This window comes from Rhizobium sp. YTU87027 (genome assembly GCF_050644135.1).
Lineage (GTDB): Bacteria > Pseudomonadota > Alphaproteobacteria > Rhizobiales > Rhizobiaceae > Rhizobium.
Genome location: NZ_CP098441.1, coordinates 1,368,887 through 2,049,752, shown reverse-complemented (window position 1 = coordinate 2,049,752; position 680,866 = coordinate 1,368,887). Strand labels below are relative to the sequence as shown.

Sequence of the window (680,866 nt, the reverse complement as noted above, 5' to 3'; positions counted from 1 at the left end):
GATTCTTTCCTCAGTTCGTTCCAATAGCCTAAGCGCCGACATCGTTAACGAAAGGTTTGTCCGGTTATTGTTTCGCCTTCAAGCGATAATTCGCCCTTTTTGCGTAGTTTCACAACTAACTCGATTCGGGAGATTCGGCAAACCCTTGGCGGATGCCCAATATCCGCCTGCCCGTGGACGACGCGCAGCAAAAAACGCTCCTCAGCCTGTTGCCGAGGAGCGTAGTGCAATTGCGGGGTCAGGAAGAGCCAAGCAGGTGACGGCGCGACCGCGCCGCAGATATCTCAATTGGCCATCAAATGGCTCATGGACACAAGGCCACCACGAGGCTCAAAATGAGTGCATCTTGCGATGACGTTGCACTTCCGCCGCCTCAGGGCTGCACGACGATCACGGTCGCAGGCGCCGCCTCGTCTTCGACCGGTGCACCGGCATCGGGATCCGACACTGGTTCTTCCACAGGCAAGGTATCTCTAATCTGATCTATCTTGCCGAAGGCCGGGCCGACACCCAGGATGTCTTTCGCCCGCGCAAGAGCTCCATCCGACACAACGCCATCCTTGGTGAAGCCCGAAAGTGCCTCACGCAGTGCTTCGTCGCCAAGCGCCGGGTCGGTGGGAATGGCATCAGGTCCATTTTCGGCCTCGAACTCGGCGTAGGCCATCACGTAGGCCGCAACCGCCGCCATTCGCGGATCGTTGGAATGCATGTAGGCATGGTAGTTCCTGTTCAGCGAATTCATTCCGGCAAAATCGGACTTGGGGGATTTTGCGCCGGTCGGCGCGACCCTGGTCTTTGTGGCCGCGCCAGATTTCTTCTCATGCGTGAAGTACGATTTCAAGGTCGGGCGATCGCTGCTGCCGTTATCCTTGCTCTTTCCATGGGTACCGGCAGCGCCCGACTTTCCGTGGCTGGAATTGCTGTTGGCGTGGCTCCCGCCGCTACCGTTGCCGCCTCCATTGCCATGCCCGTTGCCGTTGCCACCCCCGGAATTGCCGTTGCCGTTTCCTCCCTTTGCAAGGGCGATCTCGGACAGGCCCATTGCGGTGCCTGCCAATGGCGCAACCGCAATTGTCAGCGCAAGGACGCTGCGTCCAAGAATAGTGGAAATGCTCATATCAACCTCCCGGCTTGATGCCGTCAGCGCTTCTGGTCGTTCGTGGGGCCGGAAAGCATGATTGCGAGCGGGGCGGGCTCGAAGCGAGCTTTCCGGCCTGGCGCGGTCACCCCGCGTTCCAAGTCACAGAAACGTTAGCCTGCGTCCGGTGACAGTTCCACGGGGATCAGACCATTGCTCAGCCGGCTAGGACCTAGGTCTGATCCGTCACAGACCAAAGGTCCGAAAATCGATTGCCGTGACGCGATATTGTTTGACCCCTCAGTTGAAGGCGGTAATTCTGCAATTTCAATGAACTGAAGAGCCGCCGCTGGGCGGTCGATCCGAGATGTCTCGTGCGGCCCCGTGAACTCATAAAACGATGGAACTCACAATCGCTTGCCAAGCAGTTCCTGCTCACTGGGGGTGTCGTGTCGCTCGTGGCCATGGCATTGGTCGGTGCGTTCGTCAGCAGTCTGATCGAGGACGCGGTAACCCGTAACTCTGCGGCAGCCACAGCTCTTTATGTCGACAGTGTGATTGCACCGCTCCTGCCGGATATGCTCGCGGGCCAGGCGCTCGACGATACGGTTTCGCGCGCTCTTGACGAGACACTCGGGCAGGGTGCGCTTGGAAACCGCCTGATGTCGTTCAGGCTTTGGCGCGCAGACGGCACCGTTCTCTACTCGAACGACAAAAGCATGCAAGGAAAGCGCTTCGAACTGAACGATGATCTCAAGACGGCCTTCTCGGGCAAGATGGTTGCGCAATTCAATCGCCTTGAAGACCCCGAGGATCAGGCCGAGCGGACGAGCGGCAAGCCTCTGCTTGAGATCTACAATCCCGTTCTCCAGCCATGGTCGGGGCAGGTCGTCGCTGTCTCCGAATTCTATGAAGTCGCCAATGATTTCCAGCGCAGTCTCAATCAGGCGCGCTTGCATAGCTGGATGGCTGTTGCGGCCTTTACGTTGGCCTTTTTCATCGTTCTGTCGGCCATCGTCTTGAGAGGCAGCAGGACAATCGAAGAGCAACGGCAAACCCTGAAGCGCCGCATCGACGATCTTTCTGCGCTGTTGTCGCAGAACCAGGCGCTGCGGGCGCGTGTCCAACGCGCGTCGCGGCGCGCCACGTCGCTCAACGAGAGCCATCTGCGGCGCATCGGCGCCGACCTTCATGATGGGCCGGCGCAATTGGTCGCGTTTGCCTCACTGCGCCTCGACAGCAATAAGCTGGTCGATCCCGCCACACCTGCAGCCCTACGCGAGCGCGAAATTGCAGCAATCAAGGCAAGCCTTGACGAGGCGATGCATGAGATCAGGACAATCTGCAACGGCCTGGTATTGCCGCAGATCGAGGCCGCAAGTCTGCCGGAAATATTGGAGCGCAGCGTGCGTGCGCATGAACAGCGAACCGGATCGCGCGTTGATCTATCGATCGGAGAGGCGCCCGAGCACCTTTCGCCGTCTGCCAAGATCTGCATATATCGCTTCGTGCAGGAAGGATTGAACAATGGCTACCGTCACGGCGGTGGTATAGAACAACGCGTGGCGCAGCGCATGGAAGGCGACCGCGTCAGCGTAGAGGTCTCTGACGGAGGTTCCGGTTTTGATCCCGACGACGTCGGGCCTGCCAGCCTCGGCCTTGCCGGCCTTAGAGAGCGGATTGAAAGCCTTGGCGGCACCTTCCATCTCCAATCGTCCGCACAAGGCACCATAGTCAGCATGTCGCTTAGCAGCGAGGAGATTGCCCAGACATGACAACCGCAATTCGCGTCGCAGTGATTGACGACCACCCCTTGTTCAGGGAGGGAGTAAGCCGGAGCCTTTCAGAGATCGACGGATTTCAAATTGTCGCTGAAGGAAGCACGAAGGACGATGCCATCGAGGTGGCCGAGAACCTGCAACCGGACGTCCTTCTGATGGACATTTCCATGCCCGGCGGCGGCTTGAACGCGATCGGCCCGATCCTGGAAAACGTACCATCACAAAAGATTGTCATGCTCACGGTTTCGGAGTCCAGCGACGACGTTACGGCTGCATTGAACAGCGGCGCGAAAGGGTACGTTTTGAAAGGGGTCGGCTCCAGGGCACTTGCAGAAATCATCCGTAGCGTGGCCGCCGGCGAAAGCTATGTCGCCCCGGCGCTGTCTGCACGGCTGCTTTCCAGTCGCGCCTTGCCCGACGCCAAGCGACCTTCCGCCATCGCCGCGCTTACGCCGCGCGAACAACAAGTCCTAGAGTTCGTCGCGTCCGGCTTGAGCAACAAGCACGTCGCAAGAAAGCTCGATCTTCACGAAAAGACCATCAAACATCACATGACGCAGATCATGGCCAAGCTTGGTGTCGCCAACCGAACGGAGGCGGCAATGGCACTGCGCGATGCCATCGACGGGCGCGACGATCAATGAGTGAAGGATTCCAGACGTGCTTCATCCGCTGAGGTCGCGCGTCGGTTGACAATTGTGCGCCCCCTTGCGTCTCTCATGATATAGCGGCCGTTCCGGATGAGTTCGCTCATACCGTCCCGGTGACGAACCTCCATCGCTGAGCTGTCCGCATCAGCCGCAGAGCCTGTCCCGGTCGTGGAACCGCTGCTGGAGTTGCCACTGCTATTGCCGTTGCCCCCGCTGTTTCCATTGCCGCCACTGTTGCCGTTGCCGCCGCCGTTGCCATTACCGCCATTGCCGCCGCCATTGCCGCCACTATTGCCGCCGCTGTTGCCTCCGCCGTTTCCATTGCCACCGCCATTGCCGCCTTTGGCGGCTTCTGCCGCCTGGAGACTGAGCTTGAGCGACGTACCTGAGACCACGATCTTGTATGGCATTGCCACGAGCGACAGACTGATCGACACAAAGCACAGGGCCGTAACAACCTTTCGATGCGAGAACATCGTCATTCCCCTGGATCCCCATGGTTTCTTCCAGCTTGCGGTCTGCGCGATCCTCGTCGCGCAATTTCAGCCGCCGCTGCTATACGCAGGAAGGAACCTGTGCGGCATCACAAATATCCACCATGCAACATTCTGAATTTGCTCATGGGTCAACAGCACCGTCAATTCGCAATCGTCACTTTCAGACCTTTCCTTGATGATGACAGGACGTTTGTCCGGCCAGCATAGGACCAAGGTCCGAGGGATTTCGCGAGAGCGACACGGCTGATGAGGGGTGGCAGCCGTCAGTCACCAGATGTTCACACCGGGACCGAAGTCGAATATTTCACCCGCTTCAAGGCGAAATGCGACGAGGACGCCGCCACGGCGTGGTGCGTAAGGATCCCTTGCATAAGCAATCGCTCATAATCTTGAACATCGGCGACGGCAACCCGCAGCAGGTAGTCCCAATCACCCGACATCGAATAGCATTCGAGCACCTCCTCGTGACTCTCCACGAAGCGCTCGAAATCACGTCTCGCGACCGGATCGTGCGCCTTCATTCGAACTTGGCAGAACACGGTCAGGCCGCGGCCAACTGCTTCGGGACTAACAAGCCGGACGGTCGGCCCAAGCATACCAGCTGCCTCAAGCGCCTTGATGCGTCGCCAGCACGAGGCGCTCGATGCCCCGACCCGCTCCGCCAACGCGGCGTGGCTGAGATCGCCCTCGCTTTGTAGCAGTCGGAGTATCTTTCGGTCGACATTGTCAATATCCGGCATTTTCATCGGAATCTCTCATTTCGCGATATGTGCGTTTCTGATGCCACAATGCTTTCGGCGAAACTATACCGTCAGCACGCGTTCTGCGCGCCACTTAGTTCAAAGAGTAGCGCGGTTCGTCGATGATGAAATGCCTTGATGGATGAGCCCTGGCCAAACGCACTTGGCGAGCACATCGGGTCGTTCGCTCGGTTGCCGCGTCAGCCGCCAGCGGCGTAACGCAGGAGCGATGTCAGACCGGGGCGCTGAAGAAACTGAAATAGCCCCATGCCGCGACGAACAACGCAAGAACCGCCATTGCAATCGCGAGCTTGCGAAGGCCTGGCCGAGGTGGCCGCGGGGGCTTTCGACGTCGGAACTGAATGACATTATCGTTCATCGGCAGTGTCTCCTCGTGACGCATCATACGCTGTTTCGGGCGAGCAACGGCAGATGTCAAAGAGAAAAAGGCGCTCGACCCTTTCGGGGAGCGCCTTTTTCTTTCCCCGGACAGCGAACGCGACACATCCCAAGGACATGTTCTGCAGGCTATCGAAACGGGTAGTGAGCGCTAGATGGCATCGATGCCGCCAATTATCAAGTCGGCATGCCAAACTTTCTTGCGGCTCTCCCGCGCAACCTGCTTTCGGCAGTTTCGCTTTCGTGCTCGACCGCCCGTTTGCCTGGCCGCTCGCACAGTCGCCGTATTTAGCTGCCTTTGAAGCCAAGCATGCGGGAGCGGGTCAGGAAGCGCTTCTCTCTGCCGTTGTCGAGCGAGAACATGCCGCCGCGACCCGGTACGACGTCGATGATCAGTTGTGTGTGTTTCCAGGCCTGAAATTGGCTTGCGCTGATATAGACCGGGACGCCGGCGATCTCGCCGAGCTCGACGTCTTGGTCGCCGACAATGAAATCGTCGGCCGGATAGCACATCGGCGATGAGCCGTCGCAGCAGCCGCCGGATTGGTGAATGAGGATGTTGGGATGATCCTTGCGGATCTCCTCGATAAGCGCGATCGCACTGTCTGTGGCAATCACGCGTGGCTGGTCATCGATCGTCGGTTCCATCACCATCCTCCTGAAGCGGCCCGCCCCATTATCGGAGCGAGCCGTTGAACTGGGCTGAAAACACCGCTCTCAGAAGAAGCCGAGGGCCTTTTCGCTATAGCTCACGAGCATGTTCTTCGTCTGCTGATAGTGGTCGAGCATCATCTTGTGGGTCTCGCGACCGATGCCCGACTGCTTGTAGCCGCCAAAGGCGGCATGCGCGGGATAGGCGTGGTAGCAATTGGTCCATACACGACCCGCCTGGATGTCGCGGCCGAAGCGGTAGCAGCGGTTGGCGTCGCGGCTCCAGACGCCAGCGCCAAGACCGTAGAGCGTGTCGTTGGCGATCTCGAGTGCCTCCTTCTCGTCCTTGAACGTGGTCACGGACACGACCGGCCCGAAGATCTCCTCCTGGAAGATCCGCATCTTGTTGTGCCCCTTGAAGATCGTCGGCTTGACATAGTAGCCGTTGGCGAGTTCACCGCCGAGATCGTTGCGCGAGCCGCCCGCCAGGACCTCGGCGCCTTCCTGCTTGCCGATGTCGAGATAGGCGAGGATCTTCTCCAACTGTTCGTTGGAGGCCTGGGCGCCAATCATCGTGGCCGGGTCCAGGGGATTGCCCTGTTTGATGGCTTCGACGCGCTTGACGGCCTTTTCCATGAACCGGTCGTAGATCTCTTCCTGGATGAGCGCGCGGCTGGGGCATGTGCAGACCTCACCCTGGTTCAGAGCAAACATGGCGAAGCCTTCCAGTGCCTTATCCAGGAAGCCGTCGTCCTTAGCCATCACATCGGCAAAGAAGATGTTCGGCGACTTGCCGCCGAGTTCCAGCGTCACCGGAATGAGGTTCTGGCTGGCATACTGCATGATCAAACGACCGGTCGTCGTCTCGCCGGTAAAGGCGATCTTGGCGATCCGTGGGCTCGACGCCAGGGGCTTGCCGGCTTCAAGGCCGAAACCGTTGACAATATTGAGGACACCAGGCGGCAAGAGGTCACCGATGAGTTCAGCCCAGACCAGCAATGAAGCTGGTGTCTGCTCGGCCGGCTTGATCACGACACAATTGCCGGCCGCCAGTGCGGGGGCAAGCTTCCATGCCGCCATCAGGATCGGGAAGTTCCAGGGAATGATCTGGCCGACGACGCCGAGCGGCTCATGGAAGTGATAGGCGACGGTATCGTGGTCAATTTCCCCGATCGAGCCTTCCTGCGCGCGAATGCAGGAGGCGAAGTATCGGAAATGGTCGATCGCCAGAGGGATGTCGGCAGCCATCGTCTCGCGGATCGGCTTGCCGTTGTCCCACGTTTCGGCTTGCGCGAGGAGCTCCAGCTTGTCCTCCATGCGCTGGGCGATCTTCATCAGAATGTTGGATCGGTCGGTGGCCGACGTCCTGCCCCATTTTTCCCTGGCGGCGTGTGCAGCATCAAGCGCGGCATTGATATCCAGTTCGCTTGAGCGGGCCACTTCGCAGAGCTTACCTCCGGTCACGGGCGTAATGTTGTCGAAGTAGCGTCCCTCGATGGGCGCGCGCCACTCTCCGCCGATGAAGTTGCCGTATCTCGTCTTGAACGGCGACTCGACGATTTTCTGATGCAGCATTTGATCCTCCTCCTTGAAAGGTCCAGGTTCGCGGCGAACCGGTCAGAGGAAATTGCGCGAGTTTTGTTGCCGGAGATAGTGACCCGGGAGGATACCGCAGTGCACACTGTCGCACGCGTGCGACAGGCTGTCGCCAAAGCAGTCAATGAAGATTGAGCCGCTTCATCTTCCTGTGCAGTGTTGCCCGGCTCATGCCTAGCGCAACGGCAGCCTTAGACACATTTCCGCTTGAGCGGGACAGGGCACGTACCAGGGCTGCTCGTTCTGCCTCAACGAGATCCTCGTCTGCTGCAAAACTCTGCTCCTGGAGGGCATCGGTGGCCGGAAGCCCAGCCGAAATGCGCCGATCATCAAGCTGCAAGGCCAGTCGTGCGGCGCGGGTCGCGCCAAGGACGAGGTCATGCCTGTCGACGGCAAGCAGTGCCGCAGTCGGATTGCTGGCCGCCGGCACCATGACGAAGCGGGCTCCCACAAAGGCGCTTCTGAAAAGATTGATTTCGATGCGCAGCGCCGCGTCACGGACCATCTGGCCGAGGATTCCCAGTGTGACCTCGTTCACGTCGTGGCGGCACGTCGAGATGTCGAGCGCGGCGGCCAATTGGCCGCGATGATCCCTGATCGGCGCCGTCGTGCAGCTCAGACTGATGTTCGAACTGAAGAAATGCTGGTCCCGCAGGATGGTGACTGATCGTTCGTCGGCAATCGCGGTCCCGATGCCATTGGTACCGATGCTCGCTTCGGTCCACACCGAGCCGGTCCACAGGCCCAATTCATGAAAATGCCTGTCATCGCCTGCCAGACCGCGGCGTTCGAGTGCCACACCGTTGTGATCAGTCAATATGAGGCAACAACCGCTCCTGCCCACAGTCGCGAACAAACGATCGAGTTCGGCCGACGCGTCGGCAACGAGGTTCTCGGCGGCCTCCCGCGCTCTCTTCAGTTCGTGTTCGGAAAGGTGAAGCGGCGCGCGCATCTGTTCCGGGGCAAGCCGGTGCATGGCGATGCACCGCCGCCAGGACGCAACGATGGATGAGTTTGCGACGGCAGCATCCCTCTGGGTGCAGGTATAGACGTGCTCTGCATGCGCAGCGAGTTCACGCATTGGCTCCTCCAACCAATTGTGAGAGCAATTTGGCGCAAAGGTGTCGGTTTGGCAATTCTGGGCCTGGGGACGCATGAGGTGATGGCGAAAATTGCAAGGGGCCAACTGTCGCAGGACTGCGACAGTTGGCCCCTTGCGTAGCCGCTGCACCCCGCCTGAGTACTGCTGACGCCAAATTCCGGTCTATAAGGCGCCAGGTTCTTGCTGCGGTAGGAAAATTGCGCGATAGGTTTATCGGTTACGCGTGATCCATCGTCTATCACCAGCGCAACGGCAGCATATGGGATATCGCTTGCTTGAAAACACTTCGACGCCATTCGATCTCCGGCGTAGCCAAGCAGCGCTCCCGACATGATGATCGTCCCGGCATCAGTCCGGTCGATATCGCCGAGCACAATTCACGCACGACCCTCAGGCTGCTTCGGCGCCGGGGCGCACTGACGCGCCAGGAACTTTCCAAAGAGCTTGGCCTGACTGAACCGGCCATTACCGGAATTGTTCGCCGGCTCGCGTTGGCCGGGCTCGTTACCGAAAGCAAGCGCTTGACGACGGCACATTACACCGCGGCCGAATTCGGATTGCGTGGTGAAGCTCGCTATTCTCTCGGTGCCCGGATCGGCAAGCATGATGGCGAAATTGTCCTGATGGACCTTTCGGGCCAAATCGTTGGCCAGCAAACCGTCGCGACGCCCGACGATGTCATCGCCGCGCTCGGAGATCTTCGTCGAAGGGCCGGCCAAGGCCAGCTCGTCGGATACGGTATCGCAACATCGCCTGACGCCTTCATCAACCGCCAGCAGATGGAAACCGCACTGGCCGAAAAGGGCGAAGCGCTTTTCTTCCTCGATGATACCGAGGCGGCGATCGAGGCCGAGCGCGCATTGGGTATCGGGGAGCCGGAAGGCGGGATCGTCATGATCCTCACCGACGGCGCGGTCCGTGCCGGCCTCCTGATTGGTGGCAGGGTGTTCCGGGGCATCCATGGGCGCGCCGGACAAATCGGTGAAATGCGCTCGGGGATCGACGGAGCTAGTCTGAACGATGTTGCGACGCTGCCATCCCTGGAAGCCAGCTCAGTAGACAAGGACGGCTGGGTCGCGACCGCTGCTCGCCATCTTCACGAGGCGGTGCTCGCCATTTCGGGCTTCATAGCGCCAGGTGCGATCCTCATCGGCGGCTCCCTGCCCAGCGACGTCTTGGATGCCGTGGTCGCGCGCATGTCGCAGGAACGCGACGACAAGATTCGCGACCTGGTCATTGCGCCATGGATCCAACAGATCAGACGCGCAACGTTTCCCTGGGCGGGTGTCGCCCTCGGTGCGGCCTTGCGGCCGCTTGAGGCGATGGCGTTACCGGACTCGCGAGCATAAGCCTCGACGAGTGGCGCGCTACACCGGCGCCAAATCAGACGTCTGGGCCGGATGTCCCCCGAGCGGGCTGCGAACCCGCTGGGCCGGTTCGGCGGACGGAAGCCCGAGGCGGTGTGCCAGCGGAATGGCGGCGGCGCCGAGTGCGGCGGCATCCTCGGATCCTGCGGCCCTGTGCAACGACGGCGCCTGTGCACCAAGGCGGGTAATTTCCTCGTGCACGTAAAGGAGGAGTTCATCGATCAGTCGAACCGGAAAACGACCCCCGATAAGTACCCCTTCGGGGTCGACGATCATCCCTATGTTGACCACCGCCTGTGCGATCTTGACGCTCATCTTGCGCAACCACGCACTGATGAGGTTGCGGCCGGCCTCGTCAAGCTCCAGGAGATCGGAAGGCGTCGTTGCCTTGACCCCGTTTCGCTGCAGATAGTCCAGGAGAATGAAGAGGGAAAACATCTCACCCAGAGGTTGGGTGGTGCCAGCGTAAGGTCCCTCGTCGAAGACGACCGGTAGCCAGCCGATTTCCCCACCGAGACCACTGGCTCCCTTGTGCCGGACCCCGTCGATCACCAGGCTGCCGCCGAGGCAGGCGTTCGCCAGGATGTAGAAGAAACTGTCGATCTCGGTCCCAAGACCATATTCGATCTCGCCAAGTGCCGCGGCATTGGCATCGTTGTCGATGAAAACCGGATGGTCGGACAGTGCCTCCAAGGCGCCGCGCACGTCATAGCCGTTCCAGCGCCGATATTCCGCGGGAAATCCGATCACCGGCACCTCGCCGAGCCAATCGGGGATGGCAAGACCAACGCCTGCGAGCCTGCTTTCCTGAATGATCTTGCGACGACGAAAGGACGACATCGCGTCGGCCATGAGCGCCACGAAGTCGTCAGGCAGCAGAAACCGGCGCTCATGGTGGATGCGCCCACGCACAGTGCCTGTGGCGTCGACGGCAACGATCGTCAGATGGTCGCGATCGATGTTCGCGCCGATCGAAAAGACGCCATCCGGATCGATCTCCAATTCAATGGCCGGCTGCCCCCTCAGGCCATGTCGACGTCGCGCCTCCATGATGAGACCTTCGTCGAGCAGGCGCTCGACTATCCGGGTCACCGCCTGTTTGGTCAGCCTCGATTGCTCGGCTAGCTCCGTGCGTGAAATCGGTCCACCCCGATGAATTGCGGACAGGATCATGCTCCGGTTCGCGGCTGCAGCCTGCTCCGTGTTTGAGCCCGACACCAACACGTTCAATCTCCCGCCCGCGCATCAAACCAGTCCCGGCAGACTATGTGATTGGATCCTATAGAAAAAGGGACGATGCCGGCCCTTTCCATGTTTTCCTTGATTCAAGCCTTTGAAATCCGCCAACTCTTGACTTCGAAGGGCTTCAGCCCTGTTGCCGGCGTATCAGCCATCGGCTCTTCCAGGATGCTGACTGCTCCCCGGTTGCGCCAATTGGAGGGAAGCTTCAGCTCAAATGCTCCGCGGCGGCCCGCCGGTTCGTAGACGCGCACGATCAGGCCTTCACCTTCTTCCGCGGCCTTAACGGCCGAAAGTGCAGCGTCGATCCCGGTGACCCCAAGCGGCTGCCAGTTGCCAGTTGCGCGTCCCGTCACGGACGCGGCCAGCAGCGGCTGGTTCAGGTCTTCGGCCTCTTCCCGCACGCCGCCGTCATACCACGTACCTTCGTGGGGCATCAGCGCATAGGTGAAAGTCTGCAGCCCTTCGTCGGCAAGCGGATCGGGATAGATTGGAGAACGCAGGAGAGAAAGACCAAGGACACCGTTTCGCACGCTGTGCCCGTATTTCGCATCGTTCAGGATGGCAACGCCGAATCCAGGCTCGGACAGGTCCGCAAACCGGTGGGCCGGTGCCTCGAACATCGCCGCGTCCCAGGATGTGTTTGAGTGCGTCGGCCGCTCGACCACGCCATAGGCGCATTCACAGGTTGCGCGCGCGTTGCGTACCGCCACGCTCGTCTCGGTGCGCAAAAAGGCGCGGCGATCATGCCAATCGAGTTCGGTTTCAATATCGAGGCGCCGGGAATTGGCGCCGAGCGACAGCACTTGCGTGATATGCGAATGCCGCCACGTTCTGACGATCCTGATCGCGACCCGTTGGGATCCGTTCTCGATCACCTCGAGGCTGTCGAGCGCGCTGATCTCTTCTTTGCGCGCGCCGTAGTCTTCCTCGACGTCCCAGGCATCCCAGTTGCGAGGCTTGTCTACCGGGTAAACGAAGAGGCGATTGCCACGGCCCTCCAGGGCTTCGCGACCGGTGGCCTTATGAATAATGCTCGCGATCGAACCATCCTTGGCCAGGGTGACTTTCAAAACGGCATTTTCCAAATGCTCGCTGCTGACCGAAAGGCCGGGCTTGGGCTGCAGCGCCTGGGGAGCAACGACCGCAATGCCGAGCGGGGCGATCAGCGCTTCGCAGGAGACCGTTCCTCCGTCAGGAAGCGTCAGCCGCAGCGGGCGTGCAGACAGGGACGGATTGACAACGAGTAGGTTGTCGCCGATGCCAGCCGGCAATTGCGCAGCAATTGCTTCCATAGCCTTGGTCTGTGCCGTTTTCCCGGCGGAAATGACGGCTTCGAGTTCGTCGGCGGCATCGAGATAGACTTCCGCGATGGATGAGCCCGGTAAGATGTCATGGAATTCATTCTTCAAGACGATGCGCCACTCCGGCTCCATCGACCTCGGTTGCTCGCCACCCATCAGATGCGCCAGTCCAAACAGGGTCTCGGCCGTAATGAGGCTACGCTCGGCCTTGCGATGCAGCCGCTTTACGCTGCTTTGGCTCGTCAGGGTCGCGCGGTGCAGCTCGAGATAGATCTCGCCGCGCCAGGTTGCCAGATCCTTCTGTGACGCACGCTCATGTGCGCCCTTGAAGAAGTCGTGCACCTTCGACCAGTGTGCCTTTGGCAAGGTGGGAAATACGCGCAGCTGTTCCTCGCGGGCAATCATCTCAGGCGTGACGCCGCCGCCGCCATCCCCATACCCTACTGCAAGCAGGGTCGTGTCGTGCTTGCCCTTGTCCTTGAAGTTTCGCCAGGTTGGCACGAAGCAATCCGGGCGCACGAAGCCGTTATAGCCGTGCATAGGGTTGTCGAAGGTGTGGGTCAGGACCCGGCTCCCATCGAGACCCTCCCACCAGAAGAGATCGGAAGGAAATTTGTTGGTCTCCGACCAATTGACCTTGATCGTGAAGAAGCTGTTCATTCCGCCCTGGCGCAACAACTGGGGAAGGGCGCCGGAGAAGCCGAAGCAATCCGGCAGCCAGCAGACACTGTGTCGCACGCCAAACGTCTTCTCGAAATAGCGCTGCCCGTAGAGGATCTGCCGGCTAAGGCTTTCACCGGTCGGCATGTTCGTATCGGGCTCGACCCACATGCCACCGATTGTCTCCCATTGCCCTTGTCTTGTGCGCTCGATAATCCGTTCGAGAAGCGTTGGGTCGTCTTCTGCGATCTGCGCGTAGTAGTGCGCCGTCGACTGGTTGAAGCGAAAATCGGACGACTGTTCCATGAGGGAAAGCGCTGTATGAAATGTACGGCGCATCTTCCGCCGCGTTTCGCCATATGGCCAGAGCCAGGCGAGATCGATGTGCGCGTGGCCGGTCAAGGCGATTTCACCCTCCGGCGGGAACCGTTCACGCAGTTTCTTCAGCTGCGCAACGAGCGTCTCGTAAGCAGAAACCACGCTGGCGCGCTCGGCCTGATTGAGCCCTTCTGGCGAGGCCTCCAGCGGTGGCAGCTGCCAGATCTTTTGCTGCATCGGCGAGATGGCAGTGCGCGCCACGTAGGCGGCCGTTGACGAGGGCCACTCCAGCCCGCGCATCGTCGCCTCCGCGATATCGAGGAGGTGCGGAACAACCTCGTGCTCTTTAAGACTGTCGACTGCCTCGCAGATCTGACGCAGAAGCAGCCAGAGGTTATCGACTGCCGTATCCAGCCAGATCAGCGACGCGCGCTCCAGTTTCGGGCCGCGTACAGGCTCCCCGAACGGCAAGCGTGCGACCGTCTCCGACGCGATCTCGACCGTCCGGGAGGGGAGGGAAAATTCGCGGTGATAGGGATCGAGGCCAAGCCTCCTTTCATTCCCCGCCTCGTCGGTGATCGTGATCAGGCTTTCTCCGCCCAGATCGAGCGACAAACGGGCATCTTCCAGCGGCCAGTGACCGGGCACTTTGGCAGACGCTGCAAAATCGACGGCGCCGTCGCTACGCGGCCAGGGCGCACCGATGGCAATCGGCTCACCACCGAATGTCCAGCCGTCAATCTGTACGGTTTCACGCGAGCGCCAGTATTCGAGCTCCGCGGTACGGACACGGAGGCGTTCAAGGCGTTGGAGCAGCGTAAGTGTCATAATGATATCCTGCGATTTGAAACAAGGATCAGCCCTTGACGGCACCTGCCGTCATCGCGCCGAGGATGAGCCGTTGAAGGGAAAGGAAGGCGACGATTGCCGGTACAACCGACACCAGGCAGGCTGCGGCCAGGAGTTGAATGGAGGAATCGTTCTGTGTTCCGGCGTACTGAAAGATACCGACACCGATCGGCATCAGGGATTCCTTGCTGATAAGCAGGAAGGGGACGAGGAACTGCGACCATCCCGCAATCACGGTGATGATGAAGGCAGATGCAATACCCGGCGTCGATAGCGGCAGTATGATCCGCCAGAAAACAGCAAAATGGCTGCACCCGTCGATCAGCGCCGCCTCATCGAGGCTGCGGGGAATCCCGTCGACGAAGCCCTTCAGGATCCAGGTCACCATCGGCACGGCAAGCGCGATATAGACCATTGCGGCACCGAAGCGGCTGTCTGTCAGGCCGATTGCCGCCATGTAGCGATAAAGCGGCACCATGATGACAAGCGGCGAGATCATCTGGAAGGCGAGCAGGACCATCATCCATGGGCCTTTCGCGCGAAACGGAAAACGCGAAAAGGCGTAGGCTGCCGGCAGCGCCACTGCCAGGCAGCCGATGGCGCTTGATGTGGACAGGATCAACGCATTCCACAGGTACCCGGCAAACTTGACGGAGGACAGGATCGTCGCGAAGTTGTCGAGCGTCGGTGCCTTTGGAATGAACCGGCTGACGCCGAGAAAGACTTCCTTGCGTGTCCTGAGTGCCAATGAGACAAGCCAGAGCAATGGCCAGGCAAAAAACAGGAATGTTACGGCAAGGAAAATGTAGCTGAAGAGGTCGCCGAGCCGATCTTCTTTCGACGTTCTCATGCCGGCTCTCCTCGCGGAAGGAAGCGCGCATAAGCAAGCGCAAGGCTAAGGCTGATGACGAGCATCAGGATCGATAGCACGGCACCTGCCGCAAGGTCGTAGTTTCGAAACACCACATTGAACGTGTAAAGCGACAGCACTTCGGTCGCCCGTCCGGGTCCGCCACCGGTCAGGGAGATGATGGCATCGAACGTGTTCAGTGTCTGTATCGTGATCAGGATCATGTTGACGAGGATCGCCGTGCGCAGTTGTGGCAAAGTGATGTAGAACATGCGCTGGCGGGCATTGGCGCCGTCCATCAAGGCAGCCTCGTAAAGCTCGGGATCGATCGCCTTGATGGCAGCATACATGACAACCATTGAAAAGGCCGTCCCGCGCCAGACGTTGGAGATGACGACGGACCACATGACCATGGCGGGATCGGAAAGCCACTGCACCGGGGCAGCCCCCACCATGCGCAACAGGCTGTTCAGGCCGCCGAAGGGCGCTTCGTTGAACAGCATCTTCCAGATGATGCCGCCGGCAATGCCGGGAACGACCCATGCGACGAGCGCAGTGGTGCGCACGATGGTTGATCCAAACAGGCCACGCTTTTCGCTGCGCACCACGACCTGGGCGGTGAAGAAACCGAGCACCTGTTGGGCGATGACGCTCGACGCCGTGAAGACGAAGGTGACCCAGAGTATCTGGGCGAGCTCGGGTTTTGAGAGAGTGTGGATGATTGTTTGCAGCGTGTATTGCTGATCGTTGCCGACGAGCGAAATATTGGTGAAGGCAAAGCGCAATACGTCGAGCAGCGGATAGAGATAGAAGACGCCCAGCACGAAAATGAGTGGCGCAAGCCAGGGGAGGGGCGATGGATTACGCCGGCGACTGGTACCTACGCCGAGCCTTTGCGGACGCTCGGCTGCAATGCTTGCATTCATCATCGATCAGTCCGGTCCATTGTCCTTAAAAGGATGACGTCCAGTCGGGGCCGACGGCGCAAAGGAGGGACTTTGCGCCGCCGATCGATCACTCAGCTCCGTTTGAAGGCGCTGAGAGAAGCGCTAAAGGCCTCGTCCACCGCAGCCTCGGTGGCCTGCGTGCCGGTCAGCACCTTACCCATCATGATCTGGATCTGGTTCGAGATCTCGGGATAGACCGGAGCGCCGGGCCTTGCCTGGCCGACCTTCAAGGCTGCAGCGAATGTCTTGTTGGCATCGCTCGAAAACACCTCGTATTTATCGTAAAGGTCAGCACGTGTGGGGAGCTGCTCCTGCAGCGCGTTGGCAGGCCCCATATAGACTTCACGCGCGAGATCGGCGCAGACCTTGACCTTGGCGGGATCCTTGCTGAAGGCGGCAACTGTCCAGCCACCAGTGCCGGTCGAGCGCTGATCCGCCGTCGGTCCTGGAAGCGGCGAGAAGCTCCACTTCGCAAATTCGTTGGGATCGAGTGCTGTCTTCAGCTGCGCATATTGCCAGTTGCCGCCGACGAAAAGCGCGGTGGTGCCGGCTGCCGCGGCGGCATTGAAGTCGTCGTAATTGCCGATCGTTGCCACGCGCTTTGGCGCCGCCCCGGATTCGACGAGATCGCGGTAGTAGTTGACAGCCTTGATGAATTTCTCGCGGTTTTCGCCTTCGCCGAAGATTGGCTTGCCTTCGTCATCGACCAGTTTGCCGCCCTGCGCCCAGAAATTCGCCAGCCAGTCGAAGGTCGTTCCCTCGTAGCGGCTACCATTGAACAGGACCCCTTCCATACCCTTTTCGACAGACGACAATGCCGCCTTCTTCAGGTCATCCCAGGTCTTGGGAGCATCGGGAACGATGTCCTTGTTGCGATAAAGGACGCGCAGGTCCGTCGACCACCACCACGCATAGATGTTGCCATCGGTGCCGGTGATGCCGTCGCGGATAAACGGAAAGAGTTGAGCGATCTCGTCCTTGCTGAAGTAGGGGGAGAAGGACTGCAAGACGCCGGCCTTCTTGAACAATGGCAGCACGAAAGAATCTACGGCCGCGCAATCGGGAGCCGAGCCTGACTTTGCCTGTTCGAGCATGCGGGCCTGCTCCTGACCGATGTCACCCGACATCATCTGCAGCTCGATCTGCCAGTCGGGACGCTTGGCGATGAAATCGTTAAAGAGCTTGCTATAACCCTGCGCATAAGCCGGTTCGTTGTTGCGCGGGCCATCTGTGGTCATTCGGAAAACCATCTTGTTTGGTGCATCGGGCTTGCCGACGATGTCACCGGTGATGGTGTCTTGAGCGATGCTGAGCTGCGGCAGTGCGAAAATCGTGCTGGCAGCAAGCGCAAGCGTAATTGCCTTCTTCCTCACCCTATGTCCTCCCTGAACAGGATCCATGACGTGCTCTTTGCCTCCACACATCGAGCCTCTCTGATCCGGCGATTAGATTAAGTCACTTTCTTTTGGTGTCAAGCTAGTTGGCGACGTCTCGGCGCGCGATAGCGCGATGGCTTAAACTATGGCGTGCATATGCCACCATTCCGATCGAAAATGTCCTGTAATTTCAACGCCGGCCTTCGCGTGGCGCGCGTGTCACGGCGAAGTCACAACACGGCTCGTCAGGCCTGTGCTTTAACGTCACGGGGTAGAGTGAACAGGAAGGCGCCACGACGCGTGTCATGCGTGGTTGTGGTGACAGTAACGTGAATGGCAATCATCTATAGACGCATGACCCGGGATGAAGCGCTTCAAAGCGCAGACATTATCGTTGAAGCCTACGCCGAGCAACCTTGGCACGAAGAGTGGACGGTCCAGAATGCCGTTTCCCGCATCGACGAACTGACAACAACACCCATGTGTCTGGCTGTGGCAGCGTTCGAGGCAGAAAGACCCGTTGGCTTTGCCTTTGGCCTGCCACACACCTCCGTGACAGGGCGAGGAATACATGTGGCGGAAATCGCGATACGGCCACAGCACCAGCGCTCAGGAATCGGTTCGTGCCTGTTGAGCCGATTGGAGGAGGAGGCTCGCATCATGGGCTACGTGCACGTGTGGCTCGTCTCGCGCAGCACGGGCGGTGTTGCGCAGTACTATAAGAGCAATGATTATCAGCATTCTGAGAAGCTTTGCGTTTATTCCAAGAAATTGAAATAGGCCGGCGCATGACGCCGGCCTATCCCCGCAGTCCCCTCAATAGCGTCAGTTCAGACAGGTCGCCGCTTTAGACGCGAGAACGTCCGCCAAGCCTTCGTGCGGACCGTCCCCAATTTCACGCAGAACTTCATTCAGGGCCATCCCAAGGCAGTGCATCGCCCCAACAAGGTCGACGTCTTCGGCCGCGTATTTCGCGTAAGCGATCATGCGCGCCAGTGCGACGAGTTCTTCTAAATCTTCGGAAGATCGCTCGGTGCTATCCAGGGCGATCGGTCTGTTTGCCAATGCTGAACTCATTTCTGTTCTCCCTCGAACAGCGCAAAGAATATTCAGCATACGCGCAAAAGGCCCGTGAAAAACACGTGACACACCTTATTGTTGCATTTGATGCGGTGCCCGGCATATTACAGCTTTTCCGGCAAAATAAATGTCTTGTTGAATTGCCACGTAACCTCAGCAGGAAGAGGGTCATTCGCCGCCCGAACCGCCTCGATAAGGGCGAGAGCGTCTGCCCGCTTTTGATCGACCTCGTTCGAGCGAAGCAGGCAAAGCAATTGCTGCCTATCTGCTGCCGGAACATCGGAGCTTGAAACGATTGCGCGCCATGTCCGCGCCTTGAAGAACAAATTTGCCGCAGCGGCCTCAAGCGCCCTCCGAAGCTCCTTGGTCAAAACCTGATGACGCTCAAGCTCATCGAGAGTCGCCCTGACGTTGACCAGCGGTATCGTCAGCGCCTTATATCCGAGCTCTGCCGGGCCGTGCAGCAACGCAACATCGGCGTCGTCGATTGTCAGGCCTGATGCATACTCGCTGTAGATGCGACCGACACCGACCATACCGAAAACCCGACACTCAACCGCCCGCAGCGCGCCCATGCTTGCGGCGCCGAACACGCGGACGTTCCGCGAAAGCGCATAAAGGATCTCTTTGTGCGACACCGGTGCGATGTATTCGAAACCACCGTCGACGATGCCGATCGCCCGCGCGCCTGCTTCTACAGCTGCCAGAACGTCGCCTCGAACGGCAGGCGGGCATATGGCGATCTCGTCCCCGGCCAAGAGAGCTGCATCCGGGAGGCTTGGCCCGACAAAGACGACCTTCATGAGAACACCGTCTTTGCAATGGCTCGGGCGCCAAAACGGCGCGCGCGCGCGCCCTCGGGATTTTCGAGGTCTGGAACGAATAGTTTGACAACGTGAAAGGGAAGGCGCGGCTCGCTGAGCGGCAGCGCGATGACGGAGGCAATCTGTCGCTCACGCAAGGCATCGAGAACCCCATCGATTTGCGATCTGACGCCGTGCCGCTGTAGAGGCGCAGCCCTGGTGGGCGCGAGCGGAATGGCGTCAAGGGCGCGCAAGGTCTCCGCAGGCACGCGCCTTAGAAATACTTCCGGCGACAAGTCGTCGCGTGCGCCGCTGATGTATGTGACCCTCGATTGAACAGCCTCGGTTATTGCCCGAATGGCTGCTCGCACCGGTGAAAGATGCGCGCCGCTGCCGCCGGTCACTTCGACAAAGCGGATGTTTTCCCTGTCGCGCTTTTCAGGCCCGAGGATCGTTGTGAAGCACGGGACGGCAATGTCGCTTGTCATATCGAACATGCGCATCACGAGCCCCGCCGCCTCGATCTTACGAACAAGTTCGTTGACAACCGGATCGTCAAAGCCCAGCGGGTCGATACAGCGCTCAAGCCGATCTTCTTCCGTGCCGATCTGCCAAAGGCAATAGGCATCGCGTTCGATACGCTCAAGCACCGCGTGCAGAACTGCCTCCTCCTCGGTATTGCCGGAGGCAAGGCCATCGGAAGACATCCAGAAGCGGTTGTGTCGCGTCCTGTCCAAAAGCGCCGCCTCGAACGGGACATAAATCTCCTGATCGGTCAGGAGTTCCTTGCCGCGAGCCCAGTCAATCTGCTCGTCCGGCTGGATATCCTCCTCCAGTTGGCCGATCAGGCAGGAAAGCGTATCGACAGACAAACCCGCAGCCTGCAGATCCTTTGCCGACGCGCGCAACGTCGCAACGACCGGGCTGTTGGCCACGACGCGCTCCAACGCTTCCATGACTGCCGAAGCCTCGGCGTCGTCATCGGTCAATCCCTTGCCCTGGGCGATCGCGATCGACCGCCCATTCGGCACATAAGCACACCACACCGGAATGCCGATGTTGTCCAGGCCCGTATGCCGGGCCACGCGTGTTATGCCGAAATCCGCCAGCAACGGTCCGGTTCGGGCAAGCGTTTCAGAGGGCGGGATTGTTCGATCGGAATAGATGGCCAGCTCAGTGGTGGTCAGGGTGAGGCTCGAAATGACCGGAAAACACCGCCTTCGCCGTAGAGATCGCAACAGCGAAGTCCACCTTCTTGACGACGGTGGCACCCGCCTTGCGCAAGTCCGCGATCTTTGCCAGTTCACCGGTGGGCGCGACTTGCTTGACCGTCCCCGCATCGAGGTCGGCAATCCAAAGGTTTGCATCGCCTGCAATGCCAAATACAACTGCTCTTGACATGACGTTTCCTTTCGTTGGTGTCAAAATCCAGCTTTCAAAAGCCCTTCTCTGTAGAGATCCTTCTGCCATTGCTCCTTCATCGGAACGACGGAGAGCCATTTTTCCAGGTCGAAGACAGGGTTCAGCGTTTCCGCACGCTGCCGATAGAACTGTGCCCGCCTGCGGTCGCCGATCATGGCGCAACTCGCAGCAGCAATGCGATAAGCCGGCGCCTTGTCCTTCATGGCTTCCACATAGGCCATGGCGTCGTCGTACCGCTCGAGGAAATAGCTTGCGCCGGCGGCACACCAGAGATAGCTGTCCGGTGATATGGGATTGAGTGACATCGCTTTCTTTATCTTTACCAGGGCTTCCTTGGGACGCGAGGCATGCACCAGTGTGTCGGCGTGACTGTAGATCACGTCGGCAAAATGCGGGCTCAAGTCTTCCGCATGACTGAGTGAAGCCACGCTCTCATCGACGTCTCCGAGGTAGAGTTTTGTCACGCCAAGTTCCCGGTAGCCGCCGGCGAAAACCTCGTCCCGCTCTATTGCCTTCAATGCGTTCTGCTCGGCAAGACCCAGCAATTCCTTATTGCCCTGGGCAGTCACCAGCCACTCGCTGGTATAGGTACGTGCCAAGCCGGTAAACGCCGGCGAAAAGTCTCGATTGTATTTCAGCGCCTCCTTGAAGGCCGCTCTCGCCCTGCGGATGTGTGGCAGGGTCAGCTTGCCCATCAGGCTCGCACCCACAAGATAGGAATGATAGGCCTGCGGATTGGCTTCCAGGCTGAGCCGGGCCTGTTCGCGCCTGGCAAGCTCATCCACGACAGATGATGAGAGGTTCAGGGCAATGAGCCGCCGCTGGGTCGGCAGCGTTGCCGCAGTCATGGGAAAACGCGTCGCCCAGATGATTTCGTCGGTCGGGAAGTAGACAAGCTGGGCGTAAAGGCCTTCGCCTGAAAGTCTCGTATCAAGGAGATAGGAAATCGAGTGGCGGGCGATAGCAGCCGCTTTGTCGGAGTCCCGCCGGATTTGCTCTGCCGTGTGCGGAGCAACGATGGAAACGTTGCGCAAGGCACAAAGCTCGATCGTAACGTCTTCGATCAGCGCGGCGGCAAGCGACAGCCCAACGACACCACTTTGTGAGGTCGGAGGAAGCAAGACCAGTCGCGGCAGGGCCGAGCCGGCCTGTTGCAATGGCTCGCGGCTGTTTTCATTCCGCGCCTCAGCAGGTATCACATGGTTCGAGGTCTCGCCTGTCGGAGGCAGTATGCCCGGGCGGGCAACGCCCGGCAGTCCGCGCAGCATCGCCCGAACCGGTTCATCGGTCGGATCCTGCTCGAGAAGCTGCAAGGCCGCGCCGGACACGGTCCGGTAGTCATCTGCGCATTGGGCAGATCGCGCAGCCTCGATGAGTATCTGCCGCAACTTGACCCTGTGGGTTCGCTGCTCGCGTGCGATCCAGTTGTCGATCGCCTTGCTTGCCGATCTGACGTTGCCTGCAAAATCGCGCTGAAGCAGATCGCTGCACGCCTTCAGCCCTTTTATCGCCAGGCCCGGTTTATCTAGTATTTGCACATCGACGCTGAGGCGTTGCGCGCGCAATGCCACCGACGTCGCCGTGATTTGCAGCGGCGCGGTGTCGCTATCATCGATTTGGCGGATGCGAGAAATCAGCTTTCGCAGATTGAGGCCGGCCTGATCAGGCTCGGCATCCGACCAGAGAAACGCTGCCACCTCCTGGCGCGTGAGCGCATGGCCCTTGCAGGTGAAGAGATACGCCATGGTCAACAGCGCCTTGGCGGGATACCCCACGGAATTGCCTGCCTCGTCCGTCAGGCGCAGTTCGCCAAATGTCTGGAGATGCAGCACGCGCTATCCTCGTGTTTCGTCCGCATGATCCCAACGCTCATACTCATCCGCGACCGACTGCGTGGAGCCAAGGCTGCGCGCAAGTGCAAGCAGCTTTCGACGAATATTCGGATCTTCGATCGCAATGAAGGCGCGCGTCAGCGCCAGTCCCTCTTTTGAAGCGATGAAATGCGCGACTTCATCGGTCTCGGCACTCAAACGCAGGCCAGCGCTCCGCGACGTCTCCTCATCGAAAAAGAAACCGATGGGCACGCCAAGGACCTCCGCAATTCGCTGCAGGCGGCTTGCGCCTATGCGGTTGACACCTTTTTCGTACTTTTGAAGCTGCTGAAATGTAATGCCCAGCGATTCAGACAGGCTAACCTGGCTCATGCCAAGTAGCTTTCGCCTCAACCTGACACGCTCGCCCACATAGGCATCGATAGCGTTTGGAGTTTTGGCCTTCATGGCATCCCCCGTTTCCTCGTGTCAGACTGGCAATGTGATGACTTTCGAACAAAATACAACCAAGAGTAAATTTTTTCAAGAAACGAATCACATTCGCGACTACATTTTCCTTGTCGCGTTGCGAAATTACCCATGTTGTCGAAATGCAGGCAAGATTGATGCGTTGAGGGCAGCAATATCGTCTTTTGATATTACCGACCTTGGGCAGTATATATTTTGACTGTTCCATTTATGGTGGTGTCACGTCGATTTCACAAGCCATTCGCAATTTCTGTGACTATGGTCTGGGCACGGTTAAGTTGAAGCCTTAGCGACCTTGGCTCCTGCGGAGACCATGGGCCGCAACGCCTTTTCGCTGAACTGATCGATGGGTGGGGTGTCATTCGACAGCGTCTCGGTTGTCACGAATAGGCGCGCTGCTTAACCAACATCATCATTCCACGCACATCAAAAACGTGTGCCGTATCGACCGGAGACAAGGGCCATGGAACTACGTCCTATCATGATCAACCACGCCGACAGCCTGTCGGCCTGCCGGGAAAAGATTGAGGAAGCCGTATATCTGATCATCCAGGGGGAAAAACTCGTCGGCTTCTCGTCCACCGAAATCGCCATGGCGATCGCGGATATTGCGGACGACTACATTCTTGCGACATCGAGGAAGCGCGCGGCGACGCATTGATCCGCGCCCGACCGGCGGCCAGGTTCCTCGAGGGGTGTCCTTCAACCGTGCCCCATACGGGATAGAGCGACGCGCAGAGGTTCATCCGACACGTAGATCAGGCCGCCGTAGGGGTGAGCCATGTCGATGACGATGAAGATCGCACCTCCGACGGATATCGCACAGACGATAACGATCGATATGACCGTGCCGTTGTAAGGCGACAGAAGGCCGAACGTCAGAAAAATAACGATCAGCCAGAATGTCAGCACGACCAGGAAGGCCGTCGGCAGTCCCTCGTTTCCCGTTTCGAGAACCAGCCAATGGGCCTGCGCGATGTCACCGCTGACTTCCAGCGCACGTGTCTTGAGCAGGCGGTGGACATCGTCTTCAGGCGTCAGTCCCCTCAATATCGTCTGGACCGGTTCGACGCCGAGATCATCGGCCGTTCTCGTCCCGATGGTCGCGCCGGCAAGACCTCCCCAGCTCTGCGTTATGCGAAGTTCGACGAGATTGGCAAGCTTCTTGCGCGCCTCGGCCGTTTCAGCGCCATACTGGGCCAATACGCGGTCAAGCAGAATGAGCCGCGCAGCCGATGTCTTCAATTCAGTTTCCGCATCGTCGAAGGTCGTTTTGGCGGATGCGACCAGAAAGCCGAGCGCGAGCGCAGAAAGAGTGCCGACAACGGCGGTGGCGAGCTTGATTGCTTCCTTGGAGTCTGGGGACAGGTGATGGTCGGGCAGACGCCGGCTGATCCGCGTTCCGAGTAAAGCCGCGCATGCCAACAGCAATGCGACAATGCATCCGGTTTCAAGGGCTGTCATGATCGAGTTCGCCTGTTTCGGCGCCATCGAACTGAAAGGATTGGCATTCGTCAAGCGCGCTCGTCGCGATTTGTCCCGCCTGCGGGGGATTGCTGCTCAAACGCGCTTTACCCACTGTCGCGTCACCACATCGCAGTGGTGGATTTTCAAAAATCGCGCAGCCTCGAACGGCTCCCTCGAACGGCTCCGAGGGACAAGCCAGAGTAAAAAAAGCGGGATCTTCCCCTGAGAGGCCTCCCGCTTCTGCAATATGCTTACTGCTGCATCGTGCCGCCCGTCGAGGGATTGGCCGGAGCTGGCGTTGCCGGCTCACTGGACGGTGCAGCCGGCGCAACCGGCGGCTTCATCGGCTGAGATTCAGTCGTCGAAGCGGTCGGGTTCGGGTCCGTGTCCGGCCTGCCATACCATTGCGTGACCACAAAGGCCGCAATGAGGATCACTGCGATCGCAGCAACCCATCCGATCCAGGTGCTTGTGCTGCGGCGAGGGGGTATCGGGCGCAGCTCCGGTTCTGTGCTGGGGTTGCGGACGGGATCATTGGGGTCGTACGTCATGTCGTTTCTCCTCTCTGCTTTAAGAGAAATGAATTGTGTCCAGGTTTGTTCCCGGCATTTGGGCAGATGCTCTCGAGAGGCTCGACCGCTCAGCACTGCCATCGGCCAAGATCACTGCGCGTTCGATCGTGGTCGTTACGGCTGAGACGACACCCGTCTTTCAGACATTCTTCAGGATTTACTGCCAGATTGCGCCGGCGCGTTGAGTTGTGCGTACGCGCCTCCTGATCCGAGCGGAACGATCGCAACTGTCGCGGTCCGGTTCGGGATGTTTGCCGTGGGCGCCTAGCGATCGAATATCTCCTGTAGTCGATGCGTTAGGACGATCGGTCAAAAGGCTGCGGGACGACGCCGTTCAAAATCCGCACGCGATTCCGACCACAGGCACATCCGTGACGGGCGCAAGCCATTTGCGCTGGCCCAAACCCATATCGCGTGTCAAGCTGGCGCCCAACCGCAAAGGCGGCAAGAGCCGCGGCGTCAGCAGGGGTGACATATGTGGGCGATTGAGGTTCCGGGACTACTATCCTTTACCATCGCAATTCTCGTATTCTTTGCCGGCGCTAACCTCAACCGTTCAATTCCAATCCTTGCGCACTGGAGCATTCCGGAAGCAGTCTCTGGCGGCCTTCTGGCAGCCTTGGCGACCCTCGCCGCCTACGAGTTCTTCGACGTCGAAATCAGCTTCACGCTTGCTGCACGCGACATGCTGCTTCTCTACTTCTTCACGGGTGTCGGGCTGAATGCCAGGTTGTCCGATCTGGCAGCGGGAGGAAAGCCCTTCCTCATCCTTCTCGGCCTGACGCTGGTCTTCCTCGTCATCCAGAACCTTGTCGCCGCTGGAACGAGCGAGATCCTTGGTCTTCCGCCAGGCACTGCGATATTGCTCGGATCGACCTCGCTGATCGGGGGGCACGGTACGACCATTGCCTGGGCTCCGATCATCACCAACCGTTTCGGCCTGACGAACGCGCTTGAAGTCGGCATAGCCAGCGCCACACTCGGCCTTGTTATCGCCAGCCTGATCGGGGGGCCGATTGCACAATATCTGATCAAACGTCATCGACTGAGCGGTCACCGCGACGAGGAACTGACGATCGGTGTGTCGCGTGAAGCGGCAAGCAGCCATCACGATGACGTCAGCTACGTCAGCTTGTTGCAAGCGCTGCTGGTCACCAATATTGCCATCCTCGTTGGATATGCCTTGCATGAGATCATCGTGGAGGCCGGCGTCAATCTTCCTCTGTTTGTCGTCTGCCTGCTGGTCGCAATTGTGATGACCAACACTGTCCCGTTCCTTGTGCCCGGTTTGCCTTGGCCGACGCGCAGCCGCGCTCTCTCGCTGATATCGGATCTCTCCTTGAACGTGTTTCTGGCAATGTCGTTGATGAGCATGCAGCTGTGGGGTCTGAGTGGGCTTGGTCCGGCGCTCGCCATCGTGCTGGCGATCCAGACGATCGTCGCCGTGGCCTACATCCTGTTCGTGGTGTTTGCAGCAATGGGGCGCACTTATGAAGCCGCCGTGATCTCCGCGGGTTTTTGCGGCATCTCGCTGGGTGCTACCCCCACCGCAATAGCCAACATGACCGCCGTCACCAAAATTCATGGTGCGGCAACGATCGCATTCATCATCCTGCCACTCGTTTCGGCATTCTTTATCGATCTAGCGAACGCAGCTGTTCTTGGGTTCCTTGTTCGGTGAGTCCTTGCTTGCAAAATGGCGTAGTGGCACCGCTTAAGGGCGCCTCTCATTACCCCTGCAGCCTTCGCAGAAGCACGCCAAGTCGCTCCTGCGATGGGCAATGCTCGAGGTCCGGGCGAACCGGGATGCCACCTCCTCCTCGGTTCCTCACCTCGCTCGGGCTGTAGCCGAAGGCTCGCTTGAACGCCCGGCCGAACTCGGCGCCGTCGCTGAACCCGCGTTCTTCGGCAATCTGGAAGATAAGACGTCGATCGTTGGGGTCGGTCAATGCGGCGTAGGCGCTGAGCAGCCGCCGGTGCTGAATATAGTGCATCACTCCACCGAAGGGCTCGAACAGGTTGTAGAGCCGTGTCCTCGAGATGCCGAGTTCCCGCCGCACCAGCTCACTCCCGAGTTTTGGATCAAGCAAGCGGCTGTGTACAAGTTGGCGGGCCTTTTCGAGGAGCACATTGGCAATCGGCCCTTCGGCGGCCTCGATATGATCTGCGGATGGCTGCACGCAGGCAAGGATCATCGCGCGTGTGGCTGCGGCGAGCCCGGGAAGGTCGGCCTGGGCGAGCATCGGCAGGCGATTGGCGACATCAACGAGATAATCCGAAAACAGCCGTCCCATGCCGGTCCCAAGCGTCGAAAACTCCGCCGAGCCGAGTGTGGCGGACGTCTCAAGCGAAAGATCACGCGGCACAAACAGGACGAGCATCTCACTCTTGTCGACGACGCCATCGAAGGAGCGACCGAGTGAGTGGACCTGGACCTCACCCGGACCGGCGGTAAACGCGGTTCTCGCCGTACCAGTGCGGATCTGTCCGGACAGCAGGACCGTCATGGTCCAATGATCGACGGGATCTCGCCGAACATGTCCCGGCAGGCTCGAAAATGCGAGGCGGTCCGTGCTGATTTCGGCAAGAACAAGACTTCCAAGATCCCAGAGCCTTTGCCGGCCTTTGAAATTTGCAGTCATGGGCTCGATATCGGAAAGTTCGAGCATGGGCGCGAAACTATTGTGCCATATCGCAAACTGCTCCGCTCGCGGCAGGCCAGTGGTCGAAAATTCAAATGAGGGCAAGGACGGTGCCCTCCCGTCCGATGAGATTGCCTCGACGGCATGGTAGTCCAGGCGCGCCTGGCTCTCGTTATCGGGCTCGCGTTCGGGTAACCTCAAATGGTTCGTGAGGCCTTCCATCATCACGTTACCCCTTAGTGCCGCCGTGATCGCCGCCCATGATGCCCAGCACAGTAAGTATGATGCCCAACACAGTAGGAAAGCCTTGCCCGAAGGCATGGCCGGCTGGTGTTGTGGATCTGTGGGCAATAGGATCGCTCGAAACGGAGATGATCCCTTGGAGTGTGATGCTGTGCGCCAGGTATGCCGCGACAGAACGGCTGGGTAAGTCGACAGAAAGGAATGTGCAGTTCATTCGTGCTTACCTCTTTGGCCCAGGAGCGAAGTAGGGTGACGTCTGAATGATGCAAGCGAACTGATTTCTGCGGTTATTTGCGTTTCTGGGGACGACCGTTGCACACGGCGGATGCATAAACTCCAGCGCTCGTTCCGGTATGTTTCGGCAAGCTGCCTGGAGCAGGCAGTGTTCCTCCCGGCGGCAATTTAGCCCTTTCGACCTCTTTCCTCAACCGTCAGATGCACGATCAGTGAACGAGGTCGCTATACAGTGGTTTTTCTACTTCCGTGTGCCGTGCACCGCTCTTGGATCTTTTATGGCCCATGATCGGCACCAGCCCTTGAACTGCCCGAGAGCAGCGTGGCAATCCACATTCCAGACGGCGTACCGGCGCAATACACGATGAATGCGATAAGGATCGGCACACCGATGAAGGCACCCGAAATGCCCCACATAAAGCTCCAGAAAAACACCGAAAAAATTACGGCAAACGGAGATATTGCCAGTGACGCCCCGGTCAACCTTGGCTCCAGATAGCTACCGATGATGAACTGGATAAAGTTAAGGCTGGCGAAAATGGCGACTGCCGTCTGCCATGCTTCGAATTGGGCGATGGCAAACAGCGTCGGAAGCGCTGTCGCAACAAAGGGCCCGAGAAAGGGGATGTAATTGAGCGCGAATGCGATCGCTCCCCAAGCTGCGGCAAGTTCGAGCCCAGCACCCAGCGCAAAGAGCCAGACCACCAACCCGGTGAGGATACTCGCGAAAGTGCGAACAATCATGAAGCGGCGCAGTTTCGCGCCAAGCACACGATTGGCCACCAGGATGCGCATTCCATGAGGTTGTGCTGCGGGGGAGACGAGACGTTTATTGAAGTCTTCCACTTCAAGCAGGCCCAACATGATGAAGATGAAGACCAGAACCGCAAAACCGGCAAAGCTGTTTAACCGGCCAGCCATCCCTTGGACAAAACCAACCAGCCAGGCAACATCAAAGCGGTCGGCCAAGGGGCCTGCGACAGCCAGGCCGTGCTCTTCCAGCCAGTTTGTCCAGTCGACGTAGACAGCCTGGAAACGGTCGGCATTGACGAAGAGCCATTGCGCGAGCCTGCCAAACCCCCAGGCAACCGATGAGCCGATGGCGACGATAGCGACCATAGTGACGCTCAGTGTGATCAGGAGCGCAAGAAGTTTTGGAAGGAAGCGCTGCAATGCCTCCTGACAAGGCCAGACGAGCGCGATGACGAACAAAGAGAAGATGAGCGGCGCGAAGATCGACTGCGCGACATAAAGCAGAGCAAGCACCAGGATACCGGTTGCCGTTGAACCGATGATGCGACTGCCGCCTGCTTCCTGCATATTTGCCCCTGGAATGTTGGTCTATCTTCCAACCACCGTCAGGAAGACGGGGAGTGGCCTTGCGTGCGAGAATTCACCAGGCGGACCCTTCCTCCTGGCGCGCGCGAGCCTACCTTCTGGCCAGATGCGCGCGCCGCCCGACAGGCTCGATTGTTGTAGACTAGCTGGCAGTGGCCGCCTTTTGCAACGCGTCGCGCAAGACCTGTTCTTTCGTTTCGTCGAGAGAGGTCTTGAGTACGACGCCGCCGTGGGCCGATATCTCTTTCAGGACCTTGTCGGCGGTCATTTCCTGGATCAGCACGAACAAGGCGGCTTTGCCCGGCTCAAGATTGGCGGCGAGTTCCTTCATGAACGGATCGTTGATACCGACGTCGGTCAGAGCTCCGCCAATGGCGCCGGATGCCGTGCCAACCGCCACACCCAGAAGCGGATTGAGAAACAGAACACCGATCAGCAAACCCCAGAAGCTGCCGGATGCAGCACCGGCAACGGTGGTGTTGACCAATTGATTGAGTTTGATCTTTCCGCCGTCGTTCTTCGTCGCAATGACGGCATCTCCGACCTTGATCAGGTATTCCTTCTGCATTTCGAACAAGCGCTGACGCACTTCCTCGGCTTTCGCTTCGCTCGGATAAACAATCGCAATCAAAGTTGACATGATCAGTCCTCCTTTACTGGATGTGCTTGCACCAAAATCGCAAATGCCGGCCATTCCACCAATGCGTCGCCGACTTCCTGCCATGCGTGGGCAGCGAAAATTGACAAGATTCAATACGACAAACGCGTTCCCAGCGATCGGATGCGGCACGTCGCCGGTTGTATGCGGCCGAGGTTAGTGCTGAGAGAAAGCGCAACCTGGCTGAAGGATATCAGCAAAAAAGCGCCCCCGTTATTCATCAATCCATCTGTCCCGGGGATCAACGCGGACGGTAGAAGTCCCGTGGAAGAACTCAAATGACGATGCTCCCTGAAATGCCCTGCCAAGCTTGCACAGTCTACTAGTACCCAAGGGCCAGTGCCCGTCGCAAACTATAGAGCGGTTCAAGAAGCGAAGTGATCAGCATAGAATCCCGCAACTATGCTTGCAGTCCAGATTTGGCAGTCTCGGGCGGAAGGAACCCGACGCGTGCGAGATTGAAACGCCGTCAACTTGTCACCTGAACGACACGCAACTCTGATTTGAGCAAGGACGCCTGAAATTCATCTACCACGCCCGCTGCTCATCGCTTAGAACTTTGAAATGGATCGCCTCATGCGTGCAGCCGGAGAAGTGATCTGCACCGATTGTCTTTGTTGAACACCAGATTAAACAGCTGCCAGAGAATTAGACTGGGCCATGTCGTCAATGCGATTGTCCGTCATCGTAATCCTGATGTTGTTGGCGCTTGTCGGCTGCGGTGGGCCACGTGCGGTTCTTGGCCTTCCCGTTTTATCGTCATCGGGATCGCAACCGCGGGCGACCGTTTCGATCTATGTCGCGACCACGCGCGCGAGATCCGACAATCTATCGCTGCCATATTCGGCCGAGCGGTCGCAGACGCTGAATTTTGCGAAGCTCGATATTGGAATTCCAAGGAACCACGTTCCTGGCCGCGTCGAGACAAGTGGGCGGATTCCCGATCCGAGCCGGCATTTTTCGGCGCGAACCTACCAACCGATCGCTGACCGACACGAGTTCATCAGGCAGCTGAACGCCGCCTTGGCGCAGCGCGCGCCTGACGATCGCGAGATCTTCATCTTCGTACACGGTTACAACAACAATTTCGCCGACAGCGTTTTCCGCAATGCTCAGATCACCTACGACTACAACATCAAGTCGGTCTCGCTGCATTACGCCTGGCCATCCGGAGCCTCGATCCCTCTTTACGTCTTCGATCGCGACAGTGCACTGATCGGTCGGCGAGGTCTTGCCGAGACAATCGAGATCGCGGCTGAGACCAACGCAAGGAGAATAATCTTGGTCGGCCATTCGATGGGCGCCTATGTCGTCACCGAAGCCCTGCGCGATCTGGCATTGAGGGGCCGCACCAGCACCCTGAAGCGTTTGGGTGGCGTGGTTCTTGCCGCACCTGATATCGACGTCGACGTCTTCCTGAGCCAGCTTGACGACATTGGGGATATCCCGCGACCGTTCACGATCATTGTTTCACAGCGCGACCGCGCCCTCGGTTTTTCAAGGCGCCTGGCAGGCGGCCACCCACGTGTCGGCAGCGGTTCCGAGGTCGCTGACCTGCAGAAGAGAGAGATCGCGGTCATCGATGTCTCCAATATCGACGGCGGTCGCCACAACGTCTTTGCAAGCTCTCCTACTCTGATGGAGATCGTCAACAACGACGCCCTGATGCGCAGCGTGGTTAGAGAGGACCAGGGGCCTGTCGGCCAGACAATGCTCGCCGACGGGGCATCGGTGGTAGAGGGCGCCGCATCCCTGGTGATCTTTCTCCCGAGCCGAATTCTGAGTGGGCTCGCACGGGCCTCCGCAGGGCAGTAGTGACGGCGCGCAAACGACCAGGACTGGATTTCGTCTTGTCGACGCCGCGCATGAGCCGACGATCAGCTGACAGATGCCGTATCCAGGCCAAGGATAGAGAGTGCAAGTATCGACAAGAGGACGTGGCAGCGCAAAGCGTTGCCGGTTGCCCCTAGACACCATCGCCCGTTCGCGCGAATGGCCCCGACAGCGGTTCCAGGTCCAACCCCCCGTCAGCGCGGGCAGGCAGCGATGTAGCGCCGACCGTTGCGATCCCGGAATTCGCATTGTCCCGGCCGACCGGCCACGTTGCCGATTACCGCACCGGAGGCTCCTCCGATCGCAGCACCCACGGCCGCACCGCGCACGTTATTGGTAACCGCGCCACCGACCACCGCACCCGTTGCGGCGCCAATACCGGCACCCTGCTGCGTCGGCGTGCAACTTGCAAGCGCCAGACCTGCCAACGAACACATCAGCAATCTCTTCATCACTCGCCCCCTCTTTGCGGTTCATCTAGCATCGAAGATCGGGCATCAGCCCAAATGCGTCTTTCGGACTATAGAGTTGCAAGAGAGGGTCTGTGATCGGCACGGAATCCCAAAACCAAGCTCTAAGTTCAAATCTCTCGGACCTGTCAACGCGCGCTCCACCAGTCTGCCGGCAGCGTGAACCTGCCAAGCAGTCGGAACGAGAAAAGCTCAGACTTTCCCTGATAAACATCACCGCAGCAGGGGGCGCGCGATACGCCGCCTGGGCAAAAGCCCCGGTGGATCGCCGATGGCGCCTACCTGCGACCCGTCACAGCCGGGCTGAAGACCAGAAGGCTCAGGATCTCAAACAATATCTGAGCGCCAGCCTGCGCGGTGTTGGTGGTGCTGTCATATTGCGGAGCAACCTCCACGACATCGCCACCGACGAAATTGAGACCCTTCAGGCCGCGAAGCAACTCCAGCGCCTCACGGCTGGTCAGGCCGCCGACCTCGGGCGTTCCGGTACCTGGCGCAAAGGCCGGGTCGAGGCTGTCGACATCGAAAGACAGGTAGGTTGGGCCGTCGCCGACGATCTGCCGTGCCTTCTCGATGATCGCAGGGATACCCATCCCGTTGATCTCCTCGGCGTGGATGACCGTCATCCCGGATTCGTACGAGAATTCCCAGAGATATTCGGAAGGGCCCCTGATGCCGATCTGGATCGTGCGGGTCGGATCGAGAACGCCGTCGAGCACGGCGTTGCGCATCGGGCCGCCGTGGTGAAATTTCGTCTGATCGAACGGGCCGCCGGTATCGCAGTGGGCGTCGATATGGATGAGCCCGACGGGCTGCTTGGCACCTACAGCTTTCAGAATCTGATGGGTTATGGAGTGGTCGCCGCCGACGGAGAGCGGAATGACGCCTGCCTCGACAATCTTGCGGATCGCCGCCTCGATATCGCCGTGGCATTGCTCCAGCCGGTAGCGGCTCCCAAACGGGATATCACCGATATCGGCTGCCCTCAGGTCGTAGGCAGGAGCGCAATCCAGCACGTGATTATAGGGGCCGATCCGTTCGATACTGCGCACTGCCCTCGGTCCGAAGCGCGAGCCCGGCCGATTGCTGACACCGAGATCCATGGGAATGCCGATGGCCGCAACCTGCAGGTCCGCGAAATCAGGAGCGGTGAAATTCACCTCCTTGTAGGGCAAACCCGCGAAGGTCGAAATGCCGGAGTAGGGTGCCGCGCGTGTCCCGCCCTTGAAGATTTTTTCGGCCACGCGGCGAAAGCGCGGATCGAAGAATTCCGCGCTGTCGCCAAACTTCTTCCGCAGATTCTCCAGGTGTTTCTTCAACTCGACCATCGTCCTGTCCTTCATCCGAAATTGCTCGACAATATCACTGGCAGTGCGGCCCTTGTCTTGAAGGGCACGGCACCTGATCGGCTGCTCTCAAGACCGTTGCGAGAGATGCTCGTGGATGGCCAGCCAATCGCCGGTTGGCTGCTTCTCGAAAACAATGGTTTCGCGCTCCATGCTCGTCAAAGGTTCGCCGTTGACACTAAGGTCAGTCTCGACGGAGTGAGTGAATATGGCAATGGAGCCGGCGATCTGGACGTCTCTGTCGCTCGAGCGACAGGCGTGAACACGAAAGCCGTCGCGCGTCTCCCAAAGGGCCCATTCGGCCTCATATTCGGCACGCGTGGCGAGCCGGCGATCGAGATTGTGGAATATGAAGGTGGCCTCGGGCGCGAAAGCCGAAAAATAGCTATCGCGATCGTGCCTGGCGAAAGCATCAACGAGGCGCTCTGCGGCCGCAAGCACGGCATATTGCTGGTGTTCCATCCTTGTGGTCCCTGTTATTGAATTTTTGGGCTGCTGATCAGGACCGAAAGCGGCCTGTTCTGCCGTGCCACGCCATCCTTCAGTGTCTCAAGCGTCATCGCTTCATCTTTGACGAACTCGATGAACATCATGTTGAGGTTGTTAAAGAGCATCTGGCCCACTGCTATCGCGTCGATCCCCGGCATAACGGCACCGCGAAGCTGCAGTTTCTGCACCAGCGTCGAAACCTGATCACACAGGCGTCTATCGAGCTCCGTGTATCGCCTGCTGAAGGGGCTTTCCGGCTGCTGTATGGATGTCGCCATGGCGGTTCGCCACATCTCCTTGCTGAGATAGACGAGCGAGTGGTCGAAGTACTGTTCGATCAGGACCTGGAGTGCGTCGAGGGTCGTGGCCGGTGGATTTTCAACGATTGTCTTACCCGATTCGAGGACCTCTTCGACTTCCATGGAGACCGTGGCGACGAGAATGTCTCCCTTGTTTTCATAGTAGTTGTAGAAGGTGCCGACAGACACCTCGGCGCGTTCCGCTATGTCCTCGATGCGCGCGCTGTCATAGCCAACCTCGCGAAACAGGCTCGCCGCCGCCTCCAAAATGCGGCGATTGCGATCGGCTTTCTGCTTGGCGCGCAGTCCCGTCATGTCTCATCTTTCAAATATTGAACGCCCTCAAAAATCATATTGACTTAAAAAATGAACTCATTCAATCTTTTTCGTGAAGGCGCCGGAACGAGCGCCACCGACCAGAGGGCAACGTCATGACTGATCTTATTGCAGGCATATCTGCGCGCAGATTTCTGACTTCGGCCGCGACATTGGCGCTTGCTGCGTCTGCCGCCGCGCTGACATCGGCACCGGTCCTGGCGCAGGACGAGTTGAACGCGCTTGTGTGGTGCGACCACACCGATCCGGCGTTGATCGAACCTTTCGAGAAGGCGAACAACGTCAAGGTCAATCTGAAGGAGTATGAGGGTACAGGCGCCGGCCTCTCCATCATCGATCAGTCACGCCCGGGAGACTGGGACGTGCTTGTCATCGACGGCGTCGATGTCCAGCGCGCCGTCGACAAGGGCATTCTTGCAGAGATACCGGCTGATGCACTCCCCAACGCGGATATCTTCCCGGACGTGCGCATGGAGGCCAACAACAGCCGCGACGGCAAGATCTACGCCGTCACCGAGAAGTTCGGCTATAACACCGTTTCCTACGACAAAACGAAAGTTGACCCGGCCGACATGAAGGACATGTCGAAGCTCTGGTCGGAGAAATACAAGGGCCGCATCGCTGTCTACGACTACTATCTGCCGATGATCGGTTTGACCGGCATCGATCTCGGAAAGAAAACGGCGAGCCTGACCGATGCCGATATGCCGGCAATCAAGGACAAGCTGCTTGCTCTCAAGACCAACGCAAAGCAGGTCAGTGACGTCGTCTCATCGCAGACGGCACTTGCGACAGGCGAGGTCGACATCGTTTTCGGCGGCGGAGAGTGGCTGACGGCCGGATTGGTGAAGGACAAGCCTAACCTCGACTGGACCATTCCGGAGCAGGGTGCCGTGCGCTGGGCGCAGTCTATCGGCGTCATGAAGGATTCCACGAAGAAGGACCTTGCTCTCAAGTTCGTGCAGTATATCGTCAGCCCCGAAGGGCAGGCACGGCTTGCGACGTCGTCCTGTTACTGGGCAATGCCCGCGAACGCCAAGGCCGGCGAGCATCTGACTGACGAACAGAAGGCCGCTTTGCGCTGGGACGAGCAGGCCGATTATCTCAAGCGCACGCAGCTTTATCCAATCCCAAGCGCGGAATTGGACGCGAAGATGCAGGATGCCTGGACCGAGATGCTGCAAAACTAGCGGCTTCGTCCCTTCCGTCGTGCCATCCATCACAATACCCTCTCCTTGCGTTTTGGGGAGAGGGCAGTCGGAGACTTGTCCGTGGCTGCTGTTTCTCTTGAAGACGCCGAACGCCGCAAGGCCTGGGGTTTTGTGGCTCCAGCCCTCGTCTGGACGATCGTCTTCTTTGTCGGCCCGTTTCTCCTCATGGCGGCCATGAGCCTGTGGGAACAGCAGGGTGGAGGGATTGTCCGCGTCTGGAAACTCAACAACTACATCGCCTTCTTCGAGAAGGACGCGCTGTTTCGCGGACTGACGAATTCCTTGGAAATTACCGCGATCGTGACGGTTCTTTCGATCCTGCTTGCCTATCCTCTGGCCTGGATCATCGCCGAGCGGGTGCCGCAGAAATATCAGCGGACAGTCCTGATCCTTGCGATCCTGCCGTTCTGGAGCTCCTACGTCGTTCGCTCCTATTCCTGGCTGCTCGTCCTCTCGCGCAATGGCGTGATCAATCAGGCGTTGACGAATTTCGGCATCGTCAGCGAGCCGCTGGAACTCGCCAGCAACCGCACGGCAACGGTGATCGGCTTCGTTCATTTCTTTGTCATGCTTCTCACCCTGACGATCTATGCCAATCTCGTGCAGCTCACGCCGAATTATCGCCGCGCGGCAGCTGACCTCGGTGCGAATGCATTTCAGACATTCTGGCATGTCATCCTGCCACTCACCATGCCGGGCATCATGACCGGCGCGTTCCTGACCTTCGTTCTTTGCATCGGTGACTACGTCACGCCGCAGATCCTCGGGGGCAATAATGAGCTCGTCCTGCCGCAGATCATCATGCTGCAGCTTGGTCGCCGTGCCGATTTCCCGATGGCCGCGGCTCTCTCGATCATCCTGATGCTGGCCGTCACTGCTGCATATATTGCCTGCGCCCGCTGGCTGAAGATCGAGAGGACGTAATGGCGCGCGACAGGCTCACCAACGTCGTTTCCGGTGTCTATGCCGTTCTGATTTTCGGCTTCATCTTTCTGCCGGTGATCGTGCTTGTGCTGTTTTCCTTCCAGGACGGGCGCCTGCCGGTGCCGCCCTTCAACGGGTTCTCGCTGCGATGGTATGAAGCCGTCTTCGCCGATCGCAAGCTAATGGCCGCGCTGCTGCATTCGTTCCTGGTGGCGACCATATCGTCTCTCGTTGCCTGCCTCCTCGGATTTTTCGCTGCCTATGCGCTGGCCCGCTTCAAGCTGCCAGGCTCCGCCTTGCAACGCGGATTGCTGGTTGCGCCGATGACCGTCAGCTATCTGATTATCGCACTTGGGCTGTTAACCGTCCTCAATGTGCTGGGCATCGGCCTTTCGCTGTGGACAGTCGGCATCGGTCACGTGGTGATCAATCTGCCGCTCTGCTTTGCGATCATCTATTCGTCGATGGGAGACCACCACATCAATATCGAGCGTGCTGCGCGCGATCTCGGCGCCAGCGACATAAAGGTCATGGCGCTTGTTACGGCGCCGATGCTGCTGCCGTCGCTGCTTGCCTCCTTCTTCCTGTCGATGACGTTCAGCTGGGATGAATTCATCATCGCTTTCCTGCTGTCCCGTTTCGAGGTGACACTTCCTGTCGAGATCTGGAGCCTGCTTCGTTCCGGTCTCAATCCCAAGACCAATGCGATCGGGTCACTGGTGTTTCTCGTTTCAGTCGTCTTGCTGATCGTGTTGGAACTGTTCCTGTTCGGAAGGACAAAGAAATCATGACCGCTCCGGTTTCAATCGAGAACGCGACGAAGACCTTCGCCAGCTTCACGGCGCTCGACGATGTTTCCCTTAACATCAACGCAGGCGAATTCATCGTCCTGCTCGGGCCTTCCGGCTGTGGCAAGACCACGCTTCTGTCCATTCTCGGAGGTTTCCTGTCGCCGACGAAGGGGCGGATTTTAATCGGCGGCAAGGAAGTGACCAATGTTCCGCCGGCAAAACGCCCGACGACCACGATGTTTCAGGACTATGCTCTCTTCCCGCATATGAAGCTCAAGGACAATGTGGGTTTTGGCCTCAGAATGCGCGGCATCGGCAAGTCGGCGCGCGAAGAACGCGCCAGTGCCCTCCTCGATCTTGTCGGTCTCAAGTCTTCCGCGCAGAAGAAGCCGCATGAGCTTTCTGGCGGTCAGCGACAGCGCGTGGCGCTCGCCCGGGCTCTTGCGGTCGATCCTGACGTTCTGCTGCTCGACGAACCGCTGGGTGCCCTTGACCTCAAGCTTCGCCGGCAGATGCAGGACGAATTGAAGGCGATCCAGAAGCGCGTCGGTACGACCTTCGTTCACGTCACCCACGACCAGGAAGAGGCCATGGCCATCGCCGATCGCATCGTGGTGATGAACCACGGAAAGATCGAAGACGTCGGGCCACCCTCTGAAATCTACATGCGTCCGCGCTCGCTCTTTGCCGCCGGCTTTATGGGTGAAATAAACTTCATTCCGGGCGCGATCAAAGATGTTGATGCGACCCGGGCGATCGTCGAGACGAGGCTTGGAAAGGTCGCATTGCCGAAAAGCTGCTTCACGGCTGGCATGCCGTCCGTCGGTCAGGCGACGATGCTTTGCATCAGGCCAGAACATTTCCGCCGTGCCGGCGAGGGGGACGGCCCCGTCATCGCACTCGGCCAGGCTACCGTATCGGGCAGCGCCTTTTTCGGAACGCATTATCGATGCCACCTGACGCCCGGCGGCGCTTCGGAAATGCGCATCGTCGCGCATATGCCGCAATCGGCGGCGCTGATGGAAGGCCAGGCGGCCACGCTCGCCGTCAATGTCGGCGATATTGTAGCCTTGCCGTCGAAACAGGCATAGGCTCAAGTCATGGAACGCGTTACCCCAGACAAATGGTATCAGGTGAAACGGTTGGCGGATGACGTCACTCTCATTTCCGAGCCTTTCATCCGGGAGTTCTACCGCTGCAATGTCTGGCACGTGCGCGGGCGCGATCGCGATTTGCTTGTCGACAGCGGTATGGGGGTCGTGTCGCTACGCGAATGGGTACCCCTCGTCACCGAGCGGGATCTGATTGCGGTCGCAAGCCACACCCACTTCGACCATATTGGTTGCCATCACGAGTTCGAGTGCCGCGCGGTCCATTCGGCGGAAGCCGACCTGCTTGCCAATCCGACGCGGACGAACACGCTCGCCGACCCCTACGTCACCGATGACATCTTCGATGCGTTGCCGCCCGAGCCCTATTGCTCGCATTGCTACAGCGTGAAGAAGGCGCCGGCGACGCGTATTCTGGAAGACGGAGATGTCATCGATCTCGGCGATCGGAGCTTCGAGGTCATCCATACGCCCGGCCACTCGCCCGGTGGCATCGCCCTTTGGGAAGCGAGGACGGAAACGCTCATTTCCGGTGATATCCTTTACGACGGGCCGCTGATCGAGGACACCTATCATTCCAACGCGGCCGATTATCTCGCCTCGATGGAGCGGCTTTTGACGATACCGGCTCGCGTCGTGCATGGCGGGCATTTTCCGAGCTTCAGCGGCCAACGATACCGCCAGATGATCGCCGATTGGCTGAACGAAAGACACAAGAAAATCTGACGGGAGTGATAAATGCTCGACAAGCGCAAATTCTACATCAATGGCGAGTGGGTAGCGCCGCTGGCAGCGAATGATCTTGAGGTTATCAATCCGGCGACAGAACAGCCAGTTGCGATGATTTCGATGGGCACAGCTGCCGATATCGATCGCGCCGTCGCTGCCGCAAGGAAGGCGTTCTCAAGCTACAGCCGTACAAGCGTCGAGGAACGCCTGGCGCTGCTGGAAAGACTGCTTGAGATCTACAAGCGCCGCTACGAGGAGATGGCGCAGACGATCACGCTCGAGCTCGGTGCGCCGATTACCATGAGCCGCCAACAGCAGGCCGATGTCGGCGTAGGGCACCTGCAGGGTTTCATCGATGCGCTGAGGCGGCTGAAGATGCGCGACGCACTGCCGAACGGCGACGTTCTCTTGCGCGAACCGATCGGCGTTTGCGGTCTTATCACTCCCTGGAACTGGCCGATCAACCAGATAGCACTGAAAGTGGTTCCGGCGCTGGCCACAGGCTCGACCTGCATACTGAAGCCGTCCGAGTTCACACCGCTCAACGCCATGCTCTATGCGGAGATGGTACATGAAGCCGGCTTCCCCGCCGGCGCCTTCAACCTCGTGAACGGCGATGGCGCCAATGTCGGTGCCGCGCTTTCGCGGCACAGGGACGTGGACATGATGTCCTTCACCGGCTCGACCAGAGCCGGCATTGCCGTCAGCAAGGATGCGGCGGACACAGTCAAACGAGTAACACTTGAGCTCGGCGGGAAGTCTCCCAACCTCGTATTCGAGGACGCCGATCTCGAGGATCGTGTTACGGGAAGCGTGCTTGAATGTTTCAACAATTCGGGCCAGTCCTGCGATGCGCCAACCCGCCTCCTCGTTCAGAAGTCGGTCTATAACAAGGCTGTCGAGATCGCCGCGCGCGTCGGTCGTGACGCCAGGGTCGGTAATCCCACAGAAGAAGGCAGCCATATCGGTCCGCTTGTCAGCGACATTCAATTCGGTCGCGTGCAGGCATTGATCCAGGCGGGTATTGCCGAAGGTGCGCGCCTTCTCGTCGGCGGGTCCGGCAGGCCAGAGGGCTTCGAGACCGGCTATTTCGTCAAGCCGACGATTTTCGCCGACGTCAACAATGACATGCGGATCGCGCGTGAGGAGGTATTCGGGCCAGTGCTGGCCATCATGCCGTTCGACACCGAGGAGGAGGCGATCGTGATAGCCAACGACACCAGCTATGGACTGGCTGCCTATGTCCAGACCGGCGACCCAGATCGCGCCGAGCGCGTCGCGGCAAGGTTGCGGGCCGGGATGGTCCATATCAACGGCGGGCCGCATCGTTACGGAAGCCCCTTCGGTGGTTACAAGCAATCGGGCAACGGACGAGAAGGCGGTGTCTTCGGCCTTGAGGATTTCCTTGAAGTGAAGACCCTTCATCGTCCTGATGCCGCCTGATCGAAGGCTCAGTCGTGTTTAGGCAAGCATTGCCCGGCGCCTTGGCTCGGCATAGCCTTCGATTGACTTTTTCATTTTCGGCCAACACTCTTCTGCAGAGTTTGGGCGAAACATCCCGCCAGTGAACAACTGCGACCACGGGAATTCCGGCTTCTTTCACGGCGCGAATGAGTGCGTTCGTGCTGCCTTGGCTGGGATCGTGCATAGTGCCGTAAGTGGTATCCAGGCATGGTTTCACAGCCACGTATTCCTCGCCATCGTCTGTCGGCGCGGCGACGATAAGGGTCCTCGGTAACCAGCCTGTGCTTTCCTTGCCGCTCATGACGAACGCTGTTTGCAAGACCATGGCTCGGCGTGGAGAAAGAGCGTGCCGAACTGCTAGGTAGTTGCGGTCGTCCTCAGATCGTTCCACAGGTGACGGACAAATGAGCTCCTCTTTCTGGATTGGCCCGAAGTCCTCAGCGGGGTAGTGGGCCGTTTCTTCGTCTGGTCCGCGTGAGCCAACAGCCAAGAAGATGCCGGCTGGTCGGAGCGATTCTGTAGGTGATGGCCATTGCCTTCGCCTGCAAGAAAAGCGGCGAACAGGCGTTGATGAAACAACGTGACGTCGCCTTCGGGACTGGGGTGAACTGTCTTACCAGCCATAGCTGAAGGTAGCGCCACTGTCGTTATCCCCATCCTGCACCACGTCGGTTTCAGTATTTCGCCCATACTGGAAAATGCCATAGGCATTGTTGTTGCCATTCTGCCGCAAGGTTGCGGAATGACCATTGCCCCGTTGCCGGATGAAGCCGAGGTTGCCACGGCCAGTCTGGGCGATGCCAGCCGCATTACTCCGGCCCAGCTGGCGGATATCGGCGTCTTTCAGACCGCGGTAGAGCGAATAGACGCGCAGTCCAGTTGAGAAAAGACCCGCATCCTCGGCATTGTCCGGCGCGAGGTTGAACGAGATCCGGCCGCCGGCATAGGCTGGCACAGACAGGGCTACTTGCGCCAGGCTCCCGGCAAGAAGAGTGACGGTAAGAACCTTAAACACGTTGCGAGTCATCCTGATCTCCATTTGCCGGCTGCGTTGGCCGATGATCAACTTTCGCATCTTGCAGCTGAACCCAGTCGGAATTGCCCGTTCAGTCGTCGTTCAGTCGTTTCGGCCTGATCGAACGCAAAAGGGCGCCAGAAACCGGCGCCCTTTTAATGGGATTTGCAGAGTGCGGAGGCCGATTAGTTGCTGCCGATCTGCTTCGTGCAGCTGAAACTCTTGTCCCCGATCACGACATCCAGTGTGGCTTTGTATTCGGTTCCTTTGGAGCCGAGCGAGACGGAGCTGAGGATTGCCGCATGTCCCGCTATGGCATCAAAATCGCCACTCTGGTTGATCGTGGAGCTTCCACCGTCTCCCAATTTCTCGACATGGAAGGTGTAAGTCCCGCCGACATGCTTGTCGGCGTGGACGAGCGCATCCAGTCTTACCATGCCTGCTCCGGGCGTTGCTTTGATTTCGCAAAGCTGCGCCTCGTCAGATTGGTTGGCAATCGTCGTGGCCGCAATGGCGCCGACGGGAAGCAGGACCAGCGCAAGAATGGCCATCAGGCGGCGTGGATGTTTAACGCTATTTGGCATGGGTCGTCTCCCCCCAATGGTCTGCTGTTGCGATCTTGACCTCTTTCACGTCATCGCCCAGCCGCTTACGGGCAGGCCTGGACGAAGGCCGCGACATTGCCGTTGCCGCCCTGGCTGACATTGGCGTTGCAGCCATGACCGACCTGGACGCCAGCCGCGATGTTGCCATTGCCGTCCTGGGTAAGGATCGTCGTGTGGTTGGAGCCAAACTGGCCGATGCCGGCGACGTTGCGGACGCCGTTCTGATAGGTGGCGCCATAGTTGTCATTGCCCTCCTGACCGACAGCCGAAAGGTTATGACGACCATATTGATGGCCGATAATCCGGTTGTAGCCGCCGTTCTGATAGGTTCTGATCCGGTTTGCGTATCCTTCCTGCGCGCCACCGGCAGAGTTCGACCAGCCATATTGTTCGATACGCACATCGTTGGCCATGGCGGGGGCTGCGGCGGTGAGGCCCACGAGAGCGACGAGTGCGGTTGCAATGAAAGGCGTGCGGATCATGACTGTGTCTCCTCAGGCGGATAAGACCGCGGTTGAACGTCTTTCTTTTGGACGCTCCCTTTGGAACAGAAGCTGAAGGCACCATTCAGTCGGGGTTCATTCGCAGAGATCGGCGCTTTAGCCTTGATCCCATCAATCGGCCATCGGCACGCTCAGCCATCATCCTGCATGGAGGCTGCGATGAGTGCGGAATCCTCTGGTTCGATGGGGAAGAGGCCGAACCGCAATTGATAACCCCAGTTGCCGCTTCGGGTGAACGCCAGCTGACCGAGGAGCGGACGGATTGGCACCTCCGCTGTTGGTCGCCAGTCGACATCTCGCCGCCAGGGTAGGAAGCCGGGAAACATTTCCGCTTGATAGGGTGAGCGGTCGGTGATGATCCCGATAGCAGTGAAGGCCTGCAGGCGGTCTTTTCCCCGGAAGGTCTCGGAGGGAGAGTAGTAGATGACGGTGTCGCCAGGGGCGGTCCGCCGTAGCGGGGTCCACCCTTGCCGTGACAGACCTGCATGAAGCCCGCCGCACGACCGATCCGCACATGCTCGGCCGAGGCTACGGCAATCCAAGACGCGCGCCCCATGGCTCAAACTCCCGCCGAGACGAGATAACCCCGCACGCGATGCCGGCCGTCGGGATTCCATGCACCATCGGCTCCGCAATCGGCGTGCCATTGATCGCCCTCTGCGGTGTTGCTCAGGCAAGGAAGAATGCTATTTGACATGGTACTATTCCGTCTTGGTGGGATAGGAGAACCGATACGCCTTTTCTGGAAAGGTCGGCCGTGCAAAGAGACGCTCCGCCGTTTGCGGAGCGGCGCCTTTTTTCTAATCGATATCTCCGGCGAGCGGCCGCAATATCTTGACCAAATCCGCGTTCTCAACGGTCGCGAAAAAAGCCGCATCGGCCGCCTCTACGGCCGTGATCGCCTTCTTCGCAACGTCAGTCCCGATAGAGGTCGCCCTAATCACTTTCGCACGGGAATCGCTGGGATCGGCTTCCCTTGTAATCAATCCCTTCGATTCCAGCCGGGCAAGGACGTCGGACGTCATCTTGATGTCTGTACCCGCCTGGCCGGCAAGCTGAGCCTGATTGGGCGGCTTGCCAGCGCGTCCAAGCCACATCGCTGAGGCCAGGAGGACGAATTGAACATGGGTCAGGCCCAGCGGTACCAGCACTGCTGTCATCAAGCGCTGCCATCGCATGGTCGCTCGCCACAGGAGCAATCCGGGGCTCTCTGACGCGTCCTTGAATTGCGTTGGTAAGTGCTCGTCATTCATGGCGTTCAAACGCTTTCGCACACTCGAAGAGCCGTGCCATCGAAGTATCAAAATCCCCGCTGATTTGAGGGCCGAGTTCAGGCCCTACATCCCCGGCGGATGGTCCTGAGATTTCGAGCCGATGCGTGACTTGGGTTCCACCGGCAACTGGCTTCAACGTATGGCGGAACAAGAGCTTAAGATCACCGAATGAGGTTTCGTCGGCGTAAGTCACGTTATCGACCAGATCGACGATCACCGATTCGAAAGTTTCCTGGCCCGCAGGTGTCACTGAAACGCGTGTACCTTTAGCGAAGGGTCCATGAAGAACGAAGGTATCTGACCCCTCATACGAGAGCCGGCCTTCATGTGGGTGAGCCGGGTCTTACAGAAAGGGGATCGCCAGACGCCAACCCGACGACATCGTTAATTCTTTGCAGGCGTCCGGAACCTGGAGCGTCAAGGGACATTAACTGTTCAGGGTCATGGGTTCTCTGCGATTCTCCTAGTGACTCCTGCGACGGAGAATCGAGCAGGTGGCGCGCTCGGTCTTGTGCGAAGGGAGGAAGTTATGGCCTACAGAGATATCGTTGTCTATTTGGACGCCGGAGGCGATTGTACGGCCCGCGTGCGCACTGCCATCAATATTGCTGCCAAGCACCACGCCAGGCTGATCGGCGTCGACGTCAGCACGAAAGAAGCACTGAAGGGGGAGAGCCGCGATCTCGCGCTCGCGATTGAAGGCGAATTCAAGGCCGCGGTTCAGAAGGCTGGCCTTGACTTCCAGTATCACGCGGCACGACCGGAGGCTCATAGCGCAGAGCAGCTTTTTTCCCATTGCGCGGACCTTCTGGTAACGACACAGCCGCATCCCGAGCAAAGCCATCTATCCAATTCAGCAGTCCCCAAAGAAATCTTGATGACAGCCGGGGTTCCCATGTTGGTCCTTCCAACGGGCTGGACAGGCGAAGACGCAATCGGCGAGCAGGTGGTCATCGCCTGGAATTTCAGTCGCGAGTCAACCAGGGCCGTTCACGACGCAATGCCGATCCTCAAGGCCGCACGCAAAGTTTTCTTGTTCGTGTTTGCGAGCAACTACAGCGACAAAAATGCTGACGTCCAGGAGATAAAGGGTCATCTCGAACAGCATGGAGTTGGGGTAGCCCTGGAAGGATGGCGGAACACGGGGGACAACGATTTCACCAGCGCGTTGTTTGCCGGTCTCGACCGTGAGAGCGCAGATCTTATCGTCTGCGGCGCCTATGGCCACTCGCCGCTTTTCGAAGATATGTTCGGCGGTGCGACCCGCGATCTGCTGAAAAACGTTTCGATGCCGGTCCTAATGTCGCACTAAATCGCGGCCTTGCGTGTGGGATGATTGGTTGGCAGCCGTGGCAACGGCATTGCCCTATGAACAATCCCGTGTCGCTCTCGTTGTGTTTGCCGTAGTTGTGCAGCTCGCATCCCTGCCGGTCTTCGTGATCGCGCAACGAGGGGGCCATAGTGGAGTTTCCACATGACGATCAGGTCTGCTTTGGCAACAGTCTTCATATCAATTGCCAGCGCCGCGAGTGGTGCCGATACAGTGGTGGGAACCTGGAAAACAGCAAACGGCGAGACGTCGGCGATCGACCACTGCGGATCGAATTATTGCATTGTGGCGAAGAGCGGGCGATATGCGGGACAGCAGATCGGTTTCTTCTCAGGTGCGGGCGATACATATACCGGCCGGCTCACGGATCCGAGGACAAAAACAACTTATAGCGGCAGGCTCATCGTGTCGGGAAACAGCCTCAAACTTTGGGGCTGCGCAACAAGAGTATTGTGCAAGACGCAGACTTGGACCCGCCTGAACTGAGATGGCCAAGCGCGGCGGCCGCGCTCGTGACGCGCGCGAGATCCCGATATTGAGACTGCTAACGAGCATTTGGCCGATCCTTCAGATTCTCGCGACGGTACCGATTGGGAGCGTGCCTACGAACTCTGGTCAGAAAAGAACAGTCCAGGTCACTTGTCGGATGACGATATACGGGAGTTCTTCAACTCTTTGCTCGAATGAGGGAAGTCGCTCAGAGCTAAGTCATTGTTATAGCCCTGAGGTTAGCAATTGGATTGTTGGCGGTTCATATCCGTTCAAGACCGTCATTAGAAATTTCCCGCCGAAGTGTTAAGGTCAAATTTATCGAGTCCTGACGTCTATTTTCCGATTCGTATCGCCTTCGACTAACGAAGGCGGAGCATATTTAGTTGGATTCGAACCGCTCTGCCGGAGCAGATCTCCCGTAGAGCGGTTTCAGTTCTAGCGCGCGGCGGCCCGGCGCATTTGCACCGGCAGAGTTCCCCACGCCCGGATCAGTTCGCCGATGGAGGCGGCCTCCATTTTGTGCATGACATTGCTGCGATGCAGCTTGACTGTCACTTCACTAATGCCGAAATCGAAGGCGATCTGCTTGTTAAGACGTCCATGCGCCACTTCATACAGCACTTCGCGCTCGCGCTGCGTCAGTGTCTCAAGGCGTTCGATATTGCGCTTGGCAATCACGGCTTCCGCCCGTCGTTCGGCATCCATCGCGATGCCCGTCGTCACAGCGTCAAGCAGCGTCTGGTCCCGCACCGGCTTGGTCAGAAAATCCACAGCGCCGGCCTTCATCGCCTGGACGGTCATCGGGATATCACCGTGCCCGGTCAGAAAGATGATCGGCTTGGGGTTTCCGCTTTCCGCCAGATGCCGCTGCAAATGGAGACCACTTGCGCCGGGCATGCGCACATCGAGTATCAAGCAGCCGGGGCTGTCCAATATATCGGCGTCAAGTAATTCGCGGGGCGAGGCAAAGCTGACCGGCTGGAAGCCAGCTGACAGGATCAATTCCGCCAACGCTTCTCGAACAGATGCATCATCATCGACAATAACAACGAGCGGCTGGCCCTCTTCATCTCCGCTTTGTTGTGATAACGGCGCCGAATTGCGCAGCAACGGTTGGTCAACTCTCATGTCACCCTCCATCTTTCGATTGGTGTAACTCATTGGCGATGGCAGCCAATAGCGCCTGGGCGTCGAAGGGCTTGCGGAAAAAACCGCTGATGCCTCGAGCACGGCTCTGATCCGCTATTTCGTGGCGGCCGGTGACCAGGAATACCGGCAGTTCGGGACGTGCCTTCTTCACTATGTCACGAAGCTCAAACCCGTCTATTCCCTGCATCCCTATGTCGGTGATGAGTACATCGAGGTCCGACATTCCGTTGACGAGCAATGATGCTGCCGACGGAAAACTGCGAGCCACATAGCCAGCAGATTCGAGGAGGTCGCCCACCGACTCAAGCATTCTCGGATCGTCATCAACAATTCCCACGACATGTCTTGTCTTGTTCATGTTCAATTCCCTCCCACTCTTCGCGAGTGGGTAACCGGTGTTTCCAGTCTCTCCGCCATGCGAACGAGATCGGCGAACGATGCTGCCGCCATTTTCTGCATCACGTTCCTTCTGTGGATTTGCAGCGTGACTTCACTGATCCCCAGCTCTGCCGCTGCCTGTTTATTGAGAAGACCGCTCACGACGAGCGGCAAGACCTCGCGCTCTCGCGGTGTCAGCTCGAGATAGCGCTGTCTCAGCATGCCCAGTTCGGCACGTTCCAATCTCTTTTCCCTATCTTGCGCTATCGCTGCGTGGACCGCTGCCATCAGATCTGCATCGCTAAAGGGTTTGGTCAGGAAATCGACGGCCCCGTGTTTGATCGCGCGGACCGAAGATGGGATGTCACCGTGTCCTGTAATGAAGACTATCGGTGGATGTCCTCCATCAGCGATCTGTTTCTGGAGGTCGAGACCATTGATATCAGGCAATTCGATATCGAGGATGAGGCAGGCGGGCACGTCCGGCTTATCCGCGTTCACATAGTCGCCTGCAGATCCAAATAGGACAGCGCGTATGCCATGCGAGTCCAAGAGCTCGCTGAGAGCCTCCCGAATTCGGGCATCGTCGTCCACGATGAAGACAATATGATCATCGGCTGTCATGGTACTGCCTTCATTTCAACCGGCAAGGTGAAGATGAACGTCGTCCCACGCGGTTCGTTGTTCTCCGCCCACAATCGTCCGCCGTGTGACTCGACAATAGAACGACAAATCGCCAGCCCCATGCCCATGCCATCCTCTTTTGTCGTAAAGAATGGCTGGAATATTTTCTCGGGAAATCCTATACCCTGGCCGAGATCGCTGATATCAGTTTGGATGACATCCCCCATGTAGCGCATGCGTATCCCCAGCACTCGGTCGCCGGCAATAGAGTCCATGGCCTCCATGCCGTTGCGAATGAGATTGATCAGAACCTGCTGGATCTGGACGCGGTCGATGGCAATGAGCGGAAAGTCGCCATCGATCTTCACATCCATCCGCACGCTACGCCGTGCCGCTTCAACAGCCATCAGGGTCCGTACTTCGTTGATAACGCTAGCGAGCGCCGTATAGATCCTGGTATCCGTGGATTGTTTGAACAAGGCCCGAATGCGGCTGACAACATCCGCCGCCGAGTTGGCATCTCGAATAATGCGCTCCACCGTTTTCTCCGCTCGCTCGATATTTGGCGGTTCGGCCATGAGCCAGCGTTGACAGGCGTGCGAGTTCGCAACAACGGCCGCCAGAGGCTGGTTCACCTCGTGCGCGATGGAGGCCGAAAGCTCCGAGAGGCTTGCCGCCTGGCTTGCCCGCGCAAGACTCTCTTGCGCCAGACGCAACTTTTCCTCCGCCCGAACTTCGCCGTCGATATCCAGGCAGATGACATTCCACTGAACGATCGCACCTGCGGCGTTGCGCATTGGCGCGGCGCGCGTCTCGACCCAGCGATATTCGCCATCGAACTGCCGCAGGCGGTGCCTACGCGCGTAGGGCTCGCCCGTAGCCAACGAATAGGCATAGTTCTTCTTGACGCCATCGACCTCATCGGGATGAACGCCGGCATCGAGGGTGCCGGCCAATCGGGACTTTCCCCTTCCGTCCAGGTCTTCGAGCTTATAACCGAGGAAATCGCGAAGTTGAGGGTTTCGATAGATCGGCTCCCCATTCGGGGCGGCGCAATCGATCATGACGGGGAGCGTTTCAACAAGCTGCCAGAGCGAGCGTTCTCTTTCGCGCACCTCCTCCTCGATACTCAATTGATCGTCGATGTCATGCGAGAGACCGTACCACTGGACAATGCACCCGCTCTCATCCCGCAGAGGCTCGGCACGCCCCGACATCCAACGATAGACCCCATCCGCACGACGCAGTCGATAGTTCAAGGAAAAGGTCTCACCAGTGGCAAGGGAGTGGTCGAGTGCTTCCCTCAGTCGGACCGCATCATTGGGATGGACGAGAGCCGCTATGGCGGCAGCCAGTCCGCTCATTTCCGACCCATCGTAGTCGCCTACGCCGAAACCGAGGAACTCGATCATGCGCTTGCTGAAGAAGACTGGTTCGCCCGCCGGATTTAGCCGCCAGAGGAGGCTCGGAACCATGTCGACGAGCTGAGAGAATTCTCGCTCCCGGTTGCGTAATGCCACCTCCGCCCTCTTGCGCTCGGTGATATCGATGAAACCGACAAGACTCTTGTCGGCAACGGCACCGGGCCGGGCAGTTGTGAAAAGAACATCGATGACGCTGCCGTCCATGCGCGCGACCTTGGTCTCTTCCTGAAAAACTTCTTCGCCACGATACCGCGCCTCGATGGAGCGTCGTATGGTGGCCATGCTCGGTTGCCAGTAGCGAGTAATCGACCCGAGCATCTCCTCGGCATCCTTCGCACCGAACATCGTGATGATATGCTGGTTGACTTCTTCAACATCCAGAGCTTCCACCGCACGCGGCAGGAATTCTGGATGTTCGTCTATATAGGTTTTGAGTTCCGTCACACCCTGTTCCCGCAACTCCTTGAACAAGGGAATGAGCTTGCTTGCGTCCACCTGGGTGAGCCCGATGGGCATGTAGTGGAAGAGGTCGCGGTAGCGCCGTTCGCCTTGCTGCAAGGCCTCCTGCGCGGTCACGAGATCGTGGATATCCACGCTGACCCCGTACCAGTGGATAATGGCACCGGTATCGTCGCGTAACGGCTCTGCCCGCGTCTCAGTCCAACGAAAACTGCCGTCGGTGCGCAACTGACGATACCTCTGAACGTAGGGGGCACCTGTTTTGAACGAATGGTTGATGTCTTGCCGCGCCGTGTCTCTGTCGTCCGGATGGATCACGCTCAGGGACGGCGAACCATCAGGCGCGGTGATATCCTTGAGCGTAGCGCCCGTTACGTCCTTGAACCGCTTGTTGATGTAGATCGGCGTTCCTTCCGGTGTCGTGGCCCAAATCAGAGCCGGCACGGCGTCGATCAATTGCTGGAGCTCCCGCTCCCGATCGCGCAAAGCCTGCTGCGCGCGCACCTCATCGTCGATATCGAGGGCGGCTGCGTACCATTGCACGATCACACCCTTTTCATCCCGCAACGGCTCGGCGCGGCCCTCCATCCAGCGATAGATGCCGTCCGCACGGCGTCGGCGATATCTTATGGTATAAGGCTCACCGCTGGCGAGGGCGTGGTCGAGCACCTCCCGCATTCGCGGGCCATCTTCGGGATGGACTGTCGCCCCTATGAGGGCCGCCAGGCGGCTCATATCAGGTTTGTCCCAAGCCGCGACGTGGTCGAGGCCGATGGATTGCAGGGTACGCTTGCTGAAGAAGGTCGGCTCGCCGTCGGGCGACATGCGGCCGATGTGTACCGGAACCATGTCGACAAGCAATGACAACTCCCGCTCCCGCTCTCGCAACGCCTGCTGGGCGCGCACCTCGTCGTCGACGTCGACCGAAATTACGTACCATTGCACAATCGATCCGTCCTGAGCACGCAGCGGTTCCCCTCGGCCGTCAACCCAGCGATACGCTCCATCAGCCCGACGCATACGGTATTTCATCGCGAAAGGCTCACCGGTGATGAAGGAATTGCGGGCCGTCTCCAGCAGGCTTGCTGCATCATCGGGATGGACCAGGGTCTCTATGACTGCCGCCAACCGGCTCGTGCCCGGCTTGTCCATATCCCCCACATCTAGACCGAAAAAGTCTATCAAGCGCTTGTTGAAGAAGATCGGCTCGCCCTCAGGCGTCAGGCGCCTGATCTGGACTGGCACCATGTCCACGAGCTGCGAGAGCTCGCGTTCCCGGTCGCGCAAGGCCTCCAGGCTTTGGCGCAATGTGAGCAGTGCCGACTGGTGCTGCCGGGATATGGCGGCGACGATGAGCGCCGAAAATGCCGAGATCACCAGAAAAAGCTGCAGCATGATTTGCTTGTGCCTCAGGGCCTCGGGATCGCCGGCAAGCTGACCGACGCCGGATATCGTGAAGACCGCAGTGACCAGAGCAAGGAGAGCCAAGGTGACGGCGGCGCCTGTAAACTCGAAGCGCACCGCGGCCCATAGGAGGGGCGGCATGATGATGTAGGCGAAGGGCAGGTAACCACTCAGCGCGAGGGCGGCGACGCCAAGAAAGATCAACCCCAGGACGCAGGCTTCGATCCAACGAACGGCAGTGAGTTGGGCTTTACCGTGCCAGTTCTGGAATACGACCAGCGCCAGTGGAGCTACGATCAAGACCCCAGTGGCGTCTCCGATCCACCAAAGAGGCCAAGCCGCGCCGAAGGTTTGCGACATTATGCCAAACCAGGCAAGCGTCGCACTTCCGACCGTCGCGCTTATGACTGCCGCAATTCCTGCGCCCAGTAGGACGAATGCAAGAACTTCCGGCAGGGTTTCCAGTCGAACTGGTCGCTTCAAAATCCGGCTCACGAGCCATGCCCCGACGACCGCTTCCAGGGCGTTGCCGATATAGATAAGGAAGGCGGCAGGAAGCGGACTTTGAAACCACAGGAAATTGCTGAACAATTCAGCGAGACAGCCCCCTAGAATCCACCATGGCCAGCTAAGCCTGGAGGCAAGAACAAGCGTAGCAATGAAGAGCCCGCTCGGCGGCCAAATGGAAATACCTGTTCCAGGCACGATTGCCAGCAACTGGGCAAATCCGCAGCCCAGGACATAGGCGGTTATAAAAAGACCCAGATGCGAGAATCGGGGTCGGTGCGACCAGATGCGCATCATCAGCAGCTCCTGTCGGACAAAGAAAGCCAGAGGACCATCGGCGTCTCGTGCAGAACGTATTCTCGATTTTGGAACTGGCGAACTCATGATGCGAGCGTAGTCCCGCAAGGCTCCAGTCGCAACTCAGGGAAATCCATGCATTGCCGGGAGAATTTGCCGCTGCGCTCCGTGTTTGGAAGGCTGGAATAGGCTCGGACGAACCGGAAAAATTCGGCCGGGCGAGGCGACAACATCACCTCGTCAAACGAGGGTCATTGTCTCAGTAGCTCCCTTCGAGGTCACTCATCGTGTCCGGATCGAGCAAATTCTCGAACCTGCGCATGACGGAGTGAATTACAATGAAACCACGTCGGCGGCTGAACCGACGAGTATCAGCCCGTGCATCCTGCGTATCCCGCCTATCACTGTGGACATGTCACCTATACCTGGTGACTAGAGCGCTACATCCTCTGCACGATAGAATGATTTTGTCTCCCCTGTCACTTTCCGATGCGTTCGGGTCATTTGGCCCGAGAGTGCAACAACGAGGGAGATAGTCATGAAAATAGTCATTATCGGCGGGACCGGGCTTATCGGGTCCAAGACCGCAGCGCGTTTGCGCGGCAAGGGCCACAAGGTTCTTGCCGTGTCACCCAACACCGGCGTCAACACCGTCACCGGCGAAGGAGTTGCGGAAGCGCTTGCCGGTGCCGAGGTCGTCATTGACCTTGCAAACGCACCATCGTGGGAAGACAAGGCTGTGCTTGAATTCTTCGAAACGGCCGGCCGGAACCTGCTCGCCGCCGATGCCAAGGCTGGTGTCAAACACCACATTGCCCTCTCGATCGTCGGAACGGAACGGCTGTCGGACAACGGCTATTTCAAGGCAAAGCTTGCCCAGGAGAGGCTGATCAAGGAATCATCCATCCCCTACACGATCGTCCTTTCCACCCAGTTCATGGAATTTCTGAAGGGTATTGCCGATGAAGCCACGGTCGGCACCGTCGCTCGTCTGTCACCGGCCGCCTTCCAGCCTATCGCCTCAGACGACGTTGCAGATGTGGTGGCGGATGTCGCCCTCGGAAAGCCGCTTAACGGCACGATTGAGATTGCAGGTCCCGAGCGCGGTCCCATGAACGAGATCATAGCCCGGTACTTGAAAGCGGCCAACGACCCGCGGTCGGTCGTGGCAGACGTCCATGCGCGCTATTTCGGATCTGAACTCAACGATCAGTCGATCGTGCCCGGCGAAGGCGCGCGGATCGGCAAGGTCGGGTTCCAGGACTGGTTCCGTTCGTCCCAACAACCGAAATAAGCCAAGCGTCGAACCATCTGTAGGTTGGTCTTTTGCCCAGCTTTCGAACGCACATATGCATTCAACAACCAAAGGGATAACGACAATGAAGTCAGCTTTGTTGACACTGTTTGTATCGGCTTCAGTTTGCCTACTTGGCACTTTGCCGGTTGCCGCTGCCGGAAACACGGCCAAGGTCACACCACTGATGACGAAGGACCTTCCAAACTATCCGGGCAAGGAGGGGCTCATGATATCGGTCGAGTATGGCCCGGGAGGTTCCGACCCTATCCACAAGCACGACGCAAATGCATTCGTCTACGTTCTCGAGGGTTCGATCGTGATGCAGGTCAAAGGAGAGAAAGAAGTTACCTTGTCGCCGGGCGAGACCTTCTATGAAGGCCCCTCCGACATTCACCTGGTCAGCCGCAATGCGAGCAAGTCTAAGCCGGCGAAGTTTATCGTCGTGCTGCTCAAGAACAAGGACGCTCCGGTCGTCCTGCCGGCGGAATGACTCCCCAAGCTGGCGACGGTCCAACGTTTGCCAACTGCCTGGCGGGACTAAACCAGACCGCTGCCCAAGACACGATAGAGGGAGCAAGTCGATGAAAATCACGGTTATGGGGGCGACCGGGCGAATCGGGACGCACCTCGCAGAAAAACTTGGGCAGGCAGGCGCGGAGGTGACAGCTGCGTCCACTTCACTCGGCGTCAATAGTGTGACGGGGGAAGGCCTGCGAGCAGCCATAGTGGGTTCCGACGTTGTCATCGACGTCACCAATGCCGCGTCGTTTGGCGACGACGCGGCCCTGGACTTTTTCAAGGCCTCCACCCGGAATTTGTTGGCTGCTTCGGCAGACGTCAAACATTACATCGCACTTTCTGTGGTAGGGACACCCCGCCTTGTAGAGAGCGACTATTTCCGCGCGAAGATGGTGCAGGAAAATCTCATCAGGGCAGCAAGGCGGCCCTATACCATTCTCCATTCCACGCAATTCTTCGAGTTTATCTGCGGCGTAGTCGACATGGCCACAGACGGAGACGGCTTCCGGCTTCCCTCGGCATCGGTAAGGCCGATAGCTGCTGACAACGTCGCTGAGATGCTGGTCGAATTGGCGATGGGGGCAGCAAAGAACGATACTGTGGAGATCGGCGGGCACGACCAGTTCGGTCTCGACGAGATTGCACGTATGCACCTTGCAGCAAACGAAGACATGCGCCAGGTCGTGACAGATAACAGTGCCCGCTATTACGGCGTCGAGCTGAACGATGACACATTGCTGCCGCTTGCGGGAGCGCGTGTCGGTTCGCTGAGCTATGTCGACTGGCTGTACCGTTCCATGGCCAATTAGACGTGTTCCAACATCGCCATCGACACCAGCGAACAGCCCAGCAAAACTGGCTCTTTGCGGCACGGGTGGGACAAATTCAGTCCATCGAACACGACGCGAAGGTGGTCGCCTTCGGGACGTTGCTCCACGACATCAGGCTAAATGAGCGCTTCAACGGGCCGAGGCGCTTCGAAGTTGAAGCCGCCGATATTGCCAGGACTTTTGCAAGGAAATCGGGCTTTCGACGAACGCCGGAGACAGCTGATCTGGGACAGAGTAGTGCCGAACTCGCCAGCCTCAATCGGCCTCTTTAAGGAGGCCGAGGTCGCGAGCTGCACAGCCGGTATCTGCCTTGGTGTGATCGGCCGACAACTTCACGCCCGCCAATATCGGAAGGGACAACGACAATGAATTCACAGTTAACGATCCCTATGCGTGAGACATACGCAGCCACAGGGTGATTCACTATCCATTGCAAACGCAAGTATTGAAATTCAATCAGGAAATCAACAGGAGGTTAACATGAGCTTGGACAACATTTCACATTCCGGTAGACCGGGGGCCGACGAGTTGGTTCCGTCGCGCTACGCATTGAAGATCGGCGAGATTGACGTAATGGTGGTCAGCGATGGAGTGCTGACGCTGCCGGGCAAGATGTTGGGCCACAACGCCGACCCGACCGTCCGGGCGGCCTGGCTGGACTACAATTTCCTACCGACGGAGACGCTCGATTGGGGGTTGAACGTGGTCGTGGTGCGCAGCGGCGGCCGGACCGTACTGATCGACGCTGGGCTGGGGGACGATCCGAACTTGAACTTGCCGAAGGCAGGGCAGCTGGCTCATCGGCTGGTCGCTGCCGGCATCGATCTTCCGTCTGTGACCGACGTGGTGCTGACCCACATGCACATGGACCACATTGGCATGCTGCTCGTCGACGGGATAAAGGACCGGTTGCGTCAGGACCTGCGAATCCACGTGGCGGAAGCCGAGGTCAAGTTCTGGACGCACCCCGATTTCTCCCACGTCTCCATGCCGCAGGGGTTCCCGGACGCGCTTCGGGCGGCCGCCAAGCGGTTCGCGGAAGAGTACCGCGGCAATCTGCAGACGTTTAAGGAGGAGTACGAGGTTGCGCCGGGGGTGGTCGTCACCCGCACCGGCGGCCACACACCCGGGCACAGCGTAGTACGCCTCGCGTCCGGCGGTGACCGTATGATGTTCGCCGGCGATGCCGTGTTCGCTGTCGGGTTCGAGCACCCCGACTGGTTTAACGGCTTCGAACACGACCCCGAGGAGGCGGCCCGCGTTCGGATCCGCCTTTTGCGAGAGCTGTCGGCGAGCGGCGAGCTTCTGGTGGCCACTCATCTGCCGTTCCCATCCATCGGCCATGTGGCGGCGGAGGGCGATGCCTTTCGTTGGGTGCCGATCTTCTGGGACTACTGACCGCTTGTCGGATTAGGGCCAAACTAGACGACCGGCATCTGAACGAACGGATGGCCGGCGACAATGAGGAGATCATCATGGACGTATATGAGGCAGTCAAAAGCCGACGGGCGGTGCGTGGATTCAGGGACCAGCCTGTGTCGAGGGAGGTGCTTGAGCGCGTGCTGTCCGCCGCAGCTTGGTCGCCGTCCGGATCGAACATCCAGCCGTGGAACACCTACGTGCTGACCGGCGCGCCGCTGGCCGAGCTCAAGACGGTCGCCGTCGAGCGCGTGGCTCACGGCGACCCTTGGGACGAGCGGCAGTACCAGATGTATCCGCCCGCGCTGAAGTCCCCTTATGGGGAGCGTCGATCCGCCTTCGGCAAGGAGCGCTACAGCGCACTCGGCATTGCGCGCGAGGACTGGGAGGCGCGCCAGCGGGCAGCCATCGCCAACTGGAACTGTTTCGGTGCGCCCGCCGCCCTGTTCTGCTACATCGACCGCGACCTGGGCCGGCCTCAATGGGCCGACGTCGGCATGTATCTGCAGACCGTCATGCTGCTGCTCCGTGCCGAAGGGCTGCACAGTTGTGCGCAGATGGCGTGGTCGCAGGTTCGCGAGACGGTCGCGGAGGTGCTGTCACCCCCGGATGGGCTCATCCTCTTTTGCGGCATGTCGATCGGGTACGAGGACCTCACGATGAGTTCCGCCCGTACGGGCCGCGCCCCGCTCCACGAGACGGTCACGTTCATCGGCGGTTAGTCCGAATATCTCACAATAGGGGGTGCATCCGCCATGCCAATGGCAAGGTTGAAAGCTTTGGTTCTGCTGCTGAACGATGCAAGCAGGAAATAGACCATCGCTCCCCATAGGCAAGAGCCGCCGAATTTCACGACGACGAACGGCAAATGTGCTGCATTTCCAAATTTGCGCAGTACCAAGCCGCAACCGATGACCACGAGCGCAACGGCGGCCGCGCGAACTCTCTGCGACTTCCATGTCTTCATTCGATTTCCGCGCTTGAACCGGAATAGCACACATGGTCGCGTGAAGGATTAGCTTCAATCTGGGGCGGCCGTAACCTGCGCAACCACTTTCAAAAATGGGCGCGCTCACCTGCCAGGACGCTTCAATGCACTTGCAATATCAACACCTTGAAGCGTGAAGAACTCAACGCCTCATTGCGGGCTACCGTTCGATTCCCTTCAAGAGCGAAGAGCGCACGCTCAATTTTCAGCAAGCCGGCGGTGCTGTTAAGTGGAAAGCGACTGGCGCGTAGCAACGAAGGCCCAACACCATCAGGCCGACCGCACGGCAAGCACGCCCCTCGATTTGGCCAACTCCAGCCATCTATTGATGTCGGCGGCCCGCAATGGATGCGCTAATCTGTATTTGGCGCCGTCGGGTCTGGCTTCCGCTCGCATCAACGTCCGGATTTTCACGGACTTCATTTCACGTGCGTAATTTTCCCTGAGAGCTAGCAAAGGACCATCTGCGCTTTATAACGGCGAACTGCGATCAACCGTTTGATGACCAGTCCATCTTGGGGATCACTCCGTGGCAGAAGCTTCCGCTATTGGAAAATTCAATTCCTCTGTCGCTTCCAGAATCTGGCTTCGCATCCAGCGGTGTGCGAGATCCTCATCGTAGCGGCAATGCCAGTATAGATTGACGTCGGGGACGGGTACGTCGATCGGCGGCACGAAACAGCGCAGCCCCAGATTTTCTCCCACCGCATTGGCGAATTGGACCGGAACTGCAGCAATATGGGTGCTCTGGGCAACGGCCAATGCTACGGCGTGAAAATGCGGCAGCGCTAGCGAAACGTTGCGGCTCAGGCCATGGCTTGCCAGCGCCTCGTCGACCATGCCGGAGAGTGTACCGTCGATCGAGCGGATCGCATGCGGCAGCGACGAGAACACCGTCAACGGCATGGCCGTTCTTTCAGAAACGCCGTCGAGAGCCGGGTTGCGCGCAGACGCGATGATGACGAATGGCGACCGGAACAGCAATTGCTTCGAGATCCAATCCGGCATCTCCAGTGGGCGTTCGAGTGCCATGTCGACCGCATTGTCCTGCAGCAACCGTGCAACATCGCCGCGGGCACTGTCGAGCAGCCGCATTTTCACCAGCGGCGCCTGCGCATAGATCTTGTGCGCGAGATGCGGCATCAGCAATGTCGAGAAAAAGTCGGCACCTATCAGCGTAAAAATCCGCTTGAGCTCGGTAAGTTCGAGCCCGCGCACTGTACGCACCATGCCTTCGATTTCGGCGAGTGCCAGCCGGGCGGGCTCGCCAAGTTCTGCGGCGCGTGGGGTCGGCAGCATTTCGTTTCCCTGGCGGACGAACAGGCTGTCGTTGAAAATGTGCCGCAGACGGTTGAGCGCCGCGCTCACCGCAGGCTGCGACAAGCCGATCCGGTCTCCCGCCCGCGTCACGCTGCGTTCGCGCATCAGCGCATCGAAAACGCGGATCAGGTTGAGATCGAGCGCATTGAAATTCATGGCGTGGATTGGCCCCATACGATCATTGGATTGGATCACTGCCGTGACGGTTTGTACATCCTCAGCATTCGCTAGTCGCAATTCTGAAAGGAACGCACATGAACATGGATATCAATATACAAGCAAACAGTGACCTGCTTTGGTTCGGCAATACGCTGATCTCTATCAAGCTTTCAAGCCAATCCGGCGCGGACGGAATCTCCGTTGTCGAACAGTGGATGCCCTATGGAGAAGCACCGCCGCTCCATATCCATCAGCGTGAAGACGAAGTGTTCCACATTCTCGACGGCGTGATGCGGTTCCGAGTCGGCCATGACGAGATCATCGGCCGCGCCGGCGACACGGTAATCGCCCCGAAAGGCGTGCCGCATGCCTTCCGCGTCGACAGTACCGCCGGAGCACATTGCCTGACCATCATGCGCGGGTCGGATTTCGAGACCATGCTCCGCCAGGCGAGCCGTCCAGCGGAGCATCCTGATCTGCCTCAGGCGATAGCACCCACGCCCGAGATGATTGACATGCTCGAAAAGATCTGCGTCGCCAACAAGATTGACATCATCGGGCCGCCCCTTGCGTGACCGTCGCACCGGCGGTTCCGGCGACTGCGGGAAGTGCCGAGGTTTCCGGTGACGACGGCCATCACAGCTTCAAGTGCAGTGTTGCCGTTTTTCAACATCCCACGGCTCTGGCGACAATCCAGGTCGGAACCCAGCCGTCACGGCTTATGCCAACAATACCGAGACTACCTTGATCGCATAAGCCCGCCGCGCGCGGGCATCATCCCATCCGTATCTCATTGACCTACCCTCATGCCCCGTTTTCGAATTGAACTACCGGCGCGAGGGACAAGTCGAGTCACAATTCTTCAACGTCGCTAACAGTGCGCGTCACGCGGTCTGGATGATCACCACTTACGGCGAATCGGCGACTGCACTGCAGAATGTGCAGTGGCCCGCACCAGGCCCTGGCGCGGACGGTTTTATGTGACCGCCCCGATCGAGATCATCGTCACGATCCAACCGGGATGATAAGTTCGAACGCCGCACCTTCACCTTGGTCATCGGCAAGCCGTGCCGTGCCGCCATGGGCTGCCAGCATGGGCGGACGATATCCAGGCCTATGCCGGTGCCGCCTTGCTCGCGGCGCGTGGAGAAGAAGGGTTTAAAGTCCGGTTGTCCTCGATGGTTACAAGTTCCGAACGCATGGCGCCATGCTGCACTGGCATTTTCCACGAGATTGCCGGTCGATATCACTGCCGCCTCAAGCGGCAGCGCGAACCTCACTTCTTCAGATAACTGATACCCTTGTTCAAAGAAGCGTTTTGCTTTTCGCCGCGTTCCTCCGCCGTCAACGGCTTTGGCTGTGCCAGCGAATGGCCGGGCTCCGCATAAAGGGGAATGCCGTCCCCGGCGATATCCACGAAGAAGGGGCGGCCGCGCGAAAGCTGGTCGCTGACTATGAGGCTCTGTCACGGAGACTATTAATCGTCTTTTAGAATCAGGGCATTTGCGGTTGAGATTTTGCGAGACGAGCCGACATGGCTGAGGCATGGCGGGCGAGATACCTGACGAAGCGACGGGCGGCCGGCTCAAAGAATACTGCGATCAACCACGACCCAAAGAGCAGGATCGCGATAAGGGTCGTCGCCACGAGCCATCGGCCATGGACCGTTCCGAAACGGGCAAAGACCGCATAACCGATGTGCTGGTGCAGGAGGTAGAGCGGATAAGTCAGGCCGCCGACGCCGATCGCGACAGCCGGGCGGATTGGAAAACCCGGAAGCATTGCGCAAAGAGCAACGCAGGAGATAGCTATCGGCCCGGTCAAGGCAAGGCCGGCGGTGCTTCTGTGAATGCCATACAGCTCGAAGAATTTCGGCTCGATGATAAACGGGGTGGCGGTCGCCCACAGAATCGAGGCGGCGAGGATAAGGAACGCACCAGGCGATTGCCCCTGCCGCAGTTTGTAGAGGGTCATTCCGAAAACGAAATATCCCGAATACTCGGTAATAAGGAGCTTTCGGAGCGCTTCGCTGTCGATGCGCAGTTCATTCGCGATGGAGAGGGCCAGCCAGCAAACCACGATGGTTCGCCAGTATTTTTTGAACCAGCCAAGCGCCATGAAGACAAAGACCCATCCATAAAACATCGCCTCGTAGGCGATGGTCCAATAAGCCCCGTCAAGGAAGGGTTGGCCGAGAGCCCGCGCGTTGATGACCAGGTGAGCCAGCCACTGTTTGACGGCCGGCGCCGGAAGGCCGGGAACCGGCCAGTTATTGAGCACGATCGCCGTGGCGGAGGCGCAGAGAACGAAGGTAGGCCACAGCCGGGCGACGCGGCCGACAGCAAAATCAAAAGGTGTCCGACCCTCGGCCGACAGGGTGATGACGTAGCCGGAAATCGCGAAGAAGATCAGCAGGCCGGAATCGAGCCAGATCGCGACAGGCGCAAATTCTGGAAATCCAGTTCCGTCGCCTTCGCCTGTGACCTCCATCCGGAACCCATAATGATAGGTAAGGACCAGCAGCGCGGACACCAACCGCAAGATATCCAGATTAAGCAGCCTCTTCTGATTCTGCGTCATGCAAGCTCCGAGCGAGAGAAAACCACTCGATTCTACTATTCGCGATTTGAGAAAGCGTGAATCGGATAACCACGGCTACCACGTGCCCGGAACCCTCGCCCTCCGAGCGCGGCTCGCCGTGAGGAAAATCCGCGATCACATCGCATGCCTGCTGCGCTAGAGAAGATAGCGTTAAGATCTGGTCATGCCGCCAGATCCCACATTTTTGATCGATGCTCGGTTAACGTTGCAGTTCCCGGTCAACTCCGATCCGCAAGGCGTCAAACATCCAAAAGGCGCACGTTTATACGAAAAACGAACTTAAGAACCTGCGGGAGAATGAACGTTATTGACAAAAGACGTGGCGGCAAAACTATTCGACGTGGAATTGTATGACTCGCATTCTATTTGAGCCTGTATCGAGTAACCAAGTTTCGCGCACAAGAAACGAGCGGCACTTCGATCAAGTAGATGATGAGCAGACAAGCGAAATTTCCCATATGAAACAGCGGGTGTCGCTCCTCATACAATTCGATCCCAACCAATATTCGTTGATATTTTGTGTCTAATATATTTTTGCTTGTATGCGTGAAAAATTTCACTTGAAATTGTAATTATATCCCGCCATGTTCCGATGGCGATGGTTACCGTTGGGGACGAAATGATCGGTAGGAAAAATCTAGCAAGCGAAGTATTGGTTGTGTCGCGCATATTTGTCGCCGGACACTAGCGCCTTTTCTCTACAATCTCGTGTTCCTTTGTCGGTGTCCACACAAGCTGGCGCTGATGTATTTTGGCGCGTCTGCGCTCGAGTTCCGTCATGAATTTCGTCACTAGCCAAGCCCATGCGAGGGAAGCCGGCAGGATCAACAAGCCTGTCGCGCGCGACAGCGGCTTTGATTGTCTTGCGGCCTTGGCGGCCCACCATAGAATCGCGCTCGACCTTGAGCACGTTCGCCATGAACTCAATATGTATGATCAGGTCGCGACCGCCAACGACTTGGTAAAGGGCGCGCGTCTCGGTGGACTAAAGGCAAGCCTCTTCAAGGGCCGCAATTTCAAGCAACTTGGCTCCGCTCCGCGCCCTTGCATGGTTGCGCTCAAGGATGGCGCTTTCCGTATCCTGATCGCTATCGAGGATGGGCACGTACGTCTCTTCAACCCGGCCGCGCCAGCTATAGAAAAGCGCTCCCTTGACGAGTTTCTGGGCGATTGGACGGGAGACTTTATCCTCGTCGCGAGGCGGCATAATGGTCTAGCAGAACGCTTTGGCCTTGGTTGGATTGTCAATTCTCTCAAGAAATTCAAACGTGAGCTGGCGCTCGTCCTCACGGCTTCTGTCTTTGTGCAGGTGCTGGCTCTTGCAACGCCGCTGCTCTTTCAGATCGTCATCGACAAAGTGCTTGTTCACAACAGCTTCTCCACGCTGTTGGCCGTCGTTGTCGGAATGGTGGCGGTCAATTCGTTCCAGGCCGTTATTGAATTTCTAAGAACATATCTGTTGTCCCATACGGCCAGCCGCATCGATGTGGAACTGGGAGCAGGGGTGTTCAACCATTTGCTCAAGCTGCCAGTTTCCTACTTCGAGACAAGACCGGCGGGGCAGACAGTCGCCCGTGTCCGCGAACTTGATCAGATTCGTCAGTTTCTAACTGGCCAGGCCCTGACAGCTGGCCTCGATTTCCTGTTTGCGTCGATCCTTGTCGGTATACTTTATGCCTACTCCACCGTTCTGGCGATCGTCGTCACGCTGTCGATCCCGGTCTATGTTATCATTGCGCTCATCTTACAGCCCATCCTGATGCGAAAGACAGAGGAGCGTTTCACAAAGGGCGCCCTCAGCCAACAATTGCTTGTGGAAGCGGTCTTGGGTGTACAGACGATCAAGGCAGCGGCGGCCGAGCCCCAAGTCCGAGCTGATTGGGAAGATCGGCTTGCGGACTTCATACATACGTCGTTTGGCGGGATTGCAGTCGCGGCCATCGGACAGAACCTGATCCAATGGGTTGTTCGTACGGTTCAGGTGATTGTGCTGTTCATAGGCGCGCATCAAGTGATGACCGGTGGCATGACCGTTGGTGCGCTGATCGCGTTCAACATGATCATGGGACAAATTACGACGCCGGTCCTGCGCCTGTCGCAACTCTGGCAGGACTTTCAGCAGGTGAGGGTGTCCGCCGATCGTTTGAGCGACATTCTCAACCACCCGCAGGAGCCCAAGAACGGTTCGCTTGGTTCTCTGCCTCCTGCCCGCGGGCAGATCGTTCTATCCGATGTTACCTTCCGATATCGTCCGGATCGTGCCCCCGTCCTGGAGAACATAAACCTCTCTGTCGAGGCGGGACAGTCGATCGGCATCATTGGTCCCTCCGGCTCCGGCAAATCCACATTCTCCAAGCTCGTGCAGAGGCTTTACATCCCGGAGCGCGGTCAGGTTCTCATCGACGGGCTCGATATATCGCAGGTCGATCCCACGTGGTTGCGGCGGCAGGTTGGGGTCGTTCTGCAGGAGAATTTCCTTTTCAACCGCACGATCCATGAAAACATCGCACTTTCGAACCCGGCGATATCGCGGGCACAGGTGATCCAGGCCGCCAAGCTCGCTGGCGCGCATGACTTTATCGGCCAGATGCCTCAGGGTTACGACACGCCGATCGAGGAACGCGGCGCCAATCTCTCAGGCGGCCAGCGCCAGCGCATCGCCATCGCGCGAGCCCTTGCGACGAACCCCAAGATACTCATTTTCGACGAGGCGACCAGCGCGCTGGACTACGAGAGCGAGGAAGCCATCCAGAACAATATGCGGGAGATCGCCCGCGGCCGCACTGTCATTGTCATCGCCCATCGTCTCGCCGCCGTCACCAAATGCGACAGGATCATCACGCTTGATCGCGGCAGAATCGCAGAAGATGGGGCACCCGGCGAGCTCGTGCGAAATGATAATGGTTTCTTCGCCCGGATGCTGAAGCACCAGAACCAGCAGGTGTTCGTATGAACGTCCGGGTGCAAGACAAGACCAAGACCGGCGACCTCGCGGTCAAGGCCGTCCGCGCCGACAGGGCTTACGCGGAATTCCTTCCGTCAGCCGTCGAAATCTCTGTGCGGCCGGTACCCAAAGTCGTGCCGGTCCTTCTTTTCGTTGTCATGGCGGCGATCGTGGCGGCTCTGCTTTGGAGTTGGTTCTTCGATCTCCATGTGTTTACCAACGCGGCAGGTCGGGTACGAGCAACAATCCCTGCAGCCGTCGTACAACCGGTTGAAAGCGGTCGTCTCGTAGCAATCAATGTCCGCAATGATCAAACTGTGCGTGCTGGCGATCCGTTGCTTGTTCTCGACGATGTCGAAGTGGCTGCCAGTTTGCGTGCGGCCACCGCGTCGCGCTATTCGTGGCTTGCGGAAGTCGAACGCCGCAACGCAGCGTTGCGCGCTATCGAAGCCGGTTTATCGTCGCCACCCTAGCCGTTCTTTGATCGAGAGATCCCCGCCAATGTGGTTTCGCGGGAGCTTGCAGCGCTAACCGCCGAATATCGAACGATAGCGGCGAATGTCGCCGCAATCCGCGCGCAGCGCCGCGAAGTCGACGCCCGGCAGAAACGCTTCTCGCAAGTTGCCAAAGCCCAGACCGAACTGATCGGCATTCTCGATCAGAAGATCGAGATCTTCGAAACACTCATGGCGCGCGGCGTTGCGTCCAAGGGTGTGCTGTTGAGCGCTCAAGAGGCAAAGGCAAGGGCCGAGGCGGATCTCGTGGAGAACACCGCGCAACTCGCCGAGGCGCAAGCGAGCGCTGAAAACCTGTTGGAAATGGAAGCCCAGACAATTGCGACCTTCGTGTCTCAGCAATCGCAAGGCATCCAAGCCGCTGAGCGTCAAATCGAACAATTGGACCAGGAACTGGTGAAGCAGCGGGCGCGGGTTGCTCAGCTGGTCCTAAAAGCGCCCATCAGTGGCACCGTCCAGCAACTCTCTACAACGAGCGCCGGTCAGGTCGTAGCCGCCGGCCAAACGCTGTTGGTCATCGTCCCGAATGATTCCGAGCTCGTTATCGATGCACTGATCCCGTCCTCCGACATTGGGTTCGTGCATGAAGGAAACGAGGTGACGATCAAGGCCGATGCCTTTCCGTTTACACGCTACGGCACATTCAAGGGAACCGTCGTTTCGCTATCTGACGATGCGGTCACACCTGAAAATGCACAGGCGCTTGCCGATCCGTCGACTGCGGCGGCAGGACACGCAAATCCTACGCCTGGGGGAGTTCCCCGCGTTGTGGACCTCTACTTTGTTGCCCGCATCGCATTGCAGAGTTCGGAAATCGACCTTGCAGGAAGGAAGCTGCGGCTTGAGCCGGGCATGACGGTAAAGGCGGAAATACAGACCGAAACAAGACGGATCATCGATTATATCCTTTCGCCGGTGGCCGGGGTTCTGGACGAGGCCGGTCATGAGAGATAGCCGCATGTCCCACGACCATGTTCGCACCTCCCAGGAGCGAATGCACTATCGTGCGCGAAGCGGATATAAGTCCGCCTCAACTGCCGCGGTTATATTGAAAATGCACGTTATAAATGAACCTTCTACAAAGGTTAGCTGATGCTTACCTCGAACTGGCATGAAATTGGCAGAGGCCTCCATGGATAATCTGAGTTCGGTTGATGCTGAAGGCGGAAGCGAAAACGCGGCTCTCGCAAGTGCGGACAGCAGTTCGGGTTTGCGCGTCAGAGTACTTAACGCGCGTGATACTGAAGTTATCCGTGAAGGATGCTCGTCCCAGGATTTGGCACGCTACAGAAACGCTAAGGATGAAGACGTCATTTTTGAAATGCAGTTTGTGGACGCAGAAACCGGTGAGTCAAAAGTCGCGACCGCCACTGCAGGAATGCTACGCGAAGTAATTTCGGCGATCGAGAACGACCAAACCATGCAGGGCTTGCTAGCCAATTATTGGTCTGAATTCGCCCGCAACGATGGACACGATGTCGAACAGAAGATTCAGGAAGCCTGGACGGCTCTAGCGGTTGCCTTTGACCGCCTGCTTTTGGGCCTCTTTGGCGCAGCCGTGGCCCGAGGGTTCGTTGGCGTAAGACTCCGCATGGTCGCAATGCATATCTTTTCAAAGTAAGATTGAACTCAACAAGGTAACGCGCAAATGGATCAGTCGACCGATCTACCGGATGCAAACGCGATCATTACGCGGAATCAAATTTCTGCGCGTGCAAATACTCCGTGCCTACCGAAACGAAAAGGGCTGATGAGTACTCCATTTGTTCGCGCGAATTCGTCCGGTACCTCGTCGGCTGCCATCAGCAACCTGCGTGACAACTGCATCAAAGTCTTGATGATTGCGTTGTGCGCTGCAAGCGTGCTCGGGAACGCTGCAAATTCAAAGCAGGCAGAGTGCTCGAAGTATTGGCTGAAGATATGGGAAGCCCGTACCGACCCCGAAAAATGGTCGTATACAGATCTATCTTACTATGCGCAATACGGGGCCCATCCAACCATTCCAGGCTACTCGTCGACGGAGATAGCAGCTTATTTCGCGGCACTGGCAATCAAGAATAATCAGGGTCTCGACATACCTAATTTTACTACTTCTTCGGAGAATATGCGCAAACTCAATAGGTCCATAGCGCTACAAGAGGCACTGGCACGCTTCTATGGGATTAGGATCCCAGGTCCGTTTGACCGCAATCGCAGCAAGTGCCTTTTCACCGAAGCATCTACCACATGTCTTCCAGGTCTGGCCCGTCGCTTGTTACCGGAAGCCGGAAAGATGCAGCAGTATCTGGACACCGCCGTCCGTACCAGCCGGCTTGGGGGTGTTCCCTGCGAAGGGGCAATCGAACATTTCAACAGTCCGAATTATCGCTAAATCTCTGAATTAAATGGGATATCCATGAATGATCGTCGTTTGGCCGTCGGAGAAAAGGGCCCGGCCAAGAACTTGAAGGGAAGAAGTTCGAAGTCGCCCGGAATCTCGGGAGGATTTGAGCATGCCCCTTCTTTCGCTATTCGAATCGTGCGGGGCGACCGATGAGCCCTCTATCCGATCTGGCTGGCTATTTGTTCGACAAACTTGTTACCGGGTGGAAGAATAGAAGCCTACTATCGAACATATTGATTAGCATTATCTTTTTCGTTGTCTTCTCGATCTGCTTAGCAATTTTTGCTCTGAATATGCGAGAAACATTTCTTAGCTTCTTCTGAAGGGCCATACAATGTCTGATAGAGTGAACAGTACTTTTCGGCCTTGTCCAGGTTGGCCTGACGATTTCGGGCTCTTCCGTTTTGGGCTTCCAGTCGCACGGTCGTGTCGACAGAGGACGCTCGAAGACATGCGCTTACGTCAAAATATATGGTCGATCAGAATTCAAAGTTAGGAAGGCAACAAACTTCGATCAAATACAAATTTATCGGCTCTAAAACATTTTTTCTGCCGGTGGTGTTTTGGTAGATTTTTAGCTTCGATGGAGGGTTAAATAGATGTATGAGCCAGTACTGTTGGCGGAATATAGAGACGGAAGGCGTGTATTTCAATTCGAAATACCTGACGGTCTATCCAGTATATTTGTTGATAAATACTATTACGTAAATATCGTTGATGACGATAAGCGAGCGATACAGAGGGGTATTTTATATATCGCGAAGGAACAGAGGGATATTTTAGGAAAAGTAGGGAAGCCTACTGCATTTTATGTCACGGATGAATCCGGAAATCTGGACGTTTGTGTATACCGTGACGGGGGGTGTGTCGCAATTGAACGCCCGCTGTCGCCTGACGAAATCGAACTTGAAGGGCAGAAGTTCAAAGACGCCCTGAATCTCGGGAGGATTTGAGCATGCCCGTTCTTTCACCATTCGAATCGCACAGTCTGACTACGCTTGCGGACATACTGACTTCCGACGGCGGGATGGCTCTTACAGTGGCTGGGAAGCCGGTTTCAATTCGGTATCAGGCGGGAACTGTAATTGACCGCTGGGAACAAATTAACGAAGCGCGCGACGTATATGTTACTCTGAATAACTTAAACACATCCAGCGTTGCTCGTAATATCATTAGTAAATCGAGTATAGGAAGCTATCTAGTCAATATTATGGACGGCAAATACGCGCCGCCTTCCGGCGGAAGAACGTTTTTCGGGGTTGGAGGGGGTAATCCTCCCCGCACATAAGGGGCTTCAAAAGTAGAATTTTCTCGGCAAGATGCTCGAGGAGATTTTGATGAAGAAGAGCCGATTTAGCGAAGCCCAGATCATGTCGGTGTTACGCCAGGCGGAGGGTGGGATGCCTGTTCCTGACCTGTGCCGCGAACATGGCATCAGCACCGCGTCGTTTTACAAGTGGCGTGCGAAGTATGGCGGGATGGACGCCTCCATGGTGAGCCAGATGAAGGCGCTGGAAGAAGAGAACCGCCGCCTGAAGCGGATGTATGCGGATTTGAGCATGCAAGCCGATCTGTTGAAGGAGGCTCTTGGAAAAAAATGACGCGGCCATCTCAGCGCCGGGAGCTGGCCGAGAAAGCAGTGGCGAAACGCGGTGTGAGTATCGCGCTGGCGTGCCGGACGTTTGGCGTCAGCGAAACCTGTTACCGGTATAGCCCACAACGCAATGTCGACAACGAGCAGATTGCCGATCTGTTGCTTGGGCTTGTGAAGATAAAGAAGACGTGGGGTTTTGGCCTCTGCTTCCTGCACCTGCGCAATGTTCAGGGGTATCGCTGGAACCACAAGCGGGTCTACCGCATCTACCGGGAGCTTGAGCTGAATCTGCGGATCAAGCCTCGCCGACGGCTGAAGCGCGAGAAGCCGGATGAATTGGCAGTTCCGGCTGCGCCGAATATGGTCTGGTCGATGGACTTCATGGCCGACCGTCTCGCAGACGGTCGCCAGTTCAGGCTTCTGAACGTGTTGGACGACTTCAACCGCGAGGGCTTGGGCATTGAGGTCGACTTCTCGCTACCCGCCGAAAGGGTCGTGCGCAGTCTCAACCAGATCATCGAATGGCGGGGCAAGCCGCTGGCGATCAGGGTTGATAACGGCCCGGAATACGTCAGCGGCACGCTCATGGAATGGGCTGAAACACGGGGAATTGCCCTGAATTACATTCAGCCAGGCAAACCGCAACAGAACGCCTATGTCGAGCGCTACAATCGAACCGTTCGGCATGAATGGCTTGATCTGTATATTTTTGACAGCATAACGGAGGTGCAGGAGATCGCCACAGAGTGGCTTTGGACATATAACCATGAACGGCCCAACATGGGCATTGGCGGCGTCACACCCGCTCAGAAACTGAAAATGGCCGCGTAAATTCTACAGTCAAACCCCGTTAAAACGGGGAGGATTACCGTCTCCCCCTAATGGTCTGCTGTTGCGATCTTGACCTCTTTCACGTCATCGCCCAGCCGCTTACGGGCAGGCCTGGACGAAGGCCGCGACATTGCCGTTGCCGCCCTGGCTGACATTGGCGTTGCAGCCATGACCGACCTGGACGCCAGCCGCGATGTTGCCATTGCCGTCCTGGGTAAGGATCGTCGTGTGGTTGGAGCCAAACTGGCCGATGCCGGCGACGTTGCGGACGCCGTTCTGATAGGTGGCGCCGTAGTTGTCATTGCCCTCCTGACCGACAGCCGAAAGGTTATGACGACCATATTGATGGCCGATAATCCGGTTGTAGCCGCCGTTCTGATAGGTTCTGATCCGGTTTGCGTATCCTTCCTATGGGCTTGTAGCAGGTATCGGTGTTCCCGATGTTGGCCTTGGTCAGCGGCTTCCACGCGTCGCGATCAAAGTCGAAATATCAAGAAAGCAGCTGCCGGCATCGGAGCTGAACCATTGAAACCGCAAGCAGGCGGGTCTCACGACTATAATCCAAGTCAAGATACACGTTGGCTTCGCCGCCGCGCGGGAAGCCCGCCGGCCGGGCCGGTCTTGTTGTCGTTGACGATCGCCGTCCCGCATCCGATCTGAATGAGGTGTAGTGCCCTGCAAAGTTGGGGTCCTGGTGCATCCCCGAGTCAACCAGGGGTACTGAAAGGATGTCGGAACACCGGGGAGATCGATTTCGTCAGTGCGTTGTTTGATGTTCGAACTTCTCTGCGTCATTGCCGATCAGGTCGGAGATCGACGCGCGCTGTGGGCGCCTGATCGCATGCTGTTATTAGGCGCGAATGACAGCCTCGCCCGACAGTCGCCGGTAGCCGCCGCGCCAGTAAAGGAGTGGCCCAACATCCTCGCGCGTTTCGATCGCGCAAACGCGGCCGATAAGGATCGCGTGCGAATGGTGGTTGAGTACCGTTTCAAGTTCGCAGTCGAGAACGGTCAGCGCGCCTTTCAGTGCCGACGTGCCGGTCGAAAGACTATACCATTGCGCGTCCTGATAGCGCTCGATACCGCGGCGTCCGTCGAAACCGGCGAAGGATTGTGCGATATGCTGTTGGTCGGCGGTAAGCACGTTCACGCAGAAGCGGCGATACCGCTCGACCACAGGCCAGGAAGAGGATCCGCGATTGAGGCTGACGATCACCGAAGGCTGTTCTGCAGACAGCGAAGAAACCGATGTCGCGGTAAAACCTGTTCGTTCCTCGCCTTCGCCAACGGTGATGACGCTGACGGCGCCGGCCAGATGACGCATCGACAGCTTGAACGCAGATTGATCAACGAAGGGTCGGGTTGTCAGCTCTAGCATCCGCTCTCTCCCTATTAGCCCGCGGCCTGTGCCTTCGCGAAACGATTGGTTGGCATTGAAAGGCCAAGGTTCTCCCGCAGCGTCTTGCCTTCATATTCCTCTCGGAAGAGCCCGCGCCGGCGCAATTCAGGAAGGACCAGCGTTACGAAATCCTCGAGGCTCGACGGCAGTGTCGGGAACATCAGAATGAAGCCATCCGCCGCACGGGTCTCGAACCACTCTTCCATGAAGTCGGCAATCTTAGTCGGTGTGCCGGTAATGCCGTTGCCGGTGTGCTTTTCTGCATAGTGACGCACCAACTCACCGACCGTTCGCCCGGTCTTGACGAAATCGGTGAGCTCTTCGAATAGCGCCCGCGACCCCTTGGGCTCTGTCGGCAGTCGATCCATCGGAAACGGTTTGTCCAACGGGACGCCGCGCAGATCGGCTTCGAGAAACTCGGAAAGCATGAGGCGACCAACGTCCGGATGCATCTTGTCGATGAGGTAGTTGACCTTGGCCTGAGCCTCAGCTTCCGTTTCGCCGACATTCAGGACAACGCCCGGCATGATCTTGAGGTCGTCCGGATTGCGTCCGTAGGCCGGCATACGGCCCTTGACGCTTTCGTAGAATGCGCGGTTCCGGTCGATGTTCGAGGCGAGGCTGAAGACGATCTCGGCTGTGCGTGCCGCCATGTCCATGCCGGGTTCGGAGCCGCCGGCCTGCGCGATGACCGGCCGCCCCTGCGGCGAGCGGGCAATGTTGAGCGGTCCGCGCACCTGGAAGTGCTTGCCCTTGTGGTTGAGCGTGTGGTGCTTGCTCTTGTCATAGTAGACGCCGCTCTCACGATCGAGCAGCAACGCGCCGTCCTCGAAACTGTCCCAGAGGCCAAAGACGACGTCTACAAACTCGTTGCCGCGCTCATAGCGCAGGGCGTGCGGATCCAGCCCGTCGCGATTGAAATTGTAGCCCGTCTCGTCGTGGTCCGAGGTGACGACGTTCCAGCACGCTCGCCCATGGCTCAGATGGTCGATCGAGGCAAACAGCCGGGCGACGTTGTAGGGCTCGTAGTAGCTGGTGGAAACGGTTGCGACGAGACCGAGGTTTTCCGTCGTCACCGACAGGGCGGCTAGCAGAGACAAGGGTTCGAACCGGTTCATCTTCGTCGGAATGCGGGCGAGAGCATCCGGGTCGCCAACCGCTGCGGCCGGAGAGTCGGCCATGAACATGAAATCGAACTTCGCCGCTTCTGATCGTCTGGCAACATCGAGCAGGTGGCTGAAATCGTTGGCGCCGTGCACGTTGCTTGCCGGATGCAGCCACGAGGCCGGATGAAAGCCGAACGTGTAGACGAAGGTGCCCAGTTTCATCTTGTCGGTACGCGTCATGACAGTCTCCCGAAGGCTCTGATCCGTGATTGCCCAAGGTAGCGCCACGCGACTTTTTTCATCAATATCGCAACGCTTGCTTCCGTTTTAGTTTTTCTAAAGTGTCTGGGGTGCGGAGATCTGCGCCTGCCGCCGCGAGATGGCAATGAGCCAATCGCGAAACTCCGAACCATATGGCTTTTGCAGCGCGGAGCGGTCCCAGGCGAGGAAATAGCTCTCGCGCAGCGGCATTCTGATGTCGACCGGGATGACCAATGTCTGCGCTTCCAATTCGTCGGCAATCATCGACATTTGTGCAAGCACGATGCCGCGCTTGTTGACGGCAGCATCGATGGCGCTGCTCGACAGGGTAAAGGACAGGCCCGAGGGCGGACCCTTGAAGCTTCCTCCGACTTTTGCAGCAAATTCCGCCCAGCTGGGATAGGGCGTGAAATGCCGTTCCCATTCGACATGCAGCAACGGGTAGGACATGAGATCGGCGGCGGCCAGTGCTCTGTCGCCGATCAGGGCAGGGGAGCAGGCAGGAACGACCCAGTCGCGAAACAGCTCGGCATAGTGGTCATGCTGCACGACGTCCGAACCGTAACTGACGCGAAAATCGACTTCGTCGAAGCCCATTCGTGGTTCCTTGTCGCGACCGGTCACGCGCACATGCGCATCGGGATGCAGCGCCTGCCAGTCAAAAATGCGCCTGCCGATCCATTTGTTGACGACGGATGACAGCGCGCTGAGAACCAGCGCATTTTCGTTGCGGGCGCGCTCCAGCACCTGTTGGGCGAGCGCAAATTGCTCAAATCCCCTCGATATTTCGCGGTGGTAAAGCCTGCCCCATTGCGTCAGCTCGACCGTCCGACCGCTTCGCTCCACAAGAGTGATGCCAAGAAAGCTCTCGATCTTGCGTATCTGCTGGCTGATGGCGCCCGGAGATACGTTGAGCTCCGCGGCAGCCGCCATTACGCTCCCACAGCGCCCGACCGCTTCAAATGCCTGCAGCCCTTTGAGCGGAATTCCCCGGAATATCTGTTCGTCGCTCAACGCATTCCCCACTATGGCTCTCGATGTGACGTCGGCTTTTCGGCCGGATGAAAGATGCCGGCAAATTGGAAGCGATCTCCGGGATGAGTGATCTCGACATACGTCACCATGCGGTCATTCTGCCATGTCTGACGAATGAGGGTGAGGCAGGGCTCGCCACGGTCGATCGAAAGCATGCGCGCCGTCGCGGCGTCGGCTGCGACAGCCCGTATCACATGTTTGGCCTTAGACCACGGCACTTGCGACAGCAGCCATTGTGCCGGTGGTGCCGCCGCAAAACTCTCGTTTCTGGCAAGCGGCACGGTGTCCAGCAGGATGATGCGTCGCTCGAGCGCGGTCGGCTCCCCGTCGACGATGTGCAGACACTGAATTCTGAGGATTTCGGCTCCCGACATGCTGCCAAGCTGGGCAGCCTCCACGGGCCCCAGGGTCTCGATCTTTCGCGCCAGGATCTCATAGCGATGCTCGTGGCCCGCCAACATTGCCTCGGTGCCGATATCCTGGATGTCCATGACGGTGCGGTCGATCTGCGGCGAGGCGACGAATGAGCCGGTTTTACGTTTGCGCACGACAAGCCCGCGGTCGACGAGTGCTGTCAGCGCCTTGCTCACCGTCATGCGCGAGCACGCGTAGTCATTGATGAGGTCATGCTCTCTCGGGATACGATCGCCTGGACGCCAGTCCCCGTTCAGGATCTTCGCCTCTATGTCTTTGAATATCTTAAGATAAATTGGCTCCAAGACATGGCCTCATCACGCTGTCGACCAATACAAACGCAAACGCGAAATTTACGCTGGCAGGAGCCGCTCGGCACAAAAATTGCGTTCGTCGACTTTGACGTTGACACCCTAGGCTAGCGCATATCTATTTGTATAGTCAAAAGCGGATCATAGAAGTCCGCGCACGGGACTAAAAATCGGGAACTCGAACGCATCCTGGCGGGTGCGGAAACTGGAGAGATGACAATCATGATCGCACGTTCACTGCTTAAGGGCCTCGTCGGCGCCGCCTTCCTGGTCGGGGCGACCCTGTCGGCGCATGCGGCCGACACGCTTGCCGCCGTCAAGGCAGCGGGCACGCTGAAAGTCGGTACGGAAACCGCCTTTGCGCCCTTTGATTTTATCGATGCTGGCGAGCATGCAGGTTTGAACGTTGATCTTTTTGCCGAAATCGGCAAGGAGCTCGGCGTCAAGATCGAATGGGTGGCGCTGCCTTGGGATGGCGTGTTCCCGGCGCTCGAAGCCGGGAAGTTCGACGTCGTTGCCGGTCCCGCGACCATTACCAAGAAGCGCTTGGAGCGCTATCGCTTCACGCCGCCGATTGCCGAAGCGACCATCGCGATCCTGAAGAAGGCGGGCGACGCGACGATCAGCAAGCCCGACGACATCGCCGGCAAGACGATTGGCGTTGGCAAGGCCACTTCGCAGCTCGATCAATTGAAGGAATTCTCGGCAACGCTGCCTGCGAAGGTGGACATCCGCGAATACCCGGCCTTCACCGAATCTTATGCTGATCTCGCAGCCGGTCGTATTGCCGGTGTTGCCAACTCTTTGCCGAACATCGCCTTCGTTGCCAAGCAGCGTGAGGGAACCTTCGAGGTCGTCCTGCCGCCGTTCGGCAAGAAGTCCTATTTCGGTTTCATCGGCCTGAAGGATGCTGATCATGGGCCGCTGATGGACGCCATCGATGCAGCACTGCTGAAGATCAAGGCTGACGGCCGTATGGCCGAGCTGCAGAAGAAGTGGTTTGGCGCCACCTTCGACACGCCCGACGCCGTCAAGGACCCTGCATTCTGATTGCAGACCGATCGTCGATTGCGCCCCGGCCTGGGCGCAATCGAAGACGCCATTGTGCCTCCATGACAGCCAGGCGGGCTAAAGCCGGACATGTCCATCAAACTCTTCGAATTGCTTCTCTACGCGTCGATCTACACGGTGCTGATCAGCGTCGTTTCCATTCTGATCGGCTTTGCGATCGCAATCCTTCTGTCGGGCATGTTGCTGTCGAAGAAGGCGCCCTTCGTCATTCCCGCACAAATTTTCATCAGCTTCTTCCGCGGCGTTCCACTGCTCGTGCAGCTGCTTTTGATCTACAACATGTTGCCCGCGATCGGGCTGAACGTGCCGAGCATCGTTGCTGCCATCATCGGCCTGTCGCTTTGCACGGCGGCCTACCAGGCCGAAAACATGCGCGGCGGATTTGCCAGCGTCCCGATCGGTCTCGTGGAATCCGCCGAAATGGTGGGGCTGACGCCGGGCCAGATCTTCCGGCGCATCAAGGCGCCCATCGCACTGAGGCTGACCTTTCCGGCGCTCGTCAACGAGGCAATCCTCATCCTCAAGGCGTCGTCGCTGGTTTCCGTTGTCGGCGTCATCGAATTGACGCGCATGGCGCAGGATCTCGCCGGCAGCACCTTCCTGCCGCTGCAGATATTTGCGGCCGCGGGCCTGATCTATCTCGTCATCAACTGGATCGTGGCGCTTGCTGGTGATCTTATCGAGCGCTCGCTCCCAGGAGTGCGGCGATGACCTTCGATATCAACGTCATCCTTGACCAACTGCCTGCGATCATAAGTGGTGCCGGCGTCACGATCCTGATCTGGATCGTCGGGACGATCGCTGCCGCCGTCCTCGGATTTTTCGTCGCCGTCGGGCGCCGCTTCGGTGGCGCGATGCTAAACAAGGCGCTTGGCCTGATCGTTGCCGTGCTGCGCGGCACGCCGTTCCTCATCCAGATCTTTCTCGTCTATTACGGCGGTCCGTTCATCGGCCTGTCGCTTGATCCGCTGCCCGCCGGCTTGATTGGTATTTCGATCTATGGCGCCGCTTATTATAGCGAGATCTTCCGATCCGGTTTCATCGCCGTTCCGAAGGGGCATATCGAGGCAGGCGAGTGCGTGGGCTTAACGCAAGGGCAGATAATCCGGCGCATCCTGTTGCCTGAGATGACCATGCTCGTGCTACCGCCGTCTCTGAACATGGCGGTTCTCCTGATGAAGGAGACCGCCGTCCTGTCAATCATCACCGTTCCGGAACTGACGGCGACGCTGAGTGCCATCGGCGCCCAGCAATATGCTTTCGTCGAAGCCCTGTCCGTACTGGCGCTCTTCTATTGGGTGCTCGTGGAGATCACCGGCAGGCTTGGCCGCCTCGTCGAAACGAAACTCACCAGATTGAGGTTTTTCAACGCATGAGCCTTCCCGCGATCGCAGTCAGAAATCTCGTCAAGAAATTTGGGGATACGACGGTTCTCCAAAATATCGACATCGAGATCCCGCAGGGCCAGGTCTCCTGCCTGATCGGACCTTCAGGCTCCGGCAAGAGCACGCTTCTTCGCTGCATGGCGTTTCTCGAGGAAGCAACGTCGGGAACGATCACGGTCAATGGCGAGGTCCTCGGTTTCACCGAAAATGCGCAGGGCGTGCGGGAGCGTATTGCGCCTGCCGCAACCCGTGCGATCCGTGCGCAGATCGGCATGGTGTTTCAGCAGTTCAACCTCTGGCCGCACATGACAGCGCTTGGAAATGTCAGCGAGGCGCTGAAGACCGTCCACAAGATGAGCCGCAAGGATGCGGAAGAGCGTGCGATGGCTCAACTCATGAAAGTCGGCCTGGAAAGCCGGGCAGGGCATTATCCGTCGCAGCTTTCCGGCGGACAGCAACAGCGCGTGGCGATTGCCCGGGCGCTGGCGCTCAAACCGAAGATCATGCTTTTCGACGAGCCGACGTCCTCCCTGGACCCGGAACTGACCGGCGAAGTGTTGAATGTCATGCGTGATCTGGCCGCCGAAGGGATGACGATGGTCGTCGTCTCCCACGAAATCGGCTTTGCGGCCACCGTCGGGCAGAAGATCGCATTTCTCGACCATGGCAGGATCGTCTTCACCGGCCCACCGCAAGAGGTCTTCAGGAAGCCGAGAAATGCGCGGCTCGAGCAGTTCCTCGACACCTACCTCGACCGCGGAGCATCGATGTTGCTTTAAGCGGCAACGACCGGGTGTGGCGTCGCACACTGCGGGCCCACAATTGATGGATCATGCGACGGCACGTCGGTGCTCTGCCTGGCCCGTCCCGAAACGAGGATGGTCCGCCGGTTCCGGTCGCGCGCATCATGGATATTTGCCTTCAGATCGATAAGGGTCGAAGGCCAGGTCTTGGGCCGCTATGCGTCTCGCGCATGGGTGGCGTGAGGTCTTGATACTGTTCGCCGGCAGGGGATGCGCTTATATCAGCGTCATCGAAGCAAACGAAGCGCCACGGACTGGCAGCTGTGCTTCGAAAGCCCAGGAAAGGGGATAATCATGAACGTAGCACGCTCTTTCAACAATTGGCGCAAGTACCGTCAGACGGTCTCCGAGCTTAGCCGTATGAGCTCTCGCGAGCTTTTCGATCTCGGCATCGATCGCGCCGACATCCGCAGCGTTGCGAAGGCAGCGATCGGCCGTTAAGGCTGGCAAACCGCCAAGGTTTTCGATTTTCGAGCGCCCGCAGTTTTCCTGCGGGCGCTTTTTCTTTGGCTTGCGCGCACGGTTCGTAAGCGTCGGAATGTGTGTCGAGCCACCCGATAGACGCATAGCGCATGGCAGGCATGCAGAAAACTGCCTGTCATTTGGGCGAAAATGGTGTAGAAGTTTATCCATCGAAGCGATGCACCTCCTCCCGCAGCGCTTCGTATGGCAAGCGTCCCTCTCCTCCTCCCAGGGTCGCTTGCGGAACAGCAGCACTCCTCCCAGCTGCCGTTCGGTTATTTCAGGAAAAGCCTGCCGCACCTCCTCCCGCGGCAGGCTTTTTCGTTTGTGCTGCGATTGCGGCACGCCGGGTCGCGCCGGCGACGGGCCATTGCTCCGCTGAAATCTTGAAGACGTTGCACTGGTTGAGGGCGATCGGATGCCCCCTCCATTCTACGCCGCAACCATCCTTCGGGAAAAAGGCAGGGATCTTATACATGCCACGGCCGAAAGGATCACCGGAAGGCACGCAAGATAGGACGTGCGGATGCCGGCGTGCTCTGCCACGAAGCCCAGGAGCGGAGGGGCAAAGAAGAACACGACGAATGACATTTGGCCGAGTGCCGCGACGTTGAGATGGGCGGCGCGATCCGCGCGTTGTGCCGCTGCCGAGACGGCGAGCGGATAGACCGCACTGCACCCTCCACCCATGAGGGCAAACCCCGCAAGGGCAACAGATTGGTGTGGAGCGAGCCAAACCGCACAAAGCCCGGCGGCGGATACGAGAAGCAGCGTAAAGGCCACCGTTCGCGAGCCGAAGCGATCGACAAACGGGTCGGCAAACAGCCGTGTGAGAGCCATGAAAAACGTGAAGAGCGTGAGACCCAGCCCTCCGACAAACGGTTCTGAGGCAAAGACGTCGCGCATATAGATCGCCGACCAATCAATCCCTGCACCTTCGACAAGAAATGCCGCAATGCCTATGAGGCACAGCGGAAGCAGTCCAAGCGTCGGAAGCGCGATGTGCCCTGGATCGGCATGTTCGAGCGTTGGGCGGGCAGGGGCATTGCGCATGCCAGCGATGATTGTCGTTCCAGCCAGGAGGACGAATGCGAACGTCAGGGCAAGATGAAGCTTTACCGACAGTCCTGCCTGGCGGGCAACGGCAGAAACCAGGGCGGTGACGAAAAAGCCAAGGCTCCAAAATCCGTGAGCTCTGTTCATGACGCCACGGCCTAGCTGCGCCTCAATGCGATCGATCTCGACGTTAAGATTGATCTCGAGCGCTCCCGCCAGCAGCCCTTCCATGAGGAGGAGCGCAAAGACGAAAGGTGCCGCACTCATCCAAGGCACGAGAGCAAGCAGCGCGGAGGTTCCAAGAATGGTAAGGAACGCTGTCGTTCGCGCGCCAAGGCGCGCGACGATGGCGGATGAAAAGGTCAGCGATACGAGAGCGCCAATTGCGGCGCCAATCAGCGTCAATCCAAGCTCGGATTTGTCGATCTGCAAGGCGTCCTGAAGATCGGGTAGACGCGAAAGCATCGCTCCCATCGACACCGCAAAAAGGAAGAAGCAGACATAGATTCGCTGCTGCGGCGCGATTTTCATGCATGGCTCCCGAGAATCGTAAAGGCTGAGCAAGCCATATTTATCCGAGCAGGACGAATATCGGCAACTCGCTTGCAGCCAGGGCTCCGCTTGCAAGCCCAAAAGAAGCCCCACCGAAGCGGGGCTGGAGGAAGATTGCCTATCTAACGCTCAACTCGCCAGACGGTTCCCGCACATGGCGGCCGGCTATCTTAAACCGTGAAGGCCGATGCCGACGGTCTCGTGAACCAGTGCGGACCGTCTTCAGCCATATAGATATGATCCTCAAGTCGAACACCGAATGTGCCGGGAAAGACGATCATTGGTTCGTTCGAGAAGCACATGCCGGCAGAAAGCGGCGTCCGGTTGCCTCTGACGATGTAAGGTGCTTCGTGGATTTCGAGCCCCAGCCCATGGCCCGCGCGGTGGGGCAAACCGGGCAGACGATAGTCGGGACCAAGACCGTGTCGGGCGAAAGTGTTACGGGCGGCGGCATCGAGGCTATCGCAGGGTGCTCCCAATCTTGCTGCCTCGAACACTGCCAGCTGTCCCTCACGCTCGATCGCCCATGCGCGCTGAAATTCTTTGTCGCCATCGTCAAGCATATAGGTGCGCGTCAGATCGGAGTGATATCCGTCAATTCGGCATCCGGTATCGACAAGGATAACGTCCCCCGCTTTCAAAATCTGTTCACCATCGGCGCCGTGCGGCAACGATGTCGCCGGCCCGAACGACACGATGCAGAATGTGGAACCATTGTCGGCGGCTGCGCTGCGGTGCTGCTGGTCGATGAAGCGTGCCACTTCTGACGCGGCAATACCAGGCGAGATTGTGTCGCGGACCTTGCGGTGGATGTTCAGCGTGATGTTCATCGCATATTGGATCAGGGCTATCTCGGCCGGCGACTTGATCGCCCTTTGCGCCCGTAGCATCGGTCCGCCGTCGACGAGCCGCCCTGTGCCCATCTGTTCTGAAAAGGCGTGGTAGAAGGAAAGAGGCAGGGTGTCGTCCAGCGCCAGCCTGCCGGCCGGATCGACCAGTCGTGACACGAGTGCGACGCTGCTTTCCTCCTCCTCCCAACTGAGAATGTCGCCTGGCAGGTGGGGCAGGGTTTCGACGCGGCTGCATTCGAAGCCGGGAACGATATAGGTGAGATTCTCGTCCGTCACGATCGCACCGAGCAGCCTCTCGCTCAGATGCCAGACGAGGCCGGTGAAGTAGCGCAGGCTCTCGCTCGGCCCCAGGAAGGTCGCGGCAACGCCGTGCGCCTGCATGCTTTGGCGAAGTTGCGACAGGCGAGCGTGCCGCTCCTCTTGCGTAATTGCCGCGACGGGATGGGGCCAGACTGGGTGTGACACGCGATTATCTACCTGCAATGAATGCCGAAATGAGACGTCTTGATCCAGCATAGGGCAATTGTAGGCAATTTGTCGACATGTCAAATGCAGGCTGCGCACCGGCAGCGGCATAGCTCAGCATCGGATTACGGCACACCCGTAGGGTTCAAGTGTCAGAGGCGAGCGTATATCGTGGCCTGTCAGCAGGTCGGTCCCCGAAGGCAGCGACGCCAAGATGACGGGCGCTTCATCGGTATTCATGACAAACATCAGCATGCGGTCTTCGCTCTCGCGGACAGCCACCTCCACCCCAGGCGGGAGATCGGCGACCAAAGGCGCGATACCGGCACGGGCAAACAGCTGGTCGGCAAGCCCTTCGACCAGCGAAGGCGTCAGATATGTTCCCATGTAGACGGCGTGGCCAGCGCCAAATCTGCGGCTTGTGATCATCGCCCGGCCAGTTGCAAAGCGGCTGCTCCATTTTCCAAGGACCTCGACGTCGGGATCGGTATCGAGGATTTCGTAAAGATGTGCCGCCTCGTGCTCGCGGTTGCCGAGCACGAAGCTGTAGCGACGGTCGGCGGAACTGGATGCTAGCTGCGTCGCTGGATTGTGCATGCCGTATTCAGTTGCCTGCAGTGCAAACAGGCCAGCCGCGCCGGGTTCCGCCACGCGACCGAACTCCTCGACCCGCACCCCGCATAATTTCGAGAGCGTGGCACCGGGCGCCTGGGCGGCCGCGGGAATATGGTTATTGATGTCGCGCGTCCCGGTCATGGCGCCGAAGACAACCGTCCCGCCATTGTTGACGAACGCCTCGACCTTGGCGTCCCATTGCGGCTTCCACATCACCCAGTGGGGAACGTAGAGGAGCTTGATCTTCGAGAGATCGTCTTCGGGGTGAATGAAGCCGCAAGCGATGCCGCTCGCGTAGCAATAGCGATGGAGATGGACGGCATCTTCCATTGGGCTGGGAAGCCCAATGGGATATGTCTTGTAGGCTTCCTGATTGTCGAAGTCGGCTCCGGCGATACCAACGTCCATCCGAACCGTCGTGCCGAGCAGGTCGCTCTTGATCTTGGCGATGTCGGAGGCGAACTCGGCTGCCTCAAGATACCTGCGGCGCGGCACGTCGTCATGATCGATGATGCCCATCCAATAGATTTCCGCGCCGTAATGTGCTGGGCGCCATCTGAAGAACATCAGGCCATCTGCCCCGCGCGCGACAGAACTCATGGCCATGCGCCGCATCTCGCCGGGCTCCGGCGTCATCGTCGAAAAACCCGGCTGACTGCCGAAGCCGGAGGCCTGTTCAGGCACGATGAAGTTGCCGCTGAAGGCCCTGCAGACGTCGAGGTGCAAGGCTTGCGTGGCGGCGTGGCCGCCTGTCCGACGCATCTCATCGTATAGCATCGGGTAGATATCGAAACCGAGGAAGTCGAGATCCTGCCCAAACTGGCCACGGAAGTCGATGTCCTCGAGACGGCCGAGATTGTGAAAGATGAACCAGTCCGGATTTGCGGCCCGCAGGATTGCGACCTGGTCGTGCTGGAATGCCGCGGTCGCCTGAGCCAGGAAACGATGGTAGTCCTGGACGTGGCCCGGGGCCGGAAAGCCCGGATTGTTCTGCCGAGGTGCAGTGATCTGATCGAAATTGTCATAGGCTGTCGCCCAGAAATTTCCGCCCCAGGCGAAGTTTAGCGAGGCAATGTCCTCGTAGGTGTCGCGGAGGTACCGCCGGAACTCGCGTTCGCTCGCCTCCGAATAGGACGTAGAGACTGTCGTATTCAGCTCATTGTCGGTCTGCCAGCCGATGATATGGGGATTGCCGCGGTAGTGGTCGGCCAACGCCTGCGTGATCCGCCTGCTGTGCGCACGAAAGACCGGGCTGTTGGTATCGGCGTGCTGGCGCGAGCCGTGCGTGGCGGCGCGTCCGTTCTGATCGACGCGCAGCACCTCGGGATAGGTCGATGTCAGCCAGCGCGGCGGGGTTGCCGTCGGCGTGCAGAAGATCGTCTTGATGCCATGCGCGCCGAGAACCTCGATTGCCCTGTCAAACAGGGTAAAATCGAAAGTGCCTTCGCGGGGCTCCATGATGTGCCAGGCGAACTCGCCGAGGCGCACGGTATTGAAGCCGGCAGCTGCCATTCGCTCGGCGTCGCGTTGCCAATAACTCTCGTCGACGTGCTCTGGGTAATGCGGCGCGCCGATCAGGAATTCGTCAATGTTGAGGGTACGCCAGACCGACAGCGGCGCTGGGGGCATGCGTTTCATTTGATATGTCCTTGCTCAGATTTTCGCGGAGGATTTGGGAAGAGTGACGGAGCGGCCATCGGCGGCGAAGAGATAGGCGTCGCGCTGGTCGAAGCCGACAGAGACGCGCGTTCCGAGCGTGAACGGCCGGATATCGCCGACCTGGACGGTGAACACGCCCGTCCCGCTGTCCGATCCCGTGGTGACAAGTTCCCCGGCCTCGGCATAGACGATCGTCTCGCGGCCGAGATATTCCATCAGGCGGACATCAGCCGAAAATGTCAGTCCGGTGGTGGTGTCGTCTATGCGCAGCTTTTCCGGGCGCACGCCGATGGTCACGGCATCGCCTGCGCTTACGGGTTCGATCAGTGCCTCGAAGTCGACGGTCAGTCCGCCGGCGCAGACGACCTTGGCCGAGCGTGCGTCGGCGGCTGCGACCTTGCCTGCAACAAAGTTCATCCGCGGCGCGCCGAGGAAGCCTGCGACGAACAGATTGACTGGATTGTTATAGAGTTCGAGGGGTGCGCCAACCTGTTCGATCTGGCCCCGGTTGAGGACCACGATGCGGCTCGCCATGGTCATCGCTTCGACTTGATCGTGGGTGACGTAGATCATCGTCGAGCCCAATTGCGCATGCAGCGTCGAAAGTTCGACACGCATCTGCGTTCTGAGCGCTGCGTCGAGGTTGGATAGCGGCTCGTCGAACAGAAAAACGTCCGGCGATCGCGTGATGGCGCGACCGATGGCAACGCGTTGCCTCTGTCCGCCGGAAAGCTGCTTGGGCTTTTTCTCAAGCTGTTCCTCAAGCCGCAAGATTTGGGCCGCACGTCCCACCGCCGCGTCGATCTCCTGCTTCGGGCGTCCTGCCATGCGCAGGCCAAACCCCATGTTCTCCTTGACCGTCATGTGTGGATAAAGCGCGTAGGACTGGAAGACCATTGCAATGCCGCGATCGCCCGGTTCCAGTTTGGTCACCTCGCGCCCCTTGATCAGAAGGTGGCCCGACGACACCGTCTCAAGCCCCGCGATCGTCTTGAGAAGGGTGGACTTGCCGCAGCCTGACGGCCCAACCATCACAACGAACTCGCCTTCCTCGATCGTCAGGTCGATGTCCTTCAGGGCATGGAAGCCTCCGTAGTGCTTCTGGACGCCCTTGATTTCTACACTGGTCATTTGACATGTTCCTTCGATTTTTCTCAGCCCTTGACGGCGCCGACCGTCAGGCCGGCGATGAAGTGGCGTTGCATGAGGAAAAACATGGCGACGGGCGGGATCGCGACCATGATCGTTGCCGCCGCAACGAGGTTCCAGGAGGATACCCACTCGCCTCTGAGGTTGTTGAGACCAGCGGTCACGGGTTTTACTGCTTCGCTCTGGGTGAGCACGATCGCCCAGAAATAGTCGTTCCAGACAAATGTGAAGGTGAGAATTGCCAGCGCTGCAAGCGCCGGACGCACGAGCGGAACCACGACATGAACGAGTGTCTGCCTCGCAGACGCTCCCTCGGCGCGCGCAGCCTGGAACAATTCGTCGGGAAGGGCGGCGATGAAGTTGCGCATGAACAGCGTCGCAAAGCCGGTCTGGAAAGCGATGTGGAAGATGATGAGGGCGTAGTAGGTGTCGTACAAGCCCAGCTCTACCATGAGGTCGCGAACCGGAATCATCATGATTTGAGCCGGAAGGAAGTTGCCGCCGACGAAGAGCGCAAAGATCAGTTGCGCAGACCTGAACCTGTAGCGGGAAAGGACGAAGCCGGTCATGGTGGAGAGGATGAGCACGCCAAATACGGACGGCACGGTGATAATCAGGCTATTTATGAAATAGCGTGCCATGGCGGTCTGGGTGAAAACGGAGGTGTAGTTTTCAGCAAAGTTGAACGTTTTCGGCCAACCCCAATAGTTGCCCGCCATCACCTCGTCGAAAGAGCGCAGCGAGGTCGCCATGACCGCAAGCAGGGGAACGAGCCAAAGGAGCAGAACCAGAACAACAAGGCTGATATAGAGACCGCGCTTTACCGGCGCATCGTCGGCGATTGGACGAGGATACATCAGGCGCCCTCCTGTTCGGGCTTCAAGAGCGTGTGCAGGTACCAGGCGATAAATGCGGCCATCATTGCGAAAAGAACGGTGGCGATCGCCGCGCCATAGCCGAACCGGTACGAAAAGATCGATTGCTCGTACATCTGGTATGCGAGGACCTGTGAAGAGCCAAATGGCCCGCCGGACGTCATGACTGCAACCATGTCGAACGAACGAAGAGCGCCGATCACGGTGACTGCCAACGCGATGAAGCTCACCTCGCGCAACTGCGGGAGGATGATGTGCCGGAGCATGGCGAGCCCCCGCGCACCATCGACGCGGCCTGCGCCAATCAGATCCTCACTGAGGTTGTTCAGTCCGGCGAGGAAGAGTACGAGACAGAATGCGATCTGCGGCCAGAGTGCTGCGAATACGACGGCGAAGGTCACGAGATGCTCGTTCGATAGCAGCGCCGGCGCCGTTGCTCCAAATGCCGAGAACACAAGTGCTATGAGACCGAAGGTGGGATCGTAGAACCAGGTGAAGACGACGCCGACCGTCACGGAGGCAAGCACGAGGGGCACGAAGAACAATGACTTGAGCACCCTCATGCCACGGACCGGCTGATTGAGCAGCAGCGCCAAGGCGAGACCAATCGGCGGGGCGAGCATGAAGACTGCCAGCCAGATGAGATTGTTCTTCAGCGAGACGTAGAACTGCGGATCACCCAGAAGCTCCAAGTAGTTGGCAAGGCCGACCCAGGTCTTGACGCCCACACCGTCCCAATCGAAGAACGAGATCCAAATGGTCTCGACCGAGGCCATGATGATCACGATGCCGAACAGGACTGCTCCAGGCATCAGGAACAGTGCTGGAGCGATCCAGCTCCGGTTTTGTCGCCAGAAAACTGACATGTTTGATACTCGAATCCTTTGAGGCGAATATCGCCGGTCATCGCTGCTTTTTGACGGGGACCGCAGTTTCAAGGGCGGTCCCCGCCGGTGGCGGCGCGCAAGGGAGGAGGCGCGTCGCGTTCAGCGTGGCTACGATTTGAAGATGCGCTTGCGCGTCGTTTCGAGGCGTTGAAGAATCTGGTCACGGCGCTCTGGTTTGACCATGAACTCCTGGAAGGCTTTCAGGCCCTCCTGCGCCATGTCCGGATCCGTGTCGCGGTCGTAGTATTGCGCCGAGCCTGCGACGCTCTTCAGGGATTGGACTGCCGCATTGACGAGTGGATCGTTGCTCGGCGGGCAGTCGTTGCGCGGCGGCACGCCGCTTTCAGCCTCGATGAACGCACCAAGGTTTTCCGGCTTGTAGAAAAAGGCCAGGAAGTCGCGAGCGCCCTGCTTGTTCTTTGCCTTCGCAGGCACGTGGACCGAATTGAGGGAAAAATCCTCGTAGCGGGCGAGGCCCGGAGCAATCTCGGGGAAAGGAGCGTAGCCGATCTGGTTCACCTGGTCTGCCGGGAACCCGTACTTGATGAAGCCCCCCAAATCCATCATGGCAGCTTTCTTCTGGGCGAGCGCTGCAGCCGCCTGCTCCCAGCCCGATGACGTGTGGTTCGGGCTGAACATCCCGGCCTTGATCATCTCCTGCCATTTGTCGAAGACCGGCGACAGAGCCGGGTCGGTGTAGGCCATCTTTCCGTCCATGAGCTCAAGGTGCTTGTCGAGGCCGTTGATGCGCAGGTTCATATGGTCGAACCACCCCGCAGCCGGCCACATCTCCTTCGTACCCATGCTGACGGGGACCATTCCCGCCGATTTCGCCTTCTCGCCGAGTGCGAAGAGTTCGTCCATGGTCTGCGGTGGCGTCCAGCCCTTCTCGGCAAACACGTCCTTTCTGTAGAACATGCCCCACAGAAGGCCGGCAAGCGGGAGACCGTACTGCTTCCCATCCACAGTGACTGCGCCGGCAGTCTGTCCAAGCGGCTTCTGATAGCCTTCCTTCTCGAACAGGTCGGAGATGTCGTCGAACAGTCCGCGTTTGACAAAAGCCTTCATGCGGTTGCCAGAGAACCAAAAGCAGACATCCGGCGCGCCGACGACGAGATAGCTGCGGATCGCTGTCTTGTGGGCCTCATGGTCCATGTTGTTGATCGTGACCTTGGTGCCGCTCTCTTTGGAAAAGGCGTCCGCGATCTTCTGCAGCACCCCGCGCTGTCCGGCATCGCCAATGTTGGAGATGATCGTGACCTCGCTGGATTGCGCAATGGCAGGCGCGCTTAAAGCCGCTCCCGCAAGCACTGTGCCCGCGCCGACGATGAACTGGCGGCGCGATGGTGCCGCGAATGTGAGACGTGACGTCAAATCCTTCATGAATGTCTCCTCCAGACAAAGCTTCGCCTCGGTTGCGCGAGCGTTGCCGCGCAGCCGCCTGAGATTTCCCATTTGGTCGTTATTGCCGCCGCGCAGCGTCGAAATGTCGATCCGCGGCACACTCCTCAATTGCCAACGCGGTCAACCTAGCTTAGTTTCGACAGTCGGACAATATTTATTTTAACAAAAAAAATAAAGGTAGCCATGAAGATCAACGCTACGATGTCGCGGGCGCTAAACCGCCGAATGGTCCTGAACCATCTCCGGCGCGAGGGTCCGATGTCGCGCGCCGACATCACCGCTCTCACCGGCCTCAGCCCCGCCGCCGTTACCTTCGTCGTTGCTGAACTGATGGACGAGGCGCTGGTTCATGAGCGCGAGGCCGTCGCCAATATCAAGGGAAGGCCCTCGACGCCGATCGACATCAACTATGGTTCACGGCTGGCATTCGGCTTCAAGCTCAACAAGGATAGCATCAACTGCGTTCTGACCGATCTGGCGACAACCGTGCTGGCCTCGGCCGACGTGCGCATAACGGATACGTCGCCAGCCGGCATCACCACGGCGATCGCAGGCAACATGCCCGTGCTTCTCGAAATCGCCGACAGGGCCGAGGCAGATGTGATGGGGATCGGCGTTTCCATCCCGGGCGAAATCAATCCGGTTACCGGCATGTGTATCCAAAGCCCGCGCTTCGGATGGCAATCACTCCCCTTCGCCGAGCTTTTGGGGGAGCGGGTCAAGGTCCCGGTATGGATCGACGACGACGTCAACGCGTTCGGTATCGCCCAAAAGCTATTCGGGGCGGGAAGAGAGCACCAGAATTTCGCCGCGCTCGCGATCGGCGCGGGCATCGGATGCTCTCTGGTCATCGGAGGCGAGATATATCATGGAGGCAGGAGTGCGGCTGGAAAGCTTGGACACATAATCTCCGTCGAGAATGGAAGGCGATGTGAGTGTGGCCGGCACGGCTGTCTCATGGCGCATGCTGCCGAGCCTTACATGCTCGACGAATGGCAGCGCCTGTCCGGGGCGCCGATTTCGCGCGACGGCTTCGTCGAGGCAGCGACCAACAATTCGGAACTGGCGATATCGATACTTCGTGATGCGGGTTTGCGCGTCGGACGACATCTGGCCGACGTCGTCAACATGTTCGATCCTGATGTCATCATCGTTGGCGGCGAGGCGGTGCAGTTTGGAGAACTGCTGCTGGGACCGATCCGGGAGGCCATGGAGCGGTTCTCTTTCTTTTCGAAGCCTGAACTCATTGCGGACTGGGTGTCGAATTCCTGGGCACGGGGAGCGGCCGCACTGGCCACCCAGAACATATTTGATTTTCAGCGGGCGCCGAGTGGCTGACCTGTTCGAAATCCTTCAAAGGTCACAACGGTGTCGGGTCACAAGGCGACCGGATCGGCGAAGAACTGCCCAAAACTCTCACGCTGTCGCGACTTGATCAAGGTCGCCCATTAATTGTCGAACAGTTCCGGCGTCCTGCCGCTCGCTCGGACCTTCTCGAGCCATCTGAGGGACGTCACCTCACCGAGACTCCCGACCGCGATCACGATCGAGAACGACCTAGATCATGATTTAGGTCGAACTCCCGCACCGCTCTTCCCCTGATAGGGGATGGAAACGCATGTGCTTGCAAAAGTGAGCTGATCGTTGCGGTCACACTACAGAGGGAAACAATGAAGCTCTGGATGAAAGCCTGCACCATACTTTGGGGCGTGGCCCTTTCGACGTTGATCGTACAACAGGCTGCCGATGCCAGCGAAAATGTTGGCGTGCATCAGCTTGCGGCTCCATCAAAGGAACGTGGCGTCGATCTCGATGTGACCGTTTGGTACCCGGCTCAACCAGGTGGTCAGTCTGTCACACTCGGTGAGAGCGTGTTCTTTGCCGGAACCCCTGCCATGCGCGATGCCCCGATATCAGATGGAAAATTTCCTCTCGTTCTGCTGTCTCACGGTGCAGGCTTGGCGGGAAACGCTGAGGCGCTAAGCTGGATTGCAGCAGCATTGGCAAAGCAGGGCTTTATTGTCGCCGCGCCGACCCATCCCGGCAATGGCGGTAAAAACCGATCCGCTAGGGAAACGATGAAGCTTTGGCTGAGGCCTGTGGATATCACCGAGACCTTGAATGCGATGGGAAACGCCCCCTTCTTCAAAAAGCAACTGGATTACGACGCGGTTGGTGTGCTCGGGCTTTCGATGGGTGGTAGCACTACGTTGTTGATCGCTGGCGCCCGCATGGAACCCAAACAGTTGGCTGATTATTGCGACACAGACGCGCTCAATGCGTCGCTTTGTGAATGGATCAGGCAAAGCGGGGTTGATCTGCACGCAATGGACCTTCGACCAGCGGGCCACAACTACCAAGATAAGCGCATCCGGTTTGCCATGGCAGTTGATCCTGCGCCTGTCGATGTCTTTGAGTTAAAGAGCTTTTCTAAGATTTCGGTTCCCGTCGAGTTCATTAATCTCGGCCAACCGGGCAAAATCCCACTGACCGCCGACGCTTCGAAGATCGCAAAGGCGATCCCTCGCGCCACATATTCAACGATCGAAGATGCAAGCCACTTCAGCATGTTTGGCGAGTGTAAGCCCGGTGCGTCGCAGATCGCCCAATCTGAAAATATCGGTGATCCCATCTGTATGGATGGTGGAGGCCGGAGCCGGCGCGAAATTCATGAGCAACTGACCAAGGCGGTTCTTGCTGCTTTCCGTCGCGCATTCAGCCAGTGAACAGGCGGGCTGTCCCAGCATCGCCTTTTGGGCGGGATTTGAATGCGTCCCCTGCTAAGGTAAGAGCGCCGTCCTTCTAGTTTCGCTAAAAATGTCGAAGTAGCAATATGCTAACGGAGCGTTGGCCTCCCTCTGAGAAAGACGTTTGCGAAAAATTTGCGGCTGCATGCTGCCGCCTGATAACCGTCTGCTTCTTGGAACTCCCTCCGCTAGTGGATGATACCCCGGAGCTTACGGCCCCGCTCCTCGACGCGAACCAGGAAACGGCGTTGCGCAAGTTGTAGTAGCGCAAGGCGTGCCGACATGAGCAAGTCGCTGGAACCGCCTCGGCGGTGCAATGCATAGACTATGCACTGATGAGCCATACCTATCGAACGAGGCAGAAGCAAACACTCCGGGTGCAGCGGCTTCCGCGTAGCCCCAAGACAGTCGTCAAACAGGCGCGACTCGACCGCTCTCTGAGCAAGGAGTACCGTAACTCCCACTCACTCCGGCTTGGGAGGGCTACATGTGGGGACCGTCGATTGTATTCACGTTTCTTGTCGGCTTGGCAGCGTCCAGTATTGGCGCTGAACTTCCTCCGTTCCATACGTCAATCTTCTCGGAGGATGTCTCCGTTGCCTTGACGGTGCGATCCGTCTCAGCATCTCGCTCTCGGGAGTATGATTATGATGTGACCATCGGGCTAACCGAGCAGCTGAGTAACGGAACGACTATTTTCATCGATCACGGAAGTCATGATGCGAGGGTCAAGTGTTTGCCCGGGAAGGTGTTCGTGGGCGGTAAGGAGTACCTGCCGCTGCCAAGTCAGGCGACACACGACTGGAAGGAAGACCTAGTAGAATCGCTATGCACCGGTCCGGTGTCGTAGTCGGCTCCCTCAACCGACGAACATTGGCCGCCCCGCCGAACGTATGCGATATCTATTGAACGACGACGTCCCGCCAGTCCAACAGCCTTGCGCCTGACCCAGCGCGTCTCATCGCGTTCGTGGGGAAGCCTGCTTAGCAAGTCTTCGGATACGACCAAGGGAGACCCGAGGGTTTTCGCGACCGCCTCCAGTCGTTGCGCGACGTTGACCACGTCACCGACAACAGTGAACTCGTCGTGAAAGCCGCTCTCAAGGACGCCGCCAATGACGACACCGATATGGACTCCAATTCCCGCATGAAACGATGCCTTGCCGTGTGACCGCGCTTCCACCCCCCATTGCTCAAGCGCTTCCGCAAGCTGCAGAGCGCATGCGAGCGCTCGTTCAGCGTCATCGGTGCGAGGCTTCGGCTGTCCGAAGACCACCATGATGCCGTCTCCAATGAATTTATCGACGGTGCCGCCGTGAGAAAACACGATGCCTGCAACCATATGCCGGTATTCAGCCAGCACCTTAGCTATCTCCCCGGCCGAAGCATCCTCGGCGTACGCGGTAAAATCACGCAAGTCTATGAACATGACGACGGCCTCGCGGCGCTCCAGATCGAGGACGCTGGTCGCCTCCTGAAGGTCAGCGACGACGGTCGGAGAAAAGAAGCGGGAAAGATTGGATCGAAGCTCTTCGACCCTTTGGACCTGACGCCGGGCACGCTGGTATGCCGCCGCCGACAAGAAAGCCGCGCCGACCGTCAGGCAGAAGCTGACCAATAGAAGAAGGTCCTGAGCGGGCAACATTTCAGCAGAATTCGGTTCGACCAGCCGATGGCGATACGTCATCAGGGCGATCATTGCTGCCCAGGATGCACCAACCACACCCCCAAAAAGAAGGATCATTCGGGCATTTAAGCGAATGGCTACCTGGTTGAGCAAAAGGAACGCGACGACGAGGCTCGACGCGGTAAGTTCGTGGCGGCCAGAAGTTGGCGGTGCCAGAATATGCAAATAGATCAGATACACGACGAGCGCCGCGTCGACCGCAACGAAAAGCAGTGTTGTCAGCCGAGCCTTGTGGACCAAGCGCGGAAGGAGGGCTGCAAGGACGCTTCCTCCAAGGTAGAGGGCCGTGACGGTGGCGGCGACCTTCACCCCAGCAGAGGACAGGTTCGCGAACATGACAATAGTCGCGGCTACCCTGAGGATAAATGCGCTGACATCTGAGCGAAGCGCTACCGTGAGCGATGAACCCATAAGTACGACGTGCCTGTGTGGGGCCCGGGCCGGTTTCAATGGCCCGGGCGTCTTCTTTACTTAACCTGGGTGACGGTCAGCTTGCCATCAACGCGCTCGGCGACGAACTCGATGCTCTTGCCTTCCTTCAGGTTTTCCAGAAGAGCTGCATCCTTGACGCGGAAAACCATGGTCATTGCAGGCATGTCGAGGTTCTTCAGGTCCTCATGCTTGATGGTGACCTTCTGCCCTTTGGCGTCGACCTTGTTGACGACGCCTTTGGTGAACTCCTGGGCGAATGCTCCAGCGGCGGCGCTGATGGATAGGACCGAGGCGAGAGCGAGTTTAAGTGCGATCTTCATTATAGGTCTCCTTTTTGGGGTTACTTGGCAGCAACAGTGACGTCGCCATGCATGCCAGCCTCGTAGTGACCGGGGATCAGGCAGGCGAACTTGAATTCGCCGTCAGTTGTGAATTTCCAGATGATCTCGCCGGATTGACCGGCCGTCAGGCGGATCGAGTTCGGGTCGGCATGTTCCATCTCCGGGAATTTCTCCATCACCTTCTTGTGCTCCAGGATTTTGTCTTCCTGATCGAGGACAAACTCGTGGTCGGTCTCGCCCGCGTTCTTGATGGAGATTTTCACGGTCTGGTCCTTGCGAACCTTGATGACGGCAGGCTGGAACAGCATCTTGCCGTCTTCGGTCTCTTTCATGGTGACGCGGATGGTTTGGGTGACCTTCGGCTTGTCCCCCGGTTCGCCAACCGCCATCTTTTCGCCGTGGCCGCCAGCGTGGTTGCCGGAGGCAAGGGCAGGGCTGGTGATGGCCGCGAGAGCCAGTGCAAGTGCGTAGATTTTCATGTCAGGTCCTTTTGTTGCTGAGGATTTGCGTCAGCCATGTTTCATTGGCTTCGGCGTGATGGTGGTGTTTGCGTCTTTGGCTTTGGTCGCGTCCGGCAGTTCGCCAGTCCACTCCCAGGCCTGTGTCCCGGGCGGGTTTTCGTACCAACCCGGATCGGAGTAATCGTCCGCTGAGATGCCCTCGCGGACCTTTACGACAGAGAACATGCCGCCCATCTCGATGGGACCATGAGGACCCCAACCGGTCATCATTGGAACGGTGTTCTCAGGGATGGGCATTTCCATTTCGCCCATGTCGGCCATGCCTTTGGTTCCCATCGGCATGTAATCCGGTTGGAGTTTGCGGATTTTCTCGGCGACCTTCGACTTGTCTGCACCGATGAAGGTCGGGATGTCATGGCCCATCGCGTTCATGGTATGATGCGACTTGTGGCAATGGATTGCCCAGTCCCCGAGGTACGTGGCATCGAATTCGTAGGCCCGCATCGCTCCGACGGGGATGTCGATGCTGACCTCCGGCCACCGCGCTTCCGGCCGCACCCATCCGCCATCCGTGCAGGTGACCTCAAAGTCATAGCCATGCATGTGGATCGGATGGTTGGTCATCGTCAGATTGCCGACTCGGACCCGAACTCGGTCATTCTTCGACACAACAAGCGGGCTGATGTCAGGGAAGATGCGACTGTTCCAGCACCACATGTTGAAGTCGGTCATTTCCATGATTTTGGGCACGTATGTACCAGGATCGATGTCATAGGCGTTAAGCAGGAACACAAAGTCCCGGTCGACGCGCATGAACTTCGGGTCCTTGGGATGGATGACGAAGAAACCCATCATGCCCATCGCCATCTGGACCATTTCGTCGGAGTGCGGGTGGTACATAAAGGTGCCGGATTTCACGAGATCGAACTCGTAGACAAACGTCTTGCCGACAGGAATGTGGGGCTGCGTAAGGCCACCCACCCCATCCATGCCCGAAGGAAGGATCATTCCGTGCCAGTGGATTGTCGTGTGTTCCGGCAGCTTATTAGTGACAAAGATGCGGACACGGTCCCCCTCAACCGCCTCGATGGTCGGTCCCGGTGATTGCCCGTTGTAGCCCCAGAGGTAGGCCGTCATGCCGTCCGCCATCTCTCGCTCGACCGGCTCGGCGACGAGATGAAACTCCTTGACGCCATTGTTCATCCGATGGGGGAGCGTCCAGCCGTTGAGGGTGACGACTGGCTGATAGTCGGGGCCCGAGGTCGGGTGCAGTGGAGGCTGCATATCGGCCGACGCCATTGCCGGAGCGTCCGGTAGGCCCATCGCGGACGTCTTGGTCCAGGCTCCAGCTGCCATCAGGGCTGCGCCTGCGCCAAAAAGTTGTCGTCTGTTGAACATCTGAGTGTCCTTTCTCAATGAGCGCCGCCACTTTCGGATGCCGATGCAACCTCGGTCTCGGCTGCCGCCGCAGACGAGCCGCCGCCGTAGACAGCGGGGGCGAGGTTCGCGTCAGCTAGCCAAAAGTCTCGCTTGGCGTTGACGGAAAGCAGGATGGAATTGATCTTGTCCCGAGTGTCGGTGAGCAATTCGAACGTGTTGGTGATCATGCCGTTGTAGGTCAGCAGCGACTCTTCCTCGACCTTGGTACGCAGCGGCACGACGTTGTTGCGGTAATGGCGGGCGATGTCGTAGTTGGAGCGATAGGCTTCGTAGGCCGACCTCGCCTCCGAACGCACATTGACGGCTTTTTCCGCCAATTGGTTCGCGGCTCGCATGTAGCCAAGCTCTGCCTTGCGCATCCGTGCCTTGCCGGTGTCGAAGATGGGGATGGCAAACTCCAGCTCGCCAGCAGCAGTGGTTTCCCACTTCTTCTTCCCGTCCTCGACTTCGCGCTCGGCCTCGAAGCCTGCCAGGATTTCCAGGTCCGTGACGTAGCGCGTGGCCTCGGTCAGGCCATAGGATCGTGCTGTGGCCTCCAGTTCCAGTCGGGCGACCTGAAGGTCAATACGGTTTCGGAGGGCTTCGGCCTCGATTGCATCGCGCTTGGCAAGCGACCGTGGTAACGCCGGAAGGCTGTTTGGAACCTGGTAGTCGACATCGGTGCCCCACAGGCCCATCAGCCTCGTGAGTTCCTCTTTGGCAAGACGCGCCGTCAGGCGGGCTTTCGCCGTTTCGCCAGCCAGCTCGGCAACGAAGACATGCTCGCGAGCCTGACCTCCTTTCGTCATCGCGCCGGTTTCACCAAGTTTTTCGGCGAGTTCTGACGCTGCGTCTGCAGCTGTCTGTGCTCGTTGCAACTGACCGACGTTTTCCCATGCGGCGACTGCGTTGATCCAGGCGCGACGGGTTTCCGCCGCGAGTTGCAGAGTCCTGACGGCGGCGTTCAACTGGGCCTGCCGGAAGCGGGTGTCGGCGATGTCGATGTCCCGCTTCTTGGTCATTAGAGCGAGAAGGTTTGTGGTGATCGCCCCCTCGATTGTACGGAATGCTTCAAGTTCCGGCGCACCGATGCCCGAGAATCCGACGGATACCGTTGGGTTCAGCAGCATCGTGGATTGCCAGGCATCTGCTGCACTGTCGCCGAGATCGGCGTAGGCTGCCTGTAGGCCCTTGTTGTTGATGAGGGCGACCTGAACGGCAGTTTCGGCATCCAGCACCTTGTTCCTGCCCAGGATCGCCTTCACGCTGGTGGACGTTGCCTGCGCCTGCTGTTGGTTTTGGACCCAGACAGTCTGTTTGGATGTGACGCTACCGACCTTGGCTGAAACCGTGGAAAAGCCCGCTTCCTTTCCGGCGTATTCGGCGCTGCTGACGCAACCGGCCAGAACCAGCGGAATAGCCGTCAGGGCCATTGCTCTCTTGATCGCGATCATGATTGGTCTCCATTCTTCGGAGACAATTGCTCGTTCTGTTGCCGCCAAGGCTTGGGATCGATGGGCTGGCGGGCAACGAAGCCAGAGATGGGCGAATGGTATCGAATAGGACGCACCGAGTACGTCTGCTCGACGTCCGCCGACGCAATAACATCGGGAGGCGTGGATGCGCAGCCGCCCACCAAGAGGGGCAGCCCCACCACAAATATGGAAGGTTTCATTTTAAAAAATCCGAATAGCAGATATCGATCGGCAGGCGCGGCTGTCGCCACGGCATGCCTTCCGGACCCGTCAGGACGGGTAAATCGCTATTCAGATTTTAGGCGGCCTGTGGAGAGGCGGCAGTTCGCCAATCAGACTTTGATCATTGACGAACTGCCGGATCGAAGACACGACGGGCCCGCCAACGTCGTGCGCTTCACAAACGATGCCGAAGCCGCCGCAGAAGTCCTTGCAGCACTGCTGTTTGGAGAACTGGTCGTCATCGCCCGTGGGTGACCCGTGATCGTGCTGCTGGGAGACATCTTGCACCGCCTCATGATCACCGGAAATCGGATGATCATGGCCAGCCATGGCAGCATGGTCGTGCCCGCTAGCGGTAACCGGTGGCGATAATTCGGGGAAAGCCGATCCATGCATAGCGGCGTTTGCGTTGGACAGCGTGTATCCTGCCAGCGATACGATGATCACCAGCCGCACGAATATGAGCAGTTTGCTCAGTGCGATTCGATACATTTTGTCCATTCCCGAGAGCTACAGCCAAAGCAGCCCAACTTCAATTGCGCCGCGAAGCTTTCAAAGATTCGCGACGATTGTGAGGCAGTTCTTGGGGCGTGTACGGCTTGCCACCGTTGGAAGGTCAACACCTATTTTGCAAAGCGGCATGCGATTGGACGGCGATGGCTTTGAAGGAGGCCACCGGCTTTTTGCAACCACCCCGCCACTGTGGCCTCCCATCATCCTCCCAGGAGAAGAGGATGGGGAGAGACTAGGACTGTTCGCTTCACTCGCCATCGGACGTAGGTCCAATCGTCGAATTCCGTAGGTCAACGAACAATGCGATCAACGTCTCGTTTGACGGTCCGGGTGTCAGGCTCGTCTTTGCGTGGAAGGATCATCCGGTCGAGTGTACCGTTCTGTTTGATCAACGTATGCCAGGCAGCAGCGGTGAAGTGGATCGCGACCATCATCAGGATCACCTTCGATCCGATGGCGTGAAGTGGTGCGACGGAGAAGGTCAGATAGCTCGCGACGAAACCAAGTGCGGCTTGACCGATGATCGCGGCATAGAAGGCAAAGTGGAGAGCCTTTGCGAGCAGGTCCGCACCCGTCTGCGGCGTCGCCCTTGAAGGAGGCTGCATGATCCTCAAGACAAGCCGCAGCACCATCAACCCGCCGATGGCTATCCCTGCATAGTTGTGGACCAGGTGCTGCAGCACGTCGGCCGCCGACGGCTGCACGCCCATGTGCACTGCATGATGGGTGCGCTCGATGCTACCTCCCGTCAGGTACTGTACCGGCAGTAGTCCGGCGATCACCCAGTGCAAGGCGATCTGATAACCCCTGTAACCGTCGCGCATTCGATCCTCCAATTGTGGTGGAGGATGCCGTGACTCTGTAAAAATTGGGTATCCACCCCGCGCTCCTTGGTTGCTTTCCAAACTTCCCAGCCCATATCGCCATCAGGAACAAAATTCTGCTTTCGCCGTTGGATGCGAAAGGGAAATTCACAGTGATCTGTATTCGTAGCAAAATCCCCCATGTCGTCATGGCCCTGGCTTTGAGCTTGATGGTGGTGGCCTCGATTACTCCGTCGGTGACCGCTGGCATTTTGAGCGGGCAGTGCGTCCATGCCTCCTCAGGCTCACATGACGAAAAGCCGCATCCGGACACAACGCATGTAGGAGCATGCTGTACTGACATGCATTGCTGTCCGCTTATGCCGAGCGTCCTGCTATCCGATGCATCGTTGCGGTTGGGAGAAACCGTTTTCCCGGGACGCACGGCAGCAAGCCCGCTCCTGTTGATCAGGCCAATCGATCCGCCACCGAAGGCCTTCGCGGTCTGACGTTTCGATCAACCCAATCGATGGAGATTTCTGATGAAAGCGAAACACCTCTTTACGGCTTTTGCCGCGTCTTGTCTGGCGCTGGCAGCGCTTCCTGCTGTCGCCCAGGAAATGTCTTACCCCGAAAAATGCAAGGGGATGGACATGGCCAAAATGGATACGTCGTCCGGTGGTGGGACGAAAATGGACATGTCCTCTGGCGACATGAAGATGGATATGCCCATGGACAAAATGGGCGATTACCAGAAGGCCGTGATGGAAGGCATGAAGTCGATGCACGACGACATGATGCAGGGGATGACGCAGAAAGACCCGGATGTGGCTTTCGTCTGCGGGATGATCGCCCACCACATGGGCGCAATCGCCATGTCCGAGGCCGAACTGAAGTACGGCGATAACAAAGCGGCGAAGGACATGGCGAAGAAGGTCATCGCGGCGCAAAAGAAGGAAATCGCCTACATGACCAAGTGGGTCGAGAAGGAAGCCAAGTAGGAGGCGGTCATGCACCACCAATCTGAAGAGATGAAGCGCTGCATCGAAACCTGCCTGGCCTGTTACCAGGAGTGCCTCTCGATGGCGATGACCCACTGCCTGAAGGTGGGTGGCGATCATACGAAACCGGACCATTTCCGCCTGATGATGGCATGCGCGGAGATGTGCCGCACCTCTGCCCATTTCATGTTGATTGCCACACCGCATCACAAGCACACATGCCGTGAGTGCGCGGAAATCTGCCGCGAATGCGCGGCCGACTGTGAGCGCGTCGGAGACATGGAAAGCTGCGTCGCCGCTTGCCGCAGCTGTGCCGAGAGTTGCGAGAAAATGGCCGCCTAAGAGCCTTACAGGAGGGCCGGAAGTACCGGCCCTCGCTAACGTCGGTTCTGTGGGGCGGGGGCGAAGTGACTTCCGGCGTCTGTCGTCATTTTTGATACGCACCACTTTGCATATGCTCTCGCAGGAACGCCACCTAGCCAGCTGCCCAGCGGGCTGCGGGAATACGAGTATTGGATTTTGACGATTACCCGGGAGCCTCCCGAGATCGGGCTGACGACGAAGTCCATGTGGTAGGAGTCGATGACAAGCAATTTCGGGTGGCCGAGCGTCTGCCAGGATTTCCGCCACGGCGGTTGCCACTCGGTGACGATTTCCTCGACGAACAGCTCCATGCCAAGAACCTTGCCGCGCATCTTTACGATGGAGCCGACGACTTGCCCATTCCCGGCGTCGACGTCGTATTCCATGGTAGCCCCCAGCATCATCAGCGAGGGCTTCTGCATGTGGGCTCCGACAACGGCTGGATCATCGAGGAACTCGAAGACCTGCTGCGGCGGAGCCAGCAGGTCAATGGTACTCGTCGCGGACTCCTCGTACATCATCATGCGCCGTCCTTGTGATCATGACCTCCATGACCACCGTGTCCATGGAATAGGTGCATCAGCGGGCATGCCAAAAGCAGAAGGTATGGGGCGACGCCAAGGGCGTGCGCCCAGTGCTCCCGTAGCATGAAGAACACGACGATGATGCCAAGTGATGCCGCCATCAAAATCCATGTGCGCGAAATCATAGTCCGATACTCCTAAGTCTGAGGGAATTGCCGACGACGCTCACGGACGACAAGGCCATGGCGGCTGCGGCGATGATGGGGGAGAGGAGGATTCCGAAGACGGGATAGAGAGCGCCCGCCGCTATCGGCACGCCAGCGGCGTTATAGATGAAGGCGAAGAAGAGGTTCTGCCGGATGTTGCGCATCGTCGCCCGGCTAAGCTGCCTTGCCCTGACGATGCCTTGCAGATCACCCTTGAGCAGGGTTACTCCCGCACTTTCGATGGCGACGTCCGTTCCGGTCCCCATGGCAATTCCGACATCGGCCGCCGCAAGTGCAGGTGCATCATTGACGCCGTCGCCTGCCATGGCAACGATGCGGCCTTCGCTCCTCAATCGCGAGACGATCTTGCTTTTGTCTTCCGGAAGGACTTCGGCCTCCACTGTGGTGATGCCGAGCTTGAGAGCGACAGCAGCCGCCGTCGTCTTGTTGTCGCCGGTCAGCATGACGACTTCGACGCCTTCGTCCATCAGCGCCTTGACGGCCTGCGGTGTCGTGGTCTTGATCGGATCGGCGATGGCAAAGAGACCGGCCAGCGAGCGGTCGATTGTCAGGAAGATGACGGTTGCGCCTTCGTCTCGGAGTTTCTCCGCTTGGGCGGTCATAGGAAGGACGTCGACGCCTGCATCGGCCATGATCCTGTGGCTCCCCAGGATAAGCCTCTTGCCGGCAACGATCCCGGTCACCCCTTTGCCGACTGGACTGTCGAAATCTTGTGCGTCGTGGAGGGCGATGTTCCGTTCCTGGGCAGCGACGACGACAGCGTGAGCAAGCGGATGCTCGCTCGACCGCTCCAGGCTGGCGGCCAACTGCACAACGTCATCAACCGCCATGCCGTCGCGAGGAATGATGGCTGTCACTTTTGGACGCCCCTCGGTGAGCGTTCCGGTCTTGTCGACAACGAGGGTGTTGATCTTTTCGATCCGTTCCAATGCCTCGGCGTTCTTGATCAGGACCCCGAGCCTTGCGCCGCGACCGACGCCGACCATGATCGACATCGGTGTCGCCAGCCCCAGGGCGCATGGGCACGCAATGATCAGGACAGCGACGGCGGCGACCAACCCATGGGCAAATCGCGGCTCGGGCCCAATCAGCAGCCATGCGACGAAGGCGACGACGGCAATGACGATGACGACCGGCACGAACCAACCAGACACCTGGTCGGCCAGGCGCTGGATCGGCGCACGCGAGCGCTGGGCCTCGGCGACCATCCGAACGATCTGGGAAAGCATCGTGTCACGTCCGACCTTTCCGGCCTCCATGACAAAGCCGCCCGTTTGGTTCATGGTGCCGCCGATCAGCTTCGAGCCGACTTCCTTGGTAACAGGCATGGACTCGCCCGTGATCATGGACTCGTCGACCGAGCTTCTGCCTTCAAGAAGGACGCCATCGACCGGTACCTTCTCGCCGGGGCGAACGCGCAACCAATCCCCGACGGCCACGACATCGAGGCTGACATCTTCGTCGGAACCATCCTTTTTCACGCGTCGCGCCATCTTCGGAGCTAGATCGAGCAGGGCTCGGATCGCGCCGCCCGTCTGCTCACGGGCCCGAAGCTCCAAAACCTGACCCAGCAATACGAGGACCGTGATGACTGCTGCCGCCTCGAAGTAGACCGCGACCGCGCCTTCGTTCGAGCGAACCGTTTCGGGGAAGATTTCCGGAAACACGGTCGCGACCGCACTGTAAATCCAGGCAACCCCGGTTCCCATCGCGATCAGGGTAAACATGTTGAGGTGACGGCTGACCAGGGACTGCCATCCCCGTTGAAAGAATGGCCAGCCAGCCCAGAGTACGACAGGGGTGGCCAGAACCATCTGCACCCAGTTCGACGTCTGAACGCCGAGAAGCATGTGCAGGTTCGTGAGGTGGCCGCCCATCTCCAGCGCCAGGACCGGCAGAGAAAGCACCAAGCCGATCCAGAACCGCCGTTGCATATCGATCAACTCGGTGCTGGGCCCGGTCTCTGCTGTCACGACTTCGGGTTCAAGGGTCATGCCGCAGATCGGGCAGTTCCCCGGGCCGGGTTGTCGTATCTGGGGATGCATGGGACAGGTATAGATGACCGGCTCGCCGGTTGTAGTAGGCGGCGGCGATGCCGCCATATGTTCATGGTCGTGATGATGTAGCGTTGTCACGAGACACTCCGTGTTTTCCGTTGCCAGCTCGCGCGGCCGAGCACGGCCACGCTCGTTAGATCAAGCAGCGGTACGGGGTGGTCCCAGCGATGGCGGGAAGATGACGCCGGCCAAGTGGTCGACGGGTTCCCGGTAGGCGACCTCAATGAAACTCGGAACGTGACGGATTTCTGGCGCAACGGCTTCTGCGACGAACACCAGACACTGCGGGGCGCAGCATTGGCCAGGGACAGTGTGCGGCTTCGAATCGTCGCAATCCTCGTGACCGATCTCGTAAGCCGAAACATAAGTGTGGGACACAACGGAGCGGTCGGCTGTGAAGCCTGGCATCACAGGGGAAAGGAAGAGCAGGACTGCGATGAAAACCGCGATCATGACTTTCCGTCCTTGAACCTCGTCGCGAAATCGAAACTGGGCTGAATCTTGCCAATGTCTGTAGATAGCTGAGACGAAGAATAAGACATTGATCTTGATCAAACTCAAGTGATACCGGCCCTATCGGGGCTGGTTTGGCTCGTGCCCGTGAAGGATGCCATGAAGTCCGGTATTATTGTTCGTACAGTGATATTTATGACTGTCGCATCTGCGGCGGTTTGTGCAGAAGACATCGTGACGGTCCGACAGGCGGATATGAAGGCAATCGCCGCTGCCACGAAGTCCATCGCGGGAATGTTCAAGGTGCCGTCAACCTACTCTTCGCCGGAGTTCAAGTGGGCCGCCGAGCTTATTCGAGATAAGGCGGGCCAGACTCTGATCGACCATTTCTCCGTGGAAGCTGCATCTCCGGCTTCGAAGGCGAAGCCCAATATTACCGAGGAACGCGAGCGCTTCGACCGTTTGGCGAATGACCTCAAGTCCTATGCGGCGGCGCTCGCTGTTGCCGCCGAGAAGAATCCGACGGATATGACCGACAGTATGCGGATGAAACCCGGCGAACCGATGGGCGGTGGACCGCTTGGCACCCATGTCCAGAGTGAGGCCGAGCTTTCGTCCATTCCGGCCGAGCACGCATTCCATCTGATGTTGCAGACCTGCACGACGTGTCACGTCCGATTCCGCATGGAATAACGATCAGCGCCGCATCGTCTGCTCGGGCCTGATACCGTTCACGCCGAACCGGGTGTTCACGGCTGGAACAGCCTCTTCATGGCTTGCGTTGGCAAATTCCTCGATAATCGGGCAGTCCGGCCGTTCATCGCCGTGGCAATGGTTGGCGAGATGTTTCAGGGTCTCCGTCATCGCATGGATGGCAGCAGCCTTCCGCTCCAGCTCGGCAATATGCTCCAGGGCAATGGTTTTAACGTCGGCACTCGCACGAGAGCGGTCCCGCCAAAGCGCCAGCAAGGTTTTCATCTGCTCGACGGAAAAGCCAAGATCGCGGGCACGGCGTATGAAACGGAGCGTGTGGATGTCGTTATCGGTGTACGTGCGGTAGCTCGATTCTGTTCGAATAGCGGGCGTGATCAGCTTGATCTGCTCGTAGTACCGGATCATTTTTGCCGAGACTCCGCTGGCTTTCGCAGCTTGTCCAATGTTCATCATATTTCTCCTTCACACGAGGGAGGCTGCACCGGGAATCCGCATGCAGCTTCACTATCAGTTGGCTTGGTAACGACGCAAACGAAGCGCGTTTCCAAGCACGAAGACCCTAGACAGTGCCATTGCACCTGCCGCAAAGACCGGCGAGAGCAGGGTGCCGTTGATCGGATACAGGACACCTGGCGCGACCGGTACCAAGCTGACGTTGTAGGCGAAGGCCCAGAACAGGTTTTGCTTGATGTTCCGGATGGTCGCCTTGCTGAGCGCGATGGCCTTCGGCACTCCATTCAGGTCCCCGGACATCAGGACGACGTCCGCACTTTCGATTGCGATATCGGTACCAGTACCGGTACCGCGGTCAGGCCGACGTCCGCCTCGGTAAGGGCGGGTGCATCGTGGATGCCGTCGCCAATGAATGCGACGTTCCGCTCTCCGGATCGCAGACGCTTTACCGCGTCCACCCAGAGCAGGGGTGTCCCGGGGGGCGCACTTTTGTTCCCCGCATTGTGATGAAACATATCGACGGTCGCCGCAGACCCATGAATTGGGTGACAATAAACGGATGGGTTCTTTTGGCGTGCCGCCTCTTTAAAGATCGGTGGGATAACATTTTTCTGCGCATTGATCAGGATCAAAGCCAATAAAGCAAACGTGATTACTTTTGCCACAGCTCCATATTAAGCTCAGTGGCATGGCGATGGGTTTCGACAAAGCTTGGAAGAGGCTGCTCGCGATGGTCATGCTGGCCGTCGCAGTGGGAATTACCCCGTTTTCAGCATCCCACGCTTCAGTCTGCGACAACTATTCGAGCGTCCGTCAAGTGTCGTTGTCCGATCATGGCAATGCGACGACCGCTCACACTCACAAACACCCCGTTTCGTCTCGTTTGGCAGGCGCATTGTGTTGTGTTTCGATCTGCTCTACCTGTGCAGCGACGCCCGTGCCGCCAGCATCGGCCCTACGCACCGAATTCGAAGCGGTGATCTACGCAGTCGCATCGACTACGCTCGCCGGGCAGTCTGTCCCGCCTGGCCTTGATCCACCTCGTTTCATCGTCTGACGTTTCTTCGCTGGCGCTTTGCGCCTTTCAGCATGGATCGGCCTCGCGCCGATATAGAAACCGGACTACGAAAATGTATCGTCGTGAATTCCTTACCCGGACGATGGCGGGAGCCGCCGCATATAGTGCGTTCAATACCACCGTGCCGCAGATAGCGAGTGCTGCATCTAGTCAAGCAGCACAGGTGGTTGGATCAACCCAACGGCTGAGCATCGTCAAAAGAACCATCGAGGTGAACGGAAAGGCTGCAAGCGTTCTGGGTCTACTGCGTGCCGACGGCTCGTCAGGCCTCATTCTTGACGCCGACAGTCCGTTGGACGTTGAGTTGGCGAGCCAGATTGATGCACCAACCCTAATCCATTGGCATGGGCTAACACCGCCATGGGATCAGGACGGTGTCCCGGACAATCCGGCCGCTCTCATCAAGCCCGGCGAAAGCCGCGGCTATAACTTCCAACTGGGGGCCGGTGGCACGCATTGGATGCACGCCCATACACTACAAGAACAAAGCCTTCTTGCCGCTCCGTTGATCATCCATACGGCCGAAGACAAGAAGCGCGATGAGCAGGAGATCGTGATTCTGTTGCATGATTTTTCCTTTAAGTCTCCTGAGGAGCTGTTGGCTGGCCTAAAGAGCAGCGGCGGCGGAATGGACATGTCGGGTCACGACATGGGCGGCATGATGAACATGGACATGAGCGGCGGCTCCATGAAGAGGCACATGGGCAGCATGTCGATGGGCCGCGGGATGGCGATGGACATTAATGATATCGAATACGATGCCTATCTTGCCAATGACCGTTCGCTCGATGACCCGGAGGTCTTCCAGGTCGAGAAAGGCGGGCGAGTTCGTGTCCGCCTTATAAATGGCGCGACCGCGACTGCCTTCACCGTCGATACCGGTAACCTGGAAGCAATGCTTATTGCCGTTGACGGGCAGGACATCGAGACGATTGAAGGTAAGCAGTTTCCGGTTTCGATGGGACAGCGCCTCGATCTAGTCTTGGAAATCCCGAAAGAAGGCGGCAGCTTCCCGATCCTGGCTCTCCGCGAGGGTGCTCCTCAACGGACCGGCATCATCCTTTCGACGCCTGGAGCCGCAGTGGCCAAGGTTGCAGCAATAGGCGAGGTCGATGGACCGCTTGTCGGGCTAGAACTCGAACAGCGGTTGCGGCCGGTGAGGTCGAGCGCCGACCGCCACGTCGATAAGTCCTTCAAGGTTAGCTTGTCCGGAGACATGGCCAAGTACGCTTGGGCTATCGAGGGCGACGCCCTGAAGGTCTTTCCGGGCGACCATGTCGAGCTATCGATCAGCAACATGTCGATGATGTCCCACCCAATGCATTTGCACGGGCATCATTTCCAGGTGGTCGCGATCAACGGGCAAAGAATCAATGGGGCAGTTCGGGACACGGTGCTGTTGCCAATGATGTCCGAGGTCACTATCGCCTTCGATGCTCAAAACCCCGGTCACTGGCCGTTCCATTGTCATCATCTCTATCATATGGCGAGCGGGATGATGACCTACGTCGGCTACGAAGCCTGACGGGCTCGATGCGCTCTGGCATCTCCCCCGGAGCGCATCTGCTTCTTTCACGACAATTGGCCAATGAGCGCCTCGTGGGAGCGGATCAATCGGAAGGCGGGCGGTAGATGATAGCAGCGTCGCCGTGGTCGGTGGCGAGAGCAAGGTCCATGCAAGGTCCGTGCTGAATTTTATCTCCACCACGGACGCACCCAATGGCAACGGCAATACGATTCCTATTTAGCATCGTCGTGATCGCGCTACTCAGCTTTAGCAGCGAGGGCGCATGCCGTTCAGCCCATGCCCAGGATTTGGAGACATTCGGCTTTCAATCGATGACGACAGCCCAAGCAGTCGATCACCAGAATGTCTCCGATACGGGACATGCCAGCCCAACGGATTCTGATCACTGTGTTCAGTTTAAAATGTGGGTCGTGCCGCCGAGCCTGATATCTTCGAGTGCTGTTGAACGTGTGACGTACGCCGATGTGCTCACCATCGACCTCGGAGAAGCGTCGACATCAATTTATCGGCCGCCAATCGTATCTGCCTGATCTCTTTCGACACGAAACGAGGCGATAATTCCGAGCGCTGCACGTTGAGGCCATTGCCCGCGTGCGCCTGAAGCTTCCCATGAAGCGCCGCTCGGTAGGGGCAGATTCAAATGAACATCATCATCGGACTGATTATCACGTCGGGCTGCATTCTCGGCAGCTTCATGGCCATGGGCGGAGAAATCGAAGCCCTATTTCAACCGTTCGAACTCGTCATCATCGGGGGTGCCGGTATCGGCAGCTTCATCATGGCGAATCCAATGAAGATCGTGAGGGATTCACTCAAGGCGCTGGGCGAGGCGTTCAAACACAAAATTCCGAAGGATCGGGAATACCTCGATATTCTGGCGGTGCTCTATAGCCTGATGCGTGACCTGCGGACAAAATCGCGCAACGAAATCGAGGCGCATATCGATAACCCGCAAGAGTCATTCATTTTCCAGGGCGCACCAACGATCCTAAAGAATACGGCTCTGACGCACTTTATCTGCGACTACATACGTCTCATCATCATTGGGAATGCGCGTTCTCACGAGATCGAAGCGCTGATGGACGAAGAGATCAACAGTGTTCTGCACGACCAATTGAAGCCTTATCACGCACTGACGACAATGGGTGACGCATTCCCGGCCATCGGTATCGTTGCGGCGGTGCTTGGGGTCATCAAAGCTATGGCGGCGATCAATGAACCGCCCGCCGTGCTCGGGCATTTGATTGGCTCGGCGCTTGTGGGGACATTCCTCGGAATCTTGCTGTCCTATTGCGTCTGCAGCCCGTTGGTCCAACAGGTAAAGGCAGTTCGGACGAAGCAGCACCGGTTATACGTCATCGTAAAGCAGACACTGATCGCGTACATGAACGGTTCGGTTCCCCAGGTGGCGCTCGAATACGGACGCAAGACAATCTCGTCCTACGAGCGACCATCGATTGATGCAGTAGAACAAGAAATGATGAACGCGCCGAGCAAGGCAGCCTAGAGCGCCTGGGCGGAGCACCGCTTCAATCCGGTGCTCCTACGCGCCCGTCAGATTTGCTTGAAACTTGAGGGGTAGCCCGCGTTCTCGATTGCCGCCTTGATTGTCGCCGGATCGACTTTGGTCTCTACCTTGGCTCTCTTGGCCGTAAGGTCGATGCTGGCGGTTGCGGCTGGATCGGCGGCTTTGATCGCCTTTTCAACCGTACTGGCGCAGTGTCCGCAGGTCATATTCTGAATTTCGAATTCGTACATGGTGGTCTCCAATTGAATGTGACTTCACCTATGTGGGGCTTCCCACCATGGGAAGGTCAAGAGCGACGAACCGCGATTATTGACACGTCTACGGCATTGACGGGCGACGTGGCGATTGCGCAGTTAGCGGCAAAGGCATCGCGAGCAGGAATGAGCAAATCTTTGTGAACCCGCTTCCGTCCTCGAAAGTCACATGCCAATACAGGTGCCGTCATGAAGTTCGTCGCCGCCTGTCAACGCTTGCTTTGCGTGTTTGCAGTGCTCGGAGTCATTCTTGGCCCCGTAAGCATCAGCACGGCTGAAACCGCGATGGCATCCTCGGCCGGTGTCGCGATGGCGGGCATGGACATGTCGTCTGTTCCTGACGAGGTAGCTTCAACGAACGATGACATGCCGTGTTGCCCGAAGGCGAAAACGGTCACGCCGGGCTGTACAAAAGATTGTCCACTCGCGCTTGTTTGCTCATCGATGATCTTGGTCCACCCGTCTTATTCCGCCGGGATGCCCATTGCATTTCCGTGGACATTGGCATTCCAGGTTCTTCACGATGCGAGCCTGACCTCAGCCCTCGTTGAACCTCCCGCCCGACCTCCAAGGGCTTGATTGCGTCTAGCAAATTTAAACGCTGATCCTCCGTCACTCTGCGGTTGCTCGGCAGATTTTGTTCACGGCGAGGCTTATCATGCCCGCCCCCAAAGAGATGTAATCAAATGAAGAAACCCAACGCTTTTGCGCGAGTGCTGCTCGCCGCCACCACCCTTGCATCGATCTCGGTAGCAAACGCTGAACCCACCATCCGCAGTGCCTGCAAATAGCTACGGCTATAAACCGCGTGTGCGCCCGAACGTACGCAAGAAGAGGTTGATCGAGACGGCGACCTTGTCGATATCGGGTACGTCCTGGGAATAACGGCCGGTGTAGAGCTTTACGATCAGTTTGTCGCGTGCTTGCCCGTCCAGTTCGAAATGAAGATGCAGATAATAGGCCAGCTTGTCGCCGGTGCGGCTTATGCTTCTGCGTCGCTGGGTGACCTGCCGTAGTTCGGCGTTGAACGGCTGAAAGCCATCAAGCGACAGTGTCACGTCTTTCGATTGCAAGCGGGTTCCTGCCGGGACGGTCACCACAGCCTTGTCCAACGCGAGACTGACGACGCGACCGGAAATGCCGTCCACATCTGCCGCCTCGTCAATCTTGAAGGCGTGGAACAAGCGTCGGGGCTTTTCGAAGCAGATCAGGGATGCAATGGCGAGCACGACAATGTTGATCCCCGACCAGCAAGCTGCGACCGGCGAGAACTCCCCTGTGATGTGAGACGTCTCCGGCACGACGTTGACGAGCAAGCCAAGTGCAGTGATCGTGGTCAAGCTGGCGATCCAGGCGAAAGTATATCTGTCAAATCCACCAGCTTCATTGCCGCTACCCTTTGGTGTGACCCTGAACGGCTTGTCGAACGGCCGCAGCAGGCTGGAAACGACGGTCGGCAGCATGCGAAACGTGGCGAAGGCGCCGACCGCGCTTGAGATCAACGGCAAGTATCGTGTCGGTGTTATCCAGAGCATCAGGAGAAAATAGGCGGTCAGCAGCGGCACCTGGTGGGACACGTAGTCGGCGGCACTCGTGAAATAGAGCGGCAGCACGCCGAACCATAGATAGACTATCGGAACGACCAATATGGTGAAGCGGACCAGATATTGTACCAGCCATGAAACAGGCAGGAACATCACCCGCTGAAAGAGCGACAGACCCGGTCCGCGCAAGGGGCCGTTGCGCAGATAAAGTGTTTGAATGCCGCCCTGGCACCAGCGCTCGCGCTGCACGAAGTAGCCAGCCAGATTCTCCGCCGCCAACCCCATCGACAGTCGCTCGTTCAAATAGCGTGTCTTGTAACCCCTGTTGAGCATGGCAAGCGTAGTCAACAGGTCTTCGGTGATGGACTCGGTTGGAAAGCCGCCGATCGCGTCGATTGCCTTGCGTCGCGCAATCGAACAGGATCCGCAACAGAAGCTGACGTCCCAGACGTCTCTGCTTGGCGCGATCTCGTCAAAGAACAATCGCTGCTCATCCGGCCAGATGTTTTCCAGACCGAGGTTCGACTGGACGGGATCGGTATTGAAGAAATGCTGCGGCGTTTGGACAATGCCGATGCTTTCATCGGAAAAGAAGGGAAGCGTCCGGCGCAGGAAATGCCGGTAGGGCACGAAGTCCGCATCAAAGATTGCTACAAAGTCGCCCGAGCTCACCTTCAGACCGTTGTTCATGTTGCCCGCTTTTGCATGGCTGTTGTCGGGTCTGGTGACGTGGATTGCTCCTCTTGCTTCACAATAGGCCTTGAGCCAGTCGCGACGCTGATCATCGAGAACAAAAACCTTTAGCTTATCGGCCGGATAGTCGAGCGACAGGGCTCCGACGATGGTTCTTTCCAGGACGTCGAGCGGTTCGTTGTAGGTCGGGATGAATATGTCGACCGTTGGGAGCTGGTCTTCCTTGCGGTCGAAAAAGGCCAGCGCGAGCCTGTCAGCTTCGGCGCTGCGATCGACGCTTCGGCTCATCAATATCAAAAACAGCGCGACCTCGAAAACGGCCAGAATTTCGACGATGAACAGGAACCAGACCCAATAAAAACCTGGGCCATCGTTCGGAAACGGAAGCACTGTTTCCACAAATCGCCAGATCATATAGCGCAGTGCGACCGCGGCTACGAAGGTGCAGGTAACGGCGCGAGCCCAGGTGCGCGAACGCGACCAATTGAAGGGGCCGAGAAAAAAGAAGGCAAGGACAAGAAAGGTCGGCGCCAGCGCTACGAGATACTGAACCACAGGCTTTCAATCCATTTCTTGAAACCGACATCGTGCTTGGACAGGCGCACCTGCACCGAGCGCCCAACCTGACAGAAATTTGCAAAGTCGGTATTGAGTGTCGAGGGGGCAAGACTGAGCCGGATACGAGCGCTGCGCGCAGTCGTCACAGGCTGATTGGCCGCAAAGGCGTCTTTCTCGATGATGGCAGAACTGCCCCGTACAGACAGGACTGCGGCTTTGAAGGCGTCGCCGCGCCCGAAAAGGCGCACCTCGGCGGCCCGGCCAACGTAAACATCGTCATAGTCGACCTCCGGAACGAGAATATCCACGAACAACTCGCGGCAATCGAGGACACGCATCAGCTCGTTATTCAAAAGAACATTCGAGCCGTTCACGATGTTGCTGCTCCACACGACTCCATCGAACGGAGCGGAAACGGTTGCCGACGCCAGGCTGTCAACGCGATTGCTTTCTTCGGCGATCTGCTTTTCGACCTCGATTGCGCGCGTTTCGTTTTCCGCTATGCGCGTGTTGAGATCGTTGATGCGAACGAGCACTTCGTCCTCACGCTGCCTTGAATAGGGGACATCGTTTTGTCCGTCGCCGATAAAGATACCTTGCCGGACAGCATCGAGCTTCTGTTGCAGTTGCTCCACTGTCAGATTGCTGATCTCGACTTCCCCGCCTGTGGCTGCGCCCGCCGCCCGGGCCGAATCGACGAGCTTTTTCGTCAAAATACCCTTCTGCTCGAGCGTCAGCCGCCGGTCGAGATCGACTTGCGCGACAAGATCCTGTGCCTGGGAAACCTCGACCCGCTTGCGCAAGATTTCGACTTCGCGTTCCAGATTGGCGACTGTCGTCTTCCTATAGACTTCCAATCGCGTCGACAGTTGCTGGCGAAGCGCAATCATCTCGTCGCGCTCACGCCTCAGCGCCGCAGCACGCTCAAGAGCGGCATTGTGTTCGGCCTGGAGCGAGGCGAGAGTTGCGCGATTGACCCGCGCATTGACAATCCTTAGGAGGGGTTGTCCTTCGACGACCGGGACGCCCACTCTTGACGGCGCTTCTGCAATCGCGCCGTCAATCGGCGCATTGACGGTGGCAAAACGCGCGTTGACCGTCCCATCAAGGCTGGTGACCCCCGTCAGGCCAGGTAAAAAGACGATCACGGCAAGCACCAGCAGCACGAGCCCGATCGTGATGCGAATTAGGCGATGGTTCCATATCATTTTGATATCCGACCTCGGCAGCGACGAAGGACCAACCAATTTTTGCTTCAACAGTATAAGCTCTCAGTTAGGACGAGCAAAATTTCCGACAAGGGATGGTAGTAAATTTGGCCTCTGCTACTGGCTTTGCGATCGGTGCGAGCTCGGGTCCTCGGCGGCTTGCGCGACGATTGCGGCCTTCTTGACATGGATCTGGATGCTGCTTCCACAGGAAATGATCGTTGGCCGCGAGCCTCATTTCGGGAGCGATATCGGTGAGCTTGCATGCCATGGCGGGCGAAAGACGTGTCCATGCCGAGAAGCCTTGATGCGCCTGAGATCGCGGCTTGCGCCGCCTGTATCATAACCCAGAAAAATGTCGGCCTGTCGGCTCAGATATGTTCGAGCCGCTCCCGGGCGCAGCATCGGACTAAAGTCTGACGGCGTGCCGGGGGTCACAGTTTGGCCCGATTTCGCCGGAATTTTCGTCCCTGCGTCGATACTTCAGTTTGTCCCGTCCGGGACGGAACAATCAGCAGCAAGCACTGGCTGCAAGAATGCCATCGGGAAATGCTCTTGCAAGGAGCGCGCCCGAATAGGCTGAGGGGATCCATGTCTCTTGCTCGTGACCGGCAACTGGACGGACTTCGGACTATCGCCGTCTCAATGGTTCTCTACCATCATTTCTTCGCTGTCGATGGATCGGTTCTAGGGCATCTCGGCGTTCGTCTGTTCTTCGTCCTCAGCGGCCTCCTGATAACGCGGCTCCTCCTGGATGCGCGTTCCTCCGTCGGCTATCAGCCGGGCGTTGCGTTCAAAGCGTTCTACATCCGCCGTGCATTGCGCATATTTCCGCCCTACTTCGCGATGCTGGGCTTCATCTGGTTCGTCAATCTCGAAGGAGCACGCGGCAGCCTGAAGTGGCACGCGCTCTATCTCTCGAACTACTGGTACGCTCTTCGCAACGAGTGGACCCCCTGGTTGTTGTGTCATACCTGGAGTTTGAGCATCGAGGAGCAGTTTTATATCGCCTGGCCGCTCATCATCCTTTTGGCTCCTCGCCGGTTGATCGCACCGATCTGCGTTGCCGTCATTGCGTTCTCGCTGGCCTATCGCTTCTATTGGCCATTGACCGGCACACCAGCTCTCGCCCGTGACCTTCTTCCACCAGCGTCGGTGGATGCGCTCGTGGCCGGCTCCCTTCTCGCGGTTTATCGAAGAAGAACTGAGCTCTGGTCCCCATGGATCGCACTCAGCGTTGCCCCTTTGACGGTCGCCTCCGTCATCGCCCTGTGGCTGAAGTCGGTGCCGATGACACCAGCCCTTGATTGGTTGACGTGGATTGGCGCGGAGGTTTTCCCACTCATACCACTCGTCGTGCTGGTCGGATGCTGTTCCTCTGGCCTGCGCGGACCGTTCGGCCGTTTCCTGGAACGCCCGTCGATGACCGCCGTCGGACGTATGAGTTACGGCGTTTACCTCTTTCATCCCATAGTGCTGTCACTGGTCGTCAAAACTCAGACATGGATCCCGATCAACGTCTCGGAGCAGGGGCCCGGTCGTTTCGTGATTGCGACCACGGCAACATTGATGCTGGCGTCGATTTCCTGGCTGGCCTTCGAAAGGCCGCTCAACCAACTCAAGCGCTACTTCCCCTATGTCAGCCCCGCAAGGGCTCACGCATCAGCGCCGATCCAACCGAAGGAGGCCGACGAGCGGAAGTATGATGCTTCAGCCTTTCGCCCAAGCTATGCCAGCCACGATGAACGAGGCAGCTGAACGATGTCTATGCCGCTGATCTCCGTCGTATTGCCGGTCTATAATGGCGAACCCCATGTTGGCGCCGCGCTCGAGAGCATTCTGCGCCAGGACTACGGGCGCTTTGAAATCATCGCGCTTGACGACGGGTCGACCGATGGCTCGCTGGAGATCCTCCAGCAGTATCGCACTGCCGATAATCGCATCCGTATCGTCTCACGGGAAAATCGTGGACTGATTGCGACCTTGAACGAGGGCATCGCCCTGGCGAACGGCGATCTTGTCGCCAGAATGGACGCGGACGATATTTCCTACCCCTCCCGCTTCTCGCGGCAGGTCGCGCTCTTTGCAAAGCAGCCCCAGCTTGCAATCTGCGGCACCGGCATCGACCAGCTTCTCGGCAATCGCGTGGTCCGAGGCCGGCCAAATCCGATCTATCAGACAGGTGACTGGCACATATTGTCGATGTTCTTCACCATCTTCCTGCACTCGACGGTGATGTATAACCGCAAGGTCATTCCTGAAGACATGCTGGTGTATGACGCAGGCTATGTTCATGCCGAGGATTTCGATCTCTTCGGACGCATTGCGCGACAATTCCCGGCGGCGATGATCGACGAAAGCCTGGTTGCCTATCGCATTCACAGCGACAGCGTCTCAAGCAGGCACAAGCGGCAGATGCGCCAGACCCACCTGAAGATCGTCGCCGAGAATCTCGAACGGCAGTCTCTTTGCGACGATCCCGGCGCCCTTCATGCCATTGGCGTGGCAGTGACCCCGGAGACGGTGCGCCGCGCTGCCAATTGCATTCTCGTGATCGAAAGAAAAATCGCCGAGCAGGCAGGCCGGGCATCCTTGAGCTATGCGCACGGAACCTTGTGTTTCTTCTATTTCCTGTATCAGCTGATCATTGACGAGCAGGAGCCGGAACTCACACATGCCTTTCTGACGCTGACGGGAAAGTGGCAGCTCATCCGGCGTCGGGAACGATATGGCCTTCGCTCCGCCGCTTATGCGCCATGGCTGTGCCGCTTTTCAGCCGGTGCGACCCGGCATATGGATCTCATGGCGCGCTACTATCAGTCGGTGCCAGCCAGAAGCGTGGCGCCGCTTCAGGGGCTCGCATGATGTCCGGGCAGTACCATGAATTCGCGCCTGCACGCGCCTATCGCTCATTGAGGTCACGGCCGCCATGCTAGAATTCCTCGCCTTGAGTTTTCGGCTATTGCATCAGGCACTGGGTCGGCGGATAGGCCTGCTTGCGGTTGTCGTCATTTTGGGACTGAGCACGGCTGTCCTCGAAGGCACCGGCATCGGCCTCATTATCCCAATGCTCGGCATTATTGCGGGCAAGGGTGAGCCATCGGCAATGGCTGGCCTTTCGGCCCTCTTCCAGCAAGTTGGCGCCGGATTGGACGACCGGACAAGGCTGATTGCGATCGCCGCCGCGATCCTCGGGTTGATCACGCTCAAGAATGTGCTGGCGTTCGCCAACGCCGTGCTCACCAATATGATCTATGGTCGAGCCGGTCATGCCATGCGAAGCGCTCTTGCCAACCAGCTTTTGACGATCGGCTTCCCCTTCTTCCTTCAGGAAAGCCCGGGGCGGCTGCTCAATATCATCTCCAACGAATCCTGGCGGGCTTCGGATGCAATACAGACGACCCTTGCGACGATCGTGAACGCATCGGCCGTCATCATTTTGCTCGCCTTTCTCTTGTTTCTATCATGGCAGATGACAGTTGGGGTTGCTCTCGGGCTCGCGTTGATCCAGGCGCTTCACGCACTGCTCTCGGCCAGCCTCAAGGGCCCGAGCCGCAATGTCACGTCGTTCAACAGTCAACTCGCTGCCAGGATGCTTCATCTCGTGCATGCCGGGCGGCTCATCCGCGCGTTCGGACAAGAACCGCGCGAGAAGGCAATGTTCGATTCTTCTTCTGATGCGGTCAGAAAGGCGGGCTTGGTTCTGCAGTCCCGCCAGGCCGTATTGCCGCCGCTGACGGAAGTTCTGCATTCCGGTCTCTTCCTGACGGTCGTCGTCAGCGCCTGGCTCTGGGGCGTGAGTTTTCCGATTATCGTGGCTTTCGTCGTCTTGCTTTATCGGCTGCAACCACATGTGCGTGCACTGCAAATGGCATGGAGTGCCGTACAGGGCTGGAGCGGTGCTCTGGAAGAGGTCCGATGGCTCCTGGATTCGTCTGATAAGCCAAAGCCGCCTGAGGGCGAGCGTCCGGTCCAGGGGCTCCGTCAGCAGATAAAATTTGAGGGCGTGACCTTCAAGTATCCAGGCTCAGGCTCGCGACCCGTCGTGTTAAGCGCCGCGACCTTCGACATTCGCAAAGGGCGTTCGACGGCAATCGTCGGGCGATCGGGAGCTGGAAAAACCACGATCGTCAATCTGCTGTGTCGGTTTGTCGAGCCTGATGGGGGCAGCATCCTGGTCGACGACCTCCCACTCGATCAAATCGATCCGAACCAGTGGCGACGGCAGATTGCGCTTGCCAGCCAGGACCTTGAGCTGATCGACGGTACTATTTTCGAAAACATTACCTATGGCCACAGCGCTTCGCTCGACGAGGCCAGGAAAGCTGCCAAGCTTGCCGAGGCGCACGAGTTCATCGACAAGCTACCGGACGGATACGAAACCGTCGTCGGCTACCGGGGAGCCACGGTTTCGGCTGGCCAGCGACAGCGCATCGCGCTTGCAAGGGCCCTGGTGCGCGACCCGGAAATCCTCATTTTGGACGAGGCGACGAATGCCATGGACGGATTGTCCGAGGCAGCAATCGTCGAAACCTTGAAATCAAGAGCCGGTCGCCGCACGACAATTGTCATCAGCCATCACCGCAGCACTATCTCGTTCTGCGACGAAGTGGTCGTGGTTCATGGCGGACGCGTCAAGAACCAGACGCCTTTTGCAGAGATCGCGACATTGAGCATGGACCAGCTCTACGAGCTTTCTTCTTAGGGCTGTAAAAGCTGTCGAACGGCTAAAAGGAACCCCAAGGCCGCTGCGAGCCACGTTCCTATTTCAATCGGTCCTGCGCTTTGAAGTCGAAGCATCGCACAGTGCCGCTAAGAAACGCGGCTCTTCCTGTTCACGTGCTCAAGCAGTGCGAGCAGACCCTTGAGGATGTCCGTGGGAGTGGGTGGGCAGCCCGGAATATGGAGGTCCACCGGCACAACCTTCGAAACGCCGCCGAGGACGGCATAGCTGCCGGCAAAGCAGCCGCCATCGTGGGCGCAACCGCCGAGTGCGATCACCCATTTGGGAGCGGGCGTGGCATGATAGGTTCGCAGCAGTGCCTCCTCCATGTTCTTCGTCACCGGCCCCGTCACCATCAGGACGTCGGCATGGCGGGGGGAGGCAACGAAACGGACACCGAAACGCTCGACATCATAGAAGGCATTGCTGAGCGCGTGCATTTCGAGTTCGCAACCGTTGCAGGAGCCGGCATCGACGGCACGGATCGACAGGCTGTGGCCGAGCCGCCAGTGGGCCGCCTTGTCGATTGAGGTTGCGAGTTCGGCCATCGCTGCGTCGGAGACGAGCGGAGGCGGCTCGGTTAGCGGCGGTCGGATCAGACTTCCAAAAAGGAGCTTGCGCATGATGGCCTGCCTTCAAAGATCGTGACCGGAATAGGAGCAGTTGAACGATTTGTTGCAGAGGGGGAAATCGGCGACGATATTCCCCTCGATGGCAGCCTCCAGCAGCGGCCACTGGAACCAGGAGGGATCGCGCAGATGGCAGCGTTCTATCCTGTGTCCGCAAAGGCGAAGCCAGATCAGCACGTCGCCGCGAAAACCTTCCACGACAGCCATGCCTTCCTGTGCCTCGGCGCTCTCCGGAACCCCAATCCGCACTGGCCCTGCCGGGAGCCGGTCCAAGATCTGAGCGACCAGCGACAGACTGTTCTCCACCTCGCGAATGCGGATCCAGATACGCGCATTCACGTCTCCCTCGCTGAATACCGGCACGTCGAAGGCAAGTTCGTCATAGGGCGAATAGGGCAAGATGCGCCGCGCGTCGAAATCGCGGCCGGATGCGCGCCCCACATGACCGCCTGCACCATATTGGCGGGCAAGCTCGGCAACGACGCGCCCTGTCCCGACGGTCCGGTCCTGCAGTGAGGCGGTATTGTCGTAAAGTTCCACCAAAGCCGGAAACATGCGGCGAATATCCGCCACCAAGCCGCGCAGGGCAGAAATCCCGTTGTCTTCGAGATCGACGGCAACGCCGCCGGGGACGATGCGATCACGCATCAGTCGGTGTCCGAAGGCAAGGTCTGCTGCCCGCAGCACCCGCTCACGCAACACAGCGCAATGGGCCAGCATCAGCGAGAAGGCCGCGTCGTTGCAGATGGCGCCGATATCGCCGAGATGGTTGGCGAGCCGTTCGAGTTCGGCCATCAGCGCCCGCAGCCAGACGGCACGGGAGGGGATTTCCATCCCAAGCGCGGCTTCCACTGCTCGTGAGAACGCATAGGCATAGGCGATCGTGCTGTCTCCGGATGTCCGGCCCGCGAGCTGGGCCGCCTTGGCGAATTCAACGCCTGCGATCAGCGTCTCGATCCCCTTGTGCACGTAGCCCAGCCGCTCTTCGAGGCGCACGACAGTCTCCCCATTGGCCGTGAACCGGAAATGTCCCGGTTCGATGATACCGGCGTGGACGGGGCCAACCGGAATCTGATGCAGGCTTTCTCCCGTAACCGGCAGAAACTCGTAACGAACGGCCTTCGAAGGTCGAGATAGTGACTGACTAAGCGGAAAGCGACTTTCCCAGCGCCCATGGTCGAGCCAGGGCCGGGTGTCCGGCAGGCCCTGCGGTTCGAGGCCGGTTAGATCGCGGATCGTGCGCTCCAATCGAAGCGCCGGGGGATGATATCCCGCAACAGAGGGATAGGTGCCCTGCAGCTCCTTGAGGCTTACAACGCCAAGCGAGCTATCGGACGCATCGAGCAGCGCCATATGGACGGCATCCTGCTCGCCCCAGAGGCCGAGCAGGGTCAGGCGCCCGTCGCGAAGCGCCTCGGCCACGGAAATCCACGCGGGCACGTCGACGACCACGCGCGGCCAGGGGCGGTGTGCCGGGACGAACTGGCCTTCCTTGATGACATCGCTCAGCATCGGCATGGTCGATCTCCCAATCATCGCAGAAGGTTGGCGATATGCTGGAACCAGGCAACCAGCGGCGGCGGCAGGTAGATGCCGGCGCCGAGCACCAGCGCCAGATGCGCGTACATCGGAATATAGGATGCCTCGCCCACAGCAAAGCTGCCACGCGGTTGGCCGAAGGCCACGCCCGTTAGCCGCAGAAGCAGGGCGCCGAATGCCACCAGCAACCCGAAAACAAGCGGAATTGCGAGCAGCGGATGCGTGGCGAAGGTGGAGCTGACGATCAAAAACTCGCTCATGAAGATGCCCATTGGCGGCAGGCCGGCAATGGCGACGACGCCGGCCAGCAATCCCCAGCCCAGGCCCGGATGCGTCTCCGTCAAGCCACGGATAGCGGAGAGCCTTTGGGTTCCCTTGATCTGGGCAACATGGCCGACGGCAAAAAAGATGGCCGACTTGGTGAGCGAGTGCATGACCATGTGCAACAGCCCGGCAAAATTGGCGAGCGGCCCGCCGAGGCCGAAGGCGAAGACGATGATGCCCATGTGCTCGATCGAGGAATAGGCAAACAGGCGTTTGATGTCGCGGCGGCGGTAGAGCATGAAGGCCGCAAAGATCAGGGACGTGAGGCCCATTGTCATCATCAATGGCCCGGCGGCGATCGCTTCGGGACTGGCCGAAAGCAAAATCTTGAAGCGCAGGACGGCATAGAGCGCGACGTTCAGCAAAAGTCCGGAAAGCACCGCCGAGATCGGCGTCGGCCCCTCGGCATGCGCATCGGGCAGCCAGGCATGCAGCGGGGCAAGGCCGACCTTGGTGCCATAGCCGAGCAACAGGAAAACGAAGGCGACGTTGAGAAGCGCCGGATCGAAGGCGGCGGCATGCTCGACCAGAATGGTCCAGACCATGGCGTCATAACCTTCGCCGACGACGGGCTGTGCGGCGAGATAGACGAGAATGGTGCCGAAGAGCGCGAAGGCGATACCGACACTTCCGAGGATGAAATATTTCCAGGCCGCTTCGAGCGCTTCGTGTGTGCGATAGATGCCGACCATCAGTACCGTCGTCAGCGTTGCAAGCTCGACCGCAACCCACATCAGCCCGATATTGTTCGAGATGAAGGCGAGGTTCATGCCGAACATCATGATCTGGTACATGGCATGATAGAAACGCAGGTTCGCTGGCGTCAGCCGACCGGTTTCGAGTTCGTGTGCGATATAGCTTGCGCTGAATATGCTGGTGGTGAACCCGACGAATGCGTTGAGGACGATAAAGACGACGTTGAGATCGTCGACGAGCAGGTATTGTCCGGGCTCGCGCCGCTCGGTGACGAACAGCGACATAGCGGCGAGCAACGTCAAAGCGCTTGCAAGCACATTGAGCCGTGCGGTGATCCTGTAGCCGGGCAAAAGAGCCAGGAGCGCCGCTGCCACGACGGGGATCAGGAGGACCGCCGCCACCGCATCGAAGGCGAACGAAAGGGATGGCGCGTTCACTTCCGCCGCCTCCCCCGGAAATCGTCGAGTGCTCTGACATCGACGGTATCGAACCGTTCGCGAATGCGAAACAGGAAGACGCCGATGACGATGAAGGCGATCAGGATCGAGAAGGCGACGCTGATCTCGACAACAAGCGGCATGCCCTTGGCGCCGGTTGCGGCAAGCACCAGCCCATTTTCGAGCGACATGAAGCCGACGACCTGGCTGACCGCATTGCGGCGCGTGACCATGATCAGCAGTCCGAGGAGCAGAACAGAAAGGGCGAAGGCGAGATCTTCGCGGGCAAGCGGATTGGCCTGGGGCGTGATGCGCAGCATTACCACGATCGAAAGCGCGACGAGACCGATGCCGGCCAGCATGGTGGAACCGATCCCGACGACCGTCTCGATCTCGCGATGGATGCCGAGTTGGCGGATCATGTGGTGGAGCACCACCGGGATGATGATGGCCTTGAAGATGAGGGCTATGGCCGCGGTCACGTAGAGGTGCGGCGCATCCTGCACGAAGGCCTGCCAGGCGACCGACAGCGTCAGCACCAGCGAGTGCAGCGCGAACATGTTGAGCAGGGCGTAGAGACGATCCTGGTAAAGCATCATCATGCTCACGAGCACGAGCCCGCCGGCGAGCATGTGCGCGATGTCGAAGACCGGATCGTTCATCACAGGCTCCTCGAAACGAACCGCAGGAGGGTGGCAAGCAGGGCCAGCATGAGGGCCGCGCCCAGGAATTCCGGCACGCGAAAGACCCGCATCTTGGCGACCGAGGTCTCGAACAGGGCAAGAAGCGCGCCTGCGACCGCGAGCTTGGCGAGATAGGCGATGAACGCCGTCAGGTAGGCGGCCGGCCCCGCTTCCGGGGCTGCAAGCTTCCACGGCACGAATATGCAGGCGATCAGCGAAATGTGGAGGAGCAGCTTGAGCGAGGCTGCCAATTCGATCATTGCCAGGTGCCGCCCGGAATACTCAAGCACCATCGCCTCATGCACCATGGTCAGTTCCAGGTGGGTCGCCGGATTGTCGACCGGAATACGGGCGTTTTCGGCAAGCGCCACCATGACGAGGGCAACGAGCGCAATGGCAAGGGACACCCGCAAACCCACCGCAGGTGAGCTCATGAACGCGGCGATCGTCGAAAGCTGTGTCGAGCCGGCAACGAGCGCCAGCGCGAAGATGATGAGCAGCATCGAAGGTTCGGCAAGCGTTGCGATCATCGCCTCGCGGCTTGAGCCGATGCCGCCGAAGCTGGTGCCGACATCCATGCCGGCGAGCGCCAAAAAGAAGCGGGCGCTGCCCAAAAGGGCGATGATCGCGATCAGGTCGGCGGTCCAACTGAAGATCAGGCCGGTCGCGAATGTCGGGACAACGGCAGCCGCCACCCAGGTCGAGGCGAAGATCAGGTAAGGCGCCACCCTGAACAGCCAGGACGCGTTATGCGCGACCACGGCCTCCTTGCGAAGCAGCCGCAAGAGATCGCGATAGGGTTGGATCAGTGAAGGGCCTTGCCGGCGCAACAGCCGCGCCTTGACCTTGCGAATGAGACCGGTCAGCAGCGGCGCCAGCAGTACGACAAGCGCCATTTGGCAAGCCTGAGCGACAAGAGCGGAGATCATGACCATAGCGCCAGCACCAGAAGCAGGAAAACAAGCGCGAGGAAGACGAGGCTGAGATAGCGCCGGATCGAGAGGAATTGCAGGCGGTTGAGCTTTTCGGCGGCAAATCCGACGGCGCCTGTGATCGGCACATAGAGCCCCTCCCAGACGAGGTCCTGTTGCTCGACGGAAAAGCTGGCTGGTCTGAGATCGCCCGGAGCCGGCATATCGACCCGCTCGCGGGCACGCATGGCGAGCGTGCCGAAGACGCGCCGGACAGGCTGGGCAAAACTGCCCGCGGTATATTGTGTCGAGGGGCTGCTTTCGGGAAAGCCGCAGTCCCAGGCAGCGGAACGACGAAGCGTCCGCGAAGCGTAGCGGTGGACGATAAAGGTCGTCGCAAAGGCCGAGACGGCGATGAACAGGAAGACCAGCAGGCCGTTATAGGAACTGCGGCTTTCGGCGATCGGTATGATCGACAGCCACGGGATGTCCAGCTGCGGTGGCATCCGATCGCCGACCAGGGAAAACACGACGGGCGACACGCCATCGATGACCACCCCCGGCAGGATGCCGGAAAAGAGGCACAGACCCGCAAGCATGCACATCGCGCCAAGCGAGAAACGATCCACTTCCGCAACGTCGCCTGCGGCAGCTGTGCGCGGGCGGCCGAGAAACGTGATGCCGAAAGCCTTGATGAAAGAGGCTGCGGCGAGCGCTGCCGACAGGGCCAGTAGACCGCCCACCGCCGGCACACCGATCTTCAGCGCCCATTGCGGCAGATCGGGGCTCTGCAGAATGGCCTGGAAGACCAACCATTCCGAAGCGAATCCATTGAACGGTGGAAGGGCGGAAATCGCAACGCAACCGACAAGAAAGGCAAAAGAGGTGATGGGCATGTGGTGGATGAGGCCGCCGAGCCTGTCCATGTCGCGCTCGCCGGTTGCCGTCAAAACGGCGCCGGCCCCGAAAAACAGAAGGCTCTTGAAGAACGAATGGTTAAGGACATGGAACAGCGCTGCAGTCATGGCCAGTGCGGCGGCCAGGCCCATGCCGTTTGCCTTGAATGCCAGCGCCAGCCCAAGGCTAACGAAGATCACACCGATATTCTCGATTGTGCTGTAGGCGAGCAGGCGTTTGAGGTCGCGTTCCATCAAGGCATGCAGAATGCCGAACGCCGCCGTGGCTGCGCCCAGCACGAGGACGATGAGCCCCGACCACCACATCGGCGTACCGAGGAGATCGAAGGTGACGCGGATGAAGCCATAGATCGCAATCTTGGTCATGACGCCGCTCATCAATGCCGAGACATGGCTCGGCGCGGCAGGGTGAGCCAGAGGCAACCAGACGTGCAAGGGCACTAGCCCCGCCTTGGAGCCCGCACCGAGCAGCAAAAGGATAAGGACGAGGCCTGTTGTCAACGGCGCCTGTTCGCTCGTGCGAATCGTGGCAAAACTGTAGCCGCCGTCGGGCCCGGCAAGCAGACCGAAGGCAAGCAGCAAAGCCAGCGTTCCGAAGCTTGCCATGACGATATAGAGATAACCGGCCCTGCGATTGTCGGCATTGCGGTGGTGCGCCATTACCAATGCCCATGAGGCAAGCGACATGAATTCCCATGAAATCAGGAACGTGAAGGCATCGTCGGCCAAGAGGACGAGATTCATGCCGGCGATGAAGGCCGGGAAGAACGGCAGCACGCGGTGTGGCGCCTGTTCGTGCCGGCCGTAACCGAGGCCGTAGAAGCTGGACAGCAGACCGGCGAGATTGACCACGAGAAGAAAGAAGGACGAGAGCGCGTCGAGCCGGAAATGGGCGCCGAGCCACGGCAGGCCAATGGGAAGGACGAGGGTCGGAGTGTCAACGAAAGAGGTCGCGAGGTGTATCAGGCTGGTTGCGAAAGCAACGGCCGAGGCAGTGAGGCTCAGACCGTAGATTGCCGGGGTGGCTCGGTACGACCGGCCCATCAAAACCCCGAGCGCCCCGGTCACCAGAAACATGCCAATGCATGACAGGATGACCGGGAGGAATGTCATGAACGCGACCTAGCCCTGCCTTCGGGGGCGGGTGATGTTGCCGTCCCGTATTCGGGCGGTTTGGCTCTCGCTTTCAGCCGGACCCCCCGTCCGCCGTCCTTGCTGGCGGCCCCTTCATTGATGAGTTCGATCCCGGCACCATCCAGAGCTGCTAGCAACCGCATTAGCGAGTCGACGTTGCCGCGAACGACGTCAACACTTGCTTCCATACGCTGGATCGTCGGAACCGATATTCCCGCCAGCTCGGCCAGCTGGCGCTGATCGATGCCAAGGAGGGCCCTTGCGGCCCGCATCTGAGCCGCCGTGATCACGATTGAACGATCGCCTATCTTGCATGAGCCCTGATATCTTCAGCATACAATACAATTAGTGATGTCTCAAATGGCAATCTTGATGCACTCGGTTGAAATCCCTGCCACTGATTTCGTCCTTACCAAAGCACGAGCGGTGCTCGACGCCCACCAGATCGGAGATGAGGTCTCCTGTGACCCGACGCCACGGACGGGTTGCGAGCGCTGATCTGGTCGAAAGCGACTACCCACGCGGCGCTACTCCTTGGCCCAAGAAGATCATTACGTCGTCGATCTGACGCCTATACTCCACGTTATTTTGCGTTCCGGACTATAGTTCGGCCGCCTCCTGCGAAGAGTAAATATATATGTTTTATGTCACTTAATATTGCTAGACGAGCCGGATTGGGATTGTTATGCTGCTATGCACAATCGGGAGTGAGAGCCGGCAAAAGGCTTTGCGCTCATCGATAGTTGCGTTGTCTGCATTTTGTGTCGGTAGGCCCTCTTTCGGTGTCGCCCAGTCAGAACTCCGGCGTCACTGGTGGAAAGTTTTGTGGGAGCGTTTCGGTGGAAGACATCTACATCTCTAATCAGTACGCCGAGCTCAATCCCACATGGCATGAGGAAGATTCGCCCTGGAAGGCTGACCAGATCGCGAAGATCATCGAGAAGAACGGTCTGACGTTTTCCAGCCTCTGTGAGGTCGGTTGCGGTACAGGCGAAATATTGCTGAACCTGGCGCGCGGCTACCCTAATGCCAAATTTGATGGATACGAGGTGGCTCCTCATGCCTACCAGAGAGCCAGGCTGAAGACGACAGGCAACGTCTCCTTCCACCTGCAGGATATTCTTCAGGTGCCCGATGTCCACTATGACGTTCTCGTCATTGCTGACGTCATCGAGCATGTCGAGGACTATATTTCCTTTATCAAGGGATTGCGGGCGCTGGCGCGCTACAAGATTTTCCATATCCCGCTGGACCTTTCAGTTCAGTCGGTCCTGAGAGGGTGGCCGATCACAAATTTGCGCAAGAATGTCGGCCACTTGCACTATTTCTTCAAGGATACGGCCCTCGCGACGCTCAAGGATTGCGGCTACTCGGTCGTGGATTACGCCTATACGGCAAGCCGGATCGAACTGCCGAACCAGGCGTTCAGCAGCAAACTGATGAGCCTCCCGCGGAAACTGTTGTTTCCGCTGAACCCTGACCTTGCAGTCAGAGTTTTAGGCGGTTACTCGCTGCTCGTGTTGGCAGAGTAGAAGCCAAACGCCCTCGGCAGACATTGGTGATCGGTTGCGCCCGACCTTGTCGACGATGCCGATTATCGTCCCTTGCGAGGTTTGATCCTGGCTGGGTTTCGATCGATTGAAGCATGACATTGAGGGCTTGGAGAGACGATTGCTGTCCCTTCAGTCGACAGACAGGGCAGGACGCCGCGCTGAGTTTCGGTCGGCAAAGACCTCATCGAACCGGATGATCATGAGTGGGCACACCGAGTTCGTCTGGGGCTCCCGGATGCGAACCGTTAGCGCGCTCGCCGGCCTTTCGCCTCCCGCCAGATAAGGAACAGGATGCCGCCAACGTAGCCTAGCTGCATCAGAATAATGCAAATAAAGCTATAGTATATAGAAATTGTGATGCTTTTATAGTGAAACCAACAAAGGATAAAAAATACGAACGTGACGCAAAGCATACGTATATAAATGCCAGGCGCGCGCATTAATTCGATAAAACGCTTCATCTATCCTTCCTCGCATTTTGAATGAAAGTTCACACGAGCCTGGAATTTTTGCAAGTGCGAATGCGGTGCGACGAACCGGAACTGACCCACCAGAGCCTTGGCGACCGGGTCGTCGGGGTTGCTTGCGGTTTTGTGGATGGTCTAAGGCTGTTACATCACAGAAAACTATATATTGATATCAACTGGATGCGATCGATCGACGAAGACGAACTGTTTCAGGAACTGACCGTCTGGGAGTGTGCTCGTCCCCTGGCGTGGCGCTCAACAGACACACTTTTCAAGTGCTTCAAGCAGAGGTATGCTGCAATGCAGCGCGATAGTATTTCGACGCCACACGATAATAACGTGACGCGACATTGGGGGCGGATGCCCGATGAAAACATCCGGAGGGATCATTGCTGCAGCAAAGCGATTGCCTTGGCGGGGCGCCACTAGATCCAACGCGGCGGGGCCGGAACAATTCGGCAGTTTTGACCAACGAAAGCATGGTAGCCGACCGCCGTGTTAAACCCGATGGCAGGGCGCCGGGATGGTAGAGCCCATCGGGATATTCACCCTCCTTTTGGGATTTTACTGCCTGACACGCGGATACCCGACGACGGTGCAATCCTTCATCGTGTTGACATTGCTGGGATCTGCGGCAGCATTGACCTTCGGCGGGTCGAGCGTTCCGCCGGCACATCTGTTCCTGTTGTTCCTCACTGTCGCCGGACTGCGCGCCGGCGAACTGCCGGCAGTCGCGTTAGCGGCGTTTCGCTTTGGTCGGCCAGCGTTCTGGTTGACGTGCCTTGTGGTCTATGGCGCCATTTCGGCCTATTTCTCGCCCAGGCTGTTTGCGGGAATGAGCTACATCATACCCCTTGGCGCCTCTGACTATCCTTCGACCGGCGGCACCGTGCCGCTCGGTCCGGTATCGAGCAACCTGACGCAAACGATATACCTTGCAGCTGACCTTTTGTGTTTCGTGACAATCACCGCTGTGTGCTCGACGCCTTCCGGTTTTCGCGCAACGCTCAATGGGCTTGTTGCCTATGCCGTCGTCAACGTGATGTTTGCCGCATTGGATTTGGCAACCAACGCAACGGGAACTGAGGGTCTTTTACAGTTCGTGCGCAACGCGCAGTACACATTTCACGACAGCGATACCGTCAACGGCATGAAACGTATCGTCGGGTCGTGGCCGGAGGCATCAGCCTTTGCGGGAATGACGCTGGGCGCCTTCGGGTTTACCGGGAGCCTCTGGATTTGTGGCCGCCGGACCCGGCGGACCGGGCCGCTCGCTCTTTGTTCGTTTGCCCTGATCATCCTGTCGACCTCCTCGACTGGATTGATTGCCGCCCCGATCTGCCTGCTCCTGCTTTACCTCACCGCGGTTTTGCGCTGCGGTGTTGGGCCGCAGAGCCAGCGCAGCACCGCCGTCGTGCTTCTTGCCCCACCGATCGTGCTGGCGCTTTTTCTTCTCGTCGTGCTTCAGGAGAACCTTTCTCGCTCGCTTTATGACTATGTAGACCTGTTGGTGCTGAGCAAATCGACGTCGAGTTCGGCTCTGGAACGCGGCTCATGGAACGCTGCAGCGCTGCAAAACTTCGTCGACTCGGTAGGCCTCGGGGTGGGATTGGGCACAGCGCGCACGTCGAGCTTCCCGCTCGCGCTGTTGTCGAATGTCGGCATTCCGGGTGCCGTCTTCTTCCTGTTGTTTGCGATGACGGCGTTGAGACCGCGTCTGTCTGCCCGCACGTTCGAGTCCGACGTCAGGCTTGCCGCGTTGAACGGCTGCCTGGCTCTATTGATCGGATCTCTGGTGGCTGGACCGACCGTGGATCTGGGGCTTCTATTCTTCGTCCTGGCCGGCCTTTGCGCCAGCCGGCCGGTTGCAAGGACGGGCGAGATTCCTTTGCTGCCCTTGCGTGGCGCAGCGCTCGAGAAGGCGGCCCAGGCGCGCCTTGTGCCTCGAGTGATCTCAAGCAAACGTCAAACGTAAACGCGCAAATAGTCTACCCGCATATGGGTCTGAAGCTGGTCCGGCGTCAGCACCTTCGGATATGGGACGTCGGCTCGCAGGGCGAGGGTGAGCAGTGGCCAAAAAACGTCGCCATCGACGTCGAGGTCAGGGGCGCGATGGATTTGCCAGTTCGCTGCCTGGCCGGTACGGGTGTCAATGACAGGCTTGCGCTCGAAATAGGGCACGCATTTGGTGTCATCGACCAGTATCCCGTAGCGTCGATAGTCCTCAGTCAGATCAAGACCTGCAGGCACGCCGGTGCCCTCGTGATGTTCTCCCGGTTGACCCCATTCGTGCAGGTAGGTTCCGTATTGCGACAACTCAAAGCCCTTGTGCTCGACGACGTCGAGCTCGATGCTGGTCGGTGTGCCGAGAATGCTGCGGGCGTTCATCAACCAGAATGCCGGCCAGCTCAGTGGATGGCTCGGGAAAAGCATCCGCGCTTCGAAATAGCCTCGCCGCCAGCCTTCGGTTACGGTGCCATCCTTCTTTGCGGTTTGAATGTTTCCCGAAATCCACTGATATTCACTGTGGTTGTTGCCGTAGTAGCTTGGGACCGACATCGGCGCGCCAATGTATTTGGCAGAAATCTGCAGGGCCTTGCCATCAACCGCCCGCGGATCGTCGACAATCGAGTAGGGGTTGAACCCTTCTTCGCCGGTACGCCTGGCAAAGGCCGAACGTCCGTAAAAGCCTGGATCCGACTTCCCAGCCTTCGGCCCGGCGTTCCAGACGGACCAATCCAGCTTCGAAAAGTTGTCTTCAAAGGCGAGGCTGCGGGCTGCCGTTGGATCGTCGGGCTCGGCATGTGCGGGGCGCTCCGGCCCAAGGCCTGCATAGACCGCAAGCGCGATCGTGGAGATGAAGCCTCTTCGGGACATGCGGTGTCCGGCCATTGACGTCCTCCAGGAAACAAGCTGTGGTGACTAGCGCGCAGCGGCGCGCAGCGCACTCGCATGCACGTCGACCACCAGATCCTCGCTATATTGATCGATAAAGGCCTTGCGGAAGTCCGCGTTGGCTTTTTCGGCGGAAACGTTATCGCAGTAATGAACCATTGCGGCAACGAGGGAAGGACCGCCCTCGGCATCGACCAGCCGGCCAAGCCTCGGGTCAACGAGAATGTCGCTCGGACCGAATTCGCAATCGGTCGAAATGACCGGCAGGCCGAAGCGCAACGCTTCGCATATGGCGAGCGACCAACCCTCCCAGCGAGACGTCGACACGTAGATGTCGCTGGCCGAGAGCGCGGGTTGTGGGTTGTCCGGGTGGTGCTCGATCGTGACGACGTCACGAAGCTGAAGTTGGTCAATCTGGTGACGCAGATCAGCTTCGCCAGCGCCGTGGCCGACGATTTTCAGACGCGCGTTCGGGCGCTGCCTGTAGACCTCCGCGAAGGCGCGCACGAGAATGTCCTGACCTTTCTGATAGGAAAAGCGGCCCACATTGACAAATGTTACGCACCCGGCCTCGCCGCCATTCGTTGTTTCGACGCCCTGGAACCTGCGAACCGGATTTGGAACCCAATATTGTGGAACCGTGCTGCCAAACATCTCGCGAAAGGATGCGAGCTGACGCGGTGAGGTTCCAAAAACGTAAGATGCGCGCTCAAGGAAGAATACCCTCATCAGAAAGAACAGTATCCTTGCCTTCAGATGGCTGCATTCGCGCTTTGGATTCCCGTGCAGGTGGACGACGAAGTTGCGTCGAATGCCGAGGCATGAAAGCATCGCGATCACGGCAGGTTCGATCTGGGGGACGACGACGAGATCGTAATCCTTGCTCTTGATGACGTCGCGAAACGTAGTCATCAGCTGCAGCCGGCCGTGAGGGCGTCGATCGATGGCGTGATAATTTCGATCTGTCGGCCGGTTCTGATGGGCGGACGTGTAAAGAACGTCAACCTCGAAATCATCGCCGTATTTTTCGGTGAGCTTGCAGCAAATCGTATCGACCACGCGCTCGATGCCGGCAAAGGACTGTGTGCCAGGCTGCAGATAGAGAATTTTTCGGCGCGACGGGGAAGGAAAGGGACGCTTTTTCCCGAGCCTTGCGGTACTCAGCTCCATGATAAGATCCTCTTTGAGCCGATCGGGTCGTATCCGTAATATATGTAAACGATATTTGGGCGTTTATAATAATTGCGCAACGCACAATAAGTATCGTCATTGACGTAATATAATTGTGCAGTGCGGCGTAAAATGCAATAGTAAAGATCAGGAAGAAAGCGCGAATTCTTCTCGCCTGTTCAGGCGGTTCTGCGGTTCATCGCCGCACTGTCACGGACCGTGACTTTCACGTCCCGCCGACGCACTCGGTCGTGCAATCGCAACCTGTCAGGAGGTTGTCATTAGTCAGCAGTATATTTCGACTGAATCTTCCGCGCGGACCGTGCGCCGCTCGCACGGCGCGTATACAGGCAATAGAGGATTGCATGGGTAAAGAGATATCCAGCCTCGAGCAAAGAGGCGAGCGCTATGCCCCAACCGATGGCTGCAAGGATTCCACTGCCAGTCGTCAGACCGACGATGGCGTATCCCAGCATCACGAAAACAACGATGAGGGTAAAAATAAGAATAGGCAGACGCAACGCGCAAATCGCGCCTATGACAAAACAGATTGCAAATGCCCACCCCATAGGCTGCTCCGACCTCCTGTGCAGGACAACCTGCACAATCATCGATCATATACCTGACATAGGCAAGCTAAAATTCTCTGAAGAAGACGAGAGATAAGCCGACCGGCCAACAAAAGTTCCAGTTTCAGCCCGTGTCTTGGACCAGCAGGCGCCTTGGGCTGTCAGTTGCTGGTGGCCAAGGCCGTTGATCCCCCCCGTTGTCGTCTTTCGACGCGGATAACGTCGCCTGGCGCCACCGGCTCGTTGTCGGAGACGATCAAGCTCTGGTTGCTGCCGTCGATCACGCGATTGATCGACGTGGTGAAGGCATACGTGTCCTTGTCCTCCTCCAGCGCAGCGATTGCTGCCGGTGCCCGGACTTCCAGGTTTCTCAAGAGGTCGCTTGCCGTTTCCGTCTTTTTCGCGTTGGAAGCGAAGCGATCTCGCAACTCGGCTGCTTCGGTCAGAGCGCTAATACGATAGCGGTTGCGCACGTCGCCGATGTCCTGATCGACCTTGGCCAGGTCCTGCTGTGTTTTCAGGACGGCCAGCGAGACATCAAGATTGCGGCTTTCCAGGTCGGCGAGGTTCTGGTTGGCGCCAAGTTGGCGTGTCGAGACCGTCAATCCCTGCGAAACAAGCTTGTTGACCGAGCCCACATCCTTGTTGGCAAGGTCGATCTGTTTGCCAAGCGATGCAGCCTTCTCTTTCAGCCCGGAGATCTGGTTTGCTGCAAGTATCTTTGCCTGATTGAGTGCGTCAATCTCGGTTTCCATCGCGCGCATGCGGGTTTCAAACAGAGCTTCTTCCTCGGCCAGCATTCGTGCAATTCCAGGCTCGTCCTTTCGCGCCGTCAGTTCTGCGGGAAAGCTGATCTCCGAGGCGTTATCGAGGATCGCGTCGATGCGTGCCTGGCGCGCAACAAGCTCGAGCCGCTCGGCTTCGAGCGCGCGCAGATCGCCGCGACCCGTCAGGGCGTCACGCTGCAGGCTGATAAGGTTCGCGTCAACGGGCCCGATGCCGCCTGCCATGCTGAGCGCCTGGACGACCGTCAGGCCCGGACTGAAGCTATACCTGCCGGGCGTTGCCACCATCCCGGTCACAAAAAACGGGCGGTAGGAGGATATTTCAACAGACGCATTCGGTCTCTTTTGCAGCCCTACCTGATTTTGCAGGCGCTCGCCGATCGAGTCGGAAACCTGTTCAAGGGTCTTGCCGGCGGCCGGCACCGTACCGATGATTGGCAAAGAGAGATTTCCTGCCGCCGATATCGCGAACTCACCCGTCAGCGGCACCCATTCGAAGGGTGCGCCTGTGCTCGGTCGCCATTCAAAAACGCGGATCTTGAGCACGTCTTGCGGGCCGAGCAGATAATCTTGCGCCACGGCAGTGCCGCTGCCAAAAGAGCCGACGACGGCTGCAGCAGCAAGACGTCGGAAGAACTTGGAGAGCCGGGCAAGAAGCTCAGCACTGGCGCCCGAGTGCCTGACGGATCTAAATGACATGCTCATGCTCATGCTCCATGAGGCGAGGGTTTTCTGGATGCCATCGCGTCGCGACTAAGCCGGAACGGCAAGCTCGGTCCCGGTTGCGCGTTCGATGAACGTGCGGAAGCGGTTTGTGAAGACCTCGCGGCGAAACTCCGCCGCGCGCAAAACCGCATCGGCTGGATTGAAATCCAGCCTCTCCATGCGTTGAACGGCATCCATGAGATCCTCGATCGTCTGATTTTTGAAGAACACTCCGGTCTTGTCTGCAACGACGGTCTCGGTGGCCCCGCCGCGCCCGAAGGCCACGACCGGCCTGCCGCTTGCCATGGCCTCGACCGGTACGATCCCGAAATCCTCTTCGCCAGGAAATACGAGCGCCTTGCAGCGCGCATAGTGGTGCTTGAGGACGTCGAACGGCTGGGACCCGAGGACCGTCACGGTGGGACCGGCGATTTTCCTTAGATGTTCGAGCATTTCGCCGCCGCCGATCACGACGAGCTTGGCCTTGAGACGATTGAAGGCCTCAACGGCAAGGTCGGGCCGCTTGTAGCTGACGAGTTCGCCGACCATCAGATAGTGGTCGCCGAGTTCGGAGGCGGGCACCGGCCTGAAAGCAGCGGTATCGACGGGTGGATGGATAACCGATGCATCGCGGCGGTAATAGCTCCTGATACGCTGTGCAACGGTTGTCGAGTTGGCGACAAAATCATCGACCCGATTGGCTGTGGCAACATCCCAGGTTCGCAAATAATGCGCCATCGGCGGCATCATCAGGCGGGTCATGAGGCCTGAGCTGTCATAGTACTTGTTGTACATGTTCCAGATGTAGCGCATCGGCGAGTGGCAGTAGCAGATGTGCAGCGCAGGAGAGGTCGGGATGATGCCCTTGGCCGGTCCCGATTCACTGCTGATTACGAGGTCGTAGGCCCCCAGATCTATCTGCTCCAGCGCCATCGGCATTAACGGCAGGTACCGCTTGTACATTTTGCGCGCATAGGGCAGGGCACCAATGAAGGTCGTCTGGATTCGGTGGGCCTTCAGCGCGTCGGAAATCGCGCCAAGGTCACAGACATGCGTATAGATATCTGCAGTCGGGAATATGTCGCACAAGGCCTCGAGGACCTTCTCGCCGCCGCGCATACCTACCAGCCAGTAATGTATGATCGCTACTCGCACGCAATGCTCCACTAAACACACATGAGTAATACTTACCGTAGCGTGCTAAAACGGGTGCAGAACCTATCTAGTTTTCGATATGTATAGTTCGACAGACTAGAGCAGTTCTATAATAGAAATAAGACAATAACTTCCTCGAAGTATGCCTCGTTCCCGCATTGCACCCTTGTATAGTGCGGCGCAATAAACTTATTGTCAAATCGTTTAATACTTGTTAACGTTCTTGTGCTTGCCCGCTCGGGCATTCTCTGCACATGCCCAGAAATAGTTTCAGTTATGTGGGAGTAAGCGGATGAGGGAAATTGATCTCGGCCGAGAGTTCGACACGTTCGACAAATCGAGACGACACGGCCGCAACCTGCCCGTGCGCGGTTTTACTCAGTCAAAGAGGAATGCCTCGGCGGTCGTCGCCGGAATTGGGAAATACGGCCTTGATGCGGTGCTAGCGCTCGTCGGGCTTGTCGTACTCGCACCGATGATCCTGATGCTGATGGCGATCCTGCTGGTATTGCAGGGGCGCCCGATCTTCATCGCCCATCGCCGCATCGGCAAGAACGGTGTGATGTTTCACTGCCTGAAGTTTCGCACCATGGTCACCAATGCCGATGAGATCCTGACGCGCTACCTTGCCGCCAATCCGCATCACAGGGCGCAATGGAATGCCACCCGCAAGCTCAAGGACGATCCACGCATAACACCGTTTGGCGCGCTTCTTCGCAAGAGCAGCATCGACGAAATCCCGCAGCTTCTCAACGTCATTCAGGGCACGATGAGCCTCGTCGGCCCGCGCCCGATCGTGGCGAGCGAGGCTGAACTCTACGGCGTCCACTTCGCCGACTACATCAAGGTTCGTCCTGGTCTCACCGGACTTTGGCAGGTGAGCGGGCGTAGCGACACGAGCTATGGCGAGCGCGTCCAGCTCGACGTGCGCTATGTTAAGGAGCGAAGCATTGTTGGCGATCTGGCCATATTGATCAAAACGGTTCCGGCCGTCTTGCGCTCGCGCGGCAGCTATTAGCCGTCAAGCGCGGGCCCTCACGCATTCATTTTCATTTCAGTCTGATCGACGTGGCCTGGCGATTTTGTGCGTGGAGGATGGGCTCTGGCTTTTGGCGGGCGACCAAGGCTTTCAGGCAATGACGATCATTCGATGTAGAAACGGCGGATATGGAGATCCCTGGCAGACATGATCGAAACCCAGTTTTGCCTTCGCCCTTGCTGCCGGCGGGAGCTCTGAGATGAGCGCCTTGTTTGCCATAAACGGTCGGTTTTTGACGCAGACGACGACTGGCGTGCAGCGCTATGCGCGCAATATCGTCAGGGCGATGGACAGCTTCGAGCAGGAGCATCAGCCCGTCGTTTTTGCCCCCACTGCGGCAAAGGACCCCGGATATGCAAGGCTGCGAGTGAATACGAGCGGCGCTTTGACGGGACACGCGTGGGAGCAGGTCGAATTGCCAGCAAGGGTGGCAGGGCACAGGCTCCTGAACCTCTGCAATACAGCGCCGGCAATCAAGAGCGACCAGATTGTCTGCATTCACGACGCCAACATCTTTGCTGCCCCCGACAGCTACAGTCTCATGTTTCGGGCGTTCTACCACAACCTCCAGCCGCTTCTTGCGCGCCGAGCGGCGCGAATTGCAACGGTCTCGCAGGCCGCCGCGCGGCAGATTGCCCGGCATCTGCCGGTTTCTCTTGCAAGCATCGCGATCTTGCCGAACGGGCACGAGCATGCGTTGGTCTGGAATCCGGAGCGGGCCACGTCCGCCCCAGGGCTGCTTGCCCTGCGCAAGCCGCGTCCCTATGTGCTGGCTCTCGGATCCAGGGCCCGCCACAAGAACGTGTCGCTTCTGATGAACATTGCGCCCGACCTCGACAAGCTGGGCGTCGACATCATCATTGCTGGCGGTGGCGACGGCATATTCGCAGCGGAGCTGCTTGAGGACAGATCAAACGTTTACCTTTATGGCAGGGTATCGGACGACGATCTCGCCTATCTTCTCGACCGCGCGCTTTGCCTCGCCTTTCCGTCACTGACAGAAGGGTTCGGCTTGCCGATCCTGGAGGCAATGGCCAGAGGCTGCCCTGTCGTTTCGTCAAACTGCGCAAGCATGCCGGAAGTATGCGGCGGCGCGGCGCTGCTTGCGTCGCCGTTCGACCTACCGCATTGGATTGATCATGTTCGTGCTCTCTTGCAGTCGAAGGACCTGCGCGACGATCTCGTCGGCCGCGGAGCGCAAAATGCCCGCCGGTTCTCCTGGACCCGATCCGCTGAAGGATATCTGGACCTTTTGCAACAGCCTACCGCGACGTTGCCAGTCCATGCGCCGCCGCCAACCCCCGCACCGTGCATCGCCGTTGTCTTTGCAACACGCGGGAGACCAGACATTGCCGCTGCCACGGTCAGGCACTTCCTCAAAACCCAGAGCCTGAGGCCCGACACGGTCATCATATCCTGCGTGGATCCAGAAGACGCCGGAGACCTTGTCCTGCTTCCGGGCGTAACGATCCTGAGCGGACCGGCGGGGCTTGCGGCACAAAGAAACACGGCCCTCGCCAACCTGAAACCAGGAACCGAAATCGTGGCTTTCTTCGACGACGATTTCGTTGCCGACGCCGACTGGCTTGCCGAGGCTGCGCGCGTCTTTCGTGACGAGAGCCAGGTTGCAGGCTTTACGGGTCGTGTGGTTGCCGATGGCATCAAGGGAGCGGGGATTGGCTTCGATGAGGCCGTGCGCCTCGTTGCCGCGGCAGGAAAACAGAACGGGGAATGGATCGAGCCCTATAGCCCCTACGGCTGCAACATGGCTTTCCGCGTTGCGGCAATCGGCGACCTGCGCTTCGACGAGCGTCTTGTCCTTTACGGCTGGCTTGAAGACCGGGATTTTGCAGCCGCGCTGGAGCGCCATGGAGGCCGACTGATCCGGTGGTCGCAGGCCTTTGGTGTGCACATGGGTGTCAAGAGCGGGCGGGTCAGTGGCGAACGTCTGGGATATTCGCAAGTGATCAATCCCCTCTACATGATGGGCAAGGGGACAATGAGCCTGGTCAAGGTCGCAGATCATATTTTTCGCAACACTTTGAGCAACTTCGTTGGCACGGTCTGGCCCGAACCATTCATCGACAGAAGGGGTAGGGCCAAGGGCAATCTGCTTGCACTCGCCGACATCTTGCGCGGCAGGCTGGAGCCAGAAAGAGCTGCGGCCATCGGTTCGCGCCCGACAACCAACAAACCCGGCTGGAGGCAGCAACAGCGATGATGTTCAACAGACCACGGCCCCTTGAGGCAGCCTCTCGACTGTGGCGGCTGGACGAAGCGCAGCCCGAGAGCGCGGCTGACGGCCCTCTTGTACTGTTGCGGTCAGTGATCGCTCTTAGCTTTCGCCACAAGGTGAGCCTTATGGCGTGCACCATCACCGGTCTGGTTTTGGCGGGCCTTTATGCGCATTCGCTGCCGCCCACCTTCACATCAACGGCGACGCTGCTCCTGGAGCCGCGCCAGTCGGCCGCGTCGGGCCAGGAATTTTCTGTTCAGCAAGGCTTCGATCTCAATCGCGCAGACAGCGAATTGCAGACGATCCGATCGGAGCGGTTGCTGTCGTCGGTATTCGAAAGCCTGGGGTTGATAGACAGTGCCGAACTCAGCGCCGATCAGCCGGGTCTGATCGACCGGTTGCTGTCGACGATCAGCACCTCTGTCGCGCCTTCCCGGGCAGGGGTTGCCAAAAGTGCGCGCGATCCGGTGAGCGAGGATGCAATGCTCGTCAACGACGCCGAGCGTGCGGCATTCCTGAATTTTTCCAAGCGCCTCAATGCGCGGCGCGTTGGCCAGTCCTTCGTGATCGAGGTCGACTACTCGTCATCCGATCCGAGCTTGCCGGCGCGGGTCGCAAACGCCGTCGTGTCGGGCTACATATTCCAGGCGATTGCGTTCAAGGAGCAGATGGCGAGGGCCGGGACCGAAGCGCTGCAGGGACGGTTGGACGCCCTGTCGGGACAGATGGAGGCCGCGCGCCTGGCCATGCACGAAGGATCCCTTCCCGCCATCCCCACGCCCGATGCCGATGCACGCGTCATTGGCGCCGCACTGACGCCGCTTGGCCCGTCGGCGCCTCGCAAGACGCTGATCACCGCGCTTGGTGGCGTCCTTGGGCTTCTCGGTGGCTTGGGGCTTGTGGCTGTCAGGCTGGCACTGGACAGAAAGGTGCGTGACGCGCGCGAGCTTTCGCGCGACAGCGGTATTGCCTGCCTTGGCACGATCCCGGTTGCGCCCGACGCCAACGGCGTTCCCTGGAATGTCGGCGCAAAACACCTTGGCTTTGTTCGCGCCATTCATGACCTGAGAACATCTGTAGAGATTGCCTGCACCAGCCTGCGCAGCGATACCAGCATTGCGGTTGCGGTCGTGTCCTGGTCGCAAGGGGCCGGCGTTACCATGATCTCCAGCAGTCTGGCGCAGCTGATCAGTAGAAGCGGCCGGCATGTCACACTGTTCCAGAACCCGCAGGCACCAAACTGGCCCGTCGAAAAGGAAGCCCATGCATCGCCCTCGGCATCTCTTGCCGACGCTGCCTTTGCCGGACTGCCAATCGAAGAAATTTCTTTTGGAGCGGTCGAAGGCATCGCCGTCCTGCCCATCCACTCGCGCGACACAAACGCCAATCTGTTCACCGATTTTAGAAATCCCCGCGTTCAGCGGATTTTGGAGGCGGCGCGCTTGAAGGGCGATGTCATCCTTGATCTTCCCCCGCTCCAGGCATCGATGGATGCCTTGGCACTGTCTGCCTACGCCGATGCCGTCATTGTCGTGGCACAGGCTGGTGAGACGACCATCGAGGAGGTCATCGAGGCAGTTCAACTGCTGCGCCGTGCCGGTGCCAATGTGGTTGGCACCGTTCTTAACAAGGCGCGGCGATGACGAAGCAAAAGAACGCAGCAGCGCTTCAACCAGCGCCGCCGCTTCTGGCCGTCGTCATCGCGTGTTTCAACTATGCGGACTACGTCGAAGACGCGATACGAAGCGTGCTTGAGCAGAAATGCGACGACTGCGAATTGGTCGTTGTCGATGATGGTTCGACAGATGGATCCTGGGACGTTATCCAACGTCACCCCGTCTCGGCGTATCGCATCAGCAATTGCGGCCAGCGCGCTGCCTGCTTTTATGGATTGAGCAGGACGCAAGCCCCGTTCGTGCTCTTCCTCGATGCCGACGATACACTTGCGCCGGGCTCGCTTGCGACGATGATGGCCAAGCTTGACGAGGGTGTTGCAAAGCTTCAGTTTCCGTTGCTGCGCACAGATCGCAATGGCGCAATCATCGGTGAACCGGTTCCGAAACTTGCCGCCTTTCGCGACGCTGGGGCGCTGGCGCAAAGCGTTTTGCGAAACGGAACCTATGTCAGCCCGCCAACATCCGGCAATGTGTTTCGACGCGATCTGTGTGCAATCCTGCGCGATGCGACCTACGACCACGCAGTCGACGGCGTGCTACTGTTTGCAGCACCATTCTTCGGCGATATTGTCAGCCTGTCGACGCCGCTTGGACGTTACCGGGTACATGATCGCAATGATTCCGGCCTTGGGCGGCCTCTGGACGCGCAAATCCTGCGGCGTGAGATCGCCCGCTTCGTAGACAGAATGGATCATCTCAGACGGGTGCTTGAGCCAATAGGAAAGGCGGCAGACCTTGTCGCGGTGGATGAAACGCAATTTTTCCTGGAGCGCTCGATCTATCTTGCGATTGCGGAAGGCCGGCGCGTTTCGCCAATGACGCTATGGCGCCTGGTGAAGAAGATCGGTGCTGGTGACAACTCTCTGACAACCAAAGGCACGATGGCGGTCTTTCTTTTCCTCATGGCAATTCTCCCGAACCGTCACGCGCGCCGCGGCCTGTCTTATCGGCTCGATGCCGGCAAGCGGTCGATGCGCGGTTTGCTGCGGGCGCTCTTTTAACCAGGTGACCCTGACCGCTCACGCGCGGTCGACGAGCTCCAGACGTCCTCGCCCCGCAATCAACCGGATTCCGAGGATCAGCAGCGTGACGCCGTATGCTGCAGCTCCGGCGGCTGCGACAAGTGCAAGCTCGAGAACATCGTTCAGCTGGTGGCCGGCCAGGCCCTTGCGCAACAGCCAGACCGATATCGCCATTATGCTCGCCGCAAATCCAATCTTCCACAGGTTATGGAGTTGTTCACCAATCCCGAGACCAAGGAGCATTCTTATCTCGTTGAGATAAAAGGCAAACATCAGCACCGACAGAGCGACGCGGGCAAAGCTGACGCCCATGACCGACCCCAGGTAAAAGCCTGCAGAAAGCAGGACCAGACGCAACAGGAGATCAGTTGCGTTCAGGCGGAAGATGATGTTGGGCCGGTCAAGCGCAAGGCTGACCGAGTAAAGCGTCTGGAAGTACGGGATGGGAGCCACCGAAAGCGCGAGCACGCTGAGGAGTGGCGCGGCCTCCTTCCACTTCTGTCCAAGCAGAAGGTCGGTAGCGAGATCCGACGTCAGTGAAATGCCGACGCAAGCCGGTACCGATATCACCATCGCGAAGCGCGCCGCTTTCAAAAATGCATGCCTCACCCGCGCACGGTCGGCGCTGATCTGTGAAAACGCAGCCATGACCGGCTGGAGAGCCGGCCCGATGATACTTTGCGTGGGGATGACCGCGACATCGTTGGCGACAGCATAGCGTCCAAGCGTTGGGCGGTCGGCAAGCGCGCCAACGAGGAAGCGGTCGAACTGCCAGTTGAGAGCCGAGACAATCTGGGCGGAGCTGAACCAGCCGATGAAGCTTGCAAAGTCTGGCAGTCGCGAAAGTGACAATCCCGGACGATAGGGCGCAAGAACATAGGAGGCAACGGTGGATGCGATCGACGCCACGACCGAGTTTACAGCGATTGCCCAGTAGCCGCCGCCTGAAAGGACGACGACGGTTGCTGCGACGCTGGCACACAGCTTCCCGGATAGCTCCAGTATGAAGGTCTGCCGAAAGCCGAGCTGACGGGCAAACTTCACCATTGCCGGGCTTACAAAACCTCTGGCGACCGGGCCGATGGCCAATACCGCGACCAATGGCAGCAACTGGGCTTCGTGATTGAAGAGTGAGAAGGGATAGGCGACCAAAAGCACGATGACGGCGATGAAACCGCTTCTTATGATACTGAGCGTAAATCCCGTATCGAGGTGGCTCTTGTCGACGGCGGGCAATCGCACCAGAGCCTGCGTCACGGGGACCTCGAGGACCGTGTCGACGACGAGGACAAGCGAGGTCGCAAGTGCAGCCAGGCCGAAGTCGGATGGCGACAGAATTCTGGCGAGAACGAGCAATGTGAAGAAATCGATGATGCGCCCGACGAAGCGGGAGAAGACAAGCCAACCGGCGCCCTGGATAGTCTTGAATGCCAGCATCAGATACTCCAGCCCGCTAGAAACGCGGCAGCGTCATAACCGGTCAATGGCCAGCATTGCTGGCGCTCTGCAAGCTTGCTGTTCACGTCAATCGCGCTCGCGCCGGCATCCCGGTTGCCTCGCGCGCTCATCGCTGCAGGCGGGCTGTCACGCCGCGCACGATATGTGCCAACTCCAACGCAGGAAGAAGTGCAGACTTCAGACGCGGAAAATCCCGGGCGATCGCTGCTTCCCGCCACAGCTGCGACTTTATCGATTGCAATCTCAGGGAAAGGCCTGCCTGATCCGGCCGGTTCAAGACGTTGACGCTTTCGGAACGTCCGAAGTCAACCGAGCGGAATCCGACACCGAGTGCGATCACGTCGGCCGCAGTCGGATTGGTGATCGCCTGCTTCAGGCGCGACCAGGAAACCGTTGCATCGCGCATCACTTGCCTGCCGTCGGTGATGCTCTCGATATAGTCGAGAGCTCCGGTCAGAAGTGGGTTACCGGCGCTCGTGTCTACCTTGCCGTAGCTGATCTCTCCGCAATTGCCTTCGACATGACCGTCCTGTCGAAGCGTAAGTAGCCGCACGGAAGGAATAGCGGGTTCAAACAGGCTTTCGATGACGTGCCAGTAGCGCAGGATAACCGTTTCGACCTTGAATGGATTATAGAGGTTGTCCTCAACGACCAGGCCGGAAAGTTCGGGGAAGTGGTCTTCGCTCAATCCCTTGTAGTTGCAGCGGGCAAACTGGATCGTCTCGAAATGGCGTTCGGGCATTGCTGCAGCCAGGAGCTTCTGGGTACTTCCGTAAAGTCCGGTGTCGCAGAGGATGACGCGCCGGTCATTTCCGGCAATTGCGTCGAGATGGCGCCTGAAGAGGGCGTTCTGACTGATGACATCTGCAAGCACGTCCTTTCCCGCGTCGGTGCCGAGGATGTCGAAGAACCGTCCGGCGACAAAGCGCTTGTCCCATGTGGCAGGGAGCGCGTATTTCCTGCCACCCAGAAAGGCGGCCACCTCGGCAAAGCTGTTTTTTGCAAATTCCCGGCTGAGCTCGTCGAGCACAGAAGGACTTCGCGCCTCCAATGCCATTCGCGCAGCGACCAATCTGGAAATCAAAATGTTGTCCCGCTTGATGAGAAGCGGTAGCCCCAGACGCGCGAGCAAGCGCTCGAACGCCTCGCGGATGCCGATGCCGCCGCGCGCGCAAAACACCAGCGTTCCGCCCTGGGCTTCGGCCTGGCGCGCATAGAGCCAGATGTTCAGGCAAAATTGTGCAACGATCGGTCCGAAGACGGCGCGACCGAAGGATGGCTGGTCGCCAAGAGCAGGAAGAGGCTGGCTCTGGGCAAAGAACTGCCGTCGCACGCCTCTCATGGCCTCGGTGCGCGCTGCGTCGGCCCGCGTCATCAAGCGTCGAAGGCGACCCTTGGGGACGTGGATGGTCTGAATGCCCATCCTGTGGGGAACCAGGTGATCGGCCAGTTCGTCGTCGCCGATGTGCAGCATGCGTGAGGGCGACAGCTTTTCTGCCTCAAGTACGGCGGAAAACAGCCTTCCGGAGCGTTTGGTCGCACCAAGTTCGGCGCTGGAATAGACCTTATCGACGAGCCCTGGACCATGAAAATAGTTCAAAAGCTCGCTCAGTCGGTCGCTCGAAAGGGCGGTATCGGAGACCGCTATGACGCGAATGCCTGCCTGGCGATGCTCGCGAAGGGCCATCGCCAGGGCGCCGTTGGCGAAAAGGGAGTTTTTCTCGATCGCCATCTCGATGTCGATCCGCTTGCCAAGAAGCGCTGCCGGTAGGCCGAGCACTGCCAGCTGGCGTTCGACGACATCGCAAAGCCTGACCTCGCCGACGCCACCGCCAACGTTTTGCGCCCGATAGGCCAGCCGTTCTGCAAGCAGGCGGGCCTGCAACAATTCCTCGGCGTTGACGCGCAGTCCCTCATCCTTGAGAAGCCGGGCAAAGCGCCGCTCGCCTTCCATCATGCGCGAGCGTTGCGATCGTGGTTGTCGCAACAACAGCGTGTCGAATACATCGCTCGAGATCAGCCCGACGCTCTCCAGCGGGCCCTGTAGAAGATCGAGGTTTCGCCGCAGCACAGAATACCCCTTCGCCGTCGATCCATCACATGTTCTGCCCGCGAGCCCATGTCCCGGTCCCTGCGGAAAATGCTGCACCCGCGAGAGGATGCCGGCAGCATGTAATAGCAGAAAATGTTCATTATCAAGTCGAAAATATCGATAGTTCTTGAGACATTAAGTCTCTTTTGCGTGAATATATTTGATGGCGAATTGTTTTACATATTTGTTGCTTTAGGTTGTCGACATTCCCAATAATAAAGTTTAATGTTGCGCCGCACCAAGAGCTTCTGGCGGAGCATAGAATGGATGAAGCAAGCCTACAGGTCGTGCCCATATCCAAGTTCCCGCATTTCGACGCCGTCGTTCTTGGCGCGGGCATTTCAGGACTTGTTGCCGCCTCGGTTCTCGCCCAACAGGGAAAGCATACGCTTGTCATCGATGACTATGGCCACGTCGGCGGCAACCACATGGACTGGACGTCGCGCGATGGCTACACATTCGATGTCGGCAGCCTGATATTTCAGGATGACTCGCCACTTCTGCGGCATTTTCCGGAGCTGTTGCCGTCCTACCTGCCCATTGATCCGACCTGGGGACGCCTCAATCCTCAGGGAAGGATCACCGTTTATCCGATTTCGGTGCGCGATGATATTATCGCGGCAGGGCCCGTCGGTCTGACACGCATTGCCCTTTCCGTTCTTTATGCGCGGCTGTTTTGCCGAAGGATGAGCAACGCGCGAGATTTTGCGCGCTATTGGATCGGGGACTATCTGCTGCAAAGGTCCGGTCTCGAGACCTACATGAAGCGCTTCTACGGGATTGCGCCTGAACAGATCGACCTCGATCTTGCGCGCAAGAGAATGGGATGGATCTCCGAGCATGCCTCAATTGCTACCCTGTTTAAGAAGGTCGTGAGGCCACGCACGGCTGCCGGCCCGGTCAACCGTCAACTGGCACGACCAAAGGAAGGCTTTGCCAGTCTCTACGACGCGGCCGTTAAACGTTTGACAGATGCTGGCGTGTCGTTCCGGCTGTCGGCGGGGACACGGGCCATCCTGAAGATAAATGACGGCTTCGAGGTAAGCTTGGCTGATGGCGTCGTCGTCACCAAGCGGGTGATCTCGACAATTCCAATTCCGGCGGCCGAGCGCCTATGTGGCCTGCCATCGCAATCAGCGCTGGACACGATTACGCTTATCTCGCTTTACTTCAGCTTTGCCGGTGATCGCGGCTTTTCGCAGTCGATCATTTACAACTTCTCTCATCATGGCGCCTGGAAGCGACTGACGGTCTACTCCGATTTTTACGGTCGCGTGAACGGGCGGGAGTATTTCGCAGTCGAAGTGATTGCGGGCTCTGTCGTTTCAGTCGATCAGGCCGAAGAGGACTTCCGTCGCCACACGCGGGCGAATGGTCTGTTTGACGGTGATCTCACACTCGAAGGCAGCCAGATTCTAGAGAGCGCCTACCCGATCTACAGCAAGGGCGCGTCACAGCATGCGGCGCAGGCAATCGAGGCGCTGAAGGCCTTCGGGATCGAATCGATCGGCCGCCAAGGCGGTTTCAATTACCAGCCGACTGCGCGCGTCTCGACGATCGAGGTGGAAGCGGCATTGGGAAGAAACTAGTCGCGTCCAGCAGCCCGGCGCAACGACAGCGCTGGCCGACTGTCTGGCGCCTTTGCAAAGTGGAAAGATGAAAGGTCTGCAATGCGTATCCTGCATGTCCTCAATCACACGCAACGCCTCAATGGGCACGTTCACGCTGCCGTTGACCTTGCGTGCGCCCAAGCGGCGCACGGCCACGATGTCTGTGTCGCAAGCGGAGGAGGGGACTTCGACAGCCTGCTGCAGAAAAATGGCATTAAAACAGTGGTCGTCGATCACAAGCGCAGTTTTCCAAACCTCGCCAAGGCACTCGTTCACTTGCGGGGTCATGTCCGTGATTTCGACGCCGAGATCGTTCATGCCCACATGATGACGAGCGCGGTTCTTGCCTTTCCTGTTTGCAGGCTTGCTGGCATTCCGCTGATCACGACGGTCCACAACGAGTTTGAAAAAAGCGCCACACTGATGGGGCTTGGAACGCGGGTGATCGCGGTCAGCGACGTCGTCGGTGCCTCCATGCGCAGGAGAGGCGTTCCATCCTCGCGGCTTTGCGTCGTCTTAAACGGCACGATTGGCTCTGCTCGGGCCGATCAACGCAGTGAAGTGCCTGCCGCACTTTCCTCGCCCAGTATTCTGTTTGTCGGCGGGCTGCATCCTCGAAAGGGATTGCCGGACCTCTTGCAAGCGTTCGAAATCGTCCATCGCTCCAATCCCGACGCGCACCTTTATGTCGTCGGCGACGGTCCGTTCAAGCAGGCCTATGTGGACATGGCCTCGCAACTTTCCTGCAAGCAGGCCATCACTTTCGTTGGCCCGACGGCAGATCCATATCCCTATATGCTCGGCGCAGATATCTTCGTCTTGCCATCGCACGCAGACCCTGCACCCCTGGTGCTGTCCGAGGCACGCGAGGCAGGCTGCGCCGTCATAGGAACAAAGGTAGACGGTATCCCGCAGCTGCTCGAACAGGGCGAGGCGGGGATGCTTGTCCCCCCCGGCGATCCTCAGTCGTTGGCCCGCACGCTCGCCGACCTCCTGGAAAGGCCCGATCAGATCGATACGTGGAAGGCGCGCAGCCAAGTTCGGCTCGAGCATCTGACGATCGATAGGGTCGCGCGCGAGACGATGCAGGTCTATCTGGCAGCTTTGTCGAAGAGTGCGCCAGCGCAAAAGAATGCAGAGACCGAGCGATCACGCTCGCCTGCAGACGCACTCTCGTCAGGTCATCGCAAATAGCCCACGCAAGACTTTGCCTCAATCATTGATGTTGTCTCAACGCCCGTGAAATAGGCCCGCCGGAAAGCCTGCCAGACGCGCCTGGCCATTGAGTTTTAGAGGTCGGTTGTGAACCAGAGAATTTCAATCGTCTTGGCGACATTCAATGGCGAGCGCTATCTGGATCAGCAGCTGCAAAGTCTCCTTTCACAAACGGTCAGCCCATTCGAAGTCATTGTTAGCGACGACAATTCAACGGACCGTACCGATGCGCTGCTTGCTTCGTTTGAGACGAGGGCGTCGTTTTCCGTCCGACGATTAAAGAACAAGCCGGCGCTCGGCTTTCGCGAAAACTTCCTCAACGCGGCGTCAAAGGCCACCGGAGACTGGATCGCGTTTTGTGATCAGGACGACATCTGGCGGCACGACAAGCTGGAGCTTTGCCAAGGTTTTTTTACAGCGGAAGGCGTCACCCAGATCGTCCATCAGGCCAAACTGATAGATGGTTCAGGAACGCAGATCGGCAGCCTCAATCAAGGAATAGAAAGAACCAGCGTCAGGCCGGCGCTGTTTTACGACGTCTGGCACACCTTCTTGGGATTTTCCATGATGGTGAGACGCGACGTGTTGAATACGCTGCCATTCAGCGAGCGATTTGTTGATTACATCGAGCCAAAGCATCTGATCGCCCATGACCGCTGGGGGTTTTTCCTGGCGCAGACGCTTGGCAAGACAGTGGAGATCGCCGAACCCCTTGTTTGCTACCGCCAACACGCGTCAAACCTGTTCGGCAAAAGTGGACGCAGGCCAACACAAGGTACCGACATCCGGCAGAAGAACCTTGGTTATATTGAAGCCACTCGCGGAATGCTCGGTTGCATCAAGAGATTGCCGCGCACGACCGAGGCTCACTTTCCAGGTTTTCGGCGCGAGGTTGCACTTGGCGTCTACGCTGCCGCCTTGAGGCAGGTCGAGGCCCGCGGAAACATCTATGAGCTTGACCGCCATTTGGCACTTGCCGAGCTCGTGCGTCTCATTTTGGCAGGACACTACAGAAGCGCACAGAACAGCCGCTTGCGCTGGCGGTCGGTCGCTCGCGATCTGGCCTATTGCTTTGGAGTGTAAGGATCATTGCTCCAGAGGCGATCAAGTGACGAAAAAGGGGCGAGGATGAGAGGGGTAATGCCCATGGTGAGCAATCAGAGGTCCACGAAGCACTATCCTGCCCTCGACGGAGTAAGGGGCGTGGCTGCGGTGTCGGTGCTGCTTTTTCACCTTGAACGATGGCTCGATGTCCCGGGACTTGCAGCCAATGGAAATCTGTCAGTCGACATGTTTTTCACCCTGAGCGGCTTCGTATTGGCGTTGGCCTATTCCCAAAGGGTCGATACCGTGAACCTTTGGGCGTTTCTCTTGATGCGTGCGGTCAGGCTTATGCCTCTGATCGTCCTGGCGACTGCGATCGGCTTTTCCTATCTCCTGTTGAAGGCTTCGTGGCAGGCCAGCGACATCGTGTATTCAACGCTGCTGTTTGCGTTCTTCACAGGCGCCTTGAACATCCCCTTCCTGTGGGCCCCGTCCAACATCGGCGGGCCACAGTTGTTTCCGCTCAATGGTCCGCAGTTCTCGTTGTTTCTGGAGGTCGTGGCCAACGCAGCCTGGTGGAGTGTCCGGTTCGGTCCTCAGATCTCGATCGCTGCGGCGACCTTCATTGCTTCGGCGACATGCGTGTTCGTCTTCGGCATTGGTGGCGACACGACCGACACGTTCTGGCTCGGCCTTGCACATGTAGGCTCGTCGTTTTCGATCGGTGTGCTGCTTTTCCATCTCGATCGAGTAGTCCTGTTGAAAAAGCCCCAGATGTTCAGCGTGCTGTTCTGGTGCTTGACGGGGCTGATGTTGTTGCTGTTTTACGCTCCGTTCGAGGCAGCATTTCCTTTGAAAATGCTTTGGAAGTTCGTTCTGGCTCCTGCCCTTGTCTGGACTGGCTCAGGCGTGAAGATGGGCGCAGTCCAGGAGAGCCTGACCAAATACCTGGGCGATCTGTCTTACCCGATCTATGCCTTGCACTATCCGATTTTCTGCTGGGTCAACGGTATTCTTCAAGCGTTGACCGGCACAAGGAACGCTCTGGTCGAGGTTCCCCTTGTCGTGCTCGCGGTTATCGCAGGCAGTCATATTGCGCTCGAGTATTTCGATAAGCCGGTTCGTCGAGCCCTCTCTCGGCGCATCGGTGTAAAACGAATGACTGTTCCTGCTGTTGTCTCATAGATTTGAGATCGAGACTGTCTTCATCGAGATAACCGGTATTCTCCCGCCCGTTGTTTCGTTCAGCCTTGACCTGTTTTCCGCTCTCCATGGACCAATCAAGTGGAGGACGACCGCTAGGAGCCAAAGCGGACGCAGTGCGCTGACATCCAGGTTCCTGCCAGGGCTCGATCCTTTCTCGCCCTTGTCAAGGCCGCGAAGGCGGCAAGTAGAAGCTGCTCTCCGCAAGGCAGACGCGCTTCAGGACGCCTATTCGTCCCGGAAGGCCCGGTTGATCTGGTCGGTGAGCGGTTTGACCAAATAGGACAGCGCGGTGTGCTCGCTGGTCTGGATGAAGGCCTCGGCCGGCATACCCGGCAGCAGCGTCAGGCCATCCAGTTTCTTCAGTTCTTCAGGCGGCACGGCTATGCGCACGAGGTAGTAGGAAAGCCCGCTGCGTTGGTCGGTGGTGAGATCGGCGGCGACGAGGCTTACATGGCCATTCAGCTCCGGCGTGGTGCGCTGGTTGAAGGCCGACATGCGCAGCACCGCCCTCTGGCCGATCTGGAGTTGATCGATGTCCTTCGGCGCGATCCGCACCTCCAGCGCCAGGTTGTCATTCTCCGGCACGACCAGCATGATCGGATCGGCGGACGTCAGGACGCCGCCGATCGTATGCGCCTGGAGCGAATGGACGATGCCGGACTGCGGAGCGACGATGTTGGTGCGCTTCAGCTCGTCCTCGGCGGCGATCTTCCGCTCGACGTACTCGCCGATCTGCGCCTGCGTATCGCGCAGTTCCCGTCCGACCTCGGCCTTTAGATCCCGATCGACCTGGAGAATCTGGAGGTTCGTTTCGGTGATGCGGCCGGCGGCCTGCGCCTGAGCGGCGATCTGCTCGCCGCGGTCGCCGCCGAAGGTCGCGCGCTCGGTCTTGAGGCTGTTGAGCCGCTGGTCCGACACCACACCCCGCGTGCGCAGGGAGGTGAGGGAGGCGATTTCCCTGTCGAGCACTTCGATGCCGTCGGTATAGGCGATCTCCCGCGCCTTCACCCCCTCGATCTCGTGCTGATACTGGAGAATGCGTTCGCGCAGTTGCGCCGTCTTGCTTCGCAGCGCCTCGCGGCGGATGGCGAAGAGCCGCTCCTCACCGTGCAGGATCGCTGCGATTTCGGGATCGTCGCGCCGAGCCAGCAGATTGTCGGGAAAGACGATCGCCGGCAGGTCGTCGCGTTCGGCCCCGAGCCGCGCGAAGCGCGCCTGGAATTCATCCAGCCGTCTTGTGACGATCGCCAGATTGGCGCGCGTTGTCGTGGCGTCGAGGCGCAGCACCACGTCGCCGGCTTTCACCTCCGAGCCCTCATGAACCAGGATTTCGCCAACCACGCCGCCGGTCGGATGCTGAACCTTCTTCACATAGGAGTCGACGACGAAACTCCCGGACGCCACCACGGCTCCGGCAATGTTCGTCGTAGATGCCCAGCCGCCAACGCCCACGACAAGGCCGCCACACATCACGAGGCTGCCGAGCAAGTGCCGGCGAATGGAAGCGGAAAGGCCGCCGTCTCTATCAATCCCGGTCATGGGATGTCCCCCATCCTTCTGTTGTTCTGGCTTTGCCAACCTGCTCTTCGGCGTCTCTGGTCATCGCCTGCGCTCGGTTTCGTTCATGAGCCTGTTTCCTGCTTCTGCATGGCCCTTACCGCGGAGCCCGGAGCAGGAGCCACCTGCAGAACCTTTGACAGCACCTCGTCCTTCGGACCGAAGGCGCGCTGGCGGCCACCCTCCATCATCAGCACCTTGTCGACGACGCTGATCGCGCTCGGCCGGTGCGCGACGACGATCGCGATGCCGCCGCGCTCGCGAACCGAGACGATGGCCCTGACCACAGCTGCCTCGCCCTCGGCGTCGAGGTTGGCGTTTGGCTCATCCATCACGACGAGGAAGGGATTGCCATACAGCGCGCGGGCGATGCCGATACGCTGGCGCTGACCGGCCGACAGGGCGGAGCCGCCTTCGCCGATGCGGGTCTCATAGCCCTTCTCGAAGGAAAGGATCAATTCGTGGGCGCCTGCCGCTTTCGCCGCCGCCACGATCGCCTTCGGATCGGGATCGTCCTCGAAGCGGGCGATGTTCTCGGCGATGGTGCCATCGAACAGTTCCACACCCTGCGGCAGATAACCGACATGGTGGCCAAGCGCCTCGTTGTCCCAATGGTCGAGGCTGGCCCCGTCGAGGCGGACATTCCCGGCCGCCGGCCCCCATGCCCCAACCAGCACCCGCACGAGGCTCGACTTGCCCGAGCCCGACGGCCCGATGATGCCGAGTGCGGTTCCGCGCTCCATGACAAAGCCGACGCCGGCGACATTCGGCTTGCGTTCGCCCGGAGGAACAATGGTCAGCGCTTCGGCGCGCAGTTCCCGCATCGGCTTCGGCAGCGGCATGACCGGCGGTTGTTCCGGCACCTTCTTCAGCATCTCCTGTAGCCGGGTCCAGCTCTGCTGCGCCATCAGGAAGGGCTTCCAGTTGGCGATAGCGAGATCGACCGGGGCAAGCGCACGGCCCATCATGATCGAGGCGGCGGTCATCACGCCGGGCGTCGCTGCTTGATTGATGACCAGCCATGCGCCAACGCCGAGGATCGTCGATTGCAGGATGACGCGCAGCGCCTTGGAAAGGCCACCAAGGCCTCCCGTGACATCGCCCGCCCGGCGGTTCGCCGTCAGGTAGTCGGAATTGGTTTTCTGCCAACGCGAGCCAATCCGGCGCGAAAGACCCATCGCATGGACGACCTCGGCATTGCGGCGTGCGGCTTCCATGAGCCCGTTACGTGCCATGTTATGGGTCGTCGCCTCCTTGATTGCCTTTTGCGAAAGGAGGTTCGTCAGCAGCGTCAGCGAGACCAGCACGATCGCTCCGGCAAGCGCCGTCATGCCGAGCCAGAAATGGAAGATGAAGCAGATGCCGAGATAGAGCGGGATCCACGGAAAGTCGAAGAGCGCCGTGGGGCCGGCGCCGGACAGGAAGCCGCGCACGCTATCGAGATCGCGCAACGGCTGCAGGCCGTCGCCGGGCATACGGGCGATGAGCGGTAGGCGCGTGACCGCCACATGCACCCGGTCCGAAAGATCCCGGTCGAAGCGCTCGCCGATGCGCAGCAGGATGCGCGAGCGCAGGATCTCGAGTGCTGCCTGAAAACCGTAAAGCCCGAGCGCAAGAACACCGAGGCCGACCAGCGTCGGAACGCTTCCGCTCGCCAGAACCCGGTCGTAGATCTGCAGCATGAACAGCGGCGCGGTCAGTGCCAGCAAGTTGATGACGAAGCTCGCGGCAACAAGACCGCCGAAAACACTCAGGTTCATGAAAGCAAACATGATACTTCTTCTTTCATAGTACCGCAGGCGGCTTTTACCGTGCTTTCCTCATGCCAATCGAGGAGGAGGTCGACTGTGGAGCTCGCCACCGCGATGAAACTGCCGCGGTGGCGGCACGGCCGGAAAGCTGGCCGTCGTTTTTTTGGTCAGAGGATGAAATCCGAAGCCGTCAAGCCCAGGTTTGTGCCTGTCAAGACGATCGTCATTTCGTCGCTGTTCGCATCGCCATTGGTATCGAAGTGAAGGATCGTGTTGCCGCCGCTTTCCGTGTACCAGGCACTGTGGGCCGTCTTCGTCGTTCCACCCCAGGCGAACGCTTGATCGCCCTGGGTGCTGGGGTTGGCCGTGTACGCGTCGAGCCCGCTCACATCGATCTTGTCAAATCCATGGTGGAAGTCATGGATCGTGTCAGGGGTGCCGGAAGTGCTGTCGCCCGCGGAGGCAAACACAAATGTGTCATTGCCGGAGCCACCCCAAAGATCATCCTGCTCGCTGCTGCCATTGAGCGTGTCGTTGCCGGATCCCCCGTACAACGTGTCAGAGCCTTGGCTTCCAGTCAGCGTGTCGTTACCTGCTTGGCCGTATAGCTTATCGACCCCGCTGTTGCCATTCAGCGTGTCGTTACCTGCTTGGCCATAAAGGGTGTCACCACCGTTGCCGCCACTGATTGTATTGTCAGCTGCGTCTCCAACCTTAATATCGACACCGTTGGTCTCACCCCAGTTTGTAGTTGTCGCGGTCGCCGTATCCGTATCGTGGTCATTGCTGGTATCGCTGTCGGTTTCGATCACGTCGATGATACCGAGATGGAAGCTGTGCGAGGCATCCGGTGTGCCGCCAACCGTGGCATCATTCACGTTCACAGTCACGTCGTAGCTGGCCTTCGCTTCGAAGTCCGCGCCACCGTTGAAGTACAGCGCGCCATTCGAGATCGTGAATGACCCAACGTCACTTCCAGACAGCGACAATACGTTGTTCCCCGAGTCGACATCCGTTACCGCGATATCGGCAACTTTGATCATGTCCCCATTTTCAGGCGTCGACGTCACTGTGTTCGACAACTCAACCGCCGTCGGCGCGTCGTTGACTGCTGTCAGCGTGAAGCTCTGCGTCGCCGGGGCGCTGCCGCCATGGCCGTCGGTGACGGTATAGCTGAGGCTGACCGGGCCGTTGTAGTTGGCGGCCGGCGTGAAGGTCCAGGTGCCGTCGCCGTTGTCGGCGAGCGCGCCATGGTTGGCCGTCAGGCCGGAAACCGACAGCTGATCGCCGTCGACATCGGTGAAGCCGGCGAGCAGGTCAGCGGCGCTGAAGGTGTAGGCGGTGTCTTCGGTTCCTGCCGCAAGCGTCGCCGCATTGCCGCTGAGGACCGGCGCGTCGTTGACCGCCGCCAGCGTGAAGCTCTGCGTCGCCGGGGCGCTGCCGCCATGGCCGTCGGTGACGGTGTAGCTGAGGCTGACCGGGCCGTTGTAGTTGGCGGCCGGCGTGAAGGTCCAGGTGCCGTCGCCGTTGTCGGCGAGCGCGCCATGGTTGGCCGTCAGGCCGGAAACCGACAGCTGATCGCCGTCGACATCGGTGAAGCCGGCGAGCAGGTCAGCGGCGCTGAAGGTGTAGGCGGTGTCTTCGGTTCCTGCCGCAAGCGTCGCCGCATTGCCGCTGAGGACCGGCGCATCGTTGACCGCCGCCAGCGTGAAGCTCTGCGTCGCCGGGACGCTGCCGCCATGGCCGTCGGTGACGGTGTAGCTGAGGCTGACCGGGCCGTTGTAGTTGGCGGCCGGCGTGAAGGTCCAGGTGCCGTCGCCGTTGTCGGCGAGCGCGCCATGGTTGGCCGTCAGGCCGGAAACCGACAGCTGATCGCCGTCGACATCGGTGAAGCCGGCGAGCAGGTCAGCGGCGCTGAAGGTGTAGGCGGTGTCTTCGGTTCCTGCCGCAAGCGTCGCCGCATTGCCGCTGAGGACCGGCGCGTCGTTGACCGCCGCCAGCGTGAAGCTCTGCGTCGCCGGGACGCTGCCGCCATGGCCGTCGGTGACGGTGTAGCTGAGGCTGACCGGGCCGTTGTAGTTGGCGGCCGGCGTGAAGGTCCAGGTGCCGTCGCCGTTGTCGGCGAGCGCGCCATGGTTGGCCGTCAGGCCGGAAACCGACAGCTGATCGCCGTCGACATCGGTGAAGCCGGCGAGCAGGTCAGCGGCGCTGAAGGTGTAGGCGGTGTCTTCGGTTCCTGCCGCAAGCGTCGCCGCATTGCCGCTGAGGACCGGCGCGTCGTTGACCGCCGCCAGCGTGAAGCTCTGCGTCGCCGGGACGCTGCCGCCATGGCCGTCGGTGACGGTGTAGCTGAGGCTGACCGGGCCGTTGTAGTTGGCGGCCGGCGTGAAGGTCCAGGTGCCGTCGCCGTTGTCGGCGAGCGCGCCATGGTTGGCCGTCAGGCCGGAAACCGACAGCTGATCGCCGTCGACATCGGTGAAGCCGGCGAGCAGGTCAGCGGCGCTGAAGGTGTAGGCGGTGTCTTCGGTTCCTGCCGCAAGCGTCGCCGCATTGCCGCTGAGGACCGGCGCGTCGTTGACCGCCGCCAGCGTGAAGCTCTGCGTCGCCGGGACGCTGCCGCCATGGCCGTCGGTGACGGTGTAGCTGAGGCTGACCGGGCCGTTGTAGTTGGCGGCCGGCGTGAAGGTCCAGGTGCCGTCGCCGTTGTCGGCGAGCGCGCCATGGTTGGCCGTCAGGCCGGAAACCGACAGCTGATCGCCGTCGACATCGGTGAAGCCGGCGAGCAGGTCAGCGGCGCTGAAGGTGTAGGCGGTGTCTTCGGTTCCTGCCGCAAGCGTCGCCGCATTGCCGCTGAGGACCGGCGCGTCGTTGACCGCCGCCAGCGTGAAGCTCTGCGTCGCCGGGACGCTGCCGCCATGGCCGTCGGTGACGGTGTAGCTGAGGCTGACCGGGCCGTTGTAGTTGGCGGCCGGCGTGAAGGTCCAGGTGCCGTCGCCGTTGTCGGCGAGCGCGCCATGGTTGGCCGTCAGGCCGGAAACCGACAGCTGATCGCCGTCGACATCGGTGAAGCCGGCGAGCAGGTCAGCGGCGCTGAAGGTGTAGGCGGTGTCTTCGGTTCCTGCCGCAAGCGTCGCCGCATTGCCGCTGAGGACCGGCGCGTCGTTGACCGCCGCCAGCGTGAAGCTCTGCGTCGCCGGGACGCTGCCGCCATGGCCGTCGGTGACGGTGTAGCTGAGGCTGACCGGGCCGTTGTAGTTGGCGGCCGGCGTGAAGGTCCAGGTGCCGTCGCCGTTGTCGGCCAGCGCGCCATGGTTGGCCGTCAGGCCGGAGACCGACAGCTGATCGCCGTCGACATCGGTGAAGCCGGCGAGCAGGTCAGCGGCGCTGAAGGTGTAGGCGGTGTCTTCGGTTCCTGCCGCCAGCGTCGCCGCATTGCCGCTGAGGACCGGCGCGTCGTTGACCGCCGCCAGCGTAAAGCTCTGCGTCGCCGGGACGCTGCCACCATGGCCGTCGGTGACGGTGTAGCTGAGGCTGACCGGGCCGTTGTAGTTGGCGGCCGGCGTGAAGGTCCAGGTGCCGTCGCCGTTGTCGGCGAGCGCGCCATGGTTGGCCGTCAGGCCGGAGACCGACAGCTGATCGCCGTCGACATCGGTGAAGCCGGCGAGCAGGTCAGCGGCGCTGAAGGTGTAGGCGGTATCTTCGGTTCCTGCCGCCAGTGTCGCCGCATTGGCGCTGAGGACCGGAGTATCGTTGACGCCGTTGATCACAACCGTCAGCGTGCCGACGCTGAGAGTGCCGTTCGACATCTTGATCGTGTACTGGATTGTGTCCTTGAACGCTTCTCCGGCATCGAGCGCGTTGATCTGTGCGCTTAGACTGGCTGCGTCATAGTGGATCTTGTTGTCACTACCGATCCAGAATGTTGCTCCCTTCTGGCTGGTTTGGCTGTAGCTAATGCCCACGCCGTCCTGGATCAGCAGGTCCTTGTTGTAGTCGACAAACGCCTTGTTGGTGACGGTGATCGCTGCCCCTCCGTCGTCGTTCTTGACGCCGTCATCCACCGAATAGATCGTCGTCTTCGCTCCGCCGCCGCTTGCGGCCAGGACGTCGAACGTGAACTGAAGGCTGCCATCCTCGGTGCCGGATTGTGTCAGATCGGCCGCCGCGCCTGAATTCGAAAACGTGACGGTCGTGCCTGAAACTGTCGTAGTCGCCATTACAAATTCCCCCCAGTGTTCCTGCGAACGACAGAAGTGTTCGCCCCCATTAGTTATTGTTGATGCCGGCGCGCTCGCCCCGTCGCCGACGAAATTGCGGAATAAACATGCCACATTAGGACGTTATATTATGTTTTCACAAATAGTAAGCCATACAATACATATAATGTCATCAGCTATACAATAGAGTTAAGTTATCAATGAATATAATGATTCACTAATACATGTAATTGTTAGCGCCGGCATCCCCGGCACTGTGCTTCACCCGCAGGATTACGGCGATCGAAGTAGCCCAACAGAGGGCCACTCGTCCGCACAACAGTCATGTCACTGCAGTCACGACGTCGGCCTCTGCTCGATGACTTACGCACCACTTCGTGCAACTTGATCGGGAACGAGGGCATGCGCTTCCTGATGAATTTAAAGATGATAAAAAGAATCATGTTATATTGACACGGCATTTCTGACCCCCTACGTTCCGCCGCATTGTGTGACGTGGGGATAAGCAGAGATGCGGGTTTATTTCAGCATTTATAATAACTTCATCCAATTCTATAGGCATAGGTTATATATTACGAGAGCGCTGGTCTTGAGCTGCATGGTCGCGTTGCCCGCGCAGGCGCAGACTGTTTCGAGCGAAGCCAATCCAACGGAGCTGAAACCCATCGTCGTTGAGGGCGCGACAGCCTCTGATAGCAAGACGGACCGGATTTCCGTCGCGGCCAAGAACAGCGCCGCCGCCACCAAAATCAACACGCCGCTGGTTGAGACGCCGCGCTCGGTCTCTGTCATCACGCAGAAGGAAATCGACGAGCGCGGCGCGCAAAGCGTCATCGAAGCCGTTCGGTATTCCGCCGGGGTCACGACCGGGGCGAACGGGTTCGATCCGCGCTTCGACCAGATCTTCATTCGCGGCTTCAACGTGACGACGATCGGTGATTATCGTGACGGGTTGCGTCAGCCCTTCATCAACTACGGCATGTTCCGTACAGATCCCTACCAGCTGCAGCGTATCGAGGTGATCAAGGGCCCGGTATCGGTCCTTTACGGTTCGGGATCACCAGGCGGCCTCGTCAACAAGGTATCGAAGTTCCCGACCGAGGAAACGATCCACGAGGTCGGTATCTCCTACGGCACCAAGAATCTGGCCGCGGCGACGTTCGACTTCAGCGGGCCGGTCAGCGAAACGAACGATGATTTTCTCTATCGTATCGTTGGTCTTGCGCGCCGTGGCGACACCAATTTCGATATTGCAGACGATCGCTACTTCTTTGCACCGTCGCTTACCTGGAAGCCGGATGAGAACACCTCCCTTACGGTCTACGGCCTGGCGCAATCGGACGAAACAGATTCCAACGTCGGTGCGGTTACCACAGAGGATGGAAGAATTCTCGATATCAGGCAGAGCGACCCCGACTACGACTATCAGAAGGTCCGCCAGCAGCAGGTCGGCTACCAGTTCGAGCACGAATTCGACAATGGCCTGACCTTCCGGCAGAACCTGCGCTATTCGCATCTCGATCTCAGGGCGCGCTACCTTGGCATCTCGAGCTGGACCGGCACGGTTGCCCACCGCAACGCCAGTTCCATCCGCGACGAATTGAACGTCTTCCAGGTCGACAACCAGCTCGAGGCAAAATTCGACACTGGTGCTCTCGCACACACGATGCTGTTCGGTGTCGATTTTACCAATCTCAATTCCAATTGGGGCTATGGCATCGGGGCGGTCGATCCGGCGTTCGACTTCGATATTGCCAATCCGACTTATGGCGTTTCGGGAGCAACGCCTGCCTATAACTTCATTGTCGCCGACGCCGACATGCGCCAGGTCGGCGTTTACGCCCTGGATCAGATCGAGGCTGGCAATTGGCGCTTCAATCTCGGCGGTCGCCAGACGTGGGTGGAGCAGACGCGCGACACCACATACCCCTCTTTCGGGTTGAACACTTCGGAAGACGTCAGCAAGCATGCCTTTTCCGTGCAGGGCGGCGCGCTTTATCTCTTCGACAACGGGATTGCGCCGTTCGTCTCTTACGCAACCTCGTTCGACCCGGTTACCAACCGGTCTGCTTCCGGCGAAATCCTTGAGCCGACGAAGGGCGAACAGTACGAGCTCGGCGTGAAGTATCAGCCGCCCGGCTCCGACATATTGCTGTCGGCCGTCGCCTATCACATCGTTGAAAAGAACAAGCCGGTTCTCGTCGACCCGCTAACGCTTGCCTATGCCTCGCTCGGCGAGGTGACCGGGAAGGGCATTGAGCTTGAAGCCCGTGCTGCGGTTTCCGACGGCCTCGATCTGATCGCGGCATATACCTACAACCACTCGGAAGTGACCGAAGGCGACAACAAGGGCAATACGCCGGCGGTCACACCGGCGCATGTTGCAAGCCTTTGGGCAAATTATACCTTCCAGGAAGCAACTGCCTTCAATGGCCTGTCGGTCGGTGCTGGCCTACGCTATGTCGGCAAGAACTGGACGGATACGGCCAATACCTCGAAGAATGCCTCGAGTTTCTATCTCGACGCGGCCCTGGCCTATGATTTTGGGGCAATCGACAAGAAATATGAGGGGCTGACGGCGGCCTTCAATATCCGCAACATCGCTGATCACCGAGACACCGTCTGCGAGGAGGGCTTTTGCTATCTTGGCCAGGGCCGGAACATGACGGCGACGCTGAAATATCGTTGGTGATCGATGGCAGCGAAAACAGACGAGCCGTCTAAGCTCCAGGACCTGATCGCCAATCGCCTCGTTGCCCCCGGGCCCGTCGATCTCGACGGGTTCGTGGGCGATGGCCCGTTTTCCTATTGCCGCGGAAAATTGCTCCTAACAGCACCGCAGACAGGTAGAGTGATCCGCTGCACCGATCTTTGTGATGCAAGTGTCTTTGATGAGGTTATCGCGCGATATGCCGGCAAGTTTCCCGGCAGCGACCGACGCGCGATCGTCTCGATGTGGACGCTCTATTATTTCAGCGTCCTGACGGTCGCTCCAAGCGTTCATATGTTCGTCAACGGGATCGGACTGCCGTTGGCCATCGATCGCCTTTCACTCGTCTGTGACGAAGAGACCTGCGAGCCGGAAGCCTTCGTCATGTTCGGGCGTCCCGCCACCACCGCCAATCCGGCCGACGATCTCTACCAGTTGATGGTCAGCCATATCGAACCCGTTATAGCGGCGATTGCGGCGAACGGGGCTCTGGCGCCGAAACTCTTATGGAACAATGTCGCAGCCTATCTTTCATGGATCCTCAAGGAGATAGCGCACCGCAAGCAGCGTCTTCTCGTCGAGGGGGGTCTTTCGCTGCTTGACGAGCCGTCATGGCCAGACGGTCGCCGCAATCCGATGTTCGGGATGATCCGCACCGCCAGACAGCAGTGCGGCCTGGAGTTCGCCCAACGGAAGGTTTGTTGCCTGAGGTACAACCTCCCAGGCGTTGGCGGTTGCGGCGAGGCATGCCCATTGCCAGACGGACGCCACTAGGCGACCGGACGCATTCTATCCGCATTTCGCCAAGACCGCGCCCTGGCGAGGGCGAAGCCGCTGTCCGACAGTCAGCGATGACGACGTCGGCTGCGACCGTCGAGCGAGCCTCGCAATTGCAGCGCTGCGTCGTCGTTCGACGAACCGCGGCTTGCTTGCGTTATCTCAATGAGGTCAACAGCGATCTTGTTACTGTCGCGACACTTTCGATCCGCCGCAGAAAGTAACCGGTGAAGCAACGCGGTGGCAGGAGTCTTCTTATGGGTTCGTTTAGCGCCTGGCACTGGCTGATTGTGCTCGTAATCGTATTGCTTCTGTTCGGAAAAGGAAAAATCCCCGAGCTGATGGGAGACCTGGCTCAGGGAATTAGACAGTTCAAAAAGGGCGTTGAAGACGAACGCGAAGGATGACAAACGGCGAAAGCCGGCTGAGATCGCTAGCCGGCCGGTCTTCTTCGTAGAGCCGCCAAAGTCTCCACAAGCTGTCCCGCAAACTGCTGTGCGAGATCGCGGGTCGGTTCGTCCCTTGAAAGCTCGGCTTGTCCAAGATGATGATCGAGCAAGAGTTCGGCCAATGCCGTTGCCTGAAGGTCTGGCTGCGTCGGCGAACGCTCAATCTGGATTGTTTGATCTCCCGCCATTGCCGCCCGTTCCAAGCCCTGCTGCGCGAACGCCAACAACTGATTTGAACGGGTCGGTTGGTGCTTCGCCAGCGCTTTGAGGTGGATTTCGAGCCGACGCTCGAGCTCGCGTATTGGAACGGTCTGCCGGGCATCTGATTTCTTTCGCATGTGGAAGGCTGCGCGCCGCTCGCGGCGGAGCGTCGATACGTGCCCCAATTCCTCGCGCGCCATACGCTCTGCCGCTTTGGCAATGTCCGAGGTTGGCGCATGCGCGGATACATAAGTCCAGAAGAGGAAAGCCCGCTCTTCGTTCCTGACGGCAACCGAAAAGGCCCTGTATGCGGACAGCAGATCGGGATCGGTGAGGTTCATTCCCTCGTCGTCGAACAGTTCGTCCGATTGGCCGCCGGTAGCGCTCCTTGGCACGCCGACTTCAGTCGACCATTGATCTACGGAAGCGAGATGCTCGCGTTCCTCGGCGGCCAGTCTTTCGAAGACGGCAACGAGTTCTGGCTTGCCCGACCGACGCATATGTTCGCGTAATGCCTCATATCCGGCGACCGCCTCCATTTCCATGTCTCTCGCCGTTGCCAGCAATTCCGGCAATGAATTGATTGCACTTGGCTCCTTCGTCAGTCTCGTCATCGTGCTACCCGGTTCCTTCATTGTTGCCGGTAACCGGAATATCAGAAAGAAGATTTTTGAGTTTGACGCTCGTCAAAGAGCGCTTCTCGACCAGCGCCTAATATCGCCGCGTACTTCGAAAAACGGGTGGACGCGCGCACAATATGATATCGAATTCGAGATCCTGGCTCCGAGCATGCCTGCGCGCGCTTGTCGTGGTGTCGGTCACCGTATTCTCGGCTGCGGCCTGTAGCGCAGCCGACCAACTTGCGACTTATCTCCAAAAAGTCCAACCGGGCGAACTCTTCCAGGGAGCCGAAAGCTTTGGGCCTCCACAAGGTGAGCCGCCAATTGCGCCAGTGATGAGGGCCGGCGAGGTTCTCGGATACGCCTATCTGAATTCCGACTTTACCGCGTCGACCGGCTACTCTGGCAAACCTATTCACATCGTGGTCGGAATATCGCGCGAAGGGATTATTCGCGGCATCAAACTCGTCGACCACAAGGAGCCGATCGTTCTGATCGGCATTCCCCAGGCCCGCGTTGTCGCGGCATTGAACTCGATCATCGGCAAGGACCTCAGTCGTGTGGCCGCCGGTCTTGATCGCCCGCCTCAGGTCGATATCGTCAGTGGCGCGACCGTGACCGTGCTGGTCATGGGGGACAGCGTGATCAGGTCGGCGGTCAAGCTTATCCGCTCGCATCGGCTTGATAGCCAAAACACTGTTCAAGCGCCTCAGATCGCCGAGGTGAAGCATGTCGACGAGACGAAGGTCGGGATAAAGGACTGGCAGTCTCTCCTGGGCGACGGGTCGATCCGAAGCCTGCGTCTGTCGGTCGGGGAGGTCTCCGAAGCGTTTCGGGCTGCCAAGCAGGATGCGGCCGCAAACAACCCGGAGGTGACGCCGGAGACAGAGCGCTTCATCGATCTTTACGTCGCGCCCGCAAGCGTGCCCATCATTGGACGCAGTCTCCTGGGCGAGACGCTTTACGAGCGTCTGCGCAAGCAATTGAAACCTGATCAATCCGCGGTGCTGGTCGCAGGCGACGGCGCCTATTCCTTCAAGGGCTCCGGATACGTCAGAGGCGGAATTTTCGATCGTATCGAGCTTCTGCAGGACGGCCAGGGCATCAGGTTCCACGATCATGACCACACCCGCATTCCTTCGCTCGCGGCGGCAGGTGCCCCCAAACTCAGAGAAATCGCGCTTTTCGTCGTGCCCAAGGATTTCACCTTCGATGTGACGGAGCCCTTTGAACTCCAGCTGCTTGTCCAGCGCAGCACCGGCGCGCAGAAGGCGGTGTTGCCCTACAACCTCGGCTACACGCTTCCCGACACCTATGTGAAGATCGATCGCGTCAGCCAAGCGGTTCCCGTAGCGGCTCCTGCCGCGCCGGTTGAGGCCTCTTCCGACATGCCGGAAAGCAATGGCGAACCTCAGCTTTGGATGAAAATCTGGGACGGTAGCCGCATCAAGATCGCGATCACGATGGCTGCCATTCTCATCCTTACCGCGATTTTCTTCTTCCAGGATTGGCTGGTGCGCCGGCCCAAGCTGTTCGGATATGTCCGCACGGGGTTTCTCCTGTTCACGCTCGTCTGGCTCGGCTGGTATGCAAATGCGCAGCTCTCCGTCGTAAACGTGCTGACCTTCGCAAACGCCGTCATTTCGGGTTTCAATTGGCAGTTCTTCCTGGCCGCGCCATTGATCTTCCTGCTTTGGGCTGCGGGTGCAGCGGCGTTGCTCTTCTGGGGCAGGGGACCTTTCTGCGGATGGCTGTGCCCCTTCGGCGCGCTGCAGGAGCTCACCAACGGCGCAGCCAGGAAGCTTGGCGTCCCTCAGATAAAGCTGCCGTGGGGTCTGCATGAGCGCCTCTGGCCGGTGAAGTACATCATCTTCCTCGCCCTCTTCGGTCTCTCATTCTACTCGATGGCGCTGGCGGAGACATTTTCAGAGGTTGAACCATTCAAGACGGCGATCATTCTCAAGTTCGCTCGTCAGTGGCCATTCGTGCTCTTTGCCCTGTCCTTGCTCGGTGCGGGCCTCTTCATCGAACGCTTCTACTGCCGCTACCTCTGCCCCTTGGGAGCCGCCCTGGCGATCCCGGGACGGATCCGGATGTTCGAATGGCTGAAGCGGTGGCCCGAATGCGGCTCTCCTTGCCAACGCTGCGCCAAGGAGTGTCCCGTCCAGGCGATCCATCCTGAGGGGCAAATCAACGTCAACGAATGCATCTACTGCATGCACTGCCAGGAACTTTACCAGGACGACCAGCGCTGTCCGCACATGATCCAGGTGCGTCTGAAGCGAGAGAAATTCATGGCGCTGTCAACGCCGGAATCAAGGGGCGAAACGCCTGCGAAAAAGCCGAAGGTCGAAGTCACCTACAGGGGTATTCCCATCACGAAAGCAGAGGCCGCGCCGGACCAAACGGCGTGACATGTTCATAAAAGGAGACGGAAAATGACGACAGAAACGAAGAATCCGCTGTTTAATCGACGACAGTTGCTCGGAACCACGGCGTTTGCTGCGGCTGCGGGCGCAGCTGGCGTCGGCGGCGCGCTGACGCTGTCTGGTGCCATGGCGACGGCGGCCCAGGCAGAAGGTCTGGACTACGAGGTCAAGCCCGGTGAACTCGACGAATACTACGTGTTCGTTTCCGGCGGTCAGTCGGGTGAGATACGCGTTGTCGGGCTTCCTTCGATGCGAGAACTCATGCGTATCCCGGTTTACAACCGCTGCAGCGCGACCGGTTGGGGGTTGACGAACGAGAGCCGCAAGGTCCTGACGGAGGGCCTGCTTCCGCAGACCCGCGAATTCCTGGCGACACGCGGCGGTGTTTACCAAAACGGCGATCTGCACCATCCGCATCCATCGTTTACGGATGGCACATACGACGGCCGATACCTGTTTGCCAACGACAAGGCGAATACCCGCGTCTGCAGAATCCGTCTCGACGTGATGAAGTGCGACAAGATCATCGAACTCCCCAACCAGCATACCGTTCACGGTCTTCGCGTCCAGAAGTACCCGAAGACCGGATATGTGTTCTGCAACGGTGAAGATCGCGTTCCTATTCCGAACGACGGCAAGGTTCTGGACGATCCCAAGCAGTATCATGCTGTTTTCACTGCCGTTGACGGCGAAACGATGGAAGTCGCCTGGCAGATCATCGTTGATGGCAACCTCGACAATGTCGACGCCGACTACCAGGGCAAATATTGCTTTGCGACATGCTATAATTCCGAAGAGGGCGTGAACCTTCCTGAGACGATGGCCAAGGATCAGGACTGGGTGGTCGTCTTCAATCTCAAGAGGATCGAAGACGCGGTTGCGCGCGGAGACTTCAAGAAGATTGGCGGCGTGCCGGTGCTGGACGGGCGCCATGGCTCGGCCTACACCCGCTACATTCCGGTTTCCAACAGCCCGCATGGGATCAATACCGCCCCGGACGGCATTCATGTGGTCGCCAACGGCAAGCTCTCGCCGACCGTGACGGTCTTCGACGTTCGCAAATTCGATGACCTTTTCGAAGACAAGATACAGCCACGGGAGACGGTTGTCGCCGAACCCCAGCTCGGTCTCGGCCCGCTTCACACGGCCTATGACGGTCGCGGCAACGCCTATACGACGTTGTTCATCGACAGCCAGGTTTGCAAGTGGAACATCGAGGACGCCATCCGTGCCTTCAAGGGAGAGAAGGTCGATCCGATTCGCCAGAAAATCGATGTCCAGTACCAGCCGGGCCACAATCACACGTCGATGGGGCAGACCAAGGACGCAGATGGAAAGTGGCTGATCTCGCTGAACAAGTTCTCGAAGGATCGCTATCTCAACGTTGGACCTCTCAAGCCCGAAAACGATCAGCTGATCGACATATCCGGCGACAAGATGGTTCTCGTCCACGACAACCCGACCTTCGCCGAGCCGCATGACGCGACGATCGTGCATTCCTCGAAGATCAATCCGGTCAATGTCTGGAACCGCGAGGATGTCTTCTTTGCAGACGCGGTCGCCCAGGCGAAGAAGGACAACATAGATCTTCTTTCGGACTCGCAGGTGATCCGGGATGGAAACAAGGTGCGTGTCTACATGACCTCGGCCGCGCCGGCGTTCGGTCTGGAGTCCTTCAACGTCAAGCAGGGCGACGAGGTGACGGTCTACATCACCAACATCGACGATGTTGAGGACCTGACCCACGGCTTCTCGATCGTGAATTACGGCATACAGATGGAGGTTGCGCCGCAGGCCACCGCATCGGTCACCTTCACGGCCGACAAGCCAGGCGTCTACTGGTACTATTGCTCGTGGTTCTGCCATGCGATGCACATGGAGATGCAGGGGCGCATGCTGGTCGAGCCAAAGGCGGCGTGATGGCGCATTTTGCCAAGATAGCGCTATTCGGGATGGCGGTCGCAACGACCGCCGTTCCGGCATTTGGTTTTGCGACCGAGCGTCAGGTGACGCCGGATGCCAACCTCTCACTGCAGCGCGTTATCGACGAGGCCTTTGCTGGAGACAGGATAGAACTGGCTCCCGGCACCTATCGCGGCCCCTTGGTCATCGACAAGCCGGTCGTCCTCGAAGGACAACGAGGGGCGATCATCCTCGGCGATGGCAAGGGAAGTGTCGTTACGGTGTCCGCGCCCCGGGCCACGGTTCGCGGACTGGAAATAAAGGGATCCGGTTTTGATCTTGCCGGACTTGATTCCGGGATCTTCGTCAGCCAGTCCGCCACCGGAGCGGTCGTCGAGGACAATATAATCACGGGCAACCTCAACGGTATCTATCTGCACGGCGCGGCGGGTTCCATTGCCCAACGAAATCGCATTACAGGCATGACTGGCGGACGCATGAGCGAGGCCGGCAACGGCGTTTCGCTGTGGAATGCTCCCGGTGCAAAAATCATCGAAAACGACATCAGCTTTGGAAAAGATGGCATCTCGACGAATGCCAGCAAACGGAACCTTTTCAAGAACAACCGTTTCCGCGATCTCAGGTTTGCGATCCACTACATGTATACGAACGACAGCGAGATCACCGGCAACGTCTCGCAGGGAAACCTCGTCGGCTACGCGATCATGTTTTCAAGCCGGCTTACGATCACCGACAACGTTTCGGACGGTGATCGGGATCACGGATTGCTGCTCAACTTCGCGAACGGATCGACCATATCGCGCAACAAGGTGATCGGCCGCCTTCAGGCGGCCGATCGATGGGTCATGGGGGGCACACGATCGGAGACCTCGGACATGCCCGGCATCGAAGCAAGCTCCCTCGGCGGTGAGGCAACGCGGCTCGGACCTGAGAAATGCGTTTTCATCTACAATGCCAACCGCAACGTCCTTGAAGAGAACCTTTTTGAGAACTGCGCCGTCGGCATTCACTTCACGGCTGGCTCGGAGGGCAACGAGATTGTCGGCAATGCCTTTGTCGGCAATCGCAATCAGGTGAAGTACGTCGGCTCGCGCTATCTCGATTGGTCGAAGAACGGCCGCGGAAACTACTGGAGCGACAACCCGTCCTTCGACCTCAATGGCGATGGTATCGGCGACAGCCCCTACCGTCCGAACGACATCGTGGACACGGTTCTTTGGACCGCTCCGCAGGCGAAGATTTTGACGACAAGCCCGGCGGTACAGATCATTCGCTGGGCGCAGGCCCAGTTCCCCTCACTGTTGCCTGGCGGCGTGATCGACAGCAAGCCGCTGATGGCTCCTCTTGCGGGCAAGGACGCAACAAAATGACATCGACTATTTCGCTTAAGAACGTCTCGAAGCTCTACAAAGACGTGCCTGCGATTGAAGACATTTCCTTTTCGCTGGACGAAGGGGAACTTGTGGCTCTGGTCGGGCACAATGGGGCGGGCAAGACAACACTTATCAAGGCGATCCTTGGTCTTATTCGGCCGACCGGCGGAACCGTCAGGGTACTGGGAGAGGATCCGGTCTCTGGCAATCTCAGTGTCCGCAAGGACGTCGGCTATCTGCCAGAAAGCGTCTCGTTTCATCTGGCGCTGACAGGCAAGGAGATCCTTTCCTTCTATGCCAGACTGAAGCGCGTTCCGATGAGCGGTTGGCAAAACCTGTTCGATCTTGTCGGGCTTGCCAAGACCGCCGCCGACAGGCCCGTCAGAACCTATTCGAAGGGCATGCGCCAAAGGCTGGGATTGGCACAAGCGCTCCTGGGAGAGCCCCGGCTTCTGCTTCTGGACGAGCCGACGAGCGGGCTCGATCCGGCTCTGCGGCGAAGCTTTTACGACCTGATCCTGGAGTTCAAGCGCAAGGGAACAACGGTCCTGCTTTCCTCACATGCTCTTAGCGAGTTGGAGGATAGGGCTGAACGCGTGATTATCGTCAATCGCGGACGCAAGATCGCCGACGGCAGCCTGGACGAGCTTCGACGGATTGCCTGCCTTCCAACGCACATCCGCTTCAAACCGAGCGCCAACGCTGCCGTCGAGACGTGGTCGCGCGGCTCGGTCAAATGGCTGGAACGAAAAGACAAGTTTCTGGAGGCCGATATCGATCACAGGGAAAAGATAGCCGTGATCTCTGCGGTCACCTCGGATCCGGACGCGCTGACCAGCATGACGATCATCGAGCCGACGCTCGACGATGTGTACGCGCATTTCCTTCAAGGACAGGGAAGAAAGCCGTGAAAAACATACTGATCATCGCGCGCAAGGAGATACAGGAGGGACTGAGAAACCGCTGGGTGGTTGCCGTCACGCTGCTGCTTGCCTCGCTCGCATTGACACTCTCGTTCCTCGGAAGCGCTCCGACCGGCAATGTCGGGGCCGGCCGTCTCGACATTATCATCGTCAGTCTCTCGAGCCTCACGATCTTCCTGGTCCCGCTGATTGCGCTGCTTCTTTCACACGACGCCATCGTCGGCGAAATGGAGCGTGGTACTTTGCTTCTTCTTCTCAGTTATCCAGTCGGACGCAGACAGGTCGTTCTCGGGAAGTTCTTGGGCCATACGCTCATTCTCTCTGTCGCAACGTTCGTGGGATACGGAGCAGCCGGTGCCGCGTTGGTCGTTGCCGGTACTGCCGTTGATCCTGGCAGCTGGATCGCATTCGCCACGATGATCGGATCTTCCATTTTACTGGGGACGGTCTTTATCGCGATCGGCTATCTGCTGAGCGCGTCCGTGACGCAGCGCAGTAGCGCAGGCGGAATGGCCTTGGGTATCTGGCTGTTTTTCGTCATCATCTATGACATGGGCCTGCTTGGTGCTCTCGTGTCGACAAAGGGTGAGGGCTTTTCGCCGGGACTGGTAAGCGCGCTCCTCATAGGCAATCCCACTGACGCCTACCGACTTCTCAATCTGGGATCACACACGGCCGGATCGGTATCTTCAATTGCCGGCGTCGCCGCCAATTCGATGCTCACGCCCGGGCTCTTGGTAACCTCGCTTTTCCTGTGGGTTGCCATTCCCCTGTTGCTCGCAATGCTTCGTTTCTCCAGGAGGGAACTGTGACCCGTCCCATCGTCCTATCATTCATGCTCGCGGCCGTGTTTCTCACCGGTTGCGAAAAGGCTGAGACGACCGTCCCCAAGCCGATCGAACTGACATCGGAGGCCATCGACCACTTCTGCGGGATGAACGTCCTGGAACATCCCGGCCCCAAAGGCCAGATCATTCTGAGGAGCGGAGGTGAGCCGGTCTGGTTCAGTTCGGCGCGCGATGCGGTGGCTTTCACCAAGCTCCCGGAGGAACCGAAAGATATCGCGGCCTTCTATGTCTCGGATATGAGCCACGCCGAAAGCTGGGAGGCGCCCGGAGGTCAAAACTGGATCGATGCCAAAAAGGCGTTCTACGTGGTCGGCAGTCAGGTTCATGGCGGCATGGGCGCCCCGGAGACCGTCCCATTCTCCGTGCGCGCCGATGCCGACGCCTTTGCTCGAAAGAACGGTGGCAAAGTCCTCGTTTTCGAGGAAATCGCCGATCGTGACGTGCTGCAATCGACATCCGAGCCGTCGGTAAATGCAAAGGTTGGGAGCAATGGATAAGTTGGTCACACGCCGGCGTGCCATCGGCATTTTTGCAGCTGTGGGCGGTTTGCCTTTGCTTTTGTCGGAAACGGCGGCAGGGGCGGTAACGTCAGCGTACGTCTGGAGCGGTGAGGCGCTTGGGGCTCCAGCCAAGCTGATCTTGAACGATCATGATGCGAAAAGGGCTAAACGACTGATCGGTTCCATCGTCGTCGAAGTGGCCCGGCTGGAACGGATCTTCAGCCTGTACAGGGACGATTCGAGCCTTGTCGAACTGAACCGCGTTGGCGGCCTTGCTGCGCCGCCGCCGGAACTTCTAGCGCTCATCGGAAGATGTTCGACGTATTTTGAAGCGACCGGCGGTCTGTTTGATCCGACGGTTCAGCCGGTCTGGAAGCTCTATCGCGATCATTTTGCGTCGCCCGGCGTTGGCGAGGACGGTCCGGATGCAAGCGTCCTGAATGCGCATCTTCGTCGCGTCGGTTTCGATGCGGTAAGATTTGGCTCGGGTCGGATCGCGTTTGCCCGTCCGCAGATGGCCCTGACACTCAACGGCGTCGCCCAAGGGTTCATCACGGACCGCGTGGTGGAGATCCTTCGCGATGCCGGTATCACAAGCAGCCTCGTGGATATGGGCGAAGCGCGTGCGATCGGAGCTCAATCTGATGGAAACCCATGGCGTGTGGGGCTTGCGGCATACGAAGACAATTCGGATCCGGATATGGTTCTTCCGATCGTCAATCTGGCGGTCGCGACCTCGAGCCAGACGGGCTTCTCGTTCGACGAAGCCGGAAGATTTGGACATATTCTCCATCCAAGGATGGGTGTGGTGCCGAGACTATATCGGCGGGTGAGCGTGGTCGCAAAAGACGCGGCGAGCGCGGACGCACTATCCACAGCCTTCAATCTGATGGATGTGAACGCCATACGGGACACACTCGACAAATTCCCGGACGTGTCCGTGGATCTTGTTGACGTTAGCGGCATCGGGCAGAGGCTGGGGCGGACCCTTTAGTTGGATAAGCCGCGCAAGAATGGCCACTGATGCCGCGTTGCCAGCTTGGGACTCGCTCGCAGTGTGACGGTTCCGGGATCGGTCGCGGTTATGATTGTGTCGGATCGTCCGATGGGCGCGGTGAGAAGCGCCGCCATCTCGTCGGAGGCTCCACCTTGCCGTTGGTCTTCCCGAGCGTCTGGTTGACGAAGTTGTTGTCGAAGGTGACGTCCGAGGAACCTTGACCTGTTTTGATGCTAAAGCTGACGGATACGTCATCGTAGACTGTGAACGGCTCGAAATCCAGCGTCATCGTCTTGGCCGTGTAGAATACTGCGCCGACGTGTCGGCGACCTGCAGTTGCGGCGGTCAACTCTCTTCCGCCTCACTGTTTGTGGCGTTGAGAAACTCGGGGCTGGGGTATGAGCTGAGGATCACTATGGCTGATGGCGTCAATATAAGGGGGCCGTTTTCTTCTTCGGAAGGGTTGGCGGCGGGAGGTAGTCCCAAACAGTCCCCTTGTAGCCGAACTGCTCCCATACCCTCAAAGCTTTGGTCCATTGGATAGGCGGCGCTCAGGAACGGAACAGAAAATGCCCGTTCCACGCCGACAGTTGGCCCCCATCATTGCGCATGCCAGATTGACCACCAGCGCCCTAAACCCAGTAAGGCCCAAGGCAAATGGGTCGGGCGGGGTCGGGTCCAGGAAGCGCCCGAAGGCGGTCCAGAGTGTTGCGCGACCGGGAACGAGGATTATCAACGCCAACACCATCCTCGGCGCGTCGACGGGCCGACCAACCGAGCGCTACGCCGATTGAGAGATTGATCGATACGTCTTCGAGGAAGTCGACGCTATCTGCGAAGAGCGAGACCGACCCTATCGCGAAGGCGACCGCTGCCTCCACGAAGAAATAGGCAAGATTAAGCAGCGCCACGATCACGACGACGTTGCGCAAGGCACTTCTCTCCTGAGACTTTAACGTGGCGCTTTATTCGCTGCCGTTGAGTTGTAACCATCGCTACATCATTGATAGCGGCATGGCTACAGAAGATTGGCTGCTGCTCACCTATAAGGTTCCCGCCGAACCCAACCGGCATCGGGTTGCACTTTGGCGAAAGCTCAAGGGGCTGGGAGCGGTGTATCTGCAGAACGGTGTTTGCCTCCTACCGAAGACGGACGACCATCGCCGGGCCCTGAAGCTCATCGACAACGAAATCCTGGAGATCGGTGGCGCGGCATTCCTTCTGGAGAGCGCCCCGCTCGACCGTAGCCAGTCCGAGAGAGTTGTGGCGCGGTTCCGTGCCGAGCGTGACGAAGCCTACAAGGAGTTGCTGGATCGATGCGACGACTTCGAAGCCGAGATCGCCAAGGAAGTCGCCGCTGATCATTACAGCTACGCCGAGATCGAGGAAAACGACGAGGACCTCAAGAAGCTGAAAGCCTGGTTCGGAAAAATCCACAAACTCGACTTCTATGGCGCAAGCCTCGCCGCTGCCGCGCAAGCCCGACTGGCCAAATGCGAAACGCTATTGGACGCCTACGCGAACGAGGTCTTTGTCCGGCAGGATGAGAACCGCCAGGCCGACAGCGAGGAATGCTAACGCGATGGCAAACGTCGGATTGAACCTCGCTGGCATCACGATGATCGTGATTGGAACGCTGCTCATGGTTCACGGCGCGGATAATGCTCATTCCGTGCTCGGCACGCTTCTTTCTGGTGGCTTCGAATGGACGTTCTGGGGATCGGCCGTGTGCTTCGTCGGCCTGACTGTCCTGGTGCTTCATTGGACTAGGTGACCCATTGCGCATTGTTTACATCGAACAGTTGCAAGCCAGCCGCCAGGCAACGGAGAAGAAGTGGCTTTTTGGGCAAATCGGGAAGCGTCTCAAAGGCAGACGCGTCCGGCAGATCGAGCAAATATCGGCCTAGGGATGATTTTGACGCACCAGCCTCTTCAGGTAGGAGCGACCGGTTGTTCAGCTACCCGTCAGTTGCTCAAGCTACGTGCCGCACTCCAAACGCTGTGGGGTAAATCGGATTCGGAGAATAGCCTTTGAACCTTGTCCTGGAACGTCCGGCGCATTCGGTGGCGATTACACGAGGCGGAATTTCCTATCGCGCAGATATCGACGGATTGCGCGCGTTGGCGATCCTCCCAGTTGTTTTCTATCATGTGGGCATCCCTGGTTTCAGCGGCGGCTTTGTCGGCGTGGACGTCTTCTTCGTCATTTCCGGCTTCCTCATGGCCTCACTGATAACCGGGGAAATCGCTGGAGGCAGCTTCAGTTTAGTGCGCTTCTACGAACGTCGCATCCGGAGAATCTTTCCGGCACTGTTCGCCGTCCTTGCGGCGTCTTCGATTGCGGCATGGGTCCTGCTGATGCCCTCCGAACTTGCGTATTTTGCACACAGTCTGAAGGCGGCCGCTCTGTTCACATCGAATATTCGGTTCGAGAACGAAAGCGGCTACTTCGACATCGGTACGCAGATGAAGCCCCTGCTGCACACCTGGTCGCTCGCTGTCGAAGAGCAGTTCTACATTCTGTTTCCCTTGCTACTGCTGGCGATCGACCGATTTGCACGACGGTACGTTGTACTCGTCCTGGCAGGATTGCTGGTCGTCTCCTTCGCTGCCAGTACATGGATGGTGTTCCAATCCCAGGTGGCAACGTTCTATTTGCTGCAGTTTCGTGCCTGGGAACTTCTCCTTGGGGCCTTGCTGGCCTTCAACGCGATACCAAGGCCACACCAGCCGAAGGTACGGGCTGGTGTGGCTTTTGCTGGCGTCCTCATGATCGCCGTGGCGATCTTCGCCTTTAGTGACAGGACGCTGTTTCCCGGTCCCGCAGCTCTCCTACCTTGTCTTGGCGCCGCGCTGGTGATCCACGCGCGGGACGAATGGGGACCGGCGAGCAGGATCCTTCGATCCGGACCGATGGTCTTCGCAGGGCTCATCTCATATTCCCTCTACCTATGGCACTGGCCGATCATCGTATTCAGCCGGGAGGCAACGGGACGAGAGCTGACACTGCTACAGGGGAGCCTGGTCGTCCTGGCGTCTGTCATCATCGCCGCCGTCTCATGGCGATTCATCGAGCAACCCTTTCGCGGCCGCGCCAGCCTTGTTACGCGGACGCCGCTGTTTGGTGGGGCGGCGGTGGTCGTGATCGCTGTCATTACGTTCGGCGACTACGTCGCTCACCATAAAGGCTTGCCGGGTCGGTTGCCGACAGAAGTGCAAATGGTCTACGCGGCTACCTACGATGAAAGCCGCTTCAGCGCGGCTCCGTGCTTTGCTGAGGCTGATTCCGACGGGCCGCCTGCGGCAGACATTCGCGCAGGCAAGCTTTGCACACTTGGCGTCGAAGGCGCGAGCAAACCCTCGTTCCTCGTATGGGGCGATTCCCACTCCGGTGCGATGGCTCCGGCGATAGATGACGCAGCTGCAGAGGTCGGCATACAAGGGCTGTTTGCCGGACACGCATCCTGTCCGCCCCTGCCGGGGGTACAACTCACGCCGCGCGGCAACACCGAACATTGTGGCCGCTTCAACGAGGCAGTACGTGATCTGATTGCATCGCGTCGAATTCCACTGGTCTTCCTAGTCGCCTACTGGCCCAAATATGTCCACGATAGCGAAATGCCGAACGAGGGACCGTATTTCGATGCCTCGGTGCCGCCTCCATTGGAAGATCGCTCCGCATCGGTTGTGAATTCACTCGACGGCTTGATGGCGGAGTTGACGAAGCTCGGCACCAGGGTCGTGCTGGTCTCGGATGTGCCCGAGATGGGACACTACATGCCCGAGGCAGTCGCGAAGGCGATGATCAGAGGTACCTCCACCGAGCTTGCGCCGCCCTTGGATTATATCGAAAAGCGCCAAGCGCTTTCGCATGCGATCCTGACCCGTCTCGCGGCGAAGTATGGCGCTTCGATTGTTGATCCTCTTCCGGCGATCTGCGGGGACGGCCGTTGCGACGCCATGCGAAACGGCCTGCCGCTCTACAAGGATGCGGACCATATCACCGCGACGTTCGCAAGAAGCTTGGGTGCACTCTACCAACCCTTGCTTTCGGAGGTTCACCAGTCGTCACAGTAGCAGGGATCGGCCGCTGATGACTTCGACCAGTCAGCCGACGGCTTCGGGACCACGTCAGACTGAAGTCCTACATGCCGCTATTCCGTTGCCCGCCTTAGATCATCGCACGCTGTGTCTCGGTATTTCAATTCAGCGAGCTGCAAGAAGATCTGACGGAACATACATCCATCTTCCCAAGGCAACGGCCGTGATGAACAGGGCGCAAATCGACCAAACCGGAAGCGATTCACAAAGATTGCGACCCATTTGCCCTGACGAAGTCGTCGCGCACTGCGATAGGCACCCGCAAGAAGCATCACAAGAGCGAAGGAGACAAGAGCGCAGAAAACCTCCCTGATAAACGACACGCCAGTTCACGATAATGGAGTATCGGTTCACACGTATGACTCACTCGTCATCAATGACAGCGCTAATCGGAAAATTCAGCACCGATTTTTGGCCAACGGCTTTAGACACTGGGCACGGGAAGGTATCAAAGTCCGGATCCGTTGATTAATTGCAAATCTATGCGGGTCATCGCCACGCTGGCATGACAGAGCAATTTTTCAAATTGTGGACCGGGCTGTCGGCTCGCAAACGGGCTTGACCAGAAACAGGCATGGATGGTCTTCATGCCACAGCGTCGGAAACACTTCCGCTCGCACAAAACCGTTGCGATCATAAAATCGTCGTGTCGCCTCGAACTGGGGCTCCTCGCGGCCGCGCGGGGCGAGCGTCTTGACCGTCAGCAACCGTGCGCCAGCCTTGCGGCAGAACCGCTCGGCTTCCTCAAGGAGGCTTCGCCCGGCGCCCTTCCCGTGGTGCTCAGGTCGGGTCGCAATCAGCGCAATCTCGACGGCGCCTGGCAGGTGTGGCTTCAGCGCCATGATGGCGGCTGTGACATCCCGCTCGATATAGCCGAATACGGGTAAATGCTCGATCGTCTCAGCGCTTGCCTCGATGACGTCGGCGCTCTCGAACCAGCCTGGCAGCGCTCCCATGATCGATCGGCAAAGTTCGCCCTTGCCGTCGATGATCTCCACGATTCGTCCCATCGTTCCTCTCCCTTGAATTCCGCCGATTTAAACTTGACTCTTGTTATCATCTTAAAATACACACTGCAATCAAATCGTGTATTCCAGTCGACAACGGATCGCGAAAACAGAAGAACCGACAACCACTGAGCCTGATTTTCCACTTGTCAAAAAGGGTGCAGGACCATGCGAGCATCGCATCGTGACGTGAATGGAAATGCTGTCGTCATCGCCATGATCGAAAACAAGGGGCAGCTTCTTAAGACGATTGAACGTATTGTTAAATCAAAGTCATATGCCGAGGATATATTTCAGGACGGTGTCGTCAAAGCCTACGGCCTAACGGCCGACGGCATTCGCTGCCCGATCGGCTATGCATTCCGGATGGTCTATAATCTCGCTCTCGACGAGAGCCGAAGACAACGCCAAGAGGTGCGCAACCACAGGTCGATCGAGCAGGCGCAGGAGATCACCGCCGCCGTGCCTACGGTGCTCGACCAGCTGGTTGCCGCCGAGACCCTGCGCAATGTTCTTGCTTCCCTCGAGATGCTGCCGAAGCGAACCAACGATGCCTTCGTCCGCCACCGCCTGAACGGCGTGCCGCAGAAGGATATCGCGGCCGAGCTTGGTGTCTCCAGAACCCTTGTCAACTTCATGATCAAGGCGGCGGACGAGCATTGCCAACTGGCGATTGCCGAGCCGCCCGTCCGCCCCGATCGACCGGTCGGTAAAGCAGCTAGCGCCTCGCAACCTCGAACGCCTGTTGCAAATCGTTCCACAGCAGTTCCGGCTCCTCCAGGCCAACAGCGAAACGGATCGTTTGTTCGCTCACGCCGAACCGGATGAAGGATGTCATCCGGTCGGGGATCTGGAGGGCAACTCTGGCTGGGACCACCAACGTCTCAGGTCCCCCCCAGCTGACGCCGAGACGAATGTCACGCAATCCGTTCACGAAGCGCGCCACGTCGATGTCGGGATTGAGATCGAAGGCAAAAAGCCCGGCATAGCCAGACAGGCTTGCCCGTCCGGGATGGTCCTGGAATGCAGGGTGACGAACGCGCGCGATCGCAGGATGCGCCTTCAGACGCTCGGCAAGCAGAAGACCGCTGCGCTCATGTTCCTTCAGGCGGACGCGCAACGTGCGCATTCCGCGCAACAGGAGCCAGGCCTCGAATGGCGAGAGTTTGGCGCCGACATAGGGGTAGGAGGTGGCATTGATCCGGGCGATGGCCTCCTTGCTTCCGACAACGACACCAGCGACCGTATCGCTGTGACCGCCGAGATACTTCGAGGCGGCATGAATGACGATGTCGACGCCATGCTCAATCGGCTTCTGGAAGAGTGGCGTGGCCCAGGAATTGTCGATCATGGTCGTCACACCGGCTTCCTTGGCCATGGCCGACAGCGCGGCAATGTCCTGTAACTCGAATACGAAGGAGGTCGGATTTTCCAGATAGAGCAGCTTGGCGCCGGCAACCGCCTTGCGCACCTCGTCATGGTCGGATGGATCGACAAAATCGACGGCAACGCCCAACCTCGCGAGCATCTTGACCAGCAGCCGGTAGACGTCGTTATAGAGGTGACGGACGGCAACGACGCGGTCACCTGCCTCCACAAGGCTGAGGATCGTCGATGTGATCGCCGCCGTCCCGCTCGAAAATGCGCGGCCGTCCTCGGCGCCTTCGAGGCGGGCGACCAGCAGCTCGAACTCGCGAACCGTGGGGTTGTCACCACGCGAGTAGATGAACCGTCTGGCACGGCCTGCAAAGACCTCCTCCATTTCCTCGTAACTGTCATAGGTGAAGAGCGACGTCTGAAAAATTGGCGGCGAGACCGCGTTGAAGGCGGCCGGATCGACAGGAGAAAAGAGATCGTCGGATACTGTGTAGGCAGCAAGATCGCGTGGGCTGATCGATTGGTTCATGGTGATCCTCTCAGGGGCAAAAGCTTTTATGGGGACGAAAGAGATGCTTGCCTGCTGGTCCTGCCTTCAGTCTGAGCAAAGCCACGACCAGGAGCCAGGCCGACAGAAGGCCCGTCAGCGCAGATGCTGCGAAGATTGCACAAAGCAATCCGGCAAAGCCAAAGGCGCTGGGCAAGACCGCGAGCAGGGGAAAAAGAACATATCCGTTCTGCGCCAGGCCGAGCGCAAGGGCGGCTCTAGGCCTTGCCTGGGCCTGGTAAAGAACGAGCAGTGTCTGCCGCATCCCGAACAGCAGGAAGGGAAATTGCGTTGCGACGATCGCTTGCCCGGCAATGGCCAGTACCTCCGGACTGTCGGCAAAGAGACGTGCCAGATCATGACGAAAACCGAGCATGGCAAGCCCGCAACCGATACTGAAGGCGCTCGTCACCACCGCGAGAATGCGTGCCGCCGAAACCATGCGGGCCATGTCTTTGCGGCCCCAGGCAAAGCTCAAGATGGCTTGTGCGCCAAGCGAGATGCCGATGACGGGGAGCGTCGCGACGGCCAAAAGCCGCAGGGCAATACCGATCCCGGCGATCCCATCTTCCCCGCGATAGCTGCCGGCCAGCGTCAGCAACGTAGCGATTGCGCCGGACGTGACAAGGCTTGCCATCGTCGTTGGCGCGCCAACAGCAAGGACGGACCAAAGCGCGCCTGCCGATTGCATGCGCCGGCCAAGTGAAAGGCGCAGCGTCCCAAGCTTCTTCGCATGGTAGACGCCATAGATGCCAAGCGCCGTAATCTGCGACAGGATGGTCGCGATCGCGACCCCTTGCAGTCCAAGCCCCAATCCGAAGATCATCAGTGGATCGAGGATGATGTTCAACGCGAAGCAGGCAATCAGCGTCCACATGCTGAAGCGGGCGTTGCCCTCGGCAATCGCCAGGAAATCGAAAATGATCTGTGCCATCGTCAGGGGCACCGTGAGCGCAATGATCATCAGATAGCCTTGCGCCAGCGGCAAAAGCGCCGGGGTGGCGCCGAACAGGGCGAGCAGCTGAGTGGGAAAAGCGATCAGCGTGACCGCGCAAATGACGCCAAACAGGACGCCGAAAACCAGGCTGATGGAGGCGGCAACGTTCGCGCGGGCCCGATCTTTTGCCCCAAGCGCCCGCCCGACCTCGGTCGCGACACCGACGCCGATGCCTTCGCCGAAGGCGGCGACGGCCATCAGGATTGGCAGCACGATCATGATGGCGGCGATTTCATGTTCCCCGATCATGCCGACGAAGATCATGTTGATCGTATGATGCGCGGCATTGATCGACAGACCGAGCATTGCCGGCACGCCGAGACGAAAGACCAGCCTGAGAAGCTGCGGACTGGCGAGATCTTCCGGCGCAATGCGCCGCTTGGCGAAGCTGCCGCTCATGTCGTTCATGCGGCCGGCACCCAGAGATGGTCACCGAAGAAGCGCTCCCGGCTGAGCATTACGAGAAGCGCGCGCTTGTGGGGAAAATCGAAGTGCTTGATCTTGGAAAAGCCGGAGCGGTCGAGATTGCGGATCTGCTGTTCGTGGCTTGCTCGCGGTTCGCCGACGATCCGCCTGGTGCGTGGATCGTCGAGGAAGATGAAGTGCATCAGGGACGGAAGCCACGCACTGATCCATTTCTTGCCGCGATAATCCGGCTCGCCGATTGCGACATGCCATCCGCGATCATAGTCGTCAGCGTCATAAAATGGCCCAAGCCGGTCCTCCTTGGCCCAATAGACCTCGAAATATCCGAAGGGAGTATCGCCGAAGCTTCCGATCAGTGGCAGCACATGCGGATCCGCGATCCTCGCCTGAAGGATGTCACGATGCTTGTCGATCGGTCCGGCATCCTCCCAGATCGTGTTCACCTGCTCGTCGTTCATCCATCGGTGGAAGCAGGCAAGATCGGTGTTGGGGTCGGCAACCCTGAAGGAGACATCGCGTTCAAGCCAGGGAATGAACCGCCGATAGACCGTGCCTGTCGGCTTTCTCGGACGGCGCGGATGATAGCGACCGGCCGTCAGCTCCTGAACGGGCGGCAGCGGATAGGTCAGTTGCGGCAGCCACAGCGAGGGCCACTGCCACAGGATTATAGGTTCAAGCCTTCCGCCATCGCCAAGACCATGGGTTTCGAGCGTTACCTTCTGCTGCTCGCAAACCACCGCCTTGATCGAAGGATCTTCGGCAGTCACGGCTTCGGCGGCAGCCATCAGGAGCTCAGCCGACGGCACCGGATTGCCGTGGTAGAAGGTCAGGGATGCGACACCGGCCTTAACCTCGACGGTGGCTTCATGATGCCCGGACGCAGTCTCCAGATACAGGATATTGGGGCCATGGCGGCGGTAGCTGCGGGAGCAAATAGCGCACCTTTGCTTAACGGCATCGAAATCCATCACGTTCTCCTTGAGAAACAGCCATTTGCCGCGAATGAGCACGAAACGCGCCAATGTGCCGATTTGCTGGAATGACGATCCGCCTCGCGGCAAATTTAGGAGGGACGGAAGAAAAAAATTCTCATCGATTTCCTAAACCGCGGCAGGGCCGATCCGTCATTTGGCGCAGGACCATCTTCACGGCAGGAGCTTCGAATGGAGAATTTAAAGCCAGATGGCGATCCTTGGATCGTCGTCTTCGACGCCGAGCGTCGCTACTCGGTCTGGCCGCAGGACAGACCTGTTCCGCTCGGCTGGATCGAGGCCGGATTTTCGGGGTCACGCCTGGAATGCCTTCAGCATATTGGTACGGTCTGGACGGATCCGCGGCCACTGTCGCTTCGTCTGGCCATGGACAGTGACCAGCGACTGCAATAATCGGGGAGCACCAGCCATGAACACGCAGATCACCCGCCTCACCGACGCCCTTCCCACCGAAATCGTCGAAGAGGCAATAGCAAACGCCTTCCCGCTGACAATTGCGCAAAGACGCATCTGGTCGCTCGAGCAAATCGGCAATCGCACCGTCTTTCCCGATCAGGTCGTATCGCTGAAGTTCACGCCCGAGGCCGACGTCGAGTTCGTTCATGAGGTTTGCCGGACCCTGATTGAGCGCAACCCATGGCTTGCCACACGCTTTCGCCGCCTTGCGGGCGGCCGCATCGAGCAGTATCGAGGCGCTTCGGGGGTCGCCGTGGAGCGCGCCGAGCGCACGTCCGAGGCCGAAGGCCTTGCCGCTGCAGCAGCGTTTTGCGCCAAGCGCTTCGATCTTTTGGACGGGCCTGCCGCGCGTTGCCAGATCGTGCCTCTTGCCGATGGCCATGCGCTTGTGACGATTGTCGTTCATCCGATCATCTGCGATGAGGCAGAAAAGGTCGCTCTTGCAAATGCGCTGGCGCGCCTTGCCAACGGCGAGGATCCTGGAAATGCGATCCCCGAGGATTTTGGCGCCGGCCTGCGTGAGGAACAATGGCTGGAAAGTGAGCCGGCAAAGGCAGCCTTTTCGCACTGGAAGGGGATAATCGGCACTGATTATGCCGCATCGACCTTTCCGACGCGCTTCAATAGTGGCGGTCTTGCGGGGGTGGCGCGGGGCCAGCACCGCTTTGCGATCGAAGCCGATCTCTGGGCTGCAATCCAAGAGCATGCGCGCGCAAGGGGTTGCACGCTGGAATGCTTGCTTCTGTCAGCCTTTTGCGTGGTTCTCGGACGCTACAGCGGCAACTACAACATGCTCATCGGGCTTCTGGTCGCGAGAGGTGAGCGGCAGTATCTTGCGCGATCCGGCCGGGCGGAGCAGGTCTTGCCGTTGGCGCCCTTGCTTGCGTCACGAAATGCCATCGACGAGGTCGTCGCAGCGCTCTCATCTCAGATCGATCAAGGTTTGGAGGCGCTTATCCCCCTGGAGCGCCTGACGCAGGAACTCGTCACGGACGAAGCAGCCGCCCAGGAGGCGGTCGTCAAGACGCTGTTTGAATTGCGCAAGCCACAATCGGTTCCCATGCGGGCTTTGCGCATCGAGCCGCTTGCCGGACGCGCCGACAGCGAGTTCTCACTGGTGCTGGAGGCGAAAAAGGCTGGGCCGGCAGCGGCGCTCATAGACTATGCGGAAAATCTCTACGACGGTCGGCTGATTGGCCGGATCGCCGGCCATTTCAGGCTTGTTCTTGAGCAGATTGTCAAGCGGCCCGATATCCGCATCAAAGACATCGAACTCGTGAAAGAAGACGAACTCGACGAACTGTCGGCGCCTTACGAGGATGACGTCATCAATGACGACAGGCCAGTCCACGAACTGATTGCGGCCCATTCGCGCCAGACACCCGAAAAGACGGCCATCGTCTACGGCGACGAGGAATTCAGCCATGGTTGGCTCGAATCCAACACCAACCGTCTGGCGCACCGACTTCGACGGCTTGGCGTGCGAGCCGAAGTCACGGTGGCAATCTTCGTCAAGCGCTCCCCAGAAGCGATGGTCGGGATCCTTGCCACGTTGAAGGCTGGTGGCGCCTATATCCCGGTCGAGCCGGACCATCCGCCGGTGCGCAATCACCACATCTTGCGCGACGGTGGCGTGAAGATCGTCCTGACCCACAGCTGGCTTCGTCATCGATTGCCCGAGGAGCTCAACGCCGTGGTGCTCGAACTCGACAAGACGGCGCTCGACGACGAGCCCGATACACCACTTGATGTCCCGATCCACAAGGACCAGCTCGCCTACGTGATGTACACATCCGGCTCGACGGGACTGCCCAAGGGGGTCGCCGTCGAACATGGTCCGCTGACGCATCATCTGCAGAACACGTCGCGTGTCTATGGCATGAGTTCCGCTTCCAGAGAGCTTCCGTTCCTGCCGTTCAGCTCGGACGGCGGGCACGAGCGATGGATGAACCCGCTGATCGAAGGCGGGAGCATCATTCTACCCGATCAGCCACTATGGACACCGGAAGAGACGCTGACGGCGATGCGCAAGCACGGCGCCAACAATGCAAGTATTCCGACAACCTATCTTCAACAGCTTGCAGAGTGGGCCGACATCACCGATGGCGCTCCCCCCATGCGCCTTTACTCCTTCGGCGGCGAAGGGCTTGCCCAATCCACCTTCGACCTTTTGTCTCGTGCCTTGAAATCCGAGTGGCTGATCAACGGCTACGGGCCGACCGAAACCATCATGACCCCGATGGTCTGGAAGGTCAAAGCCGGCACGACATTCGAGGGTGTTTATGCTCCGCTTGGCCGAGCGGTCGGCCTGCGGCGCGTCTATGTGCTTGATACCGACCTCAACCCCTGCCCGATCGGCGTCACCGGAGAGCTCTATATCGGTGGGGAGGGCGTTGCGCGCGGCTACCTCGGCAAGCCAGAGACGACCGCCGATCGCTTCATCCCCGATCCCTTCGCGAAGGATGGTGGGCGCCTTTATCGCTCAGGCGACCTGACGCGCTGGCGCGAGGACGGGACTGTCGAGTTCGTCGGCCGCGTCGATCACCAGGTCAAGCTTCGCGGATATCGCATCGAGCTCGGGGAGATCGAGGCCTCTCTGCTCCAGCAGCCAGGTGTCGGAGAGGCCTTGGTGGTCTTGCGCGAGGATCAGGCCGGCGGCGACAAGGCGCTCGTCGGTTACGTCGTCGCAAAGAAGGGCGAAACAGTCGATGTCGAACAGGTGCGCAGCGGCCTTGAGCGCAGCTTGCCCGCCTATATGGTGCCTTCTGCCGTCGTCGAGCTCGAAAAAATGCCGACCAATCCGAACAGCAAGCTCGATCGGTTTGCACTTCCGGCGCCTGAGCCCGCCAAACGAACAATCGTCGAGCCGGCGACCTCGTTGGAGGAGGAGGTGCGCGACGTCTGGCGGCAGGTTCTCAAGCTGGAAGCGATCAGCGTCGAGGACAACTTCTTTGCAATCGGTGGCAATTCGCTTGGAGCAATCCGCATCCTTGCGCTGATGCGGCAGCGCTTTACCGGCACGCCGCTGACGGTTGCCGATATCTTCAACAACCCGACCGTGCGTTCGCTTGCCGCCATTATGGAAAAGGGGACGGAGCGGGATCTGTCGGAGGTCATCGTTTTGCGTGCAGCCGGTACCAGGCCGAGGCTTTATTGCTTCCCGGGCCTTTTAGTGAGCACGCGCGAATATGTGAAACTCGTCGACTATCTCGGCGCCGATCAGCCGGCGACCGGCTTCATCTGCCATTCCCTTTCGGAAAAGAAGCAGGTCGGCTCCCCGATCGAGGACATCATCGAAAGCTACGTCGACCATGTCCGACGCCATAGCAAAGACCAGCCATGCTACTTCCTCGGCTGGTCGTGGGGCGGCTTGCTCGCCTACGAGGCAGCGCGCGCTCTTCGTCAAGACGTCGACCTCAGGATGATCGCGATGGTCGATGTCTGCGATCTCGGGACGGAGTTTGCGGTTGGCGCAACCCCGAAATTCAAAAGCGGTGAACGCGACGAGCTCCACCGGCAAGTTGAACGATGGCTTCACCGAACGGCGATGCGTCCCGAGTGGGACCGATTGCTTGCGACCATGGATGCGGCGACCTACGAGCAGTTCCTGCGCTTCGTCGGCGACGAGAAGGATCCGCTTCCGACCGATGGGCCCGATATCAGCAGCCGTGAGCATACCTTCTGGGTCCTCATCGACAACGCACTTGTCTTCCGCAAGCACCGGCTCGTCGCCCACGATGTGCCGATCTATCCATGGGCTGCGGACGACAGCCTCAACCGTGGCCTTAACCTGATTGATTGGCGGCGACTGTCGCGGCGCGCTCACGCCGCCGAGATCATCACCGGCACGAACCATCTGCACATGATCGGATCGGCCGCTTTCCATTCAAGGCTTGCCCAGCGCCTCAAGGAAACAGAGAAGGACTTTTCATGACTGTTGCTTTCACGCGCAAGGACAGCGCCAATGAGCCACTCGACATCGCCGGTATCGGAATCGGTCCGTCGAATCTCAGCCTTGCCTGCCTGCTGGAGGCAGTGCCGGCGATCCACGGTCGTTTCTTTGAACGGCATACAACCTTCGACTGGCACCCTGGCATGATGATGCCTGGCGTCGAACTGCAGTCCTCCTTCCTGAAGGATCTCGTCACACCGGTGCTGCCGACGAGCCGTTGGTCCTTCATCTCCTATCTGGTTGCTCACAAGAGACTCTATGCTTTCTTGAACGCAAATTACGATGCCGTTCCGCGTCAGGAGTTCGCACGATATCTTGCCTGGGTCGCGAAGGGTGTCGACGGCCTGAGGTTCGGATCGGAGGTCCGCGAGGTCGAGCATCGTGCCGACCGTTTTGTCCTGCATTTCGACACCGGGCACGAGGAGGCGCGAAATCTTGCGATCGGAACGGGCACGTCACCTTTCGTGCCGGACTGGGCAAAGCCGTTCCTTGGCGCCGATTGCTTTCACAACAGTGAGGCCAAATGGCGTTTGGGCGAGCTTGACGCATCGCGTGTCATCGTGGTCGGCGGCGGGCAGAGCGGTGGCGAGGTGGTGGAGGCGTTGCTTTCAGAGCCCGGTCAGATTTCGGAGCTGACATGGATCAGCCGGCGGCACAATTTCGAGCCGATCAACGACACGCCGTTTTCAAACCAGGTGTTTTCGCCCGAATATGTTCAAGCCTATCTGAAACTCAGCGGAGAGCAGAAGCAGGCGGCCCTGAAACACTCGATCCTGACCAGTGACGGCCTGTCGATCTCGACGATCCATTCGATCTACCGTCGCCTTTATGCCTTGCGCTATCTTGAGCAAAGCGCACTCAACGCGAACCTGGCGCCAAACCGTGATGTCGTACAGATGGAAAGGAACGGCAAGGCCTATCGGCTGATCGTTCGCAACCAGTTCGACGGAGGGATCGAGGTTCTGCATGCGGACACCGTCATTTTGGCAACGGGTTATCGCTTCCGCTTGCCGGATGCGCTTGCGTCCTTGCCCGACAGAATTGCCCTCGACCGAAACGGATATCCTCTCCTCAATGACGACTACTCGGTGCAATGGGCTGGCCCCAGGGCCAACAGAATCTTTGCCCAGAATGCCGGGCGATATTCTCATGGCATCGCAGACTCGCAGTTGAGCCTGATCGCCTGGCGCAGCGCAAACATCATCAACACGCTGCTTGAGCGCCGGCACTTCGATGCGGAACCGGACAATGCGCAGCTCGTCTGGATGTCGGAATTGTCCCAGGGCCCGTCCCACGACGTGCGCATCGGCTATTTGGAAAGCGCGCTATCGTCCTGAAACCTGCGCACCGCGATGTCAGGCGGTCCGGACAACGAACGGACAGCCAGCGCCACGACGTGCTGGCTGTCGCTGTCGATGACGTAATGGTGCCAATCGGGATCCTCACTACCATCATGCACGACAATCGGCCAAGCGTTGCCGTTCCATGTGACGACAACGTTGCGCGGATCCTCGCTGAGACCCGTGCCGAGTGCCTTGAGATGGCTCTCCTTGAGCGTCCAGAGCGTCATTGCTGCGCGCAAACGGTCATCTGGAGGCATCTGATCGAGCCAGCGGCGTTCATCGACCGTGCAATAGCTATGCAAGGCGGCATCTTCGATTTCATCGTCCGTACGCTCGCAGTCAATCCCCACCGAGGCGCAGCCCGCACCCACAGCCATGGCGGCGGCCACGAGGCCGTCTGCGTTGGCGAGGCTGAACTGCAGGTCGACCGGCGACCGCACATGGAGTTTGCCGAAGGCACCTGGCAACAGCCTTAGATCTTCGGGCTTCATTCCGACCTGCGCACTAAGCAGCCGTTTGAGAAGGTATCGCCCGGCGATGAACATGTTTCGGTCCCGCTCGAACCGATAGGCTGCCGCTCTCTGAAGCTCATCGGCAGAGAGTGACCGCATCCAGCGTTCGCAGGCATGAAGGTCGTCTGAGTACGACCATAGCACCACTTCAATCCGTGGGCGGGCTATATCTTTCTGAAACATCGCAAGGCATCTCTGAGAATGAACGTTGACGTGCTGGAGAAAGAAAGCCCCTGGTCTCGCGAACGTCGTTGAATGACGTTTTCTGCAGTTTCGAGGTCAATGGGCGATAGCATGCCGCTTGTGGCATGTTTGCGCTTCGGGTTCCAGAGATCTTGCCGCCGAACAGATCTTATCTCCGCGACCGGGGTGTCAGCGTCACGTTCGAAGGAGTTGGCTAGAGCCGGATAGGTGTTCAAATTACGGAATTGGATTCGCGCACCGGCAACGACGTGTTCTTGGCGCCGGCTATGCTGATAGCCAATCCGTTACCGCCGTAACCGGCAAGAGCGCTGCCTCTTGCAAACGCAGCCCGCAAGCCAGAACTGGTTGAGCGTTTCCGTTTACCTGGGAAGACCGTCTCTCACGAGGGCGGTCCTGCGCGCAGAGTGGCCTCACTTCGGTCTGACTGGTGCTTGCCTGCAGCACGCGCAATGAGCAATGCCCTCACCTTTGGCGTAGGCAGGGCTCTCCACGGCTTGCCAGTTCTCGGCATATCGGATCGCGAATCCATGCACACCCCATTCTTGAAATTGGTCGACGTGGACCAGTTCATGAGCCCACAAGGAGACTGTCGCGGCCGCAATGGCGTCGCGAAACACGATAACATCGACCAGCGTGACAGCATCCGCGTATCCTCCACGTTCCAGGAGAATGGCAAGATTCGGCGAGCCCACGTCACCAATGCGGTATCGGACGCGGTTCATCGAATCTTTGCTCGAATAACCGGTCAGCTGCTTTCGGATATCTGGTGGGATCGGCATTGCCCCATTTTTTGCGACGTTTCGACTTTGAACCAGAACGCTTTCGAGGATTGGACCAGTGAGAGTGGTGGCCTGAAGTTCATTCAGCGCACGAGCGATATCGTAGATGGCGTCTGCCACCGCGCTTGAGGGTTTCTGGAGATGGACCTCTGATCGCGGCTGAAAACGACTAAGATTCTTGGCCTGGCCGGACCCGGCTGGACGGCTGCAAGGATAGACATATGAAGTCGCTGTTACGGTCACCACGACAACGAAAGTCGAAAGGACATGTCGAGGAACGAACGGAGATTGCATGGCCAGCCTCTCAGGACTGTCACACTATATATGAAAAACAAGTAATATGACTGACGCGGCGGGATATAACCGAGACGATCTTTTTGAGGATTTCCCGATTAACCATCAGCACCTTTGCTTCTGGCGCAATTTTTCAACCCTGGGTAAGAAGGCCCCTGAAAGAGGGGTCACATGAAAAAACTGGTTTCGCTAGTCTCTGTCGTTGCGTTCGTCGCCGCTCCCGCCTTTGCTCAGTCGAGCGTCAAGGCCAGTCACACCAACCGAGTGATCGAAAGCTACCGGGCGTATATTGGTGAGGCTGATCTTTTTAATTCAAATGGTGTCCGGCTGACGCAACCATGGCAGATCATTCGTCAGGACCGAGCGAACTTTCACCAGTTTGGGGTTAGGGATCGAGACGATCAATCCGATTCCTTCTTTGCAGACCCCGCAAATCGGCAGGCGCTCGAAGCCATGCTTCGCAATGGAACCATGACGCGAGACGCCGCAAATATGATCGTTCGAGGAAACGTCTGGATCGACGTCGACATCTACGGTAGCCAAGGGTCCGGACGGTGGATTGACGTGACCGTCTCTGATTGACCGGATCCACGTGGTGGCTCCGGCCACTTAAGGTTGCTCCGCTCAACGGGGCCTAACGCATCGTATCCGGATGTACGAAAGCGCAAAACCGCTGAATTTCAATCTGCTTGGCGACATAAATGGATTCCGGCGTAAACCGGCGTCGCAATCGGTTACAGGCGGAAGTTTATAAGTTCAAGACAACAGTGATCAGCTGCGCCCGAACTCGTCGACGATGCGGATGATATCGTCCTCTCCGAGATAGGAGCCGGTCTGGACTTCGATCAGTTCAAGCATGATCTTGCCCGGATTGGCGAGGCGATGGACTTCGCCGAGCGGGATGTAAACGGACTCGTTTTCCCTGAGCATCTGCACGTTTTCGCCGATCGTCACTTCGGCCGTGCCCTTGACGACGATCCAGTGCTCGGAGCGGTGATGGTGCTTTTGCAGCGACAGCTTCTTACCCGGCGTCACGAAGATGCGCTTGACTTGGAAGCGGTCGCCGTTCAGCACCGATGTATAACCGCCCCACGGGCGGTAGGACGTCGGGTGTGTCTCTGTCAGCTGCGATGTCGACGGGGCGGCAGCGAGCATCTTCACCAGGTTTCCGACGTCCTGGCTATCCTGCAGGCGCCCGACATAGACGGCGTCCTCGCTGGCGATGACGGCGATGTCGTCCATGCCCTGGACGGCGAGATGCACGCCATGGGTCATGATGAGCGAGTTCTTGGTGTTGACGACCGTCGTGTTGCCGGCTGCCACATTGCCATATTCGTCGCGGCTGCCGCTCTTCCAGACGGAATCCCAGCTGCCGAGGTCCGACCATTTGAAGGGCGAGGGGACGACGGCGGCGTTGCTCGTCTTCTCCATGATGGCGTAGTCGATCGAAATGTTCGGGCTTGTGGCGAATGTCGCCTTGTCGAGGCGCGTGAAATCGAGATCGGTCTTTGCATTTGCAACGGCCTCTCCGGCGGCCTTGAGCGTCTGCGGAGCATGGGTGCGCAACTCATCGAGCAGACACGAAACCGAGAACATGAACATGCCGGAGTTCCAGTAGAAGCCGCCTGCGGCGAGCATCTCTTCCGCATTGCTAAGTGGCGGCTTTTCGATGAAGCGCGCCACAACCCGTGCACCGGTCGCCAATGTTTCGCCGCCTTCGATATAGCCGTAGCCGGTTGCCGGTTCGCTCGGCTGGATGCCGAAGGTCACGAGCTTGCCCTGGGCGGCTGTGGCGGCTGCGATGCGGACGCAGTCGAAATAGGTGTCGTCGGCAACGATCTCATAGTCGGAGCCGAGCACATGCATGATCGTGTCTTCGTTAAAGCGCTTGCGCACGAGCGTCGCTGCCGCTGCGACAGCGGCGGCGGTGTTGCGGGCAACCGGCTCGAGCAGGATGGCGGCGAGGTCGATATCCAGTTCACGTGCCTGCTCGGCGACGAGAAAACGGAACTCCTCGTTGGTGAGAACGACGGGTGCCTCGTAAAGCGATGGATCGGACACGCGTAGCAACGTTTCCTGGAAAAGCGTCTTATCGCCGATGAACTGGATGAACTGCTTCGGCGCTGCGGCACGCGACAGAGGCCAGAGGCGAGTGCCCTTGCCGCCGGCCATGATCACGGGAACGATTTTCTGTGTCATTTGGAGTGTCCTTGAATATTTACTTGCTTCGCCAATCAATTCGCCTGTGCCCACCAGCGGATGCGCTCCAGACCGGAACGCAGCAACGTCGCCGCGGCAGCTTCACTTTCCGCCTCGGCGTAGCAGCGCATTTCGGGGGCATTGCCCGAGGGGCGGAAATGAATGATGCGCCGATCCGCCAGTGTGATACGAAGCCCGTCAATGTCGCTGACGCTGCCGACCTCACCGATCGGCTGCAGAAACACCGCGAGATTGGCGGGGCCGGCGCGAAGATAGGCCATCAACCGGGCACTGGTCTCCACCGGAAAATTCTCAAGACGGTCGGCTGCGGCAAACGGCAGATGGTACGCCGCGGCGATCGTCGACAGCGGTTGGCGTCTGGATGCGGCAAGAGCGAGCGCCGCCAGGATGGGTACGAAGCAATCGCGCGTCGGCAGGGCGCGCAGCACCTGGCCATTGACCGTAAAGTCGCTGGCGGTCAGCACGCCTCCGTTTGCTTCGAAGCCGGCGACATGGGTCTGGCCGGCCGCGACTGTGTCCTGCATCCCCGCTATGACAAAGGGAGAACCGACACGGGTGCGCATGACGCTGAAGTGACCAGCAGCTTCGATGCCGGAATTCGAGGTCACCGGCGTGACGATTGATCGCGCACCGAGAAAGTTTGCAGCGATCAGCCCGAGCAGGTCGCCCCGCAACGGCATGCCGGTTTCGTCTGCCACCAAAGGACGATCGGCATCACCATCCGCAGACACAACGGCGTCAAGGCCATGCTGTCTTGCGACTTCCTCGAGTTTGACAACCGTCTCGTCCGAAACGGCTTCGGTGTCCACAGGTATGAACATTTCCGAACCGCCAAACGGCACGACCGTTGCGCCGAAATGCTCAAGGACCTCCCCCAGCAGGTCACGGGCGACGGTGCTGTGCTGGTAGACGCCGACCTTCAGGCCGACGAGCCAGTCGGCAGGGAGGAGGTTGAAATTGCGCTCGCGGAAAACCGCCAGGCATTCGGCGGAAACGTCCCGTGGTCTTGTCCCGCGAGGCTCGAACGCAAAGCCGGCACGATCGAGTTCGGTTGCCACGGTCGTAATCGCAACTTCGTCTGCCTTGTCGATCTCGCCGTCCGGCCGGTAGAACTTTATGCCATTGCGATCGGCTGGAATGTGCGAGCCCGTGACCATCAGGCAGGCGGCCTTTTCTTGAAGGCCGTAAAGGGCCAGCGCCGGCGTTGGCACCGCGCCGCAGTCGCCGACGTCGAAGCCGAGGTCATCAAGCGCATCGGCGCAGTTTGCTGCGATCTCCGGACTGGAATCCCTGAAGTCCTGGCCAATCAGGATAACATCGCCGCGGCGCGCCATCCCAGCATCGAGCAGATAGCGGCCAAAGGCTGTAGCATAAAGCGCCGAAGCCCGGCCCTTGAGGTCGACAGACAGGCCGCGAAGCCCACTCGTTCCGAATTTCATTTTGAATAAGCCCCCGGATGCCTTGAATTCGTCAGCGATTTGAACGCAGTCGTCTCAGCGTTTGTAGTGAAACACAGTGAACAATAGATGTCTGTCACCTTCTGCCCAGGGGCTTGCCGGGAGCGCGTGTGGGCGGTGGCGGCCGATGGTGCCGGGCGGAAGCCAACTTCATCGAGGACTTTTTGCAAAAGACAGATTGCGCTCCCGTCGCACCAGGCAACGCCAATCGCTCAGCTCGTTTCGAGCGGGTTCCATAACGTACGCCGCTGAACGGGTGAACGCGCCGCCTCGCGCGCACAAGTCGTCAACGATGACGATATCGCCCAAACTGAGCGTCGGCACGTGAGGCTGCTGGATATGGGCCTTGAATGCAACGCCCTCGCAGGACCGTCGAGCGATCCAGTCGTGACGCTGCTGGTGATCAGGTGCTCACCAGCAGCAGGATATAGGCGACCACAGTGACCATCAATGCCCGGAACGCGTAGGTCACACAGCGATATTTTCCACGCGCTATGGTCGAAAGGATATCGGCATTCTCGACGTACTGCTCGAACAGATATCCCTTGTCGCGTTTCGTTGCCGCCTCGCGAAAATGGCCACGATGCTTGGGCCAAGCTCCCCAGAACAGGGACGTCGAGGAATTCACGTGGCGCGGCAGAACCACCAGAATCGCTGCGAGGATGGAGACGATTGACGCCAGTGCCAGGGCGCCGGAGAAGACGATGCCCTGTGGCGTGCCCTTGGCATAGCGTGCCCATGTAAAGACCTCGCGTCCCTCGCTGGATGTTACCAAAAAGGCGAGCATGAAAGTAAAGATATAGGCGGCCTTCTGATCCGAGATTTTGATCTGGTCGTAAAATATGTCGTTTATCTTCTTGATGTGGTCCAGATACTCGGAGCTCACATCATCAGTCGAAGGTGTGCTGACCAAATAATCCGAGGCATTCTCAAAATCACTCACGCCGCATCCCCCGCGTCAAAGTGTTTCCCTGATATTACACATGCAACACAAAGCAAGTCTGCCTTCCGACATCTCGCTTGACTTTTCAAGTATAGGTAGACAAATCCTTGCCATATGAGGGGTAGATTTGCGAGATACGCGTGCGGGGGCACAGCGATCGCGGTGGCTGCGTTTTGTTTGACGCATCCAGCCGCGGCGGAGCCGCTTCGGCGCACGGCCCGGGCTGCAGGTTCGGTCATTGACCGCAAGACGGGCGAAGAAGTGCGCTTCGTGGATCTTTCCAGCTGGCAGAACGTCGCGCTTCATCAAGACCTGCTCGGCGGCGACGTACTGCGCACCAATGCCAATGGTCAGCTGGCGATCTTGTTTGCGGACCACACGCAGGTTCGCCTGGGCCGCAATTCCGCGCTGCAGGTCAAGCAGATGGCTGCCGATGGCGACACGGTTCTCAATCTGCAATCCGGGACGATGTGGGCGCGCGCGCAGCGCGGCGGTCAGGGGCTGACGGTGGAGACGCCGGCCGCCGCCGCCGCCATTCGCGGGACGGACTGGACCATGACGGTCAAGGGCGATCAGACGTCGCTGATTGTGCTCGAGGGGCGCGTCGAGCTGAAGAACGAACAGGGCAGTGTCGAAGTCGCCCAAGGCGAGGCGGCCGTCGCCACGATTGGCCAGGCACCGCGCAAGCTTGTCATCGTTACCCCAGACGATCGCGAGCAGATGCTGTTTTATCTGACACTGAGAAGCGGCTTCACGTTCATGCCCGCCTCGCCACTACCGATGCAGAAAATGCGAGCTGAACGCAGCCGCATCGAAGCCAAGGCGCCGGAAGCAAGGACTGCGGAAGATTGGCTTACCCTTGCCGAAGTGCAGATGTCGTTCGATGGGCGCCAGCAGGCACTTAAGTCGTTGGCCAGGGCTCGGGCCTTTAAACTTTCAGCGAGCCAGCGCGCCCGCGCCGATTTGATCGAAGCCCTCATCGCAGGTGCTGAGAAACGTTACGACGAAGCGGCAAGATTGTTTTCGCGCGCTGAGCCGTTGCTCGATCCGCAGCGCCGCAGCATTGCTGCTTACGGAGGCTATTATTCGCGCTCGCTACGCGATCCCGATCATGTGGAAAAGCCACCCTCCAACATCACCGGTCCCTACGCTGCAGTGATGAAGGCCTATACGGCCGGCTTCCTCGAAGATATTCCTGCGGCCATCAAGACGATGAAGGAAGCAGAAGCGCGCTTTCCAACGGATTCTAGCCTGCCGGCATTGCGCGCCCAACTTGCGTTGCTGATCAACGACCGCGTCCAAATGAAGGAAGCGATTGAGCGTTCGCTTTCCATAGATCCGGGCGATCCAGATGGGCTCCAGGCTCGTGCTCGCTATCGTGCGGATGTTGAAGGGGATCTCGACGGCGCATTGAGTGACCTTAACAAGGCAATCAAAGTTGCCCCCGGTTCGTCGATGGCCTGGAACGATCTCGGTCTGTTGCAGGACGCCCGTGGTGCAAGCCGCGAAGCCGAGGCAGCACTCAAGAAGGCAATCGAACTCGATCCGGACGACCCGATCAGCCATGCCAATCTCGCTGTGCTTTATCTCGATCAGTCACGTATGAAAGAAGCAAAGCGCGAGATCGACCTGGCATTGGCCGCCGATCCGGCCTTCGACGTGGCACTTCTTGCACGCGGACGCTACTATCTCCAGTCAGGTGAACGAGAAAAGGCGATCGACGATCTTCTTGCAGCATCGACGGCCAATCCAAGCTACTCGCAAGCGCAGCTTATGCTCGCCGCAGGCCACTATGAAAGAGGCGAACGGGATGCTTCAAATCAGGCTGTCGAAAATGCCGATCGGCTGGACAAGAACGATCCGGTCATCGCAGCGTTTCGAACCGCGGTTGCCATTGACGACTACGACGCTGATGGAGCGATCGCGAATGCCCAGGAGTTTTTAAGGCGCGCGCGCGCCCGAGGGGGGGATTTCAGCGCGCTTGGAGCCAACCAGGATGCCGGTTCCACGCTCAACAACGCCTTTCGTCTGCAAGGGCTCGATGCCTGGGGGCGCTATTATGGCGATGCGGCTTTTGATCCGTTCGAAGGCAGCGGCTTTGCCGATCAGGCGCTCAAGGGCAGCATCAACCCGTTCAAGAATGCGATCACCTTCGGGGATAGCGTGATCGAAAATACGAGCAACGCGACGAGCTTTTCCTCTCTCTTCCAGGGACTGCTGCTCGACCCGCACATGTTGTCAGGCCGGTCGAGGTCGGCCACGTTGCTGCGCACACCATTCATAGAAGGCTCTATTGGCGGTGGCATAAACAGCGTGGGCAGTCATACTGGACGCGTCGGTGAAGCCGAGATCCAGGGCTTTGCCAATGAGACGATACCCATCAGCTTCTTCGGCAATTTCGAGTGGGAAGAAATACCAGCTGAAGGAACCTATGCGGACTCTGGCAATTTTTCCACCGAGACCAAACTGCTGAATGCCAACGGCTACATAACGGCCAGTCCCACTCCAGAGGATCGCGTCGTCGCCTTCGTCAACCAGAGCCGAAGCGATTTTGACCTGAATTCTTTGACGCTCAATCCTGCGCCTTCGATCCGGCTTAACGCCGAGTTTTTTCTCCCTGTCTTCGGGGTGCCGCTCGCGCCCGCGGAATTGCCGCTTTATCGCAATCAAAGCAACAGTCTCGACAACCTCAACAGCGGCTTAGGGTGGAGCCACACGTTCGGCTACCGCAACATAGTGAACGCCGCACTTCTTTATTCAGACGTGAAGTCGGAGAGCTCGACCGACTTCCAATTCGATCAGTCACCCATATTCGGGGTGACGACACCCAGCTTATTGCCGTTTGGCCAAAACCGGGAAAGCCTGTCGTCGAAGAGCTATGTCGCAGCCATCAGTCACAGTCTGGGCACCGACAACGGCCTGACCTGGCGATATGGCATCGAGGGAGGATGGATCGACACCAATCGCAGTAGCTTCAACGAGCTTTACGAGTTGGTCCCGGGTTTTGTGCCCGATATCACGTCGGGGCCGGACGAAGTGTCCAGCAGAACAAATCTGGCGCGTGCTTATGTAGACCTGCTGCATGAGATTACACCAGACCTGCAGGCGGAATATGCTCTCCATGCCACGCGGCTGGATGGGGATGGTATTGACGTCAGCCGTCTGGAGCCACGACTGGGCGTGGCCTGGGCGCCGGTCGAGGATCAATGGCTGCGCGCCGCATTCATGCGCCAGAGCGTCGAAACCGGCGTGCCGACACTGGCCCCGATCGGCATGGTCGGGCTGCAGCCCAATCAGGTTGCGATCGGGCTCGAGGGTTACGTCGATACCGTCGCCCTGCAATGGGATTCCCAGTGGAACGAGAAGTTCTTCACATCCCTGGGCTACCAGCACCAGGAACTGCATGACATGACGATCGGGCTACCGCTGACGGCGCTGCCAGCGATTGACAGCCTGCCTCTGGAACGCGGGAGCATTGACCGGGCGAGCATCACGGCAAACGTCGCGCTGGGCAATGGGTTCGGTCTTTCAGCGACCTACGCTCGCATGGAGTCGGAAAACAAGGATGAAACAAGCGCCAACTTTGGCGGTGCCCTTCCATTCATCCCGCGCAACTCGGGCCAGGTGGCCTTGACCTGGGTCAATGAAGCAAAGGTGAAGGCGACGATCGCAGCCAATTATATCGGTAAGCGAGACGGCGACGAGCTGGGGACCGAGATTGATGACTTTTGGACGCTAGATGCCAACATGATCTGGGAGCCGTTCGACAAGCGCTTTGCTCTTGAAGTGGCAGCGTTCAACCTGCTCGACGAGGATTTTGAGATAAGCCCTGGCGTCCCCGGTTGGGGACGTGCCGTCAAGGGCACCTTCAAAGTCCGGTTCTGATGAGCAAGGCCCCGACACTTGACCAATCTTCGGTGCCCCCCGGTTGGCCGTTCAGCAACCGCGGCCTTCGACTGCTCGTCCTCATTCTGATGACCCTCGTCGGGATCTCCCTGCTTTCGCGCCTGCCGGCCTGGCCGCTGCTGGAGCTGAAGTCCTTCGACTATCTGTCGACGGTCGACGCCCTACCGCCACCGGAGGAGGGGCCGGTGATCGTGGCAATCGACGAGCCTTCACTTGCGGCAATCAATTCGCAGTGGCCGTGGCCCCGCAGTCTGCATGCAGAGCTGATCCGGCAGTTGCGGGCAGCCGGCGCAAGGGCAATCGGCCTCGACATCATCATGGCGGAGCCTTCAACGCCGGAAAACGATGCGGCGATTGCAGCCGCGGTCGGCCCGGACATCGTACTTGCTGGCGACGAAACGCTGATCGAGACGCCGCAAGCCGACCAGCTCGTGCGAGCGACCCCACTGCCTCAACTGACGGCGGCCGGTGCTCGAACGGGCATTGCCTCGATCGAGCTTGGTGGCGATGGTGTTTTCCGGACAATCCCGATCTACGAGGATGGTTTTGCCGCCACGCTGCTGCGAGCAGCCGGCAACGGCGCGGTGCCAATCCCAAAGGGCGCGATGATCCAGTCCTTCGGCCCGGCGCGAAGCTATCCGACGGTCTCCTATTATCAGGCACTCGACCCGAAGAACTTCCTTCCCGAAGGCACGTTCAAGAATCGCGTTGTCCTGGTCGGCCTTAGCCTCCAGAACGCACCGGAGATCGACAAGGGTGGTGCTGACGCCTTTGCGACCCCGTACACGATGCATACGGACAAGCTTACCGCCGGCGTCGAGATCCAGGCAACGATCTATGACAATCTCCGTCAGCGGATGTCGATCACCCGCACCGGTACCGCGCCTTTTGTCGGCTTCGTGCTCCTGGCGGCCACGCTTGCTGCCGCAACTGTTTGGAAATCCACCGGCTGGCTAACGCTGATTGCAACCGTTGTCGCGATATGCGCTTTCGCGCTGCTTGGCTATGCCGGTCTACGGCTCGGCTATTTTTTCGTATCGCCGCTAGGTCCGACCGTCGCCTTTGCGTCCGTCGCCTTCGGACAAGCGGCTTTCGACTTTGCAGAGGAACGCAGGAACAAGCAACGCATTACCCGAGCATTCTCGCAGTACATTTCGCCCGACCTTGTCAAAAAGCTCTCCGACGATCCTTCGCAGCTGAAGCTCGGCGGCGAAAGACGCACACTGTCGGTGCTTTTCTCCGACGTCCGCGGCTTTACGACGATTGCCGAAACGATGAAGGACGATCCGCAAAAGCTGACCGGCCTGATCAATCGGCTGCTGACGCCGCTCTCCGATATCGTCATGGATCACGGAGGCACGATCGACAAATACATGGGCGACTGCATCATGGCATTTTGGAACGCTCCGCTCGATGATCCCAAGCACGCGCTCCATGCTGTTCAAGCATCGCTTGCAATGCAGTCCGCTATTGGAAAGCTGAACAAGGAGCTTGAAGCGGAAGCCAGAACAAGCGGCGCACCCTTGCATGTGCTGAAGATGGGCGTCGGCATCAACACGGGTGAATGCGTCGTCGGCAACATGGGGTCGAACCGGCGCTTCGACTATTCGTGCCTCGGCGATTCGGTCAATCTGGCCTCGCGGCTTGAAGGCGCATCGAAGAACTACGGCGTCGCTATTCTGCTGGGCGAGGAGACTGCGCGGCTTGTCAGGGGAGCTTACACCGTGGTCGAGCTAGACCGTATTGTCGTGAAGGGCAGAACGGTACCGTCGCCTGTCTTCACGATCATCGAAAGCGCCCGGCCGGAAGATCTCGAAATGCACGCTGCGTTCCTCGTGGAAAAATACGAGAAAACATTAACGCCCCTCGACACTGCATTTGAAAGACTGGCAACGGCCATACCATCTCTCCGGCTATATTACTCAATCGTCCGAAGCGAACTTGCGCGCTCGACAGAGGAGTAGTACCGCGGTTGCTCACTGCGGTGTCAAAATTTGTCAACGGCTTGTCGCAGGCTCATTGGGATGCTTTTGAATTTACAGGGGCCGGTAAGAGAACTAGTAGATAGACTGGTTAGCCGCGATACTACGGTCACGAGCCTGCCTCAATTCGGCGAGATGACAGCGCGCCGGAAGAGATGGGCGATCATGACAACGCTGAGATGTACGCACTAGTCCACGAAGAGCATTGACCGTGGCTTTTCGACGTGACACTAGCGGGGCACACGTTGAGCGTTCTCTCGGACTTTGAATGACAGATGGTTCGGCGGCTGGCTGGCGAACAAAACGGTTGAGGTGTTGAATGCTTTTGGTCACAGGTGGCGCGGGCTTCATTGGTTCGAACTTTGTGCTTGACTGGTTCGCGAACTGCGTGGAGCCGGTTCTGAATCTTGATGCGTTGACTTACGCTGGAAATATGCAAAACCTCGCCTCGCTCGAAAAGGACAAGCGCCATACGTTTGTCCGAGGAAATATAGCGGACACATCGCTTGTTTCTGAGCTGCTATCCAAGTACAGACCGCGTGCGATTGTGAACTTCGCTGCGGAAAGCCACGTAGATAGATCTATTCACGGCCCCGAGGATTTCATTCAGACTAACATCGTCGGCACGTATCGCCTCCTAGAGGCGGTACGCCTGTATTGGAGCGGATTGAGCCCAGACGAGAGGGAAGCATTCCGATTTCTGCACGTGTCGACCGATGAGGTGTTTGGGACGCTTTCCTCCGAAGACGCTGCCTTTTGCGAAAGCACTCGCTATCAGCCCAATAGTCCTTACTCGGCTAGTAAAGCAGCGAGCGATCATTTGGTGCGGGCATATTACCATACCTATGGTGTACCGGTGCTGACGACGAACTGCTCGAACAATTACGGGCCATTTCATTTTCCTGAAAAGCTTATCCCACTCGTGATCAGCAATGCGGTGCAAGGACTTCCGTTGCCCATCTACGGCGATGGGCTGCAGATTCGAGACTGGTTGTACGTGGCCGACCACTGCACGGCTATACGACGCGTTCTGGACGCTGGAACTCCCGGAGAGACCTACAATATCGGCGGCCGTAGTGAAAAAACAAATCTCGACGTGGTCCACACGCTCTGTGACATATTGGATGAATACCGGCCAAAAGCTGATGGTACATCTTACAGGACGCAGATCACCTTCGTAAAGGACAGGCCCGGTCATGATCGCCGCTACGCAATCGATGCTCGTAAGATTCAAGCTGAGCTTGGTTGGAAGCCGTCCGAGACCTTTGAAAGCGGTATACGGAAAACCGTACGCTGGTTCCTCGACAATGCTGATTGGACCAGGAGTGTGACGGACGGTAGCTACCGTACGTGGGTGGAGATGCAGTACGGATGAAGATTCTGCTACTTGGCAAGAATGGGCAGGTGGGGCGGGAACTGCAACGTACTCTACTGCCGCTGGGGCAGGTGGTAGCTCTGGGGAGATCGGAGCTCAATTTCGATAGTACGGCCGATATTAGTCGCGTCCTGAGATCCCATGCGCCAGATCTCATCGTAAACGCGGCCGCCTACACCGCGGTCGATAGGGCAGAATCGGAGGTCGAAGCAGCTTTTCGCGTCAACGCTGAGGCAGTGAGAGTCATCGCTGATTATGCTCGTGAGCGCGACGCATGCCTGGTACACTATTCGACAGACTATGTTTTTGATGGACGCAAGGATGCGCCCTATGTGGAACAAGACACTGCGAACCCTCAAAGCGTATATGGAAGGTCGAAGCGCGAGGGTGAAATCGCGATTGAGGAATCCGGCTGCAACTTTCTCGTATTCAGAACCAGCTGGGTGTTCTCGGTCCACGGGATTAACTTCATAAAGACGATTCTTCGACTGGCAGCGGAGCGCACGAGTTTGGGCGTTGTCGACGATCAATTTGGCGCGCCTACGTCGGCCGAATTGATCTCGGACGTCACGGCGCTTGCAATTGCTGCATATTATCGGGGGGGGCTTGCCGCGGGGACCTACCATCTTGCGGCCAGCGGGCGGACAAGTTGGTATGGTTTGGCATGCCATATCCTGGAATATGCAAGAAGGTTGGACCTCCCACTGATGCTCAGTCCGGAAGGATTAAAGGCGATTACAACTGCTGACTATCCACTTCCCGCGAAGCGGCCAGCCAATTCTCTTCTTAATACGAATGCATTGACGTCCCGCGTTGGCCTGAGCCTTCCGGATTGGAGGCTGCACGTCGATAGGACTCTCGATCAGATTTCAGGCGAGGGAAAGAAGCAATGAGACGTAAGGGTATCATTCTGGCGGGGGGCTCAGGCACGCGCCTCCATCCAGCAACGCTTGCACTTAGCAAGCAGCTATTGCCCGTATTTGACAAGCCGATGATCTACTATCCGCTCGGAACGCTCATGCATGCGGGAATTCGGGAAATACTTGTGATCTCCACGCCGCAAGATACGCCTCGGTTCGAGCAGTTGTTGGGTACCGGGGAGCAATGGGGTCTGAACATATCATACGCGGTGCAGCCAAGCCCGGACGGGCTGGCCCAAGCGTTCATCATCGGCGAGCGCTTTCTCGACGGGTTCCCGTCGGCGCTCGTTCTCGGTGACAATATTTTCTATGGACATGACCTGCCGCATCTATTGGCCGGCGGCATGTCGCAAACTCAAGGCGCGACTGTATTTGCGTATCACGTCCAAGATCCTGAAAGGTACGGTGTGGTCGAATTCGATAACGCCCGACGGGTAATATCCATAGAAGAAAAACCAAATCGACCTAAGTCAAACTATGCCGTTACGGGACTTTACTTCTATGACAGCCAAGCTGTGGACTTCGCCAAAAGCTTGACGCCATCACCAAGAGGCGAGTTAGAGATAACCGATTTGAATCGGCTTTATCTGAGTAATAATAGCCTAAATGTTGAAGTCATGGGCCGAGGTTATGCTTGGCTTGATACCGGAACCCATGATTCGCTATTGGAGGCAAGTCAGTTTATCTCGACACTTGAACACCGCCAGGGCCTGAAAGTTTCCTGCCCCGAGGAGATAGCTTTTCGCCAACGGTGGATCACTCATCAGCAACTCGAAAATTTGGCGCTGCCACTGGCCAAAAGCGGATACGGTCGGTATTTGCTGCGCCTTTTGACGGATCCGGCCATTTAATGAAAACTCAACCCCTCGATATCCCGGACGTTGTTCTCGTGGAGCCGAGCGTCCACGGAGACGACAGAGGCTTTTTCTACGAGAGCTTCAATCAGGCAAAGTTCAACGATGCCATTGGCAGGTCTGTCATGTTTGTGCAGGACAATCATTCCAAATCGATGGAAGGTGTGCTGCGGGGCTTACACTACCAAATTCGACAGCCGCAGGGGAAACTCGTTCGAGTGGTGCAGGGTGAGGTCTTTGATGTCGCGGTTGACTTGCGCCGAAGTTCACCAACGTTTGGCCAATGGGTCGGAGAAATACTCTCGGAGAAGAACAAGCGCCAGCTTTGGATTCCCGAGGGATTCGCGCACGGCTTCTTGGTGCTCTCAAATACCGCTCAATTTCTCTACAAAACGACCGACTACTATTTTCCTGAGCATGAACGTTCAATCATTTGGAGCGATGTGAGGTTGGCAATTAATTGGCCAATCGACGGTGAGCCCGTGCTGTCGCGCAAGGATGCGGTAGCGTCTGCATTCGTCGATGCCGAGGTGTTTGATTAATGCAAAAACACTCGTCAGGTCTATTCGGGATGTTCGCGAGCCTCCATCGGAATAGGGAACTTGTATATGCTCTTGCAAAGCGAGACGCGGTAGGGCGCTACAGGGGCTCCATTATGGGATTGGCTTGGTCCTTCTTCAATCCGCTGCTCACGTTGACCGTGTACACTTTTGTATTTTCCGTTGTCTTTAAAGCTCGGTGGGCCGGTTCGGATGAAAGCAAAATGGACTTTGCGGTCATATTGTTTGCCGGCATGTTGGTTTATGGAATATTCGCGGAGTGCATTAGTCGCGCGCCAACCATCATTATAGACAACGCGAACTACGTAAAAAAAGTTGTATTTCCGCTCGAGATACTTCCATGGGTTTCATTGCTCTCGGCTCTTTTTCATTCCCTCATTAGTCTGTGCGTTCTTTTGTTCGTCCAGCTCCTATTGCGGCAAACCCTGCCGGCGACTGTCGTTTTGCTGCCGATCGTTTTAGTTCCGCTTTTATTGGCTGTTCTTGGCTTCTCGTGGTTTTTGGCGGCGCTTGGTGTGTATTTGCGCGACATTGGCCACGTCACTGGACTGCTGGTGACGGTGATGCTTTATATGTCGGCGGTGTTCTTCCCAATTAGCGCCCTGCCTGAGCGCTTTCAGTTTTGGCTGAGTCTAAACCCGCTGGCGGCGGTTATCGAACAGAGCCGCCAGGTTTTAATATTTGGGGAGTTGCCTGACGTACGCACGTGGCTGATCTTGGTGTTGCTAGGATTTGCCGTGGCATGGCTAGGGTTTGCGTGGTTTCAGAAAACGCGCAAGGGATTTGCCGATGTCCTCTGACACTGTCGTCCGCGTACGAGGATTATCGAAATGCTACCGCATATATCAGCGGCCATCGGATCGATTAAAGCAGTCGTTTATGCCGCGCCTAAGTCGAATCTTGGGCCGCGAAGGCAGAGCTCATTACCGGGAATTCTGGGCGCTCAAGGATGTTTCCTTGGATATCCGCAAGGGAGAGACTGTTGGAATCGTTGGTCGCAACGGCAGCGGCAAGTCTACTCTTTTGCAAATGATCTGCGGCACACTGAACCCAACGCTGGGGGATGTCGAAATCGACGGGCGGGTTGCGGCATTGCTGGAGCTCGGGTCTGGTTTCAATCCCGAGTTCACGGGACGTGAGAACGTCTACATGAATGGTACCCTGTTGGGTCTGACAAAGGATCAAATCACGGAACGCTATGATGACATTGTCGACTTTGCCGGTATCGGAGAGTTTATTGATCAGCCCATCAAGGCGTATTCGAGCGGGATGATGGTCAGGCTTGCGTTTGCGGTCCAGGCGCAAACGTCACCGGATGTTCTGATCGTGGACGAGGCGCTTGCCGTCGGTGACGCAAAATTTCAGGCAAAGTGTTTCGACCGCCTGGACAAGCTAAAACAGACCGGAACGAGCATACTCCTGGTAACCCATTCCAGCGAGCAAATCGTAACACACTGCGACTATGCGATCCTTCTCGATCGAGGGTCGGTTGTTGACCGAGGTAGCCCAAGGCATGTCGTAAACCGATATATGGACTTACTGTTTGGCAAGGAGAAGCGTGAGTTGCCCAATGAGGCGAGTCAGCTTGTGGCAGATGGAGGTTCCGGCGAACAGGAATTCTCGCTTAGCTTAGAAGAGGATCTTTTCTCGACGCGGCCTAGCTATAATCTGCACGAGTACCGTTGGGGGGATGGCGCTGCATCAATTCTCGATTTTGAAATTGCAACAGATCTGCAATCGTTTCCCGCGTTAATTGCATCGGGCCAGCTCGTCACGTTGGCAGTCTCGATTAGGTTTCATGTAGATCTCGTCTGCCCGATTCTCGGTCTCACGATAAAGACCAAGGAAGGAGTAACCGTCTATGGGGTCAATTCGGAAACGCTGGAGATAGACCGATTTCGAGAGATAGGCACAAAGGGGACAACTGCAGTTGTCAAAGCCACTTTCAATTGCCGGCTCGCGCAGGGTGACTACTTCTTGTCGCTTGGTCTCGCCTCGAGGAATGGTGAAGATATTGTCCCACATGATCGGCGCTACGACGCGATACACATTCAGATTGCGCCGGAGATGACTTTCACCGGCCTGGCGAATTTGGACCTGAACCTGGAATTGCAGAGTGTCAACGCATGAATAGTCTTCTCACCGACTCGGGCTATGATCTCGACGCAAATACGAATGTGTGGTCGAGAGAAAGCTTTGAAAGCATCCCATACAGCGATGGCGCAGAAGTCGAGCGGCGAATTGGTAACATTGTCGCGGATACGTCCGATGTCTCGGTTCTTTCTCCGGAGTTGAGGAAGCACTGCACCGACTGGACCACGACCTATCACCTCAGCGGCGTCAGGGCGAACCTGTTGCGGCCCTTTGAGCCTCTTATCAGGGGCGCGGATGTCTTGGAAATTGGTGCAGGCTGCGGCGCAATCTCACGGTACCTGGGCGAGACAGGAGCAAACCTCCTAGCGCTGGAGGGCAGCCGAACCCGTGCAGCCATTGCGCGCTCGCGAACGCGCGACCTCAAAAATGTGACGGTCCTTAGCGAAAAATTCGATCAGTTCCGGTGTGACCGCAAGTTTGACATCGTTACCTTAATCGGCGTTCTTGAATATGCAAATCTCTTCACCTCTGGCGACCGTCCGCACCTTGCTATGCTTATGCAGGCAAGGGGATTGTTGAAGGACAATGGTCGACTAATACTGGCTATCGAAAATCAACTTGGACTAAAATACTTTGCCGGAGCTCCGGAGGACCACCTTGGCAAACCTATGTACGGCGTTGAAGGACGCTACGCACGCGGGGAACCTCAGACATTCGGAAGGGCGGTGTTAGACGAACTGCTCCATGACGCCGGCTTCCAGACGAGACGTTTCTTTGCGCCGTTCCCTGATTACAAGCTTCCAGTCTCGATCCTCACAGAGCGAGGGGTTGCACAACCTGGATTCGATCCTGCGGCGTTTGCATGGCAAGGCGTCAACAAGGATCCTCAACTGCCAAAATACCCACTTTTTTCCCAAGAACTGGCCTGGTCTGGAGTTTTTAAGAACGGGCTTGGCATGGACATGGCCAACTCCTTTCTGGTCTGCAGTTCTCCATCCGCAACCGTGACGGACGAAACCAGCGTTCTTGGCTATCATTACAGCACGGAGAGATTACCGGAATTTTGCAAGGAGACGACCTTTCTGCACTCTTCCGACGACGGGATTAGCGTTGCTACTCGTCAATTGCTTCCCGCGCTAGGCGACATTCAAGGGCAGTCTCAGCAGGGGCGAGCGGTCTTGTTCAATCCGCCTTTAATGCAGCCCTATCTGTCAGGCCAGTTGCTTTCCCGCAAATTGCTGGAAGTCCTGAACCGCCCGGGCTGGTCAATCGAAGATGTTTCACATATCGTAAATCGCTATCTGAAGGCAGTATATGCGCTTGCGGATGGCAGCCGTGATCAAAAGGAAGGGGCACCTCCAAAGGCAAGTCTCCCTGGGCACTTCTTTGATGCGTTACTTCAAAACATCATAGAGCGTGACAATGGGGAGTTCGGTCTCTTTGATTGCGAATGGATTTTGACCGAGGATTTGACGGTAGAGTTCTTGTTATTCCGCAGTCTCTTCGTCTCTTTGGGGGGCGTTGAGAAGTGCGCGCGACCTAATGACCTCGCACTGGTCAGGTGGAAACATTTCATTCAACGCGTCGCCGAACGCTGCGGACTACCCATGTCCGATGAGCTCTACACGGCCTTCTTGTCCAAAGAAATCGAATTCCGGGAGTCGGTGACGGGATTAAATTCGGGCACGGTTGATCTTCTAACGGGGTATGAGCTGCGAATCGTGGATGCCGAAAGTCTCGAGGCTCAATACAATGCTGCGATTGCGGAGCGCGATGCGGCCATTGTTCAACGGGATGCGGCTCACAGACAGGTCGAGGTCCTCGTAAACTCGGCTTCCTGGAGGATCACGAAGCCGTTTAGGTTTATGCTGCGTACGCTGAAGAACCGGGGAATCTCTCGGGAAGAACGTGCGGTGGTGAAACGCAGACTGCTTGGACATTATCGTCAGCTTCCGCTGCCACCAGAGGCGAAGAAATACCTAAGCGTCGTCTACCATCGAGGGGTGCGGCCCCTTCTGCGACAGATAAATAGAGTTGCGATAGGCAGCGCTAACACGCAACGGCCGTCTTTTGCGCCGCCGGAGCAGGCGTGGGGCACGCCCGACTATATCATTTTTGGTGTCATCGACTGGCATTTTCGTCATCAGCGGCCTCAGCAACTGGGCCTCGCGCTAGCTGCCATGGGCCGGCGCGTCATCTATATTTCTCCTAACTTTGTTGATGATAAACGGCCTGGGTTCACTGCCGAGCCCCTGAATACCCTTGGAAGCATCGTCCAAGTCAAGCTGTTTGTCAGTAACGCGCCAACCATTTATGACGACGGGCCATCTGCCGATGCCGTCGTTCAGATCAAAGCTAGCCTGGGAAAGGTCCTGGAGTGGACAGACACCATCTCGGCGGTTTCGCTGGTCCAACATCCATTCTGGCACGAAACCGCAGCGGCGTTGCCCAATAGCCGTCTCGTGTATGATTGCATGGATCATCACGAAGGATTTGGAAACAATTCAGGAGCTCTGATTGAACTCGAAAAGAGCCTCCTCCGAGACTCCGAGATCACGATCACCACGTCGGATTGGTTGGATAAGGCGGTCGAACCATATGCCCGTCACCAAACGATTGTTCGCAATGCGGGTGAATATGGACACTTTTCGGCTCTGCCGAACACGATATATCGTGATCCGCAGGGCAGGAAGGTGATCGGGTATTACGGCGCTATTGCCGAATGGTTCGACCTCGACTTGGTGGAGAGAGTCGCCGCCGAGAATTGGCAATGCAGTGTAGTCTTGGTGGGCGCGGACACGACGAACGCAAAGCGGCGTTTGTCAAAGCTTCCCAACATCACTTTCACGGGTGAGGTACCTTACGACCAACTCCCGTTTTATTTGCACGGGTTCGATGTCTGCTTGCTTCCGTTCAAGGTCATTCCACTCACACTCGCAACAAACCCGGTTAAGGCCTATGAATATCTGAGTGCGGGAAAGCCGGTCGTCACCGTTGATCTTCCTGAGATGGCTCAGTTCACGGACTTAGTGTATCGGGCACGAACCCACGAGGAATTCATATCTTCCATACATGTCGCGTTGTCCGAGACGAGTTCTGGCCCTCAGACTGCGAGGAGGAGGGCATTTGCACGCGAGCAAACATGGGCGCATCGCGCCACTGCGCTGGTTGCCTCGATAGAGGCCGATAACCGCGATCCGTTGGTGAGCGTTGTTGTTGTCACCTACAACAACCTTGAGCTAACGCAGGCCTGTCTATCTAGCCTGACCGAACTGAGCCAATACGACAACCTAGAAATCATCGTTGTCGACAACGCATCGCAGGATGATACGCCAACCTATCTGACGCAATGGGCGCGGGAGTCTAGCAAGAGAAAATTGATTCTAAATCCAGACAATCGGGGTTTTGCCGCTGCGAATAATCAGGGGTTAGCAATCGCCAACGGCGAATACTTGATATTGTTGAACAACGATACCTACGTCACTCCGGGTTGGATTCGGACGCTGCTTTCGCATTTGAGGCGCGACGGATCTATCGGAATCGTCGGACCCGTCACCAATAACATTGGCAATGAAGCCAAGATCGATATTGGATATGGCGATATGGAGGAAATGCGGTCAATTTCGTTGTCATATACCCGTCGCCGCATGGGCATGAACCGTCCGCTTAGGACGGCAGCATTTTTCTGCGTCATGATGTCGAAGGAGACGTTCCGGAAGGTCGGTCCCTTGGACGAGGCCTTTGGCCGCGGCTTCTTCGAGGACGACGACTATTGCCGTCGCATCGAGCAAATCGGCATGCGGATCGTGTGCGCGGAGGACGTCTTCATTCATCATCACCTGTCGGCTTCTTTCAATAAGCTGAAGAGCGCTGATCGAGAAAAACTGTTTGAAGAAAACAAAAAAATCTATGAAGCAAAATGGGGCGAATGGGAGCCCCATAGCTATCGATAAGGGCCAGGTATAAGTCTTGCATCAGTTTATTCGCTTTCTGCTGACCGGCGTGTTAGCCACACTGCTGCAATATGCGTTACTCGAGGTAACTGCGGGCAGGTTGCAATGGTCTCCTGCCCTCGGCTCGGGTCTCGGCTATGTCGCTGGATCGATCTTGAGCTACGCAATGAATTATTACTACACATTCCGCAGTGATACGCCCCATATGAAGGCAGCGCCACGATTCTACGTGATGGTCGGAATCGGGTGGCTACTCAACACAACCACGATGGCGCTTCTTGCGGACATTGGCGGCTGGAACAAGTGGGTTTCGCAGGTGCTCGCTACGCTGTTCACGCTGCTCTGGAATTTTCTTGCGGCCCGCAAATGGGTATTCGAGTGAGGTAGCATGAACAAGCAAATCTCAATTGTGGTGCCGGTATACAATGAGCAGGCGGTGGTTGAAATCTTCTATGAAAAATTCACGAGGGTTCTTTCTCGCCTGCCAGATTATAATTTTGAGATTTTGTTCGTAAACGACGGCAGTTCCGATCAAACGCAGCAGATCGTGGATAATCTCGCCAGTCGCGACGCGCGCGTGTCTTCGATACTCTTCTCCCGCAACTTCGGGAAAGAAGCCGCGATGACTGCAGGACTTGACGCGGCTCAAGGAGACGCAGTGGCGATATTTGATGTCGATCTGCAGGATCCACCTGAATTGCTGGTGAGTTTCGTAGAACAATGGGAGGCAGGCTACGACGTTGTGAACGCCATGCGAATCCGTCGCGAGGGCGAAACGTGGCTTAAAAGGTTCACGGCTGCCGGATTCTATCGGATAATGAAGCGAATGTCCCCAGTGACTATCCCTGCCGATACTGGCGATTGCAGGCTTCTCAGCCAGCGAGCAGTTCACGCAATTCGACAATTGCGGGAAAATCATCGCTTCATGAAAGGGCTATACGCTTGGATCGGATACCCGACCACCGCGGTCGAGTATGAGCGCAGTCCGCGCGCAGCGGGAAAGACCAGTTTCAACTATTGGAAGCTTTGGAACTTCGCGATTGAAGGTTTTACGTCTTTTTCCACGATTCCTCTGAGAATTGCATTGTATTTCGGAACAACAATCTCAGCATGTGCATTTATGATGGGGACTTGGATCATCCTGAAGACGCTGATATGGGGCGAGGCTGTTCACGGCTATCCTACGATCATCGTATCCATTCTCTTTCTTGGTGGCATCCAGCTCTTTTTTATCGGAGTGCTCGGCGAATATATCGGTCGGATATATGGGGAAACAAAGAAACGTCCCCTTTATCTCATCCAACACTATAAACCCTCACAGATCGGTCGAAGCAGACCGGGTGACGCATGAACGTCCCAACGCTAGCTGCGCTATTTGGCGGACGGCAGAATAACCTGAACCTCATGCGCCTTTTGGCTGCACTTGCGGTCATCTACGGCCACACTAGTGCCGTCACTGGCAAGGCTCCGCCAGATCTCTTTCTGCAGCTTGTGGGTTTCAAGTTCCTCGGTGGCGTTGCGGTTGATGTATTCTTCGTTTTGAGCGGATTCTTGATTACCGCGAGTGCATTGAAAAGCACGATGACGCAATTTGTGTTATCGAGGGTGCTAAGAATATATCCCGCACTAGTAGTCTGTATGGTTGTCACGGTCTTTGTAATTGGAGGAATTTTTACAACGGATAATAGTTACTACAGTAACGGTTCCACGTGGAGATATTTTCTTACCAACGCCACGGGAACGGGAACTGAATACTACCTGCCTGGAGTGTTTGATAACCTCCACGACAAGGCTGTTAATGGATCGATATGGTCGATCGTATTAGAGCTAAGGTTATATGCTTCAGTATTTGTTCTAATGTATGTCGGTGTTCTTCTGCGAAAGAATGCTTTCAACGTATTGTGCGTGTTTTTGATCTGCGCAGGATATTTCGGTGCTGGCTTCATTGACGCGCTCATCCCCGATGCGAACCATCGACATGTCGCATTAATGTTCCTTCTGGGGTCATTCGCTTGCATCAATCGCTTGGAGTTTCCCTTAAGCCCTCTGTTGCTGTTATTTTTGCTGTTTTTGTCTGCGGCTACACACGGCACCGATAAATTCATCTACATGTATACGATCACGCTCACCTATTTAGTGTTCTATGTCGCGCTGATCCCGGGTGCGCGCTGGTTCGACAATGTCGGAGATTACTCTTATGGAGTGTATCTCTACGGGTGGCCATCGCAACAGCTTGTTGCTACAGCATTTCCTAGTTTGCCAAATAGCGCCCACACACTTCTCGCCTGCAGTCTCGCATTGTTCTTTGCAGCTTTTTCTTGGCATTTCATCGAGAAACCCTGCTTGAGTCTAAAGAAGCGTCTGCGTTTGAAGCGCTCACACAGTGACAGAATTTCAGGGGAACTCAGCCGTAATGAGACGATTTAAGGCATGCGTTTTGCGCACGGAGGCATTCGATGTCACAACAATAGTAGTTTTCTCGCTACTGTCGTTGGGAGTGCTGATAGCCAACCCAGGATACTACAGTCATGACGAATTGCAGAAACTGGACCACGTGGCGAGGTTTGGCATCGGCGACTATATCCGTCATTACGTGGTGCTTGCCCGACCAGAGGCTTTCGGTACCCCGGTTCGCCCTCTCGCCTTCCTCGTACAGGGGGGGCTGGCGCTCTTTATGCAGAACTATCCCGTCGTCGTCCACTTCATGGACGTCCTGCCTCACGTCATCGTGGCGGTACTTCTTTACGTGCTGGCGCTACGGTATTCGCAGGATAGATTGCTTGCGCTTTGGGCGGCTTTAATTTTTGCCATTTGCCCGATGACCATAATTGCCACTGGTTGGTCAGCGGCCTTGATGGATCGATGGTACGTTCTCTTCGGAATGTTAGCTTTTCTCTGTGCTGACGCCTACGTTCGCCGCGACGAGGGAGGCTCATTTCTAACGTTAGCGCTCGTTTTTATCTGCGGGACATTGGCAGTCCTATCAAAGGAAACCGCGTTGGTCCTACCGGCCACGACGATTTTAATGCTGGTTCGATATCCAAAACTAAATCTCAGGCGGTTTGTCATAGCAACAGGGATATGGTTCCTCCCATCTTTGCTATTTTTTCTCTATCGCTTACCTTCGCTAGTTGGATCGTTTGGGGCTCATGACCAAGGACCATATGGGCCGTCTTTGGCAAACGCGCCTTCCGGGCTTCTTGTCTATTTCACTTATCCATTTTTGTTCGGCATAACGGAAGCCAACAACTGGGTATTCTTCTCATCGCTGAGGTTAATACTAGCGGCGTTTGTCCACGGTTGCTTGATTTTGTGTATTTTTGTTAGAGGGGGCGCTAGAGCAACGTTCGCTTATGTATTTCTATATTTTCTGTTTCTCCTCCCTGTATTGCTTATTCCTACACGAGGAGCCCATTATCTTTACGGGTCCTCTTTGGTTTTCAGTGTTGGGTTAGCGTATCTCCTTAGGGGAGCGCGCGGTTGGCCGAGTTGGCTTCAGGGGCTGGTCGGTGTAATGGTCGTTTGCTTGACTATTCAAGCGGCATATCTGGAAGCGTTCGTCTATTCGATCGGTTCATGTATGAATTCTGCGCTAATCGGCCTGCAATCCGCCTACCTCAGTCACGGCCGTCCCCAAATAGTCGATCTCAGAGCAGAACTCGGCGCTCCAGCCCACGTACTTTACCGCTTTACGACCGGAAGGAGCCAGATCGGCGCCGACTATCCGGTAAAATTCGTGGTTTCTGAATGGGGTGCGGAACGGACTAAGGACGCGGTGACGCTTGCCATGAATAAAGAATGCATAGTGTATTCACTTCCGCCGGAATGAGCCTCAGCCGACCGTTGATCTAATGGAATTGGAGAATGACCGTGGCAACGAAAATAATGTGCGTTGTTGGAACGCGACCCGAAGCGATCAAGATGGCTCCGGTGATACTGGCCTTGCAAGCCCAACCATGGGCTGAGGTTAGAGTTCTGGCGACCGCGCAACATCGCCAGATGCTTGATCAAGTCATGAATTTCTTTGGAATTTCACCCGATATTGATCTAGATCTTATGCGCCCTAATCAAAGCCTTGCTGCCTTGACTGCGCGGCTTCTGCAGGAAATGGACGCTGTCCTACTTTCGGAAAAACCGGATGTCGTTCTTGGTCAAGGTGATACGACAACGGTTATGGCTGTCGCGCTTGCATGTTTCTATCGACGAATCCCCTTCGGGCATATAGAGGCGGGACTGCGCACGGGTGACTTGCAAAATCCGTTTCCGGAAGAGGCAAATCGTGTGATAGCGGGCCGTTTGGCGCGATGGCATTTCGCCCCGACGGAGAGCTCGCGCCGTAATCTTCTCAAAGAAGGTGTACAAGATTCAGACATAGCGGTGACCGGCAACACTGTCATCGATGCTTTGCTAATGACGGCTTCGAAAGATATCGATATAGGGATCTCGCTGGATGAGCGGAAACGGCTGGTGCTTGTAACATCGCACAGACGGGAGAACTTTGGACAACCCTTTGTGAATATCTGCCATGCAATCAAGACGTTGGCTGACCGCAACGCCGATGTACAGGTTCTTTATCCAGTGCATCCGAACCCCAATGTCAAAGACGTCGCCTACGATATATTGGGAGGAACGTCGAATATCGTTCTATGTGATCCTCTGGACTATGCCCCCTTCGTGGCCGCAATGAAAAAGGCCTATCTCATCATCTCTGATTCCGGCGGCGTGCAAGAGGAGGCGCCGGCACTAGGAAAACCCGTCCTAGTGTTGCGAGAGGAGACCGAGCGCCCCGAGGCTGTTGATTTGGGCGTCGTAAAGCTCGTTGGTTCTGACACCAATAACATAGTCACCGAAGCGCAGCTGATGTTGGACGATGTTGCAGCGTATCAGGCCGTCGCCAGAGGCGTTTCTCCCTACGGTGATGGGAAAGCAGCCGCCCGCATCGTGGAAGTGCTTCAGCAGGCGCATCAATGCAGTTAGTATACTTGTCGCCAGTCCCGTGGGATAGCTTTGCTCAGCGGCCTCACAAGTTTGTCGAATGGTTTCATCAATCGACGAGCGGGGACGTTTTGTGGGTGGAACCCTATCCGACTCGCTTTCCTTCTCTTTCCGACGTGACGCGAGACAGACGTGACAAGGTTGCTAAGCTCGGCCATCGTCCGGAGTGGCTAGAGGTTTTGCGTCCGCGTAGCTTGCCTATCGAACCGCTCCCAGGTTCCCAAGTTCTTAATAAGCGGTTGTGGAATCCGCTGCTTTGCATCATGCGTGAATATAGTCGTAAGGAAAAAACATTCTTGGCGATCGGAAAGCCATCGCGCCTTGCGTTGATGGCTATCGAACAACTGCACATCGACTCGATGTACGATGCAATGGACGATTTTCCTGCATTCTACCGCGGCCTGTCCCGTCTTTCGATGCGTATCACCGAGGAAAGGTTGGTCGCTTCTGTGGGACATCTCGTAGTGTCATCAACGTTGTTGGCGAAGCGCTGGAGATCCGTGCGACCTGATCTTCAGCTGATAAGAAATGGTTTAGACCCTGATGTACTCCCGCCTGCCTTATCTAAAGGCAAACGAAACGAAACCAAGATTTTGGGCTACCTCGGTACCATCGGCGCTTGGTTCGATTGGGAGTGGCTGGTTAATCTCGCCGAAAATCGGCCAGGTGATTCTATCAGACTAATTGGTCCGATATTTACGCCAAGTCCGCTTCCGTTGCCTGCTAACGTAGAGATCCGACCTCCGCTTGGACATGAAGCCGCTTTGCTTGCGATGCGAGATTTCGATGTCGGGCTCATCCCGTTCAAGCGAACGGAACTTACGGCATCAGTCGATCCGATCAAATACTACGAGTACAGGAGCCTGGGACTTCCGGTCGTATCGACCGATTTTGGTGAGATGTCTTATCGGGGGGGGGAAGAAGGGGTCTTCCTTAGCAAGGTCGTCGGTGACGCGGCTTTCCTCATTGAGCAGGCGCTGGCGTCTGGGACGATATCGGAGCGTGCTAGCCACTTCAAAGAAGCGAATAGCTGGACGGCACGCTTTTCTCACTTGCGGCCGTTCGACCTTCGGCGTTCCCCAGAAGGAGACATTGCGCGGTAAGTTTAGCGTCCGCCTCGCCGCGGATCCTGCCCAGCATAACGTGTTAAATACAGAAAGAGACTGCGCACATGCCAGCGCCGGTAGCGCCAGATCTTGCGACTATCCCTGCGCGCATCATGGACAATCTTGACTGATGGACACGCCATGACCTTGCGACGATTCCGCCAAATGCGCGCGCAGATATCGACATCTTCGTAGTAGAGAAAAAACCTCTCATCGAAGCCATTGAGCGAAGCAAAATCGCGGGATTTAAACAACATGAACATGCCGGCGATCCAATCCGGGGCCAGATCGTCTTCCCCGAACGATATGGAATATCGTCCCTCACTCAAGCCCACAGCCTTGAGAAGCAACGAGACTAGTGTGGGAAATCTTCTTATGCTGTCTTCCACGCGGCCGTCCGGGGCGACAACGAGCGGGCCCACGAGAGCCACTTCCGGATCCGAAAATAGCTTTAGCAGATGCGGGAACGGTGATGCCGCAAGAATTACGTCGGGATTGAGAACGCAAAAATAGGCCGTGTCGCAGGCCTGGAAGGCCGCATTATGATTTGCTCCGAACCCTTTCGGGAGTTGGTTGCGGACAATGACTAACCGGTCTGATATCGGCCAATCTAGCTCCTCACTAACATTAAGAGTTAGAATAACTTTTGTGACCTCCGGGAACAGGAGAAGCTGATTCACGAGCCGCGAAACCATATCGCCGTGCTGGTGGCTGACGATTGATACAGTAATCATGAATGAAGGCGATGTCCCTTGCTGCCGGCGTTGCATTCCACAAAAATGGTCTAATGGTCAACGCCGGCCAATAGCTCCAGCACCCGAGACTGCTGTTCACTTGTCAAACCGACCCACAAAGGCAAGCGGATCAAGCAGGCGGACTGCCTATCCGTCACGGCCATCGACCCGTGCACGCGCCCGTACCTCATGCCCGCTGGGGATGAGTGCAACGGTACGTAGTGAAAGACTGCGCCGATGTTCTCGTGCCTGAATCTTGCGAGCAGTCTTTCCCTATCGATATCAGGGTTCAGCAGCACATAGTACATGTGTCCGTTCTGTCGACATTCCTCGGGCACGATCGGTCTACGCAGCAGGCCACTCGCCTCCAGCGGCTTTAACAGATCATGATAACGCTGCCAGCTTGCCAGACGCTGTCTGGTGATAGTCTCGGCCTCTTCCAGCTGGGCCCATAGAAAAGCGGCGATTAGCTCGCCGGGTAGGAATGATGACCCCACTTCCTGCCAAGTATACTTGTCGACTTGGCCCCGGAAGAAACGGCTACGATCGGTGCCTTTTTCACGGATCATCTCGGCGCGTTGAATGTAGTCCCCGTCGTTGACGAGCAGGGCACCACCTTCGCCAGAGATCACATTCTTCGTCTCGTGAAAGCTGTAAGCTCCCAAATCGCCAATGCTTCCCAGGGTACGGCCTTTGTAGGAAGCCATAACACCTTGGGCCGCGTCCTCGACAACCTTCAAGCCATGACGCTTTGCAATGCCCATGATCGTGTCCATCTCACAGGACACGCCGGCATAGTGGACGACGGCAATTGCCTTTGTCCTTGGTGTGACTGCCGCCTCGATCAGGGTCTCATCGATGTTCAACGTGTCATCGCGGATATCCACGAAGACTGGCACACCCCCTCGTAAGACGAAAGCGTTGGCCGTTGAAACAAATGTGTAGGATGGCATGATAATCTCATCGCCAGGTGCGATGTTTAACAGCAATGCCGCCATTTCCAGTGCAGCAGTGCAGGAGTGCGTCAGCAGGACCTTGGTGCTTCCAGCCTGTGCTGCCAACCATTCGTGACATCGCTTCGTAAACGGACCATCACCAGCCAGAGCACCATTAAAGTGAGATTCGGCAATGTAATATAGCTCCTTGCCGGTCATGTAAGGCCAGTTGAAGGCTATTTTCAGATCACTCATGTCACTTCGCCTCGATTGTAGGTACCCGGAGACAAGGCTCGGTTAAACCGGTTGCATCGATATACGGCCTTGCAAACCCAGGCAACGTGCAGCGGCCGTTTTAATGAGGCGCGTTAACAGAGTTCAACGGACTGAGGCATTCATGTCACCCCGGCGACCGAAGTGTGGTTGGCTTCCTATAGCGACCATCCCAAAAGTATTGATGAAGCGCGCGCGTCGGCTTTATACAGCGAATGCTGGGTAGACACTTGTTTACAAGTTGATCTCTGTCCCGGAGACTTCGGCCAGCAGCCATGATGATGATCAATCAAAGAGAAAAGGAGCGATTCCGGCATGACGACGTTCGAAGTAGCAGACGGTTCCAGTCAAAGCGGGCTCTTCGAGACGTTCCAAAAGACTAAGCCGACCATAGCGGTGGGTATCGCGGGAATGATGATGCTAGCATTAACAGCCGCTACAGACTCATGGGACCGAAACTTAGCGCCGCTCGGTATCTTCTTTCCGTTGTTGATCGTCCTATTGTTAGTGACGGGATTTTCCTCTTTGGACGTTGTTCTTGCGAGAGCACTAACACGTTTCGCTGTTTTCCTCAGCAATCGCGGTGCTTTTTCTTCCAATCCAGAGGAGGAGGCCCCTAAATTTGCTTTTTTGAGGGTGATCTTTGGTGCGCTCCTTCTCGAGCGGGCCGTCTGGATTCTCGCCTATTTAGGACCTTCTGATTGGGATCACCCCTGGATTCTGGTATTCGTATTTACGAACCTGATCTGCGCGGTGTTGGTGACAGCGGGTTTTCTTACTCAGTATGCCTTTGTATTCCTCATCGTCGCGCAGTGGCAGATCGGTGATAGGGTGTTAGCAACGTCGACCTTGGGGAACTACATAGCGGCCACGTTCTCCGTGTTGCTGCTGTTCGCTAATGCGGGAGCGCACTTCTCGCTCGATGGCGTCGTCATTCGGCGGAAAAACACTTTCGCCAATTTGATCTCCGCGTTCTACTATAAAAATGGCATTCCCTCGGTAGCCGGTCTGCAAATATCTAAATTTATCACTTTATCGGCCTACTGGTGCGTTTGTCTCTACTCCCTTGTGATGCATCTTGGGGAGCCCGCCTGGATGAACGGGACTGCCGGCCCGCATCTTCTCACGAACAATTTTATGTCCCGCTATTCCTCGGAATTCGCGTGGCTTCTTTCACAAGGACCGATACCTGTATTTGCTAGCAGAATCGCCCTTTGGGCTATGCTGCCTTGGTACCTCGTCATTGTACCTTTTGTGGTCCTGGGTGGTTGGTTCCGGCAATATGTGATCATTTGGGGCGCGTTATTCTTTGCACTCAGTTTGTTCGTGTTACAACTCGGATGGCTGGCGCATTTCGAGTTTCTGTTCTTTGCTGGCCTCTTTTGGCAAAGGAGTTTCATCAGCGGGCCGAAACGCCTACAGGTTGCGTATGATGACAGATGCAATCTGTGCGACCGTACAGTGAGGTTTGTAAAGGCCATCGATTTATTCCGCCGCGTGGAACTTCGTCCCCTTTCGACAAATACTGCATGGCTTGTGAGTTACGGCATCGACCCGGGGGACGCGCAAAAGGATCTGTATGCCATCGACGCTGCCCGTACGAATAATCCGGTCAAAGGTTACGACTTTTATTTGTTCCTCAGTTCGCATGTCCTGCTATTGCTTCCGATCTATCCAATCCTTCTTGTGGGGAAATATCTGGGCGGTCCAGCAATATACCGGTTCGTAGCAGAACGGCGCACCAAGCTATTCGGAATATGTCAGATTCCAACAGAAAAGCCGGACTACCGGGTGTTGCCATTGGGTGATTCTGTTCCCATGGCCATTGGACGCCGCGACCCTATTGGCCCGACTTTCCTCCACATGATCTTCCTGATGTTTTCATATATCTTAGCAATACCCGCGCCACAGGCATGGTTCGGAGAAGAACGAATGCCCGAAAACATTCAAGCTGTCGTCAATGCTCAGGCGACGGCCGCTCGTATCTATGGCGTGGACCAGATTAATGTGTTCAATCATACCGATCTTCGCATGTCTGAAGGATGGTTCACCCTTTCGAAGAAATTTGTGGACGGAATTGAACAACTTCTGCCGATCTTCACCGAGGGCGGGAAACGGCTGTCGGCCCACAGATCGGATCGTATTTACTTCGGCAATACCGTTCGATTCAGGCGTGGTATCATTGCAAAGGATGGTTGTCAGTTTGCGGCCTACAAGGCGACGATGAATTATCTCGTCGAAGGAGAGAGAAAGGAAGGCGGTGTGTTTGTATACCGGCAATATTTTGAACCCCTTCCGAGCATCGATCTGCTGCTCCGCGGACAGTATGTCGCCGGACAGAGACGGCTGATATGCGAGGTCATTTTTTAAGTTGTCTTGCGCTTACGGGCGACGAGAAGCCTGGAGCCGCCGATCGGCAAGCAAAGGCCTGCTGTGATGAGCGCGATCTCGAAAGACAGCATTAAGTTGAAGATGTAGTTGATCGGTCGCGATAACTTTAGTTCCGAGCGGACATTGATTTCATCGACGGGCGTGTCGCGCCGAACTAGGCGCGAAAATGCCATTGCGGGCAGCAACAAGGTGACGAAGGACGTGCTCTTAACAACCTCAAATCCAGCCGCCTCCACTTTGCGGCGAAGCTCGGCCGCAGTATACCGCCTGTAGTGATGGGAGTATTCGTCAAGGGTGCTCCAGAGCCAAGGATGCTGCGGCACGGTAATCAGCAGTGTAGCATTTTGCTTTAGCGCAGCATGCATTTGCGCGAGAGCGAGTTCGTCGTCGTCGATATGCTCGATGACGTCGAAGGCACCAATGACATCAAATTCCTCGACAAATGGAATATCCCTCGCGTCCATTTGCATCAGAGATCCAGACGGCACTCGCTCGGACGCAAATCTCAGGCCTGCAGTGAAAATCTCGCTGCCAGCGATGCGAGCCTTCGGGTAGATCTGCGCTATCCCCGACAAAACAAAGCCGGTGCCGCAACCAACTTCCAGAAAGGATTTAAAGTCCGGATGGAACCGTTTCAGCGCCCATTGAAGTAGCTTGTTGCGGGACCGGAACCAGAAATTGCTCGCCTCCAGCGCTGCGAGATCATTAAAATACTCCGGTTGGAATCCTCCACCTGCAGTGGCGAACTCTGGAGCATATGCCGTGAAGCCGTCAATCTTTGCGGGCGCCCAACCGCAGGCGGGACATGTTTCAGAATCTGCGGCCGCGGGAAATGTGGTATTACAGGCGAGGCAACGGATCATCCAGCATTCCCACTAATAGCATCTGAACGCGGAAATACGAATAGTTTGAATGAGGCAAAAAGAAAGATCGCGACGATCGCGACGGAGGCCGCCTGCACGTAGGCGTGAGGAAAATTGAGCCGGTCGACAAATACTGAAAGAACCGAAAAATTGATGACATAACCAACCGCGTAGGCAGCGACATACCGTAAGGTCGCGCTCAACATCCTGGCATCGCTGGCAAAGACCCATCTTTTGTTTCCTACGAAGCTGATGCACGTGCCCACGCAATAAAGGATAGTCATTGCTGGTTTGGGCCCCATACCGAGATAGGTTATCCCGAGATACAGCGTATAACCCGCGACATTGGTGAGCAATCCTAGCGTTCCGTAGCGCAGAAGCTGAGCCAACGATTGCCAAGAGGCAGTCGCCGTCAACACGTTACTCTTAGTCGTGGACTGCAAGGCCAAATCCAGTCTTTCCAAATCCGTTACCGTTGTAAAGCATGTGCCAGCGCCCGCGATGAGCAAAGACGAAGGGATACTCGATCATGCCGCTGTCCCACCCGGATGTTGAGACATCGATGCCGGCCTCCTGCAGCCTTAACTCCCAGTCATAGCCGTTATCGCTCATCGCGTAGCCGATACGGTAGCTCTCGCCAAGCCCGCTACGGTAGGAAAACCACATTTGATAGCCGTTTCCTTCGCGGATAACAGTGGGCCGAGAGAAAGCCTGGGCGAGACCAATCTGGTATGGTACCGAAACGCCCCGCCGTTGCCAGATGTGACCGTCCTCAGATACCGCGGATTTAAGAACATGCAGCATCTCGCCGTTCCCGGCGTCCCAGTTCATGGTAGAGCCATACCACATCAAAAAACCGCCGTTCTCGCCTCGCTCTACCCATGGGTACGAGAGACTGATTGGATCGACACCATCGGCCGCCATGAGCGGAGTAGCCGTATCGAGTTCCAGTTCAAGCGCAGGTGTCACACGGATCCGACCGATGTCGCCGCGCCAATGTCCGTCGGGAGGATTTTGCCATCCCATGAAAAGCATATAGCGTTGGCCACCCACGGAGTAGCAATTGCCGATGCTGATACCCGCTTCGTAGAAACTGCCTGCTGGCCCATGCTCAAGAAACGGTGCCTCATGCTCGGCAACGATAACTCTGCGCTCTATATCGACGTCGACGGCGCCAACCGAGGATCGGTTCTGTTCATCTCGACCGCTGAAAAATATACGGTAGACGTCATCGTTCAGGTGCACAGGCAGGGGATTCGCAGCGTGGGAGCGCAATTTTGGATGAGTTCCACGCGGAACATAGAGCTGGCCAAGCTTATGCCAGCGTTTCATAGTGCTCATATCTTCCGCAACTTCGTACTCGGCACTTTTGAACGCTCCGTCGCTTGCGTGACATATACGCCCTCAGCCTCGGTATCGGACAAGATGAGCGCGCCTGCCCCGATAACGCAGCGGGCGCCAATTTTAATATGATCACGAAGCGTCGCATTGACGCCGATGAAGCATTGCTCTCCGATCTCTACGCCTCCGGACACGACAACGTGCGAAGCTATGAACGTGTGACTGCCAATTGTCGAGTGGTGTCCAATGTGGTTGCCGCTCCACAGGGTGACGTTATCGCCGATCCTGGAAAAGGGCTGTATCGTGTTGTCTTCAAAAATGAAGCAGTTTTCGCCGATGTGCCCGTCGTTCAGAACGGTGGCGCGAGAACTGACATAACTCGCGATCGCGTAGTTGCTTGCCTTGGCAGCTTCGTATTTTTGCCGGCGTAACGCATTCAGCTTGGTATAGCTCAGGGCGACGAACATGGCATGGTCAGAGGGTGGATAGATCTTGGTCACGCTTTCGAACGGGATAACCGGCAAACCACAGAATTCCGGTCCACTAAGATAGGCTTCATCCACAGTGAAGGCGACAACCTCGTAGTCGGAATCTGTTGAGAAGTACAGATGAGCGATTTGGGCGATATCGCCAGTCCCGAATACAATCAGTCGTTTCTTCATCACTTCCTCACCAGTATTGTAAATTCATAAAGCCCGTAATCATGGAGCAGCGCCACATTGCGCGAGTAGTTCCGCTTACAGTGATCGAAAAGCTCGCCCGCATTGGCATAATAAAGATAGCCTTGCATTCTGTCTCGGTCGGAATAGGACGTCAGGCAGTTGAACGCAAAGCCACGGCGGCTGGTCCTATCGAGCACGTCAAGTGTGTGCAACATGTGGGCGCGCCATGCATCGTCCCCGCTGTCGAGCCGCACATTGAAAATTCCACTTGCTATTCCATAGTCGGCCACTACATCTGGCTCTGCAGCCACGACGAAACGTGCCTTGCTATTTCCAGAAAAGCGCCGTTGGGCTGCGGCGATCATATCCGCGGAGAGATCGAAACCGCTATAGTGGATCCGGTCATGCAGGTTGTAAAGATAGTCAAAGTAACCGCCATATCCGCAGCCCAGGTCGTTTATCGAGAACTCGCTCGAACAATCTGTGACCTTGCTCAATTGCTCGAAACGAAGCGCTTGGCTTTCCTCGCCATTCCAGTCAACGCCTCGTGCGGACTCGCCGTGCTCTGCGAGCTTGCTGGAATAGTAATCTGCAACAGCCTTCAGAACATTTTTGCTAGTGTCTACCAAAATTCGTTCCTCTACCGCAAACCGCATGCGCGGACCCCTGGTTTTGCCTCAAAATAGAGTACCAATGATCTGTTCCTCGGTCCCAATGTCTTCTGCAGAACGTGTAGCGGATACATAGTGCGCCGATTGAGGATCAACGAGAAAAATGAGGGAAACGTCGTTTTGAACTTCACTTTCCGCCGGCCGGACTCCTTTGTCTGCTCCAGTTTGGACAGCTTGACCTTTGCTCCCTCCTGTGTCGAGACAAGATAGTTCGAAAATGGCAGTAGCAGGTTCGAAACAGGGAACGTCAGACCCTGCACATGCTGCAAAGACCACCCGTGCAGACGTGTGATCGTGTCGATCCTTTCTGGCGTATAGCGGCGGAAGTGACCGGCAATATCGTCCTCTATGCCCCAATAGTGCGGGCCGGCGGGCACAATACCAATCAGCGTCCCATCTCTCTTCTTTAGGTTGGCGAGCGACTTCAGCATGTAAAGTGCTTCGTCCTCGTCGCTCAAATGCTCCATGACCATCGAAGAAATGACAAGATCGACATCCTTAATTTCCGAGTTGATATAGTCGGCGTTGAATAGCGCCAAACGACCTGCGGCGATTTCGTTGGAAAATCGTTGTTCGAGTCTCTCTGCAGTTTGAACATCGAATTCGTAAATCATTCCACTCCATCCCCGCGAGAGCAGAAGGTGTGTAATTTCACCATTCCCGGCCCCGATTTCGATGAAACATCCGGGCTTCAATCGGTCTAGGCGTTCGGCGACATACATCAGCTGCAGGATGGTACCCGGTGGCAGTGCGTTCATTTCCGGATACGCTCCAGCACGACATCGATCGAGTAAAGCGGACGTTCCTTCACTTGGTCGAATATCTTGCCGATATAAAGACCCAGAACACCAAGGGATACGAGAATTGCACCTGTGCAAATTAGCATCATAACGAAAAGGCTAGTCCATCCCGGAGACGAGCCATGAAGAAAATAGCTAATGATGAAGTAGAGCGACGAAGCAATTCCGCCAAAAGAGAATACTAGCCCCGCAGTCACAATCCATCTAAGGAGCTCCGTGGATTGGAAAAAGATTCCATCGAAAGCATGCCGGATCAGCGCCGAGAGTGAATAGGAACTTCTTCCGGCAAACCGCTCATTGTGATCATATTCGATCTGGCCAACCGAGAACCCAAGCCAACGAAGAACAAAGAGATAGTGCCTCTCCCGCTCATTAAATCTAAGGAACTCATTGATCACTTTGCGCGAGAGAATTGAAAATGTCCCGAGCGAACTATCGAATGCCCCTTTGGATAGGCGCCCCATGAGGAAAAAATATGCCTTGGAGCCAAGCACCCTTCCGATCGAATGGCTGCGCGTTGTGCGCCTAGCAAGAACGATGTCAAACCCTTCTTTTATTTTGGCATAAAGATCAGGAATCCGCTCGGGAGGATCCTGCAAATCGCAATCCATTACAACTGCGTAGTTGCCTGTTGCTGCCGCGAGGCCTGCGGAGATTGCGATATGCTGGCCGAAATTCCGGCTCAGGCGAATCCCCTTCACCTCGGGGAAGTGTTCATGCGCCGCAACGATTTTCGACCAGGATTGATCAGGACTACCGTCGTCGACTAGCACTATTTCAAAGGAGGCGCCTATGCCCATCAAAGCGAGGCGGACTCGCGTGCAAAGCTCTTCTATGCAGCCGTCACATCCGTACACAGGGATCACCACGCTTATAGCTGCCCCGTTGCTGCCTTGGTCGACAGTCAGCGTCATAGCGCGACCCCAAGTTTGGCGGCGCGAGATTCACGCCATTCGCGGTCACTTAACGGCACCTGAGAGGTAAATCCGAGCAGGCGCTGCGTATGTTCGGGGAAAGTGAGCCGTTCGTCAGCTAAAAAGCGCGCAAAATCATATTGTTGCTTGAGGATCGGAACGGTGTACATCTGGTTAATGGCGCGACGAATATTAGCCGATGAGTTTGCTCCGGCCCGATGGAAAACCATGGAGTCGAATAAGATCACGGAGCCGGCCTGAGCCTCTCCTTGGATTGAATTATTCTCAATATATTGCGACGACGGCAAGTATTCGATCTTATGAGAAAAAGGCAAGAACTGCGTGCCTCCCGTCTGTGCGGAAAAATCGTCAATCGCAAAGAGCGCATTAATTGAGAGCGGCTTCGAGATGACAAAGTTCTGATACGGTAGATCGCGGTGCCACGAGCTTTGATGGTGCTCAATTTGAGGTCTGTTTATAATGGCATTCTGAAGATTCAGGATAAACCATTCGCCAAGGATTGCCTTCACGATCTCAACGATCCGAGGGTGCTCGGCCAAGGAGATGAAGGCCCTATCATAGAGGAGAGGGGCGCGGCAGAGGTCTAGTTCCTTCATGGCAGCAAAGCGATCTTTGCCGAATTCCTCTTCCTGTATCAAATAGGTTCGGTCAATTTTCGCCCGCCATTCCGTCAGTTGGTCCGGAGACAGGACACTGGGCAGGACGCTGTAGCCGCGATTCCTGATCGCCTCGACGTGGACCTCGATGTCGCTGCAAGCGGAGGACCTCGTGGATACACCGTATAATTTTTCTTGCATATCAAATATCCCGTGATCGAGTTTTTGCGTATTTCATGAATGCGGAACTGTCCTTGCCGCAGTTGAACAGCAAGTCAAGAATGGAGACAGCGTGGACAAATTCTCCCCACTGTTGCGGGTATTCCGGATAGCCCTGATAGTCAAACCACGCCAGTTTAAGGCCACGTTCGCTGAAGACCTTCTCATCAATATAAGCTCTGGCAGCAGGTCCTGATATATACTCCGTACCGCCTGCCTGCACGCAGAGATCGGCCAGCCGCTCGGACTTACCGTCAACAAGCTCGTAGTCCCAGGAATTCGTAATACGCGTCATTATGCCTAAGTAGCGGCAGATGCTTTCAAGCAGAGCGCGATTAAGAGGCGACAGTAGGTCGTAGTCGTTTGAAAAATAGAAGGGCTCCAGGAACGCGGCAACTTCGTCAAAATGGGGTGCTTTCTTGTAGTTCAAGACAAGCGATTTCCAGTGCGCGGTCGCCCACTCTCTTCCGTCGATTTCTGTTTGTCTGATCGTCTGGTGGTATTTACCCCTCACCTTGACGGGAACAGTCAACCACGCAAGCCCTTGTGGGGTCTTGATTTGATTTCGATTGCGCCAATCGCGCCGCGTATACTGCATGTCATCATATAGGATGAATTCGTCGACTGCGGCGATGATGTCGAAATAACCCTTCCAAGGGATGTAATTTGATTGAAGAATCGCGATTTTTTTCATGAGTTAGGGCTTTTGGCTTTGTAGATCTCATAGGCCGGATTCGTTGAGACGGGAATCGGCTCGAAATTGTCTATAATGTATCGATAGGTGAGTGGGTGGGTGTTTCGAAAGCGAAGAGCATCCTGTCCGTCGAGCGCGAGATTGAGAACGAAAATGAAACCTGGCGAAGCCGACCTTATTCGTTCGATCTCGTCCCGCTCGAAGCTTTCGTTTCGAGGAAACAGTGCATAAATTTCCCACATTGGCGATTTGCGCTCAAGCAGCGCGTAGGCACCTGGCCAGAAGGGCGTGGCTACGAAGCTTTTGCCATCTGGCGCATACTGATCCGTCAGGTGGCGAAGCAAGGCAACATCTCTTGCGGTTGCCGGGTCGACTACGAGCTTGCTCCCCGAGACTGTGATATCTACGCATCGTGCGCCGACCGTGCATTGCCAGCCGGGATGCTGCACGCTCATCACCCACAAACTGGCAGCGCAAAGGGCAGTGGTCAGAAACCACCTGGCCTTAGCACCGAGCATAGTGAATAAGATGAAGCACCCTACCAGCATAGGAAAGATGCCCTGTGCAAGGTGACCAACGTCGGCCCGTGAGAATGCGTAATGTGAGTAGGGAATGGCTAGAAAAACGGCCGCTACCAACCCCGGGGGCACAGGCTTTCGTCGTAGACGCGCGACTACCACCCAAATCGCTCCCAACCACCCGAATGCTAAGACGGCTAGGAAGAACGATCCGACCAGCAAATCGCGCATAGCGTCTTCAAATGGCGCGCTGACGAAATTGGCCGTCCACGGCCAAGGCACCGGTAGTGGGAGATTCGTCGCGCTCTGCTCGAAGAGCAGTCGGATACTCTCCCAGAAAGCGAGCGCAAATCCCGGAACTAAAAGCATCATCAAGACCACTGGCAAGAAGCCGACCGCAATGCCTCCCATCCAGCAGAGTACCCCCCGCACAAAGCTCGTGCTGGCTTCCGATTTGATGGAGAGCCAAAGAATCACTGAGAGGCCGCCGACTATACCGTAGACGCCGTGATTTCGTCCGAAAACAGCAACCAAACCAACCGCGGTGCCTGCTGCGAAATAGCGGTAGAGCGTGGGTCTGCGAACGAGGTATGCTAGGATACCAATTAGAAAGATTGAAAGCGAAATATCGAACAGCTTATGGCGTGGAAACATCCAAACTGCCAGCGTAATCGCGGTGATTCCCCAGAAGAGGAGCCTGTCCTTGCCCTCAAATTCCGTGGAGCGGACAACTAAAAGTAATCCGGCAAGCAATCCGAAGGCCTGAAATATAGCCACAGCGGCGCGTGTCTGCATGATGCCGCTGTCGCCCATGATGCTGACGAGCGCCGCGGACCAATAATAGCGGCCAGGGTCGTAAGACATGAAATCTCTGATAGGAATCTCGCCCTTGACGACACGCTGCACTCCATACCAAAGGAAGCCCTCATCCCAAAGGTTGAACCCCACGTTCCCCTGCCAACCAAAGAGCAGGGCAACCGCTACAAATGACAATATGGAGGCGGAGGCCCATTCGTAGAAACGGTGCTGCTCGTGCTTATACATTTTCCCCGATTGCTCTAGGTGGTTGAGAGAGTCGAACAGACGTCTCTGGAACGATTTTTGTTAGCGTGAAAGTGGCTACCAATCCCTATCCAATGTCTCACCCTCAAGCAAGCGAGCGGCCGAAGTGGGACGCCGTGGCCCAAGACAGCCATCGCCGCGACAACGAGGAGATATCTTAAAGGGCATTAGCATTGTCCTGTCCTTGGAGACCCGACCTCAGCCGGTATATTCAAAACATCGGCAATGATAAGCGGACGGATTCACTTCTTTGAAGTGCCAGTCCGTCGATGGCCGAACGGCTATCGGGTCGACGGCACCAACCTCCTCCATCGCTCTGATTACAGACCTAGCCGTATCTTCGAGTGCTAAGAGATGTGAAGTGGTAATATCGGTTTCCTGGCCGGTGGCGCCGCGTTTCGACGATGAGGGCGAGGCAAGCGTCGCTACTGAAACATCGCTCCGGCGGCGAGTCGAGTGCGGAACTGCAACACTCTCTTCAGACAAATCTGGATCATGGTATGGACGGCAAGCTATTTTTCGCCCCGGTGCGCCGTCGCGCATCAAGAGAGATAAGAAAATGGGATGGGCAGCCCTGAGAGGAAAAAATCATCTGTTAGTCGTGTTTCGTGATTTCTCTGCCACAACCATCCCGAAATACGGCAAACGCTGATATCTCCATAGCGTTGTAGCCTAGAGTGCGCTACATCGTGGGCAAATGGCTGAAGCGAACGGTTCGCCGCCGTAGCTGCGCCAAAGGGCAGCGTAGTGGAGAATGATTTCGCGCATGGATGGCGTCGTTCTGCAGCAACACGACTCCGGTCTTCGTGCGCTTTGCGGTATCGCCGCGTTCTACCGGATTGCCGCTGACCCAATCCAGCTTCAGCACGATCTGGCGCTGAAGGGGCGGACATCCGAAGCCATCGACATCCAGCGAGCAGCCAGGATTATCGGTCTCAAGGCGCGTGTCGTGGAGAAGGTCACGGAGCACCGCCTTCGGTCCATGCCGGTTCCGGCAATCGTCAAAGTGCGCAGCGGCTCCTTTCAGGTGCTCGGCGGCTTGAATCCATCGGGCAAGTACAGGCTCGTCGATCCGATCACGCGCGTTGATCGGGAGATTGCCACGTCGGATATGTTGGAGGAAATCGGTTCGTGCGTGATCCTCGTTGGCCGACGGGCCGGCGGAGAAGGGTCCGATCCCAGGGAGTTCGGCCTCAAGTGGTTTTTGCCGTCGATATGGCGATACCGCAAGCCACTCGCCCATGTTCTGCTTGCATCGCTGTTTGTTCAGATCTTTGCGCTCGTCACGCCCTTGTTTTTCCAGGTTGTGGTCGACAAGGTCTTGACGCACAAAGGCTACTCGACGTTGTTTGTGCTGGTCGCCGGCATTGCGATTATTGGTCTCTTCGATGTCGTCCTTCAATATCTCAGAACCTACGCGCTGGCGCATACGACGAACCGGATCGACGTCGAGCTTGGGCAGCGGTTGTTTCATCATCTTCTTCGGCTGCCGCTCGGCTACTTCGAGACCCGCTCGGCAGGTCAGACGGTTGCAAGGGTGCGCGAGCTTGAAACGATCCGTGCATTTCTGACCGGGCAGGGACTTTTCGCAGCACTTGATGTCATTTTCACTTTTGTCTTCATCGCGGTTCTTTTTGCTTATTCCTGGAGCTTGACGCTGATCGTCATTGCCGCGATCCCGATTTACATCCTGATCGGAATGGCGGTCAGGCCGGCGCTTCGCGAATTCGTCAAAGAGAAATTCAATCGCGGTGCGGCGAGCCAGCAATTCCTCGTCGAAGCCATCGTTGGCGTCCATACGGTCAAGTCCGCCGCCGTGGAACCGGTGATGCAGGCACAGTGGGAGGAGAAGCTTGCAGCCTACGTGCGGACAGCTTTCGATACGACGCTGCTCAGCGCTGGCGGACAAAACGCCATTCAATATGTCAGCAAGGTTTCGACGGCAGCTCTTCTCCTCTTCGGCGCCAAGGCTGTCATCGATGGCGAACTGTCCGTCGGCTCGCTCGTTGCCTTCAACATGATCGCCGGCCAGGTCACCCAGCCGGTCTTGAGGCTGTCTCAACTCTGGCAGGATTTTCAGCAGGTGCAGATCTCCGTTGATCGGCTGGGGGACATTCTGAACACGCCGATGGAGCGTCAACCCGGCGCTCGTCTGTCGTTGCCGGCGCCACGTGGACATATCGAATTTCGAAATGTCACCTTCCGCTATCGGCCCGGTTCCCCGGAGGTCCTGAAGAACGTATCGCTCGAGATCAGACCCGGCGAGATGATCGGCATCGTCGGCGCCTCAGGTTCTGGAAAATCGACGCTGACCAAGCTCGTCCAGCGCCTCTATGTCCCGGAGGAGGGGCAGGTGCTTCTCGACGGGGCCGACCTTTCGCAACTCGATCCGGCCTGGCTTCGAAGCCACATAGGGGTGGTTCTCCAGGAGAACCTTTTGTTCAACCGCACTATTCATGACAACATCGCCTTTTCAAACCCGGCGATGCAGCGGGCTCAGGTCATTGCTGTTGCGAGGCTCGCCGGCGCCGACGAGTTCATCACTAGGCTGCCGCAGGGCTATGACACGATGATCGAGGAGCGCGGTGCGAACCTTTCCGGCGGCCAGCGCCAGAGGATCGCCATTGCGCGCGCCCTTGCGACCAATCCGCCGATATTGATTTTCGATGAGGCAACCAGTGCCCTTGACTATGAAAGCGAGCGCATCATTCAGACGAACATGCGCCAGATCGCCAAGGGACGAACGGTAATCATCATCGCGCACCGGCTTGCCGCCGTCAGGCGGTGCAACCGGATCATCGGCATTGCCGACGGTCGGATCGCCGAGGTCGGCAGCCATGAAGAATTGTTGGGTAGGCCGGATGGCCTCTATTCGCGTCTTTGGGCATTGCAGAGCGACAGGGGAGCGGCATGAGCGCGGCCGCTGACGCCCATCGCTATTCGGCTCATCCGCGACCCGCAATGCGCGCGGATCACGAATTTCTGGCGCCAGCACTTGAAGTTTTGGAAACGCCACCATCACCCATACGCATGACGCTGATCCTGGTCATCTGCCTGTTCACCGCGGTTGCGCTGGTGTGGTCCTATGTTGGCCGCATCGATATTATCGCTGCTGCGCAAGGCAAGATCCAGCCGACCGGCCGTGTCAAGGTCGTGCAGCCATTGCTGACGGGGAAGGTGAAGGCACTGCCGCCGCAAAACGGCGATCACGTGCGCCAGGCCGACATTCTGCTCGAACTTGATCCGACGGATGCCCTTGCGGACGAAAGGGACGCCTCAAAGGGCCTCGCATCCGTGAAGGCTGAGGTTCGGCGCCGCAGGTCGGTTATCCAGTTCGTGCGTTCGCAACCTGCGGCGGGATCGGTTCCGGAAGTTGACTGGGGCAGAGACACAGGTCTTGAGCTGCAACAGCGCGAGAACGGCATCCTTCGGGGCGATATCGAGCGATACTACGCCACCATTGCCTCACTCGACGCGCAGCAGCATCAGAAGGAAGTGGAGCGTGATCGGCTCAAAGTGACAGTGGCCGCGCAGGAATCTCTCGTTTTGACCCTCAAAGAGCGCGTGATGATGCGCAGTACGCTGGCTTCGAAGGATGCAGGTACAATGGCAAGCGTCATCGATGCGACAGAGGCAATGAAGGAGCAAGTGACGCAGCTGGCGGTACGGCAGGGGCAGCTTGCTGATGCCGAGGCCGCAATTAATGTCTTCGCGAGCGAGAAACGGAAAACCGAACGCGCCTTTCTAAGCGACCAGCTCGACCGGCTTGGCGATGCCGAGCGCCGCGCGGACGAATTGGAAGAGCGCCTGGCGAAGGCAAAGAATTCCCTTGAGCAGATGACATTGCGCAGTCCGATCGATGGAACGGTACAAGCCTCCTCGGTGACCGGGCTCGGGCAGGTGGTCACCGTTGGTCAAGACCTGATGCGCATCGTACCCGAAAACAGCGCGCTCGAGCTCGAAGTCTATATGCCGAACAAGGACATTGGCTTCATAAAAGTCGGCCAGGACGCCGTCGTGAAGCTTGAGGCCTTTCCGTTCACCCGTTACGGGACGGTTGCAGCCGTCGTCGTGAAGGTCGCCGCTGATGCCATCCCGGAGCCAGACGCAACCCGTCGTGAGGGCGACCCCACAAGCCGGCAGTCGGGCACAGTTTTTGGCGGAGCGGAGAGAACACAGAACCTAGTCTTTCCTGTTACGCTGCGCCTAGAAGCCGATCACATTTTAGCTGACGGGGCAAATGTCAACCTGTCGCCGGGCATGGCTGCAGTCGCCGAGGTCCGTACCGGTCAGCGCAGAATACTGGAATATGTGTTTTCGCCACTGGTTGAGGTCACTGACGAGGCGCTCCATGAGCGATGAAGGATCGTCACGACATAATGGCTATGACTGCTTTGTGAATACGGCATATTGTCGTTTTGTAAGTAAATTCCAATATTTATCCCGAAATTTGAGGGTTAAAAGGCGTGTTTGTGGCAAATGATATTCGTAAAGCGGTTTGGGCGTTATCGCAGATCAGACAGTCAATTATGAGGTTTGCCGGCGGTTTGCTGTCGGCGGTGCCGTGCGGTGGCCGGACCTAATTTCCATTTTCAGCCGAGCGTCGAGCGCGTGGGGAGGTGAACCGACCCAATGCACGGTAAGGCGGCATAAGCAAGCGGTGATTTCATGACGGACACTATTACTCCTACAAAGTACGTCAGCTTGACGGGGGATCAGAAAGTTGATGGCGTTATCAGCGGCTATGCCTGGGACGGCACGATAACCTATGCGTTTCCCACCAGCTCGACGTCGTACTCCTATGGTGGCGAAAAAGATTACGACTTCTCTTCGATTTCCTCGCAACAGCGCTCTGCTGCCTTGTTCCTTATGGAACAATCTTACGGAAACACGGCAAATGACGGCTTCTCCGTCGAGGGATTTACGAACGCCAATTTCGTGGCCGGCAGCGCGGACACCGCAACGGTGCGGTTTGCCGAGTCGTCGCTTCCTGATACGGCATGGGCCTATGAACCAGGAACTGGAAGCTGGAGCGGCGATATCTGGTTCGGGACGGCATATGCTTGGACGGCTAATGATTATCGCTATCCGGAGTTCGGCAACTATGCAGGCCATACGTTGGCGCATGAACTGGGTCACGCCCTCGGTCTGAAGCATGGTCATGAAGCGGACACAAACAATTCGGCGATCGTGCCCGACGCCTACGATTCCCTCGAATATACGATCATGACCTACCGCACATATGTCGGTGACAGTGCGACTGGCTACAAATACGAGCAGAATGGCGCGCCACAGTCCTTCATGATGCTCGACATCGCCGCCCTACAGGAAATGTATGGTGCAGATTACACGACCAACAGTGGTAATACCGTCTACAAGTGGAAGCCGAACGAAGGCGTCACCTATGTCAATGGGGTGGCGGCCATCACGCCCGCCGCCAACAGGATCTTCGCAACAATCTGGGACGGCGGCGGTGTCGACACCTACGATCTCAGCGCCTATACCACCGCCCTTCAAATCGACCTGCGACCTGGGAGCTACTCGGTCTTCTCCGGACTCCAGCTGGCCGATCTGGGGGGCGGCCCGAATAATGGCTATGCTCGCGGTAACATTTTCAATGCGCTTCTTTATCACGACAACCTGGCATCGTTGATCGAGAATGTTCAGGCAGGCTCCGGCAACGATACGATTATCGGCAACGAGGCGGACAATATCCTCTGGGGCAATGCCGGAAATGACTCGCTTACCGGCGCTGCCGGCAATGACACATTGAACGGCGGCGCCGGATTGGACCGGATGTCGGGCGGGTTGGGTGACGACATCTACATCGTCGATGTGGCGACCGATGTCGTGATCGAGAACGCGGACGAAGGGACGGACACGGTCAAGACCGCGTTTTGGGGTTATACACTCGCCAACAACGTCGAGAACCTGACCTTCACAGGCACAGGGGCGTTCAGCGGCACCGGCAATGCGGCGGCCAACGTGATCACCGGCGGGGCAGGCTCCGATTGGCTGGATGGAAAGGCTGGCTCCGATACACTGATCGGCGGCGCAGGGGATGATACCTATATTGTCGATGCCCTGGGCGACGCCCTGGTTGAGGCGTCCGGCGGTGGCACAGACGTCGTCCGGACCGCTCTTGCAAGCTATTCGCTGGCGGCGATCGCCAATGTCGAGAATCTGGCCTTCACTGGTATTGGGAGTTTCACCGGCGCAGGCAACAGCCTCGACAATACAATCACTGGCGGAGCTGGCAACGACACGCTCTCTGGTGATGCCGGCAACGACAGGCTGAATGGTGGCGCCGGAGTAGACATGCTTTCCGGAGGCACCGGCAATGACGTCTATGTTGTGGACAATGCGGGGGACACGGTAACCGAAGGTACCGACGAGGGGATCGACACGGTTCAGACGAACCTCGCAAGCTATACGCTCGGCGCCGACGTCGAGAACCTCACCTACACCGGCACGGCGGCCTTTACCGGCAACGGCAATGCGCTGAACAACATCATGACCGGTGGCATGGGGATCGACACGCTGAGGGGCGGCGCGGGTGATGACACCTATGTCATCAGCACCGGTGACATCGTTATCGAGGATGCCGACGGGGGTATCGATACGGTACAGACAGGCCTGGCCGCCTACACGCTGAGCGCCAATGTCGAGAATCTCACTTACGCCGGGACTATGGCCTTTGCCGGCACCGGCAATGCACTCGACAACGTCATCAAGGGCGGTATTGCTGCCGATAGGCTCACGGGGGCTGCGGGTAACGACACTCTGGATGGGGGTGCAGGAGCGGATACCCTAATCGGCGGTACCGGAGACGACGTCTATATCATTGACATTGCCACTGACGTGGTGACGGAAGCGGTCAACGAAGGTACCGACACGGTGAGGACGAGGCTCGCAGGCCTGGTGCTTGCTGCAAATGTCGAGAACCTGACCTTCACCGGCACTGGCAACTTTGCCGGCACCGGCAATGCGCTCGCCAACACGATCACCGGTGGTGTCGGCAACGACACGCTGAACGGCGGCGCTGGCGCCGACACCTTGATCGGCGGGATGGGCAACGACACCTACATTGTCGACAACGTTTCCGACGTTATCGTTGAGAATGTTGGCGAAGGTACCGACACGGTGCAGGCGTGGGCAAGCTATACGCTTGCCGCCAATGTCGAGAACCTGATCTACATCGGCGCGGCGGCTTTTGCCGGCACCGGCAACGACCTGAACAACACGATCACCGGCGGCGCTGCAATCGACACCTTGTCGGGCGGCGATGGCAACGACACGCTGAACGGCGGCGCTGGCGCCGACACCTTGATCGGCGGCACGGGCAACGACACCTACATCGTCGACAGTGCGGCCGATATCATCACCGAAAATGCCGACGAGGGCATTGATACGGTGCAGACAGCGCTGGCGAGCTATACGCTGGCCGGGCTCGTTGACATCGAGAACCTGACCTACACCGGCACAGCAGCGTTTGCCGGCACCGGCAACGACCTCAACAACACGATCAGAGGCGCGGCAGGCGCCGATACGCTGGATGGAAAGGCGGGCGCCGACACGCTGATTGGCGGTGCCGGCAACGACACTTACCTTGTTGATGATCTCGCCGACGTCGTGACCGAAGCCGTCAATCAAGGCACCGATCTGATCAAGACGGCGCTGTCTGCCTATGCGCTGACGAGTATCGCCAACGTCGAGAACCTGACCTTCACCGGCAGCGGCGATTTTGCCGGGACGGGCAATGGCCTGGTCAACATCATCACCGGCGGCGCCGGCAACGACACGCTGGATGGTGGCGCTGGCGTCGACACACTGGTCGGCGGTGCCGGCAATGACGTCTACATCATCGACAACGCTTCCGACGTCATCGCCGAGGCGGCAGGTGCGGGCACCGACGAGATCCGCACCTCGCTTGCGACCTATTCGATCGCGGCACTGGTGAATGTCGAGAACCTGACCTACACCGGCACCGGCAACTTCACCGGCACCGGCAATGCGCTCGCCAACACGATCACCGGTGGTGTTGGCAACGACACGCTGAACGGCGGCGCTGGCGCCGATACGCTGATCGGCGGGATGGGCAACGACACCTACATCGTCGACAGTGCGGCCGATATCATCACCGAAAATGCCGACGAGGGCACCGATACGGTGCAGACAGCGCTGGCAAGCTACTCGCTGGCCGGGCTCGTTGACGTCGAGAACCTGACCTACACCGGCACGGCGGCTTTTGCCGGCACCGGCAACGACCTCAACAACACGATCAGAGGCGCGGCAGGCGCCGATACTTTGAATGGTGGCGCGGGCGATGACACGCTGATTGGCGGTGCCGGCAACGACACTTACCTCGTTGATGATCTCGCCGACGTCGTGACCGAAGCCGTCAATCAAGGCACCGATCTGATCAAGACGGCGCTGTCTGCCTATGCGCTGACGAGTATCGCCAACGTCGAGAACCTGACCTTCACCGGCAGCGGCGATTTTGCCGGGACGGGCAATGGCCTGGTCAACATCATCACCGGTGGCGCCGGCAACGACACGCTGGATGGTGGCGCTGGCGTCGACACACTGGTCGGCGGTGCCGGCAATGACGTCTACATCATCGACAACGCTTCCGACGTCATCGCCGAGGCGGCAGGTGCGGGCACCGACGAGATCCGCACCTCGCTTACGACCTATTCGATCGCGGCACTGGTGAATGTCGAGAAGCTGACCTACACCGGCACCGGCAACTTCACCGGCACCGGCAATGCGCTCGCCAACACGATCACCGGTGGTGTTGGCAACGACACGCTGAACGGCGGCGCTGGCGCCGACACCTTGATCGGCGGGATGGGCAACGACACCTACATTGTCGACAACGTTTCCGACGTTATCGTTGAGAATGTTGGCGAAGGTACCGACACGGTGCAGGCGTGGGCAAGCTATACGCTTGCCGCCAATGTCGAGAACCTGATCTACATCGGCGCGGCGGCTTTTGCCGGCACCGGCAACGACCTGAACAACACGATCACCGGCGGCGCTGCAATCGACACCTTGTCGGGCGGCGATGGCAACGACACGCTGAACGGCGGCGCTGGCGCCGACACCTTGATCGGCGGCACGGGCAACGACACCTACATCGTCGACAGTGCGGCCGATATCATCACCGAAAATGCCGACGAGGGCATTGATACGGTGCAGACAGCGCTGGCGAGCTATACGCTGGCCGGGCTCGTTGACATCGAGAACCTGACCTACACCGGCACAGCAGCGTTTGCCGGCACCGGCAACGACCTCAACAACACGATCAGAGGCGCGGCAGGCGCCGATACGCTGGATGGAAAGGCGGGCGCCGACACGCTGATTGGCGGTGCCGGCAACGACACTTACCTTGTTGATGATCTCGCCGACGTCGTGACCGAAGCCGTCAATCAAGGCACCGATCTGATCAAGACGGCGCTGTCTGCCTATGCGCTGACGAGTATCGCCAACGTCGAGAACCTGACCTTCACCGGCAGCGGCGATTTTGCCGGGACGGGCAATGGCCTGGTCAACATCATCACCGGCGGCGCCGGCAACGACACGCTGGATGGTGGCGCTGGCGTCGACACACTGGTCGGCGGTGCCGGCAATGACGTCTACATCATCGACAACGCTTCCGACGTCATCGCCGAGGCGGCAGGTGCGGGCACCGACGAGATCCGCACCTCGCTTGCGACCTATTCGATCGCGGCACTGGTGAATGTCGAGAACCTGACCTACACCGGCACCGGCAACTTCACCGGCACCGGCAATGCGCTCGCCAACACGATCACCGGTGGTGTTGGCAACGACACGCTGAACGGCGGCGCTGGCGCCGATACGCTGATCGGCGGGATGGGCAACGACACCTACATCGTCGACAGTGCGGCCGATATCATCACCGAAAATGCCGACGAGGGCACCGATACGGTGCAGACAGCGCTGGCAAGCTACTCGCTGGCCGGGCTCGTTGACGTCGAGAACCTGACCTACACCGGCACGGCGGCTTTTGCCGGCACCGGCAACGACCTCAACAACACGATCAGAGGCGCGGCAGGCGCCGATACTTTGAATGGTGGCGCGGGCGATGACACGCTGATTGGCGGTGCGGGGTCGGACAGGATGTCGGGTGGCGCGGGCGACGACACCTATGTCGTCGATGTCGCGGCCGACATCACAATCGAGAACGCGGACGAGGGGACGGATACGGTCCGGACGGTGCTTGCGAGCTATACACTCGCCGCGAACGTTGAGAACCTGACCTATACGGGCATGATGGCCTTCATCGGTACCGGCAATGCCGCAGCCAATGTTATCACTGGTAGCATAGGAGCCGATACGCTTGATGGTAAGGCGGGCGCCGATACGCTGATCGGGGGGGCCGGGAACGATACCTATATTGTCGATGCCCTGGGCGACGCCCTGATTGAGGCGTCCGGCGGTGGCACCGATGGCATCAAGACCGATCTTGCAAGTTATTCGCTGGCGGCGATCGACAACGTCGAGAACCTGACCTTCACCGGCAGTGGCGGCTTCACCGGCGCGGGCAACAGCCTCGACAATACAATCACTGGCGGAGCTGGCAACGACACGCTCTCTGGTGATGCCGGCAACGACAGGCTGAATGGTGGCGCCGGAGTAGACATGCTTTCCGGAGGCACCGGCAATGACGTCTATGTTGTGGACAATGCGGGGGACACGGTAACCGAAGGTACCGACGAGGGGATCGACACGGTTCAGACGAACCTCGCAAGCTATACGCTCGGCGCCGACGTCGAGAACCTCACCTACACCGGCACGGCGGCCTTTACCGGCAACGGCAATGCGCTGAACAACATCATGACCGGTGGCATGGGGATCGACACGCTGAGGGGCGGCGCGGGTGATGACACCTATGTCATCAGCACCGGTGACATCGTTATCGAGGATGCCGACGGGGGTATCGATACGGTACAGACAGGCCTGGCCGCCTACACGCTGAGCGCCAATGTCGAGAATCTCACTTACGCCGGGACTATGGCCTTTGCCGGCACCGGCAATGCACTCGACAACGTCATCAAGGGCGGTATTGCTGCCGATAGGCTCACGGGGGCTGCGGGTAACGACACTCTGGATGGGGGTGCAGGAGCGGATACCCTAATCGGCGGTACCGGAGACGACGTCTATATCATTGACATTGCCACTGACGTGGTGACGGAAGCGGTCAACGAAGGTACCGACACGGTGAGGACGAGGCTCGCAGGCCTGGTGCTTGCTGCAAATGTCGAGAACCTGACCTTCACCGGCACTGGCAACTTTGCCGGCACCGGCAATGCGCTCGCCAACACGATCACCGGTGGTGTCGGCAACGACACGCTGAACGGCGGCGCTGGCGCCGACACCTTGATCGGCGGGATGGGCAACGACACCTACATTGTCGACAACGTTTCCGACGTTATCGTTGAGAATGTTGGCGAAGGTACCGACACGGTGCAGGCGTGGGCAAGCTATACGCTTGCCGCCAATGTCGAGAACCTGACCTACACCGGCACAGCAGCGTTTGCCGGCACCGGCAACGACCTCAACAACACGATCAGAGGCGCGGCAGGCGCCGATACGCTGGATGGAAAGGCGGGCGCCGACACGCTGATTGGCGGTGCCGGCAACGACACTTACCTTGTTGATGATCTCGCCGACGTCGTGACCGAAGCGGTCAATCAAGGCACCGATCTGATCAAGACGGCGCTGTCTGCCTATGCGCTGACGAGTATCGCCAACGTCGAGAACCTGACCTTCACCGGCAGCGGCGATTTTGCCGGGACGGGCAATGGCCTGGTCAACATCATCACCGGCGGCGCCGGCAACGACACGCTGGATGGTGGCGCTGGCGCCGATACGCTGATCGGCGGTGCCGGCAATGACGTCTACATCATCGACAACGCTTCCGACGTTATCGTTGAGAATGTTGGCGAAGGTACCGACACGGTGCAGGCGTGGGCAAGCTATACGCTTGCCGCCAATGTCGAGAACCTCGTCTATACCGGCACGGCTGGATTCAACGGCACGGGCAACGACCTCGCCAACACGATCACCGGTGGTGTTGGCAACGACACGCTGAACGGCGGCGCTGGCGCCGACACCTTGATCGGCGGCACGGGCAACGACACCTACATCGTCGACAGTGCGGCCGATATCATCACCGAAAATGCCGACGAGGGCATTGATACGGTGCAGACAGCGCTGGCGAGCTATACGCTGGCCGGGCTCGTTGACGTCGAGAACCTGACCTACACCGGCACAGCAGCGTTTGCCGGCACCGGCAACGACCTCAACAACACGATCAGAGGCGCGGCAGGCGCCGATACGCTGGATGGAAAGGCGGGCGCCGACACGCTGATTGGCGGTGCCGGCAACGACACTTACCTTGTTGATGATCTCGCCGACGTCGTGACCGAAGCCGTCAATCAAGGCACCGATCTGATCAAGACGGCGCTGTCTGCCTATGCGCTGACGAGTATCGCCAACGTCGAGAACCTGACCTTCACCGGCAGCGGCGATTTTGCCGGGACGGGCAATGGCCTGGTCAACATCATCACCGGCGGCGCCGGCAACGACACGCTGGATGGTGGCGCTGGCGTCGACACACTGGTCGGCGGTGCCGGCAATGACGTCTACATCATCGACAACGCTTCCGACGTCATCGCCGAGGCGGCAGGTGCGGGCACCGACGAGATCCGCACCTCGCTTGCGACCTATTCGATCGCGGCACTGGTGAATGTCGAGAACCTGACCTACACCGGCACCGGCAACTTCACCGGCACCGGCAATGCGCTCGCCAACACGATCACCGGTGGTGTTGGCAACGACACGCTGAACGGCGGCGCTGGCGCCGATACGCTGATCGGCGGGATGGGCAACGACACCTACATCGTCGACAGTGCGGACGACGTCGTCACCGAAAATGCCGGCGAGGGCATTGATACGGTCAGGACCGCGCTCGCCAGCTATTCGCTGGCCGGGCTCGTTGACGTCGAGAACCTGACCTACACCGGCACGGGAGCGTTTACGGGAACCGGCAATAGCCTTGCCAACACGATAACCGGGGGGGGCGGCGCAGATACGCTTTCGGGTGGTGCCGGCAACGACACGCTGAGCGGCGGCGCTGGTGCCGACACGTTGATCGGTGGTGCCGGCAACGACACCTACTTCATCGACAACGCCGGTGATGTGATCGCCGAAAGCGCCGACGAGGGCATTGATACGGTCAGGACCACGCTGGCGTATTATACGACCGCCAGCAATGTCGAGAACCTCACCTATACGGGCACCGGCAACTTTACTGGCCTCGGCAACGAACTCTCCAATACGATCACCGGCGGCGCCGGCAACGACACGCTGAACGGTGGCACAGGGGCCGACACCCTGATCGGCGGGGCTGGCAACGACTATTACGTTGTCGACAACGTCGGCGTGGCCGTCATCGAAAAGGCCAACGGGGGCGTCGACCTAGTGCAGACGTCTCTCGCCAACTACACGCTGGGAGAAAACATCGAAGACCTGCGGTCGGCGGGCGACCCCACCGTAGCCTTTGTCGGCACGGGCAATGCGCTCGATAATTGGATCGAGGGCAATTTTGGCGGTTCGAACACGCTGACGGGTGGCGCGGGCGATGACAGGCTCTGGGGTGGAGCGGGGGCAGATTTCTTCGTCTATTCGCCCAACTGGGGTCACGACATCATCGAGAATTTCGTGGCGACCGGCGCCTGGCATGACACGATTAGGATCGATCACACGATCTTTGCCGACTGGGCATCGCTGCTTGCTGCATCGCACCCGACGGACAGCAGCACGATCATTACCGCGGATGCGAACAACACCATCATGCTGTGGAATGTCTCCCTGTCGAGCCTGCAGTCGGCGGATTTCCAGTTTGTATGAGATTCGCTCAAACCTCCCGACCGGATTTCCTGTCGGGATGACTGGGCTGGAGTTCGGGGATCGCGGGATGCAGAGGGAAATGCTGACGACCGCCCTGCGCGTCGCACCGCCGCGACCAAGAGGCGAGAAATAAACGATGAGCATGCCAAGCCTGCAAAAAACACTCCTCATCATCAAGGGGGCGGTCACGCAGCGCGGCGGGCTCCAGAGAAACGCGGCCCCCAGCCGTAGGCAATGACACAGCCGTTCTGTCGATTGATGCAGATTGAAGGCCGCGAGTTTGTAGTTACCCCGTCCCCATCTGCCGGTATCAACTGAAGAACTTGCGCGATCAGACTGCCCCACTAGGTCGGGGGCCTTGCCGCACAAGCTATCTGCAGATGGCGCATGCGGTAGGGGCTCTAAGATTGCCGCAAGCTCGCTTTTAGCGAACTGTCAGCATGAGGATCGGCAAAGTGGAAGAGCGCGGTCGCGCGGACCGCGTCTGGATCGCAGGGTTCGTTTGTGTGAATGCTCCTGTAGCCCCAGAACAGATAAAGGCTGCCTGGAACCATCTGAACTCTGACGAGCGGGGCATTTCGTGACCGCGCAAGGGTGCGAAGGAAAAACTGCGTTATGCGATTGTCGAGCAAGAGTTTGTCGAAGAGGTTTGTCGCATAAAAAGCTCTCACCTTCCGGGTATTGGGAAACAGGAGAAAGTCGCCGCGTTTGCCTGTCCCTGGTATCGTCACGGGAATAAGCGCCGTAATCAGGTAGGAATCATAGTGAAATATAAGCGAATTGCGGGCCGCGCCCTTGCCTGTAAGGCACCGCAAGATCTGGTAAAACGTCACCTTCGGGGGTGTCGTGCCCATGGCAAGCCTGTATAGCCGCGAAAAAATACTGGTAAACTCTGGCGACCTTGCCAGTTCGTCCATTCCGGTTCCAGAGACGGCTTCGCTTCCACGGAAGACAACATATTCGTTTTGAGAATGGGCAACCGCGCGGGAGACAAAAAACTGCATCCGCCTCAGGTCCGTTGTATTTATGTAATCGGGAATACAACAGAAACCGTTGGTGTTGATGTCATTGAACATCTGCTGGATTGCGCCGTCCGACAAAACGGGTAAGCGCGCATCGATTGTGGCGTCATCAATCATGTTCGCTCCTGGGATGAACAGAACTGCGCTCAACCGTCAGGCTATGGCGAGTTTGCTAGCAAGGCAAGACAGTAATGAAAATGATCGTGTAACAACGCTCGAAAATATTGTACCGGGCGCCAAATATACTTCGGCGGCTTATAGTTTCGCCCGGAGCGGGATTTAGACCTGTCCGACAACATCTCCGTGGCAGGCCCTGATCGGCAACGCTTGCAAGACGGCTGCTCCGCGAAAGGCAAGTTTCGTCGCTGCATTGGATTGTACACAACTGCTCTTTGACTGCGTCTACCGACGACGGATTGCATTTCAGGGTCGGCAATATCCGGTAAGAGAGGATGAGCGTTGAGCCAATAGGAATATTCACTCTGGCGCTGGGCCTTCTTGGCCTCGCACTCGGATCTGCGTCAACCGCGATGATCTTCGTCGTCTTGACCATATTCGGCTCGGCTGCGGCGGTGATCGCCGGTTCGGCAAGTATTCCACCCGCTCACCTGTTCTTGCTCTTTCTGGTCGTGGCAACCCTGACCACTCGAGGGCGTTCCAAGATTGCCTTGAGAATGCTCGGTTTCGGCAAAGCCGGCTTTTGGCTGGCGTGCCTTGTCGTTTACGGAGCAGCGACGGCCTATTTCCTGCCAAGACTGCTTGCGGGACAAAGCTTGATCATTCCACTCGGCATATCTGAATACCCGTCGACCAGCGGCGCGGTTCCCCTCGGGCCTGTCTCCAGCAATTTCACGCAGACGATTTATCTGATCGCGGACCTTATCTGTTTCTTGATGATCGCCGCGGTCGGTTCGACACGAACGGGCTTCAATGCCCTCGTCAACGGGCTTATCGCCTATGCAGCGCTTAACGTGCTGTTTGCCTTGCTCGACCTGGCAACGAACGCGACGGGGACCGAGGCGCTGCTCGAATTCATGCGCAATGCCCAGTACACATTCCATGAAAATGAAAGCGTCAACGGTATGAAGCGTATCGTTGGTTCATTCCCGGAGGCGTCTGCTTTCGCGGGGACGACCCTTGGCGCACTCGGCTTTACGGGGACATTGTGGCTCTGTGCGAGAAAGGGCAGTTGGGCAGGCCCGCTTGCCTTGGCGTCGCTGGTTCTGATCGTTCTGTCGACGTCTACCACCGGGCTTGTCGCAACACCGTTCTGCCTGGCGATCCTTTATTGGACAGCAATCTTCCGGTCTGGTGTCGCCCACGCAAGCCGCCACGCCACCGCCTTCGTGTTGCTTGCCCCAGCGATCGTGGTGGCCATTACACTCTTTGTGATCATTCATAACGACCTTTACCAGGACATTCGCGATTACGTCGATGTCCTGGTCCTGAACAAGGCGACGTCGACTTCGGCGACGGAACGAGGATCCTGGAACACTTACGGATTGCAGAACTTTTGGGATTCGTCAGGACTTGGCGTCGGACTGGGCACTGCCCGGACCTCGAGCTTCCCAATTGCCGTATTGTCCAATGTGGGCGTCCCGGGTGCGGTCTTTTTCCTGCTGTTCATGTTGTCGGCCCTCATGCGGCTGCCTGGCTCGGCGCGAACCTTTGCGTCCGACGTGAGGCTCGCCTCGCGCAATGGATGCCTATGCCTTTTTGTGGGAGCATGCGTGGCAGGCCCCACGGTTGATCTTGGTTTGCAGTTTTTCATTCTCGCCGGCCTGGCAAGTTGCAATCCCGGCCACGCCCGCTTGCCCATCCCACTCCAGTCTCTACGAGGAGGATCCGGTAAGTCGGCTCGTCGTCAAAAGGCCTTCGGGCCGCGGCTACCGACCCCAAGCCGACAGTCTGAAGACGCAAACGATCAGCCTTGGCGGCCTTAAACATGCGAACGCGGCGCGACCATGGCTGGCGCCTGACAGGCCGCGGATGAGGATTTGCAGACAGGTCGCGCTAAAAAAGCTTCGGCGCATCTGAGCGTCGTCTCGTTCTTCTTTGGGCGGCGAACAACTGTCTGGGGTGGCAGAGCCGAAAAACACACGGTCAGCCGCACCTCAAGACTTACCATCGGTTGCAGCAGGGACATCAGCCAAGCGGCTGCTTAATCGGCAGAATACCTGGATCGAACTTCGCGAGACCTACGCTCACTGCCAGCGCGCCGCACATAGAGGAAATGAAGGACACCATGCGTAAAGAGGTAGCCAGTCTCGAGTGCGCCGGCAAAGAGCAATCCCCATCCAATCGCGTATAGGAAAGTACTCCCGCTGGAATAGCTCGCGAGTGCATAGGCAATCATCACAACAACCACGATTAGCGTAACAATGAGGATTGGCACGCGCAGTGCGCATGCAGCGCCGATCGCAAATAAGATGAGAAGCGCCCACGCCATATGGTTGCTCCGACCCCATTCCTGCCAACGTTATCATCTGACATCAGCGCGGCGGATGCAAGTCTGAATTGAGGTCGCCTTATTTCGCTGGCACGTACGACGCGACGATGACCCAGGTCCTGAGAACCTTTCAATTGCTGCTAACGCTGACCGCAGGGCGAGGGCGCTCACGTCGTTCGACGCGCAGGACGTCGCCGGGGGATACCGGGTCGTTGTCGTTGGCAATCAGACTTTCAGCGCTGCCGTCGACGACGCGGTTGATCGTCGTTACAAAGCCGTAGCTGTCCTTGTCTTCTTCCAAAGCAGCGATCGCGGCAGGGGCTCGCACCTCGAGGTTTCTCAAGAGATCACGCTCGGTCGCGATTTTCTCGGCGTTGGAGGCAAAGCGGTCACGCAGCTGGGCGGCTTCGGTCAGCGCATCGATCCGATAGCGGTTGCGGACATCCCCGATATCCTGGTCGACCTTGGTCATGTCCTGCTGCGTCTTCAAAATGGCGAGCGAGACATCGAGGTTGCGGCTTTCGAGGTCGGCGAGGTTTTGACTGGACCCCAGTTGGCGAGCTGATACGCTAAGCCCTTGCGATACCAGCTTGTTGACGGATCCAACATCCTTGTTGGCGAGTTCAATCTGTTTTGCGAGCGAGGCGGCCTTCGCTTTCAGCGCATCGATCTGGCTGACCGCAAGCAATTTTGCCCGATTGAGCGCATCGATCTCCGCGTCCATGGAATGGGCGCGCATCTCAAAGAGCGCCTGCTCGTCTTTCATCATCCTGGCAATTCGCGGCTGACCCTGTTGAGATACGAGTTCCGAAGGAAAGGTGACGTTTGCGGCATTGGTGAGGATTGCATCGATGCGTGCCTGACGTGCAACGAGTTCAAGGCGCTCTGCCTCCAATGCCCTGAGGTCGCCGCGCCCAGACAAGGCCTCGCGTTGCAATTCAATGAGGTTCGCGTCAACCCGTCCGATGCCGCCGGCCATGCTGAGCGCCTGCTCGACGGTCAATCCCGGGCTGAAGTTGTACTTGCCGGGAGTGGCAACCATGCCGGTGACAAAGAATGGCCGATAGGAAGCAATTTCCACGGCCGCGTTGGGACGCTTCTGTAATCCGACCTGATTTTGGAGCCTCTCGCCAATCATCGCAGACAGCTGCTCGAGCGTCTTGCCTGCGGCCGGCATGGTGCCGATGATCGGGAGGGAGAGATTTCCGGCCGATGAGATGGAAAAGTCACCCGTCAGCGGTACCCATTCGAACGCCGTTGCCGTGCTTGGCCGCCATTCGAAAACGCGTATCTTCAATACGTCCTGCGGTCCGAGAATGTAGTCGTCAGCCATTGCCGTGTTGGCAGAAAAGATCAGGCATGCCGCAGTCATCCAACGGACAAATGGTCTGAGCACCCTGAAAATTTCGTCAAACCGTCCCGGACATGGGCTTCGCATCGTCTTAACTCCGTAACGCTGCTATTCGGATCCTCGGGCATTTCGGCCGTCAGGCGCGAAGCGCAAGCTCGGTGCCGGTCGCCCGCTCGACAAAGGCGCGGAAGCGACCAATGAAGACTTCGCGGCGAAAGTCTGCAGCGCGTGAGACGGCATCTGCGGGATCGAAATCCAATCGCTCGCTCCGTTCCACCGCATCAATCAGGTCTTCCACCGTCTGATTGGCGAAGAAGATGCCCGTCTTGTTGGCAATGACGGTTTCGGTTGCGCCCCCACGCCCAAACGCGATAACCGGTCGGCCGCTGGCCATTGCTTCGACCGGGACGATCCCGAAATCTTCCTCACCTGGAAACACCAGCGCCTTGCAGCGCGCATAGTGATGCTTGAGAACGTCGAATGGCTGCGAACCCAGGATTGTCACGGTGGGACCTGCGATCCGCCGAAGCCGCTCCAGCATTTCGCCGCCGCCGATGATGACGAGCTTGGCCTTCAGGCGGTTAAAGGCCTCCACTGCCAGATCCGGTCTCTTGTAAGCGACGAGTTCGCCGACCATCAGGTGATAGTCGCCGATCTCGCAGGGTAAAACCGGAGCGAAGGCAGCCGTGTCGACCGGCGGATGGATGACCGAGGCGTCACGCCGATAATAGCGCTTGATACGCTGGGCGACGGTCCACGAGTTGGCGACAAAATCATCGACCCGATTGGCCGTTGCGACATCCCAGGTCCTCAGATAGTGCGCCAGGGGCGGCATCATCAGGCGCGTCATGAGGCCGGAACTGTCATAATATCTGTGGTACATGTTCCAGATGTAGCGCATCGGCGAATGGCAATAGCACACGTGCACGGCAGGGCAGGTCGGGATGATGCCTTTTGCCGGGCCTGCCTCGCTGCTGATCACAAGGTCGTAGGCGCCAAGATCGATCTGCTCGAGTGCCATTGGCATCAGCGGCAGATATTTCTTGTACATCTTTCTGGCATAGGGCAGTGCGGCGATGAAGGTGGTCTCGATCTTATGGGTCTTCAGCTTGTCCGAAATGGCTGAGACGTCGCACACATGTGTGTATATGTCGGCGTTTGGGAAGATGTCGCAAAGCGCTTCGAGGACCTTCTCGCCACCCCGCATCCGCACGAGCCAGTAGTGGATGATTGCAACCCTCACGCTATGCTCCACGATTTGCCACAATCGATTTGCTGCGGGGCGCAATTCGTCTAAGTGTTTATATCGAAAATAAAAATGGATTGATTCGTGGAATAAGACAGTATTTTTATCGAAGTTCCGCCGTTTATCCCCGCTGGTAACGTTATATACTGCAATGCCATAAAATTATTGTCAATTCGTTTAATCCTTGTTAACTTCCCTATGCATGCCAATCTGGCATTTCTGCATGTCCCAGACTTGTTGTTACGTGGGGAGTACGCAGATGCGGCAAATTGATCTCAGCCGAAGTTTCGACAGGTTCTCTAAGACGAATCGCGGGGCGGGCTCGCGCAAGACCGATGCGGTGAAGAACGGGGCTTCGGCCGCATGCAAGTATGCCATCGATGCCAGCTTTGCCGCTATCGGACTGCTTGTGCTATCGCCAATGATCCTGATGGTCATGGCCATCTTGCTCGCATTGCAGGGCCGGCCGATTTTCATCGCGCATCGGCGGATCGGCAAGAACGGTGCACCATTTGGCTGCCTGAAGTTCCGGACCATGGTCAAGGATGCCGATAAAGTGCTTGCGCGCCATCTCGCGAACAATCCGCATCTTGAACAAGAGTGGAACGCCACCCGCAAGCTGAGGCACGATCCCCGCATCACGCCCTTTGGTGCCTTGCTTCGAAAGAGTAGCATCGATGAAATACCCCAATTGCTGAACGTGGTTCTGGGGCGTATGAGCCTCGTCGGTCCCCGCCCGATCGTCGCAAGCGAAGTTGAGCTCTATGGCGTCCACTTTGCCGACTACATCAAGGTTCGCCCCGGTCTTACCGGGCTGTGGCAGGTTAGCGGTCGCAGCGACATCAGCTATCACGAACGGGTGCAACTTGATGTCCGCTACGTACGGGAAAACACGCTCGGCGGAGATCTGGCGATCATGATCAAGACCATCCCGGCAATTTTGCGCTCGCGCGGCTGTTACTGAGACCCACCGCGCGGGCGGCGACCCGTGCCCTGGTGGCCTCAATCCTTTCAACGTGCTTCGATTGCCCGAGCGTGATCGTGCGCTGTCTGCGATGCCTTCGTGCGCAGCGCCTCGCCCGGATGCAGGTACTAGTGTTGGAGGTGCTGGTGCGATACCCTCATCAAGGTCGTGCGTGGTGCGGCGTGTTGCCATGAGCGATGCCGCGACAGTCACCAACGGCCGCTTCCTCGCGCAGACGGTAACTGGCGTACAGCGCTACGCCTGCAACATCCTATATGCTCTCGACCAGTCTGTTGCGTCCGGTGAAACGAGCATCCTGATGCCGAGAACTGCAAAGGATCCGGAATTCTTGCGGTTGGCCGTTGTCAGGGCGGGCCGCGGGACTGGACACGCCTGGGAGCAGCTTGAGCTGCCTTACTATGCCAGGGGCCGACGGCTTTTGAACCTGTGCAACACCGCACCGGCCATCCTGCGCGATCAGATCGTCTGTATCCATGACGCCAACATCTTTGCGGCACCAGACAGCTATAGCGCCACATTTCGGGCTGTCTATCAAAACCTCCAGCCTATCCTGGCCCGTCGCTCAGCTCGAATTGCGACAGTCTCGCATGCGGCGGCGCGTCAGATCGCCCGCCATCTGCCGGTTCCGTTCAAGGATATTGCCGTCTTGCCCAACGGCCACGAGCATGCACTGCGTTGGAACCCGGCGCTGGCGAGCGCAGCACCGGCTCTATTTGCCTCTCGCAATGGAGAACGCCCTTTCGTACTCGCTCTTGGATCCCGGGCGCGCCACAAGAACCTTGCCTTGCTGATCACTATCGCCCCGCGGCTCGATGAGCTAGGCATCGATATCATTGTTGCCGGCGGTGGGGATGGCATCTTCACGTCAGAAGCCCTCGAAGACCGACCGAATGTCTACGTTGTCGGCAGAGTATCGGACGACGATCTTGCCTTTTTCCTCGACAATGCCTTGTGTCTGGCATTTCCCTCGCTGACGGAGGGCTTCGGCCTTCCGATCATTGAGGCGATGGCGCGGGGATGTCCTGTCGTATCATCCAATTGCGCAAGTATGCCGGAGGTCTGCGGTGATGCTGCGGCCCTGGTCACGCCATTCGAGCCCGAGGCCTGGGTTCATCTCATTCAGCAGATTGCACAATCGAAAGACCGTCGCGACGACCTGGCGGGACGCGGCCTTGAACAGGTTAAACGATTTTCGTGGAAGCAGACTGCCAGCGGATATCTGGAGCTCTTGAAACAGCCCGGCGCGGATCTGGCAATTTTCGCGCCGACAAGGGGACAGACGCCAAAGCTTGCCGTTATATTTGCCACACGCGGTCGACCCGAAATCGTCTCGGCCACAGTGCGTCATTTCGTGGCGACGCAAAGCCTGAAACCTGCCTCCGTCATTGTGTCATGCGTTGAGCTTGCCGATGCCGGCGATCTTGCCACACTTTGCGGCGTCACGGTCGTGACCGGCCCGCCAGGCCTTGCAGCCCAGCGCAATACAGGCCTCGCAAGCCTTGGGCCAGGCATTGAGATCGTGGCATTCTTTGATGACGATTTCGTCGCCGACGCAAACTGGTTGGCGCAGGCGGCACAGGTTTTTTGCGACGAGAGCCAAGTGGTCGCCTTGACGGGTGAGGTCGTTGCCGATGGCATCAAGGGACCAGGGATTGCCTTTGACGAGGCCGTGCGTCTCGTCGCGGAGGCCCGAATGCAGACACCACGATGGACGGAGCCCTTCAGTCCTTACGGCTGCAACATGGCCTTCCGTGTTTCGGCCATCAGGGAGATACGGTTCGATGAGCGGCTGGTACTCTACGGCTGGCTTGAAGATCGTGATTTCGCGGCGACCCTTGCGAAGGGAGGCGGCCGCCTGATCAAGTGGTCGCTTGCCTATGGTGCTCATATGGGCGCCAAGGATGCCAGGGTTAGCGGCGAGCGGCTCGGCTACTCGCAGGTTGTCAATCCGCTCTACATGATGAGCAAGGGCACGATGACCCTCGCCAATGTCGCCGACCACATCTTGCGCAACACGGCAAGCAACTTTGCACGAGCGGTCTGGTCGGAGCCCTTCATCGACCGGAAGGGACGCGCCAAAGGCAATCTTCTTGCGATCGCGGACATCTTGAGGGGGCGACTGGAGCCGGAACGGGCGGCAGCCATCTCATCGGGAAAATCGATCAGACTTCGCGAACAAAGGCATGAGGCACAATGATGTTCAATAACCCGAGGCCCCTGGATCCGACAGCCCGGATCTTCCGGCTGAACGAGGTCCAATCCGAAGCCAGCGAGGATGGCCCGATCGCCTTGCTTCGCCGTCTGATTGCCCTCGGCTATCACTACAAGATGCCACTCTTGGTGTGTATGCTTGCCGGCTTCTTGCTGGCCGGCCTTTATGCCCGATCGCTGCCGCCGACATACGATGCCATGGCAACCCTGCTGTTTGAGCCACGCCAATCGGCTGCTTCGGGCCAGGAATGGGGGGCTCAGCAGACCCTGGATAGCGCTCGTGTGGACAGCGAGTTGCAAACCATCAAATCAGAGCGGCTGCTTTCAGCGGTGTTCGACAGCCTCGATTTGAAGGATACGCCGGAACTTGGCCCACGTCCGCCTGGTCCGCTCTACCCCATCCTGTCGTTTGTTCGAATGTTATTGCCGGCCGATGGACTGGAGACCGGCAAGGTGCAGCAAGCGTCGAGACAAGCTGCGGATCTTCCGGACGATGCCGAGCGCGCCGCCTTCTTGAACTTCGTGCGACGCCTTGATGTGCGGCGCGTTGGACAGTCCTTTGTCATCGAAATCGGCTACTCCGCCGCCGACCCGGCTCTGCCCGCGCGTGTCGCCAATGGCATCGTGTCGGGCTACTTGTTTCAGGCCGTGTCCTTCAAGGAGCAAACTGCGCGGGCCGGGACGGACGCATTGCAGGGGCGTCTGGATGCGCTTGCAATGCAGGTCGACGCAGCTCGCGAGGGTATGCATGCAGGGGCCCTGCCGGCCATCCCCATACCAGACGCGGACGCCAGGGTGATTGGTGCAGCGCTTCCGCCGGTAAGCCCTTCCGGCCCGCGTAAATCCCTGATTTTGGCGCTTGGCGGCCTGCTGGGACTGTTCGGCGGCCTGGGTCTCATCGCGGTCAATCTCGCGCTCGACCGGAAAGTGCGGGACGCCAAGGATCTATCGCGTGATGCGGGAATACTTTGCCTCGGTTCGGTTCCCGATGTCCCTGGCGCCAATGCAGTGCCGTGGCGCGTCGACACCCCCCGCCAACAACGCTTTGTTGCAGCGGTTCACGACCTTCGTACGTCAATCGAGATTGCGTGTACAAGCCTTCGCAACGACCGCAGCATGGCTGTGGCGGTCGTCTCCTGGTCCGAAAAGACCGGTGTTACCACACTGTCCACCGCTCTCGCCCAGTTGATGAGCCGCAGTGGTCGGGGCGTCACGCTCTTCCAGGCGGCGGCAACGCGCGAGGTTCCAAGGGCGCTGGACGGTTCGGTCCCACCAACGACGTCGCTGGCCGGTGCGGCTTTCGCGAACGTGCTCTTCAGTCAGCTGTCTTTCGATCATGTGGGTTTGGTTTCCGTTCTGCCGATCCACTCGAGGGACGCCGACACAAACCTCTTTGCCGATTTCCGCGATGCAAGAGTTCAGCAGATCATCGATGCCGCGCAGCAAAGGGGTGATGTGGTCCTCGACCTGCCACCTCTCGACAGTTCAATGGACGCTCTGGCTCTGGCAAGCTTTGCTGACGCCGTAATCGTGTTGGCGTTGGCCGGCGAGACGACGATCGATGAAGTCGTAGACTGCATTCGGCTGCTGCGCCGGGCAGGCGCAAATGTGATCGGGACCGTCGTCAACAGGGCGCGGTCATGACCTGGCCCGGCTTGACCGACGAGGCCGCGGCGGTACCGCGGCTTGCGGTCATAATCACATGCTGGAATTACGCCGACTATGTATCACTCGCAATCAGGAGCGTCCTTGATCAGGAGTGCAATGAGTGTGAATTGATTGTCGTCGACGACGGATCGACCGACTCCTCCTGGAGCGTGATTAAGGAACATGGCGTCCGCGCATACCGGATCAAGAACAGTGGTCAACGGGCTGCCTGTCTTTATGGTCTGAGCAAGACGCGGGCGCCGTTTGTGCTTTTTCTCGACGCCGACGACGAGTTGCGTCCTGGGTCTCTGGCCATCATCCTCTCAAAACTCGACGAGCGTGTCGCAAAGCTCCAATTTCCCCTCGAACGGATCGATCGCGATGGTGCGGTCATTGGACCGCCGGTTCCGAAACTGAGAGCCTTTCGCGATCATAGGGCACTCGCCTTGCGCGTCTTGAAAACCGGTACCTATGCTTCCCCGCCTACCTCGGGAAATGTCTTTCGCCGCGACGCCTGCCGCTTTCTCGAGGAGGCCGACTATGATAGCGCCGTCGATGGCGTCATTCTCTTTGCCGTGCCTTTCCTTGGCGATGTTGTCAGCCTGTCGGGAGCACTCGGTCGCTACAGGATCCACGACCGGAACAAGTCGGGTCTCGGCCGCCCTCTTGACGCCAAAGTGCTGCGCTGCGAGCTGATCCGTTTTTTGGCCCGGATGGATCACTTGCGCAGAATTCTGGAGCCGATGGCACTGGCAAACCGTCTTGCACCGGCCGAAGATACGCATTTCTATCTGGAGCGATCGTTCTACCTGGCTGTCGCAGAGGGCCGGCCGGTTCCGATCAAAAGCCTGGCGCGTCTCCTCCAACGTGTCTGGGAAAACGACCAACCGGTCAAAACCAGGGCAGCGCTCGCGGGCTTCTTGATACTGACGGCGATCCTGCCGAATGGACGCGCCCAACGGGGGCTCTCGTACCGGCTGAATGCCAACCAGCATTCGATAAGCGGCCTGATGCGTTCGCTGCTTTGAAGGTCAGATTGTAGCGCGAGCTCAACTTTTGTCGACGAGATCGAAGTGCCCCCGTCCGGCAATCAACCTGATGCCAAGAAGGAGCAATGTCCCGATATAGGCCGTTGCGCCAATGCTGGTAACGAACGCCAATTCGACAACGGGATGGAAGTCCCGTGCGGCAAGGCCTTCGCGAAGAAACAGCACCGAAATCGCCATTACGGCTGACGCAAATGCGACTTTCCACAGATTGCGCAATTGTTCCTGAATGCCGAGGGCAAGAAGGCTTCGGGTCGCGCCCAGGTAGAACGCGAACATCAAGGACGACAGGACAATCCTGGCGACGCCTACGCCCATGATCGAGCCGAGGTAGAATCCGAGTGGAAGCAGTAGCAGCCTGATGCCAAGGTCGACCGCATTGAGGCGGAAGACGACGTCTGGCCGGTCGAGCGCGAGACTTACGGAATAGAGGGTCTGGAAGTAGGATATCGGCGTCACCGAAAGTGCAAGCAGGCTCAGGAGAGGAGCTGCCTCGCTCCATTTTTGTCCAAGCAGCAACGTGGTCGTGAGATCGGCAGTCAACGACATGCCGATGCAAAGCGGTACGCAGATTAACATGGCGAAACGCGCAGCCTTGAGAAAGGCAAGTCTGGTTCGTACGCGGTCATGACCGATCTGGGCAAATGCTGCCATCACCGGCTGCAAGGCGGGTCCGATGATGCTTTGCGTCGGCATAACGGAGACGTCGCTGGCAACGGCGTATCGTCCGAACGTCGACCGATCTGCGAGCGATCCAATCAGAAACCGATCAAATTGCCAGTTCAGTGCAGCGATCAACTGGGCGGAACTGAACCAGCCGATAAAGCCGACAAAATCCGTCAGCCGGCTCAAGGAGACCGCCGGCCGATAGGGGGCGAGCACGTAGGAGGCGATGCTGGAGGCAGTCGAAGCGATGACGAAATTGGCAACGAGTGCCCAGTAAGCGCCACCTGAAAGGACAATGAGGGTGGCAATGATGCTGGCGCACAGCTTACCGGAAAATTCCAGGATGAACGTCGGCCGGAAGCCGAGCTCACGTGCGAACTGAACCATGGCGGGGCTTGCAAAGCCTCTGGAGATCGGACCAAGCGCGAGAACGGCAACGAGCGGCCGGAGCATCTCGTCGTGATTAAGGAAGGCATACGGCCAGGCGGCTGCGAGAACGATAACTGCAATGAGGGTACTTCTGATAAGTCCGATCGTGAATCCGGTATCGAGATGACTCTTGTCGATCGCTGGCAGGCGCACAAGCGCCTGGGTAACCGGAATTTCCAGCACCGTATCGATGATGACGACGAACGAGGTTGCAAGGGCCGCCAGGCCGAAATCTGCCGGAGAGAGCATTCTCGCAAGAACGAGCAATGTGAAGACGTCGATGATACGACCCACGAAGCGTGAGAAGACAAGCCATCCGGCGCCTTGCATTGCCTTGAATGCCAGCATCGCATACCCCAAATCTCGGCGGTGACGCGGCGAGCGGACGGCTGCGCGTAACAGCCCGGCGAACTCCCCCCTTTTGTGACGTCTGTCTTGCCCTAAGTCCGGCGGGCGTTGAATCTGCCGCTCGAGGACCCACCACTGCTTCTCAGCCGTCCTCAACGATAAAGACGTGCCGATACTCCTCGCGCGATATGTGCCACTTCCAGTGCAGGAAGCAGGGCGAACTTTATGTGAGGAAAGTCGCGTGCAATTGCCCCTTCTCGCCATAGCTGCGACTTCGTTGTTTTCAGGCGTGTGGCAAGGCCTGTTCGGTCTGTTTGTGCCAAGACGTGAATGCTCTCGCTTCGGCCGAAGTCGATCGAGCGCGCTCCAACCCCGAGAGCCACCATGTCAAAGGCGCTGGGATTGGTGATCGCTCGCTTCAGCCGCAACCAAGCGACGTCGGCTTGCTGCATCACCTGCCCGCCGCTCTCGACACACGCGATATAGTCCAGGACACCTGAAAGCAGGTCGTTGCCAGCCGTGGCATCGATGACATCGTGAGCGATCGGTCCGGCATTGCCAGACACTGTGCCATCTTCGCGCTCCCTCAGGTGGCGCACCGAAGGAATCGCGGGTTCGAAGAGGCTCTCTATGATGTGCCAGTAGCGAAGGACAACCGTCTCAATCCTGAGCGGATTGTAAAGGTTGGCTTCAACCACCAATCCGGTCACATCGGGGAAATGGTCCTCGCTTAATCTCTTGTAATTGCAGCGGGCAAACTGAATGGTCTCGAAATGCCGTTCCGGCAGGCCAGCCGCCAGCAACCGCTGGGTGCTGCCATACAGCCCGGTGTCGCAAAGGATAATGCGCCTCGCGGGCCCAAAGACCGTATCGAGATGGCGCTTGAAGAGGTGGTTTTGTCGCACGACGTCGTCAAGCACCTGCAGGCCGCAAGGGCTTGTCAACATGTCGAAGAAGTGCGCCGGTGCAAATGTGGCATCCCATTCAGGCGGCAACTCGTATGTACCGCCACCCATGGCATGCGCCACCTGCGCAAAGCTGCTTTTGGCAAACTCCCGGCCGAGCTCATCGAGAACGGCGCGATTGCGTGTCTCCAGCGCGGTGCGTGCCGCAACCAGTCTCGAAACGAGGATGTTTTCGCGTAGGATCTCGAGAGGCAGCTGCAACCTTGCAAGGAGCGCTTCAAACACCTGGCGAATGCCAATGCCTCCGCGGGCGCAGAAGGCCAGCGCGTAGTCGCCCTGCGCCTGCGCCTGCGTCGCGTAGAGCCAGATAAAGAGGCAAAATTGCGCCGCGATCGGTCCAAAAACCTCGCGACCGAATGAATTCCTATCATTGGCAGCACAAAACGCGGGACGTGAAAGCGCAAGCCGACGGCGAACGGTTCTGAGTGCCGCGCTACGGGCGCCATCGGCGCGCATGACATAGCGCCGGATGCGGCTCGTGGGGATATGAACGGTATGGATTCCCAACTTGCGAGGCACCGCCTGATCGGCGATTTGGTCGTCTCCAATGTGCAGCATTTCCGAGGGGGAAATGTTTTCGGCACGAAGGACGGCAGAAAACAGTTGGCCGGAGCGCTTGCTCGCTCCAACGTCGGCACTCGAATAGATCTCGTCGATGAGGCCAGGGCCATGGAAGTGGTCGATCAATTCGCAAAGCTGGCTGGCTTGAAGGCAGGTGTCGGAGATGGCGATGATCCGGATGCCAGCCTGGCGCTGTTGACGCAGCGCGATTGCCAACCGGCCGTTGGCCGACAGCGACGTCTTCTCGATGTCTGTCTCAAGGCCGATACGTCGGTGCAACAGTTCCGGCGGCAGGCCAAGGATTGCCAGCTGTCGTGCGACAATGTCCAACAGGCGAACTTCTCCGCCACCGCCGCCGACGTTCAACGCTCGATATGCAAACTTCTCGGCGAGCAATCTCACGCGACACAGTTCCTCGGCATTGGCAGGGAAACCTTGTTGCTTCAACAGGCGTGCGAAACGTCGCTCTGCTTCCATAATACGCGAACGCTGTGATTTCAGTCGACGCAGCAGCAACGTGTCGAACACGTCGGTGGAAATCAGGCCAATCCCGTTCAATGGGCTGCAAAGAAGATCGAGGTTTTGCCGTAACACCGCATACCCCTCGCCATCGATCAATCTGGTCCCGCGCGCAAGAGAGGCGCCTGCAGCCTGGTGCGCGTCAGAACAAAATGCTGTGCCCGCGACTGTGGGGCCAAGGTATGTAACGACATCGTTTAGTTTATATCAAGGCAAAAGGATCCTTGGTCTTCAACGGTGCGGCTATCGTGTTGAAACTATGAAAACATTATAATGATGTACTGAGCTATTGCTTTGCGTCGTCGACTGACAAGAAAATAGATACTATTATCACATCGCAGCTAAGTGGGCACGTGGAGCGAAATCGATGGATGACGCGAGCCATCAGGCGATGCAGCTGTCGGCACTTTACGTGCCGATCATTTCGAGCTGGGGGCGACTCAACCTCAAGGCCAAAATAGCCACCTATCCCATCTCCATCCGTCACGTCATTCTTTCTGCGGTTCCGGTAGCTGGTCCGGATCTTTGCATCGGTGATCTTCGCCCGGGTCTTCTTACGGTACATGGGTCCGATCGACAGCAACGCTGCCGCCCGGACCGCCGCCAAGGCGATTGCCAGGCTGCGATTGTTCGGGAGCGAGTCGATCGGACGGCAGGATGGGTCCATGGTCCAGTCAAGAGCGAGGGTATCGGCGAACAAGCTGGAGGCGGCAATCGGGGTCGGTGGGGATCTTGGCGCGTGAGAGGAACCGTCGACGCCCGGTGTAGCAGAGATGTGAGCTTGGCCCGCCGGAGCGCAGAGGGATAGGAGAAGGGGTCAACGATGCGGATCCTGCATATCCTCAACCATACCCAGCGCCAGAACGGCCATGTTCATGCCGCGGTGGATCTGGCCTGCGCTCAGGCCGCGCTCGGGCATGATGTTTGCATCGCAAATGGAGGAGGGGACTTTGACCCGCTCTTGCACAGCAAGGGTGTTCGCACCGTGCGTGTCGATCATACGCGAAGCATCCCGAGCCTGGCCAAGGCCGCTTTTCGCCTGCATGGCCATATTCGCGAGTTCAAGGCCGAGGTAGTCCATGCGCATATGATGACCAGCGCTGTCCTGGCATTCCCGATTTGCAGGATCGCGCGGATACCTCTCGTCACAACCGTGCACAACGAATTCGAGAAGAGCGCGACGTTGATGGGACTGGGAACACGTGTGATTGCAGTCAGCGACGCTGTCGGGGCCTCAATGCAACGGAGAGGTATTCCCGCTTCGAAATTGCACGTTGTCCTCAACGGTACGATTGGTTCGAGCCGGCTGGAAGCACGCGCGGGGGAACCGGCGGCGCTAAAATCGCCAAGCATACTTTTTGTCGGTGGGCTCCACCCCCGCAAGGGCCTCCCGGATTTGTTTCATGCCTTCGATATCGTCCATGAGAGCTTCCCTGCCGCGCATCTCTATGTGGTCGGCGACGGTCCATTTCGCGGCTCCTACGAGGAAATGGTTTCGTCTCTCGCGTGCGCGCGGGCTGTCACTTTCCTTGGGTCGGTGAGGGATCCCTATCCACATATGGCGGCGGCCGACATTTTCGTCCTGCCTTCCCATGCCGACCCCGCGCCGCTCGTATTGTCGGAGGCGCGCGAGGCGGCTTGCGCGATAATAGGCACTGAGGTCGATGGCATCCCGCAACTGCTGGAGTACGGCGAAGCCGGAATTCTTGTGCCACCGCGAGACCCGTCATCGCTTGCAGATGCGATCTGCGACCTGTTGCGAATGCCCGAACAGATCGCAGCGTGGAAGGCCAAGAGCCAGCTGCGCATCGAGAATCTGACGATCGAGCGTGTCGCTCGTGAGACGATACAGGTATACTTGGCCGCGGTTGCTCCAAGGCGAGTGAAGACGCAGGCTTTTTGAGGGGAGACAGGCCTTTGGCCGGTCCTCAGAAAGCAACGACCGTGGCATGGAGGAAATCCAAGCAACGGCGGACGTCGCAATCAGGAATATTGCCACGTTTTGTGTCAGCCAATTTGAATTGACGCGCGGGGCGCCCGCCATCCTCAACAACATCCTTTCCAAGATGGGATAGGGGAGGAACATGGCGCCGCCGACTGGCAGTTGCCTCTACGAGAAGCTCGAAGAGACTGGTGGCCACGACGACATTCGTGGAACTTTCAAGCGCCAGACGCGTCGTGATCGAGGCAAAGTGTGTGTCATGCGGACAAGCGACCGCTGGGACCAGCCCTACCAGGTTCGCTGCTGTGCAAAGATCATGCGACAAAGATGCCGCTCAACCTTTAAACGGATAGGCAAATGCTGGACGCAAGAAAATTCGCACTTTCGACTATGGCGATCATTTTCAACAGATTGCATCACAACAGGAATTTGCAGAAAGCGGTTTTCAATGCAATTCGCCTCAACAGGCCGGAGGTCGCGGACATCATATTGGACGATGACCTCAAGTTTGTCGGTTATTGCTTGTCGCGACGTGCGTGGTCGAGGGCACAGATCTTACAGGACCTGTGGGTTTGCTACGAGCTATCCGAAAAACGAGATGGTTTCTTCGTCGAGTTCGGTTCGACGAATGGTCTGAAAAACAGCAACACGTGGTTGCTCGAGAAGAAATTCGGCTGGACGGGTATCCTGGCCGAACCCAACCCCATTTGGCATGCGGAGTTGGCCGCAAACAGAAATGCTTCGATCGACCATCGATGCGTCTCATCGCAATCCCACAACAGGGTCACCTTCCTGGCCACCGACGACATCGACCCGGAGCTGAGTTCAATTGCCGATTTCTCTCAAGGGGATCATTTCTCCGAGGTGCGCAGGAAAGGAAAGCAGATACAGGTGGAGACAATTTCGCTCGGCGATCTGCTTGAAGCGTACCGGGCGCCAGCCGTGGTGGATTATCTATCGATTGATACGGAAGGCAGTGAACTCGATATTTTGTCCGCATACAGCTTTGAGCGCACGTTCGAACTGATTTCAGTCGAGAACAATCCGAAGACCGAGGCCGCGATGCAGAAATTGTTGGAGAGCAGGGGCTATCTGCGCGTCTTCGAACATTTCTCGCAGTGGGATGGTTGGTACGTATCTGCCAGGCGGCGCGACGGACGGAAAAACGAAATCGTCGCCCCGGCGTCGTGAAGGCGAACGCGGAGATTGGGACTGGTTTGTCCATCCGGTGGCTTAAAGCTTGCTGGTCTTGGCGGCAGGACGCTTGATGATTGCGTCGAAGGTGCGGCTTTTCGCGGCCTTGGCGGTTCTCCGATACGAACCCGATATTTCGATGCTTCAGCGTCTCGCAGGTCCCAGGAAGTGAAGGGCAGTCAAGGCGGAGGCACCGGATCGTCGAGGTTGATCGAACATCGGCGCGACGGTGATCGTCAGAAGTTCATGGGTTGTGAAGCTCGAGTGGTCAAGTTCTCATCTCAGATAGACGTCGACCCGCCCCGTGTGACTGTTCGGCGCCCCGCCAGTACCTGACGCGGGCGCGCCGGTCTCCACAGAAACGCCGCTACAGCTCAGTGCGCGACAGTAATCACTGGAATACCTGCCTCCCTTGCCGCTGATATGAGTGCCGCGCGAGCATCTTGGGGCGACGCATTTCCATGAATTGCGTCCAGGCAAGCTTTAACCGCCACGACATAGTCCTCTCCATCGTCGATTGGCCACGCGGCAATCAGCGCCTCGGCAACGTCGCCAAGGGATGTGATGAGCCTGTACTTTTCCGGCCCACCCATCATAAGCATCAGAGGGATGAAATCTCCGCTTCTGTGCCAATTCATTACACGTCACCTCGCTACGGCTTTAGAGATCCGTAACCATGCAAGAAGCATTCCCGACGAAAGGGTACCCCAAGTTGGGCCAACTGACCTTGGCGCTCCGTCTGCCCGCTGCCCCACCGCGTCGTCTCACAGTCTTAAGCAGTGCTCACCCGCAGACTTGCGAGTGGATATGGCCTCCGTCTGCATACGCGGCTTGGGACGACCCACCGCCCTTCCACTGGGGTTGGCCAATGAGCCTGCACGATAAGTCCTCAGATCACAGCGAAGGCTATTTCCGAGACGATCAAATGCGCGGCGAACGCAACGGGCAGGCTCCGTAACGCGATGTTCGAGGCCCAGACGCGGCGTACGGTGGCGAGCAGAGATGTACCGCAAACATCATAAGTTGCCGACAGCGCTCCGGCCGAAGCCCGACGCTGGAAGCTGCAAGCGGCGATCGCAGTGCCGAAAGGATAAAACACAAGCATCACGACGCCGCCTCCGACCAGTCTCTGCGCCGGCCGCCCATCCGGCTTCCCTGACCACATGCCTTCCATTACAATCCCTTCCGCATGCAGAGGAGTTTGCCATGAGCGAAGACGCCTTCAACATGTCGATCCGCAAGTTCCTGAAGGAAGTCGGTGTGACCTCGCAGCGCAAGATTGAGGAGACGGTGCGCGACGGGCAGATCGGCGGCAAAAGGCTGAAGGTCCGCATGACGCTGACGGCTGAGGACACTGGCCTTAACCACGTGGTGGAGGGTGAGATCGAACTGCCCTAGGTCAACGCGGTGAGCGTCTGACGGTGCCATGGGCGAAGCTCGTGTTGATCACGCCGATGCCTTCGATGTTGTGAAGTTGATGCCTGACGAACTGCTCGTGACCTACAGACTTTGAACGAGGACGCGGAGCAGATAATCGGCCATAACCTGGCAGTCCGGTATGCTGTCGATAGAGCGGACCCTACGCTCGAAGCCCGTGACGGCCGCTTCGGAATGTCGCTCAAGCCTGATGCGAACGAATGCGGTGATCAGGAAGGCGCAGGCTGTCGGACAAATCTCAGCTCGCAAAAGTGCGAGCCGCGTTGCAGATTCGCTTGGAGCGCAATCGCGTGTGCCTGCCGATGATTTACGTTAAGGGCCCAACCCGGGTTCCGGAAAGCTCCGAGGGGTGTGCACGCGAGCGGCGCGCCCGAAGCATTCCGGTGTCCGAGGGGTTGGGACAGCACAAATTATGCAGGACCCGGCCAAATTTGACAGTTGGACCAAAGTCCTGAACGCACCAGAGCCGAAGTCCCGGAGTGATCGGACTTAGGTCCAATGTTCAGCAACAATGCTAATGGCGTATTAGGATCCGAGGCGTGGGGCACAGGATTGCGGATCACTATGCGCAAAACGGAATGGGAATGAGACATGAAAAAACTCGCTATCGCAGCGCTGGCCTTCGCGACTGCGTTGTCAGCGTCGCCGGCATTCTCTCAGATCTACTTTGAGTACGGCGCGGGACCTCGCTACTACGATGACCGGCCAGTACCACGATACTATCGTTACCCGCCACGCTACGCATACGATGACGACTATGACGGCCCGGGTTACCGCTATGGCCAGCGGTGCTGGACACAAAGATATTACGGATACCGCTATGGCCACCGGGTGGTGCGGTACCGGAACGTTTGTGAATAGCGCGCCGGCATTTGACCGGTAACATCGCGATACTGTACCGGTCACGCGGATTCGAATTCAGTGGGCGCGTTCGCGTTTGAGAGCGCTGCCCCTCTCAGAGATGTACCAACGGCACTCGCCGGACAGCATCATCGGCGCCGGCGCGTATATGACCTCCCCTCGATCAGATCATCGGCGGCGATTGATCGTTAGCGTTTCTGTGAACCGCCCCAGGTTTTCACCACCAGAGTCTAGCGTTTTCCGGCTTCTGATTCGGTTCAGATCACGACGGGAAGACCGATCAATCAGGCTGGGCCCGCCTTTGCGGCCATTACTCGTTGTCCGGCCAAGTTTGCCGTAAAAAACCAAGCTTGCGGTGCCTGCATGCTGTCAGCGTGGTAGTATACTTGGCTCCCTGCATCAAGAGGGTGGGCAGAGGATGGAGAGGCGTCTCACCGCTATACTTTCGGCCGACGTGGTCGGCTATAGCCGCCTCATGGGGTTAGACGAGGCCGGCACGCTGGAGCGGCTGAAAGCCTGCCGCCGGGAGCTGATCGATTCTACCGTTGAAGAATACCACGGCCGGATCATCAAGCTCATGGGCGATGGCGCGCTCGTCGAATTCCCCAGCGTCGTGGATGCGGTCCAATGTGCTGCCGTGGTCCAGCGGAAGATGTCCGGGCGCGACGATGGCGTTCCGGAAGATATGCGCATTCAGTTTCGTATCGGCGTCAATCTTGGGGACATCATAGCCGAAGGCGACGACATCTACGGCGATGGCGTCAACATAGCCGCCCGCCTACAGGCAATTGCAGAGCCTGGTGGTATCTTCATATCCGGCACCGCATTCGACCAGGTCGCGCACAAGGTCGACGTCGGCTACGTGGCCCTCGGCGAGCAGCGACTGAAAAACATTGCCGACCCGGTTCGCGTCTATCGCGTTCTGCTAGATCCAGCAAAGGTCGGCACAGTCGTCTTTGCCCCTCGGGCACACTCGCTAGGTGTCATGCTCTTAGCGCTCACAGCGCTGTTGATCGCGGCCGCAGGGGCTTTCGTCGCCTGGCAATGGGTTTCACCGAAACGCCCATCTATCGCCGTACTTCCCTTCGCCAACTTGAGCGAAGATCAATCCCAGGACTATTTCGCCGACGGCATTACCGACGATCTGATTACCGATCTCACCAGGCTTTCGAACCTTGACGTCATCTCTCAGAACTCCGTGTTTGTCTACAAAGGCAAGCCCCACGTCCTGGAAGAGATACGTCGTGCACTCGGCGTCCGGTTCGTCGTCGAGGGCAGCGTGCAGCGCAGCGGCGATCTGATCCGTGTCAACGCGCAACTAATCGATGCGTCGAGCGGGCTCCATCTCTGGGCAAATCGATTTGACCGGGGCGCGTCCGAGGTGTTTGCTGTGCAGGACGAGATGGGTCGTCAGATCGCCGATGCTCTTGGACTGAAACTGACACGTAGCGAGACCGAACGCATCGCACGTCCCCCGACCTCCAATCTCGAAGCATATGACTATTATCTTCGTGCCGAGCAGGCCGCCCGAACCGGCCGTCGCTCCCGGATGCTGGAGGCATTGGCGCTCTTTGACAAGGCGGAGGCGCTGGACGGCAGGTTTGCCGAAGCATTCGCGGCCGATGCGCACGCCAGCTCATTCATCTGGCGCATGACATATGACGACGTCCTGCAGAGCGCGCCAGCGCGCAAGAGAGCCTACGACAAGGCAAGCCGCGCCCTTGCGCTCGACCCCGACCTTCCGTCGCCCTATGCGGTCCTCGCCATCATGCAGGCTGTGGACCGACGTTACGAGCAGGCGATAGCCTCGGCGCAGAAGGCCGTCGCGCTCGGCCCCGGCAATGCCGAGGCCCGTATGGCGGTCGCATATGTTCAATTGGTCTGGGGCAATCACGCCGACGCGGCCACCGCTGTCAGGACGGCTCTGAAGTACGACCCGAACCCGTCCGCCATCGATCGATATACCGCTGGAATGGTGTTTTTTCTCCAACACGACTACGAGAGGGCGACAGACAGCTTCCAACGGGCGCGTGACGGTTCCGAGAACAACGGCGACTTCGTTACTCCTCTGGCCATGGCCTATATCCGCGCGGGCCGCATCGATGACGCCCGTGCAACCGTGGCCGAGGCAGCACGGCTTCGCGGTGGGCGCGAGTGCCTGGCGGGATGGCGGCTTGCAAATGCCAACTTACGCAGTCAGGATTTGGCGTTTACACTCGACGCGCTGCGCGAGGCCGGCCTGCCGGAGTGGCCGTTCGGCTTCCACGGAGACGAGCAGGCTCGGCTGACGGGTGCCGAAATCGCGGCAACGGTCATAGGAAAAGTTCTGCGGGGAAAGACCGAACCCTCTAAAGGCCCTGCGATCATGCAGATCCAGCTGGACGGCAAGGCGGCGTTCCGCTCGCCAAACCAAATGATGACCGAGACGGTTTCCGTCAAAGGCGATCTCCTTTGCGAGCAAAGCGAAAATGCATTTGGCCAGCCCGATTGCGGGCCGGTCTATAGGCACACGAAATCCACCGACGAAACCGGCTTCACCTACGTTAACTCGTCCAAGGTCTTCTACTTTTCGGCCGCCGATTAGAAGCCGTTTGCGGTTAGTGATACTGATCCAGTTCGAGATCGGCGGCCACCCTCGGCCACTTGGCATCAGCCCTCGCAACGATGTCAGCCGGATTGGTGGCAAATCCTTCCGCATCCGCTTTGTCATACATCAGGTACAGCTTGCCATCGATGATCTTGAAGGCTTCGGGATCAACATTGACCGTGACTGAGCCGTCGCTCACCTCGCCCGTGCAGTACCCGCCGTACTGGGGTGCGTACTTAAGCGGTTCGCTCATGAACATCTCACGGTGCTTTGAATTTGCGAAATGCCAGGGCGTCCCGAGCCACTCGTAGGAGTATTTTTCCGAGCCTTTTGTCGCTTTGCCTTCGGTGAAGTAGGCGACCGTGTCGTAGCCCATGATGGCCACCCCGCCGAAGTACCCTGTGTTCACCGAGTCGTCTGCCGCCGCAGGCGACCCACCGACAGCCCATGCGACGAGGCCGACCGTCGCCATAAACCGAATGCATTGTGTTCCGCTTCGAGAGTGCATCATCGCCTCCTCTTCACTCGTGGATTTCCATGCATTTCGTATAAAAATCTTCACCTCGGAGCACGCTGGTCGGGGGACACGCCACGCCATGCCGTTTGAATAGCCGGACGATATCAAAATTGCCTTTCCATATGGCTCTCGCAATCGGCGTGTAGCCATGAATCTCGACGTGGCCGATATCCGCTCCCTTAGCCAACAAGAACTCGGCAAGGGCGACATGGTTCTCCTCACCAGCAACCATGAGCGGTGTAACACCCGCTTTGTTGGCCGCATCGTCGAGAATCGCTCCGTGATCGAGGAGTAGTTTACTGATAGGTATGCTTCCTGAGTACGCAGCAGCGTGAAGCGCAGTGAAGCCGCCAGCGTTCCGAGCCATGACGTCGGCGTGCTTGTTGATCAGCAACTCAACTATGGCGGTTTGATTTGCGAGCGCGGCATTGATAAGTGGTGTCGCCTGGTCTCTCGCGCGGCTGTCGACATCGGCGCCCGCGGCAAGAGACTGCTTCACCGCCAAGGTGTCTCCCGCTGAGACGGCATCGAACAAGGGATCGCCCGCGGCCGTCACTGTCGCTGACAAAAACAACGCTACCGATGCAAGCAACCGGCGCATAGCTTCACCTCGGAGTTTCAATCAACAATAGCACAGCACCCTTATTTGGGATAGTCAGCACCAACGCGTTTGGCCACGCGATACGCTGAAAACTACTGTCGCGAGCGCTTGATCGATCAAGCTTCGGACCAACTGCAGCCGGTTGCGGCGCTACGCTCGGGGACCATTTCCCTCGCAAGGAACTTCGTCGGCTCGATCGTTCATGTCACGTATTTCTTCGCAGACTATTGGCTCCGCGAACGAAATCACCGCACTCAGGAGTAAAAATCGGCGGCGCGTCCGCAGGTAGTCTTCAGGTGCCACGCTGAACCCGACCGCCCTCCGCGCGTCTTGGAGGTTGAGCTCGGGATCGCGAGACAGATTTTCGCTCAGCGGGCGGGTCTTGCGTAGCAGTTGATGTCGGAGCCCGACCGAGAACGAGCCGCGCAGGCCGGTCCGATCTTTGAAGAAGCATCTGGAACTTTCACACGGAAAGTCGCTCCTTGCACACAGTTTCGACGAGAGTTTGAAGAGCCTTCACGCGTTCGACCAGCCAGGCGAGCTCCTCGCTGGTGATTGTGTATTTCGACGAATACCGTGCTTCCACATAGGCCCGCGACAGCAACTCGAAGCAGCGCCGTGAAAATCGGCTGTCACGCGGCCACGCTTCGACCAGCCGATTGTCCACCCCCTCGGCCTGGGAGCGCAAGGCCTTTATCCGATGAGACTTGGGGCTGTAGAGGGTGAGTGTTAACAGGACACAATGATAGGCACTCTCGGTCGCTTGGTGCAGCATGAAAACGCCGTGACGCCAGATGTTTCTTTCGAGCATCAGTTCAGCGCCCGTGAGCGCCTCGAGTGACAACTGATACCACTGATCAAAATTAGTTTGCGCTTCCGCGCGCCTCTCCTCCGCCGTCAGCGGCTTCGGTTGCGCCAGCGGATGGCCGGGCTCCTCGTAGAGGGGAATGCCGTCTCTGGCGATGTCGACGAAGAAGGGGCGACCGCGGGACAGCTGGTCGTTGACATCGGCCAACGTGTGGATGATCGGCACGACCGGGGTTTCGATGCGGTGCGCGATCTGCTCCGTCAACAGCCGCTCCTCGATGTTCTCCCAGAGTTCCTGCTCCTCGGCAAACGCCTTGCTGTTGACGACGATCAACAGATCGTAGTCGGAGCGATAGCCGCTCAGGTGATCCTCGACCCAGTCGCCGCGGCCATAAGAACCATAGAGAATGACCTTCAGGATCCTGCCGAAATTGCGCTTGGCCGACAGCTTGCCGGCCTGGAAGCCATCGACCTCGGCAAACAGGATCTCGAGGATGCGCGCCAGTTCGCGCCGCTTCCTGTCCGGCAGATGTTCGATATGGTCGGTCAGGGTCAAAGCCGCGTCAAAGCCTTCGGTCAGAATCGCATCCATCGTAGCGGTTCCATGGTGATTGCGCATCTAAACGTTATACGGGAAAGTGCCTGCAAGTACAATCAAGGGCGTCATCGGGCGGCGCACATCTCTCCTATCGTTCGAACTCGTCTCGATCGCGGCTGCGCTCGGATTCGCTCAGAAGCTCGTCCAATCGTGAAACCCGCTGTTTGGCGGGATCTGTTCTTATGTCTGCGGCGGATCTCGTGCGATCAGTTTGCCTGAGCGCCTCGGATTTCGGTTCGCGGTCTTGCATCTCACTTTCGGCATCCTTTGTGTGGTGACGTTGAACAGCACCGCCGGCCGTTTTCCCTGTTCCCTCGGCCGATCGCTGAGCGGCGGCCTCGATAGCAAACCGCAACTGGTTGTCACCCTCAGCGATCTCGCGAATATAGGTGTTGCCGGCGGCACCGAGTTCGCCGGCCCGGGCAAGCTCGAAATCGAGGCTGGCCTGCCACTTTGCCTTGTCAGCACGGCTCCGATCATCGCCAGCGGATTCGATCCGCTCGCGGTAATACTCGACTGCCATCATAAGATCGCGTCCCGCCTCGACGGCTGTCGGCGTATGGCGTGCGATACTATCCTCACCCTGCTGATTGATCTCGTCTGCCTGTCTAGGCCTGACAGTTTCGCTCGTTCGCTCACCGGCCTGCTCGGCCTGTTCCATCATCTCACGGCGGGCGTCGACATGGTCGCGCACAGCTGAAACGATCTCCCCGAATCGGCTCCGCCACGTTTCCGGCAGGAGGCGTTCTGCCTCCTCCAAGGTGGCTTCCACGCGCTTTTCATAGGCCTCGAATTCGGATCGCGTCATGGTGTGCATGTTTTCGACCTCCGCAAGCTTTGACAGTCCGACCAATGCGGCCTGGATTTTCGAGCCATTGTCGTGGGGAATATCGGGTGTGCGCGGCAGTTTCTCGAGCAAACGTCCTGCGGCATCGATCCGGGAAAGCTGAGTTTCAGCAAAATTCTTAGCTTTGACATTCTCCGCATCGCGAGCAACTTCCAGCCACTGCGAACGAACTCTCTCGGTGTAATCCAGGCTCCTCGCAGTCCTTGCCGCTGTCGGAACCTCCCGCCGTTTCTGCTCATACCTCAGCGCTGCAAAACCCGACGTGCCCGCATACTCGGTTCGGCCCTTGTGGCTGACCGGGCGGACCTGATTGCGGCTGTAAGCAGGCGCGCCTGCCTGGTCTCGACGATCGGTCATTTCCATGCGAATGCCACGAGCACGCGCCTGCTCTGCCAGGTTCTCGCGCCAGCGCCGGAACGATGCGATCGACGTCTCGATCCGGTCTCCGTTCTCAGCCCGCATCGCAACGATCGCGTGGAGGTGGACATGCGGCCGCTTGCCACCGTCCCGTCCGGCTTTCGGATCGCTCGTCGGCTCATGCAGGGAAAAGACATAGCGGTGCTCGGCGAATTCTGCTGCCAGAAACGCCCGCGCCGACGCCCGGAAGGCTTCGACATCGGTGCCGGCCCGTGCTGACATGACGAGATGCATGACGTCGCGCGACTTGCGGCTGTGGAGTTCGCCCCGCCATTCCTGTTGCACCAGATCGCCGGCCTGTTTGGCGTCGCCAATCTTTTCGCCGCGATCGGTTTCGACCGTGCCGTCGAACCTCGCCACCAGCGTGCGCAGCCGGGCGGAACCATACTCGACGCCATTGCCGTAACCCGTGAAGCGAAACTCCGCTTCCGTGGCGTCAACTCCCGCCCTTGTCATCCGTGTTTGGACAATTTCGGTGGCCTTGGCATCGGCGGTCAGCCGCTCGCCATCCTTCGCGCGCAAGACAGCAACGCCTTCGATGCGGTGAGTTCTGCCACAATCCGCAACCCCGAATGCAAACGACCGATCGCCGAGCGCCGATTTGACGATGAAGCGAGCCCGATTATTCATTGCTTGCGCTTCCTCGGGACCATGGGCGATATCGATGCAGAAAATTCCGATGTCGCGGCTTTCAGCGCGATTGCCCATCATAGGCGCCCAATCGTCGGAGAGCGCAGCGATCGCATCCCGGCCACGCAGCTCCTGACCGGATTGGGTTTCCATCGAAACCTCTCCATTGCGGGAAATATAGCCCGCCATCGCGCCAAGCCGGCTGGCCGCGCCAAAGGACGCCATCTTGACGACAGCCGGTTGGCTGCCGCTTGCAAGTCCGGCAAACCGCGTTTCCATCGGTCGGCGCTGCGACGGCGAACTTTGCGCAAGCGGCCAATGAGCGAACTTCTTGAAGCTTTTCAAGGGATTTTGGTCCGCCGCCCCGAACAGCACCGTGCTTCCGCGCCGCCGGCGAAGCTCCTCGTCGTCCGTTGTGCTCGCGATCAGGCGCTCATGCAGGAAGGCCGCCCTTCGACGCTCCCATTCCTGTGTGAACGCTCCGAGAAAGATCTCCACTAGGGACGCCCTCCAACGCTACGGCCGTTTCTCCTCTCGAGCCGGCGCAGTTCCAAGGCGAGACCGGCCGCGACGGGCTGGAGGTCCTTCAGGAGCTCGCCAAGCTCGCTGGGAATGATGCGCTGATGAGCGAGCCGCAGAAGACTGTTCAAGTTCATGCCGATGGCGCGCAGGTCGCGATGAAGCAGGTCAAACACGGCCCGGTCCTCCTCTGTCAGGAATGGTCGGACGCCAGCACCCTCGAGCGTCAGCGAGCGCATAAAAGCTGACATTGTAAGCTCGGCGCATGCTGCCGCCTTTTGAACGGCGGCCAGTTCGGTTGCCGTGAAACGAGCGTGCACGACATGGGCTTTCCGCTCCTTCGGGGGCGTGTTGATCGGCGCTATTTGCTTCATCCGAGCCACGGTACTTTGCCTTGTTCATTGAACGCCGCAGGCGCTATCGACGGCCTGTCCGTCGATCGTCAGCAATTTTGTATCACAAAATTGCGTATCCTGCCGAACCAACATAGACTATTATGGTTCATGACCGCAAGTCTTCCATCGAGACCGCTCCAATCCGCGATCGCGCTGTGAGGCGGTAGCGAAGGGGAATATTGCCGTGTGGTGTGTCAGCATCATGTGATCATTTGGTGGCGAAGTGCTCCACAGATTCATGGAAACAACATATTGAATATAAACACATATGTAGGCAATGGACGTTTTTCCGTTTGATGGCGGACGATACGTCACCCGATGACATCGGTTCGGGCAGTGGACGCGGAGCCATGAAAAATGGCGCCCCGATAAATGGACTGGACGAGGGATGAAAATGAACTAATATGGTTTGCGCTCCGGAGAAGGATTTTTGATGCAGTTTCGTTGAAGGGAGCCTTCATGACGCGGACTTACGCGGTGGTCAGCAACAAGGGTGGTGCCGGGAAGACGACGATGGCGACGCTGATTGCCGGCGAATATGCACTCGACCAACAAAGCATCCTCATGATCGACGCAGACAGTCGGCAGAACCTCGCCGGGTGGTGGAAGCTGTGTCACAGGAAGGGCAACGTGCCGAGCAATATCGAAGTGGCAGTCGCAGCCAACCAGCGGGCGATCGAAGATCTGCTTCGGACCTATGCGCCTGCGTTCGATGTCGTCATTATCGACGCGCCCGGCGTCGACAGCGCCTTGCAGACCACCATCATCCGTTCCTCAAACCTCGTCCTGTCGCCGCTGCAGCCGGGCATCAAGGAAATCGAGGCGGCCGGTCAGACGATTTCCGAGGTCAACGACATCAACGATCAACTGGGGCTATTCGTTCTTCACATGAATGTGCGCACGCGCATCACGCTGACGGGGCGAAGCCTCGAGGCCTATCGTTACATAAGACCCTTCGTGGCCGGCCTGGTTGAAGCCAGCTATCAGACCATGCTGCTCGACACCGAGCTTTATGAGCGCAACATCTATCGGGAAATCCAGAATGGCCTCGGAACGCTGCAGATGCAGGAGCCCACGGAACCGGTTCGAAAGGCGCGGCTTGAAGTCAGGGCCCTGGTGGACGAGATCGAGCTTCGGCGGATGACGGCTTTGGCGGAGATCACGGCATGACGAAGAACACGATTGATTTCTCACTTGCCCCGAGACGCAAGCCCGGCGAACCGAGCGGAACGCTCCCAGACAGGTCTTCCGCCGATGATACTGACGCTGGTGCTGTCGGCCATCCTCGAGCGGTTGAAGGTAAGACGCTGCTGCCGAGGCTTCCCGAAGAAGAAAGACTTCGCCGTTCCGCCAGGCGCGCGGCCGAGCAACAGGAGACGAGGCGAAGGCTCAAGAACCTGAAGCGGATGAAAGAGCGGAATATTCGATTTTACGTCAATGTGCCGCTTGAACAGGATGTCAAGGCAAGGCTTTTGCGGGCAGCCCATGAAAACGATATCCGGATGACGGTGATCATGCAGGCGGCGATCGACACCTATCTGCAAGACAATGGGTATTGAGGTGCCTACGTCTGACCGCTCCGACGGTGCGCAATGGCAAGCCGCCACAAAAAGGCGGCTCGGGATCGATGCGGCCGTCGAGCTCGGCCCAGATGACGGCGCGCTCGGCGATCATCAGCGCCAGCTCGGCTTCGATCGTCAAACGTTCCTGGAGTGTCTCGGCGTCACGGTCCTCCGCCCGTTGTCGTGACAGTCAACCGAAATCTGGAGACAGCATCAGCCGCAGCAGGCGCTTTTTCCAGTTGAGGGACCACAGCATGATTGCGCCTGGGCCTGCTGTTCCGCGAGCCAACGATCGCGAGGCTTGCAGCTTGCCTGCCGCGGCGTGAGCTCGACATGAACCGTGCTGCCGTGGAGCGTTGGCATTGAAGCGCAGTAGAGCTGCATCGGCTGAACGCCGTCGCTGACCTCGAATGTCAGCTTGGCCGCGTCATCCAGCTTCACATGCTCCGTTACCTTGCGAATGATCGCATGGAACTTGCCCGCTGGCATGTGGGTGCGGTCGCCTTCTTCGACGTCCCAGAGCTGAATGAAAATCTCTGCCCATGCCTCAGGATTGGCGCCGCAGTCGAGAGCCGCGAACTGTCCGGCCTTGACCTCGGTCACGTGATAGCCGGGCTTCACCGGCCGTCCGTCGTAATAGAACACCAGCGCAGAATCCTTGGCGGCTGCGAGCACGCTCATGAGCTTGCCCAGCGAGATATCGCCCTTCTGTATTTTGCTGTTGTCGACGGCGTTCATCTGCGTTATTCCTCGTTTCAATGGTTCAAGGATTGTTGAAATATGGATCAACGTCAAGCCCTGATCGCATTCGGCGCGCTGTCCCAGGAGACCCGGCTGCATATCATCCGCATGCTCGTCGTCGCCGGCCCTGACGGCATGGCTGCGGGCGCAATCGCCGAAAGGGCAGAGGTATCGCCGTCGAACGTCTCCTTCCATCTGAAGGAGCTTGAACGCTCCGGCCTGATCGCACAGCAGCGGGAATCGCGCTCGATCATTTACACGGCGAACTATGAAGCGCTCGGCGGGCTCGTCCGCTTCCTGATGGAGGATTGCTGCTCCGGTCATCCGGAGATCTGCGCCCCGGCCGCGGAGCTTGCCACCTGCTGCACCCCTAAAACGCAGGAGAAACTGCAATGACTGCCGAACGCGTTTACAACGTGCTCTTTCTCTGCACGGGCAATTCCGCCCGTTCGATCCTGGCGGAGTCGATCTTGAATGCGGAAGGCAATGGCCGCTTCAAGGCTTATTCGGCCGGCAGCCAACCGAGGGGCGAGGTCAATCCGCACGCCGTAAAGGAGCTTGAAGCGCTCGGCTATCCGTCGACTGGCTTCCGCTCGAAGAGCTGGGACGAGTTCGCCGAGCCGGACGCTCCGCAAATGGACTTCATCTTCACGGTTTGCGACAGCGCCGCCGGCGAGGCTTGTCCGGTCTGGATCGGCCACCCGATGACGGCCCATTGGGGCATCGAAGACCCGGCCGCTGTGGAAGGCAGTGAAATGGAAAGGAGCCGTGCCTTCGCGCAAGCGGCCAGCTTTCTCAAGAACCGCATCATGGCCTTCATCAGCCTGCCACTCGCTTCGATCGACAGGCTCGCGCTGGAATCGCATTTGCGCCAGATCGGCACGATGGAAGGCGCCAGCATCAAGCAGCCGAAGGCCAGCTGATGGGTGGGTTTGATCTAGGGCGTCGGCTTGTCGCCGAGGGATTTGGCACCGCCATGCTGGTCGCGACTGTGGTGGGGTCCGGCATCATGGCCGCATCCCTGACCCAGGATGTCGGATTGGCGCTCCTTGGCAATACGCTGGCCACCGGTGCCATCCTGGTAGTGCTGATCACGGTCCTTGGACCGATCTCCGGAGCACACTTCAATCCGGCCGTGTCGCTGATCTTTGCAATGTCCCGGTCGCTGCCGAAACGCGACCTCGGCGGATATGTCATCGCGCAGATCGTTGGCGGCGTGGTCGGCACGCTGGCCTCGCATCTGATGTTCGACCTGCCGCTGATCGAGCTGTCGAACAAGGTTCGCACCGGGGGCGCGCAATGGTTCTCGGAAGGGGTTGCAACCTTTGGGCTGGTGGCGGTGATCCTCGCCGGCATCAAGTTCGAGCAGAAGGCGGTGCCTTGGCTGGTGGGCCTCTATATTACCGCCGCCTACTGGTTCACGGCTTCGACGTCCTTCGCCAATCCGGCTGTGGCACTCGCCCGGTCGCTGACAAACACCTTCTCCGGCATTCGACCGGTCGACCTTCCTGGATTCTGGGTTGCCGAGATAGCCGGTGCGGTCGCAGGCCTCTTCCTCTTCACCTGGCTCCTGCAGCCGAACGCACCCTTAACCGTATCGTCAGAGGCAAAGCTATGAACGCCACCATCTACCACAATCCGGAATGCGGCACGTCGCGCAACACGCTGGCGATGATCCGCAACGCCGGCATCGAGCCGACGGTTATCGAATACCTGACGAACCCGCCATCGCGCACAGAGCTGGTGAAGATGATCGCAGACGCAGGTCTTACGGTGCGCAAGGCCATCCGCGAAAAGGGCACGCCCTATGCGGAGCTTGGTCTCGACAACCCGGACCTGACGGACGATCAGCTTCTCGACGCGATGCTGAAGGACCCGATCCTCATCAATCGGCCGTTCGTCATCGCCCCACTCGGCACGCGACTCGCACGCCCGTCCGAAGTGGTGCTGGATATCCTGCCCGACACGCACAAGGGCGCCTTCACCAAGGAGGACGGCGAGAAAGTCCTCGACGCCAAGGGCAAACGCATTGTCTGATCTGCCAGGCGCCTCGCCGGAACATTTGCGCCAGTTGGACCCGGCGGCACGACGGCCGCCATTGTCGACGCACAAGCCGCGCATTTTAATCCTCTACGGTTCGCTGAGGCAGGTATCCTACAGCCGGTTCCTTGCACATGAGGCCGCGCGGCTGCTCGAACACTTCGGCTGCGAAGTGCGGATCTTCAATCCTCGGTGCCGAACAGGAACCTGCAACTGAAGATAGCCGCCGCGCCGAGCAGCGGGCCTATATCCACCGAAGGTTCATAAGGGAGCGACAACCTCCCTCAGATACTGGCCTCATTCGAGGTCAGCGAGGACAAATGCTTCGATGTCGCGTGCGAATTGCTCGTCCTCGGCCCGCGCCTGAGCCATGAGAGCCGCCAGTTCGGCTTCGGCCACGGCACGTTCTTGCCTTGTGAAGAAGCAGCCTTGCAGCTCGGCACGCAGTTCGTTGATCTGATCGATAGTGGTCATGTTGATCGTCTCCTTTTGATGACGTCAAAGGGACCACGTGCGCGCGAAGTGCGGGTCAAGGATCGCGAAACGCGACCGGCGGTGCCGGCGATCGGGGGAGCCGATTTTTGCCCTGCGAAGTGCGACTGAGGGCGGTAAAAATTGGGGTACCGATCGTCCTTGACGCGGGCTGAGAAGCCGTAGAATGGGACGACAGAAAGAAGGGAGCCCGCAGCCCAGCCAAGGGGATGCGACCGTATTCCAGATATATCTATCCCCGGTGTGCTTGAAGCGGCGGGCTAGGATGCTGCTTCTACAAGACCCCGAAAAACGGCATTGCCGGGGTGATCCGCATCGGCAAACAGCTCCTGATGCCATTGCAGGCCAATCGCGAACGAGCTGGAGACGACTTCGACAGCCTCGACGATACCATCTTCAGCATAGGCGCTTGCAAGAACGGCTGGTGACAGATGCGCGACCGCTTCGCGATGGAAGGTGTTCACCTCGATGCGGGGTCTGCCAATGATCTGCCCCAAGCGGGATTCCGGGACAATCTCGATTGCATGGAGATGGTCTCTTTTGTCGTGTTCATTTGCGGTCGGAAAGGACGCGCGAAGATCGGGCGTGAGGCGACAACCGTTCAGGCATGCCAGCATCTGCATGCCGGCACATATGCCGAGGATGGGTTTGTCTTTCTCCAGGAAACCCTCGACGATTGCCCTTTCGACATCGAGACGTTCCGATGGCGGGGCTTTGGAGATCTCGCCGGAGATGTACCAATCATCAGGATAGGCGAACCGGCCACCAACTGAGACCAGGCCATCGAACTCGTTCACAACGATGTCCACGACCTCAGGAAGATACGGGATGCCAAAGGGAAGACCTCCCGCTTTGCTCACTCCCCGAAAATACCCCTTGGCCGCTTCATAGCGTGTTCCGCCCGTGCTTGTGTTCTCGTCGAGAATGATCGCGATGCGAGGCTGACGCATACAATCTGGCTCCCGCCTTAGTCGTTTCGACACCGTTTTTGAGCATGCTTCGGGTTAAGAGAGCATAGTTGCCGATTCATGGCGAGATTGATGAGCGATATCGACGTGGAAATTGACATTCGCCCGGTGGATCTCGAAACGCGGGCGCAATTCTCCGGCATCTTGGAAGAGGCGAGCGCGTGGCAAAAAGCGCGCGGGTCGGAGGGCTGGAATTATCCGGAATAATGTAGCAAATGCCACCAATCGGTAACGAGGCTGGCGTTGGTACCTTTGTGGCAGGAGTGACCAGGGCTGAACTGCGACCTCGTGCTTGCTGCCATCGCGAAACGACGAGAGGATTTCCCAATCAAACACCGTCCGGAGGCACAAAGAAGCAGTTAACGCGGTATTTCCCTTCCCGCCCCATCCCCACAGCTTCAGAAGGGTCATCTGTTGGCTGAAGGCAGATGTGATAGTGATAGTCGTGAGATAGCATCTCCTTTCCGTATGGGATTAACAATAACTGATTTCTGGTCACAAGATGATGGTCTGCCGGATGAAGTTGAATTGAGAATCCAAACGGCCCTTTCGTGACGTCCGAACTCGGAATCGCTTGGCAGTCGCCGTCGACATCGTTGCCATTGCAACAGGCGGGCGGGTAGGTCCAAGTGCCAGTCGCCATGTGGGCATCGCTCGGTGCGAACAGACCCATCAATAAAACCGCGAAAGGCACCATAAGTGCTGTTGCAGGTGAGGAAACCATGGACCGCCCCCAGCGTATCCCTTCGGCTCCGTGAGCCGGTTGGATTGTGCGCTCAATTCATGGAGAATGGGAAGCAATAGTTTGCATGAATGCATGTGGCTTCGTTGGGACGGGAGTCGGTGGCATTTGCTCCATAACGCCGGAATTATCCCTTCGATGACGCGTGGATGCTGCCTCGGATAGAGCGCCGGGAATTGTTCCTCGCATATATGAACAGCCAAGCCGTCGCGTTTCGAATCCTGTGGGAGGATCGTCCGTATTGGCGGATCGCCGGCGACGTGACGAAGACAGACGGCGGTGGCAGGGTCGAAGAAACAATCGGCCCACGCGCCGACATAAAGAGTGCGTGCCGTGTCGGCCAACATGACGCGGAGGCGACTGCGATCAGCGATCATGCCGGGTAGCGGCTGCAGCTCGGCTGCCGCGCCGTCGAGCGATCTGCCAATGCGGACTGCGCCAGGACCTGATAGCCCCACCCCGAATTGCCGCTCGTCGAAGAGAGAATATCGCCCTCTGCCCGAGGCGACGCTTCGCCTCGACCTCCGCACGGCAGCCAGATTTGCTTGGGCCCACATAGCCTTCGATGGCAGCGACTGTAACGTGTCATATTGAATTATTCCGGCTACCGTCCCGAACGGTCGATGGCGATGTGCCATGCGATCGTTCGACGAAATTGCCGCGTCTTCAGCAGCCAAGGACGACCATCGGGACCAGGTGAAATGATTGGCGCCTCGTCGCCCCCCGAACCGTTCATTCAGATGATCTCGAAACTGGTTCAGACGGGTCACGAAATCGGTCAATAGCGTGTGCTCGCGCGCTCTGGGCACCCGCACCATGGGTGCCCGTGTCAACGGGAGGCGCTTTCCAGGCCGGCCTCCGCCAGCTATGTGGGAGCGCTGCGGCCGGCGTGGAAAATCCCTCCCTCTGTATGTGCATCGACGTTTGCAGGAGGGTCAGAGTCGGTGCAGACTAATAAGATAAGGCACGGAGTTCCTCGATTTGCTGTTCGACGGTCATGGTCGTCGTCTCCTTGACCGATGTGAGAGACGACGGCGACACGCGGGGCGGGGAGAGGCAGGTCAAGGTCGTGGTTACGACCGGCGGAGCCGGCGCGTGGAGGAACCGATTTTGTCGAAATGCAGTGAAACGAAACGGAGAGAAAATTGGAGTGGCCGCGCGGCCTTGAACTGGCGCTTGCCGCCCGGCACGATTGGCCGATCTGAGCAGACAGGTTTTGCTCTCGTATGGCACGATTGCGCGTCCGTGCGGCTGGTACAAGGGCGACCTGACTGATGCGCGAGTTTCTCTTCGACGGCGAAACAATCTCCGACGAAGCCGAAGACTTCGGCAGCCGGCTCGCGCTCGCTTATCGCAATCGCTCACGGCCGGTATGCCTGTGCCGCAGTCCGGGCATCCCGATGTATATTGCGATGATCGGCGATCAGCCCATGATCAAAAGAATGCCACTGACGGGTGGCGCCCATCAGCAGGCTTGCCCGTCCTATGAGCCACCTTTTGAGCTGTCTGGGCTCGGTGCCCTGATGGGCCACGCGATCAAACTGGATGCTGAGGGTGCGACGGCGCTGAGACTGGATTTTTCGCTGTCAAAGAGGGGCTCTGCCACTCGTCGGTCAGGGGTGACAGAGGCCTTGGAGAGCGTCAGGAACGACAGTACAAAGCTATCGCTTCGCGGTCTCCTGCATCTTTTATGGCATGAAGGCGCACTGACCGAATGGACGGCGCGTTGGACAGGAAAGCGACATTGGTGGCAGGTTCACAGCCACCTTGTCGAGGCAGCGAGGACCATGTCGGTCAGGGGCGAGAGGCTTGCGGAACGGATCCTTGTTCCCGAGCCATTTCGCATCGAGGACAAGACAGCGATTGAGGAGCGGCGCGCCCGGGCTCTGGCGCCGCTTTTCCAGAACAAGGCCGGAGCGAAGCCGCTGATGATCCTGATCGGCGAGATCAAGGACCTTACTGCGGTGCGGATGGGACAGCGGGTCGTCATCAAGCACATGCCAGGTTTCAGTCTCTATCTGGAGGACGAGACGTGGCGGCGTCTCCAGCGTCGTTTCGGCACCGAGCTTAAGCTGTGGCAAAGCGCCGACGATCACCACCTGATGGTCATTGCAACGATCGGCCGCACTCCATCCGGTATCGTCACGGCTCACGAAATCGCCCTGATGACGGTAACCGAACAGTGGCTGCCTGTGGAAAGCGTTCATGAGACGCGATTGCTGCAGGTCCTCGCGCGCAAGCGTGAGAAGACGATCAAGGGGCTTCGTTTCGATCTGCCGCGGGCTCAGCCTTATGCGGCGGCAGTCTTGCCGGAGCGTCCTCAGCCCTTGGCGCTTTATATTGTTCCGGCAGGTGCCGATTCCCACTTTGAGGCCAGGCTCAGGGAGATGATCGAGGCAAGGCCCGATCTTGCCGCATGGATCTGGCGCGTCGACAAAGACGAGATGCCTGATATCACCGACTAGACGCATCTTTCTAGGGACGCTGGCCGATTGATCTTACGCAGCCTGAGGATGCGGTGCCGACATGAGGGGTGAAGGCGACACGTAAGGCGGGGAGGCGGAGCTGACGTCCCGGCGCGGGCAAAAAGCGTATTCGAATGCCCGCCGTCTGGAACTTGTGGAAATCCCATCCGGGCATGGGTCGCAAGGGTCTCGGGGCGATGACATGGCGCGTTTGGGATGAGAAGCATAAGGCGTAAAAAAATGGGGAACATCATGACCACGACCAATGAAATCGCAGACAAGATTGCCGCGGAATACAGCCTGACAAAAGCACAGGGCAAGGCCATTGTGGAGGCTGTGATCGCTTCGATTACAGCGGCGGCTGTTGCCGGCAACGAAACGTCTCTACCGGGCTTCGGCAAGTTCAAGGTCAAGGAGACGCCAGAGCGCGAGGCTCGCAATCCGTCGACAGGGGCTACCATCAAGGTCGCGGCGGCCAAGAAGCTGAGCTTCCAGCCGGCCAAGGCGCTGAAGGATGCGCTGAACAAATAACAAGGGAAAACCCGCCCTGCGGAGCCAGCCGCGATACCCCTTACAACGCCGGTTGTCGGGGGTATTGATTATGCCGGGATTTTATCGGAAGAGCCAAAGCGACTTCGACTTCCTCTCGAAGAAGTCCTGTATTTCGAATAATCGCCCAACCCAGAAAAATGCGGGATAGGAACTCCTTCGGCCGTGAAACGCGATGGCAACTATGCGCCAGGATCGCCCAAGTCACAGGCTAGCGGTAAAAGGTGAGGTGTATTGTGCCGCTCGGTGCCGTTTCTGCTTTGACTGTGTAGCCAGCCTCTAGGCCGCGAAGATCGTCCCACAGACGTATGCCGCGCCCGAGTGGAATCGGCGTGATGGCAATATGAAGACGATCGAAGCCCCGCTCTTAGAAAGTCGCGAGCGACCGTTGCGCCACCGTCAATCCGCACGTCTTTACCGTTTGCTGCCCTAACAGCCTTTCGGAGCGCATCACCCGGAGTGGTGTTGAGGAAATGGAAGGTGGTGCCACCAGCCATTTCTATCGAGGGTCGAGGCTTGTGCGTGAGAACGTAGACGGGAACTCGGAAGGGCCGCTCCCCACCAGCCACGCCAGTTCGGATGGTCGGGGAAGCTGTGGAGCCCGAACATGCCAGCGCCCATGCTCTCGGCACCCACATTTGCGAAATATTCCTTCGCGTAGTCATCGTCGACACCGGTGGTCCCGGCCCCGCTGGTATCCTTGAACACGCGCTCACGGACGGGTCGCGTCGCCACATAAGCGCCGACGAGACGCGCCCAGTCCTCCCCGAACGGGGCTTCGGGTGTCTGGTCCGTCGTTGTCGCGAAACCGTCTAGCGAGATCATCAGATCGACACGAACTGCCATTGGAATCTGCTTGTGAGTGATTGCACCATAGCCGCCCGGATAACCAGGGCCCAACACTAAGGTAGGTGCCTTTATATACGCCTCGACACTAAGGCAAGTACCTTTTTATTCTTGACCAATGCACTGGCTCGATTTAACAAGTCGCATGCCTTACCATTCGGCCCCCCTCGACCTCGCCTTTCACGCTCTCAGCGACCCCACCCGCCGCGCGGTGGTGTCGCGGTTGGCAGACGGCGAGGTGCCGGTCAGCGTGCTGGCCGAGCCATTCGACATGGCGCTGCCCTCCTTTGCCCAGCACCTCAAAGTGCTTGAAGATTGCGGACTGATCGCCAGCGAGAAGCGCGGGCGCAGCCGCTGGTGCAGGCTAGTACAGGCGCGCTTCGACGAGGCGGCGGACTGGATGATAGCGGAGCGAAGGCGCTGGACCGAGCGGTTGGATCGGCTGGAGGTCTACCTGGACAAAACGGGAGAGGATGACGAAGCACATGGCAAACCTGTCTGACACCTGGTCGCTTGATCGAGAAATCGTGCTGGTGAAGGTGCTGAAATATCCACGCGACAAGGTCTTTGCCGCTTGGATGGATCCCCAAGCGCTGGCCGAATGGTATGGTCCAGCCGGTCTTAGAATTGAGAGCCACGAGGCCGATATCCGCGAGGGTGGGGTCTGGCGGTTCGACATGGTGGGCGTGTTCGAGGGCAAGGAACAGCGCTTTCCGAACCTCGTGCGCTTTCTTGAGATCGCGCCGAATGAGCGGATCGTGATGGACTATGGCACGCCCGATCCCGACGACCCCGACCGTTTCCGCACCACGGTAACCTTCGATGAGCAGGCAGACGGGAAGACGGTGCTGACCATGCGCCAGCTTCACCCCAGTCCCGAGCGGCGTCGGTTCGTCATCGGCTTCGGCGCGGTCGAATACGGACTGCAGACGCTGGATGGCCTCGCAGCCTGGCTGGAGCGCTGAGCGTTTGGCCAATCAGCGTCTCGCGCGTCGTGCATTCTCCATTTATTAACGGTGCTATGGGCGCTGCATCCACCGCAAAGCCCTGATCGCGGCCAAATCCGAGTGAACGCCAGGGCCGGTTTGCGCCCCAAGAGCCGACATTGGCAGCCACCATCGCCGTGGTCGCCAGGATCGAGGAAGCGTTTTCTCAACAACGTCCCTCTCGGGCGTCAGGCGGCAGGGCGAATATTGTGGTTCATCCGGAACAGGTTGCTCGCGTCGTATTTCTTTTTCAAGTGGACGAGACGCTCGTAGTTATTGCCGTACGTGGCCTTAAGGCGCACATCGCCTTCGTCGTCCATCATGAAGTTCGGGTAAGCGCCGCTAAGATCAAACGGGTGGACCGCCTGCCAATAGTCGGTCGCCCATTTCTTCAGCGTCGCCGCCTGCCGCGGATCGGCGTCAACGCCGGCGATAACCATCGACCAGGTAGCATCCCGGCAACTCCATGCCGTTTCATCTCTTGCCTTGCGATGGACAGCAGCATCGATCGGATAAAGGTGCATGCACGAAGGCTCGCTGGGTGCCTTGGCCGCCTGCTCGATGTGCGCTTCGATCGCGGCGTCCGGAAGCGTCTTCACGAAATCGCCCTTCCAGTACCATTGAAGGCCTTTCGGATAAAGTCCGTCGAACATGCCTTGAAGCGCCGGGTAGGGTATCGGACCGGCAAAATCGACAATCGGATCCGGAAGCGCCCTGCGAACAGCATCGACTGCCTTCTCCCCGTCGGCGAGCGCTCCATTGTAGGAAACGAGAAGCACGCAGATCTTCTTGCCACGATGCTCCACCGGGAACGGATCGGCGGAGGGAACCGTCTGCAGCCCAAGGAAGATGTAGAACTTGTCCGGCGCGGTCGCCAAAAACTCGCGGTACCAACCCATCACCGTCTGAGCATCCTTCAACTCCCAGAAGATCGGACCGGCGTAGACGGTGTCGGCAGGGTGCGCCTCGAACAGAAAACTGGTGACCACGCCAAAATTGCCGCCGCCGCCGCGCAGCCCCCAGAACAGATCCGGGTGCTCGGCCTTGCTGGCGGTGACGAAGGTGCCGTCCGCAAGCACGACGTCGGCCTCGATCAGATTGTCGATGGCAAGCCCATATTGGCGGGTGAGGTATCCGTGGCCGCCGTTCAGCGTCAGGCCCGCCACGCCTGTGGTCGAGACGACACCGAAGGGGATTGCAAGCCCAAAGGCGTGGGTGGCATGGTCGACCTCGCCAGTCGTACACCCGGCAGCCACACGAACTGTCCGCTTTACCGGGTCGACGCGCACACCCCGCAGCAGCGACAGATCGATGACGATGCCGTCGTCGACGCTGGCAAACCCGGCTCCGCTGTGGCCACCCCCGCGCACAGCGATCGGAAGCTCGTTGTCGCGTCCGAAGTTCACCGCGGCAATCACGTCGGCAGCATCCGTACACTTTGCGATCAAAAGCGGCCGCTTGTCGATCATGGCGTTGTAAAGCCTGCGGGCGTCCTCGTAGTCGGCATGGTCGCGTCCGATAAGAGTGCCGCGAAGAACCTGTGTGAGCTTCCCGATGTTTTCGCTGTTCATTACACCCTCCTGAAGCCGAGCCTGAAGCTTCTGACGTCGAATCGAACGCTGACTAGAGGCGTTCATGGAACGATGCACTGACGACTTAATTCGCTGCCCACAGCGGTCGATTGCGATTTCTGAGAATGCGCTGAAAGGCGCAAATAGTCCATAATTCTCCCAGGCTGGGACCGAAGGCCGTCGCCTGATCAGCAATGGAAATGAGTTTCGCAAATCCGCTGGTCAGCAACCTGACGATCAGCGGTGACCCACCTGAACCCCCGGTCTCCCAACGCGAGCGGCCCCGCGCCACAGCGTGCACAAGGCCGTCGTTCGTGGTATTTTTTGAGGAACGGTTGAGCGGATTGAAAGTCGATGCAGACGATTGAGGATTGGCTGGCCCAACTCGGTCTCGGCAAGTACGCCGCGGCCTTCATCGAGAATGACGTTGATCTGCGAGCGCTCCCTCATGTCGCGGAATCCGACCTGCGTGAACTCGGCGTCTCGCTTGGTCACCGCAAAATTATTTTAGCCGCCATAAACGGACTTGCGCAGCAACCTCCGGACGAACAGCAATCCTCTGCCGTCGCGACGGACGCTGCGGCTGACAGACGGCTGCTCAGCGTGCTCTTCTGCGACCTCGTCGGGTCGACTGCATTGTCGGAGGAGCTCGACCCGGAAGACATGCACGAGCTGATCCGCCGTTATCAGGATAGCGTCGCGGGCGCAGTCACGCGGTTCGGAGGCTATGTCGCCAAGTATCTCGGAGACGGCGTGCTTGCCTATTTTGGGTGGCCCATGGCCTACGAGGACCACGCAGAGCGCGCAATCCGGGCCGGTCTCGAGGCGATGACCGCCGTCGATGCGCTGCAGTCGCCCAACCAGCGGGGACTGAAGGCTCGGATCGGCATCGCATCCGGGCACGTGGTCGTTGGCGACACCGACGGCAGCGCCAAGGAGCGTGGATCGATCGCGGGAGACACGCCAAATCTCGCAGCACGCCTGCAGGCGGCGGCCGCCGCAGGCCAGATCGTGGTCTCGAACAGCACCCGTCGCCTTGCCGGGCGGTCGTTCGAAATCGCCAGCCTCGGCGAGCGAGCGCTCAGAGGCTTCACCTCGCCCATTGCGCTCTTCGAAGTCCGCGGCGAGCGAGAGGTCGATAGCCGTTTCGAAGCCGCGCATTCCAGAAAGCTTTCGAAATTTGTCGGACGTGCCAGCGAGATCGGCCTGCTGCTCGAACGGTGGGATCTGGCGAAGGCCGGCCAGGGACAGATGGTCTTTTTGTCGGGGGAGGCGGGCATCGGAAAATCCCGTCTTGTCGAAGCCTTCGAAGAACATCTGCGCGAGACAGAGCATGAACTCATCCGATTGCAGTGCTCACCCTATCACGCCACATCGGCCTTTTACCCGATCGTCGAGCGACTGAGCCGGGTCGCGATGTTTACCCCGACAGACGACCGAAAAACGCGGGTCGAAAAGTTTCGCACCCTTGTCAGCCGCTACGGCGAAAGGCCCACGGACGTTGGCGCAATCTATGCGGAGCTACTTTCGCTCGATGTCGGTCACGAGTTCAAACCGCTCAATCTCTCCGCCCACCAGCGTAAGGACCTTCTCGTCCGCACCCTCGCGAACCGATTGTTGCTTGCGACCAGGATCGCTCCGGTGCTGATGGTCGTAGAAGACGCGCACTGGATGGATCCGTCCACCATCGAAGTGCTACAAGAACTCATCGGCCGGCTTCACGGCACGGCAGCCCTTGTCGTCGTGACCCATAGACCGGAATGGAGCGCGGACTGGGCCAGCGGATTGGCGCAGTCGACAACACTCTCCATTGGACGTCTGACCAGGCAACAGATGCACGAACTCATCGGATCGATGGACCGCGACATTCCCGACCAGCTTGCCGAAAGGATCGCAGAGCGAGCGGACGGCGTGCCGCTGTTCATCGAGGAGTTGACCCGCTCGATCATCGAGAGCGGAACGTCAACATCGCTCAACGTAGAGGTCCCGGACAGCCTGCAGGGTTCTTTGATGGCTCGTCTCGATCGTCTGGCGGCAATAGAAAAGGAGGTCGCCCAGATTGCTGCCGTAATTGGCAGGGAGTTCGATCGTGGCCTTCTGTCGAAGATTGCAGGTCTCGATGATCGGATACTCGAAAAAGCACTGCACCAGCTTGTTTCCAGCCAGATCGTCGTCGCAGGCGGTGTCTTGAATGATACTCTCGTTTTCCGTCATGCGCTCATTCAGGATGCCGCCTACCAATCCCTCCTCAACCGGCGGCGACGACATTTCCACGAGGAGATCGCCAAGGTTCTCGTCGACCAGTATGCCGATGTCGCTGCCACGCAGCCCGAACTCATCGCCCAACATTACGAGAAAGCGCAACGGGCAGAACTCGCGCTTCCATACTGGATGAAGGCTGGAGAACGAGCCCTCGCACGATCCGCCAATTTCGAGGCGGTCGACCATTTCCAGAACGCACTGTCGATGGCACAACAGTTGCCCAAGGAGCCCGGCCAGCAAACGCATCTTCTCGCAGCAGTCCTGAAACTAGGCGACGCCCTGTACGCTGCGGGCCGCATGACGGATTCGCTGGCGAAATACCGGCTGGCCGCCCCATTGGCACGCAAAGCGGCAGACACGCTGGGCTTCGTTCGCGCAGTGATCGGCCTTGACGGCTCGCAATTTCTCTCCTCGAACTCGCTTGCCGAAACCTTGCCGCTTCTCGAGGAGGCCCTGGCGATGGTCGAACCAGCCGACAAGAGATCGCGGTGCCAGCTTTTCAGCCATCTTGCGCGGGCATACGCCTACCTCAGTGACAGCGAGAAGGCCACAAAATGCCATAGCGTTGGAATAGAGCTCGCCCGGCAGGTCGGCGATAAGACCTCCCTTGTGGAGCTCTCCGTTCTCCCACTCCTGACAGCCTCGCCGGTCAAATCCGCCACGGAAAAAAACGACCGGATCGCCCGCGTGGATGAAATACGACGGCTCGCGGGCGAGATCGACGATGACGATGTGCTGACCAGGGCGCTTTCCATTGACACCTACGTCTCAACTGAACTGGGCGATCGTGCACGGGCCGATCGGGCGGTCGACGCCTTGGAGGAACTCGGCACCAAGCGGCAGCATCTCAACGTCCAGTTTTACGCTCGGATCGCAAGAGCGATGATGGCCATCCTCGATGGAAGGTTCACCGCGGCCGAGGAGCTTGCCGAGGAAGCGCTGAAGCTCGGCAAGCACACCCTTGGCGTGGCACCCGAAGGTGTCTACGGCATGCAAATGTTTACGATCCGCAGGGAGCAGAGCCGTCTCTCGGAGGTCGCGCCTATCATTAAGTTGCTGATCGAGGAAAACCCGGAAGAAACCACCTGGCTACCGGGTTTCGCGTTGGTCGCCTTTGACCTGGGCTATCGGGAAGCGGCCCAGCGGAGATTAAGCGAGCTTGCCCGCACTCGCTTCATCGTTCCGCTTGACGGAAAGCGAAGCGCTTCCCTCTCGTTCCTGACGGAGGTCGCCGCCGGTCTCCGCGACACGAAAGCTGCCCAGGCTCTCTATAATCTGATGCTCGACTACAAGGAGATGACCGTCACGATAGGCATGGCAACTGTCTGCTTCGGTGCCGCAAGCCGCTATCTGGGCATGTTGTCCGCAGCGCTGGGTGAATTCGACCGGGCATCCAGGCACTATGAGCATGCACTCGAGATGAATTCGGCGATCGGCTCGCGACCGTGGCTCGCGCACACGCAGGCTGAATATTCCGAGTTGCTAATGAAAATAGGTAGCCGAGCCGCGATAAAGAGAGCAATGTCGCTATCCGAGCATGCCCGGTCAACAGCGGACGAACTGGGAATGGTCAGGCTGCAACAACGACTGAAGCAGACCATTCACTAGGACCAACAGTTCGCTGCCTAGGTGGGAAGAGGGTTTCGTCATGCCGCGCTATATCATCGAGAGAAACTTTGCCGAACAACTCGAATTGTCGAAGGAGGGTGTCGAGGAAATCAATCTGATCAACGACGAGGAGGGAGTAAAGTGGATCTTTTCCTTCCTCAGCGCGGACAGGAAAAAGACGTACTGCCTTTACGAAGCGCCAAATCCTGAAGCCATTCGCGCCGCGGCAAGGAGGAACAATGTCCCCGCGGATGTCATCATTGAAGTTGGCGGGGAGATCGGCCCCAATATGTTTGCGTAGCCCTGGTCATCTCGCAGGATGACCGACGGGATCGTTCCAAACGAACCCGACCTGAGGGCAAGACAAGATACCGAGTTGAATGTCTGGTGCGTTCACTTCACGGCCGCCCATCGAACGATAAAATCGGCGGTTCGGATTTGCAGAGAGCGCAGTGAGGTAGAGGCCCCAGGGGTTTGCCTCGATCAGCTCCGTGACGACTGCCCTAAACAGGGCGCGACCGATGCCCTGCCGTTCGAACTCGGGTCGAAGGTAGATGGCATAGAGTTCTGCTCCTTCGAAGAATTCTGTTTGACGACCTGGACCTGCGGACGCGAAACCAGCAATACCGAGGCCTTCTATGTCGCAACGCGATAGACGACGCCGGGCTTGGAAAAGATCCGGCTGTGGCGGGAAGCTTGGTGTTCGGCTGAAAGCGAGGCAAGGAAGTCAGAGGATACAAGCCCGGTAAGTCTGTGATGCCAAGAGGTTGCTGCGATCTCCCCGATAGCTACCATGTCGCTACGAAGCGCCGCTCGTATATTTAAGCCTTCTTGTGCCATGATCTAGTTTGTCGCACAAAACGCCCCGTCCAGTTTGAGGTGACTGAGCAGACGAAATTGGCTGGCTTCCCACGATCAAAAGGACCGGTGGTAGCTATCTGTTTAGAGGCAGACGTCGGCATCAACTCATCGACACGACAGTACGCGCGGATCGCCCAACGATCGCTGCGCGCACCGGCCCTGCCATGGTTCGCGAGCGACCCAAGGCGATGGCGCTCCATAAGCAGGCTTGGATGGTTACCCGGCCAGTCTCTCTAGTTCATGCACATGCTCGAGGAGCAGCGTCGGCTTCAGCCGCCGAAGCGATTCCGGTGCGGCATATCCCCAGGTGACTGCCGCGGACGACGCACCGACTGCATTGGCTGCCTCAATGTCGCGCGTCTCGTCGCCGACGCAGACAGTGCGCTCGGGCGCGGTCCCGAGCTGCTTCATCGCGCGTCTAAACTTGACGGCCTTGCCGAACATTGAAGACCCGCATCCAAAAAAATTGATCTGTTCGGCAAGCTCCGGGCCCAGAACCGTTCGTACGTTCTGCTCGGCATTGGAACTGACGATCGCGAGCTTGATGCCGCGCTGGCGCAACATCGTCAATGCCGGTATGACCCCTTCGAACAGCTGTATCGACTCGATGTCCTCTGTCGCCCTTCGCCGCATATATGCGGCGATAGCCGGCATCTTCCACATCGGCACTCGTAGCTTCCGAATTATCTCACGGCTCCCCAAATGCCGGAGCGCCTCCCTTTCTTCGACGGTTGTCCGGCGGAAACCGAAACGATCAGCCACGTCGTCGAGCGAGCCGAAGAACCACTCTCGACTATCTGCAAGCGTTCCGTCGAAGTCGAAAATGGCTAGATCATGTCTCATCGCTAGGACTTTGCCTTACAGCAGCTAGCCAAGCAACACGACGAGCCCGCAAATGCATTTGATCATCAACTGCTGTTTCGAACGGGCCATTCACATTGGGGGCAAGCTCAAGCGGAGCGAAGAACATCACATGGCCGACCTAGAGGCCATGCGTGCCGTCGTAGCCGTTGACCTTGGGCGCGCTCCAGCCTTCCGGGGGATGAGTCGGCTTGTAGATTTCGACCGCCAGCGGATAGCAGGCCACGGCATCCGAGGAATGCTCGGAAGAGCAATCGCCGCCGGAACAGGCCGACATGCAGCCGAGGAGGTCGATCTCGGCGAAGAACTCGAGGTAGTCGCCGGGGCGAACCGGGCTTGCCTTCATGAAATACTGGCCGGTGTCGCGCGTGAAGCCGGTGCACATGAAGACGTTGAGCACGTCGTGAATGTAGGTGCTTGCCTCCTGCAGCGACTTGCCGGTCTGCGCCGCGAAGACGCGGGTCAGATTGGAGTGGCAGCAGTGATGATACTGGCCGCCATTGCTGAGGAGATTGTGCGTATAGGGGTCGCAGCGCGTGCCGATCACGTCGTGGACCGAACCGCCGAATTCGTCGAAGCCGTACCAGTCGAGCGTGTCGTGGGTGATCGTCGCGATCGGGCGCAGATAGGGCATGTTGGAGAAAAGCTGGTCGCCGAGGCCGACATGCGTGCCATTGAGCGCCCGGGTCTTGCCGGTGAAGAGGCGCTCCTCCAGATTGTTGGCATTGAAGAGGTTGAGATCGCCCACCTGCGAGCCCTCGCTGGAGAGGATGCGGCAGAAATGGCCTGCCGGCACGTTCCAACAGGCCGCGTCGCGTGGCGGCACGATCAAGCGCTCAACGAACACCAGATCGTGGCGCAATGCGCGGTACGCCTGGAGGTCCGGGCGGGGCAGCGTGTCTACGGGATAGCAGATCACCGGCTTGATCGCCTTGCGGCTCGATGCGTCTTCCGGTGCACTGGTAATCGGCTGGGGCTTCATCCCTGTCTTTCTCCTAATATGCTTTGCGGATGGCCGCGTTAATCGGCGGATGCCGCCAATGTCTTGCTGGGGCGGGGCAGGGTCTGCGCGCGGGCGGCTTCCAGCACCACGCGTTCGGATTCCTGAAGATAGAGTTCGAGGGCCCGGCTGGCCGCTGTGCGATCGCCGTCGCAGAGCAGCCCGCAGATCTCGACATCGCGCGCCACCCACGGCTCCTGGAAGCGCCGGGCGTCGGGCGCCATCGAGAAGGCGAGGCGAGCCTGCGCGGCGACGGTCGCGAAAACATCATTCAGACGCGGACTGCCGATGAAATTGACGATCTGCTGATGGAACTCCAGCGACGCGGTGGCGCACTGCCGCCAATCCTTGGCGAGTGCTGCCCGCTGCACGGCTTCCACACGCGCCACCAGCTCGGACATCGCTTCCTGGGAGGCGTAGGCGCTGCAGGTGATGCCGCGCAATTCGAGCGTCATGCGGATTGCGTAGATTTCGCTGATCTCCGTGGCATTAAGCGCCCGCACGGTGGCGCCGTAATGGGCGCGGTGCTCGATCAGCCCTTCCGCAACCAGATCGCGCAACGCTTCGCGCAGGGTGTTGCGAGATACGTTCGCCGCTTCCGCCCACACGACCTCGCGCAGCGGTGTGCCTGGCGCGAGTTCGCCACGCAGGATCTTGTCGCGCAGCAAGCCGGCGGCGGTCTGCGTCAGGACAAGGGGTCGGTCGGGGGGACTCCTGTTGGTCAATGCAGTCTCCGTCATGGTTGATTTTTGTTGAACAATGTACTGATGTCAAGAGAGATGCTGTAACCTATGTGTTGATCTTGGCGCTGCTGCCAAACGGGCTAAGGTATCGGGCGAAGAGCATCGACTACCGATGGTTCGGGCGCATCTCCTCTTCGTGTGGGATTCAGATCGGCTGAGTGAGCCTGTTAAAACCCATTTTAAGGGATTTGCGCGCAGGCGTTCAGTCATCTTGTTTTGTTTCGGGATTTCAGGCGTTTGGCGTCATTATTCAAGAGTCTTCGCCGGGATGCAGGCAGTCGATCTGCTCGAAATAAGCCCGTTGATGAAGCTTTACGCATCGGAGGGACTGCAATCTCATAATTGTTCAACAAATATGGTTATCAATTGAGAGGAACGGTCCATGTAAAAACTCCTTGCCGGTATCATCTTGTTGGCGGCGCTACCGACTGCTGCCCATGCGGAGACGCTGAATGACGGTGTCGATCTCACCTACCCGCCCTACAACTACTTCGTCGACGCCAACCAGCCCGCCGGTTCGACGTCGAGCTGGTCAAGCTGATCGGCAAGATGACCGGCAACGAGGTTTCGTTTCGTGACACCCGTTTCGAGAACTTGATCCTTGGCGTCTCCAGCGATCGGTTCAACGTCATCGCTTCCACGCTTACGTGACTGCCCCACGCGCCAAGCAGATCGACTACATCCCTACATGAAGACGGGCGTCTCGATCGCGGTCTCAGCCAAGACCTGCGAGACCTTCACCAGGCCGGAAGAGCTTTGCGGCAAGCGCGTCGGCTCGATCAAGGGCGCGGCCTGGATCCCCGAACTCGAGAAGCTGAACAAGTCGGTATCCGGCTAATCCGATCGATACCCGCGAGTTCCCGACCTCGCCCGAAGCGAAGCAGGCGGTCATGTCGCTGGCCTATGTCATCGAATGATGGCGCTCCGCTCTCAACGGGGCGCCTCCTTCCAATCCGTCGGAGTTATGCGGAGCAGAATCCGCCGCTATGGTCGACGGATCCAGCCTTCAGTGACCGGAACTCGGCATAATCCTGCTCTCAGCATAATCGACGTGGTGCGCCGCAAAACGTTGAGCTGGGTGCGGCCTGGCAGAAGCGCTCCACCGAGACCGACCGCGACGACCTTTCGGTCAAGCTCGACGATCCGAGCTTCCCGGCCCCGATCTACGCGACGCTGACCGAGGTCGAAGGCGAGGACGGCTACCAGCCGATCTGGTCCCGCCCGAACCGGGAGTAAGTGCAGCCGGCCCCGCCCCACCGGGCGGGGCTGATCGCCTGAAATATACAGCATTTACACTAATGCTGTAAATGCGGTATGTTCATGCTGTGGGACAATGGATGGAGATAGGCATGACGCGTCACGGCAGTTCATATTCAACGAGCGACCTTTCCCGAAAATCCGGCGACATTATCGCGGAGGCCCTGCGGCATCCTGTGACGATCACACAACGCAACAAACCGCGCCTCGTGCTTCTCAATATCGATGACTACGAGCGCTTGATGCGGCAATCCGATGCGCGGTCGGTGGGCACGCTCGAAACCATGCCGCGCGATTTGCTCGACGAATTCGAGGCGGCGGTCGATACCTATGCCGACAGCGATGAGGTTAGTCGATGAGCGGCTATGACGCAGTCCAGACCGCGACGGTGATCCGCTATCCCTATCTCTGGGCGAGAGAAGCCGGCAAGGGTGAGACTGAGGGCCGCAAGGATCGGCCGGTCACCGTTGGCGTAAGGCTCCCACGACCCGACGGAGATTTGGTGGTGTTTTTCCCGATCACCACGAAGCAGCCGGAGAAGGCGCTTTTCGCCGCAGAAATCCCCACCATTGAGAAACGGCGAGCCGGGCTCGATGCCGATCTTCGGCTCTGGATCATCCTCGATGAATTCAACAGCGACGTCGTCGGCCGCTCCTTTTACCTTGAGCCCGAACCACCGCTCGGCCGGTTCAGCAAAGCTTTCTTCCTTCCGCTTCTTCGTGAGTTTATCGCACGTCGCAAATCGACCACCGAGATCAGCCGGTCCAGATAGTGCCCGCAAAGTTTTCCCTCCGGGTTGCCGGGTTAGACTCAACTTTACGCTCGGTGGGAAAAACCACTTGAAGGAGTGGTGATGGTGCCCAGGCCCGCCGCAGAAGCGCTCCACGGAGACCGATCGCGACGCGACGCTGACGGAAGTCAAAGGCGAGGACAGGTACCAACTCATTCGTTTCCTCCCGAACCGGGACTGAAGAACCGGCGGCCCCGCCTCAAAGGCGGGGCTTTCCCTTCTCATCGAACCATCCGGAGCCTCCTATTGGATGGAAACCGATGGACCAGCGGATGTCGGTGGTCGACCTCACCAATATCCCAGGCAGCACAGTTTCGCTTCCTCCGTCAGTGCGCCAGCATCTCCTTGGCAATCTCTGATCCGGTCAGCTTCGCACGATAATAGGTCGGCCAGTTCGTGACCTCAGTCAGGAGAGCGGCGCGGTCGTTGCCCCAATAGAGGTGATAATGGTCCGCGTTTTGCGGCGCGATGATGTGATCGCTGAACTGGATGAATTGCGGCGCAGCGCCGTCGCCGGCGATTTTCCTGAAGATGAAGCGGACGCCGCGGTTGCCCTTCTTATAGGTCAGGATTTCATGGCCATCGGCCTCATAGCCACCGCTCACCGCCGCCTCGCCGCGGAAAAACGTGACGTTCTTCCCTTTGATGAGGATGCGGTCGACATCGGTCTTGTAGCCGGTGTCATAATAGGCGCGGTAGTCTTCGGCGCTCTTGTCGCCATGCTTCGCCTTATCCGCCATTACGGAATCCAGCGTTCCGTCGACAAGGTAGGGATAGACAGATTGCCAGTCGCCTTCCCAATCCGACAGAAGGCGTGGCTTCACCTGCTCGTCATCGAAGTAGCCGTCATGAACCGATCGCTTTTCATCGTGGCCATGGGCGTGGCTATGTCCGGAGGATGTCTGCGCGACTGCGGCTCCCGCAAACATGAGCGGGGACGATACGGCCAGCGCAAGACCAAGCGTTTTGATTACTTTGTTCATTCCTTCAAACCCTTCCAATACGGCTTCGGCGCCATGTTGGCGCACTATGATATGTAATAACATTACGCCAGTCGTGTAGCGTGCTTCAATGGCCGGCACAAGAACGTTGTGCAAAATTATTCGTCACCAAGACGCCGCCGCCCGATACGTCGCTCTGCGCGACGCGTCCATCGGCTCCTGAACTTCCGTCTGTTCGCAAGTACAGCTATGTCCGAGGTCGGCTCTTCTGAGCCGAGCATCAGGCTCGGCCCATAGTTGTGGATTCGCGACCTGAAACCTGCGGAGATGGCATGCGAGCGTCTACGCCGGGATAATTCATGACCGGGGCGGCCGATCGGTGAGCCGAATGGTCGACCGATCCAGGGGCTGGAGGGGCGCCATTGCCAACCAACGTTGCTCGCTGTTACCGGCGCTCCCTTTCGCGGGCTCGATGCGGCATGTCTGACCGGAGACCGGCCTCGCCTCGGTCGTTTTCCCGCAACGGCCTTCGCAACTTTCTTCCCCTGTCGGCTTTGCCGCCATTCCTCGCGAAGCAACAATGCTGCTCCCGGCCGCCCTCCATTCTATTCCGTCCCATGGGTGCGGTCCGATCGTCCCCGGTCCTTGCGACTGCCATCGAGGCCGCGATGGGCGCGACCTCATATGAGGAGCCACTCGTCAAGCTGCTGTTTCGAGTGGCGGCTGGGTGACGGGGTTCGTGACGCCCCAGTTACGGGGCGTCACATCGAGAGCGTTCAGTCGCCAGAGCGGCGGTTCGGCCGAGACCAGATGAGGCTGAAGGCCTTGCCATCCTCGTCTTCGACCAGATTGGCGTAGAGCGGAGCGGTAAAGCTCGGATCGTCGAGCTTGAGACCGAGATAGTTGCGACCCTCATTGGACTGCTTGGACCAGGCGGCTCCGATTTCGATGCGGCCGACGAAGACGCGGTGGCTGGGAGCGTTTTCGCCGCTGGAGCGCCTATCGGAAACGATGCGGACGCTTTTGGTCTGGAGGGAAAGGGTGACGATCTCGCCGCTGAAGTCGTTGCCGGATTGTTGGAAGGTTCCGATGGTAGCCATTGTCGTTCTCCTTACTGGGTTGCCGAAGCCGCCCCTTGCGGCCTCGATGCGGTCGTGAGGCGCCGATCTGCCCGACTGCATCCCATCGGGGCCGCAGCGCCAGCGCAGGACGGCGAAAGCCGGACTTGTTGTCTCGCGAGGAATGCGGCGAAGCCGCAGGGGAAGAAGTTCGGCGAAGCCGTTGCAGGATCAGGACAGATTGGCGTCAGACCCGCCTAAAGAGAGGTCGTGAGGGGCGTCTTCCGGACACCGGTCTCGCGAGAAGGATGTTGGCAACGGTCTTCCAACCATGAGCCGGCACTGGCGGCGCATCGGAGTTCGCCTTTTGAACCTGCGGTCTGAGCCCGTTTCCTGATCCTCGGGCAGCAGGTATCAACCTCATATCCGGTCGCCGTTCAAACGGCCGCACCACAATCCCGCCTGCAGCGGCTAGGGCTCAGGAGGACGAGACCAGTCTCGATGACGGCGTTTGAAGCCAGGCCATTGCCAAAGTCACCACATTCAATCGAGCCCAAGGTCCTCCGGATCCGGCACGGTCTTGGCAAGAACGTCCTGGAAACTGATCCTCGCGGTGATCGGCATGTCGGGCGCTGCCAGACAATTCGTAATAGCCGACTTCAACCTGCATGCAGTGGTGATCACCCTTTCCTCTGAACTGGCAGAAGCATTGACGCCGGCCCGGGGACGTGCCGTCAGGGGCTCTTGCAGCGCAGGAGAGGCTGCCTCGTTGACCGGATCGTCAATGAGATCATGCCGGGCGGGTTCCACCGCATCAGCTCTCGGGTCAAGGCCAGGGATTGCGTAGTCAGGCAAGGTGGCAGGGACCGGCAAGGCCGGCACCATTTCGACGTCTGGCACCGCGACGGTGTTCTGACGGGCTGCGAGAGCCGCAGTCCTGAATGGCTCGATGGCGTGGTAACGAAGTTTACTTGCGAAGATCGGGCGTTGACCTTCGACCAACAGGATTGCCTTGTGTTCCGGCATCTGGCGTACTTCCTGCGGCATCATCAGGTCGCGTTCACGGATCTGTTCGACCTTCGTGCGTCGCGCCCGGCCGAAAGGCTCGAGCGTCCTTGTCTCCGATTGATAGCGGATCGTGCGTTTTCCAAGTGCGCGTGACGCGTATTCTGCCGTGACCTGATCGTTGGCGCCGAGGATGAGTTGAAGCCCGCAATTGCCCAGGAGCGAATGCCGGGAAGTCTCCCCATAGATCTCGTCGACGCTCTTCAAGTCCTGAAGGACGAAGGCCATCTTGACATTGTAGCCCGCCACATAGGGCAGCTTGTTCAGGATCTCGTCCATTTTCTTCAGTTGCCGGAACTCGTCGAGCAGAAAGTAGACGGGAAGGCCGCTTTGATTGTGTTCGCGTGTCAGCAGATCCATCACCTGCTGCACGAAGAGGGTGAGCAACGGCCTAAGGATCGTCATGTCGGTGATACCAGGGGCGAGATAAATCGTCACCGGGCGCCGTTGCAACGAGGAAATAGCCATGTCGGTCACCGCGGTCGAGGCAATCACGCGTTCGTTGCGGAACGGCGCCAGGGCTTTTTGAATATCGAGAAGCGCGGAGCGGGCCGCTCGTTCGTTGAGGGAAATATAGGCATTGAAGCTCTCGATGGTGAAGCGGGAGAGATCGACTTCGTTCTCCTTGATCAGCTTCATCATGGATTGCAGATCAACGCCTGTATTGAAGAAGGCGTTGATCTCGCCAAGATTGCGGCGGTTATGATAGTGCCGGCTCTCGAGCACATAGCTGATCACGCCGGCGATCAGCTGTTGGGCGGTTCCTTGCCAGACAGCGTTTTCGGAACCAACGGTCTCGGGGATAAGGAGCGCGGCAATATTCTGAATGTCGATGGTCCGGCTGCCCCGGTCGGCACGCACGAAGTCGAGGGGATTCCAGCGATGCGTTTTCGGCGAGCCCGGCGAAAACAGGAAGACCTGGTGTCCGTTTGCTCGCCGATATCCAGCCGTCAGGTCGAAGATCTCGCCTTTCAAATCGGTGACAATCATCGAGCCCGGAAACATCAGGGCATTGGGAATGACATAACCGACGCCCTTGCCGGAGCGCGTCGGTCCAACAATCAGATGATGGCGATCGTCCTGTCGTCGAAGGATGCGACGGCCGAGACGCCCGAAGATGTGACCGTCCTTGCCGAACCAGCCGGCGCGCCGCAATGCGGGCATGTCCTGGAAGGCGGCGTCGCCAAGCGGACTGCCATGTCGCCTGAGGCCGAACGCGGCCGCCGCGATACCTGCTGCTATTGCGGGGAGGGCCGCTGACAGTGCCACGAGGCGCAGCGATTGGTTGCCAAAATAGGCTGCGAACTGCTGAAGCGGCGCGAGCGGATTGGTCGTCGTCATCTGGTGCAGGACGCGCCCGTCCTTCCAGACGATGTCAAGGATCAGGCCGTAGGCAAGCATCCAGACCATGACTGCGATGATCGCGCAAAACAACAGGTGGATGGCAAGATATCCCCGGCTCATGCGGCACCTCGGGCATAATGGATTTCGCACACGCCCCTGCGCCCGCCATCGCGGCGCAGCTGGATCACGATCGGAATGACCATCCGGATGTAGGACATGAGGTCGCCTTTCGAGTAGCCGGACAGGCCGGTCTGCATCATCATCAGCGCAAGTTGCTCGTAGGCACCCATCGGCGTGTCTGCATGGACGGTCGACATGCTGCCGGGATGACCCGTATTGATCGCGCGCAGGAAGGCAAATGCCTCAGCGCCGCGAATCTCGCCGACGAACAACCGATCGGGCCGCATGCGCAAGGATGCTTCCAGCAAGGCCTGGATGGTCACATGCGCCGTGCCCTGGTCGCCCCGCGATGCCAGCAGGTGCACGGTGTTGCGATGCGGGGGAAAGAGTTCACGCGTATCCTCGAGCGTCACGATGCGCTCACGCTCATCGATGCTCTTCAGGCAAGCATTCAGGAACGTGGTCTTGCCTGTCGATGTGCCGCCACTGATCAGGATCGAGATCCGCTCGCTGATCGCCGTCTCGATAAACTCATGCACCAGTCCGGCCTCGAGAAGGGCCGCGAGCCTGGTTTCGATCTCACAGGCACCGCCGACGGTCACCGAGACTTTGTCGAACCCGCCGCCATCGCGATACTCTGCCAATGTGACATCGTTGATGACCTGCTTTCTGATCGAAATCGATCCGCCGTCGGGTGCTGCTGGCGGCAGAACGATCTGGATGCGCTCGCCGGTCGGAAGTGCGGCACTCAAGAGCGGATTGACGGGGCTGATGAACTGATTGCTGGCGGCGGCGACGCGCTCGCCGATATGCTCGATTTCTCTGGCGTTAAGCTCGGGAATGGCGTGAAACTCCATGGCCGAGGCTCCCAGACGTTCAACGAAGACCTCACCTGGTCGGTTTACGGAAATCTCGATGACGCTGTTGTCGGCGAGGAAGTGCGCGAGCGGTTGAAGCGCCCGTCGCAGAAAATAATGGGCGTCCTTAACGGGCATGCCTTTGATCAAGGCCTCGCTCATGCCTGATCTCCTTCAGTGCTTCCTCGATCGGATCCGGATAGATCGTGGAGAAGTCGAGGTCCTGGCGGACATAGACGAAGATCCGCTCACCCTGCGGGACGTTGATGGTCGGGGGGATGCGGAGGTTTTCAGAAAGCGCCTGATTGGCCATGTCGGAAAACGTTCTTGCGATTGTCTCACGGGCGAGTTCGCCAGCCCGGTCGGAGTCTGTCTCGCCATTGCCGCTTGGAGAGCTGAACTGGTTGCTGCCGTATCCGATCAGATAGGACGAGCCCGCGCCGACGACTGAAAGCAGGATCGCCGAGCCGAACCGCTCGCGCCATTTATTGTCGACGATGCCGGTGAGGCCGGAGCGTCCAAGCCCATCCGTGCCGATACTATTGAGCCGCACCGACACGCCATCGTCGCGCAGCAGCCGGGTCCAGATCACAAAGATCCGCTTCTGCCCGCGTGTCACGTCGGATTGGTATTCACCGATCAACCGGGTACCGGTCGGGATGAGGACACGACGCCCATCAAAGGAATAGATGTCGCGCGAGGTGATGGCACGGATCTGCCCCGGCAAATCACTGTTGATCGCGGTCTCGAGGATGCCCGGGATGAGCGTGCCCTCGGGTATCATCGCATCGATCCGGTCAATCTGACGGGCTCTTGCCGACCGGTCACCGATCGCGGACGCCGTCGCCAGGAACTTGCTGTTGCGATCCTCTCCTGCAACGGTCGGGCTGCCACTGGTGCTGTTGAGCGATGCCGCATCACGTCTGTCTTTTGCCGAATCGACGACGAGCTGTTTGGACCGAAATCGGTCAGGGAACGTTTCGGGTTCGGGCTTGGCGCTGGCAGCGGGTTCGACGATGTCCGGCGGAGGCGGCACATTGAACTCGGTCGTATCCGAAGGCGCTTCCGGTTGGGCCGGGGGCGGTTCCGGAATCTGGATGATGGTGTCGGCGGACTTTGGTTCGGGCTTCTGCTCTTCGCGCAGGAACGACGGCGGCCTGAAGGTGGTTGTCGCGAACTCCTCGTCACCTTGCAGAACATCGTGTACCGTCTTTTCTGGTGCGAAGACGACAACATAGGCAAGAGCGACGGCGCCAAGCAGCAAGGCAGCCGCGCCAAGCAGCCGCTTTTGACGGGCGCGCTTGTCGCCCACTTCCGTTTCGTCGGCCGCCAGCATGGCTTCGAGCTCAGGCGAACGCTGCATCAATTGCCACTCCTTCTGCGGTTCGCCGCCTTCTCATGCAAAGAGGGAGCAAGGGGCGCAGGGGCGGGCTGACCCAGATCCGGTCTTCTCAGATTGAAGATGCAGATCCACTGATTGCCGTCACGCAGGGTGTATTGCGACGCTGTTCCATCGAGGACGATATAGTCTCCTTCACGACGAAAGTTTCGAAGGGTTTCGGTGAAGTCGCTGTTGACGGCAAAGATTGCAGGCACGTTTTGCCCAAACCTGAAAAACGTCTTCTTCCCGTCGTCGAAAACCAAGAGGGGTTTGAGGGCGGGATCGCCGGAAAAGGAATAGTCGATGTTGACGCGGGTCTTGTCGATGCCTGACATGTTCGGGTAACGGACCCGTGCCTCGGCTTGCCGCCGGAGTGAAGCGTTCAACGCCTTGTCCGGGTAGACGAAGCGGATACCGAAGACCTGCCTGTTGTCTTCCGGTGCATAATCGTTGAGCTCCAGGTAATAGATCCGTTTGGTGGTCACGACATTCATGTTGGTCGCGACATTCCTGGCCTTCGGCTTGACGAACAGGATGTTTCCCTGGTCCGTCGGGACGATGTCCCAGCTGTCGCTATCGCCAACAGCGATCGTCTCGAACGTCTCGTCCTCGTCAAAGACGATCATCGTCGAAATACCGTAGGTGGCAGAGACCCGCACGACATCATTCGGTTGATAGGTGACGCTCGTCACCCGCGGATCAAGCCGACCGGCCAAGGGGGTCCTCGCAGCATGCAACGATGCCGGCAAGACGGAAGCGATTGTCGCAACGAGTAGAATGCGCCCTCTCACGGATTGCTCTCCGTAACCGTCTCCTGATCGCGTCGATAGTCGTAGACCTGAAATCCCAGCGGGTTTTCGAAACGCCACTCGTTGGGCGTCGGCGTGTCGGTATAGCGATAGCGGACAACTGCAATCCAATGGCGCGTGATTGTGTCGGTGTCGGAGACTTCGCTTGTTGCGAAACGGACGATGCCGGTCGAACCGTTCGGGAAGGTCACCGAGGCGATCTCGGTCGTCACCCGTTTGGCTTTGCCGTAGACCTTCGCGGGGTTCTTGGCATTGGCGGCGCTAAAGAGGTCCTGCAGTTCGCGCGCAGCGTTGCCGGTGGAAAGGAGCGCTGCAATTCCAAAGTTCTGCTCGATCGCGTAGGGGTCATATCCTTCGCGGGATCTGATGTAGCGAACGATATTGGCCTGCGTGACGGCTTGCTGCGCGGTAAGATTGGCGGGCCGGGTCAGGCCGCTCTTGACTTCGAGATAGCCGGTGTTCTTGTCGACTTCGACGATATATGGCTCGAAGCTCTTCAGCGGCAAAAGCATGACGAGCGCCACGAGGCTGAGCAGCGTGATGCCGCCGAAGATCGCCGTCACGAACCAGGCAAGCGTGCGGGACCGCTTTGCCTTCCTGACGATTTCCTGCTCCCAGATGTCACCGCTCTGGTAATAGCTGCTGAGGTCGAGTTCCCGTGCGTCAGTCATCGTCTGTCTCTTCTGTCCTGATCGTCAGCCTGGGAGGCTCTGGCTAGAGATTTTCGATTGCATGGCCTGGCGTGTGGCGGAGGCGCCGTCTGCCGCATCGCCAGCGCGGTTCGAGAGCGAGCGACTGCCGCGATAGGCCGCAAGGCCAAGCCTCACGCCGCCCTTGGCCAGGGCGGCTGGATACTGGACGCCCAGTCGGCGGGTGATGCCGTTGGCGACGTTTCCGACGCCGATGGCAATGCCGCCGGCAATTCCCTGGCCGATCGAGTGGATGTAGAGCATGACAAACCCGCCGGCGATGCACAAAAGCAGGAAGCCTGCGATGTCGGCAAGCGTCAGGGTCCGCGCCCCGCTTGCTGCATCGATCTTGGTGAGCTCCGGGTTCATCGCGGCAATCAGGAAGGCGGCAATGACGTAGATGAACAGCGGAATGAGCGCATAGGTCAGCACCTGGTTGAACCAACCCATGCCGTAGCTGCGGGTGCGATCAAACAGCATGCAGGCAATAAAGACTGGCGCGGTGCCGATCAGCACCCAAAGCATCACCTTGGCAAGGATGAGGACGGCAAGGGCGATTGCGATGAAGATGCCGGCGCCGACGAGGATCAGGATGCCGATCATGCTTGGCAGGACCGAAAAGTAGCCGGACTGCTCCGCAAAGGCCGAGGCCGCCTCGTTGGCTGTCATCCATATCTGCGACAGACCGTTGGTCGGCTCGGTAATCCCCGTGCCCGAGGCAGCCAGGATCGCCCTGCCGACGTCTTCGGGCGTGTCGTTCAGCCAATGATAGAAAAGATTGTTGAAGTTGGCCCAGGAGCCGACCAAGGCGAGAATGACCATCATCCTGACGATCCTGCCAATGATGTCGCCGAGCGAAAGACGCGACGTGGCCATTATCAGCTGCAGCCCGTACCAGGCCACGTAGGCCATGAACATGACCCTGAGCAGCGGCATCAGTTCGTTGCCGACTACGGTGTAAGCCTGCTGCGAGAAGCTCGAACCGGAGTCTTCGATGCGTTGCAGCAGATCGCCAAGAAAATCCTGCATCCCCGAGATCCTCATTGACCGTCTTGTGGAGCGATGCCGATCGCGGCAAAGGCCGCTGCCGGATCATTGACGCGCCGCATGACGGCGCAATCCTGTCTGGGGTCGCCGGCAAACGATGCGAGGCTCAAGGGCCGTTTGCACGGCGCCGTCTTCTCCTTCACGGTGCCGCATCCCGACAGCAAGGCGGTGGCGACGGCTGCGATGCCAAGCATTCTTCCGATCGTCATGCTAATTGCCGTAGGTCAGCGTCTTCCTGGTGTTGGAAATATCGGTGAGGCGGCGCTGGTTTTCCGCCTGCAGCGACAAGACTGCGCCGTTCATCACCCCGATCATCTCGTTGAGCGTCAGTCCCGACTGCACCTGCAATTGGGTGTTCTGATCGATCGAACCCTTGATATCCTGAGCAGTCCCGATCCGCGCACCGGCTTTTTCGAAGGCGCTGCGCCGCGTCTCGGTTGCCTTTTGCGAACCGTTGGTCAGGGCGGAAACCCCAAGCACGGTGTTGACCAGCTGCTCATAGGACTTGTCGCCCGAAAAGCTGCTATTGTCCTTGCCTGACAGGTTTTTCACCAGCTGCAGGCCATTGATGAACAAGGTCGCTTGCTTGGCGATGTCGCCACTCATTGAGCCGAAGTTCGGCAAACCCTTGTTCAGAATGCCGTCCAACGAGGGGATCTGCGAGACGCTGAAGCCATTCCCGATCGCCAGGTTGTTCAAGGGCGCCGCGGTGCTGCCACGGTCTCCGGTCACGGCCTTCAGCGTGTCTTCGACCGTCTCCAGGATGTGCTTGTTGGTGTCCAGGATCCTGTCCGTCGTTTCGGCGGTCTTTTTGGCGACCTGATAGTTGGTTCTGTCGATGACCGGCACGTCGGCGAGGGCAGCCTGGTGCATAAAAAGCAGGACGGACATTGTCAGGATTTCAAGTCTCATGTCGTTCTCCCATCATTGCGGTTGCAGCATCAGCTGCACCTGGTTCACATCGGGGCGTTTTTCGATGCAGGCCCTGTCTTCGGCAATCCAAACCAGATCTTGCCGTGGGCTGCAGGAGCCTGTTGTGTCGCTTACCGGGTCGTCAGCCTTGCTGCTGGTCGTCTGCGAGGAGCCGGAGAGGTTGGCCGACGACACGGCATTGCGCGAATTTATGAGATCCGCCATGGCAGTGACGAGCTTGGTGACGTTGTTCATCATTTCGAGATTGGCGTTGCGGGCCGTCGAATTGTGATCCCAGCTGTCCTGGATCGTTCCCGTCTGCAGCGCGCCCAGTTGCTGGTACCAGCTTGCGACGTCGCCAAGACTGGCAGACGTCGACGTGCTGATCCCGATCGCGTTCAGGGTCGAGGTCCGCATGCCTGTGTAGGTGGTTTCTCCGCCCCCGAAATTCAGAGGAATTCCCGATTTGTCGGATCCGCCGAAGGCCGGCAGCCAGGCCTTTGTGATCTGGGCGACATAGCCTTGGGTTTCCTTGAAGGGAGGAATGCCGCCATACTTGCTGACGTTGCCAGGACCTGAGTTATAGGCGGCAAGGGCAAGGTTCACGTCACCGCCGAAATTGGATAGTTGCTGCCTGTAATAGCGCGCGCCGCCACGCAGGTTCTCCTCGATATTGTTCTCGTCGACGCCAAGCTCGGCGGCTGTGTCCGGCATCAGCTGGGCAAGTCCGGTCGCGCCGGCCGCGGACCTGGCGCATGGATCAAAACGGCTCTCCTGATAGACGAGGGCAAGGAACTCGTTTTCGTCGACACCAAGTTCGCGGGCGACGCGACGCACGAGACCGGAAATTTCCGGATTGGCTTGCGCTGCGCCGAGCGGATCATTGCGCCGGCCCGGCCGGTACATCGAGCAGCGAACCGAGGTGTGGATCGTGTAGCGCTCGTGATCGGTGTCTTCGATCTCTGCGGTCGTCTTGGCACGCTTGTCACGTGGATTGAGATTGCTGCTGTCGAAGGTTGGAACGTCTGCCCTTGCCAACTCCGCCCCAAGGCCGATCGCCAGGGCTGTCAGGGCGACGATGGCGGCGCATGGCGGCCTTTGCGCTTTGCCGCTTTTCACGAACGCTCCTCCCAACCGCAGAACCTTGCCAGCCAGCCGGAGGGATGATCGCCGTACTGTTTGCGAAGCAGGGCGCATTCCTCGATGGTTTCCTTGCGTCCGGAGAGCACCTTGATCAGGTCCGGCATTGAGCCGAGATCGAGCCGGGCAATGACGCTGTCATTGCCGTGCTTGATCAGGAAGGATCGCCTTTCCGGCGGCGTGTTGCGGATAAAGCTGAATTCCTTGGCGGTGAGCCCGAAACGATGGATGTAGCTTTCCTCGTCCGCGCGCGGATTGGGAAAATGAATATTCGTGGCGGACTGTTCGATCAGCGTGTGCGCGGCTGGCGAGCGGACAATATCCGCAGCAGACTGGGTGCCGAAGCCGACAATGCCGTTCAATTTGCGGATGGTCTTCATCTTGTCGACGATGAAGTCGCTGAAGGTCTGGTCTTTGAGCAGGCGCCAGCCCTCGTCCAGGAAGATCATGACCGGGTTGCCGTCGAAGAGCGCCTCCAGCCGATGGAAGATGTACATCAGCGCCGGGGTGCGGACATCGTCATTGTCGAGGATATTCGTCATGTCGAAGCCGAAGACGCGCCCTTCGCAAAAGGACAAGAGGTCATGGGAGGCGTTGAAGAGCCAGGCCTTCTCGCCCTCTATCCAGGGGCGCAGCCGCGCATGGAGATCGTTCGGCCCGGCGCGCGAGCGTCCGGCAAGCAGCCCGGCCAGGTTGGTCAGCGTTCGTTCGGCCAAAGGCTCGCGCATGAGCCGGACGATGGCGCGCTCAAGCGTGTCCTCTTCTTCCTGATCGAATGTGGCGTCCTTGTCCTTGCAGACCATCGCCTTTAGCAAGCGGAGCAGAAATTCCCGGTTTTCACCGGTGTCCTCGATCTGCATGGGATTGAAGCCGGTTGGCGTCCCCGGGGTGAGGATCTCGTATGAACCATTCATCGCCCGCAGGAAGATTTCCGCGCCCCGGTCCTTGTCGAAGAAGACGGCGCGCGGCTGCGGTTTCACTCTGAAAGCCTGCGCAAGCAGAAAGGTAAGGGCGACGGTCTTGCCCGATCCAGTTGGCCCGGTCACCAGGAAATGGCCGATATCTCGCTGATGGAAGTTGAACCAGTAGGGTGTCTGGCTGGACGTTTCCAGAACCGTGACCGGGCTTGCCCAATGCATGCCCTCGCTTTGGCCGGCCGCGAAATTGTGCATCGACGACAGGCCGGAGAAATTGGCGCTCGAAAGCATCGCCCGCCTGGCGATATAGGCATGATTGCCAGGCAGTTGCGCCCAGAATGCTGCCTCAAGATTGAGGTCCTCGCGCAGCCAGTTGATGTTCATGTCGGTGAGGCGGGCGCCGAGATCTGCGATCGCCTTGTTGATGCCATCGAGGTCGCGCGACAGGCAGAGCAGCGAAAGATGATGAAAGCCGAAGACCGCCTCCTGGTTGAGCAGGCTGTTCAGCGCGAAATCGATATCGGTTTCGACATCGCTGCCGGCCTCGTCCGACGCGCCGATCTGCCGCCTGAGCCTGGCAATGCGTTCCTGAGCAATCGGTTTGTCGGCGAGTGTAAAGGACTGGGTCAGGATAAACTCGTGGTTCACCTGTAAGAGGCCATCCAGCATCCCGGGGCCAGTAAAAGGCGGATATTCCTTGATGGACAGCATCGCCCCGAAGCGGTCCTCTTGCCTGGTCGGCCCCTGCGCCTGCATTGTGCGCCGTGCAAAATGGAGCCGCGATGTCCCGAGGAAACCGGCAAGGCTCATGCGCGCAAGGCGCATCCTGCGCGGTACGCCGCAGGTCAGGAGGGTGTTCAGGAACGCCGACGGCTCCGAGTAGGGCTCGTTGTTGAGGCTTGAAATGCCAAGGACTGTCGCGCCGTACCTTTCAAGGTCGCGGACGATATTGCCGACGAGCTCTTCGAGCTCGCCAACTGCCTCGAAGAGCTGATCCTCCTTGGCCTCACCGCCCAGGGCTTGGGCGAGGAAATGTCTGACGCGGTCACCGGCCGCCAGCGCGCCGCGCATGCCCGACCGCAAGACGGTCAGGTAAAGCTCATTCGTGAACATCCGCTTGCCGCCAAGCGAGGCGGTGTAGCGGCGATCAAGCTCGGCGCAAAACGGATCGTCGAACTGGCCGGCGATGAAGCTGTCGACCTGCCGGCGGATCACCGTCGACCAAAGGGAAAAACGGCTGGAGCCGAGCGCCCGGATCAACGTGTTCTGCACCACCGCGCGCATGTTGATCTCGGCCTGGTCCTCGGTCTGGAAGAACAGTCCGTCCAGTTTGATGACGCTCATCAGGGTGCCGTCCTTGAGCTTGATGACGGTGTCGGCGACGTGACGGAGATAAGGGATGTGTCTGGCCATCGACCGTTCGCGACGGTGGGCGGATCCAAAGCCGAGTTCTTCGCTGATGATCCTGAGCATGGTCATGGCCCGTAGGAATTTGCGCCCCAGAATGTCTGGTTCGGCGTCCGGGGCGTCAGCCGCATGGAGACCTGCAAGACAGCGAGGACACGCGCGTCCAGGCTGCAGAGGGTGAAAAGAACGGCGTAGGCACATGGTGCCGTCATGAGCGCCCACAGCTCGTTGATGATCAGCCAGGCGATGATCGTAAGCCCGACGACGGCGACGACCGCCATATAGGGTACGCCCCAAAGCGTCGGTGACCGGGTCAGGCCGATAACCAGGGGAGTCAGGTTTGGTTTTTCATCCTTGATAGCAGCCATGGGATCAGTTCCCGACCGTCGACATCAGCTGGTCGACGATGGCTGGTGCGCCGAAGACCAGGCCAATCCCGAGAACGACAGCGCCGGCCGTGAACCAGCTGAGGCGACCGGCGAATGCAAGAAACCCCAGTCCGATGACTGCAATGATGGCAACGAGACGTCCGAATGGCCCGGTGATGAAATCGACCACGGCCTGCACCACGGTCTGAAGCGGAGCAAACGCCTGGTTGGTCGCCTGCGCCACGGCAAGGTCCGCCGCGGCAAACTGCATCAGGACAAGCGCGACGAGAACGGCAGCACCGCGTGCCCATCCCTTTTGATGGGAAGATACGACAAGCTTCATGGCAATCTCCTTTCAGTTGGGAACTTCATGACCCCGCCAACGAAGGTCGGCGTTGGCGCGCCGAGGATGTGGCTCGCGCGGGGGGTGTCGATATCGGTTATCTGATTGCGGCTGCGACCTTTCCGCTTGACAGGAAAGGCGAGCCCGAGCTGGTGGTTGATGACCGAGGCAACGTAACGGACGGTCTCGGGATAGGCTGGCAGGCCGCCGCTATTGTAGACCGCCTGTTCGCCGGCATTATAGGCAGCGGCCGCGATGATCGGGCTTTTGAATTCATCGAGAAGCGCGCGCAGATACCGCATGCCACCGTCGATGTTGTCGGCGGGATCGCAAACATCAGTCACATTGAAGCGCCTGGCTGTCTCCGGCATCAACTGCATCGGCCCGCGCGCACCCTTGGGGCTGTTGCGGAGTTGATCGAAGCGGCTTTCGGTCCAGACGACGGCAAGGGCGAAATCCGGATCCACGCCGTGCCGGCCAGCACTGTCAACCGCCAACGCCTTGATGTCTTCTACCGACGCCGGCGAGGGACCGCAGGGCGGTGGGGAGGTCGAAACCAGTGACTCGTCTTTCCGAACTGATTTGGTCTGTTCTTCAAGGGAGCGAGCGCGACGTTGATGATCGCTGCGGCCAGATAAATAGGAACTAAAATAGTCCACATCTTGAGCTGTGCCGGCGACTGGCTGGCGAGGTAAAAGAATGGCTTCCCCTTTGATTTTCACCGCCGCCGCGCCAGGCGACACGAGGCGCGGCTGCGGGATCGCGCCATTATGCGATAGCCATGAAATAATTGATTTACCGTCGTTTTTTGTCGACTGCGCCTCGGTTGTCGCCGAATGCAGCCATGCTGTCGCCGCGATGATGGACGCCTGGAACTTGCTGGTCATACGATCATCCTTGCTTCCGTCTGGAGCCAAACGACACCAAAAATGACCTGTTGTCAATTCCATAAATGAACTGTTATAGTCTAGTAATTCAGATCGTCAGGCCTAAAACATTGTCGCGAGGATGTGCTGATGTCCCAAACGTCTTTCGTTCGAGAAGCTGTCGCTGCGACTGCGATGCTGTTTGCAGGGCTCGTGTCTCGTGCCTTTGCTGCTGGCCCCGTCGAACCCGCCTACATCAAGTCTCTTGCTGCGCCAGGAAAAATGGTGCTGGTGGTCGAGTATTACGACGGCAGCAGTGCCATTGTTTCCCGGAAGGGTTACGCCTCAGCGATCGGGTTTCGCGCCCGTTCGTCGAACGAGATCGTGATCGACGACAAGATCACCTTGCATCTTTTTGGCGTGGAGCCTTGCGAGGGTCAGATGGTCAACCGGAAGGAGGGTTTTTCCGGCAGCTGCGAAGACTTTGCCGAGCAGCAACTGAAAATCCTTCTCAAATACCCAAAGGTCATCCTTTGCCGGGCCTTTGTTTCCGAGGAGAATGCTCCCAAGCAAGATGTAACCTGCTTCGGCCACTATTTTTTCCCCGGATCGCTCGACAGCATCAGCAATTTTGAAGAGGACCTGGTCGCTTTGGGTGCACTACGTCTGGCAAAAAAAGCGGATGGCTCGCTCATGCGTCCGGACCTGGCGGAGGCCGAAAGGATCGGCCGCCAGGGGTTCGGCATGTGGGCTGATCCGAGGACAAAGCGATGATCCGGCGAAAACGCCGAACGCCGATCACGCTCTGCATCGCAACAGCTGCCGTCGAACCGGGGCGGGCCTCGGGTCCCGCCTGCCTGGGCCGACCACGGGCTGCGGCCGACAAGTTGCCGGTCTGCGCTACGAGATTTCAAAGCCTTTGCCAACCCATCCCCCTTGGCGCGGGTGTGCCAGTCGCTTGCGACCTAAGGAGACGCTAGACATGAAGCTCATTCTAGCCGCGGTATCTCTGTTCCTGGTCTCGTTGTTGCCCCGTAACGCTGCGGCCGACGAATGGGGCTGCGAGGTGCTCCTTTGCGTCGCCTCGTCGAACCCGACATGGCATGGCGTGCCCGAATGTCGTCCGGCGATGGATCGCCTGATCGTGGCGATGAAGGCGCCAGGCTTTTCCTGGCCGACATGCCCGGAAGGCGGCGCGGGAAAACCAGGATATGAGGCATTTGCCGATTGTCCCGCCGGCTGGTCTGCGACGCAGGGTGATGATGTCGGACGCGACGCCACTCGTGAACTGTCGCGTTGCATGCGATCGGTGGACGATTGCCAAGGTTGGCAGTCTCGGGGCGTTGACCGCGGGGATCGAAGTCAGGCTGGCGGCCTTGGCCGCGTCTATCACGACCGCCCGCCCTGCGCCTACATCGAGTACATGGCCCGACCGCGTCGTGAACAACCGTACTATTTCGATATCTACGACGAGACGAGCAACAGGCACTCGCGTTTATATTTCGACTTGAAGCGCTGACGAGGGCCGCCCGTCACCGGCGCGCCTGTCACCCAGGGCCGGTCGAGGGTCGCAATTGCCTGGCAGCATGGTGCGGGTGCTGACACCTCAACTGTTGCCTCGCTGCTGGGTGTGTCGCCGCGTCGATGGGTTACCGTTCTCGAGGCTAATTTGCCGACAGGATTTCCAAATTGGAAATTTGAACTTGTTTCCAGATTGGGAACGGGCTACAGAGGGGTGAGAATGAACATTATCGCCAAATCCGCTCTGGTGCATTTTTGGAATGTCTTGCCAAAAGGGTCGCCCAGAGAGACTGCTGAAGCTGCGATGACGGAATGGTATGCCACCGCGTCCAAAGCGAGCTGGGCGAGTTTCAGCGAGTTGAAGAAGACTTTCAACTCGGCCGATATTGTCGCTGGCAACAAGGTTATTTTCGACGTTGGCGGCAACAAATACCGCATTGTGGGGCTGGTCGCGTTTCGCTCCCAGCGGATTTATGTCCTTTTTGTCGGGACGCACGCCCAATACGATGCGATTGACGTGAATAAGCTCTGAGGTGAAAGGAGATCGATATGTTGAATTTGAAAGCCTTTCGAACGTTTCAGAGTGAGGACGAATACAATGCGGCGTTGCAGGAAGTCCGGCCGTATTTTGAGAACGAACCCGATGAGGGGTCCGATGAGGCTGCTCATTTTGATGCGCTCGTGCTTCTGATCGAACAATATGAAGCCAGGCATTACCCTATTCCGACGGCGAATCCGATTGAGGTGGTCAAGTCGGTGATGATAGCAAACAATTACAGTCGCGCCGACCTCGTGGCTGTAATTGGCTCCAAGGCGCGAGCGGCTGATCTTTTGAACGGCAAGCGGGAAATCAACCTGGACCAGATTAGAAAGCTTAGCAAAGCATGGAATATTCCCGCTGGCTCTCTGATTGGCGAAGTTGCTGCCGAAAGGCGAGCTTGAGGCGTATGCGGGCCACGTCGAGAACACCGAGGACCCCAATGACCATGACGGCCTTCTCATCGGACGGACACCTGGCGGCGGATCTACCTGAAGGCTGGCCGGCGTCGAAAGTCGTAAACGACCAGGCGACATCCGCCTCGTGGAATTAATTTTCAGTGTCGCTTTGAAAGCGCCGGCCCTGCGCCTTTATTTTTGCCAGCGCCTCATCGTCGAAGGCGATTTGCCCGACGAGGACATGTGCGAGAAGGTGAAGTAATTTTTCGACAGCAAGCGTGGCTGTCGGTGCTTCCCAATCGATGAGATCGTCTCGTGTCGCAGCTTCGCTCGCAAGCACCTTGTTCAGTTCGAGGCGCGTGACGTTAACCGAGGCCCTGTTCATTTCGATCATCATCGACAGGGAACGTTCGTGTGCCCTGACCCGTCTCAACAGTTCGGTTCTCACATCGTTACCCTTTCTTGATTTCACCTCAAGGACACAGACCGGAAAAGGGCGCCTCAAGCGTCGTTACAACTTGGCAAAACCGGATGGCCAATCGCCGGATGAGTGCTATAAACCAAGCCATCGATTTGAGCGGACATGCATGACGGCAAGGACTGACAGCTACATCACCGAGACCGGACTCGAGCCAACCGCCGACGCGAAGGTGGATCGCCCTGTCTATCGCCGCCCCGGGTTTGACGGAATTGCCTCTACACAGGAGATGGATGAAACCATCGCCGAAACGTTGAGCAGGTTTCGAAAGCAGAAAGACCTGTCGCGGGCCGAGCTCGCCATGCTTATCGGTTCGATCGAGGCGGTCTACGGACGCTACGAGCGGGCGGTGACAAAGCTCCACGCCACGCAGGTCCTACACCTGTGCGAAGTCCTTGGCATTTTTCCAGATGATCTGCTTTTTGATGCCGCTCCCCATCTTTGGGGGCAAACGAAGGACGAAGCTCTGGAACGCCGGCGCATCACGAAGATGATACAGGCTCTTCCACCTGAGACCTTACGGACAGTCGCAACGATCCTGGATTCGATATTTGCGCTTCAAAAAGCGCCTGGTCCCTAGTGAGCCTGGTCGACCAAGCCGAAAGGATATGCGCTCGCTTGCTGCCGGTCACTGCGTCCGGCAACAATGGGTGCGCAGAATGGCCATCGCCCGTATCATTGCATATCCGATAGAGCGCGCTCAAAGCTCACTGGAAAAGGTTGCCAGCAGCGATATGAACTTGGGCCGCATCTTCTTTGGGACCGCGAGAAACGCGTCTACCAGCCGCTGGCCCTCATCGGTGGCGACGAACTCTTCCCTGACGGCCGCCTTGCGCTCCAATTCACCATTTGCCAGCGTCGCGCGCTGCCCCAGACTTTCAAAGAAATAGGTGATTGGGGTCTCGAGAACATGCGCGATCTCGTAGAGGGTCGACGAGCTCACACGATTGGTGCCCCGCTCGTACTTCTGGATCTGCTGAAACGAGACGCCGACCGCGGCGCCAAGCGCGGTTTGAGACAGCCTGAGTTGCTGCCGGCGCTTCTTGATGCGTTTGCCGACTTCGATGTCAGCAATATGCCGGGCGGTTGTTTCATTGGCGGCATCGGTAGGGGCTGATGCAGCATCAGCCAATGTTTTCTGCAACATAAGAGCGCTCCCGCTGGCCAGACAAGCTGGCAACCAGAAGCCGGGGAGATGGAAATAACCGTCAAGCAGGCGGCCCCATGGTCTTTAGCGCGAACACCTCTTGCATACACCACAGGCTCCCCGACGAATTGGTCGCGAAAAATACGCTCGAATGAAGAGCAGTAAGCTTGAATGGGGTTTCCACGCCCCAAGGCGATTGCATCGCCTGGGTTGTAGTCTATCAACAGGATTCACGTTTGCAAAGAACTTTAGGAGGGCATCCTAACATTACCTTACGCGGTGCCAGGTCGGCGCATGCAAGTATTCAACGACCTCTAGGGATCATCGGGACCCATGGTCCGTTTCGTCTCAACGACGATCATGCGCAGCAGATACCGGACGAAATGCAGGTCATCATTCGGGGGAAAACGACGACAGATCTCCTCGATGATGCCCAGCAGTTGTGAGGTCTCCGCATGAACCGTCGCGATCGCGAAGCGGTGAGCATCGCCATCATCCAGTAGTGATTTTTTGCGGCGGACCAACGCCTGGCACCGACGCTACGCAGCCGTCGGAGGACGCTGTGCAGTGGCACTACGCTCACGCCCCCAAACCAACAATGACTGTGTGACACCGTGCCTTTGCCGGTGCAGTGAAAGGAGATCCGGCGGCAAGCTCGAGGAGACAATCTCAACCCGGTCACCGTTGCTCAGCGAAACGATGTCCCGGCATTGCACGGGGTATCCGCGCCGCCGCATCATCTCGACGAGAGGTGTATATGTCACGAAAACGATCGCGCTGGCGTTCAATTGCACAAGGCATTCCAGAACACCGGTCATCAAAAGATCAGAGGCAGCATGCGCGCCAACCGGGAGTGCATTACGAGCCGTGGCGCACCGGCTCCACTCGAATATTGAAGGCCCGGAGGGCAGTCTGGCTGACAAACTGCGATGCAGGCTGCTCGCGAAATGAGGACGTATCGTTGGAATGAGCCTTGAATATCCAACTATTTGCCCGCGGTGAACCAAAACCGCATGAATGGCATCCGCAGTATCGTATTGATCCCGTTCGCGGCCATCTTCCCTGCGAAGCTCTTTCCAGCCCAGCTGCTCGACGAACCGCTTGTGCCGGAAAAGCCAGACCTGCTCCATAAGCTCAGGATCGTCTGCTTCACGAATAATCCTCAACATTCCAAAGCCTCCGCGTGCACATGATGAGGATGCAACCACGGATAAGCAAAATCTATTCGTAAAATGTCGTATTTTTCAGCGCAGCAGGCCCCTGCGAAACGCTTCGGCAATAAGTCGGGCGCGGTTGGTGGCGCCAAGCTTGCGCTGAAGGTTATGAATATGCGCCTGGATCGTGCGAGGAGACCGACCGGTGATAGAGGCAATTTCGCGGTCGGTCTTGCCTGAGGCACACCATGTCAGGCATTCGCTCTCGGTTTTGGTGACTGTCAGATCTTCCAGCGGGAGGACAGGCGGTGCAGCCAGGTCGAGGAGACGACGATGTGCCTGTGTCGCGACGAACTGCAACAGGGTGACCTCTTGCGGCGAGAGCGTCGGGCCCCTGCCTGCAACCGAAAAGACGCCAGCTATTCCATGTTTCGAGTGAAGCGGGATCGTGACCCCGTCGACGAGACCAAAATCGCTGGCTTCGTCCATGATCCGCTTCGATTTTGGCGAAAGGTTCTGCAACTGCAGCGATTTCGACCAGATCATCGGGCGCCCGGACAGCCGAACAAAACGGACGACCGGATCGGCATGGAAATAGTTGAGTTTCAGATAGCGTTCAAACCATGGGCTAGGCCAGTTCTCCCAGATGAAATAGGAGTCGAGCCGCTCGTGCACCAGGGGCAGGAACGCTGCCGCAAAGTGCTCTGCTCCCAGCTGGCAGGTCACGCCCTCAATGGCAGCCATCAACTGGGCTCGATCGACGGTTCCCTCGGAAGCATCCAGGAAGTCCGTCAGGATTGCTGTCGGGAAAGGGCTCATCGGAAGTCGCTCGCAAGTTGATCTCAGATCAACAGGGGTCCGACCGGCATGTTGACGTGAGGCGGTTGCAATACGCATGATGCTACTGATGCTTGTACACCTCGGCGGCAAGGACGTAAATCTCAGCGGATTAACACGGGTCCTGACCGGCAGTCGCGACCAGCGTTCCAGCAATTGTCGAGAGCTTGTCGGAGGTGCCGTCCTGCGCCTTCTAGAATGTGGCGTGCAGGCGTTCGGAGCGGCATAGACCGTTCAATCGCCGCCATGGGATCTTCAACCCTTGCTGCAGGCATGTCTGGGCGCAAGTCGCGGCCCCACGGAAAAGCTTGGAGCGTCTGATGTCGTTCCGGCCAGCATCCGCGCCTTATGTTTCGAGCCTTCTGGGAAAGGCGACGGCGCACCCAACCTCGTCGCGCCTCGTTGTCCGGCACCAGCCATGCAGGGCGCAGTTATCGCCCTTGGCCGATCTGCTTCGGCGGTCGACGCCGACTACCGGATGACCGGCTCGCCATGATAGCGGCGCTTTGACGGTTTCGACACGCCAAATCCGACTTCCATCATCAGACGCGGCGTCTGCTTTGCGAGCGTCCCCATATGAAAACCGAAGGGATCCTCGACAAAGCCCGAGCCTGCCTTTCCGGTGATGGTGACCGCATTCTCCTCGCCATAGAATCCCAACACTTCCTCGGCTGAATGTCCGACGAGCAACGTCAGTTGATGTTTCAGCCGCCGGCGGTTGTGGCTGCCCTTGACGTAGACATGGGGCCCGGCATCGGCATCGACGTCGGACAGATAAAAGAAGAACTTCAGCATGCGCCAGTCATCGAGATCGAAGTGAAACTTGAACGATGCGCGGCTCAGGTCGGCCTGCGAGGCCGACTTCGTCGGAAAGCTCCACCAGGTCCGCGTGGTGATCAATTTCGCCTCGCCACCGAGATAATGTCTGGCGATGTCGATGAGCAGCGGGTCCTGCTGGACGGCGAGCGCGGCTTTGCATTGCAGCACGCGCTCGAAATGATGGCCGCTCAATATCGTGCGCCCGAAGCGGCGTTCAGCTTCCGCGTGGTCTTCTGCCCGAAACTCCAGGCCGCGCTCGAAATTGCCAAAACATGGCGTCTCGCGCGCAAAGCTTGCGATTTCCGCATGGATCGCCGCCGGCAGATTGAGGCCGGAAAAGATGCCCGTCCGTCTCAATTCCGCTGCCACGTCATCCGCCTTGATGTCGCCAAACATGGACGGCGCGGATTTGGCAGACGAGGGCACCGGCCGGGCGGTCAGCCAGTGTGCCCGGCGAAACGGGATCGTACGGGCCAGAACGAACATCGGCAACCAGGCGGGGTTTTCGCGCAGGTCAGTCAAATAGGTCGGCACGCGCGCTGCCATGCGGCGCAGAGGCCCTCCTGTGCGGGCAATCGCCTCAAGGTCTTTCGGCTTGGAGTTCGGCGTATCAAGCATTTGATATCCTTATGCGTTCATGGTGGTGCCCGCGGCGCTTCTTGTTTCCGTACCCTGGCGTACGGTAAGCTGGTCGTGATTATAATGCAATGCAACATATGTCCTTTTTGCGATGCGGCGGGTGAAGATCGACTTTTCATCGGTCTACCACACGGCAACGGACGTTGCCCTTCCGCAGGCTTGTGGCCCCGGGAGAATCCGGACTTAGGCGGACTGCGTGTATTTGGTCAGCTGGCCATCTTCCCAGTCGACAAGGGCAGATCCGCGCTCTGGGCGGCCGGTTTCGGGGGAACGGCAATCGCGGACCGCAGCTTGCTGTAGGGGTAGATGCTGACCACCAACATTGCCAGGATCGCAAGCAAGGTCCACCAGGCGGCATGAGGCCGCCGAAACCGATGAGGCGTGGTGCGAAGGTCGAGATCTCGATTGCCGTTATCGGTGATCATGAGGCTTCCCCCGACATTCGTAGGGGGCCAACGCAATAAGGTGCGATGGGTTCCCACCATCGTCATAAGACCATAGTCCGACCGTTATTGGACCTCCGCCCGATGTGCGATCGACGTTCCCCCTATAATTTCCGACTCAGCCCAGACGAGTTTCATCGACTGTATTTGTCGATCGGCTCGGTATTTTGATCTCTTTGGAGGAAGCAATGCGTATTTCGACTTTAGCGTCCGTGGCGGCTCTTTCCCTGGCTGTTGCCGCAAGCCCGCTGACGATTGCCGGCGTCAATATCTTCGCCATGGCAAAAGATGGCGGCAATGGCGGCGGTAACGGTGGTGGCAATGGTGGTGGTAACGGCGGCGGAAATGGTGGTGGAAACGGCGGTGGTGGCAGCGGCAACCATGGCAGCGCCAACAGCAGCACCAAGTCTCAAGGTTCCGTGAAGGGCAAGTCCGGCGAGGCGGGCAGCAAGTCCCAGTCTGCGAAGACTGGCACGGCTGGAAAGGTCACCAAGGAAAAGAATGGCTCGGCGCAGCTTGCCGGGCTGAACTCCCTGAAGCGGAGCTACAAGGCCTACCTGCACACCTCGGACCCGCGCATGACCGCAATTGCCGCTTATGCGATGGCCTATGCGCAATATGAGATCGACAACGGAACCGAACCGTCCGTGGATGACCCGGTTCTCGGGGATGAGGCTTTGGAGGATGCGCTGGCCTCGGCAACAAAGACTGGCGAGGTCAGCCCCGCTGTACTTGATCAAGCCAAGACCATCCTTGGCGTCGGCGATGCCGACGGAAAGATCGACGAGATCCGCGCATCATTGGAGAAGTCCGCTGCGCAAACGCCCGACGAATAAGGGCCGAGCGACGCGGTCAGGGAAGCGTCTCTGACCGCCAGCTGTTCCTGGTCGTGATCAGAACACGGCCGATCTTTGCTTCCAGCTCGGGGGAAGCTCCGGACGCGACGGACGCCGTTCGGGCTGCCCGACGAGAACGGCTGGCAACTGGATGATCTCGCCCGCGACGAAGCCGCCGACCAGTATCGTTTAAACGATGTAAGCGCCATGACCCGCCTCCACTAATGACGCACTCGGATCCCTGAGGGAGGCTTCGTCGGCTGGCACATTGGTCCGCAGCAGCTGCTGGCGGTTGGGTGGGTCGGCGACACGGGCTTGGCCGAAATACCATTATCGGCCGACGCCCGCCCAGCGACGAACCACGACAACCACGCTTCGCCAGGCCGATCTTTCCGCGCTGCGACGAATGGCTTATCCCCGGTGACCGGAGCATAGGGACCGCATCGCCCAAGTGGCAAGCCCAGGGCCGAGCCAATAAGCGCAGGATTGGCCCGCTGGGGGTGGTGGCATTGATCAAGATGGTCTTTTTGGGCGAATTCATCCCTTGCGCGCTGCAGTCACGGCGGCGCGAACCCGCTACCGGACAGCAAGACCACGTCACGCTGCGCGGAAGTTTCGCACAACCCACACGGGCAAGGGCTGGAACAGGCGTGATATCCACAATATGGATATATCTGCTTAAACTATTTCGAGCGTCTCATGGGCCAGGACCGAATGCGCATTATTACACTTCGCGGGGCTCCGAAAGAGCGGGGGCGCCAACATGGCGTTGAATTGCGCGGCATGATCCTGGACGCTTTCACGGACCTGCGGCGGTCGACCGATGATGCAAGCTGGAATCTTGCACAGGCCCGTGCGGCTGTTTGCATTGATCAGCTTTCGAGCGTTGCCATGGATCTCGTCGCTGAACTCGACGGCATTGCCGAAGCAACGGAGCTTTCGACGCTGAACGTCTTTCTGCTCTCGGCATTCGAGTACTTTGCCAATGGTCGGACGGGATGCACGTCGGCAGGACTGGCAGGACCTCATGGTACCGTCGTTGCCCAGAACTGGGATGCCCAGGTCGGTGACGAACGCCATCTGGCAGTCTTCATCCATGAGGGCGCGGAGCAACACCTCGTCACCGTGGCCTCTGCGGGCACCCTTGGCTGGGTTGGCATGAATGGGCATGGTCTTGCCCTGGTGAACAACGACCTCATACTCGACAGATCGCAAGACGGTCTGCCGAGCCTGGTGATCCGGCGCATGATGTTGCAGCAAACATCCGTCGACGGCGCGATCGCTGTTCTTCAATCGCATCCTCATATGTCCGGCCGGTGCTTTCTGCTTGGCGACGCGCATCGCACTCTGCGTGCGGTCGAAGTGGGGCCCTCGGCCGGGGTGACCGACCGGGCTTTCCGCAGCATCGTTCATACGAACCATCCGCTTTTCCCGAAACCGGCTATGTGGGAGGACGTGGAAGAGGTCGCTCGCCATTATCCGTCGAGCCGCTCTCGTCTTCGGGCCGCGCGGCAGTTCGTCTTGACCGATATCAACGACGTCATGGCCCTGCTGAGAGATCGGTGCGGCGCGCCTGACGCGATCTGCAAATCGCCGTCGGGCCGTGAGCCGACCGCCACCGCCTTCTCGGTCATATTCGACTGCGGTCGGCGAGAGATGATGGTCGCGATCGGTCAACCGGACCAGACAGACTACCGGCGCATCGGAATGCTACACCCGGCAAATGTCTAGAAGGTCTTCAGCCTATCCTTGCATCCGTCATTCCACTGTCGCGGGCAAACTGGGCAAAGTGTGCTGCCAGCTCCTCCGCACGGGCCTCGCATTCCTGCGGCGGATAGGCCTGAAGGTCATAGCCGAGCACCTCGTCCAAAACACTCGCGGCCATGTCGGTAAAGCGAACGGTTCCATCGTCATCAACGGTCTCGATACCGTCATAGCGTTGGCACTCACGATTGATCGCGATTGCTTCGTCGAGACTGAGATTGGCGGGAAGATCGACCAATAGTCCGTCAGCTGAAACTCTGACCGGATATCCACCGACCAAGCCGAACGGGCCCGGAGCATGGACGACGTCTCCCGATCGACGTGCAAGCGCCAAAAGCATGGCGGTAGCCGACGAGGCGGTGACCGACTGTCCCGCGAGCCCTTTTACTCGGCGAAACCGTCCGGCAACCAGGGAAAAGAGCATGGCATGATCGATCTCTTCGCAAGGCACCTCGCGTCCGTTCGCATAGACGCTCAAATGGTAGGGTGCGCCATCCGTTCCTCCGGTGCTCGGCATCCGATAGCTGAGATAATGATGCGCGAAGAACCTGATCTCGATCGATGCCGGCGGCAGCGCCAGCATGTGGGCGGCAGCCAGCCGGATGCCAGGAACGGCATTGGCGATGTTGCCGATGCCAACAGCGGGCGCCAGTCCTTCGCCGGCAAGTGAGGCATTGACCACATCAGGATAGGAGGCATTGACGACAACCGCAGCGGAATTGGCCAGCCGGACGGCCTTCATCAGTCTGCGGATCAGAACCTGGTGCATCGGCGTCCAGATGCCGCCACGCGCCGCGTCAAGGCGCTTGAACGCGTCTTGTGGAAGCTTGGTGATGACCCACCAGCTGTGCAAGGTTGTCGCGTTGAAGACAATGTCGGGTTTGACCTGCGACAGGCGCTCGGCTGTTGCCTCGACATTCATGAGATCGATCGGGACGATGTCGACGGGCGGCGAGAAACCAAGGTTCATGGCTGTGTAGCGCGCCAGGTTGACGCGATGAAGTGCCTTGTCGGCATCGCGGGCGCCAATGGTAATCTCGACATCTGCCCCACTCTGCAGCAGGAAGTCGAGAACGTCCCCGCCGAGGACTCCTTGTCCGATAATCAGGATCTTTCTCAGATGCTTCATATGGGCCATCTTTCATCTCCTTGTGCAATCTAGGCGTACACGTTGTCTTTGGCGCAGCGAATGGTTGCATCATGGCCGCATTCGCTGTAGATTGCAACCAATAGATAACAAGAATCAGCACTGCGATCAGAGGTTGCTGGCCATGCAGTCCCATGAACCCGTTTTGTCCGTCGATTTGACGGCGATTCAAGCCAATTTCTCCGTTGTCCAATCGTTGGTGGGACCAGCCGTGGGCGTCAGCGCTGTCGTCAAGAGCGACGCCTACGGCTTGGGACTTGAGCGGGTGATCGCGCCACTTTGGGACGCCGGTTGCACGAGCTTCTTCGTCGCGAGCTTAAAGGAGGCAATCTCCGTTCGCCGCCACCTGACGCAAGCAGACATTGCAATTCTCGAGGGTTTGCTGAAGGGCAGCATGAAGGTTTACCGGGAGAGGCGCCTCACACCGGTCTGCAACACACTGGCCGAGGTTGTCGCGGCCACGTCGGAGGCAATCCCCTATGCCCTTAATCTCGAAACTGGCTTTGGGCGGCTTGGCCTGAGATTTGAGGAGCTTCGCTCGCTCATTCACTTAAGGCGGCAGGCGCCAGACCTTGTGATGAGCCATCTTGCCTGCGCCGACGACGCTGCAAACGCGCACAACCGAGTGCAAAAGAACCGCTTTACCGGCATGTGCGCGATGCTCGCGCCTTCGACACCGCGCAGTCTCGTTGCCTCGGCAGGTGTTTTTCTTGGCGCCGATTATCATTTCGAGAGGGTGCGCATCGGGTCCGCACTTTATGGGCTCAACAATGCCGGTCTTACCCCTAACCCGTTCAAACCGGTGGTCCGGCTGACAGCCCGCCTGCTAGACATCCGACAAATCCATCGCGGCGAACGCGTCGGCTATATGGGAGCATTCCTCGCAGATCGCCCGACCCGTCTCGGTATTGTCGCGATCGGCTATCGACACGGCCTTGCCTGGCAAGTCGCCAACCGCGCGTTCGCTCAGTTGGCAGGGTGGTCCGTGCCGATCATCGGACGCGTGTCGATGGAATATTGCGCAATCGACCTGACTGACATGCCGGCCAAGCTCGCCCGTGTCGGCGCCTGGGTGGATTTCATCAGTGCAACGGCACCGGCCGAAGACATGGCCCGCTCGGCAGCGACAGTGCCGCAGGAGATCCTGATCCGCACGGGCGCGTCATGCGCCCGCCGGTACCGCCAGGCACCGACTGGACGACACCCATGAGCCTGGAACGGCAGGCTCAGGCTTACGTGCTCTTGTCCGCCGTGCTGTTCAGCACCGCCGGCCTGTTCATGGGCCTGATCGATACCGGCGTCTTTGCCGTCGTCTTTTGGCGCAGCCTCTTTGCTGTTGCGTTTACCTGCACACTCATGTCGTTCGTCCCCGACCGAGGTTCCATAAAGCCTGATTCAGCCGGTCTTGCTGCGTCCCTGCTGTCGGCCGCCGCGATGCTTGCCTTCATTCCGGCGTTGCGGTTGACCTTTGTCGCCAATGTCGCAGTCATTCACGGCTCCTTGCCCTTGCTGACGTCACTGCTTGCATGGCTGACGATCAGGGACCGTATTGCCTTGTCTACTGCCGGTCTCTGCGGAATGGCCGGGATTGGGACTGTGGTGATCTTTTCCGGATCGGCGTCCTCCGGGCCGCGGCTTGCGGGAGACGGGCTTGCGCTTCTGATGACGGTCCTCATGGCGGGAATGACGATCGCTTTCAGACGATCGAACGCATCAAGCCTGCTTCTGGTCGCGCTTTCCAATGGTTTTGCCGGGATCGCCGGCGCCATGCTTGCCCCAACACTTCAGGTTTCAGTCGGGCAGGGTGCTTTGCTTGCCTGCTTTGCCTTTGTGCAGATGACACTTGGCCTGCTCTTCTTTGCCATTGGATCACGTACCTTGTCGCCTGGCGAAGCCGCCCTGATTTCGCTTGCCGAGGTGCCGCTATCGGCCCTGTGGGTGTGGCTTGCGTTTTCCGAGGTGCCGGCAACCGAGACCATTGCCGGTGCCGGCATCATTCTCACGGCCGTTCTTGTCTACCTGGTATCGCCGCTCAAACGGCGCAGCCGCAACCTGGAGGAATAGCCATGGACGCTTGCCCTTCTGATGAGGTGACGATCAAGGACATAGCTACATCGTTTCGTGGCGTTGTTCTCGACATCTTCGGCGTCATTCATGACGGCGTCAAACTTTACGAACCGGTTCATGAGGCGCTCACCAGGATGCGTGCCGCCGGTATGCGCATCTGCTTGCTGTCCAATTCGCCACGGCGTGCCGGTGCGGTCGCATCCCGCCTATCCGGCATGGGCCTCGGGCCTGATCTCTATTGCGGCCTTGTCACCTCGGGGGAGATGGCGCGTGCAGCACTTGCTGACAGCGCGCGCACCCCCGCGCTCGGTGGCAGGCGCTATTGGCACGCCGGACCGCCGGATCTTGCAGACCTTCTCGACGGGTTGGCGCTTGAACGTGTCGGACAGATTGGAAGAGCCGATTTTCTCCTGGCGACCGCCAACATGGAGGAGGGCGACGATTTGCTGCGGCAGGCACAGCAGCGGGGATTGCCATTGGTCTGCGCGAACCCTGACCTTGAGGTCATGATCGCCGAGAAGAGGATCCGTTGTGCCGGTTTTCTCGCTGCGAGATACGAAGCGATCGGTGGTAGGGTGATCCGCTTCGGTAAGCCGGAATTGGCGGCCTATGTCAGCGCCCTGCGAGTGCTCGACCTGCCGACAACGCAAGTGATGGCGATCGGCGACAGTCTCGCCACGGACATTTCCGGCGCCAATCGGGCCGGCATCCGCTCGGCGCTCGTAATGACCGGAGTTCACCACGCGGAAGCATGTCCGAACGATGTGCCGGATCATCAAGTGCTGGCGGCGCTCTACGAGCGGTATGATGCTGTGCCCGATGTCCTGCTGCACAGGCTCTCCTGGAGCTGAGGCGAACCGCGTTTGAGGCACGGTCGCGACGCTGCTTTGCCCCCTCCAAGAAAGGCCTTCAGGTGAAGCCATGAAGGCACGGAGAGCCCATATCAGGTCGTGCGGACCAGGCAGCGCGTACTGCTGACCCTGCGCGAACGGCGGCCTCGGCGACAGACGACCATAATCTGATGTCCGGCGAGCGTTCACGCGTGGTCATACATTTTAGGGCGTCGCAGAATCTGGGTGGCGCACAATATTAGTAACGCAGAAAATATGCTCGCGCCGTTGCCGTTCTACCGCGGAGCCGGAATGATGCTGGAAGACCTTTACCGCTTGTTGAGGGCCGGGCATGTCCAGGCGCAGGTTGTTGTCGATACGATGACCCAGCCGGTCGTCGTTCTCGATCAGGGTCTATCCGTGTTGACGGCAAACAACGCATTCTTGAAGACGTTCAAGGTCGAGCGCGATGACATCCTGGGACAGGTCTTCTTCGAGCTTGGCAATGGGCAATGGAACATTCCTGAATTTCGCCAGCTTATCGGTTCGATTATTCCGAAAGCGGCGGCCGTCGTCGGCTTTGAGGTGAAGCACGACTTTCCCTCGATCGGACAGCGCACCTTCCTCGTCGATGCTCGGCGACTGGTTCATCCAGACGACAACAGCACGAGTATTCTCGTTCTTTTCGAGGATGTTACGGAAAGGCAGCGCCACGATGCAGAGAAGGACTTCATCATTGCCGAGACAAGGCACCGCATGAAGAACCTTTTTGCCGTGGTGCGAGCGCTCGCCATGCAGACCCAGGCAGAAGGTCGCAGCGGCGTCGACTACCGCGACAGCTTCCTAAGGCGGTTTGAGGCGACACTCCGTGCCCAGGAAATCGCTGCCGCGGTCGAAGCGACTGACCTTGAGACCCTCCTCAGGGAATCGGTCGGCGAGCCCGCAGCAAGGCAGCTTTTTTGCGACGGACCATCCGTCCAGATCAAGGATTCGAGGATCGTTCCGACAAGCATGATATTCCATGAGTTGGCGACCAATGCCGCGAAGTACGGTGCTCTGACCAATCCCGACGGCGAGCTCCACGTGAGATGGTGGCTGGAGGATGGGCCAAGGAACCGGAAGTACCTGAACTGTGAGTGGCGCGAGGTGAATGGGCCTTCGGTGAAGGCGCCGACCTGCAAGGGTCTCGGCACCGAACTGATCGAGGGAACGTCGGCACATCTTGGCGGTGGCGTGGAAATCGACTTCGCTCCGCAAGGGTTGACCGCGACAATTAAGCTGCCCGTGTGAGCCCGCCCATGAGCGAACCTGAGATGAATCTCTGATCGAGAGCAAAGGCTGCCCAAAGTCGCACAGCAAAGGGCAATCTGAGCTTCGGCGCACCTATTGGCGATCGGCACCATGCATTTGAAAAGCACCCCCGCCGTCGCGGTTGCGCAGGCTAGTCGGATTGAGCTTTGAGGGTTTCCATTCCTGAAGCGGGACTGAAACGATCCGCACCGGCTTTTGTTCCCACTTGCGGCAAGAAAGGGTAGAGTGCTGAAGGTTCTGCAAATTTCCTAAAGAAGGCGGCCATGGCAGACTGGTGATGTTCAACGTCACCTATTCCCCGGAGGGAACGCCACCATGACCAAGACCGATGGTAAGACAGCCAGTGCTGCAGTGAAAGAGATTTTGCTATCGAACCCTGACGGCTTGCGTGAAGTGATCCGCGCCGTGATGCAGGAAGTTCTGGAAGCGGAGATGGACGAGGCGCTTGGAGCTGGCAAAAGCGAGCGCACACCGGACCGGCTCGGATACCGCTCAGGCCACTATGGCCGAACGTTGATCACCCGCGTTGGCAAGCTTGAACTGCGTGTTCCGCAAGATCGCTCGGGACACTTTTCCACCGAACTGTTTGAACGTTATCAACGTTCCGAGCGAGCCCTGGTGGCGACCTTGGCAGAGATGTATGTGCAGGGGGTGTCGACCAGAAAGGTCAAGGCGATCACTGAAGAACTCTGCGGCCATGCTTTCTCGGCATCTTCAATCTCGGCGATCAACAAGCGATTGGACGAAAGCCTGAAGGCGTTTGCGGAACGCCCGCTTCTTGAGCCCTTTGCCTACCTGATCCTCGATGCCCGCTATGAGAAGGTCCGTGAGGCTGGCGTGGTGATGAGCCAGGCAGTGCTGGTTGCCGTTGGCATCGATTGGGACGGACGGCGGCAGATTCTGGCTGTCGAAATGGCGGCCCGGGAGAGCCGCTCGGCGTGGAAGGACTTCCTCGTCAAGTTGAAGGGCCGCGGTCTACGGGGTGTGGAACTGGTGGTCTCGGACGATCACGCCGGCCTCGTGGCGGCGATCGCGGAGACGCTTCCCGAGGCCGCCTGGCAGCGCTGTTACGTGCACTTTCTGCGCAACGCCCTCGATCACCTGCCACGAAAGCATGGCGACGACTGCCTGCAGGAGCTGCGGTGGCTCTACGACCGGCGCGACCTCGACGAAGCCAAGACCGATCTCTCCGCCTGGCTCGCCAAGTGGTCGGCACGCTATCCGCGCTTGACCAGCTGGGTCGAGGAGACAATCGAACAGACGCTGACCTTCTTCCGATTGCCACGCCAGCATCACAAGCACTTGAAATCGACCAATATGCTTGAACGCCTCAACGAGGAAATCCGCCGCAGGACCTACGTGGTGCGCATCTTTCCAAATGCAGAGAGCTGCTTGCGCCTCGTCAGAGCCCTCGCAGTTGAAACCCACGAAAACTGGATGGAGGCCAATCGATACATCAACATGGACGATCTACGAGAGCACAAAAAGCTCGCTATGCGCCAAGCCGCATGACCGCCCAATTTGCTGAACTTGACGCACATAACCCAAGAAAGAGCCCCGCATGGGGATAAGCGGGGCAAGGTGGGACGGCGTTGTCCAATGATCAGATCTGGAAGGCTCCGAAGGGTTAATCGTGCGAATGGGTTCGCTCGGAGCCTTCCAGCGTCCTTGGGGTTGGACACCCATAAAATGGTGCGCATCGCAAGGCTAGGGAAGTGGGACCAAAGTCCCTAAGACCAGAGGCTGTAGCCGGTCGAAGTCACTCGCTTCTCGTTGTCTCCATTGGCGGATGGACGTCGGCCACGGCGACATAATGCTCTTGAATCGCTAGAAACCTGAAACCATCTCAAAGTGGACCCCACACGCAAAGAAGGGAGGAAGGAGAAATGACGCCGAGATATCACCGGCACGACGAGCCGCTGACATCCGAGGATTTGGCTAAATGCGAGATAATACTCGAGGAATTCTGCTCCGCCAATAAGATCACACGTGCCTCTGATGAAGCCGAGCGGGTCGCTGCGATTATCATCGAACTGTATCAGCAGGGGGTTCATGAACTCCATCATCTGCGGCCATTGGTGGACGCTGCGCAAGGGATATTGGCGACTGACGGGTCACGGGCTCAAGACCCGGCAGGCTGATCGTGTCGTCATTGCAGGATTTCACAAATAGGGTCGTGGCAAAGAGGCGAAGGCCTTATGCGGTCAGTGCTAATGGCGAGACACGATTGAAAATAGGCTATGGCAACCGGGGTGGATTTTGCGGCCCACGCGGTTGCCTGTGCTGAGCATAATGAGACGGGATCAAGGCACTGCCGAACTGGCTGGAACAAAGACCCGCGTCGATGTCTGATGGCCTGATGACAGGACCAGAGTGCCGGCAATCGCCATCATGGCAATCAGGATGACGATGACGGGAAAGGCCAAGCCGGACGGTTTATCTTCATGGTAGATCATTGCTTCCTCCCGCGGCCCCGACGGCGCACACGACGCCGCCGGGAAACGCCTGCTAGGCCTCGATGATGTAGACGATCGCCAGACTATCGGGATCGACGATGACGATCCGGCCATCTGCGAGGAGGAAGAAGCGATAGCCTTCGTACGCCGGGACGATCTTCACGATGCGCGGCGGCAGCGCCGCAAGGTGAATCTTTTTCGGAATCCTGGTTCCGACGGAGACCGCAAAGTCTGCCTCCTTGACGGGTGCAACGTGAACCTCCTTCACCACCTGGCGAATTTCGGTCTGTTGTTCGACGGTGATATTGACGTCGGACTTGGTGCTCGAAGTCTGCTCATTAGTCGTCGCATTGTTCTTGACGTTGGTTTCAGTTGAGCTGTTGTTGGTTGCCGCCGCGTCCTGGTTCGACTGCTTCGCCGCATCACCGCTCTGCGTGGTGCTGCCAGAGGCCGTCGTCGAGCCGCTGCTATCGGTGGTGGCCGGTTTGGTGTTGGACTGCTGTTCTGCCCTGGTGCCACCTGATGCGTCCTGCGAGCCGGACGTGGTCGCTGTCGACGACTTGCCGGACGCGCTTCCGCTCGTCGTGCCATGATCATTCGATGGCTGCTTGGCGCTCTTTTGCGTGTCGGACCCCTGACCGGATTTCTGTTTCAATGACTGGCCCTTGCCCTGCGGGCAGGCTCCCGAAGCGTCTGCTGTGCAGTCGGTGCCGGTGGTGCCGGACGAGGACTGTGAACCGGTTTGTGTGTCGGGCTGCGAGCCGGATTGAGCCTGACCGCTTTTCTGTGTCTGCTGCTGGGCGGTGGCGGGAAGGCTCGCCAGTGGCGCGGCGCTGAGCGACAGCGCCGCCAGGATCATCGTCAAATGATTGCTGTTCATGATCGATCTCCGAGGTATGGGCACGCCATGGCGCCCGCATTCTCATGCGTGCCTGCGTGCCTCATTGTTGGAAGGGGGGCGGCTTTCGCCGCCCGGCGGTCACTGGATGACCTGGATGACCTTCCGCGAGGAAGGCTCGACGATCACGCGCTCGTCGTTGACGATTGCGTATGCGTATTTCGGTTCATCGGGAACCGGCGTGACGACCACGGTCTCCGGCAACGGCTGTCCGACGACAACCTTCTGTTTCACCACAATACGGTTGCTCGGGGCCGGAACCTGCTGAACGTAGGTCACCACCTTCTGCGGCGGCGGCTCAAGGAGACTGCCTGCCACGCCACCGACGATGCCACCGACAGCAGCACCCGCCGGGCCGCCAACGACGGCACCCGTTGCGGCACCACCGGCTGCCCCTGTTACCGTCGACGACTGCGCAAATGCTGACGCCGATGCCAACAGGACACTGGCTGCGATTCCTACTGCTTTGATATTCATTGGTTTTCCTCCATTGAGTGCGGTTTATCCGCTGCGAGGTCAAACCGTTCAATGGAGGAAGGGTTCCAGCGGTGGGACTTCAGTCTGGCGTTGTTGGACCTTGGTCCGAACCTCTTCGATACCGGTCAGTCCTGCTGGGGGAAGCGGCTGAGCATCCGGTCCTGCACATTCTGCGGGCCTACGATCATCGCGGCAAGCGAGATGGCTTTCTCGCGGTCTGCGGTGTTTGTTATAAAACCTTCAAGCAGGACGATTGGACCGAGCATCCTGATCGTAATGGCACTGCTGTCGATGTCCGGATCAGCAGACAGCGCTGCTTCGATTGACGCGACGGTGGACGCCGAACTATGGCCTTGTGAACAGCACTCCTCGTGGCTGTTGTTGTCAGAGCCGAATTTCATACTTTCCTCCTGTTCCGACCCTCCACGGAACCTCATCTATTTCAACCAAAACCAGTATGCGCGGTGTGACTTAAGCCCGCCAGTCAGACTTAGGTCCGACCTTTCTGTCGTGCCAGCCGCTCTTTTCAGAGAATACCTGGATCGTGTCGCTTCGTTGATCCGGTCGGCATGCGGAGGCCCAGTCCGCTGACATGAGCCTGGGAACGGCAACGAAAATTGCACAATCCAGGTCCATGTCCGCAACCGCCACCTGGCTGTAGAACTGGTCATCTGCCCGGCATCACGGCCAACGGCGGACAATCGTGAGGCTGAACACGATCATGGATAGCGCCTTTGTCCACCGCTGAAACGATGGTCAAAGAGGTCACACGACGTCTTCTTCACAGCTTGTGACCACTCTCATCCTTCGTCGCTGCGTATCATTGAATCGTGGCTCTTAGCCATATGACGGCGGCGGCCGCGCCAGCGTCCGGATTGCCGATTGCGCGCTCCCCGAGATAACTCGCGCGTCCAAGCTTTGGATGCATGTCACTCGTTCGCTTCATTCCCTCCTCGGCTGCCTCCACGGCCTTGTGCCAAGCGGTCGTGAACGCCACGTTCGAACCGAGTTGATCGTTGAACGTCCGGGCAGCGGGTTCCAATGCGTCAACCATGGTCCGATCGCCGGGACGTGCCCCACCAAGATCCATGATCGCCTGAACCGCGTCCGAAAATGCGCCTGCGATATCGACGGCGGTCGGCTCGTCAATCCCCGACAAGCGACGTGCCGCACGCATCAGTGCCGTGGCATAGAACGGCCCCGAACTTCCCGCGATCGCTTTCCTGACCCGCTCGCCAGTTTCCAACAGCGCTTGAGCAACGCTTGAAAATGAAGCATCAGGCAGGGACAGCAAAGCGTCCGCGCCGCGCCGCATGCTTGCCCCAAGGTCGCCGTCACCAGAGATGCTATCCAGTCGCGCCAACTCGTCCTCTGCATCGACAAGAGCGCTGGCGATGGAGGCGAACAGTTGATGCAAACGCTGGCCCGATTGGGGAACAACAGCGTGCCGACCGTCACCGGCGGCTGCGGGATGGGAGGCGACGCTGACCGTCGCCCCAAGTCTATTCACTCTGCCTCCACCTGGCCAGGCGAGGGTTTCGACCGGGCGATCAAGACGCACCAGGTCGTCAGCCGTTACCGGCAAGACCGACAGCGAAAATCCAGGCATGTCGAGCGCGGAGAGGAACGTTCCGGCCCAGCTGCGAACGACGGTCATGCCTTCTCGCTCGAGCCGCGCCAGGCCAGCGCGAGCCACGATGGCGAGCTCAAGGGGCGGCGTCGATCCAAGGCCGTTGACGAGGAGCGCGACATCGTCTCCGCGCCTGATTTTTCCGTCGGCGATGATCGTGTCGATCACGAGATTTACCAATGCGTCGGCCGAAGCACTCGACATCCGGCTGACGCCTGGTTCGCCATGAATGCCGAGCCCGACCTCGATTTCATTTTCCCCGAGCCTAAAGCCCGGCTTGCCAACGGAGGGAAGCGTACAGGATCCGAGCGAAACGCCCATGGAAGAGATCCGCTCAGCCGCATCCCTGGCAATCGCTGCGACACGGCCAAGCGGCAGGCCCTCAGCGGCGGCCGCGCCGGCGAGCTTGTGAACCAGGACGGTGCCGGCGATACCCCGGCGACGCTCGGCAGGAACCGTGTCACGGAGCGCCGTATCGTCTGCAACGACGACAATCTCGACCGGTATCCCTTCAGCACGCGCCATCTCGGCGGCGAGCCCGAAGTTCAACCTGTCGCCCGTGTAGTTCTTGACGACGAGAAGAACGCCGGCGGGTGCGCCAACCGCCCGGATCGCGGCAAGGACGGCATCGGCACTTGGCGAGGTGAAGACGTCGCCTGCCACCGCCGCCGTCAGCATGCCGGGCCCAACATAGCCGGCATGGGCCGGCTCATGGCCACTGCCGCCGCCGGAGATCAGCGCGACCTTGCGCGCGCAAGCTTCCGGCAGTCGCGCCTGAACCAGGATGTTTTCGTTTCTCAGGAGCGCAGTTGCCGGCGACAGAGCAGCAACGCCTTCCAGCATGTCCCGGACGACATCTTCCGGCCGGTTGATCAGTTTTTTCATCTTCACTCCCATGACAATGTAAGGATATCAGCCCCTTTGGGGTCTGCGGCAAACACATGTGCTTTCACCCCAAGGCCGTGACTTCGACGGCGGGACGCTTGCTGCGGCCGTGGTCACGATGCGTCGCCGGCCGATGAAGGCGCTGTTCGAGGGCGCGGGCCATCAGCGAGGCCGGCCATGCGAGAGCAAAATAAAGCAGCGCGGTCAGTGCGAAGACGGAGAGCGGCATGAAACTCTCAGACATGATCTCGCGCGAGACCAGCGTCAGTTCCGGAACCGCGATGAGGGCGCAGATTGAACTGTCCTTCAGCAGCGAGACCGCATTGATCAACAGCGGGGCAATCGTATGCCGGACCGCCTGCGGCAAAAGTACAAGCCGGAACGTCTGGAATGGCGTCATGCCGCTTGCCAGTGCCGCCTCGCGCTGGCCCGTCGCAATGGCGCTGAGGCCGGCGCGGAACACCTCGGCGAGATAGGCGCCATAGACCACTGCAAGGCCGATCGTCCCGGCAGACAAGGCCGACAGGGTGATCCCTGCGCCTGGCAGCGCGAAATAGAGAAGATAGAGGATCACCAGAACCGGCACGCCGCGCGCAAATGCGATATAAAGGCGCGCAATGGCCCTGAGCGCGGCATTGCGGCGACTGCGCAGATATTCGATGAGCAGCGCCAGCACGAGGGCGAGGCAAAATCCGCCCGCCGTCAACGCAAAGGTCGATCGCAGGCCAATAAGCAGCCGCGGCACCCAGTCAGTAACATTGTCTGCAATGGCTTCGACGAACATCATCGGGTCTCCAGCCGGCGCTCGACCAGAGACGTGAACTGCGCGACGGCGCCAGTCAGAACCAGGTAGACGAGTGCGGCACTTCCATAAATCAGGGCTGTTTCGAAGGTTTCGTTGACGAGCTGGCGCGCGTTGAACATGATTTCGGGTGCAGCAATGGCGGCGACCAGGGACGTATCCTTGACAAGTGCAACCGCGTAATTGCCGAGCGAGGGCAGTGCCAGCCGCAACCCCTGCGGCAGCACGATCAGTCGGAAGGCGACGAAGGGCGTCAGGCCGATCGATGCCGCCGCCTCGGTCTGGCCGGCGGGGACGGATCGAAACCCCGAGCGAAATATGTCGAGGGTGACAGCGCCGCCAATCAGGCCCAGTCCGACAATGGCCGCCAGCATCGACGGCAGCCTGATTCCAAGCGATGCAAGGCCGAAATAGAGAAGGAACAGAAACGTCAGGCTCGGCACGTTGCGCAGCGCTTCGACATAGAAGCGAATGGTCGTCTGGAGCATGCGGTTGTTTGTCAAAACGGCGGCGGCGGCGAGCGCCATGCCAATTGCCAGCGCAACGGTGAGGGCGCCTGCGGTGACCTTGATGGTGACCAGGGCTCCGGTCAGCAACGCCTCAGCGATCAGTCCTGGAAGTGCATCACTCATCGGACCCCCCAAGCTTCAGACTTGCGAGAAATTGCTTCAGGCGTGATGACTGCGGCTGATCAAGCACCGCCTTTGCGGGGCCATCTTCAACGATCTGCCCGTCATCCATGAAAATGATGCGATCGGCGACCTCGCGCGCAAAGGCGATCTCGTGCGTGACGAGGACCATGGCCCGCCCTTCGGCCGCCAGTTCCTTGATCACGGTCAGCACTTCGCCGACGAGCTCTGGATCGAGCGCCGACGTCGGTTCGTCGAAGAGCAGGACCTTCGGCTGCTGCGCCAGCGCACGGGCGATCGCCACACGCTGCTGCTGGCCACCAGAGAGCCGCTGTGGCATCTCCTCGGCCTTGTGGGCGAGATGGACCTTGCCGAGCAGATCGCCAGCAAGCATGTCGGCATCGCCGCGGCTCATCCCCCTGACCTTGCGTGGCTGCAGAGCAACATTGGCGCGAACCGAAAGATGCGGCCAGAGGTGGAAGTGCTGGAAGACCATCCCGATTTCGGCGCGCTGCGGCGCCATCTCCCGATCCGTCATCCGTTGCCCGTTCGGCCTGTGTCCGATCAACTGCCCTTCCAGCCTTATCTCGCCCTTGGTCGGTGGCTCGAGATAATTGATGGCTCTAAGACAAGTCGATTTTCCGGAGCCGCTCGGACCGATCAGAGCGACACGCTCGCCGCGGTCAAGCTTGAAGGAGACATCCTTGAGGACTGTCAGGTGACCGAAGGTTTTGCCGAGATTGGCGACCTCCAGGAGAGTGTCGGCGGCCATGGTGACCTCCCTTGTTCGAACTGTGGATGCGGCCGGTCGCCCGGCCGCCACTCTTGCTATTTTCCGCAGGCTGGCGGCGTCCAGTCGGCGGCGCGATCGGCTCCGACCCGAAAGTTTTCGGTCGACGGCGTATAGTTCGCCTCGCTGATATTGCCGTAGCGTTTGCCGATTGCCTTCACTTCACAGGAGGTCCAGAGCGCGCGGATTGCGGCGCTGAGGTCAGCGGCAAGAGCGGCATTCTCCTTCGACAGTCCAAAAACATACTGACGGCCGAGACCGGTCAGCAGCGGAAAATCTGGGTTGTTGTCGCTAAAGGCGAGATTGACGAGACCCCATTCGGGGTTCTTCGACAGGGCATAATCGATAACCGGCGGGTCGCCCACCAGCGCCTCGATGCGCCCGGCCAGCAGATCGCGAAGTGCCGCATCAGTGCTGTCATAAAGCGAGAGTTCCAGTCCAGGTACCCGTCGAAGCTCTGGCAGGAACGAGAAGCCCGTCATGGAACCAACCTTGCGGTTCTCGAGATCCTTGAGTGTGTGCCATCCAGAGGCCTTCTTCGAGGTGATCCCGTTTTGAAAGTAGCCGGTCGGATCCGTCATCGAGAGCGTATCGGCACGCTGCTTTGTCCAGGCAACGTTGCCGCCGATAATGTCGACGCGGCCGGTCTGGACGGCAGCGATCGCGCCCGACCATTCCATTGGCACCGGCTTGATCGTCAGGCCGAGCTTGTCCGCCGCGATCTGAAGGATGTCACCGTCATAACCGGTAAGCTTTCCGTCGCGGGAAACCAGTCCCGGCATGTCACCGGTGATGGCGACCGAGAGCACGTTTTGTTCGCTCAGATGGTAGGATGGATCGATGGCGGCGGCCGGACCCGATGAAAGTCCCGTTGCGAGTGCCACAGCGCCGCTGAGGAATTGATAAAATGCATGTCGCATGTCTGTTCCCTTTCGTTCCCTTGTGAATTTCAGGTTTGGACGGCCGCCGCCGGAGGCTCTTTGAACCGGGTCATGGCGAGGCCGGATATGGATGTCGGTGTATGGCCATCGAGGCTGAGCTCGGCGAGCACGGCACCGACAGCCGGCCCGAGCTGGAACCCGTGGCCGGAAAAACCGAAGGCGTGGAAAAGACCTTCGACGGTGGGGCTTGGCGCCACGATCGGCAGCCCGTCGGGCATCCGTCCCTCAATCCCCGTCCAGCTTCGCAAGAGCAGGACGTTCCTGAGCTGCGGCACCATGGCGACGGCCGCTGCGGCAGCCTCGATGGTGATTTCGGCGAGCGGCCTGGCGCGCAGGCGCTCTCGATCGGCAGTACCAAGACCTGCGCCGAAGATGACGCTCCCGTGGGCGGCTTGGCGGATATAGATGCCGCCGCCACAGATGCCGAGATTTGGTCCGATCAAGGGGGCGATTGGCTCGGTGACGCACATGTTGGGCGCCATCACCGTCTCGTCGACGTGGTCGCCGAACTGCGCAGCGATCGCCGCACCCCAAGCACCGGCGGTGTTGACAAGGCGGCGCGCTGTGAGCGCTGTCGGATCATTGTCGAGCCGGATGGAAAATCCGCCCTTGCAAGGCTCGGCGCCGATTACCCGGCAGCCTTCGCGAATGTCGGCTCCGAGCGCGCGGGCAGCGCGTGCAAAGGCAGGCGCGACGAGCCGCGGATTGGCTTGACCGTCCTCGGCGCAGAAAGAGCCGCCGGCATAACGGCTCGAAAGATACGCAAACCGGTTTTTGAGATCGCCTGCATCGAGGATCCGGGTCTGGATGCCGTGCGCGCCAAGCAGCAAATGATGCGCAATCAACTCGGCCATGTCGTCATCGTTGCGGGCAAGTTTCAAATGGCCGGTGGCCGTAAACTCGCAATCCGTGCCGATCAACCCCTTCAGGCTGCCCCAGATTGTGCGACTCCTGCGCGCAAGGCCAAGCTCGGCTGGATGACGCCCCTGCTGGCGGACACCACCGTAATTGACGCCGCTTGCCTGAGCGCCGCAGCGACCGCGCTCGACCAGCACCACCGAGGCGCCCTTGAGGCGGGCATGGAGAGCTGTTGAACAGCCGGCAAGCCCGCCGCCAATGATTGCAATGTCGAAATCCCGCGTCATGGTTCGCCTCGTAGAAGATCGGCAAGCGCCACCGGCCTGAGGGGTGCCTGTGCGCGCAGGCGGCCAACGGCCTCGATGCTGGCGCCCGCCGAAGCCGCAATGAGCTCGGCAGCGGAAGTGCCGCAGAGCCTGCCCTGGCAACGACCCATTCCGACCCGGCAGAAGGCCTTTATGCGATTGATCTCAGCCTCGCCTGAAACCGCGACCGCCTGCCGGATTGTTCCCGCAGTCACGCCTTCGCAGCGGCAGATGAGGACGTCGTCCGAAAGCGTGGCAGCGAGCTGATGCGGGAAAGCGAAGGTCTTATCCAGAGCCTTTCGAAAACGCGCGGTCTTTGCGACCATGCGCCGCTCACGAGCAATCTCGATCGGCCGGGCATGGCCGCTGTCACACAGCAATGCCGCCGCCGCCAGCCGCCCGCTGGCATTTGCGATTTCGCTGCCGCGGATCGAGAGCCCGTCACCGGCGAGGTAGACCCTTGCCATCGACGAGCGGCCATCGCAGTCGGTGCGGGGCAACCATTGTCTCTGAACAGGATCAAAGGCGAATTCGAGCCCGAGCAGATCAGCGACCTGTGTTTCCGCCTTCAGGCCGTGTCCGATTGCGAGACCATCGCAACGCGCAACTCTGTCGCGGCCACGCCAATGATAGGCAACGCCCGTGACATGATCATCGGCATCGCGCAGGACCTCGATCAATCGGACGCCGGTCAACAGCGGAACGGCGCGCGTGCGAAGCGCGGCCATGTAGAAGAGCCCTCTTGCAAAAGCGGTTCCGCCGGAAGCCAGCGCAGGCAGCCGCGCCGTATGGCCGAAGGGATTGCCGGTTTCGAGGACTGCAATAACCGTCGCGCCTGCCTTGGCATATTGGTAGGCGACGAGATAGAGGAGGGGGCCGGTACCGGCAAAGACCACGCGCCGGCCAATCAGGGAGGCATCAGCCTTGAGCGCGATCTGTGCGCCCCCGAGGCTGTACACACCCACGGCCGACCACCCTTTCACCGGCAGGATCCGGTCCATGGCACCCGTGGCGATGATGAGATGGGACCAGTTCTGGATGGAGGGCCCGGCTTTTCCCAAAAGATGCAGCTTGCCTTCGCAAGCGCTCCAGACCTGGGTCTCGGGTCGATAATCGACCATCGATGCGAGCGCAGCGAAAGTATCGCGAAACCCGACGGCCCTTTTTGCATCGAAGCCGTAGAGCTTGTCGTCGGTTCTCATGAGTTGCGGACGCGGCTGGCGGAAGATCTGTCCGCCGGGTCGAAAAGCCTCGTCGATGACGACCGGCCGCAATCCGGCCTGCGCAAGGGTGGCCGCAGCGGCAATGCCTGCGGGTCCGGCCCCGATAATGACGATGGCCGCGTCCATCACACCGCCTCCGGCGCGCTCGTTACGAGTTCCATGCCGGCTTCGACGCGACTTGTGCAGCTGCGCAGGCGTCGTCCATCGTTGCGCCATAGCCAGCAATCCTGGCAGGCGCCCATCAGGCAAAAGCCCGCGCGGCTTTCAGAGGCAAACTCAAAGTTGTGCGCGTGGCCTCCGCCCATCCTGATGGCCGTCAGGACAGTCTCGCCCTGCCGTGCCGTAAAGGATTGACCATCGACCGTGATCTCAATTGCCTCGCTGCCGGCTGCAGCAAGCCTCCTTGGGCCGAAACGGGCCTGATCCAGCATCTTCGTATCCCTCCTCCGCATTTGATATTGACAGGCTAATAGTCCATATTATGGATGTCAACGCGGATATAAATCCATTTTATGAAGTTCAACAGAGGGATGCTCGAAAGTTGAATACTACCAGAAAGAGTATGCCGGCGACGCCGAGGCGCGAATGCAGCGCTTCGGTCCTGGCCGCCTATTGCCGCAAGATCGAACGCGTGCCCGCTGGGGCCCACGCCTGCGCACGTCGAACAGTTCTGGACACGCTTGGCGTTGCGGCAGCCGGATCGAAGACGCAAGCTGGCCGGGCCTCGCTCAAGGCGGCCGCAGAGATATGGGGAGACGGCGCAGCGCCGGTCTGGTTCTCAAAAAAGCTGCTGCCGCCTGTTGGATCCGCCTTCGTCAACGCCACATACGCGGCTGCCCTCGATCTCGACGACGGCCATCGTCAGGCGTCAGGTCACCCCGCTGCCGCGATCGTGCCTGCGGTACTTGCCGTTGCGACGTCCGCAGGCTCCAGCGCCGACCGGCTCTTGAGCGCGATCGTTCTCGGCTACGAGATTGCCGTGCGCATTTCGGCTGCCCGTGATATCAGCACGATCCGCACAACGGATACGGGGCTCTGGTGCGGGGCAGGGGTCGCGGCGGCCTGCGGATGGCTGACAGGTCAGTCGACGGCGGTGATTGCGCATGCCATCGCGATTGCCGGACAAACCGCGACGTCTCAGGCGGCGACAGGCTGGACCAGGCTCGGCCATACCGTGAAGGAAGGCATACCGTGGGCCACGGCAAACGGGCTTCAGGCCGTGGCGCTTGCGGCCGCGGGCCATCTCGGTCCGCTCGATATTCTGGATGACCCCGGGCTCTACGACCAGCAGCGTCTCCTCGAAGGCTGCTCAAGAAGCTTTGCGATCGAGGAGGCCTATTTCAAGCTCTACAGCTGCTGCCGTTGGGGACATGCCGCAATCGACGGAGCATTGGTGCTGGCAAAGCGACTGCAGGCAGGCCCGAACGATATCGAGGGCTTGTCGATCGAGACCTTCGAGCGCGCGCTGACGCTGCCGAACCAAAAGGAACCGCAGTCGGCCGAGGCCGCACAATACAGCATTCCCTTCTGCGTTGCCCTGGCCCTGGTACACGGCGAAAAGGCGCTGCTGCCGATGGATGATGCGCATCTTTCCGACGGCCGTGTGACGGGGCTTGCCGGACGCATCAGCTTGTCGAGCACGAAGGATTATGCCCACTCGTTCCCGGCCGGTACGCCGGCACGCGTCACGATGACGGCAAAAGGAAGAAATGAAACGATCGAAGTTCTGTATCCAAGGGGTGAGGCGCAAAATCCGCTGACCGCGCGCGAGCTGCAGGAAAAGTTCCTGAAACTCTCATCAGCTCTGAGCCACCAGCAGGCGTCAGACATTGCGGCTGCGGTCAACGGGCTCGGCATCCATCATGGACCGGCTGCGTTAATTGAGGCACTCCGCAGTTCCGGCTAGAGTTTACAACGCCGCCCGGATGTATAAGGAATTCCTCGGACTTAACGTTTGGGGGCAATGAATGGCGAAGGACGAGATCGCGGCAACAGGCACGCAGCTTCTCGACCGGGCGGTCGCGATCTTGAAATATCTCGGTGAGGTGGGTCAGCGCGGTGCGTCGATGGCAACAATCGGCGAGGCTATGGGCCTGAAGCAGCCGACCGTCCATCGCATCGTTACCGCCCTTGAACGCCATGGCCTCGTTGATCGCGAGCGGGAAACCAAGCGCTATCGGCTGGGGCTGGCGCTCTTTTCGATGGGAGCGTCGGCAGCCGATGGGACGGGACTTCGTCAGCTGGCTCGCCCGGCACTGCTGCGGCTTGCGGCGGCGACTAGCGATTCGGTGTACCTGATGGCGCGTGCCGGCTTCAACACGGTCTGTGTCGATCGCCAGCAGGGCACCTATGTCATCGACAGTCTGACGGGCCATATCGGCGGACAGATTCCAATGGGCATCGGACCTGCCAGCCAGGCCATTCTCGCCTTTCTTCCACCAGCGGAAGCCGACGTCATCCTCGACACGAATGCCATGCTCTACAATAGATATGGCACCTTCACCGCGCGCAAGATCAAGGACGCGCTCAAGAAAATCCGAAATCAGGGATATGCCATCGACGATGGGGAACTTGTTGCTGGGATTTCCTCGATCGCTGTGCCGATCCTGCCGCCCGGCCGCGATGCAATCGCGTCGATTGCGATCAATCTCACGAGCCCCAGGCTTACGGCCGAACGGATGCCCGAACTCGTTAGCCTGCTAAAAAAGGAGGTGCGGGAGATCGAGCAAAAGCTCAATCCGCTCGCCGACTGAAGCTGGCCTTCTGGTCAGTCGGGCCGAATGCCGACGAATGGGGCCGTTCGCGCCACCGGCCGGAACCATCGTCAGTGGCTGACCGTTTGTTGATAAAGGAGACAACGCGATGCCAAAATTGGTCCGAGATCCAGCCAAAGCCCCACGTGGTCCGAGACAGGCTCCGAGCCGGTCGGGCGGAACCAGGGACGAGCCACAGCCGAGCCCGGCACAAGATCCGTCCGATAAAAAGACCCCAAAGGATCCGCCTCTTGACCCGGCGCTTCTGCCGATTGGCGATCCGGCCGGCGCGGCATAGCCCCCACCTCTCGATTGGCACGAGATCGTGACGTCGATCTCGGTAACGCAAACCAGGCGGCGCGCAGTCTTCCCTTTTAATATTTCGTGATTGCGCTCGCTCGGGATCCAATTCGCGCCAACCACGTTCTGGTGTGTATCATGGGTCGGGCGCCGGTCATTTCAGACGATCGCAGCAAGGAGCGAGTTCATGTCAAAGCCATTGAACGAAGACCTGAATATCGAGGACCGGCAGTCGTATATCCCGCCGGAAATGGAGCTTGAACCCGTCTCACTGGCTCGGTTGCAAAAAGACAAAGGCGCAAGGGAAGGTCGTTCGGGCGCACCAAAACAGCGACAGCGACGCGACGAGGCCTGAGGGCGGTCCTTCAATATTATCGCTTGTCCTTCTGTTTCAAGGCGTCGCTGAAATCGCGGACCTCGGGATCGCGATTGTTTTCATCCATCGCGTCACGATTGCTATCGGGGGTCGTCTTTCGCAGGAAGATATCCTCGCGGCCTGTTCGTCTTCGGCCCTTCCCAGCGAGGTGATTGGTCAGTTGTACCGGGTGCGCCATCCTGCGGTTTCTTCATTCCCATGGTCAGGCTCCTAGGTTTTGTAGTTCACAGCCGAAAGCCGGGGAAAATGTTCCCGCGTTTCAGTCGGCTCAAGCCCAAAGCGGCACCCGTCCGGTAGAACATGTGGTCAGCGCGTCAGCCCAAAGACGAATGCGGCAGCAGCGACGATCGCCAATGCCGTGATCGGTTTTTCCCTGACTTTGTCTTCGACATCTTCCAGCAGGGTACGGGCCTGCGCCCTGGCGGTGTCCACCGAACCCGACGCAACCGCGGAAACCGATCCGGTCAGCCGATTGGCATCCTGCCGCAAGGAGCGAAGGTTCTTGCCGAAAGTTTGCCTTCGGTCATCACGGTCCTCTTCAACGGATTCAACGGGATATTTATCCGTTTCAACCTTGACACGTTCGGCAGCGTCCGTGTCGGTTCTGCCCGTGGCTATATTGGTCTGAGTGACAGAAAGCGGATCCGACGCGGGAAAGGTGTCCTCCAATCCCTTGTCGAGTTCTCCTCGGCGGGCGCGACGCTTTTGTTCGGCCTGTTCTTTCATCATTGATTTCACTGCGGGGGAATCTTTTGGGTCGGGCATTGCTCGCGCTCCATGTTACCTTGGCAGGGAAAGGCTCGAAGGGAGGAGAAGTTCCCGAAATATTGAGCGCAAAGCCTGGCGACGTGCTCTGTTCGCAGTCGCCTTGCGATCCGAGGCAACCAGGCGCAATACGCGGGCGAATTCGAACTCTGCGCTGATGAGTAGCGACCAGGCTCATGACGTCCCGGATGGTCTCCCTGGCGTCGTAACGAGGGGGCCGACTTATCGTCGCGGGACAGCAGACACATGCCAGAAGCGTCGCCCCCTTGCTGGCAGGATCTTGGTGTGACCCTGGTTTTGCCGCCTGATCGAGAGGATTGTCGCCCTCGCTTGCTCCGCTTGTCCCCAGAACGGAATTTGGTGCTTGAGTTGCTCGCTACAGATGTCGAAGCGGATGCGATATATGATAATGAATAATCTGAGTTGCGCGATGCGGTTTTATGCATAAGGCGTTGACGCCGATGCAGCGCGCTGATCGGCAACGGCGACATGCACGTCAAGAACTGGTCGCTAATCTATCCGGATCGTCGGACGCCAGCGCTGTCGCCCGCCTATGACCTGCTTTCGACGATCCCATATATCGAGGGCGAGGATACGGCTGCGCTCAATTTCTCGCGTACCAAAAAGATGGCAGCCCTGTCGATCGACGAGCTGAAGCATATGGCCGCGAAGGCGCAGGTTTCGGAAAAACTGGTTCTCGACACAGCTCGGGAAACGGTCGAGCGGTTCATTGAGGTCTGGCAGACCGAAAGGACGAACCTCCCGATGATGAGCAACGTCATCGACGCCGTCGATGCGCATGCGCCGTCTATAATGCTCCTACCGGGAAGTGACTCACACGTAGAATATGCGGGTGCTGCAGCCCCCCTATATCCACGAGTGATCCGCTGCATATGCGACGCCATTGCGGCTTAGGTCGATCAGTATGTGGGCTCTCGTCTCAAGCATTGTGATATCACGCTGCCAGCCACCAGAAGGCGCCTGAAATGATGGCTCTGAGGTTCGATTCGCATCAACTGCGCCAATTCACATCACGCGAACGCCACTGCCGCGCATCGTCGACGACGGCCGCGAGAGTGGGCAGTCCGCCACGGCGCCCGCACAGCAGCACGCGCAATGGCGGCACTGCACGCAGCCCGGCCGGTACAATCCTGGATAGTTCCACTGCATGGGCCGTAGACGACCCGCTGCCGGATCAGAATTTGGGTGGCGTCTGACCGGCCACTCGATGGGCCGCGATGACGGTATTGGCCATCAGCATCGCGATTGTCATCGGCCCGACCCCACCGGGAACCGGCGTAATGACGCCAGCGACCTTCGCAGCCTCATCGAAGGCAACGTCGCCGACGAGGCGCGTCTTGCCTTCACCCTTTTCGGGAGCCGGAACGCGGTTGATGCCGACATCGATGACAGTGGCGCCGGGCCTCACCCAATCGCTCTTGACCATCTCCGGGCGCCCGACGGCAGCAACCAGAATATCCGCATTGCGGCAGACAGCCGGCAGATCCTTGGTGCGCGAGTGAGCGATGGTCACCGTCGCATTCGCATTGAGCAGCAACTGCGCCATCGGCTTCCCGAACAGGTTCGAGCGGCCGATCACCACAGCATTCAGGCCGGAGAGATCTTCGCCATGCGTGCGGCGCACGAAGACCATCGCGCCAGCCGGAGTGCAGGACACGAGGCCGGTTTCGAGATCGCCGGTCGCAAGCTTGCCGGCATTGACGACGTTGAGACCGTCGACATCCTTCTCCGGCAGGATCGATTGAATGATCGGTTCGGATTTCAGATGCTTGGGCAACGGCAGTTGCACGAGGATGCCGTGGATTGTGGGGTCGTGGTTCAAGGAAGTGACGAGCGCTGCCAACTCCTCCTGCGTCGTCTCGACCGGCAAGGTGTGCTGGACGGATTTGAACCCGCATTCCTTCGCCATCTTGCTTTTGGAATTGACGTAGGCATGGCTGGCCGGATCGTCGCCGACGATCACGACCGCAAGGCCCGCTGCCCGACCGGTCTTTGCCGCCAAGGACACGCCGCCAATTTTGACAGTCTCGAGTATCGAGGCGGCCACCGACTTTCCATCGATGATCGTCGTCATTTCATCCTCCACGTTCGCAAGGATTAGCTGAATTCATGGCTCATGCGAGCCAGTTCGTCCCATAGGCTTTCCGCGAAACTTCTCAGGACGATGAGCTCGAATTCGTGTCCGCCCAGACGCGTGATGTGAACCGAGATATGGCCGAGCAACGTCGTAGCCGACCGCCCGATAGGAAATTCGGACAGCTCAAGGTCGACTGCGGTGCCTTTTTCCAGCACGCTTTTTGCCATCGGCCCCCTTATCTTGAAGCGGACGCGGCCATCGCTCTGATCGATCAGATCGGCCTCGGCGCCGATTGCCGCCGACAGCGCTCCGAGCTCGGACTGAGTGATCACACTGTCGCCAACGACAAACCATTGGGATTGGGTGACCGGGCGCACGGCGTACGCCTTGTTCCCTGTAAAATCTGCGAGTACCGCCGACAGGTTCTGTTCGCCGCGGTCGGCGAGGACATGTAGAACATGCCCCTCCTGGAGTGCCTCGATACTCACGCTGCCACGAAGGATCGGAGACGCGTCGCCCAATGCGGAGCGGCGGGTGATACGGAATTCTGGCATCGAGCTTCCTTTCTTCTCTAGGCGTGCAGCCGTTCGTTTGACGGATCGACAAAAACGGGATTGACGAGCCGCGCCGGGGTCGACTCGCCCTTCAGGCCGTTCCAGACGACAACCTCTTCGCCGTGTCGCGAGAGGCCGCCCTTGACGAGGGCGAGACCGATGGTTGAACCGACATGCGGGGAGTAGCAGCTCGACGTTACGTAGCCTTGATCGTTTTCCAGGGTCGCCCCGGCCTGTTCCTCGAGGATGTGGGAGCCAGAGCGGAAGCTGGTACTGGGATCGAGTGGTATGACGCCTACCAGTTGCAGCCGGTCGGATGCCCCGAAGCCTTCGCGGGCGAGCATTCGTCTGCCGATGAAGTCCGGTTTGGTGGTCGATACCATCTTGCCAAACCCGAGATCGCCCGGCACGACGGTCCCGTTGATCTCGCTGTGCGTCACGTGACCCTTTTCGATGCGCAGGACGCCGAGCGCCTCCACGCCGTAGGCGCACAAATTGTGTTCTTTTCCCGCCTCCATCAGGGCGTCAGCGACACTTTCGCCGTAGCCGGCCGGGACCGCCAGTTCGAACGCAAGCTCGCCGGAGAACGAAATGCGAAACAGCCGTCCCCGGATCGTACCGCCGAAGAGAGAGACCTCCTTGGCAGCAAGAAAGGGGAAAGCCTCGTTCGAAATGTCGTCATCGACGACACCCTGCAGCACAAGCCGCGCCTTTGGCCCGGCGATCGCCATCTGAGCCCATTGATCGGTCACGGACGCCAGACGAACGTCCAATTCCGGCCAAAGGGCCTGTGCGCAGAATTCAAGATGGTTCATCACTCCCGCAGCATAGGCCGTCGTGGTCGTCATGAAATAACGGTTCTCGCCAATCCGGCTTGTCGTGCCGTCGTCGTAGATAAAGCCGTCTTCCCGTAGCATGAGGCCGTAGCGCGCCTTGCCGACCGGCAGCTTCAGGAAAGCGTTGCAGTAGACGCGGTTCAAGAATTCAGCCGCGTCTTTGCCTGTGATCTCGATCTTTCCAAGCGTGGACACATCGCAAATTCCAGCGTTGACCCGGACATTTTTCACTTCACGGTCGACGCTTTCCCGCCAGCCCGTTTCTCCCGATCGTGGAAACCAGGAGGAGCGATACCACAGTCCGGTCTCCACGAACTGAGCACCGTTCTTCTTCGCCCAATCGTGAAGGGGGGATTTCCTGACGGGCTGGAAATGCTCGCCGTGCGATGGTCCAGCCAGTGCGCCGAAGGAGACCGGAGTGTAGAACGGGCGGAACGTCGTCGTGCCGACCTCGCCCGGAGACACTCCGCGGGCCTTGGCGATTAGCCCTATTGCGTTCACGTTGGAAAGCTTGCCCTGGTCAGTTGCCATTCCATTCGTCGTGTAGCGCTTGGCGAGTTCGACGTGGCTGTAGCCTTCCCTCACGGCAAGGCTCAGATCCTTTGTGTGCACGTCATTCTGGAAGTCGATGAAGGCCTTCCCCTTGGCGCCATGGACCGACCAGAACGGCGGTGCCGGATTTGCGATTATCTCCCCATCAACAGGACCGAATAAGGCCTTCGCCACGGGGAAGCCGAGGTCGCTCAGGGCTGAAGCCGCCCGGTCCGCGCCGTCGTCGAGACATGCCTGCAGACCGCCAACAGCATTTGCAGCACCCGCAAGCGTGGCCCCGGCTATGCCCGACGGCGCCAGGAACGCGGCATGTTCATCCGACCAATGCGGTCGTCCGCCGCGATGGCACGCGAGATGGATGACAGGCGAAAATCCTCCGGACATGGCGAGAGCCTCAACGGAGATCCTTTCCCTCCTGCCCTGACGGAGGATGCTGATGGACGACAGCGACTTGCCGCCATGGGCGTCGGCAACAAGACCACCCTTGATGACACGGGCTTTGCCTGCATACGGGGTCGAGCCTCCTTCAGGCCGGCTGTCGATGACAAGCAGGTCGGAAATTCCTGCCCGTTCAAGGTCCGAGGCAAGCGAGTAACCGGAATCGTTCGTCGTAAAGACCGCGACCGACTTGCCAGGCGCAACGCCGTACCTGTTGAGATAGCTGCGCATGGCGCCCGCCATCATCACGCCTGGGATGTCGTTGCCTCCGAACACAATGGGGCGCTCTTCGGCACCTGTAGTCAGGATTGCGCGCTTCGCAACGATGCGCCACAAGCGTTCGACGGGTAACGAGGGTAGTGGGTGGGAAACGTGCTTCTGCACGCGCTCGACGGCTCCGAAGACGTTTCCGTCATACCAGCCGAAGGCAGTTGTCCGCGCCAGGATACGGACATTCGCCAGCGCACCAAGCTCCTCCAGGCAAGCGGAGGCAAAGCTGGGTGCAGCCTCTTTGCCGATTGTCGCGGTCTCGGACAGCAGCCCACCGCCCAAGGTGCTCTGCTCATCCACCAGCGCGACCCGTGCGCCTGCTCGGCCAGCGGTCAGCGCGGCGGCAAGTCCTGCAGGGCCAGCGCCCACGACGAGCAAGTCACAGTGCATCCAGCACTTCTCGTAGGTATCGGGATCAGCCTCATAGGTAGCCTTTCCAAGGCCCGCAGCACGGCGGATAAATGGTTCGTAGACCTTTTCCCAGAACTTCGCCGGCCACATGAACGTCTTGTAGTAGAAGCCGGCACTCAGGAATGGCGACAGAAGTCCGTTGAACGCACCAATATCAGCCTCCAGGGACGGCCAGCGGTTTTGACTGGTCGCCTGGAGGCCTTCGTAAAGTTCCTGCATCGTCGCCCGAGTGTTCGGCTCCGTGCGGCCTCCTTCACCGATGGTCATGAGGGCGTTGGGTTCGGCAGCGCCCGCCGTCAGGATGCCGCGAGGGCGGTGGTACTTGAAGCTGCGACCAGCGAGGATCTGGCCGTTGGCGAGGAGCGCCGATGCGAGGCTGTCACCTTCAAAGCCCTTCATCGACTTTCCGTCAAAGGAAAAGGAGAGCGGTGCGTCCCGGTTGATCAAACCGCCTGTCGAAAGACGATAGAACGTCATGCCTGCACCTCGATCCTAGCTTCCGCTGCGTCGCGGCATCCGGCAACCTCATGGGTGACCGTGTCGCGGGTGACCACCAGCCAACGACGACAACCCGAAGTGTGATGCCAATATTCCTGGTATGCTCCGCGAGGGTTTTCCCGCAGATATACGTAGTCGAACCACACGTCTGTGGTCGCATCCGGATCCGGGCGTTTCAGCGCTGCGCCTTTCACCGTGAACTCCTCCTTGGGTCTCTTGCCGCAATGCGGGCACGAAATGATGCTTGCCATTCAAATGTCCTCGATGTGCCTGCCTAGTGGAGGTTTGGCTGGGCGCCCTGGCCCTTCTCGTCGATAAGATAACCGCGGGCGAAACGGTCGAGCCGCATCTGCCGCGTGGTGGGATGCGAATCCCCCTTCGCCAGGAGGTAGGCGAAGCAGAAGCCGGAGGCTGGCGTGGCCTTGAAGCCGCCGTAGCACCAGCCCGCGTTCAGATAGAGATTGTCGAGGTGGGTGCGGTCGATGATCGGAGAGCCGTCCATCGACATGTCCATGATGCCGCCCCAGGAGCGCAAAACCCGGACTCTGGACAGCGCGGGGATCATGGCCTTGCCAGCTTCTGCCACGTGCTCCACGGTAGCGAGGTTGCCGCGCTGGGCATAGGAATTGTAGCCGTCGATGTCGCCGCCGAACACCAGGCCGCCCTTGTCCGATTGGGATACGTAGAAGTGTCCTGCACCAAAGGTCACGACGCCGTCGATGAAGGGCTTCAGTCCCTCCGACACGAAAGCCTGGAGGACGTGGCTTTCGATCGGCAGCTTCATTCCGGCCATTTCAGCCAGTCGCGAGGAACTGCCCGCAACGGCAAGCGCCAACTTGTTGCAGCCGACGAAACCTCTTGACGTCTCGACACCAAGAACGCGGGCACCTGTCTGCCGGATGCCTGTAACCTCGCAGTTCTGGATGATGTCCACGCCGTGCCCATCTGCGCCCCGCGCGTAGCCCCACGCAACCGCGTCGTGACGTACGGTGCCGCCACGTCGCTGCAGAAGCCCACCGTAGATCGGAAAGCGTGCGTTATCGAAGTCAAGGAAAGGAACCATTGCCTTGACCGCGGCGCGATCAAGCAGCTCGGCATCGACCCCGTGCAGGCGCATCGCGTTTCCGCGGCGAGTGAATGCATCGCGCTGCGCATCGGAGTGATAAAGGTTGAGAACGCCGCGTTGAGAAACCATGGCGTTGAAATTGAAGTCTTGCTCGAGACCCTCCCAGAGCTTCATGGACAGTTCGTAGAACGGGTTGTTGCCCGCTAGCAGGTAGTTGGACCGGATGATGGTGGTGTTCCGGCCGACGTTGCCGCCCCCGACATAGCCCTTTTCCAGAACAGCGATATTTCGGACGCCGAATTCCTTTGCGAGGTAGTAGGCGGTAGCCAGACCGTGCCCGCCGCCGCCGACGATAATGACGTCGTAATGCGCCTTGGGCTGCGGATCGCGCCATGCAGGCTTCCACGACCTATTCCCCAGGAGGCCATTCTTCAAGATCGAAAAGGCTGAGTAGCGCACGTTCGGAACCTTCTGTTCGTTTCGTCCAAACTAACGTGGACAGAATGATCGAGATTGCAAAAAAGGGACAAAATGCGATACGTTTGGGCCATGACACCAGCCGACCGAACGCTGCAACGCATTGGCTTCCTTCTGCTACCCAATTTTGCGCTCATGTCGTTCGCATCGGCGAGCGAGCCGTTGCGTGCAGCAAATTTGGTAGCTGGTACCCAGCTTTATCAGATTAGGCTCTTGTCGGTTGACGGACATCCCGTGCGCAGCTCCTCCGGCATGTCAATGGAGTGCGAGAGCGTGGCGTCGGTTGGAGAGCACTGTCACACCATATTCGTTTGTGCCGGCGGCGTTCCGGACGATTGGACGTCGGCCGAGAACTCTTACCCGGCGTTGCGCCGCATCGCGCGGCAGGGCGTTCGGGTTGGCGGGATCTCGAGCGGGGCGTACGTCCTGGCGGGAGCGGGGCTCCTGGACCAGCGTGACTTCACCATACACTGGGAACACGCCTCCATTCTGCGCGAGGCGTTTCCACACCTGACCCCGCGACAGGCACGCTTTGTCGTCGACGGTGACCGGATCACCTGCGCGGGCGGGGTTGCGCCGCTCGACATGATGCATGCCTTGATCTCGGATCGACTGGGACAGGATTTCGCGCGCCGCGTCAGCGACTGGTATCTGCACACGGCGGTTGCCGAGCCCGAAGCCTCGCAACGCAGTTCGGCTGCGGAACGCTTCGGTACCTTCCATCCGATCCTGTTGATGGTCCTCGAAAAGATGGAAACCACTATCGAGCAGCCTCTCGACCGTCGGTCAATGGCGCGGCTGGCGGGAACGAGCGTGCGACATCTGGACCGGCTCTTCGCCCTTCACATGAAGTCCGGGTTCCTCGACACCTACCGGAACATCCGGCTGGCACATGGCAGACGCCTACTCGAGCAAAGCCCTTTGTCGGTCGCGGAAGTGGGCTTTGCGACCGGTTTCTCGAGTTCGGGCCATTTTTCCAGAGCCTTCAAAATGCTTTACGGCGTGACACCCATCGTCCATCGTCGGAAAGTTTCCTATAAGGCGTCGTAAGGCGCCCTCAAAAGACAACCGCGGGAGTAAGCATGGTGTCCAGACCGGATCCAAGAGAAGTCTTTTCACAAGATCCGCATGCTGTGCGCGAGCCGCGAGAAAACAATCTCGAAATGGCGATCGGACACGAGGTTCGTTCCTATCGCAAGAAGCTTGGCATCACGGTGAACGACCTGGCTGCGGCTACAGGGGTTTCTGTGGGCATGTTGTCGAAGATCGAAAACGGCAACACTTCGGCGTCGCTAACAACCCTTCAAAGTCTGTCGAAGGCGTTGGGGGTGCCGATCACCGCCTTCTTCCGCGGCTTCGAGGAGCCGCGCAGCGCGACGTTCGTGAAAGCGGGCGAAGGGCTTAAGATCGAGCGTCGCGGCACGCGCGCCGGGCATCAGTACAGCCTGCTCGGGCACATCGACAACAACAGCAGCGGCGTGACGGTTGAACCATATCTGATCACGTTGACGACGGATTCCGACGTATTCCCGACCTTCCAGCACGAGGGAATGGAGTTCCTCTACATGCTGGAGGGCGAGGTCGTCTATCGGCACGGGGAGAAGCTCTTCCAGATGCAGCCTGGCGACAGCCTGTTCTTCGACGCGGACGCGCCCCACGGGCCCGAGGAGCTGGTCAAACTCCCGGCGCGCTACCTGTCGATCATTTCCTATCCGCAGACCTCCAGCGACATCGGCAGATAATTCCTCACAGGAATATTTGTTTCCTGACAGTTGATATCGTCGGAATCATGTGTTAGCCCTTCGTCAGTAACGAACGGAGGTGCACGTCGATGTGCGGCATTGTTGGACTTTTCCTGAAAGACTCGAGCCTCGAACCGCAGTTGGGTGAGCTGCTGTCCGACATGTTGATCACCATGACCGATCGCGGCCCGGACTCAGCGGGCATCGCGATCTATGGCGCCGCCGAGCACGGGAAGGCCAAGCTGACCGTCCAGTCCCCGAACCCGGAGAAGGACTTCGCCACTCTGGAAGCGGATCTGCGCGATGCGGGCGTCGTCGCCACCGTAACCGCCAAGAGCACTCATGCCATCGTCGCGCTGCGATCCGTCGAACTCGGAAACCTCCGCTCGGTCCTGTCCGCTCTGCGACCCAACGTCCGCGTCATGGGATCCGGGGAAAGCGTCGAGATCTTCAAGGAAGTCGGGCTCCCGAAGGAGGTCGTCGCGAAGTTTGACGTGCGGTCGATGCGGGGGACTCACGGGATCGGTCACACCCGCATGGCGACGGAGAGCGCGGTGACTACTCTCGGCGCGCATCCGTTCTCGACGGGCGCCGACCAGTGCCTCGTCCACAATGGCTCGCTTTCGAACCACAACAATCTGCGCCGGGAACTCATCCGCGAAGGCATCACCTTCGAGACCCAGAACGACTCGGAGGTCGCGGCCGCCTATCTGACTGCCGAGATGGCCAAGGGCAAGAACCTCGGCGAGGCGCTGTCGGGCGCGCTCGACGATCTCGACGGCTTCTTCACCTTCGTCGTCGGAACGAAGTCCGGCTTCGGTGTCGTGCGCGATCCGATCGCCTGCAAGCCCGCGGTCATGGCCGAAACCGACCAGTACGTCGCCTTCGGCTCGGAATACCGGGCGCTTGCCAACCTGCCTGGCATCGAGAGCGCGCGTGTCTGGGAGCCGGAACCGGCGACCGTCTATTTCTGGGATCACGAGGAGGCTGCGTAATCATGCCCGTATTCGACCTTTCCAACATACCATTGCGCGAGCTCAATGGCGCTCTCCACCGTCTGCCTGATGGCGTTAACGATACCGAATTCGAAGTCGTGAACCCTCGCGGCAGCCACGCTGTCGCGGTCGGGCTCGATCGCCCCGTCCAAGTCACCGTCCAGGGCTCGGTTGGCTACTACTGCGCCGGAATGAACGACGGCGGCACGGTGACAGTCAAAGGCTCCGCAGGTCCCGGTGTCGCCGAAAACATGATGTCGGGGACCGTCGTCGTCGAAGGTGACGCCTCGCAGTATGCCGGGGCGACCGGGCGAGGCGGCCTGCTCGTGATCAAGGGGAATGCCGCCTCCCGATGCGGCATCTCCATGAAGGGCATCGATATCGTCGTCCATGGCAACATCGGTCACATGTCGGCGTTCATGGGGCAGTCCGGCCACCTGGTGGTTTGCGGTGATGCTGGCGATGCGCTGGGCGACAGCCTGTACGAGGCCAAGCTCTTCGTGCGGGGCAGCGTAAAGAGCCTCGGGGCCGACTGCATCGAAAAGGAAATGAAACCGCAGCATCTGGAAAAGCTCGCCGAACTCTTGAAGCGGGCCGGCGTCGCCGATGCGAGGCCGGAAGAATTCAAGCGCTACGGCTCTGCCCGCAAGCTCTACAACTTCAATATCGACAACGCCGACGCGTACTAGGCCAAGGGATCATCATGAGCTATCACAACCCATACACCCCGCCGCGCAAGTCAGCGACATTCGACGACTACACCTTAGCGGAAATCCGCCGCGCAGCGGCTACCGGGATCTACGATATCCGCGGTGCCGGTACCAAGCGCAAGGTGCCCCACTTCGACGATCTCCTGTTCCTCGGAGCATCGATTTCCCGCTATCCGCTCGAAGGCTATCGCGAGAAGTGCGACACGACCGTCGTGCTGGGCTCCCGCTTCGCCAAGAAGCCGATCACCCTCAAGACCCCGATCACCATTGCGGGCATGAGTTTCGGGGCTCTGTCTGGCAACGCAAAGGAAGCTCTGGGGCGCGGGGCAACCATCGCCGGGACGTCGACTACCACGGGCGACGGCGGCATGACCGACGAAGAGCGCGGCCATTCGCAGACGCTGGTCTACCAGTATCTGCCGTCGCGCTATGGCATGAACCCCAAGGATCTACGTCGTGCCGACGCGATCGAAGTCGTGGTCGGGCAGGGGGCAAAGCCCGGCGGCGGCGGCATGCTTCTGGGTCAAAAGATCTCCGACCGCGTCGCCAACATGCGCAACCTGCCGAAGGGCATCGACCAGCGTTCGGCCTGCCGGCATCCGGACTGGACCGGGCCGGACGATCTCGAAATCAAGATCCTCGAACTGCGCGAGATCACAGACTGGGAAAAGCCGATCTATGTCAAGGTCGGTGGCGCGCGTCCCTACTACGACACGGCCTTGGCGGTAAAGGCCGGCGCCGACGTCGTGGTCCTCGACGGCATGCAGGGCGGAACCGCCGCAACCCAGGATGTCTTCATCGAGAACGTCGGCATGCCCACACTCGCCTGCATCCGACCGGCCGTTCAGGCACTCCAGGATCTTGGCATGCACCGCAAGGTTCAACTGATCATCTCCGGCGGCATCCGCTCTGGCGCCGACGTTGCCAAGGCTCTTGCCCTCGGCGCCGACGCAGTCGCGATCGGTACGGCTGCTCTCGTCGCCATCGGCGACAACGATCCGCGCTGGGAAGCGGAATATCAGAAGCTGGGCACCACCGCTGGCGCCTACGACGACTGGCACGAAGGAAAGGACCCGGCGGGCATCACGACCCAGGATCCCGAGCTCTCCAGTCGGCTGGATCCGGTCGCCGCAGGGCGTCGCCTTGCCAACTACCTGAAGGTCATGACGCTCGAGGCGCAGACGATCGCACGTGCCTGCGGGAAGAACCACCTGCATAACCTCGAGCCCGAAGATCTCTGCGCACTGACGATGGAGGCCTCCGCCATGGCTCAAGTGCCGCTGGCCGGCACCAACTGGTATCCCGGCAAGGCCGGATTCTGACCCGAGCGGGGCGCGCGTCTGGGAGGAGCGCGGCCTGCTTACTCCAATGAGTGTCGAACTTAAAACAGGGGAACTACTGTGACACTGGACCTCTCGAAATTCGCTGCCGAAAAGGGAATCAAGTACTTCATGATCAGCTACACGGACCTGTTCGGCGGACAACGCGCCAAACTGGTTCCGGCAGAAGCAATTGCGGGCATGCAGGAGGACGGCGCTGGCTTTGCCGGCTTCGCCACGTGGCTCGATCTGACGCCCGCCCATCCGGATCTGTTCGCCGTTCCGGATGCGTCCTCGGTGATCCAGCTTCCTTGGAAAAAGGAAGTGGCATGGGTAGCTGCCGACTGCGTCATGGATGGGAAGCCTGTCGGCCAGGCGCCACGTGTGATGCTCAAGAAGCTCGTGGCCGAAGCTGCAGACGCTGGCCTCCGCGTCAAGACCGGGGTCGAGCCGGAATTCTTTCTGATCACTCCCGACGGGTCGGTGATCTCGGACGAGTACGATACCGCTGAAAAGCCATGCTATGACCAGCAGGCGCTGTTGCGGCGATACGACGTGATCGCCGAGATCTGCGATTACATGCTCGAACTCGGCTGGAAGCCCTATCAGAACGACCATGAGGATGCGAACGGCCAGTTCGAGATGAACTGGGAGTATGACGACGCGCTGAAGACGGCCGACAAGCATTCGTTCTTCAAGTTCATGGTCAAGTCGGTGGCGGAGAAGCACGGCTTGCGGGCGACGTTCATGCCAAAGCCGTTCAAGGGGCTTACAGGCAACGGTTGCCATGCCCACATCTCGGTGTGGGACGTCGAGGGACGGGTCAACGCCTTCGCCGACAAGACCATGCCATTCGGCCTTTCGTCGCAGGGCAAGATGTTTCTGGGCGGCATCATGAAGCATGCCTCGGCACTGGCGGCGGTGACCAATCCAACCGTCAACTCCTACAAGCGCATCAATGCGCCGAGGACCATTTCCGGTGCGACATGGGCGCCAAACACTGTGACCTGGACGGGCAACAATCGAACCCACATGGTGCGCGTGCCAGGACCGGGCCGGTTCGAACTCCGACTTCCGGATGGCGCGGTGAATCCCTACCTTCTTCAGGCAATCATCATCGCCACTGGCCTTTCGGGTCTCAGATCGAAGGCCGACCCAGGGCCGCATTACGACATCGACATGTACAAGGACGGGCATTCGGTAACCGATGCCCCGAAGCTTCCGCTCAACCTCCTCGACGCGCTGCGTGAATACGAAAAGGATGACGAACTGCAGGAGGCCCTGGGACGCGAGTTCTCCGCGGCCTACCTGAAGATGAAGCACACGGAATGGAACAGCTACTGCTCGCAGTTCACGGAGTGGGAAAGGCAGACCACCCTCGATATCTGACCCGACCAGTCTTGTCCCTATCCCCCACGCTTACGGCGTGGGGGATGTATCGACTCAGTCAAATACGGAACGTCATATGCACTTTGTTCTTACAGTCACCTGTAGGTCGACCCGTGGAATAGTGGCGGCCATCTCCGGCTATCTCGCTGAGCTCGGCTGCAACATCACCGACAGCTCGCAGTTCGACGATCTCGAAACCGGGCGTTTCTTCATGCGCGTGGGCTTCGTCTCAGAAGAACGGGCGACGGAAACGGACCTGGTCGAGGGCTTCAGACCGATCGCGGAGAAGTTCGAGATGACCAGCGAACTGCACAGCAAGGCAGAACGCATGAAGGTTTTTCTCATGGTATCCAGATTCGGCCATTGCCTGAACGACCTTCTCTATCGCTGGCGGATCGGTGCGCTGCCGATCGAAATCACCGGTGTTGTGTCGAACCATCTGGACTACCAGAAGCTGGTGGTCAATCACGACATTCCGTTCCACCACATTCCGGTGACGAAGGAAAACAAGCCCCGGGCGGAAGCCAGGATCATGGAACTGGTGGAGTCGACGCAGACGGAACTGATTGTCCTTGCCCGCTACATGCAGGTCCTCTCGGATCAGATGTGCCAGCAGATGTCCGGAAGGATCATCAACATCCACCACTCCTTCCTGCCTAGTTTCAAGGGAGCAAACCCTTACAAGCAGGCCTACCAGCGAGGTGTCAAGCTGATCGGTGCGACCGCGCACTATGTAACGGCGGATCTCGACGAGGGTCCCATCATAGAACAGGATACAGTCAGGATCACGCATGCTCAGTCGGCGGAAGACTACGTGTCGCTTGGACGCGACGTGGAGGCGCAGGTTCTGGCACGGGCGGTCCACGCCCATATTCACCGGCGTACCTTCCTGAACGGCAATCGAACCGTGGTCTTTCCGCCCAGTCCCGGCTCGTACGCGTCCGATCGCATGGGGTGAGGGAGCCCGTTGCTTCGATCACGACCCGCGACTATATTTTGGTACGCCATAATACGATCAGAATTCTGCCGTGGTGGCTGAAGGCGAACAAAATATGAGGGATGGGAACATGGGCGCTGGCCTGCAGGACAACGCAATACGGATCGAGCGGCCGGCCAAGACGCTGAGAGAGCTCGCCCTCGACAAGATGCGAGACAGCATCGTCAATGGGTATTTCCGTCCCGGAGATCGGCTGGTGGAGCGTGATTTGTGCGCGCAACTTGGAGTCAGCCGGACGATCGTGAGAGAAGTCCTGCGCCACCTGGAATCCGAGGGTCTGGTCTCAAACCAGCCCAACAAGGGTCCGATCGTCGCAATGCTCGACCTCGAAGAGGCAAAGCAGATCTACGAGATCCGCGGCGCTCTCGAGGGCATGGCTGCGAGGCTGTGCGCGGAGCGGGGCGACAAGAAGATTGCGCAGGCGCTGGACAAGTCGCTGAACGGGATCCGGAAGAGTTACGCCGAGAAGGACATGCCGGGCGTGTTGGCGCACACGAGCGCGTTCTACCAGACGCTGTTCAGCAAGGTCGACAGACACGTCGCCTGGGGGGTCGTCAACCTTCTGACGGTTCGTATCAATCACCTGCGATCGATGACGATAAAGACGCCAAATCGGGATTCCGACGGACCAGCGCAGATGGAAAAGATCGTCGATGCCATTCGAAGAGGAGATGGCCAGGCCGCTTACCAGGCGGCGACCGATCATGTTGCGCGCGCGTGCGCAATCGCGGAGGAAGTCTTGTCGGCGCAAGCCGGTTCGGATTGACTTGATTGACCTGTTTGCCTCGATCCATCGACGAGGCTGCTTCGATTAGTCCGGGCAAAGCCTACTGGTCCTAAATCGAGTTTCTGCGTTGTCGTGCGCCAGCTTGTAAAGGCGGGCCACGACGTCGATCGACGAACTGCGACGCACGCAGTTCTCTTTCAGCGGAAGTGCATGCTCCTCGAACCCTTCACCGTCGTGGCCTTATCCTGCCATGACGACGGAGTCGGGTTGTTTCAACGCCGCTTAAGAAACGGGCTGGAAAAGCCTGCAGGCCGATGCGGCGGACGTCGCTTGACTCTCCAGTTTTTTGGCATACCATAACACTGCATACCTAGAGAGGGCACCATGGCTATCGAGATCCGCAAGACACTCCTTCAGATCGAAACCACTCTTGTTGAGGGAGGAAGGGCCGCATCCTCCCCTCTGAAGCTGTTTGCCGCATACGCAGTCGTGAAAAACCCCTGGGCGGGGCGGGGGTTCGTCGAAGATCTGAAGCCGGAAATTCATGCTGCGGCGCCGGTGCTGGGTGAACTGCTCACCGGAATGATTATCGACGCCGTCGGATCGGGCGAGGCCGTCGAAGGCTACGGCAAGACCGCCGTCGTCGGTCTCGATGGAGAGATCGAACACGCTTCGGCCCTCATTCACACGCTTAGATTTGGAAATCACTACCGTCAGGCGGTCGGTGCGAAGTCGTATCTCGCGTTTTGCAATACTCGCGGGCCCGCGAACGCTCCCATCATGATCCCGCTGATGGACAAGAACGACGAAGGACGCCGATCCCACTACCTGACGATCCAGACGTCTATTCCGGACGCGCCGGCGGCAGACGAGATTGTCATCGGGCTCGGCGCTTCCGTCGGCGGCCGGCCGCATCACCGCATCGGCGACCGCTATCAGGATCTCAAGGATCTCGGCCAGGCCGTCAGCAATCCCGCTGGCGTTTGAACTGGATCGGTGACGCCATGTCAAATACCGCCCAAAGATCCGCGCAGGCTTTCGAAAGTAGCAGCGCAACTTGCCCCCGGAAGGCTAGCCCGCGTGGGGTAGCCTATCACGACGTCGGACAGGGCGAGCCGCTAGTTCTGGTCCACGGCGTCGGGATGCGATTGGAGGCCTGGTCTCCTCAGATTCCGGAGTTTGCCAGGACTCACCGTGTGATTGCTGTCGACATGCCGGGTCATGGCGAAAGCAAGGCTCTACCGGCCGGGAGTACCATCAAGGACTTCGTTGCATGGCTGGAGCGATTTCTCGACGACATCGGACTTTCCCGCGTCAACATCGCGGGTCATTCGATGGGAGCGATGATCTCGGGCGGCGCAGTAGCGACATTCCCGGAGAGAATAGCAAGGGTCGCGTATCTCAACGGTGTGCATAAGCGCGATCCTGACGCGAAGGCAGCTGTGCTGGCTCGTGCCGCTGCCATCCGGTCAAGCGGTGTGGACAAGGAAGGACCTCTGCTGCGGTGGTTCGGCGACGATCCCGAGAGCAACCGGGCGCGCGAACTCACCCGCGCATGGTTGGAACAGATCGATCCACAAGCCTATGCGACTGCCTATAGCGCGTTTGCTACCGGCGACGACGTCTTTTGTGATTGCTGGCCGAAGGTCACGTGCCCTGCGATGTTTCTGACCGGCGACGGTGATCCGAATTCGACGCCGGAAATGGCTAAGACGATGGCGACGCAGGCACAAAACGGTTGGGCACGGATCATCAGCGGGCACCGCCACATGGTGAACCTGACGGCACCCGGCATCGTCAATGACATGATGCGTGAATGGCTGGCGACAGAGGAGAGGCCAACATGACAGCACAGGCGTTCGATCCAAGAGCGCTGCGGGACGCATTTGGTGCGTTCCCGACGGGCGTGACAGTCGTAACCACGCGAGACGCCAGCGGCCATCCGATCGGCTTCACAGCGAATTCGTTCACTTCGGTGTCGTTGGACCCGCCTTTGCTCCTGGTTTGCTTGGCCAAGACATCGCGCAACTACGCGACCATGACGGGAGCTCGACACTTCGCCATCAATGTCCTGTCGGAGACACAGAAGGACGTCTCCAATACGTTCGCCCGCCCGGTCGAGGACCGCTTCGCTTCCGTGAACTGGCGCAGTGGCGAGACGGGCTCACCGGTTTTTTCTGATGTCGCCGCATTCTTCGAATGCGCGATGCACGAGGTCGTGGAAGCCGGGGATCATGTGATCCTTGTCGGGCGGGTGACGACGTTCACCAACAGCGGTCTCAATGGACTTGGCTATGCGCGTGGCGGCTACTTCACGCCGACCCTGGCTGGAAAAGCTGTTTCCGCGGCGAGCGAGGGCAACATCAAGTTCGCGGCAGTGTTGGAAAGGCAAGGCGAGGTGCTGTTGCTGGGTACCGAGCGATCCCTCAGCCTGCCGGGTTGCGAAATCAGCGACGGCAATCCGAGCGAAGTTCTCGCAGACCACCTCGAAGACGTAACCGGTCTGAACGTCACCATCGGATTTCTGTATTCGGTTTACGAAGACAAGACAGACGGATGTCAGCACATCGTTTATCGGGCGATCGCCGGGGGTGGCGATCCGAAGTCCGGCCATTTCTATTCGCCGTCTGAAATCGACCCCGCGGCCGCCTGCGACAAGGCGACTGCCGATATCATTCGCCGCTTCGCGCTGGAAAGCTCGATCGGCAACTTCGGTGTCTACTTCGGCAATGAGACCGAGGGGAAAGTGCATTCGAGCCAGGTGGAGGAGACGCGGCGATGAAATTTTCTCTTTTTGTTCACATGGAACGTCTGAATGCGGACCAGCAGCAAAAGGATCTGTACAACGAGTTCATCGCTCTGTGCGAGATCGCCGACAAGGGCGGCATGCATGCGATCTGGACCGGCGAGCATCACGGCATGGATTTCACCATCGCGCCGAACCCCTTCGTCACCATCGCTGATCTCGCAAACCGTACGAAGCATGCTCGCCTCGGCACCGGAACGGTGATCGCTCCATTCTGGCACCCAATCAAGCTGGCAGGCGAGGCGGCAATGACTGACCTCATCACCGACGGCAGACTGGATCTCGGTATCGCGCGCGGCGCTTACTCCTTCGAATACGAGCGTCTCTTTCCCGGCCTTGACGCCTGGGGCGCTGGCCAACGCCTGCGAGAGCTCATTCCGGCCGTCAAAGGCGTCTGGCAGGGCGACTATTCCCATGATGGCGAATTCTGGAAGTTCCCCTCCACGACATCGGCGCCGAAGCCGCAGCAGCAGCCGATCCCGATCTGGGTAGCGGCTCGTGATCCAAACAGCCACGAATTTGCGGTTGCCAATGGCTGCAACGTCCAAGTGACCCCACTTTGGAACGGGGACAAAGAGATCGACAGTCTGATGGATCGGTTCAAGGCTGCGTGTGAAAAGGCGCCGAAGATACCTCGTCCGAAAATCATGCTGCTGCTCCACACCTACGTCGGCACGGATGCAGCCGATGTGGCGCAGGCTGAGAAGGAACTCAGCATTTACTACAATTACTTCTTTGCATGGTTCAAGAATGAGCGCCCTATTCGACAGGGCCTGATCGCCCGGCTGAGCGAGGAAGAGATGGCGGAAAACACCATCGTCTCGCCGCAGGTCATGCGCGACAATCTGGCGTTGGGTACCGCCGATCAGGTGATTACTCGCCTCAAGCATTATGAGGCGCTGGGATACGACGAGTATTCCTTCTGGATCGATACCGGCATGCCCTTCGAGCGCAAGAAGGCTTCGCTCGAGCGCTTCATCCGCGACGTCATGCCGGCGTTCCAGGAGTGACAGAGATGCGGCGCTTCCAGCTTTACATCGACGGCCACTTTGAAGACGGCGACAACACTTTCGAGAGCCTCGATCCGGCCACGGGCGAGCCGTGGGCCATCATGCCGGAAGCACGAGAGCCGGAGGTCGATCGCGCCGTCGAAGCCGCCCACAGAGCACTGACAGAAGGGTCGTGGTCAGCGATGACCGCGACCCAACGCGGGCAGCTGCTCTATCGTCTCGCCGACCTGGTTGCGGAAAACGCAAAATTTCTGGCGGAGATCGAAACGCGCGACACCGGCAAGATCATCCGCGAGACCTCGTCGCAGATCGCCTATGTCGCCAACTACTACCGATACTATGCCGGGCTTGCCGACAAGATCGAAGGCTCGTTCCTGCCGATCGACAAGCCTGACATGGATGTCTGGCTGCGCCGGGAGCCGGTGGGTGTTGTGGCCATGGTCGTGCCTTGGAACAGCCAGCTTTTCCTGTCGGCCGTCAAGGTCGGGCCGGCACTTGCGGCCGGATGCACTCTGGTGCTGAAGGCATCCGAAGACGGTCCTGGCCCACTTCTCGAGTTCGCCCGTCTCGTTGACGAGGCAGGCTTCCCGCCCGGTGTTGTCAATATCGTTACAGGCTTCGGCCCTGCCTGCGGCGCAGCGCTGACGAGCCATCCGAAGGTCGCGCACATCGCCTTCACCGGAGGCCCGGAATCCGCACGCCATGTGGTTCGTAACTCTGCTGAAAACCTTGCGTCCACGTCCCTTGAACTGGGAGGCAAGTCGCCGTTCGTGGTTTTCGCGGATGCCGATCTCGAAAGTGCCGTGAACGCACAGGTCGCCGGCATCTTCGCGGCGACTGGCCAGTCATGTGTCGCCGGATCGCGACTGATTGTCGAGCGTTCGATCAAGGATGCGTTCCTCGCGAAGTTGAAAGCCAAGGCTGAGGGGATCCGCATCGGCAGCCCTCTGGACATGGCGACGGAGGTCGGCCCGCTCGCGACCCGCCGACAACAGGATCATGTCGACGCCTTGATCGCTGCCTCGATCGCAGCTGGAGCAAAGCTTGTCACCGGCGGCGTACGCCCCCGTGGTTTAGGAAACTACTATCCGCCGACCATTCTCGATTGCGACGGCATCGCCTCACCGTCGTTGGTCCAGGAATTCTTTGGTCCGGTATTGTCTGTCGTTTCATTCGACACTGAGGCAGAGGCCCTGCAATTGGCCAACGATACGCGCTTCGGTCTCGCGTCCGGTGTCTTCACTCAGAATCTCGCACGCGCCCACCGTATGAGCAAAGGCATCCACGCGGGCATCGTTTGGCTCAACACCTATCGCGCTGTTTCGCCGATCGCGCCCTTCGGAGGCTACGGTCTTTCAGGGCATGGTCGCGAGGGCGGAATGGCCGCGGTCATGGATTACACCCGGACAAAGACCGTCTGGCTCAACACGTCCGATTCACCCTTTCCCGACCCCTTCGTGATGCGGTGAGATGATGTTTTACGAAATCAGGACATACCGGCTCAAGAACGGAACCGTTCCGACCTACCTCAAGGTGGTCGAGGAGGAGGGCATCGCTATCCAGAAATCGCATCTGGGCGAGCTCGTCGGTTACTTCTTTTCCGAAATCGGCACGATCAACGAGATCGTGCACATCTGGGCCTATGAAACTCTCGACGACCGGGAGCGACGGCGGACCGCACTCAATGCGGATCCTGACTGGCAGGCGTTTCTGCCCAAGATCCGCGATCTCATCGAGGTCGCGGAGAACAAGATCGTAAGACCGGCCCGCTTCTCGCCCTTGGGCTAGTGCGGATCCGTTGAATGCAGGCATGAGAGAACAAGCTCAAAAAAGGAGTACTGGGAACATGAAATCGCATATCGGACTCGCGGCCGCGGCCGCTTTCATCTTGACCACCACGTCGGTCAGCGCCGCCGATCTGGTCTTTTCGAGCTGGGGAGGGACGACACAAGACGCCCAGAAGGCCGCGTGGGCGGACAAATTCACCGAAAAGTCGGGCATCAATGTTCTGCAAGACGGGCCGACCGACTACGGCAAGCTGAAGGCGATGGTCGAAGCCAATGGCGTGACATGGGACGTGGTGGACGTCGAAGGCGACTACGCCGCCCAGGCAGGTGGGAAGAGCCTGCTTGAGAAGCTCGATTACAGCGTCATCGACAAATCCAAGCTCGATCCGCGCTTCGTCACCGATTACTCGGTTGGCAGCTTCTACTACTCGTTCGTGATCGGCTGCAATAAAGACGCCGTCTCGGCGTGCCCAAAGACCTGGGCGGATCTCTTCGATACGCAGAAGTTCCCCGGCAAGCGCACCTTCTACAAATGGTCCGCACCCGGTGTGATCGAAGCTGCGCTCCTGGCCGATGGCGTTGCGGCAGACAAACTCTATCCTCTTGACCTCGAACGGGCTTTCAAGAAACTCGATACCATCAAATCAGATATCGTCTGGTGGTCGGGCGGGGCTCAGTCGCAGCAATTGCTTGCTTCCGCGGAAGCGCCATTCGGTAGCGTATGGAATGGACGCATGACGGCCTTGGGCAAGACGGGCGTAAACGTCGAGACATCCTGGGAGCAGAATATCACCGCTGCCGACTCTCTTGTCGTCCCCAAGGGCACGAAGAACCTGAAGGCCGCCATGGAATTCATCGCGCTGGCCACATCGGCACAGGCGCAGGCCGACATGGCGACGGCGACGGGATACGCGCCGATCAATCTCGATGCCGCAAAGCTGATGGATCCCGAGACCGCAAAAACCCTCCCGGACAAACAGACGGCGAGCCAGGTGAACGCAGACATGTCCTACTGGGCGAAGAACAGGGACGCCATCGGAGAGCGCTGGTACGCCTGGCAGGCTAAGTAAACCATGAGGAGAGGGTAGGGACGCTGGGCGCTTGGTCTACGCATGGACATCCAGTCTTGCGTCAGGCCTTGGTCAGTGACCCTGCCCCGGTTTGCAGCGCCCGCGTGAGCGCCGCTGATTTTCGAAAGGGAGAGCTATGTCCGCTACAGCCGTTTCGCAGCCACGAGGCCGCCCTGCAATCGCAAGCAAGGCTGCGAAAGTGGCGAGCGCCGTTGGCTTCGCCTGGGTCGTGCCCGGTTTGGTCTTCGTTGCGCTTTTCTTCGTGATTCCGGTGGTCTCTCTCCTGCTACGCAGCATCACCGAACCGACCTTCGGCCTTACCAACTACGCGGAGCTTCTGGGGTCGACCACCTATCTCAGGATCTTCTTCAACACATTCGCGGTTTCGGCGCTTGTGACCCTGATTTCGCTCATGATCGGATTTCCCGTCGCCTGGACGCTGGCGATCATGCCGCGCCGTGCAGCGTCTTTCGTTTTCGCGATCCTGCTTTTGTCGATGTGGACGAACCTTCTCGCCCGGACCTACGCGTGGATGGTGCTGCTCCAGAGAACAGGGGTCATCAACAAGATCCTGATGGGCTTGGGACTGATCGACACGCCCTTACCACTCGTGAACAACCTCACGGGCGTAACGATCGGCATGACTTACATCATGCTGCCGTTCATCATTCTTCCCCTTTATGGCGTGATCCGGAAGATAGACCCCGCGATCCTTCAGGCAGCAGCTCTGTGTGGTGCCACGCGCTGGCAATCGTTGACGCGGGTCCTGCTTCCGCTCGCGATACCGGGTATGGCGGCCGGCGCATTAATGGTCTTCGTGATGTCTCTTGGCTATTTCGTCACGCCCGCACTTCTCGGCGGCACCGCAAACATGATGCTCGCGGAACTGATCGCCCAATTCGTTCAATCGCTTGTCAACTGGGGAATGGGTGGCGCTGCCGCACTGGTGTTGCTCGTCGTCACACTGGGGCTCTACGCCGTCCAGCTCCGTTTCTTCGGTCAGCAGAATCTGGGAGGCCGATAATCATGTTGTTGAGCTTCGAACGCCTCGGTTATTGGAAGTATATTCTGCTCGCGATCACGGTTCTGACTGCCGCATTCCTGCTGCTGCCGATCCTGTTCATCGCAGCTCTGTCCTTCGGGTCCTCGCAGTGGCTGATTTTCCCACCGCCAGGTTGGACGTTGAAATGGTACTCGGATCTGTTTGCCGATCCTCGGTGGCTTGAATCAGCCTTTACCAGCTTAAAGATCGCCGCGATGGTCACCATCCTGTCGGTTCTGCTCGGGCTGGTGACATCCTTCGGTTTGGTCCGCGGCAGGTTTCTCTTCCGCGAATCCATCAAGGCATTGTTCCTGACACCGATGATCCTTCCCGTCGTCGTTCTGGCAGTCGGTCTTTATGCCTTTCTCCTGAAGGTCGGCCTAAACGGCACGATGACCGGGTTTGTCCTGTCACATTTGATCCTGGCCCTGCCATTCTCGATCCTCGCCATCAGCAACGCGCTCGAAGGCTTCGACAAATCGATCGAAGATGCCGCAATCCTTTGCGGAGCGTCCCCAATCGAGGCCAAGATCCGGATCACCTTGCCAGCCATCAGTCATGGTCTGTTTTCCGCTGCGATCTTCTCGTTTCTTACGTCGTGGGATGAAGTGGTCGTTGCAATCTTCATGGCGAGCCCGACGCTTCAGACCCTTCCGGTAAAGGTCTGGGCAACGCTTAGACAAGATCTAACACCAGTCGTGGCCGCAGCCTCGACCCTCCTCATCCTACTGACCCTCGTGCTCATGACACTGGTCGCACTGGTGCGCAAAGGAATGAAATCATGACGATCCCCTTCCTGCAAATTCAAGGAATCCGTAAAGAATATGGACCCGTCGTTGCGGTGCATGACGTCAATCTCGAAGTGCGCAAAGGCGAGTTCCTGACGTTCCTCGGGCCATCAGGTTCAGGTAAGAGCACGACGCTTTATATCTTGGCCGGCTTCGAAAATCCCACAAAGGGCGACATCAAGCTCTCTGGCTCGTCATTGCTGTCGACGCCTTCGCACCAGCGCAACATCGGCATGGTGTTCCAACGTTACACCTTGTTCCCGCACCTTACCGTCGGCGAGAATATCGCGTTTCCGTTGAAAGTGAGAAGAAAGTCGAAAGCTGAGGTCGATGCCAAGGTTCGGGAGATGCTTCGTCTCGTCCGGCTTGAGGGGTTCGAGGATCGCAAACCTGCGCAGATGTCGGGTGGTCAGCAGCAGCGCGTCGCACTCGCCCGTGCACTCGCCTATGATCCTCCGGTCCTTCTGATGGACGAGCCGCTCTCGGCTCTCGACAAGAAGCTGCGCGAGGAAATCCAGTACGAAATCCGCCGAATCCATCAGCAGACGGAAGTCACTATCCTCTACGTTACGCACGATCAGGAAGAGGCGTTGCGTCTTTCTGACCGGATTGCTGTGTTCTCCAAGGGGGTGATCGACCAGATCGGCACGGGTCAGGAACTCTACGCTAACCCGGCGACCCGCTTCGTTGCGGAGTTTATCGGCGACAGCAACTTCCTGCCATGCAACATTCTCAAAGCGTCGAACGGCCGCGCCGAGATCTCATTGTTTGACGGCCTTACTGTGCCGGATGTGCCTATCCACGGCTCTGCCTCCGCAAGTTCGAACGCCTCGATCATGCTGCGACCCGAGCGCCTGTTTCTCTCAAAGGCCCCTCAGGACAGGGCCCTGGCAGCAACGGTCGATGACATTACGTTCCTCGGCAACAACGTGCACGTCGTTACGACGACAGCTCGGGGCGACGGTCTCTCGGTCCGATTGCCGTTCGGCCATGACGCGATCTCAAATCTCAATCGCGGCGACCCCGTCTGGCTGAAGTTTGAGGCCGGATCGGCTCACGTGTTCAATCATTGAAATGACAAGGCCAACACGGCTTAAAGCAGACGTGTTCGCTGGCATTGCGCATACATAGAATGGAGCATACGGGATGATCGCGCAGTCTCTTCTTGGCAGGTTAAGTGACCCCAGCCTGGCGACAGACAAGGCAAGGATCGGCGGCGGCTGGGTGACAAGTAGTGACAGTGGGCGCACCTTCCAGGTCACCAATCCGTCGACGGGCGAAGTCCTCGCGACACTTCCGGATATGGGAGGTGCCGAAACGGCTCGCGCCATCGCTGCTGCGCACAGAGCTCAACGGGAGTGGGCGCGAATGACGGGGAAGCAGCGCGCGGCCATTCTTCGAAGACTGTTCGACCTCCTTGTCCAGAACGTTGACGATCTGGCGGTCATCTTGACAATGGAGATGGGGAAACCTCTTGGCGAGGCAAAAGGAGAAATCCTTTACGGTGCCGCGTACGTCGAGTGGTTTGCAGAAGAGGCCAAACGTGTCTATGGCGACACGATCCCGGGTCATCAGCAAGATAAGCGCATCGTTGTCATCAAGCAGCCGGTCGGCGTCGTCGGCGCAATCACGCCATGGAACTTCCCGAACGCGATGCTCGCGCGGAAGATGGCACCGGCTCTTGCTGCAGGCTGCGCAATGGTTTCGAAGCCGGCTGCAGAAACGCCGCTGTCTGCTCTGGCGATTGCCGTGTTGACCGAACGGGCCGGCCTGCCTGAAGGTCTCTTCAATGTCATTGTCTCGACCGACTCTGCCACGGTCGGCCAGGAAATGTGTCGGAACGACAAAATCCGAAAGCTTACCTTCACGGGATCAACGAACGTCGGCAGGATCTTGATGCGTCAGGGCGCTGAACAGGTCCTGAAACTCGGTCTTGAACTCGGAGGCAATGCTCCCTTCATCGTCTTCGACGACGCCGATTTGGATGCCGCCGTGGAGGGGGCTATGGTTTCGAAGTACCGTAACAATGGCCAGACCTGTGTCTGTGCAAATCGGCTCTATGTCCAGGCCGGTGTCTACGAAGACTTTGCAGAAAAGCTGGCTGCCAAAGTGAGGGAGATGAAGGTCGGGGATGGCTTCGAAGAAGGGGTTAATGCAGGTCCTCTCATCTCCGACAAGGCGCTTTCGAAGGTTGAGGAACACGTAAACGATGCAGTGGCGAAGGGCGCGAAGATAGCGCTTGGCGGGCGTCGGGAGGCGCGGGGAGGTCTCTTTTACACGCCGACGATCCTGACCGGCGTGACGGGGGAGATGAAAATCGCGCGGGAGGAAACGTTCGGACCGGTCGCGCCGCTCTTTAAGTTTGAAGACGAAACCGATGTGATCGCCATGGCCAACAACACAGAGTTCGGCCTGGCTTCGTATTTCTATTCCAGAGACCTATCCAGAGTGTTCCGGGTGGCAGAGGAACTCGAATACGGAATGGTTGGCGTCAACACGGGACTTATTTCGACAGAGGTAGCACCGTTCGGAGGCATCAAGCAGTCTGGCCAGGGGCGGGAAGGGTCCAAGTACGGCATCGAGGAGTACCTTGAGATCAAATACGTCTGCCTCTCCATCTAAGGGAGTGCCCGTACAAGGCGGCAATGACAAGGGAGGGAAGGCATGGTTCCGATCGAAAAATTCTTTCAACTGCTGCGTGACCTCTTTCAACCTGACGCCGGTGTGTCTTCCTCTTTGGAAGCGGATCAAGGGTTTTACGAGATGCATGTGGGCTGGCTTGAGTGAGCCACGGAGTCGCTGCTCTTTGACCACCAAGTCGTCGACCGTGCTGCACGGCAAGGATATCCTCAACTGCGTTGCATCCAGCGAAAGCTCGGCTTGCGGGACCAATAAGGCTCTCGGCCAGCAACAGCGATCAGGCTGATTTGATTTTACAAGCCTGGCGAAGGGCATCGCTCCGAAGGTACAACTTTAGCGTTGGCGATATCCCCCACTCTTCTTTGCCGACTTATAGCAGACGGTGGATGCGGTCATCTCACCGCAGGATGAATGAGATGATACATCCGGTTGTCGCCCAATAGTTGCGCGATGCACGATGAAGTCGCCATCGCAACCGTTTCGGCAGCTACGCTTTTTGACGGAAAGGCGCGATCGGAAGCGCGACGGAACCCAGGATCAGGATGCCGCAATTGACCAAGCAACGCTTCTCGAAGCGTTGCTTGGCACGTTTCCCCTTCCGCTCTTCTACAAGAATTCTCAGGGTCGCTACGTATGCTCCAACGAAGCTTTCGAAGACTTCTTCGCCGCACCCGTGACGAGGTCATCGGGAAAGTGGCTCGATCTTGATGCGAAGCAATCGACCGACCTCCATTTTGGGCATTAGGCGCTTCTCGAAGGCGACGAAGCCACAGCCAGTGAGGCGGCTCGATCGGCCCCACGACCTGCCGTCTCAACGACGTCGACCCCATGGCGTGGCTCGCCGATGTGTTCGCCCGCATCGCCGAACTTCCCGTCTCCCGCCTGCACGAACTGCTGCCTTGGCAATGGAAGACACATAAAGGGACGGCTATTGCGGCGGCCGCGTAAACAGCTCCCGGAACAACGCTTCGGAGCGCTCCAGGCCTTCATTGGTCAGGATCAGTGACTTCGACTTGTTGACAGGGTCGCCGATCATGCCCTTCTTGTGAAGCCGATCCGTCGTTGCCCAGTCGAAGCCCTTCCAGGCACGACGCTCGTTATGCAGCGTCAGCCATAACAGCGCCAAAACGGCATCGTCGATCTTGTCCTCATCGATCTCCATGAACCGACATTACCACGCGCGGCGCCCAAAATCCCGCGGCCCTGCTCGGATGGATACAGCTCAACACTCAGACCGGCATGAGCAACGGCTATCGCTTTGATTCAGCATTTAGGTCCGCGCGTTGGCAGAGGTATGCAGTAAAGCCCCCGCCTTTTTAGCCGCCGCCCGCAGACGCTTGTCTCTGGTCCACAAGGCCGCGCTGATCAAGGAGAACCGAGGCCAGCAAGTGGGCATCTGTGTAGTTAGCCTTTGAGCGCGTTGGCTCAAATGACATAGTGCCCTCAAAATATGCCAATCGGCGCCAGCCGTCGCTTCTCCCCCAGCCCCCACGACACGGCGCGCAGGGGGCGATAATCTTCGCACAGTCATTCAGGCGTGTGCGGACTTTGCACTCAGCATTGTTCCGAGCGTGTCAACAGTCCGCGCAATTGTGCTTCCTCGACCAGCCGCCCACCGGCTTCCTCGAACGCTTCTCGCGCGGCGACTTGCCGTGGCTTTCGTTTTGATGAGGCACCCCTTGAGCCAGGAAATTGTGCGAAATAGGTTCTGAGAATGTACGAGCGGGCTGTGTCACCCGGAAAAACGACTCCGGTTCTGCCTGATGGCTGCGAGCCATGAGCTGCCCGACCCGATCCGAAAGTCAGCCGACTTGCTCGACTGTCAACGAGCCTGCTGATAACGGCTTGATCAGCGATCGGGCTGACGTGGCTGGCTCCAGCCAATCTGCCCAAGCGTCGCGTTCCAGGATGACGATCTGCCGATCGTGATAAGGCGCGATGTCCGGTCCCGGCTCCATTGTCAGCATAGTGAAGGCCTGCCCGACCTCCGGTGTTTCTCGCCAGATGCCTGCGATGCAGAAAATCGGCTCGTCCTTCCTGGTGAATAGCCACTTGTCTTTGCGCTTCTTTTTCGGGTCCTTTGGCTCGGTGAACTCGTAAAAGCCATCGGTGACGATCAGACAACGATTGGAACTGAACTCCCGACCCTCCGACCGGAAATTATAGACCGGACGCTTGTTCGGTCCAGGCCAGCTCCAGCGCCGCTGCACGAGCTCAGGCTCGTTTCGGGCTCCGTCAATCGTCCTGACGATAGGGCCAAGATCGGTGATCTTGATGTCCTCGCGCGCTTCGAGGTTCGGCGCGCCCTCACCGAAACGGATCTTGATCTCGAGCTCGGCGAAGTCCTCGACGATCGAGGCGACATCCACCATCAGGCGATAATCATTGCACATGCGTCCCCCCATCTCGGGTTGATTGCTTCAGATTCATGTTCCTGATATGTTCCATTCAGGATGAGCGCGAAGGCTTTCCAGTCCGACACCCCGCTCGACCAGCCTCGCATGATCATAAGACGCCATGATGGCGAGGTGGAGATGGTGGAGCTTTCATGGGGGCTGCGTCCCCGCGATGGTGGGCTAGCGCCGTGAATGTTGTTCGATCGGAGGGAGCGGTTTACCCTCCGCACGGTGCCGGCACTTCTTAGCAGGAGTTCCGCCTGGCAGGACTATTGTGATGCCGAGCGACCCCTCGAGCAGGCGATCAAACGGCTCGGGAAAACAAGAGGGACAGCATGACCTGTGAAAGTGGTCAGGCGATCTCACATGGACGAGGAAAAAAAGGACCCACCCACGTCGCCACGTGAGGGTGCAACAGCCGACCTGCCGCACGACCGGACAACGCTGCAACGCTTTCGGCAAGCGTTTCCGCGTGCACGATGGAGCGACGACCTGAAAGCCTGGTTCGTGCCCGGCCGCACCGCGAGTAAGCGCGTCGGCCGCTTTCTGGCCGAGATGGAGGCCAGGGCCGACGCCTTTGCTGACGAGAAGGGCAGGGACGCATTCGCCTTCGAGCCGATCGAAAGCCGCTATCTCGAAGCAGCACCCGCGACCTTCGAGATCCGCACCCCCTATTCAAAGCAGGTCATCGACGAGATACGCGAAATTTCGCGTTCACGCTGGGACGCAGATCGCCGCCTGTGGACCGTGCCCTACGGTTCATTCGAGGAACTGCGCCAGCGCTGGCCAGCCATCGAGGCAGCCGCCGAACGGAGCGAGCCGGAAGCCCGCCGCTCAAGGCGCGAGGCGATCAAGGGCACTGAAGAAGACGAGGCATCCAGGGCGAGGATCAGGGAGCGCCGGCGGAAGCGATATCCCGTCCCTGCCGATGATCCCCCGCCCTTCGATCGTGCGACCGGCACCCATATCGGGATCGTGTTCTTCACCAGGACCGACGGCGAACTCGCGGATCCGTCGACAGTCAGTGCGTTCTACTTTGCCGCGCCGGATGGCGAGGAATATGTCTGGGCGTCCTGGCGGTCGGGCTCGCTGGAGGAATTGGTGACGACCTGGCCGGCGCGCAGGCTACCGGATCAAAGTGAACTCGATCGCGGCTGGTGGATGCCAACTCTTGGGGAATTGCGAATTGCCCGGCGCGACGCCAAATCCAGGCGGCGGGCCAGAGCGCGAGCAGAGGGACAACCCACCCGGTGAGAGAACAGCAGACAGTTCTTGAGGAATTCCGACGCTTGCCGCCGATCAAGCCACGCGAACTCGTCGGCCTATGGAAAGGGCGCGGCATACCGGCGGGGCATCCCTTCGACGGCGTGCTGGAAAATCTTGGCTGGTTCGGCAAGCGGTTCACATCCGACATGCGCGCGGATGCCTTGCTGTTTCGCGCAGGTGGACGGCGCCTGATCGCCATCGATCCGAAATGGATACCGCTCGGCCTGGCGTTACGTTTCCATGGAGTCGGCCGGACGCGTGCCGCGCAAAACCTGTTTTTCTATCTTCAGCAGCGGCTGCAGGCCAGGGGGCCAGTCGCCTCCGTAAAGACCATGATGTTTGATGGTGTCGAGAGTGCGGCCATCACCTACGACAACCAGCCGATCGTCGATCATTTCCGGCGGATCGACGTGGACCGGATCATGGGGGCGATGACCGTCACCGGCAAGGAGCGGACCTATTTCTTCGAACTTGAGCGCGTCGACGACCCTTGAATGCCGGCTGTGACATCATCGATTGGCGACAACCGGTCGGTTTCTCATCCATGTCATGCCGCGCAGCTCTCCGGCGTCCTGGCGTTGAACCTGTACCGACCGAGCCGACATAGGTTCAATCATGCTCTTTGCGGCCGGCAAGAAGCAGGCTGCCGATCCCGCCGCGCGCGATCGTGGAATGCTCGTAGCCGACGATCATGAAGCTTTCGCTCTGCACGCATTTGATCTTCAATCAGCCGCCGGTGCGGCCGCAGCGATAGGGCAGGTCCCGGTGCTTGGCGATGATGCCCTCGAGCCCCATCGAACAGGCATCTGCCCAAAATACGGCGCCATCGAGAAAATCTTCCAGGAAGTGCCGGCGGACGAAAAGGTCATGTCATCCAAATAAAGAAGGTCGAAAGCGAAGAACACCGATTCCATCGACGACCGCTTGGCGCCGTGCCCTAAAGCCAGCGCTGCAACGCCCCCGAAATCCGAGCGGCCTTCTTGATCGTGCACGACCGCCTCGCCACCGAGGATGGCGGTTCTGACGCCGAGCTTGCGCCTCGGCGATGGCTGGAAAACGGTGTGTCCAATCGTGGCGTATAGCGTCGCCACTATTGATTTGGCTTAGAATAGATCGGCACATACGAAGTGACATTATGACCTATACTCATCTAGCTGGGCCGGTGAAATTAAGTAATTTTCAACAATATTATTGACGCGCAGAAATTGAAAAATATAGTTGCCAGATGGTAAAGTGGTCTACCGTAGAAATTACGCGTTGCCAAAAGTTGGGGGAATTAATGGACTTTTTCACTACGCATTTCCTAAGTAGCGAGTACTACAATTCGAACAGTAACGCATCCATTCAAGGGCAGCTATCATCGAGTTACGAGGGAGCACTTTCCGACGCAGTGAAGCAACTGGCGGACTACGTTGGCTTTATTTATTCCGAGCAGCCCGGCGTTTCCCTGGACGACGCCAAGGCCGTTGTCGAAGCGATCTCCGCGGGTCAGTTCCAACTCACCGGTCTGCAAAGCTCAGCACAGAGCAAGACCGGCCCGGTCGACGGAAACCTGATCCAGGATCCAGACCCCACCGTCTTGGTCAACGGTGTGTCGATCTCGATCAAGGACATGCTCGGCGGTCTCGATACCGAAAGCTGGAAGGATGCCGGCAAGAACGGCCAGTGGCATACGCGGGAGTTCTACACGTCGGCGCATGAGCCGCATGGGTACGATCCCGACTGGGCGAATCCGCCGAAGGCGAACGAGGCGCCGACGGCTTCCGTACTGCATTTCAACGCAACGGAGACGCAATCGACCTACGACGCGGCGCACGTCATCAGCAATGGAGCGGTGGACGGCCACACGCCGTTCATGAGCCTGCTGGAAGGGGCGTCGGATCCGGATGGCGATGTGCTGACGACGAGCGGCTATAAGTTCTTCGACGAGGCCCACAATGAGATCGCCCAGCCGGGCTACATCACGATCGACGGCAACGGCAACCTTGTCATCGACCAGAATAGCCGCGAATTGGACGACCTGAAGGAAGGTGTCCACCTCAATCTGTCCGTCGAGTACAACATCGACGACGGTCACGGCCATGCGATTTCCAATACGGCCTTTATCGATATCGTGGGCACCGCCGACATCTACAAGGCAAGCGGCTCAGATTACGTGGAGCAGGAGCACCTTCGGTCGGATTCGGATAACGGTGGCGGAAACCTCAACGGCAATGTTTTGAGCATTGTCTTCGATGAAGCACAAAACGGCGGGTTCGATTTCACGGTCACCAAGGCAACCTTGACCGCGACCGAAACCGGGCTGACAGGGAACGAGAAGATCACCATCTCCGACGGGACAACGATTGAATTTGGCGGTGGCGCTATAAATCTCGATGCCAGCACCACCACGAAGCCGGTTCCCTTGCTTGACGGCGCCCTGAACGACAACAAGGTGGACTACAATGTCGGTTTCAACGGTCAGACCGACCCGACCGATAGTGTGACGGTCGGCGTGAAGTACGACTACGACTACTGGCACTGGGCCTAAAACCATCACATCAAACAAGCGGAGGGCGCATGGACGTCCTCCGTACCCGGCGGCTAACGTGCCACCCGAGAACGGTGTCACGAGGTCCTCCTTATATGTGGCCGATACTCCAGAATTTCACGGAGCATCGGCTCGAGCGTAGCGGGCGGTGATGATCAGGAATCCGGAGTTAAGGGCGGTCGCCCATCAGTTGCGGCAATATTACTTTGTCGCGGGCCTTTTCAGTCTTGCAGTCAATCTGCTGTATCTGGCCGGGCCCATCTACATGCTTCAGGTCTACGACCGGGTCATGTCCAGCGGCAGCGTCACCACGCTTGTCATGCTGAGCCTGATACTTCTCCTCGCCTATTTCTGCCTGGTCGGGCTGGACATGGTGCGCGGACGCATTCTCAACCGGGCGGGCATCCGTATGGACGCGCTTCTGTCACAACGGCTGCTGCTGGCCTCGCTCGAACGTCCAGAGGCCCGCAGCCAACCCTTGCGCGATCTCGACACGATCCGGCAATTCGCCACCGGCGGCGGCGTTCAGGCCCTGTTCGACCTTCCGTGGGTACCGCTCTACCTGATCGTCCTGTTTCTCCTTCATCCGCTGCTTGGCGCGTTCGCCCTGTGCGGAGGCATCGTGATCGGTGCGCTGGCCTTTATAAACGAACTGGTCCTGCGCAAGACGCTCAGCGAGGCGGGTGACGCCTCGAACCGAAATTACGCATTCACTGACGTCAGCCTGCGCAATGCCGAATCCGTCAACGCCATGGGAATGGCGCACAACCTGATCCTGCGCTGGTCCGACGACCGCAACCTGATGCTCCAACGCCAATTGCTGGCAGGAGATCGCGGTGGCTTCATCGGCGGTATAATCAAGTTCGTCAGGATGTCGATGCAATCGATCGTGCTCGGACTCGGCGCCTTTCTCGTAATTGAGCGCATGGCGACGGCCGGCATCATGTTTGCGGGCTCAATGCTGCTGGGGCGTGCGCTTCAGCCGATCGAACAGGTGGTGGCGCACTGGCGCAGCTTCGTTTCCGCCCGCGACGCCTATGCGCGCATCGACAAGTTGCTGGCAGCCGTCCCAACAGAAAGACCGGGCCTCCTTCTGCCCCGCCCCGACGGAACGCTGAGCGTTGAAAACGTGGTGTTCGCCGCCAGCGCTCAGAAGCCCGTACTCAAGGGCGTATCCTTCAGGCTCCAAGCGGGCGAGGCTCTGGGCGTGATCGGTCCGTCCGGGGCCGGCAAGTCGACGCTGGCCCGCTTGCTCATGGGTGTTGCGACGCCCTCGGCCGGCGCCGTCCGGCTGGACGGGGCCAATATCGCCCAATGGCCGAAATCCCGCCTCGGCCGCTATCTCGGCTACATGCCGCAGGACATCGAGCTCTTTCCCGACACGATCGCTGCCAACATCTGCCGTTTCGAGACGGGAGAAGACCACCTGGTCGTCGAAGCGGCCAAGATTGCGGGCGTGCACGAGCTGATCCTGCAGCTTCCGCAGGGCTATGACACGCGCATCGGTGCTGGCGGGGCAATGCTGTCGGGCGGTACGCGGCAGCGCATCGGTCTGGCGCGCGCGGTATATGGCCTGCCAAACCTCGTGATTCTCGACGAACCCAGCTCGAACCTCGATACGGTCGGCGATCTGGCGCTCGCCGAATGCCTGCGGCACCTCAAGGAGCACGGGCGCACCGTCGTCGTCATCTCCCACAGGGCCGCCACGATCGCCGCCGTGGACAAGCTGCTCGTGTTGAAGGATGGTCTCGTGGAGGCGTTCGGTGAGCGGGACGACATGATGCGGCGTTTCCTGTCGCCGCAGGCAAGCGGCAGACCAAACATCAAGGTAATCCACCTCAACCAGCCCGCGCTTTCTTCCATTGGGGGTGCCGAATGACGGCTGCGGCCCTCTCATCTTCACTGTCGCGGCAAGCGACAAAGCCGAAAACGCCTCGACCGGATGACGACTTCCGGCCGGTGGCGCGGACCGGCTGGTTCATCATCCTGGGCTTCTTCGGATGCCTTGGCACCTGGGCAGCGCTCGCGCCGCTGAACGCCGCGGTCATCGGCGACGGCCTGGTCAAGGTTCAGGGCAATCGCAAGAGCATCCAGCATCTCGACGGCGGCACGATCCGGCGGCTGGGCGTCCATGAGGGAAGCCATGTCCGTCAGGGAGACCTGCTGGTCGTGTTCGACGACACGCAGGCAAGAGCGCAGGTCACGATCCTGGAGAAGCAGCAGATCCAGTTCCTGGCCGTGGAAGCGCGCCTCGTGGCCGAGGCGACGGGCGCGGAGACGTTGACCTTGCCTGCGAGCCTTTCGGGGGCGAGGAATTCGGCCGTGGCCGACATCCTTCAGGAACAGGTCGACGAATTCAACGTCCGCAGTTCCGCGCTGGCGGGCGAACGCGAGGTGCTGGGCAAGAAGATGCTTCAGTACCAGACCCAGCTTGACGGTGTCGAGGCGCAGAAGCGTGCCCTCAACGAACGCCTGCAGAGTTTTGCCACTGACCGCGAGATCCAGGAACGTCTGGTCGCGAAGGGGATTGCGACAAGGACACGTCTCAACGAACTGGAGAGGGCGGAGAGCGGCATCCGTGGTGATCTGGAAGCACAGTTGACGTCTGCCGACGTGACGCGTCAGTCCATCGCCGAGGTGAGGGCACAAATCGACAACCTCTCGAGCGAGCGAAAGAAGGAGGTCGCCGGTGAGATGCGGGACGTGCGCACACGCCTGGCCGAGATCACACCACGCCTTGAGGCCGCAAGAGTCACACTGAAAAACATGGAGGTGCGCTCTCCCGCGGATGGAACCATCGTCGACCTCAAGTTCTTCAATGACGGCCAGGTGGTTCGCCCCGGCGAGACGCTGCTCGAGATCGTTCCCGACAACTCTCCCCTCACCGTCGAGGCGCGCATCAGGGTCGAGGATGTCGCGGACGTGAAGCCGGATATGGATGCGGAGGTCCATTTCACGTCCTACAAGCAGAAGACCCTTCCCATCATTCACGGAAAGGTGACCGGCGTCTCCGCAGACCGTCTGACGGACGAGCGGAGCCAGGTGCCATACTACGCGGTGACCGTCGACGTCGATCCAGAGGAACTGGCCGCAAGCCCGAATGTCCAGCTCTATCCTGGCATGCCTGCGAGCGTCATGATCACGACGGAGGGGCGCTCGGCGCTCAAATATCTCCTCGGACCGTTGGCGTCCAATCTGAATACCTCGTTCCGAGAGCGCTGAAGTGGCGGCTCCCTAGACCCCGATCGCGCCCTGCATGTCGGCGTTCAATAGCGCCGTGGCGGTTTCGTTCAGATGCCCGCGCAACCCGTTTTGGCGGACCAGATTTTCGTTTCGCCAGAGGACCAGCCGACGTTGACGCTTGAAACGCGTTGCCGGTAGATGGCCGCATCGGTCCCATGTCCGGCAGAATCGGCCGTTCTTCTTCGCCGGGAACTTTTCGGAGCTTCACCGGTTTGGAACGCGCAACAGCTATGACAGGTATGTTGCACGCTGGTTCCCAGTCCCTTAAAGCACCAGCACAAAGGGCTCGGCGCTCCCGGTCGCCGGGCCTTTTCAGGAGGGATTTACCTCATTGAAGTGATCAAGGATTCCGTGACGACTGCGTCGCATGATGGCACGAAGAAGCCGCCGGAATTCGCGCCGACGGCCTAAGTCTCCACTAGAAGTTAAGATACGAGGCTCACACCCGACCGATGATGATAGGGGTAATAGTCGCGATAGCCGTAGTACCGGGGATAGCCGTAATATCGCGGAGGGTAGCACGAGCCAATAATACCGGCAGTCGCGGTAAGCGTACCGCCGATTCTTCCAGTGGCCATACGCATATCCATGACCGTGGCCGCGATGTTTGACCTTTTCGACGTCGGCGGTGTGGATAGGTACTGCTTTCGGCACGACGACCGGCATGGCGTTTGACGGCAGGGCGAAAGATCCAGCCAGGACTATGGCTGCGAGTGTGGGAAAAACCTCTTCATGATCGGTGCATCCTTTCAGGGTGATGAGCATTAACCTCAGATGAAGGGCTGCGCGCTGCGGTCTTCCGAAAGACACCGGCCGACGCGCTGCTGCGAGAGACGCAGGCGATGATCGCGCCGGCCCGTAGGTGACTGCGAGTAAAAGAGACCAACCCTTGCGGCAGGTCCGACGCGGATCACGCGCCCTGAAATGCAGCGGGCAACGACGTCGCCATCGCCTGCCCGGTTGAGGACCATTCGCCCGACCATCCGCGACAGCAAAGACTCTGCCTGCTCGGTAACTGCATGAACGCTCATGCTCGGCCATCCGCGCAGGCCGGATTTACCTGGTCCTGGGGTTGTCTTGATAAACGGGCCGATTTGGGTTGCGCGGTGTCGTCGTACATGCCGACACAAACGCGGCCGGGCCGACCAGCACTCCGGTCGCTGCCTTTGTCTCAAATCTGCTCATACGGACCTCCCGCCGCGTGGCGGCGGCGTCCTCGACGAGGAATTCGGACAGGAGCCGCCCCAGAGCGCTAGTGATGATCTCGATCGTCGCGTGCTATCTCGTAGGTATTGGCCGGCCGTAGTCTGCACCATGGTCGCCATTCGGTTGACGGGCAGGAAGTAACGCCAGGAATAGGCTCTCCGACCTCCCGCCGTGACAGTGTGGTTGCTTTGGCGCAAACCGCGCGAGGCGAGAGGCCGGTGGGCTGTGCAAGCAGGGTTAGAAGAAGATACTTTTCGCTTGGCGCAGCGGAGCCACGCATCAAGCTTCAGCGGTTTGGGTTGCGACTGAAGTCCGCTTGGGACAGGAAGGCGACAATAGCCTCTGCCTTCTGACGTCACGAGCAGTCGCCCTTCTTCAGTCTTGCGTGAGATGATCGGAACGCATTTGGGTCGAGGAGAAACTAGAGGTTGGCTTTTGTTCGCTGCGTTCGCGTGAGCCCACGACCTCCACAGGTGTTTTCACGATGATCTCACGATGCGGGAACGGGATTGAAATACCGGCAGCCTTGAACGCATCCCACAATGCCATCAGGACCTGACCGCGGACGTTGGTCAGGCCGTTGCTCGGGTCGGAGATCCAGAACCTCAGTTTGAAGTCGAGCGACGATGAACCAAATGCTGTCATCCAACAGACCGGTGGGGCATGCGTACTGGCAACGCGAGGGATGGCTTTCGCAGCTTCGACCGCGATGCGGGCAACCTCGTGTGGGTCGCTGTCGTACGAGGTGCCGAAAACGACCTCGATGCGGACAAACTCGCTGGAAAAGGACCAATTCACGACCTGCTGGGAAATGAAATCCTCGTTCGGGATGAGGTATTCCTTTCCATCTCTGGTGATGACGGAAACGAAACGGGAGCGTAGGTCGCGGATCGCCCCGAAGGTTTCTCCAAGCGTAATAGTGTCGCCCGGTTTGATCGACTTATCGAGAAGGATGATGATGCCGGAAATGAAATTGGAGACCACCTTCTGCAGGCCGAAACCGACGCCAACGCCGACGGCACCCGAAAAAATCGTGAGGGCCGTCAGGTCGATACCCGTTGCAGATAGGGCGACCGCAATCGCCAATCCGATAAAGCTGATCTTGATGAGCTTGCTGATGAGGACCTTTAGCGATGGTGTGAGATCCGCGGACTTCTGTATCCAATGCGACGACACGTTGCCGATCAGAACGGCCAGCCAGATCAGTGCGGCAGAAAGGACGATGGCCTTCAAGACCAGCAACATCGAAAGGCGCGCAGCCCCGAGGTTGACGGCAACGCCATCGAGGGCGGTGAGGATCGCCTGATCCAGTCCAAGTGCGTATAGTGCGAAATAGAACCAACCCGCGACCGCAACGACCTTTGCGAGCATTTGGTTTCTGATTAAGCGCGTCAGCACCGCGATCACAAACCACGCCGCCACGAGCGTAAGCGCTGTGCCAACCAGCCACCGGTACGAAGGCCATCCGAACCGTGACAGGATCACGTCGGCGATCCATAGCCATATGATCAAGAAGAGCCACCGCAGCCGCCTCATGAAGGCGATGATGACGCGGAGCAGATCGGGGTTTCCTTTAATGGTGCGAGCGCGGGTCTCCAGTGCCGGCTCTATCCGTTTTGCCAGCACACCGCTAAGCAGGTAACCGGCCGCAACCACCACGAACTGATAGGCTGTCCACTCGTTTAACAGGACAGTTTGCAGCCAATGTCCGGCAGCGCTGACAGCTTCTGGAAAATCCATCGCATTTCTCGTCGAAATCTCCGCGGGGGACAACCTGCGGCATCGTTCTATCAAAGCCGAATGCTCTGACATTATGGAAAACTCGAACGAGGCAAGGATGGTTCCTGCCCCCGCACAGCCACGGGAACTGGGGTAAGCCAACTTTGTTTGACGAAGATGATGGCCTCAAGCGGCCGTGTTGGGTCCGATATCGATGAAAAGGCCGCAGCCCATCCAGGTGTTTCCAGTGGAGCCAGCGGCATTCCCGATAGCGTTCCAATTCTCGATCCAAAGCGCGCCGTTCCACGTCCCGCGCTATTTGTCGGAGGGTGACTTCCCAAGTGAGGCGCGTAAATTGGCATCCTTCGAGACGAATGGAGGATGTGCCGATGCCCCGCTTTCTTGCCGTTTATACCATGAAGCCCGAGGACCTGGCATCCTTTCGAAACCTGCCCAAAGCCGAGCAGGATGCAGTCGACGAGTGGTCAGCGTGGGAAGAAAGAAATGCTGCGTCCATCCCTGATCCTGGTGGAATGGTGGGCAAGACGACACGCATGACCAAGGAGGGCGTCGTCAATGCGGTGAATTCGTTCTGCGGCTACTTGGTGATCGAAGGGGAGAGCGCTGATGCTGCTGCAAGACTGTTCGAACACCACCCGCACATGACCGTTTTTCCGGGCGACGGGGTGGATATAATGCCTTTTTTGACGTGACCGCGTTGCGCGGGCATCACCATAGCCGATTATCTCACGTCAGCGACGAGTGAGTCCTCATGGGCCACAATCCGCCAGCCGTAACAGGCTCCGAGCGCTCGAGGCGAGCGACGTGGTGGGAGGCGCGGCGGAGGACTTGTCATTGAATCCGGCGGCGTCCGTGGAACAAGGGCGTACTCGCAGGTCAAAAGCGGCCTCTGCAGTCGAAGAACGCATGGTCAATTCGCATTCGTCTAAGTGGTTCGACACGCGAATTGGCTCTATTCATTTGGCCATCGACAGCTTCGCGCATGTGACCTGCTCAAGCTTCGAGTCGACGCCCTGTGGTCCGCAAGTGCGATCGGAAATCGGCAATGACCGCAAAACGGGGCCGACAGAAGCCTTTAGGCACGTATCACCGTGAGGGGCACGGCAAGAGACCCTCAATGGCGCCGCTTTCTGGCGGTTGACGATCGCGGTGAGCGTGCTGCTTCTTGTAATTTGCCCGAAACGCCGCGTGCGTCCACTCAGCGCGTCACATGTCCAAGTCCTTGGCCATTTTTAGATGATGAGCACAGACCGCTATTGGTTATCGGGGCAGGCTTCACTCTTGGAAGCGCCACCGTTACAGTCTTGGGTCGCAACCAAACCGGGAGCCGGCTCAGCCGCGCAGCGCGAGCGGTCTACTGTGCCAGTGGAATTGGTGTTGCCGCCCGTCGTGCTATTCGTGGCATTCGGATCGACGACCGCAGTTCTGTTGGTACCCGTCTGTGTCTGCACGTCACCGCTTGCGCCGCCGCCTGCGTCCTGGCCCGGGGTCTTGTCGCCGGTCATGCCGGGTTGACACGCCAGGAATGCCTGTGCCCTGAATTGTCCTGGCGCCGAAATGTGAGCCGGGAAGTTCCGATCCTCCACCGTGAGACGTGCCTGGCATGACCCCGAAAAAATGGGGCTCGGCCCGGATATGGGAGGATGGCGATGCGATCTGCCAGGCCCGCTCGTGACCGACTTCGGCGCAAGCCGAGCCCTCCAGGCGGCGTGCGGCGGACAAGAGCGAGAAGCAAGGCCTAGCCTGCGCTTCGAGTTTTGTCCTTGTCATTGACGTCGATAATGAACGCGCGCCTTTGTCTCACAGCGTCCAGCGTCGTCGGAAGTGAACAGCTGGCGCTGTCTTGCGCCGGCGCGATCAAATTGCCAATTATGGCAAGGAGAATGGACGGTTGCGAGAGAATTGAAGACGTGCAGCGCTTGGCGTTCCTCCCGTGCGTCAGATCGAGCAGCCGAGAAACGGTCCCATGTCGAAGCGATCAGGAAGTGCAGATTTGCCGCTCCACGGGGGGCGAGTTCCACATTGGCTGAGTGACCGCATGTCGAGGCTCGGTGCGCTGATCACCGAAGCCATCGTGCATCACTATGGGCGCGAAGAAATGTTGCGCAGGCTGTCTCATCCATTCTGGTTTCAGTCGTTTGGCGCCGTGATGGGCATGGATTGGCATTCGTCCGGTATCACGACGAGCGTGCTTGGCGCACTGAAGCGAGGCTTGAAGCCGCTTTCGGCTGAGTTAGGGCTGCACGTTTGCGGTGGGCGAGGCTCACATTCTCGAAGAACACCGACAGAACTGATCGACATCGGCTACCGTGTGGGGATTGACGGAGCAGCGTTGGCCAATGTCAGCCGGCTGATCGCCAAGGTTGACAGTGCAGCTGTCCAGGACGGTTTCGATCTCTACCTGCACGGTTTCATTGTGACAAGCGACGGTCGATGGGTCGTGGTACAGCAGGGAATGAACCCGGAAAGACGTCAGGCAAGACGATATCACTGGCTGTCGGAGGGACTGGAGAATTTTCTGGACTCGCCCCATAGCGCGATAGAGGGCCGCAGCCAGGGCAACATCATCAATCTTGCTGATAAGCGAGCCGATCAATCGCGAACCGGCCAGCTTGATCTTCTGGCGACGCTCGGTCCCGATCGTATCGCGCGTGAAGCCTTGGCTCTGGATCATGCCCGCGATGCCGTTGCGCATCCTTGCGACGAGCCGCTTTTGCCGCACCTGATCATGCCCGCGCACCATGATGTTCGCGAAAGCAACGTGAACATGAAGCGCCTCCATGCAAACTTGGCCGCTGCCGCCGATCGCGGACCTGCTGATTATCCGGAACTGCTTCTTGTGCCAGGTGTGGGGCCGCGGACGGTGAGGGCGCTTGCCATGGTCTCGGAGGTTGTCCATGGCGCACCATGCCGCTTCTCCGATCCTGCGCGGTTTTCTCTCGCACATGGCGGCAAGGACCGTCATCCCTTTCCGGTGCCCTTGAAGGTATATGACGAGACGATTCGCGTTTTGAAATCGGCGGTCGCAAAAGGGAAACTGGCACGCGAGGAAGAACTCGCCGCCTTATGGCGCCTCGATCAACAGGCACGCCGGGCCGAACAATATGCAACTGGACCTGATCTCAAAGAAATCATTGCAGGTGAGTTTGGCGATTCCACCGAGCTTGGTGGCCGTAGCGTGTTTGGCTGGGAGTAACCACACGCCTGACGGTTGGCATTCTAAAGGCCGGAAGCATGGTTTAAAGTCTCACTCCAGGCTTCGGATCCGCCAGCGTATCACCGGGGGGCCGAGCGCTGCCCCTATCCGTGCTCACCGCGAGCACTCGCTATCGAGGCAATGAATGCCATCGCCACCGTATCTTGCGGATAGTGGCTTCAAATGCATTGCCGTCCATGAAACCGTGTCGGCAGCACACCCCTGTCATCGTCGGTTACAAAGACGAGCGGGATGCTCCGCTCCGCCAGACTGTCCGCCAAGGGGAATATCTGCGTTCCGTTCAGCTGGACACCGAGAACGACGGCATCGACCGGCTCTTGCCAAAGGGCGCAAAGCCATTCCGGGCCAGAAGAAGGGCCGACGATTTGGCTTCCTTGCTCTTCCAGTGCGGCGCAGAGCGCGATGGCCTGCAGATTGTCGTCTTCAACGACGAGGACATGTTTTCCAAGAAGCTCCGCCCATTCCCGGCCTCGCCGGCGTTCCCTTATTTTTCGATCCGGATTTTGGCACGCCTATCCCATTGGCTTCATTTGTGAAGGAGTGCGATCTCAACGTAGCTACTATCCGCCAGCCCCGGGAGGAGCATCGTTTTCAAAAAACTCCCGGTATTGCACCGTCTCGGCCTCGTTGACATCGATTGTCGCGGACGGCTTGGCGATCAGACGTACGCCCGGCCCGCCATCCACAAGTCCTTCGCTGAAGAGCAAGACACCGGCAGCAGAAAGAGCATTGACGATCGCCCGCGTGGTCGTCGTATCAGGAAGAGGCCCGCTTTGTGCCTCCACCGCGTGGACACTGACGACAGAAACGCCGGCCGCCTTTGCCAAGTCCTCAGGGCTCCATCGCAACAGAGCTCTTGCCGCCGCCAACTGCTCGACTGAAGTCATGCAATCCTCCAACACCATTCTCGTGCTCGCAGGCTCTATCATTGCGACCAAGCTGACGGCTCGACGCCGATAGGCCGTGACCGAAAGGCTTGATTGTAGCACTGGCCAAATTGGTGCCCGGCATTTGCCAACGCCCCGCGCCGCCCGCGCTATCCAGGCTCAAGGCAGTCTCTCGCACTTATCCGTGGCGCATCGCCAGCGGCGCCGGTTGCGCCGGGAGACGAGCTCTCTCTGTATGAGACCGCGAAAGCCCGAGCACGGTTGACATTATGCCCGGGCTCATTCGTCTGGGCCGGCCGCGGCCTCACCGGCACGCCTTTGCCATCCTGGGCAGATCGGCACCTTCATCCGGATTGGGAAGCGGCACGTCACCAGGCAGCCGGTCTGGTTCCGGCTCCTTGATTGGAGGCTCTGGTTTGAAGGGAGTCGGCATGGGAGGGCTCGCTGGATCGCCGGCAAGTACGGGGTCATCGGGTATCGAGGTCATAATGTCGCTCCAGCTTTGTGTGAGAAATGTCTCCGCGCGCCATTTCGATCATGACAGGATACACGCGCGATGCGCCGATCGCTCGCGCGGAACACTGCGTTTGCCCTGGCCGCAATCACCTTGGTCGTTTCGATGTCGACACTCCGTTCGTGCGGACTCGATTTGCTGGCCGGCCGTATTGCTTTCCGGCTCACCAATGACGGCATGGGCGGCAACCTGATCTGTCCCATCCGGTGACTTGCGTCGTGGTGGCTCAAAACGACGCCAGGGTCTCATTGTTCCCTAGGCCGTCGGACCGCCTGCGCCTGATACTGCAAACCGCATTTTGCCGAGCGGCTCCGGCACCGCGATAGGGTCACCGGTGCTGATCCGCCAGCCAGCGCTCGGCAACGCGCCGTTTCATGAAGACCGTGGGGTTTCTGGCAGACCAGAGGGCCGTCAAAAAGGTATCGGTATCGCGGTCCTTCCTGAAAGATAAGCGGGATTGGACGGTAGCCAGTCATGCGGCGCGATGGCCGAGACCATCGAACCCACTATCGCCCGGGCTGATGAACTAGCGTGGGACTGATGAGGCGTTCTCCGAAATTTCTAAGCGAGCACTATGGGTTTGCAACTTCGCTTTCCTCGTTCCCCAATTCGCATGGCTGGAACTCCGGGACCACCGCAGCGTTAGAAGGGCTCTTTAAACCGGCGACCAAATGAATATTAGCATGGGCCTTTCGCACGACCATCGATCGTGCCTATGCGTTGCCTCGATGGGTCACGCTGGGTTCAGTGGCTATGTCGATATCTGGTTCATGGTTTTCTTCGACGTCGGCGTTTCGATCGCCTCGTGATGGTGTTGCAAGGCTCAGTCGACCAATGTGGCGTTCGTTCGCGGTCGTCGGGGCAAACCCAGCACTCGCATGCCTGGAATCGATCTTGACTGCGCCACCGTGCTTGCGGGGCGATCTCGCTGATCTCAGCAAGTCATGAGTTATCACAGAACCTGAATGTTCTGGCGGGGTAGGTGGCCGCAAAACAAGCGGCGGTCGATACTATTTAAGAAGTTCAGGCGGGACCCTGCCGCCGTTTTGGGAGAGTGCCTTCATAAGCGCCCTGTGCAGAAACAGGTTCATTTTCGCGCTGTCTTGCGTGTCGGCGGTGTAGCCGAGTTCGGCTGCGAGTTCGGTTCGCTCTGGATAGCTTGCATCCATGCCGATCGCCTTCATCAGGTCGACGATCGAACGGCGCCAGTCGAGTGTTTGACCCGACATTCGGACGGCTTCATCGAGGATTGGCTCAATGTCCACCATTGGGCCGGTCGGTGGCGGCGGTGCTCCGGTCGCGGGATCCGTTATGAAAGGAGGCGACGCGGCGATCTGGTCTGATACTGATTGCATGACCACTGGCGGGGAACCAGGGGTTCGAAGGCTTGCCTCGTCGTTTTGCTGCTTGCCTATGATTGCATTCCGGATGCGCTCGAAGATACTCATCGTCGTTTACCCCGCTGCCGTTGCAGCTTTTTCATCGCCTTCGAATTCCTTCAACGCTGCGCAGAACCGTCTGTGCAGTCTGTTCTTGCAAGACGGTGACCCGGTGGATCATTCACGTTTCGCTGTACCGTCGGCGCACATCTCCTTAATGATCTTGAGACCTTCCTCGTATTTCGAAGGATCCGATCCGACCTTCTCGGCCTGCGAGAGATTGTCTTTGAGGTCGGCGACCTTTACCGGGCAAGCGAGGTCGTTGCTGGCGATGCGCGTGACAAACTCGCGGTCGTCTTCATCCGCGCGCTTAGTCAGGGCGTCGACTGCGTCAATGAGAGTAAAACTGAATCCCTCGTTACGCAGACGCTCCAGCGTCCAGCCGGGTCCCTTCTCGACGACGTCATGAAGGTATGCGAGGATGCGCGCGTCCTCCCCCTCGACGGCGTCCGCCACCCGTTTGCAGTGCGAAAAGTATGGCTCGCCCGTCTTATCAGTCTGCCCTGCATGAGCGTTGAACGCGATTTTTATGGCTCGTAGCAGTCCCGACGGATCACTTTGCTCATCCCAACGGCCTGGTCGTCCTGATCCCATCACCTTACCTCCAAGCAATGAACGCCGGAAAAAGGGTTGAGTTCCTAAAATGCAAGGGCGAAGGTTTCTCGTCGAGTTCGAGCTCACCATACCGCGGCCTAATCATTTGCCGGCCTTGGCACGCATCGCCAACACTCTCCCGCTTGTTCTCCCTCGGATCGGAGCACTTCACTCAGCCTCGCCAGAGAGGGACAGGCAAGGCTTGTCACGGTGAAATGGCAAACCCAGGCAGACCGGTCGAATAGTTGGACGATAAATCAAGCCCCGTATTTTAAATCGTTGGAACAAAAAGAGATTCCTGCAGTTCGTTTGTTTTCAACAAGAGGAAACGTCATGAAGAAACTCATGATCTTCACCATCGGTATTGTGGTGACTGCGTCCGCCGTGCTCGGCCAGAGTGAAGCGCAGACCACCACACAAACCACGCCGGCAATCAAGACCGAGCAAAATCCCGGAGCCCCGGTCGCAGGAAAGAACAGCTTTACCGAAGACCAGGCAAAGACCCGGATCGAAGACGCCGGCTACGCCGATGTCACCGGCCTCAAACTGGACAATCAGGGCATATGGCGGGCCACCGCCACCAAGGACGGCAAGCAGGCTAATGTGGCCCTGGACTTCCAGGGCAACGTAACGATGACAAAGTAACCCAAGAATAACAAGGAGCAGTTCCATGAGAATGGTCGCCGGACTTTATGATAATTACGATGACGCACGAAGGGCCGTGATGGCGCTGGAAGACGCAGGCATCCCATCAGACGACATCAGCATCGCAACCAACAAGGCGAACGGCGTCGATGTCGAGGGCCAGGGCAGCCGCGCTGCAGAGGGCGCAGGAACAGGGGCCGGGCTTGGCGCATTGGTAGGCGGCGCCGGCGGTCTCCTCACCGGTCTTGGCATGCTTGCGATCCCCGGCGTCGGTCCGGTGGTTGCCGCCGGCTGGCTTGCTGCGACCGCGGCTGGAGTTGCCGCGGGCGCCGCTGCAGGTGGTGCGGTCGGTGGCATCGTCGGTGCGATGGTCAGCGAAGGCGTTCCTGAGGAAGACGCACAGGTTTACGCCGAAGGCATCCGGCGCGGTGGATCGGTCGTCGCGGCGCGGGTCGAGGAAGGTCGTGCCGCCGCGGCTCAGTCGATCCTGGACAGGGCTCGTCCTGTCGATATCGCGGCACGCCGGGCGAGTTATGTCGAGCAGGGGTGGACGCGCTTCGATGAAAATGCCGATCCCTACACCCTCGAACAGATCGCCGCTGAACGTGAGCGTTATCGCTCCAGCCTCTAGGCGACATTCCGAGCGTTGGAGCGGTCGCCTTGTGCGGCCGCTCTTGGATTGAGCGAACCGGGAGGGTCAACCGCTATGCTCTGCGGGTTTCGCGCAAGGTGTGTTCAACGAGGCAAGCTCTGTCCCCTCAGGGACGGCGTATTTCGGAACATTCCCCTGCAAAGATCGTTGTCGTTCCTGGTTGCGGATCCTTTACAGGCTCTTTGCACATGTCTGAGAACCAAATCCTTAGCGAACCCGTCGATGATCTGGCGCGCCGCCTCGCATCGATGATCGACGACGAGGTGTTTGCAGCCATGGAGCTTTTGGAAATAGCGAGCGAGGAACGAAAGCGGGAAGACCTGGACGATGTTCTCTCAAGAATCGCGCTGATAGAAAGCGAGATAGAGCGGCGTTATCCAGGACAGCTTCTGATCCCATACCGGGAGTGGAAAGAGGGCAATGCGAGGCACTGAGTGCAACTCTCGGAATTAGAGCTCCGCAGCAGCGTATCAACAACAGCCGACGCTATTCAGGCCGACCGGAACCTGAGGCTTTTGGCCTGAGGATCGCGCCTTGACCGGGGAGCGCCATCCCTCTGGCAACCGGTGACAAAAATCTGGGAACCAAGGAATTCAGGTAGTGACGATTATGCACCTTGATCACTTTTTGGACGCAAAACCGGATCGGGCATTCGTACGTCGGGATGCGTATGGGCGTGATCTTTTTCGGTAGAGTGCTGAAGGTTCTGCAAATTTCCTAAAGAAGGCGGCCATGGCAGACTGGTGATGTTCAACGTCACCTATTCCCCGGAGGGAACGCCACCATGACCAAGACCGATGGTAAGACAGCCAGTGCTGCAGTGAAAGAGATTTTGCTATCGAACCCTGACGGCTTGCGTGAAGTGATCCGCGCCGTGATGCAGGAAGTTCTGGAAGCGGAGATGGACGAGGCGCTTGGAGCTGGCAAAAGCGAGCGCACACCGGACCGGCTCGGATACCGCTCAGGCCACTATGGCCGAACGTTGATCACCCGCGTTGGCAAGCTTGAACTGCGTGTTCCGCAAGATCGCTCGGGACACTTTTCCACCGAACTGTTTGAACGTTATCAACGTTCCGAGCGAGCCCTGGTGGCGACCTTGGCAGAGATGTATGTGCAGGGGGTGTCGACCAGAAAGGTCAAGGCGATCACTGAAGAACTCTGCGGCCATGCTTTCTCGGCATCTTCAATCTCGGCGATCAACAAGCGATTGGACGAAAGCCTGAAGGCGTTTGCGGAACGCCCGCTTCTTGAGCCCTTTGCCTACCTGATCCTCGATGCCCGCTATGAGAAGGTCCGTGAGGCTGGCGTGGTGATGAGCCAGGCAGTGCTGGTTGCCGTTGGCATCGATTGGGACGGACGGCGGCAGATTCTGGCTGTCGAAATGGCGGCCCGGGAGAGCCGCTCGGCGTGGAAGGACTTCCTCGTCAAGTTGAAGGGCCGCGGTCTACGGGGTGTGGAACTGGTGGTCTCGGACGATCACGCCGGCCTCGTGGCGGCGATCGCGGAGACGCTTCCCGAGGCCGCCTGGCAGCGCTGTTACGTGCACTTTCTGCGCAACGCCCTCGATCACCTGCCACGAAAGCATGGCGACGACTGCCTGCAGGAGCTGCGGTGGCTCTACGACCGGCGCGACCTCGACGAAGCCAAGACCGATCTCTCCGCCTGGCTCGCCAAGTGGTCGGCACGCTATCCGCGCTTGACCAGCTGGGTCGAGGAGACAATCGAACAGACGCTGACCTTCTTCCGATTGCCACGCCAGCATCACAAGCACTTGAAATCGACCAATATGCTTGAACGCCTCAACGAGGAAATCCGCCGCAGGACCTACGTGGTGCGCATCTTTCCAAATGCAGAGAGCTGCTTGCGCCTCGTCAGAGCCCTCGCAGTTGAAACCCACGAAAACTGGATGGAGGCCAATCGATACATCAACATGGACGATCTACGAGAGCACAAAAAGCTCGCTATGCGCCAAGCCGCATGACCGCCCAATTTGCTGAACTTGACGCACATAACCTCTTTTTCGCTTCGCGATCGAGTATGGATGGACAACGCGCATTGGGCCGCCAGCATCCGGGCTTATTCCCATGAGGACGCTGAAGCAGGCATCAAAGCAATGAAGGGGACGCTTGCTGTGGTCAGATGTTCTGCGAAGTGTCGGGATAAACGCAACCAGAATTCAAGAATCGATCGGCGTGACCTGCGGCAGGTGCTGCAACGGTTCGGCCGGAAACGGGACGTTAGCGTTCATGCCTCATGACAGCGCGCGAAATCGTTCAAGCGAAGGCGTGTTATCCAAAAGACGGTTGCGCAGGAACCTTGACAGGAATGAAAAGTTACTGCCTGGCAAGGCAAAAGCGTGTCCCTTTGAGTGGAGGTCAGGAACTGCTGTTTGCAGCTTATCATCGGTGAAAGGAGCTGGAGGAGACATGCTGAAATCACTTCTGAAGGAGATTATCGGCGCACCGCCCGCGATTCTGGAACGCTGTCCGAGCCTGCTGCCATTTCGCAACAAGTACCATGTTCTGGTTCTTTTCGAGGGTGCTGCCGATGATCGGCCTGAAATCCAGGAAAACTTGCTCGCAAACCAGCACGACACGCTGCAATCATACGAGATTGCCTTATTGCGTGTCGCAGGCGGCGGCGTCTTTACCAGTCTCGACAATCCGGCGGATATCGATGCCGACGAGCTGCGCAACGATCTGCACGGACCGTCGCCGGAGGAGTTCGAAGCTGTCTTGGTGGACCGCGAGGGTGCCGTTGTCTTGCGCTCGTCGAACCCGGTAAGCCTGCCATACCTATTGGACCTGATTAACGGCTGCCCGCGCGCCAGTCCTCCGTCACGTAGCAATCTCTAATCGAAAGGAGAAGTGTTCCTATAATCCGTCGCTTGCGTCGGCAGCTGCGCGCCTACGCTCTTGCGATTCCCTCTTATTTTCGATGATGGTTCGCGAGTGACGCTGGTACGCTGAGATCAGCGATCTCCATTTCTCCGTGAGGAGGAACGGAAATGAACGTCATGATCGTCGAGGACGAGTACTACATCGCAGCCACCATTGAACAGACGCTTGCCCTTGCCAACAAGGCAGACATTGCCGCCTGCCCGGTCATGCCGTCGGCGAGCCTCAAATCGACCAGGGCGCTGGCCGCAAACCGATTGACCGGTTCGGCGTGCAGGTCATTTATGTGACTGCGATACCGGAATGCACAGGAACGGGACTGGCGTCCGCCCTCTCTGATCATTCTGGCTTCATCGTGTGGAGACTGCCGCGACTGCGGGTCCGCACGCGATCAGTCTTCACGCCCATCCGGCAGACCCTCCTGTTTCCAAAGATCACCGACCATAGGCCCTTTTTCCCAGAGAACGCTCGCTCCTTTGCTTCCTGGCAGTCGCGAACCGCCTTCATTGGGAACTTGCAGCCAAAAAGTCGGTTTGACGCGCAGGGGGTATCATCGCGACCCGTTACGGAGTCGTACTTTGACTGAGAACGCCATCATGCAGATCTATCACGCATTTACACCTGACAATGCCATCGCCGGTTCCATCGTCGTGAGGCTTTACCATTCCGGCGATCAGGTGCGAGGCTATGTTCGCGAGATCAGCGCGCGCGCAACGGCAGATTCCATCTTCCCGGGTGAGGAAATGGAGCCCAAGGCGGCGCTCAGGCTTGCTCGAGACCATGCGCAGAATGCACAAGTTAAGTCAGTCTATGTTGAACTGGCTGAGGGCCTACAGTGGGATAACGCGTGGGGCGTACTCGTGTGACGCCGTCGGGGCGGTGCTTTGTCTAGCCCTGATCGTTATCATCCTTAACCTTGGATATGTCGTAGTTCAGGTCCCAATCCTTCACTTTCTTCCCCCGCGGGGGAGCCTTGTTGGCTGTCGCGTCTTCGGAGCCCGTAATGACTGTCGGCTTGGCACTGGCTACGCCGCTACTGTCGCGCTTTGCCTGCGAGGGGGCAAATTGGCCCTGTGCGTCTTTTCGGTTCTTCATCAGTTTCACTCCTATACATTCGAGCTGACGACGCCTGCTATGTGTCGACTTCGGTGACAGCAGGCTTGCCGCTGGCAACCCATCCTAAGCCTCCAACCGCGAGACCGTACGCCAGTATGGTTTCAACCGTCGTGGTAGACTCAAGGTTCCGCCTGATTGAATGATATTCGGCGCCATGACGCCAAATGGGGATCAATAAGATCGCCATCACTTAGACGCCCGGCGCAAGATGATGCCGGATGTTCCGGTGGAGCAGTGTCAATGCCGACGAAAGCGAGCCGGGTGCTTCTGGTTCTATCCGAGATTCCCGTGGTCGCCCGCTTCCGCGTTTCCACTATCAGGACTTCGGGAACAAGTGACGTCGCATCCATGAGTTCTCTCGCTCCCAGACCTGAGCAAGCAGTCTGATCGTGGTTGGTGAGTTCCTCCAATATCTCGAGAAATAGATGCCGTGGCAGGGTCATGACCTAATCCTTTCGCGATCTCGAACAACGGGCGAACGCTTTCGTTCCGGCGAAGCCGTGGCGTTGCTTGAGCAGCTTGAGCTCTCCAAAGCATCTGCATCCGGAGCTTCGCATCGAGGTACGAAAGCGGTCCGTCCATCGGGAAGGCCTTCGGATGACGGCCAATAGCGCGGCCCATGGTTGGCCCGCACGCCGCAAAAGTCTGGCGTCGGGTTCCCATCCACGTGCGAAGCAAAATGACGACCGGCGAGAGATTTGGTTTTGCCAGGTCCGCAACTCGCCGGCCTGTGGCCTTTGGATCAGCCGGCGTCTAACCGGTGCGAGCACCAGCGCGCAATCTGCGTTCAACACCCAGCGCCTTGCAAAATCACAGGGCCGCCGTCCGCTTCCGCCATAGGCGGGATCCTCATTCGACAAGATCAGCCGCCACTCAGTCTGCGCGGGCGGGGTAAAAAGCGGGTCGGGCACGCTGTCGATCGCAAGGTCCTTGCCGAGGTTGACGATCAGGAGCCGCTCATCCTCGGCAGCTGGCGCGCGATAGCGAAGGCCGAGGCTTCGACGCGAAGAGGATCGAGCCTACACAGCAGGCCTTCGATGGGCGGGCCGGCTTGCAAATGCCTTTCGTCCCAATGTCTAGGCCGGCGCCCCCAAGGCTGTCAGCACCCTCTTCGACGGCTCTCTTTCCTCGTCGATCAGCCGACAGTATTCGCGCTCCGGAACGCCGTAGGCATCGCCTGCGAACTTTTCCAGCGCTTTGCGATCACGCACGATGACGTTGGCGCGCTCGGATCGTATGAGGCGTTCGCCTTCAAGCGTGTGCAGCGCAATCGTTACTGACGGCCGGCGAACGGAGAGCATCAAGGAAATGTAATCATGCGTCAGGGCTAGTTCGTCGTTCTGCATTCGATCCTGAGACATCAGGATCCATCTTGCGAGGGTCGTGTCCCTGGGAGAGGTGTAACTCGGCGGTAGCGAAGCCGCTCGCGAGCGCGCCCTCAACAGCGCTGTAGCGAGTGAGCGGCTTTGCGGGTGGTCATCAATGTTTTTCCGGTAGGGTCGGGTTGTTCAAGACCAACCTGATGGAAAGAGCACTGATGACCGATGACATGATGAACCTGCGCTCGCTCGTTGAGAAGAGTGCCGATGCGGATTTGTTGCGTGAGATGATCGGCTTTGCGGCCGAGAAGCTGATGGAGCTGGAGGTCGGCGCCAAGACCGGCGCGGCCTATGGCGAGAAGAATGCATTGCGGCTTGCTCAACGTAACGGCTACCGTGAGCGGGATTGGGAAACGCGGGCCGGAACGGTGGAACTGCGTATCCCCAAGCTCCGGACCGGCAGCTATTTCCCGAGCTTCCTGGAGCCGCGCCGCATGGCCGAGAAGGCTTTGACCGCCGTCATTCAAGAAGCTTACATCCAAGGTGTCTCGACCCGCTCTGTCGACGACCTGGTCAAGGCGATGGGGATGTCGGGCATCTCCAAGAGCCAGGTTTCCCGCCTGTGCGAGGAGATCGACGATAAGGTCAAGGCGTTCCTGGCCCGGCCGATCGAAGGCGATTGGCCATACCTCTGGATCGATGCCACCTATCTGAAGGTCCGGCGCGGCGGGCGCATCGTTTCCGTCGCCGTCATCATTGCGGTCGGCGCCAACACCGATGGGCGGCGCGAGGTGCTCGGCATGGAGATCGGCACATCGGAAGCCGAGCCGATCTGGACCGAGTTCCTGCGCAAGCTGACCAGGCGCGGCTTGAGCGGCGTCAAGCTCGTCGTCTCCGATGCCCATGAAGGCATCAAGGCTGCCGTTTCCAAAGTCCTCTCGGCCACCTGGCAGCGCTGCCGGGTCCACTTCATGAGAAACGCGCTCGCCCACGCCGGAAAGAGTGGTCGACGGGTGGTGTCCGCCTTCATCGCCACCGCCTTTGCCCAGGATACGCCTGAGGCCGCAAGCACCCAGTGGCGTAGCGTTGCCGATCAAATTCGCCCGAAAGTGCCAAAGCTCGCAAATCTCATGGACAATGCCGAGGAAGATGTGCTCGCCTACATGACCTTTCCCAGGCAGCATTGGACCAAGCTGCATTCGACAAATCCCATCGAGCGCCTCAACGGCGAGATCAAGCGCCGCACCGACGTCGTCGGCATCTTCCCCAACGACGATGCCATCGTCCGGTTGGTCGGGGCACTCCTGCTCGAACAGAATGACGAATGGGCCGTTCAACGATCCCGCTACATGACCCTTGAGACCATCGCACAAATGAGCGATGATCCCATCATCAGCCTGCCCGCTGCGGCGCGCTGACCCATTCCCGGCCCAGCCGGAAGGCACGGCGATCAACAAGCCGAGCTACACCACTCCAAAAGACGCGATCTAAGCTTACCGTGATGGGTGAGAAAATCCTGAAAACTCTCCCGTGCGAAGGACGCTGAGGAAGGTTTGCACGCAGCGTCACGAATAGCCTTTAAAATCCTCTCGTAGCCAACGTCCCTTTTGCTGGCTGGCCATTCATCGAGGAAGTCGAAGACATCATCGAGGCCGCTTATTTCCTGAATATTCTCGCTGCGCAAAGAGTGGCGCGCTGAACGGGTCGAGAGCCATGTCCTACTCCTTGTCTGGTGTCCGTCATTGAATATCGCTTCGACAGATCTCAGTGCTTCGCCACCTTGCTTGGGACCCTTGCGGCCACAAGATGCTCGGTGATAGCGCGCCGCACATCACTCATCGTGCCGAACAGCCTGTTATCCAGACCTGTGACATGGAAGCGAACGGCGATGAACTTCAGACGGTCTTCGGCCGGACTGACAATCCCGACTTCCTGGCCGTTGAAGACAGCAAGATGGGATGGAAGATTTGCGGTACCAGAGGGCGGGCTTTGTCGGTATGAAACCGGACAGAATTGTCGGCATGATCTGAGAGCTCGAAGGAGCATAATTGAGTACGAGGTCATCATTCTTCCCTGTAGCGAAGGCCAAGCCACCAGCCTATGTGAATGGGAAAACGAACTCCTCTGAGCGGAGACCCCCTAGATTGGGATACCCAACAACTGGTTTCTATATTTTTTTAGCGATTGGTTTTGTATGACAATTACCGCAAAAGGAAGACGTCTTCACCACGTGCCGAAACACTCCTTCACCCTCAAGGTCGGTGGCGTGCGAACTTCGCGTCACGAGGCCCATAGTACATGAGTGAGGAAAGATCCTGGCGGTTAGACCGACAAATTCGGAACAAGGCCCCGCTTTTGATGCGGAGCCTTGCAGTAATGGATGTTTTTAAGGGCAGCGATCACATCCACGCCCTTCTAACAATGCTGAAGCGGATCGGTTCCAGTGCTCGTCTGATAATTATAGCAAATGCTTGGCGATCGCGCATCGCTTGGTCCGATTCGGCCTCGCCAGGCGCCAGTATTCGAACGAACTGCGTTGCCTCATGCGACGGGCGAGTGGCTTTGCTGACACGTCTCTTTCCGACGAGCAGGGAGGCGGTGCCTGTCCACACGTCAGTCGGACGGCTGTTTTTAGCGCGCCGTAGGCTCTGCCATCGACACCACGATCTGCTGACGCTGGATTTTTGAAGGCCCGGCACGCTGTCGTACTCGCCAGGAATGACATCGTTGTCGGTGACGAAGGCGAACGGTATGTCGCGCGTCATCAAGGCCTCGACGATGACAAAGCACGCTCCGAATCCGGGGTTGATATCGAACAACGCGGCGGATATGGCACCTTCGTCGAGCGCTTCGAGCGCTGCATCCTGATCGTTATAGGGCCGCGACAATCGGTCCCGCACCGCGAAGCGGCCCGCCAGCTCATAGGGGATCTTCTCCTCGATCAATTCCGTGCCAAAGCCGCGTCTGCGTGCGATTGAAACTGGCGGCTCCTCCAGTTCCAACCATTCGAAGCGGAGCCTCGCAGGAACGAGGCGCCGCTTCTGGCGCCGTCTCGAGATTTTGGGACCAATTGCTTTCCAGCCAAAACCGATATCCTCAGCCCGGGTGAGCTTTGGGCGGCGGGGCGAGTAAAAAGGCTTTGCTGAAACGCGCCGCAAACATCACGCCTGGCAGATGTGGGCGGCAAGCCAGGAATAAGGGCTTTGCAATTTTACGATGCCGCAATTGATCTGCAAGTCAGATGGGAACGGCGTGGCATCAAAAGCGTTTCGTTGTTTCCAGGAGCTTTGATGCCCGCTAAACGAACCCTCTCGTCTGACGATCTCGACCCCCGAGCGGGCAGCCCTAGCCCGCGGCTGGATGAAGCCGAGTTCAAACGGCGGTTTCTCAGCCAGTTCCAGGACCCTGCTTACATGTCGCTCGGCGCGGAGCTGGCAAAGATTGCTTCGGCTGCGTGGGACGCTTATGAACACTCACGCAAGAGTCCAAGAACGCGCAAGGCGGGCGCGGGTTTTGCGGATCCGGACTACGATCTCTCCGTGGACTGGATCGCAACGCATGACGCCGTTTCCTTGGCCCAACTGCGCCATGATGATCAAAAGGGGCCACGACGATTTCTTCTGATCAACGGCTCGTCACGAAGCGAGCATACCTGTCCCGGCGAGTTGTCGAAAAGCTTCCGTATCGTCGAGATCGCGCGGTCCGTGCTGGAGCACGCAGCTGATGTAAAAGTGCAGGTTCTCGATCTTAGCAGGCTTGCGTCGGAATACGGGCGACAAATTCATCCTTGCAAGGCCTGCTTCTCCACGTCGGCGCCGCTCTGTCACTGGCCGTGCTCATGCTATCCGAACTACTCACTTGGCCAGGTGCATGATTGGATGAACGAAATTTATCCGCTCTGGGTGGAAGCACACGGCATCATGATCGTCACCCCGGTCAATTGGTATCAGACCTCCTCGCCACTAAAGCTTATGATTGACCGCCTCGTTTGCGCCGATGGCGGAAATCCGGATCCCACGACAACCCATGGGAAACATGCAAAGGACGCCAAGGAGATCGAGATGAAGGGCTGGAACTATCCCCGTCATCTGCAAGGGCGGCTGTTTTCCGTCATTGTCCACGGCGACACAGAAGGCACTGAAAATGTCCGCCGCTGCCTGGCGGACTGGTTGAAGTCGATGGATCTCATTCCCGCGGGCGCGTTGGCGGAGATCGATCGCTATATCGGCTATTGGGAACCGTACGCGACCAGCCATCTGTCCTTCGAAAGGGACCAGGCGTTTCAAGACGAGGTTCGCAACGCAGCCCGCACACTCTATGAGGCGGTCGTGGCACGGTCGCAAGGAACGCAGCTTTCGGCGGGTGCGGGTCTCAGGCAACCTCGTGAAAAATAGGATTGCGCGAGCAGTGGACGGGGCCGGTGCGGCCGTCGAGCTTTATCCCGACAGAGTCCGTGACGCGTATTGACGCGGCCCGGCAGCTTCGTGCCGGATCGCGAAGTCGTCCGAGCTTGTGGCAGAGGCAGTTTCTCGCCTCATGAAATTGGCAGATGGTCCGTCAGTGGACCGAAGAAGAGGTGGGAGAATTGGTCAGTATCGCGGTCGGTCCGGGGTATCTTGTGATCAATATGGACGTCAGCTCTTCCTGGGTATGATGGCCTTTGTTGAAGAGATCGATGACTGCGCTGCAGAGCATTTCGGATGCCCGCTCGTCCGGTTTGGCCCTGTAGTGTTTGTACCACGTCTGAACGGAGCGTGACAGCATCGCCATTTCGGTGTCTCTGATACGTCGAACAAGCATTTCCTACCTCCGAAATTTGTTGGGCACCTGGATCCTAATGGCTCTATATTAGAGGTCAATAAAGAACCGCCGTACGATATCGTACCGCTTCACGCGGCTCCATGATTGCTGTTGGCAGATGCCGCAACGCTGGGAAACCGCGCGATTGGGCAGTGGCTTCGGGGCGACAATGGCTCGGTGCGGCGCGGGCCAAGGAAAGCCGGCGTTATCAGAGCGATTTTTTAGCGAGCAGCTCGATCACCGTGAAGGCTGATCGATGAACTGAAGACGCCGTCAGAGGTCTGAAAGGAAATCTTCGGTCGTGGCAATTTCCACCTGGACCGAGAAGCGATGGCCAAGCAGCGCGAGAGAGGCGTCATGGGTGGAATCAGCTCCGCTGCAGACGGCGTCCTTCAGCACAATGACACAGTAGCCGAGATCGATCGCACCGATCACGGCGGCAAGCACGCACACGTCTGTTTCGCCGCCGGTCACAACCAGGGTATCGACATGCTCGGCCACCAACCTCCGATGGAGGTGACCGCCGATCCAAGGTGAGTATGTTCTTTTATCAAAGACGCGGGCAGGCGGTGCAAATCGCCTCAGGTCTGATACCAGATCGAGTAACTCGACAGGCAGTTTCGCGCGCGTCATCATCTCCCATTTCGCGTAGTAGGCTTTCCACATGCCCGGCATCGCGTCTGCAGTCGTTGGAGGAATGAACCTCGTAAATACCGTTCGTTCGGGAAATCGGGCTGCAACTTCGACGATTTCGGGGGAAACATTTGCCATCCACGGAACATGCCACGGCGTCTGCTCTGCGAACATTCGCTGCATGTCGATGCATAGGTGGACCCACCGTCCCATCAACTCGCTCCTCCTTCGCGCATCCAACTAATCGTCGAACCGGGAGTTCCACCGGCAAGAACGGCGATCTTGCCTTGAGCAGACGTGATGAATTTTCCAGGCCGAGCCGGCATCAGGCAAATATCACGATCTGATCTAGCCTCGGCGCTAAAACGGCAATAGGATCTAATCCTCTGGCGATCCGCCCCCGACATCTGCGGTATCGTCTTGCAGTGTGGGATCTTCGAAAAGGTCGGACCTCCGCTGCTGCGAGGCGTCGTCGAACTCGGCTCCAAATGATGTGAGTTGCACCAGGATCTCCTTGGCGCGGCGCACGGCGTTGGCGTCGTCGAGGCTGTCGTCATCGGTGATCATCCGGACAGACACGAGTTCACCGCCCTCCCCGACAAATTCCACCGAGAGCTTTCCATCCGTAACCGTACCCACATGGGTCGCGATCAGTTGCATTGTCGTTCCTCCACCGTTGGCGAGGAGGAATGTTCGTGGACAGCCGTTGTTCCAGTAGCACCGTCATGAAGGTTTCAGTTGCCGCGAAGGCGCAAGCCGACAGAGGCGCCGCAGCTCCCAAAAGGGCAAGCATCAAGCTGGAACAATGTGCGCGGCCGGGCGTTCGGGGCAGGTAAATTGGCTTTCTAGGAGGTTTTTCCATGGGTCGCGGTCTACTTCTTTGGCTTCTCGGCATTCCACTGCCGATCGTCATTCTTCTCGTCCTGTTCATGCGCTAGGAGGTCGCAATGTCACTAGGCGAAGGCGCAGGAAACATCATGCCGATCGAATCTTCAAAGTCCGCCCTCGCTTGGGGTCCGATCATTGGCGGTGCCGTGTCAGCAACTGGCATAACGCTCATCCTCCTCTTGCTCGGCTCCGGCATGGGACTGACCATGGTATCGCCGTGGTCAGGGGAAAGCAGTTCAGCGGCGACCGTCGGCGTATCCGCAGCCCTCTGGCTTATTGTCGTCCAGTGGTTATCCTCAGCTCTGGGCGGTTATTTGACCGGGCGCCTGCGCACGAAATGGGCTGCCGCGCACACGGACGAGATTTTCTTCCGTGATACGGCGCACGGCTTCATTGCCTGGGCCTTGGCGACGGTGTTCGTGGCCGGGTTTCTCGCCGCCTCGCTCACATCGCTTGTGGGTGCCAGCGCAAGCGCGGCCGGTACCATGGCCAACACGGCCGGCGCCGTTGGGGCCGCGAACATGGCGACGACAAAGCCCTCCGATCTCTCCACCGCTTACTTCACCGATGCCCTGCTTCGCCCGCAGCAAGCAGGCGGCCGGGCGCGTGAAGACGACGGTGCCGCGAGCGCCGAAATCTCACGGATTCTGCTTCAGAGCGCGGCTAGCGGGCAGATCAACGACGCCGACAGGACTTATATCGCCAGCATGGTTTCGGCTCGCACCAGCCTGTCCGAGGCAGACGCGCGCAACAGGGTCGATGCAGTCCTCAAACAGATCGCTGACGCAAAGGCCGCGACTCAAGCGGCGCTCGATAAGGCGAGAAAGGCTGCTGCCACCACCGCGCTCGTCGGCTCTCTTTCGCTACTTGTCGGCGCCTTCATTTCGTCGGCCGCCGCGGCATTGGGCGGCAGGCAGCGTGACGAACAGGAAGATCTCGTCGCCACGAGCGTCGTTGGCCGGTCCGAGGCTTCACCCCCAGCCTCCTTCATTGGACATCGATAGAGACAAAAGGGCTCGCCACCAGCAACGGGAGCCGAGCCTTCACAATGTGGCGTGTCACGATACCTTCCGCGACGTGATAATCAATCGCCCGCTGTCGCCATCACATGTCGGCGTGAAATACGTGAAATAAATGGCCATCTTCTTCTAAGGCGATCGCATTAGCCGAAATGTCTCTCAGTTTCGCATAAGAGCCGCTTTTGTCTGCCACTTTCGCGTAAGAAGCAGTTTCGTCTGTCATCTTCGCATACGGTGACGGAAACCAAAGAGACAGCGAGGCTATTATTCAGGTCGCCGCCGTTGCCGTTGCGCAAAAAGCATCGCAAATGGGTAAGCATCTCAACGTGCGCCCCATGAATAATTGGCAAGATCATCGTTGCGCCTGCTCGGAACCAACGAGCTTCAAGCTGGTTTAGCCAATACCGTTTCGCAAGACCCCGGAGGCGACGATGTGGGCAATCCTGATTGGGGCCGCCCTCGTAATCGGCGGACTTCTGCTCCTCTTTCGGCCAGCGCTCAGCAGAAGAGCGAGCGATCTGCACCGACTGCCCCAAGGTGGCCGTACGCTTGAGCCACACCGCCAAGGTCTCAGCTTCTTCGGTATATCGAAGAACTGGTCGGCCCTGGCCATTATCGCGCTCGGCGCGGTCCTGGTGGCTATCGGCGGCTACCTGTGAAACATCACAGCGCTTGACCGCGCTGCCAACTCCTTCATCTGTCAACTGATCCGCACATCTTACTTTCGAGGATCGTTGCCCCCAAACCAGGCGCACTTGGGTTCGCCCGTCAATCTGCCCGAGGCTTGCAGCTCCACGACAGGGGTATTTCCCAAGAACATTGGTGAAAAAATCAATTGACGCAAAAAGCGAGCGCGCGGGTCGTGATCCGACCTCATTTGGACCGCAGCTGGCTATTGCGACGATAACAGGAGCGACGATAACAGGACACTTGGGAACATCCAGGAGGTCTCTGAGTTTAAAGCCTGCACTAGGATGCCAGTCAAGGAGGACACCCATGCCTACTCAGAAGACGCTCGACGACCTGTTCCTCGATACGCTCAAGGATATTTACTACGCCGAAAAGCAGATCTTGAAAACGCTGCCGAAAATGGCTCGTGCGGCACAATCGGAGAAAGGAAAGGCAGGGTTCTTACAACATCGCGACGAAACCCAGGGCCAGATTGAGCGCCTTGAACAGGTGTTTGAGATCTTCGGCAAGCCGGCTCGTGGCAAGACCTGCGAAGCGATACAGGGTATCATTTCCGAGGGTGAGGAGATCATTGAAGAGTTCAAGGGATCTCCGGCTTTGGATGCCGGTCTGATTTCATCGGCCCAGTCGGTCGAGCACTATGAAATCGCCCGTTACGGCACGCTCATCGCCTGGGCTAATCAGCTCGGCTTAAAGGATGCTGTACCGCTCCTGAAACAAAACCTCGCCGAAGAAGAGGCAACAGACAAGAAGTTGACTCAACTCGCCATGTCCGCCGCCAACGCCAAGGCAGCATAAATCGGAAGGTCGGCCGCCTTCATCGCGGCCGATTTCCACCTGGGACGCGGAGCTGTCGAAATTCAAGGCGCGAGGCGCGAGCCACAAATCTAGCTCGGCGTCTTGCTCCCGCCAGGCTCCTGGACGAGATCTCCAATGTCCTGCTGATGGTGTTCGAAAGCGCGAAGGGCTGAGGCCTTGATTGGCAAAGACGCACGTTGGCGGGGCATCGTCTTGCAGTTGCCGATTCGCGTCGTTTTGTGGATCAGGAGGTTCCCGAACGGAGCTCATGAAGAAACGTGTGGTGCCGTTTCCAGAACCGTTGCCAGCATGGTACGTCCACTGCCACTGCTGGTATTAGAGCCCGCGCCTGAGCCACCGATGTGTCGGCGTGCCCGATCAGGCCGCAAGAGGAGCCGCTAGCGCCGCCACGCCTTTCTCGATTGCGGAATTGTTGCGGTGGCAAGATAGAAGCTGATTTCGTCCACGCGCGAGTTCGTCAATGCCGGTGCCCCCGCCATGTCAGCGAGAGCCGGGTTTTGTACGGTTGACGACCAATCAGATCGGACGATCGATTCGTCTTGAACGACTGGCCATGAAGTGAAATGGTTTGTTTACCACAGGAATTTTGTAGCGGGGCCCAAGGGTGTTGCACGGCGCATTCGAACCAACCGATCTACGGATGATTCAGGACATTTATGACCGGATCACGTCGGAGCCGTGGTTCTCCGAGGGGATCAGCTATCGCGAAGAATTCGCACTCTACGTGCTGGGCATGCACCGCCGTGGGCTCGTGATGCCCGACAAGCTCGAGGCGCTCTGCAGAATAGCCGCATGGGAGAAATACCGCGCTTCCAAATCGACCTTCGAGGGCTTCAGGTTCCTGATCGTTGAGGATGACTACCTCATGGCACGCGAAGCGGCCGAAAGACTGACAATGCTCGGAGCTGAGATCGCTGGACCAGTTTCCGGTGTTGCGGAAGCGGTAGAAATCGTCGAACACGGACATGAACTTGATGGTGCTTTTCTGGATATCAACCTCGACGGACAAATGGTTTATCCCGTCGCGGCAATGCTGAAGATGAAGCAAGTCCCATTCGCGTTCGTAACGGCCTACGAGGACCGGGTTCTACCCACATCTTACAGATTAGCGAAGGTGTTCACCAAACCGGCGAGCTGGGAAACGATCGCGTCTCATTTAGCACACGAACGGATTGCTCATCGCGCGCGACTTCGGCCCCTGCGGCAAACAAAGTTAGGCACTTGACGTGTCGACCGTTTTTCCAAGCGTGTCGGCGACGTAGGCCCCGCGCGATCCCATTGGCAAAGGCAAGCCAGTTGTCGTATCTCTCGCCGTTTGATGTTCGAGCTCGGCGTTCAACTCGCCGCCAATGATCAGAATGACGACCGAAAGCCATACCCAGACCAGAAAGCCGATCAGCGCTCCCAACGTTCCGTAGGTCGCGCTGTAATTGGCAAAGTGATCCAGGTAAAAGGAGAAGCTAAGGGACATCACGAACCACAAGATCGTGACAAGGACTGCGCCCCAGGTCATCCATCGAAGTGTTGCTGGTTCGCGGCTCGGTCCAAAACGATAGACGGCGGTTGTCCCCACCCCGGCGATCAAAAGGAGAAGCGGCCAACGAAGGACAAGTGCCATATTCTCCTTGAATTGATCCAGCCAGATAAACGAAAGCGCAACTGGCATCACCGCGACAAGTCCAATCATCAACGCAGCAGCGAGCAATCCGCAGAGCGTAAAGCAAAGTGCAATCACGTTCAGCCGGATCAGTCCGCGCTTTTCCCTCTCCTCATAGGCAACATTCATCGCGTCGAAAACCGCAAGCGTTGCGTTATGGCTGCCCCAGAGCGCAAAAGCCAAACCGATAAAGAAGGTAAGACCGAGCGTGGAACTGCGCGTTTCGACCAAGCTTTCAATTCTCTCGGCGATGAAATCGAAGGCTCCCGGTGGAAGCAGTGCCGAAAGCTCGCGCAAGTGCTCGGCCATCGTCGCGGGATCGGCAACCAGTCCATAAATGGCAACGACGGCTGCGAGCGCCGGAAAGAGTGCGAGCAAGAGATAGAATGTCACGCCAGCTGCGATGAGCGTTACACGATCATCCAAGACTTCCTCTATAACCCGCCAAAAGACGTCGCGGAGGCCTCTCAGGGGAATTGCCTCGGGGACGGCTGCATTTCTTCCCCTGCCCTGACCCTTGTCCTCGCCTTCGATCCCCAAGTCCGGAGCAGTCCTTCCGTTGCGAGCAATCCAGATGAAGCCGACGATGGCCATTGACAAGACGAAGAGTGCGGCTGGATTTAACGTTTTCATGAGCGATGGGTTTGGTTGCATCCGCTGGCCTCCGTTGACATTCTGATAAACGTGCGTTCGCGCCAAAAGATGCAGTCGGTTGCAGATGCTGGCTTACCGGGCTTTCCCTCAAGCTGCTCTATCAGCTGGCGCCTGGTGCCCGTCCGTAAAAGGAGCTCCCATCCGGCCGTTTGGCTGTGTTCCGGTATTAACGGGTGGGCGCCGCCCAGCACTCGGTCACAAGGGTCATGGGCTCGTATCTAGCAGGGCGCTGCAGCTGAGAGGCATGACCAAACTCGGTCTCGAAGAAAAGGTTCCCGGACCGAAAAGAGTGGACTGTCGGTAAGACCAGTTCTTTTCTGGAACATCTCGACCTAGCCTTTGTTACCAGTACTGAGGGGCGTCCGATTCTGCATTCTCAAACGGACGGTTGGCCCAGTCGCCTCTCGGTGTCGACCGTCATGCGACGGCAGGAAGCGCGTGCGGATGAAGAACGGGCCACAGCTGTTCCTGTGGTGGCAAAAACAAGGCTCAACGCTTCCCAAGCTTACGGAAAGCCGCGACCAGGCCGGACCACACTCTTTGGCGCAGGCTAGCCAAAACCGCGAATAGGCCGATATGGTGCAAACCCATCTCTTTCTACGATCGGGGTCCTTATGACACGGCGCCATCAGCATGAGGTTTCCGCGCTCCGGCTGTTTGCGGGCAAGCGGATCCTTATCGTGGAAGACGAGTATTTCGTGGCCGATGAAACCCGCAAGGCGCTGCTGGCAGCAGGGGCGCAAGTCATCGGACCTGCCCCTACGGTCGACATCGGCATGTCGATGATCGACCGCGAGATAGTCGACGCTGCTATCCTCGATATCAGATTGGAGGGCGAGACTGTCTTTCCTATTGCCGAGCGGCTGCAGGGCCTTGCTGTTCCGTTCGTCTTTGCGACCGCCTATGTCGATGCCGACATTCCCGAAAAATTCGGCGGTTATCTCTTGTGCGAAAAGCCTACTGCGTTGGCGGAGATCGCCACGGCGCTGTTTGCCTCAAAACCCTTGAACCACTGACGACTGAATGCCGGCGTGCGATATCGTACGGAAGGGAACCAATAGTCTCGGCGAGCTTTTAATCCCCCACAGTTCGCGGGGATTAGACGATGACCGTACATACGTCCGCCGGTTCAATGAGCGACGATATCGTCGAGCTCCTTCCGGCACTGCGAGCGTTTGCTCGCACCTTCTACCAGCATCAGAACGACGCCGACGACCTGGTCCAGGAAACCTTGGTGCGCGCACTTTCAAACCTCGATCATTTCCAGAAGGGCACACGGTTAAAGTCGTGGCTCTTTACGATCATGCGAAATACGTTTTGCACGCGCTACCGGGTCGCAAAGCGTGAGGCCGTTGGAGCGACAGACTGCATTTCGTCGCAAGAAAGCGTGCGCCCAGAGCAGGAATGGAGAATCATGGGGCGCGAGATCGAGGCCGCATGCGTGAAGCTGCCGGATAAGTACCGGACTGCGTTTGAATACATTTTCATCGATGGACGTAGCTACGAAGAGGCTTCCGATCACTTCCACTGTCCGATCGGGACGATCAAAAGCCGCGTCAATCGTGCCCGCCGGCACCTGATGAGCACACTGTCTTGATGGGCTGCCAAGGCTATCAGCCAATCAGCGCTTCGGCCGATCATCGGCTTGCCTTTCGCCGCTGGTTGGCTCGAGCGGGCGTTCCTTGCAAACTGCCCGCCGGCCAGAAGTCACCTGCTGACGCAGTCTCCTTTACCATCATCAGACCGCAGCGCCAGATGATGGGCAAAGAGCCGGCGCGCTGGCGTACCACCGAGAGCACTACATTACCGTTGCCGGCCGCTTCAGCGGGTCATGATGTCATCAGAAGATCTGACGGTCGAACGTGAAGGGTCTTTTGCGCAGCGTCATGTCGCCAATTTCTCGGCCCGGCTTCCAGCCGAGACGGGTTGCTATTGAACGGTGCCGGCTGCGGCAATTTCGGCAAGCCACACCACTCAATGATCGGAAACGCGTCTAAGTCAGGCTCTTTCGGAAGAAGGCATGCGTGAACGAACCGCAATAGAGATTGCAAATCGCCTCCGGCTTATCCGCCATGAATTCATCACACGCCTTTTTGACACCGGGCAGATAGTTCCATCCGTCAGGATTGACGGCCGGATCACAATAATCGTCGATCAGGCAAACCGCTCCCTCGGAAAGGCGGGGATAGACGTGCTCCAAGCTCACCAATATCGACCGATACAAATCACCGTCGAGATGGGCAAAGCATATACTGTCTGGAAGCCCGTGTGGGAGCGTGTCTTCGAACCACCCCTTATGAATGGTGGGCAATTCCAGCCTGTGGGTTACGAAATTGGCGATCAGGACATCTTGCGACGTAGCAAGATCGCCTTTCTTATACGCATTTCCATCCTCGCTTCGCGCCGCCGGAAGTCCTTCGAAACTATCATAGACATGCAGTCTTTTGCCTGAATTGAAACTTTTAATGACTTTCGAGATCAATACGGACGACTGGCCTTCGTTGCAGCCGACCTCGACCAGATCTCCCTCTATTCCATAGGCGATGACCTGGGACACCAGGTGATACATGTTGATTCTCTGTTCCACATTCGTGCTGATGCCAGAGCGCGTCGGCGACAATCTGAGACCTGTGAGTCTGTGGATCAGCCCGTCGATGAAACCCGCCGTATCCGTGTTGAACCCGATCCGCCGCGTGAACAGGTTCAAGACCCTGTCGACGTGGGAAGAGCGTCGTATCTCCCAGTCAAAGTCTCTCGCGATGAAAAAGTTGTCCATACCACACCTGATGTCGTCATCCCTGGTACCTCGACCATTTCCAGCTGGAAATTCTCAGACATCGTCCTTCCAGGGATTGCTAACAAAACGACCAGTTGTCGCGACCGGTTCCATAGGATGTCAGCAACCGGCCCGGCACCTGCTGATCACGCAAAGCTGGCGCAAGACGTCATTGATTTTCCATCGCCGCTCCCCCGGATCTGCTTGGCGGCCAATAAGCGGAAGTGCAGGCACACGATCACCAGAGGGATCATTTCTGAGCGTGATATGCGGCCTGCACACCGCTCGATCAGGAACTCAGGAAAATTGAAGAAGGCGACTACGCCGTCGAAATTCGCGTCGAGCGTGTCCATGTTTTACGCTTTTGATGACGCGTTCCCACAGCGGTGACGCTGCGTCCGATCATCTTTGTTCTCAAGAGCCGAGGCGAAGTGGGTGGAACTTTCCTCCTCGCTTGCAGTTCAGTGCACTCCAACAGGATGGCTGGAAGACGACACTTGATCGACAGCTCCGCGTCATTGAAAAGCACGTCGATACGACCAATCCCGGCAAAGAATTCAACACTGAGGGCGACCTCAAGAAATCAAAGGCAGATCGGGGAAGCAAAGGAAAGAGCCAGGGGCTGCGGCCGCACGCCGTGGTCCAAGACAAGGAGCGGAACATGCTGAGGGATGTCAACCAGGAAAGCAGGCACAGGAAACACCGGGGGGCGCAGCCGTTCTTGGCGAAGACGAAAAGGAGATCAACGTGACCAAATCAACAATGACAACGGATCACGACCATATTCGTGCCTGGGCGGAGGCGCGCAACGGCCATCCCGCCCGCGTGAAGGGCACCACCGACGGTGGACTGCTGCGAATTGATTTCGGCGCCCCGGAAGAAAACCTCGAGGAAATCCCATGGGAGGAATTCTTCAAGATCTTTGACCGCAATAAGCTTGCCTTTCTCTATCAGGACAAGACATCGAGCGGCGGCGAAAGCCGGTTCAACAAATTCGTCGATCGCGAGCAGGACGGGCAATCCTCGTGACCACTTTGAGATATGGGGAGCAAACAGCCCCGGTCCCGATCTCAAGAACCATACGCAGGGACCGATTAGGCGCCCGTCCCTGGGATGAGGCTCGGCCGTTAGCGAGATCGACGTAACGAGCGGCCTCTGAAGCCAGTCTTTGGATGGTCACGGGCCCTTTACGCCCCCGTGCTGGCGCCGATGCTATGGCATCGCCCGAAGATGCCGCGAGACATACATGCTTGTCCGACGCGCCCCTCTTAACGATCACGCCGCGCCGTGTTTCATTCAACAGCCAGGCTGGCGATCACCGCCAGACATTGAAGTGGCTCTGCATATATTCGATGCATCGGCGATTTGCTTCGCCGCGGCCGGCGCCCTCGATCGTCGCCTTGTAAAGGGAGGAAACCTCATGGGCATCCGTCGAATAAGGTTCGACAAGCCCTGCTGGCAGGTAAATCGGAACACCCTTCAGCGCGAGCATTCCCGACAGCCAGTAATCATCGACTGCCCATAGGACGTTCGGGATGTCATAAGCAACGTCATCAAAGAATTCGGGCCTCACGACAACGCCGCCCAGTCCCTGCAGGATATCGACGTACCCACCCTTTTCGACGAGACTTGGCATTGGCCGCAGCCGATCGGCGCGAGAAACCTTCCTGGCAACCTTATAATGAAGCCGACGGACCCGAAGCCCCAGTGTCAACTTTCGTTTGAGCACTGCCTTTGGCAAGAACGGCGTCGATCTTGCAAACTCACTCGGGACATCCTTGCCGATCAGGGCGACGCATTCGTTGGGGCGTTCCTTCTGCGCTGCAAATAGCCGGGACGCCCAATTGGGCGAGAAGACCTTGTCGTCGTCGCAAAACAGGATTTGCGCACCCTTTCCGCGAAGCTCGCGAGCAGCAAAAAGCACTTTGGACGCCGGCCCGATATCCTCTTCCGGCCGCACGATGGTAACACCGTCAGGAACATCCGGAAGCGACCCGTCATAGTCCGGAAATCGACGATAGTGTTTGGGAATGTAAAGACGGATTTCGTTGATCGGACCGATCTGCTTGGTCAGGCTGTTGAGAGTCGGCGCGAGTTTGTCGAAACGTGGCGGAATGCTTGAAAGGGATATGATACGCAATACTTATCACTCGGAAAGACGCATTGATGACGGCTGCTTGGCCGCTGATGCCATTCGCGGTTGCGAAGAGTCAATAACGCGATCGCGACACCGAACATATAAATCCAAACCAGGGTTGGATTTTCTCTCTTCTGCCCATCAATGCCGATCGGCAGCTCGACAGGTCTGCATAGGAGCTGGGCTGGCTGGGCGGCACCGGTTGACTGTTGCCCCGAAAACAAAACCGGCTCGATCGTTGGGAGATTGGGTTGAAAAGGACGGCGCGCGCCAGGACTGCGGACATCATGCGTTGCACAGTCAGTGGCGCCGGCCTCGAACCTTCTGTCAATCTTCGACCTTGGATAAGGTTCCGATTGCACTCATGGAACTTTTCGTCTGAACGCGTGAGCAACCTCCTAGGTCGTTGCGCTTGCGGGCTACGGAGCAGAGCTGCTTGACGCGAAGAGGTGCCGTGGTCTTTCAGCAGATGCCCGACGACCACCGCAAGGGGGACCGCTCGCATTGAGACCGTACCGGCGAGCGAACCTTTTGTGCGATCTCTTCGCGAACGCCTGGGACGAAGATCAACTCGAAGCCATGGCTGGTCGAGACCTTGACGGCGACTGAGCATCGCAAGGTTCGGAAAAGTGTCTGGAACCTTTTCGGGTCAAGTTTGTTTAAATGCGTCCGTCGCTACTGATCCCACTCGAATCCAAGCTATCTGCCAACACTAAAGGATCGGACGGAGGGCCGCTCAATGACCGCAAACCGCACCGGCAACAGACTCCTAAACGCTCTGTCCGACGAAGATTACAATCTGATCAAGGATCGCCTCGAAGAGGTCGACATGCCGCATGGTCTTCGTCTGGCCAAGGTAGGAGAACCCTTCGGTTATGCCTATTTCCCGTCCACCGGCATCGCCTCGGTGGTTGCCGTCTCACCCGCGGGACGGCGAGCGGAGGCCGGCATGGCGGGACGTGAAGGCTTTGCTCCAATCGCTGGCCTGATACATCCGGGCCGGGGCCCTTTCGACATTGTCGTACAGGTTGCCGGACAGGGCTTGAGGGTGCCGCTGCCAATCCCCACGATGCGATGGACCGAAGCCGTGAGCTCACTGATTTGTTGCTGCGGTACGTGTTGGCGTTTCACTTCCAGGTCGCCTACACCGCCTTTTCGAATGCATCACATACGATAGACATTCGGCTCGCAAGGATCGCGTCTTTTGGAGTGGTGTAGCTCGGCTTGTTGATCGCCGTGCCTTCCGGCTGGGCCGGGAATGGGTCAGCGCGCCGCAGCGGGCAGGCTGATGATGGGATCATCGCTCATTTGTGCGATGGTCTCAAGATAGGGTGGATGCCAGCCTTCTCCGGCGGCATAAAAGTCTTGGCGTAAACACCACTCAAGTGAAAGGCAGTCTTGATGAAGACGGTTACCATCATTGGCGTTGATCTGGCAAAGAATGTATTTCAGCTGCACGGAGCAGCGGCTGACGGTTCTGTTTTATTTCGTAAGAAGTTGGCGCGCCCATTATTCCGCAAGTTTATTGCTGCTCAGCCCTCCTGCGTCGTCGCAATGGAGGCATGCGCCGGCTCGCATTATTGGGCTCGCGAGATGGGGAGATTGGGTCACGAGCCAAAGCTGATCGCGCCTCGGTATGTGAAGCCATTTCTCAAACGGCACAAGAACGACGCTGCCGATGCAGAGGCCATTGTTGAGGCCGCACAGCGGCCGACAATGCGCTTTGTCGAGGCAAAGACGGAGGAGCAACAGTCTCGGGCGATTATGTTTCGCACCCGTGAGCAGCTAGTCAGTCAGCGAACCGAGTTGGTAAACATCCTACGCGCGCACCTTTATGAGTTCGGCCACATCGCGCCGCATGGAATAGGTTATCTGAGCAGGCTTGAAAGTATCCTGGCGGACGAGACCGCTCATATGCCGGTTCTGGTCCGCACGATCTGCCGCGACCTGCTGGAGCACATCTGGCAAATAACGGATCGCGTGGACTCGCTTAGCGAGAAGATAGATGGTTTATCCAACAAGGCCGAGACAACACGACGTCTGCGCACAATGCCGGGCGTAGGCCCGATCACCGCTCTGGCAATTGAAACGTTCGCGCCTCCGATGGAGGTGTTCAAACGTGGCCGGGATTTTGCTGCTTGGCTTGGTCTGGTGCCGCTACAGAATTCGAGCGGTGGCAAGCAGCGTCTAGGAAAAATATCGAAGATGGGCCAGCAAGATATTCGAAGGTTGCTCATCATCGGAGCCATGGCCGTGGTTCGATGGGCGTCACGAAAGGGTGCGCCAAACGATAGTTGGCTTGGCCGTATGATGGCCAAGAAGCCACGCATGCTCGTAGCGATTGCCCTGGCCAACAAGATGGCGCGTGGGATCTGGGCTATGCTCACAAAGCAGATGGATTACCGGAATCCGGCGACAGTGCCCGCATGAAGCGGAGCACTTGAAGCCGGTCTATGGGAGACGTGAGGAAGACAAGAACTGCATGGGCAAATGATCGATAAGATCGGGGTCAGCAAACCAGAATGACGCTTCGAGCTTCGAGCTCGCTTTCAAGATTCGGACCTGACTCGCGTATCACCATACCGGCCCGCGGCACTTCAAGGACCGCATATAAAGGCCTTACACAAGACCGCACTCGATCACGTGTTCAAAAATTTCAAATCTTCCTTGCAAAACGGCTGGCATCCACACAAGCGTCATGTAGCGGGATCGTTGAACGGCCCATTCGTCATTCTGTTCGAGCAGGAGTGCCCCGACCAACCGGACGATGGCATCGTCGTTGGGGAAGATGCCGACGACGTCGGTGCGGCGCTTGATCTCGCCGTTGAGGCGCTCGATGGGATTTGTCGAATGCAGCTTGGTCCAATGCTGCCTGGGAAAGGTCATGTAGGCGAGCACATCTTCCTCGGCATTGTCCATGAGATTTGCGAGCTTTGGCACTTTCGGGCGAATTTGATCGGCAACGCTACGCCACTGGGTGCTTGCGGCCTCAGGCGTATCCTGGGCAAAGGCGGTGGCGATGAAGGCGGACACCACCCGTCGACCACTCTTTCCGGCGTGGGCGAGCGCGTTTCTCATGAAGTGGACCCGGCAGCGCTGCCAGGTGGCCGAGAGGACTTTGGAAACGGCAGCCTTGATGCCTTCATGGGCATCGGAGACGACGAGCTTGACGCCGCTCAAGCCGCGCCTGGTCAGCTTGCGCAGGAACTCGGTCCAGATCGGCTCGGCTTCCGATGTGCCGATCTCCATGCCGAGCACCTCGCGCCGCCCATCGGTGTTGGCGCCGACCGCAATGATGACGGCGACGGAAACGATGCGCCCGCCGCGCCGGACCTTCAGATAGGTGGCATCGATCCAGAGGTATGGCCAATCGCCTTCGATCGGCCGGGCCAGGAACGCCTTGACCTTATCGTCGATCTCCTCGCACAGGCGGGAAACCTGGCTCTTGGAGATGCCCGACATCCCCATCGCCTTGACCAGGTCGTCGACAGAGCGGGTCGAGACACCTTGGATGTAAGCTTCTTGAATGACGGCGGTCAAAGCCTTCTCGGCCATGCGGCGCGGCTCCAGGAAGCTCGGGAAATAGCTGCCGGTCCGGAGCTTGGGGATACGCAGTTCCACCGTTCCGGCCCGCGTTTCCCAATCCCGCTCACGGTAGCCGTTACGTTGAGCAAGCCGCAATGCATTCTTCTCGCCATAGGCCGCGCCGGTCTTGGCGCCGACCTCCAGCTCCATCAGCTTCTCGGCCGCAAAGCCGATCATCTCACGCAACAAATCCGCATCGGCACTCTTCTCAACGAGCGAGCGCAGGTTCATCATGTCATCGGTCATCAGTGCTCTTTCCATCAGGTTGGTCTTGAACAACCCGACCCTACCGGAAAAACATTGATGACCACCCGCAAAGCCGCTCACTCGCTACAGCGCTGTTGAGGGCGCGCTCGCGAGCGGCTTCGCTACCGCCGAGTTACACCTCTCCCAGGGACACGACCTAAGCTTATGCGCAGCGAAGACGTGCCGGCATTTCCGCAAGCGGTGGGATCGCAACATCAGCGGCACTTGAGAATGACGGCAGCGACCTTTCCGAGGCGGGGATAGGCCGGCCAGAAAGCAAGCCGTCGTATTCGTTCCAGCTGTCGTGACGCCGAGCACGGTCGGCTGTCAGCGTGACCAGGCTGTCTTAGACTACTGTGCAACGCCTGTAATCGGATTGACGATCGGACGCTCGCTTTCGTCTTTCGCTCCGCGAGACTGTACGGCCGGCGACGCAAGCGAACGCTTATCAGCCCTTGCGGCCCTCTTGTCTGCGACAGGCATTACGTCCTTCGGCCGCCGTTGTTCCGGCGACGCGTTGGTGTCGTTCGTCTTCATGTCATTCTCCCTTCCGCGAATCAACACAACCAGGGCGGACTTGTTCCGATGACGCGAGGAACAACGGCCCCGATAAAGAGTTATTGCCGCGCAACGTCTGTTGCATCGACTGCTTTCCCTCAACCGCAGTCGAAGGAAGCCCGGTACCAGCCACTCGGCACCGGGCTTTCATGATCGAGGCCAAGAAAACGTCCAGGAGCAATCAGAACATTTCAACAATCAGGTTCTTGTTTGAGCGATGCCGCTCCGCTACGGTTCATATGCGCTCGATAAAGCTTGTACGAACGACGACTTTTTCCTTCTGCGGAAACGACAGCTGCAGCTGGTATTTGTAGGCGGTCCACCACGAACGATCAACGAGCGCCGTCATTACTTCTATCACCACGATTTCATCTGCTCCCCCCGGCTGACCGCCGCTCCAAAGCCATTCGGCCGGGCAATCCAGATGCAGCCTGACACGACCGAATTTTTCGGTCAGGTCATTGCTTATCTTTTCCAGGAGGGCTGTCTGCTCTTGCGTGCGATTGAATGGCAAGAGCACCTCGACGAGGTAGGACACCGCAATTACTCTTCCTGCTGTTTAAGCTTTTCGGCCTGATCGGGATCGGTGGGTCCAGTCGCGATCGAGGTGATGCTCGCGGCAACCGGATCGGATGCAGGGAAGTGTCCTCCTTTTCAAGTTTTCCCTTCTCGAGATCCAGCTGTTCGGCAATCGCAAGAACTCACTGAACGCACCTCTCTGGCCACTTCTGAAGCGCGATTGTGCCTATGTCGGTGGAGCTTGCGCTCATATGACTTTAAGGCGCTGTCAGACAACGCTGGTCAGACATCTCTTTCTCGGCATGGCCGAAAGCAGCATTAACGCAAGTCGCTTGCAGGATCCATGCGTTCGTCCACACCACGCAGTTGATCGACTTCATCTGCAATCCGGTCGCGTGCCTGGTCATGAATGTCCGCAACGGCCGATACAGCACGACCAGAGACATCTTCAGCAACCTCGGCTGCTTTCGTCAGAACCCGAGATAGGCCATCCGATGCCTGCTTCTTTATGTCGTCGGACAGAGGACCCAATTCGGAGTCTTCTCGTTGCGTATGAGGAAGGGCAGCTCCGAGGGCTGCTCCGATGGCAAATGCGAGCGCGCCACCGACCAGGGGCTGATCCCTATAATGCGCTAGCGCGCTTTCCCCGATCTGAGCGCCTGCGCCAAAGGAATCTCGGCCCGCATCAGCCAGTGCGTCGCCAAATCTGCCCGCCGAATTCGTGACGCGCTGCCACGTGTGGGACGCCCAGCCGGACGCCTGATCAAACAAGACGCCTGCTTCGTCGCGGATGTCCTGTATTTGCTGGCCCGCAGCGTCCGCAAGGCCGCGGAAGGTCTTGCCTGTGTCATCGACGAAGGGGCCGGCACGCTTTCCGGCCTCGTCCGTCAATGCCCTATAGCGTGTTCCCGCATCGTCAACGAAATGACTATAGCGCTTGTCGCCATCTGCCTGAACCGGGCCGGTGCGGCGGACATCACCCTGGACCGTCGCCAGGGGATACTCGACGGTTTCGGCGTAGCTGGACAAGGACGATTTCGGTCCGGTCATGAGCCAGGCCAGGCTGATACCCATAAGTGCGAGAGGGATAGGATTATTCTTGAGCGCGGTGCCAAGGCTGGCGACATATTCTCCGCCGTCCGACGACTTGGCGTAGGCGAGAACCTCATCGACAAGCTGTCCTGGCGACAGCCGCTGTTGAATGGCATCTATCTTTTCTTCGATGCGGCGGCGGTCATCGTCGATCTCGCGTTCAATCTGCGCAGTGGTCGGGCTCATGGGCGTGTAGGCCATTACGTTTTCTCCTTGATGATTTGAGCGTCTCGCCGAAGGGACGCAGCGGTGTGGTCGAGCCTGAGACTTTCTTCCCGCAAGGCGGAGCGGCCGCGCGCGATAACAGCCCAGGCGATTAGTCCAACGACGACGCCGACGAGGACCGACGAGAGTACGTCGGCGTTGGCTTCGGACATGCCTTGCGTCAGCAAGAAGGCGGCCACAGCCTTCACGAGCGCGGCGAGAAGCACGCCGAGAGCCCCGACTGCCAATACAAGCCCTGCGGCGATGGTTGCCGCGCCTGCCAAGGCATGAGACATCTTGTCGGTCGCTTCTGCTTTGGCGAGATTGAGTTCGTTGCGAAAAAGACCCGATATGTCGGCGAGGAGGCCCGTAACAAGTTGGGTGATGGGACGCTGATCTTGGACGCTAGCCATTTGCCCGATCCTCCATGGAAGCACTGTCGCGGTGGCGTTCGCCCGGCGTGCGACCGTGGCCTTCTGCCGATGCCATCAGGAAGCGACTGGCAGCGAAGCCGGCGAGAGCGGCCATCCCCAGGAACGCAAGGGGCTGCTGCCTGCCGTAGGTCTCCGCTGTTTGAGCAACCTGTCGGATATCCTGATCGTCTATTTGCTCGCAAAATCCCCGGATGCTAGCGCCAAGGTTTCGGGTCAGACGCCCGATGTCTCGTTGTTCACCCTTTTCCAGTTCGTCCGCGACCTTCTCCATTGCAGCCGCAACGCCACCGAGCTTTTCTGCTATTATGTTCTTTTGACTCGAGGCGACTTGTTTTGCCGCGTCGGTTGCGGCAGCAACTTGATCGCTAACGGCGTCCTTCACGGACTGCACGTCTTCGGACAAACTTTGCCGGAGATCGGGCTTGGCATCCTTGGCAACGGATGCCTGCACCACAGAACCGGCTGGAACATGCTTATATGAGGAGCGTCAATGTGGAACTGTCGTCAGGGTGACATTTCTTGCACTCCGTCGGTTGTTACGGCGTCCACGGTCTGAGCCCGATTGCAAGACGCGGCTCGTTGCCAAGCCAGATCCAACTTATATACGGTCGCTGTTCGAAACAGCGGCACCAACATCCCGCTTGCGGCGGACAAGGGCTCAGGAGGACGAGACCATTCTAGCCTACGGCCGTTTCAGGGCCATGCATATTCTCGGTTCGTCCCACCTGGATCCGCCAGGACTGATCGGGTCCTGGAAGATTGCAGAATTCAGTTCGGGTAACCGATCAGACGGTCTTTAAGACCGCGCCCTCGATAACGACGCCGGCATTGACATATTTCCACAGCGCAACGAGCAGCTTGCGGGCTAGCGCGACAATCGTCGTCTTCTTGAGACGGCCGCCGTTCTGCTTGACCCGATCCTTGAACCACACGGTCAGCGCCGCGTGCGGTTGATGACGCAGCCACAGCCAGGCCATCTGGATCAGCGTCGTTCGCAGCCTTGGATTGCCGGATTTTGAGACCCCCTGGTCGTGATCGACCGAGCCACTCTGCCAGGGTGTCGGCGCAAGGCCGGCATAGGCGGCAACCTGTCGTCGGTTGTCGAAGTGACGCGACAGCCCTTCCGACCACAGCACGGCGGCAAACTCCGGCCCGATGCCTTTCAAGGTGAGCAGCATCGTCGGTGCTGGCGAGACGACCTGCGTGGCAGCGAGCATGGCGTCGCGGCCGGCCTCAATAGTCTTGATCTGCTCGAGCAACAGTTCCAGCCGATCGAGTTCGCGGCCGATCTGCGCCTTCAAATGTCCCGGCAGCGGACGGCCGTCGCCGGTCTTGCACTCCTCCAGTCGCTTGCGTCGATCGCGGCGCAGCGGCTCGTAGTCGGATACGCCCTGGCTGAACAGTAGGCCCTTGATGCGGTTAACGTGTCGTATGCGCTCGTTCGTCAAGGCCTCGCGCTCACGCGAGAGGCGGCGCTGGTCCTCTTCCTCGGGCGTCGGAACGTGGAGCATGGCGCATACCCGCGGCTCGCCCCGCTGATAGGCGAGCAATGCCCGAACCAGCGCTTCGCCGTCGATCCTATCGGTCTTGGCCCGCCGCCGCCGGCGCGAGGTTGCAATCGATGCCGGATCGACGACGTAGCTTTCGATCCCCTCGGCCTCCAACACCCGATGGATCCAGAAGCCGTCGAGCCCAGCTTCCTGGATGACAATGATCGGAAAGCACCGTCCGGTTCGCGCCCGCGCCTTCCTCTTGAGTTCGGCAAAGCGCGCCAGCATGCCGGCGACGTCGCTGGCCGCCACCATATGTTTCGACATCTTCTCGCCGCCACCCGGCGACAGCGAGGTGATCAGCCATTTCGAGCGACTCAATTCCAATGAGACGAAAATTGCGCAAAGATCGGTGCGGATGGCGGTCGGCGCTTCGGATCGGTGAGCTGCAACGAGCATGCTTGCCTCCAAGGGTAGGGTGTTTGTGTCCAAGCAACCGCACTTTGCCACAGCGTAGGTCGCTATCCACCCTCCTCATAGGATCTGGCTTGCGGCTGCGCCATCCGCACCGACGTCTCGTTCAGTCATGGCTACCTCCTGTGAGAGAACGCTTTCATCCATATCGCGCCGAACCACGAAAGTTTCAGATAGTTCCCGCTTCGACGTGGCGGCTCCTCTCTTCTGTCTGCGCTCGATCGCGCGACGGCGCGCGCATCTGATGCATTCCTGGATGCTTGACGGGCATGACGGAATTCTCCCCTTTGATATCGGCGGCGCGAACATCAGAGCTGGTGTTGTCGAGAGAGATCCGGACCTGTCGAAAGGGCGTGTCTGGAAGTCGCATCTCTGGCGCTATGCCGACCCGACGAGCCGCAAAGAGGCCGTCGCGAATTAATTAAAGAAAAAAGTTGAGGCATTAAGGGCCAGCCATCATGAGGACGGCGATGCCCGTTGGCCTCGATTTCTGCGGGCAGCTGCCGGTCGAGTTTGCCGTGGCCTGGGCGAAAAACGCTTGGAACCAATACGAGCGCCTATTCGTTGGAACGTGTCGAATATCTTTGAGAACGATGGAGTCGAAAATGCTCTACTACGCGCTGGTGTTTTTGATCGTCGCCCTGATCGCTGGTGTCCTCGGATTTGGCGGGATAGCAGGGGCTTCCGCGTCGATCGCGCAGATTTTGTTCTTTATCTTCCTGGCTCTTTTCGTCATTTCGCTCGTGATGCGAGTGGCCAGACGCTAAAGTGTGTTGGTGCGCATTCGACGGAAGGCTTCGCATGGCCAGGCCTTCCGTCAGGTTGTGGACCCTCGCTCATATTGATCAGGGCGTTGATCAAGGCAAACAGGTTCTTGATGCGATGGTTCATCTCTCGAAGGAGCAGAATGGGCGCTCGCGTTCGCGCCTGCGTATCCATCGCTGGTCCTTTAGTGCCGACGTGTCATTGAACACCTGAAAGCGATCGATGTTCCAGACGAAGCGGTCGGGCGCGTTCGTCTTTGGCTAGTCAGGAGCGACACGATAGGCGACAAAGCTGGTGACAGTCATCGGCAACGTCCTGTACAGATGCGTCAAGCTGCCGGACCGCATCTTTTGGCCTTCTCGATCGGCCCAAGCAATTATGGATTTTGCAATGTTCAAACCTTGGAAGTGCCGAGTCGGCCTGCTCGCACGGCCTCTGCTAGACGCTTTCTCATTTCTAAGAAGAAATCTTTGGGAACGTTTCCGTAGTCACAGCGAGAGGGATCGTTTGGCAATGGCTTGATACGGTCTGAAGGCCACTCAAATCGGTTGACCTCACTCAGTCGAACGTAATTGATGTCCTCATCCAAGCCCATGGCCTTGCAGACATCTTCAGGCACCTGCAACGATTGGTCTTCTTCCCCAATATCTGGGTACGAATGTGTAATTGGAACAACCGTGACCATACCTGTCTCACTTGAGGCCAAGACGATGGCGCAGGGGCGTTCTTTCTTGAAGTTGTCTTTGTACCAAGTGTAATCGAACCGGATCACGAGACCCGGCGTAGGCTCTGGCAGTTTCACTTAGAGATCACGCCATACTCTGCGTTCTCGATCTCAGTGAGAAGCTCGTCATCGATCTCGCTCACATGAAGCACCTGCACCTCACGTCGCTTGAGACGGTTGAAATGTTCAAGCTCGTCAGCGCTGATGTAGGCACCCACGACTCGGTTATGCGACGTGACTTCAATCACCCCGGCCTTATGTACCATTTCGCGAACTTGTCCAAAGCGACGAGAGAAATCCGATGCGGGGATTTGAAGTGCTGCACCCATAACCTATCTCCTTTATTGATACGCAAATTACGTATTTTGCGTAAAATGTCAATGCCGAAGAGTACACGGTGGTTCCCAAGCTGCGATTTCATGGAGCAGGAGCCACCGCAATAAGCTTTGTGGCAACTGCTCCAAAATGCCGGAAAAAGCCCAGCGTCGAAAGCCGTGCGCGCAGGAAACTGCCAAAGGATTGGCCCAAGCTTCGGTCCGAGACGCAAGAGGCCCGAGGCAAAGAAATTCGCAAGCGGTGTTTCGATATCGGCAAGTCTTCTCATGTGGGTAATGTAGCGCGAACCGTTTTTCGCGAAAACGAAATCGTCCGGTGCCGCCTGCCGCCAGCTTTCGAAAACGCCAGTGCGCTGTAGCCCGTAAAACGTGCCGTTGATTTCTATCGAAGCAAATTGCCGCGACGCATAGGCGAGCTCGCGCTTCTCGGTTAAGCTGCTGGGATAAAAGACGCCACGCCAGGGTCGATAGGTCCATCCGGAGATCCCGATCCTGATCGTGCCTGATGTTGCCATGCGATAGGAACTGCAAGGCAGACGGCTTGTTCCGCGCTCTCTTGTGCTGCCCGTCACGCGCCTTCATGCCTTCGGGCACATAGGCCGAGCGCGTGGTCCAATGTCTCATCCGTCAGGAACATTGAGGACATCAACGCGTTAGAGGTGAAGATTTTCCACTTTATCAGCAGTTTAGTCTGCCACGGGATCTGGCGCCCAGATGAGGCTGATCACGCATGACTTCGGAGATCGACGACGTTCAGCTAGAAGGCATCGCCGAAAAAGCGGCCTTTCTGATCAATGGCAGTTGCTACTTCTCGCAACTTGCAGGCGCGTTGCGCCGAGCACAAAGGAGGATATGGATCGTCGGATGGGACTTCAATCCGGATATCCTCCTCGAACCGGAGAGATCCAGGCAGACGCTTGGAGAGCTGCTGGAAAAGTGTGCGCGGGCCAATCCCGACCTCGAGATCAAAATTCTGGTTTGGGCTCTCGGCCCGGTCTATTCGGGAAAGTCGCTCAACCTCGTCACCAAGGCGAAATTCCCCCAAAGTGGCCGCATCGATCTGCGTTTTGCCTTTCAACCTGCCATGCGTGGCTGTCATCATCAAAAGCTCGTTTGTGTCGACGAAATCGCGGCATTCATTGGTGGAATTGACCTTACCTCGCGGCGCTGGGACACGTGTCGTCACAAAATGCGGGACCGGCTGCGGTGCGATCCGGCAGGCGTGGCCTACGAACCCCTGCACGATTTGCAGGTCATGGTGAGTGGTCACGCCGCGGCTCTCATATCAAGAGTGGCGAGACAGCGATGGCGCGAGGCGACAGGGCAAACATACGAGGCCTTGCCGATGCAGAGCGCCCCCGACTGGCTGGATGGCCCTGCTGTAGTGCTGCGCAATGTGCCGGTCAGGCTTGCATTGAGCAAGCCGGCAACGCTGTTCAAGGCCGGCCTGCAGCAGGGCATTCGCTTGACGAGAAAGATGATCGCCACAGCGCAGCGGCAGCTCTATATCGAGACTCAGTATCTGGCATCGTTCAATGTCGCCGAAGCCCTTGCTGCGCGCCTGCAGGAGCCGAATGGGCCCGAAATCGTCATTATCTGCACCGCCACGTCTCATGGATGGATCGAAAACGCAATCATGGGCCGCAACCGTGACAGGATCATTCAGCGCCTTCATCGTGCTGACCGAAACAAGAGGCTGCGTATATTCCATCCGATCGTTCGCGAGGGTTGCGAGCATGCAGAATTGCTCGTGCATTCGAAACTCCAGATCGCTGACGACAAACTCCTGCGTATCGGGTCGTCCAATCTCAATCATCGCTCGGAAGGTCTCGATACCGAATGCGATATTGTTTTTGAAGCATCCTGCTGCGACCATCGCCTGGCGATTGTCCGATTGCGCAATTTGCTGGTGGCCGAATATCTCGGCTGCAGTGCCGACGCCGTCAAAGACGTGATCCACCGGAAGCGCTCCCTGATTGGCGCGATCGACGAGCTCAACGTCAAACCCAGGTCTCTACGATCGTTTGTCCCGACAGATGAGAAGGATGGGCCGGTTTTCGCGACAGCCATCGTCGATCCTTCCGGCCCGTTTGGACAATCGATGCGCGCCTTTTGCCATCGCCTCCTTCGAGGCGCTTTACTGTTTCTTCCGCTCTCAAGAAGCGATCGCAGGACAAACTGCAGTGGACGCGAGCTGATTGAGAAAACAGGCAAAGCGAAATGCCATCAAGGCAGCGATTGACGCGTTATCGGGCGCGAAGAGGTAATGACAGCGCAATCAGGAACGCTTCGTGTCAACAAGGGCGTGCGCATGACAGGCCCTGGACTGCAAAGCATGGCGGTGCCCGCCGGAGAGCCGCTGACGAGGAGCGGCATGGGACCGATGTGACGTTGTGAGGATCGTCGCGGAACGATTGGAGGCCTGCCGTGTTCCTTGCTCATGGGCGAGCAAAAAGCGATCAGAATCCTGAGCTACAATGTGCATAGCTGTGTCGGCACTGATCGCAGGATCGACCCCAGCCGAATCGCGGCAGTCATCGCCGATGCCAGGCCCGACATCGTGGCCCTACAGGAAATTGATGTTGGCCGCCGCAGAACCGGCGGCGTCGATCAGGGAGCCATCATCGCCTCATTGCTTAAAATGGATGCCCACTTCAATCCGGCATTGACGATTGCCGAAGAGCAATATGGTGATGCTATCATAACGGCTTTGCCAGCACGCCCGGTGAAGGCCGGCCCCTTGCCTTCGCTTGGCGAAGCGCGTGGCGCGCTTTCCGTCGAAGTGATGGTCGCCAATCGAAACCTGCTCGTTGTCAATACTCATCTCGGGCTTCGGCGGCGCGACCGTGCCCAGCAGATGAGCGCTCTTCTCGGTCCGGCCTGGCTGGGACGGGATGGCTACAATCCAGCCTCAGCCATCCTGTGCGGCGATTTCAATGCGGTTCCCTCGTCAGCCACCTACCGTCTTGCGGCGCGGCTTCTGCAGGATGCGCAACTTGCCTGCAATCAGACTGCAAGAGCGACCTTTCCGTCGCGCTTTCCTCTCATGCGGCTTGACCACATCTTCGTCAGCCTTGACCTTGCGGTCACCACCTCACGCGTCATTCGCAACCGCGCCACGAGCCTGGCATCGGATCATCTTCCGCTTGTTGCCGATATCGAATTTGACGACAGCTAAGGCTCTTTGCCGAAACCCAGTGCGTCGGTGGCGTTGTCGCCAGCGATGAAGAGCCATGTTGGTTTCATCCCTTTCAGCGCGCGCCATCAAAAACGGATGGCGTCATTGACCTTAGCCAAGGACGGAGAAGATCGACGAGGTCCTGCAGCTGCGGTCATCTTTCTGGCCGCGTGCCCTTTTGCGCTTTCGTTCCCGGAGGCTTCACAAGCGCGCCGGATGCTGATTAAGGCCCTGCCATAAACCGAGATGACTTGACCGCTTTTTGCTGGAGCATGATCCAAAAGGCGATGGCAGGGCATTCAATATGCCACCATGCGTCCGGTCGGGAACTCAGGCGCTCACCACCGCCTTGTAAAGCCCGATAACACTTCGCTTGTTGGCCCACCAAGGAAGGGAAGCCATCATCCTGCGGGAAAGAGCCGCCAGCATAAGCACTCCTTTTGCAGGCGTAGGGAACCGAAGTGGGCTGTCATGGGTTCGTAATCTTGTCGCTGGCGAGGATATGATCATGGCAGGAAAATCGGAGCACGCATTCGAGAAGGGGGGGCACAAAGGTCCGGCCGGCGGGTGGGGTTCGGCAAAGGCGGTCGGGGAAATCCTGCTTCGCGAACATATACTTCTGGCGGGACCATCGTTGCTTGCCCATCAAAACAAGCCAGACGGATATATGTGCGTGAGTTGCGCATGGGCAAAGCCCGCCAAGCCGCATCCATTGGAATTTTGCGAGAACGGTGCCAAGGCCACCAGCTGGGAGATTACGAACCGTCGCGCGGACCGGGCATTTTTTGACGCACATCGGCTCGTCGAACTGGAAGGCTGGAGCGACCACGATCTCGAAGAGCAGGGCCGACTGACCGAGCCCATGCGGTGGGATGCGACGACCGACAAATATATGCCGGTCGCGTGGCAGGCGGCTTTCGAGGAAATTGGTCGCGAGTTGCGCGCGCTTTCACCGGAAAACGTCGACTTCTACACCTCCGGACGCGCCTCGCTTGAAACAGCCTACATGTACCAGCTATTCGCTCGAATCTACGGCAGCAATCATCTGCCCGATTCTTCCAACATGTGCCATGAGAGCACGTCTGTCGGATTGCCGGAAAGTATTGGCGCTTCAATCGGAACGGCCATTTTGTCCGATTTCCAAAACTGCGATTGCATCTTCTACCTCGCGCAGAATGTCGGCACATCCTCACCGCGCTTGCTGCACGACCTGCAAGATGCCGTCGACCGAGGGGTCAAGATTGTCACGTTCAATCTTCTTCGCGAACCGGGGCTCGAGCGGTTTGTCAATCCGCAGGCGCCCGGACAGATGCTCACGGGCAAGCAGACACCAATTTCCTCGCAATATTGCCAGGTTAAAAACGGCGGCGACATCGCTGCTCTTTTTGGCGTGTGCAAGGCGCTGATCGAGGCCGACGACGCTCTCAAGGCCTCGGGCGTGAGCAAAGTTACCGGAACCGATGCAACACCTGCCGACGTTTCCGACGCTGCAACCATTGCCTTTGCCACGGCGATAGCGGCGGCAGACAGGAAACGCGTGCTCGATCACGACTTCATCGAGACGCACACGGCCGGGTACGAGGAATTTGCGTCCGCGGCCCGCAATTACGACTGGGATGAACTGGAGCGCATATCGGGCCTTACACGCGATCAGATGACGGAGGCGGCGCGCACCTATGCCAAGTCTGACGCCGTGCTGATGGTCTATGGCATGGGTTTGACCCAGCAGATCATGGGCGTCCAGAACGTGCAGATGGTTGCCAACCTGGCTCTTCTGCGCGGCAACATTGGAAAGCCTGGCGCCAATATCTGCGCCGTGCGCGGCCATTCGAACGTGCAGGGGCAGCGGACTGTCGGCATCACCGAAAAGCCCGGTCTCGTCCCCTTGGACAAGCTGGCTGAGCTTTACCGGTTCACCCCCCCGCAATGGACAGGTCATACGACCGTCGACACCTGCAGGGCGATACTGGCGGGTGAGGCGCGCGCGTTCATCGGCCTCGGCGGAAATTTCCTGCGCGCGATCCCCGAAACCGAGGCTGTCGAAAAAGCCTGGCGAAACCTGCGCCTGACCGTTCAGATCGCTACCAAACTCAATCGCACGCACGTTGTTCATGGCGAGGTTGCCTACCTGCTGCCCTGCCTCGGGCGCATCGAGATAGACGAACAGGCAAGTGGCCAGCAAGCGGTGTCGACGGAAAGTTCCATTGCCCATTTTCATGGGTCGCGAGGCAGAGCCAAACCGGCAAGCCCAGAGCTGTTGTCCGAACCCGCCATCATAGCTGGCATGGCCGCGGCGACGCTGACGAAAGGGGTCGTGCCATGGGACAGCTGGGTCGCGGACTATTCCAAGATCCGCGACGCGATCGAACGAACCTATCCGGAAACATTCAAGGATTTCAACAAGCGCCTCTTTCAGCCCGGCGGTATCGCAAGGCCGTTGCCGGCGCGCGAGCGCAAGTGGGTCACGGCCAACGGCAAGGCCAATTTCATTACGCCCGACCGGCTGTTTCCGGATTTTGCAATTGCCGCGCCGATGAGCGATGTTCTGCATCTCGCCACACTGCGTTCGAACGACCAGTTCAATACGACGATCTACGGTTACAACGATCGTTACCGTGGCGTAGAAGGCACCAGACGGGTCATCCTGATGAATGCCGGCGACATTGCCCGCCTTGGCCTTCACGATGGTCAGATGGTCGAACTTTCGACCGCAATCGCTGCGGAGACGAAGCGGAGGTTATCAGGCTTCCAGGTCGTGGCCTATGACATTCCCGAGGGATGTTGCGGCGCCTATTATCCGGAAACCAATCCGTTGTTTCCGCTTGATCATCATGACGCCAAGTCAAAGTGTCCGTCATACAAGCTGCTGCCCGTCCGGGTGATCGCATCCGGCGCTGCGGTCCGCCATTGAGGCGCGTTCATGGGCATGGCGCGAACAGGTCAAAAAGCCTTTGGAAGAATTCTCTTGGCGGCATTTTTTTTCCCAGGGTTGTTGCTGGCTCTCGGCTTGGCGGCCTGGATGGGAAGCTTGAGAGGCGCGCGCCAGTACCGCACCGATCCTCCGGTGGCATCAGGCCTTCAGGCATTGCGCATCATGCCCGGCGGTATCGAGGGTACGCCACCAGAAGTCTATTTTGCCCTCGGCAAGCCTTACGCGCACAATGCCTATGATCTGAGCCAGGGAAAACGGCTCTATTCCTGGTTCGGCTGCCCGTCTTGCCATGGCGATGGGCGAGGTGCGAGTGGCCCTTCCTTTCTCGACGGCTGGTGGCTTTACGGTCCCGGCATTACCTCGATTGTTGCCTCGATCCGCGATGGCCGGCCGCATGGCATGCCAGCCTTTCGCGATAAGATGAGCATCGATCAAATCTGGCAGCTGGCGGGCTATATCCAGACGATCGGCGCTTACTCGGCAAGGATGGGCGCACCCGGCCGCAACGACGACAGTCACACCCGGCCGGCCGAAAATCGCGCGCCCGCATCGATCCTTTTCGACGAGCGGCCGGTCGGCGCCAACCCGCAGCAAGGACCGACGCCTTGAGAAGCACCGCTTATGCGACCCTGGTTTGTCTGACCGCCCCCTTGGCGGGATGCAATTCGATGCAGTCGGCTCTCAACGCACAGGCCGAGCCTGCTGTCCACCTCAAGCATTTGATCATTGCAATGGTGATCGTCTGCGCGGTTACCTGGACAATGGTGATGGTCGTGCTTGGTTGGGCTTTGCTGCGGACGGGCGGGCCACCGGAGGAAGGCCGTCCGGCACGGGAACGCGAGATGAGCCAAGCTGTGGTGTCTGCGATTGCCGCGACCGCTTTCGTCATCGCTGGGTTGACGATCGCAAGCTTTTATACAAGCCGGAGTCTGAACCACCAGAGACATGCCGCCCTTGTCGTCAAGGTGCGCGCGCAGCAGTGGTGGTGGCAATTCATCTATGACGACGGTGATAGGGGCAAGACATTCCAGACCGCCAACGAGCTACATGTACCCGTCGGCGTCGACATTCGCCTCGAACTCGAGGCGGCAGATGTCATACACTCCTTCTGGGTGCCCAGTCTGATGGGCAAGCGCGACCTCGTTCCCGGCCGGCAGAACCAATTGATCCTTCGTGCCGACCGACCCGGTATCTATCGCGGCCAATGTGCGGAATTCTGCGGCCTTCAACACGCACACATGGCGCTGTTCGTCATTGCCGAAGACGGCGCAAGCTTTGAACGCTGGGCGTCTGGCCAGCGCGCCGATGCCTTGCTGCCGACCGAGAGCGAGGCTGTCGACGGCAAGGCGGTCTTCATGGTCAGGCCTTGCGCTGCTTGCCACAGTATTCGCGGCACCGAAGCAACCGGAACGGCCGGTCCCGACTTGACCCATGTGGCCAGCCGGCGGACGATTGCAGCCGGCCTCATCGACAATACGCGCGGCACGCTTGCCGCCTGGATAGCCGATCCCCAGACGCTGAAGCCGGGAAACAACATGCCGATGGTTCCACTTTCCAGCGACCAGCTAAGGCAGCTTGCCGCCTACATGGATAGCCTGAAATGAACGGCGAAACGATCGAGCAGGACATAGAAGGTCTGGACGAGCTCGAACGCTGCCTTGCCAGGACCTGGGAGACGCCGCGCAGCCCATGGGGTGTCTTGACGACGGTCGATCACAAGATCATCGGCCGGCGCTATATCACCACGGCCTTCTTCTTTCTGATGCTGGGCGGAGTGCTTGCTCTTGCCATGCGCCTGCAACTGGCCCAACCGGAGGCACGTTTTATCGGTCCTGACCGCTACAATCAGATCTTCACCATGCACGGATCGACAATGATGTTCCTTTTTGCCGTTCCGGTCATGGAGGCCATGGGGGTCTATCTCGTGCCGCTGATGGTCGGAACACGCAACATCGCCTTCCCGCGCCTGAACGCCTTTTCCTACTGGATCTTTCTGGCCGGTGGCTTGCTGCTGTGGATCGCCTTCGCGCTCGACGCGGCACCCGACGTCGGATGGTTTGCTTATGTACCTCTTTCCGGCCCGGAATTCGGCGCCGGAAAGCGGGCGGACATTTGGGCTCAGATGATCACGTTCACCGAGCTTTCGGCCCTGGCCGTCGCAGTGGAGATCGTGGTCACCGTGTTCAAGCAGCGCGCCCCTGGCATGTCGCTCGATCGCATCCCGGTATTCGTCTGGGCAATGCTGGTGACCTCCTTCATCATTATCATGGCGATGCCGGCAATCATGCTCGCAAGCTCGTCGCTGATACTCGATCGCCTGGTCGGCACGCATTTTTTTAATCCGGCCGAGGGCGGTGACGCGCTGCTATGGCAGCATCTGTTCTGGTTCTTTGGTCACCCGGAGGTCTACATCATCTTTCTTCCGGCCGTCGGAATGGTTTCGGCGATCGTGTCAACCTTCGCGCAACGACCCCTGTTTGGATATCTCCTTGTGGTCATGGCGCTCATCGCCACCGGTGTGTTGGCCTTCGGCCTTTGGGTGCACCACATGTTCGTCGTCGGCCTGCCGCAGGTCGGCGAAAGTTTCTTTACCGCCTCCAGCATGGCAATTGCCATTCCGGCCGGCGTCCAGATCTTCTGCTGGCTTGCCACTCTCTGGGACGGGCGGCTGCAATTCAAGACGCCGCTGCTGTTTGTCGCAGGCTTCATCATCACCTTCGTCATCGGTGGCCTGACCGGCGTCATGGTCGCTTCCGTGCCGGTCGATGCGCAGGTGCACGATACATATTTCGTGGTGGCGCACTTTCATTACGTGCTCATCGGCGGCGCGGTCTTTCCTCTACTCGGAGCGATTTACTACTGGTTTCCCAAAATGACCGGGCGCCTGATGAGCGAAACGCTCGGCCGCTTCGCATTTGGGCTGATCTTTGCCGGCTTCAACATGACCTTCTTTCCGATGCACATTCTCGGTCTTGAGGGAATGCCGCGGCGCATTTATACCTACCAGCCCGACACGCCGTGGGCGGGCATGAACCTTTTTGTCAGCGCAAGTGCCATCATCCTTGCATTGGGCTTTGTCATTTTCTTCATTGACGTGTTTCGCAGCGCGCGATCAGGAAAACCCGCCGGTGCCAATCCCTGGCAGGCCGCGACGCTCGAATGGGCGACCTCCTCACCCCCGCCGGCTTTCAATTTCGCCCGCATCCCCGTGGTAACAGACCGGGAGCCACTCTGGAGCGATCGTGACGAGCTGCCGGTGTCGAGCGGGCTTCGCAGCGATCGGCGCGAACTCATCGTCAGCAGCCTCGTCGATGCGCAGGCACAGGTGCGAGAATCATCGCCCAGAAATTCGATATGGCCGCTTCTCGCCGCCATCGCCACGACCGCCATGCTCATTTGGTCGATATTCTCCCCCTGGGCCGTCGTGTGGGGATCGATCCCGATCGCCGTTGCGCTGATCGCGTGGTTCTGGCCCAAGCAAGTGCCGGAGGACGAGTCGTGAAGGAGCGCGTTGTCCTCGATGTTTCCAGACTTCCGCTTAATGGCATGGGCACGGCAAGCCTCACCTGGTGGGGAACCTGCGCATTCATGCTGATCGAGGGATCCGGCTTCGGGCTGTCTATTGCCGTCTATTTTTACCTGATGAGCATCGCCACGACCTGGCCGACTGATGCACCTGCGCCCGGTCTTTGGCCTGGAACGCTGCTGACGCTCATGTTGTTGGCAAGCGTTTTTCCGAATGTCGTCCTGTCGCGCCTGGCCCGCAGGCGGGATCTAAAGCGCGTGCGCATCGGACTGCTCGTCATGTCGGTGCTTGGAACGTTGCCGTTGATAGCCCGGTTCTTCGAGTTCACGGTGCTTGCGGTGTGGTGGGACGACAATGCCTATGGCTCGATCATCTGGGTCATGCTTGGCCTTCATACGACGCATATACTGACCGACCTCATCGATACCCTGGTTTTGACTTGCCTGATGTTTTCCCGTCATGCCGATAACCCGCGCCGTTACGGCGACGTTGAGGACAACGCGCTTTATTGGAACTTTGTCGTGGTCGCCTGGATTCCCTTATACCTGTGCATTTACTGGGTGCCACGGCTATGATGATGACGGCGAAATATGCCGGTCTGGTCCTCGCGCCTGCGATATGGGCCATTAACACGCAGCTTGGTCTGGTTCTGCCCTACGCCGACTGCGGCACCGAAATGTCGTCGACACTCTTGGTTTGCGCGGCTGCGATCCTGCTGGCAGTCGGCAGCGCCTTGATCTCGTATGCCGGGAGGGTATCGGCTGGCGCCCGCACGACGCTTTTTCTATGCGATCTCAGCACTCTGACCGCGCTGATCTTCGCTTTTGCGCTCATTCTGCAGGGGGTCGGCTCATGGCTTGTCAATGGCTGCCAACACTAGGAACGGCACTCCTGCTTTCGGGCGCTGCCAGGACAGCTTCGGCACATGGGATCGCCAGCCACGGCCTTGAACCCGCATGGACCTTCGATCCATTCATTGCAACGCCGGTCTGCGTGGTCGGCCTGCTTTATGCGCACGGCTTCTTGCTCGTATGGCGGCGGGCGCGGCGAGGGAGGCGCGCCATGCTGGTGCGGGCAACATATTTTGGGACCGGCTGGATTGCCCTTGCTGGCGCGCTGATTTCTCCGTTGCATTGGCTAGGCGAGCATCTTTTCTGCGCACATATGGTCGAGCACGAGATACTGATGACGATTGCCGCACCCATGATCGTGCTGGCGCGCCCGGCGGGCGTGTTGCTGTGGGGCCTGCCGACCCCTCTCAGGCGGACCACCGGAAGGATGATGAAAGCCGATGCCGTTCAAATGACCTGGACATGGGCGAGTGCCGGCCTGAACGCCACGCTGATGCACGGGGTTGCCATCTGGGTCTGGCATGCGCCGGTCCTGTTCGATGCGGCGGTGACAAATGTCGCGCTGCATCGCTTGCAGCATTTCAGCTTCTTTTTGAGCGCCATCCTCTTCTGGTGGGCGATATGCTGGGGAAGCAATTACGGTGCCGCTCTCTGGCATCTCATCATCACGATGTTGCATACCTTGGCTCTCGGCGCGCTGATGACGCTTGCTCCGAGGGTCCTTTATTTCGCCCAGACGCGCGTCGCCCAGGCATGGCATTTGACGCCGCTGGAGGATCAGCAATTGGCCGGCGTGATCATGTGGGTGCCGGCGGGAACCGTTTATGCCGGCGCCGCATTGATGATGGCGGCGTTGTGGATCTCCGCTTCCGGCAGAGGGAACAACGATGTCCAGCGTCTCCTTCCTTGAGAAATATGGCGCACTCTGGATGGCGGCCGCACTTGTTGCCGCGGTTGCGGCCTTTGCTGCCGGTGCCCTGATCAAGGACGCCAGGCAGCGCAACGATGTGGCGCGTGACCTGACGGGGGGCGATCCGTCAAAAGCCGCACCCATCTTTCGCCGCTATGGCTGCACGGGCTGCCACGTGATCCCGGGCATTGCCGGTGCGGATGGGAAGGTCGCAGCCCCTTTGTCCGGCATCCGGCAGCGCGTCTATATTGCCGGGGTCGTCGACAACAATGCCGACAATCTCGTTCAATGGATCGTTTCGCCGCAAGCTTTCAGCCCCAGGACGGCGATGCCAAGCACTGGGATCACGCAACAGGAGGCGCGCGATCTGGCGGCCTATCTCTACGCGCATTGAAGCGTCTCAGGGATGGGGCACCGGACTGGGCGCAAGCGATTTGATATAGCGCGCAATCGCATTACGATCGCTTTGCGGCAGCGTGGCGGTATTGGCGACGACATCCGCCATGGTGGACCCGACGCGGCCGTGACCCGGTGTATTGCCGCTTCGCAGCATTTCGGAAATATCGGCCTCGGACCAGGTCCCGATCCTTGCTGGCGTGATGTTAGGGACGAAGCCAATATTCTCGGGATCGACTCCACCGGCAAACCGCGTCGTGGGTTTGATGGCGCCGAACATGTTGCGGGAGGAATGGCATTCGGCGCAATGGCCGATCGTCTCCACCAGATACGCCCCCCGGTCCAGCACGGTGTCACCAGTTGCATGCCCCTGCGAATAGCCCTCACGAAAGAACAGCAATTTCCAAAAGCCGAGGAGGCGGCGGACGCGAAACAGAACGAACAGGTCGTGCGGAGGCGGGCGGCCGGAAACAGCAGGTAGCGTTTTGAGATAAGCCCAAAGGTCGTTTATATCGGTGAGCCGCATTGCGGTGAAGCTGGTATAGGGAAAGACGGGATAATAGTGTTTCCCTCGTGGCGAGACGCCGCCCAACATTGCATTTGCGAAATCGGAGTTGCTCCACGCGCCGATGCCGTCGATCTGATCCGACGATATGTTGGGTGCGCGAAACGTCCCGAAGGCTGAAGCCAGCGCCAGACCTCCGCCCAGATGCAGGTGGTCCTGTTGCCCGGGAGTGGCGTGGCAAGAAGCGCAGTCGCCCGCAGCAAAAAGCAGTTTGCCCCTTGCTTGATCGCCTTTGCGCTGCAGACGGTGATCATCTGCGGCAATTGGCGCGACAGGCTTCGTCATCAGCCAGATCGTCGCGAACGCAAATACTGCCGCGACGAAAAGCCAAATCAGAATGCGCTCAGACGGACGTGCCGGTGCCATCGAGATCTCCAACGAAAGAATGCAAGCCCCAGGACCGCTCCAATCGGCGGTTTTTCGCTGAATTCGACACTGAGTTGACCAGCATTGGTGTCGATCCCGGCACCGGTCAGGGCAGGGGCCGCATGGTCCGCGTTCCTGCGGATGTCTTCACTATCTCCTCCTGGCGATTTCGACCCTTGGGGGTGCCAAGTTCAGCCCACGTCTAACGGCGCCGGGCCGGGGTTGTTCCGGACGGCCTCGATGATGAAGAAGCTGGCGGCACGACCTCTTTGGCAGCTGACAACAGGGCTCGGCAGGTAAGTCATGGACGAAGTCGATCAAGACAAAGATGTCATGGCTCAAGGAACATTCCCTCAGGTTCATTGTTCGGGCCGGTCGAAACACTCAGAAATCCAAGGGCCTCAGGTGAGTCATGGCGCTTATTCTTGTTAGGGGTGGCTGCGGCTTTATCGGCCGCCATCTCGCTGAGGAACTTTTCGCAAACGAGCATGACCTGCGCGTGCTCGACGCGCTTTTCGATCTGGTCTATGCCGGTTCCGACCTCAACCCAGTCGGTTCGACCAGCGCTCTGCGGGCGATCCGACCGACCGGTTCATTCCGAACAAGGCGGCAATGGAGCCATGGTGCGCAGCTCGGGTTTGTCGCTCTGAAGGATCCAGAGCCGGAGGTCTATCTCCTTGCGCGCGATGAGCCTCATTGGGCTGTGGAAAGCCCGCCTGCCATTGCGAGCAGCAGATGAGCGTGGAGACGGGAGTATTGCGATCACGAAACCAGCTGGAGACGACCACAAGGGCTGACGTAAACACAGGCTTGAAGCGCAGCCTCGAGGAATGCGTCACGGGCAATATCGCAGTTCGATCGTCCTTCGGCGGCTGCGAGGCATATCGTCAAGGCATCCCGGTAAGCTTCGTCTTGCTCAGCCGGCCATTCTCCCAACAGACACGCGACCGCCTCGGTATTGCTGGCGATGACACGATATTGGCCGACACCGTGCAATTCGACAACAACCGGATTTTGCCAAGGTCGATCGTTGGACATCGTCATCTTCTCCGCCCGACGAACGCACCGCAGGCGCGTATGTTCCCTGTGTTGCCGTGCAAAGCGCCTTGCCACGAAAGCTGCAGCGACTGCGAAGAGCCATTCTGCCGGCAGGCTGTTCACCCCCGCCAAAACTCAACCATCAAGGCACATGCAGGTGCAGTCAGGATTTCCATCATGAAACTCCTGGTATTCGCATTATTACTCGTCACCATGGTCTCCTGCTCGGATGAACAGCAAGAAAGCGACCGAAAGTTTCGCTCGGTCCTGTCCTGGAGCGCTACGGCTGCCATGATCCTCGAGGCAAGGCAGAAATCGATTGTCCCGGAAGGCTTCACAAGACTTTCGCTCAAACGATGCAGGACGGAGATAGACAATATTGCGCAACAGCTGACGAAAACCGCCTCGCAGGATTTGAGCGTGCAGATCGCGGGGCTGAACAAGGTTATCGCGACCGCTTTAGAAGACGTCGAAAGCGGTCGCAACCAGGATGCTGCAAGGCAGTTGGAAAACGTGAGACGCATGCAGCAGGCTCTCAAAGCCCGGTCCGGAGCATCCAAATGAAGAGGATGTTGCAGATCGCCCTGGGTATTGTCACCAGCGTTGGCGGCTTTCTTGAAACGGGAAACATCGCGACGGCAAGCCAGGCGGGTGCGGCTTACGGCTTTGGTCTGCTTTGGGCGTTCATTGTCGGCACAATATGCACGATTTTCCTGGTTGAGATGTCCGGGCGGTTTGCGATCGCCAGCCGCTACACGATCATGGACGGCATCCGTCACCGCTTCGGCTCCAATGTCTTTCTTCTGACGCTTGCAATTGCCGTCCTGGTAAATCTGATGGTTCTGAGCGCGGAGATCGGCGGGATTTCCCTGGCACTACAGTTTGTCACTGGCATCAGTTTTCAGTGGTGGGCGCTGCCAGTTGCCCTTGCGGTCTGGCTCTCCTGTGGCGGGGTACGTTCGGCCTCATCGAAAACGGCATTTCGCTCCTCGGGTTGTTGGCGATCTGTTTCGTCGTCGCGCTGTTCTTCATGGATACACCTTGGTATCAGATCGCAACGCAATTGGTGCCCACCTCGTCGATCCAGGACCCGCTGCATTACGGCTTCATCGCAACGAGCATTCTCGGCGCGGTTATTTCGCCATATTTGTTCTGCTTCTATTCCTCAGGAGCAATCGAGGAGGGGTGGGATAAGAGTTATTTGGGTCCCAATCGCGCAATCGCCACTCTCGGAATGACCTTCGGCGCCATCATTTCGGCAGCGATCCTGATTTTGGCGGCGATGATTTATCCACCAAATGGCATAGAAAACGTGGAGGGCTACGAGCAGATCGCCATGATCCTTACGCCCGCATTTGGCAAATGGGGCTTTTACCTGTTTGCCGCCTCGCTCGGCATAACATGCTTCGGAGCCGCGCTCGAGGTGAGCCTTGCGCAAGCCTATATCGTCGCTCAGGGTTTCGGATGGAACTGGTCGGAAAACGCAAAGCCTCAGCACAATCCCGCCTTCAGCCTTGTCTACACGGCCTCGCTGACAATAGCGCTCGTACCCATGCTTGCCGGAATAGATCCGCTGAGGATCACCATTTTTTCAATGGCAATCACCGCCCTCAGCCTTCCCTTCGGCGCAGTGCCGTTCCTCGTTCTCATGAACGATCCGATCTATGTGGGTGAACACCGCAACGGGTGGGTCGCAAACGCAGCGGTGCTCCTTATCATCGCCCTGGCATTCATCCTTTCGATCGTGACCATCCCCTTACAGATTTTCGGAGGTTGAAAATGAACCTCATTCGCGACGTCCTCGACAAACAGGTAATCGATCGAAATGGATCCCGGATAGGAAAGGTCGATGGACTGATCCTCTCGGTGGCGGATGAAGAGCCCCCGAAGGTCGCCTTTATCGAAATGGGAACGCCAACCCTTTTGCGCCGGTTGAGCCGGAACCTTTACGACTGGCTGCCTTCAGGCATGAACCGGTCGCCGCCCTATCGGATACCCTGGTTCAAGGTTGAAGACGTGGGCGTCGATGTGAAGGTCGATGTCGATGGCACCGGCACTCCACTGGAACGAGGTCAGGAGTGGCTGAGGCGGCATGTTCTGCGCTATTTCCCGGGGGGGCGATCATGAGGGAAGTGCACCTCGAATTGCTTCTTGGAAAGCAGGTCTATGACCAAAACGATCAACCGATCGGCCGGCTTGAGGAAGTCAAGGCGGAGGAGCGAGGGTCGGACGTGGTGGTAAGCGAATATCATATCGGCGCCCTCGGTTTGGCCGAGCGGCTCGGCGCGTGGGTGATCGTGCGTGCCCTGTTGCGACCGCTGGGGCTAAAGAAGGAGATTAAGATGCACATCGTTCCATGGCACGACATGGATCTGAGGGACCTCGATCACCTGAAGCTGCGCGCGCCTTCTGACAAATTCGCACGCAAACCCTGAACGAACAACGTCACATCGGCACAATGCCCGTTCTCCCAGCCACTTGGCCATTCGTCCAGATCGGACTGAATGGCGGGTTTGAGCTTCCGGTCTCAGTCCGATTTACGCCGCCAAGATCGTTATGGCAATTGTCTTGTAGCTGGCGCCAACTGAGGAGAAGGTGACGCGAGCGGCCCCACCGACTGCCTTGCGGAATTGGCACGAAAAGGCAATCGACGACCCAGTGCCGGTGCCCGTCGACGGTCGACCGCGGAGCCTGTCCGGCATCGCTGTTTAGCGCTTGCTCATGGGCCAATCTAGGGTCATTGTGATGGAGATTCATCCTGGCAGTGTGCCAAGACGAGAGTCGGCCCTGCACGCTCAATCTCGACCGCTGCAGTGCCGATGCGAACTCGACTTCAAAGCCATTGTCGTGGTGACGTTTCTTGACTGATCCATGCGGCAAGGAGATTGCCGATGTCTACGTCTCATGGCGAGCATCTGTTGCAACCGGGCGAGCGAGCGCCGAATTTTGTGCTCAATGCAATCTCGCGCCGAGGCAAGGTCGCACTTGATGACTTTTACGGACGCAGCCCGTTATTGATCGGTCTGTTTCGAGGCTTGCACTGCCCATTTTGCCGCCGCCATATCGCGGCAATGGCCCAGCTTAACCCGCTGCTGCGCGAGAAAGGCATCGAATCCCTGGTTGTGGTAAGCACCCCCGTCGAACGCGCACGGCTCTATTTCCAGTACAAACCGATCCCCAATCTTCTGGCAGCATCCGACCCGGAAAGGGCCTCGCATCGTGCCTTCGGCCTGCCCATCGTCGAGTTCACGCATGATGAGACCAACTGGCCGCACAAGGTAGGAATGGACGTGGTCATGGCAATGCGGGTCGATCGACCTGGAGAGCTCCCCGAACCGATGGCCCCGCCCATAGCCGGCGATCTCCTCGACAAGATGGACCCGTACGACATCACAGAAGCCGATCGGAAGGTGAGCCTTGCCGGACGCATGCAGCTTATCGGTCACTTTCTGCTCGACCGGGAAGGTGTTGTCCGCTGGCGCTTCACGGAAGTCGAAGACGAGGGACGAAATGTGTGCCGCGCGCTCGACCCCGAAGAATTGCTGTCGATCGCTTCCCAAATTGCACATTAACAGCGACGAACCGGAATTGATGCCGCCTAAGTCGTCTGCTGCTTTGCGCCCATTGCGCGGCCATTGCAGCGGGCGGGCTTTGTGACCCGATGTTCCAGGCTAAGCCGCTGTGCCGCAGCAAGCAACGTGAGAGATCGACCCCAAACATGCAACTTGCCGGCAGCGCTCCATCCGAACCACAACGGAAGAGGCCCGACACAGCCCGAAGGATAAGGGCCAGCTTCAAGAGGCCGCCGTAAGATGAGACCACCCGCGCCGAGCATGAGCCACGCATGGCCAATCCTAAAGCAATCCGGACGTCCGTTTGACCTTGGGGGCGGGTCCTTCGCCTTGCAAACATGCGGATTAGGTCTGCTGATTGAGCACTGGGCAAGCGCCGCAGATCACATCAGCAGTCCGTGCAGGACGAGATCAATATGCGCCTTTATATAGCTCGTCTTGTCCAGAGTTCGCCGCTCATCGAAAAGAAGCTTGAAGAACAGGAAGGCAATGGCTGGCCCCACGACTGCATCGGAGAATGCGGCTGGCGCCGGTCGAAACTCGCCAAGTCTTACACCGTCATCGATGAGGGACTGCATCTGTCGCTCGAGAGGATCGATAAATTCATCGTGATGTCTATCGACGATCTGGGGGAAGCGCGAACCTTCGGCGATGACGAATCTTATCAGTTCGCGCAATTTGCGATCCTTGATCATGAGATCGTAGATCAGCCCTATGTGCTTCTGAAGCCGGTCCGTCGCGGTCCCTTCCAGCTTGTTTGCAGTCGCCAAAAGGTCTTCGAAGGGCACTGAAATATGCCGGATCATTGCTTCGAAGAGCTGCTCCTTGGTCTCGAAGTAGACATATATGGTTCCTTTCGTCACTCCGATTCTAGCGGCGATATCTTCCACTCGCGTGGCGACGTAGCCGCGGTCGACGAACTCTTCGAACGCTGCATCCAAGATCTGAACAGGGCGGCGGGCCTTCTGCTCCGCACGCGTCAGCTTTTTCATGTCAGGCATGTCTCACCTTGAGCGTTGTTCGTGGCTTGCCGTCAAGACAATTTCTATTGACTAATGGGTTAGTCAATATTAGTCGTCTGCCGAAGAGATGCAAGAGGTCATTTCATGAGAACTATCCTTGTTGTCGCCTGGCTGGGCGTCAGCGCAGCTTTCCTTGTCGCATGCGAGAAGCAGGCCGCGGGTGAGGCGAAGCCGAAAAGCGTGGAGACGGTCATTGTGAAGGCAATGCCGGTCGTCGAAACCAATACCATCACGGGAGAGGTCAGCGCACGCGTCGAGAGCGACCTCTCCTTTCGGGTCAGCGGGCGTATCGTGGAGCGTCTTGTCGACGTCGGGGCGCCCGTAAAGGCGGGTCAGGTGCTGGCGCGCATGGACGCCGAGGAGCAAAGGGCCGACCTCGATGTGGCCAAGGCGACCCTGCAGTCGGCCCTTGCCCAGCAAACGCAGGCCCAGCTGGCGTTCGACCGCCAGCAGAGCCTTTTCAGGACGCAGGTTTCGACGCGCGCTGCGCTCGATCAGGCGCAGGAGGCGCTTTTGACAGCTCAGGGCAGCGTGAAATCGGCGCAGGCCGGGCTCGATACGGCGCAAGACGCGCTTTCCTATACGGAACTGCGCGCCGATTCCGACGGTGTGATCACTGCCCGAAACGCTGAGGTCGGCCAGGTTGCGCAGGCAGCGCAGCTGATATTTACGCTGGCGCATGACGGCCCCCGTGATGCGGTCTTCAACGTCTTTGAATCCCTCTATCTCGGGCGCAGGCTTGAAAGCAAAGTTGGGGTCAGCCTGCTTGCGGCATCGTCGCACAAGACAGAAGCACCCGTGCGCGAAATCTCGCCGACGATCGAGCCGTCGACCGGAACGATCAGGGTCAAGGTGGGTCTGGAAGATGCCCCGGACATGCAGCTTGGCGCTCCGATCGTCGGCTCCTTCCGCTCGGTCGCAGAAAACGCAATCGAATTGCCGTGGTCGGCAATGGCTTCGAAGAGCGGCCAGCCAGCCGTCTGGATCGTCGACCCCACATCCTCAAGCGTGTCCATGCGACCAATCGATGTGTCCAGTTACGAAACCGGTGGTTTTCAAGTGCGCGCAGGTGTGGCTCCAGGCGACGTCGTCGTGGTCGAAGGCACGAAATTCTTGAGGCCGGGCGAGGTGGTTTCTTACGAAAAGGGAGCTGCGAAATGAGCATGCGTTCGACATCTGGCCTGTTGCTCCTTGCATCGTTGCTGCTTTCGTCTTGTCAGAAGCAGGAGGAAGTGCGAGCGGAGCCGCCACGCCCGGTACTTTCCATTGTCGCCAAATCCACCGCCGCCTCGTCTCTAAGCCTGCCAGGCACCGTCGCGGCCAAGATCGAAACTCAGCTCGGATTTCGCGTGCTCGGACGGGTGATCGCCCGCAAGGTCAGCGTCGGCGACATCGTCAAGAAGGGTGATGTCGTTGCTGCCATCGATCCACTTTCGCTGGAGCTTGCGGTCAAGACCGCGCAGTCCGAACTGTCAAACGCGCAGGCCCAGCTCGCAAACGCAGTCTCCACGGAAGAGCGCCAGCGATCGCTCGCCGAAACCAAATCCGGAAGCGAGGCCGCCTTCGAGGAGGCCGAACTCGGACGCAAAAGTGCCGCTGCTGCGGTTGCCAAGGCGCAAGCCAATCTGGACAAGGCCGAGGAGCAACTGGGCTATACGCAGCTTCGCGCAGAATTCGATGGCGTCGTGACGGCAACGTCGGCGGAAGTGGGCCAGGTTGTGGCTGCCGGCCAGAGCGTTGCCACCATTGCCCGTCCCGATCAGCGGGAAGCGGTGATCGACATACCGGTTGCAAGCTTCGACGGTCTCAAGGTGGGTTCACCCTTCGAGATTGCTCTGCAGTTGGATCCAACCATTCGCACGAGCGGCATCATCAGAGAGATCGCACCGGAAGCCGAGGCGACAACTCGCACGCGCCGCACGAAGATAACGCTCATCGATCCGCCGTCCGCGTTTCGCCTCGGCTCGGTCGTCACCGCAATCGCAACTGTCGTTAATCAGCCGATGATTCTGCTCCCGTCCTCATCCGTGCTGATGAAGGACGGAAAGGCGAATGTCTGGGTGGTCGACGCTGCTGCCGCCAAGGTTTCCATTCGCGAAATCAAGATCGATGCGGACACCGTCGAGGCGGACGCCGTCCGGGTCGCCGAGGGCGTCAAGCCAGGCGAGCGCGTTGTCGTCGCCGGCGTTCACAAGCTTATTGATGGCCAGGCCGTCAGGGTAGAGTAGGGGAATACCTCGTGAAAAAATTCAATCTTTCCGACTGGGCGCTTAAGCACCGTTCGCTCGTCTGGTACTTCATGATCGTCTTCATTCTGGCCGGCGCGTTTTCCTATATCGGGCTCGGCCGCGAGGAGGATCCGGCGTTCACCATCAAGACCATGATCATTCAGGCACAGTGGCCGGGTGCGTCGGCCGAGGAGGTGACCAAGCAAGTAACGGACCGCATCGAAAAGAAACTCGAGGAACTGGAATCGCTGGATTACACGAAGAGCCAGACGGTCGCCGGGCAAACGACGATTTTCGTCGAACTTCTGCCGACGACCAAGGCCAGGGATGTGAATGCCATCTGGATGCGCGTCCGCAACATGATTGGCGACATCAAGGGAGACTTCCCGAGCGGCGTTGTGGGGCCATTTTTCAACGATCGCTTCGGCGACGTCTTTGGCAACATCTACGCCTTTACCAGCGACGGACTGACGCAGCGCCAGCTTCGTGACCTTGTCGAGGATGCGCGCGCAAAAGTACTGACGGTTCCGAATGTCGGCAAGGTCGACATTATCGGTGCGCAGGATGAGGCCATCTATCTCGAATTCTCCACACGAAAGATCGCAGCGCTCGGGATCAACCAACAGTCCGTGATCGAGACGCTTCAGGCGCAGAACGCCGTGACGCAATCGGGCTTCGTCGAGGCCGGTCCCGAACGCATCGCCTTGCGGGTGAGCGGTCAGTTCACATCCGAGGAAAGCCTCAAATCGATCAATCTTCGTGTCAACGACCGCTTCTTCCCGCTGACCGATGTCGCGACCATCAAGCGCGGCTACGTCGATCCGCCCTCATCGCTGTTCCGCTACAACGGTCAGCCGGCGATCGGTCTTGCCATCGGCATGAAGACCGGCGCAAACCTCTTGGAGTTCGGTGAAGCGCTCGACAAGGAAATTGAGCACATCACTGCGGATCTTCCCGTCGGCGTAGACGTCGAACGCGTGTCTGACCAGCCCGCCGTGGTAGATGAGGCCGTCTCGGGCTTCACGCGCGCGCTGTTCGAGGCGATTGTCATCGTGCTGGCGATCAGCTTCATCAGCCTCGGCGTCCGGGCCGGGCTGGTGGTTGCCATCTCCATCCCTCTCGTGCTGGCGATCACCTTCCTCGTCATGGCCTATTCAGGCATTTCGATGCAGCGTATTTCGCTGGGAGCGCTGATCATCGCCCTTGGCCTTCTGGTCGACGATGCGATGATTGCCGTGGAAATGATGGTTGCCCGCCTCGAGGTCGGCGACGATCTCAAAAAGGCGGCAACATACGTCTATACCTCGACCGCCTTCCCGATGCTGACGGGCACGCTGGTGACGGTGGCGGGATTCATCCCAGTTGGCCTCAACAGCAGCGCGGCCGGCGAATTCACCTTCACCCTGTTCGTGGTGATTGCGGTCTCACTCCTGGTTTCATGGATTGTCGCGGTGCTGTTCACGCCGCTCTTGGGCGTGACGATCCTCCCGAAGACCATGAAGTCGCATCATGAGCAGAAGGGTCGTTTCGCACGGGCCTTCGCATGGCTCCTGGGTGTGGCCATGCGCTGGCGCTGGATTACGATTGGCGCGACTGTCGCGACCTTCGCCGTTTCTATTGCTGGCATGAGCCTGGTGCAACAGCAGTTCTTTCCTTCCTCCGACAGGCCGGAACTCATCGTCGACTGGAACCTGCCGCAGAACAGCTCGATCTCGGAAACGAACAAGCAGATGGCGAGGTTCGAACGGGAGATGCTTGCCAACAACAAGGACATCGAGCACTGGACGAGCTATGTCGGACAGGGCGCTCCCCGCTTCATCCTGTCGTTCGACGTTCAAACGCCGGACGTCTCGTTCGGTCAAACCGTTATCGTCACCAAGGGGCTTGACGTTCGCGACAAGGTCAAAACCGAGTTGCAGGACTATCTGACGAAAACCTTCCCCGGCACCGATGCATTCGTAAAGCTGCTCGACATCGGGCCTCCTGTTGGCAAGCCGGTGCAATACCGCATTAGCGGACCGGATATCCAGAAGGTCCGGGACATTGCCCAACAATTTGCCGGCATTGTCGGACAGCACCCTCTGCTATCCAACATGACATTCGACTGGAATGAGCCGTCGCGTGTCGTAAAGGTCGATGTCCTTCAGGACAAGGCGCGGCAACTGGGGGTCTCCTCGCAGGACATCGCAACTGCCCTGAACAGCATCGTCGAGGGATCGGCGGCCACGCAAATCCGGGACAACATCTATCTGGTCGACGTGATCGGCCGGGCCCAAACGTCCGAGCGGGGTTCGATCGATACCCTGCAGAACCTTCAGCTTGCCGGCTCCAATGGCAAGTCCGTGCCGTTGTCTGCGATTGCGAACTTCCACTACGAACTGGAGCAGCCGACGATATGGCGTCGCACACGCATACCGACCATTACCATCAAGGCTGCGGTCGCAGGACCGACGCAGCCGGCAACCATCGTCACGGAATTGCAGCCGAAAGTCGATGAATTCCGCAAGAACCTTCCGGCCGGCTATCACGTCGTCAACGGCGGCGCGGTCGAGGAAAGTGCGAAGGCGCAGGGGCCGATTGCCGCCGTTGCACCGCTGATGCTGTTCGTCATGGCGACGATCCTGATGATCCAGCTACAGAGTTTCAGCAGGCTCTTCCTGGTCTTTGCCGTTGCACCTCTGGCATTGATCGGTGTGGTGGCGGCCTTGTTGCTCAGCAATGCTCCATTGGGCTTCGTCGCGATCCTGGGTGTGCTGGCGCTGATCGGCATCCTGATCCGCAACTCCGTGATCCTCATCGTTCAGATCGAACAGCTTCGAAGCGAGGGTGTGCCACCATGGCAAGCCGTCATCGAAGCGACGGAGCATCGCATGCGTCCGATCATGCTGACGGCGGCTGCAGCAACACTTGCGCTCATCCCGATCTCCAGAGAAATTTTCTGGGGCCCGATGGCCTATGCGATGATGGGCGGCATTGTCGTCGGCACGGTTCTGACCCTTCTCTTTCTGCCCGCCCTCTATGTGGCGTGGTTCAAAATCCCGAAGGAGGCCGAACCGGAAAAGCGGCAACCGGCAGAGGCTGTCGCACATGCTTGAGTGCTGGGGCGACTGCAGCGGTCGCCCCTTGCGTCGCCTTCGCCGACGCGCGGCGGGTCTCCTTTTGTGAGATTCAAGACACCGGATTTAAGGTCGCTTGACCAATCGCTTGCTGAGGCGAACGGGATAGAAAGTACGCCATCGATCCGGCTTCGACAGCAACCTCGCACGGGAGGCGGTCGAGAACGGATCGCGCCTTTTGTCACCTCCGATATCGCAGAACCCGTGCGGTCGCCGGCAGGGGAACATACCACCCGACCTTGTCTGGAAGATTTTCGGTCTGGAAGAGTTTCGGATCACCGCCCGGAAAGACCGGGCCTGCGCGATGCCGGTTTGCCATTGACGCCGGGGAAATCGGCAGCCCGGAAGAAACTACTTTGAGATAAGGATCGTCACGGCATCGACCCGACAACCGGGGCCTGACGTCCTCGAGCGATTGTCCAGCGCTCGCCGGCTGAAGGCGAATGCCGAGAAGGAAAAAGGCCGGAACGAATCCCCGTGCCCGGCCTTCCTCGATGCATCCCCACCACAACTGCCAGTACCTCCGTGGTCAGTGTGAGAGATACAGTAGGTCCAAATTTAATGCCCGCGGAGCTGGATTCAAGTTCAGCTTTCGGAGGAGTGATGCAACGGGGCGGAAACTCGATCATTTCGCGAACAGACGGATCTCTTTGCGGCGGCAAAGGAATGTCTCCCATTCGAAAAGGCACCAGGCAGCCAAGGCTTTAGCAACGGCATTGAAGGCAGGATGTGCGGGCTTTCTGTGAAGGTCGCGCCCCGGACCGATAGCAACGCCCACGACATCGGATTCTCCTGGAGGTTACCCGGCAAATCCGGGTGCGTTCAGATCGCGTCTTTTGGAGTGGTGTAGCTCGGCTTGTTGATCGCCGTGCCTTCCGGCTGGGCCGGGAATGGGTCAGCGCGCCGCAGCGGGCAGGCTGATGATGGGATCATCGCTCATTTGTGCGATGGTCTCAAGGGTCATGTAGCGGGATCGTTGAACGGCCCATTCGTCATTCTGTTCGAGCAGGAGTGCCCCGACCAACCGGACGATGGCATCGTCGTTGGGGAAGATGCCGACGACGTCGGTGCGGCGCTTGATCTCGCCGTTGAGGCGCTCGATGGGATTTGTCGAATGCAGCTTGGTCCAATGCTGCCTGGGAAAGGTCATGTAGGCGAGCACATCTTCCTCGGCATTGTCCATGAGATTTGCGAGCTTTGGCACTTTCGGGCGAATTTGATCGGCAACGCTACGCCACTGGGTGCTTGCGGCCTCAGGCGTATCCTGGGCAAAGGCGGTGGCGATGAAGGCGGACACCACCCGTCGACCACTCTTTCCGGCGTGGGCGAGCGCGTTTCTCATGAAGTGGACCCGGCAGCGCTGCCAGGTGGCCGAGAGGACTTTGGAAACGGCAGCCTTGATGCCTTCATGGGCATCGGAGACGACGAGCTTGACGCCGCTCAAGCCGCGCCTGGTCAGCTTGCGCAGGAACTCGGTCCAGATCGGCTCGGCTTCCGATGTGCCGATCTCCATGCCGAGCACCTCGCGCCGCCCATCGGTGTTGGCGCCGACCGCAATGATGACGGCGACGGAAACGATGCGCCCGCCGCGCCGGACCTTCAGATAGGTGGCATCGATCCAGAGGTATGGCCAATCGCCTTCGATCGGCCGGGCCAGGAACGCCTTGACCTTATCGTCGATCTCCTCGCACAGGCGGGAAACCTGGCTCTTGGAGATGCCCGACATCCCCATCGCCTTGACCAGGTCGTCGACAGAGCGGGTCGAGACACCTTGGATGTAAGCTTCTTGAATGACGGCGGTCAAAGCCTTCTCGGCCATGCGGCGCGGCTCCAGGAAGCTCGGGAAATAGCTGCCGGTCCGGAGCTTGGGGATACGCAGTTCCACCGTTCCGGCCCGCGTTTCCCAATCCCGCTCACGGTAGCCGTTACGTTGAGCAAGCCGCAATGCATTCTTCTCGCCATAGGCCGCGCCGGTCTTGGCGCCGACCTCCAGCTCCATCAGCTTCTCGGCCGCAAAGCCGATCATCTCACGCAACAAATCCGCATCGGCACTCTTCTCAACGAGCGAGCGCAGGTTCATCATGTCATCGGTCATCAGTGCTCTTTCCATCAGGTTGGTCTTGAACAACCCGACCCTACCGGAAAAACATTGATGACCACCCGCAAAGCCGCTCACTCGCTACAGCGCTGTTGAGGGCGCGCTCGCGAGCGGCTTCGCTACCGCCGAGTTACACCTCTCCCAGGGACACGACCTGCGTTCACGCACAGGCTTGGTTCCCGTCAGTCTCGCGGCAACCTGCCGAGAAGCAGTCTATTGCCGGCATGGTTTCCGCAGCCGGAGCATTTCAACCGCTTCGCGACACTGACAAGCGTACTGCTTTTGCCCATCTGCCGGCCAAGCTCCCAGCGATCGATTGGTGCACGCTTTCGGCAAGCCGGGCAGGCTGCCACGAGCACAAACATTTCAGGCAGTGATCCGAGCGTTTCATGACCAGGATCGACCGCATAGTCAGCGGGGCGCGCCAGATCGATGCCCTTGCGGTGACGCATGTTCAATTCCGTTCAAAGGCCGGTTTCCATCCGCGGGTCATACCACGGCTCATCACCCCTTCGGCTAAGGCAAGCTGGTGGCGCAAATGCCTGATGTCTTCCAGCAGCGTGGCAATCGTCGCGTTCACATCGTCGTCGTGCCAGGCGAGCGCGGCTTGCACTTCGAAATCCACGTCTTCCTTGGTCATCGGTAACATCAGTGCAGATCCAGGCTGAGTTGCTGACCTTTGAGCACAGGCAATGGCCGACCTATTTCGATCTTGCCGAAAACGCGTTTGCGACGCTCAGCGTCTCGCTCCCGTTCTGCGCGGCTGGCCGCAACGACTGAAAGAGCAGTTGCGATGACTTGTTCTGCACGGGTCATGAGAACCTCCATGGGAATGTTCTCATTTTGTTCTCTTGTCGCCGAAAGTCAATCGGTAATTTTCCGGCGTGCCTGTCGCCGTTTTGCCAACGTTACCGACACATCAGGACACAGCCACAGGATGTCGGAGGAATGAAGGCGATCTTAAGAGCCTGATGTGACATCACCGCTCACCGCATCTGTCTTGATCGTAGCGGGAGGCGTATGCGACGAAACGGATGCGATTATCTTCATCGCTGCTGCCAACAACAAAATAGCGGCAGGCAAGACCAGCGCATTCCATTGCGGCATGGCATCTCCGGTCTCGGCAACCAACGTCACGAAGTGAACGACAAGATAGAGAATGATCATCTGAAAGAAGAGGTTCTTCAGCTCGGCGATACCTTCGATCACCATCCATTCCGGTAATTTCTTACGCCAGGGCGAAGATGGACTAATGACGAACCCCACGGTAATCGCACAGCCGAAAATGACCAGCACGATACCGAACAGCAACTTGTCGGTACCCTGCAGGACCGCGGTAATGACGGCTTGATCCGGGTCGGTTCGGATGTAGGCGAAGGCTTCCCAGATTGTCAGCAGGCCTTCCCAGAACATCAGGAAAGACGCGGCGATGACACCGACAGATGCCAATGCCATCACGTAACGCAAACTCAATAACAGAGCGATCATTTCGTCTCGTCCCCGGAAGGCGGCTTTCTCGCAGGTCAGTTTCGGAAAACGAAATCACTATTGGCGGTAACCATTCAGTACCATCAACTCGCTGTTGCTGTCCATTCCGCGTCGAGTGCCATCCTCCTCCTCAAAGATGTGGCCGAAGGTGGCCGTGCCGGGATTGTGAAATCAACGCCAAGCCGCCGGCGACTGATGGGAACGCATGGTGCGGCCACGCCTGATCTCAGATTGTCAACGAACTGTCTGACAAGGCATTTGATTTTTTTCAACATCGCGCAATATTTCATACACGCAGAAATAGAGCCTCAGGGCATGGTTCCGCGGCGAACAAGTAAATTGGCTTTGCGAACGGTAATCAGGCGCAAGGGTGTCTCTGATTGCCGCAACCGGAGCAGGCGTGGCTCGCAGCCGCGCAAATAGCGTTTTGGTGTCTGGAGGTCTTCTCGTCGGTGCTTTGCTTGGGTGCCAATTCCTCTTCTCCATGTCCAGACCCCGTCCGAGGCCCTCAAGGCGCGGCTCTTTGGCCTCAGGACGCCAGATTGCAAGTGCGAAGCCAAGGTTAGGTCAATCGCCAGCGGTGGCGAAGCCCTTTCAAAGCCAGTTCAAGGAGCAACGATGCCTTCTCCTCAGACCAAGTTTTCGGCCTGGACACTGATGGGCATCGTGGTTGGTTCCATGGTCGGCGCGGGAATTTTCTCGCTGCCTCAAGCCTTCGGAAAGGCGACGGGACCGCTCGGTGCGGTGATTGCCTGGACGATTGCCGGTGTCGGGATGCTGATGGTCGCTTTCGTGTTCCAGACCCTTTCGGAGCGGCGACCTGACCTCGACGCGGGCATATATGCCTACGCCAAGGAGGGATTTGGCAACTACGCCGGCTTCCTGTCGGCGCTCGGTTACTGGAGCGCTGCGCTTTTAGGCAACGTATCGTATTTTGTTCTCATAAAATCGACCCTCGGCTTGTTCTTTCCAATGTTCGGAGATGGAAATACGGTCGTTGCGGTCGTGACCTCTTCGTGCCTGCTCTGGGCAATGCACTGGCTTATTCTTCAAGGCATCCGCCAGGCCGCCGCATTAAATGCTGTCGTAACGGCTGCAAAGCTCATTCCAATCATGGTTTTCATCGTACTGGTGCTACTTGCCTTCAAATGGGAGGCCTTCAGCAGCGGATTCTGGGGAAGCGGAGATCGCACCTTCACTGCAATCGCCGATCAGGTGCGCAGCACCATGCTGGTCACCGTATTCGTCTTCGTTGGCATCGAGGGTGCAAGCGTTTATTCGCGATATGCAAAGAAGAGGTCTGACGTCGGGATCGCCACGGTAGGCGGATTTCTGATCGTCCTGGGCTTGATGCTGGCCGTGACACTGCTGTCCTATGGCATACTCTCGCCCGGTGAGCTTGGCCAACTTCGCAATCCCTCCATGGCAGGTGTCCTTGCAGCGGCAGTGGGCCCATGGGGTGCCGTTTTCGTCAGCGTCGGATTGATCATCTCCGTCGCCGGTGCCTATCTTGCCTGGGTGCTGCTTGCCGCGGAGATCCTATACTCCGCGTCGAAATTCGAAACGATGCCTCGGTTTCTGTCGAGGGAAAACAGCCGAGGCGTGCCTGCCAATGCGCTCTGGCTGACAAATATCCTGGTTCAGCTATTTCTTATCATAACGCTTTTCACCCAATACGCCTTCACCTTGGCGGTTGCGATGACCAGTTCAATGATCTTGATCCCCTATTTCTTTGTTGCAGCCTATGGCGTCAAACTCTGCTGGAGCCAGGGGGGAACAAGACAACGTCCTGCCCGGGCAGAATTGATGCAATCTTTGCTGGCGCTGATCTACACGAGTGGTCTGATATATGCAGCCGGCGCAAGGCATCTGCTTCTCACCACCCTTCTCTATTGTCCCGGTACGGTTCTCTTTTCCTTGGCGAGACGGGAGCAGGGCAAGCGGGTCTTTAACCATTGGGAAAAGGCCGCTTTCGCCCTGCTATTTCTAAGTGCAGCCGCGACTATATTCGAAATTGCAAATGGGAGAATTAGCATATAGCGTCAGACAACTCATAGGGGCAAAACCACCCCCTTCCAGAATGCAAAAGCCTTACATCAAACTGACAGCTGAACAGAGATAATGCTTGAACTGAGAGGTTTTCTCAAATGGCAGAGTCGCAGCAGAAGTTCTCACTATTTTCTCTGACCGCAATGGTGGTCGGCTCCATGGTCGGAGCCGGAATTTTCTCTCTACCACGTACTTTTGGTATCGCAACGGGTCCCTTCGGCGCGATCGTTGCCTGGTGCATTGCCGGCGGTGGCATGTACATGCTGGCGCGCGTTTTCCAGGCACTTGCCGAACGCAAACCCGGTCTTGATGCCGGTGTTTACGCATACGCCAAGGAAGGCTTCGGCGACTATCCAGGCTTCCTGTCCGCCTTCGGCTACTGGATCGGCAGTTGCATCGGCAACGTGTCCTACTGGGTCTTGATCAAATCAACGCTCGGCGGCTTCTTTCCGGTCTTCGGCGACGGCAACACGGTGGTTGCGATCGTCGTCGCATCGATTGGAATCTGGCTGTTCCACTTCATGATCCTGAAAGGCATTCAGCAGGCGGCCCTCATCAACACCGTCGTGACGGTCGCAAAAGTCGTACCGATCATCGCCTTCATCATCATCCTCTTCGTCTTTTTCAAGCTCGATCTGTTCCGGCTGAACTTCTGGGGTGGCGAAGGCATGCCCGAAGCCTCGCTGCTCGAGCAGGTGCGGGCAACGATGCTGGCAACCGTGTTCGTCTTCATCGGGATCGAGGGGGCCAGCAACTATTCGCGCTACGCGCGCACGCGCACCGATGTCGGCACCGCCACGATCATGGGTTTTGTCGGCGTGAGCGCGTTGATGGTCCTTGTCACGTTGCTGCCCTATGCCGTCCTGCAGCGTCCCGAAATCGCCGCCATGAGCCAACCTTCGATGGCGGGCGTGCTTGCCGCAGTGGTCGGCCCCTGGGGTGCGGTCTTTATCAGCATCGGCGTCATCGTTTCGGTTCTCGGCGCCTATCTCGCCTGGTCGCTGGTGTGCGCCGAAGTGCTCTACATCGCAGCACGCACGAACGACATGCCCCGTCTGTTTGGAACGGAAAACCAAAACAAGGTTCCAGCGGCTGCCCTTTGGTTGACCAATGGCATCGTCCAGCTCTTCGTCATCAGCACCTATTGGTCGCGAGACGCCTTCGCGCTGATGCTGAACCTGACCAGCGCCATGTCGCTCATCCCGTATCTCTTTGTCGCTGCATTCGGCTTCCTGCTGGCGAAGCGGCGACTGACCTATGACCTCAGACCGGAGGAACGCAACCGGGATCTGACCATCGCGAGCATTGCGGCCATCTACACGATCTTCATGATCGTCGCCGGCGGCATGAAGTTCGTCCTGCTCTCGGCTCTTCTTTATGCACCCGGAACAATTCTCTACTTCTGGGCGCGGCGCGAGCAGGGCAAGCAGATCTTCAACACGGCCGCAGACTGGGTGATCTTCGCCGCCGCCGTTATCGGCTGCATTGTCGCGATCATCGCTTTGGCCACGGGATACCTGACAATCTGAAAAGGAGGAAACGCATGTCTTCTGCAAGTTCCACCCCTCAGGCATTTGGCGTCCATTCCGAAGTTGGGCAGTTGCGCAAGGTTTTGGTGTGCGCTCCCGGGCGTGCCCACCAGCGGCTGACACCGTCAAATTGCGACGCGCTGCTGTTTGACGATGTGCTTTGGGTCGACAATGCCAAGCGAGATCACTTCGACTTCATGAACAAGATGCGCGACCGCGGTATCGAGGTCGTGGAAATGCACAATCTCCTGGCCCAGACGGTCGCCGTGCCCGAAGCCAAGAAGTGGATCCTCGACCACCAGGTCGCCCCCAACCAGATCGGCCTCGGCCTCATCGACGAAGTGCGCTCCTATCTCGAGGGTCTGTCTGACCGTGATCTCGCCGAAACGCTGATCGGCGGTTTGTCGACGTACGAGTTCCCCGAGGCAATCGGAGGCGAGCAGCTGGCCCTCATTCGCGATGCAGCCGGCGTCAACGAATACCTGCTGCCGCCACTCCCGAACACGCTTTACACGCGCGACACGACCTGCTGGATCTATGGCGGCGTTACGCTAAACGCGCTCTACTGGCCCGCGCGCCACGAAGAGACCATCCTCACGACTGCAATCTACAAGTTCCACCCGGATTTTGCTGGCAAGGTCAACGTCTGGTGGGGCGATCCGACCAAGGATTGGGGCCTTGCCACGCTCGAAGGTGGCGACGTGATGCCCATCGGCAAGGGCAACGTCCTGATCGGCATGAGCGAGCGCACGTCGCGCCAGGCCATCAGCCAGGTCGCCTCAGCGCTGTTTGAGAAGGGGGCAGCCGAGCGCGTGATCGTCGCGGCGATGCCGAAGCTGCGCGCCGCCATGCATCTTGACACCGTGTTTACCTTCGCGGACCGAGACTGCGTGCTGCTCTATCCGGATATTGTCGATGGCATCGACGCCTTTTCCTACCGGCCGAACGGCAAGGGCGGTGTCGAACTGCACAAGGACAAGGGTAGCTTTGTCGAGACGGTCCGTGACGCTCTGGGACTTAAAAAGCTGCGGGTCGTCGAAACTGGCGGCAACGACTATGTCCGCGAACGCACCCAGTGGGATAGCGGCGCCAATCTCGTTTGCGCCGCGCCGGGCGTCGTCTATGCCTATGACCGCAACACCTATACGAACACATTGCTTCGCAAGGAAGGTATCGAGGTCATTACCATTACTGGCGCCGAGCTCGGACGCGGACGTGGCGGTGGCCATTGCATGACGTGTCCGATTATCAGAGACCCCGTCGATTATTGACAAGCTGAAGTCTTGCCCATAGGTGGCAAGCCGCTAAAGAGGTCAACAACGCGTATGGCGATGAGGGATGCGGGGCGCGCGCGGGCCCAGCGCACTTGTTGTCTGTTGCCCGACAAAGCAGGGATTTGATCCTGTCCGTCTGTGGACGAAAACCGAGACAACGCGGCATGACCTGAGTGCGGTTCCCGCTCGGGGATACAGCAGTTGCCGTCGCCGGTCGTCGGCCATTGCGATTGAGGACGCCGGCAATCACGTCCTCATCGGCAACGACGGAGTTATCATACTCATCCGAACTTGAGGCCTACGTCGGACATGCGCCCGGGAGCGGCAGTCTTGTCTTGTGGTTGTCCCCAGTGCCGAAGTTCTCCCGGCTAGCCAGCACAGATATTCCTGTCTAGTGTCGGGCCATTCTAGTCAGGGCCATACTGGGCACAGTGGGTTCCTCAGAGAGGCGAGTTTGTAGCCGGGTGCTCTCGGATTGGAAGATGCGGCTGACGACAAACCGGCCACTCCCTCACCTTATTTCAGGCTGCAGTCAGAAATGCCCTCCAAAAGGCGGGTGCTCGCCGGAGGTTATCGTTGATGTCAGAAAAATCGAGGTTGCCCAGGCCAAGGATCGGCAGCATTTCGCTTTGCGTCGCAACCGCAATCTATATCCTTCTCTTCTGCAACAAGACATTCTGGACCAAGGCGGCCGCTTACCTTGGCAGCGGCAGCGGGCCGCTCTTGATGCTCTGTCTGGCAATGCTCTGCCTCTTCGTTGCGGCAATAACACCATTCTCGACGAAGTATCTGATCAAGCCTTTTCTTATTTTCCTTGTCTTTGCTGCGGCGCTTGCGTCCTATTTTACCGACACGTTTGGGGTGATTGTCGACGCCGACATGATCCGCAACGCGATGGAGACAACGCCAGCGGAAGCGCAGCATCTTATAACAGCTGACCTGGCCCTACACCTGCTGCTTTTCGGCATATTGCCTTCAGTCTTGATAGCTTGGGTCCGTATCGAGCATCGCCAATTCCTTGGCAAACTCGTTTGGAACACGATCGCAATCGTTGGATCTTTGGCGGTCTTCGGCATCTGCGGCATTACGTATTCTCGCGAATACACTGCGGCTATAAGGGAGCGGAGGGACATTACCAGGAGCGTCAACCCGGTAGCGCCGATTGTCAGTACCGTTCGCTATTTCTTGAGTGCCAAAAAAGAGGCAGCCATCGTTGCGCAGCCAATTGGAACGGATGCTAAAGTGCAGCCCCCCGTCGTCCCAATCGGCAAACCGCGGGTGACGATTGTCGTTGCAGGGGAAACAGCGCGCGCCCAGAATTTTTCACTGGGCAGCTATCGTCGCGAAACAAATCCGCGCCTCAAAGCCGAAAACGTCATTTATTTCTCCAGCACCACAAGCTGTGGCACCGCCACCGCGACGTCTCTACCTTGCATGTTCTCAAAGTTCCCTCGCTCCGAGTTCGACCATGAAAAGGGGTTGGCGTACGAAACACTTCTGGATGTCTTGACGCATGCCGGGATCGATGTCGCGTGGTTCGACAACAACACCGGCAGCAAGGGTGTTGCCAATCGGATCACATATGTCGATCTGGCGAACTCCTCCGACCCGCGCTTTTGTCAGGGTGGCGAGTGCTTGGACGGTGTTTTCTTTGACAGGCTCGATGAATGGCTGAACAGCGTCAAGGGCGACAGCGTCCTTGTGCTGCATCAACTAGGCAGTCATGGCCCCGCTTACTATCTTCGCTATCCTGAGGAACAACGCAAGTTCAGACCGGATTGCCGCACGGAGCAGCTTGGCAATTGCTCGGCCGAGGAGATCGTCAATGCGTACGACAATTCCATCCTCTATACCGATTATTTCCTCTCGAGCGTTATCGATCGGCTGAAGGCCCGTTCGGGTCAGATCGCCGCCAGTTTGTTCTATATGTCCGATCACGGGGAGTCGCTGGGCGAGAACGGCCTTTATCTTCACGGGACTCCCTATTTCTTTGCTCCCCCTCAGCAGACGCAGGTGCCGTTCCTGACGTGGATCGACGATGATTTTTCGAAGTCCATGGCATTGGACACTTCATGCCTTCGTCGAGAAACGAACGAGGCGACGTCGCACGACAATTTCTTCCACAGCGTGCTGGGAATGATGAGGGTATCGACGTCCGTCTACAAACCAGATCTCGACGTTTTTTCCAAATGCACCAAGGGGAACTTCTGATGACGATGCAAGGGCCGCCGTCTTGGCCGCCTGTTCTGCTGGATCTGCGGCCACCCGATGGCAGCGGCTTTTCGTTGCTCCGTTCCATTCGCAGTAGGGACAACGATCTTCCCGTCATCATTATGACAACTCAAGATCAGATCGGCGATCGCATGGCAGGAATGAACGGAGGAGCGAACGATTTTCTCGTGAAGCCTTTCACGCTCCACTCGACCGCGGCCTCGACCCTCGTCGCTCTATTGGCCAGCGAGTTCTATCGGGTCGCAGCCGGTTTCCTTCCCGAACAGGAGTTGCCGTATGCGATGGTGCTAATCCCTCTTCTTGCGTCCATTGTCGCGCTCACGGCTCGCGTCAGTGCTCCGAAGAAAACGAGGCGTATTCAATGAATTCAAGACCACTCACTAAAGTGCTCGCCGGCAGAAATAGTCGTCGACAGTCCGAGTGGGGCAAATTCCAGCCGACGCGGAGAACACTCTCCTTCGCATCGGCTCGACCAACATGGCGTTTGCACCTTTCTAATGGAGCGAAAGGTCAGACATACCTGCCTCGTTGGCCGGCCTGACGTCCAGAAGCCTTGCGGATCAGAGCATGATACGTAATAACGTATCTCCACCCAGCTGGTCGCTGTGCTGAGAGGCAGATGCAAGACCATCTTCAGCGGCACAAAAGAGCGTACAAAGCATGGCAACGCCGAAAACGAGTTCCGATATTACGCAGCAGCTGCCAGAGATCAAAGACCGGCCAGACTTCCAACTTGCAGCGGTTCAAGCGCACGATCTTGCAAGCCAGGGCTTCAGTGTTTCGATCTTCGCGGCCCTGCTTCTACTCGGTGCTCTAATTGCGAATGACGTCAGCCTGAACGCAATCTGGATTGCGTTTTTTTGCAATAATGCGGCAGCGCTTATCCTGTTTGGGGCCGGGCTTCGATCCGCCCATGACGTCGCGCGGTGGCGTCGGGAGCAGGCCGGGCTTGCCTGTATCCCTCCTAAAAAGCCAGTGCGATGGCTTGTTGCTGTTGCGCGCTCGGTTTGGTCCGTGGAAGAGACGCAAGAACTGGATCGCGTGGAACGCTGGGCCGGGAGTGCATTTTCCCTAGCCGAGGTGGTCTTCTTCCGCATCGGCACCCGCCCGCTCTCAGTCTTCGGCCTTTCCCTTTTCGCATGTTTTATCGTCTATACCGGTTGGAGCCTGAAGGCGGACGACATGCAGATCGGAACGATGACCTTTCTGATCATTGCGCTCTGTATGGCTTTCGCCTTTCTGCTGCTGGTGACCGAGAGGCGGCTTGCCGCCATCGATGCGGAGGAATGGCCCGAGGCGAAAGCGATTTCGCAATTGGCGCGCTTGCCAATTTTCGTACTCGCACTGTCTTCCTTCTGCCTGTTCCTCAGCATGCGTGGATCCGGGCTCTCCATCAAACTCCTGGCGGTGTTGGGAGGCTTTGTTATCCTGGTCGGGCTTGAGTTCGTGCTCCGCGCGATCGCCTTCATGTTCCGCCCGCAACACGACAGCCGCGAGCCGGCATTGATCGCCACCAGCCTTGTCGCGGGCGCTCTCCAGTGGCCGCCCCGGCCGTTGGTCGGCATTCAATCGGAATTGCGAACCAGGCACGGCATCGACCTTCGCCAGATCTGGGCCCTTTCGTTCATTCGAAAGGCCGCACCGGCCATCATTCTCGCAACGCTGTTCCTAGGTTGGCTGTTGAGCGGCGTGCACGAGGTTCCGATGAACGGCCGGGGCGTCTACGAGCGGTTCGGCAAGGCCGAGAGTATCCTGCACTCCGGTCTGCATATCGGCCTTCCATGGCCGTTTGGTCGTGTCATTCCCATCGAGAACGGCAGCGTGCACGAGCTGGCAACCTCCGTCAGCACGAAGGGCGATGACGAGCCGCTGGCGGATGCCGAAGGGCCAGCGCCGGAAAGTGCCAACCGACTGTGGGATGCCTCTCATGTCAGCGAGAAATCGCAGGTCATAGCCAGCGGTACTGGCGGAAGACAGAGTTTTCAGATCGTCAACATGGACGTGCGCTTCGTTTATCGCATCGGTCTTTCGGATGAGGCGGCGATGAAAGCGGCCTATCGGGTCGCCGATCTTACGACCTTGATCGAAAGCACCGCAAATCGCGTACTGGTCCATGACTTTGCAAGAAGAACGCTCAACGACGTCCTCAGCGAAGGCCGGTTGTCGCTGGCAAACGATATCGCCTCGGTAGTCCAGAAGAACATGGATGAGCTGAACAGCGGCATTGAAATCCTGGCGGTCGTCATCGAGGCCATCCACCCACCCGCCGGCGCGGCCAATGCCTTTCACGGGGTCCAGGCAGCGCAGATCAGCGCGGAGGCGCTGGTTGCGCGCGAGCGGGGAGCGGCCGCCCAACTGGGCAACGAGGCGCAACGCAACGCGAGCCGCCACGAGGACAATGCGACGGCGACGGCAAGGGAAAGCATAGCAGCTTCAGAAGTCGCAAGGCTGCGCTTCCAGGCTGAGCAATCGGCTTTCCACGAGGCGGGACAGGCGTTTCTGACAGAGGAATACTTCAATCAACTGACGACGGGACTATCCCGCTCGAGGGCTCTCGTCCTCGATCACCGCATCGGCGGAAGCATCGCCCCGATCCTCGATCTGCGCGGCGGGATGTTGCCGGTCGATCCCGACACGACGCCTGAGCCTAACACTCCATACCAAAGCGAAGAAACCGGCCATGACTGACGCGCACGCCCATCTGGACTTAGACCATCATGGTCACGATCATCGTCATTCTCACGGCGATGATGACAACGAGACGATGCCTTTTCGGTGGTCCCGCCTGATATTTGCGATGATCATCGTCGCCACCATTGTGATCGCCGCCTGCCTCGTCCAGGTGAGATCGGGAACAGCAACTATCATCACCAGATTTGGCAATCCGGCTCGCGTTCTGATCGATCCCGGCCTCGCCTTCCGGCTTCCCATTCCCCTGGAGAAGACCATCGACGTCGATCTTCGCGCCAAATCGACGTCCAGCGGCCTGCAGGATGTGGGAACCAAGGACGGGCTGCGGATCATCGCGCAGGCCTATGCGATCTGGCAGGTCCCGCCTGATCCGGATGCCATCAAGCGCTTCGTCCGGTCGGTTCAGAACCAGCCGGACCAGGCCGCGGCACAAATCCGCACGTTCCTCGGATCGTCGCTGGAGACCACGGCCAGCAATTTCGAACTGTCGTCACTGATCAACCCCGATCCGGACAAGCTCCGGATCGATGCCCTGGAGGCGCAGCTCAAGGCCCAGATCGGACGGCAATTGTTTGATACCTACGGCTTGCGGGTTGTTGAGGTCGGTATCGAGCGCCTGACCCTGCCTTCGGTGACGCTGAGCGCCACCGTCGACCGCATGCGGGCCGAGCGTGAGACCATCGCCACCGAACGTGCAGCGATCGGCAAGCGCCAGGCCGCGGAAATCCGCTCAGCAGCCGAGCGCGACGCGAGAGTGCTGCAGGCGGACGCGACCGTGAGGGCCGCCGGTATAGAGGCGAAATCGCGCGTCGAGGCCGCGCAGATCTATGGAACAGCCTATAAAAGCGCGCCGGAACTTTACGAACTGCTCCGCTCCCTCGACACACTCGGCACGATCGTCAATTCCAACACCCGCCTTGTCTTGCGTACCGATGCCGCACCTTTCCGGGCCTTGGTCGATGGACCACCGAGCGCCGCGTCGGCTGGCGGAGCACATTAAGGATGCGCACCATCGGGGATAGGAATTCAACGGCGCAGCATCAGGCTGTTCGTCTGGTATCCGTGCTGCTGTCGGCGATCATGGCGTTGGCGGCGGTCGGCTGGGCAACATCCAATGTCAGGGAGATCGCGCCACAAAGCCGGGCTGTTGTCCTGCGCCTGGGCGCCTTGCACCGGGTGCAGGAATCCGGCCTGCTATGGGCCTTGCCGGCGCCGTTCGAAAACGTCTTGCTTCTACCCGACGCCGCAACGGTTCTGGAACGCCGGATCAATGGATTGCTTCGCTCGCCAGCCGCGCAGACCGGCGAGGCCGACGCTGCGACACAGAGCGATAGTTTGGCAGGATCGGGATATCTATTGACCGCAGACGCGAGCGTCGTTCAGCTCGATATCCGGGTCCTTTATCGGGTAACCGATCCCTTCGCCTATGTCCTGCAGGAGGAGCATGTCCTTCCCACGCTGGACCGCCTCGTGACCCGTAGCGCAGTTGTCATCTGCGCTTCCCGCGATCTCGACAGCATTCTGGTCGCACGCCCGGAACTGGTCTCCGCCGACAGTGGTACTGCCGAGCGCCGCGAACGGTTGCGCGCCGACCTGGTAAAGACCATCAACGCTAGCCTCGACGCGCTGAAATCGAAGGGCATGAGTCTCGGCATCGAGATCGACCGTGCCGACGTTCAATCCGCGCTGCCGACGACAGCCGTGAACGCGTTCGATGGGGTGCTGACGGCAAGCCAGCAGGCAGAGCAGGCGATTGCGTCAGCCCAAAACGATGCCGAGAAGGACAAGCAAGCCGCCAATCAGGAAGCCGACCGGATCGTACAGGTGGCTGAAGCCCAATCCAGCGAACGTCTAGCAGCGGCACGCGCCGACACGGCGACCATCACCGGCTTTGCAAGCGGGCAGGGACGCGATAGCGATCCCGGTCTTCTCTGGCGACTCTATCGGGATCGCGTCGCCAAAATCCTATCGCAAGCAGGCTCGGTGATCACGGTCGACCCGAAGGACGATGCGCGCCTCATTCTGCAGGGAGCCGACAAATGAGTGTTGCGAACGATCATTCCCACGCCTCGCATGGCCACACGCACCATCATAGCCATGTGCTCAGCGCCGGGCTGCTGAGCGCCAACGAAAAGCAGGCGGCCGCCGTTCAGCTTACCTTGGCCATGATCGCCTTGAGCCTGCTTGTGCTCGGCATTGCATGGCGCTGGTTTGCGCCGGACGAAGAGGGCGTCGGCCAGCTCCTGCTCGCGGCCGCCTCGCTGATCGTCGCGGTTCCGGTCATCCGCTCTGGTTGGCACAGTCTGCGCCATCCGAGCCTGCATGGCATCACCGATCAGCTGATCGCTCTGGCAATGCTGGCCGCCTGGGCTACCGGGGATTTACTGACTGCCGCTCTCTTACCTATCATCATGATATTCGGTCATGTGCTGGAGGAACGCAGCGTCATCGGATCAAACGAGGCGATGGAGGCGCTGGCACGCCTGACGCGCAGCCATGCGCGACTGATCACACCGAGTGGTGGAACACGAGAGGTCGATAATATTGCCTTGAAGCCGGGCGATCTGGTGGAGGTCAGGGCGGGAGACCGCATTCCCGCCGACGGTCGGGTCCGACAGGGACAGGCGAGCCTCGACACTGCGCCCATCACCGGCGAATCAGTGCCTCTCGAGGTCTCAACCGGCATGGACGTCTTCGGCGGCGCGATCAATCTCGACGGCCGTCTTGAGATCGAGGTGACGAGAACCGGCGAAGATTCGACGCTCGGAAAAGTCATCGCGCTGATGCAGCGGGCAGAAAACTCGAAGCCGCCGATCACCCGACTGCTGGAGCGCTACGTCCAGCAATATCTGGGCTTCGTCTTGACGGTTGCAGCGATCGCCTGGTTCCTTACCTACAATGACCAGATCATGCTTGCCATCCTGGTCGCGGCTTGCCCGTGCGCGCTAGTCCTGTCCGCGCCAGCGACGGCGGTTGCCGGCATTGCGGTGGCGGCGCGCCATGGCATCCTCATCCGCAGCCCGGCATTCCTGGAGGAGTTGGCCGATCTGACGTCGCTGATCATCGACAAGACCGGCACGCTCACCTTTGGGCGACTTCGGTTGCAAGAGATCAGACTGACCGCGAATGCGGATCGGGAAGCTGTTCTGGCTTTAGCGGCGTCGTTGGGGGCTGCCAGCAGCCATCCGGTTAGCCGAGCCATGGCATCGCTCGTTGCAAATGACGCATACTATTCGCTAACGAATGTCAGGGAGATCCAAGGCCTGGGTGTGATTGCCACCGGGACCGCCGGCGAAGTCGCACTTGGACGTTCCGAACTGTTTGAACGTATGTCCATCAATGTTCCTTCGGTTCCCTTCCATGACGGTCCACTCGCCGGGATATCCATCAACGGAGACTTCGTCGCCTGGCTGCTCCTGTCGGATACGATCAAACCGGAGGCCGCAGATGCAATGATGGATTTGCGGGCGCTCGGCCTCAATCGACAGCTTCTGCTGACCGGCGACCGCCAGTCCGTCGCGCAGACCTTGGCGCAGGAGATTGGCATAAACGACGTCATGGCTGAGGCCCTGCCTGCCGATAAGTTGAAACGTGTGTTGAGCGAAACCAAGAGCGGCTTCAAGCCTCTTGTCGTCGGCGACGGAATCAACGACTCGCTGGCGCTGAAGGCGGGCGCTGTCGGGATTGCGATGGGCGCGGGCGGCGCCGATATCGCGCTGGCCTCCTCAGACATCATTCTCATCGGCAGCGATTTGCGGCGGCTCGGCACGTGCATCCGGCTCGCCAGACTATGTCGACAGACATTGAAGACCAACGTCATCATAGGCCTCGGCTGGACGGTCGCGATCGTCGCCTTGGCTGGATTTGGTTTTCTTGGAGCGGCGGGAGCCGTCGTTGCGGCAATCCTGCACAATTTCAGCACCTTGCTGGTGCTCGCGAATGCCGGCCGGCTGATGAGATACGACGAAGCGCTTGCAGTGCGACGCGTATGAGGCAGGTCGGATTGACGGCCAGAGATCGTGGAGTTGGTTCCGGCTCGGCATGAGGTGGAAACCCGCAACTCATCGGCGTAACTCCTGGCTGACCGGCGACGTGGGCGCCATGAGGTCGTTGGTGGCCAATGGATTTCCGGCTGGGCGCAAATGCGCAATGGCGTCAGGAAAATAGCGAATCTGTCCGACTCCTGAGAACGCATGCCGAACCTGCCCGCTTGACTGCGGAGCCGGTTAGTTTGTCAAAGGCAGAAAACAGATGGAATGACTCTCCGGTTCCCGGTCCATAGTAGCTCTTGAAACTCGCGCACAGAGGCGACCGCTCTGACGGAGGCCAGATTCCGTGATCTTCATGGTAGGCTGCGGTGCCGAAGCGAAGGCGTCGAGGGGTGCTCAATGGATCGGAAAGTCGCTACGGGTGAGATGCAGAAAACCACATCTGAACACCCTGCCGGTTGTGGGAGTTCTCTTGGCAGGCGACATGACGTATCCGAGCTTGGCTGCCTTCTTTGAACAGATGCAGGAGCTTGGCTACAGGGACGGAGAAACGGTGCGGCTCGAAGCACGCTTTGCGGAGTGCGGCTTGGAAGATCTCCCAACCCTTGCGGCCGACCTCGTCCAATGCGGTGCCGATGTGATCGCCGTCGTTGGCGCCGTGACCTATTGGGCGGCACGCAAAGTGGCGCCGGATCTACTGATTGTCTTCGCCATCGTGCTGGATCCCGTCTCGGCAGGAATGACCGACAAGGCGGAAAAGCCAGGCGGCAGGACGACAGGATGCACGAATTTCGATCCGTGCGAGATCGGCGAGCAAATTCGGATCCTGAATAAGGTCGTGCAGCCGCCCCCATCCGACGCGTGGCATTAATTGATGCCTTGTTTAATCCAGAGTTTGCGATATATGTAGGTCATCGACCGTTGGTTGTGACCTTTGTCAAAGAGCTCGAAGCTCCTTCAGATTTCCTCTCAAGATCGATCTTTAGCCCTGTGAATAGACGCATGGCAGTAACGACCATTGAAAGGAGATCGTTATGAATTCAGGTACCGTTAAGTGGTTCAACAGCACCAAGGGCTTCGGCTTCATTCAGCCGGATGATGGCAGCACGGACGTTTTCGTTCACATATCCGCTGTTGAGCGCGCTGGTCTCGGCAATCTGTCCGATGGCCAGAAGATCACCTACGATCTCGTTCGCGACAAGAAGTCAGGCAAGAATTCTGCCGACAACCTGCGCGCAGCTTAATTCTTATTCGGCCCCGGCTGACCACGAATGTACTGGCAGCCAAGTGCCTGATGGCAGAGGCCGGGGTCATGCCCGGCCTTTTGCGCTCTTGACGATCAAGACAGTTGGGTGAAATCAAGTGGCACGAATGCCCAGATACGCTGTCGGCGACAGTATCGTTTTGAAGGACGGCTTCGTCCGTACCGAGACGGCAGGCAGGACCTGCAAGATCACGGCGGTTCTTCCGTCTGAAGGCAGTCGCCCGCAGTATCGCGTTCGATTCGAGGCCGAAAACTTCGATCGGCGGATTCTGGAGAGCGATATCGACCTAAACCAATCCGCACCGCCGTCGCCCGCGATTGCCAAGGTCATGGATATTCAGGGCGGATCCTGGTTGAAAACCTCGAGCATCAGGGTGCGGAAGTAGTTTCCACACGGACCAACGGCAAACGAGTTTGCCGCATGAAAGGAAAGAATTTGCAGGTTCTCGTCCGAGACAACAATGTCGACCAGGCGCTTCGCGTGCTGAAGAAGAAGATGCAGCGCGAAGGTTTGTTCCGCGAGTTCAAGGCACGCAGCGCTTATGAAAAGCCATCCGAGAAGCGTGTTCGCGAAAAAGCCGAAGCGGTTCGCCGCCAGCGTAAGCTTGCGCGCAAGAAGCTTCAGCGTGAAGGTCTTCTTCCGGCTCCGAAAAAGGCAGTCCGTCCGGCCCGCTGAACGGATCGGGCGGTCTCCGGCTGGAGAGAGAGAGAGAAAGAGAGAGAGCAGATGACTTCAAAAGATGAATTCTTCAATCCGGCCAAGCTCTCATCGCGGGAAAAGGCGTCCGTCACCGATACGACGGCGAGGTCCATTATCAACGCGGAGGCCGCAGCTCGCGAAAAAAAGACCGAGAAGCTGAAGGCCTTGCGCTTGCAGCACGAAGCCGAAGCGTCACCGGTGACGGCTCCTGCGAAGAGACGGCGGACTGCGCAAAAGCCGTCGTCATCCTCCTGAAAGCGAGGCTTCTCCAATTCGGAAGTTCGCAGGCGCGAAGGCAATTTGCTGTCGGCCAAATCGACGTTTCTGCCGCGGATCGCTTCCAGCTTCTGGACGTGCTCGTCGGTTGGACGATAAGCCTCGCGCGTTCGTTCCAGGTAAAACGATTTCGGCAAAGCAGGCGGGCAGTACGGTGATATCGAGCGTGCGTTGATGGAGCTCGGACTGATCGTAGCAGCCGCACCTTGCGGTCACTCGACTCTCTAGGAAAGCCCCATATTTAGCTGGTGAGCGAACTGCGATATCTGCTAAGAATCGCCACAGATGAAACTAATATCATCCGTGCGCTGAAGGTTGATCGATGATTGAGAAGATCGCAACAATGGCCGTGACGGCGTTACTCCTCGCAAGCTGCATGGTCGTTTCAGGCTCTTACTCGTCTGACGGCCTGGCACCCATCCCTGGCAGCATAACCTACAACGGTCAGCCGCGCACGAAGCTCACGAAGTCGCCGATCGGTTCTTCGTTCCCCCACACTTTTACGGATCAGACGGGACGCGAAGTCGAGGAAATCTATATCATTCAGCCTGACAGAACCTTGCTTATCGCAGAACGCCACTACCGGCCTTTCCTCGCCTGGAGCCGTCGCTAGAACTCGGCGAAGATGGGAGCGGCCCGATAATCTCGCCGTTGGCCAAAGGAGTTCAACCGCCGCCCGGTCCCCAGTCGCCTCGTCCGGATGGGTCCTATTCCGATTGCGTGGCAATCCGGCCCGAGACGTCGTTCAAATAGATGCCATAGAAGAGATGGACGGGAGCACTCGCCGGAGGAACTTCGGTTGGCTTCAGCGATCCGATCTCCCACCAGTTCAGATGTTTTTCCAGCAAGGACCACGCGTGCAGGCGCTCCTCATGCCAGGCGTCGTCGTCCGGCAGTTCCTGAAACCTCCCATTGACCACAACGCTTTTCCAACTTCCCTCTGACAGCCACTCCTCGACCTGAAGACAGACGTTCGGATTCTTGCGCATCCATTCGACTTTCCGTCCCGGCATCGAGAAGCTGTAGGCTACTCTTGCCTTGAAAGCGAAGTAGGTCGGAACGAGGTATGGTTGCCCTTCGTTGCAGCAGGCCAGATGGCCATAGTGGGCGCCATTCAGCGTTTCCAGGCATTCTGCCTGTGTCATGTTTCTGAGTGCCATTGCCATTTTTCTCGCTCCCGATCCAAAAAAACGGTCCTGGGTAGAATGTTGGAAGTGAACATCCCATCGGTTCCCGTCGCCGCTCGACCGGTGCAAGAGCAGTCTGGCGACCGGCTGCGATTGTCACGACGATAGAAATAGCGCGTTGTCGAAGACGAACCAGCGCAGCCGTGGGTGGCAGCCCTTGATGCGCAACCCGCTGCTTCTCGGGCAAGACGCGCCTCAAGCGTATCCGAGCACGATCGGGCACGGTCGGTGGTCCAAAAGGCCAGCTGGATAGACCTCAGGCCGGGAGCTCGGTGTTTCTGCCTCCAGAAGCAGGCGCCGGTCGGGGGCGGCGTCATCGGTCCCACGACGCGGCGACTATGCCACGTCAGGCGCGCTGCCGGTCAGAAACCACGGCAAGGATGAAACGGGCTAGCGGCGGCCCCGGACATCGCATAGACTTCACAGACCAATGACAACGGCATCAATAAAATCCACCGTAAAAATCCGCCCCGCCACTTCGGCGGACGCGGCCGCACTTGGTCATTTCGGCGCGCTGCTGGTCGCACTCCACCATGAGCTCGACCCGGCCCGCTTTATCGCAGCCACGGTAAACACCCCATCAGGATATGCCAATTTCCTTGAACGCGAGTCGAGCCGAGGCGATGCAGTCGTGCTTGTCGCACAAGAAGACGGCACGATTGTCGGATATGCGTACGCGGCCCTCGAAGGAGCCGACTACATGTCCCTACGGGGCCCGGCGGGTGTTATCCACGACCTCTTCGTGGATCCGGCACGTCGGCGAGGGGGTGTTGGTAGAATGCTGTTCGATGCAGTCGTTGCAGAAATGGACATAAGGGGCGCTGAGCGGATCGTACTTTCTACGGCATATGGAAACGACGCGGCACGGCGCCTGTTTGCCTCCGCGGGCTTTCGTCCGACGATGGTCGAGATGACCCGAAGCTGAAGACCGATTCGAGCTTTGACAAGGGCGCCGGCCCAGGGCCCAACAGGAATTAATCCGACGGATCCCGGGCGGGGCCGCTTTCCACGAAGGAGCGAGTGTAAGGCACCCCAGTGTCGTCGGCTCGCGTTGCTGACCTCCATTGGGTTCTTCAGCATATTTGGTGCAGGTCAGGGTCTCCGCCTGCTTGCGGTTTCACTATGGTTGTTCAGGCGTGAGCGCCACAGCATTTTTTGAATTTTTTGCCTGATCCACACGGGCAGGGATCGTTTCGGCCGGGACTGGCAAACGAGCGCAGGCCAGCAGAGGCGCTTTTCTTTTCGAGTTCAGACATACGCCAATAGGCCGCAATTGCCAAAACGGTGTCTGGCAGGGCCTCAATTGCGTCGTCAATCACCTGCTCTTTTTCCTCGATGGCAAGTTCTTCGGGCAGATTTTCCGGATCACAGAGCAGCATGATGGGAACGAGCAGAATCGCGGCTTCAGACTTGAGCATCTTCGTCCAGTGACGCTGGCGCAACGCGAAGGACTCGACAAAGCCGTCAGCCCAGTCCCAGGCGATGACGGTGTCGCCGGATTGCCAAAAAATAGGCTCGACGGTCTCGTTCTCTATTTGCCGGACGATCTCGTCATAACGGCCCATAATGGCCCCAAGGACAGCCTGCGCTTGGCTCTCATCGTCAAACTGAGGCGCAGACTCACCCCAAATAACCGGCAACCACTCGTCGGGCGGGATTGCCTCCGGCCCGACGGCGATGCCGGTCAAAAAGCCATCCAGGTCGGACAGCAGCATACTCTCCGCTGGAGAACTGTCGGACATGAGATAAGCTTCAAGATCATCAAGGCTCATTGCTTCGGTGAAGGACGTTTGATGCGCAGTCATATCGCAATCCTTGTAGAGCTTCGAACAAATCTAAGGCCGACGCTCCGCCCCAGGCAATGCTCAATGGTTCCCGTCCCCCGCAATTTGAGTGTCAGCTATGCCGTCAGTAGAACGCGACCGCGCAGCAGCGCGTAACCGGCACGGCCATACATCTGCCGCTTCAGCGTCTTCAGGCGATTGATCTGACCCTCGACGGGGCTGGTCGTCCATCGATGATTGATCGCGCCGCGGACGGCCTCGACGTCGCGGCTAATTCCGGCAGCCAAAGAGGCCAGTTCGCTGTCCCCGGCCTCAGTGATCCATCCCTCCAGGAGGGAGGCATCATCACCCCGCAATATCGCTTCTAATCGGCGAGAAAGATGCCCGGCAACCGAAAGCTGCGGCGCATATTCGTAAACATGCTTCAGGAAACACTCGGTCTTTGTGTCACCGGATTAAGGGTCCTGGCCCAGAAGCCATGCGCATGCGCGCCGAGATGGCGGTCGCCAGGGCCGGCTCTTTTCGCCTTTAGATGATTGTGGCTGCTTCTTCAGGGCTGCGATCCATCGGTAAACGGTTGCACGGCTCCCTTTAAATCCCTGGGTTTTGATCTCGGACAGAAGCTGTCGGCCATTGTGACATCCTTCGTTCCAACGTCGACGAAGATAGTCCTCGAACGGCAGGAGGGTATGGTACAGAGCCGAAGGGCGGTGGTGTTCGGGTTCACCGCCCGCTGCCAGCCAGCGTTCAATTGTACGCACACTCATGCCGACCTGTGGCGCAATCTGCTTCGCAGAGGTGATCCCCGCATCACGCAGACGCATCACCTCCTCATACAGATCACGACGTTGCAGCTTTCGCTGGTGCCGCAAGCTTTGCAGCGATGTTGGCGTCTGCGACGGGTGTTCGGGGAGTTCACTTCCTGTGGCGATCTCATTCATCGCGGCGACGCCGGCAAGACGGACAGCTTTGCGATTTCGGCCGACCGCCAGACGAAGAGCCTCACCCAAATTCGTAAGAAGATGCCATCGATCCGCGATCTGAGCGGCATCAGGGGCGCCTCGTCGTGCCCCTTCTGCATAAACGCCAGCACGGTCGTGGGCGATAATTTCTACGCCAGGATGGCGGGCAGCCATTCGGCTACAACATCAGCATTTCGTTCGGGAAGGAGATCATGAACGCGGTTGCGTTCCAGATCGCAGACAATCGTGCCGTAACGCTGGCCCTTGCGCCAGGCGCAATCGTCGATCCCAACGATCCGAGGGGCAGGATAGGATTCGTGCACCGATGAGCTCACCGTTCGCAGAAGTGTATCGCCGCTCACAGGAATGGTCAGCTTTTGCGATAAGCGACCACCGGGCTCGCCTCCTGCCGTAAGTCCGACCGCTGTTTGTGCCGCTTTGAGGCAGTTGGTTCGACGGGCCTTGGCAGAAACCAATTCCGGAAATCGTTCGGTGAAGATGCGCGTCGTGCATTGACTATCGACACAACGAAAACGCCTGGCACGAAGCCGGATCGCCGCAGCTTGATCCTGGAAAGGCAGATCGGCAAGCCGGCGCAGGTAATGGCTGTGAACGCGCCCTGGAGCGATCGCAAGTGGCCGAGGCCGAAATCGACCGCGCCGAAATAACGACAGCGCCGCATTGGCGCACGATCTCCACGACCTCGAAATTCTCCGGAAGCAACGAGTTGAAAAAGTGAAGCACGAGCAAATCACTGCATAGACTACGATTCCGAATCTATGACCGTATTCGCGCCGCACGTGAATCCTCCTGCACCAAATATGCGGAAGAACCCTCCATTGGCGGATTACCGCCAGGCCATCTCGTTTTTCTGTTCATAGTCGCTGAAGGCCTTCCTGAGACCGATAAGCACTTCCGCTGCGGTTTCAAACATAGCCCTCAACTGCGGCTCTTCAACCTTCCCGATATCTCCGCGCAAGTGATCGACCATTTCCTGAAGGCGCATCTGCATCTTTTGCGTATGGTGACGCGGGTCCCGATCTGCTTTGCTGACCATTGGCCTTCTCCTGTAGGGCTCGTGGCTCGTTTTTCGCCCTGTCTTTTTAGGTTGCAGGTTAACCGGCCTCTACGGTCTTGGTTCCCGATGTCATGTCGATTGCCGGTATCTTCACGTGCTTCATCGCGCGGGGCGGGGAGATCCCGAGATGGTCGAGGAGCTAGCCCCATGAGATAACACCTCCTCGTTGCGCGCCTGTTGATTGTGCCGAATTCGGCAACAGGGCTGACGAGATTGCGGCCGGACATCAGTCTCGAAGCCCCGATCCGAACGGCATCCGCCGCCAGACCGGAACGGACGAGCCAGGCAGAAAGGATGCGCAATGCGGCCCGCGGTGTCCGATCTGACCGAGGTCAGTGAACCAGTCGCGGGCTCGCTGCCAGTTTTCCTGTGGCGCTATGCGAACGTCAGTGCGCTGTCTGCGAGTGTGCGCCGCCGCGTTGCGAAATGCCGCTCAGTGCTCGGCCTGTTTCCATGGCCTCGCCCTTCTTGGCGAGATCACCAAGCGAGATGATGCCGACCAGCCGCTTGCTTCGGTTCAGCACCGGCAAGCGCCGTACTTGGAGATCGCCCATGTTGTGAAGGACGTCTTCCACGTCTTCGTCATCGAAGCAGTATTTGACGTCGGTACTCATCACATCGCGAACCTTGGCATCCGGGCCTTTGCCTTCTGCCACGCCACGAATGGCGATGTCGCGATCGGTGATCATGCCGACCAGCCTATCGTTTTCGCCCACCGGGAGAACGCCGGCATCGAGACGGCCCATCATCAAGGCGACATCCCGCAATGTGTGTTCCGGATCGGTGATCTGAACGTCGGTCGTCATGCAATTGCTGACTTTCATGATAGCCTCCCTCGTATTGCCCACGCCTACTGGCGCGGGATAAAAAGAATCAACGCGCACCGGTCGGAAACGTTCCTGCCAATGAGCCCTTTAGCCGACCACCCTGCAAAGTTCGCATGGCCATGGGCCGGGACGACAGATCGGCCATCGGTCGGCACGGCTCCCAGTGCCAATTCCGTTTGTCAAAGCGTCTTCGGTCAATGACGCACGAGCGTGCCCGCCGTCAGGATCTCTTGAAGGACAAGGATGAAAATCGATCCGACGAACGCAAGCACATACGACACTCCCGCTCGGCGAAGTCGCTGAATCTATGGTGTTGATCCGATCCCAATACCGCCAGGGTCCAGTAGTCAGGCGCTTAGGGCTTAAGTCAGCCCGCCATTTTCGACGATAAAGTCAATGATGTCCTTGAGGCCCTTTCCGCGCGAGAGGTCCGTAAATGCGAAGGGCCTTGTTCCTCGCATGTTGGCCGCATCGGTCCGCATGATATCCAGATCAACGTTCACATAGGGGGCTAGATCACATTTGTTGATGATCAGGAAATCAGATTTCGTAATACCTGGACCACCCTTGCGGGGAATTTCCTCGCCCTGACACACCGAGATGACGTAGAGCGTCAAATCGGCGAGGTCAGGTGAAAAGGTGGCCGCGAGATTGTCGCCCCCGGACTCTATGAAGACTACGTCGAGGTCGGGGAATCTCCGGCTCATCTCGGCGATGGCCTGCAAATTGATGGAGGCGTCCTCACGGATCGCCGTGTGCGGACATCCACCGGTCTCGACGCCCATGATGCGGTCTTCCGACAGCGCCTGCTGGCGCGCCAATATGAGCGCATCCTCCTTGGTGTAGATGTCGTTGGTGATGACGGCGATCGAATAATCGTTACGCATCGACATGCAGAGCTGCCCCGCCAGCATCGTCTTGCCGGAACCGACGGGGCCGCCAATCCCGACGCGAAGGGGACCGTTTCTCGAAGACATGCGCTTTGCCTTTCGTCGTTCGTGAACTGAACCCCTTGGCTACGAAACCGGCGAACGGGGCGAGGAACCGAGGCTCGCCTGACGCGAAGCATCGCCTTCATTCCGGCTCGTCGTGTCTATGGCGATGCGATAGTCGTGGTGACGCCCATCGTCCTGGCGGTGGCGGTCGCGAGTGCAATTCCTGCCGGCGATCGCACGGAGGGCTCGTCCGCGGCCTCGATCTCCAGACGGATGTCGTCTTCGAACATGAGGACATCCCGGGACTGCCGCAAGACCGGATCGAGGAAGCCTTGGCACGCGACAGCGAGGTCGGCTTTCCGGCCCTATTCTCCGACGCGCATAGCACGGTAATACTCAACACCAGATTTCCCTCGGACATCAGAGGGCTAGAGAGCCCTCAATTCGCGTGGAGACTGTTTTGCTTCTTTTACTTGATTGTCATGCGATGTTCTATCGCGAGAGGCGAGAATGACGAAGTTTGGGACGAAAGCACAAGGATCTGGACGGAAAGCCGATCACATCCACACGGTCGGATGATAGCCTCTTCAAGGTAACCGCTTTCGAAATCGGTGACGAAAGATGAGGCGTCCGCAGTCTCCGCCCGACTTGCCGTCCAGCAGCGCCGCGACAGGGCACGCGCAGTCTGTGCCGCTGCCAAGCAGCTGGTTGGGAGAACTGGAGTTGTGGTTCGGGTCGCGCGGCGGGAGGACTGCACTGATGCGGCAGCGCCACGTTGGTCCTCTTGTCGTCCAACGCCCTTTTCACCCTGAGGCAGACGGCACCTGCCACGTCTATCTGTTGCACCCACCGGGCGGCATCGCCGGCGGCGACAAGCTCGAGACGAAAATTCATCTTGGACCCGGCACAAAAACCCTTCTGACGACCCCCGGCGCCACGAAGTTCTACCGCAGCACGCATGGCGGTGGTGAGCAGCGCATATCGATCAGCGTCGGCGAAGGTGCGGTCTGCGAACATCTTCCTCAGGAGACGATCCTGTTTGACGGGGCCGACGCCTCTATCGACACCAGCGTCCTCCTTGCCGCGGGAGCAAGCTATGTGGGTTGGGACGTCCTGAGCCTGGGGCGGCCCGCAGCGGGCGAGGCGTTTAAAAGCGGCAGGATCAGCCAGCGCATCGAGGTCCTTTGTGACGCCGGGCCGATCTGGTTCGAGCGCCTGCATCTGAGCGGCGGCTCGCCGCTTTCTCAGGCATCCTATGCGCTGGCCGACCAGCCGATCCTCGGCACGATGATCTATGTCGGGGACGCTGCGGAAGGCTGTGCCGAACGGGTGCGTGGAGCGCTCCGGGAGCGTGGCGCAGACGTGTTTTCGGTCAGTCAGCTGGAGCGGGTTGTCGTATGCCGCTACCTCGGTCAGCGGGTGTCTGAGGCCAAGAGCCTGTTTGCCAGCACGTGGGACGTTTTGCGGACAGCATGCCTCCGCAAGCCGGCGAACGCTCCGCGGATCTGGGCAACGTAGGCATCGTTGAGCGAGGAACAGAAACGATGGAACTTTCACCGCGCGAGAAGGACAAGCTGATCGTCTTCACGGCAGGATTGCTGGCTGAACGCCGCAGGGCTCGAGGCATCAAGCTCAACTATCCGGAGGCGATCGCCTATATTTCCGCAGCCATCCTTGAGGGTGCGCGCGAAGGCCGGACGGTCGCCGAGCTGATGTCGTATGGAGCAACCCTTCTGGCCCGAGACGACGTCATGGAAGGTATTCCCGAAATGATCCACGACATCCAGATCGAAGCGACTTTTCCAGACGGCACGAAGCTGGTCACCGTGCATGAACCGATCCGCTAGGACAGAGAAATGCTTCAGTTTCGGCAAGACCGAATGCTCCCACCACCTCGTCGCTGCTCGAGATCGCGCAGCCGTCATCTGTCGGTTTTCATGAAAGGTCCTTCCATGTCCGCCACCGCAAAGATCAAGGAAGCCGGGCTCGCCGCAGTCCTTCTGACCGCCTCGGCTCTGCCCGCCTACGCCCATGTCGGCATGGGCGCGACCTCGTCATCGTCCTTCATAGCAGGCTTTATCCACCCATTCCTGGGGCTTGATCATGTGACGGTGATGATCGCCGTCGGCCTGTGGGCGGCGCTGAAGGGCGGCAAGGCGATCTGGGCGTGGCCTGCGGCCTTTGTCGGCGTCATGCTGGCCGGTGGCGCGCTTGGCATGCTCCATGTGCCGGTCCCCTTGGTCGAACCGGGCATTCTGGCCTCGGTCGTGGTGCTCGGCATCCTGGTGGCGCTTGCGGTCAACCTGCCGGTCGCTGCTGGCATTGCTGTCATCGGCTTGATGGCACTCCTGCATGGCCATGCCCACGGAAGCGAGATCCCGGAAAATGCGCCCGGGCTCGAATATATGGCCGGCTTTGCGCTTGCCACCCTCATGCTCCACGGTATCGGGATTGCTGCCGGTTGCGGCTTCGGGCCGAAGCTGCGCAACTTCGTGCCGGCGGCAGGGGCCGCCTGCGCGGCAATCGGCGTCAGCCTGGCCTTCGGCATGATTTGAGGAGGCGATACGATGATCCCGGGTGAATTCTTCATCGAGGCCGGCACGGTGAGCCTCAACGCCGGCAGAGAGGTCTGCACGATCGACGTGGCGAATACCGGCGATCGGCCAATCCAGGTTGGTTCCCACTACCATTTCTATGAAACGAATACGGCGCTTCGGTTCGATCGCGAGAAGACGAAGGGATTCCGCCTTAATATTCCGGCGGGAACCGCCGTCCGTTTCGAGCCCGGGCAGGAGCGACCGGTCGAGCTGGTTGCGCTTGCAGGCGAGCGCAAGGTTTACGGCTTCAATGCCATGATCATGGGCAGATTGGGAAACTGAGATGGGCACGATCACGCGAGAGAACTATGCTTCCCTTTACGGCCCGACCAAGGGCGACAGGATCAGGCTCGCCGACACGGAACTCGTCATCGAAGTCGAGACCGATCACACCATTTACGGTGAGGAAGTAACCTTCGGCGGCGGCAAGGTCATCCGCGATGGCATGGGCCAAGGCCAGGCGCTGGCAGCCGAGGTCGCCGATCTCGTCATCACCAACGTCGTGATCCTCGACCATTGGGGCATCGTCAAGGCCGATGTCGGGATCAAGGCCGGCCGCATCTCGGGCATCGGGAAAGCTGGCAATCCTGATATTCAGCCGGGTGTCACCATCGTCGTCGGCCCCGGTACCGACGTCATCGCGGGCGAAAGCAAGATTTTGACCGCAGGCGCGGTTGACACCCACATTCACTTCATCGCGCCGCAGCAGGCGGACGAAGCTCTGGCTAGCGGTACGACGACGCTGGTGGGCGGCGGCACGGGTCCTTCTGTCGGAACGCTGGCGACCACGGTGACGCCCGGACCTTGGAACATCCATCGGATGCTCGAAGCCATTGAGGACCTGCCGATCAACGTCGGACTTCTCGGCAAGGGAAACGCAAGCTTGCCAGAACCGCTACGCGAACAGATCCGCGCCGGTGCCATAGGATTGAAACTGCACGAGGATTGGGGAACGACCCCTGCTGCCATCGACACCTGCCTGACGGTTGCCGACGAAGAGGACATCCAGGTCGCCATCCATACGGACACGCTGAACGAGAGCGGCTTCGTGAAGGATTCCTTTGCCGCGATGAAAGGGCGTGCGATCCACTCATTCCACACGGAAGGTGCCGGCGGCGGCCATGCTCCCGACATCATCACGGCGGTTGGGCAGGAAAACATCCTCCCTTCATCCACGAATCCGACGCGGCCCTACACGATCAACACGATCGACGAGCATCTCGACATGTTGATGGTCTGTCACCACTTGAGCCCGCAGATACCCGAAGACGTGGCCTTTGCCGAGTCGCGAATCCGCAAGGAGACGATCGCGGCCGAGGACATCCTGCACGATATCGGTGCACTTTCGATGATGTCGTCTGATTCGCAGGCCATGGGCCGGATCGGCGAGACTACGGTGCGTTGCTGGCAGACGGCCCATAAGATGAAGGTTCAGCGCGGACCGCTGCCCGAGGATAGCCCGCGCAATGACAATTTCCGCGCCAAACGGTACGTCGCCAAATACACCATCAACCCGGCGATCACCCATGGCTTTGCCCACGAGCTTGGCTCGATCGAGGTCGGCAAGCGGGCCGACCTGGTGTTGTGGAAGCCGGCGAGTTTCGGCGTAAAGCCGTCGCTGGTGCTGCTAGGCGGCATGATCGCCACAGCGCCAATGGGCGATCCGAACGCTTCGATTTCCACGCCACAGCCAGTGCATTTCCGCCCGATGTACGGCGTCCTTGGTCGCGCCCGCTTTTCGACCGGTGCCACCTTCGTATCAAAAGCAGCGCTCGATGCGGGCATCGGCGACAAACTCAAGCTGAACAAGGCCCTGGTTGCGGTGAAAGGCACGCGGTCCATCCGCAAGAAGGACATGATCCACAATGCGCTTACGCCAAACATCGAAGTGGATCCGCAGAATTACCAGGTGCGTGTGGACGGCCAGATCATCACCTGTGAGCCGGCGACGGTCCTGCCGATGGCGCAGCGCTATTATCTGTTCTGACAAAGCTGCGACCGGGAGGCCACGAAATCTGGACCAAACGGCGGGACCTTGGCAGTGCGCGGGAGAATGTGGTGAACCAGAATTACTTCCAGGACCACCGGGCATTCGGATTTATCGACTGGTCGCTGCGAGGCATCGGTCAGGTCGTGTTTCAGAACAATCCCCTGTGCGGGTTGGTCATTCTGGCGGCTCTATTTTACAATTCATGGATCTACGGGCTGATCTGCCTGCTCGGCGTCGTCGTCAGCACTGCCACCGCGATCGTGCTTAAGGCCGACAGCGGGTTGATCCGCAATGGCCTTTACGGCTTTAACGGCGCGCTTGTCGGCCTTGCACTCGTCGCCTTCACCAGCGAGAACTTCCGCACCGGCGCGGTGCCTTCGTTTTATCTCGCCGTCTACATTGTCTTCGCAGCAGCCATGACGACGATGGTTTTTGCTGCGCTGGCCAACCTGTTGGGCCCGTACAGGGTGGCGGCGCTCACCATGCCTTTCGTGCTGGTCGGATGGCTCTTCCTTTTCGCGGTGCTAAAGTTCGACAATATCGAGGCCGGTCCGCTGGCCAAGCCGGTCTCTCCGGACCAATACGCAGACGGTGTCGCCTATGTGCTGCCGACCTGGTACATGGGTATCGGCAACGCGATCGGGCAGATCTTCTTCCAGGATAACTGGGTCAGTGGCTATCTCATCATCATCGGCATTGCCATTCACTCGCGCATCGCCGCGGCAATGGCCGTCATCGGAGCAGCGCTGGCAGCGCTCGTGGCAGCAGCCTTCGGCGGGCCGGAAGGCGCTATTCGGGACGGCTTGTTCGGGTACAATGCAGCGCTCACGGCCTTGGCGCTTGGCGGCTTTTTTCTTGTCCTGACCTGGCAGAGTTTTGCCTACACGCTTTTTGGCGTGGTCGTGACGACCTGGCTTTGGGCATCGGTTGCAATTTTCCTCGAACCGATCGGCATGCCGGTCTTGACCTCGACCTTCGTTATCGTCACCTGGCTGATGCTGATAGGCGCATATGCGTTCAAGGCGCTGGAGCCGGTCCCGCCGGCTGAAGCGACGACGCCGGAAGACAATCGGCGACGCTATCTGGCTGCGGACCGCAGCGCATCCCGTTCAGAGCGAAAAATAGCGTAACCTTCAAATGGCAAGGAGCAGGGGATTTGGACAACATGACCTTTGACCGCTCTGCAAGCGACGCATCGAAAATTCATCGCCTTCCGTCTTATGCCGCGCGCCAAACCGTGGAGCCCGCCCGGCAGGGAGGCGCTGTCGACACGGACAATGCCGTCCCACTTCATCTTCTGCGGCTTGTCAGTCCGAGCCTGCCTGTCGGTGCGTTTTCCTATTCCCGTGGCCTTGAATGGGCAGTGCATGCCGGGTGGGTAAAAAATGATGCGACGGTACGCGACTGGATCCTTGGCTCCCTCGAAAACATCTTCGCGGTGGTGGATGGCGCACTGTTCTGGCGCATGATCCAGGCGCTCTATGCTGAAGACCGTTCGGGCTTTTCCCATGCGAACGCCTGGCTTGCGGCGTGTCGTGAAAGCAGCGAGATGCAGGCTGAAGACCGGCGCATGGGCGAAGCCTTGATCATTCTCCTCAAAGCACTCGGCGTTCCAGCGGCACAGGCCTATGCGGGCACCGAACTGACCTATCCGGCAAGCTTCGCGATTGCTGCCCATCACTGGCAGGTGGCGCCATTTTCTGCATTGCAGGGGCTGATGTGGGCGGTTGTGGAGGCGCAGGTTGCGGCCGCCATCCGCGTGGTCCCGCTCGGTCATGTCGCTGGCCAGCGCATACTGATCGATGCCGTTCCGATCGTCGAACGAAGTGCCGCCTCGGCCATTACTCTCGACGATGCCGAGATCGGCAATCTGTCCGTTGCGCAGGCCATGGCGAGCGCATGGCATGAAACACAGTATAGCCGCCTGTTTCGATCCTGAGCGTTGGCGGCGCTGTCCCGACTTGAGCAATCGATGGGGCAGAAGGCGAACGACGACGCTACTTGGCGATGCCAGATTGGACGACCGGCCGGGCCTGGATTGGATGGTGTCCTTGGAAAGGGGTGGCAGCGGTGGTTCACGTGGATTGCCGGTGACCGTCGACATCGAAGCCGAGAACTCAGTTTGGATGAAAGGCTGAAACATGGGATTGGTTGGGATACTGCTCGCGCTCGCCCTGCTGATATGGCTTGCCTATCGCGGATGGAGCGTGTTGATCGTGGCTCCGCTGGCTGCACTGGTGGCGGCTGCGATCTCCGGCGAGCCACTCCTTGCCAGCTGGACGCAGACGTTCATGGGAGGGGCTGCGCGCTTCGTCGCGCAGTGGTTCCCGATGTTCCTGCTCGGTGGTTTGTTCGGCAAGCTCATGGACGACAGCGGTGCGATCATATCGATCGCGCGGTTCTTCACCGAACGGCTCGGAACGAAGCGCACGATGCTGTCGGTCGTGCTTGCCTCGGCCCTGGTCACCTATGGCGGCGTCAGCGTCTTCGTCGCCTTCTTCGTGCTGGTACCCATGGCGGACGAGATGTTCCGGGCGGCCAACATCCCGCGCCGGTTGATGCCGGCCACCATCGGTCTCGGCGCGTTTACGTTCACGATGTCGGTGATGCCGGGAACGCCTTCGGTCAACAACGCCATTCCGATGCCGTATTTCGGTACGACGACCTTCGCCGCGCCTGGTCTGGGCATCATCGCTTCAATCATAATCTTCGCTTTGGGCATGTGGTGGCTTGCCCGCGCCGAAGCTGCAGCACGCAGGGCCGGCGAGGGTTACGTTGGCACAAAAACGGCCTTTGCCCTCGACGACAGGACCCGCGAGCAGGCGGCAATGGCCGGCGATTTCGACCCGGCGGAGATCGATCACGGCAAGCGCAGTGCCAGCTTGCCGCCCTTCTTCCTTGCTTTTTTGCCGCTCGTGGTGGTCATTGTCGTGAATTTCCTGATGGCCCTGGTCGTGCTTCCGCGCATGGACTTTGCGTTCCTCGCCGAGGAGGCCTGGGGCCGGACCACGATCGGAGCAGTGGCCGGCATATGGTCCGTCGTCCTTGCGCTTGCTGCTGCCATACTGACCGTCATTATCGTCAATTTCCGACGCCTGCCTGCGCTGCGCGAAACCCTTGATGCCGGCGCCAACTCTGCCGCCGTGCCGATCCTGATGATCGCCAGTCTCGTAGGCTTCGGCGCCGTCATTGGCACACTGCCCGCATTCGTTGCGGTTCGCGACGCCGTGCTGGAAGTCCCCGGAGGGCCGCTGGTTTCGATCATCGTCGCCATGAATGTGCTCGCAGGGCTCACAGGCACGGCTTCGGGCGGAATGGCGATTGCGCTTAATGCGCTCGGCGACAACTTCATGACACTTGCGAGCGAGCACGGCATCAATCCGGAGCTGATGCACCGGCTGACAACGATCAGCGCGGGCACTCTGGACGCCCTCCCTCACAACGGCACTGTACTGCTTCTGCTTCAGATCAGCAAACTCACGCACCGTGAAAGCTATGGCGACATGGTGATGACTGTCATCGTCAATGTCATCATCGCGCTCGTCGTGGTCACCGTGCTCGGTTCGATGTTCGGCTCATTCTGACGGGCGTGCATTTGGCGCGAGGTGTTTCGGTAGGGTAAGGGCGAGCCGGCAACAAGCCTTGCCTTTCCCGACGCTCACCGAGGAAGTGCACCCTGCAGCGAATGCCCGGATCATTAGTCGACGGTGTCAGGGTGTGTCGATGCCTTCAGGTCGGCCAGCCCACGGTTCGCATCCTTGCTGCCGGTCGCAGCGGCGGCTGTGAATATCCGTTCCGCGTCGCCGTACATCTTCATGTTCAAGTAGGCATATCCTCGAAGAACCAAGAGATCGATCGGCTCCTGGCGGAGTTGCGCGCGCTGATCGAGATATATCAATGCTTCGCGATAACGCTTCGCATCGAAGGCGGCGAGCGCCCGATCTGCCAGGATCGCGGCCTGCAGTTCCGCCGCCCGCTGTTGTGTCTGCGGCGCCTTCGTGGCGGCGACCGCTGCATTGTTGGAGAGACCAGCCCTCAGGTAGGCGAGGCTCTGGCCATAGGCCGCGTCTTCGCGCGTCTTGCGGTTTGGACCGGCTAGCGCTGCCTCGAAGGCCTTCGCCGCTTCCATCGGCCGATTGATGTCCATCAGGCACCAGCCGCGTGACAATGCCGTTTCCGGATCAAGCAATTGGGCATTGATCGTGGTGGTGCAGCCGCGCAGCTGCCGTCCACTGCGGCGAACGGTTACAGTTTGCATCGCAGGCTGGCGCAAGGCTTCGACGCGAGCCGGTGGGATTGCTCTTTCAAGCGGCTCCGTCGGTGCGCTGACGACCTTGGGCGGCGCCTCTGGCTCAATCGTCTGCCCCGGAGCGGGCAGGGGAGGCATGGTGGTCGTCCTGTTGGTGGTCTCACCCAACTGCGCGATGCGCTCTGACCTGCCTGCCCACAGGCGCTGGATCTCGGCCACGCCGGTATGATCGCGCAATTGCTGACGCGTGATGGCCAGCCCGTAGGCAGAGGGCTCGTCATCCGGCTTCCAGCGCAATGCGGTCTCGAACCAGCGCGCTGCCGCTTCCGGTTGGTTGAGGGTGCGCGCAAACCAGCCGAATTGCTGCGCCGTCGGCACATACTTTTGCGCAATGACCTCGGCGGCGATACGCGAAAGCACCTCTTCGCTGAGGTTCGCGGGTGGCTGCAGGGCCATCAGGTTTGCCGTTGCCGCAAGATAGGTCGCGGTCGCGTCCTTGGATGCGCCGCGCCACTTGTAGACCACATCCTCGGCTTCCTGATGTTTCTTCTCGGCAATGAGCGCCAACGCCAGACCCTGTGAGGCAAGGGCCGTGTCTTCCTTCTCGCGCGCAGTCCGGAACCATTTTTCGGCATCCGCGTAGTTTTCACGGCGAAGCTGATACCAGCCAAGCAGCAGGCTGTCGGATGCAAGCCCCTCGGTTTCAGCAAGCCGTTGGACAATTGAAAGGTATGTTGGCGCCACAGCGAGATTGGGGTCATCGTTGCCAGCGGCGACAAAGCGGCGGGCAAGGTCATTGCGGATGCTATCAAATTCGCGACCGCCGTTGCCATCGGGACGTTCAAGGCCAATGAGATCCTGCATCATTGCGTAGGACAGCAACGTGGACGCCTTCTGAATGGTCGCCAAGCGCTCCTGGGGATTTGTGCAATTCTTCAGGATGTAGACATAGGCAGCCTGGGCGCGAGGCGAGCGGTTTGTCTTTGCGAAGGCTTCGGCCACGCGCCACAGCACATCGATGTCGCTACATGTCAGAAGGCTCGGCGTGTTGGCGCCGATCTGGATGACGGTTGCGTACTGCTTCAGGTCGGACGCATTGACAAGGCGCGCCCGGGCTTCGGCAACATCCAGCCGGTCAAGCAGATCGGGCGGCGGCTGCCACCCCGGCTCGGACGCCTGCCGATCGGCAAGAGCCTTTCGCAGTTCCGCATAGCGTCCCTCCGAATAAAGCTGCCACATTTGTTCAAGCTGCTTGTCGCCGCCCTGCGGAATGGCCAGGGGATCGGCCGGTGGCACCCAGTTCGGGTAGAGTGCCCGAAGACGCGCGATCTCGGCCTGGAGTCGTGCCGTGTCGCCGCGGCTGGCGAAATAGCGCAATGCACTCTCGTCGACTTTTGGCTGGGGCCTTGCTGGTTGAGCAGCACTTGGCTGCTGTTGCGGAGCTTGTGCAAGCGTGACCGGGTTTTCGGCTTCCTCGCCGTCCTGAGGCTGCGGCGCAACCATGGTCGCGGCCTGCAGCCGATCGGCGATCGCCTGCACATCGACGTGCGGCTTGGGACTGGTTTCCGGTCCCGTGACACGCCCCATGAGCATGAATTGAGGCGCGGGCTCGCTCGTCCAATGGAAGCCAAGCATATCCCGAAGTGCCGGACGATCCTTAAGAGCGGTCACCAGACCGGCTACCGCCACCGCGACAACAATTGCAACGGATGAGGATCTTACAGACACTCTGGATGTTTCTCCCCGACAAATGCCAACCCAAGAAGATGAAGGGTCGATGGATAGTAGAGCGATGGTTCAAAGTGCCGCGACGACTCGGACAGCCTCGTTCCATCTGTCACACAGGCCACGACATCGTTAACAATTCGATAACCCGGGTCCGGCAGCAGTGTTTTCGGCTTGCCGGATGCGAGGTCGATCGTCGCCGGAGTGCCATCCTGCGTCGTCATTCCCTTGCGTATTCTTGACAGCAATTCCTTGTCCGAAATTCCCGCGCGAACGAGATAAAGCGGGATGCGCAGGCTGTTATATCCGTATTCCGCATCGAAGCCTTTCGCCGGTTCCGGCATGCGATTGAGGCTGACCCAGTCGCCTGGTAGCTTGCGTGGTCCGAACTGCATTGCCCGCAACAACGACAGGCCGTCGTCCGACAGCTTTTGCCAGGCGTTGGACGGCGCGAGCAGCGCCATGACCGGGATCGCCTCGTAGACCCAGTAGGAAGGATTGACGATCGGGCCATCTTTGCGATCGGTGGAATCAAATCCGCTGACACCAGGCAACAGCAATGTTCGTCCGCCTGAGCTGACCACGACGCGCGACAGAAGCGCCTGCGCCATCTTCGCGGCTGCCTCGATATAGTCGCTCTTGTTCCAGGCAGATCCGGCGAGCGCCAACGCATAGGCGATCAAGAGATCGCCGTCCGAAGCGTTGTTGGTGTCGGTGACATGTGGCGTGACGGCCGGGTCCCATTTCCAGGCTGCCAGGCCGTCGTCGCGCAACAGCAGCTCGGTGCGCGTGAAATACCAGATCTGCTCGAAGTCGGCGGGGCTATTGGCGAGATAGGCAAGCAGCAGGCCATACCCCTGGCCCTCGCTGTGGCTGATATTGCCGTTGGCGTCATCGATGATGCGGCCGCTCGCATCCAGGAACTTCGCCTTGTAGGCGTTCCAGGCCTGCGGGCTGATCCCCGGTCCCTGGGCCTGCGCAGACTGGAAGCAGAAAGCAACCGCAAAGCCTGCGGCGCAAATCAGTTTCAAAAGCCTCATCATTCGCGCCTGCCCAATCTGGAAAGCATGCTTGCCGTGGTCACGCCGATCAGAAGCGACAGGACGACAAGAAGGAAGGCGTAGGACAAAATGTTCGTCGACAGCCAGTTTGCAGCAATCAGGCGATAGTTTGACAGGGACCAGGGCTGAGAGCTTACGAAATCAAAGCGACCGACGGGGACGCTTTCAATCTTGCCGGTCTTGCTGGAGTAGGTGGTGATATGACCAGCGATTTTTGGCCAGTTGACCTGGGCGGTGACAGCCTCCACGCCTTCGCGCAGGTCGCTGGCCGAGGGAGCTGTGACGACGGTCCAGGACGACCCCCCGGCCACGCTTTTACCCTGAGCGATCAAGAAGCTGTCGGCATTGCCGGGTGTAAAAACGTCTTCCGACCCGGGCACGAACTGCAGTGAGCTCAAGGAGATGTCGAAGTTGCGGCGAAGCCACTCCTGGAAGGATGTGATCTGTCCGCGCCACACTCCGCCGCTAACCTTCGAGCGCCAATCCTCAAAGGTCACGGAAGGTTCAGCCTGATTGGATTGAGCGGCGATCTGAGGTCGCCAGGAGGCCTGGCTCGTCGCCGCAATATTCAACTGCGACAGCACCGCTGGCGGCATTTGAGAGATCGATCCTATGAAAATCGCATCGCGCTCGCCTATGGCGCCTGGCGTCGCCGCCGGTTCGACGTCGATCGGGCGGCCGGCAACGATCGCCATTTGTCCAAGCAGCGTGGCGGTCGCCGACAGCGTGTCGCTGTCAATCCGATCGATAAAGAGCGGTACTGGCAGCATGGCTCGATTGTACGGATAACCGGTTCCAGACAGTCCGGCGAGGTTTGGCCGCTGTCCGATCCGGGCAAAATCGGGAATGTGGAGCTCGCTGGTGTCGAAGAGCGCAAAACGCGGGGCGGCGCCGGCCGTCGTGCCGGGGACGCAGACTTCGTCCTCCTTCGTCATCAGGATGGCCTCAAGCGACAGCGTGTTCAGGCCTGGCTTGAAATGCCGCATGGTCACGCGAATGGGCAAGTGCCGGAAGATGCCACCACCTGTCGACGAAATCGGTACCGTCGAAGCGATGTTGCCGTTGACATATACATCGATGTGACTGCCGGGCAGGACACTCTGCGTGAAGGCTGCGTCCAACAGCACGGTGGCCTCGCCATAGGCATTGGCGTAGAAGTCGGACGGAACCGCGATATTGAAACTGGTGCGGAAGCGTCGTCCCGAAAACTCGCTGGTCTTCACGCCCAGTTGCGCAAATGTCAGGTTTGTCGCCGACAAAACGAGCGGCGCATCCGGGGCGCTCCAACGCTGCGTTACCAGCGTATCGCGACTGGCTGTCGCGGGACGATCCGTTGGCGAAACGATGGTATCGATCGCAGACGCGATTGCAGGCCAGGACGGGCCACTGATCAGGAGAACAGGTGCCCCCGACTTCGGGTCTGTCACGAAGGAGGCGAACGGCGCTGCTTGCGCGGCCAGCGGCAGGGTGATGACTGACTGAAGTTCGGCCGGCGTTCCGACCACGACGGTCATGCGACCGGCACCGGTTGGCGGCAAGGTGTCGGGGGTGAAAGAAAAAGTCTGGTTCGGCATGCCGCTTAAAACCGCAAGGCCTTGGGCAAGACGCAAGAGAGGTTTCGTTGTTCCTGGCTGCTCAAGGGCCGGCACGACGAAACTGATTTGCGTCCTTCCTGTTTCGTCCACGCCAATCGCGCGGATCGCGTCTGTACTGGAGAACCGCCCGGCTTCTTGCCCGCCAAAGGTCAGGTAGGTTTTTGCCGGGTCGATATCGGTCCACAGCTCATAGGTCGATTGAACGGTGCAGTCTGTGCGGTGGCGTTGCGTTGCTTCGAATGTCAGAAGATTTGCGCCAGGCTGCAACAGGCCTGGGGGTACGTCGAAGGCGACGCTCGATGGCGCATCCGATGAGGCGATCGGCTGTTGACCGACGATCCGATTGTTCAAAAGAACCGTCAGCTGTGATGCCTCCGGAGCAACGACCACGGCATTCTGGTAGGAGAAGTTGAACTTCGCCGGCGCGGCAGCTTGCTCCGGCGTTATGTAAATCGACCATGACTTGCGATCATATTCGCCGTCCAGACCGAACTTGGCGAAGGGAAGAACATATCTCCGGAATGCGTCAGTCGCCATTTGCCGAGGCAATGGCATGGCGGGCGGTTCAGCCGCCGGTGATGCGTTTGCCGGCGTTGTCGTTTTCGGGCGCACAGCTTGTGCTTGCGCTGGCGCCGAAGGCACCTCAGCCGGCGCTGACGAGGAAGCCGGCGCCATGGAAAACGGAGGGGGTGGCGTCGTAGGCTGCGCGGCCGGCGGAGGCGACGGCGTTGCCGGTACGGGCGTTTGCGGGATTGTTGCCGGTGCTGGCGTGGCCGGCAATGTCAGTCTCGGCACCATGGGCGCGCTACCTTGCTCACGCTCGCCCGACATATCGAAAGGCGCTACCTGCGCATAGGCGACCGCGCAAGCGGCGAAAAGAAACGCCGTGATCGATATGATGGTCTTCATCAGTTGCCCGCCTTCACGACCTGGTGCTGGCGCTCGCGTTCGGGCCGCATGCTGCGGAAAAGATACACGAGGCCGCGGCTCGTCTGATAGAGCGCGAGGCCGAGAAACCAGATCGTGCCGCGCACAAGACCCGGATTGTGGCGGCGCGCTTGCTGGAACTGCGTCCACTGATCGGAATTCGCAAACATCAGGTCGGCAATCAGGCGATGGTCGAGGGCGTTCTTGGGAACATATTGGCAGCCGACGGCAAGAATCTCGCCGGAAGGCTGGATGTTACGGACGATCAGCGGCAGCGTTTCGATGCTTGCGCCGCTGTGAGGCTGGAAACGTATCTCTCCTTCGGTACCTATCACCATCGTGTCCAGCTGCTTGTTGAACACATGCAGCCTTGCGCCGTGGACCGACACGTCCTCGATGGAGGCGGTATACCACTTGCCGTTAACGCCGAATTCGCAGCGGCGGTTGACACGGACACGGCGGGACGCGGCCCGCTCGCCCCGTTCGGAGACGACACCGAGGGCGCAGCCGGCCATGATCAGGTTGATGACGTTCCACCCGCCGACGACCAATGTCACATCAGCCTTATAGGGCTCGGCGTAGATGCGATAAATCGTCACCGCCAGAGCAATGAGCTGGACTGCAAAGATGACGAAGAATGGCCGGCTGATCTCCGAAAGGCGGCTGAGCGCGATCGACTCGTCCTTTGCTGTCACCTTGAAGGTTGGCTTGCGCGGATTGAGCATGACCGAAACCACTGCAGGCAAAAGGTGGACTGTCTGAACATATTCGTAAAGTTCCGAAATCCACGGCCAGCGGAACGATCCGTAGAGATAGTTCTGCATCATCAGGTTCACGAGCATATAGGCCAGCGTATAGGCAAGGAACTCGCCACCCGATGCGGTGAAGATTTCAAGATCGAAGAAGAGATAGAAAAGTGGCGCAAACAGGAAGATCGTGCGCGGGAAGGGGAAGAGCCAAAAAAGCGTCGAGGACATGTAGCAAAGGCGCTGCGGCAGCGTCAGGCCACGCTTGAGCAAGGGGAAGCGGAAGCGCAGAATCTGCATCATTCCCTGTGCCCACCGGCTACGCTGCCCGATGAAGCTCGCAAAGGTCGCCGGCTGCAGCCCGGCGATCAGCGGCTTGTCCACGTAGATGCTGTTCCATCCGTCGCCGTGAAGGGCAAGGGCGGTTTCGCAGTCCTCGGTAATGCTGATGCCGCTGAAGCCGCCCTGGGATTCCAGCGCCCGGCGGCTGAGGACGGCGGCTGAACCGCAAAAGAACGCTGCATTCCATTTGTCGAGACCGCGCTGGATGATGCCGTAAAACATCTCGTTCTCGCTCGGCATCCTCTCGAAGGTCTTGAGATTGCGTTCCAGCGGATCCGGGTTGATGAAGAAATGCGGCGTCTGGACAAGGAACAGCTTCGGGTCGTCGTCGAAGTAGCCGACGGTTTCGAGCAGGAAGTCGCGCGCTGGCGCATGGTCGGCGTCGAATACGGCAATCAGCTCGCCGCTCGAATACCTCATGCCGTTGTTGAGATTGCCGGCTTTGGCGTGCTCGTTGCGATCGCGCGTGAGGTAGCGCACGTCAAGATCCTCGCAGAGCTTCTTCAGCTCGTCGTGGCGTGCAACTGCCGCCTGGGCTTCGAGAAGCTTGTTGGAATTGCGCTTCTGCAAGGTGCCGCCATCGTCAAGCAGCCAGACATGCAGCCTCTCGGCCGGATAATCCATGGCCTTTGCCGCAGCCAGGGTGTTGGCAAGGAGGTGCGCGTCCTCATTGTAGGACGGAACGAACACGTCGACGTGGGGGAAGCGCTCTTCCTTGCTGGCGCGCGAAGGGCGCGGTGGCAAGGGTGTCGCGACGATGAACAGGCTGAGCGCCAGCATCGCGACGCTGTACATCTCCGCGAGGTAGAGAAGCAGGCCGGGGATAAAATTCTCCGGTTGATTGATCGGTGGCAGCGTGTTGGTCGTGCGCCAGTAGACATAGCGAAGGACGATGGACGTGCCGAAGGCGAGCGCGACCAGCCGCCAGGTACCTTCCGCCTTCAGCCCTTTGATGATCGCCATGATGGCGACGACGACAATGCTCGCAATCAGCTGCGTCTGCAGGTTCACTGGCAGCGTGATCAAAACGATCACGCACAGAGAAACGATGGCCCAGGTAATCATGCTTCGGGCTTTATGCATCAATATCCCTTTGACAAGTCAGGCAGGGTGCTTGGGAACACCTCAGCCTCATTTCGTCTATCTCCGGCACGCGGCCGTCATGGCCGAATCCCCAATACATTCCGGCAATGGCACCGTTGTGCCGCCTGGCGTCGCGGTTCCCGCTCGGATCTGTCCGTTTGACGGCACCACTGACATGTCTTTCTGCGTCAGGCCGTTGGCGCCGTCTGGCAACGGTACGCGAGGACCTGTCGGCGGCGGCAATTGCGCCGGCGTCTCCTCGGCCTTCGGCTGAAGGCTGCGTACGACAACGACACGAGATTGGATTTCCGGCCGGGCAGGTTCATAGCCGAAGGCCATCGGCATGCTTCTGTAACCATTTTCGTCCGGATAGATCGGATTGCCGGGCCGCCCAAGCGTGGGATCCGTGCCTGGTGCGGATCCAAACGGATTCCATATTTCGCCGTCGAGCGTCCCAACGAGTGTGTAGCCGTACATGATTGCGAGCAGCTGTCTTTCGGTTGCCCGTGCATCACAAAGGCGCAACCGCATCTGGATCATTCCGAAGTTGCGCGCCTGTGTATGTGCCGATCGGCTCGAGCGGATCTGCTGCCAGCCATAAATACAGGTATCGCCCGAACCGCTCTGGCCCGATGCATAGCTGAAGGGTCCGTAGCTGTTTTGCAGATAGGTCATCGAGCGCGTCATCTGTACGCCGGGAACCGCATCAAAAGCCTCGCGGATTATCCCGTTCTCGCTGATCATGTTGAATGGTGCGCTGCTGGTGCCGGGATTGGCGCCCGATGCCCCAAGGAACTGCACCTTGAGAAAGTTCTGCCCGGATACCGAAGACGACGTGTAGAGCGAAATCATTTGCTCGGTGCCGTTGCCGCGCTTGTGTTCGACAACACTGACGATCGAGGGACCTCCAGGTGGAGGCAGGGCAAGCGCCGCCTCAGCCGGAACGGTTTGTGACGTGTTCAGGGGGCGGACGTTTCCCGATGACTGGCATCCGACCAGCAGGCCGCCAATCAGTGCCAAGCACGACGGCCTCAGTAGACTGAACGCTTCGGGTCGCCGCAATCGTCTTTCCCCACATCCATACGCAGATTTCGCGCCGGATTTCCGAATCAACGGCGCTCGAGGCCGCTTTATCATGGTAAACGACGATTATGGTTAACCCAAAGTTAATGCGTGGCATCGGGATAGCTCTCGTTTAAAAGAGTTCGCGCAGCCATTGCAGCTGCGATTTTTCCACGCTCTCATCGAGCGGCTGGGCAAGGGTCTTGTGTCGGTAGTATACGGCACGACCAGGCTGGACCAGAACGCGCCCGATGCCGAACACGCAGAGCAGTTTGTCGTAGAACGCCGATGCGGCGTCCAGGTCATTGGTGCCGACCGTCGAATGGCTTGGCAAGCCGCGGACCCTCTGTGTTTCGGCAGCCGATTTACTGATGGCAGTGTTGTTCATTTCAGTTCGTCCTTTCATACTTGGTTTGGTAGCCCGTCGGGGGCCGATGGCTTCAAGCGTCGGCGAGGCCCAAAGGGTTCCGAACCGTTTTGCCTGCCTTGAATCTTTTCGGTTGCTACGCCCAGGATTTGACTGGATGTTGCATACACACTATCTAACGCGAGCCTATCGAACGTTGTGGAGGTCAAGCGATGGATCGAATTGGTCCCAGGTCCGCTATCGCAGGCGAGGTCGTATCCGGATGCTTGATGACGAGGGCCAGACGCATCTCTCGGGTGATCACAAACATCTATGACCAGGAATTGCGCAGCCATGGCCTGAACGCGTCCCAGTTCTCGATGCTGATCGTGATTGCGAAACTGGGTGGTGCCAGCCGCGCCGAAATCGGCCGCGCAAATTTCCAGGACCGGACGACCCTGACCCGCAGCCTCGCACCGCTGCTCAAGGAAGGCTGGATCGAAGAGCTTCCGACAAAGGGCGGTCGCAGCCGCCCGGTCGTCATTTCCGCCGGCGGGGAAAAGCTACTGAGCGAGGCCGCTCCGGCCTGGCGCAAGGCGCAGCGCAAAGCCAGCCGGCTCGTTGGCAAGAATGGTGCAAAAGCAATCATCGACATAGCCGAAAATCTCCCAAGAGAGGACGAGCCAGCATGAGAGCGTTCGTACCGGCGCAGGCTAATTCGCCGCGCGGATTTCGGCGATGACGTCCTGCGGCCTCTGGAGGTGCGGATAGTGACCGATACCCGGCAGAACGCAAAGGGTTGCGCCGGCTCGCCGCGCAAACTCCTCGCCCATGGCTTTGTTGATGTAGAGGTCGTTTTCACCCCAGACGACCTTTACCGGCGTCTTGAGTTCGCCAAGATGGGTCTCCAGGTGGTCCTGGTCTCGGGTGAAGTGTGAATAGTAGTGGTAGAAAGCATCAGCGCAGGTGATGCCGCCATGTTCCCATCCCAACGTCATGTCCTTGAAGACATCGGCCGGGAGATCGAACTGTTTTTCGGGCGGCAGGCCACGACGATAGACGTTCGCCAGAATCTCGGCGCTGTTCTCGTTCATGTACATGCGGGTCTTCGATCCCGCCGGCTCGCTCTTGAGGTTCTGGAGGCTCTCGTACATGTGCTCCGGCCTGTTGAATGGAGCGAAGTCTCCGACGACTATCTTTCTGGCGATATCCGGCTCCTCGATCGCAGCCAGAAGGGCCGGAAGCGATCCGATATCGGTCGCGTAGATTGTCAGCTTTGAGCGATCGATGCGGGCAGCCTTGATGTAGGCTGCCAAGACATTTGCGTAGTCTCTTGGCGAATATGAGAATTTGGCCGGCGCCGGACGAGAAGACAGCCCATAGCCCGGCCAGTCGATGGCGTGGACTTCGTAGTCCTTCGCCAGCTCGGTGGCGATATCCTTCCAGACGAGCAGAGTCTCTGGAAACCCGTGCAGAAAGAGTACCGTGCCCTTCGGGCTTGCGCTACGGGCGACCATGCGGCGAAGCGTGATGTCCGGGGCAACGTCTATGTAACCGATCTCGGTGCGGGTGTTGTCGAAAGCTGCGCCCGATCCCACGGCAGCAGGTGCGCTTAGCGCGACTGAGAAAAAGAGTGGTATAGAGCGTTTCAACATCTCAAGACTCCTTCTTGGTTCGGCGCGATGAACGCCAGGCCAGTTTCGACAGGTCCCATATGATGCATATGCAACATTAGTCACCGTCGTACGAGACGCTGCAGCGGGCGATTTGGTATTGCATTGTATCCGCACGCGCGGGTGGCGACGCTTCGTTACATTTTAGCCGCCTTGAAACACATGCGGGATACCGGCCGGCCCGATTTTGGATGGCAAGCACGGTGCCGTCGCACCCGCTCTCGTCAGCGAAGGAGCAATCCAATGAGCGTCCGATTTATCGTTCCCGCGGCACTGATTGCCGCCATTTTCACCTTCCAGATTGCACAAGCCGAGCAACGTGAAATTCGGCGGACGGACTTGCTAAAGGAGGACGTCAGCGTTTCCGGCAGGGAGGTTGTCCAGGTGCGCGTCGATTTCGATCCGGGCGCATTCGCGATAAACCACCGGCACCCTGGCGAGGAGGTCGCCTACGTTCTTCAGGGAACACTGGAGTATAAGCTTAAGGGAAGGGAAGCCGTGACGCTCAAGGCAGGCGAATCCCTGTTCATCCCGGATGGTGTCGCCCATTCCGCTCGAAACGTCGGGGATGGCAAGGCGTCGGAGCTGGCGACCTACATCGTCACCAGGAATGCGAAGCTCGTCGAAGCTGTGAAGTAATTCACCAGAAGGGGAGGAAACGTCATGACCCTGAGCGCAAAATTCGATGCTGCCGATCTGTCTCGTCGGGCTCTCCTGCTTGGGGGAACAGCGGCGGCCCTCTCCAACGCGATCTTGCCGTCGTTTGCCAATGCGGCGCAACCCAGAATGGCGATAGCTTCGAACGGCGAAATACGCCCGTTCAAGGCAGAGGTCGCAGAACCGGCCCTGATTGACTTGCGGCGGCGGCTGGCTGCAACGCGCTGGCCGGACGGGGAAACCGTTACCGACCGATCCCAAGGCGTCCAATCGACCAAACTGCGAGAACTCGTCGAATATTGGCAGGCCGATTACGATTGGCGGAACGCAGAGAGCAGGCTGAATGCATTCCCGCAATTTCTGACCAACATCGACGGGCTTGATATCCATTTCATTCACGTGCGCTCCAAACATGAAAACGCCTTGCCGCTGATCATGACCCACGGTTGGCCAGGCTCGGTGTTCGAACTCCTCAACGTGGTTGCTCCCCTAACCGATCCGACCGCTCACGCAGGCAAGGCCGAGGACGCCTTCCATCTCGTGCTGCCGTCCATCCCTGGTTTCGGCTTCTCCGAGAAACCGAGCACAACTGGCTGGAACCCGCAGCGCATCGCCACCACATGGGACATGCTCATGAAGCGCCTCGGCTACGACAATTATGTGTCCCAGGGTGGTGACTGGGGAGCAATTATCTCCGATGCCCTTGGCAGGCTGGCGCCAGAGGGCCTCCTCGGCATTCACGTCAATCGCATCGAACGAGCCACGACGTTCCCACCGGACGCTGCCCAGGCATTGAAGAGCGGCGCTCCGCCACCTGCTGCTCTCTCGCCCGACGAGAAGACGATATTCGAGGAGGCAAGAGACTTCCTGAACAATGGCTTCGGCTACGCAGCCATCATGAACACCCGTCCGGAGACCGTCGGTTACGGTCTGGCGGACTCACCAGTCGGGCTTGCTGCCTGGCTGTACGACAAGATTGCCGACTGGGTCTTCACCCGTGGCGAGCCAGAAAGGGCTTTGACGAAGGACGCGATCCTCGACGATATCACGCTCTACTGGCTGACCAACACCGGACCATCGAGCGGGCGCATTTATTGGGAAAACACGGTCTCAGCTGCGAAGCTGACGGCTATCGAGGTACCGGTCGGCGTGACGGTCTTTCCCGGGGAGGTCTACAAGCCGCCGAAGGAGTGGCTGTCGAGGGCGTATCCGAAGCTGGTCTACTACAGCCGAGCCGATAAGGGAGGCCACTTCGCTGCCTGGGAGGAACCTCTACTCTTCAGCCAGGAGATCAGGGCGGCATTCCGCAACATGCGATCTTGAGCGCCGCCGACTACTTTCGGGCGGCGTCAATATCGGATGTCGACACCGAGGGTGCATTTCGCCGGCTGCCAGCGAAGAGGCGTCCGCGGTTTCCTTAAGACAGGGAAAGCAACGCCTCGAACACGACGGGAGCCTGCCGTTGAAAGGGTAGAGGCAGCCACTCGCACCAGACCTGATCGTCGGCAGTTGCTATCTGGCGCGACCAGGCTGACGCGCAGGCCGTGGATTTCCAGCCGAAAGCCTGCCGCGTGGCCGGGGAACGACGTCGCGTGAGCTTCAATTCCACGAGCTGAGATCCACCTCCTATACGCGATCCATCGCTTCCGTTGCGACCGGCTATATGAAACTGGCTTCGAACAGCTCACGAGAATAGGTGTCGTGGGCGGTGCTGGTTTTGAGATCGCTTTTTGACAGTTCGTCGATGAAGCGACCGTCCTTCATGACCAGCACGCGGTCGCACATGTGGCCGATCACGGCGAGATCGTGACTGACAAGCACATAGGTCAGTTCCCGTTCGTCGCGCTGGTCTGCCAAGAGGTTCAGGATTTCCGCCTGTATCGACACATCGAGCGCGGAGGTCGGTTCGTCGAGAAGCAGGATCGGCGGGGACAGGATCAGCGCTCTTGCGATTGCGACGCGCTGGCGCTGACCGCCGGAAAGCTCGTGGGGAAAACGGTTTGCAAAGGTTGCCGGCAGGCCGACCTGCCGTAGCGAGCGCTCGACGGCTTGCCAAATCTCCTGCCTGCCCATCGCCCGCAAGGGTTCGGCAAGCGCGGTGCCGATCCGGTGGCGCGGATGCAGCGAGCCGTAAGGGTCCTGGAACACCATCTGAGCGCATTTGAGGTCATCGAGACTTCTTGACTTGCCGACGACCCGACCCGCAAGCACGATTTCTCCCGACCATCCCCGTTCCATCCCCGACAGGCATCGCAACACGGTGGACTTGCCGCAGCCGGATTCGCCGACAATGCCCAGCGTTTCCCCACGCGTGACACTGAAGCCGATGTCCTTGACGACATGGTTTTGCTGTTTTCCGGACGCGAAGGTGACATTGAGGCCACTGACTTTAATCATCCTGCTCTCTCCAGGTCGATTTTCGCGCGGTCGAGAACCGCAAGCCGCCGGACCGGGTGCCTCGGATCCGGCATCGCGGCGATCAGCCCCTTGGTATAGGGATGGCTGGCATCCTCCAGCCGCTTCAGCGTCTCGACGATGCGCCCCGCATACATGACAATGATCCGCTCACAAAAGGCAGAGACCATGCGGAGATCGTGGCTGATCAGGATGAGACCGGAATCGTTCTCCCGGACGAGTTCGTCCAGGAGCGTCAGCACATCCTTGCGCACACTGACATCAAGCGCCGAGGTCGGCTCGTCGGCGATCACCAGCTTCGGCCTGGCAAGAAGCATCATCGCAATCATGACGCGCTGGCCCATGCCACCGGATATCTGATGCGGATACTGCCCCATCACGCGCTTTGCGTCCCTGATGCAAACGCGCTCGAGCATCGCTTCGGCCGCCAGGCGCGCCGCTGCGCCGCGCAGGTTGAGATGCAGGCGTGCCGCCTCGGCGATCTGCTTGCCAACGGTCAGGACGGGATTGAGCGAATAGCGGGGATCTTGCATGATGAGAGCAATATCCTTGCCGCGGATCTTTCCCATCTGCCTCTCGGACATCGACAGGAGCGGACGACCATCGAGATCGAGACGCTTTGCAAAGACAGTCGCGCCTGGCGACAGAAGGCGCATGATGGCGCGGCCGGTTGTCGATTTTCCCGAGCCGGATTCGCCAACAATGCCGACACGCTCGCGACCGACGTCGAAACTGACATGGGAAACGGCAGCGACGGTGTTCTTGCCAAAGCTGACATTGAGGTCTTCGATGGACAGGACTGGCTTCATATCAGGACCTGGCATGGCGGGGATCCAGAATGTCGCGAAGCGCATCGCCTGCGACGTTGAAGGCAAGACTGCTGATAAGTATGGCGACACCGGGCATCACCGCCACCCACCAATAGTCGAGCATGAACTTGCGCCCGCTCGAGATCATCGCGCCCCATTCGGGCGCCGGCGGCTGTGCGCCCAATCCGAGGAAGCCAAGCGAGGCGGCCGTCAGAATGATGCCGGCCATGTTCAGGGTCAGGCGCACGATCACCGACGGGATGCACATGGGTGCGATGTATACGAACAGAATGCGCAATGGCGAGGCGCCATAGAGGCGGGCTGCGGCAACATAGTCGGCATTCCTGACGACCAGCGCCTCGGCGCGTGCAAGGCGCGCTATCGGCGGCCACGCCGTCAGGGAAATGGCGATGATCGCTGTTGTCAGGCCGGCCCCAAGTGCTGCGGCGAATGCCAGCGCCAGGATCAGCGAGGGGAAGGACAGGACGATATCCGTCGCCCGCATGAGCAGCGCATCGGTGCGACCACCGAAGAAGCCTGCGACGACACCGATCATGAGACCGATCGGACCAACAATCAGGGAAATCGAAAGGACCGTCTGAACGGTGATCCGCGTGCCATAGATCAGGCGGCTGAGGATATCCCGACCAAATTCGTCCGTGCCCGCAAGGTGGGCAGCGCTCGGCGGCTGCAGCGCGTCCGACAGCACCTGTATGTTGGGGTCATAGGGTGCAAGCAACGGCGCGAGGATCGCGATGATGCACAGGACCACCAGAATGGAAAATCCGGCCAAGCCAAGCGGTTCCTGTCCCAGCCTGGAGACGATCCGCATCGTGGCGGCGGCCATTCGGGCAGGCAGGTTGGGTGGGCGTGCGGCGAGATCGGTTTGGATTGCATCGCTCATTGCGCAGCCTCCCGCGTTCGCGGATCGAATATCGCATAGGCGATGTCCGCCAGGAAATTGAGGAACATGAAGATAAAGCCGATGATGATGGTGCCGGCAACGACAGCATTCATGTCGCCGATCATCAATGCATTCGTCATGTATTGGCCGATACCCGGCCATGAAAAGACGATCTCGGTGACGACGGCACCTTCCAGAAGTCCACCATAGGAAATCGCCAGGATCGTTATCAACTGCACGGCGATGTTCGGCAGGACATGCCGGGTGACGGTGCGGGCGGGACCGACACCCTTTGCACGCGCGGCGATCACATAGTCCTGGCTCAATTGCTCAAGAGTGAAGCTGCGGGTCATGCGGGTGATATAGGCCATGGCGGCATAGGCGAGGATTGCCGCAGGCAAGATGATGTGCGCAGCCGCGTTCCAGAAGATCTCCGTTTCTTTCTGCAGCAGGCTGTCGACGAGCAAGAGCCCGGTTTGTGGCGCCACCAGACCCTCGTAGAAGACATCGATACGCCCAGGTCCCCCAACCCAGTTCAGTCCGGCATAAAAGATGACGAGGCCGACGATCCCGAACCAGAAAACCGGGATCGAATGACCAACAAGCGCCACGATCCGGGCAATCTTGTCGATGAAGCTGTCGCGAAAGAGCGCTGCCGTCAGACCAAGCGGAACGCCGACGAAGGTCGAAATCAGGATCGCCAGGGTGGCAAGCTCGAAGGTCGCGGGAAACGCCTGGGCAAGATCTGACGAGACCGGATTGCCCGTCAGCACCGCCGTTCCGAAGTCGCCATGCGCCAGGCCATTCAGGTAGATCAGGAACTGCTGGTAGATCGGCAGGTCCAGACCAAGTTTTGCGCGCATGGCGGCATAGGCGGCCGGGTCTGCAAGCTCGCCGACGATCGCCCCGACCGGATCGGCAGGAAGAATACGGCCGATCACGAAGGTGACGCACAGCAAGATGAACAGGCTGACGGCCAGGTGTCCCACCCGGCGCGCCAGCTCCTTGACGGATAGCTCCTTCATGATCGGCGACCCTTTTTAATCGGTCTCGGCTTTGCTGACGCCCTCAAGGCGCGTCGTCTGATTTGGATGGCCGATATAGCCCTGGACCTTGCTGTTCAGCACAATGGGCTCGAAGCGTTCGAACATCGGCAAAACCGCCGGCTTTTGATCCACGAACATCTTCTGCATCCCGACGTAGAGTTCGCCGCGCTTCTTCGGGTCGGGCTCGAGCGAGGCCTTCGCCGTCAGAGCTGTCAGTTCGGGTATGTCCCAGGCCGAGCGCCAGACGAAGTTGCCGGCATTGTTTGCCTCCAGCGAATTGTCGGGGTTGGACGCGAACTGCTCCATCGCCCCAAGCACGTTCGGCATGTAGGCGCCTGTCTGAGGAATAAGGAGATCGAAATTTCTGGCACGATGGGCTGCGATGATGTCGGATCCGTTGCCCTGCTGGATGTCGACCTTGATGCCGATCTGACCAAGCGAAGCCTGGATGGCGGTGGCAAGATCGATGCGGGGCGTCTGCGCGATGGTCTTCAGATTGACTGTGAAGCCATCCTTGAAACCGGCCTCGACCAAGAGCTCCTTCGCCCTGGCGACATCGAGGTGCCAGTCGGGACTTGGAATTGCATATTCGAAGTTTTCGGGAACCGGCACGGTGCGCGCACGTCCATAAGGCCCCATGATGGTCTTTTCGATCCCCTTGTAGTCGATGCCATAGGCGATTGCCTCGCGCACCTTCGGGTTCGACAGATATTTGTTGCTGGCGTTCATCGACAGCACGTAGAAGCCGCCCGTGGGCACGCGCTGGATCTCGAAGCCCTTCTTGTTGGCGAATGTGGCGAGGTCCGACGCGCTCAGCGCGCTCGCTATGTCGACGTCGCCGCGTTCCAGCATCAAGCGCTCAACCTGGCTCTCGGGAACATGGCGGACAATGACGCGGCGCATCTTGGGAGCGCCTGCGACATAGTCCTTGTTGGCGTCGAGAATGACCAGCTCGTTCGGTGTCCAGCGGTTCAATGTGAAGGGCCCGGAACCGGCCGAGTGGGTGCGGAGCCACGCATTGCCATAGTCGTCATTGGCGACATGCTTTTGCACCTCGACACTGTCGACGACACTCGCAATGACCATGGCCAGACGATAGAACAGAAGCTCGGAGGTCACCTGACCCGAAAGATCGATCCGCACCGTCTTGTCATCGACTGCTTTGACCAGTTGATCGACATTGTCCTTGGTATAGCCGACGCGCTTCAGGTTCGCGGCCGCGGCCTGATCGAGCTTCAGTAGACGGCCGAGCGAATAGACGACATCACTGGACGTCACCGGATTTCCGGATGCGAAGGTCGCATCCCTGAGCTTGAAGGTGATCCCCTTGTCGTCAACCTGCCAGCTTTCAGCGAGCTGCGGCACGATCTTGCCGTCGGGTGTCGAGGCCACCAGCCTGTCGTAGAGGTTCGACATGATCTCGTTGGCCTTGGCTTCCGTCGCCTGCTGGGGATCGAGCGACAAGACTTGCGCCAGCGAGGTGCCGATCACGAGTTGATCGGTGGGGGTGGCCGCGAAAAGCTGAGGTGCCGCCAAGGTCAGCGCACAAAATGCGACGCCAACGAACAGGCTTCTGGAAAAATGCTTCATTGCAACTCCTCCCTGAGTTACTATACAAGACATAATATGTCGGCCGTATGTCGTATTATGATGTTTCGTTGAGCTTTGCAAGCGCCATGCGGACGAGGGCGGATAAATGGGGAACCATGAAATGGTGGCAGGCACGCGCAGCAGACAGCGCTTGGCGCAGCAGGTTATCGACCAGCTTCGCATGCAGATCGAAACGGGAAAGCTGCGTGAGGGAGATCAACTGCCAACCGAGCCCCAGCTTGAGGCGGCCTTTGGCGTCAGTCGCACCGTCGTGCGCGAGGCGATTGCCGACCTGCGCGCTGCCGGATTCGTCCGGCCCGTTCAAGGCAAGGGCGTCTTCGTATCGGACCCGAAGGCGCATGGCGGCATGATGCTGACGCCCGTCGAGGTCAAGAGCATTCCAGAAACACTGGAATTGCTGGAGTTTCGGATGGCTGTCGAAGGCGAGGCGGCCGCCATTGCAGCCTATCGCAGAACGGCCGAGCAGGAAGCCGCAATCAGGCTCGCCAACCGGAAAATGGCCCAGCTCATCGAGAGTGGAGAGCCCACGGTTGACGCTGATTACGAGTTCCATACCGCCGTAGCCATCGCCTCGAACAATCGGTTTTATATCGATGCCTTGCGCCAGTTCGGCCCGCGCGCCATTCCGCGCGGTCAATTCCCGACCCTGCCCGAAGCCAGCGACCGCGCCTATCTCGAAAAGGTTCACGCAGAGCATGGAGAGATCCTGGCAGCCATCGCCGAGCAGGATCCCGACCGCGCGAGACAGGCCATGCGCGCCCATTTGATGGCGAGCCAGCGACGATATCGAATGCTCGCAGAACAGCAATGAGGCTCGACAATCCCCATAATTCATATTATGTCATATGACACTATCTGAATGATTGGGAGGTTGATCGTGTATTTGGGAACCCAGGTCGCCGCGCGCGATGACGATGATTTTCGCGTTTTTTCGCAGTTGGGCGTCAAGCACATCTCGGCTGATCCGCCAGGTGCGCCGTCGAGCTGGACGCTGGAGGATCTCGAGCGTCATCGCGATCATGTCGAGAGCTTCGGTCTCGTGCTGGATATGATCCAGCTTCCCTTGCCTTCCAAGCCGATCGAAAACGCCTCCTATCCCGACATCCTGTTGGCTGGACCGCAGCGCGACCGCCAGATCGATGCCGTCTGCCAGATGATCGAAAATTGCGCAAAGGCGGGAATTCCCGCCACGAAATACAATCTCAACCTCATCGGCATTCCGCGCACCGACCTTGAACAAGGCCGTGGCGGTTCGCTGAACGAGGCCTTTCGATGGGAGAAGGCCGATCGTGAGGCCGCGCCCGGTATTGCCGGCCTCCTCTCGCAGGACGAGAACTGGGAGCGGATCGACTATTTCCTCGAGCGCGTGGTTCCTGTCGCGGAGAGCAACAGGGTGCGTCTTGCCTGCCATCCGCACGACCCTTATACGCCGCCGGGCTATCGTGGCGTCACCCGGGTCCTTGGCACGGTCGACGGGCTGAAGAAATTCGTTGAGATGCGCGAGAGCCCCTATCATGGCCTGAATTTCTGCCAGGGCTCGATCGGCGAGATGCTTGATAATCCACGCGAGGAGATCGACGACATCATCCGCTGGTTCGGCACGCGCGGGAAAATCTTCAACCTGCACTTCCGCAACATTCGTGGCGGCAAGCTCTCCTTCATGGAAACCTTTCCCGACGAGGGCGACATGGACATGGTGCGGTCGCTGAAGGTGTACCAGGAGGTCGGCTACAGATATATGGTCATGCCGGACCACGTGCCACGCATCAGTGGCCGCGACGCGACGGGCGTCGCCTTCAGCTTCTGCTACGGATACATCGCCGCACTCCTCGAGGCGATCGAAGCCGGCCATATGTGAGCGGGACGCTCGCCTTCAATCAGCAATCATTCAAGGAATTCAACATGGATCCCAACGCCATCAAGAAAGCCGTGGGCGACGGCCTCCTCTCCTTTCCGGTCACCCATTTCGACAGCGAAAACAAATTCGACGAAGCCGCATACCAAAACCATGTGAGCTGGCTTGCCGGTTATGACGCCAGTGCACTCTTTGCCGCTGGCGGGACGGGCGAATTCTTTTCGCTCAATCCTGCCGAAATCCCCCTCGTCATACGCGCTGCCAAGGCGGCCGCGGGCAAGACGCCGATCATCTCCGGCGCGGGCTACGGCACGTCGCTTGCCATCGATATCGCGCGGGCTGCGGAAAAGGCCGGCGCCGATGGCCTGCTGCTGCTTCCGCCCTATCTGATGTTTGCCGAGCAGGCCGGACTTGTCGCCCATGTGAAGGCGATCTGCCAGGCGGTCGGGATCGGCGTGATCGTCTATAACAGGGATAATGCGATCCTGTCGGCCGACAGCATCGCGCGGCTCTGCGACGAGTGTCCCAATCTCATCGGCTTCAAGGACGGTGTTGGCGATGTCGACCGTGTCATCGAGATCACCACCAAGATTGGCGACCGGCTTGTCTACGTCGGCGGCATGCCAACCCACGAAGTCTACGCGCAAGCCTATTTCGCCGCCGGTGTTACCACCTACTCCTCGGCGGTCTTCAACTTCGTCCCGTCTCTTTCCCAACGCTTCTACAAGGCGCTGAGGGCAGGGGACCAGCAGACCGTCGACCAGATCCTCAAGGACTTTTTCTTCCCTTTCGTCGCGCTGCGCAACCGGAAGAAGGGCTATGCCGTCTCCATCATCAAGGCGGGGCTGAAGGTGATCGGCCGCGATCCGGGCACGGTGCGGGCACCGTTGACGGACCTTGCGAGCGACGAGCTTTCCGTCCTGCAGTCGATAGTCGAGGCCAACGACCAAGCGAGACTGGCCGCAGAATAAGAGCGCTGCGATCTGCCGGCTGACCGGGACGATGTCGGGCAAGGGGCGGCCACATGCAAAACGCTGTTCGCTTCTTCGCCGCGGCCTACCTCTGGGGCAGGAGTGGTCACGCGAGCGAGCTCATTCGATCTGAAGCTCAAGCGTCTTTTGGTCCCCGCTGAACCTGCCAGCCCGATATCCGTCGGCGAGATCAATAACGCCGATCTCGGGAAGGCCGTCCCTCATCTGGCCGACGAAGGCCGGTAGGGCCGCGATTGCCGTGGCGGCGGCGCAACATGCCGGTCCCTGAGGCCTTCCCGTCGACACAGGCACCCGTCCAAAAGGCCGGCCCGGCAGTCAGGGACACTGGCGCGACGAACGCGCAACCACTTGCCGGGTCTTCAGACCAATGCTGATCTGTCGATCCGGCATTCGCCAGACCATGTGACGCCGAGATCGCCACAAGTGCGATCCACCCGATGTCCTGCAACCGCTTCATTCGATCGAATCTGCTCGTCTTGAGCAACCCCCTTCATCACGTCGCACAGGCTCGTCGCCAATCATCCGGAAGCCTGGCAATTCCATAGGGATTGCCGGCCAAAGATGGTTTCCAGCCCAGCACGGCTGCTATTCCTGCCAACAATAAACGGCGCATCTGGTCCAAGGATTTCTGCCTTCTGTTACTGGCCTCCTTGTCTCGTTTGGGAACCTTTGAAAGTGAGGGGGGCTGCTAGGCAAGGGCGCAACTTTGGCGCTCTGCTTGCTGCCTGACCGTGAGCGTCAAGGCGCTGTGTTTTGAGCGAAATTTGCAGCCGACGAACGGGGGATGAAGCCTCGGCCGCGAATGTCAGCTTGCGGTCTTGAACTTGCGGCAGGCCGCCTTGGAATTTCATCTGGGTGGTCAACGTCAGGAACAAGGAGTGACGCCCCTTGCTCCTGACGGGCTTATGCGCGTGCCGGAGTTCTTGCCGGAACGATGGCATTGACCGCAACCGCGACGACAATATTTGCGGCAAGGGCAAGCAGTCCGGTGTAGATGGTAAATGGTTCTCCACCGAGGCTGACCAGGTGCAGTGGTTTCCAGCCTGCATCCCATACGAGATAGGTGCCCCCGACAAACCCAACGAACCAGCCGGCGAGCAGTCCCGGTGCGCGGAACCAGTTGGTGTAGAGACCGAAGACCAGCGCGGGGAACGTCTGGAGGATCCAGATACCGCCGAGAAGCTGCAGGTCGAGTGCAAACTGCGTCGGCAGGAAGACGATGACGAGAAGCGCGCCGACCTTGACGACGAGCGACGTCACCTTCGCGACCTTGGCCTCGCCAGCATCTGTTACCGCCGGGTTGACATAGGCCTTCCAGAAGTTGCGGGTGAAGAGGTTGGACGCGCCAATGCTCATCACTGCGGCCGGCACCAGCGCGCCGATGGCAATCGCCGCGAAGGCAAAGCCTGCAAACCAGCTCGGGAACAGTGTCTGGAATAGTGCTGGAACGACGTCGTTGGCGCTTTCGAGCTTCAAGCCGGCCGCGTGGCCCATGTAGCCAAGGAGGGCGAGGAGGCCGAGCAGCAATGTGTATGCCGGCAGCAGCACGGCGTTCTTGCGGATCGTGTTGCCGCTGTTGGAGGCAAAGATGCCGGTCAACGTATGCGGATACATGAAGGCTGCAAGCGCTGAACCGAGCGCCAATGTTGCGTAGGCGACATACTGGTTGGGCTGGAGCAGCAGGCTGCCGGAGCCCTTCGCCTGGAACGCTGCATCAGCGGCAGCAAAGACGTTGGCATAGCCGCCGAGCTTCGAGGGGATGAGCGCCACCGCCGCAATCACGACGATGTATATCATGATGTCCTTGACGAAGGCGATCAGCGCCGGCGCCCGCAGGCCCGCCGAATAGGTATAGAGTGCGAGCACAATGAAGGCGATCGAAAGCGGCACCTCGCCATGGAGACCGAGCGCCTTGAGTGCCGCGGTCATGCCCACGAGCTGCAACGCGATATAGGGCATCGTTGCGACGACGCCGGTTGCGGCAACCGCAAGCTCCAGCCCACGCGAACCAAATTGGCCGTGAACCACGTCGCCGGCGGTGACGTAGCCGAAATCCCTCGCCCGCTTCCACAGCACAGGCATGACCATGAAGACAAAGGGATAGACGATGATCGTGTAGGGCAGCGCAAAGAAGCCGTAAGCGCCGACAGTGTAGACCAGCGCCGGGACGGCAATGACCGTGTAGGCGGTATAGAAGTCGCCGCCGACCAGAAACCAGGTGATCCAGGTGCCGAAGCTGCGGCCACCAAGGCCCCACTCGTCGATATGGGCAAGCGTCTTGGGTTTACGCCAGCGGGATGCAACGAAACCCATGACCGTGACGAGCACGAAGAAGAAGATGAAGACGGCAAGCGCGGTGGTGTTGAGTTCAGTCGTCATCGCGCAGGCTCCGGTAAGCAATCCAGGTCAGAAAAGCGGTAATCGGCACCCAGGCGAGCTGATACCAGTAGAAGAAGGGGAAGCCGAAGAGCGTCGGTTCGCGGAAATTATAAAAAGGTGGCCAGAGCAGCCCGATATAGGGAATGACGAGCAGCCAGAGCGCCGCTCTGTTCTTTGGTTTTTCCATTATGAATACCTCTCGGGCGCCGTTTGATCGGCGCCAAGTTGCAGTTGTCGGTGGTGAAGATGGTTTGTCAGTTGCTGGACAAAGTGAGCCCGAACCGCCTCCTCACGGCGGCTCTTCCGCAACGGCGGAAGAAAGCCTTGTGCGTTTGAAAGTCCTCCCAACGGCTGCGCCCGGCGAGCCGTAGCGAAGTCCTATGGCGAAGCTTTGCATGCAACAAGAGGGGGGAAGCGATGAAATGCCTGCGACTACCCAGAAGTGGGTAGACGGTGTTCAGATCGGTTTGGTCTGAATCCCGCGGTCGAGCGCATAACGGATCAAACCGGCCGTTGTCGCGATCCCGAGCTTCTTCTTGAGGTTCTTGCGATGCGTTTCGGCGGTAGCCTGGCTTATCCCCAGTGCCTCGGCGATCGCCTTGTTGGCCTTTCCGGCAAGCAACAGGCCGAGGATATCGCGTTCGCGGGGCGTGAGGGGATCGGCGTCATTGCTGGCTTCCCCCTCCATCAGCACGTCAAAGACACCGGACGAGAAATACGTCTTGCCATCCGCAACGGTCTCGATGGCCGAAACGATCTCGTCGGTCGACACGTCCTTGAGAATATAGCCTGCGGCGCCATGCATGACAGAAGAGGATATGTATTCGCGGCTGTCATGCATGGAAAGCATGACGATCCGCGTTTCCGGGACCTTTCTCTTGAAAAGCTCGATCGCATCGATGCCGCTGAGCTTCGGCATGTTGATGTCCATCAGCAAGACATGCGGCCGGACCTGGCAAGCGAGTTCAAGGCCGGTCTGGGCTTGGCCGGCTGTTCCAACGACTTCGATGTGGTGGAATGTCTCAAGGACGGCCTTCAGCCCGTCCAGTACCAGCGGATGGTTGTCGATCAGCAGGACCTTGATTTTGTCACCTTTCTTCATGCAGCCTCGGCCTGTTGGTTGGTGGGGCGATTGGCCGATTTTGGCAGCATCGCGGTCAACACGGTGCCGCTCGCATCACTGTTGATCAGCATCAGCCCGCGGAAATGCGCCATACGTTCCTGCATGTTGCGCAAGCCGAGACCAGATTGTCTGAGGGGGCCGTCCCTGCCGTCGCCAAAGCCCGAACCATTGTCGGAAATCGTCATGCGGGCGCGCCCTTTCTCGCTCCAAAGCCTGACGGAAAGCCGCGACGCACCGGAATGCCGTTCGACATTGTTGAAGGCTTCTTGTGCGATGCGATAAAGCGCGGTGCTGGCTTCCGGCCTTAGCATCTCGATGAAGCCGGAAGCTTCGATGTCGGTTTGAATACCGGTCCGCTCGACGAAATTGAAACAGAGTGCCTCGATCGCCGCCGTAAGGCCGAGATCGTCGAGCACGCGTGGCCTCAGATCGTGCGATAGCCGCCTGATTTCCTTGATCGCGCCGTTCAGGGCCTCGATGCCGCGATTGATTGTCTGTGCGGCGTCATCAGCATCTGTTCTGACCTTACGTCCGGCGAGATCCATGGTATAGCGCACGCCGACGAGATTTTGCGAAATGCCGTCATGCAACTCGCGGGCAAGTCGGGAGCGCTCTTCTTCCTGTGCGTTGATCACCCGCTGCGTCAGTTCCTTGAGTTTGCCGTCCGCCATGCGCCGCTCGTGGAAGGTCACCAGCATGCAGGTGGTGAAGACGACCAGCACAGCAGGCACGGCGATCAGCGCCACGACCACAAAGGTCCGCTTTATGTTAGCCCGCATGCTTTTGTTCGCTGCAGCCGTTTGGGCAAAGACGTCGTCGAGATAGACACCGGTTCCCACGACCCAATGCCACTTGTCGAGGCTGACAACAAAGGACAGCTTGTCGGCCATCCGGCCGCTCGACGGTTTCTGCCATTTGTATTGGTGCAGGCCGCCGCCCGATTTGGCCGTGGCGATCAGTTCGGCGATCACCTTGTCGCCATCGGGATCGGTCAGGTTGAGCCAGTTTTGTCCATGCCGGAAGCCTTGACGGGGATGAACGATATTGTTTCCGTCATAGTCGTAGACGAAGAAATATCCGTCCTCGCCGTAGTCGAGCGAGTTCAGGATCGCCGCCACCTTGTCTTTGGCGACCTGGTCGTCCTGACCGGCATCACCATAGGTCGACTGGATTGCAGATAGCGCGAGGTTGGTGAGATTGAGGATCTCCGTCTCCTTGGCCTTCAGCATATTCTGCTCGAATGTCGCAATATTGTCCCGCGCAAGGTCAGCCGATTGCCAGGTGATGAATGCCGTGATTGCCAGGATGGCAATCACGAGCGGAACGATCGCCAGCGCGACGATTTGGTGTCTCAAGGTCAATGAGTGCCCTCCCAAGCCAGCCGATCAGCTGAAGCATGAAGACAGTAGGGCGTGAAGAATGGCGCCCGGTCAAGTCTGGCTCAACCCGCGACAGGACGCCCAATCGGCCGGATCGAGGCGCGCATGCGAAAGACCCGGGCGTTCGCCTGGCACCCCCGCGTGGTCGGGCCGGAGCGGTCGCCGTTTCATTTGAGTGACATCGGGACGCGCGAGCTTCGTATGACGAGCCTCGCTATCCTGATCCGGTGCCAACCGAAACCATGCCGCCGTCGCGGCTACGGCGCGCGTTGATCTGCAGCCGAAGTGAAGACTATTTTTCGCAGAGCCGTCGCGCGCCATAATAGGGCTGATAGGTGCAGTCCGACGGGCGAAAGGAACGATAGCTGCGGGAGCAGGCAGTGATATTGCAGGACTGCGGTGCGTCTTGGCCGTCGATGATTGCTCCCGTCGACCCAGCCCCGTTCGGCGCAGGCTCGCTCATCGCTTCTTGCATGAAGTCCCGCCAAATACGCGCTGGCAGGGCGCCGCCGGTGACACCGTTCATCGGCGTGTCGTCGTCATTGCCGACCCATACGCCGGCGACGAGCGGTTCCGTGAAGCCGACGAACCAGGCATCGCGATTGTTCTGGCTGGTGCCAGTCTTGCCGGCGGCAAACGTTCCAGGGTCGGCTGCACGTCCGGTGCCACGCTCGACCACCAACTGCAGAAGGCGGAGGAGATCGGACTGATAGGGCGACAGATCGACATTTGGCCCAGCTTGTGAACCAACCCGAAACGCTTTTGGCTGCCCTGCAGCCTGAAATTCGATGATGCCCCAGGGATTGACGGGCGCCTTGCCGAGATGAACAGACGCATAGGCGCTGGTCAGGTCAAGCAGGCTTACTTCGGATGTACCGAGCGCCAGAGACGGCGTGTTGGCAAGCGGCGCATCGATGCCGAGCTCTCGTGCGGCCGCGACCACATTGTCGAGCCCGACCTCTTCGGCAAGCGCTACGGTCGCGGCATTTAGCGACCGTGCGAAAGCCTCAGCCAGTGTTACCCATCCGTGATAACGGCCGCCGGAATTTTCCGGCGACCAGCCGTTTATGTCGATTGGCGCGTCGAGAACACGATCATACAAGGTGAGCCCGGCCTTCAGGGCTGCATAGTAGACGAACAGCTTGAACGTGGAGCCCGGCTGCCGCATCGCTGTGACGGCACGGTTGAACTGGCTTGCCTTGTAGTCGCGCCCACCGACCATGGCAACGACCGCGCCCTCGGGCGTCATCGCGACCAATGCGGCTTGCGAGGCTCCCGCAGCCTTGCCTTCCCTGTCCAAGGCGCTTGTCACAACCCTTTCAGCGATCTGTTGCAGGTGTGGTGAAAGGGTCGTGCGTACCGTGGTCGAACCTGGGGAGGGGCCGGCGATTTCGCTCGCCTGCGGCGAAATCCAGTCAGCAAACCAACTTCCCGAGCGCGGCGCAGGCGGCGTCGGATGCAACTTGGCGAAGCTTGCCTTGACTGCCTCCGCCTTTGATGCGGTGATCTTGCCATTGGCTGCCATCGCGTCGAGGACGACGGCACTGCGTTGCCGGGCCCCTTCGAAGTTATCGATCGGATTCCATTGGCTCGGCGCCCGCAGCAGTCCCGCCAGCATCGCCGATTCAGCGAGATCGAGGGCGCTGATATCCTTGTTGAAGTAGATTCGCGCGGCGGCAGGCATGCCGGTCGCGCCGGCACCAAGATAGGCGCTGTTAAGATAGCGCGTCAGGATTTCCTGCTTGCCGAGCTTCCACTCCAGCCAAACGGCGATGACGACCTCTTGTATCTTTCGCTTAATTGTCCGGTCGCTGTCGAGATACTGCAGCTTGATGAACTGCTGGGTGATCGTGCTGCCACCCTCGACCACCGAGCCAGCTTCGAAGTTCCTCAGGAACGCCCTTGCGATGCCTCTGAGATCAATGCCGAAATGATCCATGAACCGACGATCTTCAATGGACAGGACAGCGTCGATGAGATGAGGCGGAAACTGGTTGTATTGCGCATACGGTCCTTGATAAGGCCCCTGTCTTACCAACGGTTTCCCGTCAGCGGTTTCGAGCACCACGACAGGTTTTAGGCTACCATCCCGGATTTCGCCCCAAGGGACGTCCCGCAGTGCCCATGTGAGAACACCTCCTGCAAGGAGCAGGCCGGCAAGAAACGTCAAGCCTATAGTGACTTTCCACCATCCCGGGCGAAGTGATCCCCGCCGGCCATTTTCCAGGGGCTTTTCAAGGCGGACACGCTTACTGCTTGCTGCTCTACTGCGAGCATTTGCGAACCACTTGCCAAGATTGCCGACGGTGGTCTTCGAAGGGATTGATCCTTTGATCCTTGTCCTCAGATAAGACACCGCTGTCTTGGCCCGGGCCCTTGCAAAGGTTGAACTCGCTTGCAAATCCTGTCCCAACGCGCGCAATAGCTCCGGCGCCATCTTCCTGCTTCGGCCGAAGGCTTTGTGAGGCTGTTGTGGGTGGTCCCCTTGGGTGGACGAACTTGCTCCTACCATCGAGTCCAAGGCGGGCGCCTGTTCAGCGACATGGTTGGCAGGGAACTCCAGACTTGCCGAGCCATCGGCACCCCGGCCTGCGTCACCGGCACTTTGCGTTGAGGATTTGGGAGGGTTCGGCATCGGTTCCCGCTAAAAGGCTCTTCCCAAAGGTAGCGCGTCTCTATAACGCGGCAATGCCAGATGATCCATTGCGAAAATGGCGCGCTTGCGTCTGCAATTCGAATGTATCGCCAGGTCGGATGTCAGAGCGTCGAAAAGGTCGCGCAGGCCTTGCCAACCTATAGGGGCGGAAGCGGGATTAGCTCCATCGCGACGTAGACAAAGCTCTCCTTGCCGCCACGAACTCCCGCAGCTCGCCCGGAGATACCGATCCTCGAAAGGCCGGGGATGTTCCACCTTGTGCGCGCATAAGCAATTTTCGCTTGCATGTCTCTTGCCCCGGCTCGCGGGCAGCTGGATCACGCGATATGTTCATGCCGTCGCCATAAACGGATGATGTATGGGCAGTATTTGAATTGTCGACATGTCCGCTCCTCATTGCGAGGAGTTCCACGGATTGACGACGTTCAGACCTGCGGCCTGGAAGGGACTTGTGTCACGAGTGGCAAGCATCAGCCCGCGCGCGGCGGCCGTTGCAGCGATGTAGCCATTAGCCTTGCCGGCTTCCTTCGCCCCCGCCATTAGCTCGGCGTAGGCTTGGGACGCATCCAGGTCGAAAGAAAGAACCCGGCCGGAAAAGGCTGGCAAAACCTCCCGTTCAAGACGATCCTGGTAGATCGCTCGCCGTTTGCCTTCCGGCATTGTTGCCAGACCATAGCGCAATTCAGCGACGGTGATCGTGGACAGGTAGAGGGTTTCGATCAGTTGGGCGTCAATCCAGGCCAAAACGTTGGTATCCGGCTCGACTTTCCAGAGTTCGGAGATCACATTAGTGTCGAGAACGATCATTCAAAGTTCATCGGTTCAGCTGGCGTCTTGTCACGAAGCTGGTTGAGGCGTTCTGTTTCGGCGTCTGTCAGCCCTCCAGCCTCACGCGCGATGGAAGTCAACAGCGTGCCGAGCTTCAGACGTCCCTCTGGTTTGGCAGCCTGTTCGAGAATGCTGCGGATTTCAGCCTCGGCGCTGCGGCCGTTGATGGCGGCCCGGACACGAATGGCACGATGGACCTCATCTGGCACGTTGCGAATAGTGATGGACGGCATTGCTTTATGGCTTCTAAGCTGATTGCGATGCATGCATACTAACCAAATGCAATCAATTGTTCATTTGGCAGGTCGGTAGAAAAAAAGATCCGGATAGAGCGCCGAATAGGCGGTACTGGCTGCACTTAGCCGCATCGTCTTGCAAGTTGGCGTGCCAGCCGCATCGCTGCAACCGTCATCTTCTGGCTGTAATAAATCTCGGGCCTAGGTGTTGCTCTTTTCGATCGCCAGTTCTGCCTGGAGGCTGTCGGTATCTCGGAAGATCGTGGCAACCGCCAGAACCCGTCCGCCGCGCTTGAAGCGCAGCAGGCAGTCTTTCGCGGCTACGTCGCCCTCGACCTCGATTGCCTCCCATCCCTCGGCATGGCCGACATAGTTGATAGGAATGTCGTAATGCTGGCTCCAGAAGAACGGCACATCTGAGAACTTCTTCTGACGTCCGAGCATGTTGAGCGCGGCAGCAGCTCCCTGCCGCTGCGCCACCACCCAGTGCTCTACCCTGATGTTCTCGCCGGTGTGGGGGTCGGGCCACCGGGCGATATCGCCGGCAGCGTATATCCCCGGCGCGCTGGTCTCGAGGTAGGCATCGACCAGGACGCCCCCGTCGGTGGAAAGACCTGCAGCCTCGGCGAGATCGATCCGCGGCCGTACACCGATGCCGGCAACAATCATGTCAGCCGCCAGAGTTCTGCCACTTGTTAGCAGGACTTCGCTTGCGCCGATGCTCGCCGCGGTATCCCCAAGATGGAAGACGACGCCATTTTCCTCATGTAGGGCGCGGATGAAGTCGCCCATCTGAGCGCCCAGGACGCGTTCCATCGGCCGTCCGTCGGGCGCCACGACGTGCACGCCGACACCGCGAGCCCGAAGAGCGGCGGCAACCTCGAGGCCGATGAAGCTGGCGCCAAGTACGACGGCATGCCTGGCCGTGCCGCTTTGCGCGATGATCCTGCGGCAGTCGGCAAGCGAGCGTAGCGTATGGACATGAGGCTGGCTGGAGCCGGGTATATCCAGTCGCACCGGCTCGGCGCCGGTAGCAAGCAGCAATTTGTCGAAGCCGACCCGTGCCTCGTCGACGAGCACAACCTCGCTCGCACGCACATCGATGGCGGCAACCTTGGTTGCGAGGCGCAGATCAATGCCGTTCCTGGCATAAAAGCCTTCCTTGCGCAGCGGGATCCAGTCTTCTGGAGCCTTGCCTGCGAGGTAGTCCTTCGACAGATTGGGGCGGTCAACGGGCAGAGCTTCGTCGTCGCTGATCATGACGATGGCGCCCTGATATCGTTCACGCCGCAGTCTCTCGGCCGCGGCAAAGCCGGCCGCGCCACCGCCGACGATGACGATCCTTGCGGGAGAGAGCCCGGCATTGCTTTCGTGCGGGGCAGGCGACGGCTTCTTGAGCTTCTCGCCAACGAAAATCCTTTCACCGCGCTGCTCGACGGACCAGCAAGCAAGCGGCGACAGCGCAGGCGCGCGCAGGGCCTCTCCGGTGTGCAGGTCGAAGCAGGCATGATGCCAGGGGCAGCGGATGCCGTCGTCGGCGACGAGGCCGTCGACCAGTGGCCCGCCATAGTGCGAGCAGGCGGCTGCAACGGCGAATATCTCTGCTCCGCGGCGCACCAGAAGCACGGGCTCACCCTCGAGGTGGCCGACCATCTTACCACCATCGGGAAGATCGGCGAGCGCGATGCCGAGGGCCAGGTCTGGCCCGTTGCGGTCCGAATGATGACTGGCCATTTTTTCTCCTCTCTCAAAGAGCCGTTGCCAGAATCCGCCATCTCGACGCTCGGCTGCCAGGCATGCGGCTTGCCTCGAATTTCCCGCTATTGCGGCTCGGAGGCACATGTATCTGGCCTGCGACTGAGTGGAATTTCTCTGATGAAGCCGGGTTAGTCGCTCCTCTCCTCAAATGCACGGCGTCAACCTGAGTGTTGGGGCACATGCATCGTGCTTCCCGCATGATCGGGATCTGCGCCATGCTAGCCTTCAATCAGGCTTTGCTCGGGGCTACAGCTTGTAGCCGATCTGTCGCAGAAGGTCTTTGCGCCACGCAATGTCGGCGTCGGTTTCGACACCCAGAGGCGAGGCGCCATCAACGACACCGAGCACGCCGCGGCCCAGTTCGGTCTGTGCAATGATCACCTGTGTCGGGTTGGCCGTCGCGCAGTAGATGCGGCAGACCTCGGGTACCGAACGCACCGCAGCCAGCACGTTGACAGGAAAAAACCCGTCCCCAAGGAAGATCAGGAAAGTGTGGCCAGCGCCAATCTCCAAAGCATTGTCGCGCGCTAGCGCGATCATGGATTCGTCATTGCCGGACCAGCGCAGCAGCCGCTTGCCAGAGGCTTCGCAAAACGCCAGCCCGAAGCGAATGCCAGGAACCGCACCAACCAGTGCCTCGTGGAGGTCTTCCACGGTTTTGATGAAATGCGACTGGCCAAAAATGAAGTTGGTGGCGTCCGGCTTGACGATCGGCACCACGGCAAGTTCCATGGCTGCGCTCCTTCAAGATAGGCAATGCTATGGTAGGTAGGCAGACAAAAGGCGGTTTCAAGCCGCCAAAGGCGGACACGCCTTCCGGGGCATCCCCTTGGCCTCCTCGTTGAGGTTCCACGTGCTTCAAGGTCGGGTGCTGCAGGCACCCATTATCCTGCGTTCCGCAAAGATCCGGCAATCCCTGAAGCGTCAGAGTCCTTAATTCTATCACTTGCGAGACTTCGAGCTCGGCTCGCTTGCGGCCTGGCGCCCGGCGCGGATGCTTCCTCCTTCATGTCGCGCCGCAACCGCACGTGCGCTGCCATCCGCCGTCACAGCCTCCGCCAGAGGCCCGATCGGTCATGCCCTGCTCGATCGGGTTGCGGCGCAGCGCGCGAAGGCCGGCTTCGCGAGTCGTTCCAAAGCAAGCGGGCAGTGAATTAAATGCGAATGGCGGTTTCCTCTTTCGCCGCTCGGATTATTATCATGGTGAAGTAGCGCGCAACATTGTTCTGGTCGCGGAAAATCCTGTCGCACAGACGGTCGAATTCTTCCATATCGTGCAGGCGCAGCATCAAAACGACATCGGTCTCGCCGGTGACGGCGTAGGCGTGTGAAACGGCTTCCTCGGCACTCGCGATATCCAGAAAGCGGCGCATATGCTGGTCGCCGTGCAACTTCAGTTCCACCGTAACCAGAGCCTTGATCGCACGCCCGGCCTTGGCGGGATTCAGGATCGCGACAATGCGCTCGATCATACCTGATTTTCGGAGCCGCTGTAGACGTCGGAGGCAGCTGGAGGGAGATAGGCCAACCTCGTCGGCCATATCCACATTCGTGCGCGATGCGTCACGCTGGATAAGGTTCAAAAGTTTCCGGTCGATCGGATCCATTCCTGCAGCATATCTAGCAGCGGCTGATTTGCAATAAAATTGCAAGAAGTCGCAATCTTTGACCGAAAATTCGAGCCCACTCGGGCTAGCAGATTGGGATAGCCGTAGAGGAGTCTCAAATGTCCTTCCTAATGTCCATCTTGCGCAAAACAAGCGAAACACTTGAAATCTATTGGGTGCTTGTTCGGATCACGGTCCCGATCACGATCTTAACAGAGCTGCTATCGAGGATGGGAGCGATCAAGGCGATTGCTCCCGCTTTTGCGCCCGTCATGAACCTGCTTGGGCTGCCATCAGAGCTCGGCCTAGCCTGGCTGACGGGAATGCTCGTGGGAATATGGGGCGCTGTTCCCCTCATTTTCACGCTCGTTCCCACGTCCTCGCTGAGCGTGGCGGATATCACTGTTTTCTCGGCGCTCATCTTGTTCGCACACGGCCTGCCCATCGAGCAGAAGATCATTCAGAAGGCGGGGCCGGGCATGATCATCACGACGACGCTGCGTATCGCAGGCGGATTGTTTTACGCCCTTCTGCTGCACCGACTTCTCGAGGCCACAGGATGGTTGTCGGCTGTGGCGAACCCGACCTGGATTGCCATGAGCGCCACGCCTGATTGGGGCGAGTACTTCCGCGGTCTCGGCGAAACCATGATCTCGATGCTTGTCATCCTCGTGGTTCTGTCCTGGGCACTTGAAATCCTTAGGCTGACGGGGCTGCTGGAATTGATGATGAAAGTGCTCTCGCCCGTGCTGCGCCTTGCCGGTATTCGGGACGAGGCGGGCCATCTCACAGCCGTCGGATTATTCCTAGGGATTTCCTACGGTGCCGGTCTTCTGATCCGCGAGGTGCAATCGAGGGCAATATCACCGCGCCAGGTCTTTCTGTCATGCGTGTTCATGGGCTTTGCGCACAGTGTGATTGAAGACACCATTGTCGTGATCTCGATGGGTGCCAATGTTCACGGTGTTCTTGCCGGCCGGCTTGTTTTCGCGGTTGCGGCAACCGCCGCAATTGGCATTGTCCTCTACCGAGTGTCCGACAAGGCATTCTTCGCACGGATGTTCCGGCTACAAGGCGCGCAGGTGGGAGGACGATGAGCTTCGAGCAAAACGCCGCTTTGCATCCAGCATCAGGCCAGCCGCCAAGAGGCGACGTGCTCGCTTTGTATCGGAGAACCAGCTAGAAGACCTCGAGATATGTTCGGAGGTATTGGCTTTGGCAAAACTGACTGAATATACGGTCTTTCAAGGGCGGGCAGGCGATCACAACGATCTGGCAATACCGGGCGCACGGGCGATCGGTGAAGAGCTGGCCCGTCGCTCTGGTGTTTCCCCGACAGTAATCGGAACACCAGAGCCTGCGTTGAACATTGGCTGGCGCGAGGAGCTGGACGCCGCCCTGCCATATCTCAGGGAAATGCAATTGCGGCTGGACGAGGTCTTTGCCGGCGGCGGTGTCTCCATCGCCGCCACCAGCCGATGTGCGGTCTCGCTCGCAACGCTTCCAGCCGTCGCAAAGCATCATCCTTGCGCCTGCATCGTTTGGTTCGATTCCCACGGCGATCTGAACCCACCTGACGCCAGTATTTCCGGATATCTCGGCGGGCTCGCATTTGCAGGGTATCCATCCGAGGTGGGCCGCGGGACTTGGGGTCTCGCGCGTGGTAGCATAGCAGAATGGAGATCGACGAGGACAAAATCGATGACGCGGTCCTGTGTGATCCGTTGAACAAGTCGAAGTCGCTGGTCCTGACGGACGAAGGTCTACGGCGTTCGGAAGAACTATTCCGCCGGTTGTTTACACGGTAAAATCCAGTTTCGGCTTTCACCCACAGCCCGGTGTTCAGGTTTTGCGTCGCGCTTTTCGGACCCATTTTGCGGCGAGGTCATCGACGGCTTTGTTGAGCTGCGAGAAGTTGGCGCTGTTGGGATTGTAATCGCTGCTGCCCCACCATTCTAGGATTTCGGCATGTCGCTCGTGCGCCGGGTCTGCAAGCGCCTCGCGGAACTCCTGATAACCCCATGGACCACCAACGTCTTCAGGCGGGCAGTGTCCCGTTGCTTCGAGGAGCATCGGTCCTTCCGTGCCGACTGCAGGAAAGGTGCGCTCGATCTTGATGCTGTGTTCCCAACCGTCGCCAAAGTCGTAAAGGTATTTGAACGATTTCGCACCGGTGTCCTGGACTGCCGACAGCAGCGAGACCCTGCGGGCATCGATCGGACCATCCCCCCATTCCTCGTCTGGCAAACCAAAGCCGACGTCACGCATGCGGAATTCGTAAAGGTGGCTGTTGGTCCAGCCCATCGCCGCCTGCAATACCTCGTGCAGCCGACTGAGCCTGATGGTGAACGGTACGACAACGCGCCGCATCACTATCGGCTCGACATGATCGAGGGTGACCTTCAGGCGGACGGCAGAAGCCACCATCGTCAGGCCGCCAGCATTACGGTTGCCGGCGATGCACGTTTCCACTCCCAGGGCAGCAGTTCGTGCAGGCGCGTCACAGGATGGTCGGCGATGCGAGCCAGGACATCGGCAAGCCACGCCTTTGGGTCGACATCGTTGAGGCGGCAGGTGGTGATGACGGTCAGCATGACAGCGGCACGATCGGCCCCACGCTGGGAACCGGCGAAGGTCCAGTTCCGTCTTCCCAATGCGACACTTCTCAGCGCCCGCTCGGCTGCGTTGTTCGTGAGACAAACTCTACCGTCTTCGAGGAAGAGGGCAAAGCCCTCCCAGCGCTTGAGCATGTAATCGATCGGCTCGATGACCTCGGACGATCTGCTGAGCGTGGCGCGTTCCTTCGTCAACCACTCGTGCATGTCATCGAACAGCGGCTTGCTTCTCTCCTGCCGCGCAGCCAGTCGTTCTTCGGCACTCAATCCGTTGATCTGCCGCTCGATCCCGAACAATTCGTCGTAGCGCTTGACGGCCTCAAGCGCGATCGGCGAGATCGGCTTGCCCTTGCGTTTGCGATCCCGCGCATTCTTCTGGATATCGGCCAGCTCAAAGAATTTACGCCGCGCATGCGCATGGCAAAAGGCGAAGGTGATCGGCACCTCTTTCGTTGCGGCAACAGCGATCGGCTCGAAGCCATTGTAGCAATCGCTCTGTAGAATGCCGCCGTATCTGGCCAGGTGCTTCTGCGGATGTTCGCCGCGCCGGTCACTCGACGCATAATAGATTGCGGCTGGCGGCGCTGTTCCCCCGAATGGCCGGTCATCGCATACGTAAGTCCATATGCGTCCGGTCGTGCATTTGTCCCTGGCCTGAATGGGAATGGTGGTGTCATCACCGTGAAGACGCTCGGCCGCAAAGACATGCGCCTCGATCAGATCGAAGACAGGCATGAGAGCGGCTGTTGCGTACCCGACCTGGTCGGCCAGCGTCGAGGTCGAAAGATCGATCCCCTCGCATTTGAACCGGGCACTCTGCCGGTTGAGCGGGCTGTGCATGCCGAACTTGTCGAACAGGATCGTCGCCAACAGATGAGGACCGATGAAGCCGCGCGGCGTGGCATGGAACGGTGCCGGCGTCTGACTGATCGCCTCACAGTCACGGCACGTGAACTTTTCCCGCACCGTCTCGATCACCTTGAACCGGCGCGGAATCTCTTCCAGCGTCTCGGTGACGTCCTCGCCCAGCTTCGACAAGCGTGAACCACCACAGCAGGCGCAAGTCGTCGGCGGCTCGATGACGATACGTTCGCGCTCGATATCGTCCGGCCATGGCTTGCGCACCGGTCGTTTGCGCGTGAACGAACGTACGCTCGAGGTTCTGGCGCTTGCTGCCTGTGCCGCGACCTCGTCCTCCGTCGCCGCCGTCACGAGTTCCTCGAGCTGCAGTTCCAACTGGTCGAGCAGGCGCGCCGTGCGTTCAGAGCGCTGGCCTCGCAACTCGCGCCTGAGCTTCTCGATCTTCAATTCCAGAGCAACGATCAGCGCCTCGTTGTCAGAGAGCATCGCCTGCGCATTGGCCGCTTCCGCAACTGCGATAGCGTGTTTAGCCTGCAAGGCTTCATGCTCGCCAAGCAGCGCCAGGTAAGCGCCAACAACATCCACAGGAAGATCGACAGGCTTTGAGATCATGAAGCCATTCGATCAGATTTCCCCTGTATTTTCAATTGAATAATGCTAGCCGACCTTCGTCGGCCGCCAGGTTTCTTGAGGGTGCCTCCAGTCGATCCCGGACAGAAGATAACTCAGCTGCGCGGGTGATATCGCGATCGCGCCGCCTTCCGCAGACGGCCAGACGAACCGGCCGCGGTCCAACTTTTTTGTAAAAAGGCAGCTCCCCTGGCCGTCACTCCAGATCACTTTTATCAGCGATCCGCTACGACCGCGGAATACAAAAAGATTGCCGTCCAGAGGGTTCAGTTTCAGCACCTCCTGCACCCGCAACGCAAGCGATGGAAACCCACACCGCATGTCGGTATGGCCCGTTGCAATCCACACCCGCACATTTTGACCGGAAGGAAGCGTGATCACCGCAACGTCTCCAGACCCCGCATGATCCGCAGCAGCGCCTCAACGTCGACGCTGCCGTCCACGACCACACGACGGCCGTTCGCCGCGACAATCTCCATGCGGCCGGAAGGAGGCGCTACCGGATGCTCCATCGCAGCAGGTGGAGTGACCTGCTTCACCGGCACAAAAGTTTCCGGCATGACGAACGCCGGCACAAAACCATCGGTTTGTTTCTGGCTGTGCAAACCCTGGCGAACCGATTTGCGCCAACGGTTTAACAGCGAGCGGCTGATGCCGTACTGACGGGCCGTGGCCGACGCCCGGCCTCTCCCCGCAAAGCTTTCTGCGACAATCCGCAGCTTCTCATCCTCAGTAAATCGACGCCGCCGTCCGGTGTTGATCACCTCAAGACGGCTCACCCGAGACCCGCTGTCCCCTTCAAAAATCTCCATCTGCCCAACTGTCCTTATGCCTGGGAATAAGGACAGGGTCTGAACAGTTTTATCCAATATTCAAAGGCGGTCTCGCTCGGACGGATACTTTGCAGGGCCTGTTGGCCTATGGGATTCCGGTCTCGGGGCGGGTTTGCGTTTGGACCAGGTCGTCTTGGTGGGGCAGCGTGATCTCGATCCATATGAGGTAAACTTAATGGCGCAGCACAACATTCCACACATCAGGCCGAAGGACGATCTACCCAATGAGCTGAGGAGCGCAATCGACGGCCGTCCAGTCTACGTGCATCTTGATTGCGACGTGTTGGAACCGGGCATTGTGCCAACCGACTACACAAATGCAGGCGGCCTGTCTCTCGATGATCTTCAGCTCTGCTGCGAAGTCATTGCTGAGCATCAAATTGTCGGCCTCGAAATCGCGGAGTTTCAAAACGCATGGCAGGCTGGCGGACCGCCCGTCTCCCCCAGCGCATTGCTTGACGCACTGAGCCCTCTTCTGGTGGCGCGACAGTCGTGAACAGCGTCCGCTTGGAGCCGACAAGGGACGATCTTGGCGTCGGCTCATTCAGGGCAGATAAGCAGCTTTTCGGCCTCTGGAGCGCATTGGCGGCCACGAGAACGCAAGCGCTTTTGGCGTTGGTATTCGTCTTGCTTCGTATGCCCATATCGGCAACTCGCCCAAGTGCTTGCAAGAGGACCGAAACAGCCAAGCGGCTCCGACTCTCTGAAAGAGGTGCCGTTGGCCTCATGGCCGATGTAGCCAGACGCCTATAGGAAGAACTGGCATCCAAACGAAACCGCGGCAATGGCCAATGGCATTGTTAGCACCATTACGATGCATTGCCAGTCGGCTTGATGCTCGTCGTCGCGCGCTTTTGAGTTCATTGCAGCTACTCCCCACAGAGGCAGAAGCCTATCGGAGTTAGTGACGATGTCGTCTCAAAATAGGTTTCTGGCTGTAATATTCCGCAACAGATCAGCTCCTGGAGGCTGCCATACGCTCTGCTGCGGTTGAGCTTTCGGCGGCCTCTTCTCAGGATAGGGTAACCCGACCAGTCTTGGGGACATGTATCTCCGGCCAGACCGGCGACACTGACGGCGAGTCATACCAGAAGCAAGCTGCCGCGAAGACAGCAGAGAGGACGAGAACGCAAGCGATTTTGCAGATCATGTGCGGTTTCCTCTCAGCTTCGTGCGGCGGCTCAATAGCAGCGACAGTGTAAACAGTTCCCTAATCAGCGCGACAGGGCAAACCTCGCGCCTCCCCAACAATCTCGCGCTTTCAATGTTCAGCGCCGAGGCCCGCCGGGTGCTGCAGCCATGATGGATGCCATTCGTGCTGCTTCTGTCGCAACCGGCGACGGGAGGCGGTTATTTCTTGAAGTATGGCATGACATCTTCCGCTGAGCAGCCGAGGGGGCGAATCCATAGCAACGCAATTTTGACGGAAAACCACTCTTCTGGCATCCTGTGCTGGGCGAAGGGGGCTACCCGGCATGTCCGAGAACAATCCGGCGAGCGGCGATGCGTTCTATCGCTCGCAATACACACGCATCTACGGTCAACTTGCGTCAGAAATCCGCAGAGAGGCTTTCGGCGAGGATTTCGGGCAGGAAAGTTGGCGCAGTCCTGCCGAGCAGGCCGAGATCGCCGCCCTGCTGCGGTTAGGTCCGGGTGCGCGCGTTCTCGATGTAGCCTGTGGGGCCGGCGGCCCATCCCTCGCTTTAGTAGAGCAAACCGGCTGCCACCTCCTCGGCATCGACATCGTGCCTGAAGGCGTGTCAAGCGCGACAGCGCAGGCGGTGAAGCGAGGTCTGGCGGATCGAGCCAAGTTTGTCGTACTCGACGGCAACGAACCACTCCCGTTCGAAGACGCGACGTTCGACGCCATTGTGTGCATTGACTCCATCGGCCATCTTCCCGACCGGCACTCCGCCCTGCGGGATTGGGCGCGGCTTTTGAAAGCCGGGGGACGCCTGGTCTACACCGATCCTTTCGTCGTGACCGGAGCCCTTTCGAAACTGGAGATCGACGGCCGTTGCGCGCTCTCCCCCAACGGACTCTTCGTGCCGCCAGGCTTTAATGAAGGTGCGGTGGCCGCGGCCGGCCTCGTGCTGGTGCAGAGTGTCGACCGTGCCGCAGCTGCCGCCGAGATAGCAGGCCGCTGGCACGCCGCCCGCGAGCGCCGCGCCAAAGCGTTGATTAAGGAAGAGGGCCAAGACTGGTTTCAGCGTAGACAGGTCATGCTGAGCATGACCGCGCACCTTGCGTTGGAACGGCGATTAACGCGATTCTTCTATCTCGCAGAAAAGTGAAAGGAATCACGATCGATGTCGCTTACCCTAGCGTTGCATGGCACCCAGTGCGCACTTGCCAGCCGGTGACGAGCTGAGGACCTTGCTGATCCCCCCTTCGTCGGTTTTCCCGTCGAGAAGCTGCAAGGACTTCAAGGTGCTGACGTTTCACAATTGAACAACGTCGTTGTCGAGGCCAAGGGTCTTGGACTTCACTGGCCGGATATCGATGCCGATCTCTATGTTCCAGCTCTGATGGACGGAATTTTGGGATCCAGGAAGTGGATGGCAGCGCAATTGGGTTCGACCGGTGGGAAGGCAAAGTCCGGCGCGAAGGTCACTTCATCGAGACTCAATGGCTTAAAGGGCGGTCGTCCCAAGAAGAAGGTCGCCGCGTAGTCGCTCCTCGAGGCCGCCTTTCCAGGCGGCCCAGCCGGCAGGGTAATTTCATTGGTGGCGGTTGCTACCTAATTGCGAAAACATCGACGGCTTGGGCCGCTCCGATGGTGCATGCACACTGAATGTTTCCGCAGTGATCTACCTGACGCCCCGCATCGGCGCCCCAGCGATTCCGTCCAAATCGGGTTGCGCAGTCTCATGCATCAGCCGTCCCCATCACGACGATGGCGGCATACACCAACCTATCAATAAGGCGTGTCTAGCAAACAGGCTTCAATACATGCCGAGGCCGCGACACTAGCCGCGGCCTGGCCGTTAGACAGAGGCACACAAGGCGGGCAGGGGGTTTGCTACTGGCCTTATGTGTGGACCCTGCTCACAGAGGAACTGCGAGCCGTTTTAGAATAGCCGATTAGGGCAAAGCGCAGGACGCCTTCGTTCGAACAGGCAGGCTTAGCCATTCGGTGGGGGGGTGGAAAGGTGAGGTCCGCAAGGGGTGTAAGCGGACCTCGGAGCACTCTGACAGGAAGTTGGCCGCATTTGGGGCCGAGCACATAAAAACACAACCGGCCGTCGGCCGCACGTTAACCAATGGTGGTACTCGCGGTGCGGCTCTTTTGCTTTTCCAACAATACAATCTGGAGCTTTCAATGAGTGTCCGGGTCACTGCGCAGCAGCATCGTGCTGCCAGAAAAGGGACTGTAAACGCCCGGAACATGAATTCCGTGCTGGTGGCGATGAAACTCGGTTCACATCTCTGGACAAAAAGATTGACGTTATCGGCGGCACGCTGAAATGGGTCAATCGGGCCATCATCACCGGCATCATCATGGGTGTCGTCGCATTCCTAATCAGAGGCGGGTTTTCAATCCCCCAGTAGCCTTGTCCACGGCGCTCGTCACGCCCCGTGTGAAGCGACAAGATAGGACTGCAGCTCATCCTCAAGTTCGACGCAGAATCGCTCGCACTCCTCCAGGCGAGTTTGGTCGCCAGCCTCAGCAAGCAAGTTCTCGCGGAACCGGATGGCGTCGCCGTAATTCTCGACATCTTCCATCCGCCGGTGCGCGATAAGGGCATAGGGACGGAGATGTGGGCGACGCATTAGAAGGACCGCCAACCCATAGCGAAATCTGTCGAAGCGTGCGGGTTCCATGTTCCAAGAGCCGTCTTAGGAGCGCGAAAAATACAATCCATACGAGAATACTAATTCAGCTCTAGCTTATTTGTTCCGCAGGGTTGCAGAAAATACTTCCCGCGGGCGTTCAGGAATTTCACGGAAACGAAGCCGGTCACCGAGGACGTGAAGCGCTGGAAGCTCATGGGGCTTGGCGCTATCGGGGTGACTGGCGTTGGCGGAATGGCAATGGGCGTGACGTTCGCCGATGCCATTAGGCGCGTTGGCTCGGTGACTATCGGCCGTTGATGGCCGGAACCTCGGGCACTCCGACACTACCAAAGAGATTGTCGCCATGCGCGAACGCTTGCAGCAAGACGGGCTTTAAGCCCGCCGATTTTTAGCCGCAGGCGGAACCGGGATGTGAAACTGCACGCGGCCGCCGCTCGGTGCAGCGTCAGAAGCATCAGAAACGTACACGTCTATATTTACGCCAAGAGACAGCAGATACCTCAGTAGCCGCTCTGCCGAATACCCGGTCAACTTACCACATGTGATTTCAGAAACTCGCGCTTGCGTTGTTCCTAGCAGGCGCGCAACCTGGCTCTGTGTGTACCGGCGCGCGACGATAACGCGCGTGATTTCCCTGGCTATTTCTATTTTGATCTCTTCTTCTGGAGAGAGGTCCAGGCCGAGATCAGCGAAGATATTCCCAGAGCTTTGGACGATTCGCTCGTTATCGCCCTTACGTACTGGCATTTTGGCTCCTCTTGGATTTCTTCCCGAAATTGAGTTGGTAGTGTTCCGCAGCCGCCTTTAGCCTCTGGCGCACTAGTGTCCATTTCCTTTTTCGGCGTTGCCCTATCCTTTCTTGCTTTCTTCATGAAGGCGTCGTGTAGGACGTAAACTGCGTCCTTCCTTTGAACTGTATAGACCGCCCGAAACGTGTCTCCGTGGCTATCTACGATATTTCGGGCACCAAGCGGCGACGGCCCTGGCTTAGGGAATCGGCTGGTAGGGGGTTCGTCGCTCCAGGGCGGTGCCGGTCGATGACCTTCTGCATTTTCTTGCGCGCCAGGCCTTCGTTGCCAGGCTTGCGGGGGCTTGGCCGGGCGGCCGCCGATTTGTGAAGGCCGTCACGATCGATGCCATCTGGAGGAACCGGAATGCTGAATCCGGGTTGTGGCTCTGTGAATGGATGGAGAGCACGATGCAGTGGCAATCACTTCTAACGCAGTTAGGAATATGGACTGCTCGACCCTGGGCTTTCTTGATCGTGGCCATGTATTCGATTGGATGGCTCGTTTTTAGCCCTGAGACGTTTGAGTGGCACGGCGTTGCCACGATTGCCACTTGGTCGATGACGTTGGTCATCCAACGCGCCCAGCACCGAGATACCCAAGCCATTCACGCCAAGCTTGACGAACTGGTTCATGCGCAGAGCGACGCGAGGAACGAGATTGTGCGGATGGATGAGAAAGAGCCGGAAGAAATCGAGAACTTCCGTGAAGTCGACAGGGCAGAGGAGTAGCGGGGGCGTTAGAACGCGGAGGACGTGGTTTTGGCGCGGGATTGAAAGGGAAGCCCGCGGCGGGGCTACGACGTGGCTGTCGCATAGGGCGAGAGCTTCCCCTTTTGTCCTGCCCCCAGCGAACAGAACAAGGATAGGTTACGCCTATCTGCGTGGATCACTAGACGGACCAAAGTCCGAAGACGCAGTCACGACCGATCGTTGCCGGCAAAGAAATAGGATTGCATCTCGATCTCAAGCTCGCGGCAGCGTCGCTCGTATTCCTCTAGCAGCACCTTGTTGCCCCCCGCTGCCCGCAGCTTGTCGCGGAACCTGACCGCGTCACCATAGTCCGCGATTTCGTCGATCCACCAATGGGCGCTCGGGGCATAGGGTCGGAGATTTGGGTGGCGCATGAAAAGCACCGCCAATCCATAGCGAAAGCTCTTGAAGCGTGGGTCTTCCATGTATCAAAAACGCCGCCACTCTGGGTTGGTTCCAGACGGCAGCCTTGCCGCTCTGTAAGCCCGAGCCCGTCAGCAAAAGAAAGCCCCGCAGTCGCGGTTGCGGGGGCCGAGTCGAGAGTTGGCTTTGAGGGGTTTCAATTCTCAAAGCGTGGTGGAAACCATTCGGATCGGCTTTTGTTCCGCTTGCTTCAAAAAGAGCCGCGCAGTGGGCCTAGCGGGGCGAGGAAGGGACGTTGGAATAGGAAACGGCAGGAAAATGACAAGCCTGCCGTCTCTGCTCGCTCAACGTGGCGCGCTGATCTTTGTTTCTGCCTACCGCCGGTTCTTTTTCTTCGGCTTCTCCGTTTTCGGGGGAGGCTCGAAAAGCGCGGCGTTGGCGTTCAGGCTTATTCCAGCGTCTTCCGCAGCCATGATGAATGCGGCTCTCGCGGCCTCGGCATTGGTCTGTGTTTCCAATGCTCTCAGGCAGGCAACGACTGCGCCACGCCACGCGCCGCCCTTCTGCTTTTCCGGCCAGCGCGTCATCAAGGCGTCGCCCATAGCCGCAACCGACGTCAGCACGCGATAGACACCGGGCCGCACATCCAAGTCGATGCCGAGTGGCGGAATTGGCATTTCGGAGGGCTCTTCCATGAAGGCCTCACTCATGATGTCAAATCATCGTCGGTTCCGTATCCGGATCGATATCGAAAATGATATCAGCATCATCGTTCTTCTGTGAGCCAACCTTTCGGTCGATCCGCTATGCCTCGGGGTGTAATGCGTTGGCGAGCGCGATCGACAGGCTCTCATGGGTCCGAAAACCGGCTTCGATCAGGTCAATTGCCAATGCCACTACCGCCTGAGCGCATTCGCTTTCCGGGTCCATTCGATTTGCTTGGCACCAAGCATCGACGACGGCCGTGAGGACTTCAACCTCGCCGTTCTCCAGTGTGAATGTAGGGATTTGCATGTGCGTTCCTCCCATAATGGCAAGAGCGCGTAGGGGTCTCTCAATCGGACGGTGCCGTGCGTTGGTCCAACGCATCATTCTACGCCCTTTTCGCAAGACGTCGCTGAAAAAGAAAAAGGCCGGAACGAACACTCGTGCCCGGCCTTCCTCGATGCATCTCGACAACGACTGCCAGTACCTCCCGTGTCAGCGTTGGAAATGCAGTAGGGCCAAACTAACGCGCACCAGACTGGATTCAAGTTCAGCTTTTGGAGGAGCGGTATTTCAGCTCAGCAAGTGGCTTCCCGACGCAGGCGCGACATAGAGGGGGAACAACGTGTTATCGTGGGTGTTGAGGAAGTGGATCGCACGGGTGAGGGTTGTTTCTCCCCTCATGTCTTACGCTGACTAACTGTGTGATCCACGACGTTCCATTTCTCATGCGGAATCGGAGACCTTGTGTCGGCACCGGGATGGTCATGCGCATCGCGCCTCTCCTTGAAGAGGTTGCCGACAGCCGCATGATGTCGAGGCTTGTGGTTTGCGCTCCCCGCCCGAACTGGCAGACAGATGGCATCCCGCAGAGGCAGCGTCAAGACTGCCGCCATTGCATTTTCGAAAATCGGTGTCTCACTTGACCGATGGCAAAGTCTCCGCGCTCCAAGCCCCTCAAGTGTACGAGAGGCCTGCAAGCAAAACGAGCAAGCATGCTCGATATATGTTCAACTTGGTCATTTGGCCCTCGTGGCGACGTGCGACTGCATCATTTTGGAAACTCAAACGTTACGTCGATTACCCTCCATGCCTCGGCAGCCATGAAAATGGCGAGGCTCGTTGACGCGCCCGAAAAAGCGCCCCTGCGGCCGCTCTTCGTGTAACCCAGTCGTCACCTGTTACTTCCAAGTCTGGGATTCCTGTGACCGCGCCGCGCCGGCCCAGCTCGAAGTGGATTTTCACCTTCGCGCCATGGCTGGCTGGCACGTTCGGCCGCGACAATTTCCTGATGATGGCGTCTCGCACCGAGTCTTGATAGTTCTTCGGAGCCATGTTCGCTTGCCCATCGGCAAGCGCTGCATGGGCAGATAGCGCTGCAACGACTAGGACGGCAATCGACCGTAGTTGCATTATGCGTGTCCCTCGACTTTTGGGGGAGATATTCCCGATGTGCCTGTAACAGTCAATTAGCCAACGTGCTCGTCGAGAGATTTGCCGGAAGGCGAGGAACGTGGTTAGTCTACACCCCGATGATGTTGGCCAGTGTAGAGGGCTGGTCGGTGGCAATCGTTTGGGCTGGGATGAATGAGTGGCGAGTCCATCTGGAAATATATCTACTGGCTTAGCTTGTTGGCCTTTCCGGCGTTCGTGTTTTTCAACAGGAGAAGCGCACTCGCGGTTGGATAGAGGTGACCGCAAAAATTAGAAACTCCCGCTACCGCATGATGGGCGACACGTCCGTGCCATTCGTCGATGTAAGTTACGAGGTCGACGGCAAACAATTGACCGCCTCGAATTTGAACACCGACGGGATAAGTACCCGGGATTATCCAATCGGGGGCGCAATTCTCCTGCTAGTGAATCCAAACGATCCAAGCAAATGCGTCGTAAAGCTATATCCGTAAGACACAGTCGGCGAAAAGCGATGGCGTAATCACCGCGGCAGGTGCCTCACACTCAATGCTGCATCTCCCCGAGGATTTCCGATAGCTATGCCTACCGCCAGGCCGGTGCGCTCCGGCTTTAGGGAATCGGCCGGTAGGGGTTCGTCGCTCCGGGGCGATAGCGGTCGATAACCTTCTGCATTTTCTTGCGCGCCAGCTTTCGTTGCCAGTCGCTCGGCGGCTTTGCGGGATAACCGCCGATTTGTGATGGATATCCCGACGTGGCGCTTATCAGCATGTAAGTCACGTCTGGGCGGCCATGGGTCTCTTCTTCTTCGGCAATGAGATCAAGCAAGTCCTTGGCGCCACGCATACGCCAGATTCCGACTTCATCACCGAATTGCTCATACGTGACAGGACCGCCGTCCTTCGCCACGCGAATCAATGCATCCCTGATTTCATTTTTTCGATCGATGAATCTCACAGGCACGAGCGTTCCTCATCCAACAACGACAACTTCTGAGGGGCTGCTATCAGAGGCAGAAATCGCACAACGGATTTTCTGGGTCTGTTGCCTGCCAAGAGTGCATCGGATTGTTGCAGTGGAGACATCTTGTATCCATCGTCTGCATGTCCGCGATGCGCGCCGCTTCTCTGGCTCTCCCCGCCGCCGCAATTGAATTTCGAATGGCATCGTCGCGGCGCTTCATCTCGGCCGCGCGCTCCTCGTCGGTAAAACCGCTCATTGCTATCCCCTTGCCCTCACAACGGCCATGAGAGCGTCTATACTGCACGTTGTCGTCAAGGTCATGGAGATCGCCTAAAAGGCGTAGTGGCGCATTTTCGGACAGCGCTATCTTTCCGTTCCCTCGGCGCGGACCGCCGATCTTTGTCCCGGCCGGCAACGTGCGGATGCAATGAGCCTCTTGATCGTTCCGCTATTCGGTGGTGGTAACAGGCGCGTCAACGGGCACCGTCGGCTCTACCGGCGCCGTGGGCTCTTCTACTGGTGGTGTCGGCTCCTCGACTGGCGTGGCAGGCTCTTCTGCCGGTTCGGCAGGCTGCGAAGCGGCAAGATCATCGCGAATCTGATCGATCTTTCCGTCAGCATCACCAACTCCGAGGATTTCCTTGGCCTGCTCTAGGGCCGCCGGGCTGATGCTGCCTTTCTTCGTGGCGCTTGCCAATGCTTCTTCAAGTGCGGCATCGCCTAAGACCGGATCATCAGCCGCAGGGGTGGTGCCGTTGTCGAGCTCATATTGGGCGTACGCAAGAGCATAGGCCTGAATGGCGGCCATGCGGGGATCCGATGTATTCATCAGCGCCTTGTAGTTACGGTTGAGCGAGTTGAGACCGGCGAGCTGCGCGGTGGGGTTCTTCTCCTTCTCAACGGTCACTTTGGCGGTCTTGGAGGACTGCGACGATTTGTGGTTGGTCTGACCAGACTTTGATTTCGATCCGCTCGTGTCCCTAGAACCAGACTTCCCGTGGCCGGTGTTATTCTGGCTGCCACTGCTCTGGCCGCCGCCGTGATTTTCGCTGGTCCCATGGCCGCCGCCGCCGTTGCCGCCGCCGTGGCTTCCCCCGCCATTGCCGCCACCGTTCCCGCCGCCGTTACCCCCACCATTACCCCCGCCGTTCCCGCCGTTTTTCGCCAGCGCCACGCCATCAAACCCGACAAGAGCGACCGGTGAAACGGCAACAGCCAAGGATAGGGCGGCGAGAGATGCCAGTGTAGATAAGCGCATGGTTTCCTCCAAATCCAATTGGTTTATTGGCATGGAAGGTACATGTTGTGGATCTTCTGTCATCGGGCGGAAGTCCCGAAGAGATCAGACTTACGTCCTAGAGCTGCAAACAGCACTAATAGCCGGTTAACAAACCGATATACCTCATCGGGAGGAGGCGCTGCTTTTACCAAAACTGAAAGATCAATGCAAACAATGGGAGAGGCCTATACGGCAAAGGTTGTAAGACTTAGGTCCCTCTAGGTTGTTGGTCTATCCCTCGCTAGCGTCGCCTTGTTGGTCTGCCGAGGAATTTAAAGTCGCCTAAATCTCGGCAGCGGGCTGGGTAGCAGTAGAGGGGATGGTCGGATCTTCCGACTGTCTCCCGCCGATCAATCGGCTTCCGTCGTCTGGGGGAACTCCGTGCACTCGCCTGTACGGGATCCACTATGCCTCAGGATGTAATGCGTTGGCGAGCGCGATCGACAGGCTCTCACGCGTCCGGAAACCGGCCTCCATCAGGTCAAGCGCCGTCGCGGTCACCGCGCGGGCGCACTCGCTTTCCGGGTCCATCTGGTTGGTATGGCACCAGGCGCCGATGACGGACGTCAGGACTTCCACCTCCACGTTTTCCATTGTGATGAATGTGGGGAATTGCATGGTGCGTTCCTCCCAATAATGGCAAGAGCGCTGAGTGGTCTCTTAATCGGACCGTGCCTTGCATCTGGTCCAACGCCCACATTGTACGCTTTTTCGCAAGACGTCGCTGAAAAAGAAAAAGGCCGGAACGAACACTCGTGCCCGGCCTTCCTCGATGCATCTCGACAACGACTGCCAGTACCTCCCGTGTCAGCGTTGGAAATGCAGTAGGGCCAAACTAACGCGCACCGGAGCGGATTCAAGTTCGCTTTTGAAGGAGGGATGCAGTCCGCGCGGGAACTCATCGTTTCGACGAAAGTTCTTCCGGAAAAGGAGAACAGTTATGCCTTCTCGGACCGGCGACGTAACCTCGAAAACTGAAGAATTGCGCCCTCAAAAGACAGCTTCGTCTGCTCTTCCGGCGTTGACGCTGGAACAACAACGCCTGGTCGATGCGTACTGTTGTGGTCAAATCGAGGAACCGTTGTTTCAACGGCACCTTGCCAGCGATCCGGTCTTGGCGCGTTACGTTCGCATGAAGTGTCGCCCACCCCGGGAGGGATGGTTGCCACCCACCTCAGGAACGCCATTGAAAGGGAACGGGCACTGATAATGCCGCTGTCGTGAGGCGCGGTATGTCTTGGTTTATTGCGCCCCAATATCTCGACATGCTCAAATCTATATAAGTCCCAGCGCCGGCCCGCGTTTCTGTCCGGACAACACCGCTGACTTGGACGCTCGACGCGAGGGCAAGGCGTCGGGTCGCACCTACGGCTCCATCTGTCCTGTTTCCCACCATTGGCCCGAGGCTCCAGAAGACCGTCTGGTCATCTCGGCTGCGCGACGAGGATCGGAGCGGAAACGTTCCGACGAGACGGCAAGTGGCCAATGTGGCTGGTCGTATCGAGGCTGACCGGCCTTAGCCAACTGCGGAGACACCCCATCATCGCCGAGCAGGGACCTGGCTAACCTTTCTCCATTTCGCTGGAGTGCTTCCCGTCCAAGTATTGAAAGCGCGGTAGAATGAGTTCGTATCCTCATATCCGGTGAGAACGGCGATCTCCTGGACATCCGCGAGTGGATCTTCCAGCAGCCGGAAGGCCATTTCCTGTCGTGCCTCATTCAGTAGTGCGCGGAAGGATTTTCCCTCAGCGGCGATGTGGCGCTGCAGACTGCGATCGCTGAGACCAAGCTGCCGGCTGACAGCGGCGACGCCTGGTGTACCACCAGACATGCTGCGTTTAATGACGGCTTTGACCTGCGCCGTAAGCGAGCTTGCACCCTCAAGATCGCGCAGCGCTTGGCCTATAGCGGGCGCAAGCATGTCGAGAAGATCCGGGTTATATGAGATGAAGGGCCGGTCGAGGTCGGCCGACTTCAAGGTGATCCTGTTTTTGTCGGCATTGGTTCGAACCGGGCAGCCGTAATAGGCCATGTGGTCCTGACTGATCGGCCCCGCGCGTGCCAATTCGACTTCCACTGGCACGAGAGGCTGCCCGGTACCGCGCCGACCCAGTTCGATCAGCATCGCAAACGTCGCATCGACCGACAAAGCCGGCTCTGGCGCCGTGCCCGATGGCCATCTGATCGTGATGGACATGAGGCCGTCGCGTTCTTCGCATTCAAGGTTGTCGGGACTGCACAGGAGCTTGAACCGTGCGAAGCGCGCCAGCCCGTCGCGGTAATCGCGGGCATAGGCGGCGGCGAGAAAAGCAACCTTATGTGTTGCGGTATTGGTGTCGCGCACCATCCTGAGCGCGATACCCGGATCGCCCAACATTTCGATCGCGCACCAAATGTCAAAAAACTGCGCTATGCTGATATGTGCGGTGGAGTCCTTATGCAGACCGGCGGGAAGTCTGGCCTGCCTGAGAACTTCCGATGCAGCTAGTCCTTGCGACTCGACCGCCCTCCAGAACGCCTCGGGTATTTTGCATACATCGGTTCGCGACGGCGCCATGGTCCGGGTTCTCTCCCTATGTCGACAATGCCCTTCGCATATTGGCGGAGCTTGCGAGTTTTTTGGCGCATGTTGCCGATGAATTCAACTCCGTGAAGCCGCATCTTGTCGGCAAGGCAGCAGAGGCGCCGACAATTTTTCGAACGATGGAGAAAGCCCATGTCCCTTACCTTTTTCACCAACCCGAACTCCCGTGGTCGTATCGTGCAGTGGATGCTTGAGGAGGTCGGATGCGACTACGAGACGATAGTGCTCGAATATCAGCGTTCCAGTGCGTCGGATGCGTGGGGCGGTGCGGCGCTCGAACGTCCAGCTGATCCACTGGATGAGCGCCACCGTTTCTTCACAGAGATTAATCCCATGGGAAAGGTGCCCGCGATCGTTCATGATGGTCGGGTGGTGACCGAGAGCGCGGCAATTTGCGCCTATCTGGCAGATGTCTTCCCCGCGGCGGGCCTTGCTCCCGGCAGCGGCGATCGCGCCGCCTATTATCGCTGGCTCTTTTTCGCAGCCGGACCGCTGGAGCAGACGGTGACCAACCATCGTGCGGGATTTGTTCCGAAGCCTGAGCAGGAGTTCTTCTTTGGTTACGGCAGTTACGACCGCACTGTGGACCAACTTGAGCAAGCGATAGCGGCCGGACCCTATATTGCCGGTGCGAAGTTCACCGCGGCCGATGTCTATGTCGGTTCACACATCGGCTGGGGTCTCGGGCTTGAAACGCTGCCAAAACGTCCGGCTTTCCTCGACTATATCGGCAGGTTGAGCCAACGCGAAGCGTTCAGATCGGCGATCGCGAAGGGGGACGCATTACTGACCAGACGTCAGTGATTGGCCCAAATCATCAGCAGCGCCATATAATCGCAGTGATCGCCAGGTGTCGATTGTAAGCGCCGGAATCACCCACGATACCGCAGACGACTGACGGGCTTTGCTCCGCATTATTCCCGACAAACCTCTGCTGGTCGTTTGACCAGCAGAGGAGCCTGCACATACTCAATAACAAGATCTACTCGTTGATAGTGCTGGGTCGTGGCGAAGCGGCTGGGGATTGCTTCCCAAGCTTGACGAACCGGGGATCTCTCAAAGAGATAAATCGTTGACGCCGGGCTTCATGGTGCATGGCTTCTTTTCGTCGAACAGAATTTCCTCGGTTAATCCTTCGCCGCAGCCCAAACTCGGTCGTGTCCCTGGGAGAGGTGTAACTCGGCGGTAGCGAAGCCGCTCGCGAGCGCGCCCTCAACAGCGCTGTAGCGAGTGAGCGGCTTTGCGGGTGGTCATCAATGTTTTTCCGGTAGGGTCGGGTTGTTCAAGACCAACCTGATGGAAAGAGCACTGATGACCGATGACATGATGAACCTGCGCTCGCTCGTTGAGAAGAGTGCCGATGCGGATTTGTTGCGTGAGATGATCGGCTTTGCGGCCGAGAAGCTGATGGAGCTGGAGGTCGGCGCCAAGACCGGCGCGGCCTATGGCGAGAAGAATGCATTGCGGCTTGCTCAACGTAACGGCTACCGTGAGCGGGATTGGGAAACGCGGGCCGGAACGGTGGAACTGCGTATCCCCAAGCTCCGGACCGGCAGCTATTTCCCGAGCTTCCTGGAGCCGCGCCGCATGGCCGAGAAGGCTTTGACCGCCGTCATTCAAGAAGCTTACATCCAAGGTGTCTCGACCCGCTCTGTCGACGACCTGGTCAAGGCGATGGGGATGTCGGGCATCTCCAAGAGCCAGGTTTCCCGCCTGTGCGAGGAGATCGACGATAAGGTCAAGGCGTTCCTGGCCCGGCCGATCGAAGGCGATTGGCCATACCTCTGGATCGATGCCACCTATCTGAAGGTCCGGCGCGGCGGGCGCATCGTTTCCGTCGCCGTCATCATTGCGGTCGGCGCCAACACCGATGGGCGGCGCGAGGTGCTCGGCATGGAGATCGGCACATCGGAAGCCGAGCCGATCTGGACCGAGTTCCTGCGCAAGCTGACCAGGCGCGGCTTGAGCGGCGTCAAGCTCGTCGTCTCCGATGCCCATGAAGGCATCAAGGCTGCCGTTTCCAAAGTCCTCTCGGCCACCTGGCAGCGCTGCCGGGTCCACTTCATGAGAAACGCGCTCGCCCACGCCGGAAAGAGTGGTCGACGGGTGGTGTCCGCCTTCATCGCCACCGCCTTTGCCCAGGATACGCCTGAGGCCGCAAGCACCCAGTGGCGTAGCGTTGCCGATCAAATTCGCCCGAAAGTGCCAAAGCTCGCAAATCTCATGGACAATGCCGAGGAAGATGTGCTCGCCTACATGACCTTTCCCAGGCAGCATTGGACCAAGCTGCATTCGACAAATCCCATCGAGCGCCTCAACGGCGAGATCAAGCGCCGCACCGACGTCGTCGGCATCTTCCCCAACGACGATGCCATCGTCCGGTTGGTCGGGGCACTCCTGCTCGAACAGAATGACGAATGGGCCGTTCAACGATCCCGCTACATGACCCTTGAGACCATCGCACAAATGAGCGATGATCCCATCATCAGCCTGCCCGCTGCGGCGCGCTGACCCATTCCCGGCCCAGCCGGAAGGCACGGCGATCAACAAGCCGAGCTACACCACTCCAAAAGACGCGATCCCAAACTCAAACACCCTGTAATTGGATCGTTGGTGAAATCTCATATTCAGTCAACATTCGATCGAGGCGGTCGATACCAGTTTGGGAATCGACAGCTCTGCCGTTTGAACCGCTTCAAGGCGCGTCAGATGACCTTGCGTACTTCCTGTTCGAAACTGAGGACATGATGCAACGCAATGCGTTCGGCGGTATCGGCATCACCGCGACACACGGCTTCGAGCATCAGTATTTGTTCCTGCACGACTTTATCGAGTTCAGGCGATAACTCCGGAAACCGCCGCATGGCGACATGAAGGATCCGAAGAGAGAGATTATGGTAATGATCGAGGGTGTCGAACAGATATCGGTTCTTGGCACATCGATAGATAAAGCGATGAATTCGCCGATCGAGTGCAAGCAGCGCATCGATCTCCGAAGGAAGGGAAAGCGCCTTTAGCGCTTCTATTAGTTTACCGGCTTCGCGCCGTTCAGGCTCACGCAATCGTTCCGCCGCCAGTCGCGTCGCCCAGGATTCGATGCGCGCTCTTGCCTCGTAGATCGCCGTCAGGTCGCTTATGTCGATCCTGCTGACGAAAGTACCTCGGCGCGCGTTGACATCAACAAAGCCATCGCGCTGCAGTCGCAGGAATGCCTCCCGCACCGGAGTGCGGCCGACATCAAGGCGGCGCATCACATCATTCTCGCGCAGGATGGTGCCAGGTGCCAGGTGCACGGTGATGATGTCCTCGCGCAGCTGCAAATAGGTGCGCTCCGCCAACGTCAATGTGGCTTCCGGATCGTCGAGCATTTCTTCCGACATCCAAGTGTCCATCCACGTCTTCTCCATCCTGAGGGCGATCCGATCGCGCTTTATACGGAATCACTTGACAATGCACCTGGATAATATACCGTCTAATATATTACAGATATATAAGGAGGGTGAACATGAATAGCAACGATATTTGCCCGCATACGCGACGCAAACATGCTGTGACGGCAATCCTAAGCTTTGGGCTTGCGCTGATTTCTGTACCCGTGATGGCGCAAGCTGCAGACCTCGAAACGCTAAAGCCGGGTGTGCTTCAGGTGGTTATCGAGCCGTATATGCCTTACACGGCATTGAAAGATGACAAGCAGGTCGGGCTGGATAGCGACATTCTCGATGCGATCGCCAAGAAGCTTGGCCTGAAGATCGAGACGACGGTCACAGATTTCCCTGGCATGCTTGCCGCCGTGCAGTCGCAACGCGCAGACATCACGATCGGCGGCATCGCCTGGTCCGATGCGCGTCAGAAGGTGGGCTTGTTCACAGATCCACCCTACTATTCGCCGCCGGCCATGGCCGTGCACGGTGACGCTACCTACCCCAATGTTCAGAGCCTTGAGGGCAAAGCACTCGGCACCGTGACCGGATATGTCTGGGCCAAATCCATTGCTGAAGTCCCGAAGGCCGACGCTCATACCTACCCGACGGCCGACAGCGTTTTCTCGGATCTTTCATCGGGAAGAATCGATGTCGGCTTTCTCGATCCGCTGCTGATTATTTATCAGCAACAGCAACGACCCGACATGAAGTTTCGGGTTGCCTATCTCAATCCACCGACCGCAGAGCAGGTCGCCGCGCATCCCGACTATAAGTATTTCCAGCCCTATATGACTGGCTTCTATCTGCCCAAACAGTCTCCGAAGCTTACCCAGGCGATCTCCGATCAGATCGATCAGATGTACAAGGACGGGTCGCTCGCCGCGCTGGTAACGAAATGGGGTGGCGATCCCAAGCAGTTCCTGATCCCGTCGCCAGATATGGCAGCCCAGCGTCGCGGCGTGGATCGCCCGAAGACATGGTCACCACCATCCATCACCGATTGAGTGCGGGAGAACGGACATGAGCTATTGGCAATCTTTTGCTCAATTGTTCCAAGTTCCCTGGGGCGACTATGCCGGTAATCTTGGCGGGGGTCTTTTGCGGACCCTTGCCTATACCTTGTGTAGTTTTGTTGGGGCCGCGATCCTGGGCCTGGTGCTTGCCTTGATGCGCCTTAACCGGTGGCGCATCATCCGCTTAGCGGCAGCTATCTACACGGAAGTCTTCAAGAATGTACCATTGCTTGCCATCATCTTCGTCACCTACTTTGGCTTGCCTTCCATAGGAATAAGGTTCAGCGTCTTCGTCGCGGGCGTGTTGAGCCTCGTGCTATTCTACGCTGCCTATCTGTCTGAGATATTTCGCGCCGCCATAGCCGGCATTCACGCCGGGCAGAACGAGGCCGCGCAAGCATTGGGTCTTGGACGCGCCACGACATTTGGTCACGTGATCCTGCCCCAGGCGCTCCGGCTTGCGCTGCCAGGTACCAATACGATGTTCGTGGACTTGTTGAAGTCGACGTCACTGCTGGTGACCATCTCGGCAGCGGAACTAATGACCCGGGCTCAGTTGATCGCGTCCGAGACATTTCGGTCGCTGGAGGTCTATTTGGTGATCGCGGCAGTTTACTTTGCTGTCTGTTATCCCATGTCGCAATGCCTGCTCTGGCTTGAGCGCACCATTCAGGCGGGCATACCCTTGTCGCCTGGCCGGCGGCGACGTCTCGGGCTGGCAAGAGCCTTGATTCAAGCAGGGAGCTAGAGGAATGGCTCACGTAACGATCGAAACAACCGGCGCTGCCGTTTCTTCCGCTAAAGCCTCGGCGATCAAGATCAGGGGACTTCGAAAATCCTTCGACGGAAGATTGGTGCTCGATGGGGTAGACCTTGATGTCCCACGCGGTCGCATCATCAGCATCATCGGGCAGAGCGGAGGCGGCAAGACAACCCTGATGCGCTGTGTGAATTTGCTGGAGCAGCCCGACGATGGCGCGATCGAAATAAACGGCGAAACGATCTTTTCGAGGGGAGCGGTGACCTGCAAAGACCTCGCCAGGCTGCGCCAGCGCGTTGGTATGGTGTTCCAGCGCTTCAATCTGTTTCCGCATCTGACCGCCGTGGAAAATGTCGTCCTGGCGCAGATGCACGCTGCTGCCGTCGGCGAGCGTGAAGCGATAGAGCGGGCCGTGCGATTGCTGACCCGGGTCGGTCTTCTACACCGTGCGCTGGCCTATCCGGAGCAAATGTCAGGCGGAGAGCAACAGCGTGTTGCAATCGCGCGGGCTCTGGCTCTTTCGCCAACCGTACTCCTGTTTGACGAGCCGACCTCCGCACTCGATCCGGAATCGACGGGCGAAGTGCTGCGCGTGATGCGCGAGCTTGCAAGCGACGGGATGACGATGATCATTGTCACCCATGAACTGCCGTTTGCCCGGGAAGTATCGGATTGGGTCGTCTTTATCGATGGCGGTCGGATTATTGAGCAGGGCCCGGCTTCAGTCGTGCTTGACAACCCCAGCGAGCCTCGAACCGTTTCTTATGTAGCAAGATACGCAAAACCGGGCTGAACGCGAGCTTTAGGGCAGTGAGCTGCAGCACCGACTGCCTTCCTCCTGGAACGATGGAAAAGATGCGCGGGATTTCGACGGATATTGCCGTTGTGGGTGGCGGCGTCATTGGCCTGGCGATCGCCCTTCGGCTTCGTGCCGATGGGCGTGAGGTGGTCGTCATAGAGCCAAACGAGCCGGGTTCGGGCGCTTCCTACGGGAATGCTGGAACCGTTGCGAACTATGCAGTCATACCGGTCGGCACTCCATCAGTGCTTCGAAATTTTCTGTCGCTGCTCCTTGATTCAAGCAGTCCCCTGGCAGTCAGGACCTCAGCTCTGCCCACATTGTTTCCGTGGCTGGCCCGCTTTGCCTATGAATCCCTCCCACATCGCTATCGCCAAAATGCCAGCCGGATCGCCGAACTCGTTTCGGACGCTGCATCAGCCTGGACGGAATTCGCCTCGGAGATAGGCGCTTCAAGCTTTCTGTCGGCAAAGGGTTGCCTCTACCTTTACGAAACGCGCAAGGCGTTCCAGGCAGCTGGCGCGGACATAGAGTTGCGCCGCAATCATGGTGTTTCGCAACAACTCCTTTCGGCTGGCGATGTAGCAAAGCTTGAGCCGCGCCTTACTGGATTTGAGGGTGGCCTCTTCTTTCCCGAAGCCATCAACCTCAGTGATCCGGGCGAGGTGATGCGCCTCCTGGCCTCGGGCGTGAAGCGGGCAGGTGCAGAATTCGTTCAGGCATCCGTCAAAAGCATTGTCCGTGAACGGAGTGGCTTGCACATCGCAGCCTCACCTTATGACGTTCGTGCTCGCACGGTTGTCATTGCTGCCGGCGCCCATTCAAGACAGCTCGCTGCATCACTTGGTGATGAGGTTCAACTTGATACCGAGCGCGGCTACCATATCGAGTACGACATGACGGCACTGCCGGTCGAGCGGCCGGTTTGTCCGACCGCGCATGGATTTTACTTCTGTCCGATGCGGGGGCGGCTACGGGTTGCCGGTCTGGTAGAGCTTGGTGGATTGACGGCTCCGGCGAACTCGCAGCTGACGGAAGCACTGGCGAGGAATGCGCGCAGAGTCTTTCCTGAACTTGGGGCGCCAAGCCGCTCATGGCTCGGGTTTCGGCCCTCAATGCCCAATTCCGTGCCGGTTATCAGACCTTCGAAAGCGGGGAGGGACGTTATTCTTGCCTTCGGGCATGGGCATATCGGGCTGACGCTTGCTCCGCGCACGGCCCGGTTGGTGAGCGCGATGCTGGCCACCTGAATGCCTGTGCAACGGGTACCGCCCACCCTCACGAAGATATCGGCGGACTGTCTGTGTTGCGAGCACATCCAAACTCCTTCGATGGGCGCTTGGCACCCCAACGAGGCTCATGCTGCCGCAACGTTGCCACCACCTCATGCCTGAGGCATATCTTCGCCCTGCATCGTTCCCGACAGTGCAGGATGCGCCGAAATCGCGCTCGTCATCAATCTCTCCCCGTTGCGACACGGGGGGCCAGTTCGTCATTTCGCTAGGGGGCGCTTTCTCAGCTAGCCTGACAGCCGGCAGCGCCGGCGTCATCTCGGGGGCGGCTCCGGTAGGGGGCGAAATGACACCGTAAGGGAAATCCTGTTGTATCGCAGCAGGAAGGGCAGAAATTTGAGAAAACTGAAAATTGAGATCTTCAGCCCTCCCTGCGTACGCGCCTAACTTGCTGGATCGCTGCGGTTCGTGGTGGTCTACCTCGCCGAAGATCGTCGACTGTTAAGGCGGTGAACTCACCCCGCGCCTCCGCTGTGGACCCGGTGTGTATTGAGGGAATCAGGCGGCAATCTGTTCGCTTGGATCGTCAATTGACGTGGACCACGTGGCGGGTTGGAACTCTTGAAACCCGCTCTGTCTGCGCTGATATTTTCTTCACTTCTTTTTCATCCGGCTTGAATGCGAAAGGAGGACATCATGCTCAACCCGGAATTGGTTTGGATGACCCCGTCACCGTTCACATGAAGGACGGGGCGTCCCAGCTCTTCGCTTCTGTCAACGACGTACTCGATTTCCTCGAAGGGGATTGGGCCATCTATCGCGGCAGAAAATACAATCGGGCGGTTCAAACGTGCCGCCGTGCTCTAAACCGAGTGACGCCAGTCGCCATCGCGCGCGAAGCGTTTATTGACGCCTGCCGAGACGCGGGCATGTCGACAGGCGCGGATGGACCGCCTGGGGCAAAGACAGGTACCGGCGGTCAACGCTCGCTTACCTAGAATGGCTGGGCCGGGGCACTTCTTAGTGCCCCAGCCTTTCGAGCATTCGCTGCGGCGCACCGGAGCAATTCGCCATCCCCCATCCCCCTTAAAGCGTTCTGATAGAGCCGCCAGACGCGATGTCCGGGCATTTCGATTGATCATGTCAGGCCCATGTTCGCCTTTACGGCCCCTGGGACGCCATGCGGGCGGAGGGTGCGGGGCGTAGATCTCGTCATTCATGGCTGGCTGCCCCATCACGAAAACAATCGGGCTCTTGAAGATCAGTTTCCGCAAAATTACGTCCTTTCGACGCCGCCCTCGACGGGCACGGCCTTACCTGCCTGCCGTGCGACCACCTGGGTCCGCTCGTGAGAAAGGACGGTTCATCCAGGTGCTAAAGGGACTGGTGTCCCTCGTTTCCTGGATATCACCCCAACTATCCGAGCCGCCGCGTGGCATCGCCTGCCTTCGTGCTGCTGGTTGATGCCCTGCGCTATCGATGACTTCCATGGGAGGAAAGCGGATACGGAGGCAGGCTCACTGCCGCCCGCCAGCCTACCTTGAGAACCAGGCAACAAGCGCTGCTTACCGCGCTAACTAGAGAGGCCGCGAGCGCGGCCCCCCACTCTCGAAAGCCGGTTTACGGGTGTACTCGACCGCCGCCCGGTTTGGCCTTGATCATCCACGGCAAGACCGCGGGAGCCTTGACAAGGATGCCCTTCTTTTGCGCAAAGGAGCGGAGCGCATCGCGCGCCACCTGAACTGGCTTGTGGCCGTCATGTGCCAGGTAGCACGTTTTCAGGGTCGCGTGGTGGATGATATCGCGATCTCCTTTGGACCACTCCTCAAGAAAATCGATCGCGTCTTCCAGGTTCGTGATTTCGAGGATCAGATCCTTCCTTTCACGCAGGTAAACTGGTCGGTCAAACATCTTCGTGTGCATTTCTACCTCACTGAATTCGTTGGTTTTCAACAAGGAAAGCGCTTTTGGATGGCGCCCGTCGAAGATTTATTTCCGCGGCTTGGTGAGTTCAAGGGGTGGAGCGTGCATTATGCATCCACGCTTCCATGCAAACTCAAAGGTCCGGGGCGGAACGCGGGTTCGAGAGCATGGCCGCGCTCTTTCGAACTGACCGGTGAGTTGGAAGAGGGCCGGCTCATCGCCGAAGCGGCCGACGAAAACCCTTAGCGAGCGACGATGTTAAAGGCATGGAACGAGATTACGCTTCAGCGTGTCCAACACTGGAACGAATCCGGCCTTCCGGGTGACAAGAGCTCGCTTCGCTGCCGGCGAGCGGCTCCGGTCAGGGCGGCCCATCCGGTGACCGTCATGAGTGCGAGGAATCATAGGCCAGCTCACCGAGTTTATCCGGCGGCGGCTGGTTCACGCCCTTTTGCCGCGATCCGATTGCATGCCGAATGTTTCACTCTCGTCGGCGGATTGGCAACCGCATGTCCCATTTTCGTCGCGGGCCTTCCTCCAAGGCTGTGTTCCGCCACGTTTCGCCTACGCTTAGATCCTCGGTCTGTCGAGGCAGTCGATCACAATCGCCTTAGTCGTGGTGGCCGCAGCCCGCGGAGATAATCGGCTCTTGAAGATCGTATTTCGCAAAATTACATCGTTTCGCGCAGCGTGCACAGCCCGCGAGAACACCGTCGATCAAGCTTCATTCGTGGAGGCTGTCATGTTCTGCGCTGCGGCTGCCAGCAGGCACTGGCATGCGACGCGGGTTTGACTTCGGGAGCGGGCACAGCGATGACCGTGAAGCTGCTTGGCGTCGGCAAACGAGCGCTCGACCGTCTCCTTGCGGCGTTTGTAGATCGCCTTGCCCCAGGACGTCAGGCGGTTGGCATCGGTGCGCTCGCGGGCACCGGCCCAGACATGACGCGTGACGGTGCGGGTCGCAGCGGCGTTTGATGTGCACGCGGCCAACAACGGGCGGTCGCGGCAGATCGCCGGGCGATAGTGGCGATAGCCGGTGCAATCGGAATAGCTGGCCGGCTTCGTTTCGGAACAGCGGCCGACTTCACCAGAATGCGCAAAGACGCGCCACGCAAAGGGGCGCATCGCGTTTGGCGGCGATCGCCGGCCGTGAAATGCTTCAAGGCCCGAGGCTGTCTGTGCTTACTCGAGAATATTGGGGACCAGGAAGAAGTTGCGCTCACTGAGAGGTGCATTCGCCACGATCTCTTCGGCATGATTGCCTTCGGTCACGACGTCCTGGCGCATTTTCATGGTTGTTGGCACAACCGAGGTCATCGGAGGAATGCCTTCGACATCAACCTCCAAAAGTTGCTCGATGAAGGTCAGAATTTCGTTCAGCTCGCCACACATTGTTTCAGCCTCGTCTTCGCTGAGTGCGAGATGGGGAAGGCGGGCGATAAGTCTAATGGTCGCGATATCTATCGACATAGGCCGCGTCCGATTGATGGCTTCGGTCGCTTGCGCAGAATTTTGCTGATCTGAGCCTTCTGCCGCTAACACTGACTGCCTAACAGAAATCTGGCAAGTCAATCTCGACGGCCCGCTGCATTCCGTCCGCTATACGCATCAGCGCCTGATCCGGCCGAACGAATGGCGCCGTGTTGAAGGTGAGTCAAGCTGCACTGAGATTTGCGAAAATTCTCCAAGGCAGCCCTTGAAGCCGGATTTCTCAAATACCAGATCATTTGCCGCCAGCCGCTGACAACAGGGCTGGCAATGCTGGAAGCGCCGTCTTTCGGCGCTCCATACCCATGTTGCTTTTAGGAGGATATGGCTATGGCAACACCTTACGACTACACGCCTCTCTTTCGATCGAGCGTTGGCTTCGACCGGCTCTTCAACCTGCTGGAAAACGCCCAGCGCGACCGTTCGCCCAGCGATTGGCCGCCCTATGACATTGTCAAGACGGGGGACGACGGCTACCGCACCTCGATTGCGGTGGCCGGCTTCTCCGAGGGCGACCTGGACATCACATTCCAGACCAATCTTCTCACCGTTACAGGCAAGGAGCAGGATGTTCCGTCCGAAGCCTATCTGCACCGAGGCATCGCCGGCCGCCCGTTCGAACATCGTTTCGAGCTTGCCGATCATGTCAGGGTGAGTGGAGCGGGATTGAGCAATGGTCTGCTGACCATCGATCTCGTCCGGGAGATTCCCGAGGCATTGAAACCGCGCAAGATCAGCATTCAAAGTGGTTCCGCTCTCGGACAGCCGCATGCGGCGCCGCAGATCGAAGCGCAGAGCGCCGCTTGAGCAAGTTTCGACCGGAGGGCGCCGCTGTAGTTGCGTCCTGCAACATCGCGGGTTGGAAAGGAGTGAGTTATGAAACCCGATATGTTCAAGAAACCTGTGCGTATTCTCGTCGGTCTTGGATTCCCGACGGAAGTGAGAAGCGTGATGGACGCTTACCGACATCTAGTCGAGTGGCCGATATCGCTCAGGGATGGTCCGCATTCGGTTGCGCTCAAGGCATGCCGCTCTGCCTTGCGCGGCGAGATCGAAGCTGAAACCGCACGAGGGTTGTTTGCCGCCTTCGCGGAAAAGCACGATCTGCTGGCGCCGGAAACTGACCTCGTCATGGCGACACATGCGAGGTGGAGCAGGAAGCCGCACGTAAGCTGAGGCGAACCGATGATGGACGATATGTTTAAGCAGATTGCCGCAACTGCCGTGAACATCGGACCGGAAGTTCTAGCATCTCACTGGTCGCCGTTTCGACGTCCAATGGATGTGGTGAAGGCTCCTGCACTTTGTGTCGATGATAAACGGGCCATTCTCGCCGCGTGGGCTTCGGACCTATACGCGATAGATTCGAAACCGGCTCTCCGTCATATGCCAGGAACGCCTGAGCCGGTTTCAATCGATGAGGTTCGGTCTGCCCTGCGAGAGCTCGATTCGCGGTACGATATCTGACGGAGCTATCTGGCGCCTGCTTCAAAGCCTTGCCAGCTTTCCGACGGGCGGTTCTCATATGAGGCGGCCCGACGGTGCCAGCTTTCGCTTTTCATTATTGTTCCGGCGGCCGCTTTTAGGCCTGGAGGAGCGGTAGGCTGTGGTGCGGTTGAGCCGCATCTTCTCCTGGCTGATGGTCTCGCCCTGGCTGCTTCAATTCGCGGCGAGCATGAACGCGATGTGGACCCATGTGGTCCTCGGCATGCTCGTCACCGCCGTGTCAGCCTGGGCACTCTGGGACTATCGGCGGGTGGGAAATGCAGTTCAACCTGAGTCAGCGTGTCATATCACTCCCGCCAGTGTAGCCCATCAGACAGTCGATGACGGGTGGGGCTTGCCGCTCGAATACCAGCAGGTTGCCCCGAGACGCGCGCCGAAGTCATCACCGAGCGTGACGGGTGAAAAATGCGTGCTACGGGATCAATGTTTGGTCGCCGGCAGTTGATGTCAATCGCCAGGGGCTGGCTGGTGCTGACGTGCTCCACGAACTTCCGGCCAGCGCGGCCGGATAGTCTGTCTCGCGCAAGGGGTTCCCTCAACCACGTCATCGGTTTTTGCCACCCGCATATCCAGCCGGGCACGTTAGTACCCGGCTGGCTTGCGGCGGTCGGTATTATTTGGTGCTGTCGATGGTGATCCGCTTGACGTTGGCTCGCGCCTTTTCGGTCTTCGGCAGCGTCACTGCGAGGAGACCGTTCTTGAACGTTGCGGCGATCTTGTCCTCATCGACTTGGCGACCAAGGGACAGCCGCCGTTCGAAGCGCCCGTAATAGCGCTCGCTGAACCGACGATCCTTATCCTCGGTTTCCGATTTGCTTTCGCCGCGAAGCGTCAGCATACCGTCTTCCAGCAGCACCTCGATGTCGTCTGGTTGGATGCCTGGAACCTCCGCTATCACGCGGATCTCGTTGTCATTCTCCTCGATTTCCACGTGCGGCCACGAGCCATTGAAAGACGCCGTGCCACCGAACAACGATGGCGGGCCGAAGCCGCGGAAGACTTCGTCGAACAGACGGTTGACATTGCGGTGCAGCGACAGGAATGGATCCATGTCATCACCGCGATAGATGCTCGGGACCTGGCTGCTGCCACGGCTCCACGGGATCAGGTCACGTACACTCATGGCTGTCATCCTTTCGGTTTCTTTCCTCCTTTTTGGCGCAGCTGCTTTCCTTCACCTGCTCGACAACAGGTGAGGATCGCGCAGTGCGCGCTTCGTCAGGCCGCCTTGTCGCCGTCGATCTGCTTCGAAGCTGGTTTCGTCATCTCGGTTTCGATGGCGATCCGACGTGGCTTCATTTCCTCAGGTATTTCCTTCCTGAGGGTGATAACGAGAAGCCCGTTCTCGAGCTTTGCGCCCTCGACGATCATATGATCGGCGAGTTCAAATCGCCGAACAAACGGTCGTACCGGAAGCGCATGATGGAGGTATTGTACCTCTTCGTCCTCCGATTTCACGCCGTTGACCACGAGCATGTTCGCTTCATGGGTAATCGTCAGTTCGTCCTCGGCGAAGCCCGCCGCCGCGATAGCGATCCGGTAGGCATCTTCGCCAAGTTTGACGATGTTGTAGGGCGGCCAGTTGTCAGCGTTGAGGCTGGCGTTCTCGAGCAGGTCGAAGATGCGGTCAAAGCCGATACTTGACCTGTAGAAGGGGGCAAAGTCGAGGTTTGTTCTCATAGCTACATCCTCCGTAGAGCAACATAGATACGAGGGAGCGCCAAGAAGCTAGGCGCCCCCTGACCAGGCCGACCCATTTTTGGCGGCCGGCGAAGATGAAGTGGGGATTACATTGCCTTCCGTCAAGAGGGGCGGCGAATGGCATCGGCGAAGAATAGTCCCATGAATTCATACCGGTAGCACTCGACAGGGCGGAGTGCTAAAAAATTTCTGCGCCCCTCTTGAAACTCGAAAAAACAAAAACCAGATCGATTTGCGCGGCGATGCCGAAAAGCTCGTCGCTCCGCGTCGGGTTCGCTTCCGAATGCGGCGCGGAGGACCGCTTGAAAAACCTGTTTGTCCATGAGGAGAGCGACATGACGTTCCGTCCCTTGCATGACCGAATCCTGGTTCGCCGCATCGAGGCCGAGGAGAAAACGGCCGGCGGCATCATCATTCCAGACACGGCGAAGGAAAAGCCGCAGGAAGGTGAGGTCGTTGCCGCCGGCCCTGGTGCGCGCGACGACAGCGGACAGTTGCGACCGCTCGATGTGAAAGTGGGCGATCGCATTCTGTTCGGCAAATGGTCGGGCACCGAGATCAAACTCAATGGCGAGGATCTGCTTATCATGAAGGAATCGGACGTGATGGGCGTGATCGAGGTCGAAGCCGCAGCGAGAAACGCAGCCTAGTGTCGATCCCGCCCCCTGCTAACAAGGAATGCTGCCTCAGGAAGGAGTAGAAAAATGGCTGCCAAGGAAGTGAAATTCCATTCCGACGCCCGCGAGAAGATGCTGCGCGGCGTCGACATCCTCGCCAATGCCGTCAAGGTTACGCTCGGCCCCAAGGGCCGTAACGTGGTGATTGACAAGTCATACGGTGCTCCCCGCATCACCAAGGACGGCGTCACCGTCGCCAAGGAGATCGAGCTTGAGGACAAGTTCGAGAACATGGGCGCACAGATGGTGCGGGAGGTTGCCTCGAAGACCAGCGACATCGCTGGTGACGGCACCACCACCGCGACAGTTCTCGCCCAGGCGATCGTCAAGGAAGGTGCGAAGGCCGTGGCGTCGGGCATGAACCCGATGGACCTGAAGCGCGGTATCGACAAAGCCGTAGACGCCATTGTCGAGGAATTGAAGACAAACGCGCGAAAAGTCACCAAGAACGACGAGATTGCCCAGGTTGGCACCATCTCGGCCAACGGCGACACCGAGATTGGCCGCTTCCTCGCAGAAGCGGTCGAGAAGGTTGGCAATGAAGGCGTCATCACCGTCGAGGAAGCCAAGACCGCGGTGACGGAGCTGGAAGTCGTTGAAGGCATGCAATTCGACCGCGGTTATCTCTCGCCGTATTTCGTCACCAACCCGGACAAGATGCGGGTTGAGCTCGAAGAGCCCTACGTGCTCATCCACGAGAAGAAGCTCTCGAACCTGCAGGCGCTGCTTCCGGTCCTTGAAGCGGTCGTTCAATCAGGCAAGCCGCTGTTGATTATCGCCGAGGATGTCGAGGGTGAGGCGCTGGCGACGCTCGTCGTCAACAAGCTGCGCGGCGGCCTGAAGATCGCGGCTGTCAAGGCTCCGGGCTTCGGCGATCGCCGCAAGGCCATGCTGGAGGACATCGCCATCCTGACGGGCGGCACGGCAATCTCTGAGGATCTCGGCATCAAGCTTGAAAACGCCACGCTCAACATGCTCGGCCGTGCGAAAAAGGTCGTCGTCGAGAAGGAAAACACAACAATCGTCGACGGCGCTGGCTCGAAGAGTGAGATTCAGGGCCGCGTCGCCCAGATCAAGGCGCAGATTGAGGAAACCACGTCGGACTACGATCGTGAGAAGCTGCAAGAGCGGCAGGCCAAGCTTGCCGGCGGCGTTGCCGTCATCCGCGTCGGCGGTTCAACCGAGGTCGAGGTCAAGGAACGCAAGGACCGCGTCGACGACGCTATGCATGCCACGCGGGCGGCCGTCGAGGAGGGTGTGCTGCCGGGCGGTGGTGTCGCTTTGCTGAGGGCCGTCAAAGCACTGGACAACACTCAGACCGAGAATGCCGACCAGAGGCACGGCGTTGAGATCGTCCGCCGGGCACTCGAGGCACCGGTGCGCCAGATCGCCGAGAACGCGGGTGCCGAAGGCTCGATCATTGTCGGCAAGCTGCGCGAGAAGACCGAATTTGGTTATGGCTGGAACGCCCAGACCAACGAGTTCGGTGATCTTTACGATCAGGGCGTGATCGACCCGGTCAAGGTCGTTCGCACCGCGCTGCAAGACGCTGCCTCGGTCGCCGGCCTGCTGATTACCACCGAGGCAATGGTCGCCGAGAAGCCGAAGAAGGAGGCGCCCGTGCCGCCCCTGCCGGCAGGCGGCATGGACTTCTGACGGAACCGATCGGTCCGCGCCCTCCGGTCAAAGGCTCGGATCTCAAAAGCTGGGCACTGGCGGTCGCCAGACGTGCGGGCCCCAGAAAGGCGCGTGTCGCGCTGGCCCGTAAGCTGGCGGTGGTGTTGCACCATATGCTCAGGGATGGAACCAACTTCATTCCCCACAAGGCTCAGGCAGCCATGGCCGCCTGAGCCGGAAGGAGACAACAGGATAGGTTTCGGGCGGGCACTGCCATCAGCCCCCCAGAGCAAGGTCCCTACGCCGGGACGATGGATGGGCTAGGCCGCAGCTGTGGCAGCAACACTACATGATTGCGCGTCGCTAGATTGGCCAGCCGGTCCTCAGCAGACCCCATAAAGCAGCGGCCAAGTGCCGACTGCGGACATATGTGGACGGCCCCCTCCTTGCAAGAACTCTTATGATGATTTTGATCGGATCGCTTGCGTTCATATGTCCGGCCTTTTGTTGCGCTCGCACATGAACGCTGGCCAAGATGGGTTCCGCGACATGGATTCCAAACAGAAGCTCGACTTCAAAAGCCACTGTCCGCAACGGAGTGTCCCGCGTCTCGGATCGATCGATCACACCATCTGCTCGTTTCCTGCAAGTTCACGCATCAGACAACGCGGTAGCTTTGATTGCCAGCTTGCGGTGGTTGCCTGATCTCTTAAGCCGCACTTGCCAACTTTGGCGGCTCAGCGTTTTGGCGATAGGTTGCGCCGGTCACCATCATCTTCCAGGAAATCCGGGCGATCTTGTTGGCCAGCGCGATAGCCACGAGCTTGGGTGACTTGCGCGTGAGCAACTCGACAAGCCATGGGGAAGCCTTCCTTCCGCGTCCCGCTCGCAGGTGCTGCAACACCGCGGTCGCGCCCACAACCAGTGTTTTGCGCAATGCCTCATCTCCGGCCCTCGTAATGACACCAAGCCTGACTTTACCCGCAGTCGAATGGTCCCGGGGCGTCAGCCCCATCCAGGCGGCAAATTGCCTTCCCGACGCAAACAACTCCGGCGCCGGCGCTTTCATCACCAGTAGTACTGCGCCGATCGGCCCGACACCCGGGATTTTTGCAAGACGACGGCAGCATTCATTATTTCGATACCAGGCCATCAGTTTCGCCTCCAGTTCCCTCCGGCGCTCATCTAACTGCACAAATTCGTCAGCGAGAGATGCGAAGAGATCGCGTGCCAGGGCTGGAATGGTTTCGTTAATCATGATCCGTTCAAGCAGTAGCGGGATATGGGACATGCCTTTACCGGCGGTCAGCCCAAACTCAGCCGCATGGCCGCGAATCGTATTGGAACGCTGTGTTTGTGCGGCAACAACGCGCTCGCGTATGCCAACTAGCATCAGCACGGCTTGCTGATCCGCCGATTTCATTGGAACGAACCGCATTGTTGGGCGGCTCATTGCCTCGCATAGTGCCTCCGCATCGGCTGCATCATTTTTGCCACGTTTGACATAAGGCTTCACGAGCTGCGGGGGGATCAGTTTGACCTCATGCCCGAGCCAGCAACCGGGCCCAGTGATGCGAAGCACCACAGGCTTCGATCGCAATCACAGTCGGCGGGCATTCCGTGAAAAAGCCCACCATTTCCTTACGGCGCATCCTCTTGCGCAGGATCGGTTGCTCAGCAGCGTTGACGCCATGCAATTGAAAGACATGTTTTGACGTATCCATGCCAATACGAATAATCTGGTCCACGGACGGCTCCCTTGCTTGAGTTCACAACGACTCACTCTGGCACACTTCGATGCCGTTCAGGGGCCGTCCACCCCAACAGAAGCAAGCACTCGGCGAGGGATTAAGCTCATAAGGGATTGACTTAAGGCCCGTTACAGAAGCCCACATCTCTCCGCTGGGCTGGGCGCACATCCTGCCCACCGGCGAATATCTCTGGCCTACGGAGGAAAGCGCTTAGGGTGTCATTCCGCCCCGAGCCGGAACCGACCCCATCTCGGCGGAGCATGGCCCAATCCCGGCCCGAGCTCCGATCGACGTGCCGAAGCCTGCGGTGAGCGGCAACGGTGCTGTTTTAGAGCCAATTTTTGATGCGCTGCAGCGACGAACCTGTCTTGACGGGACATAGTTTTCGCGGCTCCATGCCAACTGATCTGCTGGACCAACCAGTGGGTCAGTTGGAGGTGATGACGGCGATGAACGGCAGCCCGATACTCACACAGATGCCGAAGGTCGGACAAAGTCTCGACCGGCGCACTGCTCGTGATCTCATCGCCGACAAGCTGATGGTGCTGATCGCCACCAACATGCTGCGTCCCGGCGATGTCTTGCCGGGTGAACGGGAACTCGCCAATGTGCTTCATGTCAGCCGCGAAACCGTGCGCGGCGCCATCCAGACGCTCGCCGCACGCGGCATCCTCGAGGTGTCTCAGGGCACTCGCACGCGGGTCTGCAACGTCGATCTCAGCCATCTCACCGTTACCATCGCCTCGCCCAACGCCATCGACAGCTACGATCTCGACGATGTTCACGCGGCCCGGCTACATATCGAGCTGAAGGTCGTCGGCGATGCTGCCGATCGGATTGATGAGGAGATGTTGGGCAAGCTCAAAAGCCTGCTCGAAGCGCAAAAGCTGTGTGGCGATGACGCCATGCGCTTCCTGATCTGCGACCGCGAATTCCACATGGGAATCTATCGGGCTTGCGGAAACCCGCTGCTCTCCGACTTCGTCACCGACCTCTACACCTACATGATGGACCACCGGCGCAGCGCGATGTCACGGCCAGGCGCGATCGATGCCAGCTATGACGACCACACCGAGATCATGGAGGCACTGGAGCGGCGCGACCGGGACGCGGTCGTTGGTGCCTTTCGACGGCATCTCACCCGGATCTACGACACGACGAAGGAACTGCTTGGCGGGAATGGGAAGCCGAAGCGGGAAAAGAGCAAGAGCAGGACGAAAGCTTGATCCGGCCTGGCCGGTAGCAGGTAGGAGGTTCACCGAGCATGCATGTCATGGTGATTGGAGCGGCCGGGATGGTTGGCCGAAAGCTGGTGGAAAAATTCGCCTGGGAGGAGGGCGTGCTTGGCTACGATATTTCCAGGCTGACGCTGGTCGATGTCATCGAACCGCCCGTGCCGCAGGCCCTGTCGGCCGCCGTAGCGACACTTGCGCTTGATCTTTCAACGGACGATGCGGCTGAGAAGCTCGTCGCGTTGCGGCCCGGCGTGATCTTCCACCTCGCGGCGATCGTTTCGGGCGAGGCCGAGGCAGATTTCGACAAGGGCTATAAGGTCAATCTCGACGGAACGCGGGCTCTTTTCGAGGCGATCCGCCATGAGGGTTTGCGGGAACCGTACGTTCCACGCGTGATCTTCGCCTCATCGATCGCCGTTTTTGGACAGCCTTTTCCGGAAAAGATCAGCGACGAGTTCTTTACCACGCCACTGACGAGCTACGGCACGCAAAAGGCGATCTGCGAACTGCTCCTCGCCGACTATACAAGGCGTGGCATTTTCGATGGCGTCGGCATCCGCCTGCCGACGATCTGCGTCCGCCCGGGTAAACCAAACAAGGCGGCATCCGGCTTCTTTTCCAATATTCTGCGCGAGCCACTGGCCGGTCAGGAGGCGGTGTTGCCGGTGGACGAGAACGTGCGCCACTGGTTTGCGAGCCCGCGTTCGGCGGTCGGTTTCTTCGTTCAGGCCGCGCGGATGGATGCGTCGGTGATCGGCCCGAGACGCAATCTGACCATGCCCGGCCTTTCCGCCCTTGTCGGTGAGGAGATCGAGGCGCTTCGGCGTGTGGCTGGTGAGAAGGCCGTCAAGCTCATCCGCCGTGAGCCCGACCCGGTTATCCGCTCGATTGTTGCAGGCTGGGCAACCGATTTCGACGCGCGGCGTGCTTGCGAACTGGGCTTCAGAGCCGAAACCAACTTCGAAGAGATCATCAAGATCCATATCGAAGACGAACTCGGAGGACACATTTGAGATGGTTCGCGCTTTGAAATCCGGCGAAGGCAAGATTGCACTGGTGACGGGCGGGGGCACGGGTGTCGGACGCGGCGTCGCCGAGGCCTTGAGCACGGAGGGTTATACGGTCGTCATCACCGGGCGGCGCGCAGACGTCCTCGATAGAGCCGCTGGCGGCATAGCGGCACAAACCGGAGGAACGGTGCGGGCGATCGTTGCAGATATTGGCGATCCGGCCGCGGTCGCTCGCCTTTTCGAAGCGGTCCGCACGGAGTTCGGCCGGCTCGACCTCTTGGTCAACAATGCCGGCTCGACTGTGCCGCCCGTGTCGCTGGAGGATGTGACCTTCGAGCAATGGAGCGGCATTGTTGCCGCGAACCTCACGGGTGCATTTCTCTGCACACAGCAGGCGTTCCGGCTGATGAAGGCGCAGAAGCCGCGCGGGGGGCGGATCATCAACAACGGTTCGATTTCGGCCCAGACGCCGCGGCCGAACTCCGCGCCTTATACGGCAACCAAGCATGCGATCACCGGGTTGACCAAGTCGACGGCGCTCGACGGGCGTAAATATGACATCGCATGCGGCCAGATCGATATCGGCAATGCAGCAACCGACATGACGTCGAAGATGAATTCCGGGGTGTTGCAGGCCAATGGCGAGACCGCCAGTGAGCCGACGATCCCCGTCGCACATGTCGCCGATGCCGTTGTTTACATGGCAAGCCTGCCGTTGGAGGCGAATGTGCTGACGATGACGGTCATGGCGACGAAGATGCCTCTGGTGGGGCGAGGGTAAGGGCAGTCGAGAGGGAACCGGAAGGGGTCCGAGAACGGTACGAGGAAGCCGCCGGGCAATCCACCGGGTTCAGATGTCATTCATAGGGAGGAAAGCATATGGCAGGCGTTGACTTCGTCGATGTCAGAAAATCATTCGGAGCCTTTCCCGTCATCAAGGGCGTGAACATCGAAATCGAGGACGGCGAATTTGTCATCCTTGTTGGCCCTTCCGGCTGCGGGAAGTCAACGCTTTTGCGAATGCTGGCTGGGCTTGAGAACATTTCGGCGGGCGAGATCCGCATTGGCGACAAGGTGGTCAACACCCTGCCGCCCAAGGATCGGGATATCGCCATGGTGTTCCAGAACTATGCGCTTTACCCACATATGACGGTCGCCGACAACATGGCCTTCTCGCTCATGCTAAACGGCTCACCGAAATCTGAGATCGACAAGCGCGTCGGCACAGCGGCCGGAATTTTGGGGCTTTCAAAGCTGCTTGATCGCTATCCGCGCCAGCTCTCCGGCGGCCAGCGCCAGCGCGTGGCCATGGGCAGGGCGATCGTGCGCGATCCACAGGTGTTTCTCTTCGACGAACCACTGTCGAACCTCGATGCAAAACTGCGCGTAGCCATGCGCGCGGAGATCAAGGAGCTGCACCAGCGGCTGAAGACGACGACCGTCTACGTCACGCATGACCAGATCGAGGCGATGACCATGGCCGACAAGATCGTCGTCATGCATGACGGCGTTGTCGAGCAGATCGGTTCCCCGCTTGAGCTCTATGACAGCCCCGCCAATCTTTTCGTCGCCGGCTTTATCGGCTCGCCGGCGATGAACATGATCAAGGGCAGGCTCGATCCGCAAAATCCGTATAACTTTATCGCAACCGATGGCATGGCGCTGCCCGTCGCGCGGCCACCGTCGGCGGGAAGAGGGCGCGATCTCATTTACGGAGTGCGGCCGGAATATATGTCGCTCGACCCGAACGGGTTTGCCGCCAGTGTCGCGGTCATCGAGCCCACCGGCTACGAAACGCAGATGATCGTGCGCTTCGGCGGAACGGACGTCACCTGCATTTTTCGCGAACGCGTCAACGTGCGCCCGGGCGAGGCGATCCATCTGTCGATCGATGCCAATCAAATTCACCTGTTCGATGCCGAAACCGGGGCGCGGCTGACCGACTGATACCGGCCCATCTTGCCGCTGCGTCGGGAGAGGAGCCCTAACGCATCCGGTTTCGGGTCGGCGTTTCCGGCAATGCCGGAAGCCATTGCCCGGCATTCGTCAAACGGGACGGCGGATGTCGAAAACGATGATGTCCCGTGTTACCAGGAGGAGCATTATGACTTTCAAGAGACGTGATTTTCTTGCTGCATCTGCCGCAATTGCCGGCATGGCTGGCCTTTCGCCTTTCGCCATCCGTCCGTCTTTCGCCCAAGGAGCTGAACCGGTCTACAAGCCGGAGGAAGGTGCAAGCCTGAGGCTCTTGCGCTGGACGCCCTTCGTCAAGGGCGACGAGGATGCATGGCTTGCCAATACCGCGAAATTCACGGAAGCGACCGGGGTTGCCGTCCGTATCGACAAGGAAAGCTGGGAGGACATTCGCCCGAAGGCCGCGGTCGCCGCGAATGTCGGGTCCGGACCGGATCTGGTGATGTGCTGGTTTGACGACGCCCACCAATACCCGGACAAGCTTGTCGATCTGACCGAGCTTGCCAACTATCTCGGCGGCAAATATGGCGGATGGTACGATGGCGTGAAAGGCTATGCGACGCGCGACGACAAGTTCATCGCCATGCCGCTGACAGCCATCGGCAACGCGGTCTGCTACCGCGACAGCCATATGAAGGCGGCTGGCTTCAGCGAATTCCCGAAGGATACTGAAGGTTTCCTCGAACTCTGCAAGGCGATGAAGGCGAAGGGAACGCCCGCCGGCTTCCCGCATGGCAAGGCCGTCGGTGACGGCAACAACTATGCCCATTGGCTGCTTTGGAGCCATGGTGGCAAGATGGTCGATGAAGGCGGCAAGGTTGTCATCAATAGTCCCGAGACGCTGAAGGCGATCAACTATGCCAAGGCGCTGTACGAGACCTTCATTCCAGGCACCGAGAGCTGGCTCGATATCAACAACAACCGCGCCTTCCTCGCGGGCCAGGTGTCGCTGACGGCGAACGGCGTCTCGCTCTATTATGCGGCGAAGAAAGACCCGGCGACGGCGGAACTTGCGGCTGATATCCGCACCACCAACTTCCCGATCGGTCCGGTCGGCCAGAGCGTCGAACTGCATCAGACGAGTTCACTGGTTTTGTTCAACCACACGAAATATCCGGAAGCGGCTAAGGCTTACATCAAGTTCATGATGGAGGCCGACCAGATGAATGCCTGGATCACGGGTTCCAGCGCCTATTGCTGCCAGCCGCTCAAGGCCTTCGCCAGCAATCCCGTCTGGACGTCCGACCCCATCCACGCGCCCTATGCACGCGCTTCCGAAACGCTGCGTCCGAATGGCTATGCCGGCCCGCTCGGCTATGCCTCCGCCGGTGTGATGGCCGACTATGTGCTGGTCGACATGTTCGCGAGCGCCGTCACGGGGCAGAAGACGCCGGAAGAGGCGATTACTGAGGCTGAGCGCCGAGCAAACCGCTATTACCGGGTCTGAACCCGCGGTCGCAGCAAGGCTGTCCAGAAAGGGACCGGCGCAAATGCTCCCGCCGGTCCCATCCCCAAATCCATCATGCTGGAGATGTCCGATGCCCACAGTATCGTCCAGGAAGCCGCCATCGGCGATCGCTTCGCTCATGCAGAACAGGAATATGATCGGCTTCCTCTTCATGCTGCCGGCCGCCGTCTTCCTTGTCTGCTTCCTGACCTATCCGCTTGGTCTGGGCGTCTGGCTTGGCTTCACCGATACGCGCATTGGCCGTCCTGGCGTGTTCATCGGGCTCGAAAATTACATCTTCCTTGCCGAGGACTCGGTCTTCTGGCTCGCGGTCTTCAACACGCTTCTCTACACGATCGTCGCATCTGTCCTGAAATTCGTCCTCGGGCTCTGGCTGGCGCTGCTGTTGAACGAAAATCTGCCGTTCAAATCCTTCTTCCGGGCGATCGTGCTTTTGCCCTGGGTCGTTCCGACCGTGCTTTCGGCGCTGGCCTTCTGGTGGATCTACGATGCGCAGTTCTCGATCATCTCCTGGTCGCTGATGCAGCTCGGTGTGATCGACAGCCCGATCAACTTCCTCGGCGATCCGACGAACGCCCGGGCCTCGGTGATCGCAGCCAATGTGTGGCGCGGCATTCCTTTCGTCGCCATTTCGTTGCTCGCTGGTCTCCAGACCATTCCGGCCTCATTGCAGGAGGCCGCGTCACTGGACGGCGCGACAAGCTGGCAGCGCTTCCGCTACGTCACGTTGCCGATGCTGACGCCGATTATCGCCGTCGTCATGACCTTCTCGGTACTGTTCACCTTTACCGATTTCCAACTCATCTACGTGCTCACCAAGGGCGGTCCGGTGAATGCGACGCATCTGATGGCAACGCTGTCCTTCCAGCGCGGCATTCCCGGCGGACAGTTGGGCGAGGGGGCCGCGATCGCCGTGGCGATGATCCCCTTCCTGCTTGCCGCTATCATGTTCAGCTTCTTCGGCCTGCAACGCCGCAAATGGCAGCAGGGCGGCCAGGATTGATTGGGGGAGAATGACAATGGCCACGACCTTGAAATCCGAAGACGCCGTTCTGATAGACGACGTACAGGGAATGAGCTATCTCAATCGCCTGCCGCGCCGGATCGTGATGGTCTATTTGCCGATGGCGGTGTTCGTCTTCGTGCTGCTCTTTCCATTCTACTGGATGGCGATCACGGCGATAAAGCCAAATTCGCAGCTGACCGACTATACGAACCACAGCCCCTTCTGGGTGGTCAGCCCGACGCTCGATCACATCAAGTACCTGCTGTTCGAGACCTCCTATCCGGGCTGGTTGTGGAACACGATGCTGGTTGCGACCTGCGCGACGTTTCTGTCGCTCGCAGCTTCGGTTTTTGCAGCCTATGCAATCGAGCGGGTACGGTACTCGGGCTCGCGGCCGGTGGGGCTGCTGATCTTCCTCGCCTATCTCGTGCCGCCGTCGATCCTCTTCATTCCGCTCGCCTTCATCGTCTTCAAATTCGGCATCTACGATTCCAGACTGGCGCTGATCTTCACCTATCCGACTTTCCTCATTCCCTTCTGCACATGGCTGCTGATGGGCTATTTCCGGTCGATCCCGTTCGAACTCGAGGAGAGTGCACTGGTGGATGGCGCAACGCGCTGGCAGATTCTGATCAAGATCATCCTGCCGCTTGCTGTCCCCGGGCTGATATCGGCGGGCATCTTCGCTTTCACGCTGTCCTGGAACGAGTTCATCTATGCGCTGACTTTCATCCAGTCTTCGGAAAACAAGACGGTGCCCGTTGGCGTGCTGACGGAACTTGTCCGCGGTGACGTGTTCGAGTGGGGAGCGCTGATGGCGGGTGCGCTGTTCGGCTCGCTGCCGGTGGTGATCCTCTATTCCTTCTTCGTCGATTATTACGTCTCGTCGATGACCGGGGCGGTGAAGGAATGAATACCCTCAAATACGCTCACTTATTCAACCGTGGTCGTGGTCGTGGTCGTGATGCGACGGCAGCTCGAGGCCGAAGGTCTTGGCAAGATCGGCCACCTGCGCCGGGCTGAGGTAGCGGGGGTTGAGATTGCGCAGCAACAGATAAAGCTTCGCCGTTTCCTCCAGCTCCTCGGTAGCGAAAACCGCCGCCTCCAGGCTGTCGCCGGCGACGACCGGTCCGTGATTGGCCAGGAGCACCGACGAATATTTGCCCGCCAGCCCACGGATTGCATCGGCCACCGCCGGATCGCCGGGACGATAGTAGGGAACCAGCGCCGTCTCGCCGGCGCGCATGAGATAGTAGGGGGTCATCGGCGGCAGGGCGGCGCGCGGATCGATCTCCGGCAGCATGGTCAGCGCCACCGCGTGGGTGGAGTGAAGATGGACGATAGCGCGGGCGCTGCCACGCGTGTTGTAGAGTGCCGTGTGAAGCGGAATTTCCTTGGTTGGCTTGTCGCCGGCGAGGTGCTGGCCCTTGGCATCCAGCCTCGATATGCGGGCAGGATCGAGGAAGCCGAGCGAGGCGTTTGTCGGCGTGACGAGCCAGCCGCCATCCTCGAGCCGCAACGAAATATTGCCGGACGACCCGGGCGTCAGCCCGCGCTCGAACAGCGAGCGGCCGTAGCGGCAGATTTCCTCACGCAGGCGCGCGTCGGACATGACGTTCCTCCCTCTTAGGCGGTTGCCCCTTCGATCAGCTCGAAACCGAGATCCACGACCTGGGGCGGCGCGTTGGTGACGACGAGCCGTGCTGCCATCTGTCCCGTTGCCACACGCGGCGTACGGATGGTCGACAGCTGTTGCGGCGTCACCCGGCCAATATCGAGGCCGTTATAGCCGAAAATGGCAAGCTGCGAGGGGATCGAAATCCCCCGCGCCAGGCAGTGAAAATAGCCGCCCAGCGCCATGTCATCGTTCGAGAAATAAACCGCGTCGAGACCAGGCGTACGGGCAAGCAACCGCTCCAACCCCAGCCTGCCGTGCTCCACGGATGATGCACCAGCGAGGATTTCGCGGTCGGCGAGCGGCGCGTCATGCGCGCCGAGCGTTTCGCAAAAGCCGGAAAACCGCTTGCCGGCGCGGGTGTCGCGGTTCAGGTCGTGACCGACATAGCCGATGCGGCGATAGCCCCGCTTGAGCAGGAAAGCAGCACTTTCGCGTCCGGCCGCGCGGTTCGAGAAACCGACCGCCATGTCGAGGGCGTCGCCGTCGAGATCGAGCATTTCGACGATCCGGCAACCGCTCGCGCGCAGCATCTTTACCGTGCCCTCGGTGTGCTCGTATCCGGCCAGCATGACGGCCGCCGGCCGCCAGGCGAGCATCGCGGCGGCAAGCGCTTCCTCCTTGTCGGGATCATAATCAGTGACTGAGAAAACCGCCTGATACCGATTTTCCTCCAGGACGGCGCTGGCGCCTCGCAACACGTCGGGAAAGACGATGTTGGACAATGAGGGAATGACGAAGGCAACAAGACGCGAACCGGCAGAAGCCAGCGTTCCTGCAATCCGGTTCGGCACATATCCGAGCCGCTCGACCGCAGCCATCACCCGGTCCCGCGTCTTGCCGGAAAACGAACCGTGGTTGCGCAGCACGCGCGACACCGTGCTCTCGCCGACACCGGCCGCTTCGGCGACCTCGGCCAGCGTCACCGTCGCCTGATGTTTGAATTCCATGGTCACTCTTGAACCCAGCTCTTAGATGACTTGCTCGTCAGCGGGCATGCCTGCGCGATGATCCATCCGGCAGCCATTGTTCACCGCTGCCGCCAAGAAGCAAGGTCTTTTTGGCAGCGCTACCAATTTTGTATTGGCAGCGCTGCCAAAATGAATTAGAGACAATGGCAGCGCTGCCAAAAGTGGCCTGGCGTGCCGCAGGAGGAACCGACAGGAGACCGCGGCAACTAGTGGAGGAGAGAATCATGACGCTGCAAACGCAGGCGCCAGTCGATGGCGCGTACGCCGCACAGGCGGTGGAGGACCGTGCATATGGCAAGGTATTCTGGCGCATCGTGCCATTTTTGATGCTGTGCTACGTGGTCGCCTATCTCGACCGCGTCAATGTCGGCTTCGCCAAGCTGCAAATGTCGAGCGAGCTCGGCCTTTCAGAAGCGGCCTATGGCATCGGCGCCGGCATTTTCTTCATCGGCTATTTCCTGTTTGAAGTGCCGAGCAACGTGATCATGAACAAGGTCGGCGCACGGGTGTGGATCGCCCGTATCATGGTGACCTGGGGCATAATTTCCGCCGCCTTCATGTTCACCTCGTCGGAAACCGTCTTCTATGTCCTGCGTTTCCTGCTGGGCGTTGCGGAGGCCGGATTTTTCCCCGGCATCATTCTCTATCTGACGGCCTGGTATCCGGCCCATCGCCGCGCCGGGATCATCACTACGTTCATGTCAGCGATCCCGATATCCGCCATTTTTGGCAATCCGCTCTCGGGTCTCTTGATGGACAGTTTCCACGGCACGCACGGCCTTTCCGGTTGGCAGTGGATGTTCCTCATCGAGGCCATCCCAGCCATCTTTTTCGGCGTCGCCACGTTCTTCTACCTTGATGATAAGATCCGCGACGCGAGATGGCTGAGCGATGAGGAAAAGCAGGTGCTGACGACCAATATCGAGGCGGAGAACAGAGCCAAGGTCGCAAGCCCGCACAGCATTGCCGGAACCCTGACGGACCGCCGCGTCTGGCTGATGTGCCTGATTTATTTCTGCTTCGTGCTCGGGCAATACGGCCTGAATTTCTGGATGCCGACTATCGTCAAGGCCTCGGGCGTAACCGGAAACCTGAACATCGGACTGATCTCCGCGATCCCCTATATCTGCACCTTCGTCGCCATGCTTGCGCTCGGCCGCTCCGCCGACCGGCTGCGTGAACGCCGGTGGCACCTCGTCATTCCCGCGCTCATCGCCGCCGGTGGCTTTGTCGCGGCGACTTGGGCGGCAAGCACGACGGTCGCAATCATCTGCCTCTCGCTGGCCGCTGCAGGCGCCATCAGCTGCGCGCCACTCTTCTGGTCGCTTCCGACCGCATTTCTTGCCGGTACCGGGGCTGCGGCCGGTATTGCCTGGATCAACTCGGTCGGCAATCTCGCCGGGTTCCTCGGGCCATTTCTCGTAGGCTATCTGAAGGACCTCACCGGCAGCAACAGCGCTGGGATGTATCTACTGGCGGCAGCGCTGGTCATCGGTTCGCTGGCCGTGCTGACGGTGCCGGCGAACACCGTCAATCGCTAGACACCGACCCCTCCGGGTGGCGGCTTCATCCGGAGGGGCAGTTTTTCCCTTACAAGACTGGAGAAAATCGTCATGTCACCGCTTGCTGAAAACACCGGCCCCACCGTTGTCGCGGCCGTCATCGGTCTGGGTTCCATGGGCCTTGGAATGGCCCGCTCGATGAAACGCGCAGGTCTCGACGTCGTCGGCTACGACATCACGGCTGCGGCGGTGGATCGCTTCGTCGCCGAGGGCGGCCGCGGGGCAGCCACGCCCGCCGGCGCGGCAGAGGGCGCCGATATCGTTGTTTCAGTCGTCGTCAACGGCGCGCAGACCGAGGCCGTCCTGTTCGGCCCCGAAGGTGTCGCGAAGACGATGAAGCCCGGTGCCGTCTTCATCTCCTCGGCGACCATGGACCCGGCGGTGGCACGCGACATGTCGCAACGGACCGAGGCCCTCGGGCTCAATTATCTCGATGCGCCGATTTCTGGTGGTGCCGCCAAGGCGGCGAGCGGCGCCCTGACCATCATGGCATCCGGCTCCAGCCGGGCGTTCGACACGGCCCGCCCGGCTCTCGACGCCATGGCCGGCAAAGTCTACGAGCTCGGCGAGGCGGCCGGAACCGGTGCGGCCTTCAAGATGATCAACCAGCTTCTCGCCGGAGTGCATATCGCGGCCGCCTGCGAAGCGATAGCCTTTGCCTCCAAGCAGGGCCTCGATCTCGACAAGGTCTACGAGGTGATCACGGCGTCGGCCGGCAATTCCTGGATGTTCGAAAACCGCGTGCCGCATGTGCTGGCCGGAGACTATACGCCGCTGAGCAGCATCGAGATCTTCGTCAAGGATCTCGGCATCGTCCAGGACATGGCCCGCTCCGAGCGCTATCCCGTGCCGCTCGCAGCAGCGGCCCTGCAGATGTATCTCGCCGCCTCCGGCGCCGGAATGGGCCGTGACGACGATTCTTCGCTCGCGCGGCTCTACGCAAAGCTTTCGGGCACACAATTGCCCGATGCGGCCAAAGAAAACCTATAGAGGAACGCCATGCCGGTTTTCGCCGCCAACCTGACGATGATGTTCAACGAATGGCCGTTCCTCGACCGCTTCGACGCGGCCGCCGATGCCGGGTTCACCGCCGTCGAATACCTCTTCCCCTATGAAGCCCCGCCGGAAGCGATCGCAAAACGGCTCGCCCGCAACAATCTGCAGCAGGCCTTGTTCAACCTGCCGCCGGGGGACTGGGCTGCCGGGGAGCGCGGTATCGCAGCGCTTCCCGGACGGTTTGATGCGCTGAAAGTCGATGTCGTGCGGGCGCTCGACTATGCGGCGGCGACGGGCGTCAAGCGGTTGCACCTAATGGCAGGCCTCGCCGATCCCCGTGACCAAGACGCGGTCTCCTCTTACCTGCGCTCCGTCGTCTACGCTGCCGGTCGCCTTGCGGAGGAGGGCATCGACCTCCTGCTCGAGCCGATCAACGGGCGAAACATGCCGGGATACTTCCTCAATGACTTCGGCGCCGCCGAGCGGCTGATCGCAGAACTCGGCCTGCCGAACCTGAAGCTGCAGTTCGACATCTATCACCGCCAGATCATCCATGGTGACGTGGCGATGGCCTTGCGCCGCCTCATGCCGATAACCGGCCATATCCAGATCGCCAGCGTGCCGTCACGCAACGAGCCGGACGGGGAGGAGCTCAACTATCCCTATCTGTTCGGCGAAATCGACCGCCTTAGCTATGACGGTTTCATCGGCTGCGAATACATCCCGCGCGGCCACACACTGGACGGTCTTGACTGGTTTGGACCTTTTGCACGGAGCTAGACGATGGCTATATCGCTCGGATCGATCGCGGACGACTACACGGGCGCGTCCGACCTCGCCAACACGCTGACGAAAAACGGCCTGCGCACGGTGCAGACGGTCGGCATCCCCGATCGGTCGCTGGCGCTGCCGGATGTCGACGCGGTTGTCGTTTCCCTGAAGATCCGCTCGGCGCCCGCCTCGGACGCCGTATCGGCCGCGACCACGGCCGAACGATGGCTGCGCGGACGCGGCGCGACCCATGTGCTCTACAAGATCTGCTCGACTTTCGATTCCACCGAGGCCGGCAATATCGGTCCGGTCACCGAGGCTTTGAGCGATGCCGCCGGCGGCGGCGTGGTGCTGGTGACACCCGCCTTTCCGGAAACGGGCCGCACCGTTTATCTCGGCCATCTCTTCGTCGGCGGACAGCCGCTCAACGAAAGCCCGCTCAAGGACCATCCCCTCAATCCGATGCACGACGCCAATCTCGTGCGCGTGATGGCCAGGCAATCGCGCAGGGCCGTCGGGCTCATCGATCTGCTGGCAATCGCCGCGGGACCGGATACGGCCAGAACCCGGCTCGCGGCCTTACGTACGGCGGGTGTCAGGTCGGCCATCGCCGACGCAATCTTCGAACAGGATCTCGAGACGCTCGGCGCAATCGCGCTGGAAACGCCGGTGTCCACCGGCGCATCGGGCCTCGGGCTTGGCCTTGCCCGCGCACTCGTCCGCTCCGGCCGGGCCGCTGCCGGTGGCGCTACGACGGCGGACGCCATTCGCCCCGTCGGCGGGCTTTCGGCCATCGTCGCCGGCAGCTGCTCCAGGGCAACGCTGCATCAGCTCGACGTCGCCGAACGGTCGATGCCGGTCCTGCGGCTCGACCCGGAAAAACTGTTGGCCGGTCCAGATGAGATTGCCGCGGCGATTTCCTGGGCGGGAGACCGCATCTCGGCCGGTCCCGTTGTCGTCGCCGCGAGTGCGGCACCTGAGACCGTTTCCCGGTTGCAAGCGCAATACGGGCGCGACGCCTCCGGCCACGCGATCGAAACCGCAACCTCGATCATCGCCGCCGAACTGGTGTCGCGGGGCGTGCGGCGCCTGGTCGTCGCCGGCGGCGAAACCTCGGGGGCCGCGGTCGACAGGCTCGCCATTCCGGCATTTCAGATCGGTCCGGAGATCGCGCCCGGCGTGCCGGTCTTGCGCACGATCGCCAATGCGCAGGGCGATATGCTGCTGGCGCTGAAATCGGGAAACTTCGGAGGTGAGGATTTCTTCGCCGCCGCGCTGGCGATGATGCACTGAGCGAGCCCACAGACCTGTTAAGCCAGCGGTCCATGTGCCTGTGCCGACTGATCGTAAATCTTCAAGCTATCGCTCAAGGGAACGATGACAACCCGGCACCAATGGAAAGGGAGCCAATAATGCCTGCATCCGCGTGAAGGTGGTCATAGTATCGTGCCTTGCCGCTAACCTTATCGTGGTGAGTCGCCGCCCAGACCTGCAATTTCCTGCGTCAACGTCGCATAAAGCCGGCTCCCTTGATCGAAGCGCACCCCAATCTGAGCAACGAGCAACGGAATGCGCTGTTGCGGAGTTTGACGGCAGGATGGCCAGGGCGTTCCGGTCACCATCGCGAGCGAACACGTGAACGTCGCCAAACGCAACACCAAAGCGCGGCAATGTACTGGGGCGGCAGAAACGTACGTCCACATTGGGGAAACATGCGCCAGCACATCCTTTCTGGCAGCGGAGGCTCGATCCGCTGCCAGAGATGTTTCAGCGGGTGGTCTGCTTATTTTGCCGGGGGCTTGTACGAAGATGCGATTGTGCCCGCCTTCTCTTGCGCAGCCTTGAATTCCGCTCCGGTGAAGGCCCTCACCGTTTTGACATTCGAGACGGCTCCCGATGCGCCGATGACGAGAAGTGCGGGGACCAAGTCAGCGCCATCGTCGAATTCCGTGATTGCCATCCAGTCGGTTTCGCCGGTCGTGACGTAGAAAGAATGCAGTTTCCCGCCCGCTGCTTCCATGACGCCACGGGCCGCCGTTTCTCGGTTCGATGGATTGTCAATCATTCCCTTCGCTGACGTGGCAGTATAGCACCCTGTTGTTACGAAAAGTGGCATGGACATCCTCCCTCGATAATTGGGCAGATCGGGTGATCTGCCCAATGCCTACTATCTCAAAAAACTGGGCGTTAGACGAGCGTTGGCTGCAGAGCCTGACAGGCGAGGGAAGGTCTCGGCTACAGCGCGCTGCAAGCGGTCATGAGCTCTGAGGCCGAAGGGCTTCTCGCGTGGCTACGGGCTCCAGCACGGGATCGGGCTCCCGACGCAGTTCGCATCGCGAGCCGCCAGAAACGCCGTTCTGGAACACGCTTTCGGTTCAGCGTCACAATACCTTCATGCGGACAAACCATACTGCTACCGAGAGCAACTGGTCCTTTCTGTGTTTTCCCCTGTTCCTGGCCCACACCCCCCGTGGGCCTTTTTCTTAGCTCGCGTGCGAGAACAAGAGCGCGATCATGCGGAGTCACCCAGCATCCAAATCGTAGTTTGCCGACCACGCTTGTTGCGATGGGCGAGAAAGTCTCTGTCTTGCGGATCGACTTGGTCGCCCGGATTTTCCTACATGAAAACTTTAAGCGGCTAAGCGAAATCAAACACAGGGACTCGGTAGATCGTCGTTTGCCACTAACAGCGCTTGCCATGCAGGTGCTAACTCGCCGATCTCCTTGCGAGATGGTTCACCAGCCGCGCCGCTTCCTCTGCAACCCCCACTATGATTCCCGATTTCCGTGTCGCGGCAAAATCGAGGCCGGAAAAATACAATCCGGGAAGGAAACCGATCCCATCCTCGTGAATAGGCTGGCCGTCGTCATCGATGGTGTCCGGGATTTTGATCCACCCGAAATCGCCTTTGAACCCGGTGCACCAGATCACCGACCTTATGCCGCTCGTCGCCAACTCGATTGAGCGGATCGGTGGACTTGGCAGGCGTGCGGCGATCATCTCGGCTGGATCATCCTCGGCTGGCGGCGCATTCAGCCCTGCGCGCCGGATGTATTCGTCGATAAAGCGCTTGACATCGGCTGAACTCTCGTCGGCAAAACGCATGTGTTCATCCAGGTTGCCACCGAACATCAGGTTGCCATTCTCGATACCCAAGAAGCGACCGAGCAACACGACGCCCTGGGCGCTCAGCGATTGCAGGCTCATCGTATGCGTGGCACCCAGCAGGGCTCGCGTCGGCAGCTTTCCGGACGGCAGGACGATGTCCCTTCGCGGCACGTCAAGAAAACCGGAAACGGTCATCCAATTGAACATGTCGCCGCCGCGATAACGGCGGACGAGGCGGCCGGCTCGGCTGGTCGCCAAAAAGACCGAACGCCCAGCGAGTATCAGGTCCTCGGCAATCTGGCCACCGGATTGACCGCTGCCGACCACTAGGACCGCACCTTGCTCCAGCTCGGTGGCATTGCGATATGCTGAGGAATCGAGCTGGCGAAACGTTGTCGGCAGCCCCGCCGACGCAGGCGGGCGTTTGGGGCAGTTCAGGCTACCGCTCGCCACCACGACGTTGCGAGCCCGAAGGATACCGCGCGGCGTCGTCACGAGAAAGAGGCCGTCACCTCTGGTCAATTCTTCTACCGGAGTCTCGGTTTTCACTGGCAAACGGTGCCGCTCGACATAGCCCTCGAGATAGGCGACGAATTGATGCTGCGTGCTGACACCCCAAGGGTCAGGAACGTCACGGACATCACCCGGCAGCAACGAGCGGATGTGGGGCGAGTTCAGACGGAAGGAATCCCAGCGTTGGGTCCGCCACGTTTCTCCGATGCGGCCCTTTTCAAGCACCTGATGATCGTAACCTTGCTGCTTGAGGAAATAACTGATGCCAAGCCCGGCCGAACCCGCTCCTATGACGACGACATCGAGTATTCCCGCCATGAATCATCCTCCCAACAAGACGGCATTGTAGGTATTGAAGCGCGACCGCCTCGCATCAACGTTCAGGCGGGCCTGCTGGCGCTGTTCCCGCCGCTACCATCTGCCTTATTCCGGATATGCTTTGACACGAGGATATCCAAACGACGGTAACACGGAAGTTAGATCAACTCTAAGGGGAAAAGCGTTATTCGTTTCCGCACGCGCAGGCCAGCAGCTCCCCAATCCCGACGACTGAATGCTGACGCGGACGGCTCCACGTCTCTTCGCGGAGCTTGCCCCGCGCCAGGTAAATTTGCCGGAGTGATCTTCCATCTTTACATGCGCGCGCATATCCGCATGGTCGAACCCGGGCTTGGCCGAGAAGCGTCAGAAGGGGAGATTGCGATAGACCTCAATCGGTCTATCAGGCGCGTCGCATATAACCCTTGAAGCTCAGAAATGCGCCTAAAATACCGGTTGTCAGCGCGACCACTATTGTAGAGGCGCGACCGCCGTAGATGGTCGCCCCTACCGCGATTGCGACCTGCGGCAAGACGATCCGAAAAATGCCCCCGATCGTCATCAGCCAGCCCAACACTGTGATGATCACGCGCCAGTCCCTCTGCCATCGATTGTGGAGGTTGACGATCGCGAGGCCGGCCAACAGCGATATGAAACCGGACAGGTAGAACAGGATGCCAAAGTGCAACGCCTCTAAAATCATGCCCCGATACGCGTCGCGATTGATCAGCATGCCGACCGCGACCGCAACAAAGGTCGGCCCTAGAAGTCTGGAGAGAAATAGCGATCGATCCAAGACGGCACCTCCGCCTCGCGCAGACCAATCAATATGTAGGTCTGGCTTTGGGGACTTCGAGGGGCTCGGTCCGTCGACTGCTGCCGGTCGATGGTTACCTGCGGGCATGTCTCGCGACGGGTTCTTTGCGGAGTTACGCAAGAAGGATTGTTGTCCTTCGCCAGCGGTGGCCGCTTAGTCGAAAGCGACGTCGCTTTACGCAGGTCACTCCGGTCAGACGCACATTGCGGTTGACACCCGGCAGCGGGAGAACCTGAACCTCGCAGGCGACGGGCTCACCGCCTTGCCTATTCTCGTTCAAGCAATATTTTTGGTGCGGCATCGATGGAGCGTATTCGATCGGCCGCTCAAGGGCAGTCTCGTTCTCAGATAGCATCGCGAATTGCCCGAATGTCTGAAACGCGGCCGCCGCGATTACCCCTGTCTGGTAGGAGGTGCTCGGCGTATTGTCGGCAGGGTTCGTCTGTGTCAACAAGGGGGAGTGGCTGTGGCTCCGCAAATGATCACCGGTCGACTGATTTGAGGCTACCATCACGTCGGTTGCGATCTGGGGCTCCGGCTTGATGTCCGGTAGGCGATTATCCCTCCTGACGTAGGAAGCCATAAGATAAGGCATATCGTGTCCGCCCGGGCGGGCGCGGCCTACATACTGGACACGAACATGCGCCGTGCCACGGTGCTTCAGGTCCAGCAAATCTGCCGCCTTGCTGGAAACGTCGATGATGCGGCCCTTATGGTATGGGCCGCGATCGTTAACACGCACGACGAGCGAAGAACCGTTTTCAAGATTGGTCACCCGCACGTAGCTCGGCAAGGGAAGGGTGGGGTGCGCGGCTGAAAGGTGATTCCTATCGTAAACTTCGCCGTTTGCAGTCAAGCGCCCACGAAACGCTGAGCCATACCAGGAAGCGACGCCATTCTTGTCATAAGTCGGGTCTTCCTTCGGCGAGTAACGTTTGCCCTTCACCACATAGGGCTTGCCGACGGTATAGCGGCCACCACCCTTGCGCATATTCCTGAAGTGGGCGGCTCGCAGGTTCGTCTTCACAGCGTATACCTGTCTGGAAATATATCCGTTGCTGCGATAGCTGTTTGGCGCTTGTGTGGTCGTGCAGGTAGCACAGCATGCGCAGACCGCCGTGATCGCCAGCCATCGCAAGCCCTTTGCAGCACTTACATCAACAACCATCCGTTCATCGTTGACAACAGTCTTCCGTGTATCCGCGCCATGCGTCGATACGAATGCTCATGCCAACCGCGTACTCGAAGTTTGCTGCGCGTTGGGGTCGAGAGCCGGACGGAATAGCTGCATAAGCGCACGTCGATGCGCTACTCCATTCTGGGATTGTGCCATCAATTCGCTCCATCACTGAGATAATTGTCAAATCTGGCCCGAGGGCAAAAGTTCCATCGGGACGCGCGATTTTGCGCCGTCCCGAGTTTCGGGGACGTTGTCGAGAGCGGAATTACCAATCTTGCCGTCTGGGTAACGACCTTCGAAAAGCCGTCCTCGGCGCCGGCATGCTTGGGGTCGACAGGCGCATTCAGCGGGAAGGCGAGGTGGTGTCTCTCGCTGCCCATCGCCTCACCGACCTCACGAGGAAACTAGGGAGCGTCGGCGACCGCGACAACATCTTTCCGCTGCGCATGGACGCGTCAATATCAGGCGTCAGGCTGCGGCCTCTTCCCTTTCCAAACGCCTGGCGTTCGAGGCCTTTTCCGACCTCAGACTCAAGAATTTCCTTCAGGCGTGGCGAACAATCTTCCTCTTCAACGAGCTGATACCCCATCGACGCATAGAATGGTGCGTTGAAAGGCGCGAAGCGGTCGGTCGTGAATCTCTGAAGCTGCGTACGGCCACGACACAGCTCGCAAGCTCACTTGGGTATTGAATCGACTGCAAAGGCCTGAGGAACTCCGCCATGCGGCGCAATCGCTCGACATGGCCTAGATGCCGCCTGCTCCTCCATCCATGCTCTTCGAGACGCTGGTCGGAAGGCGTGGCCGGACGCCGATATCGAAGAAAACCCAGCACTTGACGAGGGCAGCCACCCAAGCCTCAAATGAACGCATGATGCAAGCAGCCCGTGTAACGTTGCCGATCGCACTCTTCGCGCATCAGGTCCGGAGGAGTCTAGACTGCGCTGTACGAGCGTCAGAGCGTCGTCAAACAGCGCTGTTTTAAGTGTTGAGCGTTTGACGTACCATTTCGAGCAACGGTCCGTATATTTCAACTGATCTTGAGACGCCGTTTGCCGACAACACGCTTCGCCGAGGATCATGGGCAAAAGGGAGGTCCTGCGATGACAGTCCGACCGGGTCCGACAATCCGATACGCTGCGGTGACGCATAGGGGCTTGGTTCGTGAACAGAACGAGGATGCCGTGCTCGTCACTGATACGATCCTGAAGGGTGATAGCGCATCACGTGCCGGGGCAGTCTCCGACAAAGGAAGACCAGTGTTCATGATTGCGGACGGCATGGGTGGCCATGCGCGCGGTGACGTCGCGAGTAGCTACGCCGTCGAGTGCCTCAAAGCCGATATGGACCGCTTTGACGACGCTTACTGGGGTGATCGCATTCTCCGTGCCAACAACGAGATATTCAAGTTGATGGCGCGCCGTCCAGAGTTGACGGGAATGGGTACTACTTTGGTGGGGGTGGAAGTTGGCCGATTATCGCTCGTTGTCTTCAACGTTGGGGATAGCCGGGCCTACCGTGGTGGTCACGGGAAGCTTATCCAAGCCACCGTCGATGACGTCCCAGAATATTTCGGCGAGGGATGGCGCAGTCACCAGATAACGCAGGCGCTAGGCGGTGGTCTGACGCCGAGCCGAATATTTCCCCACGTAAGCGCTCAAGAGCCGCTTGCAGATGGCGAAAAGCTGCTTCTCTGCAGCGACGGGCTTTGGGACATGCTTCCGGACGCCATCATCCGTCGCGTTCTTCACGAAGAAGCGGACGTGCAAGCCGCTGCGCGCCGGTTCGCAAAGGGCGGACGGCTCGATGGCCGGCTTGTTGGGACGCGCCGATATTGACGCGCTGCTCGTCGAGCTGCACGACGACGACGATGATAGCACCAAGCTGGAGAAGTTCGCCGCCAGGATCGCCGTGCTAAGCACGGCGGAGGACGTCGACAAACAAGGACAGCTTGATAAAGCCTATGACGACCTGGAGACCTCGCTGCTGGCACTCCTCACTCCTGAGCTGCGCGACCGTTATCAGGCTCTTCAGCCGCTTTCATATCGCAGCACTGGCCAGATCGAAAAGTTCTCGATCCTCTCTGCCAGACCTGCACATCGATACGCTCAAGGTGAAGAGCCGGAACTTCCATTGATCAATTGGGACGGATCGGGCAATAGGATGTCGTTACTCGCGAACTTCGAGACGGTCTCCGTATTTCAGGGCGAGCCGCCTGCAATCTTCGCAATCAAGCTCAATGCCGTCCAGTATGACTGTCGCAGCCGCAGTACTGCAAACAGCCGGATCCAACCTGGCGACACGAAGAATGGCGTTGCCAAGCAGCATGTCACATGGAGCATGCTCTACTTCAGGCCCGCCGACGCTGTGCGTAACAATACCCCGCACTGTGGCAAGCCATTTGCGCTTTCGGATGATATTTCTGTCCTCGACCATGAGGGTGCCTCTATCGGAAACCCGGTCAGCTCACCTCGAACAGACCGAGTCACTGCTAGGAAAACCCGTTTGAGAAATCCTTGTTCCAGGGGGTGCAACCACTCTCGATCAGCTCGATCCAACCATTGCATCGTTGCCTGTTGACTTGGGCAATCTTCGCTCGGATATGGTCCGATTCAGAAAAGCAGTGGCCGACAAACAATAGCGGAGTGTAGTGGTGAGCGAACCGACCGTAGAAGATGCAAGGAACCGCATTTATGAATCGCTTCACGCAGACAATGCCGATATTGACGTTCATATCGCGACTCTCAAGGCGGCGCTGACGCGGGCTGGCTTGAAAGAGGTTACATTCGACCCCGCTAGGCTCGTGCAGAACAACCGTTCGGGCAGAAAGCTACTGCAAGCCTATTTTCGGCAACGCGGCGTGACAGTGAAGTTCTACGCTTCTTAGATCTGCAGGCATGGCAGACGCGAGCACCGCGCCTGGACACACGATGGAAAGCTGCGACACGCCTCGTACAAAGGCTTGCGCGAGCGCCAGGACAATGCCGCCGTTTACACGATTGACTGCAGATCGTCGCGACTTTCAGGGACCAAAGCCCGACGAGAAATCGCCGGGCTTTGTTCGATTATATCGAATTTGGTTGTCGGGGCAGGGATTCGAACCCCGCGTCACAGCTCGAAGGCTGGAAGCAACCTCGGATACCCGAGGGATGGGGAGAGCGCCGCGCTCCGATTACGCTTACGCCCGACTAACCCATTAATGCGTCGGGCGATGTGATTGTTCCTAATACGGTGCCAAGATCGCGCCGCGCGCCGGCTGCCCTCTGCCTGTTGTATGAAATCCGTACTAGAACGACAGATTTCGGCCTGTTGGCGACTCCATCTATCAGCTACACGATGCATGCTCCTTCCATTAGGGGCTCTTAGCCACACCTGAGCCTCGGAGAAAACCGAGGTTCTTTTTTCGTAGGCGACGATCTCGCCGCGGAGGGGAACATGCGAAAACTGGTCGCTGGAAAGCTTCATGGCATCTGCGTAACCGAGGCTAATCTCAACTATCACGGTTCGATCACTCTGGACCCGGATCACTGCGAGGAAGCGGGTATCCTCCCAATGGAGTTCGTAGAGATTTGGAATAAGAATTCGGGCGCGCGCATTTCGACGTATGTCATTCTTGGCGAGCGTGGGTCGAAGTGTTGCGTTCTAAATGGAGCTGCCGCCCGCACGTGCCAGGCTGGCGATCAAATTATCATCTGCAACTCCGTCTATCTCGGGGAGTCCGAGCTTACGTCGTTGAAGCCAAAGGTGCTCACCTTCGATAAGGACAACAACGTAGTCGATCGACTGAGTTATTCCGTATCTGTCGATGCTGACGGACGATATGGCTTCGATATCCTCGATAGTGCGTCGAACAGCCTGCCGGTACCGTTGTTGGTGTCAGGCACTTAGAAGGACGCTGACCGCGTACAGATTTTCAGGGATCCGAAATGTTCTGAAAAACCTTCGTACGCTACAAAACCGATCCCATATCGAGGTACGCTTTCACGCAGCTTAGGAAGCTGGCGCTGTAAGGATCAATGCGAATCTGCCGGAAGGAGGTTTCAATGAATGATCTGATTGCTGATTGCGAGCGCTTTCGAGATTGATCGTGCGGTCCGACCGTTCTCAGCTCATAGTTAGCTTTCAGTACTTTCCGCGAGGAGCCTGCGACGACGCGTCATTGGTGCTAGCAAGGTTTCATAGGGAGAGGGGTCATGGCAGGTTCCGACGGATGTCGGGCAAGCGTGGCGAGGAAACCCATGTATGGCTTGAGCAGGGTGATTGCGTCATCGACATAACCGGTGATCAGTTTGGCGATTACCCGCATGGCCCTGCCTATGTTGGCAAAGATCGCTCGTGACACGAAGCGTTCACTGGCGTAGATACCGGGCCGGCAAATTATAGTCATCTCGATGGGCGCATCGTGGCCGGTCTGAACGCGACCTACTCACTTGTCTCGGACAGTCACTGACATGCCATTTCACGACCCTGGACTTCTGCCAACCTACCGGGTGAGAGCAGTGACGGCCACCCGGTAGCTTGATCATGTTGGCCAGCTGTCAGACGCTGAGATGCTGGTCGAAGAACTGCTGGAGCTTGTCAAACGGGATCACGTCTACCTTATCGTAGAGGTCGGTGTGGTTGGCTCCCGGGATAATCATCAGTTCCTTGGGCTCGGCCGCCGCAGCGAAGGCGGTTTCGCTGAAGTAGCGAGAGTGTGCCTTCTCACCATGAATGAACAGGACCGGGCGCGGGGAAATCTCCGCGATATAGGTCAAGATCGGCATGTTCATGAAAGACAGCGGCGTGGTCTGCGTCCAGGCGTTGCCCGAGTTAACGGCACGCTTATGGTAGCCGCGCGGTGTGCTGTAGTAGTCGTGGTAGTCGAGCAGGAACTGGGCTTCGCCGCCCTTCAGCACGTTATAGGGCGGCTGGTAAGCCGGTGCGCCTTTCTCGGCATCTGCCCAACGCTGCTGGCTAAGCTGCTCCAGCGCCTTGGTGCGCTGTTCCAGCGTCACGCTGTCGTTGTAGCCCTTGGACATCACGCGGGTCATATCGTACATGGTGCTCGCCACCACGGCCTTGACGCGCTTGTCCACGGCGACAGCATTCAATGCCATACCACCCCAACCGCAGACGCCGATTACGCCGATCCGCTCGCGATCGACTTCGGGGCGAAGACCGATGAAGTCCACTGCCGCGCTGAAGTCTTCGGTGTTGATGTCAGGGGAGGCAACATTCCGCGGCTCACCGCCACTTTCGCCGGTATAAGAGGGGTCGAAAGCAAGCGTCGCGAAACCGCGTTCCGCCATCGTCTGTGCGTAGAGGCCCGAGGACTGTTCCTTAACGGCTCCGAAGGGTCCGCTTACTACGATTGCGGCGAGTTGCCCGTCGGGACGGTTCTTGGGGAGATAGAGATCAGCCGACAAGGTGATGCCGTAGCGGTTCTTGAAGCTAACTTTCTCGTGGTCAACCTTGTCGCTCTTGGGGAAGACCTTGTCCCACTCGGTGTTCTCCTGGGCAAACACCGGTGCACCAGCGACCGATGCAACGCCGAGCGCCGCGACTCCAACACCGGTCATCTTCAGCAAGGTACGGCGACCTTCGTCCAGCTCGTCGTGATTGACGGTTTCGTTTGGTGTGCTCATCTCGATCTCCAGTTTGGTTTGACGGGAGGAGATGTAATGGACGTCCGTCGCTCGGATTAGACCCAGAGTTTCGCTTGTTATAATGAGAGAATTTCATCAATCGAAGATGAGAAGGGTGAACCGATCGCGTTGCGGCTCACCGCAAGGGAGTCGTCCCGAGGCGAGCAATGCGCCGCTCGAATTGCTAGTTTTGAAGCTTGAGCGGAGCCAGTCTGTCCGCATCTCCCGTCCCGCCATTTCGGAACGGCGGGTCATAGACGCAAACCTTCCACTCAGCTGGTGGAAGGTCCTGCGGACGACGCCATCGTCGCCCGCAAGAGAATTGCCGCGGCGTCACCTTAGACGCCCTTAGACCGTCATCCCGAGGTTACCGGCACGAGACCCGACGCTTCGTCGTCGGATGCAGCCGCAGTGCGGAGGCGAATGCCCTTGGTCTCAGGAACGAACTGCACCAGCACTAACCCGACGAGTGCGATTGCGGTCACGTACAAACCGGGTGCAAGCGCCGAGCCAGTGCTGCTGACCAACCAGATGGCGATCAATGGCGTGGTGCCGCCGAAGATGGCCACAGCCAGCTGGTAGGTGATCGCATGGCCGGTCGCACGGTACGACGTCGGGAAAAACTCGGCTGCCGCTGGAAAGGCCGCTCCGTTGTAGATCCCAATACCGATAGCCAGCAGCAGCTGACCAATGAATGCATTCGCGAGATTACCCGTCGAAGCCAGCATGACAGCGGGGTAGGCGGCTACGAGAATCCAGAGGGCTCCAAGCGTGAAAACCTTCTTGCGTCCGATTTTATCGCTCAGGCGGCCAGAAGCTGGGATGACGGCAGAAAGCACCAAGATCGCTGCCGCGTTGGTCATCAGGGCGTCGGTCGGACTGCCTTGGAATTGAGGCCGTGATGCTCGATGAAACGCTCGATGTCTTCCGGCCTCGCGGTTTCATGGCCGTCGGTGTGAACTTTGAATGGATCGACCAGCCGCGCGATGTTCGGCGTTATCGGCTTTCCATCCTTCTTCGTCTCGAATATCTGGCGAAGAACCTTCAAGCGTTCATCGGCCGCAAAAGGCGCTTCCTTCTTCCGGTCGCGAAGAACCTCGATATGGCCAACGGTCAAGTTGGGAAAAGGGATATCAGCAAATGGCCGATCGTCTTTCTCGCTCAAAGGCTCCTGCTACATCGCTTCCATGATGTTCCGGCGCCTGGTTCGCGTCGTCTCGTCCAATGACGTGAACGCATTGCTGCGCAACGCTGGCGGAAGCCGCCCGTCGTGCTTTCGACAGCACCGCCAACGCCTACCAGGATAGAGGCTGAGGATCTAAGTGAGCTTGTACCCGCTCCGGCGGGGTCGTCGTACAATCAAAAACGTGCATTCTCGCCTCTCCTCTTTCCAACAGGCGAGCACAGGTTCATCATGTCATGGTTGTCCCATGACCTTTCTGCGCGTCGCTTGAACAACACGGCCTGCTGGGGCATGGGATGTTTACTGCCGCTTAGCTGTTTCAGCAGGTTCGAACCCGGAATGCTCAATTTGGAGAGTTCCCATGATCCGCTTGCAAAAGCCAATCGCAGCTTTCGCTTTTCTCTTGATCGCAGCAATCAGTTCGTCATGTACCACCGGTGGGCCAGGAGCCCGGTCGTTGACAGAGCCTTTGAACCCTGCCTGCGCAGACGGCTTCCAGGCCAAAGGCGGGGGCTCATGCGACTTTTAAGATCCGAGGTAATGCCATATCGCCCGCGGCCGCCAGGCCAATTGACGAAATCCCGTGCGGGATAGGCCGCCTGATTAGCGGCATCAATGAGGTAGCCTTCGGGCGGTCAAGCTTCCAGCCTCGGGAATAAATGAGAGTGGCATGCCGGCTCTGCTTCGTTAGGAACCGGCAACAATTCATCGCCGCGCTTTTCGCCAGCCCGCAGCTCGAGCTTCGGCCTCACTGCAGAACCATCGCTCGCCATAGCTTCGTGAGATCACGGTCTCGGAGTAGTGCTCCTGACCTGGGACGTGGTAGATGCGCTCGCCTGTGTCGATACTGACGTTGCCTTTGATGTTGCATGCGTTCGAGAACGCCTTAAGCGGCATTGAGGGCGTTAGTAGGTCCGTGCCGACGTAGCCAGCCAGTCCACCCACAATGATCGCCATGTAGAACATCTTCATGGTGAAGAGCGGCTGGGGCTGCTTCTTGGCCCGATATTGCGGTGGCGGAAATGAGCGGTGTGTTGGCATACTTTAGCAAAATCGAATTTTATATATTGGTCAAGGATAAGTTGCATAGAGCGTGAAGATGATCTTGAGGGCGCACGAGTGAGCATCCGCCCCTGCGACTATTCCGGCATTATGGAGCAAGTGCCACAAGATTCCGATGAAGGCTGATGCTATCTCCTGAGGGTGCCTCGGGAGTGTTGCGTATGGTGGAAGTCGTAGACGAATTGAAAGCGAAGCTGGCCGAGATCGACCGCAAGATGGAAGAGCTGCGGCGCGAGATCGTCGTCCTCGAAGCTCAGAAATCCGCATTCGAGACGGTGATCAGGGTTTACGACCCCAGTTTCGCACTGGCTGCGCCGCCTTCGAAGGCACGCGCCTCATCCCGAGAAACGGCGAGCGGTCGCGTCACCGAACTCCTCAAGGGCAGGAACAACCGCCATATCGTGCTCGACATCCTGCGCCGCGCGGAGCGCCCGACGACGACGGCAGAGATCGCCGAGCGGTTCGCGAACGAGGCCGATCTCGGAAGCGAAGCGGCACGACTGGAGTCCGCCCTCACCAGCAGGTTCTCAGCAACGCTGAACGGACTGGTGAAGCAGGGACTGGTTAGACAGGCAGGCACCGCAGACGGTCGCCGTCACCTCTGGGAAATCAGCCGCTAGTCCGGCGGCTCGCCCTGCAGCCAAACCTGATCGACGATGTTCTGGGCCGCGCACTGCCAGTACCCGCAGAGGTTTCGCGACGTCGGCCTGAAGGTGATCGTTCGAAGAAGATCGGCGAACTGCCAGCACAGGCCGATGTAGCGCGTGTCCTCCTTCCACGACAGCATCGCCATGTACCAATCGAGGTACTTCGTCGAGAAGCGGTGGTTGATGCCCTTGTAGGCCTTCTCGACGCGGCTGAAGAAGCTCTCGATCACGTTCGAGTTCGTACCGTCATCTTCTTGGTACTGCAGGCTGTGGTTCACTCGGGTCAACTGGACAAGGCCGACGAGATCATCGTACGCCTTGTGCTCGTCGGCGATCAGGAGAGCCTTCGGATCGACATGCTTAGCAACGGCCGCCCAGGCGTCCTTGCCGTTCTCGTCCAAAATCACCCGCGTCAGTGTCCTGTTCGGCGCATGTCGGTTGGACTCCCTCAGCGCCAGGACGCACATGCGCTTGCCGTTCTGGTTTTCTTTCTTGCGGCCGTCCTTGCGTTCTTCCTTCTTGTTCGCCTTGCGGAGGACGCCGCCGACGTACTTGCCGTCGATCTGCACGACGCCCTGGAGTTTGATCGTATCGCGTCGGAGGCCGACGGCCTCGCGGAGCTTCTGCAGCAGGACGTATGCGGTCTTGTACTGGACGTTGAGTTTGCGGCTCAGATGGAGCGCCGCCATGCCCTTGGCGGCTGTGATCTCCTCCCAGATCGCCATGATGATCTTCTTGAATGAGAGCTTGCGGTTGGCGAACACCGTTCCGGACGTCACCGAGAACTCGGCGCGACATTTTGGCTCCGAGCATCGGAACCGATGGCGGCGAACACTGTACGGTTCCAGGCAGCCGCAGCGCGGACAGTAAGGCTGGCCGCCGTTGTCGGCCCAGCGGAAGTCTACGAACAGGCCATAGGCATCGTCTTCGGTGAGCGACCAGACTTTTTCGGGATCGAGGTCACGGCCATCCGGGCGCAGGAGCGGATGCTGTCCGAAGCCTTCCCCTGGATCAGGCCAGGCGCAACGGTCGTATTTCGAACCTCCGGTCTCCTGCGGAGAAGGGGTCGTAGGAGTTCGGCCTCAGGATGGGAATTCGCTTCTGGAGCATGTTCAGGTTTCCGGTCGATACGCGGGACATAGGCGGACAGCTCCATCGTAAGGAGGGAGGCAGAAGATCAGCGCTCTATTCGTATCGATCTGAACATGAGAGGACCGATACCAGGGATATCATCCGGAGTCGATTCGAATTGCTGTGACGCGTGACAGTCCAAGCGAAGCCGGGAGTTAAAAATATCCATGAAGCTTGCGAGGGCACCTTGCTTCATTCAAAGAATGTGCTATTTAAGTAGCACAAATTGGAGTTCATCAGATGAGTAATACAGCAAAGATTCGCCGTCAGGGCGGCGCGACCGTATTTAGCATTCCTCCCGCGCTTTTGAAGATGCTCGGTGTCGAAGTCGGCACAGAGTTGACCTTGGTTGTCAGTAATGGGTCTCTTGTGGCGACCCCCAAGCAGGGAAAGAAAAGATATACGCTGGCTGAGCTGCTCGAAGGAGCAGATGAAATGGCTGCGCTCAATAAAGAAGCGGCCTCCTGGAACGTTAGCACGCCCGTTGGTAACGAAGTGTTCTGATGGTTCGAAGCAACATTCCAAAGCGTGGCGACGTCTTTCTCGTCGATCTTAATCCCGTTGTAGGCAATGAAATGAGGGATGATCATCGCTGTGTCGTGATCACCCCTCGTGAAATCAATCTGGTCGGCATGTGCCTTACAGTTCCCATTACGACGGGCGGTGCGTTCACCCGCAAAGCCGGTCTTGCCGTCAATATCTCAGGCCACAAAACGACCGGTGTGGCTCTCTGCAATCAGGTAAGAGCACTCGACATCCTAGAACGAGTGAAGCAAAAGACTGCCAAACATGTCGACACGCTGGACGCCTCCACAATCGACGAAATTGTCGCCAGAGTGGTCAGCATGATCGACCCTGCTTAGTCGGCCAACGCACGTCGGCCGAGAACCATCATCTTAAATTTGCCTATCCCACCCCAAGGGGCCATGAGCCTTTAATCCGGCTTGTGGCAACTGCTCCATAATGCCGGACTATTCGGTGTACCAGATTTGGTCCGCGCTTGAGTTCTTCATGAGCGTAATGCTGTGCGTGCAGTCGTTCCTATTGATGTAGCTCTCGCTGCTTCGGGAAATCTCTTCACCGTTTTTCGCGTAGTAGATCCAGTACCACTGTCCGCTGTTGTCTTTTGTCTGCCAGTAACAGGGGTAAGTAACCTGAGCCATTAAGCTCTCCTTCTGCGGTTGCATTACCATGAATTTTGAAACAGGCGATTCCATCAAGGGGTAATCGTCCGAATCGCCGTTACTCATAGGCTTAATGGACCGATTCAGCGTTGTTCGACTTCTCCACCGGTTGAATTCCGATAAATCGAAAATATCCTGATGCTAGCGCTGATGCTGCTTGGCGCACATTGGCTGTGCGACTACCCGCTGCATGGCGAATTTCTGGCCACGACCATCAGGGTGCCGCCGTCGCGCTCGTCACTGCCAACGTATGGCTCGGGCTTGCGGAGTGGGTGGCACGCACCGTCGTCGGTTGTTGGGTAGGTGGTCGGCCAATGTCCGGGGTTCATCGAAACAACCAAACTCCATGGCCACAATCCAGAGGCTTATCTGACAGACGTCCTGACCAGGGTTCAGAACCATCCGAAGGATCGACTTGAGGAACTGCTCCCGTGGCATTGGACTCCGGCAAAAGACCGATACGAGGCTGCGTGATGGCACGCTCAAGGATCATCTATACCCTCAAAGAGGTCGCTGAGATGATCGGCGAGAACCTCGAGTTGATCGAAGAGGTGACCGCCAACTCGGACAATATCAGCGAGGGCGAATTGCTTTGTGTCCGCGACGGCAGCGAATACGGCACAAAGGGCCTGACCGAAAATGGCGTGGACGAGCTCCAAGATCTCCTTGCCGACATACGCGCGTGGGACGGTGGAATCCGCCAGTTTCTCATCGATGAGCAATGCGATGCGGAAATGATCGAGCGCGTCTCGGCCGATGAGTTAAAGCGCGACCTTTAAGCTTCTACGTCTCGACCAAGCCCAAATGTGTTCGCCGGACGTGTGATGACCCAGCACCGGCCTCGCAGGATAGTTTCCATCGGGAGCGGCTGGGGCAGGTTGATCGCGGTGCGCGGCGCTATCTGCGCCCGAGGGAATAACGGTTGCAGTGGTTCCGTCGTGCTACCGTTCGACTGGGGGCCGCCCCTTCCGGCAAACAGCCGCACCAGAATCCGAAACAGTCCCATTCCCAAAGCTATACCCTCGACTTGTCATCGTAATTGCCTTGAAGGCGTAGGGACTGGCGCGACGGCATTCTTGCGCTTCGCTGCCAATCTGTTGTCGGTGATAGCCATTCACTATCGGGCGCCATTAGAAAAGGGTTCTTCGTTGGTGCGGTTCTTCCAAAGCCGAGTGATTAATGGAACGAAGGACCGAGCGCCGCCCGGACCGAGGCGCAGCCGGTTCTGAGAATATTTGGCGTGCAGGTACTGATTTCTTTGTCACGTTTTGGCCCGCCTAACGCATCTGAAACCAACGTGACTCGTGGACGTATCCTCCGGTTCCGCATGACGGGCGGCGGGACGGTAGCGTCGGCAGTAGGTCGGCGCACAAAGATGTGATCCGCCTTTCAGCACCCGCCTCGGGATCCGGATTTCCGGTTGACGCGTATCGAAGCTAGCCTCCCGCTCACCACCATGAGGGTTTGCGGGAATGCAGCACGGCTTCGCCGCAGGCTCTGGATGGCGAACCGACCAATAGTCGGTTGTCCACTCCCATACATTGCCGATCATGTCATAGATGCCATACCCGTTCGGCGGGAACGTCCCGACAGGCGATGTTCTGTCCGCACCTACAGGCTTAGTGTTCACCGTGGGGAAAGCTCCCTGCCAGATGTTGGCCATGATTTTTCCGTCAGGTGTCAATTCGTCTCCCCAGGCGAACTCGTTCTCATCGAGACCGCCGCGGGCGGCGAGCTCCCACTCTGCCTCGGTTGGGAGCTCCATTCCCACCCAGTCGGCATATGCCTTGGCGTCTCTATAGGCGACATGAACGACTGGATGATCGAGCTTTCCGCGTATATCGCTGCGTCCGCCATAGGGATGGCGCCAGTTGGCGCCGAACTTGAACGACCACCATTGTGTGATATCAGGCCCGACGACTGTCTTTGGTTGCTTGAACACGAGAGATCCGGCCCGCAACATTTCAGGACGTGCTCCGGGATAGTCGGCAGCCTCCGGGGTCTTTTCAGCAACGGTGATATGACCGGTTTCTTTGACGAAGGCGGCGAATTGGCGGTTGGTCACAGGCATGGTATCGATCCAGAAGCCGTCCACTTTGACGGGGTGCGCAGGAGCTTCCTCAGGATAGTGCTTATCCGATCCCATGACGAAGGTTCGCCCCGGCACCCAGGCGAGGCCTTCCGATCCGGCATCGTGTTTGTCCACCGCGCTCATGGTCCTGCCCATCGCTTGAACTAGCCTGCGAGCTTTATATGACACGGCGCTTCGGTCGCTGCCTATTGCCCTTTAGGGAGGCACGGCGCGCTCGCCAGGAATTCATCGTCGCGGACGGCTTCCATCGCTGGCAAGCACAGCGGTCGATCACGGCGATTCCCTAAAGGGCAATATCTGCATTCTCTAATACACTGTAGAAAATGGTTGGAAGAGTGGAAGTCCTCTTCTGCAAGTCGAGGGTCACCTACGGCCGTGAGCCGCGTCTTTACCGTAGCAGACCTGCCCATTGGGCAGTGAACAGGGCGCCGCCGAGAAACCCTTCTTTTGCTTTGACTCGTCTTTCAACCAACCTTGGCCGTCATCGGGCGGTCCCCAGAGGGAGGCATTCGAAATGAGACGGACCACGAAGTTGATAGCAACCGCACTGGCGGCCGCGGGCAGCCTGCTTGCGAGTACCGCGACAATACACGCGCAGGAGGAGAAGAAGCCCAACATCCTGTTCATCATGGGTGACGACATCGGCTGGATGCAGCCGAGCATCTATCACCAGGGTCTCGCGGTCGGTGAAACGCCCAATATCGACCGCATCGGCCGGGAAGGCGCGAAGTTCATGACCTATTATGCCGAGCAGAGCTGCACGGCAGGGCGGACCGCGTTCATCACCGGCATGCAGCCGGTGCGCGTCGGCATGGTTCTGCCGGAGATTCCCGGAAGCCCGTCCTACCTGCGGGCCGGTACGCCTCACCTCGCCAAGTTCCTGTATGATCTCGGCTACTCGACAGGAGAGTTCGGCAAGAACCATCTCGGAGATACCACCGAATCCCTGCCGACGGCACACGGATTCCAGGAATTCTGGGGCTACCTCTATCACCTCGACGCCATGCAGGGGGTGAGCTTCCCCGACATCAATAAGACCTCGACCGAGCAGGGGATCGCGCCACCTTGCAGGAACACGCCGATTCCTGGGATAGCGGAAGATCCGGCGGCGGTGGACGCAAAAACCACGACCTGCCTGACCCCGCCGCGTCCAATGCTCGCGTGCAAATCCTCCGACGGGTCGCCGGCCAACCAGTCATGCAAGGACGAAGGGCCGCTGACGCTTGAGCGCTCCAAGACAATTGATGAGGAGATCTCCGCCAAGGTCATCGATTTCCTCGACCGCAATGATCCGAAGAAGACCAACAAGCCGTTCTTCGTCTGGTACAACCCCGCGCGCATGCACATCACCACCGTCCTGCCGGACAAGTACCTGAACATGGTGGGTGAGCAGGGCGGCAAGGACTGGGGCGTCAACGAAGCCGGCATGAAGCAGATGGACGACAACATCGGTTACGTCTTGAAGAGGCTCGAGGAGATGGGCGAACTCGACAATACCATCGTCGTCTTCACCACCGACAACGGCGCCGAAACTATCACATTCCCGGACGGCGGCACCACTCCGTTCAAAGGCGGAAAGCTCAGCACCTGGGAAGGTGGCATGCGTGCGCCGCTCGTGGTTCGTTGGCCGGGGCACATCGAGCCCGGGACGGTCAAGAATGACATCTTCTCGGCCCTCGACTGGCTGCCGACCTTTGTGAACATCGCCGGTGGGCCCAAGGGCGACGGCCTGAAGAAAGAGATCGAGGCGGGCAAATACCCCGGAATCGTCAAGACCACGCTCGACGGGATCGACCAGCGCGACTTCCTGGAAGGCAAGTCGCCATCCAAGCGCGACTCGTTCCTGTACTATTCCGGCAAGGAGCCGTCGGCTGTCCGCTATAAGAACTGGAAGATGTACTTCGCCATGGTCTCCGACGATCCGGCTGGATTCATTGGCGGCGTGCAGCCTTACGCCTGGACCCAGGTCGTCAACATCAAGCGCGACCCGTTTGAAACCTCGGTCGGACAACAGTTGAAGACGCTCTTCGGTACAGGCGGCGCCATCGCATCACCGTCCACCGCCTATGTCTACGACTGGAACATCCTGCCGATCGGCCAGCAGTTGTGGCTGAGGCATCTCGAGACCTACATCGACTTCCCGCCGCTTCAGAGCCCTGCAAGCTACAATCTGGAGCAAGTGATGCAGCAGGTCCGCGAAATGAAGACTGGTCACGACTGACGCGCAGGCGACTACGACATTTGTAGCGGACGCCAGATCGCGTCCGCTACATCAGTATGCCCAGAGGGCCGAGCGATGAGCGATGTCATCCAACAAAGTCGTGACGAACCTCGCTGGCCTCCGATAGTGGCGATCCTTGCAGTGTTCGCGCTTCTGGAGGTGCTGCCGCATCACGTCTACGCCCTGCCGGGGTGGATATCGTATGGTGTCCTCGTAGCGGCCATCGTGCCAATGGTCGCTGTCACGCTCTCCATCCACAATGCAGCGTGGCTGCGGATCGAGCATGTCGCCATCATGCTGCTCGCCAGCGTCTACGCGGGCAATACCGCGGCCGAACTTGGCGACATGGTCGGGATCATCACCGTACATCCGCCCGAGACGCGATCAGTTTCGCTGCTGACGTCATCCTTTACGATCTGGATCACCAACGTCCTAACCTTCTCGCTTCTCTACTGGCAGATCGACGCGGGTGGTCCGGCGCGCCTCGCGCGTAGAATGGCGGGACGACCTGACTGGCTCTTCCCCCAGACATCGGCACCCGAACTGGCCGCGCCGGACTGGCGACCGCTCTACGTCGACTATCTTTCCCTCGCGTTCAATACGGCGGCTGCGTTCAGTCCTACCGACGTGCTGCCGCTGACAAGACGTGCGAAAGGACTGATGATGATCGAAAGTTCCATTGCTCTGTTGACGCTCGTGCTTGTGGCTGCGCGAGCGGTCAATGTCATCCCGTAGGTGCCTTATGTCAGTCGGGGCCGATCAGCTTTCAATAATGATCAGTCACGCAGTGGCGCCCGCGTTCGTGCTCAACGGCGTCGCGGCGATGGTGGCGGTGCTCGTCAATCGGATCTCCGGCGTGACTGAACGGATCAGAAACCTCCGTGAGATTGATGAAGCTGACCTCGTTCGCGCCAAGCTAAAGCGGGAGATTGGCGAACTCAGGCAGCGGGAGCTGCTCTTGAACAGTGCTTTGCACCTCGCTGTCCTTGCCGGGATCGGGGTGACGCTGTTGCTCCTCTTCGGCTTTGTCGTGGCATTCTTGGGGTACCGCCACGAACCAGGAGCTGCCGTGCTTTTCATCGCGTCGCTTTGCTTTCTGGCTGGATCCCTGTTCCGGTTCCTGCAGGACATTCGGCTCTCCCAAGGCGAGCACAAAGATCGTGTGTCGCCTTAATCGCTAGACCGTCGGGTCCGTCACCGCGAGAGCGGGTAAATGTCGGACGGCGGGGCTTCCGGCCGCAGTCCGACTGAAACCCGACCGCGACCTTGCGAAATCAGTAGCAAGGTGGGAAGGGGTAGTAGCCGCATTGCTGGCCGTCGTAGTAGGAGTTGTAGTAAGGGCGTGCCGCAGCCGCTCCTACTGCAGCGCCGGCGACGACACCTGCCGCAACCGGAGCGCCGCGATACCAGGCACCGTGATAGACCGGTGCCTGCCAATAGGAGCCACCGACGCGGTTGATGTTCGTGTCGCCGATATGAACGTCGGCACCGTGCAGTCCGCCACGGAAGTCAGCACCTGCAAAGTCTCCTCCGCGCATGTCTCCTCCGAATCTGCCTCCCCCGCCGAAGCTACCGCCGGCAAAGCCGCCTCCGTGGAACCCTCCGCCGCCGAAACCTCCACCACCAAACCCTCCACCACCACCGCCGAAATGATCGATAAAGAGAGCTGCCGGTCCGGAGGCTCCGCTTAGGCTGCCTTCCAGCACGGTTATATCGAAGGTGAGCGTCGTTCCATCCAGTTTGGGTGTTTTGAGCGTCACGACGGCATCACTGACGTCTGAACCGTCGCCTCCCAAAACTGAGACCGTTGCGTTCGGTGGGTCGACCGCGAAGTTGTCCTTGCCGTCGTCCCACTGCATGATGAATTGTTCGGTCGTCACATGTCCTGCTGCCCGAACCGGCCGATCCGCAAAGACGATCGAATTGGCCGACACCCCGGTCAGGATAAGCTTGCCGTTTTCGATTTTCGCGCCAGACGAATTGAGCACCGCCAATGAGGGGACCGGCCCCGTCGGCGTGACCACGCCAATCGTCTTTTCCAGCGGCACGTGCGGCTTCTTCGGTGAGTCCTGGGCAAAGGCGGCGGGGCTCAAGGCGACGCTTCCGAGCAGGATGAGCGTAGTGAATCGGTCGCGTTTCATCGATGTGTCCTCGCAGTTGGAATGGGGCAAGGTGTCCATCACCTTCCATGCCCCTTCTTGAAGTCACAGACTTTGGTGTTGCGATCTCCCAACCAGGAGAGCCGCCTTAGTCCTTGAAGATCTTTTTCCAGTCGGCCTTCATGTCGACGACGGTCCAGCCTGTGATCGCGGCCGCATCGAGCGCCTTGTCGAGGTGACCGAATTCGCTCTTGCGGTCATAGGCGTATTCACGCTCCTCATCCGTGTGGTGAATGAGCACCCCGAGACGCGCGGGCGCGCCTGCCATTGTCGTCCACTGCAGCATTTCGAGATCGCCGTCGGAATTTCCAAAGGCTGCGATGGGACGGCGACCGATCTCCTGGTTGATCCCAACCGGCTTACCGGCCTTGTCGTCGATGAAGTTGACCTCCGGCAGACGATACAAGGTCGGCGTGTCATCCTGCATCTTGAACTGCGTCTTGATCGAGGAACCGACAACCTGCTCCGGGGGAACGCCGTAGATCTTCTCGGTCCATGGCCTCATGAACTCAACGCCGCCGCCTGACACAATGAACGTCTTGAACCCATTAGCGCGCAGGTAGGAAAGTAGCTCGACCATTGGCTGGTATACGAGCTCCGTGTAGGGACGTTTGAATTTCGGGTCGCGCGCCGTCGCAAGCCAGTCGGTCACCACCTTCTCAAAATCAGACGTGGTCATTCCCGCATGGGTGACCATGATCAGCTCCAACAGACCCGTTTCCCCTGATGCGGCGAGTGCATTCATGTCGCCGTCGAGCACAGCCTTGAAGGGCTGGACGTTCTGCCATTCCGGATGCTGGGGAGCGAGGGTCTTCACGCGGTCCATGGCGAAGGCAAGCTGGGTGTACATGGGATGCTCGACCCACAGTGTCCCGTCATTGTCAAAGACGGCGATCCGTTCCGGTTCCGGGACGAAGTCCGGCGATCCCTGCTTTGTCACTCTCTCGACGAAGGACACGATAGCCGACTTCGGTCCGGTGTCGTTCCAGGATGGCAGGGGATCGCTCTGTGCGTACGCGGACATTGCGAAGGCGAATGCCCCAATGATGATGGCGGCAGCCCCATGGAGCGGCGCGGTGACGAGATGGCGAAACATGGTTTTTACCCCCAAGTAAGAGCAGCGCGGACGACGCGTTCCTTCTCTTCCGGCATCCATCAATTCTAACGAATATGTCCGGTCCCTGATATTGCCCTTTGGGGAAGCTGAACAACCATGAGTGGTTTGGCGGCGCATGACACCTCAGCGATAAGATGTTATCATCCTCCGGCTTTGGGGGGGACCGATGGCCTTAGGCAAGGGGGAAGGTCGACTGCGGTACGCTGGCGTCTTGCTGGCATCCCTCTTTGTGACGGTCTCAGTCGTATTCGCTGCCCCTCAAGCTACACCCCCGCGTCTCGATCGGCCGCCTCGGGTACTCATACTTTACCCATATGACGAACGGATCGCGGCGACCACTGCTGCTGGAGAAGCACTGCGAAGCCGTCTGCTTGAGGCGACCGGGGGCAAGATCGATCTGTTTTCCGAATTCCTGGATCTGTCGCGGTTTCCGGAGCCCGAGCATGTCCAGCGGCTGGGGCGGTACATGGCTGAGAAGTACGCCATTCGTCGTCCGGACGTCGTTGTCGCGCTCGGAAGAGAGTCGGCCAGTTTCATTTCGGCAAACCGGTCAAGCATCGCTCCCGACGCGAAGATCGTCGCGGCTGGTTTCGGCAATTCGACCTCGGAGAATATCGATCTCCCGGACGACGTGATTGGAGCGTTCACGACATTCGACATTCTGAAGACTGCCGAAATGGCCCGCAGTCTGCAGCCCGGAGCCCGTCACCTCTACATCATCGGTGGATCGTCTGAGTTCGACCATGGTTGGTTGGCGACGGCGCGCGCCGACCTCGAGGAATTCTCCAAGTCATACGAAACGACCTACCTTGAAAACCTGACTATTGAGCAATTCGTTGAACGGGCAGCCGAAGTCCCTGCCGACAGCATCATACTGGCGTTGACGGTCTTCAAGGATCAGTCTGGGCGGAATTTCATACCTCGCGAAGCGATAGGAAGGATTGCTGCAACGGCCAATGCTCCGGTTTATGGCCCCTACCAAACCTACATCAACTACGGCGTCGTCGGCGGCAATACCGTCACCTTTGAAACCTTGGGTCAGACCGTCGGCAACCTGGTACTCGACGCCATTGCCGGTAGGCCGATGGAGAGTATTCAAGCGCCCCAGACGTACATCGTCGACGCGCGACAACTGAATCGTTGGGGCTTGGCGGAAAAAAACCTGCCCGCCGGCACTGTCCAGATGTACAGGGAAAAGGGGCTCTGGGAGGCGCATTGGCCAGCAGTGATGGGTGCGTTTGGCGTTGTCATTGTGCAGGCCGGCATCATCGCCGCATTGCTGCTCGAGCGACGCCGTCGCCAGGAGGCAGAGAGCCGATCGCGAGTTCACCTGCTGGAAGCCGTTCACCTGAACCAGTCCGCGACGGCCGGGGCGTTGTCGTCTTCCGTTGCCCATGAACTCAATCAGCCGCTGTCTGCCATCAGAAACAACGCGGAGGCTGCCTCTGTACTGCTTCAAAGTGACAGCCCCGACCTTCAGCTCATCCAGCAGATCCTTCTCGACATCCAGGCAGATGATCAGCGCGCGGGCGATATCATTGGCCGGATGAGAGGATTGCTCAAGAAAAGAAGCGAGATCGATTGGCAGGAGTTCGACCTGAACGATGTAACGTCGAGCGCAGCCAGTATTATTCACGGCGAGGCCGAACGCAGGGGAATTACGCTCAAGACAAAGCGACCAACGAGCGAGCTACCGGTCCGCGCAGACAAGGTTCATGTGCAGCAGGTTGTCCTAAACCTGGCGACCAACGCGATGGATGCCATGACTGACGCGGGTTCTGCCAGCAGGATCCTGACGCTGGCGACTGGACTTGTGAAAGAGAATGCCGAGCTTTGCGTGGCCGACACGGGCAACGGAATACCCCAGGAGCGCCTCTCCAGCATCTTCGAGCCGTTCTACACGACGAAGCAGGCAGGAACGGGTCTTGGCCTTCCCATAGCGCGCGCCATTGTCGAGACATATGGCGGCACAATCTCTGCGTACAACCGGCCCGAAGGCGGCGCCATCTTTCGCGTGGCGCTGCCTCTTGCCCGAAGCGAGGAGCGGCACTGATGAAACCGGTCGTCCATATCGTCGATGACGACGAATCCTACCGAACGGCAACGTCACGGCTGCTATCGGCTTATGGCCTGAGGGTGGAGCTCTATGAATCCGGCGATCAGTTTCTTGCCAGTCTTCCAAACTGCGAGCCAGGCTGCATTCTACTCGACCTGCAGATGCCCGGCAGGTCCGGGCTGCAGATACAGCACCAACTAAACAAGCTAGCGCCGCTGCTTCCGATTGTGTTTCTCACGGGAGAAGGGGACATAAAGACTGGCGTCGACGCGATGAAAGCCGGTGCGCAGGACTTTCTGGAGAAACCGAGCTCAGTGCCGGTCCTGATCGAAACCATCGAACACGCGTTGGCCCAGTATGAGAGGCGCAGAGCCGAGTATGAGCGGCTGCAGCAAGTGAGGACTTTGGTGGCTGGACTAAGTGCCCGCGAAGCTGAAGTGTTTGGGCTTGTTGTCCGTGGCCATCTCAACAAGCAAATTGCCTACGCCCTTGGTATATCGGAGCGCACGGTAAAGGTTCACCGTCATCAGGTCATGGAGAAGCTCGGAGCGAGGTCGCTCGCAGAGGCCGTTTCGATTGCTGCGGACATCGGCCTCGACCACGGACAAGTACGACGTGTGACGTAAAGTGACGCGCCGCCTTCCCCTTAGGGCAATATCGAGATTTCGACGACGCGCCTACAATGGGTGGCAACTGCGTATCTCGAGAAATGTCACGAGTGGGGGCATGAGGTGGGAAAGCTGCGCGGCACGGTCGCTGTTGTCGATGATGATGCGAGCCTACGTCGAAGCGTCGGGCGTCTGCTCAATGCCTACGGATTTCCGGCCATTGAGTACCAATCTGCAGAAGCCTTCCTCGGCCGCGATCCAAATATCCTGATCGACTGTCTCGTGTTGGACATCGACCTCGGCGGCATGTCCGGCATCGAATTGCAGCAAAAGTTGAAAGAGGCAGGATCGAAACTGGCGGTGATTTTCATCACCGCCCTCGAAGACCCCCGCCTGAAAATCCGGGCTGAACAAGCCGGGTGTGTCGCCTATCTGCGAAAGCCCTTCGCTGGAGCCGCGCTTGTCGATGCAGTCAAGAAAGCGATCGGATCCTGAGTTCCTGATCAAGGAGCGACCGCCACGACCAGGCTCATTAGTTGCAATGCCAACAGGGAGGTCGAACATGGAATGGCTTAGACACTGGCGGCCGAAGGCCGAAGCACTGGCGATGGCAACATGCCTCAGTGTGCATCCCTTTGCTGTCGGAACGGCATCTGCGCAGCAAGCCAAGCCGAACATAATGTTCATTCTCGGCGACAATATCGGCTACGGCGACATCGGGGTTTACGGGGGCGGGGAGTTGCGCGGATCGCCGACGCCGCGCATCGACCAGCTAGCTGCCGAAGGGCTGCGACTGACGCAGTTTCTGGTCGAGCCCTCCTGTACGCCGTCCCGCGCCGCCTTGATGACAGGACGCTATTCCATTCGTTCCGGGCTGTCGTTGGTCGCTGTTCCGGGCACGTCTTTTTCCTTACCGGCGAACGAAGTTACCATGGCGGAGATGCTGCATGACGCCGGCTACGCGACGGCGATCTTCGGCAAGTGGCACCTCGGTGCGGAAACCTACAGTCAACCGCAATACCAGGGGTTCGACGAGTTCTACGGCATTCCGCCTGGCGACACCTGGGACGCGTTTGGAATGATCCGACAGGGCAAGCAGACGAACGCGCTCGACATTCCACTCGACAAGGGGCCGCAGATCGTCGAGGCGAACCGAGGCCAGCCACTTAAATCCGTGAAGCCATACACAGAGGAAGTGCGGCGCGGGATTGATTGGGAGTTGGCGGATCACGGGATCGACTTCATGAGGCGGCAAAAGGCGTCGGGCAAACCGTTCTTCCTGTACCTGCCGATCTCGCGCACACACTTTCCAAACCTGCCTTCGAGACGGTTCGAAGGCGCATCGCGGATTGGCCAGTTCGGGGATTCCCTGATGGAGGGCGACGCGATTGTCGGAACGATGCTTGACGCAGTAAAAGGTCTCGGAATTGAGAAGGATACGATCGTGGTCCTTGCGTCAGACAATGGACCGGACGGTCCTGGCGCAAGCCGCTTCGGCGGCGACATGCCGGATGTCGGCAGTCCCGGGCCGTATCGTGGCGCGCTCGGTGAAATCAGCGAAGGTGCGATACGCACGGCCGCGGTGATCCGTTGGCCGCAACAGATCAAACCGGGATCTTCGTACGCGATGTTTTCGATCATGGATTTCTTCCCGACCTTCGCTCACATCGCTGGCGCCAAAGTGCCGGATGACCGGCCAATCGACGGTGTGGATCAAACCAGCCTCTTACTGGGAGAGGACGACGACGGTGCCCGTGATCATCTGCTGACCTTCGTCGGGTCGGAGTTGGTCGCAGCCCGCTGGAAACAGTTCCGTGCGTATTTCGTCAACGTGGCGCCGGGCCATAGCGGCGCAGCGGGCGCAACGTTGATGGGAGGCGTTGGCGCGAGTGCTGCACCCATGAACGGTTATCCGCAAGTGTTCAACATCGAGGCCGATCCACAGGAGGAGCACAATATCGGCGAGATGTACAACTGGGTTCTTGGGCCGCTGCTTCAGGCGGTGGGAGAATATAAGGCGAGCCTTGCGCGATCACCAAACCCGCCGGCGGCGAACATGACAAGGTTTTAGCTGACATCCACCGACATCAACGCAAGAGCGGCAGTCTTGCGAGCATGTTCCGGAGCTTGATGGCCACGCGCGGCATCTGCTCGGCGATGGTGGGGCCTACGATGTCAAACTGCCGAGCGATGTCGTCGACGACACGAATGACGCCGTCGCTCTTCATCCCGTCAGGATCAGTGCCGACGGCCACGATCAACTCAACAGGATCGATAACATCGAGGTCGAAGTGGACGAGCACTTTCGAGGCACCAATCGAACTCAGCCATTCGAGAACTGCCGCGCTGCTCTCGGCGACCTCCGCAGGCGACAGGCTCTTCACGCCGAATTGGCGCTGGCGCTCTTTGGTCCCGCATGCCTCTCTAGGCTCGCGCATGCGAGGCCGGTCACGCGGAGGTCGTCGCCGAAGTGCTGACAGGACGCCGATGCGATGGCTGTCATCAGGGGAACGCCAGCCAAGCCTTGACCCGCAACCGGCATGCCGTGCCATAATGTGTACATGTAAAACACAACGGAGAGTGTAGCGTGAGTGCGACGATGACGATCCGTGTCTCGGAAGACACCCTGGCCAAGCTGACAAAGATCGCCGAAGGGACGAAGCGCAGCAAATCCTTCCTCGCGGGGGAGGCGGTCTCGGCCTATGTCGAGCGCGAGCTTGCCATTATTGAAGGCGTCCAGCGCGGGCTGGCCGACGTGGCGGCCGGCCGCGTCGTCCCGCACGAGCAAGCGATGGCTGAAGCCCGCCAGATCATTGCGGAAGCACGGCGCAAGAAAGCGCAAGGATGAGGCGAGTTGTCTGGTCGGCCGACGCACACCGCGACTATCTCGACATCCTCGCCTACATCGCCGACGATAGTCCGGATGCAGCCGAGCGGGTTGTTGACGCCATCGACGACGCGGGCAACAGGCTCAGTTCGTTCGCCACTGGCAGGCCGCGGCGCGTGACTGGCACTTACGAGAAGGTAGTGACGGGCTTGCCCTACATTATCGCTTACGCGCTGACGGACGAGGCAGTAGTGATCGTCCGCGTCATCTATTCGGCCCGCGACTGGCAGGAGGAGGAGTGGCCGTAATCTCAGAAGGGATGTGAGATGCTTGATCCCGACGACATGGACATCCGCTGGCTGGGGATCGACATCGATGTCCACCCCGGTTCGTATCGGGTCTTCACGTCGGTCATCGGTATGGCTGGAATCCTGACGCAACACTGGCCATAGGACAAGCAGGGCGATGAAGCCGCCTGCGCTGCCTGTGTGCACAGCACTGTCTTTGTAGACATGGCTATGGCGAAGATAGTGCATTTGGTTAGCGATCTTCTTTGCAGCAGGGTATTGCGTTTGCTTGCCGCAGTGATTGATGCGCGCAATCATCGTCCGTCCATGGAGAGGATCGCCGTTGCGTCTCCAGCGGATGTAATGCGCATTGCAGTATCCGCGTTTTGGGGAAGGTGACTGGCAGTCAACGATAGAGCATTTCATGGTAGCGTAGTCTAACTGAGCCACCACAGTTCCGACACACTCGGTTTAAGAGAAGCCCGTAAACGCCGAGCGGGTTCGACCACCCGAGGAAAAGCCAGCCTCAGCGAAGCCAATCATCGGCAACGCAACTTGCGGGGTGTGGACGGCTCTATCTCGGCCTTTAGGACATCGCTCCAGATGGTGGCCCAAAATCGGGTAGCACTTCAAAAAACCGCCGGAGCAAACTCAAAACTGGATAAAATCTGGGGGCAAGGTCAGAGGCCATGAAACAAATGTTGCGTATAGCGAAGATAGCGTTTTTTTGGGCTTACGGGATTCGCGTAGTATTCGTTTTGCTAACGGTGCCTTTTGCGATGTGGCAGCACGGGCCGGAAGCGATAAGCCTTCCTCGTCTAGGTCACGTGCTTTTAGGTCAAAGCGTTTATGCAGCAATTACCGCAGTTGTCGGGGTCGCCGCCGCACTTATCCCATACTCTCCGAAACATCGGCACCAGTATAAAGATCCAGGCGTTTGGCACGCAATTTCGGCCGTCTGTATAGTGAGCGCAGTCGGCATCGGATTGTCGATTTTGGACATACTTCGCACCTCCCAAGGTGCAAGCCCGCAGTAAGGGTCACCGCCCGCCCCAACATCATGTGCGAGCAGGGCAGCTTTGCGCCACAGCGGTCATCGCGATCACGGCCAGTCTCTATTCGGGAATTCGCGATTTTGCTAATAAACTTCATCCCCGTTGGAGATTGTCGATGCGAATAGTGAAGGAACTGGATGTTGTTGAAATTGGTACCGCCCTTCATCCGAAACGTCGTATTGTTATCGTTCAACGGGACGATGGCCTTTACGCCTACGCGGAGCAGTACCAGTATGTTTCGCAGTACGATGGCGAGATCGTAGCCGAAGGTTGGGGCACGCTTCCTGCTGAAGGCATTTATGCAAACTCACACGTTGCTGAGGTTGAGGGTCGGGCCGCTTTTGCTCAGTGGCATGGAGTAGCTTATTAAGTCTAGCAGGTCGTCCGCTTCACGAACGTCCCTCGGTCAGGATCGCACCAACTGCAGAAGTTCAAATGCACTTTTGGATAATGAGAAAAAAGCTAGAGCGACTATAATTTTCGCTGTAATGACAATCCAATGCCGAGACGAGATTTCCCTGAGATTGTGCAGCCCTCGCGAGAACCCCTTCCCACGCTAAAGCAACCTGCGAGCCGCGCTAGGCTTTTGATCGCTGCAGGCGTCGTTGTTCCCCTTTGCATAATGTGCGGGTTCATCATTCATGGTGACTTCACGACCCGTAGCATTGGTCCTTTGACAGCCACATTTCTCCTCCCCGTCTATCTCGTTATCGTCGCGGTTTTCTTGTACGGAGCGTGGATAGTCGATCTGGACAGACCTCTCCGAGTAATCAGCCCGGACGGTATTCTTCTGCAAGGCCTTCCAAGGCCCATTCCTTGGCACGCGATCTCCTCCGCTAAAGAAATGACCGTTGCCAAAACGCAGGTTCTGTATTTGACCGTCCGCCGCGAGTCAGATCCTGAGCTATTCGAGCTGTTCGTTCGCAGGAACCTTTGGATGTCACGAAAGGTCTCCATTCCGTTGGCGTATTTCGAGGGAGTGGGGCCTCAGGAAGTGCGGTCAATCGTCGAACGGTACCTCCGAGATGCAGGCGGCCCGTCCTTCAAGTCGAGAGACGGCTAAGGGCCGATAGGCGACGAGGTCCTCGGGCAACTCGTGCCACTGATGCGGCCGATGCAACGTACTCGATCTTGAAAAGGCGACTTGCTGACCGGTTTCACTTCGGTTTCGTTGAAGTTGAAGGCTTCAGACGGATACGAACAGGTCGGCCCTCAACGTGGTCGACTTCGAACGAGTTTGTCTTCTTGACCAAGTCACTTAGTTTCTTGAAGCCGAACGTTCGTGGATCGAAGTCAGATGCGAGGTTGGCGAGCTGTGTTCCAACTGCGCCAAGCGGCACCCATCCATCCTCCGTCTCCATCTGCGCAATCACCTTTCTGATGATGGGTGTGGCGGCGCTTGGCGGCTTTAGTGAAGGGGCAGCTTGTCCTGCGTCCGCGCCGTTCGTAGCGACAGAAGGGAGCAAGTTCTCGGTGTAGATGAAGCGTCGGCATGCTTGGCGAAAACTCTCCGGTGTCTTCTGTTCACCGAAACCAAAGACATCGACGCCTTGTTCCCGGATGCGTGAGGCGAGGCGGGTGAAGTCGCTGTCGGACGATACAAGGCAAAAGCCGTCAAAGCGACCACTATGCAGCAAATCCATTGCGTCGATGACGAGCGTGATGTCGGAAGCGTTCTTGCCGGTGGTGTAGGCGAACTGCTGTTGCGGAATGATGGCGTGCTTCGAGAGGACGTCTGTCCACGCTTTCGAACGAGCACTGGCGAAGTCGCCGTAGATGCGCCGCACGCTAGCCTCGCCAATTTTGGCTATCTCCTCAAAGAGACCATCTACGATCTTCGCTGAGGCGTTGTCAGCATCGATGAGAACCGCGAGGCGCGGTAACCGCAGTTCAGGCATGCAGAGGCTCCGTGACGATTTAGAGTACCGAAAGTACGCAATAATTCATGCAAAAATGCATCTTATAAGAGAATTTTTCTGATAACGCGCGTCAGTTTTCATCGACACCTGATAGGTACGCGAAACTACCACGTTACGTGCTTTCCTTCTGTAAGAAAGGTGGAGGTCCATGTTACCATGGCATCATGGTTGTCGAAATTGAGCGCGTATGGAAGGTGCTTTAGTGTGAGATTTCAAAACTAAAATGTTCACCGGCAGCGCTGGCCCAATAGTGGGCCCCATTCCACTTATTATCACCGCGATATGCCTTTACTCTTACGTTAAGGGCCTAAGGACGCGTATCAGCGAGCATTCCACTATTATTTTCAATGTTTTGCTTCTCTCGTTCCAGCTTAATGATCGTCCCCGGTCACAAGCCTAAATGCCCTCGAGTGCTGTAAAAATGCCGTTCGCAACATCTCTCTCTGTAGTTGGACCCCTTCCGCTCCTCCTTACTGCTCTCGCTGTCTTTTCATACGGGCGAGGGATCGTGAAAAGAGCCAACGATCGTTCGCTCATTCTGTTCACTACACTTTTAATAAGCTCATTCCTGGTGACTCTATTCAGGCCGGAGAACGGCGGTCGGGGATTTCTTCCGTTATTTGCATCGCAACTCACAACCGCGATCCTTGCCTATGGATTGCTGGTCATCGCGGAGTTCCGGAGTGGAGAAGACCTAACCGGCTTGAGCAACGAAAGACGAGCAGCGGGAGTACTGCCATTTACGCTGCTCGTGGCCGCGCCAGCAGTGATCGTGGTGAACAGCTTTGTTCCATACATGGCCACGACATGCTCGGATGTTCGTTGTGCAGTCTTCGAGCGTATCTTTGGATCGCTTAGTGAAGGTTTCCAGCCCTTCTATATGCTGAATTTTTTCTTCGGCCTTTTGCTCGTGCCAGGGGTCGTTCACATCGCACGCATTCTTTCAAAAAAGAATTAAAGGTTAACGCACATGACTGACGACAACAAATCTACGGTCAAGAAAAATTCTCGCGAAGACGTTAACAATATCGCGAGGATAGTGCAGTTTGAATTAGGCCTCCTGCAAGCCGGCCTCACGTCTACGATCACATCCGCGTATACCAAGGGACCAACCTCCCGGTTGCCTTACCAGCGAGTCTGAGGCTTCCGTGTGGGAAGTGACGTTCCGCATAACCGTCGTTGACTGACAGCTTGTGCTGTCGAGGAGGATTGAGGACCAGCCAAGAGGCGCAGGCTGCCTGCGAGCGTTCGGGATTGTGGGGATTCCAATCGAGAGTTGTGAGTTCTCGCAGGCACAGTCGGAAGCACGAGGATTATGAAGTTGCCCGAGTCCGTCGTCGCTACTATCACACATTGTACGTATTGGCCTTTCTGTCGAACATAGTATATTGCTAAAGTTGCAATGCCGTCCACGGGGGACCTGATGACGCTAGGCACTCGCACGGATGCTGCGCTGAACGATTGCTATCAAGCGATCGTGTCGCCTGACCTTTGGCCGGACGCCCTTCAACAGCTTGCGGCGTCAATCGATGCGTCCTGTTTGATGTTCTATGCTCGAAATCCCGACCCGAACGGTCACGATCCGAGAAATCCCAATCGGACCTTTGATCTGCTGCCAGCCTCGGTGGAGTATCGAGGTCTACTCGAGGAGTACATCGCCAATCAGTGGTATCTGAACCATTACAGGGCAGAACGAGGCACGCGGCTCCTTGATAACGGCCAATCAGTTGTTCTGGAACACGATCTTGCCTCCGACGAGGAGCGGAAGCGCCTTTCCCACTACAACGACCTCTATCTTCGATTTGGATATCCGGGTTTCGCCATGACTGGCCTCACGGCAAATCGGCAGCGATGGGCGGTGACGATGCTGAGGAACAACAATCAAGGCCATTTCCAAAAAGACGATGTTCCGCTTCTGGCCGCCCTCAACCATCACTTCAGGAGAATGATCTTGTTTTCGGAGACGCTGGCCATCAGCGAGGCCGGCGCGGCCCTGCAGGCCTTCAACGCGAGCGGTACGGCGGCTTTCCTGCTCGGTTCCGATGGATGTGTCTTGCGACATAACCAACGGGCTGAGCGCCTGCTCGGACACGGACTGACAATCGTCTCGCGCCATCTTATTGCCGGAGACATCAAGGGCAATCGGGAACTTGGGGCATTGATCCGCAAGGCGGTCTCGCGAGGGCTGCCATCAGCGGTCGAAGGTGAGTTATCTGTCCTGATCCCGAGAAGCGAACGGCGACCGTTGCTCGTCGAGGCGATGCCGACGAGCAGCTTGATCTCAGACGCATTTACCGCCACGAGTGCGATCATTCTGGTTTTCGACATGGAGGAGCGTCCGAGGATGCCCGAAAAGCGTCTCGCCCTCCTATTCGGGCTCACTCCGGCAGAAGCTCGGGTGGCGTCGATGCTCGTTGCAGGTTACGATATCCAGACTGTAGCCGAGCGGAGCGAGACTACTTCAGAAACCGCCCGAGCCCATGTGAAGGCTATCCTGTCCAAATCTCAAACCCACAAGCAAACCGAGTTCATCGCGTTGGCTTCACGATTGATCCCTGGACCTCGTCGCTAGACTTCGACATCAGGGATGGGGAGGTCTAGTGGCGCTGAAGTGGCGGGTTCGCCACTATTTCATCGAAGCCTTCACTGTCTCGATACGCGATGAAACCTTGTCGCCCTTGGACATCTTTTTCACTTCGTCGTTGTAGATGTCGCCGAGGTATTGGTCGTCATCGCCAGAGACGTTTTTCGTCCACAATTGCTTGCCTGCTCGGTACCATTGCTTACATGGCGCGTAGGTCTCCGCGGTTTCCCCCGCCGCGTTTTTCCAGTCCGCCTTGAAGCAAAAAAGATTGTCCTTCACGGTCCATGTGCCGTCGGCCCAGGCATGAGTGCCGTTCTTCCGGTCGAGTACACCGAGGAGCTTTCCATCGGGAAGCCACGTATAATACACCGCGCCGAAGTCCACGTTGTATTTGACGGTGTTTCCGACGTAGACCTTGGTCGTTTCCTCGGCCGACAGGGGTTTCGCATTCTTGGGAAGCTTGCCCTCGTTTTTCCCAAGGGCCGGAGACACGGCCAATGCAACTGACGCGACGGCTGCCAATGCAAATGTATACCTCATCGGTTCCCTCCCGAGCTTTCCAGAGGTCCAGTGTTACGTTTGGAACCGATGTCGCACATCTCCCAAATGGGTTATCCGTGGGGAAGGGAATTTCCTCCGTTGGGTCGCCGCCGAAAGCGCTAAATCCGGTCATTGCGGCAATCAGAATAGGCACTAGACTGGAGCCCATCAGGTTGAGCAAAGGAACTGTCGAGTGCTTGGTTTTGATATCTTACTTGCATTCGTCGTCACCACTGCGGTTTTCGCCTTCATCCCTGGACCCGCGATGCTTTATGCGGCAGCCCGCACGATCTCTGGAGGACGACGACGTCCAGGTCCGGGGCGGCGACGAAGAGCATGCTCAGGAAAAACACTGACGCGGACTTCATCGTCGTTCTCCGCACAGATTGTGCTGGTCGCGATTTGGCGCACGAGATGCAAGTCTCGATACTGGACCTGATGTGTTTCCCTCGCAAGATAAGTGCCTCAGGGGGAGAGGTGTATCTGACCACGCCGCCATCGCGTCAATGTCTGGTTCTGCCTCGGTTCGGCTGGTTCGCCGTGCCGCTTTTGCTGAGCGGCAAGTCCGCTGGTGGTGTTTGCTCCATAACCTTTCGCGGGTCTTTTGCGGCAATCACCATGGCCCAACGCTTTCTTTCGTCGAAGCGTGCGCCAAGGCTAATGCTCGGTCGGGTGTCCGTGGACGTTCATACTTTGGCATTTCACAGGGTGCTGCTGAAACGCAACAGCCAACAAACCGCAGATTAGTTCCATAAGTTATCTTATGCGACAGTGACATGTAAGGGCTATTTAGTAATGCGACAGTTGGGCCAGTTAGACCGTATGTTCGTGGCCTGAAGGTGGCCCGCCCCCGCGGTAAACTAAATTCGGGGGTTGCTCTGGATAGAGCCAGAGCCGAGCCCCATAGTTTAGCGAGGGCGAACCATGAAAGAAGATAATGTAATTTTCATCGGCTTGGATACGTCCAAATTGAAGATTTCAGTGGCCGTTGCCGAAGGAGAACGCAACGGCGAAGTCCGGTTTTTCGGCGACATCTCTTCCGAGCCCGCGTCTGTGGCATCGCTGGTCAACAAGCTTTCCAAGCGCGGAGCCAAGCTTCACTTTTGCTATGAGGCGGGTCCCACCGGTTACGGCCTTTACCGTCAAATTGTCGAACTGGGGCATGACTGCGTGGTGGTGGCGCCGACGTTGGTGCCCAAGCGAGCGGGCGACCGGGTGAAGACCAATCGCCGGGATGCCGTAAGCCTGGCGCGCCTGCACCGGGCGGGCGAGCTGACCGCGGTCTGGGTTCCGGATGAGGCTCATGAGGCGATCCGCGACCTGGTGCGGGCTCGCGAGGCGGCCAGCGATGCGCTGAAACAGGCGCGCCAGCAACTTCAGTCTTTCATGTTGCGTCATGGCCGGATCTATACCGGCCGCAAACCATGGTCGCGCGCCCATACAAGATGGCTGACGTGCCAGGCCTTCGATCATCCCGCCCACCACATCCTGTTGGCGGAATATTGCCAGGCCATCGAGGATGCCGGCGTGCGTCTGGACCGGCTGACCCAGCTAGTGGTGGAGACCGCAGCATCCTGGTCGATGGCCCCGGTTGTGGCCGCCTACCAAGCAATGCGTGGTGTTGCATTCATGACAGCGGTCACCTTCGTGGTCGAAATCGGCGATGTCAGGCGCTTTGATAATCCCCGTCAGTTGATGGCGTATCTTGGTCTTGTGCCGTCGGAAAGCTCGACGGGCGAACGGGTCAAGCGTGGTGGGATCACAAAGGCAGGCAACACAAGGGCGCGTCGGGTCCTCATAGAAGGCGCCTGGACATATCGCTTCCCGGCACGTGTAAGCCCGACGATCCAAGCGCGGCTAGAGGGATTGCCAAGGACCGTTCGGGAAATTGCCTGGAAAGGCCAGGTGAGGCTCTGCGCGCGCTATCGCAAGCTGATGGCAGCAGGCAAGCCGAAGGTCGTCGCGGTCACCGCCATTGCCCGGGAGATGGCAGCTTTTCTTTGGGCGATTGGACAGGAGGTCACTCCCACAGCAAAAATTTAAAGCCTATCGTCGGTGCAAAGCGCGACAAACAGTCGAGAAGCAAAACATCTGCTGTTGAACAAAGATGGAGGCAGGGTTCCGGTGGGGAACCCTCGTCATCTCTATGTGGCGGATAAAATCCATGCCCGATGTTAGATAGAGGCAGCCCCAGACGAACATACGGAAATGCGGTACCCAGCCCGCGCATAAGAGTATGCCAGCCGTCGTCAAAATGCCCTGTCTCCTCCTTTGTTCAACAGCTTCACGCATGTGCTTTCGTCGTCAAAGCCGGAAGTAAAAATCATGACTAAAGAGCTTGAATACGAACATAAGAGAGATGCGACAGCCTCGCCTCTCGACGTGCTGGTCAAAGCCAACGTTGGGAGCAAGGATGACGACCTTCAACCTGGTCGAGACCATGAGCGGTCGGAGTCGTCATGTCCTTTTTGATCACCATGTCGCAGAAAGAATTGCATCGCCTCGAGCTTATCCAGAAGATCCGTGACGAGCGCCTGACCGTCGTCCAGGCCGCCGAACAGCTCGCGCTTAGTCGAAGTCAGGTCCATCGGCTGCTGCAGGCCTATGACCGGGATGGTCCGGCCGGGCTTGTTTCAAAGAAGCGATCGCGCCCGAGCAACCGGCGCCACAGCGAGGAGTTTCGCAATGCGGCGCTGGATCTGATCCGCGAGCGCTATCTGGATTTCGGTCCGACGCTGGCGCGCGAGAAGCTGATCGAGTTGCACCGGATCTCTGTCGCCAAGGAGACGCTGCGGCAATGGATGACCGAGGCTGGCATCTGGGTCTCGCGCCGGGAGCGCAAGAAACGGGTTTTCCAACCACGCGGCCGGCGCGATTGCTTTGGCGAACTGGTGCAGATCGATGGCTCGCATCACTGGTGGTTCGAGAGCCGCGGCCCCAAGTGCGCCCTGCTTGTCTATATCGATGACGCCACCGGCAAGCTCTTGCATCTTCGCTTTGCCGGATCGGAGAACACGTTCGACTATCTGCATGCGACGAAGGCTTATCTGCAGCAATGGGGCAAGCCGCTGGCTTTCTACAGCGACAAACATGGTGTCTTTCGATCGACGCATCCGTCGAAGAAGGACAGGACAAGCGGTCTGACGCAGTTCGGCCGGGCGCTCTATGAGCTCAACATCGATATCATCTGTGCCAACACCCCTCAGGCCAAGGGTCGGGTGGAACGTGCCAACCAGACATTGCAGGATCGGCTGGTCAAGGAGATGCGGCTTCGCGGCATCGATACGATCGAGGCTGCCAATGCCTATGCGCCTGAGTTCATGGCGGATTTCAACGGGCGCTTCGGCAAGCCGCCACGCAATCCGAAAGACATGCACCGACCGCTGGCCGACCACGAGAACCTCGATGGTGCCATGTGCCGCAAGGAAGTGCGCACGCTGTCGCAATCGCTGACGCTGCGCTACGACAAGGTGCTGTTCATTCTCGATCCGACCGAGATTTCCCGGCCATTGGCAGGTCAGAAGGTGATTGTCTGCGACTATCCGGACGGTCGGCTCGAGATCATGCACGAGAGCTTTTCCCTACCCTACAGGACCTTCGACACGTTGCGCTCGGTGCATCGTGCGGAGGTCGTCGACAACAAACGGCTGGACGACATGCTGTCGATTGTCGCAGAGATGCAGGCCGGCCGAGAACAGCAGCGCAGCAAGAGCGGTCCCCGACGCACCGGGCAGACGGATCATATGTTTGGCATTCGGGACGGTAGCACCGCCAACGGCTATCAGAAGCGGGGCCGCAAGCCGAGGACGGATTTCATGAACGATCCGGCGGTGATTGCGCGGCGAGAGAAAGCGCTATTGAGGCAGCCAGCGGCGGAATAAAGATCGTCAATGCACGCCGATGTCGCTTTGCGTATCCGATTCCAGCTGCAGGCATGCGGACCAAAGCGGTGTCTTGTGGAAGGATCCGTCCTGGAAGAGTGTGAGCCCCTCTCTTGCTTCATAGAGCAAGCCGAGCCAGCACAAACGCCGTAAGACGCCGTATTTTAGATCGGATTTCAGCTTCCAGGCCTCCAGGGTCATTTCGGTTTCCGAAAGAGGCTCCAGATCTGGATAGAGGATTTTCACAACCTCCATTGGCGTGCAACCTTCTCTGGCCTTGATATTGAGAAGATTGAGGAACATGCGCCACCAGCGCAACCGCGCTTGCACCTCCTCTTCCCGTTCGGTGGCGTGGATGTAGGAATAGAGATAATCCGTGGCGACCAAATCGAAGAAGGCGTTAGGGTTCACCAGAAACTCGCGGCCGCGTCTGGTTGGCAGCAGCACATCCTTTTTCCGACGAAGCAGCTTCAGATGACGGGTCATGTCGCGCACGACCCAGAGCGGCGGCATGTCGCGTTCATTGAGCACCTTGTTCATGCTATAGAGGTCTTCGGCTGTAAAGTCGGGCCAGAGGAAGTTAACAGCGGCCCAATGCACGAACTTGCGGTTCATGGCGCCGGTTGCCGTCAACCCGATGCCCCCCTCACCGTCGGCATAGGCAACGGCAAGAAGCATGCCGCGAAGAAGTGGTGACAGCGCGGCGACATTGACGTCACCCTGCAGTTTGATTTCCGGAAGCATCCTGCGACTTTGATCCCTACCCCGCCCCTATGCAGGTGCGCACGAGTATCAGCCGGAGACGGAACAATTGCTACTGAGAAAGCTAAAGCCGAAGGGGAGCATCATCACCCGCCCCCGCTCCGCCCTTTCAACCCGGCCCAGCCGGCCGGATCGGGGGCTGATCGTCAGAGCCAGTGTCGCGTTTCTAACTGGCTGACAATGTCGCGTGTCTAGCCAGCTTTGACATGACATGTAGCCGCAAAGTTAGAATGTCCTGTTTCTGCAAAGTAGAAATGTCACTCTCTCCCCGTTTTTGATGACGGCGGAGATTGCAGATGGGATTGATAGCGATGAGCGAGCGTGATCTGCAGCGGATCGAGATTTTATCGAAGGTGATCGCCGGCCGGATGACCATGGTGTCGGCGGCGCATGTGCTTGATCTGAGCACCCGCCAGGTCCGTCGGCTTCTGCAACGGATGTGCACGGACGGCGCGGCGTCGATCCGGCACAAGGCGATTGGCCGACCGTCGAACAACCGGATCAGCGACGGCGTTCGCGATTATGCGGTAACGCTGGTTGGCGAGCGCTATGCGGATTTCGGGCCGACCTTGGCGACGGAGAAGCTGGCCGAGCGTGAGGGGTTGCGTGTGTCGCGCGAGACGGTGCGCGGCTGGATGGTCGATGCTGGACTGTGGCTGTCGCGCAAGCAGCGGCGGACGTTTCATCAGCCACGATTGCGGCGCGAGGCCTATGGCGAGCTGGTGCAGATCGACGGTTCCGAGCATCGCTGGTTCGAGGACCGCGGGCCGGCTTGCTCGCTGCTGGTGTTTGTCGATGATGCGACCGGCAAGCTGATGCAGTTGCGCTTCGTGCGTTCGGAGAGCACCTTCAGCTATTTCGAGGCGCTCGAGCTTTACCTGAAGGATCACGGTGCTCCGATCGCCTTTTATTCCGACAAGCATACGGTGTTCCGAGTCCCTAAAAAGGACGCCAAGGGTGGCCAGGGGATGACCCAGTTCGGGCGTGCTCTGTGCGAGCTAAACATCGAGATTCTTTGCGCAAATTCGAGCCAGGCCAAGGGCCGTGTCGAGCGGATGAACCGAACACTGCAGGATCGGTTGGTCAAAGAACTGCGGCTTTCCGGCATCGACACCATGGAGGCCGGCAATACCTTCCTGCGGGACTTCGTGGAGGACACAACGCGCGGTTTGCGATCGTCCCTGCCCGGTGTGATGACCTGCATCGGCCGATGAATCTGGCGCCGGATCGATTGCAAGAGATCCTCTGCAAACGCGAACAGCGCTATATCGGTGCGCAGCTGACGTTTTCGTTCGAACGGCAGCGGATCATGCTGCAGGAGACCGAGGTGACGTGCGGGTTGGCTGGTCGTTATGTCGAGACCTATGCCTATGCGGACGGTCGCCTGGATGTGCGCTGGAAGGGATATTGCCTGCCCTACACGGTGTTCGACAAGGATCAGCGGGTGACGCATGCGGCGATTACCGAGAACAAGCGGCTGGGTGAACTCCTAGCCTATATCAAGGAGCGTCAGGATCAGCGACCAACGCCGAAGGTGAAGACCAACAGCGAGAAGATCGGCTACACGCCTCGCGGCGGCAAGCCGGGGCGGAAGACGGATTTTATGAACGATCCCGCCGTCATTGCCCGACGGCGACAAGCGCTCTCTGATCTCGATGCGGCGGAATGACTGACTGGTCCGACTGTCAAAGCTAAAGTCGGTTGGTGCGTCTCACCCGCCCCCTCCCTTCCCTTGCAACCTGGCCCAGCCGGTCCGGTCGGGGGCTTGCCTCAGTGCAAGTGGACATGGTGAGTGTCGCATTTCTAAATGGCTGAAGACGCGCCCAAAGTGACATTTCTACTTTGCAAATCGGCGGACATTTCAACCTGGCCGCCACATGACATGTAGCCGGGTACATTCTATTTCCAAGTGCGACATGCCAATGATTTCAATCTGTCAGATCGGCCCTTTGGTGGAGTTGGATGCCGGTACCAGCGACAGCCGCAGGCCAAGCACTTTCACCGCTTTGGCGATAGTATCGAGCGTCGGATTTCCCCCTGGGCGAAAAACCTTGTAGATGGTTTCACGACTGAGTCCGCTGTCTTTCGCGAATTGCGATGCGCCGCGTCCGCGGGCAATATCGCCGATGGCCGCTGCAATAAGAGCAGGATCTCCATCCTCCAGAACCGCGTCGAGATAGCCAGTCTGATCCTCGTGGCTTTTGATGTAGTTCTGAATATCGAAGCGCGTTGTTTCTAATGCCATCTTATAGCTCCTTCGCCATTGCCTTCGCCGTCGCTATGTCGCGTTTCTGGGTTGCTTTGTCGCCACCACACAGCATCACTACGACAACATCAGCCTGCCTCACAAAATATAGGCGATACCCCGGCCCATAATCTATTCGTGCCTCGCTCACCCCGCTCCCCACGGGCTTTGCGTCTCCGAAATTTTCTAATTCGAAACGGCGCAATCTGGCGAGAATTCTGTCACGCGCGCGCCGGTCTTTGAGATCTTCCAGCCATCGCGAAAAGACGACTGTCAGTCGAACTTCAATCATGTGTATTACAGTACGCATACTGCATAGTTTGTCAACTGTGGTACACAGCCGATGTTGACATCTACCCCACCGATTGATGCACCAACATGCTTTGTCATTCTCTCGACCTCCCCAACTGCCCCGAGTGTCTGAAGAACGCGAAGATCGATTATCGCCCAAAGGCCGCCTTCCAGCCCGGCGAGCATTCTGCCCGCGGCCATCGAGAAATGCCGCATGGTGGCTCCCAACGTGGCCGGTCAGGACTGCGATTGAGGGTCTCCGCCCTGCCCGACCACCCCGATTGAAGTCACAGAAAGGCCGCAGACAGTGATATTTTAACTTTGCCGGAAAGCGGACATTCCAACTCCTCCGCACAATGATTGTAACGCACTTCCGCGTAGCTGACGTCTGCACGCGCTAAAGGTCGACGGGTGTCAGAGCCTTTGGTCGCGGGTGCCGCCGGCGCTGCAATTACTGCAGGTCTTCAGCGCCGCTACCGGCTGTCAAATACGCAGAAGCCCGGATGGCGGCATCATCATCAAATCGGCCGTGGCTGTCTTTGGTTGATAAAGGCCGCGTACATTTTTGAGCAGTTCTTGTTTCGGCAAGATGTCAACCTCTAATCACCAAGAGGCCACTTTTGCGCACCGTGCACGACACGAATGAGATCCACATTATCGCCGACGGCGCAAACAACGATGAAGGGCGTGCCGATCACAACCAATTCTCTTGTTTCTACTATTCGCCCCGTTCGACCAGAACGTGGGAAATCCCGCAAGCGTTCAACCTGCCGGTCAATTTCATCCCACATATCAAGAGCCGCCGCGGGGTTGTCCTTCGCGATATGCGCAACGATGCGGTCCAAGTCTGCACCATATGAGGCACGTCTGACGAGCCGCATATGCTCAGCGGCCCCGTTTCACTATGCTACGCTTGAGTTCCGCCCGTTTCGCCTTCGCCCGAGCCGCCCATGCATCCTCGGAGATCTCGGGATTCGAGCCGTCTTTCATGCCATCCAGCGCGTTTTGCACCTGGCTTCGGAACCAGGCGTCATGTTCAGCTGCTTCGCGCAGCTGGCGCTGGCGTTCCGCCGTGTCGGGCCGCTTCCTTTCGATAGCCGAGGGATCGTGTTCTGTCATATCGATTTCGAACCGGGCAATGCCCAGTTCATCGCGAACATAGGCGGCGACGGTATTCAGATTGCGCCAGATTCGCATTTGGCGCGACCGTTGCGCGGCAACCGCTCTTTGATCCGTCCCATATTTCACGAGAACGGCGAAGCCGCCGGGCCGCCCCAATACGACGGCGTTGTTAAGTGCATGCGCGCTGGCCAGACTCTTGACGGTCTTGCCGTCGATCGTTTCCGGTGAATTGTGGGGTGTTCGCATAGTGAACCTTATCTAATAATAATTGCGCGTTTATTAGATAAAAACACAATACAATGTCTTTCACAACCCTCCCCCTCTTTCAAAGGCTATGGCGATGTCCGGAGGAAAAGCATTGCGGTTTGTTGGGAGCAGAACGCCCCGCACACAACGCGGATCGGAACCGCCGCAGGGCTGCGTCAACGGTCCGAACAGCGACGACCGCTTGTTCTTTCCTGTATATGAAATACAAACAGACGGCGATTCAGTCAGTCCAGCGGGCTCACGTCAGATTGAGCCTGATCGTCGTGCCGTGTGGCAGCGCAAAAATGACATTTAAACTTTGCGCCAAAACGGGCAGTTCAGTCTTGCTGTCACAATGATGACTGACGGACAATTTCAACCGGGTCGCCACATTTGATTTGATGTACCGCATTTTAGAGATGCGCGAGGAGCGTCCGAAGACCGGGTATGCTACTTCCCGGTCTGTCCTTGCAACCTGGCCCAGCCGCGGTCCGGTCGGGGGCTTGCGTCAGTGCAAGTGGACATGTCGAGTGTCGCATTTCTAAACGGCTGGAGACGCGCCCAAAGTGACATTTCTACTTTGCGTGGCCGCGGACATTTCAACTCCTCTGCCGCAATGACCTGTAGGCCAGTTAGACCGTATGTTCGTGGCCTGAAGGTGGCCCGCCCCCGCGGTAAACTAAATTCGGGGGTTGCTCTGGATAGAGCCAGAGCCGAGCCCCATAGTTTAGCGAGGGCGAACCATGAAAGAAGATAATGTAATTTTCATCGGCTTGGATACGTCCAAATTGAAGATTTCAGTGGCCGTTGCCGAAGGAGAACGCAACGGCGAAGTCCGGTTTTTCGGCGACATCTCTTCCGAGCCCGCGTCTGTGGCATCGCTGGTCAACAAGCTTTCCAAGCGCGGAGCCAAGCTTCACTTTTGCTATGAGGCGGGTCCCACCGGTTACGGCCTTTACCGTCAAATTGTCGAACTGGGGCATGACTGCGTGGTGGTGGCGCCGACGTTGGTGCCCAAGCGAGCGGGCGACCGGGTGAAGACCAATCGCCGGGATGCCGTAAGCCTGGCGCGCCTGCACCGGGCGGGCGAGCTGACCGCGGTCTGGGTTCCGGATGAGGCTCATGAGGCGATCCGCGACCTGGTGCGGGCTCGCGAGGCGGCCAGCGATGCGCTGAAACAGGCGCGCCAGCAACTTCAGTCTTTCATGTTGCGTCATGGCCGGATCTATACCGGCCGCAAACCATGGTCGCGCGCCCATACAAGATGGCTGACGTGCCAGGCCTTCGATCATCCCGCCCACCACATCCTGTTGGCGGAATATTGCCAGGCCATCGAGGATGCCGGCGTGCGTCTGGACCGGCTGACCCAGCTAGTGGTGGAGACCGCAGCATCCTGGTCGATGGCCCCGGTTGTGGCCGCCTACCAAGCAATGCGTGGTGTTGCATTCATGACAGCGGTCACCTTCGTGGTCGAAATCGGCGATGTCAGGCGCTTTGATAATCCCCGTCAGTTGATGGCGTATCTTGGTCTTGTGCCGTCGGAAAGCTCGACGGGCGAACGGGTCAAGCGTGGTGGGATCACAAAGGCAGGCAACACAAGGGCGCGTCGGGTCCTCATAGAAGGCGCCTGGACATATCGCTTCCCGGCACGTGTAAGCCCGACGATCCAAGCGCGGCTAGAGGGATTGCCAAGGACCGTTCGGGAAATTGCCTGGAAAGGCCAGGTGAGGCTCTGCGCGCGCTATCGCAAGCTGATGGCAGCAGGCAAGCCGAAGGTCGTCGCGGTCACCGCCATTGCCCGGGAGATGGCAGCTTTTCTTTGGGCGATTGGACAGGAGGTCACTCCCACAGCAAAAATTTAAAGCCTATCGTCGGTGCAAAGCGCGACAAACAGTCGAGAAGCAAAACATCTGCTGTTGAACAAAGATGGAGGCAGGGTTCCGGTGGGGAACCCTCGTCATCTCTATGTGGCGGATAAAATCCATGCCCGATGTTAGATAGAGGCAGCCCCAGACGAACATACGGAAATGCGGTACCCAGCCCGCGCATAAGAGTATGCCAGCCGTCGTCAAAATGCCCTGTCTCCTCCTTTGTTCAACAGCTTCACGCATGTGCTTTCGTCGTCAAAGCCGGAAGTAAAAATCATGACTAAAGAGCTTGAATACGAACGCAGTCGTCGCCTCTTGGGATGCTGGCTGGTCTAACGTCCGCCTCACGATGCTCATTGGCATCGGGCCGACCAGAGCGATCCTCGATAACGGCCGGCTGCTCACCGGGAACCCGGAAAAGCTCCTCCTTCACAGAGATTTCTAAGTACTCATTACGAGCGGCGCCGCCTTTGGTCTTCATCGCGTGGGCTTTCAGAGATTTTTCGCAGAAAGCTGCGAAGCTTCGACAGGAACATTTCCGGTGCTTCAGCATAGTCGGTCTGACGCGCAACAACATCCCTGCGGTTCAATTCCTGTCCTCTGCGAGCCAATACCTCCAGACTCTTGACCAGATCCGGGCGCGCCGCGATAGCGTCGCCTACGCCCTTTCTGTCGAGGCGGTAAGCGGTCACTGGCGTCAATGCGGTAGCCGTTGCTGCGTAGGGGGTCCCTGTGATCATGCCGATCGCCCCAAGGCTGCCGCCAGGACCTAGTCGGAAGATTACTTCGGTCGAACCGGGCGGACCATCCGTAATCTCGACGGTGCCCGATGCCACGATGAACAGCACTTTCGGATCGTCACCCCGCTTCATAAGCTGGTCGCCAGCGGCGAACCACACTTCGACCAGTTGGTCCGCTAAGAGACTTCGATCGGCATCGGCGAGGACTCCGAACCAATCGGACTCCTCGAGGAGAGTTGCAGCGGTTGGGACTTGCAAGCGCCCTTGGATCGGAACACCCGGAACGGCGAGCGCAATGCCTGCGTGCCGAAGATGGGACTGGATGTGGCCCAGCAGTTCGGTCCGGGCCTCGACGAACACTTCGATGCTAGGAATCGTAAAGCTGATGTCGTAGGCCACGCCGTCACCTTGAAGCTCGCTGCGGGCGACGCTTGGAGGCGGCGTCGCCGATAGCAACACGCAGGTTTTAACTGCGGCGTTCAGAACCTCCATGCAACGATCGGGTCGTTCACTCGCTGCGAGCTTCACCGTGATCGACACGCGGCGAACCTTCGTCGGCAAGCTGTGGTTTACCAGACGTGCCTTCGCCATCACGCTGTTGGGGACGATCGCGACGTCCCCGTTCAGCGTCGCAATATGCGTGGAACGCCAGTTTACCTGTACGACGCGGCCTTCTATCCCGCCTTCCACCCAGACCAGATCGCCAGGACTGTATGGGCGCTCTATGCCAACCGCGACCCCCGAGAATACGTCTGACAGGCTACTCTGAAGCGCTAGGCCCAACACGATCGCAATGACGCCGGAGGTGGCAAGAAGGCCGCCGACCGGCACGGCGAAGACGAAATTGATAACGGCGAACAGCGCAAGAAGATGGATTAGCCCTGCCATCAGGTCGGAAACGATCCGCGTTTCTCGCGGCTTGGTCTCGAAGACCACCAGCAACCGGACAACGCCGATTGCGCATTGGGCGGCAACGAGCCACCATCCGATCTCAATGAGTTGCTGCCATATTCGGTCGCCAGGCTCGGCAGCATCAAACTGCGGCGCAAACGGCGACCCTCCGATTCGCAGCACCGTGTATGTGAGAGCGATAAACACAGCCGTCCGCCACGCGGCTCTCGCCCAAAGCGGCCATCTCCGCGTGATCCAAGGCACGATCATGGCGGCAAACAACAGCAGGGTTGCACTGATCTGGGCGGCTTCTGTTGTCATATGAACCCCATCGATGAAAGCCGCGGATGCGGGCTTTCGTAGCCACGAGCCGGGCCTATGCTGACATCGGCGCCCCGGCAGAACAAGTGCTGGGTGCTTGCTAAAAGATCAGGCGTCGTCTTATGGGGCCTTTTTCAGATTGGACATCTGCATAAGAAACAGGATTTTCCCCGCGTTGTTATCCGCTCAGATGATGACAGAGCACAATTAATCCGCGCCACAACGATACAGATCATCTCGAAGAATTGCTCCGGGCGGAGGCGCCGCAGCGTCCAAACTGATCGCCTTCGAAGTGCTGCTAACCCACACAGGGATTCATTCCGATTGCGAGGGTGTTATTTCTAGTATAAGTTGCTGAAGAGCACGTTTTAGAAATACTCTCGATGCCTCATTGATATCTGAACAAAAAGAAAACATACATTTGCGCGATGTCCCCCGCATTTGGCACATGAAGCCGCTAGTATGCCTTGTCTGTTTTCCATGGAGCGGAACTTTGCTTATGAGCACGATGCGACAACGAACAGGACTTACCTCCGATCTTTGAGCCAGCGCTCGACCGGTCGCGGCAATCGTGGCCCGACTTTCTCAACGAATCCTTGCCAAGTCCCCAATCTGTTGACAACGGAGTTTGCGGAACTGTCTTAGCGGCGGACGCCCTGCCGCCCCTTGCCCCAGAACGCGGACATGGCCATCCTGACAACTTGCCTGAACACGGTGTGCCGATCACATCGATATCGCGCCAATTTTCGAAATTTGGTATGACTGGTGGTCACCGATGCACTCGCCAACGGACCGAGCTTGCGCTGAAAGGCTCACGATGACCGTCGTTGGGTTATACTTAATATGAGCGTCACAAAGCTGCTGCTGATCCTGTTGGTGGCGGCGGCTTTCGCTTATATCTCGGTTGTCGGCTTGGTGTTTCTTTCGCAGCGCGCCCTACTTTATCCCGGCACCAACGCCGCCCCTGTTCCCGAGACAGCGAGCTGGGGCGAGAACGTCCATATAATCACCTCAGACCACGAGACGCTTCACGGCCTCTATAGCCACAGTGCATTAGACAAACCATGCGTGTTGCTGTTTTTCGGCAATGGCGACCGCGTCGACAATTACGGCTTTCTCTCACGCGCCCTGGCCGCGCGTGGCATCGGCTTGCTGGCGGTCTCCTATCGCGGCTATCCGGGATCGACTGGCTCGCCGAGTGAAAAGGGCCTGCTCGCCGACGGAATCGCCGCGTTCGACTGGCTTTCGACACACGGTAAAGGTGAGATTGTCGTACTTGGCCGGTCGCTAGGCACCGGCGTCGCCCTGGACACGGCAGCGCAGAGGCCGGCCGCCGGTGTCATCCTTGTGTCCCCGTACCTGTCGGTTCTATCGGTCGCGCAGACGCATTATCCGTTCTATCCGGTTGCGCTTCTGCTCAGGGATCAGTTCCGCTCGGACCTTAAAATAGCGGCGGTGAGACAACCGAAGCTATTCATTCACGGTCGCCGCGACGACAGCATCCCACTCTCTTCGGGCGAGGCACTGTATCGGATTGCCCCCGAACCCAAGCAGATGGTGATTGACGACGGTGCGGGCCACAACGACATCTGGAACGACGGCACGGTCGGCAGGGTGATCCGCTTTGTGGAAGGATTGAAAAGCGCCGCTCGCTGAAGCCGATCCTCCAGCTCCCGATGACGGGTCGGCATTGCGCTGCATCAACCGTCGAGGTGTTTGTGGCGCATGTGCAAGACGGAAGCCAATCCCTACCCTCAAAATGGCAAGATGCGCTCGGGTTGGATTCTTCATTCTCCGCCGCAAAGTCAAAGTGTCCTGTTTCTGCAAAGTTGGAATGTCACTCTCCCCCGGTTTAATGACGTGGGAGATTGCGAACGGGACTGATTTCGATGAGCGCGCGCGGCGTCGGCGACTTCCCCCGGTCGACCAGCTCCCCAGTCATCTGCGTGATGACGACGATCTCATAGGCCGGCATCGCCTCCGGACGCTACAACGGGGGCAAGTCGCTCGGCGCCGGCAAACGGCAACGCCTTCGTTCGAAGGATCGTCGTCGGGCCTTGTCTTCTTCCTCCGTAGGCGCCTCAACCCGCTTGCGCCGCTCTTCCGGCTCGTCGTCGTCTTGCCAGGAACCGTCCATGCGTGCAGCCGATCGCTCCAGCGAGCACGAGGGAACAGTTCCCGGAAGCGCCCGACGGTCATCCGGTCGACGAGAAGGAAACCGTCTTAACGAGGTGCGCGTCTTCCGGCTTTGGTTGGGCGCGTCATGTTGGTTAAATGGCTGTAGACCGTCGGGGTTGCGAGGTACTATCGCTTCGGCTATCTTCCGCAACGGTCGAAACAAGAAGGAGGCGTGCAATGGCAGAAGATTTCATATCCCACGCCACCGCGATCTGAGATACCAATGATCGTCCGGCTTTGAAACCGGGCCAGTCCTCATCAAGCTGACAATCTCGCGGTTAGGCGTCTTCACGCAGCACGCGGCCCATGGGTTTCCAACCAGCCGTGGCTGCCTTCCCAAACTTTGGAAGAAGGCGCGGTCGAAATCGCCGCGAACCATCATGAAGAAACACGTGTATCCGAGCACGGAATCTAGGCTTGCGACTTGGAGCGTTCGGTCGATTTTGGACTTGTTCGCCGTTCTGCCGATAGCGAGATGGCTTCCACGCAGGACGGCGAGACCTCAAAACTTTGCGGAGCTATCATATAGGCTCAGGAAGGATATCGGGGTGGATCATCCGGACTGAAACGTCCAAGGGTGATCCATTTTGTGGTTCAATTGATCCAGTTATTGGATCACCCTGGCGGATTTCCGAAACCATGGGGAGCGCTCTCGTCACCCGGAGGTTCGCACACTCGTGGCAGCGTGGGCAACGGCAGGCGGTGCATCTCTCCAGAAATTCGATAGCGATGTCGGAAACGACGGCTCATGCGCGTCCTCGAATGGCAAAGGACAAGTTGGAGAATGGAAACATGGCGCTCAAGCGGATGGACAACATAGGCATTGTCGTCGAGGACCTCGGAGTGGCGATCGATTTCTTTCGCGAGCTGGGCCTTGAACTCGAAGGGCGCGCCACGATCGAAGGAGAATGGGCCGGACGCGTCACGGGATTGAGCGATCAGCATGTCGAGATAGCGATGATGCGCACACCGGACGGGCACAACCGGCTGGAGCTCTCCCGCTTCATCAGCCCCGCTGTCGTCCAGGATCACAGGAACGCCCCGGTGAATGCCTTTGGATACCTGCGAGCGATGTTCACCGTTGATGATGTCGACGAGACACTCGAAAGGCTTCGTTCATGCGGTGCGCAGCCTGTGGGCGAGGTCGTTCAGTATCGGGACGCCTATCGGCTCTGCTACATCCGCGGGCCTGAAGGACTTCTCATCGGCCTCGCGCAAGAACTCAACTGAGCACCGGCAGTAAGTCGTGCGCCCCCAGCTTGAACAAGTGAAACGGTGGCAAACGTAAACTGTTGGCGCTTTTGCTGCTCCAGCCGCTCGATTCATCTTGTCGTTCGCTTTCGCCCGTGCGGGTCGCATCGGTCGTGGCCTCGTCTGTTGTCGCGCCCCCTCACCGACCAGATATAGCGGGCCCAGGAGACCAGCCCTTTCTGGTGCAGTGATCGGCGTGCGGAGAGAACTTCCAATTCGCGTCATCTTTCGTTTCGAGAAACATCCAGTGATTTTAGTCATGACGGTAAACGTGTCAGTTCATCTCGCTAATCGCTTCTGAGTGGGGTCGCTCCCGGGCCGGGGCAAGACCGGCCTTCTCAACCCGCCGCCGCATCATTCCAGCGCCCACAAGCGGCGGATGAGATGATCGAGCGACAATCGACCCGGCCCCCATCGCATGATCGCGAGCGCCATCGCCGCCCAGGTGATGTGAACGGGCCAGCCGTCGGGAACCGTGAGTTCCACGACCAATGTCATGACAAGAAGACCCGTGCCGGCGAAGCGCGTCCCGAAGCCGAGAACCAGGAGGATCGGGAAGACGATCTCGCCGCAGCCCGAGAGGAACGCCATCGTTGCCGGCGCCGGGAACGGATAGGGCCCGCCTGGAAGATGCAGCATGAATTCCTGTGTGAAGAGATCGATCGCGGTATCATTGAGTCGAAGGAATCCATCCCATTTCAGGATGCCGGAGCGCCAAAAGGGTACCGCAAGCGCCAGGCGGACGACCGCCTGGACCAGGTCGGGCTGCGCAATCGTCCGGACGAGCCCGCCGGCCGTCGCTATCAGTTTCGCCAATGGGTTCAGAGCGCTTCGACGGGGTGCGGAATCAAGCATGTTCGACATCAGAGATCTCCATCTCGATATTGGCAAAGGCGCCGGCCTCGATCATCCCGGCGATCATGGCGGATAGGTCGAAATTGTGGTTGTCATGCAGGGCGACCGCGGCGGCAATTTCGAGAGAGCCGCCAGCGATAAGACTTTTGAGAAAGGCCGCGCCGCCGCGTTGAAGCCGGCGGACGACGACCTCGTCCGCGATGCGCGTGATCAAGCCGTCTTCCGGAACATCATCGACGCGGCCGACCGGCTGAGGGATCCGGTTCAGGGCGAAGATGGTCACGACGGGGTGGTTGGAGGAGATCACGCGCATGGCGGGGTGAGGCTTGAACTTCAGATCGCCCAGGCGTTCCGAAGGAACGCTTGCGAGCGTTTCCGGGCGGACGACTGGCGCGTCCGCCGCGTGGTAGGAATCGAGCCAAGCCCGCTCGACCCGTGCCACATCGCCAAGCCACGGCATCTCCTGCGCATATTCATACTGGCCGATAAAGGCAGGAAACTCCCGGCCATATTCGAATAGCAACGGAGATGTCGGCGGCGTCTCGCGGATATGGAACCGCGCCATGGCGCGGAAGAAGTCCGCTCCGGTGATGCGCTGGACGGCCGGGAAGATGGAGGCAAGCGCCTCGATGAGGCCCACCGTGACGTTGTTGCGGTAGACATTGTAGCGCTTCTCCGGTCGCTTGCCTGCCGGCCCGGTGACCAGCGCCGGCGCCGGGGCGTCAGGCACCAGCAGTGCGGCGCAGAACTGCTCGGTGAAGTCCGGCGCCGGTGACCGGATCGGCAGGATGTCAGCCGGGCACATGGGACGCCTCCCTGCGAAACGCATGCCCGTCGAGGATCGCCTGTGCAGCAAGCGCTTCGGCACGAAGCACGGGCCAATCCGGAATCTTGCCGTCCCACTCGATCAAAGTGGGGATCGGTCCGCCGCGGGCAATGACGATTTCGTAGAGCCGCCAGACGGCATCGGCCACCGGTCCGTCGTGGCTGTCGATGAGCAGCAGTTCGCCCTCGTCGTCTTCCTGTTCGGTGTGGCCTGCGAGATGGATCTCGCCGACTTTGGAGAGTGGAAAGTCGCGTAGATACTCCAGCGCAGAGAAGCCGTGATTGGTTGCGGAGACGAAGACATTGTTGATGTCGAGAAGCAGCCCGCATCCGGTTCGCCGGGAAATCTCTCGGATGAAGTCCGTTTCGTTCATCGATGAATCTGCAAAAAGAACATAGGTCGACGGGTTCTCCAGCAGGATGGTTCGGCCGATCACGGCCTGCATCTGATCCACGTGGTCGCAGACGTAGGCCAGCGTCGCACCGGTATAGGGCAACGGCAAAAGGTCGTTCAGATAAGTGTCCGCATGCGTCGACCAGGCCAGATGTTCGGAGACCAGCGCCGGCTCGTAGCGCTCGATGAGGGTCTTGAAGCGGCTCAGATGCTCCTTGTCGAGCGGCCGCGGGCCGCCGAGCGACATGCAGACGCCGTGCAGCGATATCGGGTGGTCGCGGCGCACTCTCTCCAGCGCGCGATGCGGCGGGCCGCCGGCGCCCATATAGTTCTCGGCGTGGACTTCGAAGAACCCTTGTTGGCCGGAGTCTGCGGCGATCGCCGCAAGGTGCTCCGGCTTGAAGCTGGTACCGGCCCGGCCTGCAACAGAATAGGTCGGAAAGCGGGGCGTGCTTTCCGCCTCCACGGGCAGAATGGTAGTCCCGTCGGTCTTGGTCATGTTCGCCTCCGCTTTCCTGCCAGACGCTTAGATGTCGCGCTTCAGCGGCATCAGCGAACCATGGCGGTCGCCCGGCAGCTCGAGCGATGCGCAGGTGCCGCCGCGAACGAACTTCCAGGAATTGCCCTGGAAATCCTTGACGGACGTTCCCTGGCAGGTCGTGCCCGGACCGGCAGCGCAATCATTTTGACCCTTGAGCGCGACGCCGAAGCACTTTTCCTTGTGGGCGGCGATCGCAGCGTTGGCTTCCGCCTTGGTAAGGGGGCCGGCGCTTGCGACCGTTGCGAGGGCGGTCGTCACCGCACTGGCGAGAAGGGCGGCGCTGATGGAAGTCTTAAGCATTCGAATTCTCCATTGCTTGTTAAGCCCCTTCCGTCGGGGCACGGACGGTACTCGTAAGCAGGGAGGTTTTTGTTACAGGGGGCGGGTGTAACGAATGCGTGATCCCTGTAAATTGCCGAGCGAGGCAAACGACGATTTTCCGGTAAGGCTCATGCCCGTGCCGCATGTGCGCGACACAAGCAGTCCGGGAGTTGTGGATTCTCAAAATGAATCTGCATAGAGCGGTAACAAAAGCGTAGATCCGCACGTAGAGGATAGAAGGGTGAAATATTCGGCGCGTGAAGAGGAATGGGCAGGCTGGATGCGTGCCGCCATGAATGGCGACACGCAGGCCTACCATCGCTTCCTGTCGGCAGTCACGCCGCATCTGCGCGCCATCGCGCGAAGGCGCTGCGATCAATTCGGCGCGCTGCCGAGCGAGGCGGAGGACGTGGTGCAGGAAGTGCTGCTTGCCGTTCACCTGAAGCGCGGAACCTGGGATCCGGGGCGGCCGATCGGTCCCTGGCTGTCGACGATCGTGCGCAACAAGCTGATCGACAGTCTGCGGCGGCGTGGTCGGCACATCAGCGTGCCGATCGAGGACGTGATGGCAACGCTTGGAGCGGAAGAACAGACCGACGCGCTGGATCGGCTCGACGCTGAACGTATATTGGAACGGCTCAGGGATCCGCAGCGCGATATCGTGCGCTCGATTTCCATTCAGGGCGCGGGCGTGCGGGAGACCGCCGAGCGGCTGAAGATGAGCGAAGGCGCGGTGCGTGTCGCCCTTCACCGGGCGTTGAAATCGCTAGCCGCCCTTTACCGGAGTGACGAACTTGAAAACGGATGACCTGATCAACCTTCTTTCGCAAGACGCCCCTGTCGGCATGCGGCTCGGCCGCATGCTGTCGCTGGCGCTGGTGATCGGTGTCGCGATATCAGTCGCGCTCATGGCTTCGACGATTGGCGTCAGGCACAATATGCAGACCGTGTTTGCGACGGCACGCGTCTTCTTCAAGATCTGCGAGACACTGCTCTTGGCGATCGTCGCATCGCGTCTTGTCTTCCAGATCGGCCGGCCCGGCGTTCCGCTGAAGGCACGTAGTGTGGCGCTGCTCGTGCCTGCCGCGCTGTTGATTGCTGCCATCATCGCCGAGCTTTTTGTCGTGCCGCAGGAGAGCTGGACGACGAGCATGATCGGCAAGAACGCCGCCTTCTGTGTCTTCTTTATCCCCATCCTGTCGGTAGCACCGCTGGCAGGCTTCCTGTTGGCCCTGAAAAACGCCGCTCCCGGCAATCCGGGGCTTGCAGGCGCCGTTGCCGGGCTGGCCGCCGGCGGTATTGCGGCGGCAATCTATGCCTGGCACTGCCCGGATGACAGTCCGTTGTTCCTGGCGAGCTGGTATGGCCTCGCCGTCACCATCGTGACGGTCGCCGGGTTGTTGATCGGACGGCGCATGCTACGCTGGTAGCTTTCTGGCAAACGCGGCATCGTCTGGCGCACTTGGCGATCTGAGCGATGACGTGACGTTGTCGTGATAATCGATTCCTATGACCGAGCAGGCACCGGCCTCCCCTACCGCAACTTTTTCGCGGGCGACGTCACGACGCTTCGTCATCGCCCCAGGCGGATGACGCGCCGGGCAGGTCTCGTCCCAGCATCCAGAAACTAGCGCGACCGGCGAGGTACTGGCGTCAGCGGTCCTTTCCAGCAAGCGGTTCGAAAGAAGTGTGGCATCACCACGCAGCCGCATTACATCGCAACGTTTTCAACCTCAGGGAGCATCTGAGCGTCCGGACATATCGTCGTCCTCGCGCTTGACGTTGCCCACCTAAGATTGTCTAATTTGAGACTAGAACTTCTGGAGGTAAGATGGCGTCGCGGATTATCTACGTCGTAATGGTCGTCGGCGTCGCCGGCGCGCTTTTGTGGTGGGCCATCAATTGGTGACACGGATATCTGGGACGCAGTTCGATGACATGCGACCCGGATGCGTCAGGTAGCGCCGTTTCGTCCGACCTCTTTCCATCGGAGCGCGTCACACCAGAGGTCTCCTGGGGTAATGGATTTTCCTGGAGGCAACGCCCATGCGAAACCTAAAGCATGCATTCTGGGGCATGCTCGCGCTCTTGACCCTGTTGTGGTCGGCTGCTGAGCCGGCAATCCTTCAGCCAGCGAGCTTCTTCGGCGTTCGTGCACTGGCGATGCAGTTCACCGGCATCATCGCGATCGGTTGCATGAGCGTCGCGATGGTTCTTTCCTTGCGGCCGCGCTGGCCGGAACCATGGCTTGGTGGTCTCGACAAGATGTACCGCCTGCACAAGTGGCTCGGCATCACGGCCCTCGTCGTTGGCATCGGGCACTGGCTCTGGGCCCAGGGACCGAAATGGGCAGTAGGCTGGGGTTGGCTCGAGCGCCCGGCGGGCGGCGGGCGGCCTTTGATCGACAACCCTGTCCAAGCATTACTGGGGAGTTTGCGCGGTTTTGCCGAGACCGTTGGCGAATGGGCCTTTTACGCCGCCGTGCTCCTGATCGCACTGGCACTTGTGCACCATTTCCCCTATCGACTGTTCTATAGAACGCACCGCCTTCTTGCCGTCGCCTATCTCGCTCTGGTCTTCCACACGGTTGTGCTCGTCAAGTTCAGCTATTGGGTATCCCCTGTTGGATGGCTGACGGCGGTGCTGCTCGCCTACGGCACATGGGCCGCAACCATCGTCCTCCTGCGTCGAGTAGGTGTGGACCGGCAGGTGAAGGGCAGGATCATCTCTCTTCGCTATTACCAAGGGGTGCGCGTGCTGGAATCCGAGGTCGAGGTGCCGCGAGGCTGGCCGGGTCACAAGCCAGGCCAGTTCGCCTTTGCCACATCGGATGTCACGGAGGGCGCCCATCCCTACACCATCGCCTCGGCATGGCATCATGAAAACCCGGGAATTTCCTTCATCACCAAGGAACTGGGCGACCATACCGGCCGCCTGCGCGAAAAGCTTGCGGTCGGCCAAGAGGTGAAGATCGAAGGGCCCTATGGCTGCTTTACCTTTGATGACGACTGTCAATATCAGATCTGGATCGGCGGCGGGATCGGCATCACGCCCTTTGTTGCGCGGATGAAGCATATGGCACTGCAAAAGGCAGCGCCCGACTGGCCCGATGGGCAGACGGCGGATCTGTTCCACAGCACCACCGATGTCGATGAAGAAGCCCTTGCTAAGCTGGCTATTGATGCCAAATCGGCTGAAGTCCGACTGCATTTGTGGATCGATGCACGCGACGGCCGCCTGACGGGCGAGCGCATTCGAGCCGCCGTTCCCAACTGGCGTGACGCAAGCATTTGGTTTTGTGGCCCGATAGGCTTTGGCGAGGCATTAAAGCGCGACTTCGCTGCGCGGGGCTTTCCCGTAAATCGGCGCTTCCACCAGGAGCTCTTCGCGATGCGGTAGAGGTGCCTGACGTTAAACGGCATGGCATCATTCCGGGACACCGGTTTGCGCCATGTGAATGTTACCAGGTTGGAAGGGCGGAGGTTTTCGGTCCCTCCCCACCTGGTGCAGACTTCACAGCTTGGCCGTCAGCCTGATTTATGCCTGGCTGGCGTTTGAAGAAGCTACAGACAGCGTGACATCATGGCAGTGTCGCGTCTTTAAACGTACATCGTGCGTCGCTCGATTTTGGACAATCATGCTTGCGATGCTATGACTTAGTCGCGATTTGAAGCGGGCGCAGACGGGCGGAACGCGCATGGCTACGACAGTTGCTGTTTTCGGGGGTATCGGGCTTTTCTTGCTCGGCATGACCGTCATGACTGACGGTTTGAAGGCGCTGGCAGGATCTGCACTGCGGACTGTTCTCGGCAAGGCCGCGGCGACGCCGCTCTCAGGAGCCTTCTGGGGCGCAATCGTCACACTGCTCGTACAGTCGTCGAGCGCGGTGACGATGACGACGATTGGCCTCGTCAGCGCCGGGCTCTTGACGTTTCCGCAGGGGCTTGGTCTCGTGTTCGGCGCAAATGTGGGCACGACCGGAACGGCCTGGCTCGTGGCGCTGATTGGTGTGCGCGTCTCGCTTTCAACTTACGCGCTGCCGCTTATCTTCTTAGGCTCGCTCGCCAAGTTGCTGGGAGGCAGGCGGATCGCGGCAGCGGGCGGCGCGCTCGCAGGATTTGCGCTGGTACTTTACGGGCTGACTACGTTGCAGCAGGGCATGGCAGGCCTCGCCGAAAGTCTGCACCCGTCCGACCTGCCCGCCGTCCTCGGCACGCCGGGTGTCGGCTGGATCGAAGGGTCGGTCGGTCTCATGAGCTTGGTGGTCGTCGGCTTGGCGATGACCGCCGTCATGCAGTCATCGACAGCTTCGATCGCCGTTACCATTTCGGCATACTATGCCGGTGCGGTGGGCCTGGAACAGGGTGCAGCCCTGATCATCGGTCAGAACATCGGAACGGCAACGAGCTCCGCACTGGCAGCCATAGGCGCCAGCGCAACGGCCAAGCGCCTGGCTCTTGCCTATGTGCTGTTCAAGCTTATCGCAGCGGTTATCGCAATCGTCGCATTTCCGGTCACGGCGGCGCTGATGAAGGCCTTCATGACATCGCTCGATGGGATGACGCTCCTTGCCGCCTATCATACGGCCTATAACGTCGTGGGTGTCGCGGTGCTGCTTCCAGCGACACAGTGGTTCACCCGCATCGTGGAGCGGCTGTTGCCCTCCAGGCAGACGGCGCTTCAGCGCGCTCTCGATCCAAGCGCACTTGCCAGTGCGGTGGTTGCGGTCGAAACCGCCCGGCGTGTCATAGCCGGCGTCCTCGGGCGGTCCACGGCTTCCGTTTCCGCGATGCTTGCCGGCGGAGCCGTCCCATCGGCGGCGGCCGCCGAGGCGGCGGGTGCGCTTTCGGAAGTACGGGCTTTCTTGTCCGAGTTGCGAGAAGGGCCCGAGACAGATGCCGAGCGATTGCGCATGACGAGCACGCTGCACGCACTCGACCACGCCTCTCGTCTCGCAGAAATCTTGACCGACGGCAATTCGCCGGGGCATCCGGCTCAGGCCACCGGCAATCTTCGGGCTGCAGAGCTATGCGCTCGGGCCATGCGTGCGGCACAGGCGATCGGTGGCTCCATCACCTCGGAGTCTGCTCTCAGCACAAAAGCCGCCTCCATCGGCTGGAGCATTTCGAACGAGGTCGCCGCCTCTCTCGACGAAGCAGAGGCGGCATCAAGCGAGCTGGAGGCCCTGCAACGCGACCACCGCGCGGCGGCCCTCGCCTCCGTTGCTGAGGGCGAACTGACTGCGGCCGATGCCCTCGGTCGGATCGACGCTGCCCGACGGCTTGACCAAATCGCGCACCACGCCTGGCGTTCGGCTGCCCATCTGCTCGGTCGAGGCGCAAATGCCAATCGAGACTAGTGAGGCAAAGTGCCAATGCGCCTTCTGACATTTGCGGCCGTGCGGTTTGCGAGCGGACTGCCAAAGTCGCCTCGTCAACGCCTCGTCTCAATCTTCTCTGCGGTTCGAAATCCCATATCGCGGTCACGAAGGATGAGCGCTTAGTGGCCATGGCCGGCGGCGACGACACGGGGCTGGCGCCGCCGGTCGCCTACCCTATCGACATCAAACTGGCGTTGCCGCCGGCCGCTGCGGTATTGATGGAAGTGGACACTTCCTCCAAAAGCCAGTTCAGGCAGTATGCGTCCGGATCGCGTTCAAGGCGCTCAGTCGAGGCTGCCTGGGAAAGCAGCAGAGGACCGGGCGTCGCGGCGAGTTTTGCGAGCATGGCCGAGACCCGGTCGGCATCGCCTTCAATCAGCGCGCCGGCCATTGGGCTGGCCTTTGCGGCTGCCTGTTGCCAGGAAATCCGTTGAGCGACGCTCGTGGGAACGCCGTTCAGGGTCGAGCGGAGGCTGTCATCAGCGTCGATGACAGCGCTGTTACCGGTGGCGAGAACCGCCGACACCTGGCGAATGAGGCCGGTCCGAGAGACCGCAGAGCAGAGGATCGCGCCGCGCGAGTGAAGCGCATAGAGGTTGCGCTCGCCGACCGGACCTGCGAGCTCGGTTTCCAGCCCCAGAGCCGATTGGCTGCCGAGATGGCGCGCCGTTTCTGCGTCGTCTGAAAGGCCCTTTTGGTCCAGCCACTTGGCGAAATCGGAAAGAGCGGGATCGCTGTAGACGGAGCTGTGTTGCGGCGGGATCGGTGGCGTCGTGACCAACCGCCCGAGATAGAGCGGACCGCCGGCCTTGGGACCCGTGCCCGACAAGCCGCGGCCGCCAAAAGGCTGGACGCCGACCACGGCCCCGATGACGTTGCGGTTTACATAGAGGTTGCCGGCCTTTACCTGTGACGTGACGGTCGCGATCGTTTCGTCGAGGCGCGTGTGGAGACCGAAGGTCAGGCCGTAGCCAGTGCCGTTGATCTCGTCGATCAGGCGAGCGAGATCCTTTCGCCGCCACCTGATGACGTGCAGAACGGGGCCGAAGACCTCGCGCTTCAGCTTAGAGATCTTGTCGATCTCGATGATCGTTGGTGCAACGAAGGTTCCGTGCTTGGTTGCGTCCGGTAAGTCAACGCGCTCGACCGGGCATCCGGCGCTGCCCATGGCGGCAACGTGCGCCTCGATGATGGCCTTGGCTTCAGCGGTGATTACCGGACCGATATCGGCGGCCAGCCGGTTGGTGTTGGCGATCGTCAGCTCGCCTAACGCGCCCTTTAGCATGGTCAGCGTACGATCGGCGACGTCTTCCTGGAGGCACAGGATACGGAGCGCGGAGCAGCGCTGGCCTGCGCTGTCGAAGGCCGAGGCGATCACGTCGCCGACCACCTGTTCGGCGAGCGCCGAGGAGTCGACGATCATTGCATTCTGACCGCCGGTCTCGGCAATCAAGGGGATCGGCTTGCCGTCCTTTGAGAGGCGTTTGGCAAGTTCCGTTTGGATGATGCGGGCGACTTCGGTCGAGCCGGTAAACATAACAGCTGCGGCTTCAGGTGCTGCGACCAGGGCGGCCCCTACCCTTCCGTCCCCGGGAAGCAGTTGGACGACGTCGGCAGGAATACCGGCTTCGTGGAAGATCCGAACGGCCTCGGCGGCAATCAGCGGTGTTTCTTCTGCAGGCTTTGCAAGGACGGGATTGCCGGCGACAAGAGCTGCAGCAACCTGGCCTGTGAAGATTGCCAGCGGAAAGTTCCAGGGGCTGATGCACACGACCGGCCCGAGCGGCGCGTGCGAGGGTCCAAGCGTACGGCGGGTCTGCTCGGCATAGTAGCGCAGGAAGTCGACGGCCTCGCGCACTTCGGCAACCGCGTTTAGCAGCGATTTGCCGGCTTCGCGGATGATGAGGCCCAAAAGCGTCTCCATTTTGGCCTGCATGATGTCGGCAGCACGATCAAGCAGGGCCGCTCTTTCGAGGGGCGGTGCCGATGCCCAGGACGAGGCCGCTTTCAGGGCGATCGCGGCAGCGTGAGCCGCCTCTTGCGTGGTCGCTTCGCGCACCGTGCCGACAACGTCACGGCTGTCGGCCGGGTTTAGAACGTCGCGGGCCGCTGGCGTCGCGTCGGTCTGGCTTGTTGGCGCGGCCGTCCACGAGACGATGGCGCTCGCCTTCAGTGTTTCGGTCAGTGCCTGCAGAGAGGTTTCGTCGGAGATATCAATGCCGGCAGAGTTGCGGCGCTGACCGTACAGATCGGAAGGAAGCGCGATCTTGTCGTGCTTTTGACCGGGCACCGGCATTTTGGCGACGATCTCGACCGGATCGGCAACAAGCTCATCGATCGAGACATTGGGGTCGGCAATGCGGTTTACGAAGGAGGAGTTTGCACCATTTTCGAGAAGACGGCGCACGAGGTAGGCAAGCAGGGTTTCATGGGTACCGACGGGGGCGTAAATGCGGCACGGACGGTTGAGGTTCTGCCGACCGACAACCTCGTCGTATAGCGGCTCCCCCATGCCATGCAGGCACTGGAACTCGTACTTGCCGACATGATAGTCCGAGCCGGCCATATGGTAGATGGTGGCAAGTGTCTGCGCGTTGTGGGTGGCAAACTGCGGGAAGACCGCGTCGGTTGCTGCAAGCAGTTTCTTGGCGCAGGCGATGTAGGAGACGTCGGTATAGATCTTGCGGGTAAAGACCGGGAAGTCTTCCAGGCCATCGAGCTGCGCGCGTTTGATTTCGGCATCCCAATAGGCACCCTTGACGAGGCGGACCATGATGCGGCGGCCGGCACGACGAGCAAGATCGATGATGAAGTCGAGGACGAAGGGGCAGCGCTTGCCGTAGGCCTGGACCACGAAGCCCATGCCGTTCCAGCCGGCAAGGTCTTCGTCGAGGCACAGTGTTTCAAGGATATCCAGTGACAGCTCCAGCCGATCGGCCTCCTCGGCATCGATGTTGAGGCCGATGTCATAGGATTTGGCGATCACCGCAAGCGCCTTGACCTTCGGCAGCAACTCGCCCATGACGCGGGTGCTCTGAGCTCTCGAATAGCGAGGATGCAGGGCGGAAAGCTTGATCGAAATGCCGGGGCCTTCATAGATGCCGCGACGATCGGAGGCTTTGCCGATGGCGTGTATCGCTGCTTCGTAATCCTTGTAATAGCGCTCAGCGTCGGCGCCTGTGGTCGCCGCCTCGCCGAGCATGTCGTAGGAGTAGCGGAAGCCGCGCTGTTCCAGCGGCCTTGCCCGCTGGAGCGCTTCGTCGATCGTCTCACCGGTGACGAACTGCTCGCCCATCATGCGCATTGCCATGTCGACGCCGCGCCGGATGACAGGCTCGCCGCAGCGCGCGATCAGGCGGGTAAGCGCTGCCGAGAGGTTGCGATCGTTGACTGTCGCGGTGAGCTTGCCGGTTACCACCAATCCCCAGGTTGCGGCATTGACGAAGAGCGAACGACCGCCACCGAGATGCGATTTCCAATCGCCTTCTGCAATCTTGTCACGGATCAGGGCGTCGCGCGTTGCCGTATCGGGAATGCGCAGCAAGGCTTCCGCCAGACACATGAGCGCAACGCCTTCCTGGCTTGAAAGCGAATATTCGTGAACGAGACCTTCGACGCCAGTGCCCTTGTGCTTGGCGCGCAGCGCTTCAATGAGCGTGCGGGCGGTTGTCGCCGCATCCTGCCTGACCTTTTCGGGAAGCTTGGCGGCGTCAACGAGCCGTGGGACGCAAACGGTCTCCGGTGTACGGTAAGCGGCCGTGATGGCGCGCCGCAGATCGCTTTGCGGTCGCACTGTCGGGGCAAAATCCTCGAAGAAATTTGCGCCGCCAGGCTGCGTGTCACCGGTCTTGTTCGCCACCGCATCGTTGGTGATCGTCATCTCTTTGCTCCAGGTCGGGATAGTAGAAGATCCATAGCAGTTCCTGAAAAGTGGAGTTCACTTGAAATTTACGTTTGAGAACTATATTTTCCTAATTTAAGCGCAGACTAAAGGGAATATCGTGAGTCTCGTCACAAATAACAGGGAAATCGACCAGTTCGACCATAAGATAATCGAGGCCCTTGTCGCCGACGGCCGCATGTCGATTACCGACCTCGCCAAGAAAGTGGGCCTTTCCAACACACCGTGCCAAGTCAGATTAAAGCGATTGATCGAAGATGGCTATATTCTTGGATTTCGCGCCATCGTCGATGTGAAAAAACTCGGCAAGAATCACGTTGCATTCACCGAGGTAAAACTCTCCGATACGCGCGAGCACGCGCTGACGGCTTTCAACATCGCCGCACGCAAGCTGCAGGAGGTCGAGGAGTGCCACATGATCGCCGGCGCTTTCGACTATCTTTTAAAGATACGCACGTCGGACATTGCCAATTACAGGCTGGTGCTCGGTGAAAAGATATCGAGCCTTCCTTTCGTTGCCAGCACGTCAACTTTCGTAGCCATGGAGGCCGTAAAGGAAAGCGGCATCTGAAGCTCGGCCTGCCCTTGCGGCGTCCCTCTTCTGCCAGGTTTCCTGCCCGCTCGCGCGCAATCGGCGCGCATGCGAATATTACCTATTTACAACTAACATGTCAGTCTGCTACGTCTAACCCATCGACTGGGAGAACATGACATTGACTGAGAAATTCGGGCTTTCCGTTGCGCTTGCGACGCCGTTTGACGCCAAGGGCGAAATCGCCGTTGATGTGATGGTTGAGCAGGCAAAACAATGCCTTGCGGCAGGATGTGAAAGCGTTACGCTGTTTGGCACCACGGGAGAGGGATCGTCGATCGGGACGCAGGAGCGTGAGCACATCCTCACCGCATTTCTCAACGCTGGTATCGCGCCCCAGAAGATCGTCATGGGCGTGCTGGTCGATGCTGCCGAAGACGCTGCGGTTCAGGCCGGAAACGCTCTTTCGCGTGGTGCGCGCAACATCCTGCTGGCCCCGCCCTCCTATTTCAAGAATGTCAGCGATGACGGTCTTTTCAAGTGGTTCTCTGCCGTCTTTGCGATCCTCGGCGACAAAGCGCGCGACGTCATTGTCTACAATATTCCTTCGGTAACCATGGTGCCGCTGACTGTGTCGCTGATCGGGCGTTTGCGTGCAGCTTTTCCGGCGGTCGTCACCGGCGTCAAGGATTCGTCCGGCGACTGGCCATTTACCGAAAGCCTGCTGAAAGCCCACGGCGATCTCATTATTCTGATCGGCGATGAGCGCCACCTCGCAAAGGGCGTGCGCCTCGGCGGCCAGGGCGCGATCTCAGGCATGGCGAACTTCCTGCCTGCCGAGGTCAAGCTGATGGCGACAGAAGGCAGGGACGATGCCCGCGTAGAGGGTTTTGTTGCCGAGCTTCTGAAGTACCCGGTGACACCGGCCGTCAAGGTCATGGTCGCCCGTCTTGCCGGGGAGGAGATGTGGCTTGCGGTTCGACCGCCACTCGTTTCGATTTCCAGCGAGGGACAGGAGCAGCTTGCGCTTGCCTTTGATGCGCTTTTCCGCTCCAAAGCAGCATAAGCGCCATGTACGAGGGGGAGGCAATGGACGGAATGGACGAGCAGCCGACGCTGCGGGAAAAGGCGTATGAAAGCTTCACACGCCACCTGCTGGCACGCGACGTACGTCCGGGTCAGTTCGTCTCCCAGCGCCGTCTGGTCGAACTGACCGGATTGACGCTCGCGGCGATCCGCGAACTTATCCCGCGGCTTGAGGCGGAAGGGCTGATCAAGACGGTCCCACAGCGTGGGCTGCAGATCGCTCATATCGACCTCAACCTCATTCGCGAGGCTTTCCAGCTTCGGCTCTTCCTCGAGAAGGAGGCCGTGGCGCTCTTCACGCGCTCAGCGTCGGACGAGGCGATCGCCGAACTTTTGAAGCAGCATCGCGATATCGCAAACGCCATTGCCAATGGCGACGCCTCGCATGAGCTGGAAGTGCGTGCTCAAGCCGTCGACTGGGGCATGCACGACGCCTTTATCGACGCGCTTGGCAATACGATCATCTCCAATGCCTACCGGGTTAATTCGATCAAGATGCGCCTGATCAGCCAGGAGCGTTTCCGTATCGACGGGCGTGTTGGCCCGGTCATGGGGGAGCATCTGAAGGTTCTTGAGGCGATCGAAAGGCGATCGGCCGAGGATGCGGTAAACAGCCTCGCCGCCCACATCAATCACGCGAGGGATCGCGCCTTAAGGATCTAGTTGATAACAAGCCGGCGGTGAGGAGACCGACGGCAAAAGAGGAGGAGTTACATGCGATCATCATTCCTGAATCCAACCCGGCGCGGCTTTCTCGCCGGCACAGCGGCGCTTGGTGCCAGCAGCCTCATGGGCGTTCGCTCGGCATCGGCGGCAGTCGACTGGAAACGCTTTGCCGGGACGACACTGGAAGTCAATCTGGTCAAGAGCCCGCGCAGCGAAACGCTCATCAAGTATCTTGCCGAGTTTGAAGAGTTGACCGGCATCAAGGTCAATGCGGAAGCGACGCCTGAACAGCAGCAGCGCCAGAAGACCACGATCGAACTGAGCTCCGGCAAGCCGAGTTTCGACGTTGTGCACATGAGCTATCACGTCCAGAAGCGACAGTTCGAAAAGGGTGGCTGGCTTGCCGATATCAGCGGCTTGCTCAAGGATCCTTCGCTCACCGATCCGTCCCTGGTTGAGAGCGACTTTGCCGAAGCCGGCATGACCTTCGCCAAGGATTCTGATGGTGTCCTGCGCTCCCTGCCCTTTTCTGTCGACTACTGGATCGTCTACTGGAACAAGGCGCTCTTTGAAAAGAAGGGGCTTTCCTATCCGACCACGTTTGAGGAGATGGCACATGCTGCAGAGGCGTTGACCGATCCGTCGACCAACACCTACGGCTTCGTCGCCCGTGGCCTCAAGAATGCCAATACGCCGGTTTGGACGACGCTATTGCTCGGCTATGGATCGAGCCCGCTCGGGCCTGATGGCAAGCTGCGCACCAATTCGGATGAGGCCGTGGAAGCCGCCAAGCTCTACCAGCGGCTGATGACCAAGGCCGCTCCTCCCGGTGTCTCGGGCTTCAACTGGGCGGAAGCCCAGTCGGCCTTCCTGCAGGGCAAGATCGGCATGTGGCTCGACGGCGTGGGCTTTGCGCCGCCAATCGAAAACCCGGAAAAATCGCGTGTCGTTGGCCAGGTCGGATATGGCGTCATGCCGAAAGGGCCGAAGGCGCAGGCCGCGGCAACCACCGGCGACGGCCTTGGCGTGGTCGCCGCAAGCCAGAAGAAGGAAGCCGCATATCTCTTCTGCCAGTGGGCCATTTCCCACGACATGGGGGCACGCCTGCTTCAGGCCGGGGCCGGCGTTCCGTTCCGCCAGTCGGTGCTCGAGGATCAGAAAGTGCGCGAAGGCGTGAAGATGCCGGCCGCGTGGCTCGATGCCGTTGCCAATTCCGCCAAGGTGTCGCAGCTTGCCCTGCCGATCATCATACCGGTCACGGAGTTCCGCGATATCTACGGGGTCGGTCTCACCAACATGATCGGCGGTGCCGATCCGGCCACGGAGTTGAAGACTGCCACAGCCCAGTTCGAGCCGGTCCTGGCACGAAGCGAGGGATAATGGCTTCGGTGAGCATGGAAACCGCAACTGCGGTCAAGGCCAAGCAGGGGAGCAAACCGTCTCGGTTTGCTCCCAATTATTGGCCTTTCGTTATCCCCGCCCTGGTCGTCGTGGCGGCTGTCATCGTTTTCCCCTGGGTCTTTACCCTGTGGATGAGCGTCAACAGCTGGACACTCGGCCAGGCACAGGTTTTTGCCGGGCTGGACAACTACCTGCGCCTGGCGGTTGACCTGCGCTTTTGGGACTCGCTGTGGCATACCCTGCTCTACACAACCCTGTCGGTCGCAGCTCCGCTTTTCCTCGGAACGCTGGCCGCGCTCATCTTCGATGCCCAGTTTCCGCTGCGCGGCATCCTGCGCGGCATATTCGTGATGCCGATGATGGCAACTCCGGTCGCCGTCGCGCTCGTCTGGACGATGATGTTTCATCCCCAGCTCGGCGTTTTGAACTACCTGCTTTCCTATATCGGGATTGGTCCGCAGGAATGGATCTATAACCAGACCAGCGTCATTCCCTCGCTGGTGCTGGTGGAAACCTGGCAGTGGACACCGCTTGTCATGCTGATCGTGCTTGGCGGCCTGGCGGCAGTACCGCGCGAACCCTATGAGAGCGCAGAAATCGACGGTGCCAACGTTTGGCAGAAGTTTCGTTACCTGACGCTGCCGATGATCGCGCCGTTCCTGATGATCGCCGTGATCATTCGCAGTATCGATGCGGTCAAGAGCTTCGATATCATTTACGCGATGACACAAGGCGGCCCCGGCACCGCGTCGGAAACGATCAATATCTACCTCTACAACACCGCCTTCTCCTACTACGACATCGGCTATGGCTCAGCGATGGCGGTTGTCTTCTTCGTGTTGATCGTGGTCCTTTCCTTCATTCTCTTGATGGTCAAGCAGCGCGCCAACTGGTCCGATGGGGAGACACGCTGATGAAGCGCAAGGCCCTTGATCGTATCGGACTTCTGTTCGTGGCGCTGGTGATGGTGTCGCCGGTGGTTCTGTTCTTCCTCTGGATGATCTCACTGTCTCTGAAATATGAGATCGACAATGGCGCCTATCCGCCGATCTTCATCCCCGAACGCTTGGCCTGGTCGAACTACGTCAAGGTATTCGAGGAAAACAACTTCTTTCTCTATCTCTGGAATTCGGTTCTCGTCACCGGCGCGGCGACCCTCCTGGCGCTGGTCATCGGTGTGCCCGCCGGATACGGCATTGCTCGTCTTAAGGCAGAAAAGTCGGCCGTCGTTATCATGATCGCCCGCATGACACCCGGCCTTTCATTCCTCATTCCGCTCTTCCTGCTGTTCCAGTGGTTGAACCTGCTCGGCACGCTGTGGCCGCAGATCATCATCCATCTGGTCGTTACAGTCCCAATCGTCGTCTGGATTATGATCGGCTATTTTGAAACGACACCGATGGAGCTGGAGGAAGCCGCAAGCATCGACGGGGCAACGCCCTGGCAGGTGTTCCGCCTGGTGGCCCTGCCGATCGCCAGGCCGGGGATCGTCGTTGCCTTCATCCTGTCGGTGATCTTTTCTTGGAACAATTTCGTCTTCGGCATCGTCCTTGCAAGCCGTGAAACGCGAACGCTCCCTGTTGCGGTCTATAACATGCTGTCGTTCGAACAGGTCAGCTGGGGTCCACTTGCAGCGGCAGCCCTGATCGTCACGCTGCCGGTGTTGATCCTGACCGTCTTCGCGCAGCGCCAGATTGTTGCCGGCCTGACGGCAGGTGCCGTCAAGTGACGTTAGCAGTCCAAGAACAGCAAAAAAGGGCAAGGCACATCCTGTGTGTCGGCGCGGCTGTCCTCGACACACTCTTCCGGGTCCGTATTATGCCGACCGGGCAAGGCAAAGTCCTGCCATACGATATGCTGCAGATTGCGGAAGGCATGGCCTCGAGCGCCGCCTTTACGGTTACAAGGCTTGGCGGGAAAGCCAGCCTGTGGGGTGCAGTCGGGGACGACGAGACCGGCGGACGCATTGTCGCTGATCTCGCTGAAAGCGGCATAGATACCCGTGGCATGCGTCGCGTCGCAGGCGCCCGTTCGGCAATGTCGACGATCCTGATCGACGACGGCGGTGAGCGCCTGATCATCCCCTTCTACGATCCGCGGCTGCATCAGGATGTCCATCCGCTTACGGCTGCCGATGTTTCGGCATTCGATGCCGTTCTGGTCGACGTTCGCTGGCCCGAACTTGCACTACAGACGTTGCTCGCTGCCGGCAAAGTCGGCATACCTGCCATCCTCGATGGCGACGTGGCGCCCGACGGGGTGATCGAGATGCTGGCGCCGGCGGCAAGCCACATTGTCTTTTCGCAGCCGGCTGCGGAGCGCCTGGCTGGAACAGCAGACCCGATATCGATCGTTCGCCGGCTGAAGGAACACTTCAGTCACGGTTTCGTCGCCGTGACGTTCGGGGAAAGAGGCTCCTACTGGTTCGACGATGACAGTGCCTCTATCCGCCACCTCGAAGCACCTGACATCACGGCCGTCGATACGCTGGCGGCAGGCGATATTTTCCATGGAGCCTTTGCGCTTTCGCTTTGCGAGGGCATGGCGATCGAGGATGTGATGCGCACATCATCAATGGCAGCGGCCATCAAATGCCAGAGGTTCGGTGGGCGTGTCGGGGCACCCGATCGAACAGAGCTCGAGGCTGCACTGCAAGACTGGCCAGCCAGGGCCGTCGATGTCATACCATCCGCAGAAGCGGCGCAAGCCGTTTGACTGTCAAGCGGCCTTCTAGATGCCGTAATGGGCCGGCGTCTCATGAGTAGCCAGTTGGGTGGCTGTCCCTCAGAATGATGATGTTTGGAAACGAGGTCCGAGCGATCGGCCTCAAGCATCATGAGAGGAACAGCCATGGAATATTATGCAGGAATCGACGTCTCGCTGAAAGAGAGCAGCGTGTGCGTGGTCGACGCGACGGGCAAGTTGGTTCGCGAGGTCAAGGTAGGCAGCGAGCCTGAATGCCTGGTCGGGTATTTTGATCAACTGGACTTTCCGGTAGAGCGCATCGGCCTTGAAGCGGGGCCGTTGTCCCAATGGCTACACGCGGCTCTCGTTGCTGCGGGTCATGAGGTGGTTTTGCTGGAAACGCGGCATGTGAAGGCGGCGCTTTCGGCGATGACGGTGAAGACCGACCGCAAGGATGCACGGGGGATCGCGCAACTGCTCCGCATGGGGTGGTATCGTCCGGTCCACGCCAAATCGTCGCCGGCCCAGGACACTCGGGCTCTCCTGGTTGGCCGCAAGCTTCTGCAATCCAAGCTGCTCGACGTCGAGCTCAGCATCCGGGGTATCCTGCGTGGCTATGGATTAAAGGTCGGCGAAGTCAGCCGAGGGCGTTTCGAGGCGCGCATCCGCGAACTGATTGCAGGGCATGCGATATTGTCGATGGTGATTGACGCGATGCTGACGGCGCGAGCAGCGCTGTGGAGCGAATTTACGAAGCTGCACCGCGAGATGCTCAGGATCGCCCGCGCCGACAGAGTTTGCCAACGGCTGATGAGTGCGCCGGGTGTCGGTGCCTTGGTTGCGCTGACCTACCGCTCCGCGGTCGATGATCCAGCCCGGTTCGAAAAGTCCAGCACAGTGGGTGCCTACTTCGGGCTGACGCCGAAGAAATATCAATCCGGCGAAACTGATCGCGATGGCGGTGTCAGCAAGGTCGGCGACGCGATGGTGCGAACCGCATTGTTCGAGTCTGCGCACATAATGCTGACGCGGGCGACGCGCTTTTCCAGTCTAAAGCGCTGGGCGCTCGATGTGGCCAGGCGTCGCGGGATGAAGCGCGCGAAGGTTGCCCTCGCACGCAAACTGGGTGTCGTACTTCACCGCATGTGGATGGATGCGACGGACTTTCGCTGGAGCGCAAACCCTATGGCGGCATGAAGAGAGCTACGTGATTGACGCGGGCAAGTGCAAGGCTTGCGTCTGATGAGGTCCCGTCGCTGGGACGCAGGCTTGGCAAGGTCGTGTGTAGTGCTGTGACCGCTTCGGCGAAGCACGCTTTCTAGATTGACCTGTCGGCTTGTTGATCTGATGGCATAGTGTGGCGGTCTTCGTGCTGACCACGGACAGAAGCATGGCCTCAGCGACGAGATAATCATTCAGAGGGACTTGACGAACAAAGGCCCATTACAGAAGCATTACAGTTGCATATTTACCTATGATCTGAATCTATGGGTCTCCATGATTCGGAGGTCATGGATGGCAGGTGCATCAATCGAGACGACGCTTGAGCTTTGGGCATCATCCTTGCGCGACGTGAAGGCTCGCATGCGCGGACTGTTTACGCAGGAGCGAGTTGCAGCCTCTGCGAACCTTTTCCTGGACGGCTTGCTGGGTGACGAGCGGCGTAAGACAGGTTGGATGCGTGCTGAGGCGGCCGGTGATCCCGGCCCGTGGCGGCAACAAGCCATTCTGGGGCGCGGGCGCTGGGACGCGGACGGACTTCGCGACATCGTGCGAGAGTATGTCGTAGAAAACCTCGCCACGGATGATGCGGTCCTGGTCATCGACGAGACGGGCTTCCTCAAGCAGGGCAAGACATCGTGCGGTGTTGCCCGTCAATATACAGGTTCGGCAGGCAAGATAACGAACTGCCAGATCGGTGTGTTCGCCGCCTATGTGTCCGTTCGCGGTCATGCCTTTATCGATCGAGCCCTGTACTTGCCCAAGAGCTGGACTGGCGATCCGGCAAGGCTTGCAGCAGCTCATGTTCCTCAGGCTACAGCCTTCGCTACCAAGCCAGGCCTGGCTGTCGATATGATACGGCGGGTGCTGGCAGCGGAAGTGCCATTTTCATGGGTGGCCGCAGATGCGGTCTATGGCGTCGGGGACATCGAAGGAACCCTGCGCCGAGCCTGCAAAGGCTACGTTCTTGGGGTTAAATCGGACCACCATTTCGGCTCGTGGTCGGGAAAGCCTCCGGTCGCCGGCACAGCTCAGGAGATCGCCCGTGATCTCGATCCAAGTGCATGGCAACGTCTTTCCGCCGGTGAGGGCACCAAAGGCGCTCGGCTTCATGACTGGGCCTACTGCGAACTCGCCGATCTCGATGCCGACGAATACAACGAGACGAAATCTGGGCTTTGGACCCGTGGCCTCCTGATCCGGCGCAATATCAGCGACGGTGATCTCGCATTCTTCACCACATGGTGCCCGGCCGGGACGGACATCCAGACGCTCGTTTCCGTTGAAGGCCATCGCTGGGCGATCGAAGACAGCTTCGAGACCGCCAAGAACGAGCTCGGACTCGATCACAACGAAACCCGGTCATGGCATGGCTGGCATCGCCACGTCTCCCTCGTCATGCTTGCCTTCGCCATGATGGCGGTGATCCGGTACCGCGCCAATGACGCGACGCCCCCAAAAAGACCGCGGATGCCGACCATCCGGATTTGATCCGCTGGTCTATCCAGGAAGTCCGGCGCATCGCCATCAGACTCGCTCAGCGTCGCATAAGCCCCGCCTACGTCATCGCATGGTCATGCTGGAGGCGCGCCCATCAGGCGGCCGCTCGGCGAGCTCACCTCAAAACTAAAATGCAACTGTAATGCTTCTGTAATGGGCCTTTGTTCGTCAAGTCCCTCTGAATGATTATCTCGTCGCTGAGGCCATGCTTCTGTCCGTGGTCAGCACGAAGACCGCCACACTATGCCATCAGATCAACAAGCCGACAGGTCAATCTAGAAAGCGTGCTTCGCCGAAGCGGTCACAGCACTACACACGACCTTGCCAAGCCTGCGTCCCAGCGACGGGACCTCATCAGACGCAAGCCTTGCACTTGCCCGCGTCAATCACGTAGCTCTCTTCATGCCGCCATAGGGTTTGCGCTCCAGCGAAAGTCCGTCGCATCCATCCACATGCGGTGAAGTACGACACCCAGTTTGCGTGCGAGGGCAACCTTCGCGCGCTTCATCCCGCGACGCCTGGCCACATCGAGCGCCCAGCGCTTTAGACTGGAAAAGCGCGTCGCCCGCGTCAGCATTATGTGCGCAGACTCGAACAATGCGGTTCGCACCATCGCGTCGCCGACCTTGCTGACACCGCCATCGCGATCAGTTTCGCCGGATTGATATTTCTTCGGCGTCAGCCCGAAGTAGGCACCCACTGTGCTGGACTTTTCGAACCGGGCTGGATCATCGACCGCGGAGCGGTAGGTCAGCGCAACCAAGGCACCGACACCCGGCGCACTCATCAGCCGTTGGCAAACTCTGTCGGCGCGGGCGATCCTGAGCATCTCGCGGTGCAGCTTCGTAAATTCGCTCCACAGCGCTGCTCGCGCCGTCAGCATCGCGTCAATCACCATCGACAATATCGCATGCCCTGCAATCAGTTCGCGGATGCGCGCCTCGAAACGCCCTCGGCTGACTTCGCCGACCTTTAATCCATAGCCACGCAGGATACCCCGGATGCTGAGCTCGACGTCGAGCAGCTTGGATTGCAGAAGCTTGCGGCCAACCAGGAGAGCCCGAGTGTCCTGGGCCGGCGACGATTTGGCGTGGACCGGACGATACCACCCCATGCGGAGCAGTTGCGCGATCCCCCGTGCATCCTTGCGGTCGGTCTTCACCGTCATCGCCGAAAGCGCCGCCTTCACATGCCGCGTTTCCAGCAAAACCACCTCATGACCCGCAGCAACGAGAGCCGCGTGTAGCCATTGGGACAACGGCCCCGCTTCAAGGCCGATGCGCTCTACCGGAAAGTCCAGTTGATCAAAATACCCGACCAGGCATTCAGGCTCGCTGCCTACCTTGACCTCGCGAACCAACTTGCCCGTCGCGTCGACCACGCACACGCTGCTCTCTTTCAGCGAGACGTCGATTCCTGCATAATATTCCATGGCTGTTCCTCTCATGATGCTTGAGGCCGATCGCTCGGACCTCGTTTCCAAACATCATCATTCTGAGGGACAGCCACCCAACTGGCTACTCATGAGACGCCGGCCCATTACGGCATCTAGATGGTCATGGAGCAGCCGTCGCCTTGAGCGCTCCTATGATGACACTGGTAGGCGGCCGGCGGCGCGACCAATCAGCCGGTAGAACATCGTGACCGGGTTTGCTGAAGGCTCGATCGACGTCGCAATATCTGCGCGCTAGTCGCAGAATGGGCTCTCCCGCGATCCGCTCCGGACCTTGTTGCGCGTTGCGCTGCGGTACCCTGGCGTGGTCTTGCGCCCTTTGTCGCGGGCCCTCCCCGATCGCCGTGCCGACAACGAGAAACACCATGCTCCCAGGTTCGAGAGTATCCCGTCCCTTAAACCTCGGCGCTATGCCGTTTTGCCGGAGTTGCTGGCGACTTCTCGCATCAAGCGACTATAAGAAGTTGAAAGACGCAAGGCGGCGCTTGAACGCGCTCCGTCACTGCCACCTACGATCTCTGAGGCATTCGCCTGCGACCTCTCAAGGCTATGAGGGTGGTTCCCAACAGAGATGCGACGGCTGCGAAGGCAAATACGCCGTCCAATCCGTTTGCCTCAACAATCAAACCGCCGAGCGCTGCGCCGCTGGAGATTGCAATTTGGAAAGTGGTCAGCATCAGCGCTCCGGCGCTCTCGGCCTCATCAGGAGCTGCCTGAGTGATAAAGCTTTGAACACTGACAGGCAGAGCTCCGAAAGCAAAACCCCAAAGGGCGATGCCAATTGCCGCAACGCCCGGCTGGGCGCCAGCGAGCGACAAGAGCAGGGCGGTCACCGCAATTCCACCGGCTGCGAACGCGATCGCAAGCGGCGTGTTGCGCTCGGCAAGGAAGCCGCCGAAGAGATTGCCGAGGAAACCGCCGATCCCGAAGGCGAGCAACACAGCAGAAATCCCCTCCACCTCAAAATGGGGAACGGTTTCAAGGAAGGGCCGGATGAAGGTGAAGCCCGCGAAGTGCCCGGCAACGACCAGAAGAACCGTTGTCAAGCCGAGACGGATCGCGGGACGACGTAGCACAGCGGCCATTGTACCCAGATCCGCGGCGCCCCTTGATGGCATGGCTGGAAGCGTTACGAACTGCACGACGAGCGCGAGACCGCCAACGGCGGCCGCGATCAGGAAAGCCGATCTCCATCCAAAGACCTCCCCTACCCATGCCCCGACAGGAGCTGCACACACAGTAGCGACAGATACCCCTGTCATAATGACGGCCATAGCCCGTGGCATCAGCCGCTGGGGTACAAGTCTCATGGCAAGCGCCAATGACATGGCCCAGAAGCCCCCGAGCGCAATTCCAAGCACTGCGCGAGCAACGAGGAGCATGCCGAGCCCGCCAGCAAACGCCGATAGAAGGCTTGAGACGATCAGCAGGGTCGTCAATCCAAGCAGGGTCAAACGCCGGTCCATCCGGCTGGTGCCGATGACGACGGCTGGCCCTGCAAGTGCGCCGATCACGGCAGTCGTGGTCACGGATTGCCCTGCTCCGCCAATGCTGACGTTCAGATCCTGAGCGATGGGGGTAAGCAGGCTGGCGGGAAGAAATTCGGCGGTGACGAGGCCGAATACGCCCAGAGAAAGCGAGACGACGCCTGGCCAAGCGGGCCGTTGGTCGCTGTCGATAAGAAATGCATTGGCTTCAAGGTTCACATTCATAAGCCGTCTCCATTTTTTGTTGGATTGAGGCTAGACGGCTCCGATCGGCGTTTCTATGCTAAAAAATCTATAATTCATGACTATTCGTCCAAAGAAAAAAGGACTGGCAATGAGCGACCCGTTAACCGAAATGATGCGGGGACTGCGGCTGGATGGTGTCGAATACGGTCGTTGTCAGCCCTCCGCGCCATGGGCGACCTCGTTTCCCGCGAAAGATGAAGCGCAATTCCATTTTCTGGCGGCTGGCCACGCGTTTCTGCAGGCCCCGGGAGGCGAGTGGATAGAAATGCGAAGTGGCGACGCCATCCTCCTGCCCCGTGGAGATGCTCACGTCCTTGCGAGTGAGCCCGGTTTGGCTGCAACACCAGTCGAATGCATGCCGCGCAGGCCGGTCTGTGATGGGATAGTCGACCTGCAATGTCCCTGCGCCGACAGTCGAAATCTTCTTTTCTTCGCTGTCCTGCGCTTCAACATGGACAAACGGCATCCCCTTTTGCAGTTGATGCCGGCGATAATGCGGACAAGCGATCTTGCGGCAAGCGAGCCGTCTATCCCTGCCCTGCTTGACGCAATGATGCGTGAGGTCGACATGAACAGGGTCGGAGCAGGCGGCATCCTCGCACGGCTTGCAGACGTTCTCACGGCGACGATCATCCGGACCTGGGTAGAACATGGTTGCGGAGACGCGACCGGTTGGCTTGCCGCGGTTCGAAATCCTGACGTTGGCCGCGTCTTGGCCGCCATCCATCTCAACCCTGCGCACGATTGGTCCGTTGAAGAGCTTGCGCGTGAAATGGGGGCATCACGGTCGGGTTTTGCCGAGCGCTTTGCAAAGGTCGTTGGCGAAACACCGGCTCGCTATGTTGCGCGCATGCGGATGCATCAGGCCCACCAATGGCTGCGCGAAGGGCAGCGGGTCGCAGCTATCGCCGAGCGCTTGGGATACGAATCCGAAGCGTCATTCAGTCGCGCCTTCAAGCGCATCATTGGTGCTTCGCCGGTCAGTTTTCGTGAACGCCCCACGGCATCATTGCGACCTCCCCCTCGCGCCAGGTAGATCGCAAGCGCTCTTTTGCGTTCACGAAGCTCTCTCCATTGCCCTTGCTCGTGCCGCACTCGTATCAGTACGGACGGTCGCCTGCGGCCCTATCGCTGCCAGAAAGCCTGCATCTCCTCGAGCGTGACCTTACCATCCTTGTTCGCATCCACGTGGTCGAATATGCGCCTATGGACTGCTGTCACTTCTTCGAAAGACAGCGCGCCATCCCCGTCGGTATCGGCGATAACGAACATGATCTTCGTCATCTGCCCTCGCATGTTCATGGGATAGCCCTCTCCCATCGTTCCTGATTTCATCATCTCCGATCCCATCATTCTCATCATATCTGGACCAGGCATGCGCATCTCCGACGATGGTGCTGCCTGTGATTGGTCTTCCGGGAGTTGGGCAGACCCTGCCTGGCTCGTCTGTGCGAACGCCAGCCCTGCCGTGCAGAAGCTGATCGCCGTGGCCAGCAGTCCCACTTTCCAAGCTCGTAGCGTTTTCATTTCGTTCTCCTCTTTGCGACTGGATCTAGGCACGGTGTTCAGCGCAGGCGTTGATTGGAGGAAATCTCATATGGAGCCACACTCGCGGCGATTCCAAAATAAAGCTCCGCATCAGTCGATGGCAGGAGCGCTGGCGGTTTAGGCACCACAATACGGAGGGGCGTCGATGTTGTAATCGGACATCCGCACAGGCTGTTTGGGCCTTGGAGCAATCCCCCGTGTCGCTGCATGCCATCGCCTACGCAAACATTGACCTGACCGCAGGCTCCTGCATTGACCCTGGTCAAACAGGCCATGGATTTTCGCGGCCGCTCCGGTTCTCGCGCAAACGGCGGTTGGAGCGGTTGGAGATGGTGCTGCAGTCGCGATCATCCGGGGGAGTACCAAGCGTATCGGGCGCGCAACCTTCAGAAAATGCGGTTGGTTCGGCATGATTTGAAAGGTGTGTCTCACGTCGCCGCAAAGGACCAACCGGGTCACGGCACGAGCACGGCTGCCCCGTTGATGCGGCCTGCCCGCAAATCGGCCAACGCGTCATTGGCGTGCTCCAACGGATACGTGGTCGTGACTGTTCGGATGCTCACCTGTTCCACGAGCCCGAAGAATTCTCGTGCATCCTCGCGTGTCAGATTGGCTACCGATACGATGCGGCGTTCTCCCCACAGAAGTCGATAGGGCATGACCGGTATATCGCTCATGTGGATGCCCCCGCAAACGACGGTGCCACCTTTGCGGACCGCCGCCAGAGCTTTTGGAACCAGCTCACCTACGGGCGCAAATATGATAGCAGCATCCAGTTTCACCGGCGGCATCTCATCCGAGAAGCCGGCCCAGGTGGCGCCCAATTCCCGAGCGAAGCGTCTTGCCGCTTCGTCTCCCGGACGGACAAAAGCGTAGACGTCCTGCTTTCGCCATCGGCAGACCTGCGTCAGGATGTGTGCCGCTGCACCGAAGCCATAGAGACCGATTGCCTTTCCCTCTCCCGCCATCTTCAGCGACCGCCATCCGATCAGACCCGCGCAAAGAAGAGGCGCGGTTGCGACAGGCTCCAAACCCTCTGGCAAAATGAACGCATAGTTCACGTCGGCCACGACGTGCGTTGCAAAGCCACCGTCGAGCGTATACCCGGTAAAGCCGGGTGTGTCGCAAAGGTTTTCGGTTCCGGCGAGACAGAATGAGCAGCATCCGCATACGTGCCCGAGCCATGGTACGCCCACTCTCCATCCCTGAAGACTTTTCGAGACGCCAGGACCGACGGCCACGACGCGACCGACGATCTCGTGACCGAGCACCAGAGGCAGCTTTGGATTTCGAAGGTCGCCATCGAAGACGTGAAGGTCCGTGCGACAGACCCCGCAGGCTTCCACCGCGATCACGGCCTGCCCTGCGCAAGGACGCGGATCTGGCGTCTCCATAAGACGTAGCGCAGTGCCGGCTTTTTCCAGGACCATCGCTCTCATGTCTTCCTCCTTGTCGGCACCCGATGGATCATCCTGATCAATCCGCAACCTAAAACCTGCCGCCTTGACCTGGATCAACAACTCTGACCGCGTCTTAGGATAAGCTTAGGTCGGTACCCACGTCGTGGTGGCAGTAGCAAGAGGAGGATACAGGATGAACCACATCGTCACCGCCGCCAAGGACAAGGACGCATCGACGTTCGCCGTGTGCGCATCCTTCCCTCACGCCAGAAAGAACGAAGGCGACATCCTGCTCGAACGGGTGGACGAGGACCATTGGGTCGTCACGATGATCTCACCGCAGGCTCTCGACTGGGCGACAAGAGAGCTCTGCTGTCCGCTTCGCTCCTGCTTCTCTGGAAGCATGCGGCTAGACATGATGAGCGCCGACCGCCTGTTAAAGCAAGCTCGCGCCCAAGGGTTCAGGACGGAGTTCGTTGGGCTTGGCGGGATGGACGCCTTTTAGGACCCGACCGGCGCATCTGGAGCTGCCACGGTTACCAGACATGCGAGAGCCAAACAGAACAGGATAAGCGGCCAGTGCCGCTCGACAAGGGCATCGCGCGCCCTGCTAACAAGGTCCGCTTGCAAGGTGATGTGGCTTCGAAGGATTGCATGGCGCGCGTGCCCCTTGAAAGCCGCGCAGGTAGAGAAAACGTCGCATCAGCCAAGTCATCGTCATTGATCTATGACAATGCACAAGGATGTCATCCGCGGGACAAATAGCACTCAATTGTCCAGCACTGGGGAGGACGCCATGCAATACGACTACGTCGTCGGCGAATTGCGGCGAGACGACGAGCTCGCGGCCTTCGCCCTTGTCTGCAGCGTGGCAACGACGTTCGACGAAAAGGACTGGGCGGCTGTATTCGATGACAGTCGGAACTGGCGTTGCATCAGCGCCAGCGATCTCGCGGGCCGCGTGAGAGGCCTGGCCGTCTTCAGGCTCATGATGCATCCAGAGGCGGGATTGCTCATGGATGTGCCGATCTTCATCGCCCTTAGTGCTGCCGATCACCATCAGATCGCCGAGAGCCTGTTTTCATCGCTCGAGGCTCAGGCGACCGCGTGCCAGTTCATGCGCGTCTGGACCAACCTACCCGGCAGCCTACAAGAACTGGAGGATCCCGATTTTTTTCGCCGTTGGGATCATGGTGTCATTTATCGCGTGCATCCAAAGCCGATCGGGCCGGCTTGGCGGTGAAGACGTAACCGGCCGACCGAACGGACTTTATGAGCTTCGGTCGTGCTGGATCGACTTCGATCTTTCTTCTCAACCGGGAAATCTGCGTGTCTATCGAGCGATCGAACGGATCCCGCTCCCGATGTCGCGTGAGATCCATCAATACGTCTCTACTCAGAACCCGACCTGCGTTGCGGACGAATGCGTCCAACATCTCGAACTCCCCGGTGGAAAGCTCCACTTCAACATTCTCGGGGTTGAGAAGCTTTCGTTTCTCACTGTCGAGGCGCCAGCCTTCGAAAACCAGTACCTCATCATCACTCGGCGTCGTTTTGCTGGCTGTTTGACAACGGCGTAGAATTGATTTTAGCCTCGCGTGAACCTCACGCAGATGGAACGGCTTGACGACATAGTCGTCCGCGCCAACCTCCAGGCCGACCACGCGGTCGACGACGTCCTCACGTCCAGTGAGTATCATTATCGGCACGTTCGAAGCGCGTCGTATCTCTCGGGCCAGATCAATCCCGTCCAGATCAGGAAGGACGAGGTCAAGAAGCACGATGTCGAATGGTCTCGCGCTCAGCACCGATCGCATTTCCCTGCCGGTCGCCACGCAGGTAACTTTATAGCCCTCATGCTCGAAGTATCGCTGAAGCATCTTCCGGATATGCGGATCGTCGTCGACAACAAGAATTTGCGTTTCTGCTGGAGACCCCATGCTCATCATCGCTTCTGGATCATTGCAGTTGAACGAGCCCGAAAATGCTGGATCAGGCGTAGAATACGTCAGAGATCATATTGGTCAATTGCGTCTTTGGTCGTTGCATTGAACGGATCGACGGCGACACTCCCGCCGTCTCTTATTGAGCAGTCGTGCACAATCTCCCGCCAATTTGCGCTCAATCAATGCGCCCACATTCTTTCTCCTCAATCTGATCCTGCACACACTGGTGACACAGGAGACGAAGCATGGCTGGCGGCAACTTCCTTTGCAACTTGAGGCGCATGGCATTTGCCATTGGCGCACTAGGGCTCACCATCGGGGGCCCCGGGACCGCCGACGCAGGACAATCTGTAACCGCGTCGCTAGCGCCGATGCTCAGCCGTGTCATACCAACGGTCGTCACCATATCTGTGCGCGGAAAGTCAAACGACGAGCAGGATGACACCCTCTACCTGACGCCCGGCGCACAAAACAAATCGTCCCCGAGCCAAACGGCTGTAGGGCAGATCTCCGAGACGGCAGGAACCGGGGTCATAACGGATGCACGCAACGGCTACATCCTCACGAACAATCATGTGATCGAGGGCGCCACGTCCATCAAGGTGACGATCGCCAGTGGTGAAAGTTACGACGCCGTCGCTGTCGGCGCCGACGCGCAGACTGATCTGGCAGTCATAAGGATCAGAGCAGCCGGATTGAGCCAGGCCGTGCTGGGAGATTCCGGTTCGCTGAACGTCGGCGACTATGTGGTCGCCATCGGCACACCGTATGGCCTGGGAAAGTCCGCGACCTTCGGCATCGTCAGCGCGCTCGATAGATCCGGGTTGGGATTGGATTTAGAAGAGGGTTTCATCCAGACCGACGCGTCCTTGAACCCTGGGAATTCAGGAGGCGCCCTCGTCGATCTCGAGGGCAAGGTGGTGGGCATCAACACCGCGATCCTTGGACCATCGGGAGCAAACATAGGGATTGGATTTGCCGTACCAATCAATACGGCCAGTGCGATCATGCGACAGCTCGTTGCACATGGGGAAATCCGCCGCGGCCAGCTTGGCGTGCAGGTTCAGGATAGCAGTGCAGATTTCGCCCGCGCTCTTGGGGTCGGCGCCTCGACGGGAGCCCTGGTTAATGAGGTTCGGCCTCGATCCCCCGGTGCAGAGGCCGGCATCGTGGTTGGTGACGTCATCACCGCGGTTGACGGAGTTCCGGTCTCGGGATCAACCCAGCTGCGGGCGCGCATATCCGCCCTTCCGCCGGAAACAGTCGTCAAGTTGACACTTCTGCGACGTAGCGGCAGCGTCCAGGTTGTCGCGACACTCGCGGCCGCCGTGACAGAGCCCCCGGTCGAAGCGGTCGACTATGTCGATGGAAAGGGGTTGCTCGATCTGGTCACGCTCCAAACCCTCGATGCCGCATCCGACGCATTCGGAAAGGTCCAAGGTGCTCTGATATCCTCGATTTCAGACAATAGCCCCGCCGCGGCCGCTGGCTTGCAGCCCGGAGATGTCATCACCAGCGTCAATCAGACGAACGCAACGACGCCGCAGATGGTGGTTGAGCTATCGAAGGCTTCGACAGACCTTCTCCTTCTCGGCATCTTCAGGGACGGTCGCAGGAGCTTCCTCGTCGTCAAACGATAGACCGACCATCTGGATTTCATGTCCGATGCCTTTGTGCCGCATAAGCGAAGGACTGACGGAACGCGGCGTCCCCGCGCTGTCGACTGCTGAAGGAGCATCCGGTGCCTTGGCGCGGCCCCGGGCTTGTCGCCGGTGGCCAACGACGATCGAGACGCCGGTTGCCGCGCACGCGCAGGCGGAAACATCGGGGTTTCGGTTACCGCGACAAACGTGTTCGGATGAGGCCAATTTGATCCAGTGCAATGTAGCCCATTCGGTCGAACGATAGAGTGGGCGTGTCAAACCAGAGGCAGGCCCGCGCGATCCCGCATTTCGTCTGCCTTTGCCAAGGAGAACGATGAAAATGGATAAAATACGGATTCGCGCGAAGGACTGGATCCTTGTTTGTGATGGATCGAAGGCGCTCCTCTTACGCAACGATGGGGACGCGCAAAACTTGAACCTTGTCGAGGTCCGCACGACGACCAATGAGGGCGTGCCGACACACGAACTGGGAGACGACCGGCCAGGTCGTGTCTACGGAGCGGCAGGTGGCGCGCGGAGCGCTGTCGACGCACCGGATCTGCACGAGCGCGATGAACAGAACTTCCTCGCCGGCTTAGCAAGGGAGTTGACCAATGACATCGCCCTAGGCTCCCTGCAGCGACTGCTGGTCGTCGCCCCTCCCCGCGCGCTCGGCATTCTACGACCAAATCTTGCTTCAACCGGCAAGGATGTGATCGTTGGAGAAATCGCCAAAGACTTCACAAAGATGCCTGTCCACGAGATCGAAACGCGGTTGGAAGCCTACAATCATTGAGGCTGCCGCCACTCCGGTTGATCCGGACAAAGGAGGTATCGCAATGTTTGCCAAGGACATCATGACCAGTCCGGTGACGACGATCGGCGAAGACCAGAACGTCCGACGAGCGATCGAAATCATCAATGCCACAAAGATCGGTGCCGTTCCGGTCGTTGATGACATGGGCAAGATGGTCGGCATCGTCACGGAAGGCGACCTTCTTCGTCGCATCTCCTCGTCGAATGGAACGCGACCCGTTCCTCACACCCGAGGCCGGGCTGAGGCGCTCGGGAATTACATCAAGGCCCGGAGCTGGAGGATCAGGGACGTCATGACTTCGCCGGTCGTCAGCGCGCTTCCAAGTGCTACGATCGCCCAAGTCGCCGATCTCCTTCTTGCGCGCGCCATCAAACACATCCCGGTCGTCGCCGACGAACGGCTCGTCGGCATGGTGAGCCGCCGCGATCTCATGCGTGCCATGGTCGATGAGCCTTCCGGTTCAGTGGCTTCCGGCGACGATGCCATATGCACAGCGGTGCGTGCACGGCTGCAGGCGGATCTTGGTGTTTCACCGGAAGCCATCGAGACCCAGGTCAGGGACGGGCTGGTCACACTTCGCGGAGAAGTCGAGAGCTCTCTCGAGCGGGATGCAGCAAGAGTGGCTGCCGAAAGTGTTCCGGGTGTGCACGGCGTGTCAACCAACCTCCAGATCGCCTATCACATGGTCAGCCGGATGAAGCCCGCGCCCTGAAGCATTAGTCGAGAAGCTGGCGCAGCCGGATCGAAAGTTCCTGCGCGGTGTACGGCTTCTTCAACCAACTGGCCGTCGGTAACGATTTGTTGGCGATACCTGGCTCCGCATAGCCGGATGTGAACAACACTTTAAGGCTGGGCCTGAGCAGCACGGCCTTGCTTGCCAGCTCGTCGCCAGTCATACCACCTGGCATGACGATATCGGTGAACAGCAGATCGATCGGCTCGCTCGTCGAGAGCAGTTCGAGAGCACTTGCGGCGTCCTCGGACTCCAGAACGGAATAGCCCGCCTTCGTGAGCCTTGCCACGACGACCCGCCTTACGCGCTCATCATCTTCGACGACGAGAATCCGCTCGGTTCCGCGGGGGACATCCTCGGCGCTTGACGTCTTTCGAGAATTTTGAACGCCCGCAGAACCTACTGCAGGTAGGTAAATCCGGATCGTCGTTCCCTTGCCGAGCTCGCTGTAGAGCTGAACGTGCCCCCCCAATTGCTTGACGAAGCCGTAGACCATGCTGAGGCCAAGGCCGGTCCCAACGCCGACGCCCTTGGTGGTGAAGAACGGTTCAAACGCGCGGGCTTTCACCTCTTCCGGCATTCCTTTTCCCGTGTCCGTCACGGCGATCAGGATATAGTCGCCAGGCCTTAGCTCCGGATACATCTCAGCATAGTCGGTATCGAGCCGCACTCGTGAGATATCGAGCGTCAGGCTTCCGCCCGTCGGCATTGCGTCCCGAGCGTTCAAAGCGAGGTTGAGCAAGGCGCTCTGAAGCTGTGACTTGTCGATCAAGGCTGTGTGGTTGCTTCCTTTGATGGTTGTGCGAAGTTCGATCGTTTCCCCAAAGCGTCCGTCGCAGAAGCTCTGAGAAACCGGATACGAGAGATCCTATATCGACGCTCTCGGGCTTGAGAGGCTGGCGCCTCCCAAAGGCGAGAAGTTGCGCCGTCAGTTTTGCACCGTCGTCCGCCGCCTCCTGGGCCTCCCGGAGCAGCTCGCGCTGCTCATCATCGGCAAGCAGAGGCTCCAGCATTTCGAGATTACCGCTGACCACTGTCAGCAGGTTGTTGAAGTCATGTGCCAGCCCACCGGTCAACTGCCCGACCGCTTCCATCTTTTGGGACTGCCGCAACTCTTCCTCGATCCGTTGCCTGGTTGTCAGGTCACGAATGAAGCCGGTGAATATCCGTCTTTCGTTCGCCACTGCTTCGCCCACCGACAACTCCATTGGGAAAATCGATCCGTCCTTTTTGCGTCCCTTCACGACTCGCCCCAGGCCTATGATCTTCGCCCTGCCAGTGCGAAGGTAGTCTGCGATGTATCTGTCATGTTCGTCGCGATATGGTGACGGCATGAGCATGCGGACGTTGCGGCCGATGACCTCGCGGGAGGAGTAGCCGAAGAGCTTTTCCGCCGCGCTACTGAAGGAGGTGACCGACCCCGCCTCGTCGATGACAACCATCGAATCCGGCACGGTGGCGAGGATTGATCTCAGATGCGCTTCTCGTTCGGCAAGGTCGTCCTGGATCTTCCTGGTCTCCGAAACGTCCGTATTCGTCTGTATGATCGCCGGTGTCGGAGACCGGGCGTCGAAGACGACCCAGCGCGTTGCGATCGTCATCGGGTGTCCGTCCTTATGATGATGGACTATGTCGCTTTCCCAGGTGAGGCCGGCATGGACCTCCTTGCGGATATCCTCAATCGGCCTGGGGAATTTCGTCCGGAGTAAGGTGTGAACCACCTTCCCCACGGCCTCGATGCGTTTCCATCCGTAGAGACGCTCGCACCCCGACGTCCAGTGGCTGATGACGCCGTCCACGCCGTGAATGATGACATTCGTATCGTCGAAAACGCGCGCGATGACGTCGAGATCCTGCGCCGGAGCTGATGGAACTATGGCATCGTCTGGCATCGCCGCCCTGCCTTTTAATGATGATGGTACCTTGGCGTATCGTCGCGACCATCATCGACGTCAGCTAAGTCTTCTCCGGCCCGTTGCACAAGCGCCGACTTCTTCAGCACCAGAATTTCATGTCGACGGCCCGCCGATAAAATGCCCTGCCCTGCGAGCTTCGTAACCGTGCGCGAGACTGTCTCGATCGTCAGGCCGAGATAGTCGGCGATATCAAGCCTGGTCATGGGCAGATTGATTACGTTTGGCTCACAGCCTTCGACCATGCTTTTCCGCAACCGGGCCAATAGGAAGCTGCACAGCCGCTCTTCAGCGCTCTTGCACGACAACAGCACCATCTGGTCTTGCGCCGCCGCCACCTCGTCGCAAAGCTGCGAGAGTAGCACTGGTCGCAGATCGGGGCGGGTGAGAAGCTGCTTCTCGAATGCCACCTTGGTCTGCCGCCGGAATGAAACGTCGTCCAGCGCTTCGGCACTGTAAAGGTAGCGATTCTTGAACGAGACCCCGACAATATCGCCCTTCGTAAGAAAACCCGTAATAACACGGCGTCCGTCGTGAAGCTGCCGACAGATTCGCAGATTGCCCTCGCGGATCGCGAAGACATGGAGGGCGCGGTCGCCTTCGAAAAAGACGATCTGGCCCGCCGCCGCATGCTCCAGTGGACTACGGTCGAAAAGCGTGCCGAGGCTGCATTGTTCGCGTGTTGGACCGGTTTCTTCAAACAGGGGTCGGACATTGAGACTGTTCGCGAACATGATCTTGCTCCCTCCAATCATGAAGATCGCATTAGACGATCGCAACGTCACATGCCGATGCCACTTCCGTGCCAATTGGTCTAAATCTGTGACAGTTTGTGACAACCCCGTCCGGCGTCGCCGACGTGCGCAGCCGGTCGTGCTCGGGCCCCGTTTAACGATGTCCGGGTCCGAACAAAAGTCCAGATGCATTGATCGGCATCAAAGATGCGTACGCCAACTATCTGTAGCATTTCCAGCACGTTAAAGCGATCTTCATGGCCCACCAACGTGCCGATCGATAGCCAGTTTCATGAAGAATTGCCTCGCTCGATGAGCCTAGCTGAGGATGACACGACCTATGACCCGAACAGGTATTTTGCCAGGCGCCACCGCCGTTGCTCTCTTTCTGGCGTTCTTTGATGAGGGCGCCACGGCCGATCTTGCTCGCGGACGCGGCATCGCCCTACGCTGGTGTGGCGAATGCCACGTCGTTGCTCCCGGACAGGTTCATGGCTCGGATTCCGTCCCAACATTCGCTCAGATCGGTGGAGCCGAAGACTTCAACGGGGCGCGATTGTCGGAGTTCTTGGCATCTCCCCAGCACTCGCGAATGCCGAACCTCTCACTGACGCGCTCGGAAATCGCTGATCTCGTCGCCTACATCAAGGCCCAGCACCATTAGCAAAGCACCGTCGCGTTCACTGTGTTTACTGGAGCTGGCCTAAACAGTCGCGCTTCTCGCCTCGCATTGATTAGCCCACTCGCGATCCAGATCGCTGACAACCGTCTTCCGGCTGCCAATTGACACTTCAGATGGACTTTCAACGCGGCAGTTAGCCGTTCACCGAGCGCGCTGGCGGTGCTATCAGAAGCAGCCTGCATAGGCGCTGCGTGATCTCGCCTCGATCTCTCCGACAGCCCCGTGGGTGTCATTATGCGCCTCGGCGGTTTCATCGCCGCGGCTTCGCGCAGCGGTGCGGCTCGCGGGAAGGTTTAGTCCCTGACGAAGGGAACTGGACGTCATTCTCAATGATCGCGAAAGAATTCGCGTCCGGATGCGTCGTCAACGCGACAGGAAAAGCGGGACGGTGCTATTCTTCAGCATGAAGCGCGTGACACCGCCGAAAAGCCGCTGCTGGAGCCGTGGGTGATTGTAGGCACCCATGACCACCATGTCAGCAGCGACGTCCGTCGCATGTTGGCGCAACGTTTCGTCCACGCGGCGTCCGCCGCTCGCGACCTGGTCGACTTCCACTTTCACGCCATGCCGCGTGAGAAACGTGGCAATATCGGCACCCGGCTCTTCGCCGTTCTCATAGCTCCTGGCGACGGGGTCTACGAGCGTCACGTGCACGGAATCGCAGCCTTGGAGAAACTCCAGGGATTGGCGGGTCGCGCGCGCCGCCTCGTCGCTGGAATCCCAAGCGAGAAGTATAGACTTCGGGAATGACGAGACCGCCTGCATGCGGGGGTTGACAAGGATTGGCGTCGGAGACTGGAACAGGGCCCCATCGATGATCCTTCGTTGGAGATCCTCATCGCCGGCGGCCTGCGCTCCGACCAACACGAGGTCGGCGTAGAAGGCATGCTGTGCGATGTCGTCGTCGGCCCACGCAAATTCCGTGTAGATTTCCTGGATGTCGAAGGACAGTTCTGTCCTTTTTAGTATCTTCTGAATCGCATCCGCTTCTTCGGCGAGACGATCGATCTGCTTCTGCTGCTCGTCGAGCCAGGTTACCGTCACGGGGTAGACGGAGACTGGCGGAACGGAACACATACAGATCACCATCGCGGTCATGTGCGCTCCCTGCGCTTCGCAGAACTCGATGGCAGACTTGATGTCCTGGTCCCAGCGGTCGACGCTAAAGACACACATGACGGTCTTGATGCTCATGGCACTAACCTCCCTGTCACATGAGATAAGTCTATCGTGTTCCGAAAGGGTTTCCTTGATGTGCGTCAAAGTACTGTGGCTCGTTGTTCATCAGCCTGGATGAACAACCGCTATAAAATGACGCTTGAGGTTCAATCCGATCGATGCCGGATGGGACAGGACGACCTCCAGACGGCAAAGCCAATTGTCTAAAGCCACAGGGCTCGCCTTGCTGGGCAACGGTCCACTATGGCGAATGGCGCAGCAAAGTCGCCTGGTTCGAGCCCGCTCGCGTCGGGAGAATATTCACACGAACAGACGCGCCATTTTGACCAAGCGCAATGAACAAAGTTCTCCTTGGATAAAAAATGCTGGGCGAAAAAGGAAAGGAGCCGGCCATGCTAAAGATCTTTATGATATGTTTTGCGATCACGCCGGCGGTTCTTGTTGATCATGCCGCCATGGCAAAGGCGCGCGGACAAAGCCATGCAGTCTGTGCCCAATCACAAAAGAAGCCACCCAAACCAAAACTTGGGTATCTGGATCTGTTCATTCCGCCGACCAAGGGAAACGGATTCTGATGTCTCATTTTCTGACCAACGTGACGCTGAGCAAAAGATTGCTGGCAGATCACTGCTCTACTGCTCTGATGTCCGTTGTCATTTGCTTTGGGCGCGAGAAACCTCCAATTCCAAAATGGCTGGTCGTATCCTTACGGGCTCTTCGCACACGCATCAGAATGCACGACGGCGTAACGATCATTTGCGGCAATCGAAATCAGTTACCCCTCAGGCTGTACACTTGAACACGATGTCTTTGACATCAATCAAGGTCTTCTCAGCAGAGACGAGGAAGTATCGATAGGACTTCCGAGATCTGGAGAGCGACAGATGAACCACCTGTTTTTGACCCCATCGGACTTGGACAAGCTCTCTGCCGCAGTTCAGAATTGGTATCGATACTACAGTGTGCCGTTAGATGAGGCGGTTTCCTCCCGCGTCTGCGCACTGGCGATCCAGATCTACCAACACGGCATCAGCAGCGTAGATGATATTTCGCGGATACTCATTGCGAGACTTCCGCCAGAACGCGCTTCGGGGAAACTGTTTTCAGACACCGTTCACTAGGTTACGGGAGCAGAGTTTCTAGAGCTCTGAACAAGGCTGTTCCGAGCGAAGCCGTCACGTGGCTATTCAACTATCCAATACAGATGGGGTATTCGGCTTGCGCCTCATCTTTGGCAACGATGCATGGGAAGGTGCTGCGCTTCGAGTTGATGGTAAAACGTGGTCTGTTCTGGAACAGCCACAAGCATCAGGAAAGGAAGCGCAGCATGAAACATTATGCAGGATTGGACGTCTCGGTGAAAGAGACCGCCATTTGCATCGTCGACGACAGAGGCACGGTTTGCCGCGAGGTGAAGGTGCCGAGCCATCCGGTGGATCTTGCACGGGTGCTGACGGATCCTGCCTGGAACTTTGAGCGGATCGGCCTTGAAGCCGGGCCCTTATCCCAATGGCTGTTCGAGGGTCTTGCGAAAGCCGGCCTGCCGGTGATCTGCATCGAGACGCGACACACCAAGGCGTTCCTGAAGGCGCAGGTCAACAAGACCGACCGCAATGATGCGCGCGGGATAGCGCAGATGATGCGGGTCAATCTGTTCCGCCCGGTGCATGTGAAGACCCTGACGAGCCAGAAGCGCCGCGCCCTCCTGACGGCGCGCAAGCTGCTGCAGGAAAAGGCGATTGCCATCGAGAACGACATCCGCGGACTGTTGCGCAACTTCGGGCTCAAGGTAGGCATGGTCGGTACGGTCAAGTTCGAACACCGTATCGGCGAGCTCACTGAAGGTATACCCGATCTGGCCGAGATCCTCGCACCGCTGCTCGACGCACGTCAAATGCTGCGCCGGAATTTTGCCGCCCTTCACCGCAAGCTTCTGGCGATCGTCCGGGATGACGCGGTCTGCCGCCGGCTGATGTCGATACCGGGTGTAGGCCCAGTCGTGTCGCTGGCCTACACCGCGACGATCGACATCCCTGCCCGTTTCCGCAATTCAAAGGCGGTCGGGCCGATTTTGGGCCTCACGCCGGTGCTCCATGAGTCGGGCGAAAGCCACCGGGTGGGCCGTATCTCGCTGTGCGGCGACGGCATGATGCGAACGCTGCTCTACGAAGCCGCCAAAACCCTGCTGACCAACGTGAAGAAATGGTCATGGCTGAAGGCCTGGGCGATGAACGTCGCCAAGCGGCGCGGACAGCAGAAGGCGGTTGTCGCGCTCGCGCGCCGACTGGCGGTGATTATGCATCGCATCTGGAGCGACGGCACACAGTTCCGCTGGACCAGGAAGGAAATCATGCCGGTCGCCGTCTGACTGGTCCTCTGTAAAGTTAGAAGGAGACAACAAAGTTCCACTTGTTGGTGGAAGGATGTCCTTCGCGGGACGAGGACGCGGTGAGTTCGCCAGGCTGCTTGTACCGATCACATCATCGCGATCAGGACGAGTGACAGATTGTTCCACCTCGTTCTATGGAGTCCCCATACTGGGAGGGCCAAGGCGCCGATCCCGTAGAGAAGCAAGACCCCGCGAAAGGCGTCAGATGCCGGTGAAGTGGAAAGCTTGAAAGCGCTTGACTTCAAACCGCCGAATAGAGAAGCAGCCAGTGACAACGACGGCCAACAATCTGGTGAATAGCCCGTTACAGACAACTGTTGGGCGGCTGGAATTCGACTGAAACCCGGCCTGCTGAATTCCCTGCGGGAGGCCTTTACGGGAGATCAAGGACACTGCTACCTGCACGTTCACCCAATCTGCATTGCGGCTCGGCCGGAGACGTCATTCATGTAGATGCCGTAGAAGAGATGGGGAGAGGCATGCGCCGGCGGAACTTCCTCGGGTTTCAGCGAGCCGATCTCCCACCAATTGAGGTGTTTTTGGAGCAAAGACCACGCGTGAAGACGTTCCTCGTGCCAGGCGTCGTTGTCAGGAAACTCCTGGAACTTGCCGCTGAGCACTACGCTTCTCCAACTACCCTTCGATGGCCATTCCTCGACCTGAAGACATACCTTCGGATTCTGTCGCATCCACTCGACTTTTCGTCCGGGCATGGAGAAGCTGTAGGCTACTCTTGACTGGAACGCGAAGTAGATGGGAACGACGTACGGTTGCCCGTCGTTACTGCAGGCCAGATGACCAAAGTGCCCTCCCTTCAGCATTTCCAAGCATTCCGCATGCGTCATGTTTTTCAATGCCATTGACATCTCAATCGCTCCGTTTCTCAAAGTCGATCCTCGATCGATCGTTGCAAACGAAAATCCGACCGGGTGACATTGCTGTTTGCACGATACAAAAGCACGCTGAACACCGTCGCGATCATAACGATCAGAACTATCAGCAACGCATGGTCAAGAACCAACCAGCGTAGCCATTTGTAACCGTCTTGGGCGTGCATGTTGGCAATCCTACTTGTTGAGCAAGGCTGGGTTCAGCCTCGCCAACTATGTCGACATTCTCAGATCAGCCGCTCACCGCGAGATCGTTGATGACGCTGACGACTCCAGGAATCGACCAGGCAGCCCGCTCCGCTGCACTGCGTTCCCGCCAACCGGTTACGCCACCCTTCAACGTGACGTTGCCACCGGAAACGTCGACCTGGATTCGGTCCGCCTCGACCTCGGCATTGCGTTTCAGTGCACCCTCGATGCGGTTCTTGACATCGGGAATGGATGCCGCGGGCTTGATCGACAATACGTTTGTTACTCCGATAACGCCGCCAAGCTTCATGACCGCCTTTTCAGCCGCCACCCTCTGGAAGTGCCACGGCACCTCCCCTGAAAGCGTCACCCAGCCTTTCTGAACTTTGACGCCGATCGCGCCGTCCGGCAGAAGCGCGTCCCATTCGATAATGTCCAAGGCCCGCGCCGCGATCTCGTCGTCCGCATGGTGCTTGCGGCCCGCGTACCGGACCTCGAGGATTCCCGCGAGCGCACGCACGCCCTTGACGCGCTTCACCGCCATTTCAGCAGCGATCTTTTCGGCGTAGCTGCCAACGTGGCCTGATAGAGTGACGACGCCCTCCTCCACCGCGACGCCGATATTGGCGGCATCGACGCTGGGTTCGAACCCGAGTTCGTCGACGATGTTTTGGCGTAATGCGAGATCGTTCATGACATTCCTCCATTGACCAAAATTCATCGAGGGAAGACCTCGTGTTAATGCTCCGTCCCTTTTGCCAGGGCTGCATTGCGCTTGATCAAACGAGACTAAATTCTGCACCGGCTTTAATGGCCCGCGGGAGCCGACGCAGCGCCATTTGAGACAGGTCAAAGTACGAGCTCCCATTTGTCACTAAGATCCACGCCCGTCGAAACACGGAAGGAGGCTTTCCCATGACAGACGTCACGCTAAGACAGAATGTACTGGACGAGCTTGAATTTGAGCCTAGCATCGATGCGGCCCATATCGGTGTCACGGCAGAAGGTGGTGTGGTCACGTTGACCGGCCACGTTGCGACCTACGCGGAAAAGGACGCCGCCGAGCGTGCAGCGCGACGCGTGAAGGGCGTGCATGCCATCGCCCAGGAAATAGAGGTGCGTCCGTACGGCACTCATGTCACCGCAGACGACGAAATCGCCAAGCGCTCGATCAGCACGCTGGCATGGCGTACGACCGTGCCAAGGGATGCAGTCACTGTCAGGGTTCAGAACGGCTGGGTCACCCTCGAAGGCAAGGTTGAATGGCAATATCAGAAAAACGCGGCTGCGAGTGCCATTCGTGATCTGGCAGGCGTCGTCGGCATCTCCAACCTGATCGCGGTTGCCCCTCGCCCAACCTCGAGCGACGTCAAACGGCGGATCGAAGAAGCGTTCCGGCGCGACGCAGAACTCGAGGCTCAAGCCATCCAAGTGAACGTGCTTGACGGCAAGGTCACGCTTGATGGAACCGTCAAGCGCTGGTCCGAGCGGCAGGCCGCCGAACACGCCGCCTGGTCGGCTGCAGGCGTAAAGTCGGTCGAGGATCATCTGCGTATCGGCTAAAGCTTGAAAGGATTCGAGGCGCCAAAGGTTTCGAGTTTGCGCCTCGAGTTCCTGCCGCGCAGCTTCGGCGCTTGGTGGTATTCTACAGTCACGTTTGTCACATGATACAGGCGATGGATCAGGCGCCCTTCGGCGTCGAAAACGGGACGTTTTACAGGCTTCCAGAACCGGCGGCGAAGCTGTAGGTGAAACGCGCACGTCGCAACGTTGAACAGCCAAGGCAGCGGCCGCGTGCCCTTCTTTGACGACCGCTTCCCCCGCATTCTTAGATCGAAGCATCGAAGTCTTCGCCTAATGCGTCGTGTGGGCGAAGTATCTCATCAATCAGAACATTGATGGGCTTTCCTGCGTCAACGCGCTTCCATTCGATAGCGCCTAGCGCGTGATCAAGCTGTTGCTCCAAGACCTCTATCCCGGCGTCCGAGACGCCCTTTAGGCGGTCGACGACACGCCGTCTAAGAAGTGCAGGATCAGCGTCAAGCCAGACACCCTGAAAAATTCGTTCATCGCCGTTGCACGACTCCTCGATTAACTTGCGGTTCCGGGGCTTGTCGAAGACGCCGTCAACGACCACGCAACCGCCCGCCTTCAGGTGGAGCCGCGCGCGCCAAGCCATCTCCCGGTAGACCTTCGCCGAGATTTCTGGTCGGTAAGCTGCCGCAGGCAGTTTTGTCTCCGGAGGAACCCCGTGCAGTGCCTTTCGCAGCCTGTCGCTTTCGATTATTCGGGCACCTGGTGCGGCGCCGACAAGCGGTGCCAGGGCTTCCGCAAGCGTCGTCTTGCCCGAGCCGCTGAGCCCCCCTATCACTATCAGACGGGGTGGTTTTGCACGCAGCATCGAGCCTGCGAGCTGAAAGTATGATCTTGCTTCTTTGATGAGGTTGTCGTGCTGCTGCGGCTGCGCATCCGACGCACTGGTGGCGAGAACGTGGGCGCGAACTGCAGCGCGAAGCGCCAGGAAGAACGGGAGCATCTCGAAGCCTTCCTCGTCGTCCGTCTCATCAAAGTAGCGATTCATCAACTGGTTCGCCAGCGCATACTCTCTGCGATGCCATAGATCCATCAGCAAGAATGCAAGGTCATAGAGCACGTCGCTCGTGGCGATCCGATCATTGAATTCGATGCAGTCGAACAGGCGTGGCTCGCCGTTCAGCAGGAAGATGTTTCTGAGGTGAAGATCGCCGTGACACCTGCGTACTTTTCCTTCCTGCCCGCGTTGTTCAAGGATATCTGCGAGACCTCCCAAGGATCGATAAAAACTCGATGTGAGCTCTCGCACGTCCTCTCGAGAAAAGACATTGCTTGTTGCAAATCCGGCTTCGTTGATTTCGAGAACCGACGAGACGGCTCGTTGCCCTGAAACCGTGTAGTCCGGTTTCGCGCCACGGTGATAACGCGCTATTGCGTATGCTAACGAGTTGATCAATTGAGGTGTCAAGCCGCCTGACCTGGCGACGTTGTCGAGCAGCGCCGACTGATCAAAACGACGCATTTCGACGAGCGCTTCGCGTGTCGGGCCGCTGCCGTCGATACTGTAGTGGCCGGCAGCGTCTTCCGTGATCAATCTGACGCCAAGGTAGGTTTCCGGCGCGGCGATGGCGTTGAATTCGATCTCCTTGCGGCATGCAGCCAACCGAGCCTCGATCGAAGAGAAATCGACATAAGGCAGTTTGACTGCGCGCTTCATTTTATAAGCGCGGTCCCCTGAGAGGAAGATGATGGAGATATGCGTATTTATGACCTCAACAGGAAGCTCATCCCTGCGCAAGGCTTCCTTCAGAAACGCCACGATTGCGGATTGGTCCTGGACGAGCATGGAGATACTCCCTCTTCACACGGCAGATCCTGGTCGACGTGCTCTAGTTTGGCATTGACCCTGGTCAATGCGCACAATTGCCCGGTGATCCGAATGACCCTTGGCGGACACTCGACCTCGAGAATGACCGCGAGGCATTGATGCGAATGGTTCGTGGGTGGGCGAAGCTGTATGTGCCTGCCCTTCACGGCGCCCTGGTGGCCGTTTACTCCAATATGAACATGCGTCGCCGACGGCACGATCGATGGACTACTTGCGACCAGGAGACCCGACCTTGCTGTTGCCGTCCCAGCGGGCGAAATAAATTTCCGGACGTCGACCCGATCACGCGGCGCAAATTTGATGCTGGTCAAACAATCTTGGCCTGAAATGCGCCATTCTGAACAATACAGATGGGAGGCTTTGGACAAAGCCCGCTATGCGTAGGGAGGCTGCGATGCCATACAAACAGATCCTTTTCAGCACGGAAGCTCGCGGTAAGGTGTTGCAGGGAGCGACAAAGCTCGCGGATGCCATCCGCCTCACACTGGGACCTAAGTCGAAGTCCGTCCTCATCGAAAAGAAATGGGGTACGCCGATCGTCTGCAACGACGGAGTTACGATCGCGAAAGAATTCAGCCTGAGAGATCCCGAAGAGAACCTCGGCGCCAGAATGTTGCGCACGGCGGCGGAGAAAACAGGCGAGGTCGTGGGGGACGGTACGAGCACATCGACGATTCTTGCTCATGCGATGTTGGCGGACGGTCATCGCAATGTCGTGGCAGGCGCCAATGCGATTGATCTTAAGCGCGGTCTTGACCGAGCCGCGGCCGTAGCAATCAAAGCCCTTGGCGCGCTCTCCCGCCCGGTGACGACGGACAGGGAGAAGGAGCAGGTGGCAGCGATCTCCGCCCACAACAATGAGATGATCGGCAAGCTGGTTGCCACCGCGATGGCAAAGGTCGGGAAGGACGGCGTAATCACCGTCGAGGAATCGAAAACGATGGAAACCCAGCTCGATGTCGTCGAGGGCATGCAATTCGACCGGGGCTACATCTCACCCTATTTCGCCACCGAGTCCGAAAAGATGGAAACTGTCCTGGAGGATGTGAGGATACTGATCTTCGATCGAAAGATCTCTGCCCTCAATGATCTCGTTGGCGTTCTGGAGGCGATCGCGAAATCAGGCAAGGCGCTTCTGGTGATCGCCGAAGACATCGATGGGGAGGCTCTCGCTACCCTCATTGTAAACCAGATTCGTGGCACTTTGCATAACTGCGCCGTCAAGGCGCCCGGCTTCGGTGATCGTCGAAAGGAGATGCTGCGGGACATCGCCATTCTGACGGGCGGGCAGCTCATCTCCCAGGATCTTGGTTTCAAGCTCGAGAATATCACGCTCGATCATCTCGGAACTGCCTCGCGTGTGATTGTCGACAAAGACACGACGACGATTATTGGCGGTAACGGCAAGCAGTCCGAGATAAAGGGGCGCGCCGACCAGCTCCGTCGAGACATTGAAAAGAGCACGAGCGACTACGATCGTGAAAAGATGCAGGAGCGCTTGGCGAAGCTATCCGGTGGCGTTGCTGTTATCCGGGTTGGCGCGCCGGCTGAAGCCGAGATGAGGGCAAAGAAGGAAGCTCTCGACGACGCGATAAACGCGACCAAGGCTGCTGTTCAGGAGGGAGTGGTCCCTGGCGGCGGATTAGCACTCTTACGATGCGTCAGTGCCGTAGCCGCAACGGAAGCCCATTGCGAGGGTGACGAGCGAACTGGCGTTCAGATTCTGCGACGAGCACTGGAGGCACCAGCGCGCCAAATTGCCGAGAATTCGGCTGTCGACGGCGGAGTTGTCGTTGCCCGGATGCTGGAAAGCCAAGGCATGATTGGTTTCGACGCAGCGCGCAACCGTTATGTTGATATGCTTGACGAAGGTATCATTGATCCAACGAAGGTCGTGCGTGTGGCCTTGGAAAATGCAGTATCGGTCGCCGGTGTGCTTCTTTTGACGGAGGCAACAATGACGGAAGTCCCCGAACCTCTACCGTCACAACAGCCCGAAGCAGTCGCGTAGACTACCGAAGGATCGGCCCGAAGGCCGCCTGTGGGCGGCGCCTCTTGTGGCGGACGAGACTCGATGACCAACGGACCGGAGCAGCCGACCGCTTCCCACCCTACAAGTTTTGCAGTTCACCCCTACAGTCTCGCTGGCGAATAGGCGATCAAAGGCGCCACGGTTGATGAGACTGGTCAACCCATCCGTGTCGGCAAGAGCTCTCAACTGATGGGCGGAGTGTTTGAGTGCCATTTCCGCCTGCTTCGTCACGGTGATGTCCGACACGACCACCATAGCCGTGTCGTCATGCGCGAGCCTTGCCTTGAGTGCACGCCACTCGCCGTTTTTCAGTTGGATTTCTTCGTCCTTGTTGATGGGCAAAGTCGCGGCGACCGATCCAGTGATCTGACGCCTCTTCGGGCAACCCGACCCGTTCGCCAGTCTCGGCCACGCGTCGTAGGATGTCGCTGATGTGCGCGCCGACGACCCGAGCATCACGAGATAGTGTGACGCGTCTCGGTACGGTTCGTTACAGAAGACGAGGAAGCCCTTCTTGTCGAACATGGCGAAACCCTCGGACATGCCGTACATCGCAAGCATTAGCAAATTCCGTTTCTCGCGAAGCTCACGTTCGAGCTCCATGCGCTCTTGGAAATCGATCACCAGCTCGCCGGTGCGCGCCTTGTTCCCGGAAACACAGCTCTTCAGCTTCCGGTGCACTCCGCAAATTGAATTCGGAAAGGCCTATCATGTCCGAGGCCGCATGAAAGCGGAAAAGGCGGGCCATATTGTCATTAACGGTGATGGATTTGTTGTTTCGGTCCGTTACCATAGAGGTAGTCCGGGGACTGCGAGAACGCTGCCTGCAGGACCCGGCGGCGCCGGCTGTGAAATCACTCGAACGGAGACCAACTCCAGCACAAGGAGAGATGGTCGAACTGCGCTAGAAGCTTTCGTTCTTTACGCTTTCGCGCGCCATATCTTCGGCCGCCATGAACATTAGTTCATGCATCTCGTTCTGGATCGTCGCCCCATCGACGTCCTCGCCAGCATCTTTGAGGTCTTTCAAGACCTTTCTCAGAATGACTTCGTCTCCCGGCGCCGAACTGCCCGCTTCTATGACTTCGGCAACATAAGCATCCCTGTCATTTCGTCCGATCAAAGAACATACCCACTGCGCCAGGAGGTGATTTCGACGCGAACGCACCTCGAGCAGCCGTTCAAAATCAAGAACGTATCGATCCTCGAGCAGTCTCCGTCTATCGTTGCATTTCATGATCTGGTCCTCCAATCGCCATGGTCGGTCCGATTGTTAGCCAAGAGCTATTATCGGTATTGGGAACAGGTGCGCATTGACATGCGTCAATGTTCAACGAGCCCGCAATCGTCCAGGAGGTAGCGACCATCAAGAGGCGAAAACAATCGTGGATTTATCGCTTCCGTGTTGTCCTTGATGGGTATCAGCGCGGACCACTCGATGGCGCCGCCCTGCGACTTTCGGGGCTTCACCTCGGCAGGTCAACCAAATGCGGCGGTTTAGCCCGATCTGTCGTCGCTGCGAGCATGGCCTAAGCATTGCGGTCCCTCCATTTGGTGGACGCGACGGTATGGTCAATCGAGCAAGCTAACTCGTTCTTTGACCGGAATCAAAGTTCCAAGGTGCGGAACGTGCTTTGATCCTCGGGCTCGTTCTCGAGCGCAAGCCAGTGTAGTGGGATCCGGCTTCCGGACCTCCTTGGAAAACAGGAGATGATCATGCCCGACAAATTCCCCGTTAAGACAGAACCCAAGACCCCCTCTCCGGCTCAAGGCGGCTTCTGGTCGCCCTTCGAGTCCCTTCGCACGGAAATTGACCGCCTGTTCGACGACTTTGGTCCCTCGTCATGGCGTCCTCTAGCCCGCCCATTGTTAGGACGTACCTTCGGCGCTTCGAACGGCTGGGTCGTATCACCGGCCGTTGACGTAGTCGAAAAGGACGACGCCATCGAAATCACGGCGGAAGTCCCTGGCCTCGACGAGAAGAACATCGAGGTCAAGCTCGCCAACGGCATACTGACCATCCGCGGCGACAAGACCGAGGAGAAGGAGGAGAAGGATAAATCGTATCACGTCTCCGAACGTCACTACGGCTCCTTCCAGCGCTCCTTCCAGCTTCCGGAATACGTCGATACAGACAAGGTGAGCGCCGCCTTCGCGAAGGGCGTCCTCAAGGTGACGCTGCCCAAGACCCCCAATGCGAAGACAAACGATCGGAAGATCGAGATCACGGCAGGTTAAGACGTGAGCCACGTCTGGGAGCCGATTGAGGCGACGGCGTTTAAACCGATTGGTACGCTTGCATTCGATGTGTCGCCAAGCGGTGCCTTTCCATATGTCCAAGCAACTCAGCCCCGCCGACCGCGGGGCCATTTTTTTGCAAGCGGCTGTTTAACGCTCCGCGTCGTTGCGGCGTTTGCTTCGCGCAGGTGCCGTGCGCGCTCGGATTTTCTCTCTTTGATCGCTCATTTTGATCGAGCGCAATGTACTGTGAACTAGGAGTTCTATCCTGACACCCGTCACGAACTCGGCCGCGGGAGAATTCAATGAAGGAACCAGGCTGGCAGGATCCGATAATGGTGACGCTGGGAAGCTTCGTGTTCGCACTCCCGTGGTTGCTGCCGTCCACCTTCGGAGATCCCATGGCGGGCGACACGATGGCTTGGGCCTTTCTTCTGACCGGCCTGGCAACCGGGGTGATCGCAGTCGCAGGCATTGTGCTTCCTGGCAAATGGGAAGCCCTTGTCGAGTGCGCGCTCGGCATTTGGCTCATGGCCTTGCCGTGGGTCGTCTGGCCGGTCACAGACCCGAGTACCGGCGACTGGGCTACCGTTGTCATCGGGGGCATGATGGTCGTTCTCTCGGGCATTTCCGTATACTCAGGACGCGGGCGTCGCCCGAGACAGGAGTAAGACGATGACCATTCACACATCGCGCACGACAGAAGCTCTGCTTTCCGCGGCCGGCTACCTAGCAGAAGGAGATGAAATAATGGGCGTTAAGGTGCTCCCAAAATCCGAATGGACTGCTTATTTCTCGCGCCTTCACAAGGACGTGGAGGGGAAGGAAATAAAGATCGAAGTCCTCGGCGCAACAATTGGCGACCAGGTCCTGGTGAGATCGGCACCCCTACTTGGTGCCACCTATGAACCGAAGGAAGACGCTCTTGAAATATCGGTCAAGGGCATGACCCACGTCGTCGATCATCCGCAGAAGATATCGGTACAGTATGACGATGGAAAGGTCTTCGCCATCGAAGTCATCGACGCCGGGGACAGACACCAGCTCATGACGTTTGCCTAGTTGCGGCATCGCTTGAGCGGCTTTCCGCCTAGCGGTCTCGCGTAAAAAATTGGAGTTCGAGCGGCATGATGAACGTGAGAGCTGGAACGCGGATTGCCGAGGCCATCTATTCGCCCACATCTCCTCTCGAAAACCTCGGGACGATAAGCGAGTGCTCGCAGGACAAGGCTTGCGAGCTGCTTCGTTCGGGCCATTCTGGCATCTCTTCGGCTGAAGCTCGACGTCGGCGAGAGCAATACGGCGCGAACGTGGTCAGTCGTGAGCAGCGTGTGCCACTGCTCAGCGAGATCTGGTCGCGTGCCAAGAGCCCTCTAAACGCCCTACTGCTGACACTTGCGCTCGTGTCGTACGCCCTCGGAGATATCCGTGCTGCGATCGTCATATCTGCGATCGTCGTTCTTTCCGTGGGTATGGCATTCGTCCAGGAGCATCGTTCCAGCCAGGCCGCCGCGAAACTCCGTGCGATGGTAAGGACAACAGCAAGCGTTTTGCGTCCAAGCGAGACGCATCCCAAAACTGAGGCTATCGCTGTCGACGACCTCGTCCCTGGGGACGTCGTGGTACTGTCGGCGGGCGATCTTATACCTGCCGATCTCCGCCTCCTCGAGGCCACGGACTTCTATGTGAATCAGTCGGCGCTTTCCGGCGAGGCAACGCCAGTTGAAAAGCAAGCAACTCCCTCAAGTGATCCGATAGAGGGTTCCCTGGACCGGAGCAATCTTTGCTTCATGGGTTCGAACGTCGTCAGCGGGTTCGCTCGAGGCTTGGTGATCCGAACAGGGGCAAACACCTTCTTTGGAGCACTGGCCGAAAAGGTCGTGGCGCAGCAGGACGAGACGGCATTCGATCGCGGGATCAGGCGATTTACCTGGCTGATGATCGGCGTGACTCTCGTTCTCGGCCCCTCGGTATTCCTCGTCAACGGGATCACCAAGGGGGACTGGCTGCAGGCTCTGCTCTTTGCAGTCGCGATTGCCGTCGGGCTGACGCCCGAGATGCTTCCGATGGCAGTGACCGTCAACCTTGCCAAGGGTGCGCTGGCGATGGCCAGATCCAAGGTGATCGTCAAGCGTCTGGACGCGATCCAGAACCTTGGCGCGATGGACGTGCTTTGCACCGACAAGACCGGGACGCTGACGCAGGACAAGATCATCCTCAAGCAGCACGTCGATATTCATGGCGCGGATTCGCCGCGCGTGCTGCACTACGCCTATCTCAACAGCTACTTTCAATCAGGACTGAAGAACCTTCTTGATGTCGCCGTTCTGGAGCACGGCGACGTCCACGAAGCTCTTGGAGTCGACGAGCATTTCCAAAAGATCGGCGAGATCCCATTCGACTTCTCTCGTCGTCGGTTGTCTGTGATCGTCTCCGACAGACGCGACAAGCACATTCTCATCTGTAAAGGGGCGGTCGAGGAGATATTCGCGGTCTCGACGCGATACGAAGATGCCGGGGCTATCGGAACCCTGGACGCGGGGCATCTCGAGACGGCTAAGCAGGAGACCGTGCTGCTGAACAAGAGCGGCTTTCGTGTCGTCGCGGTTGCCTACAAGGAAATGAGCGGGACGACGCCGGCCTACGACGTCGAAGACGAAAGCGACCTCGTTCTGCTCGGCTACATTTCGTTCCTCGACCCGCCAAAGGAGAGTGCCTCGAAGGCTATCGCTGCGCTGGAAGCCAGCGGCGTTCGCGTGAAGATACTTACGGGAGACAACCAGGTCATCACACGGAAGATCTGCGGCGATGTCGGAATCCAGGCCAAGGACATCTTTCTCGGCCCGCATCTCGACGCAATGACGGACGTCGAGCTTACGACGACGGCAGAGTCTGCCACGGTCTTTGCGAAACTCACGCCGAGTCAGAAGGAGCGCATCGTCCGGCTCCTGCGGGCGGGCGGGCACGTGGTCGGCTTCCTCGGTGACGGCATCAACGACGGCCCGGCACTCAAGAGCGCCGACGTCGGGGTCTCGGTCGACAGCGCCGTGGATATAGCTCGGGAGTCGGCCGACATCATTCTGTTGGAAAAGAACCTGCTGGTGCTGCGAGAGGGTGTCATCGAGGGGCGCAAGGTGTTCGCAAATATCACCAAGTACATCAGAATGGGCGCGAGCTCGAATTTTGGAAACATGTTCAGCGTCCTTGGCGCAAGCATCCTCCTGCCGTTTTTGCCCCTGACAGCGATCCAGGTTCTCACCAACAACCTGCTTTACGACGTCTCGCAAACGGCCATTCCGACCGATACGGTCGACGAGGAATACGTCGCATCGCCGCGGCGGTGGGACATAGCTGGTATCTTCAGGTTCATGCTGGTGCTCGGCCCGGTCAGTTCGATCTTCGACTATCTGACGTTCGCCATGATGCTGTTTATGTTCAAGGCGTGGACGAACCCCGCCTTGTTCCAGACGGGATGGTTCGTGGAGTCGCTACTGACGCAGACATTGATCATACATGTCATACGGACTGCCCGTATTCCCTTCATTGAAAGCTCAGCCAGCTCCGCCCTGGTGACAACCAGCCTCCTCATCGCGGGCACCGGCATTCTCCTGCCTTTTACTGGCGTCGGAGGCGCGCTGGGCTTCGTCTCTCTGCCTCTTCTGTACTGGCCAATATTGGCGGCGATCCTCCTTTCCTATGCAATCCTCGCGCATCTGGCGAAGGTTTGGTTTGCCCGAAGATGGGGCTTGTAGGAATAGGTGCTCGATCGCCGCGTGACCTACCGAACGGCAGTGAAATTGCGATGGGTCAATGAAGCGAAGGCCAGGATCTGGCTGAATGTCCTCTCAGGAGGACGCGCGATGGGAATTGAGGGCAGACGACACGAGGCACCCGCGCAGGAAGACACGGAGGCGGATATGCCATCTCGCAAGGAAGACGCCATGCCGCGGAGACTTTCCGGTTTCATCTTGATGATGGGACGGGGCCATCAGGCGATGTTGGTGTTGCTGTCGGTTCTCTTGTTCGCCGTGGGAATTCTGCCGCTCGATGTTCAACGGCGCATCGTAAACGGCGCGACGCAGGGGACAACCCTCAGCACGATCCTCGCTCTCGTGCTTGTCTACCTGGCGCTCGTCCTTGGTGAAGGTGGGATCAAGCTCGTGTTGAACATCTACCGCGGCTGGATTGGGGAAGTGGCGATCCGGTGGCTTCGCATGAAAGTCATCGATGTGAAAGAGCATCATCCCGACGATCTTACAACCTTGGCCGAAGGCGTCGAAATGTCGATCGTGCTTGCGGAGGCTGAACCTGTGGGCGGGTTTGTCGGCACCAGTATATCAGAGCCGATTCTCCAGGCAGGCATCCTCCTGGCAGTCGGTAGCTACATGCTCTACCTTCAGCCGCTCCTTGCTCTGGCCGTCATCGCCGTATTCGTCCCGCAGTCCGTCCTGGTCCCTGTTCTCCAGGGGCTCATCAATCAGCGGGTGAAGACGAAGATCACCGTCATGCGCCACCTTAGCGAGGAGATGGTCGACCACACTTCGCCGAAATCGCCGAAGCACCAGGCCGCCCGCGTTCAGCGACTATTTTCGACCAACATGAGCATCTACAGGCTGAAGTACGCGCTCAACTTCCTGATGAACCTGATGTTTCAGCTCGGTTATGCAGGGATTTTTGCGCTCGGTGGCTACTACGTCATAACGGGCAGGATCGAGATTGGGACAGTCGTTGCCTTCATTGCCGGCCTCAACAAGGTGTCGGATCCTTGGGGAGCGCTCGTAGACTGGTACCGCGATCTGCGGGTCACTCAGGTCAAATACGAGCTTATCCGCGACGCAAGCACTCTGGACTCGCGCCAGCCAAGTGTCGCGCTTTGAATTCACGGGCACCCATTTGACGGTCCGAATATTCAGGACATTGTCTGCCAACGACATCAATGGCTCGTCGCAAGAGGAGTCGAGGTGAAACCGATTTGAACAGACGTGGTGTCCCTTCCCTCCACGGGCATCGCACCACTGCCCTGCAGCAGTTCATCTGCCCCGCTGCGATCGCGAATTCGCACGGTTTTTAGAGATTCGTCGCCAACCCTCTCCCTGCGGCGACCGTCCTCACGAGCGATTTCCGCCGCCGCCTCGATCCAATGGTCGTGGCCGACGTTGACGCGTTCGAGCTGGGCTGGCCCATCGAAAGATCAAGAGAACGGGATCGGATCGTGATCTCCCCTCGGGGAGGGCGTTGCGGCCAACTCGGTGCCGCCCTAACTACGGGCCATGATCGTATTCCTCGACTTCGAAGCCTCCTCCCTCAGCAAGCACAGCTACCCCATCGAAATCGCCTGGGTCTTCGAGGACGGTCGCTCGCGGTCGTTCCTGATCAAGCCAAAGCCCGGATGGACGGACTGGTCCGCAGATGCGGAAAAGGTCCACGGTATCTCGCGCGATCGCCTGCGAGAGGAAGGAAGCGACGTCGAACTCGTCGTCAGGGAACTCATGGCGGAGCTCTCAGGAAACGAGCTTTATGCGAGTTCGCCTTCGTGGGACGGGAAGTGGCTCAGCGCGCTACTTCGAGGCGGAGGAATGCCACGTCATGCGTTGCGACTGCGGAAATCCGACGATCTCTTTGCCGAGGTGGCGTCAGCTATCCTCAATACGGGTGGCGCTACAGTCGACATTCCGGCCTTGGTCGCCAATGTCATCGCACGGTCGGAGCCCGACAACCCGGCTCATCGCGCCCTTCCTGATGCACTCCTCGAGCTTAAACGGCTCGGTCTAGTCCGGGATACAGCAAGGAAGATTGCCGCCTCCTGACAGAAACGGTACTCGGTTGACAGGCCGGTGGGAGCAATTCGAAACCGTAGAGTTTCAGAGATTCCGCATTTTGGTGGCTGGGCCGTTGGGCTGTCTTCTCTAAATACCGAGAGGCACTCGGCGACCATTGTCGGGCGTCGCCCAATGCGCGTTGTGGGCGTCGATGAATTGGGGTTGGTGGCCGCGCCCGCGTTCAACGACATTCACGCTGACTAGGGAGCCTTTAGGCCGGAGCCACCAATCAGATATCGGCGATTACGTCAGCAAGCATCGAGCGTACACTACCGGCCAGCCCTTGAAGCGTCGCGTTGTCGATCGCCTTCATGGAGGCAACCGGATCGATGGCGCTCACCATGATGTCACCACTGTCGATCGACCGGACGATGACGTTGCACGGCAGCATCGCTCCGACCTTCGGCTCGAGCTTCATTGCCTCAAAGGCCATTCGAGGATTGCAGGCACCAAGGATCAAATAGTCTTCGACGTCGGCATCTATCTTTTTCTTAAACGTGGCCTTCACGTCGATCTCTGTCAGCACCCCGAAACCATGCCTGGAGAGTGCGGCCTTTGTCCGCTCGACGGCATCCTGGAAGCTAACCTTGCCGAGTGTGCGATCCAGAGTGTAGGTCATTTCGATCTCCTTCCTTAAGTGACTTCAAAAAGTCGACCACCGGGCCCGCATTGTCTATGATCGAGATCAACTTGATCTACGCTTGTTCTACAGCTCGGCCCGCTCGTAATTCGGGACCAGCCTCAAGTTCGATCGCTGACCGTGTTGAACGAAGAAAATCGCGTGGTCGGCACACTCTCAATCCCAAAACCAGTTGGCGAGAAGCCGAACGGATCGCGATCTTAGAAGTGGTTTGATTTCGCTCAATGCAGCAAATTAGAGATCACGTATATTCATTTGATGGATCAACAACACTTTCAGTTCCTGGACAGGGTAGATGCTGGTCGTCAGCTTGCAACCAAGCTCGTCAAGCTGAAGCTCGATCGTCCAGTTGCCTATGCCTTGCCACGCGGTGGGGTGCCGGTGGCGCTAGAAATCGCGCGCGCCCTAAATGCTCCGCTCGATTTGATCCTTGTACGCAAGATTGGCGCGCCAGGCGCGCCTGAAGTCGCGCTGGGCGCCGTTGTGGATGGTGAAAGCCCCGAGACGGTCATCAACCAGAATGTCCGGCTGGCGAGTGGTGCTGACGATGCCTACCTTGAACGCGCCCGACAGCGCGAACTTGTCGAACTTGAGCGCCGCCGCGCGCTGTACCTCGGCAACCGCGCGCGAGTAGACCCCAAGGGTCGCACCGTAATCATTGTCGATGATGGACTTGCCACAGGGGCGACGGCGAAAGCGGCGCTTATTGCCATGAGAGGCCAAGGTGCCGCAAAGATCGTTCTCGCCATTCCAGTCGCGCCGGAAGAAACACTCGCCGAGATGCGTCAATATGCCGACGTGGTCGTATGCCTTCATCCCGCCAAAGATTTCTGGGGCGTTGGCGCCTTTTACGAGGATTTCCACCAGCTCACCGATGAAGAGACGATTGGACTTCTGAGGCAGGGATGGACCGAATCCGAAAAAGCCGAGCCGAGCCCCAGCAAACGGCAGATTGCTGTCCCGCCACTCGGTCTGGTTGGCGATTTGAGCGTTCCGCCGGACCCGCGCGGCATTATCCTGTTCGCTCATGGCAGCGGGTCGAGCCGGCTCAGTCCACGGAACATTGCCGTCGCCGACAGCTTGAATGACGCGGGCTTCGCAACCCTTCTCTTGGATCTGCTGACGGCGGACGAGGCAGGAGACCGTCGCAACGTCTTTGATATCCCGCTTCTCGCGGAGCGCTTGCTCGAGGCTGCGATCTGGATCGGTGCTGAGCCGGACATCGCTGATTTGCCGTTAGGCCTATTCGGAGCAAGCACCGGAGCAGGAGCAGCAATGCTAGCATCGGCGGAGCTTCGGGAGCGGGTATCGGCGGTAGTTTCGCGTGGCGGTCGTCCAGATCTGGCCGGGCGACGGCTGACCGAGGTCGGAGCGCCAACGCTATTCATTGTCGGTGGCCATGACGAGCAGGTTCTTGCTTTAAACCGCGAAGCCCTTGCCGCCCTGACCTGCGAGAAACTGTTGAGGGTCGTCCCCGGCGCCACCCATCTGTTCGAGGAACCTGGCGCACTTGAGGCGGTGACCGAGATGGCAACTGCTTGGTTCCAGCATTACCTCGCCCCGAAAGCCCTCAGCCACGGATCCGCGGCCACGCAGCCAGTATCGCAGGCATCGATAGCGGAAGTACTACGGTCCGCCGCCGAGCCTTTGCCCGCGCTGGACGATCCGGCCTTCGCCGACGCCTTCGACCGGTTCGGCCAGGCTCGTGTAGTGTTGCTCGGTGAAGCGTCCCATGGAACCTCGGAGTTTTACCGGGCGCGCGCTGCCATCACGCGCCGGCTGATCGAAAGACACGGCTTCACAATTGTCGCAGTCGAAGCTGACTGGCCGGATGCCGCAGCAATCGACCGTTACGTGCGGCGGAGCCCGCATCGGCCGATGAACCCGATGCCGTTTACCCGCTTTCCGACCTGGATGTGGCGCAACAAGGATGTTGATGCCTTCATCGAATTTCTGCGCACCCATAATGCCTTGAAACCGCTAGGCGAGAAGGTCGCATTTTATGGCCTCGACCTCTACAACATGACGGCATCGATGGCCGCTGTGCTTGCCTATCTCGACCGCGTCGACCCTCAGGCCGCGAAACTGGCACGTGGGCGATACGCGTGTCTTTCGCCGTGGTCGCGAGAGCCGGCCGCCTATGGCCGCGCATCACTGAGTGAAGGCTACGCCCTGTGCGAGGGACCAATAATAAGGATCCTGATCGATCTTTTGCAGAAGGAGCTTCAGTACGCCAGGCAGGATGGCGCGGACTTCTTCGATGCCGTGCAGAATGCCTTTCTGGTAGCAGATGCGGAGCGCTATTATCGCGCCATGTACTACGGCGCCCACGAGTCATGGAATCAGCGTGACAAGCATATGTTCAACACGTTGCAGAACATCCTTAAGAAAACAGACTCAAACGGAAAAGCCGTCGTTTGGGCACATAACTCTCATATTGGAGACGCCCGGTTTACCGATATGGGTATGGAGCGGGGCGAACTGAACCTCGGCCAGTTGTGTAGACAGACCTACGGAAACGATGCAGCCCTGATCGGCTATGGCACGCATACCGGTACCGTCGCGGCAGCGTCGGAATGGGACGCACCGATGGAAATCAAGGCCGTCCGACCGTCTCGCCCCGACAGCTATGAAGCGCTATGCCACGACGTCGGCACCGAGCGTTTCCTTCTGGATCTTCGCGCCGGGAAACATGAAGATCTTCGCCGCGTCATGGCTGAACCACGACTTGAACGCTACATCGGCGTTGTCTATCGGCCAGATACTGAGCGCTGGAGCCACTACAGTTATGCGTCGATGCCCGGCCAGTACGACGCGTTTGTGTGGTTCGATCAGACAAGTGCGGTGGTTCCACTGCCGACACAGGTAACCACCGGCGAGGATGAGACTTATCCGTTTGGCGTGTGATCTTGCAAGAACGCAATTTGACAAAGCAAGTAACCCGCGTTGAGAGCTCGGGTTGGGATCAGCCACTATCTTAAATGAGGAATCGCAAAATGGCGCGACCATGGGCAACAGGGCTAGGCACTGTCAGGCGGCGCGAAGAAACAGTCGTTTTCCGTCGGATGAAGGCAGATGTGATACCGGCCATCGCCGGAGGGCATCTCTTCGCCATATGGGATGAAGAACAAGTGTGCTTTTGTCGCGAGGTGGTGGTCTCCCGCATGTAGGAAGACGGAAAGCCACGAGGCCCTGGACTGATATCCTGAGCGGGAATGGCTTCACAATCTCCACCAATATCGTGAGTCCTGCAGCACGCTGGAGGATAAGTCCAGCCGCTCTTCGCTTGATGGGCGTCGGCTCTAATTAGGATTCCGACAGAGATAGCCGCGAGTGTGATGAGGGACACGGTTGATGTGACGAGTGTCATTGCACACCTCCTTGGAGGCAGCCCTCGAAGAAACGCCGAGAAGTTGCTTCACCGATTGGCAAGAACGCATTGTCTTCTCGATGCATTGATTAGTTGTATGCTACCGGACGCCCTGCGGTCTGGGTAGGTCGCCTGCGCCTCACGGCTATGATTAGGATGCGATTGCGAGGAAGGCGTACTGCGGCTCAGATTCCGTGCCGAAAACGCCATCGGCACTTTCCTGTCTTATAAAATACTGCTCCACTGCGTCGGCGTGAAATCAACTTCTGCTGCGGCGACCGCACGGACTGCGGGCAATTCCAGTTTTGGTGACGCTCACCCCTTAGAAGGGAGTGGCAGTCGAAGCCGCTTTGGTGCTTCCGAAGAAAATCTGTGCCAAGACCAATCGCTGTGAAGGCCCCGGCGGAGGGCAATGGCCTCTTCGATGAAGAATGCGCGGATCTGGTTAATCGTCGCCGTCCTGCGTGACACAAGACGCGAACGGACCCGGTGCAACTCCTGCAGATCGAGCTGATCCTGGCCCTTTTCTGGTACCATCTGCTGATTGGTCCGCATGGCTGCTTCCGCATCATTGTAGTCGTTCTTCTGCCCTTTTATGAACGGCTTGCCGCATATGGCGGGAATTATACGTGGGGCGAACCCAAGACCGCGCAACACCCGGCTGACGAAGTGTGCGCTCAGGCAAGCTTCCATGCCAACTACGCAACGCGGCAGTTTGTCGAAAACCTGCTCAAGATCGAGCCGCTTGATCTGGCGAGCTGGCGGTCGATGATGATAGCTGGCCGGGTCGCCCCGCCAACAAATTTGATAGCGGCATTTTACGGATATGGAACAACCTTCAGAGAGCTATGCGACCGTTCGCGCCGCGCTGTTCTCCAACGTCGTACGGGCCTCCTCGCGCATGCGATGCGCTGCCTGAGAGGCCAACTTCGAACCAATCATGAGCATATTGCTCGCTTCGCCGGCGTAGTCGATTTTAGCAACTCGAACGAAATCGCCGATGACATCGAGCGCGTCGTTGTATCCTGCGCTGCCGACAAGATCACCAACGAGCCTCACTTGCTGCTGGTAACGTCGCATCAGGAAATCGAAGGATTCGATCTGGAGCTCCGCCGCCGCGTTCAAGACCTGGACCTGAAAACCGACGCCCGCCTCCAGAAGCTTCTCCGCAGCCGCAATAGCCGGAAGATTCGAAGGGATGGGATAGATGTGGTCGGTGTCTTGGATCATTTTCGGTTCTCCCATTGGCACGTAAATTTCCCATTCCTTCACCGAAATACGAGCACGGGGATACGCGAATGACTGAGGACTTTGTTCGTAACACTACCGAGGATCAGCGCGGCGACGCCCCCGCGGCCATGCGATCCCATTGCGATCAGATCGCATCCATGAAGACCGGCTGTTTCGACGATGGCTTCGTGCACCTCATCGCTTCGGAGCTTGACAGTATAGCAGGTAACTCCCTGATGACGAGCGCGCAACTTGACCTCGTTTAGGAATTGAACGGCTTGTTCATCCGACAGCCGATCGTAGTCTTCCCGGCTGGCTGCCAGCTTGTCGCTGTCGGTTGTGAAGATGCGAAACGGTTCGATGACGCAGACGAAGACGACCGATGCGTTCGCGTCTCTGGCAAATGCCACCGCGTTCTCTGCGGCCGTGACCGCAAGCCTGGATCCATCCGTTGGAACGAGAATCTTTGCAAACATGGCACTCTCCTCCTCGAATAAATACTACGGCAGGTCGCTCGCCCGTCTTTGATCCTTGTCAATATCCGGCGAGGAAACTGCGCCCGCCGTCTTTCACCAATTGCTCGCAAGGCACCCCTACCTTGACCAAGGTCAAGGTACGCAGGCATCGGATGTGCAAAGAAGCCGTGAGGAAACAGCTAGGCGGAACCATGATGAAGCGCGAGATGATCATACGGATCGCATATCTGGTCGCAGCCCTGGCGATCTGGGGATCGGTCGCGTTCTGGCTCGGCTCGCGTGACGTCGCGCATGTGCCCTACAGCGACGTGATGCGAATGGTCGCCGAAGGCAAGGTCCGGTCGGTAAGCGTGACGGAAACGACGATCGAAGGCTCCTTCAAGGAACCGCAGTCCGGCAAGACCCATTTCGTCTCCGCTCGCGTCGATCCGGTCGTCGCGGAAGTCTTCGAAAAGGCAGGCGTAGAGGTCTCTGGTGGTACTGACAGCAACTGGCTCACTGTAGTGCTTTCCTGGGCAATCCCGACTCTCCTGCTGTTCGGTCTTTGGCTTTTCATCTTTCGTGGGATCGTCGAACAGCAAGGCATGGGCGGCCTGGTCAGCATCGGAAAATCGAAGGCCAAGGTCTATCTGGAACGCGCGACTGGCGTCACCTTCGACGATGTGGCCGGTGCGGACGAGGCGAAGGCCGAGTTGCGGGAGATCGTGTCTTTTCTGAAGGACAAGGAGCGCTACGGGCGTCTCGGCGCTCACATTCCAAAGGGCATCCTGCTCGTCGGGCCGCCCGGAACGGGCAAGACGCTGCTGGCTCGCGCGGTCGCGGGAGAGGCCGGTGTCCCGTTCTTCTCGATCTCCGGATCAGAGTTCGTCGAGTTGTTCGTCGGCGTGGGCGCCGCGCGGGTGCGCGATCTCTTTCAGCAGGCTCGTCTGGCCGCGCCATGCATCATATTCATCGACGAACTTGATGCGCTTGGGCGCGCTCGAAGCCAAGTCGGTGGATTTGGCGGAAACGATGAAAAGGAGCAGACCCTCAACCAGCTTTTGTCCGAGCTCGACGGCTTCGACCCGCGCGTCGGCATCGTGCTGTTGGCTGCAACCAATCGCCCGGAGATCCTTGACGCGGCACTACTTCGTGCAGGACGCTTCGACCGGCAGGTCGTGGTAGAACGGCCCGATCGCAAGGGGCGTGCGGCAATCCTGTCGGTGCACGCGAAGAAGGTAACAATCGAGCCCGGCTTGCACATGGACGACGTAGCCGGTCTGACGCCCGGCTTCACAGGAGCGGACCTCGCAAACCTCGTCAACGAGGCGGCCATATGCGCGACGCGCCGGAACGCGGCCGCTGTTACCATGGCGGACTTCGTCCAGGCGGTTGAGCGGATCATCGTCGGAACCGAACGCAGAAGTCGAATGCTCACGCCGGACGAAAGGAGACGGGTCGCCTATCACGAGATGGGCCACGCGCTGGCTGCGGCCTCGCTCGTGAAGACGGATCCGGTTCAAAAGGTGTCGATCATCCCGAGGTCGATTGGCGCTCTCGGCTACACGCTGCAGCGGCCGACCGAAGATCGCTTCTTGATCACCACGAGCGAACTCAAGGAGCGGATGATCGCGCTGCTCGCCGGGAGGGCGGCGGAAGCTCTGGTCTTCGACGAGGTCTCGACGGGCGCTGCGGACGATCTCGCCAAAGCGACCGATATAGCCAGAGAATGTGTCACACGGTTCGGCATGAGCGAAGTCGGACAAGCGGTTCTGGAACCTCGCCGGCTTCAATGGCTGAACGACGGGCACCCCGGCATGCACGACAGGGATTATTCGGAGGCAACAGCCCGTCAGGTGGACGTTGCCATCCACGAGATGATCGATGGCGCCTTCGAAGACGCCAAGAAGCTCTTGTCAACGAGAATGCAGGATCTGACCGCCGGTGCGGACTTGCTGCTCGAGCACGAGACGATCACGCCCGAGGATTTCCCGCCACTTCAACGTAAGGCTGGCGATCCCAAGACCGCGACGACCACGGAGGTGACCGTTGGCTAACGCGAAGGGACATTCGGCCGGGTCGGACGACCTGCTTCTGAAATCTGAGCAATCTTCCGCACGTGCGATCGTCGGTTGGTTCGCCGGCGCGCTGATATTTGCCAGCGTGATGGGAATCTTGCTGCATTTCGCCGATATCGCCGAACTGTTGGCTGTGTTGAAAGCGGCGAGTCCGCTCTGGATCGCCGCGGCTGTCTCGTGTCAGCTTGGCACCTACGCCTGCGCCGCCGCCGTCTGGCAGATGGTCACGAGGCGCGCAGGATTTCAGCTTCGACTTGCGGACCTTCTCAAACTGGCTGTCATGGAACTCTTCGCCAACCAGGCGATCCCTACAGGCGGCTTGAGCGGAAGTCTGCTGGTTGCCCGCGGCCTCGTGCGGAGACGCATCCCATCTTCCATCGCCATAACCGCCTTGCTGGTCGCCGCCCTTTCATACTACGCCGCCTACTTTCTGATGGCGGCGCTTGCCTTCGTCCTGCTGTGGTCAACCGGCGATCTCAGCGATACGTGGGAATGGCTCTCGATCATGTTTGCCGCGATCGTTATTTTGATCACTGTCTGCCTCGTCGCCGTCACGGTTGCCAAGGGCCGTTGGATCCCAAGGTCTCTCCTCCGCAGACCGCTGATGGCGCGCCTTGCAAAAGCGCTTGCACAGGTTCGTACCGACATCGCTGGCGATCCGAAGGTATTAGGCCCGACAATCTTCTTTCAACTGGCGATTTTCGTTCTGGATGCCACGACGCTCTGGTTCGCCGTGCGAGCTCTCGGCACGAGTGTCGGCCCCTCTCCTGCATTTCTCGCCTTCGTTCTCGCGTCGGTCATTGCAACCGTCTCACCTATCCCGCTCGGCCTGGGTTCGTTCGAAGGAGGATGCGTCGCAGTCCTCCACTTGCTTGGAGTCAGCATCGAGGTCGCTCTCGCTGCCACGCTGATCTTTCGAGGAATGTCGTTCTGGATGCCCATGTTTCCGGGAATGTGGCTGACCCACCGGGAGGCGCAGGCGGATCTTTGACCTCCGTCAATGCGGACGTCGTGCAGATGTATGATTCTATCGGCCGTACTTCTTCAGTCGATGTCGTGGACCGAACGGCTTGAAAACGAGGTTCTGGATCGGAGAAACACACATGATAGTCGAGAACGCAATGACCCCGTCCCCGATCACCGTCGGCGCATCCTGCACGGTGTTGGAGGCCGCCGCAATAATGCTCGCCAACCGGATCAGTGGCCTTCCTGTCGTCGATGACGACGGAGTGCTGGTGGGCATGGTTACCGAAGGCGACTTCCTGCGGCGACACGAGCTCAACACGGACCGCAGACGGTCCTGGTTGCAAAGCTGGCTTGCAAGCCCCGGAAAGATCGCTGACGAATACGTGCGCTCCCACGGACGGCGTGTTGACGAAATAATGAATTCGCACCTCGTAGTCGTGCCTCCGACCGCGGCGCTTTCCGAGGCCGTTCGCCTGATGGAACGAAACGAGGTGAAGCGACTTCCCGTGATCTCGGACGGAAGACTCGTCGGCATAATATCGCGTTCAGACCTGTTGCGCGCCCTGACCAAAGTGGAAAAGCCTTCGGCTCCATCCACTCAGGACGCCCAAATCCAGGATGCGGTCGATGCCGAACTGGCGAAGCAAAGCTGGAGCAGGAATGGATTCATCCGCTGCCAGGTCAGAAACGGAGTAGCCGAGCTCTCCGGTACCATCTTCGATGAACGGGAGCGTCTCGCCGCGAAGGTTGCCGCTGAGAATGTGCCAGGGGTCAGAGCGATCACGGACCATCTCACTTGGATTGATCCGTACTACGGAGTGGCTCTGCCGCCGCCGGTTGGCGACGAGGATCGCATCTGAGCTTTCTGATTGGATCGAGGCCAGATTGATCTCCGTCAAGGAAGCAGTGCCGTCCTCCTGTATGCTCGCGTCAAAGCTCATAGGTGGAACATGCAGGAACCAAAGTTATCCTTCCATGGCGCGGCCGGCTCGGTCACCGGTTCCTGCTTCCTCCTCGAGGTCGCCGATTCCCGGATTCTGATCGACTGCGGCATGTTCCAGGGTTCGAAAAGCGAGAAGGAGCTGAACTACCGGCCCTTCCCCTTCGATCCGGCGGAAATCGACGCCGTTCTCCTGACACACGCCCATATCGATCATACCGGCCTGCTTCCCAAGCTCGCAAAGGAAGGATTCGACGGACCTATCTATGCTACCCGACCGACCATGGAACTGTGTGAGGTCATGCTGCAGGACTCCGGGCATATCCAGGAATCGGAAGTCAAGCAGCTCAACCGCCGCAATCGGAGACGGTCACGTGAGCCTGTCGAGCCGATCTACACGGCTGACGACGCCCGCAGGGTGATGCCCCAATTCGTATCCGTGCCATACCAGCAGTGGCGAGAAACGGTGGGCGGGGTCAAGTTCCGCTTCTGGAACGCTGGCCACTTGCTCGGATCGGCCTCGATCGAGATCGAAGTGACCGTTGCCGGCGGTCCGCGGCGTCTTCTCTTCTCGGGCGATGTCGGCACCCGTTACAAGATGCTGGAAGGGCTGCCCCAGGCTCCGGCGGGCGTCGACTACCTCGTCTGCGAAAGCACCTATGGCGACCGCGAGCGCGAGGACTACACGCAGGACGCTCGCCGCAGCCGCTTGAGAGAGATCGTAGCCAAGGCGCACAATCCGAGCGGCGCGCTTCTGATCCCCTCCTTCGCCGTGGAGCGCACGCAGGAAGTGCTGACGGACCTCGTTGCATTGATGGACGACGGCAGTCTGCCTCGGGCGCCGATCATGATCGACTCACCACTGGCCTCCCGAGCAACCGAGGTGTTCAAAGCTCAGGCCGGAGAGCTGGCAAACGCCGCCGCGTTCACGCGTGCGCTAAACGCGCCGAACGTCCGGTTCACCGAGTCGGCAGAACAGTCAAAGGCCCTCGATCTTGTGCGCGGCTTCCATATCATCATTGCTGCGAGCGGCATGTGCGAAGCGGGCCGCATCCGGCACCGGCTGCGCAACTGGCTCTGGCGACCGGAGTGCACCGTTCTCTTGGTGGGCTTCCAGGCAGCAGGAACCCTCGGTCGAATCCTCCAAGACGGCGCCGGCGTGGTGCGTATCCAGGGCGACGAGATCGTGGTGAACGCGAAAATCATAGCCTTCGATGCCTACAGCGGGCATGCAGACGCCAGCGATCTTGGGGAATGGGTTTCGGCACGGGCGCCGATTGAAAAAGGAGTGTTCCTCGTTCACGGCGAGCCCGCAGCGCGCAGCGCTCTGACGAGACGACTGTCGAAGACCCTGAAGGTTCCCGTGATGGAGCCTCGGCTCGATGATCGTTTCGTCCTTACTGAGGACGGCGCCCGTCTGCTCGAGGATGCGGCACGTGTCCGGCTTGCACCCGAGCAGCTTGGCCGCCCCGATTGGCACAACGACTTCCATAGCTTCGTCCTCGAGCTGTCCGACCGTCTGAACCAGGCCGCCGACCGGAAGGGTCGGGCCGTCATTCTCCGTAAGGTCAGGCGGGCCCTGGAACCGGAGCAAGATACAGTCGCTGCAAAGGAGAACGAAAATGCTGTCCACTGATCGGGATTACAAACCCGGCGGCGAACATTTCGCGATCACTACCCAAGGCGAGGTAGAAGGCAAGCTATGGTTTCGGAGCTGGTCGCCGTCGCCTGCCTGCAAGAGCTTCTGCAGACGGAGCATGCGCCGGTCGTGGAGAGAGTTCGGCGCCGCATTCTGCGGGATCTGAAGCATCGCTGCCGAGCGCTGAAGCTCTGCACGTATGACGAGAAGGTGACTGCGGACTATGCGTTGCGGGTCTTGGATTCTGCGGTGAAAGAGGCCGGCTCCCGGTAGGCTAAAGGCCGAGCGAGGTCATCATGAATAAGGAAGTTGGAGTTACCTTCAATGCCGGTTCGTCGAACTTGAAAATCGGCCTCTTCGACGTTGGTTCCGGCGCCGCCAAGCGCTTCGGCCGGGCTATCGTCTCCCTCGGCGAGCACCCTCGCCTCAAGTATGGCAGCGATGACGATATCCAAGAGATCGATCTGCCCGCCGCCTCGGATGGCCTTGGCATCCAAGTCATCTCAAGCGTTCTTGATCGGCTGTTGCACGGCGATTGCCATATCGGCTTTGTCGGACACCGTGTCGTGCATGGTGGGCTGATTTTCAAAGGGCCGACGCTTATCACCGGCGGCGTCATGTCGCAAATTGGAAGTTTGACGCCTATGGCCCCGCTTCACCAGCCTCAAGCGCTAAACGTGATCGATGCCGTCTTCGCCCTCTATCCATCCGTCATTCAGACGGCATCGTTCGACACGGCGTTCCATACTTCGCAATGCAGCCTCGCGACAAGGCTGGCAATTCCCGGCGCAATGCACGACGCGGGCATACGTCGATACGGCTTCCACGGCCTCTCCTACAAGTACATAGCCACCTACCTTCAAAGATTCGCACCTTATATCGGTGGCGCCAGGGTGGTCTGCGCTCACCTTGGGAACGGCGCCAGTCTCTGTGGCATGGTCGGCGGCGTCAGCATCGACACCAGTATGGGGTTTTCCGCTCTCGACGGCATCCCGATGGCCACACGTCCGGGAGCGATCGATCCCGGCGTGCTGATCCATCTCCTCAGATCCGAATTTACGGACGCCGACAAATTGGAAGACTTTCTTTATCACCGCTGCGGCCTTCTAGGCGTCTCGGGTATAAGTGGCGATACTCAGGCGCTCCTCGAGGACTTCCGCCCCGCCGCAAAGGAGGCACTCGATCTGTTCTGTTTCAGAATTGCCGGCGAGGTTGGCCGTCTTGCCGTTTCAACGGGCGGCGTCGATGCGCTGGTGTTTACAGGGGGCATCGGGGAACATCAGCCGGAGATCCGTAAAGGCATCGAGAGGCACCTGTCATGGATGGGCCTCTCGCTGAACGAGGCCGCCAACAAGACGAATGCGACAGTCCTGAACGCCAAGGACAGCGCCATCGAAGCGTTCGTCATCCCCACGGACGAGGAGCAGGTGATCGCCGACGAGGCACTCGCCGTCATCAGCCAACATGGACTACATCGAGGAGAGCGATAATGACAGGCAATGTCACCTTGCTGAGACAGGAACTCGATCTGACCGACCGCTATTGGCGCGCCGCCCCACTATCTGTCGGTTGGCCAGATCCACTGATGGACAACCCGTCGCAAACTGGAGTGGTGACGACGGCCATCGAAAGATCCTCGAAAACTGGATGCGGAGCTATGAGCCGGTAGAAACTGTTTGACGTCAAAGGCCGCCCGAGGCCGGTACTGCGGGAGCTCGAACCGAATGGTGAGAAGAGAATGCGCGACTCCATTCGCAAACGGCGGTCGGCTTCGAACAGCGCTCACCCCCCAACAATTGCCGACCATGCGATCGAGATCGGCCCACCTGGTTCGAAGCAGGCGCATCTCCGCGACGTCCTCAGGCTCAATGCCGGCCGAAAGAGCTTTCGAATCTTCGGACAGGACGAGACTGCATCCAACCGCCTCGGAAGCGTCTTTGAGGAGACAAACCGGGTGTGGCTGCAAAAGATCGAGGAATACGACGTCTATCTCGCTCGAGACGACCGGGTCATGGAGATCCTTAGCGAGCATCTCTGCCAGGGATTAGAAGGCACCTTCTCACTGGCCGGCACGGACTTTTCTCGTGCGACGAGGCTGTCATCCACATCGTCGACTCGAGTTCTGGGTCTCGCTGCGAAGGTGCCGGACGTGACTGAGAAGCTGAAGGCCAAGCTCGCCGAACATACCGCATACATCACGGAAAGCGGAAAGGACATGGCCGATATCACTGGCTGCCGATGGCGACGGGCGTGAGGAACGATGGTTGGCAGCGATGTTAGTTAGTGTCGCGCCAGGTCACGGCATTTTAGAAGGGCCGGTCCGGGATCGCAGCACGCCCATGTTGCGTGCCAGAGACTGAGAAGCCCTGCTCATCACCCCAGAGACGCGCGCGTCTCTATCTGTCGGCCACATTTCTCGTTCTGTCGGCGATATTGTAGGTGGCGGCGAAAGGGAATCGATCTTCAGCGGCCGAAAAATGCCGCGTGCGACCTGGGCTGCGACCGCCTCCTCCGACCCGATCGAAGCGTCTGAACGCTGGTTCAAGTTGTAGCTGTCGGACCACAGGACCGCTCCATCTGCCTGTCGAACGAGGCGAGCTGTCAATCGAACGAGTTCTTCGTTTCCCCTTACGCTCCCCTGCAGGACATAACGCTCATCCGCCGAAGTGTTGAGCGCAGCAGGGCGCGCGATGACGGTCAGCTTTCCTGCAGCGACGAGTTTGACGAGGATCTCATCCCTCAGAAAGCGGGACACTTTCGCCGTCTGGCCGTTGCCGCCTGCGTCGTCGAAGGGCTCCATGACGACCGTCGGCGCTGGCGGCTCGTTGACAAGATTGCGGACCGTCTCGGTCGAAAAGTCAGGGCGCAAGAGCAAGATCATCGTTGTGATCCCCATGAACGCCAGGCCAACGACCGCCGCCATAGAGCCAACTGATGGCTTTGGAGCGCCTGCGGACTGCCCCCCTTTCCTAGCAGGTTCCGCTATGGACCTTCTCTCGCTTTCCGGATTGGCCCTAAAACAGGGAACGTAGCCACCTTTCGGAATTGTGATCAGGACAGGTTCAGGTTGCCGCGACAGGAGATAGTACCGCTCCAGCTCTCTCCTTATCCGGCCCGCCTCGATGCGTACGGCCGGGTCGTTTTGAGCATCGAAATTCGATCTTCCAAAGATCGTCTGAGCGATCGTGGAGGCCTTTAGATATTCCGATCGCTCGGTGAGTGTCTCCTCCACGACGTATCGCAGAAAGCCTCTTGCCCGCTCCGGAAGGCAGAGATCACCGCTCGCCAGAATCCGCTCTAGCTGAGCCTGCACGTCCGGTTTTGAAGGGGCCTCGGCAGCTTGGTTGAAATCTTCTGCGTTTGCCATTGCGTTCCCCCCCATACTCTCGGTCCGCCTTTGATCTATCCGGTACGATGATCTGCCGTCCGATCTGCGCGTCCGCGCCGGACCTGTTCAGCCACGCGATAACGCGCCGCGCCTCCTTTCGCGTGAGGAGGACCGTCGTAGCACCGACGTCGGCGGGCGAGCCGCTGGCAGTATCAACCACATTGAAGAGACCGTAACGCGCGGGGACGCAGACGTATCTCGCTTTGTTTGTCATAGCTGACCTCGGCCTCGGTCCGGGCCTCCTCCGGAATTTCTCATCGCGGCATCCGCCGTCAGCTCGACCGGAGTGGCGGGGAGTGACGAAGGAAGGCTAGCAGCAGACCATCCGCAGACATTGAGCTAGATCAAACTAAAAACGTCTCCATCTTGATCGGCGTCAATGTCCATTCCGGGCGATCAGCCATTCTCGTGCACACGTTCGTTTTAGCCTCCTACTACAGCGAGATATGCCGATGGGTTGGAACCGATGGTACAGCTTTAGAAGCTACGTCAGATCCTCGCTGTGGATCGTTCCATTCATCGCTCTGCTTGTCTATGTCGCCGCGATCCGTCTGGTCTACGCTTACGGAGATTGGATCCCATGGCTCGACGTATGGCCCTGGGGAGTAGCGGGGACACAAAGAATGCTCGAGACGATCATCACCATGACGTTGACTTTCGTCGTCTTCACATTCGGTTCCCTACTCGTGGCGATTCGGTCGCCGGCGGTCAGTTGACGCCCAGGATCATCGCGACAACCCTTCTTCGGGACAACGCGATCCGGTTTACCGTCGGCCTGTTCATTTTTACACTGCTCTTCGCGACTGGCGCTCTTTCAAGACTTGATACGACTGTTCCCCACGGTGTTTCCGGGATGGCTGGCCTACTGGGCTTCTTGTCCATCGCAGCCTTTCTCTACCTAATAGACTACGCGGCGCGGCTGCTTCGTCCTGTCAGCATCATCTTAAGGGTCGGTGAACGGGGGCATGCAGTCATCGAGGAAGTGTATCCCGATCTTGCAGGTATCGAGGGCACGTGTGACGATAGCGTCCCGTTCGCGGGCGTGCCTGACAAAATCGTCTTCCATCAGGCGAACCCTGCTATCGTAGTTGCTGTCAATATGAAGGCCCTCGTGGCCCTGGCCGACCGGACAGGCTCGATCATCGAACTTGTGCCGAGGGTCGGTGATTTTGTCGGAACTGGCGAAGCTCTTTTCCGCTTATACGGCCAAAGCTTGCCAGACGAACGCAGGTTGAAGGCCTTGGTGGCTCTCGGACCGGAGCGGACCCTCGAGCAGGATTCGACGTTCGCGTTCAGGATAATCGTCGACATCGGCATCAAGGCCTTGTCCAAGGCAATCAACGACCCCACGACAGCCGTCCTTGCGATTGACCAGCTTCAACGTCTCCTATGCTTCGTCGGAGGAAGGCATCTGCTCGGCGATGAGATCCGAAGCAAGTCAGGCAAGTTGCGGCTCATCCGCAGAACGCCGAACTGGGAGGATTTCGTGCAGCTGACCTTCAGCGAGATCCGCCTGTACGGCGCCGAAAACTTCCAAATCGCCCGTCGATTGCGCGCGGTGATCGAATATGCATCACAGGTTCTGCCTGACGACCGCCGCCCAGCTCTCCTCAGTGAACTGGATCTGCTCGACCGAATGCTCGAGAGGATCTACGTTTTTCCAGAGGATTTGAACCTGGCTCGGACGCCCGACTCGCAGGGACTGGGCGGCTCGGGGAGGCAGTCGAGCCAGGCTAGCTCGGATTGAGCTCAAAACTGGTTTCGGAGCAGGTCGATTCAATACCTTCGCAACGCCAAATCCAACCAGCAAAGTGATACAGGCGGCCAGAATGCACATCGTGCTCGCGCGCGGATCCGCGTCAGGTAAGGCCGCCAATGGGGCGAGCGCCGCACCCGCGTTTTCTGTACGCCGGATCGCCTTTTGTGACATCCGAAAGCAGAGGCAGCGTCAGGCCCAGCAACAGCAGTCCAAGCGCATAAGGCTCCGCCATGCGAACGTCCGAGTAATAAGCAGGGCAGGAAGCCGCCCGACACCAAACCTGACAGCACGCTAGACATCACGAACCGCCTGTTATGCAATGCGGCCCAAGCACATCATCTGGGCTATTCCAGGCGCATCGTTGCGCTCCGTCTTGTTCGGTTGAGCTTTCACCCTGGCATGCCTGTCACCTCTGAGGGACGCCCTCCCCGGCTGGAAGCCGAGTCTAGTTTGATAAAGGTCAAGGACAGCAGTCGTTGGGAGGTTCAACTTTCCAGCAATCAACCTGCGGAATCCAAGACAGGAGTGTCTAATGCGTTACAGTCCCGTCCTCACCTTCCCGGACGCCGCACAGGAAGCAGCCGTTTGGATCCGCGAGCTTTCGGAACTGCTTGGCTGCGAGCAGCGCGTCGCATACGAAGTCTTGCGTATCACCCTGCACGCGGTGCGTGACAGGCTTTCGGTGGACGACAATGCCAGGGTTGGCAACGATCTGCCATTGCTGCTTCGGGGCCTCTACTTCGAGGCATGGGACCCAATGAAGAGCCACGGGTACGATGACCTTCGCGATCTACCGGCCTTGCTGCTTGCGGCCTTGCCACATACCGCTGCGTCAGACCGAGACCTATTCACGAAGATCCTGAGATTGTTCGAAGACCGACGTTGTCACAAGAAATCGACCAAGCTCGACTTTGCGCTGAAGCTTTGCGCTACGTCTGTCGAAAACAGCGGTCCCACCAGTTTTGATCCTCAAAGCGGGCGATCACCCGAACTGCGTTAGCCCCACTGAATCTGCAGGGAGCACGTGGCGATGCCGGCAACGTCACCTCTTCCTCCATCCAGATAAAAATACGGGACAACGGAGATATCGTCGACGCGCCTTCCTCCCGGATTTTGCTGCGCTGCTCCTCGTCGTGGCGATCACGCAGTGCTTGGAAAAAGCAATTGTCAAGTGCTTGAGCGCGAGGGCCACGCGTGCATTATTGATTCCTCTGATTTTCACGGGTTCGTATTGGGTTCGCAGTTGCTCATCGCTGACAATGGCAGAGGAGAGCGGGACCAGCACTTTGCGCCGGTCGCGGCGGCGGTTCGTGTGGATCGTGTGGATCGTGTGGATCGTCGCGGCATATCTGATCTCGTGGCTGCGCCAGATCAGTGCGCATTTGGCGGAAGTTGTCAGAAACTGGGACCGTCCCACGCTCGGGGATCGCCTGGGCCGAACGCCGCCGAACGGTGCCGATGCAGACGTCCCGTCAGACTGGAGGACGTCTTCAGGAGAACCCCATAGCAACGCCTCTCATCGCGCGTCGGTCGTGCCGGCGAGAACACCATCGTCGACGGATTGCCAGCTTCGCGTGTCAGTGCCCAGCAACTCTGGCAACCCGACGCTGATATCGCACTGCCTACCGGCCATTCCGCAGCGTGCGGCACGCCACATAGAGACCAAAGTCTGGTTGGCCCGCCTCAAGGCAGCGGCGCTAGTCGCCGAGGGATGCAAATTGCGCTGTTCTAGTGGTATGTTGAGACTGCGTCTCTGAGCGCATTTCGGCCGCTCAGGATTGGTGGCCAATCCTAATGTTGTCCCAGCCAGACTCAGGGAGTACGGAGCAGGATATTGCAAATGCGAACAGCGATCGCCGTAATCATTGCAGGCACCTTTGCAGCGGTTCCGGCAGTTCACGCAGGAGATATTCAGCACGGGCGACGGATCGCGCTTGAGGTCTGCGCAACCTGCCACGCCGTCCTTTCGGGTCAAACGCGATCCGCTGTTGCCGAAGCGCCCAGTTTCGAAGCGGTGGCTGCGACGCCGGGAATGACCGCCATGGCACTTAACGTTTGGCTCACGGCGCAAAGTCATCCGACCATGCCGAATATAATACTCTCGCGGACCGATATTCAGGATGTGTCGGCTTATATCCTAAGCCTTGCGAAATAGAGACTTCTCCAATGGAGCCATAACCGTGGAATTCGTCCGCGACAAAGACACTGCACCGGGCGTCGTTGCCTTGATCGGATCGGCGATGGCGACAAGACCACCGACCTTGCCGTCGACCGTAGCGGTGACGCCCTTGCCGACGGGGCTGTCGAAGTCGCGGGCCTCACCCAGGGGCAATGCCCCTCTCCTGCGCCGCGGCGACAATGGCGGCGGCAAGGGGGTGTTCGCTGGCACGCTCGAGTGTTGCGCCCAACCTCAGGACTTCTGTAC

General features: G+C 58.8%; 626 protein-coding genes and 42 pseudogenes (1 of these 668 only partly in view). 351 read left to right on the top strand and 317 right to left on the bottom strand.

Annotated elements, in window-relative coordinates:
• Positions 1 to 373: 373 nt before the first annotated feature.
• Positions 374 to 1,117, bottom strand: coding sequence for a hypothetical protein (locus NBG89_RS28670; RefSeq protein ID WP_431323656.1), 744 nt, complete (start codon positions 1,115 to 1,117; stop codon positions 374 to 376).
• A 335-nt stretch (positions 1,118 to 1,452) separates the two neighbouring features.
• Here NBG89_RS28670 and NBG89_RS28665 point away from each other — a divergent pair, with 335 nt between their 5' ends.
• Both NBG89_RS28665 and NBG89_RS28660 read left to right on the top strand, forming a co-directional pair.
• Entirely contained in the window at positions 1,453 to 2,853 is a 1,401-nt protein-coding gene (locus tag NBG89_RS28665) for a sensor histidine kinase (RefSeq protein ID WP_431323655.1), read from the top strand.
• Positions 2,850 to 3,503 carry a response regulator gene (locus NBG89_RS28660; RefSeq protein WP_431323654.1) on the top strand — a complete coding sequence of 218 codons (654 nt, stop codon included), beginning with the start codon at positions 2,850 to 2,852 and terminating at the stop codon, positions 3,501 to 3,503. The genes NBG89_RS28665 and NBG89_RS28660 overlap by 4 nt, the downstream gene beginning before the upstream one ends.
• Here the strand turns inward: NBG89_RS28660 and NBG89_RS28655 are convergent.
• The 6 genes from NBG89_RS28655 to NBG89_RS28630 form a co-directional block, all read right to left on the bottom strand.
• Positions 3,497 to 3,985 carry a hypothetical protein gene (locus NBG89_RS28655; RefSeq protein ID WP_431323653.1) on the bottom strand — a complete coding sequence of 163 codons (489 nt, stop codon included), beginning with the start codon at positions 3,983 to 3,985 and terminating at the stop codon, positions 3,497 to 3,499. The genes NBG89_RS28660 and NBG89_RS28655 overlap by 7 nt on opposite strands.
• A 299-nt stretch (positions 3,986 to 4,284) precedes the next feature.
• Entirely contained in the window at positions 4,285 to 4,752 is a 468-nt protein-coding gene (locus NBG89_RS28650; RefSeq protein WP_431323652.1) for an Lrp/AsnC family transcriptional regulator, read from the bottom strand.
• A gap of 226 nt (positions 4,753 to 4,978) precedes the next feature.
• Entirely contained in the window at positions 4,979 to 5,125 is a 147-nt protein-coding gene (locus NBG89_RS28645; protein WP_431323651.1) for a hypothetical protein, read from the bottom strand.
• A 308-nt stretch (positions 5,126 to 5,433) separates the two neighbouring features.
• The gene (locus NBG89_RS28640; protein WP_431323650.1) at positions 5,434 to 5,793 is read right to left on the bottom strand and encodes a DUF779 domain-containing protein; all 360 of its coding nucleotides are present in this window, start codon (positions 5,791 to 5,793) and stop codon (positions 5,434 to 5,436) included.
• Between the two features lie 69 nt (positions 5,794 to 5,862).
• Positions 5,863 to 7,371, bottom strand: a complete 1,509-nt coding sequence (gene adh / locus NBG89_RS28635; protein WP_431323649.1) for an aldehyde dehydrogenase — start codon at positions 7,369 to 7,371, stop codon at positions 5,863 to 5,865.
• A gap of 142 nt (positions 7,372 to 7,513) precedes the next feature.
• Entirely contained in the window at positions 7,514 to 8,473 is a 960-nt protein-coding gene (locus NBG89_RS28630; protein WP_431323648.1) for a helix-turn-helix domain-containing protein, read from the bottom strand.
• A gap of 296 nt (positions 8,474 to 8,769) precedes the next feature.
• On the opposite strand from NBG89_RS28630, the gene NBG89_RS28625 reads away from it, so the two are divergent.
• Positions 8,770 to 9,843: a MarR family transcriptional regulator gene (locus NBG89_RS28625; RefSeq protein ID WP_431323647.1), complete on the top strand. Its 1,074-nt coding sequence runs from the start codon at positions 8,770 to 8,772 to the stop codon at positions 9,841 to 9,843.
• 18 nt (positions 9,844 to 9,861) lie between these two features.
• On the opposite strand, the gene NBG89_RS28620 is transcribed toward NBG89_RS28625, so the two are convergent.
• The 5 genes from NBG89_RS28620 to NBG89_RS28600 all read right to left on the bottom strand — a co-directional run bounded on the left by NBG89_RS28620 (position 9,862) and on the right by NBG89_RS28600 (position 17,452).
• Positions 9,862 to 11,085, bottom strand: a complete 1,224-nt coding sequence (locus NBG89_RS28620; RefSeq protein ID WP_431323646.1) for an ROK family transcriptional regulator — start codon at positions 11,083 to 11,085, stop codon at positions 9,862 to 9,864.
• 101 nt (positions 11,086 to 11,186) lie between these two features.
• On the bottom strand, positions 11,187 to 14,210 hold the full coding sequence (locus NBG89_RS28615) for an alpha-mannosidase (RefSeq protein WP_431323645.1): 3,024 nt from the start codon (positions 14,208 to 14,210) through the stop codon (positions 11,187 to 11,189).
• Positions 14,211 to 14,238: 28 nt separating this feature from the next.
• Positions 14,239 to 15,081: a carbohydrate ABC transporter permease gene (locus NBG89_RS28610; protein ID WP_431323644.1), complete on the bottom strand. Its 843-nt coding sequence runs from the start codon at positions 15,079 to 15,081 to the stop codon at positions 14,239 to 14,241.
• On the bottom strand, positions 15,078 to 16,010 hold the full coding sequence (locus NBG89_RS28605) for a carbohydrate ABC transporter permease (RefSeq protein ID WP_431323643.1): 933 nt from the start codon (positions 16,008 to 16,010) through the stop codon (positions 15,078 to 15,080). Before NBG89_RS28605 ends, NBG89_RS28610 begins: the two co-directional genes overlap by 4 nt.
• Positions 16,011 to 16,099: 89 nt before the next feature.
• Entirely contained in the window at positions 16,100 to 17,452 is a 1,353-nt protein-coding gene (locus NBG89_RS28600) for an extracellular solute-binding protein (RefSeq protein WP_431323642.1), read from the bottom strand.
• A gap of 285 nt (positions 17,453 to 17,737) precedes the next feature.
• Between NBG89_RS28600 and NBG89_RS28595 the strand changes: the two genes are divergently transcribed.
• Positions 17,738 to 18,184 (top strand): GNAT family N-acetyltransferase, encoded by a 447-nt coding sequence (locus NBG89_RS28595; RefSeq protein WP_431323641.1) that lies wholly within the window; start codon positions 17,738 to 17,740, stop codon positions 18,182 to 18,184.
• 45 nt (positions 18,185 to 18,229) lie between these two features.
• On the opposite strand, the gene NBG89_RS28590 is transcribed toward NBG89_RS28595, so the two are convergent.
• The 6 genes from NBG89_RS28590 to NBG89_RS28565 all read right to left on the bottom strand — a co-directional run bounded on the left by NBG89_RS28590 (position 18,230) and on the right by NBG89_RS28565 (position 22,988).
• On the bottom strand, positions 18,230 to 18,481 hold the full coding sequence (locus NBG89_RS28590) for a hypothetical protein (RefSeq protein WP_431323640.1): 252 nt from the start codon (positions 18,479 to 18,481) through the stop codon (positions 18,230 to 18,232).
• 107 nt (positions 18,482 to 18,588) lie between these two features.
• Positions 18,589 to 19,287, bottom strand: a complete 699-nt coding sequence (locus NBG89_RS28585) for a TfuA-like protein (RefSeq protein WP_431323639.1) — start codon at positions 19,285 to 19,287, stop codon at positions 18,589 to 18,591.
• Positions 19,284 to 20,435, bottom strand: a complete 1,152-nt coding sequence (locus NBG89_RS28580; RefSeq protein WP_431324577.1) for a YcaO-like family protein — start codon at positions 20,433 to 20,435, stop codon at positions 19,284 to 19,286. The genes NBG89_RS28585 and NBG89_RS28580 overlap by 4 nt, the downstream gene beginning before the upstream one ends.
• A 25-nt stretch (positions 20,436 to 20,460) precedes the next feature.
• Positions 20,461 to 20,688: a hypothetical protein gene (locus NBG89_RS28575; RefSeq protein ID WP_431323638.1), complete on the bottom strand. Its 228-nt coding sequence runs from the start codon at positions 20,686 to 20,688 to the stop codon at positions 20,461 to 20,463.
• A 20-nt stretch (positions 20,689 to 20,708) separates the two neighbouring features.
• A complete protein-coding gene (locus NBG89_RS28570) occupies positions 20,709 to 22,541 on the bottom strand; it encodes a peptide antibiotic resistance protein (RefSeq protein ID WP_431323637.1) in 1,833 nt (610 codons plus the stop codon).
• A 3-nt stretch (positions 22,542 to 22,544) separates the two neighbouring features.
• On the bottom strand, positions 22,545 to 22,988 hold the full coding sequence (locus NBG89_RS28565) for a helix-turn-helix domain-containing protein (protein WP_431323636.1): 444 nt from the start codon (positions 22,986 to 22,988) through the stop codon (positions 22,545 to 22,547).
• 484 nt (positions 22,989 to 23,472) lie between these two features.
• Here NBG89_RS28565 and NBG89_RS28560 point away from each other — a divergent pair, with 484 nt between their 5' ends.
• Positions 23,473 to 23,670 carry a hypothetical protein gene (locus NBG89_RS28560; RefSeq protein WP_431323635.1) on the top strand — a complete coding sequence of 66 codons (198 nt, stop codon included), beginning with the start codon at positions 23,473 to 23,475 and terminating at the stop codon, positions 23,668 to 23,670.
• Between the two features lie 41 nt (positions 23,671 to 23,711).
• On the opposite strand, the gene NBG89_RS28555 is transcribed toward NBG89_RS28560, so the two are convergent.
• A complete protein-coding gene (locus tag NBG89_RS28555; protein ID WP_431323634.1) occupies positions 23,712 to 24,473 on the bottom strand; it encodes a DUF4239 domain-containing protein in 762 nt (253 codons plus the stop codon).
• Between NBG89_RS28555 and NBG89_RS28550 the strand changes: the two genes are divergently transcribed.
• Positions 24,472 to 24,702 (top strand): hypothetical protein, encoded by a 231-nt coding sequence (locus NBG89_RS28550; RefSeq protein WP_431323633.1) that lies wholly within the window; start codon positions 24,472 to 24,474, stop codon positions 24,700 to 24,702. The genes NBG89_RS28555 and NBG89_RS28550 overlap by 2 nt on opposite strands.
• Before the next feature lie 25 nt (positions 24,703 to 24,727).
• On the opposite strand, the gene NBG89_RS28545 is transcribed toward NBG89_RS28550, so the two are convergent.
• Complete coding sequence (locus tag NBG89_RS28545; protein WP_431323632.1) at positions 24,728 to 25,027, bottom strand: hypothetical protein; 300 nt, start codon at positions 25,025 to 25,027, stop codon at positions 24,728 to 24,730.
• Between the two features lie 496 nt (positions 25,028 to 25,523).
• Here NBG89_RS28545 and gltS point away from each other — a divergent pair, with 496 nt between their 5' ends.
• Complete coding sequence (gene gltS, locus NBG89_RS28540; protein ID WP_431323631.1) at positions 25,524 to 26,729, top strand: sodium/glutamate symporter; 1,206 nt, start codon at positions 25,524 to 25,526, stop codon at positions 26,727 to 26,729.
• Between the two features lie 49 nt (positions 26,730 to 26,778).
• On the opposite strand, the gene NBG89_RS28535 is transcribed toward gltS, so the two are convergent.
• The 3 genes from NBG89_RS28535 to NBG89_RS28525 form a co-directional block, all read right to left on the bottom strand.
• Positions 26,779 to 27,915: a helix-turn-helix domain-containing protein gene (locus NBG89_RS28535; RefSeq protein ID WP_431323630.1), complete on the bottom strand. Its 1,137-nt coding sequence runs from the start codon at positions 27,913 to 27,915 to the stop codon at positions 26,779 to 26,781.
• A 528-nt stretch (positions 27,916 to 28,443) separates the two neighbouring features.
• Positions 28,444 to 29,487 (bottom strand): AI-2E family transporter, encoded by a 1,044-nt coding sequence (locus NBG89_RS28530; RefSeq protein WP_431323629.1) that lies wholly within the window; start codon positions 29,485 to 29,487, stop codon positions 28,444 to 28,446.
• Positions 29,488 to 29,647: 160 nt separating this feature from the next.
• Positions 29,648 to 30,145, bottom strand: coding sequence for a DUF1269 domain-containing protein (locus NBG89_RS28525; RefSeq protein WP_431323628.1), 498 nt, complete (start codon positions 30,143 to 30,145; stop codon positions 29,648 to 29,650).
• Positions 30,146 to 30,823: 678 nt separating this feature from the next.
• On the opposite strand from NBG89_RS28525, the gene NBG89_RS28520 reads away from it, so the two are divergent.
• The gene (locus NBG89_RS28520) at positions 30,824 to 31,978 is read left to right on the top strand and encodes an alpha/beta hydrolase (RefSeq protein ID WP_431323627.1); all 1,155 of its coding nucleotides are present in this window, start codon (positions 30,824 to 30,826) and stop codon (positions 31,976 to 31,978) included.
• Positions 31,979 to 32,190: 212 nt separating this feature from the next.
• Here the strand turns inward: NBG89_RS28520 and NBG89_RS28515 are convergent, their stop codons facing one another.
• The 4 genes from NBG89_RS28515 to NBG89_RS28500 all read right to left on the bottom strand — a co-directional run bounded on the left by NBG89_RS28515 (position 32,191) and on the right by NBG89_RS28500 (position 34,915).
• Complete coding sequence (locus tag NBG89_RS28515; RefSeq protein WP_431323626.1) at positions 32,191 to 32,448, bottom strand: glycine zipper domain-containing protein; 258 nt, start codon at positions 32,446 to 32,448, stop codon at positions 32,191 to 32,193.
• Between the two features lie 296 nt (positions 32,449 to 32,744).
• Positions 32,745 to 33,794, bottom strand: coding sequence for an agmatinase (speB, locus tag NBG89_RS28510; protein WP_431323625.1), 1,050 nt, complete (start codon positions 33,792 to 33,794; stop codon positions 32,745 to 32,747).
• Positions 33,795 to 33,881: 87 nt separating this feature from the next.
• Positions 33,882 to 34,274, bottom strand: a complete 393-nt coding sequence (locus tag NBG89_RS28505) for a YybH family protein (protein ID WP_431323624.1) — start codon at positions 34,272 to 34,274, stop codon at positions 33,882 to 33,884.
• 14 nt (positions 34,275 to 34,288) lie between these two features.
• The gene (locus tag NBG89_RS28500; protein WP_431323623.1) at positions 34,289 to 34,915 is read right to left on the bottom strand and encodes a TetR/AcrR family transcriptional regulator; all 627 of its coding nucleotides are present in this window, start codon (positions 34,913 to 34,915) and stop codon (positions 34,289 to 34,291) included.
• Between the two features lie 116 nt (positions 34,916 to 35,031).
• Here NBG89_RS28500 and NBG89_RS28495 point away from each other — a divergent pair, with 116 nt between their 5' ends.
• The 6 genes from NBG89_RS28495 (at position 35,032) to NBG89_RS28470 (ending at position 41,143) form a co-directional block, all read left to right on the top strand.
• Positions 35,032 to 36,126: a polyamine ABC transporter substrate-binding protein gene (locus NBG89_RS28495; protein ID WP_431323622.1), complete on the top strand. Its 1,095-nt coding sequence runs from the start codon at positions 35,032 to 35,034 to the stop codon at positions 36,124 to 36,126.
• 81 nt (positions 36,127 to 36,207) lie between these two features.
• The gene (locus NBG89_RS28490; protein WP_431323621.1) at positions 36,208 to 37,071 is read left to right on the top strand and encodes an ABC transporter permease; all 864 of its coding nucleotides are present in this window, start codon (positions 36,208 to 36,210) and stop codon (positions 37,069 to 37,071) included.
• A complete protein-coding gene (locus NBG89_RS28485) occupies positions 37,071 to 37,862 on the top strand; it encodes an ABC transporter permease (RefSeq protein ID WP_431323620.1) in 792 nt (263 codons plus the stop codon). Before NBG89_RS28490 ends, NBG89_RS28485 begins: the two co-directional genes overlap by 1 nt.
• Positions 37,859 to 38,953 carry an ABC transporter ATP-binding protein gene (locus tag NBG89_RS28480; RefSeq protein ID WP_431323619.1) on the top strand — a complete coding sequence of 365 codons (1,095 nt, stop codon included), beginning with the start codon at positions 37,859 to 37,861 and terminating at the stop codon, positions 38,951 to 38,953. Before NBG89_RS28485 ends, NBG89_RS28480 begins: the two co-directional genes overlap by 4 nt.
• A 9-nt stretch (positions 38,954 to 38,962) precedes the next feature.
• Positions 38,963 to 39,697 carry an MBL fold metallo-hydrolase gene (locus tag NBG89_RS28475; RefSeq protein WP_431323618.1) on the top strand — a complete coding sequence of 245 codons (735 nt, stop codon included), beginning with the start codon at positions 38,963 to 38,965 and terminating at the stop codon, positions 39,695 to 39,697.
• 12 nt (positions 39,698 to 39,709) lie between these two features.
• On the top strand, positions 39,710 to 41,143 hold the full coding sequence (locus NBG89_RS28470) for an aldehyde dehydrogenase family protein (RefSeq protein ID WP_431323617.1): 1,434 nt from the start codon (positions 39,710 to 39,712) through the stop codon (positions 41,141 to 41,143).
• A 634-nt stretch (positions 41,144 to 41,777) separates the two neighbouring features.
• Here the strand turns inward: NBG89_RS28470 and NBG89_RS28465 are convergent.
• The 6 genes and pseudogenes from NBG89_RS28465 to NBG89_RS28440 form a co-directional block, all read right to left on the bottom strand.
• Entirely contained in the window at positions 41,778 to 42,191 is a 414-nt protein-coding gene (locus NBG89_RS28465; protein ID WP_431323616.1) for a curlin, read from the bottom strand.
• A gap of 173 nt (positions 42,192 to 42,364) precedes the next feature.
• Complete coding sequence (csgH, locus tag NBG89_RS28460) at positions 42,365 to 42,763, bottom strand: curli-like amyloid fiber formation chaperone CsgH (RefSeq protein ID WP_431323615.1); 399 nt, start codon at positions 42,761 to 42,763, stop codon at positions 42,365 to 42,367.
• Positions 42,764 to 42,828: 65 nt separating this feature from the next.
• On the bottom strand, positions 42,829 to 43,266 hold the full coding sequence (locus NBG89_RS28455; RefSeq protein WP_431323614.1) for a curlin: 438 nt from the start codon (positions 43,264 to 43,266) through the stop codon (positions 42,829 to 42,831).
• A gap of 152 nt (positions 43,267 to 43,418) precedes the next feature.
• Positions 43,419 to 43,843, bottom strand: a pseudogene (locus NBG89_RS28450) (EVE domain-containing protein).
• A gap of 244 nt (positions 43,844 to 44,087) precedes the next feature.
• Positions 44,088 to 44,540, bottom strand: coding sequence for a MarR family winged helix-turn-helix transcriptional regulator (locus NBG89_RS28445; protein ID WP_431323613.1), 453 nt, complete (start codon positions 44,538 to 44,540; stop codon positions 44,088 to 44,090).
• A pseudogene (locus tag NBG89_RS28440) lies at positions 44,533 to 44,889 on the bottom strand (polyketide cyclase); the annotation flags it as partial. The pseudogene NBG89_RS28440 and the gene NBG89_RS28445, both read right to left, overlap by 8 nt.
• Before the next feature lie 201 nt (positions 44,890 to 45,090).
• On the opposite strand from NBG89_RS28440, the gene NBG89_RS28435 reads away from it, so the two are divergent.
• Positions 45,091 to 45,873 carry a universal stress protein gene (locus NBG89_RS28435; protein WP_431323612.1) on the top strand — a complete coding sequence of 261 codons (783 nt, stop codon included), beginning with the start codon at positions 45,091 to 45,093 and terminating at the stop codon, positions 45,871 to 45,873.
• Positions 45,874 to 46,035: 162 nt separating this feature from the next.
• Positions 46,036 to 46,377: a DUF2147 domain-containing protein gene (locus tag NBG89_RS28430; RefSeq protein ID WP_431323611.1), complete on the top strand. Its 342-nt coding sequence runs from the start codon at positions 46,036 to 46,038 to the stop codon at positions 46,375 to 46,377.
• Between the two features lie 441 nt (positions 46,378 to 46,818).
• Here NBG89_RS28430 and NBG89_RS28425 read toward each other — a convergent pair whose 3' ends face one another.
• The 4 genes from NBG89_RS28425 to NBG89_RS28410 are packed head-to-tail and all read right to left on the bottom strand — an operon-like array spanning position 46,819 to position 52,625.
• Positions 46,819 to 47,511 carry a response regulator transcription factor gene (locus NBG89_RS28425; RefSeq protein ID WP_431324576.1) on the bottom strand — a complete coding sequence of 231 codons (693 nt, stop codon included), beginning with the start codon at positions 47,509 to 47,511 and terminating at the stop codon, positions 46,819 to 46,821.
• Position 47,512: 1 nt separating this feature from the next.
• Positions 47,513 to 47,890, bottom strand: coding sequence for a response regulator transcription factor (locus NBG89_RS28420; protein WP_431323610.1), 378 nt, complete (start codon positions 47,888 to 47,890; stop codon positions 47,513 to 47,515).
• A gap of 2 nt (positions 47,891 to 47,892) precedes the next feature.
• A complete protein-coding gene (locus NBG89_RS28415) occupies positions 47,893 to 48,534 on the bottom strand; it encodes a response regulator transcription factor (RefSeq protein WP_431323609.1) in 642 nt (213 codons plus the stop codon).
• The gene (locus tag NBG89_RS28410) at positions 48,531 to 52,625 is read right to left on the bottom strand and encodes a PAS domain-containing protein (RefSeq protein ID WP_431323608.1); all 4,095 of its coding nucleotides are present in this window, start codon (positions 52,623 to 52,625) and stop codon (positions 48,531 to 48,533) included. Before NBG89_RS28410 ends, NBG89_RS28415 begins: the two co-directional genes overlap by 4 nt.
• 538 nt (positions 52,626 to 53,163) lie before the next feature.
• Here NBG89_RS28410 and NBG89_RS28405 point away from each other — a divergent pair.
• The 5 genes from NBG89_RS28405 to NBG89_RS28385 all read left to right on the top strand — a co-directional run bounded on the left by NBG89_RS28405 (position 53,164) and on the right by NBG89_RS28385 (position 57,412).
• Positions 53,164 to 53,919: an SDR family oxidoreductase gene (locus NBG89_RS28405; RefSeq protein ID WP_431323607.1), complete on the top strand. Its 756-nt coding sequence runs from the start codon at positions 53,164 to 53,166 to the stop codon at positions 53,917 to 53,919.
• A gap of 85 nt (positions 53,920 to 54,004) precedes the next feature.
• Positions 54,005 to 54,412: a cupin domain-containing protein gene (locus tag NBG89_RS28400; protein ID WP_431323606.1), complete on the top strand. Its 408-nt coding sequence runs from the start codon at positions 54,005 to 54,007 to the stop codon at positions 54,410 to 54,412.
• Between the two features lie 91 nt (positions 54,413 to 54,503).
• Positions 54,504 to 55,250, top strand: a complete 747-nt coding sequence (locus NBG89_RS28395) for an SDR family oxidoreductase (protein WP_431323605.1) — start codon at positions 54,504 to 54,506, stop codon at positions 55,248 to 55,250.
• A 501-nt stretch (positions 55,251 to 55,751) separates the two neighbouring features.
• Positions 55,752 to 56,669 (top strand): MBL fold metallo-hydrolase, encoded by a 918-nt coding sequence (locus tag NBG89_RS28390; RefSeq protein WP_431323604.1) that lies wholly within the window; start codon positions 55,752 to 55,754, stop codon positions 56,667 to 56,669.
• 77 nt (positions 56,670 to 56,746) lie between these two features.
• Positions 56,747 to 57,412 (top strand): nitroreductase, encoded by a 666-nt coding sequence (locus NBG89_RS28385; RefSeq protein ID WP_430764671.1) that lies wholly within the window; start codon positions 56,747 to 56,749, stop codon positions 57,410 to 57,412.
• Between the two features lie 788 nt (positions 57,413 to 58,200).
• On the opposite strand, the gene NBG89_RS28380 is transcribed toward NBG89_RS28385, so the two are convergent.
• A complete protein-coding gene (locus NBG89_RS28380) occupies positions 58,201 to 59,154 on the bottom strand; it encodes a LysR family transcriptional regulator (protein ID WP_431323603.1) in 954 nt (317 codons plus the stop codon).
• A 98-nt stretch (positions 59,155 to 59,252) separates the two neighbouring features.
• Here NBG89_RS28380 and NBG89_RS28375 point away from each other — a divergent pair, with 98 nt between their 5' ends.
• Positions 59,253 to 59,732: a cupin domain-containing protein gene (locus NBG89_RS28375; RefSeq protein ID WP_431323602.1), complete on the top strand. Its 480-nt coding sequence runs from the start codon at positions 59,253 to 59,255 to the stop codon at positions 59,730 to 59,732.
• A gap of 919 nt (positions 59,733 to 60,651) precedes the next feature.
• On the opposite strand, the gene NBG89_RS28370 is transcribed toward NBG89_RS28375, so the two are convergent.
• Entirely contained in the window at positions 60,652 to 61,737 is a 1,086-nt protein-coding gene (locus NBG89_RS28370; protein ID WP_431323601.1) for an acyltransferase family protein, read from the bottom strand.
• A gap of 799 nt (positions 61,738 to 62,536) precedes the next feature.
• On the opposite strand from NBG89_RS28370, the gene NBG89_RS28365 reads away from it, so the two are divergent.
• From NBG89_RS28365 to NBG89_RS28335, 7 genes are all read left to right on the top strand, one after another.
• Entirely contained in the window at positions 62,537 to 64,711 is a 2,175-nt protein-coding gene (locus tag NBG89_RS28365) for a peptidase domain-containing ABC transporter (RefSeq protein ID WP_431323600.1), read from the top strand.
• Positions 64,708 to 65,175, top strand: a complete 468-nt coding sequence (locus NBG89_RS28360) for a biotin/lipoyl-binding protein (RefSeq protein ID WP_431323599.1) — start codon at positions 64,708 to 64,710, stop codon at positions 65,173 to 65,175. The genes NBG89_RS28365 and NBG89_RS28360 overlap by 4 nt, the downstream gene beginning before the upstream one ends.
• A gap of 30 nt (positions 65,176 to 65,205) precedes the next feature.
• Entirely contained in the window at positions 65,206 to 66,171 is a 966-nt protein-coding gene (locus NBG89_RS28355) for an HlyD family type I secretion periplasmic adaptor subunit (protein WP_431323598.1), read from the top strand.
• A 178-nt stretch (positions 66,172 to 66,349) separates the two neighbouring features.
• Positions 66,350 to 66,838, top strand: a complete 489-nt coding sequence (locus tag NBG89_RS28350; protein WP_431323597.1) for a hypothetical protein — start codon at positions 66,350 to 66,352, stop codon at positions 66,836 to 66,838.
• A 27-nt stretch (positions 66,839 to 66,865) separates the two neighbouring features.
• Entirely contained in the window at positions 66,866 to 67,588 is a 723-nt protein-coding gene (locus tag NBG89_RS28345; protein ID WP_431323596.1) for a hypothetical protein, read from the top strand.
• 611 nt (positions 67,589 to 68,199) lie between these two features.
• On the top strand, positions 68,200 to 68,553 hold the full coding sequence (locus tag NBG89_RS28340) for a hypothetical protein (protein ID WP_431323595.1): 354 nt from the start codon (positions 68,200 to 68,202) through the stop codon (positions 68,551 to 68,553).
• Between the two features lie 384 nt (positions 68,554 to 68,937).
• Positions 68,938 to 70,025 (top strand): IS3 family transposase gene (locus tag NBG89_RS28335; RefSeq protein WP_168302474.1). Its coding sequence is split into 2 segments (ribosomal slippage): positions 68,938 to 69,199 and positions 69,199 to 70,025, totalling 1,089 coding nucleotides; the frame shifts between segments, so codons are not numbered across the junction.
• Between the two features lie 99 nt (positions 70,026 to 70,124).
• Here NBG89_RS28335 and NBG89_RS28330 read toward each other — a convergent pair.
• From NBG89_RS28330 to NBG89_RS28310, 5 genes and pseudogenes are all read right to left on the bottom strand, one after another.
• Positions 70,125 to 70,433, bottom strand: a pseudogene (locus tag NBG89_RS28330) (curlin); the annotation flags it as partial.
• A gap of 442 nt (positions 70,434 to 70,875) precedes the next feature.
• The gene (locus tag NBG89_RS28325) at positions 70,876 to 71,403 is read right to left on the bottom strand and encodes a flavin reductase family protein (RefSeq protein WP_431323594.1); all 528 of its coding nucleotides are present in this window, start codon (positions 71,401 to 71,403) and stop codon (positions 70,876 to 70,878) included.
• 14 nt (positions 71,404 to 71,417) lie between these two features.
• Entirely contained in the window at positions 71,418 to 72,770 is a 1,353-nt protein-coding gene (locus NBG89_RS28320; RefSeq protein ID WP_431323593.1) for an LLM class flavin-dependent oxidoreductase, read from the bottom strand.
• Positions 72,771 to 72,866: 96 nt separating this feature from the next.
• Complete coding sequence (locus NBG89_RS28315) at positions 72,867 to 73,805, bottom strand: LysR family transcriptional regulator (RefSeq protein ID WP_431323592.1); 939 nt, start codon at positions 73,803 to 73,805, stop codon at positions 72,867 to 72,869.
• 11 nt (positions 73,806 to 73,816) lie between these two features.
• Positions 73,817 to 74,545 (bottom strand): UTRA domain-containing protein, encoded by a 729-nt coding sequence (locus NBG89_RS28310; protein ID WP_431323591.1) that lies wholly within the window; start codon positions 74,543 to 74,545, stop codon positions 73,817 to 73,819.
• 228 nt (positions 74,546 to 74,773) lie between these two features.
• Here NBG89_RS28310 and NBG89_RS28305 point away from each other — a divergent pair, with 228 nt between their 5' ends.
• From NBG89_RS28305 to NBG89_RS28285, 5 genes are all read left to right on the top strand, one after another.
• A complete protein-coding gene (locus NBG89_RS28305) occupies positions 74,774 to 75,601 on the top strand; it encodes a transporter substrate-binding domain-containing protein (RefSeq protein WP_431323590.1) in 828 nt (275 codons plus the stop codon).
• A gap of 90 nt (positions 75,602 to 75,691) precedes the next feature.
• Complete coding sequence (locus tag NBG89_RS28300) at positions 75,692 to 76,333, top strand: amino acid ABC transporter permease (protein WP_431323589.1); 642 nt, start codon at positions 75,692 to 75,694, stop codon at positions 76,331 to 76,333.
• The gene (locus NBG89_RS28295) at positions 76,330 to 76,998 is read left to right on the top strand and encodes an amino acid ABC transporter permease (protein WP_431323588.1); all 669 of its coding nucleotides are present in this window, start codon (positions 76,330 to 76,332) and stop codon (positions 76,996 to 76,998) included. The genes NBG89_RS28300 and NBG89_RS28295 overlap by 4 nt, the downstream gene beginning before the upstream one ends.
• Entirely contained in the window at positions 76,995 to 77,786 is a 792-nt protein-coding gene (locus NBG89_RS28290; RefSeq protein ID WP_431323587.1) for an amino acid ABC transporter ATP-binding protein, read from the top strand. Before NBG89_RS28295 ends, NBG89_RS28290 begins: the two co-directional genes overlap by 4 nt.
• 318 nt (positions 77,787 to 78,104) lie before the next feature.
• Positions 78,105 to 78,251, top strand: coding sequence for a DUF1127 domain-containing protein (locus NBG89_RS28285; RefSeq protein WP_431323586.1), 147 nt, complete (start codon positions 78,105 to 78,107; stop codon positions 78,249 to 78,251).
• A gap of 453 nt (positions 78,252 to 78,704) precedes the next feature.
• On the opposite strand, the gene NBG89_RS28280 is transcribed toward NBG89_RS28285, so the two are convergent.
• From NBG89_RS28280 to NBG89_RS28250, 7 genes are all read right to left on the bottom strand, one after another.
• Positions 78,705 to 79,859, bottom strand: a complete 1,155-nt coding sequence (locus NBG89_RS28280) for an MFS transporter (protein WP_431323585.1) — start codon at positions 79,857 to 79,859, stop codon at positions 78,705 to 78,707.
• A gap of 191 nt (positions 79,860 to 80,050) precedes the next feature.
• Positions 80,051 to 81,196, bottom strand: a complete 1,146-nt coding sequence (locus tag NBG89_RS28275; protein WP_431323584.1) for a M24 family metallopeptidase — start codon at positions 81,194 to 81,196, stop codon at positions 80,051 to 80,053.
• Positions 81,197 to 81,310: 114 nt separating this feature from the next.
• Positions 81,311 to 83,449 carry a beta-galactosidase gene (locus tag NBG89_RS28270; protein ID WP_431323583.1) on the bottom strand — a complete coding sequence of 713 codons (2,139 nt, stop codon included), beginning with the start codon at positions 83,447 to 83,449 and terminating at the stop codon, positions 81,311 to 81,313.
• A 15-nt stretch (positions 83,450 to 83,464) separates the two neighbouring features.
• Positions 83,465 to 84,601 carry an ABC transporter ATP-binding protein gene (locus NBG89_RS28265; RefSeq protein ID WP_431323582.1) on the bottom strand — a complete coding sequence of 379 codons (1,137 nt, stop codon included), beginning with the start codon at positions 84,599 to 84,601 and terminating at the stop codon, positions 83,465 to 83,467.
• A gap of 23 nt (positions 84,602 to 84,624) precedes the next feature.
• Complete coding sequence (locus NBG89_RS28260; RefSeq protein ID WP_431323581.1) at positions 84,625 to 85,476, bottom strand: carbohydrate ABC transporter permease; 852 nt, start codon at positions 85,474 to 85,476, stop codon at positions 84,625 to 84,627.
• Positions 85,476 to 86,360 (bottom strand): carbohydrate ABC transporter permease, encoded by an 885-nt coding sequence (locus NBG89_RS28255; protein ID WP_431323580.1) that lies wholly within the window; start codon positions 86,358 to 86,360, stop codon positions 85,476 to 85,478. The genes NBG89_RS28260 and NBG89_RS28255 overlap by 1 nt, the downstream gene beginning before the upstream one ends.
• 129 nt (positions 86,361 to 86,489) lie before the next feature.
• Complete coding sequence (locus NBG89_RS28250) at positions 86,490 to 87,764, bottom strand: ABC transporter substrate-binding protein (RefSeq protein WP_431323579.1); 1,275 nt, start codon at positions 87,762 to 87,764, stop codon at positions 86,490 to 86,492.
• 204 nt (positions 87,765 to 87,968) lie between these two features.
• Between NBG89_RS28250 and NBG89_RS28245 the strand changes: the two genes are divergently transcribed.
• Both NBG89_RS28245 and NBG89_RS28240 read left to right on the top strand, forming a co-directional pair.
• Positions 87,969 to 89,123, top strand: coding sequence for an ROK family protein (locus NBG89_RS28245; RefSeq protein ID WP_431323578.1), 1,155 nt, complete (start codon positions 87,969 to 87,971; stop codon positions 89,121 to 89,123).
• A 332-nt stretch (positions 89,124 to 89,455) separates the two neighbouring features.
• Positions 89,456 to 90,511 carry an alpha/beta hydrolase family protein gene (locus NBG89_RS28240; protein WP_431323577.1) on the top strand — a complete coding sequence of 352 codons (1,056 nt, stop codon included), beginning with the start codon at positions 89,456 to 89,458 and terminating at the stop codon, positions 90,509 to 90,511.
• Positions 90,512 to 91,318: 807 nt separating this feature from the next.
• On the opposite strand, the gene NBG89_RS28235 is transcribed toward NBG89_RS28240, so the two are convergent.
• The 8 genes from NBG89_RS28235 to NBG89_RS28200 all read right to left on the bottom strand — a co-directional run bounded on the left by NBG89_RS28235 (position 91,319) and on the right by NBG89_RS28200 (position 97,905).
• Entirely contained in the window at positions 91,319 to 92,554 is a 1,236-nt protein-coding gene (locus NBG89_RS28235; protein ID WP_431323576.1) for an adenylate/guanylate cyclase domain-containing protein, read from the bottom strand.
• Positions 92,555 to 92,685: 131 nt separating this feature from the next.
• Positions 92,686 to 92,970: a copper-binding protein gene (locus NBG89_RS28230; protein WP_431323575.1), complete on the bottom strand. Its 285-nt coding sequence runs from the start codon at positions 92,968 to 92,970 to the stop codon at positions 92,686 to 92,688.
• 20 nt (positions 92,971 to 92,990) lie between these two features.
• Positions 92,991 to 93,470: a cupredoxin domain-containing protein gene (locus tag NBG89_RS28225; protein WP_431323574.1), complete on the bottom strand. Its 480-nt coding sequence runs from the start codon at positions 93,468 to 93,470 to the stop codon at positions 92,991 to 92,993.
• Positions 93,471 to 93,500: 30 nt separating this feature from the next.
• Positions 93,501 to 94,850, bottom strand: coding sequence for a multicopper oxidase family protein (locus NBG89_RS28220; RefSeq protein ID WP_431323573.1), 1,350 nt, complete (start codon positions 94,848 to 94,850; stop codon positions 93,501 to 93,503).
• A gap of 14 nt (positions 94,851 to 94,864) precedes the next feature.
• Entirely contained in the window at positions 94,865 to 96,325 is a 1,461-nt protein-coding gene (locus NBG89_RS28215; RefSeq protein ID WP_431323572.1) for a TolC family protein, read from the bottom strand.
• Positions 96,322 to 96,546, bottom strand: coding sequence for a hypothetical protein (locus NBG89_RS28210; protein WP_431324575.1), 225 nt, complete (start codon positions 96,544 to 96,546; stop codon positions 96,322 to 96,324). The genes NBG89_RS28215 and NBG89_RS28210 overlap by 4 nt, the downstream gene beginning before the upstream one ends.
• A gap of 91 nt (positions 96,547 to 96,637) precedes the next feature.
• Positions 96,638 to 97,069 carry a hypothetical protein gene (locus NBG89_RS28205; protein ID WP_431323571.1) on the bottom strand — a complete coding sequence of 144 codons (432 nt, stop codon included), beginning with the start codon at positions 97,067 to 97,069 and terminating at the stop codon, positions 96,638 to 96,640.
• A 302-nt stretch (positions 97,070 to 97,371) separates the two neighbouring features.
• Positions 97,372 to 97,905 carry a cytochrome b gene (locus tag NBG89_RS28200; RefSeq protein WP_431323570.1) on the bottom strand — a complete coding sequence of 178 codons (534 nt, stop codon included), beginning with the start codon at positions 97,903 to 97,905 and terminating at the stop codon, positions 97,372 to 97,374.
• 521 nt (positions 97,906 to 98,426) lie between these two features.
• Between NBG89_RS28200 and copM the strand changes: the two genes are divergently transcribed.
• A complete protein-coding gene (gene copM, locus NBG89_RS28195; protein WP_431323569.1) occupies positions 98,427 to 98,885 on the top strand; it encodes a CopM family metallochaperone in 459 nt (152 codons plus the stop codon).
• Between the two features lie 9 nt (positions 98,886 to 98,894).
• A complete protein-coding gene (locus NBG89_RS28190) occupies positions 98,895 to 99,227 on the top strand; it encodes a four-helix bundle copper-binding protein (RefSeq protein ID WP_431323568.1) in 333 nt (110 codons plus the stop codon).
• A 35-nt stretch (positions 99,228 to 99,262) separates the two neighbouring features.
• On the opposite strand, the gene NBG89_RS28185 is transcribed toward NBG89_RS28190, so the two are convergent.
• From NBG89_RS28185 to NBG89_RS28170, 4 genes are all read right to left on the bottom strand, one after another.
• The gene (locus NBG89_RS28185) at positions 99,263 to 99,772 is read right to left on the bottom strand and encodes an SRPBCC family protein (RefSeq protein ID WP_431323567.1); all 510 of its coding nucleotides are present in this window, start codon (positions 99,770 to 99,772) and stop codon (positions 99,263 to 99,265) included.
• Positions 99,769 to 99,957, bottom strand: coding sequence for a DUF2933 domain-containing protein (locus NBG89_RS28180; protein ID WP_431323566.1), 189 nt, complete (start codon positions 99,955 to 99,957; stop codon positions 99,769 to 99,771). The genes NBG89_RS28185 and NBG89_RS28180 overlap by 4 nt, the downstream gene beginning before the upstream one ends.
• A complete protein-coding gene (locus NBG89_RS28175; protein ID WP_431324574.1) occupies positions 99,954 to 102,101 on the bottom strand; it encodes a copper-transporting P-type ATPase in 2,148 nt (715 codons plus the stop codon). The genes NBG89_RS28180 and NBG89_RS28175 overlap by 4 nt, the downstream gene beginning before the upstream one ends.
• Before the next feature lie 93 nt (positions 102,102 to 102,194).
• Positions 102,195 to 102,509: a hypothetical protein gene (locus NBG89_RS28170; RefSeq protein ID WP_431323565.1), complete on the bottom strand. Its 315-nt coding sequence runs from the start codon at positions 102,507 to 102,509 to the stop codon at positions 102,195 to 102,197.
• A gap of 159 nt (positions 102,510 to 102,668) precedes the next feature.
• Between NBG89_RS28170 and NBG89_RS28165 the strand changes: the two genes are divergently transcribed.
• Positions 102,669 to 103,202, top strand: coding sequence for a cytochrome c (locus NBG89_RS28165; RefSeq protein ID WP_431323564.1), 534 nt, complete (start codon positions 102,669 to 102,671; stop codon positions 103,200 to 103,202).
• Between the two features lie 3 nt (positions 103,203 to 103,205).
• Here NBG89_RS28165 and cueR read toward each other — a convergent pair whose 3' ends face one another.
• On the bottom strand, positions 103,206 to 103,673 hold the full coding sequence (gene cueR, locus NBG89_RS28160) for a Cu(I)-responsive transcriptional regulator (protein WP_431324573.1): 468 nt from the start codon (positions 103,671 to 103,673) through the stop codon (positions 103,206 to 103,208).
• A 57-nt stretch (positions 103,674 to 103,730) separates the two neighbouring features.
• A pseudogene (locus NBG89_RS28155) lies at positions 103,731 to 104,134 on the bottom strand (heavy metal translocating P-type ATPase); the annotation flags it as partial.
• Positions 104,135 to 104,806: 672 nt separating this feature from the next.
• On the opposite strand from NBG89_RS28155, the gene NBG89_RS28150 reads away from it, so the two are divergent.
• The 3 genes from NBG89_RS28150 (at position 104,807) to motA (ending at position 107,789) form a co-directional block, all read left to right on the top strand.
• Positions 104,807 to 106,279, top strand: a complete 1,473-nt coding sequence (locus tag NBG89_RS28150) for a multicopper oxidase family protein (RefSeq protein WP_431323563.1) — start codon at positions 104,807 to 104,809, stop codon at positions 106,277 to 106,279.
• Between the two features lie 194 nt (positions 106,280 to 106,473).
• The gene (locus NBG89_RS28145; protein ID WP_431323562.1) at positions 106,474 to 106,812 is read left to right on the top strand and encodes a hypothetical protein; all 339 of its coding nucleotides are present in this window, start codon (positions 106,474 to 106,476) and stop codon (positions 106,810 to 106,812) included.
• Between the two features lie 110 nt (positions 106,813 to 106,922).
• The gene (gene motA, locus NBG89_RS28140; RefSeq protein ID WP_431323561.1) at positions 106,923 to 107,789 is read left to right on the top strand and encodes a flagellar motor stator protein MotA; all 867 of its coding nucleotides are present in this window, start codon (positions 106,923 to 106,925) and stop codon (positions 107,787 to 107,789) included.
• Between the two features lie 47 nt (positions 107,790 to 107,836).
• Here motA and NBG89_RS28135 read toward each other — a convergent pair whose 3' ends face one another.
• From NBG89_RS28135 to NBG89_RS28125, 3 genes are all read right to left on the bottom strand, one after another.
• Positions 107,837 to 108,040 (bottom strand): heavy-metal-associated domain-containing protein, encoded by a 204-nt coding sequence (locus NBG89_RS28135; RefSeq protein ID WP_431323560.1) that lies wholly within the window; start codon positions 108,038 to 108,040, stop codon positions 107,837 to 107,839.
• A gap of 821 nt (positions 108,041 to 108,861) precedes the next feature.
• Positions 108,862 to 110,856: a glycosyltransferase gene (locus NBG89_RS28130; RefSeq protein ID WP_431323559.1), complete on the bottom strand. Its 1,995-nt coding sequence runs from the start codon at positions 110,854 to 110,856 to the stop codon at positions 108,862 to 108,864.
• Complete coding sequence (locus tag NBG89_RS28125; RefSeq protein WP_431323558.1) at positions 110,838 to 112,067, bottom strand: HlyD family secretion protein; 1,230 nt, start codon at positions 112,065 to 112,067, stop codon at positions 110,838 to 110,840. The genes NBG89_RS28130 and NBG89_RS28125 overlap by 19 nt, the downstream gene beginning before the upstream one ends.
• A 591-nt stretch (positions 112,068 to 112,658) precedes the next feature.
• On the opposite strand from NBG89_RS28125, the gene NBG89_RS28120 reads away from it, so the two are divergent.
• From NBG89_RS28120 to NBG89_RS28110, 3 genes are all read left to right on the top strand, one after another.
• Positions 112,659 to 113,825, top strand: a complete 1,167-nt coding sequence (locus NBG89_RS28120; RefSeq protein WP_431323557.1) for an acyltransferase family protein — start codon at positions 112,659 to 112,661, stop codon at positions 113,823 to 113,825.
• Between the two features lie 3 nt (positions 113,826 to 113,828).
• On the top strand, positions 113,829 to 114,932 hold the full coding sequence (locus NBG89_RS28115) for a glycosyltransferase family 2 protein (protein ID WP_431323556.1): 1,104 nt from the start codon (positions 113,829 to 113,831) through the stop codon (positions 114,930 to 114,932).
• 64 nt (positions 114,933 to 114,996) lie between these two features.
• A complete protein-coding gene (locus NBG89_RS28110; RefSeq protein WP_431323555.1) occupies positions 114,997 to 116,772 on the top strand; it encodes an ABC transporter ATP-binding protein in 1,776 nt (591 codons plus the stop codon).
• Between the two features lie 107 nt (positions 116,773 to 116,879).
• Here NBG89_RS28110 and NBG89_RS28105 read toward each other — a convergent pair whose 3' ends face one another.
• The 7 genes from NBG89_RS28105 to NBG89_RS28075 are packed head-to-tail and all read right to left on the bottom strand — an operon-like array spanning position 116,880 to position 124,332.
• Positions 116,880 to 117,413 carry an NADH-quinone oxidoreductase subunit B family protein gene (locus tag NBG89_RS28105; RefSeq protein ID WP_431323554.1) on the bottom strand — a complete coding sequence of 178 codons (534 nt, stop codon included), beginning with the start codon at positions 117,411 to 117,413 and terminating at the stop codon, positions 116,880 to 116,882.
• A gap of 12 nt (positions 117,414 to 117,425) precedes the next feature.
• The gene (locus NBG89_RS28100) at positions 117,426 to 118,937 is read right to left on the bottom strand and encodes an NADH-quinone oxidoreductase subunit C (protein ID WP_431323553.1); all 1,512 of its coding nucleotides are present in this window, start codon (positions 118,935 to 118,937) and stop codon (positions 117,426 to 117,428) included.
• Positions 118,938 to 118,951: 14 nt separating this feature from the next.
• Positions 118,952 to 120,415 carry a hydrogenase 4 subunit F gene (locus NBG89_RS28095; protein ID WP_431323552.1) on the bottom strand — a complete coding sequence of 488 codons (1,464 nt, stop codon included), beginning with the start codon at positions 120,413 to 120,415 and terminating at the stop codon, positions 118,952 to 118,954.
• Complete coding sequence (locus tag NBG89_RS28090) at positions 120,412 to 121,077, bottom strand: hydrogenase-4 component E (RefSeq protein WP_431323551.1); 666 nt, start codon at positions 121,075 to 121,077, stop codon at positions 120,412 to 120,414. Before NBG89_RS28090 ends, NBG89_RS28095 begins: the two co-directional genes overlap by 4 nt.
• Entirely contained in the window at positions 121,077 to 122,033 is a 957-nt protein-coding gene (locus NBG89_RS28085; RefSeq protein WP_431323550.1) for a respiratory chain complex I subunit 1 family protein, read from the bottom strand. Before NBG89_RS28085 ends, NBG89_RS28090 begins: the two co-directional genes overlap by 1 nt.
• The gene (gene hyfB / locus NBG89_RS28080; protein ID WP_431323549.1) at positions 122,024 to 124,039 is read right to left on the bottom strand and encodes a hydrogenase 4 subunit B; all 2,016 of its coding nucleotides are present in this window, start codon (positions 124,037 to 124,039) and stop codon (positions 122,024 to 122,026) included. Before hyfB ends, NBG89_RS28085 begins: the two co-directional genes overlap by 10 nt.
• Positions 124,036 to 124,332: a helix-turn-helix domain-containing protein gene (locus NBG89_RS28075; RefSeq protein ID WP_431323548.1), complete on the bottom strand. Its 297-nt coding sequence runs from the start codon at positions 124,330 to 124,332 to the stop codon at positions 124,036 to 124,038. The genes hyfB and NBG89_RS28075 overlap by 4 nt, the downstream gene beginning before the upstream one ends.
• A gap of 567 nt (positions 124,333 to 124,899) precedes the next feature.
• Between NBG89_RS28075 and NBG89_RS28070 the strand changes: the two genes are divergently transcribed.
• Positions 124,900 to 125,592, top strand: a complete 693-nt coding sequence (locus NBG89_RS28070; protein WP_431323547.1) for a class I SAM-dependent methyltransferase — start codon at positions 124,900 to 124,902, stop codon at positions 125,590 to 125,592.
• A 1,011-nt stretch (positions 125,593 to 126,603) separates the two neighbouring features.
• Complete coding sequence (locus NBG89_RS28065) at positions 126,604 to 128,055, top strand: hypothetical protein (RefSeq protein ID WP_431323546.1); 1,452 nt, start codon at positions 126,604 to 126,606, stop codon at positions 128,053 to 128,055.
• Here NBG89_RS28065 and NBG89_RS28060 read toward each other — a convergent pair.
• The 5 genes from NBG89_RS28060 to NBG89_RS28040 all read right to left on the bottom strand — a co-directional run bounded on the left by NBG89_RS28060 (position 128,046) and on the right by NBG89_RS28040 (position 133,323).
• Positions 128,046 to 128,972: a glycoside hydrolase family 16 protein gene (locus NBG89_RS28060; protein ID WP_431323545.1), complete on the bottom strand. Its 927-nt coding sequence runs from the start codon at positions 128,970 to 128,972 to the stop codon at positions 128,046 to 128,048. The genes NBG89_RS28065 and NBG89_RS28060 overlap by 10 nt on opposite strands.
• 30 nt (positions 128,973 to 129,002) lie before the next feature.
• Positions 129,003 to 130,145, bottom strand: coding sequence for a glycosyltransferase (locus tag NBG89_RS28055; protein WP_431323544.1), 1,143 nt, complete (start codon positions 130,143 to 130,145; stop codon positions 129,003 to 129,005).
• Positions 130,146 to 130,426: 281 nt separating this feature from the next.
• Positions 130,427 to 130,756, bottom strand: a complete 330-nt coding sequence (locus NBG89_RS28050; RefSeq protein WP_431323543.1) for a hypothetical protein — start codon at positions 130,754 to 130,756, stop codon at positions 130,427 to 130,429.
• A 119-nt stretch (positions 130,757 to 130,875) separates the two neighbouring features.
• Complete coding sequence (locus NBG89_RS28045; RefSeq protein ID WP_431323542.1) at positions 130,876 to 132,204, bottom strand: polysaccharide biosynthesis/export family protein; 1,329 nt, start codon at positions 132,202 to 132,204, stop codon at positions 130,876 to 130,878.
• A gap of 48 nt (positions 132,205 to 132,252) precedes the next feature.
• Positions 132,253 to 133,323, bottom strand: a complete 1,071-nt coding sequence (locus NBG89_RS28040; RefSeq protein WP_431324572.1) for a glycosyltransferase — start codon at positions 133,321 to 133,323, stop codon at positions 132,253 to 132,255.
• A 328-nt stretch (positions 133,324 to 133,651) separates the two neighbouring features.
• Between NBG89_RS28040 and NBG89_RS28035 the strand changes: the two genes are divergently transcribed.
• The 4 genes from NBG89_RS28035 (at position 133,652) to NBG89_RS28020 (ending at position 139,311) form a co-directional block, all read left to right on the top strand.
• Complete coding sequence (locus NBG89_RS28035; RefSeq protein ID WP_431323541.1) at positions 133,652 to 134,377, top strand: sugar transferase; 726 nt, start codon at positions 133,652 to 133,654, stop codon at positions 134,375 to 134,377.
• A 220-nt stretch (positions 134,378 to 134,597) separates the two neighbouring features.
• Complete coding sequence (locus tag NBG89_RS28030) at positions 134,598 to 136,619, top strand: glycosyltransferase (RefSeq protein WP_431323540.1); 2,022 nt, start codon at positions 134,598 to 134,600, stop codon at positions 136,617 to 136,619.
• Entirely contained in the window at positions 136,616 to 138,277 is a 1,662-nt protein-coding gene (locus NBG89_RS28025; protein WP_431323539.1) for a Wzz/FepE/Etk N-terminal domain-containing protein, read from the top strand. Before NBG89_RS28030 ends, NBG89_RS28025 begins: the two co-directional genes overlap by 4 nt.
• Complete coding sequence (locus NBG89_RS28020; protein WP_431323538.1) at positions 138,274 to 139,311, top strand: glycosyltransferase family 2 protein; 1,038 nt, start codon at positions 138,274 to 138,276, stop codon at positions 139,309 to 139,311. Before NBG89_RS28025 ends, NBG89_RS28020 begins: the two co-directional genes overlap by 4 nt.
• An 18-nt stretch (positions 139,312 to 139,329) precedes the next feature.
• Here the strand turns inward: NBG89_RS28020 and NBG89_RS28015 are convergent, their stop codons facing one another.
• Together NBG89_RS28015 and NBG89_RS28010 are read right to left on the bottom strand one after the other, a co-directional pair.
• Positions 139,330 to 140,769, bottom strand: coding sequence for a lipopolysaccharide biosynthesis protein (locus NBG89_RS28015; RefSeq protein ID WP_431323537.1), 1,440 nt, complete (start codon positions 140,767 to 140,769; stop codon positions 139,330 to 139,332).
• A gap of 127 nt (positions 140,770 to 140,896) precedes the next feature.
• Positions 140,897 to 142,861 carry a hydrolase gene (locus NBG89_RS28010; RefSeq protein ID WP_431323536.1) on the bottom strand — a complete coding sequence of 655 codons (1,965 nt, stop codon included), beginning with the start codon at positions 142,859 to 142,861 and terminating at the stop codon, positions 140,897 to 140,899.
• A gap of 284 nt (positions 142,862 to 143,145) precedes the next feature.
• Between NBG89_RS28010 and NBG89_RS28005 the strand changes: the two genes are divergently transcribed.
• The 4 genes from NBG89_RS28005 (at position 143,146) to NBG89_RS27990 (ending at position 147,936) form a co-directional block, all read left to right on the top strand.
• Positions 143,146 to 144,471 (top strand): NAD(P)-binding protein, encoded by a 1,326-nt coding sequence (locus tag NBG89_RS28005; protein ID WP_431323535.1) that lies wholly within the window; start codon positions 143,146 to 143,148, stop codon positions 144,469 to 144,471.
• An 81-nt stretch (positions 144,472 to 144,552) separates the two neighbouring features.
• Positions 144,553 to 145,686, top strand: a complete 1,134-nt coding sequence (locus tag NBG89_RS28000) for a glycosyltransferase family 4 protein (RefSeq protein WP_431323534.1) — start codon at positions 144,553 to 144,555, stop codon at positions 145,684 to 145,686.
• A 108-nt stretch (positions 145,687 to 145,794) separates the two neighbouring features.
• On the top strand, positions 145,795 to 146,790 hold the full coding sequence (locus NBG89_RS27995; RefSeq protein WP_431323533.1) for a glycosyltransferase: 996 nt from the start codon (positions 145,795 to 145,797) through the stop codon (positions 146,788 to 146,790).
• 63 nt (positions 146,791 to 146,853) lie between these two features.
• The gene (locus tag NBG89_RS27990) at positions 146,854 to 147,936 is read left to right on the top strand and encodes an acyltransferase family protein (protein ID WP_431323532.1); all 1,083 of its coding nucleotides are present in this window, start codon (positions 146,854 to 146,856) and stop codon (positions 147,934 to 147,936) included.
• 246 nt (positions 147,937 to 148,182) lie between these two features.
• Here NBG89_RS27990 and NBG89_RS27985 read toward each other — a convergent pair whose 3' ends face one another.
• From NBG89_RS27985 to NBG89_RS27975, 3 genes are all read right to left on the bottom strand, one after another.
• Positions 148,183 to 149,496 carry an HlyD family type I secretion periplasmic adaptor subunit gene (locus tag NBG89_RS27985; RefSeq protein ID WP_431323531.1) on the bottom strand — a complete coding sequence of 438 codons (1,314 nt, stop codon included), beginning with the start codon at positions 149,494 to 149,496 and terminating at the stop codon, positions 148,183 to 148,185.
• 83 nt (positions 149,497 to 149,579) lie between these two features.
• Entirely contained in the window at positions 149,580 to 151,286 is a 1,707-nt protein-coding gene (locus NBG89_RS27980; RefSeq protein ID WP_431323530.1) for a type I secretion system permease/ATPase, read from the bottom strand.
• Between the two features lie 146 nt (positions 151,287 to 151,432).
• Positions 151,433 to 155,482 carry a cadherin-like domain-containing protein gene (locus tag NBG89_RS27975; RefSeq protein WP_431323529.1) on the bottom strand — a complete coding sequence of 1,350 codons (4,050 nt, stop codon included), beginning with the start codon at positions 155,480 to 155,482 and terminating at the stop codon, positions 151,433 to 151,435.
• A 511-nt stretch (positions 155,483 to 155,993) separates the two neighbouring features.
• Between NBG89_RS27975 and NBG89_RS27970 the strand changes: the two genes are divergently transcribed.
• The 3 genes from NBG89_RS27970 to NBG89_RS27960 all read left to right on the top strand — a co-directional run bounded on the left by NBG89_RS27970 (position 155,994) and on the right by NBG89_RS27960 (position 159,376).
• Complete coding sequence (locus NBG89_RS27970; protein ID WP_431323528.1) at positions 155,994 to 158,174, top strand: TonB-dependent siderophore receptor; 2,181 nt, start codon at positions 155,994 to 155,996, stop codon at positions 158,172 to 158,174.
• Between the two features lie 3 nt (positions 158,175 to 158,177).
• On the top strand, positions 158,178 to 158,966 hold the full coding sequence (gene fhuF / locus NBG89_RS27965; RefSeq protein WP_431323527.1) for a siderophore-iron reductase FhuF: 789 nt from the start codon (positions 158,178 to 158,180) through the stop codon (positions 158,964 to 158,966).
• A 260-nt stretch (positions 158,967 to 159,226) separates the two neighbouring features.
• The gene (locus NBG89_RS27960) at positions 159,227 to 159,376 is read left to right on the top strand and encodes a twin-arginine translocase TatA/TatE family subunit (protein ID WP_431323526.1); all 150 of its coding nucleotides are present in this window, start codon (positions 159,227 to 159,229) and stop codon (positions 159,374 to 159,376) included.
• A gap of 26 nt (positions 159,377 to 159,402) precedes the next feature.
• On the opposite strand, the gene NBG89_RS27955 is transcribed toward NBG89_RS27960, so the two are convergent.
• Complete coding sequence (locus tag NBG89_RS27955; RefSeq protein ID WP_431323525.1) at positions 159,403 to 160,233, bottom strand: ferritin-like domain-containing protein; 831 nt, start codon at positions 160,231 to 160,233, stop codon at positions 159,403 to 159,405.
• A 143-nt stretch (positions 160,234 to 160,376) separates the two neighbouring features.
• On the opposite strand from NBG89_RS27955, the gene NBG89_RS27950 reads away from it, so the two are divergent.
• Genes NBG89_RS27950 through NBG89_RS27920 form a run of 7 tightly spaced genes read left to right on the top strand, consistent with a single transcriptional unit; the run spans position 160,377 to position 169,229 of the window.
• The gene (locus tag NBG89_RS27950) at positions 160,377 to 162,653 is read left to right on the top strand and encodes a 4Fe-4S binding protein (protein ID WP_431323524.1); all 2,277 of its coding nucleotides are present in this window, start codon (positions 160,377 to 160,379) and stop codon (positions 162,651 to 162,653) included.
• 24 nt (positions 162,654 to 162,677) lie between these two features.
• Complete coding sequence (nosZ, locus tag NBG89_RS27945) at positions 162,678 to 164,588, top strand: TAT-dependent nitrous-oxide reductase (protein ID WP_431323523.1); 1,911 nt, start codon at positions 162,678 to 162,680, stop codon at positions 164,586 to 164,588.
• A complete protein-coding gene (locus NBG89_RS27940; RefSeq protein WP_431323522.1) occupies positions 164,588 to 165,961 on the top strand; it encodes a nitrous oxide reductase family maturation protein NosD in 1,374 nt (457 codons plus the stop codon). Before nosZ ends, NBG89_RS27940 begins: the two co-directional genes overlap by 1 nt.
• Positions 165,958 to 166,875, top strand: a complete 918-nt coding sequence (locus NBG89_RS27935; protein WP_431323521.1) for an ABC transporter ATP-binding protein — start codon at positions 165,958 to 165,960, stop codon at positions 166,873 to 166,875. The genes NBG89_RS27940 and NBG89_RS27935 overlap by 4 nt, the downstream gene beginning before the upstream one ends.
• Positions 166,872 to 167,699: an ABC transporter permease subunit gene (locus NBG89_RS27930; RefSeq protein ID WP_431323520.1), complete on the top strand. Its 828-nt coding sequence runs from the start codon at positions 166,872 to 166,874 to the stop codon at positions 167,697 to 167,699. The genes NBG89_RS27935 and NBG89_RS27930 overlap by 4 nt, the downstream gene beginning before the upstream one ends.
• A complete protein-coding gene (locus NBG89_RS27925) occupies positions 167,696 to 168,232 on the top strand; it encodes a nitrous oxide reductase accessory protein NosL (protein WP_431323519.1) in 537 nt (178 codons plus the stop codon). The genes NBG89_RS27930 and NBG89_RS27925 overlap by 4 nt, the downstream gene beginning before the upstream one ends.
• On the top strand, positions 168,225 to 169,229 hold the full coding sequence (locus tag NBG89_RS27920; RefSeq protein WP_431323518.1) for an FAD:protein FMN transferase: 1,005 nt from the start codon (positions 168,225 to 168,227) through the stop codon (positions 169,227 to 169,229). The genes NBG89_RS27925 and NBG89_RS27920 overlap by 8 nt, the downstream gene beginning before the upstream one ends.
• 88 nt (positions 169,230 to 169,317) lie before the next feature.
• On the opposite strand, the gene NBG89_RS27915 is transcribed toward NBG89_RS27920, so the two are convergent.
• Positions 169,318 to 169,581 carry a hypothetical protein gene (locus NBG89_RS27915; RefSeq protein WP_431323517.1) on the bottom strand — a complete coding sequence of 88 codons (264 nt, stop codon included), beginning with the start codon at positions 169,579 to 169,581 and terminating at the stop codon, positions 169,318 to 169,320.
• A 222-nt stretch (positions 169,582 to 169,803) separates the two neighbouring features.
• Positions 169,804 to 170,164: pseudogene (locus tag NBG89_RS27910) on the bottom strand (cation transporter); the annotation flags it as partial.
• Between the two features lie 82 nt (positions 170,165 to 170,246).
• On the opposite strand from NBG89_RS27910, the gene NBG89_RS27905 reads away from it, so the two are divergent.
• The 3 genes from NBG89_RS27905 (at position 170,247) to NBG89_RS27895 (ending at position 173,309) form a co-directional block, all read left to right on the top strand.
• On the top strand, positions 170,247 to 170,810 hold the full coding sequence (locus NBG89_RS27905; RefSeq protein ID WP_431323516.1) for a Chromate resistance protein ChrB: 564 nt from the start codon (positions 170,247 to 170,249) through the stop codon (positions 170,808 to 170,810).
• 4 nt (positions 170,811 to 170,814) lie between these two features.
• Positions 170,815 to 171,006, top strand: coding sequence for a hypothetical protein (locus NBG89_RS27900; RefSeq protein ID WP_431323515.1), 192 nt, complete (start codon positions 170,815 to 170,817; stop codon positions 171,004 to 171,006).
• A 257-nt stretch (positions 171,007 to 171,263) separates the two neighbouring features.
• A complete protein-coding gene (locus tag NBG89_RS27895; RefSeq protein WP_431323514.1) occupies positions 171,264 to 173,309 on the top strand; it encodes an acyltransferase family protein in 2,046 nt (681 codons plus the stop codon).
• 545 nt (positions 173,310 to 173,854) lie between these two features.
• On the opposite strand, the gene NBG89_RS27890 is transcribed toward NBG89_RS27895, so the two are convergent.
• Positions 173,855 to 174,343 carry a GNAT family N-acetyltransferase gene (locus NBG89_RS27890; protein WP_431323513.1) on the bottom strand — a complete coding sequence of 163 codons (489 nt, stop codon included), beginning with the start codon at positions 174,341 to 174,343 and terminating at the stop codon, positions 173,855 to 173,857.
• 165 nt (positions 174,344 to 174,508) lie between these two features.
• Between NBG89_RS27890 and NBG89_RS27885 the strand changes: the two genes are divergently transcribed.
• Positions 174,509 to 175,168: a sigma-70 family RNA polymerase sigma factor gene (locus NBG89_RS27885; protein ID WP_431323512.1), complete on the top strand. Its 660-nt coding sequence runs from the start codon at positions 174,509 to 174,511 to the stop codon at positions 175,166 to 175,168.
• Here NBG89_RS27885 and NBG89_RS27880 read toward each other — a convergent pair.
• The 3 genes from NBG89_RS27880 to NBG89_RS27870 are packed head-to-tail and all read right to left on the bottom strand — an operon-like array spanning position 175,059 to position 178,655.
• A complete protein-coding gene (locus NBG89_RS27880) occupies positions 175,059 to 176,246 on the bottom strand; it encodes a PLP-dependent transferase (RefSeq protein WP_431323511.1) in 1,188 nt (395 codons plus the stop codon). The genes NBG89_RS27885 and NBG89_RS27880 overlap by 110 nt on opposite strands.
• A 10-nt stretch (positions 176,247 to 176,256) precedes the next feature.
• Positions 176,257 to 177,669 (bottom strand): MATE family efflux transporter, encoded by a 1,413-nt coding sequence (locus tag NBG89_RS27875; protein ID WP_431323510.1) that lies wholly within the window; start codon positions 177,667 to 177,669, stop codon positions 176,257 to 176,259.
• Positions 177,666 to 178,655, bottom strand: a complete 990-nt coding sequence (locus NBG89_RS27870; RefSeq protein WP_431323509.1) for a GNAT family N-acetyltransferase — start codon at positions 178,653 to 178,655, stop codon at positions 177,666 to 177,668. Before NBG89_RS27870 ends, NBG89_RS27875 begins: the two co-directional genes overlap by 4 nt.
• Before the next feature lie 195 nt (positions 178,656 to 178,850).
• Here NBG89_RS27870 and NBG89_RS27865 point away from each other — a divergent pair, with 195 nt between their 5' ends.
• Genes NBG89_RS27865 through NBG89_RS27855 form a run of 3 tightly spaced genes read left to right on the top strand, consistent with a single transcriptional unit; the run spans position 178,851 to position 184,424 of the window.
• Complete coding sequence (locus NBG89_RS27865) at positions 178,851 to 179,072, top strand: MbtH family protein (protein ID WP_431323508.1); 222 nt, start codon at positions 178,851 to 178,853, stop codon at positions 179,070 to 179,072.
• A 16-nt stretch (positions 179,073 to 179,088) separates the two neighbouring features.
• Complete coding sequence (locus NBG89_RS27860; RefSeq protein ID WP_431323507.1) at positions 179,089 to 183,069, top strand: non-ribosomal peptide synthetase; 3,981 nt, start codon at positions 179,089 to 179,091, stop codon at positions 183,067 to 183,069.
• Complete coding sequence (locus tag NBG89_RS27855) at positions 183,066 to 184,424, top strand: lysine N(6)-hydroxylase/L-ornithine N(5)-oxygenase family protein (protein WP_431323506.1); 1,359 nt, start codon at positions 183,066 to 183,068, stop codon at positions 184,422 to 184,424. Before NBG89_RS27860 ends, NBG89_RS27855 begins: the two co-directional genes overlap by 4 nt.
• Here NBG89_RS27855 and NBG89_RS27850 read toward each other — a convergent pair.
• Positions 184,397 to 185,125, bottom strand: coding sequence for a 4'-phosphopantetheinyl transferase family protein (locus NBG89_RS27850; RefSeq protein WP_431323505.1), 729 nt, complete (start codon positions 185,123 to 185,125; stop codon positions 184,397 to 184,399). The genes NBG89_RS27855 and NBG89_RS27850 overlap by 28 nt on opposite strands.
• Before the next feature lie 431 nt (positions 185,126 to 185,556).
• Positions 185,557 to 186,045, bottom strand: a complete 489-nt coding sequence (locus NBG89_RS27845) for an eCIS core domain-containing protein (protein WP_431323504.1) — start codon at positions 186,043 to 186,045, stop codon at positions 185,557 to 185,559.
• Between the two features lie 345 nt (positions 186,046 to 186,390).
• Between NBG89_RS27845 and NBG89_RS27840 the strand changes: the two genes are divergently transcribed.
• Entirely contained in the window at positions 186,391 to 186,801 is a 411-nt protein-coding gene (locus NBG89_RS27840) for a hypothetical protein (protein WP_431323503.1), read from the top strand.
• A 189-nt stretch (positions 186,802 to 186,990) separates the two neighbouring features.
• Here the strand turns inward: NBG89_RS27840 and NBG89_RS27835 are convergent, their stop codons facing one another.
• From NBG89_RS27835 to NBG89_RS27825, 3 genes are all read right to left on the bottom strand, one after another.
• A complete protein-coding gene (locus NBG89_RS27835) occupies positions 186,991 to 188,418 on the bottom strand; it encodes a mannose-1-phosphate guanylyltransferase/mannose-6-phosphate isomerase (protein ID WP_431323502.1) in 1,428 nt (475 codons plus the stop codon).
• A 35-nt stretch (positions 188,419 to 188,453) separates the two neighbouring features.
• Entirely contained in the window at positions 188,454 to 189,878 is a 1,425-nt protein-coding gene (locus tag NBG89_RS27830; protein ID WP_431323501.1) for a phosphomannomutase, read from the bottom strand.
• A gap of 421 nt (positions 189,879 to 190,299) precedes the next feature.
• Positions 190,300 to 190,839, bottom strand: a complete 540-nt coding sequence (locus tag NBG89_RS27825) for a Pycsar system effector family protein (RefSeq protein ID WP_431323500.1) — start codon at positions 190,837 to 190,839, stop codon at positions 190,300 to 190,302.
• A gap of 114 nt (positions 190,840 to 190,953) precedes the next feature.
• On the opposite strand from NBG89_RS27825, the gene NBG89_RS27820 reads away from it, so the two are divergent.
• The 15 genes from NBG89_RS27820 (at position 190,954) to NBG89_RS27750 (ending at position 212,581) form a co-directional block, all read left to right on the top strand.
• Complete coding sequence (locus NBG89_RS27820; protein WP_431323499.1) at positions 190,954 to 194,724, top strand: FecR domain-containing protein; 3,771 nt, start codon at positions 190,954 to 190,956, stop codon at positions 194,722 to 194,724.
• Positions 194,724 to 196,709 (top strand): CHASE2 domain-containing protein, encoded by a 1,986-nt coding sequence (locus NBG89_RS27815; RefSeq protein WP_431323498.1) that lies wholly within the window; start codon positions 194,724 to 194,726, stop codon positions 196,707 to 196,709. The genes NBG89_RS27820 and NBG89_RS27815 overlap by 1 nt, the downstream gene beginning before the upstream one ends.
• A 337-nt stretch (positions 196,710 to 197,046) precedes the next feature.
• A complete protein-coding gene (rfbB, locus tag NBG89_RS27810) occupies positions 197,047 to 198,102 on the top strand; it encodes a dTDP-glucose 4,6-dehydratase (protein WP_431323497.1) in 1,056 nt (351 codons plus the stop codon).
• Positions 198,099 to 198,995, top strand: coding sequence for a dTDP-4-dehydrorhamnose reductase (gene rfbD, locus NBG89_RS27805; protein WP_431323496.1), 897 nt, complete (start codon positions 198,099 to 198,101; stop codon positions 198,993 to 198,995). Before rfbB ends, rfbD begins: the two co-directional genes overlap by 4 nt.
• Positions 198,992 to 199,873 carry a glucose-1-phosphate thymidylyltransferase RfbA gene (gene rfbA, locus NBG89_RS27800; protein ID WP_431323495.1) on the top strand — a complete coding sequence of 294 codons (882 nt, stop codon included), beginning with the start codon at positions 198,992 to 198,994 and terminating at the stop codon, positions 199,871 to 199,873. Before rfbD ends, rfbA begins: the two co-directional genes overlap by 4 nt.
• On the top strand, positions 199,873 to 200,418 hold the full coding sequence (gene rfbC / locus NBG89_RS27795; RefSeq protein WP_431323494.1) for a dTDP-4-dehydrorhamnose 3,5-epimerase: 546 nt from the start codon (positions 199,873 to 199,875) through the stop codon (positions 200,416 to 200,418). The genes rfbA and rfbC overlap by 1 nt, the downstream gene beginning before the upstream one ends.
• A 113-nt stretch (positions 200,419 to 200,531) precedes the next feature.
• Entirely contained in the window at positions 200,532 to 201,236 is a 705-nt protein-coding gene (locus tag NBG89_RS27790; protein ID WP_431323493.1) for an ABC transporter permease, read from the top strand.
• Positions 201,226 to 202,566: an ABC transporter ATP-binding protein gene (locus NBG89_RS27785; protein WP_431323492.1), complete on the top strand. Its 1,341-nt coding sequence runs from the start codon at positions 201,226 to 201,228 to the stop codon at positions 202,564 to 202,566. The genes NBG89_RS27790 and NBG89_RS27785 overlap by 11 nt, the downstream gene beginning before the upstream one ends.
• Positions 202,563 to 206,483 carry a glycosyltransferase gene (locus tag NBG89_RS27780; protein ID WP_431323491.1) on the top strand — a complete coding sequence of 1,307 codons (3,921 nt, stop codon included), beginning with the start codon at positions 202,563 to 202,565 and terminating at the stop codon, positions 206,481 to 206,483. Before NBG89_RS27785 ends, NBG89_RS27780 begins: the two co-directional genes overlap by 4 nt.
• Before the next feature lie 16 nt (positions 206,484 to 206,499).
• A complete protein-coding gene (locus NBG89_RS27775; protein ID WP_431323490.1) occupies positions 206,500 to 206,865 on the top strand; it encodes a GtrA family protein in 366 nt (121 codons plus the stop codon).
• Between the two features lie 6 nt (positions 206,866 to 206,871).
• Entirely contained in the window at positions 206,872 to 207,834 is a 963-nt protein-coding gene (locus NBG89_RS27770) for a glycosyltransferase family 2 protein (protein ID WP_431323489.1), read from the top strand.
• The gene (locus NBG89_RS27765) at positions 207,831 to 208,910 is read left to right on the top strand and encodes an acyltransferase family protein (protein ID WP_431323488.1); all 1,080 of its coding nucleotides are present in this window, start codon (positions 207,831 to 207,833) and stop codon (positions 208,908 to 208,910) included. The genes NBG89_RS27770 and NBG89_RS27765 overlap by 4 nt, the downstream gene beginning before the upstream one ends.
• On the top strand, positions 208,897 to 210,312 hold the full coding sequence (locus NBG89_RS27760) for a hypothetical protein (protein ID WP_431323487.1): 1,416 nt from the start codon (positions 208,897 to 208,899) through the stop codon (positions 210,310 to 210,312). The genes NBG89_RS27765 and NBG89_RS27760 overlap by 14 nt, the downstream gene beginning before the upstream one ends.
• Before the next feature lie 35 nt (positions 210,313 to 210,347).
• Positions 210,348 to 211,460: a non-hydrolyzing UDP-N-acetylglucosamine 2-epimerase gene (gene wecB / locus NBG89_RS27755; protein WP_431323486.1), complete on the top strand. Its 1,113-nt coding sequence runs from the start codon at positions 210,348 to 210,350 to the stop codon at positions 211,458 to 211,460.
• Between the two features lie 95 nt (positions 211,461 to 211,555).
• A complete protein-coding gene (locus NBG89_RS27750) occupies positions 211,556 to 212,581 on the top strand; it encodes a hypothetical protein (RefSeq protein WP_431323485.1) in 1,026 nt (341 codons plus the stop codon).
• 2 nt (positions 212,582 to 212,583) lie between these two features.
• Here NBG89_RS27750 and NBG89_RS27745 read toward each other — a convergent pair whose 3' ends face one another.
• Together NBG89_RS27745 and rffA are read right to left on the bottom strand one after the other, a co-directional pair.
• Positions 212,584 to 213,318: a glycosyltransferase gene (locus tag NBG89_RS27745; RefSeq protein WP_431323484.1), complete on the bottom strand. Its 735-nt coding sequence runs from the start codon at positions 213,316 to 213,318 to the stop codon at positions 212,584 to 212,586.
• A gap of 50 nt (positions 213,319 to 213,368) precedes the next feature.
• Positions 213,369 to 214,508: a dTDP-4-amino-4,6-dideoxygalactose transaminase gene (rffA, locus tag NBG89_RS27740; RefSeq protein ID WP_431323483.1), complete on the bottom strand. Its 1,140-nt coding sequence runs from the start codon at positions 214,506 to 214,508 to the stop codon at positions 213,369 to 213,371.
• 333 nt (positions 214,509 to 214,841) lie between these two features.
• On the opposite strand from rffA, the gene NBG89_RS27735 reads away from it, so the two are divergent.
• Positions 214,842 to 216,896, top strand: coding sequence for a thiol-disulfide oxidoreductase DCC family protein (locus NBG89_RS27735; protein WP_431323482.1), 2,055 nt, complete (start codon positions 214,842 to 214,844; stop codon positions 216,894 to 216,896).
• On the opposite strand, the gene NBG89_RS27730 is transcribed toward NBG89_RS27735, so the two are convergent.
• The 10 genes from NBG89_RS27730 to NBG89_RS27685 are packed head-to-tail and all read right to left on the bottom strand — an operon-like array spanning position 216,893 to position 225,260.
• Positions 216,893 to 217,780 (bottom strand): methyltransferase domain-containing protein, encoded by an 888-nt coding sequence (locus NBG89_RS27730; protein WP_431323481.1) that lies wholly within the window; start codon positions 217,778 to 217,780, stop codon positions 216,893 to 216,895. The two genes, NBG89_RS27735 and NBG89_RS27730, sit on opposite strands and share 4 nt — an antisense overlap.
• Positions 217,777 to 218,196: a GtrA family protein gene (locus tag NBG89_RS27725; RefSeq protein ID WP_431323480.1), complete on the bottom strand. Its 420-nt coding sequence runs from the start codon at positions 218,194 to 218,196 to the stop codon at positions 217,777 to 217,779. Before NBG89_RS27725 ends, NBG89_RS27730 begins: the two co-directional genes overlap by 4 nt.
• A 10-nt stretch (positions 218,197 to 218,206) precedes the next feature.
• Positions 218,207 to 219,121 carry a hypothetical protein gene (locus NBG89_RS27720; RefSeq protein ID WP_431323479.1) on the bottom strand — a complete coding sequence of 305 codons (915 nt, stop codon included), beginning with the start codon at positions 219,119 to 219,121 and terminating at the stop codon, positions 218,207 to 218,209.
• On the bottom strand, positions 219,118 to 219,783 hold the full coding sequence (locus NBG89_RS27715) for an acetyltransferase (RefSeq protein ID WP_431323478.1): 666 nt from the start codon (positions 219,781 to 219,783) through the stop codon (positions 219,118 to 219,120). The genes NBG89_RS27720 and NBG89_RS27715 overlap by 4 nt, the downstream gene beginning before the upstream one ends.
• A complete protein-coding gene (locus NBG89_RS27710; protein ID WP_431323477.1) occupies positions 219,783 to 220,439 on the bottom strand; it encodes a class I SAM-dependent methyltransferase in 657 nt (218 codons plus the stop codon). The genes NBG89_RS27715 and NBG89_RS27710 overlap by 1 nt, the downstream gene beginning before the upstream one ends.
• Positions 220,424 to 221,212 (bottom strand): class I SAM-dependent methyltransferase, encoded by a 789-nt coding sequence (locus tag NBG89_RS27705; RefSeq protein WP_431323476.1) that lies wholly within the window; start codon positions 221,210 to 221,212, stop codon positions 220,424 to 220,426. Before NBG89_RS27705 ends, NBG89_RS27710 begins: the two co-directional genes overlap by 16 nt.
• Entirely contained in the window at positions 221,209 to 222,168 is a 960-nt protein-coding gene (locus tag NBG89_RS27700) for a glycosyltransferase family 2 protein (protein WP_431323475.1), read from the bottom strand. Before NBG89_RS27700 ends, NBG89_RS27705 begins: the two co-directional genes overlap by 4 nt.
• A complete protein-coding gene (locus tag NBG89_RS27695) occupies positions 222,165 to 222,986 on the bottom strand; it encodes a phytanoyl-CoA dioxygenase family protein (RefSeq protein WP_431323474.1) in 822 nt (273 codons plus the stop codon). Before NBG89_RS27695 ends, NBG89_RS27700 begins: the two co-directional genes overlap by 4 nt.
• Position 222,987: 1 nt before the next feature.
• On the bottom strand, positions 222,988 to 223,698 hold the full coding sequence (locus NBG89_RS27690; RefSeq protein WP_431323473.1) for a WbqC family protein: 711 nt from the start codon (positions 223,696 to 223,698) through the stop codon (positions 222,988 to 222,990).
• Positions 223,695 to 225,260, bottom strand: coding sequence for a hypothetical protein (locus NBG89_RS27685; protein ID WP_431323472.1), 1,566 nt, complete (start codon positions 225,258 to 225,260; stop codon positions 223,695 to 223,697). The genes NBG89_RS27690 and NBG89_RS27685 overlap by 4 nt, the downstream gene beginning before the upstream one ends.
• Positions 225,261 to 226,044: 784 nt before the next feature.
• Between NBG89_RS27685 and NBG89_RS27680 the strand changes: the two genes are divergently transcribed.
• The 3 genes from NBG89_RS27680 to NBG89_RS27670 all read left to right on the top strand — a co-directional run bounded on the left by NBG89_RS27680 (position 226,045) and on the right by NBG89_RS27670 (position 239,216).
• Positions 226,045 to 228,192, top strand: coding sequence for a type I secretion system permease/ATPase (locus tag NBG89_RS27680; RefSeq protein ID WP_431323471.1), 2,148 nt, complete (start codon positions 226,045 to 226,047; stop codon positions 228,190 to 228,192).
• Positions 228,189 to 229,640 (top strand): HlyD family type I secretion periplasmic adaptor subunit, encoded by a 1,452-nt coding sequence (locus NBG89_RS27675; RefSeq protein ID WP_431323470.1) that lies wholly within the window; start codon positions 228,189 to 228,191, stop codon positions 229,638 to 229,640. The genes NBG89_RS27680 and NBG89_RS27675 overlap by 4 nt, the downstream gene beginning before the upstream one ends.
• 306 nt (positions 229,641 to 229,946) lie before the next feature.
• Positions 229,947 to 239,216: a M10 family metallopeptidase C-terminal domain-containing protein gene (locus tag NBG89_RS27670; RefSeq protein WP_431323469.1), complete on the top strand. Its 9,270-nt coding sequence runs from the start codon at positions 229,947 to 229,949 to the stop codon at positions 239,214 to 239,216.
• Between the two features lie 401 nt (positions 239,217 to 239,617).
• Here the strand turns inward: NBG89_RS27670 and NBG89_RS27665 are convergent, their stop codons facing one another.
• Entirely contained in the window at positions 239,618 to 240,355 is a 738-nt protein-coding gene (locus NBG89_RS27665; RefSeq protein WP_431323468.1) for a hypothetical protein, read from the bottom strand.
• A gap of 335 nt (positions 240,356 to 240,690) precedes the next feature.
• Between NBG89_RS27665 and NBG89_RS27660 the strand changes: the two genes are divergently transcribed.
• Positions 240,691 to 242,181: a hypothetical protein gene (locus NBG89_RS27660; protein WP_431323467.1), complete on the top strand. Its 1,491-nt coding sequence runs from the start codon at positions 240,691 to 240,693 to the stop codon at positions 242,179 to 242,181.
• A gap of 636 nt (positions 242,182 to 242,817) precedes the next feature.
• Here the strand turns inward: NBG89_RS27660 and NBG89_RS27655 are convergent.
• Complete coding sequence (locus tag NBG89_RS27655; RefSeq protein WP_431324571.1) at positions 242,818 to 244,059, bottom strand: polysaccharide biosynthesis/export family protein; 1,242 nt, start codon at positions 244,057 to 244,059, stop codon at positions 242,818 to 242,820.
• Positions 244,060 to 244,174: 115 nt separating this feature from the next.
• Positions 244,175 to 245,245, bottom strand: a complete 1,071-nt coding sequence (locus NBG89_RS27650) for a glycosyltransferase (RefSeq protein WP_431324570.1) — start codon at positions 245,243 to 245,245, stop codon at positions 244,175 to 244,177.
• A 298-nt stretch (positions 245,246 to 245,543) separates the two neighbouring features.
• On the opposite strand from NBG89_RS27650, the gene NBG89_RS27645 reads away from it, so the two are divergent.
• From NBG89_RS27645 to NBG89_RS27630, 4 genes are all read left to right on the top strand, one after another.
• Complete coding sequence (locus NBG89_RS27645; RefSeq protein ID WP_431323466.1) at positions 245,544 to 246,248, top strand: sugar transferase; 705 nt, start codon at positions 245,544 to 245,546, stop codon at positions 246,246 to 246,248.
• A gap of 190 nt (positions 246,249 to 246,438) precedes the next feature.
• Positions 246,439 to 248,466, top strand: a complete 2,028-nt coding sequence (locus tag NBG89_RS27640; RefSeq protein ID WP_431323465.1) for a glycosyltransferase — start codon at positions 246,439 to 246,441, stop codon at positions 248,464 to 248,466.
• Positions 248,463 to 250,124, top strand: coding sequence for a Wzz/FepE/Etk N-terminal domain-containing protein (locus tag NBG89_RS27635; protein WP_431323464.1), 1,662 nt, complete (start codon positions 248,463 to 248,465; stop codon positions 250,122 to 250,124). Before NBG89_RS27640 ends, NBG89_RS27635 begins: the two co-directional genes overlap by 4 nt.
• Entirely contained in the window at positions 250,121 to 251,155 is a 1,035-nt protein-coding gene (locus NBG89_RS27630) for a glycosyltransferase family 2 protein (RefSeq protein WP_431323463.1), read from the top strand. Before NBG89_RS27635 ends, NBG89_RS27630 begins: the two co-directional genes overlap by 4 nt.
• 21 nt (positions 251,156 to 251,176) lie before the next feature.
• On the opposite strand, the gene NBG89_RS27625 is transcribed toward NBG89_RS27630, so the two are convergent.
• Entirely contained in the window at positions 251,177 to 252,616 is a 1,440-nt protein-coding gene (locus NBG89_RS27625) for an oligosaccharide flippase family protein (protein WP_431323462.1), read from the bottom strand.
• A 152-nt stretch (positions 252,617 to 252,768) separates the two neighbouring features.
• Complete coding sequence (locus tag NBG89_RS27620; protein WP_431323461.1) at positions 252,769 to 254,736, bottom strand: hydrolase; 1,968 nt, start codon at positions 254,734 to 254,736, stop codon at positions 252,769 to 252,771.
• A gap of 748 nt (positions 254,737 to 255,484) precedes the next feature.
• Between NBG89_RS27620 and NBG89_RS27615 the strand changes: the two genes are divergently transcribed.
• Together NBG89_RS27615 and NBG89_RS27610 are read left to right on the top strand one after the other, a co-directional pair.
• On the top strand, positions 255,485 to 256,564 hold the full coding sequence (locus NBG89_RS27615) for a glycosyltransferase family 4 protein (RefSeq protein ID WP_431323460.1): 1,080 nt from the start codon (positions 255,485 to 255,487) through the stop codon (positions 256,562 to 256,564).
• A 429-nt stretch (positions 256,565 to 256,993) separates the two neighbouring features.
• Complete coding sequence (locus NBG89_RS27610; protein ID WP_431323459.1) at positions 256,994 to 257,794, top strand: FkbM family methyltransferase; 801 nt, start codon at positions 256,994 to 256,996, stop codon at positions 257,792 to 257,794.
• 377 nt (positions 257,795 to 258,171) lie between these two features.
• Here the strand turns inward: NBG89_RS27610 and NBG89_RS27605 are convergent, their stop codons facing one another.
• The gene (locus NBG89_RS27605) at positions 258,172 to 258,435 is read right to left on the bottom strand and encodes a DUF982 domain-containing protein (protein ID WP_431323458.1); all 264 of its coding nucleotides are present in this window, start codon (positions 258,433 to 258,435) and stop codon (positions 258,172 to 258,174) included.
• A gap of 251 nt (positions 258,436 to 258,686) precedes the next feature.
• Positions 258,687 to 258,905, bottom strand: coding sequence for a hypothetical protein (locus tag NBG89_RS27600; RefSeq protein ID WP_431323457.1), 219 nt, complete (start codon positions 258,903 to 258,905; stop codon positions 258,687 to 258,689).
• Positions 258,906 to 259,003: 98 nt separating this feature from the next.
• On the opposite strand from NBG89_RS27600, the gene NBG89_RS27595 reads away from it, so the two are divergent.
• Together NBG89_RS27595 and NBG89_RS27590 are read left to right on the top strand one after the other, a co-directional pair.
• A complete protein-coding gene (locus NBG89_RS27595; protein ID WP_431323456.1) occupies positions 259,004 to 259,195 on the top strand; it encodes a DUF6494 family protein in 192 nt (63 codons plus the stop codon).
• Positions 259,196 to 260,513: 1,318 nt separating this feature from the next.
• The gene (locus tag NBG89_RS27590; RefSeq protein ID WP_431323455.1) at positions 260,514 to 262,679 is read left to right on the top strand and encodes a tetratricopeptide repeat protein; all 2,166 of its coding nucleotides are present in this window, start codon (positions 260,514 to 260,516) and stop codon (positions 262,677 to 262,679) included.
• A 13-nt stretch (positions 262,680 to 262,692) separates the two neighbouring features.
• Here NBG89_RS27590 and NBG89_RS27585 read toward each other — a convergent pair whose 3' ends face one another.
• The 5 genes from NBG89_RS27585 to NBG89_RS27565 form a co-directional block, all read right to left on the bottom strand.
• Entirely contained in the window at positions 262,693 to 263,193 is a 501-nt protein-coding gene (locus NBG89_RS27585; RefSeq protein WP_431323454.1) for a YHS domain-containing (seleno)protein, read from the bottom strand.
• Between the two features lie 10 nt (positions 263,194 to 263,203).
• Complete coding sequence (locus NBG89_RS27580; RefSeq protein ID WP_431323453.1) at positions 263,204 to 263,800, bottom strand: ankyrin repeat domain-containing protein; 597 nt, start codon at positions 263,798 to 263,800, stop codon at positions 263,204 to 263,206.
• Between the two features lie 463 nt (positions 263,801 to 264,263).
• Positions 264,264 to 265,199: a HEPN domain-containing protein gene (locus tag NBG89_RS27575; protein WP_431323452.1), complete on the bottom strand. Its 936-nt coding sequence runs from the start codon at positions 265,197 to 265,199 to the stop codon at positions 264,264 to 264,266.
• Positions 265,200 to 265,293: 94 nt separating this feature from the next.
• Positions 265,294 to 267,597 carry a relaxase/mobilization nuclease domain-containing protein gene (locus NBG89_RS27570; protein WP_431323451.1) on the bottom strand — a complete coding sequence of 768 codons (2,304 nt, stop codon included), beginning with the start codon at positions 267,595 to 267,597 and terminating at the stop codon, positions 265,294 to 265,296.
• On the bottom strand, positions 267,597 to 267,992 hold the full coding sequence (locus NBG89_RS27565) for a plasmid mobilization protein (RefSeq protein WP_431324569.1): 396 nt from the start codon (positions 267,990 to 267,992) through the stop codon (positions 267,597 to 267,599). The genes NBG89_RS27570 and NBG89_RS27565 overlap by 1 nt, the downstream gene beginning before the upstream one ends.
• 480 nt (positions 267,993 to 268,472) lie before the next feature.
• Here NBG89_RS27565 and NBG89_RS27560 point away from each other — a divergent pair, with 480 nt between their 5' ends.
• From NBG89_RS27560 to NBG89_RS27550, 3 genes are read left to right on the top strand one after another with little or no spacing between them, the layout of a single operon-like run.
• Complete coding sequence (locus NBG89_RS27560; RefSeq protein ID WP_431323450.1) at positions 268,473 to 269,183, top strand: ParA family protein; 711 nt, start codon at positions 268,473 to 268,475, stop codon at positions 269,181 to 269,183.
• Positions 269,180 to 269,572 carry a hypothetical protein gene (locus NBG89_RS27555; protein WP_431323449.1) on the top strand — a complete coding sequence of 131 codons (393 nt, stop codon included), beginning with the start codon at positions 269,180 to 269,182 and terminating at the stop codon, positions 269,570 to 269,572. Before NBG89_RS27560 ends, NBG89_RS27555 begins: the two co-directional genes overlap by 4 nt.
• 1 nt (position 269,573) lies before the next feature.
• Positions 269,574 to 269,762, top strand: a complete 189-nt coding sequence (locus NBG89_RS27550) for a hypothetical protein (protein WP_431323448.1) — start codon at positions 269,574 to 269,576, stop codon at positions 269,760 to 269,762.
• Positions 269,763 to 269,788: 26 nt separating this feature from the next.
• Here the strand turns inward: NBG89_RS27550 and NBG89_RS27545 are convergent, their stop codons facing one another.
• Positions 269,789 to 270,313: a DUF6428 family protein gene (locus NBG89_RS27545; RefSeq protein WP_431323447.1), complete on the bottom strand. Its 525-nt coding sequence runs from the start codon at positions 270,311 to 270,313 to the stop codon at positions 269,789 to 269,791.
• Positions 270,314 to 270,355: 42 nt separating this feature from the next.
• Here NBG89_RS27545 and NBG89_RS27540 point away from each other — a divergent pair, with 42 nt between their 5' ends.
• From NBG89_RS27540 to NBG89_RS27520, 5 genes and pseudogenes are all read left to right on the top strand, one after another.
• Complete coding sequence (locus NBG89_RS27540) at positions 270,356 to 270,712, top strand: ArsR/SmtB family transcription factor (RefSeq protein WP_431323446.1); 357 nt, start codon at positions 270,356 to 270,358, stop codon at positions 270,710 to 270,712.
• Positions 270,709 to 271,239: an arsenate reductase ArsC gene (locus NBG89_RS27535; RefSeq protein ID WP_431323445.1), complete on the top strand. Its 531-nt coding sequence runs from the start codon at positions 270,709 to 270,711 to the stop codon at positions 271,237 to 271,239. Before NBG89_RS27540 ends, NBG89_RS27535 begins: the two co-directional genes overlap by 4 nt.
• A complete protein-coding gene (locus tag NBG89_RS27530; RefSeq protein ID WP_431323444.1) occupies positions 271,239 to 271,934 on the top strand; it encodes an MIP/aquaporin family protein in 696 nt (231 codons plus the stop codon). Before NBG89_RS27535 ends, NBG89_RS27530 begins: the two co-directional genes overlap by 1 nt.
• Positions 271,931 to 272,353 (top strand): arsenate reductase (glutaredoxin), encoded by a 423-nt coding sequence (arsC, locus tag NBG89_RS27525; protein ID WP_431323443.1) that lies wholly within the window; start codon positions 271,931 to 271,933, stop codon positions 272,351 to 272,353. The genes NBG89_RS27530 and arsC overlap by 4 nt, the downstream gene beginning before the upstream one ends.
• A pseudogene (locus NBG89_RS27520) lies at positions 272,346 to 272,546 on the top strand (NADPH-dependent FMN reductase); the annotation flags it as partial. The gene arsC and the pseudogene NBG89_RS27520, both read left to right, overlap by 8 nt.
• 107 nt (positions 272,547 to 272,653) lie before the next feature.
• Here NBG89_RS27520 and NBG89_RS27515 read toward each other — a convergent pair.
• Both NBG89_RS27515 and NBG89_RS27510 read right to left on the bottom strand, forming a co-directional pair.
• Positions 272,654 to 272,830 carry a hypothetical protein gene (locus tag NBG89_RS27515; RefSeq protein WP_431323442.1) on the bottom strand — a complete coding sequence of 59 codons (177 nt, stop codon included), beginning with the start codon at positions 272,828 to 272,830 and terminating at the stop codon, positions 272,654 to 272,656.
• A 278-nt stretch (positions 272,831 to 273,108) separates the two neighbouring features.
• Entirely contained in the window at positions 273,109 to 273,798 is a 690-nt protein-coding gene (locus tag NBG89_RS27510; RefSeq protein ID WP_431323441.1) for a gamma-glutamyl-gamma-aminobutyrate hydrolase family protein, read from the bottom strand.
• 90 nt (positions 273,799 to 273,888) lie between these two features.
• On the opposite strand from NBG89_RS27510, the gene NBG89_RS27505 reads away from it, so the two are divergent.
• Entirely contained in the window at positions 273,889 to 274,023 is a 135-nt protein-coding gene (locus NBG89_RS27505; protein WP_431323440.1) for a hypothetical protein, read from the top strand.
• 783 nt (positions 274,024 to 274,806) lie between these two features.
• Here the strand turns inward: NBG89_RS27505 and NBG89_RS27500 are convergent.
• Positions 274,807 to 275,379: pseudogene (locus NBG89_RS27500) on the bottom strand (integrase); the annotation flags it as partial.
• A 453-nt stretch (positions 275,380 to 275,832) separates the two neighbouring features.
• Here NBG89_RS27500 and NBG89_RS27495 point away from each other — a divergent pair.
• The gene (locus NBG89_RS27495; RefSeq protein WP_431323439.1) at positions 275,833 to 277,023 is read left to right on the top strand and encodes a DUF1173 domain-containing protein; all 1,191 of its coding nucleotides are present in this window, start codon (positions 275,833 to 275,835) and stop codon (positions 277,021 to 277,023) included.
• Between the two features lie 252 nt (positions 277,024 to 277,275).
• The gene (locus NBG89_RS27490; RefSeq protein ID WP_431323438.1) at positions 277,276 to 277,554 is read left to right on the top strand and encodes an HU family DNA-binding protein; all 279 of its coding nucleotides are present in this window, start codon (positions 277,276 to 277,278) and stop codon (positions 277,552 to 277,554) included.
• 229 nt (positions 277,555 to 277,783) lie between these two features.
• Here NBG89_RS27490 and NBG89_RS27485 read toward each other — a convergent pair.
• Positions 277,784 to 278,418, bottom strand: a pseudogene (locus NBG89_RS27485) (dihydrofolate reductase family protein).
• Positions 278,419 to 278,563: 145 nt separating this feature from the next.
• Here NBG89_RS27485 and NBG89_RS27480 point away from each other — a divergent pair.
• Entirely contained in the window at positions 278,564 to 278,920 is a 357-nt protein-coding gene (locus tag NBG89_RS27480; RefSeq protein ID WP_431323437.1) for an ArsR/SmtB family transcription factor, read from the top strand.
• A complete protein-coding gene (locus NBG89_RS27475) occupies positions 278,904 to 279,383 on the top strand; it encodes an SRPBCC family protein (protein WP_431323436.1) in 480 nt (159 codons plus the stop codon). The genes NBG89_RS27480 and NBG89_RS27475 overlap by 17 nt, the downstream gene beginning before the upstream one ends.
• A 209-nt stretch (positions 279,384 to 279,592) precedes the next feature.
• Here NBG89_RS27475 and NBG89_RS27470 read toward each other — a convergent pair whose 3' ends face one another.
• Positions 279,593 to 280,975 (bottom strand): FAD-binding oxidoreductase, encoded by a 1,383-nt coding sequence (locus NBG89_RS27470; protein WP_431323435.1) that lies wholly within the window; start codon positions 280,973 to 280,975, stop codon positions 279,593 to 279,595.
• Between the two features lie 354 nt (positions 280,976 to 281,329).
• On the opposite strand from NBG89_RS27470, the gene NBG89_RS27465 reads away from it, so the two are divergent.
• On the top strand, positions 281,330 to 284,845 hold the full coding sequence (locus tag NBG89_RS27465; protein WP_431323434.1) for an adenylate/guanylate cyclase domain-containing protein: 3,516 nt from the start codon (positions 281,330 to 281,332) through the stop codon (positions 284,843 to 284,845).
• 40 nt (positions 284,846 to 284,885) lie between these two features.
• A complete protein-coding gene (locus tag NBG89_RS27460) occupies positions 284,886 to 285,146 on the top strand; it encodes a DUF4242 domain-containing protein (protein ID WP_431323433.1) in 261 nt (86 codons plus the stop codon).
• 6 nt (positions 285,147 to 285,152) lie between these two features.
• Here NBG89_RS27460 and NBG89_RS27455 read toward each other — a convergent pair whose 3' ends face one another.
• The 4 genes from NBG89_RS27455 to NBG89_RS27440 form a co-directional block, all read right to left on the bottom strand.
• Positions 285,153 to 285,470, bottom strand: a complete 318-nt coding sequence (locus NBG89_RS27455) for an N-acetyltransferase family protein (RefSeq protein WP_431324568.1) — start codon at positions 285,468 to 285,470, stop codon at positions 285,153 to 285,155.
• Positions 285,471 to 285,922: 452 nt separating this feature from the next.
• The gene (locus NBG89_RS27450) at positions 285,923 to 286,549 is read right to left on the bottom strand and encodes an HAD hydrolase-like protein (RefSeq protein ID WP_431323432.1); all 627 of its coding nucleotides are present in this window, start codon (positions 286,547 to 286,549) and stop codon (positions 285,923 to 285,925) included.
• Positions 286,550 to 286,688: 139 nt separating this feature from the next.
• A complete protein-coding gene (locus NBG89_RS27445) occupies positions 286,689 to 287,549 on the bottom strand; it encodes an urea carboxylase-associated family protein (RefSeq protein WP_431323431.1) in 861 nt (286 codons plus the stop codon).
• A gap of 38 nt (positions 287,550 to 287,587) precedes the next feature.
• On the bottom strand, positions 287,588 to 288,307 hold the full coding sequence (locus tag NBG89_RS27440; protein WP_431323430.1) for a GntR family transcriptional regulator: 720 nt from the start codon (positions 288,305 to 288,307) through the stop codon (positions 287,588 to 287,590).
• Positions 288,308 to 288,722: 415 nt separating this feature from the next.
• On the opposite strand from NBG89_RS27440, the gene NBG89_RS27435 reads away from it, so the two are divergent.
• The 6 genes and pseudogenes from NBG89_RS27435 to NBG89_RS27410 all read left to right on the top strand — a co-directional run bounded on the left by NBG89_RS27435 (position 288,723) and on the right by NBG89_RS27410 (position 290,339).
• The gene (locus tag NBG89_RS27435; RefSeq protein ID WP_431323429.1) at positions 288,723 to 288,851 is read left to right on the top strand and encodes a hypothetical protein; all 129 of its coding nucleotides are present in this window, start codon (positions 288,723 to 288,725) and stop codon (positions 288,849 to 288,851) included.
• 8 nt (positions 288,852 to 288,859) lie between these two features.
• Entirely contained in the window at positions 288,860 to 288,961 is a 102-nt protein-coding gene (locus tag NBG89_RS27430) for a hypothetical protein (RefSeq protein WP_431323428.1), read from the top strand.
• Positions 288,962 to 288,998: 37 nt separating this feature from the next.
• Positions 288,999 to 289,148 carry a hypothetical protein gene (locus NBG89_RS27425; protein WP_431323427.1) on the top strand — a complete coding sequence of 50 codons (150 nt, stop codon included), beginning with the start codon at positions 288,999 to 289,001 and terminating at the stop codon, positions 289,146 to 289,148.
• A 227-nt stretch (positions 289,149 to 289,375) separates the two neighbouring features.
• A pseudogene (locus NBG89_RS27420) lies at positions 289,376 to 289,546 on the top strand (DUF736 domain-containing protein); the annotation flags it as partial.
• Between the two features lie 113 nt (positions 289,547 to 289,659).
• On the top strand, positions 289,660 to 289,926 hold the full coding sequence (locus tag NBG89_RS27415; protein ID WP_431323426.1) for a type II toxin-antitoxin system prevent-host-death family antitoxin: 267 nt from the start codon (positions 289,660 to 289,662) through the stop codon (positions 289,924 to 289,926).
• On the top strand, positions 289,923 to 290,339 hold the full coding sequence (locus NBG89_RS27410) for a hypothetical protein (RefSeq protein ID WP_431323425.1): 417 nt from the start codon (positions 289,923 to 289,925) through the stop codon (positions 290,337 to 290,339). Before NBG89_RS27415 ends, NBG89_RS27410 begins: the two co-directional genes overlap by 4 nt.
• Before the next feature lie 344 nt (positions 290,340 to 290,683).
• On the opposite strand, the gene NBG89_RS27405 is transcribed toward NBG89_RS27410, so the two are convergent.
• From NBG89_RS27405 to NBG89_RS27335, 15 genes are all read right to left on the bottom strand, one after another.
• On the bottom strand, positions 290,684 to 291,340 hold the full coding sequence (locus NBG89_RS27405; RefSeq protein WP_431324567.1) for a ZinT family metal-binding protein: 657 nt from the start codon (positions 291,338 to 291,340) through the stop codon (positions 290,684 to 290,686).
• 734 nt (positions 291,341 to 292,074) lie between these two features.
• Complete coding sequence (locus tag NBG89_RS27400; protein WP_431323424.1) at positions 292,075 to 292,398, bottom strand: DUF736 domain-containing protein; 324 nt, start codon at positions 292,396 to 292,398, stop codon at positions 292,075 to 292,077.
• 501 nt (positions 292,399 to 292,899) lie between these two features.
• Positions 292,900 to 294,885 (bottom strand): type IV secretory system conjugative DNA transfer family protein, encoded by a 1,986-nt coding sequence (locus NBG89_RS27395; protein WP_431323423.1) that lies wholly within the window; start codon positions 294,883 to 294,885, stop codon positions 292,900 to 292,902.
• Positions 294,882 to 295,904 carry a P-type DNA transfer ATPase VirB11 gene (gene virB11, locus NBG89_RS27390; protein ID WP_431323422.1) on the bottom strand — a complete coding sequence of 341 codons (1,023 nt, stop codon included), beginning with the start codon at positions 295,902 to 295,904 and terminating at the stop codon, positions 294,882 to 294,884. The genes NBG89_RS27395 and virB11 overlap by 4 nt, the downstream gene beginning before the upstream one ends.
• Positions 295,870 to 297,105, bottom strand: coding sequence for a type IV secretion system protein VirB10 (gene virB10 / locus NBG89_RS27385; RefSeq protein ID WP_431323421.1), 1,236 nt, complete (start codon positions 297,103 to 297,105; stop codon positions 295,870 to 295,872). Before virB10 ends, virB11 begins: the two co-directional genes overlap by 35 nt.
• Complete coding sequence (locus NBG89_RS27380; protein ID WP_431323420.1) at positions 297,105 to 297,914, bottom strand: TrbG/VirB9 family P-type conjugative transfer protein; 810 nt, start codon at positions 297,912 to 297,914, stop codon at positions 297,105 to 297,107. The genes virB10 and NBG89_RS27380 overlap by 1 nt, the downstream gene beginning before the upstream one ends.
• A complete protein-coding gene (locus NBG89_RS27375) occupies positions 297,911 to 298,603 on the bottom strand; it encodes a virB8 family protein (protein ID WP_431323419.1) in 693 nt (230 codons plus the stop codon). Before NBG89_RS27375 ends, NBG89_RS27380 begins: the two co-directional genes overlap by 4 nt.
• 24 nt (positions 298,604 to 298,627) lie before the next feature.
• On the bottom strand, positions 298,628 to 299,650 hold the full coding sequence (locus NBG89_RS27370; protein WP_431323418.1) for a type IV secretion system protein: 1,023 nt from the start codon (positions 299,648 to 299,650) through the stop codon (positions 298,628 to 298,630).
• Between the two features lie 11 nt (positions 299,651 to 299,661).
• On the bottom strand, positions 299,662 to 299,877 hold the full coding sequence (locus tag NBG89_RS27365; protein ID WP_431323417.1) for a hypothetical protein: 216 nt from the start codon (positions 299,875 to 299,877) through the stop codon (positions 299,662 to 299,664).
• Position 299,878: 1 nt separating this feature from the next.
• Complete coding sequence (locus NBG89_RS27360; RefSeq protein ID WP_431323416.1) at positions 299,879 to 300,580, bottom strand: type IV secretion system protein; 702 nt, start codon at positions 300,578 to 300,580, stop codon at positions 299,879 to 299,881.
• Between the two features lie 12 nt (positions 300,581 to 300,592).
• Entirely contained in the window at positions 300,593 to 301,699 is a 1,107-nt protein-coding gene (locus NBG89_RS27355) for a lytic transglycosylase domain-containing protein (RefSeq protein ID WP_431323415.1), read from the bottom strand.
• Positions 301,696 to 304,110 carry a VirB4 family type IV secretion/conjugal transfer ATPase gene (locus tag NBG89_RS27350; protein ID WP_431323414.1) on the bottom strand — a complete coding sequence of 805 codons (2,415 nt, stop codon included), beginning with the start codon at positions 304,108 to 304,110 and terminating at the stop codon, positions 301,696 to 301,698. Before NBG89_RS27350 ends, NBG89_RS27355 begins: the two co-directional genes overlap by 4 nt.
• A 2-nt stretch (positions 304,111 to 304,112) precedes the next feature.
• Positions 304,113 to 304,412: a type IV secretion system protein VirB3 gene (locus NBG89_RS27345; protein WP_431323413.1), complete on the bottom strand. Its 300-nt coding sequence runs from the start codon at positions 304,410 to 304,412 to the stop codon at positions 304,113 to 304,115.
• Positions 304,413 to 304,416: 4 nt separating this feature from the next.
• On the bottom strand, positions 304,417 to 304,755 hold the full coding sequence (locus NBG89_RS27340; RefSeq protein ID WP_431323412.1) for a TrbC/VirB2 family protein: 339 nt from the start codon (positions 304,753 to 304,755) through the stop codon (positions 304,417 to 304,419).
• Complete coding sequence (locus NBG89_RS27335; RefSeq protein WP_431323411.1) at positions 304,752 to 305,642, bottom strand: lytic transglycosylase domain-containing protein; 891 nt, start codon at positions 305,640 to 305,642, stop codon at positions 304,752 to 304,754. The genes NBG89_RS27340 and NBG89_RS27335 overlap by 4 nt, the downstream gene beginning before the upstream one ends.
• Before the next feature lie 174 nt (positions 305,643 to 305,816).
• Between NBG89_RS27335 and NBG89_RS27330 the strand changes: the two genes are divergently transcribed.
• From NBG89_RS27330 to NBG89_RS27315, 4 genes are all read left to right on the top strand, one after another.
• Positions 305,817 to 306,395, top strand: coding sequence for a hypothetical protein (locus NBG89_RS27330; RefSeq protein ID WP_431323410.1), 579 nt, complete (start codon positions 305,817 to 305,819; stop codon positions 306,393 to 306,395).
• A 208-nt stretch (positions 306,396 to 306,603) separates the two neighbouring features.
• Positions 306,604 to 307,140 carry a hypothetical protein gene (locus tag NBG89_RS27325; RefSeq protein ID WP_431323409.1) on the top strand — a complete coding sequence of 179 codons (537 nt, stop codon included), beginning with the start codon at positions 306,604 to 306,606 and terminating at the stop codon, positions 307,138 to 307,140.
• Positions 307,141 to 307,362: 222 nt separating this feature from the next.
• A complete protein-coding gene (locus NBG89_RS27320) occupies positions 307,363 to 307,674 on the top strand; it encodes a type II toxin-antitoxin system HigB family toxin (protein ID WP_431323408.1) in 312 nt (103 codons plus the stop codon).
• A gap of 17 nt (positions 307,675 to 307,691) precedes the next feature.
• Entirely contained in the window at positions 307,692 to 308,084 is a 393-nt protein-coding gene (locus NBG89_RS27315) for a helix-turn-helix domain-containing protein (RefSeq protein ID WP_431323407.1), read from the top strand.
• A gap of 145 nt (positions 308,085 to 308,229) precedes the next feature.
• On the opposite strand, the gene NBG89_RS27310 is transcribed toward NBG89_RS27315, so the two are convergent.
• Positions 308,230 to 308,526 (bottom strand): hypothetical protein, encoded by a 297-nt coding sequence (locus NBG89_RS27310; protein ID WP_431323406.1) that lies wholly within the window; start codon positions 308,524 to 308,526, stop codon positions 308,230 to 308,232.
• A gap of 139 nt (positions 308,527 to 308,665) precedes the next feature.
• Between NBG89_RS27310 and NBG89_RS27305 the strand changes: the two genes are divergently transcribed.
• Positions 308,666 to 309,136, top strand: coding sequence for a helix-turn-helix domain-containing protein (locus tag NBG89_RS27305; RefSeq protein ID WP_431323405.1), 471 nt, complete (start codon positions 308,666 to 308,668; stop codon positions 309,134 to 309,136).
• A gap of 120 nt (positions 309,137 to 309,256) precedes the next feature.
• On the opposite strand, the gene NBG89_RS27300 is transcribed toward NBG89_RS27305, so the two are convergent.
• The 6 genes from NBG89_RS27300 to NBG89_RS27275 all read right to left on the bottom strand — a co-directional run bounded on the left by NBG89_RS27300 (position 309,257) and on the right by NBG89_RS27275 (position 313,577).
• Positions 309,257 to 309,703, bottom strand: a complete 447-nt coding sequence (locus NBG89_RS27300) for a helix-turn-helix domain-containing protein (RefSeq protein ID WP_431323404.1) — start codon at positions 309,701 to 309,703, stop codon at positions 309,257 to 309,259.
• Positions 309,704 to 310,017: 314 nt separating this feature from the next.
• Positions 310,018 to 310,227, bottom strand: a complete 210-nt coding sequence (locus tag NBG89_RS27295; protein ID WP_431323403.1) for a hypothetical protein — start codon at positions 310,225 to 310,227, stop codon at positions 310,018 to 310,020.
• A 15-nt stretch (positions 310,228 to 310,242) separates the two neighbouring features.
• On the bottom strand, positions 310,243 to 310,833 hold the full coding sequence (locus tag NBG89_RS27290) for an acyl-homoserine-lactone synthase (protein ID WP_431323402.1): 591 nt from the start codon (positions 310,831 to 310,833) through the stop codon (positions 310,243 to 310,245).
• Positions 310,834 to 310,947: 114 nt separating this feature from the next.
• The gene (locus NBG89_RS27285; protein WP_431323401.1) at positions 310,948 to 311,676 is read right to left on the bottom strand and encodes a helix-turn-helix transcriptional regulator; all 729 of its coding nucleotides are present in this window, start codon (positions 311,674 to 311,676) and stop codon (positions 310,948 to 310,950) included.
• A gap of 489 nt (positions 311,677 to 312,165) precedes the next feature.
• Complete coding sequence (locus NBG89_RS27280) at positions 312,166 to 313,131, bottom strand: hypothetical protein (protein WP_431323400.1); 966 nt, start codon at positions 313,129 to 313,131, stop codon at positions 312,166 to 312,168.
• A gap of 227 nt (positions 313,132 to 313,358) precedes the next feature.
• Positions 313,359 to 313,577 (bottom strand): hypothetical protein, encoded by a 219-nt coding sequence (locus NBG89_RS27275; protein WP_431323399.1) that lies wholly within the window; start codon positions 313,575 to 313,577, stop codon positions 313,359 to 313,361.
• A gap of 206 nt (positions 313,578 to 313,783) precedes the next feature.
• Between NBG89_RS27275 and NBG89_RS27270 the strand changes: the two genes are divergently transcribed.
• Positions 313,784 to 314,431 (top strand): hypothetical protein, encoded by a 648-nt coding sequence (locus tag NBG89_RS27270; protein WP_431323398.1) that lies wholly within the window; start codon positions 313,784 to 313,786, stop codon positions 314,429 to 314,431.
• Positions 314,432 to 315,130: 699 nt separating this feature from the next.
• Positions 315,131 to 316,162 carry a C45 family autoproteolytic acyltransferase/hydolase gene (locus tag NBG89_RS27265; RefSeq protein ID WP_431323397.1) on the top strand — a complete coding sequence of 344 codons (1,032 nt, stop codon included), beginning with the start codon at positions 315,131 to 315,133 and terminating at the stop codon, positions 316,160 to 316,162.
• Between the two features lie 7 nt (positions 316,163 to 316,169).
• On the opposite strand, the gene NBG89_RS27260 is transcribed toward NBG89_RS27265, so the two are convergent.
• Positions 316,170 to 317,333, bottom strand: coding sequence for a hypothetical protein (locus tag NBG89_RS27260; RefSeq protein WP_431323396.1), 1,164 nt, complete (start codon positions 317,331 to 317,333; stop codon positions 316,170 to 316,172).
• A 133-nt stretch (positions 317,334 to 317,466) separates the two neighbouring features.
• Here NBG89_RS27260 and alr point away from each other — a divergent pair, with 133 nt between their 5' ends.
• The 5 genes from alr to NBG89_RS27235 all read left to right on the top strand — a co-directional run bounded on the left by alr (position 317,467) and on the right by NBG89_RS27235 (position 323,062).
• Positions 317,467 to 318,552 (top strand): alanine racemase, encoded by a 1,086-nt coding sequence (alr, locus tag NBG89_RS27255; RefSeq protein WP_431323395.1) that lies wholly within the window; start codon positions 317,467 to 317,469, stop codon positions 318,550 to 318,552.
• A complete protein-coding gene (locus tag NBG89_RS27250; protein ID WP_431323394.1) occupies positions 318,549 to 319,406 on the top strand; it encodes a DMT family transporter in 858 nt (285 codons plus the stop codon). The genes alr and NBG89_RS27250 overlap by 4 nt, the downstream gene beginning before the upstream one ends.
• A gap of 2 nt (positions 319,407 to 319,408) precedes the next feature.
• The gene (locus NBG89_RS27245) at positions 319,409 to 320,260 is read left to right on the top strand and encodes a TIGR01459 family HAD-type hydrolase (RefSeq protein ID WP_431323393.1); all 852 of its coding nucleotides are present in this window, start codon (positions 319,409 to 319,411) and stop codon (positions 320,258 to 320,260) included.
• 291 nt (positions 320,261 to 320,551) lie between these two features.
• Complete coding sequence (locus NBG89_RS27240; RefSeq protein ID WP_431323392.1) at positions 320,552 to 321,529, top strand: sensor histidine kinase; 978 nt, start codon at positions 320,552 to 320,554, stop codon at positions 321,527 to 321,529.
• A gap of 336 nt (positions 321,530 to 321,865) precedes the next feature.
• Positions 321,866 to 323,062, top strand: a complete 1,197-nt coding sequence (locus NBG89_RS27235; protein WP_431321730.1) for an IS256 family transposase — start codon at positions 321,866 to 321,868, stop codon at positions 323,060 to 323,062.
• Positions 323,063 to 323,853: 791 nt separating this feature from the next.
• Here NBG89_RS27235 and NBG89_RS27230 read toward each other — a convergent pair.
• The 12 genes from NBG89_RS27230 to NBG89_RS27175 all read right to left on the bottom strand — a co-directional run bounded on the left by NBG89_RS27230 (position 323,854) and on the right by NBG89_RS27175 (position 333,875).
• Complete coding sequence (locus NBG89_RS27230; RefSeq protein WP_431323391.1) at positions 323,854 to 324,006, bottom strand: hypothetical protein; 153 nt, start codon at positions 324,004 to 324,006, stop codon at positions 323,854 to 323,856.
• Between the two features lie 52 nt (positions 324,007 to 324,058).
• On the bottom strand, positions 324,059 to 324,886 hold the full coding sequence (locus tag NBG89_RS27225) for a DUF1236 domain-containing protein (protein WP_431323390.1): 828 nt from the start codon (positions 324,884 to 324,886) through the stop codon (positions 324,059 to 324,061).
• A 99-nt stretch (positions 324,887 to 324,985) separates the two neighbouring features.
• Positions 324,986 to 325,381, bottom strand: a complete 396-nt coding sequence (locus NBG89_RS27220; RefSeq protein WP_431323389.1) for a DUF1236 domain-containing protein — start codon at positions 325,379 to 325,381, stop codon at positions 324,986 to 324,988.
• A gap of 125 nt (positions 325,382 to 325,506) precedes the next feature.
• The gene (locus NBG89_RS27215; protein ID WP_431323388.1) at positions 325,507 to 325,782 is read right to left on the bottom strand and encodes a BON domain-containing protein; all 276 of its coding nucleotides are present in this window, start codon (positions 325,780 to 325,782) and stop codon (positions 325,507 to 325,509) included.
• Between the two features lie 419 nt (positions 325,783 to 326,201).
• Positions 326,202 to 327,896 (bottom strand): dihydroxyacetone kinase family protein, encoded by a 1,695-nt coding sequence (locus tag NBG89_RS27210; protein WP_431323387.1) that lies wholly within the window; start codon positions 327,894 to 327,896, stop codon positions 326,202 to 326,204.
• Between the two features lie 64 nt (positions 327,897 to 327,960).
• Positions 327,961 to 328,683 carry an amino acid ABC transporter permease gene (locus tag NBG89_RS27205; RefSeq protein ID WP_431323386.1) on the bottom strand — a complete coding sequence of 241 codons (723 nt, stop codon included), beginning with the start codon at positions 328,681 to 328,683 and terminating at the stop codon, positions 327,961 to 327,963.
• Positions 328,680 to 329,330: an amino acid ABC transporter permease gene (locus tag NBG89_RS27200; protein WP_431323385.1), complete on the bottom strand. Its 651-nt coding sequence runs from the start codon at positions 329,328 to 329,330 to the stop codon at positions 328,680 to 328,682. Before NBG89_RS27200 ends, NBG89_RS27205 begins: the two co-directional genes overlap by 4 nt.
• The gene (locus NBG89_RS27195) at positions 329,323 to 330,099 is read right to left on the bottom strand and encodes an amino acid ABC transporter ATP-binding protein (protein ID WP_431323384.1); all 777 of its coding nucleotides are present in this window, start codon (positions 330,097 to 330,099) and stop codon (positions 329,323 to 329,325) included. The genes NBG89_RS27200 and NBG89_RS27195 overlap by 8 nt, the downstream gene beginning before the upstream one ends.
• A gap of 56 nt (positions 330,100 to 330,155) precedes the next feature.
• Positions 330,156 to 331,037, bottom strand: coding sequence for a substrate-binding periplasmic protein (locus tag NBG89_RS27190; protein ID WP_431323383.1), 882 nt, complete (start codon positions 331,035 to 331,037; stop codon positions 330,156 to 330,158).
• Between the two features lie 29 nt (positions 331,038 to 331,066).
• Positions 331,067 to 332,203 (bottom strand): NAD(P)/FAD-dependent oxidoreductase, encoded by a 1,137-nt coding sequence (locus tag NBG89_RS27185; protein WP_431323382.1) that lies wholly within the window; start codon positions 332,201 to 332,203, stop codon positions 331,067 to 331,069.
• Positions 332,200 to 333,570, bottom strand: a complete 1,371-nt coding sequence (locus NBG89_RS27180) for an NAD(P)/FAD-dependent oxidoreductase (RefSeq protein WP_431323381.1) — start codon at positions 333,568 to 333,570, stop codon at positions 332,200 to 332,202. Before NBG89_RS27180 ends, NBG89_RS27185 begins: the two co-directional genes overlap by 4 nt.
• Positions 333,570 to 333,875, bottom strand: coding sequence for a (2Fe-2S)-binding protein (locus NBG89_RS27175; RefSeq protein ID WP_431323380.1), 306 nt, complete (start codon positions 333,873 to 333,875; stop codon positions 333,570 to 333,572). The genes NBG89_RS27180 and NBG89_RS27175 overlap by 1 nt, the downstream gene beginning before the upstream one ends.
• Before the next feature lie 110 nt (positions 333,876 to 333,985).
• On the opposite strand from NBG89_RS27175, the gene NBG89_RS27170 reads away from it, so the two are divergent.
• The 3 genes from NBG89_RS27170 to NBG89_RS27160 all read left to right on the top strand — a co-directional run bounded on the left by NBG89_RS27170 (position 333,986) and on the right by NBG89_RS27160 (position 336,852).
• Positions 333,986 to 335,350, top strand: a complete 1,365-nt coding sequence (locus tag NBG89_RS27170) for an MmgE/PrpD family protein (protein WP_431323379.1) — start codon at positions 333,986 to 333,988, stop codon at positions 335,348 to 335,350.
• Positions 335,351 to 335,411: 61 nt separating this feature from the next.
• Positions 335,412 to 336,197, top strand: coding sequence for an IclR family transcriptional regulator (locus tag NBG89_RS27165; RefSeq protein ID WP_431323378.1), 786 nt, complete (start codon positions 335,412 to 335,414; stop codon positions 336,195 to 336,197).
• 487 nt (positions 336,198 to 336,684) lie between these two features.
• Positions 336,685 to 336,852 carry a hypothetical protein gene (locus NBG89_RS27160; protein ID WP_431323377.1) on the top strand — a complete coding sequence of 56 codons (168 nt, stop codon included), beginning with the start codon at positions 336,685 to 336,687 and terminating at the stop codon, positions 336,850 to 336,852.
• A 16-nt stretch (positions 336,853 to 336,868) separates the two neighbouring features.
• Here NBG89_RS27160 and NBG89_RS27155 read toward each other — a convergent pair.
• Both NBG89_RS27155 and NBG89_RS27150 read right to left on the bottom strand, forming a co-directional pair.
• A pseudogene (locus NBG89_RS27155) lies at positions 336,869 to 337,073 on the bottom strand (hypothetical protein).
• A 106-nt stretch (positions 337,074 to 337,179) separates the two neighbouring features.
• Positions 337,180 to 337,638: a hypothetical protein gene (locus NBG89_RS27150; RefSeq protein WP_431323376.1), complete on the bottom strand. Its 459-nt coding sequence runs from the start codon at positions 337,636 to 337,638 to the stop codon at positions 337,180 to 337,182.
• A gap of 465 nt (positions 337,639 to 338,103) precedes the next feature.
• On the opposite strand from NBG89_RS27150, the pseudogene NBG89_RS27145 reads away from it, so the two are divergent.
• A pseudogene (locus tag NBG89_RS27145) lies at positions 338,104 to 338,457 on the top strand (HipA domain-containing protein); the annotation flags it as partial.
• Between the two features lie 376 nt (positions 338,458 to 338,833).
• On the opposite strand, the gene folD reads toward NBG89_RS27145, so the two are convergent.
• Genes folD through NBG89_RS27120 form a run of 5 tightly spaced genes read right to left on the bottom strand, consistent with a single transcriptional unit; the run spans position 338,834 to position 344,820 of the window.
• Positions 338,834 to 339,733 (bottom strand): bifunctional methylenetetrahydrofolate dehydrogenase/methenyltetrahydrofolate cyclohydrolase FolD, encoded by a 900-nt coding sequence (gene folD, locus NBG89_RS27140; RefSeq protein ID WP_431323375.1) that lies wholly within the window; start codon positions 339,731 to 339,733, stop codon positions 338,834 to 338,836.
• 23 nt (positions 339,734 to 339,756) lie between these two features.
• A complete protein-coding gene (locus NBG89_RS27135) occupies positions 339,757 to 340,290 on the bottom strand; it encodes a sarcosine oxidase subunit gamma family protein (RefSeq protein WP_431323374.1) in 534 nt (177 codons plus the stop codon).
• 17 nt (positions 340,291 to 340,307) lie between these two features.
• On the bottom strand, positions 340,308 to 343,274 hold the full coding sequence (locus NBG89_RS27130; RefSeq protein WP_431323373.1) for a sarcosine oxidase subunit alpha: 2,967 nt from the start codon (positions 343,272 to 343,274) through the stop codon (positions 340,308 to 340,310).
• Positions 343,271 to 343,546: a sarcosine oxidase subunit delta gene (locus tag NBG89_RS27125; protein ID WP_431323372.1), complete on the bottom strand. Its 276-nt coding sequence runs from the start codon at positions 343,544 to 343,546 to the stop codon at positions 343,271 to 343,273. Before NBG89_RS27125 ends, NBG89_RS27130 begins: the two co-directional genes overlap by 4 nt.
• Positions 343,547 to 343,569: 23 nt before the next feature.
• Entirely contained in the window at positions 343,570 to 344,820 is a 1,251-nt protein-coding gene (locus NBG89_RS27120) for a sarcosine oxidase subunit beta family protein (RefSeq protein WP_431323371.1), read from the bottom strand.
• A 90-nt stretch (positions 344,821 to 344,910) separates the two neighbouring features.
• Here NBG89_RS27120 and NBG89_RS27115 point away from each other — a divergent pair, with 90 nt between their 5' ends.
• From NBG89_RS27115 to NBG89_RS27010, 22 genes and pseudogenes are all read left to right on the top strand, one after another.
• Positions 344,911 to 345,888, top strand: coding sequence for a GlxA family transcriptional regulator (locus tag NBG89_RS27115; protein WP_431324566.1), 978 nt, complete (start codon positions 344,911 to 344,913; stop codon positions 345,886 to 345,888).
• Between the two features lie 32 nt (positions 345,889 to 345,920).
• The gene (locus NBG89_RS27110) at positions 345,921 to 346,580 is read left to right on the top strand and encodes a helix-turn-helix domain-containing protein (protein ID WP_431323370.1); all 660 of its coding nucleotides are present in this window, start codon (positions 345,921 to 345,923) and stop codon (positions 346,578 to 346,580) included.
• Positions 346,581 to 346,669: 89 nt separating this feature from the next.
• Positions 346,670 to 347,575 carry a class II glutamine amidotransferase gene (locus tag NBG89_RS27105; protein WP_431323369.1) on the top strand — a complete coding sequence of 302 codons (906 nt, stop codon included), beginning with the start codon at positions 346,670 to 346,672 and terminating at the stop codon, positions 347,573 to 347,575.
• A gap of 2 nt (positions 347,576 to 347,577) precedes the next feature.
• On the top strand, positions 347,578 to 348,264 hold the full coding sequence (locus NBG89_RS27100; RefSeq protein ID WP_431323368.1) for a protein GlxC: 687 nt from the start codon (positions 347,578 to 347,580) through the stop codon (positions 348,262 to 348,264).
• 14 nt (positions 348,265 to 348,278) lie between these two features.
• On the top strand, positions 348,279 to 349,607 hold the full coding sequence (locus NBG89_RS27095; RefSeq protein WP_431323367.1) for an FMN-binding glutamate synthase family protein: 1,329 nt from the start codon (positions 348,279 to 348,281) through the stop codon (positions 349,605 to 349,607).
• A 78-nt stretch (positions 349,608 to 349,685) separates the two neighbouring features.
• Positions 349,686 to 350,993: a type III glutamate--ammonia ligase gene (gene glnT / locus NBG89_RS27090; protein WP_431323366.1), complete on the top strand. Its 1,308-nt coding sequence runs from the start codon at positions 349,686 to 349,688 to the stop codon at positions 350,991 to 350,993.
• Between the two features lie 76 nt (positions 350,994 to 351,069).
• The gene (gene purU, locus NBG89_RS27085) at positions 351,070 to 351,951 is read left to right on the top strand and encodes a formyltetrahydrofolate deformylase (RefSeq protein ID WP_431323365.1); all 882 of its coding nucleotides are present in this window, start codon (positions 351,070 to 351,072) and stop codon (positions 351,949 to 351,951) included.
• A 109-nt stretch (positions 351,952 to 352,060) separates the two neighbouring features.
• On the top strand, positions 352,061 to 352,756 hold the full coding sequence (locus NBG89_RS27080) for a GntR family transcriptional regulator (RefSeq protein WP_431323364.1): 696 nt from the start codon (positions 352,061 to 352,063) through the stop codon (positions 352,754 to 352,756).
• A 345-nt stretch (positions 352,757 to 353,101) separates the two neighbouring features.
• Positions 353,102 to 353,704 (top strand): amino acid synthesis family protein, encoded by a 603-nt coding sequence (locus NBG89_RS27075; protein ID WP_431323363.1) that lies wholly within the window; start codon positions 353,102 to 353,104, stop codon positions 353,702 to 353,704.
• A gap of 17 nt (positions 353,705 to 353,721) precedes the next feature.
• The gene (locus NBG89_RS27070) at positions 353,722 to 354,564 is read left to right on the top strand and encodes an alpha/beta fold hydrolase (protein ID WP_431323362.1); all 843 of its coding nucleotides are present in this window, start codon (positions 353,722 to 353,724) and stop codon (positions 354,562 to 354,564) included.
• Positions 354,561 to 355,499 carry a flavin reductase gene (locus NBG89_RS27065; RefSeq protein WP_431323361.1) on the top strand — a complete coding sequence of 313 codons (939 nt, stop codon included), beginning with the start codon at positions 354,561 to 354,563 and terminating at the stop codon, positions 355,497 to 355,499. The genes NBG89_RS27070 and NBG89_RS27065 overlap by 4 nt, the downstream gene beginning before the upstream one ends.
• A complete protein-coding gene (locus NBG89_RS27060; RefSeq protein ID WP_431323360.1) occupies positions 355,496 to 356,533 on the top strand; it encodes an LLM class flavin-dependent oxidoreductase in 1,038 nt (345 codons plus the stop codon). The genes NBG89_RS27065 and NBG89_RS27060 overlap by 4 nt, the downstream gene beginning before the upstream one ends.
• A 5-nt stretch (positions 356,534 to 356,538) precedes the next feature.
• On the top strand, positions 356,539 to 358,002 hold the full coding sequence (locus NBG89_RS27055) for an aldehyde dehydrogenase (RefSeq protein ID WP_431323359.1): 1,464 nt from the start codon (positions 356,539 to 356,541) through the stop codon (positions 358,000 to 358,002).
• 4 nt (positions 358,003 to 358,006) lie between these two features.
• Positions 358,007 to 358,321 (top strand): NIPSNAP family protein, encoded by a 315-nt coding sequence (locus NBG89_RS27050; protein WP_431324565.1) that lies wholly within the window; start codon positions 358,007 to 358,009, stop codon positions 358,319 to 358,321.
• 58 nt (positions 358,322 to 358,379) lie between these two features.
• Positions 358,380 to 359,390 (top strand): polyamine ABC transporter substrate-binding protein, encoded by a 1,011-nt coding sequence (locus tag NBG89_RS27045; protein ID WP_431323358.1) that lies wholly within the window; start codon positions 358,380 to 358,382, stop codon positions 359,388 to 359,390.
• 214 nt (positions 359,391 to 359,604) lie between these two features.
• A pseudogene (locus tag NBG89_RS27040) lies at positions 359,605 to 360,414 on the top strand (ABC transporter permease); the annotation flags it as partial.
• 2 nt (positions 360,415 to 360,416) lie between these two features.
• Positions 360,417 to 361,217, top strand: a complete 801-nt coding sequence (locus NBG89_RS27035; RefSeq protein ID WP_431323357.1) for an ABC transporter permease — start codon at positions 360,417 to 360,419, stop codon at positions 361,215 to 361,217.
• Positions 361,214 to 362,293 carry an ABC transporter ATP-binding protein gene (locus NBG89_RS27030; RefSeq protein WP_431323356.1) on the top strand — a complete coding sequence of 360 codons (1,080 nt, stop codon included), beginning with the start codon at positions 361,214 to 361,216 and terminating at the stop codon, positions 362,291 to 362,293. Before NBG89_RS27035 ends, NBG89_RS27030 begins: the two co-directional genes overlap by 4 nt.
• A 73-nt stretch (positions 362,294 to 362,366) precedes the next feature.
• The gene (locus NBG89_RS27025; protein WP_431323355.1) at positions 362,367 to 363,842 is read left to right on the top strand and encodes an NAD-dependent succinate-semialdehyde dehydrogenase; all 1,476 of its coding nucleotides are present in this window, start codon (positions 362,367 to 362,369) and stop codon (positions 363,840 to 363,842) included.
• 42 nt (positions 363,843 to 363,884) lie between these two features.
• Complete coding sequence (locus NBG89_RS27020) at positions 363,885 to 364,007, top strand: hypothetical protein (protein WP_431323354.1); 123 nt, start codon at positions 363,885 to 363,887, stop codon at positions 364,005 to 364,007.
• Between the two features lie 310 nt (positions 364,008 to 364,317).
• On the top strand, positions 364,318 to 364,605 hold the full coding sequence (locus tag NBG89_RS27015; RefSeq protein WP_431323353.1) for a hypothetical protein: 288 nt from the start codon (positions 364,318 to 364,320) through the stop codon (positions 364,603 to 364,605).
• A 53-nt stretch (positions 364,606 to 364,658) separates the two neighbouring features.
• A pseudogene (locus tag NBG89_RS27010) lies at positions 364,659 to 364,808 on the top strand (transposase domain-containing protein); the annotation flags it as partial.
• Here NBG89_RS27010 and NBG89_RS27005 read toward each other — a convergent pair.
• The 3 genes and pseudogenes from NBG89_RS27005 to NBG89_RS26995 all read right to left on the bottom strand — a co-directional run bounded on the left by NBG89_RS27005 (position 364,789) and on the right by NBG89_RS26995 (position 366,253).
• Entirely contained in the window at positions 364,789 to 365,022 is a 234-nt protein-coding gene (locus NBG89_RS27005; RefSeq protein ID WP_431323352.1) for a DUF6429 family protein, read from the bottom strand. The pseudogene NBG89_RS27010 and the gene NBG89_RS27005 sit on opposite strands and share 20 nt — an antisense overlap.
• Before the next feature lie 108 nt (positions 365,023 to 365,130).
• A pseudogene (locus NBG89_RS27000) lies at positions 365,131 to 365,263 on the bottom strand (type II toxin-antitoxin system VapC family toxin); the annotation flags it as partial.
• Between the two features lie 399 nt (positions 365,264 to 365,662).
• Positions 365,663 to 366,253, bottom strand: a complete 591-nt coding sequence (locus tag NBG89_RS26995; protein ID WP_431323351.1) for an SOS response-associated peptidase — start codon at positions 366,251 to 366,253, stop codon at positions 365,663 to 365,665.
• A 60-nt stretch (positions 366,254 to 366,313) separates the two neighbouring features.
• Here NBG89_RS26995 and NBG89_RS26990 point away from each other — a divergent pair.
• From NBG89_RS26990 to NBG89_RS26975, 4 genes and pseudogenes are all read left to right on the top strand, one after another.
• A pseudogene (locus NBG89_RS26990) lies at positions 366,314 to 366,486 on the top strand (SOS response-associated peptidase family protein); the annotation flags it as partial.
• Positions 366,467 to 366,595: pseudogene (locus NBG89_RS26985) on the top strand (ATP-dependent DNA ligase); the annotation flags it as partial. The pseudogenes NBG89_RS26990 and NBG89_RS26985, both read left to right, overlap by 20 nt.
• Positions 366,596 to 366,622: 27 nt before the next feature.
• Positions 366,623 to 367,510 carry a hypothetical protein gene (locus NBG89_RS26980; protein ID WP_431323350.1) on the top strand — a complete coding sequence of 296 codons (888 nt, stop codon included), beginning with the start codon at positions 366,623 to 366,625 and terminating at the stop codon, positions 367,508 to 367,510.
• The gene (locus tag NBG89_RS26975) at positions 367,507 to 368,016 is read left to right on the top strand and encodes a DUF4334 domain-containing protein (RefSeq protein ID WP_431323349.1); all 510 of its coding nucleotides are present in this window, start codon (positions 367,507 to 367,509) and stop codon (positions 368,014 to 368,016) included. The genes NBG89_RS26980 and NBG89_RS26975 overlap by 4 nt, the downstream gene beginning before the upstream one ends.
• A 34-nt stretch (positions 368,017 to 368,050) precedes the next feature.
• Here the strand turns inward: NBG89_RS26975 and NBG89_RS26970 are convergent.
• Positions 368,051 to 368,596, bottom strand: a pseudogene (locus tag NBG89_RS26970) (non-homologous end-joining DNA ligase); the annotation flags it as partial.
• Between the two features lie 205 nt (positions 368,597 to 368,801).
• Here NBG89_RS26970 and NBG89_RS26965 point away from each other — a divergent pair.
• The 3 genes from NBG89_RS26965 (at position 368,802) to NBG89_RS26955 (ending at position 373,274) form a co-directional block, all read left to right on the top strand.
• Positions 368,802 to 370,052, top strand: a complete 1,251-nt coding sequence (locus tag NBG89_RS26965; RefSeq protein WP_431323348.1) for a hypothetical protein — start codon at positions 368,802 to 368,804, stop codon at positions 370,050 to 370,052.
• Positions 370,053 to 370,203: 151 nt separating this feature from the next.
• A complete protein-coding gene (locus tag NBG89_RS26960) occupies positions 370,204 to 371,931 on the top strand; it encodes a type I secretion system permease/ATPase (RefSeq protein WP_431323347.1) in 1,728 nt (575 codons plus the stop codon).
• Positions 371,928 to 373,274 (top strand): HlyD family type I secretion periplasmic adaptor subunit, encoded by a 1,347-nt coding sequence (locus tag NBG89_RS26955; protein WP_431323346.1) that lies wholly within the window; start codon positions 371,928 to 371,930, stop codon positions 373,272 to 373,274. Before NBG89_RS26960 ends, NBG89_RS26955 begins: the two co-directional genes overlap by 4 nt.
• Before the next feature lie 439 nt (positions 373,275 to 373,713).
• Here the strand turns inward: NBG89_RS26955 and NBG89_RS26950 are convergent.
• The 3 genes and pseudogenes from NBG89_RS26950 to NBG89_RS26940 all read right to left on the bottom strand — a co-directional run bounded on the left by NBG89_RS26950 (position 373,714) and on the right by NBG89_RS26940 (position 376,241).
• Positions 373,714 to 374,060 (bottom strand): annotated as a pseudogene (locus NBG89_RS26950) (hypothetical protein).
• A gap of 5 nt (positions 374,061 to 374,065) precedes the next feature.
• The gene (locus NBG89_RS26945; protein WP_431323345.1) at positions 374,066 to 374,326 is read right to left on the bottom strand and encodes a hypothetical protein; all 261 of its coding nucleotides are present in this window, start codon (positions 374,324 to 374,326) and stop codon (positions 374,066 to 374,068) included.
• A 550-nt stretch (positions 374,327 to 374,876) separates the two neighbouring features.
• Complete coding sequence (locus NBG89_RS26940; protein WP_431323344.1) at positions 374,877 to 376,241, bottom strand: mechanosensitive ion channel domain-containing protein; 1,365 nt, start codon at positions 376,239 to 376,241, stop codon at positions 374,877 to 374,879.
• 368 nt (positions 376,242 to 376,609) lie between these two features.
• Here NBG89_RS26940 and NBG89_RS26935 point away from each other — a divergent pair, with 368 nt between their 5' ends.
• Entirely contained in the window at positions 376,610 to 376,933 is a 324-nt protein-coding gene (locus NBG89_RS26935) for a hypothetical protein (RefSeq protein WP_431323343.1), read from the top strand.
• Positions 376,934 to 378,207: 1,274 nt separating this feature from the next.
• The gene (locus NBG89_RS26930) at positions 378,208 to 379,437 is read left to right on the top strand and encodes a DUF763 domain-containing protein (protein WP_431323342.1); all 1,230 of its coding nucleotides are present in this window, start codon (positions 378,208 to 378,210) and stop codon (positions 379,435 to 379,437) included.
• A 581-nt stretch (positions 379,438 to 380,018) separates the two neighbouring features.
• On the opposite strand, the gene NBG89_RS26925 is transcribed toward NBG89_RS26930, so the two are convergent.
• Both NBG89_RS26925 and NBG89_RS26920 read right to left on the bottom strand, forming a co-directional pair.
• Positions 380,019 to 380,345, bottom strand: coding sequence for a helix-turn-helix domain-containing protein (locus NBG89_RS26925; protein ID WP_431323341.1), 327 nt, complete (start codon positions 380,343 to 380,345; stop codon positions 380,019 to 380,021).
• A 304-nt stretch (positions 380,346 to 380,649) separates the two neighbouring features.
• Positions 380,650 to 380,832 carry a hypothetical protein gene (locus NBG89_RS26920; RefSeq protein WP_431323340.1) on the bottom strand — a complete coding sequence of 61 codons (183 nt, stop codon included), beginning with the start codon at positions 380,830 to 380,832 and terminating at the stop codon, positions 380,650 to 380,652.
• A gap of 69 nt (positions 380,833 to 380,901) precedes the next feature.
• On the opposite strand from NBG89_RS26920, the gene NBG89_RS26915 reads away from it, so the two are divergent.
• Positions 380,902 to 381,069 carry a hypothetical protein gene (locus NBG89_RS26915; RefSeq protein WP_431323339.1) on the top strand — a complete coding sequence of 56 codons (168 nt, stop codon included), beginning with the start codon at positions 380,902 to 380,904 and terminating at the stop codon, positions 381,067 to 381,069.
• A gap of 461 nt (positions 381,070 to 381,530) precedes the next feature.
• Positions 381,531 to 381,668 (top strand): hypothetical protein, encoded by a 138-nt coding sequence (locus tag NBG89_RS26910; protein WP_431323338.1) that lies wholly within the window; start codon positions 381,531 to 381,533, stop codon positions 381,666 to 381,668.
• A gap of 201 nt (positions 381,669 to 381,869) precedes the next feature.
• On the opposite strand, the gene NBG89_RS26905 is transcribed toward NBG89_RS26910, so the two are convergent.
• A complete protein-coding gene (locus NBG89_RS26905; protein WP_431323337.1) occupies positions 381,870 to 382,307 on the bottom strand; it encodes a DUF3597 domain-containing protein in 438 nt (145 codons plus the stop codon).
• Positions 382,308 to 382,415: 108 nt separating this feature from the next.
• Positions 382,416 to 382,892 (bottom strand): HD domain-containing protein, encoded by a 477-nt coding sequence (locus NBG89_RS26900; RefSeq protein ID WP_431323336.1) that lies wholly within the window; start codon positions 382,890 to 382,892, stop codon positions 382,416 to 382,418.
• 333 nt (positions 382,893 to 383,225) lie between these two features.
• Here NBG89_RS26900 and NBG89_RS26895 point away from each other — a divergent pair, with 333 nt between their 5' ends.
• The 7 genes from NBG89_RS26895 (at position 383,226) to NBG89_RS26865 (ending at position 387,952) form a co-directional block, all read left to right on the top strand.
• Positions 383,226 to 383,537, top strand: a complete 312-nt coding sequence (locus tag NBG89_RS26895; protein ID WP_431323335.1) for a PepSY domain-containing protein — start codon at positions 383,226 to 383,228, stop codon at positions 383,535 to 383,537.
• A gap of 25 nt (positions 383,538 to 383,562) precedes the next feature.
• On the top strand, positions 383,563 to 384,168 hold the full coding sequence (locus NBG89_RS26890; RefSeq protein WP_431323334.1) for a general stress protein: 606 nt from the start codon (positions 383,563 to 383,565) through the stop codon (positions 384,166 to 384,168).
• 209 nt (positions 384,169 to 384,377) lie between these two features.
• Positions 384,378 to 384,623: a hypothetical protein gene (locus NBG89_RS26885; protein ID WP_431323333.1), complete on the top strand. Its 246-nt coding sequence runs from the start codon at positions 384,378 to 384,380 to the stop codon at positions 384,621 to 384,623.
• A 350-nt stretch (positions 384,624 to 384,973) separates the two neighbouring features.
• Positions 384,974 to 386,170: an IS256 family transposase gene (locus NBG89_RS26880; RefSeq protein WP_431321730.1), complete on the top strand. Its 1,197-nt coding sequence runs from the start codon at positions 384,974 to 384,976 to the stop codon at positions 386,168 to 386,170.
• Between the two features lie 445 nt (positions 386,171 to 386,615).
• Positions 386,616 to 387,044, top strand: a complete 429-nt coding sequence (locus tag NBG89_RS26875; RefSeq protein WP_431323332.1) for a DUF4174 domain-containing protein — start codon at positions 386,616 to 386,618, stop codon at positions 387,042 to 387,044.
• A 152-nt stretch (positions 387,045 to 387,196) separates the two neighbouring features.
• Positions 387,197 to 387,376 (top strand): hypothetical protein, encoded by a 180-nt coding sequence (locus NBG89_RS26870; protein ID WP_431323331.1) that lies wholly within the window; start codon positions 387,197 to 387,199, stop codon positions 387,374 to 387,376.
• A gap of 288 nt (positions 387,377 to 387,664) precedes the next feature.
• Positions 387,665 to 387,952: a hypothetical protein gene (locus NBG89_RS26865; RefSeq protein ID WP_431323330.1), complete on the top strand. Its 288-nt coding sequence runs from the start codon at positions 387,665 to 387,667 to the stop codon at positions 387,950 to 387,952.
• 22 nt (positions 387,953 to 387,974) lie between these two features.
• Here NBG89_RS26865 and NBG89_RS26860 read toward each other — a convergent pair whose 3' ends face one another.
• Entirely contained in the window at positions 387,975 to 388,181 is a 207-nt protein-coding gene (locus NBG89_RS26860; RefSeq protein ID WP_431323329.1) for a hypothetical protein, read from the bottom strand.
• Positions 388,182 to 389,278: 1,097 nt separating this feature from the next.
• On the bottom strand, positions 389,279 to 389,563 hold the full coding sequence (locus NBG89_RS26855; RefSeq protein ID WP_431323328.1) for a helix-turn-helix domain-containing protein: 285 nt from the start codon (positions 389,561 to 389,563) through the stop codon (positions 389,279 to 389,281).
• Between the two features lie 176 nt (positions 389,564 to 389,739).
• Between NBG89_RS26855 and NBG89_RS26850 the strand changes: the two genes are divergently transcribed.
• Positions 389,740 to 390,939: an IS256 family transposase gene (locus NBG89_RS26850; protein WP_431320261.1), complete on the top strand. Its 1,200-nt coding sequence runs from the start codon at positions 389,740 to 389,742 to the stop codon at positions 390,937 to 390,939.
• 32 nt (positions 390,940 to 390,971) lie between these two features.
• On the opposite strand, the gene NBG89_RS26845 is transcribed toward NBG89_RS26850, so the two are convergent.
• Positions 390,972 to 391,205, bottom strand: a complete 234-nt coding sequence (locus tag NBG89_RS26845) for a DUF982 domain-containing protein (RefSeq protein WP_431323327.1) — start codon at positions 391,203 to 391,205, stop codon at positions 390,972 to 390,974.
• Positions 391,206 to 391,920: 715 nt separating this feature from the next.
• Positions 391,921 to 392,466: a hypothetical protein gene (locus NBG89_RS26840; protein WP_431323326.1), complete on the bottom strand. Its 546-nt coding sequence runs from the start codon at positions 392,464 to 392,466 to the stop codon at positions 391,921 to 391,923.
• Between the two features lie 345 nt (positions 392,467 to 392,811).
• On the opposite strand from NBG89_RS26840, the gene NBG89_RS26835 reads away from it, so the two are divergent.
• Positions 392,812 to 393,915 carry a flavodoxin family protein gene (locus NBG89_RS26835; protein WP_431323325.1) on the top strand — a complete coding sequence of 368 codons (1,104 nt, stop codon included), beginning with the start codon at positions 392,812 to 392,814 and terminating at the stop codon, positions 393,913 to 393,915.
• Positions 393,916 to 394,078: 163 nt separating this feature from the next.
• On the opposite strand, the gene NBG89_RS26830 is transcribed toward NBG89_RS26835, so the two are convergent.
• The 3 genes from NBG89_RS26830 to NBG89_RS26820 form a co-directional block, all read right to left on the bottom strand.
• Positions 394,079 to 394,321, bottom strand: coding sequence for a hypothetical protein (locus tag NBG89_RS26830; protein WP_431323324.1), 243 nt, complete (start codon positions 394,319 to 394,321; stop codon positions 394,079 to 394,081).
• Positions 394,322 to 394,594: 273 nt separating this feature from the next.
• Complete coding sequence (locus NBG89_RS26825) at positions 394,595 to 395,167, bottom strand: cysteine hydrolase family protein (RefSeq protein WP_431323323.1); 573 nt, start codon at positions 395,165 to 395,167, stop codon at positions 394,595 to 394,597.
• Between the two features lie 165 nt (positions 395,168 to 395,332).
• Complete coding sequence (locus NBG89_RS26820) at positions 395,333 to 395,614, bottom strand: hypothetical protein (RefSeq protein ID WP_431323322.1); 282 nt, start codon at positions 395,612 to 395,614, stop codon at positions 395,333 to 395,335.
• A gap of 287 nt (positions 395,615 to 395,901) precedes the next feature.
• Here NBG89_RS26820 and NBG89_RS26815 point away from each other — a divergent pair, with 287 nt between their 5' ends.
• The 4 genes from NBG89_RS26815 (at position 395,902) to NBG89_RS26800 (ending at position 399,595) form a co-directional block, all read left to right on the top strand.
• A complete protein-coding gene (locus NBG89_RS26815) occupies positions 395,902 to 396,846 on the top strand; it encodes a hypothetical protein (RefSeq protein ID WP_431323321.1) in 945 nt (314 codons plus the stop codon).
• A 446-nt stretch (positions 396,847 to 397,292) separates the two neighbouring features.
• Positions 397,293 to 397,520, top strand: coding sequence for a hypothetical protein (locus NBG89_RS26810; protein ID WP_431323320.1), 228 nt, complete (start codon positions 397,293 to 397,295; stop codon positions 397,518 to 397,520).
• A gap of 337 nt (positions 397,521 to 397,857) precedes the next feature.
• The gene (locus NBG89_RS26805; RefSeq protein ID WP_431323319.1) at positions 397,858 to 398,349 is read left to right on the top strand and encodes a ferritin-like domain-containing protein; all 492 of its coding nucleotides are present in this window, start codon (positions 397,858 to 397,860) and stop codon (positions 398,347 to 398,349) included.
• Between the two features lie 625 nt (positions 398,350 to 398,974).
• Positions 398,975 to 399,595 carry a hypothetical protein gene (locus tag NBG89_RS26800; RefSeq protein WP_431323318.1) on the top strand — a complete coding sequence of 207 codons (621 nt, stop codon included), beginning with the start codon at positions 398,975 to 398,977 and terminating at the stop codon, positions 399,593 to 399,595.
• Here NBG89_RS26800 and NBG89_RS26795 read toward each other — a convergent pair.
• On the bottom strand, positions 399,584 to 400,681 hold the full coding sequence (locus tag NBG89_RS26795; protein ID WP_431323317.1) for a YihY/virulence factor BrkB family protein: 1,098 nt from the start codon (positions 400,679 to 400,681) through the stop codon (positions 399,584 to 399,586). The genes NBG89_RS26800 and NBG89_RS26795 overlap by 12 nt on opposite strands.
• A gap of 614 nt (positions 400,682 to 401,295) precedes the next feature.
• Here NBG89_RS26795 and NBG89_RS26790 point away from each other — a divergent pair.
• A complete protein-coding gene (locus tag NBG89_RS26790) occupies positions 401,296 to 401,697 on the top strand; it encodes a response regulator (RefSeq protein WP_431323316.1) in 402 nt (133 codons plus the stop codon).
• A gap of 89 nt (positions 401,698 to 401,786) precedes the next feature.
• Complete coding sequence (locus NBG89_RS26785; protein ID WP_431323315.1) at positions 401,787 to 402,278, top strand: sigma-70 family RNA polymerase sigma factor; 492 nt, start codon at positions 401,787 to 401,789, stop codon at positions 402,276 to 402,278.
• A gap of 396 nt (positions 402,279 to 402,674) precedes the next feature.
• On the opposite strand, the gene NBG89_RS26780 is transcribed toward NBG89_RS26785, so the two are convergent.
• Both NBG89_RS26780 and NBG89_RS26775 read right to left on the bottom strand, forming a co-directional pair.
• On the bottom strand, positions 402,675 to 403,457 hold the full coding sequence (locus tag NBG89_RS26780) for a TylF/MycF/NovP-related O-methyltransferase (RefSeq protein ID WP_431323314.1): 783 nt from the start codon (positions 403,455 to 403,457) through the stop codon (positions 402,675 to 402,677).
• A 146-nt stretch (positions 403,458 to 403,603) separates the two neighbouring features.
• Positions 403,604 to 403,810, bottom strand: coding sequence for a hypothetical protein (locus NBG89_RS26775; protein ID WP_431323313.1), 207 nt, complete (start codon positions 403,808 to 403,810; stop codon positions 403,604 to 403,606).
• 394 nt (positions 403,811 to 404,204) lie between these two features.
• Between NBG89_RS26775 and NBG89_RS26770 the strand changes: the two genes are divergently transcribed.
• The gene (locus tag NBG89_RS26770; RefSeq protein ID WP_431323312.1) at positions 404,205 to 404,486 is read left to right on the top strand and encodes a hypothetical protein; all 282 of its coding nucleotides are present in this window, start codon (positions 404,205 to 404,207) and stop codon (positions 404,484 to 404,486) included.
• Positions 404,487 to 404,772: 286 nt separating this feature from the next.
• Here the strand turns inward: NBG89_RS26770 and NBG89_RS26765 are convergent, their stop codons facing one another.
• Positions 404,773 to 405,597 (bottom strand): glycosyltransferase, encoded by an 825-nt coding sequence (locus NBG89_RS26765; protein WP_431323311.1) that lies wholly within the window; start codon positions 405,595 to 405,597, stop codon positions 404,773 to 404,775.
• 1,398 nt (positions 405,598 to 406,995) lie between these two features.
• On the opposite strand from NBG89_RS26765, the gene NBG89_RS26760 reads away from it, so the two are divergent.
• Positions 406,996 to 408,024: an IS110 family transposase gene (locus NBG89_RS26760; RefSeq protein WP_431322831.1), complete on the top strand. Its 1,029-nt coding sequence runs from the start codon at positions 406,996 to 406,998 to the stop codon at positions 408,022 to 408,024.
• A 189-nt stretch (positions 408,025 to 408,213) separates the two neighbouring features.
• Here NBG89_RS26760 and NBG89_RS26755 read toward each other — a convergent pair whose 3' ends face one another.
• From NBG89_RS26755 to NBG89_RS26725, 7 genes are all read right to left on the bottom strand, one after another.
• Entirely contained in the window at positions 408,214 to 409,425 is a 1,212-nt protein-coding gene (locus NBG89_RS26755) for an IS256 family transposase (protein ID WP_431323310.1), read from the bottom strand.
• Positions 409,426 to 409,776: 351 nt separating this feature from the next.
• Positions 409,777 to 409,962 (bottom strand): hypothetical protein, encoded by a 186-nt coding sequence (locus NBG89_RS26750; protein WP_431323309.1) that lies wholly within the window; start codon positions 409,960 to 409,962, stop codon positions 409,777 to 409,779.
• 256 nt (positions 409,963 to 410,218) lie between these two features.
• The gene (locus tag NBG89_RS26745; protein ID WP_431323308.1) at positions 410,219 to 410,521 is read right to left on the bottom strand and encodes a hypothetical protein; all 303 of its coding nucleotides are present in this window, start codon (positions 410,519 to 410,521) and stop codon (positions 410,219 to 410,221) included.
• Positions 410,522 to 410,820: 299 nt separating this feature from the next.
• On the bottom strand, positions 410,821 to 411,795 hold the full coding sequence (locus tag NBG89_RS26740; RefSeq protein ID WP_431323307.1) for a DUF3618 domain-containing protein: 975 nt from the start codon (positions 411,793 to 411,795) through the stop codon (positions 410,821 to 410,823).
• Positions 411,795 to 412,211 (bottom strand): phage holin family protein, encoded by a 417-nt coding sequence (locus NBG89_RS26735; RefSeq protein WP_431323306.1) that lies wholly within the window; start codon positions 412,209 to 412,211, stop codon positions 411,795 to 411,797. The genes NBG89_RS26740 and NBG89_RS26735 overlap by 1 nt, the downstream gene beginning before the upstream one ends.
• Positions 412,204 to 412,683 (bottom strand): nutrient deprivation-induced protein, encoded by a 480-nt coding sequence (locus NBG89_RS26730; RefSeq protein WP_431323305.1) that lies wholly within the window; start codon positions 412,681 to 412,683, stop codon positions 412,204 to 412,206. Before NBG89_RS26730 ends, NBG89_RS26735 begins: the two co-directional genes overlap by 8 nt.
• 334 nt (positions 412,684 to 413,017) lie before the next feature.
• The gene (locus NBG89_RS26725) at positions 413,018 to 414,181 is read right to left on the bottom strand and encodes an IS110 family transposase (RefSeq protein ID WP_431323304.1); all 1,164 of its coding nucleotides are present in this window, start codon (positions 414,179 to 414,181) and stop codon (positions 413,018 to 413,020) included.
• Between the two features lie 250 nt (positions 414,182 to 414,431).
• On the opposite strand from NBG89_RS26725, the pseudogene NBG89_RS26720 reads away from it, so the two are divergent.
• A pseudogene (locus NBG89_RS26720) lies at positions 414,432 to 414,602 on the top strand (ROK family protein); the annotation flags it as partial.
• 199 nt (positions 414,603 to 414,801) lie between these two features.
• On the top strand, positions 414,802 to 414,963 hold the full coding sequence (locus NBG89_RS26715; protein WP_007535621.1) for a DUF1328 domain-containing protein: 162 nt from the start codon (positions 414,802 to 414,804) through the stop codon (positions 414,961 to 414,963).
• Positions 414,964 to 415,355: 392 nt separating this feature from the next.
• On the opposite strand, the gene NBG89_RS26710 is transcribed toward NBG89_RS26715, so the two are convergent.
• The 3 genes and pseudogenes from NBG89_RS26710 to NBG89_RS26700 all read right to left on the bottom strand — a co-directional run.
• Positions 415,356 to 415,763 (bottom strand): hypothetical protein, encoded by a 408-nt coding sequence (locus NBG89_RS26710; RefSeq protein WP_431323303.1) that lies wholly within the window; start codon positions 415,761 to 415,763, stop codon positions 415,356 to 415,358.
• On the bottom strand, positions 415,760 to 415,951 hold the full coding sequence (locus NBG89_RS26705; RefSeq protein WP_431323302.1) for a hypothetical protein: 192 nt from the start codon (positions 415,949 to 415,951) through the stop codon (positions 415,760 to 415,762). The genes NBG89_RS26710 and NBG89_RS26705 overlap by 4 nt, the downstream gene beginning before the upstream one ends.
• Positions 415,952 to 416,145: 194 nt before the next feature.
• Positions 416,146 to 416,535 (bottom strand): annotated as a pseudogene (locus NBG89_RS26700) (DUF72 domain-containing protein); the annotation flags it as partial.
• A 215-nt stretch (positions 416,536 to 416,750) separates the two neighbouring features.
• Here NBG89_RS26700 and NBG89_RS26695 point away from each other — a divergent pair.
• The 10 genes from NBG89_RS26695 (at position 416,751) to NBG89_RS26650 (ending at position 427,811) form a co-directional block, all read left to right on the top strand.
• Entirely contained in the window at positions 416,751 to 418,262 is a 1,512-nt protein-coding gene (locus NBG89_RS26695; RefSeq protein ID WP_431323301.1) for a phospholipase D-like domain-containing protein, read from the top strand.
• Positions 418,263 to 418,460: 198 nt separating this feature from the next.
• Entirely contained in the window at positions 418,461 to 419,198 is a 738-nt protein-coding gene (locus NBG89_RS26690) for an endonuclease/exonuclease/phosphatase family protein (protein WP_431323300.1), read from the top strand.
• A 508-nt stretch (positions 419,199 to 419,706) separates the two neighbouring features.
• Positions 419,707 to 422,109, top strand: a complete 2,403-nt coding sequence (locus NBG89_RS26685) for an FdhF/YdeP family oxidoreductase (protein ID WP_431323299.1) — start codon at positions 419,707 to 419,709, stop codon at positions 422,107 to 422,109.
• 9 nt (positions 422,110 to 422,118) lie between these two features.
• A complete protein-coding gene (locus NBG89_RS26680) occupies positions 422,119 to 422,739 on the top strand; it encodes a c-type cytochrome (protein WP_431323298.1) in 621 nt (206 codons plus the stop codon).
• A gap of 59 nt (positions 422,740 to 422,798) precedes the next feature.
• Positions 422,799 to 423,734 (top strand): cytochrome c oxidase subunit II, encoded by a 936-nt coding sequence (gene coxB / locus NBG89_RS26675; protein WP_431323297.1) that lies wholly within the window; start codon positions 422,799 to 422,801, stop codon positions 423,732 to 423,734.
• The gene (ctaD, locus tag NBG89_RS26670) at positions 423,731 to 425,632 is read left to right on the top strand and encodes a cytochrome c oxidase subunit I (RefSeq protein ID WP_431323296.1); all 1,902 of its coding nucleotides are present in this window, start codon (positions 423,731 to 423,733) and stop codon (positions 425,630 to 425,632) included. Before coxB ends, ctaD begins: the two co-directional genes overlap by 4 nt.
• A complete protein-coding gene (locus tag NBG89_RS26665) occupies positions 425,629 to 426,231 on the top strand; it encodes a cytochrome c oxidase subunit 3 (RefSeq protein WP_431323295.1) in 603 nt (200 codons plus the stop codon). The genes ctaD and NBG89_RS26665 overlap by 4 nt, the downstream gene beginning before the upstream one ends.
• Positions 426,228 to 426,536 carry a hypothetical protein gene (locus tag NBG89_RS26660; RefSeq protein WP_431324607.1) on the top strand — a complete coding sequence of 103 codons (309 nt, stop codon included), beginning with the start codon at positions 426,228 to 426,230 and terminating at the stop codon, positions 426,534 to 426,536. The genes NBG89_RS26665 and NBG89_RS26660 overlap by 4 nt, the downstream gene beginning before the upstream one ends.
• A complete protein-coding gene (locus NBG89_RS26655) occupies positions 426,443 to 427,417 on the top strand; it encodes a cytochrome c oxidase assembly protein (protein WP_431323294.1) in 975 nt (324 codons plus the stop codon). The genes NBG89_RS26660 and NBG89_RS26655 overlap by 94 nt, the downstream gene beginning before the upstream one ends.
• Positions 427,395 to 427,811: a c-type cytochrome gene (locus NBG89_RS26650; RefSeq protein ID WP_431323293.1), complete on the top strand. Its 417-nt coding sequence runs from the start codon at positions 427,395 to 427,397 to the stop codon at positions 427,809 to 427,811. Before NBG89_RS26655 ends, NBG89_RS26650 begins: the two co-directional genes overlap by 23 nt.
• Before the next feature lie 6 nt (positions 427,812 to 427,817).
• Here the strand turns inward: NBG89_RS26650 and NBG89_RS26645 are convergent, their stop codons facing one another.
• Positions 427,818 to 428,744 carry a c-type cytochrome gene (locus tag NBG89_RS26645; protein WP_431323292.1) on the bottom strand — a complete coding sequence of 309 codons (927 nt, stop codon included), beginning with the start codon at positions 428,742 to 428,744 and terminating at the stop codon, positions 427,818 to 427,820.
• A 412-nt stretch (positions 428,745 to 429,156) separates the two neighbouring features.
• On the opposite strand from NBG89_RS26645, the gene NBG89_RS26640 reads away from it, so the two are divergent.
• The 6 genes and pseudogenes from NBG89_RS26640 to NBG89_RS26615 all read left to right on the top strand — a co-directional run bounded on the left by NBG89_RS26640 (position 429,157) and on the right by NBG89_RS26615 (position 433,354).
• Positions 429,157 to 429,483: a hypothetical protein gene (locus NBG89_RS26640; RefSeq protein WP_431323291.1), complete on the top strand. Its 327-nt coding sequence runs from the start codon at positions 429,157 to 429,159 to the stop codon at positions 429,481 to 429,483.
• A complete protein-coding gene (locus tag NBG89_RS26635; RefSeq protein ID WP_431323290.1) occupies positions 429,480 to 430,346 on the top strand; it encodes a hypothetical protein in 867 nt (288 codons plus the stop codon). Before NBG89_RS26640 ends, NBG89_RS26635 begins: the two co-directional genes overlap by 4 nt.
• Positions 430,343 to 431,559: pseudogene (locus NBG89_RS26630) on the top strand (Nramp family divalent metal transporter). The gene NBG89_RS26635 and the pseudogene NBG89_RS26630 overlap by 4 nt, the downstream one beginning before the upstream one ends.
• Positions 431,560 to 431,561: 2 nt before the next feature.
• Positions 431,562 to 431,909, top strand: a complete 348-nt coding sequence (locus NBG89_RS26625) for a PRC-barrel domain-containing protein (RefSeq protein ID WP_431323289.1) — start codon at positions 431,562 to 431,564, stop codon at positions 431,907 to 431,909.
• Positions 431,906 to 432,217, top strand: coding sequence for a PRC-barrel domain containing protein (locus NBG89_RS26620; protein WP_431323288.1), 312 nt, complete (start codon positions 431,906 to 431,908; stop codon positions 432,215 to 432,217). The genes NBG89_RS26625 and NBG89_RS26620 overlap by 4 nt, the downstream gene beginning before the upstream one ends.
• Before the next feature lie 456 nt (positions 432,218 to 432,673).
• Positions 432,674 to 433,354, top strand: coding sequence for a redoxin family protein (locus tag NBG89_RS26615; protein ID WP_431323287.1), 681 nt, complete (start codon positions 432,674 to 432,676; stop codon positions 433,352 to 433,354).
• Positions 433,355 to 433,737: 383 nt separating this feature from the next.
• Here the strand turns inward: NBG89_RS26615 and NBG89_RS26610 are convergent, their stop codons facing one another.
• Positions 433,738 to 434,355 (bottom strand): TetR/AcrR family transcriptional regulator, encoded by a 618-nt coding sequence (locus tag NBG89_RS26610; protein WP_431323286.1) that lies wholly within the window; start codon positions 434,353 to 434,355, stop codon positions 433,738 to 433,740.
• A 105-nt stretch (positions 434,356 to 434,460) separates the two neighbouring features.
• Here NBG89_RS26610 and NBG89_RS26605 point away from each other — a divergent pair, with 105 nt between their 5' ends.
• Genes NBG89_RS26605 through NBG89_RS26595 form a run of 3 tightly spaced genes read left to right on the top strand, consistent with a single transcriptional unit; the run spans position 434,461 to position 439,699 of the window.
• Entirely contained in the window at positions 434,461 to 435,537 is a 1,077-nt protein-coding gene (locus NBG89_RS26605) for an efflux RND transporter periplasmic adaptor subunit (RefSeq protein ID WP_431323285.1), read from the top strand.
• Positions 435,534 to 436,604, top strand: coding sequence for an efflux RND transporter periplasmic adaptor subunit (locus tag NBG89_RS26600; protein WP_431323284.1), 1,071 nt, complete (start codon positions 435,534 to 435,536; stop codon positions 436,602 to 436,604). Before NBG89_RS26605 ends, NBG89_RS26600 begins: the two co-directional genes overlap by 4 nt.
• An 11-nt stretch (positions 436,605 to 436,615) precedes the next feature.
• The gene (locus NBG89_RS26595; RefSeq protein ID WP_431323283.1) at positions 436,616 to 439,699 is read left to right on the top strand and encodes an efflux RND transporter permease subunit; all 3,084 of its coding nucleotides are present in this window, start codon (positions 436,616 to 436,618) and stop codon (positions 439,697 to 439,699) included.
• Positions 439,700 to 440,615: 916 nt separating this feature from the next.
• Here NBG89_RS26595 and NBG89_RS26590 read toward each other — a convergent pair.
• The 3 genes from NBG89_RS26590 to NBG89_RS26580 all read right to left on the bottom strand — a co-directional run bounded on the left by NBG89_RS26590 (position 440,616) and on the right by NBG89_RS26580 (position 442,467).
• The gene (locus tag NBG89_RS26590) at positions 440,616 to 441,815 is read right to left on the bottom strand and encodes an IS256 family transposase (RefSeq protein WP_431320261.1); all 1,200 of its coding nucleotides are present in this window, start codon (positions 441,813 to 441,815) and stop codon (positions 440,616 to 440,618) included.
• A 185-nt stretch (positions 441,816 to 442,000) separates the two neighbouring features.
• Complete coding sequence (locus tag NBG89_RS26585; protein ID WP_431323282.1) at positions 442,001 to 442,270, bottom strand: hypothetical protein; 270 nt, start codon at positions 442,268 to 442,270, stop codon at positions 442,001 to 442,003.
• A gap of 2 nt (positions 442,271 to 442,272) precedes the next feature.
• Positions 442,273 to 442,467, bottom strand: a complete 195-nt coding sequence (locus NBG89_RS26580; RefSeq protein WP_431323281.1) for a hypothetical protein — start codon at positions 442,465 to 442,467, stop codon at positions 442,273 to 442,275.
• Positions 442,468 to 442,469: 2 nt separating this feature from the next.
• On the opposite strand from NBG89_RS26580, the gene NBG89_RS26575 reads away from it, so the two are divergent.
• Entirely contained in the window at positions 442,470 to 442,598 is a 129-nt protein-coding gene (locus NBG89_RS26575) for a hypothetical protein (protein ID WP_431323280.1), read from the top strand.
• A 180-nt stretch (positions 442,599 to 442,778) separates the two neighbouring features.
• On the opposite strand, the gene NBG89_RS26570 is transcribed toward NBG89_RS26575, so the two are convergent.
• Positions 442,779 to 443,306 carry a YqhA family protein gene (locus tag NBG89_RS26570; RefSeq protein WP_431323279.1) on the bottom strand — a complete coding sequence of 176 codons (528 nt, stop codon included), beginning with the start codon at positions 443,304 to 443,306 and terminating at the stop codon, positions 442,779 to 442,781.
• Between the two features lie 618 nt (positions 443,307 to 443,924).
• Here NBG89_RS26570 and NBG89_RS26565 point away from each other — a divergent pair.
• From NBG89_RS26565 to NBG89_RS26495, 15 genes are all read left to right on the top strand, one after another.
• Positions 443,925 to 445,346, top strand: coding sequence for a basic amino acid/polyamine antiporter (locus tag NBG89_RS26565; protein ID WP_431323278.1), 1,422 nt, complete (start codon positions 443,925 to 443,927; stop codon positions 445,344 to 445,346).
• 107 nt (positions 445,347 to 445,453) lie between these two features.
• On the top strand, positions 445,454 to 446,884 hold the full coding sequence (locus NBG89_RS26560; protein WP_431323277.1) for a basic amino acid/polyamine antiporter: 1,431 nt from the start codon (positions 445,454 to 445,456) through the stop codon (positions 446,882 to 446,884).
• A 14-nt stretch (positions 446,885 to 446,898) separates the two neighbouring features.
• Positions 446,899 to 448,155, top strand: coding sequence for an arginine deiminase (gene arcA / locus NBG89_RS26555; RefSeq protein ID WP_431323276.1), 1,257 nt, complete (start codon positions 446,899 to 446,901; stop codon positions 448,153 to 448,155).
• 582 nt (positions 448,156 to 448,737) lie between these two features.
• Positions 448,738 to 450,369 carry a phosphoethanolamine transferase gene (locus NBG89_RS26550; protein WP_431323275.1) on the top strand — a complete coding sequence of 544 codons (1,632 nt, stop codon included), beginning with the start codon at positions 448,738 to 448,740 and terminating at the stop codon, positions 450,367 to 450,369.
• Complete coding sequence (locus NBG89_RS26545; RefSeq protein WP_431323274.1) at positions 450,369 to 450,755, top strand: response regulator; 387 nt, start codon at positions 450,369 to 450,371, stop codon at positions 450,753 to 450,755. The genes NBG89_RS26550 and NBG89_RS26545 overlap by 1 nt, the downstream gene beginning before the upstream one ends.
• A gap of 295 nt (positions 450,756 to 451,050) precedes the next feature.
• On the top strand, positions 451,051 to 453,078 hold the full coding sequence (gene hflK, locus NBG89_RS26540) for a protease modulator HflK (RefSeq protein WP_431323273.1): 2,028 nt from the start codon (positions 451,051 to 451,053) through the stop codon (positions 453,076 to 453,078).
• The gene (gene hflC, locus NBG89_RS26535) at positions 453,071 to 454,081 is read left to right on the top strand and encodes a protease modulator HflC (RefSeq protein WP_431323272.1); all 1,011 of its coding nucleotides are present in this window, start codon (positions 453,071 to 453,073) and stop codon (positions 454,079 to 454,081) included. The genes hflK (NBG89_RS26540) and hflC overlap by 8 nt, the downstream gene beginning before the upstream one ends.
• A 2-nt stretch (positions 454,082 to 454,083) precedes the next feature.
• Positions 454,084 to 455,124 (top strand): protease modulator HflK, encoded by a 1,041-nt coding sequence (gene hflK, locus NBG89_RS26530; protein WP_431323271.1) that lies wholly within the window; start codon positions 454,084 to 454,086, stop codon positions 455,122 to 455,124.
• On the top strand, positions 455,121 to 457,073 hold the full coding sequence (locus NBG89_RS26525; protein WP_431323270.1) for a heavy metal translocating P-type ATPase: 1,953 nt from the start codon (positions 455,121 to 455,123) through the stop codon (positions 457,071 to 457,073). Before hflK (NBG89_RS26530) ends, NBG89_RS26525 begins: the two co-directional genes overlap by 4 nt.
• A 481-nt stretch (positions 457,074 to 457,554) precedes the next feature.
• Positions 457,555 to 457,941 (top strand): ABC transporter substrate binding protein, encoded by a 387-nt coding sequence (locus NBG89_RS26520; protein ID WP_431323269.1) that lies wholly within the window; start codon positions 457,555 to 457,557, stop codon positions 457,939 to 457,941.
• A gap of 163 nt (positions 457,942 to 458,104) precedes the next feature.
• Positions 458,105 to 458,314, top strand: a complete 210-nt coding sequence (locus NBG89_RS26515; RefSeq protein ID WP_007797690.1) for a cold-shock protein — start codon at positions 458,105 to 458,107, stop codon at positions 458,312 to 458,314.
• Positions 458,315 to 458,441: 127 nt separating this feature from the next.
• Positions 458,442 to 458,720 carry a cold-shock protein gene (locus NBG89_RS26510; RefSeq protein WP_431323268.1) on the top strand — a complete coding sequence of 93 codons (279 nt, stop codon included), beginning with the start codon at positions 458,442 to 458,444 and terminating at the stop codon, positions 458,718 to 458,720.
• A 50-nt stretch (positions 458,721 to 458,770) separates the two neighbouring features.
• Positions 458,771 to 459,010 (top strand): 30S ribosomal protein S21, encoded by a 240-nt coding sequence (gene rpsU / locus NBG89_RS26505; RefSeq protein ID WP_007527643.1) that lies wholly within the window; start codon positions 458,771 to 458,773, stop codon positions 459,008 to 459,010.
• A gap of 51 nt (positions 459,011 to 459,061) precedes the next feature.
• Positions 459,062 to 459,289, top strand: coding sequence for a hypothetical protein (locus tag NBG89_RS26500; protein WP_431323267.1), 228 nt, complete (start codon positions 459,062 to 459,064; stop codon positions 459,287 to 459,289).
• 343 nt (positions 459,290 to 459,632) lie between these two features.
• Entirely contained in the window at positions 459,633 to 459,923 is a 291-nt protein-coding gene (locus NBG89_RS26495) for a hypothetical protein (protein WP_431323266.1), read from the top strand.
• Between the two features lie 94 nt (positions 459,924 to 460,017).
• Here NBG89_RS26495 and NBG89_RS26490 read toward each other — a convergent pair whose 3' ends face one another.
• Positions 460,018 to 460,476 carry a pyridoxamine 5'-phosphate oxidase family protein gene (locus NBG89_RS26490; RefSeq protein ID WP_431323265.1) on the bottom strand — a complete coding sequence of 153 codons (459 nt, stop codon included), beginning with the start codon at positions 460,474 to 460,476 and terminating at the stop codon, positions 460,018 to 460,020.
• A 451-nt stretch (positions 460,477 to 460,927) separates the two neighbouring features.
• On the opposite strand from NBG89_RS26490, the gene NBG89_RS26485 reads away from it, so the two are divergent.
• Entirely contained in the window at positions 460,928 to 461,422 is a 495-nt protein-coding gene (locus NBG89_RS26485; RefSeq protein WP_431323264.1) for an N-acetyltransferase family protein, read from the top strand.
• A gap of 205 nt (positions 461,423 to 461,627) precedes the next feature.
• Here NBG89_RS26485 and NBG89_RS26480 read toward each other — a convergent pair whose 3' ends face one another.
• The 8 genes from NBG89_RS26480 to NBG89_RS26445 form a co-directional block, all read right to left on the bottom strand.
• Positions 461,628 to 462,302: a UPF0149 family protein gene (locus NBG89_RS26480; protein WP_431323263.1), complete on the bottom strand. Its 675-nt coding sequence runs from the start codon at positions 462,300 to 462,302 to the stop codon at positions 461,628 to 461,630.
• Positions 462,303 to 462,397: 95 nt separating this feature from the next.
• A complete protein-coding gene (locus NBG89_RS26475; protein ID WP_431324564.1) occupies positions 462,398 to 462,640 on the bottom strand; it encodes a transposase in 243 nt (80 codons plus the stop codon).
• 96 nt (positions 462,641 to 462,736) lie between these two features.
• The gene (locus NBG89_RS26470; RefSeq protein ID WP_431324563.1) at positions 462,737 to 463,105 is read right to left on the bottom strand and encodes a hypothetical protein; all 369 of its coding nucleotides are present in this window, start codon (positions 463,103 to 463,105) and stop codon (positions 462,737 to 462,739) included.
• Positions 463,106 to 463,392: 287 nt separating this feature from the next.
• On the bottom strand, positions 463,393 to 463,476 hold the full coding sequence (locus NBG89_RS26465) for a hypothetical protein (RefSeq protein ID WP_431324562.1): 84 nt from the start codon (positions 463,474 to 463,476) through the stop codon (positions 463,393 to 463,395).
• Positions 463,477 to 464,090: 614 nt separating this feature from the next.
• Positions 464,091 to 464,300, bottom strand: a complete 210-nt coding sequence (locus NBG89_RS26460; RefSeq protein ID WP_431323262.1) for a hypothetical protein — start codon at positions 464,298 to 464,300, stop codon at positions 464,091 to 464,093.
• 407 nt (positions 464,301 to 464,707) lie between these two features.
• On the bottom strand, positions 464,708 to 465,145 hold the full coding sequence (locus NBG89_RS26455; RefSeq protein ID WP_431323261.1) for a CBS domain-containing protein: 438 nt from the start codon (positions 465,143 to 465,145) through the stop codon (positions 464,708 to 464,710).
• 365 nt (positions 465,146 to 465,510) lie between these two features.
• A complete protein-coding gene (ureG, locus tag NBG89_RS26450; protein ID WP_431323260.1) occupies positions 465,511 to 466,125 on the bottom strand; it encodes an urease accessory protein UreG in 615 nt (204 codons plus the stop codon).
• A 116-nt stretch (positions 466,126 to 466,241) separates the two neighbouring features.
• On the bottom strand, positions 466,242 to 466,373 hold the full coding sequence (locus tag NBG89_RS26445; RefSeq protein WP_431323259.1) for a hypothetical protein: 132 nt from the start codon (positions 466,371 to 466,373) through the stop codon (positions 466,242 to 466,244).
• Between the two features lie 469 nt (positions 466,374 to 466,842).
• Between NBG89_RS26445 and NBG89_RS26440 the strand changes: the two genes are divergently transcribed.
• The 8 genes from NBG89_RS26440 to NBG89_RS26405 all read left to right on the top strand — a co-directional run bounded on the left by NBG89_RS26440 (position 466,843) and on the right by NBG89_RS26405 (position 474,254).
• A complete protein-coding gene (locus tag NBG89_RS26440; protein ID WP_431323258.1) occupies positions 466,843 to 467,601 on the top strand; it encodes an urease accessory protein UreD in 759 nt (252 codons plus the stop codon).
• 26 nt (positions 467,602 to 467,627) lie between these two features.
• Complete coding sequence (gene ureA, locus NBG89_RS26435; protein WP_431323257.1) at positions 467,628 to 467,930, top strand: urease subunit gamma; 303 nt, start codon at positions 467,628 to 467,630, stop codon at positions 467,928 to 467,930.
• Positions 467,931 to 468,035: 105 nt separating this feature from the next.
• Positions 468,036 to 468,638 carry a HupE/UreJ family protein gene (locus NBG89_RS26430; protein ID WP_431323256.1) on the top strand — a complete coding sequence of 201 codons (603 nt, stop codon included), beginning with the start codon at positions 468,036 to 468,038 and terminating at the stop codon, positions 468,636 to 468,638.
• Between the two features lie 12 nt (positions 468,639 to 468,650).
• Complete coding sequence (locus NBG89_RS26425) at positions 468,651 to 468,962, top strand: urease subunit beta (RefSeq protein WP_431323255.1); 312 nt, start codon at positions 468,651 to 468,653, stop codon at positions 468,960 to 468,962.
• A 1-nt stretch (position 468,963) separates the two neighbouring features.
• Positions 468,964 to 470,667, top strand: a complete 1,704-nt coding sequence (gene ureC / locus NBG89_RS26420) for an urease subunit alpha (RefSeq protein WP_431323254.1) — start codon at positions 468,964 to 468,966, stop codon at positions 470,665 to 470,667.
• A gap of 71 nt (positions 470,668 to 470,738) precedes the next feature.
• On the top strand, positions 470,739 to 471,800 hold the full coding sequence (locus NBG89_RS26415; RefSeq protein WP_431323253.1) for an urea transporter: 1,062 nt from the start codon (positions 470,739 to 470,741) through the stop codon (positions 471,798 to 471,800).
• A 35-nt stretch (positions 471,801 to 471,835) separates the two neighbouring features.
• Positions 471,836 to 472,609 carry an urease accessory protein UreF gene (locus NBG89_RS26410; protein ID WP_431323252.1) on the top strand — a complete coding sequence of 258 codons (774 nt, stop codon included), beginning with the start codon at positions 471,836 to 471,838 and terminating at the stop codon, positions 472,607 to 472,609.
• 202 nt (positions 472,610 to 472,811) lie between these two features.
• The gene (locus NBG89_RS26405) at positions 472,812 to 474,254 is read left to right on the top strand and encodes a GntP family permease (protein WP_431323251.1); all 1,443 of its coding nucleotides are present in this window, start codon (positions 472,812 to 472,814) and stop codon (positions 474,252 to 474,254) included.
• Between the two features lie 113 nt (positions 474,255 to 474,367).
• Here NBG89_RS26405 and NBG89_RS26400 read toward each other — a convergent pair whose 3' ends face one another.
• The 6 genes and pseudogenes from NBG89_RS26400 to NBG89_RS26375 form a co-directional block, all read right to left on the bottom strand.
• On the bottom strand, positions 474,368 to 476,647 hold the full coding sequence (locus NBG89_RS26400; protein WP_431323250.1) for a cellulose synthase: 2,280 nt from the start codon (positions 476,645 to 476,647) through the stop codon (positions 474,368 to 474,370).
• Complete coding sequence (locus NBG89_RS26395) at positions 476,638 to 477,687, bottom strand: glycosyl hydrolase family 8 (RefSeq protein WP_431323249.1); 1,050 nt, start codon at positions 477,685 to 477,687, stop codon at positions 476,638 to 476,640. The genes NBG89_RS26400 and NBG89_RS26395 overlap by 10 nt, the downstream gene beginning before the upstream one ends.
• A complete protein-coding gene (locus NBG89_RS26390; protein ID WP_431323248.1) occupies positions 477,684 to 480,209 on the bottom strand; it encodes a cellulose biosynthesis cyclic di-GMP-binding regulatory protein BcsB in 2,526 nt (841 codons plus the stop codon). Before NBG89_RS26390 ends, NBG89_RS26395 begins: the two co-directional genes overlap by 4 nt.
• Positions 480,209 to 482,398 carry a UDP-forming cellulose synthase catalytic subunit gene (bcsA, locus tag NBG89_RS26385; protein ID WP_431323247.1) on the bottom strand — a complete coding sequence of 730 codons (2,190 nt, stop codon included), beginning with the start codon at positions 482,396 to 482,398 and terminating at the stop codon, positions 480,209 to 480,211. The genes NBG89_RS26390 and bcsA overlap by 1 nt, the downstream gene beginning before the upstream one ends.
• 57 nt (positions 482,399 to 482,455) lie before the next feature.
• Positions 482,456 to 483,400, bottom strand: coding sequence for a cellulose biosynthesis protein BcsN (gene bcsN / locus NBG89_RS26380; protein WP_431324561.1), 945 nt, complete (start codon positions 483,398 to 483,400; stop codon positions 482,456 to 482,458).
• A gap of 256 nt (positions 483,401 to 483,656) precedes the next feature.
• A pseudogene (locus tag NBG89_RS26375) lies at positions 483,657 to 483,848 on the bottom strand (VOC family protein); the annotation flags it as partial.
• Between the two features lie 248 nt (positions 483,849 to 484,096).
• Here NBG89_RS26375 and NBG89_RS26370 point away from each other — a divergent pair.
• The gene (locus NBG89_RS26370; RefSeq protein WP_431323246.1) at positions 484,097 to 484,498 is read left to right on the top strand and encodes a MarR family winged helix-turn-helix transcriptional regulator; all 402 of its coding nucleotides are present in this window, start codon (positions 484,097 to 484,099) and stop codon (positions 484,496 to 484,498) included.
• 21 nt (positions 484,499 to 484,519) lie between these two features.
• Here the strand turns inward: NBG89_RS26370 and NBG89_RS26365 are convergent, their stop codons facing one another.
• The gene (locus tag NBG89_RS26365) at positions 484,520 to 485,461 is read right to left on the bottom strand and encodes an alpha/beta fold hydrolase (RefSeq protein ID WP_431323245.1); all 942 of its coding nucleotides are present in this window, start codon (positions 485,459 to 485,461) and stop codon (positions 484,520 to 484,522) included.
• A gap of 261 nt (positions 485,462 to 485,722) precedes the next feature.
• On the opposite strand from NBG89_RS26365, the gene NBG89_RS26360 reads away from it, so the two are divergent.
• A complete protein-coding gene (locus NBG89_RS26360) occupies positions 485,723 to 486,118 on the top strand; it encodes a cupin domain-containing protein (RefSeq protein ID WP_431323244.1) in 396 nt (131 codons plus the stop codon).
• A gap of 24 nt (positions 486,119 to 486,142) precedes the next feature.
• Positions 486,143 to 487,459 (top strand): epoxide hydrolase family protein, encoded by a 1,317-nt coding sequence (locus tag NBG89_RS26355; RefSeq protein WP_431323243.1) that lies wholly within the window; start codon positions 486,143 to 486,145, stop codon positions 487,457 to 487,459.
• Positions 487,460 to 487,795: 336 nt separating this feature from the next.
• Here the strand turns inward: NBG89_RS26355 and NBG89_RS26350 are convergent, their stop codons facing one another.
• Genes NBG89_RS26350 through NBG89_RS26330 form a run of 5 tightly spaced genes read right to left on the bottom strand, consistent with a single transcriptional unit; the run spans position 487,796 to position 492,900 of the window.
• Complete coding sequence (locus tag NBG89_RS26350; RefSeq protein ID WP_431323242.1) at positions 487,796 to 488,533, bottom strand: ABC transporter ATP-binding protein; 738 nt, start codon at positions 488,531 to 488,533, stop codon at positions 487,796 to 487,798.
• Complete coding sequence (locus NBG89_RS26345) at positions 488,530 to 489,375, bottom strand: ABC transporter ATP-binding protein (RefSeq protein ID WP_431323241.1); 846 nt, start codon at positions 489,373 to 489,375, stop codon at positions 488,530 to 488,532. Before NBG89_RS26345 ends, NBG89_RS26350 begins: the two co-directional genes overlap by 4 nt.
• Positions 489,362 to 490,264, bottom strand: coding sequence for an ABC transporter permease (locus NBG89_RS26340; RefSeq protein ID WP_431323240.1), 903 nt, complete (start codon positions 490,262 to 490,264; stop codon positions 489,362 to 489,364). The genes NBG89_RS26345 and NBG89_RS26340 overlap by 14 nt, the downstream gene beginning before the upstream one ends.
• Positions 490,261 to 491,289 carry an ABC transporter permease gene (locus tag NBG89_RS26335; RefSeq protein ID WP_431323239.1) on the bottom strand — a complete coding sequence of 343 codons (1,029 nt, stop codon included), beginning with the start codon at positions 491,287 to 491,289 and terminating at the stop codon, positions 490,261 to 490,263. Before NBG89_RS26335 ends, NBG89_RS26340 begins: the two co-directional genes overlap by 4 nt.
• A gap of 15 nt (positions 491,290 to 491,304) precedes the next feature.
• Positions 491,305 to 492,900 carry an ABC transporter substrate-binding protein gene (locus NBG89_RS26330; RefSeq protein WP_431323238.1) on the bottom strand — a complete coding sequence of 532 codons (1,596 nt, stop codon included), beginning with the start codon at positions 492,898 to 492,900 and terminating at the stop codon, positions 491,305 to 491,307.
• Positions 492,901 to 493,006: 106 nt separating this feature from the next.
• Here NBG89_RS26330 and NBG89_RS26325 point away from each other — a divergent pair, with 106 nt between their 5' ends.
• The 3 genes from NBG89_RS26325 (at position 493,007) to kdgD (ending at position 495,747) form a co-directional block, all read left to right on the top strand.
• Positions 493,007 to 493,732 (top strand): FadR/GntR family transcriptional regulator, encoded by a 726-nt coding sequence (locus NBG89_RS26325; protein WP_431323237.1) that lies wholly within the window; start codon positions 493,007 to 493,009, stop codon positions 493,730 to 493,732.
• A gap of 66 nt (positions 493,733 to 493,798) precedes the next feature.
• Positions 493,799 to 494,779 (top strand): mannonate dehydratase, encoded by a 981-nt coding sequence (locus NBG89_RS26320; protein WP_431323236.1) that lies wholly within the window; start codon positions 493,799 to 493,801, stop codon positions 494,777 to 494,779.
• Positions 494,780 to 494,823: 44 nt separating this feature from the next.
• The gene (gene kdgD / locus NBG89_RS26315) at positions 494,824 to 495,747 is read left to right on the top strand and encodes a 5-dehydro-4-deoxyglucarate dehydratase (RefSeq protein ID WP_431323235.1); all 924 of its coding nucleotides are present in this window, start codon (positions 494,824 to 494,826) and stop codon (positions 495,745 to 495,747) included.
• A gap of 924 nt (positions 495,748 to 496,671) precedes the next feature.
• Here the strand turns inward: kdgD and mctP are convergent.
• The 10 genes from mctP to NBG89_RS26265 form a co-directional block, all read right to left on the bottom strand.
• Entirely contained in the window at positions 496,672 to 498,147 is a 1,476-nt protein-coding gene (gene mctP, locus NBG89_RS26310) for a monocarboxylate uptake permease MctP (RefSeq protein ID WP_431323234.1), read from the bottom strand.
• On the bottom strand, positions 498,137 to 498,334 hold the full coding sequence (locus NBG89_RS26305; protein WP_431323233.1) for a DUF3311 domain-containing protein: 198 nt from the start codon (positions 498,332 to 498,334) through the stop codon (positions 498,137 to 498,139). The genes mctP and NBG89_RS26305 overlap by 11 nt, the downstream gene beginning before the upstream one ends.
• A gap of 270 nt (positions 498,335 to 498,604) precedes the next feature.
• Positions 498,605 to 499,249, bottom strand: coding sequence for a response regulator transcription factor (locus tag NBG89_RS26300; RefSeq protein ID WP_431323232.1), 645 nt, complete (start codon positions 499,247 to 499,249; stop codon positions 498,605 to 498,607).
• Positions 499,246 to 500,631 (bottom strand): cache domain-containing protein, encoded by a 1,386-nt coding sequence (locus NBG89_RS26295; protein ID WP_431323231.1) that lies wholly within the window; start codon positions 500,629 to 500,631, stop codon positions 499,246 to 499,248. Before NBG89_RS26295 ends, NBG89_RS26300 begins: the two co-directional genes overlap by 4 nt.
• A 310-nt stretch (positions 500,632 to 500,941) precedes the next feature.
• Positions 500,942 to 503,284: a PBP1A family penicillin-binding protein gene (locus NBG89_RS26290; protein WP_431323230.1), complete on the bottom strand. Its 2,343-nt coding sequence runs from the start codon at positions 503,282 to 503,284 to the stop codon at positions 500,942 to 500,944.
• A 414-nt stretch (positions 503,285 to 503,698) separates the two neighbouring features.
• Positions 503,699 to 504,112 (bottom strand): type II toxin-antitoxin system VapC family toxin, encoded by a 414-nt coding sequence (locus NBG89_RS26285; RefSeq protein ID WP_431323229.1) that lies wholly within the window; start codon positions 504,110 to 504,112, stop codon positions 503,699 to 503,701.
• Positions 504,109 to 504,366, bottom strand: a complete 258-nt coding sequence (locus tag NBG89_RS26280; protein WP_431323228.1) for a FitA-like ribbon-helix-helix domain-containing protein — start codon at positions 504,364 to 504,366, stop codon at positions 504,109 to 504,111. The genes NBG89_RS26285 and NBG89_RS26280 overlap by 4 nt, the downstream gene beginning before the upstream one ends.
• Before the next feature lie 204 nt (positions 504,367 to 504,570).
• Positions 504,571 to 506,103 carry an FAD-dependent oxidoreductase gene (locus tag NBG89_RS26275; RefSeq protein WP_431323227.1) on the bottom strand — a complete coding sequence of 511 codons (1,533 nt, stop codon included), beginning with the start codon at positions 506,101 to 506,103 and terminating at the stop codon, positions 504,571 to 504,573.
• A gap of 270 nt (positions 506,104 to 506,373) precedes the next feature.
• Positions 506,374 to 506,859 carry an adenosine-specific kinase gene (locus NBG89_RS26270; protein ID WP_431323226.1) on the bottom strand — a complete coding sequence of 162 codons (486 nt, stop codon included), beginning with the start codon at positions 506,857 to 506,859 and terminating at the stop codon, positions 506,374 to 506,376.
• Between the two features lie 422 nt (positions 506,860 to 507,281).
• Positions 507,282 to 507,734 (bottom strand): Lrp/AsnC family transcriptional regulator, encoded by a 453-nt coding sequence (locus tag NBG89_RS26265; protein WP_431323225.1) that lies wholly within the window; start codon positions 507,732 to 507,734, stop codon positions 507,282 to 507,284.
• A gap of 119 nt (positions 507,735 to 507,853) precedes the next feature.
• Here NBG89_RS26265 and NBG89_RS26260 point away from each other — a divergent pair, with 119 nt between their 5' ends.
• From NBG89_RS26260 to NBG89_RS26250, 3 genes are all read left to right on the top strand, one after another.
• Positions 507,854 to 508,831, top strand: a complete 978-nt coding sequence (locus tag NBG89_RS26260; protein ID WP_431323224.1) for a nucleoside recognition domain-containing protein — start codon at positions 507,854 to 507,856, stop codon at positions 508,829 to 508,831.
• A 118-nt stretch (positions 508,832 to 508,949) separates the two neighbouring features.
• Positions 508,950 to 509,462 (top strand): arginase family protein, encoded by a 513-nt coding sequence (locus tag NBG89_RS26255; RefSeq protein WP_431323223.1) that lies wholly within the window; start codon positions 508,950 to 508,952, stop codon positions 509,460 to 509,462.
• Positions 509,411 to 509,542 carry a DUF6429 family protein gene (locus NBG89_RS26250; protein WP_416068533.1) on the top strand — a complete coding sequence of 44 codons (132 nt, stop codon included), beginning with the start codon at positions 509,411 to 509,413 and terminating at the stop codon, positions 509,540 to 509,542. Before NBG89_RS26255 ends, NBG89_RS26250 begins: the two co-directional genes overlap by 52 nt.
• Before the next feature lie 34 nt (positions 509,543 to 509,576).
• Here the strand turns inward: NBG89_RS26250 and NBG89_RS26245 are convergent, their stop codons facing one another.
• From NBG89_RS26245 to tnpA, 4 genes are read right to left on the bottom strand one after another with little or no spacing between them, the layout of a single operon-like run.
• Positions 509,577 to 510,161, bottom strand: coding sequence for a plasmid pRiA4b ORF-3 family protein (locus NBG89_RS26245; RefSeq protein WP_416068532.1), 585 nt, complete (start codon positions 510,159 to 510,161; stop codon positions 509,577 to 509,579).
• Between the two features lie 2 nt (positions 510,162 to 510,163).
• On the bottom strand, positions 510,164 to 511,822 hold the full coding sequence (gene tnpC, locus NBG89_RS26240) for an IS66 family transposase (RefSeq protein WP_416068531.1): 1,659 nt from the start codon (positions 511,820 to 511,822) through the stop codon (positions 510,164 to 510,166).
• 45 nt (positions 511,823 to 511,867) lie between these two features.
• Positions 511,868 to 512,161 carry an IS66 family insertion sequence element accessory protein TnpB gene (gene tnpB / locus NBG89_RS26235; RefSeq protein WP_112982801.1) on the bottom strand — a complete coding sequence of 98 codons (294 nt, stop codon included), beginning with the start codon at positions 512,159 to 512,161 and terminating at the stop codon, positions 511,868 to 511,870.
• 56 nt (positions 512,162 to 512,217) lie between these two features.
• Complete coding sequence (gene tnpA, locus NBG89_RS26230) at positions 512,218 to 512,652, bottom strand: IS66-like element accessory protein TnpA (protein ID WP_416068530.1); 435 nt, start codon at positions 512,650 to 512,652, stop codon at positions 512,218 to 512,220.
• 139 nt (positions 512,653 to 512,791) lie between these two features.
• Between tnpA and NBG89_RS26225 the strand changes: the two genes are divergently transcribed.
• The 3 genes from NBG89_RS26225 (at position 512,792) to NBG89_RS26215 (ending at position 515,345) form a co-directional block, all read left to right on the top strand.
• Positions 512,792 to 513,169, top strand: a complete 378-nt coding sequence (locus NBG89_RS26225; RefSeq protein ID WP_431323222.1) for an arginase family protein — start codon at positions 512,792 to 512,794, stop codon at positions 513,167 to 513,169.
• Positions 513,170 to 514,148: 979 nt separating this feature from the next.
• On the top strand, positions 514,149 to 514,967 hold the full coding sequence (locus NBG89_RS26220; protein WP_431323221.1) for an SAM-dependent methyltransferase: 819 nt from the start codon (positions 514,149 to 514,151) through the stop codon (positions 514,965 to 514,967).
• Between the two features lie 153 nt (positions 514,968 to 515,120).
• Entirely contained in the window at positions 515,121 to 515,345 is a 225-nt protein-coding gene (locus NBG89_RS26215) for a DUF2442 domain-containing protein (protein WP_431323220.1), read from the top strand.
• An 898-nt stretch (positions 515,346 to 516,243) separates the two neighbouring features.
• On the opposite strand, the gene NBG89_RS26210 is transcribed toward NBG89_RS26215, so the two are convergent.
• The gene (locus NBG89_RS26210) at positions 516,244 to 516,447 is read right to left on the bottom strand and encodes a hypothetical protein (RefSeq protein ID WP_431323219.1); all 204 of its coding nucleotides are present in this window, start codon (positions 516,445 to 516,447) and stop codon (positions 516,244 to 516,246) included.
• 180 nt (positions 516,448 to 516,627) lie between these two features.
• On the opposite strand from NBG89_RS26210, the pseudogene NBG89_RS26205 reads away from it, so the two are divergent.
• Positions 516,628 to 516,768 (top strand): annotated as a pseudogene (locus NBG89_RS26205) (DUF1515 family protein); the annotation flags it as partial.
• 75 nt (positions 516,769 to 516,843) lie between these two features.
• On the opposite strand, the gene NBG89_RS26200 reads toward NBG89_RS26205, so the two are convergent.
• Positions 516,844 to 517,218, bottom strand: a complete 375-nt coding sequence (locus NBG89_RS26200; RefSeq protein WP_431323218.1) for a helix-turn-helix domain-containing protein — start codon at positions 517,216 to 517,218, stop codon at positions 516,844 to 516,846.
• Positions 517,116 to 517,427, bottom strand: coding sequence for a type II toxin-antitoxin system RelE/ParE family toxin (locus tag NBG89_RS26195; RefSeq protein ID WP_431324560.1), 312 nt, complete (start codon positions 517,425 to 517,427; stop codon positions 517,116 to 517,118). The genes NBG89_RS26200 and NBG89_RS26195 overlap by 103 nt, the downstream gene beginning before the upstream one ends.
• Positions 517,428 to 517,498: 71 nt before the next feature.
• On the opposite strand from NBG89_RS26195, the gene NBG89_RS26190 reads away from it, so the two are divergent.
• Positions 517,499 to 517,990: a low affinity iron permease family protein gene (locus NBG89_RS26190; protein WP_431323217.1), complete on the top strand. Its 492-nt coding sequence runs from the start codon at positions 517,499 to 517,501 to the stop codon at positions 517,988 to 517,990.
• 188 nt (positions 517,991 to 518,178) lie between these two features.
• Here the strand turns inward: NBG89_RS26190 and NBG89_RS26185 are convergent, their stop codons facing one another.
• The 3 genes from NBG89_RS26185 to NBG89_RS26175 all read right to left on the bottom strand — a co-directional run bounded on the left by NBG89_RS26185 (position 518,179) and on the right by NBG89_RS26175 (position 519,388).
• The gene (locus NBG89_RS26185) at positions 518,179 to 518,436 is read right to left on the bottom strand and encodes a hypothetical protein (protein ID WP_431323216.1); all 258 of its coding nucleotides are present in this window, start codon (positions 518,434 to 518,436) and stop codon (positions 518,179 to 518,181) included.
• A gap of 312 nt (positions 518,437 to 518,748) precedes the next feature.
• Positions 518,749 to 519,084 carry a DUF982 domain-containing protein gene (locus tag NBG89_RS26180; protein ID WP_431323215.1) on the bottom strand — a complete coding sequence of 112 codons (336 nt, stop codon included), beginning with the start codon at positions 519,082 to 519,084 and terminating at the stop codon, positions 518,749 to 518,751.
• Between the two features lie 94 nt (positions 519,085 to 519,178).
• Positions 519,179 to 519,388 (bottom strand): hypothetical protein, encoded by a 210-nt coding sequence (locus tag NBG89_RS26175; RefSeq protein WP_431323214.1) that lies wholly within the window; start codon positions 519,386 to 519,388, stop codon positions 519,179 to 519,181.
• Between the two features lie 1,415 nt (positions 519,389 to 520,803).
• Between NBG89_RS26175 and NBG89_RS26170 the strand changes: the two genes are divergently transcribed.
• Positions 520,804 to 520,986 carry a DUF3592 domain-containing protein gene (locus tag NBG89_RS26170; RefSeq protein WP_431324559.1) on the top strand — a complete coding sequence of 61 codons (183 nt, stop codon included), beginning with the start codon at positions 520,804 to 520,806 and terminating at the stop codon, positions 520,984 to 520,986.
• Positions 520,987 to 521,104: 118 nt separating this feature from the next.
• On the opposite strand, the gene NBG89_RS26165 is transcribed toward NBG89_RS26170, so the two are convergent.
• The 5 genes from NBG89_RS26165 to NBG89_RS26145 form a co-directional block, all read right to left on the bottom strand.
• Positions 521,105 to 521,449: a hypothetical protein gene (locus NBG89_RS26165; RefSeq protein WP_431323213.1), complete on the bottom strand. Its 345-nt coding sequence runs from the start codon at positions 521,447 to 521,449 to the stop codon at positions 521,105 to 521,107.
• Between the two features lie 49 nt (positions 521,450 to 521,498).
• Positions 521,499 to 521,711 carry a hypothetical protein gene (locus NBG89_RS26160; RefSeq protein WP_431323212.1) on the bottom strand — a complete coding sequence of 71 codons (213 nt, stop codon included), beginning with the start codon at positions 521,709 to 521,711 and terminating at the stop codon, positions 521,499 to 521,501.
• Between the two features lie 192 nt (positions 521,712 to 521,903).
• Complete coding sequence (locus tag NBG89_RS26155; RefSeq protein WP_431324558.1) at positions 521,904 to 522,713, bottom strand: hypothetical protein; 810 nt, start codon at positions 522,711 to 522,713, stop codon at positions 521,904 to 521,906.
• Positions 522,714 to 523,139: 426 nt separating this feature from the next.
• Positions 523,140 to 523,352 (bottom strand): hypothetical protein, encoded by a 213-nt coding sequence (locus tag NBG89_RS26150; RefSeq protein WP_431323211.1) that lies wholly within the window; start codon positions 523,350 to 523,352, stop codon positions 523,140 to 523,142.
• A 922-nt stretch (positions 523,353 to 524,274) separates the two neighbouring features.
• A complete protein-coding gene (locus NBG89_RS26145) occupies positions 524,275 to 525,291 on the bottom strand; it encodes an AraC family transcriptional regulator ligand-binding domain-containing protein (protein ID WP_431323210.1) in 1,017 nt (338 codons plus the stop codon).
• A 159-nt stretch (positions 525,292 to 525,450) separates the two neighbouring features.
• On the opposite strand from NBG89_RS26145, the gene NBG89_RS26140 reads away from it, so the two are divergent.
• Together NBG89_RS26140 and NBG89_RS26135 are read left to right on the top strand one after the other, a co-directional pair.
• Positions 525,451 to 526,122: a glutathione S-transferase family protein gene (locus NBG89_RS26140; protein ID WP_431323209.1), complete on the top strand. Its 672-nt coding sequence runs from the start codon at positions 525,451 to 525,453 to the stop codon at positions 526,120 to 526,122.
• Between the two features lie 507 nt (positions 526,123 to 526,629).
• Positions 526,630 to 527,829: an IS256 family transposase gene (locus NBG89_RS26135; RefSeq protein WP_431320261.1), complete on the top strand. Its 1,200-nt coding sequence runs from the start codon at positions 526,630 to 526,632 to the stop codon at positions 527,827 to 527,829.
• A 194-nt stretch (positions 527,830 to 528,023) separates the two neighbouring features.
• Here the strand turns inward: NBG89_RS26135 and NBG89_RS26130 are convergent, their stop codons facing one another.
• Positions 528,024 to 528,710: a GntR family transcriptional regulator gene (locus NBG89_RS26130; protein ID WP_431323208.1), complete on the bottom strand. Its 687-nt coding sequence runs from the start codon at positions 528,708 to 528,710 to the stop codon at positions 528,024 to 528,026.
• Positions 528,711 to 528,823: 113 nt separating this feature from the next.
• Here NBG89_RS26130 and NBG89_RS26125 point away from each other — a divergent pair, with 113 nt between their 5' ends.
• The 4 genes from NBG89_RS26125 (at position 528,824) to NBG89_RS26110 (ending at position 532,565) form a co-directional block, all read left to right on the top strand.
• Entirely contained in the window at positions 528,824 to 529,747 is a 924-nt protein-coding gene (locus NBG89_RS26125) for a substrate-binding periplasmic protein (RefSeq protein ID WP_431323207.1), read from the top strand.
• A 16-nt stretch (positions 529,748 to 529,763) separates the two neighbouring features.
• Entirely contained in the window at positions 529,764 to 530,504 is a 741-nt protein-coding gene (locus NBG89_RS26120) for an amino acid ABC transporter permease (RefSeq protein WP_431323206.1), read from the top strand.
• A gap of 4 nt (positions 530,505 to 530,508) precedes the next feature.
• Entirely contained in the window at positions 530,509 to 531,309 is an 801-nt protein-coding gene (locus NBG89_RS26115) for an amino acid ABC transporter ATP-binding protein (RefSeq protein ID WP_431323205.1), read from the top strand.
• 62 nt (positions 531,310 to 531,371) lie between these two features.
• Positions 531,372 to 532,565, top strand: a complete 1,194-nt coding sequence (locus tag NBG89_RS26110; RefSeq protein WP_431324557.1) for an NAD(P)/FAD-dependent oxidoreductase — start codon at positions 531,372 to 531,374, stop codon at positions 532,563 to 532,565.
• 12 nt (positions 532,566 to 532,577) lie between these two features.
• On the opposite strand, the pseudogene NBG89_RS26105 reads toward NBG89_RS26110, so the two are convergent.
• Positions 532,578 to 532,771, bottom strand: a pseudogene (locus tag NBG89_RS26105) (IS21 family transposase); the annotation flags it as partial.
• Positions 532,772 to 533,287: 516 nt separating this feature from the next.
• Here NBG89_RS26105 and NBG89_RS26100 point away from each other — a divergent pair.
• Both NBG89_RS26100 and NBG89_RS26095 read left to right on the top strand, forming a co-directional pair.
• On the top strand, positions 533,288 to 533,545 hold the full coding sequence (locus NBG89_RS26100; protein ID WP_431324556.1) for a DUF982 domain-containing protein: 258 nt from the start codon (positions 533,288 to 533,290) through the stop codon (positions 533,543 to 533,545).
• A gap of 383 nt (positions 533,546 to 533,928) precedes the next feature.
• Positions 533,929 to 534,030 (top strand): annotated as a pseudogene (locus tag NBG89_RS26095) (LysR family transcriptional regulator); the annotation flags it as partial.
• A gap of 137 nt (positions 534,031 to 534,167) precedes the next feature.
• Here the strand turns inward: NBG89_RS26095 and NBG89_RS26090 are convergent.
• The 3 genes and pseudogenes from NBG89_RS26090 to gatC all read right to left on the bottom strand — a co-directional run bounded on the left by NBG89_RS26090 (position 534,168) and on the right by gatC (position 535,940).
• A complete protein-coding gene (locus NBG89_RS26090) occupies positions 534,168 to 534,470 on the bottom strand; it encodes a DUF982 domain-containing protein (protein WP_431323204.1) in 303 nt (100 codons plus the stop codon).
• A gap of 717 nt (positions 534,471 to 535,187) precedes the next feature.
• A pseudogene (locus NBG89_RS26085) lies at positions 535,188 to 535,514 on the bottom strand (transposase); the annotation flags it as partial.
• Positions 535,515 to 535,652: 138 nt separating this feature from the next.
• The gene (gene gatC, locus NBG89_RS26080; RefSeq protein ID WP_431323203.1) at positions 535,653 to 535,940 is read right to left on the bottom strand and encodes an Asp-tRNA(Asn)/Glu-tRNA(Gln) amidotransferase subunit GatC; all 288 of its coding nucleotides are present in this window, start codon (positions 535,938 to 535,940) and stop codon (positions 535,653 to 535,655) included.
• Between the two features lie 85 nt (positions 535,941 to 536,025).
• Here gatC and NBG89_RS26075 point away from each other — a divergent pair.
• The 5 genes and pseudogenes from NBG89_RS26075 to NBG89_RS26055 all read left to right on the top strand — a co-directional run.
• Positions 536,026 to 536,124, top strand: a pseudogene (locus NBG89_RS26075) (protein usg); the annotation flags it as partial.
• A gap of 164 nt (positions 536,125 to 536,288) precedes the next feature.
• On the top strand, positions 536,289 to 536,765 hold the full coding sequence (locus tag NBG89_RS26070; RefSeq protein WP_431323202.1) for an Hsp20 family protein: 477 nt from the start codon (positions 536,289 to 536,291) through the stop codon (positions 536,763 to 536,765).
• A 69-nt stretch (positions 536,766 to 536,834) separates the two neighbouring features.
• Positions 536,835 to 537,134: a DUF982 domain-containing protein gene (locus NBG89_RS26065; RefSeq protein ID WP_431323201.1), complete on the top strand. Its 300-nt coding sequence runs from the start codon at positions 536,835 to 536,837 to the stop codon at positions 537,132 to 537,134.
• Between the two features lie 9 nt (positions 537,135 to 537,143).
• On the top strand, positions 537,144 to 537,425 hold the full coding sequence (locus NBG89_RS26060) for a hypothetical protein (RefSeq protein ID WP_431323200.1): 282 nt from the start codon (positions 537,144 to 537,146) through the stop codon (positions 537,423 to 537,425).
• Between the two features lie 166 nt (positions 537,426 to 537,591).
• A pseudogene (locus NBG89_RS26055) lies at positions 537,592 to 537,726 on the top strand (SPW repeat protein); the annotation flags it as partial.
• A 351-nt stretch (positions 537,727 to 538,077) separates the two neighbouring features.
• On the opposite strand, the gene NBG89_RS26050 reads toward NBG89_RS26055, so the two are convergent.
• Positions 538,078 to 538,587, bottom strand: a complete 510-nt coding sequence (locus NBG89_RS26050) for an Hsp20/alpha crystallin family protein (protein WP_431323199.1) — start codon at positions 538,585 to 538,587, stop codon at positions 538,078 to 538,080.
• Between the two features lie 95 nt (positions 538,588 to 538,682).
• Complete coding sequence (locus NBG89_RS26045) at positions 538,683 to 539,144, bottom strand: Hsp20 family protein (protein WP_431323198.1); 462 nt, start codon at positions 539,142 to 539,144, stop codon at positions 538,683 to 538,685.
• Between the two features lie 356 nt (positions 539,145 to 539,500).
• Here NBG89_RS26045 and NBG89_RS26040 point away from each other — a divergent pair, with 356 nt between their 5' ends.
• The 3 genes and pseudogenes from NBG89_RS26040 to NBG89_RS26030 form a co-directional block, all read left to right on the top strand.
• Positions 539,501 to 539,815, top strand: coding sequence for a co-chaperone GroES (locus NBG89_RS26040; RefSeq protein WP_431323197.1), 315 nt, complete (start codon positions 539,501 to 539,503; stop codon positions 539,813 to 539,815).
• Positions 539,816 to 539,869: 54 nt separating this feature from the next.
• Complete coding sequence (gene groL, locus NBG89_RS26035; protein ID WP_431323196.1) at positions 539,870 to 541,498, top strand: chaperonin GroEL; 1,629 nt, start codon at positions 539,870 to 539,872, stop codon at positions 541,496 to 541,498.
• Between the two features lie 35 nt (positions 541,499 to 541,533).
• Positions 541,534 to 541,692: pseudogene (locus NBG89_RS26030) on the top strand (IS110 family transposase); the annotation flags it as partial.
• A gap of 476 nt (positions 541,693 to 542,168) precedes the next feature.
• On the opposite strand, the pseudogene NBG89_RS26025 reads toward NBG89_RS26030, so the two are convergent.
• A pseudogene (locus NBG89_RS26025) lies at positions 542,169 to 543,207 on the bottom strand (IS110 family transposase).
• A 452-nt stretch (positions 543,208 to 543,659) separates the two neighbouring features.
• Here NBG89_RS26025 and NBG89_RS26020 point away from each other — a divergent pair.
• The 7 genes from NBG89_RS26020 to NBG89_RS25990 all read left to right on the top strand — a co-directional run bounded on the left by NBG89_RS26020 (position 543,660) and on the right by NBG89_RS25990 (position 550,816).
• The gene (locus NBG89_RS26020) at positions 543,660 to 544,436 is read left to right on the top strand and encodes a FadR/GntR family transcriptional regulator (RefSeq protein ID WP_431324555.1); all 777 of its coding nucleotides are present in this window, start codon (positions 543,660 to 543,662) and stop codon (positions 544,434 to 544,436) included.
• Between the two features lie 38 nt (positions 544,437 to 544,474).
• Complete coding sequence (gene denD / locus NBG89_RS26015) at positions 544,475 to 545,458, top strand: D-erythronate dehydrogenase (protein WP_431323195.1); 984 nt, start codon at positions 544,475 to 544,477, stop codon at positions 545,456 to 545,458.
• 1 nt (position 545,459) lies between these two features.
• The gene (locus NBG89_RS26010; RefSeq protein ID WP_431323194.1) at positions 545,460 to 546,236 is read left to right on the top strand and encodes an SDR family oxidoreductase; all 777 of its coding nucleotides are present in this window, start codon (positions 545,460 to 545,462) and stop codon (positions 546,234 to 546,236) included.
• A 98-nt stretch (positions 546,237 to 546,334) separates the two neighbouring features.
• Positions 546,335 to 547,402 (top strand): ABC transporter ATP-binding protein, encoded by a 1,068-nt coding sequence (locus NBG89_RS26005; RefSeq protein WP_431323193.1) that lies wholly within the window; start codon positions 546,335 to 546,337, stop codon positions 547,400 to 547,402.
• Positions 547,403 to 547,559: 157 nt separating this feature from the next.
• The gene (locus NBG89_RS26000; protein WP_431323192.1) at positions 547,560 to 548,876 is read left to right on the top strand and encodes an ABC transporter substrate-binding protein; all 1,317 of its coding nucleotides are present in this window, start codon (positions 547,560 to 547,562) and stop codon (positions 548,874 to 548,876) included.
• Between the two features lie 91 nt (positions 548,877 to 548,967).
• Positions 548,968 to 549,900, top strand: a complete 933-nt coding sequence (locus NBG89_RS25995; RefSeq protein ID WP_431323191.1) for a carbohydrate ABC transporter permease — start codon at positions 548,968 to 548,970, stop codon at positions 549,898 to 549,900.
• A gap of 16 nt (positions 549,901 to 549,916) precedes the next feature.
• On the top strand, positions 549,917 to 550,816 hold the full coding sequence (locus tag NBG89_RS25990; RefSeq protein ID WP_431323190.1) for a carbohydrate ABC transporter permease: 900 nt from the start codon (positions 549,917 to 549,919) through the stop codon (positions 550,814 to 550,816).
• 24 nt (positions 550,817 to 550,840) lie between these two features.
• Here NBG89_RS25990 and NBG89_RS25985 read toward each other — a convergent pair whose 3' ends face one another.
• Together NBG89_RS25985 and NBG89_RS25980 are read right to left on the bottom strand one after the other, a co-directional pair.
• The gene (locus tag NBG89_RS25985; protein WP_431323189.1) at positions 550,841 to 551,515 is read right to left on the bottom strand and encodes an aldolase; all 675 of its coding nucleotides are present in this window, start codon (positions 551,513 to 551,515) and stop codon (positions 550,841 to 550,843) included.
• A gap of 14 nt (positions 551,516 to 551,529) precedes the next feature.
• A complete protein-coding gene (locus tag NBG89_RS25980) occupies positions 551,530 to 552,528 on the bottom strand; it encodes a LacI family DNA-binding transcriptional regulator (RefSeq protein ID WP_431323188.1) in 999 nt (332 codons plus the stop codon).
• A 245-nt stretch (positions 552,529 to 552,773) separates the two neighbouring features.
• Between NBG89_RS25980 and NBG89_RS25975 the strand changes: the two genes are divergently transcribed.
• The 4 genes from NBG89_RS25975 to otnK all read left to right on the top strand — a co-directional run bounded on the left by NBG89_RS25975 (position 552,774) and on the right by otnK (position 557,171).
• Positions 552,774 to 554,090, top strand: coding sequence for an MFS transporter (locus NBG89_RS25975; protein WP_431323187.1), 1,317 nt, complete (start codon positions 552,774 to 552,776; stop codon positions 554,088 to 554,090).
• Positions 554,091 to 554,162: 72 nt separating this feature from the next.
• Positions 554,163 to 555,101: an L-threonate dehydrogenase gene (gene ltnD, locus NBG89_RS25970; protein WP_431323186.1), complete on the top strand. Its 939-nt coding sequence runs from the start codon at positions 554,163 to 554,165 to the stop codon at positions 555,099 to 555,101.
• 9 nt (positions 555,102 to 555,110) lie between these two features.
• On the top strand, positions 555,111 to 555,887 hold the full coding sequence (otnI, locus tag NBG89_RS25965; RefSeq protein WP_431323185.1) for a 2-oxo-tetronate isomerase: 777 nt from the start codon (positions 555,111 to 555,113) through the stop codon (positions 555,885 to 555,887).
• A gap of 3 nt (positions 555,888 to 555,890) precedes the next feature.
• Positions 555,891 to 557,171, top strand: a complete 1,281-nt coding sequence (gene otnK / locus NBG89_RS25960) for a 3-oxo-tetronate kinase (RefSeq protein ID WP_431323184.1) — start codon at positions 555,891 to 555,893, stop codon at positions 557,169 to 557,171.
• Between the two features lie 490 nt (positions 557,172 to 557,661).
• Here the strand turns inward: otnK and NBG89_RS25955 are convergent, their stop codons facing one another.
• The 4 genes from NBG89_RS25955 to NBG89_RS25940 form a co-directional block, all read right to left on the bottom strand.
• Entirely contained in the window at positions 557,662 to 557,994 is a 333-nt protein-coding gene (locus tag NBG89_RS25955; RefSeq protein WP_431323183.1) for a GYD domain-containing protein, read from the bottom strand.
• Between the two features lie 591 nt (positions 557,995 to 558,585).
• Positions 558,586 to 559,818 carry a flavin-containing monooxygenase gene (locus NBG89_RS25950; protein WP_431323182.1) on the bottom strand — a complete coding sequence of 411 codons (1,233 nt, stop codon included), beginning with the start codon at positions 559,816 to 559,818 and terminating at the stop codon, positions 558,586 to 558,588.
• Positions 559,819 to 560,221: 403 nt separating this feature from the next.
• Positions 560,222 to 560,614: a hypothetical protein gene (locus NBG89_RS25945; RefSeq protein ID WP_431323181.1), complete on the bottom strand. Its 393-nt coding sequence runs from the start codon at positions 560,612 to 560,614 to the stop codon at positions 560,222 to 560,224.
• A gap of 133 nt (positions 560,615 to 560,747) precedes the next feature.
• On the bottom strand, positions 560,748 to 561,803 hold the full coding sequence (locus tag NBG89_RS25940; protein WP_431323180.1) for a septal ring lytic transglycosylase RlpA family protein: 1,056 nt from the start codon (positions 561,801 to 561,803) through the stop codon (positions 560,748 to 560,750).
• Positions 561,804 to 562,917: 1,114 nt separating this feature from the next.
• On the opposite strand from NBG89_RS25940, the gene NBG89_RS25935 reads away from it, so the two are divergent.
• The gene (locus tag NBG89_RS25935) at positions 562,918 to 563,652 is read left to right on the top strand and encodes a PP2C family protein-serine/threonine phosphatase (protein ID WP_431323179.1); all 735 of its coding nucleotides are present in this window, start codon (positions 562,918 to 562,920) and stop codon (positions 563,650 to 563,652) included.
• A 331-nt stretch (positions 563,653 to 563,983) separates the two neighbouring features.
• Here the strand turns inward: NBG89_RS25935 and NBG89_RS25930 are convergent, their stop codons facing one another.
• Positions 563,984 to 564,250, bottom strand: coding sequence for a hypothetical protein (locus NBG89_RS25930; protein WP_431323178.1), 267 nt, complete (start codon positions 564,248 to 564,250; stop codon positions 563,984 to 563,986).
• Between the two features lie 214 nt (positions 564,251 to 564,464).
• Here NBG89_RS25930 and NBG89_RS25925 point away from each other — a divergent pair, with 214 nt between their 5' ends.
• The 3 genes and pseudogenes from NBG89_RS25925 to panD all read left to right on the top strand — a co-directional run bounded on the left by NBG89_RS25925 (position 564,465) and on the right by panD (position 565,702).
• Positions 564,465 to 564,701: a hypothetical protein gene (locus tag NBG89_RS25925; RefSeq protein ID WP_431323177.1), complete on the top strand. Its 237-nt coding sequence runs from the start codon at positions 564,465 to 564,467 to the stop codon at positions 564,699 to 564,701.
• A 21-nt stretch (positions 564,702 to 564,722) separates the two neighbouring features.
• Positions 564,723 to 564,818 (top strand): annotated as a pseudogene (locus tag NBG89_RS25920) (non-homologous end-joining DNA ligase); the annotation flags it as partial.
• 431 nt (positions 564,819 to 565,249) lie between these two features.
• A complete protein-coding gene (panD, locus tag NBG89_RS25915) occupies positions 565,250 to 565,702 on the top strand; it encodes an aspartate 1-decarboxylase (RefSeq protein ID WP_431323176.1) in 453 nt (150 codons plus the stop codon).
• A gap of 650 nt (positions 565,703 to 566,352) precedes the next feature.
• Here panD and NBG89_RS25910 read toward each other — a convergent pair.
• The 4 genes from NBG89_RS25910 to NBG89_RS25895 form a co-directional block, all read right to left on the bottom strand.
• Positions 566,353 to 567,441 (bottom strand): alpha/beta hydrolase, encoded by a 1,089-nt coding sequence (locus NBG89_RS25910; RefSeq protein WP_431323175.1) that lies wholly within the window; start codon positions 567,439 to 567,441, stop codon positions 566,353 to 566,355.
• Between the two features lie 356 nt (positions 567,442 to 567,797).
• Positions 567,798 to 568,304, bottom strand: a complete 507-nt coding sequence (locus tag NBG89_RS25905; protein ID WP_431323174.1) for an MFS transporter — start codon at positions 568,302 to 568,304, stop codon at positions 567,798 to 567,800.
• On the bottom strand, positions 568,304 to 568,606 hold the full coding sequence (locus tag NBG89_RS25900; protein WP_431323173.1) for a hypothetical protein: 303 nt from the start codon (positions 568,604 to 568,606) through the stop codon (positions 568,304 to 568,306). Before NBG89_RS25900 ends, NBG89_RS25905 begins: the two co-directional genes overlap by 1 nt.
• 723 nt (positions 568,607 to 569,329) lie before the next feature.
• Positions 569,330 to 569,665, bottom strand: a complete 336-nt coding sequence (locus NBG89_RS25895; protein ID WP_431323172.1) for a hypothetical protein — start codon at positions 569,663 to 569,665, stop codon at positions 569,330 to 569,332.
• 182 nt (positions 569,666 to 569,847) lie between these two features.
• Here NBG89_RS25895 and NBG89_RS25890 point away from each other — a divergent pair, with 182 nt between their 5' ends.
• Positions 569,848 to 570,306, top strand: a complete 459-nt coding sequence (locus NBG89_RS25890) for a hypothetical protein (RefSeq protein ID WP_431323171.1) — start codon at positions 569,848 to 569,850, stop codon at positions 570,304 to 570,306.
• On the opposite strand, the gene NBG89_RS25885 is transcribed toward NBG89_RS25890, so the two are convergent.
• Together NBG89_RS25885 and NBG89_RS25880 are read right to left on the bottom strand one after the other, a co-directional pair.
• Positions 570,303 to 571,112, bottom strand: a complete 810-nt coding sequence (locus NBG89_RS25885; RefSeq protein ID WP_431323170.1) for an IS1595 family transposase — start codon at positions 571,110 to 571,112, stop codon at positions 570,303 to 570,305. The two genes, NBG89_RS25890 and NBG89_RS25885, sit on opposite strands and share 4 nt — an antisense overlap.
• A gap of 69 nt (positions 571,113 to 571,181) precedes the next feature.
• Positions 571,182 to 571,244, bottom strand: a pseudogene (locus tag NBG89_RS25880) (hypothetical protein); the annotation flags it as partial.
• A 460-nt stretch (positions 571,245 to 571,704) separates the two neighbouring features.
• Between NBG89_RS25880 and NBG89_RS25875 the strand changes: the two are divergent.
• A complete protein-coding gene (locus NBG89_RS25875) occupies positions 571,705 to 571,968 on the top strand; it encodes an AbrB/MazE/SpoVT family DNA-binding domain-containing protein (protein WP_431323169.1) in 264 nt (87 codons plus the stop codon).
• On the top strand, positions 571,968 to 572,327 hold the full coding sequence (locus NBG89_RS25870; RefSeq protein ID WP_138387133.1) for a type II toxin-antitoxin system PemK/MazF family toxin: 360 nt from the start codon (positions 571,968 to 571,970) through the stop codon (positions 572,325 to 572,327). The genes NBG89_RS25875 and NBG89_RS25870 overlap by 1 nt, the downstream gene beginning before the upstream one ends.
• A 108-nt stretch (positions 572,328 to 572,435) precedes the next feature.
• Here the strand turns inward: NBG89_RS25870 and NBG89_RS25865 are convergent, their stop codons facing one another.
• On the bottom strand, positions 572,436 to 572,627 hold the full coding sequence (locus NBG89_RS25865) for a DUF1508 domain-containing protein (RefSeq protein WP_431323168.1): 192 nt from the start codon (positions 572,625 to 572,627) through the stop codon (positions 572,436 to 572,438).
• 348 nt (positions 572,628 to 572,975) lie between these two features.
• Between NBG89_RS25865 and NBG89_RS25860 the strand changes: the two are divergent.
• Both NBG89_RS25860 and NBG89_RS25855 read left to right on the top strand, forming a co-directional pair.
• Positions 572,976 to 573,122 (top strand): annotated as a pseudogene (locus NBG89_RS25860) (transposase domain-containing protein); the annotation flags it as partial.
• On the top strand, positions 573,122 to 573,427 hold the full coding sequence (locus NBG89_RS25855; protein WP_431323167.1) for a hypothetical protein: 306 nt from the start codon (positions 573,122 to 573,124) through the stop codon (positions 573,425 to 573,427). The pseudogene NBG89_RS25860 and the gene NBG89_RS25855, both read left to right, overlap by 1 nt.
• 482 nt (positions 573,428 to 573,909) lie before the next feature.
• Here NBG89_RS25855 and NBG89_RS25850 read toward each other — a convergent pair whose 3' ends face one another.
• Positions 573,910 to 574,863 (bottom strand): formylglycine-generating enzyme family protein, encoded by a 954-nt coding sequence (locus tag NBG89_RS25850; RefSeq protein WP_431323166.1) that lies wholly within the window; start codon positions 574,861 to 574,863, stop codon positions 573,910 to 573,912.
• 391 nt (positions 574,864 to 575,254) lie between these two features.
• Between NBG89_RS25850 and NBG89_RS25845 the strand changes: the two genes are divergently transcribed.
• The 3 genes from NBG89_RS25845 to NBG89_RS25835 all read left to right on the top strand — a co-directional run bounded on the left by NBG89_RS25845 (position 575,255) and on the right by NBG89_RS25835 (position 578,135).
• On the top strand, positions 575,255 to 576,961 hold the full coding sequence (locus NBG89_RS25845) for an arylsulfatase (RefSeq protein ID WP_431323165.1): 1,707 nt from the start codon (positions 575,255 to 575,257) through the stop codon (positions 576,959 to 576,961).
• A gap of 75 nt (positions 576,962 to 577,036) precedes the next feature.
• Positions 577,037 to 577,696 carry a hypothetical protein gene (locus tag NBG89_RS25840; RefSeq protein ID WP_431323164.1) on the top strand — a complete coding sequence of 220 codons (660 nt, stop codon included), beginning with the start codon at positions 577,037 to 577,039 and terminating at the stop codon, positions 577,694 to 577,696.
• A 37-nt stretch (positions 577,697 to 577,733) separates the two neighbouring features.
• On the top strand, positions 577,734 to 578,135 hold the full coding sequence (locus NBG89_RS25835) for a DUF2721 domain-containing protein (protein ID WP_431323163.1): 402 nt from the start codon (positions 577,734 to 577,736) through the stop codon (positions 578,133 to 578,135).
• A gap of 100 nt (positions 578,136 to 578,235) precedes the next feature.
• Here NBG89_RS25835 and NBG89_RS25830 read toward each other — a convergent pair whose 3' ends face one another.
• A complete protein-coding gene (locus NBG89_RS25830) occupies positions 578,236 to 579,102 on the bottom strand; it encodes a hypothetical protein (protein ID WP_431323162.1) in 867 nt (288 codons plus the stop codon).
• Between the two features lie 106 nt (positions 579,103 to 579,208).
• Entirely contained in the window at positions 579,209 to 580,216 is a 1,008-nt protein-coding gene (locus NBG89_RS25825; protein WP_431323161.1) for an HAD family hydrolase, read from the bottom strand.
• 187 nt (positions 580,217 to 580,403) lie between these two features.
• On the opposite strand from NBG89_RS25825, the gene NBG89_RS25820 reads away from it, so the two are divergent.
• The 4 genes from NBG89_RS25820 to NBG89_RS25805 all read left to right on the top strand — a co-directional run bounded on the left by NBG89_RS25820 (position 580,404) and on the right by NBG89_RS25805 (position 584,972).
• Positions 580,404 to 582,290, top strand: coding sequence for a sensor histidine kinase (locus tag NBG89_RS25820; protein WP_431323160.1), 1,887 nt, complete (start codon positions 580,404 to 580,406; stop codon positions 582,288 to 582,290).
• Positions 582,290 to 582,919, top strand: a complete 630-nt coding sequence (locus NBG89_RS25815; protein ID WP_431323159.1) for a response regulator transcription factor — start codon at positions 582,290 to 582,292, stop codon at positions 582,917 to 582,919. Before NBG89_RS25820 ends, NBG89_RS25815 begins: the two co-directional genes overlap by 1 nt.
• Positions 582,920 to 583,024: 105 nt before the next feature.
• Positions 583,025 to 583,396 (top strand): response regulator transcription factor, encoded by a 372-nt coding sequence (locus NBG89_RS25810; RefSeq protein ID WP_431323158.1) that lies wholly within the window; start codon positions 583,025 to 583,027, stop codon positions 583,394 to 583,396.
• 67 nt (positions 583,397 to 583,463) lie between these two features.
• The gene (locus tag NBG89_RS25805; protein ID WP_431323157.1) at positions 583,464 to 584,972 is read left to right on the top strand and encodes an arylsulfatase; all 1,509 of its coding nucleotides are present in this window, start codon (positions 583,464 to 583,466) and stop codon (positions 584,970 to 584,972) included.
• A 16-nt stretch (positions 584,973 to 584,988) separates the two neighbouring features.
• Here NBG89_RS25805 and NBG89_RS25800 read toward each other — a convergent pair whose 3' ends face one another.
• Positions 584,989 to 585,339: an arginase family protein gene (locus NBG89_RS25800; RefSeq protein WP_431323156.1), complete on the bottom strand. Its 351-nt coding sequence runs from the start codon at positions 585,337 to 585,339 to the stop codon at positions 584,989 to 584,991.
• 161 nt (positions 585,340 to 585,500) lie between these two features.
• Here NBG89_RS25800 and NBG89_RS25795 point away from each other — a divergent pair, with 161 nt between their 5' ends.
• The 4 genes from NBG89_RS25795 (at position 585,501) to NBG89_RS25780 (ending at position 587,440) form a co-directional block, all read left to right on the top strand.
• Complete coding sequence (locus NBG89_RS25795) at positions 585,501 to 585,749, top strand: CopG family ribbon-helix-helix protein (protein ID WP_431323155.1); 249 nt, start codon at positions 585,501 to 585,503, stop codon at positions 585,747 to 585,749.
• Complete coding sequence (locus NBG89_RS25790; RefSeq protein WP_431323154.1) at positions 585,746 to 586,036, top strand: type II toxin-antitoxin system RelE/ParE family toxin; 291 nt, start codon at positions 585,746 to 585,748, stop codon at positions 586,034 to 586,036. The genes NBG89_RS25795 and NBG89_RS25790 overlap by 4 nt, the downstream gene beginning before the upstream one ends.
• Before the next feature lie 18 nt (positions 586,037 to 586,054).
• Positions 586,055 to 586,180, top strand: a complete 126-nt coding sequence (locus NBG89_RS25785; protein ID WP_431323153.1) for a hypothetical protein — start codon at positions 586,055 to 586,057, stop codon at positions 586,178 to 586,180.
• A 1,005-nt stretch (positions 586,181 to 587,185) separates the two neighbouring features.
• Positions 587,186 to 587,440, top strand: coding sequence for a hypothetical protein (locus NBG89_RS25780; protein WP_431323152.1), 255 nt, complete (start codon positions 587,186 to 587,188; stop codon positions 587,438 to 587,440).
• A gap of 787 nt (positions 587,441 to 588,227) precedes the next feature.
• Here the strand turns inward: NBG89_RS25780 and NBG89_RS25775 are convergent.
• On the bottom strand, positions 588,228 to 588,968 hold the full coding sequence (locus NBG89_RS25775) for an NYN domain-containing protein (protein WP_431323151.1): 741 nt from the start codon (positions 588,966 to 588,968) through the stop codon (positions 588,228 to 588,230).
• 529 nt (positions 588,969 to 589,497) lie between these two features.
• Here NBG89_RS25775 and NBG89_RS25770 point away from each other — a divergent pair.
• Together NBG89_RS25770 and NBG89_RS25765 are read left to right on the top strand one after the other, a co-directional pair.
• The gene (locus NBG89_RS25770) at positions 589,498 to 589,947 is read left to right on the top strand and encodes a hypothetical protein (RefSeq protein WP_431323150.1); all 450 of its coding nucleotides are present in this window, start codon (positions 589,498 to 589,500) and stop codon (positions 589,945 to 589,947) included.
• 465 nt (positions 589,948 to 590,412) lie between these two features.
• Positions 590,413 to 591,561: a helix-turn-helix transcriptional regulator gene (locus tag NBG89_RS25765; protein WP_431323149.1), complete on the top strand. Its 1,149-nt coding sequence runs from the start codon at positions 590,413 to 590,415 to the stop codon at positions 591,559 to 591,561.
• A gap of 54 nt (positions 591,562 to 591,615) precedes the next feature.
• Here NBG89_RS25765 and NBG89_RS25760 read toward each other — a convergent pair whose 3' ends face one another.
• On the bottom strand, positions 591,616 to 592,095 hold the full coding sequence (locus tag NBG89_RS25760; RefSeq protein WP_431323148.1) for a DUF995 domain-containing protein: 480 nt from the start codon (positions 592,093 to 592,095) through the stop codon (positions 591,616 to 591,618).
• Positions 592,096 to 592,306: 211 nt separating this feature from the next.
• Between NBG89_RS25760 and NBG89_RS25755 the strand changes: the two are divergent.
• The 4 genes and pseudogenes from NBG89_RS25755 to NBG89_RS25740 all read left to right on the top strand — a co-directional run.
• A pseudogene (locus NBG89_RS25755) lies at positions 592,307 to 592,417 on the top strand (LysE family translocator); the annotation flags it as partial.
• A gap of 32 nt (positions 592,418 to 592,449) precedes the next feature.
• Positions 592,450 to 592,860 (top strand): hypothetical protein, encoded by a 411-nt coding sequence (locus NBG89_RS25750; RefSeq protein WP_431324606.1) that lies wholly within the window; start codon positions 592,450 to 592,452, stop codon positions 592,858 to 592,860.
• 177 nt (positions 592,861 to 593,037) lie between these two features.
• A complete protein-coding gene (locus NBG89_RS25745; RefSeq protein WP_431323141.1) occupies positions 593,038 to 594,156 on the top strand; it encodes an IS110 family transposase in 1,119 nt (372 codons plus the stop codon).
• 416 nt (positions 594,157 to 594,572) lie between these two features.
• The gene (locus NBG89_RS25740) at positions 594,573 to 595,994 is read left to right on the top strand and encodes an ISNCY family transposase (protein WP_431323147.1); all 1,422 of its coding nucleotides are present in this window, start codon (positions 594,573 to 594,575) and stop codon (positions 595,992 to 595,994) included.
• Positions 595,995 to 596,000: 6 nt separating this feature from the next.
• Here the strand turns inward: NBG89_RS25740 and NBG89_RS25735 are convergent, their stop codons facing one another.
• Positions 596,001 to 596,738 carry a hypothetical protein gene (locus NBG89_RS25735; RefSeq protein WP_431323146.1) on the bottom strand — a complete coding sequence of 246 codons (738 nt, stop codon included), beginning with the start codon at positions 596,736 to 596,738 and terminating at the stop codon, positions 596,001 to 596,003.
• Between the two features lie 314 nt (positions 596,739 to 597,052).
• Here NBG89_RS25735 and NBG89_RS25730 point away from each other — a divergent pair.
• Positions 597,053 to 598,425, top strand: a pseudogene (locus NBG89_RS25730) (ISNCY family transposase).
• Positions 598,426 to 598,692: 267 nt separating this feature from the next.
• Here the strand turns inward: NBG89_RS25730 and NBG89_RS25725 are convergent.
• Both NBG89_RS25725 and NBG89_RS25720 read right to left on the bottom strand, forming a co-directional pair.
• Positions 598,693 to 599,001: an addiction module antidote protein gene (locus NBG89_RS25725; protein WP_431323145.1), complete on the bottom strand. Its 309-nt coding sequence runs from the start codon at positions 598,999 to 599,001 to the stop codon at positions 598,693 to 598,695.
• Position 599,002: 1 nt separating this feature from the next.
• Positions 599,003 to 599,293, bottom strand: coding sequence for a type II toxin-antitoxin system RelE/ParE family toxin (locus tag NBG89_RS25720; protein WP_431323144.1), 291 nt, complete (start codon positions 599,291 to 599,293; stop codon positions 599,003 to 599,005).
• 414 nt (positions 599,294 to 599,707) lie between these two features.
• Here NBG89_RS25720 and NBG89_RS25715 point away from each other — a divergent pair.
• Positions 599,708 to 599,839: pseudogene (locus NBG89_RS25715) on the top strand (IS1595 family transposase); the annotation flags it as partial.
• Positions 599,840 to 599,891: 52 nt separating this feature from the next.
• On the opposite strand, the gene NBG89_RS25710 reads toward NBG89_RS25715, so the two are convergent.
• Complete coding sequence (locus NBG89_RS25710) at positions 599,892 to 600,137, bottom strand: type II toxin-antitoxin system RelE/ParE family toxin (RefSeq protein ID WP_431323143.1); 246 nt, start codon at positions 600,135 to 600,137, stop codon at positions 599,892 to 599,894.
• 40 nt (positions 600,138 to 600,177) lie between these two features.
• Entirely contained in the window at positions 600,178 to 600,660 is a 483-nt protein-coding gene (locus NBG89_RS25705; RefSeq protein WP_431323142.1) for a hypothetical protein, read from the bottom strand.
• A gap of 743 nt (positions 600,661 to 601,403) precedes the next feature.
• Between NBG89_RS25705 and NBG89_RS25700 the strand changes: the two genes are divergently transcribed.
• Positions 601,404 to 602,522 carry an IS110 family transposase gene (locus tag NBG89_RS25700; RefSeq protein ID WP_431323141.1) on the top strand — a complete coding sequence of 373 codons (1,119 nt, stop codon included), beginning with the start codon at positions 601,404 to 601,406 and terminating at the stop codon, positions 602,520 to 602,522.
• A 458-nt stretch (positions 602,523 to 602,980) separates the two neighbouring features.
• Here NBG89_RS25700 and NBG89_RS25695 read toward each other — a convergent pair whose 3' ends face one another.
• Positions 602,981 to 604,480, bottom strand: a complete 1,500-nt coding sequence (locus NBG89_RS25695) for a mechanosensitive ion channel family protein (protein WP_431323140.1) — start codon at positions 604,478 to 604,480, stop codon at positions 602,981 to 602,983.
• Positions 604,481 to 605,323: 843 nt separating this feature from the next.
• Between NBG89_RS25695 and NBG89_RS25690 the strand changes: the two genes are divergently transcribed.
• Positions 605,324 to 606,136 carry an alpha/beta hydrolase gene (locus tag NBG89_RS25690; protein WP_431323139.1) on the top strand — a complete coding sequence of 271 codons (813 nt, stop codon included), beginning with the start codon at positions 605,324 to 605,326 and terminating at the stop codon, positions 606,134 to 606,136.
• Positions 606,137 to 606,332: 196 nt separating this feature from the next.
• Here NBG89_RS25690 and NBG89_RS25685 read toward each other — a convergent pair whose 3' ends face one another.
• Positions 606,333 to 606,455 carry a hypothetical protein gene (locus NBG89_RS25685; protein ID WP_431323138.1) on the bottom strand — a complete coding sequence of 41 codons (123 nt, stop codon included), beginning with the start codon at positions 606,453 to 606,455 and terminating at the stop codon, positions 606,333 to 606,335.
• A 995-nt stretch (positions 606,456 to 607,450) separates the two neighbouring features.
• On the opposite strand from NBG89_RS25685, the gene NBG89_RS25680 reads away from it, so the two are divergent.
• Complete coding sequence (locus NBG89_RS25680; protein ID WP_431323137.1) at positions 607,451 to 607,888, top strand: VOC family protein; 438 nt, start codon at positions 607,451 to 607,453, stop codon at positions 607,886 to 607,888.
• 375 nt (positions 607,889 to 608,263) lie between these two features.
• Here NBG89_RS25680 and NBG89_RS25675 read toward each other — a convergent pair whose 3' ends face one another.
• Genes NBG89_RS25675 through NBG89_RS25660 form a run of 4 tightly spaced genes read right to left on the bottom strand, consistent with a single transcriptional unit; the run spans position 608,264 to position 610,824 of the window.
• Positions 608,264 to 608,764, bottom strand: a complete 501-nt coding sequence (locus NBG89_RS25675; RefSeq protein ID WP_431324554.1) for a DoxX family protein — start codon at positions 608,762 to 608,764, stop codon at positions 608,264 to 608,266.
• Positions 608,757 to 609,569 carry an HvfC/BufC N-terminal domain-containing protein gene (locus NBG89_RS25670; RefSeq protein ID WP_431323136.1) on the bottom strand — a complete coding sequence of 271 codons (813 nt, stop codon included), beginning with the start codon at positions 609,567 to 609,569 and terminating at the stop codon, positions 608,757 to 608,759. The genes NBG89_RS25675 and NBG89_RS25670 overlap by 8 nt, the downstream gene beginning before the upstream one ends.
• The gene (gene bufB / locus NBG89_RS25665; RefSeq protein WP_431323135.1) at positions 609,556 to 610,482 is read right to left on the bottom strand and encodes an MNIO family bufferin maturase; all 927 of its coding nucleotides are present in this window, start codon (positions 610,480 to 610,482) and stop codon (positions 609,556 to 609,558) included. Before bufB ends, NBG89_RS25670 begins: the two co-directional genes overlap by 14 nt.
• 27 nt (positions 610,483 to 610,509) lie before the next feature.
• The gene (locus NBG89_RS25660; protein ID WP_431323134.1) at positions 610,510 to 610,824 is read right to left on the bottom strand and encodes a BufA1 family periplasmic bufferin-type metallophore; all 315 of its coding nucleotides are present in this window, start codon (positions 610,822 to 610,824) and stop codon (positions 610,510 to 610,512) included.
• A 262-nt stretch (positions 610,825 to 611,086) separates the two neighbouring features.
• Between NBG89_RS25660 and NBG89_RS25655 the strand changes: the two genes are divergently transcribed.
• From NBG89_RS25655 to NBG89_RS25640, 4 genes are all read left to right on the top strand, one after another.
• Entirely contained in the window at positions 611,087 to 611,653 is a 567-nt protein-coding gene (locus tag NBG89_RS25655) for a sigma-70 family RNA polymerase sigma factor (protein ID WP_431323133.1), read from the top strand.
• Positions 611,640 to 612,275, top strand: coding sequence for an NrsF family protein (locus tag NBG89_RS25650; protein WP_431323132.1), 636 nt, complete (start codon positions 611,640 to 611,642; stop codon positions 612,273 to 612,275). Before NBG89_RS25655 ends, NBG89_RS25650 begins: the two co-directional genes overlap by 14 nt.
• Positions 612,276 to 612,891: 616 nt before the next feature.
• Positions 612,892 to 614,244, top strand: coding sequence for a ferredoxin reductase family protein (locus NBG89_RS25645; protein ID WP_431323131.1), 1,353 nt, complete (start codon positions 612,892 to 612,894; stop codon positions 614,242 to 614,244).
• 298 nt (positions 614,245 to 614,542) lie between these two features.
• A complete protein-coding gene (locus tag NBG89_RS25640) occupies positions 614,543 to 616,204 on the top strand; it encodes a Na/Pi cotransporter family protein (protein WP_431323130.1) in 1,662 nt (553 codons plus the stop codon).
• Between the two features lie 190 nt (positions 616,205 to 616,394).
• Here NBG89_RS25640 and putA read toward each other — a convergent pair whose 3' ends face one another.
• Positions 616,395 to 620,105 (bottom strand): trifunctional transcriptional regulator/proline dehydrogenase/L-glutamate gamma-semialdehyde dehydrogenase, encoded by a 3,711-nt coding sequence (gene putA, locus NBG89_RS25635; RefSeq protein WP_431323129.1) that lies wholly within the window; start codon positions 620,103 to 620,105, stop codon positions 616,395 to 616,397.
• Between the two features lie 199 nt (positions 620,106 to 620,304).
• Here putA and NBG89_RS25630 point away from each other — a divergent pair, with 199 nt between their 5' ends.
• The 9 genes from NBG89_RS25630 (at position 620,305) to NBG89_RS25590 (ending at position 629,208) form a co-directional block, all read left to right on the top strand.
• A complete protein-coding gene (locus tag NBG89_RS25630) occupies positions 620,305 to 620,697 on the top strand; it encodes an Lrp/AsnC family transcriptional regulator (protein ID WP_431324553.1) in 393 nt (130 codons plus the stop codon).
• A 142-nt stretch (positions 620,698 to 620,839) separates the two neighbouring features.
• Entirely contained in the window at positions 620,840 to 621,724 is an 885-nt protein-coding gene (locus tag NBG89_RS25625; protein WP_431324552.1) for a dihydrodipicolinate synthase family protein, read from the top strand.
• A 5-nt stretch (positions 621,725 to 621,729) separates the two neighbouring features.
• Positions 621,730 to 622,407 (top strand): GntR family transcriptional regulator, encoded by a 678-nt coding sequence (locus tag NBG89_RS25620; RefSeq protein ID WP_431323128.1) that lies wholly within the window; start codon positions 621,730 to 621,732, stop codon positions 622,405 to 622,407.
• A gap of 51 nt (positions 622,408 to 622,458) precedes the next feature.
• Positions 622,459 to 623,790, top strand: coding sequence for an ABC transporter substrate-binding protein (locus tag NBG89_RS25615; protein WP_431323127.1), 1,332 nt, complete (start codon positions 622,459 to 622,461; stop codon positions 623,788 to 623,790).
• Positions 623,790 to 624,725, top strand: coding sequence for a carbohydrate ABC transporter permease (locus NBG89_RS25610; RefSeq protein ID WP_431323126.1), 936 nt, complete (start codon positions 623,790 to 623,792; stop codon positions 624,723 to 624,725). Before NBG89_RS25615 ends, NBG89_RS25610 begins: the two co-directional genes overlap by 1 nt.
• On the top strand, positions 624,725 to 625,540 hold the full coding sequence (locus NBG89_RS25605) for a carbohydrate ABC transporter permease (protein ID WP_431323125.1): 816 nt from the start codon (positions 624,725 to 624,727) through the stop codon (positions 625,538 to 625,540). Before NBG89_RS25610 ends, NBG89_RS25605 begins: the two co-directional genes overlap by 1 nt.
• An 89-nt stretch (positions 625,541 to 625,629) precedes the next feature.
• Positions 625,630 to 626,526: a PfkB family carbohydrate kinase gene (locus NBG89_RS25600; RefSeq protein ID WP_431323124.1), complete on the top strand. Its 897-nt coding sequence runs from the start codon at positions 625,630 to 625,632 to the stop codon at positions 626,524 to 626,526.
• A gap of 135 nt (positions 626,527 to 626,661) precedes the next feature.
• Positions 626,662 to 627,693, top strand: a complete 1,032-nt coding sequence (locus NBG89_RS25595) for an IS110 family transposase (RefSeq protein ID WP_099086550.1) — start codon at positions 626,662 to 626,664, stop codon at positions 627,691 to 627,693.
• A 300-nt stretch (positions 627,694 to 627,993) separates the two neighbouring features.
• Entirely contained in the window at positions 627,994 to 629,208 is a 1,215-nt protein-coding gene (locus NBG89_RS25590) for an IS701 family transposase (protein ID WP_431323123.1), read from the top strand.
• Positions 629,209 to 629,617: 409 nt separating this feature from the next.
• Here NBG89_RS25590 and NBG89_RS25585 read toward each other — a convergent pair whose 3' ends face one another.
• Together NBG89_RS25585 and NBG89_RS25580 are read right to left on the bottom strand one after the other, a co-directional pair.
• A complete protein-coding gene (locus NBG89_RS25585; RefSeq protein ID WP_099086550.1) occupies positions 629,618 to 630,649 on the bottom strand; it encodes an IS110 family transposase in 1,032 nt (343 codons plus the stop codon).
• A 530-nt stretch (positions 630,650 to 631,179) separates the two neighbouring features.
• Positions 631,180 to 632,382 (bottom strand): MFS transporter, encoded by a 1,203-nt coding sequence (locus NBG89_RS25580; RefSeq protein ID WP_431323122.1) that lies wholly within the window; start codon positions 632,380 to 632,382, stop codon positions 631,180 to 631,182.
• A gap of 109 nt (positions 632,383 to 632,491) precedes the next feature.
• Here NBG89_RS25580 and NBG89_RS25575 point away from each other — a divergent pair, with 109 nt between their 5' ends.
• Positions 632,492 to 633,439, top strand: coding sequence for an AraC family transcriptional regulator (locus tag NBG89_RS25575; RefSeq protein WP_431323121.1), 948 nt, complete (start codon positions 632,492 to 632,494; stop codon positions 633,437 to 633,439).
• A gap of 89 nt (positions 633,440 to 633,528) precedes the next feature.
• Here NBG89_RS25575 and NBG89_RS25570 read toward each other — a convergent pair whose 3' ends face one another.
• Together NBG89_RS25570 and NBG89_RS25565 are read right to left on the bottom strand one after the other, a co-directional pair.
• Entirely contained in the window at positions 633,529 to 633,930 is a 402-nt protein-coding gene (locus NBG89_RS25570; protein ID WP_431323120.1) for an EF-hand domain-containing protein, read from the bottom strand.
• Between the two features lie 476 nt (positions 633,931 to 634,406).
• Positions 634,407 to 635,390 carry a zinc-dependent alcohol dehydrogenase family protein gene (locus tag NBG89_RS25565; protein WP_431323119.1) on the bottom strand — a complete coding sequence of 328 codons (984 nt, stop codon included), beginning with the start codon at positions 635,388 to 635,390 and terminating at the stop codon, positions 634,407 to 634,409.
• Between the two features lie 154 nt (positions 635,391 to 635,544).
• On the opposite strand from NBG89_RS25565, the gene NBG89_RS25560 reads away from it, so the two are divergent.
• A complete protein-coding gene (locus NBG89_RS25560; RefSeq protein WP_431323118.1) occupies positions 635,545 to 635,856 on the top strand; it encodes a hypothetical protein in 312 nt (103 codons plus the stop codon).
• Between the two features lie 291 nt (positions 635,857 to 636,147).
• A complete protein-coding gene (locus NBG89_RS25555) occupies positions 636,148 to 636,594 on the top strand; it encodes a hypothetical protein (RefSeq protein ID WP_431323117.1) in 447 nt (148 codons plus the stop codon).
• On the opposite strand, the gene NBG89_RS25550 is transcribed toward NBG89_RS25555, so the two are convergent.
• A complete protein-coding gene (locus NBG89_RS25550; RefSeq protein WP_431324551.1) occupies positions 636,548 to 637,297 on the bottom strand; it encodes a response regulator in 750 nt (249 codons plus the stop codon). The two genes, NBG89_RS25555 and NBG89_RS25550, sit on opposite strands and share 47 nt — an antisense overlap.
• 245 nt (positions 637,298 to 637,542) lie before the next feature.
• Between NBG89_RS25550 and NBG89_RS25545 the strand changes: the two genes are divergently transcribed.
• From NBG89_RS25545 to NBG89_RS25535, 3 genes are all read left to right on the top strand, one after another.
• Positions 637,543 to 638,937 carry a trypsin-like peptidase domain-containing protein gene (locus tag NBG89_RS25545; protein WP_431323116.1) on the top strand — a complete coding sequence of 465 codons (1,395 nt, stop codon included), beginning with the start codon at positions 637,543 to 637,545 and terminating at the stop codon, positions 638,935 to 638,937.
• Between the two features lie 343 nt (positions 638,938 to 639,280).
• The gene (locus tag NBG89_RS25540) at positions 639,281 to 639,736 is read left to right on the top strand and encodes a host attachment protein (RefSeq protein WP_431323115.1); all 456 of its coding nucleotides are present in this window, start codon (positions 639,281 to 639,283) and stop codon (positions 639,734 to 639,736) included.
• Between the two features lie 43 nt (positions 639,737 to 639,779).
• A complete protein-coding gene (locus NBG89_RS25535) occupies positions 639,780 to 640,469 on the top strand; it encodes a CBS domain-containing protein (protein ID WP_431323114.1) in 690 nt (229 codons plus the stop codon).
• Between the two features lie 4 nt (positions 640,470 to 640,473).
• Here the strand turns inward: NBG89_RS25535 and NBG89_RS25530 are convergent.
• A pseudogene (locus NBG89_RS25530) lies at positions 640,474 to 642,382 on the bottom strand (PAS domain S-box protein).
• A 14-nt stretch (positions 642,383 to 642,396) separates the two neighbouring features.
• On the bottom strand, positions 642,397 to 643,329 hold the full coding sequence (locus tag NBG89_RS25525; RefSeq protein ID WP_431323113.1) for a Crp/Fnr family transcriptional regulator: 933 nt from the start codon (positions 643,327 to 643,329) through the stop codon (positions 642,397 to 642,399).
• A 148-nt stretch (positions 643,330 to 643,477) separates the two neighbouring features.
• On the opposite strand from NBG89_RS25525, the gene NBG89_RS25520 reads away from it, so the two are divergent.
• A complete protein-coding gene (locus NBG89_RS25520) occupies positions 643,478 to 643,801 on the top strand; it encodes a c-type cytochrome (RefSeq protein WP_431323112.1) in 324 nt (107 codons plus the stop codon).
• Positions 643,802 to 644,182: 381 nt separating this feature from the next.
• On the opposite strand, the gene NBG89_RS25515 is transcribed toward NBG89_RS25520, so the two are convergent.
• Complete coding sequence (locus NBG89_RS25515; protein WP_431323111.1) at positions 644,183 to 645,013, bottom strand: universal stress protein; 831 nt, start codon at positions 645,011 to 645,013, stop codon at positions 644,183 to 644,185.
• A gap of 347 nt (positions 645,014 to 645,360) precedes the next feature.
• On the opposite strand from NBG89_RS25515, the gene NBG89_RS25510 reads away from it, so the two are divergent.
• The 3 genes from NBG89_RS25510 (at position 645,361) to NBG89_RS25500 (ending at position 647,366) form a co-directional block, all read left to right on the top strand.
• Positions 645,361 to 645,573, top strand: coding sequence for a hypothetical protein (locus NBG89_RS25510; RefSeq protein WP_431323110.1), 213 nt, complete (start codon positions 645,361 to 645,363; stop codon positions 645,571 to 645,573).
• Between the two features lie 309 nt (positions 645,574 to 645,882).
• Positions 645,883 to 646,119 (top strand): hypothetical protein, encoded by a 237-nt coding sequence (locus NBG89_RS25505; RefSeq protein WP_431323109.1) that lies wholly within the window; start codon positions 645,883 to 645,885, stop codon positions 646,117 to 646,119.
• 206 nt (positions 646,120 to 646,325) lie between these two features.
• On the top strand, positions 646,326 to 647,366 hold the full coding sequence (locus tag NBG89_RS25500) for an IS110 family transposase (RefSeq protein WP_431323108.1): 1,041 nt from the start codon (positions 646,326 to 646,328) through the stop codon (positions 647,364 to 647,366).
• Between the two features lie 428 nt (positions 647,367 to 647,794).
• On the opposite strand, the gene NBG89_RS25495 is transcribed toward NBG89_RS25500, so the two are convergent.
• Complete coding sequence (locus NBG89_RS25495; RefSeq protein WP_431323107.1) at positions 647,795 to 648,253, bottom strand: pyridoxamine 5'-phosphate oxidase family protein; 459 nt, start codon at positions 648,251 to 648,253, stop codon at positions 647,795 to 647,797.
• Positions 648,254 to 648,509: 256 nt separating this feature from the next.
• Complete coding sequence (locus NBG89_RS25490; RefSeq protein ID WP_431323106.1) at positions 648,510 to 649,160, bottom strand: BON domain-containing protein; 651 nt, start codon at positions 649,158 to 649,160, stop codon at positions 648,510 to 648,512.
• A gap of 221 nt (positions 649,161 to 649,381) precedes the next feature.
• Between NBG89_RS25490 and NBG89_RS25485 the strand changes: the two genes are divergently transcribed.
• The gene (locus tag NBG89_RS25485) at positions 649,382 to 650,029 is read left to right on the top strand and encodes a BON domain-containing protein (RefSeq protein WP_431323105.1); all 648 of its coding nucleotides are present in this window, start codon (positions 649,382 to 649,384) and stop codon (positions 650,027 to 650,029) included.
• A gap of 265 nt (positions 650,030 to 650,294) precedes the next feature.
• Here NBG89_RS25485 and NBG89_RS25480 read toward each other — a convergent pair whose 3' ends face one another.
• Positions 650,295 to 651,845, bottom strand: a complete 1,551-nt coding sequence (locus NBG89_RS25480; RefSeq protein ID WP_431323104.1) for an AAA family ATPase — start codon at positions 651,843 to 651,845, stop codon at positions 650,295 to 650,297.
• Between the two features lie 436 nt (positions 651,846 to 652,281).
• Here NBG89_RS25480 and groL (NBG89_RS25475) point away from each other — a divergent pair, with 436 nt between their 5' ends.
• The gene (groL, locus tag NBG89_RS25475; RefSeq protein WP_431323103.1) at positions 652,282 to 653,898 is read left to right on the top strand and encodes a chaperonin GroEL; all 1,617 of its coding nucleotides are present in this window, start codon (positions 652,282 to 652,284) and stop codon (positions 653,896 to 653,898) included.
• A 120-nt stretch (positions 653,899 to 654,018) separates the two neighbouring features.
• Here groL (NBG89_RS25475) and NBG89_RS25470 read toward each other — a convergent pair.
• A pseudogene (locus NBG89_RS25470) lies at positions 654,019 to 654,758 on the bottom strand (PAS-domain containing protein); the annotation flags it as partial.
• 65 nt (positions 654,759 to 654,823) lie between these two features.
• A complete protein-coding gene (locus tag NBG89_RS25465; RefSeq protein WP_431323102.1) occupies positions 654,824 to 655,156 on the bottom strand; it encodes an ATPase inhibitor subunit zeta in 333 nt (110 codons plus the stop codon).
• A gap of 479 nt (positions 655,157 to 655,635) precedes the next feature.
• Here NBG89_RS25465 and NBG89_RS25460 point away from each other — a divergent pair, with 479 nt between their 5' ends.
• The 6 genes from NBG89_RS25460 (at position 655,636) to NBG89_RS25435 (ending at position 661,964) form a co-directional block, all read left to right on the top strand.
• Entirely contained in the window at positions 655,636 to 656,157 is a 522-nt protein-coding gene (locus tag NBG89_RS25460) for an Hsp20/alpha crystallin family protein (RefSeq protein ID WP_431323101.1), read from the top strand.
• Between the two features lie 305 nt (positions 656,158 to 656,462).
• Complete coding sequence (locus tag NBG89_RS25455; protein ID WP_431323100.1) at positions 656,463 to 656,828, top strand: SPW repeat domain-containing protein; 366 nt, start codon at positions 656,463 to 656,465, stop codon at positions 656,826 to 656,828.
• 4 nt (positions 656,829 to 656,832) lie between these two features.
• A complete protein-coding gene (locus NBG89_RS25450) occupies positions 656,833 to 657,219 on the top strand; it encodes a DUF5335 family protein (protein ID WP_431323099.1) in 387 nt (128 codons plus the stop codon).
• A gap of 65 nt (positions 657,220 to 657,284) precedes the next feature.
• Entirely contained in the window at positions 657,285 to 659,909 is a 2,625-nt protein-coding gene (mgtA, locus tag NBG89_RS25445) for a magnesium-translocating P-type ATPase (RefSeq protein ID WP_431323098.1), read from the top strand.
• 189 nt (positions 659,910 to 660,098) lie between these two features.
• Positions 660,099 to 661,034, top strand: coding sequence for an ABC transporter ATP-binding protein (locus NBG89_RS25440; RefSeq protein WP_431324550.1), 936 nt, complete (start codon positions 660,099 to 660,101; stop codon positions 661,032 to 661,034).
• 393 nt (positions 661,035 to 661,427) lie between these two features.
• Entirely contained in the window at positions 661,428 to 661,964 is a 537-nt protein-coding gene (locus tag NBG89_RS25435) for a 3'-5' exonuclease (RefSeq protein ID WP_431323097.1), read from the top strand.
• A gap of 241 nt (positions 661,965 to 662,205) precedes the next feature.
• Here the strand turns inward: NBG89_RS25435 and NBG89_RS25430 are convergent, their stop codons facing one another.
• A complete protein-coding gene (locus NBG89_RS25430) occupies positions 662,206 to 662,595 on the bottom strand; it encodes a DUF302 domain-containing protein (RefSeq protein WP_431323096.1) in 390 nt (129 codons plus the stop codon).
• A gap of 279 nt (positions 662,596 to 662,874) precedes the next feature.
• Between NBG89_RS25430 and NBG89_RS25425 the strand changes: the two genes are divergently transcribed.
• Entirely contained in the window at positions 662,875 to 665,523 is a 2,649-nt protein-coding gene (locus NBG89_RS25425; RefSeq protein WP_431323095.1) for an erythromycin esterase family protein, read from the top strand.
• Positions 665,524 to 665,636: 113 nt separating this feature from the next.
• Here NBG89_RS25425 and NBG89_RS25420 read toward each other — a convergent pair.
• The 4 genes and pseudogenes from NBG89_RS25420 to NBG89_RS25405 all read right to left on the bottom strand — a co-directional run bounded on the left by NBG89_RS25420 (position 665,637) and on the right by NBG89_RS25405 (position 667,692).
• Positions 665,637 to 665,986, bottom strand: a pseudogene (locus tag NBG89_RS25420) (hypothetical protein).
• 390 nt (positions 665,987 to 666,376) lie between these two features.
• A pseudogene (locus NBG89_RS25415) lies at positions 666,377 to 666,742 on the bottom strand (IS110 family transposase); the annotation flags it as partial.
• 90 nt (positions 666,743 to 666,832) lie between these two features.
• Positions 666,833 to 667,216: a phasin family protein gene (locus tag NBG89_RS25410; RefSeq protein WP_431323094.1), complete on the bottom strand. Its 384-nt coding sequence runs from the start codon at positions 667,214 to 667,216 to the stop codon at positions 666,833 to 666,835.
• Between the two features lie 38 nt (positions 667,217 to 667,254).
• Positions 667,255 to 667,692, bottom strand: a complete 438-nt coding sequence (locus NBG89_RS25405; RefSeq protein WP_431323093.1) for a universal stress protein — start codon at positions 667,690 to 667,692, stop codon at positions 667,255 to 667,257.
• A gap of 194 nt (positions 667,693 to 667,886) precedes the next feature.
• Here NBG89_RS25405 and ftsH point away from each other — a divergent pair, with 194 nt between their 5' ends.
• The 8 genes and pseudogenes from ftsH to NBG89_RS25365 form a co-directional block, all read left to right on the top strand.
• Positions 667,887 to 669,728, top strand: a complete 1,842-nt coding sequence (gene ftsH, locus NBG89_RS25400; RefSeq protein ID WP_431324549.1) for an ATP-dependent zinc metalloprotease FtsH — start codon at positions 667,887 to 667,889, stop codon at positions 669,726 to 669,728.
• The gene (locus tag NBG89_RS25395; RefSeq protein ID WP_431323092.1) at positions 669,721 to 670,740 is read left to right on the top strand and encodes a lysylphosphatidylglycerol synthase transmembrane domain-containing protein; all 1,020 of its coding nucleotides are present in this window, start codon (positions 669,721 to 669,723) and stop codon (positions 670,738 to 670,740) included. Before ftsH ends, NBG89_RS25395 begins: the two co-directional genes overlap by 8 nt.
• 112 nt (positions 670,741 to 670,852) lie before the next feature.
• Positions 670,853 to 671,575, top strand: a complete 723-nt coding sequence (locus NBG89_RS25390) for a CBS domain-containing protein (protein ID WP_431323091.1) — start codon at positions 670,853 to 670,855, stop codon at positions 671,573 to 671,575.
• Between the two features lie 90 nt (positions 671,576 to 671,665).
• Positions 671,666 to 673,291 (top strand): MBL fold metallo-hydrolase, encoded by a 1,626-nt coding sequence (locus NBG89_RS25385; protein WP_431323090.1) that lies wholly within the window; start codon positions 671,666 to 671,668, stop codon positions 673,289 to 673,291.
• A gap of 66 nt (positions 673,292 to 673,357) precedes the next feature.
• Positions 673,358 to 673,567, top strand: coding sequence for a hypothetical protein (locus tag NBG89_RS25380; protein WP_431323089.1), 210 nt, complete (start codon positions 673,358 to 673,360; stop codon positions 673,565 to 673,567).
• A gap of 23 nt (positions 673,568 to 673,590) precedes the next feature.
• On the top strand, positions 673,591 to 674,784 hold the full coding sequence (locus tag NBG89_RS25375; RefSeq protein ID WP_431323088.1) for an acetate/propionate family kinase: 1,194 nt from the start codon (positions 673,591 to 673,593) through the stop codon (positions 674,782 to 674,784).
• Entirely contained in the window at positions 674,784 to 674,963 is a 180-nt protein-coding gene (locus NBG89_RS25370) for a hypothetical protein (protein ID WP_431324605.1), read from the top strand. The genes NBG89_RS25375 and NBG89_RS25370 overlap by 1 nt, the downstream gene beginning before the upstream one ends.
• Positions 674,888 to 675,412, top strand: a pseudogene (locus NBG89_RS25365) (phosphoketolase); the annotation flags it as partial. The gene NBG89_RS25370 and the pseudogene NBG89_RS25365, both read left to right, overlap by 76 nt.
• A 178-nt stretch (positions 675,413 to 675,590) precedes the next feature.
• On the opposite strand, the gene NBG89_RS25360 reads toward NBG89_RS25365, so the two are convergent.
• A complete protein-coding gene (locus tag NBG89_RS25360; RefSeq protein WP_431323087.1) occupies positions 675,591 to 676,661 on the bottom strand; it encodes a hypothetical protein in 1,071 nt (356 codons plus the stop codon).
• A 473-nt stretch (positions 676,662 to 677,134) separates the two neighbouring features.
• Here NBG89_RS25360 and NBG89_RS25355 point away from each other — a divergent pair, with 473 nt between their 5' ends.
• The 4 genes from NBG89_RS25355 to NBG89_RS25340 all read left to right on the top strand — a co-directional run bounded on the left by NBG89_RS25355 (position 677,135) and on the right by NBG89_RS25340 (position 680,596).
• Positions 677,135 to 677,398 (top strand): hypothetical protein, encoded by a 264-nt coding sequence (locus NBG89_RS25355; protein ID WP_431323086.1) that lies wholly within the window; start codon positions 677,135 to 677,137, stop codon positions 677,396 to 677,398.
• Positions 677,395 to 678,429, top strand: a complete 1,035-nt coding sequence (locus tag NBG89_RS25350; protein WP_431323085.1) for a DUF2254 domain-containing protein — start codon at positions 677,395 to 677,397, stop codon at positions 678,427 to 678,429. The genes NBG89_RS25355 and NBG89_RS25350 overlap by 4 nt, the downstream gene beginning before the upstream one ends.
• 544 nt (positions 678,430 to 678,973) lie before the next feature.
• The gene (locus NBG89_RS25345) at positions 678,974 to 679,441 is read left to right on the top strand and encodes a DUF2267 domain-containing protein (protein WP_431323084.1); all 468 of its coding nucleotides are present in this window, start codon (positions 678,974 to 678,976) and stop codon (positions 679,439 to 679,441) included.
• Between the two features lie 840 nt (positions 679,442 to 680,281).
• Positions 680,282 to 680,596, top strand: a complete 315-nt coding sequence (locus NBG89_RS25340) for a c-type cytochrome (RefSeq protein ID WP_431323083.1) — start codon at positions 680,282 to 680,284, stop codon at positions 680,594 to 680,596.
• 45 nt (positions 680,597 to 680,641) lie between these two features.
• Here NBG89_RS25340 and NBG89_RS25335 read toward each other — a convergent pair.
• Positions 680,642 to 680,866: pseudogene (locus NBG89_RS25335) on the bottom strand (haloacid dehalogenase) (its annotated part continues 16 nt past the right edge of the window); the annotation flags it as partial.

Bases quoted from the DNA above. Each gene is read 5' to 3' on its own strand.
- NBG89_RS28670 (WP_431323656.1), bottom strand. From the start codon at position 1,117: ATGAGCATTTCCACTATTCTTGGACGCAGCGTCCTTGCGCTGACAATT.
- NBG89_RS28660 (WP_431323654.1), top strand. From the start codon at position 2,850: ATGACAACCGCAATTCGCGTCGCAGTGATTGACGACCACCCCTTGTTC.
- NBG89_RS28655 (WP_431323653.1), bottom strand. From the start codon at position 3,985: ATGTTCTCGCATCGAAAGGTTGTTACGGCCCTGTGCTTTGTGTCGATC.
- NBG89_RS28650 (WP_431323652.1), bottom strand. From the start codon at position 4,752: ATGAAAATGCCGGATATTGACAATGTCGACCGAAAGATACTCCGACTG.
- NBG89_RS28645 (WP_431323651.1), bottom strand. From the start codon at position 5,125: ATGAACGATAATGTCATTCAGTTCCGACGTCGAAAGCCCCCGCGGCCA.
- NBG89_RS28640 (WP_431323650.1), bottom strand. From the start codon at position 5,793: ATGGAACCGACGATCGATGACCAGCCACGCGTGATTGCCACAGACAGT.
- adh (WP_431323649.1), bottom strand. From the start codon at position 7,371: ATGCTGCATCAGAAAATCGTCGAGTCGCCGTTCAAGACGAGATACGGC.
- NBG89_RS28630 (WP_431323648.1), bottom strand. From the start codon at position 8,473: ATGCGTGAACTCGCTGCGCATGCAGAGCACGTCTATACCTGCACCCAG.
- NBG89_RS28615 (WP_431323645.1), bottom strand. From the start codon at position 14,210: ATGACACTTACGCTGCTCCAACGCCTTGAACGCCTCCGTGTCCGTACC.
- NBG89_RS28610 (WP_431323644.1), bottom strand. From the start codon at position 15,081: ATGAGAACGTCGAAAGAAGATCGGCTCGGCGACCTCTTCAGCTACATT.
- NBG89_RS28605 (WP_431323643.1), bottom strand. From the start codon at position 16,010: ATGATGAATGCAAGCATTGCAGCCGAGCGTCCGCAAAGGCTCGGCGTA.
- NBG89_RS28600 (WP_431323642.1), bottom strand. From the start codon at position 17,452: ATGTGTGGAGGCAAAGAGCACGTCATGGATCCTGTTCAGGGAGGACAT.
- NBG89_RS28595 (WP_431323641.1), top strand. From the start codon at position 17,738: ATGGCAATCATCTATAGACGCATGACCCGGGATGAAGCGCTTCAAAGC.
- NBG89_RS28590 (WP_431323640.1), bottom strand. From the start codon at position 18,481: ATGAGTTCAGCATTGGCAAACAGACCGATCGCCCTGGATAGCACCGAG.
- NBG89_RS28585 (WP_431323639.1), bottom strand. From the start codon at position 19,287: ATGAAGGTCGTCTTTGTCGGGCCAAGCCTCCCGGATGCAGCTCTCTTG.
- NBG89_RS28575 (WP_431323638.1), bottom strand. From the start codon at position 20,688: ATGTCAAGAGCAGTTGTATTTGGCATTGCAGGCGATGCAAACCTTTGG.
- NBG89_RS28565 (WP_431323636.1), bottom strand. From the start codon at position 22,988: ATGAAGGCCAAAACTCCAAACGCTATCGATGCCTATGTGGGCGAGCGT.
- NBG89_RS28560 (WP_431323635.1), top strand. From the start codon at position 23,473: ATGGAACTACGTCCTATCATGATCAACCACGCCGACAGCCTGTCGGCC.
- NBG89_RS28550 (WP_431323633.1), top strand. From the start codon at position 24,472: ATGATCGAGTTCGCCTGTTTCGGCGCCATCGAACTGAAAGGATTGGCA.
- NBG89_RS28555 (WP_431323634.1), bottom strand. From the start codon at position 24,473: ATGACAGCCCTTGAAACCGGATGCATTGTCGCATTGCTGTTGGCATGC.
- NBG89_RS28545 (WP_431323632.1), bottom strand. From the start codon at position 25,027: ATGACGTACGACCCCAATGATCCCGTCCGCAACCCCAGCACAGAACCG.
- gltS (WP_431323631.1), top strand. From the start codon at position 25,524: ATGTGGGCGATTGAGGTTCCGGGACTACTATCCTTTACCATCGCAATT.
- NBG89_RS28535 (WP_431323630.1), bottom strand. From the start codon at position 27,915: ATGATGGAAGGCCTCACGAACCATTTGAGGTTACCCGAACGCGAGCCC.
- NBG89_RS28530 (WP_431323629.1), bottom strand. From the start codon at position 29,487: ATGCAGGAAGCAGGCGGCAGTCGCATCATCGGTTCAACGGCAACCGGT.
- NBG89_RS28525 (WP_431323628.1), bottom strand. From the start codon at position 30,145: ATGTCAACTTTGATTGCGATTGTTTATCCGAGCGAAGCGAAAGCCGAG.
- NBG89_RS28520 (WP_431323627.1), top strand. From the start codon at position 30,824: ATGTCGTCAATGCGATTGTCCGTCATCGTAATCCTGATGTTGTTGGCG.
- NBG89_RS28515 (WP_431323626.1), bottom strand. From the start codon at position 32,448: ATGAAGAGATTGCTGATGTGTTCGTTGGCAGGTCTGGCGCTTGCAAGT.
- speB (WP_431323625.1), bottom strand. From the start codon at position 33,794: ATGGTCGAGTTGAAGAAACACCTGGAGAATCTGCGGAAGAAGTTTGGC.
- NBG89_RS28505 (WP_431323624.1), bottom strand. From the start codon at position 34,274: ATGGAACACCAGCAATATGCCGTGCTTGCGGCCGCAGAGCGCCTCGTT.
- NBG89_RS28500 (WP_431323623.1), bottom strand. From the start codon at position 34,915: ATGACGGGACTGCGCGCCAAGCAGAAAGCCGATCGCAATCGCCGCATT.
- NBG89_RS28495 (WP_431323622.1), top strand. From the start codon at position 35,032: ATGACTGATCTTATTGCAGGCATATCTGCGCGCAGATTTCTGACTTCG.
- NBG89_RS28485 (WP_431323620.1), top strand. From the start codon at position 37,071: ATGGCGCGCGACAGGCTCACCAACGTCGTTTCCGGTGTCTATGCCGTT.
- NBG89_RS28480 (WP_431323619.1), top strand. From the start codon at position 37,859: ATGACCGCTCCGGTTTCAATCGAGAACGCGACGAAGACCTTCGCCAGC.
- NBG89_RS28475 (WP_431323618.1), top strand. From the start codon at position 38,963: ATGGAACGCGTTACCCCAGACAAATGGTATCAGGTGAAACGGTTGGCG.
- NBG89_RS28470 (WP_431323617.1), top strand. From the start codon at position 39,710: ATGCTCGACAAGCGCAAATTCTACATCAATGGCGAGTGGGTAGCGCCG.
- NBG89_RS28465 (WP_431323616.1), bottom strand. From the start codon at position 42,191: ATGACTCGCAACGTGTTTAAGGTTCTTACCGTCACTCTTCTTGCCGGG.
- csgH (WP_431323615.1), bottom strand. From the start codon at position 42,763: ATGCCAAATAGCGTTAAACATCCACGCCGCCTGATGGCCATTCTTGCG.
- NBG89_RS28455 (WP_431323614.1), bottom strand. From the start codon at position 43,266: ATGATCCGCACGCCTTTCATTGCAACCGCACTCGTCGCTCTCGTGGGC.
- NBG89_RS28445 (WP_431323613.1), bottom strand. From the start codon at position 44,540: ATGAATGACGAGCACTTACCAACGCAATTCAAGGACGCGTCAGAGAGC.
- NBG89_RS28435 (WP_431323612.1), top strand. From the start codon at position 45,091: ATGGCCTACAGAGATATCGTTGTCTATTTGGACGCCGGAGGCGATTGT.
- NBG89_RS28430 (WP_431323611.1), top strand. From the start codon at position 46,036: ATGACGATCAGGTCTGCTTTGGCAACAGTCTTCATATCAATTGCCAGC.
- NBG89_RS28425 (WP_431324576.1), bottom strand. From the start codon at position 47,511: ATGAGAGTTGACCAACCGTTGCTGCGCAATTCGGCGCCGTTATCACAA.
- NBG89_RS28420 (WP_431323610.1), bottom strand. From the start codon at position 47,890: ATGAACAAGACAAGACATGTCGTGGGAATTGTTGATGACGATCCGAGA.
- NBG89_RS28415 (WP_431323609.1), bottom strand. From the start codon at position 48,534: ATGACAGCCGATGATCATATTGTCTTCATCGTGGACGACGATGCCCGA.
- NBG89_RS28410 (WP_431323608.1), bottom strand. From the start codon at position 52,625: ATGATGCGCATCTGGTCGCACCGACCCCGATTCTCGCATCTGGGTCTT.
- NBG89_RS28405 (WP_431323607.1), top strand. From the start codon at position 53,164: ATGAAAATAGTCATTATCGGCGGGACCGGGCTTATCGGGTCCAAGACC.
- NBG89_RS28400 (WP_431323606.1), top strand. From the start codon at position 54,005: ATGAAGTCAGCTTTGTTGACACTGTTTGTATCGGCTTCAGTTTGCCTA.
- NBG89_RS28395 (WP_431323605.1), top strand. From the start codon at position 54,504: ATGAAAATCACGGTTATGGGGGCGACCGGGCGAATCGGGACGCACCTC.
- NBG89_RS28390 (WP_431323604.1), top strand. From the start codon at position 55,752: ATGAGCTTGGACAACATTTCACATTCCGGTAGACCGGGGGCCGACGAG.
- NBG89_RS28385 (WP_430764671.1), top strand. From the start codon at position 56,747: ATGGACGTATATGAGGCAGTCAAAAGCCGACGGGCGGTGCGTGGATTC.
- NBG89_RS28380 (WP_431323603.1), bottom strand. From the start codon at position 59,154: ATGAATTTCAATGCGCTCGATCTCAACCTGATCCGCGTTTTCGATGCG.
- NBG89_RS28375 (WP_431323602.1), top strand. From the start codon at position 59,253: ATGAACATGGATATCAATATACAAGCAAACAGTGACCTGCTTTGGTTC.
- NBG89_RS28370 (WP_431323601.1), bottom strand. From the start codon at position 61,737: ATGACGCAGAATCAGAAGAGGCTGCTTAATCTGGATATCTTGCGGTTG.
- NBG89_RS28365 (WP_431323600.1), top strand. From the start codon at position 62,537: ATGAATTTCGTCACTAGCCAAGCCCATGCGAGGGAAGCCGGCAGGATC.
- NBG89_RS28360 (WP_431323599.1), top strand. From the start codon at position 64,708: ATGAACGTCCGGGTGCAAGACAAGACCAAGACCGGCGACCTCGCGGTC.
- NBG89_RS28350 (WP_431323597.1), top strand. From the start codon at position 66,350: ATGGATAATCTGAGTTCGGTTGATGCTGAAGGCGGAAGCGAAAACGCG.
- NBG89_RS28345 (WP_431323596.1), top strand. From the start codon at position 66,866: ATGGATCAGTCGACCGATCTACCGGATGCAAACGCGATCATTACGCGG.
- NBG89_RS28340 (WP_431323595.1), top strand. From the start codon at position 68,200: ATGTATGAGCCAGTACTGTTGGCGGAATATAGAGACGGAAGGCGTGTA.
- NBG89_RS28325 (WP_431323594.1), bottom strand. From the start codon at position 71,403: ATGCTAGAGCTGACAACCCGACCCTTCGTTGATCAATCTGCGTTCAAG.
- NBG89_RS28320 (WP_431323593.1), bottom strand. From the start codon at position 72,770: ATGACGCGTACCGACAAGATGAAACTGGGCACCTTCGTCTACACGTTC.
- NBG89_RS28305 (WP_431323590.1), top strand. From the start codon at position 74,774: ATGATCGCACGTTCACTGCTTAAGGGCCTCGTCGGCGCCGCCTTCCTG.
- NBG89_RS28300 (WP_431323589.1), top strand. From the start codon at position 75,692: ATGTCCATCAAACTCTTCGAATTGCTTCTCTACGCGTCGATCTACACG.
- NBG89_RS28295 (WP_431323588.1), top strand. From the start codon at position 76,330: ATGACCTTCGATATCAACGTCATCCTTGACCAACTGCCTGCGATCATA.
- NBG89_RS28290 (WP_431323587.1), top strand. From the start codon at position 76,995: ATGAGCCTTCCCGCGATCGCAGTCAGAAATCTCGTCAAGAAATTTGGG.
- NBG89_RS28285 (WP_431323586.1), top strand. From the start codon at position 78,105: ATGAACGTAGCACGCTCTTTCAACAATTGGCGCAAGTACCGTCAGACG.
- NBG89_RS28280 (WP_431323585.1), bottom strand. From the start codon at position 79,859: ATGAAAATCGCGCCGCAGCAGCGAATCTATGTCTGCTTCTTCCTTTTT.
- NBG89_RS28270 (WP_431323583.1), bottom strand. From the start codon at position 83,449: ATGAAACGCATGCCCCCAGCGCCGCTGTCGGTCTGGCGTACCCTCAAC.
- NBG89_RS28265 (WP_431323582.1), bottom strand. From the start codon at position 84,601: ATGACCAGTGTAGAAATCAAGGGCGTCCAGAAGCACTACGGAGGCTTC.
- NBG89_RS28260 (WP_431323581.1), bottom strand. From the start codon at position 85,476: ATGTATCCTCGTCCAATCGCCGACGATGCGCCGGTAAAGCGCGGTCTC.
- NBG89_RS28255 (WP_431323580.1), bottom strand. From the start codon at position 86,360: ATGTCAGTTTTCTGGCGACAAAACCGGAGCTGGATCGCTCCAGCACTG.
- NBG89_RS28250 (WP_431323579.1), bottom strand. From the start codon at position 87,764: ATGAAGGATTTGACGTCACGTCTCACATTCGCGGCACCATCGCGCCGC.
- NBG89_RS28245 (WP_431323578.1), top strand. From the start codon at position 87,969: ATGAAGATCAACGCTACGATGTCGCGGGCGCTAAACCGCCGAATGGTC.
- NBG89_RS28240 (WP_431323577.1), top strand. From the start codon at position 89,456: ATGAAGCTCTGGATGAAAGCCTGCACCATACTTTGGGGCGTGGCCCTT.
- NBG89_RS28235 (WP_431323576.1), bottom strand. From the start codon at position 92,554: ATGTTCGCGAACCTGTCCTCTGCTGGGGTGAAGGTCGCCGCCACCGTC.
- NBG89_RS28230 (WP_431323575.1), bottom strand. From the start codon at position 92,970: ATGAAGATCGCACTTAAACTCGCTCTCGCCTCGGTCCTATCCATCAGC.
- NBG89_RS28225 (WP_431323574.1), bottom strand. From the start codon at position 93,470: ATGAAAATCTACGCACTTGCACTGGCTCTCGCGGCCATCACCAGCCCT.
- NBG89_RS28220 (WP_431323573.1), bottom strand. From the start codon at position 94,850: ATGTTCAACAGACGACAACTTTTTGGCGCAGGCGCAGCCCTGATGGCA.
- NBG89_RS28215 (WP_431323572.1), bottom strand. From the start codon at position 96,325: ATGATCGCGATCAAGAGAGCAATGGCCCTGACGGCTATTCCGCTGGTT.
- NBG89_RS28210 (WP_431324575.1), bottom strand. From the start codon at position 96,546: ATGAAACCTTCCATATTTGTGGTGGGGCTGCCCCTCTTGGTGGGCGGC.
- NBG89_RS28205 (WP_431323571.1), bottom strand. From the start codon at position 97,069: ATGGACAAAATGTATCGAATCGCACTGAGCAAACTGCTCATATTCGTG.
- NBG89_RS28200 (WP_431323570.1), bottom strand. From the start codon at position 97,905: ATGCGCGACGGTTACAGGGGTTATCAGATCGCCTTGCACTGGGTGATC.
- copM (WP_431323569.1), top strand. From the start codon at position 98,427: ATGAAAGCGAAACACCTCTTTACGGCTTTTGCCGCGTCTTGTCTGGCG.
- NBG89_RS28190 (WP_431323568.1), top strand. From the start codon at position 98,895: ATGCACCACCAATCTGAAGAGATGAAGCGCTGCATCGAAACCTGCCTG.
- NBG89_RS28185 (WP_431323567.1), bottom strand. From the start codon at position 99,772: ATGATGATGTACGAGGAGTCCGCGACGAGTACCATTGACCTGCTGGCT.
- NBG89_RS28180 (WP_431323566.1), bottom strand. From the start codon at position 99,957: ATGATTTCGCGCACATGGATTTTGATGGCGGCATCACTTGGCATCATC.
- NBG89_RS28175 (WP_431324574.1), bottom strand. From the start codon at position 102,101: ATGGCGGCATCGCCGCCGCCTACTACAACCGGCGAGCCGGTCATCTAT.
- NBG89_RS28170 (WP_431323565.1), bottom strand. From the start codon at position 102,509: ATGATCGCGGTTTTCATCGCAGTCCTGCTCTTCCTTTCCCCTGTGATG.
- NBG89_RS28165 (WP_431323564.1), top strand. From the start codon at position 102,669: ATGAAGTCCGGTATTATTGTTCGTACAGTGATATTTATGACTGTCGCA.
- cueR (WP_431324573.1), bottom strand. From the start codon at position 103,673: ATGAACATTGGACAAGCTGCGAAAGCCAGCGGAGTCTCGGCAAAAATG.
- NBG89_RS28150 (WP_431323563.1), top strand. From the start codon at position 104,807: ATGTATCGTCGTGAATTCCTTACCCGGACGATGGCGGGAGCCGCCGCA.
- NBG89_RS28145 (WP_431323562.1), top strand. From the start codon at position 106,474: ATGGCAACGGCAATACGATTCCTATTTAGCATCGTCGTGATCGCGCTA.
- motA (WP_431323561.1), top strand. From the start codon at position 106,923: ATGAACATCATCATCGGACTGATTATCACGTCGGGCTGCATTCTCGGC.
- NBG89_RS28135 (WP_431323560.1), bottom strand. From the start codon at position 108,040: ATGTACGAATTCGAAATTCAGAATATGACCTGCGGACACTGCGCCAGT.
- NBG89_RS28125 (WP_431323558.1), bottom strand. From the start codon at position 112,067: ATGATATGGAACCATCGCCTAATTCGCATCACGATCGGGCTCGTGCTG.
- NBG89_RS28120 (WP_431323557.1), top strand. From the start codon at position 112,659: ATGTCTCTTGCTCGTGACCGGCAACTGGACGGACTTCGGACTATCGCC.
- NBG89_RS28115 (WP_431323556.1), top strand. From the start codon at position 113,829: ATGTCTATGCCGCTGATCTCCGTCGTATTGCCGGTCTATAATGGCGAA.
- NBG89_RS28110 (WP_431323555.1), top strand. From the start codon at position 114,997: ATGCTAGAATTCCTCGCCTTGAGTTTTCGGCTATTGCATCAGGCACTG.
- NBG89_RS28105 (WP_431323554.1), bottom strand. From the start codon at position 117,413: ATGCGCAAGCTCCTTTTTGGAAGTCTGATCCGACCGCCGCTAACCGAG.
- NBG89_RS28100 (WP_431323553.1), bottom strand. From the start codon at position 118,937: ATGCCGATGCTGAGCGATGTCATCAAGGAAGGCCAGTTCGTCCCGGCA.
- NBG89_RS28090 (WP_431323551.1), bottom strand. From the start codon at position 121,077: ATGAACGATCCGGTCTTCGACATCGCGCACATGCTCGCCGGCGGGCTC.
- NBG89_RS28085 (WP_431323550.1), bottom strand. From the start codon at position 122,033: ATGGTCATGATCTCCGCTCTTGTCGCTCAGGCTTGCCAAATGGCGCTT.
- hyfB (WP_431323549.1), bottom strand. From the start codon at position 124,039: ATGACATTCCTCCCGGTCATCCTGTCATGCATTGGCATGTTTCTGGTG.
- NBG89_RS28075 (WP_431323548.1), bottom strand. From the start codon at position 124,332: ATGCGGGCCGCAAGGGCCCTCCTTGGCATCGATCAGCGCCAGCTGGCC.
- NBG89_RS28065 (WP_431323546.1), top strand. From the start codon at position 126,604: ATGGTAGAGCCCATCGGGATATTCACCCTCCTTTTGGGATTTTACTGC.
- NBG89_RS28060 (WP_431323545.1), bottom strand. From the start codon at position 128,972: ATGGCCGGACACCGCATGTCCCGAAGAGGCTTCATCTCCACGATCGCG.
- NBG89_RS28055 (WP_431323544.1), bottom strand. From the start codon at position 130,145: ATGGAGCTGAGTACCGCAAGGCTCGGGAAAAAGCGTCCCTTTCCTTCC.
- NBG89_RS28050 (WP_431323543.1), bottom strand. From the start codon at position 130,756: ATGATTGTGCAGGTTGTCCTGCACAGGAGGTCGGAGCAGCCTATGGGG.
- NBG89_RS28045 (WP_431323542.1), bottom strand. From the start codon at position 132,204: ATGAGCATGTCATTTAGATCCGTCAGGCACTCGGGCGCCAGTGCTGAG.
- NBG89_RS28040 (WP_431324572.1), bottom strand. From the start codon at position 133,323: ATGCGCGGCGGCGAGAAGGTCCTCGAGGCCTTGTGCGACATATTCCCG.
- NBG89_RS28035 (WP_431323541.1), top strand. From the start codon at position 133,652: ATGAGGGAAATTGATCTCGGCCGAGAGTTCGACACGTTCGACAAATCG.
- NBG89_RS28030 (WP_431323540.1), top strand. From the start codon at position 134,598: ATGAGCGCCTTGTTTGCCATAAACGGTCGGTTTTTGACGCAGACGACG.
- NBG89_RS28025 (WP_431323539.1), top strand. From the start codon at position 136,616: ATGATGTTCAACAGACCACGGCCCCTTGAGGCAGCCTCTCGACTGTGG.
- NBG89_RS28020 (WP_431323538.1), top strand. From the start codon at position 138,274: ATGACGAAGCAAAAGAACGCAGCAGCGCTTCAACCAGCGCCGCCGCTT.
- NBG89_RS28015 (WP_431323537.1), bottom strand. From the start codon at position 140,769: ATGCTGGCATTCAAGACTATCCAGGGCGCCGGTTGGCTTGTCTTCTCC.
- NBG89_RS28005 (WP_431323535.1), top strand. From the start codon at position 143,146: ATGGATGAAGCAAGCCTACAGGTCGTGCCCATATCCAAGTTCCCGCAT.
- NBG89_RS28000 (WP_431323534.1), top strand. From the start codon at position 144,553: ATGCGTATCCTGCATGTCCTCAATCACACGCAACGCCTCAATGGGCAC.
- NBG89_RS27990 (WP_431323532.1), top strand. From the start codon at position 146,854: ATGGTGAGCAATCAGAGGTCCACGAAGCACTATCCTGCCCTCGACGGA.
- NBG89_RS27985 (WP_431323531.1), bottom strand. From the start codon at position 149,496: ATGACCGGGATTGATAGAGACGGCGGCCTTTCCGCTTCCATTCGCCGG.
- NBG89_RS27980 (WP_431323530.1), bottom strand. From the start codon at position 151,286: ATGTTTGCTTTCATGAACCTGAGTGTTTTCGGCGGTCTTGTTGCCGCG.
- NBG89_RS27975 (WP_431323529.1), bottom strand. From the start codon at position 155,482: ATGGCGACTACGACAGTTTCAGGCACGACCGTCACGTTTTCGAATTCA.
- NBG89_RS27970 (WP_431323528.1), top strand. From the start codon at position 155,994: ATGCGGGTTTATTTCAGCATTTATAATAACTTCATCCAATTCTATAGG.
- fhuF (WP_431323527.1), top strand. From the start codon at position 158,178: ATGGCAGCGAAAACAGACGAGCCGTCTAAGCTCCAGGACCTGATCGCC.
- NBG89_RS27960 (WP_431323526.1), top strand. From the start codon at position 159,227: ATGGGTTCGTTTAGCGCCTGGCACTGGCTGATTGTGCTCGTAATCGTA.
- NBG89_RS27955 (WP_431323525.1), bottom strand. From the start codon at position 160,233: ATGACGAGACTGACGAAGGAGCCAAGTGCAATCAATTCATTGCCGGAA.
- NBG89_RS27950 (WP_431323524.1), top strand. From the start codon at position 160,377: ATGATATCGAATTCGAGATCCTGGCTCCGAGCATGCCTGCGCGCGCTT.
- nosZ (WP_431323523.1), top strand. From the start codon at position 162,678: ATGACGACAGAAACGAAGAATCCGCTGTTTAATCGACGACAGTTGCTC.
- NBG89_RS27940 (WP_431323522.1), top strand. From the start codon at position 164,588: ATGGCGCATTTTGCCAAGATAGCGCTATTCGGGATGGCGGTCGCAACG.
- NBG89_RS27935 (WP_431323521.1), top strand. From the start codon at position 165,958: ATGACATCGACTATTTCGCTTAAGAACGTCTCGAAGCTCTACAAAGAC.
- NBG89_RS27920 (WP_431323518.1), top strand. From the start codon at position 168,225: ATGGATAAGTTGGTCACACGCCGGCGTGCCATCGGCATTTTTGCAGCT.
- NBG89_RS27905 (WP_431323516.1), top strand. From the start codon at position 170,247: ATGGCTACAGAAGATTGGCTGCTGCTCACCTATAAGGTTCCCGCCGAA.
- NBG89_RS27900 (WP_431323515.1), top strand. From the start codon at position 170,815: ATGGCAAACGTCGGATTGAACCTCGCTGGCATCACGATGATCGTGATT.
- NBG89_RS27890 (WP_431323513.1), bottom strand. From the start codon at position 174,343: ATGGGACGAATCGTGGAGATCATCGACGGCAAGGGCGAACTTTGCCGA.
- NBG89_RS27885 (WP_431323512.1), top strand. From the start codon at position 174,509: ATGCGAGCATCGCATCGTGACGTGAATGGAAATGCTGTCGTCATCGCC.
- NBG89_RS27880 (WP_431323511.1), bottom strand. From the start codon at position 176,246: ATGAACCAATCGATCAGCCCACGCGATCTTGCTGCCTACACAGTATCC.
- NBG89_RS27875 (WP_431323510.1), bottom strand. From the start codon at position 177,669: ATGAACGACATGAGCGGCAGCTTCGCCAAGCGGCGCATTGCGCCGGAA.
- NBG89_RS27870 (WP_431323509.1), bottom strand. From the start codon at position 178,655: ATGGATTTCGATGCCGTTAAGCAAAGGTGCGCTATTTGCTCCCGCAGC.
- NBG89_RS27865 (WP_431323508.1), top strand. From the start codon at position 178,851: ATGGAGAATTTAAAGCCAGATGGCGATCCTTGGATCGTCGTCTTCGAC.
- NBG89_RS27860 (WP_431323507.1), top strand. From the start codon at position 179,089: ATGAACACGCAGATCACCCGCCTCACCGACGCCCTTCCCACCGAAATC.
- NBG89_RS27855 (WP_431323506.1), top strand. From the start codon at position 183,066: ATGACTGTTGCTTTCACGCGCAAGGACAGCGCCAATGAGCCACTCGAC.
- NBG89_RS27850 (WP_431323505.1), bottom strand. From the start codon at position 185,125: ATGTTTCAGAAAGATATAGCCCGCCCACGGATTGAAGTGGTGCTATGG.
- NBG89_RS27840 (WP_431323503.1), top strand. From the start codon at position 186,391: ATGAAAAAACTGGTTTCGCTAGTCTCTGTCGTTGCGTTCGTCGCCGCT.
- NBG89_RS27835 (WP_431323502.1), bottom strand. From the start codon at position 188,418: ATGACACAGAAAATCGTTCCCGTGATCATGGCCGGCGGCAAGGGCACT.
- NBG89_RS27830 (WP_431323501.1), bottom strand. From the start codon at position 189,878: ATGAAATTCGGAACGAGTGGGCTTCGCGGCCTGTCTGTCGACCTCAAG.
- NBG89_RS27820 (WP_431323499.1), top strand. From the start codon at position 190,954: ATGAGGGGTAGATTTGCGAGATACGCGTGCGGGGGCACAGCGATCGCG.
- NBG89_RS27815 (WP_431323498.1), top strand. From the start codon at position 194,724: ATGAGCAAGGCCCCGACACTTGACCAATCTTCGGTGCCCCCCGGTTGG.
- rfbB (WP_431323497.1), top strand. From the start codon at position 197,047: ATGCTTTTGGTCACAGGTGGCGCGGGCTTCATTGGTTCGAACTTTGTG.
- rfbD (WP_431323496.1), top strand. From the start codon at position 198,099: ATGAAGATTCTGCTACTTGGCAAGAATGGGCAGGTGGGGCGGGAACTG.
- rfbA (WP_431323495.1), top strand. From the start codon at position 198,992: ATGAGACGTAAGGGTATCATTCTGGCGGGGGGCTCAGGCACGCGCCTC.
- rfbC (WP_431323494.1), top strand. From the start codon at position 199,873: ATGAAAACTCAACCCCTCGATATCCCGGACGTTGTTCTCGTGGAGCCG.
- NBG89_RS27790 (WP_431323493.1), top strand. From the start codon at position 200,532: ATGGGATTGGCTTGGTCCTTCTTCAATCCGCTGCTCACGTTGACCGTG.
- NBG89_RS27785 (WP_431323492.1), top strand. From the start codon at position 201,226: ATGTCCTCTGACACTGTCGTCCGCGTACGAGGATTATCGAAATGCTAC.
- NBG89_RS27780 (WP_431323491.1), top strand. From the start codon at position 202,563: ATGAATAGTCTTCTCACCGACTCGGGCTATGATCTCGACGCAAATACG.
- NBG89_RS27770 (WP_431323489.1), top strand. From the start codon at position 206,872: ATGAACAAGCAAATCTCAATTGTGGTGCCGGTATACAATGAGCAGGCG.
- NBG89_RS27765 (WP_431323488.1), top strand. From the start codon at position 207,831: ATGAACGTCCCAACGCTAGCTGCGCTATTTGGCGGACGGCAGAATAAC.
- NBG89_RS27760 (WP_431323487.1), top strand. From the start codon at position 208,897: ATGAGACGATTTAAGGCATGCGTTTTGCGCACGGAGGCATTCGATGTC.
- wecB (WP_431323486.1), top strand. From the start codon at position 210,348: ATGACCGTGGCAACGAAAATAATGTGCGTTGTTGGAACGCGACCCGAA.
- NBG89_RS27745 (WP_431323484.1), bottom strand. From the start codon at position 213,318: ATGATTACTGTATCAATCGTCAGCCACCAGCACGGCGATATGGTTTCG.
- rffA (WP_431323483.1), bottom strand. From the start codon at position 214,508: ATGAGTGATCTGAAAATAGCCTTCAACTGGCCTTACATGACCGGCAAG.
- NBG89_RS27735 (WP_431323482.1), top strand. From the start codon at position 214,842: ATGACGACGTTCGAAGTAGCAGACGGTTCCAGTCAAAGCGGGCTCTTC.
- NBG89_RS27730 (WP_431323481.1), bottom strand. From the start codon at position 217,780: ATGATCCGTTGCCTCGCCTGTAATACCACATTTCCCGCGGCCGCAGAT.
- NBG89_RS27720 (WP_431323479.1), bottom strand. From the start codon at position 219,121: ATGAGCACTATGAAACGCTGGCATAAGCTTGGCCAGCTCTATGTTCCG.
- NBG89_RS27715 (WP_431323478.1), bottom strand. From the start codon at position 219,783: ATGAAGAAACGACTGATTGTATTCGGGACTGGCGATATCGCCCAAATC.
- NBG89_RS27710 (WP_431323477.1), bottom strand. From the start codon at position 220,439: ATGCGGTTTGCGGTAGAGGAACGAATTTTGGTAGACACTAGCAAAAAT.
- NBG89_RS27705 (WP_431323476.1), bottom strand. From the start codon at position 221,212: ATGAACGCACTGCCACCGGGTACCATCCTGCAGCTGATGTATGTCGCC.
- NBG89_RS27700 (WP_431323475.1), bottom strand. From the start codon at position 222,168: ATGACGCTGACTGTCGACCAAGGCAGCAACGGGGCAGCTATAAGCGTG.
- NBG89_RS27695 (WP_431323474.1), bottom strand. From the start codon at position 222,986: ATGCAAGAAAAATTATACGGTGTATCCACGAGGTCCTCCGCTTGCAGC.
- NBG89_RS27690 (WP_431323473.1), bottom strand. From the start codon at position 223,698: ATGAAAAAAATCGCGATTCTTCAATCAAATTACATCCCTTGGAAGGGT.
- NBG89_RS27685 (WP_431323472.1), bottom strand. From the start codon at position 225,260: ATGTATAAGCACGAGCAGCACCGTTTCTACGAATGGGCCTCCGCCTCC.
- NBG89_RS27680 (WP_431323471.1), top strand. From the start codon at position 226,045: ATGGATGGCGTCGTTCTGCAGCAACACGACTCCGGTCTTCGTGCGCTT.
- NBG89_RS27675 (WP_431323470.1), top strand. From the start codon at position 228,189: ATGAGCGCGGCCGCTGACGCCCATCGCTATTCGGCTCATCCGCGACCC.
- NBG89_RS27670 (WP_431323469.1), top strand. From the start codon at position 229,947: ATGACGGACACTATTACTCCTACAAAGTACGTCAGCTTGACGGGGGAT.
- NBG89_RS27665 (WP_431323468.1), bottom strand. From the start codon at position 240,355: ATGATTGATGACGCCACAATCGATGCGCGCTTACCCGTTTTGTCGGAC.
- NBG89_RS27660 (WP_431323467.1), top strand. From the start codon at position 240,691: ATGAGCGTTGAGCCAATAGGAATATTCACTCTGGCGCTGGGCCTTCTT.
- NBG89_RS27655 (WP_431324571.1), bottom strand. From the start codon at position 244,059: ATGACTGCGGCATGCCTGATCTTTTCTGCCAACACGGCAATGGCTGAC.
- NBG89_RS27650 (WP_431324570.1), bottom strand. From the start codon at position 245,245: ATGCGGGGTGGCGAGAAGGTCCTCGAAGCGCTTTGCGACATCTTCCCA.
- NBG89_RS27645 (WP_431323466.1), top strand. From the start codon at position 245,544: ATGCGGCAAATTGATCTCAGCCGAAGTTTCGACAGGTTCTCTAAGACG.
- NBG89_RS27640 (WP_431323465.1), top strand. From the start codon at position 246,439: ATGAGCGATGCCGCGACAGTCACCAACGGCCGCTTCCTCGCGCAGACG.
- NBG89_RS27635 (WP_431323464.1), top strand. From the start codon at position 248,463: ATGATGTTCAATAACCCGAGGCCCCTGGATCCGACAGCCCGGATCTTC.
- NBG89_RS27630 (WP_431323463.1), top strand. From the start codon at position 250,121: ATGACCTGGCCCGGCTTGACCGACGAGGCCGCGGCGGTACCGCGGCTT.
- NBG89_RS27625 (WP_431323462.1), bottom strand. From the start codon at position 252,616: ATGCTGGCATTCAAGGCAATGCAAGGCGCCGGATGGCTTGTCTTCTCA.
- NBG89_RS27615 (WP_431323460.1), top strand. From the start codon at position 255,485: ATGCGGATCCTGCATATCCTCAACCATACCCAGCGCCAGAACGGCCAT.
- NBG89_RS27610 (WP_431323459.1), top strand. From the start codon at position 256,994: ATGGCGATCATTTTCAACAGATTGCATCACAACAGGAATTTGCAGAAA.
- NBG89_RS27605 (WP_431323458.1), bottom strand. From the start codon at position 258,435: ATGAATTGGCACAGAAGCGGAGATTTCATCCCTCTGATGCTTATGATG.
- NBG89_RS27595 (WP_431323456.1), top strand. From the start codon at position 259,004: ATGAGCGAAGACGCCTTCAACATGTCGATCCGCAAGTTCCTGAAGGAA.
- NBG89_RS27590 (WP_431323455.1), top strand. From the start codon at position 260,514: ATGGAGAGGCGTCTCACCGCTATACTTTCGGCCGACGTGGTCGGCTAT.
- NBG89_RS27585 (WP_431323454.1), bottom strand. From the start codon at position 263,193: ATGATGCACTCTCGAAGCGGAACACAATGCATTCGGTTTATGGCGACG.
- NBG89_RS27580 (WP_431323453.1), bottom strand. From the start codon at position 263,800: ATGCGCCGGTTGCTTGCATCGGTAGCGTTGTTTTTGTCAGCGACAGTG.
- NBG89_RS27575 (WP_431323452.1), bottom strand. From the start codon at position 265,199: ATGGATGCGATTCTGACCGAAGGCTTTGACGCGGCTTTGACCCTGACC.
- NBG89_RS27565 (WP_431324569.1), bottom strand. From the start codon at position 267,992: ATGAAGCAAATAGCGCCGATCAACACGCCCCCGAAGGAGCGGAAAGCC.
- NBG89_RS27560 (WP_431323450.1), top strand. From the start codon at position 268,473: ATGACGCGGACTTACGCGGTGGTCAGCAACAAGGGTGGTGCCGGGAAG.
- NBG89_RS27555 (WP_431323449.1), top strand. From the start codon at position 269,180: ATGACGAAGAACACGATTGATTTCTCACTTGCCCCGAGACGCAAGCCC.
- NBG89_RS27545 (WP_431323447.1), bottom strand. From the start codon at position 270,313: ATGAACGCCGTCGACAACAGCAAAATACAGAAGGGCGATATCTCGCTG.
- NBG89_RS27540 (WP_431323446.1), top strand. From the start codon at position 270,356: ATGGATCAACGTCAAGCCCTGATCGCATTCGGCGCGCTGTCCCAGGAG.
- NBG89_RS27535 (WP_431323445.1), top strand. From the start codon at position 270,709: ATGACTGCCGAACGCGTTTACAACGTGCTCTTTCTCTGCACGGGCAAT.
- NBG89_RS27530 (WP_431323444.1), top strand. From the start codon at position 271,239: ATGGGTGGGTTTGATCTAGGGCGTCGGCTTGTCGCCGAGGGATTTGGC.
- arsC (WP_431323443.1), top strand. From the start codon at position 271,931: ATGAACGCCACCATCTACCACAATCCGGAATGCGGCACGTCGCGCAAC.
- NBG89_RS27515 (WP_431323442.1), bottom strand. From the start codon at position 272,830: ATGACCACTATCGATCAGATCAACGAACTGCGTGCCGAGCTGCAAGGC.
- NBG89_RS27510 (WP_431323441.1), bottom strand. From the start codon at position 273,798: ATGCGTCAGCCTCGCATCGCGATCATTCTCGACGAGAACACAAGCACG.
- NBG89_RS27505 (WP_431323440.1), top strand. From the start codon at position 273,889: ATGAGCGATATCGACGTGGAAATTGACATTCGCCCGGTGGATCTCGAA.
- NBG89_RS27495 (WP_431323439.1), top strand. From the start codon at position 275,833: ATGCGCGAGTTTCTCTTCGACGGCGAAACAATCTCCGACGAAGCCGAA.
- NBG89_RS27490 (WP_431323438.1), top strand. From the start codon at position 277,276: ATGACCACGACCAATGAAATCGCAGACAAGATTGCCGCGGAATACAGC.
- NBG89_RS27480 (WP_431323437.1), top strand. From the start codon at position 278,564: ATGCCTTACCATTCGGCCCCCCTCGACCTCGCCTTTCACGCTCTCAGC.
- NBG89_RS27475 (WP_431323436.1), top strand. From the start codon at position 278,904: ATGGCAAACCTGTCTGACACCTGGTCGCTTGATCGAGAAATCGTGCTG.
- NBG89_RS27470 (WP_431323435.1), bottom strand. From the start codon at position 280,975: ATGAACAGCGAAAACATCGGGAAGCTCACACAGGTTCTTCGCGGCACT.
- NBG89_RS27465 (WP_431323434.1), top strand. From the start codon at position 281,330: ATGCAGACGATTGAGGATTGGCTGGCCCAACTCGGTCTCGGCAAGTAC.
- NBG89_RS27460 (WP_431323433.1), top strand. From the start codon at position 284,886: ATGCCGCGCTATATCATCGAGAGAAACTTTGCCGAACAACTCGAATTG.
- NBG89_RS27450 (WP_431323432.1), bottom strand. From the start codon at position 286,549: ATGAGACATGATCTAGCCATTTTCGACTTCGACGGAACGCTTGCAGAT.
- NBG89_RS27445 (WP_431323431.1), bottom strand. From the start codon at position 287,549: ATGAAGCCCCAGCCGATTACCAGTGCACCGGAAGACGCATCGAGCCGC.
- NBG89_RS27440 (WP_431323430.1), bottom strand. From the start codon at position 288,307: ATGACGGAGACTGCATTGACCAACAGGAGTCCCCCCGACCGACCCCTT.
- NBG89_RS27430 (WP_431323428.1), top strand. From the start codon at position 288,860: ATGACCGGCAACGAGGTTTCGTTTCGTGACACCCGTTTCGAGAACTTG.
- NBG89_RS27425 (WP_431323427.1), top strand. From the start codon at position 288,999: ATGAAGACGGGCGTCTCGATCGCGGTCTCAGCCAAGACCTGCGAGACC.
- NBG89_RS27415 (WP_431323426.1), top strand. From the start codon at position 289,660: ATGACGCGTCACGGCAGTTCATATTCAACGAGCGACCTTTCCCGAAAA.
- NBG89_RS27410 (WP_431323425.1), top strand. From the start codon at position 289,923: ATGAGCGGCTATGACGCAGTCCAGACCGCGACGGTGATCCGCTATCCC.
- NBG89_RS27405 (WP_431324567.1), bottom strand. From the start codon at position 291,340: ATGAACAAAGTAATCAAAACGCTTGGTCTTGCGCTGGCCGTATCGTCC.
- NBG89_RS27400 (WP_431323424.1), bottom strand. From the start codon at position 292,398: ATGGCTACCATCGGAACCTTCCAACAATCCGGCAACGACTTCAGCGGC.
- NBG89_RS27395 (WP_431323423.1), bottom strand. From the start codon at position 294,885: ATGAGCCGGGGATATCTTGCCATCCACCTGTTGTTTTGCGCGATCATC.
- virB11 (WP_431323422.1), bottom strand. From the start codon at position 295,904: ATGAGCGAGGCCTTGATCAAAGGCATGCCCGTTAAGGACGCCCATTAT.
- virB10 (WP_431323421.1), bottom strand. From the start codon at position 297,105: ATGCAGCGTTCGCCTGAGCTCGAAGCCATGCTGGCGGCCGACGAAACG.
- NBG89_RS27375 (WP_431323419.1), bottom strand. From the start codon at position 298,603: ATGACTGACGCACGGGAACTCGACCTCAGCAGCTATTACCAGAGCGGT.
- NBG89_RS27370 (WP_431323418.1), bottom strand. From the start codon at position 299,650: ATGCAGGATTTTCTTGGCGATCTGCTGCAACGCATCGAAGACTCCGGT.
- NBG89_RS27365 (WP_431323417.1), bottom strand. From the start codon at position 299,877: ATGACGATCGGAAGAATGCTTGGCATCGCAGCCGTCGCCACCGCCTTG.
- NBG89_RS27360 (WP_431323416.1), bottom strand. From the start codon at position 300,580: ATGAGACTTGAAATCCTGACAATGTCCGTCCTGCTTTTTATGCACCAG.
- NBG89_RS27350 (WP_431323414.1), bottom strand. From the start codon at position 304,110: ATGCTCAGGATCATCAGCGAAGAACTCGGCTTTGGATCCGCCCACCGT.
- NBG89_RS27345 (WP_431323413.1), bottom strand. From the start codon at position 304,412: ATGGCTGCTATCAAGGATGAAAAACCAAACCTGACTCCCCTGGTTATC.
- NBG89_RS27340 (WP_431323412.1), bottom strand. From the start codon at position 304,755: ATGAAGCTTGTCGTATCTTCCCATCAAAAGGGATGGGCACGCGGTGCT.
- NBG89_RS27335 (WP_431323411.1), bottom strand. From the start codon at position 305,642: ATGACCAGCAAGTTCCAGGCGTCCATCATCGCGGCGACAGCATGGCTG.
- NBG89_RS27330 (WP_431323410.1), top strand. From the start codon at position 305,817: ATGCTGTTTGCAGGGCTCGTGTCTCGTGCCTTTGCTGCTGGCCCCGTC.
- NBG89_RS27325 (WP_431323409.1), top strand. From the start codon at position 306,604: ATGAAGCTCATTCTAGCCGCGGTATCTCTGTTCCTGGTCTCGTTGTTG.
- NBG89_RS27320 (WP_431323408.1), top strand. From the start codon at position 307,363: ATGAACATTATCGCCAAATCCGCTCTGGTGCATTTTTGGAATGTCTTG.
- NBG89_RS27315 (WP_431323407.1), top strand. From the start codon at position 307,692: ATGTTGAATTTGAAAGCCTTTCGAACGTTTCAGAGTGAGGACGAATAC.
- NBG89_RS27305 (WP_431323405.1), top strand. From the start codon at position 308,666: ATGACGGCAAGGACTGACAGCTACATCACCGAGACCGGACTCGAGCCA.
- NBG89_RS27300 (WP_431323404.1), bottom strand. From the start codon at position 309,703: ATGTTGCAGAAAACATTGGCTGATGCTGCATCAGCCCCTACCGATGCC.
- NBG89_RS27290 (WP_431323402.1), bottom strand. From the start codon at position 310,833: ATGGAGCAGGTCTGGCTTTTCCGGCACAAGCGGTTCGTCGAGCAGCTG.
- NBG89_RS27285 (WP_431323401.1), bottom strand. From the start codon at position 311,676: ATGAGCCCTTTCCCGACAGCAATCCTGACGGACTTCCTGGATGCTTCC.
- NBG89_RS27280 (WP_431323400.1), bottom strand. From the start codon at position 313,131: ATGCTTGATACGCCGAACTCCAAGCCGAAAGACCTTGAGGCGATTGCC.
- NBG89_RS27275 (WP_431323399.1), bottom strand. From the start codon at position 313,577: ATGATCACCGATAACGGCAATCGAGATCTCGACCTTCGCACCACGCCT.
- NBG89_RS27270 (WP_431323398.1), top strand. From the start codon at position 313,784: ATGCGTATTTCGACTTTAGCGTCCGTGGCGGCTCTTTCCCTGGCTGTT.
- NBG89_RS27265 (WP_431323397.1), top strand. From the start codon at position 315,131: ATGGGCCAGGACCGAATGCGCATTATTACACTTCGCGGGGCTCCGAAA.
- NBG89_RS27260 (WP_431323396.1), bottom strand. From the start codon at position 317,333: ATGGCCCATATGAAGCATCTGAGAAAGATCCTGATTATCGGACAAGGA.
- alr (WP_431323395.1), top strand. From the start codon at position 317,467: ATGCAGTCCCATGAACCCGTTTTGTCCGTCGATTTGACGGCGATTCAA.
- NBG89_RS27250 (WP_431323394.1), top strand. From the start codon at position 318,549: ATGAGCCTGGAACGGCAGGCTCAGGCTTACGTGCTCTTGTCCGCCGTG.
- NBG89_RS27245 (WP_431323393.1), top strand. From the start codon at position 319,409: ATGGACGCTTGCCCTTCTGATGAGGTGACGATCAAGGACATAGCTACA.
- NBG89_RS27240 (WP_431323392.1), top strand. From the start codon at position 320,552: ATGATGCTGGAAGACCTTTACCGCTTGTTGAGGGCCGGGCATGTCCAG.
- NBG89_RS27235 (WP_431321730.1), top strand. From the start codon at position 321,866: ATGACCAAGACCGATGGTAAGACAGCCAGTGCTGCAGTGAAAGAGATT.
- NBG89_RS27230 (WP_431323391.1), bottom strand. From the start codon at position 324,006: ATGATCTACCATGAAGATAAACCGTCCGGCTTGGCCTTTCCCGTCATC.
- NBG89_RS27225 (WP_431323390.1), bottom strand. From the start codon at position 324,886: ATGAACAGCAATCATTTGACGATGATCCTGGCGGCGCTGTCGCTCAGC.
- NBG89_RS27220 (WP_431323389.1), bottom strand. From the start codon at position 325,381: ATGAATATCAAAGCAGTAGGAATCGCAGCCAGTGTCCTGTTGGCATCG.
- NBG89_RS27215 (WP_431323388.1), bottom strand. From the start codon at position 325,782: ATGAAATTCGGCTCTGACAACAACAGCCACGAGGAGTGCTGTTCACAA.
- NBG89_RS27210 (WP_431323387.1), bottom strand. From the start codon at position 327,896: ATGAAAAAACTGATCAACCGGCCGGAAGATGTCGTCCGGGACATGCTG.
- NBG89_RS27205 (WP_431323386.1), bottom strand. From the start codon at position 328,683: ATGATGTTCGTCGAAGCCATTGCAGACAATGTTACTGACTGGGTGCCG.
- NBG89_RS27200 (WP_431323385.1), bottom strand. From the start codon at position 329,330: ATGAGTGATGCACTTCCAGGACTGATCGCTGAGGCGTTGCTGACCGGA.
- NBG89_RS27195 (WP_431323384.1), bottom strand. From the start codon at position 330,099: ATGGCCGCCGACACTCTCCTGGAGGTCGCCAATCTCGGCAAAACCTTC.
- NBG89_RS27190 (WP_431323383.1), bottom strand. From the start codon at position 331,037: ATGCGACATGCATTTTATCAATTCCTCAGCGGCGCTGTGGCACTCGCA.
- NBG89_RS27185 (WP_431323382.1), bottom strand. From the start codon at position 332,203: ATGACGCGGGATTTCGACATTGCAATCATTGGCGGCGGGCTTGCCGGC.
- NBG89_RS27180 (WP_431323381.1), bottom strand. From the start codon at position 333,570: ATGGACGCGGCCATCGTCATTATCGGGGCCGGACCCGCAGGCATTGCC.
- NBG89_RS27175 (WP_431323380.1), bottom strand. From the start codon at position 333,875: ATGCTGGATCAGGCCCGTTTCGGCCCAAGGAGGCTTGCTGCAGCCGGC.
- NBG89_RS27165 (WP_431323378.1), top strand. From the start codon at position 335,412: ATGGCGAAGGACGAGATCGCGGCAACAGGCACGCAGCTTCTCGACCGG.
- NBG89_RS27160 (WP_431323377.1), top strand. From the start codon at position 336,685: ATGTCAAAGCCATTGAACGAAGACCTGAATATCGAGGACCGGCAGTCG.
- NBG89_RS27150 (WP_431323376.1), bottom strand. From the start codon at position 337,638: ATGCCCGACCCAAAAGATTCCCCCGCAGTGAAATCAATGATGAAAGAA.
- folD (WP_431323375.1), bottom strand. From the start codon at position 339,733: ATGACGACGATCATCGATGGAAAGTCGGTGGCCGCCTCGATACTCGAG.
- NBG89_RS27135 (WP_431323374.1), bottom strand. From the start codon at position 340,290: ATGCCAGAATTCCGTATCACCCGCCGCTCCGCATTGGGCGACGCGTCT.
- NBG89_RS27130 (WP_431323373.1), bottom strand. From the start codon at position 343,274: ATGACGTTCTATCGTCTTTCGACAGGCGGTTTGATCAACCGGGACGCA.
- NBG89_RS27125 (WP_431323372.1), bottom strand. From the start codon at position 343,546: ATGGCAAGCATCATTTCGTGCCCGCATTGCGGCAAGAGACCCAAGGAG.
- NBG89_RS27115 (WP_431324566.1), top strand. From the start codon at position 344,911: ATGACACCAGCCGACCGAACGCTGCAACGCATTGGCTTCCTTCTGCTA.
- NBG89_RS27110 (WP_431323370.1), top strand. From the start codon at position 345,921: ATGGTGTCCAGACCGGATCCAAGAGAAGTCTTTTCACAAGATCCGCAT.
- NBG89_RS27105 (WP_431323369.1), top strand. From the start codon at position 346,670: ATGTGCGGCATTGTTGGACTTTTCCTGAAAGACTCGAGCCTCGAACCG.
- NBG89_RS27100 (WP_431323368.1), top strand. From the start codon at position 347,578: ATGCCCGTATTCGACCTTTCCAACATACCATTGCGCGAGCTCAATGGC.
- NBG89_RS27095 (WP_431323367.1), top strand. From the start codon at position 348,279: ATGAGCTATCACAACCCATACACCCCGCCGCGCAAGTCAGCGACATTC.
- purU (WP_431323365.1), top strand. From the start codon at position 351,070: ATGCACTTTGTTCTTACAGTCACCTGTAGGTCGACCCGTGGAATAGTG.
- NBG89_RS27080 (WP_431323364.1), top strand. From the start codon at position 352,061: ATGGGCGCTGGCCTGCAGGACAACGCAATACGGATCGAGCGGCCGGCC.
- NBG89_RS27075 (WP_431323363.1), top strand. From the start codon at position 353,102: ATGGCTATCGAGATCCGCAAGACACTCCTTCAGATCGAAACCACTCTT.
- NBG89_RS27070 (WP_431323362.1), top strand. From the start codon at position 353,722: ATGTCAAATACCGCCCAAAGATCCGCGCAGGCTTTCGAAAGTAGCAGC.
- NBG89_RS27065 (WP_431323361.1), top strand. From the start codon at position 354,561: ATGACAGCACAGGCGTTCGATCCAAGAGCGCTGCGGGACGCATTTGGT.
- NBG89_RS27060 (WP_431323360.1), top strand. From the start codon at position 355,496: ATGAAATTTTCTCTTTTTGTTCACATGGAACGTCTGAATGCGGACCAG.
- NBG89_RS27055 (WP_431323359.1), top strand. From the start codon at position 356,539: ATGCGGCGCTTCCAGCTTTACATCGACGGCCACTTTGAAGACGGCGAC.
- NBG89_RS27050 (WP_431324565.1), top strand. From the start codon at position 358,007: ATGTTTTACGAAATCAGGACATACCGGCTCAAGAACGGAACCGTTCCG.
- NBG89_RS27045 (WP_431323358.1), top strand. From the start codon at position 358,380: ATGAAATCGCATATCGGACTCGCGGCCGCGGCCGCTTTCATCTTGACC.
- NBG89_RS27035 (WP_431323357.1), top strand. From the start codon at position 360,417: ATGTTGTTGAGCTTCGAACGCCTCGGTTATTGGAAGTATATTCTGCTC.
- NBG89_RS27030 (WP_431323356.1), top strand. From the start codon at position 361,214: ATGACGATCCCCTTCCTGCAAATTCAAGGAATCCGTAAAGAATATGGA.
- NBG89_RS27025 (WP_431323355.1), top strand. From the start codon at position 362,367: ATGATCGCGCAGTCTCTTCTTGGCAGGTTAAGTGACCCCAGCCTGGCG.
- NBG89_RS27020 (WP_431323354.1), top strand. From the start codon at position 363,885: ATGGTTCCGATCGAAAAATTCTTTCAACTGCTGCGTGACCTCTTTCAA.
- NBG89_RS27015 (WP_431323353.1), top strand. From the start codon at position 364,318: ATGAAGTCGCCATCGCAACCGTTTCGGCAGCTACGCTTTTTGACGGAA.
- NBG89_RS27005 (WP_431323352.1), bottom strand. From the start codon at position 365,022: ATGGAGATCGATGAGGACAAGATCGACGATGCCGTTTTGGCGCTGTTA.
- NBG89_RS26995 (WP_431323351.1), bottom strand. From the start codon at position 366,253: ATGTGCAATGATTATCGCCTGATGGTGGATGTCGCCTCGATCGTCGAG.
- NBG89_RS26980 (WP_431323350.1), top strand. From the start codon at position 366,623: ATGGACGAGGAAAAAAAGGACCCACCCACGTCGCCACGTGAGGGTGCA.
- NBG89_RS26965 (WP_431323348.1), top strand. From the start codon at position 368,802: ATGGACTTTTTCACTACGCATTTCCTAAGTAGCGAGTACTACAATTCG.
- NBG89_RS26960 (WP_431323347.1), top strand. From the start codon at position 370,204: ATGATCAGGAATCCGGAGTTAAGGGCGGTCGCCCATCAGTTGCGGCAA.
- NBG89_RS26955 (WP_431323346.1), top strand. From the start codon at position 371,928: ATGACGGCTGCGGCCCTCTCATCTTCACTGTCGCGGCAAGCGACAAAG.
- NBG89_RS26945 (WP_431323345.1), bottom strand. From the start codon at position 374,326: ATGAGCGTTCATGCAGTTACCGAGCAGGCAGAGTCTTTGCTGTCGCGG.
- NBG89_RS26940 (WP_431323344.1), bottom strand. From the start codon at position 376,241: ATGGATTTTCCAGAAGCTGTCAGCGCTGCCGGACATTGGCTGCAAACT.
- NBG89_RS26935 (WP_431323343.1), top strand. From the start codon at position 376,610: ATGCCCCGCTTTCTTGCCGTTTATACCATGAAGCCCGAGGACCTGGCA.
- NBG89_RS26930 (WP_431323342.1), top strand. From the start codon at position 378,208: ATGTCGAAGCGATCAGGAAGTGCAGATTTGCCGCTCCACGGGGGGCGA.
- NBG89_RS26925 (WP_431323341.1), bottom strand. From the start codon at position 380,345: ATGACTTCAGTCGAGCAGTTGGCGGCGGCAAGAGCTCTGTTGCGATGG.
- NBG89_RS26920 (WP_431323340.1), bottom strand. From the start codon at position 380,832: ATGACCTCGATACCCGATGACCCCGTACTTGCCGGCGATCCAGCGAGC.
- NBG89_RS26915 (WP_431323339.1), top strand. From the start codon at position 380,902: ATGCGCCGATCGCTCGCGCGGAACACTGCGTTTGCCCTGGCCGCAATC.
- NBG89_RS26910 (WP_431323338.1), top strand. From the start codon at position 381,531: ATGAATATTAGCATGGGCCTTTCGCACGACCATCGATCGTGCCTATGC.
- NBG89_RS26905 (WP_431323337.1), bottom strand. From the start codon at position 382,307: ATGAGTATCTTCGAGCGCATCCGGAATGCAATCATAGGCAAGCAGCAA.
- NBG89_RS26900 (WP_431323336.1), bottom strand. From the start codon at position 382,892: ATGGGATCAGGACGACCAGGCCGTTGGGATGAGCAAAGTGATCCGTCG.
- NBG89_RS26895 (WP_431323335.1), top strand. From the start codon at position 383,226: ATGAAGAAACTCATGATCTTCACCATCGGTATTGTGGTGACTGCGTCC.
- NBG89_RS26890 (WP_431323334.1), top strand. From the start codon at position 383,563: ATGAGAATGGTCGCCGGACTTTATGATAATTACGATGACGCACGAAGG.
- NBG89_RS26885 (WP_431323333.1), top strand. From the start codon at position 384,378: ATGTCTGAGAACCAAATCCTTAGCGAACCCGTCGATGATCTGGCGCGC.
- NBG89_RS26880 (WP_431321730.1), top strand. From the start codon at position 384,974: ATGACCAAGACCGATGGTAAGACAGCCAGTGCTGCAGTGAAAGAGATT.
- NBG89_RS26875 (WP_431323332.1), top strand. From the start codon at position 386,616: ATGCTGAAATCACTTCTGAAGGAGATTATCGGCGCACCGCCCGCGATT.
- NBG89_RS26870 (WP_431323331.1), top strand. From the start codon at position 387,197: ATGAACGTCATGATCGTCGAGGACGAGTACTACATCGCAGCCACCATT.
- NBG89_RS26860 (WP_431323329.1), bottom strand. From the start codon at position 388,181: ATGAAGAACCGAAAAGACGCACAGGGCCAATTTGCCCCCTCGCAGGCA.
- NBG89_RS26855 (WP_431323328.1), bottom strand. From the start codon at position 389,563: ATGTCTCAGGATCGAATGCAGAACGACGAACTAGCCCTGACGCATGAT.
- NBG89_RS26850 (WP_431320261.1), top strand. From the start codon at position 389,740: ATGACCGATGACATGATGAACCTGCGCTCGCTCGTTGAGAAGAGTGCC.
- NBG89_RS26835 (WP_431323325.1), top strand. From the start codon at position 392,812: ATGCCCGCTAAACGAACCCTCTCGTCTGACGATCTCGACCCCCGAGCG.
- NBG89_RS26830 (WP_431323324.1), bottom strand. From the start codon at position 394,321: ATGCTTGTTCGACGTATCAGAGACACCGAAATGGCGATGCTGTCACGC.
- NBG89_RS26825 (WP_431323323.1), bottom strand. From the start codon at position 395,167: ATGGGACGGTGGGTCCACCTATGCATCGACATGCAGCGAATGTTCGCA.
- NBG89_RS26820 (WP_431323322.1), bottom strand. From the start codon at position 395,614: ATGCAACTGATCGCGACCCATGTGGGTACGGTTACGGATGGAAAGCTC.
- NBG89_RS26815 (WP_431323321.1), top strand. From the start codon at position 395,902: ATGTCACTAGGCGAAGGCGCAGGAAACATCATGCCGATCGAATCTTCA.
- NBG89_RS26810 (WP_431323320.1), top strand. From the start codon at position 397,293: ATGTGGGCAATCCTGATTGGGGCCGCCCTCGTAATCGGCGGACTTCTG.
- NBG89_RS26805 (WP_431323319.1), top strand. From the start codon at position 397,858: ATGCCTACTCAGAAGACGCTCGACGACCTGTTCCTCGATACGCTCAAG.
- NBG89_RS26795 (WP_431323317.1), bottom strand. From the start codon at position 400,681: ATGCAACCAAACCCATCGCTCATGAAAACGTTAAATCCAGCCGCACTC.
- NBG89_RS26790 (WP_431323316.1), top strand. From the start codon at position 401,296: ATGACACGGCGCCATCAGCATGAGGTTTCCGCGCTCCGGCTGTTTGCG.
- NBG89_RS26785 (WP_431323315.1), top strand. From the start codon at position 401,787: ATGACCGTACATACGTCCGCCGGTTCAATGAGCGACGATATCGTCGAG.
- NBG89_RS26780 (WP_431323314.1), bottom strand. From the start codon at position 403,457: ATGGACAACTTTTTCATCGCGAGAGACTTTGACTGGGAGATACGACGC.
- NBG89_RS26775 (WP_431323313.1), bottom strand. From the start codon at position 403,810: ATGGACACGCTCGACGCGAATTTCGACGGCGTAGTCGCCTTCTTCAAT.
- NBG89_RS26760 (WP_431322831.1), top strand. From the start codon at position 406,996: ATGAAGACGGTTACCATCATTGGCGTTGATCTGGCAAAGAATGTATTT.
- NBG89_RS26755 (WP_431323310.1), bottom strand. From the start codon at position 409,425: ATGACCGATGACATGATGAACCTGCGCTCGCTCGTTGAGAAGAGTGCC.
- NBG89_RS26750 (WP_431323309.1), bottom strand. From the start codon at position 409,962: ATGAAGACGAACGACACCAACGCGTCGCCGGAACAACGGCGGCCGAAG.
- NBG89_RS26740 (WP_431323307.1), bottom strand. From the start codon at position 411,795: ATGGCCTACACGCCCATGAGCCCGACCACTGCGCAGATTGAACGCGAG.
- NBG89_RS26735 (WP_431323306.1), bottom strand. From the start codon at position 412,211: ATGGCTAGCGTCCAAGATCAGCGTCCCATCACCCAACTTGTTACGGGC.
- NBG89_RS26725 (WP_431323304.1), bottom strand. From the start codon at position 414,181: ATGCTCGTTGCAGCTCACCGATCCGAAGCGCCGACCGCCATCCGCACC.
- NBG89_RS26715 (WP_007535621.1), top strand. From the start codon at position 414,802: ATGCTCTACTACGCGCTGGTGTTTTTGATCGTCGCCCTGATCGCTGGT.
- NBG89_RS26705 (WP_431323302.1), bottom strand. From the start codon at position 415,951: ATGGTACATAAGGCCGGGGTGATTGAAGTCACGTCGCATAACCGAGTC.
- NBG89_RS26695 (WP_431323301.1), top strand. From the start codon at position 416,751: ATGACTTCGGAGATCGACGACGTTCAGCTAGAAGGCATCGCCGAAAAA.
- NBG89_RS26690 (WP_431323300.1), top strand. From the start codon at position 418,461: ATGGGCGAGCAAAAAGCGATCAGAATCCTGAGCTACAATGTGCATAGC.
- NBG89_RS26685 (WP_431323299.1), top strand. From the start codon at position 419,707: ATGGCAGGAAAATCGGAGCACGCATTCGAGAAGGGGGGGCACAAAGGT.
- NBG89_RS26680 (WP_431323298.1), top strand. From the start codon at position 422,119: ATGGGCATGGCGCGAACAGGTCAAAAAGCCTTTGGAAGAATTCTCTTG.
- coxB (WP_431323297.1), top strand. From the start codon at position 422,799: ATGCAGTCGGCTCTCAACGCACAGGCCGAGCCTGCTGTCCACCTCAAG.
- ctaD (WP_431323296.1), top strand. From the start codon at position 423,731: ATGAACGGCGAAACGATCGAGCAGGACATAGAAGGTCTGGACGAGCTC.
- NBG89_RS26660 (WP_431324607.1), top strand. From the start codon at position 426,228: ATGATGATGACGGCGAAATATGCCGGTCTGGTCCTCGCGCCTGCGATA.
- NBG89_RS26655 (WP_431323294.1), top strand. From the start codon at position 426,443: ATGCGATCTCAGCACTCTGACCGCGCTGATCTTCGCTTTTGCGCTCAT.
- NBG89_RS26650 (WP_431323293.1), top strand. From the start codon at position 427,395: ATGTCCAGCGTCTCCTTCCTTGAGAAATATGGCGCACTCTGGATGGCG.
- NBG89_RS26645 (WP_431323292.1), bottom strand. From the start codon at position 428,744: ATGGCACCGGCACGTCCGTCTGAGCGCATTCTGATTTGGCTTTTCGTC.
- NBG89_RS26640 (WP_431323291.1), top strand. From the start codon at position 429,157: ATGGCGCTTATTCTTGTTAGGGGTGGCTGCGGCTTTATCGGCCGCCAT.
- NBG89_RS26635 (WP_431323290.1), top strand. From the start codon at position 429,480: ATGAGCGTGGAGACGGGAGTATTGCGATCACGAAACCAGCTGGAGACG.
- NBG89_RS26625 (WP_431323289.1), top strand. From the start codon at position 431,562: ATGAACCTCATTCGCGACGTCCTCGACAAACAGGTAATCGATCGAAAT.
- NBG89_RS26620 (WP_431323288.1), top strand. From the start codon at position 431,906: ATGAGGGAAGTGCACCTCGAATTGCTTCTTGGAAAGCAGGTCTATGAC.
- NBG89_RS26615 (WP_431323287.1), top strand. From the start codon at position 432,674: ATGTCTACGTCTCATGGCGAGCATCTGTTGCAACCGGGCGAGCGAGCG.
- NBG89_RS26610 (WP_431323286.1), bottom strand. From the start codon at position 434,355: ATGCCTGACATGAAAAAGCTGACGCGTGCGGAGCAGAAGGCCCGCCGC.
- NBG89_RS26605 (WP_431323285.1), top strand. From the start codon at position 434,461: ATGAGAACTATCCTTGTTGTCGCCTGGCTGGGCGTCAGCGCAGCTTTC.
- NBG89_RS26600 (WP_431323284.1), top strand. From the start codon at position 435,534: ATGAGCATGCGTTCGACATCTGGCCTGTTGCTCCTTGCATCGTTGCTG.
- NBG89_RS26590 (WP_431320261.1), bottom strand. From the start codon at position 441,815: ATGACCGATGACATGATGAACCTGCGCTCGCTCGTTGAGAAGAGTGCC.
- NBG89_RS26585 (WP_431323282.1), bottom strand. From the start codon at position 442,270: ATGCGTCACCGCAAGGGCATCGATCTGGCGCGCCCCGCTGACTATGCG.
- NBG89_RS26580 (WP_431323281.1), bottom strand. From the start codon at position 442,467: ATGTTACCGATGACCAAGGAAGACGTGGATTTCGAAGTGCAAGCCGCG.
- NBG89_RS26570 (WP_431323279.1), bottom strand. From the start codon at position 443,306: ATGATCGCTCTGTTATTGAGTTTGCGTTACGTGATGGCATTGGCATCT.
- NBG89_RS26565 (WP_431323278.1), top strand. From the start codon at position 443,925: ATGCCTTCTCCTCAGACCAAGTTTTCGGCCTGGACACTGATGGGCATC.
- NBG89_RS26560 (WP_431323277.1), top strand. From the start codon at position 445,454: ATGGCAGAGTCGCAGCAGAAGTTCTCACTATTTTCTCTGACCGCAATG.
- arcA (WP_431323276.1), top strand. From the start codon at position 446,899: ATGTCTTCTGCAAGTTCCACCCCTCAGGCATTTGGCGTCCATTCCGAA.
- NBG89_RS26550 (WP_431323275.1), top strand. From the start codon at position 448,738: ATGTCAGAAAAATCGAGGTTGCCCAGGCCAAGGATCGGCAGCATTTCG.
- NBG89_RS26545 (WP_431323274.1), top strand. From the start codon at position 450,369: ATGACGATGCAAGGGCCGCCGTCTTGGCCGCCTGTTCTGCTGGATCTG.
- hflK (WP_431323273.1), top strand. From the start codon at position 451,051: ATGGCAACGCCGAAAACGAGTTCCGATATTACGCAGCAGCTGCCAGAG.
- hflC (WP_431323272.1), top strand. From the start codon at position 453,071: ATGACTGACGCGCACGCCCATCTGGACTTAGACCATCATGGTCACGAT.
- hflK (WP_431323271.1), top strand. From the start codon at position 454,084: ATGCGCACCATCGGGGATAGGAATTCAACGGCGCAGCATCAGGCTGTT.
- NBG89_RS26525 (WP_431323270.1), top strand. From the start codon at position 455,121: ATGAGTGTTGCGAACGATCATTCCCACGCCTCGCATGGCCACACGCAC.
- NBG89_RS26520 (WP_431323269.1), top strand. From the start codon at position 457,555: ATGACGTATCCGAGCTTGGCTGCCTTCTTTGAACAGATGCAGGAGCTT.
- NBG89_RS26515 (WP_007797690.1), top strand. From the start codon at position 458,105: ATGAATTCAGGTACCGTTAAGTGGTTCAACAGCACCAAGGGCTTCGGC.
- NBG89_RS26510 (WP_431323268.1), top strand. From the start codon at position 458,442: ATGCCCAGATACGCTGTCGGCGACAGTATCGTTTTGAAGGACGGCTTC.
- NBG89_RS26500 (WP_431323267.1), top strand. From the start codon at position 459,062: ATGACTTCAAAAGATGAATTCTTCAATCCGGCCAAGCTCTCATCGCGG.
- NBG89_RS26495 (WP_431323266.1), top strand. From the start codon at position 459,633: ATGATTGAGAAGATCGCAACAATGGCCGTGACGGCGTTACTCCTCGCA.
- NBG89_RS26490 (WP_431323265.1), bottom strand. From the start codon at position 460,476: ATGGCAATGGCACTCAGAAACATGACACAGGCAGAATGCCTGGAAACG.
- NBG89_RS26485 (WP_431323264.1), top strand. From the start codon at position 460,928: ATGACAACGGCATCAATAAAATCCACCGTAAAAATCCGCCCCGCCACT.
- NBG89_RS26480 (WP_431323263.1), bottom strand. From the start codon at position 462,302: ATGACTGCGCATCAAACGTCCTTCACCGAAGCAATGAGCCTTGATGAT.
- NBG89_RS26470 (WP_431324563.1), bottom strand. From the start codon at position 463,105: ATGCGTCTGCGTGATGCGGGGATCACCTCTGCGAAGCAGATTGCGCCA.
- NBG89_RS26460 (WP_431323262.1), bottom strand. From the start codon at position 464,300: ATGGTCAGCAAAGCAGATCGGGACCCGCGTCACCATACGCAAAAGATG.
- NBG89_RS26455 (WP_431323261.1), bottom strand. From the start codon at position 465,145: ATGAAAGTCAGCAATTGCATGACGACCGACGTTCAGATCACCGATCCG.
- ureG (WP_431323260.1), bottom strand. From the start codon at position 466,125: ATGTCTTCGAGAAACGGTCCCCTTCGCGTCGGGATTGGCGGCCCCGTC.
- NBG89_RS26445 (WP_431323259.1), bottom strand. From the start codon at position 466,373: ATGTTCGAAGACGACATCCGTCTGGAGATCGAGGCCGCGGACGAGCCC.
- NBG89_RS26440 (WP_431323258.1), top strand. From the start codon at position 466,843: ATGCGGCAGCGCCACGTTGGTCCTCTTGTCGTCCAACGCCCTTTTCAC.
- ureA (WP_431323257.1), top strand. From the start codon at position 467,628: ATGGAACTTTCACCGCGCGAGAAGGACAAGCTGATCGTCTTCACGGCA.
- NBG89_RS26430 (WP_431323256.1), top strand. From the start codon at position 468,036: ATGTCCGCCACCGCAAAGATCAAGGAAGCCGGGCTCGCCGCAGTCCTT.
- NBG89_RS26425 (WP_431323255.1), top strand. From the start codon at position 468,651: ATGATCCCGGGTGAATTCTTCATCGAGGCCGGCACGGTGAGCCTCAAC.
- ureC (WP_431323254.1), top strand. From the start codon at position 468,964: ATGGGCACGATCACGCGAGAGAACTATGCTTCCCTTTACGGCCCGACC.
- NBG89_RS26410 (WP_431323252.1), top strand. From the start codon at position 471,836: ATGACCTTTGACCGCTCTGCAAGCGACGCATCGAAAATTCATCGCCTT.
- NBG89_RS26405 (WP_431323251.1), top strand. From the start codon at position 472,812: ATGGGATTGGTTGGGATACTGCTCGCGCTCGCCCTGCTGATATGGCTT.
- NBG89_RS26395 (WP_431323249.1), bottom strand. From the start codon at position 477,687: ATGATGAGGCTTTTGAAACTGATTTGCGCCGCAGGCTTTGCGGTTGCT.
- NBG89_RS26390 (WP_431323248.1), bottom strand. From the start codon at position 480,209: ATGAAGACCATCATATCGATCACGGCGTTTCTTTTCGCCGCTTGCGCG.
- bcsA (WP_431323247.1), bottom strand. From the start codon at position 482,398: ATGCATAAAGCCCGAAGCATGATTACCTGGGCCATCGTTTCTCTGTGC.
- NBG89_RS26370 (WP_431323246.1), top strand. From the start codon at position 484,097: ATGACGAGGGCCAGACGCATCTCTCGGGTGATCACAAACATCTATGAC.
- NBG89_RS26365 (WP_431323245.1), bottom strand. From the start codon at position 485,461: ATGTTGAAACGCTCTATACCACTCTTTTTCTCAGTCGCGCTAAGCGCA.
- NBG89_RS26360 (WP_431323244.1), top strand. From the start codon at position 485,723: ATGAGCGTCCGATTTATCGTTCCCGCGGCACTGATTGCCGCCATTTTC.
- NBG89_RS26355 (WP_431323243.1), top strand. From the start codon at position 486,143: ATGACCCTGAGCGCAAAATTCGATGCTGCCGATCTGTCTCGTCGGGCT.
- NBG89_RS26350 (WP_431323242.1), bottom strand. From the start codon at position 488,533: ATGATTAAAGTCAGTGGCCTCAATGTCACCTTCGCGTCCGGAAAACAG.
- NBG89_RS26345 (WP_431323241.1), bottom strand. From the start codon at position 489,375: ATGCCAGGTCCTGATATGAAGCCAGTCCTGTCCATCGAAGACCTCAAT.
- NBG89_RS26340 (WP_431323240.1), bottom strand. From the start codon at position 490,264: ATGAGCGATGCAATCCAAACCGATCTCGCCGCACGCCCACCCAACCTG.
- NBG89_RS26335 (WP_431323239.1), bottom strand. From the start codon at position 491,289: ATGAAGGAGCTATCCGTCAAGGAGCTGGCGCGCCGGGTGGGACACCTG.
- NBG89_RS26330 (WP_431323238.1), bottom strand. From the start codon at position 492,900: ATGAAGCATTTTTCCAGAAGCCTGTTCGTTGGCGTCGCATTTTGTGCG.
- NBG89_RS26325 (WP_431323237.1), top strand. From the start codon at position 493,007: ATGGGGAACCATGAAATGGTGGCAGGCACGCGCAGCAGACAGCGCTTG.
- kdgD (WP_431323235.1), top strand. From the start codon at position 494,824: ATGGATCCCAACGCCATCAAGAAAGCCGTGGGCGACGGCCTCCTCTCC.
- mctP (WP_431323234.1), bottom strand. From the start codon at position 498,147: ATGACGACTGAACTCAACACCACCGCGCTTGCCGTCTTCATCTTCTTC.
- NBG89_RS26305 (WP_431323233.1), bottom strand. From the start codon at position 498,334: ATGGAAAAACCAAAGAACAGAGCGGCGCTCTGGCTGCTCGTCATTCCC.
- NBG89_RS26300 (WP_431323232.1), bottom strand. From the start codon at position 499,249: ATGAAGAAAGGTGACAAAATCAAGGTCCTGCTGATCGACAACCATCCG.
- NBG89_RS26290 (WP_431323230.1), bottom strand. From the start codon at position 503,284: ATGCCGAACCCTCCCAAATCCTCAACGCAAAGTGCCGGTGACGCAGGC.
- NBG89_RS26285 (WP_431323229.1), bottom strand. From the start codon at position 504,112: ATGATCGTTCTCGACACTAATGTGATCTCCGAACTCTGGAAAGTCGAG.
- NBG89_RS26280 (WP_431323228.1), bottom strand. From the start codon at position 504,366: ATGCCGTCCATCACTATTCGCAACGTGCCAGATGAGGTCCATCGTGCC.
- NBG89_RS26275 (WP_431323227.1), bottom strand. From the start codon at position 506,103: ATGGCCAGTCATCATTCGGACCGCAACGGGCCAGACCTGGCCCTCGGC.
- NBG89_RS26270 (WP_431323226.1), bottom strand. From the start codon at position 506,859: ATGGAACTTGCCGTGGTGCCGATCGTCAAGCCGGACGCCACCAACTTC.
- NBG89_RS26265 (WP_431323225.1), bottom strand. From the start codon at position 507,734: ATGGATCCGATCGACCGGAAACTTTTGAACCTTATCCAGCGTGACGCA.
- NBG89_RS26260 (WP_431323224.1), top strand. From the start codon at position 507,854: ATGTCCTTCCTAATGTCCATCTTGCGCAAAACAAGCGAAACACTTGAA.
- NBG89_RS26250 (WP_416068533.1), top strand. From the start codon at position 509,411: ATGGAGATCGACGAGGACAAAATCGATGACGCGGTCCTGTGTGATCCG.
- NBG89_RS26245 (WP_416068532.1), bottom strand. From the start codon at position 510,161: ATGGTGGCTTCTGCCGTCCGCCTGAAGGTCACCCTCGATCATGTCGAG.
- tnpC (WP_416068531.1), bottom strand. From the start codon at position 511,822: ATGATCTCAAAGCCTGTCGATCTTCCTGTGGATGTTGTTGGCGCTTAC.
- tnpB (WP_112982801.1), bottom strand. From the start codon at position 512,161: ATGCGGTGTGGGTTTCCATCGCTTGCGTTGCGGGTGCAGGAGGTGCTG.
- tnpA (WP_416068530.1), bottom strand. From the start codon at position 512,652: ATGGAGATTTTTGAAGGGGACAGCGGGTCTCGGGTGAGCCGTCTTGAG.
- NBG89_RS26220 (WP_431323221.1), top strand. From the start codon at position 514,149: ATGTCCGAGAACAATCCGGCGAGCGGCGATGCGTTCTATCGCTCGCAA.
- NBG89_RS26210 (WP_431323219.1), bottom strand. From the start codon at position 516,447: ATGCGTCGCCCACATCTCCGTCCCTATGCCCTTATCGCGCACCGGCGG.
- NBG89_RS26200 (WP_431323218.1), bottom strand. From the start codon at position 517,218: ATGCCAGTACGTAAGGGCGATAACGAGCGAATCGTCCAAAGCTCTGGG.
- NBG89_RS26185 (WP_431323216.1), bottom strand. From the start codon at position 518,436: ATGGAAGACCCACGCTTCAAGAGCTTTCGCTATGGATTGGCGGTGCTT.
- NBG89_RS26180 (WP_431323215.1), bottom strand. From the start codon at position 519,084: ATGAGTGAGGCCTTCATGGAAGAGCCCTCCGAAATGCCAATTCCGCCA.
- NBG89_RS26175 (WP_431323214.1), bottom strand. From the start codon at position 519,388: ATGCAAATCCCTACATTCACACTGGAGAACGGCGAGGTTGAAGTCCTC.
- NBG89_RS26170 (WP_431324559.1), top strand. From the start codon at position 520,804: ATGATGGGCGACACGTCCGTGCCATTCGTCGATGTAAGTTACGAGGTC.
- NBG89_RS26160 (WP_431323212.1), bottom strand. From the start codon at position 521,711: ATGAGCGGTTTTACCGACGAGGAGCGCGCGGCCGAGATGAAGCGCCGC.
- NBG89_RS26155 (WP_431324558.1), bottom strand. From the start codon at position 522,713: ATGCGCTTATCTACACTGGCATCTCTCGCCGCCCTATCCTTGGCTGTT.
- NBG89_RS26150 (WP_431323211.1), bottom strand. From the start codon at position 523,352: ATGCAATTCCCCACATTCATCACAATGGAAAACGTGGAGGTGGAAGTC.
- NBG89_RS26145 (WP_431323210.1), bottom strand. From the start codon at position 525,291: ATGGCGCCGTCGCGAACCGATGTATGCAAAATACCCGAGGCGTTCTGG.
- NBG89_RS26140 (WP_431323209.1), top strand. From the start codon at position 525,451: ATGTCCCTTACCTTTTTCACCAACCCGAACTCCCGTGGTCGTATCGTG.
- NBG89_RS26135 (WP_431320261.1), top strand. From the start codon at position 526,630: ATGACCGATGACATGATGAACCTGCGCTCGCTCGTTGAGAAGAGTGCC.
- NBG89_RS26130 (WP_431323208.1), bottom strand. From the start codon at position 528,710: ATGGACACTTGGATGTCGGAAGAAATGCTCGACGATCCGGAAGCCACA.
- NBG89_RS26125 (WP_431323207.1), top strand. From the start codon at position 528,824: ATGAATAGCAACGATATTTGCCCGCATACGCGACGCAAACATGCTGTG.
- NBG89_RS26120 (WP_431323206.1), top strand. From the start codon at position 529,764: ATGAGCTATTGGCAATCTTTTGCTCAATTGTTCCAAGTTCCCTGGGGC.
- NBG89_RS26115 (WP_431323205.1), top strand. From the start codon at position 530,509: ATGGCTCACGTAACGATCGAAACAACCGGCGCTGCCGTTTCTTCCGCT.
- NBG89_RS26110 (WP_431324557.1), top strand. From the start codon at position 531,372: ATGCGCGGGATTTCGACGGATATTGCCGTTGTGGGTGGCGGCGTCATT.
- NBG89_RS26100 (WP_431324556.1), top strand. From the start codon at position 533,288: ATGAAGGACGGGGCGTCCCAGCTCTTCGCTTCTGTCAACGACGTACTC.
- NBG89_RS26090 (WP_431323204.1), bottom strand. From the start codon at position 534,470: ATGCACACGAAGATGTTTGACCGACCAGTTTACCTGCGTGAAAGGAAG.
- gatC (WP_431323203.1), bottom strand. From the start codon at position 535,940: ATGTCGATAGATATCGCGACCATTAGACTTATCGCCCGCCTTCCCCAT.
- NBG89_RS26070 (WP_431323202.1), top strand. From the start codon at position 536,289: ATGGCAACACCTTACGACTACACGCCTCTCTTTCGATCGAGCGTTGGC.
- NBG89_RS26065 (WP_431323201.1), top strand. From the start codon at position 536,835: ATGAAACCCGATATGTTCAAGAAACCTGTGCGTATTCTCGTCGGTCTT.
- NBG89_RS26060 (WP_431323200.1), top strand. From the start codon at position 537,144: ATGATGGACGATATGTTTAAGCAGATTGCCGCAACTGCCGTGAACATC.
- NBG89_RS26050 (WP_431323199.1), bottom strand. From the start codon at position 538,587: ATGAGTGTACGTGACCTGATCCCGTGGAGCCGTGGCAGCAGCCAGGTC.
- NBG89_RS26045 (WP_431323198.1), bottom strand. From the start codon at position 539,144: ATGAGAACAAACCTCGACTTTGCCCCCTTCTACAGGTCAAGTATCGGC.
- NBG89_RS26040 (WP_431323197.1), top strand. From the start codon at position 539,501: ATGACGTTCCGTCCCTTGCATGACCGAATCCTGGTTCGCCGCATCGAG.
- groL (WP_431323196.1), top strand. From the start codon at position 539,870: ATGGCTGCCAAGGAAGTGAAATTCCATTCCGACGCCCGCGAGAAGATG.
- NBG89_RS26020 (WP_431324555.1), top strand. From the start codon at position 543,660: ATGAACGGCAGCCCGATACTCACACAGATGCCGAAGGTCGGACAAAGT.
- denD (WP_431323195.1), top strand. From the start codon at position 544,475: ATGCATGTCATGGTGATTGGAGCGGCCGGGATGGTTGGCCGAAAGCTG.
- NBG89_RS26010 (WP_431323194.1), top strand. From the start codon at position 545,460: ATGGTTCGCGCTTTGAAATCCGGCGAAGGCAAGATTGCACTGGTGACG.
- NBG89_RS26005 (WP_431323193.1), top strand. From the start codon at position 546,335: ATGGCAGGCGTTGACTTCGTCGATGTCAGAAAATCATTCGGAGCCTTT.
- NBG89_RS26000 (WP_431323192.1), top strand. From the start codon at position 547,560: ATGACTTTCAAGAGACGTGATTTTCTTGCTGCATCTGCCGCAATTGCC.
- NBG89_RS25995 (WP_431323191.1), top strand. From the start codon at position 548,968: ATGCCCACAGTATCGTCCAGGAAGCCGCCATCGGCGATCGCTTCGCTC.
- NBG89_RS25990 (WP_431323190.1), top strand. From the start codon at position 549,917: ATGGCCACGACCTTGAAATCCGAAGACGCCGTTCTGATAGACGACGTA.
- NBG89_RS25985 (WP_431323189.1), bottom strand. From the start codon at position 551,515: ATGTCCGACGCGCGCCTGCGTGAGGAAATCTGCCGCTACGGCCGCTCG.
- NBG89_RS25980 (WP_431323188.1), bottom strand. From the start codon at position 552,528: ATGGAATTCAAACATCAGGCGACGGTGACGCTGGCCGAGGTCGCCGAA.
- NBG89_RS25975 (WP_431323187.1), top strand. From the start codon at position 552,774: ATGACGCTGCAAACGCAGGCGCCAGTCGATGGCGCGTACGCCGCACAG.
- ltnD (WP_431323186.1), top strand. From the start codon at position 554,163: ATGTCACCGCTTGCTGAAAACACCGGCCCCACCGTTGTCGCGGCCGTC.
- otnI (WP_431323185.1), top strand. From the start codon at position 555,111: ATGCCGGTTTTCGCCGCCAACCTGACGATGATGTTCAACGAATGGCCG.
- otnK (WP_431323184.1), top strand. From the start codon at position 555,891: ATGGCTATATCGCTCGGATCGATCGCGGACGACTACACGGGCGCGTCC.
- NBG89_RS25955 (WP_431323183.1), bottom strand. From the start codon at position 557,994: ATGCCACTTTTCGTAACAACAGGGTGCTATACTGCCACGTCAGCGAAG.
- NBG89_RS25950 (WP_431323182.1), bottom strand. From the start codon at position 559,818: ATGGCGGGAATACTCGATGTCGTCGTCATAGGAGCGGGTTCGGCCGGG.
- NBG89_RS25940 (WP_431323180.1), bottom strand. From the start codon at position 561,803: ATGGTTGTTGATGTAAGTGCTGCAAAGGGCTTGCGATGGCTGGCGATC.
- NBG89_RS25935 (WP_431323179.1), top strand. From the start codon at position 562,918: ATGACAGTCCGACCGGGTCCGACAATCCGATACGCTGCGGTGACGCAT.
- NBG89_RS25930 (WP_431323178.1), bottom strand. From the start codon at position 564,250: ATGGTCGAGGACAGAAATATCATCCGAAAGCGCAAATGGCTTGCCACA.
- panD (WP_431323176.1), top strand. From the start codon at position 565,250: ATGCGAAAACTGGTCGCTGGAAAGCTTCATGGCATCTGCGTAACCGAG.
- NBG89_RS25910 (WP_431323175.1), bottom strand. From the start codon at position 567,441: ATGAGCACACCAAACGAAACCGTCAATCACGACGAGCTGGACGAAGGT.
- NBG89_RS25905 (WP_431323174.1), bottom strand. From the start codon at position 568,304: ATGACCAACGCGGCAGCGATCTTGGTGCTTTCTGCCGTCATCCCAGCT.
- NBG89_RS25895 (WP_431323172.1), bottom strand. From the start codon at position 569,665: ATGCCAACACACCGCTCATTTCCGCCACCGCAATATCGGGCCAAGAAG.
- NBG89_RS25890 (WP_431323171.1), top strand. From the start codon at position 569,848: ATGGTGGAAGTCGTAGACGAATTGAAAGCGAAGCTGGCCGAGATCGAC.
- NBG89_RS25875 (WP_431323169.1), top strand. From the start codon at position 571,705: ATGAGTAATACAGCAAAGATTCGCCGTCAGGGCGGCGCGACCGTATTT.
- NBG89_RS25870 (WP_138387133.1), top strand. From the start codon at position 571,968: ATGGTTCGAAGCAACATTCCAAAGCGTGGCGACGTCTTTCTCGTCGAT.
- NBG89_RS25865 (WP_431323168.1), bottom strand. From the start codon at position 572,627: ATGGCTCAGGTTACTTACCCCTGTTACTGGCAGACAAAAGACAACAGC.
- NBG89_RS25855 (WP_431323167.1), top strand. From the start codon at position 573,122: ATGGCACGCTCAAGGATCATCTATACCCTCAAAGAGGTCGCTGAGATG.
- NBG89_RS25850 (WP_431323166.1), bottom strand. From the start codon at position 574,863: ATGAGCGCGGTGGACAAACACGATGCCGGATCGGAAGGCCTCGCCTGG.
- NBG89_RS25845 (WP_431323165.1), top strand. From the start codon at position 575,255: ATGAGACGGACCACGAAGTTGATAGCAACCGCACTGGCGGCCGCGGGC.
- NBG89_RS25840 (WP_431323164.1), top strand. From the start codon at position 577,037: ATGAGCGATGTCATCCAACAAAGTCGTGACGAACCTCGCTGGCCTCCG.
- NBG89_RS25835 (WP_431323163.1), top strand. From the start codon at position 577,734: ATGATCAGTCACGCAGTGGCGCCCGCGTTCGTGCTCAACGGCGTCGCG.
- NBG89_RS25830 (WP_431323162.1), bottom strand. From the start codon at position 579,102: ATGAAACGCGACCGATTCACTACGCTCATCCTGCTCGGAAGCGTCGCC.
- NBG89_RS25825 (WP_431323161.1), bottom strand. From the start codon at position 580,216: ATGTTTCGCCATCTCGTCACCGCGCCGCTCCATGGGGCTGCCGCCATC.
- NBG89_RS25820 (WP_431323160.1), top strand. From the start codon at position 580,404: ATGGCCTTAGGCAAGGGGGAAGGTCGACTGCGGTACGCTGGCGTCTTG.
- NBG89_RS25815 (WP_431323159.1), top strand. From the start codon at position 582,290: ATGAAACCGGTCGTCCATATCGTCGATGACGACGAATCCTACCGAACG.
- NBG89_RS25805 (WP_431323157.1), top strand. From the start codon at position 583,464: ATGGAATGGCTTAGACACTGGCGGCCGAAGGCCGAAGCACTGGCGATG.
- NBG89_RS25800 (WP_431323156.1), bottom strand. From the start codon at position 585,339: ATGCGCGAGCCTAGAGAGGCATGCGGGACCAAAGAGCGCCAGCGCCAA.
- NBG89_RS25795 (WP_431323155.1), top strand. From the start codon at position 585,501: ATGACGATCCGTGTCTCGGAAGACACCCTGGCCAAGCTGACAAAGATC.
- NBG89_RS25790 (WP_431323154.1), top strand. From the start codon at position 585,746: ATGAGGCGAGTTGTCTGGTCGGCCGACGCACACCGCGACTATCTCGAC.
- NBG89_RS25785 (WP_431323153.1), top strand. From the start codon at position 586,055: ATGCTTGATCCCGACGACATGGACATCCGCTGGCTGGGGATCGACATC.
- NBG89_RS25780 (WP_431323152.1), top strand. From the start codon at position 587,186: ATGCGAATAGTGAAGGAACTGGATGTTGTTGAAATTGGTACCGCCCTT.
- NBG89_RS25775 (WP_431323151.1), bottom strand. From the start codon at position 588,968: ATGCCTGAACTGCGGTTACCGCGCCTCGCGGTTCTCATCGATGCTGAC.
- NBG89_RS25765 (WP_431323149.1), top strand. From the start codon at position 590,413: ATGACGCTAGGCACTCGCACGGATGCTGCGCTGAACGATTGCTATCAA.
- NBG89_RS25750 (WP_431324606.1), top strand. From the start codon at position 592,450: ATGCTCAGGAAAAACACTGACGCGGACTTCATCGTCGTTCTCCGCACA.
- NBG89_RS25745 (WP_431323141.1), top strand. From the start codon at position 593,038: ATGAAAGAAGATAATGTAATTTTCATCGGCTTGGATACGTCCAAATTG.
- NBG89_RS25740 (WP_431323147.1), top strand. From the start codon at position 594,573: ATGTCCTTTTTGATCACCATGTCGCAGAAAGAATTGCATCGCCTCGAG.
- NBG89_RS25735 (WP_431323146.1), bottom strand. From the start codon at position 596,738: ATGCTTCCGGAAATCAAACTGCAGGGTGACGTCAATGTCGCCGCGCTG.
- NBG89_RS25725 (WP_431323145.1), bottom strand. From the start codon at position 599,001: ATGGCATTAGAAACAACGCGCTTCGATATTCAGAACTACATCAAAAGC.
- NBG89_RS25720 (WP_431323144.1), bottom strand. From the start codon at position 599,293: ATGATTGAAGTTCGACTGACAGTCGTCTTTTCGCGATGGCTGGAAGAT.
- NBG89_RS25705 (WP_431323142.1), bottom strand. From the start codon at position 600,660: ATGCGAACACCCCACAATTCACCGGAAACGATCGACGGCAAGACCGTC.
- NBG89_RS25700 (WP_431323141.1), top strand. From the start codon at position 601,404: ATGAAAGAAGATAATGTAATTTTCATCGGCTTGGATACGTCCAAATTG.
- NBG89_RS25695 (WP_431323140.1), bottom strand. From the start codon at position 604,480: ATGACAACAGAAGCCGCCCAGATCAGTGCAACCCTGCTGTTGTTTGCC.
- NBG89_RS25690 (WP_431323139.1), top strand. From the start codon at position 605,324: ATGAGCGTCACAAAGCTGCTGCTGATCCTGTTGGTGGCGGCGGCTTTC.
- NBG89_RS25685 (WP_431323138.1), bottom strand. From the start codon at position 606,455: ATGCCGGCCTATGAGATCGTCGTCATCACGCAGATGACTGGGGAGCTG.
- NBG89_RS25680 (WP_431323137.1), top strand. From the start codon at position 607,451: ATGGCGCTCAAGCGGATGGACAACATAGGCATTGTCGTCGAGGACCTC.
- NBG89_RS25675 (WP_431324554.1), bottom strand. From the start codon at position 608,764: ATGCTTGATTCCGCACCCCGTCGAAGCGCTCTGAACCCATTGGCGAAA.
- NBG89_RS25670 (WP_431323136.1), bottom strand. From the start codon at position 609,569: ATGTGCCCGGCTGACATCCTGCCGATCCGGTCACCGGCGCCGGACTTC.
- bufB (WP_431323135.1), bottom strand. From the start codon at position 610,482: ATGACCAAGACCGACGGGACTACCATTCTGCCCGTGGAGGCGGAAAGC.
- NBG89_RS25660 (WP_431323134.1), bottom strand. From the start codon at position 610,824: ATGCTTAAGACTTCCATCAGCGCCGCCCTTCTCGCCAGTGCGGTGACG.
- NBG89_RS25645 (WP_431323131.1), top strand. From the start codon at position 612,892: ATGCGAAACCTAAAGCATGCATTCTGGGGCATGCTCGCGCTCTTGACC.
- NBG89_RS25640 (WP_431323130.1), top strand. From the start codon at position 614,543: ATGGCTACGACAGTTGCTGTTTTCGGGGGTATCGGGCTTTTCTTGCTC.
- putA (WP_431323129.1), bottom strand. From the start codon at position 620,105: ATGACGATCACCAACGATGCGGTGGCGAACAAGACCGGTGACACGCAG.
- NBG89_RS25630 (WP_431324553.1), top strand. From the start codon at position 620,305: ATGTCGATTACCGACCTCGCCAAGAAAGTGGGCCTTTCCAACACACCG.
- NBG89_RS25620 (WP_431323128.1), top strand. From the start codon at position 621,730: ATGTACGAGGGGGAGGCAATGGACGGAATGGACGAGCAGCCGACGCTG.
- NBG89_RS25615 (WP_431323127.1), top strand. From the start codon at position 622,459: ATGCGATCATCATTCCTGAATCCAACCCGGCGCGGCTTTCTCGCCGGC.
- NBG89_RS25610 (WP_431323126.1), top strand. From the start codon at position 623,790: ATGGCTTCGGTGAGCATGGAAACCGCAACTGCGGTCAAGGCCAAGCAG.
- NBG89_RS25605 (WP_431323125.1), top strand. From the start codon at position 624,725: ATGAAGCGCAAGGCCCTTGATCGTATCGGACTTCTGTTCGTGGCGCTG.
- NBG89_RS25600 (WP_431323124.1), top strand. From the start codon at position 625,630: ATGCCGACCGGGCAAGGCAAAGTCCTGCCATACGATATGCTGCAGATT.
- NBG89_RS25595 (WP_099086550.1), top strand. From the start codon at position 626,662: ATGGAATATTATGCAGGAATCGACGTCTCGCTGAAAGAGAGCAGCGTG.
- NBG89_RS25590 (WP_431323123.1), top strand. From the start codon at position 627,994: ATGATTCGGAGGTCATGGATGGCAGGTGCATCAATCGAGACGACGCTT.
- NBG89_RS25585 (WP_099086550.1), bottom strand. From the start codon at position 630,649: ATGGAATATTATGCAGGAATCGACGTCTCGCTGAAAGAGAGCAGCGTG.
- NBG89_RS25580 (WP_431323122.1), bottom strand. From the start codon at position 632,382: ATGAATGTGAACCTTGAAGCCAATGCATTTCTTATCGACAGCGACCAA.
- NBG89_RS25575 (WP_431323121.1), top strand. From the start codon at position 632,492: ATGAGCGACCCGTTAACCGAAATGATGCGGGGACTGCGGCTGGATGGT.
- NBG89_RS25570 (WP_431323120.1), bottom strand. From the start codon at position 633,930: ATGAAAACGCTACGAGCTTGGAAAGTGGGACTGCTGGCCACGGCGATC.
- NBG89_RS25565 (WP_431323119.1), bottom strand. From the start codon at position 635,390: ATGAGAGCGATGGTCCTGGAAAAAGCCGGCACTGCGCTACGTCTTATG.
- NBG89_RS25560 (WP_431323118.1), top strand. From the start codon at position 635,545: ATGAACCACATCGTCACCGCCGCCAAGGACAAGGACGCATCGACGTTC.
- NBG89_RS25555 (WP_431323117.1), top strand. From the start codon at position 636,148: ATGCAATACGACTACGTCGTCGGCGAATTGCGGCGAGACGACGAGCTC.
- NBG89_RS25550 (WP_431324551.1), bottom strand. From the start codon at position 637,297: ATGAGCATGGGGTCTCCAGCAGAAACGCAAATTCTTGTTGTCGACGAC.
- NBG89_RS25545 (WP_431323116.1), top strand. From the start codon at position 637,543: ATGGCTGGCGGCAACTTCCTTTGCAACTTGAGGCGCATGGCATTTGCC.
- NBG89_RS25540 (WP_431323115.1), top strand. From the start codon at position 639,281: ATGGATAAAATACGGATTCGCGCGAAGGACTGGATCCTTGTTTGTGAT.
- NBG89_RS25535 (WP_431323114.1), top strand. From the start codon at position 639,780: ATGTTTGCCAAGGACATCATGACCAGTCCGGTGACGACGATCGGCGAA.
- NBG89_RS25525 (WP_431323113.1), bottom strand. From the start codon at position 643,329: ATGCATCTGGACTTTTGTTCGGACCCGGACATCGTTAAACGGGGCCCG.
- NBG89_RS25520 (WP_431323112.1), top strand. From the start codon at position 643,478: ATGACCCGAACAGGTATTTTGCCAGGCGCCACCGCCGTTGCTCTCTTT.
- NBG89_RS25515 (WP_431323111.1), bottom strand. From the start codon at position 645,013: ATGAGCATCAAGACCGTCATGTGTGTCTTTAGCGTCGACCGCTGGGAC.
- NBG89_RS25510 (WP_431323110.1), top strand. From the start codon at position 645,361: ATGCTGGGCGAAAAAGGAAAGGAGCCGGCCATGCTAAAGATCTTTATG.
- NBG89_RS25505 (WP_431323109.1), top strand. From the start codon at position 645,883: ATGAACCACCTGTTTTTGACCCCATCGGACTTGGACAAGCTCTCTGCC.
- NBG89_RS25500 (WP_431323108.1), top strand. From the start codon at position 646,326: ATGAAACATTATGCAGGATTGGACGTCTCGGTGAAAGAGACCGCCATT.
- NBG89_RS25495 (WP_431323107.1), bottom strand. From the start codon at position 648,253: ATGTCAATGGCATTGAAAAACATGACGCATGCGGAATGCTTGGAAATG.
- NBG89_RS25490 (WP_431323106.1), bottom strand. From the start codon at position 649,160: ATGAACGATCTCGCATTACGCCAAAACATCGTCGACGAACTCGGGTTC.
- NBG89_RS25485 (WP_431323105.1), top strand. From the start codon at position 649,382: ATGACAGACGTCACGCTAAGACAGAATGTACTGGACGAGCTTGAATTT.
- NBG89_RS25480 (WP_431323104.1), bottom strand. From the start codon at position 651,845: ATGCTCGTCCAGGACCAATCCGCAATCGTGGCGTTTCTGAAGGAAGCC.
- groL (WP_431323103.1), top strand. From the start codon at position 652,282: ATGCCATACAAACAGATCCTTTTCAGCACGGAAGCTCGCGGTAAGGTG.
- NBG89_RS25465 (WP_431323102.1), bottom strand. From the start codon at position 655,156: ATGAAATGCAACGATAGACGGAGACTGCTCGAGGATCGATACGTTCTT.
- NBG89_RS25460 (WP_431323101.1), top strand. From the start codon at position 655,636: ATGCCCGACAAATTCCCCGTTAAGACAGAACCCAAGACCCCCTCTCCG.
- NBG89_RS25455 (WP_431323100.1), top strand. From the start codon at position 656,463: ATGAAGGAACCAGGCTGGCAGGATCCGATAATGGTGACGCTGGGAAGC.
- NBG89_RS25450 (WP_431323099.1), top strand. From the start codon at position 656,833: ATGACCATTCACACATCGCGCACGACAGAAGCTCTGCTTTCCGCGGCC.
- mgtA (WP_431323098.1), top strand. From the start codon at position 657,285: ATGATGAACGTGAGAGCTGGAACGCGGATTGCCGAGGCCATCTATTCG.
- NBG89_RS25440 (WP_431324550.1), top strand. From the start codon at position 660,099: ATGCCGCGGAGACTTTCCGGTTTCATCTTGATGATGGGACGGGGCCAT.
- NBG89_RS25435 (WP_431323097.1), top strand. From the start codon at position 661,428: ATGATCGTATTCCTCGACTTCGAAGCCTCCTCCCTCAGCAAGCACAGC.
- NBG89_RS25430 (WP_431323096.1), bottom strand. From the start codon at position 662,595: ATGACCTACACTCTGGATCGCACACTCGGCAAGGTTAGCTTCCAGGAT.
- NBG89_RS25425 (WP_431323095.1), top strand. From the start codon at position 662,875: ATGGATCAACAACACTTTCAGTTCCTGGACAGGGTAGATGCTGGTCGT.
- NBG89_RS25410 (WP_431323094.1), bottom strand. From the start codon at position 667,216: ATGATCCAAGACACCGACCACATCTATCCCATCCCTTCGAATCTTCCG.
- NBG89_RS25405 (WP_431323093.1), bottom strand. From the start codon at position 667,692: ATGTTTGCAAAGATTCTCGTTCCAACGGATGGATCCAGGCTTGCGGTC.
- ftsH (WP_431324549.1), top strand. From the start codon at position 667,887: ATGAAGCGCGAGATGATCATACGGATCGCATATCTGGTCGCAGCCCTG.
- NBG89_RS25390 (WP_431323091.1), top strand. From the start codon at position 670,853: ATGATAGTCGAGAACGCAATGACCCCGTCCCCGATCACCGTCGGCGCA.
- NBG89_RS25385 (WP_431323090.1), top strand. From the start codon at position 671,666: ATGCAGGAACCAAAGTTATCCTTCCATGGCGCGGCCGGCTCGGTCACC.
- NBG89_RS25380 (WP_431323089.1), top strand. From the start codon at position 673,358: ATGGTTTCGGAGCTGGTCGCCGTCGCCTGCCTGCAAGAGCTTCTGCAG.
- NBG89_RS25375 (WP_431323088.1), top strand. From the start codon at position 673,591: ATGAATAAGGAAGTTGGAGTTACCTTCAATGCCGGTTCGTCGAACTTG.
- NBG89_RS25370 (WP_431324605.1), top strand. From the start codon at position 674,784: ATGACAGGCAATGTCACCTTGCTGAGACAGGAACTCGATCTGACCGAC.
- NBG89_RS25360 (WP_431323087.1), bottom strand. From the start codon at position 676,661: ATGGCAAACGCAGAAGATTTCAACCAAGCTGCCGAGGCCCCTTCAAAA.
- NBG89_RS25355 (WP_431323086.1), top strand. From the start codon at position 677,135: ATGGGTTGGAACCGATGGTACAGCTTTAGAAGCTACGTCAGATCCTCG.
- NBG89_RS25345 (WP_431323084.1), top strand. From the start codon at position 678,974: ATGCGTTACAGTCCCGTCCTCACCTTCCCGGACGCCGCACAGGAAGCA.
- NBG89_RS25340 (WP_431323083.1), top strand. From the start codon at position 680,282: ATGCGAACAGCGATCGCCGTAATCATTGCAGGCACCTTTGCAGCGGTT.